We start from the raw sequence: 922746 nt of genomic DNA, 5'->3' as shown, positions 1-922746 counted from the left end.
GGATCTGCATGAGGCACAAGATTTGCGCGCGCAGGAGATCTCCTGTGGGAGCGAGCCTGCTCGCGAAGGGAGCGATTCGGTTTCTGCCTACCGCCGCTTGCTGCCCCCCAGCAACGACCCCATCAACCCACGCACCAACTGCCGGCCCAACTGATTGGCCGCCTGGCGCATCGCCGATTTCAGCGCCTGGCCGGCGGCAGTGCCGAGGAATTCCCCGGCCTTTTCGGTGAAGCTCGGCTCCTCGGCGGCCGGTTTGCCTGGCACGGCTTCGGCCTGCGGCTCCAGCCCCTTGCGCCCCATCAGCACTTCATAGGCAGACTCGCGGTCGATGGGTTTGTCATAACGGCCCTGCAACGGTGAGCTGGCGATCAGCCCGGCACGCTCAGCCGCGGTCAACGGCCCGATGCGCGACTGCGGCGGCGCCACCAGCACACGCTGGACCATTTCCGGCGTGCCTTTTTCCTGCAAGGTGCCCACCAGCGCTTCACCGATGCCCAGCTCGGTGAGCACCGCCAGGGCATCGAATTGCGGATTCGGTCGAAAACCGTCAGCCACCGCCCGCAGGGATTTCTGTTCCTTGGCGGTGAACGCTCGCAGGCCATGCTGGATGCGCAATCCCAACTGCGCGAGCACGTCGTCCGGCAGATCGCCCGGCGACTGGGTGACAAAATACACCCCGACGCCCTTGGAGCGGATCAGCCGCACCACTTGTTCCAGGCGCTCTTGCAATGCCTTGGGCGTGCCGGCGAACAACAAATGTGCCTCATCGAAAAACAACGCCAGCAAGGGTTTGTCCGCATCGCCGCGCTCGGGCAGTTGCTCGAACAGCTCGGCCAGCAGCCACAGCAGGAATGTGGCGTAGACTTTCGGCGCTTCATGGACCAGACGACTGGCGTCCAGCAGATGAATGCGGCCACGGCCGTCACTGGCCGGTTGCAGGATGTCTTCAAGCTGCAACGCCGGTTCGCCGAACAAGGCATCCGCGCCCTGCTGTTCCAGGGTGGACAGTCGGCGCATCAAGGCCTGGCTGGAACCGGTGGTCATCAGGGCCGCGTCGTCCCCGAGCAATTCAGGGTTGTCCTTGAGGTGATTAAGCAGCGCTTTCAGGTCCTTGAGGTCGAGCAGCAACAGGCCCTCGCGGTCGGCGACCTTGAAGGCCGCGTACAACGCCGCTTGCTGGCTGTCCGTCAGTTCCAGCAGGCTGCCGAGCAACAACGGGCCCATTTCACTCAACGTGGTGCGCAGCGGATGACCGGACTGACCGTGGATATCCCACAAGGTCACCGGATAGGCCTGTGGCTCATGGCCGAGCCAGGGCATGCCGGCGATGCGCTCGGCGATCTTGCCTTGAGGATTGCCGGCGGCGCCGAGGCCGCACAGGTCACCCTTGATGTCCGCCGCGAACACCGCAACGCCGGCATCGCTGAACATCTCGGCCAGGCGCTGCAAGGTGACGGTCTTGCCGGTGCCGGTGGCGCCCGCCACCAGCCCATGACGATTGGCCAGGCGCATGGCCTGGGCGACAGGTTGGCCGGCCAGGTCGGCCCCGATAACGAGTTGCGATGAATCAGGCATTTGGTCACCTGTGGTTTGCGGTATGACGCCATTTTGCGCGCTTATATAAAAGCATGCCCGGTGCAATAAGGCCCGAGCGGCAGAATAATAGCCTGCAACCGGCACTGGCCCATTCGCGAGCAGGCTCGCTCCCACACTTTGGGCCTATGTTGAGCATAGAACCCTGTGGGAGCGAGCCTGCTCGCGAAGAGTGCCCGACAACGCATTCCTTTACTGCACCCAACCCCAACCGAACATCTATTCTTACCCAAGGTCAACAAGGGGAGAACACAGACCGGAGGGATGTTCATCGTGCATATAGCGGACATAACCATGTTCTACGCCCCCGCCAGCGGAGGTGTACGCACTTATCTGGATGCCAAGCACCGGCGCCTGGGCAATCGGCCGGGTATTCGCCATAGCCTTCTGATCCCCGGCGCGCATCTGAGCGAGCAGGATGGGATCTACAAGGTCCCGGCCCCTCCGCTGCCCTTTGGCAAGGGCTACCGCTTCCCGCTGCGCCTGGCCCCTTGGCGTAATGTCCTGCGCGACTTGCAGCCCGACCTGATCGAGGTCGGCGACCCTTACCTCACCGCCTGGGCCGCCCTGGATGCCCGGCGACAGCTGGACGTGCCCGTGATCGGCTTTTATCACTCCGACCTGCCGTTGCTGGTAAGCAACCGCATGGGCAACTGGTTCACGCCCAATATCGAAGCCTATGTCAGCAAACTGTACGGCAACTTCGACCGGGTGCTCGCGCCGAGCCAGGTCATGGCCGACAAACTCACCGGGCTTGGGGTTAAAAATGTCTACGTGCAGCCGTTGGGGGTAGACCTGCAGACCTTCAATCCCGCCGCTCGCGACCCGGAACTGCGGGCCGAACTGGGCATCGCCGAGGATGCGCGCCTGCTGATTTTCGCCGGTCGCGGTTCCAAGGAAAAAAACCTGCCGGTGCTGCTCAAATGCATGAAACGCCTGGGCGAACGCTATCACCTGCTGCTGGTGGGCTCTTCGATGCCTGCCGTGGTGCCGGACAACGTCACGGTGATCGACGAATTCTGCCCGGCTCCGCAAGTCGCCCGGCTGATGGCCAGCGCCGACGCCCTGCTGCACGCAGGCGACCAGGAAACCTTCGGCCTGGTGATCCTCGAAGCGATGGCCAGCGGCATCCCGGTGGTAGCGGTCGCGGCAGGCGCCTTCAATGAAATCGTCCACGAGGACTGTGGCCTGCTGTGCGCGCCCGACAATCCACAGGCGATGGCCAATGCCGTTCGGCAACTGTTCGCCGAAGGCTGCCAGCAACGCGGCGCAAAAGCACGCAGGCATGTAGAACGTCATTACGCCTGGGATTCGGTGGTCAATAGTCTGTTGGGCCACTATTACAGCGTGCTCGGCGCAGAAATGCCCCTGCTGGCCAATGGTTGAGTCGAGGCCCATGTCGATGACCGCTCAATCCAGCCTGCTGCTGGTGCTGCACGATGTCGCACCGCAAACCTGGCCCGACTACCAGCCCTTCGTCGAAGCCGTCGACGCCCTCGGCCAGGTGCCGATGACCTGGCTGGTGGTGCCGGACTTCCATCACGCCAACGCGCTCGACGAACATCCCGGCTTCCGGCGCTTGCTCGACAGCCGGGTCGAACGCGGCGATGAACTGGTGCTGCACGGCTATTACCACTGCGATGACGGTCCGCCGGCGCTCCATCCCAAGGACTGGTTCATGCGCCGGGTCTACACCCATGAAGGGGAGTTCTACGGTCTGTCCGAGGAAGCGGCCCTCGCCCGCCTTCGCGCCGGCATCGAAATCTTTCAGCGCTACCAGTGGCCGCTGGAAGGCTTCGTCGCACCGGCCTGGCTGATGAGCGAAGGCACACGCCAGGCCCTGCGTCAGTTGCCGTTGAGTTATACCAGCGACACCCAGCACCTTTATCGCTTGCCGGAGCTCACCCCGATCGACGCCCCGGGGCTGGTCTGGAGCGCTCGCAGTGCCTGGCGCCGAGGCCTGTCGAAAGTCATCAGCGACCGGCGTGAACAGCGCTGGCGTCAGGCACCGGTCATTCGCCTGGGCCTGCACCCGGTAGACATGCGCCACGGATTTTCCCGCGACTACTGGCTGCGAACCCTGGAGCGCCTGCTTGAAGACGGACGCGTGCCGATGACCAAGATCGACTGGCTGGCGTCACTGCGCCAGCCAGTCAGCAGTGCCGCATGAAACGGCTGGTCTGGTTAGGCGCCGCCCTGTTGATTGCGGTATTGGTCCCGATGCTCGTGGGCGGCGGGGAAATGTGGTCGCGGCTGCAGCGCTTTCCGCTGTCCTTGCTGCTGGTCATGCTTGGCATGATCGTACTCTGCTGGGGCCTCAACTCGGTGCGCCTGCGCTTGCTGCTGGGTGAACACCGTGGGCGCATAGGCGGGTTGAAAAGCATTGGCGTAGTGATGTCCACCGAGTTCGCGATGTGCGCGACGCCCGGCGGCAGTGGCGGGCCGTTGACGCTGATGGCGCTGCTCGCGCGCAACGGCGTGCGCCCCGCCCATGGCAGCGCGGTGTTCGCCATGGACCAGTTGAGCGACCTGCTGTTTTTTCTCTGCGCCTTGTTGGGCATCCTGTTTTATGCACTTTTCCAGAATCTCAGCCAGCGCATGGAATGGATGCTGGCGCTGAGCGCGGTTTCATTGTTCGGCGGGCTCTTTTGCTGCGCGCTGGTGGCCCGCTACCATCGGCGGCTGATTCTCCTGGGTGCGCGGCTGTTGCGGCATTTGCGAGTGAAGCCAGTGACCCGTCGACGCTGGGGACGCAAGATCCTGAATTTCCTCGCGGCATTTACCGACACTCTGAAATTGCCACGCCAGACGCTGTTCCAGGTGTTCGTCTTGACCTGCCTGCACTGGGTCCTGCGCTACAGCGTGCTGTACCTGGCATTAAAAGGACTCGGGGCGGATCTGCAATGGGCCTGGAGTTTCCTGATCCAGATGCTGTCCCTCAGCGCCGGGCAGTTCAGCCTGTTGCCGGGCGGCGCCGGAGCGGCGGAGTTGACCTCGGCGGCGTTGCTGGCGCCGATGGTGGGCAAATCCACCGCGGCGGCGGCGATCCTGATCTGGCGGGCAGTGACGTATTACTTCTATCTGCTGGCCGGGGGACCGGTGTTCTTCATGATGGTCGGGCGACCGTTGATCAAGAAGCTGATGAAGCTGCGGCAAGCCTGAGAGGTCAGCCCTTGGACTCGGGATCGTCCTGGGGCTGCTTGTGCAGCTCTTCCCACAGCTGGGCGGCGTCGGGAAATTCGGTGCCGTCTTCCGGGCCCAGCGCTTCGGGATCGTAGCGACTCAGGCAACCCTCGCCCACGGTCGCCGGCGCTCTGGCGGTGGCTTTGTCCAAGGGATCGGTCATGGAATTCATGCCTCGAGGTTCGTGGCAAGGGAGAAAGCTCCCTTGCCACATAGAGTCAGAAGACTACAGATCAGAAGACCACGGTCTTGTTGCCGTGCACCAGTACGCGGTCTTCCAAGTGATAGCGCAAGCCGCGCGCCAGGACCATTTTTTCCACGTCGCGGCCGAAGCGCACCATGTCTTCAATGCTGTCGCTGTGGCTGACACGGACCACGTCCTGCTCGATGATCGGGCCGGCGTCCAGCTCTTCGGTCACGTAGTGGCACGTGGCGCCGATCAGCTTCACTCCGCGCATCGAGGCCTGGTGGTAAGGCTTGGCACCAACGAACGACGGCAGGAAACTGTGGTGGATGTTGATGACTTTATGCGCGTATTCGCTGCACAGTGACGGCGGCAGGATTTGCATGTAGCGGGCCAGTACCACCACCTCGGCGTCGTGCTGCTTGACCAGCCGCGAGACCTCGGCGAACGCCGGGTGCTTGTCCTGCGGGTTGACCGGTACGTGGTAATAAGGGATGCCGTGCCATTCCACCATGCTGCGTAAGTCGTCATGGTTGGAAATGACACAGGCGATGTCGCAATCGAGCTCATCGCTGTGCCAGCGGTGCAACAGATCAGCCAGGCAGTGGGACTCACGACTGGCCATCAGCACTACGCGCTTTTTCTGCGCGGTATCGGTGATGCGCCAGTCCATCGAAAACTCTTCGGCAATCGGGGCGAATGCCTCGCGGAAGGCTTCGATGCCGAAGGGCAGCGAGTCGGCGCGTATCTCGTGACGCATGAAAAACCAACCACTCTGATTGTCCGAATGGTGGCTTGCTTCAGTGATCCAGCCGTTATGGGACGCCAGAAAGTTACTGACTTTAGCAACGATACCGACGCGGTCCGGGCAAGCGATCACCAGCCGAAAAGTGCGCATTAGGGGAACTCCAGAACTTCGCAAAGGCGGCCATTCTAGCCATTGCGCGGCAAAACTGCAGTATCGATCACACATCGCGCCCAGCAGTGGCTGACCTGGACTGCCAATGCCCGCATGGCAAGCTTTATCGTGAACAGATGTGAAGACTGCATCACATTATTTATTTCACGGTGTCCACTCTGTGCTAGCGCACTATTAATTAAATAAACACGGCTTAAATGTTTACTTGATGAAACTGTCTGATTACTATTACCCCACTGTCTCCTTGTCACCAGCGTCCTACATAAGGTAGTCCCCATGTCCCTGATCACCGAATACAACGCTACAAAACAAGCCATTGAAGAACTGCAACAACGTCTGGCCGACCTGTCCAAAGACGACAAACTGCAAAAAGAACTGGAATTCGAAGGCAAACTGCGCACGCTGATGGGTGAATACTCCAAGTCCCTGCGCGATATCATTGCCCTGTTGGATCCAGAGTCCAAGTCGAGCAAAGCCCCGCGTGGCGCTGTGAAAACTACCGGCACCAAGCGCGCTCGCAAAGTTAAGCAATACAAGAACCCGCACAACGGTGAAGTCATCGAAACCAAAGGTGGCAACCACAAGACTCTGAAAGAGTGGAAAGCCAAGTGGGGCGGCGACGTGGTTGAAGGCTGGGCGACCCTGCTGGGCTAAGCTCCGGCGGTTCGAAGCGTTCTCGACGCAGAAAAAAACGCCAGCGATTGCTGGCGTTTTTTGTTGCCTGTCCACTTCTGATTTATTTCCTTACATGGCAGCGCGGCGACTCAAAGGCTCAAACGTTTGCGCAATTGCTGGCTATAACCCTGCCATTGAGTCAGCACCTCTTGCTGCATTGGGCTGGAAAGCGCCAGCCACTGCGTCATCGCCTCATCAAAACTTTCCAGGGTATTAGGCGCCCCCCACTCCGGCGATTTCAGTCGCTGCTGGCAAAATAGTTTCCAGCGTACCTGCTCTTCAGTGCTCAAGGTGTCGGGGAAGTTACGGGCCCGGTATCGGAATAATAATTCCGGCAGGCGCTCATCATCGAAATGCCAACGTTCCCCCGCCAACTGGTCGGGATCTGCCTGGCGCACTTGTTCGCACAAACGCCGATCACGATCACCCATGAATCCAGCGTACAACTGTTGTTCGGGGTCCTCGCTCGCAGTGAAATCCTCGCGACCGTAAATCGCCTGGAGTTTATCGTGCCAGACTTGCTGTGCGTCACTTAGCCGCAGCGCCCGCTGGCGATAACCTTCCATGTCCAGTTGCAGACGTTGCTGGTCCTCGTCGCGCAGGACTGACAGCGGCGCGACCACCGGGCATTTGTTGATATGAATAAGCTTGAGGGGTACGGGCAATTCCCCTTCCAACAACTCTTCACGGCGGGTATACAAGCGTTGGCGCAGGATTTCGGCGTCATGGTCCAGCAGCCCTTGAGGGTCCAGATGCAGATCGCAGACGATCAGGGCGTTGCGGTTCTTCGGATGCCAGGCCAGCGGCAGGACCACGCCGATGTAGTTTCGCGCCGCCGAGAAGCGCCCGGAGATGTGCACCATGGGCTGTAGCAGGCGGACCTGGTCCATGACTTTCTGTTTAGTGCGCAACTGGAACAGCCAGTCGTAAAGCCGGGGTTGTCTCTGACGGATCAACCGGGCCAGGGCAATCGTTGCACGTACATCCGACAGCGCATCATGGGCCTGGCCATGGTCGATGCCGTTGGCGGCGGTCAGGCGTTCGAGCTTGAGGGTGACGCGCCCCTCCTCCTGCGGCCAGACAATCCCATCGGGGCGCAACGCATAGGCGGCCCGCACCAGGTCAATCAGGTCCCAGCGACTGTTGCCCCCCTGCCATTCCCGTGCGTACGGGTCGAAGAAATTCCGATAAAGGCTGTAGCGGGTCATCTCGTCATCGAAGCGCAGCGTGTTGTAGCCGGCGCCACAGGTCCCGGGCGCGGCCAGTTGCGCATGGACGCGGGTCATGAAATCGGCCTCGCTCAAGCCTTTTTCCGCCAGGCATGCCGGTGTGATCCCGGTGATCGCGCATGCGGCCGGATGGGGCAGGATGTCATCGCTGGGCCGGCAGTACAGGTTCACCGGTTCATCGATTTCATTGAGTTCGAAATCGGTACGTATCCCGGCCACCTGCAAGGGGCGGTCGCAACGCGGATTGATGCCGGTGGTTTCGTAGTCGTACCAGAAAATGGAGGTCACGGGTGGTTCCTGTGCTGAGGACTGGCGAAGTCTAGGCGCTGCAACCGGCCGGCGGCCAGCGCTGCTGTAACTTTTGAATTCCTGGGAGGCGCAAGCCTGCGCCCTCCCGCAAGATCCCTGTTGTTTACAGGAAGCGTGAAATGACCCACAGAGTTGTATCGTGCGCCTGCACGAAGACTGCTAGCATCTGGGCCGAGATCGAACGTTCGAACCGCCCCCTCACAGGTTGCCCATGCTCGAGACACCAGCATTGCAAAGGAACGCGCCGCTGCCCGCGCCACTGGACACGCGTTACCAGGTCGAGACGCCCGAGGGCATCGACCTGCCGCTGCGCCCGGCGGGGTTGATGCCTCGCGCCCTGGCCTTTGCCATCGACCTCGGCATACGGGGCCTGGCCTTGGGCCTGCTGTTCCTGATCCTGGCGTTTTTTGGCGAACTGGGCGTCGGCCTGGGCTCGATCCTGCTGTTTGTCATCAGTTGGTGGTACATGGTGCTGTTCGAGGTGCTGAACCAGGGGCGTTCCCCCGGCAAGCAGATCATGGGTTTGCGCGTGGTGCAGGATGACGGCCGGCCTGTCGACTGGTCGGCCTCGCTGATCCGCAACCTGCTGCGCTTCGTCGACATGCTGCCCTTCGGCTATGCGTTCGGGGCGATTACCTGCCTGCAGCATCCAGCGTTCAAGCGCCTGGGCGACCTGGCGGCCGGGACCCTGGTGGTTTATCGCGAACAAGCGATCAATCGCCCCATCCTGCCATCGGCCCGACCGATACCGCCACCTTTTGTCCTCGACCTCAACGAGCAGCGTGCCGTGCTGGGCTTCGCCGAGCGCCAGGCAGAACTGTCCGGTGCCAGGGTCACCGAACTGGCGACGATCCTCGCCGCGCCGCTGAAGGTGCACCCTTCCGGCGCCGTGGCCGAACTCAATGGCATCGCCCGCGGCCTGCTGGGGCCGACATGAAACAAAGCCTTTTCGAAAAACGTCATCAAGAGGAATGGGACCGTCTGTCCCAACAGCTCGACCAATTGGAGCGCAGCCGCAACGTCGCGCAGAGCAGCGATTTCCCCAATGCCTATCGACGCCTCTGCCACCACCTGACGCTGGCCCAGGCCAGGGGCTACAGCAGCCTTTTAATAGACGCGTTGCAGCAATTGGCCCTGCGTGGTCACCAGCAACTCTACCGGGACCGCGGCCGGTTCTCGGCCAGCCTGTCGACCTTCATCCTGGCCGGTTTCCCCCGACTGGTTCGTGAGCAATGGCGATTCGTGCTGGCGGCGGCCGTGATGTTCCTTGGTAGCCTGGTCGGCATCGGGCTGCTGGTCTACCTGTTCCCCGAACTGGTCTACAGCGTGTTGAGCGTCGAAGAAGCCAGCCAGATACGCGGCATGTACGACCCTGCCGCCGGCCACCTCGGGCGCTCGATCGAGCGGGCCGCCAGCGAAGACTGGGTCATGTTCGGCTATTACATCATGCACAACATCGGCATTGCTTTTCAGACGTTCGCCAGCGGCTTGCTGTTTGGCCTGGGCAGCGCATTCTTCCTGTTCTTCAACGGCCTGACCATCGGCGCGGTGGCCGGGCACCTGACCCAGATCGGTTCGGGATCGACGTTCTGGTCATTCGTGATCGGCCACGGCGCCTTCGAACTCACCGCCATCGTCCTGGCCGGCGCGGCGGGCCTGTTGCTCGGTTGGGCACTGATCGCGCCGGGGCGTCTCACCCGAGGCGAAGCGTTACGGCTCGCCGCCGGCAAGAGCGTGCTGATCATCGGCGGCGTGGTGCTGTTGCTGCTCATCGCCGCGTTCGTCGAGGCCTACTGGTCTTCCAGCGCGGTGACACCCACCACCAAATACATCGTCGGCGCCTTATTGTGGCTGCTGGTGCTCGGGTATCTGCTGTTTGCCGGACGAGGCCACCATGCGCCTGAGTGACGCCAGCGTTGTCATCCGCCCCCGCACCACCTGGGAAGCCATGGACCTCGGCGTGCTGATGAGCCAGCAGCACCGACGGCTGCTGATGACCAGTTGGGCCATCGTCACGCTACCGGTGTATGCGCTGCTGACCCTGTTGCTGTGGGACTCGCCGTCGCTGGTAGTCATTGTGTTCTGGTGGCTGAAACCGGCCTTCGACCGCCTGCCCCTGTTCATTTTATCGAAGGCCCTGTTTGGCGAGCCGCCTACGCTGAAGCAGGCGTTGCGCCAATGGCCCGCGCTGCTCAAGCCGCAATTGCTGGCTAGCCTGACCTGGCGACGGCTGAGCCTGAACCGCAGCTTCCTGATGCCGGTGGTGCAACTCGAAGGCCTGGCCGGCGAGGCGCGCGAGCAACGCTTGCGCGTCCTGCTGCAGCGCAACGGCGGCGCGGCGCAGTGGCTGACCATCATCGGCGTGCACCTGGAAACCGCGCTGTGGTTCGGCCTGATGGCGCTGTTCTATCTGTTCATACCGCAACAGGTCGAGCTGGAATGGGACTGGCAGACCCTGATCGCCGTGGCCGAGCACGACTGGCTGTGGCTCGAACACCTGGTCAACTTCCTGTATCCACTGTTGCTGATCTTCTGGGAACCGGTTTACGTCGCCTGTGGCTTCAGCCTCTACCTGAACCGCCGCACGATTCTCGAGGCCTGGGACATCGAACTGGTATTCCGGCGCCTGCGCCAGCGCCTGGCCGGCTTGGCCCCGGCGCTGTTGCTGCTGGCGATATCGCTGCTGCCGCTGGCGCCACCTGCCTGGGCCGCGCAGGACGATAACGGTCCCGACAGCCCGCGCTTGCTCAACCAGCCGCTGACCAGCGAGGCCTCTCGGGAGAGCATTGAAGCGATTCTCGAAGCGCCGCCATTCAAGAATCCGGAAACGATCACCCGCTATCGTTTCGGCGAAGAAGCCGAAAAACCAGACGAATCAGCCGAGCCAGCTGAAACCGATGGAGCGCCGGGCTGGCTCAAATCGCTGTTCGAATGGCTGTCGAAAAAACGCTTCGAGGGTATTGCCGCGCTGATCCAGGTGCTGCTCTGGGCGGCCCTGTTGACGGCCATCGCCTGGCTGGCCTGGCATTACCGCCATAGTCTCAAGACCCTGGCGAACCGTAGGCCAGCACAGCGCATGCATTCGAAACCCGCTGCGCCGGTGCAGATGTTCGGCCTGGATATCCGCGAAGAGAGCCTGCCGGAGGATGTGGCGACCCGCGCCGAACAGCTATGGTCCACCGCGCCCCGCGAGGCATTGGGCTTGCTGTATCGAGCCTTGCTCAGCCGGTTGCACCATGAATTCGCCATCCCCCTGAAACCCGCCGACACCGAAGGCCAGGTATTGCAACGTGTCGAACAGCTTCAGCAGCGGGACCTGCTGGTCTTCAGCAAAAACCTGACCCAGCACTGGCAAAACATCGCCTACGGGCACCGTCCACCAGCGCCGCATCTGCAACGGGAGCTGTGCGATGGCTGGCGCGGCCTGTTCGGTCCGGGAGTTTCCCGATGAGCCGCCGCGCCGGATGGCTGGTCGCGGCGCTGGTTGCGGCGTTGGTTGGTGCAGTGGGCCTCTACTTGTCCACGAAAGCCGTGCCCTACCAGGAAACCATTGATCACGGCCCATCCCCCGAAGCCCAGGCCAATCCCTACCTGGCGGCGGAACATTTCCTGCGTCGGCATGGGGTAGAAGTCGATCACGCCAACAGCCTGGACGTCCTGCCCGGCCTCGAACCCCACCAGCGCAGCCTGCTGTTGCTGGGCGAGCGCAGCGACATGACGCCACGGGAGGCCGACCAATTGATGAACTGGACCCGGGCCGGCGGACGGCTGCTGTTCGTCGCCGAGGCCTTGTGGGATGACAGCACCAGCAGCAGCGGCGATTTGTTGCTGGACCGCGTGGGTCTGCGCCAACTCCTCAGCAAGGACCTCGAGGAATCCGACGCCGAACTCATCAAGGATCGCTATCCCGAACTGACCAAGCTTTATCTGGAAGATGAAGAAGCGCCGGCCTATGTCGGCTTCGACACCGACTTCCATCTCGAAGACCCGCAGAACCTCGCCCAGGCCTGGGCCAACAGCGCACAGGCAACTCACATGATGCAACTGAACCACGGCCTCGGCACCATCACTGTGCTCACTGACGCCGAGCTGTGGAAGAACGACCAGATCGACCAATACGACAACGCCTGGCTGCTCTGGTACCTGAGTGCCGACACGAATGTCATGCTGCTGTTCGACATCGAGCACGACAACCTGCTGACCCTGCTGCTGCGCTATTTCCCCCAGGCCCTGGTGGCGCTGCTGGTCCTGATCGGGCTGTGGTTCTGGCGCTCGGCGGTGCGGCATGGCCCGTTGCAACAACCCGCCCCCAAGGCGCGACGGCAGTTACTGGAACACCTGCAGGCCAGCGCCGCGTTCCAGCTGCGCCACCACGGCCGGCAACACCTGTTGCAGAGTTTGCAGCATGACGTGTTGCGCCGGGCGCGCCAGCTTCATCCAGGTTTCGAACGGCTGGTCGTCGCCGAACAATGGCAAGTGCTTGCACGCCTGACCCGCCAACCCACGCGAACCATCAGCCAGGCCCTCAGCCCCCGGCCGGCGCAGCGCATGTCCAGCACTGAGTTCTGCCGCCAGGTTGCCCTTTTGCAAACTCTCAGGAATGCCTTATAGATTCCGAAAAAAAATCCGCAAAAAAGCTCTATATAACCTATCGTACCCTGTCACTAACCATAGCAGCTGCGGGCATTATCGCCATTTTACTTTCCGCAGGAATTTCCGCAAAGTTGCCAAACAAACAGCCGTTTCCGCTCGCTGGAAGCAAAACGATGATTACCTCGAAAACGTACCTGGATCCAGTACTGCCGGAAAATCTTCCCGCCTCGATCATTCAGGCCGCGGATCAGTTGCCGCGCAAAGCAGAGTTTCTTGCCGGGCGGCTCGCCGATGAGACATCGAAGCAACTGGCGAGCCTGTTGCGCATCACCAATACCTACTATTCGAATCTGATCGAGGGGCATCGAACCGAGATCGCTGATCTCCAGGTCGCTCGCACCACGCCGAAACGCCAGCGAAAGGAGCTCAAAGAGCTTGCCGTGCAACACATGACACAGCAGGAGGTGATGGAGCGATTGCTTCGCATGCGCCCGGCGGACAGTTTCTCTGCCTTGTTCGATCCCCAGTTGATCGCGACCATTCACCGTCGACTGTTCAAAGACGCCTCAACGCAGGAGCTGATCCTGAGCGACGGTCGGATGATGGAACCAGGAAAGCTGCGGGCCGAAGCGAATGAACAGGTCCAGGTCGGCGCACATGTCGCCCCAGCTGCTACTGCGGTATTGCCCATGCTTGAGCATCTGCAACTGCACTATGGACGTATAAACGACCCCCGACGCCAATTGATCGCCGCCCTGGCGGGTCATCACCGTGTGGCGCTTGTCCACCCCTTCCTTGATGGCAATGGTCGAGTGATCCGGATGCTCACCCACCTGCAGCTTGTCCACCTCGGGCTAAAACCGTTTCTTTGGTCACTGTCGCGTGGCTTGGCCCGAAGGCAGGATGAATACTATCGTTTCCTGGCTTTGGCTGATCGAACTCGAGAAGGCGACTGTGACGGGCGAGGTCAACTCTCACAGCGCCATTACTTTAACTTTATCGAGTTCATGCTCGATGTCTGTCGCGACCAGATTGAATACATGACAACCTCACTCAACCCAGCCAGGCTACGCGAGCAGATCTTCCATGTGTTTTCGACGGATGCTGGCCTTCGCCGTGCGGGGATCAGACCCGCCAGTGCCGGTGCTGTGTTGGCGCTTCTCACCCAAGGTGCGATGCCGCGTGCGGAATTCAAGGTATTTACAGGATTGAAGGATCGACTCGCAACGGAAGAACTGAGCCACTTGATCGAAGCGGGAATAGTGGTCAGTAGTACGCCCAGGTCTCGCACGGTGGAAGCGGGCTTGCCCGCACGCTTCGCTGGACTGATCCTTCCGAACCTGCATATCCAGATGGGCTGAGTCATGCCGACGACTCGGCTGTCAGGTGGGAGGTGAGTTGCCGTGGTATGCAAGCGGACTGTTTTCACCTGCGCAAGTTATCCAGCGCTAATCAAACTCAACAGTTAAGAGAACGCCAGAATTGACGACTGAACAGAACGAACCTGTCGACGGCCAGGCCCATGCCGCCCAACAGCGCCAGCGCGCCAGCCAGTTGGCCCAGGCGATCCGTACCGAACTGCACAAGGCGGTGGTCGGCCAGGCTGCGGTGGTCGACGATGTGCTCACGGCGTTGATCGCTGGCGGGCATGTGCTGCTCGAAGGCGTTCCCGGGTTGGGCAAGACGTTGCTGGTGCGCGCGCTCGCGCGCTGTTTCAGTGGCGAGTTCGCGCGCATCCAGTTCACGCCCGACCTGATGCCCAGCGACGTCACCGGCCATGCGGTGTACGACTTGCAAACCGAGCAGTTCAAGTTGCGCAAGGGTCCGGTTTTCACCAACCTCCTGCTGGCCGACGAGATCAACCGCGCGCCGGCAAAAACCCAGGCGGCGCTGCTCGAGGCCATGCAGGAACGCCAGGTCACCCTGGAAGGCCGCGCCCTGCCGATCGCCCAACCGTTCATGGTGCTGGCGACCCAGAACCCCATCGAACAGGAAGGCACTTACCCGCTGCCGGAAGCCGAGCTCGACCGCTTCATGCTCAAGGTCCGCATGGACTATCCCGATGCCGACCAGGAACTGGACATGGTCCGCCAGGTCAGCCGCTCGACCCGGGCCGACATGCTTGACGTGCAACCGTTGCGCACGGTGCTGCAAGCCAAGGATGTGCAGGCGTTGCAGCGCATCGCCAGTGACCTGCCGATGGACGATCAGGTCCTCGACTACGCCGTCCGCCTGGCCCGCGCCACTCGCAGCTGGCCGGGGCTGACGCTGGGCGCCGGGCCGCGCGCCTCGATCGCGCTGGTACGCTGCGCAAGGGCCCGGGCGCTGCTGCGCGGTGGCGAATTCGTGGTCCCGGACGACATCAAGGGCTGCGCCCTGGCCGTGCTGCGCCATCGCGTAAGGCTGGCGCCGGAGCTGGACATCGAGGGGCTCTCGGTGGACCAGGTGCTGGGGCAGTTGCTCGATCAAGTCTCGGCGCCGCGGCTGTGAAAAATCGCGCGGCAAGGATGCGCCCATGAAACCCTCGCGCCTGTTGCTCATCTGGCTCGCGATCCTGCTGGCTGTCGGCATCGTGCTAGGCACATTGCGAGCGCTGGGCATCGCGGTGCCGTCGACACTCCTGTCGATCAACTGGGGGATGCTGCTGGCCTTGCTGGCCTTGGCGCTGCTCGATGCCGTGCGGCTGCGGCGCCTGCCTTCGCCCCGCGTACAGCGGCACATGCCGGGCAGCCTGGCACTGGGCCGATGGGGCGAAGTGCGCCTGCAGATCAGCCATGATTTTGCCCAGCCGATGCCGGTCCAGGTGTTCGATCACGTACCCGATGGCCTCGACTTCGACGACCTGCCCTTGTCGGTCGAACTTCAACCCGGCCAACGCAGCCAGCTCGGCTACCGCTTGCGCCCGCTCAAGCGCGGTCATTTCATTTTCAGCCACTGCGAGATCAGCCTGCCCAGCCCGCTGGGGTTGTGGTCCGGCAAACGCCTGTTGGAGGCGCTCGACAACACTCGCGTCTACCCGGATTTCGCCAGGCTCTATGACGGCCAGCTATTGGCCGTCGACAACTGGCTGAGCCAGCTCGGCATACGCCAGCGGCAGCGCCGTGGCCAGGGCCAGGAATTTCATCAGTTGCGCGAGTTCCGCGAGGGCGACAGCCTGCGCCAGATCGACTGGAAGGCCACCGCCCGCCACCGTACGCCGATCGCCCGTGAGTACGAAGACGAACGCGACCAACAGATTATCTTCATGCTCGACTGCGGCCGGCGCATGCGCAGCCAGGACGACGAGCTGGCGCACTTCGACCACGCTCTCAATGCCTGCCTGTTGCTCAGCTATACCGCGTTGCGCCAGGGCGACGCCGTCGGCCTGTATACCTTCGCCAGTGAGCGACCTCGCTACCTCGCGCCAGTCAAAGGCAGCGGCCAGCTCAACGTCTTGCTCAACGCCGTCTATGACCTGGACAGCAGCCAGCATCCCGCCGATTACCAGGTCGCGGTCAATCAACTGCTGGCCCGGCAAAAACGCCGGGCCCTGGTGGTGTTGGTGACCAACCTGCGGGATGAGGACGACGAGGAACTGCTGGCTGCCGTCAAGCGCCTGGGCCAGCAGCACCGGGTGCTGGTGGCCAGCCTGCGCGAAGAGGCACTCGACCGGTTGCGCCAGGCGCCGGTACAAACCCAGCCCGAAGCCTTGGCCTATTGCGGGACGGTGGACTACATGAACACCCGCGCCGGACTCCATCTGCGATTGGCGGCCCATGGCATCCCGACCCTGGATTCGCGCCCCGGCGAGCTAGGGGCGGATCTGGTGAGCCAATACCTGGCATGGAAAAAGGCCGGAACCGCATAGGCCCTGCGCAGGAGTCGGTTACTCAAGCCGAGGCGGGCAACGGATAAAAACAGAAATACTGCTGCAACGCGCTGACCAGCGACCCGTACTCCGGCGGCGCCCATTGCAGGCTGAAACCGGCATCGAAATGTTGCGGCGTCACGTCTTCATGACACCACAGGCACTTGGCCTTCAACCGGATCTCTTGCTGTGATCCGTCGTCGGCGGGGATTTTCAGGTACAGATCAAAGCTTGCGCCAATCATCAACGGCAATTGACTGATCAACATCAGGCCACTTTCAGAAACGTTGCCCAGAAAACCGATCGGTTTGTCGTTGAGGCCGTTGAATACCTCAAGAAAACAAGCCAGCTGATGCCGTTCAATACGGCGCTCTTTGTACATGTCCTGTATCACTTTTTTAATGGCCGCTCACGGCCCAATCGAACACTTCGGAACGAACCCAAGCGAGCCCGCTCTCCCTGATCCCCGTGCCAGACGCCAGCAAGCGTCCAGGATCATCGGCTACAGGCGTCACATGGCTATTAGAGCTCAAGCTCTAATAGCCATGTGTACAACTATAGCGCAGGTTCCGGTGACGGCCAGTCCGGATGCGGTCCCCATCATAATGCCGCGACGGCGCTTGGCCGAGGGCTTGGATGCAAGGTCGCTCAGAACGCCGTCGGGCGGATGGCCGAGGTGCTACGGGTCGGGTAATGCCCAAGGCTCTGCAAGGTTTCGAGCCGGGCGCGGGCACGATAGGCGTACTCGCTGTTGGGGTATTGCGTAAGGATGAACTGGTACGTCTGCGCCGCATCGACGAACAGCTTTTGCCGCTCCAGGCATTGACCACGCATCATCGAGACTTCCGGCTGCATGTAACGGCGGGCACGGCTGGCGCGGTCGACCTTGGACAGTTCAAGCATCACTTGCTCGCAATTGCCGCGCTCGTAGGCCTTGTAGGCCAGGTTCATGTGGTGGTTCATCGACCAACGGGTGCAGCCCGTGATGCTCAGGGCCAAGGCAATAAAAAGCACGAATCGCATGGGGAGGTTCTCCTGTCTTGAGCTCTTTATCGACCTGGCGCGAAAAATCTTCAATCGGACCAGCTCTTGTGGCGAGGGAGCTTGCTCCCGCTGGGCCGGTCCGACGCTTCGGGCGCAGCGGCCCCAAGATTTTGCGGTCGCTACGCAACCGAGCGGGAGCAAGCTCCCTCGCCACAAAAGCGATGTTCGGCTTTAGTAATTAACGGCGCAGAAATTTTCAGGAATGTTCATTTCGAAAAAGAAACGAATAAGTAGTGCACATGAACAATGACTACACCCAAAGACCATAGTAGCCTTCGCTGGCGCTTGAACTTGAGGAGTCCTGCATGTCCGTCCGTCGCACCAAAATCGTCGCTACCCTTGGCCCGGCCAGTAACTCGCCGGAAGTTCTCGAACAGCTGATTCTGGCTGGCCTGGACGTTGCCCGCCTGAACTTCTCCCACGGCACCCCCGACGAGCACAAGGCTCGTGCCAAGCTGGTGCGCGACCTGGCCGCCAAGCATGGCCGCTTCGTCGCCCTGCTGGGTGACCTGCAAGGCCCGAAGATCCGCATTGCCAAATTCGCCAACAAGCGCATCGAGCTGAAGATCGGTGACAAGTTCACCTTTTCCACCAGCCATCCGTTGACCGAGGGTAACCAGCAAGTCGTCGGTATCGACTACCCGGACCTGGTCAAGGACTGCGGCGTGGGCGACGAGCTGCTGCTCGACGACGGCCGCGTGGTGATGCGCGTCGAGACCGCCACCGCCACCGAACTGAACTGCGTCGTGACCATCGGCGGCCCGCTGTCGGACCACAAGGGTATCAACCGTCGCGGCGGCGGCCTGACCGCTCCGGCCCTGACCGATAAAGACAAGGCCGATATCAAGCTGGCCGCGGAAATGGAAGTCGACTACCTGGCGGTGTCCTTCCCGCGCGACGCGGCGGATATGGAATACGCCCGTCAACTGCGCGACGAAGCCGGCGGTACCGCCTGGCTGGTAGCCAAGATCGAACGCGCCGAAGCCGTGGCCGACGATGAAACCCTCGATGGCCTGATCAAGGCGTCCGACGCCGTGATGGTGGCCCGTGGCGACCTCGGCGTGGAAATCGGCGATGCCGAACTGGTAGGCATCCAGAAGAAGATCATCCTGCACGCACGCCGCCACAACAAAGCGGTGATCGTTGCGACCCAGATGATGGAGTCGATGATCCAGAACCCGATGCCGACCCGCGCCGAAGTGTCCGACGTAGCCAACGCCGTGCTCGACTACACCGACGCCGTGATGCTCTCGGCCGAAAGCGCCGCCGGCCTCTACCCGCTCGAAGCGGTGCAGGCCATGGCACGTATCTGCATCGGCGCTGAAAAGCACCCGACCGGCAAGACCTCCAGCCACCGCATCGGCAAGACCTTCGAGCGCTGCGACGAGAGCATTGCCCTGGCGACCATGTACACCGCCAACCACTTCCCGGGCGTAAAGGCGATCATCGCCCTGACCGAAAGTGGCTACACGCCGTTGATCATGTCGCGCATCCGCTCCTCCGTGCCGATCTATGCGTTCTCCCCACACCGCGAAACCCAGGCCCGTGCCGCCATGTTCCGTGGCGTCTACACCGTGCCGTTCGACCCGGCTGCCCTGCAACCGGGCGAAGTCAGCCAGGCGGCGGTGGATGAATTGGTCAAGCGTGGCGTGGTGCAGACCGGCGACTGGGTCATCCTGACCAAGGGCGACAGCTACCACACCATCGGCGGCACCAACGGGATGAAAATCCTGCACGTCGGCGACCCGATGGTTTGATGACCGGTTGCTGAAAACAAAAGCCCCGCCATGTGAATGGCGGGGCTTTTTGGTTTCTGGCTTTGGGAAAGTAGGTGGCTGATCCACCGCCATCGCGAGCAAGCTCGCTCCCACAGGGTATGTGCACGCCGCCGATCCAATGTGGGAGCGAGCTTGCTCGCGATGGCGATCTGTCAGACGCCGCCATCCTCCCGGGTCAGAAACACATCCGCCAGCAACTGGTTACGCGGCAGCCCCGCCAGGTACAAACGCTTGGCAAACGCCTCGACCCGGTCCGGATGACCGCACACCAGGGCCTGGGTCTGGCGCGAAGCCAGGCGCAGTTGCGCGAGCGCCTCCGGCGCCTCGACCGCGGTCAACAGCTCGATACTCAGGTTGGGGTGTTTGGCCGCCAATGCCTTCAGAGGTTTGTCCAGGTAATGCCCGGCCTCATCATGGGCCACGTGAATCAGCCGAATCGTGCCTTGGTGTTGCTGGCGCAGGGCTTCACGGAGGATGCCGAACAGCGGTGCCAGGCCGGTGCCAGCGGCCAGCAGCCAGAGCGGCCGATCGTGCCAGTCGGCGTCGTAATGCAGCGCGCCGCCGCGCAGTTCGCCGAGGCGGATCGGGTCTCCGGTGCTCAGTTGTCGCGCCGCGTCGACGAATTGGCCGGGCTCGCGACAATCGAGGTGAAACTCCAGAAAACGATCATCTTCGGGCAGGCTCGCCAGGGAGTACGGCCGGGCCACGTCACCGGCCCACAACACCAGATGTTGCCCGGCTCGATAACGCAGTGGTCGTTGCGGGCTGATGCGCAGGCGTAGCACGTCAGCCCCCAGCCAATCCACCGCGTCCACCGCGGCGGCCTGGCCGTCGCGCTGCGGATCAAAGGTGTGGATCTGCACGTCTTCGATTACCTGGCACTGGCATGCCAGGCGCCAGCCGTTATCTCGCTGCGCCGGGCTCAGGGCGTCGGGACGGCTGTCACGCACATCCCCCTTCACACATTGCACCAGGCAGGCATGGCAACTGCCGGCACGGCAGCTATAGGGCACCGGCACGCCGCCGTGGTTAAGCGCGTCCAGCAGGTTGCCGCCAGCCGCCACCGTCCATTGCCGGTCGGCGACTTTCAGTTCAGGCATCGACGTTCTCCCAGGCGGCGGCGCAACGGTTGCGACCGTCCCGCTTGGCACGGTACAAGGCCTGGTCGGCGCGCTGCAAGGCGCTGTCCAGGTCATCGCCGATTTCCAGCATGGTCATCCCCACCGACAAACTGAGGTTGCCCACCGGCAGATCGACCAATCGAACCTCGGTGAACGCCAGCCGGAGTCGCTCGCAACAGGCCGTCAGGCGCGCGGGATCGCAAGCGGGGAGCAGCATGACAAACTCCTCGCCACCGTAACGGGCCAGCACATCGCCCTCGCGCAGGCACGCCGTGGCGACAGCGGCGAAAGCCTGCAACACCTGGTCGCCCGCGGCATGGCCATGCAGGTCGTTGATGCGCTTGAAATGGTCGAGGTCGATCAAGGCCAGGCCATGGGCGACGCCGGGCCTGAGGGTATTGAGCTCGCGGCCGGCCAGGCGCAGGAAGTGCCGGCGGTTGAACAGGCCGGTCAGTTCATCGGTGGCCACCAGGTCTTCGAGCTGGCGCATCATGCCGCGCAATGTGTCCTGGTGCGCCTGCAAGGCAAACCGACGCTGGCGCATGCGCTGACGCGAGGTCTGGACGTAGCGGGCGTACAACACCAGCCACACCAGCACGATGAACAGTACGCAGACCTGCAGACCGGCCAGCGTCGGATCGGGCAGGCGAAAGAAATAACCGTCCCAGAGCGTGATCCCGGTGAAGCTGATGAAAACCAGCGTCGCGCAACGCACAAAGGCCCGGCGGGACAGGTGAAACAGCCCGAACAGCAGGATCAGCACATAGAACACCAGGAACACGCCCCGGGCCTGGTCCAGGTGCGCCATCATCCAGGTCTGCCAGCCCAGGCCGATCCAGACCTGTATTTCCGTGAGGCTGGGGTCGGCGAATCGCAGGTTGCGGTCGGTGATGAACAGCGTGAACAGACCAGCCTGGCACAGCACGACCAACAGGCTGCCAACAATGACGCCACGCAATGTGTCGAGGTAATGACCACTGAAAAACGCCAGCCACAACAATACCAGTGCCAGCGCATAAGTCGTGGCTGCGAGGGCAAAGCGTTTAAGCAAAAGACGTTGGATGGCGTTATGGGTCAATCGGTGACTCACCATGGGAAAGGAGACTGACAGAGGCGTCCTACGCTACAGGCCAGACGCCACTTTAGTGGCGTGTTCGGCAAATGACCATTCAATTCTGGCGCAGAAAAATGGCGTCAAAGCAATGGCCCAGATTGACGCATCTGCCAACCCCGACGCTGCCCCCCGTGGCGAGGGAGCTTGCTCCCGCTGGGCTGCGTAGCGGCCCCAAGATTTTGCGGTCGCTGCGCAACCGAGCGGGAGCAAGCTCCCTCGCCACGGGGTGCATTCCAGCCCTTCAACCCGCAGGTCGCCATCGCGAGCAAGCTCGCTCCCACAGGCTGCGTGCCTGCGATATACTGCCGCGCCTTTTTAGCGTCGCGCCAGCATGCCCGGCGTGCCTTGACCTGAGGTCAGCTGCAAGCCGCTAGCTCCAAGCGGCAAGTTCAGAGCAGTACGCATACTGCTTCAGCTTGCCGCTTGAAGCTTGCAGCTCGAAGCTGCCTTATAGAATGTTCCCGTCTTTAGAGAGGAGCGCGACTCATGACCGTGATCAAGCAAGATGACCTGATACAGAGCGTCGCCGACGCCTTGCAGTTCATTTCCTATTACCACCCCGTGGATTTCATCCAGGCGATGCACGAGGCCTACCTGCGAGAAGAATCGCCGGCGGCCCGTGATTCCATGGCGCAGATCCTGATCAACTCGCGCATGTGCGCCACCGGCCACCGGCCGATCTGCCAGGACACCGGCATCGTGACCGTGTTCGTGCGCGTGGGCATGGACGTGCGTTGGGATGGCGCGACCATGGGCCTGGACGACATGATCAACGAGGGCGTGCGTCGCGCCTACAACCTGCCGGAAAACGTCCTGCGCGCATCGATCCTCGCCGACCCGGCAGGCGCGCGCAGGAACACCAAGGACAACACCCCGGCGGTCATCCACTACTCCATTGTCCCGGGCAACACCGTGGAAGTGGACGTGGCGGCCAAGGGCGGCGGCTCCGAGAACAAGTCGAAGATGGCCATGCTCAACCCGTCCGACTCCATCGTCGATTGGGTACTCAAGACCGTTCCGACCATGGGCGCCGGCTGGTGCCCACCGGGCATGCTCGGCATCGGCATCGGTGGCACCGCCGAGAAAGCCGCGGTGATGGCCAAGGAAGTGTTGATGGAATCCATCGACATCCACGAGCTCAAGGCCCGCGGCCCGCAGAACCGTATCGAAGAGATGCGCCTGGAGCTGTTCGAGAAGGTCAACCAACTGGGCATCGGTGCCCAGGGCCTGGGCGGCCTGACGACCGTGCTCGACGTGAAGATCATGGATTACCCGACCCACGCCGCTTCCCTGCCGGTGTGCATGATCCCCAACTGCGCCGCCACCCGTCATGCCCACTTCGTGCTCGACGGCAGCGGCCCGGCCTCGCTGGAAGCGCCACCGCTGGACGCCTACCCGGAAATCGTCTGGGAAGCGGGTCCGTCGGCGCGTCGCGTGAACCTCGACACCCTGACCCCGGAAGAAGTGCAGAGCTGGAAGCCGGGCGAAACGGTATTGCTCAACGGCAAGATGCTCACCGGTCGCGACGCGGCGCACAAGCGCATGGTCGAGATGCTGAACAAAGGTGAAACCCTGCCGGTGGACCTCAAGGGCCGCTTCATCTACTACGTTGGCCCGGTCGACCCGGTCGGCGACGAAGTGGTTGGCCCGGCCGGCCCGACCACCGCCACGCGGATGGACAAGTTCACCCGCCAGATCCTCGAGCAGACCGGCCTGTTGGGCATGATCGGCAAATCCGAGCGCGGCCCGACCGCCATCGAAGCGATCAAGGACAACAAGGCGGTCTACCTGATGGCCGTCGGCGGTGCCGCTTACCTGGTGGCCCAGGCGATCAAGAAATCCAAGGTCCTGGCCTTCGCCGAACTGGGGATGGAAGCGATCTACGAGTTCGAGGTCAAGGACATGCCGGTGACCGTTGCGGTTGACAGCAAGGGCGAGTCGGTGCACATCACCGGTCCGGCGATCTGGCAGCAGAAGATCAGCGAAAGCCTGGCGGTCGAAGTGCAGTAACGCGCATTTTGCCGTTGTGAAAAAGGCCGGTGGGCGACAAGCTCACCGGCCTTTTTTGTAAATACTGTCTCGTCCTGAATAAGGTTTACACCTTCTGACCTATCCTCAGGAGGAACCAATGGAATCAGGAAAAAGGCGCAGTCAGCGTGACTACACGCTGGGCTTTAAATTGGCGGTCGTCGATCAAGTTGAAAAGGGCGAACTGAGTTATAAAGAGGCTCAACGGCGTTATGGGATTCAGGGTCGGTCGACTGTGTTGGTGTGGTTACGCAAGCATGGACGGCAGGACTGGAGTCAAGGCGCCTCCATTCGTGCCCAGAGGAACCGACCGATGGCCGAGCCAAATTTGCCGCTGACACCAGAGCAGCGAATCAAGGAGCTGGAAGAAAAGCTGGCCCTTGCCAACCAGAAAGCCCAATTTTTTGAAGCTGTCGTTGACGTGCTGAAAAACGATTACGGTGTTTCTGTCGTAAAAAAGCGATCCGGCAAGTCCTCACCCAAGGGCAAATCGAAGGCCTGAGCATTACCAGGGCTTGCCAGTTTCTAGGCATCTCTCGGCAGGCCTACTACAAGCGCAATCGAGCTTACGACGCACAAGCCAGACATACGCAAAGAGTGCTGGGATTTGTGTTGGAGACTCGTCTTGAAATGCCCCGGTTGGGCACTCGTAAGCTGCATGGCCTTATGCAAGCCGAACCTGAACTGACGCGAACGGTAGGTCGAGATCGGTTGTTCGATATCTTGCGAGACCATCGACAACTGGTCCTACGCAAACGCGCTTATCACAAGACTACCGATAGTCATCATCGCTTCCGTCGACATCCGAATCGGCTCAAACCCGGCCCTGACCAAGTCACTGCCACGGGTCCTGAACAGGTATGGGTAGCAGATATAACCTACTTGCCTACCGAACAAAGCGTCGCTTATGTGAGCCTGGTCACTGATGCGTTCTCGCGCAAAATAGTCGGCCATCATGTGCATGAAAGCCTGCATACCGAGTCAGTCATCCAGGCAATGACCAAAGCCCTTCGGCATCGAAGAAGCAATCAGCCGCTGGTACATCACTCTGATCGGGGCTCGCAATACTGTTCTGATCTCTACCAGAGGCTGCATGCCAAGCACGGCATCAAATGCTCGATGACTGATGGCTATGACTGCTACCAGAACGCCCTAGCGGAACGGGTGAATGGGATTCTGAAAACGGAGTTTCTTTTACACCGTCCCAAAGACCTTGCCCAAGCCAAGCGCGTGGTCGAGGAGTCGATAGAAATTTATAACCGTAAGCGACCTCATTTGGCTCTGAAATACAAAACGCCCGATGCGGTGCATCGGGCGCTTTGAGATGAAACAGGTGTAAACCTATTTCAGGACTAGACATACCACAATCAAAACCTGTGGGAGCGAGCCTGCTCGCGAAAGCGCTTTGTCAGTCGACATCAATGCAGAGTGTTCCACCGTTTTCGCGAGCAGGCTCGCTCCCACAAGGGTTGGGTCACCGCAGACCCAGCGTAGGAGCTTGCTCGCGATGGCGGTGGTGCAGGCCCGAAGCCGATCCAGCATGCTATCTTGCCCGCCCGACTTTCCACTGGTTTACGCCAGCATGCCGACTACCCGTACCCTGCGCCTGTCGCTGTACACCCTGCTGATTCTCACTGGCGCTGCCATCGCCGCCACCCTCGCCGTGCGTCACGCCGAACGCGCGGCCCTGGAAGAGGACGCCAGCCGTGCCAGCCAGCAACTGGCGCTGTACGCCAACTCCCTTCATACCCTGATTGAACGCTACCGTGCCCTGCCCTCCGTGCTGGCGCTGGACCCACAACTGCGCGATGCCCTGAAGGGCCCGGTCAGTGCGGCGCAACAGGATGAACTGAATCGCAAGCTGGAAAAGATCAACGGCGCCGCGCAGTCCTCCACCCTGGAATTGCTGGACCATACCGGCCTGGCCGTAGCGGCCAGCAACTGGCGGCTGCCGAGCAGCTATGTCGGCCACAATTATGGTTTTCGTCCCTACTTCATCCAGACCCGCACCCAAGGCACCGGGCGGTTTTATGCCGTGGGCGTGACCAGTGGCATCCCCGGCTATTTCCTGTCGAGCGCGGTAACCGGCGACAACGGCGAGTTCCAAGGCGCCATGGTCGTGAAGCTGGAGTTCCCGGAGCTGGAGCGCGAGTGGCGCCAGGGCAGCGACACCTTGCTGGTCAGCGATGCGCGCGGCATCATTTTCATTGCCAACCGCCCGGGCTGGCGTTATCGCCACCTGCGCCCACTGGCCGACAGCGACCGCGCCGAACTCAAGGCTACCCGTCAATACGACAAGCAACCGCTGCAGCCCCTGGCCTTCGATCCGCTGCGACGCTTCGACGACAACAGCCATCTGGCCCGGGTCGAAGCGCCCGATGGCGCGGCGGACTATCTCTGGGAATCCCTGCCGTTGACCGGCGAAGGCTGGACCTTGCATTTGTTGCGCAGGCCGCAGATCGCCTTTGAAGACCTGCGCAACGCCGGGCTCGCCGCCGCCGGGTTGTGGCTGGCGCTGGTGTTCCTGCTGCTGTTTCTCAACCAGCGCTGGCGCCTGGCAAGACTGCGTCAACGCAGCCGCGAGGAACTCGAACGGCTGGTGGAGGAACGCACGCGTGAACTGCGCACTGCCCAGGACGGCCTGGTGCAATCGGCCAAGCTCGCGGCCCTGGGGCAGATGTCGGCAGCACTGGCCCACGAGATCAACCAGCCGCTGACCGCCCAGCGCATGCAGCTGGCGACCCTGCGCCTGTTGCTCGACCATGGTCGGGTGGAGGACGCCTACAAGGCGCTCAAACCGGTGGATGACATGCTCACACGCATGGCGGCCCTCACCGGCCACCTCAAAACCTTTGCCCGCAAAAGCCCGAGCGGCCTGCGAGAGCGCCTGGACCTGGCAGCGGTGGTCGACCAGGCCCTGCAATTGCTGGAGACACGCCTGCGCGATGAACACGTCAGCACGGTGTTGCACCTGGCCCGCCCGGCCTGGGTTCGCGGCGACGCGATCCGCCTCGAACAGGTGCTGATCAACCTGCTGCGCAACGCTCTCGACGCGATGGTCGACCAACCGATCAAGCGCCTGGAAGTGCGCTTGCAGGCCGATGAGCAGTTGTGGTGCCTGACGGTGAAAGACAGCGGCGGCGGAATTGCCGAAGAGCACCTGGCCCAGGTGTTCGATCCCTTTTTCACCACCAAGGCCGTCGGCGATGGCCTGGGCCTGGGCCTGGCGGTGTCGTTTGCGATCATTCATGAATCCGGCGGGCGGCTGACAGCGGGCAATCACGAAAACGGCGCGGTATTCTGCGTCACCTTGCCCATCGATCCGGAGGCGCCGTTGCATGCTTGATTCGGTCATAGTCATCGATGACGAGAGCAGTATCCGCAGTGCCGTAGAGCAGTGGCTGAGCCTGTCCGGATTCCGCGTGCAGTTGTTCAGCCGCGCCGAAGACTGCCTGGGGCAGTTGCCGGAGAATTTTGCCGGGGTGATCCTGAGTGACGTGCGCATGCCTGGGCTCACCGGCCTGGAACTGTTGGCCGAAGTACGCAAGCGCGACCCCGACCTGCCGGTGATTCTGTTGACCGGTCACGGCGATGTACCGATGGCGGTGGAAGCCATGCGCGACGGGGCCTACGACTTCCTGGAAAAACCCTTCAGCCCTGAAGCCCTGCTGGGCAGCCTGCGTCGCGCCCTCGATAAACGTTTCCTGGTGCTGGAGAACCGGCGACTGCACGAGCAGGCCGACGCCAAGGCCCGGCTGGACACCACGCTGCTGGGCGTCTCCCGGCCTTTGCAGAACCTGCGCCGCCAGGTGCTGGACCTGGCGACCCTGCCAGTCAACGTGTTGATTCGCGGCGAAACCGGCAGTGGCAAGGAACTGGTCGCCCGCTGCCTGCATGATTTCGGCCCAAGGGCGAGCAAGCCTTTCGTGGCGCTGAACTGTGCGGCCATTCCCGAGCCGCTGTTCGAGGCCGAACTGTTCGGCCATGAAAGCGGCGCGTTCACCGGCGCCCAGGGCAAACGCATCGGCAAGCTCGAATATGCCGATGGCGGCACGCTGTTTCTTGATGAAATCGAAAGCATGCCCCTGGCGCAACAGGCCAAGTTGCTGCGGGTTCTGCAGGAAAAGAAACTCGAGCGCCTGGGCTCCAACCAGAGCATCCCGGTGGACCTGCGCATCATTGCCGCGACTAAACCGGACCTGTTGGACGAAGCCCGTGCCGGGCGGTTCCGCGAAGACCTGGCCTATCGGCTGAATATCGCCGAACTGCGCCTGCCGCCGCTGCGGGAACGACGCGAAGACATCCCCTTGCTGTTCGAGCATTTCGCCCACAGCGCCGCCGAACGCCTGGGCCGCCCGGCAACGCCGCTGAGCGGCCCGCAACTGAGCCATTTGCTCAGCCATGACTGGCCGGGCAACGTGCGCGAACTGGCCAACGTCGCCGAACGCCAGGTGCTGGGCCTGGATCAACTGCCCGTCGAGGATGCGGCGCCCGGCCAATCCCTGGCGGCCCGGCAGGAAGCCTTCGAAGCGCAATGCCTGCGCGCCGCCCTCGCGCGACACAAGGGCGACGTGAAAGCCGTGCTCGAAGAGCTGCAACTGCCGCGCCGTACCTTCAATGAAAAGATGCAGCGGCATGGATTAAATCGGGAGATGTTTTTGCAGGAGCGCTGATTTTTTCCGCTGCCTGCTCGCGAAGAGGCCCAGACACATCACTTGATAAGCGGATTTCCGCCCAACCCCTTAGCCACAATAAGCGGATTTCCGCTTATATGCCGCCATAAACCCCTCTAAACCGGCCCTCCGCCACCTGGCACAGCTCCTGCTATAGCCCTGGCAGGCTGCGTTCACACGCGCTCCACAAAAACAATTAAACGAAGGATCCTTCAATGGATAACTCCAACGCCCTGCCCATTGGGTCGGCTGCCGTGCCCGCCCGTGAAAGAACCACCGCCAGCCGGATCAAATCGATCTTCAGCGGCTCGGTCGGCAACATGGTCGAGTGGTACGACTGGTACGTCTATGCCGCTTTCTCGTTGTACTTCGCCAAAGCCTTCTTCCCCAAGGGCGACACCACCGCCCAACTGCTCAACACTGCCGCGATCTTCGCCGTCGGCTTCCTGATGCGCCCGATCGGCGGCTGGCTGATGGGCCTGTACGCCGACCGCGCCGGCCGTAAACGCGCGTTGATGGCCTCTGTGTACCTGATGTGCTTCGGCTCGCTGATTATCGCCCTGAGCCCGAGCTACGAAACCATCGGCGTCGGCGCGCCGATCCTGCTGGTCTTCGCCCGCTTGCTCCAAGGCTTGTCGGTGGGTGGCGAATACGGCACGTCGGCCACCTACCTGAGCGAGATGGCGACCAAGGAACGACGTGGTTTTTTCTCCAGCTTCCAGTACGTGACCCTGATCTCCGGCCAGCTCATCGCCCTCGGCGTGCTGATCGTGCTGCAGCAGGTCCTCACCACCGAGCAACTCTACGCCTGGGGCTGGCGCATCCCGTTCGCCATCGGCGCGCTGTGCGCAGTGGTGGCGCTGTACCTGCGTCGCGGCATGGAAGAAACCGAGTCGTTCACCAAGAAGGAAAAAGCCAAGGAAAGCGCGATGCGCACCTTGATGCGTCATCCCAAGGAACTGCTGACGGTGGTCGGCCTGACCATGGGCGGTACGCTGGCGTTCTACACCTACACCACCTACATGCAGAAGTACCTGGTGAACACCGTCGGCATGAGCATCTCCGACTCCACCACCATTTCCGCCGCCACGCTGTTCCTGTTCATGTGCCTGCAACCGATCATCGGTGGGCTGTCGGACAAGATCGGTCGCCGGCCGATCCTGATTGCCTTCGGCATCCTGGGCACGTTGTTCACGGTGCCGATCCTCACCACCCTGCACACCATCCAGACTTGGTGGGGCGCGTTCTTCCTGATCATGGCCGCGCTGATCATCGTCAGCGGCTACACCTCGATCAACGCGGTGGTGAAAGCCGAGCTGTTCCCTACCGAGATCCGCGCCCTCGGCGTCGGCCTGCCGTACGCCCTGACCGTATCGATCTTCGGCGGCACCGCCGAATACATCGCGCTGTGGTTCAAGAGCATCGGCATGGAAACCGGCTACTACTGGTACGTGACAGGCTGCATCGCGGTATCGCTGCTGGTCTACATCACCATGAAAGACACCCGCAAGCACTCGCGAATCGTGACGGACTGATAGTCAAGGCGTAGCAACAGAAGGGGCTGACCTCACCGGGTTCGCCCCTTTTTCGTTCCAGGTTTTCGAGATTAATTCTCACTTAATGACCGCACTTCATTCTCATCTCCATCAAAACATTGATTGGAGCATGACCATGAAAACCCAACTCATTTTCGCCCTGACCCTCTCCGTATTGGCCACCAGCGCCTTTGCCGACGACGGCTTCGACCGCACCGGCACCGCCGCTTTTATCGCCGGCACCCATGACCGCAGCGGCTCGGCCTCTGTTGCCAGACAAGATGAAAATCACGCCACCGAGCCGACCGTCGCAACACAGGGCTCCGACCGCGCCGATGCGGCGTCCACCAATTGATTCCGGTATATCACTAAACCCTGTGGGAGCGAGCTTGCTCGCGATGACAGTGTGTCAGACAGAAATTTTTATCTGATACGCCGCCATCGCGAGCAAGCTCGCTCCCACATGTTTTCGGGGTGCTGACAAAACGGGCTGATCACTGCACTATCGTCGGATTCCCTTTTTAAGCACCGGACCTCCACATCTTCATGCCCGACGATATCCATTACTACGAACCCGCCAACGGTCACGGCCTGCCCCACGATCCGTTCAACGCGATCGTCGGTCCACGGCCCATTGGCTGGATTTCTTCCCAGGACGGCGAAGGTCGCCTGAACCTGGCGCCTTACAGTTTCTTCAACGCCTTTAACTACGTTCCGCCGATCATCGGTTTCTCAAGTGTCGGGCGCAAAGACAGCCTAAACAATATCGAGCAGACCGGGGAGTTCGCCTGGAACCTCGCCACCCGCCCGCTGGCCGAGCAGATGAACCAGAGCTGCGCAATGGTCGCGCCAGAGGTCGATGAGTTCGAACTGGCAGCTCTGACGGCCGCCCCGTCGCGGGTAATCCAGGTACCGCGCGTGGCGGAGAGCCCGGTGTCCTTCGAATGCAAGGTCACCCAGATCATTCAGCTGCAACGTGCCGACAAGGCGCTTGTACCGAGCTGGCTGATCCTCGGCGAAGTCGTCGCCGTGCATATCGCCAAATGGCTGTTGAAGGATGGGGTATACGACACTGCCGCCGCCGAGCCGATTTTGCGTGGCGGCGGGCCGGCGGATTATTTCCAGCTGGGGCCGGAAGCGTTGTTCAGGATGCATCGCCCGAAGTAAATGTGGCGAGGGGATTTATCCCCGCTGGGCTGCGTAGCAGCCCCCAAAGCGGAACATCTGATATACCAGGGTGGCTGGTTTCAGGGGCGCTACGCGCCCCAGCGGGGATAAATCCCCTCGCCACGGAAACAACCTCAACCATGCCCGATTACCAGACCAACCCGCCGTCCTCGTCGACAGCCTGCAGGTGAGTCAACTGCTGGGCAGCCGCTTCATCGGCTTTGAAAGCAGTCTCGAACGTCTGCTCTTCGAGCACTTTGTTGAAGCGAGGCTTGTCGGGACTGCCGATGGCCTTGGTGGCGATGGCTGCGTAATAGCCGCCACCCTCCTTGGGAACAACAGCGGAAACAGCTTCAAAAGTTTCAAAGGCTTTGCGTGCCATAATGCGCATCCTGGCGGTTGGAATGACCGTCATTAAACCTTCAACCGGCCAGTTTGTGTACCTTCGCCATACACCCTTCGGTCGCCTTGGCGGCAGACACTTCGCGAAAGGTATGGAAATCCAGGCTGCTCACCACCAGGTCCTGTACCAGCTCGGCGAAGATCGCCATTACCGGGGAATTGAAGTAGGCCTCCATCGCCTGCTGGTGAGTCCACAGCCCGGACACCAGCCACAGGTCGGCGTCGCATTGCGATTGCTGCAAGGCGAAGTGCAGGCAACCGGGAGCTTGCCGCGACGGGGTGATCAAGGTACTCAGGCGCGCACCCAATTGCTGACTGCAGCCGGCTCGTGCCCGCACGAAAGCCATGTGACTGACGGGGATCTGTGTAGTCATGTTCAACCCTCCCAGGTGATCCGTTGTGCAGCCGGGGACGGGCTGCGACAGGATCAAAGGTTAAGCGCCCTGACGCCAGCTTCGTTAGTCGATTCCTGCCGACACATTGCACGATCCTGCCCGCAGATGCCGCCGGCCTGGCTTGGAACCGACACAAACAGCGCAACTTGAACAAAAGGTTTCAAGCAAGTTTCGAGCAGGTTGCACCGTCCCGATCCGACAGGCCGTGCAGGATCAGGCAAGCTTTCAACAGGATGTTGCTACCGCTGCGCCTTGCACAAATTTAAGCTGCGTCCATCGCATCCCTATCATCCGAGGATTTCGGCATGTCGCCACTCGATCACGCCCACGTCCCGCTGGACACTTACCTGGAACAACAGCGCGCCGAGCTGGCATCGATCATCGAACGCAATACCAGCGAGGACGGCAGCTACGCCACGGCCATCGGTTCGCTGCACCTGTCGCGCCACAGCCAGCCGCATAGATTTGCCCCGGTGCTGGCCCAACCGGCGCTGTGCATCATGGCCCAGGGCAGCAAGCAAGTGCGCCTGGCAGACGAACTGTTCAACTACGACCCGTTGCACTACCTGGTGGTCTCGGTCTCGATGCCATTGAGCGGGTGCATCGCCGACGTGTCGCCCGAACACCCGATCCTGGCGCTGCGCCTGGACATCGACCCGGCGGAAATCACCGCGCTGATCGCCGACGCCGGTCCCTTGGGCGTACCGACCCGCCCCGCCGGTCGCGGCCTGTATGTCGAGCGCCTGGACACGCCGATGCTCGATGCGGTGCTGCGCCTGGCACGGTTGCTGGACAGCCCGAAAGACATCGCCATGCTCGCGCCACTGGTGCGCCGGGAAATCCTCTATCGCCTGCTGCGCAGCCCGCAAGGCTACCGGCTGTATGAAATCGCCATTGCCAACAGCCAGAGCCATCGCATCAGCCAGGCGATCAAATGGCTCAACGGCCATTTCGAACAGCCGCTGCGCATCGACGACCTGGCCCGGGAAGTCAACCTCAGCGTCTCGACCCTGCACCATCGTTTCAAGGCAATGACCGCCATGAGCCCGTTGCAGTACCAGAAGCAATTGCGCCTGCAGGAAGCCCGTCGCCTGATGCTGGCCGAAGGGCTGGAAGCCTCGGCGGCAGGGTATCGCGTGGGTTATGAAAGCCCGTCGCAGTTCAGCCGCGAATACAGCCGGCTGTTCGGCGCGCCGCCGCTGAGGGACCTGGCGCGGTTGCGGATGACCGTGTGACCTGAGATTTGTGTAGCGCTTACCGGCCTCTTCGCGAGCAGGCTCGCTCCCACAGGGGATCTCTGGTGTGCGCATACATGGCGTTCGCCACAAATCATCCGTGGGAGCGAGCCTGCTCGCGAAGGGGCCAGCCGCAACACCTCAGTTACTCCGGCTTCCAACGCGCCTGATCAATCTCGATCAACGTCGGCCCCCGCCGCTCACGTGCAGCAAGCAACGCCACCCGCAGTGACGGCACATCCTCAACCGCCTCGGCATCACAGCCCAACGCCTTGGCGACACCGATGAAATCCGGCGTGTAGATGTCCACGCCCACCGGTTCGATGGCACGGTTGACCATGTATTTCCTGATCTCTTCGTAGCCCTGGTTATTCCACAGCAATACGATCACCGGTACCCGCGCTTCCACGGCGCTGGCCAGTTCCGGCAGGCTGAATTGCAGGCCGCCATCGCCGATCAGGCACACCACCGGCGGGCGGCCATGGGCGTTATCGACACCGCCAAGCCAGGCGCCGATCGCCGCCGGCAATGCGTAGCCGAGGGTGCCGTAGCCGGTCGAGGAGTTGAACCAGCGGCGCGGCTGTTCGAGATTGAAGGTGAGGTTGCCGGTGTACACCGGCTGGGTGGAATCGCCGACAAAAACCGCCTCGGGCAGCGTCTGCAAAACACTGTCGAGGAACACGGTCTGGGCGCGAGTCGGTTCATCCCATAGTCGGTCGAGTTCAGCCCACAGCCGCGCTACACGCGCCACTCCCCAGTCGTCCTGGCGTGCGGCGGGCGCTTGCAGGCTCTGCGCGTCGAGCAAGGCGCGAGCAGCACTTCGCGCATCGGCCACCAGCGCCAGTTTCGGTGGATAATTGCGCACGGTCTGGTCGGGGTCGATGTCGACGCGCAGCAGCGCACCGGGAATCTCGAAGCCGCCGGCGAAGGTCACGTCATAGTCGGTCTCGGCCAGTTCGGTACCGATGGCCAGCACCACATCGGCCTCGGCCACCAATGCCCGGGTCGCGACCAGGCTCTGGGTAGAGCCGATCAGCAACGGGTGCCGGGACGCCAGCAAGCCCTTGGCATTGATGGTCAACGCCACCGGTGCACCGAAGCGTTCGGCCAGTTCGGTCAATTCGGCTGCTGCATCGATGGCGCCCCCGCCGGCAAGAATCAGTGGCCGTCTGGCCGTCGCCAGCAATGCCGCCATCTGCTCCACGGCGTCTGGCGCAGCCCCGGCGCGGCTGACCCGGACCGGTGCCCTGCACAACAGCGCATCGGCGTCCTCGACCAGCACGTCCAGCGGGATTTCGATGTGCACCGGCCGTGGGCGCCCGGCCTGGAACACCGCAAAGGCGCGGGCCAATACGCCGGGCAACTCGGCAGCCGACATCAACGTATGGGAAAACGCCGCCACGCCGCCCACCATCGAACTCTGGTTCGGCAGCTCATGCAACTTGCCGCGCCCGCCGCCCAACTGGCTGCGTGACTGCACGCTGGAGATCACCAGCATCGGGATCGAGTCGGCATAAGCCTGGCCCATGGCGGTGGCGATGTTGGTCATGCCCGGCCCGGTGATGATGAAACACACCCCCGGCTTGCCGCTGACCCGCGCATAACCGTCGGCCATGAACCCGGCGCCTTGCTCGTGACGCGGCGTCACATGACGGATGCTCGAACGGGCCAGCCCGCGATACAACTCGACGGTGTGCACGCCAGGAATGCCAAACACCTGCTCCACACCATAAGCTTCGAGTAACTTGACCAATACTTCGCCGCACGTCGCCATTGCCATCGCCTTTTTCTTCGGGAATGGCGTTATTGGAACGGTCGGGCCATAGCGACAACAATCGATAAAAAGTCATACTAGCCATGTCTTCAAGTCATGGCTCGGCCTCAATGAAACGACTTCCTCCGCTGCCGGCGCTGCACACCTTCCTGATCACCGCCCAGTGTTGCAACTTCACGCGTGCGGCGGAACTGCTGCATATCACTCAAGGTGCGGTGAGCCGACAAATTGCCGGACTGGAAGCGCACCTGGGTTACGCGCTGTTTCACCGCCAGGCGCGTGGCCTGAGCCTGACCGCCGAAGGCCAGGCGTGGCTGCCGCGGGTGCAGCAGGTGTTCGGCCTGATCGGCGAGGCGCTGGAGCAGATCGGCGAGAAACGCCAGGCCCTGCAACTCAAGGCGCCGACCTGCGTGATGCGCTGGCTGCTGCCGCGCCTGTTGCAATGGCAAAAGGAACGGCCAGACGTGCCGGTGGAGCTGACCACCACGATCCGGCACGGCGTGAATTTCCAACGGGAAACCTTCGACGCGGCGGTCGTCTACGGCCCACCGCCCGATGCCTCGTTGGCCTGCCTGCAGCTGTTCGATGAACAACTGACGCCGGTCTGCTCCCCGCCGCTGCTGGTAGGCCCCGCACCGTTGCGCTCGCCCGCCGACCTGCAACAACACTTGCTGCTGCACCCCACCACCGACGAGCGCGACTGGAACGCCTGGCTCGCCGAGGCCGGCGTCCACCTGAACAACGTCAGCAAGGGCCAGCATTTCGAAACCCTGGACTTGGCGATGTCCATGGCGTCCCAGGGTACGGGCGTGGCGATTGGCGACTGGTCGCTGATCGGCGACGACCTCAGCGCCGGCAGGCTGGTGGCGCCGTTCGAATTGAAGGTCAGGACCGGGCTGGGTTATTACCTGGTTCATCCGCGCAAGGCCCAGGTGTCTGGGCAGTTGCAGGAATTGATGGAATGGCTGGTGGAGCAGGCTCGCGCACGGTAGCCGTCCCTGTGGTGAGGGAGCTTGCTCCCTCACCACAGGGGATCGTGCGAGTCTTGAAGATCAAAGCAGATTAGGCGCCTGCGCCGGCTCGACCTGCGCCCAGTGCGAGGTGTCTTCGCGGTGCTGCTGCAAGTAGGGCAACACCGCGCCCAGCAAGGGTTCCTTGAAGGCTTCTTGAAAGCGATGGGCAAGGCCTGGGATCAGTTTCAATTGACTGCCACGGATGTGCGCCGCCAGGTGCACACCATGCATCACCGGCAGCAACGGATCGGCGGTGCCATGGACCACCAGGGTCGGCACCTGCAATTGATTGAGCAGCGCCACCCGACTCGGCTCGGCCAGAATTGCCATGATCTGACGCTTCACACCTTCGGGGTTGAAGGCCCGGTCGTAAGCCACGGCGGCCTGATGCAGCAAGGCCCGCCGGTCATCGACCACCATCGGGCTGCCCAGCGCGGCGAGCAGGTCGGCCTGTTGCTCAAGCGCCACTTCACGATTCGGCGCGCTGCGCCGTGACAGCAACTGCACCAGCGTTTCACTGGGCGCCGGCAAGCCTGCGGCGCCGGAACTGGTCATGATCAGGGTCAGGCTCTCGACCCGTTGCGGCGCCATCGCCGCCATGTGCTGGGCGATCATCCCGCCCATGCTCACGCCCAGTACATGGAAGCTTTGCACCTGCAAGGCATCCATCAAGCCCAGGCCATCGGCGGCCATGTCGGTCAAGGTATAAGGCGCGGCCACCGGCAAGCCAAGCTTGTAGCGCAAGGCTTCGAAAGTCAGGTTGGCAGTGCCGGGGGCCTGGCGCCAGGCGGACAGACCCACATCCCGGTTGTCGTAGCGAATCACCCGGAAACCCTGTTCGCACAGCGCCACCACCACTTCGTCCGGCCAATGGATCAACTGACCGCCCAGCCCCATCACCAGCAGCAGCGCGGGATCCGAAGCACGGCCGATGCTCTGGTACGCCAGGCTTACCTGGTCCAGGTCGACCCGTTGGGTCGCGACATTGACATCACAACGAGAAGCCGCCAACGACGGCAGGCCGCACAACAATGCGGCCAGAAAAATGAATACACGCATGAACAAACACCAGAACGCAGAACCCCAATAGAGCGCAAGTCTGATGAAGTTTGTTCAAGCGCGCTGCCACAGTTGCGTGACAGTTTGATGAAGATTGCCGAGTGGTTATCTGAATCCCCGATTCTCCGTGGCGAGGGAGCTTGCTCCCTCTGGGCCGGCTGGCGCTCCAGTGCGTAGCAGCCCTTTGGGTCCGTCTGAAGCACCGTGACGACAGGTAGATTTTGGGTCATTGTCGACAGCCGGCTCCACATGAGACAAACTCAACCTTTTCGTATTTATCACAAGATTTACTCATGGAGCCACCCGGTGCTTGAACTCCGTCACCTGAAGACCCTGCACGCCCTGCGCGAAGCCGACAGCCTGGTGGAGGCCGCCGAGCGGCTGCACCTGACCCAGTCCGCGCTGTCCCACCAGTTCAAGGAACTGGAGGAGCGCCTGGGCATGCAGCTGTTCGTGCGCAAGACCAAACCGGTCCGGTTCACCAGCGCCGGCTTACGCCTGTTGCAACTGGCGGATGCCGCCCTGCCATTGCTGCGCAGCGCCGAGCGGGACATCGCGCGGCTGGCCGGCGGCACCGCCGGGCGTCTGCACATGGCCATCGAGTGCCACAGCTGCTTCCAATGGCTAATGCCGACCATCGACCAGTTCCGCGATGCCTGGCCGGAAGTCGAGCTGGACCTGGCCTCGGGCTTCGCCTTCGCCCCGCTGCCGGCCCTGGCCCGGGGCGACCTCGACCTGGTGGTCACTTCCGACCCGCTGGAGCTGGCGGGCATCACCTATGTGCCGCTGTTCACCTACGAGGCGATGCTCGCGGTGGCGAACCAGCATCGACTGGCGGGCAAACCGTACATCGTGCCCGAAGACCTGGTCAGCGAAACCCTGATCACCTACCCGGTGGAGCGCGATCGGCTGGACATCTTCACCCGTTTCCTGGAGCCGGCCGACATCGAACCGGCCCAGGTTCGCACCTCCGAGCTGACAGTAATGATGATGCAACTGGTTGCCAGCGGCCGGGGCGTCTGCGGCATGCCTCACTGGGCACTGCATGAATACAGCTCACGGGGCTACGTGAAGGCCAAGCGGCTGGGTGAGAAAGGTCTGTTCGCCACGCTCTACGCGGCGGTGCGCACCGACATGCTCGACGCGCCGTACATGCGCGATTTTTTGCTGACGGCCAAGGACACATCATTCTCGACACTCGACGGCGTCAGCGCCGTGCGCTGACCGCTTTTGTGGCGAGGGAGCTTGCTCCCGCTTGGGCGCGAAGCGGCCACAAGAAAGGTCTGCTGCGCACTGGAGCGCCAGCCGGCCCAGCGGGAGCAAGCTCCCTCGCCACAAAAGCTCCATCACTCCAATCTTCGGTGAGATCAGAGTTCAAGCCACATGTGGATCTTGTCGTAATACTCATCGCCCACGCGAATCGCCATCGGTTCGAGCCCGTACAAAACGAAGCCGCTGCGCTGGTAGAGTTTGACGGCCGGGTCGTTGCCGGCGGTGACGGTCAGTTGCACCAGCCGCAGAAAGGCGTGACGACGGGCTTCGGCGAGGGCCGCCTGGACCAGTTGCTGGCCAAGCCCCCCTTGGCGATGGGCTGCGGCGACGTACATGCCGAACAGGGTCGCCTTGTGCCGGGCCTTCAACCGAGGCTCCAGGGACAGGCCGACGATACCCACCAGTTCGTCCACCACGAACGCCCCGAGGATCACATCGAGCCGGCTGGTCAGGCGCGATTCCCACCAATTGATGGGCAGCGTCGCCCGCTCATTGGCACTGGAGGTGAAAGCCTCTGGGTGCAACTCATAGGCCTGGAGCATCAACTCCCGATAGCCCTGGGCATCCGCCACCTTCAGCCGTCGGATGTTCACGCCGAACGCCGTTGCTCAAGCATCAGTCGCAGCGCCAGCGCACCGAGAACAAACCCCATGAAATAGCGCTGCGCCGCCAGCCAGGTCGGGTTGTGGACAAACCACGAGGCGATGCCGGCGGCGAACAGCGCGATCAGCAGGTTGACGCTGAAGCTCACGCTGATCTGAGTCAGCCCGAGGATGATGCTCTGGGTGAACAGCGAGCCGTGCTCCGGGCTGATGAACTGCGGAAACACCGACAGGTAGAACACCGCGATCTTCGGGTTCAAGGCACTGGTGAGAAAACCCATGGTGATCAGCTTGCGGGTCGAGTCTGCCGGCAACTGCTGGGCCTGAAAAGGCGAGCGAGCCCCCGGCTTCACCGCTTGCCAGGCCAGCCAGAGCAGATAAAGCGCACCGGCCCACTTGAGGATTTCATAAGCCATCGGCACTGCCAGGAACACCGCGGTCAGCCCCGCCGCCGCGGCGAACATGTGCACGAAGAAGCCCGCCACCACGCCAAGCAAGGAGGTGACGCCGGCCTTGCGGCCCTGACAGATCGAACGGGAAATCAGGTAGATCATGTTCGGGCCGGGCGTGAGCACCATCAACAACGCGGCGGCGGCGAAAATCAGCAGGTCCGGCAATGGAATCATGGCGTCAATCCTTGAGTCTTGAATCAGCAGGTCGCGAGACAAGTGGCTCGATAAAACGGCAGGATCACCTCGCCTGTCAACGGCGCCAGCAACAAATCGCCGGTGCCGGCCGGATCGATCCAACAGACTTCCTCGATCTCGGCGGCGGGAGAAACCGGGGCGTCGATGTCCAGCAAAAACACTTCGGCCTGCACGGTAAAACCCGGCTCGTTGGCAGCCGGCGCGCTGAACTGTCCAAGGTGACGAGCCTGCGCCGGATCGATCCTCAGCCCGAGTTCCTCCTCCAGCTCCCGAGCCAGGGCCTGGACCGGTTGCTCACGGGCTTCGATCTTGCCACCCGGTTGCATGAAGGCCTGGGTGCCGCGCTTGCGTACCAGCAGGGTCCGGCCGTCAGGGCCGATGAGCAGGGCGGCGGCGATACGGATGAGAGCAATGGTCATGATCAAAAAGGCCTCGGGCAGAAAATGCCGGGGCAGATTACAGGGGCAGGCGGTGGGAGCAAAGCCTGGCCTCCCCCTCCAACCCAACACAATTCCCCTGTGGGAGCGAGCCTGCTCGCGAAGACTGAGTGTCAGCCAGTTTTTTTTAACTGACAGTACGCTTTCGCGAGCAGGCTCGCTCCCACAAGGAACCGCAGTGGTAGCTGGAGCGGTTTCACCCCAAAATCGGCTTCGGCGCCGCAGGATCCGCTTCCTCCTCGGGGATCTTGACGAACACGCTGTACCGCGCCCCTTCCATCGCCTCGAAGGCGATGAGTTTTTCGATCAGCGGAGCACTCATGACCTTGCCGGCATTGAGCAACAGCATGCCGTTGTCGGCATTGAGGTTGCGGGCCAGGACCATGCCGGCCGCCAGCTCGCGGGTGGTCACGACCTTCACCGTCGGGTCGGACAAGGTCACGTCTTCCAGGTACTCGGCGCAGGCCTTGATGAAGTCCTCGACCATGTCCGGGTCGTACAGCTTGCCGGCGTATTTGCGGATGTAGACCAGCGCTTCATCGCTGTTCATCTGCCGCTCCAGGATCAACCCGCGCTGCAATTCGATGAAATCCACCGCCAGTTTCAACAGTCGCGAACCGAACGGAATCGCCTCGCCCTTGAGGTGATCGGGGAAACCGCTGCCATCCCAGCGCTCCTGATGATGGAGAATGATGCGCGCCGCGTCCTTCATCGGGTCGAGGGTCATCAGCAGCGATTCACTCTGCTTCGGATAGGCGCGGTACAGCTCCAGTTCGCTGTGGTGCAGCATGTCGGCGGGCGTGACCATCATGTTATCGGTCCAGCTCAGCTTGCCAATGTTGTAGAGCGCGGCGGCCATGGTCAGGTCGCGGTCGGTGGACTCGTCGAGAAAATTGAGCCGGCTGTAGACCCGGATCAACTCGATGATCTGCCGGTTGGTCTGCTTGGCCTTGGGCAGGCGCAGGTTGGCGATCAGCGAGAACACTTCGGTGCCGGTCACGTAGCTGCGCTTGAGCTCTTCGTAGGCCAGGTCGAGCATGTCGGCGGTCTGCTGCAGCTCGGCGGTGCGCGACGCCACGCGTTTTTCCAGCGTGGCGTTGAGGGTCTTGAGTTGCTGGTTCTGCTCGCGGTTCAACGCTTCGAGGCGCTGACGCTCGCTTTCCGAATGCTGGTGGGCCAAGGCCTGGCGCAGGGCCTGCACCAGTTCCTCGTCATTCCAGGGTTTGCTGAGGTAGCGATAGAGCTGCCCCTCGTTGATGGCCTTGGTCATCATGTCCACGTCGGCGTAGCCGGTGAGCAGGATGCGCAAGGTCGATGGATACAGCTTGCGGATTTCCGCCAGCAGCGTGGCGCCGTCCATGTTCGGCATCCGGGCGTCGGTCATCACCAGGTCGACCGGCCGCTCCTTGAGGATTTCCAAGGCCTTCGCACCGCTGTCGGCCAGCAGGATTTCATACGGCTGGCTGCGCAACAGCCGACGCAGGCTGTTGAGAATCGACTCTTCGTCATCCACCAGCAACACCGTCGGCTTCGCAGCAGGAACGTTCGACGACTGATCTTCCATTGGCACCCCCTCCTATTGACGATCACCGTTCTACCTTACCCCTGACAGACAGGCTAGTAGATAGCGGACATTTAGACACAATTCGCCACCATGCACCGCGCGGTTTCCTTGAGCCGACTATGCTGTACCTCATGAAGGGCCAAGTACAGGCCGATACTCATGCCAGCGAAAGGGATATCAGATGTTCCCACGGTTCCATAGTCAGCATCTCGATGGTGCACGGCCATGAGCCTGCCGATGGATAGATCCAATCGGCGGATCCTGATCGTCGACGACACGCCAACGATTCATGAGGATTTTCGAAAGATCCTCGCCCCCCATGTGATCCCCGAAGACAGCCTGAGCAGCGCCGAAGAAGCCTTGTTCGGCGCACCGGTGGTGATCGCCGCCCAGAGTTTCGAGCTGGAGTCGGCATTTCAGGGCATGGAGGCCTTGAGCAAGGTGGAAACGGCCCTGGCCCGGGGCAAACCCTTCGCCATGGCCTTTATCGACATGCGCATGCCGCCAGGCTGGGACGGTCTTGAAACCATCGAGCGGCTGTGGCGCGTCGATCCCAAGCTGCAAGTGGCGCTGTGCACCGCTTATTCGGATTACTCCTGGGAGGACATCGCCGACCGCCTGGAACTGGGTGATCGCCTGCTGATCCTGAAGAAACCCTTCGACGCCATCGAGATCCGCCAGATGGCAAGCACCCTCACCGTCAAATGGCAGATGACCGAAGACGCGGCGCTGAAAATGGACATGCTCGAACGGGCGGTGGAGGAACGCACCCGGGAACTGGCCGACGCCAATATCATCGTGCAGAACAGCCCGACCATTCTTTATCGCCTGCGTGGCGAGCCGCCGTTCCCGCTGATGTACATCTCGCACAACATCACCAAGTTCGGCCATGTCGCGGCGCAACTGATCAGTTCGCCGGACTGGGCGCAAACCCTGATCCACCCCGACGATCAGGGCAAGGTCCAGGAGGCCATGGTCCGCGTCCTGGACCGCGACACGGCCGGGGCGTCCATCGAGTTTCGCATGCGCACCGGAGACGACACCTTTCGCTGGGTGGAGAACCGCTACATTCCAGTGCGCAATGAACAAGGCCTGCTGCTGGAAGTCGAGGGCATCATCCTCGACATCACCGAGCGCAAAGTGGCCGAGGAAAAGATCGCCCTGCTCGCCCGCACCGACGGCCTGACCGCGCTCGCCAACCGCGCCACCATGATCGAGCGCCTGCACCAGGCGTTCGCCGCCGCGCGCCGGGGGGCGGCGCCGTTTGCGATGTTCTACCTGGACCTGGACCACTTCAAGCGCATCAACGACACGCTCGGTCACCCCATCGGCGACCTGCTGTTGCAGGAAGTCGCGGCGCGCCTCAAGGGCTGTACCCGGGAAAACGACGTGGTGGCGCGCCTGGGCGGCGATGAATTCGCCATCCTGCAACTGGATGTCCACGAAGCGACGCACTGCGCCGCGCTGGCCGGCAAAATCCGTGACGCGCTGGTGGCGCCCTATTCCCTGGACGGCAACGATGTGCGCATCTCGGTGAGCATCGGCATCAGCCTGTACACGCCACAAAGCCTGAGTGCCGACAGCCTGATGGCGCAGTCCGACATGGCGCTGTACCGCTCGAAGGAGAAGGGCCGCAACCAGTATCACTTCCACAACGAAGAGATCAATCAGGAAGTCACCGACCGGGTCGCCCTGGCCAATGACCTGCGCCAGGCCATCGAGAACAACGAACTGCATTTGCATTACCTGCCGGAAGTCGACCTCGGCACCGGCAAGATCCTCGGCATGGGCGTGCAGGTGCGCTGGAACCACCCCGAGCGCGGTTGGCTGGAGCCGGCGGCGTTCATGCCTGCCGCCGAGAAAACCGGGATCATCATCGGCCTCGGTCACTGGGTCCTGGACCAGGCCTGCCAGCAGATGCGCCAATGGCGCGACCAGGGCATGGCGCCGCCGGTGATCGCCATCGACCTGTCCCTGACCCAGCTCAAGACCGGCCCGGAATTGATCTACGACGTGCTGCGCACCACCGCGCGCTGGGAGCTGGCGCCCTGGGACCTGCGCTTCGATGTCACCGAAGCGACCCTGGCCCAGACCAAATGGACCCACAACGACGTGCTGCCCCGCCTGTGCGAACTCGGCGTGCAGGTGGCCATCGATGATTTCGGCACCGAGTATTCCTCGTTCGATTATCTGAAGACCTACCGCGTCAACCACCTCAAGCTGGCCCAGCGATTCCTCGACAGCGCCAACGCCGATCCAGAAAACGCCACGACCCTGCGGGCGATCATCAACTTTGCCCGGGACGTCGGCATCGGCATCATTGCCGAAGGCGTCGAGACCCAGGAACAACGCACCACCCTGATGTCCAGCGGCGGCTCGATGCAGGCCCAGGGGCATTACTTCAGTACCGTGGTCGACAGCGACCAGGCGGCCGCACTGCTCAAGGCCGGTACCATCGTGCCGGTGGCGGACCACTGGACCCGGCCGGCCAGCCAGCTATCGGAGAGCAACCCATGAACCCCATGTCGGTACCTGCCAACCGGCGAATCCTGGTGGTGGACGACACGCCCGCCATCCACCAGGATTTTCGCAAGATCCTCAGCCCCAGCGCCGGCAATGACGACTCGCTGGACGACACCGAGAGCCTGCTGTTCGGCACACCGCAGGTCAATCGATTGCAATTCCAGATCGACTCGGCCTATCAGGGCGAGGAAGCGCTGGAGCTGGTCAAGCGCGCCCAGGCAGAGGGCCAGCCGTATGCGCTGGTATTCGCCGACATGCGCATGCCGCCGGGCTGGGACGGCCTGCAAACCATCGAACAGCTGTGGAAAGCCGACCCGCGGCTGCAAATTGCCCTGTGCACTGCGTATTCGGACTATTCCTGGGAAACCATGTCCGAACGCATCGAGTTCGACGACCAGTTGCTGATCCTGAAGAAACCGTTCGACACCCTGGAAATCCGCCAGATGGCCAGCGCCATGACCTGGAAATGGCAACTGGCGCAAGACGCAGCGCGGAAGATGCGCAGCCTGGAGCGCACGATCGAAGAGCGGGTCCAGGAACTGCTCAAGGTTTCTCACCTGCTGCAATACGACGTCCTCACCGAACTGCCCAACAGCATGCTGCTCGGCGACCGCCTGACCCAGGCCCTGGCCCAGTGCCGCCGGCATGACCGGCAGCTGGCGGTGATGTTCATCGGCCTCGACCGCTTCAAGCGCATCAACAATGCGCTGGGCCATCCGGTGGGCGATGAACTGCTCAAGCGGGTGGCACGCACCCTGGCCACCGTGGTGCGTGAATCCGACTCGGTGTTTCGCTACGGCTCCGATGAGTTCGTGGTGATCCTCGGCGACGTCGCCGATCCGCAATTGATCAAGGGCGTGGCGGAAAAACTGCTCGCGGCGATCAACTCCCCACACCCCATCGACGGCCATGACCTGACGGTGACGGCAAGCCTGGGCGTCAGCGTGTACCCAACCGACGGTTTCGACGCCGTGGCGCTGATCAAGAAAGCCGAGACGGCAATGCGCAACGTCAAGGAGACCGGCCCCAACGACTACCGTTTTTTCACCGAGGACATGAACCGCCGGGCACGACAGCAGCAGACGATCGAATCAGGTTTGCGCCTGGCGCTGCAACGCAAGGAATTCGTGCTGCATTACCAACCCAAGCTCGATCTGACGAGCGGCGCGGTGGTCGGTGTCGAGGCACTGGTGCGCTGGAACCGGCCCGACCAGGGGCTCGTCTTTCCGTCGGATTTCATCCCGGTGGCCGAGGACAGCGGGCTGATCGTACCGCTGAGCCAGTGGGTGCTCCAGGAAGCCTGCCAACAGGCCTGTCGCTGGCAAGCCGAGGGCATGCGGCCGCTGTACCTGTCGGTGAATGTCTCCGCGATCGATTTTCGCCAGCGCGGTTTCGTCGAAGGCATTGCGCGCACCCTCAAGGAAACCGGCCTGGACCCGACACAGTTGGAACTGGAGATCACCGAAAGCGTGCTCATGCAGAACATCGATACCACCGTCGCCACCCTCAAGGCCATCAAGCAGCTGGGGGTACGGCTGGCCATCGATGACTTCGGCACCGGCTATTCGAGCCTGAGTTACCTGCAGAAATTTCCGGTGGACGTGTTGAAGATCGATCAGTCGTTCGTCGGCGACCTGAGCATCGACAGCAACGACGCGAAGCTGGTGAGCACCATCATCAGCCTGGGCAAGAGCTTGAACCTGCACATCATTGCCGAGGGTGTGGAAACCCGCGAGCAACTGGCGTTCCTCAAGGCGCACCAGTGCGAGGAAGCCCAGGGCTATTACTTCAGCAAGGCCGTGGAGCCGCAGGCCTTTGCCCAGTGGATGGCGGCATGGGAAAAAAAACCGAATCCGTTTTCATGAGCAATTGAGTCCATAAACCGAAGTTTCAAGGAAAGCATCCCATGGCGTCACACGGACTGATTCTGGCTCTCTGCCTGCTTCTGGGATACAGCGTGACCAGTCACGCAGAACCATTGGACGAACCGCTCAAACCCCTGCCCGCCGCGCCGGCCCTGGACCCCAAGCGGGTCCAGTTGGGCCAGCGGCTGTTCAACGACCCACGGCTGTCGGTCAACAACACGCTGTCCTGCGCCAGCTGCCATCGCCTGGACAAGGGCGGCGCCGATGACAAGCAGTTTTCCCTGGGCTTCGACGGCAAGCCGGTGGAGGTCAATACCCCCACCGTGTTCAACGCCAGCCTGAACTTCCATCAGTTCTGGGACGGTCGCGTCGATACCCTGGAAGAACAGGTGCACATCGTCGTGACGAGCCCCGGGGAGATGGGCAGCGACTGGAAAACGGTGGTCAAGCGCATCGCCGACGATCCGGGCTACGCCAGGGATTTTGCCGACGCCTACCCCGGCGGCGTGACCCAGCCCAACATCCAGGGCGCTCTCGGCGATTACGAGCGCACCCTGCTGACGCCGAATTCGCGCTTTGACCAATACCTGCTGGGCAACACCGACATTCTCACCCCCCGGGAAAAATTCGGTTACCAGCGCTTCAAGGAATACGGCTGCATCGCCTGCCATCAGGGCGTGAACATCGGCGGCAACATGTTCCAGAAGTTCGGCGTGATGGGCGACTACATCCAGGACCGGGGCAACCCCACCCGGGCCGACAACGGCCGCTTCAACATCACCGGCGACGAAGCCGACCGCCAGGTATTCAAGGTGCCGAGCCTGCGCAACGTGGCCGTCACCGCGCCGTATTTCCATGGCGGCTCCGCGCCGACCCTGGAGCGCGCGGTGGAAGTCATGTTCAAGTACCAGCTGGGCCGTGAGCCGCTGAAAAACGATACCGAACTGATCGTCGAATTCCTCAAGACCCTCACTGGCGAATGGGAGGGCAAGCCGCTATGAACAGTCTCTCCCGCCGCCTCGGCCTGGCTTTCATCGGCGTCTTGCTGGCTTCGATCCTGTTGTTCATGTACATCGAATCAGGCGCCCAGCAAGCCGCCTCGCACATCGAATCGCGCGACCTGATCCGCCTGCTCAAGCAGCAGGACGGGATCTGGGACAACGAAGTGCTCAAGTCGCGAATCGCCCTGAGCCACAACTACGACCCGCTGGTCTCGCCGCTCAATGAAATGACGCGCCTGTGGCAGCGCCTCGACGCCATCGAGGCGGAGCCGGGCCGCCATGCGCCCGAGCTCTGGTCGACCCAGCGCGACGAGTACCTCAAGGCGCTCAAGGAAAAAACCCGCCTGGTGGAACAGTTCAAGTCCCATAACGCGGTGCTGCGCAACTCCCTGGCTTTCCTGCCCACCGCCGAAGACGATATCCAGCGCCAGTTCTCCCTGCTGTCCGATAACGACAAGCTTCGGCTGCAGAGCGCCACCATCGATACCTACGACCTGCTGCTCGCCACGCTGGAGTTCGCGCAGATCACCACGCAGGATCAGGCTGCCGAAATCCTGATGGGCCTCAACCAGCTGGATATCAACAAGGAGCGCTTGCCGGACGGGCTCGTCAGCTCCGTGGAAATCCTGCGCAGGCACATTGCGCTGATCCTGCGCGAGCAACCACTGGTCAACCAGCTACTGCGCGATTTCGAGGCCGTCCCCCTGGCCGCCCGCCTGGACACCATCACCAGTCTGCTGGAAACGGACCAGGAAAAAGCCGCCACCAAGCATCAGCGCAACCACATCCTGTTGCTGGTATTCGCAACCTTCCTGGTGCTGATCCTGATCTGGCTGGCGGTTCGGCTGGTGCGCAGTTTCGGCGAGATCAAGCGGGTCAACAGTGCGCTGCAAACCGCCAACGACGAACTCGAACAACGGGTCGAAGAGCGCACCCGCCAGCTCAAGGACACGCAGAGCGAATTGATGGACACCGCCCGCCAGGCCGGCATGGCGGAAATCGCCACCAACGTATTGCACAACGTCGGCAACGTGCTCAACAGCGTGAACATCTCCGCCGACCTGGTCAGCCGCAAGCTGCGCAGCAGCAAGGCCCTGGGGCTGGGCAAGGCGATGAACCTGATCAACGAGCACAACCACGACCTGGGGCATTTCCTCACCGAGGACGAAAAAGGCAAGCTGCTGCCCGGCTACCTCAACCAGTTGGTGGAAGCCATCGCGGTGGAACAACAAGGCCTGACCGACGAACTCGCGCAACTGAGCAAGAGCGTGGACCACATCAAGGACATCGTCTCCACGCAGCAATCCTATGCCGGCGCCAACAGCCTGATGGAACCCCTGGTGGTCAGCGAACTGCTCGAAGACGCCCTGCGCATGAACTCGGGAGCCCTGACCCGCCATCATGTAACGGTCATCAAGGACTACGGCGAAGTGCCGCGGATCATGGGCGACAAACACCGCTTGCTACTGATCCTGATCAACCTGATCAGCAACGCCAAATACGCCATGGCCGGGGTTTCCAACCATGCACGGAACATGACGCTCAAGGCCACCGTCGTAGACGATGAGACCCTGCAGATCAGCGTGAAGGACGAAGGCGAAGGCATCCCGGAAGAGAACATGACACGCATCTTCGCCCACGGTTTTACCACCCGTAAGGACGGCCACGGGTTCGGCCTGCACAGTTGCGCACTGGCGGCGATTGAAATGAACGGCCGCCTCACCGCACACAGCGAGGGGCCAGGTACCGGGGCGACGTTTGTATTGCAGCTGCCCTTGAAACTCGCAGAAGGTGAGCCATGAACAGCCTGAGCAACCGGCGCATCCTCTTGATTGATGACACGCCCGCCATCCACGAAGATTTCCGCAAGATCCTGACCCCGGAGGACGAAAGCGACAGCGACTTGCAGGACATGGAAAGCGCGCTGTTTGGAGAGGCCCCGAAACCCGCCGCCACCGTGTTCGAACTCGATTCGGCCTACGGTGGCCAGGAAGGCCTGGCCAAATTGCAACTGGCGTTGGCCAAGGAGCTTCCCTATGCCCTGGCCTTCGTCGACATGCGCATGCCCGAAGGCTGGGACGGCGCCAAGACCATCGAGGAGCTGTGGAAAGTCGACCCGCAATTGCAAGTGGTGGTCTGCACCGCGTATTCGGATTATTCCTGGGACGAATTGCTCGATCGCCTGAACGGCCACGACCGCCTGCTCATATTGAAAAAGCCCTTCGACAACATCGAAGTCCAGCAGATGGCCAATACCCTGACCACCAAATGGGAAATGACTTCCCGTGCCCGTTTGAAAATGAACAAGCTCGAAGACCTGGTGGAGCAACGCACCCTGGCGTTCAAGCAGGCCAGCGAATTGCTGCAGATGGAAATCGACGAACGCAAGATGCTTGAAAGCCAGCTCGTGCAGTCGGAAAAGCTCGCTTCGCTGGGTCAGCTGGCGGCTGGCGTGGCCCACGAAATCAACAACCCGATCGGCTTCATTTCTTCCAATCTCGGCGCTTTGGGTGGCTATTTCAGCAAACTCGAGGAAATGCTCCAGGCCTACGGCAGTGCCGAACAAGCCATCGCCTCGCCGGAGTTGCTGACGGAACTCAAGCGCCTGCGCGAACAGGTGGAACTCGACTTCCTGGTGGAGGACATTCCGGTGCTGATCAAGGAATCCAAGGACGGCATCGCTCGCGTCGGGCAGATCGTCAAGGACCTCAAGGACTTCTCCCGCGTCGACTCCAGCCAGGAATGGCAGATGGCCAATTTGCAGCAGGGCATGGATTCGACGTTGAACATCGTCGCCAACGAGATCAAGTACAAGGCCGACGTGGTCAAGCAATACAGCCCGTTGCCGGAAGTCGAATGCCTGCCGTCGCAGATCAACCAGGTGATCATGAACCTGATCGTCAACGCCGCCCAAGCCATCGGCCCCGAGCGCGGCACCATCACCCTGCGCAACGGGGTCGAGGGCGACAACGTCTGGATCGAAGTCGCCGACAATGGCTCGGGCATCCCGCCGGAAACCCTGCAGAAAATCTTCGACCCGTTCTTCACCACCAAACCCATCGGCCAGGGCACGGGGCTCGGGCTGTCGCTGTCCTACGGCATCGTGAAAAAACACCACGGCGAGATTACCGTGCGCAGCGAAGTCGGCGTCGGGACGACGTTCCGGGTGGAACTGCCGGTGCGGCAGATGAAATTGGCGGGGTGAGCACGAACAAGTCCTGTGGCGAGGGAGCTTGCTCCCGCTGGGCTGCGCAGCAGCACCAAATGGCCCGTCGCAATAATCCAGTCGTTGCGTAGGATCCGGTTTTACGACTGCTGCGCAGCCGAGCGGGAGCAAGCTCCCTCGCCACGGGGTTGCATTCCACGCTAATGTCTCGCCAATCGCTCTCCCCCAAGGAACCCGCATGAGCCTATCGTTGCTGAGCCGCTACGCCTTCTTCGCCGGCTGTGTGATCTTCACCCTCGCCAGCCTGCCGTTCCTGCAACACGACTGGCTCTGGCCGGTCGTGCTGTTGACCGGGCTGCTGAGCCTGCTGGGGGTGTTCGACCTGCTGCAGAGCCGTCACGCGGTACGGCGCAACTATCCGATCCTGGGCAACATCCGCTACCTGGTCGAAGGCATACGCCCGGAGATCCGCCAATACCTGCTCGAGTCCGACAGCGACGCCCTGCCCTTTTCCCGCGCCCAGCGCTCGCTGGTGTACTCGCGGGCCAAGAACGAAAGCGCCGACAAACCGTTCGGCACCTTGATCGACGTTTACCAGACCGGCTTCGAATTCATCGGCCACTCCATGCGCCCGGCCCCGTTGAGCGACCCCAGCGGCTTTCGCGTCACGGTCGGCGGCCCGCAATGCACCCAGCCGTACTCGGCGTCGGTGTTCAACATCTCGGCCATGAGCTTCGGCTCCCTGAGTGCCAACGCCATCCGGGCGTTGAACCAGGGCGCGAAGCTCGGCAATTTCGCCCATGACACCGGCGAAGGCAGCATCAGTCCTTATCACCGCGAACACGGCGGCGACCTGACCTGGGAATTGGGCAGCGGTTACTTCGGTTGCCGCACCTCCGACGGGCGCTTCGACCCGGAGCGCTTCGCAATTCAGGCGCAGAACCCGCAGGTGCGGATGATCGAAATAAAGATGAGTCAAGGCGCCAAGCCGGGCCACGGCGGGATTCTGCCCAAGCACAAGGTCACCCGGGAAATTGCCGAGACCCGGGGCATCCTCATGGGCGAGGATTGTATTTCGCCGTCTTGCCACAGCGCGTTTTCCACTCCGATTGAATTGATGCAATTCATCCAGCAACTGCGCGAACTGTCCGGCGGCAAACCGGTGGGCTTCAAGTTCTGCCTGGGGCATCCGTGGGAATTCATGGGCATCGCCAAGGCCATGCTGGAAACCGGAATCCTGCCCGACTTCATCGTGGTCGACGGCAAGGAAGGCGGCACCGGCGCCGCGCCGGTGGAGTTCACCGACCACATCGGCGTGCCGCTGCGCGAAGGCCTGCTGTTTGTGCACAACACCTTGGTGGGCCTGAACCTGCGGGACAAGATCAAGCTCGGCGCCAGCGGCAAGATTGTCAGTGCCTTCGACATCGCCAGTGTCCTGGCCATCGGCGCCGACTGGGCCAACGCCGCGCGCGGCTTCATGTTCGCCATCGGCTGCATCCAGTCGCAAAGCTGCCACACCAACAAATGCCCCACCGGCGTCGCCACCCAGGACACCCTGCGCCAGCGCGCCCTGGTCGTCCCGGACAAAGCCCAGCGGGTCTACAACTTCCACCGCAACACCCTCAAGGCCCTGGCCGAAATGCTCGCCGCCGCCGGCCTCGACCATCCTTCGCAACTGCAACCCAAGCATCTGGTGCGGCGCATGTCGGCCACCGAGATCAAGCTGTTCTCCCAACTGCACGTCTTCCTCAAACCCGGGGAACTGCTGACCGGTGAAGTGAACGGCGAGTTCTACGCACGGATGTGGCAGTTGGCGCGGGCAGACAGTTTCGAGCCCCAGGAAATAGCGGCTGCTTAACTTCGCATTCGCTCTTGTGGCGAGGGAGCTTGCTCCCGCTGGGCCGCGAAGCGGCCCCCAATACAGACACCGCGATACAACAGTCAGACCGCGCCAGCCCGATTGCGACTGCTGCGCAGCCGAGCGGGAGCAAGCTCCCTCGCCACGGGGTGATGCGCTGTGTTTGCTAATGCGGATCGGACAATCCAGCGCCCGGTTTGCCAGCCGCCGCGGACGTTCAGCGACACCGCTCGATATCAACCATCAAACACAACTTGGGCGCCACATCAGGATCACCCTGCGGTTTTTTCATGAAGATGTAGCCGCTGTCATTGATGACAAACAGGTCATAAAACCCAGTAGACACCACCGGCAGGAAATCCCCGCGCCGGATCGAGGCAACCACTTCTGCATCCTTGGCGAGATACACGTTGGTGATGCCCGCTCGCGGCAAGCTTTCCGGCAGTAATACGTAACCCACGCCCAGCACATACCGTTGAGCCGGCATCGCCGCGAACAATCCGCTGGCGGCCGGGAGCCAGTTGGCTTTCAGTTCCGGGACCATGTAGAGACGGCTTTTATCGCGCAGCGGCGAATGGTTGATGTCATAAGCCAGCGAAGCCAGCACTACGGCTTCCTGTTCCTTTTGCAGCGACAGGGCACGGCCGTGTCCGAAGGAGAATGACAACATCGCCAACAACGGAATCAACAAGACCAGTCCCAGTCCTGCATGGACACGGGTGAGTATTTGCAGGCTCAGAAAGAACGTCAGCAATAACAACGCAGAAAAAGCCACCAATGTCCTGGCACCGTAGTTGAACTCGGCAAATAACAGCGTGATGCCAGGGATGCAGAACAAGAGCACTGGGAGGGTCAACAGATAAACGAGCAACAGTAGTGCTTTTCGCCAAAGCAGGTCTGGGCGCCGGAACAACCCGATGCCTGCCCATGCGAACCCGACCAGCATGAGCAACGCACCGCTCCAGACCCAAGGTCGGGCCCCTTCAACCAACAGATGCGCAAGAAAAAAAAGCCGGTTGCCCATTTCCATCAGACTGCTGGCTTGCAGCGGCAGCAACGCCTGACGCGCTCCGGTCATCAGTTGATAAGCCGTGACGTAATAGACCAACACGCCGCCGACAATGACCAGAAGCCTGCGCGCAATGAACCGCAGTACTTGCTCCGACGGCTCGCCCTCCCACACCCGCCTGATCAACTCGACACAACACATGGCGATAAAAAAACCGATGAGCACTTGATAGATCGCGAGGGCCACGGCCAGTAACAATGCCGGTATCCATACGTCTCGCCAGGCCCTGCCGTTGGACCCGATGACGGCGTAAACAAGCGCCACCAGTCCCAATGCCATCGCCGGCCCGTCGTAGTGGTAGGACAGGTTCTGCAAGAAGAACGGGTTGTACCAGATCGGCAGGACGACCAGGCAATGAACAAACGTCGGCCGTTTGAAATAAAAAAACGTCAGCGACCTCAGCGCAAACGAGATGCCCGCGGTGGCGATGAATAATGGCAAGGCAAACAGATTCGGCGCCTTCGAACCAAACGAAAGGGCGTTGTAGAACAGCTCGATGACAACCCGCCCTTCCTCGCGCCAGCCCTCGCCCGCCACCAGCCCCCGCCAGTTATCGTCGTTGTAGAAATAATCAGCCTGAACCAGGGGAAAGATATGAAGAAAACTGGCCGCCAGGAAAAACAGCAGCACCTCCCGTGGCGTCATTACCCTGGCCCACTGGGACTGGCTCACGGTTCATCTCGCATCTTGGGTCGTCCGTCCTGGATCATTTCCTTGATGACATACCGAGGCCGATGTTTCGTCTCCAGATAAATGCGCCCGATGTATTCACCCAACACGCCAATCCCGATCAGTTGCACGCCGCCCAGGAACAGGATCGCGGTCATCAGCGATGGATAACCGGGCAGATCGTTTCCGAAGATCCACTTGTCCACAATCAGATAGGCGGCATACAGCAACGAAACCAACGAAATGCAACTGCCGACGTAAGTCCACAACCGTAAAGGCACGGTGCTGAACGAAGTGATGCCTTCGAGTGCCAGGTTCCACAACTTCCAGCCGTTGAACTTGCTGTTGCCAGCGGCGCGGCCGGCGCGGTCGTATTCGATGATGACGGTGTTGAAACCGGCCCACGACAGAACGCCTTTCATGAACAACTGATATTCGGGAAGGGTCTTGATGACCTCCACGACCTTGCGGTCCATCAGGCGAAAGTCGCCCACGTTCTGTTCAATGTGCGGGTAGGCAATCCGATTGAGCAGGCGGTAGAACAGCGCCGCCCCGCGCCGCTTCAGGTAACTGTCGGATGAACGATTGCGACGCTTGGCCAGCACCACTTCGGCGCCTTTGTGCCATTGCTCGATCATCCGGGGGATGACGTCGATGGGATCCTGCAGATCCACGTCCATCGGGACCACCACATCACCGCTGGCGTGTTCGATCCCGGCAAACAAGGCCGGCTCCTTGCCAAAATTACGCGAGAAGTCGATCAACACAACCTGGCTGTCCGCCAACGCTATCTCACGCGCCAGTGCGGCAGTCTGGTCGCTGCTGCCATCGTTGATGAAAACAATCTCGACGCTATGGTCCTGGAGCTGCGGATGCTCGCGGACACTTTGGTAGAACAGGCTGATCGCCTGCTCTTCGTTGTACACCGGAACGATCAGCGAAATCTTCATGGACGAGGTCCGCGAAACACGACAAACCGGGAAAACAGAAAACCGAGCACCAGGCTCAACAGCGAGAACGCCGCGACGGTCAGCAGGCCATGCAACTGCCAGCGATCCCCAAGATGCCCGACGATGAAACTAAGGGCGCCCATGACACACAGGAACAGCATATAACCCGGCACCGAGAGCTTGGCCTCGAAGGTATAAAGCGCATTGGCATAAAAGGAAAATGTCGCGGCGAGGCAAAAAGCGATGAAGTTACTCGTTGACTGATCGAGGTCGAACGCCACGCGCAACACAAAGAACACCTGCCAGTGGATCAGCGTGTTGGCCAATCCGACGAGTGAATAGCTGAAAAAACCATTCCATATCGCTTTCATGCTCCCTCCAACGGTCAGTGCCGCCGGACATGACGTCCAACGCCTTAAACACGCGGTCTTGCGTTAGAAATAACAGGAGCGAGACAGTTCAGGAAAACGCTTCGGCAGTTGCCGCGAGGCGGGGGTCAGGTTCCTCAAGGCAATCGACGAACCCGTGGCGAGGGAGCTTGCTCCCGCTGGGCCGCGAAGCGGCCCCAAAACCTGACACATGCGGAGCATCAGACACACCGCACCCGCCGATTTACGACTGCTTCGCAGCCGAGCGGGAGCAAGCTCCCTCGCCACAGGTACATCATTTTTCTCAGGTGAAGCGCATTACGGTCATTCGGCCGGGGCTTTCTTCGACAGTGCCGGGCTTACGATGCGGAACGCATCGAACCCTGTACCTGTTCCTTCGGCTGCAACTTGAACGTATAGAACAACACCGTCAGCAGCACCAGGAACGCCGGGCCGATATACAGCGCCACACGCGTGTCGGGGAAGTACGCCATCAGGCCCACCACCAGCACCAGGAATGCCAGCGCCAGGTACGAGCTGACCGGGTACAACCACATGCGATACTTCAACGCCGCACGCTCGGACGCGCTCAGGCCTTTGCGGAATTTCAGCTGGGCCAGCAGGATCATTACCCAGGTCCAGATCGCGCCGAAGGTGGCGATGGAGGTGACCCAGACGAAGACTTTCTCCGGTACCAGGTAATTGAGCAGCACGCCCAGCAGCAGCGCGGCGATCGATAACAGCAACGCTCGGCGCGGCACGCCGTTGCTCGAGGTCTTGGCGAAACCGGCCGGGGCCTGGCCGTTCTGCGCCAGGCTGTAGAGCATGCGACCGGTGCTGAAGATCCCGCCGTTGCAGGACGACAAGGCGGCGGTGATCACCACGAAGTTGATGATGCCGGCGGCGGTCTTGATGCCCAGGCGCTCGAAGGTCATCACGAACGGGCTGCCCTGGGTGCCGATTTCGTTCCACGGGTAGATCGACAGGATCACGAACAACGCACCGACGTAGAACAGCAGGATCCGCCAGAACACCGAACCGATGGCGTTGGGGATGGTTTTCTGCGGGTTGCGCGCTTCACCAGCGGTCAGGCCGATCATCTCGACGCCCAGGTAGGCGAACATCACCATTTGCAGAGACATCAACACGCCGGACACGCCGTTGGGCATGAAGCCGCCGTGGGTCCACAGGTTGGAAATGCCCAGGGCCACGCCATCGTTGCCGAACCCGAAGGCGATGATGCCGATGCCGCCGATGACCATGGCGATGATCGTCACGATCTTGATCAGGGCGAACCAGAATTCGAACTCACCGAAAGCCTTGACCGCGATCAGGTTGATCGAGCCCATGCTGACCAGTGCGGCCAACGCCCAGATCCAGCGGGGCACATCGGGGAACCAGATGCCCATGTACACCGCCACCGCGGTGATCTCCGCCACACAGGTCACCAGCCAGAGGAACCAGTAGTTCCAACCGGTCAGGAAGCCTGCCAGCGGGCCGAGGTAATCCTGGGCATAACGGCTGAACGAACCGGCCACCGGGTTATGTACGGCCATCTCGCCGAGGGCGCGCATGATCACCAGGATCGCCAGGCCACCAATGATGTAGGACAGCATGATCGCCGGGCCGGCCATTTCGATGGCCTTGGCCGAACCAAGGAACAGCCCGACACCGATGCAGGCGCCGAGCGCCATCAAGCGGATATGCCGCTCGCCGAGCTCACGTTTGAGCGGACCACCCTGAGCGGTCTCGCCATGGGGCAGAGGATTGCCGACTGGCATAGGGATACAACCTCGTCTTGTTATTGGATTAACCACCGAGTCTCCAAGGCCACAGGCGGATAAGCCTGCAACCTTGCCGAAACCGGGCCTGCCTCGTGGGCAGACCGTCCTGTAGGACAAGTCCTCAAGATCAGCGGGTCGTGCAGTATAAAAAGCAGAGAACAGAGAGTTTCACTGTAAAACCTGGAAAATTCAGGGATATGCCGCAGTAAAAACCGTCTTTAAGGAGAGGCATTATCTGCGATTACAGCGGTTCAAGGAACGCGGCAAGTATTGCACAGTGATGGTGCAGGGTCATGCGTTGGCGCAGGCGATGGCTCTAGCACAATACTTTCAGCCTACATCTCGTGGCGAGGGAGCTTGCTCCCGCTGGGTGGCGAAGCCGCCCTCGCTTCTCAGCTCTTGAAAGCTTGCGGCTGCTGCGCAACCGAGCGGGAGCAAGCTCCCTCGCCACGGGACTACGTTGTTTTCGGAAAAGTCGCTCAGTCATCAACGCGTCGGGTCGGAACGAGCGAAGCTACCGTAATAGTTACTCCAGTCAAAGGAAGCACGGAATGCGTCCTCACCGTCCAAACGCTCATCGTCTTCGCCACGGACGCTCTTCGGATACGGGGCGAGGTTACCTCGTCACTACGGTAGTCCACCGACGCGCACCTCTGTTCAACGACTTGCAGTTAGGCCGGTTGCTGGTTGCGGAAATGCGTTTGGCGCATGAGCAATGTCAGGTCAATTCTCTCGCCTGGGTCGTGATGCCGGATCATCTGCATTGGCTGCTGCAATTGGAACAAGCCCAACTGCCCAACGTGATGCAGGCAGTGAAATCCCGCAGCACCCTCGCTATCAATCGAGTCATGGGCAGGCAGGGCGCTTTCTGGCAAAACGGATTTCATGACAGGGCAATCCGCGATAACCAGGACTTGTTGCCTTGCGCCCGCTACATCATTGCCAACCCTCTTCGCGCCGGCTTGGTAACACGCGTTGGTGATTACCCTCTCTGGGATGCGATATGGCTCTAACCGCCTTTGTGGCGAGGGAGCTTGCTCCCGCTGGGGGGCGAAGCCGCCCTCGCTTTCAGCTTGTGAAAGCTTGCGGCTGCTGCGCAACCGAGCGGGAGCAAGCTCCCTCGCCACAGCGGCCTCACCGCGTCATGATTCAGATGCCCACAATTTCCCTCCCCCCACGCCAACCACCGTCTAAGCTTCAAGCAAGTCCGATCAATCTGCGTGAATGGATCAGTCGACTATGGGCGCTTTGTGGCAAACCGATTCGAATAAACCTGTGGTCCCGACTGAACGTATGGAAGAAGCGCCTTTACCCCCGAAAAAACGCCGCGCACGGCATGGCTGGCGGGCGTTCTGGTTGTTGTTGCTGATTATCGTCGTGGTGGTCGGCCTTGCCGTGGCCAAGGAGATGCGCACGTCCCGGTTCCAGGCCCGGGAGATCAGCAAGTACGCCGCGTCCTTGACCTATTCGGTGCAACCGGGGCCCAGCGACGCCATCGTCTACCCTGGCGCGGGTCCGTTCGACCGGCGATTGGGCTACAGCTCGCTGGGGGAGTTCCTGCCACGACTGATCAAGCGCGACTATGTGATCCAGGCCCAGGCCCGTTTCTCCCCAGAGCTGATGGACTATGTCGATAAAGGCCTGTTCGTGCCCTACGCGGAAAAGATCCAGGCCGGACTGACCATCACCGATTGCCGCGCCGCGCCGGTGTATCAGTTCAAATACCCGCAACAGCTGTACGCCAGTTTCGACGCCATCCCGCCGCTTGTGGTGCAGAGCCTGCTGTTCATCGAGAACCGCTTCCTGCTCGATCCCAAGCAGCCGCTGGCAAACCCGGCGGTGGACTGGCCGCGTTTCGGCATGGCGGCCTGGTCGCAAGTGGCCAAGTTGCTGAGCTTGCCCGGCCAGTCGGCGGGCGGCAGCACATTGGCGACGCAGTTGGAGAAATACCGGCACTCCCCCGAGGGCCTGACCGTGTCGGGGGCGGAGAAGATCCGCCAGATGATTTCCGCCAGCGTGCGCGCCTACCAGGCCGGCCCGCAAACCCTCGAGGCCCGCCAGCGGGTCATCCGCGACTACCTCAACAGCGTGCCGCTTTCCGCTGTTCCGGGTCATGGCGAAGTCCATGGCATGGCGGAAGGACTGAGGGTCTGGTACGGCGCCGATTTCAACAAGGCCAACGAGCGCCTGTTCAGCACCGCCACCGACCCCGAGAGCCTGGCGCAAAAAGGCCTGGCCCTGCGGGAAATGCTCTCGTTGATGATCGCCCAGCGACGGCCTTCCCATTACCTATCGAAGGGTCACGATGAACTCGCTCGCCTGACTGACAGCCACATCCGGCTGCTGGCGCAGAACGGCGTGATCGATGCGGCCCTGGCCGAGGCCGCCCTGGCGAGCAAAGTCAGTTATCGCGACTGGGTGCAGCAGCCGACGATCCAGCCCAACGAAACCAACAAGGGCATCAGCGCCGCCCGCAGTCGTCTCGCCACGCTGCTCAATCGTCCGCTGTACGACCTTGATCGCCTCGACCTGTCGGCCACCAGCACCTTGCAAAGCGAATTGCAGGCCCAGGCCACCGAGTACCTCAAGCGATTGGCCGACCCGGCGTTCGCCGCCGAGATCGGCCTGATGGGAGAGCGCCTGCTGACCCCCACCAGCACCACGCAGGTGCGCTACAGCTTTACCCTGCTGGAACTGACGCCGGACGGTTCGCGTGTGCGGGTACAGACCGACAGCACCGACCAGCCCTTCGACATCAACGAGGGCAGCAAGCTGGAACTGGGCTCCACCGCCAAGTTGCGGGTGCTGACCACCTACCTGCAGATCATCGCCGAATTGCACGAGCGCTACGCCCAACAGACCCCGGCGCAACTGAAGAAAACCGAGATCGCCGACCAGGACCGCCTCTCGCGCTGGGCGGTGGACTACCTGATTGAAAACACCGACCGCAGCCTGCCGAAAATGCTCGAAGCGGCACTCGACCGCACCTACTCTGCCAGCCCCGGCGAGGCATTTTTCACCGGCGGCGGGCTGCACACCTTTCATAACTTTCGCAGGGAAGACGACGGTCGCCTGCCGACCCTGCGCGACGCCCTGCGCGAATCGATCAACCTGCCGTTCATTCGCCTGATGCGCGACCTGGTGCGCTACGCCACCTATGCCGGTCCCAACAACAGCTCCGAACTGCTCAAGGATGACAAGGACCCGCGCCGCCAGGAATACCTGGCCCAGTTCGCCGATCGCGAAGGCACCTCGTTCCTGCTCAGGTTCTGGAAGAAATACCAGAAAAAGGACACCGCCCAGCGCCTCGAAACCTTCCTCGACGGCATGCGTCCCACCGCGATCCGCCTCGCCGCCGTGCACCGCTATTTCTTTCCCAACGACAGCCAGGAGAGTTTCAACCGCTTCGTACGCGCCCATCTGAAAAACGCCAAGAGCGCCGAAAAGCTCACCGACGAGCGTCTGCAGCGGCTCTACCAAAGCTACGGCCCCGGCGCCTATGACCTGCCGGACCAAGGCTTCATCGCCAAGGTCCATCCACTGGACTTGTGGTTGGTGGGCTACCTGCTCAACAACCCCGACGCCAAGTTCAGCCAGATCGTCAAGGCCAGCCAGTTCGAGCGCCAGGAGGTCTACAGCTGGCTGTTCAAGAGCCGGCACAAGAGCGCCCGCGACAGCCGCATCCGCACCATGCTGGAGGTCGAAGCCTTCCTGGATATCCATCAGCGCTGGCAGCAAGTCGGCTATCCGTTCGACCATCTGGTGCCGTCGCTTGCCACTGCGATCGGCAGCTCCGGCGACCGCCCCGCCGCCCTCGCGGAACTGGTAGGGACCATCCTCAACGACGGCATCCGCCAGCCGGCGCTGCGTGTCGACAGCCTGCAGTTTGCCGTCGACACGCCTTACGAAACGCGGCTGGTCAGCGATCCGGACAACGGCAAGCGGGTGATGCCGGTGGAAGTGGCCCGGGCCTTGCGCGGCGCCCTGTCGCAAGTGGTGGACGCCGGCACCGCGAAACGTGTCGCGGGCAGTTTCAAACTGGCCGACGGCACGCCGCTGGCCATGGGCGGCAAGACCGGCACCGGCGACAACCGCATCGAAGCCGTCGGCTCAGGCGGACGGGTGATCAGTTCCAAATCGATAAACCGCACCGCCACGTTCGTGTTCTACATCGGCGACAGCCATTTCGGCACCCTGACCGCCTTCGTACCGGGCGCCTCGGCACAGAACTTCAAGTTCACCTCGGCCTTGCCGGTACAGGTGCTCAAGGGCATGGCGCCGTTTCTCTCGGCCTATTTGCAACCGGGCAGCCACACCCAATGTCAGCCATTGGTGACGAGCCGCTGAGCAACCGCCATTTCAGCTTCTGATAACCCATCGCGCTCAACGCTGCGCCGTCGGGCGAATCCGGCTGCTCGTCGGATTTATAAAAAACATGCGTGCATCGTCTAAAGATATATCTTAAGTTCTATCTTAAGAATTTCTGAGGACAGACCGATGAGAGACCCGCATTCCCACCCTCACCGCGAACACGCCGCCCACGACGGCTTCGACAAACGTGCGGCAAGCCGTGAGCGCGGCGGTCGCGGGCCGCGTGTTTTCGCCGCGGGCGACCTGAAACTGCTGTTGTTGGCACTGATTGCGGAACAACCCTGCCACGGCTATGACCTGATCCGCCGGATCGAAAGCATGTTCGACGGCGCCTACAGCCCCAGTCCCGGCGTGATCTATCCGACCCTGACCTTCCTCGAAGAAAGCGAAATGGTCAGCGGCGATGCCGATGGCGGAAAAAAACGCTACAGCGTCACCGATGCCGGACGTCTATCCCTTGAAGACCAGGCCGTGGCGCTGGACGGCGTACGGATGCGCATCGAAGTCAGCAAGCGTTCGCTGCGCGGCCAGGATCGGCCGCCGGAAATCCACGAGGCGGTCCACAACCTGCGCCACGCCTTGCAGATGCACCATGGTCGCTGGAGCCCGGAAGAGATCCTGCGGGTACGCGACCTGCTCAACGACACCGCCAAAGCCATTGTCGACGGCCCTCGCCGTCCAACTGTTTCGGAGTAAAAGCATGACTGAAGTCGATCCAGACACCATCCACCGCGTCAGCCACGAAATCAAACGCCGCCGCCTGCAAGTGCTGCGGGTGCAAGACCTGACACCACGCATGCGCCGCATCACCGTCGGCGGACCGGAACTGGCCGGGTTCGTCAGCCTCGGCACGGACGATCACGTGAAGTTGCTGTTCCCGCAGAACGCCGAAGAACACGCCGCCCTGGAAAACTTCAACCCCGGCGCCGGCAAGGCCCAGGGCCCGATGCCCGAGATGCGCGACTACACCCCGCGCCGCTACGACCTGGACGCCCTGGAGCTGGAGATCGATTTCGTCCTCCACGGCGACGGCCCTGCTTCAACCTGGGCGGCCCAGGCGGCGCCCGGGCAGTACCTGAACATCGCCGGGCCACGGGGCTCGATGATCGTGCCGGATATTTTCGACAGCTACTTGCTGATCGGCGACGAAACCGCCCTGCCCGCCATCGCCCGACGTCTCGAAGGCCTGGCAGCCAACCGGCGGGCACTGGTGGTGGTGGAAGTGGAAAACGGCGCCGAACAGCAGATCCTTCACAGCCCGGCCCAGGTGCAAGTGATCTGGGTACTGCGCGAAGGCCACCGCGACAGCCTGCTTCGCACCGTCCAGCAGTTGGAAATGCCTGGTGGCAAGCTGTACGCCTGGGTCGCGACCGAGAGCAAAGTGTCGCGGCAGATTCGCAAAGTGTTGCTGGAGGAGAAAGGGCTGGACCAGGATTTCATCAAGGCGGTGGGGTATTGGAAGCTTGATGACAATGAGGAAGATTGAGGGTCTGGCGGTGCTGAAGTAACCTTTACCCACTGACTGGACACAACCTCCGTGGCGAGGGAGCTTGCTCCCGCTGGGCTGCGCAGCAGACCCAAAACCTGACAACTCGGTGGATCAGATAAATCGAGGTGACTGCTTTGGGGGCTGCTTCGCAGCCCAGCGGGAGCAAGCTCCCTCGCCACGGAGTCGTTACCCGACATCCAACCCACCAGGTACCCCGCCCCATGCTTTTCCTGATCGCCTACATCGGCAGCGTCGTGCTGATCAACTTCGCGTTCTCCGCCGCGCCGCACCTGGACATTATCTGGTCAGCCTGGGGTGGCCTGGTGTTCGTCCTGCGCGACATGGTGCAGACCCGCTTCGGCCATGGTGCCATTGCGGCGATGCTGGTGGCGCTGGTGCTGTCCTACGTCACCTCCGACCCAACCATCGCCCTGGCCAGCGCCACGGCATTCGCAGTGTCCGAATGCATCGACTGGCTGGTGTTCAGCGTCACCAAGCGCCCGTTGCACGATCGATTGTGGATCAGCTCGGCCCTGAGTATTCCCCTGGATACCTTCATCTTTTTCGGCCTGATCGACGCCCTCACGCCAGGCGTGGTCATCACCGCCCTGCTGTCGAAATTCGCCGGGGTCACGGCCGTCTGGCTGATCATGGCCTGGCGTCTGCGCAAACAGGCCGTCGCCGGCTGACGCGGTTCATGTAAAATGCCGCGCTTTCTCCCCATGGGAAGCTCGCCCGGCGCGCGCCCCGATGATCCGCTCCTGTTTGAGGACCTTCAGATGACCCGTATCGGAACCCCATTGTCGCCCACCGCGACCCGCGTTTTGTTGTGTGGCAGCGGTGAGCTGGGCAAGGAAGTGGTAATCGAACTGCAGCGCCTGGGCGTTGAAGTGATTGCCGTGGATCGTTACGCCAACGCGCCGGCCATGCAAGTGGCCCACCGCAGCCACGTGATCAACATGCTCGACGGCGCGGCCCTGCGCGCAGTGATCGAGGCCGAGAAGCCGCACTACATCGTGCCGGAAATCGAAGCCATCGCCACCGCGACCCTGGTGGAACTGGAAGCCGAAGGCTTCACCGTGATCCCTACCGCCCGCGCCGCGCAACTGACCATGAACCGCGAAGGCATCCGCCGCCTGGCCGCCGAAGAACTCGGCCTGCCGACCTCGCCGTATTTCTTCGCCGACACCGTGGAAGACTACCGCAAGGCCGTCGAGACCCTGGGTTTCCCATGCGTGGTCAAGCCGGTCATGAGTTCCTCGGGCAAGGGCCAGAGTCTTCTGCGCAGTGCCGATGACGTGCAGAAAGCCTGGGACTACGCCCAGGAAGGTGGCCGCGCCGGCAAGGGCCGGGTGATCATTGAAGGTTTCATCGACTTCGACTACGAAATCACCCTGCTTACCGTGCGCCACGTCGGCGGCACCACGTTCTGCGCACCGGTCGGTCACCGTCAGGAAAAGGGCGACTATCAGGAATCCTGGCAGCCACAGGCCATGAGCCCGGTGGCCCTGGCCGAATCCGAGCGCGTCGCCAAGGCAGTGACCGAGGCCTTGGGTGGTCGTGGACTGTTTGGCGTCGAACTGTTCATCAAGGGTGACCAGGTGTGGTTCAGCGAAGTCTCGCCGCGCCCGCACGACACCGGCCTGGTGACGCTGATCTCCCAGGACCTGTCGCAATTCGCCCTGCACGCCCGCGCCATTCTGGGTCTGCCAATTCCGCTGATCCGCCAGTTCGGCCCATCGGCTTCGGCGGTGATTCTGGTGGAAGGCCAGTCGACGCAGACCGCCTTCGCCAACCTCGGCGCCGCCCTGAGCGAACCGGACACCGCCCTGCGGCTGTTCGGCAAGCCGGAAGTCAACGGCCAGCGCCGCCTGGGCGTAGCCCTGGCCCGCGACGAATCCATCGAAGCCGCCCGCGCCAAGGCAACCCGTGCTTCGCAGGCGGTCAAGATCGAACTGTAAAACCTCGTACATAAAACCCCGTGGCGAGGGAGCTTGCTCCCGCTGGGTTGCGAAGCAGCCCCCTTGCTTTGTCAGCCATTACACCGCAGGGGATGCTGACGCATCCAGCGGGAGCAAGCTCCCTCGCCACAAAAGGCAGAAGCTAAAAGGCCTGCGTTCACAAAGACTCCGCGCGGCACAAAAAAAAGGCGACACCCACAAGGGTGTCGCCTTTTTCTTGGGCGCGGTTCTGCTTAATCCGGCAGCTTGTAGGCGATCACATAATCACCCTGCTTGGTCCCCAGCGAGCCATGGCCGCCGGCTACGACCAGCACGTATTGCTTGCCGTCCTTGCCGGTGTAGGTCATCGGCGTGGTCTGGGCGCCGGCGGGCAGGCGGCCTTCCCACAGCTGTTTGCCGTTCTTCACGTCATAGGCGCGCAGGTACTGGTCCAGCGTGCCGCTCAGGAACGCCAGGCCACTGGCGGTGGTGAACGTGCCGCCCAGGCTCGGAACGCCCATGCTCAGCGGGATCGGAACCGGCGAGCTGTCGCGCACGGTGCCGTTCTTGTGCTTCCACAGGGTTTTGTTGTTGGTCAGGTCGACGGCCGCCACATAACCCCAGGCCGGTGCCTGGCAAGGCAGGCCCATTGGCGAAAGCAGCGCCTCGAGGATTACGCCGTACGGCGCGCCCTTGTTCGGCTGCACGCCTTCGGTTTCGCTCTTGCGACCCGGGCCACCGGCCACTTCCGCCGCCGGCACCAGTTTCGACTTGAACGCCATGTAGCTCGGGTTGACGAAAGCGATCTGGCGCACCGGATCCACCGAGATACCGCCCCAGTCGAACACACCGAAGTTGCCTGGATAGACGATCGAGCCCTGCAACGACGGCGGTGTGAACATGCCCTCGTAGCGCAGCGACTTGAAGTCGATCCGGCACAGCATCTGGTCGAACGGGGTCACGCCCCACATGTCGCGCTCCTTAAGGACCGGCGGCACGAAGTTCAGGTCGGACATCGGTTGGGTCGGCGAAGTGAAGTCGCCTTCCACCGCGCCTTGCGGCACCGGGATCTCCTTGATTGGCACGATCGGCTGGCCGTTGCTGCGGTCCAGCACGTAGATGCTGCCCTGCTTGGTCGAAGCCAGCACGGCCGGTTTCACGCCATCAGCAGTCTTGAGGTCCATCAGGGTCGGCTGGCCGCCGACGTCCATGTCCCACAGGTCGTGGTGGGTGAACTGGAAGTACCAGCGCACCTTGCCGGTGGCGATGTCCAGCGCGGTCAGGCCGGCAGCGTATTTTTCCGACTCGGGCGTGCGGAAACCACCGAACTGGTCGGGCGTCTGGTTGCCCATCGGCAGGTAGAGCATGCCGAGTTTTTCGTCGACGCTGAACATCGACCACATGTTTGGCGAGTTGCGGGTGTAGGTCTGGCCTTCGGCAATCGGCGTGGTGTCGTCCGGGTTGCCGCTGTCCCAGTTCCATACCAGCTTGCCGGTGTGCACGTCGTAGGCACGGATTACACCGCTTGGCTCGTCAGTGGAAACGTTATCGGTGACGTGGCCGCCGATCACGACCAGGTTCTGGGTGACCGCCGGCGGCGAGGTGGAGTAGTAACCGCCGGCGGTGAAACCACCGATGTTGGCGGTCAGGTCGACCTGGCCCTTGTCGCCGAAGTCTTCGCACATCTTGCCGGTGTCGGCGTTGAGGGCGATCAGGCGGGTGTCAGCGGTTGGCAGGAAGATCCGCCGTGGGCACACGGTGCTGGCCGGCGCGGTGCTGGCGGTGCCGGTCGGGCTCTGCTCGGCCGAGGCGTACACGGCGTCATCGTGATAGCTCACACCGCGGCAGGTCATGTGGGCCCAACCCTTGAAGTTTTCCGCGTTCTGCGTGGAAAGCTTCGGATCGAAACGCCAGATTTCCTTGCCGGTTTCAGGCTCCAGTGCAATCACCTGGCTGTGCGGCGTGCACACGTAGAGCATGCCGTTGGCCTTGAGCGGGGTGTTTTCAGCGGTAGTCTCGCCCGGGTCGTTCGGCCCTGGCAGGTCACCGGTGCGGAACGTCCAGGCTTCCTTCAACTGGCCGACGTTCTGCGGGGTGATCTGCGCCAGCGGCGAATAACGGTCGCCGTGGGCGCTGCGGCCGTAGGAGTTCCAGTCCCCGTCCGGCATCGCCGGTGCGGTGTTGGCCATGCCCGGCACGCTGTCGCGGTCCAGTTGGCCCTTGATTTCACCCGGGTTGGTGAACTGGCTGGCGAGCGCGGCGATACCGGCGATGATCACCGCAGCGCCCAATGCGCGGGTGCCCATCGGCGACGCGTCGGCAGTCAGCAACGGGCGGCGGAACCATGGCAGCAGCAAGACGATGCCCAGGGCAAACAGCATCGCCAGGCGCGGCACCAGTTGCCACCAGTCCAGGCCCACTTCCCACAGGGCCCACACGGTACTGGCGAACAGCACCAGCGCGTACAGCCCCAACGCCGCACGGCGGGCCAGGATCAGCAGGACGCCGGTGAGCGCCAGGCCGATACCGGCCAGCAGGTAATACAGCGAGCCGCCGAGCGTGCTCAGCTTGATTCCCCCGGCCAACAGGGCCAGGCCCATCAATAGAAGCAGAATGCCGAGCAGGCTCGGTAGCAGACGGCTTCGACTCAAAGCACCCTCAGTGCTCATAGTGCGTATCTCCGTGACGTTTTAAAGAGTCCTGCGCAAGGTGTCACTTTAGATGACGATCCTGGCGGGGCATGGTTCAGTTGAAAAAAGCAAATTCGGTTGCCGCGATCCCCTGTGGGAGCGAGCTTGCTCGCGATGGCGGCGTGTCAGTCGGCTTCAATGTTTGCTGTGCAGTCGCTATCGCGAGCAAGCTCGCTCCCACAGGAACTCATTAAGACAGCGCTGTCTTTCAGGGTCAGGACATTGAGCGTTCTTTGGATCTTTCAATGGGAATAGCTGTAACGCAAAGGCTCTGGCTCGGCAGGAGAAGCGTTTCAGCTGGCTGCGCAAGGATAATGTTCTGTTACAAATAGAGAAAGCGCTTTTACCAACATGGATCCTTTCGGATTCGGTAACAGTCAAACGGGCTTCAACGACGCGGCCACTGCTTTCAAAGCGCGGCGCTTCCACCCGAACGGCACCTCGGCTAAGGTGCGCGGCATATCACTTACCTGGTGTACAGGCTTCATGACCGAACACAACGACAATCCACTGCACGGCGTGACGCTGGAGCAGATCCTCAATGCCCTGGTGCAACACTACGAGTGGTCGGGCCTGGCCGAACGCATCGATATCCGCTGTTTCAAGAGCGACCCCAGCATCAAGTCGAGCCTGACCTTCCTGCGCAAGACACCGTGGGCGCGGGAAAAAGTCGAGCGCCTGTACATCAAGCTGATGCGCACGAAACGGCCGGTCTGAGTCGTGGGCGTTGGAATTCCCCTGCGGCGCGGTTTCGTGTCGATGGCGGCACTGCTTGGCTGGGCGGGACTGAGCATCCAGTTGTATCTGATCTTGCTGGGACGCTGGGAATTGGGCGCGAGCCTGCTGGGCGGGCTGGTGAATTGCTTCAGTTTTTTCACGGTGCTGACCAACACGCTGGTGGCCGTGGTGCTGAGCTTCGAACTGACCCACCGCGATTCAGCGGCGCGGCGCTGGTTCCTCGGGCCAGCGGTATGCAGCGGCATCGCCGTGAGCATTGCCCTGGTCGGCCTGGCCTACAGCCTGCTGCTGCGCCATCTCTGGCAACCCGAAGGCTGGCAGTTCATCGCCGACGAACTGTTGCATGACGTGATGCCCGTGCTGTTCATCGGCTACTGGTGGTTCTGCGTGCCCAAGGGCAGCTTGCGCCTGCGCCACATCGGGCTGTGGATGCTTTATCCCTTGGTGTACTTCGGTTATATCCTGCTGCGTGGCAATCTGCTGGCGGCCTACCCCTACCCTTTCATTGATGTGGCGACTCTGGGTTATCCACAGGTACTGATCAACGCCGGGGGGATATTGGCGGGGTTTGTCGGGATCGCGCTGGGGGTGGTGGGATTGGATTGGTGGCTGGGGCGGCGGGCAGCTAAAGCGTTGTGAATGCTTTTGTGGCGAGGGAGCTTGCTCCCTCGCCACAGCGGAACGTCAGGGTTTTGCCGGCAACATCCAAACCAACCCACTGGCCTTGGCCCGTTCGTGACACAACGCCAGGACGCCGCGCCGCTCCTCATTGTCCATTCGGCTCCAGCGGGTGATTTCCGCCACGGTGCGCTGGCAGCCGGTGCAGATGTCGTCATCATCCAGCGCGCAGATGTTCACGCAGGGCGAGGGAACCGGACGTTCGGCCGGGTTCATTGTTCTTGCTCGACCAAGTCGCGGGCATAACGCTGCGAGTTGTGCACATAGTGCGCCGCGCTGGCTTCGAGCATCTTCTTCTGGGCCTCGGTCAGCTCGCGCACGACCTTGCCCGGCGAGCCCATCACCAGCGAACCATCGGGAATCTCCTTGCCTTCGCCAATCAGCGAGTTGGCGCCGATGATGCAATTCCTGCCGATCTTCGCGCCATTGAGGATCACCGCGTTAATGCCGATCAGGCTGTAGTCCCCCTCCGTACAGCCGTGGAGCATCGCGTTGTGGCCGATGGTCACGCCGGTGCCGATGGTCAGCGGAAAACCCATGTCGGTGTGCATCACCGTGCCGTCCTGCACGTTGCTGTTCCTGCCGATCAGGATCAGTTCGTTGTCACCGCGCAGCACGGCGTTGAACCAGACATTGGCGCCTTCTTCGAGGCGGACCTTGCCCACCAGCGTGGCGTTGGGCGCAACCCAGCTCTGTGGGTGGGTTTCGACACGGGCATCGCCCAGGCGGTATTTCATGGAAGTCCTCGGGGCGTCAGGTATTGATGAAACTGTTGGGCGGTGTGTGCAGGTCGATACCCGCGTCGTACAGCAGGTTGACCAGCTCGACGATCATGATCGCCGTCAGGCCCCAGATCTTGTATTCGCCGAAGCGATAACTGGGCACGTACCAGCTGCGCCCCTGGTAATCGATGCGGTGGGTGTGCTCGCGCGGGTCCTTGCGGAAAAACTCCAGCGGCACGCTGAAGACCGCGGCGATCTCGGCATCGTTGGCCTGGTACTCGACGTAATCGGGAATCACCCCGACATAGGGGGTGACCTTGATGCCATGCAGGGAAATCAGCGGGCTGAGAGGGCCGATCACTTCCACCAGGCCAGGCGGCAGGCCGATTTCCTCTTCGGCTTCGCGCAAGGCAGTGAAGATCAGGTCCGGGTCTTCAGGGTCGCGGCGCCCGCCGGGGAAAGCCACTTCGCCGCCGTGGGTCGAGAGCCCACTGGCGCGCAAAGTCAGGACCAGTTCCGGCTCGTCGCTGCGGGTGATCGGCACCAGCACCGCCGCTTCGGGGAAACGCCGATCGGTCTCCAGATCGCGCGGCGTATGGTTGCTTACTCGATGCAGTAGCTCGTCCAGCATGAGACTTCTCGATTTATTCGCTGCCTAGCATCATGCACCAATCAGCCAGGCGGCCCAAGCCCCGGGACCACGTCATGTCGCGAAACGACAACTTGCCGATACCCGCCCGCACACGCCAAGATAGGCGCAGCCTCCAGGAATCCAAGCATGAAATTCTGCAGCCAGTGCGGTAACCCGGTGACCCAGCGCATACCCGAGGGCGACTCGCGCCTGCGCTTCGTCTGCGACACCTGCCACACCATCCATTATCAGAACCCCAATATCGTTGCCGGATGTGTACCGACCTGGGGTAGCAAAGTCCTTTTATGCCGCCGCGCCATCGAGCCGCGCCGCGGTTATTGGACGTTGCCGGCGGGTTTCATGGAAAACGGCGAGACCGTCGAGCAGGCCGCCGTCCGTGAAACCGCCGAGGAAGCCTGCGCCCGGGTACGAAACCTGAGCATCTATACGCTGATCGACGTACCGCACATCAGCCAGGTGCATGTATTCTTCCGCGCAGAGCTGGTCGACATGGATTTTGCCGCCGGGCCCGAGAGCCTGGAAGTGAAGCTGTTCGAAGAGACCGAGATTCCGTGGGACGAACTGGCTTTCCGCACGGTGGGCCGTACCCTGGAATACTTTTACGCGGACCGACAGGCCGAGGATTACCCGGTACGATCCGAGTCGATACCGCCGCTGGCCCAGCCTGCCAATACCTGAACATCAATATAGTCGCGACACCTCTAGGGATATCGTTTTAATGCGCTGGTTGCTTGTCCTGTTCTGCCTGTCGTTCACCGCTGTGTCCCAAGCCGCCGCCGTGGGAACCTATAACGGCAAGGTCATTGAAAAAGTCCTGGTGCTGAAGTCCGCCCATCAATTGCAATTGATCAACGACGGCAAGCCGCTGAAGACCTATCGCATCTCCCTGGGCAAGGGTGCCAAGAAAGGCCCCAAGCTGATCGAAGGCGACAAGCGCACCCCCGAGGGTTTCTACTGGCTGGACTGGCGCAAGACCAGCGAGCGCTTCTACCTGTCGATGCACATTTCCTACCCCAACATCAGCGACGCCGCCCGCGCCCGCCGCGAAGGCGTGGAGCCGGGGGGAATGATCATGATCCACGGCACGCCGGATTCGGAGGAGAACCCTGAGCAGTTGTTCCATACGCTGGACTGGACCGATGGCTGCATCGCCATGCGCAATGTGGATATGCGTGAGGTGTGGAACCTGGTGCCGGATGGGACGATGATCGAGATTCGCCCGTAACCCCATTTTCCCTGTGGAGAGAAAGCTCTTGTGGCGAGGGAGCTTGCTCCCGCTGGGCTGCGCAGCAGCCCCAAGACCCGACAGCGCGGTGTATCAGGCAGATTGAGTTGCTGGCCTTGGGGTCGCTTCGCAACCCAGCGGGAGCAAGCTCCCTCGCCACAGGGGGCCTGGCGTTCCCGCATCGTGCAAGGGATGAGGCCATTCCTTATGGCATCAAGTTCGAAGCTCGACCCGATCCAAGGCCTTGTTCGTCAGCAACTCCCCTAGCTCTATCATCTGCACCACTCCCAATGCCACGTGCCGTCGTGAGCCGTCGAGATTGAATGCCAAGTCGCTGAGCATTGCATTGGCCGAGGCCAGGGTTTCGCTGAGGTTGGCTAGCAGGGTTTCCGTGTCGATGCAGTCCGTCACGTTGAACAGTTGGGTCGAGGGTTGGGGGGCTGAGTCGCTGTCGTCGGGCTTGGGATTTTGGTCCATAGCGCGATCGGCGGGGTTTGGCGGGTTTGGGGTTTCTTTGATCATGGTCTTGCTCCTGGAGATGGAGCGCCTGCATTTGTATGGTGGGCGCCTGTGCGCCTAGAGATGCTCGGATTCTCACGTCCGGTCGCTGAATTGGCAGCGACGCATGAAGACTAGAGCCCTGACTTCCGAGGGACAACCTTAAAAACATGTCGGAAATTTCTGGGCGTCTGACAGACCACTCATCTGTTCGGGGATGTTTCCCACAGATTCCGGGTAGTCTTTTTGGAAGCTGAATTGGGTACATATCCGTTGCTGCGGTAACGGCCGGTAATGGTGCTAGCGAAGAGGCCAGTACAGCCAGCATCCTTCATCGGCTGACATTCCGCCTTCGCGAGCAGGCTCGCTCCCACATTCGATCTTCAGCAGCTACAAAATTTGCGTACGCCACAACCCCTGTGGGAGCGAGCCTGCTCGCGAAGAGGCTGGTACAGCCAACATCTTCATCGATTGACACTCCGCCTTCGCGAGCAAGCTCGCTCCCACATTGGGTCTTCAGCAGCTACAAAATTTGCGTACGCCACAGCCCCTGTGGGAGCGAGCTTGCTCGCGATGAGGCCGGCAAATCCGGCATCTTCATCGACAGGCACTCCGCCTTCGCGAGCAGGCTCGCTCCCACATTGGGTCTTCAGCAGCTACAAAATTTGCGTACGCCACAGCCCTGTGGGAGTGAGCTTGCTCGCGATGAGGCCGGCAAATCCGGCATCTTCATCAACTGACATTCCGCCTTCGCGAGCAGGCTCGCTCCCACATTCGATCTTCAGCAGCTACAAAATTTGCGCACACCGCAGCCCCCCTGTGGGAGCGAGCCTGCTCGCGAAGAGGCCGGCACAGCCAGCATCTTCATCAACTGACATTCCGCCTTCGCGAGCAAGCTCGCTCCCACATTGGGTCTTCAGCAGCTACAAAATTTGCGTACGCCACAGCCCCTGTGGGAGCGAGCTTGCTCGCGATGAGGCCGGCAAATCCGGCATCTTCATCGAGAGGCACTCCGCCTTCGCGAGCAAGCTCGCTCCCACATTGGGTCTTCAGCAGCTACAAAATTTGCGTACGCCACAGCCCCTGTGGGAGCGAGCTTGCTCGCGAAGAGGCTGGTACAGCCAACATATTCATCAACTGAAAGTCCGGTTCGCGAGCAGGCTCGCTCCCACAGATGGATCGAAGTACCACCGCCAAAGATAGGCCGGTTCTTGCTCTTGCTCTTGCTGTGCTTTTGACTTTGATCTCAGCGCCCCGTTAACCACGATGGCCGAACGCAGGCGTTGCGCAGTGGGCACCTCGGCAAGGATGCCGAGGTAGCCGCGCTGGGCCATGGATGGCCCTTCGCGGCGGGCCCACGGAGCAATGCCGGAGTGAGGGCACACCGAGCCCAGGCGAGGTGCCGAGTGGTGGGGCAAAGCCTTTTTGGTTACTTTTTTGGCGTCTGAAAAAAGTGACCCGCCGTAAGGGCGGAACCCTAAGCAGCCGTTACCGCAGCAACGGATATACACGCCGCCCCCCACCGGTCGCAAAAAAATAAATATCAAATCCCCTAATTTACAACCCATGCATACCACTGCCCTCCTGAAACCACCACCCAACGCCGTACGCTCACACACCCTCCTCCGCCCTCTAATACCACTTAAAGCCAACCCACTCGAAACACCCCAGAAACACGCCAAAACCAACCAGACCCCACGTTGACATGGTATTCAAGTGGTATTAGCTTCCACCCCACTTACCGAGCGACAACGCCCACAAAAACCGCATCGGACACCCCCATGAACGACATCCAGACCCTGCGCCCCGACGACACCCAACCCACCCCGCTCTACCTGCAACTGGCCCGCAACCTGGAAGCCGCCATCCACGCCGGCCAATGGAAAGCCGAGCAGGCAATGCCGTCCGAGCGCAGCCTCAGCGAACAACTGGGCATCTCCCGGGTCACCGCCCGCAAAGCATTGGAAGTGCTGTTCGAACAAGGCCTGATCCGCCGTAACCAGGGTTCGGGCACGTTCATCACCCCGCGCCTGGAACAACCGCTGTCACGCCTCAGCGGCTTCAGCGAGATGCTCCGGCTCAAGGGCTTCGTGCCCGGTTCGCAATGGCTGGAGCGCGAGATCACCCCGCCGACCCACGAAGAACTGATCCGCCTGGGCCTGTCGCCCACCGACAAAGTCGCGCGGCTCAAGCGCTTGCGCAAGGCCGATGACACGGTCATGGCGATTGAAATGAGCACGCTGCCGGCATCGATCATTCCTAAGCCACAGGCGGTGGGCGATTCGCTGTACGAGTTCCTCGATGGCATTGGCAAACCGGTCGTTCGCGCGCTGCAGCACATCCAGGCGATCAACGCTTCGGATGAATTCGCCGCCCTGGTGGGCATCGCCCCCGGTACTGCGATGTTGCTGATGACGCGGGTCGGCTACCTGGAAGACAACACGCCCATCGAAGTCACCGACACCTATTGCCGCAACGACTACTACGACTTTGTCGCCGAGCTGCGGCGCTAGAGACCAGAGAATTCCCATGTCCGAAGACAACATCCTCACCGCCAACGGCTGGATACGCGGCCGCCTGTTCCACGAACACGGCAAGGTCGCGGCCATCGAAGGCCAGCCCTGCGACCCGGCGAGCAACGACCTGCCCTATCTGCTGCCCGGCTTCATCGACTTGCATGTGCACGGCGGTGGCGGCAAGGACATCATGGAGGGCGCGACGGCGTTCGAGACGATCGCCCGAACCCACGTGCGCTTCGGCACCACGTCGCTGCTCGCCACCACCATGACGGCACCGAGCGAAGAAATCGCCGGGGTGCTCAAGGCCCTCGGCGAATACTGCGAACAGCGGCCCGGCGGCAGCGCGCGGGTGCTCGGCGTGCATCTGGAAGGGCCTTATATCAACCCCGGGAAACTCGGCGCCCAACCGAATTTCGCCCACACCGCGTTGATGGCGGAAGTGGAGGCTTATCTCGCCCTGGCGCCGATCCGGGTGATCACCATTGCGCCGGAAATCGCCGGGCACGATGCCTTGATCCGCGCCCTCAGCGCCCGCGGCGTGCGCATGCAGATCGGCCATACCCTGGGCAGCTACGAAGAAGGTGTCGCGGCGCTGGCCGCCGGGGCCAGCAGTTTTACCCATTTGTATAACGCCATGAGCCCGTTGCATCACCGCGAACCGGGCATCGTCGGCGCGGCGTTGGCCCATGCGCAATATGCCGAATTGATCCCGGATCTGCTGCACGTGCACCCCGGCGCCATGCGCGTGGCCCTGCGTTCGATTCCGTGCCTGTATTGCGTCACCGACTCGACGGCCGCCGCCGGCATGCCCGACGGCGAATACAAGCTGGGCAGCCACACCGTGACCAAATGCCTGGGCGGCGTGCGGCTGGCCGACGGCACGCTGGCCGGCAGCACCCTGACCATGGACCAGGCCCTGCGCAACCTGGTGAAGATCGGCCTGCCCCTCGCCGAAGCCTCGCAACGCCTGTCGCAATTTCCCGCCGATTACCTCGGCCTGCCCGAACGCGGACGCCTGCACCCCGGAGCCTGGGCCGACTGTGTGCGCCTTGACCGTTCCCTGAACCTGACCGACGTGATGGTCGAAGGAGAAGCCATTGTCTTCCAGAATGCTTGAAGAGGCCCTCGCCTCGTCCGATGCCGTCGAGCGCCAGTTGCAGCGGCTGGATCCGGCCCTGCAGGAAATCGCCGGACGCCTGCGCCGCCAGCCGCCGCAAGTGGCGATGACCGTCGCCCGGGGCAGTTCCGATCATGCCGCCAGTTACTTCGCCTACCTGACCATGCAGCACCTGGGCTTGCCGGTGGCGTCGTTGCCCATGTCGGTGGTAACCCTGCAACAGGCGCCGCTCAAGGTCAGCGGCCAGGTGGCCTTTGCCTTTTCCCAGTCCGGGCAGAGCCCCGACCTGGTGAACAGCCTGCGTCTGTTGCGCAAGCGTGGCGCGCTGAGCGTGGCGATGGTCAACGCCGAGGATTCGCCGCTGGAGGCTGCCTGTGAATTCAGCGTGCCGCTGTGCGCCGGCGTCGAAAACAGCGTCGCCGCGACCAAGAGTTTCATCGCCACCCTCAGCGCCAGCACGCGGCTGGTGGCGCACTGGAAGGACGATTCCGAGTTACTGGAGGCTGGCCGCGCGTTGCCCGAAGGCTTGCGCGACGCCGCGCGCCAGGATTGGAGCCCGGCCGTCGAGGCCCTGCGCGACTGTACGCGGTTGATGGTGATCGGCCGTGGCGCCGGGTTCGCCATCGCCCAGGAAGCGGCGCTCAAATTCAAGGAAACCTCGGCGATTCAAGCCGAGGCCTTCAGCAGCGCCGAAGTCCGTCACGGGCCGATGGCGCTGATCGACGAACACTATCCGCTGCTGGTCTTCGCTCCGCGGGGTGCCGAGCAGGCCGGCGTGTTGAGCCTGGCCGCCGACATGCGCCAACGCGGCGCGCGGGTGCTGCTGGCCGCCCCCGATGACATTGCCGAACGCGACCTGACGCTGTCCCGCGCCGAACACGCGGCCCTGGACCCGATCCTGGCGATCCAGAGCTTTTATGGCATGGCCGCCCGGCTGGCCGTGGCCCGAGGCATGGATCCGGACCAGCCACGGCACTTGAGCAAGGTCACCCGAACCCACTGAGCCGACGGCGTTTTTTACCGCAAGGCCAACCCGATTTCAAAGAGAGCGAGCCCATGCCCAATAACAATAAAGAGCTGACCCTCAGCGCCCCGCTCAGCGGTCCGCTGCTCACCCTCGCCAACGTCCCGGACGCGGTGTTCGCCAGCGGCGCGATGGGCGACGGGATTGCCATCGACCCACTGAACGACACGCTCTACGCGCCCTGTGACGGCGAGGTGATCCACGTCGCTCGCACCGGCCACGCCGTGACCCTGCGGGCCGACAACGGCGCCGAACTGCTGCTGCACCTGGGGCTGGACACCGTCGAGTTGCAGGGCGACGGGTTCTCGATGCTGGTCAAGCAAGGCGCCCGGGTCAGCAACGGACAAGCGTTGCTGCGCTACGACCTGGACCGCGTGGCACTGCGCTGCAAAAGCCTGGTGAGCCTGCTGATCATTACCAATGGCGAGCGCTTCCAGGCACGGCCCATCACCCTTAAGACGGTCAAGGTCGGCGAGCCCTTGCTGCACATCGTCGCCCGGACAGCGAGTGAAACCCGCAGCGATGAACCGCAAGTCGGCAGCGAAGTGTCCGGCCAGGTCCGCATCGCCCACCAAGGCGGCCTGCACGCCCGCCCCGCCGCCCTGGTTCGCCAGACTGCGCAACGCTTCAAAAGCCGCTCGCACCTGCATTTCGGCGAGCGCTCAGCGCCCTGTGACAGCGTGATGGGCATGATGGGCCTGGCAATCACCGAGCAGGCCGAAGTCCATGTCAGTTGCCGCGGCAGCGATGCCGAAGCGGCGTTGCAAGCGTTGTTGAAGACGTTATCCACAGCCTTGGCCGAAGAGGTTCACGCCGACACGCCACGGGTCCAGGCGCCGAACCATGCCGCCGAGGATGGCGTGCTGCACGGTGTCTGCGCCGCACCCGGCCTGGTCACCGGCCCGCTGGTTCGATTGGACGGCATTCAATTGCCCGAGGACCCCGGTGGTCACGACGTTGAAGAACAACGACAACGGCTGCGCCAAGCCCTGGAGCAGGTCAGCCGCGACATCGGTGTTACGTTGGAAAACGCCAAGGCCCGGCACCACGCGGAGGAGCAGGCGATTTTCAGCGCTCATCTGGCGCTGTTGGAAGACCCGGTCCTGCTGGACGCCGCTTACCTTTCCATTGATCAGGGTTGCGCGGCGGCCCACGCCTGGAGCCGCTCCATCGACGTGCAGTGCCAGGTGCTGCGGCAATTGGGCAGCACGTTGTTGGCCGAGCGCGCCAATGATTTGCACGACTTGCGCCAGCGGGTCTTGCGGGTCTTGCTGGGTGAAGCGTGGCAATTCGACGTGCCGGTGGGCGCGATTGTCGCCGCGCAGGAGCTGACCCCCTCGGACCTGCTGCAACTCGGCGCCCAGGGCGTGGCCGGCGTATGCATGGCCGAAGGCGGCGCGACGTCCCACGTAGCGATCCTGGCCCGGGGCAAAGGCCTGCCCTGCCTGGTGGCGTTGGGCGAGGCGCTGCTCGAACAGGCGCCGGGGCGAACGGTGGTGCTGGACGCTGACAATGACCGCCTCGAACTCACGCCCAGCGCCGAGCGCCTGATGCAGGTCCGCCAAGCCCAAGCCCAACGCGCCGCCCTGCGCACCTGGCATCAGTCCCTGGCCCACACGCCGGCGCGAACCGTTGATGGGGTCGATGTCGAAATCGCCGCCAACGTCGCCTCCAGCACCGAAGCGGGCGAGGCCTTCGCCAACGGCGCCGACGGCGTCGGTTTGTTGCGCACCGAATTTCTTTTTGTCGACCGTCACACGGCCCCCGACGAAAGCGAGCAACGCCAGGCCTATCAAGCCGTGCTCGATGCCATGGGCGACAGGCCGGTGATCATCCGCACCATCGATGTCGGCGGCGACAAGCAGCTGGATTACCTGCCGCTGCCGGCCGAAGCCAACCCGGTGCTCGGCCTGCGCGGCATACGCCTGGCCCAGGTGCGCCCGGAATTGCTCGACCAACAGTTGCGCGCCCTGCTGCAGACCCGTCCGTTGAATCGTTGCCGGATCCTGTTGCCGATGATCACCGAAGTCGACGAACTGCTGCACATCCGCCAGCGCCTTGATGCCTTGGGCACCGAGCTGGGCCTGGGCGAGCGTCCGCATCTGGGGGTGATGATCGAAGTGCCGGCCGCCGCCCTGCTCGCCGAGCAACTGGCCGAGCACGCGGACTTCCTGTCCATCGGCACAAACGACCTGTCCCAGTACACCCTCGCCATGGACCGCGACCACGCCGGCCTCGCCGCCCGGGTCGATGCCCTGCACCCGGCGCTGTTGCGGCTCATCGCCCAGACCTGCGCCGGCGCGGCCAGGCATGGACGCTGGGTCGGCGTGTGTGGCGCCCTGGCTTCCGATCCCCTGGCGACACCGGTGTTGATCGGGCTGGGCGTGCGGGAGCTATCGGTCAGCCCGCCACAGATTGGTGAAATCAAGGACCGCGTGCGCCACCTCGACGCTGCCCAATGCCGCCGCATCAGTACCGATTTGCTCAATCTGCCGAGCGCCGCCGCCGTGCGTCAGGCCTGTCACCAACACTGGCCTCTGGGCTGAGCCACGTCGAACAACAACAAAAAGGAGAGACGCCATGTACCAGCATTTCATCGAAGGGCTGCAACGCCTCGGCCGGGCGCTGATGCTGCCGATCGCGATCCTGCCGATTGCCGGCCTGCTGTTGCGCCTGGGTGACACGGACCTGTTGAATATCGCGATCATTCACGACGCCGGCCAGGCGATCTTCGCCAACCTGGCACTGATTTTCGCCATCGGCATTGCCGTGGGCTTCGCCCGGGACAACAACGGCACCGCCGGGCTGGCCGGGGCGATCGGCTACCTGGTCATGATCGCGACGCTGAAGGTACTCGACGCGACCATCAACATGGGCATGCTCGCCGGGATCATCAGTGGCCTGCTGGCCGGCGCGCTGTACAACCGTTTCAAGGACATCAAGCTGCCGGAATACCTGGCGTTCTTTGGTGGTCGGCGTTTCGTGCCGATTGTCACCGGTTTCAGTGCCGTGGGCCTGGGCGTCGTGTTCGGCCTGATCTGGCCGCCGATCCAGCATGGCATCAACGGCTTCGGCGAACTGCTGATGGCCAGCGGCAGCTTCGGCGCGTTCGTGTTCGGCGTGTTCAATCGGCTGCTGATCGTCACCGGCCTGCACCACATCCTCAACAACATGGCCTGGTTCATCTTCGGCAGCTTCACCGACCCGGCGACCGGCGCGGTGGTCACCGGTGACCTGACCCGCTATTTCGCCGGCGACCCCAAAGGCGGCCAGTTCATGACCGGCATGTTCCCGGTGATGCTCTTCGGCCTGCCCGCCGCATGCCTGGCGATGTACCGCAACGCCCTGCCCCAGCGGCGCAAGGTAATGGGCGGGATCCTGCTGTCGATGGCGCTGACCTCGTTCCTGACCGGCGTCACCGAGCCGATCGAATTCGCCTTCATGTTCCTTGCGCCACTGTTGTACCTGGTCCACGCGTTGCTCACCGGTCTGTCGATGGCGGTGACCAACCTGCTGGACATTCATCTGGGCTTCACCTTCTCGGGTGGTTTCATCGACATGGTGCTGGGCTGGGGCAAATCCACCAACGGCTGGCTGGTCGTCCCGGTGGGCCTGGCGTATGCGCTGATTTATTACCTGGTATTCGACTTCTGCATCCGCCGCTTCGACCTCAAGACCCCGGGGCGTGAAGAGGTGCCGGCGGGCGACAAACCGGTCATCGCCGAAAACCAGCGAGCCGCAGCCTACATCCAGGCGCTGGGCGGCGCCGACAACCTGATCACCGTCGGCGCCTGTACTACTCGCCTGCGCCTGGACATGGTGGACCGCAACAAGGCGTCCGACGCCCAGCTCAAGGCCCTCGGCGCCATGGCCGTGGTTCGCCCGGGCTATGGCGGTAGCTTGCAGGTGGTGGTCGGGCCGATGGCTGACAGCATCGCCGATGAAATCCGCCAGGCGTTGCCCTCCTCCGAACAGACGGCCCCTGTCGCTGTACTGGATAACGTTGAACCGTCACCACAGGCCGGCGCTGTCGAAGCACAGAAATGGCTGGATGCCTTGGGCGGCAATCACAACGTGGTGCAACTCGATTGCGTGGCGATGAGCCGGTTGCGGGTGCAATTGGCCGATGGCAAAGGATTGTCGGAAAGCCAGCTAAAAGCGCTTGGCTGCCAGGGGGTCAGCGCGCTGGAGGATGGCGTTTGGCATTTGTTGCTGGGAGAGAAAGCGCCGGGGGTGTGGCGGGCGTTGGAGGCGGTGATCGTGAGTCGTAAGGCGGATGTCAAAGCCTGATCTTTCATTGCCTGGAAGTACGCCATCGCGAGCAAGCTCGCTCCCACAGTGGATTTTTTTGATGTGCAGATATTTGTGATTCACACCCTACCCTGTGGGAGCGAGCTTGCTCGCGATGGGGCCGGCACAAGCAACATCAAACATCTGATACACACAATCCCCGTGGCGAGGGAGCTTGCTCCCGCTGGGTCGCGCAGCGGCCCCGGTTTTTTGCGACTGCTACGCAGCCGAGCGGGGGCAAGCTCCCTCGCCACGGGATTCGCGTACACCGAATCGCAGCCAACAAAAAACCCGCTGAATCAATCAGCGGGTTTTTCATTTCAGCGAGAGGAGGATCAGAAATCCTCCAAGCGCCACACTTCATACGCCGGTGTCTCGTAGGGGTGGCTCTGTTTCAACGCCTCCACCACAGGGCGAATCAACCCGTCGGCCACTACCAGCTCAACCTTCCACTCCTCGACCTGCTCGACCTGCCCCGCCTCGCCAATGAACGGCTGGCTGCCGTCCAACGGGCGAAACTGGCCCAGGCCCAGCACTTGCCAGGCGCAGTGGTCATAGTCGCCGATCCGTCCGCCACCGGCGGCGAATACAGCGCTTTTGACCACGTCCACATGGCTGGCCGGGACGAAGAAGCAGAGCTTGTACACCGCCTCAGTTCACCCAGACGCGCGCGTTGCGGAACATGCGCATCCATGGCGCGTCTTCGTTCCAGTCGTCCGAACGCCACGAGTTCTGCACGGCGCGGAACACTCGCTCCGGGTGCGGCATCATGATCGTGACGCGGCCGTCGCGGCTGGTCAGGCCGGTGATCCCGCGCGGCGAGCCGTTCGGGTTGGCCGGGTAGGTTTCGGTGACCTTGCCATGGTTGTCGACAAAACGCAGCGACACACAACCGGACAGATCGGCTTCAAGCAAGGCTTCTTCGCTTTCGAATTCCGCATGGCCTTCGCCGTGGGCGATGGCGATCGGCATGCGCGAACCGGCCATGCCCTGCAGGAAGATCGAGTTCGACTCCTGCACCTGGACCATCGCCACGCGCGCTTCGAACTGCTCGGAGCGGTTGCGCACGAAGTGCGGCCAGAACTCGCTGCCCGGAATCAGCTCGTGCAGGTTGGACATCATCTGGCAACCGTTGCACACCCCGAGGGTGAAGCTGTCGGTGCGCTCGAAGAAGCCCTGGAACGCGTCGCGGGCGCGGCTGTTGAACAGCGCCGACTTGGCCCAGCCTTCACCGGCACCCAGCACGTCGCCGTAGGAGAAGCCGCCGCAGGCGACCATGCCCTTGAAGTCGTTCAGGTCGACACGACCGGCGAGGATGTCGCTCATGTGCACGTCGATCGCGTTGAAGCCGGCGCGGTCGAACGCCGCGGCCATTTCAACCTGACCGTTGACGCCCTGCTCGCGCAGGACCGCCACTTGCGGGCGAATGCCTTTCTTGATGTAAGGCGCCGCCACGTTGTCGTTGACGTCGTAGCTGAGCTTGGCGCTCAGGCCCGGGTTGTCTTCTTCCAGGATCGCGTCGAATTCCTGCTCGGCGCAGTCGGCGTTGTCGCGCAGGCGCTGGATCTGGTAGCTGGTTTCGGCCCACTGGCGCTGCAACAGGCGACGCTGGCCTTCAAAGACGGTGTCGCCATTGAAGGTGATATTGATGTGGGCATTGTTGATCGGCTGGCCGATCACCGAGACGCACTCGGCCAGGCCGGCGGCGCTGAACTGAGCGAGGATGTCCGGGGTGGCGTCCTGGCGAACCTGGATCACCGCACCGAGCTCTTCGTTGAACAGGATGGCCGGGATTTCGCTGGCCGATTCGGCCACGCTGTCCAGGGTCAGGTTCAGGCCGCAGTGGCCGGCGAAGGCCATTTCCATCACGGTGGTCAGCAAGCCGCCATCGGAACGGTCGTGGTAGGCCAGCAGGTGTCCGTCGGCGTTGAGGCCCTGGATCACGGCGAAGAATGCCTTCAGGTCTTCGGCATCGTCGACGTCCGGCGCTTGCGAGCCGAGCTTGCCATGCACCTGGGCCAGGATCGAGGCGCCCATGCGGTTCTGGCCACGGCCCAGGTCGATCAGGATCAGGTCGGTGGTGCCCTTGTCCATGCGCAGTTGCGGGGTCAGGGTCTGACGGATGTCGGTGACCGGGGCAAACCCGGTCACGATCAGCGACAGCGGCGAGGTGACGCTCTTGTCCACGCCTTCATCATTCCAGCGCGTGGCCATGGACATGGAGTCCTTGCCCACCGGAATGGTGATGCCCAGCTCAGGGCACAGCTCCATGCCGACAGCCTTGACGGTGTCGTACAGGCGGGCGTCTTCACCCGGGTGACCGGCGGCGGACATCCAGTTGGCCGACAGCTTGATGTCGGAGATCTTGCCGATGCGCGAGGCCGCGATGTTGGTCAGGGTCTCGCCGATCGCCATGCGACCCGACGCCGGAGCGTCCAGCAGCGCCAGCGGGGTACGTTCGCCCATGGCCATGGCTTCGCCGGTGTAGACGTCGAAGCTGGTGGCAGTCACGGCCACGTCGGCCACCGGCACCTGCCATGGGCCGACCATCTGGTCGCGCGCCACGAGGCCGGTGATGCTGCGATCGCCAATGGTGATCAGGAAGCTCTTGCTCGCCACGGCCGGGTGATGCAGGACGCGCTCGATGGAGTCGGCGATGTCGAGGGTGGACGGATCGAAATCATCCCCCAGCTCGGCTTCGCGGACGGCCGAACGGTGCATGCGCGGGGCTTTGCCCAGCAGCACTTCCAGCGGCATGTCCACCGGGCTGTTGCCGAAATGACTGTCGGTGACGGTCAGTTGCGGCTCGGCGGTGGCTTCGCCGACGACCGCGAACGGGCAGCGCTCACGCTCGCAGATCGCCTTGAAGCGCTCGAAGTCGGCCGGGCCGACCGCCAGGACGTAACGTTCCTGGGATTCGTTGCTCCAGATTTCGTGCGGGGCCATGCCCGGCTCGTCGTTCGGAATGTTGCGCAATTCGAAGCGACCACCACGACCGCCGTCGTTGACCAGCTCCGGGAAGGCATTGGACAGGCCGCCCGCGCCGACGTCATGGATGAAGCTGATGGGGTTCTGCTCGCCCAGCTGCCAGCAACGGTCGATGACTTCCTGGCAGCGGCGTTCCATTTCCGGGTTTTCGCGCTGGACCGAGGCGAAGTCCAGGTCCGCCGAGCTGGTCCCGGTGGCCATGGAGGACGCCGCGCCGCCACCCAGGCCGATCAGCATGGCCGGGCCGCCGAGGACGATCAGCTTGGAGCCGACCAGGATCTCGCCCTTCTGTACGTGTTCGGCGCGGATGTTGCCCATGCCGCCGGCGAGCATGATCGGCTTGTGATAGCCACGAACCTCTTCACCGCGCGGGGTGTTGATGGACTGCTCGAAAGTACGGAAGTAACCGGTCAGGGCCGGACGGCCGAATTCGTTGTTGAATGCCGCCCCGCCGAGCGGGCCTTCGATCATGATGTCGAGGGCGTTGACGATGCGCTCAGGCTTGCCGTAAGGCTTTTCCCACGGCTGTTCAAAGCCCGGGATCTGCAGGTTCGACACGGTGAAGCCGGTCAGGCCGGCCTTGGGCTTGGCGCCACGGCCGGTAGCGCCTTCGTCGCGGATCTCGCCACCGGAACCGGTGGACGCGCCCGGGAACGGGGCGATGGCGGTCGGGTGGTTGTGGGTCTCGACCTTCATCAGGATGTGCACCGGCTCCTGGACCGCACCGTACTGGCGGGTCTCAGGGTTCGGGTAGAAGCGGCCGGCAACGTTGCCGACGATCACCGCCGCGTTGTCCTTGTAGGCCGACAGTACACCTTCGTTGTGCATCTGGTAGGTGTTCTTGATCATGCCGAACAGGCTTTTTTCCTGGCTCTGGCCGTCAATGTCCCAACTGGCGTTGAAGATCTTGTGGCGGCAGTGCTCGGAGTTGGCCTGGGCGAACATCATCAGTTCGATGTCGTGCGGGTTGCGCTGCAAGCCCTGGAAGGCGTCGACCAGGTAATCGATCTCGTCTTCGGCCAGGGCCAGGCCCAGCTCGGCGTTGGCTTTTTCCAGCGCGGCGCGGCCACCGCCCAGCACGTCGATAGCGGTCAGCGCCTTGGGTTCGGCGTGGCTGAACAGGCCGGCGGCCTGCTCCAGGTTGCCCAGAACGAGCTGGGTCATGCGGTCATGCAGGCCATCGGCAATCAGTTGGGCCTCGGCCTCGCTGAACTCACCGGCGACATAAAAAGCAATGCCGCGCTCCAGACGCTGGATTTTCGCCAGGCCGCAATTGCGCGCAATATCGCTGGCCTTGCTCGACCACGGCGAAATGGTGCCGAAACGCGGCAATACCAAAAACAGACGACCGGTCGGTTCCTGGACGGGAACGCTGGGACCGTACTTCAGAAGGCGCGCGAGCACCTGCTGTTCGTCGCCGGTCAAACCGCCGGTGACTTCGGCGAAGTGAGCGAATTCAGCATACAAGCCACTGACAGCCGGAACGCATCGGTTCAGTTGCTCAAGGAGTTTGCTGTGGCGAAAGGCAGAAAGGGCAGGAGCGCCGCGCAGGATCAACATCTTCGGGACAGCCTCGGGAAGGGGGTGTGCTTTGAGGCCGTGCATTCTAGCCTAAACCGCTGGCAACGGCACCCGAAACGCTACGTGCGATGCCAGCCGGACGTCGGTCATCCCGCGGACAGCTGCAGCCAGGCGTCATTGGGATAATTCAGCGGAGTTATTTTTTTCCGGCGCAACCGCCGCCGCACGCCGGCCCGCCTGCGTTGCGGACACGTTTTGCAACCTCTAGCAGACTGGCCTTTTGCTGTCGATATATGGCGGTCGAGGCCGTTTGCGTATACTGCGCAGATGTTTTCCCCAACGGCTTTGCGTCCGCGGTACGCCAGATGGCTGATCGCAACCGGACTCTTCCTGGTGCTCAGTGGTTGTGTTGAGAAACCCAACACACTGGAGCGCGTAAAGGAGGATGGCGTGCTGCGGGTGGTTACCCGGAACAGCCCCGCCACCTACTTCCAGGATCGCAATGGTGAAACCGGCTTCGAATACGAGCTGGTGAAGCGCTTCGCCGAGGATTTGGGGGTCGAGCTGAAGATCGAGACCGCTGACAACCTCGACGACCTGTTCAGCCAGGTCGGCAAGCCCAATGGCCCGGTGCTGGCCGCGGCGGGCCTGGTCAGCAGCGAACAGCGCAAGAAACAGGTACGGTTCTCCCACGCCTACCTGGAGGTTACCCCGCAGGTCATCTACCGCAACGGCCAGTCCCGCCCCACCGACGCGGCCGCCCTGGCGGGCAAGAAGATCATGGTGCTCAAGGGCAGCTCCCACGCGGAGCAGCTGGCGCAGTTGAAACAGCAGTATCCGGGAATCGAATACGAGGAATCCGACGCGGTTGAAGTCGTCGACCTGCTGCGCATGGTCGATGAAGGCCAGATCGACCTGACGCTGGTGGATTCCAACGAAGTGGCGATGAACCAGGTGTACTTCCCTAACGTGCGCGTGGCGTTCGACCTCGGCGATGCCCGCAACCAGAGCTGGGCGGTGGGCCCCGGCGAAGACAACAGCCTGCTCAACGAAATCAACGCCTACCTCGACAAGGTGCAGAAGAACGGCACGCTGCAACGCCTCAAGGACCGCTATTACGGGCACGTCGACGTCCTCGGCTACATGGGCGCGACCACCTTCGCCCAGCATCTGCAGCAACGCCTGCCCAAATACGAGCAACACTTCAAGACCTACGCCAAGAAGGAAAAGGTCGACTGGCGCCTGCTGGCTGCCATCGGCTACCAGGAATCGCTGTGGCAACCAACGGTCACCTCCAAGACCGGCGTGCGCGGCCTGATGATGCTGACCCAGAACACCGCCCAGGCCATGGGTGTGTCCAACCGCCTCGATCCGAAGCAGAGCATCATGGGCGGCGCCAAGTACCTGGCCTATATGAAGGAGCAACTGGACGAGAGCATCGAGGAGCCGGACCGCACCTGGTTCGCCCTCGCCGCCTACAACGTGGGCAGTGGTCACTTGGACGATGCGCGCAAGCTCGCCGCCAAGGAAGGACTGAACCCGAACAAGTGGCTCGACGTGAAGAAGATCCTGCCGCGCCTGTCCCAGAAACAGTGGTACAGCAAGACCCGCTACGGCTACGCCCGGGGCGGCGAACCGGTGCATTTCGTGGCGAACATCCGTCGCTACTACGACATTCTCACATGGGTGACGCAGCCACAGCTCGAAGGCGACCAGGTGGCCGAAGGCAACCTGCATGTACCGGGCGTGGACAAGAGCAAGCCTAACCAGGAATCTCCACAGCTCTGACAGCCGTATACAACCAAATGTGGGAGCGAGCCTGCTCGCGAAAGCAGTGCATCAGTCGACATGATTGTTAACTGACACTCCGCTTTCGCGAGCAGGCTCGCTCCCACAGGGTGTGGTGGTGGGTCAGGGTCGGGCAGCCGCCAGGATTAAAGCTTTCATCTCCGCCACAGCCGACTTGAACCCGACAAACAACGCATGGGCTACCAGCGCGTGGCCGATGTTCAGCTCGTTGATGCCCTTGATGGCCGCGACGGCTTCAACGTTGTGGTAATGCAGACCATGGCCGGCATTGACGATCAGCCCCTGGGCCAGGCCGAAGCTGACGCCGTCGGCGACCCGCTGCAGCTCATCGGCCACGTCCGTAGGTGTCTCGGCGTCGGCGTAACGGCCGGTGTGCAGCTCGATGGCCGGCGCACCGACTCGTTTGGAAGCTTCGATCTGCCGTTCATCGGCATCGATGAACAGCGAGACCTCGGCGCCGATCTTCGACAGGCGCTCCACCGCCAGGCTGATCCGCGACTCCTGCCCCGCTACATCCAGGCCGCCTTCGGTGGTCAATTCCTGGCGCGTCTCCGGAACCAGGCAGATGTGCGCCGGACGGATGCGTTCGGCGAACGCCATCATTTCCTCGGTCACGCCCATTTCAAAATTCATGCGAGTCTGCAGTACATCCTTGAGCAGCAGAACGTCGCGTTCCTGGATGTGCCGACGGTCTTCGCGCAAGTGCACGGTGATGCCATCGGCGCCCGCCTCTTCGGCGTCCAGCGCGGCCTTGACCGGGTCCGGGTAACGCGTACCACGGGCCTGGCGCAGAGTGGCGACATGGTCGATGTTCACGCCGAGAAGAATGCGATTGCTGGTGCTCACGAAAAGCGCTCCTGAATGGACAGAGATTCGGCCCACAGCATACGGGGAGATCAGGGCTTGCGAAACAACTCGCGACTGACCAGCGGCCGGCCGCCCAGATGAACCGCCAGGGCCTGGCGCATCAGACGCTTGGCCGCCGCCAGCGCGCCAGGCGCTGTCCAGTCGGCTTCGGCCATGGCCAGCAACTCGACGCCGTTGAACAGTCCCGGTTGCAGCAGGTAGACCCGCTCCAGGCCTGCATCCACTTGCAGGCGATACAGACCGTCGGCTGCAATAGGATCGCCGTGCAGGTCGGCGTCCAGGGCAAAACCGTAGCCCAGGTCATCCAGCAGGCGCCATTCGAAAGAGCGCAGCAATGGCTCCAAGGGTCGACCTTCGGCCAGGGCCAGCAACGTGGCGGTGTAATGGTCGAACACGGCGGGATGGGGATCTTCGGCGGGCAGCAGGCGGATCAGCAATTCGTTGAGGTACAGGCCACTGAACAGCGCCTCGCCATTGAGCCAGGAGGCGACGCCATTGCTTTCCATGCGCCCGACATTCTTCAACTCACCCCGGCCGCGAAACTCGACTTCCAGTGGCACGAACGGCCGCGCCAGCGTCCCGGCCTTGCCCCGAGCCCCCCGCAACACCGCCCGCAGCCGCCCTTGAGGCGTGAGGAAGTCCACCAGGGCGCTGCTTTCGCGATAGGCGCGGCTGTGGAGGACGTAGGCGGGTTGGGCGAGGGGTTGGTTGGGCGACATCGGGGGCCTGAGTATCAGCAAGACATCAATGGATGAACAGATCCTGTGGCGAGGGAGCTTGCTCCCGCTCGGCTGCGAAGCAGTCGTAAAATCAGGCAGCGGGGTATGTCTGGCGGAACGAAGTCGCAGGTTCTGGGGCTGCTTCGCAACCCAGCGGGAGCAAGCTCCCTCGCCACAAGAGCCCGCCCCCAGCCAATCAGGTTACAGGTCGCCGTAACCCAGCGAGCGCAGCGCCCGCTCGTCATCGGACCAGCCACCCTTCACCTTGACCCACAGGTTGAGCATGATCTTGGAGTCGAACAGCAGCTCCATGTCCTTGCGCGCCTCGGTGCCGATGCGCTTGATGCGCTCACCCTTGTCGCCAATGATGATTTTTTTCTGGCCGTCACGCTCGACGAGGATCAAGGCATGGATGTGCAGGGTCTTGCCCTGCTGCTTGAACTCTTCGATTTCCACCGTGATCTGGTACGGCAGCTCGGCACCCATCTGGCGCATGATTTTCTCGCGCACCAGTTCGGCGGCGAGGAAACGGCTGCTGCGGTCGGTGATCTGGTCTTCGGGGAAGAAGTGATCGTTTTCCGGCAGGTGCTCGGCGATTACCCGCTCCAGCGCGTCGAGGTTGTGACCGTGCTGGGCTGAAATCGGGATGATCTGGGCATTCGGCAACTGCTCCTGCAACCAGCTCAGGTGCGGCATCAGTTCGGCCTTGTCTTCGATGCGGTCGGTCTTGTTCAGCGCAACGATCAACGGACCGGTCACGTACTGGACACGCTCGAGGACCATCTGGTCTTCTTCGGTCCACTTGGTGCGGTCGACCACGAAGATGACCACGTCAACGTCCTTCAACGCCGCCGAGGCCGTCTTGTTCATGTAGCGGTTCAGGGCCTTCTCGCCCCCCTTGTGCATGCCGGGCGTGTCGACGTAGATCGCCTGGACGGCGCCTTCGGTCTTGATGCCGAGCATGTTGTGGCGAGTGGTCTGCGGCTTGCGCGACGTGATCGCCAGCTTCTGGCCGAGGATGTGGTTGAGCAACGTCGACTTGCCCACGTTCGGCCGGCCAACGATGGCGACATAGCCGCAGCGGGTGACGGTTGTATCAGTCATTGCCATTCTCCACGCCCAGGGCGATCAGTGCTGCAGCGGCCGCTACCTGTTCGGCAATACGACGGCTGACGCCCTGGCCTCGGCTTTTTTCATTCAATAGGACCACTTCGCATTCGACGAAGAAGGTTCGGCAATGCGGCTCACCCTGGATATCCACCACTTCGTAGCGCGGCAGTTCGCAGCTGCGCGACTGCAGGAATTCCTGCAAGCGCGTCTTGGGATCCTTGTTGGTGTCCACCAGCGTCAGGCTGTCGATCTCGGAAGTCAGCCAGGCCAGCACGCGCTCGCGGGCCATTTCCATGCCGGAATCCAGATAGATCGCGCCAATCAGCGCTTCCAGGGCATCGGCCAGGATCGATTCGCGACGAAAACCGCCACTTTTCAACTCGCCGGAGCCCAGGCGCAGGTAATCGCCCAGGTCAAAACCACGGGCCAGTACCGCCAGGGTCTCACCTTTTACCAACCGTGCACGCAAACGCGACAACTGGCCTTCCCGCGCCAGGGGGAAGCGTTCGAACAACGCCTCGCCGGCCACGAAGTTGAGGATGGCATCGCCGAGGAATTCCAGGCGTTCATTGTTGCGCCCGGCAAAACTGCGGTGAGTCAGGGCCAAAAGCATCAGCTCCTGATCCTTGAAAGTGTAGCCGAGCTGACGCTCGAGACGGCTTAGAGAAACGCTCACGGTTTACCCACGCTGAGTTCGTGGCTGGATTCCACCGCCACGGCGACTGAGCGCCGTTGGCTTGGGACAATTAACGCTGTGTTCAAAAATGACGTCCTGACTATCGTTGGCTTCATGCCTTCGGGCAGCCTTGTGCAGGCTCCAGAAATGCATTCGGCGCTGTGTTCAACAGCGCCGTGTGTGATTACTTGATCAGGCCAACCCGCGAGAAATTCGGCAGGTGACTGAGTTTGGGTTCCGGCCAGCTCATCCAGACCGCAAAGGCCTTGCCGACGATGTTGCGGTCGGGGACCATGCCCAGCATGTCCCTGGGAATGTTCGGATCATCCCAGTAGCGGCTGTCGTTGGAATTGTCGCGGTTGTCGCCCATCATGAAATAGTGCCCGGCCGGCACGGTCCACGAATGGTCCGGCGTGGCGCGGTAGCGGCTCATTTCCTTGCGGATCAGGTGTTCCGCCTCGCCGAGTTTTTCCTTGTAGAGCTCGGCGCTGCCCAGCGTGCCCGGCTCGGAGCCGATCAACTGCTCAGCCACCAGTTCGCCGTTGACGAACAGACGCTTGTCGGCGGTGTAGCGAATCCTGTCGCCCGGCAGGCCGACCACACGCTTGATGTAGTTGACGTTCGGGTCGCTCGGGAAGCGGAACACCATGACATCACCCCGTTGCGGGTCGCCGATCTCGATGACTTTCTTGTCGATCACCGGCAGCCGGATCCCGTAGGAAAACTTGTTCACCAGGATGAAGTCACCCACGTCCAGGGTCGGCTTCATCGAGCCGGACGGGATCTGGAACGGCTCCACCAGGAACGAGCGCAGCACCAGGACGATGAACAGCACCGGGAAGAACGACTTGCCGTATTCGACCAGCAGCGGTTCCTTGTTGAGTTTTTCGATGACCACGCCATCAGGCTGGCTGACGCTGCCCTGATATGAGGCAATGGCGGCCCGACGCCGAGGCGCCAGGAACAACAGATCAAGCAACGCCAACAGGCCGCAGACGAACACGGCGATCACCAGCAACAGCGGGAAATTTAGCGACATAGGACCTAACTATCCAACCTGAGCACCGCAAGGAAGGCTTCCTGTGGAATTTCCACGTTACCGACCTGCTTCATGCGTTTTTTACCGGCCTTCTGCTTTTCCAACAGCTTGCGCTTACGGCTGACGTCGCCGCCGTAGCATTTGGCCAATACGTTCTTTCTGAGTGCCTTGACGGTTGTGCGCGCCACAATCTGCCCGCCAATGGCGGCCTGGATTGCCACGTCGAACATCTGCCGCGGAATCAGCTCCTTCATCTTCTCGGTCAACGCACGACCTTTGTAATGCGCGTTGTCACGGTGCACGATCAATGCCAGGGCATCGACTTTTTCGCCGTTGATCAGCACATCCAGCTTCACCAGATTAGCCGATTGGTAACGATCGAAATGATAGTCCAGCGAAGCATAGCCGCGGCTGGTGGATTTCAGGCGGTCGAAGAAGTCCAGCACCACTTCGTTCATCGGCAAGTCGTAGGTCACCTGGACCTGCGTGCCGAGGAACAGCATGTCGTGTTGCACGCCGCGCTTCTCGATGCACAGGGTAATGACGTTGCCCAGGTGTTCCTGAGGCACAAGGATATTCGCCCGCACGATTGGCTCGCGCATGTCCTCGATGGCCGACAGGTCCGGCAGCTTGGACGGGTTGTCGACGTAGATGGTCTCGCCGTTCTTGAGCAGCAGCTCGAAGATTACCGTCGGCGCCGTGGTGATCAGGTCCAGGTCGTATTCGCGCTCCAGGCGCTCCTGGATGATTTCCATGTGCAGCATGCCGAGGAACCCGCAGCGGAAGCCGAAGCCCAGGGCGTCGGAGCTTTCCGGGGTGTACTGCAGGGACGAGTCGTTCAGGGTCAGCTTCTGCAGCGCTTCGCGGAAATCCTCGAAGTCGTCGGAGCTGACCGGGAACAGGCCCGCATAAACCTGCGGCTGGATGCGCTTGAAGCCCGGCAGCACGTCGACGTCGGGGGTCGAGCTCAAGGTCAGGGTGTCGCCGACCGGTGCACCATGGATGTCCTTGATACCGGCGATGATGAAGCCGACTTCGCCAGCCTTCAGGTCGACGGTGGCGGTGTGTTTCGGGTTGAACACACCGACGCTGTCCACCAGGTGGATCTTGCCGGTGGACTTGACCAGGATCTTGTCGCCCTTCTTCACGCGGCCATGGCGCACGCGAACCAGGGAGACCACGCCCAGGTAGTTGTCGAACCACGAGTCGATGATCAACGCTTGCAGCGGATCTTCGATATTGCCGGTCGGCGCCGGAATGGTAGTGACCAGGCGCTCGAGCACTTCATCCACGCCCAGGCCGGTCTTGGCGCTGCAAGTGACCGCGTCGGTGGCGTCGATGCCGATGATTTTCTCGATTTCTTCTTTCACGCGGTCCGGATCGGCCTGGGGCAGGTCGATCTTGTTCAGCACCGGCATGACTTCCAGGCCCTGCTCGATGGCCGTGTAGCAGTTGGCGACCGACTGGGCCTCGACGCCCTGGCCGGCATCGACAACCAGCAGCGCGCCTTCGCAGGCCGCCAGCGACCGGCTGACTTCATAGGTGAAGTCGACGTGGCCGGGGGTGTCGATGAAGTTGAGCTGGTAGGTGACGCCGTCGCGAGCCGTGTAATAGAGGGTAACGCTATGGGCCTTGATGGTGATCCCGCGCTCACGCTCGAGGTCCATGGAGTCCAGGACCTGGGCTTCCATTTCACGCTCGGCCAGACCGCCGCACATCTGGATGAAGCGATCAGCCAGCGTCGACTTGCCATGGTCAATGTGGGCGATGATGGAGAAATTGCGGATATGACTCAAATCACTCACGGATCAACACTCAAAAAGGCTGCAGGCAAGGCCCGCCGAAAAATAGCCGGGAATTGTACCTGATCCATTGTGCAAGCGTCACGTGTGGCGAGGGAGCTTGCTCCCGCTGGGCTGCGAAGCGGCCCCTCGATTATGCGCCACGGCGATGTGTCAGGCAGGCTGCAGGGGACTGCTGCGCAGTCCAGCGGGAGCAAGCTCCCTCGCCACAGAAGCTCCCCCCGCCACAAGAAAATGGATCAACCCGCCCGGCGCAGCAGCCAGAGCCCGGCCAGCGCGCAGACCGTGGCCGGCACCAGCACCGCGAGCAGCGGCGAGAAACCGAACACCAGGCTCGATGGCCCCAGCAGGTCCTGGGCGATACGGAAGGTGAAGCCCACCAGCACGCCGGTGAAGACCCGCTGGCCGAGGGTCACCGAGCGCAGCGGACCAAAGATGAAGGAAATCGCCATCAACACCAGGGCGGCAGTGACCAGCGGCTGCAACACTTTGACCCAAAATGCCAGCCAGTAGCGGCCATTGTTCAGGCCCTGGTCCGCCAGATAGTGGATGTAGCCCCACAAACCGGTGATCGAAAGCGACTCCGGCGCCATCACGACGGTGCTGAGCAACTGCGGGCTGATCTGCACGTCCCAACGTTCCTGCGGAGCGGCGACCACCTCGGTGCGCTTGTCATGGAACACGGTGGTGGTGACGTCGGTCAGTTGCCAGTGATCCTCGGCGAAATTGGCGCGTTTGGCGAAGCTCGACGACAGCAGGTGCCGCTCGTCGTCGAAGCGATACCGGGTCACGCCGTACAGCGTGCCGTTAGGCTGGACCGAGTTGATGTGGATGAACTCGTCACCCTGGCGGTGCCACAAGCCATGCTTGGCGCTTTGGGCATCACCGCCGCCCTGGGCCAGGGAGCGATTGGCCTGGGCGGTGTTCTCGGTGGCCGGCGCGACGTACTCGCCGACCAGCAGCCCGACCAGCATCAGCACCAGCATCGGTTTCATCACCGCCCACACGATGCGACCGATGGACACGCCGGCGGCGCGCATGATGGTCAGTTCGCTGTTGCTCGCCAGGCTCCCCAGGCCGATCAGGCAACCGATCAGCGCAGCCATCGGCAACATGTCGTAGAGGCGCCGTGGTGCCGTCAGCAACACGTAGCTCGCCACGTCCAGCAATGTATAGGTATCGCTGACATCGCCCATCTCGTCGATGAACGCGAACAGGGTCGCCAGGCCAAGAATGATCCCCAGCACCGCGAGGATCGCCATGAACACGCTGCTGCCGATATAGCGGTCGAGTTTAACCACGGGCCACCTCCAGCGCGCTGCGACGACTGGCCAGCTTCAAGCGCAACGGCTCCCAATAGAGCAAGCCCAGGCCAATGACCAGGAAGATCGAATGCACCCACCACAGGCCCAGGGCCGGCGGGATCTTGCCTTTCTCCAGGGCACTGCGGGCGGAAATCAGGATGGTCAGGTAGGCCATATACAAAAGAATCGCCGGCAGCAGCTTGAGGAAACGACCCTGGCGCGGATTGACCCGCGACAGCGGGACCGCCATGAGGGTCACGATGAACACCAGCAACGGCAGCGACAGGCGCCATTGCAATTCGGTGCGAGCGCGGATGTCGTCACTGCCCAGCAGGCTGGCGGTAGGCATGGCATCACGGTCGGTGACTTCATCGCTGACATCGGGCTTGGGCAGCAGCACACCGTAAGTGTCGTACTTGATCGCCCGATAATCGGCCTGCCCCGGGGTGCCATCGTAGCGATAGCCGTTTTCCAGGATCAGGTAGCGGTTGCCGTCGGGGTTGATTTCCTGGCGGCCCTTTTCAGCCACCAGCACGGAAATCCCGCGGTCCTTCTTGGTGTCCGATGAGATATTTTTCTGGGTGATGAAGACGCCGCCGAGGTTGACCCGGTCGTCCGACAATTGTTCGGTGTAGGTGACACGCGTCCCGTCACGCAGGGCCTGGAAGCGCCCCGGCACCAGGGTGTCGAATTCGGTCATGGCGTCCTGCTGGTTGATCAGCAGTTGGAACTGGTTGGCGCCCTGGGGCGACAGGCTCAGGCTCAGCCAGGCCACTACCAGCGCCACCAATGTGGCCGGGAACAGAGTGATGCGAAACAGACGCTGCTGGCTCATGCCGGTGGCCGACAGCACGGTCATTTCACTGTCGAGGTAGAGGCGACCGTAGGCCAGCAGGATCCCGAGGAACAATCCCAGCGGCAGGATCAGTTGCAGGAAGCCAGGCAGGCGGAACCCCATGATCAGGAACAGCGAGCCCGGATCGAGGGCGCCCGAAGCCGCCTGGGCAAGGTACTTGATGAAGCGCCCGCTCATGATGATGACCAGCAGCACGGCACTGACCGCGCTCAGGGTCAGCAGGACTTCGCGGGATAGATAACGGAAGACGATCAAACCAGACACTCCACGATTGTCAGGCTAGGCGGCCAAACAAGAAACGTATCGAGCCGACGCATACTGCGAGCAGCCGAAAAAAGAGCCGCATTATCCTGTGATTGGAGGCGCCTGTCACTGCGCATGCTTTAAGCAGACGCTCCCCAGCCAAAAAAGTTAACCGTTGCGAGGGTTGTCAGCTTCGGGCGCCGGGGTTCAAACTGCGGCCTTTGTCGCCGGCAAGCTCCGGCGCTTCTTTTATATAGAAGACAGCTGTTCAGCGCGCCACTGTCGTCGCGGCGCCTGGCCTCTTGACCATTGACTCAAGGATCCGGACATGGAACTGGTTGTAAAAAGCGTCAGCCCAGAAACGTTGAAGACCGCCACGCTGGTGGTTGCCGTTGGTGAGAACCGCCAGCTCGGCGTCGTCGCCACCCAGCTCGACGCCTTGAGCGGCGGCGCCATCAGCGCCGTACTCAAGCGCGGCGACCTGGCCGGCAAGGTCGGCCAGAGCCTGCTGCTGCACAGCCTCCCCAACCTCAAGGCCGAGCGCGTGTTGCTGGTGGGCGTTGGCAAGGACGCTGAACTGGGCGACCGTCCGTTTCGCAAGATCATTGCCGGCGTCTTGGGCACCCTGAAAAACCTGGGCGGTGGCGACGCCGTGCTGGCCTTGGACGAACTGGTTGTAAAAGGCCGCGACAGCTACGGCAAGAATCGCCTGCTGGCCGAGACCCTGGTGGATGGCGAATACCAGTTCGACCAGTTCAAGAGCCAGAAAGCCGAACCCCGTGCGCTGAAAAAAATCACCCTGCTGACCATCAAGGCCGCCCAGGCCGAAGTCCAGCGCGCCGTGACCCACGCCACCGCGATCGCCAACGGCATGGCCTTCACCCGCGACCTGGGCAACCTGCCGCCGAACATCTGCCACCCGACCTTCATGGGTGAACAGGCCAAGGCACTGGGCAAGGAATTCAAGGGTCTGAAGGTCGAGGTCTTCGACGAGAAAAAAATCAAGGACCTGGGCATGGGTTCGTTCTATGCCGTCGGCCAGGGCAGCGCCCAGCCGCCACGCCTGATCGTGATGCAATACAACGGTGGCAAGAAATCCGAGAAGCCGTACGCCCTGGTGGGCAAGGGCATCACTTTCGACACCGGCGGCATCAGCCTCAAGCCCGGCGCCGGCATGGATGAAATGAAATACGACATGGGCGGCGCCGCCAGCGTGTTCGGCACCCTGCGCGCCGTGCTCGAGCTGCAATTGCCGATCAACCTGGTCTGCATCCTCGCCTGCGCCGAGAACATGCCCAGCGGCACGGCTTCGCGCCCGGGCGACATCGTCACCACCATGAGCGGCCAGACCGTGGAAATCCTCAACACCGACGCCGAAGGCCGTCTGGTGCTGTGCGATGCCCTCACCTATTCCGAACGCTTCAAGCCGCAAGCGGTGATCGACATCGCCACGCTGACTGGCGCCTGCGTCGTCGCCCTGGGCGCCCATACCTCGGGCCTGCTGGGCAACAATGACGAGCTGATCGGCCAACTGCTCAGCGCCGGCCAGCAGGCCGACGATCGCGCCTGGCAGTTGCCGCTGTTCGATGAGTACCAGGAACAGTTGGACAGCCCGTTCGCCGACATCGCCAACATCGGCGGCCCGAAAGCCGGGACCATCACCGCAGCGTGCTTCCTGTCGCGCTTCACCAAGAACCTGAACTGGGCGCACCTGGACATCGCCGGCACGGCCTGGACCAGCGGCGGCAAGGACAAGGGCGCCACTGGCCGTCCGGTACCCCTGTTGACCCAGTACCTGCTGGACCGCGCCAAGGCCTGACACCGATGATCGCCGGTGCGTCGCCCTCGGGTGACGCCTCGGCGATTCAAGGAACGCAATGACCAAAGTCGACTTCTACATCCTGCCCAGCGCCGATCCCTCGGCGCGACTGGATTTCGCCTGCAAGCTCACCGAGAAAGCCTGGCGCATGGGCCATCGCATCTATCTGCATTGCAGCGATGCCGCTCAGCGCGAAGACCTGGATGCGCGACTGTGGGCGTTCAAGGGCGAGAGTTTCGTGCCCCACGGTCCGGCCGAAAGCGAACCCGAAGGACTGATCGTGCTCGGGCTGGGGGAAGACTGCGGTCAGCATCAGGACCTGCTGGTCAATCTCGACCTGAAAGTGCCGGCGTTTGCCCAGCGTTTCGCCCGCGTGGCGGAAGTCGTGGTTGAAGACCCGGCCATCCGGCAAGCCGCGCGGGAGAGTTTCCGTTTCTACCGCGAACAGGGCTATGCTCTGCAAGACCACCGTTTACAGCGACTCTGAGCCTACGATGGACACTCCAAAACCGCCGCAAAAACCTGCTCACCTGCTGGATGACCTCGAGTCGATCCGCCAACTGCTCGGTGACGACACCCTGCAGCCACCGCTGTTGACCGACACGGTGGAACACGAAGCCGTGCATGACGAGCAGATTCCGCTGCTGTTCGAACCGATCACCGGCCAGCCCGAACCCAAGCCAGCCCCCAAGGCCGAACCAAAAGGCCCCGACGCCCTGTTGCATCTGGACCAGGAATTGCGCGCCGCCGCCCAACTGATCCTGCAAGACGTGATCGACGATTTCGCCCCGCACATCGAAACCGAGATCAAGCGCCGGCTGGAAGCGCGGATGGAGCGGTTGTTGAGCCAGTACGAATAGATAACAGACCTACTGATCTTCCTCTGTGGGAGCGAGCTTGCTCGCGATGGGGCCGGCACATCCAATATAAGTGCAGGCTGAACCACCGCCATCGCGAGCAAGCTCGCTCCCACAGGGTTCACTGCCCCTATATATACCCGACGTGCCGCTCCCAGCCTGTGGCTTGCACTCGCCCCGCCCGCTATACTTCCCGGCTTTTCCTGAATAAATGCCAATAGGGTCCCGCCGCGCATGGATAAGACCTACCAGCCGCACGCCATTGAAACTTCCTGGTACAACACCTGGGAGTCCGAGAATTATTTCGCTCCGCAAGGCGCGGGCGATTCCTACACCATCATGATCCCGCCGCCGAACGTCACCGGCAGCCTGCACATGGGCCATGGCTTCAACAACGCGATCATGGACGCCCTGATCCGTTTCCGTCGCATGCAAGGCCGCAACACCTTGTGGCAGCCGGGCACCGACCACGCCGGTATCGCCACGCAAATGCTGGTGGAACGTCGCCTCGAAGCCCAGGGCCAGAATCGCCATGACCTGGGTCGGGAAAAATTCCTCGAGAAAGTCTGGGAATGGAAAGACGAATCCGGCGGCAACATCAGCCGTCAGATCCGTCGCCTCGGCTCGTCCGTGGACTGGAGCCGCGAGCGCTTCACCATGGACGACGGCCTGTCCGAAGCGGTCAAGGAAGCCTTCGTGCGCCTGCATGAAGACGGGCTGATCTATCGCGGCAAGCGCCTGGTCAACTGGGACACCAAGTTGCACACGGCCATTTCCGACCTCGAAGTGGAGAACCACGACGAGAAAGGTTTCCTGTGGAACCTGAAGTACCCGCTGGCCGACGGCGCCAAGACCGCCGAAGGCAAGGATTACCTGATCGTCGCCACCACGCGTCCGGAAACCATGCTGGGCGACTCCGCCGTAGCGGTGAACCCGAACGACGAGCGCTACCAGGCGCTGATCGGCCAGTTCGTCGAGCTGCCGCTGGTTGGCCGTCGCATCCCGATCATTGGCGACGACTATTGCGATCCTGAATTCGGCACCGGTTGCGTGAAAATCACCCCGGCCCACGATTTCAACGACTACGAAGTCGGCAAGCGCCACAACCTGCCGCTGTTGAACATCTTCGACAAGAACGCGAATGTCTTGCCGGCCGCCCAGGCATTCAACCTCGACGGCACCCTGAACGAAAGCGTCGACGGCCAGATCCCGGCCGAATACGCCGGCCTGGATCGCTTCGAAGCGCGCAAGCAGATCGTTGCCGCATTCGACGCCGCCGGCCTGCTGGTCAGCGTTGACGACCATGGGCTGAAAGTCCCGAAAGGCGATCGCTCTGGCACCATCATCGAGCCGTGGCTGACCGACCAGTGGTACGTGTCGACCAAGCCGCTGGCCGAGCCGGCGATTGCCGCCGTGGAAGACGGCCGCATCCAGTTCGTGCCCAAGCAATACGAAAACATGTACTTTTCTTGGATGCGCGACATCCAGGATTGGTGCATCAGCCGCCAGCTGTGGTGGGGCCACCGCATCCCGGCCTGGTACGACGAGTCGGGCAAGGTCTACGTCGGTCGCGATGAAGCCGAAGTCCGCGCCAAGCACAACCTTGGCCCGGACGTAGCGCTGGCGCAGGACAACGACGTTCTCGACACCTGGTTCAGTTCGGGCCTGTGGACGTTCTCGACCCTGGGCTGGCCGCAACAGACCGAGTTCCTGAAGAAATTCCACTCCACCGACGTGCTCGTCACCGGCTTCGACATCATTTTCTTCTGGGTCGCCCGGATGATCATGCTGACCATGCACTTGGTGAAAAACGAGGACGGCACGCCGCAAGTGCCGTTCAAGACTGTCTACGTCCATGGCCTGGTGCGCGACGGCCAGGGCCAGAAGATGTCCAAGTCCAAGGGCAACGTCCTCGACCCGCTGGACATCATCGACGGCATTGACCTGGAAACCCTGGTACAGAAACGCACCTCGGGCCTGATGCAGCCGAAACTGGCGAAGAAGATCGAGAAGGCCACCCGCGAAGAATTTGCCGAGGGCATCGCCAGCTACGGCACCGACGCTCTGCGGTTTACCTTCTGCTCGCTGGCATCCACCGGTCGCGACATCAAGTTCGACATGGGCCGCGTCGAAGGCTATCGCAACTTCTGCAACAAGATCTGGAACGCCGCGCGCTACGTGCTGGACAAGGGCGAAGACTGCGGCCAGAACGGCGAAGCCTACGAGCTGAGCCTGGCTGATCGCTGGATCATTTCGCAGTTGCAACGCACCGAAGCCGAAGTGACCCGCCAGCTCGACCAGTTCCGTTTCGACCTGGCCGCACAAGCGCTGTACGAGTTCATCTGGAACCAGTATTGCGACTGGTACCTGGAACTGTCCAAGCCGGTACTGTGGGACGAAAACGCACCGGTCGAGCGCCAGCGCGGCACCCGTCGCACCCTGGTTCGCGTACTGGAAGTGGCCCTGCGCCTGGCGCATCCGTTCATGCCGTTCATCACCGAGGAAATCTGGCAGCGCGTCGCACCGCTGGCCGGTGCCCAGGGCAAGACGATCATGCTGCAACCGTGGCCGGTGGCCAACGAAAGCCGCATCGATCCGGCAGCCGAAGACGACATCGAGTGGCTGAAAACCTTCATGCTCGGCCTGCGCAACATCCGCGCCGAAATGAACATCGGCCCAGGCAAACCGCTGACCCTGTTCCTGAAAAACGCCAACGCCGAAGACCTGCGCCGTCTCAACGAGAACGAAGCGCTGCTCAAGAAGCTGGCGAAACTCGAATCGGTGACGGTACTGGCTGCGGGCGAAGAAGCACCGCTGTCAGCCACCGCCCTGGTTGGCGAAATGGAAGTGCTGGTGCCAATGGCCGGCCTGATCGACAAGGCCGCCGAACTGGCGCGCCTGGACAAGGAGATCCTGCGTCTGAAGGGCGAAGTCCAGCGCGTCGGCGGCAAGCTGTCGAACGCCGGCTTCGTCGACAAGGCACCGGCCGAAGTCATCGAGAAGGAGCGGGCCAAACTGGCCGAGGCCGAACAGGCCCTGGGCAAGCTGGCCGAGCAGCACGCGCGGATTGCCAGCCTGTAACGGTGGTTCGTGATTGAAAAGGGAGGCCCTGGTGGCCTCCTTTTTTCTGCCTGTCCTTCCCCAAAGAAAGCACCTCCCCCTGTGGGAGCGAGCCTGCTCGCGATGACGGTGGCAAAACTCAACATCAATGCAAGCTGATCCACCGCTTTCGCGAGCAGGCTCGCTCCCACACAGGTTCCCCCGCTCATTTGAATAGCGCAGTCATCAAGACCGCGCCGAATGTGGGACAATGCCCGCCACTTTTTGAGCCAGCCCTGAATCGACCCGCCATGACCGCCCCTCGCCCTCCCCGCCCTCCCCGCCAGAAGCCCAAGCCCGTCGCCGAGGCCAAAGCGCCGCGGGAGAAGGCCAGCCTGCATCCGCGCAATCGCCATCAGGGCCACTATGACTTTCCGGCGCTGATCAAGAGCACACCGGAACTGGCGAAGTTCGTGATCATCAATCCCTACGGCAAGGAAAGCATCGACTTTGCCAGCCCCGAGGCAGTGCGAGTGTTCAACCGGGCGCTGCTCAAGTCCTTTTATGGCATCGCCTATTGGGACATTCCCGCTGACTACCTGTGCCCTCCCGTGCCGGGGCGCGCCGACTACGTGCATTTTCTCGCCGACCTGCTCGCCAGCCACAATGAAGGCGAAATTCCTCGCGGCGCGGCGGTCAAGGTGCTGGACGTTGGCACCGGCGCCAACTGCGTTTATCCGCTGATCGGCTACAGCGATTACCGCTGGCACTTCCTGGGCTCGGAAATCGACCCGACGGCAATCGCTTCGGCCAAGGCCATCGTCCAGTCCAACGGCCTGAACAAAGCCATCCAGCTGCGCCAGCAACCCAACCGCAAGCACATCCTGTCGGGGCTTCTGGAAAGTACCGAACGGTTCGACCTGACGATGTGCAACCCGCCGTTCCACGCCTCCCTGGAGGAAGCCACCAAGGGCAGCCAGCGAAAATGGCGGGCACTGGGCAAGGCGGATCCGAAGCGCAAGTTGCCGGTCTTGAATTTCGGCGGCCAGGCGGCGGAGCTGTGGTGCGAGGGTGGCGAGGCGCGCTTCGTCACGCAGTTGATCAGTGAGAGCGCCCAGATCGCCGGGCAAGTGCTGTGGTTCAGCACGCTGGTATCGAAGGCCTCGAACCTGCCGGCGATTCAAGCCGCGCTGAAGAAGGCCGGAGCGCTGCACAGCCAGGTCGTGGAAATGTCCCAGGGGCAGAAGCAGAGTCGGTTCGTGGCCTGGACCTTTCAGGACCAGGCGCAGCAACAAGCCTGGCGCCAGGCGCGCTGGGCTCGCAAGGACTGAACCTCCCTCAACACAGCCTGATGCGGTTCACTTAAGGTATCGACATTCCCGTGGCGAGGGAGCTTGCTCCCGCTGGGCTGCGTAGCGGCCCCAAAACCTGCCGAATACGCAGCATCAAACACACCGTACCCGCCGGAATACGACTGCTTCGCAGCCGAGCGGGAGCAAGCTCCCTCGCCACAGGTACGTCGTTTTTCTTGAGTGATCAGCATTACTCACCACTGTCCACTTTTTCAAGGCAACAAAAAACCGTGCCCGGATCGCTCCGCGGCACGGTTTTTCATAAAACGATCTTACTTGTTGACCGCGTCGGTCAGGCCTTTGGCCACAACCAGCTTGATCACTTTCTTGGCCGGGATTTCGATGGCTGCGCCAGTCGAAGGGTTGCGACCGGTACGGGCAGGACGCTCGGTGACTTTCAGCTTGCCAACACCTGGCAAGGTCAGTTCGCCGCCGTTTTCCAGCTGATCGGCAACCACTTGGCCCAGTTGGTCCAGCAGCGCACGCACGGTAGCTTTTGGTGCGTCTACAGATTCAGCCAAATCAGCGATCAGTTGGTCTTTAGTAAGAGCCATGTAGTGTTCCTTCCCTATCAAATTCATATGGATTGCAGAGTGCAGTGTCAGCCATCGAGCCGATCTATCTGATCAGCCGCCCTCGGTCATCACCACGACGGATCGGGGTAATAGATGCCGAAATCCGGGTTTGGTTCGACCTGACAAATGCTGAATGCACGCTTAACGCAGTGACTTCGCGTAAGACCGGGCAAAACTAGCACAACGCCTGTGAAATATCCGCCTCTACCTACCCATTTGGTCAGCTTTATTGCGCTAAATCGGTAAAAAAATGCTCGTCGGGTGTCAGACCGGTCTGAAAGGGCCTTCACCACGTTCCAAAACCAGTGATTGCGGTACACTGGGCCCTTTTTCGGGGAGCGCGCCCTCCTCTCTTTCATCAGCCGAGAAATCCATGCCGATCCGTCATTGCATCGTCCACCTGATCGACAAAAAACCCGACGGCACGCCCGCTGTGCTCCATGCCCGCGATTCCGAACTGGCGGAGTCCACGGCCATCGAGAACATGCTCGCCGACCTCAACGAGAGCTACAACGCCAAGCAAGGCAAGGCCTGGGGCTTCTTCCATGCCGAATCCGGGGCGCATCCGTTCAGTGGCTGGTTGAAGGAATACCTCGACGGCGGCAAGGACTTCACTGCGTTCAGTCGCGTGGCGGTGGAACACCTGCAAAAGCTGATGGAAGAATCCAACCTGTCGGTGGGCGGCCACGTGCTGTTCGCTCATTACCAGCAAGGCATGACCGACTACCTGGCGATCGCCCTGCTGCACCACAGCGAAGGCGTAGCCGTGACTGACGAGCTGGACGTGACCCCGTCGCGCCACCTGGACCTGGGCCAGTTGCACCTGGCGGCGCGGATCAACGTGTCGGAATGGCAGAACAACAAACAGTCCAGGCAGTACATCTCGTTCATCAAGGGCAAGAACGGCAAGAAGGTTTCGGAGTACTTTCGCGACTTCATCGGTTGCCAGGAAGGCGTCGACGGCCCCGGCGAAACCCGCACCCTGCTCAAGGCTTTCAGCGACTTCGTCGAAAGCGAAGACCTGCCCGAAGACGACGCTCGGGAGAAAACCAAGACCCTGGTGGACTACGCCAGCAGCCAGGCCAAGCTCGGCGAGCCGATGGGCCTGGAAGAGCTTTCGGAGCTGATCGACGAAGAGCGCCCGAAAGCGTTCTATGATCACATCCGCAACAAGGACTACGGCCTGTCGCCCGAAATTCCGGCGGATAAACGCACCCTCAATCAGTTCCGCCGCTTCACCGGCCGCGCCGAAGGCTTGTCCATCAGCTTCGAAGCGCATCTGCTGGGCTCGAAGATCGAATACGACGAAGAGGCCGGCACGCTGATCATCAAGGGTTTACCGACCTCGCTGACCGATCAGCTCAAGCGGCGTAACTGATGCTCACCCGGGTACTGAAAAAGTGCCTGCTGGTTCTGCTGGTGGTGGTCGCGTACCAGAACTGGGGCACGATCGAAGCGCGCAAGGCCTACGAGGCGCTGGGCGGCCGGGGGATTCCGATCCTGGATGTGAATGGCACGTTGATTCGTGGGTATGAGCCGCAGAATATTCTCAAGGCGTTGGCCGCGATATAAATCTGCCGGCCAACGGTGATGTCGGCCCTGATGGCCCCATCGCGAGCAAGCTCGCTCCCACAGTGATTGCGGCAAACAATCCAATACCCACCACAGATCCATGTGGGAGCGAGCCTGCTCGCGAAAGCCGTAGACCAGTCACCACCTCATGAAAAATCAGACCGCCTCGATGCGAAACCCGAACCGCGGAAAGTGCACATGCACCACCCCGCCACGCTCGTCCTGACGACGCAGAATCAATTCTTCGCTACCGGCAAACAACAACTCCCCAACCACCGGATCGACACCGTAATCAGTCGCCGCAATGTTCACCCGCTGCCCCGCCACAAACCCGTTCGGCTCCTCGAATGACTCATCCGGCAGCGCTGCCGGCATCGCATTGCGAGCCACCTCCAAGGCCTCTTCGGAACTCATCTGGCTCGACGCGCCATGGCCGAAACCCAACACCCGCGCCAGCCACGCCGATACCGCCGGATGAGCATCCACCAAAGGTGAAGTGACAGGCGTGCCCTTGAGAAACCACAGCGGGTGGGCCATGGCAAAGTCGGCAATCGACGGATCGCCCAGCAGGAAGTCGCCCTCTTCACGCTGCAACTGCTGCTCCAGGCGCGCCATGATCACAGGCCACTGGTGCTTGGCCTGCTCGGCGGATAGACGCGTGACCGTGCCGCCACTGAACAGCCCGACACGGTCGCTGATGAACGCCTTGATCGCCTCGGGCGGCAACTTGGCAAAACGCACCGCCACCGATTCCGGTTGGAACACCAGGCTTACGGCATGCTGAAACACCACCGAATCCGCCCATGCGGCAAAGGACGCAGCGATCATTTCCCGGCCCTCGGGAAACAGCGCCGGGGAGGCTTTCTGCTGCTCAAGTCGCCGAGCTATCAACGCCGTGTCGCAGTAGATGTCCGCGCCGATCTGCAACACCGGCGTCTTGCGGTAACCGCCGGTCAAGGCCGTCAGGTCCGGCTTGGGCATCATTGGCGGGATACCTACCGAACGCCAGGACAGGCCTTTGAAACCCAGCAGCAGGCGGGCTTTTTCTGCGAATGGGGAGGTTGGGTAATGATGGAGGATCAGTTCTGACATGCTGGAGTCCGTCGGACGTAGGAACAACCAGCTTAGCGTGCAAAGGGTAAACGGCCTACCCAATCGGATTGATGAATACTGCGCCATGAGCATCAGTGGTTGAGCAACGTCGGATGAAAGTGACCGATCTGTAAAACCAATCCGGTTATAGCCTTAATTTCTTTTTAAGCTAAACAACTAGTATTTCTGACAGTTCACTCCCCATTACATGCCGCCTAAGATTTTTCCATACCCGAGAACGACTGAGAAGTCAGCAATGCTTGGGCTACTTCATTTCAATCCTCTATAACCCCTTCACGAAGAGGTAATGAGCCATGGACATCACAAAATATCCGCTTTTCGACACCCAAAGCCCTCAAATACATGAAGTCGACCCTCGAACAGGCCAATTTCATATTTACTTACCTATCGCATCAATAGTCGGTAACGAAGGCCGCGGACCGTTTTTGGACCTCAATCTCTTTTACTCTCCAGAGCTATACGACGACCACCTTGGAAACTGGGCACTGCGCTTTACCCACCTTCACACTAACGGGCAAAGCCGCTTCAGCACTCTATATCTTTCAACCGGCGGGGTGTGGACGACAGATCAGAACGACTTATACCATCCGGCCTTCACGCTGGAACGAGGCAGCGACCCACGACACCCTACCGTCGTACATAAAGATGGAACAACTGAGAGACTAGTTCCTCACCTGCACTTTATTAAAAAAGGCAGTATCAGACCTGACACTGAAACTGACATAGTTATAACTGACTACATTCCTGAAAAAATCATATCTGCGCTGGGACTTTCGCTAACGATAGAATGGGAAGATACGAAAGTCAACAACCCAGTCCAACCCTATCCACCCCGGCTAAAGTCCATAAAGGACGAAAGCGCAATATTATTAAATGTCTCATACTCCCAAGACCTTGTCACCTTCGAACTTTACCCAGGCACACAGGAAAGTTACAAACATGAATTCAAAATCGACACCCAAAATACAAGCCTGACAGAAGCCAAAATAGTCAAGGCATCTAGCACACTCGCCACAAAAACATTCAAGTATAATTTCCGCGACGATAAAAAATACAGCGCGCTCTGTTCAATTGAACATCCATCAGGCCTGCGAGAAGAGATCTCTTACGGCACTGACTGGAAAGTAGCCTGCCATACATTAAGCGCCAGTGGCATACTGACAAGCAAATGCGACTATTCATACGAGGAAAATATCACCACGCGTACAAATATGACTGAGGGAACGCCAAGCACCACAGCCTTTCATTACAACTCCGACGGCGTTCAAACCAGCGAGATCCACACTCTAGGCGACTGCACACATACAATCGAAATGACAAGCGAGCACCACAAGGAAGAGAAAGAACTAGTCAACACAACCCAACACACCTACAAAAATAAAGAAACATCAAGGACGGAAACATCCACATCAATATTGGACACGGCCGGAAACCTGATCCGTACAACAGAAAATGGTATCACCACCGAATGGACTTATTACAAAGCTTTCAAGGAAGAACATATCCTCATGCGCGAGCAAGGCAACTCGCAGGGTCTTGTGGGATATCTCCTCGATGACATGATACTGCCGTTGGTGACTGATAAGAAGCAAGTCAGTCAAGGGTTCACCTATGGGACGATTGACTACGACGCTACTGTCCATCACCGCGCTTACTCCTACGGCATTAACGGAAAACAAGACTACAACTTACCCATCGACATTATCCCCCTAGGAGACCCGAACCTTTTCAAGGTGTTTGTCGAATCCGAAAAAGTCTATACAAAACGCGATGACAAGCGCGTCGATCTCAAGTGGACTTTCTATGGATACACTGAGGTGCCGACAAAGGATCCTACACTTGCCGGCCCGGCGATTAAGCCTTCGATAAAACTTACAGTTCTCGACCCTGTAACCGACGATTACGTCAAACTGAATTCCTGGCAGGACGGCGCAATGACGCTGGAAACGACGGCGTACTACACCGACATCAACGCCCCAGACTCCTTCGGCCGAGTGAAGTCCATTACCCAGCAGATCCTCGATAGCCAAGGCAAAGAGGTGCCGCTTTCTGGCCAGACAATCACAAGGCAGTACAAACTTCAAGGCCGCAATTTGACCACCACCAGCACCCTGACAACGGCGGAAAATATCCCCGTCATTACCAGCCAGACAGTTTCAGCGCTCACCGCAGAAGTGATCATGACCGTCGATAGTCTCGGTAACGAAACGTACTATGAGTACGACTATATGGGCCGCCTGATCGGTAAAAATGATTTCTATCAAAGCGATGAACTGCGCAGTAGAACCGGTTTTACTTACTACACTGAAAACGGCCTCCAGTGCCGCTCAACTTTTACCCCTACGAATGAGAAGGGTAAATCAGAGGAGTATCGGGAGGAGTTCGATGCCCTGGGGAGAATCGTAAGTACGAAACACTATATTTGGGGTATCAACGATTGGCGTACTTTGTCCAGCACGACCTATGACGAACTGGGTCGCGAAAAACAGACCACAGAGTACGACTACCGTCCGGACGGTAGATTATTGTTTGAAAGTCAACTGGTCACAACCTACAACGACTGGGGCCAACGCTCGAAGATTCAGCTCGACGGCGCGGGTGCCACCTGTTTCGATTACGACCCGATTTCACGCGAGTCCAAGCAATGGCGGGAATGGGGAGACTACTCCAGCGGCGTCCGCACCCGGATCAAGGATGACGGGAAAGGTGGGCAGATACAGGAAAATGAGTTCTTCAGTACAGTAGTAAAAATTGACAAAGAAACTGACGAGAAAATCAGTGGAGAAACAGTAGCGCAAAAAACAATCAGCGCCTATGACGCCTGGGGCCGTTTAAGCGAGGAAGTCTCGTCCACCGGCGAAAATAGCCAATATGACTATGATCATTTTGGCCGCATGATCAGCATGACTCACGCAGGTACGGTGACCTGTTACGGTTACCCAGCACATGCCCCCGTAATGGCGGTCGCGTCTGCGAGTATTCAGACACCTGAGGACACAGAGGCTCATACATTCGGTAAGCGTAAATTCGATGGTTTAGGACGTCTCAATGAAGTACAGGTCGGTGGAAGACAGCAGACCTATACCTATAACTACGCAGGTGATAGTTCATTGGGGGCAAGCAGTCTTACACCCTCCGACGTCTTCCAGCCGACCCAGACACCAAGCTTCGAGTCGAGTTACGATAGATACACCGGCAAGGTTACTGAAAAGGCTACCGGTTATCCAGACACAACCTTGACTGAGGCCTGTTTTACATATTCGTTAGGCGGTGTGTTGCTTGAATGCAAGGATGCCTTTGGCCATACAACAAAATATGAGTACGACTCGCTAGGGCGCCCCACGGGATCATCGAGCGATAAGGTGATAACAAGTTTAAGCTACGACGACAGCGGCGCCTTGAGTGAGGAAACCGTCACAGACATAGACAGCGGACGCTGTATGGCCATCGCCTACACCTACGATGAACAACTGCGCGAAAGCGAACGCCGCTTCACTGTTGAAGGTTTTGCGGAGCTTGCAATCAAGCGAACCTATCAAGGTGGGTGGTTGGCCAGCACGGAAATGCTCGCGAATGAAGAGCTGCTGCGCCGGGAAGAATTCAGCTATACCCCTGAAGGGCGTCTCGAGCGCTATTGGTGTTCTGGCAGCGAGGTACCGCTTGACCCTCAAGGAAACTCTTTAAATGAGCAAACGTTTGTTTACGATGCATTTGGCAATATCAGCGAATGCAGCAGTATTTTTGCACAAGGCGAGAACACTACTAAATATACGTATGATGAGACTGACTACACCCAGCTGAAGTCTATCTCTCACTCCGCAGAGAATTATCCGCCTACAACATTCACGTACGACGAACTGGGCCGTCTACATAAAGACAGTCACGGAAAAACCCTACGCTACAACCAGGCATCGAGATTGGGTAATCTGAAAACACAAATTCCCGACACCAGCTACGAATACATATATGACCCTTCGGGCAGACAGGTCGCGTGCTCTGGAGCTGATTATTCCGAGCAGTACTATTACAAGGACCACTACCAATATGCTCGTAAAGCTGAGCTGCAGATTGATGGAGAGCAGTATTATCGGACTTTGTCGCTCCTGAACGACAGCAGCGCCTGCGTCCTCCAACAACAGACGCTGGAGAACAGCAAGGGGGAGGCCAGCATTTCCAACAGCTTCGAGATCAAGGATGCACATGGCACCCTGGTCGCCAGCTATAACCTTTCTGACAATTCGCCGACTTTCTTTGCGTACACGCCTTTTGGCTATCGGCCCGATGACAGGACCAAGCCCAGTTGGCTGGGTTTCAATGGTCAACCGATTGACCGGGTCACAGGCACGTACCCCCTCGGTAATGGTTACCGTGTCTACGACCCGGTGAATCAATGCTTTCAAGCACCAGACATCTTCAGCCCCTTTGATGAGGGTGGCCTCAATGGCTATTGCTACTGCGAAAATAACCCGATCAACTTCAGCGACCCCAGCGGTCACGCGCGGATCGTCCGGAAGGAAGTCATGAGCACCACTAGCCCCCTATTTACCCCTACACAGGTAGCTACCCTCAATGCGCTCTACGGATTTGCCATCGGCCTTATCCTCACCCGTGTTACCGGGGGAACTGTAATGACCGGCGCTACCGTAGGATTGGCCACTGTATCAGGAGCATTTGGAATTGCCGCGGCAGCCACTCAGGAAAGCGATCCAGAACTGTCGGAAAGATTGGGTTGGATTTCTATGGGCACGGGACTTGCAAATGTCGCCGTCGGGGTGGGTGGCGCAATGGCTAAGGCGGTCTCTAGAGGACTTCGACAGGGAGTACAAAAATTCATACCTCGTGGGGGGAGGCTCCCAGCAGGACAGGCAGTTACTGGCACTGTCAAGGGTGTTGCTGGAGAGCAAGCCTTAATATCGAGCTATGAGATGTATGTTGGTGGACCAAACAGCCGAACTCTGCTCATAGACGCGCATGGATTTGCGCGAGGTCGTTACATGCTCAAACCATTGCCTAAGACCGACGTACAGTTTCGCTCAGGTTTAGGGACGCAAGCTGGGGATAAAGGTTCGTCGTGGGCTGATCTGGTGAATAACCGAACTCCTTACAGATACGCCCCCGGAGCCACGGATATCCCGGATTACATACTCTCCGAATATAAAGCTGCGTCGCACCTTGAGAGCGGCATGCTATCCACAAACTACCAGGCAGATCTGGTCTATATCTCAAAAACGTTAAATGCGGACATAGTTCGCCCAATCGACACCATGCGCTTCAGCGATTTAATCAACACGATACATAATGAAGGCTTTCATTATGACCGCATTGTAGGAAACTTTTGTCGCGGCACGATCGGCCGTAACAGCTGGGGGGCTGTGAAGTATTTTCGGCGACATTTGAGGCTCTTTTAGTTCCAGCCACTTATGAAATCTAGGAATACCAGACACTGACATACACTACATTTAAGCCGGTGCTCAACATTGTTGGGCGCTGGCCATTAAAACTTTAACTGCAGACAATAGAGATTTAGTCACGCGCCAGAGCTATAGCCCCCAACCAAAACTTCCTTGGCTTTTTTTCTCAACTTCTTGATCAACCGCTCCTGCCGCAACGCCTCGCCCTTGTCACGGCAGGCCTCGGTATAGACCAGCGCGACCGCCGGGCTGGAGAGAAAGAAACGCGCGCCCTTGCCGCTCTGATGCTTGGCGAAACGCCGCACCGGGTCATCGCTGATGCCGCAGTACAGCGAGCCGTTGGCGGCGCGCACCAGATAGACGAACCAGGGCTTGGCCGGTTCGGGCGTGGCGGGGGCGGGGGCGGCGAGGCCGGGGGATGATTCGATGGTGGTCACGGAAATATTCAACAGCCGCGATGGTAACAAGCCGCGATCTTATCAGCGACTGGCCTGGAACGCCCGCAGCCCCTTGAGCGCCTGGGCGCGAACGGCGTTGCGCACCAGCGGTGTCCAGCCCAACAGCAGGCCTTTGGTGCCCAAGGCCTGGCGCGACCAGCGCCACAGGTCGAAATGATCGTGGTGCTCGCAGATCTTGCCGTCACGAAACACGAAGCGCGCCTGGATGTCGTTGACCACTGTGTTGCCGGTCTGGCTGAACAGATAAGTCGCCACCCAATGGGCACCGCCGGAACGTTCGTCGCTGCGCACGTTATCGAACGTCAGGGAAAAATCCTTGGCCCGCGTGGTGAGCATGCGCCACATGTCGCCGGCATCGCGCCCACGCAGTTCGCCGAAGGCCGGATCACTGAACACCACGTCATCGGTGTAGCAGGCGCTCATGGCCTCGGCATCGAGGCGCTGGAATGCCTGGTAGAACCGGGTGATCAGGGCTGTGTGGGCATCGCTCATGGACGGACTCCGGAAATCGTTTCAGTAAGGCCTGCACGATAATCTGCCGCCGCGAGGAACACTATCGTCATTCGCTATGAAAATGATATCAGCGAAGCTCGCCGACTCTTTCGCTGACGACACCGACATACAACGCCCGGCCGGCGCCGAGGCCGGCGATGATCGCGCCCAGGCCAACCAGGCCAAAGATCCAGCCCAGGGCATTCCAGCCGCCGGTCAAGTCATGTACCACGCCGACCGCGAACGGCCCCAATGACGCCAGCGTATAACCAAAACCCTGGGCCATGCCGGAGAGGTTGGCGGCCACATGGGCGTCGCGCGAGCGCAGCACGATCAGCGTCAGAGCCAGGGCGAACGTCGCGCCCTGCCCCAGGCCCAACAGGATCGCCCAGCCCCACAACCCTTCGATGGGCGCGTAGAGGCAGCCGAACAGCCCGCCGAGCACCATCAGCATGACGATCACGATCGCCAAGCGCTGGTCTTTGCCGCGCGTTGCCAGCCAGGGCGCCGCGAGAGAGCTGACCAGCTGCACGATTACCGAGCCGGACAGCACCAGCCCCGCTTGGGTCGGGGTCAGCCCGCGGCCGATGAGGATTGACGGCAACCAGCCGAACACGATGTAGGCCAGGGACGATTGCAGCCCCATGTACAAGGTCACCTGCCAGGCCAGGGGATCACGCAGCAACCCGCGGACACGATACGCCGCTTGATGCGCCCCGTGTTTCTGGCCCACTTGCGGCAGCCAGAACACTGCGGCCAGCAGGGCCGGCAGCATCCAGAAGCCCAAGCCCAGGGCCCAGTCATGGCCCAGGTGCTCGCTCAATGGCACCGTCGCGCCGGCCGCCATCGCCGCACCCAGGCACAGCGCCATGGTGTAGACACCGGTCATGGTGCCGGCCTGCCTGGCGAAGTCGCGCTTGACGATGCCCGGCAGCAACACACCGATCACCCCGATACTGGCACCGGCGAGGATGCTGCCAGGGAACAGGCCGACCTGGCCGAACGAGCTGCGCAGGATGATGCCGCCAGCCAGCGTCAGCAGGATGCCGAGCACCACTCGTTCAGCGCCGAAGCGGCGCGCCAGCACTGGCGCCAATGGCGCGAACAGGCCCAGGCAGAGCACTGGCAGGGTTGTCAGCAGACCGGCCTGGGCGGCCGACAGGCCGAGGCTCTTCGACACTTCGCTGAGCAGCGGCGCCATGCTCGACAAGGCCGGGCGCAGGTTCAACGCGACCAGGACAAGGCCTAGCAGCAGCAACCAGGGCCGGCGCACCAGCGACTGGCTCTGCTGGGCCTGCTCGTCGTCCGCCTCGGCGTCGATCAGCAATTCTTCGAGTTCGGCGCCGCGTTTGTTCGGCGTTGCGGTAGTGCGGTCAAGCGGATCGCGGGACATGGAAAGCTCGGGTTCAGGGTTCATTGATCAACTGCCGACAGAGGGCCTTGGCCCGCTCCGGATCCTGGCGTTCGACGGCTTCGAGGATTTCGATGTGCAGGTCGAACACGTGTTGATGGCGGGGAATGATATTGAGGCTTTGGCGCAATTGAGCGCCGATCACGCTGGAGAAATAGCGATACAGCTCGCTCAGGGCCGGGTTGTGCGCGGCGTCCACCAGCAGGCGATGGAACACCAGGTCGCAGGCGATGTAGTGCTCCAGGTCGCCGTGATAATGCTCGCCGCTGGTTTTCAGCGCCTGGCGCAAGGCAAGCAGATCGTCCTCGGTGCGCCGTAGCGCCGCCAGGCCGATGGCCTCGACTTCAAGGATGTGCCGGGTTTCCCGGGCCTGCTCCAACGAACAACGGGAGAGCGCCTTGAGCGTGTCCAGCGGGTCAACGACCGCACGCACGTAACTGCCGTCGCCCTGACGAATCTCGATCAATCCGGAAAACGCCAGAACGCGCATGGCTTCGCGCACCGTGTTTCGGCTGATGCCTAGCTCGGCGACCAATTCCGGCTCGGTAGGCAGGCGCTGGCCGACAGCCCACACGCCGTCGCTGATGCGTTGGCGCAGTTGCTCCAGGGCTTGATCGACCAGGGAGCGCTTTATTAGCGGGGAAATTTCTGACATGGGGCTCGCCTTTTCATCCAATCATGGGATGAATTTTCTGACATGTTAGTCAGCTTCGCGTAGGACGGCAACCGCCTACGTTTTATCGGAGGCAAAGAATCCGAATTTTCGATTAGTCAGATTTACCCTTTATGGGTAATCCTTGGTCTCCTTCAAGGAGAAAAACCAATGAAACCCCAGCAATGTGTCAGCTGCGGCAGCATCGAGGCGATGCATCACTTCAAAGGCCGTAGCTTTACGGTCGACTACAGGCAGGTGACTCGGCAAGTACACGATATTGCCGGATGGGAATGCCGGATCTGCGGTGAAATCGAATTCGATCACGACACTGACAGCGCCGAACGTTACTCCAGGGCCAGCGATCAATTGCTGGAAGACTACGCGCTGGCGACAGGTGCGGAAATCAAACGCATCCGCCGCAAACTGCACCTCACGCAAAAAGACGCGGTGAAGCTGCTATCCGGAGGCGGGCATAATGCGTTCTCCCGTTATGAACGCGGCGAAGTTACCCCGGCTCAGTCGTTAATCGTGCTGATGCGCCTGCTTGATCGGCATCCGCACCTGATGGCTGAAGTCCACTCGCTGAACGACGAAGCCCATTTGCAGCAACTGTTGTCGGGTCGCCATCCGGAACATGACACGGCGGATTCCTGACCCGAAAAAAAACAAACCCGGACAAGTCCGGGTCTATTTTCACTGCCTGAGATCGATCAATGCAGGATCTGGCTCAGGAACAACTTCGTACGGTCATTCTGCGGGTTGTCGAAGAAGTCATTCGGCGCAGCCTGTTCAACGATTTCACCTTTGTCCATGAAGATCACGCGGTTGGCCACGGTGCGGGCGAAACCCATCTCGTGGGTCACGCACAGCATGGTCATGCCGTCTTCGGCCAGGCCGATCATGGTGTCCAGAACCTCTTTCACCATTTCCGGGTCGAGGGCCGAGGTCGGTTCGTCGAACAGCATGATCTTCGGTTTCATGCACAGGGCGCGGGCAATCGCCACGCGCTGCTGCTGACCGCCAGAGAGCTGGCCCGGGTACTTGTGCGCCTGTTCCGGAATGCGTACGCGCTCCAGATAATGCATGGCGATTTCCTCGGCCTTGCGCTTGGGCATCTTGCGCACCCACATCGGCGCCAGGGTGCAGTTCTGCAGGATGGTCAGGTGCGGGAACAGGTTGAAGTGCTGGAACACCATGCCGACTTCGCGGCGGATCGCTTCGATCTGCTTGAGGTCGTTGGTCAGCTCGACACCGTCGACCACAATGCGGCCCTGCTGGTGTTCTTCAAGGCGATTGAGGCAGCGGATGGTGGTGGACTTGCCGGAACCCGAAGGGCCGCACAGGACGATACGCTCGCCCTGCTTGACGTTCAGGTTGATGTCTTTCAACACGTGGAACTGGCCGTACCACTTGTTCACGCCCTGCATCTGAATAATGCCTTCAGGGCTCACAGGCTGTTTGATCGCTTCACTCATGAGTCAACTCCTAACGCTTGTGGCCAGTGTCCAGCTTGCGTTCCAAATGCATGGAATAGCGGGACATACCAAAACAGAAAATCCAGAACACCAGGGCGGCAAACACATAGCCTTCAGTGGCCATGCCCAGCCATTTCGGGTCGGCGGCAGCTTGTTTCACGCTGTTGAGCAAGTCGAACAGGCCGATGATGATCACCAGGCTGGTGTCCTTGAACAATGCGATGAAGGTGTTGACGATCCCCGGGATCACCATCTTCAGGGCCTGCGGAAGAATCACCAGGCCCATGCTGCGCCAATAGCCCAGGCCCATCGCCGCGGCCGCTTCGTATTGCCCCTTCGGAATCGCTTGCAGACCGCCACGCACCACTTCGGCCACGTAGGCCGACTGGAACAGGATCACGCCGATCAGTGCCCGCAGCAGCTTGTCGAAGTTCATGCCCTCAGGCAGGAACAACGGCAGCATCACCGATGACATGAACAGCACCGTGATCAACGGCACACCGCGCCAGAACTCGATGAAGGTCACGCAGACCACGCGAATCGCCGGCATGTTCGAGCGCCGGCCCAGGGCCAGGACGATGCCCAGCGGCAGAGCACCGACGATACCGACGGTGGCGATCACCAACGTCAGCATCAGGCCGCCCCACTGGCTGGTCGCCACGGTATCCAGACCGAAAACGCCACCGTGCAGCAGGCACCAGGCAATGATCGGGTACAGCACCAGGAAGCTGAGGCCGTAGATCGCCTTGCGCGGGAAGCGCGAGATGAACAGCGGCGCCACGCCAAGCACTGCCGCCCACACCGTCAGGTCTACGCGCCAGCGCAGGCCTGTCGGGTAATAGCCGTACATGAACTGGCCGAAACGCTGTTGGATGAACACCCAGCAGGCGCCTTCCTTGGTGCAGTCGGCCTGGGTGGTGCCGACCCAGTTGGCATCGAGGATAGCCCAACCGAGGATCGGTGGAACTATCAGGTAGATCAGGTAGAACGCGAACAACGTCAGCAGCGTGTTGAGCCAGCTGGAGAACATGTTTGCGCGCATCCATGCCACCGGCCCGAACACTTTGCTCGGTGGCGGCATATCAGGTTTGAAAGTATGGGATGTCATGCGCTTTTCCTCACCGCTCGATCAGCGCAATGCGCTTGTTGTACCAGTTCATCAGCAAGGAAATGCTGATACTGATCGCCAGGTACACGCTCATGGTGATCGCGATCACCTCGATGGCCTGACCGGTCTGGTTCAACACCGTGCCGGCAAACAGCGAAACCATTTCCGGATAACCGATACCGGCCGCCAGCGAAGAGTTCTTCGCCAGGTTCAAGTATTGGCTGGTCAGCGGCGGGATGATCACGCGCAGGGCTTGCGGGATGATCACCTTGCGCAGGGTCGGACCGTTGCGCAGGCCCAGCGAGTGAGCCGCCTCGGTCTGGCCATGGCTGACCGACTTGATGCCAGAACGCACGATCTCGGCGATGAACGCCGCGGTGTACACCGTCAGCGCCAGGGTCAAGGCCAGCAGTTCCGGGATGAGAACCCAGCCACCGACGAAGTTGAAACCCTTGAGCTGCGGCATTTCCCAATGCACGGGCGCGCCGAAGATCAGTGCGCACAACGCCGGGATCACCAGGAACAGCGCCAGGCCCACCCAGAATTTATGGAACGGCTCGCCCGTTGCTTCGAAACGCTTGTTGGCCCAGCGGGTCATCAGCACGATGGCGACGATCGCCAGCGCGACGCTGGCCACGAACGGCCAGAACCCTTCCGCCACCAGCGCCGCCGGCATGTTCAGGCCACGGCTGCTGACGAAGAAGGTGTCGCCGAAGTTGTGGGCAGCCCGTGGTCCCGGCATCGTCAGGAATACCGCGAAGTACCAGAACAGGATCTGCAACAGCGGTGGGATGTTACGAAAGACCTCCACGTAGACGGTCGCCAGCTTGGAGATTATCCAGTTCTTCGACAAGCGTGCGACGCCGATGATGAACCCCAGGATGGTCGCCAGAATCACGCCAATGAAGGTCACCAGGAGGGTGTTGAGCAAACCGATGACAAAGACGCGGGCATAACTGTCCGCTTCGGTGTAGTCGATCAGGTGTTGGGCGATGCCGAAACCGGCACTGCGCTCCAGAAAGCCGAAACCGGACGTGATGCCCCGGTGTTCCAGGTTGGTCTGTGTGTTATCGAACAGAAACCAGCCCAGCGAAATAACCGCCACGATGGTGACGATCTGAAATACCCACGCACGCACTCGTGGATCGCTGAGGCTGAGCCTCTGCTTAGGTGCGCCGATTGAATTTTGCATGAAGTGCCCCGCAAAGAATGGAACAGAACATCACCCGGTGGTTGGCCCACCGGGTGATAGAACCATCAGCGCACTGGTGGTGCGTATTGGATGCCGCCTGCGTTCCACAGAGCGTTCAGACCGCGATCGATCTGCAGCGGGGTGTCCTTGCCGAGGTTGCGCTCGAACATTTCACCGTAGTTGCCGACTTGCTTGACGATCTGCACGACCCAGTCTTTCGGCAGTTTCAGGTCTTTGCCGTATTCACCGTCAGCGCCCAGCATACGAGCGACGTCCGGGTTCTTGGTGGACTTGGCTTCAGCTTCAACGTTCTTCGAAGTCACGCCTGCTTCTTCGGCATTGAGCATGGCGAAGCCAGTCCAACGCACGATGGCCAGCCACTCGTCGTCGCCGTTACGCACGACCGGGCCCAGTGGCTCCTTGGAGATGGTTTCCGGCAGGACCACGTAGTCCTTCGGCGAAGCCAGCTTGCTGCGCTGGGCGAACAGTTGGGACTTGTCGGAGGTCAGCACGTCGCAACGACCGGATTCCAGCGACTTGGCGCTTTCATCGGAGGTGTCGAAAGTGATCGGGGTGTACTTCAGGCCGTTGGCGCGGAAGTAGTCGGACACGTTCAGCTCGGTGGTGGTACCGGCCTGGATGCAGATGGTTGCACCGTCCAGTTCCTTGGCGCTCTTGACGCCCAATTTGCTGTTGGCCAGGAAGCCGATGCCGTCGTAGTAGGTAATGAAACCCGGGAATTTCAAGCCCATGCCCGCATCACGGGAGCTGGTCATGGTGGAGTTGCGCGACAGCATGTCGATTTCGCCGGATTGCAGCGCGGTGAAGCGCTCCTTGGCGTTCAACTGGCTGAACTTGACCTTGGTCGCATCGCCAAACACCGCAGCGGCCACGGCACGGCAGAAGTCAGCGTCGATACCCACGATCTTGCCGGTGGAATCAGGCACCGAGAAACCCGGCAGGCCATCACTTACACCACATTGCACAAAACCTTTCTTCTGCACGGCATCCAGGGTTGCACCCGCCTGAGCGAACCCGCTGACACCGAGAACTGCTGCTGCAGTCACGACTGCCAGGGTGGATTTCAGTAACTTCATTCAAACCTCCAGTTTTGCTCTTGTTGTGTCGGAGCTGGGACCCTGTCGCACCCTTTTGAGGCATTGCCGACCCTTGTTGGCTTTTTTTAGGGTCAACCGACGTCTGGGCCTTCGCTATGAGTCTAATAAATGAGAGCGGCTATAAACGGCGCCTTACTCACTTCTCACCAATCGGCCGAACGGGCTGTAGCCCTTCACGTTCGCGAAGCCCGTAGCGGCTATTGGCGAACATCCATCACCGGATTTCTGATATCCCATGCGTCGCGTCGAGCTGATAGTGTTACCGCGCTGCGTAAGAATCATCACTCGGCTAAACCAATAGCAAAGCCCGTACCACACCGCTGCGCTTGTCCGTTACTGGCGACGTCAAGACAAAAACTTGTAGCATTGCGACATCTAATTAACTGAGGCACCAGGCGCGCACCGCAATCAGGCACTGATTGAGCGCACCCGCACATTTTTGGAGCACACCATGACCGACCCCTTGATTCTCGAGCCCTCCAGCACCGCCGATGCGTGCGTTATCTGGCTCCACGGCCTGGGCGCCGATCGCTACGACTTCATGCCGGTCGCCGAAATGCTGCAGCAAAGCCTGCTGACCACGCGCTTCGTATTGCCCCAGGCGCCGACGCAACCGGTGACCATCAATGGTGGCTACGCCATGCCCAGCTGGTATGACATTCGGGCCTTGAGCCCGGCGCGGGCGATCGACGAACAACAACTGGACGCCTCGGCGCAACGGGTCATCGACCTGATGGAAACCCAGCGAGCCAGCGGAATAGACGCCTCGCGGATTTTCCTGGCAGGCTTTTCCCAAGGCGGAGCAGTGGTTTATCACACGGCATTCGTCAAGTGGCAGGGGCCGCTGGGTGGCGTGATTGCGCTGTCCACTTATGCGCCAACTTTCGGCGAAGAATTGCAGTTGTCGGCCAGCCAGCAACGCATTCCGGTACTGGCTCTGCACGGACAGTACGACGAAGTGGTACTCAACCCGATGGGCCGGACCGCCAAAGAGTATCTGAAGCAGCATGGTGTCACCGTGACATGGCAAGAATACCCAATGGGCCACGAAGTGTTACCCGAGGAGATTCGCGACATCGGTACCTGGCTGGCGGAACGCTTGCGCTAAGAGGCAGATAGCCACGCCAGCGCTTTGATGATCACACTACGCCGCGCCCGTTTCTTGCATTACACTGGCCGGCGTACATTCCTTAACCAACCGATGAGATGACCGTGCTCAAAGCACTCAAGAAGATGTTCGGTAAAAGCGAGGCCGAGCAACTCGCGCCTGAAGCCAGCGCCCCCGTCCACGGCGCGAGCCGCACCGATGCGCACCAACCACGTCGGACCGCCCCCGTTGCGGACGCAAAACTATCGCCGTCGACCGCATCCGTCGCGCAACCTGTGGTGGCATCCGAGCCGGAAAGACCACGCAGCGAAGCCCCCAAGCCACGTCGCGAGCGCGCACCCAAACCGCCGGTCGTTGCCTGGAAGCTCGAAGACTTCGTCGTAGAACCCCAGGAAGGCAAGACCCGCTTCCACGATTTCAAGCTCGCCCCCGAGCTGATGCATGCCATCCAGGACCTGGGTTTCCCGTACTGCACGCCGATCCAGGCGCAAGTGCTGGGCTATACCCTCGCCGGCAAGGACGCTATCGGTCGTGCGCAAACCGGCACCGGCAAGACCGCCGCGTTCCTGATTTCGATCATCACCCAGTTGCTCCAGACCCCGCCCCCCAAGGAACGCTACATGGGCGAGCCGCGGGCGCTGATCATCGCGCCAACCCGTGAGCTGGTGGTGCAGATCGCCAAGGATGCCGCCGACCTGACCAAGTACACCGGCCTGAACGTGATGACGTTCGTCGGCGGCATGGATTTCGACAAGCAGCTCAAGCACCTCGAGGCTCGCCACTGCGACATCCTCGTGGCGACGCCGGGCCGCCTGCTGGACTTCAACCAGCGCGGCGACGTGCACCTGGACATGGTCGAAGTGATGGTGCTCGACGAGGCCGACCGAATGCTCGACATGGGCTTCATCCCCCAGGTACGCCAGATCATTCGCCAGACCCCGCCGAAAAACGAACGCCAGACATTGCTGTTCTCCGCCACCTTCACCGAAGACGTGATGAACCTGGCCAAGCAATGGACCACCGATCCTGCAATCGTCGAGATCGAAGCCGAAAACGTCGCCAGCGAAAATGTCGAACAGCACATCTATGCGGTCGCCGGTGCCGACAAGTACAAACTGCTCTACAACCTGGTCAATGACAACGGTTGGGAGCGGGTGATGGTCTTCGCCAACCGCAAGGACGAAGTGCGGCGCATCGAAGAACGCCTGGTGCGCGATGGCGTCAACGCCGCGCAACTGTCGGGCGACGTGCCGCAGCACAAGCGCATCAAGACACTCGAAGGTTTCCGTGAAGGTAAGATCCGCGTGCTGGTTGCCACCGACGTGGCCGGTCGCGGCATTCACATTGACGGCATCAGCCACGTGATCAACTTCACCCTGCCGGAAGTGCCGGACGACTACGTGCACCGTATCGGCCGCACCGGTCGTGCCGGGGCCGCCGGGGTTTCGATCAGCTTCGCCGGCGAGGATGATTCCTACCAGTTACCCTCGATCGAGGCACTGCTGGGCCGCAAGATCAGTTGCGAGATGCCGCCGACTCATCTGTTGCGGCCGGTCGAGCGCAAGCGACCTTAACCGTCTTCACAGTACCGAAAGCGCAGCCCAACCAGGCTGCGCTTTTTTTTTGTCTTGGATACACTGGCAGTTCAACAGGTTGCCTACCGCTTCCAGCGATCCGCCGCCGCATGATCACTGTCCCGCCCCTCGACCCAACGCGGGCCGTCGGCGGTATTTTCCTTTTTCCAGAACGGTGCGCGGGTCTTCAGGTAGTCCATGACAAAGGCGCAGGCGTCAAATGCCGCCTGGCGATGGGCGCTGGCGGCGCCGACAAAAACGATCGGCTCACCCGGTTCCAGGGCGCCGATGCGGTGCAATACCTCAAGCTTGAGCAGCGGCCAGCGCTGCTCGGCTTCGGTGGCGATCTTGCCCAGGGCTTTTTCGGTCATGCCCGGATAATGCTCGAGGAACATCCCGGACACATCGAGGCCGTCGTTGAAGTCGCGCACGTAGCCGACAAAACTCACCACGGCGCCGACGCCGACATTTGCTGCCTGCATCGCATTGACCTCGGCCCCCGGGTCGAACGGCTCGGCCTGCACCCGAATCGCCATGGCTCAGCCTCCGGTCACGGTGGGGAAGAAGGCCACTTCGTCGCCGTCCGCCAGCGGCTCATCGAGCTGGCACAGGTCTTCGTTGCGGGCGCACATCAGGTTCTGCTCTCGCAGCACTTCGGCTCCGTCACGCTGAGCGAGCAATGCGCGCACATCGTCAACCGTGGCGAAAACGCCCTCCACTTTCAGCGAATCCACGCCGAGTGCTTCGCGATAACGGGCAAAGAACTTCACGGTGATGTTCATGACGCATCCGCCTGGAAGTGGCCGCTCTTGCCGCCGAGTTTTTCCAGCACACGCACGCCCTCGATGGTCATGCCCCGGTCTACGGCCTTGCACATGTCGTAGAGGGTGAGCGCGGCGAGGCTGGCGGCGGTGAGCGCCTCCATCTCGACACCGGTCTGTCCCGACAGCTTGCAGCGGGCCACGATGCGCACCCGGTCCTCGCCTTCGGCGGTCAGTTCGACCTTGACGCTGGTGAGCATGAGCGGATGGCAGAGCGGGATCAGGTCACTGGTTTTTTTTGCCGCCTGGATACCGGCGATGCGCGCGACGGCGAACACGTCGCCCTTGGGATGGCCGCCGCTGACGATCATTTGCAGAGTATCGGGCAGCATGCGCACAAAGGCTTCGGCGGTGGCTTCACGGAACGTCACGGCCTTGTCGGTCACGTCGACCATGTTGGCGCGACCTTGGGAATCGAGATGGGTCAGCACAGGGTAACTCCTGATCAGGAGCATCGATTGTAAACCTGTGAGTCAAATTCCGGCAGGGTTGATTGTCGTACCCACTTGGATCTATTACCGCAAATCCCTTGTGGGAGCGAGCCTGCTCGCGAAGGCGGTGTATCAGATAAGAATATTTGGCTGACATACTGCATTCGCGAGCAGGCTCGCTCCCACAGGGTTATGTGGTGCATGGAAGAACCGGGCGACCTTGATAGCCGCCCGGTTCGCTGGGGTTACAGATGAGATTCGGCGTATTCGGCCAGGATCGAGCGCGGTACGCCCTGCAGGGTGATGTGGACGCCGTTGGGGAAGTCCTTGAAGCGTTCGGTCAGGTAGGTCAGCCCGGAGCTGGTCGCGGACAGGTAAGGGGTGTCGATCTGCGCCAGGTTACCCAGGCACACCACTTTGGAACCGGCGCCGGCACGGGTGATGATGGTTTTCATCTGGTGTGGGGTCAGGTTCTGGCATTCGTCGATCAGGATCAGGCTCTGCTGGAAGCTGCGGCCTCGGATGTAGTTGAGGGATTTGAACTGCAACGGCACTTTGCTGAGGATGTAGTCGACGCTGCCATGGGTGCTCTCGTCATCCATGTGCAAGGCTTCGAGGTTGTCGGTAATTGCACCCAGCCACGGCTCCATTTTTTCCGCTTCGGTACCGGGCAGGAAGCCGATTTCCTGGTCCAGGCCCTGCACGCTGCGAGTGGCGATGATGCGCCGGTAGCGCTTGCTGACCATGGTCTGTTCGATGGCGGCGGCCAGGGCCAGGATCGTCTTGCCGGAACCGGCGGCGCCGGACAGGTTGACCAAGTGGATGTCCGGGTCGAGCAAGGCGAACAGCGCCAGGCTCTGGTAGATGTCGCGAGGCTTGAGGCCCCACGCCTCCTGATGCAGCAGGGGTTCCTGGTGCAGGTCGAGGATCAGCAGCTTGTCGATCTGGATTTCCTTGATCCAGCCGACGAATCCTTGTTCATCGATAATGAATTCGTTGATGTGCACCGCCGGCAGGTTGTCGATCAGTTGCACCTGGTGCCAGGTGCGCCCATGGTCCTGGCGGGTCTCGACCTTGCTCACGCGGTCCCAGAAGGAGCCGGTCATGGTGTGGTAGCCGTTAGGCAACAGCGATACGTCGTCGACCAGTTGGTCGGTGCTGTAGTCCTCCGCCGCGATCCCGCAGGCGCGGGCCTTGAGGCGCATGTTGATGTCTTTGGTCACCAGCACCACGGCTTGATCCTTGTTGCGCGCGTGCAGGTCGATCAACTGGTTGATGATGATGTTGTCGTTCAGGTGTTCAGGCAGCACCAGGTTGGGTTCGGTGCGTTTGCTCATCAGGATGGAAAGCAGGCCCTTGGGACCGCTTTTGCCACGCTGGATCGGTACGCCCAGCTCAACGTCTTCCGGGGAAGCGTCGCCCAGGGTCTTGTCGATCAGGCGGATCGCCTGGCGACATTCGGCCGCTACGCTGTGATGGCCACTCTTGAGCTTGTCCAGCTCTTCAAGGACGGTCATCGGCAGGGCAACATGGTGTTCTTCGAAATTCAGAAGCGCGTTTGGATCGTGGATCAATACGTTGGTATCGAGTACATACAGGATTGGCTGGTTGGAGGAAGGGCTACGTCCGTGGTCATCCATACTCGGTCACCTTTGTGGGGGCCATTCGACGCAATACCGTGACAGTGCTGCGCCTCGAGGTAGCCACCGAATTCACCCGCGAGGATTTCGGGTGAACTGCACACAATCTGGGTCTTGGAAGACGCCACCTGTGTTGCAGGTTTCGGCGGTCTGACTTCTTGATACTCCAAAAACGATGACAGGAAAAAGCACTTTGACGCTTTTTTGAAGTTTATTTTTCAGAGTGACGAATAACCCTTGGCGTACTGCCCCGACGCCGTTAAAGTCGGAAGTCCGGTCGCCCTGAATGCGCGACCCGATTCCCGCCCCGCCCAATGTTTACGGGACTTTTGCCTTTTTTTCAGCGAAACGCGTCCTGACACTCCTCCCAGCCGATCCCGCTTTGCGCCGTTTGCGTAACGAGCCAGGGCAGCGCCGTTTTCACCGCGTCCTGCTTGGCGTTGAAGTTGATGACCCCGTGGCGCCACAACAGCATCAGCGTCAGCGCGCGCTGGGCACTCTGCTCGGGCTTGAGGCGGTTGGTGCTGTCCTGGGGATCGATATCCCATAGCGCCACTTGCAGGCCCTGGTTCCTGAAAAATGCCTGGGCATCGCCTCGACGCTGGCCCTGTGGCGGACGGAACAAGGGCACGTAATTCTCCGGCAGCCGGCCCTTGACCAAGTCAACGCTGCGCCGTACCGAGTCCTGCCAGTCCTGCCAATGGCTGTGGGAGCGGAACTCCCAGCCCTGCACCCCGACGCATTGCCCAGCAAACAGAGTCTGGAGATCATTTGCCGAGCCGTCTGTCAGGCGCGCCTGGATGTCCTTGCCCAGCACAAAAAACGTGCCGTTCATGTTCGACTTGCGCAGGTACTCGGTCAGCCATGGCGTGTGGTCCGGCGCGACGTTGGCAGCGCTGTCGAAGGTCAGCAAGAAGAGTCGATCATTCATCTGCTCACCGTTGCGCTCGTAATCGCCGAAACGCTCTACTTCGCTGCTGACCTGGGGAAACAGAGCAGCCTTGCGCAGCAGCTCGTCGCGGTACTGCGTATGAAAGATCCGGCTCGGCTCGGCCCACTTGATGTAATAGGAATTGTCGTCGAGCCGGAACCGGGCCGCTTCTTCGCGCAGGGTCGCCATGTCCTCGACGAGGTAGCAGAAGGAGGCATCCAGCGTGCAACTGCGCTGGGCGAAGTTGTAGCTCGAAAGCAGGCGCTGCCATAGCCTTGCGCGCAAGGCGTTCACCGCGGCCATATTAACCGAGCGCAGCCCCAGGTATTGCTTGAGGGCTATTTCGTCCATGGCATCGGCATCCAGCAATACCCGGGCGAACATCAGGACCTCGGCCCGCGAAGCCACATCGAACAGCGTCGGGCTGGTGAGCTGTTCAGGCCAGGTGCTGCGGTCCAGGGTAGCGACGTCGTTGGGCGCAGCGAAAGCGCCGAGGCTCAACAACCAGGCCGACAGTAAAAGGACGATACGCAAAAGGGATGCTCCATAACGAAACCCGCGCGGGATGATAGCTGATCGAGAGGCAGTACCCATTGGCAAACTGGCGAGGGAGCTTCTGTGGCGAGGGAGCTTGCTCCCGCTGGGTCGGTCCGACGCTTCGGGCGCAGCGGCCCCAGGATCTTACGGTCGCTGCGCAACCGAGCGGGAGCAAGCTCCCTCGCCACAAGGGCTTCTCTGCAATCCATCCGCCCACCACCCATCCCCTATCATCTCAATAGCTGGAGTCCACCCGGACAACCCCCTAGAATCGCCGCACCCTTAAAGGAGACGTTTGCATGCTGATGGTGATTTCCCCCGCCAAGACCCTCGATTACGAAACACCGCCGGCCACCGAGCGTTTTACCCAGCCGCAGTACCTGGATCACTCCCAAGAGCTGATTGAACAATTGCGCGAATTCTCGCCGGCGCAGATCAGCGAGTTGATGCACGTCTCCGACAAGATCGGCGGCCTCAATGCCGCGCGATTCGGCAGCTGGAACCCGGCGTTTACCCCGGCCAATGCCAAACAGGCGTTGCTGGCGTTCAAGGGCGATGTGTACACCGGCCTCGACGCGCAAAGCCTCGGTGAAGCCGATTTCGACTACGCCCAACAGCACCTGCGCATGCTCTCCGGCCTCTACGGTCTGCTGCGTCCGCTGGACTTGATGCAACCTTATCGCCTGGAGATGGGCACAAAGCTGGCCAATGCCCGGGGCAAGGACCTTTATGCATTCTGGGGCACCCGCATCAGCGAATGGCTGAACGAAGCCTTGGCCGATCAGGGCGACGACGTACTGTTGAACCTGGCTTCCAATGAATATTTCTCGGCGGTCAAGCGTAGCGCACTGAAAGCCCGCGTCATCGATGCCGAGTTCAAGGATCTGAAGAACGGCCAATACAAGATCATCAGTTTCTACGCCAAGAAAGCCCGGGGCTTGATGAGCCGGTTTGTCATCGAGCAGCGCATCAACGATCCCGTGCAACTGAGACACTTCGATGTACAGGGCTATCGTTACAACGCCGAACAATCCTCCCCGAACAAGTTGGTCTTTTTGCGCGACCACGCCCCGCAATAACGCAACACCGGTTTCGGGCCCCGATAAGGGGCCTCGATCATCCCGCTATATGTCATCCCACTTCCCCACCGCACTTGACATTTTCTTGGCGTCAACAAAACAAACACCCCCTGCTCTAACTTTTCTTTCACTCGACAAATGTCAGATTTTTCCGTAGTGGCACGGAAATTTTTCATCAGTAGTGGCACAAAACTATCTACCCCCGCCAACTCCCCGAAACTAAAGGCCAAAAGCGCGCGTGCTATCAATTTGAGAGCAGTGCCATCTAGGCAAATATTTCGAAAAATTTCGAAAATGGCGATGAGCGGATCGGAACTATGTGAAATTGCACGGCTCATACCACCCGTAACGATTCTCGCCGAGTGTGTACGAGATAACTTACGTGGCACGTCGTCCGAAGTAACCGAGTTGTCACGACAATTTAGCGAAACGGTCGTCTAATTGGATCCACCCTTAAAAGGACGGGAGATAAAGCACCATTTGTATCCCCTACAAGGCCAAGGCTGCGCCCCTATAACGTGCTCACCCGAGCACACAAGCTTCTGATTTTGTGGGCTTTTTGCCAGAAATCGGAAAGTGAACGACCGTTGCACGAACGTCCCGCCAACGAGGACTGGCTGCATAACAGGGCAGGTCATAACAACTAGGCCGCTTTGCGCACAACTTGAGTGCATTTATTTAGACACTCGGAACTTAGTATGCCTGCACACGGCACTGTGGCGCCTGCATTCCACACTTCCGAGTGCACGATGACCGCTGAACACTTATTAACTCCGGCCATTTGATGGCGTGAAAACAGAGGTAAATGCGATGCGCATTAGCATATTTGGTTTGGGTTACGTCGGTGCAGTATGTGCCGGTTGCCTGTCTGCACGGGGCCATGATGTAGTTGGCGTAGATGTCGCCAAAGACAAGATCGACATGATCAACGCCGGTAAATCACCGATCGTTGAACCGGGCCTGGGCGAGTTATTGGCGCAAGGCATTCAAACGGGTCGCCTGCGCGGTACTACCAACTTCGCCGAAGCTATTCGTGATACTGACCTGTCGATGATTTGCGTCGGTACACCGAGCAAAAAGAACGGCGACCTGGAACTGAACTACATCGAAGCCGTGTGCCGCGAGATCGGTTTTGTCCTGCGTGACAAGACCACCCGTCACACCATCGTGGTTCGCAGTACCGTACTGCCGGGCACCGTGGCCAATGTGGTCATCCCGATCCTCGAAGATTGCTCCGGCAAGAAAGCCGGCGTCGATTTCGGCGTCGCGGTCAACCCTGAGTTCCTGCGTGAAAGCACCGCGATCAAGGACTACGACCAGCCGCCAATGACCGTCATCGGCGAGTTCGACAAAGCCTCGGGCGACGTCCTGCAATCGCTGTACGAAGAGCTCGACGCACCGGTCATCCGCAAGGACATCGCCGTCGCCGAGATGATCAAGTACACCTGCAACGTCTGGCACGCCACCAAGGTGACCTTCGCCAACGAGATCGGCAACATCGCCAAGGCCGTCGGCGTCGATGGTCGTGAAGTGATGGACGTAGTCTGCCAGGACAAGGTCCTGAACCTGTCCCAGTACTACATGCGTCCAGGCTTCGCTTTCGGCGGCTCGTGCCTGCCAAAAGACGTGCGCGCCCTGACCTACCGTGCAGGCTCGCTGGACGTGGAAGCGCCGCTGCTCAACTCGCTGATGCGCAGCAACGAATCCCAGGTGCAGAACGCCTTCGACATCGTCTCCAGCCACGACAAGCGCAAAGTCGCCCTGCTGGGCCTGAGCTTCAAGGCCGGCACCGACGACCTGCGTGAAAGCCCACTGGTGGAACTGGCGGAAATGCTGATCGGCAAGGGTTTCGACCTGAAGATCTACGACAGCAACGTCGAATACGCACGCGTCCACGGTGCGAACAAGGATTACATCGAGTCGAAGATTCCTCACGTCTCGTCCTTGCTCAATTCCGACTTCGACGCGGTGATCGACAACTCCGACATCATCATCCTTGGTAACCGCGACGAGAAGTTCCGCGCGCTGACCGAGAACGTACCGGAAGGCAAGCAGGTCATCGACCTGGTTGGCTTCATGTCCAAGGCCACCTCCCCGAGTGGCCGGACCGAAGGCATCTGCTGGTAAGTCTGTTAGCCGGCCGGGGCATGCCTCGGCCGGCCTTTCGCCTGCCTTAACCCATCGGGCCGCCCACAAGGCCCGCCCGAGATAGAGACGGATGCAGATTATGCACAGGCTAAAGCACGGCCTGCTTCAGGCCGCCGGTTGGCTGTTTTACTTGAGTTTATTGATGGGCATCGCCACGGCGCTGCCCACGTCCACGTTCGACTCCGAATCGAAGGATTTCATCTTCCTGATCGGCGCCGTGGGCATCTGGCGTTATTCCATGGGCGCGACGCATTTCGTGCGCGGCATGATTTTCCTGTACATCGTCTACCCACACCTGCGCCGCAAAGTGCGCAAGCTGGGCAAGGCGGCGGATCCGTCCCACGTCTACCTGATGGTCACCAGCTTCCGCATCGATGCGCTGACCACCGCCCAGGTCTACAGCTCGGTCATCCGCGAAGCCATCGACTGCGGGCTGCCGACCACCGTGGTCTGCTCCATCGTGGAAATGTCCGACGAACTGCTGGTCAAGAGCCTCTGGGCCCGGATGAACCCGCCAGAGCACGTCAAGCTGGACTTCGTGCGCATTCCCGGTACCGGCAAGCGTGACGGCCTGGCCTTCGGTTTCCGTGCCATCTCCCGTCACCTGCCGGACGACCGCGCCGTCGTGGCCGTGATCGATGGCGATACCGTCCTGGCCGAAGGCGTCGTGCGCAAGACCGTGCCCTGGTTCCAGCTGTTCGGCAACGTCGGCGGCCTGACCACCAACGAGTTCTGCGAAGTGCGCGGCGGCTACATCATGAGCGAGTGGCACAAGCTGCGTTTCGCCCAGCGTCACATCAACATGTGCTCCATGGCCCTGTCCAAGCGCGTGTTGACCATGACCGGGCGAATGTCGGTGTTCCGCGCCACCGTCGTGACCAACCCGGACTTCATCGCCGACGTCGAAAGCGACTCGCTGCAACACTGGCGCCTGGGCCGCTTCAAATTCCTCACCGGCGATGACAAGTCGAGCTGGTTCAGCCTGATGCGCCTGGGCTACGACACGTTCTACGTGCCGGACGCCGCCATCAACACGGTTGAGCACCCGCCGGAAAAAAGCTTCATCAAGGCGAGCCGCAAACTGATGTTCCGCTGGTACGGGAACAACCTGCGGCAGAACTCCCGGGCATTGGGCCTGGGCATGAAACGTCTGGGCCTGTTCACCTCGGTAGTGCTGTTCGATCAGCGCGTGTCGATGTGGACCTCGCTGCTGGGCCTGACCGTGGCGATCATCGCCAGTGTCAAGTACGGCACCGCGTTCATCCTGGTGTACCTGCTGTGGATCGGCATCACGCGGTTGCTCCTGACGCTGCTGCTGTCGTGCTCCGGACACCGGATCGGCCCGGCCTACCCGGCGATTCTCTATTACAACCAGATCGTCGGCGCGCTGGTGAAGATCTACGTGTTCTTCCGCCTCGATCAACAATCCTGGACTCGCCAGCCCACCCACCTGACCCGTGATCTCGCCAGCTTTCAACGTTGGTTCAACACTTGGTCGTCTCGGACCATGACCTTCTCCGCCGGCAGCATCTTTGTCGCCGTGCTGCTGACGATGGTCTGACCGGACTTGAATGAATTAACTAGGAAATCGCCCCTATGAACACCGCCGTGAATGTCAACGTAGTGCATGAATCCGAAGCCCAACGCCAACACGCCCGGGTCAAAATCCCGGCCAAGTTGCGCTTCTTCGGCCCCGACCGTACGCCGATGGAAGTCAAGGTCCTCGACCTGTCCGCCGGTGGGTTGTGCTTCAACGCCGGCCAACTGCCGCTCAAGGTTGGCGAGACCTACAAGGCGCGCCTGCAGTTCGTGATCGACAACCTCGGCCTGGCCATGGACGTCGAATTGCAGATCCGTTCCTACGACCGCCAGACCGGCCGCGCCGGTTGCCAGTTCCAGAACCTGGAGCCGCGGGACATCTCGACACTGCGCCACATCATCACCTCGCACCTGGCCGGCGACATCGTCGGCGTCGGTGATGTGCTGGCGACCCTGCAGCGCGACAATTTCACCAAGGCTCGCAAGCAGAAAGATGAAAACGGTGGCATGAGCGCCTTCGGTCGCCTGCGCGCCGTGACCTTCAGCCTGGGCATCTTCATTGTCGGCCTGGCGGCATTCGGCTTCATCTTCAAGTCGGTGTACGGCATGTACTTCGTCAGCCACGCCCAGGCCGGCATCGTCAACGTACCGGGCATGGCCATCACCATGCCGCGCGACGGCACCGTGCAAAGCCTGGTCAAGGCCGACGGCCTGGCCGCCAAAGGCGCCCCGCTGGCGACCTTCAGCACCAGCATGCTCGACGTGCTCAAGGGTCACCTGGACGACAACCAGCTGCAGCCAGCCAAGGTCGAGGAACTGTTCGGTAAGCAAATGACCGGCACCCTGACCTCGCCATGCGATTGCATCGTGGCCCAGCAACTGGTTTCCAACGGCCAGTACGCCAGCAAGGGTGACGTGATCTTCCAACTGGTTCCTCGCGGCGCCGAAGCCAACGTCGAGGCGCGTTTCTCCTATCGCCAGTTCGGCGACGTGCGTCCAGGCACCCCGGTCAGCTTCCAGGTAGCCGGCGAAGACGCCACCCGCACCGGCAAGATCGTCAGCAGCACCAGCCTGAAAAGCGCCGACCTGTCTTCCGATATCCGTGTGCTGATCCAGCCTGACGAAGCCCTGGACAGCGCGCTGGCCGGCCGTCCGGTAGAAGTCGTCAGCGACCGTGGCCCGAACTTGAACTGGCTGATCGACAAAGCCATGGCCGTCGGTCTTTAAGTCGAGGAAATGCCCGTGACCATTATAAAAATCCTTAACACCCCACAGAGCCTGTGGGAGCGAGCCAGCTCGCGAAAGGATCAACGCGGTCAGGATGATGCGCCGCAAGCCCGTTTCCAAGTGGGGACCCTCTGCGCCTTGGCACTGGCCGTGAGCTTGGCCGGTTGCGCCGGCCTGCCCGACCAGCGCCTGGCCAACGAAGCCCTCAAGCGCGGCGACACGGCGTTGGCGCAGCAGAACTATCAGCAACTGGCAGACCTGGGCTACAGCGAGGCCCAGGTGGGCCTGGCCGATATCCAGGTGGACAGCCGCGACCCCGAGCAGATGAGAAAGGCCGAGGCGACCTACCGCGCCGCCGCCGACATCTCGCCGCGCGCCCAGGCTCGCCTGGGTCGCCTGCTGGTGGCCAAGCCCGGCTCCACCGAAGCTGAAAAGCACGAAGCCGAAGGCCTGTTGAAAAAAGCCTTTGCCAACGGTGAAGGCAATACGCTGATCCCGCTGGCGATGCTGTACCTGCAATACCCCCACAGCTTCCCGAACGTCAACGCGCAGCAACAGATCAGCCAATGGCGCAGCGCCGGTTATCCGGAAGCGGGCCTGGCGCAGATCCTGCTCTATCGCACCCAGGGTACGTACGACCAGCATCTGGACGAAGTGGAAAGAGTCTGCAAGGCCGCCTTGGCGACCACCGACATCTGCTACGTCGAACTGGCCACGGTCTATCAGAAACGCGGCCAGCCGGAACAGCAGGCCGAGCTGATCAAGCAGATGCAGGCCGGTCACGCTCGTGGTGTGGTCTCGGCCCAGCGCGTGGACAGTGTCGCGCGTGTCCTGGCCGATTCCAGCCTGGGCAAGACCGACGAGAAAACCGCTCAGTCGCTGCTCGAAGGCATCGCGCCCGGCAACCCTGCTTCCTGGGTCAGCCTGGCGCAGCTGCTCTACGATTTCCCCGAGTTGGGCGACGTCGACAAGATGATGCAGTACCTGGAAAACGGCCGCGCCGCCGACCAGCCGCGCGCCGAGCTGTTGCTGGGCAAGCTGTACTACGAAGGCAAGTGGGTACCCGCCGACGCCAAGGTCGCCGAGGCGCATTTCCAGAAAGCCGTGGGCCGTGAAGTGGCCGCCGATTACTACCTCGGCCAGATCTATCGTCGCGGCTACCTGGGCCAGGTGTACTCGCAAAAGGCCCTGGATCACCTGCTCAAGGCCGCTCGCAACGGCCAGAACAGCGCCGACTACGCCATTGCGCAGCTGTTTTCCCAAGGCAAGGGCACCAAGCCCAACCCGGTCAACGCTTATGTGTTCAGCCAGTTGGCCAAGGCGCAAAACACCCCGCAAGCCATCGAGCTTGCCCAGACCCTCGAAGAACAATTACCGCCGGAACAACTTGCACAAGCGCAACGCCTGCTACAACAAGAGCAGGCCATTCGCGGCGCCATGAGCCCCGATACGCTGGAACTGCAAGCCCTAAAAGAAGATGACGGCGAGGAACCTCTATGAAGCTTTTGAAGCTCAATCCTTTTGTACAGGCTGGTATTGGCCTGTCGTTTGCCCTGCTGTGGTCCTGCCCGACCCTGGCGGCCCTGACCGATAGCAAGAATTTCGGCCTGGAAGTGAAGATCACCGGCCAGTCCGAAGATGACCGCGACCTCGGCACCCAGCGTGGTGGCGACGTCAACGGCATCGGCCTCGACCTGCGCCCTTGGGTCTACGGCGAAAGCGGTGCGTGGAGTGCCTATGCCATGGCCCAGGCCGTGACGTCCACCGACATCATCGAGACCGACACCCTGCAACAGTCGGACGACGCGACCCAGCAAACCGACAGCGGCGACCGCGAGGCCAAGAAAAGCTACCTGGCCATGCGCGAATTCTGGATTGGCTACCGGGGCCTGACCCCTTATCCGGGCGAGCAGTTGAAGTTCGGCCGCCAACGCCTGCGCAATGACGACGGGCAATGGCGCGACACCAACATCGAAGCCCTGAACTGGACCTTCGACACCACGCTGCTGCGCGCCAACCTGGGCGTCGCCGAGCGGTTCAGCGAATACCGCACCGACCTCAAGGAGCTGTCGCCCCAGGACAAGGACCGTATGCATGTCTACGGTGATGTCGGCTATCAGTGGATGCCAGGCCAATGGGCCGGGATCCGTGCCCACCACAGCCATGACAGCGGCAGCCTCGACTATCCGGTCCCGGGCCAGGCCACCGACACCCTGGACAAGACCCAGAACGGTGATCTGACCTGGCTCGGCCTGGAAGCCAACAGCGACGCCTACAACTGGCGCAACACCAATACCGTCAACTATTGGGCAAGCGTCACCGGCATGACCGGCGACCGCGACACCGTCAACCCGCTGAACGCCGACGGCACCCGCCCCGCGCAGCTCAAGCGCAGCGACGACGTCGACGGCTGGGCCACCGACCTGGGTATTCGCCTGCGCCTCGACCCGCAATGGCAAGTCGGTGCGGCCTATGCCCGCGCCAGCGAGGACTACGAACAGAACGGCCTGCAAAGCAACCGCTCGAACTTCACCGGCACCCGCTCGCGCGTGCATCGTTTCGGCGAGGCGTTCCGTGGCGAGATGGCCAACACCCAGAGCGCCAGCCTGTTCGGTTCCTGGCAGTTGCGTGACGAATACGACGCCAGCCTGGTGTACCACAAGTTCTGGCGCGTGGACGGCAACAAGGCAGTGGGCAGCAACGGCATCAACGCCGTGGAAAACAACACCGATGACGTGACCGGCGCGATCCTGTCCACCTCGTCCCTGCCGCTGCGCGACGGCGACAAGGACCTGGGCCAGGAAGTCGACCTGGTCGTCACCAAGTACTTCAAGCAAGGCCTGCTGCCGGCTGCGCTGAGTCAATCGATTGATGAGCCGTCGGCGCTGGTGCGCTTTCGTGGCGGCGTGTTCAAGCCAGGCGACGCCTACGGCAAAGAGGTCGATTCGTACATGCATCGCGCCTTTGTCGACGTGATCTGGCGCTTCTGATGCGAACGGCCATGGGAGTGCCCGATATGAACCACTACCTCAGGAACAGCCAGGCGATGAAAGGTTCGATCAGCCTGTTGGCCGCAGCCATGCTGCTGGCCGGCTCGTCGGCGTTCGCCAACGTTGAACCGGTGGTCAAGCCGGGCAACGTGGTCAAGGAACTGCAGCAAGCCAAGACCTACACCGTCAGCAGCGCGCCAACCGCACCGCTGGAACTGGCCGCACCGACCCTGCCCGACCTCTCCGGCTACACCGCCGAAGCGGTCGCGGCGAAGATCGTGCGCAGCAAGCCCGGCAAGGTCAGCGTGCGGCGGATGATGCAGGAAAACGCCTTGAAGGACTTCATCGGCGGCGACAACAAGATGGCCGAGTGGGTGGTGCGCCAGCACGGCATCCCGCAGGCCATCTTCATCGACGACGGCTACATGAACCTCAAGGATCTGGTCAAGAAGGTGCCCAAGCAGTACCTCAAGGAAACTTCGCCAGGCGTCTTCCTGGCGCGGATTCCGATTGTCGTGGGCGAAAAAGGCATCCTGGAGATCGACAAGCAGACCCAGGAACTGCGCCTGTCCCAAGAGGGAGGCTCGTTCCTGGTCAACGATGGCCGGATGTTCATCCGCGACACCAAGGTCACCGGCTGGCGTGAAAAGGACAACGGCCCCGCGACGTTCCGTTCGGCCAACGAGTTCCGGCCGTTCCTGCTGTCCTGGGGCGGCACCGAGACCTACATCGTCAACACCAAGATGGCCAGCTTCGGCTACGCCAACAGTAAGTCGTACGGCGTCAGTATTTCCCAGTACACGCCGAACATGGCCAAGGTCCTCAAGCGCCCGGAACCGACCGGCTGGATCATCGGTTCCGAGTTCTCGGACATGTGGTACGGCTTCTACTGCTACGAAACCAACGATTTCGTGGTCAAGAGCAACACCTACAAAGACAACATCGTCTACGGCATCGACCCCCACGACCGTTCCCATCGGCTGATCATTGCCGACAACACCGTCTACGGGACCAAGAAAAAGCACGGAATCATTATTTCCCGTGAGGTCAACGACAGCTTCATTTTCAACAACCGCAGCTACGACAACAAACTCTCGGGCCTGGTGATCGACCGTAACAGCGTGAACAACGTGATCGCCTACAACGAGATCTACAAGAACCACACCGACGGCATCACGCTTTATGAGAGTGGTGACAACCTGTTGTGGGGCAACAAGGTGATCAGCAACCAGCGCCACGGCATTCGGATTCGTAACAGCGTGAACATCCGCTTGTACGAAAACCTGTCCATGGCCAACGGCCTGACCGGTCTTTATGGCCACATCAAGGACCTCTCCGACACTGACCGGGACATCAAGCTCGACCCGTTCGACGCCCAGGTCTCCTTGATCGTGGTCGGTGGCGAACTGGCCGGCAATGGCAGCGGCCCGTTGTCCATCGACTCGCCATTGAGTGTCGAGCTGTACCGCGTGTCCATGCTCGCGCCGACCAAATCCAGCGGCATCAGCTTCACGGGGATCCTTGGCGAACGCCAGGACGAAATCCTCGACCTGCTGGTGCGCCAGCAAAAAGCCGTGCTGATCGACCCTGTCGAACGCCAGACCGAAATGCGGGACTGAGGAATGACCTTTATGAACCCACAGATGATCAAACTTCTGGGCCTGTCCGCCCTGACTGCCGGCATTCTCGCCGCCGCAAGCGGCGCGCGCGCCGATGAAGTCAAAGCACCGACCTTTACCGCCGAACCCTGCTGCAACCTGTGCCCGGCTGCCCATGACGCGAAGAACTACACCACGCGCTACCAGCAGAACTTCACCACGCTGGTGCAGGCCCAGGGCGACTGGCTGTTCCGTACCCAGGAAGACCTGCGTACCGAGTTCAATACCACGCCGGCCGGTTACAAGCGCATGCAACAACTGCACGACGCCTTCAAGAAAAAAGGCGTCGAGCTGGTAATCGTCTACCAGCCGACCCGTGGCCTGGTGAACCGCAACAAGCTCAACCCGCAGGAGAAGGCTTCCTTCGACTACGAAAAGGCCCTGGCCAATTACAAAACCATGCTCGGCCGTTTCGCGCAGATGGGTTACGTGGTGCCGGACCTGTCGCCACTGACCAACGAAAACCTGCCCGAAACCCTGCCGGCCCACGACTTCTACTTCCGCGGCGACCAGCACTGGACCCCATACGGCGCCCAGCGCACGGCGAAGATCGTGGCCGAGAAGGTCAAGCAGATCCCGGCCTTCGCTGACATTCCCAAGCAGGAATTCGAGACCAAGAAGTCTGGCCGCATGGGCAAGACCGGCACCTTGCACAACATGGCCGGGCAACTCTGCGGCACCAGCTATGCGATCCAGTACATGGACCAGTTCACCACCGAGCCCAAGGGCGAGGCTGGCGACGGCGACCTGTTCGGCGATTCCGGCAATCCGCAGATCACCCTCGTGGGCACCAGCCACAGCGGCAAGAACTACAACTTCGCCGGTTTCCTGCAAGAAGCCATCGGCGCCGACATCCTCAACGTGGCCTTCCCGGGCGGCGGTTTCGAGGGCGCGATGATCCAGTACCTGGGCAGCGAAGAGTTCCAGAAGAATCCGCCGAAGATTCTCATCTGGGAATTCTCGCCGCTGTATCGCCTGGACCAGGAAACCATCTATCGCCAGATGATGGCGCTGCTCGACAACAACGGTTGCGAAGGCAAGCCGGCGCTGATGAGCAGCAAGGCCAAGCTCAAGCCGGGCAAGAACGAATTGATGGTCAACAGCAAGAATATGGACCTGCGTAACGGCAGTCACCAGATCGACATCCGCTTCACCGACACCTCGGTGAAAACCTTGCAAGCCACCCTCTGGTACATGAATGGGCGCCACGAGGACATCAAGATCGAAAAACCGAACACCTCCGAAACCGACGGGCGTTTCGCCTTCCAACTGCGCACCGACGAAGACTGGGCCTCGCAGAACCTCCTGGCTCTAGAGGTCCAGGGTCCTGAAGCCGGTAAAGAGCCACTGCAAGTGGAAGCGAAAGTCTGCAAACGCAATGCATCTCCGCAAGCCGAGCAACAAACGGCTCAAATCGGACAATGAGGTCTCGTCTCATGACCAGAACCATGCGCACCCGAACGTTGAAAACGCTGTTGGCGCCATCGCTGCTGACCCTGGCGATATTCGCCGGGGCCACGCAGGCCGCGGCTCCACTGCGCCCGCCGCAGGGCTACTTCGCACCGATTGAAAAGGTCAAGGAAGGCTCCGGCGGCCAGGGCTGCGAAGCCGTGCCGACGCCTTACACCGGCTCGCTGCAGTTTCGCAGCAAGTACGAGGGCTCCGACAAGGCTCGCGCAACGCTGAACGTGCAGTCGGAAAAAGCCTTCCGCGACAGCACTGCCGACATCACCAAGATCGAGCGCGGCATCAGCAAGCAGGTCATGCAGTTCATGCGCGACGGTCGCCCCGAGCAACTGGAATGCACCCTGAACTGGCTGACCGCCTGGGCCAAGGCCGATGCGTTGATGTCGAAGGATTTCAACCACACCGGCAAGTCCATGCGCAAATGGGCGCTGGGCAGCATGGCTTCGGCCTATGTGCGCCTGAAGTTCTCCGAGTCGCGCCCGCTGGCGAACCACCAGGAACAGGCGCAACTGATCGAGAGCTGGTTCAGCAAGATGGCCGACCAGGTCGTCAGCGACTGGGACAACCTGCCGCTGGACAAGACCAACAACCACTCGTACTGGGCCGCCTGGTCAGTGATGGCGACCGCCGTGGCGACCAACCGTCGTGACCTGTTCGACTGGGCCGTCAAGGAATACAAGGTCGGCGTCAACCAGGTAGACGCCGAAGGCTTCTTGCCCAACGAGCTCAAGCGCAAGCAACGCGCCCTGTCCTATCACAACTATGCCCTGCCGCCGCTGGCGATGATCGCCAGTTTCGCCCAGGTCAACGGCGTGGACCTGCGCCAGGAAAACAATGGCGCCCTCAAGCGACTGGGCGACCGGGTGCTGGCCGGGGTGGAAGACCCGGACATCTTCGAAGAGAAGAACGGCGACGAGCAGGACATGAAGGATCTGAAGATCGATTCGAAATTCGCCTGGCTCGAACCGTTCTGCAGCCTCTACACCTGCTCCGAGGACGTGCTGGAACGCAAGCATGAAATGCAACCGTTCAAGACCTTCCGCCTCGGCGGCGACCTGACCCGCGTGTATGACCCTTCGCGGGAGAAAGGCGAGAAAGGTAGTTAAGACTCAACACATTTCCTGTGGCGAGGGAGCTTGCTCCCGCTGGGGTGCGTAGCGCCCCCAAGCCTGACGATGCGACTGCTTCGCAGCCGAGCGGGAGCAAGCTCCCTCGCCACAGGTAAGCAAGTGTTCGAAGTGTAATAGCCCCCCGGTTTTCATGGGGGGGTTTGGGGGGGCTCTGGCCCTTGACTGTTGATTCAACATGGAGAGATCGGGATGGTATTTTCATCCAATGTGTTCCTGTTCCTGTTCCTGCCGATCTTTCTCGGCTTGTACTACCTGAGCGGGCAACGCTATCGCAACCTGCTGCTGCTGATCGCCAGCTACGTGTTCTATGCCTGGTGGCGGGTGGACTTCCTCGCCCTGTTCGCCGGCGTCACCCTGTGGAACTACTGGATCGGCCTGAAAGTCGGTGCCGCCGGCGTGCGCACCAAGCCGGCCCAACGTTGGCTGCTGCTCGGCGTGGGCGTGGACCTGGCCATCCTGGGCTATTTCAAGTACGCCAATTTCGGTGTCGACAGCCTCAACGCGATCATCACCGGCTTCGGGCTGAACCCGTTCATCCTGACCCACGTACTGTTGCCGATCGGTATCTCGTTCTACATCTTCGAGTCCATCAGCTACATCATCGACGTGTATCGCGGTGACACACCGGCCACTCGCAACCTGATCGACTTCGCGGCATTCGTGGCGATCTTCCCGCACCTGATCGCCGGCCCCGTGCTGCGTTTCCGTGACCTGGCCGACCAGTTCAACAACCGCACCCACACGCTGGACAAGTTCTCCGAAGGCTGCACGCGCTTCATGCAGGGCTTCATCAAGAAAGTGTTCATCGCCGATACCCTGGCGGTGGTGGCCGACCATTGCTTCGCCTTGGAGAACCCGACCACGGGCGATGCCTGGCTCGGCGCCCTGGCGTACACCGCGCAGCTGTACTTCGACTTCTCCGGCTACAGCGACATGGCCATCGGCCTGGGCCTGATGATGGGTTTCCGTTTCATGGAAAACTTCAAGCAGCCCTACATCAGCCAGTCGATCACCGAGTTCTGGCGCCGCTGGCACATCAGCCTGTCGACCTGGCTGCGCGACTACCTCTACATCACCCTGGGCGGTAACCGCAAAGGCACGCTGATGACCTATCGCAACCTGTTCCTGACCATGCTGCTCGGTGGTCTGTGGCACGGTGCGAACATCACCTACGTGATCTGGGGTGCCTGGCACGGCATGTGGCTGGCCATCGAAAAAGCGGTGGGCATCGACACCAACCCACGCAGCATCAACCCGATCCGCTGGGCATTGACCTTCCTGCTGGTGGTGATGGGCTGGGTGATCTTCCGTGCCGAAAACCTGCACGTCGCCGGTCGCATGTACAGCGCGATGTTCAGCTTTGGTGACTGGTCGCTGTCGGAACTGACCCGCGCCAACCTCACCGGCCTGCAGATCGCTACGTTGGCGGTGGCCTACATCACCCTCGCCTTCTTCGGCCTGCGCGACTTCTACACCAATCGTCCGCCGGTCAAGGCCAAGCCTGAAGAAAGCACCGAAGCCAATGGGCCTGCCACCGCGCAACCGGGACTGATCAAAGCCGTACCAGGCGACAACCCGTCGACCATCCATGAACCAGGCTACACCGTCGGCGTCGAAGCCCAGGTGCAACCGGCCTACTGGACCGTGGACTGGTCGCGCTACGTGATGCGCACCCTGGTATTGGTGTTGTTCATCGCCTCGATTCTCAAACTGTCGGCGCAAAGCTTCTCGCCGTTCCTTTACTTCCAGTTCTGAGGGATCCGGACATGACCCGCTCATTACGCATCTTCTACGTCGCACTGTTCATGCTGATACTGACAGCGCTGGGTATCTGGTCGATGCGCAGCTTCCTCGGCTTCAGCACCAACCCCGATGCGACCGTGCTCAACGGTCGCTGGGCCAAGGCCGTGGAAACGCATTACGACGAAGAATTCCCGATCAAACGCCTGGGCACCAACATCTGGGCGGCGCTGGACTACAAGCTGTTCAACGAGGGCCGCAAAGGCGTGGTCCTGGGCCGCGATCAGTGGCTGTTCAGCGATGAGGAATTCAACCCGATCGTCAACGAAGACCAGAACCTGCAAGGCAACTACGCCTTGATCGAAGGCGTGCGCCAGAAGCTCAAGGAGCAAGGCATTACCCTGGTCATGGCCATCGTGCCGGCCAAGGCGCGGCTGTATCCGGAGCACCTGGGTGAAGTGAAGCCTTCGAGCATTCACGCCAACCTGTACCAGGATTTCCACGCCCGTGTCGCGGCGGACAAGATCCTTGCCCCTGACTTGCTCGCCCCGCTGCAACAGGCCAAGCAAAGCGGTCAGCAGGTGTTCCTGCGCACCGACACCCACTGGACTCCGGAAGGCGCGCAAATCGCTGCGGAACATCTGGCCAAAGCGATTGCCGAACGCACACCACTGAATGGTGAGCCACAGCGTTTCGTCACAGAGCCTGCGGAAAAAATCATCCACAAGGGCGACCTGCGTCAGTTCCTGCCGCTGGACCCGCTGTTCGAAAACCTGATGCCAGCCCAGGAACCGCTGGTCAAGCGCAACACCCGCGAAGCCGACGACCAGCCGGCCAGCGAAGACGCACTGTTCGCCGATGCCCAGGTGCCCGTGGCTCTGATCGGTACCAGCTACAGCGCCAACCCGAACTGGAACTTCGTCGGTGCACTCAAGCAAGCCCTGCACAGCGACGTCGTCAACTACGCCGAAGACGGCCATGGCCCGATTCTGCCGATGCTCAGCTACCTCAAGAGCGACGCCTTCAAGAACAGCCCGCCACAAGTGCTGATCTGGGAGTTTCCTGAACGTTATCTGCCCGTGAACAACGAGATCGGCGACGCCGATCCGCAATGGGTCGCCGAGCTCAAACAAGCCGGCGCCCGCCAACAGAACGTAGCTGCAAACACACAATCCGAGACGCCCGACCGGGCGCAAAACTGAAAGAGAGGTCCACCATGACTTTCAACACTACTCCTCGCCGTCTCGCTGCTCGCTCCTTCAAGGCCGTTGCCCTGGTCGCCAGCATGAGTGCCCTGTCCTTCTCAGCGTTTGCCGGTGACTCGGCCCTGTACGGCCCGGTCGCGCCAAAAGGTTCGAGCTTCGTGCGGATCTACAACGCCAGCAACGCCGAAGTCAGCGCCACCGTCGGCAGCACCAATATCAGCGACGTGGCCCCACTGGCCAGCAGCGACTTCAGCTTCATGCCTGGCGGCGACTACAGCGCGAAGGTGGGCAGCCAGACCGTACCGGTTAAACTGGCCTCCGATCACTATTACACCCTGGTCAACAACGCCAGCGGCCAGCCACAACTGATCGAAGAGCCACCGTTCAAGAACAAGCAGAAATCCCTGGTCCGCATGCAGAACCTCAGCGACAAGCCGCTGACCCTCAAGACCGCTGATGGCAAGACCGAAGTGGTTCCGAACGTAGCGGCCAAGGGCCGTGGCGAACGTGAAATCAACCCGGTGAAAGTGAGCCTGGCACTGTACGAAGGCGACAAGAAAGTCGGCGACGTCAAGCCTGTTGCCCTGGAGCGTGGCGAAGCGGCCGTGCTGTACGTAACCGGCTCCGGCAGCAGCCTGTCGCCAGTCTGGGTGAAACGCCCGGTGTCGACCCGCTGATGAGTTTTCCTGACTGACGCCCAGCCTGTGGGAGCCAACCTGCTCCCACTTTGAACCGAGGCGTCATTCAGGCACGGAACAACAACAAGAGAGTGAAACGACAGAACGCAGTAGCTCTGAAACCATTTCGATTTTGTAGGAGTAACACACATGATTCCGGTGATCTTGTCAGGTGGTAGCGGCTCACGTCTTTGGCCGCTTTCGCGCAAGCAATTCCCTAAACAGTTCCTGGCCTTGACCGGCGAACATACCCTGTTCCAGCAGACCCTCGAGCGCCTGGTGTTCGAAGGCATGGACACGCCGATCGTGGTCTGCAACAAGGACCACCGCTTCATCGTCAACGAGCAGCTGTCGGCCCGCAACCTGGAAGCCCAGCGCATCCTGATGGAACCGTTCGGTCGCAACACGGCACCTGCCGTGGCCCTGACTGCGATGATGCTGGTCAATGAAGGCCGCGACGAACTGATGCTGGTGCTGCCGGCCGACCACGTCGTCGAGGACCAGAAGGCCCTGCAACGCGCCCTGGCGCTGGCCACCGTGGCCGCCGAGCGTGGCGAAATGGTGCTGTTCGGCGTACCGGCGACCAAGCCGGAAACCGGTTATGGCTACATCAAGTCGACCAACGATGCCCTGCTGCCTGAAGGCGTCAGCCGCGTTTCGCACTTCGTCGAAAAACCCGACGTCAAGCGCGCCACTGAGTTCGTCGATGCCGGCGGTTACTTCTGGAACAGCGGCATGTTCCTCTTCCGCGCCAGCCGCTTCCTCGAAGAGCTGAAAAAGCACGATCCGGACATCTACGACACCTGCCTGCTGACTCTGGAGCGCAGCGAGCAGACCGCCGACACCATCACTTTTGACGAAGCCACTTTCGCCTGCTGCCCGGACAACTCCATCGACTACGCCGTGATGGAAAAAACCCAACGCGCCTGCGTAGTGCCGCTGTCGGCCGGCTGGAGCGATGTCGGCTGCTGGTCGTCGCTGTGGGAAGTCAATCCGAAGGACGCCAACGGCAACGTCACCAAGGGCGACGTCGTGGTGCAGGACAGCCGCAACTGCATGATCCACGGCAACGGCAAGCTGGTGTCGGTGATCGGCCTGGACAACATCGTCGTGGTCGAAACCAAGGACGCCATGATGATCGCCCACAAGGACAAGGTCCAAGGCGTGAAGCAGATGGTCAACACCCTCAATGCCCAGGGCCGCACCGAAACCCAGAACCACTGCGAAGTCTATCGTCCATGGGGTTCCTACGACTCGGTGGACATGGGCGGTCGTTTCCAGGTCAAGCACATCTCGGTCAAGCCGGGCGCGTGCCTGTCGCTGCAGATGCACCACCACCGCGCCGAACACTGGATCGTGGTCAGCGGCACCGCCGAAGTGACCTGCGACGAGAATGTGTTCCTGCTCTGCGAAAACCAGTCGACCTACATCCCGATCGCGTCGGTCCACCGCCTGCGCAACCCGGGCAAGATCCCGCTGGAAATCATCGAAGTGCAGTCCGGTAGCTACCTGGGCGAAGACGACATCGAGCGCTTCGAAGACATCTACGGTCGCTCCACCCCGATCGAACGCGGCGTGTCGGTGAAGACCATCGCGCAGTAACAACTAGTAGCAACAACCAGTAGCAACGATCAGCAGTAACGATCGGCAACAAAAGATCAGTCGTACAAGAAGCCCCCGTCCAGCCCACTGCGTCCCCTATCCGCAGCGGGTTGGGCGGGGGCTTTTTCCTGGGCGTTCGGTGACCCATCCAGGGAGCAATACCCATGGCCCGCCCCCTTCGGTAGGATGTGGCGACGGTCACGGAGGCTTCAACCATGTTTATCGGCGTCTTGCTGGTCATCACCTGGCTCATCCTGCTGTTGCGCTACCCGGCCAAGGCATTGCCGGTGTCCCTGGCGGCGTTTGTCGGGTTGGGGCTGGTGGCGGCATGGGTACTCTGGGAAGAGAACCGGGAAACCCGGCAACTGGCACGTCTGGACCTGCGCGTCACGTTCGCTCCTGACCAGTGCCCCGCCGATCGCCCACTGCTGCTGAAAATGCGTAACGGCAACGACGTGCCCCTGACCGAACTGCGCTGGCGAATCGCAGCCTATGCCCCCGGCGATACCATCAACCTGGCGGACAACCAGTACAGCTCACCGCGCTACCGCGGCCCTGGCGAATTGCAACCCGGCGCCGACTGGCAGGACTGCCTGCCGATACCGCCACTGCGCCCCGGCTACCGCCCGCAAACCCTGGAGTTTCGTGCCGAGCGACTGCAAGGTAGTTTCTCCAACTGACCCTCCCATTTTTGCACAAGGAAAGCGCCATGCCCGTTGCGTTGATCACCGGTTGTTCCAGCGGCATCGGCCGCGCCCTCGCCGAGGCTTTCAAGGCCGCCGGTTACCAGGTCTGGGCCAGCGCGCGCAAGGATGACGACGTGGCGCAGTTGCGCGCCGCCGGGTTCACCGCCGTGCAGCTGGATGTCAACGACGCTCAGGCACTTGAACAGTTGGGCGAGCGGATCAACCAGGAACATGGCGGCCTCGATGTGCTGGTCAACAACGCCGGTTATGGCGCCATGGGTCCGTTGCTGGATGGCGGCGTGCCGGCCATGCAGCGTCAGTTCGAAACCAACGTGTTCGCCATCGTCGGCGTGACCCGCGCGCTCTTTCCCGTGCTGCGCCGGGCGAAGGGGATGGTGGTGAATATCGGCAGTGTTTCCGGTGTGCTGGTCACGCCATTTGCCGGGGCGTACTGCGCCTCCAAGGCTGCCGTGCATGCCTTGAGTGATGCGCTGCGCATGGAACTGGCGCCATTCGGGATCCGCGTGATGGAGGTCCAGCCCGGTGCCATTGCCTCCAGCTTCGCGAAAAATGCCGGGCATGAAGCCGAGCAGTTGATCAGCGAACAATCGCCCTGGTGGCCCCTGCGTGACGGTATCCGCGCCCGCGCCAAGGCCTCCCAGGACAACCCCACCCCCACCAGCGAATTCGCCGCCGCGCTGCTCAAAGCCGTGCAACAACCCAAACCACCGCGCTTGTTGCGTCTGGGCAATGGCAGCCGGGCGTTGCCGTTGATGGCCGGTCTGTTGCCCAAGGGGTTGCTGGAGAAAGGCTTGATGAAGCGGTTCGGGTTGGGTCGGTCGTTGTAACTATCAAGGCTTGCAAGCTTTGCTGTTGTGGCGAGGGAGCTTGCTCCCGCTCGGCTGCGCAGCAGTCGCAATCCGGCTGATGCGGTTTACCTGACGCACCGCAATGGCTGGTTTGGGGCGGCTTCGCCGCCCAGCGGGAGCAAGCTCCCTCGCCACGGGTGAAAGAAAATCCAAGAGCAACCGGTAAAAAAGTGGGAGCGAGCCTGCTCGCGAATACGGTCTCACAGTCAACATTGATGTTGGCTGAACCACCGCTATCGCGAGCAAGCTCGCTCCCACAGGGGACTTTGGGTGAACACAACATTCATGCCCGCCGAAGATCCAGCGTGGGAGCGAGCTTGCTCGCGATGACGGCGTGTCAGTCACCGTCCATGCAGCTGACTCACCGCTTTCGCGAGCAGGCTCGCTCCCACAGGGGACTTTGGCTGAACACAACATTCATGCCCGCCGAAGATCCAGTGTGGGAGCGAGCCTGCTCGCGATGACGGCGTGTCAGTCACCGTCCATGCAACTGAACCACCGCTATCGCGAGCAGGCTCGCTCCCACAGGGGACTTTGGGTGAACACAACATTCATGCCCGCCGAAGATCCAGTGTGGGAGCGAGCTTGCTCGCGAATACGGTCTCACAGTCAACATTGATGTTGGCTGAACCACCGCTATCGCGAGCAAGCTCGCTCCCATAGGGGCTCAGCGCTTGTCGTGGGGTTCTACCACCACCGTGCACGTCATCCCCGCCGCCAGCAGCACGCCATCCGGTACTTCATCCAGATGAATACGCACCGGCACCCGCTGGGCCAGGCGCACCCAGTTGAAGGTCGGGTTCACGTCGGCAATCAGTTCCCGGCTCTCGGGGTTGTCGCGGTCGTAGATGCCCCGGGAGATACTTTCCACGTGCCCCTTGAGCAGTTCGCCACTCATCAACTGCAACTGCGCGGCATCGCCGACCCGCACCTTGGGCAACTTGGTTTCCTCGAAGAAGCCATAGACCCAGAACGAATTCATGTCCACCACGGCCATCTTCGCCTCGCCGATGCGCGCATAGTCGCCACGGTGCACATTGAGGTTGGTGACGTAGCCGTCCACCGCCGCACGGACCTCGGTGCGAGCCAGGTTCAGCTCGGCCGCCTCCAACTGCGCCTGGGCGTGCTGGTAATCAGCCAGGGCCGAGTCGGCGATATTGCTGGCGTCGTCACGGTTCTCCCGGGAAATCACCAGGCTGTCCAGGTCGGCGCGCCGATGGGCATTGACCTTGCGCATCTCCCAGGTGGCCTTACGGGACGCCACCAGGGAACGCGCCTGCTTGACCGCAATGCGGTAATGCTCGGGGTCGATGCGCATCAGCAAGTCCCCCTTCTTGACCAACTGGTTGTCGCGCACCGGCACCTCGATCACTTCGCCGCTGACGTCGGCGGCGACATTGATGATGTCGGCCCGGACCCGGCCATCGCGGGTCCATGGGGTGTTCATGTAATGCACCCACAATGTCCGGCCGATCCACAGCGCAAGCGCCAGCACCAACAGCGTCGCCAGCAGGCTGAAAAATTTCTTCATCGCATCGATCTCAACGGTAGACCGTCAGCGCCAGCGCGCCGAACAGGCAAGTGAACAGGCTCAGGCGCAGCAGCGCCGGATGCCAGAAAAAACGGTACAGATCCAGCCCCGAGAGGAAACGATCCAACGCCCAGGCGAGGCCGGCGGCGATGAAAAACATCAGGGTCATGGTCGGCATGTATACGCCGTGGAAGGCGATCTCACGGAGCATGTTCAGGTTCCTGGGGCAGCGACGCGGCATAAGCCGCCAAGGGTGATTGCGGGTCCATTAGGGAGGTACGGATGAAGTGCAGGTAGCTCTTTACCCGGCGCAGGGCGGAGGTGTCGAAATGCGGGGCGAAAGGTTCGTCAGTGGCCTGGACCCGGCTGATGGCCTGGTCCACCGCGACCAGGGCACGCTCCAGGTTGTTCTGGCCAGGCCGGCGGAACAGCCGCACCAGCGCCCGCCCCATCACCCGGATCGCCTGGCGCCATGGCTGGCTTTCGGCATAGGCCGGATGCACCGGCAGCGTCGCCTGTTCCTTGCGCAACTCGATGATCGCGTGGCCGACTTCCAGCACCACGAACATCCAGCGCAGCAAGTCCCGTTGCACTCTGGGCTGCCCCGCCGCCAGCCCGTAGGCCTGGTGCAGCAGATCGCGGGTACGGCTCTCGAAACCCAACGCCAGGCCCTTGAGCTTGCCACTGATGGAGAACACCACTTGTTCGCGCAAGTCCTGTTCGAGCCGGCGCCACATCCAGCGGCTGTTGGGCGGCAGGATGATCGCCCCGGCAGCCGCACACACCAGCATGCCGAGGATCATCGCGAGGTAGTCGTTGATGAAGGCGTAGGGGTTGTAGACCGTCAGGTTGTCCGGTACCGAGCCGGTGCTGAAAAAAATCAGCAGGCCCAACCCGACCCCGGCGTATTGCGCACGTGAGCTGAGGAATGCGCCGAGCATGATCACGGGCGCCAACATCACGCAGAGCAAGGGGAAGCCGTCGATCAAAGGGAAGATGAAGAACATCTCGACGAATCCGATCAACGCCCCGAACAACGTGCCGCAGGCCATCTGGAACGCCATGCGCTTGGGGTTCGGCGTGGCGGCCGACAAGCCCACGGTGGCGGCGGCGATCATCGTCATGGTCGCACCGCTCGGCCAGGCCGTGGCGACCCAATAGCTGCCCAGCACCACCAGGATGAAGGCAGCACGAAAACCGGCAGCCGCGGCGGCCAGGCCATTGGTCTGCGACACAAAGGGTTCGTCCCAGCGCTCACGTTCGTGGCGGTGATCGGCCAGTGACGCGTGGGTCTGGGCGTAGCCATGCAGGTCTTCGACGAAGCGATAGAGCAATTCGTATGCAGTATGGAAATCCAGCTGCTGCGCCTCACTGGGATCCGTCTCTTGAAATTGTCCCCGCAGTTGGCGCACCCGGGCTGGCAAGTCGGCCTTGTAGGCCGCCAGCGCCGCCGCCAGACGCGTCGCATCGGCGTCGGTCAAGGCCCGCGCGCTGAAGCCGTCGAGCAATTCGGCGAGGGTTTGCAAGCCGGGTTTGATCGCGTCCACCACCGCATCGGCCGCGCCATTGCGCAAGCGTTCAAGCAACTGATGCAAGGCGTTGAAGCGCGTGGTAACGCCCATGAATTCGCTGTTCAGGCGACTGAGTCGGCCGTTGCGCCGGCGCATGTGCGGGTCTTCGAACACGGTCACGCTGCGCAGGCTTTCCAGGCCCACCGCCTCGGCGATGAAAGCGACGTTGCGTGCCTCGAATGCCTCGGGTTGGCTGCGTCCGCGCAAGCCATCGGTGACGAACAGGGCGAACACGCCGAAGCGCTGGTAGAGCGCGTTGCGCATGGCCGCGCTCGCGGTTTGCGGCAGGATTGCAGCGCTGATCGCGGTGGCGCAGAGAATCCCCAGGGCAATCTCCAGCACCCGCCACACCGCCGCCATGAAAGCCCCTTCCGGATGGGCCAGGGCCGGCAGGCCGATCATCGCCGCGGTGTACCCGGCCAACACAAAACCGTAGGCGCGAAAGTTGCGATAACGCGCTGCTCCGGCCGAACAGATGCCGACCCAGATCGCCAGGCAGCCGAGAAACAACTCGGTGTTCTGGGCGAACAGGGCGATCAGCGCCACCATCACCGTCGAGCCGGCCAAGGTACCGAGCAGGCGATAAAAACTCTTGGCGAAGACCTGGCCACTCTGCGGCTGCATGACGATGAACACGGTGATCATCGCCGTACGCGGTTGCGGCAACTCCAGGCGCATCGCCAGCCACAGCGTCAGGAACGCGGCGAGCAATACCTTGAAGATGTAGACCCAGGTCACCCCATCGCTGCGGGCCCAGTCGAAAAAGCCACGGCGCCATTCGAGGCGATGAAGCCGATGTAAATACGTCACGGAAGGCCTGCTCAGCATCGTGGCGAGGGAGCTTGCTCCCGCTTGGGTGCGCAGCATCCACCTGAAGGGACGGCGCAGCACCCATCTGAAGAACCTGGGGCTGCTTCGCAGCCCAGCGGGAGCAAGCTCCCTCGCCACAGGGGAGCGCTTGCCACAGGCATGTCGCTGCCGGCCTCCAGCCCGCCGCCCAATGCGGTGACCAAGACGGCATGGGCGCTCAGCCGCGCTGCCTCTACCTGCTGTTGCACCTGTTGTTGCTTGAACAGCAGGCTCTGGGCGTTGAGCACGTTGAGGTAGTCGGTGAGCCCACGCTGGAACGCCACCAGCGCGATGTCGTAGGTGCGCTGGGCGGCGGCCACCGATTCGGCGGCGAAGGCCTGCTGCTTGTCCATCGACTCACGGCGAATCAACTGATCGGAAATGCTCTTGAGGGCATTCACCAGCGTCTGGTTGTAGCGCGCCACGGCGATGTCATAACCCGCCGCAGCCTCGCCCAACTCGCCACGCAGGCGTCCGCCATCGAAGATCGGCAGCGAAATCGCCGGGCCGACGTTGTAGGTGAGCTTCTTGCCTGTCAGGAACTCCAGCGCCCCACCGCCAGTAGCCATGTAACCCAGGCTACCGACCAGGTCGACGTTGGGGTAAAAACCCGCGCGCGCCACCTCGACTCCACGGGCCTGGGCCGCCACCTGCCAGCGCGCGGCAACCACATCCGGGCGCTGGCCGAGCAGTTCGGCAGGCAACGCCGATGGCAGTTTCAACGGAGCCCCCAGCGCCAGGCTCGGCCGTTGCAGGCGCGCGCCGTCGCCCGGGCCCTTGCCGGCCAGCGCCGCCAATTGATTGCGGCTCAGGGCAATGGCTTCGTCGAGGGCATCGAGCTGACGATGGGTTTCCGGCAATGGCGCCTGGGCCTGGCTGACTTCGAAATGGGTGCCGATGCCACCGTCCAGACGCTTTTGCGCCAGTTCGAGGATCTGCTCTTGCTGATGGAGGGTTGCGGCGACGATGTCGCGTTGGGCGTAATGCAACGAAAACCGGATGTAGGCGCGCACGATATTGTCCTGCAATTCCAGCTGCGCTTGCCGCGCCTCGGCGACGCTGACATGGGCCAGGTCGACGGCCCGCTCGCTGACGCTGCGCTCGCGGCCCCACAGGTCCAGGGCGTAGCTCAAGCCCAGGGCGGCGCTGTTGTCCCACGTGGTGGTGTCGGCCAGTTCGCCAGGGCCATAGAACTGATCGGTGGGCCAGTTGTGGCGCTTGAGGGCCGACTCGCCATTGATCTGCAGCGACTCGGCGGCCTCGGCGACACCCGCCATGGCCTTGGCCTGGCGCACCCGGGCGACGGCCATGGCCAGGCTCGGGCTGTCCCGCACGGCCAGGTCAATCCAGCCGTCCAGTTGCGGGTCACCATAGGCTTTCCACCACTGACGGGTCGGCCAGTGAGCATCGCGGGCAGCCTCGCGTATCGCCGCATCGGTCGCCAACTGGTTGGCCAATAAGAGCTCGCCTTGCGGCGCGATCCCTCCCGTCCCGATACAACCGCTGATGGTCAGCGTCAAAACCCAAACACTGAGAGTCTTCAGCTCTCTGCTGATGCAACGCGGCACGGGCGCAATATTCCTGAGATGGAGAGGCAAGAGGAGACGATAAGAATTTCGCCCTGGAACACGCCTGTGGGAGCGAGCCTGCTCGCGAAAGCGGCCGCGCAGGCACACCGAGAACAACTGTGGTGCCTATTTCGCGAGCGGGCTCGCTCCCACAGGATCCAGGACTGGCGGCAATTCTAGGCATCACCCCCAACGGCGATAAGCCGACCTTTCTGCGAATCTTTGTTACCGTTATCGTGATAATCCATTAGTCGGGGTCCCGCATCTCTGTAACTTCATGTCACAATTTGGCACCTCCCAAGAGAGCCCTCCATGGACACTTTGCAAAACATGCGTGCGTTCAGCTGTGTTGCCGAAGCCGGCAGCTTCACCGCCGCCGCCGCGCAACTCGACACCACCACGGCCAACGTCTCGCGTGCGGTTTCCAACCTGGAAGCGCATCTGCAAACCCGTCTGCTCAACCGCACCACTCGCCGTATCGCCCTGACCGAAGCCGGCAAGCGCTACCTGCTGCGGTGTGAGCAGATCCTGGCGTATGTCGAAGAGGCGGAAGCCGAGGCCAGCGATGCCCATGCGCGCCCGGCCGGACAATTGAAAGTCCACACCATGACCGGCATCGGCCAGCATTTCGTCATCGATGCCATCGCCCGTTATCGCAAGACGCACCCGGACGTGACCTTCGACCTGACCCTGGCCAACCGGGTGCCGGACATCCTCGACGAGGGCTACGACGTCTCGATCGTACTCGCCAGCGAGTTGCCGGACTCCGGCTTCGTGTCCCAGCGCCTGGGAATCACTTACAGCATCGTCTGCGCGTCGCCCGCCTACGTGAAGGCCAGCGGCTGCCCGCAGAAACCCAGCGACCTGCTGAACCACGCCTGCCTGCGCCTGGTCAGCCCGGTCATTCCGCTGGAGAAATGGGTGTTCGACGGCCCGGAGGGCCAGGAGATGGTCACCATCAACAGCTCACCGTTCCTGGTGAATTCTGCCGATGCGATGAAGACCGCGATCACCAGCGGCATGGGCGTGGGCGTGCTGCCGGTGTACGCCGCCATCGAAGGCTTGCGCAACGGCACGCTGGTGCGGGTCATGCCCAACTACCGTTCCCAGGAACTGAACCTTTACGCCATTTACCCTTCGCGCCAATACCTGGATGCGAAGATCAAGACGTGGGTCGAATACCTGCGAGGCTCGTTGCCGGAAATCCTCGCGGCGCACCAGGCCGAACTGACGGCCTATGAATTGAGTGGAAGCCTGACGGGAGCACGGGTCGCGAACTGAATCCGCGACCGCGCGCCGAGGGGAAGATCAGCGTTTGCCCATCGAACGACGCGTGCCGGGAGGCGCGGCGCCGGGGGTCTTGGTATGGCCATTCTTCGCGCCATTCTTGTACCACGGTTGCTGGCCAGCGCCTTTGGCCGCTGCCAGTTCACCAGGTTTGAACGGGAACTTGAAGGCTGGAATCGGCGCCTTGTCATCGTCGGCGCTGGAAACATCGCTGTCGGTCTGGCCAGACGATTCGCCTGGCAAGCGTTCGTCTGCGGGCGATGGTATTGGGGAAGTCATTTGAGTTATTCACTTGAGTGGGACAACAAACCGTGGCGAGGGAGCTTGCTCCCGCTGGGCTGCGAAGCGGCCCCATTTCTGTGAGCGCTTCGCACTCAAGCGGGAGCAAGCTCCCTCGCCACAATTGAGTATGCGTGGCTCGGTAGCCGAGCCGCGAAACGCAGCAGTATACCTGCGCGAAATCGCGGTGCCACGGAGCAGATGCAGCGGTGGAGTTCCGTCTGACGGGAAACCAAGACAAAACTGACAGCCCTGACAGCTAGCCGTCACCTTCCTGACGGGCTCACAACGCTATATAAGAAAGCCAGGAATTCCTCCGTCCCGAACCGGCGTTTCACGTTCATGCCTATCCAGAAAAAAACCGTCCTGCTCGTCGCGTTACTGATCGCCCTGGCCGCCCTCGCCCTCTGGTTCATCATGAAGCCCGTCGCCAGCAAACCCAGTGCTTCCACCGCCGTGCCAGTGAAGGTGATAAGCGTTATCGAGCAGGATGTGCCGCGCTTCGCCAGCGGCATCGGCACGGTCTTGTCGCTGCACAGCGTGGTGATCCGTCCGCAGATCGACGGCATCCTCACCAGGCTGCTGGTCAAGGAAGGGCAACTGGTCAAGAAGGGGGACCTGCTGGCGACCATCGATGATCGCTCGATCCGCGCCAGCCTCGACCAGGCCCGCGCCCAGCTCAGCGAGAGCCAGGCGCAACTGGCCGTGGCCCAGGTCAACCTCAAGCGCTACAAGCTGCTGAGCGTCGATGACGGCGTATCGAAGCAGACCTACGATCAGCAACAGGCGCTGGTCAACCAGCTCAAGGCCACTGCCCAGGGCAACCAGGCGGCCATCGATTCGGCGCAGGTGCAGCTGTCCTACACGCAGATCCGCTCGCCGGTGAGCGGTCGCGTCGGCATTCGCAATGTGGATGAAGGCAACTTCCTGCGCACCAGCGACTCCGAGGGCCTGTTCACGGTGACCCAGATCGACCCCATCGCCGTGGAGTTCTCCTTGCCCCAGCAAATGCTGCCGACCCTGCAGCGATTGATCGCCGCCCCGGACCAGGCCTTGGTCAAGGCCTACATCGGGGCCGACGGCGCGACCGGGGAATTGCTCGGCGAGGGACGGCTCAGCCTCATCGACAACCAGATCAACACCAACACCGGAACCCTGCGGGCCAAGGCCGAATTTAATAACGCCGCGCAACGGCTGTGGCCGGGGCAACTGGTGACGCTGAAAATCCAGACCGCCATCGACAAGGGCGCCCTGGTGGTGCCGCCCACCGTGGTCCAACGCGGGCTGGAGCAACATTTCGTCTATCGGGTCAAGGGTGACAAGGTCGAAAGCGTGCCGGTGCAAATGGTTTACCAGGACAGCGACAGGCACATCATCAAAGGCGTGAACGCCGGCGATCAGCTGGTGAGTGACGGCCAGTCACGCCTCAAGCCCGGCGCCAGCGTCCAGGTGCTCAGCGATCCGCCTGCCCTCGCCAAGACCGGGCAGGCGCAGCCATGAAGGGCCGCGGCTCGATATCGGCGTGGTGCATCGACCACCCCATCGCCACGGTGCTACTGACGTTCGCCCTGGTATTGCTGGGGTTGATCGCCTTTCCCCGCCTGCCCGTCGCGCCTTTGCCCGAGGCGGAATTCCCGACCATCCAGGTCAACGCCCAACTGCCCGGCGCCAGTCCCGAAACCATGGCATCGTCCGTGGCGACCCCACTGGAGGTGCAATTCAGCGCCATTCCCGGCATTACCCAGATGACCTCAAGCAGTGCGTTGGGCTCGACCAACCTGACCCTGCAATTCAGTCTCGACAAGAGCATCGACACCGCCGCCCAGGAAGTGCAGGCGGCGATCAACACCGCCGCCGGCAAGCTGCCCAATGACATGCCGAACCTGCCGACCTGGCGCAAGGTCAACCCGGCCGACAGCCCGGTGCTGATTCTCAGCATCAGCTCCGACCTGATGCCAGGCACCGAACTGAGTGATTACGTCGAGACGCTGCTCGCCCGCCAGATCAGCCAGATCGACGGCGTTGGGCAGATCTATATCACCGGCCAGCAGCGGCCGGCGATCCGGGTCCAGGCCTCGGCCGACCGGCTTGCCGCCATCGGCCTGACCCTCGCCGATATTCGCCAGTCCCTGCAGCAGGCCAGCCTCAACCTGGCCAAGGGCGCGCTGTATGGCGAGTCGAGTATTTCCACCTTGTCCACCAACGACCAGCTGTTCAAGCCGGAGGAATACGGCGAGCTGATCGTTTCCTACCGGGACGGCGCACCGGTCCATCTCAAGGACATCGCCAAAGTCGTCAACGGTTCGGAAAACGCCTACGTGCAGGCCTGGTCCGACGATCAGCCCGGCGTCAACCTGGTGATCTTCCGCCAGCCGGGGGCGAACATCGTCGAGACGGTCGACCGCATCCAGGCGGCGCTGCCAACCCTGGAAGCCATGCTGCCGGCCGCCATACAGGTCAAGGTGATGATCGATCGCACCCAGACCATTCGCGCTTCGCTGCATGAAGTGGAAATCACCCTGCTGATCGCGGTGCTGCTGGTGGTGGCGGTGATGGCGCTGTTCCTGCGCCAGCTCTCGGCGACATTGATCGTCTCGGCAGTGCTCGGGGTGTCGCTGACCGCCAGTTTCGCGCTGATGTATGTGATGGGTTTCAGCCTCAACAACCTGACCCTGGTGGCGATCGTCATCTCGGTGGGGTTCGTGGTGGACGACGCGATCGTGGTGGTGGAGAACATCCACCGGCACCTGGAAGCCGGCGATGGCATGCGCGAGGCGGCGATCAAGGGTGCCGGGGAAATCGGCTTCACGGTGGTGTCCATCAGTTTCTCGCTGGTGGCGGCGTTCATTCCGCTGCTGTTCATGGGCGGCGTGGTCGGGCGGCTGTTCAAGGAATTTGCCCTGACCGCCACTTCGACCATCCTGATTTCCGTCGTGGTGTCCCTGACCCTGGCGCCGACCTTGGCCGCCTTGTTCATGCGCGCCCCGAAACATCACGCGCAGGCCAGGCCGGGTTTCGGCGAGCGCTTGCTCGGCTGGTACGAACGCGGCCTGCGCCGGGCCCTGGCCCACCAGAAACTGATGATCGGCGTGTTCGGCCTGACCCTCGCCCTCGCGGTCGTGGGCTACGTGTTCATCCCCAAGGGTTTCTTCCCGGTCCAGGACACCGGCCTGGTGCTGGGCACCAGCGAGGCGGCCGCCGACATCTCGTTCCCGGACATGGTGGCCAAGCACAAGGCCCTGGCCGAGATCGTCGCCGCCGACCCGGCAGTGCAGACCTTCTCGCACTCCGTCGGCGTCTCGGGCAACAACCAGACCATCGCCAACGGCCGTTTCTGGATCGCCCTCAAGCCTCGGGGCGAGCGCGATGTATCGGCCAGCGGCTTCATCGACCGGATCCGCCCCAAGTTGCTGAAGATTCCCGGCGTTGTGCTGTACCTGCGGGCCGGACAGGACATCAACCTCAGCTCCGGCCCGAGCCGCGCCCAGTATCAATACGTGCTCAAGAGCAACGACGGGCCGACCCTCAACGCCTGGACGCAGAAACTCACCGACAAGCTGCGCAGCATTCCGGCATTCCGCGACATTTCCAACGACTTGCAACTGGGCGGCAGCATCACCCACATCAACATCGACCGCAGCGCGGCGGCACGTTTCGGCCTCACCGCCAGCGATGTCGACCAGGCGCTCTACGACGCTTTCGGCCAGCGGCAGATCAATGAATTCCAGACCGAGACCAACCAGTACAACGTCATCCTGGAACTCGACACCCAGCAACGCGGCAAGGCCGAAAGCCTGGCGTATTTCTATCTGCGCTCGCCGCTGAGCGGGGAAATGGTCCCGCTCTCGGCCCTCGCCCGCTTCGACGCACCGACCAACGGCCCGCTGTCGATTGCCCACGACGGCATGTTCCCGGCCGCCAACCTGTCGTTCAACCTCGCACCGGGCGTGGCGCTGGGGGATGCCGTGCGCCTGCTCGACCAGGCCAAGAACGAGATCGGCATGCCCGCCGCCATCACCGGCAGCTTCCAGGGCGCGGCCCAGGCGTTCCAGAGTTCGCTGAAAAGCCAGCCGTGGCTGATCCTCGCCGCACTGGTAGCGGTGTACATCATCCTCGGCGTGCTCTACGAGAGTTTCGTCCATCCGTTGACGATCATCTCCACCTTGCCCTCGGCCGGCCTCGGCGCGTTGATCATGCTCTGGCTGTTGGGCCAGGACTTCTCGATCATGGCGCTGATCGGCCTGGTGCTGCTGATCGGTATCGTCAAGAAGAACGGCATCCTGATGATCGACTTCGCCCTCGATGCCCAGCGCAACGGCGGGATGGCGCCGCAGGAGGCGATTTTCCAGGCCTGCCTGACGAGGTTCCGTCCGATCATGATGACGACCCTGGCCGCCCTGCTCGGCGCCCTGCCGCTGATGCTCGGCTATGGCCCCGGCGCGGAGTTGCGCCAACCACTGGGCATCGCGGTGGTCGGTGGCCTGCTGGTGAGCCAGGCACTGACGCTGTTCACCACCCCGGTCATATACTTGTGGCTGGAGCGATTGTTCCATCGGCCCGCGCCTCGACCCGGTTCTGCGCCGACGGCGGCGCTGGCAAATGCAGACTGAGGCCGGGCCATGCGCGTTCTGATCATCGAAGACGAAGAAAAAACCGCCGACTACCTGCACCGCGGCCTGACCGAACAGGGTTACACCGTGGACGTGGCAGGGGATGGCGTCGAAGGGCTGCACCTGGCCCTGGAAAGCGACTATGCGGTGATCGTGCTCGACGTCATGCTGCCGGGCCTCGACGGCTTTGGCGTGCTGCGGGCCCTGCGCGCCCGCAAGCAGACGCCGGTCATCATGCTCACCGCCCGCGAACGGGTCGAAGATCGCATCAAGGGCCTGCGCGATGGCGCCGACGATTATCTGGGCAAGCCGTTTTCGTTCCTGGAGCTAGTGGCCCGCCTGCAAGCCCTGACCCGCCGCAGCAGCGGCCATGAACCGGTGCAGGTGAGCATCGCCGACCTGTGGATCGACCTGATCAGCCGCAAGGCCAGCCGCGCCGGGCAGCGCCTGGACCTGACCGCCAAGGAGTTTTCGCTGCTCAGCGTGCTGGCTCGCCGCCAAGGCGAGATCCTTTCGAAAACCGCGATTGCCGAAATGGTCTGGGACATCAATTTCGACAGCGACGCCAACGTCGTCGAAGTGGCGATCAAACGCCTGCGGGCCAAGCTCGACGGGCCTTTCGAGCACAAGCTTCTGCATACCATCCGAGGGATGGGTTATGTGTTGGAGAATCGCGGTGAGTAACAGCATCGCCCTGCGCCTGAGCGGCATGTTCACGCTGGTGGCGGCGCTGGTGTTCCTGTTGATTGGCGGCGGCTTGTACCAGCAGGTCGAAAAAGGTCTCGGCCTGTTGCCAGAGGCGGAGCTCGATGCCCGCTACAGCGTGCTGGAGTCCACCGTCGGCCGCTATGGCACGCCGGAGCACTGGGTCAAGATCAACAACAAGCTGCGCTTGCTCGGCGAAGAGGACAAACGCATCCACTTCTGGATCGTCAGCGATGACCCGCGCTTTGAATACGGTAACCCCGATGCACAGATCCGTGCCTTCGCCGCAGGTCCATTGGGCAAACGTGACCTGAAGCTGGCGACGCAGCATTACCCGATGAAAGTGCTGGTGAGCCAGTTCCCGGCCAAGGACCAGCGGCCGCCGCTACGGTTCATGATCGGTATCGACACCGAGACCTTCTACCAGACCCAGCATCGTTTGCTGGTCGCGCTGGTGAGCCTGGCGATCGTCGGCGTGCTGCTGGCCTCGTTGCTGGGCTACTGGGTGGCGCGCATCGGCCTCAAGCCACTCATCAAGTTGTCGGACGAAGCCCGGCGCCTGGCCCCGCCCCGGCTCACCGGGCGCTTGCAATTGTCGCCGCTGCCACCGGAACTCAATCAGTTCGTCAGTTCTTTCAACGCAACCCTGGACCGCGTCGAGCAGGCGTATTCAAGGCTGGAGTCATTCAATGCCGACGTGGCCCATGAACTGCGCTCGCCACTGACCAACCTGATCGGCCAGACGCAGGTGGCGTTGACCCGTGGGCGCTCGGCAGAGCATTACTTCGAAGTGCTGCAATCGAACCTCGAAGAGCTGGAGCGACTGCGTTCGATCATCAACGACATGTTGTTCCTGGCCAGCGCCGACCAGGGCAGCAAGGCCACCAAGCTGACCACGACCTCCCTGGCCGATGAGGTGGCAACCACCCTTGATTATCTGGACTTCATCCTCGAAGACGCCCAGGTCCAGGTTCGCGTCAGCGGCGATGCCCAGGCCAGTATCGAGATCGCCCACCTGCGCCGGGCCTTGATCAATCTGCTGAGCAACGCCGTCCAGCACACCGCGCCCGGCCAGGTGATCGACGTGGACATCGAAGCCACCGGCGACCAGGTCACCCTGGGCATCACCAATCCCGGCGAGCCTATCGCCGGCGAACACCTGCCGCGCCTGTTCGAGCGCTTCTACCGGGTCGACGTCTCCCGCAGCAACAGTGGCGCCAACCACGGCCTGGGCCTGGCCATCGTCAAGGCGATTGCACTCATGCACGGCGGGGATGTATTCGTGCGCAGCGACCGTGGTGCCAACACCTTCGGGATCCGCTTGCCGGCCTGAGGAGCAAGCCCGCCCAAGGACAACACTGTGGGAGCGAGCCTGCTCGCGAAGTCGGCAGTCCATCCAACCTCGATGTCCATGCAATAAGCCACGATGTGGATTGCTCAATTCCAGTGTCACAAGCACAATCTTGCAAAAGGCCAGCATTGTCTGATGCCAGTCATCCGTTGTTAAAGATGAGCAGCCTATGGGAAGGATCCCAGCCACATGACAATGCAGATCGGAATCATGAGCGCGAGCAGTGCAACACCCGGCAACATCCCGCTTTCGATACGTTCGGAACGGGTACTCGTTTTGGCCAGCTCGCTGGTTGTCATCGCCATCCTAGCTATCGTGACGTTCCTGCTGATCCGGGAACACGCCAGCGCGCAGCAGGCAGCGACGCGCGCGGCGAGCAACATTGTGCAGTTGATCGACGCCGACGTACTGCGCAATGTCGAGCTCTACGATCTTTCGCTGCAAGGCCTGATTGCCGCAGCGAAACGCCAGGATCTCCAGGACGTTTCGCCAACGATCCGCCACCTCGCCCTGTTCGACCGCGCCACCGCAGCCCCTTATAAAGGCGACATATTGCTGCTCGACAAGCGCGGCGACGTGGTCGCCGATTCCGCTTCGGTCGAACCGCGCAAGGGCAATTACGCCGATCGGGAATATTTCCAGTCCCATCTGCAGGATCAGGGCCCGGGCATGAAGATCAGCCGTCCGTTCCGGGCCCGGAGCAGTCCGCATGATTGGCGCATCAGCTTCAGCTACCGCTTGAACGACGACCGGGGAGAGTTCATGGGTGTGGCCGAGGCTGCAATGCGCCTGGGCTACTTCAGCCAGCTCTTCAAGAGCTTGAACATCGGCCATGGCGGCACGGTCAACCTGGTCAGCCGCGACGGGATCCTGTTGGCTCAGGAGCCGCCTCTGGCCGAAGACATGATCGGCAAGGATTTCAGCAGTCGACCGAACTTCGTGCGGATCCTGCGCGAAGGCGATGGCAGTTTTACCAGCGTGTCCAGCGTGGATCAGAAGCAGCGGCTGTACACCTTTTCCCAGGTAGGTAATCTGCCGCTGATCGTCGTGGTCGCGCTCTCTTCCCAAGAGGTTTTCGCGTCATGGCAACGCACGGCGCTGCTGGTCAGTGGCGCCACGGGCGCGCTGTGCTTCAGCTTGCTCTGGCTCACCTGGCTGCTGCGTCGGGAATTAAGACGCCGGCACACCGCTGAACGGGAACTGGCCCTGCTGGCATCCGTCGACCCGCTGACAGGCCTGGCCAACCGCCGGACGCTGGACCAGACGCTGCAACTGGAGTGGCTGCGCGCCCAGCGCTCCGGTCAACCGTTGTCGATCCTGATGATCGATGCCGACCACTTCAAGGCGCTCAATGATCGCCTGGGCCACCAACGCGGTGACGAGGCGTTACGAACCCTGGCGCAACTGATCGGCGGGTACGTGCGCCGACCGGCCGACCTGGCGGCGCGTTATGGCGGTGAAGAGTTCTCGGTGGTGCTGCCGGAGACGACGACCGCAGGAGCGTTCACCATGGCGCAAAACATTCGCGAAGCCGTTGAGCAACTGCCCGGCGACGCCCCCATGACCGTCAGCATCGGCATCGCTACGTGGGCGAACGGGCCTTACAACGAACTTGAGGCGTTGCTGCTCGCCGCCGACAAGGCGCTCTACCAGGCCAAGGCCAGTGGACGTAATCGAGTTGTTTGTGCGATGTAAGCCTTGCTCCTGCTTTTGTGGCGAGGGAGCTTGCTCCCGCTGGGCCGCGAAGCGGCCCCAGAGAGATAGCGACTCGCTCGCCTGATCCACCGCAGACCAGGTTGAGGACTGCTTCGCAGTCCAGCGGGAGCAAGCTCCCTCGCCACAAAAGCCTTTCGCAGCCGACATAAAACCCAGCCATAAAAAAAGGCCACCCGAAGGCAGCCCTTAAAAAACTAGAGAGGTTTTTTGCTTACACGGCCGCTACAGGGCGCATGTAAGAGATTGGTGCGGTGCTGGCGTCTTCGAACGTCACGACTTCCCAAGCGTCTTTCTGCTCAATCAACTTGCGCAGCAGCTGGTTGTTCAGTGCGTGGCCGGACTTGAAGCCCTTGAACTCACCAATCAGGCTGTTGCCCAGCAGGTAGAGGTCGCCGATTGCATCGAGGATCTTGTGTTTGACGAATTCGTCTTCATAACGAAGGCCGTCTTCGTTCAACACGCCATCGGAATCGACCACGATCGCGTTTTCCACACTGCCACCGAGTGCGAGGTTGTGCTTGCGCAGGTACTCGATATCACTCATGAAACCAAAGGTACGCGCGCGGCTGACTTCTTTGACGAACGAAGTGCTGGAAAAATCCACGCTTGCACTCTGGGTGCGGTCACGGAAAACCGGGTGATCGAAATCGATCTCGAAGCTCACCTTGAAACCTTCGAAAGGGACAAAAGTGGCGCGCTTGTCGCCGTCTTCCACTGTCACTTCCCGCAGGATGCGGATGAACTTCTTGGCCGCGTCCTGCTCTTCCAGGCCAGCCGATTGAATCAGGAATACGAAAGGTCCGGCGCTGCCATCCATGATCGGGACTTCGGACGCGGAGAGCTCGACGTAGGCGTTATCGATGCCCAGGCCAGCCATGGCCGAGAGCAAATGCTCCACCGTGTCCACTTTGGTGTCACCGTTGACCAGCGTGGTCGACATAGTGGTTTCACCAACGTTTTCCGCGCGAGCAGGAATCTGCACCACAGGGTCGAGGTCGGCACGACAAAACACAATGCCGGTGTCGACAGGCGCGGGCTTGAGGGTCAGATAGACCTTCTCGCCGGAGTGCAGGCCGACACCTGTGGCACGGATAATATTCTTCAGGGTGCGTTGTTTAATCATGGCATGGGCCGCTTCAGCGCAAATTGCGAACTGGTATCAACAAAGGCTGGCGATGATAGCAGACCAGACCTTTGCTGAACACCAATCACCCGTATACCCCTGATACATTCCATCAATCGGCCTGACGACGCAGGAATGCCGGGATGTCCAGGTAATCCAGATCGTCTTGCGGATTCATCTTCGCGGCAGTCGCAGCACCGGCCTGGGCCTGGTTGCGCATGACGGTCGGACGGTCCAGGTCACGGTAGTTCACCGCGGGAGCTTCCTGACGAGCGGCAGCTTGCTGCTGTGGCTGCGAAGCCATGGCGGTCTGCACGGTGTTGTCGATCACCTTCATAGGTTTCTCGATTTTCGCGCCCAGGCCAGTGGCAACCACGGTCACGTGCAGTTCGTCACGCATGTCCGGATCGATAACGGTGCCGACCTTGACCATCGCGTGGTCGGAAGCGAACGCCTCGATGATGCTACCCACGTCGGAGTACTCGCCCAGGGACAAGTCCGGACCGGCGGTGATGTTTACCAGGATGCCGCGGGCGCCCTGCAGGTTCACATCTTCGAGCAGCGGGTTGCGGATGGCCGCTTCGGTGGCTTCACGTGCACGGTTCGGACCGCTGGCGCAGCCGGTGCCCATCATCGCCATGCCCATTTCGGACATCACGGTGCGTACGTCGGCAAAGTCGACGTTGATCATGCCCGGACGCTTGATGATGTCGGAGATACCGCGAACGGCACCGGCCAGTACGTCATCGGCCTTGGCGAAAGCCGACAGCAGGCTGGCGTCCTTACCGAGGATGGTCAGCAGCTTCTCGTTGGGGATGGTGATCAACGAGTCGACGCTTTCGCTCAGCGCGCGGATGCCTTCATCGGCGATCTGCATGCGCTTGCGGCCTTCGAACGGGAACGGACGGGTCACCACCGCAACGGTGAGGATGCCCATTTCCTTGGCCACTTCGGCAATGATCGGCGCTGCACCGGTACCGGTACCGCCGCCCATGCCAGTGGTGATGAACACCATGTTGGTGCCAGCCAGGACTTCAGCGATGCGCTCGCGATCTTCCAGGGCAGCCTGACGGCCAACCTCGGGATTCGCGCCGGCACCCAGGCCCTTGGTCACGCCGGTACCGAGTTGGAGGATGGTCCGCGCGCCGATGTTTTTCAGCGCCTGAGCATCGGTGTTGGCGCAGATGAACTCAACGCCTTCGATGTTGCTCTTGACCATGTGGTTGACAGCGTTGCCGCCGCCACCGCCGACACCGATTACCTTGATAACCGGGCTGGCGGGGATGTTGTCTACGAGTTCGAACATTTTCCCTCTCCTTTCATTCTCTAGTTTTTTCGCCTACTGCGTTTGTTGCCGTCTTGCAACGCCGGGCCTGAAACCCGACGCCTGAATCTGAAATCGTTTAGAAATTGCCCTTCACCCAAGCCTGGAGCCGCTCGAACAGCGGTGCCTTGGGCTCTTCGCTGCTATAGCTGTCACGGCTGCCGATGCCTGAGAACGAGATCCCGTCGGACTGCTTTTGCAGGCCGTACATCAACAGGCCCACACCAGTCGAATAGATCGGGTTGCGCACCACGTCATCCAGGCCCTTGACGCCATGGGGCACGCCCAGGCGCACCGGCATGTGGAAAATCTCTTCGGCCAGCTCGACCGCGCCTTCCATCTTCGACGTACCGCCGGTCAGCACGATGCCGGCCGGGATCAGGTCTTCGTAGCCGCTGCGGCGCAGTTCGGCCTGGATCAGCGTGAACAGTTCGTCGTAGCGCGGCTCGACCACTTCGGCCAGGGCCTGGCGCGACAATTCGCGCGGCGGACGGTCGCCGACGCTCGGCACCTTGATGGTTTCACCGGCACCGGCCAGCTTGGCCAGGGCGCAGGCGTAACGGATCTTGATTTCCTCGGCGTACTGGGTCGGGGTGCGCAGCGCCATGGCGATGTCGTTGGTCACCTGGTCGCCGGCAATCGGGATCACTGCCGTGTGGCGGATGGCGCCTTCGGTGAAGATCGCGATGTCGGTGGTGCCACCGCCGATGTCGACCAGGCACACGCCGAGTTCTTTCTCGTCGTCGGTCAGCACCGAGTAGGCCGAAGCCAGTTGCTCGAGGATGATGTCGTCGATTTCCAGGCCGCAGCGACGCACACACTTCTCAATGTTCTGCGCGGCGTTCACGGCGCAGGTGACCACGTGGACCTTGGCTTCCAGGCGTACGCCGGACATACCCAGAGGCTCGCGTACGCCTTCCTGGTTATCGATCACGTAATCCTGCGGCAGGGTGTGCAGCACCCGCTGGTCGGCCGGAATCGCCACGGCCTGTGCCGCGTCGAGTACGCGCTCAAGGTCGGCGGAGCTGACTTCACGGTCCCGAATCGCCACGATGCCGTGGGAGTTCAGGCTGCGGATGTGATTGCCCGCGACACCGACGAACGCCGAGTGGATCCGGCAACCGGCCATCAGCTGCGCTTCTTCGATGGCGCGCTGGATCGATTGGACGGTGGACTCGATGTTCACCACCACGCCTTTCTTCAAGCCACGGGACGGGTGTGTACCGATCCCGACGATGACCAGCGTGCCGTCGTCCGCGACCTCGCCTACCAGCGCTACCACCTTGGAAGTGCCGATATCCAGACCGACGATCATTTTTCCGCTTTGCACGTTTGCCATGGGTCCTGCCTCTTCTTAATTCTTCGCGACGGCGGGTTCGGCCGTCGTCGGCGCTACAGGTTCCCGCCAGCCAACAGCGAGGCCGTTGGCGTAGCGCAGATCGATGCGCGCAATGTTCGTAATCTGTTCTTTGAGCGTCTTGTCATAGATGGCAATGAAGCGGCGCATCTTTTCCACCAGGTTGCCGCGCCCGAGCAACAGCTCGATGCCCGGCCCCGAGCTGCCCGCGCCAGTGGTCAGGAACCAGCTGCCGCGCTCACGCAATTCCAGGCGCGCGATGGAGAAGCCCAGTGGGCGCAACATCTGACTCAACACCTGATATTGCTGCATCACTTGCTGCTGGGCCCGCTGTGGACCGAACAGTTGTGGCAAATGTTCATAATTGGCCAGTTCCCGTGGCGTAAACGCCTGGCCCTGATTGTTCAACAGCGACTCGTCGCCCCAACGGGCCACCGGCAACTGCTCTTCCAGACGAATCGACACCTGGTCCGGCCATACCCGCCGCACTTCGGCGTGGGCGATCCAGGGCATCTGCTCCAGCTCGGTGCGCATGCCCGCCAGGTCGATGGTGAAGAAGCTCGACGCGACGAACGGAGCGATCCGCTGCTGCACCGCCTGCTGGCTGATGTAGCTCAGGTCACCCTGGACGTTGATCCGGGCGATCGGCCGATCGGCATAAGGCAGCAGCCGCTGCGCGCCTTCATACGTGCCGAACCCCAATACCACCAGCATCACCGGCCAGAACAGGCTCTTGAGAAAGCCAAAATTGGCTTTCGGCAAGCGCGCCGACATCGGCTCTTTGGCCACCATTCGGCTGGCACCCCGCGGCACCGGCTTGCGACCGGGTGCGGATGGCTGATGACGAAGCGATGCGCCTTGCATGGCTTAACCCCTGGACTCTTGATTGCCGACACTGGCGGCCAGGATCGACAGCACCAGTTGCTGGAAATCCAGGCCGGCAGCACGAGCCGCCATCGGAACCAGGCTGTGGTCGGTCATGCCGGGGGCGGTGTTGACTTCCAGGAACCAGAACTGCCCATCGGCGTCCTGCATCACGTCCGCCCGCGCCCAACCGGCGATACCCAGCGCCTCACAGGCCTTGGCCGTGAGGTCCATCAATTGTTTTTCCTTGGCAGCGTCCAGCCCGCAGGGAATGCGGTACTGGGTGTCATTGGCGATGTACTTGGCGTCGTAGTCGTAGAACGTGTGGGGCGTGCCCAGCGCAATCGGGGGCAACACCTGGTCACGCAGGGTGGCGATGGTGAACTCGGGACCGGTGATCCATTGCTCGACCAACACTTGCGAATCGTAGGAACTGGCGTCCTTCCAGGCTGCGGTCAACTCAGGCAGCGAATTCACTTTCGCCATGCCGATACTTGAACCTTCATGGGCCGGTTTGACGATCAAAGGGAAGCCCAGTTCCGTCGCCGCCGAAATACAATCGGCCTCGGACGCCAGCACCGCGTGACGCGGCGTCGGGATGCCGAGGCTGTGCCAGACCTGTTTGGTGCGCAACTTGTCCATCGCCAGGGCGGAAGCCAGGATGCCACTGCCGGTGTAGGGGATGCCCAGGCATTCGAGCAAGCCCTGCATGCTGCCGTCTTCGCCGCCACGTCCATGAAGGATGATGAAGGCGCGATCGATCTTTTCGCTCAGCAGGCGCTGCAGGAAGTCGTCGCCCACGTCGATGCCGAATGCGTCGACACCGGCGCTTTGCAGGGCTTGCAGCACGGCGTTGCCGGACTTGAGAGAGACCTCGCGCTCGGCGCTCTTGCCACCGAACAGCACGGCCACGCGGCCGAAGGCTTTCGGATCAAGGGTCGAGACCAGGTTGGCGTAGGCAGCAGTCATTTCAGTTTCCCCTCGCTGGAGGCCACGGTGGCTCCGGCGAATAACGGACTTTTCAACAGTTTCGGGGCCAGGCCACCGATATCACCGGCGCCCTGGCAGAGCAGGATGTCGCCGGCGCGCAGCAGCGGCTTGACCAGCGGCGCGAGGTCCACGCCGCGGTCGATGTAGATCGGGTCCAACTGGCCGCGCTGGCGGATGCTGTGGCACAGCTGACGGCTGTCGGCGCCCGGGATCGGCTCTTCGCCAGCCGGGTAGACTTCCATCAACAGCAGCACGTTGGCGTCGGCCAGCACCTGGACAAAATCGTCGTACAGGTCGCGGGTGCGGCTGTAGCGGTGCGGCTGGTAGACCATCACCAGCCGGCGCTCCGGCCAGCCACCGCGCACGGCCTTGATCACCGCCGCGACTTCGGTCGGGTGATGGCCGTAGTCGTCCACCAGCATCACGTTGCCGCCGTCCACCGGCAGCTCGCCGTAGACCTGGAAGCGTCGACCCACGCCCTGGAACCCCGACAGGCCCTGGACGATGGCTTCATCGCTGACGCCTTCGTCGGTGGCGATGCAGATGGTCGCCAGCGAGTTGAGCACGTTGTGGTTGCCGGGCATGTTCACCGACACGTCCAACGGCTCGCGATCAGGGCGCAGCACGGTGAAGAACGTCTGCATGCCCTGCTGGCGCACGTTGATCGCGCGCACGTCGGCGTCTTCGCCAAAGCCGTAGGTCACGGTCGGACGCTTGATCAGCGGCAGGATTTCGCGCACCACCGGATCGTCCAGGCACACCACCGCCAGACCGTAGAACGGCAGGTTGTGCAGGAACTCGACGAAGGTTTTCTTCAGTTTGTTGAAGTCACCGTCGTAGGTCGCCATGTGGTCGGCGTCGATGTTGGTGACCACGGCCACCAGCGGTTGCAGGTGCAGGAAACTTGCATCGCTCTCGTCGGCTTCGGCGATCAGGTAGCGGCTGGTGCCCAGTTGGGCATTGGTGCCCGCGGCATTCAGGCGCCCACCGATCACGAACGTCGGGTCCAGGCCACCGGCAGCGAACACCGAGGCGATCAGGCTGGTGGTGGTGGTCTTGCCGTGAGTACCGGCGACGGCGATGCCGTGGCGATAGCGCATCAGCTCGGCGAGCATCTCGGCGCGCGGCACCACGGGAATGCGACGTTCCAGGGCGGTGGCGACTTCCGGGTTGGAAGTGTTCACGGCGCTGGAGACCACCAGCACATCGGCGTTGGCGGCGTTCTCGGCACGATGGCCGATGAAAATCTGTGCACCGAAGGATTCCAGGCGCTCAGTGACCGGCGAAGCCTTCAGGTCGGAACCCGAGACCTGGTAACCCAGGTTCAGCAACACCTCGGCGATCCCGCACATGCCCACGCCGCCGATCCCGACGAAGTGGATGCGGCGGATGCGGCGCATTTCCGGCTGCGGCATGGCTTTGCGATTCTCAACCATGGGCCACCTCCAGGCAGGTATCGACCACTTGGGCGGTTGCATCGGGTTTGGCCAGGCGGCGCGCGGCGCGGGCCATGTCTTCGAGTGTTTGCGGCTGCATCAAGACCTCTGTCAGGCGCGCGGCTAGATCCGCGGCGCCAGTCGTTCTTTGTGGCATCAGGAAGGCAGCGCCTTCGCGGGCCAAATAATCGGCGTTGCGGGTCTGGTGATCGTCGATGGCGTGGGGCAAAGGCACCAGCATCGAGGGCAGACCGGCGGCAGCCAGTTCACTGACGGTCAGCGCGCCTGCGCGGCAGACCACCAGGTCGGCCCAGCCATAGGCTTGGGCCATGTCTTTGATGAAAGGCTGCACTTGCGCCTCGACGCCAACGGCGCGATAGCGCTCGGCGGTCACTTCATCGTGGTTTTTGCCAGCCTGGTGAAACACTTCAGGGCGCAGTTCGGGGGCGACCTGGGACAAGGCTTCGGGCAGCAGTTTGTTCAACGGTTCCGCTCCCAGGCTTCCACCCAGGATCAGCAAACGCGCCTTGCGTCCGGCCAGGGCCGGGCGCGGTGTATCGAGGAACAGCTCCGTGCGCACCGGGTTGCCGGTGGTGCGACGGCTGCCCGACAGGGTAAAGGTGTCGGGGAAGGCTTCACACACTCGAGCGGCCAACGGCACCAGTAACCGATTGGCGGTACCAGCGACCGCGTTCTGCTCATGGACGATCACCGGTACACCGGCCAGTTTTGCCGCGACGCCGCCAGGACCGGTCACATAACCGCCGAAGCCGACGACACACACCGGCCGCAGCCGACGGATGACCGCCCGCGCCTGCCAGATCGACTTGAGCAGCATCAGCGGTGCCTTGAGCAGCGACAGCTTGCCTTTGCCCCGCAGGCCACTGGCGTTGATCCGATGCAGCTCGAGGCCGGCGGCGGGTACCAGTTCATTCTCGATGCCCCGGGGCGTGCCGAGCCAGTGCACGGTGTAGCCGCGCGCCTGGAACTCCCGGGCACAGGCCAGCGCCGGGAATACATGCCCGCCGGTTCCGCCCGCCATGATCAGCACGTTAGCGCCCATGAGTCGGCTCCTCGGCGAAGTCGCTTTCATGGAATTCCATTTCTTCACTGCCCAGGTGGGTTCGACTTTCCCACTCGATGCGCAGCAACAGGCCGAGGCAGGCACAGCAGATCACCAGGGAGCTGCCGCCATAACTGAGGAACGGCAGCGTCAGGCCCTTGGTAGGCAGCAGGCCGACGTTCACCCCGATGTTGATCAGGAACTGGCCGATCCAGAGGAACGACAGGCCGTACGCCACGTACGCGGCAAAGAACTGCTTGGCCTTCTCGGCCCACAAGCCGATGTACATGCCGCGCACACAAACGAAGACGAACAGCGCGACGGTGCACAGGGAACCCACTACCCCCAGCTCCTCGGCGAGAACCGAGAACACGAAGTCAGTGTGAGCTTCCGGCAGGTAGAACTGCTTTTGCACACTGTTGCCCAGGCCCACGCCCAGCCACTCGCCGCGACCGAAGGCGATCAACGCCTGGGTCAACTGGTAGCCGGAACCGAACTGGTCGGCCCACGGATCGGTAAAGGTGATCAGGCGCGCCATCCGGTACGGCTGGGCCTGCACCAGGACGGTCACTGCCGCGAACGCCAGCGCTACCATCAGGGTGAAGCGGAACAGCCCGACACCGCCGAGGAACAGCATTGCCGCCGCCGCGCCCATCATCACCACCGTCGCGCCGAAGTCCGGCTCCATCAGCAGCAGGCCGGCCATCGGCAGCAGCACGATGAACGGCTTGAAGAAGCCCATCCAGCTCTCGCGCACTTCTTTCTGACGACGCACCAGGTACCCGGCGAGGTAGATCACCACAAAGACCTTGGCGATTTCCGAGGGCTGCACGTTGAAGAAGCTGAAGCCAATCCAGCGCATGGAGCCGTTGACCTCGCGGCCGATACCCGGCACCAGCACCATCACCAGCAGGCCGAAGGCACCCAGCAACATCAGCCAGCCCAGGCGTTGCCAGGTGGCGATCGGAACCATCATGGTGACAATGCACGCGCCCAGGCCGATCACCAGGTAAATCAGGTGGCGGATCATGTGGTAGAGGGTGTTGCCCGATTGCACGGCGGCCACTTCCGACGAGGCGGAAGTGATCATCACCAGGCCCAGGCCGAGCAGCGCCAGGCAGCCGGCGAGCATCGGGAAGTCCAGGTCGATACCGCGACCGGTAATCAGCGGCGACGGGTACGGCTTGATGATGTTCATCAGGCTCATGCCAAGTCCTCCGCAGCCCGGGCGAACAGTTGCCCGCGCTCTTCGTAATTCTTGAACATGTCGAAACTGGCGCAGGCCGGCGACAACAGCACGGCATCGCCCGGTTGCGCGAGGGCACGGCATTGCTGCACGGCTTCGTCCAGCGAAGCGACGCGAACCTGCGGCACGGCATCGCCGAGGGCCTGGGCGATCAGTTCACGATCGCGGCCCATCAGCACCACGGCACGACAGTTGGCCGCCACCGGATCGCGCAGGTCTTTAAAATCGGCACCCTTGCCGTCGCCACCGGCGATCAGCACGAGCTTGCCCTGGATGTCCGCGCCGAGGCCTTCGATGGCAGCCAGGGCGGCGCCAACATTGGTGGCCTTGGAATCGTTGTACCAGGCCACGCCATCCAGGTCGCGCACCCACTGGCAGCGGTGCTCGAGCCCGGCAAAGCTGCGCAGCGCCGAAAGCATGGCGTCGAACGGCAGCCCGACGGCATGCCCGAGGGCGAGCGCGGCCAAGGCATTGGCCTGGTTATGGGCGCCGCGAATCTTCAGCTCGCGCACCGGCATCAGGTTCTGGAATTCGAAGGCCAGATACTTCTCGCCGTTCTCTTCGCGCAAACCGAAGCCTTTGAAATCTGGAGCGCCGAGACCGAAAGTCCAGCATGGCAGCCCTTCGCTCATCAGCGGACGGGTCAAGGCGTCCTGGCGGTTGAACACCACTTGCCGGGCACCACGGAAAATCCGGTGCTTGGCCAGGTGATAGGCCGGCAGGCCGCTGTAGCGGTCCATGTGGTCTTCGCTGATGTTCAGCACAGTGGCCACTTCAGCGCCAAGGTGATCGGTGGTCTCGAGCTGGAAGCTCGACAGTTCCATGACGTACAGCTCGACCTCGTCGCTGAGCAGATCCAGCGCCGGGGTGCCGAGGTTACCGCCTACGGCGACACGCTTGCCGGCGGCCGCGGCCATTTCACCGACCAGCGTGGTGACGGTGCTTTTCGCATTGGAACCGCTGATGGCGATAATCGGCGCCTTGGCGTTGCGCGCGAACAGCTCGATGTCGCCGGACAATTTCACGCCACGGGCCGCGGCAGCCTGCAGGGCCGGGGTCGCCAGGGCCAGGCCGGGGCTCACGTAGAGTTCGTCGGCGCGGCACAGGAACTCGACGTCCAGCTCGCCACAACGCACATCCACCTGGGGATAGTCACGACGCAGCGTGGCCAGCTCAGGCGGATTTTCCCGCGTATCGGCGACGGCAAACGACACACCCCGGTTCGCCAGGAAGCGAACCAGGGACATGCCGCTCTTTCCGAGGCCGACAACGATGCGGAAGTGGTCAGAAGCGATCAGGGACACTCGTTCTACCTCAGCTTCAGGGTGGCAAGGCCGATCAGCACGAGAATCACGGTGATGATCCAGAAACGGACGATCACGCGCGGCTCCGGCCAGCCCTTGAGTTCAAAGTGGTGGTGTATCGGCGCCATGCGAAATACCCGGCGGCCGGTCAATTTAAAGGAAGCAACCTGAATGACGACTGACAGGGTCTCCATCACGAACACGCCGCCCATGATGAACAGGACGATTTCCTGGCGAACGATGACGGCGATGGTGCCCAGGGCCGCGCCCAGCGCCAGCGCACCGACGTCACCCATGAAGACTTGCGCCGGGTAGGTGTTGAACCAGAGGAAGCCCAGGCCGGCACCGATCAGCGCGCCGCAGAATACGATCAGCTCGCCCGCCCCCGGCACATAAGGAATCAGCAGGTATTCAGCGAATTTCACGTTACCCGACAGGTAGCAGAAGATTCCCAGCGCACCACCGACCATCACCGTCGGCATGATCGCCAGGCCGTCGAGGCCGTCGGTGAGGTTGACCGCGTTGCTCGAACCGACAATCACCAGGTAAGTCAGTACGATGAAACCTGCGCCCAGCGGGATGCTGTAGTCCTTGAGCATCGGCAGGATCAGAGTGGTTTCCACCGGCGAGGCGGCGGTCATATAAAGGAAGATCGCCGCGCCGAGGCCGAACACCGACTGCCAGAAATATTTCCAGCGGCTTGGCAGCCCACGGGAGTTCTTCTCGATGACCTTGCGGTAGTCGTCGACCCAGCCAATGGCGCCGAAAAACAGCGTCACCAGCAGCACGACCCAGACGTAACGGTTCGCCAGGTCGGCCCAGAGCAAGGTGCTGATACCGATGGACGACAGGATCAGCGCGCCGCCCATGGTCGGGGTGCCGGATTTGGACAGATGCGACTGCGGGCCGTCGTTACGAACCGACTGGCCGATCTGCAGGCTCTGCAGGGTGCGGATCATCCACGGGCCCAGGAACAGCGACAACGACAACGCGGTCAGCACACCCAGGATCCCGCGCAGGGTCAGGTACTGGAAGACCGCGAAGCCTTTGTGGAACTGTTGCAGGTACTCCGCTAGCAGCAGCAGCATTAATGTTTCTCCATACGGGTGCCGCACAAAGCCGCAACGATGTTTTCCATCGCCGCACTGCGTGAGCCCTTGATCAATAGGGTGGTGTTCGGGTCTTGCTCGGCGCCCAGGGCCTGGATCAGCTCGGCCTGCGTGGTGAAATGCTGTGCGTGCTCGCCAAACGCCGCCACGGCGTGGGCCATCATCGGGCCGACGGCGTACAGCGCATCGACCTTGCCGCGCGCGTAGGCACCGACATCGTGGTGGCCTTGCTGCGCCCACTCGCCCAATTCACCGATATCCCCGAGCACCAGCACGGTGCGACCGGAGAAACCGGCAAGGATATCCACGGCAGCGCACATGGACGTCGGGTTGGCGTTATAGGTGTCGTCGATGACGCGCATGCCGTTGCTCGCCAACTGCGCGACGCTGCGTCCCTTGACCGGTTGTACGGCGTTCAACCCGGCGACAATGCCCGGCAATGACACACCCAGCGCATGGGCGGCGGCCGCGGCGGCCAGGGCATTGGCAACGTTATGCGTGCCAAGCAGGTTCAACTGCACGCGCTCCGCGCCATCAGGGCTGTGCAGGTTGAAAGCCGGGCAACCACGGGCGTCGCGATCCAGGTCGCTGGCGTAGAAATTCGCCGCCAGGTTGCTCAGGGCGAAGGTCAGCACCTTGCGCTCCCCGGCCCGGGCCTTCCAGATTTCGAAGGCTTTATCGTCGAGATTGAGCACGGCGACGCCATCTTCAGCCAGCCCTTCGATGATCTCGCCCTTAGCCTCGACAATTTTCTCGGGGCCGCCGAACTCGCCGACATGGGCGGTCCCGGCGTTGTTGAGCACCGCCACGTGAGGCTTGGTCATGCCGACCGTGTAGGCAATCTCGCCGAGCCGTGAAGCGCCGAGTTCGATGACCGCGGCGCTGTGCTCCGGCGCCAGTTCGAGCAGGGTCAAAGGCACGCCGAGGTCATTGTTCAGGTTGCCACGGGTCGCCAGGACCGGACCGCGTGTACGCAGGATGCTCGCGAGCATTTCCTTGACCGTGGTCTTGCCGCTGGAACCGGTGATGGCCGCGACCGGATTGGCAAACGCCGCGCGATTCAGCGCACCGAGCTGGCCGAGGGCCTGGCGAGTGTCGCTGACTAGCAACTGCGGCAGCGTGCTGTTGCTTACTTCCCGCTCGACCAGTGCCGCGACCGCGCCTTTGGCTGCCACCTCGTTGAGGTAATCGTGACCGTCGAAACGTGGTCCGGCCAGGGCGACGAACAACTGCCCCGGCGCGATCGCCCGGCTGTCGATGCTGACGCCGTCGAACGAGGCGTCCGCGGCGATCAGGCGCGCATTCAAAGCGTTGCTCAGCTCGCTGAGCTTCAAGGCCTTAAGCATGGGCCACCTCCCACGCGGTCAGGGCGTGATCGGCTTCCACCAGATCGGAAAAGGCCTGGCGCACGCCGTTTATTTCCTGGTAGTCCTCGTGCCCCTTGCCGGCCAGGACGATGACGTCGTCCGCCGAAGCGCTGGCGATCAATTGGGCAATGGCCTGGCCACGCCCGGCCACGAAGGTGACGTTGTCCACCTCCGAGAAACCGGCGCGGATGTCGTCGAAAATGCGCGCTGGATCTTCACTGCGCGGATTGTCATCGGTGACCAGCACGCCATCGGCCAGTCGTTCCACGACCTCGGCCATCAATGGGCGCTTGCCGCGATCACGATCGCCGCCGCAGCCGAACAGACAGAGCAACTTGCCCTTGGCGTGCGGGCGCAGGGCCGTGAGGACTTTTTCCAGTGCATCGGGGGTATGCGCATAGTCGACCACCACCAGCGGCTGGGTTCCGCCGCCCAGGCGCTGCATGCGGCCGGCCGGACCTTCGAGTCTCGGCAGCACCTTGAGAATTTCGTCCAGGGCATAGTCCAGCCCGAGCAAGGCGCCAATGGCGGCCAACACGTTGCTCAGGTTGAAACGCCCCAGCAAGGTGCTGCGCAAGTGGTGTTCGCCCTGGGGCGTGACCAGCGTGGCGCGCACGCCTTCGTCATCGAACTGCGCCTGGCGGATATAAAGGTAGGCGCTGGGGTCTTCCTGGCTGTAGGTGATCAACCGGGACTCGCGTTGCTCGGCGGCCAGCTGGCGGCCGAACTCGTCATCAATGTTGATGACCCGGCACTTCAGGTCGTTCCAGGCGAACAGCCTGGCCTTGGCTTCGCCGTAGGCTTGCATGGAGCCGTGGTAGTCCAGGTGATCCCGGGACAGGTTGGTCAGCACCGCGACGTCGAACGCCAGTGCAGTGACGCGACCCTGATCGAGGCCATGGGAAGAGACTTCCATCGCCACGGCCTTGGCGCCGGCCTTCTTCAGGTCGGCCAGGGTCGCCTGCACGGCAATCGGGTTCGGCGTGGTGTGCAGGCCGCTTTGCAGCGCGCCATGGAAACCGTTGCCCAGCGTTCCGACGATGCCGCAATGCTGGCCGAGCAGATCCAGCGCCTGCGCCACCAACTGGGTAACGCTGGTCTTGCCGTTCGTGCCGGTCACGCCGATCAGGTTCAGGTGACGGCTCGGTTCGCCATAAAAACGCCCGGCGATGTCCGACAGCTGCGCCGCCAGTCCCTTGACCGGAATCAGCGGAACATCGGTGATCGGCAGCACGGTTGCGCCGTTCACTTCATAAGCCACCGCCGCCGCGCCGCGCTTCAAGGCGTCGGCGATGTGGTCACGGCCATCAAAACGGGCACCCGGCACCGCCAGGAACAGGTCTCCGGCGCGCACGTCGCGGCTGTCGAGGGCCAGCTCGCGAATCAGCAGGTCATGCCCGGCGTGGGCAAAAATCTTGTTCAGGCTCAGGGACATCAGCCACGCCCTCCGTCGGCTTTCAGGGGGACGACCGGGGCGGTACTCGCCTGCTGGGTCGGCGGCAGGTTATCCGGGGTGATATTCATCAGGCGCAGGGTGCCGGACATCACTTTGCTGAACACCGGCGCCGATACCAGGCCGCCGAAATAACCGGCCTTGCTCGGTTCGTCGATGACCACCACGATGGCATAGCGCGGGTCGCTCATCGGCCCGAAGCCGGCGAACAGCGAACGATAGGAATTCTCGGCATAACCTTTGGTGCCCACGGAAGTCTTGCGCGCCGTACCGGACTTGCCGGCAACGTGATAGGCCGGAACCTGAGCGCGATAGACACCGCGCGGCGCCTCGATCACCTGTTGCAGCATGCCCTGCATGGTCTTGGCGACGTCCTCAGGGATTACCTGGGTGGTTTGCGGCGCCTTGTCGGTCTTGATCAGCGTCAGCGGGGCAATACGGCCGTTGTTGGCCAGCGCGGAAAACGCGTGGACGAGCTGGATCGCCGTCACGGAAACACCGTAGCCGTAGGACAAAGTGGCTGTTTCCGCCTTGCGCCATTCACGATAGTTGGGCAGGTTGCCGACGCGCTCGCCTGGGAAGCCCAGGCCCGTGTCCTGGCCGAGGCCGATCTTCTGGGCCAGGCGATAAATCGCCTCGCCACCGATATCGAAGGCGATCTTGCTCATGCCGACGTTACTGGAGTTGATCAGGATGCCGGTCAGGTCGAGCACCGGTCCTTCGGTCTTGGATACGTCACGAATGGTGTACTTGCCGATCTGCAACGTGCCCGGATAGACCTCGACGGTGTCGCTCGGCTTCCAGCGCCCGGTTTCCAGGGCGGCGGCCATGGACACGGCCTTCATCGTCGAACCGGGTTCGAACACGTCGATCATCGCGCGGTTGCGCATCATTGCCGGCTGCAGGTTGCGACGGTTGTTCGGGTTGTAGGTCGGCTGGTTGACCATGGCGAGGATCTCGCCGGTCTTCACGTCCATGATCACCAGGCTGCCGGCCTTGGCACCGTTCTCGACGATGGCGTTGCGCAGCTCGCGGTTGGCCAGGTATTGCAGGCGCAGGTCAATGGACAACGCCAAGGGCTTGCCGGCCTTGGCGTTTTTGGTGACCTGGACATCCTTGATCAGCCTGCCGCGCCGATCCTTGATGACCTGGCGCTTGCCGGCGACACCGGCGAGCCATTCGTCGTAGGCCAGCTCGACCCCTTCCCGTCCCCGGTCATCGATGTCGGTAAACCCGACCATATGGGCGGTGACCTCACCGGCCGGATAAAAACGCCGAAACTCTTCGATGCCGTAGACGCCCGGCACTTTCAGGTCGAGCACGCTCTGGCCTTGCTCGGGCGTCAGCCCGCGCACCAGATAGATGAATTCTTTGTTGGCCTGGGCTTCGAGGCGTTCGGTCAGAGCCTTGGGGTCCTGGCCGAGGGCGGCAGCCAGCGCCGGCCACTTCTCCTTGGCCTGCTGCATTTCCTTGGCGTTCGCCCACAAGGTGGTCACCGGGGTACTGACAGCCAGCGGCTCGCCATTGCGGTCGGTGATCAGGCCACGGTGAGCCGGGATCGGGATATGACGCACGCTACGGGCGTCGCCCTGCTCCTTGAGGAAGTCACGGTCGACCACCTGCAAGTCGATGATGCGCCACGAGATGGCCGCGACCATGATCCCGAGCAAACCCAGGACCAGGCGGAACCGCCACGGGAACAGCGCCCCTTCGAGCTTCATCATGGCGCCACCATCTGCACTTCAGCCGCACCGGGGATGCGCATCTTCAGTTGTTCGGTCGCCAGGACTTCGATACGGCTGTGGGCGGTCCAGGTACTTTGCTCCAGGATCAACCGACCCCACTCGGCCTGCGCCTTGTCGCGCACGCTGAGCTCGTTGTAAAGGGTGTTGAGCAACTGCCGGTTCCAATGCGCGCTGTAAGACACGGCAATGGCCGACACGAGCACGCCAATAAACAGCAGCAGCATGAAAAAGCTGCCGCCTGGCAGGGGCTTGGCGAAGAGCTTGCTCACCGCAACTTCTCCGCGACACGCATAACGGCGCTACGGGCGCGAGGGTTGGCCTTGAGCTCGGCCTCGGAGGCGAACTGCGCTTTGCCATGAATCTTGATCTTCGGTACGAAGGCCTCGAAACGCACCGGCAGATTGCGCGGCAGGTTATCGGCTTCGCCTTTGGTGAGCTTGCGCATGAACAGCTTGACGATACGGTCTTCCAGGGAATGGAAGCTGATCACCACCAGGCGCCCACCGATTTCCAGTGCCTCGAGAGCGGCTTCGAGACCGGCCTCAAGATCGCCCAATTCGTTGTTGACGTGGATACGCAGCCCTTGGAAAGCCCGGGTCGCCGGGTTCTTGCCTTTTTCCCAGGCAGGGTTGGCAACCTTCAGCACTTCGGCCAGATCACCGGTACGCTCGAACGGCTTGATATCGCGACGCTCGACCACCGCGCGCGCCATGCGCCCGGAAAAACGTTCCTCGCCGTATTCCTTGAACACGCGGGCGATTTCTTCTACGGACGCGGTATTGACGAACTCAGCCGCGCTGATGCCACGGGACGGATCCATGCGCATGTCCAGCGGACCGTCGTTGAGAAAACTGAAGCCGCGTTCCGGGTCGTCCAGCTGCGGCGAGGACACGCCCAGGTCAAGCAACACGCCACTGACCTTGCCTGCCAAGCCGCGCTGGGCGACTTCCGAACCGAGCTCCGCAAAGCTGCGCTGCACAACGACAAAGCGGCCGTCTTCGGCCGCTAGCGCTTGCCCGGTGGCAATCGCTTGAGGATCCTTGTCGAACCCCAGCAGCCGACCGTCCGGACCGAGCTGGCTGAGAATCAGCCGGCTATGCCCGCCACGCCCGAACGTGCCGTCCAGATAGCAGCCATCAGGACGTACGGCGAGAGCCTCGACGGCTTCGTCAAGCAGTACGGTGATGTGGTTAAAGCCGCTATCAGTAGTCACAGGATCAAATCACGCAGTTCATCAGGCATGGCGCCCGGTTGTTGAATAGCAGCAAGGTCGGCGGCAGAAACCGCATTCCAGGCATCTTCGTCCCACAGCTGGAACTTGTTCAGTTGGCCCACCAGCATCGCGCGCTTGTCCAGCCTGGCGTACTCGCGCAGACGCGGCGGCACCAGGAAACGACCGCTGCCGTCGAGTTCGAGGTCGACGGCATTACCGATCAGCAAGCGTTGCAGGCGACGGTTCTCTTCCCGCAGCGAAGGCAGTGCGCGCAGTTTGGTTTCGATGATTTCCCACTCATCGAGAGGGTAAACGCATAAACATGGATCAACGGCGTCGATCGTGACGATTAACTGCCCTGAACTTCGCGAAACGAGCTCGTCACGATACCGGCTCGGCATGGCGAGACGGCCTTTTGCATCGAGACTGATAGCGTTAGCTCCGCGAAACACGTCAGCGTTTCTCCACTTTTTGGCGTTTTACCTTCAAAAAAACCCACTTCATGCCACTTTCCGCCACTTGCGCACACTATAGGAATGCGCCCACCGCACCGTCAAGGCACGGAATGAAGGAAAAGCCTTATAGATCGGAGATTTAGGAGCGTTTCAGGAGGGGTAACAAGAAACTGACGTAGGAAAATTCGCTTTAACTCGAAGGCACACAGGGGGCTGCACGCAGAAGTTAAAGTGATTTATTAAGAGTAAGATTTTTTTGATCTTAGGAACTGCTTCTGCCATTGATTCCGGCAGGGAGGGAAAAGGTGGAGAGTCGATCTGTAAGCCGGGTTCTGTCTTGAACAGTCATTCGTCTACGATGGCCATCACTGGACATCTTTAGCAACCTACCCGGTCCCAGCGCGGGCCACGCCTTGGGACCCTATTTGGTCTTGCTCCAAGTGGGGTTTACCTAGCCACGAACTGTTGCCAGTCGTGCGGTGCGCTCTTACCGCACCTTTTCACCCTTACCGGCGCCGAAGCGCTTAGGCGGTTATTTTCTGTGGCACTTTCCGTAGGCTCGCGCCTCCCAGGCATTACCTGGCACTTCGCCCTATGGAGCCCGGACTTTCCTCCCCCCCCTAATTCTCATAGAGGGCAGCGACTGTCCGATCGACTCTCCGCCGCGAAGGTTAACGGTAGCGCGCCCGAAGAACAAGCGCTAAAAGCCCTTGGCCAGCTTGGCGCGCCGATTTCATTGGGCCTTCTGTTTATCCAGTGCAGCCTGATACAGCACATTCTTGCGCTCGCCGGTGATCTGCGCGGCGAGGGCCGCCGCTCGCTTGAGGGGCATTTCCTCCAGCAACAGATCGAGGATGCGCATTGCTTCGCCGCTGACCGCGTCTTCGTCCTGGGGCGGTGTCCAGCCCGCGACCAGCACCACACACTCGCCACGCTGCTGATTGCTGTCGCTTTCGACAAACGCACGCAACTGCGCCAGAGGCAACCCCTTCAAGGTCTCGAAGGTTTTCGTCAGTTCCCGAGCCAGCAATGCCTGGCGCTCGGGACCGAACACCAGCTCCATGTCCTGGAGACATTCGAGGATACGGTGCGGCGCCTCATAAAAGATCAGCGTTCGAGGTTCCTCCTTTATAGCTTCCAGGCGCCCTCGCCGCCCCACCGCCTTGGCCGGCAGGAAACCTTCGAAGATAAACCGGTCCGATGGCAAGCCGGCCGCCGACAACGCCGCGATCAATGCGCAGGCACCTGGCACCGGCACTACATTGATACCGGCAGCGCGGGCCTGGCGCACCAGGTGGTAACCCGGATCGGAAATCAGCGGCGTGCCGGCATCGGAAATCAGCGCCACATTGTCGCCGGCCAGCAGACGGGTAATGAAACGACTGCCTTCGTCCCGTTCGTTATGTTCATGGCAAGCTGCCAATGGCGTGGAAATACCGAAGTGCTGCAGCAGACGCTGGGAGTGACGCGTGTCTTCGGCGGCGATAAGGGCGACCTCGCCAAGGATCTTCAGCGCGCGGGCGCTGATATCGTCCAGGTTGCCGATGGGCGTCGCCACCACGTAAAGCGAGCCGGCAGCGGAATTCAAAGCACCTGGAGCAGTCAAAGCGCACACCTCATGATCATGAAAGTGGGCATTGTAGCGTGTGCCGCCATTCTCAGCCGCTCACATTAACCCTCGCTCCCTCGCCACGGGTCAGACACTCGAGTGAGCAGCAGCTTTGTGCTGCAATGCACGCTTTGAAATACCTAAATTGATCGATTCACACCACTAACATCGCGCCCCGGCCAGTGCTTGGGTACAATTCGACGCTAATTTGATCTCGTATCAGGAACACTTACATGATCGCTTGCCTGCGGCTGCTCTCCGCCCTCTGCCTCGCTGCCCTCCTGGCGGCTTGCGTCAGCTCGCCCTCGTCCAGCCTTGGCGAACTTCCACGGACCCCGGACGCCAGTATCGAGCAATTGCTCGAACAGGCCGCCCAGAGTAAAACCCCGGAACAGGCCGCCCTGCTGCGCTTGAGCGCCGCCGACCTGGCCTACCGCCAGGGCAATGCCGGCCAGTCCGCACAGATCCTGCAACAAGTGCCGATGGAGCAGCTCAAGCCCGGCCAGCAGATTTTCGCCAACACGCTGTCGGCCGAACTGGCGATGACGCGCAACCAGCCCAAGGCCGCGCTGACTTCGCTGAGCCATCCGAGCCTGCAGCACCTGAGCGAAATGCCCGTGGAGCAGCAAGTCCGCACCGGTACCGTCCGCGCTCGCGCCCTGGAGGCCGATGGCCAGACCCTGGCCGCCGCCCGCGAACGGATCTTCATTGCTCCGCTGCTTGAAGACGAAGCAAAGGCAAAAAATCACGAAGCCATCTGGACACTGATCGCCTCGCTGCCCACTGATCAACTGCAACCGACCACTACCGACGATCTTGGTGGCTGGCTGAGCCTGGCCAAAGCCGTGAAAACCGCCGGCACCCTGGAGCAGCAGCAAGCCGCCATCGACAGCTGGCGCGAACAGAACCCGAAACACCCGGCCGCACTCCAGTTGCCGACGCCACTGGTCAAGCTCAAGGAGCTGGCAAGCCAGCCACTGGGCAAGATCGCCGTGTTGCTACCGCAGAATGGCCCGCTGGCCGCGGTCGCAAAAGCACTGCGCGAAGGCTTCATGGCCGCGCATTACCAAGCCCAACAGGCCGGGCAGAAGCCGCCGAGCATCCAGTTCTATGACAGCGCCAGCCTGACCTCGATGGACGACTTCTATCGCAAGGCCCAGGCCGACGGCGTACAGCTGGTGGTCGGCCCGCTGGAAAAACCATTGGTCAAACAGATCAGCACCCGCCCGCAATTGCCGATCACCACCCTGGCGTTGAACTACAGCGAAGGCGAACAAGGCCCGCCGCAACTGTTCCAGTTCGGCCTGGCGCCTGAAGACGAAGCCCGCGAAGTCTCCCGGCGCGCCCGCGCCGACGGCCTGCATCGCGCAGCCGTGATGGTGCCGAAAGGCGAATGGGGCGATCGCGTATTAAAAGCCTTCAGTCAGGATTGGCAGACCAATGGCGGGACCATCATGGCAATCGAGCGTGTCGACCAGCCGGTGCAACTGGCCCAGCAGATCGCCGACATGTTCCAGCTGCGCCAGAGCGAAGGTCGCGCCAAGAGCCTGCAAAGCACGGTAGGCACCGCGGTCGCGGCGCAGCCATCGCGTCGCCAGGATATCGAGTTCATTTTCCTCGCGTCGACCCCGCAGCAGGCCCAGCAGATCAAGCCGACCCTGAACTTCCAGTACGCCGGCGACGTGCCGGTCTACGCGACCTCCTCGGTGTTCAGCGTCAGCGGCGACCAGAACCAGTACAACGACATGAACGGCGTTCGCTTCTGCGAAACCCCATGGCTGCTCGACGCGAACGATCCGCTGCGCCAGCAGGTCACCGCGCAGTGGCCCCAGGCGGCCGGCAGCCTGGGCCGGCTGTACGCGATGGGCGCTGACGCCTATCGCCTGGCTCCACGCCTCGGCCAGCTCAAGGCCCTGCCGGACAGCCGCATCGAAGGCCTGTCGGGTAGCCTGGCTGTCTCCCCGACCCAGCGCGTGCAACGTCAACTCCCTTGGGCGCAGTTCGTCAACGGCCAGGTCCAGCGCCTGCCGGACACTCCGCGCTGATGCCCGACCGATCGCGCCAGCAAAGCGGCAGGGATGCCGAGGGCCTCGCCCTCGCGCATCTTGAGCAACACGGCCTGCGACTGCTGGCGCAAAACTGGCTGTGCAAACGCGGCGAGCTGGATCTGGTCATGCTTGACGGCGATACAGTAGTATTCGTCGAAGTCCGCTACAGAAAAAATACCCAATGGGGTGGCGCGCTCGACAGCATTGACCAGCGCAAGCGCCAGAAGCTGGTTTTCGCGGCGCAGTATTTCCTGCAACGCGAGTCTCGCTGGGCCGATCATCCTTGTCGCTTCGACGTGGTTGCCATCGATAGCAACGTCGACCAACTGAATTGGCTGCAAAACGCCTTCGACAGTTGAGCGCAGCCGAGCCGGACACCTTCACTCAACTTTTTGCTCTTTGCTTTGCGCGCCGCACATTTGTGCCGATAAGTCGCGCTACTTAAGGTCACACAGATGGACATGCAATCGCGAATCCGCCAGCTTTTTCAGGCCAGCATCGACACCAAGCAACAGGCGATGGACGTACTTGCACCGCACATCGAGCAAGCCAGCCAAGTGATGGTCAATGCCTTGCTCAACGAGGGCAAGATGCTTTCGTGCGGCAATGGCGGTTCGGCCGGCGACGCCCAGCACTTCTCTTCGGAACTGCTCAACCGCTTCGAGCGCGAACGTCCGAGCCTGCCGGCCATCGCACTGACGACCGATAGCTCGACGATTACCTCGATCGCCAACGACTACAGCTACAACGAAGTGTTCTCCAAACAGATCCGCGCCCTCGGCCAGCCTGGCGATGTGCTCCTGGCGATCTCCACCAGTGGCAATTCGGCGAATATTATTCAAGCGATCCAGGCCGCACATGATCGCGAAATGATTGTCGTAGCATTGACCGGTCGCGACGGCGGCGGCATGGCTTCACTGCTGTTGCCTGAAGACGTCGAGATCCGCGTACCGGCCAATGTCACCGCACGTATTCAGGAAGTCCACCTGCTGGCGATCCACTGCCTTTGCGACTTGATCGACAGCCAACTGTTCGGGAGTGAAGAATGACCCCTAATCGCCTAGGCCTTTTGGCCCTGACCCTGTGCCTCGGCATCAGCGGCTGCACATCGGTGGTTAACGCCAGCCGGGAAAAGCCGATTGAAGACGACCGCGGCACCCGCACCTTCGGCAGCAAGATCGACGACTCGTTGATCGAAACCAAAGTGGGCGTGAACATTGCCAAGGCCGACCCGGACCTGGACAACAATTCGCACATCGTCGTCACCAGCTTCAACGGCGTTGTGCTGCTGGCCGGCCAGACACCCCGCGCCGACCTCAAGGCCAAGGCCGAACAGGAAGCCAGCGCGGTGCAGCGGGTCAAGACCGTGCACAACGAGCTGCAGGTCCTCCAGCCCTCCTCACTGCTGGCCCGCCAGAACGACGCCTGGCTGACCACCAAGATCAAGACGCAGATGCTCACCGACGCCAGCATTCCTGGTTCGCGCATCAAGGTTGTGACAGAGAACGGGATTGTCTATCTGCTGGGGTTGCTGACCAAACAGGAGGCCGCTCAGGCGACCAATCTGGTTCAGGGTGTGTCTGGGGTGCAAAAGATTGTGAAGTTGTTTGAGTACATTGACTGATAAAGTCCCCGTATAAGAACGTAATGCTGTTCACTAAACAGAATGATGTACCCGTGGCGAGGGAGCTTGCTCCCGCTCGGCTGCGAAGCGGTCGTAAACCGGCGGATGCGGTGTGTCTGATACTACGTATTTGGCAGGTTTTGGGGCCGCTTCGCGGCCCAGCGGGAGCAAGCTCCCTCGCCACGGGTTCCACGATTGCCTTAAGTGGGCAGCATTACCGTACAAGAACGGCGCTTTTCCTTAAAAGGAAAGCGCCGTTTTTTTATGCATCGCTGATAGGCTTGGTCGGTGTGCACCCCGCTCTTGCTCTTGCTTTGGATTTTGATCTTCGACGCCCCGTTAACCACGATGGCCGAACGCAGGCATTGCGCAGTAGGCATCCCGGCATGGATGCCGGGATAGCCGCGCTGGGCCAGGGATGGCCCTTCGCGGCGGGCCCACGGAGCAATGCCGGAGTGAGGGCATGCCGAGCCTTGGCGAGGCACCGAGTGGTGGGGCAAAGCCTTTTGGGTTACTTTTTTGGCGTCTGAAAAAAGTGACCCGCCGTAAGGGCGGAACCCTAAGCAGCCGTGACCGCAGCAACGGATATGCACTCAGCCAATAAAACCCTGGCCGACTGTCAGGCCGCCATCGCGAGCAAGCTCGCTCCCACAATAGGATCGGAGTACGACCGGTAAAGATATGCCGGTTGTGAGGCCCCATTCGCGAGCAGGCTCGCTCCCACAGTTGGATCGGAGTGAAGCTGAAGAAACAGACCGGCTACTACGCCGCCTCGCTGTTGATCTTGATCTGGGGCGCCCCGTTCACCACGCTGGTCGAACGCAGGCATTGCGCAGTGGGCCTTTGATGTAGTCCGCGATGAATAGCAGTTTCAGTTCCATAGGTTTCAGCTCTCGCCATGGCATGGTCAGATCCTCGAAAACCGACCCTGCCAGTTAGAAACTGTTACCTATGTGAGTGAACTGATTTGTAACCTATGTGGGTGAGTCATAACCAAAGCCTTTTGGGTTACTTTTTTGGCGTCTGAAAAAAGTGACCCGCCGTAAGGGCGGAACCATAGGCAGCCGTTACCAAAAAAACGGATATACACCCCACTCAAGCAAAAAAATGCCCGCATCTCACGACACGGGCATTTTCTCAACCAGGTAACCGGCCTTTCACACAGACCCGATCACTTCACCACTTTCAAACTAGGCCGCCCGCTAGGACGTGGCGGCTCATCGTCGGGCGGCAGGTCCTCATCCGCCTCGAACTCTTCCTCACCGTCCAACGGCACTTCCAACTCGAATACCATCCCCTGGCCATTCTCCCGGGCATAGATCCCCAGGATAGAGGCAATCGGCACGTACAGCGTATGCGGCACCCCACCGAAGCGCCCCTCGAAACTGACCGCATCGTTGTCCATGTGCAAATGACGCACAGCGGCCGGCGATACGTTCAAGACAATTTGCCCGTCATTGGCAAAACCCTGCGGCACCTGTACCGACGGATACTCGGCATTGACCAGCATGTGCGGGGTGCAATCGTTGTCCACAATCCACTCGTAGAGCGCGCGGACCAGATAAGGTCGACTGGAGTTCATAGCGGCTCCCTAAGCCTTAGCGCATGTCACGTTCGACACCAGACAGACTCGCCTGGAAAGCCTCACGCGCAAATTGGCGCTCCATATAATCAAGCAACGGCTTGGCGGGCCGTGGCAGTTCGATACCCAGGATCGGCAAACGCCAGAGTATGGGCAATAGGCAGCAATCCACCAGACTTTGTTCCTCACTGAGGAAAAACGGCTTGTCGACAAACAGCGGCGACACGCCGGTCAGGCTTTCGCGCAATTCCTTGCGCGCCACGACACGCGCCGGCTCCTTGGTCCTGGAATCCAGGATCAGGTCCACCAGCCCGCACCAGTCACGCTGGATGCGATGGATCAGCAAACGACTGTTGGCACGCGCGACCGGGTACACCGGCAGCAAAGGCGGATGCGGATAACGCTCATCCAGGTATTCCATCACCACGGTCGACTCCCACAGTGCCAGGTCACGATCGACCAGCGTGGGCAGGCTGCCGTAAGGGTTCACCTCGATCAGCTTCGGCGGCTGACGGCCCGCTTCGACGTAAATGATCTCGGCGCTGACACCCTTCTCGGCCAGTACGATACGTACCCGGTGGGAATAGTGGTCGGCGGGGTCGGAGTAACAGGCCAACCGATTGGTCACGCCCATGGCGATCCTCCTCGCTTGTTGAAATTATCGAAAAACGGAAAAACGAGCGCGCCCAGAGGGCGTCTCCCGTAACCACCTGGCCGACCAGGCTCGTTACACCTTCAGAGACGCCCTTGGGCGCGCACGATTAACAGCAACGGCTTACAGCTTTATCAATGCACGTCTTTCCAGTATTCACGCTTGAGCAGATAAGCGAATACGAAGAAGAACGCCAGGTACAGCAATACATACGTACCGATGCGCTGATGTTCCAGCTTCACCGGGTTGGCCGAGTAGGCCAGGAAGGTCACCAGGTTCTTGACCTTCTCGTCGAACTGCTCCGGGGTCAGGCTGCCGGAGTTCGGCACGATGGTCAGTTGGTCGCAGGCCTCATGGGTCAAAGCGGTGCCGGTCAGCGGATCATATTGCTTCTTGCCGTCCTCGACGATCTGAACCTGCTTGCAGCCTATCACCTGACGACCCTGCAGGCCGACCAGAACGTTCGGCATGCCGACGTTCGGGAAGACCTTGTTGTTCACACCCCAGGGGCGCGCAGGGTCTTCATAGAACGAACGCAGATAGCCATAGAGCCAGTCGGTACCACGCACGCGCGCCACCAGGGTCAGGTCGGGCGGCGCCGCGCCGAACCAGGTCTTGGCATCCGCCGGCTGCATGCCGATGTTCATGTGGTCGCCCAGCTTGGCGCCGGTGAACACCAGTTTTTCAAGCATCAACTCATGGGGAATACCCAGATCATCGGCCACGCGCTCGTAGCGTTGGAACTTGGCGCTGTGGCAGCCCATGCAATAGTTGGCGAAAGTACGGGCGCCGTCCTGCATGGCCGCTTTGTCGGAAACGTCGATGTCGACTTTTTCCAGCTCCGGACCACTCGATGTGGACGCAAAGGACAGGACAGGCAAAGCAGCAAGAATCAGTACAGAAAATAGCTTTTTCATCAGCCAGTCACCCTTTCCGGAACCGGTTTGGTCTTCTCGAGCCTGGTGTAGAACGGCATCAGAATGAAGTAGGCGAAGTACAGGAAGGTGCAGACCTGCGATAGCAGCGTCCGGCCCGGTGTCGGTGCCAGCACACCCAGCACGCCGAGGATCACGAACGAGATGCAGAACACCCAGAGCCAGATCTTGCTCAGCCAGCCCTTGTAGCGCATCGACTTGACGGGGCTGCGGTCCAGCCAGGGCAGGACGAACAGCACGGCAATCGCGGCACCCATGGCAATTACGCCCAGCAGCTTGTCGGGAACCGCCCGCAGGATCGCGTAGAACGGGGTGAAGTACCAGACAGGGGCAATGTGCTCAGGGGTCTTGAAGGCGTTGGCCTGTTCGAAGTTCGGCTTCTCGAGGAAGTAGCCGCCCATTTCCGGGAAGAAGAACACGATCGAACAGAAGATGAACAGGAAGACCACCACGCCGACGATGTCTTTCACGGTGTAGTACGGGTGGAAGGCGATGCCATCCAGTGGCACGCCGTTCTCGTCCTTGTGTTTCTTGATGTCCACGCCATCGGGGTTGTTCGAGCCGACTTCGTGCAACGCCAGGATGTGCAGCACCACCAGGCCGAGGATCACGATCGGCAAGGCCACGACGTGCAAGGCGAAGAAGCGGTTCAGGGTAATGCCCGAGATCAGGTAGTCACCGCGGATCCACTGGGTCAGGTCATCGCCGATGACCGGGATCGCACCGAACAGCGAGATGATCACCTGGGCGCCCCAGTAGGACATCTGGCCCCACGGCAGCAGATAACCCATGAAGGCTTCGGCCATCAGCGCGAGGTAGATCAGCATGCCGAACACCCACACCAGCTCACGCGGCTTCTGGTACGAACCGTAGAGCAGGCCACGGAACATGTGCAGATAGACCACGATGAAAAACGCCGAGGCGCCGGTGGAGTGCAGCAGACGCAGAATCGAGCCGTACTCGACATCACGCATGATGTACTCGACGGAGGCAAACGCTTCCTCCGCCGACGGGGTGTAGCTCATGGTCAGCCAGACACCGGTAACGATCTGGTTGACCAGGACGAGCAATGCCAGGGAGCCAAAAAAGTAGAAGAAGTTGAAATTCTTCGGCGCGTAATACTTGCTGAGATGGTCTTCCCACATCTTGGTCGCGGGAAAGCGCGCATCAAACCAGTCCATTAATTTGCTCATCACGCTTTCTCCGTATCGACGCCAACGACAATGATGTCGTCCGACTCATAGGAATGCGGGGGAACTGGCAGGTTCAGAGGTGCAGGCTGCGATTTGTAGACGCGACCGGCCAGGTCATAGTGGGAGCCGTGGCATGGGCAGAAATAACCACCGACCCAGTCTTTGCCCAGGTCGGCAGGCGCCACTTCGGGACGGAACGTTGGCGAGCAACCCAGGTGAGTGCAGATCCCGATCAGCAGCAGCACTTCCGGCTTGATCGAACGGGTTTCAGGGTTGACGTATTCCGGTTGGACCGAGTTCTTGGAAGAGGGGTCGGACAGCTGGCCCTCGATCTTTTTCAGATTCCCCAGGATCTCCTCTGTACGGCGGACGATGAATACCGGCTGGCCGCGCCACTCAGCAATCATCTGCTGGCCTGGCTCGATCTTGCTGACATTCACTTTCACCGGTGCGCCTGCGGCTTTCGCCTTGGCACTGGGAAACCATGACCCCACGAACGGGACCGCAGCCCCCACCGCTCCTGCAGCACCCACCACGGATGTGGCTGCTACCAGGAAGCGACGCCGGCCTGCATTCACGCCGTCATTGCTCATTCAGTCCTCTCCCATCAGCTTTGTGGCCTGTTAAATCAGGCGTCTACTAAGTAAAAATCTGAACTTATAAAAATTTTGCCGAATGGTAATGAAAACCCCCAATTCTGACAAGGTAATTACCCAGCGGCCAAACCGCCAGGCCTTGTAGTATAGGGGCTCTACGAATGTGGCAAGTTGTCACAGAGCAATTATTTCGAGCATAAAAAAAACGCCCAGCTCCGTGAGGAACTGGGCGCCTTTTGAACGCGGAAGCGAAATTAACGCTTCGAGTACTGCGGACGCTTACGCGCTTTACGCAGACCGACTTTCTTACGTTCTACTTCGCGAGCATCGCGAGTTACGAAGCCAGCTTTACGCAGGGCGCTGCGCAGAGTTTCGTCGTAATCCATCAGGGCGCGAGTGATGCCGTGGCGGATTGCGCCAGCCTGGCCACTTACACCACCACCGATAACGGTGACGTAGATGTCGAACTTCTCGACGGTCTCGGTCAGTTCCAGCGGCTGACGAACTACCATGCGGGCAGTTTCGCGGCCGAAGAAGTTATCCAGGGAGCGGTTGTTGATGGAGATGTTGCCAGTACCCGGACGCAGGAAAACGCGTGCGGTTGCAGTCTTGCGACGGCCAGTGCCGTAATTTTGAGTCGCCGACATAATGAACTATTCCGTTAAAACTTCAGTTCTTGGGGCTGCTGAGCAGTATGAGGGTGAGCAGCGCCCGCATAAACCTTCAGCTTACGATACATGTCGCGACCCAGTGGGTTTTTAGGCAGCATGCCTTTAACCGCGGTCTCGATCACGCGCTCAGGGGCTTTGGCGATCAGCTTTTCGAAGTTGATCGACTTGATGCCGCCAGGAAAACCGGAGTGGGAGTAGTACATTTTGTCAGTGGTTTTAGCGCCAGTAACACGTACTTGCTCGGCATTGATCACGACGATGTAGTCGCCGGTGTCAACGTGAGGGGTGTACTCAGGCTTGTGCTTGCCACGCAGACGGCTCGCGATTTCGGTGGCCAGACGACCCAGGGTCTGACCAGCAGCGTCGACGACAAACCAGTCGCGCTTTACTGTTTCCGGTTTAGCAGTAAAAGTTTTCATTCTTTATAGCCTCAGGGGCCGCCCTGTAAATTAGACGGCGGATCTTACTGAATAGTGCGTACTTTGACAAGTCAAAGGCAGCCGGATACAGACGCTTTCGGGGGCTCGGGTCGGCGCGTCCGTTCAACGGCAAGATTCTTCGGCGGCGGCGCATCACTTCCACTGCAGAAAGAGGTGCGCAATTATGCAGATTGCGAAAAATATTTCAACCTGCTTTTATGATTGTTTTGCCCAAGGAGTCCCTGATGGACTATCGCAAGCTAGGCCGTACCGATCTGAATGTCAGCGCCCTGTGCCTCGGAACCATGACCTGGGGCGAGCAGAACAGCGAGGCAGAGGCGTTCGCCCAGATTGAACGCGCCAAGGGTGCCGGGATCAATTTCCTCGACACCGCCGAGATGTACCCCGTGCCGCCGAAGGCCGAGACCTACGCCACCACCGAGCGTTATATCGGCAATTATTTCAAGAGCCGTGGCGACCGCGCCGACTGGATCCTGGCCAGCAAGATCGCCGGCCCGGGCAATACCATCGACTATATCCGCGACAAGAATCTCAAGCACAACCGCCGCCACATCGTCGAAGCGCTGGACGCCAGCCTCAAGCGCCTGCAGACCGACTGGATCGACCTGTACCAACTGCACTGGCCGGAGCGCAGCACCAATTTCTTTGGCCAATTGGGCTACACGCACAAGGCCGACGAAGATTTCACCCCTTTGGAGGAAACCCTCGAAGCCCTGGACGAACAGGTCCGCGCCGGCAAGATCCGCCATATAGGCCTGTCCAACGAGACGCCGTGGGGCACCATGAAATTCCTCGCCCTGGCCGAAGCCCGCGGTTGGCCTCGCGCGGTGTCGATCCAGAACCCGTACAACCTGCTCAACCGCAGCTTCGAAATCGGCCTGGCGGAAATCGCCATTCGCGAGCAATGCGGCCTGCTGGCCTATTCGCCCCTGGCGTTCGGTTTCCTGTCGGGCAAATACGAAAACGGCGCACGGCCCGCCAAGGGCCGCCTGACGCTGTACAGCCGCTTCATGCGTTACTTCAATCCGCAATCGGAAGCCGCCTGCAGCCGCTATGTGGCACTGGCCCGCGAACACGGCCTGGACCCGGCGCAGATGGCCCTGGCATTTGTTACCCAGCAGCCGTTCGTGACCAGCAACATCATCGGCGCCACCACGCTGGAGCAACTGGACAGCAACATCGCCAGCTTCGACCTGAAGCTGTCGGATGAGGTGCTGGCGGGAATCGAGGCGATTCACAAGGACCAGCCGAATCCGGCGCCTTGATTGATTCATAGGCCCCTTCGCGAGCAGGCTCGCTCCCACACTGGCTTTTTGTCTGACCGCTACATTGCGATCGACACAAAACCCATGTGGGAGCGAGCCTGCTCGCGAAAGCGATCTGACATCCAACGCAATAATCAAAGCGACCGCGCAATAATCTCCTTCATGATTTCGTTGGTCCCCGCATAGATTCGCTGCACCCGCGCATCAGCCCATGCCCGGGCGACCGGATATTCCCACATGAAACCGTAGCCGCCATGCAACTGCACGCATTCGTCGAGCACCTTGCATTGCAGGTCGGTGCCCCAGTACTTGGCCATCGCCGCCGTCGGTACATCGAGCTTGCCCTGCAGATGAAGCTCCAGGCAGCGGTCGACAAAGACCCGGCCGATCTGGATCTCGGTGGCCATTTCCGCCAGTTTGAAGCGAGTGTTCTGGAAATCCGCGATGGATTTGCCGAACGCCTTCCGGTCCCGGGTGTAATCCAGCGTCCATTGCAGCGCCGCCTCGGCCGAGGCCAGGCCACCGATGGCGACGGTCAGGCGCTCCTGAGGCAGTTCCTGCATCAGGTAGGCGAAGCCCATTCCGGCCTGGCCCAGCAGATTGTCCTTCGGCACGCGGACATCCTGGAAGAACAGCTCAGACGTGTCCTGGGCCTTCATTCCGACTTTTTCCAGGCGCTTGCCTTTTTCAAAGCCCGGCGTGCCCGCCTCCACCAGGAACAGGCTGGTGCCTTTGGCCCCCGCCTTCGGGTCGGTCTTGGCGACGACAATGACCAGGTCGGCCAGGAAGCCATTGGTAATGAACGTCTTGGAGCCGTTGATCACGTATTCATCACCGTCGAGCACTGCCGTGGTCTTCACGCCTTGCAGGTCGGAACCGGCGCCCGGCTCGGTCATGGCGATGGCCGTGACCATTTCGCCGGACACCAGTTTCGGCAGGTATTTATGCTTCAACGCCTCGCTGCCGTAATGCAGGATGTACGGCGCGACGATATCGGAGTGCAGCGAGAAGCCGATCCCGGTCAGCCCCAGGCGGCCGATTTCCTCGATCACCACCGTGCTGTAGAGAAAATCCGCTTCCAGCCCGCCGTAGGCCTCCGGCAGATGCGAGCACAACATCCCCGCCTCCCCAGCCTTGTTCCAGAGTTGGCGATCGATGTGCCCCTGTTTTTCCCACTGGCTGTGGTACGGCACGGCTTCTTTTTCAAGAAAGGTTCGTACGGTGTCGCGAAACAACTCGTGCTCGGGACTGAACAGGGTTCTGGGGATCATGGCGCACCTTTGGTTATTGTTGGGTGTGGTTATCCGACAGAGCCTAAGCCTGCGGCGTATGAGAGGACACTGGACACATCCGACAAAAAATAAGACGATCCAGCCGTCTGGTGACCACTTTCCCCTATAAAAATAAAGATGAGTTATGTCCATGCACGCCTCCACGCCCTTGCGGCGCGTCAGCATCCTGGCAGTCGACCGGGTTTTCGCTTCCACCCTCATGCAAGCCAAGGATTTTTTCCACCTGGCCAGCCTGCGCTACGGCAAACAGCTTGGCCACGGCCTGACCCCAGCGTTCGAAACCCGGCTGGTCAGCCCTGACGGCAAGCCAGTCAACAGCTTCAGCGATGTGCTCATGCCGGTGGACGGTGGCCTCGAAAATACCGATGTGATCATCTTGCCGGCATTCTGGGATGACTTTGCCACGCTCTGCCAACGTTATCCCCAGGTCCTGCCCTGGCTGCGCGAACAACACGCTCGCGGCGCGGTGCTCTGCGGCGAAGCCACCGGAGTATTCTGGCTGGCCGAGGCCGGGCTGCTCGATGGCAAGGAAGCCACCACCTACTGGCGCTTCTTCAATGCCTTCAAGGAGCGTTTCCCTCAGGTGCACCTGAACCAGGACAAGCACCTGACCGACGCCGACAATCTGTTCTGCGCCGGCGGCACCACCTCGGCCTGCGACCTCTACATCTACTTGATCGAACGCTTCTGCGGCGCCAACGTCGCCCAGGCCGTGGCGCGGGACATCCTGTATGAAGTGCAACGCAACTATTCGCCGGGACGCATCGGCTTTGGCGGGCAGAAACTGCATCAGGACGTGATCATCCTGCAGATCCAGCAATGGCTGGAGGAGCATTTCGCCGACAAGTTCCGCTTCGAGGACGTCGCCCGGGAGCACGGCATGAGCATCCGCAATTTCATGCGCCGCTTCCAGACCGCCACCGGCGACAAGCCCTTGCACTACCTGCAACGCCTGCGGATAGAAACCGCCAAGGGCCTGCTGTCCGGCAGCCGCAAGAGCATCAAGACGATCAGCTATGAGGTCGGCTACGACGACGCGAGCTTTTTCGCACGACTGTTCCGGCAGCACACCGACCTGTCACCGAACCAGTACCGGCAGCAATTCCAGCAGGCGGCGTGAGCCAGAGCTGATTGCAATGTAATGTGGGAGCGAGCCTGCTCGCGAAGGCGGTGGATCAGCTTGCATCTACGCTGGACATGCCGCCCCCTTCGCGAGCAGGCTCGCTCCCACAAGGTTAGGCAGTGAATTGCCAAAACTCAGACACAAAAAAGGCCTGCGATCGCAGGCCCTTCTTGCTTTTCCGATGCCTTAAGGCTTATGCGCCCGCGACAGGAATTCGTGGGATTGCATCTCCAGCAGGCGGCTGAGGGTCCGCTGGAATTCGAAGTTCAGGCGACCGCCGGTATAGAGGTCCTTGAGCTCGACTTCAGCCGAGATGATCAGCTTCACGTTGCGGTCGTAGAATTCGTCGACCATGTTGATGAAACGGCGGGCGATATCATCAGTGGTGACGCTCATCTGCTCGACGCCGCTGAGCAGCACGGCGTGGAAGATCTTGCCCAGCTCGATGTAGTCGTTCTGGCTGCGGGGGCCATCGCACAGTTCACGGAAGTCGAACCAGGCCACATCGTCGCAGGTGCGGATCGCACGGATTTCGCGGTTTTCGATGATCAGCACATCGTTTTCCACTGCCTGGGTGCATTCCGGCGTCAAGGCGCGGAAGCTCTTGCGCAGGCTTTCTTCAGCGGCGGCATCCAGCGGGAAATGGAACAGCTCCGCTTGTTCGAGGTGACGCAGGCGATAGTCCACGCCGCTGTCGACGTTGACGATTTCGGTGTGTTCCTTGATCAGCTTGATCGCCGGCAGGAAGCGCGCCCGTTGCAGACCGTCCTTGTACAGGCCGTCGGGGACGATGTTCGAGGTGGCGACCAGGGTCACGCCGTTCTTGAACAGTTCTTCCATCAGCGTGCCAAGGATCATGGCGTCGGTGATGTCGGAAACGAAAAACTCATCGAAGCAGATCACCCGCGTCTCGGCGGCGAAGCGCTTGGCGATGAGAGTCAGCGGGTTCTTTTCGCCACCCAGGGTCTTCATTTCCTCGTGCACACGCTTCATGAAGCGGTGAAAGTGCGTCCGGGTCTTTTCCTTGAAGGGCAACGCTTCGAAGAAGGTGTCCACCAGGTAAGTCTTGCCACGGCCGACGCCACCCCAGAAGTACAGGCCCTTGACCGGTGTCTGGTCTTTTTTGCCGAACAGTTTGCCCAACAAGCCCGGCTTGTTGTTCGACGCGGCAACCAAGTCGTCGTACAGGCGCTGCAAATGCCGCACGGCCGTTTCCTGGGCTGCGTCGTGGAAGAATTCCGGGCGTTTCAGATCAGCTTGATATCGTTCTAGGGGCGTCATATTCGTTAGCAAGGCAACAAAAACGGGCCGTCACTGTAGCGATGGCCCAGAGGAATGGCAATCGGCCCTTATTCGGGCCGATGGTCGGGAACGCCTTCAATCAATCCTGGGCAGGCGTCAGTGCCACGCGCAACGCATCGATGGCCGCGTCTCTGGCGCTACTGTCGGCAAAGACCGGGCTGTGGGCCACGCATTCGCCGTCGAGCCAGACGCTGAAATTCAGTTCATCGCTGCGCACGTCCAAGGGCTGGCCGGATTGCAATTGCTTGGTCACCTGGCCAGCGGTCTTGCCGTCGGCGAAGTTATTCGAAAGCAACAACTGCTCGCCATCGGCAGAAAGCAGGCGGAAGCGGAAACTGCCGTCATCGTCGCGGAAGCTGACGAAGCGCGCAGCCTTGGCCGCTTTCTTTTTGGTCTGCGTTGCCACTTGCACCTGGCTGACGAAGGACCGCAGGCCAACTGCCTCGCGCAGTTCATTGAGGAACGGCGTTGCTACGGCCCGGGCTTTTTTCGCGCCCAGTTGCAGGATGTCTTCAAGGTCCGCCGGGCGTTCGATCAACTGGTGGTACCGCTCGCGCGCCTCACCCAATTGGTCGTCGAGCAGTTGGAACAGACGATTCTTCGCCTCACCCCAACCCAGGCCTTGCAGCAGTTCGCTACGGAACGCGGCGCACTGCTCGGCACTGGCGAAGGCCTGGAACAGTGTGAACAGGTGCGAGTTGTCCGGGTCCTTGGCTTCGCCCGGCGCGCGCGAGTCGGTGACGATCCGCGAGATCGCGTCCTTCATGTCCTTGGCGCTGCTGAACAACGGAATGGTGTTGTCGTAGCTCTTGGACATCTTGCGACCATCGAGGCCCGGCAGCGTGGCGACGCTTTCCTCGATCAGCGCCTCGGGCATGGTGAAGAACTCCCTGCCCTTGCCGAACAGGTGGTTGAAGCGCTGACCGATGTCCCGCGCCATTTCCACGTGCTGGATCTGGTCGCGACCGACCGGCACCTTGTGGGCGTTGAACATCAGGATGTCGGCCGCCATGAGGATCGGGTAGCTGTAGAGGCCCATGGTGACGCCGGCATCCGGGTCTTCGCCGGTCTCGACGTTCTTGTCCACCGACGCCTTGTAGGCGTGGGCGCGGTTGAGCAGGCCCTTGGCGGCGACGCACGTCAGCAGCCAGGTCAGTTCCGGGATTTCGGGGATATCGGACTGGCGATAGAACGTCACGCGGTCCACATCCAGGCCACCGGCCAGCCAGGTCGCGGCGATTTCCAGGCGCGAGCGCTGGATGCGCAGCGGGTCATCACATTTGATCAGGGCGTGGTAATCGGCCAGGAAATAGAACGAATCGGCATTGCTTTCGCGGCTGGCGAGGATCGCCGGACGGATGGCGCCGGCATAGTTGCCCAGGTGCGGGGTGCCGGTGGTGGTGATGCCGGTCAGGATACGGGTACGAGTCGTCATGGGTTATCGCTTGTCAGACTGCTGTCAATTCGAGAGGCGCGGCAGGAGCAGATCCTTGAGATCAGTCAGCTTGCCATGAAAAAAGTGTCCGCATTCTGCCACTTTCAGCAGCTCATGGGGGCGCTGGAGCGCGTCGGACCATGTGTAGACAAGTTGGGGATCGACCACTTCGTCCGTTTCCGGTTGGATCACGGTCAGTTCGCCGCTGGTCGGCAGGGGCGCTTGTGCATCCAGGCGCATTACCGCCGGAGCAACCATGAACAGGTGCTTGAGCGCCTGGCCTTGGGCTTCCAGGCGTCCGCCAAGGGTGGCGGCGACGAAGCCGCCGAAGGAAAAACCAAACAGGGTCAGGGGCAGCTGCGGGTATTTTTCCAGCAGCCAGGCGGCCGCGGCCTGGGCATCGTCCACTTCGCCGGTGCCCATGTCATGGCTACCGGCACTGGCGCCGACGCCGCGATAATTGAAACGCAACGTAACCAGGCCAGCGTCGCGGGCGGTACGCTGCAGGGTCGAGACCACTTTGTTGAGCATGGTCCCGCCCTGTACCGGGTTGGGGTGGCAGATCAGCGCCAGGCCACGGGGCGCTTCGCTGTCCAGGTACAAGGCTTCCAGTTGGCCGACCGGGCCATCGATGACTACAGGGGTTTCGCGCATAAGCAAGGGAAAGAACTCCGTGACCCCGAATAGGGTCGACTCGTCTAGCTAAAAGTCTGTGCCTGGCATGATTGCGATGTTCTTCGCGGTATACAGCGCAGGTCCGAGCCGTTAACGTAAAGCAAAGCCGTTTATAGAGGAAGGACTCGTGGAACACTCGCTCTTAGTTTGGCTGTTGCCGACTCTTGCCCTGGTTGCCGGTGTCGCCATTGGTTTCCTGATTGCCCGACTGCTGCCTAACGCGGTGCCCAACAGCACCCAACGTCAGCTCGACGACATCCAGGAACGTTTCGACAGTTACCAGAATGAAGTGGTAACCCACTTCAACAGCACCGCTTCCCTGGTGAAAAAGCTCACCCAGAGCTACCAGGAAGTCCAGGATCATCTGTCCGAGGGCGCCAACCGCCTGGCCCTGGACGAGCAGACGCGCCAGCGCCTGCTGGCCGCCCTGCAAGCCGACACGGCGCAGACGCCACGGGAGCGCCTGACCCCGCCCAAAGGGATCCAGGAACCGCCACGGGACTACGCCCCCAAGGCCCCGAACTCCCCGGGGATGCTGGATGAGCATTACGGTTTGAAGAAGTAATTTCCAGCAACACCAAAAAGCCCGCCCGATCGCATGATCGGGCGGGCTTTTTATTGCTACCAATTTCCCCTATTCAATTTTGATCACCTGTGGCGAGGGAGCTTGCTCCCGCTGGGTCGCGAAGCGGCCCTTATAGCAGCGAACTCGATTTTCCTGGCACACCGAGCTGCCTGGTTTTGGGGCCGCTTCGCAGCCCAGCGGGAGCAAGCTCCCTCGCCACGAAGGCCCAGGCGACAGCCGTAAAAAAAGGGCCATGTTTCCATGGCCCCCGTTTTCATCACCGTCCAGCGGTTATGGATATTGCTGGTAAGTCTGCCCCTGCTGCTGCGGCGCCTGGTACTGCTGGCCAGGAATGGCCTTGAGGTTGACCTCGACGCGACGGTTTTGCGCACGGCCGTTGACGTCGGCGTTGCTTGCCACCGGGTTGTCCGGGCCGGCGCCACGGGCCGAGAGGTTGGCGCCGCTGACACCTTGGGACGTCAGGTAGGTCGCCACGCTCTGCGCGCGACGCTGGGACAGGTCCATGTTGTGCTGGCGGCTGCCGGTGCTGTCGGTGTAGCCGACAATCTCGATCTGGTTCTGGTTGAATTCCTTGAGGGAGTTGGCCAGGTTGTTCAGCGGCTGGTAGAAGCTCGATGCGATGTTCGCCGAATCGGTGGCGAAGGTGATGTTGCCCGGCATGATCAGCTTGATCTGGTCGCCCTGGCGCTGCACCTCAACGCCGGTATTGGCCATGCTGGCGCGCAATTTCTTTTCCTGCTGGTCCGCGTAGTAACCGTAGCCGGCCGCGGAGGCCCCCACCACCGCCGCGCCGATCAACGCACCCTTGCCCCGATTATCGTGGCCGATGGCCGCACCGGCCAATGCCCCGGCCAGGGCGCCGAGGCCGCCATACTTGGCGGTTTTGCTCATGCCCGAAGATTCCGTAGAGGCCTGGCCCTGGTTGTCATAGGGGTTGGGCGACGCACAGCCGGACAACAGGGCCACGGCAGTAGCGACAACGATCAAGCGACGCGAGGTGAACATGAAGATGCTCCTGGGTTTTCAGTCTGAGTGCCAAAGTGTAGGCAATCGACTCTGGCTGGCGTTGGAACGCGACAATCGTCAAAAATTCCGTCCCGTCGCGCTGCGCTTCGCACGGACCGATCACCACAAGTCATCGGCCCGGACGAGGTAGCCTCACGCCTGCGCCAGGCAGCGACTCACCCCTCTGACGATCATCTCGACTTCCCGCCCGTCGATCGTCAGCGGCGGCAACAGGCGAATGGTCTTGCCCCGGGTGACGTTGATCAGCAAACCATGATCCCGGGCGGCACAGAGGGTCAGGTCGCGCACCGGTTGCTTGAGCTCTATGCCGATCATCAAGCCTTGGCCACGAATCTGAAGCACGTTCGGGTTGTCCGCCAACTCAGCCCGCAACCGGCTGAGCAATTGCTCGCCCTGACGTCTGGCGTTCTCCAGCAGGCCTTGCTCCTCGATGATGTCCAGCACGGTGCAGCCGACCCGACAAGCCAGAGGATTGCCGCCGAACGTGCTACCGTGGCTGCCGGGGGTGAACAGTCCGGCGGCCTTGCCGCGCGCCAGGCAGGCACCGATGGGCACGCCGTTGCCGAGGCCTTTGGCGAGGGTCATCACGTCCGGGACGATGCCCTCGTGCTGGAACGCGAACCACTGCCCGGTGCGGCCGATGCCGGTCTGGATCTCGTCGAGCATCAATAACCAGGCGCGCCGGCTGCACAACTCCCGCAAAGCCTTCAGGTAACCCGGTGGCGCGAGTTGTACGCCACTTTCGCCCTGGATCGGCTCGACCAGGATCGCAACGATGCGCTCGCCGTGGACTTGCTGGACTTTTTCCAATGCGCCGAGATCGCCGAACGGCACCTTGATGAAGTCCCCCGGCAACCGATTGAAGCCGAGCCGCACCGAGGGTCCGTCGCTGGCGGACATCGTGCCCAGGGTGCGCCCGTGGAAAGCATTGTCCATCACCACGACCAAGGGCTGTTCGACGCCTTTGTGCCAGCCATGCAGGCGGGCCAGCTTCAATGCGGTTTCATTCGCCTCGGCGCCGGAGTTGTTGAAAAACGCCCGTTCCATCCCCGAGAGCTGGGTGAGTCTGTGGGCCAACCGCTGCTGCCAGTCGATGCTGTACAGGTTGGACGTGTGCAGCAGCAGGCCGGCCTGTTCACTGATGGCTGCCACCAACCGCGGATGGGAATGGCCCACGTTGGTCACTGCTACGCCCGCCACCGCATCAAGGTATTCGCGACCATCCTGATCCCACAGGCGCGTACCCAAGCCATGGGTGAAGTTCAGCGCCAAGGGTTGGTAAGTGCTCATCAGGCAGGCGGCAGTCATGACATCTAGCTCCATCGGGTGGTTTTTTCCAGTATGGTTAGCCACTCTTGTTGGATAAACCTCGCTTTACTTCATTCATTTAAAAGCAGAGCTTGATAATGGACCTGTTCCAGGCAATGACCGTTTACGTGAAAGTGGTGGAAACCGGCAGCCTGACCGCAGCGGCCCAGGCGTGCGAAATGTCCACGACCATGGTCGGCAATCACCTCCGGGCGCTGGAGCAACGCCTGGGTGTGCGCCTGATCAACCGTACGACGCGTCGTCAGCGCTTGACTGAATTCGGCTCGGCCTACTATCAACGCTGCCTGGAAGTGATCGGGCTGGTTGCCGATTCCGAACGCCTGGCCGAGCAGACCCAAGGCGACCCCAGCGGCACCTTGCGTATCACCGCGCCGCTGACCTTCGGCACGGAGCGCCTCGCCCCGGCACTGGCCGAGTACAGCCAGCGTTATCCCCAGGTCAAGCTCGACGTTGTCTTGACCAACCAGCGTCTGGACCTGCTCGACCACGGCTTCGACGTCGCCATTCGCCTGGGCAGTCCCGACCCGAAGCTGATCGTTCGTCCCCTGATGGACTACACCCTGACCGTCTGCGCCTCCAAGGCCTACCTGGCACGACGCGGCACGCCGCAAAAGCCCGAAGACCTGCAACAGCATGACTGCCTGTCGTTTGCCTATTCCGCCGGAGACGAATGGCGTTTCGCCCAGGAGCACTGGCCCATCAACGGGCCGGACGGGGAAATCAAAGTGCCGGTGCGCGGGCCGATGCTGATCAACAGCTCGTCGGGCCTGCACCGCGCCGCCCTGGCCGGCATGGGCGTGGTGATGCTGCCGGACGCGCTGGTGGCGCAGGATCTGGAGGATGGACACTTGGTGGCGCTGTTGCAGAATTATCAACTGCCCCACCGGCCGATGAGCCTGATGTACGCCCAGGATCGCTATCGTTTGCCGAAGCTGCGCAGTTTCGTCGAGTTTGCGCTGCAAAAATGGAGCAAACCCTGAAGTAATAAATCCTCCGTGGCGAGGAAGATTGCCCCGCTAGTGGCGCCCCGCCCCATCGGCTACTCTTAATCCCTGGAAAGCATTTTGATATCAGGGCTGATTGAGGGAACGATGATGGACGACGCCTCGAAGATCGATTTGCTGCGGTTCGATTTGTCCGATCTGGACGAAAACGTGCTGCACACCATCATGGAACTGGTCAGCGATGGCATCTGGGACTGGAACGCCAACACCGGCTTCGTCTATCGAAATCCCGGCTGGTACACGATGCTCGGCTACACGCCTCACTCCCTTAGCAATACCGTGCTGACCTGGGAGAGTGTGATCCACCCGGAAGATTATCCCCATGTGATGGCGCTATTCGACGATTACCTCGAACAACGCGCCCCTAAGTACCAGGCCGAATACCGCTGCCGCGCCTATGACGGCTCCTATATCTGGATCGAAGACCGCGGCTACGTGATCGCCCGCAACCCCGATGGCAGCGTCGCCCGCATGATCGGTGCCCATCGCAGCATCGATGACAAGAAGCGTCTGTTCGAACAACTTGAACGGCGCAACAAGTCCCTCGAAGCCATCATCGAAGAACGCACCCGCGAACTGTCCCGGGTCAACGAACAGTTGCAAATCCAGCTTGAGGAAAACCGCAGGCTCGCCGAAACCGACGCCCTTACGCTGGTCGCCAACCGCTATCGCCTGGAGCAGGCGCTGCCATTGGCCTGTGAACGTGCGCAGCGCTTTCGCGAGCCGTTGTCGCTGATTGCCATGGACGTCGACGACTTCAAGGACATCAACGATCGCTACGGCCATGCCTTCGGCGATGCAGCGCTGGTGCAAGTGGTACAGGCGGTCAAGCGCTGCGAGCGCGACGGCGACCTGCTGGTGCGCTGGGGCGGCGATGAATTCATCATGATCTTGCCCAACACATCCAAGGCCGACGCAGTCCTGTTGGCCGAAACCATTCGCCGCGGCTTGTCCGACCTGCTGCCGGTGGGCGATTTCCAGGTCACCATGAGTTTTGGCGTGGTGCAACGCCGCGAAGACGAACCGCAAGCGGCGCTACTGGATCGGGCTGACCAGGCACTGTATCGCTCCAAGATGGCCGGCAAGAATGTGATTTGTGATTGAACGGGCAATGTCCGATTGGATTCTCAGGCCGCTACGGTGGTCATAGGCTGTAACTCTCGCAATCAGGTCCTCGCCATTGCCGACTCGACTCCTCTCCTCTTCGCCCGTGCTGGTGGGCTGCGCGGGCTGGTCACTGCCAAGGGAGCAATGGCCCGCTTTTCCCCTTGAAGGCACCCATTTGCAGCGCTACAGCGCCCGCTTCCCGGCGGTGGAAATCAACAGTTCGTTCTACCGCCCGCACCGTCCCGCCACCTATGCAAAATGGGCCGACAGTGTGCCGACGGGCTTTCGCTTCTCAGTCAAGATGCCCAAGCAGATCACCCATGAGCGGCGCTTGCATGATTGCGAGGGGCAGGTGGATGAGTTCCTCGGGCAATGCTCGCAATTGAGGGAGAAACTTGGTTGCCTGTTGATCCAGTTGCCGCCGTCGCTGACCTTCGATAACACCCAGGCCGAGGACTTTTTCAAAGCCTTGCGTGACCGTTATCAAGGCCACGCGGTACTCGAACCCCGGCACCCGAGCTGGCTCGCGCCACAGGCCTTGGCATTGCTTGAGAAAGAGCGCATCGCCAGCGTCGCCGCCGACCCGTCGCCTGTGCCGGGCGGCGATCAACCGGCGGGCTGGGCGGGCGTGCGTTATTACCGGCTGCATGGCTCGCCGCGCATTTATTACTCCGCCTACGAAGACGCCTGGCTGCAGCGACTGACAGTCCTACTGAAGGCCGCCCCGGACACGCCGACCTGGTGCATCTTCGACAACACCGCCAGCGGCGCCGCGACGCCCGATGCGTTGCGATTGCTGGAGCTGCTGGGCGATTTAAATAGTCACCGGTGGCCGGTCCGACCGTGACAACACCGCCCGGGTCCAATAGATTAGGCGACCGAAAAAAGCCCCGTGCGTTTTCTCGCCATATCCCGCTAACAGAAGTAGTGAAATTTCAATGTCCGATTCCAATACCGCTGAATCTGTAATCTCCCTGTCGTCCAAAGCGGAATACGAAAACTCCATCAATCTTTCACAGCATCTGCCCCAGGCCAAAAGCATCAGCGAAATGGTCCTCGATGCCTTCCAGTCGAACCGCGAAAGCGACCAGATCCGCGAACTGCGCACCGCCATTCGCCAGGCTCATGATGCGTTCGACGATGACAAGGCCTACGCACTGATGGGCCAGCTCAAGCAACTCAAGGACGCCGAAGCCGCCGATTTCGCCGCGCTGGAAGACCTCAGCAGCCGCTTCCCGATCAGCCGTATCCTTTCCAGCTACAAGGATGATCCGGCCTTCCAGGAACTGGTCTACGGCCTGGCCCTGAAGGTGCTGAACCAGACCCATCAGGCCATCAGCAACCCGAGCGGCGGCAAGGGCAAGGCCGCGCGCGCCAAGAAGGAAGCCGAGGTGTTTGTCATCAGCAAGGACGGCATCAGCGTCACCCTGCCCTTGCGCACACCACGCTCCAAGCCGAACGTCGACCGCGAGGCCTTCGAATTCCTCGGCTTCAACTTCATCGGCGAAGGCGACGAAGCAGAGCTGGAAAGCGAAACCTTCCTGGACAACGACGGCACCGAACAGCCGGTCACCCGCAAAAGCATCGTCACCGCCTTGCAGCAGCAAAAAGCCTTCGACGGCTACAGCATCGCCCAGCAATAACCCCCGACTCCGGGCCCTTGTGGGAGCGAGCCTGCTCGCGAATGCGCCGTGTCAGTCAGCCTCAGCTCAACTGACCCACCGCTTCGCGAGCAGGCTCGCTCCCACAGGAAGGTCAACAACGCCCTGAATATTACCTATGAAAAAGCCCCGCATTTCTCTCGAAGGCGGGGCTTTTTCATGGCTATCAGCTTTTCAAACAGCGCCAAGCCGTTCGACCATGTCCGGAAACTTCTCGACCAGCTTGATCAACAAAGCCGCCTGGGCGTTTTATCTGGCGAAGGGTAATCTTGCCCTCGCGGTGAGCGGCCATCTCTTCGACGCCTTGCATCATCTCGGCAAACAGATCGCGTTTTTTCATAAGGTACCTCGTACTTTCAACTCTGCTTCCATGGCTCGCTTGAGCGTCTTCTCTTGCTCGGAGGTCAGGTTTTCCAACTCGTCCTTGCTTGTCATAAATCGCTATTATCAAATTGACCAGCATTAATAGAGCATTAACGAGCACTCCGCAATCCTTGTGGGAGCGAGCTTGCTCGCGATGACGTCGGCACATTCAGCATCCAGGCAAGCTGACCCACCGCTATCGCGAGCAAGCTCGCTCCCACAGGGTCCGAAGTTCCGCCTATGAAAAAGCCCCGCGCTTCTCTCGAAGGCGGGGCTTTTTGTGCAGCGTCTGAAGCTTAAGGCGCGTATGTCAGCAGCAGCTCACTTGGCACTTTGAAGTCCAGGGACATCATGACGCTCAGCGCGGTGATGGTGAAGATCGAGAACACGAACAGCTTGCGTGCCCAGACCGTGTCATCCACTGCCTTGTAACCGGTCCAGGCCATGTACAGCCAGTACATGCCCATGGCGGCGGCGACGGCGAGGTAGCTCATGCCGGCGTAACCGCTGAACGTCAACATCAAGGTCGCCACGAGGAAGGCCAGGATGTAGAGCAGGATGTGCTTCTTGGCCACCTGGATGCCTCGCTTGACCGGCAGCACCGGAATCGAGGCCGCCAGGTAGTCGTTGAAGCGGAAGATCGCGATGGCATAGGAATGCGGCATCTGCCACAGGCTGAACATCACCAGCAGCGTCAGCGCAGCCATGTCGAAGCTGTTGCTGACCGCGACATAACCGATCACCGGCGGCATGGCCCCCGACAGGCTGCCCACCAGCGTGCCGTGGACCGACTTGCGCTTGAGGTACAGGCTGTAGAGACCGACGTAGATGACAAAACCGATCACCGCGAACAACGCCGCCAACGGATTGGCCACCCAATACAGCAGCGCCACGCCGGCCACGCCCAGCACCGTGGCGAATGCCAGGGCCAGTTGCACTGGAATCAGGCCTTGGACCAGCGCCCGGTTCTTGGTGCGTTCCATCTTGATGTCGATGTCGCGGTCGATGCAGTTGTTGAACACGCAACCGGACGCCACCACCAGGGAAGTGCCGATCATCGCTGCCAGGAAGATGGCCAGATCGACATGCCCTTTCGAGGCCAGGAAAAACCCGCCTGCCACAGAAAGCACGTTACCGAAAATGATCCCCGGCTTGGTGATTTGGATAAAGTGCTTCAGTGACATCCGGACTTTCCTCAGTGCGCCATCATGTTGGAGTGGATGCTGAACATGATCCACAACGACAAGCCGACCAGCAGTACGATCACCAGCGCAGCGAAGACAAACGCAATGACGTTGTTACGCTGGGCGGCCGAGCGGTCCAGGTGCAGGAAGTACACCAGGTGGACCAATACTTGGACCACGGCGAAGATCAGAATGATCCAGAGCGTCAGGCTCTTCGGCAGCGTTGGATACATCACCAGGCCGAACGGAATGACGGTCAGGATCACCGACAGGATGAAACCGATGGCGTAGGACTTGACGCTGCCGTGGCCGGCGTCATGGCCATCATGGGAATGAGCGTTAGCCATTTACAGGGTCCCCATCAGATAAACAACGGTGAATACGCAGATCCACACCACGTCCAGGAAGTGCCAGAACAGGCTCAGGCAGCTCAGGCGCGTCTTGTTGGTGGCGGTCAGGCCGTTTTTCTGGACCTGGTACATCATGATCGCCATCCAGATCAGACCGCTGGTCACGTGCAGACCGTGGGTGCCGACCAGGGTGAAGAACCCGGACAGGAAGCCGCTGCGGCTAGGGCCGTAGCCTTCGGCGATCAGGATGTGAAACTCGTTGATCTCCATGGCGATAAAGCCGGCGCCCAGCAGGAAGGTCATTGCCAACCAGCCCAGTACCTGGGTTTTCTTGCCCTTGAACAACGCCAGCATGGCGAAGCCGTAGGTGATCGAACTGAACAGCAGCAACGCGGTTTCGCCCAGTACATAAGGCAGTTCGAAGATGTCGTGGCCCGACGGGCCACCGGCGACGTTGTTAACCAGCACCGCGTATACCGCGAAGATCGACGCAAACAGAATGCAGTCGGTCATCAGGTAGAGCCAGAAACCGAATACGGTCATCTCGCCCGAGTCGTGGTGATGGTCATCGTGCCCATGGTCATGACCATGGGCGTGTCCAACATTGGTCACTAAGTTCGACATGGTTTAAGCCTGTTCCAACGAGGTTTCAACACGGGTGGCGGAGGCTGGGACTTTCCCGGCCGCGACCAGACGCTTGTGCTGCTCGGCTTCGATGCGCTCGATGACATCCACCGGCACCATGTAGCCCTGATCATCACGGGCGGCATGGATGGCGAAATACACCACGGTGCCGACCAGGCTGGCGATGGCCAGCCACCAGATGTGCCAGATCATCGCGAAACCGAACACGGTCAACAGAGCCCCCATGACCACACCGGTAGCGGTGTTGTTGGGCATGTGGATCGGCGCGTACCTGGCCGGAGTCTGGTACGCGGTACCGTTTTCCTTGGCTTCGGTGAACGGGTCGATGGTTTCCGCTTTCGGCAGCACGGCAAAGTTGTAGAACGGTGGTGGCGAAGAAGTCGACCATTCCAGGGTATGGGCATTCCACGGGTCACCGTGTTCGCACATGTTTTCCGGCTTCTTGCGGTCACGCACACTGACGTACAGCTGGATCAGCTGGCAGGCGATACCGACAGCGATCATCACCGCACCGAACATGGCAACGTACAGGTACGGCACCCACTCAGGGTTGGTGGTGGCGTTCAGGCGACGGGTCATGCCCATGAAGCCCAGTGCATAGAGCGGCATGAACGCGACGAAGAAGCCCGAGATCCAGAACCAGAACGCTGCCTTGCCCCAACCTTCGTGCAGCTTGAAGCCGAACGCTTTCGGGAAGTAGAACGCAAAGCCTGCGATGTAGCCGAACACGGCGCCGCCGATGATCACGTTATGGAAGTGCGCGATCACGAACAGGCTGTTGTGCAACACGAAGTCCGCACCCGGGATGGCCAGCAGTACGCCGGTCATGCCGCCGATGGCGAAGGTCACCATGAAGCCCAGGGTCCACAGCACGTGGCTGGTGAAACGCAGGCGGCCCTGGTAGATGGTGAACAGCCAGTTGAACAGCTTCACACCCGTCGGAATCGAGATCAGCATCGTCGCCAGGCCGAAGAAGGCGTTGACGCTGGCACCCGAACCCATGGTGAAGAAGTGGTGCAGCCAGACCATGAAGCCCAGTACCGAGATCGCGCCGGAAGCGTAGATCATCGAGTGGTGGCCAAACAGTTTCTTGCCGGAGAAGGTCGAGATGACTTCGGAGAAAATACCGAACGCCGGCAGGATCAGGATGTACACCTCAGGGTGACCCCAGGCCCAGAACAGGTTGACGTACATCATCGGATTTCCACCCAGTTCATTGGTGAAAATGTGGAAATCCATGTAGCGGTCAAGCGTCAGCAGTGCCAGGGTAGCGGTGAGGATCGGGAACGAAGCGACGATCAGCACGTTGGCCCAGGTGCAGGTCCAGGTGAAGATCGGCATGTCCATCAGCTTCATGCCAGGGGTACGCATCTTCAACACGGTGGCCAGGAAGTTGACCCCCGTCAGCGTTGTCCCCAACCCGGATAGCTGTAGCGCCCAGATGTAGTAATCCACCCCCACGCCCGGACTGTATTGCAGCCCCGACAACGGCGGATAGGCAACCCAACCGGTCTTGGCGAATTCGCCAACACCCAGGGAAACGTTGATCAGCACCACACCGGACACCAGCAGCCAGAAGCTCAGGGAGTTCAGGAATGGATAGGCAACGTCACGCGCGCCGATCTGCAGCGGCACTGCAAGGTTCATCAGGCCGGTGAAGAATGGCATCGCCATGAAGATGATCATGATCACACCGTGGGCGGTGAAGATCTGGTCATAGTGTTCAGGCGGCAGGTAGCCGGGCGAGCCCTCGGTGGCCATGGCCAACTGGGTACGCATCATGATCGCGTCGGCAAAACCGCGCAGCAGCATGACCATGGCGACGATGATGTACATCACGCCGATCTTCTTGTGGTCGACCGAGGTCAACCATTCAGTCCACAGGTAAGTCCACTTCTTGAAATAAGTGATACCCGCGAACAACGCCAGACCACCGAGCGCGATGATGGCGAGGGTCACCATGACAATCGGCTCGTGGAACGGGATCGCTTCCCAACTTAATTTACCAAACATCGTTTACTCCTCTGCCCCGGCAGCTGAATGCGAGCTCATGTCCATCCCTTCCATGTTGTGGGCCACTTCCTTGTCTTTCTTCTCGTGATGCATCGGCTTGCCCGGATTCATCCCTTCATACTTATCGATGATGGTCTGGAACAGGTTCGGCGTGACCGACGAGTAGAGTTCGACAGGGTTGTTCTGGCTCGGCTTGGAAAGGGCTTCGTATTCAGCTTTTTCAAGCTGTTTAGGTGCCTTCTTCACTTCGTTTACCCAGGCGTCGAACTCTTCCTGGGTGGTGGCGGTCGCTTTGAACTTCATGCCGGTGAAACCCGCGCCGCTGTAGTTGGCGGAGATACCTTCAAGTTCGGTGTTCTGGTTGGCGATCAGGTGCAGCTTGGTCTGCATGCCGGCCATCGCGTAGATCTGGCCGCCCAGGCCCGGGATGAAGAACGAGTTCATCACGGTGTCGGAGGTGACCTTGAAGTTGATCGGCGTGTGGGCCGGGAACACGATCTTGTTGACCGTGGCAATGCCTTGTTCCGGATAGATGAACAGCCACTTCCAGTCCATCGAGACCACTTCGATGGTGATCGGCTTGACGTCGGAATCCAGCGGACGGTACGGGTCCAGGGCGTGGGTCGACTTGTAGGTGATGTAACCCAGGGCAATGATGATCAGTACCGGAATGGTCCACACCGCGATTTCGATCTTGGTCGAGTGGGACCATTTCGGCGTGTAGGTGGCACTGGTGTTGGACGCGCGATATTTCCAGGCGAACAGGAACGTCATGACGATAACCGGCACGACGACCAGCAACATCAGCAGCGTGGCGGTGATGATCAGGTTTCGTTCATCCAGGCCGACCTGGCCCTTGGGATCGAGCAGGGTCATGTTGCAGCCTCCCAGCAGCAACGTGCCGAGCAGCGGCAACAAGCCTAGTAATCGGGGGTACCTGTTTTTACTCATCTCACGACCTCTAAAGCAGCTTGCGCAATGCAGTTGGGTTTTGATCGCCAACACTTCACCCTGCCAAGGGTTGGCATTTTCTTGGATTGAATAAGGGCTGCCCGTCGAACGTCAGACGCTGTTCGACACATCCTGGGCCAGCAGTGAGTTCTTATTCGTTGGTCAAAGGCCTGTTCAAGCCCAATTCCGTTTGGTGCGGGTAGTTGGAGGCACCGACACCTGGGGTCGCATGGGGCGCTGGCGCCCTTCGACCACTCTCGTGCTCAAGCCTGAGCCGGGTCGGAAAATCGGTGCGGGCGATTGTAGTGAGCTGCGGCGTTCGAGACCATGTCTTAACCCGAAATAATTTTTCTCCGATCCGGCAATAATCTGCCGCCGATATTGCAACGGGCCAGCATGTTATCGAAATTAATTCTCAACAAGAACCCCAAAAAACGTAAGGCTACTACGCCCGATTTAGACAGCTCCAGCAATTTACGGCGAGCTTTTACCCGCTTTAGGCGCCCATTTTCCGGGGCCTTGAAGGCAACCCGCTGCGCTGTTAAAAATGCCTGCTGCAGAGCGACTCCCAATTGAAAGCGAAGGGTGATCAGGCGGTTTTTTTGTTGCAGAATGAGGCGGCAATTCGGCCCTCGGACGGCTGCGAGACAGCAGATATGTGACAACATGTCGCACACTGTCGCAGGGTGTTCCTGCCTCTGATCAAGACGGTGCCTCATCGACCCTGAAACGTAAAACGCCCCGGCTCCGAAGAAGAGCCGGGGCGTTTTTCCACGATACTTCAGCGAAGCGCCTTGCGATTGCGCGACACCAGCAATGGCACCAGCACGACGGTGAGGACAAACGCCACCAGTGCCCATTGCGCCAGTGACAGGCCGAGGATCGGCGGGTACGGGGTGGAACAGAAACCATCGACCTGGAAGCCCAGCGGGAAGATCTTCGCCAGCGGCAGGCTATCGACAATTGGCTGCAACACATCTACGCCGCAACTGACCGCGGGGAAAAACTGAGTGTACACATGGTGCCCGGCCACACCCGCCCCTGCCAGCGCGCAAAGCACGACAAGGCATTCGAAGACCGTCAGGCTGCGGCGCGTACGCATGGCCGCGCCGATGAAAGCGAAGATGGCAATCAGCAACAACGCATAGCGCTGCAGGATGCACAGCGGGCATGGCGCTTCACCAAGCACCACCTGCATATATAAAGCACCGCCGATCAGTCCCAGGCAGATCAACCCCAGCAGCACCAGATAGCGCCGCTCACGGCCCAGCCGCAGCATTTCCTCACTCATTGCTTTTCCCTTTGATAGGCATGGATCGACGCGCGGCCTTGCGGCGACCGGCGCGCTTTCGGATCGCCGAAGTCTACACGCAGATCGTGAACGAGCGCAGTCGGCAATATGGAGGGAATAGACAGGAAAGAGGTTAAGCGGGGATTAATTCCAGCGCAGCGGCGGTCATGCCGCCGCTTTCGCGAGCAGGCTCGCTCCCACAGGTCACGCGTCGTGCATGCGTGTTCCGGATAATGCAGATCCTCTGTGGGAGCGAGCCTGCTCGCGAAGAAGGCAACCCGGTCACCCGGATTGCCCTGGCATTTACTCCAAAGCAGCCGCCGGCCCGAAGAATTCATAGCGGCTTTGTCCCGGCGGTACGCCCAAGGCTTTGAGATGACGCTTGATGGCCGCCATGAAGCCCTTCGGCCCAAGGAAGTACGCGTCCAGGTCTCGCTGCTCCGGCAACCACTGCGCCAGTTGTTCCTCAGTCAACAGCCCTACCTTGTCAGCCGCCGGCCCAGCGCCGTCGTGTTCGTCATAACAATAGAAACGCTTGAGTTGCGGGTGCCGCTTGGCCAGGTCGTCGATCCACTCGCGAAAGGCATGGACCTGGCCATTGCGTGCGCAGTGAATGAAATGCACCGGGCGCTCGGTTTGCAGCGCCGCTTGCAACATCGCCAGGGTCGGAGTGATGCCGACGCCGCCACTGATCAGCACCAGCGGCTTGTCGCTGGCGGTGAGGTAAAAATCTCCCGATGGCGGAAACAGCTGGATGCTGCTGCCGACCTGGAAATGGTCGTGCAGGTAATTGGACACCCGTCCGCCCGCCTCGCGCTTGACGCTGATGCGGTACTGGCCATTGTTAGCCAAGGCCGACAACGAATAGTTGCGGCGCACTTCTTCACCGTCCAGCACCAGCTTCATACCGATGTACTGGCCGGGCTCGGCTTGCAGGATAGGCCCCTTGTCCGCCGGTTCGAAGTAGAACGAAGTGATTTCCGCGCTTTCCTGCACCTTGGCCGTCAGGATGAACTCACGTTCACCGCGCCAGCCGCCGGGTGCCGCGGCTTTGCGGTCATACAAGCTGGTTTCGGCGCCGATCAGGATATCGGCCAACTGGTTATAGGCCGCGCCCCACGCCGAAATTACTTCAGGTGTAGCGATTTCTTCGCCCAGTACCTCGGCGATTGCCCGCAGCAAGCAGGAGCCGACGATCGGGTAATGCTGTGGCTGGATCTGCAAGGCCACGTGCTTGTTGACGATCTTTGCCACCAGGTCGCCCAACTGGTCGAGTTGATCGATGTGCCGCGCATACATCAATACACCGTTAGCCAGCGCACGCGGCTGGTCGCCGCTGGCCTGGTGAGCCTGGTTGAACAGCGGGCGCACTTGCGGGTATTCGGACAGCATCATGCGGTAGAAATGAGTGATCAGCGCTTCCCCACCGCTTTCAAGCAAGGGGACAGTGGAACGGATGATGGCGCGTTGTTCTCGACTCAGCATGGGTGACTCCTCGCGTGGTACAAATAACAGTTACCTATGCCTATCAGTTTTCATGCCACAAATTTTGACCTTGTATTTCAGGCAGTTGAAGACGATGTAGTCATATCGACAAGACAGCACTTATAGTCCTTATGACTAGATGGAGTCATTATGACCGCAACTTCCTTGCTGACCTCGCTATTGCCGCTGGTGGCCGACCTGTCCCGCGAACTGCCTGAAGGCGAGCGCTATCGGCGCCTGCTCGGAGCCCTGCGCAGCCTGTTGCCTTGCGACGCCGCTGCGCTGTTGCGCCTGGACGGCGACTGCCTCGTCCCGCTGGCCGTGGATGGCTTGAGCACCGACACCCTGGGCCGGCGATTCCGGGTCAGCGAGCATCCGCGTTTCGAAGCTTTGCTGGCCAATCCGCAGCCCACTCGCTTCGCCACCGACAGTGACCTGCCCGATCCGTACGACGGATTGGTGGAAGGGCTGGATGAACATCTGGAGGTTCACGATTGCATGGGTTGCCCGCTGTTTGTCGATGAGCAGCCCTGGGGCTTGCTGACCCTGGACTCGCTGGACCCGGAACGCTTCGAACCTATTGACCTGAGCGCCCTGCAAGCCTTCGCCAGCCTCGCCGCCGCCACTGTCAGCGCCGCCGAACGTATCGAGCGCCTGGCGTTGAGGGCCGAGGACGAGCATCGCCGCGCCGAGGTCTACCGTCAGGCCAGCGGCCAGCAGCAGCGCGACATGGTCGGCCAGAGCAAGCCCCATAAACGCCTGGTGGAAGAGATCAAGCTGGTCGGGGGCAGTGACCTGACGGTACTGATCACTGGCGAAACCGGCGTCGGCAAGGAATTGGTCGCCCAGGCCATTCACGCCGCCTCCCACCGTGCCGATCAGCCGCTGATCAGCCTCAATTGCGCGGCGCTGCCTGACACGCTGGTGGAAAGTGAACTCTTCGGCCATGTTCGAGGCGCGTTCACCGGTGCCACCCAGGACCGGCGCGGCAAATTCGAGCTGGCGGATGGCGGCACGCTGTTCCTCGACGAGGTGGGCGAACTGTCCCTGACCGTCCAGGCCAAATTGCTTCGCGTATTGCAAAGCGGCCAGCTGCAACGCCTGGGCTCGGACAAGGAGCACCGCGTCGATGTGCGCCTGATTGCGGCGACCAACCGCGACCTCGCCGAGGAAGTGCGCAATGGCCGTTATCGGGCCGACTTCTACCACCGGTTGAGTGTCTACCCGCTGCAAGTGCCTGCGCTGCGTGATCGCGGGCGCGATGTGCTGCTGCTCGCCGGCTTCTTCCTGGAACAGAACCGCTCGCGCATGGGCCTTGGCAGCCTGCGCCTGACCAGCGACGCCCAGGCTGCGTTGCTGGCCTACGATTGGCCGGGCAACGTGCGCGAACTGGAACACCTGATCGGTCGCAGCGCGTTGAAGGCATTGGGCAAGCATCCGGTTCGGCCGAAGATTCTCAGCTTGAGCGCCGATGATCTGGATCTGCCTCACGTACTCCCGGAAAATGCTCCGAACAACAGCCCCGCGCCAGCCTCCACGGTGAAGGTTTCCGGTGACTTGCGCCAGGCCACGGAAAACTATCAACGGCAAATGATCAGCGCCTGCCTGGAACGCCATCAGTACAACTGGGCCAGCGCTGCCCGGGAACTGGGCCTGGATCGGGCCAACCTGGGGCGGATGGCCAGGCGGCTGGGCCTCAAATAGTTTGCCGAGGGGACTTTTGTGGACCGCGCTATCGTGATCCTCGCCATTGACAGTTTTTCGCCCTAAAGCCTGCCCCCGACAAGTCGATAACCCGTTATCAAAAGCTGTCTTGGCGGTCTTCATGATCGCCCCACCTTTTTCCACAGAAGGTTTTTATGTCTTCCAACAAAGCCCGCGCAGATTCCCTTTCGCTTCTGCTGTTTACCTTGCGCAGCGGCAAGCTGATGGCAATCAACCTGCTCAAGGTCAGCGAAATCATTCCCTGCCCGCCGCTGACCAAACTGCCGGAGTCGCACCCACACGTAAAAGGCATCGCCACGTTGCGCGGAACGTCGTTGTCGGTGATCGACCTCAGCCGCGCCATTGGCGAGCGGCCGCTGGAAGACCCGGACGGCGGGTGCCTGATCGTCACCGACGTCAGCCGCTCCAAGCAGGGCCTGCACGTGCAGGCGGTGAGCAAGATCGTGCATTGCCTGACTACCGACATCAAGCCGCCGCCCTACGGCTCCGGCGGTGTGCGTGCGTTCATCACTGGCGTGACTTCGGTGGACGGCACGCTGGTGCAGGTGCTGGACATCGAAAAAGTCATCCACGGCATCGCCCCGGCGCAAATCGAGACGGCGCCCACCGAACTGAGCATGGAAGACGCCGAAGTCCTCGGCAACGCCCGAATCCTGGTGGTCGATGACAGCCAGGTGGCGCTCCAGCAATCGGTGCATACCCTGCGCAACCTGGGCCTGCAATGCCACACCGCCCGCAGCGCCAAGGAAGCCATCGACTGCCTGCTTGAGCTGCAAGGCACGGCGCAGGAGATCAACCTGATCGTTTCCGACATCGAAATGTCCGAGATGGACGGTTACGCCCTCACCCGGACCCTGCGGGAAACACCCGACTTCGCTCATCTCTATGTGTTGTTGCACACCTCGCTCGACAGCGCGATGAACAGTGAGAAAGCGCGGCTGGCGGGCGCCAACGGGGTACTGACCAAGTTCTCCTCGCCGGAACTGACCAAGTGCCTGATCACGGCGGCCAAGGCCGTCGCCGAACAAGGTCGCTGAACCCGCCCGCATTCCGACGGTGCGCCGAGTGCACGAGGCTGCGAGTTCGCGGCCTCGATACCTTCCCAACCTCAGGCATACTCCTGCGCTGGCCTCCCAGAACAAGGATCTTGCCGATGAAAGTACCCTGCCTGATTTTCTTTGCTCTCAGCGCCCTGGCTGCCCAGGCCTATGCCTCCAGCTCCGATGCCTGGGCGGCCTATGACAAGAAAGTCCTCGCCAGTTGCATCAAGGCCAGCGGTTTGAAAAATGCCGAACCGGTCGGCAGCCCCGCGCAATTCGACGACCGGGTCGGCTACACGGCGCTGTTGCTGCAAGGCCAATACCCGCAAAAGCACATGAAAGGCGCGACCGGCACCGAGCTGTGCCTCTACCGCAAGAAAACCAAGAGCGCGTTCGTGACCGAATGGGACTCGATCCGCCCGACCGAAACCTCCCGATGAATGGCGCATAAATTGCTTTGCATGGCTTATCACGGCGTTTTTCTGTCGCCGCTTTAGCCAATTGCCTTCGGTCAATCAATGAACACGACGTTTTCCTGCGTAGGGTGCGGTAAATGCTGCACGGGCCATCACGTTCCCCTGACGCTCGATGAAGCCAGGATGTGGGCGAATGATGGCGGCCAGGTGATTGTCCTGGTCGAGGCCTTCCTGCCCAATGGCCTCGGCCTGCCGGTGGCGCAACGCGAGCACGCCGAACGGCGCTCGGCAATAGTGCGCAGCGGCGCCAGCGAGGCCCGCGTGGCGATCACTTTCGCCGCCTATAACCCTGGGCCTTGCCATAATCTGGACGCCGACAACCTGTGCCGCATCTATGAGCGTCGCCCCCTGGTGTGCCGCATCTATCCCATGGAAATCAACCCGCATATTCCTCTCGATACCGCCGCCAAGGATTGCCCGCCGGAGTCGTGGGAAACGGGGCCGCAGCTGATCGTCGGCGGTCATTTGGTAGACCAGGAACTGGCCCGGTTGATCGAGCGCTCCCGCCAGGCCGACCGTGAAGAGATCGCCATCAAGGAACGCATCTGCGTGTCCCTGGGCATCCACACCACCGCACTGAAGGGCGACGGATTTACCGCGTACCTGCCGAACATGGCGGCGTTTGCTGCCGCCATCGATCAGGCTCGCGCGCAGCCGATGGGCCAAGAGGCCGGTGAATGGCAGTTCCACTTGTCCGGTGATGACATTGCTCGCCAGGTCACCGACAGCGGCGCAAGTGTTGTCACCGAGGAGCCGCTCAACTACGCGTTTATTTCGCTGCGGGCCGCCTGACTGTGTAGAAAGGCCCCTATGGAAGAAAGGTCCCTGTGGGAGCGAGCCTGCTCGCGATGGCGATTTATCTGCCGGCCTATCCGGTGACTGACACACCGCGATCGCGAGCAGGCTCGCTCCCACATAAGCTCACTCCCAAAAGGAAAAGTGTGGCGCTGGGATGCACCGTCCCTCTCGCCTAACCCGCGCCAGGAATGTTAGCGTGCTTGGTATTCTCCGCAGATGAGCCTTGCACGATGAAAAAAACCGTACTCGCCTTCAGCCGTATCACGCCCCCCATGATCGAGCGCCTGCGCCAGGACTTCGACGTGATCGTGCCCAACCCGTCGAACGGCGACATCAATGCGCAGTTCAACGAAGCCTTGCCCCATGTCCACGGGCTGATTGGCGTTGGCCGCAAGCTCGGCCGCGAGCAACTGCAGCACGCCACGAAGCTGCAAGTGGTCTCCAGCGTGTCGGTGGGCTATGACAATTACGACCTGGCGTACTTCAATGAACGCGGGATCATGCTCACCAACACTCCCGACGTGCTCACCGAAAGCACCGCCGACCTGGCGTTCGCCCTGGTGATGAGCAGTGCCCGGCGTGTCGCCGAACTGGACGCGTGGACCAAGGCCGGACAGTGGCAGGCGTCTGTCGGGCCACAGCTGTTCGGCAGCGATGTACATGGCAAGACCCTGGGCATCATCGGCATGGGCAACATCGGCGCGGCTGTTGCCCGGCGTGGTCGGCTGGGGTTCAACATGCCGATCCTCTACAGCGGCAACAGTCGCAAGCCCGAGCTGGAAAACCAGTTGGGCGCACAGTTCCGCGAACTGGATCAGTTGCTGGCCGAAGCGGACTTCGTCTGCCTGGTGGTGCCGTTGAGCGAGAAGACCCGCCACCTGATCGGCCAGCGCGAGCTGTCCCTGATGAAACCGAGCGCCATCCTGGTGAACATTTCCCGCGGTCCGGTGGTGGATGAGCCAGCGTTGATCGAAGCCTTGCAGAACAACCGCATCCGCGGCGCCGGGCTGGATGTCTACGAAAAGGAACCGCTGGCCGAGTCGCCGCTGTTCCAGTTGAAAAATGCCGTCACCTTGCCGCATATCGGTTCGGCTACCCATGAAACCCGTGAGGCCATGGCCAATCTGGCCGTGGAAAACCTGCGCAGCGCCCTGCTGGGCGAACGACCGAAGAACCTGGTCAACCCGCAAGTCTGGAAATAAGCGGGCCGAGTACTCACCGTGGCGAGGGAGCTTGCTCCCGCTGGGCTGCACAGCAGCCCCTTGCGGTTTATCTGATGTAGCGCGGTGGCAGATACGCCTTGGGGTTGCTTCGCAACCCAGCGGGAGCAAGCTCCCTCGCCACACCTCAGAGGTTGTGGCTTAACGAGCCAGCACGACTTTCGCGGCCACGGGTCGCGGCTTGCGAAACACCAACACGTTGCCCAGCATCACCAGCACCAGTCCGACCAGCGCCGGTGCCGTCCACTGATAACCCTCGACAACAGCCGAGACATTTAATGCCACCACCGGGAACAGCACGGTGCAATACGCCGCCCGCTCCGGCCCCATGCGCCCTACCAGCGTCAGGTACGCGGTAAAGCCGATGACCGAACCCGGGACCACCAGGTACAACAGCGAGCCGACGTAGCGCGTATTCCATTCCATCTCGAACGGAATGCCCTGGAACAAGCACCACACCGACAGCATCGCGGCCCCGTAGGCCATGCCCCAGGCGTTGGTGGTCAACGGCTTGAGGCCGGCCTTCTGTTGCAGGCTCGACAGCATGTTGCCCGCCGAGAAACACAAGGTGCCCAACAGCGCCAGCGCCAATCCGAGCAGCGTTTGCGGGCTTGCGCGGTGCCCGGCCAGCTCCGGCCAGAACAACAACGCCAGCCCGAGCAGCCCAAGGGCACCGCCGAGCAAGACGTTGCGGGCGATCCGCTGACCGAAGAACACCCGCGCATTCAAGGCGTTCCAGAGCGTCGCGGTGGAAAACACCACGGCGATCAGGCCGCTGGGAATCCATTGGCTGGCGGTCAGGAAACACATGAAGTTGATGCAGAACAGGCACAGGCCCTGGGCGACGCAGATCAAATGACCGCGCCGGTTCATGACCTGCAGGCGTCGGCTGAGCAGGAGCATCACGAACAGGATCAGCGCGGCGAGGCCGAAGCGATAGACAATCGACACCGGAATGGCGACGACGCCCAACTGCAGTTTCAGGGCGATCCAGGTGGTCCCCCAGATGAGCACGGTAAGCAGGTACAACGAAAGGTTCATGGCGACGACTCCTGGCAATGACGGCCAGTCTCACGCCGATACCTGCCCGACGCTTGCGTAAACTTGCGGTTTTTATCAGGGACAGGCTGGCATGGGCGCCTCGAGGGAGTAGGATTCGAGCTGGAGAAACCGATCATGACCAGTCTGCAAACCCTGCAAGTCTTCCAAGCCCTCAACAGCTCGCCCAATGCTCGCCTGGAGCACAGCGCCGAGCTCGGTGACGGCATGGCGGCGGCTTTGTGGAGCAACCATCACGACGCCCGTGACTACGAGGCGCCAACCCACCATACGCTGTCGTGCTACATCGCCGGCGGCACCGGCACTTTTCGCCGCGAGCGTCCCGACACCACGGGGGCGCCCGGCAAACTCTGCGTGTTGCCGGCCGGACATGAATCGGCCTGGGTCATCAACGGCGACATTCGCCTCGCCCACCTGTATTTCAGCCCCGAGCAATTCGCCCTGGGTTGCGTCACGCTGCTGGATCGCGAACCGCGGCAAGTGCAATTGCACGAGGCAACCTTTCTCGATGACCCGCGGCAGGCACAGCGCTTTCGACAGTTGATCGAGCTGGATTGGGCCGAGCCGGCTGAACGCCTGCTCGGCACCAGCCTGGCCCATGAGCTGCTCAGCCACCTGCTGCTCAATCAGGTTGGCCAGCGCCAGGGCCTGCGCCTGAAGGGTGGGTTGGCCGCGCACCAGCGACGCTTGCTGGTGGATTACATCGACGCTCAATTGGGCGAAGCCATCAGCCTTGGTCAACTCGCCGCGCTGTGTGCCCTGTCCGAATACCATTTCGCCCGGATGTTCCGCGAAACCTTCGGCCTGCCACCGCACCAGTACGTCCTGGCGCGGCGTCTCGCCCGGGCGCGGCACTTACTGCGCCATACCTTACAACCGTTGGGCGAGGTGGCTCTGGCCTGCGGATTTGCCAGCGCCAGCCATTTTACCAACCGCTTTCGCCAGGCCTTGGGGGCAGCTCCCGGGGAGTATCGGCAGGCGTTTTTGCCCTAGCGCATCCATGTGCGAGCGAGCCTGCTCGCGAAAGCCCGATCCGGTCCATAACCGAAACGAAACACTCATCCCGATTGCCGTTTCCCTCTGCGCGCCTCTACAATGCGAACAATTCTTGTTCTCTAGCACAGCTTACCGCTGTCGGGATGTTCCTCGTTGCCGCCTGCACATACCGTTGAAGTGCTCTACAACGCCCACCACAGTTGGCTCAACGGCTGGTTGCGAAGAAAACTCGGGTGTCCCGACAGTGCCGCCGATCTGGCCCAGGACACGTTCATGCGCGTGCTGACCGCGCACGATCCGCAGCCGGTCCTGGAGCCCCGTGCATTTCTCACCACCATCGCCAAGCGCGTACTGTTCAACCATTACCGACGCCAGGACCTGGAACGCGCCTACCTCGACACCCTCGCCCAGATGCCGGAGCAAGTGGCGCCGTCGGAAGAGGAGCGGGCGATTATCCTGCAGACCCTGCTGGAGCTGGACCAATTGCTCGATGGTCTGCCACGTGCGGTCAAAAAGGCGTTCCTGCTGGCGCAGATCGATGGCCTGACCTACAACGAAATCGCCCGTGAACTGGGTATTTCCCTGGCGACGGTCAAGCGCCACCTGAACAAGGCAGCGATGCGCTGCTACTTCGCCCTGTGAACCCGCCGATGCCCAGCGCGCCGAACGTCAGCGCGCAAGTCGCCGAGCAGGCGGTGCATTGGCTGCTGGAAATGCAGCAGGGGCCACTCGATACGCGCCAGCAGCAAGCCTGGGAACAGTGGCTCAATGCACACAGCGAACATCGCCGCGCCTGGGAGCATATCCAGCGGGTCAACCAGCGGCTGCGCAATGTGTCTTCTCCGTTGGCCCATGCGACGCTCAACACACCGAAGTCGGCAACGCGGCGCCGGGCCCTCAAGATGTTGCTGCTGCTGGGTGCCGGCTCGGCCGCGACCTGGGGCCTGCGTGAACGCCAGTTGTTGCCGCCATTGCTCGCCGATTACCGCAGCCCGGTGGGCGAGCGGCGTCACCTGGCGCTGGATGACGGCAGCCAGTTGCAGCTCAACAGTGGCAGCGCGGTCGATATTCGCTTCGACGCTCAGCGCCGCCTGATCCGCCTGTTGGAAGGGGAACTGCTGTTGACCGCAGCCCAGGACTCACGCCCCCTGCAGGTGCTGACCGCCCATGGCCTGCTGGAAAGCCACGACGCTCGCTTCAATGTGCGTGAGTATGCAGACCACACCCAGGTCGCAGTGTTTGCCGGCCAGGTGGACATTCGCGGCAGGCACGGCCCGGCTTTTCTGCTGGGGGCTTCTCGGCAAGCGTCCCTTGGCATCAACGGCACCGGTCCCGCCACGGCGCTTGACGCCAACAGCGGTGCCTGGACGGAGGGCATGCTGGTCGCCGCGCACATGCGCCTGGCGGATTTCCTTGAGGAACTGGGCCGCTACCGACGCGGCCAGCTGCACTGCGACGAGGCGGTCGCCAACCTTCTGGTCTCCGGAACTTATCCGCTGGACAACGGCGAGCGAATCCTTGATCTGCTGGAAATCAGCCTGCCGGTAAAAGTGCGGCGTTTCACCCGCTATTGGGTCACGGTCGAAGCTCGCGCTTGAGCCCATGGCGGCCCACCCAAAAAAAATGATTTGCCAGTGAGCCGTTTTCCACACCTCGGGTGACAGAGAAGGAAAGCCACTTCGATATAACCTTCTCGGGATTCCCATCCATGCCGCAGCAACCCACCCGTCTCACCCCGCTCGCTCGCGCCGCGCGTCAACTGTTCCTGGGGGCCAGCTTGAGTTTCGTTGCACTGCCCGCCGTGCTGGCTGCAGAGTCCAAGGCCTATCACATTGCGCCGTCGTCGCTGGAAAACGCGCTCAATCAATTCGGCCGCGAAGCCGGCGTGTTGATTTCCTTCGGCTCGCAACTGACCGGCGGCCTGCAGAGTCGCGGCCTGGAAGGCAGCTACAGCCCCGAGCAAGGCTTGAACGCGCTGCTTGAAGGCACAGGCCTGCAAGCCCGGCCCGAGGGGGACAATGCTTTCAGCCTGCAACCGGTCAGCAGCACTGCACTGGACATCGGCACCACGACCGTGGTCGGTGACTGGCTCGGCGACGCAGCGCCGACCAACGTCTTCGAACACCCGGGCGCTCGGGACGTTATCCGCCGCGAAGAATTCGAACGCCAGGGCGCGACCCAGGCCCGGGACGTGCTCAATCGCATTCCCGGCGTCAACGCACCGGAAAACAACGGCACCGGTAGCCATGACATGGCGCTGAATTTCGGTATCCGTGGCCTCAACCCGCGCCTGGCTTCCCGCTCGACGGTACTGATGGATGGCATTCCAGTGCCTTTCGCGCCGTATGGCCAACCGCAGCTGTCCTTTGCTCCCGTGAGCATGGGCAACATGGACGCGGTGGATGTCGTGCGCGGGGGCGGCGCGGTGCGCTACGGCCCGCAAAACGTCGGCGGCGTGGTCAACTTCGTGACCCGGGCAATATCCGATGCACCGACCGTCAAAGGCGGTTTCCAGACCGAGGCGAGCCCGTCTTCCAGCCACGATGGCTTCAAGACGTCCGCCAATCTGCTGGCCGGCGGCACCGCCGATAACGGCCTGGGCGGCGCCCTGTTGTATTCCGGCACCCGCGGCGGCGACTGGCGTGAGCACAGCGACACGCAGATCGACGATCTGATCCTCAAGGGCAACTATCAACTGGACGAGGCCAACAGCTTCAACGCCATGGCCCAGTATTACGAAGGCGAGGCCGACATGCCCGGCGGCCTGAACGTGGCCGACTACAACGCCGACCCGTATCAGTCCACCCGCCAGAAAGACCGGTTCTGGGGTCGTCGTACCTTGGTCAATTTCGGCTACCGCTACCAGCAGGACCGGCGAGAATTCACCGCCAACACGTTTTTCACCAAGACCTTGCGCAGCGGCTATCTGGACCAGGGCTCCTTCCTGTCCCTGTCGCCTCGTGAATATTGGGTACGCGGCCTGGAAACCCGTTTCGCCCAAGGCTTCGATCTCGGCCCGACCAGCCACGAGGTCGGCGTCGGCTATCGCTATATCAACGAAGCCGGTCATGAACTGCGTTATCGCACACCGATCGCCAGCAACGAGCTGCCGACCACCTCCAGCCGCAACGACCGCGATACCCGCGGCGGAACCGAAGCCAATGCATTTTTCATCGATGACCGGATCGATATCGGCAAATGGACGATCACGCCCGGTATTCGCTACGAAATGATCGAATCGCAACAAACCAACAACCTGACCAACGTGAAGTACAAGGGCGACTACAACACCGCCCTGCCAGCGCTGAATGTGCTGTACCACCTGACCGACGAATGGAATCTGTATGCCAACACCGAAGGCTCGTTCGGCAGCGTGCAGTACAGCCAGATGCCCAACCGCGTCAGCAGCGGTGAAGTGAAGCCGGAGAAGGCCCGCACCTGGGAGCTTGGCACCCGTTATGACAATGGCAACCTGCGGGCAGAGATCGGCGCCTTCCTGATCAACTTCGACAACCAGTACGAAAGCAACCAGACCAACGACTCGGTGATCGCCCGGGGCGAGACCCGCCACCAGGGCATCGAAACCAGCATCAACTATGCCCTCGACGGCCTGAGCCCGGCGCTGGCCGGCTTTGACGTGTACGCCACATACGCCTACGTCGACGCCACCATCCGCGAAGACGGACCGAACAAGGGCAACCGCGTGCCCTTCTCCTCCAGGCACAAAGGTACGCTGGGCGTGGGTTACACGGATGGGCCGTGGAAGCTGAACCTGGACAGCACCTACCAGAGCGCGCAGTTTGCCGACAACGCCAATACCCGCGCGGAAAGCGCCGATGGCAGCACCGGCAATATCCCTGGCTACATGCTGTTCAGCAGCCGCGCCGCTTATGACTTCGGCCCGCAGCTGTCGGACCTGAACGTCGCGGTGGGCGTGAAGAACATCTTCAATACCCAATACTTCACCCGCTCGTTTGACGACAACAATCGGGGCAAGTACGTAGGGGAACCGCGCACGTTGTATGTGCAGACGTCCGTGGCGTTCTGATTCGGGGCCACAGTGAATAGCTGAAACAAGACGGGCCTGCTATTGCAGGCCCGTCTGTTTGGTGGGTAATTTCAGTGACCGGGTTCAGCCGTTAAGCGCAGCCCGTTCGTTCTCGAGGAATTCTTCTTCCAGCATGGCATCAGCCAGTGCAATCGACTCGGTCTGGCCGTTGGTGGCGGCGCGCTTGCCGCGCAGTTTGCCGAACAGATGCTCCAGTTTATGTTCCAGCTTGGTGGCTGCGCCTTCGATCGCAAGTTCCAGCGACTCGGCCTTGTGCGTTACGGAAATTGGCTGGTGGCCTTTTGGCCGAGCCTCAAGTTGGCAACGCAAATCATGGGGACCGGGCTTGTCGCCGTTCTCATCCCCCAAATGAACCTCGATCCGTGTCAGGTCTTCTTCGTAACGTTCGAGCGTGCTTTCAATGGTAGTACGTACCCACTCCTCCAGTCGGATGCTGCTTTGAATATGGTTATCGCTGTTGACTTGGATTTGCATAGTTCATCCCTTATTTCGGCTAGCTCGCCAGGAGCCAATCGACGTTAGCGCAACGGCCCCTTGAGTACAGAGTCGGGCTGGCGGAAGAACAATTCAACCCCCGAAAAAAGATAAATATTCATTTGCAAATAAAGCCGGACAACGAGCAACAGCGCTGTTAATGTCGGGAGTTGTCTCGCCCCGCTTGTTCATTCCAATCCGCCTGCGTGCCCTGCACCGTCAGCGAACATCGGCCCGCCAGTGCCCCGAAACGGGCTGCCGCCATAACCGCATTCCAGAGCATTGCGCGTCCAGGCGCCGTGATCATTGTCCGACAGTTTTTCCGGCATGCCCCTTGCTACCTCCCTTGCAGGAGGCGCCGCGGGCTGCGATCAATCGGTCAGCCGCCTGCCCGCCCCTGGAATCTGGCGATGGATACGATCATGGAATGGCCGGTGGTCCGGTGTTGCGAACTAATCCCGATCATGGCCGGTCAACAACTGCACGTTCAATCAGGCGGTGACGCATCATGGACAACCCTTTTCAGATCATTACGGACGCCTTCGCGCCGCAATACCAGATCAACCTGAGCATCCAGGGCCTGGACGGCAGCATCATGCTGACCTTGTCCAAGGCCGGGCGCGTCGTTGCCAAGCGCATGATCAGCGCGCAGCAACGCAACGACCCGGAACGGCTCAATCGCCTGGTGCAGAGCATTCAATTCGGCATTGCCATCGAGCAGGGCCACAGCGCCGTGGCCATCCTCGAAGCCATGACCGGCGGCGACAACATCAAGGTGCCGCCACCGCAGGCACAGGGCCAGGCGTCGAGCGCCGCCGGTCTCTAGATTTCGCCCTTCTCCACTTCGGCATGCTCGCTCGAACCCGCGCCGACCTTACGGTGCGGGTGTTCGATCTTCACCGAGGGAAACTGCGAAGACGCGTAGCGCACCACCAGGATCGCGAACGCCAGCAGCAGGATGCCGCCGCACAAGTAGATGATGCCCAGGTCCGGCGGGCTGTGATGCGAGACGTTGGAAATCAGCAGGCGCGTCAACGCCGTGATCGCCACGTAGATGAGAAATCGCACCGGCATGTGATTGGTCTTGAAGTAAATCCCGACCATCGCCCCCAACTCCAAGTAGATGAACAGCAGGAGGATGTCGTCGATCTTGATATGACCCTCCTCGATCATCTGCAGGAACTCCATCACGGCGGCCCATGCCGTCACCGCACCGATGGCGAACAGCGCCAGGTAATGGAAGGTCTCGACGAACAGGTTGCCCAGGGATTCGGCCAGTTGGTGGACATTCTGGCGCAGGTTCTCGGCCCAGTTGATTTTCACGATGTAGTTTCCTTAGGTCGACTCGACCGGATGATGCGGGTTGGACGTGACGGTTGTTCTGCATGCAGAAAAAAGGCCAGCGACCGCAGTGAGATGGCACCGGGCTGGCATTCGACACGTTGGCGACATCAGCGGTCCCGTCGCGGGCACGTTTGTCTTGGGCGACAAACCTCGAAACCGGTCTACATTAAAAAGCCACTATTCAAAGCGTCAGGATTCGCTTATCCTTTGGCCTGTATATAAATACAGTAGTCACAGACAAAACCAATGTGAAGGCATGTGAGGTGGTGAATGGCCGTCGAAGTGGTATACCGCAGCAGCCGAGATCTGGAGCGATTGTTCATGGATAAAGCCGAAGCTGACCGTCATGACAAAATGCTGGAACTCGCTGAATTGCTCGCCGAAGTGTTGCAAAAAGCCGTTCCATCGCTGAGCGAACAACAGGTGGAGGAAGCCGGCATCTACATGGCGAAGAATCGCGATGTGTTCGCCAAGGCATTCAAGAGCCAGCCAGACGCGTTGTCCGAACTGCTCAATCCGTCGGACGAATGATCAAAAAGATCGCAGCCTTCGGCAGCTCCTAAACGGTGTAGGAGCTGCCGGAGGCTGCGATCTTTTTTTATCGGTACAACAGACGCTCCGCGAGCTCGTCAGCCACCCTGGCCGGTGAGCGTTTTTCGGCCTGGGCGTGGGCGAAGACTTCCGTGAGCCGGGCACCGATCTTGGCGAGATGCGCCGTGATGGTCGGCAGCTCTTCGCCGCGGTGTTTCAAGGCAACATAGATCAGGCCGCCGGAATTGATCACGTAGTCCGGTGCATAGAGGATCCCGCGTCTTTCCAACTGGTCGGCGACTTGCAGGTTGCTCAACTGATTATGCGCCGAGCCGGCAACGGCCGAGCAGCGCAGTTGCGCCACGCTCTGGCTGTTGAGTACCCCGCCGAGGCCGCAGGGAGCCAGGATGTCGCATGGAGTACTGAGCAGTGCGTCGTTGGCGATGGGATGGGCGCCCAGTTGCTCCATCGCCAGTTGCACTTTACCGGGGTCGATATCGCTGACCAGCAGTTCGGCGCCCGCCGCATGCAGTTGCTCAGCCAGCGCATAACCGACATTGCCCAAGCCCTGGATGGCCACCCGCAGGCTTTCCAGGTTGTCGCTGCCCAGGCGAGCCATGGCCGTGGCGCGGATCCCGGCGAACACCCCCATGGCCGCATGGGGCGCCGGGTCTCCCGCGGCAGTGGTGCTGGTGACATGACGAGTCTGCTGGGCGATACAGTCCATGTCCGCCACCGATGTGCCGCTGTCGATGGCGGTAATGTAGCGACCATCCAGTTGCTCGATGCAGCGGCCGAAGGCTTCGAACAGCGCCGCACGGCTCTCGACGTGTGCCGGACGCATGATGACCGCCACGCCCCCGCCCACGGGCAGGCCGGCCAGCGCAGCCTTGTAGCTCATGCCCTGGGCCAGGCGCACGGCGTCGGCCACGGCACTTTCGTCGTCGGGGTAGGAAAGATAACGACAGCCACCCAGTGCAGGCCCAGGACGGCTGCAATGAATGGCAATCACCGCCTTCAACCCGGTTGCCGGGTCTACGCTCAAGTGCAGCGATTCAAGGCGGGAGCTTTGCATGAGAGCAAACATCGACAGGCTCCCGAATCACTTTTTTGTCTGTCTCGCCAGTATAGGCGCGCAATCGAAATTTGCAGGAGCACGCCGGAATAACGCCGCATGATCGTCAGTCTTTTCGGCATAACCGGCTACCCCCTCTTTGCGAGACTGGACGAAACCTCGCGGCAGAGCTAAAACGAGGCATAGTCCGGAGACTGTGATGAAACCGCGCCAAGCCTTTTTTGACTGTCTGCACCGCTCGCCACCCGCACTGCTCGAAGCAGCCCTGTGGATCGCCGCCGAGCATGATCGTGAAGTGGACGTGCCAGCGTTATTGAAGGATTTCAGGGAGCTGCAGCAGAAAGTCAGCCACGGCCTGCCGATGCTGCCTGTCAGCGAATTGGGCCAGCCCCTGCTTCGACGCCTCAATGATCTGGGTTTCGCCCAGGACGACGCTACGCCGCTACGGCCTGGCGCGGCGCTGCTGGACAAGGTCCTGGTCCGCAAGCGAGGGCAACCGCTGGCCTTGGGCCTGATAGCCTTGGAACTGGCCAAGGGCCTGGAAATCCCGATGACCGGCGTCAATTTCCCCGGCCATTTCCTGCTGCGCGTACCTGGCGCGGACCACCTGCTCGACCCCTGCGGCGGTCGCCGCTTGTACCCCAATGACTGCCGGGACTTGCTGCATCGCCAATACGGCGCGAACCTGCCGCTCAAGGCCGAGCACATGGTCTGCGCCGAGCCGATGCAAATGCTCCAGCGGCTGTCGCGCAATCTCAGGCAACTGCATCTGGCCAACGACGACTACATCGCCGCGCTGGTCGATGCCGAACGGGTGCTGGAATTGGGTAACGCCAGCGCCGCCGACTACCTGGCCCGCGCCAGCCTCTACCAGCGACTCGATTGCCCCAACGCCGAACGTTTCGATCTCGAACATGCATTGATGCTCAGTGATGACCCGATCCAGCGGATCCGGCTGACCGAGCGATTGGGGCATCTGCCGCCAAATACGATTGTGCATTGAGCCCCGGCGGCCCATTACACACCCTGTGGGAGCGAGCCTGCTCGCGATGAAGCAGGCGGCCTCACTATCAGAGCGTCTGACCCACCGCCTTCGCGAGCAGGCTCGCTCCCACAGGGGCGACTCAGGGAGTATCAGGCTGACTCGCCGGATGCGCTTGCTGGAACGCCGCATGGGCTGCCGCCAACGCCGCCACCCGGCGGATTCGTGGATACTCTTGCAACGACACATTGAAGCGCTCGGCCGCATACAGCTGCGGGATCAGGTAAACGTCCGCCAGGCCTGGCGCCGCGCCGAAACAATAGCCGTCTTCGCCAATCAGCTGCTCCACCGCTGCCAGCCCTTGGCTGATCCAGTGCCCGATCCACTCCGTCACCTGCGCTTCGTCGTGGCCCCACTGCCTGAGCTTGTTGAGCACGCTGACATTGTGCAGTGGATGGATGTCGCAGCCGATCAGTGCGGCCACGCCACGCTCATGTGCGCGAAGCACGGGGTCACGGCTGAGCAACGGCACCTGTGGATAACGTTCCTCCAGGTACTCGATGATCGCCGGAGACTGGACCAGCAAAGCGCCCTCATCGGTACGCAGCGCGGGTACCCGCCCCTGGGGATTGATCCCCAGGTAGGCCGGCTGGCGATGTTCGCCCCCGGGCGGCGCGATCAGGTTGACCGGCAGGGCCCGGTAATCCAGGCCCTTGAGCGTCAGCGCGATGCGCACCCGGTAAGACGACGTGGAACGGTAGTAGGTGTAAAGCTCCATGCCGCCCCCTCAATGCGCCGGCAAGACTTTGCCGCGGCATTCGCCGAAACCGATGGAGGCGGCACCTTCGCGGCCGCAACGGGCGCGCAGGATGATTTCGTCACCGTCTTCGAGAAATTTGCGGATTTCGCCGGACGCCAGTTCGATCGGCTTTTTACCGCCCTCGGTGATTTCCAGCAGGCTGCCGAACTGACCATTTTCAGGCCCTGACAATGTGCCCGAGCCAAACAGATCGCCGGCCTGTAATTGGCAACCGTTGACGCTGTGGTGCGCGACCATCTGCGCCACGGTCCAATACATGTACCGGGTGTTGCTCAAGGTCAGGCGATGAGGCGCCAGGCCCTGCTCGCGCATGGATTCGGTCAGCAGCAGGACTTCCAGTTCGATATCAAAGGCTCCGCCAGCCTGGTCACGCTTGTCCAGCAGATACGGCAGCGGCTGGGGGTCGCCTTCCGGGCGTGCCGGCTGCGGGCGACGGAACGGCTCAAGAGCCTCGGCCGTCACCACCCACGGCGATACGCTGGTGAGGAAACTTTTCGACAGGAAAGGCCCCAGCGGCTGGTATTCCCAGGCCTGGATATCCCGGGCCGACCAATCGTTGAGCAAGCAGAAACCGCCGATGTGCTCGGCCGCATCGCCGATGGCAATGGGCTCGCCCAGGGCGTTGCCCTTGCCGATCCAGATACCCAGCTCCAGCTCATAATCCAGCCGCGCGCACGGGCCGAAGATCGGTTCGGCCTGGCCGGGCGGCAGCGTCTGGCCTTGCGGACGGCGCACATCGGTACCGGACGGGCGAACCGTCGAAGCCCGACCGTGATAACCGATGGGAACGTATTTGTAGTTGGGGAGCAGCGGATTGTCCGGCCGAAACAGCTTGCCGACATTCTGCGCGTGCTCGATGCCTACGTAGAAATCGGTGTAGTCATTGATTTTCGCCGGCAGGTGCATCTGGCAGTCCGCCGCCAGCGGCAGCAACCGCGCGCCCTGGGCCTGGATCGCGTCCCGCTGGGGGCTGTCCTCGCGCAACAGTTCGAGCAATCTTTCGCGCAGGGCAACCCGGGCTTCGCGGCCGAGGTCGAAAAAGGCGTTCAACTGGCCGCCCTGCATGGCCTCGACGGCTTCGGCCGCCTTGCCGTCGAACAGTCCCGCTTGCAACGCGGCCTGCAGATCGAAGATTCGCTCACCAATCGCCACGCCGCTACGGGGAGCTTCGCCAGCGACACTGAAGATGCCCAGCGGCAGGTTCTGCAGCGGGAAGTCGGGATGACCATTAGCGCAAACAACCCAGCTGAGGGTAGGGGAAACTTGGGTCATGGGTTATCTCCGGGTCGGGTCGAAAGTGACCGGCAGCGAGGCCCAGCAGGCGTCGTAGTCAGTTTGCAATTGTGCGCAGTCCAGGGCGAAACGGCTGGGACGCAGCACTTGGCTGGTCTCGAACATGAAGGCCATGGTGTTGTCGATTTTTGTTGGCTTGAGCTCGGCATTGATCGCCTTGGTGCAGGTCTCGCCATCCGGGCCGTGGGCGCTCATGCAACTGTGCAGCGACGCGCCGCCCGGCAGGAAGCCCTCGGCCTTGGCATCGTAGGCGCCCTGGATCAGGCCCATGAATTCATTCATCAGGTTGCGATGGAACCACGGCGGACGGAAGGTGTTTTCCGCCACCATCCAGCGCGGCGGGAAAATCACGAAATCGAGATTCGCCAGGCCATGGACACTGGTCGGCGACGTCAACACGGTGAAAATCGACGGATCGGGGTGGTCGAAGCTGACCGTGCCGATCGTGTTGAATCGCCGCAGATCGTATTTGTACGGCACATTGTTGCCGTGCCAGGCCACCACGTCGAACGGCGAATGGTCCAGCTCGCAGGCCCACAGTTCACCGAGGAACTTCTGTACCAGCGTGGTCGGTTGCACGAGGTTTTCGTAATGGGCGACGGGGGCCAGGAAATCCCTTGGATTGGCCAGGCCATTGCTGCCGATCGGCCCGAGGTCTGGCAGGCGCAACGGCGCCCCGTGGTTCTCGGCGATGTAGCCGCGGGCTTGCGCGTCGAGCAGTTCGACGCGAAATTTCAGCCCCCGAGGCAGCACGGCGATTTCCAGCGGAGCCACTTCCAGCACACCCAGCTCAGTGGCGATGCGCAGCCGCCCCAGTTGCGGCACGATCAGCCACTCACCATCGGCATTGAAAAATACACGCTCCATGGAGCGGTTGGCGCAGTAGTGATAGATGCTGATACCGGCGGGTTTGTCCGCACCGGCATTGGCCGCCATGTGGATTAGGCCGTCGATCAGATCGGTGGGCTCGGTGGGGATCTGCAATGGGCTCCAGCGCAGGCGATTGGGTGTCACCTCGCCCAGCGGGCCTGCGGCCAATTGCCGTTCCAACCTGGCGAAGGCCGGATGGTTGGCCGAAGGACGGATGCGGTACATCCAGGTTCGCCGCGCTTCGCTGCGGGCCATGGTGAAGGCGGTGCCGGAAAACAGTTCGGCGTACAGGCCGTACGGGGCTTTCTGCGGAGAGTTCTGGCCAACGGGCAGTGCGCCGGGCAGCGCCTCGCTGGCGAATTCGTTACCGAAGCCAGACTGGTAAGCCAGGTCCGACGCCGTGGAATCGAGGTTCATGGAGCCTCCTGAATACAGGACTGGATGCGTCCCGTCGCTCTGTGGAGGAGCCTGGGCGCACCGGGTTATTTTTATCGTAATTCGATTACGCATAACGTAATTTGCTCGGCGACCACCGTCAAGCTATAAAGACGCCCATTCGCTTCCGGACCAGAACCTCCATGGAAAACCCGCCCAGCAACGGTAAACAGAAAGTCCGCTCCGCTGAGGTCGGCACCGACATCCTCAAGGCCTTGGCCGAGTTGTCCCCTTCCACCTCGCTGTCACGCCTGGCCGAACACGTACAGATGCCGGCCAGCAAGGTTCATCGTTACCTGCAAGCCCTGATCGCGAGTGGCTTCGCCGAACAGAACAGCGCAACCAACCACTACGGTTTGGGCCGCGAAGCCTTGCGCGTAGGGCTGGCGGCGCTCAACGGCATGGATGTGCTGCAAGTGGCCGCCCTGCCCTTGGCCGAACTGCGCGACGACTTGAACGAAACCTGTTTTCTCGCGGTGTGGGGCAATCACGGCGCGACCGTCGTGCGGATCGAACCCGCCGTGCGGGCCGTGACCGTGGTGACGCAACTGGGCTCGGTCCTGCCGTTGCTCAGCTCATCCACGGGATTGGTTTTCAGTGCCTACCTGCCGGAGCGCGAAACCATCGAGCTGCGCGAACAGGAGGTGCGCGACGCCACTGACCACGCCTTGGCCGATGACAATGTCTATGCCGCCTTGCAGGGGCAGATCCGCAGTCGCGGCCTGCACCATGTGCATGGCTTGTTGATGCCCGGCATTGATGCCTTGTCCGCACCGGTTTTCAACGCCATGGGCCAGGTGGCGGCAGTCATGACCATTGTGGGTCCGACATCGCTGTTCCACGCCGACGAAAACGGCCCGGCGGCGCAGCGCCTGTTGACCGCGACCCGGGCCGTGAGCCGGCGAATGGGGTATGACTCAGGGTCGTGAGCCCAGCAAGATATTCGCTAACTCATCACGCCCATGTTTTTCGCTTTTGCGACCGCTTGTGTCCGCCGCTGTACGCCCAGCTTGCTATGGATCCGCCGCGCATGGGTTTTCACCGTATGCAGCGAGATGAACAGGCGCTCGGCGATCTGCTGGTTTGAATGGCCCTGGGCAATGAGTTCCAGTACTTCCAGTTCGCGCTGGCTGAGCAGCGTTTCTTCCACCGCGCGTCCCGGCAGCTCGATCCGCTCCTGAGATTGCATCCAGTGCACCAGTTCAGGCTGGCGCATACGCAGCTCACCCAAGGCTTGCTGCGCCCGCCAACAGGCCACTTGCTTGAGCGCCTCCGGCGCGATCGAGCCAAGAGAGGTGCGATCGGCGGACAACCAGACGACCTCCGCCAGCGCCAACTGCAACTCCGTTTCCAATGCGTGCATTTCGCGCTGTCGTGCCTGGGCGATCATCGCCTGCAGGCGAGCCTGCGGCTCATGCGCCCGATGCAGGTAGACCTCGGCCAGCACCAGCAGATACTCGAGGCGCGCAATCAGTTCCAGGGTGGCTGGCGGCGCCTGCTTGGCCTGCGGCCCGTGGAAATGCCGCAAGACCCGGGTCAAGACTTCATGGGCAAGTTCCGGGCGCCCTTGCTGCAACCAGAATTGACAGCTGGTTTGCAGCAGCACGCCGCGATAGACCGTGTCGGGGATGTGTCGCTGCTGCATGATCCGCTCGGCGTCGCGCAGCTGCATGAAGGCTTCGCCATAGTCACCCCGGTTGGCCGCCAGGCAAGCCTTGCCGAGAAAGCCGTAGAGCACTTGTTTGTCCTGGCTGCGCAGGCCCGCCTCCAGGCCGGCCTGAAAGTGTTCGGCAGCCTGCTCGTCAGCTCCCATGCGTAACGCCAGGCGCCCACGTCGCAGGGCGATACGTCCCAGCAACGCGGAAAAATCCTGGCCTGGCCTGTCGAGCAGCACCTGGACGGCGCTCAACAAATGATCCGCCCGATGGGGCGCGCCGCGTTGCTCAAGCACTTGGGCGTGATCCAGTTCCAGCAATCCTTCGAACACCAGCGAGCCATGAGCCCGGGCCAGGCACAGCGCCTGACGGTTGATCCATTGCGCGGACGCCAGCTCACCTTTGAGCAGTGCCTGCTGCGTCTGGCCGATCAGGCACAGCACCTTGAGGGCCCAGGCGTACGGTTCGAGGCCGGCTTCGGCCTGAAGGAAATGCTCACGCGCCGGTTCGCCCTCGCCGTCCAGATGCAGCAGCCAACCACGCAAGACCTGCCAGCGGGCAATCAGTTCTCGCTGCCGGCAGGCGAGCGGCTGTGGCGCGAACCTGCCCAATTGCTCGATGCACCGCTCGGCCTCGGCGAAACGTCCGGCGCAGAGCAAGGCTGCGGTAACCAGCCCCACCGATTGCGGCGTATCGAGGGACAACGCCTCGTCCTGCTGGTCATGCAGGCTCAATAACAGCTGGACGTTGTTGCCCTGCAAGACATGCTCGAAATTCAGATGCTGGAGGACACTCACGGCCGTCTCGAACTCCCCCGCTTGCATGGCCTGTTCGAATGCCATCGGCCAATCCTGCTCGGCGGCGAACCATTGGCAGGCCCGCCGGTGCCAGGAGCGCGCCTGGGGCCAGGGCTCGTCACGCACGAGGCGGGCCAGCGGAGGGAAAATCTGCATCCATTCCGAAGACTGCGCCCACGGCTCGATGAAGCATCCCAGGTCCAGCAGCAAGGGAAGGCATTCGGCCCCCACCGTATCGCCGAACAGATGTTCGCAAAGCCGCGCATTGAAGCGCGGCAAATGCGCCAGCACGCGCCAGGCCTGCGCCAGCTCCGGGGACAAGGCGCCAAACAATTCATACTCGAGGTAGTCGGGCAAAGTTCCGGCACGCCCCGACGAAGCGTTGCTTCGCGCCCACTCGCAACGTTCGAGCAAGGCAAAGCGCACCCCGGCACACCAGCCACCACTGCGCTGAACCACCTCGCGGGCGGTGCGTGCTGCCAGTGGGCCGGGCAAATGCCCGAGCAATTGCTGAACATCCTCGGCGGTAAAAACCAGGGCTTGCGCATCGAACTCGTGCAGCTCGTCGTCCAGCAACAGGCGCGGCCAATTGCAGTGCGGGCGGCGACGCCCATTGAGCCACAGATGCAGCGCCGGACTGCTGGTGTTCAGCAAGCGGTCGAGCAATTGGTCGAGTGCCGGATTGGGCACCCGACAATAATCATCCAGAAACAACCATGTCGGGGTTTGCAACCGTGCCAGGTGAGCCAACAGGCTCGCCTCATCGACCACCGGCAATCCGAGGGCCTGGGCCAGGCACTCACAGAATTGCGCGACATCCATCGCCGCGCCCCCCAGCGGCAGCCAATGCAGCCGGCAGCCCGGGGGCGCTTGCAGGAAACATTCAGCGAACAACGCGCTCTTGCCGCTGCCCGCCGGTGCGTAAAGCAGCTTTACCCGCGCCTCGGAAGCCAGCAACGACTCGCTCAAGGACCGGCGTGGCACATGCGTCGAAGACAGGCGCGGCAGCAGCCCGGGACGGTCCGGACACGGGGTCATGGCGGTCATTGTGCAAGGTCCCTTTTATTGTTGTTCCATCACCCTAGACCTGTGTCGAGCACCTTAGGAGAAATATTCAGCGCGCTGATTGCTGCTCATAAAAAAATGACCGGCAGCTCAGCTGTCGGTCATTGGTTTTGCTCAGAGTCTGGAGGGCTTTGGGGCCGCTTCGCGGCCCAGCGGGAGCAAGCTCCCTCGCCACGGGTATTTTGCCAAGACGATCTAGCGAACCCCGCTCGACCGCAACGCTGCCGGCGTGTAGTCGGCTGCCCGAGCCTCGAACCCATAGACGTAGGCGTGCTTCTCTTCGTTTTTCATCCCCAGGGCAATGTAGCGGCCAGCGATGATGTCGTAGAGCGCTTCGAGTGTGTAGCCCGGGTTCTGATGGTCGTAATAGAACTGGGCATGCCCTTCGGCCACGCGCCACAACTGGCCGCGCCCGTCATAGTGGTCCACCAGTGCCGCTTGCCAGCTGTCCTCATCGATATACATGTGGCGCTTGGCGTAGATGTGCCGCTCGCTGGGCTTGACCGTACCCACTACTTCCCAGACCCGGTGCAACTCGTAACGCGTCAGGTCCTGGTTGATGTGCCCGGCCTTGATCACGTCATCGTATTTGAGGCTCGGTGAATCGAGTTTGTAGCTGTTGTAAGGGATGTACATTTCCTTCTTGCCCACCAGCTTCCAGTCGTAGCGATCCGGGGCGCCGGAAAACAGGTCGAAGTTGTCGGAAGTACGCAAGCCGTCGGCAGCGGTGCCCGGGCCGTCATAGGCCACTTGCGGGGCACGACGCACGCGACGCTGGCCGGCGTTGTAGATCCATGCCAGACGCGGCTCCGTCACCTGGTCGAGCGTTTCATGCACCAGCAACACGTTACCGGCCAGGCGCGCCGGGGCCGTCACCTCTTGCTTGAAATAAGTCAGTACGTTGCTGGCTTTTTCCGGATCGGCGTCCTTGATCAGGAACGGTACGGCGATCTCTTCTTCGAAGCGGATCGGCGTGAAGCTGCCGTTGGTCTGCGGTGTGGCCTGGGTGATGACACGCCGCAGGTTGCCGCCGTGGTAGCGGGTGATGTGGTTCCACAGCACCTCCACGCCGGTCTTGGGAATCGGGAACGCGTAGTAGCGGTTGCCAGTGAAGTTGGCCAGGCCGTTGCCGTCGTTGATGGCGTTCACGTTCAGTGCGCTACGTTTGGCCGCCTCATAGATCTCCGGCGGCAGGCCAACGCTGCGGTGGGTCGGGTAGACCGGGATCCGATAGGTTTCCGGGTAGCGCTTGAACATCGCGACCTGGCCTTCGGAGAGTTTGTCCTTGTACTTGTCCACGGTCGAGGCGGTGATGGTGAACAGCGGTTTTTCACTGGCGAACGGGTCGGCGAGGAAGCCTTTGCTGTCCACGGCACCGGCGTTCTTCGGGATACCGCCGGTCCAGGCCGGGATCGAGCCATCGGCGTTGCCAGCCTTTTCCGCGCCCAGCGGGGTGAGGCTGGTGCCCAGTTTGTTGGCTTCCTCCGGCGAGACTGCCGCCATCACGTTCGCGGCCAGCAGGCTCAGGGCCAGGGCACCGCATTGCAGGATCATCTTGCGCATTGGGTTTTCCTTGTCAGCCAGATCAGAAGTTCACGCCGAAGCTCAGCGCGAGGAAGTCGCGGTCTTCGAGAACGTTGTAATCGCCGCCGAAGAAATCGGTGTAGCTCAGGCTGGCGGTGTACGTGTTGCGGTAATCGGCATCGACGCCCACGCTGACCGCCTTGGCGCCTTCGTTGAACAAACCGTTGGGTCCATAGCCGGCCACGTCATGGGACCAGGATAGGTTGGGCTTGAAGTTCACTCCGCCGATAACGTTGGAATAGTCGAGAATCGCCCGGGCGCGATAACCCCAGGAGGTCGAGGTGACAAAACCGTCGGTGTCGCCGTTGAAGCCGTACTGGCCGTAGACCGAATCGCGTCCATAACGCAGCTCGTCCTTCGATTCGAGACCGCCGACATGCACGACTGCGGCCTCACCGACCACGGTCAGACGATCGGCGCCCAGCACCTGGTCGAAGAAGTGCGTCAGGGTGCTCTGGACCTGGGTCACTTCCTTGCGGCGGTAACCAGTGTTGTCCGCGCCCGGCGAAGTGGCGATCGGTGACGCGGCGCCTCCGGCGATCGGGTTCACCAAGGCCAGGGTCAGGTCGTTGGTATTGACCTGTACCGGTGCATTGGGGCGGTAACTGATTTCGCCGGTCCACGCCGTGCCAGTCGGCAACGTGGTGGAGAAACTGGCGCCGTACAGGCGGATGTCTTCAGGGTATTCGAGGTAATACCCACCGCGCCCCAACATCACGCTTTGCGCCAGGCCCGCGCCGCTGCCAGGGGCGATGGCGTTTGCAGTCGCGACCATCCGCGGCAGCGCAGCCAGCGTAGAGAGCCCCGCCGTAGTGGTGCCAACGGTCGGCGTGCGGCTGTGGTAATTCATGAAGTACAGGCCGTACTCGGTGTCATCGCCGAGCCAGCGCAACGCCGTGCCCCACTGGCCGGAGTCCCGCGCATCGCGGTCACCGCCACGGGGAATGACCACGCCTTCGCTGGTCACCTGGATGCCCTGGCCGAACGCGGTGGTCAACGGCACGAACGGCGCAATCGCCGGGCTGCCTACGGTATAGCCATCGGTGCAACCGTCGGCGACCACATCGTTACCGAAGAAAGTGCCGCAGTTGTCCACAACCGTCTGGTCCCACTCCAGTTGGTAGAAACCTTCGACGGTGAGCTTGTCGGTCAAGCCCTGGGAGGCGAACAGCATGTTGACCGGGATCAGGCCTTCCTTGATCTCCGCACCCGGGCGACGGAACGCGGACACGTCCACCGGGTTGATGCTGTTGATGGAGTTGCCGATGAAGGTACTTTCGCCCCAACTGACCACCTGCTTGCCGGCGCGTACCGTGCCCGGCAGATCGGCGATGGAATAATTGTGATAGACGAAGGCATCGAGGATCTGCGCCCCCGACGACTTGGCGCCCTCCTTGCGGTTACTGTCGCTGATGTCCTTGAACTCGCGGTTTTCGTCCTTGAGCTCGAAGTCGTACCAATACTTGCCACGGACAAACACGCCGGTGTCGCCGTACTTGAGTTCGAGGTCGTGGAGGCCCTTGAAGATTTTCGAGAAGGTCTCGCCTTTCCTGAAATTCAATCGGCCGTCGTCACCGGTGGAAGACTGGCCCGTACCGCCATTGACGGTGCCGACCAGATCCCTGTCGGCATCGCGCATGCCCCAGCTCGCGCCAACCGACAGCGAGGAGTCGAACTGCCCCTCGATTTCGCCAATGTTGAATGAAACGGCCTGCGCCTGGGCACAGCAACCCAAGGCCACCGCGACGGCCAGCGCCTGCGGCTTGAAGATGGCGCGCATTGTTATTGTTGTCATGCGTCTTCCCCGGTGAGTGACAGAGCCTCCACCCTACTGCCCCACGTCATGGGCGATAAGCGCACCAAGGGGGTATTCGCGATGTACCTCCAAAGGATGACAGCCCTTGCGGGCCGGGCCTTTGCGTGGTGCATGAATGGACTGGATGAGAGGTTATCAACGGCGTGCATTTTCATCGCTGCTTTTGCACTGTTGCATGCACTGCAACAGTGCATGTCGGGATCCGGGCTGTTTCCGAAAACGTCCAATCCCTATGCTGGCCGGGCTTGCAGGACAACGGGCCTGCAAGCGCAAGCCGCCAGGCGTCCCTCGCGCCTGGCGCACCGTCATTCGGATGGATTGCGCATCAATCCATCGTCCCCGTGTCCACTGACGTTGATTTGTAGCTCCTTTACAACGTCACGTTTAGGCCGCTGCGTTTTGCAGCGGCCTTTTTTATTTCCGGGTTATTTCCGCGGGGAGACTTTCTTGTTTCCTACATAACTTGAGCAATATTTACCGATGAAACTTTAACGACACTATTTTTTGCCGTCTCTTCCTACAACAAAGCCAGAAGCCAACTACGTACACCTCAAATATCCACTGTTACGCTGAAATTCAATCGCAGCGCTTCGCTTCGATTATTAACCAGTGAGTTATTTGATAATGCTAATAAACAACACAACCCATCGTTCAAAAAAAGGCTACAACAGTCGCGTTCGCTTTCTAGTCTTCCATTACACCGCGGGCAACTTCGCCTCTTCGATAAACGCTTTGACCGGCCCGTCCGTGAGTGCTCATTACCTCATCCCGGATTTTGCCGACCCTACCTATTTGAAGGCGGGCTTCGAGGAGCCGCAGATCTTCAATCTGGTGGACGAGCGCCAGCGGGCCTGGCACGCCGGAGTGAGCAGTTGGGGTAATCGCAGCAACCTGAACGATACTTCGATCGGCGTCGAAATCGTCAATCTGGCGACGGACCACCAAGGGCAATTTACCTTTCCGCCTTATGCGCCCCAGCAAATCGAGGCGATCGAATACCTGGCAACGGATATCCTCAAACGCTATCCGGAAATCAGTCCGGTAAACGTGGTGGGGCATTCGGATATCGCCGCCGGGCGCAAGAGTGATCCTGGCCCGATGTTTCCGTGGCATGCGTTGTATCTCAAGGGTATCGGCGCCTGGTTTGATGACGCCACGCAAGAAACTTTTATACAGGCATACCAAGCCGATGGAGTTCCCCCTCGCGAACAACTGATCGGGTGGTTCAAGCGATACGGTTATGACACCTCGGCTGCGTCAACAAGTACCGGGTTCCAACGCCTGGTCCGCGCCTTCCAGCTGCATTTTCGCCCGGCGAAACATGACGGTGTGATGGACATGGAGACCGCCGCGAATCTCGCGGCCCTGGTGCAGAAGTACTTCCCCTGAGCACGTTGCCGCGTCTGGCGCTCGCGTGCCCAGGGATGCGATTCAAATGGCGTGACGCTGCAGGTTCGCCATCATCTCTTTCAAAGCTTCCAGGTTGTCGTTCGGGTGGCCTGCGTTTTCGAAGTCGCAAATCTGCTGCCAGTGAGCGGCGACGTCCTCGGGTGAAAACCCCTCGCGCGGATCAAAGCCGGCACCGAGGCTGCGCTCCCAGCGCACCTTGCCCATCCAGCCGCCGCCTACTTCGAACAATCCGGAAGTTTCCTGGCAGGCTTCGCTGGCCAGGTACACGACCAGCGGGCTGACGAGTTCAGGTTTGAGTTGTTCGAATACCTGCGGCGGGATCAGGCCTTCAGTCATACGGGTGCCGCCGGTGGGGGCGATGGCGTTGACGAGGATGTTGTTCTTGCGACCTTCGATAGCCAGGGTGCGAGTGAGGCCGTACAGGCCAAGCTTGGCCATGCCGTAGTTGGACTGGCCGAAGTTGCCATAGATGCCGGACGTGGAGGCGGTGAAGATCACTCGTCCGTAGTTCTGCTCGCGCAGGTGCGGCCAGGCGGCGCGGGTGACTTTATAGGCACCTTCGACATGGACACGGTAAACCAGGTCCCAGTCGGCATCGTCCATCTTATGGAAGGTCTTGTCGCGCAGGATACCGGCATTATTGACGACCACATCCACCCTGCCGAACGCGTCGAGGGCGTTTTGCACAAGCTTGTCGCCGTCAGTGACCGAGTCATGATTGGCTTCGGCAATACCACCGGCGGCACGGATTTCAGCCACCACCCGATCCGCTGCCGAGGCGTTGGCGCCCTCCCCCTGCGCTGAGCCGCCGAGATCGTTCACCAGCACGCGTGCGCCCTGCCGGGCAAACAGCAGCGCATGAGCGCGGCCAAGGCCGCCGCCGGCTCCCGTGACGATCACGACTTTATCTTCGAAGCGCACAGATTCACTCATGGGCAGAACTCCAGCAGGCCGATAGGACATTGGCACGAGTGTCCGGCACAAGTCGGCAGGCCACAATCAACTGGGCTCAGAGTGAATGGTGGGCGATAAGGTGAGGGGATGATGCCAGGCAATCGGTCATGAACAGGCCATTTGCCTGATCGGCGCCGCGATGATTTCGCGAAATGCCAGGTAATGCTTGAGTACCTGAACAGGTGCCTCGGTGTGTGGATAGTGGCCAATGTCAGGCAACAGCACCGTGTCGGCGTTCGGAATCAAGGCTCGGTAACGCGCCACCATGTGCGCACCGGAAATCGGATCGATTGCCCCGTCGATGACCCGCAACGGCACTTCGCCACGCTGCATCGCCTGCACCCAACGGTCGCGTTGCACCCGTCGTTCGGGAATATAGGCGATGAGTTTGTGCATGATCCGGGGCCCGTGATGGGTTTCGACGAGGCTCCAGTAATCATCCATCTCGCTTTCGGTCGGGCAGGTCCTGGGGCCGAAAATCCGTTGGAAACTCTTCACCAGCCCGTCCCTGGAGAAGGCCCGGCCTATCAGCCACCCCAAGGGGCTGAGCAGCAACTTTTGCATCAGCACCGGACGATGGGTCTCGGGGAACAGTCCACCATTGAGAAAGACACAACTGGCGACGTCGGCGCGCGCCTCGCTGTGCCGGGCAATCAACTCCTGGGCCACGCTGTCGCCATAATCGTGGGCCAGCACATGAACTCCCTGCGTCACATTCAAATGCGTCAGCAACGCTTGCTGCAGATCGGCCTGCTCCAACAGGCTATAGGCGTGATCCACGGGTTTATCGGAGTCACCGAAACCGAGCATGTCGCAGGCGATCACCCGGTAACGCTGTGCCAGCGGCTGCCACAGGTAATGCCAGTCCCAACTGGCGGTCGGGAACCCGTGGATCAACAGCAGAGGCTCGCCGTGGCCCGCCACCCAATAGCGGATAGCGTGACCCCGAAACATGAAGGTCTGTCCGCGCTGGCGCCAGATACGCAGCGGAATCTGGACCATGGGCATCAGCTTTTATAACCCGGATCTTGCTGATCGAGTTTGCGCAGCAATGCCGGCCAGGCCAGCGCGCCCCCCATGCCTTGGGCGCTTCGGGTCACCCCGGCAACCATCGCCCGGGCACCGGCCAGCACCTGAGGCTCGATGGCGATCAACTCGGCGCCGCCGGTCTGCGCCAGAACCTGGATGTCACAGGCTCGCTGGAAAATGAACATCATCAGGAAGGTATCGGCGATGGTGCCGCCACAGGTCAGCAGGCCGTGGTTGTGAAGCATCAGGAAATTACTGTCGCCCAGGTCCGCTTGCAGGCGGGCCTTCTCTTCAGGATTGAGGGCGACCCCTTCGTAAGGGTGATACGCCAGGCTCGACAGCACGAACAGCGATTGCTGGCTGATCGGCAGCACGCCCTGTTTTTGCGCCGATACCGCGACACCGGCGGCCGTGTGGGTGTGCAACACACACATCACATCGTGCCGCACCTCGTGCACCGCACTGTGAATGGTGTAACCCGCCGGGTTTATCTCATAGGGGCTGGGCATCAGCTTGTTGCCGGCCTGGTCGACCTTGACCAGGCTCGACGCGGTGATTTCATGGAACATCAACCCGAACGGGTTGATCAGGAAATCTTCGGTGCCGGGGACCTTGGCGGAGATATGGGTAAAGATCAGATCGTCCCAGCCGTGCAGCGCGACCAGCCTGTAACAGGCGGCAAGATCGACGCGGGTTTGCCATTCCGCGGCGCTGACCTGGTCCTTGATGCCGGGTGTCGATTGAATGGGCGTCACGCTCACGGTTATGACCTCTGGCTTCTTGTTATGGTGGAGGCGTATCCAACCTCCATGAACAGAAAACCAGTCTAGTCAGCTCCGCCAGGGCCGGTAGTTGCATTGGCAGCCAGCTTACTGACCGAGCGGGTCATCAGGCGAACATCCGCGATCAGTGCCGGCCGCTCCTCCATCAATGGCGCAATGCAGCGATCAAGTCGCCCAGCCAGGGCTCGGCATCGCTTTCCGGCGTCACACTCTCACTGGCGTCCAGGCGTAACATGGCCAGCACCTCGTGGACGCCCAGCTCGGCGAACAATTCGCGCATCTGCTCGCCACCACCGCAGAACGTATCGCCATAGCTGGCATCCCCGAGGCCGATCACCGCACCGGGCAGGCCGCGAAACGACGCGGGCAATTGGTCGCGAATCGTCGAATACAATGGCATCAGGTTGTCCGGCAGCTCGCCCATGCCGGTAGTGGACGTTATGGCCAGCAACGCCTGCGGGCCAAACGCCTGGATATCCGCCAGGGTTGCCCGCGGATTGTGGAATGTCTGGAAACCGGCGTCATCAAGCAATTTGGCGGCATGCCGGGCGACTTCTTCGGCGGTGCCGTATACGGAGCCGGAAAGGATGGCGACTTTCATCAATCTGATCCTGAAGCGGAATAAAGAGCCGCAATGGTAGCAGGCTGAACAGTGATGCCGGGATTGATTCTCAACAACCGATAATGGCAAGTGGACATCTCCCAGGGTTCTTCTAGAATGCAGCGCACGCAGGGATGACCATTGCTGGAGGCTTCATGATTAATGCTCACTTGATGCAATTGGTGATCAGCGCTTCGAACGACGGGATCGTCATCGCCGAAAAGGAAGGCGACGAAGACAATATCCTGATTTATGTAAACCCGGCGTTTGAACGGCTGACCGGCTACAGCCGCGACGAGATCCTCTACCAGGACTGCCGTTTCCTGCAGTCCGGCGATCGCGATCAACCGGCCCTGGCGCATATCCGCATGGCCTTGAAGCAAGGCGGATCATGCCGACAGGTCCTTCGCAACTATCGCAAGGACGGCACGCCGTTCTGGAATGAGCTGTCGTTGTCGACCGTGAAAAACCAGGCTGACGGGCACACTTATTTCGTCGGTGTGCAGAAGGACGTGACAATCCAGGTGAAAGCTCAACAGCGAATCGCCCAGCTTGAAAAGGAGTTGGCTGAAGCACGGGAGACCATTGCGCGCCTGGATGCGACGAACGGCGCAAACAAAACGGCGAATTAATGGTCAGTCACTACAATCACCCGTGAACTCGCACATATTTTTCGAGCACTGTATGCAGCGCGACGCCCTTCTTACCCAGGATGAGCTGGATTTCATCCGGACCATGCAGCACAGCCCGCATTTGAACGAGCGGGATGTCACGTCGAGCTTGCTGGTAAACGGTGGGTCGCAGATCCGTGATCTTTTGACGCGCCTGGCGGCAAACGAGCAGGTCACGTTACAAGCCAATTTCGAAAACCAGCAGATGACCTTTCCGTTGCATCTGGTGGAAGACGAATTCCATGCCATGCACCTGCGCCTGGGTGTGCCGAGTATCTATGAGGACGGACCTAAGGTGCGCCCATGGCGCCTGACGCTCGAGGCACCGGTTGCGCTGGAAAATGCCAAGGGTCAGCCAGGTCCTTTATGGGTGCACGAGGTCTCTTGCAAGGGCGTTCTGCTGGAGATTCGCAACCGCACCAAACCGCCAAAACAGTTCGCGTTGTGGTTCAGCCCTTCAGGCTACGAGAGAATTTCGCTTCGCGGTACGTTCGAACGGGAAACCGATCAGGGCCTGTATGCCTACCATCTGAATCAGCATGACCAGGACGAAACCGAGCGCCTGCGTCAGTACATCCTCCAGCAACATCGTCTGACCCATCCGGCGATGCACCTCTAGGCTTTTTACGAAAAGTGCCTGCGCGACTTTTCGTACAAACCCTAGCAAGCCATTCAAGTGTCCAGGTTGCCCGCCAGAAATTGACGCAAGCGCTGGCGCATCAGCATGCCTTCATTTCCCAGGCAGGCAATTGAAGAGCCCGCCAGGCTTTCCTGCGCCAGGTCTGATGCATCGCCGGCGAGCATGACCGGGCAATCGAGGCTCATCGCCAACCTGTTCAGCCGCTTGGGCAGCTCCGCGGCCGGCGCATGATTGGAAACCAGCACGAGCGCCAAAGGCTTGATCTTCTGGCAAATCAGGGTCAATTCGTCAAAGGGTTGGCCGACAGTCATGACCCTGACACCCACCTCGGTCCTGGAGATGAACAGCGTCGTGACCAGCAACTCCAATTCCCGGCATTGGCCGGCTATGGCGCTGACCAGGACTCGGCGCGACGAAGTGTCGCGCTTCAGCAAGAGTCGTTGCAAGACACGCGAGCGCAAGAAACCGTCTAAAAACAGCCACTCACTGGTCTGTCCGAACTCATGCTGGCGTTGGAGCAATGCTCGCCAGAGCGGCATAAGGATGTCCTGGAAGACGATCGGTGCCGTATAGCTGGAAAAAATCTGTCCATAGACCCGATCCAGCTCCACATCGTCAAAGTTGCCGACTGCTTCAGCCACGAGCTGTTGCCACTGGGCGTAATCGGCGCGCACCAGATCGGGCGAAATGAACCTGGAGGCTGGCTGCACCGACTCGGTCCTGGCGAGAATCTTTCCCACCTTGCTCACCGCTACCCCGCGTTCGATCCAGCCGAGAATGCTGCGAACCTTTTCGATATCGCTCAATGAATACAGGCGGTGCCCGCTTTCGGTGCGTGTGGGCTGGATGAGGCCGTAGCGCCGCTCCCACGCGCGCAAGGTCACCGGATTCACGCCAGTCACCCGCGCCACTTCGCGGATGGGAAACAACTCCTCGCTTTTCAAAGCCATGGCGGCCTGAAACGCAAGGTTCTCTTCGATGATCACGCTCATTCCGAAGGCTTACCCGGCTCCAATTGGAACCCAGTTTACTCCTCACCGGGGATGTCTTTACAAGGGAGATGGCGAACCATATTCGAATTTGTTGTTTTTTGCGCTACAAGGAATAATCCTTGCTTGCCTTCAGGCATCGAACGCCGCCCCTTACCCTGGGGCCGTTCTTCAAGCGAATCTCCTACCCGGAGTGCCGCAGCCGTAACATGGAGATACAAAATGTCTGCCTCACCCGTCACGTTGATGGTTGCCCGCCGCGTCGCCAATGGCCGCTATCAGGACCTGATCGCCTGGTTGCGCGAAGGCGAGCAATTGGCGACCGACTTCCCCGGCTACCTGGGCTCAGGCGTACTTGCGCCGCCGCCCGAAGACGACGAATTCCAGATCATCTTCCGTTTCGCCGATGAGCAGACCCTGCATGCATGGGAACATTCGGCCTCGCGCACGGCTTGGCTGGGACGCGGCAGCGAGCTGTTTGCCCATCCCTCCGAACATCGAGTGCGGGGCATCGACGGTTGGTTCGGCGCCGTCAACCAGCGCCCGCCGCGCTGGAAACAGGCGGTGGCTATCTGGCTGGCGTTTTTTCCGGTTTCGTTGTTGTTCAATTTCCTGCTGGGGCCATTACTGGGTGAACTGGGCATGTTGAGCCGGGTGCTGATCAGCACGCTCATCCTGACGCCGTTGATGGTTTATCTGTTTATCCCGTTATCGACCCACTTGCTGGCGAACTGGCTCGCTGGCGCACCACAACGACCAGTGCCGGCGACGCAGAATCATTGATACAGCATGCCATCAGCTTCAAGAGGTGTCCCTGTGGGAGCGAGCCTGCTCGCGAAAGCGGCGTGCCAGCCAAATTGAATCCAGCTGGACCAACGCCTTCGCGAGCAGGCTCGCTCCCACGGTGAAATTGGCAATGCATTCACTGGATCGGTTGCCAATAGGTACACGGCATCCGGCACTGTTATAGTTTTGCTTCCGCCGCAAACCGAGCCGCTCCATGCCTACCGCTCCGATCCTCATCACCGGCGCAGCCCAGCGTGTCGGCCTGCACTGCGCCCGTCGGTTGCTGGAAGACGGGCAACCGGTCATCGCCACCTATCGCACCGAACGCCCGGGCGTGCAGACGCTACGGGACTCAGGGGCCACGATGCTGTTTGCTGACTTTTCCAGTGAAGCGGGAATCCTCGCCTTCATCGAACAACTCAAGCAGCACACCGACCAGCTACGCGCCATTGTGCATAACGCCTCGGCCTGGCTGGCCGAAACCCCAGGCGATGAGGCGGCCGCCTTCGGCGCGATGTTTGGCGTGCACATGCTCGCGCCTTACCTGATCAACCTGCAGTGCGCCGAGCTGCTGCGGCGCTCGGTGCCGGCGGATATCGTGCACATCAGTGATGACGTGACGCGCAAGGGCAGCAGCAAGCACATCGCCTATTGCGCCACCAAGGCTGGCCTGGAAAGCCTCACGCTTTCTTTCGCGGCGAAATACGCACCCGCCATCAAGGTCAACGGTATCGCCCCGGCCCTGCTACTGTTCAATCCCGACGACGATGCAGCCTATCGGGCCAAGGCCCTGGCCAAATCCGCGCTGGGTTTCGAGCCGGGCAGTGAAGTGATCTACCAGAGCCTGCGTTATCTGCTGGACAACCCCTACGTCACCGGCACGACCCTGACCGTCAACGGTGGGCGGCACATCAAATAATCCTGTTCCGAGGAAGCGCAATGGCCCTGTCGCCCGAGCATTACCGCGAGATCCTGATCGGCCTGGGCGAAGACCCGGAACGCGAAGGCCTGCTTGATACACCGGTGCGGGCCGCGAAGGCCATGCAGTACCTTTGCCATGGCTATGAACAGAGCATCGAACAGATCGTCAACGGCGCCCTGTTCGCCTCCGACAGCGATGAAATGGTGATCGTTGCCGACATCGAACTCTATTCATTGTGCGAACATCACCTGCTGCCCTTCATCGGCAAGGCCCATGTGGCTTATATTCCTACGGGCAAGGTCCTGGGGCTGTCGAAGATCGCCCGGCTGGTGGATATGTTCGCCCGTCGCCTGCAGATCCAGGAAAACCTCACCCGGCAAATCGCTGACGCGGTGCAGCAGGTCACCCAGGCCGCCGGCGTTGCGGTGGTGATAGAAGCCCAGCACATGTGCATGATGATGCGCGGTGTCGAAAAACAGAACTCGACGATGAACACCTCGGTGATGCTCGGCGCCTTTCGCGAGTCCAGCACCACGCGCCAGGAGTTCCTGCAATTGATTCGACGGAGCCAATAAATGCCACAACTTCAGCCCGCCATGGCGCGCATCAAGGTCAAGGACCTGCGCCTGCGTACGTTCATTGGCATCAACGAGGACGAGATCCTCAACAAACAGGATGTGTTGATCAACCTGACCATCCTCTACGCAGCCCAAGAGGCAGTGCGCGACAATGACATCGACCACGCGCTGAACTACCGCACCATCACCAAGGCGATCATCGCCCACGTGGAAGGCAACCGCTTCGCCCTGCTCGAACGCCTCACCCAGGAACTGCTCGACCTGGTCATGGCCAACGATTCAGTGCTGTACGCCGAAGTCGAAGTCGACAAGCCCCACGCCTTGCGCTTCGCCGAGTCCGTATCGATTACGCTCGCGGCAAGCAGGGCTACTTCGTAGCAGCCAAAAGCTTCAAGCTGTAAGCTTCAAGCCTGAACATCGCAAACCCACTTGCAGCTTGAAGCTTGCCCCTTGAAGCTGTCTCGCAGAGATCCTCATGAACGATCAACAACGCCTCGAACTCGAAGCCGCCGCCTTCCGCCGGCTGGTTGCCCATCTGGACAGCCGCAAGGATGTGCAGAACATCGACCTGATGAACCTCGCCGGTTTCTGCCGCAACTGCCTGTCGAAGTGGTACAAGGCTGCCGCCGACGAGCGTCAGATCGAGGTCAGCCTCGACGATGCCCGCGAAGTCGTCTACGGCATGCCATATGCCGAATGGAAAGCTCAATACCAGAAAGAAGCCAGCGCCGAACAGCAAGCGGCGTTCGCCAAAGGAACTCCCGATGCCTGAGCTGAACACCTTCCGCGCCAGCCTCAAGAGTGGCGAACATGTTTTCGCCGATACCCTGGCCTTTGTCGCCGATGGCTACGACTACCAGCCCCAGGCTTTCAACAACGGTGGCGTCGAGAACGCCGCCGGGCAGAACGAAGGTTCGTGCAAGACCCTGGGCCTGGCGTTGCTTGAAGGTTTGAGCGATGAAGAAGCACTGCTGGCGTTTGGCGAGCATTACCGTTCGGTGCTGGCCACGCCCGAGGGCAGCGATCACGGCAATATCCGCGCGTTGATGGTACATGGTCTCGCCGGCGTGAAGTTCGAGGCGCAGCCGCTGCAACGGCGCTGACCTTCCGGCTCTTGTGGCGAGGGAGCTTGCTCCCTCGCCACAAGAGCCGCTTGCGTTTAAGCTTCACAGTTATCCACATCCCGACTTTTATGATTGACCCAGCAACTTTATTTCGTTTGCCGGGCACCTCTCCTCGCGGCTTAGATAAAGGCAATCTTCCTTCCTCCGAGCCGTCATCCATGAGCCGCGAAAGCATCAGCCAATCGATTTCCTTCGTTCACCCCATCAGCCTCGACCATGGAAAAAATGCCGAAGTCTGGGACACGGATGGCAAGCGCTACATTGATTTTGTCGGCGGCATCGGCGTGCTGAATCTCGGCCACTGTCATCCGCGTGTCGTCGAGGCGATTCGCGAGCAAGCCACCCGGTTGACTCACTATGCGTTCAATGCCGCGCCGCACCGGCCTTATCTCGAATTGATGGAGCGCCTGGCAAGATTCATCCCAGTGGACTATCCGCTTAGCGGCATGCTTACCAACAGCGGCGCCGAGGCAGCGGAGAACGCCTTGAAAATCGTCCGCGGCGCCACGGGGCGCACCGCCGTGATCGCGTTTGATGGCGGTTTCCACGGCCGGACCCTGGCCACCCTCAACCTCAACGGCAAGGTTGCGCCTTACAAACAGAAAGTCGGTGTCCTGCCCGGACCGGTCTATCACCTGCCCTATCCCAGCCAGGACAACGGCGTGACCTGTGCCGAAGCCCTGAAAGCCATGGATCGGCTGTTCAGCGTCGAGATCGACGTAAACGACGTAGCCTGTTTCATCGTCGAGCCGGTGCAGGGCGAAGCCGGTTTCCTGACGATGGAGATAGCCTTCGCCCAGGCGCTGCGCCAGTTCTGTGACGACAAGGGCATCGTATTGGTCATCGATGAGATCCAGTCCGGTTTCGGCCGTACCGGCCAACGTTTTGCGTTTTCGCGGCTGGGCATCGAACCGGACCTGATCCTGCTGGGCAAGAGCATCGCCGGCGGTGTCCCGCTGGGGGCGGTGATGGGACGCAAAGCCCTGATGGACAACCTGCCCAAGGGCGGCCTCGGCGGAACCTACTCGGGCAACCCTATCGCCTGCGCCGCCGCGCTGGCGACCCTGGACGAGATGACCGACGCGAACCTGCGGGCCTGGGGCGCGCGACAGGAAGAGGCCATAGTAAGCCGCTACGAATCCTGGCGCCGTCGCGGGCTGTCCCCCTATCTGGGGCGGTTGACCGGAGTCGGCGCCATGCGCGGCATCGAACTGGCCCACGCCGATGGCACCCCGGCGTCGGCGCAACTGACGCAATTGTTGGCGGCGGCACGGGATTCGGGCTTGCTGCTGATGCCCAGCGGCAAATCCCGGCACATCATTCGGCTGCTGGCGCCGTTGACGACCGAGCCGGCGGTGCTGGAAGAGGGATTGGATATTCTCGAGGCGTGCCTGACAAAACTGGGCTGAACAGACCAACACCAAACCTTGTGGGAGCGAGCCTGCTCGCGATGGCGGTATAACAGTCAGCATCGATTCTGGCTGGTCTGACGCCATCGCGAGCAGGCTCGCTCCCACAGAAGTTATTCACAGTAGTTGCGTTGAATCCTCTCCGATAAAAAACCGGCCGAAGCCGGTTTTTTTTGTACCCGATGAATCAGAACGAAACGTTCTGCAAGCCATCCAGGTAACGCTCGGTGTCCAGGGCCGCCATGCAACCGGCGCCGGCCGAGGTGATCGCCTGGCGGTAGACGTGGTCGGCCACGTCGCCGGCCGCGAAGATACCTTCGACGCTGGTGGCCGTGGCGTTGCCGTCGCGACCGCCCTTGACCACCAGGTAACCGTCCTTGAGCTCCAGCTGGCCTTCGAACAACGAGGTGTTCGGCGTGTGGCCGATGGCGATGAAGACGCCGTCGACCTTGATCTCGTCAAAGCTGCCGTCGTTGTTCTTCAGGCGGGCACCGGTCACGCCCATGTTGTCGCCCAGCACTTCGTCCAGGGTCGCGTTGAGCTTGAGGATGATCTTGCCTTCGGCGACGCGGGCGTTGAGCTTGTCGATCAGGATCTTCTCGGCGCGGAAGGTTTCGCGACGGTGGATCAGCGTGACCGTGCTGGCGATGTTGGCCAGGTACAACGCTTCTTCAACAGCGGTGTTGCCGCCACCGACCACGGCGACCGGCTTGTTGCGGTAGAAGAAACCATCGCAGGTGGCGCAGGCGGACACGCCTTTGCCCATGAAAGCTTCTTCCGATGGCAGGCCCAGGTAGCGGGCGCTGGCGCCGGTGGCAATGATCAGGGCGTCACAGGTGTAGGTCGCGCTGTCGCCGGTCAGGGTGTAGGGCTTGGCGGCGAAATCCACGGCGTTGATGTGGTCGAAAACGATCTCGGTCTCGAAGCGCTCGGCGTGTTCCCTCATGCGTTCCATCAAGGCCGGACCGGTCAGGCCATGGACATCACCCGGCCAGTTGTCGACTTCAGTGGTGGTGGTCAACTGACCGCCGGCCTGCATGCCGGTGATCAGCAGCGGCTTGAGGTTGGCACGGGCCGCATAAACCGCAGCGCTGTAACCGGCAGGGCCGGAACCAAGGATAATCACTCGCGAATGACGGACTTCAGACATGACCTGCTCCTGTTGACCGGACCTTGCGGGCCGGAACGCCGGGTGAGCGGCGCGAATAAAAAAGGACGGTTGACGCACTTGGGGAAGGCTTGGTTTCGACAGTCCTGTAAAAGAATGGGTGCAGCGTATCGAGGGAGCGAAGATTAAGGAAATACGGTTTAACAATCCAGCTCATAGGTGAGCTCTATCCGCCGCAGCGCTCCCGATAGCTGCGATCCTGCGCTAAACCTTTGTTACACACCGTGTCGTGGCTTTCGCGCGTCGGGCAAAGCCGGTAAGGTCGGCGCGTCCACCTACCCTCGGAGCCACCTATGCCCGCCGCCCCTGTCCTGTCCGGCCCGCAATATTTGCGAGAAGGACTCAAACTGGTCCTGAGCCCCAGCCTGCGCCTGTTTGTATTGTTGCCGCTGGCGATCAATCTGGTGTTGTTCGTCGGGCTGATCTACCTCGCCGGTCACCAGTTCAGCCTGTGGGTCGACACGCTCATGCCGTCGTTGCCCGATTGGCTGAGCTTTCTCAGTTACGTGCTCTGGCCACTGTTCGTCGTCCTTGTCGTACTGATGGTGTTTTTCAGCTTCACCATGCTCGCCAATATCATTGCGGCGCCCTTCAATGGCTTTCTCGCCGAGAAAGTCGAGGTAGTGGTTCGCGGCACCGATGATTTCCCCGCGTTCAGTTGGGACGAGCTGGTTGCGATGATCCCGCGTACCCTGGCCCGGGAGGCGCGCAAGCTCGGCTATTTTCTGCCCCGGGCCCTGGGGCTGTTCGTGCTGTCATTCATCCCGGTGATCAATATCGTCGCCGCACCGCTGTGGCTGCTGTTCGGCATCTGGATGATGGCGATCCAGTACATCGACTACCCGGCGGACAACCATAAGCTGGGCTGGAACGAAATGCTCGCCTGGCTGCGGGAAAAACGCTGGCAGAGCCTGGGTTTTGGCGGCAGCGTCTACCTGGTGCTGCTGATCCCGGTGGTGAACATCCTGATGATGCCGGCCGCGGTGGCCGGGGCGACGTTGTTTTGGGTAAAGGAGCGAGGATGAGTCGGCAAAAAAACTTTTCGTTTTTCGACTGAGACCTGTCAACTCTTACAGTAGGCGCCGTTGTCGGCAGGCGCTTTAATGGCCCTTTCAAACTTTGAAAGGGCTTTGACATGCAAATTCAAAATAGCGAAGCTGCGAATACAGAACGAGCCAATTCCTTTCCTTGGCTCGAACTTAGCCCGACGGTCCTGCACGCCAGACAAACTAATGGAGATATTTATAGAGTTACCCAGCAGACTCGGGTTGTCATCGGCACTGAAAGCCTGCGCCCACTGGCCAAGCGACTGGCTGACGGACTTGCCCTAGCGGCACAACTGCCAGCGTCGCTGGATGTAGTTCTAACAGAAGCAGTTGTGCCGGGAGATGTAGTGCTACGGTTGGCTGACGTTCCAACAAGCGATATTCCAATCCCAGCGAAAGGCGTTCTCGAGCTCTACCGGATCGATATCTCGTCGATGATCAGCGTTACGGCAAAATCACTGCAAGCCATGGCCTTGGCGCTGACAACTCTGCACAAAGCTGCACGTGTTTCCTACGCGCTTACTTGGGCAGAAGTGATCGACGCGCCGTCGCAGAGTGAACGTTCGGTATTGATTGATGTGGGTCGTAAGCATTATAGCGTGGGTTGGATGAAAGACCTGCTGCGAGAAATGGCTTGGAATCAACTCAACACTTTATATCTGCATCTCACTGACAACGAGGGGGTGAGGATTAAATTCCCCTCCCACCCGGACCTTTCCAGCCCAGACGCATGGACCGCTGCCGAGCTCGACGAAATCCTTCAGACAGCGAACGCTTATTACATAGAGGTGATTCCAGGAATAGAGCCGGTCGGCCATATGGGTTACATCCTCTCAAAAAAAATCCAATTTCAACTGAAATTAGACAGCGGCGCTATGGCTCCACGCGCACTGGACTTCAGTATTCCCGCCGCTCGGACATTTGTTACCGAACTCGTTGACGACCTCCTCGAGTTGTTTCCCTCTTGCAAATTCGTCAATCTCGAAGCTGACGAGTATTTCCTGGATCCTGTGACGATCAATAACACGTCTCAATTGGCGAAATATGCCAAGGACCAGTCTGGAAACCCCAGTGCCGGCTCACAGGATGGATTCAGGTATTTTGTCAATGAACTGGCGGAGCGGGTGCAGGCCAGGGGCAAAACTGTACGGGTGTGGAACGACTCGGTCACCCAGAAGAACCCGATAATTCCCATATCCACGACTATCGACATACTTTGCTGGAGTATTTGGGGCAGCAAACGCAACGAGATGAACGTCGATGACCTTATAAAGGCTGGGTACAACGTCTTGAACGCGCATGGAGATTTTTATTTCGTCATTCGATCAGGCTGGACCAATCTGATCGACTCAAAACATTCGCCCTATGGCCTTTATAACATCTGGCGCCTCAACCATTTCATGGACGAGGCTGGGGAGAAAGTAACGATCGTTGAGCCTGACAATCCCAAGTTGAAAGGCGGTGGTATACAAATATGGGCCGACGAAGCGGTTCACATGACTCCCGAAAAAGTCCTAGCGGACTTGAAACTTTGGCTGTTACCACTAGGCCAACATTCGTGGGGCTCACCCCATGCGCCAGCCAGATACGATGATTTGGGAGCTGTTGCCAGGTCCGTCTCTAGCGCGCCACCTGAGCATTGACACTGGGAAGATAAAAGTCTCGCAACCCCGAGTCATAAATTCGTCACTCGATTGACGCAATGACGAAATGGCCCCGGTCGACACTGGGGTCATGACCACACTCTTGCACGTTACCCTCGTCACCGAAACCTTTGCGCCGGAAATCAATGGCGTAGCCAACACCCTGGGTCGTCTCTACGACGGCTTGCGTGCCCGCGGGCACCGGGTGGAACTGATCCGCCCACGCCAGGCCGGGGACCACGGTCTGGCCAGTGACGAGCAGTTGCTGCTATGCCGGGGCTGGCCTTTGCCCGGGTATCCGGGGCTGCAATGGGGGCAGGCGTCGATGCACAAGTTGCTCAGGCGCTGGAAACGTCATCGCCCGGACGTGCTGTATATCGCCACGGAAGGCCCGCTGGGCTTGTCCGCGCTACGAGCAGCGCGGCGCCTGGGAATTTCGGTGGTCAGCGGCTTCCATACCAATTTCCAGCAGTACACCCAGCAATATGGCCTCGGCTTGCTAAGCCGCGGGCTGACCCATTACCTGCGCTGGTTCCACAACCGCTCCAGCCTGACGCTGGTACCCAGCCTCAGCCAGCGCCTGGAACTGGAACGCCGGCATTTCGAACGCGTGGCGTTGCTGTCCCGCGGCGTGGACAGCCAATTGTTCCATCCAGCCAAACGCTCCACAGACCTTCGTGAAACATGGGGCCTGGGCGAGGAGGATATTGCCGTCATCCACGTCGGACGCCTGGCGCCGGAGAAAAACCTCGGGCTGCTCAAGCGCAGTTTCGACATGCTGAGCAGCGCCTTCCCGGCACGGCGAATCAGACTGGTGATAATCGGTGACGGCCCGCAGCGTCCCGCTCTCGAACAGCTATTGCCCGAGGCGATCTTTTGCGGCGCACAGCGTGGCGAAGCGCTGGCTGCGCATTATGCGTCCGGGGATGTGTTTGTCTTTCCGAGCCTGACCGAAACCTTCGGCAACGTCGTGCTCGAAGCACTTGCCTCGGGGCTGGGCGTGGTGGCCTACGATCAGGCTGCGGCGGCGCAGCACATCCGTCACGGCTACAACGGTGTGCTGGCGATGCCAGGGGATGAAGAAGCCTTTTGCGACGCGGCCCGCTGGCTGCTGGAAGAGCGCGAGGCCTTGCGTTGTGTGCGGCTCAATGCGCGCCAGCATGCCAGTCGCCAGGGCTGGGCATCGGTGATCGAGCAGTTCGAGGCGCAGTTGCGCGGGGTTTGTGTGGGTGAGCAGGTGCTGCCTGCGGCGCCGACGGTGCGTTGAGCTTCGGTGATGTTGATATCGCCTTCGCGAGCAGGCTCGCTCCCACCTCGGATCTCGGCCAAACCAGATCGGATGTGGGAGCGAGCCTGCTCGCGAAGGCAGGCGCCACTCAGACCAAGGTCATCAACGCCTCGCGGCTGAACGGCAGGATCTCCTGTTCGCGCCCTTCACGCACTTTCTGCGCCCAGTCCGGATCCACCAGCAGCGCGCGCCCCACCGCCACCAGATCGAATTCCTCCTTGTTCAGGCGCTCGAGCAGATTCTCCAGGCTGGCCGGTTGCGCAACCTTGTCGGTGTTCACCATAAATTGCAGGAACTCACCATCAAGGCCGACGCTGCCGACGGTAATAGTGGGCTTGCCCGTGAGCTTGCGGGTCCAGCCGGCCAGGTTCAGGTCCGAGCCTTCGAATTCCGGCTCCCAGAAGCGACGCGTAGAACAGTGGAAGATATCCACGCCGGCATCCGCCAGGGGCTTGAGAAATTCTCCCAGCGCTTCGGGCGTCTGCACCAGGCGCGCGGTGTAGTCCTGCTGCTTCCATTGGGAAAAACGGAAAATGATCGGGAAGCCCTCACCTACCGCAGCCCGCACCGCGCGAATCAGCTCGATCGCGAAGCGCGAACGGTTGGCCAGACTGCCGCCATAACCGTCGGTGCGCTGGTTACTGCCTTCCCAGAAAAACTGGTCCACCAGGTAGCCGTGGGCACCGTGGATTTCCACCCCGTCCATGCCGATGCTCTGGGCGTCTTTTGCCGCTTGGGCGAATGCCGCAATGACCTCGTCGATGTCCGTCTGGGTCATGCCATGGACCACGACCTGGCCGTCCTTGAGTTTTTCAGTCGGGCCGTAGCCCGGCACGGCGCCATCCGGCTCGGTGCCGAGGCGCCGCACGTTGCCCACATGCCACAGTTGCGGAACAATCTTGCCGCCTTCGGCGTGCACGGCATCGACCACTTTTTTCCAGCCGGCCAGCGCGGCGTCGCCATAGAAGTGCGGTACGTTCGGATAGCCATTGGACGCCTGATGGCCGACCGTGGTGCCCTCGGTGATGATCAGGCCGACCCCGGCCGCCGCGCGACGACGGTAGTACTCGATCACCTTGGAGTTCGGCACACCGCCAGGCGAAAAGGAGCGCGTCATCGGCGCCATCACGACCCGGGTCGGCAATTCCAGCGCGCCGAGATGAAAGGGTTTGAACAGGGCTTTTACAGGCATGGGGCACTCCATGAAAACGAGGTCACAGATCGGATATGACGACGATAATATGGGGCATGCACAGCGCTGGGTAGCACTATTGATTGGAGTGATTAAGGATCAAAAGGCCGCGCTGAGGTATGGGCTCAACCATCCTGTGGGAGGGAGCAAGCTCCCTCCCCACGGAGCAATCACAAGCTGAGGTTCAAGCCAGCGCTTTTTCAATTGCCTGGATGACCGAAGGATCATCCGGCGGCGTGCGCGGCGAGAAACGCGCCAACACCCGACCGTCCTTGCCGAGCAGGAATTTTTCGAAGTTCCAGGTGATGTCCCCGGGAAACTCGGCACCTTCACCCGCCAACAGACGGTACAGCTGGTGACGGTCGTGGCCGTTCACTTCCAGTTTGCTCGACAGCGGGAACGTCACGCCGTAATTGAGGCTGCAGAATTCCTGGATCTCCTGCTCGGTTCCCGGCTCCTGGCCGGCGAACTGATTACAGGGCAGGCCCAGCACGCTGAACCCCTGGTCCTTGTATTGCTGATAAAGATTTTCCAGCGCCGCGTACTGAGGCGTCAGGCCACATTTGGAGGCGACGTTGACCACCAGCACGACTTGGCCCTTGAATGGCGCGAGGGGAAGCTCCTGACCATCCAGGGCTTGCAGTTTAAGGTCGTGGAAAGCACTCATGACGAACTCCAGGGTTTGCGGATCTTTTCGAAACAGCCATGGGCGATGCTAACAGCAAGCGACTAAAAAGGCGCCATAGGGCGCCTCTCCAGTCAACTTGAGCGTAGCGCAGAAATCAGTGCTGATGGCCGCCTTCACCATGGACGTGGCCATGGGCGATTTCTTCCTGGCTGGCATCACGGATGTCGACGATCTTGACCTGGAAGTTCAAGCGCTGACCGGCCAACGGGTGGTTGCCGTCGACAGTCACGTCGTCGCCGTCGAGGTCACGGATAGTGACGATCTGCATCTGGCCATCAGGCGCCGAAGCGTGGAACTGCATGCCCACTTCCAGCTCATCCACGCCTTCGAACATGCTGCGGCTCAGGGTGCTGACCAGCTCGGCGGAATATTCGCCATAAGCGTCTTCCGGCTCAACGGCCACTTTCAGCTCGTCACCGGTGGTTTTGCCTTCCAGGGCTTTTTCCAGGCCCGGGATGATGTTGCCTGCGCCATGCAGGTAGACCAGCGGAGCGCCGCCGGCGGAGCTGTCGATGACCTCACCAGCGTCGTTGGTCAGGGTATAGTCGATGGAGACAGCCTTATTGGCGGCGATCAGCATGGGGCGAGACCTTTTGCATAAGAATGAAGAACGGACCAGTCTAAACAAGGATTTGCCCGAAAGCGAACGGAACCCGGACAAACGGGCTAGCTCGAACAGACCAACGGTCACCGGTTTCCATCAGGATGAGGACGGGCACTGGGTGGCCGAGCTGTCCTGCGGCCACACCCAGCACCTGCGCCACCAGCCACCGTGGCAATCCCGGGCCTGGGTGCTGGACCCGGCGCAACGTACTGAAAAAATAGGCCAGCCCTTTGATTGCGGCTGGTGCGCTCAAGGCCCGGTTAGCGCTAACCTTGGCGACTGAATTGACGGTAGACAGCCAGTCATAGGCTGCAGCCTTGCCATGCCCCTCTAGAGAATCCGCATGCAGACTTTTTTTATCGCGCCCACCGACTTTGGTGTGGGTCTGACCTCCATCAGCCTCGGGCTGGTGCGTACCCTCGAACGGGCCGGGCTGAAAGTCGGCTTTTTCAAACCCATCGCCCAGCCCCACCCTGGCGATACCGGCCCGGAACGCTCCACCGAGCTGGTGGCCCGTACCCACGGCCTCAAGCCGCCGCAACCACTGGGCCTGGCCCATGTGGAGCGCATGCTCGGCGATGGCCAGCTCGATGAGTTGCTGGAAGAAATCATCACCCTGTATCAACAGGCCGCGATCGGCAAGGACGTGCTGGTCGTCGAGGGCATGGTCCCGACCCGCAGCGCCAGCTACGCCGCCCGGGTCAACCTGCACCTGGCCAAGAGCCTGGACGCCGAGGTGATCCTGGTGTCGGCGCCGGAAAACGAAGTGCTGACCGAACTGTCCGGTCGTGTCGAGTTGCAGGCGCAACTGTTCGGCGGGCCGAAAGATCCGAAGGTCCTCGGCGTGATACTCAACAAGGTGCGCACCGACGAAAGCATGGAAGCGTTTTCAGCACGGCTCAAGGAGCACTCGCCCCTGCTGCGCAGCGGCGACTTCCGCCTGCTCGGCTGCATCCCTTTTCGCCCCGAACTCAACGCCCCGCGCACCCGCGACGTGGCCGACCTGATGGGCGCGCAGGTGCTCAACGCCGGCGACTACGAAACCCGGCGCATGAGCAACATCATCATCTGCGCCCGCACCATGCGCAACACGGTGGAGCTGCTCAAGCCCGGCGTACTGGTGGTCACCCCGGGCGATCGCGATGACATCATCCTGGCCGTGAGCCTGGCCGCGATCAACGGCGTGCCGCTGGCCGGCCTGCTGCTGACCAGCGACACCCTGCCCGACCCGCGCATCATGGACTTGTGCCGAGGCGCCTTGCAGGCGGGGTTGCCGGTGCTGTCGGTGAGCACCGGCTCCTACGACACCGCCAACCTTCTCAACAGCCTGAACAAGGAAATCCCCATCGATGACCGCGAACGCGCGGAGATCATCACCGATTTTGTTGCCAGTCACCTCGACGCCAACTGGCTGCACCAACGCTGCGGCACGCCACGGGAAATGCGCCTGTCGCCGGCGGTGTTCCGCTACCAACTGATCCAGCGCGCCCAAGCGGCCAACAAGCGTATCGTCTTGCCCGAAGGCAGCGAACCGCTGACCGTGCAGGCGGCTGCGATTTGCCAGGCTCGGGGCATCGCCCGTTGCGTGTTGCTGGCCAAGCCGGCCGACGTTGAAGCGGTGGCCCGCGCCCAAGGCATCGAACTGCCGCCTGGGTTGGAGATTCTCGACCCGGATACGATCCGCGAGCGCTACGTGGAACCTATGGTGCGGCTGCGCAAAAGCAAGAGTCTGAACGCACCGATGGCCGAGCAGCAACTGGAAGACACCGTGGTGATCGGCACCATGATGCTGGCGCTGGATGAAGTCGACGGGCTTGTCTCGGGGGTCATCCACTCCACCGCCAATACCATTCGCCCGGCGTTGCAACTGATCAAGACCGCACCCGGCTGTTCGCTGGTGTCCTCGGTATTTTTCATGCTGTTTCCCGAGGAAGTGCTGGTCTACGGCGACTGCGTGATGAACCCGCACCCCAGTGCAGCGGAGCTGGCCGAAATCGCTCTGCAAAGCGCCGATTCAGCCGCAGCGTTCGGCATCACGCCACGGGTGGCGATGCTCAGCTATTCCAGCGGCGAATCGGCCAGCGGTGAAGAAGTGGAGAAGGTCCGCGAAGCCACCCTGCTGGCCCACGAGGCACAACATGGCTTGCTGATCGACGGGCCGTTGCAATACGACGCCGCCGCCAACGAGGCCGTGGCCCGGCAGTTGGCGCCCAACAGCCAGGTAGCTGGCCGCGCCACGGTGTTCATTTTTCCGGACCTGAACACCGGCAACACCACCCACAAGGCCGTGCAGCGCAGCGCCGACTGCGTCAGCCTCGGGCCGATGCTGCAAGGCCTGCGCAAACCGGTGAACGATCTGCCGCGCGGCGCCCAGGTCGATGACATCGTGTACACCATCGCCCTGACAGCGATCCAAGCCGCCAACCGACCTCTGGACATTTAAATGCTGGATTTCCTGCCTGCCCCCGTGCGCGGCGTCATTGCCTCGCTGCTGTTGGCGCTGAACACCATCGCCTGCTGTACGCCGCTGTTCGTCGTGGCGATCTTCAAGCTGTTGTTGCCCTTCCCCGCCGCCCAGCGTTTCACCGACTGGCTGATGAGCCACATCCATGAAGCCTGGATCAGTAACAACAAGGCCTGGATGAACCTGGTACGCCCCACCCGCTGGCACCTCAGCGGCCTGGAAGGCCTGGACTACCAGCACTCGTACCTGATCACCAGCAACCACCAGAGCTGGGTCGACATCATGGTGCTGCAATACGTGCTGAACCGACGCATCCGCCCATTGAAGTTCTTTCTCAAGCAGGAGCTGATCTGGGTGCCGGTGATCGGCCTGGCCTGGTGGGCGCTGGGGTTTCCGTTCATGAAGCGTTATTCCAAGACGTACCTGGAAAAGCATCCGGAGAAGAAAGGCAAGGACCTGGAAACCACCCGCAAGACCTGCGCGAAATTTCGCAACAACCCCGTGGGCATCTTCAATTTCGTCGAAGGCACGCGCTTCACCGAGGGTAAGCATGCCCAGCAACAATCACCGTTTCGCTACCTGCTCAAGCCCAAGGCCGGCGGCATCGCGTTTGTGCTTGATGCGATGGGCGAGCAACTGGAGTCGATCATCAACGTGACGATCCATTATCCGGGCGGTCGTCCGGGCTATTGGGATTTGCTCTGCGGCAACGTTGGCGAGGTGGTGGTGCATTTCCAGGAGCTGAAGATCCCACCGCAGTTCATCGGCAAAAGCTACGACCAGGATGGGGAGTATCGCCTGGAATTCCAGGGCTGGATCAACCAGTTGTGGCAGGACAAGGATGCGCTGCTTGAGCAGATGCATCGCGAGCATCCCGCCAAGTCTTGAGGTGACTGTACAGGCCTCATCGCGAGCAAGCTCGCTCCCACAGGGTATGTGTGAGCGCCACGAATCTACTGTGGGAGCGAGCTTGCTCGCGATAGCAATTTTCCAGACAACAAAAAAGCCCGCGGATGATCACTCATCTGCGGGCTTTTCATTTACAGCGCTGATCCTTAGATCGCCCCACGCTTGCGCAGCAGATCCAGCACCTGCTTGACGCTCTCTTCCAGGGTCAGCGACTGGGTGTCGATCACAAGATCAGCATCCAGCGGCACGTCATACGGGAAGGACTCGCCCGGGATGTTGTCGCCGGCGGCGGCGTACAGCCCTTGCGGATCACGCTGGGCGCACACCGTCGGCGAGGCCTGGACGTAGACTGTCAGCAGGCGCTCGCGGCCGATCAGGTCCTTGGCCTGCTCGCGCCCTTCGGCACTCGGTGCAACGAACGCGGCCAGGGTCAACAGGCCCGCTTCGTTGAACTGACGGGCGACGTGAGCCGCACGACGCCAGTTCTCGGTGCGCCCGGCACGGTCCTGCGGCAAGCCTTTATTCAGGTCGTGACGCAGGTTTTGACCATCGAGCACGAACACCGCGCGGCCCATGTCGAACAGCTTGCGCTCCACCGCATAGGCCAGCGTGCTCTTGCCCGCGCCCGACAGGCCGCTGAACAGCACGGTGGCCGGCTGCTGGCCGAAGCGCTGGGTGCGTTCTTCCACCGACACATGGGCCAGTTTGCCATGGTGCGTACTGCTGCCGTGGGCCAGCGGCTGGGCGACGATCATGCCGGCACCGACGGTGCCGTTGGTCAGGCGGTCGATGATGATGAAGGCGCCCGTGGTGCGGTTGCTCTCGTAACCGTCCAGGGCGATCGGCGCATCCAGGGCGATCTTCACCTTGCCGATTTCGTTGAGCTGTAACGCGCTGGCCGGGCCTTCCTCAAGGGTGTTCACATCGACCTTGTTGACGATGCTGGCAATCGAGCCGGGCACGTAACTGGTGGCGCGCTTGATGTCGTACTTCTTGCCCGGCAGCATCGGCTCTTCGGCCATCCACACCAGCATCGCTTCGAAGCTGTCGGTCACCGGCGGAACGTTGTCGGCGTGTACCAGCAGGTCGCCACGGGAGATATCGATCTCGTCTTCCATGGTCAACGTCACAGCCTGGCCTGGGCCGGCGTGTTCCAGCTCGCCCTCGAAGGTGACGATGGATTTCACGCGGCTGCTCTTGCCCGACGGCAGCACTACCACTTCGTCGCCCTTGTGCACGATGCCACTGGCAAGGGTGCCGGCGAAACCGCGGAAGTTCAGGTTCGGACGGTTGACGTACTGCACCGGGAAACGCAGGTCGGAGAAGTTGCGGTCGCCCGCCACTTCCACGGTCTCGAGAATTTCCATCAGCGACTGGCCGGTGTACCACGGCGAACGCTCGGACCTGTTCACCACGTTGTCGCCCTTGAGCGCCGACATCGGCACGAAGTGCATGCTGGTGGGCTTCATCTTCAAGCCTTCGGCGAATTTCAGGTAGTCGGCCTTGATCGACTCGAATACGCCCTGGTCGAAGTCCTTGAGGTCCATCTTGTTGATGGCCACGACGATGTGCTTGATGCCCAGCAACGAGGCGATGAAGCTGTGGCGACGGGTCTGGGTCTGCACGCCGTAGCGGGCGTCCACGAGGATGATCGCCAGGTCACAGGTGGAGGCACCGGTGGCCATGTTGCGGGTGTACTGCTCATGGCCGGGCGTGTCGGCGATGATGAATTTACGCTTGGCGGTGGAGAAATAGCGGTAGGCGACATCGATGGTGATGCCTTGCTCGCGCTCGGCCTGCAGGCCGTCGACCAGCAACGCCAAGTCGATGTCGTCACCGGTGGTGCCGACTTTCTTCGAATCGCGAGTGATCGCTTCCAGATGATCTTCGTAGATCATCTTCGAGTCGTGCAGCAGGCGCCCGATCAGGGTGCTCTTGCCGTCGTCGACGTTACCGCAGGTCAAAAAGCGCAGCAGCTCTTTACGTTCGTGCTGGCCCAGGTAGGCGAGGATGTCCTCGCTGATCAAATCAGATGCGTGCGACATGACAACCCCTTAGAAATAACCCTGACGTTTCTTGTCTTCCATCGAGCCTGCGCCATCGTGGTCGATGACCCGGCCCTGGCGCTCGGAAGTTCGCGTCAGGAGCATTTCCTGAATGATGTCCGTCAGGCTTTCGGCCTCGGACTCCACCGCGCCCGTCAACGGGTAGCAGCCAAGGGTACGGAAACGCACTTTCTTCTTGACGATGCGCGCCTTGTCTTCATCGGACAGGTGCTCGAGGATGCGCTCGTCGTCGATCATGATCAGCGTGCCGTTCTTCTCGATCACTTCCCGCTCGGCGGCGAAGTACAGCGGCACGATCGGGATACCTTCGAGGTAGATGTACTGCCAGATGTCCAGCTCGGTCCAGTTCGACAGCGGGAAGACGCGGATCGACTCCCCCTTGTTGACCTTGCCGTTATAGACGTTCCACAGCTCGGGGCGCTGGTTCTTCGGGTCCCAGCGGTGCTTGCTGTCGCGGAACGAGTAGACGCGCTCCTTGGCGCGGGACTTCTCTTCATCGCGACGGGCGCCGCCGAATGCAGCGTCGAAACCATGCTTGTCGAGCGCCTGCTTCAGGCCCTCGGTCTTCATGATGTCGGTGTGCTTGGCGCTACCGTGGGTGAACGGGTTGATGTTCTGCGCGACGCCGTCCGGGTTGATGTGGGTGATCAGGTCCAAGCCCAGTTCTTCGACCATCTTGTCGCGGAACTTGTACATCTCCTGGAATTTCCAGCGGGTGTCGACGTGCATCACCGGAAACGGCAGCTTGCCGGGGAAAAACGCCTTGCGTGCCAGGTGCAGCATCACGGCGGAGTCTTTACCGATGGAGTACAGCATCACCGGGTTATCGAACTCGGCGGCCACCTCGCGGATAATGTGGATGCTTTCCGCCTCCAGCTGTTTCAGATGCGTCAGTTTGTCGACCATGGCTACTCACGAAAGCTTTCTTATGAACGGCCAGCGGGCCGTGTTCGAGCGGGGAATCCTAGCACAGCGACCTCTTCTAATCAGGGCGCCAACTAGATCGAAACAGCATATGGATATGCCTGCGGGTTCGGGCGCGTTCAGGTATCAATGTGGGAGCGAGCCCGCTCGCGAAAGCGGTGCGTCAGTCAATACCCATGTGTCTGTTATAACGCTTTCGCGAGCAGGCTCGCTCCCACAGGGGTGACCAGCAGTCAGATGGGATTCGGGCAATCGATGAAGATGTGCTCCAGCGCGAAGCGTCGCGCCAGATAGTCACCCAGCGCCTGGACGCCGTAGCGCTCGGTCGCATGATGCCCGGCGGCGATGAAGCTGATGCCGTTCTCCCGGGCGCTGTGGAAGGTCTGCTCCGACGCTTCGCCGCTGAGATACAGGTCAACCCCGGCGAGTACCGCCTGATCAATGTAGCCCTGGCCGCCGCCGGTGCACCAGCCCACCCGGCGGATCATCTGCTCGCCTTCGATCAACAACGGCTCGCGCCCCATCACTTCCTGGACCTTGCGGGCGAAATCCCGGGGCGTCATCGGCTCGGACAAGGAGCCGACCAGGCCGACGATTTTCGGATTCTCCGGATCCAGCGGCCCCTCGACGGTGATGTCCAGCTGCCGGGCCAGTTGCACGTTATTGCCCACCTCGGGGTGCAGATCCAGCGGCAGGTGGTAAGCCAGGAGGCTGATTTCGTGCTTGAGCAGCGTTTTCAGGCGCCGCTGCTTCATGCCGGTGATGCACGGGTTCTCACCCTTCCAGAAATAACCATGATGCACCAGCACCAGGTCGGCGCTGGCCTCCACGGCGGCGTCGAGCAGTGCCTGGCTGGCGGTCACGCCGCTGACGATGCGCATCACCTGCGGCGCGCCCTCGACCTGCAAGCCATTGGGGCAGTAATCGGCGACCCGGCTGCTTGCCAGGTACCGGTCCGCTTCTTCAACCAGGGTGCTCAGGGCTACGGCCATAAAAAGACTCCTAAATATCCCGTTCAGAGGCGTGCGCGGCCTCGTATAATGCGCGACATTATGGGCGGTCCCATTCCGCCTGCAACCTTTGTAGGACGTGCTTAATGCTCAAGGCGCTGCGTTTTTCCGGCTGGCCGCTGTTGGCCGGCGTACTTGTCGCACTACTGATTATCCAGCGCTACCCGGAATGGGTCGGCTTGCCAAGCCTCGACGTCAATCTGCAACAGGCACCGCAGGCCAAGGCTCCGCAGCAGGGCCCCGTGTCCTATGCGGATGCGGTGACCCTCGCCGCGCCGGCGGTGGTCAACCTGTACACCACCAAGGTCGTCAACAAGTCCGGTCACCCGCTGTTCGAGGACCCGCAATTCCGACGCTTCTTTGGTGACAATTCCCCCAAGCAGAAGCGCATGGAATCAAGCCTGGGCTCGGGCGTCATCATGAGCCCGGAAGGCTACATCCTGACCAACAACCACGTCACCAGTGGTGCCGACCAGATCGTGGTGGCACTCAAGGACGGTCGTGAAACCCTGGCGCGGGTGATCGGCAGCGACCCGGAAACCGATCTGGCCGTGCTGAAGATCGATTTGAAAAACCTGCCGGCAATCACCATCGGCCGTTCCGACAGCATCCGTATTGGCGACGTGGCCCTGGCGATCGGCAACCCGTTCGGCGTCGGCCAGACCGTAACCATGGGGATCATCAGCGCCACCGGTCGCAACCAGTTGGGCCTGAACAACTACGAGGATTTCATCCAGACCGACGCCGCGATCAATCCCGGTAACTCCGGTGGTGCGCTGGTGGATGCCAATGGCAATCTCACCGGGATCAATACGGCGATCTTCTCCAAGTCCGGCGGCAGCCAGGGCATTGGCTTCGCCATTCCGGTGAAGCTGGCCATGGAGGTGATGAAGTCGATCATCGAGCACGGCCAGGTGATTCGCGGCTGGTTGGGCATTGAAGTCCAGCCGCTGACCCAGGAACTGGCGGAGTCCTTTGGCTTGTCCGGGCGCCCCGGCATCGTCGTGGCGGGGATTTTCCGCGACGGTCCGGCCCAGAAAGCCGGCCTGCAATTGGGCGACGTGATCCTCAGCATCGACGGCGAACCGGCCGGCGACGGCCGCCGCTCGATGAACCAGGTGGCGCGGATCAAGCCCACCGACAAGGTCACCATCCAGGTGATGCGCAACGGCAAGGAGCTCAAGCTCACCGCCGAGATCGGCCTGCGTCCACCGCCGGCACCCGTGGTGCTCAAGGAAGAAGAGTAAAACTGCATCCCCCCGTGGCGAGGGAGCTTGCTCCCGCTGGGTCGCGCAGCGGCCCTAAAACCTGTCACCTCAAAACTATCAGACCGACCGCATCCGATCCTGCTGGGGCCGCTTCGCCCGAAGCGTCGGACCGACCCAGCGGGAGCAAGCTCCCTCGCCACAAAAACTATCCGCGAATCGCAGGAGCCAGAAATAGCATAAATTCTCATTAGTAGTGTTATATTGTTTCAATACTAAAAATTGGAACAACATAACATGTCATCCTTCAAACGGATTTCCGCTGCCAGCCTCGCCCTGGGCCTGCTCGGTGATCCCGCCTTCGCCGAAGAAAGTCAGCCCCTGGAACTGGACGCCATCAACGTCACGTCCGAGTACGAATCCCCTACCGGCCCCGTTTCAGGTTATCGCGCCACCCGCTCCGCCAGCGCGACCAAAACCGACACCGCCCTGCGTGACGTACCCCAATCCATCAGCGTGATTCCTGCCAGCGTGCTCAAGGACCTGGGCAGCACCAGCGTCGAACGGGCGCTGGAATATGCCGGTGGCGTATCGAAGCAGAACAATTTCGGCGGCCTGACGCTTTATGAATACAGCGTGCGCGGCTTTACCACGTCGGAGTTCTACAAGGATGGCTTCAGCGCCAACCGCGGTTACCCAAGCACCCCGGACGCCGCCAATATCGAACGCATCGAAGTTCTGAAGGGCCCGGCGGCCAGCCTTTATGGTCGGGGAGACCCTGGCGGGACGGTGAATATTGTCACCAAGAAACCCCAACCCGAAGCCTTCACCACACTGCAGACCAGCGCAGGCAGCTGGGACCGCTATCGCACCGCGCTGGACGTCAATACGCCACTGGACGCCGAAGGCAACCTGCTTTCGCGAGTAAACCTGGCGGTGGAGGACAACCACAGCTTCCGTGATCACGTCGACAGCAAGCGCGTCTTCGTGGCCCCGTCCATCAGTTGGCAACTGAGCCCGGACACTCGACTGCTGGTGGAAAGCGAAGTCGTGCGCCACAGCTCGACGTTCGATCGCGGCATCGTCGCTCCGAATAATCGCTGGGGTGGCGTCTCACGCTCGACTTTCCTCGGCGAACCCAACGACGGCGACATCGACAATCACAACAACATGCTCCAGGCCGCCCTTGAGCATCAGCTCAACGATACCTGGCAACTGCGTCTGGCCAGCCATTACAAGCAGGGTGAACTCTGGGGCTTCGCCTCAGAGGCGCGCGCCCTGAACGCCGACGGCCACACCGTGAACCGTCGCTACCGCGAGCGCGACAACGATTGGCACGACAGCATCACTCAGTTGGAACTGCGCGGCCAGTTCGACCTCGGCCCTTGGCAACATGAACTGCTGATCGGTACGGAATACGAGGACTACCGCAAGAACGAGCGCGTGACGACCATCGCCGGCAGCGCTTATCCCATCGACATTTACAACCCGATCTACGGCCAGCCGAAACCCAACGGCACGCGCTCCGGCACGGATTTCTTCGAGCATGTCGAAAGCAGGGCCCTGAACCTGCAAGACCAAATCGTCTTCACCGACAAACTGCGCGGCCTGCTTGGCGTGCGTTACGAGCACTTCGAGCAGAGCATCGACAATCATGTCAACGACGTCACCAGCCGTCAGCGCCATGACGCCCTGACGCAACGCGCGGGGCTGCTGTATCAACTGACGCCTGAAGTCGGGCTGTTCGCCAACGCCTCCACTTCGTTCAAGCCCAATAACGGCCTGGATGCCAGTGGCAAGACCTTCGACCCGGAGGAAGGTGTCGGTTATGAACTCGGAATCAAGAGTGAGCTATTCGACGATCGCCTGAGCACCACCCTGGCGGCTTTTCATATAGAGAAGGAAAACGTCCTGACCCAAGTCGCCGGAACCGACTTCAGCCGCGCCGTGGGCAAGGCCCGCAGCCAGGGCATCGACCTGCAGATCACCGGCCAGGTGACCGACGCCGTGCGGGTAATTGGCGCCTTCGCCTACATCGATGCCGAAGTGACCAAGGGCGACGAGCAGATTCCCGAGGGCAGCCGGATCCTCGGCGTCGCCAAGCGCAGCGGCAGCCTGCTGGGGGTCTACCAATTCCAGGACGGCCACCTGCGCGGCTCGGACGTTGGCGCGGCATTCACTTATGTCGGTGATCGCTCGGGCGAGGCCGGCAAGGACTTCGAACTGCCGGCCTACCACACCGTGGATCTGCTGGCCCATTACAAGGCCAGTGACAACGTCACCGTCGGCCTGAACCTGAACAACGTCCTCGACGAAAAATACTACGAACGCTCCTACAGCAATTACTGGATCACCCCCGGCGATCCGCGCAACGTCACTGTCAGCCTCACCCTCGATCTATAAAAAGGAAAATCAGCATGAAATACCCCAAGACCTTTGCCCTGCTCGGTATGCTCCTGGCTATCGACGCCTCGGCCCATGGCCTGTGGACCGAACAACGCCGCGGCAATATCGAGGTGATCTACGGCCACGGCGCCGAAGACAACGCCTTCAAGGCGCAGAAAATCAGTGGCGCCTGGGCCTACGACCTCGGCGGCAAGATGATCCCGGTCACGGTGGAGCGTTTGTCGGACCACGCGCGCCTGCAGCCGCTCAAGCCGCCGGCCGTGCTAGCGGTCGCCCTGGACAACGGCATGTGGTCGCAGACCGCCGACAAGAAATGGACCAACGAAGGCCGCAGCAAAGTGCCTGGGGCGATTGAATCAACCCAGACCTTCAAATACAGCCTGGCGATCTACGAGCCGGGCGCCAAGCTGCCGAAGCTCGAACCGATCAAGTTCGTGATCCTGCCGGAAGTCGACCCGCTGACCGTCGGCCCCGGCCAATCGCTGCCGGTGCGGGTGCTGCTCGACGGCAAACCGGCGGCCGGCGTGAAGCTGGTCGGCGACTACCGCAGCGCACCGAACACCGTGAGCACTGAAACCGACGCCGAAGGCCGGGCCAAGGTGCTGGTGCGCAATGAAGGTTTGAACGTGATCGCCGCAAGCATGGAAATCCCGCTCAAGGACAACAAGGACGTGGCGACGCGCGGGGTGTTTACTTCGCTGACATTCCTGGGTGAGCCGCATCACGAGTGAGGCTCGAAAACTGCGGGAGCTGAGCCGACGCCTTCGCGAGCAGGCTCGCTCCCACAGGCGATTTGCTGTGTTGCCAACCTCCGGCCCGCCTGGAAACACATGTGGGAGCGAGCCTGCTCGCGAAAGCGTCAGTTCAGCCACCCTTGAAGTGACAGACAGTCAGCCATCGCGAGCAGGCTCGCTCCCACAGGGGATTGGCTATGTTGCCGATCTGTTGGACAGCCTGGGAAACACATGTGGGAGCGAGCTTGCTCGCGAAAGCGTCGGTTCAGCCACCCTTGAAGTGACAGACACTCAGCCTTCGCGAGCAGGCTCGCTCCCACAGGGGATTTGGCTGTGTTGCTGACCTTCCGGACACTCTGAAACACATGTGGGAGCGAGCTTGCTCGCGAAAGCGTCGGTTCAGCCACTCTTGAAGTGACAGACACTCAGCCATCGCGAGCAAGCTCGCTCCCACAGGGGATTTGGCTGTGTTGCCGATCTGTTGGACACCCTGGAACACACATGTGGGAGCGAGCCTGCTCGCGAAAGCGTCAGTTCAGCCACCCTTGAAGTGACAGACAGTCAGCCATCGCGAGCAGGCTCGCTCCCACAGGGGATTGGCTATGTTGCCGATCTGTTGGACACCCTGGGAAACACATGTGGGAGCGAGCTTGCTCGCGAAAGCGTCGGTTCAGCCACCCTTGAAGTGACAGACACTCAGCCTTCGCGAGCAGGCTCGCTCCCACAGGGGATTTGGCTGTGTTGCTGACCTTCCGGACACTCTGAAACACATGTGGGAGCGAGCTTGCTCGCGAAAGCGTCGGTTCAGCCACTCTTGAAGTGACAGACACTCAGCCATCGCGAGCAAGCTCGCTCCCACAGGGGATTTGGCTGTGTTGCCGATCTGTTGGACACCCTGGAACACACATGTGGGAGCGAGCCTGCTCGCGAAAGCGTCAGTTCAGCCACCCTTGAAGTGACAGACAGTCAGCCATCGCGAGCAGGCTCGCTCCCACAGGGCCGTGTTGAAGGTTAGAGCTCGCCCATAGCCTCGATCAGTGCCTGGTTCTGCTCCGGTGTGCCGATGCTGATCCGCAGGAACTGGGCGATGCGCGCCTGCTTGAAATGCCGCACGATCACGCCCTTCTCGCGCAGTTTCGCCGCCAGCCCCGCCGCGTCATGTCGGGGGTGACGGGCGAAGATGAAGTTGGCCGCCGACGGCAGTACTTCAAAACCCCTGGCTTCAAGCTGCCCAACTACCCATTCGCGGTGCTCGATGACCGACCGGCAGGTCTGGTCAAAATACTCGCGATCATCGAACGCTGCCGCGCCGCCGACATTCGCCAGGCGATCCAGCGGGTAGGAGTTGAAGCTGTTCTTGATCCGCTCCAATGCTTCGATCAAGTCCGGATGGCCCACCGCCAGGCCCACGCGCAGCCCCGCCAGCGAGCGTGACTTGGACAGGGTTTGTGTCACCAGCAGGTTCGGATAACGATCCACCAGGCTGATGGCCGTCTCGCCGCCGAAGTCGATATAGGCCTCGTCGACCACCACCACCGAATCCGGGCTGGCCTTTAGGATCTGCTCGACCGCTTCCAGCGCGAGCAGGCAGCCTGTCGGCGCATTCGGGTTGGGGAAAATGATCCCGCCATTAGGCTTGGCGTAGTCGGCCGGGTCGATCCGGAATTGCTCATCCAGCGGCACCGCATCGAACTGGATACCGTACAGCCCGCAATAAACCGGATAGAAGCTGTAGCTGATGTCCGGGAACAACAACGGCTGATCGTGCTGCAACAAGCCGTGGAAAATGTGCGCCAGCACTTCATCCGAACCGTTGCCCAGGAACACCTGGTTGGTCTGCACTGCGTAATACCGGGCCACGGCGCTTTTCAGCAAATCACTGTTGGGGTCCGGATACAGGCGCAGATTGTCGTTCAGCTCGGTCTGCATCGCGGCCAAGGCCTTGGGCGATGGGCCGTAGGGATTTTCGTTGGTGTTGAGCTTGACCAGCCGGGTCAGCTTCGGCTGTTCACCCGGCACGTAGGGCACCAGGTTCTTGACGAACGGGCTCCAGAATTTACTCATTTCAGTTCCCCTGCCCTTCAATGGATGGCTCGTCAAGAATGCGGTACTCGGCGCTACGGGCGTGGGCGCTCAGCGATTCGCCGCGGGCCAGCACCGAAGCGGTCTTGCCCAGTTCGGACGCGCCCTGCTCGGAGCAGAAGATGATCGACGAACGTTTCTGGAAATCGTAAACGCCCAGCGGCGACGAGAAACGCGCGGTGCCGGAGGTCGGCAGCACGTGGTTGGGGCCCGCGCAATAATCACCCAATGCCTCGGACGTGTGACGGCCCATGAAGATCGCACCGGCATGGCGAATCTTCGGCAGCCAGGCTTGCGGGTCGGCCACCGACAACTCCAGGTGTTCCGGCGCGATGCGGTTGGCGACCTCGATGGCCTGCTCCATGTCTTCGACCTTGATCAGCGCTCCACGGCCATTGATCGAGGTGTTGATGATCTCGGCGCGGTCCATGGTCGGCAGCAGCTTAACGATACTGGCAGCGACCTTGTCGAGGAACCCGGCATCCGGACTGACCAGGATGGCCTGGGCATCTTCGTCGTGCTCGGCCTGTGAGAACAGGTCCATGGCGATCCAGTCCGGGTCGGTCTGGCCGTCGCAGACCACGAGGATCTCCGAAGGGCCGGCGATCATGTCGATGCCGACCTGGCCAAATACGTGGCGCTTGGCGGTGGCGACATAGATATTGCCCGGCCCGACCACCTTGTCGACCCGCGGCACGCTTTCGGTGCCATAGGCCAACGCAGCCACGGCCTGCGCACCGCCGATGGTGAACACTCGGTCGACGCCGGCGATGCAGGCGGCCGCCAACACCAGTTCGTTGATTTCCCCGCGCGGGGTCGGGACGACCATGACCACTTCGGTCACGCCAGCCACCTTGGCCGGAATCGCGTTCATCAACACCGAAGACGGATAGGAGGCCTTGCCACCCGGCACATACAGGCCGGCGCGGTCCAGCGGCGTGACCTTCTGGCCAAGCACCGTGCCATCGGCTTCGGTGTAGCTCCAGGAATCCTGCTTCTGTCTTTCGTGATAGCTGCGCACGCGGGACGCAGCTTTTTCCAAGGCTTCGCGCTGGGGCACGGTGATTCGGGTCAGGGCAAGCTCCAGGCGCTCGCGCGGCAGGATCAGGTCGGCCATCGAGGCGACTTGCAGGCCGTCGAACTTCTGGGTGAACTCCACCAGTGCGGCATCACCACGCTCGCGTACGGCTTTGATAATGTCGAGCACACGCTGATTGACCGAGTCGTCGGACACACTCTCCCAGCTCAGCAGATGATCCAGATGATGTGCGAAATCCGGGTCGGCAGCGTTGAGTCGGCGAATCGAGGTGGGAGCGGTCATGGCGAGGGCCTCATTAATGGCAAATGCTCAGGCGCCCTAAGCTACCAGTCCATTCGCGTGGGCACCTGAGAAAATTGGCTATGACGCGGATAGACGGGCGCGACGCAGAAGTCGCGCAGGTGAATCAGCCGCGGTGTCGCGATTCCACTGCCTTGCGCAGGGTATCGATCAGAGCCTGGATGCGGGCGTGCTGCATTTTCATCGAAGCCTTGTTGACGACCAGCCGGGAGGTGACGTCGGCGATGAAATCCTGCGGCTCAAGACCATTGGCCCGTAACGTATTGCCGGTGTCGACGACGTCGATGATCTTATCCGCCAGGCCGATCAGCGGCGCCAGCTCCATCGAACCGTAGAGCTTGATGATGTCGACCTGACGGCCTTGTTCGGCGTAGTAACGCTTGGCAATGTTGACGAACTTGGTCGCCACCCGCAGGCGGCCCTTGGGCTCGGAGGCGCCGACCTTGCCGGCGGTCATGAGCTTGCAGCGGGCGATCCGCAGGTCCAGCGGCTCGTAAAGGCCCTGGCCGCCATACTCCATCAGCACGTCCTTGCCGGCTACGCCCAGATCGGCGGCGCCATGTTCCACATAGGTCGGCACATCGGTGGCGCGCACGATCAACAAGCGCACGTCGGCCTGGGTCGTAGAAATGATCAGCTTGCGGCTCTTGTCCGGATTCTCGGTCGGCACGATGCCCGCTTCGGCCAGAAGCGGCAGGGTGTCGTCAAGGATGCGGCCCTTGGACAGTGCGATGGTCAACATGGGAAACGTCAGTCCTTATCAAGGTACTCATGCCTGGTCGCAAGCGGCGCCAGACAGACATCGAGGGTGCAACCACCCTCGATGTGAAACGAAATCAGAGGGCACCTCCTTGTGCCCGTTCAGCCGGTACTAGCCCGGTACGCGACGGATCTTGGCGCCGAGCATCTGCAGCTTCTCTTCGATGCACTCGTAGCCACGGTCGATGTGGTAGATGCGGTCGATCAGCGTGTCGCCTTCGGCAACCAGTGCAGAGATGACCAGGCTGGCCGAAGCCCGCAGGTCGGTCGCCATGACAGGCGCGCCTTTCAGTTTTTCGGTCCCGGTGACGATGGCCGTGTTGCCTTCGACCTGGATCCTGGCGCCCATGCGGTGCAGCTCGTAGACGTGCATGAAACGGTTTTCGAAGATCGTCTCGATCACCGCGCCCGTGCCTTCGGCAATGGCGTTGAGGGAGATGAACTGCGCCTGCATGTCAGTCGGGAACGCCGGGTATGGAGCGGTCCGCACGTTGACGGCTTTCGGCCGCTTGCCGTGCATGTTCACTTCGATCCAGTCCTCACCGCAGGTGACTTCGGCACCGGCTTCCTTGAGTTTTTCCAGGACGGCCTCGAGGATGGTCGGATCGGTGTCCTTGACCTTGACGCGACCACCGGTGACGGCGGCGGCTACCAGGTAGGTGCCGGTTTCGATACGGTCCGGCATCACTTTATAGGTGGCCGAGTGCAGGCGCTCGACGCCATCGATGGTGATGGTGTCGGTGCCGGCGCCGCTGATCCTGGCGCCCATGGCGATCAGGAAGTTCGCCAGGTCGACGACTTCAGGCTCGCGGGCAGCGTTTTGCAGCACGCTGCGGCCCTTGGCAAGGGCGGCGGCCATCATGATGTTTTCGGTACCGGTCACGCTGACGGTGTCGAAGAAGAAATGCGCGCCACGCAGGCCGCCTTCAGGCGCCTTGGCCTTGATGTAGCCGCCTTCGACGTCGATCACCGCGCCCATGGCTTCGAGGCCTCGGATGTGCAGGTCCACCGGACGCGAACCGATGGCGCAACCGCCAGGCAAGGCGACTTCGGCTTCACCGAAACGAGCGACCATCGGGCCGAGTACCAGGATCGACGCACGCATGGTCTTCACCAGTTCGTACGGCGCGATCAGGGTCTTGATGGTGCGCGGGTCGATTTCGACGCTGAGCTTCTCGTCGATTACAGGCTCAATGCCCATGCGACCGAACAGCTCGATCATCGTGGTGATGTCGTGCAGGTGCGGCAGGTTGGCCACGGTCACCGGGCCATCGCACAGCAGCGTCGCGGCCAGGATCGGCAGGGCGGAGTTCTTTGCCCCGGAAATACGGATTTCGCCATCAAGACGAACGCCGCCGGTAATAATCAGTTTATCCATAAGAATCTCGAGGCCCTTGGGCTCAGGTGCGCTCGGCCCAGGCCGCGCGGCTGAAAAATTTCATCGTGACCGCGTGGATGCTGCCATCGGCGATCCATGGGTTCAAATGGGCATAGATGCTCTGCTGACGCTTCACTGGGCTCAACGCCGCCAGTTCATCGCTGATCACGTTCAACTGGAAGTTGCAGCCTTCGCCTTCAACTTCTACCTGCGTATCAGGCAGCTTTCCTTCAAGAAAGCTCTTCACTTCTACAGCCTGCATGCTCAACCTCAATCGGCGCCCTGTGCGCACGGGTCGCACATCATACAAAAAAGCCCCGCGCCTGCGAACCCCGCGAAGCAGGACTCTGACAGGGGGCGCTTCCAGCGATGTGGGTCAGGGATGCGCCAACAGCTCGGTCAATTCGCTGACCTGGGCTATTTCGCGCATGTCTTCGGGCATCCCGCGGATGCTCCACGTCTTGCCGGCGGCCCTGGCGTCGCGCATGAAGCACAGCAGTAGCGACAGGCCGACGCTGCTGGACTTCTGCACACCCGAACAGTCGATTACCAGTTCAGCGGCCCTCGCGGACTTGATCAGCGCCTGGCCCTGCTTGCGCAAACCAGGGCCGGTACGGTAATCCAGCACGCCACTGAGCAGCAGCTCGCCGGCCTCGCTCAGGCGAATGGCCGATTCACTCACCGGCTCATTCATTGTTGCTGCTTCTCTTGGGCGTCTTCGGCAACTTCCTTGGCCTTGGCGACTTCACCGGCCCAACCGTTGATGGTCTTGTCCAGGTCATTGCCATTGCGCTGCATCGCATCGGCGAACTGGTCACGGAACAACTTGCCGATGTTGATGCCGTTGATGATCACGTTGCGTACTTTCCACTCGCCGTTGATTTTCTCGAGTGTGTAGGAAACCGGGTAAACGGCGCCATTGTTGCCCTTGACCGTCATGCCGACGCTGGTGCGCTCGCCTGACTCATCCTTGGCCGGGTCGACCGTGATCCCCTGGTTGTTGTACTCGAGCAAGGCGTTGCCATAGAACTGGAACAGGCTGCGCTTGAAGTTTTCCTGGAAGCGGGTCATCTGCGCGGGCGTAGCCTTGCGCGAATACTTGACGGTCATGATGCTCTTGGAAATACCGTCGGCATCCACCACCGGCCCGACGATACGATTCAAGGACTCGTAGAATGCGCTCGGGTCCTGCTTGTACTTTTCCTTGTTCGCCGACAGATCGGCCAACAGTTGGTCGGTGGTCGTCTTGATGATGTCGTGCGCCGAAGGCGCCGCCACGGCGTTGCCCATCAGCGGCAGCGCCGCCAGCAGGACCAGCAGGCTGCGTCGAAGGATAGAGATCATTCAAAAGCTCCTCATTTGGCGTCTTTGCTAACGGTATTGAGCAGGAATTTACCGATCAGGTCCTCAAGCACCAGCGACGACTGCGTGTCGTGAATGGTCCCGCCATCCTTGAGCAGGGTGTCTTCCCCGCCCACGCTGATACCGATGTATTTCTCACCCAACAGCCCAGCCGTGAGAATAGATGCAGTGGAGTCAGTCGGCAGGTTATCCACGCGCTTTTCCAGCTGCAGCGTCACCCGACCGGTGAAACTGTCGCGATCCAGATCGATTGCCGTGACCTTGCCGATGGTCACACCGGCCATGGTCACCTTGGCTCTGACCGTCAAACCGGCGATATTGTCAAAATAAGCATAAAGTTTATAAGTATCGGTGCTTGCGGTCGGCGCCAGTCCACTGACCCGCAGGGCCAGCAACAGCAAAGCCAGGATGCCAGCCAGCAGGAAAAGGCCGACACCGATTTCCAGGGTGCGGTTTTGCATCAGAAATCTCCAAACATCAAGGCGGTCAGAATAAAGTCAAGGCCCAGGACGGCCAACGAGGCGTATACCACGGTCTTGGTTGTGGCACGGCTGATCCCCTCTGACGTGGGCTCACAGTCATAACCTTGAAACACGGCGATCCAGGTCACCACGAAAGCGAATACGGCACTCTTGATCACACCGTTGAGCACATCGTCGAGAAAATCGACGCTGTTCTGCATGTTGGCCCAGTAGGAGCCTTCATAGACCCCCAGCCAATCGACGGCAACCCATGAGCCGCCCCAGATCCCCACGACGCTGAAGATCATTGCCAGCACCGGCAGGGAAATGAAGCCGGCCCACAAGCGCGGGGCAATGATGTACTTGAGCGGGTCGACCCCGATCATTTCCAGGCTGGACAGCTGTTCGGTGGACTTCATGTTACCGATTTCGGCCGTCAACGCTGAACCGGCGCGCCCGGCAAACAGCAGTGCCGTGACCACGGGGCCGAGCTCACGCAGCAAGGTCAGCGCAACCATCTGCCCGACCGCCTGCTCCGAACCGTAGCTGGACAATATGCTGAAGCCCTGGAGCGCCAGGACCATGCCGATGAAAATCCCCGAGACGACGATGATCACCAGGGACATCACCCCCACCGAATGCAGTTGCTTGACCAGCAGGCCAAAACCGCCGCCGGTCGAGTTGCGACCGAGCAAGGCATGCATCAGGAACAGCGAGGAACGCCCCAGCACTGCCACCACGTCGATGCCGGAGCGACCGAACAGGCGGACTCTTTCTATTAATGACTTCTTGCGCATCAGCGCTTCCCCAGCAGATCGGTACGGTAATCCGTGGCCGGAAAATGGAACGCCACCGGGCCGTCCGGATCACCTTTCATGAATTGGCGAATACGCGGGTTGTCCGAATCCTTCAACTCCTGGGGCGTGCCCTGCCCCAGCACCTGGCCATCGCCGACCACATAGATGTAGTCAGCGATGCTCGCGGTTTCGGCCAGATCGTGGGACACCACGATACTGGTGATGCCCAGCGCATCGTTGAGCAAGCGGATCAGGCGCACCAGCACGCCCATGGCGATAGGGTCCTGCCCGACGAAGGGCTCGTCGTACATGAGGATCTGCGGATCGAGGGCAATCGCCCGAGCCAACGCGACCCGACGCTTCATGCCACCGGACAGTTCGTCCGGCATTAGCTCCAGGGCACCGCGCAGCCCGACGGCCTGCAATTTGAGCAGGACGATGTCGCGGATTATCTCTTCCGGCAGTTCCGTATGGACCCGCAGGGGAAACGCCACGTTTTCGAACACGTCGAGATCGGTAAACAGCGCACCGCTCTGGAACAGCACGCCCATATGCTTGCGCGCATCGAACAGATCGCTGCGCGACAATTCCGGAAGATTCTGGCCATTGACCCAGACTTCGCCGGCGCTGGGGCGCAATTGTGCCCCCATCAGGCGCAGCAGCGTGGTCTTGCCGCAGCCGGAAGGCCCCATGATGCCGGTCACCTTGCCGCGTGGGATGCGAATATCGATGTCATTAAAAATGCTGCGCGTCCCTCGCTTGAAGGACAGCCCCTTCAGCTCGACCGCGTAGGCGTTGTCGGCACTCATCTAAACTCCTTGCGATGCAGCCTCATATTCGGATGTCCCGGCCAGCCGACAAACGCCGGTAACGCCGGGCACACGAACCGGCGGCGAACTATATCACTGCAACGGCCAAGCGCCCAAGGCCGGCGCCCGCCCGTTAAGCCTTGCTTGAGGTAAAACGTCACATTTCATGTCAAGCGTTGGGGCTGCCTGAACAAAGCATGACGAACTAACGTGAGGGAATCGTTCATTGCCGGTATAATCGCCGCCTTTTCATCGGGCTATACGATTTCTGACATGAGCCAATCCAGCGAACTGATTCAATCGGCACAACGTACCCTCCGCCTCGAACTCGAAGCCGTGCAAGGTTTGCTGGCCCATATCGATGCTGATTTCGTACGCGCGTGCGAGATGATTCTGTCCAGCAAGGGCCGCGTGGTGGTGGTAGGCATGGGCAAATCCGGGCACATCGGCAACAAGATTGCCGCGACCCTGGCCAGCACCGGCACCCCGGCGTTTTTTGTCCATCCTGCCGAAGCCAGCCACGGTGACATGGGCATGATCACTCGGGACGACATCATCCTGGCATTGTCGAACTCCGGCTCCACCAATGAAATCGTTACCCTGCTGCCGCTGATCAAGCGCCTGGGCATCCAGCTGATCAGCCTCACCGGCAATCCCGACTCGCCGCTGGCCAAGGCCGCCGAGGTGAACCTCAACGTGCATGTCGAACACGAAGCCTGCCCGCTGAACCTGGCACCCACCTCTTCCACCACGGCGGCGCTGGTCATGGGCGACGCCCTGGCCGTGGCCTTGCTGGAAGCCAGGGGCTTCACCGCCGAGGATTTCGCTTTCTCCCACCCCGGTGGCGCCCTGGGCCGCCGGCTGCTGCTCAAGGTCGAGAACGTGATGCACGCGGGGGAGGCATTGCCGCAGATACAACGTGGCACGCTGCTCAAGGACGCCCTCATGGAAATGACCCGCAAGGGGCTGGGCATGACCGTTATTCTAGAGACGGACGGCAAGCTCGCCGGGATCTTCACCGACGGCGACCTGCGTCGCACCCTGGATCGCACCATCGATATCCACAGCACGACCATCGATGAGGTCATGACCCCCCACGGCAAGACGGCCCGGGCCGAGATGCTGGCCGCCGAAGCCTTGAAGATCATGGAAGACCACAAGATCAGCGCCCTGGTGGTGGTCGACGACGAAGACCGCCCGGTGGGCGCCCTGAATATGCACGACTTGCTGCGTGCGGGAGTCATGTAAATGAGCACAGACCTGTTGCAACGCGGCAAAGCAATCAAACTGGCAGTGTTCGACGTGGATGGTGTGCTGACCGATGGCCGCCTGTATTTCCTCGAAGACGGCAGCGAATTCAAGACGTTCAACACCCTTGATGGCCAGGGCATCAAGATGCTGATGGCCACCGGCGTGCAGACCGCTATCATCAGCGGTCGCAAGACCCCGGTGGTCGAACGGCGCGCGAAGAACCTCGGCATCCCGCACCTGTATCAGGGGCGCGAAGACAAATTGGTGGTGCTGGATGAACTCCTCGGCCAACTCAATCTAAGCTATGAGCAGGTCGCCTACCTCGGTGACGATCTGCCAGACCTTCCGGTGATCCGCCGTGTCGGCCTGGGCATGGCAGTGGCCAACGCGGCTGCCTTCGTACGCGAGCACGCCCATGGCGTCACCACGGCGAGGGGCGGCGAAGGCGCGGCCCGCGAATTCTGTGAACTGATCCTGCGTGCCCAGGGCCACCTCGAAGCGGCCAACGCCGCGTACCTGTGAGCCACCTATGCTAAGCAAGAAAATTCGCACCATCCTGGTGTTCGGCTGTATCACCGCCATCTTCGCGGCGGTGGGCTACTGGAACATCAGCCCGGAACGCTTCCTCGACCAGCCTGCGGTCCAGGCGCCGGAAAACGATATCGACTGGTACGCGACCAACACGCACACCTTGCAGTACTTGCCTGACGGCAAGCTGCAGTATGAGATGACGTCGGACAAGGTCGATCACGTGAAGGCCAGCGACATCACGCTGGTCACCAAGCCGGACCTGAACATGTTCCGCGGCACGGAGTTTCCGTGGCACGTACAAAGCGAGCGTGCCGAGGTCAATCCCGGCGGCACCGAGGTGGAACTGATCGACTCGGTACGCGTGGCCCGAACCGATGAGAAGAACCGTACGACCATCATTACCAGTACCCGTATGACAGTCTTCCCGCAGCGCCAATATGCGCAGACCGAGCAACCCGTTAGAATCGACGGCGCCGGCGGCGTGTCGACCGGCACGGGAATGAAGGCCTATTTGAAGGAAAGCAGGATACACCTGCTATCGAACGTAAGAGGACAGTATGAAGCTCGCTAAAACCCTCCCTATTTTGCTCAGTCTGGGCGCAGCACTGGGAAGCGCGAGCGCCTGGGCCCTCCCCACCGACCGCGACCAGCCTATCCGCATCCAGGCCGACGACGCGCAACTGGACGACAAGAACGGCGTCGCCACCTATAAAGGTGACGTGATCATCACCCAGGGTTCGATGAAGGTCACCGGCAATACCGTGACCATCACCCGCACCCAGTCCGGCGACATCGACGTGGTCACCTCGGTAGGCAACCTGGCCTACTTCGAGCAAATGCAAACCGCGGGCGACACCAAGCCGGTCCAGGGTTATGGCGTCACCATCCAGTACCACGCCTCCCAGGACCGCGTCGTATTGATCGACCGCGCCAAGGTTGTCGACAAGGACAACAACGTGACCCAAGGCGAGAAAATCGTCTACGACACCAACAAGAAACTCGCCAGCGCTGGTCGCGCCACAGGCAGCAAGGTCACCGAATCGCGCCCGCGCATCGACATGGTGATCCAGCCGAAAAAGAAAACCGACGAGCAGAAGGCCCAGTAATGGCAACTCTGAAAGCTCAGCATCTGGCCAAGAGCTACAAGAACCGCCAAGTCGTGCGTGACGTCAGCCTGTCCATCGAAAGCGGCCAGATCGTAGGCTTGCTCGGCCCCAATGGCGCGGGCAAGACCACCTGTTTCTACATGATTGTCGGCCTGGTGCAGGCCGACCAGGGTCGAGTGCTGATCGATGATCTGGACGTCAGCCACCGGCCGATGCATGGCCGGGCAAAGGCTGGCATTGGCTACCTGCCACAAGAGGCGTCGATCTTCCGCAAATTGTCGGTAGCCGACAACATCATGGCGATCCTGGAAACCCGCCAGGAGCTCGACAAGGCCGGCCGTCGCCAGGAGCTGGAAAGCCTACTGCAGGAGTTCCATATCAGCCACATTCGCGACAACCTGGGCATGAGCCTTTCCGGTGGTGAACGTCGCCGCGTGGAGATCGCCCGCGCCCTGGCCACCGCGCCGAAATTCATTCTGCTGGATGAGCCGTTTGCCGGCGTGGACCCGATTTCGGTGGGCGACATCAAGCAGATCATCCATCACCTCAAGGCCAAGGGAATCGGTGTGCTGATCACCGACCACAACGTGCGCGAGACGCTGGATATCTGTGAAACCGCCTACATCGTCAACGATGGCCAGCTGATCGCCGAGGGTGACTCCGCCACCATCCTGGCCAACGAACTGGTCAAGGAAGTATACCTGGGCCATGAGTTCCGCCTTTAAGCCAAAGGTGGCCTGGCGGATGCCCGGGCGCCCTCAATTAATTGAGATAGCCCCCTAGGCAAACACTTCAGTTTCAGGCATATAATTTGCTTAAGTTTGGCGCTTCGGCGCCCTGTAGTGGATGGCGCATGTGCGCCGGCGAATAAGGTGTTAAGCCCCAGCCATGAAACCATCGCTAGTCTTGAGAATGGGCCAGCAGCTGACGATGACACCGCAGCTGCAACAGGCTATCCGCCTACTCCAATTGTCGACCCTGGACCTGCAACAGGAAATCCAGGAGGCGCTGGAGTCCAATCCGATGCTCGAACGCCAGGAAGAAGGCGACGACTTCGACAATACCGACCCACTGGCCGACAACGTCGAGCAGAAAACTACCCCGGAGGTCCCGGAACCGTCCTATCAGGAAGCCGCCCCGACGGTAGATAACCTCGACGATGGCGAATGGAGCGAACGCATTCCCAATGACCTGCCCGTAGACACGGCGTGGGAAGACGTCTACCAGACCAGCGCCAGCAGCCTGCCAGGCGGTGACGACGACGAGTGGGACTTCACCACTCGCACCTCTGCTGGCGAAAGCCTGCAAAGCCATCTGCTGTGGCAACTGAACCTGGCGCCGATGTCGGATACCGACCGTCTGATCGCGGTGACGTTGATCGATTGCATCAACAACCAGGGCTACCTGGACGAGACCCTCGAAGAAATCCTCGAAGCCTTTGACCCGGAGCTCGATATCGAGCTGGACGAGATCGAAGCTGTCCTGCATCGCATCCAGCAATTCGAACCCGCCGGCATTGGCGCTCGCAACCTAGGCGAATGCCTGCTGCTGCAATTGCGCCAGCTGCCCGCCAAGACGCCATGGCTGGCCGAAGCCAAGCGCCTGGTCACCGACTACATCGACCTGCTGGGCGGCCGCGACTACAGCCAGTTGATGCGTCGGATGAAGCTCAAGGAAGATGAGCTGCGCCAGGTCATCGAACTGGTGCAAAGCCTGAATCCGCGCCCCGGCTCGCAAATCGAATCCACCGAGCCCGAGTATGTCGTCCCCGATGTGATCGTACGCAAGCACAACGATCGCTGGCTGGTGGAGCTGAACCAGGAATCGGTACCCAAGCTGCGGGTCAATGCCCAATACGCCGGTTTTGTGAAGCGTGCCGACACCAGCGCCGACAATACCTTCATGCGCAATCAGTTGCAGGAGGCGCGCTGGTTCATCAAGAGCCTGCAAAGCCGCAACGAAACCCTGATGAAAGTCGCCACCCAGATCGTCGAGCATCAGCGCGGCTTCCTGGAGTACGGTGACGAAGCGATGAAACCGTTGGTCTTGCATGACATCGCCGAGGCGGTGGGCATGCACGAGTCGACGATTTCGAGGGTGACTACCCAGAAATTCATGCATACCCCAAGGGGCATCTATGAATTGAAATACTTTTTCTCCAGCCACGTCAGTACCTCCGAAGGCGGTGAATGCTCGTCCACGGCCATCCGCGCGATCATTAAAAAACTGGTCGCTGCGGAAAATCAGAAAAAGCCGTTGAGTGACAGCAAGATCGCTGGTTTACTGGAGGCACAAGGCATTCAGGTGGCCCGCCGTACCGTCGCCAAATACCGCGAATCCCTGGGAATCGCGCCTTCGAGCGAACGCAAGCGGTTGATGTAACAGGCCACGCCACAGCGTTCCAGTGGCAGGTATTTCTACCTGCCGCTTTATGCACTGGCAACGAAGGAGAAGCTGTATGCAAGTCAACATCAGTGGACACCAACTGGAAGTGACCGAACCCCTGCGCACCTACATCGGCGAAAAACTCGACCGATTGGAAAGGCATTTCGACAAGATCACCAACGTGCAAGTCACGATGAACGTCGAGAAGCTGCTGCAGAAAATCGAAGCCACGCTGCATATCCCCGGCGGAGAAGTGGTTGCCAACGCAGAGCATTCAGACATGTATGCCGCGATTGACCTGCTGACCGACAAGCTGGATCGCCAACTCAAAAAGCATAAGGAAAAGACCCAGAGCCTCCTCCAGGGCGCAACCGGTCGTTAACCCCCCTAATCCATGATCCGACTAGAATCCATCCTGACCCCCGGCCGTTCCCAGGTGAACGCGCCGGGTGGCAGTAAAAAGAAAGCCCTCGAACAAATCGCCAACCTGATCCACCGCGAAGTGCCGGATCTGGAAATGCAGGACGTTTTCGAGGCGTTGGTTGCCCGTGAAAAACTCGGTTCCACCGGTTTTGGCAACGGCATCGCCATTCCCCATTGCCGCCTCAAGGGTTGTTCCGCGCCGATCAGTGCGCTGCTACACCTTGAAGCCCCCATCGATTTCGACGCCATCGACGGCGCCCCGGTCGACCTGCTGTTCGTATTGCTGGTCCCGGAAGCGGCGACCGATGCGCACCTCGAGCTGCTGCGCCAGATCGCCAGCATGCTAGACCGCAAGGAAGTACGCGAAAAACTGCGCAGCGCCCCGAGCAACGAAGCCTTGTATCAGGTAGTCCTGGACGAGCAGAACGGCCATTAAACAACATGCGCATGATCATCGTCAGTGGCCGCTCCGGCTCCGGTAAAAGCACGGCCCTCAACGTCCTTGAGGACAGCGGCTACTATTGCATCGACAATTTGCCGGCCGGCCTGCTTCCGGAACTGGCCGAGCGCGCCCTGATCCATACCGAGCTGGCGCAACCGCTGGTCGCCGTGTCCATCGACGCCCGCAACCTGCCGAGCCATTTGTCGCGCTTCCCGGCGTTGCTTGAGGAAGTGCGCAGCCGGCACATCCAGTGCGACGTGTTGTACCTGGACGCAGACGAAGAAACCCTGCTCAAGCGCTTTTCGGAAACCCGTCGACGCCACCCGTTGAGCAACGCCAGCCGCTCCCTGGCTGAAGCGATCCATGACGAGAGCCAACTGCTGGGGCCGATTGCCGACCTGGCGGACCTGAAGGTCAACACTACCCACCTGAATCTGTACCAGTTGCGCGACACCATCAAGTTGCGCCTGCTGAACCAGCCGGAACCCGGTACGGCGTTCCTGGTGGAGTCGTTCGGCTTCAAGCGTGGCATGCCCGTGGATGCCGACCTGGTGTTTGATGTCCGCTGCCTGCCCAATCCTTACTGGAAACCTGAACTGCGTGAGCAGTCCGGGCTCGACCAGCCGGTGATCGACTACCTGGCTGCCCAGCCGGATGTCGAGGAAATGTACCAGGACATCTCCAGCTATCTACTCAAATGGCTGCCGCGTTTTGCCGCCAACAACCGTGCCTATGTCACGATTGCCGTTGGCTGCACTGGCGGTCATCACCGTTCCGTGTACCTGACCGAACGCCTGGGTCAGCTCCTGCAACAAACCTTGAAGAATGTCCAGGTTCGCCACCGCGACCTCAGCTAAAGGATTCACATCGCGATGCCTGCTCGGGAAATTGAAATCATCAACAAGCTGGGTTTGCATGCCCGTGCATCGGCGAAATTCGTAGGTGTCGCGGGCAAGTTTCCAGAAACCACGATCAGGGTCGGGCGCACGCCGGAGGCGACAGTCGACGGTAAGAGCATCATGGCGATGATGATGCTGGCTGCGGGTAAAGGCACCAAGATCCACTTGAGTACCGAAGGTGAACAGGCGCAGGAAGCCATGGATGCGCTGGTGGCACTGATCAACAACTATTTCGACGAAGGCGAGTAATCAGGTACTGCTGACTTGCCGGTGGTGAGGGAGCAAGCTCCCTCACCACAAAAGCTCATCCACTTGCACATCACCCCAACGCCGTATCCATCACCATCATCAAGCAGAACCCAATCAAAAGCCCCAGGCTCGCCAGTTTTTCATGCCCATTGCGGCGCGATTCTGGAATCACCTCATGGGTCACCACCAACAGCATCGCCCCAGCGGCCAGCGCCAGCCCCAACGGCAACAGCACCTCGGCCAACGTCACCAGCCAGGCACAGAGCAATGCGAACACCGGCTCGACCAGCCCTGACGCTGCGCCAATCAGGAACGCCTTGACCCGCGACATCCCCGCCGCGGCCAGCACCAGCGCAATCACCAGCCCTTCCGGCACATCCTGCAAAGCGATGCCCATCGCCAGGCTATCGGCATCCGCCATGCCGCCGCCCGCCGAAACGCCCACCGCCATGCCTTCCGGGATGTTGTGGGCGATGATGGCGAACACGAACAACCAGACCCGCGGCGCAATAACCGGTCGTCCTGGGGTCGCAACCAGTCTTTCAGGGCTGGCAGAGACCTTGCGGTCCACCAGGTACAGTCCGAACGCACCCGACAGGATGCCGAAACAGATGAGCCCGCTGGCCGCCCAAGGCGTGAAGCCCAACTGCTCGGCTGCGGCAATGCCCGGCACGATGAGCGAAAACGCGGTGGCGGCGAGCATCACCCCCGCCCCGAAGCCCAGCAGTGAATCGCTCATGGCTTGAGGCATGCGCCGTATCACCAGCACCGGCACCGCGCCCAACGCCGTACCCAAGGCGCAAAGCCCGCCGCCCTGGAGCGCACGCAACATTTTTGGCTCAAGGTCCAGCCACGCCAGCCCTTGGGCCACCAATAATGTCATGCCGGCCAACAGCAACAGCGAGCCCAAGGCATAGCGGAACATTCGCCCGCCGCCTATCGCCAGAGTTTCAGTGTCCATAGTCAGCCTTGGGTTGTTTATAAGAACTCAAGCAAGCGCAGCCTGATAGCGCCGGGCGACTTCTGGCCAATTGATCACGTTGTAGAACGCGCTGATGTATTCCGGACGGCGGTTTTGATACAGCAGGTAATAGGCATGCTCCCAGACGTCCAGGCCCAGGATCGGCGTGTTGCCGCCCATCAGCGGGCTGTCCTGGTTGCCGCTGCTTTCCACCACCAGAGTCTTTTGCGGGGTCACACTCAACCAGGCCCAGCCGCTGCCGAAGCGGGTCAGTGCCGCTTTCGTGAAGGCTTCCTTGAACTGATCGAGACCGCCCAACTGCGCGTCTATCGCCGCTGCCAGCGCACCGTCCGGCTGGCCGCCACCGTGGGGCGTCATCACTTCCCAGAACAGCGAGTGGTTCGCATGACCACCGCCCTGGTTGATCACCGCGGCTCGTAGCGCCTGCGGTAATTGCTCCACGCTGGCCACCAGTTTTTCTATGGGCCAATCGGCATATTCAGTGCCATCCACCGCCGCGTTGAGGTTGTTGATATAAGTCTGGTGATGCTTGGTGTAGTGAATCTCCATGGTCTGCGCATCGATGTGCGGTTCCAGGGCGTCGTAGGCGTAAGGCAATGCAGGCAAGGTGAAAGCCATCTCAGTGGACTCCGTAGTGATGAGGGATTTGGCTGTGCCGGGACGAAACGGCAGCGTTGTGCAGCAGGCGCTGAGTGCGTGGGTACTCGCCATGCTCGCTGATGAAATTCAGCAGTTCGACGTAGGTCCTGTGGCTTTGGCGCATCGCGGCGGCACGCAGGGCCGGCGCCAGGCGTTCGTCCTGCATGGCCTGCAATAACCGTTGGTGAATCGCGCAGAGGTACTCGGCGCTCTCCTCCGGCTGGTTCAGGCGCAAGTGCAGATCCGCCAGGTTGTGATGCGACACGACACAGGCGGCCACGGCTTCGTCGGCATCCGCCCAACGCTCGAACAACACCTGCGCCAGGGCCAGGGCCTGCAGGTAGGCTTCGCGGGCATCCACCCACTCACCCTGCAGGAAATGGTGGTTGGCCCGTTCGATCGTACGTTTCCAATGCTCCATGATGAGTCCTCCACACAAGTGTCGGGGTTACACACCACCGGCGGTGAGCTTTTCCGGGTCCAGCAGAATCTCCAGTTCGGCGCGCGACAGGTCGGTGTGTTCCAAGGCGACATCGATCACCGGGCGACCCTGCTGATAAGCCTTCTTGGCTATTTCAGCGGCCTTCTGGTAACCAATGATCGGATTCAGTGCCGTGACCAGGATAGGATTGCGCGACAGCGCTTCCTTGAGCCTGGCTTCGTTGACCTTGAACGTGGCGATGGCCTTGTCCGCCAGCAATCGGCTGGCGGTGGACATCAGGGCGATGCTGCTCAGCAGGTTCTGGGCGATGATCGGCAGCATCACGTTGAGTTCGAAATTGCCCGACTGGCCGGCGATGGTAATCACCGTGTCGTTGCCGATGACCTGGGCCGCGACCATGGCGGTGGCTTCGGGGATGACCGGGTTGACCTTGCCGGGCATGATCGAGGAGCCCGGCTGCAGGCCTTCGAGCTCGATCTCGCCCAGCCCGGCCAGCGGCCCTGAGTTCATCCAGCGCAGGTCGTTGGCGATTTTCATCAGCGACACGGCAATGGTCTTGAGCTGCCCGGAAACCGCCACGGCAGTGTCCTGGGAGCCGATCAGCGCGAACAGGTTCTTGCCCGGGGTGAATTGCACCTGGGTCAGTTGCGTCAGCTGCTGGCTGAACAATTCGGCGAAGCGTGGATGGGCATTGACGCCAGTGCCAACCGCCGTACCGCCCTGGGCCAGGGACTGCAGGCTCGGCAACAGATCCTGCAAGTGGCCGATGTTGGCCTTGAGCTGCTGCGCCCAACCGTCGAGCACCTGGCTCAAGCGCACCGGCATGGCATCCATCAGGTGGGTGCGGCCAGTCTTTATGAAGGGGTGGACTTCTTCGGCCTTGCGTTCGATCACCTGGACCAGGTGCAACAGCGCCGGCAGCAATTGCTCGTGCAGGGCCAGCGCGGCGCTGACATGAATACTGGTGGGGATGATGTCGTTGCTGCTCTGGCCACAATTGACGTGGTCGTTCGGGTTGACCACCTCTTCCAGCAAGCGACTGGCAAGCGTGGCAATCACTTCGTTGGCGTTCATGTTGGAACTGGTGCCGGAGCCGGTCTGGAAGATATCCACCGGGAAATGCGCCATGAAGTCGCCTTCGAGCAGGCCCTGGGCCGCATCGACGATGGCTTTGCCCTGGGCGACGCTGATTTGCTCCAACTCGACATTGGCTCGTGCGGCGGCGGCCTTGGCCAGGATCAGGGCACGAATGAACTGCGCCGGCATGCGCTGGCCGCTGACCGGAAAATTATCCACGGCGCGCTGGGTCTGCGCGCCATAGAGTGCGTCCACGGGGACCTGAAGTTCACCCATGCTGTCGCGTTCGATACGGGTATTACTCATCGGGAAATCCTTGCTCCAGTTCAATAAGGGAAATCGACGGCTCCAGCGCGCAGCTAGCCAGGGCCCAGGCATGGCTTTGCCAACGCTTGAGGCGGCAGCGGCAAAGCGCTTGCCGCTCAAGTTCACGCAAAGGGCGCCAGGCTTGATCCAGGCAGAGGTTGCGCCAGTGCCAGGGCAGCGCGACATCCGAAGCGGTGTCGAGCAACAGCCGGAAGGCAGTTTCGCCAATCATCCACGGCGAGGTGGCGGTGCAGCAGGCCAGGTAGCGCCCCTCGGCCAGGTAGTGTTCGATCAGCCGCGGCTCGTCCGGGCTCATCGCGCAGCGGATCTGGCGACTCATCCAGCGCCAGTTTTCAAGGTAGGGTTGTTCGTGCAGGGCAAGACTCATGACCGGGGCTCACTCGGCGAATGAGATTCATTATTAGATGATAATAAGAACCAACACAACAGCAAGATAGCACTCACCATCGTGGCGAGGGAGCTTGCTCCCGCTGGGTCGCGCAGCGGCCCCAGGATTTTGCGGTCGCTGCGCAACCGAGCGGGAGCAAGCTCCCTCGCCACAAAAGCTCTCTTGTCGCGGGTTTCTGCGGGCACAAAAAAAAGCGCGTCATCCCAACGGATGACGCGCCTTTTTTGAAGCGATGAGTTTCAGCTACCCGCCACCATCATTCGCTCGATCAGCACCGAGCCGGTGCGGATGTTGCTGCGCAGCTCCAAGTCGCTGCCCACCGCCACGATCTGCTTGAACATGTCGCGCATGTTGCCGGCAATGGTGACTTCCTGGACCGGGAACTGGATCTCGCCATTTTCGACCCAGAACCCCGCCGCGCCACGGGAATAATCGCCTGTCACCATGTTCAAGCCGTGGCCCATCAGCTCGGTGACCAACAACCCACGCCCCATGCGCCGCAGCAGCGCTGCCTGGTCTTCCTCGCCATGAGTGACGAACAGGTTGTGCACGCCACCGGCGTTAGCGGTGCTCGGCATGCCCAATTTGCGACCCGAATAGGTGCCGAGGATGTACGAAACCAGCTCGCCGTTTTCCACGAACGGCTTGGCATAGGTGGCCAGGCCATCCCCGTCGAAAGCCGAACTGCCCATGGCCTGCATCAGGTGCGGACGCTCGTCGATGGTCATCCATTCCGGAAACAGTTTCTGGCCCAGCGCGCCTTCGAGGAACGAGGATTTGCGGTACAGGTTGCCGCCGGACACCGCTGACAGGAAGCTGCCGAACAAGCCACCGGCCAACTCGGCGGAGAACAGCACCGGCACCTCACAGGTCGGCACAGGCCGCGCGCCGAGGCGACTGGCGGCCCGTTGCGCAGCCTTCTGGCCGATGCTCACCGGGTCCGCCAGCAATGTGCCCTGGCGACTCACGTCGTACCAGTAGTCGCGCTGCATCTGCCCGTCGGCCTCGGCGATCATCACGCAGCTGAGGCTGTGGCGGGTCGATGCGTACCCGCCGATGAAACCATGGCTGTTGCCATAAACGCGGCACCCTTGGTGGGTATTGAGCGTAGTGCCGTCGGCATTCTTGATCCGGCTGTCGGCGTCGAATGCCGCCGCTTCGCAGCGCAGTGCCTGCTCGATGGCCTGCTCGGGCGTGATGTCCCAGGCGTGGAACAGATCGAAGTCCTTGAGCTCCTTGCACATCAGCGCGGCATCGGCCAGGCCGGAGGCTTCGTCTTCGGATGTATGCTGGGCAATCGCCAGTGCAGCGGCGACTGTTTCGCGAATGGCGTCAGGGCCGCTGGCCGAGGTGCTGGCCGACCCCTTGCGCTGCCCCACGTAAAGGGTGATGCCAAAGCCTTGGTCGCGATTGAATTCGACGGTCTCCACTTCGCGTTGGCGCACCGACGTCGACAGCCCCTGCTCCAGCGACACCGCCACTTCGCACGCACTGGCGCCCTGTCGCCTGGCTTCGGCGAGGATCTGCTCGACCTGTTCCTGCAGTGCCGGCAATGCTTGCGGGCCGACGCTTTGAACTGCACTCATGGTGTTCTCCACTCAAATTCTGCTTTCGGTAATGGCCATCGAGCGACCGGGCCGGACAAGCGGCCCCCGACTGGTTATCATGGCGGCGTTTCTTTGCGGACTGCCACCATGGTTGATTCTTACGACGACTCCCTCTACGAGGGTGAAAAAAGCAAATCCCAGGTCAAACGCGAGCTGCATGCTCTGGTTGACCTCGGCGAGCGCCTGACAACACTCAAGCCTGACTTGCTGGCCAAACTGCCCTTGACCGACGCCTTGCGCCGGGCCCTGGCCGATGCGCCCAAGCACACCGCGAATATCGCGCGTAAACGGCACCTGCAATTCATCGGCAAGCTGATGCGCGACCAGGACACTGACGCCATCCTGGTTCTGCTCGACCAGCTCGATGCCTCCACCCGGCAGTACAACGAGCGCTTCCACAACCTGGAACGCTGGCGTGATCGCCTGATCGCAGGCGATGACGGCACTCTGGAAAAATTCGTCATCGACTACCCGGAGGCCGATCGCCAGCAACTGCGCTCGCTGATCCGTCAGGCCCAGCACGAACTGGCGCAGAACAAGCCGCCGGCGTCGAGCCGTAAAATCTTCAAGTACATCCGTGAGCTGGACGAGACTCAACGCGGCCTGCGCTGATCGTAACAGCTTGACTCCTCTGCAAGAGGCGGCAGTTACCGTGGCGAGGGAGCTTGCTCCCGCTCGGTTGCGTAGCAACCGCATTGGGGCTACTGCGTAGCCCGGCGGGAGCAAGCTCCCTCGCCACGATGACGTGCGCACATCCCTGAATATTTTTATGCGCCCGTGCCACCCACGGTAATCGCATCGATCTTCAGTGTCGGCTGACCGACGCCTACCGGCACCGACTGACCGTCCTTGCCACACGTGCCCACGCCGCTGTCCAGCGCCAGGTCGTTACCGACCATGGAAACTTTGCTCATCGCCTCCGGCCCGTTGCCGATCAACGTCGCACCCTTGACCGGCGCAGTGATCTTGCCGTCTTCGATCAGGTAGGCCTCGCTGGTGGAAAACACGAACTTGCCGCTGGTGATGTCCACCTGGCCGCCGCCGAGATTGGCGCAGTAGATGCCCTTCTTCACCGACGCGATGATTTCCGCCGGATCGCTCTGGCCGCCGAGCATGTAGGTGTTGGTCATGCGCGGCATGGGCAGGTGCGCGTAAGACTCGCGGCGACCGTTGCCGGTGCGGGCCACGCCCATCAAGCGGGCATTGAGCTTGTCCTGCATGTAGCCCTTGAGCACGCCGTTCTCGATCAGCGTGGTGCATTCGGTCGGGGTGCCTTCGTCGTCGACGCTCAGCGAACCACGACGCCCGGCGAGCGTGCCGTCATCGACGATGGTGCAGAGTTTCGAGGCGACCATCTCCCCCATGCGCCCGCTGTAGGCCGAACTGCCCTTGCGGTTGAAATCGCCTTCCAGGCCGTGGCCCACTGCTTCGTGCAGCAGCACGCCGGACCAGCCGGACCCAAGCACCACTGGCAACGTGCCGGCCGGGGCCGGGATGGCCTCAAGGTTCACCAGCGCCTGGCGCAGCGCTTCGCGGGCATAGCCCATGGCGCGGTCTTCACTGAGGAAATAACGATAGTCGGTACGACCACCACCACCGTGGCCACCGCGCTCACGGCGACCGTTCTGCTCGACGATCACGCTGACGTTGAAACGCACCAGCGGCCGCACATCCGCCGCCAGGCCACCGTCGGTGGAGGCCACCAGAATCCGCTCCCAGACCCCGGCCATGCTCACCGATACCTGCTGGATACGCGGGTCGAGGGAACGCGTGGCGACGTCAATGCGCTTGAGCAGCTCGACCTTTTCGGCGCGACTCATGACTTCCAGTGGGTTGTCCGGCGCATACAGCTGGGCCACGTCCTGGCTGCTGAACGCCTGGACCGTGCCATTCTGCCCGGCCCGGGAAATCGAGCGAGCCGCACGAGCCGCGGCGCCGAGGGCCTCAAGGGTGATGGCGTTGCTGTAGGCAAACCCGGTCTTTTCGCCGGATTGGGCACGCACGCCCACACCCTGGTCGAGGTTGAAACTGCCTTCCTTGACGATGCCGTCTTCCAGCGACCAGGACTCGGAAATCTGTCCCTGGAAATACAGGTCGGCCGCATCGATGCCCGGACCGGCCAGGTCGCCCAGCACGCCTTGCAGGCTTTCGAGGGTCACGCCGCCTGGGGCTAAAAGGTGTTCACTGACTGAGGACAACAACCCGCTCATATGTTTTACGCCTTGAATTCGTCGTCTTGGACAGGTCGCTGTCGGGCGCCCTGCGAGAAAAAGCGCCGATGGCTCGCCACCGGCATGCGCGCCCGGATGGACGCCTGTTCACTGTCGTCGCGCTCGGCCAGCAGCACGGCCTCGCCTTGATCCTGTTGCGCCAGCACACGTCCCCACGGGTCGACTATCGCGGCATGGCCAAAGGTTTCCCGGGGCCCCGGATGCAACCCACCCTGGGCGGCCGCCAGCACGTAGCACTGGGTTTCGATGGCCCGGGCGCGAATCAGTACGTCCCAATGCGCAGCGCCGGTCACCGCGGTAAACGCCGAAGGCGCGGTAATCAGCTCGGCCCCGGCCGCCCGCAACTCGCTGTAGAGCTCGGGAAAACGCAAGTCGTAGCAGACCGTCAGGCCAACCCGGCCCACCGGTGTGTCGGCAACCACCACGTTGCCGCCATAAGCATAGTCATCGGATTCACGGTAACGACCGCGATTGTCCGCCACGTCCACGTCGAACAGGTGCAGCTTGTCATAACGCGCGACGATCTCGCCCTGGTCGTCCACCAGCAACGAACATGCATGGGCCTTGGCCTCGGGCTGGCCCACCGGCGGCAACGGCAACGTGCCGGCCACAATCCATAACCTGAGGTCGCGCGCGACCTGTTTCAACCACGGCAGGATCGGACCCTGACCAAAGGCTTCGGCCCGCGCGATATCAGCAACGTCCCGCCGGCCCATGGCCGCGAAGTTTTCCGGCAGCACCGCCAGCCGTGCGCCACCCGCCGCGGCCTGCTCCAGCAACACCCGGGCACGGGCCAGGTTGGCGAGCACATCGCTCTGGCTGACCATTTGAATCACGGCGATTGGCATGGTGCCTCCTTACTATCGAATCTCCCTTGTGGGAGCGAGCCTGCTCGCGAAAGCGCTGGGTCAGTTCACATCACTTGCACTGATCCTATGCCTTCGCGAGCAGGCTCGCTCCCACAAAGGGATTGTCACTACCTGTCAAAACGGCTTGTCGAAAGTGATCTTCGGCTCTTTCCACGGCCCCTTGACGTCGTATCTTACGCTGGCAAAACGCGCGACGCGGTCGCCGATCAGCTTGTCGATCAGAAACAGCGCCCCACCCACCGCCGGTGCGCCGACGATCAACGCGGCGATCGGCAGGTTATTGGTGACGGGCAAGGTTACCAGCAGTTTGGCATCGACCCGGTCGGCCACCATGTCCAGCGTTCCGTTGAGTTCCAGGTTGCTCGAAGGTCCGGTCAGGGTGATCGGCTCGCGAGTCACGTACACACCGCTGCTCGCCACCAGCAGGCCCTTGACCCGATCGTAGCTCAGCCCCTTGCCGAACAGATCGGAGAAATCCAGGCGCAAGCGCCGGCCGATGGAGTTGAAGTTCAACAGGCCGAAAACCCGCAAGGCCTGGGCGCTGCCTTCGACTTCGACGAACTGACCCTTGTTGAGTGACGCATCGAGGCTGCCGGAGAAACGCTTGGTGGCGACCCATGCAGGTGAACCGGGCCAGCGTCCGTCGACGTCCAGATGGAATTCCTGGCTTGTCACGCTAGGCGCAAACCCCCAACCCTTGAGCACATCGGCGAGGTTCTTGCCCTTGATCCGGCCTTTGTACCAACTGCTGGTGGAACCGGGCAGGCCCTCCCAGGCGCCATTGCCATGCAGGACCATGCCCTTGAGGCCCATGTCCAGGTCATTCAGCGCGATGCCCTTGCCCGTCGGCCGGACTTTCAGCGACCAGGCACCAATGAGATCCGGCCCCTGGAACAACTGGTCGATGGCGATATCCATCGCCGGGATTTTGCTCGGGTCGACCGAGGCCAGTGGGTCCGGGGCGTTTTCGTCGGCCTGGACCGTCGGGTCCGCGGCCGGCAGGCGCACATAGTCGAGGCGGATTCCGATTGGCGCGGCCTTCGCATCCGGCAGGTTGACGCTGCCCTTGGCCTGCTGGCTATCGAGCCGCAGGGCCCAGGCATCGGCCTTGCGGTCCAACTGCACCGAGGCCTGGTCAAGCGTCGTGCCCATCGCGGTGAGCTTGCCAACCTTGAGATCGGCACTGTTGAGCACCTGCCGGGCACTGCCGCCCGGGTCCTTGCCGGCATATTTGCCCAACAGATCCTGCCAGGGGCTCACGTCCAGCTCCGACAATGTGCCGCGCAGCCGCAGCCCCTTGGCGCCAGGCAGAACCGCCTCGCCGGCGCCCAGCAGCAATTCGCCACGCCCGTCAGCGATTTTTCCGCTCGGCGCGGCGTAAGTGAAACTGGCCAGGTCGCCATAATCGACCCAGTAGCGACGCTCCGCCCCTTGCAACGTCATACGGAACACCGTGTCGCGCCCGACATCCGCAGCCATGCCGAAGGGCGCCGGCAGATCCACCGCCACGCCCTTGAGATCGGAGCTGACCGACAATTGGCTGTCGGCACCGTTGAGCGTCACTTGCAACTGATAGGGAACCACGCCGGAGATGGGCAACGGCTGGGTCACGCTCAACCAGTCCGTAAGCTTCTTGACCTCGACCCGCCCGGACGCCACCACCCGTGTGTCGAGCGCACCGGCACGGCCCTCGGCAAAAATCTGCGCGCTTACCGGCCGGTCGAATGCCCGGGCCGCGATGTTCTTGCCACTGAGCCCCTTGTTGCTGTCGAAACGGAAGTCGCCCTTGAGCTGGGTCAGCTCCAGCGCCGGCTCACTGAGCTTGAGCCGGGCCTTGTCGGTACTGAAATCCACCAGGATCTTCGGCTGTTCACCTTTGGCCAGCGGGATATCCAGGTTCACCTTGCCTTGCAGGTCGCCCTCGCCTTCCCAACCGGCGAAGGTCTCGGCCGTGCCGATGGGTGCGGTCTGGAGGATTTTCAGCCCGTCGCCCAATACCCCGGCAAAGCCGCCGTCCAACAACAGATGGACATTCTGCCCGGCCGGCGCATGGGGAATGGTTACCGCAACATCCTTGACCTGGGTGTCCAGCAGTTGCCCCTGGCTGGCATAGATACGTACGCCGCTGTCCTCGACAAAGACGTCGCCGCTGACCTTGCTGACCGAAGGCCAGCCCGGCTGGAACGCCAGCTCGGCGTCGTGCACCTTGAAAAACAGGCTGATGCTGCGAGACGCGTCCTCGGCACCTTTGTTCAGCGAGCCCTGGTACTGGAAAAAACCCTCGTCCACCGCGCCCTTGACGATGGCGGTGCGCAACCATTCATCCAGCGCCGGACTGAGGACGGCCGGCAGGTACTTGGCGGTGTAGCGCCCGTCACCGTCCACCAGGCCGACCCGCAGGTCCATGTAGTCTTCCTGGCTGTGGTCGAAATGCAGGCGGATCAGGAAGTCGCCGGCAATCCGCCCTTCCTCTCCCAGCACCTTCAAGTACGGTGCGATCAGGGTGACCCCCTGCTTGTCGAGCTTCCAGGTCAGCCGGGCATTGGCCTGCAAGTATTGCCAGGGCTTGGCGAAAATCGGGTCCAGGTGCAGGGAAAAATCCTTGCTGTTCATGCGCAGCTCACCGCCGCCGAGGTCACCGCTGAGGCTGCCGGAGACGTTGCGCGCCGCCGGGGCGCCGCGATAGGCGTCGAACCCGACCGTGTCCAGATTGGTGGCGAAGCTGATTTTCTGATCACCGGTGTTCTGTGGCCGGTAATCCAGCAACACGTTGCGCAGGCCACCGGTCACCTTGAGCCGGTCGATCGCCGTGGCGACACCTTCGGGCAATGGCGCCAAGGCATTGAGCAACGGCGTGAGCGGCGTCAGGTCAACGCGATCGGCCTGCACGTGCCAGCGCTCCTCGACCTTCTCGGTGGCGCCGTTCTGTTGCAATTGCAGGCGTGTTTCCCAGCGCGTCTCACCCAGGTTCATCGCCAGCGAGTCGAAGGTCGCGGTGAACCCCTGGCTGCTGCGCTGGAAATATCCGTTGAGGGCCAGGTTGTGGATCTGCACGGGCTTGCGATCGGCATAGGCGCCCTGGATCTGTGGCGCGTTCAACCGCACGGCGGCGCTTTGCACCGTGCCCTCGCCCCAACTGAGCCAGAATTCCCCACCGGCCTTGATCTCGGCAAAATTCCACTGCCGGGTCAGGCGTTTCGGCAGCCATTTCGACCAGTCGCTTTGCGGCAGGCTCAGGTACGCGTCGGCCTCGCCATTTCGCCAATCGCTGGCGCGGATACGGGTGCGCAGGTTGAGCGCCACGGGCTGGCCGTCAGGCAGGGTAAGACGTGCGTCCAGGCGCTGGCGAGCCGGACCGGTGCGCAAGCTCAGACCAACATAGGTCAGGCTCAGGGGCGGATGGTCCAGCGGTTGCAAGGTGACCTGACTGTCGAGCACCGACAGTTTTGAAATCATCTGCATGCGCTCAAGCAACTGCTGCGGATCGAGCGGCTGATCATCCTTCACCGGCAGGCCTTCAAGGGACCATTTGCCGTCAGCGCCCTCTTTCAGGCTGACCTTCAGGCCGCTGACTTCCAGATGAGCGATGCGCACCTGGCGCGCCAGCAGGCTGTCCCACACCGCAGGCACGGCACGTACCTGATCCAGGTGCAAGGCGTTGGGCCCCTCGCCGACAACCACGTCGCGCGCCGCCAGGACGGGCGCCAGGGCGCTCCAGCTGCCTTCGAGGCTACCAACGTGCACAGGAATGCCCAACGCTTCGCCGGCCCGGCTCTCGACTTCGGCGCGATACTCGGCCACCAGCGGGATCAACTCCCGGCCGAGGCTGACATACAAGGCCAGCAGTATCAGCAGCAGCGCACACAGGCCCAGCCCCCAGCGAGTCAGCGTCCCCATAAGGCGTGTCAGACGCTCCATGTCAGCGGGCTCCCCTGGCAAAGGCATTCATATTCGCGGCCCTGGCGCTGCGCGCGCCGCTTCAGAGCAACACCACGTCGTACTGTTCCTGGGAATACATGGTTTCCACCTGGAAGCGAATCGTGCGCCCGATAAAGGCCTCCAGTTCCGCGACGTTGCCGGACTCCTCATCCAGCAGGCGATCCACCACCTTCTGGTTCGCCAACACTCTATAGCCGGTGGCCTGGTAGGCGCGCGCCTCCCGGAGGATTTCCCGGAAGATTTCGTAACACACGGTTTCCGGAGTCTTCAGCTTGCCCCGGCCCTGGCAACTGCTGCACGGCTCGCACAGCACCTGCTCAAGGCTCTCGCGGGTGCGCTTGCGAGTCATCTGCACCAGGCCCAGTTCGGTAATGCCGATGATGTTGGTCTTGGCGTGGTCGCGTTCGAGCTGTTTTTCCAGGGTCCGCAGCACCTGGCGCTGGTGCTCTTCGTCTTCCATGTCGATGAAGTCGATGATGATGATCCCGCCCAGGTTACGCAGGCGCAGTTGCCGGGCGATGGCCGTGGCCGCTTCAAGATTGGTCTTGAAGATGGTTTCCTCAAGGTTGCGATGGCCGACGAATGCACCGGTATTGACGTCGATGGTGCTCATCGCCTCGGCCGGATCGACCACCAGGTAACCGCCGGATTTGAGCGGCACCTTGCGTTCAAGGGCTCGCTGGATTTCATCTTCGACGCCGTACAGATCGAAAATCGGCCGCTCGCCAGGGTAGTGCTCCAGGCGGTCGGCGATTTCCGGCATCAGCTCGGCGACGAATTGGGTGGTTTTCTGGAAGGTTTCCCGGGAATCGATACGGATTTTCTCGATCTTCGGGCTGACCAGGTCCCGCAGGGTCCGCAGCGCCAGGCCCAGGTCCTCGTAGATCACACTCGGCGTGGCGATGGTCTTGATCTGCTCGGCGATCTGGTCCCAGAGCCTGCGCAGGTAGCGTATATCCATGAGGATTTCATCGGCCCCGGCGCCCTCGGCGGCCGTGCGCAGGATGAAACCGCCGGCCTCCTTGATGCCTTCTTTCTCAACGCAGTCGCTGACAACCTTCTTCAGACGCTCGCGTTCGGCTTCGTCCTCGATCTTCAGGGAGATGCCAACGTGGGCGGTGCGCGGCATGTACACAAGATAGCGCGACGGAATCGACAACTGGGTGGTCAGGCGCGCGCCCTTCGAGCCGATGGGGTCCTTGGTGACCTGCACCACCAGGCTCTGGCCTTCATGGACCAAGGCGCTGATGCTCTCTACCGCCGGCCCTTCGCGCATCGAAATTTCCGAGGCGTGGATGAACGCCGCGCGGTCCAGGCCGATATCGACGAAGGCCGCCTGCATGCCCGGCAGCACCCGTACCACCTTGCCCTTGTAGATATTGCCGACGATCCCGCGTTTTTGCGTACGCTCGACATGGACCTCTTGCAGGACGCCGTTTTCAACCACCGCCACGCGCGATTCCATCGGCGTGATGTTGATCAGGATCTCTTCACTCATGGCAGGGTCTCGTTCAGGCATATTCACGATTATGGCCGCATCTGGTCAGACGGCGCTCAGCGCGCGCTCAAGGTTTGCCAACAGGGTATGCCGAAATGGCCGAGCAGCTCGAAGGTTTCGCACAGCGGCAGGCCGACCACGGCCGAATAACTGCCTTCGAGGTCGGCGATAAACACCGCGCCCAGCCCTTGGATACCATAGCCGCCCGCCTTGTCATGGGGTTCGCCGCTGGCCCAGTACGCCATCGCTTCCTGCTCCGTGACCGGGCGAAAGCGCACCCGACTGCGAACCACCCGGGATTCGCAACGCTGGCCATCGAGCACTGCAATCGCGGTCAATACCTCATGGTCGCGACCGGACAGGCTCAGCAGCATCGACTTGGCATCGGCCTGGTCCTGAGGCTTGCCGAGAATCCGGCCATCCAGTACCACCGCGGTATCGGCTCCCAGCACGCAGCCCTCGGCGTCGGAGTGCAACGCGCGCAGCCCGGCCTCGGCCTTGCCCCGCGCCAGGCGCTCGACATAGGCCGATGGGGTCTCGTGGTCGAGGGGCGTTTCGTCGATGTCCGCGCTGATCGCAGTAAAGGGAACGCCGATCTGCGTGAGCAATTCACGCCGACGCGGCGAGCCCGAGGCAAGGTAAAGCGGTTTCATCAAGACATCTCCCTTGTACGCGCCGGCTTTTGTGGCGAGGGAGCTTGCTCCCGCTCGGTTGCGCAGCAACCGTAAAAATGGGGCCGCTACGCAGCCCAGCGGGAGCAAGCTCCCTCGCCACTGGGATGTAGGTATTCAAAAAAGTCTAGAGATCCCGACCGCATCAGTTGATCTTGAAACGCAGGCGCAAGCCACGCAAACCGAAGCTGACCCAAGGCCAGAGCAACGCACTGACCAGGGCCGGCAAGACCAGCGCCAGCGTCGGCTGACGATTGCCGGTCAGTGCGCTGAGCCACAATTGCACCAGTTGCGCCAGGCCAAAGATCACCAGGATCACCAGGCTCTGCTGCCACATGGGAAACATCCGCAGGCGCTGTTGCAGCGAGAGCACCAGGAAAGTGATCAAGGTCAGGATAAGCGCGTTCTGCCCCAGCAACGTGCCATAAAGCACATCTTCGGTCAGGCCCAGGCACCAGGCGGTGACCATGCCGACCTTGTGCGGCAAAGCCAGCGCCCAGAAGGCCAGCAGCAAGGCCAGCCACAACGGACGCAGGATCTCCATGAACTGCGGCAGCGGCGACACACTGAGCAACAGGCCGATGGCGAAGGTCAGCCAGACCATCCAGCCGTTACCGGATCGAGTACTGCTCATTCTTCTCGTGCTCCCCTGGTCGCCGGTGTAGCGGCGGGTGTCGAGGCCGGTGGCTTGGCCGCGGGCCGTGCAGGTTGGGATGTCGTCGCATGGGCGGGCGGCCGGGCAGGCGTCGCAGCGGGTGCGGCCGGCGGGGTGGTTGCCGTGGCGGGTGCCGCCACTTGGGGTTTTGGCACCGTGGCCGGGACCGCCGCGGGTGCGGGTGCAGGCGCAGCAGGAGCCGTCGATTCGCCACCTTGCCGATCCTGGACTTCCTGGGCCACGGCGGCGTCATTGGCGCGCTCTTCAGGCGTGCGGTTGTCGCTGAACACCAGCAGCAGGTAACGGCTACGGTTCAGCGCGGCCGTGGGGACCGCCCGGACAATGGCGAATGGCTGGCCGGAATCGTGGATGACTTCCTTGACCGTCGCCACCGGATACCCCGCCGGGAATCGCTGGCCAAGACCCGAGCTGACCAGCAGGTCGCCTTCCTTGATGTCGGCGGTGTCGGCCACGTGCCGCAGCTCCAGGCGCTCGGGGTTGCCGGTGCCGCTGGCAATCGCCCGCAAGCCGTTGCGATTGACCTGCACCGGAATGCTGTGGGTGGTATCGGTCAACAGCAGCACGCGGGAGGTGTAGGGCATCAGCTCGACCACCTGCCCCATCAGGCCACGGGCATCGAGCACCGGCTGGCCGAGGACCACGCCGTCGCGCTCACCCTTGTTGATGATGATCCGGTGCGTGAAGGGGTTGGGGTCCATGCCGATCAACTCGGCGACCTCGACCTTCTCATTGACCAGCGCCGAGGAGTTGAGCAACTCGCGCAGCCGCACGTTCTGCTCGGTGAGGGCCGCGAGCTTCTGCATACGCCCCTGCAACAGCAGGTTTTCGGTCTTGAGTTTTTCGTTTTCGGCGACCAGTTCGGTGCGGCTGCCGAACTGGCTGGCCACACCCTGCCACAGCCGCTGCGGCAGGTCGGTGATCCAGTAGGACTCCATCAACACCAGCGACATCTGGCTGCGCACCGGCTTGAGCAGCGTGAAGCGGGCATCGACCACCATCAGCGCGACCGATAGCACGGCCAACACCAGCAGGCGTACGCCCAATGAGGGGCCTTTGGCAAAAAGCGGTTTAATAGGCCGCTCCTCCCAGGCAAATGTTGTCTTTATTCATACGGCATCAACCGGCCTGGATACGAATGACAGAAGATAAACGCCAACGGGCAGCACTGCAAAGTGCTGCCCGGAAGCGAACAACATAGACGATCCCGCCAGCTTATTCGCTGGAGAGCAGGTCCATGGTGTGCTTGTCCATCATTTCCAGCGCACGGCCACCGCCGCGGGCAACGCACGTCAGCGGGTCTTCGGCGACGATCACCGGCAGGCCGGTTTCCTGGGCCAGCAGCTTGTCGAGGTCACGCAGCAGCGCACCACCACCGGTCAGCACCAGGCCGCGCTCGGCGATGTCCGATGCCAGTTCCGGCGGCGACTGCTCCAGGGCGCTCTTGACCGCCTGCACGATGGTCGCCAGCGACTCTTGCAGCGCCTCGAGCACTTCGTTGGAGTTGAGGGTGAAGGCGCGAGGAACGCCTTCGGCCAGGTTACGGCCGCGCACGTCGACTTCACGCACTTCGCCGCCCGGGTAGGCGGTGCCGATTTCCTGCTTGATGCGTTCGGCGGTGGATTCGCCGATCAGGCTGCCGTAGTTGCGGCGCACGTAGGTGATGATCGCTTCGTCGAAACGGTCGCCGCCGACACGCACGGACTCGGCATAGACCACGCCATTCAGGGAGATCAAGGCGATTTCAGTGGTACCGCCACCGATATCGACGACCATCGAACCGCGGGCTTCTTCCACCGGCAGGCCGGCACCGATGGCAGCGGCCATCGGCTCTTCGATCAGGAATACTTCACGGGCACCGGCACCGAGGGCCGATTCGCGGATGGCGCGACGCTCCACCTGGGTGGATTTGCAGGGCACGCAGATCAGCACGCGAGGGCTGGGCTGCAGGAAACTGTTTTCGTGAACCTTGTTGATGAAATACTGCAGCATCTTTTCGCAGACGCTGAAGTCGGCGATCACGCCATCCTTCATCGGGCGAATGGCTGCAATGTTGCCCGGTGTGCGGCCCAGCATGCGCTTGGCTTCAGTACCGACAGCCACGACACTTTTCTGGTTACCGTGGGTGCGGATGGCCACGACCGAGGGTTCATTCAGGACGATACCGCGCTCGCGCACGTAAATAAGGGTGTTGGCAGTGCCCAGGTCGATGGAAAGATCGCTGGAAAACATGCCACGCAGTTTCTTGAACATGGGAAAGGGACCCTAGGCAACGCGTGGGTAAAAAAGTGCGGCAAACTCTAACAACGACAGGGATTTTGGGCAAGGCGCCAATATGTTAAATTGGCCGCTTTTCTGTGCACCAAACCCCGAGATCGCGGCCGTAGGGCCGTAGAAATGCGGTAGTGTTCCGACAATCTAACACACGGACAGACTGCGTCCGTTTTGTTTTCCACTGGAGAATCCCATGGCGCTTGAACGCTCCGACGTGGAAAAAATCGCTCATCTGGCCTGTCTGGGCCTAAATGAAGCCGATCTTCCACACATTACTTCTGCCCTGAACAGCATTCTAGGGCTGGTCGACGAGATGCAGGCGGTCGACACCGACGGTATCGAGCCGCTGGCCCACCCACTGGAAGCCAGCCAGCGCCTGCGCGCCGACGTCGTCACCGAGTCCGATAACCGCGAGGCCTACCAGTCCATCGCACCGGCGGTCGAAAACGGCCTGTACCTGGTTCCGAAAGTCATCGACTAAAGGGAAAGAGCCTCTCATGCATCACATGACCCTGGCCGAGATCGCCCGCGGACTCGCCGACAAGAAATTTTCCTCCGAAGAGCTGACCAAGGCCCTGCTGGCGCGCATTGCCCAGCTCGACCCGCAGCTCAACAGCTTCATCAGCCTCACCGAAGAACTGGCCCTGAGCCAGGCCAAGGCCGCCGACGCCCGTCGCGCCAACGGTGAGAGCGGCGCCCTGCTCGGCGCGCCGATCGCCCACAAGGACCTGTTCTGCACCCAGGGCATCCGCACCAGTTGCGGCTCGAAGATGCTTGACAACTTCAAGGCCCCGTACGACGCCACCGTGGTCGCCAAGCTGGCCGCCGCTGGCGCCGTGACGCTGGGCAAGACCAACATGGACGAATTCGCCATGGGTTCGGCCAACGAATCCAGCTACTACGGCGCGGTGAAAAACCCCTGGAACCTGGAACACGTACCGGGCGGTTCGTCCGGTGGTTCCGCTGCTGCCGTGGCTGCGCGCCTGTTGCCGGCGGCCACCGCCACCGACACCGGCGGCTCGATTCGCCAGCCGGCGGCGTTCACCAACCTCACCGGGCTCAAGCCGACCTACGGCCGCGTCTCGCGCTGGGGCATGATCGCCTACGCCTCCAGCCTCGACCAGGGTGGCCCGCTGGCACGCACCGCCGAAGATTGCGCGCTCCTGCTGCAAGGCATGGCCGGCTTCGACCCGAACGACTCCACCAGCATCGATGAACCGGTGCCGGACTACAGCGCCAGCCTCAACGGCTCGCTGCAAGGCCTGCGGATCGGCGTGCCGAAGGAGTACTTCGGTGCCGGCCTCGATCCGCGCATCGCCGAACTGGTTCACAACAGCGTCAAGGCGCTGGAAAAGCTCGGCGCGGTGATCAAGGAAATCAGCCTGCCGAACATGCAGCACGCGATTCCCGCGTATTACGTGATCGCCCCGGCGGAAGCCTCCTCGAACCTGTCGCGCTTCGACGGCGTGCGCTTCGGCTATCGCTGCGAAAACCCGCAGAACCTGATCGACCTGTACAAGCGCTCCCGTGGCGAAGGCTTCGGCGCCGAAGTGCAGCGCCGGATCATGGTCGGCGCCTACGCGTTGTCCGCCGGCTACTACGACGCCTACTACCTCAAGGCGCAGAAAATCCGCCGCCTGGTGAAAAACGACTTCATGGCCGCCTTCAACGAGGTCGACATCATCCTCGGCCCGACCACGCCGAACCCGGCCTGGAAGCTCGGCGCCAAGAACAGCGACCCGGTCGCCGAGTACCTGGAAGACGTCTACACCATCACCGCCAACCTCGCCGGCTTGCCGGGCCTGTCCATGCCGGCCGGCTTCGTCGATGGCCTGCCGGTGGGCGTGCAACTGCTCGCGCCGTATTTCCAGGAAGGCCGCCTGCTCAACGTGGCGCACCAGTATCAGCTGAACAGCGACTGGCACACCCGCACCCCAACCGGCTTCTGAGGAGAAACACATGCAATGGGAAGTCGTGATCGGGCTGGAGATTCATACCCAGCTCACCACCCGATCGAAAATCTTTTCCGGTAGCTCGACCACCTTCGGTTCCGAGCCCAACACCCAGGCCAGCCTGGTAGACCTGGGCATGCCCGGCGTATTGCCGGTGCTCAACGCCGAAGCGGTGCGCATGGCGGTGATGTTCGGCCTGGCGATCGACGCCGAGATCGGCCAGCACAACGTGTTCGCCCGCAAGAACTACTTCTACCCGGACCTGCCCAAGGGCTACCAGATCAGCCAGATGGAATTGCCGATCGTCGGCAAGGGCCACCTGGACATCGCGCTGGAAGACGGCACGGTCAAGCGCGTCGGCATCACCCGTGCGCACCTGGAAGAAGACGCCGGCAAGAGCCTGCACGAAGAATTCAACGGCGCCACCGGCATCGACCTGAACCGTGCCGGCACGCCGCTGCTGGAAATCGTCTCCGAGCCGGACATGCGCAGCGCCAAGGAAGCCGTGGCCTACGTCAAGGCGATCCACGCGCTGGTGCGCTACCTGGGCATCTGCGACGGCAACATGGCCGAAGGCTCGCTGCGCTGCGACTGCAACGTGTCGATCCGTCCCAAGGGCCAAACCGAGTTCGGTACCCGCTGCGAGATCAAGAACGTCAACTCGTTCCGCTTCATCGAGAAGGCGATCAACAGCGAGATCCAGCGCCAGATCGAACTGATCGAGGATGGCGGCAAGGTCATCCAGCAGACTCGCCTGTACGATCCGAACAAGGACGAGACCCGTCCAATGCGCAGCAAGGAGGAAGCCAACGACTACCGTTATTTCCCCGATCCGGACCTGCTGCCAGTGGTCATCGAGAACTCTTTCCTCGACGAAGTGCGCGCCACCCTGCCGGAACTGCCGCCGCAAAAGCGCGAGCGCTTCCAGGCGCAGTTCGGGCTGTCGAGCTATGACGCCAACGTCCTGGCCACCAGCCGCGAACAGGCCGATTACTTCGAGAAAGTCGTAAGCATCGGCGGCGACGCCAAGCTGGCGGCCAACTGGGTGATGGTCGAACTGGGCAGCCTGTTGAACAAGCAGGGCCTGGAAATCGACGAGTCGCCGGTCTCGGCCGAGCAACTGGGCGGCATGCTGTTGCGGATCAAGGACAACACCATTTCCGGCAAGATCGCCAAGATGGTCTTCGAAGCCATGGCCAATGGCGAAGGCAGCGCTGACGAGATCATCGAGAAGCGCGGCTTGAAACAGGTCACCGACACCGGTGCGATCAGCGCCGTGCTCGATGAAATGCTCGCGGCCAATGCCGAGCAGGTCGAACAGTACCGCGCGGCGGACGAAGCCAAGCGCGGCAAGATGTTCGGCTTCTTCGTCGGCCAGGCCATGAAAGCCTCCAAGGGCAAGGCCAACCCGCAACAGGTCAACGAACTGCTCAAAAGCAAGCTCGAAGGCTGATGGCCATGGAGCCAGTCTCGCTGTCTGGCTCGATTCCCCGTGGCGAGGGAGCTTGCTCCCGCTGGACTGCGCAGCAGTCCCCTCTATCTGGCAACGGATTGTTGGGGGTCGCTCCGCGACCCAGCGGGAGCAAGCTCCCTCGCCACAATAACTTTCACAACCACACTGATGTGGAAACCCCCTACATGAAGCGTCTCCTCGGCGCCTGCGCCCTGCTGTCCCTGCTGGCCGGCTGTGCCAGCCAGAGCGGGACGGTCGATCCACACGGCTACGACCAGACCGGCGTCGCCTCCTATTACGGTTCCCGGCACCACGGCAAACGCACCGCCAGCGGCGAACGTTTTGACCAGCACGGCCTGACCGCCGCTCATCGCCAGTTGCCGTTCGGCACCCGGGTGAAAATCACCAACCTGAAAAACAACGACAGCGTCGTGGTCCGCATCAACGACCGTGGTCCGTATTCACGCGGCCGACTGATCGATGTGTCGCGCGCCGCTGCCGAACAGTTGGGCATGCTGCGTAGCGGTACCGCGCGGGTGCGCGTACAAGCCCTCGACGACTGACAGACGGAGTCCGGCCATTTCCCTGATCAACGCTTTATCCCTGCTCAGCCTGATCGAATTGCTCGGCGCCTTGCTGTTGCTGATCGCCGGCGCCGAGCTGCTGGTGCGTGCCGCTGTCGGCCTGGCGGCGCGCTTGCAGGTGCGTCCGCTGATCATCGGCCTGACCGTCGTCGCTTTCGGCAGCAGCGCGCCACAGATGGCTGTCAGCCTGCAGGCGACCCTGGCGCAGAACGCCGACATCGCCGTGGGCAGCGTCATCGGCAGCACGATTTTCAACCTCCTTGTGACTTTAGGCCTGTCGGCGCTGATCATTCCGTTGCGCGTCTCGCGACAACTGGTGCGCCTGGACATCCCGCTGATGATCGGCGCTTGCCTGCTGGTTTTCGTACTGGCCTGGAACGAAGAGCTGAGCCGACTGGACGGAGCGCTGCTGCTGATAGCCCTGGCGGTGTACCTGGCGCTGCTGCTGCGTCAGTCCCGGCATTCGGGACGACCGCATCCGCTGGGCGAAGTGGTCGACATGGCCTGGCCCAAAAGCCTGGTAATGATCGCGTCGGGCCTGGCCATGCTGGTTTTCGCCGGGCACCTGTTACTGGGCGCCGCAGTGGAAGTGGCGACGGACCTGGGACTGTCGGAGCGCATCATCGGCCTGACCATCGTTGCCGTCAGTACGTCGCTGCCGAAGCTCGCCACCTCGCTGATCGCCGCACTGCGTGGCCAGCGGGACATTGCGGTGGGCAACGTGATCGGCAGCAACCTGTTCAACCTGCTGGGCGTACTCGGCGTGACCGCCCTCGCCGCCCCTTCGCCGCTCTCGGTCTCGCCCAATGCCCTGGACTTCGACCTGCCGGTAATGCTCGGCGTGGCGGTGCTGTGCCTGCCGGTATTCTATTCCGGCTACCGCGTCACCCGCGCCGAAGGGCTGCTGTTGCTGGGCTTGTACCTGGCTTACGGGCTGCACGTGGTGTCGTTCACCACCGGCATGCCCCTGGCCGGCCAACTGGAACGGCTGATGCTGTTCTACGTGCTGCCGGCGCTGCTGGCGTTCTTGCTGTTCACTTCCGTGCGCGCCTGGCGCCGCCAACACCACAAGAGGGATTTGCCATGACCGACACTCCGAAGACCGGCCTTGACATGCGTCGCCAGGTGATGGGCGACGCCTTCGTCGATCGCGCCCTGGGCAACGCCACCGAGTTTACCCAGCCACTGCAGGATTTCGTCAACGAGCACGCCTGGGGAAGTGTCTGGAGCCGCGAAGGCCTGCCGCTGAAAACCCGCAGCCTGATCACCCTCGCCGCCCTCACCGCCCTCAAGTGCCCCCAGGAACTCAAAGGCCACGTGCGCGGCGCCTTGAACAATGGCTGCACGGTAGAGGAGATTCGCGAGGCACTGCTGCATTGCGCGGTGTACGCGGGCGTGCCTGCGGCGATCGATGCGTTTCGGGCGGCGCAGGAAGTGATTGATAGCTATCAGAAGCCTGAGTGACTGTGGGATTGCCTTCGCGAGCGGGCTCGCTCCCACAAGGGCCAGAGGGTATCGCAGTCACCTGTGGGAGCGAGCCTGCTCGCGAATGGATCGAAAGGGCACTGCAAATCCGCGGCTAGATCCACCCACCCCACTGCAACACAAAAATCCCCACGTTGGTGGTAATCGCCGCCATCAGCGTAGTGATGACGATGATCGCCGCCGCCAGCTCATGGTTGCCATCGGCCGCGCGGGCCATGACGAAGCTGGCGGCGGCGGTGGGGCTGCCGAAGTACAGGAACAGGATCCCCAACTCGGCGCCGCGAAAGCCCCATAGCCAGGCGCCCAACGTGGTCACCAGGGGCAGGCCGACCATTTTCACCAGGCTCGAACTCAGGGCCATCTTGCCGCTTTTGCGCAAGGCCGCCAGCGACAGCGTGCCGCCGATGCAGATCAACGCCAGGGGTAAGGTCATTTGCGACAAGTACCTGGCCGAGGTCTCGAACCAGTTCGGCAGGCCGATCTGCCAATAGGCGAACGGCGCGGCGGCGAGCACGCTGATGATCAGCGGGTTGCTGACCACGCTTTTGCAGATGCTCCATGGGTCGGACTTGATCACCGGGCTGTAGACCGCCAACACGATGGTCGACAAGGTGTTGTAGAACAGGATCACCAGCGCCGCGAGAATCGCGCCGAGGGAAATGCCGTAGTCACCGTACATGCTTGCCGCCAGCGCCAGGCCGATTACCCCGTTGTTGCCACGAAACGCGCCCTGAGTGTAGATACCGCGATCTTCACGCGGACACCGCCAGATCGCCCAGCCCCAGGCCATGGCAAAACTCGCCAGGGTGGCGATCGAGAAATAGATCAGCAGGTCCGGCTGCAACGCCGCATGCAGGTCGGCATGCAGGATGCCGAGGAACAAAAGCGCCGGCATGGTGACGTTGAACACCAGCGACGAGGCGATGTAGATGAAGTTGTCGTTGATCCAATTGATACGCTTGAGCAGCGTCCCCAGAAACAGCATGGCAAACACCGGCGCGGTGATGTTCAGGGTTTCGAGGAAAATTGCCAGCATGCCGGAGGACCTTGAGGAGGGTGTCGTTAGGTGGCTAATGATAGCCACTCACGGCGTTGGCGTCTGGTCGAGCCTCTTCGCGAGCAGGCTCGCTCCCACATTTGTACTGGATCGGACACAAATCCACACTCACCCCATATCCCTGTGGGAGCGAGCTTGCTCGCGAAGGCGCCAGGTCAGCTTGCATCAATGCTGAATGTACCGCCCCCATCGCGAGCAAGCTCGCTCCCACACTGGATCTCCAGCGATCACAAAATCCACATGCACCCCATATCCCTGTGGGAGCGAGCTTGCTCGCGATCAGCGCCAGATCAGGTAATCGGCGCCGGGTTGAACAGCGTGATGTCGTTGTACAGCTTGTGCCGTTCGGCCCAGGTCTGTTTCTTGCCGCTGGCCACATCCAGGTAGTAGTGGAACAGCTCCCAGCCCAACTCTTCGATGCTTGCACGCCCGGTAGCGATCCGGCCGGCGTCGACATCAATCAGGTCGGGCCAGCGTTGGGCCAGTTCGGTGCGGGTCGAGACCTTCACCACCGGCGCCATCGCCAAACCGTACGGCGTACCGCGTCCGGTGGTGAACACATGCAGATTCATCCCCGCCGCCAGTTGCAGCGTACCGCAGACAAAATCACTGGCCGGCGTGGCGCAGAAGATCAGGCCCTTCTGCTTGAAGCGCTCGCCCGGGCCGAGCACGCCGTTGATCGCGCTGCTGCCGGACTTGACGATCGAGCCCAGGGATTTTTCGACGATGTTCGACAGCCCGCCCTTCTTGTTGCCAGGCGTGGTGTTGGCGCTGCGATCGGCTTCGCCCTTGGCCAGATAGCGGTCGTACCAGTCCATCTCGCGCACCAGCTCCTCGGCGACCTCACGGGTTTGCGCCCGGGACGTCAGCAGATAGATCGCATCGCGCACTTCGGTGACTTCGGAAAACATCACCGTCGCACCGGCCCGCAGCAGCAAATCCGAGGCGTAGCCCAGGGCCGGGTTCGCGGTGATGCCAGAAAACGCATCGCTGCCGCCGCATTGCATGCCCAGGATCAGCTCCGAGGCCGGCACGGTTTCGCGACGGCGCTGGTCGAGTTTCTTCAGACGGGTCTCGGCCAGTTCCATGATCTGCTCGATCATCTCGGTGAAGCCGTGGCTGGAGTCCTGCAAGCGATACAACCATGGCTCGCTGAGATCCACCGAACTGTCGCCCTCGTGCATGACCTGCCCGGCCTGCAATTTCTCGCAGCCCAGGCTGATCACCAGCGCCTCGCCGCCCAGGTTCGGGTTGCGCGCCAGGTTGCGCACGGTGCGAATCGGGATATAGGCATCGGTGGCGGTGATCGCCACGCCACAGCCGTAGCTGTGGGTCAGCGCCACCACGTCATCGACGTTCGGGTACTTGGGCAGCAGCTCATCCTTGATGCGCTTGACCGCATGGTCCAGCACGCCGGTCACACACTGCACCGTGGTGGTGATACCCAGGATGTTGCGCGTGCCGACGGTACCGTCGGCATTGCGATAACCTTCGAAGGTGTAGCCCTCAAGCGGCGCATCGGCGGCCGGCACATCGGTGGACAGCGGCAGGCTGTCCAGCGGTGGCGCGGTAGGCATGCGCAACTGGTCTTCCTTGACCCAGCTGCCACGCGGGATCGGCTGCAGCGCGTAGCCAATGACCTGGCCGTAGCGAATCACCTCGCCGCCCTCGGGGATATCCTCCAGGGTGACTTTGTGGCTTTGCGGCACGAAGTCGACGGTGACCAGGCCGTCCGGGAATTCGGTCCCGGCCGGTACGCCCTGGTCGTTGACGACGATCACTACGTTGTCCCGCTCATGCAGGCGGATGTAACGGGGCGAATCGGCATGTTCAATCAGATTCATCGACGCCGCTCCTCAGGATTTGGCTTCAGACAGGCTGGAAATGTCGACATCCCTGGCCGTTGGTTCCTTGAGCACGACACGCTTGATCGGGCCCACGATGACCAGGTAGCTGAACACCGCCATCAGCGCGTTGCAACCGACAAACATTAGCGCCCACTTGAACGAACCGGTGGAGCTGATGATGTAGCCGATGACGATTGGCGTGGTAATCGACGCCAGGTTGCCGAACGTGTTGAACAGGCCACCGCTCAAGCCGGCGATCTGTTTTGGCGAAGTGTCGGAGACCACGGCCCAGCCCAGTGCACCGACGCCTTTACCGAAGAAGGCCAGGGCCATGAAGCCCACCACCATCCATTCGATGTCCACGTAGTTGCACGCCACGATGCTGCTGGACACCAGCAGGCCGGCGATGATCGGCGCCTTGCGGGCGAAGGTCAGCGAGTGGCCCTTGCGCAGCAGGTAGTCGGAAATCACCCCGCCAAGCACGCCGCCGATAAAGCCGCAAATGGCCGGCAAAGACGCGATGAAACCGGCCTTGAGGATGGTCATGCCGCGTTCCTGCACCAGGTACACCGGGAACCAGGTGAGGAAGAAGTAGGTGATGCCGTTGATGCAGTATTGGCCCAGGTACACGCCGAGCATCATGCGGTTGGTCAGCAGCTGGCGGATGTAATCCCACTTCGGACCATCGGCTTTCTTTTCCTTGCCCTTGTCCTGGTCCATGTCGACCATCGCGCCGTTGGACGCGATGTGATTGAACTCGGCCTCGTTGATCATCGGGTGCTGGCGCGGGCTGTAGATCACCTTCAGCCAGACCAGCGAGAACACGATACCGATCACGCCCATCACGATGAACACGTGCTGCCAGCCGAAGCGGTAGACGATCCAGCCCATCAGCGGTGCGAACAGTACGGTGGCGAAATACTGCGCCGAGTTGAAGATCGCCGAGGCGGTGCCGCGTTCCGCGGTGGGGAACCAGGCCGCGACGATACGGGCGTTACCCGGGAAGGAAGGCGCTTCGGCCAGCCCGACCAGGAAGCGCAGCATGAACAGCGCCACCACCGCCGTGGACATGCCGAATTCACCGACATAGCCTTGCAGCACGGTGAACAACGACCAGGTGAAAATGCTCAGGGCATAGATTTTTTTCGAACCGAAACGGTCGAGCAGCCAGCCGCCAGGAATCTGCCCGGCCACGTAGGCCCAGCCGAAGGCGGAGAAGATATAACCGAGGGTGACGGCATCGATGCCGAGGTCTTTTTGCAGGCTGGAACCAGCGATGGCGATGGTGGCACGGTCGGCATAGTTGATCGTCGTCACCAAAAACAGCATGAGCAGGATCAAATAGCGGACGTGCGTCGGCTTGGTCTCTTGCATGTAATCTACTTCCACTATTTATTTTTATGCGGGAAATCAAATTGTACGGTCGGCGCCGGAGCCCGGCGCCGTCCGGTGTTGCGTATTACGAGCCGATGTAGGAGGTCTTCACCACGGTGTAGAACTCTTGCGCGTAGCGGCCTTGCTCGCGCGAACCATAGGATGATCCTTTGCGCCCGCCGAACGGCACGTGGTAATCCACGCCGGCGGTCGGCAGGTTGACCATTACCATGCCCGCCTGGGAATGGCGCTTGAAGTGGTTGGCGTACTTCAACGAGGTGGTGGCGATACCGGCCGACAGACCGAACTCGGTGTCGTTGGCCATCGCCAGCGCCGCCTCGTAGTCAGCCACGCGCACGACGTTGGCGACCGGGCCGAAGATTTCTTCACGGCTGATGCGCATCGAGGCTTCACTGTCGGCGAACAGCGTCGGCGCCAGGAAATAACCTTCGGTGTCGCACGTCACCACACCACCACCGCTGACCAACCGCGCACCTTCGCTCTGGCCGATGTCGATGTACTTCAAGTCCTGGTTGAGCTGGGCCTCGGAGACCACAGGGCCGATATCGGTGCCGGCCTTCAAGGCATGACCGACCTTGATCGACTGCATGCGCTCGGCCATCGCCGCGACGAACTTGTCGTGGATACCGGCGGTGACGATCAGGCGGCTCGACGCTGTGCAACGCTGGCCGGTGGAGTAGAACGCGCTCTGCACCGCCAGCTCGACGGCCTGCTTGAGGTCGGCGTCGTCGAGGATGATCTGCGGGTTCTTGCCGCCCATTTCCAACTGCACCTTGGCCTGGCGCGACACGCAGTTGACCGCGATCTGCCGGCCCACGCCCACGGAACCGGTGAAGCTGATGCCGTCGACTTTGGGGCTGTTGACCAGGACTTCACCGACCACGCGGCCGCTGCCCATGACCAGGTTGAACGCACCGGCCGGGAAACCGGCGCGGGAAATGATTTCGGCCAAGGCCCAGGCACAGCCCGGCACCAGCTCGGCGGGCTTAATCACCACGCAGTTGCCGTAGGCCAGGGCCGGGGCGATTTTCCACGCGGGGATCGCGATCGGGAAGTTCCACGGGGTGATCAGGCCAACCACACCAAGGGCTTCACGGGTGACTTCAACGTTGACGCCTGGACGCACCGACGGCACGTAATCGCCCGACAGGCGCAGGCACTCGCCGGCGAAGAATTTGAAAATATTGCCGGCGCGGGTCACTTCGCCAATGGCTTCGGGCAGGGTCTTGCCCTCTTCCCGGGCCAGCAATTGGCCGAGTTCTTCGCGGCGGGCGAGAATTTCACTGCCAACTTTATCCAACGCATCGTGACGGGCCTGGATACCCGAGGTCGACCAGGCCGGGAACGCAGCACGAGCAGCGTCGATGGCGGCGTTGACTTGAGCGGCGTCAGCCTTGGCGTATTCACCGATGACATCGGACAAGTCAGACGGGTTGATGTTGGTGCAATAGTCGGCACCGGCTACCCACTGACCGTTGATGTAGTTATCGAAACGCTTTGAATCTGCCACGAGTGCTCTCCTTACAATAAGCCTTACGCAAAAAGCCGCTGATTGCTCAGCGGCTTTGTCGGGTCTGTTACTGCTTGCCTTGCTTGTCGATCAGCGCGGCCAGGGCTTCGTATTCTTCTGGCAGCAGGTCGGTCAGCGGCGTGCGCACAGGGCCCGCGTCGTAGCCAACGATTTTCGCACCGGCCTTGACGATGCTCACCGCGTAACCGGCCTTGCGGTTGCGGATGTCCAGGTACGGCAGGAAGAAATCGTCGATGATCTTGCCGACGGTTTCGTGATCTTCGCGGGCAATGGCGTGGTAGAAGTCCATCGCGGTTTTCGGGATGAAGTTGAACACCGCCGAGGAGTAGACCGGTACGCCCAGGGCCTTGTAGGCCGCGGCGTAGACTTCGGCGGTCGGCAAGCCGCCCAGGTAGCTGAAACGATCACCGAGGCGACGACGGATCGACACCATCAATTCGATATCGCCCAGGCCGTCCTTGTAGCCGATCAGGTTCGGGCAACGCTCGGCCAGCTGCTCCAGCTGGGTGGCGTTCAGGCGGCAGACGTTACGGTTGTAGACCACCACGCCGATTTTCACCGATTTGCACACGGCTTCAACGTGGGCGGCAACGCCGTCCTGGCTGGCTTCGGTCAGGTAGTGCGGCAGCAGCAGCAAGCCCTTGGCACCCAGACGCTCGGCTTCCTGAGCGTATTCGATGGCCTGGCGGGTCGCACCGCCAACACCGGCGAGGATTGGCACGCTGGTGGCGCAGGTATCGACGGCGGTCTTGATGACTTGCGAATACTCACTGGCGGCCAGGGAGAAAAATTCACCGGTGCCGCCCGCTGCGAACAATGCAGAGGCGCCATACGGGGCCAGCCACTCGAGGCGCTTGATGTAGCTGTCGCGATTGAAATCGCCATTAGCAGTGAAATCGGTGACCGGGAACGACAGCAGGCCAGACGAGAGGATGGACTTCAGTTCTTGTGGATTCATTATTCGAACACCCTGGACGCAAATGTTGTGTTGTAGGAAAGCGGTTCAGCTTCGCGAGAAGTTGTAGGTCATCGTACAACTTAAAATATGAACGTCAACTGCATTTTGTCTTTTGTCGGGTTCTGGCCCAGGGGAAATCGCCTTGCAGCCTTGCAAACCGGGGCTTTGGGTTTGAAGGGGAGACGGATGAAACTTGCCGACCGAGAACCAGGACCGCTCGTCGCCACTGTCAACTCTGCCAGTAGGCGCCGTTACGGCGAGGGGGCATAACCCACGTATGGCCGTGCCGTACCCGGCCGTAGTCCCTTTCACAATCTTTTAAGTGAGCCGCCCGTACGCGACGATCAGGGCCGCCTCACGGGAATGACATCATGGAAATATATGCGAAGCCAACCGTTCAGAACTACCCGGAAAACACATCGACAAGGACGGTCGACATCAACCTGTCAGCAACGCAAGAAAGTACATTCACCGTTGTGGTTCCGGCAAAGCAAGAAGTACCTCAATACGACCACGATGCCTTTTTGATACTGGGTCCCGATGGGGAAAAACCTGAGTGGGAGAAAAGACATGGATCGCCATTGGTCGACATAACGGACCGTGAAAATCCTCAGCCAAAGACCGAGGTCACATTGATGACTTTGCCCAGGGAGGCACTGATACCGTACGTAGGCAAAGAGGTCCAGCTACGCTATCGGACATACGGTGAGACGCAGCAATACAGGTACTCCGAGCCAATAACGCTGAATATCCAGGCGTAAGCCGTTCAGCCCAAGCTCTAGTGCTTACCTGCACGTCAGGTCGACGCAAGGATCCGAAGTCACACAAAAGCATCCTTGCCACCAGAGTAGTGAGCGTTAACCCTGCGCCTGCGCCTCTTCATGGGCCTGACGCAGCCGCTCACGGCTGTTGGTCAAATGCAAACGCATGGCCGCGCGGGCCGCGTCGGAGTCCTGGCGGGCGATGGCTTCGTAGATTTCCTCGTGCTCGCGGCTCAGGCGATCCATGTAGTGCTGCTGGTCATCATGGGCCAGGCGCGCCGAGTTCAGCCGGGTGCGCGGGATGATGCTGGTGCCCAGGTGGGTCATGATGTCGGTGAAGTAGCGGTTGCCAGTGGACAGGGCGATTTCCAGATGGAAAGCGAAGTCCGAGGCCACCGCGTCGCTGGCGTGGGCCGCGCTTTCATTCAGGGCGTCGAGCGCCGCGCGCATCGCAGCCAATTGTTCGTCGCTACGCCGCTGCGCCGCCAGCCCGGCCGATTCCACCTCCAGGCTGATGCGCAACTCCAGGATCGCCAGCACGTCACGCAAGGTGACCACCGTCGCCGGGTCGATGCGAAAGCCGCTCGGGCTTGGCGTATCGAGCACGAATGTACCGATGCCGTGGCGGGTTTCCACTTGCCCTGCCGCCTGCAAACGGGAGATCGCCTCGCGCACCACGGTACGGCTGACGCCATGGGCCTCCATGATCGCCGACTCGGTGGGCAATTTATCGCCACGCTTGAGCAGACCGTCGCGAATCTGCTCGGACAGCACCGTCACCAGCTCCTGCGCCAGGCTGCGGCGCTTGCGGGGAAGACGTGGGACGTTGAGCGGGTTTTCCATGGTGTATCTCTATTTTGACGAGCGGCTGAATACGCATCATAGCGCAACGTGGTTGTACGATCACCGTTGGTGCAGAAACCGAGTCGCTTTCATCGCGAGCAAGCTCACACGGGGACCGGCTGTAGACATAAATCTGCGATTCACCAGCAACCCTTGTGGGAGCGAGCCTGCTCGCGAAGGCGGTGTGTCAGAGTACTTAACCGCAACTGACACGCCGCCTTCGCGAGCAGGCTCGCTCCCACATCAGGTTTGGGGGTTTCAGGCGGTTACGGCCTGCTCCACCAGTTGGCCATTCTCGATGCGCACATGTCGTGCATGGAAACGTTTCAGACTGCTTCGGTGGCCGACGCTGATGATGCTCAAGCCCGGCAACTGGTCGATCAACGCCTGGTACAGCGTCGCCTCGTCCTCCTCATCCATCGCCGACGTCGCTTCGTCCATGTACAACCACAGTGGCGCGTATAGCAATGCCCGGGCAAAGGCCAGGCGCTGCTGTTCGCCCGGCGAGAGCATGCGTTGCCAATGGTTGCTTTCGTCCAGCCGCGAAATCAGATGCGGCAGGCGACAGGTTTCCAGCACCTGTGCATAACGTTCGTTGGGGTAGATATCGCCCGCTTGTGGATAACTCAATACCTCGCGCAGGCTGCCAATCGGCAGGTAAGGCTTTTGCGGCAGGAACAGGTAACGCGCCGAAGGCAGCAGGATGCTGCCGTGCCCGGCGGGCCACAAATGTCCCATCGCCCGCAGCAAGGTGGACTTGCCACTGCCGGAACGACCGCTGAGCATCACCCGCTCGCCCGGTTCGACACTCAATTCGGCGCGGGTCAGCAAATGGCGTCCGTCGCTCAGGTCCAGCCCGAGGTCGCGGACTTTCAGTTCGTTGCCCTGGTTCTGCACATCGATGGCCGGTACCCGGTCTTCGTTGTCGCTCATGGCCTGGCGGAAACTCAGCAGACGGTCACAAGTGGCGCGCCAGGCGGCGAGCGAGGCGTAAGCATCGATGAACCAGCTGAAATTGTCCTGCACATTGCCGAACGCCGAGTTGATCTGCATCAGCTCGCCCAGTTGGATCTTTCCGGAAAAGTAACGCGGCGCAGCGACGATAAATGGAAAGATGATCGCGATCTGCCCATACCCAGAGGTAAAGAACGTCAGGCGCTTGGACACGCGCATGATATCCCAGAAGTTGTGCCACACCAGGCCGAAACGCTCGCTCAGGCGGCGGTTCTCGTTGGGTTCGCCGTTGTATAGCGCAATGCTCTCGGCATTTTCCCGCACCCGCACCATGGAAAAACGCAGGTCGGCTTCGAAGCGCTGCTGGTTGTTGTTCAGGCCGATCAGGCGGCGCCCGATCAAATGCGTCAGCCAGCTGCCCACCGCCGCATACAGCAGCGCACACCAGAACATATAGCCAGGGATCGTGTAGCCGAACACTTCGATGCTGCCCGACACGCCCCACAGAATGATCGAGAACGACACCAGGCTGACCACGGTACGCAGCAGCCCCAAGCCCAGGCTCAACGTGGTGGAAGTGAAGCTGTTGAGGTCTTCGGAAATCCGCTGGTCAGGGTTGTCGGTGTAGCCGCCCTGCTCCAGCCGGTAATAATTCTTGTCGTTCAGCCAACGGGCAAAATGCTGCTCGGTGAGCCAGGCCCGCCAGCGAATCGTGAGCATCTGGGTGAGGTACAGACGATACACGGCGCCGAGGATCGCCACCGTGGCGATGCCGCCGAAATACAGGATCAACTTCCAGAACGCCTCACTGTTCTTTTCCTGCAGGGCGTTATAAAAATCCTTGTACCAATTGTTCAGCCACACCGAAATCGCCACGCTGAACAGCGACAGCGCAATCACGGCGATCAACAGCGTCCAGGCCTTGCCCTTCTCCTCACTGCGCCAGTATGGCGTGGTCATTTGCCAGACACGGCGGAAAAACTGGCCGCGCACCGCGTCATTGACCGCGGAATATTCAGCGTTCTGATTCATGGTTAAGGCTCGATAAGGGGAAAACTCGGGCCGATCATAAAGCAACGGCCCGATGTGTCGCGAGGGTGGACAGCATTCGTTCAGCGCAGGTTCAGCGACGTACCGGACGCTTCTGCAATTTGCGCTGCAAGGTCCGCCGGTGCATGCCCAAGGCGCGGGCGGTGGCGGAGATGTTGCCTTCGTGCTCGGTCAGCACCCGCTGGATATGTTCCCACTGCAGCCGGTCCACCGACATCGGATTTTCCGGCACCAGCGTGTCCAGGTCGGCGTGCTCGGACAACAACGCGGCCAGCACATCGTCGGCGTCGGCCGGTTTGCACAGGTAATTGCAGGCGCCGCGCTTGATCGCCTCGACCGCCGTGGCGATGCTCGAATAACCGGTGAGAATCACCACGCGCATTTCCGGGTCGAGTTCCAGCAGCTTGGGCAGCAGCACCAGCCCTGAGTCGCCATCCATCTTCAGGTCGAGGGCGGCGTAGTCGGGCAGGTCGGCCTGGGCGATGGTCAGGCCCTCTTCGGCGGAGCCGGCGGTGCTGACGCGAAAACCGCGTCGGGACATGGCCCGGGCCATGACGCGGGTGAAGGTGGCGTCGTCGTCCACCAGCAACAGGTGCGGCAGTTCTTCGCCGTCGACTTGGATCTCGTCACTCATATTCGTCTCCTCGGTCGGCATGGGGCAGGCGCAGCTCGGTGAGCGTGCCGCCCTCCTCATGGGGGTAGAGTTTCACCGAGCCGCCGGCGCGTGTCACGCTGGCCTTGCTCAAAAACAGGCCGAGGCCGAAACCCTTGCCCTTGGTGGTGTAAAACGGTTTGCCGATCTGCTCGGCAATCGCCAGCGGCACACCGGCGCCGTGGTCGCGAATGCAGATCGTCAGTTCATAGGCGTTCCAGTCCAGCACCACTTCCAGGCCTTCCGGACAGGCGTCGGCGGCGTTGTTCAGCAGGTTCAGCAAGGCCTGGGTCAGGTCCGGCGGCGGCGCCATGCGCGGCACCGTGCCCTGGCCCAGGCACTGGAAGCGATAACTGGCTTCGGGGCGCATCAGGTGCCAGCGATTCAGCGCCTCGTCGAGCCAGTCGGTGACGTCCTGCATTTCGATGGCCAGCCGGCGGTTCGCCTCGGCGGCACGCACCAGGTATTGCAGGGTTTCCTTGCACAGCTGGACCTGGTCCTGCAGCACGCTGAGGTCTTCCTGCAACGCCGGATCATGATGGTCCTGGCGCATTTCCTTGAGCAGCACGCTCATGGTCGCCAGCGGCGTGCCCAATTCATGGGCGGCGCCGGCGGCCTGGGTCGCCACGGCCAGCAGTTGCTCGTCGCGCAGGCCTTCTTCGCGGCGAATCGCCCGCAGCTCTTCCTGGCGACGCAGCTCTTCGGCCATACGCGCGGCAAAAAACGTGATGACCGCGGCGGCCAGGGCAAAACTCAGCCACATGCCGTAGATCTGCAGGTTTTCCCGGGCAATGGGAAAGGTTTCCAGCGGATAGAACCGCGCCAGCAACAAGGTGTACAGCGCCAGGGCGATGCCGGACAGGATCAGCGAAAAACGCCACGGCAGCGTCACCGCCGCAATCGTCAGCGGCACCAGGTAATACGACACGAAGGGATTGGTCGACCCGCCGGAGAAATACAGCAGCGCACTGTGGATAAACAGGTCGCAGGCCAGTTGCACGGCGTATTCAAGCTCGGTCACTGGCCAGGAAGTGCGCAGGCGAATCGCCGTCAATGCGCAGAGTACGCTGGAGCACACCAGGGTAATCGCCAGTTGCAGCCAGGGCAGCGGCAGCAGGTCGAACCAATAGGCAAGCCCCACGGAGCCGGCCTGGGCCGCGAGGACCAGAATGCGGATGAACGTCAGACGCCAGAGGTTCTGGCGCGAAGCGGAAGTCATTTGCAAAGGGGCGAGCATGAGCTCTCCTGATGAGCGCTCCAGGCGGATCGCACGGAGTATAACCAAGGCGCGGCAGGCAGAGGCGAAGATGCGGCAAAGCGCCACAGCCTTGAAGGCTACATATCCCCTCTGTGGCGAGGGAGCTTGCTCCCGCTCGGCTGCGCAGCAGTCGCCATCGGTTGGGCCTGCTTCGCCCGAAACGTCGGACCGGTCCAGCAGGAGCAAGCTCCCTCGCCACAAAAGCCTTTCGCCAGGCATCATCTGTATAGAAGTTGTAACTGTGCGAACCCGCCCATAAAAGCTAGAGTCTTATCGTTCACGCAGGCTCGGAACCTACCCCTGCGCATCATCCCAAGGAGCTTTCATGCACACGTTCAGTCGCCCCGCCGCCCTGCTCGCCCTCAGCCTCGGCGCCGCCGCCAGCCTGCCGGCCCTGGCCGCCGATGAGCTGCACTACAACCAGATTTCCCTGCACGCCGAAGCCAGCCGGGAAGTGGCCCGCGACCTGATGATCGTCACCCTCTACACCGAGGAACAGAACACCGACCCGGCCAAACTCGCCGCCGCCGTCAGCACCACGCTGAACAAAGCCATCGGCCAGGCCAAGCAAGTCAAGGACATCAACCTGCGCCAGGGCAGCCGCAACAGCTACCCGGTCTATGACAACAAAGGCGGGAAAATCACCGGCTGGCGCGAACGCGCCGAATTACGTCTGGAAAGCGCCGACTTCGCCGCCCTGTCCAAACTCACCGGCGAACTGCTGGGCGACATGAAAATGGCCGGCATGGACTTCGCCATCGCCACCGCCACCCGCCAGACCAGCGAAGACGCCTTGCTCAAGGACGCCGTCAACGCCTTCAAGGCCCGCGCCCAACTCGCCACCGAGGCCCTGGGTGGCAAGGGCTACAAGATCGTCAACCTGAACTTCAACACCAACGGTTACCCACAACCGTACATGCGCCCGCAAATGATGATGAAAGCGGCGTCCATGGACGCCGAGTCGGTCACGCCTGAGGTGGAAGCGGGCACCAGCAAAGTGACGATGACCGCGGATGGGGTGGTTGAGGTGTTGATGCAATAAAGTTGGCGGGGGTTTCAGCCAGTTCGCTTACTGGCTGAAACCCGAGGGCCTCTGTGGCGAGGGAGCTTGCTCCCGCTGGGCTGCGCAGCAGACCCAAAGCAGACACCTCGGTGTCAGATAGAAAGTACCGTCTATTGAGCGTCTGCTATGGAGCCATCTTCAGCAAGGGCACAGCCGCTTGAGCGAGGCGGGTGAGCAACTCAATATCTTGTGCGTCGCGCATGCCGTCCTCGTTCAAGTCGATTTTTATACCCACCTTGTCGTACGTTCCATCCTTTGACGGAGAAGAAACAAAGGTGACGAAATAACAACGTCCCTCGCGGTGAAACTCGAACCGCACCGCAGGGTATTCGTCACCGTCCAAACTTCTGAGTGTTATGCGAACTTCTTCGGCAGGCATCAACATACCTCGTCCATCGAGTCGAATCGGAACGGCAGTAATAGCAAGTGCCGCATAAGCGGCGGTTTACTTCAGCATCGCCACGGCCGCCTCAGCGAGCTTGCGGATCAGTTTCTTGTCACGCGCATCGAAGTCGCCGTCACCGTCGATGTCCCCCTTTACCTCCACCTGGTCGTAAACTCCATTGCTCTTTGACGAAGTGAGATAAGTTGCAAATTCGAGTTTTTTCCTCGAATAGAACTCAACTACCATCTCCTTTTTCCCGTCACCCTCAAAGTCTTCAAACGACATGCGAATTTCTCTAGCGGCCATCGTTACGCCCCTTCCATAGATAAATGTTTTGACGTCGCTATACATGAAGCGCGCCTGTGATCACCGTATGGCCAGGCGCACAACACGTCTACTGTCAGAACTTACAGGTGGATGGCCGTACAGCGGGAGCTGGCGCTAACCCTCGGCGGGACGGACCGTCGCTTCCAACTGGTCCAGCGCCTTGTCCACCAACAACTGGCACAACTCCACCAACTGATGAATCCCCAGCGCCACGCTGCGCCGCGTGCCCTCCACTTCGAAAGCGAGGTCCTCGGCCATGGCTTTTATCGAGGCCAGGGTTTCGGAGGTGCTGGTCAGTAGTGTGTCGGCGTCGGCATCCGCCGTGACGGAGAACAGACTGTCAATGCGTGGATCGGTACTTGTTTCAGGTGGTTTCGGGTTGAGGTAATGATCAAGGACTCGCTCGGCGGCGGCGCGGTCTTTCAGCAGCTCTTCGATGGAATCGAAGCCGGCAAGCGGGTTGGTTTTGTTGAAGGGTGGGTCGGGGACTGGCTTATCCATTTTTTTTACCTATTAGTGATGAGAGCCATCACTTACCGTTTCTCACTCGGCAAATGGGTGGCAGCTGTGTGCAGGGGTGAGAAATCCGAGAATAGGTACTCGGCCAGACCGAGGTCTGCCCGCACACAGCCGCCATAACGCATCTACAGGCAGCGGATAAGCTGGCTGCAATTATGCAGGTACCGAGGCTGGATGCCTATTATTCGGGTTTCTCACGCCCGGCCGCTGAGTAGCAGCGACAAGCAAAAGACTAGAGACCGCACTTCCGACCGACAACCTTAAAAACACGTCGGATATTTCCTTATCTAAGGTCGAACGCTCCTACACTCTCGAAGGACGCATGCCACCTAACAACCCGACACAACGTCCGTGGCGAGGGAGCTTGCTCCCGCTGGGCTGCACAGCAGCCCCAAACCAGACACCTCAGTACGACATGACAACATCAAGCCACCCATCCCACTCGCTCCGAGCTAAGGCAAGCTCGCCACAGGAACCCGCTCCTGTGGCTGCGTGACATCAAACACATGCTGCTCGCACCGACTGCCCACAAACTGGAATTCCACCAGATAAACCTTGCTCCGCTGCGGCGTAAAAGTGCTTCGGAGCGGACCACAGCGGTACCCATTACCGATGCTTCCGCCACTGGCGAAGCCTGACACCTCGAAGGGCTGATCAACGTCAGCCTGCACTTCCAGCTGCGGAAAGTGCTTCAAGGTTGCGCTGTGCACCGTTTCGTTGACCTTGGCGATCCAGCCAAACACCTTGCCCCGACCGGTATCCACCACGGTTCCCTGCACATCCAAACGCTGATCAGGATCCGCCGCACGCCTGATGGAAAACTCCACCGGATAAGTAGCCCCGGACGCTTTCAAGATGACCTTGGCGTGCTGCGCATCGACGGTCACTTTGTTTTGCTGGAACTGGATGCCATTGTTGAGCAGCGTGGGGGAGGAATCTCTGACGTTGGGTTTGCAGGCGGGTAAGGTCAGGATCAGGGTTAAGACTATCAGTGGAAACTTATACATAAACACTCCATGCGTATGAATTAGGTGACTCATAGCTGACCGACGAACCGTTCCAGTTTTTTTGCATTTCACACCATCGAATCGTACCGTTCATGCCTTAGCAGGCAAAAACACATCGATCAGCAAGGGACGAGATCAGGAAAAATGGACCGCCGAAGAAGGTTAAGTAAGTGCCATTCAAATCCGTCCCCTTTTTGGTCTTTTACCCCAGTCCCCTTTTTCGTCCCTTTTTTCATATGCCGAAGCTGTTTCTGGCTGATTTTGCCAGCGACCTCTGGAAAGTCTCTAAGTGTAAGAATGCCTTTTACACCGTTAAATTACCTGAAAAAATGTAACCACCGGACCATACTCCTGATCCGAGTTAGAAACCACCACACTAAAGTCCTTATCAGCAAATTTTTCTCTCAAAACCAACCGCCACGATAATGCAATAACCTCTGCCAACTGTTCGAACACCCTATCATCGACGTCCTCAGAACATCCTTCAAAGACATCATAAATATGCGTGTGGTTAATCATTCTTTCAGTCGCTTGCAGATCGCCATCAAATTGCTCTAGCCAAGATTCAACAACACCACCATCATATTTACTTTCTAAAAAAACCCCACCCCCATCAACAATAAAATCAGGAAAAAAAAGCTTGCACGATAGCAATACATCCTCAGGATTGCACTTATTACTTATATAGGAAAACTCATCAATCTCGTCTTTTTTCGCCCACTCCGACTTCCAAGAGCCATAACGAACCAAGCCGATCATGGGATGAATTGTGTTAATTTTCATTATGGAATCTCGTCAGATTTAGCGGGCCTTGAAAAAGTGAAAAAGGGACAGTGAAAAAGGGGACAGATTTATTTTCCGATCAGCTTTGCTCTACACGATCAAACCAGGGCCTGACCACTCCGCATCATCACAGGCTCAGAAAACAAATCTGTACCCTTTTCTCGCTAGAAATAAATCCGTCCCCTTTTTGGTCGAATTAAAAGTATTGCCCGGAAACGTGGTCTGTCCCTGAGAAACCCACATTTCGGCCAAATGGTCCGTCCCCACCACCCCATTAACGATCATTCAAACTACAGAGAATAACAAAATCTGCAATCGGCAGTTCCACGCTACTCTCTTCCCCTGAGTCGAGAATATCTTGAACAACAACCATTCCTTTTAAAAAATCAAATTCAACATCAAAACAATTAAACTCACACTGCCTAGCTAAAACCTTATCGGAATCAGCTCTTTGCTGAAGGGCCTCACTTAAAACCTTACGAACATGAGGGCTCAACTCTTGAGCAATAAATCGCTCAATTAAACTGTTACTGACCATAGCCTCTCCATCACTTTGGGAAAACCGTATTGATAATTCCATTCCGAACATTAATTTCATAAAAAGGGACGGATTTATTCTCAATAAGCTCTTGGCTTCGCCCCATACGCGATATGTTAGGTGAGAACTGTCTTGTGTCCCCCCGCGATAAATCCGTACCGTTTTTTATTCGTTTTATTTTCTCTTTTTCTAATTTTCGCCAATTACGAGAGTAGTTTTTTTAACTGCCTTACCGGATCCCAATCATTAGGTTTCAATTGGTGTTTACTCCACCACAATCTACCCTCAGAAATCCATTTTTTGCGTAGCTCTGCATGCGCTACTGTCGAGTCATCGTATCCAAACTCTGTGCCACAGCACGGACAAATATTGTACGTGGCACAGCCGAAGCTATCGTAAGCCGGCTCATCAAGACGGTCGTACCCACAAACAGGGCAAACATAATCGTGATTCTCAGTGACCATTAAAGTCCAAATTTGAGAAAAAAGAGAAAAAAGGGGACAAAAAAGGACAAAAAGGGGACGGACAAAAAGGGGACAGATTTATTTTCCGATCAGCTTTGCCTCTACACGATCAAACCAGGGCCTGACCACTCCGCATCATTACAGGCTCAGAAAACAAATCTGTCCCCTTTTCTCCTGATCAGCTTTTGCCCCTACATAATCAATCAGGGCCTGATCATTCCCCGTCATGACAGGCTCAGAAAATGAATCTGCCCCTTTTTTTCGCCCTTTTTTTTAGCAAACTTATTTGTTTTTTACAAAGCTGACATAAACCGCCTCTATCACAGCGTCCTCCTCACCGATATCAGGCGCATAAATCCTAAGACCCAATCCGTCCACATCAAATCCTGAACTATTAAAGTTCAGGACCTCGCCTCGCGCAACCATATGCTGCTGAACTTCAAGTACATCCGCACCGGACAAACGCTGTCCGCGCCAGCTGAGGTCGCTCCATTTTAAAAATTCCACGCCGATGATGGTGAAACCCTCATCAAAATAAACATGCACTCCTAGATCATCGTAGGCGTCAGTCGGAACTGTAGAGTCTGTCGTTTTGAAGAACTCGTCAAAATTACCTCCCAATATCGCCCGCGATTGATCGCGAGTCATACCGATATGCACCGGACCTAAATCACCAAAACCCAACAGTCGAAGCTCATCACTACTTTTTCCTAAAATCATCTGGATTCAACCTAGACGCATAATCCAACATCGAAAAAAAAGGGGACAGATTTATTTTCCGATCAGCTTTGCCGCTACACGATCAAACCAGGGCCTGACCACTCCGCATCATCACAGGCTCAGAAAACAAATCTGTCCCCTTTTCTCAATATCATCACAGGCTCACTTGGTCTCTCTTACGCTAGAAATAAATCCGTCCCCTTTTTGGTCTCCCCTTTTTGGTCCAACATCATTAATCACCATCAGAGTCAATGTGGCGATTGCCTTACTCCCTAACCACTCTGCATTAACACACCAATAAATCTTTCAAACTCTTGCAAAACGGAGTCCTTCTCCTCAGGCGAAAGCAATACATTCATAATCTGCCCGTCACAAGCACAGTCATACACATCTAACCCCACCCAACCTTTGGACCAAAACTCTACTGTTCCTAATTTATCTAAACCTTCCAGCTCTATCCTCTCAAGATCACCAAAGTCACCATTAACAAATATTGAGTACTCAAATGAATACCCACCTAGCCTAGGCTTTATAAACTCATCAAACCAAGAACCGTCCACAAACACCTTACTTCCTGTCTATGAGTAGAATATTTTTTACTTCGGGAAGGTGCTGCCCCCCTTGTCTTTTAAGCAGAAATTGTTGAGATTCGGAAAAAAGGGGACAGATTTATTTTCCGATCAGCTTTTGCCGCTACATAATCAATCAGGGCCTGATCATTCCCCGTCATGACAGGCTCAGAAAATGAGTCTGTCCCTTTTTTCCGAAAGAAAATAAACCTGTCCCCTTTTTTCTTCAGAAAATAAATCTGTCCCCTTTTTTCCTATCAGCAAGGGCCGAGGTCAGGAAAATGGCCACCCGAGGAAGTTAAGTAAGCGCCATTCAAAATCCGACCCGTTTTTTACTCTGCTACCTTTGTTTCCTCCTTGTCTTTTCATCTAATTATCAACAAAAATTTGTCTACCTATAATCGTCATGAAATACTCTTTGGCCTCAAACTCATCATCTGCCGGATAAACAACATAATCATCATTATCTAATAAATGCACCCACGAAACAGAACCATCCTGAAAAAGGCACTTCAATTCTTTCTCCAAACGTACTTTCTGCACTGAATCGTTTAGAACGCGCTCCAACGCTGCTTGCGCTTCGCAAGCCTCCAGCCCAACATCAACTGAAAATACAGACCTTAAAATATTAATCAAAACTGGATAGTTCATACTCACCTTGACGGAAAAATCGTAATTGTTTCCCAAACCTTGCTTGCCGAATTAAATTCATAAGTTGCTTGGACACTCCGCAAGTTCTGAACCCTACTCGGCGCACCCTGCAAACTCGGATTCAGCTTGCTGCCAGCCAATCTTTCAAAACCACGCCCCAAATTGACACCCAGATCACCCACTTCAGATGCAGTAACGGTAACTATCGTGGCTCCTGGATTATTTTTTATTGCGGTCTGTAGCGCACCGTTATTTCGGACGGCTTGGTCTGCAAAAATGAGCAGCTCATCAGAATTAAAAGCGGACGACATTGGTGGCACAATAGTCTTCCCATTAACTATCTTTACATGACCATCAGGCGCTTCACCAGTCACTGCTCGATACATAAGTTGACCATCGGTCACTGCCCCTCCGTGTCGTTCGAGGGAGTGCGCATTGGGGTGACTAGTAACAGCATCAAGATTTTTTTGATCAATTGCACTTGTTACCTTGTAACCCGTGCTTAAAATGGTGCTCCCTAATCCCCACGCGTTCAATAAGCCCTGCACACCCCACATAAATCGTTCGGTGTTAGTAGCCGAATCACCTGTGATGGGATTCGCCCCCCCGGCAGCCATATAGCTTTGACAGCCTATCCCAACCAGACCAGCCCCACCACAACCAGCCGAAAACAACTCGGTGGAGATGCCTTGAAGCTGGGCTTTCATGGACGTTTCATTCAGCTCGTTTCTTGCTTTACCGCCAACTGCCTGTTCAAACGAAGCAGGTTGCAGAACCCACTCCTCTCCTTGATCCGTCGTGATCGACTTGTCAGTAGCCACGCAATAACCGTTCGGTGAGGTGGCGCAGGAAACCACATCTCCAGGATTGGTAGTGAAAACGAAAGCTCGCGTGAAATCACCATCTTCTGAGATCGGTTCTTCCTTGAGAACGCTAGAACCTTTAGCGATCAGGTCAGCAATTTCCCCGGACAAACTTTCGCAGTGACTCGATGACGAGCCGCCGCATGTGGATTCATACTCTCGCTGCAGCCCTTGGAGCGAAAGCCGTTCTATATCGCTTAAATGATTATTCTCGACAGCATTCTTCGCTGTACCGGCTCCAAGCGCAGCGTTAAATGCGTCGCCCCCAGCAAGCGCGCCGGAGAGCCCGCCTGCCAACGTCGACAACGCTGCGATGGTTTGTTTTTCCGACTCGGTTAGCTCGTCCCTCGACTTGCCCGGATAGAGTTGGCTCGCTATCAGCTCACCGACGGTGGCCCCCGCCGCCCCGGCCAGTGCCGAGCCTCCTTGTGCTTTAGCCAGGACCGCACCCAATACGGCATGCGCCATCAGGTTGGCTGTGTCGTCTCCTTCGGTCAGCTGTTTAACGGCTTGAGCCAGATAAGGCGCCGCCGCGCCCCCTACGAGTGCTCCGATGTCTCCGACGAGAATGCCTTGGACAATTCCAGCGACCGCTTGGCTGGCCTTCTGGAAACTGCTACCGGTGCCGTAATCGCGCTGAACCTGCTGGCTGATCTGCTCAGGAGTTGGGTTAGCCACACCGCTGTCGTTCAGCTTCTGCTGCGCAACCTTGTAGGCATCACTGTTCTTGTCTTCTGCTTCCTTTATTTTTTCAGCAGCAATGGCGCTGCTAATCCCCTTCACCAACTCAATCGAGCTCTTAACCAGCTCAATGCGCTCGTTCATCGCCTCTTCGTCAGGCTTGTCGAGATGCTCGTTGGCATTCTTCGTATCGCGATTCAGGCCAACGGCATCCTGAGCCCCTTCCGGATTGCGGACAATGATCGTGCCTTCACTCACCGCACTACGTGTATGGCTCTTGTCGGACTCGCTTAAAGCAATACCGTACAAGCCCCCCACCGAGGCTGAGGCACCTGCACCACCGTAGCTTCCGGAGATGCCGATACCTGCCGATTGGGCCTCGATTTCACTGACATTCTTGATATCGCGAGCGATGAGCCGGTCGGTGATCAACAAGTTTTTGTCCGCCGAGGCATCACTGGCAATCACCCCGCCTTCAAGGGTGGTGGTCTTGCCCACGTCAACGGTGTAGCCACCCGTTCCCGCGAACAGGCCGGTCTGGTCCGTGACGGCTTTGTATTCGCTGTTCATGTTGCCGGCGGCCAGGTTGGCCGAGGCGGCTACAGGTGTGCCGTAGCAGAACGGCGGAATGCAGATGCTCGCACCAAAACCGCCGCTGCTTTGCTTGCTTTTCTGGTCCTGGGTGTCCTGACGGGAAATGATGTTGAGGTTGCCATCGATCAGCGCGTTGATTTCATCAGCGCGGACCTGAGCGCCCGCCAATGTGGTGTCGCCACCGCTGCGCAACAGCAACGAACCGGTATCGACCGTCGTGTTGACCTGCGTGACAGAACTGCCGTTGCCCATGCCTTTTGCGAGTTGCGCGCCAAGGTCCAGGGTGAAGCCGTTTTGCTGGCCGATGTTGAAGCTCGCGCCGATAGCGGTCTTGTTGTTGCTGTTACGGTTGGACCAATCCGCCGTGTTCTGTGCGCTTTCCAGGATGATGTCGTTGCTGGCGAGCAGAGAAGTATTGGCCGCTTTGATGCTGCTGCCGATGACGTGTAGATCGCCGTCGTTTTCCGCCGCATTGCCGTTAGCGATGATGGATAACGTGGCGCCCGCGTTAAGGGTGCTTTGCTTCGCGGTCTGGCTGGCGTATTCGCTGGTGCTTTTGCTATGGGTACTGGCGAGCTCGGTACCGATTTTGATCAACGAGCCGTTGCTCGCGGTACCGCCCTGTTTATCGGCGAAACCGGTTTTTTGGTCATTGGCTTCCGAAGCCATCCCGCCAAGGTTGTAAGCCGCCAGCGCCGCCTGCGCCAGCTTCACGGCTTTGAGCCGAGGGTCATCAGCATCCTTGGCGGCTTCGACTGACGAGCGAATGGTGTTGACCGTGTCGATGATCGCCCCACCGATGACACGCCCCACGGCCAGGCTGCTGGATTTATCGGCGGTGCTTTGTTTGGCCGTTTCCATGCCCGCAGCGATAGTGACGTTCGAACCGCGAAGGCTCATGTTCTTGGTGCTGACCAAGTCACTGGCGATGACGTTGAGGTCGCCACCGGCAACGAGGCTGACGTTGCCTTTGCTGGAGCCGATGGTGCTGCCGGTCAGGGTGGTCTGCGATGCCGTGCCGTTGTGTTTCTGGTTACTGATCGACAGGTGCTGGTTGCCGGTAATGTCGTCGAGGCCCAAATTGTTGCCTGTTAACACGCCCGTCAGATCGCGATTTTTTTCCTTGTGCATTTGGGTACGGGAGAAGGTATTTTCTGCCGCGTCTATAGTCAGGTCGCGCCCTGCACGTACCGCCAGGTCATTGGTACTGACCAGCGCCGAACCCGTCACGGTGGCATCACGTTTGGCGCTGACGGCGATGGTGTCGCCCGAGATCAGGCTACCGACGGCGGTTGTCTGAGTTTCGGCCAACTTGTCCTGGACCTTGCTCGATTTCAAACCGCCCCAACTGCTTTTGCTTTTGCTGCGCTCGTGGCGAGCGCTCTCGGAGTCGGTAACCGCAACAATTTCCACATCATTGCCAGCCCCCAGGCCGACGCTGCCTTTTTCGGAAATGACGTTGCTGCCTTTGATCAGCAGATCGTTGCCGGCGGTCAGCACGTTGTTGCCTCCGGAGGTAACCGAGCTGGCAACGTTGGTGACACTACTGGTCTCATCCAACCGAAACTTCTTCCCGGAAGAAGACTTCTTGGTCTTGCTATAGAAGCTGTAGTCTGAATCCTCAGCCGATTGCAGCACCAGGTTCGCACCGGCGACCAGATACGCTTCATCCCCAGCGCTCACCCGACTGGCGATCAACCCCAGATCTTTCCCGGCACTCAGCGTCACGTTCCCACCCGCCGTCACGCTGGTGGAGACTTGGCTCACATGGTCTTCCTGAGCCGTGACCTTCTTGCTCTTGCCATACGAATGCTGCTCATCCGCCGCAGACGCCAAGGTCAGGTCGCCGATGGCGCTCATGGTGATGTCGCGCTTGGCGTCGATCTGGCTGGCTACAGCGGTGAGGTCGCGGCCGGCGTTGGCGGTCAGGTCGCGACCTATGTCGAGGCTGGAGCCGTACTGGGTGATGGTTTCGTTGCGATGCGTGCCACGATTGCCGCTGGTGATGCGCTCGGCGGAGGCAAGGTTGACGTCGCGGGTGGCGTTGAGGGTGGTGTCGGCTCCGCTTTTGAGCACGCCGCCAACGTTGTTGATGTCACGTCCGGCGCTGATGGTCAGGTTATTCGCGGCTTCGATACGTGAGGCGCTGTCGATGAAATCGGTGCGTTCGCGACGGTAACCGCTGTCGCTTTCGTGGGTGGTGACGGTGCGTTCGTTGATCACGTCGCCCCGGGTGGCGGTGAGCGTGACCTCGCGTCCGGCAATGATGCCGCCGGCCTTGTTGACGAGGTTGTTGCCCGCCAGCAGGTCGAGGCGATTGCCCGCTTCCACCAGACCGCTGTTGACCAGGTCGTTGGTGGCGGTCGCGGACAGGTTGTTGCTGGCACGCAGGGTCCCGGCGTTATTCAGGTCCTTGCCGGCGATCAGAGTGACGTCGCTGCCCTGGATCAGCGCGCCGTTGGCCGCCAGGCGGTTGTTGGCGTTAGCCAGGTACAGGACGGGGACCAGAACTTGTTCACCGTTGATCTCGACGTTTTCCATCCAGACGATGTCGTGGGTCAGCGCCGCGACTTGCTCGGAGGTGAGGCTGACGCCCAGGGCCAGGTTGAGCGTCTGCTTGCTGGCGATGGCGTTGTTCATCAGGTACTTGAACATGTCCTCGTTGGAGGTCTGGCCGTCGATGAAACGCTGGCCGGTGCGGGCGACCACGGCTTGCTGGATCAGGGTCTGCTCATACAACCCGTCACCCAGGCGCTTGGCGCTCTGGTCCGGGTCGTAGCCGAGGTTTGCCAGCAGATAGTCCGAGCTCATGAATTGCTTGAGGTCGGTGAGCACCGGGTTGGTTTCGATCAAGTACTTATGCGGGTTGGCCGGAACGGTGTGCGTAGGCAGGCCCTGGACGCGGTTGACCGTAAACGCGGTGGTGCGGCCAGGCACGGCGCCGGACGCAGGGGCGCCGGCCGTATTGGTGTCGAAACTGCTGGCCTGGTCGCCGATGGCGGTTGCCTGGCGCGCTGCGATGCTCAGGTCAAGGTTGCTGGCGCTGGCTTGAGGGACGTTGCCTGCTTGCAGGTCCCTGGCCTGGACGGCAGGCAGGCCCTGTTGGCGCTGAACCGGAGTCAGGCTTGCGTTACCCAGTGTCCAGCTTTGCGGGCCGCTGATGGCTGGTGCACCACCGCCCTGCCCGCTCAGGCGGAACAGGCCGTTCTGGCCAGTGGGCAGGCTGAAACCAGGCAGGGCTACAGGATTGACTTGTTGTTGCGCCAGATTGGGCGGTAGTTGTTGATTAAGTGTGATGCGCGTGGAGTACGGGCTGCCGGCTGCCCCGGTATTGGTCCGTGGACCGCTGCCGACGTAGCTGTAACCAGGCCGCACAACGCTGTTGTCGATGTTGTTTTGCGCATTAATATTGACGGCGCCACCGGCCTGGATCACGGCTGCGTAGCTCTGGTCACCGCCGGCGAGTTTCCGGGTGGTGCCTAAATTCGTGTACTCCATTTCGGTCATGCCAATGAAGTTGGCAATACCCGCTTCCAAGCCGCTCAGGCTGTTGACATCGTAACCGGCACTTTCAAACCAATATTTATTGGTGAAGTTACTGGCCGCGTTGTACCACCCACCCGCATTTCGGGTCCGCTCGGAACGGAACACCCGCGTCGTTTCGGTCTCGCCGGTTTCGACGCCGTTGTTGGTCAAGTTAACCAGCGAGGCCGTCAGGTTGCCGCCGCTGGCGATAGTGCTGCTCTGGTTCAGCAGATCGCCGCCGCTCAGGCTCAGGTTTCCACCCGCCGTGATGCTGGAGGCCGCGGTGGCAGCGGTCACTTCGGTTTTCTCGCGTTGCAGCAGCTCCCATACATGGTTCTGCTTGCCGCTGCAGTCACCGGCGTTGTACCCCTCGATGCAGGCGATTTCGTAGATTTTGGCGGTATAGATTCCACTGCTGCCCATGGTCAGCAGCGTGCGGATGTTCTGAATCGTGCTGGCGGCCAGGCTCATGCTGCCGTCGCTTTGAATCGAGCTGGAGCTGTTGACGATACTGCTCGCCAGCGCGCCCAGGCCGTTACGGTCAATACTGAGATTTCCCAGGCTGTAAATGTTGGCATCGAGGTTGTTCAGCGTATCGACCCGCAGGCCCATGTCGCCGCCGCTGAAAATCAGCCCTTGGTGGTTGGCCAGCGCGCCGGTCGTGACGGTCAAAGCTTGACCACCACCCAACGTCCCAAAGTTGTTGATCCCCGTGGCGCCAATCGTCAGGCGCGCCGCCGAGGTCAAGCGACCGGCATTATCGAGCTGACCATTAACGCCAATGGTGGTATCGCCGCCGCCCGTTATGCTGGAGCTGACGCTGTTGAGGCTCACTTGGGCCGCGCTGAGGCCAAGCGTCCCCAGGCTATTGAGACGACCGCCCCCCCAATAGGCACCACCCAGGTCGATTTTCAGGCTGCCATTACTGGCAACAAGGCCTTCGTTGAACCAATTGACGCCGCTGCCGATGAAGCTGTCGGAAGCCAGCAACTGGCCACCGGCAGTCTGGGCGAAATGGTTGACGTTGACGTTCAGGCGTCCGGCCTGGATGACCCCGCTGTTGGTCCAAGTGTCGGTGCTGATAGTCAGGCCGCCACGCGTCACGACCGTACCGCCGGCTCCGGTGACATTGGCGGTGGAGATATCGAACGTGCCGGTGCCAACGTGCAGCAAGCTGCCGCTGGTATTGAGGAAACTGGAGGCGCCAAGGGTCAGGTCAGTGTTGGCACTTTCCAACACACCACTGCGGTTATCGAACAACCCGCCGATCTGGAAATTGGTCTTGCCCCCCGTACCCAAGGCACGGATCTGCCCCGTCTGGTTATCCAGGCTCGCGGCCTTGATCATCAGCGTGCTGTCGCTTTCGATGATACCCAGGCGGTTGTTCAAGGCGCCGGTCAGGTTCAGGTCGATCTGGCTGCCGGCGATCTGGCCGTCGTTGTCGCCGCTGTTGTCGAAATTGTTGGCGGTGACGTTGACTTTGCCTTTGGCGTAGAGGCCGCCGTTGCGGTTGTCGATGTTGCCGGTGGTGATGAGGGCATCGCCGGTTTGCGCCGAGATGCGTCCGCCGTAGTTGTCCAGGCCGCCCGATGCGATCAGGTTCAGGCGCTGGGCCTGGGTGATGCCGCCCTGGCGGTTGTTGTTCAGGTCGTAGCCGTTTTTCAACACGCCGGTCAGGTCGGTCTTCAGCAGTCCTTGCAGGCTGGCGAGCACGCCGCCGCGGTTGTCGAGGTTGCGCGCTTCAACGGTCAGGTCACCGGCCTTGGCCTGGATGCGGCCGCTCTGGTCGTCGATGTCTTGGTCGACGACCAGGGTCAGGTTGCCCTGGCTCTGCACGGTGCCCTTGCCGTTGGCGAGGCTATTGGCGTCGATTCGCACGGCGCCGTTCTGGCTGTAGATCAGGCCATCGCCACCGTTCTGCACCGCGCCGGAGGCGGTCAGGACGAGTGCGTCATTGGCCGCGACGGTGCCGCGATTGCGGTTGTCCAGGCCACCAATGAGCAAGGTCAGCAAGCTTTGGCTGGCGATCTGGCCGCCCTGGTTGTCGAGTTGCGTGGCGCGCTCGACCCGCAGCGGACCGGCGCTGGCGAGTTTGCCGTTGGTATTGGTCAGGGCACCGAGCAGGTCCAAGGTCACGGCGGCATTGCCGATCAGCTTGCCGCCGGTGTTGTCCAGGGTGGTGCCGGTGAAGGTCAGTGCGTTTTGCGCGTTGACGGTGCCGCCAGCGTTGCCCAGGGTCATGGCGTTGATGACCAGGGTCGCGGCGCTGTCGATCAAGCCGCCTTGGGCGTTGTTCAGCAAACCGCCGGTGACGGTCAAGGTCTGGTCGGCGCCGCTGGACAGAATCCCGCCGCGGTTGTCGACGCTGGCCGCGGTGACGGTGAGCTTTTTCTTGCCGGCCAACGCACCGTCAGCACCGTTGAACAGCGCGCCGCTCAGGGTCACGCTGACGTCTTCGTCGCGGCTCGACAGCGTGCCGGCGTTGCGGTTGTCCAGGCCCACGGCGCTCAGGTCGAGGCCTTTGAAACCGGACATCAGGCCGCCCTGGTTGATGACATCGCGGGCCTTCACGGTCAGTAAACCGTTGCTGATGAGTTTGCCGGCGCTGTTGTTGAAATCGCGAACCGTCAGGTCGAGGGGCTGGCTGCTGGAGATTTCGCCGCCCTGGTTGTCCAGGTCCCGCAGGTGCTTGAGGCTGAGTACACCGGCGGTAGTGATCAGGCCGGCGCTGTTGCTCAAGTCTCCCGTGGCGGCACCGAAGTCGATGGCGATGGCGCTGCCCAGCAACGAACCCTGGTGGTTGTTCAAGTTGTGAGTGCTGACGGTCAAGGCGTCGGCGGCGTTGATAAGGCCTTGATTCTGGTTGATCAGCGGGCCGGCCAGTTTCAGGTCGAGGTTGGCGCGACTGGTCAGGGTGCCGGCGCTGTTGTCCAGGCTCGCGGCCTCGACGTCCAGCGCGGCGGCGGCGATCAGGCCCTTGAGGTTGGTCAGCGCGTTATCGATGCGCAGGGTCAGGGCCTGGTTGCTCAGCAACTTGCCGTTGTCGTTGTTGAGGTTTTTTGCGGCCAGGGTGAACGCCTGGGCGCTGGAGATTTCGCCGCCGGCGTTGTTGACGCCCTTGAGGTTTTTCAGCATCAGCAAGGGGGCGTTGATCAAGCCACTCTGGTTGTTCAGTTGCCCTTGGTTCAGATCAAGGCTCAGCGACGTGTTGCTGAAAAGCTGCCCGCCCTGCTGGTCGAGGCCCGTGACGCTAGCGATCAGCGCACCGCTGCTGGCGATGCGGCCGCCGTCCTGGTTGGTCAACTGCTTCGTGGTCAGGTCAAGGTTGGCGCCGCTGCTCAGACGTCCGGCCTGGCTGTTGTCGAACGCACCGGTTTCAACGGCGACCGCTTGCTTGGCGCTGATGCTGCCTTGGCTGCGGTTGTCCAGGCTCAAGCTTTTGAGGGTGAGGCCGGCATCGGTGACGATTTCGCCGCCCTGGTTCAGCACGGCGTTGTCGAGGGTGAGTGCCAACGCTCCGGCACTGGAAACGCTGCCCAGGGTGTTGGTGAGGCTGGCGGCGGTGACTTCAAGCTCGCCTTCGGCGCTCAACGTGCCCTTGGCGTTGTTCAGGTCGCCGTCGAGGTGCGCGGTGAGGTTCTTTTGGGTCAGTAGCGCGCCGCCGCTGTTATCCAGCGTCTCGCCGCTCAAGGTCAGACCGGTCTTGCCGGACAGCAGGCCCTTGGTGCGGTTGAGCACTTCCTTCATCTTCAGGGCCAACGCGCCGTTGGCGATGACTTGGCCGCCGTTGCTGTTGTTCAGCGCGTTGCCTGTCAAAGCAACGTCGGCGTGGCCGGACAGTTCGCCGCCACGGTTGTCGATCGAACCGACGTTCAACGTCAGCGTGTCGGTCGCCCCGACCAGCCCTGCGGCGCGGTTGTCCAGCGAGGCGCCGGTCAGCGTCAATCCGCCGAGGGCGATTATCTGGCCGCCCTGGTTGTTCACACTGTCGATAGTGGCCGTGACATTGGTTTTGCCGGCGATCTGGCCGGCGCCGTTGTCGAGGTGGGTGGCCTCGATGTGCAGGTCACGGTCGGCAATGATCGCGGCGTCCCGATTGGTCAGTTGACCGTCCACGGTCATGACCAGGGCGCCACGACTGCTGATCAGGCCATCGGTGTTGTCCAGGCTGGCGCTTTGGGTGTCGATGGATTGCGCGGAAAGCAGCCCCTTGATGTTGTTAAACGCTTGGTCGATACGCAGGGTCAGCGCCTGGTTGCTGATCAGCTTACCGTCACGGTTGTCCAGGTTGCGTGCCGCCAGGGTGAACGCCTGGGCACTGGAAATCTCGCCGCCACGGTTGTCCACGTCCTTGAGGTTTTTCAGCACCAGGAGCGGCGCATTGATCACGCCCTTGAGGTTGTTCAACTGGCCGTTGTTGAGGTCCAGGGTCAAGGCTGTTTTGCTGAACAGTTCGCCGCCCTGCTGATCCAGGCCGGTGACGCTGGCGGTCAGCGCCTTGTCGCTGGCGATGCGACTTGCGGCGCCGTTGTTGACTTGGTTGGCGGTGAGATCAAGGGTGTCGCCACTGACCAGATAACCGCCGGCGGTGTTGTCGAACGTGCCAGTGGTCACGTGGGTGGCGCCTTTGGCGCTGAGCAGGCCGTCGCCGTGGTTATCCAGGCTTTGGCTGTTGACGGTCAGGCCGGCTTCGGTGGTGATGGCGCCGCCGACGTTGATCAACGCATTGTCCAGGCGAATATCCAAACCCTGGCGGGCAACCAGATTGGCGCCGCTGTTGTCCAGGCTTTTGCCCTCGACAGTGGTGACGCCCGTACTGAACAGCAGGCCTTTGGTCTGGTTGATGATGGCCGCGACTTTCAGGCCCAGATCAGTGCCGGCGAGGACCTTACCGTTGTCGCTGTTGTCCAGGCGCTGGCCGGTGATGTTGATATCGGCGGTACTGGAGATTTCGCCGTTTCGATTGTCCAGCGTGTCGATGTCGAGTTTCAGTGCGTTGGTCGCGCCAACCAATCCGCCGCGGTTATCCAGGTCCTGGCCGCTAACGGTGAGCACACCTTGGGCGACCAGTTCGCCGCCCTGGTTGTTCAGGTGCGAGACGTCGGCGGTGAGGTCGGTTTTGCTGGAGATTCGTCCGCCGCTGTTGTCGACGTCAGTCACCTGCAAATGCACAGGGCCGACGGCACTGAGCAGGCCGGCGCGATTATCCAATTGCGAGCCATCGACACGCAGCCCCGCCTGGCTGCTGAGCAAGCCTTGCCCGCGGTTATCGAGCTTGGCGACCGTCAGTTCCAGGTCCTTCACGGATTGGACCTTGCCGGCGCGATTGTCCAGGCTGTCTGCCTGGACATCGGTCATGCCCTTGGCGCCGAGGCTGCCTTGTCGGTTGTCGAGCAGGCCGCTGATGCGCACGCTCAGACTGCCATCGCTGACCAGGCTACCGTCGAGGGTGTTGTCCAGGCTGGTGGCGGTAACGCTCAGCTGCTTGCCGGAACCCAACACGCCGTTCTGGTTGTTCAGGGCACCGATCAACCCGATGTTCAGCGCCACGTCGCCGGTGAGCAGGCCATCGCTGTTGTCCAGCGCAGTGCCGATGACTTGAGTGGCGGCGGCGCTGGAGACTTCGCCGTCGTGGTTATTCAACTGCCCGACATTGGCCGTCAGGTTGCCGTTGCTGCTGACGGTGCCTTGGGTGTTGAGGAGTTTGTCGGCAGTCACGCCCAGCGCGCCGCTGCTCAGCACGCGACCCTTGTTCTGGTTGTCCAGCGTTCCGGCTTTTACCGTGGCGGTTTGCCCGGCGCTCAGGGTGCCGCCTTGGTTGTTCAGCGTTTGTGCAACGTTCGCCGTGAGGTTACGGCTGGCGACGATGCTCTTGCCGTTGTTGTTCAGGTTCTGCGCTGTAAGGCTCACATCTCCCGAAGCATTGCGCGTGGTGTCGGCGTTGACCCCGGCTTCAATAATGCCGTTGTTGGTCAACTGCCCACCGGCATTCAACGTGATGCTGTCCCGCGCGGCGAGGGTTTGCTGATTGCTCAGGTCACCCTGAGTCTGCGCATTCAGCGTCGTGCCGGCATAAACCGGGCCCTGCGCATCAAGGCTCGCCGCCTTGACGTTGACCGCCCCGCTGGCCGAGGTATCGACCATGCTCAAATGCCCATTGGCATCGAGCTGAATATCCCCGCCACTGGCAATCAACTTGCCGTCCAGCTTCACCCCAACCCCAGCCTCGGTGCCGACCAGCTTGATCGCGCCGGCGTACATGCCACCCAACGCCGAGGAGTCGATCGCCAGTTCCGGCTTGGCGCTGCCGTCATCGGCGCGGGCGGTGGCGCTCAAGGTATCGGCGTTGACGTCGTTGCGACCGGCCACGATCGTCAGGTTCTTCGCCTGAATCTCGGCGTTGATCTTGGCGCTACGGGTGATGATTTCGAAGTGGTCGACGTTGCTGGCATTAAGACCGGCGCCTTCGATGGCGACGCTGCCCTGGTCCACTTGATAACGATCCAGCCGACCGTTTTCGACGATTGGTTTGCCGGTGCTCAAGGTCACTTTCGGGCTGTTGATAAAGCCGCAGCCGTTGCAGCTGATGCCGTAGGGGTTGGCGACGATGACGTGGGCCGATTGCCCGGCCACTTCGGTGTAGCCGCGCAACTGGCTGGGGCTGCCGCCGTTGACTTCGTTGAGGATGGTCGTGGCGGCTGCGCCCTGGAGGTTCGGGTTGCCGACGATGATCCCGCCCAGTTGCGTGGATTGGGTGCGCGAGGTGGCGTTGTTGAGGATTACGCCGTTGCTGCCGACGTTGTAGTCCTTGAACTGGTTGTGGGACAGACCGTTGGCATTCGGCTTGGCGATGTTGACGATGGGCACGCCGTTGCCGGCCCGGTCCAGGCCGGTGCCCGGGGCGCTGACGACGATGCCTTCGGCCTGGGCCCACATCGGTTGCCAGAACATGACGTTGGCCAGGAGGAACGCCAGACCGCGCTTGGGCATGCCGAGAAACCGCTCGCGGTTTTTCAGGACAGCAGAAGGTTGGCGGGCCAGGAAGGCGTGTTGGCGGTCGTCCATGATCGGGTCTCGTTGCAGAGCAATTAAAGGTCATCCATGCCGAAGTCGGTCGCGGCAGAGCCGAACATGACTTCGTCCCGAGGCGGGAAGACGCGCATTGTCCCCGCCCCGAAAAACCAATATCAAAATAGTGGCGCGATACTAGATAGCCATTATTCCGGCGTCAATTAAATATTGATGAAAAGCGCGGTATGCCCAAACCCACGGGTCATCCTCACTTTTAGATATTTCCTACGCGCCCGCCCCACCCGCTACCCTTCAGAAAAACCCTCATCAAGACCTAAGGGATTTCATGGACAGAACCACCTTCAAACCCCTCTTGCTTACGCTTGCCCTGCTGAGCGGCGCCCCGCTGGCCCAGGCCGCGACCACCCTGGTCTACTGCTCCGAAGCCAGCCCCGCCGGCTTCGATCCCAGCCAATACACCAGCGGCACCGACTTCGATGCTTCGGCCGAAACCGTCTTCAACCGCCTCACCCAGTTCAAGCGCGGCGGCACCGAAGTCGAGCCCGGATTGGCGTCAAGCTGGGACGTATCCGCCGATGGCCTGGCCTACACCTTCCACCTGCGCGAGGGTGTGAAGTTTCATACCACCGACTATTTCACCCCGAGCCGCGACTTCAACGCCGATGACGTGCTGTTCACGTTCCAGCGCCTGCTCGATCCGCAACACCCGTTCCGCCAGGCCTACCCCACCGAGTCGCCGTATTTCACCGACATGGGCCTGAACACCACGATCAAAAGCGTCGAAAAGATCGACGAGCACACCGTGCGCTTCAGCCTGAACAACGTCGACGCGGCATTCGTGCAAAACCTGGCGATGAGTTTTGCCTCGGTGCAGTCCGCCGAGTACGCAGCGCAGCTATTAAAGGAAGGCAAGGCCGGCGACCTCAACCAGAAGCCCGTCGGCACCGGGCCGTTTGTGTTCAAGCGCTATCAGAAGGATTCGCAGATCCGCTACGCCGCCAATACGGCGTACTGGAAACCCGAGGACGTGAAGCTCGACAACCTGATTTTTTCCATCACGCCGGACGCCGCCGTGCGCCTGCAAAAGCTCAAGCGCGGCGAATGCCAGGTCAGCGGTTATCCGCGCCCGGCCGACATCGAAGTGATGGAGCAGGACCCGAACCTGCGCGTGCTCAGGCAGCCCGGTTTCAACCTGGGTTTCCTCGCCTATAACGTGACGCATCCGCCGTTGGACCAGCTCAAGGTCCGTCAGGCACTGGACATGGCCATCGACAAGCCGGCGATCATCAAGGCCGTGTACCAGAGCGCCGGGCAACTGGCTCAGAACGCCCTGCCCCCGGCCCAATGGTCGTTCGACCCGGCGATCCAGGACGCGCCCCATGACGTGACCAAGGCCAAGGCGCTCCTCAAGGAAGCAGGGGTTGCGCCCGGTACAACCATCGATTTATGGGCAATGACGGTGCAGCGCGCCTCCAACCCCAATGCGCGAATGTCTGCGCAAATGATCCAGCAGGACTGGGCCAAAGTTGGCATCAAGGCCAACATCGTCAGCTACGAATGGGGCGAGTACATCAAGCGCGCCAAGAATGGCGAACACGACGCGATGATCTACGGCTGGACCGGCGACAACGGCGATCCAGACAACTGGCTCGGCGTGCTCTACAGCTGCGCGGCGGTCAAGGGCAGCAACTACGCCAAGTGGTGCGACCCGGCCTACGACCGGCTGATCCAGCAGGCCAAGGTCTCGACCGACCGCCAGCAACGCATCGACCTGTACCGCCAGGCCCAGAAAATCCTCAAGCAGCAGGTGCCCATCACGCCCATCGCCAACTCGACGGTGTTCCAGCCGATACGCAAGGAAGTGGTGGATTTCAAGCTCAGCCCGTTCGGGCTTACACCCTTCTACGGCGTGGGTTTGAACAAGTAAAACCCGCCCCAGGCCGGTGCGTTGCAGCCTCGCAGCGCACCGGCACGGAGCGCCGCTTGCCCCAAAAAAACCGGCGCAAACGTTAAAATGCGTCAAAAGTTACAAAGATGCGACATTAAGGTACGTACGTGCCACTGTTTCAGACTTGAAACCGCTCTGGATCTTGCATTGGGTATGGGGCCTGCATAAGTATCCGCAGGACGACTCACGAGGTCGCCCTCAAATCCAAAAATGACAACAAATCATGAGGCCAACATGCTTAAACACGCGGTCATTCCGTTTTTAGTCGGCGCAGGCTTGTTAGCCAGCGCTCCTTTCGCTTCCGCCGCGACTAACCTGGTGTTCTGCTCCGAAGGCAGCCCGGCCGGTTTTGACCCTGGTCAGTACACCACCGGAACCGACTTCGATGCCTCTGCAGAAACCATGTTCAACCGCCTGACCCAGTTTGAGCGCGGCGGTACCGCCGTGATTCCTGGCCTGGCCACCAAGTGGGACATCTCCGAAGACGGCCTGACCTACACGTTCCACCTGCGTGAAGGCGTCAAGTTCCATACCACCCCGTATTTCAAGCCGACCCGTGAATTTAATGCCGATGACGTGCTGTTCACGTTCAACCGCATGATCAACAAGGACGATCCGTTCCGTAAGGCGTACCCGACCGAATTCCCGTACTTCACCGACATGGGGATGGACACCAACATCACCAAGGTCGATAAAGTCGACGACCACACCGTCAAGTTCACCCTCAAGGATGTCGACGCCGCGTTCATCCAGAACCTGGCCATGAGCTTCGCCTCGATCCAGTCCGCCGAATACGCCGGCCAACTGCTCAAGGACGGCAAGCCTGCCGACATCAACCAGAAGCCGATCGGCACCGGCCCGTTCGTGTTCAAGAGCTACCAGAAAGACTCCAACATCCGTTACACCGGCAACAAGGACTACTGGAAGCCTGAAGACGTGAAGATCGACAACCTGATCTTCGCCATCACCACCGACCCGTCGGTGCGTATCCAGAAGCTGAAGAAGAACGAGTGCCAGATCACCCTCTTCCCACGCCCGGCCGACCTCAAGGCCCTCAAGGACGACAAAGCGCTGAAGATGCCTGACCAGGCGGGTTTCAACCTGGGTTATGTAGCTTACAACGTGATGGAAAAAGTCAAAGGCGACGACAAGCCCAACCCGTTGGCTGACCTGCGCGTTCGTCAAGCCTTGGACATGGCTGTAAACAAGCAACAGATCATCGACTCGGTGTACCAAGGTGCGGGACAACTGGCGGTCAACGCCATGCCTCCGACCCAGTGGTCCTACGACACCACCATCAAAGATGCCAAATACGACCCTGAAAAAGCCAAGGCTCTGCTCAAGGAAGCCGGCGTCGAGGAAGGCACAGAGATCGTTCTGTGGGCCATGCCGGTTCAGCGTCCGTACAACCCGAACGCCAAACTGATGGCGGAAATGCTGCAGAACGACTGGTCCAAGATCGGCCTGAAGGTCAAGATCACCAGCTATGAGTGGGGCGAGTACATCAAGCGCTCCAAGGGCGGCGAGAACCAGGCCATGATCATCGGCTGGAGCGGTGATAACGGTGACCCGGACAACTGGCTCAACGTGTTGTTTGGCTGCGACTCGCTGCAAGGCAACAACTTCTCCAAATGGTGCGACAAGAAGTTCGACGGCCTCGTCAAGGAAGCCAAGCGCACCACCGACCAGGCCAAGCGCACCGACCTCTACAAACAGGCGCAACACGTCCTCAAGGACGCCGTGCCGATGACACCTATCGCTCACTCGACGGTGTATCAACCCATGCGCGCCAACGTGCAGGACTTCAAGATCAGCCCCTTTGGCTTGAACTCCTTCTACGGCGTCAGCGTCAGCAAATAAGTGACCTGTGGCGAGGGAGCTTGCTCCCGCTGGGCTGCTTAGCAGCCCCTTTTTGAGCGCGATGGCGATCTACATCAACGCCATCGCGAGCAGGGCTCGCTCCCACGACGCACCGTAGCTTTATCTGCCGAGACCAAGACCTAGGAAATTGCCTACATCCAAAAGCACTGCGTACCACAGCAGTTGGTTTAGGACGTGTCGCCTTTCCCACAAGTCTTTCAGGCATTGCGCATATACCGCCTGGCACACGACTCATACCGTCGGGGCTGGAGGTTTTGCCAATCCCGCGGCAGCGCTGTTCACGCATTGGAATGAGCCCAGTGCCCCGGCCCTGTCCCTGGAAGGACACCGGTTCACTGTCAAACACCCCGAACGAGAGAGGGAGCGTCATGCGCCATACCTTGGTTTTATCCGCATTGCTGGGCACCGGCCTGCTGGCCGCTACATCCGCGGCCCAGGCTGCCGGCGGCAGCTTGGTGTTCTGTTCCGAAGGCAGCCCTGCCGGTTTCGACACCGCGCAATACACCACCGCGACCGACAACGATGCCGCCGAACCGCTGTACAACCGCCTGGCCGAATTTGAAAAAGGCGCGACCAATGTCGTGCCGGGCCTGGCGACGAGCTGGGACATTTCCGAAGACGGCCTGAAATACACCTTCCACCTGCGCGAAGGGGTGAAATTCCACACCACCGACTACTTCACGCCGACCCGGGATTTCAACGCCGACGATGTGCTGTTCACCTTCAACCGCATGCTTGATCCGCAGCATCCGTTTCGCAAGGCCTACCCCACCGAGTTCCCGTACTTCAACGGCATGAGCCTGAACAAGAACATCGCCAAGGTCGAAGCGACAGGACCGTTGACGGTGGTCATGACGCTCAACAGCGTGGACGCCGCATTCATCCAGAACATCGCCATGAGCTTCGCCTCGATCCTTTCGGCCGAGTACGCCGACAAGCTGCTCACTAGCGGCAAGCCGAGCGACATCAACCAGAAGCCGATCGGCACCGGGGCTTTCGAGTTCAAGAGCTACCAGAAAGACTCCAACATCCGCTACGTCGCCAACAAGCAGTACTGGGCGCCTGAGCGGGTCAAGCTGGACAACCTGATCTTCTCGATCAACACCGACGCGTCGGTACGGGTGCAGAAGCTCAAGGCCAACGAATGCCAGATCACCCTGCATCCACGCCCGGCCGATGTGCCGGCGCTGAAGAACGATCCCAAGCTGCAACTGATCGAGAAGCCCGGTTTCAACCTTGGCTATATCGCCTATAACGTTCGCCACAAACCCTTCGACCAGGTCGAAGTACGCCGGGCGCTGGACATGGCAGTGAACAAGCAGGGCATTCTCAACGCCGTGTACCAGGGCGCGGGGCAGTTGGCGCAAAACTCCATGCCGCCAACCCAATGGTCCTACGACGACACGATCAAGGACGCTCCCTACGACCCTGAAAAAGCCAAGGAGCTGCTCAAGGCCGCCGGGGTCAAGGAAGGCACCGAAATCACCCTCTGGGCCATGCCCGTGCAACGCCCGTACAACCCCAACGCCAAGCTGATGGCCGAGATGCTCCAGTCCGACTGGGCGAAGATCGGTTTGAAGGTGAAGATCGTCACCTACGAATGGGGCGAGTACATCAAGCGCACCAAGAACGGCGAGCACGACATCAACCTGATCGGCTGGACCGGCGACAATGGGGACCCGGACAACTGGATGGGCACGCTGTACAGCTGCGACGCCATTGGCGGCAACAACTACTCCCAATGGTGTGACCAGGACTACGACAAGCTGATCAAGCAGGCCAAGATCGTCACCGACCGCGAGCAGCGCACCGTGCTCTATAAACAGGCCCAGCAGTTGCTCAAGCAGCAAGTGCCGATCACGCCGATCGCCCACTCGACGGTCAATCAGCCGCTGAGTGCCAAAGTCGAAGGGTTCAAGGTCAGCCCCTTCGGTCGCAACGTCTTCTCGGGCGTCAGCCTGAACCCATAACCGTTTAGCCACGCAGCGAGGGCTTCCTTTGGAAGCCCTCCGCCAGCGTTTTGCCTTAATTCGCCGATCAAGCGCCTGGCAAACGTTTGCAAGCTGCAAATGAGTTGTAAACCAATAGCCGTATCACCGAAAAAGAACGGCATAAAAAAGAAAGAAAAAGGAGCGTTACCCATGAAACTGAGCAGCACCGCGATACTGGCCCTAGCCATCAGCAGCGTTACGGCCACGGCTTACGCTGAATCTGTCAGTCAGGAATTCGTTCCTACCGCGCTGGCCGACAGCAGCGCCCAAAGCGAAGCAAAAGGTTTCATCGACGGCCAAAGCCTGGGAGGCACGACGCGTAACTGGTACTCCAACGAGTTGAAACGCCGCGACGACCGATTCAGCTACAAGCCAAATAGCGTAAAAAATGACCCTACCGTGCCAGCGACGCCGATTGCTCGTCGTATCAACTGGGTCCAAGGCACCATCGTCAACTACACCTCGGGCTTTACCCAGGGCACCGTCGGCGTCAGCACCGAAGTCGCCGCCTACAACGCTATCGTGCTGGACCGGGATCGCAAGCACATCGCCGGTGGCTCCAACCGCACCCTGGCGGACTCCAACGGCGATGCCGTGGACCAGTGGAGCAAACTGGGCCTGGCCAACGCCAAGTTCCGCGTATCGAACACGACGCTGACCGCGGGTCGCCAGAATTTCAGTACGCCGATCATCGACGTCATCGGCAACCGTGCATTGCCTTCGAGCTTCGAAGGTATCAGCCTGCACAGTGAAGAATTCAACAACCTGTCGTTCGATCTGGCCGGCTTCGATCGCGTTTCGCCACGAACCGAGCAGAGCCTGTCGAAATTTCGCACCGAGTATTCCGCCACTGGCGTGGAAACCGACAAGGTCTATACCGCCGGCGTCAACTACCAGCCGTTTAAGAGCCTGAAAACCAGCCTGTATGGCGCCAAGGTCGAAGACTTCTGGAACCAATACTACTTCGGCGCCACCCATGAACTGGGCGATAGCCAGGTGCTCAGCCTGACCACCAGCCTGAATTATTACAAAACCGTCGACGAAGGCAAAAAACTGATGGGGAATATCGACAACGATACCTACTCTCTGTCCCTCGGCCTTGCTCACCAAGCTCACAGCCTGACGTTCTCCTACCAGGAAGTGAACGGCGACGAATACTTCGACTACCTGCACGAAACCAACGGCATCTACCTGGCCAACTCCTTGCTGTCCGACTTCAACAGCCCGAACGAGAAATCGTTCCAGATCGCCTACGGCCTGAACATGGCCGAGTACGGCGTGCCCGGCCTGAAGTTCAACATCTACCAGGCACGTGGCTGGGGCATTGACGGCACGCATTACCGTGGCACTGCCTACACCGATCCAGGTAAGCAGCGCGGCGACCTGAGCCTGATGGACGGCGAAACTCACTACGAATATGGCGTCGGCGCCTCCTACGCCGTGCAGAGCGGCCCGCTCAAGGCCACCGCGATTCGCGCCACCTACACCACTCACCGCGCCAGTGAAAACCAGGCTGATGGCAACATCAACGAATTCCGCCTGGTCACCACCATCCCGTTCAACATTCTCTAAACTGCCACCGGGCGGGCGACTCACAAGGTCGCCCGCCCGGTCTTTTGCCAATTACCCGATTGCAGAGGATTGACGATGAACATGAACCCCCTACGCGCCGCCATTGCCGCCGCACTGCTGAGTGTTGCCGTTGGCGCCACGGCCAAACCCCTGGTGGTTTGCACAGAAGCCAGTCCGGAAGGCTTCGACATGGTCCAGTACACGACTGCAGTCACCGCCGACGCCGTGGCCGAAACGATCTTCAACCGCCTGGCCGACTTCAAGCCCGGCACCACCGAAGTGATTCCTGCCCTGGCCGAGTCTTGGGACATCAGCGACGACGGCCTGACGTATACCTTCCACCTGCGCAAAGGCGTCAAGTTCCACACCACCGATTACTTCAAGCCGACCCGCGACATGAACGCCGACGACGTGGTCTGGAGCTTCCAGCGCCAGCTGGACCCGAATCACCCGTGGCACAAACTGTCGAGCGTGGGTTTCCCGTACTTTGAAAGCATGGGTTTCAAGGAACTGCTCAAGAACGTCGAAAAGGTCGACGAGCACACGGTCAAGTTCACCCTGACCCGCCGCGAAGCACCGTTCCTGGCCGACATCGCCATGGCGTTCTCCTCGATCTACCCGGCCGAATATGCCGACCAGTTGCTCAAGGCCGGCAAGGCCGGCGAGCTGAACAGCAAGCCGATCGGCACCGGGCCGTTCATCTTCCAGCGCTACAACAAAGACGCCCAGGTCCGCTTCAAGGCCAACCCGGACTACTTCCGGGGCAAGCCGCCGGCCGATGCGCTGGTGCTGGCGATCGCCACCGATAACAATGTGCGCATGCAAAAACTCAAGACCAATGAGTGCCAGATTGCGCTGTACCCGAAACCGGACGATATCCCCAGCATCAAGAAAGACCCCAACCTGAAGGTCACCGAGCTGGATGCGATGACCGTTTCCTACACCGCCCTGAACACCAGCCACAAATACATGAGCGACGTGCGGGTGCGCAAAGCCATCGACCTGGCCTTCGACAAGGAAGCCTACGTCAACGCGCTGTTCGGCAAGGGCAACGCCACCGCCGCGGTCAATCCGTACCCGCCGACGCTGCTGGGTTACAACCACGACCTGAAGAACCCGACCCGCGACCTCGACAAGGCGCGCCAGTTGCTCAAGGAAGCCGGCGTGCCGGAAGGCACCGTGTTTACCCTGTTCACCCGCAACGGCGGCGGTCCGACCAACCCCAACCCGATGCTCGGCGCGCAAATGATGCAGGCCGACCTGGCGAAAGTCGGGATCAAGGTCGATATCCGCGTGATGGAATGGGGCGAAATGCTCAAACGCGCGAAAAACGGCGAGCACGATATGGTTTCCGCCGGATGGGCGGGCGATAACGGCGACCCGGATAATTTCCTGACGCCTATGCTCAGTTGCGAAGCCGCCAAGAACGGCGAAAACTACGCGCGATGGTGCAACGAGAAATTCCAGGCGCTGCTCGACCAGGCACGCGCCACAGTGAACCCCGAGGAGCGCGCCAGGCTCTATGAGCAGGCCCAGGTGATTTTCAACCAGGACCAGCCATGGATCAGCATGGCCCACACCCGTATGTTCACAGCAATGCGCAAGAACGTAGAGGGTTATGTAATTAGCCCGCTCACCACTAACAACTTCGCCACCACCCAGGTGAAGTAGATAAGAAAACGCCCGGCATCCCTGACCCCAGGAGTTGCCGGGCACGCCTAACCGGCTGATGAGGTACACCTGAAGATGTTTAGTTTTATTGCCCGCCGACTGGGATTACTGATTCCCACGTTCTTCGGCATCACCTTGCTGACCTTCGCGTTGATTCGCATGATCCCCGGCGACCCCGTGGAAGTGATGATGGGCGAACGTCGGGTCGATCCCGAAATGCATGCTCAGGCAATGGAACGCCTTGGCCTGAACAAACCGCTGTATGCCCAGTACCTGGACTACATCGGCAAACTGGCCCAGGGCGATCTCGGCGAATCGCTGCGCACCCGTGAAAGCGTATGGACCGAGTTCAGCTCACTGTTTCCCGCGACCCTGGAACTGTCCCTGGCCGCGCTGCTGTTCGCCGGTATCCTCGGCCTGCTGGCCGGGGTGATCGCGGCGCTCAAGCGAGGATCCCTGTTCGACCATGGGGTAATGGGCATCTCCCTCGCGGGGTATTCGATGCCGATCTTCTGGTGGGGCCTGATCCTGATCATGTTCTTCTCGGTGTCCCTGGGCTGGACACCGGTGTCGGGGCGGATCGACCTGCTCTACGACATCGAGCCGAAAACCGGCTTCATGCTGATCGATACGCTGCTGGCCGATGAGCCGGGCGCGTTCCTCGACGCGTTGCATCACCTGATCCTGCCGGCCATCGTGCTGGGCACCATTCCGCTGGCGGTGATCGCCCGCATGACCCGTTCCTCGATGCTCGAAGTGCTGCGCGAGGACTACATCCGCACCGCCAAGGCCAAGGGCCTGTCGCCATCGCGCGTGGTGTTCGTGCACGGCCTGCGCAACGCGCTGATCCCGGTGCTGACCGTGGTCGGCCTGCAAGTCGGCACGCTGCTGGCCGGCGCGGTCCTGACCGAAACGATCTTCTCCTGGCCGGGCATCGGCAAGTGGCTGATCGAAGCCATCGGCGCCCGGGACTATCCCGTGGTGCAAAACGGCATCCTGTTAATCGCCTGCCTGGTGATTCTGGTCAACTTCGTCGTGGACATCCTCTACGGCTTTGCCAACCCACGTATCCGTCACCAGCGCTGAGATCAAGACCATGAGTACTCCAATTACCGCGGTAGCAGTCGATCAAAGCCTGCTGTACCCGTCCCCGTACAAAGAATTCTGGCAAGCGTTTTCCCGCAACAAGGGCGCCGTCGCCGGGCTGCTGTTCATGATCCTGATCGTGTTCTGCGCACTCTTCGCCCCGTGGGTCGCGCCGCACGACCCGAGCGAGCAATACCGCGACTTCCTGCTGACGCCGCCGGCGTGGCTCGAAGGCGGGCAGATGCAGTTCCTGCTGGGCACCGACGAACTGGGCCGTGATTTGCTCTCGCGCCTGATCCAGGGTTCGCGGCTGTCGCTGCTGATCGGCTTGTCGTCGGTGGTGATGTCGCTGATCCCGGGCATCCTGCTGGGGCTGTTCGCCGGGTTCTTCCCGCGCATCCTCGGCCCGACCATCATGCGCCTGATGGACATCATGCTCGCCCTGCCCTCGCTGCTGCTGGCCGTGGCGATCGTCGCCATCCTCGGCCCAGGCCTGATCAACACCGTGATCGCCATCGCCATCGTCTCGTTGCCGTCCTACGTGCGCCTGACCCGCGCCGCCGTGATGGGCGAGCTGAACCGCGACTACGTGACCGCCGCCCGCCTGGCCGGTGCCGGCCTGCCGCGCCTGATGTTCATCACCGTGCTGCCCAACTGCATGGCACCGCTGATCGTCCAGGCGACCCTGAGCTTCTCCTCGGCGATCCTCGACGCCGCCGCCCTGGGCTTCCTCGGGCTCGGCGTGCAACCACCGACCCCCGAGTGGGGCACCATGCTGGCCTCCGCCCGCGACTACATCGAACGCGCCTGGTGGGTCGTGAGCCTGCCTGGCTTGACCATTTTGCTCAGCGTGCTGGCAATCAACCTGATGGGCGACGGTCTGCGCGATGCGCTGGACCCGAAACTCAAGAATGCCGCCTGAGGAGATTCCCATGTCATTGCTAGAAATCAAGAATCTCAACGTCCGCTTCGGCGACGCCACCGCCGTGCCGGTGGTCGACGGCCTGGACCTGAGCGTGGATAAAGGCGAGGTGCTGGCGATCGTCGGCGAATCGGGCTCGGGTAAATCCGTGACCATGATGGCGCTGATGGGCCTGATCGAGCACCCCGGCATCGTCACCGCCGACGCGCTTAACTTCGACGGCAAGAACATGCTCAAGCTGAGCAACCGCCAGCGCCGGCAGATCGTCGGCAAGGACCTGGCGATGGTTTTCCAGGACCCGATGACCGCGCTCAACCCCAGCTACACCGTGGGTTTCCAGATCGAAGAAGTGCTGCGCCTGCACCTGAAGATGTCCGGCAAGGCCGCGCGCAAACGCGCCATCGAACTGCTGGAAAAAGTCGAGATCCCTGGCGCCGCCAGCCGCATGGACGCCTACCCGCATCAACTGTCCGGCGGCATGAGCCAGCGCGTGGCGATTGCCATGGCGATTGCCGGCGAGCCGAAACTGCTGATCGCCGACGAACCGACCACCGCTCTGGACGTGACCATCCAGGCGCAAATCATGGATCTGCTGCTGGCCCTGCAGAAAGAGCAGGACATGGGCCTGGTGCTGATCACCCATGACCTCGCCGTCGTGGCTGAAACTGCCCAGCGCGTGTGCGTGATGTACGCCGGCCAGGCCGTGGAAGTGGGCAAGGTGCCGCAGCTGTTCGACATCCCGGCCCACCCGTACAGCGAAGCACTGCTGGCGGCGATTCCGGAGCACAGCATGGGCGCCGAGCGCCTGGCGACGTTGCCGGGCATCGTGCCCGGTCGCTACGACCGCCCGCAAGGCTGCCTGCTGTCGCCGCGCTGCCCGTACGTGCGCGACAACTGCCGCCAGGAGCGCCCTGCGCTCGATCCGAAATCCAACAGCCTCGCCCGCTGCTTCTACCCGTTGAACCAGGAGGTGGCGTGATGGCCGTCGTACTTATCGCCCGTGACCTGACCCGTCATTACGAAGTGTCCCGTGGCATGTTCAAGGGCCATGCGACCGTGCGCGCCCTCAACGGTGTGTCGTTCGAACTGGAGGCCGGCAAGACCCTGGCCGTGGTGGGCGAATCCGGATGCGGCAAATCCACCCTTGCCCGGGCCCTGACGCTGATCGAAGAGCCTTCCGCCGGCTCCTTGAAAATCGCCGGTCAGGAAGTGGCCGGCGCCAACAAGGCCGAGCGCAAGCAACTGCGCAAAGACGTGCAGATGGTCTTCCAGAGTCCTTATGCGTCCCTCAACCCGCGGCAGAAAATCGGTGATCAACTGGCCGAGCCGTTGCTCATCAACACCAACCTCTCGGCCACCGAGCGTCGCGACAAAGTCCAGGCGATGATGAGGCAGGTGGGCCTGCGCCCCGAGCATTACCAGCGCTACCCGCACATGTTCTCCGGCGGCCAGCGCCAGCGCATCGCCCTGGCCCGCGCAATGATGCTGCAACCCAAGGTGCTGGTGGCGGACGAACCGACCTCGGCGCTGGACGTGTCGATCCAGGCGCAGGTGCTGAACCTGTTCATGGATCTGCAACAGGAGTTCAATACCGCCTACGTGTTCATCTCCCACAACCTGGCGGTGGTGCAGCACGTCGCTGACGACGTGATGGTGATGTACCTCGGCCGCCCGGTGGAAATGGGCCCCAACGAGTCCATCTACAGCCGCCCATTGCACCCCTACACCCAGGCGCTGCTGTCGGCCACCCCAACCATCCACCCGGACCCGAACAAGCCGAAGATCAAGATCGTCGGCGAACTGCCCAACCCACTCAACCCACCGTCCGGCTGCGCCTTCCACAAGCGCTGCCCGTACGCGACCGAGCGTTGCAAGACCGAAGAGCCGGCGCTTCGCCCGTTGGATAACCGATTGGTGGCGTGTCACTACGCCGAGCGGTTCCTTGACGGCGCGGCGTAAGGCTAAAAAGCAGCAAAACACGTAAGGCAGAAAAGCACTTGTGGCGAGGGAGCTTGCTCCCGCTGGGCCGCGAACCGGACCCTCTTTTTTGGGCCTGCTGCGCAGGCCAGCGGGAGCAAGCTCCCTCGCCACGGGACCATCCTTTGCCTTGGGTCATGCACCCGACATAAAAAACCCCTCCAGCCCCGACTGAGTATCAGTTGGGGCTGGAGGGGGTTTCTGTAGGCCACAAACCTACGTCTGGCTATCGCCCTCTTCATCCTCATCGCCATCCGGCGTGTCGATTGGCGAACCATCATCATCCTCGCCATCGTCCGGATCGCCTGCGTCCGCATCGGTCGCGGCAAGCATCAACTCGCCTTGAACCACCGAGCCACTCGACGCGTGCTTCTCGTGCTCATCGCATTCGGCCCACGCAGCGGTGGAACCGAGGGACAGCATCACCAACACCTTTAGAAAAAACATCATGCGCAGCAGCTTATTCATATCCAATTCCTTCTTTACCGGATAAAGCCGGGGCCGACGGTGCTCAGGAAATACTGTTCCGAACAGACCGGTTCATCAGATAGGACGCCACGGAACAGCCAGAAATGCCGCTCGTCTAAAGATCGGTTTCGAATAAGGTTTATTCCCAAACCCACTAACACCACAGCATCCATGCAAGCTGACCCACCGCCTTCGCGAGCAGGCTCGCTCCCACAGGGATTAGGGGTGGCCGGGGGATTGAAAAACTAGCGCAGGACTAATGTGGGAGCGAGCCTGCTCGCGAAGAGGCCCGCACATTCAGCATCCAGGCAAGCTGACCCACCGCTTTCGCGAGCAGGCTCGCTCCCACAGGGATTAGGGGTGGCCGGGAGATTGAAGACTGCCACAGAACCAATGTGGGAGCGAGCTTGCTCGCGATGACGGCGGCACATCCAAAATGGATATGGCTGACACTCCGCTTTCGCGAGCAGGCTCGCTCCCACAGGTTTTCGGTTTAGACGCCTGGGGCTTAGTGATGCTCACGCGTCGCGCGGAATTTCACATCTGGCCAGCGCTCTTCCATCAGCGCGAGGTTGACCCGTGTTGGCGCCAGGTAGGTCAGGTGGCCGCCGCCGTCCAGCGCGAGGTTTTCCACGGCCTTGTTGGAAAATTCCTCGAGTTTTTTCTTGTCTTCGCATTCAATCCAGCGGGCGGAATATACGGTGATCGGCTCGTAGGAGCACTCGACCTTGTATTCCTCTTTCAGGCGGCTGGCGACGACGTCGAACTGCAGCACACCGACGGCGCCGAGGATGATGTCGTTGCTGCGCTCCGGGAAGAACACCTGGGTGGCGCCCTCTTCGGCCAACTGCTGGAGGCCCTGGCGCAGTTGCTTGGACTTGAGCGGATCCTTCAGGCGTACGCGGCGGAACAGTTCCGGGGCGAAGTGCGGGATGCCGGTAAAACCCAGGGCTTCGCCTTCGGTGAAGGTGTCGCCGATCTGGATGGTGCCGTGGTTGTGCAGGCCGATGATGTCGCCGGCGAAGGCCTCTTCCAGTTGCTCGCGTTCCGAGGAGAAGAAGGTCAAGGCGTCGCCGATGCGCACGTCCTTGCCGGTGCGCACGTGGCGCATCTTCATGCCCTTCTCGTACTTGCCGGAGCAAATGCGCATGAAGGCGATACGGTCGCGGTGCTTGGGGTCCATGTTCGCCTGGATCTTGAACACGAAGCCTGCAAATTTCTCTTCCACCGGCTCCACGGTGCGCTCGTTGGCAACGCGTGGCAGCGGGCGCGGGGCCCAATCGACGACTGCGTCGAGCACATGGTCGACGCCGAAGTTGCCCAGGGCGGTCCCGAAGAACACCGGGGTCAGTTGGCCGTCGAGGAATTCCTGCTGGTTGAATTCATGGCAGGCGCCCTGCACCAGCTCCAGCTGCTCGACAAAGCGGTCGTATTCGTCGCCCAGGTGCGCGCGGGCCTCGTCGGAGTCGAGCTTCTCGATGATCTTGGTTTCGGTGCGCTCATGACCGTGGCCGGCGGTGTAGACGATGATGTAGTCGTCGGCCAGGTGGTAAACGCCTTTGAAGTCGCGGTAGCAACCGATCGGCCAGGTGATCGGCGCGGCCTTGATCTTCAGGACCGCTTCGATTTCGTCGAGCAGTTCAATCGGGTCGCGAATGTCGCGGTCGAGCTTGTTGATGAAGCTGACGATCGGCGTGTCCCGCAGACGGCAGACGTCCATCAGCGCGATGGTCCGTGGCTCGACGCCCTTACCGCCGTCGAGGACCATCAAGGCCGAGTCCACCGCGGTCAGGGTACGGTAGGTGTCTTCGGAGAAGTCTTCGTGGCCCGGGGTATCGAGCAGGTTGATCATATGCTCGCGATATGGGAACTGCATGACCGACGTGGTAATGGAAATACCCCGCTGCTTTTCCATCTCCATCCAGTCGGAGGTGGCGTGGCGGTCGGACTTGCGGGACTTCACCGTGCCGGCCACCGCAATCGCCTTGCCCATCAGCAAGAGCTTTTCGGTGATGGTGGTCTTACCGGCATCGGGGTGGGAAATAATGGCGAAAGTGCGGCGTTTCGCGACTTCGGCGGCCTGTTTGGTCATGGGAAATCGCCTGGCAGGTGATTCAAAAAAGGGCGGCGATTATAGCTCAACTTGTGCCAGGAACCGAACCGTTGAGCACATCAAGGGTGGCCAGATGCTGCCGCACATGGGAACCTTTTGCCGCGTGGAGGCGTCCACCACCCTGATACGAGCAACCGTCAGGGTCTGAAAAATCAGCAAGTTAGCCTGACGAGGCTGCGCTCATGGCTCGCTTCGACAGCCGTTTTGACGGCATCGAAAAGAGCTGCTTCTCGCGAACGTTTTCCCGGCAACCAATGAAGGTCCGCCGCCCGGGAAAGCGTGCGCCGACTAAAAATACAAAGGAGTCCGCCTGTGGCTATCCGCTATGGCAAAGGGCTTATCGGGGGGGCGGTCGTCGTCGCCCTCCTGGCCCTGTTGGTCCACTGGATCGGCATCGATACGATCCACCGTTACCGCGACGACCTGCTGTTCTACCTGCAAGCGCACCTGATGCTTGTACTGGCTTCCATGTTGGCGGCCCTGATCGTCGGCATTCCCGCCGGCATCGCCCTCAGCCGCCCCGGCATGGTCGGGCGCGCCGAACGCTTCATGCAAGTGTTCAACATCGGCAATACCGTGCCGCCCCTGGCCGTGCTGGCCATTGCCCTGGGTATCCTGGGCATCGGCAGCGGGCCGGCGATCTTCGCCCTGTTCCTCGCCTCGCTGTTGCCCATCGTGCGCAACACCTATGAAGGCCTGAAAAATGTCCAGGGCTCGCTCAAGGAAGCTGCCGTCGGCATCGGCATGACCCCGCGCCAGGTGCTGTGGAAAGTCGAGCTGCCCAACGCCGTGCCGATCATCGTCGGTGGCGTGCGCGTAGCCCTGGCGATCAACGTCGGCACCGCACCGCTGGCGTTCCTGATCGGCGCCAACAGCCTTGGCAGCCTGATTTTCCCCGGCATCGCCTTGAACAATCAGCCGCAATTGCTGCTCGGCGCGGCCTGCACCGCCTTGCTGGCGCTGCTGCTTGACGGCCTGGTAACCCTGGCCAGCCGCCTCTGGCTGGAACGCGGTCTGCGACCGTCCTGAGCCTGGCTGGATAAAGGAATCATTATGAAGAAGTTGAGCTTGATCCTGGGCTGCCTGCTGCTGTTCGCGGGATTCGCCCAAGCCGCTGAAAAACCGCTGATCCGCCTCGGTGCCCGGGTGTTTACCGAGCAGACCCTGCTGGCCGAGATCACCGCGCAATACCTGCGCGACAAGGGCTACGACGCTCAGGTCACTGGCGGGCTGGGCAGCAACCTGGCCCGCAGCGCCCATGAAACCGGGCAGTTGGATTTACTCTGGGAATACACCGGCGTGTCGCTGGTTTCCTACAACCATGTCACGGAAAAACTCGACAGCGCTCAGTCCTACGCCCGGGTGAAAGAACTCGACGCGAAAAAAGGCCTGGTCTGGCTCGCGCCGTCGAAATTCAGCAACACCTACGCCTTGGCCCTGCCGGAGAAAGTCGCAAAGAAGTACCCGCAGATCAATTCCATCAGCCAATTGAATACGGTGCTGCAGACCGAGGCCGAGGAAAATCACCTGGTCGCGCTGGACACCGAGTTCGCCAACCGTTCCGACGGCCTGGCCGGCATGGTCGAGCGCTACGGCATGAACCTGACCCGCAAGAATATCCGGCAGATGGACGCCGGCCTGGTCTACACCGCCCTGCGCAACAGCCAGGTGTTCGCCGGACTGGTGTACACCACCGACGGCCGACTGAACGCGTTCAAGCTGAAGCTGCTGGAGGACGACAAGCACTATTTCCCCGACTACACCGCCGCGCCAGTGGTGCGCCAGGCCTTCCTCGACGCCCATCCGCAACTGGCCGCGCAACTCAAGCCACTGGCCGAATTGTTCGACGACGAAACCATGCGCCAGCTCAACGCCCGTGTGGATGTCGATCATGAAAGCCCTTCCGCCGTTGCCGCCGATTTCCTGCGCCAGCATTCCCTGCTCTCAACCCAATGACCTGGAGGAAAAGCCATGGATTTTCTTGACGCCTTTTCCCATCTGGACTGGCCGCTGGTGCTGCACCTGACCTGGCAGCACATCACCCTGGTGGGCATCGCCGTGACCCTGGCGATAATCGTCGGCGTGCCGCTGGGCATTTTCATGACCCGCTTCCCGGCGCTCGCCGGCCCATTGCAAGCCAGCGCCACGGTACTGTTGACCATTCCGTCGATAGCCCTGTTCGGCCTGCTGCTGCCGTTCTATTCCAAGTTCGGCCAGGGCCTGGGTCCGATGCCGGCGATCACCGCGGTGTTCCTTTATTCGCTGCTGCCGATCATGCGCAACACGTACCTGGCCTTGACCGGCGTCGAACCGGGCATTCGTGAAGCCGCCCGCGGCATCGGCATGACCTTCGGCCAGCGCCTGCGCATGGTCGAACTGCCGATTGCCGTGCCGGTGATCCTCGCCGGCGTACGCACCGCCGTGGTCATGAACATCGGCGTCATGACCATCGCCGCCACCATCGGCGCCGGTGGCCTGGGCGTGCTCATCCTCGCTTCCATCAGCCGCAGCGACATGTCGATGCTGATCGTCGGCGCCGTGCTGGTCAGCCTCCTGGCCATCTTCGCCGACCTGCTTCTGCAATGGCTGCAACGCTCGCTGACCCCGAAAGGACTATTAAAATGATCGAACTTCAAAACCTCAGCAAAACCTTCAAGAGCAACGGCAAGGATGTGAAAGCCGTGGACTCGGTGAACCTGACCGTCAACGAAGGCGAGATCTGCGTGTTCCTCGGGCCGTCGGGCTGTGGCAAAAGCACCACGCTGAAGATGATCAACCGCTTGATCCCGCCGACCTCGGGCAAGGTATTGATCAACGGCGAAGACACCACCGGCCTCGACGAGGTGACCCTGCGCCGCAACATCGGCTACGTGATCCAGCAGATCGGCCTGTTCCCGAACATGACCATCGAGGAGAACATCACCGTGGTCCCGCGCCTGCTCGGCTGGGACAAGCAGAAATGCCACGACCGCGCCCGCGAGTTGATGAGCATGATCAAGCTCGAACCCAAGCAGTACCTGCATCGCTACCCCCGTGAACTGTCGGGCGGCCAGCAGCAGCGGATCGGCGTGATCCGCGCCCTGGCCGCCGATGCGCCGTTGCTGCTGATGGACGAACCTTTCGGCGCGGTCGATCCGATCAACCGCGAGATGATCCAGAACGAGTTCTTCGAGATGCAACGGGCGCTGAACAAGACCGTGATCATGGTCAGCCACGACATCGACGAAGCCATCAAGCTGGGCGACAAGATCGCGATCTTCCGCGCCGGCAAGCTGGTCCAGTGCGATCACCCGGACACGCTCCTCGCCCACCCAGCCGATGAATTCGTCAGCAACTTCGTCGGCCAGGACAGCACGCTCAAGCGCCTGTTGCTGGTCAAGGCCGAAGACGCGGCGGACAACGCCCCGTCGGTCAGCCCCGAGACGCCGGTGGCCGAGGCGCTGGAATTGATGGACGAACACGACCGGCGCTACGTGGTGGTTACCTGCGCCGACAACAAGGCGCTGGGGTATGTGCGCCGTCGCGACCTGTACCGCCAGACCGGCACTTGCGGGCAGTTCCTGCGGGAATTCAACGCCACCGCGGCCTATGACGAACATCTGCGGATCCTGTTGTCGCGTATGTATGAGTTCAACCGTTCGTGGCTGCCGGTGATGGATGCCGAGCGGGTCTTTCTTGGGGAAGTGACCCAGGAATCGATTGCCGAATACCTGAGCTCCGGCAAGTCCCGTGGCGGCAAGACCAGCATCGTCTCGCCGGCCGAGACCGCGTCTATCTAGGCGGGAAAAGAGTGCCTTTGTAGCTGGCTTTTGTGGCGAGGGAGCTTGCTCCCGCTGGGTCGCGAAGCGGCCCCAAAAAAAGCGATGGGCGCTTCGCACCCAAGCGGGAGCAAGCTCCCTCGCCACAAGTGCAAACGTGACATCCAACAGGCTCGAAAACCGATCCGAGGGAACATCAACCTGTCACACCGGTCGGTTACATCATGAGCTGTCGCGCGCCGCAGGACGGAGACGTGCAAAAACGCGACATTTTTAGTTGATCTCAGGCCCCTCACGCCCTAAAGTTCGCGCCGAACGTCCATGCTGGAAACGATCCATCCGGCTCAAGTACTGACGACGAGACAGCAAGGCCAAGGGAATCACGCATCCCGTGGCCTTTTTGCTTTCGGCGACATGCCTTGGGAAGTAGGCGAACCAAAGTGGGGATACGGAGGACGTTCGCGGGGGTTGCTGCCCTCAAACCCATTGATCCTGATGTTTGCCAGTAGGAGTCCCAAGTATGTCGATCCAGGTCGAAGATTATTTTGCGCGCGAAACCTTTCAGAAAATGAAGGCGTTCGCCGACAAGCAGGAAACCCCGTTCGTGGTGATCGACACCGCGATGATCTCGAAGGCCTATGACGACCTGCGCGCCGGTTTCGAATTCGCCAAGGTCTACTACGCCGTCAAGGCCAACCCGGCGGTGGAAATCATCGACCTGCTCAAGGATAAAGGCTCGAACTTCGACATCGCCTCGATCTATGAGCTGGACAAGGTGATGAGCCGTGGCGTCGGCCCGGACCAGATCAGCTACGGCAACACCATCAAGAAATCCAAGGACATCCGCTACTTCTACGAGAAGGGCGTGCGCCTCTACGCCACCGACTCCGAAGCCGACCTGCGCAATATCGCCAAGGCCGCGCCGGGTTCGAAAGTCTATGTGCGCATCCTCACCGAAGGTTCGACCACGGCTGACTGGCCACTGTCGCGCAAGTTCGGCTGCCAGACCGACATGGCCATGGACCTGCTGATCCTCGCCCGCGACCTGGGCCTGGTGCCTTACGGCATCTCGTTCCACGTCGGCTCGCAACAGCGCGACATCAGCGTCTGGGACGCGGCCATCGCCAAGGTCAAGGTGATCTTCGAGCGTCTGAAAGAAGAAGACGGCATCGTCCTGAAGCTGATTAACATGGGCGGTGGCTTCCCGGCCAACTACATCACCCGCACCAACAGCCTGGAAACCTACGCCGAGGAAATCATCCGCTTCCTCAAGGAAGACTTCGGCGACGAACTGCCGGAAATCATCCTCGAGCCGGGCCGTTCGTTGATCGCCAACGCCGGCATCCTGGTCAGCGAAGTGGTGCTGGTGGCGCGCAAGTCGCGTACCGCCGTCGAGCGTTGGGTGTACACCGACGTGGGCAAATTCTCCGGCCTGATCGAAACCATGGACGAAGCCATCAAGTTCCCGATCTGGACCGAGAAGAAAGGCGAGATGGAAGAAGTGGTCATCGCCGGCCCGACCTGCGACAGCGCCGACATCATGTACGAAAACTACAAATACGGTTTGCCGCTGAACCTGGCGATTGGCGATCGTTTGTACTGGCTGTCGACCGGTGCCTACACCACCAGCTACAGCGCTGTGGAGTTCAATGGCTTTCCGCCGCTGAAGTCGTTCTACGTGTAAAAACGCGCTTGCCTGACCCAAAAGCCCGTGATTTGCTCACGGGCTTTTTTGCATCTGCTGGATTCGCGCCTGATAGGCCTCGATCAGTGGAGACAACGCAGTCAGCCGCGCCGTCTGCAAGGTTTGCACGGCGACACGAAGAAAATTCAGATTCCCTCCGGCCAACGCCCGGCGCAACCACACCAAGCCCTCTTCGATACGGGCATCGGCAATCAATACGCAGCCATGGCTGAACTGCCCCCGAAAATCCCCGCCTTCGGCCGAACGTCGATACCACCGGGCCGCCGCCACCGGGTCCGCCGGGCAGAAACGCCCCTCTTCCAGATACCGCCCCAACAGATTCATTGATTTGGCGTGCCCCAGCTCGGCCGCGCGCAAATAAAGGACCAATGCCTGCGACTGATTCTCAGAAACGCCGCGCCCAGTCGCCAGCAGGTTGGCCAGGTTGTACATCGCCCAATCCAGTCCTGCCTCGGCTGCCTGGCGATAATGTCCGGCCGCGACCGAAGGATCGGCGACACAACCCCAGCCATGCTCATGGCATCGCCCCAGCATGTTGCGCGCCATCAGGTGCCCGCGTTGGGCGGCGATTTCGAACCAGCGCCGGGCCAGGGTTTTGTCCTGTTCGATACCGCGCCCATCGAGGAGGATCTGCCCCAGCAGCGCCTGGGCCTCAAGCAGCCCTTCGCCCGCTGCGATCAAAATCGCCTGGGCCGCCCGCGCCGGGCTGTCCTCGAGCATGGCCTTGAGGGCCTCGCCGTCGAGCACTTCCTCGCGGCGCAGACGAAAATCCGCCACCTACACCTCGACCCAGCGACGCAACAGGTTGTGGTAGGTGCCGGTCAGGCGAATCAACGACGGATGCTCGGGCACGTCCCGGGTCAGTTCCCGGATCGCACCGTCTATCTCGAACAGCAGCGCGCGCTGGCTGTCTTCGCGCACCAGGCTCTGGGTCCAGAAGAACGAGGCATAGCGTGCGCCACGGGTAACCGCGTTGACCTTGTGCAGGCTGGTGCCCGGATACAACACCATGTCCCCGGCCGGCAATTTGACCCGTTGGGTGCCGTAGGTGTCCTGGATTTCCAGCTCGCCGCCGTCGTAGTCCTCCGGGTCGCTGAAGAACAGCGTGGCCGACAGGTCGGTGCGCACCCGCTCGGCACTGCCCTTGGGCTGGCGTACGGCATTGTCGATATGGAAATCGAAACAGCCGCCAGCGGTGTAGCAATTCACCAGCGGCGGGAAGACTTTGTGTGGAAGCGCCGCCGACATGAACAAGGGGTTTTTCCACAACCGATCCAGCATGGCCGCGCCGATTTCCTTGGCCAGGGGATGCCCCTCGGGCAGTTGCAGGTTGTGCTTGGCCTTGGCCGATTGATAACCGGCCGTGACCTTGCCATCTGCCCATTCGGCCTGCTCCAGCGCCTCGCGAATACGCTGCACTTCTTCAGGAGAAAACACACCGGGAATGTGCAGCAACATGGCATTCAAGACCTGTGGATAACGCGGGGCGCCAATGTTAGTGATTCTTATTGACTGTGCACAACCCCCGCCAACGCACCACTGGGCAGAAACCGTAAAGGCAAAATGTAAAGAATGTAAATTCCTCCCAAATAGCAATATTTCGCAATTGATACATAAAACTGTTTACCCTATATTCCGCCGCCTCAACCTTGGGAAAGGCACTGTTCATGTCGCGTCAACAATCACAATTACCGATTAATTCACCTCGTCTGCTGGCCTCCGCCATCGGCGTCGCCCTCGGTGCGACGTCAATCGCGCAGATGGCCCAAGCGGCGGAAAAGATCGACGAAAAAGCCCCGCGCAACGCCATCTCCCTGGACGCTACCAGCATTACGGGCGAGGCCCAGGACACGACGTCCTACCAGGTCGAAAAAGCCTCGTCCTCGAAATACACCGCGCCGCTGGTCGACACGCCGCGCTCGGTGACGGTCATTCCCCAGCAGCTGCTCAAGGACACCGGCGCCCTCAACATGCAGGACGCCCTGCGTACTGTGCCGGGCATCACTTTTGGTGCCGGCGAAGGCGGCAACCCCCAGGGCGACCGACCTTTCATCCGTGGCTTCGATGCCCAGGGCGACACTTATCTGGATAACGTGCGTGATACCGGTTCGCAAAGCCGGGAGATCTTTGCGGTGGAGTCCATCGAGGTCAGCAAGGGCCCGAACTCGGCCATCGGCGGCCGCGGCGCCGCCGGCGGCACCATCAATCTGGTGAGCAAGAAAGCCCACTTGGGCGACTCGTTCGACGGCGGCTTCACCTGGGGTTCGGACCAGACCCAGCGCTACACCCTCGACGGCAATTACCAGTTCAGCGACAGCGCCGCCGGCCGGCTCAACCTGATGAGCCACGAAAGCAACGTCGCCGGTCGTGACCAGGTCAACTACGATCGCTGGGGCGTCGCGCCGTCGCTGGCGTTCGGCCTGGGCACCGACACCCGGGTCAACCTCGACTACTACCACCTGGAAAGCAACGACCTGCCGGATTCGGGCATTCCCTACAGGGTTCCCGCCTCGGGCCGCACCGCCGACCGCACCAAAGCCAACCCGGACAAGCCCTATGCCGGCGGCGACAACAGCAACTTCTATGGCCTCACCGACCGCGACTTCCGCAAGACCCGCGTCGACACCGCGACCATCGCCGTCGAGCATGACCTGAGCGATGCGCTGACCGTCAAGAACACCCTGCGCCACGGCTCCAGCATGCAGGACTACATCCTCACCCAACCCGACGACAGCAAGGGCAACGTCAACAACGGTACGGTCTGGCGGCGCGTCAACAGCCGCGTCAGCAACGTCGACACCACCACTAACCAGACTGATCTGTTCGGTGATTTTTATGTGGCCGGCTTCAAGAACAGTTTCTCCACCGGCATCGAGCTGAGCCGCGAGACCGGCGAGAAAACTTCGTACAACGTCAACACCGACACCGTACCGGGCACCACCGCCGCGAACACCAACTGCACGCCGGCCCTGGTCGGCGCACCGAGCGGCTACAACTGCACGTCGCTGTCCAACCCGAACCCGAACGATCCCTGGAACGGCGCGATTTCGCGCAACTACGCCGGCACCGACGCCACCAGCGTCACCCGCGCGCTCTACGTGTTCGACACGCTGGAACTGTCACCGCAGTGGCTGGTGAACATGGGCTTGCGCTACGACCACTTCGACACGAAATACAAGACTTACGACGCCGCCGGTACCACCACGTCCAAGGGTGACGACACCAGCGAATTCGTCACCGGCCAGTTCGGCCTGGTCTGGAAACCAGCCGACAACGGCAGCATCTATGCGTCCTACGCGACCTCGGCCACGCCGCCCGGCAGCATGGTTGGCGAAGGCATCGAGGGCAATCCGCTCGGTGGGACGCCAGACCGCAGCGGCAACCTGCTCGCCAGTGACATGGAGCCGGAAACCACCAAGAACTACGAGATCGGCACCAAGTGGGACTTGCTCGACAGCCGGCTTTCGCTGACCGCGGCGATTTTCCGCACCGAGAAGGAAAATGCCCGGGTGCAGGTCGACACCACGACCTATGAAAACGCCGGCAAGACTCGCGTCGACGGCCTGGAGCTGTCGGCCAGCGGCAAGCTCACCGAGAAATGGCAGGTGTTCGCCGGCTACAGCTACCTGGACAGTGAGCAGGTCGATGGCGGGCCGATGAGCACCAGCGATGGCAACGAGTTGCCGAACACGCCGAAAAACAGCGCCAGCGTCTGGACCACCTACGCGCTCACGCCAAAGCTGACCATCGGTGGCGGGGCATTTTATGTGGATGATGTGTTCGGCAGCGTGGCGAACACCACCATGGTCGACTCTTATGTGCGTTATGACGCCATGGCCAGCTACAAGGTCAGCAAGCACCTGGACCTGCAACTCAACGTGCAGAACCTGACCGACGAGACTTACTACGACAAGGCGTTCTCGACCCACTTCGCCAACCAGGCGGCCGGGCGCACGGCGTTGTTGAGTACCAATTTCCACTTCTGACCGGTTGAAAGAACCCGACGCCGATGGCGGGGAGTGAACCTGTGGGAGCGAGCCTGCTCGCGAAAGCGGAGTGTCAATTGGCATATGCCTGACTGACACGACGTCTTCGCGAGCAGGCTCGCTCCCACAGGATCTAGCCACCGCCCCATTACTGACCGGCACCGGGCAAAAGCCCCGTTCATGCAAATGAATGGGGCTTTTATGTGTGTTTATGAATGCTTCTCGATAACACACGGCATAATGCACGCCGTGACAAACAGTACTGAATGAACAAGGCGGGCGACGTGTTGAAGAAAACCCTGTTCCAGTTGCACTGGTTTTTCGGCATCAGTGCCGGGCTGGTCCTGGCGTTGATGGGCGTTACCGGTGCGGTGGTGTCTTTCCAGGACGAGATTCTGCGGGCATTAAACCCGGAGGTGCTGACGGTTGAAAAACAACCGGCCGGCGTCCTGCCGCCCGCCGAACTGGTGGAACAGATCGAAGCCGCCTCCGGCAAGACCGTCGCCATGCTCTGGGTCGAGACCGACAGCGGCAACGCCGCGCGGGCGATCTTCACCGCCCCGCCCGGAGAGAAACGCGGGCCGATGCGCTACTTCAACCCCTATAACGCGCAGTTCCTGGGTGACGTGGTGGGCCAGGATTTCTTCGGCCTGATGCTCAGGCTGCACCGCGTCCTGACCCTGGACGACGTAGGCCGGCAGATCACCGGCGCCTGCACGCTGATCCTGGTGTTCTTCTGCTTGTCCGGCCTCTACCTGCGCTGGCCACGCCAGTGGAAAAACTGGCGCGCCTGGCTGACCCTCGATTGGGCGAAAAAGGGCCGCAGCTTCAATTGGGACCTGCACTCCGTCGCGGGCACCTGGTGCCTGCTGTTCTATCTGTTGGCCGCCCTGACCGGGCTGACCTGGTCCTATGAGTGGTACAACAAAGGCCTGACCCGCCTGCTTTCCGATTCGCCCAAGGATGAGCGCGTGCGCACCCGTGGCCCGGCACCGAGCGGGCCGGCGCCGATCGCCGATTACCGGGCCATGTGGAGCAGCATCTACAGCGCCGCCGGTCCTGGTCTGTCCGCCTACAACGTGCGCATGCCGCCAGTGGCCGGGCAACCGGCGACGGTTTTCTACCTGCTTAAGGACGCCCCCCATGACCGCGCCCTGAACCAACTCATGCTCGACCCGAGCACCGGCGTCATCAGCCGTCACAGCCGCTACACCGACAAGAGCCTCAAGGCGCAATTGCTCACCAGCATCTATGCCCTGCATGTCGGCAGTTACTTCGGCCTGGTCGGGCGGATCCTGGTGACCGCCGCCGCATTGGCCATGCCGCTGTTTTTCATCACCGGCTGGCTGCTCTACCTGGACCGCCGACGCAAAAAACGTCAGGTCCGCCAGGCTCGCCAAGCGCTTGCAGGCAACCCTGGCGATGCCCCTGCGTGGCTGATCGGCTTCGCCAGCCAGAGCGGTTTTGCCGAGCAACTGGCCTGGCAGACCGCCGGCCAGCTCCAGGCCGCCGGGCTACCGGTGAAGGTCCAGCCGTTGGCCGGCGTCAGCGAAAAGGACTTGAACAGCGCCACCCGCGCGCTGTTTGTCGTCAGCACCTTTGGCGACGGTGACGGACCGGACAGCGCTCGCGGTTTCGAGCGCAAGGTGCTCGGCCGGGCGATGAGCCTGGAACGCCTGCAATACTCGGTCCTCGGCCTCGGTGACCGGCAATATGACAATTTCTGCGGTTTCGCCCGCCGTCTGCACAACTGGCTGGCGGAGCACGGCGGCAAGACGCTGTTCGCGCCGGTGGAAGTGGACAGCGGCGACCCGTACGCCTTGCGGCACTGGCAACAGCAACTGGCCGAGCTGACCGGCCAGCCTCCGGCGGATGCGTGGCAAGCGCCGAGCTTTGAACACTGGACCTTGAGCCAGCGCACCCTGCTCAACCCCGACAGCAGCGGTTCGGGCGTGTACCTGCTCGGCCTCGGCGCCCCCGGCCCGAGCAGTTGGCTGGCCGGTGACCTGGTGGAAATCCTGCCGCGCAATGACCCGTGGGCTATCGAACACTTCCTCGATGGCCTGGGTATCGCCGGTATCGCTCGGGTGCAGGTCGATGGCTTGCAGCAGACGCTCGAACAAGCCCTCGCCACGCGTCAGCTGCCGGAAAACCGCGCCCACCTGGTGGGTCTGCACGCCCAGGCGCTGGTGGAGGCGTTGGCACCGCTGGGGATGCGTGAATATTCCATCGCCTCGATCCCCGCCGACGGTGTACTGGAACTGATCGTACGCCAGGAACGTCACGCCGATGGCAGCCTGGGCATCGGTTCCGGCTGGCTGACCGAGCACGCGCCGCTGGGCAGTCCCATCAGCCTGCGCGTCCGTCGCAACAGCAGCTTCCATCTGCCGCCCCAGGGCCTGCCGATGATTCTGCTGGGCAACGGCACCGGCCTGGCCGGCTTGCGCAGTTTGCTCAAGGCCCGCGTTGCCCAGGGCATGCAGCGCAACTGGCTGCTGTTTGGCGAGCGCAACCGCGAGCATGATTTCCATTGCCGCGACGAACTGCAGGAATGGGTGACCTCCGGCGATCTGGAACGCCTGGACCTGGCGTTCTCCCGGGATCAGGAAAAGAAAATCTACGTCCAGGACCGCCTGCTGGAATCGGCCGCGTTGCTCAAGCAATGGCTGGCCGACGGCGCGGTGATCTATGTCTGCGGCAGCTTGCAGGGGATGGCTTCAGGCGTGGACCACGTGCTCAACCTGGTGCTGGGCCGCGAGGAAGTGGAAAAGCTGATCGAGCAGGGCCGGTATCGGCGGGATGTTTACTGATCCTGGCCGCCCGACATCAACCCTGTGGGAGCGGGCCTGCTCGCGAAGGCGGTGTGTCAGTTTGCACTTGTGTTGCCTGACACACCGTTTTCGCGAGCAGGCTCGCTCCCACATTGATTTTTGTGGTGGGCCTTGGATTCAAACCGGCTGCAACTTCTTCTCGAACACCGCCACGCCCTCAAGATCGCGCAACACCACGCTCATCTCGCCGCTCTGCCCGTCGATGTTCACCTCGCCAAAGAACTGATAACCGGCAAACGGCGAGGTGTTCTGCGCAGGGGGCGCTTTCTGGAATACCACTTCCGGACCGAAGGTCTTGTCCAGGGCATTGGGCCCGAAGCTGCCGGCGTTCAGCGGCCCGGCGACAAACTCCCAGAACGGTTCGAAGTCCTGGAACGCGGCCTGTTCAGGATGGTAATGGTGGGCGGCGCAATAGTGCACATCGGCAGTCAGCCAGACGTAGTTGCGCACCTGATGCTTGCGCAGATAACCGAGCAGTTCGGCAATTTCCACTTCACGCCCCTGGGCCTCGCCCGGGTCACCGTTGGCGACCGCTTCCCAGCGCGGCACGCCGGGGCTGACTTCGCCGTCGGGTACGCCGAGGCCAATGGGCATGTCGGCGGCAATGACTTTCCACTGCGCCCGGGATTGCTTCAGCTCGCGCCTGAGCCAGTTCAGTTGCTCACGCCCCAGGAACGGTTTCGCCGCGCCGAGGTTGGCGTCATTGGCTTCGCGGTAGCTGCGCATGTCCAGCACGAACACATCGAGCATCGGTCCGTAGCCGAGCTTGCGATAGATCCGTCCACCATGGTCGGCCTTCTGCAGGCGCATCGGCGCATATTCCAGCCAGGCCTGTCGCGCACGGCCTACCAGGCTGTGGATATCCTTGGTCTGGTAGCGCTCGTCCAGTTGCTTGCCCGGCGACCAGTTGTTGACCACCTCGTGGTCGTCCCATTGCCAGATCTGCGGCACCTCGGCGTTGAAACGACGGACGTTTTCATCCATCAGGTTGTAGCGGTAGTTGCCGCGATATTCGTCCAGGGTCTCGGCAACCTTGCTCTTGGCTTCGGTGGTCAGGTTGCGCCAGATGCGGCCGCCCTCGGTGGTGACCTGCGCCGGCACCGGGCCGTCGGCGTAGATGGTGTCACCGCTGTGGATAAAAAAGTCCGGCAGGCGCAGGCGCATGGCTTCGTAGATGCGCATGCCGCCAATGTCCGGGTTGATGCCAAATCCCTGGCCGACGGTATCGCCGCTCCAGACAAACCGGATGTTGCGCTTGAACTGCGGCACGCTGCGCAAATGGCCGAGCCAGGGCTCGCTGGTGACACCGCTGCGGGCGTCTTCGAAATGCACGCGGTAGAAAATCGCCTGGTCGGGCGGCAGGCCGGTGAGTTCGACCCGGGCGGTGAAATCGCTGCGGCTGTCGGCCAGCGCCGAGACAAAGCGCCGAGGGTTGGAAAACTGGCTGCGGGTGTCCCACTCCACCACCATCCGCGCCGGGCGGTCGCTGCGACTCCAGATCATCGCCCGGTCGCCCTGCAAGTCGCCTGATTGCACGCCTTCGGTCAGCACCGGCCGATCCTTGACCGAAGCAATCACCGCCGGCGCCAGCCCCGGCAACAACAAACCGGCACCAACGGCTTGCATTACACGGCGACGGCCCAGGTCGAATTCGCTCATGGTGTTCTCCCTTGAAATGGGAAAACTTAAGCATGGCTTTGTGAAGTGGGTGTGACAGGGACTCAGGACGCCCCAATATCAACTGTGGGAGCGAGCTTGCTCGCGATGGCAGGGTGTCAGGCAACTAAAATGTCGACTGATACACCGCTATCGCGAGCAAGCTCGCTCCCACAGGAAACAACAGGGTTGGGTCAGGCCTTCGCCGGCTCCAGCGCCATCTCCACCGCCTCAGGCCGCTTGAGCAGCGCATAGGTCACCGCCGTCAGCAGGCTGCCCGCGACGATTGCCAGCAGGTACAGCAACGCATGATTGATGGCGTTGGGGATCAACAACACGAACAGGCCTCCGTGGGGAGCGGCGAGTTTGCAGCCGAAATACATCGACAGTGCGCCGGCAAGCGCTCCCCCGACGATACTCGAGGGAATTACTCGCAATGGGTCCTTGGCGGCGAACGGAATCGCACCTTCGGAGATGAAACACATGCCGAGGATCATGGCCGCTTTGCCCGCCTCTCGCTCGACCTGTGCAAATTTACTGCGAGCCAGGAAGGTCGCAATACCCAACCCAATCGGAGGCACCATCCCCGCGGCCATGGCCGCCGCAATCGGTGCGCCGCTCTGCGAGGCCAGGAGCCCGACCGAAAAGGAATAGGCCGCCTTGTTGATCGGCCCGCCCAGATCTACACACATCATCCCGCCGAGCAGAACCCCCAACATAACTGCATTGGCTGTGCCCATGTTGCTCAGGAAGTCGGTCAATCCATTGAGCAATTGAGCTACAGGCGGTCCTACCACATAGATCATCACCAGCCCCGTCACCAGGCTGGCCAACAAGGGAATGATCAGAATCGGCTTCAATGCTTCAAGGCTCTGGGGTAAACGTACAAGCCAACTGATCGCTTTTACGCAGTAGCCCGCCAGGAAACCCGCCACGATCCCACCGATGAAACCCGCTCCCAAAGAGCTCGCCAACAGGCCACCGATCATGCCGGGAGCCAGGCCTGGACGGTCGGAGATGGAGTAAGCGATGTATCCCGCGAGTAACGGCACCATCAATTGGAAAGCGTGGTCACCGACAGTTTTCAGCGCGGCAGCGAGTGAGCCTTGCACCTCGAATGCTTTGATCCCAAAGGCAAACGACAGGGCAATCAACAAACCACCCGCCACCACCATCGGCAGCATGAACGAAACACCGGTCAGCAAGTGTTTGTAGACGCCGCTTTTTTCCGCCTTCGCCGGACCGCCGGAAGCCTCGCTGGCAGCGCTTTCCTGCCGACCTTCGGCCAAGGCCTTGTTCAGCGTGGCTTCGGCCTGCTTCAACGCGATGCCGGTGCCGCAGCGGTAGATTTTCTTGCCGGCGAAACGCTCGGTGGCGACTTCAATGTCGGTCGCCAGCAGCACCACGTCGGCCTCGGCAATCGCCTCGGGACTTAACGGATTACGCGCGCCCACCGAGCCCTGGGTTTCGATCTGCAAGTCGTAGCCCAAGCGCGCCGCTGCCTGCTGCAAGGCTTCGGCGGCCATGAAGGTGTGGGCGACGCCGGTCGGGCACGCGGTGATGGCCACCAGGCGCGGGGCGCGCTCGGTCGAGGCCTGTGGTGCTTCGGCGAGCACGTCGGCCTCGGCCAGTACCGCGGCTTCCTCGGCGCCACGCCGCAGCACCGTATCAACGTCTTGCAGGGCCTGGGCCGGGGTGCTGCGAAATACCCGCCTGCCGACGAATCGCGACAGGTCCACCGGGCCGCTGGCAACCAGCAGCACCCACTCGGCCGCCTCAAGCGTGGCGGCCGACAACTGGCGCTCGGGGTGCGCCGGGTCATGCACTTCAACGCTGGTGCTCCAGCCCTGGCGCTGGGCCGCCGCGTCCAGCAGACGGGCGCACAACACACTGGTGACCATGCCGTTCGGGCAGGCCGTCACAATGGCTAATTTCATCTTGCGAACCCTCTTATTGTTCTGTCAGGGGGCGCACGCGCACGCCCTGTTCAAGCGACGCCAGCAACGCGGTGTCGTGGATGCCAAAACCGATCTGCGTGACCGCCATGGCGGCGATGGCCGTGGCGCTGCGCAGGGTCTGCTCCGGCGTGTGCGCACCGAGCAAGCCGTGCAGCATGCCGGCCAACAGCGAATCACCGGCGCCCACGGTACTGGCGACCGTCACCTTGGGCGGCGAAGCATGCAGCGCCGAACCGACGCTGAACCAGTTCACGCCGTCGGCGCCATGGGAAATCACCACGTGCTCGATACCCTCGGCATGCAGGCGCTGCGCCGCTTGCGCCTGGGCCAATTCGCTGACCACGGCGCAGCCCAGCGCATCGGCCAGCTCCTCGGTGTTCGGCTTGATCAGCCACGGCCCCGCCGCCAGGGCGACGCGCAAGGCTTCGCCGCTGGTGTCGAGGGCCGCGTTCAGGCCAAGTTGTTTCAGGCGCATGATCAGCGCCTGCAGCCATTGCGCACTGACGCCACGGGGCAAGCTGCCCGCCACGACCACTACATCATGGCCGGGGGCGATTTGCTCAAGGCGCGCCAGCAACGCCTGCTGCGCGGCTTCGTCGACCATTGGGCCCGGGCCGTTGAGATCGGTGATGCGGCCGTCCTGCTCGGCCAGCTTGATGTTGCTGCGGGTTTCGCCGGGCACGCGGATGAACGCGTCGACGAAGCCACGCTGAGCGAACAGCGTCTCGAACACCTGGGCGTTGTCCTCGCCGAGAAATCCACTGACCGTCAGCGTATGGCCGAGATCGGCCAACACCTGGGCGACGTTCACGCCTTTACCGGCGGCGTGGGCGTGCATGGCATCGCTGCGGTTGACCTGGCCCGGTTCCAGGCGCGCCAACTCCACCGTGAGGTCGAGCGCCGGGTTGAGGGTCAGGGTAAGAATCTTCGCCATTACAGCGCCTCCACTAATGCGCGCACGTCGTCGGCGCTGCCCACGGCCAAGGCCTCTTGGGCCAGGGTTTGTACTTGCGCCAGGCTCAATTCGCGAACCCGCGCCTTGACCTCGGCAATGCTGCGGGCCGAAACGCTCAATTCGTCGACACCCAGGCCCACCAGCACCGGCACCGCCAGCGGATCAGCCGCCAGCTCGCCGCACACGCCGACCCATTTGCCATGGGCATGGGCCGCGCGCACGGTGATGTCGATCAGTTGCAATACCGCTGGATGCAGGCCATCGGCCTGGGCCGACATAGTCGGGTGGCCCCGGTCGATCGCCAGGGTGTATTGGGTCAGGTCATTGGTGCCGACGCTGAAGAAGTCGACCTCCTTGGCGAGCACCGGCGCGAGCAACGCGGCGGACGGCACTTCGATCATGATTCCCAGTTGCAGGTCCGCCACCGGGATTTCCCGGCGCAGGCGCTCGGTCATGTCGCGGGCCTGGCGCCACTCGTCGACGCTGCCAACCATGGGGAACATGATCCGCAGCGGACGGTTGTCCGCCGAGCGCAACAAGGCGCGCAACTGCGCTTCCATCACCTGCGGACGCTGCAAGGTCAGGCGGATGCCGCGCACCCCGAGGAAGGGGTTTTCTTCCTTCGCGATCGGCCAGTACGGCAGCGGTTTGTCGCCGCCCACATCAAGGGTGCGCACCACCAGCGGCCGACCGGCCAGGCCATCGAGCACCTTGCGGTATTCGGCTTCCTGGGTCGCTTCGTCCGGGGCCTCGTTGTGAGCCATGAAAATCAATTCGGTGCGCAGCAGGCCGATGCCCTCCGCGCCCCGCTCCACCGCGCTGGTGACGCCGGCGCTTTCGCCGATGTTGGCGAACACTTCCACGGCGTGACCGTCGCGGGTCAGCGCCGGTTGGTGACGCTGCTCGGCGGCGGCCTTGAGGCGCTGCTCGCGGGTGTCGCGCTCTTCGGCGGCGCGTTGCAATGTGGCAGCGTCCGGGTCGACATGCAGCCGACCGCGCTGGCCGTCCAGCAGCAAGGAGGTGCCCGGCGCCAGCAGCAACACCGCTGCCCCGGCACCGACCAGGGCGGGAATGCCCAGGGCACGGGCAACAATCGCGCTGTGGGCGGTGGCGCCGCCCCGGGCGGTCAGGATCCCCGCCACCCGAGCCGGATCCAGGCGGGCCACGTCGGAGGGGCCGACTTCGTCCATCACCAGAATGTACGGTTGATCCGGCTCAGCCGGCGTTTCCACGCCACACAGCTGCGCCAGCACCCGCCGGCCGACGTCCCGCAAGTCGGCGGCACGTTCGGCAAGCAAGGCATCCTGCAGGGCTTCCTGTTCTTTCGCGGCGGCTTCGATCACGCCCATCCACGCCGCTTGCGCGCTCTCGCCCAGCTTCAAGCGGGTGTCGACCTCGTCGGTCAGCTCCGGATCGTCGAGCATTTCCTGATGAGTGATGAAAATTTCGCGGATGGCCTTGGCCTTCGCGCGCTCGATCAAGCCTTCGATGTCGCGGCGCACCTGGCTCAACGCCTTTTGCAGGCGCTCGCGCTCGATGGCCGGTGACTCGCCGCGCAACGGATAGTCGATGTCTTGCAGCACTTGAATATGCGCCGGGCCGATGGCGATGCCCGGTGCGGCGGCGACCGCCTGGAGCAGGCTGCCGGACTCGGGCGCCAGCATCACGCTGGCGACTTCGGCGATGGTGGTTTCCCGTGGCGCGCTCGGTGGCGGCAGCGGTTCGACCTCTTCGCCGAGCCCCTCTTCGACGGCGGCCAGCAAGGCCGGCAGCGCATCGGCGGCAATGCTCGGCTCGGCGATGAACTCCAGGACCTGGCCGCGACGGGCACCCAGGCTCAACAGTTTGCTCAGGCTCTTGGCCGACACGGCGCTGTCCTGGCCGTCGACGATGCGCACGCGGATTTCGCCGTCGAAGTTTTTCGCCAATTGCGCGAGGATTTTCGCCGGACGTGCATGCAGGCCGTGGGCATTGGCCAGGCCGATACGGGCGCTGGGCCAGTCGGCGGGTAGCTCGCCGCCCAGCACTTCGAGGACCTTGCGACTGCTGGTGGCGCGGCCCAGTTCGTGGCCGCGACCTTCGATCAGCAGCGCGCAGAGTCTTTCCAGCAAGGCCTGATGAGCCTCGCCGAGGCTCGCCAGGCAGAACAGTCCGCTCAGGGGCTGGCCGAGGTAACGGATGGGCTTGTCCGGCGTGACGAAAGCCAGGCCAGGGCGCTTGACGGTCTGTTCACTGTGCAGCCACCACAGGCCGTCGCCCAACGGCAGCGCCTCGACCTGCTGCAACACACCGGCGAAGCCGTTGCTCACGCAGTCGGCCTGGCGCAACAGACGAGCGCCGCGCCACACCAGTTCTTCGAAATCGTCGGCCGACACGCCGAGGCCAATCATCTGCGCATCCAGCGCCAGTTCCTGCGGCGCGCCTTGCAGCAGTTTCAACAGCGCCTCGGCAGACCCGGCGCGGCGCAGGGCCTGACCCAGGTCCGTCTCGCCGAGGGCGCGGGTCAGCAGTTGCAACAGGCGCAGGTGCTCGTCGGATTTGGCCGCGATGCCAATCGCCAGGTAAACGATCTGGCCATCGCCCCAATCCACGCCGTCCGGGAATTGCAGCAAGCGCACGCCGGTGGCATACACCAGGTCGCGGGTCTGCGGGGTACCGTGGGGAATGGCAATACCTTGGCCAAGAAAGGTCGAGCCCTGGGCCTCGCGGGCTTGTAAACCGGCGAGGTAACCTTCGGCGACCAGGCCATCGGCCACCAGTTTGTCGGCGAGCAATTGCAGCGCGGCGTCTTTATCCACAGCCACCTGGGCCATGGATATCTGCTCTAGAGTGAGCTCGAGCATGCTTTCTCCTTTTTGGCGTCCGGTGGGCGCCAGGTATTGTTTTGAATGAATCAGCTTAGCGTGTGGGACAGCTTCCGGCGGTATCGCGGCAGTGCGGCCAGAAAATCCCGAGAGCCTGAAAATACGCTTGCTGAAACGTTTAATCTAGAAAGATTGGCACGTTACTCGATAATCTCTCATCCTTGAAGTGCAACTTGTCGAAAGCGCCACGGGGGTGACCATCGTGCCGAATCGGGTAGGATGGGCCTTCAATGTCGCGGCACATTCGAAAAAACAAGGAAAACCGGGTTGAAACTCAGTGATATCGCCCAGCTTGCCGGTGTGTCCGTCACCACCGCCAGCTACGTCATCAACGGCAAGGCCGAACAGCAACGCATCAGCAACGCGACCGTCGAACGGGTGCGGGCGGTGGTCGAAGAACATGGCTTCACGCCTAACCCCCAGGCCGCCGGGCTGCGCAGCCGGCACACGCGGACGTTGGGTTTCATTCTGCCGGACCTGGAAAACCCCAGCTATGCCCGTATTGCCAAACTTCTGGAGCAAGGCGCTCGCGCCCGGGGCTATCAACTATTGATAGCCAGTTCCGACGACGCGCCTGACAGCGAGCGGCAATTGCTGCAACTGTTCCGCGCCCGGCGCTGCGATGCGCTGATCGTCGCCAGTTGCCTGCCGGCCGAAGATGACAGTTACCGTCAGCTCCAGGCCAAGGGTATTCCGATCATCGCCATCGACCGGGTAATGGAACCGGCGCACTTCTGCTCGGTGATCAGCGATGACCGCCAGGCCAGCCTGCAACTGACCCGCAGCCTGCTGGACACCCACCCGCGGCAGATCGCGCTGATCAGTGCCCGTCCCGAACTGAGCATCAGCCAGGAGCGGACCGCTGGGTTTCGCGAGGCGCTGGCCGGGTTCGACGGCCAGGTGTTGATCGAACACGGCGAGTCGTTCAGCCGTGAATGCGGTCGCCAACTGATGGACGAGATGCTCGCGCGCCTGGGGCATTTGCCCGATGCGCTGATCACCACGTCCTATGTGCTGCTGCAAGGCGTGTTCGACGCCCTGCATGATTTTCCGCTCAAGTCGCGGCCGCTGCGCCTGGGCACGTTTGGTGACACGCAACTGCTGGATTTCCTGCCGCTGCCGGTCAATGCCATGTCCCAACAGCATCAACTGATCGCCGCCAAGGCGCTGGAACTGGCGCTGGCAGCCATCGAGAACGATGACTACCAGCCTGGTGTCCAGGCGATTGCCCGCACGTTCAAACAGCGTATCCACCAAAGCTGAGGATTTTCCCGGATCGAACCATGGAGCTGATCGACACCCACACCCACCTGGACTTCCCGGATTTCGACGCGGATCGCTCGGCGCTGCTGGCCGAAAGCCGCGCCCTGGGCGTTCGGCAAATGGTCTTGCTGGGGGTATCTCGGGACAACTGGCAACGGGTCTGGGACCTCGTGCAAAGCGACCCCGACCTGCATGCCGCGCTGGGCCTGCACCCGGTGTACCTTGACCAGCATCGTGGCGAAGATCTTGAGCACTTACGTGACTGGCTGGCCCGCCTGGCCGGGCATCGGCAGTTGTGTGCGGTGGGGGAGATCGGCCTGGACTATTACATCGAGACCCTGGACCGTGATCGCCAGCAAGCATTGTTCGAGGCACAACTGGGCCTGGCCGTGGAGTTCGAACTGCCGGCACTGATCCATGTGCGCCGCAGCCACGCTGCGGTGATCGCAACCCTGAAGCGTATCCGCCCCGCCCGCACCGGCATCATCCACGCCTTCGCCGGCAGCTTCGAAGAGGCCCGCGAATACCTCAGGCTCGGTTACAAGCTCGGCCTCGGCGGCGCCGCGACATGGCCGCAGGCTTTGCGCATGCATCGGGTGCTGCCAAAACTGCCGCTGGACGCGGTGGTGCTGGAGACCGATTCACCGGACATGGCCCCGGCGATGTTCCCCGGCCAGCGCAACAGTCCGGCGCATTTGCCGGCGATTTGCGCGGCGTTGGCGCAGATCATGGGAATCAGCCCGGAGCGACTGGCCGAGGCCAGCACGGCCAACGCCCGCCAACTGTTCGATTGGTGACAACCTGTGGGAGCGAGCCTGCTCGCGAATGCGGTGTATCAGACACCCTATGCGCGACTGATACAGCGCTTTCGCGAGCAGGCTCGCTCCCACATTGGAACGGTGTAGACACAGGAATCAAACCCGAAATGCATTGATCAACTGCTTGAGCTGCACCACCTGCGCGGACAGCTCGCGGCTGGCGTCTTCGGTCTGGTGCGCGCCTTCGGCGGTGCGCTCGCCGGCGCGGTTGATCTCGACGATGTTCTGGTCGATGTCATGGGCTACCGCCGTCTGTTGCTCTGCGGCCGCGGCGATCTGCTGGTTCTGGTCGACGATCATGCCTACGGCGCCGAGGATATTTTCCAGGGCCTGCTGGACCCTTTCCGATTGGCCAACGGTGCCGCTGGCCATCTCATGACTGCTGCCCATGGCCTTGACGGCGGCGCCCACGCCGCTGTGCAGCCGGCTGATCATCGCTTCGATTTCCTCGGTCGATTGCTGGGTTCGCTTGGCGAGGGTACGGACCTCATCGGCCACCACCGCGAACCCACGCCCCTGCTCGCCGGCCCTGGCCGCTTCGATCGCGGCATTGAGCGCCAGCAGGTTGGTCTGCTCGGCAATGCTCTTGATCACATCCAGTACACGGCTGATGGCCTGGCTGTCGGTGGCCAGTTGATTGATCACTTGCACCGACTGATCGATTTCACTGGCCAGCCGGGCGATGCTGCTTTGCTGTGACTCAACCAGGCCGCGTCCGCTAAGGGTTTCATCATTCACGCTATGGGCGCTGCTGACCGCCGCGGCGGCACTGCTGGCGACTTCCTGGGCGGTGGCCGACATCTGGTTCATCGCCGTGGCGACCAGCTCGATCTGGCTGCGCTGCCCGGCCACGGCCTGGTTGCTCTGGGCAGACACGGCTTGCACCTGACCGGCCTGGCGCTCGACCTCGGCAACCGTGCGACCGACCTGCTCGATCAGGTCATGGATTTTCGCCACGGTGCCGTTGAACACTTCACCCAGCTCCCCCAACTCATCCTTGCTGCGCGCCACGAAATTGACCGTCATGTCGCCGGCCGCAACCTTGTCCATCATTGCGCCCAAATGCTTGAGCGTGGTGCGAGTCGAGGCATAAAAACCGGCGTACAGGTAAAAAATCAACAGGAACACCACCGCCAGTGCCACCGCTTGCAGCACCATGTGGCTGCGGTTCTGCTCCAGGCGGTGCTGCAACTGGACACCGAGAAAGCCCAGTGTCACTTCGTTCAGCCGATAGGTCTGCTCCATCAGGCCGCTGACCTGCTGGTAAAACGCCGACCAGGGGGCGTCGAGCGTATCAGCCATCACCACCTGTTCCTCGATCAGTTCGGCGGCCTGCTTGAGGGAATTCTTGCTGGCGCCAGCCTGCTCGGCAAGCGCCTGCCCGGCCGCCTTGCTGGAGCCAAGGGCGTCCTGCAATTTCAGATCATATTCGCCCTGGAGTTTTTCGACCTGTACCAGCAACTCGTCAAACCGGGTGCTCGAAGCAGAATTGAGGAACCCCAAGCCCAACGACGAAGCCCCCAGCGCACGCCCTTCGCCCAGGATCTGGGTGACCTTGGGGGTCACGCCGACCATCAGCTCGCTGAGTTGGCGGATGTCGCCCTGGTTGTCGCGGCTCAGGCCCGCCTGGCTGGCAATGACCTGGCCAAATATCTGCGCATTGTTGAACAACCTGCCGATCAACGCGCTTTTGCTTTGCAGTGAGCTTTCGGCCTGCTGGGCCTTGAAGGCGGCAATCATTTCGTCGCGCTTGGCATCGAAGGCGCTGACGTGCTCGGGCTCTGCGGCCATCGCCTGCATGCCTTGCAGGCGCGCGAGAATCTGTTGCTCCAGGGTGCTGATCCGGCTTTCCACGTCGCCCGCCTTGCCGGACTGGCCCAGGCTGGCATTGATCTGCACCAGGTTGTTCAAGGTTTCCAGGTCGCGGCGCAGAGTCAGGCTGCTGCCCAGCAAGTCGAGGCTTTGCAACTCGACTTGGGTGCCCTGGAATTCCCGGTAGGAATCACGTACCAGAAAGAAGTTGGTCACCAGCATCGGCAGCAGGAACAACACGCTGATCAGGCTGAACTTCATGCCGAAGCTCAGGCGGTTCATCAGGGCGACGGCGGGCCAGAGCAAACTCTTCACAAGGAAGTCTCCCGATAATTTTTATTTTTATACGCGCGCGGGCAGGCAGCAGAAGGCCACTATGCGGACGCTGCTTCTGTATAGCCTAAATCGGCGAGGAGATTTGTAACTTAAGGTTAACGAGAGGAATGAGCGCAGCCCACCGTGGCGAGGGAGCTTGCTCCCGCTGGCCTGCAAAGCAGGCCCCTGGGTTTTTTCGAAGTAGATCTCTTTAGCCGGGTTTGCGGCTGCTGCGCAGCCGAGCGGGAGCAAGCTCCCTCGCCACAAAAGCTATTGGCCACCAACATCCTTTCGATCAGGCCAACACCGTCCACAACGCAAACCCGGCATACCAGAGTACTGCCGCGCGCAACAGCAGTTCCCACAGCCGATCCAGGCTGTTGATGCCGTCCGGCCCGGCGACGGGAGTCGGGATCTCGCCGGCCACCAGGCCGACCTTGTTGATCAGGTCGGCCGCGCTGATGTTCCAGTTCAGCAGTTCGTGCAGCATCACCCGGCTGACCGCCACGAAGTTGCCCACCAGGGCGAAGCTCGCCGCCAGCAACCGCACCGGTACCCAATCGAACGCGTGGCGCAGCTGCGCCGCACGCTCGGCCACGCCGGGGTTGTGGCTGTGTTCGGCGGCAAGGGCGAGCAATCGATAGCTCAGGGCAGCCACCGGGCCCAGCAGGAAATACCAGAAGATGACCGCAAAAAAACTCTGGTACGCCTGCCACAGCAAGTGCCCCTGGACCCGCTCCAGCAACTGCTCGCCGCCATCGGCATCGATGTTCAGGTCGCGCTTGGCCACATGATTCGCTGCCTGCAGATCTTCACGGCGCCAAGCGTCGCGAAACGACCCGAGTTCAGCCAACAGATCGCCGCGCCCCAGGCTGTAGATCACCACCAACAGGTGCACCGGCAGTGCCAGCAGACCATAGGCCACCGGCTCCAGCACCCATAACAGCAATGCCAACAGCGCCACCGGCAACAGCACCATCACCATCAGCACCAGCCACGGCCGATTGACCCAGCGTGGGCTCGCTTCGAGCTTGTTCAGCTCGCGCAGCCAACCGCCGTCACGCTGGACCCGCTGGCGCAGGGCCGAGAATTTCTCGATCCAGACTGCCAGCAGCAACACCAGAAAACTCATTGTCCTTCCCCTTCTGTCAGGGCCGCGCGATAGCGCGCCCAGTCGAATGCCGGTCCCGGATCGGTCTTGCGCCCCGGGGCAATGTCGCTGTGCCCACAGATGCGCTGCACCGTGATCGCCGTAAACGCCGCGCGCAACTGCCGGGTCAGGTCCACCAGGGCGACATATTGCGCGTCGGTGAACGGCAGATCATCGGTGCCTTCAAGCTCGATGCCTATGGAAAAATCGTTACACGTCTCCCGCCCTTCGAAGCACGAAATCCCCGCATGCCACGCACGCTCCAGACAAGAGACAAACTGCGTCACCGCGCCGTCACGTTCGATCAGAAAATGCGCAGAGACACGCAGGTCGGCAATACCGGCAAAGTAGGGATGTTCCGTGACATCCAGACGATTCTGGAAAAATTCCTGCACCTTGCCAGTCGCGAACTGTGCCGGCGGCAGGCTGATGTTGTGGATCACCAGCAGGGAGATCTCGCCTTCGGGGCGCGCATTAAAATTGGGCGAAGGGCAATGACGCACGCCATCGCACCAACCGCTCACGGGGTCCAGCTGCATACGGGTTCCTTCGATGACGACGGTGAGTGCCGCCAGTATGCCGCGATCTACGTCGGCTGCGCGATCACTTGCCGCGATTGAGCTGACGCAGGTTGCCGAGAACAGACTCCAGTGCCCGGTCGAACAGCAGGGTGTCGTCCAGCAGACGTGCCGCTCCCCGGCGGAACTCCAGGGCGAGGCTGGTGCGGCTGTGCTCCAGGACCTTGAGGCCGGTGCGGTTGACGAAAACGAACTTGCCGGTGGCCTGGATGATCGCCGCCAGCTTGCAACGCAGGCTGTTGTCTTCGTCTTCCTGGAACTCTACCCAGCATCCCAGGCGCAATTGATCGACCTGAAGCAGGCCTGCATCATCAGCCGGCAAACGCACGGTCGGCTCCTGCGCGGGCGTCTGTGGCGCAGTGCGAAGGACGATGGGTTCCGCCACTTCGACCATGACCGGCAGATCCACCGGCTCGCCAGCCTCCGTTGCCTGGCCCAGCCGCTGCAGGGCCTGGACATGAAGCAGTTCCAGCTCGCTGAAAAATTCGCTGGTGGCGAACGGATCGAACGCCGAGCGACTCAGCCCCTCGCGCAGGGCCTTGAGCAGCTCCGGCACCATCGCCAGCAAACGCAGGCCCGCATCGGACTCTTCGTGATGCTGGACACTCCAGACCAATTGTTCCAGGGTCAGCACGTCGGCCCGCCATTCGGCTGAATGCTCGCCATGCTTGAAGCCGGTCAGCAGCAGCACCTGGCTCCAGGCCTGCTGCACGAAATCCACTACGGCCTGGGGCAGGACTTTGCCCAGCATGATCTGGTTCAGCGCCCCTTCGACCCGCTGTCGAGCCAGGTCGGCCTTTGCCCTTCCCTCTTCGGCGTCACGGATGCGCTGCTCAAGCAATTCACAACGGCGGCGCTCGTCGCTGGTGAACGCCAGGAAATCGGCCAGCACTTCGGAAAATATCGCCGGATCGTCGACGAAGTCGTTCAACAGGCGCTGCACCACCTGCTCGATGCGCAGATAGAGGCTGTCGCGCTGATGATCATCGCAATCACCCCAACCCATCGCCGCCGCGGCGGTTTCATTGAGCAGCCGGCGCGCCGGATGATTATTGCGACTGAAAAAACTCTTGTCCTGCACCGCGACCTTGAGCATCGGGATCTGCAGCCGGCCGATCAACGCCTTGAGGGAGTCCGGCAGGTTACGGTCATCAAGGATGAATTCGAACATCATCGCGATCAGGTTGATCACGTCTTCGTCCGCGCCTTCGACCACGCGGGATTTGCCGCTCTTGACACTGACCCGGGTCAACAGCTGTTCAAGCTGGCTGCGCAGGTCGAAGTCATCCTGAACCGAGGGGGCCGGCACGTATTGCTGCAAATGAGACAACAAGCGCAAAAGGTCACGGGTCGTGATTGGCTGGGCCGGTGCACTGGGCTCAAGGGTCGGCGCGACACTGCCGCGCACCTGGACCAACAACTTCTGCAAAGCGGCGAAGACTTCGTGCACGCTGTCATCGACATCGTCGACCCTTGGCCTGGCAGGCCCGGCAGTGCTGGGTCGAGCAGGCTCTTCGACACGGTCCGAGGCCCGCCGCGACGGAGAAACCTTCAAATCCGGCAAGATCCCGGTTGCCGCCAATAGCTGATTGGCCTCGGAATAAAGGTTGTCGCATTCGCTGAGCACATACCGCTCGAAGAGCTTGAGCAGGATCAGCTTGACCTTGATGCCTACGCCCAGGTTACGCCCGGCCTGGAGAAAATTCTCACACAGCAGGGCCGGGCTCAAGGGGTTGTGCTGGTTCGCCAGGGGCCGCGACAGTAACGCGCCGAGGCGCGCCGTGAGTTGATCGAGAGACTGGCCATCGCGACTGAGCACCCGGGTGACCATGGTTTCCACCGCCAGCCGGCGTTCGAGGTCATCATGGTTGGGATGGGCCGGTATGGCGCCCAATACGGGCGCGAGGGTGGCCTGGGTCAGATCGTACTGGGCAAGATTGACGAACGCCTCAAAAAACTGCTCGAGGAATTCACGTTCGATGCTCTTGCGCTTCAGCCGCAGGTCTCGCATGGCTTCGAAGTAGAGGTTCTGCTCCACATCGTTCCGCGCCCGATCGGCCATTTCGAACAAGGTATCGTCAGCGTTATCGAACAATTCCTGCAAGCCAAGGCGCAATTGCTGCGCAGCCTTGTCGCGAACCTGAAGCAGAATCACAGGCAGGCGGGCGAGCGGCGAGCGACTCGCCTGATCGGTAGACGCCTTGTGTAAAGGCACTACATTCCCGTCGTTTTGCATCCTGGCCTCCTGAAAGGGCATTCTTCGGTTCGCGACGTCAAAGTCATGGCGTCAATCGAAAGGCGGATTATCGGGTAAAAGAACCCTGTCGCACCAGTGGACACTTGTGAACCAGCTCGAAATACTCGGAACAACTGACAGGACAATCGGGAAAATGTTGCGGGCATGCGACCAAATGCAGGTTTCATCCGGCAGCGCGCAAGTGGCGCCTTGGGTTCGCCTGCGGCCTGGCCCTATAATCCGGCCACTTTGTTTGTGGAGCCCGTCATGCCGAATCTACGCCTCGCCGATCTGACCGCCGAAATCGAAGCCAACGTGCGCCGTGCGTTGCTCGAAGACATCGGCAGCGGCGACATCACCGCACAACTGATCCCCGCCGAACGCCTGGCCAAGGCCACCATCATCACCCGCGAAGCCGCGATCATCAGCGGCACGGCCTGGGTCGATGCGGTGTTCAGACAACTGGATCCCCGCGTCGCGGTGCATTGGCAAGTGCGCGACGGCGACCGGGCAAGCCCCGACCAGGCGCTGTTCCACCTCGAAGGCCCGGCTCGCTCACTGCTGACGGGCGAACGCAGCGCGCTGAACTTCCTGCAGATGCTCTCGGGCGTTGCCACCCGGGCCCGCTACCTGGCGGACTTTGTTGCCGACACCCAGGTCAAGCTGCTGGATACCCGCAAGACCCTGCCCGGGCTGCGCCTGGCCCAGAAATACGCGGTGACCTGCGGCGGCTGCCATAACCATCGCATCGGCCTCTACGACGCCTTCCTAATCAAAGAAAACCATATCGCCGCCTGCGGTGGCATTGCCCAAGCCATCAGCGCCGCCCACAAGATCGCCCCGGGCAAGCCGGTGGAAATCGAAGTGGAAAGCCTGGCGGAATTGAAAGAAGCGCTGGCGGCCGATGCCGACATCATCATGCTCGACGAGCTGAGCCTGGACGACATGCGCGAAGCCGTGCGCCTGAACGGCGGCAAGGCGAAACTGGAAGCCAGCGGCGGCATCAACGAAAGCACGTTGCGCCCGATCGCCGAGACCGGCGTGGACTATATCTCCATCGGTGCGATGACCAAGGACGTGAAAGCCGTGGACCTGTCGATGCGGCTTAGCCTCTAAGCAGCTGCGAGCCCCAAGCTTCAAGCGGTTCGGCGCTTGTCTTGCAGCTTGGGGCTTGTGGCTGCTTTTAAACTACAAGATTATTCATCTCGCAGTACTCATCCCAATCCACACCCAACACCTCGGCCGCCTCCTTGTGCAAGACAAGGCGCTGCGCCTCGAACTCTTCCGGCGTACTGGTGTACTTGAGCGTCAGCTCCCAAGGCTGCAGGCCCTGGGCTTCGGCCTCGTCCTCGAATGCCCACTGGATCTGGTCGTTCTGATCGTCAGTGGACAAGTCCTTGATTTCCTCTGCCAATTGCGGCGTTTCTTTGAGGTACTTTTCCAAGGCTTGTTCGTGTCTGGCTTCTTGGGACAACTCTTTAACGGTCATGGCGTTCTCGCTGATCTGGGAATGGAAGATGGATCTGGATCATCAAGGATCTCTCTGACGCAGGAAGCCGTTGGAAGCTCGGTTTACCTGGCCTTCAGAACCATTCGTGGATCATCTGAAAACTGCTGGGCGATGCTCATGCAGGTGACGAATATAGGATGTTTTGCCAACGATTTACACGGCTCTTTACATCCACCGTAGAAAAAATCTCATGCCTGACGGCAAGGTGCCCAGGAACATTTGTCATGGCAACCAGTCATAGCGATGTGCCATATCGGCACTTCTTCAGGAACCCAATGATGCGCAGTCTTGCGAAACGTTCGTCGACCCGGTTTGCAACCACGTCCCTCCTGCTCGGCAGCCTGACCTTGATCGGTGCCGTTCAAGCGGCAGTCGAAGTTTCCTCCGGCACCCCTCTGCCGTCTGACACTATCCCGCTGCTTCGCAACTCATTCGACAAGGATATTCTGGTCAAGACCAATATCAGCGTGGGTGATCTGGAAAAACTACCAGAAGCAGTCAAGGACAACACCGCCGAGCTGGACAGTCAGAAGCGCACCCTGGGCGAGCAGGCCCGACAAATCGAAGAACTCAAACGCAACAGTGGCTCCAGCTCCACCTCCAGCAGCAAGGAGATAGACGATCTCAAGCGCATCATCAAGGAACAGGAACGCGATCTGAACGACCTTGGCAAGCAAGTGGAAGAACTCAAGCGCAACAGCGGTTCCAGTTCGAGCTCGAGCAGCAGCGAAATTTCGTCCCTGAAACGGGAGCTCAGCGATCAGGACAACGAAATGACACAGCTCAAACGCACGGTCGAGGAGCTGAGCAGGAAGGTGAAATAACCAGGGGGGGTTGGTGCCCGAGACAGGAATCGAACCTGCGACCTTCGCGTTACGAGTGCGCTGCTCTACCGACTGAGCTACACGGGCGGTGGCTAAACCTAGCATCGTCCCCGGGGGACAGGCAACCTGCCCTGAAGGGATTTTCAGCACACAGCAAAACGCCCCGAACCAGTCGGGGCGTTTGCTTGTTCAGCGGTCAAGCGAGGGAGCGATTAAACGCCCGATGCCTTGGCTGCTGCGACGTCCTTGATGGACAGCTTGATACGGCCGCGGTTGTCCACGTCCAGTACCAGCACTTCCACTTCCTGGCCTTCTTTCAGGATGTCGGTCACTTTCTCGACGCGAGCATCGCTCAGCATGGAGATGTGAACCAGACCGTCCTTGCCCGGCAGGATGTTGACGAACGCGCCGAAGTCGACGATGCGTTCAACCTTGCCGACGTAGATCTTGCCAATCTCGGCCTCTGCGGTGATGCCCAGGACGCGCTGGCGTGCTGCTTCTGCCGCTTCCTTGGTTTCGCCGAAGATCTTGATCGAACCGTCGTCTTCGATGTCGATCGAAGCCTTGGTTTCTTCACAGATCGCACGGATAGTCGCGCCGCCTTTACCGATGACATCACGGATTTTGTCGGTGTCGATTTTCATCGCGATCATGGTCGGAGCATTTTCCGACAGTTCGGTACGGGACTGACCGATGATCTGGTTCATCTGACCGAGAATGTTCAGGCGCGCTTCCAGGGCTTGGCCCAGGGCGATTTCCATGATCTCTTCGGTGATGCCCTTGATCTTGATGTCCATCTGCAGCGCGGTGACGCCCTTGGCGGTACCGGCCACTTTGAAGTCCATGTCGCCCAGGTGGTCTTCGTCACCCAGGATGTCGGTCAGGACGGCGAATTTCTCGCCTTCCTTGACCAGACCCATGGCGATACCGGCCACCGGCGCCTTCATCGGCACACCAGCGTCCATCAGAGCCAGGGAAGCGCCGCAGACCGAAGCCATCGAGCTCGAACCGTTGGACTCGGTGATTTCCGATACCACGCGAATGGTGTACGGGAACACGTCAGCGGCCGGCAGCATGGCCTGGACCGAACGACGGGCCAGACGGCCGTGACCGATTTCGCGACGACCGGCGCCACCCATGCGACCACACTCGCCCACCGAGAACGGAGGGAAGTTGTAGTGCAGCATGAACGGGTCTTTCTTCTCGCCTTCCAGGGTGTCGAGCAGTTGCGCGTCACGGGCGGTGCCCAGTGTCGCAACGACCAGCGCCTGGGTTTCACCACGGGTGAACAGTGCCGAACCGTGGGTCTTTGGCAGGACGCCGACTTCGATGTTCAGCGGACGCACGGTGCGAGTGTCGCGACCGTCGATACGCGGCTTGCCGTTGACGATGTTTTCGCGAACGGTGCGGTATTCGATTTCACCGAAAGCCGCCTTGACGTCGCTGGCCGATGGCTGGCCTTCTTCGCCGGAGAACTTGGCAACGACCTGGTCACGCAGCTCGCCCAGACGCGCATAGCGGTCGGCCTTGATGGTGATGGTGTAGGCCTGGGAGATCGCTTCGCCGAACTCGGCACGGATCGCGCCGAGCAGCTCGGTGGCTTCTGGCTGAGGAGCCCAGGTCCAGGTTGGCTTGGCGGCTTCGGCAGCCAGTTCCTTGACGGCGTTGATGACCACCTGGAACTCGTCGTGGGCAAACAGCACGGCGCCCAGCATCTGGTCTTCGGTCAGTTCCTTGGCTTCGGATTCAACCATCAGCACGGCTTCGGAAGTACCGGCCACGACCATGTCCAGGCTCGATGCCTTCTGTTGCTCGTAGGTCGGGTTCAGCAGGTAGCCGGTGCTTTCGTGGAACGCAACACGGGCAGCGCCGATCGGGCCATCGAAAGGAATGCCGGAGATCGCCAGCGCAGCCGAGGTACCGATCATCGCAGCGATGTCCGGATCGGTCTTCTTGCTGGTGGAAACGACGGTGCAGACAACCTGCACTTCGTTCATGAAACCTTCAGGGAAAAGCGGACGGATCGGACGGTCGATCAGTCGGGAAGTCAGGGTTTCTTTCTCGGAAGGACGGCCTTCACGCTTGAAGAAACCGCCAGGGATCTTGCCCGCGGCGTAGGTCTTTTCCTGGTAGTGCACAGACAGAGGGAAGAAGCCCTTGCCTGGATCGGCTTGCTTGGCACCCACTACGGTCACCAATACGCTGACGTCGTCGTCAACGGTGACCAGCACTGCGCCGGAGGCCTGACGGGCGATACGGCCAGTCTCGAGGGTAACGGTCGACTGACCGAACTGGAATTTTTTGATTACCGGGTTCACGGTGTCCTACCTTCTTTGTGGCTCTTGGGGAACTTGTCTTCTTGCGAAATTCTTGGGCAATGACGGGAATCGGCCCGACGCCTGTCCAGGGTAAAACGTGTATCCAGATAAAACTTGAGGCTGGGAGCCTGCCATGCGCCAGCGGGAAACCCACTGACGTACGACAGACCACCAACCTCTAGCGCAATCGCTGATTAGCGACGCAGACCCAGGCGAGCGATCAGAGCGCTGTAACGGCTCACGTCCTTGCCTTTCAGGTAGTCCAGCAGCTTGCGACGCTGGTTTACCATGCGGATCAGACCACGACGGGAGTGGTGATCCTTACCGTTGGCCTTGAAGTGACCTTGCAGTTTGTTGATGTTGGCGGTCAGCAGTGCAACTTGCACTTCTGGCGAACCAGTGTCACCAACAGCTTGCTGGTAGTCAGCAACGATTTGAGCTTTTTCTTGAACGTCGAGAGCCATGAGGCAATCCTTTTAGTCAGGAAACTGTTCCGAGGAAACAGCTTCAACAGGCCAGGGACAAATCCCTGTATCTATAAATGAGTAGTGACCGTGCCTGTTAACAGCCACACTCGCCAACCCGCTGTTACGCAGGCTGGTTCCGGTCATTCCGACCGAATCAGTCGACGCGGCGCAATGCGCCCGTCTTCGCTCACTTCACCGATACCGATGAAGCGACCGTTGTGATCCTGTACCCGGACCATGCCGAACTTCGGCGCATCCGGGGCGCGTACCGGCTGGCCGTTGAGCCAGTAGAACGCGCTGTGTTCCGAGAACTGCAAGAGCGGCCAATCCAGCAGGCCGCTGTCCGATGGCATCAGGAAACGGTCGACCGCTTCGTTGCCGCCTTCGGCATGCACCGCTTCAAGCTCTTCCAGCGTGACCGTCTGGGCCAACGTGAAAGGCCCGGCCTGGGTCCGTCGCAATTCCGCCACGTACGCGCCACAGCCGAGCTGCTCGCCGATATCCTCCACCAGGGTCCGGATATAGGTGCCCTTGCTGCAATCCACGGCGAGCCGTGCAGTATTACCGTCAAAGGCCAGCAATTCCAAGCGCGCAATAGTAACAGAACGCGGTTCGCGCTCCACTACTTCGCCTGCACGGGCCAGTTTATACAACGGCTGTCCATCGCGCTTCAAAGCGGAGTACATCGGCGGTATCTGACTGATTTGCCCGCGAAATTTCGGCAATACCGCTTCGACATCCGCCTGACCAACGGTCACCGGGCGCTCCAGCAAAACCTCACCTTCGGCGTCCGCCGTGGTAGTGGTCTTGCCCAGTTGCGCCAAGGTTTCATAACCCTTGTCGGAATCGAGCAGGTATTGGGAGAACTTGGTCGCCTCGCCGAAGCACAGCGGCAGCACGCCGGTAGCCAGTGGATCGAGGCTGCCAGTGTGCCCGGCCTTTTCAGCATTGAGCAGCCAGCGAACCTTCTGCAACGCCGCGTTGGAGGTAAATCCCAACGGCTTGTCGAGCAGGATGATGCCGCTGACGTTACGACGGATACGTTTGACCTGAGCCACCGATTACTCCTTGGTGTCTTCGGGTTCAGCGGCAGCCGGATGCTGACTGTCTTCAGCCACGGCACGCTCGATCAGCGCCGACAGATGCGCACCCCGCACGACGCTTTCGTCGTAGTGGAAGTGCAGCTGTGGAACGCTGCGCAGCTTCATCTCCCGCGCCAGTTGCATGCGCAGGAAACCGGCTGCCGAGTTGAGCACCTTGATGCTCTGGGCGATTTCTTCGGCGCTGTCCTGACCCATCACGGTGATGAAGATCTTGGCGTGACCGACGTCACGGCTGACTTCAACAGCGGTAATGGTCACCAGGCCGACGCGCGGGTCTTTGACTTCGCGACGGATCAGTTGGGCCAGCTCGCGCTGCATCTGATCGCCGATTCGTTGGGTACGGCTATATTCTTTTGCCATGTCTTGTTACCTGTTACTGCCCCACGGTCAAACCCGTGAGGTCTGAAAGCGGCAAACGCCCGGCCTGGCAAAAGCCAGACCGGGCGTTGCGTTTAGAGTCCGCCAGCCAGGCAGCGCATATTCATGCGACTGCCCGGTACGGCTCTTGAAGTACGCGAGTCAGAGGCTGCGAGCAACCTGGACCTTCTCGAAGACTTCGATCTTGTCGCCGACCTTGACGTCGTTGTAGCTCTTGACGCCGATACCGCACTCCATGCCGGCACGTACTTCGGAAGCGTCATCCTTGAAGCGGCGCAGGGATTCCAGCTCGCCTTCGAAGATCACGATGTCTTCACGCAATACGCGGATCGGACGGTTACGGTGAACGACACCTTCGATCACCATGCAACCGGCGATCGCGCCGAACTTCGGCGAACGGAACACATCGCGCACTTCGGCCACGCCCAGGATGTTCTCGCGAACGTCGCTGCCGAGCATACCGGTCAAGGCTTTCTTGACGTCTTCGATGATGTCGTAGATCACGTTGTAGTAACGCATATCCAGGCCTTCCTGCTCGACGATCTTGCGCGCGCCGGCATCGGCACGCACGTTGAAGCCGAACAGTACAGCGTTGGAAGCGAGTGCCAGGTTGGCGTCGGATTCGGTGATACCACCGACACCGCCACCGACAACGCGCACTTGCACTTCGTCGTTACCCAGGCCATTCAAGGCGCCGTTCAACGCTTCGAGCGAACCACGGACGTCGGATTTGAGGACGATGTTAAGCGTCTTCTTCTCTTCCTGGCCCATGTTCTCGAAGATATTTTCCAGCTTGCCGGCGTGAGCGCGAGCCAGTTTGACTTCGCGGAACTTGCCTTGACGGAACAGAGCCACTTCACGGGCCTTCTTCTCGTCAGCCACAACGCTCATCTCGTCGCCAGCATCCGGGGTACCGTCCAGGCCGAGGATCTCGACCGGGATAGCCGGACCGGCTTCCTTGATTGGCTTGCCGTTCTCGTCGAGCATGGCGCGCACGCGGCCATAGTTCGAACCGACCAGCACCATGTCGCCCTGACGCAGGGTACCGTCCTGAACCAGGACAGTCGCGACCGGACCACGGCCCTTGTCGAGACGCGATTCAACGACCACGCCACGGCCAGGAGCCGAAGGTGTAGCGGTCAATTCCAGAACTTCGGCTTGCAACAGAACGGCTTCGAGCAGTTCGTCAACGCCGGTACCCATCTTCGCCGAGACCGGAACGAAAGGAGTGTCGCCACCCCATTCTTCGGAAGTCACGCCGTGAACCGACAGTTCGCTGCGGATGCGATCGAGATCGGCGCCCGGCTTGTCGATCTTGTTCACCGCAACCACCAGCGGCACGCCAGCAGCCTTGGCATGCTGAACGGCTTCGATGGTTTGCGGCATCACGCCGTCGTCCGCTGCAACCACCAGGATCACGATGTCGGTCGCCTTGGCACCACGAGCACGCATCGCGGTAAACGCGGCGTGGCCCGGGGTATCGAGGAACGTCACCATGCCGCGGTCAGTTTCAACGTGGTAAGCACCGATGTGCTGGGTGATACCACCCGCTTCGCCAGCGGCTACCTTGGCACGACGGATGTAGTCGAGCAGCGAGGTTTTACCGTGGTCGACGTGACCCATGACGGTCACGACCGGCGCACGGGAAACCGCTTCACCTTCAAACTTCAGGGACTCGGCCAGGGAATCTTCCAAGGCGGTGTCGCTGACCAGGGTCACTTTGTGGCCCAGCTCTTCGGCAACCAGTTGGGCAGTTTCCTGGTCCAGTACCTGGTTGATGGTGGCTGGCGTGCCCAGCTTGAACATGAACTTGATGATTTCAGCAGCCTTGACCGACATCTGCTGGGCCAGATCGCCCACAGTGATGGTCTCGCCAATCTTCACTTCACGCACGACAGGGCCGGTAGGGCTCTGGAAACCGTGGGCGTTGCGTTTCTTCAGCTTGGCCTTGCCGCGACCGCCGCGACGGAAGCCATCGCTTTCTTCGTCGGTGGTACGTGGCGCAACACGCGGCGCAGGCGCCTTTTCCTTGACCGAAGCACGATGAGGAGCGTTTTTGCGCTCGCCATCGCCACTGCCACGACGGTTGTCGTCGGCACGTGGTTTGTCCGGACGACGCTGTTCGTCGCGCTTGCGGGTGTCCGCCGGAGCCGGAGCAGCTGCCAGGACAGGAGCGCTTTCACGCACTGGCTCAGCTGCCGCCGCAGGCGTCTCGACCACTTCGGCTGGAGCAGATTGCGCAGCAGCAGGCTGGCGACGCGCTTCTTCTTCGGCGCGACGCTTGGCTTCTTCTTCAGCCTTCTGACGTGCAGCATTTTCTGCCGCGCGACGTTCTTCCATTTCGCGTTTGCGCTCGGCTTCGATTTCTTCCGGGCTGCGCTGTACGAAGACTTTTTTCTTGCGTACTTCAACGCTGATGCTTTTGCTACCGGCAACACGCAGGGTGCTGGTGGTTTTACGCTGCAGAGTGATCTTGCGCGGTTCTTCCACTTTCGCCTTGTGACTGCTCTTCAAGTGAGTGAGCAGGGACTGCTTCTCACTGTCGGTCACATGTTCCTCGGCGGCGGTGTGCGGCAGACCTGCCTCACGCATCTGCTGCAACAGGCGCTCTACCGGTGTTTTGACCTCATCGGCCAGTTGTTTCACCGTGACTTGCGTCATGCACTTCTCTCCTCAGGCCGCGCCTAATTACTCGAACCAGTGGGCTCGGGCGGCCATGATCAACTTGCCGGCACGATCATCGTCAATGCCGTCGATGTCGAGCAGATCGTCAATAGACTGCTCGGCCAGGTCTTCGCGGGTAATTACGCCGCGCACCGCCAGTTCCATCGCCAAATCCTTGTCCATGCCCTCAAGCGAGAGCAGGTCTTCGGCCGGATGGGCGTCTGCCAGCTTTTCCTCAGTAGCGATGGCTTTGGTCAACAAGCGATCCTTGGCACGAGCGCGAAGCTCGTTGACGATGTCCTCGTCAAAGCCGTCGATGTTGAGCATTTCCTCCACCGGTACGTAGGCAATCTCTTCCAGGCTGGTAAAGCCTTCATCCACCAGCACCTGCGCCAGCTCTTCATCGACTTCAAGCTCTTCGATGAAGTTGCGCAGGATGTCGCCGGTTTCAGCTTGCTGCTTGGCCTGGATGTCCGATTCGGTCATCACGTTCAGGGTCCAGCCAGTCAATTGGCTAGCCAGACGTACGTTCTGACCACCGCGACCGATGGCCTGAGCGAGATTGTCTGCGCCAACGGCGATGTCCATGGCATGGGCATCCTCGTCGACGATAATTGCCGCCACTTCAGCGGGCGACATGGCATTGATCACGAACTGAGCCGGGTTGTCGTCCCACAGGACGATATCCACACGCTCGCCGCCCAACTCGCCGGATACGGCCTGGACACGCGAACCACGCATGCCGATGCAGGCACCTTGCGGGTCGATGCGCTTGTCCTTGGAGCGGACCGCGATCTTGGCCCGCGAACCCGGATCACGGGAGGCGGCCATGACTTCGATCAGGCCTTCAGCAATTTCCGGCACTTCGATGCGGAACAACTCGATCAGCATTTCCGGCGCGGTACGCGACAGGATCAGCTGCGGGCCGCGGTTCTCGGTGCGGATTTCCTTGAGCAGCGCACGCAACCGCACGCCAACCCGGAAAGTTTCGCGAGAAATGATGTCTTCACGAGCCAGCAATGCTTCGGCATTGTTGCCCAGATCAACGATCACGTTGTCGCGGGTGACTTTTTTAACGGTGCCGGAGATGATTTCTCCCAGGCGCTCGCGATAGGCATCGACGACTTGCGCGCGCTCGGCTTCGCGAACTTTCTGCACAATGACCTGCTTGGCAGTCTGTGCAGCAATGCGGCCAAATTCGATGGACTCGATCTTTTCTTCGACGACATCACCCACCTTGGCGCCAGGATGCGTTTCTGCAACCTTGCTCGGCCAGGTTTCGATAGCCGGATCATCCAGGTCGGCTTCCTCGACTACCGTCCAGCGACGGAAAGTCTCGTAGGCACCGGTGTGGCGATTAATCTCCACACGCAAATCAACTTCGTCTTCGAAGCGCTTCTTGGTAGCAGTGGCCAGGGCCAGCTCGAGTGCTTCAAAAATAACGTTAGCCGGTACGCCCTTTTCATTGGATACCGACTCAACAACCAGCAGTACTTCTTTGCTCATCGTACGCCTCGCCTTTCGCAAGCCATTGGATCCGCGGGATCCGCAGTATCTGGCACGTATCAGTCAAAACTGGGAATAATGTTGGCCTTGTCGATCATATCGATCGGCAACAGGAACTCATGGTCATCTACCTGCACCACGACATCCTGTTCTTCCACACCGCGCAGAAGGCCTTGGAAGTTGCGTCGGCCTTCAAAGGGCGAGCGCAGCTTTATCTTCACTTGTTCACCGGCAAACAAAGCGAACTGTTCAAGAGTGAACAGAGGGCGTTCCATGCCAGGCGAGGAAACTTCAAGGGTGTATTCGGAGGTGATGGGATCTTCAACATCCAGCACACCACTGATCTGACGGCTGACGATGGCGCAATCATCCACCAACACGCCGCCTTCCTTATCGATATAAACGCGCAACAGTGAGTGGCGACCTTGAGCCGAAAACTCAATACCCCAGCATTCATAGCCAAGGGCCACGACCACCGGGGCCAACAAGGCCTGCAACTGTTCTAGCTTGCTCGACACCTGAACCCCCTCGTGCATGTATGTGCATGCCATGCAAATAAAAAAAAATGGGCGAATCGCCCATCCCTGAAACGCCGTCGAACAGCGGCGTTGTAAATGTCCAGCTAACAAAAAGCCCCTTGGAAGGGGCCCTGAAACTGGTTGCGGGAGCCGGATTTGAACCGACGACCTTCGGGTTATGAGCCCGACGAGCTACCAGGCTGCTCCATCCCGCGACAAAGCTGGGGCGGAAGTATACGACCGATCCCTTACAGGGTCAATGTAACGCTTCCACCTACAAGAAAGCCCGCAATTGCGGGCTCTCCTGATAATTGGTACCGAGAAGGGGACTCGAACCCCTACACCCTATGGGCACAACCACCTCAAGGTTGCGTGTCTACCAATTCCACCACCTCGGCAATACAGCGTTTGAAACCTTCTTACTTCTGCTCTTGAGCTGGAGGTACGTCAGTCGCCGGATTGGCCGACTTTTGCTCTTGAAGCACCGGGACATCATCAGAAGCCGGTTGTTGCTTTGGCGCTTCCAACACCGCTGGGTTTGGCAAACCTACCTGAGTCAGCTCATGAGCCTTCTCTTTAGCAAAGTAACCTAACCCTAAGCTGGTTATGAAGAAACCGGCGGCGAGTATAGCAGTAAACTTACTAAGAAAGGTAGAGGAACCTTGGCTTCCGAATACAGTATTTGAAGCACCTGCACCGAAAGACGCACCAGCATCCGCACCTTTACCCTGCTGCAGCAATACGAGAGCAACTACACCCAGTGCGCCCAGCAGATGAAAAACGACTACGACTGTTTCCAGCATTTTTTCAGTTTCCCGCGGCGCGACAGATCGCACCGAACTCATCTGCATTCAGGGACGCTCCACCAATGAGCCCCCCATCGATATCCGGCATGCCGAACAGTTCGACCGCATTGGCCGCCTTCACGCTGCCGCCGTATAGAAGCCGCACACCTCGTGCCACTTCAGAATTTTCTTGCGCCAACTGCGCGCGGATGGCGGCGTGCACATCCTGCGCTTGTTGAGGCGAAGCAGTCAGCCCGGTGCCAATGGCCCAGACCGGCTCGTAAGCGATGACTGCCTTTGCAAACGCACCGACACCCAGGTCCTCGATGATGCTGCCCAACTGGCGAGCAACAACTTCGAGAGTCTTGCCTGCCTCACGCTGTTCGAGGGTCTCCCCTACGCACAACACCGGAATCAGACCACAAGCCTGTGCCGCGGCAAATTTGCGAATCAGGGTCTTGTCCTGCTCGCCCATGATCAGGCGACGCTCGGAATGACCGACCAGGACCAGTGAACATCCTGCGTCCACCAGCTGACTCGGCGCGATTTCACCGGTCAACGCACCCTGCATGGATTCCACTGCAGAGTTTTGTGCACCCACCGAAATCGACTTGCCTTTCAAGCCATCAACCACTTGGTTGATATACAGGCAAGGCGGGAACACCGCTACATCAACACCGCTTGGCAAGGCCAGGTTACGAAGGCCCTTGATCAGCTCAGCGACGCTGGCGCGGGTACCGTGCATCTTCCAGTTACCAGCTACCATAGGGCGACGCATGCTGTACCTCGTCGGTCAAAGTGGGCGCAGATGTTACCCAACCGATTCATGACTGGCAAGCCGAATTCAGGCAGAAACTTCAGTAACCAGCTTCGCCAGCTCTTCGGCATAACCGCGGACCTGTGCTTCATCCTCGCCTTCGACCATGACACGCACCAAAGGCTCCGTGCCAGACTTGCGCAACAACACCCGGCCACGGCCAGCCATTGCTTGCGTTACGCGCTCGCTGGCCTGCTTGACCGTCGTGTGCTCGAGAGGATTGACACCGCCGCCGAAACGCACATTGATCAACACTTGCGGACATTTACGCAACGCCTGGCGCGACTGCGCAAGCCCCTCGTTACGCGCCTTGAGCGCCATCAACACTTGCAGGGCAGCGATGATCGCATCACCGGTGGTGGTATGGTCAAAACAGACGATGTGGCCGGAGTTCTCGCCCCCGATCACCCAGTTGCGCTCCAGCAATTCAGAGATCACGTAGCGATCGCCGACATTGGCCCGTACGAACGGGATATCCAGGTCCGCCAAGGCCAATTCAAGCCCGAGGTTGCTCATCAACGTACCGACCACGCCGCCCTGCAGCTTGCCGCGACCATGCAGATCGCGCGCGATGATGAATAACAGCTCATCGCCGTCAACGACCGTACCGGTATGGTCGACCATCAATACCCGGTCACCGTCGCCGTCGAAAGCAATCCCGAGGTCGGCATGCTCGGCCAGGACCGCAGCCTGCAATGCCTCGGTATGGGTCGAGCCGCAATTGTGGTTGATGTTCAGCCCGTTGGGTTGGGCAGAGAGCACCACCACCTCGGCGCCCAATTCGCGAAAAACGCTGGGCGCGACCTTATAGGTTGCGCCATGCGCGCAATCGACAACGATTTTCAGACCGGAAAAGCTCGTACCGGTCGGCACACTGCCTTTGCAGAACTCTATATAACGACCTGATGCATCGTTGATCCGCGACACCTTGCCGATCTTGCTCGACTCGACCACCGTCATCGGCGCATCCAGCAGCTCTTCGATCATCAGCTCGATTTCGTCCGGCAGCTTGGTGCCCTTGCCAGAGAAAAACTTGATGCCGTTGTCATCATGAGGATTGTGCGAAGCACTGATCACAATGCCCGCCTGGGCCTGGAATGTACGGGTCAGGTAGGCAATGGCCGGCGTCGGCATCGGCCCCAGCAACATCACATCGGCGCCCGCCGACGTAAGGCCGGCCTCGAGAGCCGATTCGAACATGTAGCCGGAAATTCGCGTGTCTTTGCCGACCAGCACCTTGCACGCGCCCATCTTGCGGAACGCCATGCCAGCGGCCCAGCCGAGCTTGAGCATGAAATCAGGGGTAATAGGGTATTCGCCGACCCGACCACGAATACCGTCGGTGCCAAAATATTTCTTGCTCATAAGTGCTCCGTCATTCTTATTCGGCTGAATCCACAGCGTCGATCATCCGCACGACATCCATCGTTTCGGCTACATCATGCACGCGCAAAATGCGCGCACCTTTGGTAAGGGCCAATGCAGCCAGGGCGAGACCGCCATACAGGCGCTCTCCCACCGGGCGGCCCAAGGCATTGCCTATCATGCTCTTTCGCGAGACGCCAACCAACAGGGGCCGCCCCAGGGCATGCAAGGCTTCCATATGCTTGAACAGGCTCAGGTTGTGAGCCAGGGTCTTGGCAAAGCCGAACCCGGGATCAAGGATGACCCGCTCGGCAGGGATGCCCACGGCAGCACACTGGTCCAGGCGCTCCGCGAGGAACCCGGCCACTTCCCTGGTCACATCATCATAGTGCGGATCGTCCTGCATGGTCCCCGGCTCGCCGAGCATATGCATCAGGCACACCGGCAACCCGGTTGCCGCCGCGGCGTCCAGCGCACCGTCGCGCCGCAAGGACCGGACATCGTTGATCAGCCCCGCCCCCAGTCGCGCTGCCTCGCGCATGACCGCTGGCGTAGAGGTATCAACCGAAATGATGACATCAAGCTCGCGGTGTATACGCTCGACAATCGGCGCCACTCGCTCCAGCTCTTCGGTAGGGGACACCGCCCGCGCACCGGGACGGGTCGATTCACCACCAACATCGATCAGCGTTGCGCCCGCTGCCACCATGGCCTCGGCATGCCGCAATGCAGCGTCGAGCTGGCAGAATCTTCCGCCATCGGAAAAGGAATCGGGAGTGACATTAAGAATGCCCATGACGTGCGCACGGGCCAAATCAAGAAACCGGTTGCCGCAAGGCAACCGGTTAGAGGACTGAACAGAAGTCATTTCAAGCCTTAGACGTCGGCGGCCGGACCACCGATGGGCGTCTCGGGACGCTCACCCTGTACCGCTGGCGGAGTACCGGAGGTACCCGTGCCGCCACCAGACCAGTCACGAGGCTCACGAGGCGTGCGGCCAGCCATGATGTCGTCGATCTGCTCGGCATCGATGGTTTCATACTTCATCAATGCGTCGGCCATCGCGTCCAGTTTGTCGCGGTTGTCCGTGAGGATCTGCTTGGCCGTGCCGTAGCACTGGTCAATGATGCTGCGAACTTCCGAGTCGATCAACTTGGCTGTCTCACCAGAGAAGCTTGCATGCTGGCCTCCGCCGCCACGACCCAGGAATACTTCGCCCTCTTCCTCGGCATACATCAACGGACCAAGCTTTTCGGACAAGCCCCACTTGGTAACCATGTTCCGGGCAATCTGGCTTGCGCGCATGATGTCGTTGGAGGCACCCGTCGTCACGCCGTCGAAGCCCAACGTCATTTCCTCGGCGATACGGCCACCGTACAGCGAACAGATCTGGCTGATCAGCGCGCGCTTGGACAGGCTGTAGCGGTCCTCTTCCGGCAGGAACATCGTCACACCCAGTGCACGACCGCGCGGAATGATGGAAACCTTGTACACCGGATCATGCTCAGGCACGACACGACCGACGATGGCATGTCCTGCCTCGTGGTAAGCGGTGTTCTGCTTTTCCTTTTCCGACATGACCATGGATTTGCGCTCGGCGCCCATCATGATCTTGTCCTTGGCGAGTTCGAATTCCTTCATCTCCACGACACGCTTGCCGGAACGAGCAGCAAACAGCGACGCTTCGTTTACCAGGTTCGCCAGGTCAGCACCGGAGAAACCCGGTGTGCCGCGAGCGATGACCGCCGGAGCAACGTCATCCCCCATTGGCACCTTGCGCATGTGAACCTTCAGGATCTGCTCGCGACCACGAATGTCCGGCAGCCCCACCACGACCTGGCGATCAAAACGACCTGGACGCAGCAGCGCAGGGTCGAGCACGTCCGGACGGTTGGTGGCGGCGATCACGATGATGCCGTCATTCATCTCGAAACCGTCCATCTCGACCAGCAACTGGTTGAGGGTCTGCTCGCGCTCATCGTGACCGCCGCCCATGCCGGCGCCACGGTGGCGACCAACGGCGTCGATCTCGTCGATGAAGATGATGCATGGCGCGTGCTTTTTCGCCTGTTCGAACATGTCGCGGACACGGCTGGCACCGACGCCGACGAACATCTCGACGAAATCGGAACCGGAAATGGTGAAGAACGGAACCTTGGCTTCGCCAGCGATTGCCTTGGCCAGCAAGGTTTTACCGGTACCCGGTGGTCCCACCATCAGTACGCCGCGGGGAATACGCCCGCCCAGGCGCTGGAACTTGCCCGGATCGCGCAGGAATTCAACCAGCTCGCCGACTTCTTCCTTGGCTTCATCGCAACCGGCGACGTCAGCCAGGGTGGTCTTGACCTGATCTTCGGACAATAGTCGGGCCTTGCTCTTGCCGAAACTCATCGGCCCGCCCTTCCCTCCGGCCCCGCCTTGCATCTGGCGCATGAAGAACATGAACACCGCGATGATCACCAGGATCGGGAAGCTCGCGACCAGGAGCTGGGTCCAGATACTTTGCTGCTCAGGCTGCTTGCCTTCGATCACGACGTGATTGTCCACCAGGTCGCCGATCAGACCATTGTCCTGGATCGCCGGACGAATGGTCTTGAAGCTGTCGCCATCGCTGCGCTTGCCGGTAATCACATAACCATCAACGGCTACGCGCTCGACCTTGCCTTCCTTGACCTGCTGGAGGAAATCGGAATAGTTGAGGGTCTGCGGCTCGTTAGGGCTGGAGAAGTTGTTCATCACGGTCACAAGGACAGCGGCGATGATCAACCACAGGATCAGATTCTTTGCCATATCGTTCAATTAACTACCCTCTGAAGCAAGCTCCGCTATTGGCGCGCGCTTCGCATGATATTCACCGGCCTAACTTACTACATTACCTGCGACTCTGGCAGGCGCCGTCTGTAACCCTTTGTGAAACTTTGACTCGCGCAATTTTCGTTACGCGACGCCCGCAATGCGATACAAAAAAAACTATCGGCCTGTTTCAAAGCCGCTCATCACTGGAAGCGCCTTCGATTCCGCGAAACCCTCGCGCCAGCAGATACTGCTCGCGAGAGCGGTCGCGGGACGACAAAGGCTTGCGCATCTGCACTTTGTCGAACAATTTGCGCATGCCCTTGTGGTATTCATCGAAGCCTTCACCCTGGAAGACCTTGATCAGGAAATCACCACCCGGACGCAGAACCCGCCCCGCCAGATCCAGGGCCAGCTCGCTGAGGAACATTGCGCGAGGCATGTCGACAGCCGCCAATCCACTCATATTGGGGGCCATATCGGAAATCACAAGGTCGACTTGCGTATTTCCGACGGCCTCGAGGATTTGCGCCAATACGGCGTCCTCGGTGAAATCACCCTGGATAAAGGTCACGTCAGGGATGCTGTCCATTTCCAGGATGTCCGAAGCGATCAATCGCCCCTGGCCGCCAATCAGACGACTGGTCACCTGCGACCAGCCACCCGGCGCTGCGCCGAGGTCGATTACGGTCATGCCAGGACGAATCAGGCGATCCTTCTCCTGGATCTCCAGCAATTTATAGCTGGCGCGCGAGCGATAACCGTCTTTTTGCGCCATTTTGACGTACGGATCGTTGAAATGCTCTCTGAGCCAGTTCTGGCTAGTCTTGGAACGGGCCACGGGCCACCTCTGAAAAATAAATCGGGTCGTGATTAAGTGGGCGGTCCCGGACTCGCTCGGGTAAACTGGCCGCCGCTTTTTACAAGATCAGACGCAGGGGTCAGATTATGCCGCTCACTCAAGAGCAGAAGAAACAATACAAATCCATCGGCCACCATCTGAAACCGGTTTTGACTGTGGCTGACAACGGTTTGACTGAAGGTGTCCTCGCTGAACTGGAACGCGCCCTCGGCGATCACGAGCTGATCAAGATCAAGCTCAACATCCTCGACCGCGAAGCCCGCCTGGCTGCCGTTGCCGAGCTGTGCAAGGTCGGCAAGGCTGACCTGGTCCAGGTCATCGGCAAGATGGCGCTGATTTATCGCAAGAACTTCAGCGTCAACAAGCAACTGTCGAACGTTCACCGCTTCAAATGATGCAAACGGTCAAGGGTGTGCTTCGCGCACCCTGCCGCTCCATCCGGGAACCGGCTGCAACACCAGCACCAGGCCGGAAAAACCCAGCACCAGATAGCTGAATACCTGCCATTGGCTCGCGTCCGGCCAGCCGAGACGCACCGCCAGGAACATCCCGCAAGCGTACAAGGCCATGAGCAGCAATTGCCCACGAATGTCGCGCCATAGACTGCCAAGACCCTCGGCCTGAACCAGCACCAAAGCCTGGAATATCACGCACACTGCTGAAAAGCCCACCAGCAGCGCCGTCAGCATACCCGCGATTTCATTGATGAGCAGCGGTGCCAGGCCAATCCGACCCAGCACCGGCAGCAGACCGACGTGCAGCAACCAGACGCCGCCCACCCACAACATCTGGGTGAGCTGCCAGATCATGGCACCCGCACGCAGCGGGCGCCTTCGTTCAGATATGACGGACTTCGACAATCTCATACTCGATGACACCACCCGGCGTCTTCACCGCCACCACATCACCCTCTTCCTTGGCAATCAAGGCGCGAGCAATGGGTGAACCGACGGAAATCTTGCCGAGCTTGATGTCCGCCTCGTCCTCGCCAACGATCTGGTAAGTCACGCTTTCGTCGGTCTCGACGTTGGCGATCTCCACCGTAGTGCCAAAAATGACCTTGCCGGTATGCGGAATCGTCGTGACATCGATGATCACCGCATTCTGCATGCGGCCTTCGATGTCACGGACACGCGCCTCGACCATACCCTGCTCCTCTCGGGCAGCGTGGTATTCGGCGTTTTCCTTCAGGTCGCCCAGTTCACGGGCTTCGCCGATCGCCTGGCTCAAGCGCGGGCGCTCGACCTTGGTCAGGAAAGCGTGCTCTTCCTCCAGGGCCTTCGCGCCCTGAACAGTCATCGGGTACTTGGTTATGCTCATGCCTTCAATCCTGCATGTAGATCCTGCAAGCGACGTACGGTCTTCTCGGGTCCGAACTTGAGCGCTTCGCAGATCGCTTCGCCGGCAGCAATAGTCGTGGTGCAGTAGATCTTATGCTGCAGCGCATTGCGACGAATGGAATAGGAATCGGCGATCGATTGACGACCTTCGGTGGTGTTGATGATCAGCGTGACTTCGTCATTCTTGATCATGTCGACTACGTGCGGACGACCCTCGGTCACCTTGTTCACGCGGCGCACTTTCAGGCCCGCCGCCTCGATCAGCTTGGCGGTACCGGCAGTGGCGACCACTTCGAAACCCAAGTTGATCAGATCACGGGCCACGCCCGCAACCAGTGGCTTGTCGTCATCACGCACGCTGATGAACGCCGTGCCGCCCGTTGGCAGGACTTCGCTGGCGCCCATCTGGGCCTTGGCAAAGGCTTCGCCGAAGGTGTCGCCAACGCCCATCACTTCACCGGTGGATTTCATTTCCGGGCCGAGAATCGGGTCTACGCCAGGGAATTTGGCGAATGGGAACACCGCCTCTTTCACGCTGTAGAAGTTCGGGATGATTTCCTTGGTGAAGTTCAGCTCCGCCAAGGTTTTACCGGCCATCACGCGAGCAGCGATCATCGCCAGGGAAACACCGATGCATTTGGACACGAACGGTACGGTCCGGGAGGCGCGCGGGTTGACTTCGATGACATAGATGTCTTCGCCTTGAAGTGCCAGCTGCACGTTCATCAGGCCGACAACCCCAAGCTCCAGGGCCATTTTCTTGACCTGTTCACGCATCTCGTCCTGGATGTGGGCCGGCAACGAGTATGGCGGCAACGAACAGGCGGAGTCACCGGAGTGAACGCCTGCCTGCTCGATGTGCTGCATGATTGCGCCGATCACGACATCCTTGCCGTCGCAGACCGCGTCCACGTCCATTTCGATGGCGCAGTTGAGGAAATGGTCGAGCAGAACCGGGCTGTCATTGGACACCTGGACCGCTTCGCGCAGGTAGCGCTTGAGTTCGTCTTCCTGGTAAACGATTTCCATCGCACGGCCGCCCAGTACGTAGGACGGGCGCACCACCAGCGGATAACCGATCTTCGCCGCCGCACGAATCGCTTCGTCTTCGCTGCGCACGGTGGCGTTTGGTGGCTGGCGCAGGTTCAGACGCTCGACCATCTGCTGGAAGCGCTCGCGGTCTTCGGCGCGGTCGATGGCATCCGGGCTGGTGCCGATGATCGGCACGCCGGCGGCTTCGAGGGCGCGGGCCAGTTTCAGAGGGGTCTGCCCGCCGTACTGGACGATCACGCCTTTTGGCTTCTCGACACGGACGATTTCCAGCACGTCTTCCAGGGTCACGGGCTCGAAGTACAGGCGATCAGAGGTGTCGTAGTCGGTGGAAACGGTCTCCGGGTTGCAGTTGACCATGATGGTTTCGTAACCATCGTCGCGCAGCGCCAGTGCCGCGTGGACGCAGCAGTAGTCGAACTCGATGCCCTGGCCGATCCGGTTCGGACCGCCGCCCAGGATCATGATCTTGTCCCGGGTCGAAGGCGCGGCTTCGCACTCTTCTTCGTACGTGGAGTACAGGTAGGCAGTGTCGGTGGCGAACTCGGCCGCGCAGGTGTCGACGCGCTTGTAGACCGGGAAGACTTCCAGCTTGTGGCGATGAGTGCGCAGGCTCTTCTCGGTCACACCCAGCAGCTTGGCCAGGCGCATGTCGGAGAAGCCCTTGCGCTTGAGACCCAGCATCGTGTTGCGATCGATGCTGGACATGCCCATGGTCTTGACCTTCTCTTCTTCCTTGATCAGATCTTCGATCTGCACCAGGAACCAAGGGTCGATCATGTTCATGTCGAAAATCTGCTCGACAGTCATGCCGGCGCGGAAGGCATCCGCCACGTACCAGATACGCTCGGCGCCCGGCACGGTCAGCTCGCGCTTGAGCTCGCTCATGCTTTCCGGCTTGCTCAGGTCCAGCTTCGGATCGAGACCGCAGACACCCACTTCCAGGCCACGAAGGGCTTTTTGCAGGGATTCCTGGAAAGTCCGGCCGATGGCCATGACTTCACCCACCGATTTCATCTGGGTGGTCAGGCGCGCGTCAGCCTTGGCGAATTTTTCGAAGGCGAAACGCGGCAGCTTGGTCACCACGTAGTCGATGGACGGCTCGAAGGACGCCGGAGTCTTGCCGCCGGTGATGTCGTTCGACAGTTCGTCCAGGGTGTAGCCGACGGCCAGCTTGGCGGCGACCTTGGCGATCGGGAAGCCGGTGGCTTTCGAGGCCAGGGCCGACGAACGAGACACGCGCGGGTTCATCTCGATGACCACCATGCGGCCAGTGTTCGGGCAGATGCCGAACTGGACGTTGGAGCCACCGGTTTCCACGCCGATCTCACGCAGTACCGCCAGGGAGGCGTTACGCAGGATCTGGTATTCCTTGTCGGTCAGGGTCTGGGCCGGTGCAACGGTAATCGAGTCGCCGGTGTGCACGCCCATCGGATCGAAGTTCTCGATGGAGCAAACGATGATGCAGTTGTCCTTTTTGTCGCGGACAACTTCCATTTCGTATTCTTTCCAACCGATCAGGGACTCGTCGATCAGCAGTTCCTTGGTTGGCGACAGGTCCAGGCCACGGGCGCAGATTTCTTCGAATTCTTCACGGTTGTAGGCGATGCCACCACCCGTGCCGCCCATGGTGAAGGACGGACGGATGATGCACGGGAAGCCGAGGCGTTCCAGCACGGCGTTGGCTTCTTCCATGCTGTGGGCGATGCCCGAGCGTGGGCAGTCCAGGCCGATGGATTTCATCGCCTTGTCGAAGCGCGAACGATCTTCGGCCTTGTCGATGGTGTCGGCATTGGCGCCGATCATTTCCACACCGAACTTCTCCAGGACGCCTTCGCGCTCCAGGTCCAGAGCGCAGTTCAATGCGGTCTGGCCACCCATGGTCGGCAGCAGCGCGTCCGGACGCTCCTTCTCGATGATCTTGGCAACGGTCTGCCACTTGATCGGCTCGATGTAGGTGGCGTCGGCCATCGACGGGTCGGTCATGATGGTGGCCGGGTTGGAGTTCACCAGGATGACGCGATAACCCTCCTCGCGCAGGGCCTTGCAAGCCTGAGCGCCGGAGTAATCGAATTCGCAGGCCTGGCCGATCACGATCGGGCCAGCGCCGAGAATCAGGATGCTTTTTATGTCTGTACGTTTTGGCATGGGTTTGTCACTCAAATCCGCAGGTCAGTCGGCTAGGCCGTCGAACAATCTTTGAAGCGCCCGCGGGGGCCGCCGTTTTCGGGGCCGCCCTCGGGTTTCACGCGGTCAGCGTCGCTTGGCCATCTCATTGATGAAGCGATCGAACAGCGGCGCCACATCGTTCGGGCCCGGGCTCGCCTCAGGGTGGCCCTGGAAGCTGAACGCGCTCTTGTCGGTACGCTCGATGCCTTGCAGCGTGCCGTCGAACAGCGACTTGTGGATGGCCCGTACGTTGGCCGGCAGGGTCGCCTCGTCAACCGCAAAACCGTGGTTCTGACTGGTGATCATGACGACACCGGTATCCAGGTCCTGTACCGGGTGGTTGGCACCGTGGTGGCCGTGGCCCATTTTCAGGGTCTTGGCGCCCGAAGCCAGGGCCAGCAACTGGTGCCCCAGGCAGATACCGAATACCGGGATCTCGGTTTCCAGCACGTCCTTGATCGCCTGGATCGCGTAGTCGCATGGCTCCGGGTCACCCGGACCGTTGGACAGGAACACGCCGTCGGGCTTGAGGGCCAGGACGTCAGCCGCCGGGGTCTGGGCCGGCACTACGGTGACGCGGCAACCGCGCGCGACCAGCATACGCAGGATGTTCAGCTTGACGCCGTAATCGTAAGCGACCACGTGATACGGCAGTTCGGAAGCCTCGATCGTCGCGTGGCTATCGGTTTTCAAGTCCCAGACCGAGGAGCGCCATTCGTACTGTTTCTGAGTGCTGACGACTTTCGCCAGGTCCATGCCCTTGAGGCCTGGGAAACCCTGGGCAGCGGCAATGGCGGCCTCGTCGGAAATATTGTCACCGGCCATGATGCAGCCGTTCTGCGCGCCTTTTTCCCGCAGGATGCGGGTCAGGCGGCGGGTGTCGATACCGGCGATCGCCACGACGTTGTTGGCTTTCAGGTAGTCGGACAGGGACATCTTGTTACGCCAGTTGCTCGCTACCAGCGGCAGGTCGCGGATGACCAGGCCAGCGGACCAGACACGATCGGACTCGGCATCTTCCGGCGTGGTGCCGGTGTTGCCGATATGCGGGTAAGTCAGGGTAACGATTTGCTGGGCGTAGGAAGGATCGGTAAGAATTTCCTGATAGCCGGTCATTGCGGTGTTAAACACCACCTCACCAACGGTCTGACCGTCGGCTCCAATGGCTTCGCCGCGAAAAATGCTGCCATCAGCAAGGGCGAGTATGGCTGGCTTAGTCAAGAAGACCTCCCGTAAATAAAGCCTGAAAGGGCGATCGCAGGTTGTAAAAAAGCGGAGTGACGTATGGACACGTCACCCCGCTTGTTCACTGAATTATTCTGCGCGCTTTTAGTGGACACACTAAAGCTGTAGCTTACAGAAAAAGGCTTTTTTGGTCCACCGCTAATGAGCCTTAAAGGCAGGGGAATGCGACAGGCCGTCGCGAAGCGGTGTAAAACGGGACTCAGTGTAACCTGAACCCCGCCTTGAAGGCATCAACGCAGGTCGAGAACGTCCTGCATGTCGTACAAGCCGGGCTCGCGACCATCCAGCCACAGCGCGGCACGCACGGCGCCCTTGGCGAAAGTCATCCGACTCGACGCCTTGTGCGTAATCTCCAGGCGCTCACCCTCGGTGGCGAACAGCACGGTGTGATCACCTACCACGTCGCCACCACGTACGGTCGCGAAACCGATGGTGTCTCGCTCACGCGCACCGGTGTGCCCCTGGCGCCCATACACGGCCACTTCCTGCAGGTCACGACCCAGCGCATCGGCAATCACCTCTCCCATGCGCAAGGCTGTTCCCGAAGGCGCATCGATCTTGTGACGGTGATGTGCCTCGATGATTTCGATATCCGCATCATCACCCAACACCCGCGCCGTCAGGTCCAGCAGCTTGAGCGAGAGATTCACGCCCACGCTGAAGTTCGCCGCGAACACGATCGGAATGTCCTTGCCGGCATCGGCCAACAATTGCTTCTGCGCGGCGTCCAGGCCGGTCGTGCCGATGACCATGGCCTTGCCGGCCTTGCGGCAGGTGGCGAGGTTTTTCAGCATGACTTCCGGCAGGGTGAAGTCGATCAGGACGTCAAATTCATCGAGTACCTTTTCCAGCCCACCGGACATTGGCACGCCGATACGTCCGATCGAGGCCAGCTCGCCAGCATCGGCGCCCACCAGCGTACTGTCGGGCCGGACGATGGCGGCCGTCAGGCCAGAGAGCGGCGAGCGCTGCTGCACCGCCTCGACCAGCGCCTTGCCCATACGCCCCGCGGCGCCCATCACAGCTATACGTCGCATGCCCACTCCTTACAGATCGCCGAAGAAGCGCTTCACGCCTTCGAACCAACCGGTGGTTTTCGGCGAGTGGCTGTTGTCATCCGCCAGGGAACTGCGGAACTCTTCGAGCAGCTCCCGCTGGCGCCGGCTCAGGTTGACCGGTGTCTCTACCGCGACGCGGCACATCAAGTCGCCCGCACCGCCGCCACGCACTGGAGCCACGCCCTTGCCGCGAATGCGGAACTGCTTGCCGGTTTGCGTCCCTTCGGGAATCTTCAGCTTGACGCGACCATCAAGGGTCGGGATTTCAAGCTCACCGCCCAAGGCCGCATCAACAAAACTGATCGGCACTTCGCAGAACAAATGCTTGCCATCACGCTGGAAGATTGCGTGCTCGCGCACGTTGATCACCACATACAGATCGCCGGTCGGGCCGCCCTGGGCACCCGCCTCGCCTTCGCCGGACAGACGAATGCGGTCACCGGTGTCGACACCGGCCGGCACTTTGACCGACAGAGTCTTGTACTCTTCGACACGCCCTTCGCCGTGGCAGGAGTCGCACGGATCGGAAATGATCTTGCCCTGGCCATGGCAACGCGGACAGGTCTGCTGGACCGAGAAGAAGCCCTGCTGCATGCGAACCTGGCCGATGCCGCCGCAAGTCGGGCAGGTGACCGGCGAGGAGCCCTTCTTGGCGCCCGAACCGTCGCACGGCTTGCAATTGACCAGCGTCGGCACCCGGATATTCACGGTAGTACCGCGCACCGCTTCTTCCAGGTTCAGCTCCAGCGTGTAGCGCAAATCGCTGCCACGCTGGGCACCACCACGGGCGCCGCCGCGGCCGCCGCCAAAAAAATCACTGAACACATCGCCGAAGATATCGGAGAAGTTCTGGCCGCCGAAACCGGCACCGCCGCCACCCATGCTCGGGTCGACACCGGCATGCCCGTATTGGTCGTAGGCCGCGCGCTTGCTGGAATCGGACAGAACTTCGTAAGCCTCGTTGGCTTCCTTGAACATCTCTTCCGACGCTTTATCGCCGGGATTACGGTCTGGGTGGTGCTTCATCGCCAGGCGACGGTAAGCCTTTTTCAGCTCTGCCTCGCTGGCTCCCCGCTCGACACCCAATACTTCGTAAAAATCACGCTTCGCCATTAGTCTTTGCACTCTTATAGGACGTCCGGCAAACCTCTCCTGAACCTTGCCAAACTCGTTGAGCCCCAATACAGGCCCGGACCCAACTCACGTCGATTCAACGATCCTGGTCTCGGCGCATATCGCCCGGAAAGCAGGAGCATTCCCGAACACACCGCCAGCACCCGAACGCTGTCGCATGCTGTAAAAATTCACTGACTCCAGACACGCCAACGCGGGAGCAAGCTCCCGCGCGGCGACATCCTACCAGCCACCGCACAAACGCAGTCAACCGGCCGACCAACAAGCGATTACTTGTTGTCTTTTACTTCTTCGAACTCAGCGTCGACCACGTCATCGGCTTTCTCGGCCGATTCGCCTTGCTGCGCAGCACCTTCAGCTGGCTGGGCCTGCTCGGCATACATCTTCTGGGCCACTGGCGCGGAGACTTTCGACAGCTCTTCGATCTTCGCTTCGATGGCAGCCTTATCGTCGCCTTTGACGGCAGCTTCAAGGGCAACCACGGCGGCTTCGATCGCGGTCTTCTCTTCAGCAGTCACTTTGTCGCCGGCATCGGCAACCATCTTGCGGGTCGAGTGAACCAAGGCGTCGCCCTGGTTACGAGCGCTGGCCAGCTCTTCGAACTTGCGGTCTTCCTCGGCGTTGACTTCAGCGTCGCGAACCATCTGCTGAATTTCTTCCTCGGACAGGCCGGAGTTGGCCTTGATCACGATCGACTGGGTCTTGCCGGTGGCCTTGTCTTTCGCGCCGACGTGCAGGATGCCGTTGGCGTCGATGTCAAAGGTCACTTCGATTTGCGGCACACCGCGTGGAGCCGGTGGAATCTCGGCCAGGTCGAACTTGCCCAAGGACTTGTTCTGGGCCGCTTGCTTACGCTCACCTTGCAGCACGTGGATGGTCACGGCGCTCTGGTTGTCGTCGGCCGTCGAGAACACCTGGGATTTCTTGGTAGGAATCGTGGTGTTTTTCTCGATCAGCGCGGTCATCACGCCGCCCATGGTTTCGATACCCAGGGTCAGCGGGCTGACGTCGAGCAGCAGAACGTCTTTCACGTCGCCGGCCAGAACGGCACCCTGGATGGCAGCACCCATGGCAACGGCTTCGTCCGGGTTCACGTCCTTGCGTGCTTCTTTACCAAAGAAATCGGTTACCAGCTTCTGGACCAGCGGCATACGGGTCTGGCCGCCGACCAGGATCACGTCGTTGATCGAGCCAACGTCGATACCGGCGTCCTTCATCGCAATGCGGCAAGGTTCGATGGTGCGCTGAACCAGGTCTTCTACCAGCGCTTCGAGCTTGGCGCGGGAGATTTTCACGTTCAGGTGCTTCGGACCGGTAGCGTCTGCGGTGATGTACGGCAGGTTCACGTCGGTCGACTGGCTCGAGGACAGTTCGATCTTGGCTTTCTCAGCGGCCTCTTTCAGACGCTGCATGGCCAGCGGGTCACCCTTGAGGTTCATGCCGCTTTCTTTCTTGAACTCATCGACGAGGTAGTCGATCAGGCGGATGTCGAAGTCTTCACCACCGAGGAATGTATCGCCGTTGGTTGCCAATACTTCGAACTGGTGCTCGCCGTCGACTTCGGCAATTTCGATCACGGAAACGTCGAAAGTACCGCCACCCAGGTCATAAACGATCACGGTGTGATCGCCTTTGGCCTTGTCCATACCGTAGGCCAGAGCGGCTGCGGTTGGTTCGTTGATGATACGTTTCACGTCCAGGCCAGCGATGCGGCCGGCGTCTTTGGTCGCCTGGCGCTGGCTGTCGTTGAAGTACGCAGGAACGGTAATGACCGCTTCAGTCACTGGCTCGCCGAGGTAGTCTTCGGCGGTTTTCTTCATTTTCTTCAGGATTTCAGCCGAGATCTGTGGCGGCGCCATTTTCTGGCCGTTCACTTCAACCCATGCGTCGCCGTTGTCAGCCTTGGCGATTTTGTACGGCACCATCTTGATGTCTTTCTGCACGACTTCTTCGTCGAACTTGCGACCGATCAGACGCTTCACCGCGTACAGGGTGTTATGCGGATTGGTCACAGCCTGACGCTTGGCGGACTGACCCACCAGGATCTCGCCGTCGTTGGCGTAAGCGATGATCGACGGCGTGGTACGCGCGCCTTCAGCATTCTCGATGACTTTAGCCTTGCCGTTTTCCAGCACGGAGACGCACGAGTTGGTGGTCCCCAGGTCGATACCGATAATCTTGCCCATGTTAACTCTCCCGGAACTTGAATTTTTTTGCCGCAGCAGTGGTGGCTAACTGCGGTAGTACTTAAACGCTTGACTTCTTAATGGGGCCGTTGCGCCCGATTTCAAGCCTGCTCATCGATAGAAGGCGAAACCGGCGCCGGCGCCTTGCTGACCACAACCATGGCCGGGCGCAGCAAGCGGCCGTTGAGCAGGTAGCCCTTCTGGAACACTTTCAGCACGCTGTTCGGCTCGACGTCGGCACTTTCCTGCATCGCCATGGCCTGGTGATGCTCGGCGTTGAAGGGTTCACCGTGGGGATCGATCGCTTCGAGCTGATAACGCTTGAGGGTGTCCTGGAACATTTTCAGCGTCAGCTCGATGCCTTCACGCATCGGACGGATGTTCTCGTCGTCCGGGTTGGACAGCTCCAGGCCGCGCTCCAGGCTGTCGATGATCGGCAGCAGGTCGCCGGCGAAACGCTCCAGGGCGAATTTGTGGGCCTTTTCCACGTCTTGCTCGGCGCGGCGGCGGACATTCTGCAGGTCGGCTGCTACGCGCAACGCCTGATCCTGAGCACCGGCCAGTTGCTCTTCGAGCACTTGTACACGAGCCGACAGGTCTTCGCCCGAATCCTGGGGAGCCTGATTGGCGTCTAGATTTTGCGTATCCTGCGTCTGTTCGTCAGCCATAGATTTCTCCTTTCAACTTCGTCCGCGAGCTCGACTCGCGCTTCTGCCCCGGTATATGGGGCCACGTTTTTCAGCTTCAAGGGCCGCGCGACGAATTAACCTTACAAAAAACAGCTGCATATCATTCCCAGCCGCGCTAAAAAAACACGCAATCCAAGCAAATCGAGCTAAGGCCAGGCATTGTCAGTTCGCGACAAAACACTGTATAAATAACCAGACCTAATGCCTGGGAGCGGCCTTATGCTGGTGCACCTGTCCGTACACAACTACGCCATCGTCGAACATCTCGACCTCGAACTCGACCGGGGCATGAGCGTGATTACCGGTGAAACCGGCGCTGGCAAATCGATCATGCTCGATGCCCTCGGGCTGACCCTGGGTGATCGTGCCGACAGCGGCGTGGTGCGCCCCGGCGCAGACAAGGCCGACATCTTGGCAACTTTCGACCTGGTCGACATTCCCGAAGCCAGTGCGTGGCTGGCCGAACGGGACCTGGACACCGACGGCCTATGCATCCTGCGCCGGGTCATCACCGCCGAAGGTCGCTCCCGCGGCTATATCAATGGCGCCCCTTGCCCGCTGGGTGATCTGAAAGCACTCGGCGAACTGCTGATCGATATTCACAGCCAGCACGAACACCAGTCCCTGCTCAAGACCGATACCCATCGCCGTCTGCTCGACGAATACGCCGGAGCCACTGACCTGGCCCGCCAGGTTCACCTGGCAGCCCAACGCTGGCGCCAGACCCGGCAGGAGCTGGACCGACTCGCCAATTCCGGCGACGAGCAACGCGCCCGCCACCAACTCTTGAGCTACCAGCTCGAAGAGCTGGAGAACCTGGCCCTAGGTGAAAACGAACTGGAGGAGCTGGAACAGGAACACAAGAACCTGACCAACGCCGAAGCACTGCTGGGCGTCTGCCGCCAGGTAGTCGAACAATGCAGCGAAAGCGACTCGGGCAATGTGCTCAGCGCATTGACGGCGAGCCTGAACCGGCTCTCCAGCGTCAGCAATTCGGTAGGCGCCCTGAGCGAGGCCAGCAACCTGCTGACCAGCGCACAGATCCAGGTCGAGGAAGCCGTCGGAGAACTGAACCGGTTCCTGGATCATTTCGATGCCGACCCCGCGCGCCTGCAATACCTGGAAGAACGCCTGGACACTATCTATACGCTTGCACGCAAGCACCGCGTCCAGCCAACCGAAGTCGTCGAACTGCAGCAACGCCTGCTGGAAGAATTGGAGACCCTGAACGCCAACGACGAATCCATCGAGCGACTCGCAGATGAACTGGCTTCCTACGCGCGGCATTACCAGGAAAAGGCCAGGGAACTCAGCGAACTGCGCCGCAAGGCCGCCACCGGCCTGGCCGGTGCCGTGGAGCAGGAAATCCAGCGTCTTGGCATGCCAGGCGGCCGATTTACCATCGAACTGCACCCCAACGCCGGCGACGAGCTTCAACCCAATGGCTTGGAACAAGTGGAGCTACTGGTCAGTGCCAACCCCGGGCAACCGCTCAAGGCGCTGGCAAAAGTGGCGTCCGGCGGTGAGTTGTCGCGCATCAGCCTGGCCATCCAGGTCATCACGGCGCAGACATCCCGTGTACCGACATTGGTCTTCGACGAAGTCGACGTGGGCATTGGCGGCCCGACAGCGGAGATCGTCGGTCAATTGCTGCGCAGGCTGGGTGAGCGCGGGCAGGTATTGACGGTGACTCACCTGCCTCAGGTCGCAGCCCAAGGCCACCAGCATTTGTTCGTGCATAAGGTGCGTGGCGAAGACGCGACTCGCACCGCCGTCTCCAAGCTCGACAAGAACGAGCGCGTGGAAGAAGTGGCACGGATGCTGGGAGGCATCGACCTGACCAAGGAATCCCTGGCCCATGCCAAAAAAATGGTGGTTGCGGCAAAAAGCTGAAAGCGCTGTAAAGCAAGAAGGCGACCCGAGGGTCGCCTTCTTTCGTTTTGCGGGCTTTCGCCTACGTGACGAACTTACTTGCGCTTGCGGACATGCAAGACGAGATGGTGATCGATCAAATCGAAGCCATACTCGTCAGCAATCGCCTTTTGCAGCTTCTCGATTTCAGGACTGACGAACTCGATTACCTCGCGAGTCTCTACATCCACCATGTGGTCATGGTGCTCCCCGTCCGCCAATTCGAAGACAGCATGACCGCCATCAAAATTATGACGAGCCACCAGTCCCGCCGCCTCGAATTGGGTCAATACACGGTAAACCGTGGCCAGACCGACGTCCTCGCCAGCTTCCATGAGCGCCTTGTAGACGTCTTCGGCACTCATGTGGCGTTGCTCGGCGGAATCGAGCATTTGCAGAATCTTGACCCTTGGCAGGGTCACTTTGAGGCCGGCTTTGCGTAGTTCGCTATTTTCAACCATGGTCAGCTTTCTCGCGATGCTGCTTCGCAGCTTCTCTTAATGCGGGTATGATCGGCGTTTACGTTGTCCCAGCCAAGATAGTGGAAGTCGCCCACCGATGCAAAACACCAAGCTCTTGCTAACCAGTTTCACCTTCGTGGGACTGCTCGCACTCGCCGGTTGTTCATTCCCCGGGGTTTACAAAATCGACATCCAGCAGGGCAATGTCGTCACGCAGGACATGATAGACCAGTTACGCCCGGGAATGACCCGTCGGCAAGTACGGTTTATCATGGGCAACCCCCTGCTGACCGACACGTTCCATGCCGATCGCTGGGATTACCTGTACAGCCTGCAGCCAGGCGGTGGTGAACGGCAACAGGAACGCATCAGCGTTATCTTCAATGCCAATGACCAACTTGTCAGCCTGTCGGGTGATTTCATGCCTGGTGTGAGCCGCGATGAGGCCATTATGGGCAAGGACAGCGGTACGACCGTCACCGACCCGGCCCAGAATGCCGAACAGCCGAAACCGGAAAAACCGGCCAAGCCAGGTTCGTTGCTGGATCAGATCCAGAAGGATGTGGACAACGTCGAGACCGTACCTGTCCCGACGCCCGAGCCTCTGGACACCTCGCCGCAATAAATTGCGACAACAAAAAACCCGGCATGCCGGGTTTTTTATTGCCTGTAATTAGCCGTTGCTTACTGATCCGCCTGACGCGCCTGGGCAGCCTTGGCCGCTCGCAGACGACGAATTTCTTTCGGATCAGCCAGCAACGGTCGATAGATTTCGAGCCGATCACAAGCTTGCACCGCTTGCTGATCCGGATCGGCGACCACCTTGCCAAAAATACCGATCGGACACGCGCTCAAGTCCAGCTGCGGAAAGTCCTCGGCAATACCCGACGCCAACAGCGCAACGCGAACGCTGGTACCTTCGGGCACTGCAAACGTGCGCAAGACCTGGCGGTCGACGCTGGCATGCACCACTTCGATTTCGATCAACGCTTGAGCTCGGCGTTCTGTTTGGCGCGTTGGCAGAACGCATCGACCAGCGTATTGGCCGCCTGGTTGAACAGCGGCCCCAAGGTCGCCCGCACGATTGGCCCCGCGTAGTCGAACGAGAGATCCAGGCTGATCTTGCAGGCCTTTTCCCCGAGCGGCTTGAACACCCAGACACCATGGAGCTGATTGAACGGCCCCTCTTCGAGGTTCATTTCGATCGACTGCCCCGGCACCAAGGTGTTACGCGTGACAAAGTGCTGGCTCAATCCGCCCTTGGCCACATTGAGACTGGCGCGCATGTGGGTATCGGAGCTTTCAAGCACCTCGGCGGACGAGCACCAGGGCAGGAACTCCGGATAACTCGCCACATCGTTGACCAGGTCGTACAGCGCCTGCGCCGGGTAGGGCAGCAAGGCCGAGCGTTGAATATGTGTCGTCATGTAAGCGTCACTTCCACAGCTGGGCGGCAAACACTACCAGGATGCCGATGGGCGCCACATAGCGCATCAAGAACAGACTCAAGGCGAACACCACCGGGCTGCGCAGCGACAGTTCATCACGCACCGCGTCACGCCCCATGATCCACCCTGCAAACACCACGAAACACAATCCGCCCAAAGGCAGCATGATCCGCGACGTGAAGAAATCAATCACTCCGAAGAAATCCAGCCCTCCGGTCGCTCCCCACTGATAGAGGTGGAACAGACCGCCTTCGTTCACGAAAAACTTTGCCTGCTTCCATATATTGAAGGAAAACACCGTGCCCAATCCTACGAACCAGCAGGTGAAGGCCAGCCAGAAAGTGACCCAGGCGCGGCTCAGGCGGGTACGTTCAACCAGGTAAGCGACCATCGGTTCGAGCAAGGAAATGGCCGAACTCCAGGCAGCGACTGCCACCAGGACAAAAAACACCACGCCCATGACCTGGCCGAACGGCATGCTGCCGAAGGCGAAAGGCAGGCTGACGAACATCAGCCCCGGCCCTTCACTCGGGTTCAGGCCTGCGGCGAAGACAATCGGGAACAATGCCACCCCCGCCAGCAGCGACACGAAGGTATCCAGCAACGCAACACCGAAGACAGTCCTGGTCAGCGAGGCATTCTTGGGCATGTAGGCGCCGTAGATCATGATCGAGCCGACGCCAACGCTCAGGGAGAAAAACGCATGCCCCATGGCCGGCAGCAGCCCGTCCATGACTTTCTCCGGCTGGAAGTCGAACATGAAATGCACGCCCTCCATGAAATGTCCGGTGGTCATGCTGTAGCCCAGCAGCACCAGGATCATCACGAACAGCAGCGGCATCATGATCCGCAGGCTGCGCTCAAGCCCGGCGACCACGCCTCGGGCGATCACTACGGCCGAGAGCACCATGAAAAGCGTGTGCCAAAGTGTCAGCCTCCAGGGGTCGGCGATCACATTGCCGAAGTAGGCGCCGACCTGATCGGGCGTCGCCCCCTGGAAATCTCCCCGGCCCATATCGATGATGTAATCCAGGGACCAGCCGCCAACCACACTGTAGAAAGAAAGAATCAACAGTGCCGTGACCATTCCGGCGAACGCGCCCCACGACCACCTGGCCGAATGGCCCGCCTCCGTCGCCAGCACCTTCAAGGCATTGGCCGGGCTTTGCCGGGCGCGACGACCGATCAGTGTTTCGGCCAACATGACCGGCGCACCGATCAGGGCGATGCATGCCAGGAACATCAATACGAAGGCACCGCCGCCGTAGACGCCGACCATGTACGGAAACTTCCAGATACTACCCAGCCCCACGGCCGAACCGGTCGCAGCGAATATGAAGACCCAGCGGCTAGCCCAACTGCCGTGGACAGAAACCTTGTCTGTCGACATCGTGATCACGCCCAAGCGTTCAAAAAAGAGGCCGCATTGTCCGGGATTCATTCAACCTGCTCAAGCATGCTGCTTCACCGTAGCCGACACGCACGCAACTGCCTATAATGCCGCCCCTATGGCTAAACAGAAGAAACACCCCACAGGGACCATCGCGCAAAACAAAAAGGCGCGACACGATTACTTCATCGAACAGCGTTTCGAGGCTGGCATGGTCCTGGCCGGCTGGGAAGTAAAAAGCTTGCGTGCCGGCAAGGCGCAACTGGTCGACAGTTACGTCCTGCTCAAGGACGGTGAAGCCTGGCTGCTGGGCAGCCACATCACGCCGCTGACCACCGCCAGCACCCATGTCATTGCCGATCCTGTGCGCTCGCGCAAACTGCTGCTCAATAAGCGGGAGCTGGAGAAGCTCTTCGCCTCCGTGCAGCAGAAGGGTTATGCCTGCGTCTGTACCTCGCTGTACTGGAGCAAGCATTTGATCAAGTGCGAAATTGCACTGGGCAAGGGCAAGAAGGAATACGACAAGCGCGACACCGAGCGCGAACGCGATGCCGGGCGCGAGTTGCAGCGCGCGGTGCGTAACAAGGGCAAGGAAGACTAGCCCAACCGCGAGCCACTGTGGGAGCGAGCTTGCTCGCGATGGCATCGGCATATCTTGCATTGATGTGTCAGACAGACCGCCATCGCGAGCAAGCTCGCTCCCACACGATCCGCAACAGGGCTACATCCCCTTGCGCCGCTCCGCCCGGGCAACCCGCTGCACTTCCTGACGCACCTCTTCCAGCACCTCCTGCACATACAGGATATGTCGGCTGGAAACCTCCCGCGCCAACTCGGCGTGACCATTCATGATGGCTTGATACAATTCCCGATGCTGACTGATCAGCATGTCGCGGGTCTCGCTACGCTGTTTGTACATGCCGCCGATATTGGTCACCACATTGCGCTTGAGCAGGTCGAACAAGCCGCGAATGGTGTGCAGCAAAACCGCGTTATGACTGGCCTCGGCGATCGCCAGATGAAAGCGCGCATCCGCCGCGCCCTCCTCCGCCCGACTCACCTGTTCGTGACGCGAGTAACAATCCTGCAACTCATCGAACGCCGCTGTCAGCCGCTCGCGATCGACCTCGGTAGCCCGCAATGCTGCGTAATAAGCGCAGGACGCCTCCAAGGTATGCCGGAACTCCAATAGATCACGCTGTGCTTCGGGATTGCTTTCCAGGAGCTGCAGCAGCGGATCACTGAACGTCGAGCCCAGCGACTCCACCACATAGTTGCCGCCGCCCTGACGACTGATCAGCAAACCCTTGGCCGTCAGCTTCTGGATCGCCTCACGCAACGAAGGGCGTGACACACCGAACTGCTCGGCCAGGGTCCGTTCGGCCGGCAATCGCTCGCCGGACTTCAACGTGCCCTCGAGGATCATGCCTTCAAGCCGCTCGACAATATCGTCAGACAAACGGCGCTGACGAATCTGATCAAACCCCATAACTCGATTCTCCACGGTCCCGACGGCTCGCCGGGCTCTCTATTCTGGCCCATCCGGGCCTCGTCCACACCCAACAAAAAATATTAATGCCAGCAGATCAGATGTCATCTGCACCGCTTATTCGACGAAAGTTTCAAAGCGGCAAATTGACACACGACGACCAAGGCTTTTACCCTAGCCGACAGCGCTTGTAAATTGGTATTACCAATGACCCAAAACCGCTGACCAGTGCCTGACCAACAACAATTAGGGGCTCACCCAATATGCAAACCTGGCAACAGCTTTACAGCCCGCTCGGCAGCCTAGGCTTGTCCGCACTCGCGGCCGTCATTCCCATCGTGTTTTTCTTCCTCGCCCTGGCGGTGTTTCGCCTCAAGGGGCACGTGGCGGGCAGCATCACCCTGGCCTTGGCGATTGCCGTCGCGATCTTCGCTTTCCAGATGCCGGCCGACATGGCGTTTGCGGCCGCCGGCTATGGCTTTGCCTATGGTCTTTGGCCGATTGCCTGGATCATCGTCGCCGCCGTGTTTCTCTACAAACTGACCGTCAAGAGCGGCCAGTTCGAAATCATCCGCAGCTCGGTGCTGTCGATTACCGATGACCAACGCCTGCAAGTGTTGCTGATCGGCTTCTGCTTCGGCGCATTCCTGGAAGGTGCCGCCGGTTTCGGCGCTCCCGTCGCGATTACCGCCGCGCTGCTGGTCGGCCTGGGTTTCAACCCGCTCTACGCCGCCGGCCTGTGCCTGATCGCCAACACCGCTCCGGTAGCCTTCGGCGCACTGGGGATTCCGATTATCGTTGCGGGCCAGGTCACCGGGATCGACGCCTTCAAGATCGGCGCCATGACCGGTCGCCAGCTGCCATTGCTGTCGCTGTTCGTGCCGTTCTGGCTGGTGTTCATGATGGACGGCCTACGCGGTGTGCGGGAAACCTGGCCGGCTGCCCTGGTGGCGGGCTTGAGTTTCGCCATCACCCAGTACTTCACTTCGAACTTCATCGGCCCGGAACTGCCGGACATCACGTCGGCCCTGGCCAGCCTGGTATCCCTGACGCTGTTCCTGAAAATCTGGCAGCCCAAGCGTACCGCCGGTGCCCAGATTGCCGGCGCAACCTCCAGCGCAGCGATCACCGCCAGCGTCGGCGGTTTCGGCCAGCCGCGCAGTACCGTGGCTTCGCCCTACAGCCTGGCGGAAATCATCAAGGCCTGGTCACCGTTCCTGATCCTGACCGTGCTGGTGACCATCTGGACCCTGAAGCCCTTCAAGGCGATGTTCGCCGCCGGTGGCTCGATGTATGGCTGGGTATTCAACTTCGCGATCCCGCACTTGGATCAACTGGTCATCAAGGTCGCCCCTATCGTGATCAACCCCACGGCGATTCCGGCGGTGTTCAAGCTCGATCCGATTTCGGCCACCGGCACGGCGATTTTCTTCTCGGCACTCATCTCGATGATCGTCTTGAAGATCAACTTCAGAACTGGTCTTACCACTTTGAAAGAGACCTTCTACGAACTGCGCTGGCCTATCCTATCCATCGGCATGGTGCTGGCATTCGCCTTCGTCACCAACTTCTCGGGCATGTCATCAACCATGGCCCTGGTATTGGCCGGAACTGGCGCAGCGTTCCCGTTCTTCTCGCCATTCCTCGGCTGGCTGGGCGTGTTCCTGACCGGCTCCGATACTTCCTCCAATGCGCTGTTCGGCTCGCTGCAAGCGACAACCGCGCACCAGATCGGTGTCAACGACACATTGCTCGTGGCAGCCAATACCAGTGGCGGCGTCACCGGCAAAATGATTTCGCCGCAATCGATCGCCGTAGCCTGCGCGGCAACCGGCCTGGTGGGCAAGGAATCGGATCTGTTCCGTTTCACCCTGAAACACAGCCTATTCTTTGCAACGATCGTCGGCTTGATCACGTTGGCCCAGGCCTACTGGTTCACCGGCATGCTGGTTCACTGAGTTCTACACGAAACATTAAAAACCCGACGCTGAAACGTGATTCGGCGTCCGCTATTCACCACCGGGTCTGCAAGGCTGCTGAAAGATTTCCTCTCTATATTCAGCAGCCTCAGCAGACGGATAACCGGGACCACCCGGAGACACGCCTGATGAGCGAGCTTTTTTACAACGCCGTGCCGAACGCGACCCGAGTCGCCCCGCCATTGCCTGAGCCGCGCCAGTATCCCAGCGAGAAACCCCGACGGGTCTATCTGTTCGGAACCTGCGTGGTGGATCTGTTCTACCCCGAAGCAGGGATGGACGCGATTCATCTGCTTGAGCGTGAAGGCATCCAGGTCGACTACCCGCAAGGCCAGACGTGCTGCGGGCAACCGGCCTACACCTCGGGGTATACCGAGCAGGCGCGGACGGTGGCGCGAGCGCAACTGGCCCTGTTTGCCGGGGATTATCCGGTGGTCGTGCCGTCGGGCTCGTGTGCCGGCATGCTGCGTGAACATTACGCCGACCTGTTCAAGGACGAACCGCAAATGCTCAAACAGGTCCAGGCCCTGGCGGCCAGGACCTATGAGCTGGCCGAGTTCCTGCTGTTCGTGTGCAAGGTGCGGTTGAATGACAGTGGCGCGCCGGTGAAGGTCGCGCTGCATACGTCCTGCTCGGCACGACGGGAAATGAATACGCACCTGCATGGCCGTGCGTTGTTGGCACAGCTGCGCAACGTGGAGCGGGTCGACCACAGCCACGAAAGTGAATGCTGCGGTTTTGGTGGGACGTTCAGCGTTCGCATGCCGGATATTTCCGGCGCGATGGTGGCCGACAAGACCCGCGCGCTGAAGGAGTCCGGCGCGCATCAGGTGGTCAGCGCCGACTGCGGTTGCCTGATGAACATCAACGGCGCACTGGAAAAACAGCGCGAAGCGCTACGCGGCCAGCATCTGGCGAGCTTCCTCTGGCAGCGTACCGGAGGTGTCGCATGAGTACGCCGACGCTGATTCCGACCGTTGCAGTGCAGGAAGATTTTCGCGCTCGCGCCCACAAGGCGCTGGACGACACGCAACTGCGAAACAACTTTCGCAGCGCGATGGATTCACTGATGACAAAACGGGCAACGTCCTTCAGCGATGCCCACGAAAGAGAACACCTGCGGGTGCTGGGCAATGCTGTCCGCGCCCGCGCGTTATCCAAGCTGCCCGACCTGCTCGAGCAACTTGAAGCCAACCTGACCCGCAACGGTGTGAACGTGCACTGGGCGGAAACGGTGGACGAGGCCAACGGCATCGTCCTCTCGATCATCCGCGCTCACGAGGCGCGGCAAGTGATCAAGGGCAAATCGATGGTCAGCGAAGAGATGGAGATGAACCATTTCCTCGAGGCTCGGGACATTGAATGTCTCGAATCCGATATGGGGGAATACATCGTCCAGCTCGACCACGAGAAGCCTTCACACATAATCATGCCGGCAATCCACAAGAATGCCGGTCAGGTCGCGTCCTTGTTCCACGACAAACTTGGCGTGGAGTACACCAAGGACGTCGACCAACTCATTCAGATCGGTCGCAAGGTCTTGCGGCAGAAATTCTTCGAAGCCGACGTCGGCGTTTCTGGTGTCAACTTCGCCGTTGCCGAAACCGGCACGCTGCTGCTGGTGGAAAACGAAGGCAACGGGCGGATGTCGACCACCGTGCCACCGGTGCACATTGCGGTGACCGGCATTGAAAAAGTCGTGGAGAACCTGCGGGACGTCGTGCCGCTGCTCTCGCTGCTGACCCGCTCGGCGCTGGGTCAGCCGATCACCACCTACGTCAACATGATCTCCGGCCCGCGCAAGGCAAACGAACTGGACGGGCCGCAGGAAGTTCACCTGGTCCTGCTCGACAACGGTCGCAGCCAGGCGTTTGCCGACAGTGAGCTGCGCCAGACCCTGAACTGCATTCGCTGCGGCGCCTGTATGAACCATTGCCCGGTCTACACGCGAATCGGCGGTCATGCCTACGGCGAGGTTTACCCGGGACCTATCGGAAAAATCATCACGCCGCACATGGTCGGCCTGGCCAAGGTGCCAGATCACCCGAGCGCGTCTTCGCTGTGCGGTGCCTGCGGCGAAGTGTGCCCGGTGAAGATTCCGATCCCGGCCCTGCTACGACGGCTGCGAGAAGAAAACGTCAAGGCGCCGGACAGCCCCAACCCGGTCATGCGCGGCCAAGGCAGTAAATACTCGGCCAAGGAGCGCTTCATCTGGAATGCCTGGGCCCGGCTCAACAGCTCGCCACGGCTGTACCGGCTGTTCGCTTTCCTCGCCACGCGCCTGCGCGGCCTGGCGCCGCAGAATGTCGGCCCCTGGACCCAGAACCACAGCGCCCCGAAACCCGCCGCCCGCTCGTTGCATGACCTGGCCCGCGACCACCTGACCCCGCAGGGAGACCGCCGATGAGCGCCAAGGAAAATATCCTCGCCAAGCTGCGTAAAAGCCTGACCGGCACCACGCCCGTTGCCGACAACTACGACGTCGAACTGGTGACACAGACCTACCGCTACGCGCCCGAGGAACGCATTCCACAACTGCGCAAGCTGATGGAAGCGGTGCACACCGAAATTCACCTGACGTCCGGCGAAGCCTGGCCGACGCTGCTGGCGCAACTGCTGCGCGACCGGCAACTGCCGAGCCTGCTGATCGCACCGACAACGCCCCACGGGCAAAAAATCGTACAGTTCTGGGCGAACAATCCTGGCCTTCCTGCGCTCAAGGCCTACGATCGGCCGGTGGAGGAATGGAAAGCCGAGCTGTTTAACGATACGCCCGCCAGCCTGACCGGCACCCTCGGAGCCATCGCCGCAACCGGTAGCCTGATTCTCTGGCCGACGCGGGAAGAACCGCGCCTGATGAGCCTCGTCCCGCCGGTGCACTTCGCCTTGCTCAAGGCCAGCGAAATCCGTGACAACTTTTATGAAGTGCAGCAGGAATTCGAATGGGCCCAAGGCATGCCGACCAACGCCCTGTTGGTGTCGGGCCCGTCAAAGACCGCCGACATCGAGCAGGTCCTGGCCTACGGCGCCCATGGTCCAAAGGATCTGGTGGTATTGATCCTGGAGGACCAATGACGCTTCCGGCCCCTTTCCTGCGCGACGTACACCAACTGATCCCGCAAAAACGACGCTTCGACGACCCGTTGTCGACCCTGGCCTTCGGCACCGATGCGAGCTTCTATCGGCTGATTCCGAAACTGGTGGTACGCGTCGAAAGCGAAGACGAAGTCATCGCCCTGCTGCAACTGGCCCAGCGCGACCGGGTTCCGGTGACCTTCCGTGCGGCGGGCACCAGCCTGTCCGGCCAGGCCATCAGCGACTCAGTGCTGATTGTGCTCGGGGACAACTGGAACGGCCGGGAAATTCGCGAGCAAGGCACACAGATCCGTTTGCAACCCGGCGTGATCGGCGCCCAGGCCAACGCCTGGCTGGCCCCGTTCGGGCGCAAGATCGGCCCGGATCCGGCGTCGATCAATGCCTGCAAGATTGGCGGCATCGTCGCCAACAACGCCAGCGGCATGTGCTGCGGCACGGCGCAGAATACCTATCACACCCTGGCCGGCATTCGCCTGGTGCTCGCCGATGGCACGCGCCTGGACACCGAAGACGCCGCCAGCGTGGCGGCATTCAGGGCGAGCCACGGCGAACTGCTGGAGCGGCTGGCAACCCTTGGCCGCGAGACACGCGCCAACACGGAGCTCGCCGCCCGAATTCGCCACAAGTACCGTCTGAAAAATACCACCGGCCTGTCGCTCAATGCCCTGGTGGATTTCGACGAGCCGGTGGATATCCTCAGCCACCTGCTGGTGGGCTCTGAAGGCACGCTGGGATTCATCAGCGCGGTGACCTACAACACCGTTATCGACCACCCGAACAAAGCCTCGGCACTGATCGTCTTTCCGGATGTGGAGACCTGCTGCAACGCCGTGACCGTACTGAAAAGCCAGCCGGTCTCCGCCGTTGAGCTGCTGGACCGCCGCAGCCTGCGCTCGGTGCAGGACAAGCCGGGCATGCCGGATTTCGTACAGCACCTGTCGAGCAATGCCTGCGCGTTGCTGATCGAATCCCGCGCCGCTTCGTCATCGTTACTACAGGAACAACTGGCCCGGATCATGGCTTCTCTGGCGGCTTTCCCGGTAGAAAGGCAAGTCGACTTCACCGAGGACCCGCGAGAAAACGCCCGCCTGTGGGCCATCCGCAAAGACACCTTCCCCGCCGTAGGCGCGGTGCGCAAGACCGGAACCACGGTCATCATCGAAGACGTGACCTTCCCGGTCGAGCAACTGGCCGCTGGCGTGAATCGCCTGATCGCCCTGTTTGACAAACATCACTACGACGAAGCGATCCTTTTCGGACACGCACTGGAAGGCAATCTGCACTTTGTCTTCACCCAAGGCTTCAACAGCACTGAAGAAGTCGCACGCTACCAGGCGTTCATGGATGACGTAGCGCAACTGGTGGCGGTGGAATTCGGCGGCTCGCTGAAAGCCGAACACGGCACCGGCCGCAACATGGCACCGTTCGTTGAGCTGGAATGGGGCACTGATGCCTATCAACTGATGTGGCAGCTCAAGCGTTTGCTCGACCCCAACGGCATCCTCAACCCGGACGTGGTGCTCAGCGAGGACCCACAGATCCACCTCAAGCACCTCAAGCCATTGCCGGCGGCCGATGAAATAGTCGACAAGTGCATCGAGTGCGGCTTCTGCGAGCCGGTGTGTCCCTCCAAGGACCTGACCTTGAGCCCGCGCCAGCGCATCGTGATCTGGCGCGACATTCAAGCGAAAAAGCGCGCCGGTATTGATACCTCCGAGCTGGAAACGGCCTATCAATACCAGGGCATCGACACCTGTGCCGCCACCGGGCTGTGCGCTCAACGCTGCCCTGTAGGCATCAATACTGGCGAGCTGGTGAAAAAACTCCGCAGCCGCACTGCGACGCGTACGAAAACCGCCGATTGGCTTGCGGGCAATTTCGCCACTGCGCTGCAAGGCGCGCGCTTTACCCTGCACGTCGCCAACGGTGCGCGTATGATGTTGGGAGCGCCGCGCCTGGCACGCTTGTCCGCCGGACTGACGCGGCTGTCCAAAGGACAGGTCCCGCAGTGGACCAACGCCATGCCGCAGCCAGAAAGGGCCATTCGATTCAGCCCCAGCGTGTCGGACGAACGACCGAGGGTGGTTTATCTGGCGGCCTGCGTGTCGCGGGTCATGGGCCCGGCGGCAGGGGACAAAGAACAGATGTCGTTACACGACAAGACCCGCGGGCTGCTGGAAAAAGCCGGTTACCAAGTCGTTTTCCCGGACAACGTAGACAGCCTCTGCTGCGGCCAGCCCTTTGCATCCAAAGGCTACGCCGAACAGGCCGAGCACAAGCGCCAGGAGCTGATCGGCGCGCTGCTGCACGCCAGCCGTGGCGGGCTCGACCCGATCTACTGCGACACCAGCCCATGCACCCTGCGCCTGGTTCAAGACCTGGGTGAGGTACGTCTGGACCTTTACGACCCGGTGCGTTTCATTCGCACGCACCTAATGGATCGCCTCGACTTCACGCCTCAAGAGGCGCCCATTGCGGTGCACGTCACCTGCAGCACGCAGCACCTTGGCGAAAGCCAGGCGTTGATTGATCTGGCGCGCAGGTGCAGCAAAAACGTGGTCATCCCGGAAGGCATCCATTGCTGCGGATTTGCCGGGGACAAAGGCTTCACCACGCCGGAACTGAACGCCCATTCGTTGCGCACGCTGAAGGGCGCGGTAGAGCATTGCAGCGAAGGAATCTCCACCAGCCGGACCTGTGAGATCGGTCTTACGCAACACGGTGCGATTGATTACCACGGGCTGGTTTATCTGGTCGACCGAGTGACACGGGCCAGGGCGATGTGAAAAAAATAGAACCCTGACGAACAACGGCAGTCCATTGATCAGGTCCCGCAAACGCGGGACTTCCTCAACAGGTAGCCGCCCTGATGGCCAGCAAATGCTGCCCTTGGGTCAAGGAGAGACATATGAAACGCTCTGTGCTGTTAGGTCTGTTTGTCACTGCTTCGATGCTGGCATCACCCTCGTTTGCTGCTGGCGATTCGGACAGTCTCTGCGCCACCAACATCAAAACCATTGAAAATGCCAAGACCCAGTACCAAGGCTCGGATTCGCAAAGCCAGATCGAGGCGAGCCTTCAGCAGGCGAAGGCCCATCAAGCCTTGAAAACCAAGGAAGGCACCGAGAAATGCATCTCTGAAACCACCCAGACCATCCAAGAGATGCAGAAGACCAACAAAGACGGTAAAAACTCCTGAATGCAGTGGGCCAACCTTCGGGTTGGCCCCTGATGCGTTTTGGCGTACACTACGCAGGCCTGTCGCTCTACAGATTCACAGAGCGCCAGGTTCGGGGCCGTTTAGGATTCGACGCCGGTTGCGAAACTTTAGGTGCATGCCGAGTTGGTAACAGAACTCGTAAATCCACTGTTGCAACTTCCTATAGTTGCCAATGACGAAACCTACGGGGAATACGCTCTCGCTGCGTAAGCAGCCTTAGCCCTTCCCTTCTGGTACCTTCGGGTCCAGCAATCACCAGGGGATGTCCGTAAACCCAAAGTGATTGTCATATAGAACGGAATCGCCGTGCAGTACGTTGTGGACGAAGCGGCTAAAACTTACACAACTCGCCCAAAGCACCCTGCCCGTCGGGTCGCTGAGGGTTAACTTAATAGACACGGCTACGCATGTAGTACCGACAGCGGAGTACTGGCGGACGGGGGTTCAAATCCCCCCGGCTCCACCACTTGATCATCTAAAGACGTCCACGGACGTCTTTTTTTGTGCCTGAAATCCAGTGAATACGAGGGTTCAGCGCTTTTGAGGTTCTTTGGTATCCGTCTAGTTCTGACCATTCGGGTATTCCAATTGGTATTCCAACCCCACCGAGCCTAATCTCAGGAACACCAAATCAGCGCCATCGGTCGGAGAGACGGAGGGCTGGAGCAGGCATAAACCGGCGTCCAAGGATTACGTCGTCACCTACGGCGAAGGTTTGCAGCTCCGCGTACGCAGCAACGGCTCGCTGCTGTGGAGTTCCAACTACCGCGAACCTGCGACCAAAAAACGCATCAACATGGGGCTTCGGGACCTAACCCGAGCTGTCACTAACGACTGCATCAAACAAGGCTATCGATGCATGCAAGCTGCTCACACAGGGCATTGATCCGAAGATGCAGTGCAACACGCAGAATGAAGCCAAGCGCGGAAACGGAACATATCTTCGAGAGCGTGGCCTCCGCCTGGTTCGAGCTCAAAAAAGACTCGATCACCTCGGCCTACACCGAGGAAACTTGGCGGTCGCTCGCTACACGTGGCACCGAGCACCATGCGTAAGTCGCGCCGCATACAAGCGTAACATCGCCCTCGGCCAGAAGTGGTCACGCTGTACCGACGGCATATGGTTATACACGCACCATGCTTCGTCTGGCATTATGCCTTTATAGCGCCACCACTCTCGGGATGGCTGGTGACGAACTCAAGGGATGGGACATGGCAGAGAACAGCAACTTCGCCTTTTTCAAAGAACACGATCCGGTTTTTTTCCAACTTGCCAATGCGGCCGAGCGAGTATTTTCCAGTGACCCCAACACGACGCTGATCAAACTGCGCCAGTTGGGCGAAGCGCTCGCCCAGGATCTGGCGGTAAGAGCAGGCATTGAGTTCGACGCCACCACTTCCCAAGCTGATCTGCTGTTCCGCCTGAGCCGTGAAATCCAGCTCGACGGTAACATCCGTAACCTATTCCATACGCTGCGCATCGAAGGCAATAAGGCTACCCATGAATTCCGCACCCAGCATCGTGAGGCACTGGACGGGCTGAGGGTCGCCCGCGCCTTGGCGACCTGGTATCACCAGTCATTTGGCACGGGCGGCAACACCTTCAAGCCTGGGCCTTTCATGGTTCCGGCCGATCCGAGTGAGCCTCTACGTGAGCTGCAGGGGCAGATCGAAAAACTTCGCGCAGAGCTGGGCGACAGTCGCCAGCAATTGGAGAACAACCACCAATTAGCCGAGCTACTGGCGCAAGAAAAGCATGAGCAATCCAGTCTTGTTGGGCAGATGAACGAGGAAGCCCGCGTCTACGAGCAGATTGCCCTTGAACGCGAGGCGGAACTATCGAAGGCCCGAGTCGATTTCGAGGCGCGGCTGAAAGTGCTGCAACAACAGCTTGAAGATCAGCCGCAAGCTGCCCAGCAGGTCACGCGTAAAACTCAGCAGGCAAGCAGCCAGTTCGACCTCAATGAAGACCTCACCCGTATTCTCATCGATCAACAGTTGAACGATGCCGGCTGGGAAGCCGATTCGCTCGATCTTACTTACACCAAGGGCGCTCGGCCCGAAAAGGGCAAGAACAAGGCCATCGCCGAATGGCCAACCAGCAAGCCGAAAGAAAACGCTGATTACGTGCTGTTCGCCGGCCTAATCCCAGTCGCCATCGTCGAAGCCAAGCGCAAGCGTGTCAACATAGCGGACCGCTTTCCCCAAGCCGAGCGCTATTCACGCCAACTGATCGTTACCGACAATCTCCAACCGGCCGGGCAGAACACGGGCTGGGCGGATGGCCAGGGCGGCCACTTCAAAGTCCCGTTTGCTTTTGCCTGCAATGGCCGGCCCTTCATTAAGCAACTCGCCGAGCTATCTGGCATCTGGTTTCGTGACTTGCGCAGCCCGGCCAACCTGCGCCGGCCGCTGCAGGACTTCCACACACCGGGCGGCCTACTCGACCTGCTCAAACGCAGCCGTGAGGACGCCGAGGCGAAGCTACAGCAGGAAGGCTTCGCCTATCTCAAGCTGCGTGACTATCAGGAAAACGCCATCCGCGCCGTCGAGCAGGCCCTAGCCGACAATCGCCGCAACTGTCTGCTGGCCATGGCGACCGGAACCGGCAAAACGCGGACTATCATTGGCTTGATGTACCGCCTGCTAAAGGCCGAGCGCTTTCGCCGTATTCTTTTCCTGGTCGATCGCAGCGCCTTGGGGGAACAGGCCCTCGAAGCCTTCAATGAGGCGACGCTGGAACAGAACCACACGCTGGCGCAGATCTACGACGTCAAAGAATTAGGCGACATGGCTGCGGAAGCTGAAACACGGGTTCAGGTCGCCACTGTACAGGCCATGGTCAAGCGCATCTTCCAGTCGGACACGCCGCCCCCCATCGATGCCTTCGACTGCATCATCGTCGACGAAGCCCATCGCGGTTACACCCTCGATCAGGAAATGACTGAAGGCGAGCTGGCAGTGCGCGACTTCAACCAGTATCTATCGCAGTATCGTCGCGTGCTCGACTACTTCGACGCCTGCCGCGTCGGTCTCACCGCTACCCCAGCCAAGCACACCAGCGAGGTCTTCGGGGCTCCGATATACACCTACAGCTACCGTGAGGCCGTGGCTGACGACTGGCTGATTGATCACGAACCTCCAATCCGCTACCAAACCCTGCTGAGCCAGAATGGCATCCACTTTGCCAAGGGCGAGAGCGTCAGCGTCATCGATACGAACACCGGCGAGGTGGATGTCGCCGAGCTCGAGGACGAACTCGACTTCGAAATCGAGTCCTTCAATCGTCGCGTGATTACGCCCGGTTTCGACAAGGTCATCTGCGAGCAACTGGCACAAGAGCTCGACCCGTCGGGCGACGAAAAAACGATGATCTTTTGCATTAACCAGGCACATGCCGAGCGGGTCAAAAACCTTCTCGACGAAGCCTTCAAGGACGTTCACGGCGAGGATTACAACCAGGCAGCTGTACAGATCATCACCGGGCAAAGTGACAAGGTCAAACAACTGATCCGCCAGTACAAGAACGAGCGCTACCCGAGCATTGCCATCACGGTCGACTTGTTGACCACCGGTATCGACGTGCCGCGCATCTGCCACTTGGTGTTCATGCGCCGGGTGCGTTCGCGCATTCTCTACGAACAGATGAAGGGCCGCGCGACTCGCCGCTGCGATGAAATCGGCAAGACGGTATTCAAGATCTACGACCCAGTTGACCTGTACGCTGCGCTCGAACCAGTAGATACAATGAAGCCGCTAGTGAAAGACCCAAGCATCAGCCTCGAACAGCTGGTCAGCGAGCTAACCAACCCAGCCAGCCTCGATGCTCCTGGTAGCCAGCCAGACACTAGTCATGCCCACGACGTCTTGGACCAGCTCAGCCAGCGGATCATGCGCATCCTGCGCAAAGCCACCCATAAAGCCGAGCAGAAGCCAATCCTCAAGGACAAGCTCGCTGAACTGGAAGATATCTGGGGCGTAGCCCCCGACAAACTGCACCAGCACCTGCACAAGCTCGGTCCGCAGCAAGCGGCCCAGTTCATTCAACAGCATGCTCAATTGCTCAACCAGCTCGCCACGGTGAATGCCCTGCTGGGGTCGCTGAACTACCCGGTGATCTCCACCCACACGGACGAACTGATGACCCGTGAGCAGAACTACGGCGATTACCATAAGCCCGCCGACTATCTGGAAAGCTTCAATGACTTCGTCAGGAATCAGTTGAACCAGTCGGTGGCCCTGGGGGTAGTGGTCAACCGCCCGCAAGATCTCACCCGCGAACAACTGCGCGAAGTGCGCTTGTTGCTCGACGGCCATGGTTACAGCGAGGTGAACCTGCAAAGCGCCTGGCGTAACCAGACCAACCAGGAGATCGCGGCCAGCATCGTCGGCTTCATCCGCCGCGCAGCCCTCGGGGGGGCGCTGCTGCCATTCGAACAGCGCGTAACCAAAGCGATGGAGACTATTTACGCCCTGCACCCATGGACTCAAGTCCAGCGTAAGTGGCTGGACCGCCTTTCCAGACAACTAGTGCACGAAGTGGTTATTGACGAGAAGCAGATTGGTGAAGCGTTCAAAAATGATGGCGGCAGCAAGCGGCTGGACAAGATGCTCGGCGGCAACCTCGCCGCGGTGCTAGATGCCCTGAATGATAACCTCTGGGCACAAACGGGGTGAGGCCGATCCGGACTGTCGGATTGGCCACCGCCCTCCTTCATGAGGAATAATGCCTCCTGCTACCGATTTATCGACCGCAACACCTAGAGAAGTTTAATGACCCTTGCCGAGCTTCATCAGATCCTTGCACGTGGTGAGGACAGTCGCCATCAGTTCAAGCGTGATTTCAACAATATCGATGCTTTGGCAGCCGAGTTGGTGGCGTTCGCCAATACGTCGGGTGGCTATCTGATAATTGGCGTAGAGGACTCAGGGGAGTTTAGCGGGCTGGGTAGCATCGACGTTGCGCGACTTAATCAGTTGCTCTCCAACGCGGCCTCACAGAATGTCCGCCCGGCGATCAATCCATTATCCAGTAACCTTCAGACCGAGCACGGACTGGTCATGGTGGTGACAGTCGAACAAGGACTGAACAAACCCTACGTCGACAACCAGGGTCGCATCTGGGTCAAGAACGGGGCCGATAAACGCCGGGTCACGGCGCGCGAAGAGCTACAGCGTTTATTCCAGCAAGCCGGGCTGGTGCGCGCCGATGCGGTACCGGTCGCGGGCTGCAGCGTGACGGATATCGACACTCAGGCGCTGGGCGATTACTTCCAACATCGTTTTCGGCAAAGCCCCGAGCAAGCAGGTTTGGAAACCATCCAAATCCTGGAAAACCTCGGCCTCGCCAGCGGCGGCATACCTAACTTGGCCGGTTTGTTGCTCTTCGGCAGAACGCCACAACGACTGTGCCCTGCGTTCGACATCAAAGCGGTGGCGTTTCCGGGTACGGTGCTGCATGACCGCCACTACCTCGACAGCGAAGACATCGACGGCAACCTGCCGGAGCAATACCGCCGCAGCCTCGCCTTCATCAAACGTAACCTGCGCCATGTGCAACGCCAGCAGGGCTTCAATTCCCTCGGCCAGCTGGAAGTGCCGGAGGAAGTGTTCGAAGAGCTGCTGGTCAATGCCCTGATCCACCGTGATTACTTTGTCAGCGCCTCCATCCGGATCATGATCTTCGCCGACCGCATCGAATTGATCAGCCCTGGGCACCTGCCTGACGTGCTCGATACCGAGAAAATCCGATTCGGCCTGTCCAACCGCCGTAACCCGACGCTCACCTCCCACGCTGTGCACATTCTCCCCTATCGCGGTTTGGGCACCGGCATCCCGCGCGCTATCGATGCGTGGCCAATGATCCGGCTGGAGGACGACCGGCAGAGTGATCAGTTCAAGGTGGTGATTGAGCGCGCCATTGAAAAAGGGCCTCTTTCGGGCCCAAGCGGGGACCAAGTAGGGACTAAGTCGGGCCTAAGTAGGGACCAAGTAGGGACCGAGTCCGCTGTCGAAGGACAACAGGTCGATACTCGCCTGCCTTTGCAGCAAGAGCAGTTAACGCTGCTGTACAGGATGGCAGGCGATCACTCTGCGCCAGAGCTGATGACCTTCGTCGGGCGCAGCAACCGTAGCAAGTTCCGCGAGCAGGTTTTGGCCCCATTACTGGCGCTTGGCGTGGTCGAGATGACCATTCCGGACAAGCCCAACAGCAGCAAACAACGCTACCGCCTGACTGCGGCCGGCCGTGTGCTAAAGGCTGAACAACGTTCCTCAGACGACTGAGCCCAGACAACCACTTTTTTGCACCAGCGCAATCTGGCGCTTTACACATTTCGCCACAGGTACCCCATGACCAACTCCGATATCGTTCAGAAACTCTGGAACCTCTGCGACGTCCTCCGTGACGACGGCATCAACTACAGCGACTACGTCACCGAGCTCGTGCTGCTGCTGTTCATCAAGATGGAATACGAACAGGTTCAGAACAACGAGAACTTCGGCCACAAACTGCCCGAAGGCGCGCGCTGGCCAGACCTGGCTGGCAAGTCCGGCGTGACCCTGCTCGATCACTACCGGCAGATGCTGTTGGACCTTGGCAAAAACCCGGACCCGCTGATCGCTGCTATCTATGCCGACGCCCAGACCCGCCTTCAGCAACCGCGTCACCTCGAACAGCTGATCAAGAGCCTGGACGGCATCGACTGGTTCAGCGCCCGCGAGGACGGGCTGGGCGATCTCTATGAGGGCTTGCTGGAAAAGAACGCCAGCGAGACCAAGTCCGGTGCTGGCCAGTATTTCACCCCGCGTCCGCTAATCGACAGCATTATCCGCTGCATAAAACCGCAGCCGGGGGAGACCATTCAGGATCCGGCCGCCGGGACTGCAGGTTTTTTGATTGCAGCTGACGCCTACATCAAAAGCCAAACCGATGACCACTACGACCTGGACGCGAAGGCACAAGCCTTCCAGCGCAATCGTGCCTTTATCGGCGTAGAACTGGTGCCTGGCACTCGTCGACTGGCGTTGATGAACACCTTGCTGCATGGCATGGAAGGCGATGAGGAAGGTGTGGTGCACCTGGGCAACGCCCTAGGTCAGACCGGGGCCAACTTACCCAAGGTCGACGTCATCCTCTCCAACCCACCGTTCGGCACGGCCAAGGGCGGCGGCGGCCCGACTCGTGATGACCTCACGTACCGCACCAGCAACAAGCAGTTGGCCTTTCTGCAGCACATCTACCGTGGCCTCAAACCCGGTGGGCGTGCCGCCGTGGTGCTGCCGGATAACGTGCTGTTCGAGGCTGGCGTCGGCACCGACGTACGTCGCGATCTGATGGAGAAGTGCAACCTGCACACGATCCTGCGTCTGCCTACCGGTATTTTCTATGCTCAGGGTGTGAAGACCAACGTGCTGTTCTTTCAGAAGGGCACCGTGGAAAACCCGCGCCAGGAGGAAGGTTGCACTAAGCGCGTTTGGATCTATGACCTGCGCAACAACATGCCCAGCTTCGGCAAGCGCACTCCCTTCGGGCCTACCCACCTCAAGCCATTTGAGGATGCCTATGGCGATGATCTCAACGGCGGAAGCCTTCGCGCGGAGAACGTCGAGGGTATTGGTGAGACCAGCCGCTTCCGCTGTTTTACCCGCGATTACATTCGCAACGAACGTGGTGACTCGCTGGACCTCAGTTGGCTAAAGGACGACAGCAGCCTGGATGCCGCCGACCTGCCCGCTCCGGAAGTATTAGCAGGAGAGGCCATGGCTGAACTGACCGAGGCGCTGCATGAGCTGGAAGAGCTTATGAAGGCTCTGGGGGCGGGGGATGAAGTGGCGGCGCAGAAGCAATTGATGGCGCAAGTGATGGGATTGGAAGTAGGTACCTATAATGAGTGAACTTCCAAACAATTGGACAACAGCGCGGCTCGTCGACTTAGCCGAGGACATTAGCTACGGATACACGGCCTCCTCTACAAGAGAGAGGACCGGCCCGCACCTGCTGCGAATCACAGATATCCAAGAAAACGAGGTATTGTGGAGCTCCGTTCCATATTGCGAGATAGACTCCGAGCAGGCGGATAAATACTTACTCAAAGAAAACGACCTTGTGTTTGCGAGAACAGGGGCAACTGTTGGAAAGAGCTTTCTGATTAAGGGAGAAATTCCTGACGCAGTTTTCGCTTCTTACTTAATTCGTGTGCGCTGTATGCGACCAGAAGCTGCAGGCTATCTTTCACTTTACTTCCGATCCCAAGATTACTGGCGGCAAATTACGGGGTTCAGTGCAGGAATCGGTCAGCCAAACGTAAACGGCTCAAAACTCAAAGAGCTAGTCATTCCTCTGCCTCCACTCGCAGAACAAACCCGCATCGCCGCCAAGCTCGACGAACTACTGGCTCAAGTCGATACCCTGAAAGCCCGCATCGATGGCATCCCCGCACTGCTTAAACGCTTCCGGCAATCCGTCCTAGCCTCCGCCGTGTCTGGCAAATTGACGGAGGGGTGGCGTGCGCTTAACCCGAGCGTAAGCCCTATCCTTCCTGATGAACTAAAAAAAGCTTGGGCTGATGCTTATCAATCGGATGGGTGGAAGTACAAAGAAGCGGACCTGCTGCCCGGATCGCTCGGGTATCCGCTACCGAATTCGTGGGTAGAGGCAAAGGTTGGTGAAGTTTTCGATGTATATGTTGGAGCAACGCCGAGCCGTGCAAGTCCCAAATTTTGGGGAGAGGAAATCCCTTGGGTAAGCAGTTCCGAAGTGGCTTTTTGCCGTATAAAAACAACAAGAGAATCGATTACAGAAGCAGGCTATAAGTCCGCATCAACGACCATCCATCCTGCTGGAACGGTCATGTTGGCAATGATCGGCCAGGGTAAAACCCGTGGACAGCCAGCTATTCTTGATATAGAGGCATGCCACAATCAGAACACAGCGGCACTCCGAGTTCATTCGGCTTACTGTATATCCGAATATCTTTATTACTATCTTTACGAGCGTTACGAAGAGACCCGACGTGTTGGCTCGGGAAACAACCAGCAGGCACTGAACAAAAAGACTGTTCAGTCCCTGCCGTTTCCTCTCCCCCCACGCGCAGAACAAATCGAAATCGTCCGCAGGATTGAACAGCTATTCGCCTTCGCCGATCAATTGGAAGCCGGTATCAAAGCCGCCCAAGTACGTATCGACCTTCTAACCCAAAGCATCCTTGCCAAAGCGTTCAGAGGCGATCTTGTGCCGCAAGACCCGAACGACGAACCGGCCAGCGTGCTCCTTGATCGCATCAAAGCTCAACGCGCGGCTGCACCCAAGGCCAAACGCGGTCGCCGGTCTGCCACGGCCGGCTAAATTCTACGTGCAGACTAAGCGCTGGCAGAGCACCGTTGGCCGCCCCGATTTACAGGCGCTCTATGGCTCACTGGCAGGGCAGAAAGCCAAACGTGGTGTATTCATCACCACCTTAGGCTTCACTGCCCAAGCGGTCGAGTTCGCGTGATCAGTCGAAGGACTGGTACTGATCGACGGTAAACGCTTGGTCAATCTGATGTTGGATCACAAAGGTGGTGTCAGCTCGCAGCTTTACAAGATGCCGAGGCTCGACAGCGAGTACTTTGACGGGTCGCTCGGCTGAGCCAAAAAACACCACTTATCGAAAACCAGAATACGCAGCATTCCATCTGGTATCCCAAGCAATTCGCCTGATCAATTATTAGTCAATAAAATCAAAAAGCTACAGGTTTGTTTCAGCTCACCCCGGCCCACGCAAGCTATAGAGATCCGGCACTTAGCGCCTATCGCAAGTGCCTTTTTTATGTCTGAATCGTTCGACTCGAAGGCATGGGTCGGAAAAACCCGCGCTGTATAACCCTTCCCATACCCACACGCCCCTCCTCAGCAGGTTGAGAATTCCAGCAAACGCTGTAGACTCGCCTTAACGAATAACGTTAAGCATTAAGCTATGATCAGAAGCTTCAGATGCGCCGACACCCAGATTCTCTTTGAAACGGGCAAAACCCGACACTGGGCAGCGATCCTTTCAGTAGTGGAGCGAAAGCTCGGCATGCTTGACGCAGCGGTCGATCTCACCGATCTGCGCTCCCCGCCTGGAAACAGGCTGGAGCAGTTGCATGGCGACAGGGAAGGCCAGCACAGCATCCGGATTAACGGTCAGTACCGAATCTGTTTCGTCTGGGGGGCCAACGGCCCCGAACATGTAGAAATCGTGGATTATCACTGAGGTGAGTCATGTTTAAGAATGGCATGAGGCCCATACACCCTGGAGAAGTTCTCAAGGAGGAGTATCTGGAACCGCTTGGCCTTACGGCCGCTGCGCTTGCAAGGGCTTTGCATGTATCAGCGCCGACGGTAAATGACATCGTATTAATGCGCCGTAGCGTGAGTGCAGATGTCGCTTTGCGCTTGGCAGTAGCATTGGATACGTCGGCACAGTTTTGGCTGAATTTGCAGACTGCGTATGATTTACGCACAGCTGAGATTGCCAAAGGGGAGCAAATCTACAGGGAAGTGGAGAAAATTCCTCACTGCGTGTAGCTTTCAAAAAGGCATTGGGCGATTACCGCCAGTGCCTTTTTTGTACCTTGAAGATTGTCCCCCCTATCACAACCACCACCCTACCCCTAATGCGAAGAAACATAACCCGACGCCGCCACGCCCTCCGGCAACGCATAAGTCGCCCTCATCCATTCCACCTCGGCCTGCGGCGTCCGGCCAAACATCCGCTTGAACTCGCGACTGAATTGCGAGGCGCTTTCATAGCCGACACTGAACGCCGCCGTCGAGGCATTCATGGTGTTGCGCAGCATCAATAATCGCGCCTGGTGCAGGCGGGTCGACTTCAGGTACTGCATGGGTGATGCGCCCGTCACGTTGCGAAAATGCAGGTGAAAGTTGGGGACGCTCATGCCGGCTTCCTGGGCCAGGGTTTCGACGTCCAGATGCTCGTGATAGCAACTGTGGATCTTGCGTATCGCCCGGGTGATCTTGCCGAAATGTCCCCGGCGACTGAGGGCGGCGCGCATCGAGCCGCCCTGTTCGCCGGTCAGGATTCGATAGTAGATTTCCCTCATCAGAGAAGGGCCCAGTATTTGCGCCTCGCCCGGACGGCTCATTGCCTCCAGGAAGCGCAGCGTCGAGGCGCGCAGCGGCTCATCCATGGGCGAGGCGTACATGCCTTTGGGCTGGGCGTCGCTGGGGCCGTGGGTTTCGTCCACTTGCAACATGAGTTCGCTGGCCAGTTGCAAGTCGAGGCGCATATAGACCGCCAACATGGGCTCCGCGGCGCTGGCGTCGGTCTCCATGGTGAATGGAACGGGGACAGACACCACCAGGTAATGCTGGGCGTCATAGACATAGACGTCATCGCCCAGATAACCGCGCTTGCGCCCCTGGCAGAGGATCACGATGCCGGGTTCATACAGCACCGGCGTGCGCGTCAGGGGGCGGTTCGAACGCAGGAAGCGGACGTCGTCCAGCGCGCTGAGGTTGTAGCCTTCCACCGGTGCGAGCTGTTCCATCAACCGCACCATGCGCGCAGCGGCCTGAGTCATCGACGTCCCCTTTTGCCGGCCGTTCAACTGTCGGTCGAACGGGTCAGCGCTTCCCATTGATCAATCTCACTGGCGGCACGACTCAGCTTCTCCCGCACCAGCTTCAGCGCATCACTGCCCAACAGCAAATGCGCGGGTGGCGTCTGGCTGGCAATGATCTGCAGCATGGCCTGCGCCGCTTTCCGCGGGTCGCCCAGTTGTTTGCCGCTTTTCTCCACGCGCGCTTTACGTATCGGATCGAAACTGGCGTCGTAGTCGGCAATGCTCCGCGCCGTGCGCTGCATCGAACGGCCGGCCCAGTCGGTGCGAAACGAGCCGGGCGCGACGGCCGTCACGAAGATGTTGAACGGTAGCAGCTCCTTGCTCAGCGTATCGGAGAGACCTTCGAGGGCAAACTTGCTCGCGCAGTAATAGGAGATGCCCGGCATGGTAATCGTGCCGCCCATGGAAGTGATATTGAGGATATGACCGGCACGGCGCTGGCGAAAATACGGCACGAAGGCCTTGGTCACCGCCACCGCGCCAAACACGTTGACGTCGAATTGACGACGCATTTCCTCCAGTGGCGACTCTTCGAAGACGCCTTCGTGGCCATAACCGGCATTATTGACCAGCACATCGACCGGGCCGTGGGCGGCCTCCGTCGCCGCCACGACGCTGTCGATCCGGTCGAACTCGGTGACGTCCAGGATGACGCCATGGGCACGCTCCGTCGACAGCGACTCGAAGGCCTGAAACGCCGCCTCATTGCGCACGGTGCCGATGACACGGTGGCCTGCTGTAATTGCCTCTCGCGCGAGTGCGCTACCCAAGCCGCTGCTCACGCCGGTGATGAATAGGGTTTTGCGACTGGGCATGGTGAACTCCAATGGATGAACAGGTAGCCATGGTAGCGAGCGAAAAATGCCCCTCCTATGCCGGTTTGCCTTGGGGCATTGCCTATTCCTATCAGCGCGTCAGAGGCATCGCCGCCAGCGCCCTACCCTAGGCTCACATGCCTCAGCCGAGGCTTCTGCGGGTATACTGGGCCCGCTTCACAAGCCCTGAAATCTCCCATTCAGTTCATGGATCGAATGAAAACATATCTTGCTGTTCCATTAGCAAGTACGAATTGAAATCTGACTCTAAAAAAAGATACATAGGATAACGAAGACACATCCTGTTTTATCGAAGAAGCCGTTGCCTCTTACTCATAAAACCTGGTCTGTACTAATTTTTTGTAAAGGATTGATGTGATGTTCCCACGATATTTCCGCTGGATTTCAGCATTGGGTGTTCTCGCAGCTCTGGCGGCCTTCGTATTTTTCGGCCTCGGGGTGTTTACCGGTCAGGCGCCAGCGACGGATCTGATCAGACCCGTCATTGCCGTTATCGTGTTTGCTTGGGCCTTCACTCAGTCGACCAAGGCCTGAAAAAGCGGCAGACCACGTTTTTATCGCAGAAATTGGGTAGGAATGTGGTCTGTCCCTCACTCAAGCTTATTAGGGTCTTTCGACGATTAGTTATCTGCGCGCCAGTCGATTAGACCTTTACCATACTTAAGCTTATACAACATGAAACTGGAAAATCCGCCGACAACGTTTTAAAGCCATCAACCTCAGCGCTGATTTCCACAACCATCCCGCTTTTCGCCTGCACCAACTAGTCTGCGCCATAGTAGCGATAAAGATCCGCATCAGGCCAAAATTCATCATAGGCGGTTAATGTGCTTCGCAGGGCCTCACTACGAGGATCCTCCGAAGGATTCATCTTTGAAATTACAAATTCTTTAATTTCGTACCATTGAAGCTCACGCATGCAAAATGCCACAACTTCAAATGGCGAGCCCCCAGACATTAAAATCAACTTAAATCTCTCTATGAAATCTTCTTTATACTCCGGATTTTTTTTAACAAATTCCAAAATATTTAGCAAAGACGTCTCGTAGGAAATCTCTAGTTCTTCACCAAAGGCGGCCGCAGCCACATCACAAAGAATATCAAACTGTTTAATGACTTCATTCATTTAGGCACCCAGGCACCCTTTTTGGTGTCAGCAGGATCAGACACCCATACTTTTTCTATGTACTTACCTCCCACATCAAGCCCTTTTTTAGAAAATGCATTTTCTGCTGCGGCTTGAGCAGCGGGACCAGAGGGTTCATAGTGCCCTGATGTGTTATCAATATATTTAACATTGCCGTTCACAATTTTTACCTCTCCCGCAGCAATAACCGGCTTACCATTCGCGAGATCAATATGACCACCACCTACATCATTAAATTTTCGTCCTATTACTAACTGACCATCTTCAAGAACAATATAATTGTACTTTCCTGCGCCTTGAGTCAACTTCGTATCTGAGATAAGTGTTGGAACACCTGTTGGGTGGTCTGGAAACTGATTGGGAAAACTAGGCGTCGCTTGCTTTTCTACTGACCCCGCCGTTACTTTTGCTCCACCCCCTTTAACCCCCGAAACCAGTACCGAAGCCCCACTCCCATCAAGGTATTTCCCTGCGCCCTTGAGCAACGCTATTTCCATCGCGGCCTTGGCGGCCTCGGTTCCATAGTCGCGGAGGGGGTTTACGTCGCCTGGATAGGTTGCGCTGTCGAAGGACGCGAGTACCTTGCTTCCTTGCGTGTAATCGTAAGGAGCGAACAGCTGCCCGGTGGCCTGCCACCCATCGACAAACGACGCTGCGCCGCCCAGACCGGAGAACGCAGGTATAGCGCAACCGGCTCCGGTGATACAAGCGGGCGTGGAAAGTATCGCGCCGCCGAATCCTGCCGCGGCCCCTATCGCGCCGAGTACCGCGCGGCTTGCCTGGGACGACTGTCTGAGCTCCTTATCGTTTACCAGCAGGTCGTCATTGGCCTGGTCCCACTTCGAATATTCGTCATAGGCACCGGTTGCAATCAGCGCGCTTTGCGCACCTGAGAATCCCTTGCCGTCCGCCTCAAGCGCTTTGACCGCCTGGTAGTTTGGATCGTCCACCGGAACCGAGGCGGAACAATGAACCAGAGCACACGCAGCCGCTTTCAATTCATAAGATTTTTCAGGTGTTTCCTTTTGCAGTTTCTCAAGTGCAACGGTCTCTTTCTGGTGAAGCTGACGATTGTATTCGTCAGCCATCAACGCGACCCAAGAGGCTTTCTCGACATCACCGCCAGCAAGACCAGCGGCCGTCAAACCGACAACCTGAGAAACCGCTTGTCGCAGATCAGGCTGTGTATCGAAAATCGAATTAAGTTCTCCAGCCATGGCCTGGCTGGCACCCGCCGCGATGGCGCCGGTCTTGAAGTCGCCACCGGTAGCGCTGGAGATCGCTCCTCCCGCCAATGCGTGCATGGCAGTACGAGCGACGCCGCCTTCGGCCCACATGGTCATGCCTGTGGTATCGCCCGCATTCTTCGCGGTTTGCCAATGGTCCTGGGCATAACCACCGACAAAATTGAACGTTGTGGCCGCTGCGATGGTACTTGCCTGATAGACCAACCCATCACTGAGGTTCCGACCGAGGCTACCGCCATTGATGGCGGTCTTGATGACGCCTCCCGCAACACCCTGAGCCCCGGCATGCAGCGCAAAGCCACCCACGCCTTGAAGCGTATTTAAATCAAAACCCTTCGTGAGGTTATTGAACGGCACCGTATTGCCGCCGAGCGCGGGGTCGATGACGCCCTTGGTAAAACCGGCCGTGATCCCGGCGATTACGTAGTTTTTCAGGTTGTCTGACGAAAAGACGTCCTTGAAGGTCGCCCCCAGATCACCCTTGTTGTTGATCGTACTGACCGCCGTTTGCGCGACTGCTGCCGAAAAGCTCGCCGTTGCGGCGGCCGATGCAGCAGCGCCTACAGTCGCAGCCGTGGCAGCTGACGCACCTGCGGCAGTTGCCGCCCCAGCAGCAGCGCTGCCAGCACTGGCGCCGACTGTAGCGGCGGTTGCAGTACCCGCCGTCAGCACGGTAACGATGATAATGATCGCCAGCATCGCGCCCTGGCCCAGGCTCGAATGGCTGTATTTAAACGACTCGTGGGTTTCCTTTATCAGCCGCCAATCCACATCCCCTCGCTGCTCGGCCTCCTTGAGCCACGCCAACTTGGGATCAGCCTTGACCATGACATCGATGGTCTGGCTGACGGTTTTCTCGTTGATGTGCTTGATATCGATTTTCAAGCCATCGGCCGCTTTGATGGCCACATTCCCCTGAGCCTGCAATTGGCTTTGAATCAAGGTTTCGTCGGTGTGGCCTTTCCCCTTCATCGAGTTCCAAGCCAGACTTGAATCGCTCTTTGTATGGCTTTCCTGGCTCAGGTCCTTGACGCCCTCGAAGGTAATCGAACCGCCGCTCTGTAACGTCAGGTCATTGCCACTGTTCAGCTTGGCCGCCTGATAACGCTGGTCACTCCCGCTGAGCAATACCAGGTCACCGCCCGTGGTGATCTGGCTGCCCACATGCGTAACCTTGGTCACCTCATCCCGCTGAGTTTTCTTACTCCCCCACCCGCCTTTTTTCTTCATGTCGTACAGCGAATAGTGGCTGTTTTGCGCAGCCAGCAGCTCAAGCCTGCCACCCGCCACGAAATAGGCCTCGTTAGCAGCGTTGACCTTGCTGGAAATCAGCGCCAGGTCCTGCCCCGCACTCACGGCAACGTTGCGCCCCGCCTTGACCGTCGAAGCTACTTGGTTGACATGATCCTCTTGGCTGGTGACCTTCTTGCTCTTGCCGTAAGAGTGCTGTTCATCCGCAGCCGAGGCGATGGTCAGGTTTTCTTTGGCGGCGAGGGTGACGTCGCGCTTGGCGTCGATCTGGCTGGCGACGACGAGGAGGTTGCGGCCGGCGTTGGCGGTCAGGTCGCGGCCGCTGTCGAGGCTGGAGCCGTATTGCTTGATATCCTGGTCACGATGCCGGCCGCGAGTGCCGCTGGTGATGCGTTCGGCGGCGACGAGATTGACATCGCGCGAGGCATTGAGCGTGGTGTCGGTCCCGCTTTTCAGCACTGCGCCGACGTTGTTGATGTCACGCCCGGCACTGATGGTCAGGTTGTTTCCCGCTTCGATGCGGGCCGCGCTGTCGATGAAGTCGGTGCGTTCGGTGCGGTAGCCGCTGCTGCTTTCGTGAGTGGTGACGGTACGTTCGTTGATCACGTCGCCCGTGAGGGCAACGACACTGACGTCCCGCCCGGTAATGATGCCGCCGGCCCTGTTAGTGAGGTCCTTGCCGGCCAGCGCCTCGAGGCGACTTCCCGCTTCCAGCAAACCGCTGTTGACCAGGTTGTCGCCGGCCGCGACTCTCAGGTTGCTTGAGGCGCGCAAAGTCCCGGAGTTACTCAGGTTCTTACCAGCGATCAGGCTTACATCGGAGCCCTGGATCAACGCACCATTGGCCGCCAGCCGATGGTTGGCCTGGGCCAGATACAGCACCGGCACCAACACCTGCTGGTTGTTCACCGTCCGGGTTTCCATCCAGACGATGTCATGGGTCAGGGCCGCGATCTGTTCGGCGGTGAGGCTCACGCCCAACGACAATTTGAGCGCGTCCTTGCTGGCGATGGCGTTGTTCATCAGGTACTTGAACATGCCGTCATCGGAGGTCTGGCCGTCGAGGAAGCGCTGGCCGGTGCGGGCGATCACGGCTTGCTGGATCAGGCGTTGCTCGTAGAAACCGTCGCCCAGGCGCTTGGCGGCGGTGTCCGGGTCGTAGCCCAGATTTGTCAGCAGGTAGTCCGAGCTCATGAACCGGCGCAGGTCGGTCAGCGCCGGGTTGGTCTCGATCAGGTATTTTTGCGGGTTGGCCTGGAACGAACGGTCCGGCAGGCCACGCACTTGGGTCAGCCCCGCGCCTTGGGTCGGCGTGGCCGAGCCGTCGCCGCTCATGCGGAACAGTCCGTTTTGCCCGGTGGGCAAATCGAAGCCCGGCAAGGTGAGCGGATCGACCTGCTGCTGGGTCAGGTCCGGCGGCAGCTGCCGATTGACGTTGATGCGGGTCGAGAATGCAGTGTCCGCCTGGGTATCGGTACGCGGCCCGGCACCGACGTAGTTGTAGCCCCCGCGCACGACACTGTTGTCGGCGTTGCCCTGGGTGCGAACATCAACGGCACCACCGGCCTGGATGATCGCGGCATAGGTCTGGTTATCGGTGGTACTGGTCTGGGTGCGGAACTGGGGCAGCTCACGCTCGGTCATGCCGATGAAACGACTCATCGCCGCTTCAAGGCCGCCCAGGTCGTTGACGTTGTATCCCGGGCTCTGCAACCAGTACCTGTTGGTGAAATCATTCGCGGCGGCGCGCCAGCCACCCGGACTGCGCGTACGTTCGGACATAAAGGTGCGCGAGGTTTCGATCTCACCGGTCTCGATACCGATGTTGTCCAGGCTGACGAGGTTGGCGGTCAGTGCCCCGCCGACGCCAATGCTGCTGCTCCGATTGGTCAGGCTGTCGCCCTGGATATCCAGATTGCCGCCGGTGGTGATGCTGGAAGCGGCGCTGGCCGCGGTGACTTCGAACTTGTCACGCTGGACGATCTGCCAGACGTGGTTTTCCTTGCCGCCGCTGCAGTCACCGGCGTTGACGCCTTCGAGGCAGGCCACTTCCCTGATGGAGGCGGTGTAGATGCCGGCGTCATGGGAGGTCAATACCTCGCGGACGTTGTCGATGGTGCTGGCCGCCAGGCGCATGCTGCCGTCGCTTTGCAACGTACCGGAACTGTTGAGGATGCTGCGGGCGCGGGTGCCGAGGCCGTCGCGATCGATGCTCAGGTTGCCCAGGCTGTAGATGTCGGCGTAACGGTTGGTCAGGCTGTTTACCCGCAGGCGGGTATCGGCGCCGCTGAAAATCAATCCGTGCTCGTTGAGCAGGTCGCCGGTCGATACGCCGAGTCCGTCAGCACTGCCCAACGTGCCGTAGTTGTTGATGGTGGCGGCAGTGACGCTCATGTCCGCCGCCGAGGTCAGCCGACCGTAGCTGTTGAGAACGCCATCGACCACGACGGTTGTGCTGTCGCCGCCGGCAATACTGCCGCCCGCCTCCAGATTGATCAGCGCGGCCTTGAGCCCCAAGCTGCCGAGACTGCTCAGGCGGCCATTACCGGCATATTCGCCGGTCAGTTGCAGGTCGATGGCGCCATCGCTGCCGACCAGGCCGTCGACGCGCCAGTCGGTGCCACGGCCCACCATGCTATCGGTACTGAGCAACTGGCCCGTGGCGGTCTGAGTGAATTGGTCGACTTCAACGACCAGTTTCCCGGCCTGAATCGCGGTGCTGTTGGTCCAGCGATCAGCCTTCACGGTCAGATTGCCGTAAGTCACCAGGCGACCGCCGGCCTGCCCCAGGTTGGCCTGGCTGATGCCGAACAATCCCAGGCCCGTGTGCAACAACTCGCCACCCACGTTATGCAGGCTGCCGGTGTCCAGGCCCACATCCTGGCTGGCGGTTTCCAAAGTGCCGTCGCTGTTGTCGAACAGGCCGCCAATCTGGAATACCGTCGTGCTGGCCTTGCCCAAGGTGCGCAGTTGGCCCTTCTGGTTGCTCAGGCTGGCGGCCAGGATATCCAGGCTGTCCTGGCTTTCAATAATGCCGGCGTTATTGTTCAGAGCCCCCGAGAGATCGAGGTCGATGCGATTGGCGCTGACCTGTCCGCCGCTGCTGTTGTCCAGTGCGCGGCCAATGACTCGGAGGTTGCCAACGGCGTAGATCCCGCCGTTGCGGTTGTCGACATCCACACCGGCGTTATCGATTACCACATCGCCCGCTTGTGCGGCGATGCGCCCACCGTCGTTGAACAGCCCGGCCAAAGCCTTGATATACAGCCCCTGGGCCTGGATCGTGCCGCCCTGACGGTTCGCGTCATAACCGTTTCTCAGCACACCTGTGGCCCGCGCCTGGAGCGCGGCCTTGACGCTGGACAGTACGCCGCCACGGTTGTCTAGATTGTTTGCGAAGACATTCAGGTCGGCGTCCCGAGCGATGATGCTGCCGCCCTGGTTATCGATGTCGCCCGCCACATCCACGGTCACCAGCCCTTGGCCTTGCAGCGTGCCCTTGGCGTTGTCCAGGCGCCCGGCATCCAGTTCGATGCCGGCGGTACGGCTGGCGATCAGCCCGCCCTGGGCGTTGTCCACCTGGCCTGTCGCCGTGACCGACAACGTGTCGTTGGCGGCGACGGTGCCCTTGTCGCGGTTGCTCAGGCTGCCGGTGCGCACACTCATGGCGCCTTGGCTGGACAGCTCGCCGCCCTGGTTGTTGATCGCGCCCGTGTTGGTGATGTCGAGGTTTCTGCCGGCCATCACCAGGCCGGTCAGGTTGTCCAGGCTGCCGAGGATCAGGGTCGCGCTGTTCAGGCTGGAGAGTTCGCCCGAGTTGTTGTCCAGATGGCCCAGATGGGCGATCAGAGTCCCTTGGCTGTTGATCAGCCCGCCCTGGGCATTCAGGACCCGATTGGCGTTCAACTGCAGTTCGCTATTGCCGAGGATCCGGCCTTTGTTGCGGTTATCCACAACGTCGGCGGTGATCGTGGTCTTGCGCCCGCCACTAAGCGTGCCGCCCTGGTTGTTCAGCGCCGCGGTGGTCGTGACGGTCAGGTCGCGACTGGCGATGACCGTCTTGCCGGCGTTGTTCAGTTGCCTTGCCGTAAGGGTGACATCGCCCCCGGTATTTCGGCTGTTATCGGCGTTGACCCCGGCCTCGACAATACCGTTGTTGGTCAACGTGCCGCCGCTGTCCAGGCGGATGCTGTCGCGCGCCACCAGGTTTTTCTGGCTGGTCAGGTCACCCTGGGTGTTGGCCTCGAGTCGAGTGCCGGCGTACACCTGGCCACGGGTTTCCAGGCTTTTGGCGTGGATATCGACAGCCCCGGTCGCCGCTGTCTCGGCCAGGCTCAGACGGCCATTGGCATCAAGCTGGATATCACCACCACTGGCAACCATTTTGCCGTCCAGCTTCACACCGACGCCGGCCTCGGTGCCCACCAGTTTGATCGTGCCGGCGTACATGCCGCCCAGGGCCGAGGAATCGATTGCCAGCTCCGGTTGGGTGCTGCCGTCGTCGGCGCGAGCGGTAGCGTCGAGCGTGTCGGCGTTGACGTCGTTGCGCCCGGCAACGATGGTCAGATTCTTCGCCTGGATCTCGGCATTGATTCTGGCGCTGCGGGTGATGATTTCGAAGCGGTCGACGTTGTTGGCATTTAGGCCCGCGCCCTCAATGGCGACGCTGCCCTGGTCCACCTGATAGCGGCCCACCTGGCCGTTTTCGATGATCGGTTTGCCCGTGGTCAGGGTCGCCTTCGGCGTATTGATGAAACCGCAGCCGTTACAGGTGATGCCATAAGGGTTGGCGACGATGACGTGAGCCGACTGCCCCGCCACTTCGGTGTAGCCGCGCAACTGGCTGGGGCTGCCGCCGTTGACCTCGTTGAGGATGGTTTTGGCGGCCGTGCCCTGGAGGTTCGGGTTGCCGAGGATGACCCCGCCCAACTGCGTGGATTGGGCGGGTTTGGTGGCGTTGTTGAGGATCACGCCGTTGCTGCCGACGTTGTAATCCTTGAACTGGTTATGAGACAGGCCACTGCCATTGGGTTTGGCGATGTTGACGATCGGCACGCCATTGCCGGCCTGGCCGAGACTGGTGCCCGGAGCGCTGACGACGATGCCCTCGGCCTGGGCCCACAGCGGCTGCCAGAACATGACATTGATCAACAGGAACGCCAGCCCACGCTTGGGCATGCCCCAGAAGGCGTCACGGGTTTTCAGGGCAGCGGAAGGCTGGCGGGCCAGGAAGGCGTATTGGCGGTCGTCCATGATCAAGGTCTCGTTGCAGCGGCGTTAAATAGAAAAATCCACGCGGAAATAGATCGGCGCTTCGCGCTCGGTCAGGGCGTCCGGGCGTTCCAGGGAATGGGCAAAAGTGACGCTGGCGTTCAGATGCTCACCCCGGGCGAACAGCTCCAACGAGTTGCTTGACATGCGCCCGTGCTCGTCACCGCTGTAGCGGTTGCCGCGGATCACGCCTTGGTCATAACCCAGACTGGTGCCGTACTCGGCGAACACCGGACGCAGCCATTGCAGCGTCACCGGCCGGCTCCAGCGCAGGTCGTTGCGCCAGTAGCCGCCGCTGTCGCCGGACAGTGTCTGGTCCTTGTAGCCCCGAATCGACGACAACCCGCCCAGGCTCATGCGCTGCGGGCTGAACAGGGCGTCTTCACTGCGCTGACCGGTCATCAGGCTGCTGAAACTGAAAGACTCGCCGCCCAGTACAAAGGGTTGCAGGTAGCTGAGGGTGGCGGTGTATTTGCGATAACGCGCATCCGGCAGGCCAGGCCCGGGGTCGTGATCGCCCTGGGCGTCGAGGGCACCGATACCATCCTGCATGCCCAGGTCGAGGTTGACAAAAGCAGTGCCGATCCGCCGCCCGTGATTGATACCAAATTGCGCTTCGCTGATGCGATTGCTGCTTTCGGCGAGTTTGCTGTCTTCGACGAAATTGTTGGTGCGCAGGTAGGCCAGCCCGGTGTTGAGGGAGGTCTTGCTCAGCGCATCGCGGTGGATCACCCGCTCCAGGCGCAACTGATGATTCTGGCTGTCGCCGCTCTGCTTGAAATTGAAGCCGTTGGCCTGGCCCAGTGCCCTGTACTCGCTTTGGCTATAGCTGTAGGTCAGGTTCCACCAGCCAAACGGCAGGTTGTAATAAAGCATGCCGTTGCGCGAGGTTTTCTGATGATCGCTGAGGGCGTCGTGGCCGCCACGCAGAGCCAGTTGATCTGCCAGGCCCAAGGGGTTGTCCCAGTCCAGGGAAGCGCCCCATTGCTGCTCGCCGGTGCTCTTCTGCCCATCGTTATGCCGTGACAGGCCGGCGCGCCAGGGTTTCTGCGGGGTGTTCCTGACCAGCACTTCGCTGCCGCCGATGTTCTGCCCCGGCGTCAGTTCCATCGCCACGTTATTGGACGGCAAGCGGTTCAGTTGATCGACCATCTGCTCGATTTCCCGCAGATTGAGCAACTCGCCCGGCTTGCCGGGAAAGCTCATGGCCAGTTCCCGTTCGGACAAGCCACTGCCCTCTTCCCCCTTCAGCCCTTCCAGCCGTCCCTCGACCACCAGCACTTGCAGATGTCCGCTGGACAAGTCCTGTTGTGGCAAATAGGCGCGACTGGTGACCAGGCCTTTTTCCAGGTAATGGTCGGTGATGGCTTTGAGCAGCTGGTTAAGCTGCGGCACGCCCAGGCATTGACCGATGTAAGGCTTGAGCAGACGTTGACGCTCACGTTCGGACAAGGCATCGGCGCCCTTGAGCTCGATGGTCTTGATCGGAAAGCAACGGCTGTCGGCCGGCGTGGTGGGGGCCTGGGGCGCGGCGGATTTGCCCGGCAGGTCTTTGAGTTCTTCAAGGCGCCGGCGCTGTTCTTCGAGCAGGCGGTCCTGGCGTTCGCGGATCAGGTCCGTATCGCCGGGGGTGGGCGCGGCAACGGCGATGTTCATCGCTAGAAAATATAGCGACGCAGCGACAAGCCTCGTCCCTAAGGCAATTACGGACATGTTCGATCCCTCGATACAGAAATGACAGCAAGCGTGCGAGCAGGCCAACCGGATGCAGGCACAGCGTTGCGCGCATACCAGACCGCGCATATCGCCGTCAGTTCAGGAGAGGAAAAACTTTCTGCGTAAAAAAGAGACGCATCTCACAGGATGCGTCCAAATGGCTTGGCTGACCCGCGCTTCCGCAGTTTTCAGGCCTGCCGTTCAGGCGGAGGAAGGCGCGTTGCCCAACGCCGGCACGACGGGCGGCACCGTGCGCTGTCGATTCGACAGCGGCTGCTCCAAGGCGCCTCGTCCATAAAACACCAGCGCCATCAACCAACAGCTCAACCAGACAAAGATCCCCGCCCAGAAGGTATGGGACATGTAGTGCCAACCCTGCAGGACACGTGTGGTGCCGTAAACCAGTCCCAAGGCCAACGCCCCATACATCACCGCTTTGGAATGACGCCAGCGATAACGACGGGCGACGAAGTACAGCGCCAGCAGGGTGAAGCCTCCGGACGCATGGCCACCCGGCCAGCAACGGCCGTCACCGGCGACTTTCAGCAGGTCGAAATTCTGGAACCATTCCTTGTGTTCGATCTTGCCGGCGTATTGGCTGGTTTCCACCGGGCAGTACACGCTGGTATGGCCCTTGAGGTAATGGATAACCCCGGTACTGAGCGAAAAGGCGAAGACAACGTAGAGGAAATCGCGCCGGTGTTTGTAGGCAAAACGTAGCGGTTTCGCCAGTCGGGTTCTGTCCAGTACGCGAAGTAGCCCAGGGCGTTTTTCCGGTGTGAGCAGCGGCCATAAAAACGACAACACGGCACCGATGACGGCCGCCTCCCCCGTCCAGTTCGGAATGGCCCTGGCCCATTTGTGCGTGATTTGCTCGAACAGCCGCACATGCCCCAACGGAAAGACCTGGTGCAACGGGTCATAGAAAAGATTGCTGATGGTTATGTCGATACGGGTCAGATCGAACAGCAGGAACACCACGGCGGCACAGGCCAAGGGAATTCCGAGGTTGAGCCCGTAGAAACGGGCGCGGGCAGACGTCAGCATGAGCGGTCCTGGTCGTGGGAAGAATTACTGGAATGTCACCGAGCGCCAGTCAGGGGCTTCGATAAAACCGAGCAACCGTGGCGCTTGTGGCTGGGCGATGGAAACAAACAGCGAAGCACCGTAGCCGAACGTCGAGGTCGGGCGCAGAAGCGCGGTTTCCATCGCCTGCATGCATTCGCTGTGGGTGACCAGGATCAGGTTGCGACCGGCCACTTTGTGGGCCAGGGCATTGCGTAGCAGGTCATGTCGGCAGTCGAACAGCCAATCGTCACCGGCGCTCACCTTGTTGAACATGTAGCCCGCCGTCTGCGCGGTGCGCACCCGTGGGCTGTTGTAAAGGTCGACGTGGTCCAGGCCCAGTTGTTCGAACCGGGCCCCGAGCCCCACCGCAACGGCACGGGCGCGGTCGGTGATGCCTTCGCGGTCACCCAGGCAAGCAGCCTTGGAGTGATCGCAGCGCTCGACATGGCGCACCAGCACGATCATTTCGCCCTTGGCCCAGCCATCGGCCAGGGCCCGGGCGCCGGCGACGTTGCCGTGGGCCAGGTCCGGCACCGCTGCCGGGCTGAGTAGCCACAGGACCAACGGGACAGCCAGCAGCGCCGAGGCGAGCACGACCACGGTGTTTTGGTAACGGGCAAAACGGCGCCTATCGATCGAGCGCGTCAGGCCGAAAAGACTCAGTCTCAGTTCCACATCAAGCCGCCCCGACGGCATCCACCCAGTAATTCGATGGCGCGACAGTAGAGCGGCCGACGTAGGCAGGCAGTGAAAGCGATGTGAAAAAAAACTTCGGATTCAACGATCGCGCCGCTCACAGCGCTCGATCAGTTACCTCCCCATCCACCAGCCGCCGAATCCTTAGCGGATTGCCGTTCTGCAATGCCTGGGGCAACAACGCATCCGGGTAATTCTGGAAACACACCGGCCGCAGGAAACGATCGATGGCCAACGTGCCCACTGATGTTCCTCGTGAATCGGATGTCGCCGGATACGGTCCGCCGTGCACCATCGCCTCGCACACCTCCACCCCGGTCGGATAACCGTTGAGCAGGATCCGCCCGACTTTTTCCTGCAGTACTTCTGTCAGCCAACGGTACTCCAGTAATTCATCAGCCTCACCGATCAACGTGGCCGTCAATTGTCCGCGCAGGCCGTGCAGCGCCGCCGCCAACTGTGTCCGATTCTCCACTTCGATGACGATGGTGGTCGGCCCGAACACTTCTTCCTGAAGCAATGCATCGCCCTTGAGCAACAGGCTGACATCGGCCTTGAACACCTGCGGCTGCGCCTGGTTGCCCTGTTGCGGTTTGCCCGCCAGGTGCGTCAGGCCCGGATGTTCGTGCAGTTCACCGAGACCGCGGCTGTAACTGGCCAGGGTGCCCAAGTTGAGCATGGTTTGTGGCGGTTGCTGGTTCATGCTCGCGCAGAAGCGTTCCAGAAACAGGCTGAACTGCGGCGAGCGCAGGCCAATGACCAAACCCGGATTCGTACAGAACTGACCGCATCCCAACGTCACCGAACCGGCCAACTGCGCCGCGATCTGCTCGCCGCGTACCGCCAACGCTTCGGGCAGCAGGAACACCGGATTGATGCTCGACATTTCCGCGAACACCGGAATCGGCTGTGGCCGGGTGGCGGCCATGTGGCTCAAGGCGTTGCCACCCTTAAGCGAACCGGTGAAGCCCACCGCCTGAATGGCCGGATGCTTGACCAGCCATTCACCGACACCCCCGCCATAAATCATGTTGAACACGCCGGCCGGCATTTCAGTCCGTTCAGCGGCACGGATGACCGCGTCCGCCACCCACTCGGCAGTCGCCATATGGCCACTGTGGGCCTTGAACACTACCGGGCACCCCGCTGCCAGCGCCGAAGCGGTGTCACCGCCGGCCGTGGAAAAGGCCAGCGGAAAGTTGCTCGCGCCAAACACCGCCACCGGCCCCAGGGCGATGCGGTATTGACGCAGATCCGGACGTGGCAGTGGCTGGCGATCGGGCAATGCGCGGTCAATCCGCGCACCGTAGAAGTCGCCACGACGCAGCACGCTTGCAAACAGACGCAACTGGCTGCTGGTGCGACCGCGCTCCCCTTGAATGCGCCCGGCAGGCAATGCGGTTTCGCGGCACACGGTAGCGATGAAGTCATCGCCCAGCGCGTCGATTTCCTCGGCGATTGCATCGAGAAACGAAGCGCGTCTTTCCGCGCTCAGGTTGCGGTAATCCGGGTAAACCGCAGCGGCGGCCTTGGCGGCGGCATCCACTTCGGCTTCGGATGCCTGGAAGAAGGTGCCGGGCAAGGGCTCGCCGGTGCTCGCATCGAAGCTTTGCAGTTGCAGGGTGCCGTTGGCGCTGCGACGGCCGCCGATGTAGTTGTATCCCTGTGGCAATGTCATGAGGGCATTTTCCTGTTGAGGGCTTAGAGCGCACGCACCTGGCCGATGGGCAGCGGCTGGGCACTCTCGCCGATACCGTTGACCAGCGGCGCACCGAACTCATCGAGGCTGATCCGGAAACGATCCCCCGGCTGTGTCTTCACTCCGTCGGCGAACGACAGGGTAGCGGTGCCGAAGTAGTGCACATGGACATCACCCGGCCGCAAGAACTGCGCGTACTTGAAATGGTGAAATTCCAGGTTGGCCAGGCTGTGGCACATGTTGTCCTCGCCGCTGAGAAAAGCCTTCTCCCAGAGGGTTTCGCCATTGCGCTCGATGCGACTGGTGCCGACCAGATGCCTGGGCAACTCCCCGACGCGCAGCTCCGGGCCGTAGGAGCAACTGCGCAGTTTCGAGTGGGCGAGGTACAGGTAATTGCGCCGCTCCATGACGTGGTCGGAGAACTCGTTACCCAATGCATAACCGATGCGATACGGCAGGCCGTCGTCGCCAATCACGTAGAGGCCGGTCAGCTCCGGCTCTTCGCCGGCATCTTCGGCAAACGGAGGCACCGGGAAGTCCGCGCCGGGGCGCACGACGATGCTGCCGTCGCCCTTGTAGAACCATTCCGGTTGCGCGCCGACCTGCCCCGGCGCCGGCTTGCCGCCCTCGATCCCCCATTTGAAAATGCGCATGGTGTCGGTCATGCCGGCCTCGACCTCACCGTCATGCTGGTGCATCTTGTCCCGCGCCGAGGCGCTGCCCAGATGTGTCAGGCCGGTGCCGCTGATCAGGCAATGAGCCGGATCTTCGTGATCCAGCGGCGGCAGGACTTTGCCTTGGTGCAACAGCGCTGCGTAATCCGGGCCCGGCTCGGTGCCGCGCGAAGCGACTTCTTCATGCAGGCTGCGATTGCCGCGGATCGCTGCAAGCGCCAGTTCACGGGTATTGCGGGTTCCTTTGAGCACTTGAACAAGTGCCCCATCGACGACGCCGACCCGGCGCTCTCCGGCGAAGTTTTCAAATTGAATCAGGCGCATGGTGGCCTCCAGAAATCAGGGTAGGCGCCGCTCATGTACGTAACGCTATTCACTCAAGGCAATCGACCAACCCGTGGCGAGGGAGCTTGCTCCCGCTCGACTGCGAAGCAGTCGTAGACCGGCGGGCGCGGTGTGCCTGATGCTCCGCATTCGGTAGGTTTGGGGCCGCTTCGCGCTGGAGCGCCAGCCCGGCCCAGCGGGAGCAAGCTCCCTCGCCACAGGTCCTTCATCTTTTCTTGAGTGAACAGCATTACGCTCATGTACGGCGCGTCCAGGTCACTCGATGATGTTGAAGTCGCTCAGGTATTCGTCGGAGATTTCCAGGCCCAGGCCCGGCGTGTTGTCGTCGAGCTGGATGTACCCGTTGACCGGTTGCGGCTCGCCCTTGAACACGTAGTAGAAGAGTTCGTTGCCAACCTCGACGTCGAAAACCGGGAAAAACTCGGCCATCGGCGAGGCGGTGGTGGACATCGTCAAGTGGTAGTTGTGCATCTGCCCGGCATGGGGAATGACCGGCACCGACCAGGCTTCGGCCATGGCGTTGATCTTGCGCGCGGCAGTGATGCCTCCGACGCGGTTGGTGTCGTACTGGATGACGTCGACGGCGCGGCGTTCCAACAGGTCTTTGAAGCCGTAGGAGGTGAACTCGTGCTCGCCTCCGGAGATCGGCATGATCCCCATCTTCTTCAGTTCGATGTAGCCTTCGATGTCGTCGGCGATCACCGGTTCTTCCAGCCAGCGCGGTTCGAACTCGGCCAGCTTCGGCAACATGCGCCTCGCGTATTCCAGGGTCCAGCCCATGTAGCATTCGAGCATGATATCGACGTCAGGGCCGGCCAGTTCCCGCAGGGCGCGCACTTGTTCGATGTTGCGGCGCATCCCCGCCGGACCGTCTTTCGGACCGTAGCCAAAGCGCATCTTCAGCGCGGTGAAACCCTGGTTGAGATAGCCCTGGGCCTCTTCGAGAAACAGATCGAGGTTGTCGTTGGCGTAGAGCTTGGAAGCGTAAGTCCAGATCTTTTCCTTGGTGCGACCGCCGAGCAACTTGAACACCGGCTTGTTGACGGCCTTGCCCATGATGTCCCAGATCGCGATGTCGATCGCCGAGATCGCCGCCATGCCGATGCCTTTTCGGCCCCAGGCGTGACTCTGACGGTACATTTTCTGCCAGATGTATTCGTTGTCAAAAGGATCTTCGCCAATGGCGATCGGTGCCAGATAGGTGTCGATGATTTCCTTGGCCACACGCGGTGCCAGGGCGCAGTTACCGATGCCGACGAGGCCGTTGTCGGTCTCGACTTCCACCACCAGCCAGCCGTGGAAACGGAAGGAGCCCATCGCGTCGCCGCGCTCGAACAGGATGTCGCTGGCGTTGGTGCAGAAGTGCGCCTGGGGCGGGACGACTTTGCCCTTCCACTCGAAAACGCGGGTACGGATCGCTTTGATTTTCATGAAATACAGTTCCTTGGGCTGCGGCTTCTTGTCATTGTCGGTCGTGTGCGCAGAGCCTTTTCAGGAAGGGGCTCCGGCATCCGATGGGCCGACTTTAGCCAGCGTCCGAGGACTGCGGATAATCACTTATGCGTATCCGCCGATAGCCTGAGGTGATAGCACATCCGAGTAAGAGAGCAGATCGGGTTATCAGCCATACACAAACAAATGTGGGAGCGAGCCTGCTCGCGAAACGGTGTATCAGCCACTGAAAATGTGTCTGTACTACCGTAATCGCGAGCAGGCTCGCTCCCACAACTGACCGCATTGCTTCCAGGATCAGTGCCGGTTGCGCCCCATCCGGCATGCGATTTCGAAGGCCTGACGCGTAGCACCGACGTTGGCCTTGCCCTGCCCCGCGATATCAAAAGCGGTGCCGTGGGCCGGGGTGGTGATCGGAATCGGCAAGCCGCCCTGCACCGTCACGCCACGGGAGAAACCCATCAACTTGATCGCGATCTGGCCTTGGTCGTGATACATGGTCACGACAGCGTCGAATGCATTGGCATCGCCCTGGACCTTGAGAAAGATCGTGTCTGCCGGATACGGCCCTTGCGCCGCGATGCCCAGCGCCCGCGCCGAGCGTACGGCCGGACCGATGATGTCCAGCTCCTCGCGACCGAACGAACCGTTGTCGCCGTTGTGCGGGTTCAAGCCGCAAACACCGATTCGCGGCTGCTCCAGGCCATTGCGCTTGAGGGCGGTGTCGATCAGTTGAATCGCTTCCACCACCCGCTGCTCGCTGAGCAGGCCCGGCACTGCGGACAGGGCCACATGGGAGGTCACGCGTGAAGTCCAAAGATTGTCGAGCACGTTGAATTCGCAGAACGGTCCGTGGAAATCCAGCAACTCGGCAAACCAGTGCAGTTCATCGCTGTGGGCCATGCCCGCCATGTGCAGCGAGGTCTTGTTCAGCGGCCCGAACAGGATCGCGTCGGTGGTCCCGGCTTCGGTCAGGCGCAGGGCCTTTTCCAGAGTGTCGAGGCTGTAGCGACCGCCAATCACGCTGGCCTCGCTACGGGGGAACTCGCCGACTGTATCGCCGCGAAAGTCATGGAACAGCGGCGTGTCATCGACGAACTCCAACACGTCCAGGGTCTCCACCCGGCGATAAGGAAACTCGCTGCCGGCGATGCGCATGCCGCGACGCATTTCCGCTTCGTCGGCAATCACAATGATATTGGCCTTGCTGCGTACCTCGGGCTCGGCAAGCAAGCGTGCAATCAATTCCGGGCCAATGCCGGCCGGGTCACCCAGGACCATGGCGATAGTGGTTTTTTTCATGCTTCACTCCTCAAGGGTCCATGCCACGCCCGGTCATGAAGCAATGCTCTCGCCTGAACCATGGCATGTACCCCGTTTGTTATTGTTGTGAAATGCCGTCGGCCTGAAGACGTTGCCGAGCACTATCGGAGGCCTGGCGATAACCGTCTAATCAAAACTTGAAATCAGGTGATAGCTTCGGGTTATGGCACCGCGCGCTTTCAGCCTTCGGGTTCTATTTCTGTTTGTTTCAAAAAAGAGCCCCAGCCCTCGACTCTGAACGATGTCCACCGCTCCTTTTCGCGAGCTATAACTCCAGGCTATCGGTGTATGTATTGTTTTGACTAGACGCGGCGCCGGCACCTTTCCACACTCAGGCCAGGCTTGCGGCTTCATCGCGCAGACAAGTCACTCATAACAACGACAAAAACGAGGCCCATCATGCGAAATGCATTCGTCCGTCGCACATCGCGTCTTCTTCTAGGCGGCGCCCTGATTGCCGTCGGCGTCCTTCCCGCCCTTGCTCACGCCGCCTGGCAACCGGACAAGAATGTCGAAATCGTCGTCGCCGGCGGCCCGGGTGGCGGAACCGACCAGCTCGGTCGCCTGATCCAGTCGATCATCACCACCCATAAGCTGCTCGAGGTCAACACCATTGTCCTCAACAAGGGTGGCGGCAACGGTGCCGAGGCCTTCCTCGACATGAAGATGAACAAGGGCGATGCAGAGAAACTGGTGATCGCCACCAATAACGTTTACCTGTTGCCACTGGTTTCCAAGCTCGGCTACCAATGGCAGGAACTGACCCCGATTGCCGCCGTGGCCGAAGATGACTTTATCCTCTGGAGCTACAAGGGCGCGCCGTGGAAAGACGCGAAAGGTTTCTACGAAGCGGCCAAGACCGACCCGGCGAAGCTGCGCATGGGGGGCAGCCAGTCCAAGGACGTCGACCAGACCCTCACCCTGCTGCTCAACCAGACCAACAACAGCAAACTGGTGTACATCCCGTTCAAGAGCGGCAGTGAAGCCGCGACCCAACTGGCCGGCAAACACATCGCGGCCAACGTCAACAACCCCAGTGAAAGCATCAGCCAATGGCGCGGTGAGCAAGTCGAACCGCTCTGCGTATTCAGCAAGGAGCGCATGAGCTACACCGAGAAAGTCGCCGGGAATAAAAGTTGGGCCGATGTTCCAACCTGCCACGAACAGGGCCTGGGCATCGATCAGTACCGCTTCCCGCGTACGGTGTTCATGCCCGGCGATGTCAGTGCCGAACAACGGGCCTTTTATGTCGAGCTGATGCGCAAAGTCACGCAGACCGATGAGTTCAAGGCGTACGTCAAACAGAACGCGCTGGTGCCGACTTTCCTCGAAGGCGAGCCCCTGACCGCCTACATCGAAAAGGACGTCGCCCGCGTCACCCCGGTGTTCAAGGAAGCCGGCTGGCTGAAAAACTGAAGTTGACAGGGCCGCTCGCCCCAGGGCGGTCGTCACCTACTGGAGGTGTTTGATGTCCCATTCTTCGGATTCACCGGCGCTGGTCGGTACCCGTTGGGTCGAGCTCGGCCTGACGCTGTTTACTACCCTGCTCGGTGCCGTGGTGATGTTCGGCAGTGTCGAACAAGGCATCGGCTGGGGCGATGCCGGCCCTGAACCGGGTTACTTCCCGTTCTATATCGGCCTGATACTGAGTGCGGCGAGCGTCGCCAACGGCGTGCTGACGGTGGTGCGCTGGCAGGCCCTCAGTGTTGCATTCCTTACCCGCAGTGCGTTCAAGCAAGTGCTATCGGTTTTCCTGCCCATTGCCCTGTTCGTCGGTGCGATGCCCTTCACCGGCATCTACCTCGCGTCGGCCTGTTTCATTGCCTGGTTCATGTGGCGCGACAAGGTCCGCGCCAAGCCTTACGACAAGTGGATGATCGGTGCGGTTGCCCTCGGTGCGGCGCTCGCCAGCTACCTGATTTTCGCGCTGTGGTTCAAGGTCCCGCTGGATGCCGGCCCAATAGGCGACTGGATTGCCCTGGCCGGGAGAACCTTCAAATGAGCGAGTTCGATTCCCTGTTGCAGGGCATGAACCTGATCCTGACCCCGGGCCACATCGGTCTGATGGTGATCGGCGTTCTGCTGGGCATCCTGGTCGGTGTGTTGCCCGGTCTCGGCGCGCCCAATGGCGTGGCGCTGTTGCTGCCCTTGACCTTCACCATGTCGCCGGTGTCGGCGATCATCCTGCTGTCGTGCATGTATTGGGGCGCGCTGTTTGGCGGCTCGATCACCTCGATCCTGTTCAACATTCCTGGCGAGCCTTCATCGGTGGCGACCACCTTCGACGGTTACCCGATGGCCCGCGAAGGCCGGGCTGCCGAGGCGTTGACCGCCGCGTTCAGCTCGGCGCTGATCGGTGCGTTGTGCGGGGTGTTGTTGCTGACGTTCCTGTCGACAAAAATCGCAGCGTTCGCCATGTCCTTCAGCTCGCCGGAGTTCTTCGCGGTGTACCTGTTGGCGTTCTGCACCTTCATCGGCATGAGCAAGAACCCGCCATTAAAAACCGTGGTCGCGATGATGATTGGCTTCGCCATGGCGGCAGTCGGCATGGACACGGTTTCCGGCAACCTGCGCCTGACGTTCGACCAGCCGATCCTGATGACCGGGATCAGTTTTGAAGTGGCGGTGATCGGCCTGTTCGGCATCGGCGAAATCCTCTGCACGGTGGAGGAAGGCCTAGTGTTTCGCGGCGAACATGCGCGCATTACACCGATGGTGATCTTGCGCACCTGGGCCAGACTGCCGCGTTATTGGTGGACGATCGTGCGCAGCACACTGGTCGGTTGCTGGATGGGCATCACCCCCGGCGGCCCGACGGCGGCATCGTTCATGAGCTACAGTCTGGCGCGACGTTTCTCGAAAAACCGCGACAACTTCGGCAAAGGCGAGATCGAAGGGGTGATCGCCCCGGAAACCGCCGACCACGCTGCCGGTACCAGCGCGCTGCTGCCGATGCTGACGCTGGGCATTCCGGGTTCCGCCACGGCTGCGGTGATGCTCGGTGGCTTGATGATCTGGGGCCTGCACCCTGGGCCGACGCTGTTTGTCGAGCAACACGATTTTGTCTGGGGCCTGATCGCCAGCATGTACCTGGGCAACGTGGTCAGCCTGATCGTGGTGTTGGCCACCGTGCCGCTGTTCGCATCGATCCTGCGCATTCCGTTCTCGATCATCGCGCCAATCATCATCATGGTCTGCGCCATCGGTGCGTACTCGGTGCACAACTCGTTCTTCGACGTGGTACTGATGCTGGGCTTCGGTGCGCTGGGTTACCTGTTCAAGAAACTCGGCTATCCGATTGCGCCGTTGGTGCTGGCAGCCGTCCTGGGGGACAAGGCCGAAGACGCATTCCGTCAGTCGATGCTGTTTTCTGACGGACAGCTGGGAATTTTCTGGTCCAACCCATTGGTGGGCAGCCTGACCACCGCCGCGCTGCTGATGCTGTTCTGGCCGCTGATCTCCAAGGCACTGGGCCTGCTGGTGGGCTTGCGCAAACCCCACGTCGCCGAGGCGAAATCATTGCTGTGACTCGGCACTGCTGGTAACGCCTGGCATTTATTGTCAGGCTTGCCACGGACTTTCCAGCGAGCACCGCCCATGACCCGAATTCCTGTTGCCAATGTCATCCATAGTCGACTGCGTCTGCGCCAACTGCGGCTGATGCTGGCATTGCAGGAATTAGGTTCTCTGCGCCGCGCAGCCGACCACATCGGCATGACCCAACCGGCTGCCACCAAAATGCTGCACGAAGCCGAGGACTTGCTCGGCGTCGAGCTGTTCGAACGCCTGCCCCGTGGCATGCGCTCCACCCCATTCGGGGAAACCGTCATTTACTACGCACGTATGGTCTTCGCCGAGCTCAGCGGCATGCGCGAAGAACTGGTGGCACTCGAATCCGGCAACCTCGGCCGGGTGGCAGTCGGCGCCATTCCGGCGCTGGCTTCGGGACTGCTGACGCGCACCATCGCGACCCTGAAACAAAGCCATCCCCGGTTGTCCATGAGCATCCAGGTCGACACCAGCGACGTGCTGGTACAAGCGCTGTTGCAGGATCAACTGGACATTGTCCTCGGCCGTATTCCCGCCGGTGCCCGCGCCGAAGAGTTGCTCTTCGACAGCCTCGGGGAAGAGGCGCTGTGTGTCATTTGTGGCGCGCAGAATCCGTTGGCGCAGGCGACCCGACTGGGCTGGGCCGAGCTACAGAGCATGACCTGGGTGTTGCAACAACACCCGAGCCCGATGCGCGCAATCATCAACCAGGTGTTTCACAACGCCCGGGTCGATATCCCCAGCAGCATCGTCGAAACCACCTCGATCATGACCTTGCTCTCATTGGTCCAGCAGACCGACATGCTCGGCGTCACCCCGATATCGGTCGTCGAGGATTATCCAGGTCGTGACTTGCTCGCCGTGTTGCCGATCAAGTTCGAAGCCCGGTTGCCACCGTACGGATTGATCACCCGCCGCCATCGCATCCAGTCATCGGCGATGCAGGCGTTCATGAATTCGGTACGTGCCGAGCATGCGCTATTGAACTGACAGGCCCGCGTCAGACGGCCGATCAGCCAATCGATGAGGCCAGCCCCTGCATGAACTTTTCTTCACCCCACGTCCTCGCGGGATTCGCTAACATCGCCTCGCTCATTCAAGAAACTAAGGTTTTAGCCCGCTCTCCCGCGGGCTTTTTTTTGCCTGAATTTCAGGCCGAGTCGCCCGCTGTGCCCCCTGCCTTTCCCGATGTGGAAAAAAATCTTACAGATCCCTCCGTTTCCGCCGATAAAGCTCCGTTACACGTTTTTGCTGGCTCTTAACAACAACAATCTTCCAGCCAACCGACGATAAGCAGCACAACGTTCCTGGAGGAATTTGATGAATAGCTGGTTTGGCAACATTAGCGTCAACATGAAATTGGGCCTGGGCTTCGGCCTGGTGCTGGTCCTGACCTGCCTGCTGGCCCTGACCAGCTGGACCAGTCTTGGCGGCCTGATCGACCGCAGCAACTGGATGAGCGACATCACCCAGCTCAACGCCGGCCTGACCAAACTGCGCGTGACTCGCCTGCAATACATGCTGGCCAACGGTGACGAAACCGCTGCACAGAATGTGCAAACCACCCTTGACGGTTTCGTCGCGCAACAGAACGCGCTGCTCAACAGCTTCAAGAGCCCGGAAAACGTCAAGCTGCTCAGAGAGCAGAGCGCGACCATCAGCGCCTATCAGGTATCACTGAACAAAATGCGCAGCGCTTACCGCACCGGCAACAGCGCTCGTGATGTCATGGGGGCAAACGCCGAAACGGCCTACAAGCTGATCGAGGCCATCGACGCCGATGTGAAGCAAATGGCCCTCAACGATGAACGCTTCGCCCAGTTCCAGGCCATCACTGAAGCCAAGCAGGCGTTCATGCTCGCTCGCTATGAAGTGCGCGGCTACACCGCCAACCCCAACGCCGATACCGAACGCAAGGCCTTCGCCCAACTGGACGCGGCGATTGCTTCGCTCAAGCCGCTGAACGAATATTTTGCCAGCGTCCATCAGGACGAACTGCGTCAGCTGGAAACCACCCTGGTGCAATACCGCAGCGCCGTGCAGGCCTTCAAATCGGCCACGGCCGACGTGGTGCAGGCGCGCAAGGAAATGACCGACCAGGGCGCGACCATCGTTTCCCTGAGCGAACAGCTGTACCAGATCCAGCTCGACCGTCGCGACGCCGAAAGCGCCCAGGCGCGCACGTTGCAACTGGTCAGCACATTGCTGGCGTTGTTGGTCGGCATCATTGCTGCCGTCATCATCACCCGCCAGATCACCCGTCCGCTGCGCGAAACCCTGACCGTGGTCGAACGCATCGCCAGTGGCGACCTGTCGCAGGATGTGATCGTCACCCGTCGCGATGAGCTGGGCGTACTGCAACAGGGCATCGCGCGCATGGGCGTGACGCTGCGCGACCTCATCAGCGGCATCCGTGATGGCGTGACTCAGATCGCCAGCGCCGCCGAAGAATTGTCGGCGGTCACCGAACAGACCAGTGCCGGGGTCAACAGCCAGAAAGTCGAGACCGACCAGGTCGCAACCGCCATGCACGAAATGACCGCCACGGTGCAGGAAGTTGCCCGCAACGCCGAAGAAGCCTCCCAGGCAGCGGCCGCCGCCGACGGCGAAGCCCGTGCCGGCGACCAGGTGGTCAGCGAAGCCATTGCCCAGATCGAACGCCTGGCCAGTGAAGTGGTGCGCTCCACCGACGCCATGAGCGTGCTGCAACAGGAGAGCGACAAGATTGGCGCAGTGATGGACGTGATCAAGGCCGTGGCCGAACAGACCAACCTACTGGCGCTCAACGCCGCCATCGAAGCCGCCCGCGCCGGTGAAGCCGGTCGTGGCTTTGCGGTCGTCGCCGACGAAGTCCGTGGCCTGGCCCAGCGCACCCAGAAATCCACCGAGGAAATCGAAGGCCTGGTGGCCGGCCTGCAGAACGGCACCCAGCAAGTGGCCGCCGTGATGAACAACAGCCGCAACCTCACCGACAGCAGCGTGGCCCTGACCCGCAAGGCCGGCGTATCACTGGAGAACATCACCCGTACGGTGTCGAACATCCAATCGATGAACCAGCAGATCGCCGCCGCCGCCGAGCAGCAAAGCGCCGTGGCCGAGGAAATCAGCCGCAGCATCATCAACGTGCGCGACGTGTCCGAACAGACCGCCGCCGCCAGCGAAGAAACCGCGGCGTCCAGCGTTGAACTGGCGCGGCTGGGCAGTCAATTGCAGCAGATGGTCAGTCATTTCAGGGTTTGACGAAACGCGTTTGCCCGCTTCTTTGAAGAGGCGGGCAAACTGATCAAGCGATTCGCGATATCTGTTACGCACTGATCGCATTGGTAAACACCAACCGATTCCCGAACGGATCACTGATGGTCATGTCCTGGCTACCCCATGGCATGGCCTGGATTTGTGGGTGGGCGTAGCGGTATTGCTTGGCCATCAACTGTTGCTGGAACGCTTCCAGCTCATCGGTCTCGATCCGCAGCGCCGAGCCCGGCGTGCAATCGCCGTGGTGTTCGGACAGGTGCAGCACGCAATCACCGCGCGACACTTGCAGGTACAACGGATAGTCGTCACCAAAGCGATGTTGCCAGTCGACAGTAAAGCCCAGGAAATCGACATAGAACGCCAAGGCCTTGGTTTCATCGAAAATCCGCAGGATCGGGGTGGTCTTACCGAAGCTCATGGGTTGCTCCCTGGCTGAAATGACCCAGTTTAGATGGGTTGACCCCAATGCTTCGGCCTATCAGCCGGCTTCTTTAGTGTCGTAGTGCCATTATTGTGGCGTCAATTAACGTTATATCAGCCGCTTACACATCTTTAAAAGTCCGAAATCCCTGGCGCAGATTGCCTTCCCGCGCCAGGAATCGGCCTTCCCGGCGGCCGTTTGCCTGGCCATCGCGATAACTCAGGACGCCGTTGATCCATACGCCATCGATGCCCTCGGCAGCCCGTTGCGGCTGGTTGAAATCGGCGACGTCGCGGACGGTTTGCGGATTGAACAACACCAGGTCGGCCCAATATCCTTCATGGATTTCACCCCGCTCTTTCAGGCCAAAGCGTGCAGCCGAAAGGCCGGTCATCTTGTGCACGGCGGTGTGTAACGGAAACAGCCCGATGTCTCGACTGAAATGTCCCAGCACCCGTGGGAAAGCGCCCCACAACCGAGGATGGGGAAACGGGTCCTCGGGCAAGCCGTCGGAGCCGACCATCGACAATGGGTGTGCGAGGATGCGTCTTACGTCGCTTTCGTCCATGCCGTAGTACACCGCGCCGGCCGGCTGCAAGCAGCGCGCGGCTTCCAGCAGTGGCATGCCCCATTCGGCGGCGATGTCGATCAAGTCCCGTCCGCTCATGTGCGGGTGCGGCGTCGACCAGGTAATAGTGATGCGATGGGCATCGGTCACTTGCTTGAGGTCCAGCGTCGAAGAGCTCGCCGCGTAGGGATAACAGTCGCATCCGACGGGATGGTTTTTGGCGGCACTTTCCAACGCCGCGAGCACCTGTGGGCTACGCCCCCAGTTACCGGCCCCCGCACATTTGAGGTGGGAAACGATTACCGGGCTCCGGGCATGACGGCCGATCTGGAAGGCCTCGTCCATCGCTTCCAGCACCGGTTCGAATTCGCTGCGCAAATGGGTGGTGTAGACCGCGCCGAACGCTGCCAACTCTTCGCTCAGTTGCATGACTTCATCGGTCGACGCGCAGAACGCGTTGGCGTAGGCCAGCCCGGTGGATAAACCCAGCGCACCGTCCTCCAGGCTTTCGCGCAGTTGCTGACGCATGGCGGCGATTTCTCCGGCGCTGGCGGTGCGCAGCAGATCGTCCAGGTGGTTGCTGCGCAGCGCCGTGTGCCCGACCAGTGCCGCGACATTGACCGCCGGCGTGACAGCTTCCACCGCCGCACGATAATCAGCGAAACGGGGGTAGGCGAACGCCAGGGCAGTACCGAGCAGGTTCATCGGGTCCGGTGGATCGCCCCGCAGGCTGACGGGCGCAGCGCTGATGCCGCAATTGCCGACAATGACCGTGGTGACGCCCTGACTGAGTTTGGGCAGCATCTGCGGTTGGCGTATGACCACCGTGTCGTCGTGGGTATGCACGTCGATGAATCCCGGCGCCAATACCCGGCCGGCGGCGTCGACTTCTTCAGCCGCCCGGGCGGCGCGGAGGTCGCCGATGTGCTCGATATGACCGGCGCGTATCGCCACGTCGGCGCTGTAGCCGGGCTTGTCGCTGCCGTCGATGATCAGCGCGTTGCGAATGAGCGTGTCGTAGTGCATGTCAGTCTCCCAGCGGCAGGTCGTCCTCGCCGCCTCGGTAATCGTCCAGGGCGAGCTTGACCCGCCGCAGGCGCTCTTGATTGTCTTGCGGATGGGCCAGCGCCAACTCGGTGGCGAGCACATCGATCGCCAACAGCATGCCGTAGCGCGCCGCCGTGGGTTTGAAGATGAAGGAGGTTTCGGCGCCTTGCAGGGGCAGCACCACATCCGCCAGGTGGGCCAGCGGCGAGTCGACACGGGTAATCGCCAGGACCGGTGCACCGTAGCTGCGCGCCAGTTCCACCGCGCCGAGCAGCTCCGGGGTGATGCCGGTCAGTGAACAGGCAATCACCAGATGCTGATCGCTCAGCGAAGTGGCCGTGATACGCATCATCAGCGGGTCGCGGCAGGCGGCGATCGGGTAGCCGAAACGCACCAGCCGCACCTGCAACTCTTCGCCGCACAGCGCCGACCACCCGCCGAGCCCGAACGCATGGATCATCCGCGCCTTGCCGATCATCCGAACCGCGTCGGCGAAGCGTGACTCTTCGAATGCCGACAGGTGCTGGCGCAGCGTCGATTCGATATCGCCGACGATCTGCCCATAAAACGCCGACTGCTCGGGCGCGCCCGTGGGGTCGAGGAAACGGCTACCGACGCCACTGGCCTGGGCCAGTTGCAGGCGCAGATCGCGCAAATCGCGGCAACCGACGGTCCGGGCAAACCGCGACAGCGTGGCACTGCTGACTTCAGCGCGTTGGGCCAGTTCATCCAGGCTGGCGGAAGCGGCAAATCCTACGTCGTCGAGCATCAGTCGGGCGATTCTTCCTTCGCCTGCACTAAAGAAATCCTGACGGGAGCGGATCTGGTAAAGGATGTCCATGACGGCACCTCTGTTGGAGCGCGATCAGAGCACGCGCGCAAGCCCGAGGGTCAGGCCGAACGCGACCAGGGAGATCAACGTTTCGAGCACGGTCCAGGTCTTGAAGGTTTGGGTGACGGTCATATTGAAGTATTCCTTGATCAACCAGAAGCCGCCGTCGTTGACGTGGGAAAAGATCACCGAACCAGCGCCAGTCGCCAGCACCAACAGTTCAGGATGGGGATAACCGAGGCCGATCGCCACGGGCGCGACAATGCCCGAGGCCGTGGTCATCGCCACCGTCGCCGAACCGGTGGCGACGCGCATCAACGCGGCGAACAGCCAGCCCATGACCAACGGCGACAACTGAAACTCCTGGGCCAGCCCCACGATTTGCTGGGTCACGCCAGCGTCCACCAGAATCCGGTTCAAACCACCGCCGGCGCCCACCAGCAAAGTGATGCTGGCCGTCGGCGCCAGGCACTCGTTGGTGAATTTGAGGATCGATTCGCGGTTGAAGCCTTGGGCCAGGCCGAGGGTCCAGAAGCTGAGAATGGTCGCCAGGAGCAAGGCGATCACCGAGTTGCCGATAAACAACAGGAACTGATTGAAACCGCTGCCCGGCGTGGAAATCAGGTTGGCCCAGCCACCGATCAACATCAGGACCACCGGCAACAGGATCGTCCCTAACGTGATACCGAATCCCGGCAGGTTGGCACGTGGCTCGCGGTCGAGAAATTGCCGCTCCAATGGGTTCTCGGCCGGCAGCTGAATGCGTGGCACGATGAATCTGGCGTACAGGGGACCGGCGATGATTGCGGTGGGAATGCCGATCAGGATCGCATACAGCAGGGTCTGCCCCACCGAAGCCTGGAATGCCTGCACCGCCAGCATCGCCGCAGGATGCGGTGGCACCAGGGCGTGGACCACCGACAACCCGGCCACCATCGGCAAGCCGACCATCAGGATCGACACGCCGACACGCCGGGCAATCGTGAATGCGATAGGCACCAGCAGCACAAAGCCGACCTCGAAAAACAACGGCAACCCCACCAGGAACGCAATACACACCATCGCCCAGTGAGCGTTGCGCTCGCCGAAGCGCTCGATCAGCGTCTGCGCCATCCGCTCCGCGCCACCGGACTCGGCCATCATCTTGCCGAGCATCGTGCCCAAGGCCACCACCAGCGCAATGTGCCCCAGCGTTTTACCCACACCCGCCTCGTAGGCGCCCACGACGCTGGACGCTGGCATCCCGGCCAGCAGCGCCAGGCCGATGGAAACCAGGGTAATCACGATGAACGGGTTGAGACGGTAGCGCGCGATCAGGACAATCAGCGCAATGATCGCGATCGCCGCGTAGACCAACAGCCAATAACCGAAATCAGGGGCCATGCGTTACTCCTCGAATGGGGTGACGTCGTTGTTTATGAAACTCATAAATCATTTCGAGAAGAAATCTACAAACCCGCTGAAAGTAATTTTCGCCCACAGACAAAAAATGTCGCGCAGGGACATCAAGACAAGGCCCCAATGAAAATCCACAGCCGAATTTTCATCGCCAGACAGGCCCTTCGTGGCGAGGGAGCTTGCTCCCGCTGGCCTGCAAAGCAGGCCCCCGGAAAGCCAATCACTGGCCCCAAGGTCCTCGATTCCGTACCATTCCCCCTGCTTTTCGCACCACGTCTTCGGCAGCCGACGCTTCACCGGCGCCCAATCAGGTAAACCATGAAACCAGCTCGTCTTCGCGCCGACGCCCTCGCCGGCCTCACCACCTCTTTCGCCTTGCTCCCGGAATGCATTGCCTTCGCCCTGGTTGCGCATCTGAATCCGCTGATGGGTCTGTATGGCGCCTTCATCATCTGCACGTTGACCGCCCTGTTCGGCGGGCGGCCGGGCATGGTGTCGGGGGCGGCGGGATCGATGGCGGTGGTGATCGTCGCGCTGGTGGTGCAACACGGCGTGCAGTACCTGCTGGCCACGGTGCTGCTGGGCGGATTGATCATGATGGCGTTCGGGCTGCTGCGGCTGGGCAAGCTGGTGCGGATGGTGCCGCACCCGGTGATGCTCGGTTTCGTCAACGGCCTGGCGATCGTCATCGCGTTGGCGCAACTGGAGCACTTCAAGAGCGACGGAACCTGGCTGAGCGGCGCCCCGCTGTACCTGATGGCCGGCCTCGTGGCGTTGACCATGGCCATCGTCTATCTGCTCCCGCGCCTGACCCGTAGCGTACCGCCGGCCCTGGTGGCAATCCTCGGGATTGGCCTGGCGGTGTACTTGCTTGGCCTGCCGACCCGGACGCTGGGCGACATGGCCCACATCGCCGGTGGCTTGCCGGTCTTTACCCTGCCGGATATCCCCTGGAACCTGGAAACCCTGCTGATAATCGCGCCCTATGCGGTGGTCATGGCGATGGTCGGCCTGCTGGAAACGCTGCTGACCCTCAACCTCACCGACGAAATCACTGAGAGCCGTGGTTATCCGGACCGTGAGTGCGTGGCATTGGGCGCGGCAAACATGGCGTCCGGCCTGTTAGGCGGCATGGGCGGTTGCGCCATGATCGGCCAGACGGTGATCAACCTAAGCTCCGGCGGGCGCGGCCGCTTGTCCGGAGTAGTGGCTGGGGTGATGGTGTTGCTGTTCGTGCTGTTCCTGTCGCCACTGATCGAACGCATCCCGCTGGCCGCGCTGGTGGGCGTGATGTTCGTGGTCGCTCAGCAGACCTTTGCCTGGGCCTCGTTGCGGGTGATCAACAAGGTGCCGGCCAATGATGTACTGGTGATCATCGCGGTCACCGTCATCACCGTGTTTACCGACCTGGCCGTCGCGGTCCTTTGCGGGATTATCATCGCGGCGCTCAACTTCGCCTGGCAACAGGCCCGGGAGTTGTACGCCGACACGCACCTGGAAGCCGATGGCAGCAAGCTTTATCGGCTGCACGGCACGTTGTTCTTCGCCTCGACCACGCCGTTCCTCAACCAGTTCGACACGGCCAACGACCCCAACCTGGTGACCCTGGACTGCCGCCACTTGAGCTTCGTCGACTACTCGGCCATCGCCGCGTTGATGACCCTGCGCGAGCGCTACAGCAAGGCGGGCAAGCATCTGCGCGTGTTTCATCTGTCCGAGCGTTGCAAACAGATGCTCAAGCGCGCGGGTGTGCATCACGACTAAAGATAGGCCAACACAAAACCCTGTGGGGGCGAGCCTGCTCGCGAAGGCGAAAGACCAGGCAACATGTGCTTCGACTGACAGACCGCCTTCGCGAGCAGGCTCGCTCCCACAAGGGTGTTTACTCTTACGGCTCGACCGGCGCGACTCACGCCATCTCATCAAGAATCCAAGCCACCACCGACGTGCGCTTCGGTGTCCACCCCAACAACTCGCGGGCATTCTTGCCGCGCACGCGGCTGTTGGAGCCCAGGCCGTAATTGGCCATTTCATAACCCCACTCGGCTTCGGCATCCGCCAGCGGCCAATCCTGCGGTTCGCCCTGGTTCAGCGCCTGAGCCATCGCGGTGGTCATCTCGATGAACGAAGCTTCACCGCTTTCGACAAAATAGAAGGTGCCAGGCTGGTTGCGGGTCAGGGCCAGGGTATACAACTCGACCACGTCCTCGCTGTGCACATTGGACCAGATGTTCTGCCCCGGTCCGACATGCCGCACCACGCCGCTTTTGCGTGCCTGCTTGAGCAGGCGCGGCAGTTGCACGCTGTCACGCTTGACGCCCAGGCTGTGGCCGTAGATCAGCGTGTTGCAGATCACCGCCGAATTCACGCCATGCTTTGCCGCGTCGAGAATCAGGTTGTCGATCGCGACACGGGGCGCCTTGTCGGCGGTAGGTTGCGGCAGGGAGTCTTCGTAGTAGATGTCATCGCTGGCACGACCGCCCGATGCGTCGCCGACAATGCTCGAACCGCTGGTATGCAGCAACACCTTGTTCGAGGCCTTGAGCGCTTCGACCAACGCTTCGGCCGCGCCACGATGGTCGCTGCTGGCGGCGTTGATCACCGCGTCGGCGGCTCGCGCCTGTTCGATCAGCAGCGCGCTGTCTTCGAGGGTGCCGATAACCGGGGCGATGCCCAGTGCGCTCAACTCGTCGGCTTGTTCGGCGTTGCGCACCAGGCCAGTGACGTGATGGCCGGCCCGCACGAGACCGGTAGCAATGGAACCGCCGATGAAGCCGGCAGCGCCGGTAACAAATACTTTCATGGGATAACTCCTTGGCGAGATCAGTGATGGGACGAGTATCGAGGAGCGTTCCTTGACGAAACAGTCCACGTTGCCCAAATCACTCTTGCCTTGAAGTCACGAATCAGCCCTTGAATTCGCGCGAGGCGTACCCGGCGAGCTTGCCTTGGATGAAGTCCAGGAAGCACTGGATCCTCAGCGCCAGTTGAGAGTTGCGGTAGTACACCGCGTTGATCGGCTGGCGGTAGCCGCTGTTGGCATCGGCCAGCAGCACCTTGAGGCGGCCGGCGCTGATATCGTCGCGCGTCATGAAATCCGACAGGCAAGCGATGCCCTGCCCTTGCAGCGCCAGGTGACGCACCGTTTCGCCGCTGGACGCGCTGATGGCCGGCTGGATCGGCCAGCGATCACCGTGGATGTGGCGCAGCGGCCACTGGTTGAGCCCGTCGTTCTGGGCAAACCCCAGCAGCGAATGCTCCGCCAACTCGGCCACGCTTGAAGGTGTGCCATGGCGCTTGAGGTAGGCCGGGCTGGCGAGGATGTGCAACGGACTGCATCCCAGCGACCGTGCATGAAGCGTCGAGTCGGTCAGGGTGCCGATGCGGATGGCGACGTCTGTGCTTTGCTCGAGCAGATCGATGATCAAGTCGTTGCTGTTGAGTTCGAGCTGGATGTCTGGATATAGCGTGCGGAATTCTTCGATATGAGGAACGATGGCGTGCAGCATGAACGGCGACGCGGCATTGATCCGCAAGCGCCCGGCGGGGTTCTTCTGGCGGGAAGACAGGCGCTCTTCCAGCTCGTCCATCTGGTCGAGAATGCCCTTGGCCTGCTCGAAGAAGTACCTGCCTTCTTCAGTCAGGTCCATGCGCCGCGTGGTGCGGTTGATCAGCGTGGTGTCGAGCTTGGCCTCCAGGCGCGACAACGTACGGCTGACCGCCGACGGCGTCTGCCCGACCTGCTCGGCGGCGGCGGAAATCGATCCACATTCGATCACGCAGACAAAAATCTGCAACTCGTCGGATCTGGCTTTCACAGACATCCTCTCGTGGAATGCATATACCGATGTAGCGATCGCCTTTGTGGCGAGGGAGCTTGCTCCCGCTGGGCGCGTAGCGACCGCTTTTTGGAGGCGCTTCGCACCTCAGCGGGAGCAAGCTCCCTCGCCACGACACCTTCGCTTCAAGTCAGCCGGATACTAGCCCGATTACCGCGAAAGACCGAACACCTCAATCAAATGCCGCTCATACCGCGCCACATCTTCTTCGATGTTCGGACGCTTCATCACGTCCACGCAGAGAAACGTTGGCAGACCGGTCATGCCGAGGAACTGATTGGCCTTGTGGAACGGGAAATACACCGCGTCCACGCCCTTGGCTTCGAAGAAATCAGTCGGGTCGTCGAAGGCTTGCTGCGGGGCGTTCCAGGTCAGCGACAGCATGTACTGCTTGCCCTGCAACAGGCCACCGCTGCCATATTTCTGCGAAGCATCGGAACGGGTGCGGCCGTCGCTGGCATAGAGACTGCCGTGGCCTTCGGTGAAGACCTCGTCGATGTATTTTTTTACCGTCCAGGGAGCACCCATCCACCAGCCGGGCATCTGGTAAATGATCACGTCGGCCCAAAGGAATTTCGCGACTTCTTCCTTGATGTCGTAGCCGCCGTCGATGAACGTGGTTTTTACATCCAGGCCGCCACGGTCCAGCACGCTGAGCGCAGTGTCGTGCAGGGTTGCGTTATAGCGACCGTCGGAGTGAGCGAATTGTTTACCGCCATTGAGCAACAGGACTTTTTTCATCAGGAGCCTCATCAGGTTCCACGACGTACGCCGTTGAACGGCCGCCGAAGGGAAGATTGAAAATGATGGCGGCAGAGTACCGATGAGCTTCGCGCGGAATAAGCAGCGAAACGACAAAACTGTTTTGACCTAGACGCACGAATCACAGCTTGATTGTTGCCTTAAAATTCGCCGGACCCTTTTACCAGGAGCCCACCTGATGAGTGAATTGCACGGTTTCATCCTGCACGCCAAGACCCGCCCGGAAAAAGCCGAAGCCTTCGAAACGCTGTTTCTCGCCTATGTCGAACCAAGTCGTGCCGAGCCTGGCTGCATTGAATATCACATGCTGCGCGACCAGCAGGACCCGACCCTGTTTATCTTCTATGAGATCTGGGCATCCCAGGCGGACCTGGAAGTGCATTCGAACCTGCCGCACATGAAGCAGTTCTTCGAGCAGCGCATGGACTATCTGGAACGCGACTTCGAGATCCGCCGCGTCGACATGCTCAGTCGATCCTCGGCTAGCCGTTGATCAACAGATGGCCGCCGAGCGCGCCAAGGCCAATGAAAAACACCCGCTTGAACAGCACGGCGCTGATCCGCTGGCGCAGCCATTGCCCCAGCCACATCCCCAGCAGCGCCGGCACCAGCGCCAGCAGCGAAGCGCTCAGTTCACCGCCCCCCAGCGCACCGCGCCACAGCAGGCCGGCCGCCAAGGCCAGTGTCGAGACGGTAAATGACAGGCCGAGGGCCTGCACCAACTCATCCTTGCTCAAGCCCAGCGCTTGCAGATAAGGCACCGCCGGGATGACGAACACGCCTGTGGCCGAGGTGATCACACCGGTCAACACGCCACAGAGTGGCGCGAGCCAGTGTTCATCCCGGGCGCTCACTCGCAACGTCGGCAGCAACAACCCGCTCAGCGCATACAACACCAGCGCCGCGCCGAGCGCCCGTACTGCCCAGGCGCCGCCCACATTGCCGATCCACAACGTGCCAAGGCCGGTGCCGATGAAAATCGCCAGCAGCAGCGGCCACAAGCGCCGGGTCAATGCTTGCAGATGCCCGCCAGATGCCAGTTGCCAGACATTGGTCAGCGTGGCTGGAATCAGCAACAGTGCCGCAGCCTGTGCCGGAGCCATAGCCAGGCCGAGAAGTCCCATTGAAATGGTCGGCAGGCCGAGGCCTATCACGCCCTTGACGGCACCGGCCAGCAGAAAGGTGCCGATGACCAGCAAGGAAAGGGCCAGGCCGAGGTTTTGATAGAAGGCGATGAGTGTGTTCATGGGGTTATCCTGAAGCCCATGCCCGGGTTTGAAAATGTGCCATATACTGAGGGTGCCTCTTGTCTGGCGATAGGCAAAAAAATTACATTGCCGCTTTCGCGAGCAGGCTCGCTCCCACAGTCGAAATACAGAACCCTGTGGGAGCGAGCCTGCTCGCGAAAGCAATAAACCAGACACCGCAGCCCCCGAGAGCAGCCCATGCACTTCGATCTCACCGACCTGCGCCTCTACCTGAACATCCTCGACACCGGCAACATCACCGCCGGCGCCGCTCGCAGCCATCTTTCCCTGGCAGCGGCAAGCGCCCGGGTGCGTGCCATGGAGGCGTCCCTGGGCATCGACCTGCTCGAACGCGGGCGGCGCGGCGTCACTCCGACGCCGGCCGGCAAAGCCTTGGCCCAGCATGCCCGGGTCTTGCTGCAGCACGCCGAACATCTGCAACAGGACCTGGCCGAATACGCCAAAGGCGTCAAAGGCCAGGTGCGGCTGCTGTGCAACACCAGCGCGATGACCGAATACCTGCCCGAACTACTCGCCAGTTTCCTCAACAGCCACCCCAACCTGGACATCGACCAGCAGGAATTGCCCAGCTCACGGATCACCCACGCGTTGCGCCAGGGCGCCGCAGACCTGGGTATCGTTTCCGACGCGGTGGACACCGCTGGCCTTCAGACCTGGCCTTTTCGCGACGATCCGCTGGTTTTGGTCCTACCGTCGGGGCATCCCTTGGCTGACGGCCGCACGCCGAGTTTCAGCGAGACCCTCAACCACGACTATGTCGGCCTGAACGCCACCAGCGCGCTGGCGATTTACCTGGAGGAACAGGCGCTGCACACCGGAATGCGCATGCAGATCCGCATTCGCGCCGAAGGCTTTGACGGGGTGATCCGCATGGTTGCCCATGGCGCGGGTATTGCCGTCGTGCCGAAGGCCGCTATCGAACGCCGTCCATCCCAATCCTCATATCACTACGTGCCGCTGCAGGAGGCCTGGGCGCACCGGGCCCTGTTGCTTTGCGCACGGAATTTCGAACGACTTCCGGCCTACGCCAAGGCCCTGGCCCGGCATCTGGCCGATTGATGCGCGCTTCTGGGCAGCCCGGTGTCGAGTTCAGGCATCTGCCTGGTCCTTCTCCACGCTAGGGTGCAGGTTCTTTTCTGCCCCTTCGGAGCTCACATGACCGCCCCCATCACCGTCCTGCGCGATACTCATCCGCTGCCTGTACTCGATGCCTGCAAATGGGAAAAACTCGAAGGCGACCCGCACACCGTCAACCTCAACGCTTATACCAGCGAAGACGGCAGCAAGATCATGGGCACCTGGATCTGCACGCCCGGCAAGTGGCGGGTGGACTACGTGAAGTGGGAGTATTGCCATTTCCAGGAAGGCTACTGCGTGATCACCCCGGACGGCATGGCGCCGATTCATCTGCGCGCCGGTGATATTTTTGTCGTCGAGCCAGGCATGAAAGGCACGTGGGAAGTGGTCGAGACCGTGCGTAAATATTTCGTGTTTGCCTGAAACAAAAAAGCCGAGGGACCACCTGTGGCGAGGGAGCTTGCTCCCGCTGGGTTGCGCAGCAACCCCAATTTTGATGGGCGCTTCGCACCCAAGCGGGAGCAAGCTCCCTCGCCACAAAAGCCTCTCGATATCACAGGTTCACTGCGGCTTGCGATAGCTGTTCACAATCGCCGAGAAATCCTTGCCGCCCTCGCCCCGCTGGCTCATCGCCTGGTACAACTGCTGCGCCACCGCCCCCAGTATCACCGGCTGACGGGCCTGCCGCGCGGCTTCGGTGGCCAGGCCCAAATCCTTGAGCATCAGGTCCGCGCCAAACCCTCCGGTATATCCACGCGCCGCCGGGGCCGTTTCGATCACGCCGGGCCATGGGTTGTAGGTATCGGAACTCCAGCATCGACCGGTCGAACTGTTGATGATGCCGGCCAGCACCTGGGTGTCGATCCCCAGGGCATCGCCCAAAGCCATGGCCTCGCTGACGCCGACCATGGAAATCCCCAAGAGCAGGTTGTTGCAGATCTTGGCGATCTGCCCGGTGCCGACTTCGCCGCAATGCACGATGTTGCGGCCCATTTGCGCCAGTACCGGTTGCAAGGTGGCGAACAGCTCAGGCGTGGCGCCGACCATGAAGGTCAGGGTGCCCGCCGCCGCGCCGCCGGTGCCGCCCGAAACAGGCGCATCGGCCATTGCCACTCCCTGCCTGGCAGCGGCAGCCGCCACGTCACGGGCGGTTTGTGGATCGATGGTGCTGCAATCCACCGCCGGCGTGCCGGCGGCGATACCTGCCAGCACGCCGTCTTCGCCCAGCCAGACACTGCGCACATGGGCAGCGGCCGGCAGCATGGTGATCACCAGCGCCGCGCCCTGGGCCGCATCGCGAGGCGAGGCGCTGATGGTGCCGCCGAGCGCCGCCAGTTCGGCCAGCACCGTCTGGTTCAGGTCGAACAGGTTCAGCGAATGGCCGGCTTTGAGCAGATTGCGCGCCATCGGGGCGCCCATGTTGCCGAGGCCGATAAATGCGATGTTCATGTCCGGCTCCTTAACGCAAGTTGATGGTGGTGTTCACACCGTCGTTGACGCTGTCATCGTCGAACCAGCGCGCGGTGACGGTCTTGGTCTGAGTGTAGAACTGCACCACTTGTTTGCCGTAAGGGCCGAGGTCGCCGAGTTTCGAGCCGCGGGAGCCAGTGAAGCTGAAAAACGGCACCGGCACCGGGATCGGGATGTTGATACCGACCTGGCCGACGTCGATTTCGCTCTGGAATTTGCGCGCCGCCGCACCGCTCTGGGTGAACAGGCCGGTGCCGTTGCCAAACGGATTGGCGTTGACCAGGGCGATCGCTTGATCGAGGGTATCGACCTCCAGCACCACCAGCACCGGGCCGAAGATTTCCTCGGTGTAGATGCGCATGTCGGTGGTTACGCCGGAAAACAGGGTCGGACCGACGAAGTTGCCCTGCTCGAAGCCCGGCACGCTGATGTCGCGGCCATCCAGTTCAAGTTTTGCGCCTTGCTGCACGCCGCTCTCGATCAGTTCAAGGATGCGCGCCTTGGCTCGCTTGGAAATCACCGGGCCGACATCCGTGCCCGGCTCGCTGCCGGCATTGACCTTGAGTTTCTGCGCCAGCGCCTTCAGCTCCGGCAACCATTGCCTGGCCGCGCCCACCATCACCACCACCGAAGTCGCCATGCAACGCTGGCCCGCCGCGCCGAAACCCGCACCGACCAAGGCGTTCAGGGTTTGCTCGCGATTGGCGTCGGGCAGCACCACGGCGTGGTTCTTTGCGCCCATCATCGATTGCACGCGTTTGCCATGGCGACCCGCCAGGTCATACACATGGGTGCCGACCGCCGTTGAGCCGACGAAGGAAACGGCCTTGATGTCCTTGTGAGTGCAAAGCGCATCCACCACATCCTTGCCGCCGTGCACCACGTTCAGCACGCCCGGCGGCACACCGGCCTCGATGGCCAGCTCCACCAGCAGCATGGTCGACAGCGGATCCTGCTCCGACGGCTTGAGCACGAACGTATTGCCGCAGGCGATGGCCATCGGGAACATCCACAGCGGGATCATCGCCGGAAAATTGAACGGGGTAATGCCCGCGCAGACACCAATCGGCTGACGCAAGGTATAGGTATCCACACCACCGGCGACGTTCTCGGCAAACTCGCCCATTTGCAGGGTGCCGATGGAGCAGGCATGCTCGACCACTTCCAGGCCGCGGAAAATATCGCCTTCGGCGTCGGCGATGGTCTTGCCCTGTTCGGCGCTGAGCACCGCGGCGATGCGCTTGGAATGCTCGCGGATCAACGCCTGGAGCTTGAGCATGATGCGCATCCGCGCACCGATCGGTGTCAGCTTCCAGGTCTGGAAAGCACGCTGGGCAGCAGCGATGGCGGCATCGACTTCCGACGCGGTGGCAAACGGTACCTTCGCCAGCACTTGTTGGGTGGCCGGGTTGACGATGTCGTGCCATTCGCTGGATCGGGACTCGACCCACTCGCCATCGATCAGCAATCTGACGGTTTGCAGGGCTGTGTCGCTGGGCGTAAGGGAAACGTTCATGCTGGCCTCCGGGATTGTTCTTATAGGGATGCGCTGGTTCAGCAACGACCAAGGTGAAGAGTCACCTTGGTGATGAGACGGTTTTTGGAGTATAGATGTGCAAACTTCTAATAAGAACGCACATAAAAACCGGTCCATCATGCAAAAAAACATCACCTCCTTAGGGTCGCTGAATTGGGACGACCTCAAGTTTTTCCTCGAAGTGGCCCGCACCCGCAAGGCCAGCACGGCCGCCAAGCGTCTGGCCGTCGACTACACCACGGTGTCGCGACGCATCAGCTCGCTGGAAGCTTCCTTGGGTACGCTGCTGTTCGAAAAATCCCGGACCAACGGTTTTGTCCTGACGGCTGAAGGCCAACGTTTGCTGGGCTATGCCGAGTCGATCGAAAGCACGCTGCACATGGCTTGCGAACAGGTTTCAGGCTCAGGCGTCGCGCTGTCCGGGCATGTGCGCATGGGCTGCACCGAAGGCTTCGGCAGCTTTTTCATCACCCCGCAGTTGAGCCATTTCGTCGACGCCTACCCGGCGATCTCGGTGGACATCCTGCCACTGCCGCACTTCATCAGCCTCTCCAAGCGCGAAGCCGATATCGTCATCGCCCTCGAGCGCCCGGAACACGGACCGTACGTGTGCTGCAAACTCTGCGACTACCGGTTGCAGCTTTATGCAACCCGGCAATACCTGGACAATCACCCACCGATCCACCGCCCGGCAGACCTGAACAAGCACTCGTTCATCAGCTACGTGGATGACCTGGCGTTCAGTTCCGAGCTGCTCTACCTGGCCAACGTATTGCCCGGCGCCCACGCTCATCTGCGCAGCACCAGCGTGATCGCCCAATTCGTGGCGGCGCAACAAGGCCGGTCACTGGCGATCCTGCCATGCTTTTTGGCCGCCCAAGACCCACGCCTGCTGCCGGTGCTGCCGGAGGAGATCACGGTCACCCGGCAATTCTGGATGTACTGCCGGGAAGACCTGCGCAAGCTCAAGCGGATCACGTTGTTGTGGGATTACATCCGGGAAGTCACCGAACAGAACCAGCCACTACTCATGGGCGACAGCCGGGAGATGGTGTTTGCCGATTAGTCGGCGATGACCACGATGGCAACGCGACGATTTTCGGTGCGCCCGCTGGCGGTGTCGTTGGGGGCGACGGGTTGGCTGCTGCCCAGGCCACGCAGTTGGACGTTTTCTTCGCGCATGCCCACGCCTCTCAAGACTTTGCCAACGCTTTCGGCCCGACGTATCGACAGTTGTTCGTTATAGGCCTGGGAGCCCGATGCATCGGTGTGGCCGTCGATACGTACCCGCTCGATTCCCGCACCCAGCAGTGCCTTGCCGATCCGCTCGACGATCTCGGTGCTGGCCGGGTTGAGGCTTTCCACGTCACTGCCAAACAGCACTTTGCCCGAAAGTCCGAAGGCCCAGCCATCGTCCGTTAATTTGAACCCCTGCTCCTTGAGAACAGCGATCTGCGCTGGGCTCAGTCCTTTTTGCGGCGTCGTCTGGCATCCGCTGAGGGCAAAAATGGCGATGAACAAAAATGCTGCATAACGCAGCAGAGAAAAACGCAAATTGGAAAACATGCAAATCAGCTCCTGGTTTGAAGATCCGCGACCGGGTGCTCCGACCCCGCCGTGTGTTGGCCGCCTCGGGCGAGGCGTTTGGCCTGGTACATCGCCGCATCAGCGGCGCTGAGCAAGGCGCCGGGCGTGGCGCCATGATCGGGGTAAACGGCGATGCCAATGCTGAGGGACGTCAGGACCGAGGCATTGCCGGGCAATTGAATCGGCATCTCCATGCTGGCGATGATTTTTTCAGCGATCCGTTCGGCATCCTCGGTCTTGTGCAACGGCGCCAGCAGCACGGCAAACTCGTCACCGCCCAGGCGCGCGACCAGGTCATCCTCACGCAACTGCGCCCGGACCCGGGTCGCCACGGCGGTCAACACCGCGTCACCGGCGGCATGACCAAAGTTGTCGTTGATGCCCTTGAAGCGATCACTGTCCAGGTAGAGGACGGCCACTTGCTCGTCGAGCTTGTTGGCATTGCGCAAGGCACGGATCAGCCGACCTTCGAAAAAGGCCCGGTTCGGCAGCCCGGTCAGGCTGTCGTGGCTGGCCTGGTGAGCCAGGGTCTCGTTTTCACTTTGCAGATGGGTCTGCCAGGATTCCAGCTCGGCAAGCAGTGCGTTGAAGTCGTTGCCCAGATTATCCAGTTCAGCGATATCGGCCGGTGGCACTCGGCGATCCAGGGCGCGCTCGCAACGGGCGGCGTGGGCTACTTCAGCCAGGCTACGCAAAGGTCCGGTAATCGCCCGCAACTGACGGCGCGCCAGATACAGGGCGACCCAGGCACTGACCGCCGTGCACAGGATGATCCCGGCCAGGCCGCTGAGCAGAAAGCGCAACAAGCTACCGCCGTGTCCTGCCAGCAGGATCCTGCCAATGTTCTGTTCCTGGTGGATGATTGGCAGGCTGATGGGCTTTTCCAGGAATGCCTTGGCGATGTGCATTTCCAGCTCCGACAGGAGACCGGTTTCCGGTCGCCGCCAATGAGCCAACAGACGGCCACTTTCATTGAAGACCTGGGCATCGGCGACTTCTTCAGTGGAAGCAATAAGGGCCAGCGCTTCGGTGGCCGCCCCAGCGTCATCGAAGACCACGGCCGCCTCCACGGTGTAGCTGATCGAACGGGCAATCAGATGCAAGTTGTGATCGGCATAGACCCGTAAGGCAAGCACGCCCAACAAGGTCAGGGAGACGCTGGCCATGGTGATCGCCACCAGCGCAACGATCAGGTGACCGCGACCGATGACCGAGCCCAACGTGGGACGAATTCGTGATCTGGACGAATTCATGGCGCGGCGGGCCTACGGCGTGACAGCTGGAGGACGCTCGGATGGATGCGTACACCGCTGCGTGCCACCGAGTCGAGGTTGACCTCGAACGACACCTGTTCATCTCCGACCCGCAGGCAGAACAGGCTGCCCACGGTGCATTGGTCGCCGCCTTCGCTGATGCTCAACACCGGCTTGCCGATCAGGGACTCAAACAATCGGGAGCGTTCGTCGTTGGTCAGCCTGCCGATGTAGACGGCATTGCAATCGCTCGCGATGCCGGGATGGTCGGCCAGCAAGCGCTGTACCGTCACAGGCCTGCCGGTGGCCTGGGCGGTGCCTTTGACCAGGTCGTCGGTGTATTGGGTCGGACCGACGATGCACAGCTGCAATTGCGTCGGTTCAACAGGCCAGCGAGCGTAGCTGAGGATCCCCAACACGACCTGGGTGACCGCTTCGGCCCGCTGTTCGGCCCGAGTGGTAGAGGTCGGCTCCTGGGCGGCAATTGCAGGCGACAGCAAGCACAGCAGACCGGCGAGCACATAATGCCTCCGGCCGTTTCCGCGCGCCGCCCCCCGAACCGCCGCTTCCATGGAGAATCTCTCGGTGTGGATAAGTGCGAAACGATAGCACAGTGTCAAAAAGCCAGCGAGACAGAGTCCTACGCAAATTTCCGTCAGAAAACAGACTAATCACAACCTTTGAACAAACAGGCAAACCCGAGCTTCAGTCGTTTCCATCCAATTCCAGCATCAACCCGCTCAACCGCTTGACCTTGCGCCGAACCGCTTCTTCGAATATCCCCGTGCGCGGCTCTATCAGGCTGAACCACTGCTTGCCTCGGGTAATGGCGGTATACACCAGTTCCTTGGTCAAAACGGGGTTCAGGGCATCCGGAAGAATCAGGGCCGTGTGGGTGAATTCCGACCCCTGGGACTTGTGCACCGTCATGGCGTAAACGGTTTCCACGTCATTCAGGCGGCTGGGCAGGACGAAACGCACACCACCCCGGCCATCGTTACGAGGAAAGGCGACCCGCAGAACCTGCTTGCCAGCGTCAGGACCGTCACGCTCGGGCAACTTGAGAGCGATCCCGATATCGCCGTTCATCAATCCCAGCCCGTAGTCGTTGCGAGTCATCAGTACCGGACGCCCCTCGTACCACTGGTGATCGCTATCGATCAGGCGAGCCTTGAGCAGCGCGGCGGTGATTCTCGGGTTCAGGCCCTCGACGCCCCACGGCCCCTTGCGTACGGCACAGAGCAATTGGAACTCGTCAAAGGCCGACAAGACCTCACGCGCCCAATCAGTCCAGCAACTGTCCTCCAGCGGGCGAGAAATGTCCGGACGTCGCTGTCGCAGCAGGCTCAGATAATGCCGATAGCCCTGCGGACCACCGGGTCGACCATCGAGCAACCAGCGCTCGAGCGTCCCGTCGTGCTGGCTCTTCAGCGCCAGGGAGAACAGGTCGGCATATCGGCCCTCCTCCAGCAATTGACGAGCTTCTTCAGGTTGCTGTCGATTGACCCGTCGGGCCAGTTGGCCGATACCGCTGCCTTCGCCAAAGCGTCGGGAATGCCTGAGCATCACCACTTGCTGCGCGAGGGGGTGACTGTCGTCGAGATCCTGTTTCAGATCGCTCGCCGCCAGGCTCTCGCCGCTGACGGACTCGAGCCAGGCGCGCGTCTGTGGGCTATACCAGCCGTCCTCGGCGTCCCGACACAGATCCCCCAGTACCGCGCCGGCCTCCACGGAAGCCAGCTGGTCCTTGTCGCCCAACAGAATCAACCGCGCATGGGACGGCAGCGCGTCCAGCAGATTGGCCATCATTTCCAGATCGATCATGGACGCCTCATCGACCACCAGCACATCCAACGGCAATCGATTGCCACGATGGTGGCGAAAATGGCGGGTGCCGGGACGGCTGCCGAGCAGGCGATGCACCGTGGTGACGTCGCAGGGAATTCGCTCGCGTACGGCGTCGATCACATCCAGCGTCCGGACTTGCTGGCTGATCGACTCGGTCAGCCGCGCAGCGGCCTTGCCGGTGGGTGCGGCCAGGCGAATCCGCAGCGGTTTCCCCGCCTCGACGGCAGGTGCCTGCAGCAAGGCAAGCAAGCGCACGACCGTGGTGGTCTTACCCGTGCCCGGGCCGCCGGTAACAATGCTGAACGCGCTCCGCGTCGCCAGCGCGCAAGCCAGCTTCTGCCAGTCGATCGGGCCGGTCGTGCTGGCCGGCCCGAACAGTCCGTCCAGCCTCTCGCGCAGGTCATCAGGGGCGCTTTCCTGTTCGGCCAGGCGTTGACGCAACGCCGCGTCGATCCGTCGTTCATAGCCCCAGTAACGACGCAGGTAAAGCCGTTTGCCGGACAATACCAGTGGCCGCTGCTGCGCCTCTTCGCTGTCATCGACCGCCAGGGCCACGAGGCGGCTGGACGCCAGGACCTTGCACCAATGGGCACCGTCCAGCGTTCTCAGGATCTGCGAAGGCAACAGCATCACGCCCGTCTGCAGGTCGCCCTCGGGGGGCAGTGACAGGGCGAAATCAGGTTCCTTGAGTGTCTCGAACAGGTCCAGGCAAACATGCCCATGGCCCAGTTGGTGGCTGGTCAGCGCAGCCGCCAGCAATACCAGCGGATCATCGCCAGGCGACAATTCATGCAGGAACACCACGAATGCCTTGTCCAGGGCCCGCAACCAGCCACGTTCCACCCAGCGCGTGAGCAACAGCAGCAGGTCCTCGGCACGACTCAGGGGCGCCAGGTCGACCAGCCCTTCGTCGTCGAGCGATTGAGGCAGCAGGTCGGCAAAGGAGCGACTCATAACAATTCTCCTTGCACCCATGCCGGCTCGGCCTTGGGCGCGGGTGCTCCCTGGAACAGGCGGTCAAGCTGTTCGATCAGTGCCCGAGGGGGCTTGGTGAAAAACACGCCCTGGCTGGCTGAACGTGTGCCGCGCAGGAAAAGATACAACGCGCCACCGACATGCCGGTCGTAGTCATAGTCTGGCAGGCGCGCCTTGAGCTGGCGATGCAGGGCCAACAGGTACAGCGTGTATTGCAGGTCGTAACGATTATCCAGAATCGATTGCTCCATGGCTTGAGCGGTATAGGCCATGTCATCGGCGCCCAGCCAGTTGGATTTGTAGTCAGCCACGTAATACCGGCCGTCATGCTCGAAGGTCAGGTCGATGAAGCCCTTGAACATTCCGTTGAGCAGTGCCGGTTCTGCGGCGACACGAGCCGCGCCACCGTGGGTTGACTGGCAAACCAGCTCATCAAGCTTGAGCACATCAACCTTGTGACTGGAGAACCAGAACTCCATCTCGACCTGAAATTGGCTCAACTGAGCCAGTACCACCGGAGGCTGTCCGCCACCGATCTGCAAGGGCGTCGTGACCAGGTGCTGCAACCAATCTCCAAGGGTGTTGATCCAGCCTTTCCAGCCGCGGCGGTTGCAACGTCGCGCGATGGCATCTTCGATGGCCATTGGCGAGGCGGTAAATCCTTCTCCGGCAGCCCATTCCAAGAGACCATGGAGAAACGTACCGGGGTTGGGACCGCGCGGGAACCGATGGATATCACCACCGACAGCAAGGACTTCCCTGGGAGCGTCGGGATCAAGCCGTTCGTCATCGAACATTTTCTGCGCCTGCGGGTTTTCCGGCGCGGAGTCGGTGCCGGCGCTGAGACTTTCTCCAAAGCGCAGCGCGCTGTACGAAGCGATCCACCAGTTCTCGCTGGCTTTACGTACCGGAAGCAAGGGTTCAAGCAACACCGCATCGTTACGTGGGGGTCGATAGTGCTGATCGTTGGCCTCCGGCATATCCTGGCAGCTCACCGCGTCGCTACCCTGCTGCAGATCTTCCAGCCAACGTCTCAACGCCACCGACTCGGTCAACGGCGCACCACCGCCCAACAAATACCCCAGCGCAGACAGATGCAGGATCGAGCGGCTGTTACTGCCTCGCTTGAGATCGGCCACACCCAACCAGCAGGCATGCTGCGCACGGGTAAGCGCCACGTATAGAAGCCGAAGATCCTCGGCCAAGCGCTCGTCGTCGGCCTTGGCGATCAACTCGGGGCTGGGCGTAAGACTGATCTGCGCATGACCGGCTTCATCGTGGTAATGCAACGGCAATCGGCTGCCGTCCACCGGTTTCGTCGAGCATATGAACGGCAGGAAGACCAACGGATACTCAAGCCCCTTGGACTTATGGATCGTGACCACCTTGACCAGTTGCTCGTCGCTTTCCAGGCGCAGGATCTGTTCCTCTCCCGCCTGCCCGGTCAATGCAAGGTGTTCGGACAGATAGCGAATCAAGGCCTGCTCGCCATCCAGCTCGACGGCGGCCTGCTGCAACAGCTCGCACAGATGCAACAGGTTAGTCAGCACCCGCTCGCCATCGCCACGCATCATCAAGGCCTGGGGCAGCTTGAAGTCATGCAGCAGGCGCCTCAGCATGGGCAGCACGCCCTGGGTGCGCCAGACCATCCGATAGCTACGGAACTGCATGACTCGGCGTTCCCAGGCCAACTCGTCCTGGTTGAGGCGCTCCAGTTCTGCAAGCGGCAGATTCAGGGTGACGCTGGCCAGCGCAGCTCGCAGCGGCCGCTCGACGTCCGGCTCGGCGCAAGCCTTGAGCCAGGCCAGCAAATCCCTTGCTTCCTGCGAGGCGAAGACCGAGTCCTTATCGGATAGATAAACGCTGCGCACACCCCGTGCCGACAACTCGTTTCGCACGGCCTGCGCTTCCTTGCCATCACGCACCAGGATGGCGATATCCGCCGGTCGAAGCCCCCGTAACATTTGCCCATCACCAACGAAACCATCGTGCCCTGACTGGCCGCCATTGAGCAGCGCCGTGATTTCACTGGCGCAGGCCACGGCCATTTGCTGTCGATACACCGCTCCGGAGAGCGGCTGGTCCGAGGCCAGATGCCAGATATTCAAGGCCGCGACCGTCCGCCCCGCAAGCTGCAAGGACTCCTTGCGGCCCTGGGAGTCGACCGGCAGGAATGGCACCGGATTCTCACCCGATGGCTCGCGGAACAGAAAAGCCCCGCGCCCATTCAGCCGTGATTCGGCGTATTGAAAAATATGGTTCACGGCGCCGACCATGGCATGACTGGAACGGAAATTGGTCCCCAGCGTATGCAACCTGCCGGCAGTGGCTTCGCGGGCGCGCAGATAGGTGTAGATGTCGGCGCCGCGAAACGCATAAATGGCCTGTTTCGGATCCCCGATCAGGAACAGCCCCGTTTCAGGATCGTTGTCGCCAATGCGATAGATGCTCTCGAAGATGCGGTACTGGACCGGGTCGGTGTCCTGGAACTCGTCGATCAGCGCAACCGGAAACTGCTCGCGAATCAGGCTCGCCAGGCGCTCCCCGCCTTCAGCCTGCAAAGCTGCGTCCAGGCGCAGCAGCATGTCGTCGAATCCCATTTCCGCCCGGCGCCGCTTCTCCGCCTCGAAGCGCGCCCCGACCCACTGTGCAGCATGCTGCAGCACCGCAGCGTCAGGCGTGGGCAAGGCATCCAGGCCGGCCTTCAGGCCCGCCATGGCGTCCAGCCCTGGATGGTTGGGCACGTCGCCCTTCCAGGCCTCGGCCATGCCTTCGGGCGTCAAGCGCGTGAAGCCGGTGCCGATGTCGAGCAACTCCAGGCTCTCGTCTTCAACCCATGCAGATAGCTTCTGAAACCATGGCTCGAAGTAACGAGCCTGCATCTTGCGCCCGTCGACGGTTTTATTGGCTACGCCTTGCTGGCAGATCTCCAGCAACTCCACCGCCCATTGCCGCCAGGGCGCCTTGAGATCGAGCAAGGCTGCGCTGCGCTCGCGCAGGGACGCACCGATGAGTTCCGCCGGTTCAAGCCCATCGTCACCACCTCGCGAGTTGGCAAACAACCCCCTCACCCGTGGCAACAACGCAGCAGGACCGCCCCAGTGCGCTCGCACCCAATCCAGTGCCTCACCCTCCATCGAGTAGCAGAACAATCGCCAATAATCGCGCAGCACCTCGCCGAGCAATTCGCTGTGGTCGGTTTCCAGGGTCTGGGTGAACAGGCTGCCACTGTCAAAGGCATGCTCACGAAGCATCCGCTGGCACCAGCTGTGGATCGTCGAAACGGCGGCTTCATCCATCCATTGCGCGGCGATATCCAGCCGATTCGCACAGCCAGGCCATTGCCCTTTATCAAACTCATCACGCAATGCGTTTATCAACGCGTCGGGAGCGGGAATCTCGTCACGAAAAAAACGCGCCGCTTCCGCGAGGCGGGTGCGGATGCGTTCGCGCAATTCCTTGGTGGCAGCGTCGGTGAAAGTCACCACCAGTATCTGCGGAGGAAGCAGCTCACGGCCAAAGCCGGCCGTCGAGCCGCCATGTCCCAGCACCAGGCGCAAGTACAACGCCGAGATGGTAAAGGTCTTGCCAGTTCCTGCGCTGGCTTCGATCAATTGACTGCCGCGTAGTGGGAAAGCCAGCGCCAAGGGTGTTTGTCGACTCATGAATGCGCTTCCTCACCCGCCAACGAACGCCACGGTGCTTCCAGAAGCGGTCGATAGAGCGCGTCACACCAGTCGGGGAATGTTTCGTCAGCGATAAGCGCATCGAAGTCGGCATATTGCCGAGCCAGGGCGGGGCTTTCGCGCCGCTCGCCTTCAGACGTCAGCCCATCGCCTTCGTAGGCTTTTCGAGCGGCCGATTCGGCTTTGTCCAGATCACTCTGGCCGAGCCAGGCGAAGGCGGTCTTCACTGCGATTGGCAGCGGTTGGCGCATGCCAGCCTGCCAGGCTTGCAACAAATCGCCGAGCAGCTTGCGGGCTACCGACTCGTCAAAAGGATTCAGCAGCAAGCTGTCATCGCTGGCGACCAATGCCGTCGTCATCGACAGACCGTTGGCGCAAGCCACGAGATGGTTCACCCAGGGTCGTATCAAGCGGTGCCATTTCCGGGTCCTGGTAGAACCGATACTGTTGGGAATGGCAGTGATGGCGAGGACCGCACCATCGGAGCGCTGGTGCAGGCCGCTGAGCCAACCTTCAATGTTCACACCGTGTAATTGCAGGCTGACGGGCACGGCACTGGTCAGCGGAGTCGGCCATAGCGCAAGAAGTTGCTGGTAGCGTTGCAGTAGATCAGGCAGCGGCTCGATCAATTCACGCTGCATACATTGGCCAAAGCCAGCCATGGGTAACAGGCCGCTGTTCTGAAGCCTCCTGGCGTGAGCCTCCAATGCAAGGTCCGCTTGGTCAAGGCGAACAAGGGCAGCCTCGAGCAGGCTGTTGCTCAGGCTATAGCGCTGCAGGGCATCCAGGATGAAAGGTTCGTCGTCCGCCAATGGGGCTTCGAGAGGCTCGAAGAACACCTTGAGTCGCTGGCTGAAAAAGTGCCGGACAGGATTACGCAGGAAGTCCTGCAACTGACCAAGCCCCAGGGGTTCCTCCTGAACGTAGGGCTCCAGGGCCCCAGGCTTGCCAGCGTGCTCATGATCCTCATGAAGTCCTCGCCATTCGCTGGCATAGCTGAACAGCTCATCGCCCTGGTAGAAATAACGAGCGCTGAACGGTTGCAGGGGGTGCTCCTGGGTCAGCGCTTCAAGAAGGTCGCCATGGACATCCGCCGACTGCCAGCCACTTGCCAGATGATCGCGCAATTGTCCGACCAGGACTGAGGCAGGCCGCTCGCTGTTGTCGCGGATGCTGCGCCCGACCCAACTGATGTAGAGTTTTTCCCGCGCAGAAAGCAGCGCCTCCAACAGCAGGTAGCGATCGTCCTCGCGTCGAGAGCGATCCCCCGGTCGATAATCACTGCCCATGAGATCGAAATCCAATGGCGGCTGGGCCCGTGGATAATCACCATCGTTCATGCCCAACAGGCAGACCAGCTTGAAGGGGATCGCCCTCATCGGCATCAAGGTACAAAAATTGACCGCTCCGGCGAGGAAGCGCTGGGACAGTCGCCCTTGATCCAGCCCCGCCAGCCAGGCCTCTCTGACAACCGTCAACGGCAGCTCGTCGTGCAGGCCGACCGACTCGCAGGTTTCTAACCAGTTTTCACGCAAATCCTCGAGCTGGGCCAGCAGATAATCGTCATGCTCGTTGCTCGCCAGAAAGAACAACTGCATCAGATCATGCAGGCGCGTCCCCCAGTCCTGAGGTGAGGCGGGTTGACTGAGCGCCTGGTAAGCAACCTCCAAGGCATCGAGCAATGCAACCAACGGACCGATCAACGCGGCATCCAGACCACCGATTTCGTCATAGGGTTCTATGCCTTCATAGGCTTGCGAATCACCAACGGCATACCCCAACAACATGCGACGCAGGCCGAAACGCCAACTGTTCTGCTCCAACTCCGCAGGCAAGCCCAGCCCGGCTCGGTGCTCGGCGCTTATCCCCCAACGGATGCCTGCGCCCTCGATCCAACGGTGCAGTGTCGGTAAATCGGCCTCCTCAATTCCAAATCGTTCGCGCAATGCCGGGACGTCCAGCAAATCAAGGATTTCGCTGACGGGAAAACGGCTATCGGGGAGTTTCAGCAAATGCTCGACGGCAATCAGCAGCGGATCGCGTCCACGCTGACCTTGGTCCGTCAGTGTGAATGGGATGAAGCGGGGATCGACCCGGTCGAGTTGGCCGAATACCGCGCGAATATGCGGCGCATAACTGTCGATGTCGGGGACCATGACGATGATATCCCGAGGGCGTAAAGCCGGGTCATTGCTGAAATGGGCAAGCAACTGATCATGAAGAATCTCGACTTCACGCTGGGCGCTGTGGGCGATATGAAAACGAATCGATCCGTCTCGCGAGGTATCGACCGCGGGCCATTTTTCCCGGGTTTCGCTCAGTGGCCGCAGCTCAAGAATGTCATCCTGCAACTGGCTGAGGAGCGTAGTGGGATTGCCTTCGCTGAACAGGTCGATCCGCCCTTCGCGAAATACCGAGCGATAGGTATTTGGCTCGTCATAGCTGTCGAGCAAGTTGATATAGTCGCGACCCTGTTTCCCCCAGGCAGCCAGCAACGGATGAGCATGCTGATGCAAGGTTTGCGGGTCCAGGACGTCCGGCATGCCGCTCTTGCGTGCCTGCCGCTTGTATTGGTGGCGAAGCAGATCCTTGTCGGCCACGATATCTGCCCAATGGTGACGGCATGGGTTATGGACGCACAGCAGAACCTGACTGAACCGTGACAGACCGGCCAGGGCTTCGAGCGCTTGGGCGGGCAGTGAGGAAATACCGAAGACTATTACCCGTGCAGGCAGACCTTTTGGAGCGGCTTCCAGACTATTGATGCGCTCGATGTAGCGCTGATGAACACCCGCACGGCTTTGAGCCATGCCTTGCTCTCCCACATCCAGCAATAACGCCCGCCACAATTCCGCTTGCCAGCAATTCGCCGGCGCGAGCGGCTTGATTTCACCCCGGACGTTGCGGGTCTGATGGCGCCCTTGGGCCCAGTCTTCGAGCCAGTCGGCTCGGTACACCTGATATTGGTCGAACAAATCTGCAAGGCGCTCGGACAACTGGTACCGCTTGCGCAAGTCCGTGTCATGGGTCAGAAAACGCCGCAGGGGCTCGAAATGGGGCTGTTCAATCAATTGCGGCAGGAGGCGCATCAGCCGCCATGTAAGCGGGGCCTTGTCCAGCAAGGACTTGGCTGGAATCTCGTCACGCCCGAGCACCATTCGATAGAGCTGCCACATGAAACTGCCGGGCAGCTGCACATCAATCGCAGCCGCGATGCCGCAGCCGCCCATGTCGTCGTCAAGGGGATCCTCAGCCAGTGCCAGCTTCAGCCATTGGGCAATGCAGTTGCTTTGTACGAGCGCGATTTCATTTTCAAGAGGGGCCAGCGGATAGCGCCGCATGAGGCTTATCACCAGGCTGCGCAGCTCATCAAGGCGGTTCCCGTGGACCACCATGAAAGCAGGGCTGAGGGACTTAGCGTCCGGCATAAAGGCGTCCTTGAAAAATGCAAAAGCCAGGGCGGAACCTTAGCATTGTCGGGGGGCCGTGACAGCCGGGAGCTTTCTGCACTTGTCGTAAGAATTTTCTTGCGGGCAAAACAAAACCCCTACCTGCGTTAGCAGATAGGGGTTTCGGAATTTAATCTTGACGATGACCTACTCTCACATGGGGAAACCCCACACTACCATCGGCGATGCATCGTTTCACTTCTGAGTTCGGGATGGGATCAGGTGGTTCCAATGCTCTATGGTCGTCAAGAAATTCGGTAGCCAGCGCGTGCCTTGCGGTCACGTTCCAGCGAATGGGTATGCGATAGTTTGTGGGTTTTGACTCGAACTTTCGGTTCATTGCGTCTTCACACACCGCAATCTGGCCTCTTTCGAGTCTACAGATTGCTTGGGTGTTATATGGTCAAGCCTCACGGGCAATTAGTACAGGTTAGCTCAACGCCTCACAGCGCTTACACACCCTGCCTATCAACGTCGTAGTCTTCGACGGCCCTTCAGGGGACTCAAGGTCCCAGTGAGATCTCATCTTGAGGCAAGTTTCCCGCTTAGATGCTTTCAGCGGTTATCTTTTCCGAACATAGCTACCCGGCAATGCCACTGGCGTGACAACCGGAACACCAGAGGTTCGTCCACTCCGGTCCTCTCGTACTAGGAGCAGCCCCTCTCAAATCTCAAACGTCCACGGCAGATAGGGACCGAACTGTCTCACGACGTTCTAAACCCAGCTCGCGTACCACTTTAAATGGCGAACAGCCATACCCTTGGGACCGGCTTCAGCCCCAGGATGTGATGAGCCGACATCGAGGTGCCAAACACCGCCGTCGATATGAACTCTTGGGCGGTATCAGCCTGTTATCCCCGGAGTACCTTTTATCCGTTGAGCGATGGCCCTTCCATACAGAACCACCGGATCACTAAGACCTACTTTCGTACCTGCTCGACGTGTCTGTCTCGCAGTCAAGCGCGCTTTTGCCTTTATACTCTACGACCGATTTCCGACCGGTCTGAGCGCACCTTCGTACTCCTCCGTTACTCTTTAGGAGGAGACCGCCCCAGTCAAACTACCCACCATACACTGTCCTCGATCCGGATAACGGACCTGAGTTAGAACCTCAAAGTTGCCAGGGTGGTATTTCAAGGATGGCTCCACGCAGACTGGCGTCCACGCTTCAAAGCCTCCCACCTATCCTACACAAGCAAATTCAAAGTCCAGTGCAAAGCTATAGTAAAGGTTCACGGGGTCTTTCCGTCTAGCCGCGGATACACTGCATCTTCACAGCGATTTCAATTTCACTGAGTCTCGGGTGGAGACAGCGCCGCCATCGTTACGCCATTCGTGCAGGTCGGAACTTACCCGACAAGGAATTTCGCTACCTTAGGACCGTTATAGTTACGGCCGCCGTTTACCGGGGCTTCGATCAAGAGCTTCGCGTTAGCTAACCCCATCAATTAACCTTCCGGCACCGGGCAGGCGTCACACCCTATACGTCCACTTTCGTGTTTGCAGAGTGCTGTGTTTTTAATAAACAGTCGCAGCGGCCTGGTATCTTCGACCGGCGTGGGCTTACGCAGCAAGTGCTTCACCCTCACCGGCGCACCTTCTCCCGAAGTTACGGTGCCATTTTGCCTAGTTCCTTCACCCGAGTTCTCTCAAGCGCCTTGGTATTCTCTACCCAACCACCTGTGTCGGTTTGGGGTACGGTTCCTGGTTACCTGAAGCTTAGAAGCTTTTCTTGGAAGCATGGCATCAACCACTTCGTCACCCAAAGGGTAACTCGTCATCAGCTCTCGGCCTTAAGATCCCGGATTTACCTAAGATCTCAGCCTACCACCTTAAACTTGGACAACCAACGCCAAGCTGGCCTAGCCTTCTCCGTCCCTCCATCGCAATAACCAGAAGTACAGGAATATTAACCTGTTTTCCATCGACTACGCTTTTCAGCCTCGCCTTAGGGACCGACTAACCCTGCGTCGATTAACGTTGCGCAGGAAACCTTGGTCTTTCGGCGTGGGTGTTTTTCACACCCATTGTCGTTACTCATGTCAGCATTCGCACTTCTGATACCTCCAGCAAGCTTCTCAACTCACCTTCACAGGCTTACAGAACGCTCCTCTACCGCATCACTTGCGTGATACCCGTAGCTTCGGTGTATGGTTTGAGCCCCGTTACATCTTCCGCGCAGGCCGACTCGACTAGTGAGCTATTACGCTTTCTTTAAAGGGTGGCTGCTTCTAAGCCAACCTCCTAGCTGTCTAAGCCTTCCCACATCGTTTCCCACTTAACCATAACTTTGGGACCTTAGCTGACGGTCTGGGTTGTTTCCCTTTTCACGACGGACGTTAGCACCCGCCGTGTGTCTCCCATGCTCGGCACTTGTAGGTATTCGGAGTTTGCATCGGTTTGGTAAGTCGGGATGACCCCCTAGCCGAAACAGTGCTCTACCCCCTACAGTGATACATGAGGCGCTACCTAAATAGCTTTCGAGGAGAACCAGCTATCTCCGAGCTTGATTAGCCTTTCACTCCGATCCACAGGTCATCCGCTAACTTTTCAACGGTAGTCGGTTCGGTCCTCCAGTCAGTGTTACCTAACCTTCAACCTGCCCATGGATAGATCGCCCGGTTTCGGGTCTATTCCCAGCGACTAGACGCCCTATTAAGACTCGCTTTCGCTACGCCTCCCCTATTCGGTTAAGCTCGCCACTGAAAATAAGTCGCTGACCCATTATACAAAAGGTACGCAGTCACCCAACAAAGTGGGCTCCCACTGCTTGTACGCATACGGTTTCAGGATCTATTTCACTCCCCTCTCCGGGGTTCTTTTCGCCTTTCCCTCACGGTACTAGTTCACTATCGGTCAGTCAGTAGTATTTAGCCTTGGAGGATGGTCCCCCCATATTCAGACAAAGTTTCTCGTGCTCCGTCCTACTCGATTTCACTTCTAAGATCCTTTCGCGTACAGGGCTATCACCCACTATGGCCGCACTTTCCAGAGCGTTCCGCTAAAATCAAAGAAGCTTAAGGGCTAGTCCCCGTTCGCTCGCCACTACTAAGGGAATCTCGGTTGATTTCTTTTCCTCAGGGTACTTAGATGTTTCAGTTCCCCTGGTTCGCCTCTTGCACCTATGTATTCAGTACAAGATAACCATCTTATGATGGCTGGGTTCCCCCATTCAGACATCTCCGGATCAAAGTCTGTTTGCCGACTCCCCGAAGCTTTTCGCAGGCTACCACGTCTTTCATCGCCTCTGACTGCCAAGGCATCCACCGTATGCGCTTCTTCACTTGACCATATAACCCCAAGCAATCTGGTTATACTGTGAAGACGACATTCGCCGAAAATTCGAATTTCTCAACTAAGAGAACTCACAAATTTTACCTTAGCCTGAGCCGTTACCAGTGAAAGTAACGTTCAGTCTATCTTTCTATCACATACCCAAATTTTTAAAGAACGATCTAATCAAAAGACTAGAAATCAACATTCAGGCACCGTACGGTGGAATGCTCATTTCTAAGCTTTAAACGTTGGTACCAATCTGTAATGGTGGAGCCAAGCGGGATCGAACCGCTGACCTCCTGCGTGCAAGGCAGGCGCTCTCCCAGCTGAGCTATGGCCCCGTATCGCTACAGGGGACACCATGAAATTGGTGGGTCTGGGCAGATTCGAACTGCCGACCTCACCCTTATCAGGGGTGCGCTCTAACCAACTGAGCTACAGACCCAATCGTCTTCTTCAATGAATCAAGCAATTCGTGTGGGAGCTCATGAAGCCGCTGCGGTCGTCGATTAAGGAGGTGATCCAGCCGCAGGTTCCCCTACGGCTACCTTGTTACGACTTCACCCCAGTCATGAATCACACCGTGGTAACCGTCCTCCCGAAGGTTAGACTAGCTACTTCTGGTGCAACCCACTCCCATGGTGTGACGGGCGGTGTGTACAAGGCCCGGGAACGTATTCACCGCGACATTCTGATTCGCGATTACTAGCGATTCCGACTTCACGCAGTCGAGTTGCAGACTGCGATCCGGACTACGATCGGTTTTGTGGGATTAGCTCCACCTCGCGGCTTGGCAACCCTCTGTACCGACCATTGTAGCACGTGTGTAGCCCAGGCCGTAAGGGCCATGATGACTTGACGTCATCCCCACCTTCCTCCGGTTTGTCACCGGCAGTCTCCTTAGAGTGCCCACCATAACGTGCTGGTAACTAAGGACAAGGGTTGCGCTCGTTACGGGACTTAACCCAACATCTCACGACACGAGCTGACGACAGCCATGCAGCACCTGTCTCAATGTTCCCGAAGGCACCAATCCATCTCTGGAAAGTTCATTGGATGTCAAGGCCTGGTAAGGTTCTTCGCGTTGCTTCGAATTAAACCACATGCTCCACCGCTTGTGCGGGCCCCCGTCAATTCATTTGAGTTTTAACCTTGCGGCCGTACTCCCCAGGCGGTCAACTTAATGCGTTAGCTGCGCCACTAAGAGCTCAAGGCTCCCAACGGCTAGTTGACATCGTTTACGGCGTGGACTACCAGGGTATCTAATCCTGTTTGCTCCCCACGCTTTCGCACCTCAGTGTCAGTATCAGTCCAGGTGGTCGCCTTCGCCACTGGTGTTCCTTCCTATATCTACGCATTTCACCGCTACACAGGAAATTCCACCACCCTCTACCATACTCTAGCTCGACAGTTTTGAATGCAGTTCCCAGGTTGAGCCCGGGGATTTCACATCCAACTTAACGAACCACCTACGCGCGCTTTACGCCCAGTAATTCCGATTAACGCTTGCACCCTCTGTATTACCGCGGCTGCTGGCACAGAGTTAGCCGGTGCTTATTCTGTCGGTAACGTCAAAACAATTACGTATTAGGTAACTGCCCTTCCTCCCAACTTAAAGTGCTTTACAATCCGAAGACCTTCTTCACACACGCGGCATGGCTGGATCAGGCTTTCGCCCATTGTCCAATATTCCCCACTGCTGCCTCCCGTAGGAGTCTGGACCGTGTCTCAGTTCCAGTGTGACTGATCATCCTCTCAGACCAGTTACGGATCGTCGCCTTGGTGAGCCATTACCTCACCAACTAGCTAATCCGACCTAGGCTCATCTGATAGCGCAAGGCCCGAAGGTCCCCTGCTTTCTCCCGTAGGACGTATGCGGTATTAGCGTCCGTTTCCGAGCGTTATCCCCCACTACCAGGCAGATTCCTAGGCATTACTCACCCGTCCGCCGCTCGCCACCAGGTACAAGTACCCGTGCTGCCGCTCGACTTGCATGTGTTAGGCCTGCCGCCAGCGTTCAATCTGAGCCATGATCAAACTCTTCAGTTCAAACATCTTTGGGTTTTGAGAAAACCCTAAACTTGGCTCAGCAATCGTTGGTTACATCTTTGATTTCTCGCGGAGTAACTTGTGATGCTGATAATCTGTTGACTAGCAGTCTGACTCCACAAGCACCCACACGAATTGCTTGATTCAGTTGTTAAAGAGCGGTGGGTTGAGCCTTTCGTCTCAACCGAGGCGCGCATTCTACAGCGCCCCGTGTATCTGTCAAGCGGTTATTTTAAGAAGCTTTCAAAGTTTCGCTTGGAAATCCTCAACAACTTCAACCACTTGCGCTTCCGATCTCTCGTTAGCGGGAGGCGAATTCTACAGCGTTAGTCGCTGCTGTCAACACCTCTTTTTTACCGCTTTCGACCGAGAGGATCGAACCGTCGGCAGAACCCATCAAACCGGCCTACCCACTCCTTCCGTGCTTCGATGATCTGAAGCCGCACACTTTCGAAACCTACTTAACTCGTTGAAACTCAAGGAGTTTTACGTTTCGACTGCGCCGGAAGTGGGGCGAATTATAGACATCCAGAATTTGCCGTCAACCGTTATTTTCACAATTCTGTCATATCGATCAAAAACCCTGTAATACAAAAGGCCGGTGCCCAAGGGCACCGGTCTTTGTATTACGCCGATTACAGGCTGGGGAATGCGAACTGCGAAGCCTCGTGGCTGGCACGTTGCGGCCAGCGCTGGGTAATGGCCTTGCGACGGGTATAAAAACGCACCCCGTCCGGACCGTAGGCATGCAGGTCGCCAAACAATGAACGCTTCCAACCGCCAAAGCTGTGATAGGCAACAGGCACTGGCAATGGAACGTTTACACCGACCATCCCGACTTCGATCTCATCGCAGAACAACCGTGCCGCCTCCCCGTCCCGGGTAAAGATACAAGTACCGTTGCCATACTCGTGATCATTGATCAGTTGCATCGCCTCTTCCAGGCTGTTGACCCGGACGATACACAGTACCGGCCCGAAGATTTCCTCCTTATAGATACGCATCTCGGGCGTTACGCTATCAAACAGGCAACCGCCCAGGAAAAACCCTTCTTCATGCCCAGACACACTCAAGCCGCGACCATCGACAATCAGCGAGGCGCCTGCTGCCACACCCTCTTCTATATAGCCGCTGACTTTGTCCCGATGCTGGCCGGTCACCAACGGCCCCATGTCCAGACCGCAAGACGTACCGGCACCGATCTTCAGTGCCTGGATCTGCGGCACCAACTTGGCCACCAGCGCATCCGCCACCTGATCGCCGACACACACCGCCACCGAAATCGCCATGCAACGCTCACCGCATGAACCGTAAGCTGCGCCCATCAGCGCGCTGACGGCATTGTCCAGGTCGGCATCCGGCATCAACACCGCATGGTTCTTGGCACCGCCTAGCGCCTGAACGCGTTTGCCGCGACGAGTACCTTCGGCATAGATGTACTCGGCAATCGGCGTCGAGCCAACAAAACTCAGCGCCTTCACTTCCGGCGCTTCGATCAGTGCATCCACGGCTGCCTTGTCGCCATGGACCACGCTCAACACCCCCTTGGGTAGACCTGCTTCCAGCAGCAACTGGGCGATCAGCAGCGTCGAACTCGGGTCACGCTCGGATGGCTTGAGGATGAAGCAGTTACCGCAGACGATCGCCAGCGGATACATCCACAGCGGCACCATCGCCGGGAAATTGAACGGGGTGATGCCCGCCACCACGCCTAAAGGTTGAAAGTCTGACCAGGCGTCGATGTTCGGTCCTACGTTACGGCTGTATTCGCCCTTCAGGATTTCCGGCGCTGCACAGGCAAACTCGACGTTTTCGATGCCGCGCTTGAGCTCACCGGCGGCGTCTTCGAGGGTCTTGCCATGTTCTTCGCTGATCAATTGGGCAATGCGCGACTCGTTCTGCTCCAGCAACTGCTTGAAACGAAACATCACCTGGGCACGCTTGGCCGGCGGCGTGTTGCGCCAGGCCGGGAAAGCCGCCTTGGCGGCATCGATGGCCTGCTGGACAGTTGCGCGATCCGCCAGCGGGACCTTGTGGATTGCTTGCCCGGTGGATGGGTTGAAGACGTCGGCCGTGCGTGCGCTGTCGCTCAGCAATTCGCCATTGATCAGATGCGGGATGAGGCTCATGGGGACTCCAGACAATTCGCTCGCCAGACGCTCTTGAACGAGCGTCTCTATATAAGAAAGAAATCAGTCGATTTTATTCAGCACGTCACCGACCGCATCGAACAAACGATCCAGATCCTGCGGCTTGCTGTTGAACGTTGGTCCGAACTGCAGGGTATCGCCGCCGAATCGCACATAGAAACCGGCTTTCCACAGGGCCATCCCGGCCTCGAACGGACGCACGATGGCGTCGCCGTCGCGCGGGGCAATCTGGATCGCCCCGGCCAGGCCGAAGTTGCGAATGTCGATGACGTTCTTCGAGCCTTTCAAACCATGCAAGGCACTCTCGAAATGCGGCGCGACCTCGGCCACGCTTTGCACCAGGTTTTCCTTCTGCAACAGATCCAGTGCCGCAAGGCCAGCCGCACAGGCCACCGGGTGCGCCGAATAGGTATAGCCGTGGGGAAACTCCACCGCATATTCGGGCGTCGGCTGGTTCATGAACGTCTGGTAGATTTCCGAACTGGCAATCACCGCCCCCATGGGGATGGCGCCGTTGGTGACCTGCTTGGCGATGCACATCAGGTCCGGAACCACGCCAAAGCTATCCGCGCCGAACATCGAACCGGTGCGACCGAAACCGGTAATGACCTCGTCAAACACCAGCAGGATGTTGTGCTGGTCGCAGATCTGCCGCAGACGCTTGAGATATCCCTCAGGCGGGACCAGGACCCCGGCGGATCCGGCCATCGGCTCGACAAATACGGCCGCAATGTTGGAAGCGTCGTGCAGCTCGATCAATTTCAGCAGCTCATCGGCCAAGGCGATGCCACCTTCCTTCGGCATGCCACGGGAATAGGCATTGCTGGCCAGCAAGGTGTGGGGCAGATGATCAACGTCCATCATGGCCTGGCCGAACAATTTACGGTTGCCACTGACGCCGCCCAGGCTGGTGCCGGCGATGTTCACGCCGTGATAACCACGGGCACGGCCGATCATCTTGGTCTTGGTGGCCTGTCCCTTGAGGCGCCAGTAGGCACGGACCATCTTCACTGCGGTATCGGCGCACTCGGAACCGGAGTCGGTGAAGAACACATGGTTGAGGTTGCCCGGGGTCAGGCTGGTGATCTTTTCCGCCAGTTGGAACGACAGCGGATGGCCGTACTGGAATCCCGGGGAATAATCGAGGGTGCCCAATTGCCTGGCGACCGCCTCCTGGATTTCCTTGCGAGTGTGCCCGGCGCCACAGGTCCACAAGCCCGACAACGAATCGTAGACCTTGCGCCCCTTGTCATCCGTCAGCCAGCTACCCTCGGCGGCGACGATCAAGCGGGGATCGCGTTGGAAATTACGATTGGCCGTGTAGGGCATCCAGTGGGCATCCAGCTTTAGCTGGCTGGCCAGGGAACCGACAGCGTGTTCGGGCATGTTCATCGACAAAACCTCGCAGGGTATGAGCGGCATGAAGCCAAGGCGTTCTTGCGGCTACGTTGCCACGACGATAAAGTCGGTGAAATCCAGCTTTTCTAACCTTCAGTCAGCGGACCACTAAACTATGAGCGCTCGTCGTCCCGATCCACTGGCCCAAGTCAGCGACTTCGATATCCGCTTGCTGCGCATTTTCCGCAGCGTGGTGGAATGCGGCGGGTTTTCGGCAGCGGAAACCGTGCTTGGCATTGGCCGCTCTGCCATCAGCCAGCAGATGAATGATCTGGAGCAGCGTCTTGGCCTGCGTCTGTGCCAGCGTGGGCGCGCGGGCTTTTCACTGACGGAGGAAGGGCGCGAAGTCTATCAATCGGCATTGCAGTTATTGAGCGCGCTGGAGAGCTTTCGCACCGAGGTCAACGGCCTGCACCAGCATTTGCGCGGTGAGTTGACCATCGGCCTGACGGACAATCTTGTCACCCTGCCCCATATGCGGATCACGCATGCCTTGGCCCAGTTGAAAGAACGCGGGCCGGACGTGCAGATCCAGATTCGCATGATCGCTCCCAACGAAGTCGAACAAGGCGTGCTCGACGGGCGCCTGCATGTCGGCGTAGTGCCCCAGGCCAGCGCCCTTTCCGGACTCGAATATCAACCGCTTTACAGTGAACGCTCGCTGCTGTACTGCGCAGTAGGTCATCCGCTGTTTTATGTGGACGACCAACAGCTCGAAGACGCTCGGCTCAACAGCCAGGACGCCATCGCGCCAACCTTTCGTCTGCCCGCCGAGATCCAGGCTCATTACCAGGCACTCAACTGCACCGCCAGCGCCTCGGATCGCGAAGGCATGGCGTTCCTGATCCTCACCGGACGTTACATTGGTTATCTGCCAGATCACTACGCCAATCTATGGGTTCAGCAAGGACGGCTGCGAGCCCTCAAGCCCTTGGCACGTTTTTATGATCTGAGCCTGGCGTCGGTCACACGCAAGGGTCGCCGCCCGCACCTGGTGCTGGAAAGTTTTCTCAAAAACCTGGCGGCAACCCGCTGACATTTTTGCAGTACACGGCTTTTATGGCAGCAGCACTTGTCGGATCCGCGCCGGTGCGCTATGAACGCACTTGCCCGCCCCCACAGACCCAGCCCGGAAACGTCCATGACCTTTGAAGTTCCTGCCCATGGTGGCAAGCCTACCGGCCGTATTCGTCAAAAAAACGAGGAAACCATCCTCAGGGCCGCCGAGGATGAGTTCGCCCGTCACGGCTTCAAGGGCACCAGCATGAACGCCATCGCCTTGAAGGCCGGATTGCCCAAGGCGAACCTGCATTACTATTTCACCAACAAGCTCGGGCTCTACGTTGCCGTGCTGAGCAACATCATCGAATTGTGGGACAGCACTTTCAACTCCCTGACCGCCGAGGACGATCCAGCGCAGGCATTGACCCGCTACATCCGCGCCAAGATGGAATTCTCACGGCGCCAGCCCCAGGCATCGCGCATTTTCGCCATGGAAGTGATCAGCGGCGGCGAATGCCTGAGCGAGTATTTCAACCAGGATTATCGCGCCTGGTTCAAGGGCCGCGCGGCCGTGTTCCAGGCCTGGATCGATGCGGGCAAAATGGACCCGGTCGATCCGGTTCACCTGATTTTTCTGCTGTGGGGCAGCACCCAGCATTACGCCGATTTCGCCACCCAGATCTGCCGCGTGACCGGGCGTAGCAAATTGACCAGGCAAGACATTATCGACGCCGGCGACAATCTCATCCGCATCATTCTCAAAGGCTGCGGCCTGACACCAGACCTTTAGGACTCCATGCCTTATACCCTTGCCGGCTTTTGCGAATACCGTGAAGAAATCCGCAAAAGCCGTTTCATCACCTTCGCCGCCCCCATCACCAGCCCCGCCGAGGCACAGGCCTTTATAGAGCGGCACAGCGACCTGGACGCCACGCATAATTGCTGGGCATGGAAACTGGGCGACCAATATCGCAGCAGCGACGATGGCGAGCCGGGCGGCACCGCCGGGCGCCCGATCCTCGCGGCCATCCAGGCCCAGGATTGCGATCAGGTCGTGGTGCTGGTCATACGCTGGTACGGCGGAATCCAGCTGGGTACCGGCGGTTTGGCCCGCGCCTATGGCGGCGGTGCGAACAAATGCCTGCAAACCGCCGAGAAGGTCGAATTGATCAGCCGCGTAGCGCTGCGTTGCCTGTGCGGTTTCGCCGAGCTGGCCCTGGTGAAACTGCGGATAACTGAATGCGGCGGTCTGGTCCTCGCCGAGGATTTCACCGCCAACGGCGTGGAACTGCAATTGGCAGTCGGTGAAGAACACATCGAGAGCCTGCAGACGCGACTGGCCGACTTGAGTCGCGGACAGATACGACTTGAGCGCCCGGCAGCCTCATGAAAAAGGCACAGGTTTGCCCACATGCGCTGTGCACCTGCCTGTGGATAACCTGGGCGCATCCAGCTGTAACCCTTCTGTCATGCGGGTTTTCGAGCATTGTTCATTTTTCATACAAAAATTCGCCGATCCGGCGAATCCGTCAAAAAACAAATGGTTGCGATGCTTTATCGCCTTTAGAAGAAAGGCGCACAGGGCTTATGCCCGAGTTTCAGGCTTGCGCACAATAACTGTGGAGCAACCTGTGGATAACCCGTTCATGGCTCCAGCCGCCCCAACAACAGCATGGCTTGCAGCCGTCTGATCATTTTTTAACCAGACATAATAAGGACCTGAACCTGATCGAAACCGCATGACCGCTCCCGACACGTTGTGCCGCAAGCTGAAACAACCGCCCGGGCAATGTTGTCCATTAACTCCATGACTTTTCTTTCAAGGAAGCATTCATGAATTCGGCAAAAACCGCATTGATCATCGGCGCCTCTCGGGGACTGGGCCTCGGCTTGGTGAAGACGCTTCTGGGTGATGGCTGGAACGTGACCGCCACGGTACGTAACCCACAGAACGCCGAGGCCTTGAAGGCGCTGGGCCCGGTGCGAATCGAAAAGCTCGATATGGACGACCAGCAAGCGGTCATCGCCTTGAGCCAGCAGCTCAGGGACCAGACCTTCGACCTGTTGTTCGTCAATGCCGGCGTCAAAGGCCCCGACAACCAGAGCCCGGGCGGCGCTACGCTGGCTGAGGTCGGTCAGCTGTTCTTCACCAATGCCGTGGCACCGATCAACCTCGCCCAACGCTTCGTCGGGCAGATCCGCGACGGCAGCGGCGTGCTGGCCTTCATGAGTTCGGTGCTGGGCAGCGTGACCATGCCCGACGCCCCCGAACTGGCGCTGTACAAGGCCAGCAAAGCCGCGCTCAACTCCATGACCAACAGTTTTGTCAGTCAGCTGGGCGAGCAGGCATTGACCGTCCTGTCGCTGCACCCGGGCTGGGTAAAGACCGACATGGGCGGCGAAGGCGCGGCCATCGATGTCGAGACCAGCACCCGTGGGCTGATCGATCAGGTCAATGCCTTTGCCGGCAAGGGTGGGCATCACTTCGTCAATTACAAAGGCGAGACGATTCCCTGGTAATCACCCCGATACCCCTGGAGCATCCATCCTGCAGGACTTTTGTCGGGCACTGGAAATGTGTCCGGGAACCTGAGTACACTCCGAACCGCGCCCTCCAAGGCGCCCCTGGATCAGCAGACAGGGCATCACTGAGCTGGCTAACCTGAACCCACTTTCAGAGGAGCCGGCCACCATGCCTGCGACCCGTACCTGGTTAAAAAATCCCCTCGCCATTTTCACGGCCAACGGCCTCGATGCCCGTGGCGGTCTCGTCCTGCAGGACGGTGTGATCGTTGAGCTGCTCAGCGCCGGGCAACAGCCCGCACAGCCTTGTGACACCGTGTTCGATGCTCGAGAACACGTGATCCTGCCGGGGCTGATCAACACCCATCATCACTTCTACCAGACCCTGACCCGCGCCTGGGCACCCGTCGTAAGCGAGCCGTTGTTCCCATGGCTGAAGACCCTCTATCCGGTGTGGGCGCGGCTGACTCCGGAAAAACTCGCGCTGGCGAGCAAAGTCGCGTTGGCCGAACTGCTGTTGTCGGGTTGCACCACGGCGGCCGATCACCACTACCTGTTTCCCGAAGGCCTGGAAAACGCCATCGATGTGCAGGTGCAATGCGTCGGTGAGCTGGGCATGCGCGCAATGCTGACCCGTGGTTCCATGAGCCTGGGCGAGGCCGACGGTGGCTTGCCGCCGCAGCAGACCGTGCAGCAGGGCCAGGTGATTCTCGACGACAGCCAGCGACTGATCGCTCGATACCATGAGCGCGGTGCCGGCGCGAAAATCCAGATTGCCCTGGCGCCTTGCTCGCCGTTTTCGGTCACGCCCGAGATCATGCGCGCCAGCGCCGAGCTCGCGGAAACGCTCGGCGTACGCCTGCATACCCACCTGGCCGAAACCCTCGACGAGGAGGACTTCTGCCGGCAGCGCTTCGGCCTGCGTACCGTGGACTACCTCGACAGCGTCGGCTGGCTGGGCCCACGTACCTGGCTAGCCCACGGCATTCATTTCAATCCTGACGAAATCACCCGTCTCGGCGCCGCCGGAACCGGCATCTGCCATTGCCCCAGTTCGAACATGCGCCTGGCCTCGGGCATTTGTCCGACGCTTGAACTGACCGCAGCCGGCGCGCCATTGGGCCTTGGGGTGGACGGCTCGGCGTCCAACGATGCGTCGAACATGCTGCTGGAAACCCGTCAGGCGCTATACATCCAGCGCTTGCGCTATGGCGCGCAAGCGATCACGCCGGAAAAGGTGCTGGGCTGGGCGACCCGAGGCTCGGCCCAATTGCTGGGACGCAGCGACATCGGCGAACTGGCAGAGGGCAAACAAGCCGACCTGGCGATGTTCAAGCTTGATGAGTTGCGCTTTTCCGGCAGCCACGATCCGATCTCGGCCCTGCTGTTGTGCGGTGCTGATCGGGCGGACCGGGTGATGGTCGCGGGTCAGTGGAGAGTGATCGATGGACAGGTCGAAGGGCTGGACCTGAAGGGCTTGATTGCCGACCACAGCCAGGCGGCGCGGGAGCTGATCGCGGGTACCTGACCCGACCAGAAAACCTGCGGGAACGAGCCTGCTCACGATAGCGGTTTCATATCCGGCATTGATATTGACTGACCTGGCCTCATCGCGAGCAGGCTCGCTCCCACAGGGCTGTGACAGGCTTAAAGACCGAGCAACGACAACATGATAAACGTGGCAAACAATACAAAGTGGGTCATGCCTTCGATGGCGTTGGTTTCGCCATCATTGAGGTTGATGGCGCTGACGATCAGGGTGATGAAGATCATCACCGTCTGCACCGGGGTCATCGCCATCTGGAAAGGCTGGCCGGTGTAGAGGGCCATGGCTTCCATCACCGGCACCGTCAGGATCACGGTGGACAGCGACGCGCCCAAGGCGATGTTCACCACCGACTGCATGCGATTGGCCAAGGCTGCGCGCAGGGCGGTGAGAATTTCCGGCGCAGCGGAGATGACCGCCACCAGAATTGCCGTGACCACCGGCGGCGCGCCGGAGCCTTCCAGCCCGAGGTCGATAGCCTTGGACATGACTTCGGCCAGCGCACCGATGACCACCACGCCGAACACCAGTGCGCCGATGGAGAACGCCAGGCTGATGGGTTTCGGCTCGGCTTCCACCGGTTCCTTCCTGCGGCGTTTTTCCGGGTAGCTGTAGCTGAAGAAATAGCTGTGTGGCCCCACCTGCATGCGCAGAAACAACGTATACAGAACGATCATCGCGCCGATGGTGAATGCCGAATAATGCTTCCAGTTTTCCTGCGGAATAAACTCCGGCACCACCATCGACACGCCCATGGCGGTGAGGATCATCACGCTGTAGGTACGCGCCGAATCGTCGTTATAGACCTGCTCGCCGTGCTTGAGCCCACCCATCAGCGCCGCCAGCCCGAGAATGCCGTTGATATCGAGCATCACCGCCGAATAGATGGTGTCCCGTACCAGGGTCGGCGACGCCTCGTTACTCATCATGATCGCCAGGATCACCACTTCCACCAGCACCGCCGACAAAGTCAGGATCATCGTGCCGTAAGGATCACCGACCTTCTCCGCCAGCAACTCGGCGTGATGGGCCACGCGCATGGAGGCGGCGACAATGAAACCGATCAGCACCAGGCCGCCACCCAACGCCACGACCTGCCCGCTGCCCAGCAGCCAATGCTCCAGCGGGTAGGCGACAAAAGCGGCAAGCAGGGCCAGCAGCAGCAATTTTTCTTGCTTGATCAACGTCAGCATTGTGGGCCTATCGCCATGGACGGGTCATGAGCTACTAGACTGTGACGTGACGGGAACGTTTCCTTCGGATGTGCCGTAGCTGTCGTTCAGGCTTGCGCGGTTAGTGGATCAGCCGGTCAGGTTTTACCAGACATCGGCGTCCACCCCTGTAGAATGCCCGCCATTGATTCGCTGATGAGAAAAAAACATGTACGACTGGCTTAACGCCTTGCCCAAGGCTGAACTGCACCTGCACCTGGAAGGCTCGCTGGAGCCCGAGCTGCTGTTTGCCCTGGCCGAACGCAACAAGATCGCCCTGCCGTGGAGCGACGTGGACACCCTGCGCCAGGCCTATGCCTTCAACAATCTGCAGGAGTTTCTCGACCTGTATTACCAGGGCGCCGACGTGCTGCGCACTTCCCAGGATTTCTACGACCTGACCTGGGCCTACCTGCTGCGCTGCAAGGCACAGAACGTGATTCACACCGAACCGTTCTTCGATCCGCAGACCCACACCGACCGGGGCATTCCATTCGAAGTGGTGCTCAACGGTATCGCCGCCGCCCTCAAGGACGGTGAGCAACAACTGGGCATCACCAGCGGCCTGATCCTGAGCTTCCTGCGTCACCTGAGCGAAGAGCAGGCGGAAAAAACCCTCGACCAGGCGCTGCCCTTCCGCGACGCGTTCGTGGCCGTCGGCCTGGACAGCTCGGAGATGGGCCACCCGCCGAGCAAGTTCCAGCGGGTGTTCGACAGGGCGCGCAATGAAGGCTTCCTGACCGTCGCCCATGCTGGCGAAGAAGGCCCTCCCGAGTACATCTGGGAAGCCTTGGATCTGCTGAGAATCCAGCGCATCGACCACGGCGTGCGAGCCATCGAAGACGAGCGGTTGATGCAGCGGATCATCGACGAACAGATCCCCTTGACGGTTTGCCCGTTGTCCAACACCAAGCTGTGCGTGTTCGATGATATGTCGCAGCACAATATCCTCGACATGCTCGAACGCGGCGTGAAGGTGACGGTGAACTCCGATGACCCGGCGTACTTCGGCGGCTACGTCACCGAGAACTTCCACGCATTGCACACGCATCTGGGCATGACCCAGGACCAGGCCAGGCGGTTGGCGCAGAACAGCCTGGATGCGCGGTTGGTGAAACCTTAAGACTGGCGATGATCCTTTGTGGGAGCGAGCCTGCTCGCGAAAGCGGTGAGTCAGTCGACATCATTTTCGATTGTCGGACCGCCTTCGCGAGCAGGCTCGCTCCCACAGGGGATTGTGTTTAGTCAGCGACCGTCGCCTCGCTCAACTCCTCCAGCGTCTTGCCCCGCGTCTCCATTCCAAACAACCAGACCACGCCCGCCGCCACGGCAAAACACAGGGCGCCAAGGGCGAACACTCCGCCCTGCCCGGTGATCGGAAAGACCAAGCCGGTCACCAGCGGTCCAAGCAGCGAACCGATGCGACCGACCGCCGAGGCAAAGCCCGATCCCGTGGCTCGCGCCGAGGTGGGATACAGTTCCGGGGTGTAGGTGTAGAGCACTGCCCACATGCCGAACAGAAAAAATTGCATCAGCAGCCCGGAGCTGATCAGCAGCGTGACATTCCCGCCAAACACCGCGCTCTGGCCATAAAGAAATGCCATGACCCCGCCGCCCAGCAGCGTGATGACACACACCGGTTTACGCCCCCACCGCTCCACCAGCCAGGCCGCCATCAGGAAACCGGGAATCCCGCCGAGGGAAATCAGCACCGTGTAATAAACCGACTGGGTCACCGCAAACCCCGACTGCTGCAGCAGCGCGCTGAGCCAGGACGTCAGCCCGTAGAACCCAAGCAAGGCAAAAAACCAGACGCTCCAGATCATCATCGTGCGCTGGCGGTACAGCGGTGACCAGATCTGCGCCAGAGCCGAAAAGAAATTGCCGGGCGCCGTCGCCAGTGTCGGCAGGCGAATCGGTTCGGGCAGGTCCTGGCGACCCAGCGAGGCCCGGACCTTGTCTTCGATCCGCTTGAGCACGGCATCCGCCTCGGCGCCCCGCCCCGCCTGTTCCAGCCAACGTGGCGACTCGGGGATGAAGAAGCGGATCACCAGGACGAACACCGCCGGCACCGCCAATACCAGGAAAATGTCCCGCCAGCCGATCAGCGGCAGCAGGAAATACGACAGCACCCCCGCCGCCACGAAGCCCAGCGGCCAGAAGCCATCCATCAAGGCGATGTAGCGTCCGCGCTGCCTCGCCGGGATCAGCTCCGAGAGCATCGATTGGGCAATCGGAAACTCCATGCCCATGCCGACGCCCAACAGGATGCGAAACAGCGTCAGGGTCTCCACGTCCTGGGCGGTGGAACACAGGTAACTGGCGAGCCCCCACAAGACGATGCTCCACTGGAACACCGGTTTGCGTCCGAAGCGATCGGCAAGCAGTCCCGACAACGAGGCGCCCAGCACCATGCCGAAAAAGCTTGAACTGGCCAACAAACCGGCCTGGGCGGCGCTCAAGCCGAACTCGATTCTGATCGAGCCCAGCAGGAACGTCATCATGGCCAGATCCATGGAATCAAAGAAAAAAGCCAGCGCGATAATGATGAAGATGACCCGGTGATAGCCGCTCATGGGCAACCGCTCAAGACGTTCCGCTGCACTGTAAACGTGAGTGTCCACTATTGCATTCCCCCCATCCGATAGAACCCCGGACCGAGTGTGCGCGAACCTCACGGGCGGCTATTGCTGATAACGACCTGTGTACCGCTCTAGAGCGCCATTTCCAGAACCTCTTGCCTGGCGAATCGATGGATTTCCTGTTGACCGAGCGCGGTTACCTGCAACGCCCTGGAGTCGTTGGGCAGGCTGAGCCAGCCGGACTGCATGAACAATTGCAGCAGTGCCGCCCCCAGCGCCCCTCCCAGATGTGGACGACGTTCGCTCCAGTCGGGGCAGGCGCAGGCCATACGCGTCTCGCGATGCGCCAGTGCCTGGATGAACAGACCTCGCCCAGCCAGTTGGCTGGCACCTTTATGCGTGACGACCACCCGATGCTCAAGCTGTTCGAGCCATCCGGCTTCCAGCAGCCGCTGATACAGGTCCGCTGCCAGTGTGCCACCCAGGTGGTCATCGCAGAGCCTGGCCCGCATCAACGAAGCGGGTGCCGTCGGCGTCCTGTTAGGCATGAGGCTGCGCTTGAAGATTTCCGGAACCTGTCGCGGCGTGCTGGCCAGGGTTGCGCTCGCCAATGCATCGACGGCAGCGCCGATCTCGGGTGCCGCCAGGCGAAAAAACCGCTTGCGGCCACGGATCTCGACCTTCACCAGGCCACCGGCAGACAGACGTCCCAGATGGGCATTGGCCGAGGACGGCGAAAGCCCGGCCAGCAAGGCCAACTCTTCAGCTTGCCGGGCCGTACCGTCCATCAACGCCCACATCATTGCGCTGCGCTTGGGGTCGGCCAGCAGCGTGGCGATCTGGCTGATGCAAGGTGCATGTTCCATGTATTCACTCCCTGTTGAATCGTTCGTCTACTGCTCTGGGCCTACTGAGCCGTAATGAGGTGCCGGCCGGTTCCTGGCCGGTTGCAGCCGTGCTCGATGCCATGCCGATACAGGCGGCCGCTAGTATAAGCGTGCGGATCGCGGTTGCCTGTCCTCCGGAAACCTTTGGAGGCGATTGTTCGTGAGGGAAAAGTCTCTATTTATCCGCGACTATGGCCATTATCAAAAAATCATTGAAAGAGCCTGTCGCTCCAGCTGCTTTAATCTCGCGCCTGAATAGCCAAACATGGGCTTCATCGAACCCCCTTACGGAGCTGCTGTATGAAAGCCATCGCGTATTACCAATCGCTGCCTATCACCCACCCGCAGTCGCTGCAGGACATCGAGTTGCCCGAACCGGTCGCCGGCCCCCGCGACCTGCTGGTGGAGGTCAAGGCCATTTCAGTCAACCCCGTCGACACCAAGGTCCGCCAGAACGTCCAGCCCGAAGCAGGCGCGGCCAAGGTGCTGGGTTGGGACGTGGCCGGCGTGGTCAAGGCCGTAGGCAGCGAAGTCACGCTGTTCAAGACCGGAGACAAGGTGTTCTACGCCGGTTCGATCGCCCGGGCCGGAGGCAACAGCGAGTTGCACGTTGTCGATGAGCGCATCGTCGGTAATATGCCGACAACCCTCGGTTTCGCCGAAGCGGCCGCATTGCCGCTGACCGCTATCACCGCCTGGGAATTGCTCTTTGATCGATTGCAGATCAAGGAAGGCCAGAGCGATCTGGGCCAGAGCCTGCTGATTGTCGGCGCCGCCGGGGGTGTGGGTTCGATCCTGACGCAACTGGCCCGCCAACTCACCGGACTGAACGTCATCGGCAGCGCTTCCCGGCCGCAGACCCAGGAATGGGTGCAAGGCCTTGGCGCCCACCTTGTCGTGGATCACAGCCAGCCGCTGAGCGAAGCACTGAAGGAGGCGGGCCAGGCCCAAGTGACCCACGTTGCCAGCCTGACGCAGACCGATCAGCACCTCGACCAACTGGTCGAAGCCCTGGCGCCCCAAGGCAAACTGGCACTGATCGATGATCCCAAATCGCTGGACGTGACCAAGCTCAAGCGCAAGAGCTTGTCGTTGCATTGGGAGTTCATGTACACCCGTTCACTGTTCGAGACCGCCGACATGCTTGAACAACACAAGCTGCTCAATCGCGTGGCCCGACTGATCGATACCGGCACGTTGAAGACCACGGTCGGCGAACACTTCGGCATCATCAATGCCGAGAACCTGCGTCGGGCTCACGCGTTGCTGGAAAGCGGCAAGTCGAAGGGCAAGATCGTGTTAGAGGGATTCTGACTGCCCGGGCAGTTGCCCCGCAGACAATCTTGTGGGGGCAACTGCACCGTTAGTCCGACAATTGACCGTCGTCACAACTGCGCTGGCATTCGGGTCTACACTCGAGGCCTTTGCAACGCAATCTTTTACGTGAGGAGGCCAGCAATGAAGATCCTGATAAAAGAGGTGGCAAAATCCCAATGGCAAGTGCGTCTTGACCAGCACGTCGTGACCTTTCGCTCAGAAGCCGAAGCCCAGGCTTTCGCCTCGACCTTGCAAGCGCGCATCCATGCGCCGCATCAATTTCCCGAACATCAGCAGCGTGCCGCCAGCTGACTCAGTTCTGCTGGCCCGCCTGAGCGAGCGCCCGGGCGTTCTGCAGCCGACGGGTCAGCATCGCGGCACCCACCACCAATAGTCCGCACAGGCTGATTACCATCGCCATCGGCACCGCCGTGCCGTCATGCAGCGCCGCCACCAGTGCGGCGGCCCCGGCGGCTACGGAAAACTGCAGGCACCCCAGCATCGCCGAAGCGCTACCGGCCCGGGCCCCCTGCCCGTTCATGGCGCAGGCCGATGCATTGGGAAGGATGCAGCCAAGGCTGGCTATGCAGATGAACAATGGGATCAGTAACGGCCACAAACGCTCCGGCTGCAAGGCGCTGACAGCCAGTAAACTGAGCCCGGCTATCCAGTAGACCCAGACGGCGCGAGCCAGCAAAAATGCCGGGCCTCGCCTGGACAACAAGCGGGCATTGACCTGGGCCACCAGGATGAAACCCGCCGCGTTGGTACCGAACAACCAGCCGAAGTGTTCGGCCGGTACGCCGTAAAGCTTGATGAAGACAAATGGCGAACCGGCGATGTAGGCAAACATCCCGGCAATCGCGATGCCGCCCGTCAGGGCATGCCCCAGGAAAACCGAGTCTGTGAGGAGCCGACCGTACTGACGCAATGCTCCCGATAACGGTTGCCGAGGTACATGGGCCGGCAGGCTCTCCGGAAGCCACAACGCGACGGCCGTCGCCGCGAGCGCGCTGAACAAGGTCAGGCCGATGAAAATCGATTGCCAACCGTACAGGTTCACCAGCAAGCCGCCGAGCATCGGCGCCAGGATCGGCGCCAGGCCCATCACCAGCATCAGTTGCGAGAACACCTTGGCCGAGCCCACCGCGTCGCATTTGTCGCTGACTACCGCCCGGGAGATCACCATCCCGGCACAGCCGCCCAACGCCTGGACGAAGCGAGCGCCAATCAGCCATTCGAGACTGGGCGCATAGGCACAGGCCAGCGATGCCACGGTGAACAGGCCGACGCCTGTCAGCAGCGGGATACGCCGTCCAAAGCGATCCGCCACCGGCCCGTAGGCCAGTTGCCCGAGGGACAGCCCGAGGAAGTAGGCGGCCAGGGTCAGCTGGACATGGTTTTCATCGGTGCCAAAGGCGATCGCCATTGCCGGGAAGGCCGGCAGATAGAAATCGATCGCCAAGGGACCAAAAGCGCTCAAGGCGCCAAGAATCAGAATGGTACGGAGGTTCATCGGGCGTCCAGCTCAGGCGTCAGTCGGCAGCCCGACAGTCTAGCCGGGCTTGGCGCTCTTGAACATTCCGATAGCTCGCTAACGATTGAAAAGTTTCAAGCAAGACTGGCTTCGTAACCCTCTTCCCTGATTGCCTCGATTACGGTATCGGACGACAACTTGCTTTGGACCTCAACAGTCTTGGCGCCCAGATCCACCTTTACCTCGGCGTCTGGGTCCTTGGCTTGAAGAGCCTGGGTGACGGCCTTTACGCAATGACCGCAGGACATGCCCTGAACGTTAAAGATCTGCATGAAAATGACTCCTTGGTTTGAGGTTGTGCGCAGTTTCAAGCTTGCCATCATGGCAAGGTCAAGTTCTGACGGAAACTGCCGGGCTGGCATTCGGCTGCGCGCTCGGCCAAGCTGCACACATCAAGGATTTAATACCGGAGGTTCAGCCATGCGCTGGTCAGCGTTCAGCCTGTTTTGCATGCTCGGTTTTTCTGCATTGGTGCCCCAGGCATCGGCCGCCAGCGAAGATTTCGGTGTGCTGATCATTTCCCGCGAGCGCCTGGAAGTGTCGACCAGCTGCGAAATCGGCATCTACATTCAGGACCAGCTCGCGGCCAGGCTGTTCCAGGAGCAGAGCACTTCATTCAATTTGCCGCCGGGGCAGTTCTCCTTGCGCCTGAAATTGCTGCCAGGCCAGGCGCCGGGTTGCAACCCAGGCATGCTTGCCCCCGGTTCGCAGAACATCACGCTCAAGGCCGGCGACATCCTGAAGTACCGCATCGCCATGACACATGAGGGCATGTACCTCAAGCAGGCTGATCTCGGTTACTGACCTCGCGAGTCCTTGTGGGAGCGAGCCTGCTCGCGAAAGCGGTGCGATAGCCGATGAAGATATTGGCCTTACCGGCCTCTTCGCGAGCAGGCTCGCTCCCACAAGGGTCCACCCAAGCTTTTGAACTGGTGCTTGACCTTGCCCGCGTGGCAAGGTTGATCCTGTAGTCACTCACTACAGGGAGCCTGTCCGATGTCCGAGTCCACCACTTTCGATCTGCCGATTTCCGGCATGACCTGCGCAAGCTGTGCCGGGCGAGTCGAGCGAGCCTTGAGCAAGGTCGCCGGCGCTAGCGCCGTCAGCGTCAACCTGGCAACGGAACAGGCGCGGATCCAAGCGCCGCAGGGAAGCCTGCCAGCGTTGATGCAGGCAGTCGAGCAGGCAGGTTACAGCGTTCCCGTCCAGACCCTGGAGTTGAGTATCGAGGGCATGACCTGCGCCTCTTGCGTTGGCCGGGTCGAACGGGCGCTGGGGAAAGTTGCCGGGGTGAACCGGGCCAGTGTCAATCTCGCCAATGAGCGAGCACACCTCGAATTGCTCGGGCAGGTTGATCCGCAAAGCCTGATCGACGCGGTTAAACGCGCCGGTTACGACGCCAGTGTCTGGCAAGTCGAACAGCCTCGAAAAACCCGAACCGATCAGCTGAGCCGCGAGCGCGTAGCCCTGGTGCTGGCGATTCTGCTGTCGATCCCGCTGGTATTGCCGATGCTGTTGCAGCCGTTCGGCGTGCATTGGATGCTGCCGGCCTGGGCGCAATTCGCGCTGGCGACGCCGGTGCAATTCATCTTCGGTGCGCGGTTTTACGTCGCGGCGTTCAAAGCCGTCCGCGCCGGCGCCGGAAACATGGACCTGCTCGTTGCCCTGGGCACCAGCGCCGGCTATGGCTTGAGCCTCTATGAGTGGACGATGGCCCGACCGGGGAGCATGCCGCACCTGTATTTCGAGGCATCGGCCGTGGTGATTGCCTTGGTGCTGCTGGGCAAGTACCTGGAAAGCCGCGCCAAACGACAGACCGCCAGCGCCATCCGCGCCCTCGAAGCCTTGCGACCGGAGCGGGCCATCCAACTGATCGACGGTCAGGAACGGGACGTCGCTATCAGTGCCCTGCGCTTGAATGACCTGGTGCTGGTCAAGCCCGGCGAGCGCTTCCCGGTGGACGGTGAAGTGCTCGAGGGCCAGAGTCACGCCGACGAGGCGTTGATCAGCGGCGAAAGCCTGCCTGTGCCGAAGCAGCCCGGTGATCAGGTCACTGGCGGCGCGATCAATGGCGAAGGGCGCCTCCTGGTGCGCACCCGGGCCCTGGGGGCCGAGACCGTGCTGGCACGCATCGTTCGCCTGGTGGAAGACGCCCAGGCCGCCAAGGCGCCGATTCAGAAGCTGGTGGACAAAGTCAGCCAGGTTTTCGTGCCGGTCGTATTGATCCTGGCACTCGCAACGTTGCTTGGCTGGTGGCTCTACGGTGCGCCGCTGGAGACGGCGCTGATCAACGCCGTCGCCGTGCTGGTGATCGCCTGCCCCTGTGCCCTGGGCCTGGCGACGCCGACGGCAATCATGGCCGGCACTGGCGTGGCCGCCCGCCACGGCATTCTAATCAAGGATGCCGAGGCGCTGGAGCGTGCCCATGAAGTCGGCGCGGTGGTGTTCGACAAGACCGGCACCCTGACGTCCGGCACGCCACGCATCGCCCATCTGGCTGCGCTTGACGGTGATGAAGACGCACTGCTGAACATGGCCGGCGCCTTGCAGCGCGGCAGCGAACACCCGCTGGCCAAAGCGGTGCTCGACGCCTGCGCCGAACGCGGCCTGAGCGTAGCGGATGCCAGCGATAGCCAGTCCCTGACCGGACGCGGTATCGCCGGTAGCCTCGACGGGCGCCGCTTGGCCTTGGGAAATCGTCGTCTGCTGGAAGAGCTGGGCCTGAACCCCGGTTCGCTGGCCGAGTCGGCGCAAGCCTGGGAAACCGAAGGCCGAACCCTGTCCTGGCTCGTCGAGCAAGGCGCAACGCCTCGGGTCCTGGGCCTGTTCGCCTTCGGCGATACCCTCAAGCCCGGCGCTCTGGCGGCGGTCGAGGCCTTGAAGCAACGTCACATCGCCAGCCACCTGCTCACGGGCGACAACCGGGGCAGCGCTCGGGTCGTTGCCCAGGCATTGGGAATCGCCAACGTCCACGCCGAAGTGTTGCCGGGCGACAAGTCCGCCATCGTTCAACAACTGAAAGCCGCCTCGGTGGTGGCGATGGTCGGCGATGGCATCAACGACGCTCCGGCCCTGGCCGCCGCGGACATCGGCATTGCCATGGGCGGCGGCACCGACGTGGCGATGCAGGCCGCCGGCATCACCCTGATGCGCGGCGATCCGCGCCTGGTACCGGCGGCGCTGGACATCAGCCGCAAGACCTACGCAAAAATCCGTCAGAATCTGTTCTGGGCGTTCGTCTATAACCTGATCGGCATTCCGCTGGCGGCGTTCGGTTTGCTCAACCCGGTGTTGGCCGGCGCAGCCATGGCGCTGTCGAGCGTCAGCGTGGTGAGCAATGCATTGTTGTTGAAGTTCTGGACACCCGCGCATCTGGAGGACAAGCGATGAACATTGGCCAGGCAGCCCGCCAGAGCGGCCTCAGCGCAAAGATGATCAGGTACTACGAATCCATCGGCCTGCTCAGGGCAGCCCATCGCACGGAGAGTGGCTATCGGATCTATGGCGCCGATGACTTGCACACATTGGAATTCATCAAGCGCTCCCGGGATCTGGGGTTTTCCCTGGAAGAGGTCGGCAAATTGCTGACCTTATGGCAGGACCGTCAACGTGCCAGCGCCGACGTAAAGGCCCTGGCCCGGCAGCATATCGACGAACTGAACCAGAAAATCCGCGAACTGGCCGAACTGCGCGACACGCTCCAGGATCTGGTGGAGCACTGCCAGGGCGATCATCGCCCGGACTGCCCGATCCTCAGGAAATTGGCGTCGGGGTGCTAAAAAGCGGCTGTCTCCCTGTGGGAGCGAGCCTGCTCGCGAAAACGGCGGCCAGTTCATTGACGCAGGCTGATCCACCGCTTTCGCGAGCAGGCTCGCTCCCACAAGGATTCAAGCTGATCATCAAAAACCCGGCCTCGGCCTGATGCGATTCACTCAAGGCATCGACAAACCCGTGGCATTACGGCCATGGCCGGGTTTCAGGTCAACCGATCACTGCATCCACGGCGGAGGCGGCTCTTCGGTCTTGCCGGGTGGCGCATCGTCGGCGGCGCGTACGGCCTGGCGGCGCTCTTCATCCAGGCGCGCGGCCTCGATTTCGCGCATGATCCCGCCGACATCCGCCAGTTCTTCCGGCTCGTCGAACTCACCGGTCAGCACGCTCGCCGGGTGCAGGGTGCCTGCTTCATACAGGGCCCACATTTCCTTGGCGTATTTGGTGCGTTTCAGCTCCGGGGCAAACCGACCGAAGTAGGACGCCATGTTGCCGACGTCCCGCTCCAGCATGCTGAAGGCGTGGTTGTTCCCGGCAGCGTCCACCGCTTGCGGCAGATCAATGATGACCGGCCCCGTCGGCGTCAGCAGCACGTTGAACTCCGACAGGTCGCCGTGCACCAGACCGGTACACAGCATCAACACGATCTGGGAAATCAGAAAAGCGTGATACTCGCGGGCCTGATCCGGCTCCAGCACCACGTCGTTGAGACGCGGCGCCGCATCGCCGTATTCGTCGGCCACCAATTCCATCAGCAGCACGCCCTCGAGGAAGTCATACGGCTTCGGAACCCGCACGCCGGCGCTGGCCAGCCGGAACAGCGCGGCCACTTCAGCGTTCTGCCAGGCGTCTTCGGTTTCCTTGCGGCCAAACTTCGAGCCTTTAGCCATGGCCCGGGCCTGACGGCTGTTGCGCACCTTGCGGCCTTCCTGGTATTCGGCCGCCTGGCGAAAACTTCGCTTGTTCGCCTCCTTGTAGACTTTGGCGCAACGTAGCTCGTTGCCGCAGCGCACCACATAAACAGCTGCTTCTTTACCACTCATGAGTGGGCGCAGCACCTCGTCGACCAGACCGTCCTCGATCAGGGGTTCAATGCGTTTTGGAGTCTTCATCAGCTTTTATTCTGGGTCCTTTATTACCAAACACGCGAATGACAGGTCGTTATACGGCAATCCTCCCTCCGCGGGGAGGGGGTCCGACCTATGAACCCTGAATGCACACACTGTGCCGGGTCGGACAACCGAGCCAAATCATAGTCGAGACAGGGCGTGGGGTTGCTCAGTGAATGGCAAGCGGTTGCGACAAGAGCCAAACGAGTCAGCGCTTGAACAGTTCCCCCGGCGTAAAACCGAACAGTCCCTTGAATGCCGCAATGAAAGCGGACGTCGAATCATACCCACAGGACAAGGCCGCGCTGGTCACGCTATCGCCCTGTTCCAGCGATTCCAGGGAAGACAACAGGCGCATGCGCTGGCGCCACGCACGGAAGCTCAAGCCGGTTTCACGCTGGAACAGGCGCATCAAGGTTTTTTCCGACGTGCCCAGGCGCTCGGCCCAGGCTTGCAGGGTCACGCTGCCTTCGGGTTGCTCGATCAATTCGTTGCACAGTTCCAGCAAACGAGCATGACGGGGCAATGGCAGAGAAAAGCCCACTTCCGGCAGCGCCGCCAATTGGTCCAGCAGCACTTGGACCAAGCGTGTTTCCTGGGTCTCGCCCTGTGGGTAAGCGGCGGGAAACTGGCAGAACACTTTGATCAGCTCCCGCGCCAGCGGTGTAACTTCGAGCACCCGGCAACGATCTTCGGCCCACGGGCACGCCTGGCGATGGACGTAAAGACTGCGCATTTCCGCGCGCATGGACGTCACGACCTGATGCTCCAGGTCGGCCGGGATCCAGATGCCCCATTGCGGTGGCGCGAAGAAGCTGCCTTCGGCCGTATGGACGCCGAGCACGCCACTGATCGCGTAGGAGAATTGCACCCAATCGTGGCGATGAGCCTGGGTCCACGAACCGGCATTCAGACTTTCGACCCGGGCATAAAGCGGCCGAGGCAGCTCCGTCAGGTCCGGAATACGTCGTTCGAGCTGTTGGTGTCCGTTAGTCGGCATTGATTGGCCTTATGTCGCAAGACGACTGGGTAGACCGACGTTAGGCTAAGACAACTCCTCTTACAATCCGCGGTGCCCTATGCACATCCTCAGACACCTCAAGCGCATGGCGACCGACTGGTTCCTGTGCGGCATGTTGCTCGCCACGCTGCTGGCGTATTTCTTCCCACGCTTCGGCGCTACCGGCGGCGCCATGCATGCCGAATGGGTGGTCAACATTGGCATCTTCGTGGTGTTTTTCCTCCACGGCGTCAATCTGTCCGGCGAGCAGATCCGCCATGGCCTGAAAAACATCCGGCTGCACCTGATGGTGCAAGGCTTCACCTTCGGGGTATTTCCATTGATCTGGCTACTCGGCAATTGGACCCTGGGCAGCCATGTGCCGTCCTTGTTGATGCTGGGGTTCTTTTACTTGTGCGCGTTGCCTTCGACCATTTCGTCCTCGGTGGCCCTGACCGGCAGCGCCGGCGGCAACGTACCCGCGGCGATTCTCAACGCCAGCTTGTCCAGCGTGCTGGGGGTTCTCCTGACGCCGCTGCTGGTCAGTCTGGTGGTCGGCAACGGTGCCGGTGGCATCGACCTGGGCTCGACGCTGCTCGACCTGTGCATGATGTTGCTGTTGCCGCTGGTGCTCGGGCAGTTTTTGCGGCGCTGGCTGGCCAGTTTTTTCGCGCGCTACAAGCGCTATACCAGCATCATTGACAAACTGGTCATTCTCCTGCTGGTTTACGCCGCATTCTGCAATTCGATGATTTCCGGGATCTGGCAACAACAAGGTCATGGCGTACTGCTCAGCGCCGTGCTGGGCAGTGCGGTGTTGCTGGCTGTCATTCTGTGGATGACTACCCGCACCGCTCGCGCCCTGCGTTTCAACAACGCCGATGAAGTCGCCGCGGTATTTTGCGCGAGCAAGAAATCCCTCGCCGCCGGGGTGCCGATGGCGGCGCTGATTTTCGGCAACAACCCCGGCCTCGGGCTGATCCTGCTGCCGATCATGATCTATCACCCGCTGCAACTGATCGTCTGCTCGGTCCTCGCCGAACGCTATGCAAGCCGGCAACGGGCGCAGGCATCGCAAAAGAGCGAGGCCATCGTCAGCGCTCGATAATGGCCGTCACCCCTTGGCCGGCGGCTGCGCAGATGGAAATCAGCCCCCGGCCCTTCCCTGCCGCGTCCAGCAGCTTGGCCAGGTTGGCGACAATGCGCCCGCCAGTTGCAGCAAAAGGATGTCCGGCGGCCAGCGAGCTGCCCTTCACGTTCAGCCGGCTGCGGTCGAGAGTACCCAGCGGCACATCAAGGCCCAGGCGGGCCTTGCAGTAATCCGCGTCTTCCCAGGCTTTCAAGGTGCACAGCACCTGGGCGGCGAACGCCTCGTGAATCTCGTAATAGTCGAAGTCCTGCAAGGTCAGGCCGTTGCGCGCCAACAGCCGCGGCACGGCATAGACCGGCGCCATCAGCAGACCTTCGGCGCCGTTGACGAAATCCACCGCCGCCGTCTCGCCGTCGCGCAGGTAGGCCAGGATCGGCAGCCCACGGGCCTTGGCCCATTCCTCGCTCGCCAACAACACCAGCGAGGCGCCATCGGTCAGTGGGGTGGAATTGCCCGCCGTCAGCGTGCCCTTGGCGGTTTTTTCGAAGGCGGGCTTGAGGGAAGCGAGTTTCTCCAGGGTCAGGTCCGGGCGCAGGTTGTTGTCGCGGGTCAGGCCGAGAAACGGCGTCATCAGGTCGTTGTGCCAGCCTTCGGCGTAAGCGGCGGCCATTTTTTGATGACTCTCCAAGGCCAACTGATCCTGCTCTTGTCGGGGGATCTGCCAGGTTTGGGCCATCAATTCGCAGTGCTCGCCCATGCTCAGGCCAGTGCGCGGCTCGTTGATGCGCGGCAGGTCAGGTACAAGGTGTTGGGGGCGCAATTGCAGGAACGTCTTGATTTTGTCGGCGGTGGTTTTCGCGCGATTGGCTTGCAGGAGGATCCTGCGCAGCCCTTCATTGACGCCGATCGGTGCGTCGGAGGTGGTGTCCACGCCGCCGGCAATTGCGCTGTCGATCTGCCCGAGGGCGATTTTGTTGGCCACCAGTAGCACCGTCTCAAGCCCCGTGCCGCAGGCCTGCTGCACATCATAGGCGGGTGTGCTGGGCGACAGCCGCGAGCCGAGCACGCACTCGCGGGTCAGGTTCATGTCCCGGGAAAACTTCAGCACCGCCCCCGCGGCCATCTCCCCGATATGCACGCCGTGCAGGTTGTAGCGCTCGATCAAGCCCTCAAGCGCAGCGGTCAGCATCGCCTGGTTGCTGGCGGTGGCATAGGGCCCGTTGGAGCGGGCGAAAGGAATGCGGTTACCGCCGATGATCGCGACGCGGCGTAGCTGTGCCATGTAGAACTCCCCGTTGTATGTCCAAATGTGCCGTCAGCGTTGACCTATCACCCATGGGAGCAGGCCTGTTCCCATGTGAAGGCGGTGCTCTGGAACACAGCTTAGGCTTTATCCCGCCGATCGAACGACTGATTGCCAAACATGGTCCACACTTGGAACCTCATCAGCCGGAGTGTGTTCCATGTCAGACCGTTACATAGACTTTGCCAATTCGCCCATTGGCCTGCGTCTGGTTGGCGCTCTCGGCTTGCCATCGCCGGTACGCCTGGAGCGTTGGCAAGCCGGGCGCCTGCGGCCAATCGAGGGTGCCTTGCTGTTGGGCGGCGGGCCGCTGACCGAACAGGTCGGCACATTCGCCAAGCGCCTGACCGATGCCATTTTCATCTACGGTGGCGAACCGACGCTCGCCACCGAATGGATCCCCGGGCACGGCCCGAAAATCAAGGCTGTGGTGTACGACGCCAGCCACCTGGCGCAGGTCGACCAGCTCAAGCAGTTGCGCGAGTTTTTCCAGCCGCTGATGAAAAATCTCGACCACAGCGCTCATGTCGTCATCCTCGGCCGCGCTCCGGAAAACCTCGACGACCCGTTCGCCGCCAGCGCCCAGCGGGCCTTGGAGGGTTTCAGCCGGTCCTTGGCCAAGGAGCTGCGCCATGGCGGGACGCTGCAGTTGCTGTACGTCGGCGAAGGCGCCGAAACCCAGCTGGAAGGTGCGCTGAGGTTTTTCCTGTCGCCCAAGAGTGCCTACGTTTCCGGGCAAGTGATTCGTCTCAAGGCCTGTGCAACCCAGGTCCAGGACTGGACCCGTCCGTTGACGGGGCTCAAGGCACTCGTTACCGGCGCTGCCCGTGGCATCGGCGCTTCCATTGCCGAAACACTGGCCCGCGATGGCGCCGATGTGATCCTGCTGGACGTACCGCCAGCCAAGGCCGACCTCGATGCCTTGGCCGCTCGCCTGAGCGGGCGCAGCCTGACGCTGGACATCTGCGCAGAAGACGCAGCCACGCAGTTGATTGAACACCTGCCCGACGGCGTCGACATCGTTGTACATAACGCTGGCATCACCCGGGACAAGACCCTCGCCAACATGACCCCGGAGTTCTGGGACGCGGTGCTGGCAGTCAACCTCAATGCGCCGCAAGTGCTGACCAAGGCCCTGCTCGACAGCGGCACCCTGCACGATAACGGCCGGGTCATCCTGCTGGCATCCATCAGTGGCATCGCCGGCAATCGCGGCCAGACCAACTACGCCGCGAGCAAGGCCGGGCTGATCGGCCTGGCTCAAGCCTGGGCGCCAACCCTGCAGGCCCGAGGCATCAGCATCAACGCCGTGGCGCCAGGCTTCATCGAGACCCGCATGACCGCAGATATTCCTTTCGCCCTGCGCGAAGCCGGGCGACGCATGAGCTCGCTGGGCCAGGGCGGCCTGCCCCAGGATGTCGCCGAAGCCGTGGCCTGGCTCGCGCAACCGGGCACCGGTGCCGTGACCGGACAGGCGCTGCGCGTGTGTGGGCAAAGCCTGCTGGGGGCCTGATCATGACGATCCAATGGCATGAGATACACGCCGCGCCGTCGATGTCCGGGCTGTACGCCAAGGCCGCGACACGCCGCAAGATCACCGGCACTACCCTGCCGGACGTTGGGCTGCGCCAAGTGATCCAGGTTGATCAGCAACGCCTGGCGGCCTATCGCAAGGTCTGCGGCTTTACCGAAAACGGTCTGCTGCCACCGACCTATCCCCATGTGCTGGCGTTCGCCCTGCAAATGCAGCTACTGACGGATCGGAATTTTCCGTTCCCGCTGCTGGGGTTGATCCACCTCAGCAACCGCATCCGCATACTGCGCCCCATGGGCGGGGTCAGCCAGGTGCGCGCCAGCGTCAATGTCGAGAATCTCCAGCCGCACGCCAAGGGCGCGGTGTTCGATCTCGTGACCCGCATTGAAGATCAGTTGGGACCGCTGTGGCAGGCCGAAAGCCAGATGCTGTGCAAAGGCGTCCAGCTTGATGGGGCGCTGGTGGAGGAACCGGCGATTGCCGCCCTTGAGTTGACGGAAGTGGGACACTGGACAGCACCTGCGGACATTGGCCGGCAATACGCCAAGGTGTCCGGCGACTACAATCCGATCCACCTGAGCGCCGCCAGTGCTCGGCTGTTCGGCTTCCCCACCGCCATCGCCCACGGCCTGTGGAACAAGGCCCGGACGTTAGCGGCGCTGGACGACCATTTGCCCGAGGCCAACATCGAGATCGAAGTGAACTTCAGGAAACCGGTGCGCCTGCCCAGCGAGGTGACGCTGCTGGCGAGCGCCGCGGGGTCCAGTGGAAAACTGCGGCTGGTGGGGGCTGGAGAACTGGAGCACATGCTCGGCAGTTGGCAGCCGGTTGCCTGAATAAAAAACGCCGTCCCCTGTGGGAGCGAGCCTGCTCGCGAAAGCGATGGTCCTGGCTACGCCGGGACGGCCTATTCGCGAGCAGGCTCGCTCCCACAAGGGCCATTCGTCAGTGTGGGGGATAATTCGACAGGATCCGCCCCACCGTCTCGCGCACCTTCGTGCTGCGCTCCGCAGGGTTGGGCGACTCGCTGAGCAGTTGCTCATCGCTACCGCGCCACACCAGCTTGCCGTCCTTGCCGTCGAGCAGGTCGATCTGCACCGTGGCGACTTTGTAGCTGACGTTGCGGGTTTCGTTATACATCGGCCCGCCCCAATAGCCATTCCAGGGGCCGCCCCAGCCGCCGCCGTAGTTTGTCGTCACCTGTTGCTGACGGTCCTCGACGATCAGGTAGGCCTGGACCTGCACATCGCTGCGGGTACCGGACGGAGCCGGGCGCAAGCCGCGCTGATCAAGCTGATCGGCAATGGCCTGGCGGATCCGCTGTTCGGTCAGGTCGCTCTTGATGCGCGGGTCATCCGGCCGATACTGCAACGCCGGCTCTTTCCAACTCCAGCTGCGGTAGGCCGCGAAATCGCGGGTGGTGTCGAAGTCATGATTGACCTGATTGGACGTACAGGCGCCCAGCAACAAGGCCAGGGCAAATGGGGCGATACGGCGAAACATGGTTTTTCTCCGTTGCGTAATCAACTGGGAGGATAAGCCGAAAGAGCCTTCTCCACCGCCTCACGAATGGCATCGCTACGTTCGCTCTGACTGCCTCGCTGGCTGGTCTCGGCGCTGGCACTCCAAACCGGTTGGTTGTTGCGGGCATCGAACAGATCAACCCGAACCACCACGACCTGCTCCCGATAAGTGCGTACCACGGGGACGCTGTTGTACATGCCATAACCCGGCCCGTATCGGTTGTAACCGCCGTAGTAGCCTGAATCATAATCGTCGCGAACCTGGCGTACGCGGGTCTCCAGGCGCAGGTCGGCACTGACGAAGAGGTCCGCCGGCCGATTGTCATGCAGCGGGCGCAGGCCGCGCTGGTCCAGGGCATTGCTCACCGCTTCGGCCACCTGCGCCGAGTCCGCCCAGGCCGTGCCCGGTGGCAGTCGGCCGTTGAGCCAGGCCCAGCTGCGATAGCGCCCGTAATCCCGGGGCGGTGCGGGATAGGCGCTGCGATCGAATACCGTGGCGGCCTCGGGTGGTGCTGGCGGCAGCGGCCTGGATGTCGCGACATAAGGGTTGCTGCCCTGACAGGCCGCCAGCCCCAGGCACAACACCATTAACCCTGAACGACCTTTCATTTCGCTCTCCGATTGCTTCGCGGATCAGAGGGGACGGCAAACCCAGTGCAGATAACGTCCCAAGCCGGCAAAGGCCGGATGGCGACGGTGGGCCAGTTCCATCTCCAGCAGTTGCGCAAGCTCTGCACGGCCCTGGAACTCCACCGGCATGTAGTCGTGAAAAACCCGCACCCCACTCTGGGTTTCGACCTGCCACAGGCCTTCAAGTTGCGCCGCCAATTCTCGTGGATCAAGCGGTTGCTGAGGGGTCAGGCTCTGTTTCTCGCCGGCCATGTCGTTTTTACGCAGTTTACGAAAGTGCCCCTTGAGCAGGTTGCGATAGACCAGCGCATCGCGGTTGTAGAACGCCAGGGACAACCAGCCGCCAGGCACCGTCAACTGATGCAGCACCGGCAGGATCGCATGGGGCTCGGCCAGCCATTCGAGCACCGCGTGGCACAGCACCAGATCGTAAGGTTCGGTGAGCTGGCCGAGCAGATCCTGCCACGGCGCCTGGATGAACGTTGCGGCCTGGCCCGCCTCGGCAAAGCGTTGGCGAGCGCCTTCGAGCATCGGCTCGGCCGGTTCGGCCAGGGTGACTTGATGCCCGCGCTCGGCCAGCCACAGCGACATGTGGCCCAGCCCCGCGCCAATATCCAGCACTCGCAAGGGGCGATCCGGCAACGCTTCAAGGAGATCGGCCTGAAGCACGGCCAGCCGAATAGCCCCCTTGGCTCCTCCGTAGATTTTTTCGGCAAAACGCGTGGCGAGTTGATCGAAATGGCGATCGCTCATTGGCCGAACCGCCGTTCGCTGTCGGCTAACTTGCTGCGCACCACGGCGTCCATGTCCAGGCCCAGCTCGCTGCACAGCAGCAACAGGTACAAGACGATGTCACCGATTTCCTGCCCGGCGTGGGCAAGTTTTTCCGCGGGCACCTGGCGTGACTGCTCCTCGGTCAACCACTGGAAAATCTCCACCAATTCAGCCATTTCGACGCTGGCGGCCATGGTCAGGTTTTTCGGGCTGTGAAATTGCCGCCAATCGTTACGATCACGGATGGCATGCAGGCGTTCGGTCAGTTCAACAAGGTTCATCGGGCTCTCCTGGATGCGCATAGCTTCGAGGGGATGACGAGGTAAGGCAAGAGTCTCGATACAAAGCGCCCGTTTGCCCCATAATCGAACGATCCCGGCCCGGACCGCTCCTACATTCAGGGCCAAAAGGCTCAACGTGGATTCCCTCTCATCAGGACGCACACATGCAGGTAGAAAGCTTTTTCGAATGGCTCGGTCAGGCGCTCGGTTCGGTGATCCGTTTTATCGTCGATCTGCTCAGTGGCCTGTTCAACACCCTGGCCAATGCCGGCGGCAATTTTGTCGAAGGCCTGTCCCGGACGCTGGGAATGGATACTTCAATCATCAGCATCATTGCGCTGATCCTCGGGCTGATGCTGTTGTATTCGGCGATCCGCGCCTTCATGCGGGCGTCGATCGTCATGGGCATCATCTGGCTGGTGCTGGGGTTGTGGCTGTTGAGCTGGATTATTCACTGAGACCCCAACTTGGACACCCTGTGGCGAGGGAGCTTGCTCCCGCTGGACTGCGCAGCAGTCCCAAACCGGGCTGACGCGGTTCTCCAGAAACACCGCGCCCCCAGTCTTGCGACGGCTTCGCCGCCGAGCGGGAGCAAGCTCCCTCGCCACAAAAGCCTGCCGCACAGATGAATGAAACGCTGCAATAACCCGCTACAATCGCGCTCCTTTCAAGGAGCCCGCATGCCCAAGCTGATTACCGACTGGCGCGACCGCCTTACTCATCGCCGGGTCTGGGCGCTGGCTGCGCCGATGATTCTCTCGAACATTTCCGTGCCGCTGGTGGCGCTGGTGGACAGCACCGTCATCGGCCACTTGCCCCATGCCCATCAGTTAGGCGCAGTGGCGGTCGGAGCGAGTCTGTATACGGTGCTGGCATGGGCCATGGGTTTCCTGCGCATGGGCACCACCGGGTTCGCCGCCCAGGCGGCCGGGCGTGCCGACGGCGCAGCGTTGCGCCAGGTGTTGTTGCAGGGCCTGCTGCTGGCGATGGGGCTGGCGGTGCTGCTCGGTGCCGTCGGCATTCCCTTGAGCGACGTGGCGCTGCACTTCATGCAACCGTCCGCCGAACTCAACCAGTTGACCCGCGATTTCTTCCACACTCGCCTTTTCGGCTTGCCGGCGGCGCTGGCCAGCTATGCGCTGGTCGGCTGGTTCCTCGGCGCCCAGAACGCCCGCGCGCCGCTGGCGATCCTGCTGGTGACGAACCTGGTGAACATCGCCTTGAACCTCTGGTTCGTGATCGGCCTGGATTGGGGCGTGACCGGTTCGGCCCGGGCGTCGGTCATCGCCGAATGGACGGGTGCGCTGATAGGCCTGGCCCTGGCGCGCAACACCCTGCGCAACTGGCCTGGGCAGATAGCCTGGGTCGCGCTGGGCCTGTGGCAGAGCTGGCGACCGTTGCTGGCGGTGAACCGGGACATTTTCATCCGCAGCCTGGTGCTGCAATCGGTGTTTTTCCTGATCACGGTGCAAGGCGCGCGCCTGGGCGATGCGACCGTGGCCGCCAATGCCCTGCTGCTCAACGGCCTGCTGCTGACCGCCCACGCCCTGGACGGCCTGGCCCACGCCGTGGAAGCACTGTGCGGCCACGCTATTGGGGCTTGCGACCGCCTGGCCCTGCGCCGTGCGCTGGTCGTTGCCAGCGGTTGGTCGCTGATTGCCAGCCTGGGGTTTGCCCTGCTGTTCCTGCTTGCTGGGCATTTGTTCATCGACATGCAGACCGACATCACCGAGGTGCGGAACACCGCTTACCGCTACTTGCCTTATCTGGCGGCGTTACCGTTGATTGCGGTATCGAGCTATCTGCTCGATGGCCTATTCATCGGCGCCACCCGCGCCCGGGAAATGCGCAACGGCATGCTCCTGACCCTGCTACTGACGTTGCCGTTCGCCTGGGTCCTGCAAGGATTGGGCAATCACGGCCTATGGATCACTTTCCTGCTGTTCATGGCCTTGCGCAGCCTGACGCTCGGCATCTTCGCCTGGCGTTTGCAACGACACGACAGCTGGCTCGGTGGCAATGCCCGGTGAGGCCTTCAATCCTGGTTGCCTTGCCATAGCCGCCGCAACTGCTCCAGACGTTCGTGTTGCGAGCCGCCAGCCAGCTCCGGCGCTGGCTGAGCATCAGGGTATTGCAAGCGTAGCCACAACCAGCCGTCGAGGGCGCTCTGTTCGCTGAACCCCAGCGCCAACCCTTGCTGCAAATATTCCCAGAGCGACCAGTAGTCACGCCCAATGGAGCAGGACCAACGCCAGACATGGCGCTCCAATACACACGCCTGCAACTGGCGTTGCTGCCTGTCACTGAGGCCCGGCTCGTTCTCCAGCGCCGGCACCGACAAGCCAGGATTGGCGAGCTGTTGCCAGCCCTCCGAGCCCATGGCCCGATCAGCCCAGGTGCCTCCGAACCAGCGCAGAAGGCTGATCGGCCCCAGCCAGCAACTGAGTTCCCGAGGGTCGCAACCATCAAAAAAGTAACTCGCGGTGTGCGGGTTGTAATAGCTCAACAAAGCCTTGTGGTGCAGGCCCAGCGTGACCGTCAGCATGCGCCGCAAATGCGTCAGCAATACTTCGACAGGCGCAGCGCTCACTATCAACAACCCCGGCCAGGACCGGCTATCGAGATGGCACAGACTGGCCAGCGCTGGCGATCGCTGCAGATCAACCAATAGCGGGCCATCGTCCCTCAGTTCGTGAAGATCGGTGTCTTCGAACAGAAAAAAGCGTCGAGCCTCGACAAATTGCTCTTGCAGGCGCTGCGCGGCTGCGGGAACGTTCGGCACGTCGAGCAGCAGCCATTGCGGCGTGGCGCCAGGCATGGCGGCAGCGCTCATGGCGCTGCGCCCGCACCACGTTGCGTCACCAGGCGGCAGATGCACACCGCACGGGCGCAGGGGTTGAACGCCCCTCCGCCGGGCAACAGGCACAGCAGGAACAGCGGCTCGCCACCGCGCACTGCAGACAACAGGTGGTCATCGATTCCAGGCGTCCCGGGTGTTTCCGACAAACTCGCACTGGCTGGCGCTGGCTGTGTGCCAATGAGGGGCGGTGGGCCGAGAAAGGCACAGATAAGCGGGCGATCCGGGTCACCCTCGATAAAGCTCACCAGGACCTCGGTGCCCTCACGAATCCGATCGCCTGCGCAGGCCGCCAGCTCAGGCGCCAACGGCAGCCAGCAATGGCTGGCGCTGGCCCCTTCGCCTTGATAGACCCAGTCGAACTGCACCGCCACTCGCCCAGGCACCTGGTCCGCAGGCTCATCCACGTTTACCACCCATCCGCGTTGCCGGCTCACCATGACCGGCTTCGCAGGCACCTTGTCTGCCACAAACGACAGCGCGAAGGGAATGGCCCGGAACCGGTTGGCATATCGACCTGACTGGCCACGATGTTCGACCCTGGTCAATAACCAGCGCCGGTTCCAGTCCTTGAAAGGGTGAGCGGTCAGGGTCAGGGTCTGCCCACTGTGCAAGTGCATCAGATCGCTCTGGCCCTCGGCGGCCTGTATGCCGATACCCTCGAAGCCAACCTGAGCGCTGAAGGCGTGCACGGCGTCAGCCTGGCCGTCACCGCCGTAGATAACCTCGTCAGCGGAAAAGACACTGCCCGGCGCATCGGAGAAAACCAGGCAGTGCCCATCCCGGGCATGCTCGAAATGGAACCGGATACCAGCCTGGGCGCATATTCTCTGCAAAAATTGCAGGTCGGACTCCCGGTATTGGCTGCAGACATCCCGCGTCGGAAAATCACCGCTCAAGTCCAGGCACAGCCCGCGCCCGCCGATGCCGTGCCCGCTCAAGACCTGGCGAATGATCTGCGGTACCGAGCGGCCACTGAACACCCGCTGGCTGAAGCGCTGCGCCAGGTATGCAAGCTTCGGCTCGATGCGCACATGGCAATTACCTCCATGACGGTGCTGCACAACTTCGTGGAGCTGTCCGTGAATGCCCCGGCCGCAGCTCCCGAAACTCAACCAGACGCTGCGGTACAGCAGGCCCGCCAGGTGCAGCGGCGTGTCACTGGTCACCAGTTCCACCTCGAACAGGAAAGGTTCGCTGATGTTTTCATTGCCGGTGAAGGCCACGACAACAAAGGACTCGGGCAGACCGGCTATCTCCAGACGAAATGATGACTCGCGGGCTGGACAGGACATCGGCGTTTCTCTACAGGAGGGGGCGACCGGGCATTCTGGCCGAGAGCCCGGGTCGAGTAGAGGGGCCAAGTACAAGTAAGGAACGGGACTACACGAAATAAGGACCTTTCCGATTAGCTGCCCCCGTGTGAGGAAATTTCCACAGCGCAAATCAAAACGCCCTTCGGAACTGTCCGAAAATACCCGCGGCATGCGGCGTATTTTCTGACAGCCCCGGAGGGCGTTGCGCTTGGCGCTATTGCCCTGTCAGGAAGACAGGTAGGAGGACCGAGTCAACCCGAGACGCAGGGCATCCAGGAACTGGGTGCGTTCGGCCGCCGTGATCCGGGCGCTGGCGCACTTGTCACGGTAGTGAGTCATCAGTTCCTCCGGCGACAGGTGCACGTAGCGCAACATGTCCTCGATGGTGTCGTGGGTTTCGATACCGGCGTGGTACACGCTGCCGTCGGCGTTCTGGTAGATGTTCACCGAATCGGTGTCACCAAACAGGTTGTGCATGTCACCGAGGATTTCCTGGTAGGCACCCACCAGGAAAATGCCCAGCAGATAGTCTTCGCCCGGATTGAGCGAATGGACCGGCAGGCTGGTCTCGATGCTCTGCTCATCGACGTATTGCTTGATCTTGCCGTCGGAATCGCAGGTCAGGTCTTGCAGCACGGCGCGGCGCAGTGGCTCTTCATCGAGACGATGCAACGGCAGGATCGGCAACACCTGGCCGATCGCCCAGGTGTCCGGCAAGCTCTGGAACACCGAGAAGTTGCAGATGTACTTGTCGGCCAGCTTGTCGTTGAGCTCATCGAGCACTTGACGGTGCGAGCGCTGACGGGCCTTCAGCGAGTTGTGCAGACGACGGCACACGGCGAAGTAGCACTGCTCGGCCAGGGCTTTTTCCGCCAGGGTCAGCTTGCCATCGGCGTACTGCGCAGCCACGTCGCTCATGTAGTGGGTGGCACGCCAGTAGGTCTCGGTGACCATCTCGATATCGGTCGGGCCCAGCAGGTCCACCAGCCATTGCACGGTTTCCGGCAGGCTTTCCTTGTTTTCGATCACCGGCACATCGTCATGGTGCTTCTCGACGTCGGTGACCTGGACCACCAGCATCGCGTGGTGGGCGGTCAACGAGCGGCCGCTCTCGGAAAAGATGTGCGGGTGCGGCAGGCTCTGCGCATCGCAGAACTCCTTGAGCATCCCCACCACGACCCCGGCGTAATCGTCCATGTCGTAGTTGATCGAGCTGGCGTTGCGCGAATGCGTACCGTCGTAGTCCACGCCCAGACCGCCGCCGACATCGATGTGATCCACCGGCAGGCCGAGGTTGCGCAGCTCACCGTAGTAACGGATCGCTTCCTTGAAACCATGCTGGTAGTCCGCCAGGTTGGCGATCTGCGAGCCCATGTGGAAGTGCAGCAGGCGGATGCCCTGGTCGAGGCCGGCGCCGCGGAAGCGCTCGACCACCGACAACAGCTGCGCTGCGGACAAGCCGAACTTGGATTTTTCGCCACCGGTATCGGCCCATTTGCTCGATGCCAGGGACGACAGGCGCACCCGCAGACCGACCTGCGGCTTGACCTTGAGCGACGCAGCCTCTTCGATCACCAGGCCGACTTCGGACTCTTTCTCGATCACGATGAAGACGTTGTGACCCAGCTTCTGGCCCATCAGCGCCAGGCGGATGAACTCGCGGTCCTTGTAGCCATTGCAGACGATAGTCCCGCCCTTTGGCGCCAGGGCCAGCACCGCCAGCAACTCGGGCTTGGAACCGGCTTCCAGGCCGATGGAGACATTCTGGGTGGCGATGATGTTTTCGATCACCGCCTCCTGCTGGTTTACCTTGATCGGGTAAAGCGCGGTGTACTGGCTCTGGTATTCCAGGCGTGCAATGTTGCTGTCGAACGCGCCGGTGAGCTGACGCACCCGATCTTGCAGGATATCGGGGAAGCGCACCAACAGCGGCAACGAAAGGCCACTCTGGCGCAACTGGTCGACTTGCTCGTACAAGTCGATCGGCGAACTGTCGGGGCCGTTCGGACGGACTTCGACGCGACCGGCTTCATTGATCGCGAAATACCCGGCCCCCCAATGGCGGATCCCGTAAACGCTGCGGCTGTCCGCAACTGTCCATTGGCTGCCATCGTCTTTGCGTGTGCGTCGTACGGACATCGAAGTCCCCTATAAAGAAGTCAAAATGCACCATCCGGTCGGAGGCTGGCGCAGTCTAGAGAATGGAAATGACGATTTGCCTGTAAGCAGGTAGACCCTGCCCGCAGCGCTGAGTTTAGAACCCCGTTCAGAACAGGCTCTGTGAAAACCATGTGGGCGATCGCGAACCGGGGTTCGGATCAAGCCAGGGTGGGTTTCACAGAAGCTGCTAGCCGCCGGACTTCTTTGCCTTGAAACCGTGTCGGGTGAGTTCCGCCAGCAAGAGCTCGACGTGATCGCCCTGGATCTCGATGACGCCGTCCTTCAACGCGCCGCCGGTACCACAGCGCTTTTTCAGCGTCGTTGCGAGATCTTTGAGCGCGTCCTCGGCCAGCGGCACGCCGGTGATTGTGGTCACCGTCTTGCCACCTCGACCTTTGCTTTCGCGGCGTACGCGAGCAATGCCGTACCCGGCGGGAACGGCGGTCTGTTTGCAGATGCAGGCATCCACCGGCTGGCGGCAATCAGGGCAATGACGACCGGCGTCGGTAGAAAATACCAGGCCGCCCAGGGCGGCGAAGGATGCGGCTTTTTTGGCCACCGGCAATCCTCTTCGGAGGACAAAGACTGGTCGAGGGGCGAAAGTGCCTCGACCGCGAAGCCCCACTCAGGCAGGGGCAGCGCAGCTGGACCGAACGAAGTCGGCCAAGCTTGAAAAGTCGCGCAGTGTAACGACAAAAAGCCCACTTGCTAAGGGCCAATCAGCGCCAATTTACAGCTTCTTTGCGACACCGCGCTCACGGGCGCGCAAATAGCGCCCAAGCGCCGCCAGGGAGTCCGGGCAATACGGTTTGTGGCGAATTTCATCGAGCACCTGCTCGACGGGCAAAAAGCGCGCTTCCAGGACTTCTTCCGGTTGCAGGACCAACGGCCCGTCCCACACGGCGGAAAACGCCGCGCACCACAGGCGACTGCCAGCGTCCTCAAAATAGAAATGATCGTGGGCGACCAATTCGACGCCGCTCACGCCTAATTCTTCGGCCAGCTCGCGCGCCGCCGACTCGGCGTACGTCTCTTGGGCCTGCACCATTCCCCCTGCCGCGACATCCCAGTAGCCGGGGTAGATGGCCTTGCTCAAAGTCCTTCGATGAACGCACAGCTCGCCCGCCGAATTGAACAGCATGATATAGGTGCCGCGTCCGATCAGGCCTCGCTCGCGCAGATCCGAGCGCACCAGGCTGCCGAGCAGATTGTCATCTTCGTCGACCCAAGCGATCAGCTCGGCATCCGAGGCCACTCGGTGAGCGTCCTCCCGGGTGCTTTCGTCCATCCTTCAGCCCTGGTTGAGCAATTGTCGCAGGTCAATCACCGCCGCATTGGCGCGAGAAATATAGTTGGCCATGACCAGCGAGTGGTTCGCCAACACCCCGAAGCCGCTGCCGTTGAGAATCATCGGGCTCCAGATCGGCTCCTGTGAAGCCTCCAGTTCGCGAATGATCTGCCGCACGCTGACCGTCGCGTTCTTCTTCGCCAGCACGTCTGCGAAATCCACCTCGATGGCGCGCAACAAGTGAGACAGCGCCCAGGCTTGGCCACGAGCCTCGTAGAACACGTTGTCGATTTGCAACCAAGGTGTCTCGACCACCTCTTCGTCAACCTGCGGCACCTGGCCTGGCGCCGGGACCTCGGTCTTCAGCGAGGTGTTGAGCTTGACCCGGCCGACGCTGGCGGACAGGCGCTGGGACAGCGACCCCAGGCGCGTACCGACATCCCCCAGCCAGTTGTTCAGGTTGTCGGCGCGGGCGTAGAACAACGCGCTTTTCTGACTTGGATCGGACAGGCGCGCCTGATAACGGCTCAAGGAATTGATGCCTTCCTGGTATTCCGATTCGCTGGACGGCAGCACCCAACTGCGGTTGTCGAAGTTGAAGCGCGGCTCGGCCTTGGCCAGGTCGGCGTCTTCGGCGGACTGCGACTGGGAACGGGCGAAGTCCTTGCGCAGGGCACGGCTCAGGTCGCGGACCTGCACCAGCACGCCGTATTCCCAACTGGGCATGTTGTCCATCCACAGGCCTGGCGGGAAGCGGTCGTTGGAAATGTAGCCGCCCTGCTTGGTCAGCAAGGTTCCGGCGACGGTCTTGAGGGTTTCCACGGTGGTGTAGCCGACCACCATCTGCCGGCCATCCTTCTCGGCCGCTGCCTGGGCGTTCTGCTGTACCGGAAACAACTCGGGCTCCTGGCTCCAATACCAGCCGACAGCAATAGTCACCAGCAGGTACAGGCCAATGAGCGTGGCCAGCGCCCGACTGAAAAACAGCCCACCCAGATAGCTGCGGGTGTCCGATTTCGGTTCGGCGGCGCGTTCAGGCGCGCTGCCCGCGCGGTTCTTCCAGTCCAGCATGGCGATGTCCCTTCAATCACTTGAGTTCACGGTTCGACCACAACCTTACATCAACGTGCCTTGGCCGGCATCCGTCGTTGGGCTTATCCGAGAATTACCGCCACGAGACAAAGACCCGCCTAGGGGAATCCCTGAACCTCATCCGCTGGAAAATCGAAGAAACGACGTCGGAGAAAAGCGCAGGCAACATCCCGAAGCCGCGTCGTTGTGCCGTACCGAAATAGCTTGGATCGGCTATTGGAAATCCCTGAAGACCTTTATTTATAGGGCCGTCACCACGTCCGCAAAGGCAATTCCAGACCGACAGGTCAGAAACTGAATGGCGCCTCCTGGCAGATTATTGATGTAGAACACTCATGTAAGGGAAAAGAGGTGCTAGCATAGAGCCACCAGTCGATCTCAGCATGCCCCCTAACTAGTAGTCAGGATATGACCGAGCCAGAAGACCCCAGCCGCGAGCGCCTCAAGCACCACTTTGCCCAGCGGGTAATTCATCAGGCTCGCCAGATCCTGGAGATATGGCAGCGCCTGCAACGCAGCGAATGGTCCAGTACCGACCTGTCGGAGCTCAGTGAGGCCAATCTGCGCCTGCTGCGCTTTGCCGAGCGCTTCGAGCAACCTGAGCATTGCCAGCTTGCCCAAGGTATCGGCCAGTCGTTGCAAGCGGTAGATGCCAATCGCGGGCGCCTGAGCAGCCAGCTGATCACCGAAATCAATCGCTTGATGCAACGCCTGTCCCGCACCGGCTTGCGCCATGGCGACCAGCTCGAGCAAACCTTCCTGCCGCCGCTGCGCAAGCCCATCTACATATTGCTGCAAGACCATGACCGCGCCGAACGGCTGGCCAAGCAACTGGAATTCTTCGGCCTCAGCGCCCAGTCCCTGGACAGCGTCGCGGCATTCCGGGCCGCGATGGTCGAGCGCCTGCCTGCGGCCATTGTCATGGACGTGGATTTCAGCGGCCCGGGCGTGGGCCTGAAGCTGGCGGCCCAAGCCCAGGAAGGCCTGGATCAACCACTGCCGCTATTGTTTTTCAGTTTGCTGGAAACCGATACACCAACGCGGCTGGCCGCCGTGCGCGCCGGCGGGCAGGAGTTTCTCACCGGCACGCTGGAGGCCTCGAGCCTGCTGGAAAAAATCGAAGTGCTGACCTGCGTCGCCCAGTACGAACCCTACAAAGTGTTGATCATCGATGACTCCCGCGCCCAGGCCCTGCACACCGAACGCCTGCTCAACAGCGCCGGCATTGTCACGCGCACGCTGATCGAGCCGATCCAGGCCATGGCCGAGCTGGCGGACTTCCAGCCCGACCTGATCATCCTCGACATGTACATGCCCGCCTGCACCGGTACGGAACTGGCCAAGGTGATCCGCCACAACGACCGCTACGTCAGCGTGCCGATCATTTACCTGTCCGCCGAAGACGACCTGGACAAACAACTCGACGCCATGAGCGAGGGCGGCGATGACTTTCTGACCAAACCGATCAAGCCAAGGCACCTGATCACCACCGTGCGCAACCGCGCTGCCCGGGCCCGCAATCTCAAGGCGCGGATGGTGCGCGACAGCCTCACCGGCCTGTACAACCACACCCATATCCTGCAATTGCTCGAAGACTGCAGCTTCCGCGCCCGCCGTGAGGGCAAGCCCTTGAGCTTCGCCATGCTCGATATCGACCATTTCAAACGGGTCAACGACAGCCACGGCCACCCCATGGGCGACCGGGTGATCAAGAGCCTGGCGCTGTTTCTCAAGCAACGCTTGCGCAAGACCGATTTCATCGGCCGGTACGGCGGCGAAGAGTTCGCCATCGTCATGCCCGACACCGACATTGATGCCGCCTGTACAGTGCTGGACGAAATCCGCCAGCGCTTTGCCGAGATTCACTACCCGGCCCAACCCCAGGACTTGTGGTGCACCTTCAGCGCCGGGGTGGTGGAGATGAGCGAAGAGTCCGACAGCTTGATGATGGCCAGCCAGGCGGACGAGGCGCTGTACCGTGCCAAGCACGCCGGGCGCAATCGGGTGCAGAGCGCCCGGCAATCAAAGCAAAGTGCCACTTTTTCATCGGAATCGACTGATTCGGTCATAAACGTGTAACGCAAACGCAATAACTTCAGGCACTTACGATTCTGCCCCCGGTAGACCCTTGATGCGCCTGAAGCTGCTGACCAACCTCAACACTGTTCTTTTAGTTGCCGTATGCCTTGGCCTCGGCGCCACCCTATGGTGGTCGCAGATTGCCTTGGAGCGTCCTTATCTGCTGATGGAACGTTACCTGGGCCTGTCGCGGCAGTTCCAGGGCGAAGTGGCGCGCAACATCGAAGATTACCTGGCCAGCGGCGACGCCTTGCGCCTCAGCGCAGCCACCCAGGCCCTGGAAACCCTGCAAAAAGATCTGGACCAGTTCCCGCCGGACCTGGCCAGGACGCTAAGCCCGAGCCTGTCGAACCTTGACGGTTTCAGCAAGACCGACCTGCTGGCCGCCGGCAAACTGGCGGCTGATCCACAGGCCCTGTTGTTGCAGGCTGAACGTGAGCTGAGCGCCAGCCTGGACCAACTTGCCCAGTACGCCAACGGCGCACCGGCTTATCTGCCGCCGCTGTTTGCTGCCTCACAGCATTTGGGCCGGTTGTCCCTCGCCCGGGACAAACTGGTCAGCAGCGGCCGCAGTGAACTCGCCGCCGATGTCGAACGGGAACTGGCCAACGTCCGCACCCAGGCCCAGCAACTGGACAGTCTGCCGCTGCTCGGCATCACCGCCAGCAACGAATCGGGCAGCGATGACTTCGCCGCGTTGATGGGTCTGGAAACCGAGGAAAAGGCCGCCGCCGAAGACGCCGGGATTGCCCTCAAGCGCGAACTCAACAGCCTGCTCGGGCGTTATCCCGCGGAACTGGCGCGCACGCGCGAACTGATCCAGAAACGCACCGAGCTGGCCGATGCCACGCACTTGAAAACCACCGATGTGCAACAGGCAATCGACGCCATGGAGCCTGCGGTCCGTGCCCAACATGGGCAGATCCAGGGCGAAGTACGGGTCATCCAAGGGGTGATGATCGGTCTGATTCTGCTGATCGCCCTTCTTATCGATACCTTGCAGCGACGCCTGGCCCGGACCTTGACCCGCCTGGCGCCAGCCCTTTCCACTTGGGCCGAAGGCGATTTCAGTGGCGATATTCGTGTCGGCGCCAGCAACCGTGAACTGCAGGACATCGAAGCCTCGCTCAATCGCCTGCGCGCCTATCTGGTGGATCTGGTCGGTACCATCCGCCTGAACGCCGAACAGGTGGCCCGCAGCAGCCGGACCCTGGCCGAGCTCAGTGGCGAATTGCATAGCGGTGCCGAAGACCAGGCCGGTGACACGGCATTGATCCGCGACTCCCTCAGTGAGCTCGAAGCGACCATCCAGCAAGTGGCCGGCGATGCCAGCCAGGCCGCGGATGCCAGTCGCAGTGCGGGCCATGCCGTGGAGCAAGGCCAGAAAGTGATCGGCATGAGCCTCGCCGGCTTGCACTCGCTCGTCGGCGAAGTGCAGGGCAATGCGCAAATGATCGAACAACTGGCTGAGGAGTCGGCGACCATCGGCGGCGTGCTGACCGTCATCCGCTCGATTGCCGACCAGACCAACCTGTTGGCCCTCAACGCCGCCATCGAAGCCGCCCGCGCCGGGGAAATGGGCCGCGGCTTTGCGGTTGTGGCCGAGGAGGTCCGCTCCCTGGCCCAACGCACCGCAGGCGCCACGGCCGAGATCCAGGCGCTGATTGCCCGTTTGCAGCAGGCTGCACGCCAGTCCGTGGAAGGCATGCGCGCCCAGGTCGAACACGCCGAAGCCACCGCCAGCCAGGCCCAGGCGGCCGATGGTGCATTGGATAAAATCGTCGAGGCGATCCAGACCATCGCCGATACGGCGGTGCGCATCGCCGATGTCACCGCCCAGCAAAGCGGCGCCGTCAGCGAAATCCGCGATCACAGCGAGCGGATCCACCAACTGGGCGGGGATAACCTGCAGCGCATCGGCCAGGGCCGGGAACAGGGCGACAACCTGCTGCTCCTGGGCGGGCGGTTGCACACGGCGGTGCAGGCGTTCCGGGTGTGATTTCAGAAGCCCACTGACCCTGTGGCGAGGGAGCTTGCTCCCGCTGGGTCGCGCATCTGCCGTAGAACCCGCCAGCGTTTCCTTCGATGCGCCATGTTGAAAGTCACAGGGCTCCTTGGGCGGGCCCTGATAGGTGTTGCCGCATGAAAAGGTGGCGGATTTTTTAACAGCCCCCCTCATGCTAGGCTCCCGGCCCTTCAAGAAATTGCAAAAGGAACATGCAATGAGGGTACCTTCGTCGCCACCCGGTGTTTCTGTCGAAGAAAACATGGCCGTGGCACACCATAAGAAAAATGTTCTGAAAGCCGGATCGGCTTTTATCTACTCTTGGTTTTATACCCAAGTAAGAAATCGTGGCCCTTGGGACTACAAGAAACTATCCGCGGAATATGAAGCCTTTGGAAATTTCAACTACGGCGCCACCGGAACCGCAGCAGGCTTCAGCGAAGACGTTCTTTTACGGGCAGCAGGTCTGGCCCAAAGTCGAGCAGGAACGACCACGGCAGAATTCGGGACATGGTGGGGGCAAGCCCCTTTCGGCGATGATCCGGGAGATCAGCGATGGATCATGGAAGGGGTAAAATATGCCAAATTCAGAAACTACTAAAAAATCTGCCCTTCTCGCTGTCTTGTGCACAGTGCTTGCCCTCGCGCTGGCTTACACCAGTTGGACGTGCTTTTTCCGTCAAAATACGCCTGAGTTGACAGAGGTCGTATTACGAAAGCCCTTGTCCCAGGATGCATTTATCTACGGCGTAAAGGATGAGCGTGGCGGAGCGACGGTTCCTTTCAGTTACCGCTACTACGTCTATCGGACCCTGGCAGCGGACGGTGACATACTTTCCGAACTGAAAACCGCGACGCCATTTCTTGTCACCCGGGATGATTCGGTAACCATAGACATCCAGGAAAAGACGATTACGGTATTGGTTGACAAGGAGATCTACGCCTACCACAGCAATACCCTCTACCGAAACGCCGATGGCGAAGACTACACGACGGTGAGTATCTATTTGCATTCTGGTCCAGCTGAGTAAAGGGAGCGAACTTATTCGCGATAGCGGTGGGCCACTTTCCATCAATGTGGGATATGCCGACCTCATCACGAGCCAGCTCGCCCCCACAGGTGTGGCGCAGCGTATTCCGATCGTCAGTGACCGAATCCAGATACATGGTCACAAACTTCGCGCAAACATCGGTCAACGTGCCGGCTATTGCCGGGAACTGGACAGTCACAAAGACTTTGCGGCATAGTCTCCGGGTTCTGACACCTGCTCACAGACAACAAGGAACAGCAGATGGCGACCCTTCTGGTCCTGCACGGACCCAACCTGAACCTGCTGGGCACCCGTGAACCGGGCGTCTATGGCGCCGTCACACTGGCCCAGATCAACCAGGACCTGGAGCAACGGGCCCGTAGCGCCGGCCATCATTTGCTCTACCTGCAAAGCAATGCCGAATATGAATTGATCGACCGCATCCATGCCGCGCGCGGCGAAGGCGTGGACTTCATTCTGATCAATCCCGCGGCTTTTACACATACAAGCGTCGCATTACGTGACGCGCTGCTGGCAGTGAGCATCCCATTCATCGAAGTGCATTTGTCCAACGTGCACAAACGCGAACCTTTCCGCCATCACTCCTACTTCTCCGATGTAGCAGTAGGCGTGATCTGCGGCCTTGGCGCCAGCGGTTACCGACTGGCCCTGGAGGCCGCTCTAGAGCAGCTTGAAAAACAGGCAACAGCTTGAACAACAAGCGTTAAACGCCCCTGACCGACCCTTGGGAGTTGATGATTCATGGATATCCGTAAAGTTAAGAAACTGATCGAATTGCTGGAAGAGTCCGGCATCGACGAGCTCGAGATCAAGGAAGGCGAAGAGTCCGTACGCATCAGCCGCCACAGCAAGACCCCGGCCCAGCAGTTCTATGCACCGGCACCGATGCAAGCGCCAGCCGCTGCACCTGCTCCGGCAGCTGCGCCAGTTGCCGCCGCTGCACCTGCCGCACCGGCCGCGCCGACGCTGAACGGCACTGTTGCTCGCTCGCCGATGGTGGGCACGTTCTATCGCAAGTCTTCCCCGAGCTCGCCGTCCTTCGTTGAAGTTGGCCAGACCGTGAAGAAAGGCGACACCCTGTGCATCGTCGAAGCCATGAAGATGATGAACCACATCGAAGCTGAAACCAGCGGTGTGATCGAGTCCATCCTCGTCGAAGACGGCCAGCCGGTTGAGTACGACCAACCGCTGTTCACCATCGTTTGAACCGCGGAGAGCCTTTGATGACTGCGAAGTTGGAAAAAGTTCTGATCGCTAACCGCGGTGAGATCGCCCTGCGGATTCTGCGTGCCTGCAAAGAGATGGGCATCAAGACCGTCGCCGTTTACTCCAAGGCCGACAAAGAACTGATGCACCTGGGCCTAGCGGATGAATCCGTCTGCATCGGTCCGGCGTCGGCTGCGCACTCCTACCTGCACATCCCGGCGATCATCGCCGCCGCCGAAGTGACCGGCGCTACCGCCATTCACCCTGGCTATGGTTTCCTCGCGGAAAACGCCGACTTCGCCGAACAGGTGGAAAACTCCGGTTTTGCCTTCATCGGCCCGAAAGCCGAAACCATTCGCCTGATGGGCGACAAGGTTTCGGCCAAGCACGCCATGATCGCTGCCGGCGTGCCAACCGTTCCGGGCTCCGACGGCCCGCTGCCTGAAGACGAAGAAACCGCTCTGCGCATCGGTCGCGAAGTCGGCTATCCGGTGATCATCAAGGCCGCTGGCGGCGGTGGTGGTCGCGGCATGCGTGTGGTGCACAAGGAAGAAGACCTGATTTCCTCGGCAAAACTGACCCGCTCCGAAGCAGGCGCGGCGTTCGGCAACCCGATGGTCTATCTGGAAAAATTCCTCACCAACCCACGTCATGTCGAGGTCCAGGTACTGTCCGACGGCCAAGGCCAGGCGATTCATCTTGGCGACCGCGATTGCTCGCTGCAGCGTCGTCATCAGAAGGTCCTCGAAGAAGCGCCGGCACCAGGCATCGACGAGCAGGCTCGCCAGGAAGTCCTGGCCCGCTGCGTCAAGGCCTGCATCGATATCGGTTACCGCGGCGCGGGCACTTTCGAGTTCCTGTATGAGAACGGTCGTTTCTACTTCATCGAAATGAACACCCGCGTTCAGGTGGAGCATCCGGTTTCGGAAATGGTCACCGGTATCGACATCGTCAAGGAGATGCTCAGCATCGCCGCTGGCAACAAACTGTCGTTCACTCAGGATGACGTGGTCATCCGCGGTCACGCGCTGGAATGCCGGATCAACGCCGAAGACCCGAAAACCTTCATGCCAAGCCCTGGCACGGTCAAGCATTTCCATGCCCCGGGCGGCAACGGCGTTCGCGTCGATTCGCACCTGTACAGCGGTTATGCCGTTCCGCCGAACTACGACTCGTTGATCGGCAAGCTGATCACTTACGGGGCAACCCGCGACGAAGCCATGGCGCGCATGCGTAATGCGCTGGACGAGATCGTGGTGGACGGGATCAAGACCAACATCCCGCTGCACCGCGACCTCACCCGCGACGAAGGTTTCTGCAAAGGGGGCGTGAACATTCACTACCTCGAGCACAAGCTGGCTGGCGAGAAGCACTAAGCTTCAACCCGCACCAGACAAAGCCGCCTTCGGGCGGCTTTGTCGTTTCTGCAGGTTTCGCAAACCCTCCCACAAAAGCTTTGCGCTCGCGTAAACTTGCGCGCTTCGCTGGCCGCTAGGCTGCAATCATCATTTTCCAAAGGTGCCCGCCATGCCTTGGCTGCAAGTACGTCTGGCCATCAGCCCGGAACAAGCCGAAACCTATGAAGACGCCTTTCTTGAAGTTGGCGCCGTTTCGGTCACCTTCATGGATGCCGAAGACCAGCCGATCTTCGAGCCGGAACTCAACACCACCCCGCTGTGGTCTCACACCCATCTGCTGGCCCTGTTCGAGGGTGGCACCGAAGCCACCAGCGTGCTTGCTCACCTGGAGCTGCTGACCGGCGGCCCGCTACCCGAGCACCACAGCGAAGTGATCGAGGACCAGGATTGGGAACGCAGCTGGATGGATAACTTCCAGCCGATGCGCTTCGGCCAGCGCTTGTGGATCGTGCCGAGCTGGCATGCCGCACCGGAGCCGGACGCGGTTAACCTGCTGCTGGACCCGGGCCTGGCGTTCGGCACCGGCACCCACCCGACTACCGCGCTGTGCCTGGAGTGGCTCGACGGCCAGGACCTGGAGAACTGCCACGTACTGGACTTCGGCTGCGGTTCGGGGATCCTGGCCATTGCCGCGCTGCTGCTGGGCGCCAAGGAAGCGGTCGGCACCGACATCGATGTCCAGGCCCTGGAAGCGTCCCGCGACAACGCCGGACGCAACAACATTGCCGAGGCACTTTTCCCGCTGTATCTGCCCCAAGACCTGCCCCAAGTACAGGCCGACGTACTGGTGGCCAACATCCTCGCCGGCCCGCTGGTGTCGCTGGCACCGCAGCTGTCCAGCCTGGTCAAGCCGGGCGGACGCCTGGCGCTGTCGGGCATCCTGGCGGAACAGGGCGAAGAAGTCGCCGCCGCCTATGCCGGGAATTTCGACCTGGACCCGATTGCCAATCGCGATGGCTGGGTGCGCATCACTGGACGTCGGCGCTAGAATGGCCGCCTGTATCGACCGGATTGCCGCATGACCGACAGCTTCGTCACCCAGTGCCCGCATTGCCACACCAGTTTTCGTGTCAGCCATGCTCAATTGAGCGTGGCACGCGGGGTGGTTCGCTGCGGCTCGTGCCTGCAGGTGTTCAACGCCGCGCGACAATTGCTCGAGCAGCGCACGGCCAAGACCGTTGCGCCCCCACTCGCGCCGCTCGCCGCGCCAGCCGTCGATACACCGCCGCCCCGCGCCATCAGCCAGAAACAATGGAGTGCCGCCGAGCTCGACCTCGATGACCTGGACAAGGAGCTGGCGCGTCTGGAGCGCCTCGAAAAGCGCGCCCCGGACAGCTTTGGCCGGCGTCGCGAAGACAACCTGAGCGCCCAGCGCGAGCAGCTTCCGCAGGAACAGGAAACCTGGTCCGACAGCCTCTATAGCGAAGCCCCCGACGAGCGCGCCGAAGGCGCTCTGCAAATGCCGGTCGAGCCGTTCGAGCCTCATGAGCCCGCCCGGCCGCCACGGACCGAACCCTCCTTGTCCCTGGCCCTTGAGCCCCTGGAGCCGGACGACGAACCTGTCGCCCCGCTCAGCCTCACGCCGGACGACGAGCCGCACGAACACCTTGAGCGCCTGTCCGCTACCGATGACCTGGATGACGAACCGGAGCCTGCGGCAACGCCGCGCAAGAAGCGCGAGCGCCATGAGCCGGGGATACGCGCCGAAGCCCTGCAGGACCTGGACGATGATCCATTGCAACTGGACTGGCGCAAACGCCGCTCGCCCTGGGGCCGTCGCCTGCTCTGGAGCCTGTTGATATTGCTCGGCGCGGCAGCGCTGGCCGGCCAGTACATCGCCTACCATTTCGAAGAACTGGCCCGCCAGGACCAGTACCGTCCGTGGTTCCTGCAAATCTGCCCGGTCATCGGCTGCGATGTCCCGTCCAAGGTCGATATCGCCAAGATCAAGAGCAGCAACCTGGTGGTGCGCAGCCATCCGGAATTCAGCGGCGCCCTGGTGGTGGATGCGATCATCTACAATCGCGCGCCCTTCTCCCAGCCGTTCCCGCTGCTGGAGTTGCGTTTTGCCGACCTCAACGGTCACCTGATCGCCAGCCGTCGCTTCAAGCCAGGCGAGTACCTGGGCGGCGATCTCGAAGGCCGGGGGGAAATGCCGCCGCAGACGCCGATCCATATCGCCCTGGATATCCTCGATCCGGGGCCGAAAGCGGTGAACTACAGCCTGAGCTTTCATTCACCTGAATGAAGCCGCCAGGGCCGATTGATTGACGGCAGCTTTCTGACTCGACCCACCCAGACCAAACCGCTGGCGATAACAGAATAGCTGTTCAGATTTTATCCAATTCGACCTTTATCCAGTCATCGAGAGCGGGTATCATGCCAACCCTTTTTCGAAGTCTCATGATCCGGCCCCACTTCAGGGAAGTCCTATGTCGGCGGTACGCATCGGCCCATATACATTGCAGAGCGGTCTGGTCCTCGCCCCGATGGCGGGCGTTACCGATCAGCCCTTTCGTCAGTTGTGCAAACGATTGGGCGCCGGTCTCGTGGTCTCGGAAATGGTCACCTGCGACATGAGTCTGTGGAACACCCGCAAATCGCGTCTGCGCATGATTCACGAAGGCGATCCCGAGCCCCGCTCGGTACAGATCGCCGGTGGTGACGCACAGATGCTGGCGGAGGCGGCCCGGGCAAACGTCGAGCTGGGGGCGCAGATCATTGACATCAACATGGGCTGCCCGGCGAAGAAGGTCTGTAACAAGGCCGCAGGCTCGGCGCTGTTGAAGGATGAAGCCCTGGTCACCGAGATCCTGCAGGCGGTTGTCGCCGCAGTTGATGTGCCGGTGACCCTGAAGATCCGCACCGGCTGGGACCGGGACAACAAGAACGGCCTGACGGTGGCAAAGATCGCCGAACAGGCAGGTATCACGGCGCTGGCGGTGCATGGCCGCACCCGTGCCGACCTGTACACCGGCGAAGCCGAGTACGACACCATTGCCGCGATCAAGCAGGCGGTGTCCATCCCGGTGTTTGCCAACGGCGATGTCGATTCGCCCGAAAAGGCCCGGTACGTGCTGGACGCGACCGGTGCCGACGGCCTGTTGATCGGCCGGGCCGCCCAGGGGCGGCCATGGATTTTTCGTGAGATCGAACATTTCCTGCGCACCGGTGAAAAGCTCGCTGCGCCGCAATTGTCCGAGGTGGAACGTATTCTGCTAGAGCATCTGGCCGCGCTGCACGCCTTCTATGGCGAAGTCATGGGCGTACGCATCGCTCGCAAGCATGTGGGCTGGTATCTCGCAACCCTGCCGGGCGCCAGGGAGTTTCGCGCCCGTTTCAATCGTTTGGATGGTACGCAAGCACAATGCGCCGACGTTCAGGCGTTTTTCGCCGAACGTTACAAGAGCCTGACAGGGGACGAAGGGGTGGCCGCATGACGATGATGACCGAGACTTTAGTGAGTGGAATAACACCCGTGAGCGACAACGTGAATTTGAAACAGCACCTCAACACGCCCAGCGAAGAAGGCCAGACCCTTCGCGGGAGCGTCGAGAAGGCGCTGCACAATTATTTCGCCCACCTTGAGGGCGCTGCCGTCACGGATGTGTACAACCTGGTGCTTTCCGAAGTCGAGGCGCCGCTGCTCGAGAGCGTGATGAACTACGTCAAGGGCAACCAGACCAAGGCCAGTGAGCTGCTGGGCCTGAACCGCGGCACCCTGCGCAAGAAACTCAAGCAGTACGATCTGCTGTAAGCATTCAATCAAACCAGAAAGGCGCCCGCGTAAAAAACGGTCGCCTTTTTTGCTGACTTCCCTTGCTTTTGATGGAAATTGAAATGACCGACCAGACCACCCGCCTGCCGATCCGCCGCGCCTTGATCAGCGTCTCCGACAAGACCGGGATCCTTGAATTCGCCCGCGAGCTGCAACAGCTGGGCGTCGAGATCCTCTCGACCGGCGGGACTTTCAAGTTGCTGCAGGACAACGGCGTCGCCGCAGTGGAAGTTGCGGACTACACCGGCTTCGCGGAAATGATGGACGGTCGGGTCAAGACCCTGCACCCGAAGATCCACGGCGGGATCCTCGGTCGTCGCGGCATTGATGACGCCATCATGAACGAACACGGCATCAATCCGATTGATCTGGTGGCGGTCAACCTCTACCCGTTCGAAGCAACCATCAACAAGCCCGGCTGCGACCTGCCGACCGCCATCGAGAACATCGACATCGGTGGCCCGACCATGGTCCGCTCGGCGGCCAAGAACCATAAGGACGTGGCCATTGTCGTCAATGCCAGCGACTACGCCGGCGTCCTGGAAAACCTCAAGGCCGGTGGCCTGACGTACGCCCAGCGCTTCGATCTGATGCTCAAGGCCTTCGAACACACCGCCGCCTACGACGGCATGATCGCCAACTACATGGGCACCGTGAACCAGGCGGCCGAGACCCTGAGCACCGAAGGCCGCAGCGAATTCCCGCGCACCTTCAACACCCAGTTCGTCAAGGCCCAGGAAATGCGCTACGGCGAGAACCCGCACCAGAGCGCGGCGTTCTACGTGGAAGCCAAGCCAGCCGAAGTCGGCATTGCCACCGCGACCCAATTGCAGGGCAAGGAACTGTCGTTCAACAACGTGGCCGACACCGACGCCGCGCTGGAATGTGTGAAAAGCTTCGTCAAGCCAGCCTGCGTGATCGTCAAGCACGCCAACCCATGCGGCGTCGCGGTAAGCCCGGACGCCGAGGGCGGCATCCGCCAGGCCTACGAACTGGCCTACGCCACCGATACCGAGTCGGCCTTCGGCGGCATCATCGCCTTTAACCGCGAGCTGGACGCCGAGACCGCCAAGGCCATCGTCGAGCGCCAGTTCGTCGAAGTGATCATTGCCCCTTCCGTCAGCGAAGAAGCCCGCGCCATTGTTGCCGCCAAGGCCAACGTTCGCCTGCTGGCCTGTGGTCAGTGGTCGGCCGACCGCGCGCCGGCCTGGGACTACAAGCGCGTCAATGGCGGCCTGCTGGTCCAGAGCCGCGATATCGGCATGATCGGCAGCGAGGACCTCAAGGTCGTGACCCAGCGCGCGCCGAGCGAGCAGGAAATCAACGATCTGATCTTCGCCTGGAAAGTCGCCAAGTACGTCAAGTCCAACGCCATCGTCTACGCCAAGAACCGCCAGACCATCGGTGTCGGTGCCGGCCAGATGAGCCGCGTCAACTCGGCTCGCATTGCTGCGATCAAGGCTGAGCACGCCGGTTTGCAAGTACAGGGCGCCGTCATGGCCTCCGATGCGTTCTTCCCGTTCCGCGATGGCATCGACAACGCAGCCAAGGTCGGCATCACGGCGGTGATCCAGCCGGGTGGTTCGATGCGTGACGCTGAAGTGATTGCCGCGGCTGATGAAGCCGGAATCGCGATGGTGTTTACCGGAATGCGCCACTTCCGTCACTGATCCAACCTGATCGAAATGTGGGAGCGAGCCTGCTCGCGAATGCAATCTACCAGCGACGTTGATGTTGCCTGATACACCGCTTTCGCGAGCAGGCTCGCTCCCACATGAAGCGCTCCAGCAGCGCCTTACAGAATTTGAGGTTTTTGAAATGAATGTTTTGATCATTGGCAGCGGTGGCCGTGAGCACGCCCTGGCCTGGAAAGTGGCTCAGGATCCGCGCGTGCAGAAGGTCTTTGTCGCACCGGGCAATGCCGGCACTGCCATCGAAGCCAAGTGCGAAAACGTTGCCATCGACGTGCTGGCCCTGGAACAACTGGCCGACTTCGCCGAGAAGAACGTCTCGCTGACTATCGTCGGCCCGGAAGTGCCGCTGGTCGCTGGCGTGGTCGACCTGTTCCGCTCTCGCGGCCTGGACTGCTTCGGCCCGACCGCCGGGGCCGCACAGCTGGAAGGTTCGAAAGCGTTTACCAAGGATTTCCTGGCGCGTCACAAGATCCCGACCGCCGACTACCAGAACTTCACCGAAATCGAACCGGCACTGGCTTACCTGCGCGAAAAAGGCGCACCGATTGTGATCAAGGCCGACGGCCTGGCCGCCGGCAAAGGCGTGATCGTTGCCATGACCCTGGCCGAAGCCGAAGATGCCGTGCGTGACATGCTCGCCGGCAACGCCTTTGGTGACGCCGGATCGAGGGTTGTCATCGAAGAATTCCTCGATGGCGAGGAAGCCAGTTTCATCGTCATGGTCGACGGCAAGAATGTCTTGCCGATGGCCACCAGCCAGGACCACAAACGTGTCGGCGACGGCGACAGCGGCCCGAACACCGGCGGCATGGGCGCCTACTCCCCCGCTCCGGTAGTCACCGCCGAGGTACACCAGCGCGTGATGGACCAGGTGATCTGGCCGACCGTGCGCGGCATGGCCGAGGAAGGCAACGTCTACACCGGTTTCCTCTACGCCGGCCTGATGATCGACAAGGCAGGTAACCCGAAAGTCATCGAATTCAACTGCCGTTTCGGCGATCCTGAGACCCAGCCGGTAATGCTGCGCCTGCAATCGAGCCTGGTGCTGCTGGTCGAAGCGGCCCTGGCCCAGGCGCTGGACAAGGTTGAAGCCCAATGGGATCCGCGTCCAAGCGTTGGCGTAGTGTTGGCGGCGGGTGGATATCCAGGCGACTATGCCAAGGGCAGCGCCATCAAGGGCCTGGACGCCGCCGCGCAATTGGAAGGCAAGGTGTTCCACGCTGGCACGGCATTGAAGGATGGACAGGTGGTAACCGCCGGTGGTCGCGTGCTTTGCGCCACGGCCATGGGCGCCAGTGTCGATGCGGCCCAGCAGCAGGCCTACCGGCTTGCCGCGCAGATTGATTGGGAAGGTTGCTTCTACCGCAACGACATTGGCTACCGAGCCATTGCCCGTGAGCGTGGCGAAAACCAGGAATAACCCGGCCGTTCAGCCAGGCAGAGGCCCATGGCCCTTGCCTGGCTGCCGGGGCGCCGCGCATAGTTATAATCTGGCATCAACCTATGAAGGGATTTCGCCGTGCGCTGGCTCAGGATTGCCATAGGCTTCACCGTTACCCTGCTGACGCTGCTCTGCATGTACCCGGCCCAGGCCGCGCCAGGCAGCGGTTGGGCGATATTGCTCGACGAACAGGGTAACCTGAAGCTCAGCGACATCCGCTCTGCCCGCTACACCAATCAATTCAGCCCGATAGACCTGGACCACCTCAAGGCGGCCGAACCCGGCGGAGCATTATGGCTGCGTTTCCGGCTGGCGCCTGACAGGCATGAACAGATTCTGCGCATCTTTGCCCCAGACCTGTCGCGCCTGAATCTTTATGTGCTGGACGGCGATACGCTGATTGATCAACAGATCAGTGGCAATGCCTCGCCAGATACCGGACAGTCCGCTCCCAGCAGTGATCTCATGCTGGCACTGCCGCGCAGCGACAAGCCCCTCGACGTCTACCTGCGATTGGCCTCACGGTACGAACTGCGCCCCTACGTCACATTGCAACCAGCCATAACGGCGGCGGCCAACCAGAACCAGACGCTGATCTACGGCCTGCTGTTCGGCTGCATCGCCATGTTGATCCTGCACAACCTCACCCGTTACGCCTATACCCGCTCGCGCAGTTGCCTTTGGCTGGCAGCCTGTGAAGGGTTGCTGATGCTCAGCCTGATCCTGTTGCTGAACCTGGCCGGGGCCTGGCTGCCTGACTGGCCGGCGATCCAGACGCCGGGAGCGTACCTGGCGCTGTTGCTGACCGCGCCCTGCGGCTTGATGTTCGCTTTTCGTTTCTTCGCGCCGCTGGGCGAGCATCCGCTGAACCGGCTGCTGGTGGGGGAAATTGTCTTCATCGTGCTATGCAGCCTGCTGCTGTTGTTCGTCAACACGCTGCCGCTCAACATCATCACCTATGCACTGGTGGCGCTGGCCGGGCTGAGCATGTTGTTCGTCAGCGCCTGGCACTGGCAGAAAGGCTACCGCCCGGCACGCCTGTTCGTCGCCGCCATGGTGGTGTTCAACCTCGGCACGCTGATCATCCTCCCGGCCTTGCAAGGGCTGACGGAAGTCGCACCGCAAGGCCTGATCGTCACGCTGCTGGTCTTCATCTGCATCAGCGGCCTGTTGATGAGCGTCGCGCTGGGCGAACGCCAGCGGTCGATCAACGAGAGCCGCTTCAGCATCAGCCGCGACCTGGCGGCAAGCAACGCCGAGATCAACGCCAAGGCCGAGTTCCTGGCCAAGATCAGCCATGAGATCCGCACCCCCATGAACGGCGTGCTGGGCATGACCGAGTTGCTGCTGGGCACGCCATTGTCGGTCAAGCAGCGTGACTACGTGCAGACGATCCACAGCGCCGGCAACGAACTGCTCACACTGATCAACGAAATTCTCGATATATCCCGTCTCGAATCGGGCCAGATCGAGCTGGACGATGTGCAATTCGACCTGAATGCGCTGATCGAGGACTGCTTGAGTATCTTCCGCGCCAAGGCTGAACAGCAGAATGTCGAGCTGATCAGTTTTATCCAGCCCCAGGTGCCACGCGTCATCAGTGGTGATCCGACGCGACTTCGCCAGGCCCTGCTGAGCCTGCTGGAAAATGCCCTGAAGAAAACCGACGAGGGCGAAGTGCTGATCGTCGTCGCCCTTGATGAACGCAGCAACCAGCCACGCCTGCGTATCGCGGTGCAGGACAGCGGTTCGCCCATGGACGCCGAGGAGCGCGACACGCTGATGCACGCCGAGCTGCACAGCAAGAATTTTCTCTCCGCCACGCGGCTGGGGGGCAACCTGGGCCTGGTCATCGCCCGCCAGTTGATCATGCTGATGCATGGCGAGTTCGGCATCAAGAGTGGAAGCAGCCAGGGCAGCACCTTGTGGCTGACCTTGCCTCTGGACCCCGACCGTCTCGAACACCCGACTTCCGATCTCGACAGCCCGCTGCAAGGGGCGCGGGTATTGGTCGTCGACGACAACGACACCTGCCGCAAAGTACTGGTGCAACAATGCAGCGCCTGGGGCCTGAACGTCAGCGCGGTGCCATCGGGCAAGGAAGCCCTGGCGCTGCTGCGCACCAAGGCGCACCTGCGCGATTATTTCGACGTGGTGCTGCTGGACCAGAACATGCCCGGCATGACCGGCACGCAATTGGCGGCCAAGATCAAGGAAGACCCGAGCCTGAACCACGACATCCTGTTGATCATGCTCACCGGCATCAGCAACGCGCCGAGCAAGATCGTGGCGCGCAACAGTGGCGTCAAGCGCATCCTCGCCAAACCGGTCGCCGGTTATACGCTCAAGACCACCCTGGCGGACGAACTCAACCAGCGCAACAAAGGCCAGGCCCCGACTGCACCGGTGAATGCCGGCCCTCTCCTGCCGGTGAAAGTGCCCAGCGACTTTCGTATTCTGGTAGCCGAAGACAACAGCATCTCCACCAAAGTCATCCGCGGCATGCTTGGCAAGCTCAACCTGCAACCCGATACCGCCAGCAATGGCGAAGAAGCCCTCAAGGCCATGAAGGAGCAGCGCTACGACCTGGTCCTGATGGATTGCGAGATGCCGATACTCGACGGTTTCTCTGCCACCCAGCAGTTACGCGCCTGGGAAGTCGGCAACCAACGGACCCGCACCCCGGTGGTCGCGCTGACGGCGCACATCCTGGCCGAACACAAGGAACGCGCGCGCCAGGCCGGGATGGACGGACATATGGCCAAGCCGGTGGAGCTGTCGCAGTTGCGCGAGCTGATCGAGCATTGGGTGGCCCAGCGTGACCAACAGAACCGTACGGCGCAGACGTCCTGAGCCGACAGGCACCAAAACCCCTGATAGACTCCCGTCGTCCTCCTCCGCCTTGAGCCTCTACCATGCTCCATGTGCTGTTCAGCGTTTACCTGAAAATGCTGGTGCTTTATAGCCCGTTCTTCGTGCTGTCGTGTTTTATCAGCCTCACCCGCGGCTATTCGCGCAAGGAGCAACGTCGGCTGGCCTGGAAGGTCGCGACCGCGACGCTGGTATCCAGCGTATTGCTCTATCTGTTCGGGCGGGTCATCTTCAGCGTGTTCGGCATCACCGTGGATGCATTCCGTATCGGCGCCGGCAGCGTGCTGTTCATTTCGGCGCTGGGCATGGCCCAGGGCAAATCGGCGGTACAGACCGACAATGTCCAGCAGGACGTGACCATCGTCCCGCTGACCATTCCGTTGACTGTCGGCCCCGGCACCATCGGTGCCCTGCTGGTGATGGGCGTAAGCCAGCCGCACTGGGACGACAAGCTCATGGCGATCATCAGCATCGCCCTGGCCAGCTTCACCGTTGGCGTCGTGCTTTACCTGTCCAGCCGCATCGAACGGATCCTCGGCGACCAGGGCCTGCAGATCGTCAGCCGCCTGATGGGGCTGTTTGTCTGCGCGCTGGCGGCGCAGATCATTTTTACTGGCGTAAAAGGGTATTTGGCCCCATAGCCATTTATCCACGCTTGCGCCGGCTGAACCTTGCGCTCAATACCTCTTTGCGATGCTCACCCAGGTACTCCTCGATCTGCTCCCTGAACGCTTCATAGCGGGCCGGGTTGAAGGTCACGAACGACTTGCCACGGAAAAATTCCCGCGCCGAGGCCCGCCAGTTCACGAAAAGAACACCGCCATTGTTTGAAGAGCCGGATTGCTTTATAGACGCCGCAGAAGCAATCAGGATTCCGTTGGCCAGTTGTTCACATGGGATAAAGGAGAGGCGCGCGCCATCGAAGGTCTTGGCCTGGCTCTGGAAGAGGTTGATGGTTTTTTCGTCCTGCTTCAGGCCATCGATCGTGGTGGTCACCACGGAGCCCAGCACCGTCGCTGCCGGGAAACCGGCCTTCACGCCATCAATGATCCCTTTGACGATATCCTTGATCACCAGATCCAGGTCCACCTGCACGGAATTCTCGGAGTAACGGGTGTAGCCGCTGTCGGGCACGAAACACCCGAGGTCCACCAGGCATTTGATGAACGCCTCATACCACTCGCGAGAATTCTTGCCGGCGGGAACCTCGTAATTGGCCTCCATGATTGCCATGGTCATCAGGTTTTCCATGATCGCCATGTTATCGAGCGACATGTTATTGCCATAACCCAAAAGCGCGTCGCCCAACATCAGCGCATCCAGTTCCTTGGTCGGGTTTTCCTGCGACTGCACGACGGACCTGCGCACACGGATCCGGGCTGTGACAGACGCCTTGCGCCTGTCTATACGCGCAGCAATGGATTCAATACTTTTTTCGATACTGACATTACTTTCGAACAGTTCCATACATTCTTCCTTGGGTATGTTAATGGCCGCTCCTGCGGACAATTCTCAATCTAGTTACTTTCCAATCCAATAACAAACCGCAAACGATTACAGCATGTTCAGTGCTTGCCGACCGGGTTGAAAACATTTGGTCTCCAAACGACTACCCGGCCCACTTGAAGTCCGCGTTCGTTGCTGTATTCATACAGCAACCCATTAAACTTTACGGATGAAACACGTGACTAACAAAACACTTACCGGACTGATAACGGGCCCCAGCCTGTTTTCATACATCGAGACGCTTCCCCTGTCAGAGCACGACGACATTGCAGATTGCGACAACTTCGCGATTCTCATTGCCGACGAAAGGTACAATCGTTATTACGACACAGAACGATGGCTTGAAAGATACATCGGTGTGTTAAGGGCTATTGGATGGTCAATCTATGCGGACGCAATATTTACCCGCACACAACATGTCCTTACGGGCTCTGTGGCGGACTTTCTGGTCGAGAGCGCAAGCGCGATGAGCGATACGCGGCAAGGAAATGCCATGATCGACACGCTCGACAGTTTGAAAACCAACAGGCCGGCGCTCCTCTCTTTTGACCGGGAGAGCGCTTCAGGGGATAGCTTCCAAGTTGTTCCGGCCCGCTACGACGCGCGAGGCCTTCTCAATATTGCCGTCTTCAAACTTGAGCTGAACGCCTACATGAAGAGAACCAACTTCCTGTTCTGGACTTGGGAAAAACACTCAGCCAGGATAGTCCAGCGAAAAGCCTACCTGAGGTTGAACAAGACGATACTCGACGGGCAGCGAGTATTGATAAACAGGCGATTGGAAAAAAAACGCATGGAGCGATTCGACCTCAGCCAGAACCGCCCCATGAACGGTTGAGTCACTTGGGCACCATGGCACTCACTCATGCCCCTGGCTTATCGCCGTACCAACGCGGCGTATACACCCAGTCGCCGCCTTCGACGCGCGGAAATACGCAGGTGGTGGAGGAACCGATCAGCACCATGGTGCGCATGTCCACCTGGTCCGGGGCCAGTTGCCCTAGCGTGGTGACGCGCAGGGTCTGGCCCGGTCGGCCGATGTCACGTCCCAGGACTACTGGCGTATCCACCGTGCGATGTCGCGCGACGATTTCCAGCGCCCGCCCCAGTTGCCACGGACGGGAGCGGGAGATCGGGTTGTAGAACGCCAGGGCCAGGTCCGCCTCGGCCGCCAGGTCCAGGCGCTTCTCGATGATCGACCACGGCTTGAGATTATCCGACAACGACATCACGCAGAAATCATGGCCCAGCGGCGCGCCGGCCTGGGCCGCCGTGGCCAGGGAGGCCGAGACGCCTGGCAGGATTTGCAGGTCGACGTTATGCCAGTCGGCATCAGTCGACTCATGCAGCGCTTCCAGTACAGCGGCAGCCATGGCGAATACGCCAGGGTCACCGGATGACACCACCACCACCGACCGGCCCTGAGCCGCCAGTTCGAAGGCATGTCGGGCACGCTGCATTTCTTCGCGGTTGTCGGTGCAATGCTGCACCTGGTCGGCCCGCAAAGGCCCGGCCATGCGCACGTAAGTCTCATAGCCGAGCACATCGTTGGCGCGGTCGAGTTCGGCACGCACGGCCGGGACCATCAACTCTGCCGCTCCAGGGCCAAGGCCGATCACCGCCAGACGTCCGCGCGCACGGCCAAGCTGCAGCGGGTCGACGGGCCGCTCAGACACGGCGATGATCACACCGCCCATTCGTCGCAACGAAGCCGGCTGGCCCAACGCGTCATCCAGCCATTGCTCACTGTCATCGCTGGCCTGGGCGAAGCGCAGCGGCACGCCCAGCGCCAGCGCGGCGTGGTGCAACTCGACGCGGGCCATGTCGCTGTCCGCCGCCAGCAGGCACGCCAGCGATTGCACGGCAAGGCCGGCTCGGTGCAGCGCGTCGCTGACCGCAGTCGACACGTCCGGCGTGCCGGCACTCACCGCGACCACCACGTTGCGCGGATAGATCCGCAATTCGTCCGGCGCGGGCACACCCGCGGCGCTGTCGATGCGTATCGCCAACCGTGCCTGCGCATCCTGGGGCAACTGCGCCTGGTCCAGCCACGGCGCCGCGCCTTCGACCCGCACCGGCTCGCCGGCCAGCAGGTCGGACACGAAGCGCTTGCCCTGTTCCAGGTCGCCCAGGCTGTAGCCGCTCGGTGGATTGAGCAGGCAGGTGCCAAAACGCAACTCGCCGCTGGTGGTGATCGCCGGGGCGACTTGCAGCGCTGTCGCGATTTCCCGGGCCATGACATTCACGCCGCCCAGACCGCCCAGCAGCGGCACCACGGCGCTGCCATCCTCGGCCACTGCCAGCACCGGCGGCTCGAGGCCTTTTTCCAGCAACAGCGGCGCGAGGGTGCGAATGACGATGCCCGCCGCGCACAGCGCAATGATCGGCGTGTCCTGTTGATAGAGTTCGCGCAACGTGGTGCCGAACTCAAGATATTGCCGATCGCCCTCGACCCGCCCGACGAGGCCATGGATCAGCGCATCGGGATAGCACTGCTGGATTCGTCGGGCCGTCGCGAGACTGCCCGGGCCGAGGATGACAATTGCCGCCGGTTTCCTCATCCCTGCCACCGCTCGCCCGGGACGATGATCAGCGAGAAGTACGGCGAAGACATCGGCTCGACTTCATCCAGCGGCACGATTTTCTGGTTGGCCATGGTCGCGCGCTCGACGTACAGCGCCCGCCCGTCCATGCCCAGTTCCTCAAGCACCTGCCGAACCTTGGGAAAATTGCGCCCCAGCTTCATGATCACCGCCGCATCGGCATCGGCCAGCCGACGCTTGAGATCGTCGTGGGGCAGGACGCCGGAGAGCACCGACAGGCTCTGGTTGCGATAGACCAGCGGGGCTCCCAGCACCGAGGCACCACCGAGCATCGAACACACGCCGGGAATGACCTCGGCCTCGTAGCGCTCGGCCAGGCGGTCGTGCAGGTACATATAGGAGCCGTAGAAAAACGGATCGCCCTCGCAGATTACCGCCACGTCGCGACCGGCATCCAGGTGCACGGCGAGTTGCTCGGCGGCGGTGTCATAGAAGTCGGCGATTACCTCTTCATAGGACAACGGCGCCGGCAGCACTTCGGTAGTGACCGGGTAGACCAGTGGCAGCAGGGTCTGCGCGTCCTGCAGATGGGCCTCGATGATGCCGAAGGCGTTGCCTTTCTTGCCCTTGGCGACGAAGTACGCCACCACCGGCGATTCCCGCAGCAGGCGCAGGGCCTTGACCGTGATCAGTTCCGGGTCACCCGGCCCTACGCCGAGGCCGATCAAGCGTCCAGGCTGCTGCATCATTCAACCTCCGTGGCGAGGGCGTTGACGGCGGCGGCGGCCATGGCGCTGCCGCCCAGGCGGCCTTGCATGATCACGAACGGCACGCCACGGCTGTCGGCCGCCAGCGCGGCCTTGGACTCGGCGGCGCCGACAAAACCCACCGGGAAGCCAAGGATCAGGGCCGGTTTCGGCGCGCCGGCATCGAGCATTTCCAGCAGATAGAACAGCGCGGTCGGTGCGTTGCCGATGACCACGACGCTACCTTCCAGGTGTGGACGCCACAGCTCCAGCGCGGCCGCCGAGCGAGTGTTGCCCAGCTCGCGGGCCAACGCTGGCACGCTGTCGTCGCGCAAGGTGCAGATCACCGGATTGTTGGCCGGCAGGCGCGCCCGGGTCACGCCCTCGGACACCATCCGCGCATCACACAGGATCGGCGCACCGGCCGCCAGCGCCTGGCGCCCCGCCGCGCCTGCGCCTGCGGAAAACTGCAGGCCATCGACCGCCTCGACCATGCCGCAGGCGTGGATCACCCGCACCGCGAGTTTTTCCAGATCGGCAGGAATGCGCGCCAGATTGGCCTCGGCGCGGATGATCGCGAAGGAGTTGCGATAGATCTCCTGACCGTCGCGGATGTAATCAAGCATCAAGGGGGCTCCGGGGATGAGCGTCGAGCCAGTGGCCGAGCGCTTCGATTGTCAGATTGTGTGCTTGCAGCGCGCCGAAACCCGGCAACGCGGCATCACGAAAATAGAGGTCATAACGACCGGGGGCGACCGCCAGCAACGTCGCCGGGGCGATGTGGGCCGCCGCGCACGATCGCTGGCAGCCGGACAGATGAATGTTCAAAGCCTGGCCCCGACGTTGCAGCAGATCCGCCAACTGGCGGGCATCGCCCTTGGTGTCGGCCAGGCCTTTGCAACAGCCACTGGAGCCGGTGCAGGCGATGAGTTGCGCCAGGGAGTGATCGAGCGAACACAACAGGCCCAGCGCGTCGAGCTGGGTCAACACGGCATCCGCATCTTCGCGGCGCACGTTGGGCAGCAACAGGCTTTGCCAGGGAGTGAAACGAAGATTGCCGTCGCCCTTCTCCCGCGCCAACTGCGCCGCGCCGCGCAGCATGACCGTATCAAGCCGGCCGAGGGGCGCCGCCGCGCCGACATAGACCCGTTCGTCGTGCTGGGAATGAATACCGATGTGCAGGCCGCCGGGCGACGCACTCCGCCGCCAGTCAAGGCAAGGTTGCAGCGGCACGCGGCCGGCCAACCGGGTCATGAATTCATCCACGGCACATTCAGCCAGCAGTTGGCGCATGCGGTTCTGGTCCGGGCGGGCCAGTTCGAGAAACAGCTCCAGCACCGCTACCACCAGGGCATGCCCTTGGGCCAGGGGCACCTTGCCCGCCGGCGTGTCCAATGGCGAACCGGCCAAGCCAAAGGCAAGCCAGGGCTCGCCGTGCTGGACAAGCGCCGATAGCCACAGGTCATGGTGATGCTCGAGCATCGCCAAGGCTTCGCCACCGTCCAACTGCACGGCGAACTTGGCCGAGAGCTCGTGGAAATGTTCATGGGTTTGCAGGGTGAAGAGGATCTGCGCGGCCAGCGGACGGGTGTCGAACAGCATCTGCCGGTCGAGCCCCGCCGAGGGGCTGAGCATCAGGTTGCGCACGTCATCGCCGGCCGCCTTGCGCGGGCCAAGCCCGGCGGCCAGCAACGGCTCGATCAACGCATCCGGCTCAGGGCCGATACCGCGGATCTGCAAGTTGCCGCGGTTGGTGGCCTCGATCACGCCCCCGGCGAACTGCTCGGCCACCCACGCGACGGTTTCGGCCTGATCCGCGTGGATGACGCCGCCATCGAGCTTGATTCGGCAGATTCCTCCGTCCAGTGCCTGGACGACACGCAGCAACCCCGGACAACCCGAGGGGCGAATGACGTTGGAAGATGGACGTTCGTTCAAGGCAGAACCGGTAAATAGAAAACGCCGCAGCGGCGAGGGCCGCCATTATGCCTGCTTTGCCTATGGTCATGAAAAGCTTGCCGGTCGGATTGCTGACAGCGAGCCCCGACTTCCGCACGCCTGTTATCCAAAACGGTGGGAGCGAGCCTGCTCGCGAACGCGGTCTGCCTGAACAGAAAATGTTGAGTGGACCGACGTCTTCGCGAGCAGGCTCGCTCCCACAGGGGATGGCGGCGAACACAACTTTTGTGAACAACCCGATCAACATTGTGGGAGCGCCTGACCGGGCGAGGCACGGTATGATGGCGACCCGGTTCGCGGCGGCAACAACCCTGGCGATCAACCCATTTATTCGAGGAACAGAGATGACCCCCTGGCTGACCGTAGTGGGCATCGGTGAAGAGGGCTTCAAGGGCCTGGGCCGAACGGCTCGTCATGCATTGCTGCGGGCGTCGCGGGTACTGGGCAGCGCCCGTCAGTTGGAACTGCTGCCGCTGTGTATCCGCGGCGAGCGGGTGCTGTGGCCCAGCCCGTTCTCCCTGGAACCGCTGCTGGCTCGACGGGGCGAGCCGGTGTGCGTGCTGGCCAGTGGCGATCCGATGTTCTATGGCGTCGGCGCCAGCCTGGCGAAACAGCTGCCGGCCGAGGAAATGCAGGTCATCCCCGCGCCATCCTCCTGCTCGCTGGCGGCGGCGCGCATGGGCTGGCCGTTGCAGGACGCGGTCACGCTGTCGCTGGTGGCCCGCCCCCTGGCGGCGCTCAATGCGCACTTGTCCAGTGGCGTCAGGCTGTTGCTGCTGAGTAACGACCGCCACAGCCCCGGCGCCGTGGCAACACTGCTGCGCGAGCGCGGATTCGGCCCGAGCGCCATGACCGTGCTGGAGCATTTGGGCGGTGCGGCAGAGCGGCGGATCGACGGTTGCGCTGCGCACTGGTCCGATGAGGCGGTCGCCGATCTGAACCTGATCGCCATCGAATGCCGGGCCGATCCGTCGACGCAGCGCCTGTCACGCCTGGCCGGCCTGCCGGACAGCGCTTTCGAGCATGACGGCCAGCTGACCAAGCGCGACGTGCGTGCCGTCACCCTGGCTCGCCTCGCCCCGACTCCCGGCGAGCTGCTCTGGGACGTCGGCGCCGGCAGCGGCTCGATCGGCATCGAATGGATGCGCGCCCACCCCAGTTGCCGAGCCCTGGCCATCGAAGCCGACGAAGGCCGCCAAGCCTTGATCGAACGCAACCGCGACACCCTTGGCGTGCCCGGCCTCCAGTTGATTCGCGGCAGCGCCCCGCAGGCGCTGGAGAACCTGGAGCGTCCGGACGCGGTGTTCATCGGTGGCGGCGTCACCCGCGAAGGCGTGCTTGATGCCTGTTGGGCCCGGCTCAAGCCTGGCGGTCGGCTCGTCGCCAATGCCGTGGCCCTGCAAAGCGAGATGACACTGATGAGCTGGCGCGAACGCCACGGCGGTGAGCTGACCCGCATCCATGTCGCCCAGGCCCAGCCTTTGGGCGCATTCGATACCTGGCGCCAAGCCTTGCCAATCACCTTGCTGGACCTGACGAAACCTCTCGATGCGTGACGAAACCGCCGAGCAACCCGCCCCCCTGCGCAGCGGCCTGACCACCGGCAGTTGCGCCACGGCCACCAGCCTGGCGGCGGCGCGACTGCTGCTGTGCGGCACCGAGGCCGATGCCGTGGAAATCGTCCTGCCCAAGGGCAAGCAGGTGCAGATGCGCCTGGAGTTCTGCCGGCTGACCGAACAAGGTGCCGAGGCCGGAACGATCAAGGACGCTGGAGATGACCCGGACGTGACTCATGGCGCGCTGTTGTTTTCCCAGGTGCGCCTGATTGCCGAACCTGGCGTGCGTTTTGTTGCCGGTCGTGGCGTCGGCACGGTGACGCGACCGGGACTGGTCCTGGCTGTCGGTGAGCCGGCGATCAACCCGGTGCCGCGCAAAATGATCAACGATCACCTGGGTCGCCTGGCCGAGGAAAGCGGTTATGCCGGGGGGTTCGAAGTCACGGTCAATGTCGAGGGCGGCGAAGCCCTGGCGCTGAAAACCATGAATCCCCGACTCGGCATCCTCGGCGGTCTGTCGATCCTCGGCACCAGCGGCATCGTCCGGCCGTTTTCCTGCGCAGCCTACATAGCGTCGATCCACCAGGGCATCGACGTGGCGAAAACCAACGGCTACCTGCATATCGCCGCGTGCACCGGCAATGCCAGCGAAGACACCATGCGCCGGGTCTACAACCTGCCGGAAATCGCCTTGATCGAAATGGGCGACTTTGTCGGCGCCGTGCTCAAGCATGTGCGCAAGGTGCCGGTGGAAAAGCTCAGTCTTTGCGGCGGCTTCGGCAAGATCAGCAAACTCGCCGCCGGGCATATGGACCTGCACAGCCGCCATTCAAGCATCGACCTGCCACAACTGGCCAAATGGGCGGCGGCAATCGGGGCCGATGAAAAGTTGCAGCACGACATTCGTCAAGCCAACACCAGCCAGCAAGCCCTCGCGATGGCCAGCGCCGTCGGCATCGCCCTCGGTGATGCCGTGTGCGAGCACGCCCTGGCCTTCGCTCGTAGCGTGGTCCCGGCCCAGGTCCAGGTCGAAGTCTTCGCCATCGACCGTCAGGGCGCAATCGTCGGCCACGCTGGAGCCTTTAAATGAAACGCATCCTGCTCCTCGGTGGCGTCACCGAGGCCCTGGCCATCGCTCGCACGCTCGGCCCCGAGCACATCTACAGCTTGGCGGGCATCGGTCGCGTCCCCACCGACCTGACCTGCCAGGTACGTGTCGGCGGCTACGGCGGCGCCGAAGGCCTGGCGCAATTCATCCGCGCCGAGGGCATCGACCTGCTATTGGACGCAACCCACCCCTACGCCGCGCAAATCAGCTACAACGCCGCCCGTGCCGCCCGCGCCTGCGCCATCCCCTGCTGGGCCCTGCGCCGTCCGGCCTGGCGCCCACGGGCCGGCGATGACTGGCGCGAAGTGGCCGACTGGGCCGAACTGATCCAGGCCTTGCAGCCTTTCCGCCGCCCCTTGTTCACCCTTGGCCGGGAGCCGCTGCAGCATCTGCATGAAATCCCCGCCGAACAGTTCTGGACGCTGCGAGCACTGGACGTTTACCCCGGCAACGAACGCTGCGAAGTCATCGGCGCCCGTGGGCCGTTTCACATTGACGGTGAACGCGAACTGTTCGAACGGCGACGAATCGATGTGCTGGTCAGCAAGAACAGCGGCAGCACGGCCACCGAGCCGAAGCTGGAGGTGGCCCGGGAGCGGGGGGTGCCAGTGCTGGTGTTGAAGCGACCGGTGTTGGCGGGGGTGGATCGGGAGTTTGCAGCGGTCAATGACGTGCTGGACGCTTTATCCGTACCCAACGGCTTTTGAATTCAGCAGATCAGCGAGACATTTCTGACAAGTTTTCCAGACGCAGCCGGCTGTTTCGTCCAAGACATTCAATTCTATAGTTCCGCTCCTTGATACCCACCTCAGCGTCTGGCAGTCAACAAGCATGAGCGATCCGTCTCGCGCCTGGAAAAGCGCTGCTTGCCACAGCGTATCCCAAGGAATACGATCCAATGATCGAATTTGTACAGTCCCGGATCTTCTCAAGCTGGCTTGACGGTTTGAGAGACGTCACAGGGAAAGCTCGCATCATTGCCAGGATTCGATCTGCTGAGCATGGCAATCTTGGTGATTGCGAACCAGTCGGCAACGCAGTGTATGAGATGCGCATTCACTCGGGCCCAGGTTATCGAGTGTATTTTGCCCGTCGAGACTCCGTGCTTTACCTGCTGCTTGCGGGAGGTGACAAATCAACTCAGAAACGGGACATCAAACGCGCTGTTCAAATAGCGCAAGCCATGAGTGACGAGGAGTGAATCATGACCGCAGAATTCACACGTTTCGATGCAGCCAGCTACCTCAAGACGCCGGAGGAGATGGCAGCTTATCTGGATGCCTGTTTTGAAGAAGATAGCGGTGACGGCGCACTGGTTCGCGCAGCTCTCAACGATATCGCCAGGGCGAAAGGCATGACGCAGATCGCCCGTGATGCCGGGCTCGGGCGAGAGAGTCTTTATAAAGCCCTGGGCAGTGCGGGCAATCCAGAATTCACAACTATCATCAAAGTCATGAAAGCTCTGGGCTTGAAGTTACGTGCGACGATCATTTGAAGATCCATTGCTACTGTTAACACCAGCCCTGCGACCCTACACCGCACGTGGCCTTTTTACTTCTGGACACCGATCAGGCTAAATACCGCCACCTGATCGCCCAACCGAGCGGATTGCCCCATGTCCCGACAACGGCTTGCATTTGCCTGGATCGCCTGCTTCGCAGTGCTTTTCAACATGCTTGCCATGCCGCTTTCCAATAGCGCCGGTGCAGCCGCCAGTACGCCAGCGGAACAAATGCTGTGGGGCAGTTTTTGCTCATCCAGCGGCACGAAGATGCTGGCGGTTTCCCTGGGCAAGCTGGAACAAGGCACGCCACAGAAAGACAATCACTCGACGATGCAACATTGCTGGTGCTGCTCAGGCCCGGCGCCGCTGATGGCGCTTGCCGGGCACGCCCCGCAGTTGTATCTGGACGCACAACGGGCCGATCGCGGTACGGCCCACGCAAAGCTCGACAGCCCGCCCCCCCGCCAGCAATGGCCCAGCCTCAACCCCCGTGCTTCGCCTCTGGCCTGATTCTTCCCGCATGAAACTGCGTCCTGAATCGTTCCGGAGAATTGCCATGTTGAACAGACTCATCCTGCTGGCCGCCCTGCTGCTCCCGGCTGGCCTCGCCCAGGCGCACCAGTACAAGGCCGCCGAGCTTGAGATCGCCCACCCGTGGTCCCAGGAGTTGCCACCCAACGCGCCAACCGTGGCCGCGTACTTCGTGATTCACAACGGCGGCGCCACCGCCGACAAACTGCTCGGCGTCGACTCGCCGATTGCCGGCAAGGCCGAGCTCCATGAACATGTGATGCAAAACGACCTGATGAAAATGCAACCGGTGCCCGTCGTCGCCATCGCCCCCGGTGCGACCGTCACCTTCGCGCCGATGGCCTATCACGTGATGTTGCTGGACCTGAAGGACCGCAGCTTGCTCAGCGACGGCAAACGTTTCCCCATGACCCTGCATTTCGAAAAGGCCGGGGACGTGACGGTGGATGTCGCGGTGCAGAAAAAAGCACCCGACGGCGCCAAGACACACCAGCACGCCCAGTAGACGTAGCCGCCTATGCAACCTCGTCGCGCCAGCCCGTCCAGGCACCGCCGTCAGCCCATGAGCCTGACACGCGGCAGCTGGATCAGCCTGTTCGCCATGCTGATGATCTTTATCGGACCACTGGTTTCCCAGTCGATGCCGATGGATCAGCGCATGTCCATGCCTGTGTCCGTGAGCATGGAAATGGAGATGAGCATGGACATGCCGGTGCATGAAGCGCCGGCGGCCGAGCACTGCGCGCCCCAGAGCGAACACCACGCGTTATGGGAAAAATGCGGTTATTGCAGCCTGCTGTTCAATTGCCCGGCGCTGCCTGGCGGCCACACATTCGCCGTCTTCGACACCCCTCCCAGCCACACCTACACCAGCCCTTCCCCGCGCCTGGGTCATGCCCGACCGGCGTTCTTTCCGGGCGCCCGCACCCGCGCACCGCCACTCGACGCGTAAGCCCGCACCTGCTCACCCGGTCGCAAAGGACAGCCCAACGCTGCCCTGAACACGGATGAGTGCCTGACATCTGGGCCGAAGCAAACATAAAACCCGTGGGAGCGAGCCTGCTCGCGAAAGCTTTCGCGAGCAGGCTCGCTCCCACAGGTGGTTGCATCGCTCAGCCGATATTTGAAGAACCGAATTTGCCCTGCGGAGCGCTTTGCAATGAGCCAACCGAAACCCAATTTCTACAACCTGGCCTGGCGCTGGCATTTTTATGCCGGGCTGTTCGTGGCGCCGTTCATGGTGATGCTGGCCCTGACCGGGATCATCTACCTGTTCAAGCCGCAACTCGATCCATTGATGTACGGCAACCTGCTGAACGTACCGGCCGGGCATCACAGCCTGGCGGCGGACGACCTGCTCAAGCAGGTCCGCCAGGCTTACCCCGAAGGCCAGGTCAAACAGTACCTGCCGCCGATCAACGCCGAGCGCAGCGCGCAATTCGTGGTGATCGACAAGGGTCGGGAGCTGAATGTGTTCATCGACCCGTACCACGGCGACGTGCTCGGCGAGCAGGACGCGAAAGACAACCTGCAAGCTATGGCCCGGGCGATTCACGGTGAATTGCTGATCGGCACCGTCGGTGACCGGCTGGTGGAAATGGCTGCCGGCTGGGGCGTGGTGCTGGTGGTTTCCGGACTGTACCTGTGGTGGCCGCGCGGGCAATCCTCGGCCGGCGTACTGTGGCCGCGCTGGAGCGCTCGCGGTCGGGTGTTCTGGCGCGACTTGCACATCGTTGTCGGTTTCTGGGGCGCGGCGTTCCTGCTGGTGATGCTGCTCAGCGGCATGACCTGGACCGGCTTCTGGGGCAAGCAGTACGCCGACCTCTGGAACCGTTTCCCGACGGCGATGTGGAACGACGTACCGAAGTCCGACATCGAGGCCGGCAGCCTCAACAACGCCCATCGCCAGACCGTGCCCTGGGCGGTGGAGAACACGCCAATGCCGATGTCCGGCGACCACGCCGAACACATGGCCCATGGCGGCATGCACGAAGGCCCCGCCGCACCCACCGTCAGCCTGCAAGCGGTGCAGGACATCGCCACCGGGCGCAAGGTCGAGCCCGGCTACAGCATCACCCTGCCAACGACCGCCTCGGGCGTGTTCACCATCGCCGTGTTTGCCGATGATCCGCGCAACGACGCCACCCTGCACGTGGACCAATACACCGGCAAAGTCCTGGCCGACGTGCGTTGGGAGCACTACAACCTCGTTGCCCGCGCCACCGAGACCGGGGTGATGCTGCACGAAGGCAAGATGTTCGGTCCGGTGAACCAGATCATCGTCCTGCTGATCTGCCTGATGATCCTGCTCAGCGCCGTGAGCGGCATGGTGATCTGGTGGAAACGCCGGCCCCAGGGCAAGTTCGGCGTGCCGCCACTGCGCCACGACCTGCCGACGTGGAAGACCGGTGTGTTCATCATGTTGGCCCTGGCGGTGGTGTTCCCGTTGGTGGGGGCGTCGCTGGTGGTGGTGTGGCTGTTGGACCGGCTTGTTACACGGTTCAATCGCCAGCCTGAAGCCGCTTCATCTTCAAGCTGAGAATTGCGCGTTGACGGAAAGCGGCGCGAAAGCTCTACAATCGCGCCGCTCTCCGGCTGTAACCACAGCCAAAACTGTGGGAGCGAGCCTGCTCGCGAAAGCGCTGAATCAGCCAACAGTGATGTGACTGACCTCTCGCCTTCGCGAGCAGGCTCGCTCCCACAAGGTTGGGTGTCGATCCGATAATCTGAGTAAATGCATGACCTCGCTAACCCTCTCCCACCTCGCCTGGACACCGTTGGGCCATGGCCACTGCCATCACCAGTTCCAACTGCGTGATGCCACGTTGCACGTGGCGGCCGGGGAATTTGTCGGGTTGATCGGGCCCAACGGCAGCGGCAAGACCAGCCTGTTGCGCTGCGCCTACCGCTTCAGCCGGCCAGAAAGCGGCGAGGTCAGACTCGAACACCACAACGTCTGGAAACAGCCCTCGCGCTGGTGCGCCCAACGCATCGCCGTGGTGCTGCAAGAGTTTCCCGACGCCTTCGGCCTGACGGTGGACGAGGTGGTCGCGATGGGGCGCACGCCGCACAAGGGTCTGTTCGATGGTGACAATCAGGAAGATCGCCGACTGGTGCTCCAGGCATTGGAGTCGGCCGGGCTTGCAGGCTTTGGCGACCATGCATTCGCCACGCTCTCGGGCGGTGAGAAGCAACGGGTGATCCTCGCACGCGCCCTGGCCCAGCAGCCGCAGTTGCTGATCCTCGACGAACCGACCAATCACCTCGACCCGCGCTATCAATTGCAGTTGCTGCAACTGATCAAGGGCCTGGGCATCGGCACCCTCGCCAGCATTCATGACCTGAACCTTGCCGCCGCGTTCTGCGACCGCCTGTACGTGATCGAACACGGGCGCATCGTCGCCAGCGGCACGCCCAGGGACGTCCTCACTGTCGACCTGTTGCGCGAAGTGTTCGGCGTTGCGGCCCTGGTGGACGAACACCCGCTGGCCGGCTACCCACGAATCACCTGGATAACCCAACCATGATCCTGCGTCCCCTGCTGTTGCTTCCGTTAATGCTGGCAAGTTTGCATGCCCAGGCCGAGGCCAGCCGCTACCCGCTGACAATCCAGAGCTGCAACCGCCAGGTGGTGTTCAACGAGGCCCCTCGGCACGCCGTCAGCCATGACATCAACATGACCCAGATGATGCTGGCCCTGGGGCTCAAGCCACGCATGGTTGGCTACAGCGGCATCAGCGGCTGGAAATCGGTGACGCCGGAGATGGCCAGGATCCTCGATGGCCTGCCGGAACTGGCCGCCAAATATCCCTCGGTGGAAACGCTGCTCGACGCCAACGTCGATTTCTTCTTCGCCGGTTGGGACTACGGCATGCGCGTCGGCGGCGACCTGACTCCGCAGACCCTGCAACCGCTGGGCATCAACGTCTACGAACTGACCGAGTCTTGCGCGTTCGTGATGAAACGCCCGGCGGCCTCGCTGGAGGACACCTACAACGACCTGCGCAACCTTGGGAAAATCTTCGACGTGCAGGATCGCGCCAACGCGCTGATCGCCACGATGCAGGCCCAGATGGCCGAAGTGCGCAAGCACCGGCCAACCCGACAACCGCGGGTGTTCCTGTATGACAGCGGCGAAGACCGGGCCATGACCTCCGGCCGCCTGGGCATGCCCCAGGCCCTGATCGACGCGGCCGGCGGGCGCAACATTCTGGATGACGTGGACGCCAGTTGGACCCGCGTCAACTGGGAGAACGTGGTGGAGCGCAATCCCCAGGTCATCGTGATCGTCGATTACGGCGAAGTCAGTGCCGAGCAGAAACAGCAATTCCTGTCGAGCAACCCGGCCCTGCAATCAGTCGATGCGATCAAGCACCGGCGCTTCGTCGTGATCCCTTACGTACAGGCCACGCCAGGTATCGATAACGTGCTGGCGGTGCAAACCCTGGCGCGGGGTTTCCACGGCCAATGAACGATCGTCGCTATGGTGCACTGCTGCTACTGCTCGGCGCGCTGCTACTGGTGTCGTGCGTGGTGTCGCTGGGTTTCGGGCCGGCGCGAATACCGGTGGCCGTGGTCTGGGACCTGCTGCTGCACAAGGCTTTCGGTGTCGGCGAGGTGCATTGGACAGCCGGCCAGGAGCATATCGTCTGGCTGATCCGCGTCCCGCGCCTGCTGCTCGGGGCGCTGGTAGGCGCAGGGTTGGCGTTGATCGGCGCGGTGCTGCAAGCGGTGACACGCAACCCGCTGGCCGATCCGCACCTGCTTGGCGTCACCTCCGGCGCCACCCTCGGGGCGGTCATCGTGGTGTTGCATGTCGGCGAGATCATCGGCCTGCTGACCCTGCCGCTGGCTGCCTTCATCGGCGCGCTGTTGAGTATGTTGCTGGTGTTGGCCATCGCTGCCCGCCAGGGCCGCCTGGAGAGTGATCGCCTGCTGCTCTGCGGCGTAGCGGTGTCGTTCGTGATGATGGCGGCGGCCAACCTGCTGCTGTTTCTCGGAGACCATCGCGCCAGTTCGGCGGTGATGTTCTGGATGCTCGGCGGCCTGGGCCTGGCACGCTGGGAACTGCTCGCGGTGCCAGCCGCCAGTGTATTGCTGGGGCTGGTGTTGCTGCTGGGCATGGCCCGGCCGTTGAACGCGCTGATGGCCGGGGAGCAGACCGCCGTGACCCTGGGGCTGAACGCGGCGAAGGTGCGGCTATGGATTTTCCTGATCGCGTCCTTGATGACCGGCGTACTGGTGTCCATCAGCGGCTCGATCGGTTTTGTCGGGCTGATGGTGCCCCACATCGCCCGCCGCCTGGTGGGCGCCGAGCATCGTCGGCTGTTGCCGGCCTGCGTGCTGCTGGGCAGCCTGTTCCTGGTTTGGGTGGACGTGGCGGCTCGCACGCTGATCGCGCCGGAGGATTTGCCGATCGGAGTCGCTACAGCCGCTATCGGTGGGCTGTTCTTTATGGGTCTGATGCGCCGTCGCTGAAAAGATGCTTTTTCTTGTACACGCCGAATAGCTCGGTACCAAGGCCGCCATTTCGAAAATGCTCCAGCTCCGCTCGAACCATATCAATGACCAACGCCCGGTCCTCAGCTTTTGCAAGATTAAAATTTCCACTGTAGGCGAGATTGACCATTCGCCAGAGGAAGCAGTTGGTACGGTAAACGTCTACCGGCTTGAGCCAACGTTCGAGGAGCGCGGTAATTTCCTCACTTCGAATACCCTCGAAGCACCCGATCGAGTGGTCCTTGTCTGGAATGACAGCATCGACAACCTGGGTATCGGCGTTTAGCCGGTAGCGTGCCGGCAATGCCGAGAACGCTGCATCGGCCGCAATTATTGCCTCAGGCCACAAGCGATTGCCATTGCGCCCCACGGCCTCACCCACACTCCAGAACTCGCCATCGTTTTTCAAACTGTGGGAGATAAAGAGCATCACTTTTTCCAGCTCGATCAAATGGTGCAATGCCGAGACGCAGATAATAACGTCCCACTGCTCACCGGTAGGCACCAGGTTATTCGCATCGGCCACGATCAGATCGAGGCCGACCCCTGAAGAAAACTGCTTCGCCGCGATGTGAAGCAGGTCTTCGTTGATATCCAGCAGTGACCATTCCACGCCTTCCGGAACAGCCGCCGACAAACCAGCTTCTATCCGCGCGGCACCGCTGCAGATCGACAGGACTTTTATTGCACCGTGATCCCTGACTTTCCGACGTAGCCTTGCTTGGAAGTCGGGCGGCGTTTGCGGGACGTTCGCCCTTAGCATACGAGTGGCATAGGAGTAGGCGACCTCTCCTTCAAACGGCTCCGGAATCACCATCTCGGACCGGGCACCCTGCCATTGCCCCGGAGCCAGTCCATTCAATCGGCGAACGTTGCGAGCAACGCCCATGGCCGCTTCACTCTGTCGCTCCTGAACGCTCGAGTAAAACTCGTTCCGGTAGACGCTACTGAAGTGTGCTATCTCGTTTTTCACGCGCATCTGATGGTGTGTTTTCGCCAGGAGAAGCTTCATCACTACTTCCCTGGCAACGCACAAGTCAGCTATCGCCAACCAGTCGGCTGTAGGGTCATTTTTTGCCCCTGGCCCGCACGTTAACAAGAGACTGCCACGTTTCCCCGCCAACCAAGCCAGATCCAGATCGACCGACCGCCATTCCGACGGCGTAGATCCTCCGCAAATATGAAAGATCCCGAGTGGAAATTCGGTTTGACCTGGATCATCGACAAAAACAACTGAACACGTGAGCCCGTCGACACTGATGCCTGGCAGCGCTGCCGAAAAACGAATGTAGAGTCTGGAATCGGAAAACACATCCAGCTGGCTACTTCGCAGATGTTCCCCGGCGGTGAGAATCAGCGAATATCTCGCTTCTCGCAAATGCGTCACATGCATCCATTGCGGATGCCCGGCCGGTTTGACTTCAGGCAACACGGCAAATACGGCCGTCTCGTCGAGAAGAAAATAGCTTGCAGCGCCAGAGTCAGTATTCAAACGGCTTTCCCTACTTCGCAATGGCAGAAGAGTCAGCATAGTCGGGCGGGCGATAATTTCACCTTGGGTCAACCTCATCCGCGCCCCAATGCGGAGCGCCATCCTGCACCAGCATCAGCGATGTGGTCGCTGATGGTGCATCGTCACTTCCCTCTCTTGCCGCCGGCCCCGCATTTCAAAGCCTTTCCCCGACCGGGCACACCCCTTGCAAAAGCGCTTTCAGCGTTTGCATCTGCCATCCAGAAAAACATAAAGACCACGGAGATCGCACAATGAAGCGTCGTAGCTTGATCAAGGCTTTTACACTCTCGGCAAGCATTGCCGCGATGGGCATGGCCTGGACCGTCCAGGCCGCCGAGACCATCAAGGTCGGCATCCTGCATTCGTTGTCCGGGACCATGGCGATCTCCGAAACGTCCCTCAAGGACATGGCGTTGATGACCATTGACGAGATCAACGCCAAGGGTGGAGTGAACGGCAAGAAGCTTGAAGCGGTGGTCGTGGACCCGGCATCGAACTGGCCGCTGTTCGCTGAAAAGGGCCGCCAGTTGCTGACTCAGGACAAGGTCGCCGTGGTGTTCGGCTGCTGGACCTCGGTGTCGCGCAAATCCGTGTTGCCGGTGTTCGAAGAACTCAACGGCCTGCTGTTCTATCCGGTGCAGTACGAAGGCGAAGAAATGTCGCCGAACGTTTTCTACACCGGCGCAGCGCCAAACCAGCAGGCGATCCCGGCGGTGGAATACCTGATGAGCGAAGAAGGCGGCAGCGCCAAGCGCTACTTCCTGCTGGGCACCGACTACGTCTATCCGCGCACCACCAACAAGATCCTGCGTTCGTTCCTGCACTCCAAAGGCGTGGCGGACAAGGATATCGAAGAGGTCTACACCCCGTTCGGCCACAGCGATTACCAGACCATCGTTGCCAACATCAAGAAATTCTCGGCCGGCGGCAAGACCGCCGTCATCTCCACGGTCAATGGCGATTCCAACGTACCGTTTTATAAAGAGCTGGCGAACCAGGGCCTGAAAGCCACCGATGTACCGGTCGTGGCCTTCTCGGTGGGCGAAGAGGAACTGCGCGGCATCGACACCAAACCGCTGGTGGGTAACCTGGCGGCGTGGAACTACTTCGAATCCGTGGATAACCCGGCGAACAAGAAATTCGTCGATTCCTGGAAGGCCTACGCCAAGGCCAAGAACCTGCCGGGCGCCGACAAAGCGGTAACCAACGACCCGATGGAAGCCACCTACGTCGGCATCCACATGTGGGCGCAAGCGGTGGAAAAAGCCAAGTCCACTGATGTCGACAAAGTCCGCGAAGCCCTGGCCGGCCAGACCTTCGCCGCGCCGTCGGGTTACACCCTGACCATGGACAAGACCAACCATCACCTGCACAAGCCGGTGATGATCGGCGAGATCCAGGCCGACGGTCAGTTCAACGTGGTCTGGCAGACCGAAGGGCCGATCCGCGCCCAGCCGTGGAGCCCGTTCATCGCCGGCAACGACAAGAAGCCTGACTATGCGGTGAAGAGCAACTGAGCCCATGGGTGTCGGCCCGAGCATGACGCTTGGGTCCGCCACAAATCCCTGTGGGAGCGAGCTTGCTCCGGGCGGCGATCCGACGATAGCGGACTCAAATTCAACATTGATGAAACTGAACCACCGCCATCGCGAGCAAGCTCGCTCCCACATTGTCCGCGTAAGGCGACTCGCTATGCCCACCGCCCTTTACCGCTTCATCCTCGCCCTGGCACTGCTGCTGCCATTGACGGCCCACGCCGGCGAAGCCGAAGACTTCGTCGCCGCCAACCCGACCCAGCAGGCCAAGCTCCTGGAAGCCTGGGCCGCGCAGCCCGACCCGGCGCGCGTCGAATTGATCAATGCCCTGCAGCAAGGCCAATTGACCATCGACGGCCAGCCGAAGACCCTGCGCCTGAACAACCGTTTGCGAGGGCTGATCGAAACCGCTCTCGCCAGCCACCAGCTACTCGCCGTGGACGCCCGCGTACGCCTGACTGCCGCGCAGCAGTTGCAAAAAAGTGCCCGCCCCGCGCAACTGGCGTTTCTTGATCGGCAACTGGCCGGTGAGCAGGACGAAGACGTGCATGCCGCCCTGAGCCTGGCCCTGGCGAACCTGCAACTGGTCGATGCCAACCCTTCCGTGCGCCTGGCCGCCGTCCGCCTGTTGGGGGAAACCGGCGACCCGCTGGCCCGCACCCGCCTGGAAGCCCTGCTCGAACCCGGCGTCGAAACCGATGCCGCCGTGCGCACCGCCGCTGAAACCAGCCTCGGCCAGGTCAAGCGCAAACTGCTCATCGGCGAGCTGCTGGGCCAGGCCTTCAGCGGCATGTCCCTGGGCTCGATCCTGCTGCTCGCCGCCCTCGGCCTGGCAATCACCTTTGGCCTGCTCGGGGTGATCAACATGGCCCACGGCGAAATGCTGATGCTCGGCGCCTACTCCACGTATGTGGTGCAGATGCTGTTCCAGCGCTTCGCCCCGAACGCCATCGAGTTCTACCCGCTGATCGCCCTGCCTGTGGCGTTTTTCATCACCGCGGCCATCGGCATGGCACTGGAGCGCACGGTGATCCGCCACCTCTACGGGCGCCCGCTGGAAACCCTGCTCGCCACCTGGGGCATCAGCCTGATGCTGATTCAGCTGGTGCGCCTGGTGTTCGGCGCGCAGAACGTCGAAGTCGCCAACCCGGCCTGGCTCTCGGGTGGGATCCAGGTGCTGCCGAACCTGGTGCTGCCGTACAACCGCATCGTGATCATCGCCTTCGCGCTGTTCGTGGTGGTCCTGACCTGGCTGTTGCTGAACAAGACGCGCCTGGGCCTGAACGTGCGCGCCGTGACCCAGAACCGCAACATGGCCGCCTGCTGCGGCGTGCCCACCGGGCGGGTCGACATGCTCGCTTTCGGCCTCGGCTCGGGCATCGCCGGGCTCGGCGGCGTGGCTTTGAGCCAGATCGGCAACGTCGGCCCGGACCTGGGCCAGAGCTACATCATCGACTCGTTCCTGGTGGTAGTACTTGGCGGCGTCGGCCAATTGGCCGGCAGCGTGTTCGCCGCGTTCGGCCTGGGCATCGCCAACAAGATCCTCGAACCGCAGATCGGCGCCGTGCTCGGCAAGATCCTGATCCTTGCGCTGATCATTCTGTTCATCCAGAAGCGTCCGCAAGGCCTCTTCGCGCTCAAAGGACGGGTAATCGACTGATGAACCAGCCCCTGATGCTCACGGCCACACAAAAGGCCGGTCCCAAACTCACCGTTGCCGTCGGCGCGCTGATTCTCGCCGTGCTGCTGAGCCTGCCGTTGCTGTCGTTGCTGGCGGCGGACAATCCGCTGCACATCTCGGCCTACACGCTGACCCTGGTGGGCAAGATCCTCTGCTATGCCATCGTTGCCCTGGCGCTGGACCTGGTCTGGGGCTACGCCGGCCTGCTCTCCCTCGGTCACGGCCTGTTCTTCGCCCTGGGCGGCTACGCCATGGGCATGTACCTGATGCGCCAGGCCGCCGGTGACGGCCTTCCGGCATTCATGACGTTTTTGTCGTGGAGCGAACTGCCCTGGTACTGGGCCGGCACCGACAGTTTCCTCTGGGCGCTGTGCCTGGTGGTGCTGGCACCCGGTTTGCTGGCACTGGTTTTCGGCTTCTTCGCGTTCCGCTCGCGGATCAAGGGCGTGTATTTCTCGATCATGACCCAGGCCCTTACCTTCGCCGGGATGCTGCTGTTTTTCCGCAACGAGACGGGTTTTGGCGGCAACAACGGCTTCACCAATTTCCGTTCGATCCTGGGCTTTGGCATCACCGAGCCGGGCACCCGCGCGGTGCTGTTTTTTGCCACGGTGCTGTTGCTGGTGGCGAGCCTGTTCATCGGTTGGCGCCTGGCCCGCAGCAAGTTCGGACGGGTGCTGACGGCCCTGCGCGATGCGGAAAATCGCCTGATGTTCTGCGGCTACGATCCCCGTGGTTTCAAGCTGTTCGTCTGGGTGTTGAGCGCAGTGTTGTGCGGCCTGGCGGGGGCGCTGTACGTGCCGCAGGTGGGCATCATCAACCCCAGCGAAATGTCGCCGACCAATTCAATCGAAGCTGCCGTGTGGGTGGCCCTTGGCGGGCGCGGCACGCTGATCGGACCGCTACTGGGCGCTGGCGTGGTCAATGGCATGAAGAGCTGGTTCACCGTGGCGTTTCCTGAGTACTGGCTGTTCTTCCTCGGCGCGTTGTTCATTGTCGTGACGCTGTATCTGCCCAAGGGCGTGATCGGCTTGCTGAAGAAAAGGGGCGAATGATGCGAATCACACCCACGGCGGACTTCATGCTCGAACCGATTATCGAGCCCCCTGTCGATGCCAATCGGGACCAGGGCAGCAGCCGCGATGCGATCGGCCTCGGCCAAGCCGCTGGCGTGGGCCTGAACACCCGCCACGGCACCATCCTGACCCTGGAAGACATCAGCGTCAGCTTCGACGGTTTCAAGGCGCTCAACGATCTGAACCTGTACATCGGCGTCGGCGAATTGCGCTGCATCATCGGCCCCAACGGTGCCGGCAAGACCACCTTGATGGACGTCATTACCGGCAAGACCCGGCCCAGCCACGGCAAGGCCTGGTTTGGCGAAACCCTGGACCTGACCAGCATGAGCGAAGTGCAGATTGCCCAGGCCGGTATCGGCCGCAAGTTCCAGAAGCCGACGGTGTTCGAAGCCTTGAGCGTGTTCGAGAATCTGGAACTGGCGCTCAAGACCGACAAATCGGTATGGGCCAGCCTGCGGGCGAAACTGACCGGCGAACAACATGACCGTATCGGCGAAGTGCTTGAAACCATCCGCCTCACCGCCTCGGTCAATCGCGCCGCCGGGTTGCTGTCTCACGGGCAGAAGCAATTTCTGGAGATTGGCATGCTGCTGGTCCAGGACCCGCAACTGCTATTGCTCGACGAGCCGGTGGCGGGCATGACCGACGCCGAGACCGACTTCACCGCCGAGCTGTTCAAATCCCTGGCCGGCAAACATTCGCTGATGGTGGTGGAACACGATATGGGCTTCGTCGGCGCGATCGCCGATCACGTCACCGTGCTGCACCAGGGCAGCGTGTTGGCCGAAGGGTCGCTGGAGCAGGTGCAGGCCGATGAGCGGGTGATCGAGGTGTATCTCGGTCGCTAGAACGACACATGCTGTTTCCTGTGGGAGCGAGCTTGCTCGCGATAGCGGTAGTTCAGCCTGCACATGTGTTGAATGTGCCGCAGTCATCGCGAGCAAGCTCGCTCCCACAGGGGACTTGAGGAGAGTCTGGAACATGCTGCAAGTCGACAAGCTGCACCAGTACTACGGCGGTAGCCACATCCTGCGGGGCCTGTCCTTCGACGTGAAGGTCGGCGAGGTGACGTGCCTGCTGGGCCGCAACGGTGTGGGCAAGACCACCCTGCTCAAATGCCTGATGGGCCTGCTGCCGGCCAAGGAAGGCGTGGTGAGTTGGGAAGGCAAGGCCATCACCGGCTTCAAGCCGCACCAGCGGGTACATGCCGGCATCGCCTATGTGCCCCAGGGCCGGGAAATTTTCGCTCGGCTGACGGTGGAAGAAAACCTGCTGATGGGGCTTTCGCGTTTCCCGGGTTCCGAGGCCAAGGAAGTGCCGGCCTTCATCTATGAACTGTTCCCGGTGCTGCTACAGATGAAACAACGCCGCGGCGGTGACCTGTCTGGTGGCCAGCAACAGCAGCTCGCCATTGGCCGGGCCCTGGCCAGCCGTCCGCGCCTGCTGATTCTCGACGAGCCCACCGAAGGCATCCAGCCGTCGGTGATCAAGGAGATTGGCGCGGTAATCAGGCAACTCGCGGCCCGGGGCGACATGGCTATCTTGCTGGTGGAGCAGTTCTATGACTTCGCCGCCGAGCTGGCCGATCAGTACCTGGTGATGTCCCGGGGCGAGATCGTCCAGCAAGGCCGCGGCGAAAATATGCAAGCCGAGGGTGTGCGCGGGCTGGTAACGATCTAGTCTTTGTACGAAAAGTGCCTGCGCGCCGATCATGCTGCGTTGAAAACAGGCTCGGAATGCTCATTGACAACCAGTCAACTCCGCTTCCTCGCCTGTTTTCGCCTTGCCTGATCGCCGCTCGGCGACTTTTCGTTCAAACCCTAGTCTTGGCGTCCCGACGATAATCAGAAAATCATGAATCTACCTGTATCGCCCTCCGCCCTGTTCACCCCCAGCTGGCACGCCGAGCTGGACTTGGGCTATGCCCGATTCGGCGACTGCACGCGTCCGGTCCAGCGTCGCCACAAAGGTCCACTGCGGGTGCAGAAACACCTGTACGCCGAAGGTCCCGAAGTCTGCCAGCACATCATCGTCCACCCGCCCGGCGGGATTGCCGGCGGTGATCGGCTGGACATCTCGGCTCACGTCGGCCCCGGTGCCTGGGCGCAACTGACCAGCCCCGGCGCGGCCAAGTGGTACCGCGCGGCCGGCCCGGCGTACCAGCAACTGAAACTGAGCGTGGCTGGCGGTGCGACCCTGGAATGGCTGCCTCAGGAAACCATCGTCTTCAGCGCGGCACAGGCCGAACTCAGCACCTGCATCGATCTGCAGGGCGACGCCCGGCTGTTCTACTGGGACATGGTTGCCCTCGGCCGACCGGCCAGCGGCGAACGCTTCGATCTCGGCCACTTTCAATCGCGGCTGGACATTCGCCGCGACGGCCAGTTGCTGTGGCATGAACGCCAGCGCATTGTCGGCGGTGACGGCTTGCTCGATTCCCCCATCGGGCTGGGCGGTGATCCGGTGTTTGCGACGTTGCTGGTGACCGGCGAGATCGACAGCGAGCTGCTGGAGCGCTGCCGATCCCTCGGCCATGCCGTGCGCGGCGACCTGACCCAGTTGCCCGGCCTGGTCGTCGCCCGCTGCCTGGCGAGCGAGGCATTACTGGCGCGCGGGTGGTTGATTGAACTGTGGCGCTTGCTCAGGCCCGCATTGCTCGGACGAGAAGCCATGCCACCGAGAATCTGGAGTACTTAGTTATTTCATCTGTGGGAGCGAGCCTGCTCGCGAAAGCAATAGAACATCCAACATGATTGTTGACTGACACACCGCTTTCGCGAGCAGGCTCGCTCCCACAGTGGAATGTGTCTACCGCAAAATTTTATCTGCCCTTACTGGACTGCACATGGACCTGACCCCACGCGAAAAAGACAAGCTGCTGATCTTCACCGCCGGCCTCGTCGCCGAGCGGCGCCTGGCTCGTGGCCTGAAGCTCAACTATCCGGAAGCCATGGCCTACATTTCCGCCGCGCTGCTGGAAGGTGCTCGTGACGGCCAGACCGTGGCCGAGCTGATGCACTACGGCACAACGCTGCTGAGCCGCGAGCAGGTGATGGGAGGCATTCCGGAAATGATCCCAGAGATCCAGGTCGAGGCGACATTCCCCGACGGCACCAAACTGGTCACCGTCCACCAGCCCATCGCCTGAGGTCGCGGCATGACTTATCAGATTCGTGACGCCCGTCCTGCCGACCTGCCGGCGATCCGTGACATCTACAACGATGCGGTCCTCAGCACCACGGCGATCTGGAACGAACAGGCTGTGGACCTGGGCAATCGCCAGGCCTGGTTCAGCGCCCGGCAAACCCAGGGTTATCCGGTGCTGGTGATCAGCGACGCCGAAGATAACGTGCTCGGCTACGCTTCATTCGGCGACTGGCGGCCGTTCGACGGTTTCCGCCACACCGTGGAACATTCGGTGTACGTACGCAGCGATCAACGTGGCAATGGGCTCGGCCCGTTGCTGATGAGTGCGCTGATCGAGCGCGCCAGGGCCTGCGGCAAACACGTGATGGTTGCGGCCATCGAGAGCGGCAACTCGGCGTCGATTCGCCTGCACGAGCGGGCCGGTTTTGCCATCACCGGGCAGATGCCCCAGGTGGGCACCAAGTTTGGTCGCTGGCTGGACCTGACCTTCATGCAGTTGGTCCTCAATCCCGGGGCGCTACCGCCCACCATCGACAAGGAGTGATACCGATGAACGCCGCCCAGTTGCGCCGAGTCCACGCTGAAAGCTTCGCGCATTACCGCCAGGGCTTGATTGATCTGCTGCTTGACGCCGTGGGTTATGGCGCCAGCGTGGGGTTCATGGCTGACCTCGATGCCGTCCAGGCCCGCGCCTATTTCGACGAGGTCCAGGCCAGCCTCAACCAGGGCCATCTGCTGCTGTGGGTGGTGGTCAAGGACGAGCAGGTGCAAGCCAGCGTCCAGCTCGCGCTGTGCCAGAAGCCCAACGGCCTCAACCGCGCCGAAGTGCAAAAGCTGCTGGTGCGCGGCGATGCCCGCCGCCGCGGCCTCGGCCAGCAGTTGATGAATGCCTTGGAGCTCGGTGCGCGCCAGCACAAGCGCGGCCTGCTGTACCTCGACACCGAGGCCGGTTCCGAGGCCGAGGCGTTCTACCGCGCCATGGGCTACACCCGCGTCGGCGAACTGCCCGACTACTGCCAGAGCCCGGACGGGACCTACAGCCCGACCGCCATCTACTACAAGACTTTGGGGCAACCGCAATGATTCCAGGCCAGTACCAGGTCCAGCCCGGCGACATCGAGCTCAACGTCGGCCGCCGTACCCTCAAGCTGAACGTCGCCAACAGCGGCGACCGGCCGATCCAGGTCGGCTCGCACTTTCATTTTTTCGAAACCAACGACGCCCTGGCCTTCGACCGCGCCGCCAGCCGAGGCATGCGCCTGAACATCCCGGCCGGCACGGCGGTGCGCTTCGAACCGGGCCAGAGCCGCGAGGTGGAACTGGTGGACCTGGCCGGGCACCGGCGGGTGTTCGGGTTTGCCGGGCGGGTCATGGGCGACCTGTAAGTCAGAGGGTGCCTGCACTGGCCTCATCGCGAGCAAGCTCGCTCCCACAGGGAAACGCGATCAAATGTGGGAGCGAGCTTGCTCGCGATGAGTGAGCGCAGCGAACGGTTCCAATATTCAATTGAGTTTCAAGGCGAGCACATGAAGATTTCGAGACAAGCCTACGCCGACATGTTCGGCCCCACCGTCGGCGACAAGGTTCGCCTGGCCGATACCGAGTTGTGGATCGAAGTGGAAAAGGACTTCACCACCTACGGCGAAGAAGTGAAGTTCGGCGGCGGCAAGGTGATTCGCGATGGCATGGGCCAGAGCCAACTGCTGGCCGCCGAGGTGGTCGACACGTTGATCACCAACGCACTGATCATTGACCACTGGGGCATCGTCAAGGCCGATGTCGGCCTCAAGGACGGGCGCATCGCGGCGATCGGCAAGGCCGGCAACCCGGACATCCAGCCCGACGTGACCATCGCCATCGGGGCGAGCACCGAAGTGATCGCCGGCGAAGGCATGATCCTCACCGCCGGCGGCATCGACACCCACATCCACTTCATCTGCCCGCAACAGATCGAAGAAGCGCTGATGAGCGGTGTCACCACCATGATCGGCGGCGGCACGGGCCCGGCTACCGGGACCAACGCCACCACCTGCACCTCCGGGCCGTGGCACCTGGCGCGCATGCTCCAGGCCGCCGACGCGTTCCCGATGAACATCGGTTTCACCGGCAAGGGCAACGCCAGCCTGCCGGAGCCGCTGGTCGAGCAGGTCAAGGCCGGGGCCATCGGCCTGAAGCTGCATGAAGACTGGGGTACCACGCCGGCGGCCATCGACAACTGCCTGAGCGTGGCCGACCAGTACGATGTGCAGGTGGCGATCCACACCGACACCCTCAACGAATCCGGCTTCGTCGAAACCACCCTGGCGGCGTTCAAGGTCCGCACCATCCACACCTACCACACCGAAGGTGCCGGTGGCGGTCATGCGCCGGACATCATCAAGGCCTGCGGTTTTCCTAACGTGTTGCCCAGCTCCACCAACCCGACCCGGCCATTCACCCGCAACACCATCGACGAGCATCTCGACATGCTGATGGTCTGCCACCACCTGGACCCGAGCATCGCCGAAGACGTGGCCTTCGCCGAAAGCCGCATCCGCCGTGAAACCATCGCTGCCGAAGACATCCTCCATGACCTCGGCGCGTTCTCGATGATCAGCTCCGACAGCCAGGCCATGGGCCGCGTCGGCGAGGTCATCACCCGCACCTGGCAAACCGCCGACAAGATGAAAAAACAGCGCGGCGCCCTGCCCGGCGATGGCGCCGGTAACGACAATTTCCGCATCAAGCGCTACATCGCCAAGTACACCATCAACCCGGCGATCACCCATGGCATCAGCCATGAGGTGGGCTCCATCGAAGTCGGCAAATGGGCCGACCTGGTGTTGTGGCGCCCGGCGTTCTTCGGCGTCAAACCGACCTTGATTCTCAAGGGCGGGGCGATTGCCGCCAGCTTGATGGGCGATGCCAACGCCTCGATTCCGACACCGCAACCGGTGCACTACCGGCCGATGTTCGCCAGCTACGGCGGCTCACGACACGCCACCAGCCTGACCTTCATCAGCCAGGCCGCCGCCGAGGCGGGCCTGCCGGAGCAATTGGGCTTGAAGAAACGGATCGCCGTGGTGAAAGGTTGTCGCGATGTGCAGAAGACCGACCTGATCCACAACGACTACCTGCCGAGCATCGACGTCGACCCGCAAACCTATCAGGTCAAGGCCGATGGCGTGCTGTTGTGGTGTGAACCGGCGGATGTGCTGCCGATGGCGCAGCGGTATTTTCTGTTTTGAGTGGATAACTGGCCGAACGCAAACTCCGTGGCGAGGGAGCTTGCTCCCGCTAGGGTGCGAAGCAGCCCTCGCTCTTTGGCGGTTGCTGCGCAACCGAGCGGGAGCAAGCTCCCTCGCCACAGGGTTTTATGTCCAGCCTGCCTCATTCGACCAGCCGCCCCAGCCGCTGCTTGAGCATGCGGTTTTCGCTGCGCAGCTGCTGCACCTCTTCCAGCAGGTCCAGCGCCAGGGCGACGCCCTCCCATTCCAGCTCCAACTCGCGGCGCAGCTTCGCTGCACGCCGGGCCAGGACCAGTTCGTAATCAGTGAAACGCCAGTCCGTGGGGGCCGTGCCGTGAGGTTCGAGAATGCCATGCTCGATAATTTCGATCACATGGACATCGGCCAACGCAGCGGCCTCACAGAATTCCATCAGGTTCAGTTCAATGATCGGGTTGCTCATGGTCTGCTTCTCCCAATGCTTCAACTGTCGAGTCTAGCCATGATCCTCGGTTCAGAAGTTCTCCCGCGGATCAAATGCGGCTTTCTTCGCCAACTCCGCCCACAGCGCCTTGACCGATTCGTCGCTGGCCTTGGGCATCACGGCCTTGAGCTGCACGAACAGGTAACCGCGCTCGCCGGCCTTGTTGCGCAGGCCGTGGCCCTTGGCGCGCATGCGCTGGCCGTTCTGGCTGCCGGCCGGCACCTTGAGGTTGATCTTGCCGGTGAGGGTCGGCACCGCCACCTCGGTGCCCAACGCCAGTTCCCACGGCGCCAGGGGCAAAGTGATGATCAGGTCCTGGCCTTCGACATCGAACTTGGGGTGCGGGGCGAAACGAATGGTCAGGTACAAGTCGCCATTGGCGCCGCCCCCGATGCCGGGCGCGCCCTGGCCCTTGAGGCGGATGCGCTCGCCATCGGTCACTCCCAGCGGGATCTTCACGTTCAGGCTTCTGCTGGTATTGCTCACATGCTGGCCCGCGGCGTTGTACTGCGGCACCTGGAAGCTGACCTTCTTCGATTCGTTCGACAGGGTCTCTTCCAGGAAGATCGGTAATTCCATTTCCACGTCTTGCCCCCGACGGCCGGCGCTGCGACCCGATTGTCCGCCACCGAAACCCGGCCCGCGATTGCCAAAGATCGAACTGAAGAAATCCGAGAAATCGCCAGTGTCCTGCCCGCCAAAACCACCACGGCTCTGCCACCCCGGCGGCCCCTGGAACGGCTGGCCGTGCTGGCCATAGCGGCGCAAGTCATCGTATTCAGCGCGTTTGTCCGCACTCTTCAGCGCTTCATACGCCTCGGAGACATCCTTGAACTTGGTCTCGGCGTCTTTCTCTTTGCTTACATCCGGGTGGTACTTGCGCGCCAGTTTGCGATAGGCGGCCTTGATCGTGGCGTCGTCGGCCGTCGGCTCCACACCCAGGATCTTGTAATAGTCTTTGAAATCCATCTAAGCATCACCATCCGTTATCGATGTCGCACCGCCACGCACGGCATGCCCGGATGACCGGACAGCGGGTTGACCGGCCTCAAGATTGTGACCGGACGGTGCATCAGAAGTTTATCGGCAGCTGGCGGCGGATCTTGTACCGCCCTGTGCCACCAGACCCATGCCAGCAAGTTTGGGGGGCCGACGCGGTCTTTCAAGGCCGGGGTTTGCGAATTAGTGGACAACCGGCCTTCGAATCCGCGTCGCACTGGCATACACTGCGCGGCCGTTTTTACGACCGGAACTGAAAGACATGAAAAACCCATCCCCGGCGCGTGCCTGCGGTATCGACTTCGGCACGTCCAACTCCACCGTCGGCTGGCTGCGTCCTGGCATGGAAACGTTGATCGCGCTGGAGGATGACAAGATCACCTTGCCCTCGGTGGTCTTTTTCAATCTTGAGGAACGTCGCCCGGTCTACGGTCGCCTAGCCCTGCACGAATACCTGGAAGGCTACGAAGGCCGGCTGATGCGCTCGCTAAAGAGCCTGCTGGGTTCCAAGCTGATCAAGCACGATACCAGCGTGCTCGGCACGGCGATGCCGTTCAAGGATCTGCTGGGGTTGTTCATCGGTCAGTTGAAGAAGCGTGCCGAAGCCACCGCCGGGCGGGAATTCGAAGAAGTGGTGCTGGGGCGTCCGGTGTTTTTCGTTGATGACGATGAAATGGCCGATCAGGAAGCCGAGAACACTTTGGTGGACGTGGCGCGGGCCATCGGTTTCAAGGAAGTCTCCTTCCAGTACGAACCCATTGCGGCGGCGTTCGATTATGAATCGACCATCGAAAAAGAAGAGCTGGTGCTGATCGTCGACATCGGCGGCGGTACTTCGGACTTCTCCCTGGTGCGCCTGTCTCCCGAGCGCCGCATGCACGACAACCGTCACGCCGACATCCTCGCCACCGGCGGCGTGCACATCGGCGGCACCGACTTCGACAAGCAGCTCAGCCTGCAAGGCCTGATGCCGCTGTTCGGCTACGGCAGCCGGATGAAAAGCGGCGCCTACATGCCCACCAGCCATCACATGAACCTGGCGACCTGGCACACCATCAACGCGGTGTATTCGCAAAAGTCCACGCTGGCCCTGGGCAGCATGCGCTACGACATCGAAGACACCGGCGGTATCGACCGGCTGTTCAAGCTGATCGAACAGCGTGCCGGGCATTGGCTGGCGATGGAAGTGGAGGAAACCAAGATTCAGCTGACCCACGCCGACCAGCGCCACGTGGCCCTGGACCGGATCGAGCCTGGCCTGAGCGTGGACCTGAGCCGCGCCTTGTTCGAATCGGCGATCGACGGCCTGCTGGAGCGAGTGCGCAACAGCGTCACGCAACTGCTCAACGATGCCAACGTGCGGGTTGATCAAGTCGACACGGTGTTTTTCACCGGCGGCTCCAGCGGCATTCCGGCGCTGCGCAACAGCGTCGCGGCGATGCTGCCCCAGGCGCGCCATGTGGAAGGTAATATCTTCGGCAGTATTGGCAGCGGGTTGGCGATCGAGGCGATGAAGCGGTATGGCAGCCAGGTCTGATCCAGGACCGAGGCGCGTCCTTCGCGAGCAGGCTCGCTCCCACAGTCAACCGCATCCTACTGTGGGAGCGAGCCTGCTCGCGAAAGCGCTGGACCAGGCAATACAACTACCCGATCAAACCATCCCCACCTGCTTCAACTCGCTCTTGAGATACGCATAGTAGATCGGCCCCGCCACCACACCCGGCAGGCCGAACGCGGCTTCGAACACCAGCATCGCCATGAGCAGTTCCCACGACTTGGCACTGATCTGCCCGCCGACGATGCGGGCGTTGAGGAAGTATTCGAGCTTGTGGATCACGATCAGGTAACCCAGCGCCGCCACGGCCACCCAGATCGACAGCGACAGGGCGACGATGGTGATCAGGGTGTTCGACATCAGGTTGCCGATCACCGGCAACAGCCCCAGCAGGAACGTCATCACGATCAGGGTCTTGGTCAACGGCAGTTGAATGCCGAACAACGGCAGCACCACCGCCAGGAAAATCCCGGTGAAGAAGGTGTTGAGCAGGGAAATCTTGATCTGGGCAAAAACGATGTTGCGAAACGCCTTCACCAGCAGGTTCAAGCGGTCGAACAGCGCGGCGGCCAGGGGCTTGCGCTTGGTCAGGTCGGGGATGCGCTGCAAGGCGATGATGGCGCCCAGCACCATGCCGATCAGCAACGTCACGAACATGTGCGCCGCGTCCTTGCCCACCAGTTGCAGGTCGCTCAGGTGCTTGCTCACCCAGTCGCCGATCGCCACCCGGAACTCGGCGGCGCTGGCCGGCAGGTAGGCGTCGATGAACGGCGGCAATTGCCCACGGGCGCGGTCGACCACGCCCATGAATTTATCCAGGGATGCGCCCGGGTTTTCCGCTTCGTGCAGCAGGAAACTGAAGGCCCCGGCGAAAATCAGGCTCAGCACACTGACCACCAGCGTGCCCAACAATGCTACCGCCAGCCAGCGGGCACGCCGGCCTTCGATCAGTCGTTGCAGCTGCGGGGTGAGCATGTTGACCAGCTCGAACACCAGCAGCCCGGCCAGCAGGCTCGGCAACAGGCGCAGCGGCAACACCAGCAACAACCCACCAAAAATGATCACCCAACTGATCACCAACAACACATGACGCTGAGAAAACGTTGGCATACAGCCCCAGGACAAAAAAACGACATGAAAGGATCGGCAGTCTGCCAGCGTTCCGCTGGCAGCACTAGGGATTGTATCGGCCGATCCTGGTCGAGGTTCAGACGTTTTTTAGTTTCTTGCTCCGGCCTCATCGCGAGCAGGCTCGCTCCCACATCAGATTAGCGTCGGCTGGGTCCAATGTGGGAGCGAGCCTGCTCGCGATGAGGCCCTGGAGGGGTCAGAAAAATCCCGGTGCTTACTTTTTCTTCAGGCAATCACTCATGAACGCCTTGCGCGCATCGCCCTTCAAGGCCTGGGTCGTCGCCGTGGCGTTGCAGGTCTTCATGCGTTCCTGCGGTGTACTGGGTTCAGCGGCGGCCGGAGTGGCCTTCAGGCAGTTGCTCATGAAAGCCTTGCGTTCGTCACCCTTGAGGGCCTTGGCGGTGGCGTCGGCGTTGCAGGTGGTCATCTTGGTCTGTTGGGCGGTGGCGGCGAAGCCCTGGGAACACAGCAGCAGGCCGATCATCAACAAAGGGACACGCAGCATCTTCATGGTGTTTCTCCTGGTTGCCGCCCGAGAAGGACGGCGATGAAGTGCAGTGTAGACAAAGCCTGTTACACCTTCATCGCCAGATCTTCATTGCTTGATCTACCGCTTTCGCGAGCAGGCTCGCTCCCACACAGGTTTCAGCGACCGCTCCATTGTGGGAGCGAGCCTGCTCGCGAAGAACGATAACGCGGTCCAACTGATGCGCTACACCCCGGCATCCTTCAACCGCTGCGCATGCTCGACAAACAGCCGGATCGGCTCCGCTCCCCTGCCCACCAGTCCCAGCGACTGATTGACCACGTCGAAATGGTCCAGCGGATAATCATCACGAATCACCGTGCCCAGGTGCGAGCTGTAGCGCCCGACCATGCCGTCGCACTGCCCGGCTTCGCGCACGAAGGTGCGCGCGAACAGCCGGCAGCTGCGATTGGTGCCGTCGAACAGGTTGCGGCCCCTGTCGGTCTTGCCCGGCTGCAGAGTCCCGGACCACGAGTAATAACGCACCCCACTAACTTCTTCCGGCCCCTGCCCACCCCAGGTCTGCGGCAGGCCTTGTGGATAACGCTCGTTGAACAACGCCACGCCGGCAGTCGTCAGCGAAGCATGGGAGGCGCGGATGTCCACCGGCAATTTCGGCCCGTGATAACCGGTGTCGAGCAGGCTCATCAACGCGTTGATCAGCCGCAGAAAAGCGCTGAGCAACCGCCCTTTGGCGCTGTCGGCCGGATAATGGTCTTGCAGGTAATCGGCCAGTTCGGACCCGTGGTTGGTGCCGGCCACCGATGTGACCGAGGCGACCAGATCCGGTCGCAGGGCGGCTGCGTAGCGGGCAGTGAGGGCGCCCTGGCTGTGGCCGATCAGGTTGACCTTTTGCGCGCCGGTTTCCCTGAGAATCTCCTCGATCCGTGCCAACAATTGCTCGCCGCGAACTTCGGACGAATGCAATGGCGAAACCTTCACCGCGACCACCACGGCTCCACCCCGGCGCAACGCCTCGACAATGCCATACCAATACGGATACAACACCAGGCGAATGAACCCAAGCATGCCCGGGACCAGCACCAGCGGGTAGCGAGTGGCGCAGCGTTGCGACATGGCGACGTCCTTGTGATCAAGAGGTGGTCAGCATCGGTACCGATGATGACCAGTCTATGACACACCCGCCACTTCGGCCCGCGTCGTCAATCGAAGGCGCCGACGCCAGCCCCGTTGTAGCGATCGAGCCCGTTCAGAATGTTCGCGCCAGCGCCAGCAAGCGCCGCTCGGCCTCGGCGTAGGACCGCGCGAAGCTGTGCTCGGCCGACTCCTCTCCTTCAGCGGCCACCACCGTCACGTCGCTGATGCCGATAAACTCCAGGACCGTGCGCAGCAGCGTATCGGCGTGGTTCATGGATTCCAGCGAGCCTCCGGGGCCGAAGCCGAAATCGCCACGGCTGGTCACGATCAGGGCCTTTTTGCCCAGCACCAACGGCTCATATTGCGAGACACCGTTATCCAGGCTGTGGTTGAACGTCACGCCAATGCGCACGATCTGGTCGATCCAGGCCTTCACGCCGCTGGGCACGCCGAAATTATGCATGGGTGCGGAAATCACCAGCCGGTCATGGTCCTGCAGCTCCGCCACCAACGCATCGCTCAAGGCCAGGTCGGCCTGCATGGTCAACGGCCTTGCCTGAGGCTCGGGGTGGAACGCCGCGGCGATGAAGGCTTCGTTGACCGGAGGAATAACGGTCCGGCCGACCTCGCGGCGGGTCGGTTGGGTTTGTGGATTGGCGGCCTGCCAAGCCGCTATGAAAGCCTCCGTCAAACGTCGGGAATGGGAACGCTCGCCGCGGGGGCTGCCATGTACCACAAGAATATTGCTCATCTGAAACTCCTGGACTGTGACTACACTGGGAACCACGCATGGCTTTCAGATTGAAGCCCAAGCCTGCATCAGCTCAAATGAGCGTTAGTTGACCGGGATGAGCTGTTCTCATCCATTGGAGATTCCAGATGTTTGCTGCCCTGCCACTCAACGCGTTGCGTGCCTTCGAATCCGCGGCACGATTGCTCAGTTTCAAGGCCGCGGCGGCTGAGCTGTCGGTAACGCCCACGGCGATTTCCCACCAGATCCGCTCACTGGAAACCTGGCTGGGTGTGCAACTCTTTGAGCGCCTGCCTCGCCAGGTGAGGCTGACCGAAGGTGGCCAACGCTTGTTCCACAGCCTGCACGGTGCCTTGCTGGAAGTGGCGCAAAGCGTCGATACCCTGCGCCCGCAACGCAGCACCGCGCATCTGACGATTTCCACCACCGCAGCGTTCGCGGCGCTTTGGCTGGTGCCGCGCCTGGGTCGGTTCTACGCGCGCCATCCCACCATCAATGTCCGCCTGGACACGCACTGCGAAGTGATCGACCTGCACCAGGACGCCAGCGTGGACATGGTGGTGCGCTATAGCCTGGAGAACTACCCGAACCTATATGGCATGTGCCTGTTCGATGAGTACTTCGGTGTATACGGGTCACCGGAGCAAATAGCCGCTCTGGCGACCCGACAACCGACGACGTTGATCAGTGTACGGTGGCACAACACCAAGCTTTATGCCCATGGCTGGGAAGCTTGGTGCGCGCGGGCGGGAGAAACCTGGCTGACCCGTCAGCCCTGCATACGCGAATACGACGAGGAGCATTACGCCCTGCAAGCGGCAATTGCCGGGCAAGGCCTGGTCCTGGCGAGCAACGTGCTGGCCTCCGAGAGCGTCGCCAGCGGCCTGTTGGTCGCTTACCACCCGCACGTCCAGGTCAACGGCGCGGGCTACAGCGCCTTATGCGTTCCGGGCCGGGAACGCCATCCGCCAGTACGAGCGTTTTTCAAATGGCTGGAGGAAGAGGCGCGGCAGTCCGGGCACGCACTGACGAGTTCGTTAAAACTGTTTCAGGATCGGGTCGCCCAGAGCCAGAGCGATCATGCTGGCAGAGCATGAGGCTCTGGACAGCCTGCCGAAGAAAGCTCGACGAGCAATGAGTCCGCGTTGGCCGGTAGGCCGCGCCGCACCTTTTGTTCAATACCGTTTCTTTCGTAACGGGCTGTGCTGAGTTGCCTTGTGGAAACATTCACACTGACCTGTCCCACTACATGCTTGCCCGTGAAACGCTGCTTGAAAAAAAGCTCATCAATACGTTGCGAAGTCCGAAACCTCACAGATACCGTATAAACAACGGGGCCCACGCCTATCAGGCTGACATGCACGAAAACAGTCGTATCGGACTTGTCCTTCGCCTGAGCAGGTGAAAGCAACTGCTCCCTGATTGCAGCACCCAACGCCTCTGAACCCAGCGCTTCCTCAACACTGGCTATCAGCCGATCAAGCTGCGCCTGCAGCTTGACATCTGATATCAATTTTTCCCCGAGCAAGTCGCTCAGCACAATGACAACCCCGTTCTTCGGCTCGAAACTGGACGCTTTATTCGCCAGGGTTGTCCATTCCAGATTTTCCATGGCGCGAGAATAACCTGCGCGCCACTTCGCCAAGGCATCAAACTTGTCACCGGTCGAGCGAGCGTGCAGATGCGAATAGAGCAACGAATATTTAAGTTTCTGCCGCCACTCCTTCGGCACGCCTTCCGAAATAGACAACAGCCCTTCCGGAAGCAGCAGTATTTCCTCATCCAACATGACAGACCACCTTCCAAGATGGGTTGCTCATTCGAACAACCCGGTGAGCGCTTATAACTCGATACTGTTGAAAAAATCGTCAGAGCTCTTATCCAGCTTCTGGTAGATCATGTCCCTGTTCCGATCATGTATGCGCATATTGAGCTCGGCCATCGTAGCCACGCGCTTCATTCGAAGCCGCGACACTTTCCATTTCCAGAACCAAGCCCCGCCTTGGTTTGAAGAGAGAGTGCAGTCGACCGCCAGGAAAGCCGTTATTGGAGTTCCCCCTGGGGATTGGATGCAGGGCACGATTCTGAAGTCCTTATCCGCACCTTTTTTACTGGTGCTATCAAAAAGATTTACCAGCTTCTCGTCGGATCGCAGCCGATCAAAGACGCCGAACAATAAATCAAGCATCGCCGGAGCGTTTCGGCCTGCCACCGCCTGGACAATTTCCAGAACGATGGAATCCATCGTCAGACTTGTATGTGAAGTTGTAAACTCCTGATACTTGTTGCTGGTCATCGTCCATCCGCAATGCCTCATTGCATCACTGTACAGTGCGTGCCACTCGAGGGGCTGCTTGTTCTTGTCAAATTTGAAAGTGGCAACACGTTCAGCAAAATGAACACTGTCTGCCGCCGCGTGTTTTGTATCTCCGTCCAAATTATCGGCAAAGCCGATAATGGCAGGATTCTCGTTGGCTAATAATACGTCTGCCTGGGCAACTGACTGACTCTCCGACTTTTCAGCCATAGCCGTTAAACGGGAACTCTTTGGTGCACCTGCAGAGAAATCAGCAACACTGACGGGCGCAAGCCTTACCGTTTCAAAAAAGCGCATACTCTCGTCGATGCTGGGCAATAAAATACTCATGATATTTCCTTTTAATAAGTGATTGTTGTTTCTTGTTCAGCCGCATGACGGCAAGCGCCAACTTAATCACATAAGCCCGGACTTTCCACAGTTCATCCATGACCGCTTATTACCACCATCCAAGCGGCCGCATGCAACCCTGTCCGATTCGTTAAAAACCAAGACGGCGTTACAATTCGACCAATAACACTCACCCACTCAGAAACTAATAGAACAAACAGCCCATTAACTTTCTGCTACCCAGCAAACATCCGCCCACTTCGCAAACGCGATCAGTCCTTTACCGTCTTCGGCGCCTTGCCGGCCTTCATCTGTTCGAGCAGCGGTGCACATTGGTTGGGCTCACCGCCGCTGGGAGCGACCAACGCGAGCAACCCCGCGGCCGGCGCGGCGATGACACCCAGCGCGACCATTCCGGCCCCACGCAACATCAGCGGCACGGCCTTCACCCCGGCGGCGGGCTTGGCGAAGGTGCCTCGTACGTACAGCGGCGAACGCAGGGAAATCAATCGCCAGCCCTTGGACTCCGGCGTAACAGTCAGGTCCAGTTGTTCAGTGGCCATATTCGCCGTGCCATCGATATAGATGATCGCGTTCTCGGTATCGAATACAAACAGGCGAGTGGTCGCCAGACCGGTCTTGATGCCGAAATCAGCCGCCGCGCAATTGATCTTCACTTCCTTGTCGCCGAAGATTTTTCCTACCACATAGTTGCCAACGTTCAACCCTGCCAGCTCCATCAACTCCCGACTGATAGCACCGTCGTTGATGAGCATCTTCAAGTTGCCATTGGCGGTGCCCAGCAACGCCGCTACCGAATTACCTCGGCCGGACAGATCGGCATCGCCATTGAGCTCGCCGAAACTGGTTTTCATCGGTTCGAAACCCGGAAAAAGCTGCTTGAGCTTGAAGCCTCGCGCGGTTAGTTTCGCCTGGCCTTCGAGGGGCCGAGTCTGTCCATTGAGGCGAATCTGCGCATCGAGACGGCCACCGGCCACGCCAAAGCGCAAGGGTTCAAGACTCAACTGGCCATTGTTCAGCAGCAAATGAGTGTAGAGGTCGGTGAAGGGCAACTGCTCGCTGTGGACGATGCGCTTGCCGGTGAACTCCACGTCGGCATCCATTACGCTCCAGCGCTCAGTACGGAATTCTTCCACCGGCAAGACCTTGTCGGACGGTTGTTTGCTGGCACCGCCGCGAGCCTTCTGTTGCGTGTTGGAGTCGGCGCCGATAAGCGGCGCCAGGTCGCTGAACAACAGCTGATCGGATACCAGCGCGCCAGTGAGTTTCGGTCTCGGCTGGCTGGAAACATAAGCCAGGTCGCCATGAATATCGCTTTCGCCAATCTTGCCGTTGAACGCCTCGTAGCGGAACTGCGCCCCCTCCGGTTCGTGAAGCTTGGCGATCAGGCGACCATCGGTGGCATAGGGCGGCGAATCCGGCAGCGTCACGCCAGTCAACGGGTAAAGATTGGCCAGGCTTTTACCGGCCAGTTTCAGACGCAGGTCCAGGGCACCAAGGTTCTTCGGGTCGGTAAGCGTGCCGGCCAGCTCGATGCGGGTGTCGGCAATCTTCGCCTGGGCCTGCAGGGGAAAGGGTTGCGATGGATCCTGCAAGGCCAGCAAGCCACCGACCTTGCCAGAGCCGCTCAGGTTCTGTCCCTGATACTGCCCGTCAGCCTTGAAGGCAAAGGCGTAGTCCTGTGGTGCCGCACCTTGTTCCCGGGCTTTGTTCGCAGTCTTCTCACCGACGATATCGCTGAACGGAATGGGTTTGCCCAACGGGTCGATCAACACCTCGAGCCTGGTCTTGAGCGTCTGGTCATCCAGCGTGACATGCCCCTTGTCAAAGCCGATGGCACCGATATCGACCGACCAACTGGACGGTTCGGCATCCGGGTCCTTCGGATCGAACTGGAAGGTCCAGTTGGCGCGCCCATCAGCCAGGCGCTGCAGGCTGGCGTTGGGTCCGGTCAGGTCGATGCGCGGGATCGCCACCCGCCGGGCCAACAGGGCCAAGGGCGAAATACGTAGCTCGACGCGCTTGAGCGTGACCATTTGCGAGGTTTTCGACCAGTCCGGGTTTCCCAGGCTCAAATCTTCGGCCACGACATGGGGCCATGGCACAAAGGCGCGCCAGCCGCCTTCCTGCGGTTCGCGCTGCCAGATCACCGCCAGGTTGCCATTGATTGCGAATGGACGATGCAACTCCTCGGAAACCTTCGCGTTGAGCGTGGGCTTGAGGCGGTTCCAGTCGAAGAAAGCGATGACCAGCACAAGCGCGGCCAGCAGTGCGATGAGGCAGGCAAAGCCCCAGGCGAAAATTTTTGAGGTGCGCGTCATGCACAAGGCTCCTGACAATTTGGCGTGCGGACCGCGACGCCTGAGGCAAGGCGAACCGCTACTGGCTCACTGCCGATAAACGATTGGACTGCCGAAACGGCCGACAGGTTTACCACCAAGCGCGATGACCGGCACGAAAAAACGCCTCGGAACCTGACCGTTTCGACAGCTACCTGTTACCGCGCCCGCACTTTTGCGGGGCGCGAGTGGGTACAAACTACCCACTCCAGGGCAAAACCGCCCCTCTGAAAGGCCCGTTCTAGAGCCTTCCCGCAGAACAATCAATTCCGTTGATTATTACCATTGTGTTTATGAACTTTTATATCGACTTATCGAGAGTAGCATTGCCCTCGTACCCACTTTTCAGCCCTCTCGAGGAGCAACGATCATGAAACGCCAACTACTGATGAGTCTTTCCCTTTCCCTGCTGGCCTCTACCGCTTTCGCCTTGCCAGCTTCCGAACAGGCCACGCCGCAAGTCAAGGACAGCCATTCTGTCTATAGCCAGACCGTAGCCGAAGGTGGCCGTGACCGCCTGGAAGAAAAAGGCCTGGTCGAAGGTGGTTCCGACCGCACCCCACAAGGCCAGACCCTGGCGGCTGACGGCTCCGACCGCACCCCACAAGGCCAGACCCTGGCGGCCGACGGCTCCGACCGCACCCCACAAGGCCAGACCCTGGCGGCCGACGGCTCCGACCGCACCCCACAAGGCCAGACCCTGGCGGCCGACGGCTCCGACCGCACCCCACTGGGCGAAAGCCTGGCCGCGGACGGTTCCGACCGTACCCCACTGGGCGAAACCCTGGCCGCTGACGGTTCCGATCGCACTCCACAAGGCCAGACCCTTGCCGAAGGCGGTGGTGACCGCGTAATCGAACGCAACAGTGCAGTGAGCTGAGCCCATGGTGGCCCGAAAAAAAGCCCGATACCCTGAATCGGGCTTTTGACTTTTCAAGCCCCTCGTTTTCCCGACTGATCCGTCCCTACCGTTCGACGCCGCCAAAGACGATTTGCTAGAGTGCATCGCTCCCATGACCTGGAAGTCAGCCCTGCAATGCTTCCCCGCGCCGAACAGAAACAACAGACCCGAAATGCCCTGATGGATGCAGCGCGCCATTTGATGGAGTGCGGCAGGGGATTCGGCAGCCTGAGCCTGCGCGAAGTCGCCAAGACAGCCGGCATCGTACCCACCGGGTTCTATCGACATTTCGACGACATGGACCAGCTTGGCCTGGCGCTCGTCAGCGAAGTCGGGCAGACGTTTCGCGAAACCATCCGGCTGGTGCGCCACAACGAATTTGTCATGGGCGGCATCATTGATGCGTCTGTGCGGATTTTTCTCGACGTGGTGCATGCCAACCGATCGCAGTTTCTGTTCCTGGCCCGCGAGCAGTACGGCGGCTCCCTGCCGGTACGCCAGGCCATCGCGAAGCTGCGCGAAGACATCAGCTCGGACCTGGCTGCCGACCTGGCATTGATGCCCAAGTTGCAACACCTGGACCTTGCGGGACTGAGCGTGATGGCCGACCTCGTCGTCAAGAGTGTCTTCGCCACCCTGCCGGACATCATCGACCCGCCCGCCAAAGCGCTTCCCGAACATCTCACCCCCCAGGCGAAGATTACCCAGCAACTACGGTTCATCTTCATCGGCCTCAAGCATTGGCACGGGTTGGGTAGCACCGAGTAACTGCCTGCCCCCCCAACCCTCCATGTGGGAGCGAGCCTGCTCGCGAAAGCGCCGGGTCAGCCAGCATTGATTTTCCTGATGCACCGCTTCGCGAGCAGGCTCGCTCCCACAATGTCTCGCGTGCGATTCAAAGTGGTGCGAGTTTTCCCGAAGCGCACCATAACGGCACGAAGCCCGCCCCATCCAGGAACGCCATCCCCGCCATTTCCTACATCCCCTTCGATTGGCAAGCCCCTTGCTCTAAACACAGCACCGTTTATTGCTGGAAGCACTCCGATGCTGGTTATCCACCGCAGAATCGACACTCAACCGCGCTGGGACGCCGAGCTGCACCTGACCTTTGACGCCCGCAGCAAAAGCCGTCTGCGCTGTTTCAGTGCCGAGGGTGAAGACGTGGGATTGTTCTTGGAGCGAGGCCAGCCGCCGCTGTACGACGGTGAATGCCTTCAGGCCGAAGATGGGCGCATCGTGCGTGTCTGCGCCCGCCCTGAACAATTGCTCCACGTTACCTGCGCCAATGCGTTCGAACTGACCCGTGCTGCCTACCACTTGGGCAATCGCCACGTTGCCCTGCAGGTGGGCGATGGCTGGTTGCGCCTGCTGGATGATTACGTGCTCAAGGCGATGCTTGAGCAACTGGGCGCCAGCGCCGAATTCATTGAAGCGCCGTTCCAGCCGGAACACGGCGCTTATGGCGGCGGCCATCATCATTCCCGGCACGGCGACGAAGATTTCAATTACGCACCGCGCCTGCACCAGTTCGGCGTGCGTTCATGAACCCGGCATGGGCACTGCTGCGCCTGGCCAGTCCGCAACTGCCGATTGGCGGCTACAGCTACTCCCAGGGCCTGGAAATGGCTGTGGACAACGGCCAGGTCAAGACGCCGGACGACGCGCGCCGCTGGATCAGCGATCAGATGCTACTGAACCTGGCGCGTTTCGAAGCGCCCTTGCTCCTGGCTCATTGCACGGCGGCCGCTGCCGACGATTGGCACGCGCTGCTGGAACTCTGTGAACAACACCGTGCCAGTCGGGAAACCCGCGAGCTGTACCAGGAGAGCCGACAGATGGGCTACTCGCTGCAACAATTGCTGGCGGGCCTGCCGGAGCTCGACAGCGCCGCACGCAGCTTCCTTGAACAGCGTAGCGAACCACACCTGGCGTTGGGCTGGGCCCTGGCGGCCCGTGCCTGGGGCATCAAGCCCGAGGATGCCCTCGCCGCCTGGTTGTGGAGCTGGCTGGAAAACCAACTGGCGGTGCTGATGAAAACCCTACCGTTGGGCCAGCAAGCCGCGCAGAGGTTGACCAGCGAACTGCTGCCGTTGCTGCAACAGGCCCAGCAGATCGCCTCGAACATCGACCCCGACCATTACGGCAGCGCCACGTTTGGCCTGTCCCTGGCGTGCATGGCCCATGAGCGCCAGTACAGCCGCCTGTTCCGTTCCTAGGAGAGACACATGAATACACAACCTTTGCGCGTCGGTATTGGCGGCCCGGTAGGCTCCGGCAAGACCGCACTGACCCTGGCTCTCTGCCTGGCCTTGCGCGAGCGCTACAACCTGGCCGTGGTCACCAACGATATCTACACCCGTGAAGACGCTGATTTCCTGGTGCGCAACGAAGCCCTGGCGCCGGAGCGGATCATCGGCGTGGAAACCGGTGGGTGCCCGCACACGGCGATTCGCGAAGACGCCTCGATCAACCTTGAAGCGGTGGACCAGTTGAACCGGCGCTTCCCGGGCCTCGACCTGATCCTGGTCGAGTCCGGTGGCGACAACCTGTCCGCGACCTTCAGCCCCGAGCTGTCGGACCTGACCATCTACGTGATCGACGTATCGGCTGGCGACAAGCTACCGCGCAAGGGCGGGCCGGGCATCTGCAAATCCGACCTGCTGGTGATCAACAAGATTGACCTGGCGCCACTGGTGGGTGCCTCCCTGGAACTGATGAACAGCGATACCCAGCGGATGCGCAACGGCAAGCCCTTCGTGTTCAGCAACCAGAAGACTGGCCAGGGCCTGGACGACATCATCGCCTTCATCGAGCGCCAGGGCCTGCTGAGCGCGGCGTGACTTTCCCCATTCGAACAAGGAAGCTTATCCATGACATTCAAACGTATCCTCGGAACCCTCGCCTTGCTGCTGACCCCAGCTCTGGCCTTCGCCCATCCCGGTCACGGCGATAATGGCCTGATCGCCGGCCTGGGCCACCCCATCGGCGGGCTCGACCATCTGCTCGCGATGTTGGCGGTCGGCTTGTGGGCGGCCCAACAACAAGGCGCCGCGCGCCGGGCATTGCCATGCACTTTCGTCGGGACGATGCTGCTCGGTGGTTTGCTGGGCTTCGAAGGCCTGGACCTGCCTGCGCTGGAAAGCGGCATCGCCGCCTCGGTGCTCGCTCTTGGCCTGGCGGTGGCCCTGGCGGTGCGTCCGCCGCTAAGCCTGGCAGTCGGTGCGACCGCGATATTTGCGCTGTTCCATGGCGTGGCCCATGGCTTGGAGCTGCCGGACATGTCGAGTCCGTGGGCCTATGCGGTGGGGTTCGTCGCCGCAACGGCGGCGCTGCATGGCACGGGCTTCGCGCTGGTTCGTGTGTTGCCACGCGCGGCGGCGCCGGTGATCAGGTTGGCCGGGGCTGCTTCGGCGGCGGCTGGGGTCTGGTTGTTGGCCAGCTGACCTTTTCTGTTTTATTCAAAACCTCTTCGCGAGCAGGCTCGCTCCCACATGGATTGGCGTCCACAGTCCATGTGGGAGCGAGCCTGCTCGCGAAAGCGGCCTGACAGGCACCGCATCGCCAGAACCTGCCACTCTGCTACCATGTCGCGCAAACGCCCCCGCCGTGACGACGTCCGCCAATGCCTGAAGCCTCCCGCTCCGCCTTTCTACCCGAATTGACCACGCTGTTCGCCACGGTGCATCAGCAGTTTCACGATGTGATCGTGCCGATGTGGCAAGGTCCGGGCTGGAATGCCGAGCTGGCGTTGCCCTACGAGTCCCTGGATACCCAGCACAAGCCGCTGCCGCCCCAGCGTTATCGCGCCATGGCCTGTGCGCGGCAGTTGTATGTGTTCGCCAGCCTGATCGGCGAAGTGCCGCAGGCCGAGGAACGGGCCGCCGCGCTGTTTCGCTCGCTGCAACGGCACTTCCACGATGCCGAACATGGCGGCTGGTTCTACAGCATCGACCCGCAGGGGATACCGCTGGATACCGGCAAGGATCTGTACACCCACGCCTTCATCCTGTTCGCCTGCGCCCACTACTGGGGCAAGGTTCGCGAACCGCTGGTGGAGTCGGTGCTCAACGCGGCCCTGGAAATCATCGCGCGACGCTTCGCCACTGGCGACGGTCTCTACGAAGCCAGCCTCGGCCGCGACTGGTCGACAGCCGAGACCGGCCCGCTGCAGAACCCGCTGATGCATCTGGCGGAAGCTTTTCTCGCGACCCTTGCGGTTCGCGACGATACCGCTGTTCGCCAAGCGTTGCTGAGCCTGTGCGAGGGGATGTTCAAGTGCTTCGTTGATCCGCAGCGACAAGTCATGATGGAGAAACCGCTCAAGGCTGTGGATAACTGGTTCGAGCCGGGGCATCAGTTCGAGTGGTATTTCCTGCTGGCCTCATCGCCCTTGTTGCGTGGCGGCAAACTGCACCTGGCCCTGGAACGCAGCTTCGGCGATACCGAACAACAAGGCGTCGATCCGGATACCGCTGGCGTTTGCGCCATGCTGGCCTTGGAGCCGCAGACGGCTCCGCGCGATGCAACCCCACGCATCTGGGCCCAGGCGGAATACCTGCGGGCACTCACGTTGCGCCCTGGCAGCGAAGGGACGTTGCTGCGCCAGCTACGGGCGTTGCAGCAACATTTCCTGCACCCCTTGGGCTGGAACGAATGCCTTGATGCCAACGGCAATATCAGCCGCCGGGACATGCCGTCCACTACGCCTTATCACCTGCTGACCTGCTATCGCGGGCTGGCCGAATATCTGGCCTGATCCCCCCTGTGGCGAGGGAGCTTGCTCCCGCTCGGCTGCGAAGCAGTCGTGAGCTTTTTTGGGCCGCTACGCGGCCCAGCGGGAGCAAGCTCCCTCGCCACAAAAGCTCATCTCCAGAACCCTGTCAGGCCTTGTTGCGCTCGATGGCGAAGCCGGCCCAGGTCTGGCTCACCGGCATCAGCTCCAGGCTGTTGATGTTGATGTGCGCCGGGGTGTTGAGCACCCAGAAAATGGTGTCGGCGATGTCCTGCGGCTGGATCGGCTCGGCGCCGGCGTAAGTCGCGTTGTAGCGCTCCTGGTCACCACCGAAGCGCACCAGGGAAAATTCGCTCTCGCACAGCCCCGGCTCGATATTGCTCACCCGCACGCCGGTGCCCTGCAGGTCACAGCGCAGGTTCAGCGAGAACTGTTTGACGAAAGCCTTGCTCGCGCCATACACGTGACTGCCCGGATATGGGTAGTTGCCGGCGATGGAGCCCAGGTTGACGATCCCGGCGCCACGGCCATGGGCAATCAGCCGCGGCAACAGCAGGCGAGTGCTGTAGATCAGGCCCTTGACATTGGTGTCGACCATGGTGTCCCAGTCATCGAGGTCGCACTTGGGCGCGGGGTCGACGCCCAGGGCCAGGCCGGCGTTATTGATCAGCCCACGCAATTTGGCGAACGAAGGCGGCAGGCTGGCGATGGCCTCTTCCATTGCCTTGCGATCACGCACGTCCAGAACCAGGCCATGGACCTCGGTCTGCTTCGATAACTCGGCACAGAGGGCGCTGAGGCGCTCTTCACGACGACCGGTCAGCACCAGTTTCCAACCGGCCTCGGCAAAACGACGGGCACAGGCTTCACCAAAACCGGACGTAGCGCCGGTGATAAACAGGGTGTCGGACATCGTGTTCTCCTTGCTTGGGCTTCAAGCCATTAATGGAAATCGGCCCACAGCATGCCCGCCCTGACACGCCGTGGGCAAGGCTTGAGGACGCGTTTTTGCCTGCACGGCTGCTCATAGAACAACCAATCGAGCCCAGGCCTTGCCAAACAAGGGCTGCAGCGGGTTGCGCGCATCTTATCCACAGGCACGTCCACAATAATCGGGGGCAAGTACGAACACCGGAAGCCGCTGTGTATAAGGCTTTGCGGGACATTTGGAAATTTTTTTCGCTTGACCCACCAACTGAGCTTGTGCAGCAGAAGTTATCTGCTATAAGCCGAGTCTAGATAGACGATGGCGCCAAGCCAGCAACGACGCTGCTCAGCGCGGTCTTTCCAGAGTTTAGTCACAGACTTATCCACAGGCTTGCTCACCGTTTTCCGAACGCCTATGACGCTCAAAAAACTGTTGACAACTGCCACTTCCGAATGACCAAAACTGCCTGATCAAAAAACGCTCACCTCGCTGAAAGCCTCGTAATCAAAGGGCTCCAGCCAAGTACACCCACGTTACCCACAGCCAGTTCCACAGCAAACGGGGACAAGTCAAAACCGTGACAAAACAACTGTTTGCGGCGACTTTATGTCGCGGTTTCGCAGGGCTTCGAGATTGTTGTCCACAATTCTGAAAACTGTATATATCCCCCTGTGGGAGCGAGCCTGCTCGCGAAGGCGGCGAGTCAAATACATGAGCGACAACTGATCCGGCGCATTCGCGAGCAGGCTCGCTCCCACAGGGGACGATGGTGGTTTGGAGAGATAAAAAAACCGGCGATCACTCGCCGGTTTTTTTCATTACATCTGCCGCCTCAATGCCCGCCAAGATACGCGTTGCGCACCTCTTCGTTGGCGAGCAGTTCCTTGCCGCTGCCGGTCAGGCGGATTTCTCCGTTGACCATCACGTAGGCCCGGTCCGACAGCTTGAGCGCGTGGTTGGCGTTCTGCTCCACCAGGAAGATAGTCATGCCGGTGGACGCCAGCTCCCGCAGGGTGGCGAAGATCTGCTTCACCACGATCGGCGCCAGCCCCAGGCTCGGCTCGTCGAGCAGCAACAACTTCGGCCGGCTCATCAAGGCCCGGGCGATGGCGAGCATTTGCTGCTCGCCGCCGGACATGGTCATGGCTCGCTGGTTGCGGCGCTCCTTGAGCCGCGGGAACAGCTCGAACATGCGCTGCATGTCTTCGCTGGCGTATTTGTCACCGATAGGAATGGTGCCCATCAGCAGGTTTTCCTCAACGGTCATGTCGGGGAACACCCGGCGCCCTTCCGGCGATTGAGCGATGCCGTTGGAGGCGATGTAGTGCGACGACTTGTGGGTGATGTCCACGCCCTGGTAGATGATCTGCCCACCCGCAGCGCGGGGCTGGCCGAAGATCGACATCAGCAGCGTGGACTTGCCGGCACCGTTGGAGCCGATCAGGCTCACGGTTTCGCCTTCGCCGATGTGCATCGAGACTTTCTTCAGGGCCTGGATCGGCCCGTAGAACACGTCTAGCTCCTTGAGTTCGAGGATAGGCCCACTCATACCAATTCCTCTTCATCGGCGCCCAGATAAGCCGCGATCACCTTCGGATCGTTGCGAATCGCCTCGGGACCGCCCTCGGCAATCACGTTGCCGTGGTCCAGCACTACGATGTGATCGGAAATACTCATCACCATGCCCATGTCGTGTTCGATCAGCACCACGGTCAGATCGTGCTCGTCGCGCAGCAGCCGGATCATCGCGCTCAGCGCTTCGGTTTCCTGGGGATTGAGGCCGGCGGCCGGTTCGTCGAGGCAGATGATCTGCGGACGCGTGCACATCGCCCGAGCGATTTCCAGGCGGCGCTGCTGGCCGTAGGAAAGCTCACCAGCCAGGCGGTTGGCACAGTCCACCAGGTCCACAACTTCCAGCCAGTAGAAAGCGTGGTCCAGGGCATCGCTTTCAGCCTGGCGATACCCCTTGGTATTTAGGATGCCCGCCACCAGGCTGCGATTGACCCACATGTGCTGGGCCACCAGCAGGTTTTCCAGCACCGACATTTCCTTGAACAGGCGAATGTTCTGGAACGTTCGCGCCAGGCCGGCGCGGTTTACCAGGTGGGTGCCGCCGAACATCTTGTAGTACAGCCGGCTGGCGAAAGACTTTGGCGAGACAAAGTCCGTCGGGCGGAACGCTTCGCCCAACAACTTGATCACGTTGGTCTGCTCGCCACGCACGTTGAGTTCGATCTTGCCGCCCGAAGCCTTGTAAAAACCGGTCAGGCAGTTGAACACCGTGGTCTTGCCCGCGCCGTTGGGGCCGATCAGGGCGAAGATCGAGTTGCGCTTGACTTGCAGGCTGACGTCGCTGAGGGCCTTGATGCCACCGAACTGCATCATCAGGTTTTCGACTTTGAGTACGACTTCGCTCATGGCGCTACCCCCTTGCGCGGCGTCACACCGGTACGGCTGATGCGGATCAGGCCGCGTGGGCGCCAGATCATCATCAATACCATCAACACGCCGAACAGCAGCACGCGGTACTCGGAGAAACTGCGCAGCAGCTCCGGCGCCACGGTGAGCACGAATGCCGCGATCACCACGCCAACCGTCGAGCCCATGCCACCCAGCACCACGATTGCCAGGATCAACGCCGACTCGAAGAAGGTGAACGAGGACGGATTGACGAAACCCTGGTAACTGGCGAAGAACACACCTGCCAGGCCAGCGGTGGAAGCACCGATAGTGAACGCGGAAAGCTTGACCAGCACATGGTTCAAGCCCATGGAGCGACAGGCGATCTCGTCCTCGCGCAGGGCCTCCCAGGCGCGGCCGACCGGCATGCGGGTCAGGCGATGCTTGACGTAGAGCACCAGCAGTACGGTGATGAACAACACGATGTAGATGAACAGGAATTTGATGTTGGGGTTGTAGTCGATGCCGAAGAACTCATGGAACGGCACCCCGCCGTCCTTCGCTCGCCTGCCGAACTCCAGGCCCAGGAAGGTTGGCGCAGGAACCGGCATGCCATTCGGCCCGCCAGTGAACGACAACCAGTTGTTCAGCACCAGCCGGATGATCTCGCCGAAACCCAGGGTCACGATGGCCAGGTAGTCACCGTGCATTCGTAACACGGGGAATCCTAAAATACACCCCGCCATCGCCGCTGCGATGGCCGCCAGCGGCAGCACGGTCCAGAAACCCAGCCCCAAGTATTGGTAACCCAGCGCCAGGCCGTAGGCGCCGATGGCGTAGAACGCCACGTAACCCAGATCGAGCAACCCGGCCAGGCCGACCACAATGTTCAGGCCCAGGCCCAGCAGCACGTAGATCAGCCCGAGGATCACTACGGTAAGCACGTACTTGTTAGCGAAGAACGGGAACACGATGGCAATCACGATCAGGGCCGGGATGATCCAGCGCAGCCGCGATTTGTAGTCGGGTGGCAGCACATGCACGCCGGAACCGGTGCTCTCGAACCCCTGGAGGATCTTCAGCCCCTTCGGGGTTTGCAAGAACAGGCTCAGGGCAAAGCGCCCGACCATCACGATCGCCACCAGCCAGCCGACGCGGGCCGGTTGCAGGTTGAAGCTGTAGCCGTCGAGCACTACGCCGACGATCGGCCCGAACACGATCAGCGAGATCAGGCCGGCCAGGATCGCGTCGATGACGCTCTTTTTGATATCAAGCGGTTTATTGGCAGCAGACATACTTATACCTTCGCCACGAGTGGGCGACCCAACAGGCCTTGGGGACGGAAAATCAGAATCAGCACCAGCAGCGAGAAACTGAACACGTCTTTGTAGTCGGAGTTGATCAGACCGGCGAACAGCGACTCGGAGATCCCGAGGATGATCCCGCCGAGCATTGCCCCAGGCAGGGAGCCGATGCCGCCGAGTACCGCCGCGGTGAACGCCTTGATGCCGATGATGAAGCCGGCATAGAAGTCGAAGGTGCCGTAGTTCATGGTAATCAGCACACCGGCCAGGGCCGCCATGGCCGCACCGATGATGAACACGTAGGAAATCACCCGGTCGGTGTTGATGCCAAGGATGGAGGCCATCTTGCGGTCTTGCTGGGTGGCACGGCACATGCGGCCGAGCTTGGTGTATTTGATGATGTAGGTCAGCAGCGCCATGCCGGCGAATGCGGCAATCAGGATGAATATCTTGGTGTAGGTGAGCTGCACGAAGCCGGTACCGATATCGACGCGCATGGCGCCTTCGAGCAGTGTCGGCACACCCTGTTGGCGGGCGCCCTGGCTGATCTGCGCGTAGTTCTGCAGGATCAGCGAGATGCCGATGGCGCTGATCAGCGGTGCCAGTCGGGTGGAGTTGCGCAGGGGTTTGTAGGCGACGCGTTCGATGACCCAGCCGTATACCCCGGTGACCACGATCGTGAACACCAGAGTGCCAAGGATCATCAGCGGAAAGGATTCGATACCGAAGTAAGCCAGCAGAGCCAGACTGATTGCCGCGAGGTAAGCGGAAATCATGTAAACCTCGCCGTGGGCGAAGTTGATCATGCCGATGATGCCATAGACCATTGTGTAGCCGATGGCGATCAGACCATAGACCGACCCGAGGGTCAGGCCATTGATCAGTTGCTGCAGGAAAATACCATCCATAACGCAATCTCACGCAGTGAGAACCTGCACACCCAGGGCGTGCGGCTCTTCTAAGGAAAATACAGATTTACGTCGGAGCAATGTCAGGCGCGACCAGCGCGCACCTTCTGGAAACCGGAGTTTGGCCGGCTTCCAGAAGGGCCTGGACGGTCGCTTCAGCCCTTACTTCTGTTTTTCCAACTGGTGGTATTTGCCGTCCTTGTCCCACTGGTAGACCACATAGTCGGAGACTTTCAGGTCTCCCTTGGAGTCCCAGGCTTTTTCGCCCATGACGGTTTTCACCGGGTTGGCTTTCAGCCACTTGGCGGCGTCTTCGCCCTTGTTGGACTTGGCACCATTGAAACCGGCAGCCAGTGCCTGCACCGAGGCATAGGCGTACAGAGTGTAGCCCTCAGGCTCGACGCCCTGGGCACGGAAAGCATCCACCACGGCCTTGCTGTCCGGCAGCAGGCGCGGGTCGGCGCCGAAGGTCATGTACACGCCGTCGACGTATTGCGCGCCACCAGCGGTAGTGACCAGTTCATCGGTGACGATGCCATCGTCGGACATGAACTTGACGTCCTTGAGGCCTTGCTCACGCAGCTGGCGAACCAGCGGGCCGGCTTCCGGGTGCAGGCCGCCGAAGTAGACCACGTCGGCACCGGCCGAACGGATCTTGGTCACCACGGCGCTGAAGTCTTTTTCGCCACGGGTCAGGCCTTCGTACAACACAGGGGTCACGCCACGCTTGGCCAGTTGTGCCTTGGTAGCATCCGCCAGGCCTTGGCCGTAGGTGTCCTTGTCGTGCAGAACGACGACTTTCTTGCCCTTGAGCACGTCGACGATGTAGTCGCCAGCCACGATGCCTTGCTGGTCGTCACGACCACACATGCGGAACATCGCGCTCAGGCCACGTTCGGTAACGGCCGGGTTGGTCGAGCCTGGGGTGATGGCAATGATGCCTGCTTCGTCATAGACCTCGGAGGCCGGGATGGTGTTGGACGAGCAGAAGTGCCCGACCACGCCGATCACTTTGTCCTGGTCAACCAGTCGGTTGGCCACGGCCACGGCCTGCTTCGGTTCGCAGGCATCGTCACCGGCGACCAGAACGATTTTCTCGCCATTGACGCCACCTGCCTTGTTGATGACATCGGCCGCGGCCTGCGCACCTTTCATGTACTGCTCGCCAAACGCGGCGTTGGCGCCGGTCATCGGCCCCGCCACACCAAATTTCACATCAGCCTGGGCAAACGCAGAAACACCCAGCGCAGCTGCCACTGCGAGGGCCAGAAAGCCTTTCTTGTAAAACGTCTGGGACATGAGGTGGTGCTCCAAGGTTTTTTTTAGTTGGCACTGCGACTTCACTTCACTGAAAAGCTAAGAGCAAGGGCCGTGCCATCGGTTTTTTATTCTTATAAAAGTCGCTGCTTTATTGTTATTTCGACTGTTTCGGGCCCTTTTTCACAGGGCGTGCAACCGTCTAAACCGGACGAGGTGCAACCGATTTTACAAGTAGGTGAAACCCTCCATGAGCCATCATTGCAACCGCCATACGAAACGGCGTGCAACCACTGTGTAACAACCTGCGTCACCTAACTGCACACTGCCGGTGCGCGGCTGCTACAGCCCGCACCATAACAGGCTAGCCGCTGTGTTGAAAAACGCCGCTGCTCGTAACACTTTTCAACAATCAGATGACGATCCGCAGGCACTGGCCCGCGTGATACAGGGAAAAGCCCGCCTCATACAGGCAACTGCGCAGGCCCACGCCGGCCAAGGGTTGCATGGGCGCGAAAGGGATCGGCAATGCCTTGGCATCGCCGTGGCACAGATAATCGGCGAATGCCTTGCCGACCACGGTGCCGGTGGTCACGCCTCGACCGTTGTAGCCGGTGACTGCCACCAGGCCTGGCGCCGGCTCGAACAGGCGCATCAGATGATCGGGCGTGAACGCGATGCAACCGGTCCAGGTGCACTCCCACTCCACAGGCTTGAGGTAAGGGAAATAATGCTGCTGCACCCGGTCCGCCCAGGCCTTGAGAAACCAGGTTGGCTTACGGTTGCCATTGCCCAGGCTGCCGAGCAGCAAGCGCCCGTCCTTGTCCCGGCGAATGCTGCTCAGTACCTGGCGAGTATCCCAGGAACCTTGCCCGCCCGGCAGAATGCGGTGGGCGGCCGCGTCGGTCAGTGGGACCGAAGCGACCTGATAGTAATATCCGGGAAAGAAATTGCGCCGCAGTTCGGTCCAGTCGCCTTCGGTATAGGCGTTGGACGCGATCACGACTTGCTCGGCCAGCACCGAGCCCTGGGCAGTCTGCACTGACCAGCGCTGGCCTTGGCGTTCCAGGCGCGTGACCGGCGAATGATCGAACAACTGGCCGCCAAGGTCCTTGGCGGCCTTGGCCAGCCCGCTGGTGTAGGCCATCGGGTTGAGCGTGCCGGCGCGGCGATCGAGCAATGCCGCGGCGATCCTGTCGGTGCCGGTAGCCTCGGCACAGGCTTGGCCGGTCAGCAGTTCCACTGGCGCGCCACGGCGTTTCCATTGTTCTTCGCGGCTGCGCAGGTCCGCCTCGCCCCGGGCGTTGTGGGCCATATGCAGGGTGCCTTCGCGGCGCAGCTGGCAATCGATGTTGTATTTGTCGACGAGGCTGAATACCAAGGCCGGCGCGGCCCCGAGCATGCGGTTGAGCTGGCTGCCCACCGCCTCGCCAAAACCGGCCTCGATATCATCCGGCGGGATCCACAGGCCGGCGTTCACCAGCCCGACGTTACGCCCCGAGCCGCCATGTCCGGCCCGATGGGCTTCCAGCACTGCCACGCGTTTGCCCTGCTCGAGCAAGTGCACCGCCGCTGACAGACCGGTGAAACCGGCGCCGATCACGCAGACATCTACCGTGACCTCGCCTGTGAGCACGGTGTTTTCGGGCCGTTGTGGCGTCAGCTTTTCCCACAGACATTCTTCGCGTAACGGCATTGCCAGACTCCAACAGAAACCTAACAAACACAGAATTCAATGTGGAGCGAGCCTGCTCGCGAAGCGGTTCATCTGCCAACCTTCATATTGGCTGATCCGGCGCTTTCGCGAGCAGGCTCGCTCCCACAGGGGGACCATTTCCACAGAGAGCTTTCGCTGACCGGTTCTCAGTCGAAAGTAATCCCCTGGGCCAAAGGCAGTTCCAGCGAATAATTCACAGTATTGGTCTGACGACGCATATAGCCGCGCCATGCATCGGAGCCGGACTCACGACCGCCGCCGGTTTCCTTTTCGCCACCAAAGGCACCGCCGATCTCCGCGCCGCTCGGGCCGATGTTGACGTTGGCGATGCCGCAATCGCTGCCCACCGCCGACATGAACTGCTCGGCCTCACGCACGTCGGTGGTGAAGATGCACGACGACAAGCCTTGGGGCACGGAATTGTTCAAATCCAGCGCTTCAGCAAAATCCTTGTAACCGACCACGTAGAGGATCGGCGCGAACGTTTCGTGGCGCACCACGTCGCTTTGCTCCGGCATTTCGACGATGGCCGGCGAAACGTAGTAAGCGTTCGGGAACTGTTCTTCGAGCTGGCGCTTGCCGCCAAACACCCGACCGCCTTCGCTCAGCGCCTGTTCCAGCGCATCCTGCATGTTGTCGAAGCTCTGCTTGTCGATCAGCGGCCCTACCAGGTTGCCTTCCAGCGGATGACCGATGCGCACTTTCGAGTAGGCGGCCTTGAGGCGGGTGACGATCTCCTCCTTCACCGATTCATGGGCGATCAAACGGCGCAGGGTGGTGCAGCGCTGGCCGGCGGTGCCGACGGCGCTGAACAGGATCGCCCGCACTGCCATGTCCAGGTCGGCGCTCGGGGCCAGGATCATGGCGTTATTGCCACCCAGTTCGAGGATGCTGCGGGCAAACCGCGCCGCGACTTTCGGTGCGACTTCGCGCCCCATCCGGGTGCTGCCGGTGGCGCTGATCAACGCCACGCGCGGGTCATCCACCAAGGCTTCGCCGGCATCGCGGCCACCGATGATCACTTGGCTCAGGTACGGCGGCGCATCACTGAAATTCTCCAGTACGCGCTCGAACAATGCCTGGCAGGCCAGGGCAGTCAGCGGGGTTTTCTCCGACGGTTTCCAGATCACCGAATTGCCGCACACCAAGGCCAGCGTGGTGTTCCAGGCCCACACCGCCACCGGGAAGTTGAAGGCGCTGATCACCCCGACCACCCCCAGCGGGTGCCAGGTTTCCCGCATGTGATGGCCCGGTCGCTCGGAGGCGATGGTCAGGCCATACAACTGGCGGGACAGACCGACGGCGAAATCACAGATGTCGATCATCTCCTGCACTTCACCCAGGCCTTCCTGGGTGATCTTGCCGGCTTCCCACGACACCAGTTCGCCGAGGTCGGCCTTGTATTCACGCAGCAGGTCGCCAAACTGACGCACCAGTTCGCCGCGACGGGGCGCCGGCACCTTGCGCCACAAATCGAAGGCATGTTCGGCACGGCTGACCTGTTGCTCGACTTCAGCGGCGCCTTCCCAGTTCACCGCGCCGATGCGACTGCCGTCGATGGGCGAATGCACGGGCTGTTTGCCGTTCTGGTACAGGGCCGGGTTGACGCCCAGACGATCAAGCAATGCAGCAACCATGGATAATTCCTCATGCGAAAGACAAAGATGTGGCAGCCGGGCAATCACGGCTGATCAGACCTGTAGTTGTAGCTGGCCCGAGACTTGCCAACAAACGACCTTTAAGCGAGATATCATTCCGTTTATTCATGCTGACCTGATTACAGGACAAGCAGAGCGACCAGAACCAAGGCCCCGTCATGCTCAATAAACGTTATTTGCCGTCGATCACGGCGCTGCAGTGCTTCGAAGCGGTGACCCGTCACCTGAGCTTCACCCGCGCCGCCGAAGAATTGAACCTGACCCAGAGCGCCGTCAGCAAACAGGTCGCGCAGCTTGAAGAATTGCTGCAACACCTGCTGTTTCGCCGCGTTCGCCGACGCTTGCAGCTGACGCCCGCCGGGGATCTGTATCTGGGGGAGGTGCGAAAAATCCTTTCTCAGGTAGAGATGTCGACCCATTACCTGCGTTCCTACGGTGGCGACACCGAAGTCCTGCGAGTCTCTACGCCTCCGACCTTCGGCGCCCGCTGGCTGGTCCCACGCCTCAAGGGCTGGCGCCTGCGCCATCCGAGCATTCATCTGGATCTCTGCAGCGAGCAGGAGGCCGACGACTTGCAGCAGGGACGCAGCGACCTGGCGTTCTATTTCGGCCAGGCCTCACGGCCCGGGACTGAATCCTTGAAGCTGTTCGGTGAAGAACTGGTACCCGTCTGCGCACCGGGCAGCCTGCCGGACCAGCCTTTTACCGACCCGACGCAACTGGCCGATCTGGTCCTGCTGCAAAACGCCTCGCGCCCCCAGGCCTGGCACGACTGGTTCGATGACCAGGGCTACCACACCGAACACAGCTACCACGGGCCGCGCTTCGAAACTTTTTACATGTGCATCCGCGCCGCGCAGGTCGGCTGCGGCGTTGCACTGCTGCCCAGATTCCTTGTGGAAGAAGAACTGGCCGACGGCAAACTGGTCATTCCCTGGCAACATGCAATGCCCAGCACCAATGCCTATTACCTGGCGTACCCGGAACATTCGGCGGAGGTGCCCAAGGTGCGGATGTTCGTGGAATGGATGCTGGAGCAGATCGATAGCCCTGATGCGCCGCCATAGCGACAGTTGCCCCCCGTGGCGAGGGAGCTTGCTCCCGCTGGGCTGCGCAGCGGCCCTAAAAATCTGTCAGATGAAAAATTCTGCGTCTGCTTCGCAGCCGAGCGGGAGCAAGCTCCCTCACCACAAAAGATCTGCGGACGCTAAAAAATACTGGCAATAACCATCACGGTTATGCGCCACTAGACCTTTGAACACGAACTGCCGCACGCCGCAGCACCCGTCTGGAGATTCCCATTATGAGCGAGAGCGTGTTTGCCGATCGCATCGTGCAGAACCTGCTCGACACCGACTTCTACAAGCTGACGATGATGCAGGCGGTGCTGCACAACTACCCCAACGTCGAGGTGGAATGGGAGTTTCGTTGCCGCAACAGCGAAGACCTGCGCCCTTACCTCGCGGAAATTCGTTTCCAGATCGAACGCCTCGCCGAGCTGAGCCTGAGCGCCGACCAGCTGGGCTTTCTCGAGCGTATCAGCTTCCTCAAGCCGGATTTCCTGCGCTTCCTGGGCTTGTTTCGCTTCAACCTGCGCTATGTGCACACCGGCATCGATAACGGCGAGCTGTTTATCCGTCTGCGCGGGCCCTGGCTGCACGTCATCCTGTTCGAAGTACCGCTGCTGGCCATCGTCAGCGAGGTGCGCAACCGTTATCGCTACCGTGAAGTCGTCCTGGAACAGGCGCGAGAGCAGCTTTATCGCAAGTTCGACTGGCTGACGGCCAACGCCAGTGCCGACGAATTGTCCGAACTGCAAGTGGCCGACTTCGGTACTCGCCGCCGGTTTTCCTACCGTGTCCAGGAAGAAGTGGTGAACGTGCTCAAGCACGACTTCCCCGGCCGCTTCGTCGGCACCAGCAATGTGCACCTGTCCCGAGAGCTGGACATGAAGCCCTTGGGCACCATGGCCCACGAATGGATCATGGCCCACCAGCAGCTGGGCCCGCGACTGATCGACAGCCAGATCGCCGCGCTCGACTGCTGGGTTCGTGAATACCGAGGCCTGCTGGGCATCGCGCTGACCGACTGCATCACCATGGATGCGTTCCTCAAGGACTTCGATCTGTTCTTCGCCAAGCTGTTCGACGGTTTGCGCCATGATTCGGGGGATCCGGTCATCTGGGCTGAAAAGGCCATTGCCCACTACCACAAACTGGGCATCGACCCGATGAGCAAGACCCTGGTGTTCTCCGACAGCCTGACATTGCCCAAATGCCTGGATATTTTCCGCGCCTTGCGTGGTCGCATTAATGTGAGCTTCGGTATCGGGACCAACCTGACCTGCGACATTCCAGGCGTGGAGCCGATGAGCATCGTGCTTAAAATGATCAGCTGTGACGGGCAACCCGTGGCCAAGATTTCCGACGAGCCCGGCAAGACCCACTGCAAGGACCCGAATTTCGTCGCCTATATGCGACATGTTTTCCAAGTACCTGCCGCCCTTTCTGGCACATCAAGCAAGGAGTGAATTCATGCAAGCCGTACAGCGTGAGATTGCTGAACAGCTCAAGGTCCAGCCACCGTTCGCCGATGACGCCGCCCTCAAGGCCGAAATCGCGCGCCGGGTGAGCTTCATTCAGGACTGCCTCGTCAACTCGGGTCTCAAAAGCCTGGTGCTGGGTATCAGCGGTGGGGTCGACTCGTTGACCGCCGGCCTGCTGGCCCAACGTGCCGTGCGCGAGCTGCGGGAAAAAACCGGCAATTCGGCGTACCGCTTCATCGCCGTGCGCCTGCCGTACGAAACCCAGTTCGATGAGCACGAAGCCCAGGCCTGCGTCGATTTCATCGAGCCGGACGAGCGCCATACCGTCAACATCGGTCCGGCGGTCAAGGCATTGGCGAAGGAAGTCCTGGCATTCGAAGGCAAGGCGCCGGGTTCGCGGGATTTCGTGTTGGGCAATACCAAGGCGCGGATGCGCATGGTGGCGCAATACACCATCGCCGGCGCGGAGCAAGGCCTGGTGATCGGCACCGATCACGCGGCCGAAGCGGTCATGGGCTTCTTCACCAAGTTCGGTGACGGCGCCTGTGACCTGGCCCCGCTGAGCGGCCTGGTGAAAAACCAGGTCCGGGCCATCGCCCGGGATTTCGGCGCGCCGGAGTCGCTGGTGGAAAAAGTCCCCACCGCTGATCTGGAAGACCTGTCGCCGGGCAAGCCGGATGAAGCCGCCCATGGGGTGACCTACGGCGAGATCGACGCCTTCCTGCAGGGCCAACCGATTCGCGAAGAGGCGGCCAGGATCATTTGCGAAACCTACCGCAAGACCGAGCACAAGCGAGTGTTGCCGTACGCTCCGTGATCACCGCGGTGGTCTGATATCACCTGTGGGAGCGAGCCTGCTCGCGAAGGCGTCGCATCAGCGACATCGTTGCTGACTGACATACTGCTTTCGCGAGCAGGCTCGCTCCCACAGGGGTCGGGTATTTACCAGGTATAAAAACAGCGCCCTGCACGGGGGCGCTTTTTTTGTGCCGGAAATTTGATTACTTCAGAGTGACCGTGCCTTTCATCATCGAGATGTGGCCCGGGAACGAGCAGAAGAAACCGTACTTCTCGGAAGCACTCAATTTCGAAACATCAAAGGTCACCGAGTCGGTTTCCTTGGCGCCGATGATTTTGGTGTGGGCGATGATGCGAGCATCACCTTCCTTCAGGTAATCCTTGTCAATGCCAGCGGCCAGACCGTCCGTGGCGATCGGCTGCATGTCAGCCTCTTTGCTCAGCACCCAGTTATGACCCATGACGTTTTTTGGCAGGTTGCCGGAATGAGTCAGCTCAACGGTGAAGGTCTTGCAGCTCTTGTCGATTTCGATGGCCTTGGTATTGAAGGACATCTGGTCGGTGGAATCGATGGTGGTCTTGCACTCCGCTGCCATCAGTTGGCTGCTGGCCAGTGTCAACAGGGATACTGCTACAAGTTTGGCGAACATCATGAATCTCCAAGGCATGGTTAACAAAAAATCCGTCAAAGGGGAAGACTGCCTGATTTTCCAGCAAGTTCCTATGACCTGTGTCAAAGATTGTATACAACTTAAGACTATCAGCCTGATGGACAGAATCAACCAGCCACAAGTATGACTCGCCCGTTACGATCGGCTCCATCACCTCTGGAGCAACCGTCATGAACCTCAACAGCCTGTTATGCAGCCTGCTCGCCGCCTACGCTTGCGGCGCCAGCGGCACCTACGAAAAACCCCGGCGCGAGGTTTAATTCTTTGCGCAACAAGGGGCAGGCTTTACTCTGGACCGGTTAGCGATCACGGAGTAAAGCATGTCAATATCGTCTGTTTGTGTATTTTGCGGCGCCAGCACCGGCAGCCATCCGGCCTATCGCGAAGCGGCTCAGGCCCTGGGGCAGGCACTGGCGGAGCGAAAACTGACCCTGGTCTACGGCGGCGGCGCGGTCGGCCTGATGGGAATCGTCGCCGATGCAGCCCTCGCGGCTGGCGGCGAAGTGATAGGCATCATCCCGCAAAGCCTGAAAGACAAGGAAATCGGCCACAGTGGCCTGACCCGCCTGGAAGTGGTGGACGGCATGCATGCGCGCAAGGCCCGCATGGCTGAACTCAGCGACGCCTTCATCGCCCTTCCCGGCGGCCTCGGCACCCTGGAAGAACTTTTCGAAGTGTGGACCTGGGGCCAGCTCGGCTACCACGCTAAACCGCTGGGGCTGCTGGAAGTGAACGGTTTCTACAGCAAACTCACCGGTTTTCTCGATCACATCGTCGGTGAAGGCTTCGTCCGGGCGCCGCATCGTGACATGCTGCAAGTGAGCGACTCGGCCCATGACCTGCTCGATGCGCTGGATGAATGGCAACCCTCGGTGCCGCCGAAATGGGCCGAGCAAAAACCCAGCTAACGGCTCGACCCCGATACAGGGCAGAATACGCGCCGCTCAACCTCACCTTCGACCCCAGAGGATCGCCCATGGCCAAACCCAATTATTCCTTCGCCAAACGTCAGAGAGACCTGGCCAAGGAGCAGAAGAAAGAGGAAAAGCTCCAGCGCAAGAAAGCCACCGCCGATGAAGCAGCACTGAACCCCGATGCTGAAGGTGAAGTGGCGGCAGACGATGATGCAGATGCACCGAAAGACCAGGCCCCCGACGCCTGACTCCTCCAGGGCCCGATGATCCGATCCGGCCCCACGGTTTTGTGTCCAGGGCCGGCAGCCTCGCTGCCGGCCCTCACAACCCCAGCGCGTTGATAATCGACAAGCGATAACCCGCAGGCAGGTTCGCTGGCAACTGGCTTGGCTCGAACAGCCCGATCTCCTTGTGCTCATGACTGATCGTCGGCACGAAACCGCCCAGCAACTGGCAGCGGTAAGTGGAGATGAACACGTGCTTGCCGGGAATCACCTCGAACAGATACGAATCCAGCGGTTCGCCCACGCTGACCTCGACCGCCAGCTCCTCGGCGATTTCCCGTGCCAGGCACTGCGGCGGCGTTTCGCCCAGCTCGATCCGCCCACCGGGCAACTCCCATTCGTCCCGTTCGTTGAGCATCAGCACGACCAGGCCGTCGGGAGATTGCAGTACGCCTTTGATGGAAACCGGGAACATATAAAAGTCTCATTGTCAGTCAGTTCCCCTGTGGCGAGGGAGCTTGCTCCCGCTGGGCCGCGAAGCGGTCCAAAGACTTTACGGTCGCTGCGCAACCGAGCGGGAGCAAGCTCCCTCGCCACAGGTGTTCATTGGAAATCAGATCACTGTTCCAACGGCATCACCGTCACCCGTACTTCCGGGTCATGGGTACCGCCCCCCAGAATCACCCCGCGCAAAGGCGATACATCGGAAAAATCCCGGCCCCAGGCCAGGGTGATGTGCTCCAAGGACGGTTGCACGTTGTTGGTCGGATCGAAATCCACCCATCCCAGCACCGGGCAAAACACCGAAATCCAGGCGTGAGACGCATCGGCACCAATCAATCGAGCCTGGCCGGGGGGTGGCTGGGTCAACAGATAGCCGCTGACGTAACGCGCCGCCAATCCGCGAGAACGTACGCAGGCCAGCATCAAGTGGGCAAAATCCTGGCAGACGCCCCGGCGTCGCTCCAGCACTTCCACCAGCGGTGTCGCGACCTGGGTGGCCTCCGCGTCGAAAGTGAACTCCTCGAAGATTTTTTCCATCAGCGCCTGGACGCCGAGCATCAACGGACGACCAACCGGGAAACAACTTTCGGAAAACTCGACGAAGCTGCGCTTGAGGTGCACATAGGGTGACTCGAAACGATAGCGGCATGCATCCAGCAACTGCGCCGTCAGCGGCCGGCCGCTGTAGGTCAATGCATGACGAGTGGATTCCCAGGCGGGCGATGAACCGAAATCCAGTGGCGGGCGCGCCAGCACCTCGACGCTCAGGCGGGCATTGACCAACAGCTCATCGTGGGGCCGCTCGAAGGCCAGGCGGGTCAGCGGATTGCCGAACACATCCTGTTCATCGCGACGGGTCGTGGGCTCCGGGCTGATGGTCAGTTGTCGTTCGGTACAGCGCTGCCATTCACAGGGCCGCGGCCATAGATGCGCCAGTTGCTGGGCGAGGGACACCGGGCTGTCGTAATGATAGTGGGTGTCGTGAAGGATCTGGTAACGGGCATTCATCAGACGGATACCGTGCGCTGGCTGACGTCGTCAACATGGGCGAAATGGCGCAAGGCCAGGCGATCGGACACCTGCCCGCTGACATCGGCGACTTCCTGCAGCAGATCGGCCAGACCGTCGAGCGCCGCGCGCAGGCTGGCTTCGCCAAACAAAAGACTCTCCAGGCAGCGCAAGTCAAAGCGCGACAGTCGCGCCACCAGTTCCGGCAGGGCGGTTTCTCTCGGCGCGCCAAAATCGTCGTTCAGACGCTTGACGGTGCGCGCCACCAGTTTCAACTGGAAGAGCACTGCGTGAGGGTTCTGTTCGTCCAGCAACAGAAGATCGAGCACCGGGATCAGCTGCGCCACCGCCAGGTATCGCGAACGGTAGGTGATGCTGCTGTTGCCCAACTCCAGCAACCATTCCAGCCCGGCCTGATCGAAAACCGCCTCGCCGCGCAGGAATGCCGCCAGGCTGCTGCTGAGAAATTGCAGACGCTCCAGGCGCCGGCCGATCATCAGGAAACGCCAGCCCTCGTCGCGGGTCATGTCGTCCAGGGCGAACCCGGACAACGCGGCCAGGGACATCACCAGTCGATTGAGAAAATCCAGCAGCTCACCGAAGTCCGGCTCGCTGGTTTCCAGCTCCACGGCTTCGCGTTGCAGTTCCACCAGTGCCTGCCAGTTCTCCCGGGACAGCTTGCCACGGACCTGCGAGGCCGCCCACTGCAAGCGCTGCAGATTGGAGCGCAGGCTGAACGACCAGTCATCCCCGAGCATGGCCACCAGCAGGCGCTCGGGCAACTCGCCCTCCTCCGGCAACAACATCAGGCTCTCGCCCAGGGCAACCGCCGATTGCAAGGCCTGCGGATCATCGCCGTCGACATAGCGCGCCAGCATGATCCGCAGCAGACGGGCGCTGTCGTCGCAACGTTCGCAGTACCGGCCAAACCAGAACAGGTTTTCCACCACACGAGACGGCAGATAGGGATCGCGGCGCACCAGATCATGCACGCCCACGGTTCGCTGGGCCTTCCATTGCTCACCGCCGGGCGCCTGCTCGCCAAGTACCCAGGTGTCCTTGCTGGCGCCTCCGCGCTGCATCGACACCACTTCGGCATCAGCCTCGGCGGCCACGCGGGTCAGGCCTCCCGGCAGCACTCGATAATCGTCTTTGCCGGACACCGCATAAACCCGCATGCCAATGGCTCGGGGCTGGATCTGGCCGTCTTCGGCCTGCCATACCGGCGCCTGGGACAGTTGCGCCAGTTCCTGAGCAACATAGGCATAGGGCCGCGCCTGCATGCGTGCGGCCAATTGAGCGCGCTGGTCTTCGTCCAGGTCACGACCAAATACCGGCGTGAAGCTCTGGGACGGAAACGCCGGCTTGATCAACAACTGCGGCAGTTTCTCCAGGGCCTGGGCCAGCACCGGCGGCTCTCCGCACCACCAGGTGGCGATGGAGGGCAGCATCAGCTCTTCACCGAAAAGAAACTGACTTATTTTTGGCAGAAACCCCAAGAGCCCGGGAGACTCCAGGACTCCGCTACCCAGTGCATTGGCCACCAGCACCCGCCCCTGACGCACCGCCTCCAGCAATCCGGGCACGCCCAGGGCCGAATCGGTGCGCAACTCCAGCGGGTCGCAGAAATCATCGTCGAGCCGACGCATGATCGCGTGGACCCGACGCAGCCCGCTGAGAGTCTTCAGATAGACCGTCGCGTCGCGGACGGTCAGGTCGCCGCCTTCCACCAGCGGATAGCCGAGCTGGCGCGCCAGGTAGAGGTGTTCGAAGTAGCTTTCGTTGAACCGACCAGGCGTCAGCAGTACCACCAGCGGCGGCTCGCCGTTGCTGGGAGCCTGTCGCGCCAGGGTTTCTTGCAACGTGCGGAAGAAACCGGACAGGTGTTGCACCTTGAGGTCGCGATAAAGGTCGGGAAAGGCTCGCGACACGATCGTGCGATTTTCCAACGCATAACCGGCGCCGGAGGGCGCCTGGGTCCGATCCGCAGTCACCCACCAGCGGCCGTCGGGCGCGCGCGCCAGATCCACGGCATACAAGTGCAGGAAGTTGCCGTCTGGCGGTGTGATGCCCTGGCAGGGCCAAAGGAAATTGTTGTGCCCGAATACCAGCTCCGCCGGCAACAGCCCCTCGCTGATCAGCCGCTGCGGCCCGTACAGGTCGGCCAGCACGGCATTGAGCAAGCGTGCCCGCTGGGCAATGCCTGCCGACAGTTGCGTCCATTCCCGAGCGTCGATGACATGGGGCAGCAGGTCCAGCTCCCAAGGCCGATCAGCTCCCTTGGGGTCTGCATAGACGTTATAGGTGACGCCATTTTCCTGGATCTGCCGGGCGAGCAATGCCTGGCGCTGGATCAACTGAGCCGGCGTGCTGCGCTGCAATTGGTCGAACAGCCGCCGCCAATGCGCACGCACCGCACCGCTGTCATCCAGCAATTCGTGATAGGTGCCCGTCGTCAACGGGTAACGGTCAAGCAGGTCAGGCATGGAAAGCTCGGCAGGACGGCAATGAAAGGTGAGACTAGCGCAGGCAGATGACACCCGGATAGGTATGTTTGAGCTGAATCCGGCAAGAGGCCTCAGGGGCAATCATCGTGGCGAGGGAGCTTGCTCCCGCTCGGTTGCGCAGCGACCGTAAAATCCTGGGGCCGCTGCGCAGCCCGGCGGGAGCAAGCTCCCTCGCCACAGGGTAAATCTATCGCTTCAATGCCCCTTGGAAGCGTCGCAGATCGAGAGTGAAGGGAAATTCGTCATCCGTTGCCAGGTTCGGTATCGGAAGTTTCCCAGGCGTGTGCCCGATCCGGAAGAAACGCGCCATCCGCCGGCTCTCCGCTTCGTTGGCGTTGACCGGCAGGCTGTCATAGTTGCGCCCGCCCGGATGCGCCACGTGGTACTGACAGCCGCCCAGCGAACGTTGCATCCAGGTGTCGAGCACATCGAATACCAGCGGCGCATGGACCGGGATGGTCGGTTGCAGGCAGTTGGCCGGTTGCCAGGCGCGGAAACGTACCCCGGCGACGAACTCACCGACTCGACCGGTGGGTTGCAAGGGTACCGGTACGCCGTTGCAAGTCAGCAGATAACGTTGTGGCGCCAGGCCGCTGAGCTTGACCTGCAAGCGCTCCAGGGACGAGTCCACGTAGCGTACGGTGCCCCCCGCCGTGCCCTCCTCTCCCAGTACATGCCAGGGTTCCAGCGCCTGACGCAACTGCAGCTCGATACCATTGACCGCGTAATCGCCGACCTTGGGAAAGCGGAACTCCAGGTGCGCGGCGAACCACTCGGCCCGCAGCGGATAACCGGCGACATTGAGATCGTCGATGACATCGGCAAAATCCTGCTCAATGAAATGCGGCAGCAAGAAGCGATCGTGCAGCTCAGTACCCCAGCGCGCCAGTTTCGCCGGCGCGTAGGGTTCACGCCAGAACCGCGCCACCAGCGCCCGCAGCAGCAACTGCTGGGCCAGGCTCATGCGGGCGTGGGGCGGCATTTCGAAAGCGCGCAGCTCCAGCAAGCCGAGACGCCCGGTGGCGCCGTCCGGTGAATAGAGCTTGTCGATGCAGAACTCGGCGCGGTGGGTATTACCGGTCACGTCGATCAACAGGTTGCGCAGCAATCGGTCCACCAGCCAGGGCGGGCACGCTTCGCCGGGCTCGGGCATTTGCGCGAAGGCGATCTCCAGTTCATATAACGCGTCGTTGCGCGCCTCGTCCACGCGGGGCGCCTGGGACGTCGGGCCGATGAACAGTCCGGAAAACAGGTAGGACAACGACGGATGGTTATGCCAGTAGCTGATCAGGCTGCGCAGCAAGTCGGGACGACGCAGGAAGGGCGAGTCAGCCGGCGTCGCGCCGCCCAGGACGAAATGGTTACCGCCACCGGTGCCTGTGTGTCGACCGTCGATCATGAATTTTTCGGTGGTCAGCCGGTTCAGCCGCGCCTGCTCGTAAAGAAACTCGGTGCGCTCGACCAGCTCATCCCAGGTCGCCGACGGTTGCACGTTGACCTCGATGACGCCCGGGTCAGGCGTGATGCGAAAATTGCTCAGGCGCGGATCGCTCGGCGGCTCGTAACCTTCCAGCAGCACAGGGCAGCCCAGTTCTTCGGCTGTTGCCTCGATGGCGCTGACCAGTTCCAGGTAATCCTCGACCCGCTCCAGCGGCGGCATGAACAGATAGAGCCGCCCTTCCCTGGCCTCGGCACAGAACGCAGTGCGCGTCAGCCAATCGGCCGATTCGTCGATTTTCGGCGCGCGCTCCTGCTCCAAGGCCGGCTCGCCGTGATGGGTGAGCTGCTCGGTGCCAGGCAACTCGGGCAAGTCCTGGTTCGGGTCGGTGGGATGGATGAACGGATACTCGGCTGCCGTCACCCATGGCTGCGACGCCAGCGGCAAGCGATAGCCCAGCGGCGAATCGCCCGGCACCAGCCGACAATGGCTGTCGCGCAAATACCAGCGGCCGCTTTGCCATTGATCGCCCTTGGCGGTGCGCGCCAATGGCAGGACCTGGCCGACCACTTTGTCCAGGCCCTGGCTGAAGACCTTGCGCAACCGCGCCCGCTCCAGGGGATCCTCGAGCCGAGGGTCCTCGGCTGTCACGTTCGAAGGCAAATTACCCTCGCGCCAGAGGTAATGGAAATTATCTTCGTAGGCCGCGAAGACGAACCGCGCAGGAATATTCAGGCGTTCGGCGACACTCGCCAGGAAGCGCCCGGCCAGTTCGCCATCGGCGCCGTAGTCCTGCTGTTCGTCGGCGATCAGCGCGTTGTCGCGCCAGATCGGCACGCCGTCACGCCGCCAATAACAGTTGAGCGACCACCGCGGCAGTTGCTCGCCGGGGTACCACTTGCCCTGGCCGAAGTGCACCAGCCCCTCGGGCGCGTAGTGCTTGCGCATGCGCTGGAACAACTCGGCGGAGAGGCGACGCTTGTCCGGGCCGAGCGCTGCGGTATTCCACTCGGCGCCGTCCGGATCGTCGATGGAAACGAAGGTCGGCTCGCCGCCCATGGTCAGGCGCACGTCGCCCTCCAGCAGGTCGCTGTCGATCTGCCGGCCCAACGCCTGGATCGCCTGCCATTGCTCTTCGGTGTATGGCTTGGTGACCCGTGGCGCCTCCCAGATTCGCTCGACGGACATCTCGTGGCTGAACTGGCACTCGCAAGGTTCCACCAGGCCGCTGATCGGCGCTGCCGAGGACGGATCGGGACTACAAGCCAAGGGGATATGCCCTTCACCGGCGAACAACCCGGACGTGGCGTCCAGGCCGATCCAGCCGGCGCCGGGCAGGTACACCTCGCACCAGGCGTGCAGGTCCGTGAAGTCCACTTCCGTACCGGACGGGCCGTCGAGGCTTTTCACATCGGCGGTCAGTTGGATCAGGTAACCGGAGACAAACCGCGCCGCCAGGCCCAGATGACGCAACAGTTGCACCAGCAGCCAGGCCGAATCCCGGCAGGAACCGGACGCATGCTCCAGGGTGTGCTCCGGCGTCTGCACGCCGGGCTCCATGCGGATCAGGTAACCGATGTCTTCGCTCAGGCGCTGGTTCAACCCCACCAGGAAGTCCACCGCCGGCAGCGGCGTGCGGTCGATGCCGTCCAGATAAGCCTTGAACTTCGGCGTCAGCGGCAGTTTTTCCAGATAGGGCATCAGCTCGTGTTTTTCGTCGGTCGCATACGTAAACGGAATTTTCTCGGCGTAGGGCTCGAGGAAAAAATCGAATGGATTGAACACTGCCATCTCGGCGACCAGATCGACCTCGACCCGCAGCTCATCGGTCTTTTCCGGGAACACCAGCCGCGCCAGGTAATTGCCCTGAGGGTCTTGTTGCCAGTTGATGAAGTGCTGATCGGGCGAGACCTTCAGCGCATACGAAAGAATACGCGTACGGCTATGGGCGGCCGGGCGCAGGCGCACGATCTGCGGACCGAGTTCGACAGCGCGCTCGTAGCGATAGTGTGTGACATGGTGCAAAGCGACATGGATCGACACGGCGTGCCTCCTGCGGAGCCTGGGCGTTATCGAAAGCGGCGCAAGACTTATGCCATGCAGGCAGGTCGGACACTTTCTACGTCTACTCAGGGCAGTAGAGCACTAAAACCGCGCGATGCCTGTATTGATCTGCAAAGGCCGCACATAAATGCGGCGCGGGCGGTAGCAAATCGACTCAACGGCGCGGACGCGAGGCCTTGGCGGATTGGATGATGCGTTCACGCTGGTGGCGGATTTCGACGAGCTTGCGGCGCATTTCGCGGTGGCGTTTGCTGTTGAGCAGCAACAGAGCAACCGATGGAAAAAATAAACTCAAACTGTAGATCAGCGAATCAGGTCGATATTCGATAGTGGGTAATACACATAAAAAACACAACCCAGACACCCCTACCAACGGCCATACCCAGAATGGACGTCCGCGCGCAATCATGAAGTTGCAATGCACCACAACAAGCGTAAGCGTGATGCCCCCCCAGAAAGACCACTTCACGTTATCCGCCATTGATAGCGTCCCAAAATAGCTATCAAAAAACAGTGGAACAGCAAAAACCAAAGAAAAAATCGATGCGAATATCGCGCCTATGAAGACCGGAAAATATTGCGACAGAAATTGGCGGATGCTGGGCTGGACACTCACTCCTCAATCTCCTCATACAGCCCTACAGCAATAGTCCGGACATTCCCAGAAATCGCGCTTCCGGTGAAGCCGATGGCAGCTCCCAAAGCATCCCGAATCTGCGTGACCGTGGCATGCTTGATTTGAGTGGACGTAAAACGCTTGGGTAGCTCGCCAGACAGTTGTTTCAATTTGAGCAATTTGGAGGTCAAGCGCGGGTCATTGATACTCAGCAATTCTTTGGTGAGTTTGGCTCGTTCCTGACGATTCAATCCCCGAAGTACTTCCCGCACACTTTTGCCCGTCGCAGCTTTGTTCAATCTGACCAGTTTGAGCGTCGTCAGCGACGATGCTCCAACCCCAACCAACGACGCAGCGTCCAATGCGATCATGGTGTACTGGTACCACTCTTCACTATCGAGCTGATCATTTCGGGCGGGGTTAACCATTTCATTGCGCATGCGATAACCGCTGGTAAAACACTGCGCCGTGCTGGCCGCAGCGGCGGTGTAACCCAGAACAGCGATTGCAGTGCTGGCCCCCGCAGAGAATGGAATAGCAACGGAACCGCTGAGTACCACTACCCAACCGATAACGGCCCCAGCGCACGACAACGAGGTATTGATCGCTTCGCCAACCAGTCGTGATTCCCGTGGATTGTCCTGCACCTGCTGAGCAAACTGAGCCGGCGCAATATATTTCTGCGCCTCGCGCAAAATGATTCGCTTTGGCTTGATGCTGCAAATGGGCTTGAACTCGCGCAAAGTCACCACGTTGAACTCAGCGTCGATATACACCACACCGGCACCGACGATGCCGGGATCGGCGTCAATGGCGGCGAACAATCGTGGCAGGTTGATCTGGCTTTCGATGCGCTGGCGAGCCATTCGCTGGGAAATGCTGTTATCCATGCCGATGCCCGGCAAAGGGGTACTCATATGAATCGTCCTTGAGAATCGGAAAGTGGGCCTTTATCCACATCGAACACCTGTGGCGAGGGAGCTTGCTCCCGCTCGGCGGCGAAGCCGTCGTAAACCGGCCGGCACGGTCTGCCTGGGAACATTGCATGGGATTGTTTGGGGCCGCTTCGCAGCCCAGCGGGAGCAAGCTCCCTCGCCACAAAAGCTATGTTATCCGCCGTTACGCCGTTTGGCGGGCGCCACGATAACAAACGGCCAGCACTGCCGCTAGAAAGCAAAACGCCAGCACTCAGGCTGGCGTCTTGCAACCGGGCGGGGCGATCAGCGCGGCACAACCGGCTTGCGCGCAGGCTTCGGTCCCTTGCCCTTGGCCGCATCCTTGCGCTCCTTGGCAGCCTTCTGATTACGGGCGAACGCAGCGGCCTTGGCTTGCTCGCGTTTGTCCCAGGCGTTACCGCCGTCGCTCGCGCGCGGTGGCAAACCGGTGTGCTGGGTCAGGATCTTGGTGGTTTCCTTGCCCACCTTATGGCTGCCAGCCGGCGTCGAGTTCTTGCGACGAGCGCTCTGGTAGCTGTCGGTCGCCGGCTGGTGCAGCGGGATCAACTGGTTCTTGCCCGGCCCGATCAGGTCGGCGCGGCCCATGCGGGTCAGCGCTTCGCGCAGCATCGGCCAGCCTTTCGGGTCGTGATAACGCAGGAATGCCTTGTGCAGGCGGCGCTGCTCTTCGCTCTTGACGATGGTCACCGCGTCGCTCTTGTAGGTGACCTTGCGCAGCGGGTTCTTGCCCGAGTGGTACATCGCGGTGGCCGTGGCCATCGGCGACGGATAGAACGCCTGCACCTGGTCGGCCCGGAAGCCGTTGCCCTTGAGCCAAAGCGCCAGGTTCATCATGTCTTCGTCGGTAGTGCCCGGGTGAGCCGCGATGAAGTATGGAATCAGGTACTGCTCTTTCCCGGCTTCCTTGGTGTACTTCTCGAACATCCGCTTGAATTTGTCATAGCTGCCGATGCCCGGCTTCATCATCTGGTTGAGCGGACCTTCCTCGGTGTGCTCCGGGGCGATCTTCAGGTAACCGCCGACGTGGTGAGTCACCAGCTCCTTGACGTACTCCGGCGACTCGACCGCAAGGTCGTAACGCAGGCCGGAGGCAATGAGGATCTTCTTCACCCCAGGCAACGCACGGGCGCTGCGGTACAGCTGGATCAGCGACGAGTGGTCGGTATTGAGGTTCGGGCAGATGCCTGGGAACACGCAGGACGGCTTGCGGCACGCGGATTCGATTTCCGGGCTCTTGCAGGCGATGCGGTACATGTTCGCGGTCGGGCCGCCGAGGTCGGAAATGACCCCGGTGAAACCAGGGACCTTGTCGCGGATCTCTTCGATCTCACGAATGATCGACTCTTCGGAACGGTTCTGGATGATTCGACCTTCATGCTCGGTGATCGAGCAGAAGGTGCAGCCGCCAAAGCAGCCGCGCATGATGTTCACCGAGAAACGGATCATGTCGTAGGCGGGGATTTTTTCCTTGCCGTACGCCGGATGCGGGACGCGCGCGTAAGGCATGCCAAACACGTAGTCCATTTCTTCAGTGGTCATCGGAATGGGCGGTGGGTTGAACCAGACGTCGACGTCGCCGTGCTTCTGCACCAGGGCACGGGCGTTGCCCGGGTTGGTTTCCAGGTGCAACACGCGGTTGGCGTGGGCGTAGAGCACCGCGTCGCCACGGACCTTTTCCACCGACGGCAGGCGGATCACGGTCTTGTCGCGGGTCATCTTCGGGCTCGCCAGGATCTGTACGACCTTGGCTTCGCTCGGGTCGTCGACCGGCCCCTTCTCCTGCTCGATGGCGCAGGCTTGCGTATCCTGGGTATTCACGTACGGGTTGATGATCTTGTCGATCTTGCCCGGACGGTCGATGCGCGTGGAATCGACTTCGTACCAGCCTTGCGGCGTGTCGCGACGGATGAACGCGGTGCCGCGCACGTCGGTGATGTCTTCGATCTTGTGGCCGTAGGACAGGCGCTGGGCGACTTCGACAATCGCCCGCTCGGCGTTGCCGTAGAGCAGGATGTCGGCGCAGGCGTCGATCAGGATCGAATTGCGCACCCGGTCCTGCCAGTAATCGTAATGGGCGATGCGGCGCAGGGACGCTTCGATACCGCCGAGTACGATGGGCACGTGCTTGTAGGCTTCCTTGCAGCGCTGGCTGTAGACCAGGCTCGCACGGTCCGGCCGCTTGCCCGCCAAGCCGCCTGGGGTGTAGGCGTCATCGGAACGGATTTTCTTGTCGGCGGTGTAGCGGTTGATCATCGAGTCCATGTTGCCGGCCGCGACGCCGAAGAACAGGTTGGGCTCGCCGAGCTTCATGAAGTCGTCTTTGGACTGCCAGTTCGGCTGGGCAATGATGCCAACGCGAAAGCCCTGGGCTTCCAGCAGGCGGCCAATGATCGCCATGCCGAACGACGGATGATCGACGTAGGCATCACCGGTCACGATGATGATGTCGCACGAATCCCAGCCGAGCTGATCCATCTCCTCCCTGCTCATCGGCAGGAACGGCGCTGGGCCGAAACATTCGGCCCAGTACTTGGGATAGTCAAATAACGGCTTGGCTGCTTGCATGTCGATGACCGGTATAGAAGATGAAAAATCGCGGGCGCGGAATATAGCACAAAAAATAACCAATTGTGGCGAGGGAGCTTGGCCCCGCCCGGCTGCACAGCAGCCGGATCCCCGGCACACCTGGATTACATGTGCAAACTGGGGGGCTGCTACGCAGCCCAGCGGGAGCAAGCTCCCTCGCCACAAAGGCGGGTCAAGCGAACAGATCTACTCGTCATCATCAAAATTGTAGCTACCCGGCGCCAGGTTTTCGAAGCGCGTGTATTTGCCGATAAACGCCAGGCGGATGAAGCCGATCGGGCCGTTCCGCTGCTTGCCGATGATGATTTCGGCGATGCCCTTGTGTTCCGTCTCGGGGTGATACACCTCGTCACGGTAAACGAACATGATGACGTCGGCGTCCTGCTCGATCGCTCCGGATTCCCGCAAGTCCGAGTTCACCGGACGCTTGTTGGGGCGCTGTTCCAGGGAACGGTTCAACTGCGAAAGGGCAACGACTGGGCAGTTGAATTCCTTGGCCAGGGCCTTGAGGGAACGGGAGATCTCGGAAATCTCGTTGGTCCGGTTGTCGCCGCTGGAACCGGGGATCTGCATCAACTGCAGGTAGTCGATCATGATCAGCCCGACCTCGCCGTGCTCACGCACCAGGCGACGGGTTCGGGCGCGCATTTCCGACGGGCTGATACCGGCGGTATCGTCGATGAACAGCTTGCGGTCGTTGAGCAGGTTCACCGCCGAGGTGAGGCGCGGCCAATCGTCGTCTTCCAGCTGGCCGGAACGGACCTTGGTCTGGTCGATACGCCCGAGGGACGAAAGCATACGCATGATCAGCGATTCGCCTGGCATCTCGAGGGAGTACACCAGCACAGCCTTTTCGCTGCGTAGCACGGCGTTTTCCACCAGGTTCATCGCAAAGGTGGTCTTCCCCATGGACGGACGGCCGGCGACGATGATCAAGTCGGACGGCTGCAGGCCGCTGGTCTTCTCGTCGAGGTCGGTGTAGCCGGTGGACAGGCCGGTAATGGCGTTGTCGGTGTTGAACAAGGTGTCGATGCGGTCGATGGCCTTTGTCAGCAGGTCGTTGACGCTCACCGGGCCGCCGGTCTTCGGCCGCGCCTCGGCGATCTGGAAGATCTGCCGCTCGGCTTCGTCGAGAATCTCAGCGGCGGTGCGACCTTCCGGGTTGAACGCACTGTCGGCAATCTCAGTGCTGATGCCGATCAACTGGCGCAAGGTCGCCCGCTCGCGCACGATCTGGGCGTAGGCCTTGATGTTGGCGACCGACGGCGTGTTTTTCGCCAGTTCGCCGAGGTAACCGAGGCCGCCGACCTGGGATGTCTGACCTTCCTTGTCCAATTGCTCGGCCAGGGTCACGACGTCGATCGGCATGTTCTGATCGGCCAACTTGGCGATCGCGCGGAAAATCAGGCGGTGGTCATGCCGATAGAAATCGCCGTCGGAAACTTGATCGAGCACGCGTTCCCAGGCGTTGTTGTCCAGCATCAGGCCACCGAGTACGGCCTGTTCGGCCTCGATGGAATGCGGAGGCACCTTCAAGGCAGCGGTTTGCAGATCGTATTGCTCGGGGGCGGTGATTTCGTTCATGGCCACGTCAGGTTATGAAAATCAGGAATTGCAGAAAGACAAAGGGCACGACCTGTAGACAGGATCGTGCCCGATGTTACCGGTTGGCGCCCGAGGGTGCCAACCGACAGGTGTTGCTTAGGCTGCTACCACGACAACGCGTACGGTGGCTTCAACTTCGGCGTGCAGGTGCACGGCTACGTCGAATTCACCTACGTTGCGTATGGTGCCGTTCGGCAGACGAACTTCGCTTTTCGCAACTTCAACGCCGGAGGCGGTCAGTGCGTCAGCGATGTCGTGAGTACCGATCGAACCGAACAGCTTGCCTTCGTCGCCAGCGGTGGCAGTGATGGTCACTTCCAGCTCGGCCAGTTGGGCAGCACGGCTTTCAGCAGATGCCTTACGGTCTGCGGCGGCTTTTTCCAGCTCAGCGCGACGCTCTTCGAACGCAGCCAGGTTGGCAGCGGTCGCAGCGGTGGCTTTGCCGAAAGGCAGCAGGTAGTTACGGCCGTAACCGGCCTTAACGTTTACTTTGTCGCCCAGGTTGCCCAGGTTGGCGATTTTTTCCAGAAGGATCAGTTGCATGTGAAAATCCTCTAACTTTTAACCTTCACCGTTCGCGTTGTCGGCGTCTTTCGGCGCCATACGACCGCGAAAATCAATCAGGCTGTCGACGATGGCCAGGACCACCAGCAACGGATAGATCAGCTGCATGAACAGCAACAACGTGACGTACAACCCGACCAGCCAGAACCTGGCCAGTCGCTTTTGCGCCACAAGCCCGTGAATCAGGGCCAGGGCGGCAAACACCAGCGGTACACTGCACAACGGCGTGAGCATGGCCATCTGCGGACCGAAATTCGGCCCCAGGAGCATGCCCGCCAGCAGTAACATCGCCAGCCCGAGCGGGAAACGAATGGCGCGAAATTCGCGACCAAAACCACCCGGGTTGTACAACAACGCTTGCCAGTAGCGCCCGATAATCAGGCTCAGCACACTGACGATTTGCAACAAGGCCGCAATCAGGCCGGTCAGGACCGGTGCGATCAGGGACGCGAAACGCGCCTGCTCCTCTGCCGACATCTGTTGGTAGAGATCACCGAGGGCCTCGGGCAGGATTTTTATCAAAGCCTGCGAGAGCATCTCGATCTGGGGTGCGAAAGCCACCCCGAGCACCACTGAAAACACCACTCCCATCGCTATGCTGACCAGCAGCACGCGGTTCCAGGATTCGCTGGCGCGCAACACCAACGCCAGCGCCGAAGACCCCAGCAGCACCATCAGTGCCCGCGGGTCAGCGGAATACAACCACCAGAGCAAGGCCGGCAGCAGTCCCAGAGCAAGAACGCCAAGGGCGTCCCTCAATCCGCGCCGCAGGAGTACGAGACTCACCGCGGCAGCACCCAACCAATACAACAACGGCAATGCCGCGCATCCAGCCACTACGAGAGTGGCCTGCATACGACCGCGCATGATGAACTCAGCTAAGGCGCGCATGCATTCAATCCTTTGCTACGTATCGACTGCCCGGTCTCAGCGGCCGTGGCTGTCGGTGTAGGCCAGCAGGGCCAGGAAGCGGGCGCGCTTGATAGCGGTGGCCAGCTGACGCTGATAACGTGCTTTGGTACCGGTGATACGGCTTGGAACGATTTTGCCGGTCTCGGATACGTAGGCTTTCAGAGTGTTGAGATCTTTGTAATCGATCTCTTTCACGTCTTCAGCGGTGAAGCGGCAGAATTTACGACGACGGAAGAAACGTGCCATGTGATTGGCTCCTTAAAAGGTCCGTGGATTACTCGTCAGCGTTATCGCTGTTGTCGCTGTCGCTATCGCTGTCATCGCCATCGGCGCTGTCAGAGTGCTCAGGACGGTCGCGACGCTCACGGCGCTCACTGCGGTTTTCTTCAGCCTTGAGCATCTCGGATTGGCCGGTGACGGCTTCTTCGCGACGGATGACCAGGTTACGGATCACTGCATCGTTGTAGCGGAAGTTGTCTTCCAGCTCGGCCAGGGCCTTGCCGGTGCACTCAACGTTCAGCATCACGTAGTGAGCCTTGTGAACATTGTTGATTGCGTAGGCCAGTTGACGACGGCCCCAATCTTCCAGACGGTGGATTTTGCCGCCGTCTTCTTCGATCAGCTTGGTGTAACGCTCAACCATGCCGCCGACTTGCTCGCTTTGATCCGGGTGGACCAAAAAGATGATTTCGTAATGACGCATGAATGCTCCTTACGGGTTGTAGCCTGCCGCTCAAAAACGGTCAGACAAGGAGTGAATGACACTTATGGACTTGAGGACGCTAGACACGTAAGTGCCTGCCATCACAGCAAGGGGCGCAATTGTAGAGAAGGGTCGAGGGCGGCGCAAGGCAATTGGCGATTATTTGAACAGTCATCACTTTCAGTTACACACAGACCAATGTGGGAGCGAGCCTGCTCGCGAAAGCGGTGCGTCATTCAACATAGTTATCGAATGTCAGTCCGCTTTCGCGAGCAGGCTCGCTCCCACAAGGAGGTACTGCGATCAGGGCTTTTTGGCGGCAGCCTTGGCCCCACGCTGGCGCTGGGCTTCGAACAGGCACACGCCGGTGGCAACCGAGACGTTGAGACTGCTGACACTGCCGGCCATCGGCAGCTTGACCAAGTAGTCGCAATGCTCGCGGGTCAGGCGGCGCATGCCTTTGCCTTCGGCGCCCATGATCAGGATGGTCGGGCCGGTCAGGTCCTGGTCATAGATGCTGACCTCGGCCTCGCCCGCCGTGCCGACGACCCACAAGCCGCGCTGCTGGAGTTTTTCCAGGGTGCGCGCCAGGTTGGTCACGGCCACCAGCGGGATCACTTCCGCCGCGCCGCAGGCGACTTTACGCACTACCGGGGTCAGGGTGGCCGACTTGTCTTTTGGCACGATCACCGCCAACGCCCCGGCGGCATCCGCCGAACGCAGGCAGGCGCCGAGGTTGTGCGGGTCGGTCACGCCGTCCAGCACCAGCAGCAAGGGCGCGCCCTCGGTGCGATCGAGCAGCTCGTCGAGCATCGCCTCGCCCCAGACCTGGCTCGGGCTGACTTCGGCCACGACACCCTGGTGCACGCCTTCAACCCAGGCGTCCATCTCACGCCGCTCGGCCTGGCCGACCGCCACGCGATTCTCGCCCGCCAGCTCGATCAACGTCTGGACACGCGGATCGCTGCGTCCTTCCGCCAACCAGATCTGCTTGACCCGCTTGGGGTGGTGACGCAACAGCGCCTCCACGGCATGCACACCGTAGATTTTTTCCAGCTGACTCATGACTTGCCCTTGGGTTTACGCGCCCCGCCACTTTTGGCTGGGGACGAGCCCGCTTTCGGCGGACCTTTACGGTGCTTGCTCGGCTTGCTGGTCGCCTTGTCCGGGGTCGACCTTCCGGTCTTTCCCCCAGACGCCGCTTTACCACCGTTCTTGGCTTCGGCCAGCAACGCCTGTTTCATTTCACGGCTTTTGCGCAACTCGGCATTTTTCGCCGCCGCATCGCTAGGGCGATAGGCCTCGACAGCCTTCTCCTTGGCCGAACCACGGCGCCCCGCCTTGGCCGGGGCAGGCTCGGCGGCGGTCTTGGTTGCTGGCGCAGCCGTTTCGGTGCCGCGCTTCTTGCGACCGATCGGCGCGCTGATGGTTTTTTCGGCCATCTCGAAGTCGATCTTGCGCTCGTCCAGATCGACGCGCATCACCCGCACTTCAACGGTATCGCCAAGACGGAAGCTGCGACCGGTGCGCTCGCCCGCCAGGCGGTGATGCACGGGATCGAAGTGGTAGTAGTCGCCCGGCAGCGCGGTGACATGCACCAGGCCTTCGACGTAGATGTCGGTCAGCTCGACGAACAGGCCGAAACCGGTCACGGCGGTGATCACGCCCGGGAAAGACTCACCCACGCGATCCTTCATGTACTCGCACTTGAGCCAGTTCACCACGTCGCGGGTCGCTTCGTCGGCACGTCGCTCGCTCATCGAGCATTGCTCGCCGAGCTGCTCCAGGGCCGCCTCGTCGTACGGGTAGATACGCGCCTTGGGGATGGTCATCGCGCCGGCACGCTTGACGTGCGGGGTGTCCATCTTCGAGTGGATCACGCTGCGAATCGCCCGGTGCGTGAGCAGGTCGGGGTAGCGACGGATCGGCGAAGTGAAGTGGGTGTAGGCTTCGTAATTCAGGCCGAAGTGGCCCTGGTTGTCGGCGCTGTACACCGCCTGGCTCAGCGAACGCAGCATCACGGTCTGGATCAGGTGGAAATCCGGACGATCCTTGATGCTCGCCAGCAAGGCCTGGTAATCCTTCGGCGACGGACCTTCCTTGCCCTTGTGCAACGACAGGCCAAGCTCGCCCAGGAATGCCCGCAATTTTTCCAGACGCTCTGGCGGCGGACCGTCGTGGACGCGGTACAACGCAGGAATTTCATGCTTCTTCAGGAACTCGGCCGTGGCCACGTTGGCCGCCAGCATGCATTCCTCGATCAGCTTGTGGGCGTCGTTGCGAATCGTCGGACGGATCTCGGCGATCTTGCGCTCGGTACCGAAGATGATCCGGGTTTCCTGGGTTTCGAAATCGATCGCGCCCCGCACGTGACGCGCCGCCAGCAATACCTTGTACAGCGCATAGAGCTGCTTGAGGTGCGGCACCACGTCGGTGTACTCGCCGCGCAGCTTGCGCGATTCGGCGAGTTTCGGCGTTTCCAGCATCGCACTGACCTTGTTGTAGGTCAGGCGGGCATGGGAATGGATCACCGCTTCATAGAAGCAGTAGTTGGTCATCTCGCCGGATTTGGAGATATCCATCTCGCAAACCATGGCCAGGCGATCGACTTGGGGATTGAGCGAACACAGGCCGTTGGACAACTGCTCGGGCAGCATCGGCACGACGCGCTCGGGGAAATACACCGAGTTGCCGCGCACCTGGGCCTCGGCATCCAGTGCCGAGCCGAGCTTCACGTAGCTGGAGACGTCAGCAATCGCCACGTACAACTTCCAGCCGCCGGAGAACAAGCGCAACTTGCCTGGCTTGGCTTCGCAGTAGACCGCGTCGTCGAAGTCCCGGGCGTCTTCGCCGTCAATGGTGACGAATGGCAGATGGCGTAGATCGATGCGCTTCTCTTTGTCCTTCTCTTCGACTTCCGGCTTGAGCTTGGCAGCTTCCTTGAGCACCGCCTCAGGCCAGACGTGGGGGATGTCATAGGTGCGCAGGGCAACGTCGATTTCCATGCCCGGGGCCATGTAGTTGCCGACCACTTCCACCACGTCGCCTTGCGGCTGGAAGCGCGGGGTTGGCCAGTGGGTGATTTTCACCTCGACGAACTGGCCGACCTGGGCGTTGGCGTTGCGGCCCGGCGTCACCAGCACTTCCTGCTGGATCTTCGGGTTGTCGGCGACGACAAAACCGATGCCGCCCTCTTCGAAATAACGACCGACAATGGTCTCGTGGGCACGAGACACCACTTCGACGATCACACCCTCACGACGCCCACGGCGATCCAGGCCGGAGACACGGGCCAGGGCGCGGTCGCCGTCGAACACCAGGCGCATCTGCGCCGGGCTCATGAACAGGTCGTCACTGCCGTCATCCGGAATCAGGAAGCCAAAGCCGTCGCGGTGCCCGGCAATACGACCCAGGATCAGATCGAGCTTGTCGACCGGCGCATAAGTGCCACGGCGGGTATAGATCAGTTGAGCGTCGCGCTCCATGGCGCGCAGACGGCGGCGCAGGGCCTCGAGCTGGTCCTCGGTGGTCAGACCGAATTCTTCGACCAACTGCTCACGGCTAGCAGGCGAACCCCGATCGGCGAGATGCGCCAGGATCAGTTCGCGGCTAGGAATAGGGTTTTCATATTTTTCCGCTTCACGAGCGGCCTCGGGATCGAGGGACTGCCAATCGGCCATTAGAGAGTTTTCACCTTGTCTATATGCGGGTTAGTTTGGCATAGGCGTAATGAAACGGGAAATTTCAAGCGTCAGATGCCTTTTCTAAAGCCTTTTGACACGCCTTTAAAGCCTGTGATTGCACCGCTCGTGAAATTTAGCTTTTTTTTTGCACCGAGGGGTTTACAGTTAAAAACACGCTCCGTATAGTGCGCGCCATCGACGACGCACACACGTTGTCGATATTGCCCAGATGGTGAAATTGGTAGACACGCCAGCTTCAGGTGCTGGTGACCGCAAGGTCGTGGAAGTTCGAGTCTTCTTCTGGGCACCAATTTCAAGCAGCAGATAATGTCTGCGAGCTTTTACAGAAACCCGCGAAAGCGGGTTTTTGCATTTTTGCCCCCGCCGTTTCGTTTTGGCAATTACCAAAACAAAAACAGGGGTTTACAGATCAAAATGCGCTCCGTATAGTGCGCGACATCAACAGCGGCAACGCTGAAGATACTGCCCAGATGGTGAAATTGGTAGACACGCCAGCTTCAGGTGCTGGTGACCGCAAGGTCGTGGAAGTTCGAGTCTTCTTCTGGGCACCAATTCAAGCTTCAAGGTTTACGTACCTTGAACCTCACAAAAACCCGCGAAAGCGGGTTTTTGCATTTCCGGGCTAGAGGCCCTGTGGCGAGGGAGCTTGCTCCCGCTGGAGGGCATAGCCCTCCCCATCAATTCATCAGACGCCTGGGTGCTGCTGCGTAGCCCAGCGGGGACAAGCTCCCTCGCCACGCAGACTCCCCCACTTATCGTCAAGACGCACATGAGAAACAATATCGTTTATCATTGTTACAAGTTTTTGCTACACGACAGTGAGGAACCCCCGCGAATGATGTTTCGAACCACCCTGCGCCGCGCCCTGACCTGCACCCTGCTCGGCCTGACCCTCGCAACGCCCCTCACCCAAGCCGCCGACAAGGTGGAACTGACTCTCTACAACGGCCAGCACAAAGAAGTTGGCGATGAACTGGCCAAGGCCTTCGAGGCCAAGACCGGCATCCACGTCAACGTGCGCAAGGGCAGCAGCAACCAGCTTGCCAGCCAGGTTGTCGAAGAAGGCGAGCGCTCTCCTGCCGACGTGATCTACACCGAAGAGTCGCCGCCCTTGAACAAGCTCGGCGAGCAAGGGCTGCTGGCGAAGATCGACGACGCCACGTTCAACGTACTACCCAAGGATTATGTTGCGAGCAATGGCACCTGGATGGGCGTGACCGCCCGCGTGCGTGTGGTTGCCTACAACCCCAAACTGATCGACGAGAAAGATCTGCCGAAAACCGTCCTCGATTTCGCCCAGCCGCAATGGCAGGGCAAGGTCGGCTTTGTACCAACCAGCGGCGCGTTCCAGGAGCAAGCCGTCGCCATCATCAAGTTGCACGGGATGGACGCCGCCGAGGAATGGCTCACCGGGCTGCGCGCGTTCGGCAAGGTCTACAGCAACAACATGGTTGCCCTCAAGGCCGTGGAAAACGGCGAAGTGGCAACGGTCCTGGTGAATAATTACTACTGGTTCGCGCTGCAGCGAGAGAAAGGCCAGCTCGACTCCAGGCTGCACTATTTCACCGGAGGCGATGCCGGTGGCCTGGTGACCGTGTCCAGCGCCGCCGCGCTGAAATCCAGCAAGCACCCCAAGGAAGCCCAACAACTGCTCGCCTACATGGCCAGTGAAGAAGGCCAGCGCGTGATTACCCAGACGTCCGCCGAGTACCCGCTGCACAAAGGCATGGTGTCGGACCGTGGCCTCAAGCCGCTCAGTGAACTTGAACCGCCAAAGGTCACTCCGGCCGACCTCGGCAATGCTGAAGAAGCCCTGGAGCTGGAACGTGAAGTCGGCCTGAACTGATGACACCGTCGCTGAACGCACCCCCTGCCGCGGGGAGCTACATTCCCCGGCGCAAGCGCCCGTCGATCGGTCTGCTGCTCCCGGTACTGCTGCTGGTGCTGCTGAGCGCGTTGCCGCTCCTGTATGTCATCGCGAAGGCCTGGCAGGCCGGTTGGACAGAAGCGTTGCACTTGCTCTGGCGGCCTTATGTATTCGGCCTGCTGCGCAACACCTTGGCGCTGATGATCGGTGTCACGCTGGCCTGTGGCGTGATCGGCCTGTCCCTGGCCTGGCTTTTGGAGCGCAGCAATCTGCCGGGACGCAGGGTCTGGGGCGTGATCCTCTGCCTGCCATTCGCAGTGCCGGCGTTTGTCAGCAGCTTCACCTGGGTATCGCTCAGCGCGCAATTCGAAGGACTGGGCGGGGCCATCCTGGTCATGACGCTGTCCAAATATCCGCTGATTTTCCTGCCGGTGGCGGCAACGCTACGCAATCTCGACCCCTCTCTCGAGGAGTCCGCACGAACCCTGGGGCAAAACCGCTGGGGCGTGTTTTTTCGCGTCACCCTGCCATTGCTCTGGCCTTCGCTGCTGGCCGGCTCACTATTGATTGCCTTGCACATGCTGGTGGAGTTCGGCGCGTTGTCGATCATCGGACTGCAAACGTTTACCACCGCGATCTATCAACAATTCGAGCTGGAGTTCAGCAACGCCAATGCCGCCATGCTGTCGGCGGTGCTGTTGGTGCTTTGCCTGGCACTGTTGTGGCTGGAATTGCGCGTGCGCGGCAAGGGCCGCCACGTACGCACCGGACAAGGCGCGGCACGCCGCGCGGAACAGGTACGACTCGGCCCCTGGGCGCTCCTCGGTCAGCTGTATTGCGCGGCATTGACGGTTATTGGCAGCGGTATTCCGCTGGGGATGCTGGTGTATTGGCTGGCGGTGGGCACTTCCGCCGCCTTCCCGGTGGGCGAGATCGGCGAAGCCCTGCTGTCATCCCTGGCGCTGTCACTGGGCGGCGCCGCGCTGTGCCTTGTACTCGCGGTGCCGGTCGGCCTGCTGGTGGTGCGTCACAAGGGGCGCCTGGCGCTATGGGCAGAACGCCTGCCGTATTTGCTGCATGCACTGCCAGGCCTGGTGATTGCCCTGAGCCTGGTGTATTTCGCGCTGCACTATGTGCCGGCGCTCTATCAGACCTCGGGCTTGCTGCTGATTGCCTACGCGCTGCTGTTCCTGCCGCTGGCCCAGGCGCCGGTGCGTACGGCGCTGAACAAGGCCGCGCCGCAGCTGGAAGAGGCGGCTCGCACGCTGGGGGCTTCTTCTTTCAGTGCGTTTTGCCGGGTGACCTTGCCGATTATCTTCCCGGCGCTGGGGGCGGCATTTGCGCTGGTGTTCCTGGACGCGATGAAAGAACTGACTGCTACTTTGCTGCTCAGCCCGACCGGGCTCAACACCCTGGCGACAGCGGTCTGGGCACATACCTCGAACGTCGAGTTTGCGGCAGCGGCGCCTTACGCGGCGCTGCTTATCCTGGTGTCGGGGTTGCCGGTCTATTTACTGACGACGCGGATGTATCTGAGCCGCTGAAATCACTTTCGCGAGCAGGCGCGCTCCCACAGGTACCAGGTCTTGTAGACGCCAGAACCCCTGTGGGAGCGAGCATGCTCGCGAAGGGCCAGCCGCAATCTCGATCAGGCCCTGAACTGCCCCAGGCTCGCCTTCAACTGCGCCGCCAGACTGTCCAACACCTTGCCGCTGGCAGTGGTCTCGACCACCGCCTGGGCGGCTTTTTCGGCCTGGGCGTGGATGGTTTCCACCCGTCCGCGCACCGCTTGGGCGCCCTGGGCCTGATGCGCCGCTGCCTGGGTCGCCAGGCCGATGGCCGCGTGGACCTGCTCGACCGAAGCCTGCACTGATTGCTGCAGCCGCGCGCTGTCTCGCAGCACCGCCAGACCCTCGTTCGCTTGTCGTCCAGCCTGGCCAATCGCAGCCACCGCTTCGCGCGCACCTTGTTGCAAGGCGACGATATGCGCCTGGATGTCGCCGGTCGAACTCTGGGTCTTGCTCGCCAGTGCCCGCACCTCGTCCGCCACCACCGCAAATCCGCGCCCGGTTTCGCCTGCCCGCGCCGCTTCGATGGCCGCGTTCAACGCCAGCAGGTTGGTTTGCTCGGCGATGCCATGGATAACCGTCAGGACCACTTCGATCTGCTCGCTCTGCTGGGCCAGCCGCTCGATGACCTTCGCCCCGGTGTCGACCTGTCCGGCCAGCGCTTCGATCAAGCCGCCGACCTTGGCCGCGGTGCGGGTCGTTTCATCGGTGGCCTGTCGAATCTCTACCACCTGCTGCAGGGCCGCCTGCATCGCCTGGCTTTCCGACTGCGCCTCATCAGCCATCTGCGACAACGCCCGCAGGCTCTCGGCCACTTCGTCGCGCTGCATGCCGGCCGCCGCGTCGGCGCCGGAGTTGCGCAGGGTCATCGCACCGATTTCCTGGCCGGTGCGCTGGGCCACGTCGCCCGCTTCACGCACGATAGGTTGCAACTTGTCGACAAAACGATTGACCGCCGAAGCCATGTCGCCAATTTCATCCTTGCTGCTGATCTGTACACGCTTGGTCAGATCGCCCTCGCCCGCCGCCAGGTCGTTCATCGCTGCGATCAACAGCTTCAAGCGATTGACCACCCGCCGCCCCAGGACCACGGCCAGCAATGCCAGCACGCCGAACCCGACCAGCGCCAGGCCCAGACCGATGCGCCAGCGCAAAGTCCCCGCAGCCTCCTGCACGGTGGCGGCGGTATTGGTCTGCATTTGCGTGGCGGTTGCCTGCGCCGAGCCCAGGCGGCCACGCATGGCGGTGGCGCTGTCGGCGGCTGCGCCCTTGAGGCTGTCACCGACCAATTGGTCACTGCTGGCGATCAAGGCCGAGAAGCGCTGGTCCAGCGCTTTCAGATCGGTTTCTACCGAGGCGGTAGAAACGCCCATCAGCACTTTGCCAATTTCCACACCGTTGGGGTTGATCGACGCTTCGAGGTAATAGACCGACGGGTCGTTCTTCGCCGCGTCCAGCACCTTGTCCAGTGCCCGCTCGCCCTTGCCTTTTTCCAGCAGGGCCTTGTTGATCGGGTTTTCCCGGTTCAGATAACGAGTCAGGTGTTCGCCGGCAGCGTCGTCATAGATGACGAACAACACGTTGGGATTGCGCTGGGCGCGGCGGGCGAATTCGGAAAGGGTCGGCACGTCGCTGTCCCACATGGCGCGAGGCGCCACCGAGGCCAAAAGCTGCGCCATATCATTGGCGGAATCCCTCAGGTCTTTTTCCAGAGTCGCACGCAGATGGGCCTGCTCCTCCTTCAGCCGCGAGGACAAACCGGCGTTCAACCGTTGGCGGGTGCTGGCGGAAAGGTTATCAAGGCTCGAGGTGACTTCACGCCCGGCCTGCTCCAGCTCACCGGCGAGTTTCTGGCTGTCAGCCCCCAGGCGCGCGTTCAGGTCGGCCTCCAGCGCAGTGACCGTGCTTCGGGTCAGCGCAACGGCGACCAGTACCTGCACCAAAAGGGCGATACCGAGCGTAACGAAAACAGGCCGCAGCAAACGGCTTTGTAACAGTGAGAGAACGGCCGACACAGGGGAATCCCTCTACTAACGCCATTAAATTGATGGCACTTCACAAGAAGTACTTATTATCAAGGGTGCGTAGCAAAGGTCGTGCCGTCTGACAGACAGAGACGACAAAGGACCCAAACGAGGGTCCTTTGTGAGTTACATCAACGACTTATCAGGCGAAAGGATGACGCAGAACGATGGTTTCGTTGCGGTCCGGCCCCGTCGAAATAATGTCGATCGGCGCACCGACCAGCTCTTCGACGCGCTTGATGTAGTTGCGGGCCGCCACGGGCAGCTCTTCCAGGGTCTTGGCGCCCACGGTCGATTCGGTCCAGCCTGGCATCTGCTCGTACACCGGCTCCAGGCCAATGTAGCTGTCTGCATCGGTCGGTGCGTCGATGACGGCGCCGTCCTGGTTCTTGTAGCCCACGCAGATGTTGATGGTTTCCAGGCCGTCCAGCACGTCCAGCTTGGTCAGGCACAGGCCCGAGATGCTGTTGACGTCAATGGCGCGACGCAGGATGACGGCATCGAACCAGCCGCAACGACGGGCACGACCGGTGGTGGCACCGAACTCGTGGCCGCGCTTGGCCAGGAAGGCACCGACGTCGTCGAACAGCTCGGTCGGGAACGGGCCCGAACCGACGCGGGTGGTGTAGGCCTTGGTGATGCCGAGGATGTAGTCCAGGTACATCGGGCCAAAACCCGAACCGGTGGCGATGCCGCCAGCGGTGGTGTTGGAGCTGGTGACGTACGGGTAGGTGCCGTGGTCGATGTCCAGCAGCGAACCCTGGGCGCCTTCGAACATGATGTCCTTACCGGCGCGGCGCAGCTCGTGCAACTCGGCGGTGACGTCGAGCATCATCGGCTTGAGCAGCTCGGCGTATTCCATGCACTCGTCCAGGGTTTTCTGGAAGTCGATGGCCGGCTCTTTGTAATAATTGACCAGGACAAAGTTGTGGTAGTCCAGCAACTCGCCCAGCTTGGCGGCGAAACGTTCGCGGTGGAACAGGTCGCCGATGCGCAGGCCGCGACGGGCGACCTTGTCTTCATAGGCCGGGCCGATGCCGCGACCGGTGGTGCCGATCTTCAGCTCGCCACGGGCCTTTTCACGGGCCTGGTCCAGCGCAACGTGATAGGACAGGATCAGCGGGCAGGACGGGCTGATGCGCAGGCGTTCGCGCACCGGTACACCCTTCTCTTCCAGCTTGATGATTTCCCGCAGCAGGGCGTCGGGGGCAACCACCACGCCGTTGCCGATCAGGCACTGCACGCCTTCGCGCAGCACGCCCGAGGGGATCAGGTGCAGAACGGTTTTCTCACCGTCGATCACCAAGGTGTGACCTGCGTTGTGGCCACCCTGGTAGCGCACTACGGCGGCAGCATGTTCGGTCAGCAGATCAACGATCTTGCCTTTGCCCTCATCACCCCACTGGGTGCCCAGGACTACGACATTCTTACCCATAACACTTGTCCTCATTCGCGCAAACTTGGTGCCGGCGATGGCCGGCAGGAAAACTCAAGAAGCCAGCGGCAATACTTGCCAAAGCCCGTTCTGCTGAATCAATTGCCGGTCGCAGTCCGCTTCACGGGCGGCGGCCAAAGGTTGCCCAGGCAATGCCTGGACGACACGCTGACCCTCACTGCGCAACTGGCAGACCATCTGCCAGAGTGCCGCATCCGTACTGTCAGGCATCCAGATACCGCCAGACGGTAACTCGATCTCAGCACGCCCCAGGGTCACCAGGGTTTTCAAATCGGTAGAGAAGCCGGTCGCCGGACGGGCACGACCGAAATCGGCGCCGATGTCGTCGTAGCGACCGCCCTGGGCGATGGACTGGCCGACGCCCGGTACGAATACGGCGAACACCACGCCGGTGTGGTAGTGATAACCGCGCAGTTCACCCAGGTCGAAATACAGCGGCAGCTCCGGGAAACGCACCGACAGACGCTCGGCAATCGCCAACAAGTCATCAAGGGCCGCCAGCACAGGCGCCGGCGCACCGGCCAGACGCTCGCGAGCGGCGCCCAGCACCTCACGGCCGCCACACAGATCCACCAATGCCCGCAGCATGCCAGACAATTGTGTCGGCAGGCCTTCGGTCAGGCTGATGACTTCGTCGATGGCCTTGCGCTGCAACGCATCGAACAACTGCTGTTCCACTTCGCCGGACAGGCCGGCCGCACGTGCCAGGCCGCGGTAGATGCCGACATGGCCCAGGTCCATGTGGACATCCGGCACGTCAGCCAGTTGCAGCATGGCCAGCATCAGACTGATGACTTCCACGTCGCTGCTCGGGCTCGCGTCGCCATACAGCTCGGCGCCCAGCTGGATCGGGCTGCGCGAAGACGACAAGGCACGCGGCAAGGCATGCAGGACACTGCCGGCATAGCACAGGCGGCTCGGACCTTCACGGCGCAGGGTGTGGGCATCGATGCGCGCCACTTGTGGCGTGATGTCGGCCCGAAAGCCCATCTGCCGACCCGACTGCGGATCGATGACCTTGAAGGTGCGCAGATCCAGGTCCTGGCCCGCGCCGGTCAGCAGGGATTCCAGGTACTCGATATGCGGGGTCACGACAAACTCGTAACCCCAGCTCTGGAACAGATCCAACACCTGCCGACGCGCTACTTCGATACGCGCGGCCTCCGGTGGCAGTACTTCTTCGATGCCATCTGGCAGCAGCCAGCGGTCTACCGTTGCCATTACGCCATTCCCCTATGATCCGGGCGGCCAACTTTCGGGCTGGCCTTGAGTGAAGCAGAAAATGCCCGCGCCATGCGAAAAACCGCAAACCACGCGCAAGGGCGACGTGACGAATGGCCTTGAATCGGCCTCGCCAAGCACTTTCCTCGAAAAACCTGTCGGGTCATTTCACCCGACGCCTGCAACCAACACCGCAATCGAACGTGCAGACGCAAAAAAGCCGGGAATTTCCCGGCTGCCGCATCATACACACGTTTTCCCAAAGGATCACCCCGCCCGACGTTTTAGCCGCCGGGCGGAGTGCTTCAGGTCAACGTCGCATCAAGGCTTGGCCTTTTCCAGGTAGTGGAAAAAGTCGCTGCTTGGGTCCAGGACCAGAACGTCGGACTTGTTCGCGAAGCTTTCACGGTAGGCGCGCAGGCTACGATAGAACGCGTAGAACTCCTGGTCCTGGCCGTAGGCCTTGGCGTAGATCGCAGCGGCCTGGGCATCGCCATCACCACGGACTTCTTCCGATTCGCGATAGGCTTCGGCCAGCAGCACACGGCGTTGGCGATCGGCGTCGGCACGGATGCCTTCAGCCAGCTCGTTACCCTTGGCACGGTGCTCGCGGGCTTCACGCTCACGCTCGGTGCTCATGCGCTCGAACACGCTGCGGTTCACTTCCTTCGGCAGGTCGATGGCCTTGACGCGGACATCGACCACTTCGATACCCAGCTCTTTTTCCGCCATCGTGTTCAGCGAACGGGTGATGTCGGACATGAGCGCATCGCGCTCACCGGAGACCACTTCATGCAGGGTACGCTTACCGAACTGGTCACGCAGACCCGATTCCAGGCGACGGGACAGACGTTCGTCAGCGATCTGCTTGAGGCCGGACGTCGCGGTGTAGAAGCGCTCCGCATCCTTCACGCGCCACTTGGCATAGGCATCGACCATCACGGCTTTCTTTTCCAGCGTCAGGAAGCGCTGCGTCGGCGCGTCCAGCGTCATCAGGCGGGCGTCGAACTTGCGCACCTTGTTGACGTACGGCACTTTCACATGCAGCCCCGGCTGGACATCAGCCTGGACCACGCGACCGAACTGCAGCAACACCGCACGCTCGGTCTGAGCCACGATGTAGAAGCAGTTCCAGGCAGCGATCGCCACGACGACACCGACAATAAGGGCGATCAGCGATTTATTGCTCATCAGCGACTCTCCCTGGTACGTGCTTGCTGTTGCTGCAGGTCCGCCGCCGCGCGGGCATTGGCTTCATTGCTGGCGGCTGCCGCCGCGCCGGTTGACGGCGTGCCGGTGTTGCGACCGCTCTCGACCATCTTGTCCAGCGGCAGGTACAGCAGATTGCTCTGGCCGTTCTTGTTGCCGGTCACGAGGACCTTGCTGGTGTTGCTGAAGACTTCCTGCATGGTGTCCAGGTACAGACGCTGGCGGGTCACTTCAGGAGCCTTGCGATACTCGGCCACCAGCTTGGTGAAGCGATCAGCCTCACCCTTGGCGCGGGAAACCACTTCGTCGCGATAGCCGTTGGCATCCTCGATGATGCGCTGGGCCTGGCCACGGGCTTCCGGCACGACGCCGTTGGCGTAGGTTTCGGCCTGGTTGCGCGAACGCTGCTCGTCTTCACGGGCACGGATCACGTCGTCGAAGGCTTCCTGGACTTCACGCGGTGCCGCTGCGCTCTGCACGTTGACCTGGGTCACGGTGATACCGGTGCGATAGGTGTCGAGGAAGCGTTGCAGACGCTCCTTGATTTCGCTGGCCATCAGCTCGCGACCTTCGGTCAGCACCTGGTCCATGGCGGTGGAGCCCACCACATGGCGCAAGGCACTCTCAGTCGCGTGTTGCAGGCTGATTTCCGGCTGGTCGACGTTCAGCACGAAGTCCTGCAGGTTGGTGATCTTGTACTGCACGGTCAGCGGCACTTCGACGATGTTCTCGTCCTCGGTGAGCATCTGGCCCTGCTTGGTGTAGGCACGCTCACGCGTGACGTTCTCCATGTACTTCTGGTCGATCGGCGGGAAATAGATGTTCAGGCCCGGGCCGACGGTTTCGTAGTACTTGCCGAAGCGCAGCACCACGGCTTGCTCCTGCTCGTCCACGACATAAACCGCGCTGTACAGCCAGACAGCCGCAAGCACGACAAGACCGATGCCGAGCAGGCCGAAACCACCGCCTCTGCCCGGACGGCTGCCGCCATCGTCACCGCGTTTCTTACCACCACCGAACAAACCGTTCAGGCTTTCCTGCAGCTTGCGGAAGGCCTCGTCGAGATCCGGTGGTCCCTTGCGGTCGCCGTTGTTACGACGCTTGCCGCCCCAGGGATCCTGGTTGTTCGAGTTGCCACCCGGCTCATTCCAAGCCATAGCGCTCTCCATCTGATAAAGCAAAGACGCACCCACGGCGCGCCGGCCAATGCTACAGAATGCCTGACACAGCTTTCTCAGGCTTTTATTGCAAAGTGTGTTGCTCGATGAATTCCATCGGTTGCAGCCCTTCACGACTGACCAGCCGGTTCAGTTCCGACCGAGGCAGGCGAACGGCCAGCAGGCAGACACCGTCTTCGTCGTGTTCTTCTTTCTGCACCGCCCCCAGCTCGAAGAACTGGGCACGCAGCCGGGCAAAACGCTGTGGCAGCTTCAGGGTGCCGACAAACAGGTCGTCGCCCAGCAGCTCCGCCACGGCCTGCTTGAGCAGGTCCAGGCCGCTGCCATCACGCGCCGACAGCCAGACCCGCTGCGGCTTGCCGTCGGCATCGCGCTGGATCTGCGGTTCCACGCCCTCGAGCAAATCGAGTTTGTTGTATACCTCGAGGATCGGCAAGTCCTGCGCCCCGATCTCGCCCAGCACCACCATGACCTGCTCGATCTGCAGCATCCGGTCCGGCTCGGCAGCATCGATCACATGCAGCAGCAGGTCGGAGTTGCTCGACTCTTCGAGCGTAGCCCGGAAAGCCTCGACCAGTTTATGCGGCAGGTGCCGGATGAAGCCCACGGTGTCGGCCAGCACGATCGGCCCGAGGTCGTCCAGGTCGAGCCGGCGCAGGGTCGGGTCGAGCGTGGCGAACAACTGGTCGGCCGCGTAGACGTCGGACTGGGTAACGTGATTGAACAGCGTCGATTTGCCGGCGTTGGTATACCCCACCAGTGAAACCGTCGGGATGTCCGCCCGCTTGCGGCCGCGTCGCGACTGCTCGCGCTGGCTGCGGACCTTCTCCAGCCGCCCCTTGATCTGGCGCAGGCGAACCCGCAGCAGGCGCCGGTCGGTTTCCAGCTGGGTTTCACCCGGGCCACGCAGGCCGATACCGCCTTTCTGGCGCTCGAGGTGAGTCCAGCCGCGAACCAGCCGTGTGCTCATGTGCTCAAGCTGGGCCAGTTCGACCTGGAGCTTGCCTTCATGGGTACGCGCGCGTTGGGCAAAGATATCGAGAATCAGCCCGGTGCGGTCGATCACGCGACACTCGAAGACACGTTCGAGGTTACGTTCCTGACTGGGCGTAAGGATGTGATTGAAAATCACCAGATCGATGTGCTCGGCCTTGACCAGGTCGCGCAACTCCTCGACCTTGCCACTGCCGATCAGGAATTTGGCGGTTGGCCGATGACGCGGCACGTTGAAAAACGCGACGGTCTCGGCGCCGGCCGAAATTGCCAATTCCTGAAACTCCTGCGGATCTTCGCGCGCCTCAGGGTCCTGTCCTTCCAAGTGAACGAGAATAGTCCGCTCACCACCACCGTGGCGCTCAAAGAACAAAGGAGGCTCCTATCAAGCGTTACCCGGCTCAGCGTCAGCGCCTTCGGATTCGGTTGCGCTAGGCAGACGAATTGGACGAACCGGCACTACCGTCGAGATAGCGTGTTTGTAGACCATCTGGCTGACGGTATTTTTCAGCAGGATGACGAACTGGTCGAAAGACTCGATCGTGCCTTGCAGTTTGATCCCGTTGACCAGATAGATGGACACCCCAACTTTTTCTTTACGTAAAGTGTTCAAGTAAGGGTCTTGTAGCGAATGCCCTTTTGACATGTGCCGCACTCCTTTAAGGATCAATTATAAAAATCGGAATCAGATGGCTTGGGCCGTCACACCCCCAAGGATAGACGGCAATTGCAAGGACTCAGCTCAATATGGAGATGGTCCCAAGGTATTTCAAGGCGCGTGGCAGATTGTCGCAATCAAGGCTGTCGAGCCAATGCAAGTCAGTCCAGCTGCGCAACCAGGTGAACTGGCGCTTCGCCAATTGGCGCGTGGCGATAATCCCACGCTCGCGCATCTCGGCTGACGTCAGCTTGCCGTCCAGGTAATCCCAGACTTGTCGATAACCTACCGCACGTATAGACGGCAACCCGGCATGCAGGTCACTTCGCTCACGCAGGGCTACGACCTCGTCTATGAACCCCTGTTCCAACATCAATGTGAATCTTTGTTCAATACGCTGATGCAACACTTGCCGGTTCGCCGGAGCGATGGCCAGATTCGCGACAGTATAGGGCAATTGTTGCAGTCCCGAAGCGGCTGCTTCAGTACTTTGCGCAGATTGTCGCTGGCGCAGGGCCGTCATGCTCTGGCCGCTGACCCGATAAACCTCCAGCGCCCGGCTGAGCCGCTGCGGGTCGTTGGGGTGAATACGCGCCGCCGACTCGGGATCGATCACCGCCAATTGCTCGTGAAGCGCTTGCCAGCCAAGGCGCGCAGCCTCTTCTTCGATCTGCGCGCGCACCTCGGGATCGGCCGCCGGCATGTCCGCCAGCCCGTCGACCAAGGCCTTGTAATAGAGCATGGTGCCGCCCACCAGCAGCGGAATCTTGCCCCGCGCGGTGATCTCGGCCATGGCCTGGAGCGCATCACGCCGGAAATCGGCTGCCGAGTAGGCGTCGGCCGGGTCGAGGATATCGATCAGGCGGTGCGGATATTCGGCCAGCAGTTCCTTCGATGGCTTGGCGGTGCCGATGTCCATGCCCCGATAGACCAAGGCCGAGTCGACGCTTATCAACTCGCAGGGCAGCACCTTGGTCAGTTCGATGGCCAGGTCGGTCTTGCCGGCGGCCGTCGGCCCCATCAGGAAGATCGCCGGAGGGAGCTGGCTCATCAGCGACCGCGCAGGAACAGTTTGTCCAGGTCGTCCAGGCCCAATTGGGTCCAGGTCGGCCGGCCATGGTTGCATTGACCGCTGCGTTCGGTATTTTCCATATCCCGCAGCAGACCGTTCATTTCCGGCAGGGCCAGGCGCCGGTTGGCGCGGATTGCGCCGTGGCAGGCCATGGTGCCGAGCAGTTCGTTCAGGTGCGCCTGGATCCGGTCACTGGTGCCGTACTCCATCAGGTCCGCCAGCACGTCGCTGACCAGGCGATTGGCCTCGGCCTGTTTCAACAAGGCCGGGATCTGCCGGATCGCCAGGGTCTCCGGGCCCAGGCGCTGCAACTCGAAGCCCAGGCGCTGGAACCAGCTCACATGTTCTTCGGCGCAATCGGCTTCGCGCTGGCTGACGGCCAGGGATTCGGGCACCAGCAGCGGTTGCCCGCTCAAGCCTTCGCTGGCCATGGCGATCTTCAATCGTTCGTACATGATCCGCTCGTGGGCGGCGTGCATGTCCACCAGGACCAGGCCCTGGGCATTTTCCGAGAGGATGTAGATACCTTTGAGCTGCGCCAGGGCATAGCCTAGCGGCGGGATATCGCCCTGGCCATCGGGCAATGCCGCCGCACCGGTCTCCGGCAGCGGCTTGAAAAATTCGCGATAGGCAGCCTGGGCCTCCGCCGCCGGCACATTCGACTGAGGACGCGGCGTGTATTGGTATTGATAGCCGCTGCCGGCACCGTTGCCGGCCGTGTTATAGACCGGCTGGGGCTGGGGTTGCTCAAGCAGCGCGTTGGCCGCAAGGCGCATTTCGCCCTGGGGACCGAATTCGCCAGCTTCCAGTCCGCTTGGCCGGACCATGCCGGCCACCGCCGCCGGGGCCGCCAATTGATCTTCGGGACGCACGTCGCCCAGGGCGCGATGCAAAGTGCCGTAGAGGAAGTCATGGACCATGCGCCCGTCACGGAACCGCACTTCGTGCTTGGTCGGGTGCACGTTGACGTCCACCACCGAAGGGTCGACCTCGAAAAACAGCACGAAGGTCGGATGCCGACCGTTGAACAGCACATCGCGATACGCCTGGCGCACCGCGTGGGCCACGAGCTTGTCGCGCACCGCGCGGCCATTCACATAGAAATACTGCAAATCCGCCTGGCTGCGGGAGAACGTCGGCAAGCCGACCCAGCCCCACAGGTGCAGGCCATTGCGCTCCACCTCGATGGGCAATGCCTGCTCGAGGAAACCCGCACCGCACACCGCGCCCACGCGTCGGGCACGGGCCGCATCATCGTGGGCCTCGTGCAGGCTGAGGATGGTCTTGCCGTTGTGGCGCAAATGAAAAGCCACGTCAAAACGCGCCAGGGCCAGGCGCTTGATGACTTCCTGCAAATGATCGAATTCGGTTTTCTCGGCCTTGAGGAACTTGCGCCGGGCCGGGGTATTGAAAAACAGGTCGCGCACTTCTACCGAGGTGCCCACCGGATGGGCGGCGGGCTGGACGCGAGAAGCCATGTCGCGGCCTTCGGTCTCGACCTGCCAGGCCTGGTCGGCATCGCGGGTGCGGGACGTCAGCGTCAGGCGCGACACCGAGCTGATGGACGCCAGCGCCTCGCCACGAAACCCCAGGCTCATGACCCGCTCCAGGTCTTCCAGGTCGCGAATCTTGCTGGTGGCGTGGCGAGCCAGCGCCAGCGGCAGATCGTCGGCGGGAATGCCGCGACCGTCATCGCGCACCCGCAACAGTTTGACGCCGCCCTGCTCGACATCGACGTCGATGCGCTTGGCCCCGGAGTCGAGGCTGTTTTCCAGCAGTTCCTTGATGACCGACGCCGGGCGCTCGACCACCTCACCGGCAGCGATCTGGTTCGCCAGCCGCGGGCTGAGCAGTTCGATGCGAGCGTTGCCGCCAATCACTTCATCCGTCATTGCTTGACCGCCACTTCGTTGCCGGGAATGGTCAGGGTCTGGCCGATCTTCAGCTCGTCACTCTGAAGGTTATTGGCGCTGCGCAAGGTAGCGGGCGACACCTGGTAGCGCACCGCGATCATCGCCAGGGTTTCGCCAGGACTGACGCGATGATCCCGTGGTCCCTGGGCAATCTTGCCCGAGTCACGCAGCCAGGCAATGTAGGTGCCCGGCGGCGGGTTCTGCTGGAAGAACTGCCGCACACCACTGCTGATGGAACGGGCCAGGGCCTGCTGGTGGCTCGCGGAGGACAGTTTCGAGGCTTCGTTGGCGTTGGAAATAAACCCGGTTTCCACGAGGATCGACGGGATGTCCGGCGACTTGAGCACCATGAATCCGGCCTGTTCGACGCGTTGCTTGTGCAGCGGGGTAACGCGGCCGATGTTGCTCAGGACCTTTTGCCCAACGTTGAGGCTGGACGTCAACGAGGCGGTCATCGACAGATCCAGCAACACGCCGGCAAGCATCCGGTCCTTGTCGTCGAGGCTGACGTTGCCGGCACCACCGATCAGGTCGGAACGGTTTTCACTGTCGGCCAGCCAGCGCGCGGTCTCGGAGGTGGCGCCACGATCGGACAAGGCGAATACCGAGGCGCCGAACGCAGCCTTCGAAGGCGCGGCGTCGGCGTGGATCGAGACGAACAGGTCCGCACCTTTCTTGCGGGCGATCTCGGTGCGGCCACGCAACGGAATGAAGTAGTCGCCGGTGCGGGTCAGCTCAGCGCGAAAGCCCTTCATGCCGTTGACCTGGCGCTGCAACTCCCGGGCGATGGCCAGCACCACGTCTTTCTCACGCTGACCGCGCGAGCCCGAGGCGCCAGGGTCTTCGCCACCGTGGCCGGCATCGATGACCACGATGATGTCGCGTTTGCCGGCCGGCGCCGGTGGCAGCTTGAGCGCAGGCTCGGTGGGTGTGACCGGAACGGCAGGCACCGTCGCGACCTTGGTCGGGGGCGGTGGCGCAGGCGCGGCGTCGGCCGGGTTATCGAACAGATCCACCACCAACCGGTTACCGTACTGGGCATTGGGTGCGAGGGTGAAACTCTTCGGGGTCACGGCCTGTTTCAGGTCGATGACCACTCGCAGGTCGGTGGGCGTGCGCTGGGCCGAACGCATCGCGGTAATCGGCGTGTTGGCCGTGGGCACGTTCAGCGGCGCGCCCAGGGATGCACCGTTGATGTCGATCACCAGGCGATCCGGGGCCGCGAGGGTGAACACGCTGTGCTGCACCGGGCCTGTCAGGTCGAACACCAGCCGGGTGTTGTCCGGCGCCCGCCAGAGGCGAACACTGTTGACCTTTGTCTCAGCCACAGCATCGACGGCCAGTGCCGTAAGCAACAGTCCTACGACAGCAACCACCGCGCGAAAGCGCATACCAAACCCCATCATCAATTAGTTTTCCAGTGCCAGAGCGGCACACCACGACTCGCCACGCGAGCCTTGCGGCGTCAGTTTCAGCGAACGCCCGCCGTTCTGCGCGCCAATGGTAATGGTCAGGTCGGGCTTTGGCAAAAAGCCTGCACCCTTCTGAGGCCATTCGATCAGGCACAAGGCGTCATCTTCGAAATAATCACGGATCCCGAGAAACTCCAGCTCCTCAGGATCGACCAGTCGATACAAGTCGAAATGGAAGGCGCGGGTATCACCGATCTCGTAGGGCTCGACCAACGTGAACGTGGGGCTCTTGACCGAGCCGACATGCCCGAGGCCGCGAATGATGCCACGGGACAGGGTGGTTTTCCCCGCGCCGAGGTCACCTTCGAGAAAAATCAGACCATGGCCTGCGGTGATCTGCGCGATGCGGGTGCCAAATTGTGTCATGGCTTGTTCGTCCGCCACGTACAGGGTTACTTCAGACACGGTGAGTGCTCCTCCAACAACTGACGAATGGCCGGAATCAGATCGGTCGCGGCCAATCCGCGGCCCGAGCGATCGACCTGCACCCCGGCATTGGCATGCAGCCAGACGGCCAGGCACGCGGCTTCGAATCCTTCCATTCCCTGGGCCAGCAAAGCGCCGGCCACGCCAGCGAGTACATCCCCCAGGCCAGCGGTGGCCATCGCCGGATGACCCTGACCGCAAACCGCCAGGCGCCCGTCCGGGCCGGCGATCAGGCTACCGGCGCCTTTGAGAATCACGCTGGCTCGGTATTTTTTGCTCAATGCGTGGGCCGCCGCTGGACGATCGGCCTGCACCTGCACGGTGGAAATCCCCAGTAGTCGCGCGGCCTCGCCTGGATGCGGGGTGATGATGCACTGTTCCGGCAGACTGACCACGCCATGGCTCAACAAATTCAGCGCATCGGCATCCCACACCTGCGGCAGCGACGCATTGGCCGCCGCCGACAACAGGCTGCGCCCCCAAGCGGCCTGGCCCAGGCCCGGCCCCACCACCAGCACGCTGGCCTGTTTGAGCAGCCCCATCAACTGGTTAGCCGAATGGGTGCCTTGCACCATCACCTCGGGCAAACGCACCAGCGCGGCGGCCACATGCTCGCTGCGGGTCGCCATCGAAACCATCCCCGCACCGCTGCGCAAGGCGCTTTCGGCGCTCATCTGGATGGCGCCGCCAAAACCGCGGTCGCCGCCAATCAACAGCACATGACCAAACCTGCCCTTGTGGGCTGAAGGCGCACGGGGCGGCAGACGCGGCAAATTATGCGGCAAGAGCAATCGAGCGTTGGCCGGCGCCGCGTCAACGAGGTCCGGGTCCGCGTGCAGGTCGTTGAATACCAACTCTCCCACCCGATCCGCCGCATCGCCGGTGAACAGACCGAGCTTCAGGCCAATGAAGGTCACGGTCAGGTCCGCCGTCACTGCGGTACCCAGCACCCGACCGGTGTCGGCACACAACCCGGAAGGGATATCCACCGCAGCGACCGGTAACCCACTGACATTGATGGTGTCGATTGCCCGGACATACGGTTCTCGAACGTCACCGCTCGCCCCGGTGCCGAGCAACGCGTCGAGCAGGACACCGCGCAATTCGCAATCATCCGACCAAGATTCCACCGGCACACCGACCGCCACGGCTTCGGCATGGGCATTGGCGGCATCACCCAGCAACCGCCGGGGTTCGCCTACCGCCAGTACCCGGACCGCCCAGCCGGCACGCCGGGCCAGAGTCGCCACCAGGTAGCCATCGCCGGCGTTGTTGCCATGGCCGGCGAATACGGTCAACTCGCCGGCCTCAGGCCAGCGCCGGACGATCGCTCGCCAGGTGGCGCGGGCGGCGCGCTGCATCAATTCGAAGCCGCTGGTGCCCGCCGCGATCAGTTGTGCGTCGAGGGCCCGGACTTGCGCGGCACTGTACAGCGCGTCGGGAAATTCATCTTTAGTCTGCGGCATGCGTCTTCGGGCTCCGATGTCTGGCAGAATTATACGCATCTCAGCTCCGGTTTCTCTCGCCTCATGCCTGCCATTCCCACAGACCTCCCCGCCCTCGCCCAATCCATCAAGGACTGGGGCCGCGAGCTGGGTTTCCAGCAAGTCGGCATCAGCGGCCTGGACCTTGGCGAGCATGAGCAGCACTTGCAACGCTGGCTCGAAGCCGGCTACCACGGCGAAATGGATTACATGGGCGCCCACGGCAGCAAACGCTCGCACCCGGAAGAACTGGTTCCGGGCACGCTGCGGGTGGTGTCCCTGCGCATGGACTACCTGCCGGGCGACACCCGAATGGCGCAATTGCTTGGCGAACCGGAAAAAGCCTACGTCTCGCGTTATGCGTTGGGCCGCGATTACCACAAATTGATCCGTAAACGCGTGCAGCAATTGGCAGAAAAAATCCAGGCAGCCATCGGCCCCTTCGGCTATCGCGCGTTCGTCGACAGCGCACCGGTGCTGGAAAAAGCCATTGCCGAACAGGCAGGGCTGGGCTGGATCGGCAAAAATACCCTGGTGTTGAACCGCAAGGCCGGCAGCTATTTTTTCCTCAGCGAGCTGTTCGTCGACCTGCCGCTGCCGGTGGACCCGCCTCACGGCACCGAGCATTGCGGAAAATGCACCGCCTGCCTGGACATCTGCCCGACCAACGCCTTCGTTGGTCCCTACGTATTGGATGCCCGGCGTTGCATCTCCTACCTCACGATCGAACTGAAAAACGCTATCCCCGAGGAGCTGCGGCCGCTGATCGGCAATCGGGTGTTCGGTTGCGATGACTGCCAGATCGTCTGTCCGTGGAATCGCTTCGCCCGGCCGTCCGCGGAAGGCGACTTCAAGCCACGCCACAACCTGGACAATGCCGAACTGGCCGAGCTGTTCATGTGGGATGAGGACAGGTTTCTCAGCAGCACCGAAGGTTCGCCATTACGCCGCGCTGGCTATGAGCGCTGGCTGCGTAACCTGGCGGTGGGGCTTGGCAATGCGCCGACGACAATTCCCGTGCTGGAGGCGTTGAAGGCGCGACAGGACTATCCGTCAGCCCTGGTCCAGGAACATGTGCAATGGGCGCTGCGCCAACATGCCGAACGTCAGACTTCGTCGTTATAGACGAACTTGGGCATTTCCCAGTGAAACCGGATCGCCAGGAGCCTCAGCAGGAAACCACCAAACAGGGTGATCAGGATCGCCTGCTCGCTGGGCAATTGCAGGTAGACACACAGCAGGTAGCACCACGCGGCAGCGAAGGAGACGCTGGCATAGAGTTCGCGACGGAAAATCAGCGGGATATCGTTACAGAAGATATCCCGCAGAATGCCGCCAAAAACCCCGGTAATCACCCCACTGACCGAGGCCACCAACATGCCATGGCCCATTTCCAGCGCGGTCATGCAGCCGATCAAGGTAAACGCCACCAGCCCAACGGCATCGAGCACCAGGAACAGCGAGCGCAGGTGACGCATCCAGCGCGCCAGGAATACCGTCAACATGGCCGCCGCGGTCGTCAGCACCAGGTATTCCGGATGCTTGACCCAGGTCAGCGGGTAATGCCCCAGCAGCACGTCGCGCACCGAGCCGCCACCCAGCGCCGTGATACAGGCGATCAGCACCACGCCGAACCAGTCCATGCCCCGCCGCCCGGCAGACAAGGCGCCGGTCATGGCTTCGGCGGTAATGGCGATCAGATACAGCATCAGCAACATGGTGGCAGTCCTTGCGGGAAGGCGCGCAGTCTAGCCAGTTTGGGCAGGCACCAAAAGGGGGCGCGGCGCCGACCCTGGCTCAGAGGATCACCTGTGGCGAGGGAGCTTGCTCCCGCTCGGCTGCGCAGCAGTCGCAAACCAGACAATTGAGTATTCCTGGAAAACTGCTGGGGCCTGCTTCGCAGGCCAGCGGGAGCAAGCTCCCTCGCCACAAAAAGCAATCTCGCCAGTCGCTGGGGTGCCGTTTAGAACTTGATGAAGTGCTTGCGATAATGCTGCAACTCGGCGATGGATTCGCGGATGTCGTCCAGGGCCAGGTGGGTGCTGCCCTTCTGGAAACTGTCACGCACTTCTGGCGCCCAGCGGGCGGCCAGCTCCTTGAGCGTGGAGACATCCAGGTTGCGGTAATGGAAATAGCTTTCCAGGGATTTCATGTGGGTATAAAGGAAGCGACGGTCCTGGCAGATGCTGTTGCCACAGATCGGCGACTTGCCCCTTGGCACCCATTGTTCCAGGAAGGCGATGGTCTGGGCTTCGGCCTCGGCCATGCTGATCCTGCTCTCGCGCACCCGTTGGGTCAGACCCGAGCCGCCGTGCTGGCGGGTGTTCCACTCGTCCATGCCGGCCAGCACCTCATCACTGTGGTGGATCGCAATCACCGGGCCCTCGGCCAGGGTGTTGAGATCGCTGTCGGTGACGATGGTGGCCATTTCGATGATGACGTCGGTGTCAGGGTTCAGACCGGTCATTTCCAGGTCGATCCAGATCAGGTTCTGCGGGTTTTGCATGGGGGAGCTCCTCGGCTTAGCTGCGCAGTTTAGCCTAGGCAACCGGTCGGGCGTGCTAAACTCGCCGCCGTTTTACCCTATTCGCTGCATTTCTTCATACGGAACACCCATGGCCAAACGCCAACTCAATCGTCGTCAGAACTGGCGCATCGAAAAGATCCAGGGCGAGCGCGCCGCCCGCGCAGCCAAACGTGAATCCAGTGCCGTCGAGGCCCTGGAGGGCGGAGACCTGGGCCCTGAGCAGACCGGACTGGTGATCGCGCATTTCGGCGTCCAGGTCGAGGTCGAGGCCCAGGAAGGCGAGCTGGCCGGCCAGGTATTCCGTTGCCATTTGCGGGCCAACCTGCCGGCGCTGGTGACCGGCGACCAGGTGGTCTGGCGTGCCGGCAACCAGGGCATCGGCGTGATCGTCGCGCAACTGCCGCGCCACACCGAGCTGTGCCGCCCGGACAGCCGGGGCCAGCTCAAGCCGGTGGCGGCCAACGTCGACATGATCGTCATTGTCTTCGCTCCGCTGCCCGAGCCCCACGCCAACCTGATCGACCGTTACCTGGTGGCGGCCGAACACGCCGGCATCCGCCCGTTGCTGTTGCTCAACAAATTCGACCTGATCGACGAACACAACGCCCCGGCGCTGAACGCCCTGCTGTCGGTCTATCGGGATCTGGGTTACCCGGTGCTGGAAGTCTCGGCCCATCACGGCAACGGTATGGAGCAATTGCAGCAGCAACTCGATGGGCGCATCAGCGTGTTTGTCGGCCAGTCCGGCGTCGGCAAGTCGTCGCTGGTCAACAGCCTGCTGCCGGAAGTCGAGACCCGCGTCGGGCCTTTGTCCGAGCTGTCCGGCCAAGGCACCCACACCACCACCACCGCGCGACTGTTCCACTTTCCCGGCGGCGGTGAGCTGATCGACTCGCCGGGCATCCGCGAGTTTGGCCTGGGCCACGTCAGCCGGGCCGATGTCGAAGCCGGATTCATCGAGTTCAACGACCTGATCGGCACCTGCCGATTCCGCGACTGCAAGCACGACCGCGAACCCGGCTGCGCCTTGCTCAAGGCGCTGGAAGAAGGCCGCGTGCATCAACAACGGATGAACAGCTACCGTTCGATCATCGCGAGCTTGCCGGAAAGCAGTTACTGACCTGCACGCAATGTAGGCTCGATCATTCTGTGGCGAGGGAGCTTGCTCCCGCTGGCCTGCGAAGCAGGCCCCAGCAGTTTTCCAGGAAGACTCAATTGTCCGGTTTGCGACTGCTGCGCAGCCGAGCGGGAGCAAGCTCCCTCGCCACAAAAAGCGAGCACGTCTCTAGTGAACAGTGCTAATGAAAAAGCCGACAATGATGTCGGCTTTTTCATTAGGTCACTGCGCTGGCGGCTCCGCCGGTTTCGGCGCGGCGTCGTCGAACAGGTTCAGGCGCTCGCGCAACTCATGGGCCGGCACTGGTTGCTGGTCCGCCGGCAGCGCGTTCGGATCGGCGGCCGCGCCAGGCGTGGCGGGCGATGCAGGCACTTCACCCGGCGCGCCCTCGCCCGGGGCCGGGTCTGGCGCCGGATCGTCGGTCTGCGAACCTTCGATGGCTTTCTGGGCTTTCTTGGTCAACACCACGATGTCGATGCGGCGGTTGACCGGGTTGAACGGATCCTTGCGATCGAACAGTGCCGAAGACGCATAACCGACGACCCGCGCCACTTGCTCATCCGGATAGCTGCCCGCTACCAGGGCACGCCGTGCCGCGTTGGCCCGGTTGGCTGACAATTCCCAGTTACCGAAGTCGCCTTTGCCGACGTAAGGCTTGGCATCGGTGTGGCCACTGATGCTGATCTTGTTCGGCACCGCTTTGATGGTATCGGCCATGGCCAGCAGGATGTCTTCGAAATACGGCTTCAGGCGTGCACTGCCAGAGTCGAACATCGGACGGTTATCAGCGTCCATGATCTGGATTCGCAGGCCGTTCGGTGTGATCTCGAAAAGGATCTGGTCCTTGAATTTCTGCAGTTCCGGGTTCTCTTCAACCTTGTTCTGCAATTCCTGCAGGAGCAATTCCAGGCGTTCGCGCTCGACCTGCTCGGCCATGCCTTCGGCCTCATTGGCGTCGACAGTCGCCTTGTCAGGCTGCGGCTGGGATTTGACCTCGGGGTTGAGGGTATTTTCCGGCGCCAGGACCGGCGAGCCGCCCAGGTCGATGATGTACGGCGTGCCGCTCTCGGAAAAACCGATCGGATCCTTGAAGTAACCGGCAATGGCGATTTTCTGTTCCGGGGTCGCGGTGGACAGCAGCCACAGCACCAGGAAGAACGCCATCATCGCCGTGGCGAAGTCGGCGAAGGCAATTTTCCAGGCGCCCCCGTGGTGCCCGCCGGCAATGCGCTTGACGCGCTTGACTATAATGGGCTGGTTATTTTCCATGGCTTAGCGACCGCGAACCGCTTGTTCCAGCTCGGCGAAGCTTGGACGGTGCGCCGGGTACAGGACCTTGCGACCGAACTCCACCGCCAGCGACGGCGGCATGCCCGAGGCCGAAGCCACCAGGGAAGCCTTGATGGCCTCATAGACGTTGAGTTCTTCCTTGGCGTCATGCGCCAGGGAATGGGCCAGCGGGCCGAAGAAACCGTACGCCGCCAGAATACCGAAGAAAGTACCCACCAATGCCGCGCCCACGTGCAGACCGATGGACGCCTGATCGCCTTCACCCAGGGATGCCATGGTCACCACGATGCCCAATACCGCCGCAACGATACCGAAACCGGGCATGCCGTCGGCGATGCCGTTGACTGCATGGGACGGGTGCTCAAGGTCTTCCTTGAGGCTGTACAGCTCCATGTCGAACAAACCTTCAAGCTCATGGGGGGCCATGTTGCCGGACGACATGATGCGCAGGTAATCACAGATGAACGCCGTCATGCGCTCGTCTTTCAGCACCGAGGGGTACTTGGCGAAGATCGGGCTGGCGGCGGCGTCTTCGATGTCACCCTCGATCGCCATCATGCCTTCGCGGCGGCTTTTGTTGAGGATCTCGTAGACCAGCCCCAGCACCTCGAGATAGAAGGTGTGGCTGAAACGCGAGCCGAACATGCTCAAGGATTTCTTGAGCACATGCATTGTCATATAGCCAGGGTTGGCCTGCAGGAATGCACCAAGGGCAGCACCGCCGATGATCAACACCTCGAAAGGCTGGACCAGCGCGGCAATCTTGCCATGGGAAAGCACGTATCCGCCGAGCACGCTCGCGAACACGACGATGATGCCGATAATTTTAGCCATAGATAGAAAGTACTTATTTAAGTCGGGTTCAAGGTCATATTCGGAAGCTGAAAAATCTCTTCTTCTACTTATCGGCAAAACTGCGCCAGACTATAGCCAGTTCCGGCGAAAAGCCAATTTTGCCCCGTTCCGGGCGTAGATACCCCATGCGATGATCACGTCCAACCATGGCTAACGAAACGAACGTCCCAACTCCAAGACCGACCACCCTCGAAGGCTGGGTAAAGCTGCTCGAGGGCGTGCACCTGCCGGTGCCCCAGGCCAGCCACGACCTGGTCTGCAAGGCGATTGGCGACAGTCGCCGCTCGCTGCGTGACATCGCCGAATTGATGCAGGACAGCCCCGCGCTGGCCCTGAGCGTCATCCGCGAAGCCAACCACCACACGCACGGCACCCTGGCGGAACCGGCGGAAAACCTTGAGGTGGCCATCAACCGCCTCGGCCTCAAGCGCACCGAAGAACTGCTTGCTCGCCTGCCCTCACTGCCGGGGCAGCAGATTCCCTTGGCCCTGCGCCAGTTGCAATTGATCAGCCAGCACGCCACGCAACAGGCCAACGGTTTTTTTGCCAGCCGCCTGGCGCGGCTGTGGCAAGACATCCATTGGGGCAGCCTGCTGTTCCTGTCACCGCTCTGGCCGCTGGCCCTTACTCATCCACGATTGCTCGGGGAATGGGAGCTGCGCGTCGTTCACAAAGGCCAGCCAGCCGGCGAAGTGGAGCGTGAACTGTTCGGCGTCAGCCTGCTGAAAATCTGCCTGGCATTGGTGGAGACCTGGCGCCTGCCGGTCTGGGTAGCGCAGGGCTATCGCCTGCTGCTCAACGAGCGTCGCGAACTGGTCAAAGTGCTGCGCATTGCGCGCGACAGTGAGGATCCGCTGCGCCAACAGAATCGCCTGGACGACGACCCGACCCTGCGGCGCTGGCTCAATCAGCCCGCCAACACCGTGCTGCTGGCCAACGGCCTGGCACTTTCGGCACAGCAGGCCTGGGACAGCCCGCACAGCGCCCGCTGGCAATACCTGACCAGCCTGTATCTGCAGATGCCGATGGACGACATTCAACAACAGCTTCATCAACAGGCCGCCAACAGCGCGCGCCAGCACGCCATGCCGGACCTCTGGCATCCCGCCGTGGCGCTGATCTGGCCGCCGGGCAGCAAGCGGGTCCACCCAGGTTTGCTGCCCGCCGCCCCGCCCAGCGCCCAGGACCTGAGCCAATGGCGCAAACAATGCGCCGCGTTGCTGGTGGAGCCGAGCCCGTTCCGCAACGCCATGCACCTGACCACCTCGGCACGGGATGCGCTAGCGGCATGTGGCATGCGCCGGGTCATGATCTTGATGGCCGACCGCAGCCAGACCAGCGTACGCGTGCATCAGACTGCCGGTTTGCCCAAGGAAGCGGCGGCCATGAGCTTCTCCATCAGCCTAAGCAAAATCTTGCAACGATTACTTGCCCAGCAGGCCCAGGTTCGCCTGACCCCGCAAAACAACGCCCAATATTCGGCATTGCTGCCAGCGGGCCTGCGCAGCCTGTTCCGCGGCGAACACCTGCTGCTGCGCTCTCTGACCTGTAACGGTCGAGTAATTATGCTGGTGGTGGTGGACCAGGGCGGCGGACCATTTTCGGATGTGACGGTACAAGCGTTCGGTAAAACCGTGCAGTGCATTGAGCGCGCCCTGCACAGCTTCACCAACCGCGGCCGCTGAACTTGCTACAATCCTTTCCCTTTGCGCCCCAGGAGACCTCACATGCCTGACTTCTCTGGCTTGCCGCTGGTAATCGAACCGAGCGAACTGCTGCCGCGCCTCGATGCTGCCGAGCTGATCCTGGTGGACCTCACCAGCGCGGCCCGCTACAGCAGCGGGCACATCCCCGGCGCGCGTTTCGTCGATCCCAAGCGCACGCAACTGGGTCAGCCTCCGGCCCCAGGCCTGTTGCCGGCAAAAGCCGACCTTGAGGCGCTGTTCGGCGAACTCGGACACAACCCCAACGCCGTCTACGTGGTGTACGACGATGAAGGCGGTGGTTGGGCCGGGCGCTTCATCTGGCTGTTGGACGTGATCGGTCATTCGAATTATCACTACCTCGACGGTGGCTTGCTGTCCTGGCTGGATGAGGGCCTGCCGGTGTCCATTGAAATGCCCGCGCCCGGCGCAGGCCCGGTGAGCCTTGAGCTGCACGACGAACCCACTGCCACCCGCGAATACCTGCAAGGCCGCCTCGGCGCTGCCGACCTGGCGATCTGGGATGCACGCGGCCCGCTGGAATACTCCGGCGAAAAAGTCGTCGCGGCCAGGGGCGGCCACATCCCCGGCGCGGTGAACTTCGAATGGACCGCCGGCATGGACCCGACGCGCAGCCTGCGCATTCGCAAGGACATGCCCGAGATCCTCGAACAGTTGGGTATTACACCCGACAAGGAAATCATTACCCACTGCCAGACTCACCACCGCTCTGGCTTCACCTATCTGGTGGCCAAGGCGCTCGGTTATCCGCGAGTCAAAGGCTACGCCGGCTCCTGGGGCGAATGGGGCAACCACCCTGACACCCCGATCGAGCTTTGAAGATTCCTAAGGACATTTAATGAAGAACCGCTTGTTCATCCTTTCCCAATACCTGCTGCCGCACCACTTGCTGTCGCGCCTCGCCGGCTGCATCGCCGAATGCCGCGTGCGCTGGTTCAAGAACGCCTTTACGGCCTGGTTCGCCAAGCGCTACCAGGTGGATATGTCCCAGGCCCTGGTGGAAGACCTGAGCGCCTACGAGCACTTCAACGCTTTCTTCACCCGCGCGCTGAAAGACGGTGCCCGCCCCCTGGATCAAACCCCAGGCGCGATTCTCAGCCCCGCCGACGGCGCCATCAGCCAGCTCGGCCCGATCGAGCATGGCCGCGTGTTCCAGGCCAAGGGCCACAGCTTCAGCGTGCTGGAACTGCTCGGCGGCGATGCGGCCAACGCGGCGCCATTCATGGGCGGCGACTTCACAACGATTTACCTGTCGCCCAAGGATTACCACCGCGTGCACATGCCGTTGGCCGGCACGCTGCGGGAAATGGTCTATATCCCGGGGCGCATTTTCTCGGTCAACCAGACCACAGCCGAAAACGTTCCGGAGCTGTTCGCCCGCAACGAACGCGTAGCGTGCATTTTCGACACCGAACGCGGGCCGATGGCCGTGGTGCTGGTGGGTGCAATGATCGTGGCGTCCATCGAGACGGTCTGGGCCGGCCTGGTGACACCGCCCAAGCGCGAACTCAAGACCTTCCGTTATGACGAAGCCGCCCGTGCGCCGATTCACCTGGAGAAGGGTGCCGAGCTGGGCCGCTTCAAACTGGGTTCGACCGCTATCGTGCTGTTCGGGCCGGATCAAGTGAAGTGGGCCGAAGACCTTGTAGCCGGCTCGCCGGTGCAGATGGGTCAAGGACTGGCATTACCCAAGGCTTGATAACCGAGGCAGCGACGTGAGTCGCTGCCATCGCCGGCGGTCTCCCCCACGCCTTGGAAACTCAGCCCTGGCTCCCATTCACTGCCCCTGGAATAGGTATGACACGTTCGGTTTTTACCAGATACACCGTGCTAGTTCTGATGATCGGATTCACCGTACACCTGACAGGGCTACTTTTCATCACCGACGGCAGCACCTACACGACAATTTCCAACCTGAGCCTGTTCCTGCCTGCATTGCTTTTGTGCATTGTCGACGCACGCCTGCGCCAAAGCCTGGTGCAGAAGTGCTATTGGCCGGTCCTGCTGATGCTGGCGTTCTCATTGCTGATCGCGCTCCTGAACTCCGGCTCGACGACGTCCGCCTTCTCGCAGTTCAAAACCGTGCTGTACGTGACCTTGTACCTCGGCACTGTGCATATACTGGCTCGAGAGGGGCTGCTTGAAAAAAGCCTCACGTTTGCCTTCGCCGTGGCAGGACTCTTTGCAATCGCAGGCCTGCTGATTCATTTCGTACAGCAAGACCAGAACATCTTTTTCATGGGCGGACGCTTATTCAACCTGGGGTATGGCGACTACGCGAATTTCAAGAACCCGATCATCGCTGCGCTGTACTACGGCTTTTTTGGCATCTACGGGTTCCACCTCCTGCTGACCAAACCCTGCGGGCCATGGCTCAGAGTCTTTTACATGGCATGCGTGGCAGGCCTGTCGCTGTACCTGTTCTGCACCCTTTCAAGGGCCGTCTGGCTTGGGTATGGCCTGGCTGTCTGCACCAGCATTGTTCTCCACCACACACCACGAACGCGAAAATGGCTATATCTCACAGGCGCTCTATTTCTGGTGGCAATTGCATGGTTATGGCCGGTCATTATCGACCAGCAAAGTCGTGGATTCAGCCTGCGCGACCTGATTTGGGCCGGCTGGCTGAGCCGCATCCAAGAGTTCTGGCTATTCGGGGCCGGTGCGGGGAGCAACTTTGATATCTGCATCCTCGAGGCGCAGTGCTTCAACCAGGTCCACAATCTGTTTCTTCAGTTCTTTTACGAATTCGGAGTCATAGGCGCAACGTTGCTGTTATTGGCTGTTACTCATGTGTTCAGGTACTCGATCGACAGAAAGACCTGGTCTCATCCCTTGGGGTCGGTCGGCTTGCCGCTGCTCATCTTTGGCCTTGTAACGGCCATGTTCGACTACCACACGGTATTCAACAGGCCTGGGGTCTATTGGATCGTCTTCTGGCTCCCTGTCGGGATCATTCTTTCCCAGCGTTTCTTACCAGGCCCTGCACCTTGCAAAGAGGCTGTCGATGCTCATTGATATTTTCCGGTCAGCCAAACGCTACTGGCATATCGAAATCCTTGGTGGCCTGGACAAACCGTTCAGATGGCGCCGGCTTTACCAGAAGTGCCAGCGCATCAACCGGTACCGCTACCTGTTCTGGTTTCGCCTGGCCTACGCCATGCATCAGCAGGACAGCAAGTTCTGGAGACGGCGCGGCAAGCTGCTGAACGAGCGAATCAGTCGCCAGTTCAATGTGGAAATCATGCTCGGCGCCACCATCGGAGAAGGGCTGTGGATCGCGCACCCGAATGGAATCGTCATCACCTCGCACGCCGTTATCGGCAAAGACTTCAGGATCTGGCAGAACTGCACGCTGGGCATCAAGGGCCAAAGCGAAACTGCGCTCTTGCGTATCGGTGACGGCGTCAGGGTACACGCCCATGCCTGCATCATTTCAGACGACCTGGAGCTGGGCGACAATGTGATCGTCGGCGCTGGCGCCTTCGTCAACAAAAGTATCCCGGCCAACCACTTGTATATCACCCGCAGCGTCGGCGAAATGAAAGCCTACGACCCCCAGTCAATGGGCCGCCTGCAAAGCTAGCGTGGCCGACCGGCCCTGCGGCGGTCTTGGACGCCGCATGGCGCCAGGTGTCGCCGCAGCATGATCTTTTGCCCACACCTGCTAGAGTTGGAACATTCCCTTCATTTCCCGCCGGAGCCCATCCACGGCATGAACGAGACCAGCCCTCTCCAGTTACTGCGCGTCTCGACACCGACCCAGTCGCGCCTGTCCTTCTGCGATGCCACGCCACGCGACCTCAAGCGCTGGATCGGCAACCTGCCCAAGGCCAACATCGGTGAAACCGCGCGCCTGCTGTACCAGGCCCTCGGTGAACTGAACCAGTTGCTCACCCCGAGTGAAAATCGCTTGCAGCTGCTCGAACTGCTGCGGCCCGAGGTTTATTACGTCTGCAAGCACCTGGAGCGACACTTCCTGCAACAGGCCATCGTGCTGGATGAGCGCTCGCGCAAGATCGTCAACCTGAGCCAGGCCCTGCAGACTCATTTGGCGATGGGATACAAACAAATCGTTGCGCGTATCTCGCCAAAATTCACCAAGGACCGGGCGCGCCTGCTGGCGACAGCGCTGCAACGGGCGATACATGCCCTCGACGGCACCCTGTTGCGAGCCAGCCAGCTATACAGCCCCGTGCCTGAAGGTATATGGCTCGATTTGCACCAGCTGTACCGGATCGCCTGTCAGCACCGATTGCAGCACCTCAGCGTGGGCGATGAGCTGGCCAGCCAGGTCCCTCAATTGAATGCCGAGCAGACCTACGTCGTCGCCCTGCTGCTGGGCGCGTCGCGCAGCAACCAGTTACGCCAGAGCCAGATCGCCCGGCTGGCCGAAGTGCTGGAGCCGTGGAGCCAGAGCGTCAAGCTCGACCCGGCCGTCACCGCCGGCAGCCTGTTTGCCGTCGCACCGCAACTGGATGTAGGGCCGCGCTATCGTTCCAAATTTCGCGCCGAACAGCAACCGAGCCTACAGGGGTTCGATCCACAGCCCCTGGTGCGTGCCATCAGCGCTCACCTGGCGCAACCTGGCGACTCGTCCCTGGCGGTACCTGCCGGCATGAGTGCCGACACCTTGCATCATCTGCAAGCAGCCTGGGGCGAAGCCGCCGAACGCAGCTTCCAACGCACCGAAGGCAACGGCACGCTGACCCTGTGCGTGGGCATGAGCGCGCTGCACTATTACCTTGGGGGCGAACGTTCCTTCAGCGAAATCCTGAAGAACCCGGCCATGCGCAAGGCCCGATTCGAGGCCTCGCCGACCAAAACCAACGACACCTGGAACCAGGCGTTCGACGCCGCGCCAGCCGGCGACAGCGACCTCTTGCCCTACGAGGAAATCGAGTATCCGGTCAACCCGGCCGATGACGACGGCGCCAGTTCCGACAACCAGCATCATTTCCCGACCTTTGAGCTGCCGATCATCAATCACAGCCCGGGTGGGTACTGCCTCGGCTGGCCGAAGGAAGTGCCGGAGCAATTGCAGGCCGGGGAGATGGTCGGGATTCGTGACACCAGCGACCAGGCCTGGAGCATCGCCGTGGTCCGCTGGATCCGGCAGGTGCGCAACGGTGCGATGCAAATGGGCATTGAACTGGTAGCTCCCCATGCCCAGCCTTGCGGCGTGCAATTGGCGCGCGAGCAGAACGAGCAAGGCCACTACCTGCGGGGGTTGCTGCTGCCGGAAATCAGCGCGATCGACCTGCCGCCCACGATGATCGCTCCGCGCCTGCCCTTCCAGGAAGGCCAGCGGGTGTTGATCAATACCAACGGACAGGAAAGACGAGCCTCGCTGGATCGGCGCGTGACCAGCACCCACAGCTTCAATCAGTTTGCTTATCACCCCGAAGACTCAGGCACCGGCGGGGATGGCAGTGACAAGGAAGGCGATTTTGATTCGCTGTGGAAGTCACTCTAGGAAGCGACCAGCTCCCGTGGCGAGGGAGCTTGCTCCCGCTGGGCTGCGCAGCGGCCCCTAACCGAGCTACACGGTGCATCTGAAATAACGCGTCGCCTGGATTACGGCTGCTTCGCAGCCGAGCGGGAGCAAGCTCCCTCGCCACAGGAGCGTATGCCTGGGAAATCGATGCAGGGCTCAAACCTGCCCGTCGCGATCCCTGAAGCCCAGCAAATAAAGCACCCCGTCCAGCCCCAAGGTCGAAATGGCCTGCCTGGCTGATTGCTTGACCAGCGGTTTGGCCCGGAACGCCACGCCCAGCCCGGCGATCGCAAGCATCGGCAAGTCGTTGGCGCCGTCACCGACCGCGATGGTCTGCTCCAGGCGAAGGCCTTCTTTCGCGGCCAGCTCACGCAGCAAGTCCGCCTTGCGCTGGGCATCGACGATCGGCTCGACAGCCACGCCGGTGACCTTGCCATCCACTACTTCCAGTTCGTTGGCGAACACGTAGTCGATGCCGAGTCTGGCCTGTAACTGTTTGGCAAAATAAGTGAAGCCGCCGGACAGGATGGCGGTCTTGTAACCCAGGCGCTTGAGCTCGGCGAACAAGGTTTCGGCGCCTTCGGTCAGGCGCAAGGAGGCACCGATCGAGTCGAGCACACTGACATCCAGGCCTTTGAGCAACGCCAGGCGCTCCTTGAAGCTGGCGCGGAAATCCAGCTCGCCGGCCATCGCCCGCTCGGTAATCGCCGACACCTTGTCGCCGACGCCGGCAGCCTTGGCCAACTCATCGATGACCTCGGCTTCGATCAACGTCGAGTCCATGTCGAACACCGCCAGGCGACGGTTGCGGCGAAACAGCGAATCCTCCTGGAAGGCGATGTCAACGTTCAGCTCCTGCGCCACGCTGAGGAACTCGGCGCGCAAAGCCTGGGGATCGGCGGGTTCGCCGCGTACGGAAAATTCGATGCAGCCCTTGCCTTGATCGGCCGGAGTATCCAGCGGCATGCGCCCGGACAGTCGGTCGATATGGTCGATGTTCAAGCCGTATTGGGCAGTGATCGAACTGACACGCTGCAATTGCTCGGCGGTCACCTTGCGGGTCAACAGCGTCACGATATGGCGTTTCTTGCCCTGGCCAGCCACCCACTGTTGGTAATCTTCCTCGGACACCGGGGTGAAACGCACCTGCTGATCAAGCTTGTATGCGGTGAACAGGATGTCCTTGAGCACCGATTTGCTGTGTTCGGCGTCCGGGATTTCAACCAGGATGCCAAACGACAGCGTGTCGTGGATCACCGCCTGACCGATGTCGAGAATGTTCACACCACCCTGGGCCAGAACGCCGGTAATGGCTGCAGTCAGACCCGGACGGTCGCTGCCAGTGATGTTTATCAGGACGATTTCGCGCAAGGCGCACCCCCGCAGGTGGAAAAAAACCGCATTCTACCCACATTCAGTGACCATCGGGCACCGCCAGTGCTTTGCCGGTCATGGGGCTGTCGCTATACTGCGCGTCAATTTCACGGACAAAGAGCCGAGCTCAGTGAACCGGCCCACGCCAGTCAAAACCGACAACTTCTTCCTGCTGATCTTCCGTGCATTGCGCCATCGCCGCGTGCCGATCGCATTGCGCATTGCCAGCCATAACGTGATCCTGGTCGCCTTGGCCCTGGTCATCTATGCCTGCGTGATGGGCCTGCAATTCAAGCAGGCCATGCACGAGCAGGCGGATGCCCTGGGCGAAAGCCTGACCACCCAGACCGCCACGTCCGCCACCGAGCTGCTGGTGTCCAACGACATCCTCAGTCTCAATGTGCTGCTCAACAACCTGACCAAGAACAAGCTGGTGGCCCACGCCGCCATCTACAGCGTGGACAACCGCATCCTCGCCGAGGCCGGCCAGCGTCCCAAGCCAGGCTTGCTCGGCGAAACCGGCGGCATGTACCAGAGCAAGATTACCTTCCAGGACGTGACCGCCGGCCAACTGCGCATCAGCCTGGACATGGACCAGTTCCAGCAACCCATGACCATCAGCCTGCAAAGCATGGGCATCCTCAGCGCGATCCTGCTGGCATTGGCCCTGGCGTTGAGCTTGCGCCTGGGGCGGCATATATCCACGCCGCTGTTGCAGTTGCGCGTCTGGCTGCGAGACATCGACGAACACACGCCAGCCACCCAGCGCCAGGATGAAATCGGCGACCTGGCCCGGCAGCTGCACGCCAGCTTCGCGCCGGAGCCGGAACCCGTGCCGGAACCTGAAGACATCGACTACGTTGACGAGGACGATGCGGAGCCGGGCTTCGAGGTGCGCAACCTGCGCGACCCGGGGTTCGACGAAAGCGCGCCGCTGCCCGCTGCTCGCCCCGCGCCGCGACATGTGGTGCGCACTGTCGAAGACGACGATGACGACGAGGCCTTTGCCGATTTGCGCGACGATTCGATAGTCGGCGAACCACAACCGCTCGCCCGCCCTGTCGCCTCGAACCTGCCTCAGCACAGCGCCGTACTGGCCGTGCAACTGGGCGCCCAGGACCAATTGCGGCGCCTGCCTCAGGCTCGCCTGAAAGAGCTGCTCGAACGCTATCGCGACTGCCTCGACCAGGCCGCATCGCTTTATCAGGGCGAGCTGCACACCCTGAACGACGGCAGCACGCTGATGCTGTTCCACACCGAGGACAGCGGCGACGACTACCTGACCAACGCCATCTGCTGCGGCGAATTGCTGCGGGCGCTGGGTCATCAATTGCAGATCGAGGTCGCCGACAGCGGCATCACCCTGCAATTGCAACTGGGGCTGACCTTGGGCGATGGCTTGTTCGGCCTGAGCCAGATCGACCTGCTGCTGACCGAAACCGCCCAGGACGCCCTCGCCCTTTCCCAACACAGCCGCAACCTGCTGCTGGTGGAACGCAAGATCAATGACGACGCGCTGATCCGCCAACGCACACGCATCCGTCCGATCGCCAGCCCCGAGGGCGCCTGCTGTGTGGAACGACTGATGGAGCCTTATCCGTCGATGCTGGAACGGCAACTGGCGCGGATGCATGAGCGCCAGGCCTGAGTCCCGTTGCCTGGAATAACGAAGCCCGCAGATGAGTGATTGTCTGCGGGCTTTTTTGTTGGCTTCGATGGCCTCTTCGCGAGCAGGCTCGCTCCCACACCGGATCTGTGGCTTGCCGCCCTCCCCCTGTGGGAGCGAGCCTGCTCGCGAAAGGGCCGGGAAAGGCGCCACAAATCCAAAGAGCAGAAACAACAAAGCCCGCATCAACGCGGGCTTTGTCTTGCATCCATACCAACCGTCAGAACCGGAACACTTCCATGTCCGTCCGAATCGGCAAGGCCATCGGAATCTTGTCCTTTTCCTTTCCTGCCGGCTTGGCCGGGGCGGGAGCGGGCTTGCGTGGAACTTCAGCGATAGGAGGCTGGTTGGCCAGCGGCTTGAGCGAGACGGACAACTGTTCGGCCAGTCGTTGCAGCAGCACACCCTGGGCCTGAACCTGCGCCGCCGTGGTGCCGGCGTGTTGCTCTTGCAGATGAACGATGCGGTTCTCGCGCACCTTGCCGCGACGGTCAATCAACCGCCATTGGGCATCAAGTACCGCCGGTTGGGATTCACCCGAGTCCAGGCGGGTAATCGACAGCAGGACCTGCACATCCGGGGTGAAGCCTTGGGTAGCCGGCGCCAGCACCACGCGCTGACTGTCCAGGTGACCGGCGACCTGGCGCAACAGCAGCTGGTCGATGTCCGAGGACAGGCTGCCGGCCCAACGACCGTCCGTGGCGGCTTGCAGGCTGCCGTCCGGTTGGCGTTGCAGGAGAGTTTCGCGTTGCAGGTAGTCGGCAATCAATACAGGGCCCAGCAAAACCGCCATGCCTGTGCTTTGCGCAGGCTGGGCCGGGGTACCGCTGTCCAGCTGATACAGCGACACCGGCTGGTGCATGCTGCAGCCCGCCAGGCCAAGCAGGCCGGCGAGCCACAAGATAGGTAGGCGCAGAGCAGTCATCGTTCCGTCCAGGTGGCAGCCACAAGGCTTACCACAGTGAAAATACTCGGTCATTATGAAGAACGCTCGGCCACGCCGGCGCTTGAAAGGGCCTATCATCCGTGAATATGCGTTCCGACTCCAGCGCCAAAGTTCCGATCTGCGGCTTTTAATCGCAGACCGAGCCCTCTAGCACGGTCAATTGAGGTTTTCGACGAGCAGTGCATCCACCCGTTGAAAACCCCTTGGAAGCTTGTTGCCCCGCCGACCGCGTTCACCTTTGTAATGCTCAAGATCGTCCGCTTTCAGTGAAAGCGTACGCTTTCCAGCCTGCAGCACAAGCGTGGCACCTTCAGGTAACACTGCAATATCCGTGACAAATTCCTCGCGACTCGCCACCCGTTCGCCAGGAATCCCGATGATCTTGTTGCCTTTGCCTTTCCCAAGCTGTGGCAGGTCGCTGATCTTGAAGACCAGCAACCGACCTTCGGTCGTCACCGAAGCCAGCCAGTTGTTATCGCGATCGCTGACCGGGCGCGGGGCAATGACCTTGGCGTTGTTCGGCAGGCTCAACAACGCCTTGCCCGCCTTGTTCTTGGCTTGCAGGTCTTCACCCTTGACGACGAACCCGTAGCCGGCGTCCGACGCGATAACGTACAGCCCGTCATCATCAGGCATCAGCACACATTCAAAAGTTGCACCCGGCGGAGGTGTTAATCGTCCGGTCAGCGGTTCACCCTGGCCACGCGCCGATGGCAAGGTGTGGGCCGGCACCGAATAGCTGCGCCCGGTAGAGTCGATGAACACTGCGAACTGGTTCGAGCGCCCCGGCGCCAAGGCCTTGAAGCCGTCCCCGGCCTTGTAGGAAAGCCCGGCAGCGTCGATGTCATGGCCCTTGGCGGAGCGCACCCAGCCTTTTTCCGACAGTACAACGGTGACTTTCTCGTTCGGCAACAGGTCGTGCTCGCTCAAGGCCTTGGCCTCGGCACGCTCGACAATCGGCGAACGACGGTCATCGCCGTAGGTTTCGGCGTCCTTGAGCAACTCGGTGCGTACCAGTTTCTTCAGTTTGGCTTCGCTGCCCAGCAAGGCTTGCAGCTTGGCCTGTTCCTTGAGCAATTCATCCTGCTCGGCACGCAGCTTCATTTCTTCCAGGCGGGCCAGTTGGCGCAGGCGCGTGTCGAGGATGTAGTCGGCCTGGATTTCACTGAGGGCGAAGCGCTCGATCAGGCTGGCCTTGGGATGCTCCTCGGTGCGGATGATGTGGATCACTTCATCGAGGTTGAGGTAGGCAATCAGCAAGCCGTCCAACAGATGCAGGCGACGCTCGACCTTGTCCAGGCGGAATTGCAGGCGCCGACGCACCGTCTTGACCCGGAACTCGAGCCATTCCACGAGCAATGCCCGCAGGTTTTTCAGCTGCGGCTTGCCGTCCAGGCCGATGATGTTGATGTTCACCCGATAGCTGGATTCCAGATCGGTGCTGGCGAACAAGTGCTGCATCAGCGCGTCGTGATCGACCCGGCTGTTCACCGGAATGATCACGATGCGGCAGGGATTCTCGTGGTCGGATTCGTCGCGCAAGTCAGCAACCTGCGGCGCTTTCGACGGTTTTGCCTGCATCATCGCGGCAATCTGCTCAAGGACTTTAGCCCCGGAAACCTGATGCGGCAGCGCGGTGACAATAATGTCACCGTCTTCAACGTGATAGACGGCGCGCATGCGCACCGAACCGCGACCGGTCTCATAGATTTTCAGCAGATCGGCACGCGGTGTGATGATTTCCGCTTCGGTCGGATAGTCCGGGCCCTGGATATGTTCGCAGAGCTGTTCTACCGTGGCTTTCGGCTCGTCCAACAAGCGCACGCACGCTGTGGCGACTTCTCGCAGGTTGTGCGGCGGCACGTCGGTGGCCATGCCCACGGCAATGCCGGTGGTACCATTGAGCAGGATGTTCGGCAAACGTGCCGGCAAAACCAAGGGTTCATCGAGGGTGCCGTCAAAGTTCGGTCCCCAGTCCGCGGTGCCTTGGCCCAGCTCGCTGAGCAGCACTTCGGAATAGCGTGACAGGCGCGCCTCGGTGTACCGCATGGCCGCGAAGGACTTGGGATCGTCCGGCGCACCCCAGTTACCCTGGCCGTCCACCAGCGTGTAGCGATAGCTGAACGGCTGGGCCATCAGCACCATGGCTTCATAGCAGGCCGAGTCGCCGTGGGGATGGAACTTGCCGAGCACGTCACCAACGGTACGCGCCGACTTCTTGTGCTTGGAATCAGCGTCCAGCCCCAGCTCACTCATGGCATAGATGATCCGCCGTTGGACCGGCTTCAGACCGTCGCCAATATGCGGCAAGGCGCGGTCCATGATCACGTACATGGAGTAATTGAGGTAGGCATTTTCGGTGAAGTCAGCCAGCGATCGGCGTTCTACGCCGTCCAAGCTGTCTGCAAGAATGTCGCTCATGCGGGCCTCATCAGTTCGTTGTCTGGCGCAGCAGCATGGTGCCGTCGCGCTGGGTAAATTCAAGTTTGTTCAGGGCGCTCATGCCCAGCAGCACTTGCGTGCCTTCCAGGCCTGGCGCCACCAGGGCACGGACATCACGCAACACGATGTCACCCAATTGCAGCCGGTCGATGCGGGTGCGGTAGCCTTCGCTCAAACCATTGGCGGTGCTCAACCTCACGCCAAGACCTTTTTCCAGCTTGAGGCGCTCGGCCAATTCCTGCGGGATCGCCACGTCGGTGGCCCCGGTATCGAGCATGAAATCCACCGGCTGGCCGTTGATCTGGCCGCTGGCGACAAAATGTCCCTGCCGGTTGCCGATCAGCTTTACTTCGATAAAACCTTCGCCCTTCTGCGAATGCACCTCGGCATTGGGGTTGAGCTCTCGCTGCTCCCACTGGGCAAAAAACCGCGTTGCCAGAAACAGTGCCGCGCACCAGGCCAGGATCATCAGCACCCGGCCGGCGCGCTTGCCCGGTGGTTGCTGGCTCATGGCGCGGCACCCCAACCACCCTCGGGCGCGGCGAAGCGCCAGATAACCGGCCGCTGCTCGCCGTCAGCCCGCGCACCGTCGTTGTTGTCCACGCCGATCCAGGCGCCGTCGGCGTCGACGATGAGCGCTTCGACCAGGCCGAAGGGCTGTGGATAACGGCGATTTTCCTGCAACGCCTCCCCCGCAAACGACCAGCAGCGCTCGACCTTGGCGGTCTGCGGGTCACGCCGGCAGATCTGATAGGCGTTTCGCTCCAGGGTGAACATCTTGCCGTTGAACAACGACAGATCGGCGAAATCCCGGGAGACCGCCTTGGCCTTGGGAAACTGCGCCGGCTGCATCTCCTGCCCCGCTTCGCTCAACAATACGCAATTGCCGTCGCAGTCCCACACCGTTTGCTGGCGCTTGAGCAACACCAGGCCACGACGCTCCCGTTCGGCGGCCAGCCATAGCTGATCGCCAGCCGGGTTGACCGCCACGCCTTCGAACAGGGCATTAAAATGCAGCAGCATGCCGCTGCCCCGGGCCTGGCGGAGCATGGTCGGGCTGATTTTCAGCCAGGACGCTTCGCCTGCCTGCGATATTCTCAGCACGGCGGCGTGGGACTCACTGACCACATAACGCTGACCGGCGCTGTCGCAACTGATGCCTTCGTAGTCCAGTTCGCCCCCGCGCACGAACGATGCCGCCCAGGTCCGCGACTGCAAGCCCCAAGGCAAATCATTCTCCGGCACGGCCGGCACCTCGATACCGACAGCCTCGGCCTGCCAGGCCCGGGTATCGGAGGGTTGGAGCCGATAAATCCGGTCATCGTCGCGATCGGATACCGTCCACATCTCGTTGCCACACAGGGCCAGTCCGGACAGATTGCCGCCGCGCATGCCATCGACGACATGCTCGGACAGCAACTTCAGTTCCGGCACCGGCCCTGCGACTACCACCCCCGCCCACAGCAACAACGCCAGGGCGAAACCGTTGCGCATCAGGCCAGGACCTCAGCCAGATCACCCTTGGATTCAAGCCAGTTCTTGCGGTCGCCGGCGCGTTTTTTCGCCAGCAACATGTCCATCATTTCCGACGTCGCTTCGAAATCATCCAGGGTCAACTGCACCAGCCGACGGGTGTTCGGGTCCATGGTGGTTTCGCGCAACTGCGGCGGGTTCATCTCGCCCAGGCCTTTGAATCGGGTGACCTGCGGCTTGCCGCGTTTTTTCTCGGCCACCAGCCGATCAAGGATGCCGTCGCGCTCGGCTTCATCCAGGGCGTAGTAGATCTCCTTGCCCAGGTCGATACGGTACAACGGCGGCATCGCCACATAGACGTGACCGGCATCCACCAGCGGGCGGAAATGCTGGACGAACAAGGCGCAGAGCAAGGTAGCGATGTGCAAGCCGTCGGAGTCGGCGTCGGCGAGGATGCAGATCTTGCCGTAACGCAGCTGGCTCATGTCCTCGGCGCCCGGATCGACGCCGATGGCCACCGCGATGTTATGCACCTCCTGACTGGCCAGCACTTCGCTGCCGTCGACCTCCCAAGTGTTGAGGATCTTGCCCCGCAGCGGCAGGATCGCCTGGAACTCCTTGTCCCGCGCCTGCTTGGCCGAGCCGCCGGCGGAGTCACCTTCCACCAGGAACAGCTCGGAGCGCATCGGGTCCTGCCCGGCACAATCGGCGAGCTTGCCCGGCAGTGCCGGCCCCTGGGTGATGCGCTTGCGCTCGACCTTCTTGCTTGCCTTGAGGCGACGGCCGGCGTTGTTGATCGCCAGTTCGGCGAGGGCCAGGCCGGTTTCCGGATTGGCATTGAGCCACAGGCTGAACGCATCCTTGACCACCCCGGAGACAAACGCCGCCGCCTCGCGGGACGACAGGCGCTCCTTGGTCTGGCCGGAGAATTGCGGCTCTTGCATCTTCATCGACAATACGAAAGCGATGCGCTCCCAGACGTCTTCCGGCGCCAGCTTGACGCCACGAGGCAGCAGGTTACGGAATTCGCAGAACTCGCGCATCGCATCGAGCAGGCCCTGGCGCAAGCCGTTGACATGGGTGCCGCCCTGGGCGGTGGGGATCAGGTTGACGTAGCTTTCCTGGACGCTTTCGCCGCCCTCGGGCAGCCACAGCAGCGCCCAATCCACGGCTTCCTTGTTACCGGCCAGGCTGCCGCAGAACGGCTCGTTGGGCAGGCGTTCGAAACCGTTGACCGCATCGACCAGGTACGAGCGCAGGCCGTCCTCGTAATGCCATTCGACTTTCTCACCGGTGGCCTTGTCCTCGAAACTCACCAGCAGCCCCGGGCACAACACCGCCTTGGCCTTGAGGACGTGCTTGAGGCGAGTCACGGAAAACTTCGGTGAATCGAAATACTTCGGATCCGGCGCGAAATACACGCTGGTGCCGGTGTTGCGCTTGCCGACGGTGCCGACCACTTCCAGCTCGGTGGCCTTGTAGCCGTCAGCAAAGGTCATCTGGTATTCGTTGCCGTCACGCTTGACCCGCACCCGCACCTGGGTCGACAAGGCGTTGACCACGGAGATACCCACCCCGTGCAGGCCGCCGGAGAACTGGTAGTTCTTGTTGGAAAACTTGCCGCCGGCGTGGAGCTTGGTGAGGATCAGCTCGACGCCCGACACACCTTCTTCAGGGTGAATGTCCACCGGCATGCCGCGGCCGTCATCGCTGACTTCCAGCGAGTGATCGGCGTGCAGGATGACCTGCACCGATTTCGCGTGCCCGGCCAAGGCTTCGTCGACGCTGTTGTCGATGACTTCCTGGGCGAGGTGATTCGGCCGACTGGTGTCGGTGTACATGCCGGGGCGCTTGCGCACCGGGTCGAGGCCCGAGAGGACTTCGATGGCGTCTGCGTTATAGGAGCTAGCGCTGGGAGTGGCCATGGGGTCTCGTCGTCAGTGTTCAGTGAAATAGAGGCAATGGTTCACAGCGAGGTGAAGTCGATCGCCTGGTACAAATCGGCGCCAATGCCGGCAAAACTCAAAAGCGCCGGCAACCGCTGGGCAAACCCTTGGAAACTGTGGTCGCCGCCGGCCTGGATACGCAACGCGCAGGCACGGTAATACTGCTGGGCGTGGCGATAATCCAGCGTTTCGTCACCGGTTTGCAACCATACCTGAAACCGCTGCGGATCCCGGGGGGCCGGCACTTCCAGCTCGGCCAGGGCCGTCACGTGGTCGTGGGTCAATTCCCAGGTCTCGTCGGTGTACAAATTCTTCTGCGTGCCCAGATAACCGTCGAACATCCGATGCGGGCTGACCGCCGGATTGACCAACAAGGCCTTGAGGCCGTGGCGCTCGGCCAAGTGAGTCGCATAGTAGCCGCCGAGCGAGCTGCCGACCAGCAGCGGCCGCCCCAGTTCTGTGATCGCCTGCTCCAACTGAGCAATCGCCTCGCGCGGATGGTGATGCAAGGCCGGCACCCGCAACTGGTCGCCCAGCCCGAGGCGCGTCATCACTTCGGTCAGTTGACAGGCCTTGGTCGACGCCGGGGCGCTGTTGAAGCCATGGATATAAAGGATCGAACCCGACATGGGCAACTCCCTGGGTGCTGGGCAAAGGCCGGAGTTTACAGGGAGTTTGTGGAAGTTTGGGCGGTTTCGAATACCCCTCCGTCTTCGTGGCGAAGGAGCTTGCTCCCGCTGGGCTACGCAGTAGCCCCTTGAGCAGCAACGCCCGTTCCGACTGATAGAACACGGTGCCTGGTCTTGGGCCTGCTTCGCAGGCCAGCGGGAGCAAGCTCCCTCGCCACGGGGGGCTTTGTCAGCCGTAAAACTTCATTGCCTCGGCTCAACGATTGTTTCTGGGGGGTTGGGGTAATCTTGGGCATGAGGGTAACTCTCGTCTACAGGTGGAGCTGCCACGTTCGTTTCCAAGCGAGGGGGGTGGCAGCCGTACGCAGGTTGGAAAACCGAGGTAAACGAGCCCGGCAGACCCGAAGGTCTCCCGCGCACAGCCGCCATAACACAAGAATGGTCAAAAAACGACCGAAGCATACGTTGGGAAGAGCGCTTTCGCGCAGTTTACTTATCGGGTTTCCAAGCCCGGTCGCTGAATTTGCAGCGACGGGAAAAAGACTAGCGACACCCCTTCCCCACCGGCAACCGCCAGCACTCGTCGGAAAAATCCGCTTGCGTCAGAAAGGTCTTCCGACCCTTCCCAGAACCCTGGCAGGCTGCCGCCCGCCCTCGCGAGCAAGCTCGCTCCCACACGAATCCGTGGTCATTATGATTTTTTCGACACAGCAAAAATCCCCCTGTGGGAGCGAGCCTGCTCGCGAAAGCGGTGGGTCAGCTTGCATCAGCATTAAATGTGCCGCCGCCTTCGCGAGCAGGCTCGCTCCCACATTGAAACCGGCGTACCCCCGCGAGAATAAGGTCGGCTGTCAGGCCGCCTCGCTTAGATCTTGATTTTGATCTTGGGCGCCCCGTTAACCACGATGGCCGAACGCAGGCATTGCGCAGTGGGCATCCCGGCATGGATGCCGGGATAGCCGCGCTGGGCCAGGGACGGCCCTTCGCGGCGGGCCCACGGAGCAATGCCGGAGTGAGGGCATGCCGAGCCTTGGCGAGGCACCGAGTGGTGGGGCAAAGCCTTTTTGGTTACTTTTTTGGCGTCTGAAAAAAGTGACCCGCCGTAAGGGCGGAACCCCAAGCAGCCGTTACCGCAGCAATGGATATGTACCCGGTCAACAAACCCCTGGCCGGCTGCAAGGCCGCCATCGCGAGCAGGCTCGCTGCCACACGAATCCGTGGCCATTATGATTTTTCCGACAAAGCAAAAATCCCTGTGGGAGCGAGCCTGCTCGCGAAAGCGGTGGGTCAGCTTGCATCGGCATTGAATGTGCCGCCGCCTTCGCGAGCAGGCTCGCTCCCACATTAAAACCGGCGTACCTCGTGAGAATAAGGCCGGCTGCCAGGCCGCCTCGCTTAGATCTTGATCTTGATTTTGATCTTGATCTTGGGCGCCCCGTTAACCACGATGGCCGAACGCAGGCATTGCGCAGTGGGCATCCCGGCATGGATGCCGGGATAGCCAGGGACGGCCCTTCGCGGCGGGCCCACGGAGCAATGCCGGAGTGAGGGCATGCCGAGCCTTGGCGAGGCACCGAGTGGTGGGGCAAAGACTTTTTGGTTACTTTTTTGGCGTCTGAAAAAAGTGACCCGCCGTAAGGGCGGAACCCCAAGCAGCCGTTACCGCAGCAATGGATATGTAACCGGTCAACAAACCCCTGGCCGGCTGCAAGGCCGCCATCGCGAGCAGGCTCGCTCCCACAGTTTGGGGTCAGTCCAGCTAGATCGAACTCAATAGCCGTTGGATCCGTAGTCAGGCGTAAACGCAAACCCAACCAACCGCTCAACCCCCGTCTCCAATCGCCCATCCGGCAACAACCGCAACCACCGATACCCTGGCGCCTGCGAGCCCACCGCAAAATCCTCACTCCCCGGCTCAAACTGGATACAGGTCGAAGGCGAAGCCAACAAACGAACCCCCTCGCGCACCCGGTCTATTTCCTGATGCACATGCCCCCACAACACCGCCCGCACCTGCGGAAACCGATCCAACACCGCAAACAGCGCCTCCGGATTGCGCAACCCGATCGGCTCCATCCACGCACAACCAATCGACACCGGATGATGATGCAGACACACCAGATGATGCCGCTCCGGCGCCTCGCTCAAGGCATTGGCCAACAGAATCAACTGCTCCTCGGCCAAAAAACCCGGCACCGAACCTGGCACGGCTGAATCCAACAGAGTGACTCGCCAATTGCCGATGTCCACCACCGGATCGAGCAACGTGCTCTGCACCGCCGCCTCAAGCATCACCTGCGGCTCATCATGATTGCCCGGAATCCACCGCGCCGGCGCATCGATACGCGCAGTCAGTTGCCGAAATGCCTCGTAGGATTGCAGCGTACCGTCCTGGGACAAGTCGCCCGTGGCGAGCATCAGGTCGATATCCGGTTGCTGCCGGAGTACGAGGTCAACCACCGCCCGCAAGCTGTCACGGGTGTTCATACCCAGCAACGAAGCATCGGCCTCGGCGAACAAATGGCTGTCAGACAGTTGGACCAGCAGCGCCGCGTCGGCAGTGGTCAAGCTGGATACGCTCGGCAAATCGCTTTCTCCCAGGCGCAATCACGCCGTTGCATGAGCGGCAATTATGCTGGGGGACGATCGAAAGGGGAAACCCGCGAACCGGAACCGGTTCACAACTACCGTACGACTTCGAACTCGTGGCCCAGCGCCAGGCAATGACTCAGCCACTCGCCCAGGAACAGGTTCAACTGGGCCTTTTCGTCCGGCTGGTGCATTGACGCATTGGGGTAAGGATAGATGCCGCGAAAGCGTCGTGCATGTTCGGCACTGACCACTTCGGCCATGCGTGCATCGTGATAGACCTGCACTTCCAGCTGCGGCACCGGCAGCCAGGGCAGGCTGTGCTCCTGGCGCACCTGCAATGTGGTGGTGTATGGACAGGTCTGCAGTACTTCCAGGGCCAGTACGCCGAGCATCTGGTCGCCGTGGGTCACGGCGATGCGGCGCGGTGCCGGGTCGTTGCGCATGTCCGGCAACAAGCGCATCAGGCGGGCGTAGTTGGCCTCGCAGGCAGCCTGCAACCCCACCAGGTCGACGCGATAACGATCGCGCAGCTTGTTCAGGACCATAGCCCCCTCACTTCATCTCGATTCAAGGCCAGCCATTGCAAGGCAATGATGCTGGCCGCGTTGCAGATACGTCCGTCGCGCACCGCTTGCAGGGCGTCTTCGAATGCCCAGGTCTTTACGCGGATATCTTCAGCCTCTTCCAGCAGGCCATGCAGGCCGCCGGCCCCCGTACTGTCGCAACGCCCCAGGTAAAGATGCACGAACTCATTGCTGCCGCCCGGCGACGGGAAATATTTGGTCATCGGCCAGAGCGCAGCGAAGACCAGCCCAGCTTCCTCCTGCGCTTCGCGATGAGCAACTTCTTCCGGTTGCTCGTCCTTGTCGATCAGACCAGCCACCAGTTCAACCAACCAGGGATTGGCGGCCTTGCCAATGGCACCCACGCGAAACTGCTCTATCAATACCACTTCGTCGCGCTGCGGATCGTAGGGCAGCACACACACCGCATCATGACGTACAAACAGTTCACGACTGATCTCACGGCTCATGCCACCGGCAAACAGCTCGTGGCGCAAGACGAGGCGGTCGAGCTTATAGAAACCCTTGAAGCAGGTTTCACGCTTGACGATGTCCACGTTGCTCGGTGTGGCGTTGGCGAAATCGGTCATGACAATCCTCGTGTGCAGTGGAACGATGCGAGGTTCCAACCTCGGCTTCGCGCCATCCTAACGCGCCCGTACCGTTTGATGCAGCCCCTTTCCACTGATCGGGATGGACGGCAGAAGGTGAAAGAACTCTAATGAGCTTAGTGGCGAACTGATTGCCCTGCCGACAGTCGAAGCGGGTAACTTTTTGCCTTTCCCTGTTTCACGAAGGACGCCCATGTCGCTTTTCAAGATTGCTTCGCTGGCCGCCATTGCCCTGATCCTGGGCGCTTGCCAGAGCCTGTTCCAACCCAATTACCGCGCCCCGCTGGAGACCACTCGCGATGCGTCGGAGCAATTGCAGCCTGGCTGCGCCAGCGCCGACTGCCCGCTGGTCAACATCGACACCCTGCATTTCCCTACCGAGCCCGCGCTGGATGGCATCATCGAAAAACGTCTGCTGCAAATGACCCGCACCACCCCGGACGCCCCGTTGGCGCCGACGCTGGCCGCCTATCGCGAGCAGTTTCTGCGCAGCGCAGCGCCGCGCAACAGCAGCTATCTGCAGGCCAAGGTACGTGAGCAACATGACGGCCTGGTGATCATCGAGCTGTCCAGCTATCTGGACACCGGCGGCGCTCACGGCACCCCTGGTCGCGGTTTCATCAATTATTCGCGCCAGCAGCAAAAAGTGCTGACGCTGTCGGACATGCTGCTGCCGGGCCAGGAAGAAGCCTTCTGGAAAGCCGCGCAAGTGGCCCACAACAGCTGGCTGATCAGCACCAAGCTGGATCAGGAACCGGAATTCCTGAAGCAGTGGTCCTTCCAGAAAACCCCGCACATCGCGCTGACCTACGGCGGGGTGATCCTCAAATACGAAGTGAGCACCATCGCGCCGTACGCCCTGGGCCACATCGAATTGAAGATCGCCTACCCCCGCCTCAACGGCATCCTCAAGCCCGAGCTGTTTCCCGGCCGTAGCTGAAAGCCCGGCCCAGCAACAATTGCAGCACCCCTGCCAGGATCAGCGACGGCAGGGTAGCGCCGATGTCCGGATAGAAGTTGGCCAGCAGGTGGTAGGTACTCACCCCGCCCAGCCAGGCCAACAACGCCGGCCAGCGCAACGCGACTGAGCGCACCTGGCTGCTGCGCTTGCGCAGGATGAAGTGATCCACCAGTACCACGCCGAACAGCGGCGCGAACACCGAGCCGATCAGCAACAGGAAGTTCTGGTACTGCGCCAGCGGCGCGAAGCAGGCGATCACGGTGCAGATGACACCAATCGCCAAGGCCAGGTGCTCGACCTTCAGCCCCGACAACATGCTCGTCGACACCGCCGCCGAGTGGATGTCGGCGAAAGCGTTTTCCGACTCGTCCAGAAGAATCAGCAACAGCGGAATACCCAACCCGGCACCGGCCAGGGCCAGCAGCAACGCGTTGACTTCACCGCTCGGCGCGAACGCCAGGGTGTAGGCCACGCCGAGGCTCATCAGCCAGACGTTACCGACGAAGAAGCCCACGGCCGTGCCGCCGAAGACGTTTCTGGCGCGTTTGCCGAAGCGCGAGTAGTCGGCGATCAGCGGCAACCAGGAGAGCGGCATGGCGATGGCGATGTCAAAACCCACCGCCAGCGACATCGAACCGTCGCCGGCCTGGGCCCACAGCGCCGGCAGATCGGCCTTGGCGAACAGGTTCCAGGTCAACCAGATGCACGCCGCCAGCAGCAACCAGATGCCCCATTTGCGCAGGATTTTGCGTACGAAGGTCAGCGGCCCGCTCACCGCGAGCAGGGTCGCCAACGCGCCGAAGAACAGCGTCCACAACAATGGATTGGAGCCCAGGCTGCCTTCGCTGAAGGCCCGCGCGCCGAGCAGGCTGGCGGCATCGCGCATGACAATGATTTCGAACGAGCCCCAGCCGATCAATTGCAGCAGGTTCAACAGCGCCGGCACGCTCGCGCCCTTGCCACCGAGGCTGAGCTTGAGCGCGGCCATCGCTGACAGGCCGGTGTCGCTGCCAATCACCCCGACCGCCGCCAACAGCAGGACGCCCACCAGCGTGCCGAGGAAAATCGCCAGCAACGAACCGCTCAAGCCCAGGCCCGGCGCAAGCAAGGCGCCGACCTGCAAGACCATCAGGCCGATGCCCAGGGAGAACCACAGGGAAAACAGATCGCGGGCGCCGAAGACGCGTTTGTCCAGGGGCACGGCGGTGTCTGGGGAATAGATGCTGGGTTGGATGTTCAAGGGTTGTTTTCTCAGAGAGATAATTGTTGTTCTGGTGATGGCTTTCGCGAGCAGGCTCGCTCCCACAGTGGAACTCGGTGGTTCACAAATCTTGTGTTCACCGCAGATCCATTGTGGGAGCGAGCCTGCTCGCGAAGGCGGCGGCAAGATCACCACCGCCCTCAGCTCAGATCACACTTTCTTGTAAAGCTGACTACCTTCCTTCTTGAACCGCTCCGCCTGCTCCGCCAGGCCTTGGGCGACCTCGACATCCACCGCTTCAATGCGCTGGTTGGCCGCGTACTCACGCACTTCCTGGGTGATTTTCATTGAGCAGAATTTCGGCCCGCACATCGAACAGAAATGCGCGACCTTGGCCGAGTCCTTCGGCAGGGTTTCGTCGTGGTACGAGCGGGCGGTGTCCGGGTCGAGGCCGAGGTTGAACTGGTCTTCCCAGCGGAACTCGAACCGCGCCTTGCTCAAGGCGTTGTCACGGATCTGCGCGCCCGGGTGGCCCTTGGCAAGGTCGGCCGCATGGGCGGCGATCTTGTAGGTGATGATCCCGGTCTTGACGTCATCCTTGTTCGGCAAGCCGAGGTGTTCCTTCGGCGTGACGTAGCAGAGCATCGCGCACCCGAACCAGCCGATCATCGCCGCGCCGATGCCGGAGGTGATGTGATCGTAGCCCGGCGCAATGTCGGTGGTCAGCGGGCCAAGAGTGTAGAACGGCGCCTCGTCACAGCATTCCAGCTGCTTGTCCATGTTCTCCTTGATCAACTGCATCGGCACGTGGCCGGGGCCTTCGATCATGCACTGCACGTCGTGCTTCCAGGCGATCTTGGTCAGCTCGCCGAGGGTTTCCAGCTCGCCGAACTGCGCTTCGTCGTTGGCGTCGGCAATCGAGCCCGGACGCAGGCCGTCGCCCAGCGAGAAGCTGACGTCGTAGGCCTTCATGATTTCGCAGATGTCTTCGAAGTGGGTGTAGAGGAAGTTTTCCTTGTGGTGCGCCAGGCACCACTTGGCCATGATCGAACCGCCACGGCTGACGATACCGGTGACGCGCTTGGCGGTCATCGGCACGTAACGCAGCAACACGCCGGCATGGATGGTGAAGTAGTCGACGCCCTGCTCGGCCTGTTCGATCAGCGTGTCGCGGAACAGCTCCCAGGTCAGGTCTTCGGCCACGCCGCCGACTTTTTCCAGGGCCTGGTAGATCGGCACGGTACCGATCGGCACCGGCGAGTTGCGGATGATCCACTCGCGGGTTTCATGGATGTGCTTGCCGGTGGACAGGTCCATGACCGTGTCCGAACCCCAGCGGATGCCCCATGTCAGCTTCGCCACTTCTTCTTCGATGGACGAACCCAGCGCGCTGTTGCCGATGTTGCCGTTGATCTTCACCAGGAAGTTACGGCCGATGATCATCGGTTCCAGTTCGGTGTGGTTGATGTTGGCCGGGATGATCGCGCGGCCACGGGCGATTTCGTCACGGACGAATTCCGGGGTGATGACTTTCGGCACGCTGGCGCCGAAGCTGTGACCAGCATGTTGCTGGTCCAGCAGGCCGGCGGCGCGGGCCACTTCCAGCTTCATGTTTTCGCGGATGGCGACGTACTCCATCTCAGCGGTGATGATGCCTTGGCGCGCGTAGTGCATCTGGCTGACGTTGGCGCCCGGCCTGGCGCGACGCGGGTTGTTTACATGGGCGAAGCGCAGCTTGGTCAGCTCGGGATCGGCCAGGCGTTCCTGGCCGAAATTGGAACTCAGGCCGGCGAGACGCTCGGTGTCGCCACGGGCTTCGATCCACGGCGAGCGCACATCGGCCAGGCCCTTGCGCACATCAATGGCCACGTTCGGGTCGGTGTAGGGCCCCGAGGTGTCATACACCACCACTGGCGCGTTGATTTCGCCGCCGAAGTCGGTGGGGGTCACGTCGAGGCTGATTTCGCGCATCGGCACGCGGATATCCGGGCGACTGCCCTGGACGTAGATTTTTTGCGAGCGGGTAAACGGTTGGACCGATTGCTGATCGACCTGGGCCGATTCACTGAGGTTGGTCGCGTTTTTTGATTTTGTCGTCATCACGGGCTCTCCAGACACACATCCAGGCAGTGGATTTTTGTCGGAGCGAACCTGTGGCGAATGGACGCGTCCCTGCACGAAAGTGCGAACGCTGTGCTTGCTGCTCGAGCCTGTTCGAAGATCGAAAGTCGATTGTCGAACAACATCCCGGACGAAGCACAAGAGGACTCGCCGGGTGACGAGAAATCTTGTTCCCTACGCAGGCGCTAACCTGATCAGGTTCAACGGGATCCGAAATTATTCGATCTCAGCCTCATAGCAAGGCACCCCGACAAGAACCCGGCCAGTCTAGACACAACCGGCGCAGAACGCCATCGCCAGGGCAAAAGCCGTGATGAATGGCGCATATACAGGATTGTTGCCGTGCGTAGGCGCAACTACACTCGCTACGCCGCGCGCCTGTTATGCGCATTCAATCTTGAACGTAGGGATCGCCTCATGCTGCGCAAACTCTCACTGGCCCTTGCCGTGTCTTGTGCGACCAATGGAATGGCCTGGGCCGCCGAAGCCCCGTTATCCACCCGAACCGACCTGGTCAGCGTGTACCAGGAAGCGGTGGACAACAACGCCGACCTGGCCGCCGCCCGCGCCCAATACGGCGCGCAGAAAGAAGTGGTGCCCCAGGCCCGCGCCGGGCTGTTGCCCAATCTTTCGGCCGGAGCCGACCTGAACAACACCCGCACCGAGCTCGACCAGCCGGCGATGACCGCCACCCGCAGCTCGACGGTGTACCAGGCCACCTTGTCCCAGCCGATTTTCCGCGCCGACCGCTGGTTCCAGTTGCAGGCCGCCAAATCGGTCAATGAACAAGCGTCGCTGCAGTTGTCGGCCACCGAGCAGAACCTGATCCTGCAAAGCGCCGAAGCTTATTTCAATGTGCTGCGCAGCCAGGACAACCTGGCCTCGACCAAGGCCGAGGAAGCCGCGTTCAAGCGCCAGCTCGACCAGTCCAACGAACGCTTCGACGTCGGCCTGTCGGACAAGACCGACGTGCTGCAATCCCAGGCCAGCTACGATACCGCCCGGGCCAACCGGATCATCGCGCAGCGCCAGGTCGAAGATGCCTTCGAAGCGCTGATCACCCTGACCAATCGCCAATACAATGCGATCCAGGGCGTCGTCCACACCCTGCCGATCCTGCCGCCGGCGCCCAACGACGCCAAGGCCTGGGTAGACACTGCCGCCAAGCAGAACCTCAACCTGCTGGCCAGCAATTACGCCGTCGACGCCGCCGAAGACACCTTGCGCCAGCGCAAGGCCGGCCACGCGCCAACCCTCGATGCAATCGCCCAGTACCGCAAAGGTGACAACGACGGCCTCGGCTTTACCAACCCGAGCCCCACCGGCCAGCGCTACGGTGGCGACGCGGAGCAACGCACCATCGGCCTGCAATTGAGTATTCCGATCTACAGCGGCGGGCTGACCAGCTCCCAGGTGCGCGAGTCCTACTCGCAACTCACCCAGACCGAGCAGCAGCGCGAAGGCCTGCGTCGGCAGGTGGTGGAGAACACCCGCAACCTGCACCGTGCGGTGAACACCGATGTGGAACAGGTCCAGGCCCGGCGCCAGTCGATCATTTCCAACCAGAGCGCGGTGGACGCCACGGAAATCGGCTATCAGGTGGGCACCCGCAACATCGTCGATGTGCTCGACGCCCAGCGCCAGCTGTACACTTCGGTGCGCGATTACAACAATGCCCGGTACGACTACATCCTCGACAACCTGCGCCTCAAGCAGGCCGCCGGGACGTTGAGCCCGGAAGACCTGCAGGCCCTGTCCCGCTACCTCAAGCCCGACTACAACCCGGACAAGGACTTCCTGCCGCCGGACCTGGCACAGGCCGCCGCAGAGCAGTTGCGCTCGCGGCCGGCGCAGTAGCACACCTGCAAGCAATCCCCCTGTGGCGAGGGAGCTTGCTCCCGCTGGCCTGCCAAGCAGGCCCAAGGCCAGTCACCGCGTTCCGCCAGCCAGAACGGTAGTGCCGATTTTACGACTGCTTCGCAGCCGAGCGGGAGCAAGCTCCCTCGCCACAAAGGCTCAATCGAGCAACCGCCCCAACCCGTCCAGCAATCGCTGCAACGCGCCCTGGTTGCTGCGCATCACCTTCAACCCCGCCTCGGCCATGCGCTGGGCATCGCGGGGCAGTTCGAACAGGCGCTGTACCGCCAGGGCCAGGCTTTCGGCATCTTCGACTTCCTGCAATGCCCCGGCCGCCCTTAGTTGCGCGGCGATTTCGAGGAAGTTGAACAGATGTGGGCCACTGAGGACCGGTTTTGCCAGCGCCGCCGGTTCGAGCAGGTTGTGCCCGCCGTTGGGCACCAGGCTGCCGCCGACAAAAGCGCTGTCGGCCAGCGCGTAGAGAAACAGCAGCTCGCCCATGGTGTCGCCCAGCAGCACCGATGCCTGTGCAGTGACCGGTTGCGCACTGGAACGCCGAACCGTGGCGAAACTTTCACGCTCACACAACTGCGCCACCGAATCGAAGCGTTCCGGATGCCGCGGCACCAGGATCAACAACGCATCGGGATAACTGGCGAGCAGCCGTTGGTGGGCTGCCAATACCACTTCATCCTCACCCTCATGGGTACTGGCGGCGATCCACACCGGGCGCTCCACGGCTTGCCATTGGCGGCGCAAGGCGCTGGCGCTTTCGAGCAGTTGCGGGTCGATGGTCAGGTCGAACTTGATCGAGCCCGTCACCTCGACGGTTTCGGCTCGGGCACCGAGTTGGCGAAACCGCTCGGCTTCGGCTTCGGTCTGCACGGCAAACAGGCTCATCTCGCCGAGCATCGGCCGGGTGAGCCTGGGGAAGCGCGCATAACCGCGCGCCGAACGCTCCGACAGCCGGGCATTGGCCAACGCCACCGGGATACCGCGCCTGGCGCACTGATGGATGTGGTTGGGCCACAGCTCGGTTTCCATGATCACCGCCAGTTTCGGCCGGACCTGGTCGAGAAAACGCCTGGCTGCGCAAGGCAGGTCATAAGGCAGATAGCAGTGCTGGACGCGCGGCTCCTCGGCGAACAACGCCTTGATCCGCTCCGAACCGGTGGGCGTCATGCACGTCACCGTGATCGGCAGCTGTGGATAACGTTGCAGCAAGGCGCGGATCATCGGCGCGGCGGCAATGCTCTCGCCCACCGACACCGCATGGACCCAGATGCCGCCCGGCACCAGCGTCGGCAAGCCCCACGCAAACCGCTCGCCGATGCGGCGGGCATACGCCGGCGCCTTGCGTGCCCGCAACCACAGCCGAATCGCCACCAGCGGCAGCCCCAGATAAAACAATGCGCTATAGAGAGTTCTGTTCATGGCGGCGGAGTTTATCGGTTTTTCAGCCAATCGCCTGCAACTGCACGGCAAAACGTTCCGCCAGCCAGCGCGCGGCCGGGCCCAGCGGTTCATCGCGACGCCAGACCAGCTCCACCACCAGGGCCGGCGGGGTCCATTCGCTGCTCAGCTCGACCATCTCTCCCAGATAGGCCGGGTATTGCACAACGTGGCGAGGGAGCCAGGCCCAGCCCAGGCCACTCCTCAGCCATTCGGCCAGCACATAGAAGCTGTCGGCGCGCCAGACCTGCGGGCTGGCCTGCTCGCTGCCGGGGTAAACGCTGGCCTGGGTCGCCATCAGCAACTGCCGGTGCCGGGCCATTTCCCGGCACGACACATAGCCATGGTGCGCCAGTGGATGGCCCCGGCCGCACACCGTGACCATCTCGACGCTGCCCAGTACCCGCCGCTCCAGCGCCTCGGGGATCTGATCGTGATAGAACAGCAAGCCGAGATCGGCGCGACGCTCCACCAGTTTGCGCGCCACGTCGCCCTGGGCGGCGCTGGCCAGCTGCACTTCGAGCGTTGGAAACTGCTCGGCCAGCGCCACCAGGCTGTCGATTACCGGTTGATAGGGCATGGCTTCATCCTGGGCCAGGCGCAGCGAAGCCTCCTGCCCGCGCATCAAGGCCAGGGCTCGACCGTTGAGCCGCTCGCATTGGCGCAAAACTTCCCGCGCCTCTTCCAGCAGCGTCTCGCCCGCATCGGTGAGCCGGGGCTGGCGACCGCTGCTGCGCTCGAACAGGTTCACGCCAAGGTCGGCTTCGAGCAGGGCAATCGCGCTGCTGATGGCCGATTGCGCCTTGCGCTGGTCCCGAGCCACGGCGGAAAACGAGCGTTTCTCGGCCACACCGACAAACAGCCGCAACTGCTCCAGATTCCATTGAACATTCATGACACGACCTATCTCCATCACAGATAGGTAATGACTTTACCGCATCTGTTCGTTCCCTAGAATGGCCCCATCGAAACACGCAACCCGCCAATGAGGATCTGCCCATGAACGCCTATTACTACCTGGCCATCGCCATCTGCGCCGAAGTGATCGCCACCGTTTCGATGAAAGCGGTCAAAGGCTTGAGCACACCGCTGCCCCTGCTGCTGGTCGTCGCCGGTTACGGCATTGCGTTCTGGATGCTGACGCTGGTGGTGCGCACCGTACCGGTAGGCGTGGCCTACGCGGTCTGGGCCGGGATGGGCATCGTCATGGTCAGCGTGGCGGCGCTGTTCATCTACGGCCAGAAACTCGACATACCGGCGATGCTGGGGATGGCGTTGATCGTGCTGGGGGTGGTGGTGATTCAGTTGTTTTCCAAAACCGCCGGGCACTGAAACACATTGTTTATGGACTGGAATGCATCGTGGCGAGGGAGCTTGCTCCCGCTGGATCGCGCAGCGGTCCCAAGCCTTCAGGGCCGCTACGCAGCCCAGCGGGAGCAAGCTCCCTCGCCACAAACGCCTTTCGCAACTTGTCACGTTGACCATCAGCAAATTCCACCAGCACCGAGTCTGTATACTGCGCCCTCGTCTTGAACACTGAGGTCGCTGCATGCCATCCGTTATTTCCACCGACATCCTGATTGTCGGCGCCGGAGTCGCCGGCCTCTGGCTGAACGCGCGCTTGCGCCGCCAGGGGTTTTCAACCGTGCTGGTGGAAAGCGCCAGCCTCGGTGGCGGGCAGAGTGTCAAATCCCAGGGCATTATCCATGGGGGCGCCAAATACGCGCTGCACGGAGCCCTGACCGGCGCCTCGGAAGCCATCGCCGACATGCCGCGACGCTGGCGCGAAGCCCTGAAGGGCGACGGTGAGCTGGATCTATCCGGCGTACGCATGTTGTCTGACGCTCATTACCTCTGGTCTCCCGGCACCCTGGCCGGCAACCTGACCAGTTTCTTCGCCAGCAAGGCCGTGCGCGGTCGCGTCGACCAGGTCAAAGGCGAGCAACTGCCGCCGGCCCTGCAGGACAAGCGCTTCAAGGGCAAGGTTTACCGCCTGGCCGAGCTGGTGGTGGACGTTCCCAGCCTGATTGCCCGCCTGGCGGACCTGGCCGGCGACAGCCTGCTGGCCGGGCAGCGCATCGAACCCTTGCACGAACAGGGCGAGCTGGTCGGGCTGAAGGTCGACGACCGCGAGATCCGCGCCCAACGCATTGTCCTTAGTGCTGGCGGAGGCACTGCCGACTTGCTCAAGGCCCTTGGCCTGGATCAGCCGGCCATGCAGACCCGGCCGCTGCACATGGTGCTGGTCAAGGGGCCGAGCCTCAAGCCGTTGTATGCGCACTGCCTGGGCGGCGGACCAAAGCCGCGCGTCACCGTGACCACCCACCCGGCAGCCGACGGCCAGTGGGTCTGGTACCTGGGTGGCGACCTCGCCGAGGGCGATGCCGTCGCCCGCGAACCCGCCGCGCAGATTGCCGTCGCCCAGAAAGAAATCAGCCAGTTGCTGCCATGGATCGACCTCAGTACGGCGCAATGGGCCACGCTGCGGGTCGCGCGCGCCGAACCGCTGCAATCGGGCCTGACCCGTCCGGACAATGCCTTTGTCGCCGAGCAGGGACGCCTGCTGGTGGGTTGGCCGACCAAGCTGGCACTGGCCCCGGATTTTTCCGACCGGGTCATCACCGCGCTGCAACGCGACGGCATCCAGCCCAGCCACCCCGCCCCGCTGCCGGCCCTGCCGAAACCGCCCATGGGCGTCCCCGCCTGGGAGCAATTGCTGCCATGAGCCTACCGACCCTGCACGACCTGCATCGCCCGCTGGGCCATAACGGCCCGCTGGTTTCTCCCCTGGGCCTGGGCACGGTCAAGCTTGGCCGCGACCAGGGCGTCAAGTACCCCAACGGTTTTCGCATCCCGGATGACAGCGAAGCGCGCATGCTGCTCAAGCTGGCCCGCGAGCTGGGCATCAACCTGATCGACACCGCGCCGGCTTATGGGCACAGCGAAGAACGCCTCGGCCCACTGCTGCGCGGCCAGCGTCACGACTGGGTGATCGTCAGCAAGGTCGGTGAAGAATTCAGTGATGGCCAGTCGCGCCACGACTTCAGCGCCGCCCATACGCGGTTTTCGGTGGAGCGCAGTCTCAAACGCCTGGAAACCGAGTATATCGACCTGATACTGGTGCACTCGGACGGCAACGACCTGGCGATCCTCAACGACAGCGAGGTCTACCCGACGCTGGCGGCCCTCAAGCGCGAGGGCAAGATCGGTGGCTTCGGTTTCTCCGGCAAGACCGTCGACGGTGGCTTGAAAGCCCTGGAGCAAGGTGATTGTGCGATGGTCACCTACAATCTGAACGAACGAAGCGAAAAGGCGGTCATTGACTACGCAAGCGAGCACGGCAAGGCGATCCTGGTAAAAAAAGCCCTGGCCAGCGGTCACGTCTGCCTGAACCCCGGCGAAGACCCGGTTCGCACCAGCTTCGAACTGTTGTTTGAGCATCCCGGGGTTGCCAGTGCTATTGTCGGCACCATCAATCCGCTGCACCTCGCCCATAACGTCTCGACCGTAGCCAAGGTCCTGCGTAAAAACTGACGCCGCCTACGCGGTCTTAAGCAAGGAGCCGATATGCCGCGTACGCTCATCAGAAAAAACCCGAGCAACTTCAAGACCCTGCCCCTCGCTGTCGAAGCAACGCCCGAAGGCCTGACATACCAGAGCGTGGGCATGCCGCTGAATTTCGCCCAGACCTTGCAGCGGCGCCGCCCCGTGACAGTCGACGATGCCGAGCGTTTTTCCGTGGAGCTGGCGAACCTGGGCGTCTCGGTGCGCCTGACGCTGCATTGGCAGAACCGCGATTATTGGGTGCTCGTGCGTCAACGCCGACAGGATCGCGGCGATGTAGTGCTCAAGCTGATTTCCGGCTACGTCCCGGCCCATGAACTGAATCTGCCGCTGCTCACCGCGATCAACGAAATTGCCGAAGAATGCCTGCTGGAAACCCCTGAAGGCTGGCTCGGCGGACGTTTCAACGACACGTGGTTGCCGGCGCCCTATTCAAGCGCCCTGCATTACCGTGAGGCCTTGCCGTTTCGGCTGGCCCCGCTATCGGGCTCGGCTCGCCCGGTGCGCTGCGCCAACCTGCAATTGATCGAACGCCCAAGGGCCTACGTCCATTTGCCCACGGCATCGCTGCAGTTGATCTACGACTTGCGCCTGGATGTGCCCAAGGAAGCCAAGTCCCTGAGCCTGTTCCATGTCGATGAACGCCTGGAGGGCGACCAACTGGTCGCGCGCCTGGACCGCAAGCGGCCCGATCTCTACCTGATGCCGCTGCAGGACGGGCAACCCTTGCCCGAGCTGTATACGTTGAAGAAGGACCAGTTATACCCGGCCAGCACCCGAGGCTTGTATCTGGCGGAGAGCTTCGCCCGGCAGGACGGCTGGCTGGTGCGCGAGGAGCGGATTCGCTGGAAGGACTGGCTGCGCCAGCAAGGGCTGACGCCACCAGGAAAAGAATCCGGGCTGACCCGATTGAAGGGCAAGGCCCGGCAGTTGCTCAAGAAGATCGTGCCACGCAAGGTGGTGCGTTAGTCAAAGTGACCTGAAAATGCTCTTGTGGCGAGGGAGCTTGCTCCCGCTGGGTTGCGCAGCGACCCCCATTTTCATGGGCGCTGCGCACCCAAGCGGGAGCAAGCTCCCTCGCCACAAGAGCTCCCCAACCATGGGGCTAGCTCGACGGCAAAGGCTCAGTTATTGCGGATCTTCTCCACAATCGCCGTCGTCGAGCTGTTCTCCACCAGCCCCAGCACCTTCACGGTGCCGCCATAAGCCGCGACGATATCGGCGCCGACGACCTGGTCGATGCCATAGTCACCGCCCTTGACCAGCACGTCCGGCTTGACCTGACGCAGCAGGTTTTCCGGCGTGCCTTCGCTGAAGCTGATCACCCAGTCCACCGCGCCAAGGCCGGCCAGCACCGCCATGCGGCGGTCAACGCTGTTGATCGGCCGGCCCGGCCCTTTGAGACGGCTCACGGAGGCATCGTCGTTGACCGCGACGATCAGACGATCGCCTTGGGCTCTGGCTTGTTCGAGGTACGTCACATGGCCGGCATGGAGGATGTCAAAGCAACCGTTGGTGAACACGATTGTTTCGTTGTGCGCGCGGGCGTCGTCGACGGCCAGCAGCAACTGCTCCAGCCCGAGCACGCCACGCTCGGAACCCTCTTCACGCTGGATGGCGCGACGCAGCTCCGGAGCGCTGATGGCCGCCGTACCCAGTTTACCAACCACGATACCCGCCGCCAGGTTCGCCAGGGCCACCGCATGAGGCAGTTCCTCGCCAGCGGCAATGGCCGCCGCCAGTGTGGAAATCACCGTATCGCCGGCACCCGTCACGTCGAATACCTCACGGGCACGGGCCGGCAGGTGCAGCGCCGGATGATCGGGACGCAACAAGGTCATGCCATGTTCGCCCCGGGTGACCAGCAGCGCACCGAGCTCCAGGTCGTGCATCAGCTGTGCGCCTTTGCTCACCAGCTCGTGCTCGTCGGCGCAGCCACCGACGATGGTCTCGAATTCGCTGAGGTTCGGGGTGATCAGGCTCGCGCCACGGTAGATGGAAAAATCCTTGCCCTTGGGGTCGGCCAACACCGGAATACCCCGGGCACGAGCCGCCTGGATCAGCGTCTGGTGATTTTTCAAGGCGCCCTTGCCGTAGTCCGACAACACCAGCACCTTGATACCTTCGAGCAGTTGATCGACCTCGGCGCCAAGGGCCAGGGGATCGGTGGCAAACGGTTCTTCGAAGTCGATCCGCAACAGTTGTTGATGGCGGCTGATGACCCGCAACTTGACGATCGTCGGCTGGTGCGCAATGCGCTGGAATATCGCCCGCACGCCCGCGCCCTTGAGGCTGTTGGCCAGGCTGTCGGCGGCTTCGTCGTCGCCGGTCACGCCGACCAGGGACGCCGGTGCGCCGAGCGCGGCAATGTTCAGGGCGACGTTGGCGGCGCCACCTGGCCGATCCTCGATATGCTCGACCCTGACCACCGGCACCGGTGCCTCGGGGGAAATCCGTGATGTACCGCCATGCCAATAGCGGTCGAGCATGACATCGCCGACCACCAATACAGGGGCTTGATCGAATCGCGGCATGGACAACTTCATGGAGCATCCCACATACAAAATGAACAGGGGCGCGATATTAGCACAGGGTTGGGGAAGGCTCGTCCATGGCGGTTATCGGATGAGATGCACGGGCTGGCCCAGGCACCCCGACGGTTCAAGGTCGACGGGCCTGGTCGTCCTCCCGCGGCGTCCCATTCAGCTGCCGGACCCAGAAGAGCTCGTGGCGCCGAACCGCCTTGCGGAAAAATTCGTCTTCTCCGGTGCTGGGCCAGCGGCGCCCGGCCAGCAGTCGCTGGATGATACGGCGCAGCCGTCGCTTGAATGGAGGTCGGCCCTGCAAGTCATGCTGCATGCCAAGGGCCATGGCCTTGTCCATGCGGGTGGAAGCGTCCAGCGACGGGCTCCACAACCCATCGGCCGGCAACGGTTCGATGGCCGGCGGCAGCGCAATGCCATGGCCTGCCGGGCCCATCGGCCAGCGGTCGTTGTCGTGCAGGTGATTGGCATAGAGCAGCAATGTCTGTGGCCGCCAGGTGCTGAGTTCGATCGCCTCCATCAGCGCCCGGGTACTGGCGACATGATCGCTGTGCGGGTCCAGCTCGGGGTGCGGCGTCAGCACCACCTCGGGCCGGTGATGTTCGAGCAGCCGCGCAAGGTCGGCCACCAGGTTGCGCCACGTCGGCAGGCCATCCGCGTCACCCGGCAGGTTCAAGGCATTGAACCGCCGGGCTTCGCGGATATCGCTCTCGCCCGACTCCCGCGAGCCAAAGGCCTGGTCCGGCGTCTTGGCCATGGCCTCCAATTGCAGGCAGTAGTAACCCAGCTGCACGCACTGCTGTTGCGCCACGCCCCCCCACAATGGCACGGCCAGGCTGTCCCAACTGCGCAGGCGACCCTTGAGACGAGCGGCCTCGGCGGGATCCAGGCCCATGTCGCGATAACGCTCGGCCTCGATTTCACCCTGGGTCAGCGTAACGATCGCAACCTCGCTGGCACGGCTGTACAGCCCGAACGCCGCGAGTTCGGCGTCATCGGCATGGGGCGCGACGATCAGCAGGCGCTGCCGGGCGAAATCCGGGTTGCTCAGTACATGCAACATAGCCTGGGGAGCCAGGCTGCAAAAACGTCCGCGCAAGGCCAGGGTTCCGGCCGACAGCGCCGCCTCTTGCCCGGACAAATTGATGAAGCGCTCGCCACAGACGCCCCGTTCAAGATCCTGGCGATCCTCACCGATCCACACCCGCGGGTCGAGGAAGCGCCCCAGCCAATGACTTTTTACCCGCACCTGGAGGATCAGCGTCTGCCGGGCATCGAACTCACCCGCGACCTGCAGGCGTCCGCCGCTCAGCGTGACGGGAAATTGCGGGGTATCTGGCGGAAAGTCATAGCGATAATCGTCGCTCGGAGCATAGAACAGATGATCGGAGAACCACGCTTCATGAGCCACCCAGCCCAACAGGAGAAACACCGGCAACGACCACCACGAGACCGTGAAGCCGAGCACCAGCGCCGCCAGCAGCGCGCCGGCCAGAACCAGGCGCTTGCGTTGACGATGGCGTTTGAGCAGTTGCTGCTTGCGTGCGCTCACGGTGCTGTTCCCTCGTTCATCAGCTGCGTGTCCTCGCTCAAACCTGGTAGACCGGAACCCGGTTGCACCAGCGATCCTTGTATTCGCGATCGGCGCGGCCGAACGAGTAGCGCAACGGTTTGCCCGCCGCCCGGGCGTGCTCCCATTGTGCCTGGGTGTTGACGAAGCTGAGTACGCTGCCCGGGCTGAAATCGCGGCTCTGCGGGTCAACCCCGCCATTGATATATTCCAGGCTGAACCAGCCGGGCGCCTCGACCCGATACAGAATCTGGATCGCCACCGGTTCGTCATTCAAATAGATCAGCGAGCCGGTCATGAATTCGCGCATCAGGCTGAACACCTCGGCCAGATGGGTCTTGCCGGGGGCTTCGAAGTTCCAGCGACGCTGGAACAGGTCCGCATACACCGCAGCCTGCTCGCCGGGGCTCAGGTCGAGCATTGGCCGGATACTGCCACCGGCGTCTTCCAGCAGACGCTGCTCGCGGCGCTGGTTGTAGCGAAACTTCTTGCTGTAGTCCTCGGGCTCACGCGCCAGCGCCAGGCCTTCGGGTTGTTCGGCGAGACCGATGATGTGCGGTGCATTCAGTTCGGACACATACCGCATGCGGTGCCGCAGGCGAACCTGGGCGCCTTGGCTGACGGGCAGGATGACCTCGGCATTGCCGAGGTCGAGCATGCCACGCTTGCCTTCACGCTTGAGCACATCCTTGGACAGCGCCACATGCCGGCCCCAGGTAGGCATGGCGGCACACAGCTGGCCGTCAACGAGCCAGCCCAGGTAGCGCACCGGAATGCCCACCAGCCCGGCCAGGCGCTCGACCACATCAGGGTGTGTCGCCACGCTGCCACCGAATTGATGCCAGGCCTGGGCATAAGCCACGGCGTCTATGGGGGTCCAACCGTTTTCGCGCCAGGCCCGCCAGTAACTCAGGATCAAACGAAGGTCTCCTTCGCCACCTCGTCGGCAGCCTCGACGAAGTCCTTCTCGTGCAAGCGTGCGTAGAAGCCATTCAGCGCCAGCAACTCGGCGTGGGTACCGCGCTCGACAATACGACCCTTGTCCATCAGCAGGATGAGATCGGCTTTCTCGATCGTCGACAACCGGTGGGCGATGACCAACGTGGTGCGCCCTTTCATTACCTGGTCGAGGGCTGCCTGGATGTGCCGCTCGGACTCGGTGTCCAGCGCCGAGGTAGCTTCATCGAGGATCAGCAGCGGAGCGTTCTTGAGCAACGCCCGGGCAATCGCCAGGCGCTGGCGCTGGCCGCCGGACAGCAGCACGCCATTCTCGCCCACCAGGGTGTCGTAACCCTGGGGCATCTGCTCGATGAACTCAGCCGCGTAGGCATCTTCGGCAGCCCTGCGGACGTCTTCAAACGGTGCGCCGGCAAGATCGCCATAGGCGATGTTGTTGGTGACACTGTCGTTGAACAGCGTGACCTGCTGGTTCACCAGGGCGATGTGCCGACGCAGGTTGGTCAACCGGTACTGCTCGACATCCACGCCGTCGAGCAATATCTGGCCCTTGTCGTGGTGATAGAACCGTGGGATGAGGTTGGCAAGGGTCGACTTGCCGCTGCCCGAGCGCCCTACCAGGGCGATCATCTGGCCCTCTTCGGCGGTGAAGGAGATATCGTCGAGCACCAGCTTTTCCGTACCCGGGTATTGGAAGCTCAGGTTGCGCACTTCCAGGCGACCGTTGACCCGGACCATTTCCTGGGTGCCGGTATCGATTTCGGGCTCTTCGTCGAGCTGCTCGAAAATGCTTTCCGCCGCGGCCAGTCCTTTCTGGATCGTGGCGCTGACTTCCGACAACTGGCGGATAGGCTTGGGTAGCAGACCGGCGGCGGTGATGTAGGCGACCAGTTCCCCTGCCGAGGCGTCGCCACGCAGGTAAAGCACCAGGTACATCAACACGGCCATGCCGATATAGATCACCAGTTGCAGCATCGGCGTGTAGATCGACTGGGTCCGCGTCATGCCCAGGCTGCGGTTCATGTTGTCGGCGCTGGCCTTGTGAAACCGCTCGATTTCGTAGTGTTCGCCGCCGAAGCTGCGTACCACGCGGTAGCCCTGGATGGTTTCCGACGCCACGTGGGTCACATCGCCCATCGCCACCTGGATCTTCTTGCTCTGCTTACGGAATTTCTTGCTGGCGCTACTCACCAGCACGGCAATGACCGGCAGGATCGCCAGCAATACCAGGGTCATTTTCCAGTTGCTGTAAAGCAGGTAGCCGAACAGGAACACCACGGTCAGGCCTTCCCGGATGACAACCTTGATGGCATCGGTGGCGGCGCCGGTGACCATGGTCACGTTGTAGGTGATACGGGAAATCAGGTGGCCGGAGTTATGGTTGTCGAAATAACGGTTGGGCAAGGTCAACAGGTTGTCGAACAGCGCGCAACGCAAGTCATGGACGACGCCCCGGGCGACCTTGGCCAGGTAGTAGTTGCCCAGGAACGAACCGATCCCCTGGTAAACCGCGATCAGCACGATCAGCAGCGGCACCCCGAGCACCAGCGAGACCCCCATGAAGCGGGTGTCATTGGGCTTTTGCAGCGCGTCGAGAAAATGCTTGAGCATGTCCGCCAGCATCGGCTGGCTGGATGCAAACAACACGAAGCCAACGATACTGACGGCGAAAGCGCCCCAATACGGGAGAACGTATTTCAGCAATCGCAAGTAAATCTTCATGCTCGATTGCTGGTCGGAATTGGCCATTCGGTGCGCCTCGCACGTTTGAAAAGACAGACAAGCTGCGGATTGTAACAGCGAACCAATTACATCGGTTCAGTCAGGAGGAAGTCCCTGCAACGCGACCTCGGGCAGCCAGCACGATGCTCAACGCAATGGGCAGCCAGGTGACCAACCAGTCCGCATTGGGTTTGAGCCACAAGCCAATGCCGTCGGTCATCAAGGAAACCGATGCGAAGACCCAGAGCGCCAACAACACCTGGCCCAGCGGTTGCGCGCGGCACATCCAGCCTCTCCAGCCTGCGACCAGCCACAGCCCGCCAAACAGCAGCAGGCCAGGCACGCCAAGGCGCACACCGGTATCCAGGAACAGATTGTGCGGATGCTTGAAAGCCTGGCCAATTTCAGGGACGGGAATCAGGTAGGAATGGAACCCCACGCCCATCGTCCAGTGATCGAGCATCAAGTGAACACCGCCCTGCCACAGTTGGGGACGATAAGACAGGCCCCGCTGCAGCAGGATTTCCGGCTCGAATGCGGCAACCAGGGCCACCCCCGCCACGACCAGGGCAACCAGCGCGCCGCCCAGGCGCGAAGGTCGCGCCATGGCCATCACCAGTAGACAGGCGCCCAGCCCGATCCACACCCCACGGGTCTGGTTGGAACCCAGAAATAACAGGTAGCCCAGCGCCGCGACCATCAGCAGCGCCATCAAAGCAGGTTTCAGGTGCCTGGATCGCCAGGTGAAAACGCCCATGATCGCCAGGCTCCCCACCGCATGGGCAGCCATGATCGGCGTATCCCACAGCCCGATGGCAATCAACCGGTCGCTCAAAGGCCGGGCACTGAGCCCGTAGAAATACACCCAGGACGCGGCTGCGAATAACCCGCCGAGAATCGACGCCCCCAGCACCATGGACTCCAGCCGCCAGTGGCGATTATGCGCAGCCAGCAGCACGCCTGCCAGGGTCAACGTCACGTAGAGAACCACCTTGCTCTTGCCCAAGGCGTTATCGCCGCCCTCGACCATCAGCACTGCCAGCGTCCAGGCCACTAGCACGGCGAAAAGTGCGCATTCGGGCAACTTGAGCATCGAGCGGAAATCCCGATGCAGCAGCCCCAACAAAGCGGGCAACCACAACAGGAAAATCAACAACTGGTGGTACAGCTTGTTGCTGGGCAACACCCATGCTCCACACAACAGCACAAGGAAGCCGATGGATGCCCATATCGTCAGATTGTCTCTATCGACCAGCCGCCTCAGGCAGATGGGCATTGGTCTTTACCCAACAGCCTGTCGGCGACCCGTTGCAACTGAGCCTGATCGGCATTCTTCCAGGCACCCTTGATGCAATAGCACTCGGAAAGGTAATGGAAGAAGTTGCGCCGCAAGCGCTCATCAAGCGGCCATTGCGGGAATGCACGAGCCAATGACACGACCTGATCGGCATCGTCGGCGTGCATCACCAGCCCGTCGATATTAAAAAACGCCTGGCCCAGGGTCAGCACCGGCTTGCCCAACAACAAGCTCTCCAGGCCCACGGTCGAATTGATCGTGATCACGAACTGACTGGCCTCGATCAACTGCTGCGTGGCATTGCCGTTGGCGAAGAGCAGGCGCTCATGGGTCCGCTCGTGCAGCTCGGGGTACGTCTCGCGGCTGGACGGGTGCTCCTTGAACACCACCGTCAGGCCCGTCTCCTCGGCGAGTCGCTCGCCCAAGGCAAACATATCGCGCATGTTCCTGATCCAGGGCGAGAATAGCCGGACCTGGCTGTCACGATCGTCCTGGAACGGAATGAACACGAACTGCGCCGGCAGCTCGATCGGCGCCGGGCCGGCGCTGCGTGGCGCACGGGGAATCAGCACCGGTGCAGCCTGGTTTTCCGGCACCGGATACGGGTAGTCGAGGTAGAAACCGGCATCGCGAGGAACCGCGTTCAGGTAGTTCACCCCGCGCGGGTCCACTGTGGTGGTGTCGGGCAACAGGCCGTTCTCGAAAAAGAACGTCTTGCAGCCACTCGGTGCCAGCGCCGTGAGCAACCGGCAGTAACGATGGGAACCGTTCCAGAACGCCAACGCATCGGGGCGTTCCCGGTCAAGCAAGGCCTGGGCGCGCAGGGCCATCCAGAGAAGTTCGAGGCGCAGCAACAGGCGATACAGCGCGCCATTGTTCTTGTTCTTGACCCGACGTTCCGCGCACTTTTCCTCGATCAGACTCGGCCAATCGATGCGCGAAACAACCTTGGAGATCCGTCGGAACCCGGGCCAAGGCATTTGTTGAGGAGAAACGACCTTACCCTGCAGCTCGGTTTCGTTGAGCAAGCGGTTGAAATAAAGGCCTTGGTGCTTGGCCAGGGAAATGAACAGCGTTTTTGTCATGGAATGTCCAGAAAGACGGCGCCAGGCAGGCCCGCAAACAGGGCGAACACCCTGGGAAAAATTGACGCGACTATACCACAGCGGTTTTTGCCGCCTGCACACTGCGCTAACATACCCGGCTGCCCCTCCCAGCGGGCCAAGCCTTGGAGCCTCGATGCAAACGCTCGACCCTACTGTTTACCTCAGCCTGCGCGAAGGTGCCGATGTCCTTGAGGCCGATCGCCAAGGGGATAAGGTGCTGCGCCTGGCCGATGGCTCGATGCTCAAGCTGTTTCGCCGCAAACGCCTGCTGACCTCCGCGCTCTGGTCACCGTATGCCAAGCGCTTTGCCGACAACTGCCAGACCTTGCAGGCGCGCGGCATCGAATGCCCGCGCATTCGCCAGGTCTACCGCATTCCCGCCATCGAGCGTGATGCCGTGCATTACGACCCGCTGCCCGGCAGCACCCTTCGTCAATTGCTCGGCGCGGACACCTCTATCGACCTTCGGTCACGACTGGGTGAGTTCATCGCTCGCCTGCATCAGAACGGCATCTATTTTCGCTCCGCGCACCTGGGCAACGTGGTGCTGACGCCTGAAAACACCTTGGGACTGATCGATGTCGCCGACCTGAAGGCCTATCGCAAGCCGCTGCGCAAAGGGCTGCGCCTGCGCAATTTCAAACACATGTTGCGCTATCGACAGGACCGCGAATGGCTGCTCCAGGACAACCAGTTCCTGGAGCATTATCTGAGTCATCAGAAGGTGTGCAACGAGCGGGAACTGAGGCTCGCGCTCGGCATTTGAGCGGCAGGCTGCGACGTCAGCCGACGGCAGTCAGCCTGTAGGTTTCGAAATTTTCTGCCGGGTCTCTGCCGCGCAGCAAGTCATCGACCAGCTCGACGGTTTTTGCCAACCCTCTGGAGCCGTGCACCAGATGGTAGTCGGCGAAGCCCCGAGCCTTGGCCACGCACTGCGGATAGTCCTGCTCAAGCGCGTGCAACTGCTGGGAAAACGCCTGTTCATCGCGCACTTGCGGCCCGAAGAACAACGCGTGGGAAAAGATATCCACATCGCGGCCGGCATTCACGTGAATTACCGGACGCCCCGCCAGCCCTGCCTCGATGCCGGCGTTGGACATGATATTGATGACCGCGCTGGCTTGGGCGAGCGCCTGTGCCAGCGAGCACTCCACATCCAGCAACTCGATGTTGGCGAACCGCGTCGCCGCGTCGCGCCAGAACTGCGCCTTGCTGCGTGGATGGCGCTTGAACAGCACGCGATAATCCGGGTTGCGCCCGGCCCAATCGCGCAGCAACTGGTAAGTGTCCTGGTAACCGGTTTCTTTCTCCCGATCAGGCCCTACCCCCAGCACCAGCAGCGTTTTGATAGTTGGATCAGCGACGGGCAGGTCATAGGTTTCGTCGGCGAGATAGGAACCGACCAGCACCACCGTCGACTCACCGAACCGCAGCGTCCGCTCTTGCAGTGCTTCCAGCGAACTGCGGCCGAAGACGCCGTAATAATCGTAGTCGTTCATTCCCAGCCGGCGGGACGACTCCAGTGTCGTGGCATGCGCCAGGTGCAGCAGGCGGGCCCCACGCGCAGCCAGCGCCAGGCGCAGGAACGGAGCGTGGAGACTGCCATTGCGCTCGTTGATCAGTACTTTGGGCTGATAGGTCATCACCAGCCATTGGGCGTGGGCGGCATAGACCAGGTAACGCAGCGGCACGGACTGTGGCGGCGGCGCCAGCATGCGCTGGGCACAGGCATCGGCGGGAGCGCGCAGCGCAGCTTCCGTCAGGTGATGACCGCGCTTGCGCAGGGCATCGATCAGGATGTTCTTGCGCTGCAGCGCCATGGACTTGGGCGCTGAATGCAGCAGCAGCACTTCGCAAGGTACCGCGTCGGTCGAATGCTCCAAGCACGCCTTGGCGCGCAAACCAATCGTTACATCCACCACCACGTCACGAACCAGGCGCAACAGGCTGCCCAGGCGACCGTGGCGCTCGCGCAGCAGTTTCCAGCGGTAGCGGTCCAGTTCACGAGCCTTTCGAGCCCAGCTTCCGTCGGCCTGGAACATGCTGTCGTCAGACCTTGCGGCGTTCACTTGAACAACAACCGGATAGCCTTGCGCGTATAGGACCAGCGCGTGAGCGAGCGAACATCGGTACGCACGGCCTGGGCATAAAAAGCCTTGGCATTGGCATAGTCACCGGCGCTGTAGCAATCGCGGAACAACGACAGGCAACGCTGGGCCATGAAGGCCTTGCGCAAATCTTGCAACGACTGCGGCATGCGCGCCGGGGAAAACACCTCGTCGACCATGCCCACGCCCGCCGCCAGGCTTTGCCTGAGGTCATGCCGCATGCTGTCGCCATGCTTGTAGATCAGCGCCAGCGGCTGATCGAGCACGGTGCATGGAAAGCGCGCCAGTACCTGGGCAAACACCGGAATGTCTTCGACGTTACGCAGATGCTCGGGATAGTTACCCGGCCCGAACACCTCGCGGTGCATGGCACAGGCGCCGTTGGACAGGGTCACCGTCTTGTCCAGCAGGTAGCCCCGAACGCGCTCACGCGGCGTGGCCGGCAGCGGCTTTACCGCATGCTGGACGCGTCGCCCGTCAGGAAACACCGACCAGTGGCCGCCGATGATCAGGCGAGTTTCAGGATGACTGGCAACATGCCGGGTCGCGGCGGCAAGCGCACCCGGCGCCATCTCGTCATCGGCATCCAGGAAGATCAGGTATTGCCCCCGAGCCTCTTCGATCCCGCGATTGCGTACCGACGACAAACCACCATTGGGTTTGCGCAGGGCCCGGAAGAGCCCGGCATGTTCGGCCTGCAATTGCGCCAGGACCTGCGGCGTTGCATCGGTGGAACCATCGTCGATCACCAACAGCTCGGCCCGGGCTCCGCCCAACTGCGCGATGACCGAGTTCACCGCGCGCGGCAAGGTCTCGGCGTAGTTGTAGGCCGGGATGACGACACTGATCAGCACCTCAGTCATAAGCGTCCACACCGTCCTTGACGACCAGAATGTCTTCCATGATCAGGTACTGCAGGTCGGAGCCGAAGAACATGTTCAGCGCGTCGGTCGGCGAGCAGATCATCGGCTCGCCACGACGATTGAGCGAAGTGTTCAGCGACACGCCATTGCCGGTCAGGACTTCCAGCGCCTTCATCATGTCGTAGTAGCGCGGGTTGTATTCACGCTTGAGCACCTGGGCCCGGGAAGTGCCGTCTTCATGGACCACTTCCGGCACGCGGGTCTTCCATTCCTCGGCCACTTCGAAGGTAAAGGTCATGAATGGCGCCGGGTGATCGACCTTGATCATCTGTGGGGCAACAGTGTCGAGCATCGACGGGCAGAAAGGCCTCCAGCGCTCGCGGAACTTGATCTGCTCGTTGATGCGATCGGCCACGCCACTGGCGCTCGGGCAACCGATGATCGAACGACCGCCCAAGGCGCGCGGGCCGAACTCCATGCGCCCCTGGAACCAGGCCACCGGGTTGCCGTCGACCATGATCCTGGCGATGCGCTCGGGGGTGTTGTCGATCTTGCGCCATACCGGCTTGCTCGGATGGCGGGCGCACGCGGCGATCACGTCTTCGTTGCTGTAGGCCGGGCCGAGGTAGACGTGTTCCATCTTCTCCACCGGCACGCCACGGGCATGGGACACATAAGCCGCCGCGCCTACCGCGGTGCCGGCGTCCCCGGAGGCCGGCTGCACGAACAGTTCCTTGACGTCGTCACGGGCGATGATTTTCTGGTTGAGCTTGACGTTCAGTGCGCAGCCACCGGCGAAGGCCAGCTTGCCGGTTTCCTTGAGCACGTCGCCCAGGTAGTGGTCGATCATCTGCAGCGCGAGCTTCTCGAACAGCGCCTGCATGCTGGCGGCGTAGTGGATGTACGGCTCGTCGGCGATGTCGCCTTCACGCTTCGGGCCGAGCCATTCGATCAGCTTCGGCGAGAAGTAGAAGCCCTTGCCTTTCTCTTTATAGCGACGCAGGCCGATCACGTTGGCGTAGTCGGTGTTGATCACCAGTTCGCCGTTTTCGAACGAGGCCAGGCGCGAGAAATCGTACTTGCTGGCATCGCCATACGGCGCCATGCCCATGACCTTGAATTCGCCGTCGAGCATTTCAAAGCCCAGGAACTCGGTGATCGCGCCATACAGACCACCCAGGGAGTCCGGATCGTAGAATTCCTTGATCTTGTGGATCTTGCCGTTTTCGCCGTAGCCAAAGAACGTCGTGGCGTATTCACCCTTGCCATCGATACCCAGGATCGCGGTTTTTTCCTGGAAACCCGAGCAGTGGTAGGCGCTGGAGGCATGAGCCAAGTGGTGTTCGACCGGTTCGATCTTGATTTTTTTCGGATCGAAGCCCAGTTGCTCCAGGCACCAGACGATCTTGCGGCGATAACGCTTGTAGCGACGGTTGCCCATCAAGATCGCATCAAGGGCGCGATCCGGGGCGTACCAGTATCGCTTGGCGTAGTGCCAGCGCGCTTCGCCGAACAGGCTGATCGGGGCGAACGGGATCGCCACCACATCTACATCGGACGGCTTGATGCCGGCCTGCTCCAGGCAGAACTTTGCCGACTCGTAGGGCATGCGGTTCTTTGCATGTTTATCGCGTACGAAGCGCTCTTCCTCGGCCGCCGCGATCAGCTTGCCGTCAATGTACAGCGCTGCGGAAGGATCATGGCTAAGGGCGCCGGACAGGCCAAGAATCGTCAATGCCACAGGGGTCTAGCCTCTTATGTCTGCATACGGGCGACAAGCGCCGCGAAGAATTGATGCGCCGCGCGCCAAGGGCGCTGGGCAGCTAAAGGGCGGGATTATAGCTTAAAAGCGCCGGCAAACCTCTAGCGGCGAGCAAGTGACGAAGCTTACCTGAAGGACCTGAACACCCGTGGGAGCGAGCCTGCTCGCGAAGGCGGCAACGAATCTACACCTAACCCCAGGATTTACCCGATCCGTGGCGAGGGAGCTTGCTCCCGCTCGGCTGCGCAGCAGTCGTAAACTTGGCAACTGTGTTTTCCTGGCACACCGCATTGAATGGTTTTGGGGCTGCTGCGCAGCCCAGCGGGAGCAAGCTCCCTCGCCACGGTGAGTGATGGCCTGGCAATCCCCCTGTAGCCAGGAAATATTGGGGCTCAGGGCAGTGTGGGAGCGAGCCTGCTCGCGAAGGCGGCAACGAATCTACACCTAACCCCAGGATTTACCCGATCCGTGGCGAGGGAGCTTGCTCCCGCTCGGCTGCGCAGCAGTCGTAAACCCGGCAACTGTTTTTTCCTGGCACACCGCACTGAATTGCTTTGGGGCCGCTGCGCAGCCCAGCGGGAGCAAGCTCCCTCGCCAAGGTGAGTGATGGCCTGGCAATCCCCCTGTAGCCAGGAAACATTGGGGCTCAGGGCAGTGTGGGAGCGAGCCTGCTCGCGAAGGCGGCAACGAATCTACACCTAACCCCAGGATTTACCCGATCCGTGGCGAGGGAGCTTGCTCCCGCTCGGCTGCGCAGCAGTCGTAAACTTGGCAACTGTGTTTTCCTGGCACACCGCATTGAATGGGTTTGGGGCTGCTGCGCAGCCCAGCGGGAGCAAGCTCCCTCGCCACGGTGAGTGATGGCCTGGCAATCCCCCTGTGGCCAGGAAACATTGGGGCTCAGGGCAGTGTGGGAGCGAGCCTGCTCGCGAAGGCGGCAACGAATCTACACCTAACCCAAAATTTACCCGATCCGTGGCGAGGGAGCTTGCTCCCGCTCGGCTGCGCAGCAGTCGTAAACTTGGCAACTGTGTTTTTCTGGCACACCGCATTGAATGGGTTTGGGGCCGCTGCGCAGCCCAGCGGGAGCAAGCTCCCTCGCCACGGTGATCGGTCACAAGGCCGAGAGGGTGTTTTCGACATCCTTTGGCAAGCGCTCATCAATCACCCGATACAACGCGCTATCCTGCGGCCAGTTGCGCATGAACCGCGCGCGATCCCGGGCGTAGGCCTGGGCGAAGCTGGCCTGGGTGCGGTGTTGGCACATGGAGTCGAGGTCGATCAACGCCCAGCGGTCCTGTTGCCAGAACAGGTTGTGGCCCTTGAAGTCGCCATGGCTGATCCGTTCGCGGATGAGGTCGGCGAACAAGCGATCCAGCGCCAGCAATTCTGTTTCGGGCGCCTCACCGGTCTCCACGTATGGGGCGAAGCGTTCGATGATGTCCGGGCCCGGCAAGTACTCGGTGACCAGATACGCACCACGGCGCAGCCACAGGAAACGCTTTTCCAGCAGCGCCAGCGGCTTGGGCGTGGCAATGCCGAGAAAGGCCAGGCGATGACCTTCGCGCCAGGCATGCCAGGCACGGCTCGGACGCCAGAAGCGCTTGAGCCAATGGGCGAAGCCCTTGATGTTGTAGCGCTTGATGATCAGCGTACGGCCGTCCGCCACCACCCTGCCGACACTCGCCGCGCCGCCGGTCTTGAACAGATGTCCCTGGTCAAGCAGGGCATCGGCCTGCTCAAGCACGGGCGCTATCGCGGCCTCTTCATCACGGCGGATAGCCCGCAGGCCGAAGGCCCCACGCTTGACGCTGAACAGGCTGCATTCTCGCCCGACCTTTTCGAGGAAATCCTTCAGGCGCCAGGAATGCACCTTGTCGATCTGTTTTTGCAACGCCTCCATCGGCAACGCATGTTCGGCATTGCCAAGCAGATAATGCACCAGCAACTCTTCGGTGAACGGCGCCAGGGACTTGGGCAACTGGGCGAAAAACACACCGAGATTCTCCAGCACTTTTTGCCGCGACAACGGCTGCCCTGCGGTTTCGACCCGAATACCGGCGCCATCGATCAGGTAGAGTTCCCCATCGTGGCGCAGCAGGTTGTCCAGGTGCAGATCCTCTTGCCACAGGCCCTTGGCGTGCAGTTGTGCAATGGCACCCAGGGCCTCCGCCAGCACTGCGGCCTGCTCATCGGCCAACGGCGGCAATTGCTCGACTTGCCTCCAGGCGTCGCCCAGGCTTTGGGCCCCTTCGAGCAATTCGAACAGCAGCCAGCCACCCTCGCCGTCCTTCAAACCGTCCACCAGCAACAGCGGTGTGGTCAGGCCCTGCTCCGCCAGCAGACGCACGCCTTGCAGCTCACGCTGGAAGTGACGAGCCGCCTTGGCCCCAACCAACAATTTCGCCAGTACCGGGCGACCGCGCCAGACACCCGCGCCCACGTAACGCTGCCCCGGCAATACGCGCAGAAGCGTCAGCAATTGCAATTGCGCCGGTCCGGCGGCGTCCGCCAGCTCCAGGCTCAAGGGCAGGCCAGGGCTACGGCCGGCGTTTTTCAGTTCGGACAAAAGCATCAACGCGCCTCCTTGTCGGTACGGCGGGCGGCCACGCGTGTCATCCAGCTGTCGACCAGAGCGCTGTCCAGCGGCTGCTCCAGATAAGTAGCCAGCAACTGGCGCACGTCGTCACCCTTCCAGGCGCCTGCCCGGCGCAACAGCGGCTCCAGGTCCTTGATCCGGTCACGTTGGCCGAACAGCAGCGGCCGGGTCTTCTCCAAGTCGATCAACTGCGCCTGGTAGCCGCTGTCGCCGGCTTGCAGGAAAATGTGCTTGGGATAAAAACAACCATGCATCTGATGGGCATCGTGCAGGCGCCGCGCCAGGTGCCCGCAGGCCTGCAGGATGCCCTTGCGCTGCGCGCCACTCAGCGTCGACCAGCGCTGCAGCAACGAATCGAGGTCATCCCAGCCGTCCAGCGCACGCGTCAGCAGAACCGCACGGGCCTCGCCGTTCACCTTGCGCTGGCCGTAGAACACGGCCTGCAGCGCGGGGATGCGCAGTTGCCGATAACGGCTGATATTACGAAACTCCCGGGAAAAACTCGGCTCGCCAAACGGATGCGACAAGGTTCGGGTCAGGTAATTGCTCTGACGCTTGAGGTAGTACCCCTGCCCTTCCAGTTCCAGGCGGAACACGCTGCTCCAGCCTTCCCCCGAGGTGTTGGGTTCGTCCACCGCTTCCAGTTGCCGTGCCCACAAGGCCTCGAAGCTGTCCAGGCCATGGCGTTGCAGCAACGCGCGGTCTTCATCGGCCAGAAAATCAGTCATTCACGCCCCTCGAAAAATTTCACCACGTGCCGGATACGCTTTTTATCCAGGGCATCCAGCCGGTCGCGCTGCCGGTATTGCAGATAAAAACGTAGGCGCTGGGTGGCCGACAGGTGATATTTGGCGACCTTGTCCAGGCACGCCAGGTCCTTGATGATCCGGTACTTGAGCCAGAAGCCGCGCCAGAAATCACCGTTCGGACAATCGATCAGGAACAACCGCGACTGATCGTCGATCAGCAGGTTGCGCCACTTCAAATCGTTATGGGTAAAGCGCTGCTCATGCATGGTCCGTGTGTAACACGCCAACTGCCGGCTCACACCGTCGACCCAGGCGCGATCCGCCAGCCTGGGGTCGCGACGTTCGGCCAGGGCCGAGAGGTCTTCGGTGCGAGGCAATTCGCGGGTGATCATCGCACCACGGGCGAAGGCCGCGCCGTTGCGCTCCAGTCCCCAGGCAATGATTTGCGCGGTCGGGATCCCCCATTTGGCGAAGCGCTTGAGGTTCTGCCATTCGGACTTGACCCGCGGCCTGCCCAGGTAACGCCGCAAGCCCTTGCCGGCGCCGGTGTAGCGCTTGACGTAATAATTGACGCCGTTGCGCTGCACACGAATCACCTCCGACAGCGGGTCGCGCGTCAGACGCTCGCCCTGAAGGGCGAACACCGCGTCCAGGCTACCGAAATCCGCCGCCAGTTCGGCGTAGGCCGGTTCCAGTGTCCAGCCTGACATCAGAGCGCGTCCCCATACCGCTGCTTGCGCGCATACAGCTTGCTGGCCTTGCCTTCGAGCCAGGCCAGCAGCGACGCTTCTTCAGCCAGTACCTGGCGCAACGGCTGCTGGAAATATCCTTTGAGGAAACGCAGCTTGTCGCGGCGCGTCAGGCCGATGTCCAGCGCCGAAAAATACAGCGCGGCCAGGTCTTTGTTGCGCCAGCGCGTGGTGATGGCCGGGCGGGTCTGGGCGCGGTGCAGGTCGATCACCGAGAGCTTGAAACCGTCGGCCGTCACCGGTGTGTCGGTATGCAGCAGGAAATGGCAGATGTAGCAGTCGCGGTGGTTGACCCCGGCGCGGTGCATCATGCCGGTCATGCGCGCCACTTCAGCGATCAGTGCCCGCTTGAGCCTGGGCTGCGGCGGCTGCCTGACCCAGTCGATGCTGTAATCTTCAAGGCTGATGGTGGGCGCCAGTTCTTCGGTGACGATGAACGAATGCTGGTCGGCCGGGTTGCTGCCCTTCTCGCCATACGCGACGGCCGTCATGGTCGGCACGCCGACTTCCTGCAGACGCTGGATGGCTTTCCATTCCTGTCCCGCGCCAAGTACCGGCAGCTTGGCGGTCAGCAGGTTCTTGAAAATCTCGCCCCAACCGATGCCACGGTGGATCTTCACGAAAAAGCCGCGACCGTCCACCTCGGTACGCAAGGTGCGCCGGGCTTCGAGTTCACGGTAGACCTCGCCCTTGAGCGCCTCGACCTCGGTGAACGCATCGCGTCCGGCCCAAAGGCTCTTGAACGGTTCGGCCAGCATCAATTTCATCAAGCGTGCTCCGCCAATATCACATCGGCCGCGTGCTGCGGCATGCTGTAGAGGTCGGCCGTCTCGGCGAAGGCCAGACCGTTGCGGCTCCAGGCCGCCCTTGCCTCGGAATCACCGAGCATCCGCCCCAGGTATTCGGTCAGTTGCGTCTGCTCGAACGGCTCATCCAGTACCAGGCCGCTATCGGCCTCGGCGATGTAATGGGCGTACCCGCACACCGCGCTGACCAACACCGGCAACCCGGCCACCAGCGCTTCGAGCAGTACCGTGCCGGTGTTTTCGTTGTAGGCCGGGTGGATCAACAGGTCGGCGCCCAGCAGGAAACGCGGGATATCGCTGCGGCCCTTGAGGAACCGCACATTGTCGCCCAGACCCAGCGCGGCACTCTGCAATTGGAATACCTTGGGGTCGTCCTGGCCGATTACAAACAGCCGGGTGCGTTTTCTCAATTTGGCCGGCAGCGCGGCCAGGGCCTTGAGGCTGCGATCCACACCCTTGGTCTTGAAGCCGGAGCCGATCTGCACCAGTAGCAGGTCATCGTCGGCCAACTGGAATTCGGCCCGGAACGCGGCGCGGATCTCGTCGGCATCAGCGGGCCGGCGACGGTCCTGGGCGATGCCGGGCGGCAGCAGATGGAAGCGTTCCAGCGGCGTGTCGTAGTGCTTGATGAACAGCGGCTGCTGGACTTCGGAAATCATCAGGACTTCGGTCTTGGCATCCTTGGCGAACACCGCCCGTTCGTATTCGGCGAAATGCCGGTAGCGGCCCCAGCGCCGGTACAGCGAATTGCGCAGATTCTGTGCTTTGTCTTCGAAGCAGCCGTCGGCGGCGTAATACACGTCCAGGCCTGGCATCTTGTTGAAACCGATCAGACGATCCACCGGGCGCTGGGCCAGGTCGGCCTCCATCCAGGCGCTGAGTTTCTCGTTGCGACGGTGATTGAACAGCGCCTTGACCGGCGCCACCAGGACCTCGAAGCCGGGCGGCACGTCGCCCTCCCAGATCAGCGTGTAGACGCGGATCTGGTGGCCGCGGCGCTGGCATTCCAGGGCGATGCGCATGAAGTCACGCTGCAGGCCACCGAAAGGAAAGTATTTGTAAAGGACAAAAGCCAATTGCATCAGCGCGGCTCCTCAGCCAATAACGTGCTCAGGTGGCTGGCAACACGCTCGGGGTTTACACGCGTGAAGCACAGGGGCTGCTCGCGTTTAAGGTCAAACCGACGGGCATCTTCGGCGGTCGGTGGATAAGTACACTGTTTCTGCATGCAGGGCGCGCAGGGGAAATCACTGGCGAGGTGAATCTGCCCTTTGCCGTAGGCACCGGTCAGTACCGGGTTGGTCGGGCCGAGCAGCGAAACGGTTGGCACGTCCAGGGCCGCGGCCAGGTGTCCGAGGCCAGTGTCCACGGCCACGCAGGCCTGGGCACCGGCGAGCACCTTGCCCATGCCGCCGAGGTTCAGTTTCGGCAGTACCAGCGCGTTGCGCAGCCCGCTGGCGATGCGCTCGGCGCGGGCCTTTTCGGCAGGGTTGCCCCACGGCAGTTTCACCACCACGCCGTACTGGCCCATGCGCTCGGTGAGCTGGCGCCAGTAAAGCTCGGGCCAGTGCTTGGAGTCCCAGGTCGTGCCATGCAGGAAAACCACATAGGGATAGGGGCGCGGCAGTTCCACCAGGCGGTCGATGTCGAGGCCATAGTTGCCCTGGGTCTGCGGCAAGTCGTAGCCCAGCGCCACGGCAAACAGCTGGCGCACGCGCTCGACCGCATGCTGACCACGGGCCACCGCCAGGCGCCGGGAGTAAAACCGCGCCGCCAGGGGTTCGCGCGCCGAATCCTTATCCAGGCCAGCCACCGGGGCCTTGACGTAGCGAGTCAGCCAAGCGCTTTTCAGCAAGCCTTGGGCATCAATCACCAAGTCATACTTCTCGGCCCGCATGCTCTGCTTGAATCGCCGCCACTCGCCGCTCTTGATGGTTTGCCAGATATTCTTGCGCCAGCGCCGGATCGCCACCGGGATGACTTTGCCCACCGCGGGGTGCCAGGTAGGGATTTCGGCGAACCCCTCTTCCACCACCCAGTCGAAGCGGATGCCGGGAATCGCCCGCGCCGCATCGGTCAGCGCCGGCAGGGTGTGGACCACATCCCCCAGGGAGGAGGTCTTGATCAGCAATACCCGCAAGTTACCGGACCTCCACGGGTGAGCCCTGCAATCGCTCCAGGGCCTCGTTCACCGACGGCGGCATGAGCTGGCGCAGGCAATTGTAGTGGCCGAAGCGGCAGGTGCGATCGAAGCACGGGCTGCATTCGATGCCCAGGCGCACGACTTCGACTTTGTCGGCCAACGGCGGCGTGAAGCCCGGCGAGGTGGAACCGTAGACCGCCACCAGAGGGCGGTTCAACGCCGCCGCGACGTGCATCAGGCCGGAGTCGTTGGACACCACGGAATCAGCGCAGGACAACAGATCAATGGCCTCGGCCAGGGACGTGTCGCCGCTCAGATTGGTCGATTCCTCCCGCAGGCCGGGGATCAGCCGCGAGCGGATGTCCTCGCCCACGGAGTGATCGTTTTTCGAACCGAACAGCCAGACTTGCCAGCCTTCGCGAATCTTCGCCTCGGCCACCTGGGCGTAATGCTCGGCCGGCCAGCGCTTGGACTCACCAAATTCGGCACCCGGGCACAGCGCCAATACCGGCCGGTCCAGGGTCAGGCCGAACTTGGCCAGGGCCGTTTCGCGCGTGACCGGGTCGATCTGCAGGCTCGGTCGCGGATAAGGCTTGGGCAACTCGGCGCCCGGCTCGTAGGCCAGGGCCATGAAGCGCTCGATCATCAGCGGATAACGATCTTTATCCAGCGTGCGCACATCGTTGAGCAAGCCATAGCGAAATTCGCCACGCCAGCCAGTGCGCTTGGGGATGCTGGCGAAAAACGGCACCAACGCCGATTTCAGCGAATTGGGCAGCAGGATCGCCTGGTCGTACTGACCGGCCAGGGATTTGCCGATGCGCCGGCGGGTAGCCAGCTCAAGCACGCCATGACCGAGCGGGAAGCTCAAGGCCTTGCGCACTTGCGGCATGCGCTCAAGAATCGGCCGGCTCCACTCGGGGGCCAGGACATCGATTTCGCATTGCGGATGACGCTGCTTGAGGCACTGGAACAGTGTCTGCGCCATCACCATGTCACCGACCCAACTGGGTCCAACGATCAGAATATTCATGAGCTTTCCAAAAACGCTACGGGGAGGCCTACGCCTCCCCGCCTCGAGAATCACTGTGGCTTAGGTCGCTGCCTGTTGCCCTAATCTACAACACACCACCGATCTGTTGTGGGAGCGAGCCTGCTCGCGAAGAGGCCGGCACATCCAATATCCATGGCTCCTGATACTCCGCCTTCGCGAGCAGGCTCGCTCCCACAGGGTCCTGCACAAGTTTCAATTACTGCGCAGCACCACAAATCCAGTGTGGGAGCGAGCCTGCTCGCGAAGAGGCCGGCACATCAATATCAATGTCGCCTGGCACTCCGCCTTCGCGAGCAGGCTCGCTCCCACAGGGTCCTGCACACGTTTCAATTACTGCGCAGCACCACAAATCCAGTGTGGGAGCGAGCCTGCTCGCGAAGAGGCCGGCACTTCCAACATCCATGGCGCCTGACACTCCGCCTTCGCGAGCAGGCTCGCTCCCACAGGGTCCTGCACAAGTTTCAATTACTGCGCAGCACCACAAATCCAATGTGGGAGCGAGCCTGCTCGCGAAGAGGCCGGCACATCCAATATCAATGTCGCCTGACACTCCGCCATCGCGAGCAAGCTCGCTCCCACAGGGTCCTGCACAAGTTTCAATTACTGCGCAGCACCACAAATCCAGTGTGGGAGCGAGCCTGCTCGCGAAGCGGCCGGCACATCCAATATCCATGGCGCCTGGCACTCCGCCTTCGCGAGCAGGCTCGCTCCCACAGGGTCCTGCACAAGTTTCAATTACTGCGCAGCACCACAAATCCAATGTGGGAGCGAGCCTGCTCGCGAAGAGGCCGGCACATCAATATCAATGTCGCCTGGCACTCCGCCTTCGCGAGCAGGCTCGCTCCCACAGGGTCCTGCACAAGTTTCAATTACTGAGCAGCACCACAAATCCAGTGTGGGAGCGAGCCTGCTCGCGAAGAGGCCGGCACATCCAATATCCATGGCGCCTGGCACTCCGCCTTCGCGAGCAGGCTCGCTCCCACAGGGTCCTGCACAAGTTTCAATTACTGCGCAGCACCATCTTCAGCTCATATACCTTCAGCTCAGCCCCAACTCCCGCCAGATCCGCATCACTTGTCGACGCTCCTCGACGAACTGATCGCCTGCGATCACCCCGGCGTCTTTCTGCAGAGCCTGGCGGTGGGCGGCGGAGCGGTAGGCCTTGTAGGCTTCGCGCAACAGCGTGGCGTCCTCGGCGGGCAGCAACCCGACCTCCTGCAACCCGTCCAGGATGCGGATGTTGTCGGTATAGCGGACCAGCGATGGATGTTCCTCGGACCACGCCAGGGCCGCGTATTGCACCATAAATTCAATATCGACGATACCTCCGGCATCCTGCTTGAGATCGAAGGGTGCCGTGGCTTCGAAGGCATTTGGCGCGGTTCCGGCGGCGGTGGCCTTGCTGCCGAGATTATCGCGCATCTTGGCGCGCATCTCGCTGACCTCCTGGCGCAAAGTCGGCAAGTCACGCGAACGTCCCAGCACCTGAACGCGGACTTTTTCGAACGCCTGGCCCACATCCTGGCTGCCCACCAGCACCCGGGCACGTAACAGCGCCTGATGTTCCCAGGTCCAGGCTTCGTTTTCCTGGTAACGGGCAAACGCCCCCAGGGAACTGACCAGCAAGCCCGAGGCCCCGGAAGGTCGCAGGCGCATGTCCACCTCATAAAGCTGCCCGGAGTTGGTCTGGGCCGTCAGCAAATGAATGATCCGCTGACCAAGCCGGGTGAAAAACTGCGCGCCATCGATGGGTTTCGGACCGTCGGTTTCGGCCTGCGGGTCACCGTCGTGGATAAACACCAGGTCCAGGTCGGAACCATGCCCCAGTTCCAGCCCCCCGACTTTTCCATAACCGACAATAATGAAGCCTGGATCGCACAGGCTGCCGTCGGTGCGCAGTGGCACCCCATGCTTGGCCGTCGTCTGGCGCCAGGCCAGGGCCAGCACCTGTTCGAGAATCGCTTCGGCCAGCCAGGTCAGGTAATCGCTGACTTTCATCAGCGGCAGGCTGCCGGCGATTTCCGAGGCGGCCACCCGCAAGCGGTGCGCCAGTTTGAAATGCCGCAAGGCTTCCATCTGCTGCTCAAGATCGTCCTCGGGAATTCGTGTCAGACGCTCGCGCAACTCCGCCGCGAGCTCAGGCGCCAGGGGCGGCTTGAACAAACGGCCTTCATTGAGCAATTCATCGAGCAACAGCGGGAACCGGGTGATCTGCTCGGCGATCCACGGACTCGCCGCGCACAGCGTCAACAAACGCCGCAGGGCGCCGGGGTTCTCGGTCAACAGCACCAGATAGGCCGAACGGCGGGCGACGGCCTCTACCAGCGGCAATACCCGTTCGAGCACCAGGTCCGGGTCGGCATGTTCCACCGCCTGGGCGAGCAGGCGCGGAATGAACGCGTCCAGGCGCTCGCGCCCCAGACGCTGCATGGCGCGCAGCTGCGGGCTGGCACGCAGGACAGCAAGGGCCTTGAGCGCTTTGGGTGCGTCGGCAAAACCGGCCTCCTCCAACTGACGACACGCCGCTTCCTCGTCCTGGCTGTCTTCCCACAATGGCAACCATTCGCCGCCAACCACCATTTCGCCTTCGCCGCCCTCGTCCTCATCCGGGTCCGCGATGACCTGGCCAAAATGCCACGCCACCCGACCGCGCCAGTACATCAACTGCTCGTGGAACGCCGCCCAATCGACGAAGCCCAGCATGAACGCAATGCGCGCCTGGTCTTGCGGGTTATCCGGCAGCATCTGGGTCTGGCGATCGGCAATGGCCTGGATCGCGTGCTCGGTATATCGCAGGAATTCATACCCCTGGCGCAATTCATCAATGACCTTGGCCGGCAGATAGCCCTGGCCTTCCAGGGTTCCCAACACCTTCAACAATGGCCGTTGCTGCAAGCTCAGGTCACGACCGCCGTGGATCAGCTGGAACGCCTGGGCAATGAACTCCACCTCGCGAATGCCGCCCGAGCCCAGCTTGATGTTGTCAGCCATGCCTTTGCGCCGCACCTCCTGCTGGATCAACTGCTTCATGGTGCGCAGCGCTTCGATGGCAGAAAAATCCAGGTAACGGCGATAGACGAACGGGCGCAGCATGTCGAGCAATTGCGCGCCGGCCACCTGGTCGCCGGCCACCACCCGCGCCTTGATCATGGCGTAGCGTTCCCAGTCGCGCCCCTGATCCTGGTAATACTGTTCCAGGGCATTGAAGCTCAATACCAGCGCACCGGCCGAGCCGTAAGGGCGCAAGCGCATGTCGACGCGAAACACGAAGCCGTCGACGGTCATCGGGTCGAGGGCCTTGATCAGCCGCTGGCCGACGCGGATGAAAAACTCCTGGTTATCCAGCGGCCGCTTCGCGCCAACGGTTTCGCCGCCTTCGGGGTAGGCAAAGATCAGGTCGATGTCCGACGACAGGTTCAGTTCCACCGCTCCCAGCTTGCCCATGCCCAGGATGACCATCTGCTGCGGCTCGCCACTGCGCCGGCCGGTGGGGGTGCCGAATTGCTGGCTCAGGCGCTGGTACAACCACTGATACGCCTGGTCGATGCAGGTGTCGGCCATGTCCGAGAGATCACGACAGGTCTGTACCAGATCGGCCTGGCGGGTCAGGTCGCGCCAGATGATCCGCACCTGCTGACGGGTGCGCTGGCGACGCAGCACGCGACCCAGTTCGTCCTCGGTCTCGGCGGCTCGTACGGCAGCGGCGATCTGCCCGCACATTTCACCCGCCGCCAGGCTGCGGTCCAGCTCACCGCTGCGCACCAGTTCCAGCAGCATCGCAGGATCCCGTACACTTTGTTCGATGACAAAGTCACTGGCAGCGGCGACGCGGTTGAACTCGGCCCAACGCTGCGGCGTCCAGGCGGACAGCCCGTGATCGTCGTCCAGCGAAGCAACCGCCGCGCGGAACGACTGCTCGGCGCGACTGACCAATGACTGGAGAATTGCCGGAATTTCGGCAAGCGAGGGCAGGCTCATGGTCTATCCTTGATCGGCGCGGGAAAGGCTGGATGTAGTGTTTTTTGCAAAGCCACTACCTGATCGACTGTCGAACAAAGATGATAAATAGCTGATTTTCTGATTTTATTGGCAGCCGGCATCAAGTTTTTACCTGTTCGAGTTGGCTAAAGACCAACAGTAACGATTATTCTCACAACGAAACGAGGGGCCATAAGCCGCTCATGTGTAGTTTTACTACTCGTCTATACATTCGAAAGGCTGAAACGGCCAACGATTTGTAGTAAAACTACACGCCGCCGAAACAACCTTCGGCAATCCAAGAATTTATATCGTCTGCCCACAAGGCCAGTCGCAAACTCAGGCAACCGATTCTGGTAGCCTTTCCGCCCTGGAGCAAGCCATGCAAGACCTCGATCCCGTCGAAACCCAGGAATGGCTGGACGCCCTGGAATCGGTTCTCGACAAAGAAGGCGAAGACCGTGCTCATTACCTGATGACCCGTATGGGCGAACTCGCAACCCGCAGCGGTTCGCAACTGCCCTACGCCATCACCACGCCGTACCGCAACACGATCCCCGTTACCCACGAAGCACGCATGCCTGGCGACCTGTTCATGGAACGCCGCATTCGCTCGCTGGTGCGTTGGAACGCGTTGGCCATGGTCGTGCGGACCAACCTGAAAGATTCTGACCTGGGCGGTCACATCTCCAGCTTCGCCTCCAGCGCGACACTGTATGACATCGGCTTCAACTACTTCTTCCAGGCCCCGACCGACGAACACGGCGGCGACCTGATCTACTTCCAGGGTCACGCATCGCCCGGCGTCTACGCCCGTGCGTTCATGGAAGGCCGCATCACCGAAGACCAGATGAACAATTTCCGCCAGGAAGTGGACGGCAACGGCCTGTCCTCGTACCCGCACCCTTGGCTGATGCCGGACTTCTGGCAGTTCCCGACCGTATCCATGGGCCTGGGCCCGATCCAGGCGATCTACCAGGCACGCTTCATGAAGTACCTGGAAGCTCGTGGCTTCATCCAGCCAGGCAAGCAGAAAGTCTGGTGCTTCATGGGTGACGGCGAGTGCGACGAGCCGGAATCCCTGGGCGCAATCTCCCTGGCCGGCCGCGAGAAGCTGGACAACCTGATCTTCGTCATCAACTGCAACCTGCAGCGCCTCGACGGCCCGGTTCGCGGCAACGCCAAGATCATCCAGGAACTCGAAGGCGTGTTCCGTGGCGCCCAGTGGAACGTCAACAAAGTCATCTGGGGCCGTTTCTGGGACCCACTGCTGGCCAAGGACGTCGACGGCATCCTGCAGCGCCGCATGGACGAAGTCATCGACGGCGAGTACCAGAACTACAAGGCCAAGGACGGCGCGTTCGTCCGCGAGCACTTCTTCAACTCGCCTGAACTCAAGGCGATGGTCGCCGACCTGTCCGACGACGAGATCTGGAAGCTCAACCGTGGCGGCCACGACCCGTACAAGGTCTATGCGGCCTACCACCAGGCGGTCAACCACAAAGAACAGCCAACCGTTATCCTGGCCAAGACCATCAAGGGTTATGGCACCGGTGCAGGCGAAGCGAAGAACACCGCGCACAACACCAAGAAGGTCGATGTCGACAGCCTGAAGCTGTTCCGCGATCGCTTCGACATTCCGGTCAAGGACAGCGAGCTGGAAAACCTGCCGTTCTTCAAGCCCGAAGAAGGCAGCGCCGAGGCCCGTTACCTGGCCGAGCGCCGCGCCGCCCTGGGTGGTTTCGTGCCGCAGCGCCGTGCCAAGAGCTTCAGTATCCCGACCCCACCACTGGAAACCCTCAAGGCGATCCTGGACGGCTCGGGCGACCGTGAAATCTCCACCACCATGGCCTTCGTGCGGATCCTCGCGCAGCTGGTCAAGGACAAGGAGATCGGCCAGCGCATCGTTCCGATCATCCCGGACGAAGCCCGTACCTTCGGTATGGAAGGCATGTTCCGCCAGTTGGGCATCTACTCGTCCGTCGGCCAGCTCTACGAGCCAGTCGATAAAGACCAGGTGATGTTCTACCGCGAAGACAAGAAGGGCCAGATCCTCGAAGAAGGCATCAACGAAGCGGGCGCCATGAGCTCGTTCATTGCCGCCGGTACTTCGTACTCCAGCCACAACCAGCCGATGCTGCCGTTCTACATCTTCTATTCGATGTTCGGCTTCCAGCGTATCGGCGACCTGGCCTGGGCCGCCGGCGACAGCCGCACCCGTGGCTTCCTGATCGGCGGTACCGCCGGCCGGACCACGCTGAACGGCGAAGGCCTGCAACACGAAGACGGCCACAGCCACATGCTGGCCGGGACCATCCCGAACTGCCGCACCTATGATCCGACCTACGGCTACGAGCTGGCGGTGATCATCCAGGACGGCATGAAGAAGATGACCGAAGAGCAACAGGACGTCTTCTACTACATCACCGTGATGAACGAGTCCTACCAGCAGCCAGCCATGCCGGCCGGTGTCGAGGCAGGTATCGTCAAGGGTATGTACCTGCTCGAGGAAGACACCCGCGAAGCGGCGCACCACGTCCAGCTGATGGGCTCCGGCACCATCCTGCGCGAAGTGCGTGAAGCGGCGAAGATCCTGCGCGAAGAATTCAACGTCGGCGCCGACGTCTGGAGCGTCACCAGCTTCAACGAATTGCGTCGCGACGGCCTCGCTGTAGAGCGCAGCAACCGCCTGCACCCTGGCCAGAAACCGAAACTGAGCTACGTCGAAGAATGCCTGAACGGTCGCAAAGGGCCGGTCATCGCCTCTACCGACTACATGAAGCTGTTCGCCGAGCAGATCCGCCAGTGGGTTCCTTCCAAGGAGTTCAAGGTGCTGGGCACCGACGGTTTCGGCCGTAGCGACAGCCGCAAGAAGCTGCGTCACTTCTTCGAAGTCGACCGTAAGTTCGTTGTGTTGGCAGCCCTGGAAGCACTGGCTGACCGCGGCGATATCGAACCCAAGGTGGTGGCCGAGGCCATCGTCAAGTTCGGCATCGATCCGGAAAAACGCAACCCACTGGACTGCTGAGGAGAATTTTCGTGAGCGAACTCATTCGCGTACCTGACATCGGCAGCGGTGAAGGTGAAGTAATTGAACTGTTTGTGAAGGTCGGCGACCGTATCGAAGCCGACCAGAGCATCCTGACGCTTGAATCGGACAAGGCCAGCATGGAAGTGCCCGCGCCGAAGGCCGGTATCATCAAGAGCCTGAAAGTGAAACTGGGTGATCGCCTGAAAGAGGGCGACGAGCTGCTGGAGCTGGAAGTCGAAGGCGCCGCTGCGGCACCTGAAGCGCCAGCGCCCGCTGCTGCGCCGGCAGCGGCTGAAAAGCCTGCCGCCGCGCCGGCTGTCGAAGCGGCTCCCGCGCCCGCTGCGGCGCCTGCCGCTGCCAGCGTCCAGGACATTCATGTCCCGGACATCGGTTCCTCGGGCAAGGCCAAGATCATCGAAGTGCTGGTCAAGGCCGGCGACACCGTCGAAGCCGACCAGTCGCTGATCACCCTGGAATCCGACAAGGCCAGCATGGAGATCCCTTCGCCGGCTGCCGGCGTGGTGGAAAGCGTCGAGGTCAAGCTGGACGACGAAGTCGGCACCGGTGATTTGATCCTGAAGCTGAAAGTAGCCGGTGCCTCGGCACCTGCCGCGCCAGCCCCGGCAGCTGCGCCTGCTGCCAAGGCTGAGTCGGCCCCGGCTCCGGCGCCAGCCGCCGCGCCTGCCGCCAAGGCCGAAGCGGCTCCTGCCCCTGTCGCCGCTGCGCCTGCGCCAAGCGGTGCCAAGGTGCACGCCGGCCCAGCCGTGCGTCAGCTGGCCCGTGAGTTCGGCGTCGAGCTGTCGGCCGTTGGTCCAAGCGGTCCTCACGGCCGCGTGCTGAAGGAAGACGTGCAGGCCTACGTCAAGGCCATGATGCAGAAGGCCAAGAACGCACCGGCCGAAGGCGCCACTGGCGGCGCGGGTATCCCGCCGATTCCGGCGGTGGACTTCAGCCGCTTCGGTGAAACCGAAGAAGTCGCGATGACCCGCCTGATGCAGATCGGCGCGTCGAGCCTGCATCGCAGCTGGCTGAACATCCCACACGTGACTCAGTTCGACCAGGCTGACATCACCGAACTGGAAGCCTTCCGCGTCGCACAGAAAGCCGTGGCCGAAAAGGCCGGTGTGAAGCTGACCGTGTTGCCGCTGCTGCTCAAGGCTTGCGCGCACCTGCTTAAGGAACTGCCGGACTTCAACAGCTCCCTGGCCCCAAGCGGCAAGGCTGTGATCCGCAAGAAGTACGTGCACATCGGCTTTGCCGTCGACACCCCGGAAGGCCTGCTGGTACCGGTCATCCGTAACGTCGACCAGAAGAGCCTGCTGCAACTGGCTGGCGAAGCCGCTGCCCTGGCCGAAAAAGCCCGGAACAAGAAGCTCACCGCCGACGACATGCAGGGCGCCTGCTTCACCATCTCCAGCCTCGGTCACATTGGCGGCACCGGCTTCACGCCGATCGTCAATGCGCCGGAAGTGGCGATCCTGGGTGTCTCCAAGGCCACCATCCAGCCAGTCTGGGACGGTAAAGCCTTCCAGCCCAAGCTGATGCTGCCGCTGTCGCTGTCCTACGATCACCGTGTGATCAATGGTGCGGCCGCTGCACGCTTCACCAAGCGCTTGAGCGACCTGCTGGGCGACATCCGCACCATCTTGCTGTAACACTGAATGGCCCTCCTCACGGAGGGCCATTCGGGATTCGTTTTCCGAGCGCCACGCTCGTACCTCAACCCCGCCCGTCTGGCGGGGCTTTTTTTGTCTGCAATTCAAGTCAGGTACATCGGTGCAGGATGTGCCGACCTCATCGCGAGCAAGCTCGCTCCCACAATGGATTTGCGGCGCTGCCCAGCATTTGAAACTGATGAAGACCCCGTGGGAGCGAGCCTGCTCGCGATAGCGGCAGGTCAGGCGACGCGGTAATTCCCTACTGCGCAAGATTCAAATAACTACACCCCCTGTAGTCATTGCCTACAACGTGCGCCCCCTTCCTTATGGATATTTACGACACGCCAAGCCTTAGCATCGAACCGCCAAGGCATCTTGATGCGTGCCTCATCAAAACTTCGAATGGATTCGAATATGTTCAAACCTACCGTCGGCCCTATCGTCGGCCACACCACGACCCACCATGCGCGGATATTCCTGCGCGGCGACCACGCCAACAACAGGGTCTTCGCCGGGATTCGCCACAGGCGCCAAGGTGACACCCGCTGGTCGCAAGGCCAGTTCGTGCAATTGAAGGCTTACCGCGACATGACCGCTGTCATCGTTCTCAAAGGTCTTCGCGCCGATACCGCCTACGAATACCAGGCGGGCTGGTTCAGCCCCCTGCGCCCGACCCATACCACGACGACCGTACAGCAACTGCCATTGCCATGGCCCGGGGAGGTTTACCACTTGCGCACGCCGTCCGGCACGGATAACGCTGCGCGCAGCTATATCGTGGGCTCCTGTCGTTATCTGCAGATTGCCGGCGACGTGCCGTTGCTGCCCGGGCTCGGTGACCGCATCTTCGCGAGCATCAGCCACCTCGTGAAGCGGGCTGATCCGCCGATCAGTGCCGTGTTGATGGCGGGTGACCAGGTCTACCTCGATGACCTGAACAAGGTCGCCCCGGACCGCAGCGCCCGGGACATTCTGTTCAAGTACCGCACGGCCTTCTCCCAGCCGCACATCAGGCGCTTGATGTCCAGCGTACCGACCTACATGATCCTCGATGACCATGAAATAGAGGACAACTGGCCCGCCAATAAAGAACCGGACGATGAGCGTCTATACGCCAACGCCCTGGATGCCTATGCGCTGTATCAGGCCAGCCATGGCCCGGCTGGCGAAGACCTGGACGACGCAAGCCCAGGCCGACCGCCGCGACGATTCTGGTACCTGTTCGCTCACGGCGATATCCAATGGTTCGTCACCGACAGCCGGACCCGACGCAACCTGTCGGCGGCTGACCGGCGCATCCTTGATCAGGAACAGGAGCAGGCGTTGCTCGAATGGCTCATCGGTAGCACTGCCCGGGTCAAGCTTGTCGTAACCAGCGTCATGTTCTATCCCGATCGCAAACTGGACGACGGAGACGCCTGGCAAGCTTTCCCGAACCAACGCCTGCGCCTGATCGAAGCCATCCGCACGCACCGGATCAAAAACGTGATTTTTGTGTCCGGCGACGTGCACGGCTCCCTGACCAGCCGCCTGGTTCATAACCAGGATCCTGATTTCGCAGTCCACACCATCGTTTCCTCGCCGCTGTGCAACAGCCTGCTGCTGCCCTACGCCACAGCCTCGAGTTTTATCATCGGCGAGCCCATGGCCAAGGCAGCGGGCGGCGAGTATCGATATGAACTGACCAGCAAGGTCATCAGCCAGGACAATTTCGCTCAGCTGCGAGTAACGACCCAGAGCATTCAGGTGACCTTTCATGACCGTGACGGCGGCCCCTTGGAGGTCGTCGATATACCGTTGCGCTGACCTGCGGTGGCACAACGAATGCCTCTGATCGGCCGGCCACTGGAGAAATCCGCTGATCGGCCGATAAAAGGTTTATAGCACTTGGCCTTCATGTCTCTTGTCAGCTAGTGCCGCAATGATGCAACCTTGCGGCAATCCGTAATAACGAGGGCGTCAGCCCGGCGCGATCAGCATCTTCGAAGCGAGTTTCCCTCATGAAAAGCCAACCCGATGCCGCCAGCCGTATGGCGGCCGAGGTAGTGACGCAGTTACCGGTGCCCTCGCGGCTCGGTATGCTGCGTTTCGAACGGCTGAATGAAGCAAGCTGGGCGCTACTGTTTCTCGATCCCAACTGCGAACGTTACTTTGGCCTGCCGGCCGTCGAGCTGTGCTCGCTGGTGAGTTCGCCCTATGCCAGCCTCATGGAGCCGGAAGCACGCTACCAGCTGCACGACGCGATCCAGCAGCAGTTGACCCAGGCCCCTCATTACCAGATCCGCTACACGCTGCACACCGCCAGGGGCCCGTTGAACCTCCTGGAAACGGGTGAAACCTACAAACAGCACAACCGCCATTTGCTGCGCGGCTATCTGTTAGTGGTGGACAGCCTGGTGCCAACCGAGCCCTCCGTGCCGGCGCTCGATCTGGAAACCCAGAACTCGCGCCTGCAGATCGCCCTGGAACTGAACCAGCGCGCCCAGCAGGAGCAGCTCCAGCACCTGGACCGGGTGCGCGCCCAACAAGACCTGATCCTGCTGCTGACCCGCCAGCGCTATAGCGCCAACAATTCCTTGCAGGAAGCCGCCGAGCTGATTACCCGCAGCGCCTGCGATATCTACCAGATCGACAGCGCCAGCATCTGGAATCTGGAGGACGGCAAGCTGCTGCCGATCTCGGCCTATAACCGCGCCTCCCAGGACTATTTCCTGCCGGAAGTAATCAACGCCAGCGAGTTTCCAACCTACATGGAAGCGCTGCAGACCTGCCGCGCCATTGACGCTCACAACGCGATGCGCGACCCGCGCACCCGCGAGATGGCCGAGAACCTGCGCATCCGCGACGTCAACGCGATTCTCGACGCCAGTATCCGTATCGACGGCCAGGTGGTAGGTGTCCTGTGCCTGGAGCAAGTGGGCGCCACCCGCGCCTGGCAATCGGATGAAATCGCCTTTGCCGGCGAACTGGCGGACCAGTTCGCCCAGGTCATCAACAACCACAACCGGCGCACCGCCACCAGTGCCCTGCACTTGTTCCAGCGTGCGGTGGAACAGAGCGCAAACGCGTTCCTGCTGGTCAACTGCGACGGCGTGGTGGAATACGTCAACCCGAGCTTCACCGCCATCACTCAGTACACCACTGAAGAAGTCCATGGTCAGCGCCTGTCCGAGCTGCCGGCCCTGGAGAATCTCAGCGAACTGCTCTTCGACGCGCCGTCGGCCCTGGCCCAGAGCAACAGCTGGCAGGGCGAATTCAAGAGCCGGCGCAAAAATCTCGAGCCCTACTGGGGCCAGCTGTCGATTTCCAAGGTCTATGGCGACAACCGCGAACTGACCCACTACATCGGCATCTACGAAGACATCACCCAGACCAAACTCGCCCAGCAGCGCATCGAACGCCTGGCCTACACCGACAACCTGACCAACCTGGGCAACCGCCCGGCGTTCATTCGCAATCTCGATGAACGCTTCGCCCGGGACAGCGACTCGCCTATCAGCCTGTTGCTGGTGGACATCGACAACTTCAAGCGCATCAACGACAGCCTCGGCCACCAGACCGGCGACAAGCTGCTGATCAGCCTGGCCCGACGCCTGCGCAACAGCCTGAGCCCAAGCGGCAGCCTGGCGCGGTTCGCCAGTAACGAGTTCGCCGTGCTGCTGGATGACACCGGCCTGGAAGCCGGCCAGCAGATCGCCAGCCAATTGCTGATGACGCTCGACAAGCCGATGTTCGTCGACAACCAGTTGATCAGCGTGACCGGTTCGGTCGGACTGGCCTGCGCACCGTTGCATGGGCGTGACCCGCAGACGCTGATGCGCAACGCCGGCCTCGCCCTGCACAAGGCCAAGGCCAACGGCAAGCATCAGGTCCAGGTGTTCACCGAGGCGCTGAACGCCGAGGCCAGCTACAAGCTGTTCGTGGAAAACAACCTGCGCCGCGCCCTGACCCAGAATGAACTGGACGTTTTCTACCAGCCCAAGCTGTGCCTGCGCAGCGGTCGCCTGCTGGGCATGGAGGCGCTGCTGCGCTGGAACCACCCGGAAAAAGGCATGATCCGTCCGGACCAGTTCATCAGCGTGGCCGAGGAAACCGGCCTGATCATCCCCATCGGCAAATGGATCGCCCGCCAGGCTTGCCGCATGAGCAAGCAATTGACCGCAGCCGGCCTGGGCAACCTGCAGGTGGCGATCAACTTGTCGCCCAAGCAGTTCTCCGACCCGGACCTGGTGGCCTCGATCGCCAGCATCCTCAAGGAAGAGCAACTGCCGGCCCGCTTGCTGGAACTGGAGCTGACCGAAGGCTTGCTGCTCGAAGCCACCGAAGACACGCACCTGCAACTCGACCAGCTCAAGCGCCTGGGCCTGACCCTGGCCATGGACGATTTCGGTACCGGTTATTCATCCCTGAGCTATCTGAAGAAATTCCCGATCGACATCATCAAGATCGATCGCAGCTTCATCCATGAGATCCCGGACAACCAGGACGACATGGAAATCACCTCCGCCGTGATCGCCATGGCCCACAACCTGAAACTCAAGGTCGTCGCCGAAGGCATCGAGACCGCCCAGCAGCTGGCGTTCCTGCGTCGCCACCGCTGCGACGTCGGCCAGGGCTACCTGTTCGACCGGCCGATTCCCGGTGCAGAGCTTGTCGAGAAGCTCAAGCGCTACCCGCGCGGCCCTCTTGTCTGACAGCCGCTTATAGCGAGCAGCGGCTTTTCTGAGGCACACTGACGGTCTATTTCGCTCAATTCAATCTGACTGAGAGGACTGATGATGATCTTGCGCTCGGAAATCCTGGTGAACAAAAACGTGCTTCCTACTCAAGAACAAGCTCTGCCTGGCCGTGAAACCCCGATGACCGTGCCGGAAAAACACTTCGTCCATGACGCGCCGCTGCTGGGCCCGTTTGCCATGGACGTGGACTTCGCGATCTTCGGCCTGGGTTGCTTCTGGGGTGCGGAGCGCAAGTTCTGGCAACGTGAAGGCGTGGTCAGCACGGCGGTGGGTTACGCGGGCGGCTTTACGCCAAACCCGACTTACGAAGAAGTCTGCTCGGGCCTGACCGGCCACAGCGAAGTGGTGCTGGTGGTCTACGAGCCGGCGAAAGTCAGCTACAACGAACTGCTGGCGATGTTCTGGGAACTGCACAACCCGACCCAGGGCATGCGCCAGGGCAACGACATCGGCACCCAGTACCGCTCGGTGGTCTACTGCACCACGCCCGAGCAGCTGGAAGCGGCGAAAAAGAGCAAGGAACTATTCCAGGCTGAACTGACCAAGGCCGGGCTGGGAGAAATCACCACCGAAATCGACGAAGCGCCGACCTTCTACTTTGCCGAGGCGTATCACCAGCAATACCTGGCGAAGAACCCTGAAGGCTATTGCGGGATTGGCGGTACGGGCGTGACCTGCCCGATCTGACTATAAGCTTCGCGAGCAGGCTCGCTCCCACAGGTCCAGCGGCATACCCAAATGTTGCATGCACACCAGGGCCAATGTGGGAGCGAGCCTGCTCGCGATAGCGGTGGGTCTGGAGCGGTAATGCTGAATGTGCCGCCGCCATCGCGAGCAAGCTCGCTCCCACAGGGTTCGGGGCGAACAGAAACATTGGGCACACCTCAGAACCCGTGTGGGAGCGAGCTTGCTCGCGATGACGCCCTCAAACCTCAGCTCTCAGCGATCAACCAATCCATCTGCCACCCACCTTGGGTCTGCCCGAGCTTTTTCGACAGCCACGGCAGCAGCTCACGCAACTCTTCTTCCAGTCCCCACGGGGGGTTGGCAATCGCCAGGCCGGAACCGTTCAGGCTGTTCGGCGTGGCCAGCGGATGCACCAGCAATTCCACCCGCAACAGCTTCGGCGCGCCGGTGCCGGCCAGGTCCTGATAGAAGCGACGCAATATGCGCTGGTCCTTCACCGGGTACCAGATTGCCGCAACCGTCTGGCGCATCCGGCCGATGGCTTCCTTGAGCGAAGCGGCGCAGCGCTGCATCTCGTCGAGCTGTTCAAAGGGCGGATCGATGAGCATCAGCCCGCGCTTCTCGCTCACTGGCAGCAGAGCCCGCGGCACATGCCAGCCTTCGCCCAGGTGTACCGCCACGCGACGGTCACCCTTCATGTTGTCCTTGAGCAGAACGCCGTCTTCGGGATGTTTCTCGTTGAGCAGCACCCGGTCCTGCGCCCGGGTCAGGCGCCGCGCCAGTTCCGGTGAGCCCGGGTAATAACGCAACTGACCGTCCGGGTTCATCTCGTGCAGCACCTTCATGTACTCGGCGGTCAGCGGCGGCAGGTCATCCTGGCCCCACAACCGCGCGATGCCTTCCAGGTATTCGCCGGTGCGATTGGCCTGGTCGCCCTGCAAGTCGTACAGCCCGATGCCCGCGTGGGTATCCAGGTAAGCGAAGGGCTGCTCCTTGCGCGACATCAGGGCAATGAGGCGGGTCAAGGTCAGGTGTTTGAACACATCGGCGTGATTGCCGGCGTGGAAGGCATGGCGATAATTCATGGCGGCTCCTGCGAAGGCCGACGAGTTTACCTTGAAGCGTGCCGAACGTCAGGGGTTCGCAGCCGAGCGGACGAACAGACCCGTGGCGAGGGAGCTTGCTCCCGCTGGGCTGCGCAGCAGCCCCTTACAACGAGCCTCAATACGCCAACAGATCGCAGGCGCCCTCCTTGCAGCGCTCGCATTCCTCGCAGAACGGCGCGGGGCTTTTCAGGCTGACGATTTGCGCATAGGTAAGGGGCGAGACCGGCGCGGCGGCGAGTTTTTCCGCCGCGCCGGGCGCAATGGCTTCGGCCCCCATGACTGCCATCGGCGCGCCACCGACCTGGATCGGCACGCTGCTGAAGATTCCGCCCGGACCGATATTGATCCAGTGCCCACCGGCCTGGATGGTCGCGCTGGCACCACCCTCCAGCACGATCTGCCGGCCGGCACTGACATGAAAGCCTCCCACGGCGCTGATGGCCTGGTTGGCCACACGGATATGCCGATCGCCCGCGACCAGCAGGTGATCGTCCTGGCGGACCTCGACCTGACGCCGACCTGCGGTGATGCGCTGCTCGTCATCCTGCAGTTCATGCCGCGACAAGCCGGAGACCACGATGCTGCGCTCGTGATCGACCTGCACGCGCTGGTCGTGCAACACATGCTGCGTCCAGTTGCGCTGGGCCCTCAGGTAGATTTCCTCGGCACCCTTGCGGTCCTCGATGCGCAACTCGTTGTAGCCACCGCCACCGGGACTGCTCTGGCTGCGCAATATGCTGCGGGTCTTGTCCGCCGGCAGGTCCAGCGGTACCGGGTTGGCGCCGTTCGGCAGACAGCCCACCACCAGCGGCTTGTCCACGTCGCCCTCCATGAACCCCACCAGCACTTCCATGCCGACTCGGGGAATCATCACGCCGCCGTAGTGATCGTGTGCCCAGCCGCTCGCCACCCTCAGCCAGCAACTGGAATGCTCGTCACGCTTACCGTCGCGATCCCAGACCAGTTGCACCTTGACCCGCCCGAACGCGTCGCAATGGATCTCGCTGTCCGCCGGGCCGGTCACCACCGCGGGCTGGTAGCCGTTGACGGACGGCTTCCTGTGCTGCAACGGCGGTCGAAAGAACACTCCCCACGGCGTCGCGAGGAAGCTATTGCAGTAGCCTTGGAACTCATCCGCGCCGACAGAAGCGTTTTCTTCCAGCACCTGCGGCTGGCGGCCATGGTGGTCAACCTGCGTCAGCAACCAGAGGTCGTTCCATTGCGCCCGGGGATGCTCCTTGATACACATGAAATGTCCGCTGGCAAAGGCGCTGTCATCGCTGCCACCCTCCGCCAGGCACCCATCGCCCGCCTGCCGTTCGAGAGCATGCTGGGCCAGATGCTGGCCATCGTCGCGGTCGGTGAACTGGCCGGGGTAGAGATAACTCTCCAGAACGGGAAGTTGCTGATTGTCGATGTCCGCCTGCAACGAGAGGCCCGGCTTGCGAAAATCGTAGTCGCGCAACATCACGGCGTTGGTGTGGGTCTGCAACCGCACGGCCAGGCGCTTGATAGCCGGCTCGGCGGCAGCCATGCCGCTGCCGGGCAGATACAAAGTGGACTCGGGCAGGCGCAGGAACACCGTCTGGTCGTCGCCAAATATCAGCAGGTGGCCGTCAGGGCTGTGTCGGAAGTGATAGTGGATGCCGACTTCGGCGCAAATCCGCTCGATAAAAACCAGATCGCTTTCGTGGTACTGCACGCAATATTCACGCTCGGGATATTGCCCGCCAAGACTGAACTGGCAGGCATCGGCGAGGATACCGTGGTCCTTCAATACGCGGGCGATGATTTCCGGCACGCTCAAGTGCTGGAAAATCCGCTGGTTGATGCGATGGCGCAAGTAAGCCAGGCGAGGCACAAGGCTGACCTGATAACGGCTCAGCCGCTCGCCCGAATCGCCTTGGGCGATGCTATAGACCTGGCCGTGTATCCCGCCACCTTGGTGACCGAAGCACAGATAAGCCTGACGATGCAACAGATCTTCAAGCACCAGGTCGGGCCGCTCGCTGACGAGCTCCAGATCAAAGCGATAGGGCTGGCTGACGGCTTCCGTGCCCTTGAACTCAAGGACCTGCAATTCATTCGGGCCGCTGTCGAATGTCAGCGTAAAACGTGGCGAGTTGGCAGGCGCGAACATCCGATGTGCCTCTGCGAAAGGGAGGCAAACGATTCTGCATGAGCCATGGCGGATTGGACCGATCAGCGGAAAAAACAGATTTGCCTTACAGACGACGGGGCAAAAGTTGCACAAAACAAACGTATCGCCTGACATCGCGGTTTGGCAGAGCCTGGCAGGCAAAGTGAGGTAACGGCGGAGTCCCTCCAACAATCGGGCCGGGGCGCCGCCAAAAAAAACGGCCCGCCTCCATGAGATACGAGCCGTTTTTCAAACCTTCAGACGAGCCATGGGGCCTCGCCGAGTGGCTTATTGATTCAAGCGGAAATCCTTCTCGGCCGCTTCGAAGCGCTGCAGCATGCCGGCGGTTGGCGAACCCATCTTGCTGACCACGTAGATCGCCAGGCTGGCAAAGATGAAGCCAGGGATGATTTCGTACAGGCCCAACAGCTCGAAATGCTTCCAGACGATTACGGTGATCGCACCCACCAGGATCCCGGCCAACGCGGCGTTACGGGTCATGTCTTTCCAGATCACCGAAATCAGTACCACAGGACCGAATGCCGCACCGAAACCGGCCCAGGCGTAGCTCACCAGGCCCAGTACACGGTTTTCCGGGTTGGCGGCCAGGGCGATGGCGATGACCGCTACCAACAGCACCATGAAACGACCTACCCAGACCAGTTCCAGCTGGGAAGCGCTCTTGCGCAGGAACGTCTTGTAGAAGTCTTCGGTCAGGGAACTGGAGCACACCAGCAGTTGGCAGCTCAAGGTGCTCATGACCGCCGCCAGGATGGCCGACAGCAGGACACCGGCAACCCATGGATTGAACAGCAGTTTCGCCAGTTCGATGAACACACGCTCAGGGTTTTCGGTTACCGGACCGGCCACTTCAGGGTGCGCCGAGAAGTAGGCGATACCGAAGAAACCGACGGCAACGGTGCCGCCCAGGCACAGGATCATCCAGGCCATGGAAATACGACGCGCCTTGGCAATCGACTTGACCGAATCCGCCGCCATGAAGCGCGCCAGGATATGCGGCTGGCCGAAGTAGCCCAGGCCCCAGCCCATCAACGAGATGATGCCGATGAAGGTGGTGTTTTTCAGCATGTCGAACGACGTAGGGTCTTTCGCTTCGATAGCCAGGAAAGTGGTATCGACGCCGCCGGTGGCCAGCAGCACGATGATCGGCGTGAGGATCAACGCGAAGATCATCAGGGTCGCTTGTACGGTGTCGGTCCAGCTCACGGCCAGGAAACCACCAATGAAGGTGTAGGCAATGGTCGCGGCGGCGCCGGCCCACAAGGCAGTCTCGTAGGACATGCCGAAGGTGCTTTCGAACAGACGGGCACCGGCCACGATGCCGGAAGCGCAATAGATGGTGAAGAACACCAGGATCACCACCGCGGAGATGATCCGCAGCAAGCCGCTGGTATCCTCGAAACGGCTGGAGAAATAATCCGGCAGCGTCAGCGCATCACCGTTGTGCTCGGTCTGGACCCGCAGGCGACCAGCGACGAACAGCCAGTTCAGGTAGGCACCGATGATCAGGCCGATGGCGATCCAGCTTTCCGACAGGCCGGACATATAGATGGCGCCGGGCAAACCCATCAATAGCCAGCCGCTCATGTCGGAGGCACCGGCAGAGAGCGCTGTCACGACACTGCCCAGGCTGCGACCGCCCAGGATGTAGTCGGAAAGGTTGTTGGTGGAGCGATAAGCCATCAGGCCGATCAGGACCATGGCTGCGATGTAGATCACGAAAGTGATCAGGGTAGGATTGCTGAAACTCATGAGTACGCCCTGGCTTTGTTTTTATGGTGCGGTGGCAGTTGAAAACCCGGACAACGCAGACGTTGTACCGACGTTTTCTGGACCCGCGAATTTATGACTGATGTTTCCCCAGGAAAGCCACCAGCCGATGCCCCTCGGCGGAAAGCCGGTTGCACCTTGGCCGCGAATGCTATTCAACAAATCAAATAAGGTGCAACCAGTTTCGTTCAAATAAGTTGCACCTAGTCGGAATATTCGTACGCAAGGCGACTTTCCGCACGCTATTGGTGCAAATTAGATTGCTTTTCGACTTTCCCGCGCACCAATAAAGTGCGGGACCTGTTTAGGGTCCAATGCAACCTGATGAGCTGCTCAATATTTCGACAAAAAATAGGTTGCACCCGGTTGCACCTCTATCGGCTCGCAGCTAATCTTGCCGCCAGCTGATGCCACGCCATACGTGGTAAACATGAGGATAAAAATATGGCTACCACCACCCTTGGGGTCAAACTCGACGACCCGACCCGCGAACGCCTGAAGGCGGCCGCAACCTCGATTGATCGCACGCCGCACTGGCTGATCAAGCAGGCAATTTTCAATTACCTGGAAAAACTCGAGGGTGGTGCAACCCTGACCGAGCTGAACGGTTCGACCCGCGCCGACAGCGATGATGCCGGTGAAGTCCAGCCCGATCACGCTCATCAGTGCTTCCTGGAGTTCGCCGAAAGCATTCTGCCGCAATCGGTCCTGCGCGCCTCCATCACCGCCGCCTACCGTCGCCCTGAGCCGGAAGTGGTACCGATGCTGATCGAGCAGGCCCGCCTGCCGGCTGAGATGGCCGAAGCCACCAACAAGCTGGCGGCTTCCATTGCTGAAAAACTGCGTAACCAGAAGAGTGCCGGCGGTCGTGCCGGTATCGTTCAGGGCTTGCTGCAGGAATTTTCCCTGTCGTCCCAGGAAGGCGTAGCGCTGATGTGCCTGGCGGAGGCGCTGCTGCGCATCCCGGACAAAGGCACCCGCGACGCACTGATTCGCGACAAGATCAGCACCGGCAACTGGCAGCCGCACCTGGGCAACAGTCCGTCGCTGTTCGTCAACGCCGCCACCTGGGGCCTGCTGCTGACCGGCAAGTTGGTCGCCACTCATAATGAAGCCGGCCTGACTTCGTCGCTGAGCCGCATCATTGGCAAGAGCGGCGAGCCGATGATCCGCAAGGGCGTCGACATGGCCATGCGCCTGATGGGCGAGCAGTTCGTCACCGGCGAAACCATCGCCGAAGCCCTGGCCAACGCCAGCAAGTTCGAAGCCAAGGGTTTCCGTTATTCCTACGACATGCTCGGTGAAGCCGCGCTCACCGAACATGACGCCCAGAAGTACCTGGCCTCGTACGAACAAGCCATCCATTCGATCGGCAAAGCCTCTCACGGTCGTGGGATTTACGAAGGCCCGGGCATTTCCATCAAGCTTTCGGCCCTGCATCCGCGTTACAGCCGCGCCCAGTACGAGCGCGTCATGGACGAGCTGTACCCGCGCCTGCTGTCGCTGACCCTGCTCGCCAAGCAATACGACATCGGCCTGAACATCGACGCCGAAGAGGCCGACCGCCTCGAACTGTCCCTGGACCTGCTCGAGCGCCTGTGCTTCGAGCCGCAGCTGACCGGCTGGAACGGCATCGGCTTCGTGATCCAGGCCTACCAGAAGCGTTGCCCGTACGTCATCGACTATGTGATCGACCTGGCTCGTCGCAGCCGTCACCGCCTGATGATCCGCCTGGTGAAAGGCGCCTACTGGGACAGCGAGATCAAGCGCGCCCAGGTCGAAGGCCTGGAAGGCTATCCGGTGTACACCCGCAAGGTGTACACCGACGTTTCCTACATCGCCTGCGCCCGCAAGCTGCTGTCGGTGCCGGAAGTCATCTATCCGCAATTCGCCACGCACAACGCCCACACTTTGTCGGCGATTTACCACATCGCCGGTCAGAACTATTACCCGGGCCAGTATGAATTTCAGTGCCTGCACGGCATGGGCGAACCGCTGTACGAACAGGTTGTAGGCAAGGTTTCCGAAGGCAAGCTGAACCGTCCGTGCCGCGTGTACGCGCCGGTCGGCACCCACGAAACGCTGCTGGCCTACCTGGTGCGTCGCTTGCTGGAAAACGGCGCGAACACTTCGTTCGTCAACCGCATCGCCGACCAGTCGATTTCCATCCAGGAACTGGTCGCCGATCCAGTGGCGAGCATCGAGCAGATGGCGACGCTGGAAGGCGGTTTCGGCCTGCCGCACCCGCGCATTCCGTTGCCACGCGATTTGTATGGCAGCGAACGCGCCAACTCCAGTGGCATCGACCTGGCCAACGAACATCGCCTGGCCTCGTTGTCCTGCGCTTTGCTGGCCACCGCCCACAACGACTGGAAAGCTGCGCCGATGCTCGGCTGCGCCGCCAGTGAAGAAGCCCCGGCACCGGTGCTGAACCCGGCCGATCACCGTGACGTGGTGGGCCACGTGCAGGAGGCTACCGTCGCCGATGTCGACAACGCCATCCAGTGCGCCCTCAACGCCGCGCCGATCTGGCAAGCCACGCCACCGGCCGAACGCGCCGCGATCCTGGAGCGCGCCGCCGACCTGATGGAAGGCGAGATCCAGCCGCTGATGGGCCTGCTGGCCCGCGAAGCCGGCAAGACCTTCGCCAACGCCATCGCCGAGGTACGCGAGGCCGTGGACTTCCTGCGCTACTACGCGGTGCAGGCGCGCAACGATTTCACCAACGATGCCCACCGTCCATTGGGCCCGGTGGTCTGCATCAGCCCGTGGAACTTCCCGCTGGCGATTTTCAGCGGCCAGGTCGCCGCCGCACTGGCCGCCGGCAACCCGGTACTGGCCAAGCCCGCCGAGCAGACGCCTCTGGTGGCTGCCCAGGCAGTGCGCCTGATGCTTGAAGCCGGCATTCCGGAAGGCGTCCTGCAATTGCTGCCGGGCCGTGGCGAAACCGTTGGTGCACGCCTGGTGGGTGACGATCGGGTCAAAGGCGTGATGTTCACCGGTTCAACCGAAGTCGCGCGCCTGTTGCAACGCAATATCGCCGGACGCCTGGACAACCAGGGCCGGCCGATCCCGCTGATCGCCGAAACCGGCGGCCAGAACGCGATGATCGTCGACTCCTCGGCCCTGACTGAACAAGTGGTCATCGACGTGGTGTCCTCGGCTTTCGACAGCGCTGGCCAGCGTTGCTCGGCCCTGCGTGTTCTGTGCCTGCAGGAAGATTCCGCCGACCGCGTCATCGAAATGCTCAAGGGCGCCATGGCCGAATCGCGCCTCGGCAATCCCGAGCGCCTGTCGGTGGACATCGGCCCGGTGATCGACGCCGAAGCCAAGGCCGGCATCGAGAAACACATCCAGGCCATGCGCGACAAAGGTCGCACCGTGTATCAGATGGCAATCGCCGACAGCGACGAGTGCAAGCGCGGCACCTTCGTGATGCCGACCCTGATCGAGCTGGAAAGCTTCGACGAGCTGCAACGCGAGATCTTCGGCCCGGTGCTGCACGTGGTGCGCTACAAGCGCAAGGAGCTGGACCAGTTGATCGGTCAGATCAACGCCTCCGGCTACGGCCTGACCCTGGGCGTGCACACGCGCATCGATGAAACCATCGCCAAGGTGATCGACAACGTCCATGCCGGTAACGTCTATGTAAACCGCAACATCGTCGGTGCCGTGGTCGGCGTGCAGCCATTCGGCGGCGAAGGCCTGTCGGGCACCGGTCCGAAGGCCGGCGGCCCGCTGTACCTGTACCGCTTGTTGTCGACTCGTCCTACCGATGCGATCCAGCAGTCCTTCGTACGTGGCGATGCCCTGTCGGCACCGGACCTGCGCTTGCGCGACGCCATGAGCAAACCGCTGACCGCCCTGCAAGCCTGGGCCGACAGCCACAAGCTCGCCGAACTGAGCGCCCTGTGCGTGCAGTTCGCCGCCCAGTCGCAAAGCGGCATCACCCGCCAGCTGACCGGCCCGACCGGCGAACGCAACAGCTACGCCATCCTGCCCCGCGAGCACGTGTTGTGCTTGGCGGACGTGGAAGGCGACCTGCTGACGCAACTGGCGGCCGTATTCGCCGTAGGCGGCTCGGCCGTGTGGCCGGAAACCGACACCAGCAAGGCGTTGTTCGCACGCTTGCCGAAGGACATTCAGGCGCGCATCCAGCGGGTTGCCGATTGGACCAAGGACGACGTGTTGTTCGACGCAGTCCTGCACCACGGCGACTCGGACCAGTTGCGCAGCGTGTGCCAGCAAGTGGCCAAGCGCGCCGGGGCGATCGTCGGGGTGCATGGCTTGTCCCAGGGCGAAACCAATATCGCCCTGGAACGCCTGGTGATCGAACGCGCGCTGAGCGTCAACACCGCCGCGGCGGGTGGTAACGCCAGTCTGATGACGATCGGTTAAGCGCGACGTTCGCTGAGCATCGGCAATAGATGCTCAGCCCACCGAACCGTGGGAGCGAGCTTGCTCGCGATAGCGGCCTAACAGCCAACATCTTTGTTGTATGTGAGATAGCTATCGCGAGCAAGCTCGCTCCCACATTTTATCCGCGTCAGATCACCCCCTGCGTTCTGCCGCTCCATCACCCAAATCAATCTTGCTGTTCACCCTCCCGCCTCACACCTAGACTCGGCCCATTCCAAGAAAAGGTAGGCCGCCATGTCCGAGACGCTGCTCAGTTCCCGCAATCTGGCTTTCGAGCTGTATGAAGTCCTTGATGCCGAAGGCCTGACCCAGCGCGAACGGTTTGCCGAGCACAATCGCGAAACCTTCGACGCGGCCATCGGTACGGCCCGCAGCATTGCCGAAAAATATTTCGCGCCGCACAACCGCAAGAATGATGAAAACGAACCGCGCTACGAGAACGGCGAGGCGATCCTGATTCCCGAGGTGAAACCTGCAGTGGATGCGTTCCTGGAGGCGGGCTTTCTCAACGCCGCCCGCAGCTTCGACGCCGGCGGCATGCAACTGCCGACGCTGCTGTCCCAGGCGTGCTTCGCGCATTTCCAGTCGGCCAATGCTGCTTCGACTTCTTACCCGTTCCTGACCATGGGCGCGGCGAACCTGATCGAAAGCTTCGGCAGCGACGAGCAGAAGCAGCGCTTCCTGCAACCGATGATCGATGGTCGCTTCTTCGGCACCATGGCCCTGACCGAGCCCCATGCTGGCTCATCGCTGTCGGATATTCGTACGCGCGCGGAACCGGCGTCCGACGGCACTTATCGACTCAAGGGCAACAAGATCTTCATTTCCGGTGGCGACCATCCGCTGTCGGAAAACATCGTGCATATGGTCCTGGCCAAACTGCCGGACGCGCCGCCGGGCGTGAAGGGCATTTCGCTGTTTATCGTGCCCAAGTTCCTGGTGAACGAAGACGGCAGCCTGGGCAAGCGCAACGACGTGCTGCTGGCCGGGCTGTTTCACAAGATGGGCTGGCGCGGCACTACGTCTACGGCGCTGAACTTCGGTGATAACGGTGAGTGTGTCGGTTACCTCGTCGGCAAACCGCACCACGGTCTGAGTTACATGTTCCAGATGATGAACGAGGCGCGGATCGGCGTCGGCATGGGCGCCGTCATGCTGGGCTACGCCGGTTACCTGTATTCCCTTGAATACGCCCGCGAGCGCCCGCAGGGACGAGTGCCCGACAGCAAGGATCCAGGCACCGCGCCCGTACCGATCATCCAGCACGCCGATGTACGCCGCATGTTGCTGACCCAGAAAGCCTACGTGGAAGGTTCGTTCGACCTGGGCCTGTACGCGGCGCGGCTGTTCGACGACACCACTACGCTTGAGAGCGAAGCCGAGCGCCGCCGCGCCCACGAGTTGCTGGACCTGCTGACCCCCATCGTCAAATCCTGGCCCTCGGAGTTCTGCCTGAAAGCCAACGAACTGGCGATCCAGATTCTCGGCGGCCATGGTTACACCCGTGAATATCCGGTGGAGCAGTATTACCGCGACAACCGCCTGAACCCGATCCATGAGGGCACCCATGGCATCCAGTCGCTGGATCTGCTCGGACGCAAACTGGCACAGAACGGCGGGGCCGGTCTCAAGCAACTGATCCGTCTGGTGGCCGATACCAGCGAGCGCGCCCAGGCGTACGATTCGTTGACGCCCCTGCGCCAGCCGCTGGAAGCCCTGGTGGCGCGCCTGCAATCGGTCACCCTCGGGCTGCTGACGGACCTGGCCCAGGGCAAGGTCAACAGCAGCCTCGCCAATTCGGCGCTGTACCTGAAGGTGTTTGGCCATATGGTGATTGGCTGGCGCTGGCTGGAACAGGCGATTCGCGCCGAGGAAGGGCTGGCCAGGGGCAATGCGGCGGATGTGGACTTCTACAGGGGCAAGCTGCAAGCGGCGCGCTATTTCCTGACCTGGGAAGTACCGGGTTGCCAGCATGAACTGGCGTTGCTTGAAGCGCGGGATGATACGTGCCTGGGGATGCGGGATGAATGGTTTTGAGCCGGAGCTTGCTGCGCGGCTGAAATCCATTCGCGAGCAGGCTCGCTCCCACAGGGGGCTCAAGTGAACGCAACATCTGCGTTCACCATAGATCTACTGTGGGAGCGAGCCTGCTCGCGAAAGCGGTCTGTCAGTTAAAGCTGAATTGCCTGATCCGACGCTTTCGCGAGCAGGCTCGCTCCCACACAGGCACCACAGCCAACATTCGCTAAAGGTTCAAGCCTGCTGGATCGTCTTGGCAATAACCTCGACCGTGGCGCTGACCTGCTCCTCGTAGCGGTCGAGCTCCGCGCGGTGCTGCTTTTGCATTTCGATCTGTTGCGAACACAGATTCATGGCCGCCAGCACCAGCAGGCGGTCGCCGATCAACGTCGGGAATTTACGCTTGGTATCGGCCAGGGCCGCCTTGAGCATCGAGGCGGCGTCCAGCAGCGCCTGTTCCTGCCCGGCCGGCGCCTTGATCGAGTATTCCTCTCCAAGAATCGAGACGACCGTCACCCCATCCGCACCCTGCTTCATGCGCCGACCGTTGCGGTGCTGGCGCGCTCGATCAGGGCCTGGATCCGTGCGGCGGTGGTGCCGTGCAATTCTTCCTGTTCCATCAGGTTCAGCTGCAGGCTTTCGTTTTCATCCTTGGCCTTGGCCAGTTCGGCGCTCAGGCTTTCATTCAGGCCGGTCAGGTGGCGGTTCTGTTGCACCAGGTCGTTGACCAGTTGCTCCAGCTGGCTGAGGGATGTTTCCAACATATTGAATTCCAGGCTTTTCAAGGGGGCGCGTACGATAAAGAAAAGTCACCGTCGGCGCCACGACTCAGAAGGCAGCGGTATCCCGCTCGCGAGCTGTAAAGACTGTGATGGGGAAATCTGGTTCCGACCCTTCGTCGCGCCAACCCCGATGGCGTGCGACAAAAGCACGCAGCGCCCTCAAGACTTCAGTCGCCAGACCGATAAGTCAGGAAACCAGTCACAGCCCCGCACGGACGCGCTTTTTCACGGTAACTTCCATGTCCCTACGTAATATGAACATCGCGCCGCGGGCGTTCCTGGGGTTTGCCCTGATCGGCGCCCTGATGCTGGCCTTGGGCGTATTTGCCTTGAGCCAGATGAGCAAGATCCGCACGTCCGGCGAAAACATCGTTGTAAACAGCGTGCCGAGCATCAAGGCCCTGGACGAATTCACCCAACTGACCCTGCGCCTGCGCGTGCTGTCCTATCGCTTGCTGACCAACCGCGAACCGGACACCCAGCAAAAAACCTTCGAGTTGTTCGAGCAACGCAACCAGCAGATCCGCACGGCTCAAAGCGCTTATGAAAAGCTCATCAGCGCTCCGGAAGAACGGGCCGCCTATGACCAGTACGTGCAGTTGCTGAATCAGTACCGTCAGCTTGAAGAGCGCATGAAGACCCTTTCGCGCAATAACCAGGTCGATGAACTGCGGACCTTGCTCGGTAACGATCTGCAAACCAATTCGGAAGCTGTCAACGCGGTCCTGGCTCGCCTGACTGACATTAACAACAAGCAGGCAGAAGCCTTCAATCAAAGTGCTGCGCAACAGGCCTCAACCGCGTTCAACTGGGTCGTTACCCTACTGGTCATCGCCACCGGCCTGACTTTGCTGTTCGCCTGGCTGCTGACCAACAGCATCACCAAGCCAATCGCCAACGCCCTGGATGCCGCCGAAGAAATCGCCAAGGGCAACCTGACCCGGCCGATCGTCGTGGATGGCAGCGACGAAGCCGGCCGTTTGTTGCGAGCAATGGCGACCATGCAGGAGAAACTGCGCGACACGCTGCAGCGGATCTCCGGCTCGGCCACCCAACTGGCCTCCGCCGCCGAAGAGCTCAACAGCGTCACCGACGAAAGTGCCCGTGGCCTGACCCAGCAGAACAACGAAATCGAACAGGCCGCCACGGCGGTCAACGAGATGACCAGCGCCGTGGAAGAGGTGGCCCGCAACGCGGTCAGCACTTCCGAAGCGTCGAAGAACGCCACCACTTCGGCGGGTGACGGTCGCGACCTGGTGCAGGAAACCGTCAGCGCCATCGAACGCATGAGCGCCGACGTACAGAGCACCGCCACGCTGATCGGCAACCTGGCCGATGAGTCCCGCGATATCGGCAAAGTGCTCGACGTGATCCGTGGCCTGGCCGACCAGACCAACCTGCTGGCACTGAACGCCGCCATTGAAGCGGCCCGTGCCGGTGAAGCCGGTCGTGGTTTTGCGGTGGTAGCCGATGAAGTACGCGCCCTCGCCCATCGCACCCAGCAGTCGACCAGCGAGATCGAGCGCATGATCGGCAGCATCCAGAGCGGCACCGAACAGGCCGTGGATTCGATGCGCAACAGCACCGAACGCGCCGAGTCGACATTGAACATCGCCCGCGGCGCCGGGATGTCCCTGGACACCATCAACACCGCCATCGTCGAGATCAACGAACGCAATCTGGTGATTGCCAGCGCCGCCGAGGAGCAGGCCCAGGTGGCCCGTGAAGTCGACCGCAACCTGGTGAACATCCGCGACCTGTCGGTGCAATCGGCCACCGGCGCCAACCAGACCACCGCCGCCAGCGCCGAACTGTCGCGCCTGGCCGTGGACCTGAACAGCATGGTCGGGCGGTTCAGCCTCTGACCGCCCGTGGGTCGCTCACAGACTGTGCGCGACCCACGCTTTTGTGGTGAGCGAGCTTGCTCCCGCTGGACTGCGCAGCGGCCCCGTCTTTAAAAGCGACGACTGCTTCGCAGCCGAGCGGGAGCAAGCTCCCTCGCCACGGTGTTTCCCTCTCTGGATCCGGTGCACATACGCCGATCCCAACCTTTTTTGACAGCATCACATTTCAACAGGTTAGAATCGCTGGCACGCAGACTGCATGGTCAGTTTGCGCCTGCCCCCTCAAGATTCCGGAGTACTGCCTTTGACTGCGACGACCATCAACAGCCTGTTCTTGATCGGCGCGTTGCTGGTGAGTGCGAGCATTCTGGTCAGTTCTCTTTCGTCGCGCCTGGGCATCCCGATCCTGGTGATCATCCTCGCCGTGGGCATGGTCGCCGGCGTGGACGGTGCCGGTATTCTTTTTGACAACTACGCCACGGCCTACCTGGTCGGCAACCTCGCGCTGGCGGTGATTCTGCTCGACGGCGGCTTGCGCACGCGGGTCTCAAGCTTTCGCGTGGCATTGTGGCCGGCGTTGTCGCTGGCCACCGTCGGCGTGCTGATCACCACCGGGCTGACCGGCCTGGCAGCGGCGTGGCTATTCGACCTGAACCTGATCCAGGGCCTGCTGATCGGTGCGATCGTCGGCTCCACCGACGCTGCGGCGGTGTTTTCGCTGTTGGGCGGCAAAGGCCTCAACGAACGGGTCAGCGCCACTCTGGAAATCGAGTCCGGCAGCAACGACCCGATGGCGGTGTTCCTCACCGTCACCCTGATCGGCATGCTCGCCAGCGGCGAAACCGGCCTGCAGTGGAGCCTGTTGGGGCACCTGGTGCGCGAGTTCGGTATCGGCGCCGTGATCGGCCTGGGTGGCGGCTGGCTGATGCTGCAACTGGTCAACCGCATCAACCTCGCCAACGGCCTCTACCCGATCCTGGTGATCAGCGGCGGCCTGGCCGTGTTTGCCCTGACCAACGCCCTGCATGGCAGCGGCTTCCTGGCCGTGTACCTGTGCGGACTGGCGATCGGCAACCGCCCGATACGCAGTCGCCACGGCATCCTGCATATGCTCGATGGCATGGCCTGGCTGGCGCAGATCGGCATGTTCCTGGTGTTGGGCCTGCTGGTCACGCCCCATGACCTGCTGCCGATCGCCCTCCCCGCCCTGGGCCTGGCCCTGTGGATGATCCTGTTCGCGCGCCCGCTGTCGGTCATGGTCGGGCTGCTGCCGTTCAAGGCTTTCCACGGTCGCGAGAAGGTGTTCATTTCCTGGGTCGGCCTGCGTGGCGCGGTACCGATCATCCTCGCGGTGTTCCCGCTGATGGCCGGTTTGCCTCACGCGCAGCTCTATTTCAACCTGGCATTTTTTATCGTGCTGGTGTCGCTGCTGGTGCAAGGCACGAGCCTGCCGTGGGTCGCCAAGCTTCTGCACGTGACCGTCCCGCCAGAACCTCTGCCGATTTCCCGGGCAGCGCTGGAGGTTCACGTCACCAGCGAGTGGGAGCTGTTCATCTATCGCCTCGGTGCGGAAAAGTGGTGCATCGGCTCGCCGCTTCGGGATCTGAAAATGCCTGACGGAACCCGTATTGCGGCCTTGTTTCGTGGCCAGCAACTACTCCATCCGTCGGGTAGTACGGTCCTGGAAGTCGGTGATCTGCTGTGTGTAATCGGCCATGAACACGACCTGCCAGCCCTGGGAAAACTGTTCAGCCAGGCGCCGCAACGGGGCCTCGATCTGCGCTTTTTCGGCGACTTCGTACTCGAAGGAGACGCCCAGCTGGCCGCGGTCGCGGCGCTGTACGGGCTGCAACTCGACGGCATCGATCCGGACATGTCCCTGGGCCGCTTCATTGCCCAGAAAGTCGGGGGGGCTCCGGTGGTCGGCGACCAGGTGGAGTGGAACAGTACCCTGTGGACCGTCGCGGCCATGGACGGGAACAAGATCGGCAAAGTGGGCGTCAGATTCCCCGAAGGAAGTCGCCCGGGCCCCGGCTTGTTCCTCTAAACTGCTCCCACTCTCACTTGCTTGACCGGTCTTTATGCCTACCCTGCGCTCCTTTTTCGCCATTGCCCTGCTCGGCCTGAGTCTTTCCATCTGCACGGTGCACGCCGCCGAACCGCCTACCAGCGCCTCGGTCCAGGCCAGCCTGGACAAGATCGCCGACCGCAAACTGCCGGAGGCCGACCAGAAAGCCTTGCAGGCCGTGTTGCAGAACACCCTGACCCAGCTCAGCAACAAGGCCGACTACGAACAGAAGCTGCAAGCCCTCAAGCAGCAACTGGCCAACGCCCCCAAGCAGAACATCGAGAACCAGCGCGAGCTGGCGCGGCTCAAGGGCACCAATGTGGTGCCGGTGGCGCAGCGCTACGCTAACCTGCCCATCCCTCAGCTCGAACAGATGCTGACGGAGCGCTCCACCCAGCAGAGCGACCTGCAAAAGGCCCTGGCCGACGCCAACAGCCTGGTGATCACCGCCCAGACCCGCCCCGAGCGCGCCCAGGCGGAAATCTCCGCCAGCCAGACCCGCATCCAGCAGATCAACACCATCCTCAAGGCCGGCCGCGACGCCGGCAAGGCCCTCAGCGCCGAACAGCGCGACCAGCTCAACGCTGAACTGGCGGCCCTCAATGCGCTGATTCCATTGCGCCGCCAGGAGCTGGCCGGCAACAGCCAGTTGCAAGACCTGGGCAACAGCCAGCATGATTTGCTGTCGGAAAAGATCGACCGCATGGAGCGAGAGATCCAGGATCTGCAGAACCTGATCAACCAGAAGCGCCTGGCCCAGTCCCAGGAAACGGTGACCCAGCAATCCATCGAAGCGCAGAAGGCCGGCGGCAGCAGCCTGCTGGCGACCGAAAGTTCGGCCAACCTGAAGCTCTCCGATTACCTGCTCAAAAGCACCGATCGGCTCAACGAGGTCACCCAGCAGAACCTGCAAACCAAGCAGTTGCTCGATAGCGTCACCCAGACCGACGCCGCCCTGGATGAGCAGATCAGCGTGCTCAAGGGCAGCCTGCTGCTCTCCAAGATTCTCTACAAGCAGCGCCAGACCCTGCCACACCTGAAACTGGACCAGAACCTCGCCGACCAGATCGCCGACATCCGCCTGTACCAGTTCGAGGTCAGCCAGCAACGCGAGCTGTTGAACAATCCCGGCGCCTATGTCGACAGCCTGCTGGCGTCCCAGCCGTCGGAGCAAGTCACGCCGCAACTGCGCAAGACGCTGCTGGAGCTGGCGCTGACCCGGGTCGACCTGTTGGAACGGCTGAACCGTGAGTTGAGCGCGGTGCTCAACGAATCCATCACCTTGCAGCTCAACCAGAAGCAACTGCTCAGTACCGCCCAGAACCTGCGGGCAACGCTCGAAGAACAGATGTTCTGGATTCCCAGCAACAAACCGCTGGATTTCGAATGGATGCGTGGAGTGCCGGCCCGCCTGGAGAAGCAGGTCGACTCGCTGCCCTGGGCGTCGAGCCTCAGTGAGCTGGCTGACGGCCTGACCCAGCGGCCGCTGCTGTTCCTGCCCCTGGCCCTGCTGATCGGTGCGCTGCTGTGGCGACGCAAGAATCTTTATGCGCGCTTGAACAAGGTTCACCAGGATGTCGGCCACTTCAAGCGCGACAGCCAGTGGCACACCCCACAGGCGATCCTGATCAACATTCTGCTGGCGATGCCGGTGGCCCTGGCACTCGCGCTGTGCGGCTATGCCTTGCAGATCGACGCCCGCGGCCAGAACACCAACCTCGGCGCCGCGCTACTGCAGATCGGCCAAGCCTGGCTGGTGTTCTATACCGCCTATCGAATCCTCTCTCCCGGAGGCGTCGCCGAGCTGCATTTCCGCTGGGAAAAACCCCAGGTGGAATTCCTCCAGGCCTGGATCCGTCGACTTGGCCTGGTGGTGCTGGCCCTGGTGGCGGTGGTTGCCGTGGCGGAGTTGCAGCCGTCGGCCCTGGCCGACGACGTACTCGGCATGCCGGTGGTGTTGACCTGCTACGCCTCGATGGCCTGGCTGCTCAGCCGACTGCTGCTCAGCAGCCCGACGCACACCAACGCCTCGCTGTTTCGCAAGGCCGTCGGCGTGCTGTTCACCGCGCTGCCGATCGCATTGTTCGTCGCTGTCTGCTTCGGCTACTACTACACCGCGTTGAAACTCAGCGATCGCTTGATCAATACCCTGTACCTGCTGATGTTCTGGCTGGTAATCGAAGCCACATTCGTGCGCGGCCTGTCGGTCGCGGCCCGGCGACTGGCCTACCAGCGCGCCCTGGCCAAGCGTCAGGCGGCCAAGGAGGTCGGCGACGGTGAAACGGTGGTCGAGGAGCCGACCCTGGACATCGAGAAGGTCAACGAACAGTCCCTGCGCCTGATCCGCCTGGCCCTGCTGGGCGGTTTCATGGCCGCGCTGTACTGGGTCTGGTCGGACCTGATCAGCGTGTTCTCCTACCTGGACAACATCACCCTCTACGAATACACCAGCGGCACCGGCGTGAACATGAGCATGGTGCCCATCAGCATCGGCGACATGCTTGGCGCCCTGATCATCATCGGTATCACCTTCGCCCTGGCCCGCAACCTGCCTGGCCTGCTGGAAGTGTTCGTGCTGTCGAAGCTGAACCTGGCCCAGGGCAGCGCCTACGCCACCACCACGCTGCTGTCCTATGTCATCGCCGGCGTCGGCTTTGTCACGACGTTGTCCACACTGGGCGTGAGCTGGGACAAGCTGCAATGGCTGGTGGCCGCGCTGTCGGTGGGCCTGGGCTTCGGCATGCAGGAGATCTTCGCCAACTTCATCTCCGGCATCATGATCCTGTTCGAGCGCCCGGTACGGATCGGCGACACCATCACCATCGGCAACCTGTCGGGCACGGTCAGCAAGATCCGCATTCGCGCGACCACCATCACCGACTTCGATCGCAAGGACATCATCGTCCCGAACAAAACCTTCATCACCGGGCAACTGATCAACTGGTCGCTGACCGACACCGTGACCCGTGTAACCCTGAAACTCGGCGTGGACTACGGCTCGGACCTGGATCGGGTTCGCGAACTGCTGCTCAAGGCTGCCCGCGACAACCCGCGTGTGTTGAAGGAGCCGGAGCCGATCGTGTACTTCCTGAACTTCGGTGAAAGCACCCTGGACCACGAGCTGCGCATGCACGTGCGCGACCTCGGCGACCGCAACCCGGTGCTGGACGAGATCAACCGGTTCATCAACCGGGAATTCAAGAAGGAACATATCAACATCTCGTTCCGTCAGATGGAGATCTATCTGAAGAACCTGCAAGGCCAGGAATACAAACTGGTGCCCGCCGAGCCCGACCACAAGACCCTCGGGCCTGTGCCCTCGACCGTAGCCAGCATCAAGCCCGTTCCCGAGCCACCGCAACAGACACTCGACTGATCGCGGGATGCCTGCGGGCGCCCCGTCGGAGATGGCCATGAAAACACTGGAAACGCTGACTTTCGATAACCGCTTCGCCCGCCTGGGCGACGGTTTCTCGGCCCACGTGCTGCCGGAGCCCATCGACAATCCACGCCTGGTGGTTGCCAGCCCGGCCGCGATGGCGCTGCTTGACCTGGATCCGGCCGAAGCACAGACGCCACTGTTTGCCGAAATTTTCGGCGGCCACAAACTCTGGGCCGAAACCGAGCCTCGGGCCATGGTGTATTCCGGGCATCAGTTCGGCCACTACAATCCGCAATTGGGCGATGGCCGCGGGTTGCTGCTGGGCGAGGTGTACAACGAGGCCGGCGAGCATTGGGACCTGCACCTCAAGGGCGCCGGCCAGACGCCGTTTTCGCGGATGGGCGATGGCCGGGCGGTACTGCGCTCCTCGATCCGCGAATTCCTCGCCTCCGAAGCCTTGCATGCGTTGGGCATCCCGACCACGCGCGCGCTGTGTGTGATCGGCTCCGACACCCCGGTATGGCGCGAAAAGCAGGAGCGCGCCGCCATGGTGCTGCGCCTGGCGCCGAGCCATGTGCGCTTCGGACATTTCGAATACTTCTACTACACCAAGAAACCGGAGTTGCACGCGGCCCTGGCCGAGCACGTGCTGAACCTGCATTTCCCTGAATGCCGGGAGCAGCCGGAACCGTACCTGGCGATGTATCGGGAGATTGTCGAACGCAACGCCGAGTTGATTGCCAAATGGCAGGCCTACGGCTTCTGTCACGGGGTAATGAATACCGACAACATGTCGATATTGGGTATCACCTTCGACTTCGGCCCTTTCGCCTTCCTCGATGACTTCGACGCCAACTTCATCTGCAACCACTCCGACGACCAGGGCCGCTATTCATTCAGCAACCAGGTGCCCATCGGCCAGTGGAACCTCAGCGCCTTGGCCCAGGCCCTGACCCCCTTCATCAGCGTCGACGCCCTGCGCGAGACCCTGGGTCTGTATCTGCCGCTGTACCAGGCCCACTACCTGGACCTGATGCGCCGCCGCCTCGGCCTGACCCGCGCCGAGGACGATGACCAGAAACTGGTGGAGCGCCTGCTGCAACTGATGCAGAACAGCGGCGTCGACTACAGCCTGTTTTTCCGTCGCCTGGGCGAACAGGCGCCCGAACAGGCCGTCGCCCGCTTGCGCGATGACTTTGTTGATCTCAAGGGTTTCGATGCCTGGGGCGAGCTTTACCTCGCTCGGGTCAATCGCGAGGGCGTTATCGATCAAGCCCAGCGCAGAGCCCGCATGCACGCGGTCAATCCGTTGTATGTATTACGCAACTACCTGGCGCAGAAAGCCATCGACGCCGCCGAATCAGGCGACTACGAAGAAGTCCGCCGCCTCCACGGCGTACTGTCCCGTCCGTTCGAGGAACAACCGGGCATGGACAGCTACGCCGAAAGGCCGCCGGAATGGGGCAAGCACCTGGAGATCAGTTGCTCGTCGTAAGCCGCCTGCCAGTCCATCAGATGAAAGTTTCAACCGAGACACCGAAGCGCTCTGCAAGCCAGCGGATCTGCCGCAAGTTGAGCTGACGCCTGCCGCTCAGTATCTCCGAGACGACCGACTGGGCGCCTACACCTGACAAGTCGCTTTGGTTCAAGCCATGTTCGCGCATCAGATAACGAAGCGCCTCGACACCACTTGCCTCGGGCATCGGCCGCTGCTGATGGTCCCAGGCTTCGATCCATTCACTGATGATCTCGACCAGGCTCATAAGTGGGTGTGCTTCGTCTTCTCCCACCCGCTCCAATAGCTCATCAAGAGCGCCAGCCAGACGATCGTAATCTTCCTCGCTCTTGGGCTTGCGAAGCAGAGGCGATACAAATTCCCAATGGGCAGCCGCCTGTTCTATGAGTGCACTCATTCCCTTTCCTCCTTCCACTTGCCTCTGTCGTATTCCCGATGGTCAAGCACGCATTTGATGTAGAGACGCTGGTGACGGTAATGAATTACCGCAATCAGCCGCAGCTTGTTTCCACCGATGTCAAATACGTGCAGCGGACCGACCTTATCGGTTGCCGGAAACAGCTTTTTCAGCGCCGCAAAATCCGTCGGATGGTTGCGTTTGATCAACCGATACCATTGATCCAACGCGCTCGCTGAATGTGGCCATTTCTCCTTGGCCTCCCAGATGCGCTTCTCAGTAATCACATGCACGCAAAATCCTTATCGCACTTTGCTATGAGGAAAGTTAAACACGAAACTGGCGTATCGCAAATTGCGATACGCCAGTTAGACAGACGGTCAGCTATTGAAGATTTCCAGCCTAGTCGCCAAAAGCTTCAGGTATGAGGAGTAAATGTCAGCAGATATGAACGCTGTTCACCCCGCCTTATCGTTCCCCTGCTCAGGCGTCTCGATTCCCGATTCCGCTTCTTCCGCCGCCGGTTCCGCCGTTTTTTTTTCGTCGGGATACCCCGGCATGCCGCGGGCGTCTTCCGGGGTCAGCTCATCGCGATCATGGCGGTCATCGGTCGCATAGGCCGTGGCGGCGTTCGGGTCTTCGTCGCGGCCGGCGGTGCCAAGCACGAAGCCGTCGTCGTTGGGGTTGTCCAGCGTCTGGGGAAGGGTTGGGTCTTGAGGATTGCTCATGGGACCTCCGGGTTCGCAAAAATTACGTTGTGGTGTTTTGAGGGTCTGGCGGGCTCGGGGTGCGGCTCATCTGATGAATGGCGCAGCGCATCGTTCCTAAAATAGAACGCTAAGGCTGATTTTTGCAGTCTGGCGCGACAAAGGTGTCGGTTTTAATCTTTACCCATCGAAACGCAACACGGATTGAAGCCGGCGCTTCGGCCAGATGGATCACCGATTTACCGACATCTAGAAACCCTTACTCACGCCGAAACGTTCGGCCACCAAAACTTAGAGGACTACGCCATGACTACTTCCTACAACCGTCTCGACAAAGATAACGCCGCCGTTCTGCTGGTGGACCACCAGGCTGGCCTGCTGTCGCTGGTGCGCGACATCGACCCGGACCGTTTCAAGAACAACGTGCTGGCCCTGGCTGACCTGGCCAAGTACTTCCAACTGCCGACCATCCTCACCACCAGCTTCGAAACCGGCCCCAACGGCCCGCTGATGCCAGAACTCAAGACGCTGTTCCCGGACGCTCCCTACATTGCTCGTCCTGGCCAGATCAACGCCTGGGACAACGAAGATTTCGTCAAGGCGATCAAGGCCACCGGCAAGAAGCAATTGATCATCGCCGGTGTCGTGACTGAAGTCTGCGTAGCCTTCCCGGCCCTGTCGGCCCTGGCTGAAGGTTTCGAGGTGTTCGTAGTGACCGATGCGTCCGGTACGTTCAATGAACTGACCCGCCAATCGGCGTGGGACCGCATGTCCTCCTCGGGCGCGCAATTGATGACGTGGTTCGGCCTGGCCTGCGAACTGCACCGCGACTGGCGCAACGATGTGGAAGGTCTGGCGACCCTGTTCTCCAACCACATCCCGGACTATCGCAACCTCATGACCAGCTACAACACGCTGACCAACGCGAAGTAACGGCCACACCGATATACCCTGTGGGAGCGAGCCTGCTCGCGAAAGCGGTCCGACAGTCGATTATTCTTGACTGATCCTCCGCCTTCGCGAGCAGGCTCGCTCCCACAGGTTTTTTTGTGATTTGCGTATAGTGTTGTGCCAACGATTTTCAGGAGACCGACCCGATGCTGATCCCCTGCCCTCATTGCAACGGCCTCAATCGCATCCCCGCCGAACGCCTGGGCGACCAGCCCAAGTGCGGACGTTGCAAGGCCCAGGTGTTATTGAGCGAACCGTTCGAACTCAAGCAAGGCGACTACGCCAGCCAGATCAAGGGCGACCTGCCGTTATTGGTGGATGTCTGGGCGCACTGGTGCGGTCCGTGCAAGTCCTTTGCGCCGGTGTTCGAACAGGCCGCCGCGCAGCTGGCGGGTAAATGCCGACTGGCCAAGCTCGACAGCGAGGCCAATCAACAACTGTCGGCCCAGCTGGGGATTCGCTCGATTCCCAGCCTGATTCTGTTCAAGGATGGCCGAGAGGTTGCCAGGCAGAGCGGCGCGTTTCCTTTGCCACAGCTGATGAGTTGGTTGCGCGGCCAGGGGATTTGACCTCAGCACTGTGGGAGCGAGCCTGCTCGCGAAAGCGGACTGTCAGGCAGCCCCAATGTTGAATGTGCCACCGCCTTCGCGAGCAGGCTCGCTCCCACAGGTGGATTTGGTTTATGCCTGTAAATCAGGCGTTTTCCAGCAGATTATGCAATTCCACAAACTGCTGGGTCAGCTTATGCCGCGGGTCCAGGTGGATCAGCGGCAGGCTCGCCTGGTGCGACTCACGCATGCGCACCGAACTGCTCAGGTACACCGGTAAAACCGGCAGGCCTTCGGCAATCAATTCGTCGAGGATCTGCTGCGGCAGGCTGGCGCGGGCCTGGAACTGGTTGACGACGATGCCTTCTACTTCCAGGCCTTCGTTATGGTCGTCCTTCAGCTCTTCGATTTCCGCCATCAGGCCATACAGCGCCTGGCGGGAGAAGCTGTCGCAATCGAAAGGGATCAGTACCCGATCTGCGGCGATCAGCGCGGAAACCGCATAGAAGTTCAGGGCTGGTGGAGTATCCAGGTAGATCCGGTCGTAGTCCTCGTCGAGCTCTTCGAGCAGCTTGCGCAGCTTGTTGATCTTGTGTTTCGCCTCAAGCTTGGGCTGCAGATCCGTCAATTCCGCCGTGGCGGTGATGACATGCAGGTTGTCAAACGGCGTCTCGTAGATATCGACCTTGTTCTTCTTCGAGAAGGGCCCCGACGACAGGGTCTGCTTGAAGAAGTCGGCGATTCCCATGGGAATGTCCTCGCCCGTCAGGCCAGTCAGGTATTGAGTGGAGTTGGCCTGGGCATCCAGGTCCACCAGCAGCGTGCGATAACCCTCACTGGCGCTGACCGCCGCCAGATTGCAGGCGATGCTGGACTTGCCCACGCCACCTTTCTGATTGAACACCACACGCCGCATGACAAAACCTCCGTGTATCAAAGATTCCCGAGTGTAGTAGGCCAAGGCGCCGCTTCGCTACCTCGGTCATGGACGGATTACAGTGTCGGTGGCTTTTTCGCGGAACCGAGCGTCAATTTGCTCATCAAGTAGCCGAAGCGCCCAGCAGACAGCGTCGTTACAAGCGCGATAACGGCCATGCCCGAGCAGGGCCTGACCAGCCGACGGATTTCCCTGGACAAAATGTAACCAGCATTTGCTACAAGCCAACCGCACCGGGATAATGCGCGCCACTTGGGTCGCAAGGCCATGCAGGGTTGGACGCGGGTCAAGCCACTGAACCGTGACAAGAAAAAGCCCGCAGGGGTGGGATGAGTCTGTGATCAATTTCAACATCGCCCAATGGCGCGCATGGGCCCCTGGGCTCGAAAGCGTGGACGATTGGCAGGCATGGAGCCGACAACCGGCTGTGCCGCCCATCAGCGATGCGGCCCCTGACGTGTCTTTCCTGCCGGCCATGCAGCGCCGCCGACTCAGCCGCCTGGCGCGCATGGCGTTCAGCGTCGCCTGGCCACTGGCCGAAGGTCGACCGGACCTGCCGTTGGTCTTTATTTCCCGTCACGGCGAAACCCCGCGCACTTTTGAGATTCTCAAGGACCTGGCAGCCGATCAGCCTTTATCACCGACACAGTTCAGCCTGTCGGTGCATAACGCCGTCATCGGCCTGTGGTCGATCATGCGCGGCGAAACCAGCGAGATGACCGCCCTCGCCGCTACCGGCGACGGCCTGGAGCACGGCATGCTGGAGGCCGCCGCACTGCTGAACGAGGGTGCGCCGGCGGTACTGCTGGTGATCACTGAAGAGCAACCACCGCAGGTGTACGCGCCGTGGGTCAACGACGTGCCGTTTCCCTATGCGCTGGGGCTCCTGCTGACCCCGGGCGACGACTGGCAACTTGAATTATCCAGCCCGCCGGCACCCATGCCCGGCAGCGACTGGCCCCATGCCCTGGATCTGCTGCGTAAGCTGCTGGAAAACGACACCACCTGCCAACATGCCTGGAAGAATCGTCTATGGACCTGGCAACGCAACCGGTGACCGGTAAACATCGCGACGCCTACTATTGGCGCCTGCTCGCGACCGCTGCAAGCTTCGCCCTCTTCGGGCTGGGCGGGCTGTGCCTGCGATTGGTGGTGTTCCCGTTGCTCAGTGCGTTACCCGGCGATCCCACGGCCCATCGGCAACGGGCACGCCGCACGGTTGGACGTCTGTTCTGGTTCTTCATCCGGTTCATGGCCCGTACCGGCGTGCTCACCTATCGAATCGACGGCGCGGAGAAACTCGGCCGGCCCGGGCAGATGATCATCGCCAACCACCCCTCGCTGATCGACGTGGTGTTCCTGATCGGGCTGGTGCGCGACGCCAACTGCGTGGTCAAGCAGAGTCTCTGGACCAACCCCTTTACCCGTGGCCCGCTGCGCTCGACGCAATACATCAGCAACGATGGCAGCATGGACATGCTCGATGCAGCCAGTGACGCGCTGCAAGACGGCCAGTGCCTGATCGTCTTTCCCGAAGGTACGCGCACCCAGCCAGGCCAGGCCCCGGCCTTTCATCGCGGGGCCGCGGCCATCGCCCTGCGGGGCGCGAAGATCCTCACACCCGTGACGATCAAGGTCAGCCCCACCACCCTGACCAAGGCCGAACCCTGGTATCGCATCCCCCAGCGGCGCGTGCACTTCAGTTTTCGCGTTGGGGCCGATATAGACCCACAAGCCTTCACCGCGCTTGGCCCCCCGCCGCAGGCTTCGCGCCGGCTCAACGATTTTCTGCATCACTATTACATCAAGGAGCTCGCCGAAGATGAGCGATCTGCACCGTGACATCAAACAGCTGATCATCGACGCCCTTGGCCTGGAAGACATCGCCGTCGAGGACATCGGCGACGACCAGACCCTGTTCGGCGAAGGCCTGGGCCTGGATTCGGTGGATGCCCTGGAGCTCGGCCTGGCGATTCAGAAGCAGTACGGCATCAAGATCGACGCCGACGCCAAGGACACCCGTAACCATTTCAGCAATGTGGCAAGCCTTGCGGCCTTCGTCACTGCAAAACGCCCCTGAGACCGGACCATGCAAACTCGCGACGACATTTTCAACATTCTGCGTGCTGCCCTGGTCGAGCTCTTCGAGCTGGAGCCCGATCGCGTGACGCTGGAAGCCAACCTGTACCAGGATCTGGAAATCGACAGCATCGATGCGGTCGACCTGATCGACCACATCAAGCGCCAGACCGGCAAGAAGATTGCCGCCGAAGAATTCAAGTCGGTGCGCACCGTCAACGACGTGGTCGAGGCGGTCTATCGACTGGTCCAACCGGCCGCATGAGCCGGCTGATTGGCCTCGGCCTGCTGCTGGCGGGCCTGCTGTACCCCTTCGCGGTGTATTTCGGCATGGAGCACTTTGCTCCATGGCAGTTCGGGCTGTTATTGGGTGGCCTGTGGCTGGCCCGGGCGTTGCTCGGCAAAGGCAACCCCGGCAATCGCTGGATGGCGGCATCGGCGATTACCTTTTGTGTATTGCTCGCGGTGTTCGACAGCCCGCTCCTGCTGCGCTGGTATCCGGTGCTGATCAGCGCGTTCATGCTCGGGCTGTTCACCCTGAGCCTGAAATATGGCCCGCCGATGGTTGAACGCCTGGCCCGCCTGCGGGAACCGCAATTGCCGGCCAGGGCGGTGATCTATACCCGCCAGGTGACAGTGGCCTGGAGTGTGTTTTTCCTGTGTAACGGTGTGCTTGCTGCGGTCCTGACGCTTTGGGCGCCGCTGAGCTGGTGGATGTTGTACACCGGCCTGATTTCCTACGGACTGATGGGCCTGATGTTTGCCATTGAATGGCTCATACGACAACGGGTAAGAGGCCGCCCATGAATTGGATAACACTTGAGCAGATGCTGCTCAAGGCCCAGCCGGACCGCGTTGTTGCAGTCGCCCCGGCTATAAATCACGCGCAACTGCGCGACGACGCGCTGTGCCTGGCCGCGGGCCTGCAAGCCCGGGGCATCCGGCGCGTGGCCGTGCATTTCGAAGATGCCGCCGACCTCGCGGTAGCCCTGCTCGGCGCCTGGCGCGCCGGGGCGCATGTGCTGCTACCCGCCGACCTGCAAGCGCAAACCCGTCAGCGCTGGTCGGCCGACGTCGACTTGTGGCTGACCGACCTGCCCGTAGACGCCCGGCTCGACGAGATCCGCCAGGCGCCGCTGGAGGCTGCCGAACTGGACCTCGATCAGTGCTGGTTGACCCTGTGCACCTCCGGCTCCAGTGGCGAGCCCAAGCGCATCGAGAAAACCCTGCGCCAGCTGAGCAATGAAGTCCAGGCGCTGGAGCAATTGTGGGGCGCCGACCTCGGTCCGCAGGCCTGCATGATCGGCAGCGTCGCCACCCAGCATATCTACGGTCTGCTGTTCCGGGTGCTGTGGCCGTTATGCGCCGGACGCACCTTTGTGCGCCGGCAGTTGGCTTTCCCGGAAGACCTTCAGCGCGCCAGTCGCGAGCATCCGGCATTTGCCTGGGTCGCCAGCCCGGCGCTGCTCAAGCGCATGGGCGACAATCTCGATTGGCCGGCCTTGAGCAGCGTGCGCCGGGTGTTCTCCTCCGGCGGCGCACTGCCGGCCGAAGCAGCCCGCAGCCTTCGGCAACGCCTGGGACAATGGCCAACGGAAGTGTTCGGCAGCTCGGAAACCGGCGGTATCGCCTGGCGTCAGGGCGGCGACCTCTGGCAACCCTTTGCCGGCGTCGAACTGGGCCAGGACAGTGACGGCGCCCTGCTGATTGCTTCGCCTTATCTCCCAAGCGGCCATGTCGAGCACACCGCCGACGCGGCGCGTATCACTGAGGACGGGCGCTTCGAATTGCTCGGCCGCCTGGATCGCATCGTCAAGCTTGAAGAAAAACGTATCTCTTTGCCAATGCTGGAGCAGGCGCTGACGGCCCACGACTGGGTCAGCGAAGCACGGCTGGGGGTGGTCCAGGAAAATCGTGCTTCTCTCGGCGCACTGCTGGTGCTCAGCGAAACCGGCCTGCATGCCTTGCGCAACCTGGGCCGACGAGCCATGACCGAGGCCCTGCGACAGCACCTGAGCGGACACTGCGAAACCCTGGCCCTGCCACGACGCTGGCGCTGGCTGCGGCAACTGCCATTCAACGCCCAGGGCAAACTGGCCCAGGCCGAGGTCGAAACTTTGCTGATGGCGCCACGTCCGAAGGCGCCTGAAGTGCTCGACCAAGGCGAGACCGACGGCGAATGGAACCTGCGTCTGGCCGTGCCTCCAGACCTGGCGTACTTCAGCGGTCACTTTCCCACCGCGCCGGTCCTGCCTGGCGTGGTGCAAGTGGACTGGGCCTTGAACCTGGGCCGCCAACTCATGGAGTTGCCGCCACGGTTCGTCGGCATGGAAGTGCTGAAATTCCAGCAACTGGTGCGCCCCGGCGATGAAATCCAGCTACACCTGCGCTTCGATCGCGAGCGCGGCAAGTTGTATTTCACCTATCGCAATGACACCGCGGCGTGCTCCAGTGGGCGGATTGTTCTGGGGGTGGCCGATGACTAACCGCACCGCTGTCCTGTGGCGAGGGAGCTTGCTCCCGCTCGAGTGCGAAGCGCTCGCTCTTGAAAAATCAGGGGCTGCTTCGCAGCCCAGCGGGAGCAAGCTCCCTCGCCACAAAATGCTCCTCAGCCGCCGAGACATACCGCATGCATAACCCCTGCGCCGTCATCCCGGTCTACAACCACGAAACCGCCATCGCGACGGTGGTCCAGACGTTGCTTGGCAACGGTTTGCCCTGCGTGCTGGTGGACGACGCCAGCAGCCCGGCCTGCGCGGCGGTGCTGGAGCAACTGGCCGGGCATGAGCGGGTTCACCTGGTCCGGCTGGCGGTGAACCAGGGCAAGGGCGGCGCGGTGATGACCGGCCTGCGGGAGGCTTCGCGCCTGGGCTTCAGCCACGCCTTGCAGGTCGACGCCGACGGGCAACACGACCTTGGCGACGTGCGCACCTTCATCGAGCAGTCCCGCGCCCACCCGGACGCGCTGATCTGCGGCTATCCGCTGTACGACGCCAGCGTGCCGAAGGGCCGCCTGTACGCGCGCTACCTGACTCACGTGATGGTCTGGATCAACAGCCTGTCGCTGCAGATCCGCGATTCGATGTGCGGCTTCCGGGTCTATCCCCTGGCCCCCACCCTCGCACTGATCGACTCGGCGAACATCGGCAAGCGCATGGACTTCGATTCGGACATCCTGGTGCGCCTGTCCTGGCGCAACCAGCCAATGCACTGGTTGCGCACCCGCGTGCACTACCCTTTGGACGGGGTTTCGCACTTTCGCCTGTTCCACGACAACGTGCTGATTTCACGCATGCATACTCGGTTGTTCTTCGGCATGCTGGTGCGCTTGCCGGTGATTCTCTGGCGGCGGTGGCGAGCATGAGCACAGACAAACAGCACTGGGCAGACCGCCAGGAACGCGGCAGTTTCTGGCTGATGAAACTCACCGCGTTGGCTGCGAAGGTCCTTGGCCGAAGGCTTCTCACGCCGGTGCTGTACGGCATCGTCCTGTATTTCTTCGTTTTCGGCCGCAGTGCCCGGCAAGCGGCGTGGCAATACCAGCAGCGGCTCGCCGACTGGAGCCGCCAGCCCGAGCTGCGCCCGACGCACCGGCGAGTGTTCGGACAGTTCATGGCTTTTGCCGACTCGCTGCTGGACAAACTCGACGTCTGGAACGGCAAACTGAGCATCGAGCAGATCGAAATCGTCGACCCGGCGCTGCTGCGCAATCACCTGCGCGACAGCCGTGGGCAAATGCTGGTGGGCGCGCACCTGGGCAATCTGGAAATGTGCCGGGCCCTGGCCGAACTGGGCGAGAAAGTCACCATGAACGTGCTGGTGCACACCAAGCACGCCGAGCAGTTCAATCGCTTGCTCGGCGAAGCCGGCGCCACGCACCTGCGGTTGATCCAGGTCAGCGAGCTGGACCCGCTGATCATGCTGCAACTGAGCGAACGCCTGGAGCGCGGCGAATGGCTGGCGATCGCCGGCGACCGCGTGCCGCTGCATGGCGGGCGCAGCGTGACGGTGGATTTCATGGGGCACCCGGCCGCCTTCCCGCAAGGGCCCTGGCTGCTGGCCGGTCTGTTGAAATGCCCGGTCAACCTGCTGATGTGCCTCAAGCACGAGGGACGTTATCGCGTCACCCTCGAACCGTTCGCCGATGCCGTGGTTTGGAAACGCAACGAGCGCGAACAGGTGATCGCCCATTGGGCCGGCCTGTACGCCGCCCGTCTGGCGCATTATTGCCTCCAGGCGCCACAACAGTGGTTCAACTTTTACCCTTTCTGGAAGACCGATGACCAAGCCCATTCCTGAGCCGGTAACCTTCGGCGAACACGCCTTGCGCATCGAAGACGTGCTGGCCCTGGCCAACCGTCAGGCGCCGACGCAACTGCAGGCTGACCCGGCGTTCCGCCAGCGCATTGCCAAGGGTGCGCAATTCCTCGACTCGTTGCTGGACAAGGAAGGCGTCATCTATGGCGTGACTACCGGCTACGGCGACTCTTGCGTGGTGGCCGTGCCGTTGCACCATGTCGAAGCCTTGCCGCGACACTTGTACACCTTCCACGGCTGCGGGCTGGGCAAGCTGCTCGATGCCCAGGCTACCCGCGCCGTGCTGGCCGCGCGATTGCAGTCGCTGTGCCACGGCGTGTCAGGGGTGCGAGTGGAACTGCTGGAACGGCTCCAGGCCTTTCTCGAACACGACATCCTGCCGCTGATACCGGAAGAAGGCTCGGTGGGCGCCAGCGGCGATTTGACGCCGCTGTCCTACGTCGCCGCCACGCTGTCTGGTGAACGGGAGGTCATGTTCCGTGGCGAGCGCCGGCTGGCCGCCGACGTGCACCGCGAGCTGGGCTGGACGCCGCTGGTGCTGCGGCCCAAGGAAGCCCTGGCGCTGATGAACGGCACCGCAGTGATGACCGGCCTCGCCTGCCTGGCCTTCGCCCGCGCCGATTACCTGTTGCAACTGGCGACCCGGATCACCGCGCTGAATGTCGTCGCCCTGCAAGGCAACCCGGAGCATTTCGACGAGCGCCTGTTCGCCGCCAAGCCACACCCGGGCCAGATGCAGGTCGCCGCGTGGCTGCGCAAGGACCTGGCCATCGACGCACCGACAGCGCCGCTGCATCGCCTGCAGGATCGCTACTCCCTGCGCTGCGCCCCCCACGTACTAGGGGTGTTGGCGGACAGCCTGGGCTGGCTGCGTTCGTTCATCGAAACCGAGCTCAACAGCGCCAACGACAACCCGATCATCGATGCCGAAGCCGAGCGCGTGCTGCATGGCGGGCATTTCTACGGCGGGCACATCGCCTTTGCCATGGACAGTCTGAAAAACCTGGTGGCCAACGTCGCCGACCTGCTCGACCGCCAGCTCGCACTGCTGGTGGACGAGCGCTACAACCATGGCCTGCCGAGCAACCTGTCCGGCGCCAGCGCCGAGCGGGCGATGCTCAACCATGGCTTCAAGGCCGTGCAGATCGGCACCAGCGCCTGGACCGCCGAAGCCTTGAAGAACACCATGCCGGCCAGCGTGTTCTCGCGCTCCACCGAATGCCACAACCAGGACAAGGTCAGCATGGGCACCATCGCCGCCCGGGACGCGATCCGTGTGCTGGAGCTGACCGAACAGGTGGCCGCCGCGACCTTGCTGGCGGCCAACCAAGGCGTGTGGCTGCGCAGCCGTGTCGACGACGCGCGACCGTTGCCGCCAGCGCTGGCCGCCATGCACCGGCAACTGGCCGAAGACTTCCCGCCGGTCATCGAAGATCGCGCCCTGGAAGGCGAATTGCGCTTGTGCCTGCAACGCATCGCCGAGCAACACTGGAGGCTGCATGCGTAGCCAGGGCGTTCTGCACGTTGACACCCGGATCGTGGTGCCGTTTTTCGACGTCGACTCGATGAACGTGGTCTGGCACGGCCACTACGTTAAATACCTCGAAGTGGCCCGCTGCGCCTTGCTCGACCTGATCGGCCACAACTACAACGACATGCTCGAGTCCGGCCATGCCTGGCCGATCATCGACCTGCAGTTACGCTATGTGCGCAGCGCGGTGTTCGGCCAGACCCTGACCGTGCGCGCCAGCCTGGTGGAGTGGGAAAACCGGCTGAAGATCAATTACCTGATCAGCGACGCCGCCACCGACGAACGCCTGACCCGGGCAAGTTCGGTGCAGGTCGCCGTGGACATGGCCAGCCGTGAAATGCTGCTGGCCTCGCCTCGGGTATTTGTCGAAGCCGTCGAGAGGAAACTGTCATGAAACGCCTGTTCATCTGGCTGCTCCTGTGTGGCTTGCCGCCGCTGGCCCAGGCGTTCGACCTGCAGCAATTGAGCGAGCAACTGGCCCGCCCGGAGGTGATCCACGGCCAGTTCATCCAGGAAAAACATCTGCGCGCCCTGCCCCAGCCGCTGATCAGCAAGGGCCGTTTCGTGCTGGCGAAAAACCACGGCCTGCTGTGGCTGCTGCAAACGCCGCTGCAACAGGACTACCGGATCACGGCCAAAGGTATCGCCCGGCGCGATGGCAACGCCTGGCAGACGCTGCCGAACAAGAGCGCCGGCGCCGAGCAGAACCGCCTGTTCCTGGCGGTGTTGCAGGGCGACAGCAGCGGCTTGCAGCGGGATTTCGAGCTGAGCCTGTCGGGCCAGCCGCAGCAGTGGAAACTCACCCTGACCCCACGCTCGGTGCTGCTCAAACAAGTCTTCAAGCAGATCAATATCGACGGCGGCGAACTGGTCCAGCGCATCGAACTGCTGGAAACCCAGGGCGACAGCACCGTACTGCGGATGCAAGACGCTACCGGCGCGCAACCCTTGAGCGAAGCGGAGCAACATGACTTTGCCGAGTGAACGCAGGCTACCGAGGCTGTTCCTGGTCCTGCTGCTGGCGGTGCTCGCGCTCGCCGGTTGGCAATGGCGCAACGGTGCGCCGCTGTCGGCCAATCTCATGGAACTGGTCCCGGGCACATCCCCGGACGCCTTGGAGCTTGTCGCTGAACAGCGCATGCAGGAACCGCTCAATCGCGAGATCCTGGTGCTGGTCGGCCACGCCGATCGCCAGCAGGCCATCGCCCTGGCGCAAGCCCTCGGCGAGCAATGGCAGGCCAGCGGGCTGTTCGACAAGGTCCAATGGACGCTCCAGGCCGACTTGCCGGCGCTTCGTTCGCAGTTGCTGGATGGCCGCTTGGCGATGCTCTCGGCAGTCGACCGGCAACAGTTGATCGAGCAGCCCCAGGCGTTTATCCAGCAGCGGGTACAGGCCCTGTTCGACCCGTTCAGCGGCTTCAGCCTGGTGCCCAGCCAGGACGACTGGCTCGGCCTGACCGGGCGCATCCAGAACAGCCAGCCACAACGCGGTGCGATACAACTGGACGTGGGCAGCGGCGCGCTGGTCGCCGAAGCCGATGGCAAGCATTGGGTAATGCTGCGAGCGCGTACCCAGGGTAACGCCTTCGACATGCAGCTGCCGCTGCAAGTCGCCGATCTGCTGCAACGCAGCCGTGATCAAGCCAGCCAGGCCCAGGGCCAATTGCTGGCGGCCAGCGGCCTGTTGTATGCCGCCAGTGGCCAGCGACAGGCTTCGCGCGAGATCACCTGGGTCGGCGGCGGCGCGACGGTCGGCATCTTGATGCTACTGTTGCTGGCGTTCCGACGCTTTGCCGTGTGGCTGGCGTTCGTGCCGGTGCTGGTCGGCATATTGTTCGGCGCAGTGGCGTGCGTGGCGCTGTTCGGGCGCATGCATGTGATGACCCTGGTCCTGGGTTCGAGCCTGATCGGCGTGGCGGTGGATTACCCGCTGCACTACCTCTCCAAAAGCTGGAGCCTCAAGCCATGGCGCAGCTGGCCGGCCCTGCGCCTGACCCTGCCGGGCCTGAGCCTGAGCCTGGCGACCACTTGCATTGGCTATCTGGCGCTGGCCTGGACGCCCTTCCCGGCCTTGACCCAGATTGCTATCTTCTCTGCCGCCGGCCTGGCCGGCGCCTATCTGTCGGCGGTCTGCCTGTTGCCGGCCCTGCTCAAGCACGCCGACCTGCGCCCAGCGCAATGGCCGCTACGCCTCTGCGATAACCTGCTCAGGTGTCGCGAAGTGCTGCTGGCGCGGGTGCGCACGCCGATTCTGCTGGCCTTGTTGCTGGCCTTCTGTGGTGGCGGTCTCTGGCAACTGACCAGCAAGAACGACATCCGCCAGTGGATCGGCACGCCCCAGCACCTGACCGACGAAGCCCGCGATGTCGCGCGCATCACCGGCTTCCAGCCGACCAGCCAGTTCTTCCTGATCCGTGCCGATGATCAAGCGCAGTTGCTCGAACGCCAGACCGCCCTCAACGAGCGGCTCGACCAGTTGATCGGCCTGGAAAAACTCCAGGGCTACCTGTCCCTCAATCAACTGGTCAGCCCACCCGCCGAACAGGAAAAACTCCGCGCAGCCCTGGCGCGGTTGCCCGCGTTCTGGCAACCGCTGCTGGACTTGGGCGTGCCGCTCGCCGCGCTGCAAGCGGAGTTGAAGCAGTTGCAGGCCTTGCCAACCGCCGACATCGATGCCGCATTGAGCGGGCCGCTGGCCGAACCCTACCGCATGCTCTGGCTCGGTCCGACGGGCCAAGGCGTGGCGGCGGTGGTCAGCCTGCAAGGCTTGAACGATGCCGCGTTGCTCCGCGTGCAGGCGGTGGATCTGCCCGGCGTGCAATTGGTGGATCGCCTCGGCGACCTCAACCGCGTCTTCGCCGCCACGCAGGTCAGCGCCGCCGAACTCAAGCTGGCGTCCTGCGTGCTGATCGTGCTGGTGCTGATCTGGCCGTTCGGCGTCGGCGGGGCCCTACGCGTCGTCGCCCTGCCGCTCCTGGCCGCGCTGTGCAGCCTGGCGAGCCTCGGCTGGCTGGGGCAACCGTTGACGCTGTTCAGTCTGTTCGGCCTGTTGCTGGTGACGGCCATCGGGGTCGACTACGCCATCCTCATGCGTGAACAGATCGGCGGGGCCGCCGTGAGCCTGCTGGGCACGCTGCTGGCGGCGACCACCACCTGGCTGTCGTTCGGCCTGCTGGCGTTGTCCAGCACGCCGGCCGTGAGCAACTTCGGTCTCGCGGTGAGCCTGGGGCTGGCGTTCAGCTTCATGCTGGCGCCGTGGGCTGGGCAGCAGGCCCATGCGAATGCCGCTACGGAGCCGGTGCAATGATGACCCCGCTGTTCTGGTTGATGGCCCTGGCGCTGTTTGCCGTGGCGACGATTGTCGGGCGGCGCTGCGGACTGATCCCGATCGTCAGCCAGTTGCTGCTGGCGACGTTCGGCCTGCCCTTGCTGATGTATTTCTGGATCGAACCGGGCTGGCACCTCAGCGGTGCGCAACTGGTCTCGCCGGTGTGGTTGAAGAACCTCTACAGCCTGGCGTTCGCCCTCTTGTTGGGGCATATCCTCAGCGATGTGATCGACCTGCGCCTCGACCGCCAGAGCGTGAAGATCGCCCTGCCGAGCTTTGGCGTGCCGTTTGCCTGCGGCCTGGCGACCGCGTTCTGGCTGCTGCCGCCGCAACCGTGGATCAGCTCGCTGGCGGTGGGGCTGCTATTCGCGATCACGGCGATACCTGTGCTGTATCTGTATCTGCGCCACATCGCCTACCCGCCCGACGCGACCCGCCGCCTGGTGCAGACCGCGATCCTGATCGACCTGATCTGCTGGAGCCTGTTCGCCCTGGCCCAGGGCAGCCTGCACCTGGGCAGCCTGCTGCTGCCGCTGGCCGCCGCCGGCGTGCCGTTGCTGCTGCGCCTGGCGGGCCTGCGCCAACCCTTGCTGCACAGTGGCCTGTTCTTTGCCCTGCTGGTGGTGGCCGAACATTACCGGCTCAACGCGCTGATAACCGGCATCGGCTATCTGCTGTGCATGGCGGCGCTCAAAGTGCCGCTGGTATTGCCGCTCGGCGCCGCGTGGATGCACAGGTTGCAGACCTACCTGGCCATTCCGTTGATCCTGACGTTCGGCATTGTGCAGATCAATGTGCACAGCGCCCTGGACAGCCTCGGCTGGGTCCAGCTGGCGGCGTTGCTGCTGTTGCCGATTGCCAGCAAACTGCTGGGCAACTGGCTGGGGCTGGGTTGGGCCGGAGCCTCGTTCGCCGGTGCCAGCCGCTTTCGGGAAAGCATCCTGCTGAATATTCGCGGCTTGAGTGAAATCGTCTTTCTCAATCTGTTGCTGCAACAACAACTCATCAGCCCGGCGCTGTATTTCGCGCTGATGCTGATGGGGTTGTTCGCCACATTGCTGCCGGCCCTGGCCGGCTTTCACCATATTCCCTCGATTGCCGTCCCGGCGAGGAGCCCCCGTGTCAACAGTTGAAATGGAACGTCGACAGGTCGTCATCATCGGCGCAGGCCCTTCCGGCGCCATCGCCGCCGCACTGCTCAAGCGCAAGGGCCACGATGTGCTGGTCATCGAGCGCCAGCATTTCCCACGGTTCTCCATTGGCGAAAGCCTGCTGTCCCATTGCCTGGATTTCGTCGAAGAAGCCGGCATGCTCGAGGCGGTCAACGCCGCCGGGTTCCAGCGCAAGAATGGCGCGGCATTCGCCTGGGGCGAGCGCTACAGCGCCTTCGATTTTGGCGACACCTTCAGCGAAGGCAAGCCCACCACGTTCCAGGTCCAGCGCGCCGACTTCGACAAGTTGCTGGCCGATCAGGCGGCGCTGCAAGGCGTGGAAATCCGCTACGGCCAGGCCATCGCCAGCGCCGATTTCAGCCTGGTCAAACCGCAACTGGGCGTGCAGCGCGAAGACGGCAGCGAGTACCGCGTCGAGGCAGACTTCGTCCTTGACGCCAGCGGCTACGGCCGGGTCCTGCCGCGCCTGCTGGACCTTGAGGCGCCGTCGAACTTCCCGCCGCGCCAGGCGGTGTTCACCCACATCGAAGACCGCATCGACAGCCCGGCATTTGATCGGGAGAAAATCCTCATCACCACGCATCCGACCCAGCGTGACGTGTGGTTCTGGACCATTCCGTTCAGCGGCGGTCGTTGCTCGGTCGGCGTGGTCGCCGCGGCGGAGCATTTCGAAGGCCGCACCGACGACCTCGATGCCTGCCTGCGCGGCTTCATCAACGAAACCCCAAGCCTGGCCAGCGTACTGGGCAATGCCGTGTGGGACACGCCGGCACGGACCATCGGCGGCTACTCGGCCAACGTCAAGACTCTCCACGGCCCTGGCTTCGCCCTGCTGGGCAACGCCGCGGAATTCCTCGACCCGGTGTTTTCTTCCGGCGTGACCATCGCCATGCGCTCGGCAAGCATGGCCGCCGGCGTGCTGCATCGTCAGCTGCAAGGTGAACAGGTGGATTGGCAGAGCGAGTTCGCCGAACCGCTCAAGCGCGGCGTCGATACCTTCCGCTGCTACGTCGAGGGCTGGTACGCCGGTACTTTCCAGGATGTGATTTTCTACAGCGAAGGCTCCGCCGACATTCGCCGCATGATCAGCGCGATCCTCGCCGGCTATGCCTGGGACCAGCGCAACCCGTTCGTCAGCGAACCCAAACGGCGCTTGCGCATGCTTTCGGAAATCTGCGCGAGCCCGGCGCCATGAGCAAGCAACCATGAGCTACCTGAGCGACAACTACGTCGAAGAAACCCGCTTCGGTTTCTGGTTCCTGCGCAGCCACACCTGGCAGCACCATGTGCTGCGCGTGGCCATCGACGATTTACGCAGCCTGTTCAGCTCCTCGCCGCCGGCCAATCCGGTGCTGCTGGATGCCGGTTGCGGCCAGGGCAAATCGTTCCGGTATCTGCGCCAGGTGTTCGCGCCGCAACGCCTGATTGGCGTCGACGCTGACCCTCACAGCCTGAATCTGAGCGCCGCGGAAGCGGCTCGCCAGGGCGTGGCCGTGGAGCTGATCGGCAGCGACTGCGCGACATTGGCGGTGCCCGATGCCAGCGTCGATTTGCTGTTCTGCCACCAGACCTTCCATCACCTGGTGGAACAGGAAAAAGCCCTCACCGAGTTCTATCGCGTGCTCAAGCCCGGCGGCTACCTGCTGTTTGCCGAGTCCACCAAGGCCTACATCGATACCTGGGTGATCCGCTGGCTGTTCCGCCACCCGATGCAGGTGCAGAAAAGTGCCGCGCAGTACCTGGCGATGATTGCTAATCAAGGGTTCCGCTTCGAAGACTGCAACGTCTCCTATCCGTACCTGTGGTGGAGCCGCGCCAGGGACTTCGGCCTGCTGGAACGCTGGGGCCTGCGCCGGCCCAAACCGTTTGGCGAGCGCGAGGAAACCCTGGTCAACGTGGTGGCCCGCAAGCCGCTCGAAGGGGTAGCCGGATGATCCGTGGTCTGCTTGCAGGTTTTCTATTGCTGCTCAGCGCCTGCGCCAGCCAGGCACCACTGCCCGAGCGCATGCCGACCCTGGCGCTGCCGCTGCAATTGCACGTCGAACGGCAACTGGACGGCCAGCGCCAGGATTGGCTGCTGGTGATCCAGCGCGAAAGCGCCGGCATCCGCTGGTCGATGATGGATCCGCTGGGCATTCCCGTCGCTCGCCAGCGCCTGGTCGACAGCCAATGGCAAGCCGACGGCCTGCTGCCGCCCAATGCCGAAGCCCGGGAATTGTTCGCCGCCCTGCTGTTTGCCCTGACCCCCGAGGCGGAACTGGCCGGCCGTTACCCGGCCGCCCGGCAGCAAGACGCCCGACGAACGCTCGATACCCGCTGGCAGGTGCGCTACACGCAACCGCTGGATTTTCAATTGAGCCTGCCGCAGGGGCCGAATTATCGCATTACACCGTTGAGCGAGAGCGCACGATGACCGCTTATTTGAACGCCTTGGGCGTGGTTTGCGCCCTGGGTCGAGGCAAACAAAACGTTGCCCGCAACCTGTTTGCCGGCGACTGCTCAGGCGTGCGCGTCGAAGCCGGCTGGGTGGCCGAACGGGCATTGCCGGTGGCTTGCGTAACCGGAGAGCTCGCCGCTATCCCTGAATCCATGGCGGCGCAACGCAGCCGCAACAATCAGCTGCTGCTCGAAGCAGGGTTGCAGATTCGTCCCGAGATCGATCAGGCCATCCAGGCTTACGGTCGTGCGCGCATCGGCATCGTGCTGGGGACCAGCACTTCGGGCATCGACGAGGCCAGCCAGGGCATTGCCCACTATCTGCGCGAACAACGATTCCCCGAAGGTTACGACTACCAGCAGCAGGAACTCAGCGCGCCCGCCAACTTTCTCTCCGACTGGCTTGGCCTGAGCGGCCCGTCCTACGTGATCTCGACCGCTTGCACCTCCAGCGCTCGGGCCTTGATGAGCGCTCGCCGCCTGCTCGACCTGGGATTGTGCGACGCGGTGCTTTGCGGTGGCGTGGACAGCTTGTGCAAGCTGACCCTCAACGGCTTTTCAGCATTGGAAGCGGTCTCCGGCGAGCGCTGCAATCCGTTCTCGGTGAACCGCAGCGGCATCAACATCGGCGAAGCGGCGGTGCTGTTTCTCATGAGCAAGACGCCGTCGGACGGGCACTCGATTGCCCTGCTCGGCGACGGCGCCAGTTCCGATGCGCACCACATCTCTGCGCCGGAACCCAGCGGCCGGGGTGCCCGCCAGGCCATGGAAAAAGCCTTGCGCTGCGCCGGCCTGGACGCCAGCCAGATCGACTACCTGAACCTGCATGGCACCGCCACGCAACATAACGACGCCATGGAAAGCCACGCGGTGGCCGGCCTGTTCCCGGCGGGCGTGTCCTGCTCGTCGACCAAGCCGATGACCGGCCACACCCTCGGCGCGGCGGGTGCATTGGAGGCTGCGTTCTGCTGGTTGGCCCTGTCCGGTGAAAATACCGCACAGGCCCTGCCGCCGCACGTCTGGGACGGCCAGGCCGACCCCGAGTTGCCGGCATTGGACTGGGTAACGTCCGACACCCGCTTGCACCCGGACCTGCCCCGTCGCCTGATGAGCAACTCGTTTGCTTTCGGCGGCAACAACGTCAGCCTGATTATCGGAGACGCGCAATGATTGACTGGCCGCTCGCCGAACTGCTGCCCCACGCCGGCGACATGATTCTCATCGACCGGATCCTGTCCTTTGATGACGAGCAGATCCACACCCTCGCCACCGTCAGGCCCGGCGGTCTGTTCAACCGCGACGACGGCGCGCTGCCGGCCTGGGTCGGCATCGAGCTGATGGCCCAGAGCGTCGCGGCGTTTGCCGGTTGCCACGCACGCCAACGCGGCGATGCCGTGGAGCTGGGCTTTTTGCTCGGTACCCGCAAGTTCGAATGCAACGTCGAATATTTCCCCCTCGGCACCGAGCTGACCTTGCACGGCATCCGATCGCTGGAAGACGACAACGGCATGGGTGTGTTCGAATGCCACATCCGCGCGCCGGGCATCCATGCCAGCGCACGGTTGAACGTGTTCCGCCCGCCCCACGCCGCGCAGTACCTCAATGAACCGTCCGCAACAGGAAACCAGCCATGACTGAATCCGTACTGGTCACCGGCTCCAGCCGTGGCATCGGCCGCGCCATCGCCCTGCGCCTGGCCCAGGCCGGCCACGACATCGTCTTGCACTGCCGCAGCGGTCGCGCCGAGGCCGAAGCCGTCCAGGCGCAAATCCAGGCCTTGGGCCGCAATGCCCGAGTGCTGCAATTCGACGTCTCCGATCGCGCCGCCTGCAAGACCATCCTCGAGGCCGACGTGGAAACCCACGGCGCCTATTACGGCGTGGTGCTCAACGCCGGCCTGACCCGCGACGGCGCGTTCCCCGCCCTGAGCGAGGACGACTGGGACAGCGTGATGCGCACCAATCTCGACGGTTTCTACAACGTGCTCCACCCGGTGATGATGCCGATGATTCGCCGCCGCGCCGCCGGACGAATCGTTTGCATCACATCGGTGTCCGGCCTGATCGGCAACCGTGGCCAGGTCAACTACAGCGCCTCGAAGGCGGGCCTGATCGGTGCGGCCAAGGCGTTGGCCATCGAGCTGGGCAAGCGCAAGATCACCGTCAACTGCGTCGCGCCGGGGTTGATCGATACCGCCATGCTCGATGAAAACGTCCCCGTGGAAGAACTGATGAAAATGATCCCAGCCCAGCGCATGGGCACGCCTGAAGAAGTGGCCAGCGCGGTGAATTTCCTGATGTCCGCCGAAGCCGGCTATATCACCCGGCAGGTCCTGGCCGTCAACGGAGGTCTGTGCTGATGAAGCGCGTCGTCGTCACCGGCATGGCCGGCATCACCTCCCTGGGCAGCGATTGGGAGACCATCGCGGCCAACTTCGCCGCCAACCGCAGCGGCATCCGGCGCATGCACGAGTGGGACCGCTTCAGCGAATTGAACACCCGCCTGGCCGGGCCCGTGGACGACTTTCAGGTCCCGGCCCACTGGACCCGCAAGCAACTGCGCAGCATGGGCCGGGTTTCCCGCCTGGCGGTGGGCTCGGCGGAACAAGCCCTGGCCGACGCCGGACTGTTGGACGACCCGTCGATCAAGGATGGACGCATGGGTGTGTCGTGCGGCTCCTCCACGGGAAGCACCGATGAAATCAAGGCCTTCGGCAACATGCTGCTCAACAGCGTCGCCGAAGGTTTGAACGCCAACTCCTACGTGCGGATGATGCCGCACACCACGGCGGCCAATATCAGCATTTTCTTCGGGCTGACCGGGCGCCTGATTCCCACGTCCAGCGCCTGCACCAGCGGCAGCCATGGCATCGGCTATGCCTACGAGGCGATCAAGTTCGGCCGCCTGCCGTTGATGCTCGCCGGCGGCGCCGAGGAACTGTGCCCGACCGAAGCAATGGTCTTCGATGCGCTCTACGCCACCAGCCTGAAAAACGATGCCCCACAAACCAGCCCGCGACCCTACGACAAGGGCCGCGATGGCCTGGTGATCGGCGAGGGCGCCGGCATGCTGGTGCTCGAAGAACTTGAACACGCCCTGGCCCGTGGCGCGCGGATCCACGCTGAGATCGTCGGCTTCGGCAGCAATGCCGACGGCCAGCACGCCACCCGTCCCGAATTGAGCACCATGCGGCGCGCCATGGAACTGGCCTTGGAAGACGCTGGCCTGGAGCCGTCCGCCATTGGCTACGTCAACGGCCACGGCACCGCCACCGAGCAGGGCGACATTGCCGAAACCCTGGCCACCAGCAGCCTGTTTGGCGAACACATGCCCATCAGTTCGCAAAAAAGCTTCCTCGGCCACACCCTGGGCGCCTGCGGAGCCCTGGAATCTTGGTTCAGCATCGAAATGCTGAACCGTGACCGCTACGTGCACACCTTCAACCTCGACGAAGTCGATCCCGAATGCGGCCGTCTCGATTACCTTCGCAACGAGTTTCGCAGCATGAGCAACGAGTACGTGATGAACAACAACTTCGCCTTCGGCGGGGTCAACACCTCGCTGGTTTTTCGGCGCTGGCGTTGAAGCAATCGCAGGAACTGGAAAGAAAAAGGGCACCCTTGGATGCCCTCTAAACAGTCCGGCTCAAAGACAGCCGGGCTACTCGGCTTGGATCAGCTTGCTTTCAGACACCCCGGCGCGACCGGTTTTGTCATCAACAACCTGCAGGTTGTTACGAGCTTTGATGAAGCCCACTTTCACTTCCTGCCAGACGAAATAATTCTTGCCTGGTTCGGTGCTGAGCTTGAGCTCTGAGTCATTTTCCGCAGACGAAACAAGGGTCTGTTGACCAGCCGGCACCGACAGCATCAAGTACGACTTGGCAACAGTCTGCCCGACAGCCTTGCCGTTGAGCGTTACGGGCATTTTTACCCCGGCGCCCATACTCTCGTTGCGATAAACGTAGATGTTCGCTTTGTCAGGGGAAGTCTGGAAGGTTTTCGCCCGCGCGTCTTGGGAATCATCCGCCATTTTTACCGAAGCACACCCTGTGGTCAGCGTGGCAACTGCCAGCAAGGCGGTAAAGGTCAACTGCTTGAACATCCTGTTTCTCCATGGTGGGTTGGTCGAACATGAGCGTATCGGCTGACCTGCAGGAAAACTCAAGCGAAAAGCGCGTTCCGGAGATAAATCATAGCCTCTGCGCCACCGCGGTTCCGCGCGCAGAAGTCAACTCAAGGGATTGCTTGTCAACAGCGCCACAAACGCCTTTGCCATCGGCGAACGCTGGTCCTTGCGCTGGACCAGCCACACCGCCGAGACCGCCGCCGGGTCGAGCAATGACCGGTAGACCACGCCGTCGATACGCATGCGCTGGTAAGACGCCGGCAAGACCGAGACGCCCAGCCCCGCCGCCACCAGGCCGATGATGGTCATGGCTTCGCCCGCTTCCTGGGCGAAGTGCGGGCTGAAACCGGCATCGCGGGCCAGCGTCAGGAGTTGGGCGTAGAGACCGCTGCCGTAGCTGCGGGGGAAAAACACGAACGGTTCCTCGGCCAGCGAAGTGAGAAACAGGCCTTTGTCACTGCCCTGGGCTAACGGGTGCTTGGAGCTGAGCACAGCCACCAGGGGCTCGCGGCTGAGTTCGATTTCGCTCAAGGCGTCGGGAAGTGGCAGCGGACGCATGATGCCCACGTCGATGGCCTCGTCGAGCAACGCATCGGCCACTTGGGTGCTGCTCATTTCCCGCAGGTTCAGGTGGACTGCGGGAAAGCGCTGGCGAAAGGTGAAAATCGCCTGGGGAATGGTTGAATTGAAGGGGGCTGAGGAGGTGAAGCCGATTTTCAGCTCGCCCAATTCCCCCAACTGGGCGCGGCGGGCTACGTCGGCAGCCTTGTCGACCTGGGCCAGGACACGGCGCGCCTCTTCGAGAAACAGCCTTCCGGCCTCGCTCAGTTCGACGCGACGGTTGGTGCGCTCGAACAGGCGTGCACCAATCTCTTGCTCCAGCGCCTGGATCTGTTGGCTCAGTGGCGGTTGGGAGATCCCAAGCACCAAGGCGGCGCGGCCGAAGTGCAGCTCTTCGGCGACGGCGATGAAGTAACGCAGATGACGCAGTTCCATGGACCTTACTCAATAAGTCTTACAACGTCTTAAACAGGTCGAACAATATATTGGATAGAAACATTAGCCGGCTATATGCTTTTTTCATTGCCTGCCAGGCCGTGCTCCCCTCCGAGGTCCATCGTGAAAACCGCTGCCGCTCCACTGGCCCATGAAATCCCGCCGCGCCCCCAGGATGATGCCGCTGCCGAGCTGAAAGATATCTATATCGAAAAAGGCACGCCGTTGTTCATGCGTACGGTGCTGGCGTTGTTTTGCGGCGGTTTTGCAACCTTCGCGCTGTTGTATTGTGTGCAACCGATGATTCCGCTGCTGTCGGCGGAATTTTCCATCAACGCCGCCCAGAGCAGCTTGATCCTGTCGGTGGCGACCGGCCTGCTTGCCGTCGGCCTGTTGGTCACCGGTCCGATTTCCGACCGCATCGGCCGCAAATCGGTGATGGTCGCTGCGCTGTTCGCAGCGGCGCTGTGCACGATCGCCAGCGCGATGATGCCCACCTGGCAAGGCGTGCTGGTCTTGCGCGCCTTGGTGGGGTTGTCATTGAGCGGATTGGCGGCGGTGGCGATGACCTACCTGAGCGAAGAAATCCATCCCAGGCACATCGGCCTGGCGATGGGGCTGTACATCGCCGGCAACGCCATCGGCGGCATGTGCGGGCGGCTGATCACCGGCGTATTGATCGACTTTGTCAGCTGGCATACCGCGATGCTGGTGATCGGTGGCCTGGCCCTGGTTGCGGCGGCGGTGTTCTGGCGGATCCTTCCCGAATCGCGCAACTTCCGCCCACGCTCGTTGCATCCACGCAGCCTGCTGGATGGTTTCACCCTGCACTTTCGCGACGCCGGGCTACCCCTGCTGTTTCTTGAAGCCTTCGTACTGATGGGGGCGTTCGTCACGCTGTTCAACTACATCGGCTACCGCCTGCTGGCCGCGCCTTACCATATGGACCAGGCATTCGTCGGGTTGCTGTCGGTCGTGTACCTGTCCGGCATCTACAGTTCGGCCAAGGTCGGGGCCATGGCTGACAAGCTCGGCCGGCGGAAAATGCTCTGGGTGACCATCGCGTTGATGCTGGCGGGCCTGCTGTTGACGCTGTTCACGCCGCTCTGGCTGGTGATCATCGGCATGCTGGTGTTCACCTTCGGCTTCTTCGGCGCGCACTCGGTGGCCAGCAGCTGGGTCGGCCGCCGCGCCCTCAAGGCCAAGGGGCAGGCTTCGTCGTTGTACCTGTTCAGCTATTACGCCGGTTCGAGTATTGCCGGTACGGCGGGCGGGGTCGCGTGGCACCTGGGAGGATGGAACGGAACCGGGTTGTTCATCGGCGCACTGCTCTTGGTGGCATTGCTGGTGGCCGTGAAACTGGCGAAGCTACCGCCGCTCCCCGGCAACGTCCAGGGCTAGCTTCACTGACGCGATACCACCTGCGCTCACTGAATGAGCACGCCTACAGATTTCTTGAATGTCATCCGCCGTAGCACCCTGCGGCCAGAAGACTCATGCCAGACCACTGCGCAAATATGCAATGCGACGAGCAGCGCAAGCGCCAGGCAGGACAGAATGTGGAGAGTAAACGCCAGGTCGTTCAGTCGCTCGTCATCCAGCGGCTGGGGGATCTGGACGAGCCCGAACAGGCTGATCGGCGTTGTCATCATCAGCACGCCGGTGACCAGCACGACGCTGGTTACCAGGTAGATCACTGCATGTACCGCCAGCGCCAGACTTTTATTGATGGACGATGCCGCAGCCCGGATTTCAAGGTTGGAGAAAAACAACCAGAGTCGCCAGGTAAACAACGGAATCAATACCGTTGTCAGTGAAACATTAAGCGACCCAACCCATTGTTTGATCAAGACGGGCACCGGGACATAGGCCACATAAAAACCGGATACCAGCGTCCACAGGATAATGAAGGCCGATATCCAGTGCAGTAGTATCCGTGGTTTGGAATAGCTCGGAGGGCTTTTCTGCGGGCATTCGGGAAACAAGGGCAACGAAGAATCAAATCCTGCGATCGCGCTTCCCTTTAAAATTCTGATTTTCATAAAGTTTCAGACCACTCGTCAAGAAGAACGACAATCAAGTCGTTCTTGGAGTCGCGTAGATTGTTCTACGCGTCCTATCACGGGAGGCGAAACCTTACAGAGACATTGACGTATTCTCTGTAGGAAAAATCTGCACTAGCTAAAGGATTTTTCCTTGTTTGAACTTCGTTAAAAAATAGAAACCCTTAACCTTTGAAAAAGTTGTGATGAAACTTAAACACAATCGGCATAAAAAACCTGCCCGGCACAAGTCCGGACAGGTTTCAGGATGCCGCGATAATTACCCGTGATATTGCGCCGACAACTCATGCACCGCCCGCAGGAAGGCCCCGGCGTGTTCCGGGTCGACTTCCGGGGTGATCCCGTGACCGAGATTGAACACGTGCCCGCTGCCCTTGCCATAACTGGCGAGGATGCGCCCGACTTCGGCACGGATGGCTTCTGGCTTGGCATACAGCACGGTCGGATCCATGTTGCCTTGCAGCGCGACTCTGTTACCGACGCGCTCGCGGGCATTGCCGATGTCACAGGTCCAGTCCAGGCCCAGGGCGTCGGCGCCGGCATCGGCGATGCTTTCCAGCCACAGCCCGCCGTTCTTGGTGAAAAGGATCACCGGGACTTTGCGACCTTCGTGTTCGCGAATCAGGCCGCTGACGATCTTGCGCATGTAGGCCAGGGAAAACTCCTGGTACGCCGCCGCCGACAGGTTGCCACCCCAGGTGTCGAAGATCTGCACCGCTTGCGCACCGGCCATGATCTGGCCGTTGAGGTAGGACGTGACCGATTGCGCCAGCTTGTCCAGCAGCAAGTGCATGGCCTCGGGGTTGTCGTAGAGCATGGCCTTGGTCTTGCGAAAGTCTTTCGACGAGCCGCCTTCGACCATGTAGGTCGCAAGCGTCCATGGGCTGCCGGAGAAACCGATCAGCGGCACGCGGCCGTTCAGTTCGCGGCGAATGGTGCTGACGGCGTCCATGACATAGCCGAGGTCTTTCTGCGGATCGGGAATCGGCAACGCCTCGATGTCGGCCAGGCTGCTGACGACTTTCCTGAAGCGCGGGCCTTCACCAGTCTCGAAGTACAAACCCTGGCCCATGGCGTCAGGGATGGTGAGGATGTCGGAGAACAGGATCGCCGCGTCCAGCTGCGGGTAGCGGTCCAGCGGCTGCATCGTGACTTCACAGGCGAACTGCGGGTTCATGCACAGGCTCATGAAGTCGCCGGCCTTGGCGCGGCTGGCGCGGTACTCCGGCAGATAGCGACCGGCCTGGCGCATCATCCACACCGGGGTGACGTCTACAGGTTGCTTGAGCAGGGCGCGAAGGAAACGGTCGTTCTTCAGGGCAGTCATGTCGGCATCCGGAAAAAAAGTGCGGGCATTTTCTCAGAGCGCGACGCAAAAGGCACGGCAAGAGCCGTGCCTTTTATCTATCGGGGCAATTTGTCGCGGTGGAACACAGTCGTCTAACATCACAAAACAACTGTGGGAGCGAGCCTGCTCGCGAAGAGGCCGGCACATCCAACATTGAAGTTAGCTGACAGGCCGCTTTCGCGAGCAGGCTCGCTCCCACAAGGGTTACTGCATTTGAGGCCTGGAGGCGGTTCAGACCTGCAAGTAATCCAGAATCCCTTCCGCCGCATTGCGGCCTTCGAAGATTGCCGTCACCACCAGGTCCGAACCGCGGACCATGTCGCCACCGGCGAAGATCTTCGGGTTGCTGGTCTGGTGCTTGTACTGGCCTTGTTCCGGGGCAACGACGCGGCCCTGGCTGTCGGTCTGGATGCTGAACTGCTCGAACCACGGCGCCGGACTTGGACGGAAGCCGAAGGCGATGACCACGGCGTCGGCCGGGATGATCTCTTCGGAACCGGGGATCGGCTCGGGGCTGCGGCGGCCACGGGCATCCGGTTCGCCAAGTCGGGTCTCGACCACCTTCACGCCTTCGACCTTGTCTTCCCCGACAATCGCAATCGGCTGGCGGTTGTAGAGGAATTTCACGCCCTCTTCCTTGGCGTTCTTTACCTCTTTGCGCGAGCCAGGCATGTTCGCTTCGTCACGACGATAGGCGCAGGTCACCGACTTGGCGCCCTGGCGAATCGAGGTGCGGTTGCAGTCCATCGCCGTGTCGCCACCACCGAGTACCACGACTTTCTTGCCTTTCATGTCGACGAAATCTTCCGGCGACTTTTCAAAGCCCAGGTTGCGGTTGACGTTGGCGATCAGGAAGTCCAGCGCGTCGTAGACGCCTGGCAGGTCCTCGCCGGCAAACCCGCCCTTCATGTAGGTGTAGGTGCCCATGCCCATGAAGACCGCGTCGTATTCCTCAAGCAGTTGCTCCATGGTGACGTCCTTGCCCACCTCGGTGTTCAGGCGGAACTCGATGCCCATGCCGGTGAAGACTTCGCGACGATTGCTCAACACGCTCTTTTCCAGCTTGAACTCGGGAATGCCGAAGGTCAGCAGGCCACCGATTTCCGGGTTCTTGTCGAACACCACCGGGGCCACGCCACCGCGCACCAATACGTCGGCACAGCCCAGGCCCGCCGGACCGGCGCCGATGATCGCGACACGCTTGCCGGTCGGCTTGACCTTGGACATGTCCGGGCGCCAGCCCATGGCGAACGCGGTGTCGGTGATGTACTTCTCCACCGAACCGATGGTCACCGCGCCAAAACCGTCGTTGAGGGTGCAGGCACCCTCGCACAGGCGATCCTGCGGACACACCCGGCCGCAGACTTCCGGCAAGGTGTTGGTCTGGTGGGACAGTTCGGCGGCCTGGAGGATGTTGCCCTCGGCCACCAGCTTCAGCCAGTTGGGAATGAAGTTGTGCACCGGGCACTTCCATTCGCAGTACGGGTTACCGCAACCCAGGCAGCGGTGGGCCTGGTCGGCCGACTGCTGGGGTTTGAAGGGCTCGTAGATTTCCACGAACTCTTTCTTGCGTTGACGCAACAGTTTCTTCTTCGGATCCTTGCGCCCGACATCGATGAACTGGAAGTCGTTATTCAGACGTTCAGCCATTGTTAAAACCTCATCAAACTCTTCAGGCGCATATCACTGCGGGTTGGCACGGGTGCTGGAAAGCAACGATTTCAGGTTGGCCGCTTTCGGCTTGACCAGCCAGAAACGACGTACGTAGTCATCGAGGTTCTCGGCGAGTTCACGACCCCACTCACTGTCGGTTTCCTCGACGTATTCGTTCAGCACGCGTTGCAGGTGGCTGCGGTAGGCTTCCATCGCCTCGCCGCTGATCCGCTGGATTTCCACCAGTTCGTGGTTGACCCGGTCGACGAAGCTGTTGTCTTGGTCGAGCACATAGGCGAAACCGCCGGTCATGCCTGAGCCGAAGTTGTAACCGGTCTTGCCCAGTACGCAGACGAAACCACCGGTCATGTACTCGCAGCAGTGATCGCCGGTGCCTTCCACCACGGTGTGGGCGCCGGAGTTACGCACGGCGAAACGCTCACCCGCGGTGCCGGCGGCGAACAGCTTGCCGCCCGTGGCGCCGTAAAGGCAGGTGTTGCCGATGATCGCACTGTCCTGGGTCCGGTAGACACTGCCCTTGGGCGGAACGATGACCAGTTTGCCGCCGGTCATGCCCTTGCCCACGTAGTCGTTCGCGTCACCTTCCAGGTACATGTTCAAGCCGCCGGCGTTCCAGACGCCGAAGCTTTGCCCGGCCGTGCCCTTGAAGCGGAACGTGATCGGCGCGTGAGCCATGCCCTGGTTGCCGTGTTTGCGGGCGATCTCGCCGGAAATCCGCGCGCCGATGGAGCGGTCGCAGTTGCAGATATTCAGCTCGAACTGAGCACCGCTCAGGTCATTGATCGCCGAAGCGGCCATGTCGACCATCTTCTCGGCCAGCTCGCCCTTGTCGAACGGCGGGTTGCGATCGACCTGGCAGAATTGTGGCTTGTCCGCCGGGATCAGGTCGCTGCCCAGCAACGGGGTCAGGTCCAGGTGATGCTGCTTGGCGGTCTGGCCTTCGAGCACTTCGAGCAGATCGGTGCGGCCGATCAGCTCTTCCAGCGAGCGTACGCCCAGCTTGGCCAGCCACTCACGGGTCTCTTCGGCCACGTAGGTGAAGAAGTTCACCACCATGTCGACGGTGCCGATGTAGTGATCCTTGCGCAACTTCTCGTTCTGGGTCGCCACGCCGGTGGCGCAGTTGTTCAGATGGCAGATGCGCAGGTATTTGCAGCCCAGGGCGATCATCGGCGCGGTACCGAAGCCGAAGCTCTCGGCACCGAGAATGGCGGCCTTGATCACGTCGAGGCCGGTCTTCAGGCCACCGTCGGTCTGCACCCGCACCTTGCCGCGCAGGTCGTTGCCGCGCAGGGTCTGGTGGGTTTCGGCCAGGCCCAGTTCCCACGGCGCGCCAGCGTACTTGATCGAGGTCAGCGGCGAGGCACCGGTGCCGCCGTCGTAGCCGGAGATGGTGATCAGGTCGGCATAGGCTTTTGCCACGCCGGCGGCAATCGTGCCGACGCCGGCTTCCGCCACCAGTTTTACCGAGACCAGGGCCTTCGGGTTCACCTGCTTGAGGTCGAAGATCAGTTGCGACAAGTCTTCGATCGAGTAGATGTCGTGGTGCGGCGGCGGCGAAATCAGCGTCACGCCGGGCACCGCGTAGCGCAGCTTGGCGATCAGGCCGTTGACCTTGCCGCCAGGCAACTGGCCGCCTTCGCCGGGCTTGGCGCCCTGGGCAACCTTGATCTGCAGCACTTCAGCGTTGACCAGGTATTCCGGGGTCACACCGAAGCGGCCGGTGGCCACCTGCTTGATTTTCGAACTCTTGATGGTGCCGTAGCGCGCCGGGTCTTCGCCGCCTTCGCCGGAGTTCGAACGCGCACCGAGGCGGTTCATGGCTTCGGCCAGGGCTTCGTGGGCTTCCGGAGACAAGGCGCCCAAGGAGATGCCGGCGGAGTCGAAACGCTTGAGTACCGACTCCAGCGGCTCCACTTCGCTGAGATCCAGCGGCGTGTCGAGGGTCTTGACCTTGAGCAGGTCGCGGATCATCGACACCGGGCGGTTATCCACCAGCGCCGTGTACTCCTTGAACTTGCCGTAGTCACCCTGTTGCACGGCGGCTTGCAGGGTGTTGACCACGTCCGGGTTGTAGGCGTGGTATTCGCCACCGTGGACGAACTTCAGCAGACCGCCCTGCTGGATCGGCTTGCGCGGGCTCCAGGCTTCGGCGGCCAGGGCTTTCTGCTCGGCTTCGATGTCGACGAAACGGGCGCCCTTGATGCGACTCGGGACACCACGGAAGCTCAGCTCGCAGACTTCTTCGGACAGGCCGATAGCCTCGAACAACTGCGCGCCACGGTACGAGGCGATAGTCGAGATACCCATCTTCGAGAGGATCTTGAGCAGGCCCTTGGTGATGCCTTTGCGGTAGTTCTTGAACACCTCGTAGAGGTCGCCCAGCACTTCACCGGTACGGATCAGGTCGCCCAGCACTTCGTAGGCCAGGAACGGGTACACCGCCGAGGCGCCAAAGCCGATCAGCACCGCAAAGTGATGCGGGTCGCGAGCCGTGGCGGTTTCCACGAGGATGTTGGAATCGCAGCGCAGGCCTTTTTCGGTCAGGCGATGGTGCACCGCGCCGGTGGCCAGCGAGGCGTGGATCGGCAGCTTGCCGGGCGCGATATGACGGTCGGTCAGGACGATCTGGGTACGACCGGCACGCGCGGCTTCTTCAGCTTGATCGGCGACGTTGCGGATCGCCGCTTCCAGGCCGACGCTTTCGTCGTAGTTCAGGTCGATGACCTGACGTTCGAAGCCCGGGCGATCAAGGTTGGTCAGCGAGCGCCACTTGGCCGGGGAGATGACCGGCGAGCTGAGGATCACCCGCGAAGCGTGTTCCGGCGACTCCTGGAAAATGTTGCGCTCGGCACCGAGGCAGATTTCCAGGGACATCACGATCGCTTCGCGCAGCGGGTCGATCGGCGGGTTCGTCACCTGGGCGAACTGCTGGCGGAAATAGTCATATGGCGTGCGCACGCGCTGGGACAGCACGGCCATCGGCGTGTCATCGCCCATGGAGCCGACCGCTTCGTAGCCCTGCTCGCCCAGCGGACGCAACACCTGGTCACGCTCTTCGAACGTCACCTGGTACATCTTCATGTACTGCTTGAGCTGGTCGACGTCGTAGAAAGCCGAGCCGTGGTCGTTGTCTTCCATGGTCGCCTGGATGCGCAAGGCATTCTTGCGCAGCCATTGCTTGTACGGATGACGGGACTTGAGACGGTTGTCGATCGCGTCGGTGTCGAGGATCTGCCCGGTCTCGGTGTCCACGGCGAAAATCTGCCCAGGGCCCACGCGGCCCTTGGCGATGACGTCTTCGGGCTGGTAGTTCCACACGCCGATTTCCGACGCCAGGGTGATGAAACCATTGGTGGTGGTGACCCAGCGCGCCGGACGCAGGCCGTTACGGTCGAGCAGGCACACCGCGTAGCGACCGTCGGTCATGACGATACCGGCCGGGCCGTCCCACGGCTCCATGTGCATGGAGTTGTATTCGTAGAAGGCGCGCAGGTCCGGGTCCATGGTTTCGACGTTCTGCCAGGCTGGCGGAACAAGCATGCGCACGCCACGGAACAGGTCGATGCCGCCGGTCACCATCAGTTCGAGCATGTTGTCCATGCTCGAGGAGTCAGAGCCCACGCGGTTGACCAGCGGGCCGAGCTCTTCGAGGTCCGGCATCAGGTCATTGGCGAACTTGGTGCGACGGGCCAGGGCCCAGTTGCGGTTGCCGGTGATGGTGTTGATCTCGCCGTTGTGGGCGAGGAAACGGAAGGGCTGGGCCAGCGGCCATTTCGGCAGGGTGTTGGTGGAGAAGCGCTGATGGAATACGCAGATCGCGGTTTTCAGGCGCTCATCGCTCAGGTCCGGATAAAAGGCGGTGAGGTCCGCCGGCATCATCAGGCCTTTGTAAATGATGGTCTTGTGGGAAAAGCTGCAGATGTAGTGGTCGGTGTCAGCGGCGTTGGCCACGGACGAACGACGACGGGAGCTGAACAGCTTGATCGACATTTCCTGGTCGCTCAGACCTTCACCGGCAATGAACACTTGCTCGATCAACGGCAGGCGCTCAAGGGCCAGGCGGCCGAGGACGCTGGTGTCGATCGGCACTTTGCGCCAACCGACCAGTTGCAGGCCGGCGGCGAGGATCTCGCGGTTCATGTTCTCGCGAGCGGCTTGTGCCTTTACCGGGTCCTGGTTGAAAAACACCATGCCCACGGCGTACTGCTTGGGCAGGGTCACGCCAAACGTTTCCTGGGCGATGGCACGCAGGAACTCGTCAGGCTTTTGAATCAGCAAGCCACAGCCGTCGCCGGTCTTGCCATCGGCGTTGATCCCACCACGGTGGGTCATGCAGGTCAGGGCCTCAATGGCCGTTTGCAAAAGGGTATGACTGGGCTCGCCCTGCATATGGGCTATCAGGCCGAAACCGCAGTTATCCTTGAATTCATCTGGTTGGTACAGACCTGCTTTCATAGACACTTTCTCACCAGGCTGCCTCTTAGCGAGGCAAATTTCTTTTCAATTCAGCCAGTTGCGTGCCGCGCCGAACGTACGCCAGCTTTGCGGGGGCAAAAGGGAGGTCATTGTACACACCGACACAGAGGCTCACAAATTTGACGACGAACTGTCGCAAATCCATGTCGCATTTGTGAAAGGTTTAAAGCTATATGCTGTGCTAGTCAAAACTTTTTTGGGTTCGACCGCTACGACTCAAACGCTACTGTGACGCAGACACCACAAGGCGCGCGGCCTGAAAGGTCGCCCGCCCTTGCGGAAATTTTGAGGTTGCCGGGAGAGGCGGCCTGGGTAAGGCCGCCGAATCATCAGCGAGTTGCTGCCAGTTCCTGTTGGACGCTGGCGACAGTGCGAGGCCAAGGTTTACCAGCCTGAACCTTCGCTGGCAAGGCCTTGATGGCGGAAACGGCTGCGTCACGATTGGCAAAGCTGCCGTAGGTGATGACATAAAGCGGCTTGCCGTTGAGCACTTTCTTGAAATAACGGTACTCGCCGCCCTGCTCCTTGACGAAGTTCTGCGCAGTGGCTTCGGAGCTGGTGCCGAGGATCTGCACCACGTAGTTGCCCGGTGCCTGACCTGCGTACCAGCTACCGCCCGTGGCTTTGGCCGGGGCGGCGGCAGGCTTGGCCGCAGGCGCCGGTGCTGGCTTGGCCGCTGGGGCGGCCGGCGTCGGGGCCGGCTTGGCGGTGGCGACCTGGGTTGGCGCAGGGGTCGGTTTGGCGGCCGGGGCAGGTGTCGGCGTCGGTGCCGGACCGGCCGGCACGCCCGCAGGTGGTGCCGTGGTGGTCACGGTTGGCGGCACGTCGCTGCTGTCATCGATCGGCGGCGGCGCGCCATCATCGCCTTCGGTGATGCCCCCCGCGGCTTCTGCCAAGGGACCGCGCATGACCGGTTGCGACTGGCCGACCAACGGCAGCGGCATCGGCTGGGTATTGCCGGCAAACTCCACCGCCGGCGCACCACCGTTGGGTTGCGGCGTGCCCTGACCGAGAGGCAGCTGTGCCTGTTCGTTGGCAGGTGCGCCGGTGGTCGGTGCCTTGTTGCGACCTGGCATCAGCCAGGCGGCGGCCACCGCAACCACGACAACGGCGGAAATCGCCAATACGTGTTTCTTCGGCATGTTGAACCCCATACTTGGACGCTTCACCGCTGAGCGGCTGGCGATCATGATTTCGATCAGAGCATCTCGGGCCACCTGGTTGATGTTGCCAGGCCAGCCGTCGGAGCTTTCGTGAATCTCAGAGATCTGATCCGCGGTGAAAAGTTCGATACCCCGGCCAGCCCCCTCCAGCCGCTGGGCCAGGTATTCACGGGTTTCTTCCTCGGTGTAGGGCGCCAGTTCGATAACGTGGAAACGCTCTTCCTCGAGCTCCAACTGGTCCAGCTCGGCGATCAGCGACGACTCACCGAACAGGAACACATGAGGACGGCCTTCCGGCGCGCCGGCAGCCAGGGCCAGCAGTGCCTCCAGGGCCGATTCGTCGAGTTGTTCGGCATCGTCCACCAGCAGGTAGACTTCCTGTCCGGTGAGCGCCAATTGTACGATCTGGTCGAGAATCGCGCCGATTTCCGCCTGGGCGACATTCAGAGCCTGGGCCACCTGGCGCAGCACACCCGCGGCATCACCCGCACCACGGGCCGATACCACCACGCTTTGCACCGACTGCTTGTTGGTACTGGCCACCAGGGCCTGGCGCAGCAAGGTCTTGCCACTGCCCTGGGGGCCGGTGACCACCAGCAGCAATTGGCTGTAGCGGGCCAGATGGTGCAACTGGCCCAGCACTGGCTTGCGTTGGGCAGGGAAAAACTTGAAGCCCGGGACCCGCGGAGCGAAAGGGTCATGACTCAATTGGAAATGGCCGAGGAACGCCTCGTCGGCATGCAGACTAGTCATCGGAATCTTATTAACCTTTAAGCTGAGCCAGGGCGCGGTAATCCGCTCCCAGCGTGGCCTGTAGAACCTCTTTCGGATAATCGTCGGTCACTACCGCTTCGCCCATGCGGCGCAGCAGCACCAGACGCAGACGACCGTCGATCACTTTTTTGTCGATTGCCATGTGTTCAAGAAAATCCGCCTCGGTCATTTCTTCCGGCGGAACCACCGGCAACCCGGCACGTTGAAACAGGCGAATACCACGATCGCGTTCCTGCTGGCTGATCCAACCCAGGCGCGCGGACATTTCCAGGGCCATGACCGTCCCTGCGGCAACGGCCTCACCGTGCAGCCAGACGCCATAGCCCATATGGGTTTCGATGGCATGACCGAAGGTATGGCCGAGGTTGAGCGTGGCACGCACACCCGATTCGCGCTCATCGGCACCGACCACGGCAGCCTTGGCTGCGCAAGAGCGCTCGATCGCGTAAGTCAGGGCCTGCTGATCCAGCGCACGCAGGCGGTCGACGTTTTCTTCGAGCCAGCCCAGGAACGGCTCGTCGCAGATCAGCCCGTACTTGATCACTTCAGCCAGGCCTGCGGACAGTTCACGGGCCGGCAACGTCTTGAGGGAGGCGGTGTCGATAAGCACCACGTTGGGCTGATAGAACGCGCCCACCATGTTCTTGCCCAGCGGATGGTTGATGCCGGTCTTTCCGCCCACGGACGAATCGACCTGCGATAGCAGCGTGGTAGGAATCTGGATGAAATCCACACCGCGTTGATAGCACGCTGCGGCGAACCCGGCCATGTCGCCGATCACGCCGCCGCCCAGGGCTACCACCGTGGTGCGACGATCATGACGCGCAGTCAGCAGGCCGTCGAAGATCAATTGCAGGGTTTCCCAGTTCTTGAACGCTTCACCGTCGGGCAGTACGACGGAAATGACGGAAAAAGCCGACAGGCTGCGAGTCAAGCGTTCCAGATATAAAGGAGCGACGGTTTCGTTGGTGATGATTGCGACTTGCCGTCCGGCGATATGCGGCGCCAGCAGTTCGGGCTGATCGAGCAAGCCTTCGCCAATATGAATCGGGTAGCTGCGCTCGCCCAGGTCGACCTTAAGTGTCTGCATGTGTCCCCACAGTGAAGATGAAATCAGGCATCCCTACCTGCAATTAACGAAGTCCACGGTGTCTCAGTTAATGGCCATCCGCCACAACCCAGTCGAGCCAAAACGGGACGTCGAGGATAGCGCATTTCGCTCGGCGCATTAACGGGGTGGCAGTTGCTGAAGGCGATCGAGAATTTCCAGCACCACCATCCGTGGCGGCCGTTCGTCGGTTTCGATGACCAGGTCGGCAATTTCCCGATACAGCGGATCACGCAATTCCAGCAGGTCCCGCAGCGTCTTGGCCGGGTCGGCGGTGCGCAACAGCGGCCGGTTGCGATCACGGGCGGTGCGACCCACCTGCTGTTCGACTGACGCGTGCAGGTAGACCACCCGTCCGCCGGCATGCAGCGCCCGACGATTGGCCTCGCGCATGACCGCGCCGCCACCGGTGGCCAGCACCACGCCTTCGAAACCGCACAGCTCGGCAAGCATCGCCTGCTCGCGGTCGCGAAAGCCCGGTTCGCCTTCCTTATCGAAGATCCATGGGATATTGGCGCCCGTGCGCAATTCAATTTCCTTGTCGGAATCTTTGAATGGCAGGCGCAGCTCTTTGGCCAGCAAACGACCGATGGTGCTTTTTCCAGCCCCCATCGGCCCAACAAGAATCAAATTTCGCACAGAATCAACGACTCACAGCAATCGCCTGGTTGTTCATGATACGCGGAGTGAGAAATACCAGCAGCTCGGATTTTTTCTCCGAAACCACATCACGCCGGAAAAGGCGGCCAAGATACGGCACATCGCCAAGAAATGGCACCTTATCTACAACCTTGCTCTGAGTATTTGAGAAAACGCCCCCAATCACAATGGTCTCGCCGTCATTGACCAGCACCTTGGCGTTGACCTCGTTTTTCTTGATCGGCGGTACATCCTGGACCTTGTTCAGGTAGTCCGGCTCATCCTTGGTGACCTTGACCTCCATGATGATGCGGTTGTCCGGGGTTATCTGCGGCGTGACCTCAAGCGACAACGAGGCCTCCTTGAACGACACCGAGGTGGCGCCGCTGGAGCTGGCCTCCTGGTAGGGAATCTCCGTGCCCTTGAGGATTTTTGCCGTCTCCTTGTCGGAGGTCACCACCTTGGGCTGTGAGACGATTTCACCGTTGCCGGTCTTCTCCATGGCCGTCAGCTCAAGGTCGAGCAGTACGTTGTCGGTGATGAACGCGATACCGATCCCCGAGGTGTTGCCTGAGGCGCCGAGGTCGACGAATGGCTGGTTGGTGCTGGTGCTGCCCGGCGTACCGATGGTGGTGGAATCACCGGTGGTCACTCCGGAAGAGTTCCAGTTGCCCTTGTTCTGTATCGAGCCCCCCCAGCGCACGCCCAGGCTTTTGTCGTAGTCGACGTTGGCCTCGACGATACGCGCCTCGATCATCACCTGGCGCACCGGGATATCCAGCTGCGCCACGATCCGCCGCAGTTCGTCGAGCCGGTCCTGGGTCTGGTAGGCGATGATGTTGTTGGTCCGCTCATCCACCGTGATCGTACCGCGCTCATCGGCCTTGGCCTCGGCACTGGTCACCGACTGGAAGAGCTTGGCGATGTCCGCCGCCTTCGCGTAGTTGACCTGCAGCAGTTCGCGGCGCAACGGGGCGAGGTCGGCAATCTGCTTCTGCGATTCCAGCTCCTGGCGTTCGCGGGCGGCGATCTCGTCGGCCGGCGCCACCAACAGCACGTTACCCACTTTGCGCTTGTCGAGCCCCTTAGTCTTGAGCACAAGGTCCAGCGCCTGATCCCACGGCACGTTCTGCAACCGCAGGGTGATACCGCCCTGCACCGTATCGCTGGCCACCAGGTTGAGGTTGGTGAAATCGGCAATCAGCTGCAGCACCGAACGCACCTCGATGTCCTGGAAGTTCAGGGACAGTTTTTCGCCGTTATAGGCGGCTCGATCGGTATCGCGTTTTTGCAGGTCCTCGACGGTCATCGGCCGGACACTGACGGTCAGCTTGTTGTCGGTCTGGTAGGTCGAGTAATCGAAGGTTCCGCTGGGTTCGATGCTGATGGTGGCGCGATCGGAGCCGGCGCTGGCATTGATGAACTGCACCGGGGTGGCGAAATCCTTGACGTCCAGGCGCACCCTCAGCGGCTCGGGCAACTGGGTCCTGGCGAAATCGAGGATGATCTTGCCTTCGCGCTCCTGGATGTCCGGGGCGATCGACGGATCGGACAAATCGATCACCACATTGCCTTCGCCCTGGGTCCCGCGCTGGAAATCCACCCCGCGAATGGCCTTGCCCGCCGGGGCGCGAGCCCTGGCAGGCGCAGGGACGGGGGCTGCCGGGCGAGCGGGTTGGGTTGGGCTCCTCGGGGTCGCGCCCTTGCCAACCACCACAAACAGGTTGTTGCCCTCCACGCGCGTGTCATAGGGTGCCAATTGCGTAAGGCCGATGATCAACCGGGTCCGATCCCCCGCCTCGACCACGGTGGCGCTGCGGGCATTGCCGCTGCCCAGGTCGCGGCTCTTGCTGGCCAGTTGGCTGGTCACCCCCTGCAGATCAAGCGCAATCCGGGCCGGTTGCTCGGTGGTATAACCACGGGGCTTGGGCGGCGGCCCGTCGAAGGTCAACTTCAACTCGACCCGGTCCCCCGGTAGCGCCGCCACGTCCAGCGCTTTCAGGCTGGCGCCATGAACCACCGGCGACAACAACGCTATCCATAGCGAAATACCGAGGGCTGAAAAAATCCTGTTCATTGTTGGAGTTCCACTATTGAGTGCTCTTTCAAGGGAATGGTCCGCGGCCGCTCCAGCCAGGCGCCCTGGCCATCGGGAACGATTTCGACCACTTCAACCTGGGTGGCGCTGATAGCGATGATCCGCCCGTCGTTACGCCCCAGGTAATCTCCGACCTTCAGCCGGTGTACCCCACCCGCGCCACGCAACAGCGCAAAAGAGCCACTGGCATTGGAGATCGTACCGACCATCTCGAATTGCTCGATGTTGAAGCCTTCCAGGTATTGCTTGACTCGGTTCGGGTCGGGTCGGACGTTGCGCGAGCCCTGCTGTCGACCAGCCTGATCGACTGGGACCTGCCGGGAAAAAGGGCTGCGCAGGTTGGCCGCGCTGTAGGTAAAGGTTTCGTGAGGCCTGAACGTCGGCATTGGCTCGATCTTGCCGGGCGGGCGCAGGCGCATCTCGTTCATGTAGGCATCCAGGTCACTGAAACCGTTGTCGTTGTTGCACCCGGCCAGCGCAACCAGCCCGACCAGCAGACCCAGGCGGCAGACCGGCGTCATGGCTGCGCCTCCTGCTCGTTGTACCGGTAGGTCTTGGCCTGGATGTTCATGCGCAGCTTCGTCCCCGCCTCCGGCTCCATCGGCGCGATCTCGAAATCGTGCAGGGTGACGATCCGGGGCAACCCGGCTACGCCACTGACGAAGGTCGCCAGGTCATGGTAGCCGCCGGTCACAGTGATTTGGATCGGCAACTCGATGTAGAACGGCTGGGTGACCTCCGGCAGCAACTTGATCTCCTCGAACTCCAGGCCGCTGCCCAGGCCGGTGCGCGTGATGTCCTCCAGCAGGCCCGGCACTTCGGTGTCACTGGGCAATTGCCGCAACAATACGCCAAAGGAAGTTTCCATCTGCTTCATCTGCTCGGTGTAGCGCTCCAGGTTCGCCGCCATGTGCGCCTTGCCGGCGAATTGCGCCTTGAGGGTGTTCTCCTCCTCACGGACCTGCTGCAGCTGGTTTTCCAGGTCACTGAGGGCAAAGTTGTAGCCCAGGCCGAGCACCAGGATCACTAGCATGATGCCGGCCAGCCACTTGACCGGCGTTGGCCATGAACCGACGTTGTTGGTGTCCAGGTCACTGAGATCGATCTTGCGCAGCGCGTCGAACCACTCCGCCGGCTTCATTGGGCGTCCTCCGCATCGGCCGGACGGGTCTGGCGAACCGTCAGCTGGAAGACATTGGCCTGGTCGAGCTGGCCCGCCGTGGTGGCCTTGACCTCCGTCAGGCTGGGCGCATCGAACAGCTCCGACGAGTCGAGGTTGCGCATCAGGTCCGAGACCCGGTTGTTTGACGTCGCGGCCCCTTTGATGGAGAGCGTGCCCTCTTCCATTTTCACTTCAGTGAAAAACACCCCGTCCGGCAGGGTCCGCGCCAGTTGATCGAAAATGCGCGCACTGACCGGCCGGTTGCCCTGCAAGTCCTGGATGATCCGCATGCGCTCCAACAGTTGCTGACGCCGGGCCTTCAGCTCGCTGATCTGCTTGATGCGCTCGTCCAGCACGGCGATTTCCCCGGTCAGATGGGCGTTGCGCGCCATTTGGTAGTCGATCTCGTTGCTCAGGTACTGTGCCGCCAGCAGCGTTAACCCCACCGCACCGACCAGCGCCCCCACCAATGCCAGCAAGAAGCGCTTGCGCCGCTCTTCGCGCAGTTCTTCGCGCCAGGGAAGCAGGTTGATCCGCGCCATCAGTCGAAACTCCTGAGGGCCAGCCCGCAGGCAATCATCAGGGCTGGCGCATCACTGGCCAGGGCACCGGCATTGACCTTGCTGCTCAAGGCCATATTGGTAAACGGGTTGGCCACCTGGGTAGGTGTGCCCAGGCGCTGCTCGATCAAACGGTCGAGGCCCGCGACCGAGGCCGTCCCTCCCGCCAGCAGGATGTGGTCCACTGCGCTGTACTGACCTGAAGCGAAGAAAAACTGCAGGGAACGCGACACTTGCTGCACCAGCGCTTCACGAAACGGTTGCAGCACTTCGCCGAGATAGTCGTCCGGCAGGCCGCCCTGCTTTTTTGCCAGGCCGGCCTGCTCCGGCGTCAGGCCATAACGGCGCTGGATTTCCTCGGTAAGCTGGCGCCCACCGAACAACTGCTCGCGGGTATAAATGATGCGCCCGTTGTGCAACACGCTGAGCGTAGTCATCGTGGCTCCGATGTCGATGACCGCCACGGTCAGGCGTTCCTGGGATGCCGCCAGCTGAGTGGCGAGCAGGCCGAACGCACGCTCCAGCGCGTACGCTTCCACATCGACCACCCGGGCCGTCAGCCCGGCAAGCGCCAGCGCCGCCTCGCGCACCTCGACATTCTCTTTGCGACAAGCCGCCAGCAGCACCTCGACACGCTCGGCGCTGCGAGGCGATACGCCGACCACCTCGAAATCGATCGCCACTTCGTCCAGTGGATAAGGAATGTACTGGTCGGCCTCGATCTTGAGCTGGTTCTCCATGTCGTCATCGGACAGCCCGGCATCCATCTCGATGGTCTTGGTGATAACCGCCGACCCCGCCACGGCCACCGCCACGTTGCGCAAGGGTGTCCTGGCCTTGGCCAGCACTCGTGAAAGCGCCTGGCCCACCCCTTCCAGCTCGGCGATGTTCTTTTCCACCACGGCATTGGCTGGCAACGGCTCGACAGCGTAGGACTCGACACGCAGACGATCGCCCTGACGGCTCAATTCGAGCAGCTTCACCGACGTCGAGCTGATGTCGATCCCCAGAAGTGTGTGGGCTTTTTTATTGAAGAGTCGTAGCACTACCAATTCCCTATGACTATCCGTGAGTTACGGACTCTCTAATATGAATTGCGTTCAATCCCCCCGGTCCGACGGACGTCCGGATGGCGTTTCCGACGAAAAAAAATGCTTATAATGCCCAGCGTTTTTTTTCGCTTTGTTGCTGGCATGGGTCCTTCCCTGAACCTGGCGCCTTTTTCATTCTTTGCCTGGATATCCAAAAGCCTTGATTCGTCTGCTGAAATTTTTCGGATGGTCCATCGTCGCGGTTTTCTGCGGACTGCTCCTGGGTCTGAGTGGTGCCTTTCTTTACCTTAGTCCGGGATTGCCGTCCGTGGAGGCGCTGAGAAGTATTCAGTTGCAGATTCCTCTGCGGGTCTACAGCAGCGACAATAAATTGATCGCCGAATTTGGCGAAATGCGCCGCACACCCATCCGTTTCGCCGACATTCCGCCCAATTTCATCAATGCGTTACTAAGTGCTGAAGACGACAACTTCGCCAACCACTATGGCGTCGATCCGGGTAGCCTGATGCGCGCCGCCAGCCAGCTGGTCAAGAGTGGCCACATCCAGTCCGGCGGCAGCACCATCACCATGCAGGTCGCCAAGAACTTCTTCCTGACCAGCGAGCGCAGCTTCTCGCGCAAGACCACCGAGATCCTCCTGGCCCTGCAGATCGAGCGGCAATTGACCAAGGATGAAATCCTCGAGCTGTACGTGAACAAGATCTACCTGGGCAACCGCGCCTACGGCATCGAAGCGGCGGCGCAGGTGTATTACGGCAAGTCGATCCGCGATGTGAGCCTGGCGCAGATGGCGATGATCGCCGGCCTGCCCAAGGCACCGTCGCGCTTCAACCCGCTGGCCAACCCGGCACGCAGCAAGGAACGTCGCGACTGGATCCTGGGGCGCATGTACAAGCTCGGCAAGATCAGCGAAGCCGACTACACCGCCGCGATCAACGAGCCCTTGAACGCCAGCTATCACGTGCCGACGCCGGAAGTGAATGCCCCGTACATCGCCGAAATGGCCCGGGCCGAGATGGTCGGGCGCTATGGCAGCGACGCCTATACCGAAGGTTTCCGGGTCACCACCACGGTGCCGAGCAACCTGCAGGAAATGGCCAATACCGCGCTCCATGAAGGCCTGATGACCTACGACCAGCGCCACGGCTACCGTGGGCCGGAATCGCGCCTGCCAGGCAAGACCAAGGAAGCCTGGGCCCTGGAGCTGACCAAGCAGCGCACCATCAGCAGCCTGGAGCCGGCGATCGTCACTCAGGTGGACAAGGACGGCATCAAGGTCCTGACCCGCAATGGCGAGTCCGAAGAGCACGTGGCCTGGGACACCATGAAATGGGCCCGTCCGTTCCTCAATACCAACAGCATGGGCGCCAACCCGCGGCAGCCATCGGACGTCGCTCAGGTCGGCGACCTGATCCGCGTACAGCGCCAGCCGGACAACTCCCTCAAGTTCAGTCAGATACCTGCCGCCCAAGGCGCGCTGGTGTCGCTGGACCCGCAGAATGGCGCGATCCGCTCGCTGGTGGGTGGTTTCGCCTTCGAGCAGAGCAATTACAACCGCGCCTTGCAGGCCAAGCGCCAACCGGGCTCGAGCTTCAAGCCGTTCGTCTACAGCGCTGCGCTGGATAACGGCTACACCGCCGCCAGCCTGGTCAACGATGCGCCGATCGTGTTTGTCGACGAGTACCTCGACAAGGTCTGGCGACCGAAGAACGACACCAACACCTTCCTCGGCCCGATTCGCCTGCGCGAAGCACTCTACAAGTCCCGCAACCTTGTCTCGATCCGCCTGCTGCAAGCGCTGGGCGTGGACCGCACCATCGATTACATCAGCAAGTTCGGCTTCAACAAGCAGGATCTGCCGCGCAACCTGTCCCTGGCCCTGGGCACCGCGACCCTGACGCCAATGGAAATCGCCACGGGTTGGAGCACCTTTGCCAACGGCGGCTACAAGATCACGCCGTACATCATCGACAGGATCGAAAGCCGCAACGGCGAAACGCTGTTTGTCGCCAACCCGCCACGAGTACCGACAGGCGAGCAGGCCAGCGACGGCGTCGCCGCCCCCGCCGCCGAGACCTTCACGGTCAACGCAACTGGCGGCGAAGCCACCACCGCCCCTGGCGTACCGCAAGCGCCGGCAATCGCCGAACGCATCGTTGACGGCCGTACCACCTACATCCTCAACAGCATGCTGCAGGATGTGATCAAGCTCGGCACCGGCCGGCGCGCATTGGCACTGGGTCGCACCGACCTGGCCGGCAAGACCGGTACCACCAACGAATCGAAGGATGCGTGGTTCTCGGGCTACAACGGCGATTACGTGACCACCGTCTGGACCGGTTTCGACCAGCCCGAGAGCCTGGGTCGTCGCGAATTCGGCGGTACCGTGGCGCTGCCGATCTGGATGACCTACATGGGCGCCGCCCTCAAGGACCGGCCACCCCACACCCAGCCAGAACCGGAAGGCATCCTCAGCCTGCGGGTCGACCCGGTCAGCGGTCGCGCCGCCACCCCAGGCACGCCTGGCGCGTACTTCGAGCTGTTCAAGAGCGAAGACACGCCGCCGTCGGCCAATGAGTTGGGCAACGGTGTAGCGCCGGGCAGCCCGCTGCCGGCGGATGAGGCAGCGCCGATCGATCTGTTCTGACCGGACGCCACCGAAAAGCCCCGCCTTCGAGAGAAGCGCGGGGCTTTTTGATGAATCAGGTATTGTGAAACATTAAATCGACTGCACGTCCGCCTTCGCGAGCAGGCTCGCTCCCACAGGGATTGCATTCCAATGTGGGAGCGAGCCTGCTCGCGAAGAGGCCCTCGAATCTCACACCAAACCAAACTGACAAAAAAAGCCCCGGCTCACACGAGCCGGGGCTTTTTGTTGAAGCGCTACAACGGCTTAGCCGTTGAACACGTCATCCACGCTCTTGAGCGGGTAGTTCTTCGGATACGGCAGGGTGGCCACGCCAGTCTCGATCGCGGCCTTGGCCACGGCGTCGGAGATCAGGGTGATCAGGCGCGCATCCATTGGCTTCGGAATGATGTACTCACGACCGAATTCCAGCTTGATGCCGCCGTAGGCGTCACACACATCCTGAGGCACCGGCAGCTTGGCCAGTTCGCGCAGGGCGTTGGCGGCGGCGACTTTCATTTCTTCGTTGATGCGCTTGGCGCGAACGTCCAGGGCGCCACGGAAGATGAACGGGAAGCCCAGTACGTTGTTGACCTGGTTCGGATAGTCCGAACGGCCGGTGGCCATGATCACGTCGCTGCGGGTGGCGTGAGCCAGTTCCGGGGAGATTTCCGGGTCCGGGTTCGAGCAGGCGAACACGATCGGGTTCGGCGCCATGCGCAGCAGGTTTTCCGGGCTCAGCAGGTTCGGACCCGACAGGCCGACGAAGACATCGGCGCCGTCCAGTGCGTCCGCCAGGGAGCGCTTGTCGGTCGCGTGGGCAAACACGGCCTTGTACTGGTTCAGGTCGTCACGGCCGGAGTGGATCACGCCGGTACGGTCAACCATGAAGATGTTTTCAATCCTGGCGCCCATGCTCACCAGCAACTTCATGCAGGAGATGGCCGCGGCGCCGGCGCCCAGGCAGACGATCTTGGCTTCCGGCAGGGTCTTGCCGGCAATTTCCAGGGCGTTGATCATGCCGGCTGCGGTCACGATCGCGGTACCGTGCTGGTCATCGTGGAAAACCGGAATGTCGCACTGTTCGATCAGGGCGCGCTCGATCTCGAAGCACTCAGGTGCCTTGATGTCTTCCAGGTTGATGCCGCCGAAGGTGATGGAGATGCGCTTGACGGTGTCGATGAAGGCCTGCGGGCTTTCGGAATCGACTTCGATGTCGAACACGTCGATACCGGCGAAGCGCTTGAACAGCACGCCCTTGCCTTCCATGACCGGCTTGGAGGCCAGTGGGCCGAGGTTACCCAGGCCGAGAATCGCGGTGCCATCGGAAATGACTGCAACCAGGTTGCCCTTGCCGGTGTATTTGTAGGCCAGCTCAGGGTCGCGAGCGATCTCGCGTACTGGCTCGGCTACGCCGGGGCTGTAGGCCAGCGACAGGTCGCGGGCAGTGGCGGTGGCCTTGGTGAGCTCGACACTCAGCTTTCCTGGACGAGGATTAGCGTGATATTCGAGAGCGGCAGTTTTCAGATCAGACATGTGGGCATTCCGCTTTTTACTGTGTTGGACAGACGGACCGCCGAGGATACGCGCCTCGCAAAGTCCCTACAAGACTGACCAGTCACTGCTGTCAAGCGCCCTGCCCTACGACTTTGGGCCAAGAGCCAGGAAACACAAGGGCTTCATGGATACAATAACGTCAAAAAATGTCTACAATTATTTCCGCCTGAGCACTGCCTGCAACATTGCCGGATCAGTCAGAGGCAACATCCACCGCGCCTGCCCGGGCCTGGCCGCACCGCGCCGAGAGCGATCGACAACCCAACCACGGGCCTCGATGGTCCGGCCTTCCAGGCCCTTGAGCATCGAAGCGTCAAAGCTTCGCTGCAAATTGGCGGAAATATGCAGGACAACCGAGCCTTGCAGCTCGATCCAGATCCCGCCGCGATTGCGTTGCACACTGTCTACGCGGCCGCTGACCAGCGCAAAACCGGGCGCCTTGATCTGCTCCGCGCGCACGACGGGTGACTTCTTCCATAGCCCCAGGCCGGCTTGCCGCGCCTTGCGCTCCGCCGCCTGCTGGCATTCGACCAGGTCGACATTCGGCGCAACCGCGACCAGGTAACCCAGCCCCTCGGCAATCAACTGCTCTTCCAGGTTGCGACCTTGCTGGTCATAGACATGGGCCAGCGTGCGCCCGTAGTCGTCCCGGTCGTCCTTGCCAGGCGACACCCTGACCCGACCGGCGCTGGCAGCCACCAGCGCCTCGAGCCGCTGGCGCGCCACCACGGCAAACGGCTCGTCAGCACGCCCGCGCTTTCCCAGTTCCGGACTGTTGAGACCGATCATGCGGATGCGACGACCGTCGCTGAGGTACAAGGTGTCGCCATCGACTACCCGTTGCACGGCCACGTCGGGCAGTCCAACCGGGGACGGGCACGCCGCCTGGGCACCAGAGAGCCAAATCGCGGACACAAAAAAGGCGCCCGCTAGGGACGCCTTTTTCATCAGCCTGGAATAGCCGGAACGACTTTCCAAGATGATCAGCCTCAGGCTTTTGGAGTAACTTTGCCGAAAGCACCGAAACGATCGGCGAATTTCTGAACACGGCCGCCGGTATCCAGAGTCTTTTGCTTACCGGTGTAGAACGGGTGGCATTCGTTGCAAACGTCGATCGCCAGGGCTTTGCCGTAGGTCGAACGCGTTTCGAACTTGTTGCCGCAGCTGCAGGTTACGGCCACAACTGGGTAGTCCGGATGGATATCGGTTTTCATGGTGTTTTCCTCAGGCTAGCGTGCCGCCACCCAACACTATTGTTGAATACCGCACGTAATTAGGCCGCGGATTCTACCAGACAAGATTAATCACGCAAGCTACAACTTGTACCAACCGTCTGCTAGGCTCCCCGCCTCATGCGCCAGCTCCTCTGTGGGAGCGAGCCTGCTCGCGAAGGCGGTGGACCCGTCGCATGAGTATTGCTTGACGCTCCGCTTTCGCGAGCAGGCTCGCTCCCACAAGGATCGCGCCAGGTTTTCTGAATTTGCTTGTCTATCGAGACCCTCCCGCGTGCCCGACGCCATCCTGCGCCTCGCCCTGCCATCGCCCCTGCGCCGTCTGTTCGACTACCGTGCCCCGGCCGGGGTGACACGCGCCCAGTTGCAGCCGGGCATGCGCCTGCGGGTGCCGTTCGGCCGGCGGGAAATGATCGGGATCCTGGTGGAAGTCACCGATCACAGCGAAGTGCCGGTCGACAAGCTCAAACCTGCCCTGGCGCTGCTCGACGCCACGCCACCGCTGCCCGCGGCGCTGTTCAAACTGTGCCTGTGGACCGCACAGTATTATCAGCACAGCCTGGGCGACACCCTGAGCTGGGCGTTACCGGTGCTGTTGCGCCAGGGCGAACCGGCCGAGGCACGCCAGGAGCGATTCTGGTCGGTGACGCCGGGCGCCTCGCTGGATGACCCGCGCATCGCCCGCGCACCGCGCCAACGCGAGGCCCTGGCGACCCTGGCCCAGCATCCCCATGGGGTAGCGCACCAGCTGTTGAGCAAGTTGATGCTCAGCAAGGACAGCCTTGACCTGCTGCTGGCCAAGAATCTCGTCCAGGTAGAAGTCCGCCGGCACGCCCCCGACGCGCGCCACGAACACTGGCTGGCCCAGCCGGAACTGCCGCTCAACGCCGAACAGCGGACCGCTTGCGAGGCGATTCGCGCGGGTTTCGACAGTTATCACGCCTTTCTGCTGGCGGGCGTCACCGGCAGCGGCAAGACCGAGGTCTACCTGCAACTGATCCGTCAGACCCTTGAAGCCGGCAAGCAGGCTTTGGTGCTGATTCCGGAAATCAACCTGGGCCCACAGACGCTGGCGCGCTTCGAGCAGCGCTTCAATGCGCGCATCGCCCTGGTGCATTCGGCGGTCAACGACCGCGAGCGCCTGGAAGCCTGGCTCGCCGCGCGCGACGGCGAGGCCGACATCATCATCGGCACCCGCTCGGCGCTGTTCACGCCGATGAAAAACCCCGGCTTGATCATCATCGATGAAGAACACGACGGCTCCTATAAACAGCAGGAAGGCCTGCGCTACCACGCCCGTGACCTGGCGCTGGTGCGGGCTCGCCAGGAAAACATCCCGATCGTGCTCGGCTCGGCTACGCCCTCCCTGGAAAGCCTGCACAACGCCTACACCGGTCGCTACGGCCTGCTGCGCCTCAACGAGCGGGCCGGCGGCGCCAAGCAGCCGCGCTTCCTGCGCCTGGATGTGAAAAGCCGTCCGCTGGACAGCGGCATTTCCGGACCGATGCAGCAAGCCATCGGCCAGACCCTGGCCGCTGGGCAGCAGGTGCTGGTGTTTCTCAACCGCCGAGGGTTCGCCCCGACCCTGCTGTGCCATGACTGCGGCTGGATGTCCGGCTGCGAACGCTGCGACGCGCGAATGACCGTGCATCAGCGCTACGGCGAACTGCGCTGCCACCATTGCGGACATTCCGAGCGAGTGCCGAGGCACTGCCCGCAGTGCGGGAAAGTGGACCTGCGCCCGGTAGGCGCCGGCACCGAGCGCGCCGAAGAGCGCCTGGGCATCCTGTTTCCCGATTACCCGGTGCTGCGGGTGGATCGCGACAGCACCTCGCGCAAGGATGCGATGAATCAGCTGTTCGCCACGATCCAGAAAGGCCAGCCGTGCATCCTGGTGGGCACGCAGATGCTCGCCAAGGGGCATCATTTCCCGCGCGTGACGCTGGTATCGATCCTGGATGCCGACGGTGGGTTGTTTTCCGGTGACTTCCGCGCGAGCGAGCGCATGGCGCAGTTGATCGTCCAGGTCGCGGGCCGCGCCGGACGGGCCGAGGAACCGGGCAAAGTGATTATCCAGACCCACCTGGCCGACCACCCGCTGCTGATCCAGCTGACCGAGCAGGGCTACTTCGCCTTCGCCGAGCAGGCCTTGAGCGAACGTCGCGCCGCCGGGCTGCCGCCGTTCGCCCATCTAGCGCTGCTGCGGGCCGAGGCCCACAAGCCAGGACAGGCCGAAGGCTTCCTGGACGAAGCGTGCAGCGAGGCCGAGCGCCTGCTGGCGGAACAGAGCCTCAGCGGGATCGAACTATTGGGCCCGGTGCCGGCTCCGATGGAACGGCGGGCGGGACGTTATCGCGCACAGCTTTTATTACAGGCCAATGCCCGCGCACCGCTGCATCGGTTGCTGAGCGCCTGGTTGCTGGTACTGGAACAACTGCCCAGCGGGCGGGCGGTGCGCTGGTCGCTGGATGTGGATCCGGTGGATTTGTATTAATGGATCGCTAACCTGGCCCTTGTGGGAGCGAGCTTGCTCGCGATGGCGGCGGATCAGCTTGCATGAATATTGAATGCCAGACCGCTATCGCGAGCAAGCTCGCTCCCACAGGGGATTGCGTACATCCAGGCCAGCAAGAATAGTCGCCGCACATACCCACCCGACCCGCTACAGTTGGCAAGCTCGCCCGCGCCACGGATAATGCCCAGTTTTTCCACCAGCGCATCGAAGCGCCGCCGCGCCTGCGGTTGAAAGAGAAGACCATGAAAGACACCATTCGCCAGCTTATCCAGCAAGCCATCACCCAACTCGTCACTGAAGGTGTGCTGCCAGAAGGCCTGTCGCCGGCGATTCAGGTCGAGAACACCCGCGACAAGACCCACGGTGACTTTGCCAGCAACATCGCGATGATGCTCGCCAAACCGGCCGGCATGAAACCTCGCGACCTGGCGGAAAAGATCATCGCCGCATTGCCGGCCGACGAAAACGTCACCAAGGCCGAAATTGCCGGCCCCGGGTTCATCAACTTCTTCCAGAATACCCAGGCGCTGGCCTCGCGGCTTGACGCGGCCCTGGCCGACGAGCGCCTAGGCGTACGCAAGGCCGGCCCGTTGCAGCGCACCGTGGTCGACCTGTCGGCCCCCAACCTCGCCAAGGAAATGCACGTCGGCCACCTGCGCTCGACCATCATTGGCGATGGCGTGGCGCGCGTCCTGGAGTTTCTCGGTGACACGGTGATCCGCCAGAACCACGTCGGCGACTGGGGCACCCAGTTCGGCATGCTGATGGCCTACCTGGAGGAAAACCCGATCACCAGCGACGAGCTGTCGGACCTGGAAAACTTCTACCGCGCCGCCAAGCAACGCTTCGACGAGTCGCCCGAGTTCGCCGACCGCGCCCGTGGCCTGGTGGTCAAGCTGCAGGCCGGCGATGCCGAGTGCCTGGCGCTGTGGACAAAGTTCAAGGACATCTCGCTGTCCCACTGCCAGAAGATCTACGAGCTGCTGAACGTCAAGCTGAGCATGGCCGACGTGATGGGCGAAAGCGCCTACAACGACGACCTGATCAACGTGGTCAACGACCTCCGGGCCAAAGGCATGCTGGTGGAAAGCAACGGCGCCCAGTGCGTGTTCCTCGACCAGTTCAAGACCGCCGATGGCGAACCGCTGCCGGTGATCATCGTCAAGGCCGACGGTGGCTACCTCTACGCCACCACTGACCTGGCGGCCGTGCGTTATCGCAACGGCGTGCTGAAGGCCGATCGGGTCCTGTATTTCGTCGACCAGCGCCAGGCCCTGCACTTCCAGCAGGTGTTCGAAGTGGCCCGCCTGGCCGGTTTCGTGACCCATCCGATGGAAATGGAACACATGGGGTTCGGCACCATGAACGGCGCCGATGGCCGCCCGTTCAAGACCCGCGATGGCGGCACGGTGAAGCTGATCGACCTGCTCACCGAAGCCCAGGACCGTGCGTACACCCTGGTCAAGGGCAAGAACCCGGAGCTGGCCGAAGACGAACTGCGCAAGATCGCCAAGGTGGTCGGCATCGACGCGGTGAAATACGCCGACCTGTCGAAGCACCGCACCAGCGACTACAGCTTCAACTTCGACCTGATGCTCAACTTCGAAGGCAACACCGCACCGTACCTGCTGTACGCCTACACCCGCGTGGCGGGCGTGTTCCGCAAACTCGGCAAGGGCTTCGACGAAATCGAGGGCCAGATCGTCCTTGAAGCCGCCCACGAGCAGGAGCTGGCGGCCAGGCTGGCACAGTTCGGTGAAGTCCTGAACAACGTGGCCGACAAGGGCACGCCGCACACCTTGTGCGCCTACCTGTACGACGTCGCCGGGCTGTTTTCCAGCTTCTACGAGAATTGCCCGATCCTCAACGCCGAGACCCCGGCACAAATGCAGAGCCGCCTGCGCCTCGCCGCGCTGACCGGGCGCACGCTCAAGCAAGGCCTGGAACTGCTGGGCCTGGAAACGCTGGAGCGTATGTAACTTGGCCGCCAAGAAAAAACCTGCACCCAAACGCGGCGCCAGTCGTTACCAGCCTCCGGCCAAACAGCCGATTCCGGGCTGGTTGTGGATGGCGATCGGCCTGACTGTCGGCGCATTCATCGTATTCCTGATGAAGCTGGAACCGGGCCAGGGCGATGACGTCAAGCGTGTTCGGCAAGAGCAGCAGAAAGCCACGCGGATCGCCGAGGCCAACAAGACCCCGCCGAGCCCGACACAACCGGTGAAGCCGAAATACGACTTCTACACCTTGCTGCCGGAATCGGAGGTCATCGTGCCGCCCGATGCGGTGCCGGAGAAAACCCTGCCGACGCCGCAGGTGCCGACCACGCCAGTGACCCCAGCCGAAGCGGCGAAGATCGACACCGCCCGCGCCCAGGCCGCCCTGGCCGGCATTACGCCGCCACCGGCCCCGCCGGTGCAGAAGGCCGCGCCGGTGACAAAATTCTTCCTGCAGGCCGGCTCGTTCCGCAAGGAAGCCGACGCCGACAAGGTCCGGGCGCAGATCATTCTGCTGGGCCAGTCGGTGTCGGTGGAGTCCGGAACCGTGAAGGACGAAACCTGGTATCGCGTACTGGTCGGACCGTTCAGCAACCGCGAAGAGCTGACGAAGGCCCAGAAACAACTAGCCGGCAGCGGTTTCAGCAACCTGTTGTTACAACAACGCCAAAGCCGCTGATTCTGACGAAAGCATTTGTGGCATCGGGGCTTTTCGTGGCGAGGGAGCTTGCTCCCGCTGGGTCGGTCCGACGCCTCGGGCGTAGCAGCCCCAAAAGCTTGGACCGCTGCGCGGTCCAGCGGGAGCAAGCTCCCTCGCCACAAAAGCGCTGCGCAAGAAGCCGGGGACCACTCATCCCTTCCCCCTCCCCGCAGTTGAAAAAACCCACGCCACCCCCATATGAGTTCCATCCGGGCATTTTCGCCCCGCTGCGTGGAGACTCTTCCCTTGACCACCATCGTTTCAGTCCGCCGTCACGGCAAAGTCGTCATGGGCGGCGACGGCCAGGTTTCACTGGGCAACACCGTGATGAAAGGCAACGCGAAGAAAGTCCGCCGCCTGTATCACGGCCAGGTCATCGCCGGTTTCGCCGGGGCCACCGCCGACGCCTTCACCCTGTTCGAACGTTTTGAAGGCCAACTGGAAAAACATCAGGGTCACCTTGTCCGCGCGGCCGTCGAGCTGGCCAAGGAGTGGCGCACCGACCGTTCCCTGAGCCGCCTCGAAGCCATGCTTGCGGTGGCCAACAAGGATGCTTCCTTGATCATTACCGGCAACGGCGACGTGGTTGAACCGGAAGACGGCCTGATAGCCATGGGCTCCGGTGGCGCCTACGCCCAGGCTGCCGCCAGCGCCCTGCTGAAAAAGACCGACCTGTCGGCTCGCGAGATCGTCGAGACTGCCCTGGGCATCGCCGGCGACATCTGCGTCTTCACCAACCACACCCAGACCATTGAGGAGCAGGACCTCGCGGAGTAAGCCCTTCCAGGCCCAGACTCCCGCTTGAGGACCGCCAATTATTATGTCCATGACTCCCCGCGAAATCGTCCACGAACTCAATCGCCACATCATCGGCCAGGACGATGCCAAGCGCGCCGTCGCCATCGCCCTGCGTAACCGCTGGCGCCGGATGCAACTGCCGGAAGAACTGCGCGTCGAAGTGACCCCCAAGAACATCCTGATGATCGGCCCGACCGGTGTCGGCAAGACCGAGATCGCCCGGCGCCTGGCCAAGCTCGCCAACGCGCCATTCATCAAGGTCGAAGCCACCAAGTTCACCGAAGTCGGCTACGTGGGCCGCGACGTCGAGTCGATCATTCGTGACCTGGCCGATGCGGCAATCAAGCTGCTGCGCGAACAGGAAATCACCAAGGTTCGCCATCGCGCCGAAGACGCCGCTGAAGAGCGCATTCTAGATGCCCTGCTGCCACCGGCGCGCATGGGCTTCAACGCCGACGCCGCCACGACCCAGGACTCCAATACCCGCCAACTGTTCCGCAAACGCCTGCGCGAAGGCCAGCTGGACGACAAGGAGATCGAGATCGAAGTGGCCGAAATGGCCGGCGTCGACATTTCCGCGCCGCCAGGCATGGAAGAAATGACCAACCAGTTGCAGAGCCTGTTCGCCAACATGGGCAAGGGCAAGAAGAAAAGCCGCAAGCTCAAGGTCAAGGAAGCGCTGAAGCTGGTGCGCGATGAAGAAGCCAGTCGCCTGGTCAACGAAGAGGAACTGAAGGCCAAGGCCCTGGAAGCGGTCGAGCAGCACGGCATCGTGTTCATCGACGAAATCGACAAGGTCGCCAAGCGCGGCAATGTCGGCGGCGCCGACGTTTCCCGCGAAGGCGTGCAACGCGACCTGCTGCCGTTGATCGAAGGCTGCACGGTGAACACCAAGCTGGGCATGGTCAAGACCGACCACATCCTGTTCATTGCTTCCGGTGCGTTCCACCTGAGCAAGCCGAGCGACCTGGTGCCTGAGCTGCAAGGCCGCTTGCCGATCCGGGTCGAACTCAAGGCGCTGTCGCCGGAAGACTTCGAGCGCATCCTGAGCGAGCCCCATGCGTCGCTGACCGAACAATACTGCGCGCTGCTCAAGACCGAAGGCCTGAACATCGAGTTCGCGCCGGAAGGCATCAAGCGCCTGGCGCAGATCGCCTGGCAGGTCAACGAGAAGACCGAGAACATCGGTGCCCGGCGCCTGCACACGCTGCTTGAACGCCTGCTCGAGGAAGTCTCGTTCAGCGCCGGCGACCTGGCCAGCGCCCACAACGAAGCGCCGATCATCATCGACGCCGAATACGTCAACAGCCACCTCGGCGAGCTGGCGCAGAACGAAGACCTGTCGCGGTATATCCTGTAGGCCACACGATAGGTGAGCGAGCTCTTGTGGCGAGGGAGCTTGCTCCCGCTGGGCTACGGAGTAGCCCCAGGAACCGGAAGCCGCCGCTCATCCAGGGGGATCGCGACGGGCTCTTGGGAGGGCTTCGCCCTGGAGCGCCAGCCCGGTCCAGCGGGAGCAAGCTCCCTCGCCACATGGCGTTCACCCAAGGCTTCAAGAGAGCGACGACTCATGACCAGACTCCCCACCGCCATCAACCTGCACAAAGCCTCCAAGACCCTGACGCTCAAATACGCGCCGGACGAGGAGTATCACCTGCCCGCGGAATTCCTGCGGGTGCACTCGCCTTCCGCCGAGGTCCAGGGCCACGGCAAACCCATCCTGCAATACGGCAAGCTCGGCGTCGGCCTGACCAAGGTCGAACCCGCCGGCCAATACGCACTGAAACTGACCTTCGACGATGGCCATGACAGCGGATTGTTCACCTGGGACTATCTGTACCAGCTGGCGGTGCGCCAGGAAGACCTGTGGAACGATTATCTCGCCGAACTCAAGGCGGCCGGAAAAACCCGCGACCCGAATGCGTCCGTCGTCAAGCTGATGCTCTAGCTCAAGGGCTGGCGCATTAGGGCGAATTTTCTAGACTCATCTGCTTGAATGCCTGCGCGGCAACGTCAATGACTGGCCTGCTTGCGAAAAAAATTAAACTCGGGTAACCAATGGAGCTGGCAAGTTCCCTGCAAAGGAACCGGCGAGTTCCTGGCACACGTTTCCTCATTGCCCTCGATGCGGAATTAATGGTCACCCCGAGCAGCGTACCTGGTATTGGCCTTGCGCTTCTGGCACGGTCCCCGGTACTCGTCTGAAGGACAATGGAGCGTCGTAGATGAGCAACAAGAACAACGATGAGTTGAAGTACCAAGCTTCGGAAAACACCCTGGGCTTGAATCCCGTCGTCGGCTTGCGCAGGAAAGACCTGCTGGCCTCTGCCCGGATGGTGCTGACCCAGACCATCAAACAACCGCTGCACAGCGTCAAGCACGTCGCCCATTTCGGCGCTGAACTGAGGAAAGTCCTGTTCGGCAAATCCGAGTTGCAGCCCGCCAGTGATGACCGTCGTTTCAACGACCCGGCGTGGAGCCAGAACCCGCTCTACAGACGTTATCTGCAAACCTATCTGGCGTGGCGCAAGGAGCTGCACGCCTGGATCGACGACAGCAGCCTTTCGCCCCAGGACATCAGCCGTGGGCACTTCGTGATCAACCTGATGACCGAAGCCATGGCCCCGACCAACTCGGCGGCCAACCCGGCGGCGGTCAAGCGCTTCTTCGAAACCGGTGGCAAGAGCCTGCTCGATGGCCTGTCCCACCTGGCCAAGGACCTGGTGCACAACGGCGGGATGCCGAGCCAGGTCGACATGGGCGCATTCGAAGTCGGCAAGAGCCTGGGCGTGACCGAAGGCGCGGTAGTCTTTCGCAATGACGTGCTGGAGCTGATCCAGTACCGCCCCATCACCGAGCAGGTCCATGAGCGACCGTTGCTGGTGGTGCCGCCGCAAATCAACAAGTTCTACGTATTCGACCTGAGCCCGGACAAGAGCCTGGCGCGCTTCTGCCTGCGCAGCAACGTGCAGACCTTCATCATCAGCTGGCGCAACCCCACCAAGGCGCAGCGCGAGTGGGGCCTGTCGACCTACATCGAAGCGCTCAAGGAAGCGGTGGACGTGGTCACGGCCATCACCGGCAGCAAGGACGTGAACATGCTGGGCGCCTGCTCGGGCGGCATCACCTGCACCGCCCTGCTCGGCCATTACGCCGCGCTGGGGGAGAAAAAGGTCAATGCCCTGACCCTGCTGGTGAGTGTTTTGGACACCACCCTGGACACCGACGTGGCGCTGTTCGTCGACGAGCAGACCCTGGAAACGGCCAAGCGCCATTCCTACCAGGCCGGCGTGCTGGAAGGCCGCGACATGGCCAAGGTGTTCGCCTGGATGCGGCCCAATGACCTGATCTGGAACTACTGGGTGAACAATTACCTGCTGGGCAACGAGCCGCCGGTGTTCGACATCCTGTTCTGGAACAACGACACCACGCGACTCCCGGCGGCGTTCCATGGCGACCTCATCGAGATGTTCAAGAACAACCCGCTGATCCGTCCCAACGCACTGGAAGTGTGCGGCACGCCGATCGACCTCAAGCAGGTCAGCGCCGATATCTTTTCCCTGGCCGGCACCAACGACCACATCACCCCGTGGAAGTCCTGCTACAAATCGGCGCAGCTGTTCGGAGGCAAGGTTGAATTCGTGCTGTCGAGCAGCGGTCACATCCAGAGCATTCTCAACCCGCCGGGCAATCCCAAGTCACGCTACATGACCAGTGAAGACATGCCGGCCAAGGCCGAGGACTGGATGGAAAACTCCACCAAGCACACCGACTCCTGGTGGCTGCACTGGCAAGCCTGGCAGGCCGAACGCTCGGGCAAGCTGAAGAAGGCCCCTACCGTGCTGGGCAACAAGACGTATGTGGCCGGGGAAGCGGCGCCGGGCACTTATGTGCATGAGCGGTAAAGAACTGCAACTCGTCCGCTGCGGGGTGAGCTTGCTCACGAATACATTCCCGCAGCCGACATGGACATGTAAGGCCCACAGCGCTGGTGAACACAGACTCAGGTTCACAGCAGATCCAATGTGGGAGCGAGCCTGCTCGCGATTGCGGTGTGTCAGCACACATTGATGTTCGGATGTACCGCAGTCATCGCGAGCAGGCTCGCTCCCACAGGAGATCCGGGAAAAATGAAAGACCGCGACCCAACCCACAGGGCTTGAAGCATGCCGCAACCGTACATTTTCCGTACCGTCGATCTGGATGGCCAGACCTTGCGCACCGCGGTACGTCCCGGCAAGCCTCACTTGACGCCGCTGCTGATTTTCAACGGCATCGGCGCCAACCTGGAGCTGGTCTTCCCGTTCATCGAGGCCCTGGACCCGGACCTGGAAGTGATCGCCTTCGATGTGCCCGGGGTCGGCGGTTCGTCGACGCCGAGCCGGCCGTATCGTTTTCCGGGCCTGGCCAAGCTTACCGCGCGGATGCTTGATTACCTCGACTATGGGCAGGTCAACGTGATCGGTGTGTCCTGGGGCGGTGCCCTGGCCCAGCAGTTCGCCCATGATTATCCGGAGCGCTGCAAGAAGCTGGTGCTCGCCGCCACGGCCGCTGGCGCGGTGATGGTGCCGGGCAAGCCGAAGGTGCTGTGGATGATGGCCAGTCCCCGACGCTACGTGCAGCCGTCCCATGTGATGCGCATCGCGCCGCTGATCTACGGCGGCTCGTTCCGCCGCGACCCAAGCCTGGCGGCTCGTCACGCGGCCAAGGTGCGTTCGGCGGGCAAGCTCGGTTATTACTGGCAACTGTTCGCGGGCCTCGGCTGGACCAGCATCCATTGGCTGCACAAGATCCACCAGCCGACCTTGATCCTGGCCGGGGATGACGACCCGCTGATCCCCCTGATCAACATGCGCATGCTGGCCTGGCGCATCCCCAATTCGCAGTTGCACATCATCGATGACGGCCACCTGTTCCTGATCACCCGGGCCGAGGCCGTGGCGCCGATCATCATGAAGTTCCTCGAGGAAGAACGTCAGCGCGCGGTCATGCACCCGCATCCCGCGCCGCTGGGTGGCGGCTGACACCGCCCATTTGCGCCTGGCAGGACGCCGGATCGCGCAACTACCCGAAACAGCGACTATGTTGTCTGGTTCGGTGTGTTTGTTTTCAGCCTGATGATGAAGGAGTTGACTCATGCGCGACAAACCGGCGAAGGGTTCCATGCCCGCCCCTGCCAGCTTCATCAACGCACAGAGTGCGGTCACCGGCCTGCGCGGTAGCGACCTGCTGTCGACCCTGCGCAACGTTGCCGCCCATGGCTTGCGCAACCCGGTCCACAGTGCCCGACACGCGTTGAGGCTCGGCGGCCAGCTGGGGCGCGTCCTGCTGGGCGAAACCCTGCACCCGACCAACCCCGACGACAAACGCTTCGCCGACCCCACCTGGCAGCTCAACCCGTTTTATCGCCGCAGCCTGCAGGCCTACCTGAGCTGGCAGAAAGAAGTCCGCCAGTGGATCGATGAGGGCGGCATGAGCCCGGATGATCAGGCCCGTGCGCATTTTGCCTTTTCCCTGCTCAACGACGCGGTATCGCCGTCCAATACCCTGCTTAATCCGCTGGCAATCAAGGAGCTGTTCAATTCCGGAGGCAGCAGCCTGATTCGCGGGATCAGCCATCTGGTCGACGACCTGCTGCACAACGACGGGTTGCCCCGGCAAGTCACGCCACACGCCTTTGAAGTCGGCAAGACCCTGGCGAGTACGCCCGGCGCAGTGGTGTTTCGCAACGAGCTGCTGGAACTGATCCAGTACAAGCCGATGAGCGAAAAGCAATACGCCACGCCGCTGCTGATCGTGCCGCCGCAGATCAACAAGTTCTACATCTTCGACCTGAGCCCTTCCAACAGCTTCGTCCAGTACGCTCTGAAAAACGGCTTGCAGGTGTTCATCATCAGCTGGCGAAACCCGGACGTGCGCCATCGGGAATGGGGCCTGTCCAGTTATGTCGAGGCGACGGAAGAAGCCATGAACGTCTGCCGGGCGATCACCGGCGCCCGCGAAGTCAACCTCATGGGCGCCTGCGCCGGCGGCATGACCATCGCCGCCCTGCAGGGCCATCTGCAAGCCAAGCGCCAACTGCGCCGGGTGGCCAGCGCCACCTACCTGGTGAGCTTGCTGGACAGCGAGGTCGAGAGCCCGGCCACGCTGTTCATCGATGAACAGACCCTCGAAGCCGCCAAGCGCCGCTCCTATCAGAAAGGCACTCTCGATGGCCGCGACATGGCTCGGGTCTTCGCCTGGATGCGGCCCAACGACTTGATCTGGACCTACTTCGTCAACAACTACCTGCTGGGCAAGGAGCCGCCGGCGTTCGACATTCTCTACTGGAACAACGACTGCACGCGCCTTCCAGCGGCCTATCACGGCGACCTGCTGGATTTTTTCAAGCACAACCCGCTGACACGGCCGGGCGCCCTGGAAGTGTGCGGCACGCCTATCGACTTGCAGAAAGTCACCGTGGACAGCTTCAGCGTGGCCGGCATCAACGACCACATCACGCCGTGGGATGCGGTGTACCGTTCGACGTTGCTGCTGGGCGGCGAACGACGTTTCGTGCTGTCCAACAGCGGACACGTCCAGAGCATCCTCAACCCGCCAGGCAACCCCAAGGCCAACTACATTGAAAATCCGAAACTGAGCAGCGACCCGCGCGCCTGGTACTACGACGCCAAGCACATCGAGGGCAGTTGGTGGACCCAATGGCTGGGTTGGATCCAGGAGCGCTCCGGCGCCCAACACGAAACGCTGATGACGCTGGGCAACGCGAAATACCCGGCCCTGGAAGCGGCACCCGGGAATTACGTACGGGTACGCTGAACGCCTCGTCCCACGGTCGCACTGCGGGCCGTGGAAAGACTCCACCGACCAAGAAGACCGGATGAAAACCCGCGACCGAATCCTCGAGTGTGCCCTGCAATTATTCAACGAGAAGGGCGAGCCGAATGTTTCCACCCTCGAAGTCGCCAACGAGATGGGCATCAGCCCCGGCAACCTCTACTACCACTTCCATGGCAAGGAACCGCTGATACTCGGATTGTTCGAGCGATTCCAGGCCGAGCTTGCACCGCTGCTGGATCCGCCCGCCGATGCGCAACTGGCGCCGGAGGACTACTGGTTGTTCCTGCATTTGATCGTCGAGCGCCTGGCCCAATACCGGTTCCTCTTCCAGGACCTCTCGAACCTGGCGGGGCGCCTGCCGAAACTGGCCAAGGGTATCCGCCAGTTGCTCAACGCGTTGAAACGGACCCTGGCCTCATTGCTGGCGCAACTCAAGGCCCAAGGCCTGCTGGTGAGCGACACCCAGGCACTCGGGCAACTGGTGGAGCAGATCACCATGACGTTGCTGTTTTCGCTGGATTATCAGCGGATCCTCGATCGCGAGGGCGAGGTTCGCCTGGTGGTCTATCAGATCATGATGCTGGTGGCGCCGCACTTGCCGCCAGCGATCAAGGTCGCGACCGAGCAGATGGCGTTGCGGTATCTGGAAGAGCACGGCTAACGGCCAACTGCGGCAGCCCCATGTGGGAGCGAGCCTGCTCGCGAAGACGGAGTGTCAGTAGAAGAGATATCGACTGACCCGGCGCTTTCGCGAGCAGGCTCGCTCCCACCCGGCTCGCACACAATTTGGGTCTACCGCAAAAAAAAACGCCCGACCTTCACAGGCCGGGCGTTTTTGCATGTCCCGGAAACTCAGGACTGGCTGGTAGGCGTCGACGGAGCCGGCGCTGGAGTCGGAGTGGCTACCGGGGTTGGAGCCGAGGCAGAGTTTGCCGTGCTCGTCGGGGTGGCCGGTTTGGCGGCCGCGGCCGGCGCCTTGGGTGCGGCTGCTTTTGGCGCGGACGGTTTTTTCACTGCGGGCTTTTTCGCCGCGGCCGGTTTTGCTGCGGCTTTTGCCGCTGGCTTGGCAGCCGGTTTAGCCGCAGCTGGTTTAGCCGCCGCCGTCTTGGCGGCAGGTTTGGCTGCAGTTTTTGCCGCGACGGGTTTGGCCGCCGCCTTGGCTGCAGGCTTGGCCGCTGCGGTTTTGGCTACTGGCTTGGCCACTGCTTTGGCCGCAGGCTTGGCGACGGTTTTTGCCGCCGCCTTGACCAGTGGCTTGGCTGCCGTCTTCGCTGCAGGCTTGGCCGCCGCCGTCCTGGTTGCAGCAGGCTTGGTCGCGACCGGCGTGACCTTGGCCCCGGTGAGTTTTTCGATCTGCCGGGTCAGGGTGTCGACCTTGCTGTGCAGTTCCTTGACTTCATTGCGACTCGGCACGCCCAGGCGGGAAATTGCACTGTTCAGACGCTTGTCGAAAGCCCCTTCCAGCTCATCCCACTTGCCCAGTGCACGATCCTTCACGCCGCCCATGCGCGACTTGGTGGACTCGGCAGAATCCTTGGCGGCATCGACTTGTTTGCCGACCGCCGTCTTGGTGAGTTTTTCGGCCTTCTCGCCGTCCTTGACCAGGGACTCGAAGAGTTTGCTGCCGTCAGTGTCGATCTTCGAGTACACGCCTAAACCAGCAAGCCAGATTTTGCGGGAGTACTTTTCAATCTTCCCGGCCCACGAGCTGCCTTCTTTTTCGGTGATTTTCTTGCCAGCCATCCCGTTCTCCTTAATGTTTACGCGCGACACGTTCGAGCAATGCCGTCAGCTCATCGAGCTTAGCAGAGAGTGTCTCAACGTCATGTTTAGACGGAATGCCGATACGATTCAAGGCACTTGCAACACGCGCGTCGAATACCTTCTCGACTTTGTCGAGTTGAACTTCGACGCGGGCCTTGAAAGTGTTGACGTCGGTCTTGGCTTCGATCAGTTCGCTGTTCGCCGCTTCAAGTTTCCCAGCAATGTTCTTTTTGCCTTTGGTTTCAATAACTTCACCGGCCTTGACCAGCTCCTTGAAGTAGTCGCCGCCCTCCTGACCGACCTTGATATAAGCGCCCAGGCCCGCCAGCCAGATCTTGCGCGCGTACGTTTTCACGTCGCCCAGCGTGGAAGATTCGACGTCGGTTTTTTTCTTCAAAATAACTTTGGCCATGGTGCACCTCACTCGAAGACAGGTTTGAGCAACTGCCCGCACACGGTCGGGCTCAGGCACAAAGTAGTGAGAATAATTAGAAAGGGCACCCTAACAACTGACATAAAACCCGGGACGATGATTTCCCCTGTGGGAGCGAGCCTGCTCGCGAAAGCGGTGTGTCATTCAACATCAATGTTGTTGATCCATCGCATTCGCGAGCAGGCTCGCTCCCACAGTTGATAGATAGGCGGTGGACTTAAGTCCTCTGCACTACAATCAAGCCAACGCCTTGTCCAGCGCCTTTTCGATTTCCGTCTTGATTGTCCCGCTCATGGCCGACATCAACATGCCCAGCTCCACTTCGACGCGGATCGAATCCTCGCCCACATGCACTTCACCCTTGACCCCGGAACGCTTGAGCTTCAGCGTGTCGCCCTCCCACTTGGGCTCCAGGCCGTAGCTGTCGGACAGTTTCCGGGCCAGCTTGTCGGCCTTTTCGCGGGCCGCTTCCTTGCCCAGGTCATGGGCACGCTCAACAGTAATACGGGCCATCTGTTAACTCCTGCTTGATCGAGACTTGCCTGGACGTTTGCGACCCTGCCTGCGTCAAAACGTCCGGGCGGTGGCTCATCTTACCTGCAGCCTTGCCAAGACAAAGCCCTCCACCGGGATTAGAATGTCCCGCATTCTTTTTTGGTGACCGCGATATGACTGATCAGCGCAAAGGCAGCGATGCCGAACCCACCACACACTTCGGCTTCAAGAACGTGCCGGAAAGCCAGAAAGCGGAGAAAGTCGCCGAGGTTTTCCACTCGGTGGCCGCCAAGTACGACTTGATGAACGACCTGCTCTCGGGCGGCATGCATCGCCTCTGGAAGCGTTTCGCGATCGAGCTGTCGGGCGTGCGCAGCGGCAACCGCGTGCTGGACATTGCCGGCGGTACCGGTGACCTGACCAAGAAGTTCTCCCACATCGTCGGCCCCACCGGCCATGTGGTGCTCGCCGACATCAACGAATCCATGCTCAAGGTCGGCCGTGACCGCCTGCTCGACCTGGGCGTGGCCGGCAACGTCGAGTTCGTCCAGGCCGACGCCGAGAAGCTGCCGTTCCCCGACAACCATTTCGACTGCGTGACCATCGCCTTCGGCCTGCGTAACGTCACCCACAAGGAAGACGCCCTGCGCTCGATGTTACGCGTGCTCAAGCCCGGTGGCCGGCTGCTGGTACTGGAGTTTTCCAAGCCAACCAACGCGCTGATGTCCAAGGCTTATGACGCCTACTCGTTCGCCTTCATGCCCTTGATGGGCAAGCTGATCACCAACGACGCGGAAAGTTATCGTTACCTGGCCGAATCGATCCGCATGCACCCCGACCAGGAAACGCTGAAGTCGATGATGGTCGAAGCCGGTTTTGATCGGGTCACCTACCACAACATGACGTCCGGCATCGTCGCCCTGCACCGCGGTATCAAGCCCTGATGCTGCTCACCGGGCTGCTCGCCAGTGTCGAACTCGGTATCAACCGGGTCCTGCGCCTGGACAGCACGGCGCCGATGCGCCTGGCACACTTGAGCGGCAAGGTGATTGCCGTCGACTGCCGCAGCCCGGCGTTGCAGCTGTTCATCCTGCCCAGCGACGAAGGCCTGATGCTCGCCGCCCACTGGGAGGCCGAGGCCGACTGCACGCTGCGCGCGCCGGCATCGAGCCTGCTCGAGTTGGCGCTGAGCAAGAACAAGACGGCGGTGCTGCACAGCCCCGACGTCGAGCTCGACGGCGACAGCGGCGTGCTGCTGGAACTGGCGGCGATTCTCCAGGATCTGGAACTGGACTGGGAATACGAAGTGTCCCGCTGGATCGGCCCGGTCGCCACCCAATTGCTCAGTGGCCATCTGCGCAGCCGCTCCCGCTGGTACCGCCAGGGCTTCGCCAGCCTGGGACAGAATCTGAGTGAATACCTGGCCGAGGAATCGCGTACGCTCGTAGGCCAACGCGAAGCCCAGGCCCGTTTTGCCGAACTGGACCAGATCAAGCTCGATCTGGAACGACTCGAGGCGCGTTTCGAGCGCCTTTCCCGATCCCTTGAACCCAAGCGATAACGCATGAAGCTGCTTGCCGTCCGCCGTCTGTTGCGCATCCAGCGCGTCGTGATCCGCTACCGCCTCGATGACCTGCTGTTCGCCCTGCCGCTGCCCTGGTTTCTCCTGGCACTGCGCTTTGTGCTGCCGTGGCGCTGGTTCCCCCGTCGAACGCTTGACTTGAGCCGCGGCGCACGCCTGCGCCTGGCCTTGCAGGACCTGGGGCCGATCTTCATCAAGTTCGGGCAGATCCTCTCGACCCGTCGCGACCTGCTCCCCGAAGACATCGCCGACGAACTGATGCTGCTGCAGGATCGCGTGCCGCCCTTCGACTCGAAACTGTCGGTAGCGCTGATCGAGGCGCAGCTGGGCAAGAAGATCAGCGAAGTCTTCAGCCGTTTCGACGTCGAGCCGCTGGCTTCGGCGTCGGTCGCCCAGGTCCACGCCGCCCAGCTCAAGACGGGTGAAGAAGTGGTGGTTAAGGTGATCCGCCCAGGCCTCAAGCCGATCATTGCCCAGGACCTGGCCTGGCTGTTCATCCTTGCCCGCGCCGCCGAGCGGGTGTCAGCCGATGCACGCCTGCTGCACCCGGTGGATGTGGTCCAGGACTATGAAAAAACCATCTTCGATGAGCTCGACCTGCTGCGCGAGGCCGCCAACGCCAGCCAGCTGCGGCGCAATTTCGAGGGCTCGCCGCTGCTGTACGTGCCGCAAGTCTATTGGGACTGGTGCCGGCCGAAAGTGCTGGTGATGGAGCGCATCTACGGGATCCAGGTGACCGACCTGGCAACCCTCGCCGACCAGCGCACCGACATGAAACTGCTTGCCGAGCGCGGCGTGGAGATTTTCTTCACCCAGGTGTTTCGCGACAGTTTCTTCCACGCCGACATGCACCCGGGCAACATCTTCGTCAGCACCGTGCAACCGTGGAGCCCGCAGTACATCGCCATCGACTGCGGCATCGTCGGCAGCCTCACCCCCGAGGACCAGGATTACCTGGCGCGCAACCTGTTCGCCTTCTTCAAGCGTGACTACCGCCGCGTCGCGCAGTTGCACATCGATTCCGGCTGGGTGCCGGCCGAGACCAAGCTCAACGAATTCGAAGCGGCGATCCGCACCGTGTGCGAACCGATCTTCGAAAAACCGTTAAAAGATATTTCATTCGGCCAGGTGCTGATGCGCCTGTTCCAGACTGCGCGCCGCTTCAACATGGAGGTCCAGCCGCAGTTGGTGTTGCTGCAAAAAACCCTGTTGAACATCGAAGGCCTCGGTCGCCAGCTGTACCCGGACCTGGATTTGTGGAACACCGCCCAGCCCTTCCTCGAACGCTGGATGCGCGAGCGCGTCAGCCCGAAGACCTTGCTGGGCAACGTCCAGAGCCAGTTCGAGCAGATTCCGCATTTGGCCAACATGACCCGCGATCTGCTCGAACGCATGTCCCAGCCCCATGCCCATGATCCCGCTCCACCCTGGAAACAGCGGCGCGACGATTGGTTCCTGCGCCTGCTTGGCGCGGCTCACCTGGGTGGCGGCGCCGTGCTGGCCGCCGGTGGCCCGTTGAGCGAACTGGGCCATTGGCCCGCCGGGATCATGGTGGCCGTCGGTTTGTATCTGGTCGTTCGTCGATAGCCAGCACCGGTTCACGCTGGCACACTGTTTCAACGCTGGGCCCGCCGACTGGAAGTGCGCGGCCCATGGTCGGAGTCGAAGATGAAAAACTGGCAGGACGAGATCAAATGGGACGCCGACGGCCTGGTGCCGGCGATCGCCCAGGATCACAAGACCGGGCGCGTGCTGATGATGGCCTGGATGAACCGCGAGGCGCTGGCCCTGACCGCTGCCGAGAATCGCGCCATCTATTGGTCACGTTCCCGTGGCAAGCTGTGGCGCAAGGGTGAAGAGTCCGGGCACGTGCAACACCTGCAAGAGATGCGCCTGGACTGCGACGGCGACGTCATTATCCTGATGGTCGAACAGGTCGGTGAAATCGCCTGCCATACCGGCCGTCAAAGCTGCTTCTACCGTGTCTTCGAGAACGGCGACTGGAAAACCGTCGACCCGGTACTCAAGGACCCGCACGCCATCTATTCAGGACACAACCATGAGTGACACCCTGACCCGCCTGGCCCAGGTGCTGGAAGAGCGCAAGGGCGCCGCGGCCGACAGCTCCTATGTCGCCAGCCTGTACCACAAGGGTTTGAACAAGATTCTGGAAAAGGTCGGCGAAGAGTCGATCGAAACCATCATTGCCGCCAAGGACGCTGCCATCAGCGGCGACTGCAGCGACGTGATCTACGAGACCGCCGACCTGTGGTTCCACAGCCTCGTCATGCTCGCCCAACTGGGGCAGCATCCGCAGGCCGTACTGGATGAATTGGACCGTCGCTTCGGTCTGTCCGGGCACGTCGAGAAAGCCTCGCGCCCGTCCGCCTGATCAACTTTTGAGAGGAACAGCCACATGGGTATTTTTGACTGGAAACATTGGGTCGTCATTCTGGTGGTCGTGGTGCTGGTGTTCGGCACCAAGAAACTGAAAAACCTCGGCACCGACGTCGGTGAGTCGATCAAGGGCTTTCGCAAGGCCATGAACGATGACGAAAATCCGGCCGACCCACAGGCCACCCCGGCGCAACCGGCACAGCCGGCACAGCCGGTACACCCACAAGCCACGCAGCCTGTGAATGCGCCGAACACCATCGACGTGCAGGCCCAGAAAGTCGAAGAGCCAATCCGCAAAGACTCGTGAGCACTGACTAATGTTTGGGATCAGCTTCACTGAACTGCTGCTCGTCGGCCTCGTCGCCCTGTTGGTATTGGGCCCCGAACGCCTGCCGGGCGCTGCGCGCACCGCCGGTCTGTGGATCGGGCGCCTGAAGCGCAGCTTCAATGCGATCAAACAGGAAGTTGAACGTGAAATCGGTGCCGACGACATCCGTCGGCAACTGCACAACGAACACATCCTGTCCCTGGAACAGGAAGCACGGAAGATCTTCTCGCCGACCCAGCAGGAGCCGACGCCGGTCCAGCCCGTGGCCGAGCCGACGATTGCTCCCCAGGTCCCGGCGGTCGAAGCTGCGCCAGTGGTCGCTGAACCGGCCAAACCGGTTGATCCGGTGACTGCGACGCCCCCGACTCCCAACGACTCCACTCTGCCGCCGCGAGCCCCATGAGCGATATCCCTGAAAACGACCAGCCGATGCCGCTGGTATCGCACCTCACCGAGTTGCGCACGCGCCTGCTGCGCTGCGTCGCGGCGGTGTTCATCATCTTTGCCGGGCTGTTTGCCTTCACCCAGCAGATCTACACCTTCGTCTCCACGCCGCTGCGCGAGTACCTGCCGGTAGGCGCGACGATGATCGCCACCGATGTCTCGTCGCCGTTCCTGACGCCGTTGAAACTGACGATGATGGTCTCGCTGTTCCTGGCGATCCCGGTGATCCTGCATCAGATCTGGGGCTTCATCGCCCCGGGCCTGTACAAGCATGAAAAACGCATCGCCGTGCCGCTGCTGGTGTCGAGCATCCTGCTGTTCTACACCGGCATGGCCTTCGCCTACTTCTTCGTATTCCCGCTGATCTTCAAGTTCTTCGCCGCCGCCACCCCGGCCGGCGTGGAAATGATGACCGACATTACCAGCTACCTGGATTTCGTCATGACGCTGTTCTTCGCCTTTGGCGTGGCGTTCGAGATTCCCGTGGCGGTGGTATTGCTGGTGTGGATCGGTGTGGTCGACGTCGCCTATCTGAAGAAGATCCGTCCGTACGTGATCATCGGTTGCTTTGTGGTCGGCATGATCCTCACACCGCCGGATATTTTCTCCCAGACCTTGCTGGCCGTGCCGATGTGGCTGCTGTTCGAGATCGGCATCCTGTTCGGCGGCCTGGTGCGCAAACGCCGCGAAGAAGAACCCGAGGACCAGCCGGTCGACGACCACAACGACCAGCCGCCAGCGACCCAAGCGTGAACCTGCTGCTGCTCGAAGAGGCCGATTTCATCGAGCCGGACCGCGTCATCCTGAGCGATCGGCGCCTGACACACATGCAGGAAGTCCACCGCAGCGCCGTCGGCGACAGCCTGCGGGTCGGCCGTATCGGTGGCCTGATGGGCACGGCCCAGGTGTTGCGCCTGGAGGCTCGCGAAGCCGAACTGCAAGTGACCCTCGACCAGCCGCCGCCGGCCAAGTTGCCGCTGACCCTGGTGTTGGCATTGCCGCGTCCGAAGATGCTCCGCCGGGTATTCCAGACCGTCGCCACCATGGGCGTGCCGCGCGTGGTGCTGGTAAATAGTTATCGTGTGGAAAAAAGCTTTTGGCAGACGCCCTTCCTGGAACCCGAGGCGATTCGCGAGCAACTTATTCTGGGTCTGGAGCAGGCTCGGGACAGCGTGCTGCCGGAAATCATCATTGAAAAACGCTTCAAGCCCTTCGTCGAGGATCGCCTGCCCGCCATCGTCGAAGGCACCCTCGGGCTGGTTGGCCATCCTGGCAATCACCCGCCCTGCCCGCGCGCGCTGACAGAGCCGGTGACCTTGGCCATCGGCCCGGAAGGCGGCTGGATCCCCTACGAAATCGACCTGCTGGGCAAGGCCGGCCTGCAACCGGTGCAGCTCGGCGAACGGATCCTGCGGGTCGAGACCGCGGTCACGGCCCTGCTTGCACGGCTGTTCTAAGAACCTGTTTGCTTTCCCGTGGCGAGGGAGCTTGCTCCCGCTCGGCTGCGAAGCAGTCGTAAATTCCTGCCCCGGGTGGTCGCTTCGCGACCAAGCGGGAGCAAGCTCCCCCGCCACGAAAAAGACCCGCCGCGTCTATTTTCTACAGCTCCTGCCAAAGCCGCCGATACAGTCCCCATAAAACCAATTCAACGCTCCAAGGGAGTATCAGCATGTTCCGGTGGCTTGCCCAGGGTCTGGGAAACGTAAGCGTTAATCGCAAACTTGGCTTCGGCTTCGGCCTGGTGCTGTTCCTCACCTTGATGATCGCGTTCACCGGCTGGTCCGGCCTGGGCAATGTCATCAGCCGGGGCGACAAGCTGGGGTTCATTGCCAGCCTGAACGACCTGAGCAAGGACCTGGACCTCGCCAGCATCGACTACAACACCTCGCGCGGCGAAAAAGGTCCGCAACAGGTCAACGACCTGCTCGGCAAGCTCGAAGCCGGGTTGAAGACAGCTCGCGAGATGATCGAACAGCCTGACGACGTGGCGTTGATCGACAAGCAACTGGCCGCCGTCGCCGAATACAAAAGCGCCTTCGCCCAGATGACCAGCGCCACCGTCAGCCGCGAAGATGCCCGCGGCAAGCTGGGCGCCAGTGCCGATAACACCGTGGCCCGCGTCGCCGAAGTGGAGAAAGCGCTGCTACAGGGCGGCGACATCACCCAGTTCAACAGCGTGGTGACCTTGAGCAAGGCGATTCAACAGGCACGCTATCAGGTTCGCGGTTACACCTACAGCGGCAAAAGCGAGGCCCAACAGCCGGCCATCGATGCAATTACCGATGTCCTGAAACTGCTGGCACGCTTGCCAGCCCAGTTGCCTGAGGAACACGCCGACAGGCTCCAGCAGGCCAGCGACTCGATGAACATCTACCGGGCGGCAGTCAGCCAGTTCCGTGACTCCCAACTTGATAACGGTGCCGCTCTGCAGCGTATGAGCGAGCAAGGCCAGGTCCTAATCGACTCCAGCCAGAAGCTCACCGCGTCCCAGACGGCCGTGCGCGACCACGACACCGCCCAGGCCAAGACCGTTCTGATCGCAGCCGCCGCACTGGCGCTGCTGTTCGGTGTGATCGCCGCCTTGCTCATTACCCGGCAGATCGTCGGCCCGCTGGATGAGACCCTGAAGGTGGCAGAACGCGTCGCCGCGGGCGATCTTACCCACAACCTGACGTCCGAACGCCGTGACGAACTCGGTCAATTGCAACGCGCCATGCAACGCATGACCGTTGGCTTGCGGCAGTTGATCGGCGGCATCGGTGAAGGCGTTACCCAGATCGCCAGCGCTGCTGAACAACTCTCGGCGGTGACCGAACAGACCAGCGCCGGGGTCAACAGCCAAAAGATCGAGACCGATCAGGTCGCCACCGCCATGCACGAAATGACCGCCACCGTGCAGGAAGTGGCGCGCAACGCCGAGGAAGCCTCCGAAGCCGCCGTCGCCGCCGACCAACAGGCCCGCGAAGGTGACAAAGTCGTCGGCGAAGCCATCGCCCAGATCGAGCGCCTGGCACGGGAAGTGGGCAACTCCACCGCCGCCATGGGTGACTTGAAGCGCGAAAGCGACAAGATCGGCAGCGTCCTGGACGTGATCAAGTCGGTGGCCCAGCAAACCAACCTGCTGGCCCTCAACGCGGCCATCGAGGCAGCCCGAGCCGGTGAAGCCGGGCGCGGCTTCGCCGTGGTGGCCGACGAAGTTCGCAGCCTGGCCCAGCGCACCCAGAAGTCCACCGAGGAAATCGAAGAACTGATCGTCGGCCTGCAAGCGGGTACCGAACAGGTCGCGACCATCATGGACAACAGCCGCAGCCTGACCGACAGCAGCGTCGAACTGACCCGCCGCGCCGGCGGCTCGCTGGAAAACATCACTCGCACGGTGTCGGCGATCCAGTCGATGAACCAGCAGATCGCAGCGGCGGCAGAGCAGCAGAGTGCGGTGGCGGAGGAGATCAACCGTAGCGTGTTGAATGTGCGAGATGTGTCAGAGCAGACGGCTTCGTCCAGTGAAGAGACTGCCGCCTCCAGTGCCGAACTGGCGCGGCTGGGGGTTCATTTGCAAACATTGGTGGGGCGGTTCAGGGTTTGATGCTTGAGCACAACTGACACCGTGGCGAGGGAGCTTGCTCCCGCTGGGTGACGCAGTCGCCCCCTTTAGGACTGTGCGGGTTTATCCATTGCTGCGGTAACGGCTGCTGATGGCTCTGCGTCCGACCATCGCCTTGCAGACGCCCCACACCTGTGGGAGCGAGCCTGCTCGCGAAGGCAGTGCCACGGTTGATGAAGATGTCGGATCTGCCGGCCTCTTCGCGAGCAGGCTCGCTCCCACAATGCCTCTGCGTTCAACCACTATTTTGTAGGCGACACAAAACACCTGTGGGAGCGAGCCTGCTCGCGAAGGCGGTGCCACGGTTGATGAAGATGTCGGATCTGGCGGCCTCTTCGCGAGCAGGCTCGCTCCCACAATGGGTTGGAATAAAGCCAAAGAAACAGGTCGGCTATAAGGCCGCCTCGGCATGGCATGGTCATCCGAAAACCGACCCTGCCAGTTAAAAACTGTTACCTATGTGAGTGAACTGATTTGTAACCTATGTGGTTGACTCATACCGCAAAGCCTTTTGGTTACTTTTTTAGCGTTTGAAAAAAGTGAGCCGCCGTAAGGGCGAAACCCTAAGCAGCCGTTACCGCAGCAAAGGATATGTACCCGGCCAACAAACCTGGCCGGCTGCAAGGCCGCCATCGCGAGCAAGCTCGCTCCCACATTGGAATCAGCGTACCGCCGTGAGAATAAGGTCGGCTGCCAGGCCGCCTTGCTTTTGATCTTGATCTTGATCTGAGGCGCCCCGTTAACCACGCTGGCCGAACGCAGGCATTGCGCAGTGGGCATCCCGGCATGGATGCCGGGATAGCCGCGCTGGGCCAGGGACGGCCCTCCGCGGCGGGCCCACGGAGCAATGCCGGAGTGAGGGCACACCGAGCCTCGGCGAGGTGCCGAGTGGTGGGGCAAAGCCTTTTTTGCTTACTTTTTTTGGCGTCTGAAAAAAAGTGAGTCGCCGTAAGGGCGAAACCATAAGCCGCCGTGACCTAAATAACGGATATACACACAAAATTATCTGCATCTAACAATCGGTCAGCTCAAGGCTACGACGTCTTGCTCCTTTGCCTACAACGACACCAGAACCCGCCGACTTGTGCGCCTTGGCCTTGGGTTCTACTGTTTTCAGGTACCTGTCGGTTCAACGACCGGGTTTAGCAGCTCGGCACATATCAAGGCACGCAGGTCGGGAGCAAGCTCCCTCGCCACAAGAGCGAACCATCGATAAAAATGCGCCCAACAAAAAGCCCCGCTTCTTCTCAGAAGCGGGGCTTTTTGTGTATCAGGCCAGTTGAGGCTGCGCGCCCACCGGTTGAAGCGGCAGCAACGGTGCATGGGGATCGGCCTTGACCGATTCACGCCACGCCGCCAGCCACTCGGGATGCGCCTCGCTCCAGACCTGCTCATGCAGGCGGGACAGGGCCACCGGATCGCTCAGCAGCGCCAATCGCTCGGCGTTGTTGAGCCCGGCCGGGCCGACCTTCAAGGCATGACGGACGCGCTCGACGCGCAGCCATTCGATCGGCTCGGCCTTGCCGTGACGGGAGGTAGCCAATGCGTACGCCAGGGCGTTCTGTCGCGGATCGACCACCGCCCGGATGAAGCCGTCGTTCAGCGCGTGCCAACGGTTTTCATGGGTGTACTGGTCAGTCGACAGCAGTTCCTGTGGCGGCGCGTATTCCTCGGGAATCAGGAACAGGCTTTCATCACGGGACTTCAAGCCCAGGCCCACGCGGCTGGAGATCACCGAAACCGGGATCGACAACATCAGCGAGCCGACAATCGGCACGAGCCACCATAGGAAGCTCGGGTTCAGCCAGATCACCAGCAAGGCCCAGAAGAAGCCCAGCAGGGTCTGCGGTCCGTGGCGCTTGATGGCTTCGCTCCAAGGCGTGGAGTCATCGTCACGCTTGGGCGAGTTCCAGGTCGCGGCCCAGCCCAGGAAGGCGGCCAGCACGAAACGGGTATGGAAGATCATGCGCACCGGCGCCAACAGCATGGAGAACAGCATTTCCAGCAGCATCGACATCGTGACCTTGAACTTGCCGCCGAACTCCTTCGCGCCTTTCGCCCAGATCAACACGATGCTCAAGAGCTTGGGCAGGAACAGCAGCACGATGGTGGTCGAGAACAGCGCGATGGCTTTTTCCGGATGCCATTGTGGCCACAGCGGATACAACTGACGCGGCTCAAGGAAGTACTGCGGTTCCATCAGTGTGTTCACCGCCAGCAGCGCGGTGGACAGCACCAGGAAGAAGAACCACAGCGGTGCCGACAGGTAGGACATCACCCCGGTCAGGAACACCGCACGGTGCACCGGGTGCATGCCCTTGACCAGGAACAGCCGGAAGTTCATCAGGTTGCCGTGGCACCAGCGACGGTCACGCTTGAGTTCATCCAGCAGGTTCGGTGGCAGCTCTTCGTAGCTGCCCGGCAGGTCATAGGCAATCCACACGCCCCAGCCGGCACGGCGCATCAGCGCAGCTTCAACAAAGTCGTGGGAGAGGATCGCACCGGAGAAGGCACCTTTACCGGGCAACGGCGCCAGGGCGCAGTGGTCGATAAACGGCTTCATGCGGATGATCGCGTTGTGGCCCCAGTAGTGCGACTCGCCCAGCTGCCAGAAGTGCAGGCCGGCGGTGAACAGCGGACCGTAGACCCGTGTGGCGAACTGCTGCATGCGCGCATACAGCGTGTCCATGCCCGAGGCACGCGGTGCGGTCTGGATGATGCCTGCGTCCGGCGTGGCCTCCATCAGGCGCACCAGGCTGGTCAGGCATTCGCCGCTCATGACACTGTCGGCGTCGAGCACGACCATGTACTTGTAGTCGCTGCCCCAGCGACGACAGAAGTCGTCGAGGTTGCCGCTCTTGCGTTTCACGCGGCGACGGCGGCGACGATAGAAGATCTTGCCGAAGCCCCCGGTTTCACGGCAGACATCCAGCCAGGCCTGCTGCTCGGCGACGCAGATATCGGTTTCGTTACTGTCGCTGAGCACGAAGAAGTCGAAGCGGTCCAGGTCACCCGTGGCCGCGACCGACTCGAACGTGGCGCGCAGACCGGCGAATACCCGTGGCACGTCCTCGTTACAGATCGGCATCACCAGGGCGGTGCGGGCATCCTTGGGAATTGGCTCGTTACCGGCGCTGGCACCGGAAATGCGGTACTTGTCATGCCCGGTGAGCAGTTCGAGGAATCCCATCAGCGCGGTCCAGAAACCGGCCGAGACCCAGCAGAACAGGATCCCGAAGAGGATCAGGATGCTGGTTTGCAGCGCGTATGGCAGCACTTGCGTGGCCGTCTGCAGCAGCGGCTGATGCAGCACTTCATCCAGGTCCACCAGCGACCAGCCCTGGTACGGCATGATGCCTTTCATGTACCAGCCGGCCACGATGGTCTGGCCGAGCATCAGGATCAACAGGATGTAGCGACGGATCGAACCCACGGTACGCCAGCGCGCATGCGGCAAGACGCGCTCGTCCTTGGGCGGCTTCGGCGGGTTGGTGCGACCGGTCAGGCGGCGCCAGGCGCGTACCAGGATGTTGGTGCGCCATGGCTCCGGCACGACCTTGGTCCGGCGAATCGGCGGAGTAGCCTTCAGGCATACACGGCCACTGGAATCGAGGGCCAGCATTTCGGCGTCCTCGAGCTCCTCGGCAGTGCTGAGCGCCAGGCGACGGCCCACCGAGGCTTGGGCTGCCTCGTCGGGCGCATCGAACGTCGACGAAGCCAGGCGTTCATGCAATTCGCTGAAGGACTTGCAGCCCGCCAGTTCGGCGCGCTGCTCGTCGGTCATCGGCAAATGGGCCAGATACTCGCTCAGAGACACTGGCTGTACGGAAGTATTACTCATCGGCAGGCAACTGATAGCTCCAGGTCTCGGTCAGGACTTGTTCAGTCTGCTCCGGTTCCTGCGGGGTTGGGGTCGGCTCGGCGGCGGCGGTGGACGCCTTGACGGCCTTGGCTTCCTGCTGCTCGCCGGCCTGTTCGTTGGCTTTCTCTTTCTCGCTCTGCTGCTTGGCGACCTTGTCGGCCTTGGCCAGCGTGGTCACGGAATGCGAGGTAGCCGGCAGCTCTACAGGAACCAGCGGCCGGACCAACGCGGCACGCATCTCGGTCGCCTTGCCCGGATCCTTGATCTTCAGGCGCAACGTCAGGCGCCAGCCCTTGGTTTCAGGGTTGTAGCGCACGCTGTTCTCGACGATTTCGCCGTTGTCACCCACGCTCACCTGGCTACGCACCTCGGCGTCTTCAGGCAGGGCTTGCAGGGACGGGCCTTCGAAATCGACCAGGTAGGCCACGCTGCCATCCGGCTGGCGAATCAGGTTGGACTGCTTCACGTCACCCGTGGAACGCAGGGTCTGCTTGACCCAGGCGCTGTCTGGCGAGTGCAGGCTGGCTTCATCGAGTGTCCAGTGAAGGCGATAGGCGAAGTCCAGTGGCTGGCCTGGCTCAGGCAGTTTTTCCGGGCTCCAGAACGCAACGATATTGTCGTTGGTTTCGTCGGCGGTCGGGATCTCGACGAGGTCTACGGTACCCTTGCCCCAGTCGCCTTTCGGTTCGATCCAGGCGCTTGGACGTTTTTCGTAGCGGTCGTCCAGGTCTTCGTAGTGGCTGAAGTCACGACCACGTTGCAGCAGGCCAAAACCACGCGGGTTTTCTACCGAGAAGTTGCTCACGGCCAGGTGTTTCGGGTTGTTCAGCGGACGCCAGATCCACTCGCCGTTGCCGGCATGGATGGACAGGCCGCTGGAGTCGTGGAGCTCGCGACGGTAGTTCAAGACCTTGGACGGCTGATTCGCGCCGAACAGGAACATGCTGGTCAACGGGGCGATGCCCAGCTTGTTGACGCGATCACGCAGGAAAACACGCGATTTGACGTCAACGACGGTATCGGTGCCTGGGCGCACAGTCAGGCGATAAGCGCCGGTGGCCCGTGGCGAATCGAGCAAGGCGAAGATCACCAGGTGCTTGTCGGTCGGCTTCGGACGCTGGATCCAGAACTCACGAAAACGAGGGAACTCTTCACCCGATGGCAATGCGGTATCGATCGCCATGCCGCGAGCGGACAAGCCATAAACCTGGCCCTTGCCGATGACGCGGAAGTAGCTGGCGCCGAGCATGGTCATGATTTCGTCTTGCTTGTCGGCCTTGTTGATCGGGTACAACACGCGGAAACCCGCGTACCCCAATTGTTCGGTGGCCTTCGGATCGAACTTCACATCACCGAAATCGAAGCGTGTCGGGTCGTATTTGATCTCTTCGACGGTGGTCGCGGTGATTTCATTGATCTTCACCGGTGTGTCGAAATGCATGCCTTGGTGATAGAAGGACAGCCTGAACGGTGTCTTCTGGTCGGCCCATTCAGCTTTTTCGGTGCGGAAACGGATTTTCTGATAATCGGCGAATTTCATTTCGCGGAATTCGTTCGGCAGGTTGCTGCGCGGGGCTTCGAATTTCTGCCCGGCCAGTTCTTGTGCCTTCGCCGATACATCATCCAGGCTGAATGCCCACAGTTGGCCCGCGCCAAACAGGCACAGCAGGGCCGAGCCCGCTACCAGAGCGTTTCTAAACCGTTTGGCAGTCATTTTTGGTGCATTACAGGGACTAACAATCACGAGCAACCCTCGCCGAAAACAGATCAAAAAACCAACGGCCAGATAAAGTATCTGCACGGTAACGGCGCTGAAAAACCGCTCCTGCGGACCACTCTTGCCAAGTTGGCGAGCATTGTTCCGACTCCGATGGGACAAAATGATTCCCCAAACGGTTCAGGACAAGTCTCTACCTAAGTCAAATGGACCGGCGAACGCCGATCCCCCGTAGCGCGCGATTATCTAGTAGGCCGCGTGACAACGCATCAGGGCTAGCAAAGTATTTATCGAGAAAACTCCCTGTTTTGACTCGAAACCGGACCGAAAAGATGTTTCAAACGCTTTCAGACCTGTAACAGAAAGGTTACCGGGCCATCATTGACCAGATGCACTTGCATGTCGGCGCCGAATCTACCTGATGCCACGGTGCCATGCACCTGTTTCGCCTGGGTCAGCAGATAGTTGTACAACTCTTCGCCAAGGACCGGCGGCGCGGCGGTTGAAAAGCTCGGGCGCAGACCGCTTTTGGTGTCCGCCGCCAGGGTGAACTGCGAGACCAGCAGCAAACCACCCGCGACGTCCGCCAGGGACAGGTTCATCTTGCCGTCGGCGTCGCTGAACACCCGATAGTTAAGCAGCTTGTGCAGGAGTTTGTCGGCACTGGCCCGGGTATCCCCAGGCTCGACGGCTACCAGCACCAGCAAGCCATGGTCCACCGCCCCGACAATCTCGCCCGCGACTTCGACCCGGGCGCCACGAACCCTCTGCAGCAACCCCTTCATGCTTCTTCAGGTGGCAGGTCGAGCAGGCGGCGGGCCATTTGCGCGGCGGCGCGCACCAACGCGTCGGTAATCCCTGGTTCCGAAGCGGCGTGGCCGGCGTCACGGATCACCTGCAACTCGCTGTTGGGCCAGTTCTGGTGCAGCTCCCAGGCATTGTCCAATGGGCAGATCACGTCGTAGCGACCATGCACGATGACGCCCGGCAAATGGGCGATCTTGCCCATGTCGCGAATCAACTGGTTGGGTTCGAGAAAGGCGTTGTTGGTGAAGTAGTGGCATTCGATCCGGGCGATCGACAGCGCTCGCTGCGGCTCGGAGAAACGATCGACCACCAGCGGGTTCGGGCGCAGGGTTGCGGTGCGCCCCTCCCAGGTGGACCAGGCCTTGGCCGCGTGCATCTGGGCGATCTGGTCGTTGCCGGTCAGGCGTTTGTGGAACGCGCTGAGCAGATCGTCGCGCTCATCCAGGGGGATCGGCGCGATGTAATCCTGCCAGTAATCGGGAAACAGGCGACTGGCCCCGGCCTGGTAGAACCATTCGATTTCCTGCGGACGGCAGAGAAAGATCCCACGCAAGATCAGGCCATGTACCCGCTCCGGATGAGTCTGAGCGTAGGCCAGGGCCAGGGTCGAGCCCCAGGAGCCGCCGAACAGCACCCACTTTTCGATGCCCAGGTGCTTGCGGATGCGCTCCAGGTCTTCGACGAGGTCCCAGGTGGTGTTGTTTTCCAGGCTCGCGTGAGGCGTGGAACGGCCGCAGCCGCGCTGGTCGAACGTAACGATGCGGTACAGGTTTGGATCGAAGTAGCGACGGCTTTGCGCATCGCAACCCGCCCCCGGGCCACCGTGGATGAACACGACAGGCAGGCCTTCCGGCGAGCCGCTTTCATCGACATAGAGCGTGTGGGTGTCATCGACAGCCAGATCGTGCCGGGCATGGGGTTTGATCTGCGGGTACAAAGTCTGCATTGCGCGCTCCGTAAGGGGTCGAGTCATCCGTGTGGGGACTTCTATTTAGTCTGCCGTCCGGCATCATAAACCCGAATTACCTTAATGAGCATGCCCTGCGGCATTCAAAGCGTGTCGGCCAGGTAGGCCAGTAGCCTGCGATATAGCTGATCGACCTCCGGCACCTGGCCCCGCGCGCGCAGGCAACCGTGGACCAGACCCTCGCCGTTGTACAACTCAGAGGCTACCCCTGCGGCGCTGATGCGCTCGTTATAGAGGACGCCATCGTCGCGCAGCGGATCCCATTGCGCCACGGCAACCAGCGTCGCGGGCAGGCCGCTGAAATCCTCGGCGAGCAATGGCGCGGCGTAGGCTGAGGGCTGGGTACCACGCAGGTACCACGCGTCATAGCGTTGCAGGTCACTGCGGCTCAAGAGCGGCGCGTCGAAACATTCGGTGCGCGACGGTAAATGGTCGGGACCACCAAGCGCCGGGTAGATCAGCACCTGGGACCGGGGCAGAGGCTGCCCTGCATCGCGCAAGGCCAGGCACACCGCAGCGGCGAGGTTGCCGCCAGCGCTGTCGCCCACCACGGCCCCGCGCCGAGGGTTGATGGCAAACGGCAGGTCCCCCAGGTGGCGCCACACGGTGAGGCAATCTTCGAACCCAGCGGGAAACGGATGCTCGGGGGCAAGCCGGTAATCCACCGCCACCACCAACACGCCGAGGGCCGCGGCCAGTTCCATGCAAATGAAATCATGGGAATCCAGGTCCCCTACCACCCAACCGCCACCGTGCAGATAAAGAATGCACGGCCACCCGGCGAGCGGCGGCGAAGTACGCAGGTGATAGGCCCGGACAGCGACGCCAGCCAGGTGCAGATCCTCGACCGCAAGCGTTGATGGGCGCGGCGGGGTGAATGCCCGGCACATCCGGCTGTAAGCCTGGCGCGAGCCGGCGAGGCTGTCATCCGGGCTGGTGAAGCTCAGGGTCTTGTCGATGAAGGCGGACATTGCCTGGGAGAGTGGGTAGGCCATTGTGGTTCGCCGTGGACGCTACGGTTTAGCCCGAAAGCTTTTGTGGCGGGGGTTATCAGCGCCCGCAAGACTGGGTCAATTCTTGAGACTGGCCTGCACCGCCGCGATGCCATCCTTGCCATCGAAGCTGGTCACGCCGACGAGCCAGCGCTGCAGGTCCTCCGGGTGCTCGCGCAACCATTGCCGCGCGACGTCCTGGGGCGTCTTGCGTTCCATGATCGGCACCATCAACTGGCTCTCCTGGGCGGCGGTAAACGTGAGGTTCTCCAGCAGCCGCTGCACGTTCGGACACCGCTGTGCGTAGTCCGGCGCGGTGACGATGGAGACCGTCGCGGCGCCTTCGTTGGGGCCATAGACATCTTCGCTGCCGGTCAGGTAAGCGATGTTCATGTTGATGTTCATCGGGTGTGGGGTCCAGCCGACAAAGACCACGAATTCCTTGCGATTGACTGCCCGCTGCACCGCCGCCAGCATCCCGGCCTCGCCGGACTCGATCAGCTTGAAATCCTTGAGACCGAAGTGATTGGTCTCGATCATGGTCTTGATGGTGGTATTGGCGCCGCTGCCCGGCTCGATGCCGTAGATTTTCGCCCCCAACTGGTCCTTGAACCGAGCGATGTCGGCGAAGGTCTTGAGCCCCGCCGCCGCCACGTAGTCGGGAACGGCCAGGGTCGCCTGGGCGTCGGCCAGGCTTGGTTTGTCCAGTACTTTCACTTGATTGGCCGCCAGGAACGGCGCGATGTTCTTGTCCATCGCCGGTTTCCAGTAGCCGAGGAAAATGTCGAGCCGCTTGTCGCGGATGCCGGCGAAGATGATCTGCTGCACGGCGCTGGTCTGCTTGCTTTCGTAGCCCAGGCCGGTGAGCAGCACGTCAGCCATGCCACTGGTGGCGATCACGTCGGTCCAGTTGACCACGCCCATGCGCACGGTCTGGCAGGACGCTGCCTCGGCAGCCATCGCGCCGGAGCTCAACAGGACGGTACCGCAGAGGATCGATAGACAGCGTTTGAACGGTCTTTTCATCGGAAAGGTCTCGTGCGGCAGCGGGTTATTGTAGGCCGGTGTCTTGGTGCACCGTGCCTGGAACATTACGCAGCGTCGAGGGGCTGAAGATGAACTGTGGCGACGCGGTTTTGCACGGTGGCGACAGCTTGAGCAGCATGGATGCTCTTGTGGGGAGGGAGCTTGCTCCCGCTCGGTTGCGTAGCGACCGCAAAAAAGCGAGGGCGGCTTCGCCACCCAGCGGGAGCAAGCTCCCTCGCCACAACAGCCGCCTCACCTCGAATTAGCGTTTGTAGGCTTTTTGTCCCCACGCCAGGAAACCTTCCAGCAACTCCCAGAGCACCACCTGGGTCGGCGCCGCCAGGTCCGGGCGGTAGTTGAATGGCTCGAACTCTTCCATGTAGGTGCTCTGGCACAGTTCCAGTTGCACCGCGTGGATGTCCTCGGCCGGGTTGCCGTAGTGCCGGGTGATGTGTCCGCCCTTGAAGCGCCCGTTGAGCACATGGGTGAACTGGCCGTGGCGGGCGCAGATGGCTTCGAGCTGGCTGGCCAGGGCCGGGTCGCAACTGGCGCCGTTGAACGTGCCGAGATTGAAGTCCGGCAGCTTGCCGTCGAACAGGTGCGGGATCACCGAACGGATCGAGTGGGCATCGAACAGCAAGGCATAGCCGAACTCGGCCTTGAGCCGCGCCAGTTCCTGTTGCAGGGCCTGATGGTAGGGCATCCAGATCTGCTGCAAGTACGTGGCACGCTCATCAGCCGACGGCGCCAGGCCTTCGCGAAACAACGGCACGCCATCGAACAGCGTTGCCGGGTACAGGCCAGTGGTGGCGCCGACGTACATCGGTTTGTCATCAGAAGGACGGTTCAGGTCGACGACGAACCGCGAATATTCGGCCGCCAGGGTGCTGGCGCCCAGCTCATCGGCGAAATCATACAGCCGCGGAATATGCCAATCGGTGTCCGGCAGGCTCTGGGCCTCGGGGATCAACCCGGCCTCTACCGCCGGCGTCAGGCGCAGGCCGGCGTGAGGCATGCTGATCAACAGCGGCACGCGCCCTTGCTTGAAATTCAGGACCTTCTCCACAACCGTTCTCCTCAATCGATTTCCACGCCGTGGCGCACGACGCGTTTTTCCAGATCGCCGCCGAGCCAGTACGACAGATCGGCCGGGCGATCGATGTGCCAGGCGACAAAATCCGCCACCTTGCCGGCTTCCAGCGAGCCGTGGGTCTGGGCCATGCCCAGGGCCTGGGCGGCATGAATCGTTGCTCCCGCCAGTGCTTCTTCCGGGGTCAGGCGCAGGCAGGTGCAGGCCATGTTCAACATCAGGCGCAACGACAGCGCGGGCGAGGTGCCGGGGTTGAGGTCACTGGCGACGGCGATTTTCACGCCGTGCTTGCGCAGGGCATCCATGGGCGGCAACTGGGTTTCTCGCAGGAAATAAAATGCCCCCGGCAGCAGCACCGCTACGGTGCCAGACTCGGCCATGGCCTTGGCGTCATCCTCGGTCATGAACTCCAGGTGATCGGCCGACAGCGCCTGATACCGCGCCGCCAGGCTGGAACCATGCAAGGACGACAGTTGCTCGGCGTGCAGCTTTACCGGCAGGCCCAATCGCTGCGCGGTCAAGAACACCCGTTCGACCTGCTCGGGAGAAAACGCCAGGTACTCGCAGAACGCATCCACCGCGTCCACCAGCCCCTCGGCGGCCAACGCCGGGAGCATTTCGGCGCAGATGTGTTCGATGTAGTCGTCGGCGCGGTCCTTGTATTCCGGCGGCAAGGCGTGGGCCGCCAGGCAAGTGCTGCGCACACTGACCGGCAGTTCGGCGCCGAGGCGGCGGATGACCCGCAACATCTTGCGTTCGCTGGGCAGGTCGAGGCCGTAGCCGGACTTGATTTCCACCGTGGTCACGCCGTCGCGCATCAGGCTTTTCAGGCGTTTTGCGGCGCTGGCGAACAGCTCGTCCTCGCTGGCGGCGCGGGTCGCGCGCACGGTGCTGGCGATGCCGCCGCCGGCCGCGGCGATGTCGGCGTAGCTGACGCCTTGCAGGCGCTGTTCGAATTCACCGCTGCGGTTGCCGCCGAACACCGCGTGGGTGTGGCAATCGATCAGGCCCGGGGTGACCCAGGCGCCCTTCAGGTCGTTGACTGCCGGGTAGTCGCCCACCGGCAATTCGGCACGGGGGCCGATCCATTGGATGTGCTCGCCTTGGGTGACAATGGCGGCGTCTTCGATAATCGAGTAGACGCCCTGGGCCATGGTGGCGGCGTGGCAGTTTTGCCAGAGGGTTTTCATCCCGGTTTCCTCGTCGCATTCAAAATCGATTCGCGAGCAGGCTCGCTCCCACAGAAGTTGCGCAGAATCTGAGGGAGCGCCATCCATGTGGGAGAAGCTGCGCAGAATCTGAGGGAACGCCATACATGTGGGAGCGAGCCTGCTCGCGAAGGGGCCATCAAAGGCTCGGCAACAACTGCGCCGTGACCAGCTCGTTCAGACACCGACTCGCCAACAGCTCACTGGCCGCGTTGATGTCCGGCGCAAAGAACCGGTCCTTCTCGTAAAACGGTACTTCTGCACGCAGCAGCGCCCGGGCCTGTTCCAGTTTGGCCGAGGTTTTCAAACCACCGCGCAAATCCAGCCCCTGGCACGCCGCCAGCCATTCCACCGCGAGAATCCCACGGGTGTTCTCGGCCATTTCCCACAAGCGCTTGCCGGCGGCCGGGGCCATGGAGACGTGGTCTTCCTGGTTCGCCGAGGTCGGCAGGCTGTCCACCGAATGAGGATGGGACAGCGCCTTGTTTTCACTGGCCAGGGCCGCAGCGGTAACCTGAGCGATCATGAAGCCGGAGTTGACCCCGCCATTGGCCACCAGGAACGGCGGCAGCTGCGACATGTGCTTGTCCATCATCAACGAAATGCGCCGCTCGCTCAGGGAGCCGATCTCGGCGATCGCCAGGGCCATGTTATCGGCGGCCATCGCCACCGGTTCGGCGTGGAAGTTACCGCCGGAGATCACGTCGCCCTCGGTGGCGAACACCAGCGGGTTATCCGACACAGCGTTGGCTTCGATCACCAGCACCTCGGCGGCCTGGCGGAACTGGGTCAGGCAGGCGCCCATCACTTGCGGCTGGCAACGCAGGGAGTACGGGTCCTGGACCTTGTCGCAGTTCTGGTGCGAATCCGACACTTCGCTGCGCTCGCCCAACAGGTCGCGATAGGCCGCGGCGGCATCGATCTGGCCTTTCTGGCCGCGAGCCGCATGGATGCGCGCATCGAATGGCGAGCGCGAGCCAAGCACCGCTTCCACCGTGAGGCTGCCCAGGGCCAGGGCAGCGGCAAACAGGTCTTCGCCTTCGAACAGGCCGCGCAAGGCAAACGCGGTGGACACCTGGGTGCCATTGAGCAACGCCAGACCTTCCTTGGCGGCCAGGGTCAGCGGCGCGAGGCCGGCGACTTTCAGGGCGTCGACAGCCGGCAGCCATTCGCCTTTATAACGGGCCTTGCCCTCGCCCAGCAGCACCAGGGACATGTGGGCCAGAGGCGCCAGGTCACCGGATGCGCCCACCGAACCTTTCAGCGGAATGTGCGGGTAGACCTCGGCGTTGATCAGTGCGATCAGCGCATCAATCACCTGCCGGCGAATGCCGGAGAAACCCCGGCTCAGGCTGTTGACCTTGAGCACCATGATCAACCGCACCAGCGCATCGCTGATCGGCTCGCCGACTCCGGCGGCATGGGACAGCACCAAAGAGCGCTGCAGGTTTTCCAGGTCTTCGCTGGCGATGCGGGTCGAGGCCAACAGGCCGAAACCGGTGTTGATGCCGTAGGCGGTGCGATTCTCGGCGAGGATCTGCTCCACGCAGGCAACGCTGGCTTCGATCTGCGCCGATGCGCTGGCGTCGAGGCTGAGCGTCACCGGGTGCTGGTAGATGTCACGCAATTGAGCCAGGCTCAATTGGCCGGGAATCAGGTTCAAGGCAGTCATGTATTGCTCCTTTTGAGAGTTTGTTTTTACCCGCCAGTCGCTCCGGAATGTTCCGTTATCCGTCACCTTCGCCTTTTGGGCGATGCCTTGTGGGCTATAGGTGCCTTGGCACGCTGGCGTTTTTTTTGATCAATTCAAATTCGGTAGAACGTGGTGCAGCACGTTCGGATCTCTGAGCAGCCCGGCGGCGCTGGCGATGTCCGGCGCCAGCCAGCGATCCTGGTCGTAGGCCGGGACGCGCTCGCGCAGCAGCTTCCAGGCGGTGTCGGTGCCAGCGCCAAAACGCTGCGCCTTGAGAAACTCGAAGGCCTGGGCCGCCAACAGGTATTCGATGGCGAGGATCTGCGTACAGTTTTCCAGCGCCCGGTGCAGCTTCAGGGCCGCGTTGGTGCCCATGCTCAAATGGTCTTCCTGCAACCCGGAGGTGACGAAATTGTCGAGCACCGCCGGTTGCGCCAGTTGCTTGTTCTCCGCGCACAGTGACGCGGCGACGTATTGCACGATCATCATCCCCGAATTCACCCCGGGATTGGCCACCAGGAAGGCCGGCAGCCCACTGACGTGCGGGTTGATCAAACGGTCGAGGCGACGCTCGGCGATGGAGCCGATTTCCGCCATGGCGATCGCCAACAGGTCAGCCGCCAGCGCCACCGACTGGCCATGAGGGTTGGCCTGGGACACGACCCGGAAACTGTCCGGCGTCCCCAGCAGCAGAGGGTTATCGGTAGCGGCATTGAGTTCGGTTTCGATCTGCTGCCGGGCATGCTCCAACTGATCACGAGCGGCGCCATGCACTTGCGGAATCGAGCGGATGCTCAAGGCGTCCTGGGTGCGGATGCCCAGGCTCGAAGCGATGACTTCGCTGCCATCGAGCAGCGCCCGCAAGTTACTGCCCACCTGCTGCATGCCGGGGTGCGGCTTGAGCGCGATGATCTCGGCATCGAACGCGGCGATCTGCCCGCGCTGCGCCTCGAAGCTCATGGCACCGATCACATCGGCCCACTGCACCAGGCGCGTCGCATCGGCCAGGGCCAGGCAACTGAGGCCGGTCATGCACGGCGTGCCGTTGACCAGGCACAAACCGTCCTTGGCCCCCAACTGCACCGGTTGCAGACCTTCAGCGGCCAGCGCCTGCTGCGCCGAGACGACCTGCCCGCGATAGCTGACCTCGCCGACGCCCAGCAGCGCGATGCTGATGTGGGCCATGTGGGTCAGGTAACCCACCGAACCCTGGGACGGCACTTGCGGCGTGATGCCGCAATTGAGCAGCGCCAGCAACGCCTCGACCACCCGGCGATGGATGCCTGATTTGCCTTGGCTGTAGTTGAGGATGGCCGCGCAGAGGATCGCCCGGGTCTGCTCATCGGACAGCGCGGGGCCGACGCCACAGGCATGGCTGAGCAAGGTGTTGCGCGACAATTGGCTGAGCTGTTCGTCCTTGAGCGAGACATTGCACAAGGCGCCCAGGCCGGTGTTGACGCCATAGGCCCGTTCACCGCTTTCGACGATGCGCTGGACGATGGCCTGGGCATTGTCGATGCGCGCCCAGGCCTGGGCCGATAGCTCCAGCACAGCGCCGAAGCGGGCGACGGCGACCACGTCCTGCCAGCGCAGCGGGGCGTCGGTGATGATGATTTTTTGAGCCTGGGACATCTTCAACCTCATGCTTGCAACCTGAACATTGATGCAGCTTTGCCGACGCTTTCGCGAGCAGGCTCGCTCCCACAGGAGATTTCCTTTGAACACAACATTTGTGAACAAAAGGAGGCCACATGTGGGAGCGAGCCTGCTCGCGAAGAGGCCAGCCCAGCCACCACAAATCCCTCAAACCACTGCCGCCCGCCGCTGCACAAACCGATCGACATACTCATCCGCCGGCGAGTGCAGGATCTCCCGTGGCGTGCCGACCTGGATCAGCTTGCCGTCCTTGAGAATCGCGATGCGGTTGCCGATGCGCACGGCCTCGTCGAGGTCGTGGGTGATGAAGACAATGGTCTTGTGCAGGGTTTTTTGCAGTTCCAGCAACTGGTCCTGCATTTCCGCGCGGATCAGCGGATCGAGGGCGCTGAACGCCTCGTCCATCAGGATGATGTCGGTATCCGCCGCCAACGCCCGGGCCAGGCCGACGCGCTGGCGCATGCCGCCGGAGAGCTGGTGCGGGTATTTGTTCTCGTAGCCCTTCAGGCCCACGGTGCTGATCCAGTGCAACGCCCGTTCGGCGCAGACCTGCTTGCTTTCGCCGCGCACCTTCAAGCCGTAGGCGACGTTATCCAGCACGCTCTTGTGGGGCAGCAGGCCGAAGCTCTGGAACACCATGCTGATCTTGCGTCGACGAAACTCACGCAAGGCATCCATGTCCAGTTGCAGGATGTCTTCGCCGTCCACCAGGATCGCGCCGCTGGTAGGGTCGATCAACCGGTTGAAGTGGCGAACCAAAGTGGATTTGCCGGAACCGGACAGGCCCATGATCACGAAAATCTCACCGGTGCCGATGCTCAGCGACAGGTCGTTCACGCCGACCACGCAGCCGGTTTCGGCCAGCACCTGGTCCTTGGTCCTGTTCTGGCGGATCAGCTCCAGGGCCTCCTTGGACCGGTTGCCGAAAATCTTGAAGACGTTCCTGACTTCGATCTTGCTGACGGCTGCGTTGCTCATTTGCTCACCTCATGCCGAGGGCGACCATAGGCCTGGGTAATGCGGTCGATGACCACGGCGAGAATCACGATGGCGAGCCCGGCTTCGAGGCCGCGCCCGACGTTGAGGGTCTGGATGCCGACCAGTACGTCTTCGCCCAGGCCACGGGCGCCGATCATCGAGGCGATGACCACCATCGACAGGGCCATCATGGTGGTCTGGTTGATCCCGGCCATGATGCTCGGCAGGGCCAGGGGCAGTTGCACGCCGAACAACTGCTGCCAGCGGTTGGCGCCAAAGGCGTTGATGGCTTCCATGACTTCGCCGTCAACCTGGCGGATGCCCAGGTCGGTCAGGCGGATCAAGGGCGGCGCGGCGTAGATCACCGTGGCGAAGATCGCAGGGACCTTGCCCAGGCCGAACAGCATCAACACCGGAATCAGGTACACGAAGCTTGGCATGGTCTGCATGATGTCCAGCAGGGGCATCAGCACCGAACGCAGGCGATTGCTGCGCGCCGAGAGAATGCCCAGCGGAATCCCGATCAGCACCGAAATCAGCGTCGCGACCAGCATCAGCGCGAGGGTCTGCATCAGTTTGTCCCACAGGCCCACCGCGCCCACCAGGAACAGCAGGCCGACGATTACCGCTGTCGCCACGACCTTGCGGGTGGCATGCCAGGCGACACCGCCGACGATCGCCAGCATCAGCCACCAAGGGGCCATGCGCAGCAGACCTTCAAGGTTGACGATGGCCCACAGCAACGTGTCGGAGATATGCCGGAACACATCGCCATAATTGGTCACCAGGGAGTCGACCCAACCGTTGACCCAGTCGGCGATGGAGAAGGTAAAGCTTTCGGGAAACATAAGAGACTCTCGATCAGGTGGATGCGGTGAACGTCCCGGCCAGCCCCACGGTTGGCCGGGAAATATTCGACCTACAGAGCCGCGTCGATTTTCTTGGCAGCGTCTTCGCTGACCCAGGCATGCCAGACTTCAGGATGTTCCTTCAGGAAGATCTTCGCCAGTTTCGGCGACTCGATCCGCTCTTTGGCCATGCGCCCGAGGTTCTGGTTCAGGATGTCGATCGGCAGGTTGACCTTTTCCAGCACTGCCACCAATTCCGGGGCTTCGTCATGGAAGGTCTTGGACAGGCCGACCTTGATGCTCACGCTTTTATCCACGCCCGGTTTTTCTTCGAGCTTCACCAGGTCGACCTGGCCCATCAGCGGTGTTGGCGACCAGTAGTAGAACAGGATCGGCTCGCCACGCTTGTAGCTCGACAGCACTGCCGCATCCAGGGCCGGGCCGGTGCCTGGGCGGAAGTTGGTGTAGGTTTTTTCCAGGCCGTAGCTTTTCAGCATTTCGCTGTTGTCCAGCTCGCAGGTCCAACCGGCCGGGCAGTTGTAGAAGCGGCCCTTGGACGGTTCCTCCTGATCCTTGAACACGGCGGCATATTGGCCCAGGTCGGCGATATTCTTCAGGCCCGGGGCCTTGGCTTCGAGCTTGCGCTTGGCATCACCTTCGATCACGTAGCGCGGCACGTACCAGCCTTCGATCGCGCCGACAACCGGTGCACCGACGCCCACCACCTTGCCGGCCTTCTCGGCCTTGTTCCACACCTCACTGCGGCCGACCCACTCTTCGGCGAACACCTGGATGTCGTTGCTGCTCAGGGCGTTCTCCATGGTGATGGAATTGCCTGGCAGGCTGTCGGTCTTGCAACCGTAGCCTTTTTCCAGCACCACTTGCATCACGTCGGTCAGCAGCATGCCGCTTTCCCAGTTCAGGCCGGCGAACTTCACCGATTTGCCCGACTCGCACCAGCCGGCCGCTTGCGTGGCGCCAGCGCTGGCCAGCAGGCCCATGGCAAGCAATGCGGTCAGCAGGGTCTTGTTCGATTTCATTGTGTGACGCTCCTAATCAGTTGGATTGGCTTACGGCAGTCAAGAGGCATCCAGCCCTGTCAACGTCCCATCAGACCGCTTGGATGCGGCCCGCCCTGCTCGGTTGTGCGTCAACCGCGTCCTGCTCGACCGGCAGGATCAATTGATCGGGTACTGCGCTGTGCCACTTTCTGGCGATGAGGTAATACAGCGCCGCCGGAACCACCAGACCGATGATCCACGAGATATCCACACCACCCATGGCTTTCACCAACGGGCCGGTATAGAACTTGGTGGCGATGAACGGCAACTGAACCAATACACCGAAGACGTAGACGCTGATGCCGAGGGCGTTCCAACGACCGTAGCGACCGTTCGGGTCGTTCAGTGCCGGCACGTCATAGCGCTCGCGCGTGATGCAGTAGTAGTCCACCAGGTTGATCGCGCTCCACGGCGTGAAGAATGCGAGCAAGAACAGGATGAAAGACTTGAACGCACCGAGGAACGAGTGCTGGCCGAGCAGCGCGATCAGGGTCGCGGCGCCGACGATGACCAGCACGAAGACCAGACGCTGCAACCGCGTTACGTTCAGGTGCCCGCGGAAACCGCTGATGATCGTCGCGATGCACATGAAGCTGCCGTAGGAGTTCAGCGTGGAGATGGTGACCTTGCCAAAGGCGATGCTGAAGTACAGCAGCGCAGCGGTGGCGCCGGTGCCTCCCAGGCCTACGATGTAGGCCACTTCGTGACCGGCGAACTGCCCGTTGGCCGAAGCGGCGGCAAACACGCCGAGGATCATCGCTACCTGCGCGCCGATGACGGAACCCGCGCCGGCGGCGAAAAAGGTTTTCACCGAGGACGTCTTGCTCGGCAGGTACCGCGAGTAGTCAGCCACGTAGGGGCCGAAGGCGATCTGCCAGGAGGCCGCGAGCGACACCGCCAGCAAGAAACTGCTCCAGCTGAAATGGCGAATTTGCAAGAGCGCGCCAACGTCCGTCTGGCTGATCAGGCGAGCGAACAGGTAGACAAAGGCAATCACACCAATGACGCTGGCGACCCGGCCAATGAAGTGGATCACCCGGTAACCGAGCACCGTCACCAGCACGATGACACTGGCGAAAATAAGGATGCCGAGACTGTCACTGACGCCAAACAACTGGCCCAGCGCCTGGCCGGAAAGCACGGTTCCCGTGGCGGTGAAACCCAGGTACATCAGGCACACCAGCACGATCGGGATGGCCGCGCCATACACACCGAACTGCACCCGGCTGGAGATCATCTGCGGCAGGCCCAGCTTGGGCCCTTGCGCGGCATGCAAGGCCATGACGCCACCGCCGAGCACCTGGCCGATCAGCAGACCGATCAACGACCAGAACACATCACCGCCAAGCACCACCGCCAACGCGCCGGTGACAATTGCAGTGATCTGCAGGTTGGCCCCCATCCAGAGGGTGAACTGGCTCAACAACCGACCGTGTCGCTCCGCTTCCGGGATGTAGTCGATCGATCGTTTCTCGATAAACGGCTTGCTGCTATCGCGTGTGCTGGTGACAGCCATGGTTCAACCTCTGTGGATTGTTCTGGTTCGGGCGATGCTTTTATGTGTGGGAGCGAGCCTGCTCGCGAAAGCGGTGTGTCATTCAACAGATGCCTCGCATGACAAGCCGCCTTCGCGAGCAGGCTCGCTCCCACCTGGGTTTTGCGTTTACTTACCAGTGATCATCGGCAGGTTCAGCCCCTGCTCCTTCGCGCAATCAATGGCAATCTGGTAACCGGCGTCGGCATGACGCATGACGCCAGTGCCCGGATCGTTATGCAGTACGCGGGCGATACGCTCGGCCGCTTCGTCGGTGCCGTCGCAGACGATCACCATGCCCGAGTGCTGGGAGAAACCCATGCCGACGCCACCACCGTGGTGCAGCGACACCCAGGTCGCGCCACTGGCGGTGTTGAGCAAGGCATTGAGCAGCGGCCAGTCGGAAACGGCGTCGGAGCCGTCCTGCATGGATTCGGTTTCACGGTTCGGGCTGGCAACGGAGCCGGAGTCCAGGTGGTCGCGGCCGATCACGATCGGCGCCGACAACTCACCGCTGCGCACCATCTCGTTGAAGGCCAGGCCCAACTTGGCGCGCTGGCCCAGGCCAACCCAGCAGATACGTGCCGGCAAGCCCTGGAAGCTGATGCGCTCGCGGGCCATGTCCAGCCAGTTGTGCAGGTGAGCGTCGTCGGGGATCAGTTCCTTGACCTTGGCGTCGGTCTTGTAGATGTCCTGCGGGTCACCCGACAGCGCGGCCCAGCGGAACGGGCCGATGCCCCGGCAAAACAGCGGACGGATATACGCCGGGACGAAGCCCGGGAAGTCGAAGGCATTCTCGACGCCCTCTTCTTGGGCCATCTGGCGGATGTTGTTGCCATAGTCGAAGGTTGGCACGCCCATTTTCTGAAAGGCCAGCATGGCTTTGACATGCACGGCCATCGATTGCTTGGCGGCTTTTACCACGGCAGCAGGTTCGGTCTTGGCGCGGGCGCGGTATTCGTCCCAGGTCCAGCCGGCCGGCAGGTAACCGTTGAGCGGGTCGTGGGCGCTGGTCTGGTCGGTGACCATGTCCGGGCGCACACCACGACGGACCATTTCAGGGAGTATTTCGGCGGCGTTCCCACACAACGCGATGGAAATTGCCTTGCCTTCGGCGGTGTATTTCTCGATGCGCGCCAGGGCGTCGTCGAGGTCTTTGGCTTGCTCGTCGACGTAGCGGGTTTTCAGACGGAAATCGATGCTGACCTGCTGGCATTCGATGTTCAGCGAGCACGCACCGGCCAAAGTCGCGGCCAGCGGTTGCGCGCCGCCCATGCCACCCAGGCCTGCGGTCAGGACCCAACGGCCCTTGAGGTTGGAATCGTAATGCTGGCGACCAGCCTCGACGAAGGTTTCATAAGTGCCTTGGACGATGCCCTGGCTGCCGATGTAGATCCAGCTGCCGGCGGTCATCTGGCCGTACATGGCCAGGCCCTTGGCGTCGAGTTCGTTGAAATGCTCCCAGCTGGCCCAGTGCGGCACCAGGTTGGAGTTGGCGATCAGTACGCGAGGAGCGTTGCTGTGGGTCTTGAATACGCCCACCGGCTTGCCGGATTGCACCAGCAGGGTTTCGTCGTCATTCAGGTTGGTCAGGCTTTCGACAATCTTGTCGTAGCATTCCCAGTTGCGCGCCGCGCGACCGATGCCACCGTAGACCACCAGTTCCTTGGGGTTCTCGGCCACTTCCGGGTCGAGGTTGTTCATCAACATCCGCAGCGGCGCTTCAGCCAGCCAGCTCTTGGCGGTCAGCGTGTTACCGCGAGGCGCGCGGATTTCAACGTCACGGTATTTTTCAGGTTTGCGGGTAGCGTCGGTCACAGCAAAAACTCCTCAGCGATCAATCCAGACCAGCCCGGGCAGTGGGCAGCGATTCAGCGAACGTTGCGTTGAATGCAGGCGACTCATACGCATACGTCTTTACTTGTATGTACAAGCATATGCAATCAAGCGGCCAACTTGTTGGAGCCGATGTTCAGGGACGGTTTGGGATAGAGCTCAAAGCCCTGTGATTGAAGGGCTGCCGAGCTGCATGAAATTTTTCAGAAGGGTTTTGGAGGGGGAAGTCGGAGGGACACAAAAGCGTGGTATTGCGCCACGCTGGGGCGTTCGGTAACAAGTTGGTGCGCATGGAGGGAACAATTAGGTGAGCTTTTGTGGCGAGGGAGCTTGCTCCCGCTGGGCCGGTCCGACGCCTCGGGTGAAGCAGACCTAAAAAACAGGGCCGCTGCGCGCCCCAGCGGGAGCAAGCTCCCTCGCCACAAGAGCGTTTTCGCCGGATTTTTAGTGGGCCGTCAGCTCAATCACGCAGCACTGACCGTGAATGGAGACATCCACCAGTGCGGTGTTACCGCTCAGTTGCAGACAATCGTAAAGCCCCAAGTCAACGGTGGACTCCCCGATCTTGATAGCCAACCCCGGAGCCGCACTGAACACCAACACCGTCCCCGCCTCGCTGAAAAACCGCTGCTGGCCGCCCAACCATTGCAATCGTGCACGGTAACGCTGTGGCGCGTAGATCAGGTTGAAGTCACGAATCGGCCCGCCCAGCAATGTGCATTGCACGTGGCTCTCACCGCTGAACGCAAACGGGTCCAGCGAATGCAGAGGCCGCGTGGCGTGGCCATCGACGTTAAGCGTCATCCCATCACCCTGCAAGACCGTGATGATCCGCTCGTAGCCCGCGAAGGTGGAGAAACCACCGGACTCACCAATATCGGCAATCGACAGGCGCCAGCCGAAACCTTCCAGGCCGGCGCCGGCATCGCGGGTGATTTCTTCCGTGCTGCCGCCACCGTTCTTCCAAGGCATGCGCGGGTAATCCGCGGCGCGTAACACCTTCAACTGGCTCATTTGTGGAAACGCCCTTCCAGACTGTGGCGCGAGCCCGGATGAATCAGGCGTGCGGCGGTCACCGGCTGGCGCCCCGACCAGGTGCGGCGACGAATCAACAGGCACGGCTCGCCCCTTTCGATCTGCAGCAACTTGCATTCGCTCGGCTCGGCCAGGATGGCTTCCACCACATGCTCCCCCTCGGTCAGCGGCGCGACCTGGTTCAGGTAGGCGTAAGGCGTTTGCTGGGTGAAGTCCTGCTTGAGATACTCGGGCGCCACCAGCGCGTTGACGAAACGGTCCTCGATTTGCACGGGGATATCGTTCTCGAAATGCACGATCAACGAGTGGAACACCTTCTGGCCTTCGCGCATATCCAGGGCCAGGGCACGTTCGGAGCCGGCGGCCTCCTCTTCCAGGGTAATCACCTTGCAGGTATGGCGATGACCCCGGGAGGCGATTTCATCGGCGATGTTGTGCACTTCGAACAGCGCGGACTGGCTCTTGGGCTCGGCGACGAACGTGCCGACACCCTGCATGCGCACCAACAGGCCATCGGCGGTCATCTCCCGCAGGGCACGGTTGATGGTCATGCGGCTGAAGCCCAACTGACTGACCAGTTCGCTTTCCGACGGCACGCGGTAGTGCGGCGGCCAGTTTCCACTGTCGATCTGCTGGGTAATCATCTGTTTGACGCGGGGCATACAAGGGCGCCGGACTGTCACCCATGGTTGCGGCCAGCGGCGGTTTGGCAGGCGGAGTCGGCACGGCGGTTCCCTGTTCTGCAAATTAGGTGGCTAGCTTGCCGGAGTTTACCGGCCAGGCAAACGTCTGTATATGTATATACAAATTTCACAGATGAGGGTCAACCATGTCCGCCTTCTTTGCCGAACGCGCGCTGCTGCCTAGTGGATGGGCCAATGATGTACGTCTTGAGGTCGATGCCAACGGCATCCTGACCCACATCCAGGCCGACGCCCACGCAGACGGCGCCGAACGACTGGACGGCCCGCTCTTGCCAGGCATGCCGAACCTGCATTCCCATGCTTTCCAGCGGGCCATGGCCGGACTGGCTGAGGTGGCCGGCAACCCCAACGACAGCTTCTGGACATGGCGTGACCTGATGTACCGCCTCGTCGGGAAAATCAGCCCCGGGCAACTCGGCATTATCGCCCGCCAGCTGTACATCGAAATGCTCAAGGCCGGCTACACCTCGGTCGCCGAGTTCCATTACGTGCACCATGACGTCGACGGCGCGCCCTACGCTGACCCGGCCGAACTGGCGCTGCGCATCAGCCAAGCCGCCAGCGCCGCCGGCATCGGCCTGACGTTGCTGCCGGTGCTCTACAGCCATTCCGGCTTCGGCGGCCAGGCGCCCAACGAGGGGCAGCGCCGGTTCATCAACAGCACCGAAAACTACCTGAAGCTTCAGGAGCGCTTGCAACCTGTCCTGGCCGGGCAAGCCAATCAGGCGCTGGGCTTGTGTTTCCACTCCTTGCGCGCCGTGACGCCCGGACAGATCAAGGACGTACTGGCCGCCAGTGATCGGCATTGCCCGGTGCATATCCACATCGCCGAACAGCAAAAGGAAGTCGACGATTGCCTGAGCTGGAGTGGCGCGCGGCCGCTGGAGTGGCTGTACGAGAATACCGAAGTCGACCAGCGCTGGTGCCTGGTTCACGCAACGCACGCCAACCCCCAGGAAGTCAGCCTCATGGCCAGGAGCCGGGCGATTGCCGGGTTGTGCCTGACCACTGAAGCCAATCTTGGCGACGGGATTTTCCCGGCCGTGGACTTCCTCGCCCAAGGTGGGCGGATGGGCATCGGTTCCGACAGCCATGTGTCGTTGAGTGTGGTGGAAGAGTTGCGTTGGCTGGAATACGGCCAGCGTTTGCGAGACCAGCGGCGCAACCGGTTGTATCGAACAGACCAACCGATGGTTGGGCGCACGCTGTATGACGCCGCGCTGGACGGTGGCGCCCAGGCCCTGGGACAACCCATCGGTGCTTTCGCAGTAGGGAAGCGCGCCGATTGGCTGGTGCTTGATGGCAACGATCCGTACCTGGCCACGGCCAACGGCGACGGTATTCTCAATCGTTGGCTGTTCGCCGGTGGCGATCGCCAGGTGCGGGATGTGATGGTGGGTGGCAAGTGGGTGGTGCGCGATGGGCGCCATGCCGGCGAAGAGGAAAGCGCACGGGCGTTCACCCAGGTGTTGCGCGAGCTGCTGGGCTGATCCTCATAACAACAATGTGGGAGCGAGCCTGCTCGCGAAGGCGGACCATCAATCAACTTATGTGTTGAATGTGAAGCCCTCTTCGCGAGCAGGCTCGCTCCCACAGATGTTACGGAGTCAGTCCGAAGTCTTCGCCATCTGCCGGTCCGATGCGCGCCAGACCAACCGCGTCGTGTCATAGCCCTGCTGGCGGGCCTTGCTCAGCAGTTCTTCACGCACATCCACCTTCACCGTCGGCGTGCGGGAGAGCAACCACATGTAGCGCCGGCTCGGGTCGCCGACGATGGCGGTCTTGTAGTCATCGCTGACGTACAACACCCAATATTCCCCTTTTGCCACGCCCGGCAGGATCCGCGAGAACCAGGTATCGAATTCGACCCAGAGCTTGTCGGTTTTACCCGGCACTTGCGGGTAAGCCGTGCCCCTGGCCTCTTCCCATTTCCAGTCGGAGGTCAGGCAGCGGTTGAATACGTCCATGTTGCCGTCAGGCTTGAGGGTGTAATGCGCTTCGGATTGCGCGCAGTTGCGCTGGAAGTACATCGGCAGGCGGGCCAGTTCGTACCAGGTCCCTTGGTACCGCTTGAGATTGACGCTGTTGACTGTCTTGGGCGCCAACGGGTCTACGCCAGAAGAGGCACAGCCGGCCAATACCAGGCCAGCCAAAAGCACAAAAACTAACCGCATCATTATTTTTTTCTCCCGTGGGCGCTTGGCCCCGGTTTACTTCAGGTTACTTCAGGCCTTGGCCGGAAAACATCAACACTTTGTCACCGGCATACTGCACGCTGATAAAGCTTTTCTGGTCGCCCCAGGTGCAGCTGGACATGCCGAGCGCGCCCGAACAATCAGTCGGTTTCCCCAGTAACGTTTCGACTTCGGCCTTGGGCATGCCAGCCGACAGCTTCGAATAGTTTTCCTGGTTAACCTTGCTGCATGCGGTCAAGACGACGCACACAAACAGCAGGGCGATGGATCGCAGCGACATGGTGTAACTCCTGGAGCAGAAGGGAGGTGGCAGGGTGCCAACCTGATCCTTAGAAGAGAAAACCCCTGTCTGGTTCCCTCGTGCCCCTGGTATTTATTGGCTGTGCAGCGGTGTTTCATCGGAAATCAACCGGTTTGTGACGCGGTCGTGCCTTTCGTCGGGATCGCCCCCTCCACGCCTGATGGGACGGGCTTTTGCGCCGATAAAAAGTAACAGCGCAAAATCTTGCACTATGGCAAATTGGCAGCCCTTCCTGACCCGTCCCTACGCGGTAGCGTTCTTAATGACCAGAAACATGAAATTCAGCCATAAAATCCTGCTGGCTGCCGCCCTTGTGGTGGCCGTCGCATTCGCCTGTTTCATCCTGTTCAACGACTATCGTCAACGACAAAGTCTCAACACCAGCACCGAGACGTCAATGCAGGAACTCGGCAACCTGACCAGTCGTAATATCCAGACATGGGTCGAAGGCCGAATCCAATTGCTGCAATCGCTGGCCCAGCAAATAGCCATCGACGGAAACAGTGCCGAGAGCCTGAAGCGCGCCGTGGGCCTGCCCGCCTACACCGGCAATTTCCAGCTCAGCTATTTCGGCGGTACCGACGGTGTGATGTTCTCGATACCGGCCGGTAATCGTGCCGCCGACTATGACCCGCGCGCCCGTGGCTGGTATAAGGCCGCCAATAGCGCCCAGCAGACCATCGTCACCGAGCCCTACATCGCGGCCTCGTCGGGCAAGCTGGTGATCACCGTTGCTACGCCGGTACAGCGTCAGAACCAGATGATCGGCGTGGCTGGCGCAGATATCGATCTGTCGAGCGTCAGCGCCATCATCAACTCGCTGAACTTCGGCGGCCATGGTCATGCGTTCATCGTCAGCGCCGACGGCAAGATCCTGATCCACCCCGACAGCAAGCGTGTCCTCAAGACGCTTGCCGAGGCCTACCCCAACGGCGCACCGCAAATCGGCCCGGGCCTGAAGGAAGTCGAACTCGACGGCAAGACCCAATTCATCTCCTTTACCCAGGTCAATGGCGTACCCGGTGCCAACTGGTACGTGGCGCTGGTGCTCGATAAAGACACCGCCCTGGCGATGCTCAGTGAGTTTCGCACCTCGGCGCTGATCGCCATGGTCATTGCCGTGGTGTTCATCATTGCCCTCCTGGGCATGCTGATCCGAGTGCTGATGCAACCGCTGCTGACCATGGGCCGCGCGATGCACGATATCGCCGAAGGCGAAGGCGACCTGACCCGCCGCCTGACCATTCATGGCCAGGACGAATTCGGCGCGCTGGGCACCTCGTTCAACCGCTTCGTCGAGCGTATCCATACCTCGATCCGCGAAGTGGCATCGGCGACCGGCCAGGTCAACGAAGTCGCCCTGCGGGTGGTCAGCGCGTCCAACTCGTCGATGTACAACTCCGACCAGCAGGCCTCGCGGACCAGCAGCGTGGCCGCGGCCATCAACCAGCTCGGCGCCGCCGCCCAGGAGATCGCCCAGAACGCCGCCCTCGCCTCGCAACATTCCAGCGAGGCCCGCAGCCTGGCCGAAGATGGCCAGCAAGTGGTGGATAAAACCATCACGGCGATGCAGCAGCTTTCGGCCAAGATCAGCGATTCGTGCGGCAACATCGAAACCCTGAACAGCAACACGGTGAACATCGGCCAGATCCTGGAAGTGATCACCAGCATTTCCCAGCAGACCAACCTGCTCGCCTTGAACGCTGCCATCGAAGCCGCCCGCGCCGGGGAAGCCGGTCGCGGTTTCGCGGTGGTTGCCGATGAAGTGCGCAACCTGGCCCACCGTACCCAGGATTCGGCGCAGCAAGTGCAGAAGATGATCGAAGAGTTGCAGGTCGGCGCGCGGGAAGCGGTACTGACCATGACCGACAGTCAGCGCCAGAGCGAAGGCAGCGTCAGCATCGCCAACCAGGCCGGCGAACGCCTGGGCAGCGTGACCCAGCGCATCGGTGAAATCGACGGCATGAACCAGTCCGTGGCGACCGCCACCGAAGAACAGACCGCCGTGGTGGAATCGATCAACGTCGACATCAACGAGATCAACACGCTAAACCAGGAAGGCGTGGAAAACCTGCAGGCCACCCTGCGTGCCTGTTCCGACCTGGAACAGCAGGCGGCGCGGTTGAAGCAATTGGTGGGTAGTTTCCGAATCTGATTTCTTGCGGGCCCCTTCGCGAGCAGGCTCGCTCCCACAGTTGACTGAGTTCTATCAGAGAAACGCGATCGACTGTGGGAGCGAGCCTGCTCGCGATGGCAATAGCGGCCACCACACCATTCAGAACCTGGACCCAGGCCTCTTCAGGAATTCCAGCTCCTCAGCCGTAGACTCTCGCCCCAACACCGCATTGCGATGGGGAAAGCGGCCAAACCGGGCAATGATCTTCTGATGCCGTTCGGCATAATCCAGGTTGTCCTCAAACACCGCACGCTGCGCCTCGGGCTGTTCTCGAACCAACTCGATGAACCGCGACACGGCTTCGTTCTGTACGGCGAGGTTTTCGCAGTGTTCGAGTACCAGATAAATGAATACGCGCTGGATGGGCTTGAGTTGCCGGTCGAAACCCGCCGCCAGTCCCTGTGCTACCAGCGCTTGGGCACGCAGATCGCCGGAAAAACCTTCGGGGGTGTTGCGATAGATCATCCGGGGAAGTTGATCCAGTAGCAGCACCAAGGCCAGCCAACCTTCCGGGCGTTGCGCCCAATCGGTCAATCCGCCGGCCAGTGCCTGCTCGACCTGATCACCGAAGCGCTCTTGCGCCTGGCGATCATGGCCTTTGCCGAACCATAGCTTGCCCTTGTCAGCCGCGATCTCATCTGGTTTTTCGGCTGTGCCAAACCACCAATCGAGCAACGGCTGCCAGGGCTCGGCCATGATTTATTCCTTGTGGTAGGCCGTGGCGCGGGCCACTTCTTCTTTCGAGCCGAGGAACACCGCTACGCGCTGGTGCAGGCCTTCAGGCTTGATGTCGAGAATGCGCTGGTGGCCATCGGTGGAAGCGCCACCGGCCTGCTCCACCAGGAACGACATCGGGTTGGCTTCGTACATCAGGCGCAGCTTGCCTGGCTTGGACGGCTCGCGGCTGTCGCGCGGGTACATGAACAAGCCGCCACGGGTCAGGATGCGGTGCACATCGGCAACCATCGCGGCGACCCAGCGCATGTTGTAGTTCTTCTTCAGCGGGCCTTCTTCGCCGGCCAGCAACTCGCTGACGTAGCGTTGTACCGGGGCTTCCCAGTGACGCTGGTTGGACATGTTGATGGCGAACTCCTGGGTGGTCTCAGGAATGGTGATGTCTTCGTGGGTCAGGACAAAACTGCCCATCTCGCGATCCAGGGTGAAGCCTTTCACGCCGTCGCCCAGGGTCAGTACCAGCATGGTCTGAGGCCCGTAGATGGCATAGCCGGCGGCGACCTGTTCGGTGCCTGGCTGCAGGAAGGCCTTTTCGTTCAGCGCTTCGTTCTGGCTCAGGTACTCGTTCGGGCAACGCAGTACCGAGAAGATGGTGCCGACCGGCGCGTTGATGTCGATGTTCGACGAGCCGTCCAACGGGTCGAACACCAGCAGGTAGGCGCCCTTGGGATACTTGCCCGGGATCTGGTAGGCATTGTCCATTTCCTCGGACGCCATGCCGGCCAGGTGACCGCCCCACTCGTTGGCTTCGAGCAGGATTTCGTTGGACAGTACGTCGAGCTTCTTCTGCACTTCGCCCTGCACGTTCTCGGTGCCCATGCTGCCAAGGACACCACCCAGCGCGCCCTTGGAGACGGCGTGGCTGATTTCCTTGCACGCACGCGCCACCACTTCGATCAAAAAGCGCAGATCGGCAGGGGTATTGTTGCTGCGGGTCTGCTCAATCAAATAGCGACTCAAGGTAACGCGGGACATGGACGGCTCCGAAGAATAGGGGGCGGAAAACCCGCGCAGTTTAGCGCGAGTCGGGAGTTAATTCCTCCTATGAGACGGGATATGGAGGATTGAGTTCACGGGGTGTCGGTTCGCTTGGGTATTTCTATTGATTGGCAGGACGTCATCGCGAGCAGGCTCGCTCCCACAGTTGACCGAGTTGTTCCGACGAACGCGGTTTATTGTGGGAGCGAGCTTGCTCGCGATGAACACACCTCAGTTCTTGACCGGTGGCTTGCGCAACAGGCTGAACGCCATCGCTGCGAGGAACAGCACACTCAGCAGCAAGACCGCCCACAAGCCGATTTTTTTCCAGTTGGTCTCGACGGGCGCAGGCGTGGTTTCGACTCTCGGGGTCGACGTGGCCGTGCCGTTCACCGTTGCCGTACCCAACGTCGCCAGCCGTGAAGGTTTGTAGTCGGGCACCAGCGTAGTCAACGGCAAACTGGCCGCCTTGACTGTCGAGCTGCCCAGCGCCAGGCGCCAGGGGCCCTCGCCGCGCGCCAGGAACACCACCTGGGTCGGACGCACGGCAAAGCGCAGGGCCGGGGCCTCGGCGCCCAGGCCACCGCCGCGCTCGTCCACCGTCAGCTTAAGCTGTTGAACGGTCTGGCCGGACAGTTGCAGCTGGTTTTGCAACACGTCCTGGCCATTCTGGGTCAGGCGATAGAGCAGACCGCTGCCCATCGGCTGCCAGGGTTGGCTGCTTTCGCGGCGACCGGCCAGGGTCGCCGGCGCCAGGGTGTTGGCCTGGCTCAACTCGATCTGCACCTGTTCGACGTTCAACCCCATGGGTAACTGCCAGGTGTATTCGCCGGCCTTGGTCGTGCCACCGGCCAGCGGCTGCGACCAGACCAACGGCAGTGGCAGGCTTTCGCGGCTGGCGCTTTGCAGCTGGGCCGAGGTCAATACGGGCGCCGAGGACGGCGAATCCCACAGCAGTCGCAAGTAGCGCGCCGACTGCCCCGGCAAGCTCACCTCATGCTGCTCGACCCGTTCATCGGCAAACGTCAGCCGCGCGATCTGGCCTTCGCCCCACGGCTGCCAGTGCTGCAAGTCGTCGCTGGCTTCGATGGTGAAACGCTGGAAGCCATCGCGCTCGCTGGTCCAGTCGAGGATCAGTTGCTGCAACGGCGCCTTGATCGCGCTGGCGTCCAGCAACCAGCCGCGCAACTCTTCCTCGCCCGCCTCGAGCCGACTGGACGGCTGGACTTCCACCAGCGTGCCGTTGGCGTTCGATTGCACACGCACGCTGGGCGCACGCTCGCTGTCATCGGCGGCGTTGTACAGCGGGAACCATTTCACATCGGTGAGCGTGCGACTTTCCCGGCTCTGCGCCGACTCGCGAACCAATGCGTAGGCCTGGGCCTGGCCCGCCGCGTTGAAGACCCGCAAGTCGCTCAGGTCGGTCTGGCGCGCCTGCAACTGGACGTCCAGCGGCAACGCCAGGCGATACCACGGCCCCTCGCCGCTCAAGGCCAACGGCACCTGATGGGCGAAGTCTTGCGGTTGTTCCTGTGCCGCGGCCGACATGGCCACCCACAATCCCACCACGCCCAGCCCGATTCGACTCAACTTGCGACTCAAGATGACACTCCCTCACTGACAGGCATCGGCGGCTCGGCATCCACGGCCGGCTCCGGGCGTTTGGGCGGCAGCGGCGCAAAGTAGCCGACCACCAACAGCAACACGCCCACGCCGATGAACGACACGATCCGCGCCAGACCACCACGGTTACTCAATTCGACAAAGAACAACTTGGCCACCACCACCGCAATCAACGCCGCGCCGATCAGCCACACCTCGCGACGATGCCGCAGGTGTCCGCCAATCATCAGGCCCAGGGCGATCAGGGTCCAGACAATGGACAATCCGGCCTGCACGAACATCGATTCAAGCAATGCATCCAGCTCGAACGGCACATCCATCCACTGGTGCGCAGTGCGCATCACCAAGGCGGTGAAGAACGCGAACAGCGACACACCGGCGATCAACTGAGCGACCTGTCCGATCCGACTCCAGCGGTTCGTCGTTTGCTCCACGGCATTGCGGGCCCACACATAGATACCGAACAAGGCGAACAGCAGACCCAGTTCCAACGGATTGAGCAACGGCACATAAGGCAGCGGCTCCGAGTTGCCATCACTGAAGGTGTTTGTCAGCCAGAACCAACCGAGCATCAACAATGCCATGGGCGCCGCCGCGTAGACGCGGTATTCGCGCGGTTGGGCCGAGACCGGCCACGGCAAGGTACGCGGCGTGGCCATCAGCACCAGGTAGAGGCCTGGCAGGATCGCCCAGGCCAACCACCGCCAGGCATTGTACTGCTCGGACAGCAACAGCAGGCCGTAACGCAACTCCAGCATCAGCACGGCCATCAATAACCAGCAACCGAGCACATGGGCCGTGCTGCGCGCCTGGGTCGGCAGCGTCGCGGCCAGGCGCTTGAGCGACAGGAAATGCACGGCAAATACCGCCAGCCAGGCCAGCCAGCCGAAATCCGCCGCCGGGTGATAACGGCTGTGCCCGATCGCCACCAGCACACAGCCTGCTGCTGGAATCAACAAGGTGCAGAGCAATCCCATTGCCGCCCACTTCAAGCGCAGCGCCGCAACGGTCCACACCGCCACACTGGCGGCCGCGACAATCAACAACAAACTGCCCTGCAGGTTCTGCGGGGCAAAGCGCAGCACTTCGCTGGCCCACGCCAGCGCCCACCAACCGGCGCCCCAGATCAGCAGCAGCTCGGACAGGCGCTGCAAACTCAAGGCATCGAGTTCCCGCGCCGCGTGCGCCTTTTGCAGACGCCATGCGCCCACCAGCGCAGCCAGCCCCAGCACCAACGGTGTCCAGAATCCGCTGTGGGCCAAGGGACGCAGATCCTCGGCATCAAGCGAGCCCAGCAGCGCCGGCCCGGCCATCAAGAAAGCCGCACCGCCAATCACTTGCAGCAGCAGGCCAAAGACAAAGCTCACGCGCTGCTTCAGGTACAGGCTCAGCCAGATGATCAACAGACCACTGGCCGCCCACACGCCGCTCGCCGTTTGCCAGGGCAACACGAACAGCACCGCAAGATTGATCAACACCAACCCGGCCAGCAACACCACCGACAAGCCGCGCAGCAAGCGCACATCGTTGCGCACCATGTCGTCGCGCGCCGCCAGCAACATACCGCCGATCAATGCCAGGCCGATCAACGAGGCGCTGAGCAGACCGCTCCAACCAGCGTTGAACACCGCCGCCGAATCGCCTTCGGCGCCTTGCAGACGCAGCAGGAACAGCGCACCGCCGAGCAGTTGCACGGCGAACGCGGTAAACAGGAAGCTGCGTGATTGCAGGCGCAGGCCGACGAACAGCGTCGCCAGCCCGGCCAGTGCCCAGGCGATGGCAGTGCCATGAATAAATAAAAACAGCGGTGCCAGCAGGTAGAGGAAGCCAAGCCCCAGCACCGCCAGCACGGGTTGCCCGCGCAGCTCCCAACTTGCGGCGTGCCCGGGCTCGGCCTGGCGCAGTTGGTAGAAGCTGAACAGCAAGGCACCACCGAGCATCAACGCGCCCAGCCACGAACCTTCCAGCAGGCTACCTTCGCCGCTATGCAGTTCGCTGACGAAGGCCAGCGCCGACCCCAATTGCAGCAACAGGGCAAAGATTCGCGCAAAAGGTCGCTGCTGACGCAGGCCGAGCCAGAAGATCCCGGCGCCTTCCACCGCCCACGCTGCGGCAGTCCAACGGGCGTCGAGGCCAAGGGGAATCGCCAGGCTGGTGAAAATCACGCCTAGGGCGAGGCAGGTTTCGGCCAGCAATACAGCGCGCCCGCCCATCAATACGCGGGCCAGCCCCATGTAGATCATGCCCAGGGCCAGGGCGCTGAAGGCGGCGGCGAATTCCAGATGCTGCACCAACGCGAACTGCAAGCCGAAGCCCACCAGCGGCGGACCGAACAGCATGCTGCCGTCCACGTAGTCACCCTTGCGCGCCGACCAGCGCAGCAGCGCCTGGCGGCTGTCATCTTCAGGCGCATCGCTCATTTCCAGCAGCTTGCGCCGGGTGAACAGCAACCCGATCGCCAGGTACATCAGGAAGAACACCATGAGGAACGGCTCAGTGCTCCAGAGCAGCTCCGGCGTATAGGAACGCAGGCCCCAGGCGAAACCGATGCCGAAAGTGCCGACGAAGCCGATCAGGTTGAGCAGGCGCCAGGCGCGGAACCAGGCAATCGCGAAGATGCCGGTATTGAGCAGGATGAAATAGCTGAACAGCGCGACATGGTTGCCGCTGCCGGTGGAGGTCAGGATCGGCGCGGCGAAGCCGCCCAGTGCGGCAGCTGCCGCCAGCCCCAGGGCATTCTGGGTAACGGCCAGGATCGCGGAAAACACCGTGACTGCAACCAACAGGCCCAGGGCAGCCTTGGAATCGAGCAGCGGGTGCAGGCGCATGGCAGCGAACACGGTCAGGTATAGCACCGCGATCCCCGTCCCTTGCAACATCAACGCATAGTTGCTGTTGCGATGGCGCAACCACCAGCCCAGGCCCAACAGGCCCAAGGCACTGGCCGCGACGCCGGCGTAACGCAACTCGATCGGCACTACCATGCCTTCGGTGGCGTAGCGCAGCAGGAAGGCCAGGCCGAGGAACAACAGCACCACGCCGACCCGCAGCACGGTGTTGCCGCCAAACAGCCAGTTGCGCGCGCCCGTCCAGGCACGATCGATCAGATTCGGACCGCGAGGCGCCGCCGGCTCGGTAGTCCTCGGTTCCAGGGGCAGAGGTTCGAAGTCGCGGGTTGCGCGCCGACTGGATGTTTCGGGCGCGGGTTTCCAAACGTCATCGGGTAACGGCTGGCTGGCCTGGGTGGCCATCGCGGGGATTGGTTCGAGTTCTGGCGGCAGTTGCCAGATGAGCTCCGGCTCGGTGCGCGCCTCGGGCTTCGCCGCTTGGGCAACGACGATTTCCGGCGCTGGAGCCGGTTCACTCGGTTCGGCCACGTTGCCGCGTTCGAGCACCGCCAGACGCGCTTCCAGCGTGAGCAAGCTGCGTTGGGCTTCTTGCAGCAGGATCTGTTGCTTGGCGGCCTGGATACCCAGGCGTCCCAGTCGAAACGACTGGGCGATGCCAAGCCCCACCAGCGCACCGATCAGCGCGTCGGCAAACGACTCTTCCACCACCCAGCCGAGTGCCAGGCCCAACAGTGTCAAAATCCATTGCATATGGTCGATATCCCTAGGCGGCCCGTTGCGGGCATGACCGGGGTGATGTGGGGTCTGGCTCAGTCTAGTAGCACGGCACATACCTTGTGGGAGCGAGCCTGCTCGCGAAGAGGGCCTCAGACCCAACATCGAAGTTGGCTGAGAAACCGCTTTCGCGAGCAGGCTCGCTCCCACAGGGCTACTTTTGACTGAGCTGCGACACCGCAGCCCGGCGAAACTGACGCCTAGTATATCGACGAAGCCCTACCGCCGTTGGGCTTCGCTCACATTTCTTGCAACAGTCAGTCCAGGGCCTTCCAGATATCGGTGGCGTATTCGCGAATGGTCCGGTCCGAGGAGAACCAGCCCATGCGCGCGGTGTTGAGCACCGCCGAGCGCCACCATTGCTTGGGATCGTGCCACCTCTCCTCGACTTTGGCCTGGGCGTTCCAGTAGGCGTCGAAATCGGCACAGACCAGGAAGCGGTCGTAATCCACCAGCGAGTCCACCAGCCCGGTGTAGCGCATCGGATCGTCAGGCGAGAACACCCCGCCACGAATCGCTTGCAGCACATCGTTGAGGCGATGGGATGCGGCGATGTCCGGCGCGGCACTGAATTCGCCGTTGCGCTTGCGCGCTTCCACCTGCTCGGCGGTCAGGCCGAAGATGAACATGTGCTCGCCACCGACGCGGTCATGCATTTCCACGTTGGCGCCGTCCATCGTGCCGATGGTCAGCGCGCCGTTGAGGCCGAACTTCATGTTGCTGGTACCCGAGGCCTCGAAACCGGCCGTGGAAATCTGCTCCGACAGGTCCGCCGCCGGAATGATGCTTTCGGCCAGGCTGACGTTGTAGTTGGGCAGGAACACCACTTTGAGCAAGCCGCGCACGGTCGGGTCGTTGTTGACCACCCGGGCGATGTCGTTGGTCAGCTTGATAATCAGCTTGGCCTGGTGATAACTGGCGGCGGCCTTGCCGGCGAAGATCTTCACCCGCGGCACCCAATCCACCTCAGGCTCGGCGCGGATCGCCTGGTACAGCGCCACGGTGTGCATCAGGTTGAGCAACTGGCGTTTGTACTCGTGGATCCGCTTGACCTGCACGTCGAACATCGCCGCCGGGTTGACGGCAATGCCCAGCCGCTCGTGGATCAGGTAGGCCAGGGCTTTCTTGCTGTGCAGGCGCTGCTCGGCGAATTGCTTACGAAACGCCGGTTTGTCGGCAAACGGCTCCAGTTCGATCAGCCGCTCCTCGGGGTTGTCGAGCACGCTCGGGCCGAGGGCGTCGACCATCATCGAGGTCAGTTCGGCGTTGGCCTGGAACAGCCAGCGGCGGAAAGTGATGCCGTTGGTCTTGTTGTTGATCCGGTCCGGGTAAAGTTTGTGCAGCTCAGAAAATACGGTGCTCCGCATCAGTTGCGTGTGCAGTCCGGACACGCCGTTGACGCTGTGGGAACCGAGGAACGCGAGGTTACCCATGCGCACCCGGCGACCGTTGTCTTCTTCGATCAGCGACACCGAGCGCAACACGTCGAAATCGTGCACGCCCTTGGCCCGCAGCGAATCGATATGCTGGGCGTTAATCAGGTAGATGATCTGCATGTGCCGCGGCAACATGCGCTCCATCAGCCCCACCGGCCAGGTTTCCAGGGCTTCAGGCAGCAGCGTGTGGTTGGTGTAGGAGAGCGTGTCCTGGGTGATCTGCCAGGCCGCGTCCCACGCCACGTCGTAGACGTCCACCAGCTGGCGCATCAGCTCAGCCACGGCAATCGACGGGTGGGTGTCGTTGAGCTGGATCGCCGCGTGATCGCCCAGGGTCAGTACCGAGGTGTGCATGTTGCGATGGCGGCGCAGCAAATCCTGCAGCGAAGCAGCGACGAAAAAATATTCCTGGCGCAGGCGCAGTTCCTGGCCGGCTTCGGTGCTGTCGGCGGGATACAGCACGCGCGAAATACTCTCGGCGCGGGCCACTTCCGCTACGGCGCCGAGGTGGTCGCCAGCGTTAAAGCGCTCCAGGTGCAGGTCTTCCACGGCTCGGGCGCGCCACAGCCGCAGGGTATTGACGCTGGCACCACGCCAGCCGACGACCGGCGTGTCATAGGCAATCGCCCGCACGGTTTCGGCCGGAGACCAGACCTGCCGGGTCTTGCCGGTGTCGTCGGTGACCGTTTCGACGCTGCCGCCGAAACCGATCGGGTAGACGACCTCCGGACGCTCGAATTCCCACGGGTTGCCGAAGTCCAGCCAGTGTTCGGTCTGCTCCTGTTGCCAGCCGTCGACAATCGCCTGGCGGAACAGGCCGTGCTCGTAACGAATGCCATAACCATGGCCGGCGATACCGAGGGTCGACATGCTTTCCATGAAGCACGCCGCCAAACGGCCGAGACCGCCGTTGCCCAAGGCCGCGTCGGGCTCCAGCAGACGGATGCGCTCAAGGTCCACACCCAGCTCGGTCAAGGCTTCGCGGGCGGTGTCCAGCAAGCCGAGGTTGCTCAGGCTGTCGTACAGCAGCCGGCCGATGAGAAACTCCAGGGAGAGGTAGTAGACGCGCTTCTGGCCCTTTCGGTAGATCTGCCGCGTATGGTCCATCCAGTGTTCGACCATATGGTCTCGGGCAGCGAGGGCGATGGCTTCGAACCAATCGTGATCAAACGCATGATCGGGGTCCTTGCCGACGGCATAAGTGAGTTTGGTCAACACGGCGTCGCGAAAAGCCGCAACCTCGGCTTCGCGAACAAGTGGTTCTTGAGTCATTGATGAGACCTCGAACGAGCATGGAAATGTCTGAGCCTAGACGGTCTGACAGACGGTACGGGCTCTTGGTTCGGTGGTTTTTCCCCGGTGTCGGAGAATCGCCGCCAGAGAATTGCCAGATAGCCGAGTGAATGCAGGGGCCGTGCCGGTCCAGGCGGGGTTTTGCCGCGAGGTAAAAAAAACCGGCAGATGGTCGTTCAAAATTTCACCAGTCCCGGTATGATCGCGCGCCCTGATGCATGCTGGTAAACCGTGATGATGAAGCCCAACCTGATCGCCGCCGCGGAGATCGACCGACTCGATACCTGGGCGAAGTATTCCGCCCCGATGTGCGGTTCCTGCGTGTCGAGCTGCTGCACGCTGCCGGTGGAGGTCAAGATCAAGGACCTGATCCGCATCGGCATCGTCGATGAGTTCGAGCTGGGCGACCCGCCGAAAAACATCGCCAAGCGCCTGCAAAAGGAAGGGATCGTCGAGCGCTACAACCAGAAATCGGAAATCTTCACGCTCCAGCGCATGAGCAACAACGATTGCCTGTATCTGGACCGCAAGAGCCGGCTGTGCACCATTTACGAAAAGCGCCCGGACACCTGCCGCAATCATCCACGGGTCGGGCCACGGCCGGGGTATTGCGCCTACAAGCCCAAGGAAGTGGAGCGCGAGCGTAATCCGCGGACGCTGGATCGATTTTGATCGACTGATGGTTTAGCGGCGCCTGCAATACCGTCTTCGCGAGCAGGCTCGCTCCCACAGGGGCCTTATGTCGTTCACATCTTGCGTCCGACAAGTAACCACTGTGGGAGCGAGCCTGCTCGCGAAGGGGCCCTCACAGGCACTATATAAATCCCAGGCACAAAAAAACGCCCCCGGTCTCACAACCGGGGGCGTTTTTCATTCAGCCTGGGCTAAATCAGTTCTTGGCTTTCTTGGCGGCGCGGGTACGCTCGCTTTCGTCCAGGATCTTCTTGCGCAGGCGGATCGACTTAGGCGTCACTTCGCACAGCTCGTCGTCCTGGATGAATTCCAGAGCCTGTTCCAGGGTGAAGCGAACAGGTGGAACCAGGGCGATGGTTTCGTCTTTACCCGAAGCACGCATGTTGTCGAGCTTCTTGCCCTTGGTAGGGTTCACGCCCAGGTCGTTGTCACGGCTGTTCAGACCAACGATCTGGCCGCCGTAGATTTCCTGGCCGTGTTCGACGAACAGCTTGCCACGCGCCTGGAGGGTTTCCAGGGAGTAGGTCAGTGCCTTGCCGGTTTCAACCGAAACCAGAACGCCGTTCTGACGGCCGGACATGTCGCCGGACTTCATCACGTCGTAACGGTCGAAGATCGAAGTCAGGATGCCAGCGCCGTTGGTCAGGGTCAGGAACTGGTTACGGAAACCGATCAGACCACGAGCAGGGATGTTGTATTCCAGACGTACACGGCCCTTGCCATCCGGCACCATGTTGGTCAGGTCGCCCTTACGCAGGCCCATCTCTTCCATCACCTTGCCCTGGGATTCTTCCGGCAGGTCGATGGTGACGTTTTCGAACGGTTCGTGCTTCACGCCGTCAACCAGACGGATGATCACTTCCGGACGGCCTACAGCCATTTCGAAGCCTTCGCGACGCATGGTTTCGATCAGAACCGAGAGGTGCAGTTCGCCACGGCCCGAGACCTTGAACTTGTCAGCCGAGTCGCCTTCTTCAACGCGCAGTGCAACGTTGTACAGCAGCTCTTTGTCCAGACGTTCCTTGATGTTACGGGAAGTCACGAACTTGCCTTCTTTACCGCAGAATGGCGAGTCGTTTACCTGGAAGGTCATGGAAACGGTTGGCTCGTCGACGGTCAACGGCTTCATCGCTTCAACGGTGTCCGGGTGGCACAGGGTGTCGGAGATGAACAGCGAGTCCATGCCGCTGATGCAGACGATGTCGCCGGCAGCTGCTTCTTCAACGTCTACACGGTGCAGACCGTGGTGACCCATCAGCTTGAGGATACGACCGTTGCGCTTCTTGCCGTCGGCACCGATAGCCACGACCGGGGTGTTCGGCTTGACGCGACCACGAGCGATACGGCCAACACCGATCACACCCAGGAAGCTGTTGTAGTCCAGTGCCGAGATCTGCATCTGGAACGGGCCGTCACGGTCGACTTTCGGCGCGGGTACGTTGTCGACGATCGACTGATACAGCGGGGTCATGTCGTCAGCCATTTCGGTGTGGTCCAGACCGGCAATACCGTTCAGGGCCGAGGCGTAGACGACTTTGAAGTCCAGCTGTTCTTCGGTGGCGCCCAGGTTGTCGAACAGGTCGAAGATCTGGTCCAGAACCCAGTCCGGACGCGCGCCTGGACGGTCAACCTTGTTGATGCACACGATCGGACGCAGGCCGGCTTCGAAGGCCTTCTTGGTCACGAAACGGGTTTGCGGCATAGGGCCGTCCTGGGCATCGACCAGCAGCAGCACGGAGTCGACCATCGACATCACACGCTCTACTTCACCACCGAAGTCGGCGTGGCCCGGGGTGTCCACGATGTTGATGTGGTAGCCGTTCCAGTTGATGGCGGTGTTTTTCGCCAGGATGGTAATACCGCGCTCTTTTTCCTGGTCGTTGGAGTCCATCACGCGCTCGTCGTTGAGCTCGTTGCGCTCCAGGGTGCCGGATTGACGCAAGAGTTTGTCTACCAGGGTGGTCTTACCATGGTCAACGTGAGCAATGATGGCGATGTTGCGTAGATTTTCGATCACTTGTGTATCTCGATCAGAGGATTCGGTGTGCTGACAGGTCGTGGCAGCGATTTACAGTAGAGTCCGACAGTTACAGCGTGTCGGCGGCGTCGGGGGGCCGGTGACGCAGGCCACAGGCAAACAGCCCCGGGCACTTAGCTCGGTCGATAAACGCGCACATTGGCATGCCCCTCACTGAGCAAATGATGGGCATGCAGGCGACTCATCACGCCTTTGTCGCAATACAGCAGGTACTGGCGAGTAGGGTCCAGTTCCTTGAAACGCGCGTTCACTGCATAGAACGGCATCGTTTGTACCTCGACGCCGGCGACGCTCAGCGGGTCGTCTTCAGCATCGTCCGGGTGACGGATGTCGATGATGATCTGACCGGCCAGCGCTTCGCCGACTTCTTCAATCTGGATGTCCTGGCCCAATTCGTCGATGACCCGATCGATCGGCACCAGCCTGGCGTTCTCGATCGCGCGTTCGAGTACCGCCATGTCGAATTCTTTCTCTTCGTGCTCCACGCGCCCGCGCTTGGCCGCCGTCTTCGGATTGACCGAGATGACCCCGCAGTACTCCGGCATGTGCCGGGCAAAATCGGCGGTGCCGATCTCCGTGGCCGTGTCGATGATGTCCTGCTTGTGGCTGGCGATCAGTGGCCGCAGCACGAGTTTCTCGGTCACACAGTCGATCACCGACAGGTTCGGCAGCGTCTGGCTCGAAACCTGGGAAATTGCCTCGCCGGTGACCAGCGCGTCGATGTGCAGGCGGTCGGCGATGCTCGTCGCGGCACGCAACATCATACGCTTCAAAATGACGCCCATATGACTGTTATCGACTTTGCCGAGAATCTCGCCCAGGACTTCCTCGAACGGCACGCTCACAAATAACACGCGCTGGGAGCTGCCGTACTTCTTCCAGATGAAGTGCGCCACTTCCATGACGCCCAGTTCGTGGGCGCGCCCGCCGAGGTTGAAGAAGCAGAAATGGCTCATCAAGCCGCGACGCATGATCTGGTAGGCGGCGACGGTGGAGTCGAATCCACCGGACATCAATACCAGCGTCTGCTCCAGCGAACCCAGCGGATAACCGCCGATGCTGTCGTGCTGGCTGTGGATCACGAACAACCGCTGGTCGCGAATCTCGATGCGCACTTCAACTTCAGGGTCTTTCAGGGAAATACCGGCCGCGCCGCACTGTCGGCGCAACTGGCTGCCGACATAACGTTCGACGTCCATCGAGCTGAACGGATGCTTGCCGGCGCGCTTGCAGCGTACCGAGAAGATCTTGCCGGCCAGGGCGTCACCATAATGGAGCATGCACTTGGCGAGGATATCGTCGAAGTCCCCCAGCGGATATTCGTCGACCTGAAGGAAATGCGCGATGCCCGGCATGCAGCTCAGGCGCTCGGTCATTTCCTTCAAGGCCTTGGGTTCGCTGACGCGGGTTTCCAGCTCGAGGTTGTCCCACACGCCATTCACCACCACGGCCGGGTCCAGGTCACGGAGCACGGCACGGATGTTCTTGGCCAGCTGGCGGATGAAACGCATCCGTACCGGGCGGCTCTTGATGGTGATCTCGGGGAAGACTTTTACGATTAGTTTCATGAAAACAGCGCGCGAACGGCCAGCCGAAAAAGGGGGGCGCGGATTATAGCGGAAATTGCTCAAGGTTTAACCAGTTAATCTGCATTTGGTTTTGGCCGCACCAAAACAGGTCACAATCAACAAAGGACGCCACATTGCGGTGCGCAATTGTCCGACAATCCGCGTCCAGCCCCTTTCAAAAGCGAGGATTTGGTGCAAAAAACCCATGCTGGGGCACTGGCATGCAAATTGCTCCCTTGTGAGGCAGGTTGCCTTGGCAGAGTATTCGCGCCGGCATCACCCATATCTAAGGGCACACCATTACCGCCCGAAGCCACCCGGAGGACATATGTCGAAGTCGGTTCAACTCATCAAAGATCATGACGTCAAGTGGATTGATCTGCGCTTCACTGACACCAAGGGCACTCAACATCACGTGACCATGCCGGCCCGTGATGCGCTGGACGACGAATTCTTTGAAATCGGCAAGATGTTCGACGGTTCCTCCATCTCCGGCTGGAAAGGCATCGAAGCCTCCGACATGATCCTGATGCCGGACGACGAAACCGCGGTCCTCGATCCGTTCACCGAAGAGCCGACCCTGATCCTGGTTTGCGACATCATCGAACCTTCGACCATGCAAGGCTATGACCGCGACCCACGCGCCATCGCCCACCGCGCCGAGGAATACCTGAAGTCCACCGGTATCGGCGACACCGCTTTCTTCGGTCCTGAGCCTGAATTCTTCATCTTCGACTCGGTCAAGTTCAAATCCGACATCTCCGGTTCCATGTTCAAGATCTTCTCCGAACAGGGTTCGTGGATGTCCGACCAGGACGTGGAAGGCGGCAACAAAGGCCACCGTCCAGGCGTTAAAGGCGGCTACTTCCCGGTTCCGCCGTTCGATTTCGACCACGAAATCCGTACTTCCATGTGCAACGCGCTGGAAGAAATGGGCCAGACCGTCGAAGTTCACCACCACGAAGTGGCGACTGCCGGCCAGAACGAAATCGGCGTGAAGTTCAACACGCTGGTCAAGAAGGCTGACGAAGTCCAGACCCTGAAGTACTGCGTGCACAACGTTGCCGACGCCTACGGCCGCACCGCGACCTTCATGCCGAAGCCTCTGTACGGCGACAACGGTTCGGGCATGCACGTGCACATGTCGATCTCCAAGGACGGCAAGAACACCTTCGCTGGCGAAGGTTATGCCGGTCTGTCGGACACCGCCTTGTACTTCATCGGCGGCATCATCAAGCACGGTAAGGCCCTGAACGGCTTCACCAACCCGTCGACCAACTCCTACAAGCGTCTGGTTCCAGGCTTCGAAGCACCGGTCATGCTGGCCTACTCGGCTCGCAACCGTTCCGCCTCGATCCGTATTCCTTACGTGAACAGCCCTAAAGCCCGTCGTATCGAAGCGCGCTTCCCGGATCCGGCTGCCAACCCATACCTGGCCTTCGCAGCACTGATGATGGCCGGCCTGGACGGTATCCAGAACAAGATCCACCCTGGCGATGCCGCCGACAAGAACCTGTATGACCTGCCGCCTGAAGAGGCCAAGGAAATCCCACAGGTTTGCGGTAGCCTGAAAGAAGCCCTGGAAGAGCTGGACAAGGGCCGTGCGTTCCTGACCAAGGGCGGCGTATTCAGCGATGACTTCATCGACGCTTACATCGCGCTGAAAAGCGAAGAAGAGATCAAGGTTCGCACCTTCGTACACCCACTGGAATATGAGCTGTACTACAGCTGCTGATCCGGTAGCGCCGTCACGTACGGCGTGAAATAAAAGAGGCCTCCTTCGGGAGGCCTTTTTCATGGGCACCGGTTACAGGCATGATGCCTCGTCGCTCCTCCATAAAGACGAGACTGCCCATGACTCCGCGCCTCAAGCTCTGCCTTGCCCTGTCCGCCGCACTGCTGGCCACCAGCGCCGAAGCGGGCAACGCCCCCGAAGCCCTTACTCCGCTGCTGAACGCCATCGGTGAACGCCTGGCCATTGCCGATCAGGTGGCGTTGAGCAAATGGGACAGCGGCAAACCGGTGGAGGATCGCCAGCGCGAGCGTGAAGTCATTGCCGCCGCCGTCGCCCAGGCGCCGGCCTACAAACTGACCGGTGAAACCGTGGAAGCGTTTTTCGCCGCCCAGATTGAAGCCAACAAACTGGTGCAATACATCAACCTGTCCGACTGGGCCCTCGACGGCAAGGCCCCGGACCTGCCACGCCCGGACCTGGTGGGCGAGATCCGCCCCAAACTCGATCGACTGCAGAAACGCCTGTTGCAGCAACTGGCCGACTTCGCCCCCTACCGCACCGACCCGCAGTGCCCGCAATGGCTGGCCCGCGCTACCCACCACAACAAACAACACCCAATACACAGGCTTGCCTTGATCCGAGCAACCGGCGGACTGTGTATCTCCCCGAAATCCTGAGCCCCCCCTTCCCCCTGTGGGAGCGAGCTTGCTCGCGATGAGGCCAACCTATCCAACACCTCACTGCCTGACACACCGCCATCGCGAGCAAGCTCGCTCCCACAATGGTTTTGCATCAGGCTCAAGATGTGTGCTCACAGCAAATCCCCTGTGGGAGCAGCACAACAACTTGGGCCAACCAGCCACGCTGGCCTATGCTGCACCCATCACCTTTCGTTTTCGGTCGATTTTCCATGGGTCGTGTTTTTTCAATCATCCTCTTATCGCTGTTGGCATTGCCTGCTACCGCGCAGATCTACAAATACACCGACGCCGACGGCAACACCGCCTACAGCAATCAGCCGCCCGACGGCGTACCGGCCCAGCCCGTGGAATTGCCGCCGCTCAACAGCGTGGAATCCCAGACACCGGCCAGCCGCGAAGCACCTGCGGCCACGCAAGGCAGCGACGCGCCGCGTAACGCCTATGACATCCTGGAACTGACCGACATCCCCACCGAAGAAGCCCTGCGCGCCAATAACGGCACCTTCACCGTTGGCGTCCGGGCGCAGCCGCGCCTGCAAGGCCCGCATCTGTTCAGGCTATTGCTGGACGGCCAGCCGTACGGGCAGCCGAGTAACGTGCCGCGCCTGCAACTGGTGAACATCGACCGCGGCGAACACAGCCTGGCAGTCCAGGTCATCAACGGGGAACGTCTCGTGCAACAAAGCGAAACCGTTACCTTCACTGTCCAGCGGATTCACCTTCCATGATCCGCTGGCTGCTCGCCCTCGGCCTGCTGCTGGTGGCGCTACCGAGCCTGGCGCAGGTCTACACCTACATCGACGCCCAGGGCAATCGCGTCTTCACCGACCAGCCACGCCCCGGCAACGCGAAGAAAGTGCCGCTACCGACCGGCAACCGGATGCCGGCCACGCCCTCCGGGACTGCGCCGACGACGACCGCCGAAAAGCCACCCGCCGAGCCCTTGTTCCGATACGAGATGCTCCGACTGCTGATCCCCGAGCCAGATGCGACGATACGCAGTACCGCGGGGGAACTGATCGTCACCGCCACCAGTGAGCCCGGTTTGCAAAAAGGTCACCGCTACCGCCTGCTGCTGGACGGCAAGCCCACTGGCGAGCCGGGACCCAGCCCAGTGTTTGCGCTGAAGAACATTGATCGCGGCACCCATCACCTGGCGGTGGAGATCCTCGACGAGCAAGCGCGAATCGTCGAGCGCACCGCCAACCAGCCCTTCCACATGCAGCGCATGTCCCTGGCGCAAAAGCGCCGCGTCAAACCCTGTGCTATCGCCGACTACGGCCAGCGCCCCGAATGCCCCCTGGCGGACAAGCCCGAGGAGGAAAAAAGCAGCATCCTGCCCTTCTTCTAATGCCATTCAGAATGGCGCACCATATCAGTGCACAGCTCTGCACCTCTACCCAGATTCCAACCCATTTTGGTTCGAAACTACCCGCGAAAACTGGCAGAACGCCACACAGATGGGCGAGAAAAGGCTATTTGACGCCTGAAACGCTTCTTTTCGGAGCCTTGGTTTGGTTTTTGCATTTTGCTGGTATCAGCGCATGAATCGCGCGCGCGATTTGGGGGCTTGCCCTTGATCGCTACGCTTTAAAAGAGGTCCTGATGACCATTAGCGACGCACTACACCGTTTGCTGCTCGACAATCTCACCACCGCGACCATCCTGCTCGACGCCGAACTGCGTCTGGAGTACATGAACCCGGCGGCAGAGATGCTCCTGGCCGTCAGCGGCCAGCGCAGCCATGGGCAGTTCATCAGCGAACTGTTTACCGAATCCGCCGAAGCGCTGAACTCCCTGCGCCAGGCCGTCGAACAGGCACACCCGTTCACCAAGCGCGAAGCGATGCTCACCGCCCTGACCGGCCAGACCCTGACGGTCGACTACGCGGTAACGCCGATCCTCAACAACAATGCCACCCTCCTGCTTCTCGAAGTCCATCCCCGTGATCGCCTGCTGCGCATCACCAAGGAGGAGGCGCAATTGTCCAAGCAGGAAACCAGCAAGATGCTGGTGCGCGGCCTGGCCCATGAGATCAAGAATCCGCTGGGTGGCATTCGTGGCGCGGCGCAGCTGCTCGCCCGGGAACTGCCGGAAGAAAGCCTCAAGGACTACACCAACGTCATCATCGAAGAAGCCGACCGCCTGCGAAACCTGGTGGATCGCATGCTTGGCTCGAACAAGCTGCCCTCACTGGCGCTGTGCAACGTTCATGAAGTACTGGAGCGCGTCAGCAGCCTGGTGGAGGCGGAGAGCCAGGGTTGCATCACCCTGGTGCGCGACTACGACCCGAGCATTCCCGACGTGCTGATCGACCGCGAGCAGATGATCCAGGCGGTGCTGAACATCGTGCGCAACGCCATGCAGGCCATCAGCAGCCAGAACGAGCTGCGCATGGGTCGCATCAGCCTGCGCACCCGCGCCATGCGCCAGTTCACCATCGGTCATGTGCGCCATCGCCTGGTGACCAAGATCGAAATCATCGACAACGGCCCGGGCATCCCTGCGGAACTGCAGGAAACCATCTTCTTCCCCATGGTCAGCGGCCGCCCGGACGGTACCGGGCTCGGCCTGTCCATCACCCAGAACATCATCAGTCAGCATCAGGGCTTGATCGAATGTGAGAGCCACCCCGGCCACACCACTTTCTCGATCTTCCTGCCACTGGAACAAGGAGCCACATCGACATGAGCCGTAGTGAAACCGTGTGGATCGTCGATGACGACCGTTCTATCCGCTGGGTCCTGGAAAAAGCCTTGCAACAGGAAGGCATGACCACCCAGAGCTTCGACAGCGCCGACGGGGTGATGAGCCGCCTGGCCCGTCAGCAGCCGGACGTCATCATTTCGGATATCCGCATGCCCGGCGCCAGTGGCCTGGACTTGCTGGCGCGGATTCGCGAGCAACATCCGCGGCTGCCAGTGATCATCATGACCGCTCATTCCGACCTGGACAGCGCCGTGGCGTCTTACCAGGGCGGTGCGTTCGAATACCTGCCCAAGCCGTTCGACGTCGACGAAGCCGTGTCCCTGGTCAAGCGCGCCAACCAGCACGCCCAGGAGCAGCAAGGCCTGGAGGAAGTCCCGGCCCTGGCCCGCACCCCGGAAATCATCGGCGAAGCGCCGGCGATGCAGGAAGTGTTTCGCGCCATCGGTCGATTGAGCCATTCCAACATCACCGTGCTGATCAACGGTGAATCGGGTACCGGCAAGGAATTGGTGGCCCACGCCCTGCACCGCCACAGCCCGCGTGCGGCGTCGCCGTTCATTGCGCTGAACATGGCGGCGATTCCCAAGGACCTGATGGAGTCCGAGCTGTTCGGCCATGAAAAAGGCGCGTTCACCGGCGCGGCCAACCTGCGCCGGGGCCGCTTCGAACAAGCCGATGGCGGTACGTTGTTCCTGGATGAAATCGGCGACATGCCGGCTGACACCCAGACCCGGCTGCTGCGGGTACTGGCCGACGGCGAGTTCTATCGAGTCGGCGGGCATACGCCGGTCAAGGTCGATGTCCGGATCATCGCCGCGACCCACCAGAACCTGGAAACCCTGGTCCACGCCGGCAAGTTCCGCGAAGACCTGTTCCATCGCCTCAACGTGATCCGCATACACATCCCGCGCCTGGCGGACCGTCGCGAGGACATCCCGACCCTGGCCCGGCACTTCCTCGGCCGTGCGGCCCAGGAGCTGGCGGTGGAGCCCAAGCTGCTCAAGAGCGAGACCGAGGAATACCTCAAGAACCTGCCGTGGCCCGGCAACGTGCGCCAGCTGGAGAACACCTGCCGCTGGATCACGGTGATGGCGTCGGGTCGCGAAGTGCACATCAGCGACTTGCCACCGGAACTGTTGAGCCTGCCACAGGATTCGGCGCCGGTGACCAACTGGGAACAGGCCCTGCGCCAATGGGCCGACCAGGCCCTGGCCCGCGGTCAATCGAGCCTGCTCGACAGCGCCGTCCCGGCCTTCGAACGCATCATGATCGAAACGGCCCTCAAGCACACCGCCGGCCGCCGCCGCGACGCCGCCGTGCTGCTGGGCTGGGGCCGCAATACCTTGACCCGCAAGATCAAGGAATTGGGGATGAAGGTTGATGGTGGGGATGATGATGAGGGGGATGAGGGCTGATCAGCCTTTGGTCCAGCACTGAATTCAAAATCCAATCGCGAGCAGGCTCGCTCCCACAAAGGCCAATACCATCCAATGTGGGAGCGAGCCTGCTCGCGAAGCTTCTGAAGATTCGTGCACCGCTTCAATGCACTGCGAACCGCAATTGCTCATGTACGACGAGCCAGAACCGATCGCCCAGCTCCAAAAAACCGCTCAACACCTAAGCAAAAGCCCCGGAACACGGGGCTTTTTCGCATCTTCAGCAGTTTTTTGTGACAAGCCATTTAAAACTGGCACGCCCCCTGCAATAACCCAATCACTACCCAGTTTCGGGGACCTTGGTACAGGCAGGCCGGGGATTCCCCTCTTTTACACCGGGCTCATCGAGCCCACTGTTTTGGGGGCCTTGATACAGGCAGGTCAAGGTTTCCCTTCTTTACACCCGGGCTGCGCCTTCACGGCAAGCCCTCCCGTTTTGGGGACCTTGGTACAGGCAGGCCGGGGATTCCCTCTTTTATTGCTCCTGGAGACGGATCTCCAGCCGCCAGCGGTCATCGACCTCGCTGCCGGTCCACTCCCCTCGCAACGGACGCGCCGCCACCAAAGTCAGCAACAGCCCCTTGTCACTCAACCGCACCCGCCAGTTCACGTCCTTGCCGTTGAGCTTGAGCTGGCCTTTCTGCGGCCGACCTTGCGCCTGAAACAACAGCGCCACAGTGCCGTCGATGATTTCCCCATGGAGCTCCGGTTCGTTGTTGAACCAGGCCACCAACCCTCCCTGGGTGACCTCGACCTGTTGCAGCTCGCTCGGATCGGGCGTCGTCAGGCGGCCGATCATCAGCCCGACCATCATGCCGACGATCGCCAGAGAGCCCATCACCCGAGGCAATAGCTTCGAACGTCGATCGGTTTGCGGCGTAGAATGCCGCTCATCTTTATCTGCGGAGCCGTGCATGTTTCACGTCATCCTTTTTCAACCGGAAATACCACCCAATACCGGCAACGTCATCAGGCTGTGCGCCAACAGCGGCTGCCACCTGCACCTGATCGAACCGCTGGGCTTCGAAATGGACGACAAGCGCCTGCGCCGCGCCGGCCTCGACTACCACGAGTATGCCACCTTGCAGCGGCACGCCGACTTGGCCAGTTGCCTGGAAAGCCTGGGGCATCCGCGCCTGTTCGCCTTCACCACCAAGGGCTCGCGGCCGTTTCATGACGCCAGCTTCGTCGCCGGCGATGCATTCCTGTTCGGCCCGGAAAGCCGTGGCCTGCCGGCCGAAGTGCTCGACGCACTACCGGCGGACCAACGCTTGCGCTTGCCGATGCGTGAAGGCTGCCGCAGCCTGAACCTGTCAAACACCGTGGCGGTGGCGGTTTATGAGGCGTGGCGGCAGAACGGCTTTCAGTAGCACCGCATAACAAATGTGGGAGCGAGCCTGCTCGCGAAAGCGTCAGCTCAGTCGGTACTTGATTGACTGATATACCGCTTTCGCGAGCAGGCTCGCTCCCACAGGTTTGATACTCGGCTGAAAGCGCCGTTTACTGGACGGTCGCGCCGCCTTCTTGTTGCATGCGCTGCAGCTCTTGCGCGTACAGGGCATCGAAGTTCACCGGGGCCAGCATCAGGGCCGGGAACGAGCCGCGGGTCACCAGGCTGTCCAGGGTTTCGCGAGCGTACGGGAACAGAATGTTCGGGCAGAACGCGCCCAGGGTGTGGCTCATCGAAGCGGCATCGAGATTCTTGATCAGGAAGATACCGGCCTGCTGGACTTCGGCGATGAACGCGACTTCGTCGCCATTCTTCACGGTCACCGACAGGGTCAGCACCACTTCGTGGAAATCTTCTTCCAGGGCTTTCTGGCGGGTGTTCAAGTCCAGGGCCACGCTCGGCTCCCACTGCTGGCGAAAGATCGCCGGGCTTTTCGGGGCTTCGAAGGACAGGTCGCGAACGTAAATGCGCTGCAAGGAGAATTGCGGTGCGGCTTCTTCTTCAGTGGCAGCTGTGTTCTGTTGGTCAGTCATCGCAGATCCTTCTTACTTTCAGGTTCTATTTAATTGGGAATTCAGGCCTTGAGCAGCGCGTCGAGCTTGCCGGCGCGCTCCAGGGCGAACAGGTCATCGCAACCGCCCACGTGGGTGTCGCCGATCCAGATCTGTGGCACGGAGGTACGCCGGGCCTTCTGGGTCATTTCGGCGCGCAGTTGCGGCTTGCCGTCGACCTTGATCTCTTCGAAGGCTACGCCCTTGTTCTTGAGCAGCATCTTGGCTCGGGAGCAATAGGGGCAGTAATCGCTGGAATAGACAACTACGTGGGGCATGTCACTTCACCAGGGGCAGATTGTCGGCTTTCCAGCTCGCAACGCCACCAGACAGTTTGGCGGCGGTGAAGCCGGACTTCATCAGTTCGCGGGCAAGGGCACCGGCCTGCTGGCCTTGGGCGTCGACCAGGATCAGCGTCTTGGCCTTGTGTTTTTCCAGTTCGGCCACACGAGCGATCAGTTTGTCCTGAGGAATATTCAGCGCGCCGACGATGTGACCGGCGGCGTAATCCTTGGTCGGACGGATGTCGACCACTACGCCGGCGTCCTTGTTGACCAGCGCGGTCAGCTCACCGGTGCTCAGGCTGCGTCCCCCGCCCTGCATCGTGTGGGCAACCAGCAACGCCAGCAGTACGACGAAGATACCGACGAGAATGTAGTGGTTAGTGGCAAATTCAATCAGGTGAGCAACCATCGAAGGAGGTTCCAGGGCGTTAAAATGTCGGCCAGTATACACAGCACGCAAGGCCGGCCAAACCCCGCCCGGCGGTGACGGCACCGGAACTTACCTTTAAACTGCCCGTCCCTTTTCCATCGTCTTCTTTTAACCAGCCACGAGTGGATTCCATGACTACCACGCCTAAACCTTTGGTCCTGATGATTCTGGACGGCTTCGGTCACAGTGACAGCCACGAATCCAACGCCGTCTACGCGGCCAGGAAGCCTGTGCTGGATCGCCTGTGGGCCACCGTGCCGAACGGCTTGATCTCCGGCAGCGGCATGGACGTCGGCCTGCCCGACGGGCAGATGGGCAACTCCGAAGTCGGCCACATGAACCTCGGCGCCGGCCGCGTGGTGTATCAGGACTTCACCCGCGTAACCAAATCGATCCGCGACGGCGAATTTTTCGAAAACCCGACCATCTGCGCTGCCGTGGATAAGGCCGTGGCTGCCGGCAAGGCCGTGCACTTCATGGGCCTGCTGTCCGACGGTGGCGTGCACAGCCATCAGGACCACCTGATCGCCATGGCCGAGCTGGCCGCCAGGCGCGGCGCTGAAAACATCTACCTTCACGCCTTCCTGGATGGCCGCGACACGCCGCCGAAGAGCGCCGAATCGTCGATCAAATTGCTGGACGACACGTTCAAGACCCTCGGCAAGGGCCGGATCGCCAGCCTGATCGGCCGTTACTTCGCCATGGACCGTGACAACCGCTGGGACCGCGTCGCCCAGGCCTACAACCTGATCGTCGACGGCAATTCAGAATTCCACGCCGCCACCGCGCAAGAAGGCCTGCAAGCTGCCTACGAACGTGGTGAAAGCGACGAGTTCGTCAAGGCCACAACCATCGGCGAGCCGGTAAAAGTCGAAGACGGCGACGCCGTGGTGTTCATGAACTTCCGCGCCGACCGTGCCCGCGAACTGACTCGCGTATTCGTCGAAGACGATTTCAAGGAATTCGAGCGCACCCGCCAGCCGAAGCTGGCCGGTTTCGTGATGCTGACCCAATACGCCGCCAGCATTCCCGCGCCATCGGCCTTCGCCGCCGGCAGCCTGGAAAACGTGCTGGGTGACTACCTGGCGAAAAACGGCAAGACCCAGCTGCGCATCGCGGAAACCGAGAAGTACGCCCATGTGACGTTCTTCTTCTCCGGCGGCCGCGAAGAGCCCTTCCCGGGCGAAGAGCGCATCCTGATCCCGTCGCCGAAGGTCGCCACCTACGATCTGCAACCGGAAATGAGCGCGCCGGAAGTGACCGACCGCATCGTCGACGCCATCGAGAACCAGCGTTATGACGTGATCGTGGTCAACTACGCCAACGGTGACATGGTCGGTCACAGCGGCGTGTTCGACGCAGCGGTCAAGGCGGTTGAATGCCTGGACACCTGCGTCGGCCGCATCGTCGAGGCGCTGGAAAAAGTCGGCGGCGAAGCGCTGATCACCGCCGACCACGGCAACGTCGAGCAAATGTCCGACGAGTCCACCGGCCAGGCCCATACGGCCCACACCACTGAGCCGGTGCCATTCATTTATGTCGGCAAGCGTGACTTCAAGGTCCGCGACGGCGGCGTATTGGCCGACGTCGCACCGACCATGCTGATGCTGCTGGGCATGGAACAGCCGGCGGAGATGACCGGGACGTCGATCCTGGTCTGACGTCGCAGCATTGAGCACTGTTTGTGTGGCGAGGGAGCTTGCTCCCGTTCGATGGCGCAGCCATCGCAGAGCCTTCTGGCTTGATCTATTGTCGAGGGGCTGCTTCGCAGCCCAGCGGGAGCAAGCTCCCTCGCCACAGCAGGCTCGCTCCCACAATGGTGCTTGGTGTTTTTTCGGCCAGTTATCACACAGCCCCAAATGGGCGTTTTTTTTGCAGCGTGGGGCGGGCATACTAGGCCGTCCCTTTCCCTGGTGCCACCCGCCTCTATGCTCCGCGTCCTGATAGCCCTTGCTCTGACCTGCCTGCTCCAACCGGCCTTCGCGGACGAGCGCGCGCAAACCCAACAACAGTTGGAAGCCACGCGCCAGGACATCGCCGAGCTGAAGAAGCTGCTGAACAAGTTGCAGGAAGAAAAATCCAGCGTGCAGAAAGACCTGCGCGGCACCGAAACCGAGATGGGCAAGCTGGAGAAGCAGGTCGACGCCCTGCAGAAAGAGCTGAAGAAAAGCGAATCCGAGTTGCAACGCCTCGATGGAGAGAAAAAAAAACTCCAGAGCGCGCGCACTGAACAGCAAAAGCTGATCGCCATCCAGGCTCGGGCGGCCTACCAGAACGGTCGCCAGGAATACCTCAAGCTGCTGCTCAACCAGCAGAATCCCGAGAAATTCGCCCGCACCCTCACCTATTACGACTACCTGAGCCAGGCCCGCCTGGAGCAGCTCAAGAGCTTCAATGAAACCCTGCGCCAGCTGGCCAATGTCGAGAAAGACATCGAGCTGCAGCAAGCCCAGTTGCTCGTGCAGAAAAGCAGCCTCGACACCCAGCGTGAAGAACTCGAGAAGGTTCGCAAGGAGCGCCAGGTGGCCCTGGCCAAGCTCAATGACGACGTGAAGGCTCGCGACAGCAAACTCAAGGCCCGCGAACAGGACCAGGCCGAACTGGCAAATGTCTTGAAAACCATCGAGGAAACCCTGGCTCGCCAGGCTCGGGAGGCGGAAGAAGCGCGGCAGAAAGCGCTGATCGCCCAGCAGGAAGCCGAAAAAAAGCGTTTGCGTGAAGCCCAGGCCGACGCCGATGCCGGCGAAGCCCCGCGCAAGCCGGCTAAATCCAGCCCCGGCGCAGTGGTTTCCAGCGATGGCGAAACCTTCGGCGGCGCTTTTGCTTCAGCCCGGGGCAAACTTCCATGGCCGGTCAATGGTCGATTACTTGCACGCTTCGGTGAAACCCGTGGCGACGATACCCGCACCAAGTGGGACGGCGTGATGATCAGTGCTTCCGCCGGCAGCCAGGTGCACGCCGTACATGGCGGGCGCGTGGTGTTTGCCGACTGGCTGCGCGGTGCCGGCCTGCTGGTGATCCTCGATCACGGCAACGGATACCTGAGCCTTTACGGCCACAACCAGACGCTGCTCAAATCGGCGGGTGATGTGGTCAAGGCCGGCGAGTCCATCTCCACGGTCGGCAACAGTGGCGGGCAGGACACGCCAGCACTGTATTTTGCTATTCGCCAGCAGGGTCGCCCCAGTGACCCGGCACAATGGTGTCGTGCGCAAGGATAAGCGCGCCCATCCAACTCAGGAGTTCGTTCGACATGCTGCATTTGTCCCGCCTCACCTCGCTGGCCCTGACGATCGCCCTCGTGATCGGCGCGCCCCTGGCTTTCGCCGCGCAACCCGCGCCGGCGTCGACCGCCGCTACGGCCGCCACCACCAAGGCCCCGCTGCCGTTGGATGAACTGCGCACCTTTGCCGAAGTCATGGACCGGATCAAAGCCGCGTACGTGGAACCGGTGGACGACAAGATGCTGCTGGAAAACGCCATCAAAGGCATGCTCAGCAACCTTGACCCGCATTCGGCCTACCTGGGCCCTGAGGATTTTGCCGAGTTGCAGGAAAGCACCAGCGGCGAATTCGGCGGCCTGGGCATCGAGGTCGGCAGCGAAGACGGTTTCGTCAAGGTGGTCTCGCCGATCGACGATACGCCCGCCTCCAAGGCTGGCATCCAGGCCGGTGACTTCATCGTCAAGATCAACGGCCAGCCGACCCGTGGCCAGAGCATGACCGAAGCCGTGGACAAGATGCGCGGCAAGATCGGCGAAAAAATCACCCTGACCCTGGTGCGCGACGGCGGCACGCCATTCGACGTGACCCTGACCCGGGCGGTCATCCAGGTCAAGAGCGTGAAGAGCCAATTGCTGGAGTCCGGCTACGGCTACATCCGCATCACCCAGTTCCAGGTCAAGACCGGCGAGGAAGTCGCCAAGGCCCTGGCCAAGATGCGCAAGGACAACGGCAAGAAGCTCAACGGCCTGGTCCTGGACTTGCGCAACAACCCCGGCGGCGTCCTGCAATCGGCCGTGGAAGTGGTGGACCATTTCATCACCAAGGGCCTGATCGTCTACACCAAGGGCCGCATCGCCAATTCCGAACTACGCTTCTCGGCCACCGGCAACGACCTCAGCGAAGCCGTGCCACTGGTCGTGCTGATCAATGGCGGCAGCGCTTCGGCGTCGGAGATTGTCGCCGGTGCTCTGCAAGACCAGAAACGTGGCGTTGTCATGGGCACCACCAGTTTCGGCAAGGGCTCGGTGCAGACCGTGTTGCCGCTGAACAACGACCGCGCCCTGAAGATCACCACCGCGCTGTACTTCACGCCTAACGGCCGTTCCATCCAGGCCCAGGGCATTGTCCCGGACATCGAGGTGCGCAAGGCCAAGATCACCAGCGAGGCGGACAGCGAGTACTTCAAGGAAGCCGACCTGCAGGGTCACTTGGGCAATGGCAACGGCGGCGCGGACAAACCGACCGGCTCCGGCGCCAAGGCCAAGCCGATGCCGCAGGATGACGATTATCAGTTGGCCCAGGCCTTGAGCCTGCTCAAAGGGTTGAACATCACGTCCGGCCGCTGAGATGGGCCTGCGTTTCATTTTCGTCCTGCTGTGCCTGCTGGCGGGAGCCGTCAACGCGGCTCCCGCCATACAACCCCCGCCGCAGAAGGCTTACCTGAGCCTGATCATCGATGACCTGGGGCAGAATCTGCCCCGGGATCGCCGTGTACTGGCCCTGTCCGGTCCGGTCACCGCGGCCATCATGCCCGACACTCCCCACGCCGCCGAAATCGCCCGCGAGGCTCATCGCGCCGGCAAACTCGTCATGCTGCACATGCCCATGGATCCGGCCACCGGGCCGTTCGCCTGGCATCCGGAACTGTCCATCGAAGAATTGGGCAAGCGCCTGGACGCCGCGTTTGCCGCGGTGCCCTACACCAGCGGTATCAACAACCACATGGGCAGCCGCATGACCGCGCAACCCCAGGCGATGGCATGGCTGATGGCGAATCTGCAACAGCGTCACAAGTTTTTCGTCGACAGCCGCACCAGCGCGCAGACGGTCGCCGCTGCCGAAGCACAAAAGATCGGCCTGGCCAGCGTGTCGCGGGATGTATTTCTTGATGACGAGCGCACCGAAGCGGCTATCGCCGGCCAGCTTCAGGTCGCCATCGATCTGGCTCGGCGGCAGGGCTCGGCCGTGATGATCGGCCACCCCTATCCGCAGACCCTCGCCGTGCTCGAGCGCGAACTGCCCAAGCTCAAGGCCCAGGGCGTCGAGTGGATCGACATCAAGTCGATGATCAGCCTGCGCAGCAACCGAGCGATGGCCGGGCACGGGAAGGATGGGGTTTATCGTTAGGCTTGGCGTCTCAGAGATAGCGCGCCATGATCGCGTCCACTTCGCCTTCCTTGCGCAGCTCATCCAGAGCCTTTTGCAGGCGGCTCACTACCTCGTCCGGCACGTCCTTGTTCAAGGCCAGGTAGAGCTCGGCACTGTTGAATCGCAGTACGGTCTTGAGATCGCTCACCCCCTCCTGACGCGCCAGATAACGCCCTGCCGGGTCGCCGGTGGCCCATAGGTCTATCTGGCCGTTGACGAGTTTCCTGGCGTTGTCCTGATCGCGCAACACGACAATGGGCTTGAGCCCCTGTTTGGCCAATGTTTCGGCAATTGCATCGCCCTTGTAGGCGCCAATCCTGTACTGACGTGCCTGCTCCAACGAGTCGAGGGCGATCTTGCTGTCAGCCTTGGCGAGCATGATCCAATCGTCCGGTCCGATGGGCCCAACCCATTTGAAGAGCTTTTCGCGCTCCGGCAATCGAGCCGTTACAAACACCCCATAACCGGGCTTTTCCAACGCGAGCTTGTAGATTCGTTCCCAAGGAAAACGCAGCGTCAGGCTGTAGGAAATATCGGCGCGTTTGAATATCTCGCGGACGATGTCCACCGCAATGCCATGGATGTTTTCGTCCTGGGCGAAGTTCTTGCCGTTCTTCGCCATGTTGTAGGGCGGAAAGTTCTCCGTCAGCAATACCAGGCCAGCATCGCGGCCGTCCCCGGCCTGCGCCCCGCTCATGAACAGCAGGAAAGTGCTGGTGACAACAACTAGAGCGCGTTTGAACATATCTGATTACCCGGGTCCATGGCGTGTTCCAGATTGCCTTGGGCCTGTCGGCATGTCCACTGTCGTTTCACTCGAATACCTAACCAGACAGGATACGCGCAAACGCAACACTGGCCGAGGTAATTAGTTACCGCCTTCCATCACGCCGAGGCTGATTAATTAGCGAGACCGGGTCAAGACCGGTTCCCATTAATCAAAGGCATAACTCATGAAAACGATCTACTTGTTACTGGGCGGTTTGCTTTGCCTGTCCAGCGCACTAAGCGTTGCGCAAGGAAAAGACTATGGCGAAGGGGTTCAGAACTTCGCCGACTCAAAAATCCTGAACAACAAAGATGGCTCACATGACCATTGGCAGGGTATTGGACGCTTCTCTACGATGAACGGGGATTGTACTGCGACACTTCTCGATACCCATGACCCTTCCGGGACAATGCCCACGCCCGCCTACGTGTTGACCTCGGGACATTGCACCGAGCTGACCAACGCAAACATCGTGACCAACAAGCCAATCCTCGGCGTCATGCAGTTCAACTACTTCGCCGATACCGCCCCCTACCTGACTTACCCGATGAAAAAAATCGCGTGGAGAAGCATCCAGGGCGTAGATATGGCAATCATTGAACTGGACGTCAGCCTGCAAACCTTGCTCCAGGACGGGATACAGCCATTGGGCTTGGCCACTGAGCGCCCCGTCGACGGGACGGATGTCCTGATCGTAGGCGCGCCAATCCACGATCAGAACACGCTGCGGCTGGCTGCCTGTACCTTGCAACCGGCCCAGGAGATCGTGGAGGGACGCTGGGTCTGGCGTAATACGCTGATGACCCGCTGCAAGGATATGGAAGGTGGTGGCTCCGGCAGCCCGCTACTGGACCGCCGTACCAATAAGATCATTGGCGTGATAGGCACTGGCAACCTGACCATCCAGGCCCACCCCTGCGAGCAGCACGCTCCTTGCACTCCAGTTGGCGACAGCTATAAAGCTATACCGGACGATGTTTATGGGAATCCTACGGACTTTCTCAGCCGCTGCTTTGTAGAGGGCCTTCTCGTTCAAGATGTGAATTCGTCTTGCCCGCTGTATCCGGTCTTTTCCGTCAGCGCCGCAGCGGACAGCCCGCAAAGGTACGTAAGGATTGGGAAGAAAGACGACGGCAGCGCAGATATCCCGACCTGGAACTACCCCTTCACAATCAACACGCCGTTCTATCGTCATAAGACCGTTCGAACCGCAATGGATTGCGAAAAGCCGCAAGACTACAGCGGAGTAATAAGTGCGCAGGATGCTTTCATAAACACAGAGATAGGCGACCAGGTGGGCATGCACTTCCTGTGCATCCTGGGTGTCGACTCCGCTGATCAACGACCCTCAGAGGGGCTCATCAACAACGTGTTGTCCCTTCCAGTCGAAATTCTGAACAACGCTCCAATAGCTCAGCCTGAGCTGAGTTTCACTACAGGCGTGCAAGTGTCGACAACTGCGAATGAACTGCCACATCGAACCTACGCCTACAAGTTCGGCCCGACAGGGACGACTGACTGTTCAGACAAAACCGATTACAGCACCAGCGAATATATATACGCGTGGCTGGAAAATTCGGATTTGCCTGGAAAGCTCTGCACCATTGCCTATGACATATCCAGACAAGCATCCGAGCCAAGGATAGACATCCTGAACCCCACCCCGGCAAAGCCCAAGGATGTCCAGGACGCTCCCTGATTCGCCCTCGGCCCGCCTGCCAGCCCCTGAGCTTATCTAACGCAGATACCGCGTTGCGCCATGTAGGCCTTGGCTTCCGGCACGGTGTATTCGCCAAAGTGGAAAATGCTCGCCGCCAATACCGCGCTGGCGTGGCCTTCCAGAATGCCATCGGCCAAGTGCTGCAGGTTGCCGACACCACCGGAAGCGATCACCGGAATGCCCAAGGCATCGCTGATGGCACGGGTGACGCCGAGATCGAAGCCGTTCTTCATGCCGTCCTGGTCCATGCTGGTCAGCAGGATTTCTCCGGCGCCCAGGCCTTCCATCTTTTTTGCCCACTCAACGGCGTCCAGCCCGGTCGGCTTGCGCCCGCCATGGGTGAAGATTTCCCAGCGCGGGGTTTCGCCCGGGCCGGAGACCTTCTTCGCGTCGATCGCCACGACGATGCACTGCGAGCCGAAATGCTCGGCCGCCTCGCCGACGAATTCCGGGTTGAACACCGCCGCGGTGTTGATGGACACCTTGTCCGCGCCGGCATTGAGCAGGTTGCGGATGTCCTGCACGCTGCGCACGCCACCGCCCACGGTCAGCGGGATGAACACCTGGCTGGCCATGCGCTCGACGGTGTGCAGCGTGGTATCGCGGCCGTCGACGCTGGCCGTGATATCCAGGAAAGTAATCTCGTCCGCACCCTGCTCGTCATAACGACGGGCGATTTCCACCGGGTCGCCAGCGTCACGGATGTTCTCGAACTTGACGCCCTTGACCACCCGGCCGTTATCCACGTCCAGGCAAGGGATGATGCGTTTGGCCAGCGCCATGATGAGTCCTCAGCCTTTATAGGAATCGCAGAAGGCCTGCGCCTCGGCGACGTCCAGGGTACCTTCATAGATTGCGCGACCGGTGATCGCACCGATGATGCCCGGCGCCCTGGCGTCGAGCAGTGCCTTGATGTCGCCCAGGTTGTGGATGCCGCCGGAGGCGATCACCGGGATCTTCGTGGCGGCGGCCAGGGCAGCGGTGAACGGAACGTTGCAGCCCTGCATCATGCCGTCTTTGGCAATGTCGGTGTAGACGATGGCGGACACGCCGTCGGCTTCGAAACGCTTGGCCAGGTCGATCACTTGCACGGTACTCACTTCAGCCCAGCCGTCGGTGGCGACAAACCCGTCCTTGGCGTCGAGGCCAACGATGACCTTGCCAGGGAAGGCACGGCAGGCTTCGGCGACGAATTCAGGCTCCTTGACGGCCTTGGTGCCGATGATCACGTAGCTCACGCCGGCCTTGACGTAGTGCTCGATGGTCTCCAGCGAACGAATGCCGCCACCGATCTGGATCGGCAGGTTCGGGTACCGTTTGGCGATGGCCGTGACCACTTCACCGTTGACCGGCTGGCCTTCGAACGCACCGTTCAGGTCAACCAGATGCAGGCGACGGCAACCGCCCTCCACCCACTTGGCGGCCATGCTCACCGGGTCGTCGGAAAACACCGTGGAGTCTTCCATGCGGCCCTGGCGCAGACGGACACAAGCGCCGTCCTTGAGATCGATAGCGGGGATAATCAGCATGCTTTTTCCTTCGTCAAAAGAGCCACAAGCTGCGAGCCACAAGCTGCAAGCATGCGTGTATGTTTCTCTCTTGCAGCTTGAAGCTTGAAGCTTTCAACTGCTTTTTTCGAGTGCCCACAAGTCGCTTTCGATGCTTTCGAACCTTTCCTTAAGGTGCGCCTGCACATCGAAAATCGCCCTGTTGTAATAGTGCGGAGCAATTTCGCGGGTAAACAGATCAAGAATTTCCGCCGCTTCGAACGAGCCAAGGTCCAGCTCGAAACGCTCCTCCATGAACCGCTGGATCTTGCGGTTCGCCTCACTTTCCTGCTCAGGCGTGAGGGTGAGGATCGGCGGTTTCTTGCGGGCCATTACCAGCGCCCGTCCCACGCCGCGAAGTTCTGCAGCAGTTGCAGGCCATGGGTATGGCTCTTCTCCGGGTGAAACTGCACGGCGAAGCGCGAGCCATCGGCAAGGGCCGCGGCGAAATCGACACCATAATGCCCGCTGCCCACCACCTGCCGGGCATTGCCGGCGGCGATGTAATAGCTGTGCACGAAGTAGAAACGCGCGAGGTCCGGGATATCGTGCCACAGCGGGTGGTCCACTGTTTGCCGCACTTCGTTCCAGCCCATGTGCGGCACTTTCAAGTGCTCGCCGTCTTCATGCAGGCCCTTGCCAAAGAACTTGACCTGGCCCGGGAACAGCGAGATGCAATCGACCCCGTCATTCTCTTCACTGCGATCGAGCAAAGCCTGCATGCCCACGCAGATGCCGAGGAACGGGCGATCCTGGCTGACTTCGTGCACCAGCTTGTCGAAGCCCAGGCGCCGAATCTCAGCCATGCAGTCGCGAATCGCGCCGACACCGGGAAACACCACCCGGTCGGCTTCGCGAATCACGTCGGCATCGCTGGTGATCAATACCTTGCCGGCGCCTACGTGCTCGAGGGCCTTGGCCACCGAGTGCAGGTTGCCCATGCCGTAATCGATAACCGCAACCGTCTGCATTACAGGACGCCTTTGGTGGAAGGCATCTGGCCGGCCATGCGGTCATCGAGCTCGACAGCCATGCGCAGCGCGCGGCCGAACGCCTTGAACACGGTTTCGATCTGGTGGTGGGTGTTGTGCCCACGCAGGTTGTCGATGTGCAGGGTCACGTTGGCGTGGTTGACGAAGCCCTGGAAGAACTCCTGGAACAGGTCGACGTCGAAGCCGCCGACAGTGGCGCGGGTGTACGGCACATGCATCTGCAGGCCAGGGCGGCCGGAAAAATCGATGACCACGCGCGACAGCGCTTCATCGAGCGGCACGTAGGCATGGCCGTAGCGACGGATGCCCTTCTTGTCGCCGATGGCTTTGGTGAAAGCCTGGCCCAGCGTGATACCGACATCTTCGACGGTGTGATGGTCGTCGATATGCAGGTCGCCCTTGCTGACGATGTCCAGGTCGATCAGCCCGTGACGGGCGATCTGGTCGAGCATGTGCTCAAGAAAAGGCACGCCGATATCAAACCGGGCCTTTCCGGTGCCATCCAGGTTGATCGAGGCTTTGATCTGGGTTTCCAGAGTGTCGCGCTCGACAGACGCCTTACGTTCGGCCATCACCAGCTCCGCAAAATCATTGGGCGAAAAAGGCAGCCATTATAGGGGCGCGAGCGGCAAACAGAAACAAAAGAGGTGACACCGCTGACGGGCTGAAACCGATGCGGCGGCGTTAGACATGTCCATACAAGTCTTCCAGGACTCATAAAAACAAATGTGGGAGCGAGCCTGCTCGCGAAAGCGGTGCGTCAGAAGACACTGTTGTCGACTGACACGCCCCATTCGCGAGCAGGCTCGCTCCCACAAGGATTGCCCTGACCCGCTGGCCAGGGCAACGGTTTTAGCGGAACAACACCGCCGTCTTCTGCAGGGTCACCCACACACCCCACGCCAGCGGAATGCCCACCACCAGCCAGGCGGCGATCGCCAGGGGCTTGGTGCCCGGTGCGGCTTTCCACTCCAGGGAAGTGGTGCTGTCGGCGCCCTTGTCGTGGCCCAGCGCTTGCTCTGCGGCCAGTTCGGCGTCGGTCATGAAGTACTTGTCGGCGACCGGGCGAACCATCAGGTTGCACAGGAAGCCCAGCACCAGCAGGCCGGCGAGGATGTACAGGGTGATGTCATAGGCCGCGGCGCGTTCAACGCCGATGCTCAGTTGATATTCACGCAGGTAGTTCACCAGTACCGGACCCAGTACGCCGGCTGCCGCCCAGGCGGTCAACAGGCGACCGTGGATCGCACCGACCATTTGCGTACCGAACAGGTCCGCCAGATAGGCCGGCACGGTGGCGAAACCGCCGCCGTACATCGACAGGATGATGCAGAACGCCGCCACGAACAGCGCGACGCTGCCCAGGTGGCCCAGGCTCGGGATCAGGGCATACAAGGCCACGCCCAGGGCAAAGAACACGAAGTAGGTGTTTTTGCGACCCAGGTAGTCCGAGAAGGAGGCCCAGAAGAACCGGCCACCGATGTTGAACAGGCTCAGCAGACCGGTGAAACCGGCTGCAATGGCAGCGATCTGGCCCAGTTGCGCGGCGTCCAGCTGACCGAACGGCAGGTCGTTTCCGAGCAATTTGCCGCCGAACACTTCCTGCAGCAATGGCGAAGCCATGCCCAGGATGCCGATACCGGCGGATACGTTCAGGCACAGCACCAGCCAGACCAGACGGAACTGCGGGGTTTTCCAGGCAACGTTCACGTGAACGTGGCGATGGGTGATCATTGCGTTCGCGGCTTTTTTCGGTGCAGGGTTCCAGCCCTCAGGCTTCCAGCCGGTCGGCGGAACGCGATACGACAGGGCGCCACCGATCATGAACACGAAGTAGATCGCGGCCATCACCAGGAAGCTCTGCCATACGCCCACGTCGGTTGGCGTAGCGAAATGGCTCATCAGCGCTGCAGCCAACGGGGCACCCACCATCGCGCCACCGCCAAAGCCCATGATCGCCATGCCGGTCGCCATGCCGCGCTTGTCCGGGAACCACTTGATCAGCGTCGAGACCGGGGAGATGTAGCCCAGGCCCAGGCCGATACCACCGATGACACCGGAGCCGACCCACATCAGCCAGATCTGATGGGTATAGATACCCAGCGCCGAAATCAGCAGGCCACCGCACCAGCACAGGGCCGATACCACGCCAGCCTTGCGCGGACCGGCATGTTCCAGCCAGCCGCCCCAGATGGCTGCCGAGCAACCCAGGAAAATGAAGAACAGGGTGTAGATCCAGCCGAGCATCGAGATCGGCCAGTCACATTGGGACGAAAAGACTTGCGAGATGAAGCTCATGTCCGGCGCGCAGGCTACCGGCTTGGTGATGCCCAAGGCCTTGGACAGCGGCAACCAGAACACCGAAAAGCCGTAGGCCATGCCGATGCACAGGTGAATGGCCAGCGCGGCCGGTGGCACCAGCCAGCGATTGAAGCCGGGCTTGGCGATAATGCGTTCCTTGGAGAGGAACGCAGGCTGGTCGGCAATGCCGTCCGCCGTAATGCTCGTGCTCATTGTGTATCCCCCAGTTATTGGAATAGGTTCGCCAGCCACGCATCACCCTCAGTCTTCATTTGCACGCAGGCATGACTGTATTTTGCGGTGAAGCTCCATTTTGGTGCGACATCACGTCGCAGAAGGACGGGCGAACTGACAAAGGTTACCATTTGCTCGTGACAGAAAAACCAAAGTGCTATCACCTTTTTTCTGTCATTCGTCTTATCGCGCCTCTTCTCACTTTCTGTAGGGCGTTATTCGTTTATTTTTCAGGAATTTCCATGCCCATCGTTATCGAGCGTCTGAATGAAGCCACTCATCAGGATCATCAGGACCTGCAGAAAATCTACCAGGACGCCCCGGCCTGGCTGTTCGAGCCGTTCAGCGATGCCGGGCAGTTGGTCAACAGTTGCCTGACGGAAGGTACGCTGATTGCGGCACGGTTCAACGACCGGCTGATCGGCGCCGCACGCCTGCAACGGCACCAGGACGCTTGGTACTTGTCTCACCTGTGCGTAAGAAAGGTTACCCGCCGCCGGGGCGTAGCTGAGCGCTTGGTGAGCGAAGCACGGAGGATGGCTCGTCAGGAAGACGCCGGGCTCCGGCTCGAGGCACCGGCCGGGCATCTGGAGGTGCAGGCCTTGGCGGCGAAGCTGAAGATATCGCTGAATGAAAGCTGACGGTGACCGGACATATCCCGTGGCGAGGGAGCTTGCTCCCGCTGGGGAGCGCAGCGCCCCCTAAAGCTGTCTCCACGGTGTGCCAGGCGTCCTGATTCGCCTGGTTTGGGACTGCTTCGCAGTCCAGCGGGAGCAAGCTCCCTCGCCACGGTGAACCGCGCCTGCCGTTCCACCAGTGGAGGATCGAAAAACGATGACCCAACGCTCCACCAACCCGGGACGTTATACTCTCCGGTAAAATTTGAACTCAACCTACAAGGATTCGCCCATGAAAGCGTTCGGCAAAATCCTGGGTCTGGTACTTCTCGGGCTGTTGCTGATCATTGTGGCCCTGGGCTTTGCCCTGACCCACCTCTTCGATCCCAACGACTATAAGGAAGAGATCCGCCAGATAGCCCGCGACAAGGCCCACATCGAGCTGACCCTCAATGGCGATATCGGCTGGAGCCTGTTTCCATGGCTGGGTCTTGAACTGCACGAAGCCAGCGTTGCGACCCTGGCCAATCCGACCCAACCCTTTGCCGACTTGCAGATGCTTGGGCTTTCAGTCCGGGTGATGCCGCTGTTGCGCCGTGAAGTGCAGATGAGCGATGTACGGGTCGAAGGCCTGAACCTGCGGCTCAACCGCGACAAGAACGGTCATGGCAACTGGGAAGACATCGGCAAGGCGCCCGCCTCCACGACCGCTACGAAGGCGCCGGCGCCAACCGAACAGTCCGCCCCGCCGGCCAACGCTCCGACAGAGAAACCGGCCCAACCCACTCGCCTGGACATCGACAGCCTGACCGTGAACAACGCCCGGGTCGAATACAGCGACGAGCAGACCGGCAAGCTGTTTACCGCTGAAAGCATCCAGTTGAGCACCGGCCCGATCCACGATTCCACCAATATCCCGGTTACCCTCACGGCTTTCCTGTCCAGCAACCAGCCGGCTGTTCGGGTGCGCACCGAGGTGACTGGCGAGCTGCGCTTCGAACGCGCACTGCAACGCTACAAATTCGAAGACCTGAAGCTGTCCGGTGAAGCCACCGGCGATCCGTTGCAAGGCAAGACCGTGAGCTTTGCGGCGCAAGGGCAACTGTTCCTCGACAAGGCAGCCAACGTTGCCGAATGGACCGGTATCAAGCTTTCCTTGAACCAGCTTCGCGCCCTGGGCGAGCTGAAGGTCAACGATCTCGACAAAACGCCGCAGCTGAATGGCGGCGTGTCGATTGCTTCATTCGACCTGGCCAGCTTCATCGACAGCATCGGCCAGAAACTGCCGGCGATGGCCGATGGCAGCCTGAGCAAGGTCGAGCTGGCGAGCCGCATTGCAGCCACACCGACCAGCGTCGAGCTCAACGACATCAACCTGAAAATCGATGAGAGCAATTTCAGTGGTCGCATCGCCGTGGAAGATATCGCCAAGCAGTCACTGCGTGCCCAGCTCAAGGCCGACACCTTCAATGTTGATCGCTACCTGCCGCCAAAGTCCGCCGAAGCCAACAGCGCCAAGGCTGCCCGCGAGGCCGAAGTCAGCAACACCGAGGCCAGCGCCATGGCCGGTGCCGGCAGCTCACCGCTACCAAGCGCCCCGACCCAGGGCGCGTGGAGCAACGATCGATTGTTCCCGGTGGAGCGCCTGAGCAAGCTCGATGTCGATGCCGACCTGAGCTTCGGCCAACTGACCCTCGACAAGCTGCCCATCCAGAATGCCGCGCTGAAAGCCACCGGGCTCGGCGGCCTGTTGACGCTGGAAAACCTGCGGGGCGACTTGTATAACGGCAACTTCGAAGCCAAGGGCACGCTGGACGTGCGCCAGCCCACGCCGCAGTTGAGCCTGCAAACCCGCATCAACCGGGTGCCGGCCGACAAGATCATCGAAAGCCAGGGCAAGAATCCGCCCGTCAAAGGCCTGGTGACGCTCAACAGCGCCGTCACCGCCAGTGGCAACAGCCAGAAGGCCCTGATCGACAGCCTGAACGGCAATGCCGGGTTCGTCATCAATGATGGCGTGCTGCTCAATGCCAACCTCGAACAGCAGCTGTGCAAAGGCATCGCCACGTTGAACCGCAAGAGTCTCAGCGGTGAACCGCGCGGCAAGGACACACCGTTCCAGCAACTCGACGGCAACCTTACCTTCCATAATGGCGTGGCCAGCAATCCGGACCTGAAAGTGCGCATCCCCGGCATGACGGTCAATGGCAACGGTGACATCGACCTGCGGGTATTGGGCATGGACTACCGCGTCGGCGTCATCGTTGAAGGCGACAAGAGCGACATGCCCGACCCGGCCTGCCAGGTCAACGAGCGTTATGTCGATGTCGAGTGGCCGTTACGCTGCCGAGGCCCGCTGGAGCTGGGCGCGAAAGCCTGCCGCCTGGACAACGACGGGCTGGGCAAGGTTGCGGCGAAACTGGCCGGCGACCGCCTCGGCGACAAGATCGACGAGAAGCTCGGCGACAAGGTCAGCCCCGAGCTCAAAGATGCGCTGAAGGGGCTGTTCAAGCGATGACATCCGAGCAGTTTTCCAGCGCCGTATTGGATTGGTTCGACCGCCACGGGCGCCATGACCTGCCCTGGCAGCAAGACATCTCCCCGTATCGGGTATGGGTCTCGGAGATCATGCTGCAGCAGACCCAGGTCAGCACGGTGCTCAATTACTTCGACCGGTTCATGGCCGCCCTGCCTACCGTCCAGGCCCTTGCCGCCGCGCCGGAGGATGAAGTGCTGCACCTGTGGACCGGGTTGGGCTACTACACCCGCGCTCGTAATCTGCAGAAAACCGCGAAAATCGTCGTCGAGCAATATGGCGGCGAATTTCCCCGGGATGTGGAGAAGCTCACGGAACTGCCGGGAATCGGCCTATCCACCGCTGGCGCGATTGCCAGCATCAGCATGGGCCTGCGGGCGCCGATTCTCGATGGAAACGTCAAGCGGGTGCTGGCGCGCTTTACTGCCCAGGACGGCTACCCAGGCGAGCCAAAGGTTGCGAAACAGCTCTGGGCCACTGCCGAACGCTTTACCCCTCAGGATCGGGTCAACGCCTATACCCAGGCGATGATGGACCTGGGCGCCACGCTCTGTACCCGCAGCAGACCCAGTTGCCTGCTCTGCCCGCTGGAAAAAGGCTGCGAAGCCCACATGCTGGGCCTGGAAACCCGCTATCCGATTCCCAAGCCGCGCAAGGAAGTGCCCAAGAAACGCACCTTGATGCCCATGCTGGCTAACCGCGAAGGCGCCATCTTGCTTTACCGTCGCCCATCCACCGGTTTGTGGGGCGGTCTGTGGAGCCTGCCGGAACTCGACGACCTCGACGACCTGCAACACCTGGCCCTGCAACATTCGCTGGAGCTGGGTCAGCAACAGGCAATGCCAAGCCTGGTACACACTTTCAGCCACTTCCAGTTGGCAATCGAACCCTGGCTGGTCCGGGTCCGCGAAACCGGCCATCACGTGGCCGAGGCCGACTGGCTCTGGTATAACCTCGCCACCCCGCCGCGCCTGGGCCTAGCCGCCCCGGTCAAGACATTGCTCGAACGCGCGGCCGCTGTATTGAACGCAGGAGAGTTGCAATGACCCGCACCATCATGTGCCGCAAGTACAAAGAACAGCTGGAAGGCCTGGAGCGCGCACCGTTTCCCGGCGCCAAGGGCCAGGACATCTACGACAACGTATCAGCCAAGGCCTGGGGCGACTGGCAAAAACACCAGACGCTGCTGATCAACGAAAAACGCCTGAACATGATGAATGCCGAAGATCGCAAATATCTTCAAGGGGAGATGGACAAGTTCTTTTCCGGCGAAGAATACGCCAAGGCCGAGGGCTACGTGCCGCCCTCCGAATAAGCTGCCCGGAGCGGGGGCGAATCGTAAGCGACGGTAATAGTTAAATATTTTTTGATAACTTGCTTGACGCCCCCCTGAAAAACCCGTTTAATGCGCCCCGTTGCCCAGATAGCTCAGTCGGTAGAGCAGGGGATTGAAAATCCCCGTGTCGGCGGTTCGATTCCGTCTCTGGGCACCAAATACCGAAAACCCCGATCAAGAAATTGATCGGGGTTTTTTATTGTCCGGGATTTCCTTCCTGCATCCTGTCGACTCAGCTACATTCGTCCGCTCCCCTCCTCCTGCATGCGAGTCGACATGGATATCACCGGCATCCCCTTCGGCACCACCGACTGGTCCACCATCGAACCCACCGAACACAAAGGCATTACCGGAACCGCTTACTGGCGCACGCAGCATTTCGGCAGCGTTCGGGTACGGATGGTGGAATACACGGCCGGCTACCTGGCCGACCATTGGTGCACCAAGGGCCATATCCTGCTTTGTCTCAAAGGCGAGCTGAACACCGAGCTCGAAGACGGCCGGCAATTCCTGCTCAAGCCCGGCATGAGCTACCAGGTGGCCGACCAGGCCGAGCCTCATCGCTCCTCCACTCCATCAGGGGCGACGCTGTTCGTGGTGGATTGAGATTCGAAGCGTTCGCGTCGAAGCTGTAGGATAGATGGCCTTATTCATCAGGAATCCGACCATGTCATCGGCGAACAAACAGCAAAAACGCAGCCAGCGCGCCAAGGAGAAAGCCAAGAAGAATCGCATCCAGCGTGCCGCTGCGCCGAACGACTTCCTGGACCCGAACGACGAGCGCATCGACCTGGAAACCGTGGACCTGTCGGACCTGTTCCGCATCATGAGCGCCGCCGAGAAGGTCAGCCAGAAAGCCATGCTCGAAGCATTCCTGGGCCATCCACTGCTGGCGCTCGTGCTGGAACAGGAAGGTGAAGAAGAAGCGACCGACTTCATCATCACCGCCTTGATCGAATACCGTCGCCTGACCACGGGCGTCGATGAGCAGACTGCCCTGGATTGGGTGGAAAGCAAGCAATTCCAGGCTGATTATGTGGCCGCATCCCAGGCGCTGACGCAAGGCCAAGGCTGACTTCAGTCAGCGACTGACGATGGATCATACGCTGGTGGGACGGCTCCTACAGACCAAGCTCCACCAGCGTGGGCTGCGTCATACCCGTCCTGCATCAGTCAGCTATTTTTCCTCCAAAGCAATCAGCTCCGTCTGACATCATCGAAGCTTTCATGGGAGCATTCTTCTGGTCCGCCCCTTCCAATGGCTGGACACTTCGATGAAGCCGATACTGCCCCAAGACGATCCACAGCTCGCGCCCTTGATCAACGAACTAGGCGAGCTGATTCGCCAGGCACGCCAGAAAGTGTTGCGTGCCGTTGACACTCTCCAGGTACAGACCTGCTGGCAGATCGGCCGGCACATCATCGAGTTCGAGCAAGGAGGCGCCGAACGCGCGGCTTATGGCGCAAGGTTGCTAGCGTCCTTGGCGAAGGTGCTGACGGGCCGGTTTGGGAAAGGGTTTGATGAACGTAACCTGCGGCATATGCGGGATTTTTATCTGAAGTTTTCAATTTGGAACGCAGTGCGTACCGAATTGAGCTGGACCCATTACCGCACGCTTCTGCGGGTAGGACACGACAACACTCGACATTGGTACATGAACGAAGCCGCCACCCAGAATTGGTCCACCCGCGCCTTGGAGCGCCAGATCGGCACGTTCTATTACGAACGCCTCCTGGCAAGCCGCGATCGACCTGCGGTAGAGCAGGAAGCAGCAACCCATCTTGAGCAACTAGCGTTCGGGCCCAGGGACATTGTCAGGGATCCGGTAGTCCTTGAGTTTCTTGGAATGCCAAACACCGGCAGGCTGCTGGAAACCGATCTCGAACAAGCCCTGATCAACCAGCTGCAGGGCTTCCTGCTCGAACTGGGTAAAGGCTTCGCTTTCATCGCACGCCAGCAGCGCATCAGCACCGAAAGCAAGGATTTCTACCTCGACTTGGTTTTCTACAACTATCTGCTCAAATGCTTTGTGATCGTCGATCTCAAGCGAGGCGAGCTGAGCCACCAGGACATCGGCCAGATGGATATGTATGTGCGACTCTACGATGAGCTCAGGCGCGGCCCTGATGATAAACCCACCGTCGGCATCATTCTTTGTGCACAAAAAGACGAGTCGGTGGTGCGTTATTCCGTGTTGCAAGGCCATGAACAGCTGTTCGCCAGCCAGTATCAACTGGTGCTCCCCACCGAAGAAGAACTGCGCAAGGCGCTGGATTGCGAACGGGCGCGACTTGAGGAGTCCCCCCCGGACGCAGCGACCTGAAGAAATGAAGCCCTTATCGATAAACGCATACTCAAAAAACCCATGTAATATTGATGCGTTTTTTTTCAGCAACGCTCCAGCCAACGAGCTCCATTCTGCATGTCACCGGCCGCAACCCACCCCTCTTTGATCCAGGCATTGCGGACTGAAACCGCCGAGTTGCATGTCGCCTTGGAAAAACGCCTGCCGTTTTTTTCGGAACGGCTGAACCTGGATCTGTACCGGCGCCTGATGGCGGCCTATTACGGCTTTTACCGGCCATTGGAACAACGGCTTCAGGTATTGGCATTGATTCCGTCCGGGCTGGACCAATCCCTGCGCATCAAGCTTCCGGTATTGCGGGCCGATCTCACGGCGCTGGGCATGGATGCCGCCGCTATCGAGGCGCTGCCCGTTTGCCAGCAACTGCCGCAGATCGACTCCCGCGCGGCCGCCCTCGGCGTTTCCTACGTGCTGGAAGGAGCGACCCTCGGCGGACAGATTCTGCGACGCAGGGTGGCGGAGCAGCTTGGCCTGGATGCCTCCAGTGGCGCTGCCTTTCTCAACGTGTATGGTGAACTGACCGGCCGCCGCTGGAAGGATTTCCTCCAATACCTGGACGACAGGAACCTTGGCGAACCCCAGACGCTCGAAGTCACACGTGCCGCCAAGGCGACGTTTACTCATTTTGAACACTGGTTGGACAGCCAAAAGGTACTGCTATGAACCCGGAAAACCAGGAAGCCTTCGAAGAACTGCTGGCTAATTGCGCAGACGAACCGATTCGCTTCCCCGGTGCCATCCAACCTCATGGCGTGTTGCTGATGCTGTCCGAGCCCGACTTCGTAATCCGTCAGGTCAGCGCCAACGTCTTGCAATTGATGGGACAGGATCCCCACAGATTGCTGGACCAGACGCTTGATGCACTGGTGGGACTGGAGCAGGCAGAAGCCATCCTCATTGCCTGTCACGCGGCCCCGGGAAACGACAACGCGCCCGTAGCCATCGTCGTGAACCAGCAGCGTTTTGACGCCTTGGTGCATCGCCATCAGGGCGCCCTGATCATCGAGCTGGAACAACACCTGAGCGACTATCGCCCCGAAGGCGTCAGCGGCGAGGCCAACCTGGGCCGCATGCTCCAGCGCCTGCAAAGCGCAAAAGACCTTCAGACGCTGTACGAAATCAGCGTGCGGGAAATCCAAGCCATGACCGGCTACGACCGCGTGCTGATCTATCGCTTTGAGGAAGAAGGCCACGGGCAGGTCATCGCCGAAGCCAGCGCGCCATCGATGGAGCTTTACAAGGGACTGTTTTTTCCAGCCTCGGATATTCCCGAGCAGGCCCGTGAGCTGTATCGCACCAACTGGTTGCGCATCATCCCCAACGCCGACTATATGCCGATACCCCTGGTGCCCGAGCTGCGTCCCGATACCCAGGCGCCGCTGGATCTGAGTTTTTCCACGCTGCGCAGCGTCTCGCCGATCCACCGTCAATACATGAAGAACATGGGCGTGCTGTCGTCGATGAGCATCTCGTTGATGAAAGGCGAACAGCTGTGGGGCTTGATCAGCTGCGGCAATCGCCAGCCTCTGCTCGTGCCCCATGAAATGCGCATGGCCTGCCAGACCATCGGCCAGATCCTGTCACTGCAGATCAGCGCCATGGAAACCCTTGAGCTGACTCGGCAACGGGACGCCAAGCTGGAGGACCTACAGACGCTTGCCGCCGCCATGGCCGAATCCAGCGAAAACGTCTTCGATGGCCTGTGCTGCGAGCCACAACGTCTGATGGACCTCACCGGGGCCAGCGGCGTTGCGATCTTCGAGGACAACAAACTGCATCGCCACGGTCAGTGCCCCGAACCGGAGCAAATCCGCGAATTGCACAAGTGGATATTGGCAACAGGTCAGCCGGTTTTCTCTCACCATAACCTGGGCAGCGTTTTCGCCCCGGCCAGGGCTTTTCAGGATGTAGCGAGCGGGGTGGTGGCGATTCATCTGCCCAAGCCTGTGGAAAACGGCGTGCTGTGGTTCCGTCCCGAAGTGAAGCAAACCATCAATTGGAGCGGCGACCCGCAAAAACCCCTCGACCTGGAAGACAGCGAGACCGGATTACGCCTGCGGCCGCGCACCTCGTTTGAAATCTGGAAAGTCGAGATGGACGGTATCAGCGCCAAGTGGAGCCATGGCGACTTGTTCGCCGCCAACGACCTGCGCCGCTCGGCCCTGGAAAATGATCTGGCCCGACAGGTGCGCAAGGAGCGCCAGGCGGTGCAAGCACGCGATGAACTGGTGGCAGTCGTGTCCCATGATTTGCGCAACCCGATGACGGTCATTTCCATGCTCTGCGGCATGATGCAAAAGGCCTTCAGCTCCGACGGCTCACACAGCTCGAAGCGAATTGCCTCGGCCATCGACACCATGCAACAAGCCGCCAGTCGCATGAATGCACTGCTGGAAGACCTGCTCGACACCTCGCGCATCGACGCCGGGCGCTACACCATCAACCCTCAGCCGATGGACGTCAGCCAGATCTTCGAAGACGCCTGTTCGCTGCTCACGCCGCTGGCCTCCGCCAAGGCAATCGATATTTCTTTCCATGCCGAGCCCAACCTCAAGATCAACGCAGATCCCGAGCGGCTGTTCCAAGTGCTGTCCAACCTGATCGGCAATGCCATCAAATTCACGCCGCAGCAAGGGACCGTGGGCATCAGCGCGATGTCGGTGGGCGATGAGATCGTGTTCAGCGTCCGCGATACCGGCGAAGGCATCGCCCCTGAACAGCTGCCGCATGTTTTTGACCGCTACTGGACAACCAAGGAAGGCAACCCGAATGGCACCGGACTTGGGTTGTATATATCCAAGGGGATTGTCCAGGCTCATGGCGGTAAACTGCACGCCGAAAGCCAGCCAGGCCAGGGCAGCGAATTTCGCTTTACCGTGCCGAAAATCGACTGAGCCGGGCACCGCCCCCTAACGAATTGGAAACCGAAGCCCAATGGCCTCACTGAACAAACAGCAAAAACGCGCCAAGCGTGCCAAAGACAAAGCCAAGCAGATCCGCATGACCGGGCGAAAATCCATCCCGATGTATGGCGATCCGGCCCATGCAACCGCCCAGCCACCGGTTTATGTACAGGAGTTGTTCGTCAAGCTGCGCGACGCCGAGGCCGTCAGCCGCAGCGAAATGCTCGACACATTGCTGGCCAACGTCAGCGAAATGATCATCGAGCGCCCAGGCCTGCTGGATCTGAAGAACGCCGAAAACGAGAGCATGGCCGCCACCAACCTGGCTGCCGACATGCTGGTGGACTACCGCATGTGGGTCGATGACATGGACCGCGAGGCGGCCCAGCGCTGGCTCAGCACGCCGGAGTTCATCAAGGACTTCAGCGAGGCGCTGGACCGTTATCGCCAGTCGATGGAAGAGCCCGCCGGCGAATAAGCGGGCAGGCTACTCGCTGCTGTTCCAGTGGAACACCAGCTTGCGCGCGGCTCCGCTGCCCAAATCGGCGGTGTCGCGGCGCTCCTCCCCGTTGCGCGTCGCCACCACGCTGTACTTGCCCGGCGGCAGTTGCACATACACCAGCGGGCCCGCATCGCTGAGCGTCAGTAATGTTTGTCCTGATGCGTTCTGCACAGTCACGTCCACATCCGGAACGTATTTGTTCTCCGGGCCGATCGCAAAAGTCATGTGCAGGTTGTAACCCTGGGCCTGCCCGATGGCCCGGGCTTCGTCTTCGCCGATGCCGCCGGACAGATAAGTAATGCCGTTCTGCTGCATGGGTTGGATCTGGACGCCTGTGTTGTCGATGGGCGCCAGGTTGGTGGCGTTGAGGAAGATGGGGAACAGCAGCGCGCCTAAAGCGACGAGACGAGATAGCGAGTTCATGGCAACCACTCCTGATTTTGGACGCCATCGTTTGATCGATTTATGAACACCGATGTTTAGATCGATTGGGAGTTGGTTCGAATGCCAATTGGAATAGGCACGCTCATCCGGTTAACCCTTCCCACCCCCGCCCAAAGCTGGCACCATCGCGCCTTTTTTTACGCGACTCCCCAGGCAATTCGCTGACAGGCAGGTTCAAACAGCCGTTCGGTTGTTGACGGCGCGACAGTCTGCTGCGCCGATGCGACAAGCTGCCGCAAGTCGCCGGTTTACCGGTCGTAGCGCTGTTGGCGGCCATCCGGACGCATGCTAGCTTGGCCGCCTCGCCAGGAAGGCTGCCGACAGCAAGGGAGCACATATCATGAGGAACGCACATGGCCCAGGCCACGCCCGCGCTTGAAATCCGCAACCTGCACAAACGCTACGGCCAGCTGGAGGTGCTCAAGGGCGTCTCGCTGACCGCTCGCGACGGCGACGTGATCTCGATCCTCGGCTCTTCCGGATCCGGCAAGTCCACGTTCCTGCGTTGTATCAACCTGCTGGAGAACCCCAACCAGGGGCAGATCCTGGTGGCTGGCGAAGAGCTAAAGCTCAAGGCGGCGAAAAACGGCGAACTGGTAGCCGCCGACGGCAAACAGATCAACCGCATACGCAGCGAGATCGGTTTTGTCTTCCAGAACTTCAACCTCTGGCCGCACATGAGCGTGCTCGACAACATCATCGAGGCTCCGCGCCGGGTGCTCGGCCAGAGCAAGGCCGAAGCCGTCGAAGTCGCCGAAGCCCTGCTGGCCAAGGTCGGCATCGCCGACAAGCGCCACGCCTACCCGGCCGAACTGTCCGGCGGCCAGCAGCAACGCGCCGCCATTGCCCGCACGCTGGCAATGCAGCCCAAGGTGATTCTGTTCGACGAACCCACCTCTGCCCTTGACCCGGAAATGGTCCAGGAAGTACTTAGTGTGATCCGCGCCCTGGCCGAAGAAGGCCGCACCATGCTGCTGGTTACCCATGAAATGGGGTTTGCCCGCCAGGTTTCCAGCGAAGTGGTATTTCTTCATCAGGGCCTGGTCGAAGAACAAGGAACGCCACAGCAGGTTTTCGAAAGCCCGCTTTCGGCGCGCTGCAAACAATTCATGTCCAGCAACCGCTAACGGAGCAGTACCTATGCAGACCTACAGGAAAATACTCTTGGCCGCTGCGGCCAGCCTGGTCCTTTCGGCCAACGCCATGGCGGACGGCAAACTGAAAATGGGCATCGAAGCAGCCTACCCTCCGTTCAATAACAAGGACGCCAGCGGCCAGGTCGTGGGTTTCGACAAAGACATCGGCGACGCCCTGTGCGCCAAGATGAAAGTCGAGTGCGAAGTGGTCACTTCCGATTGGGACGGCATCATCCCGGCCCTGAACGCCAAGAAGTTCGATTTCCTGATCTCCTCGCTGTCGATCAACGAAGAGCGCAAAGTAGCCGTAGATTTCACCGACCCGTACTACACCAACAAACTGCAATTCATCGCACCGAAAAACGTCGATTTCAAAATCGATAAAGAGTCTCTTCAGGGTAAGGTCATCGGGACACAGCGCTCCACGCTCGCCGGCACTTGGATGGAAGAAAACATGGAAGGTGTCGAACTGAAACTCTACGACACCCAGGAAAACGCCTACCTGGACCTGACCTCCGGTCGTCTCGACGGGATCCTGGCAGACAAATACGCGAACTACGACTGGCTGAAAACCGAAGCTGGCCGGGCTTACGAATTCAAAGGTGACGCGGTGGTAGAGGGCGACAAAATCGCCATCGCCGTGCGCAAGGGTGACAATGAATTGCGCAACAAGCTGAACGCCGCATTAAAAGAGATCGTTGCCGACGGCACCTATAAAAAGGTCAACGACAAGTACTTCCCGTTCAGCATCTATTGATCCTGACGTGCCTGACCGGCGCCGCTGTTGTACGGCGCCGGTCCTTAGCAAAGCCTGCCGCGATATGAACACATACCCATGATGATTGACCTCTACGGATTCGGCCCGGCGCTAGCCGCCGGCGCGCTGATGACCGTCCAGTTGGCCCTTTCTGCCTTATGCCTGGGGCTGGTACTCGGCCTGCTCGGTGCCCTGGCCAAGACCTCGTCATACAAGCCGTTGCAATGGCTTGGTGGCACTTATTCAACGCTGGTTCGCGGCATCCCGGAACTGCTCTGGGTGCTGTTGATCTATTTCGGCACCGTTAACCTGATGCGCGCCTTGGGTGAGTACTTCGGCAATCCCGACCTTGCTCTCAACGCCTTCGCCGCCGGCGTCATCGCACTCGGCCTGTGCTTTGGCGCCTACGCTACTGAAGTGTTTCGCGGCGCAATCCTGGCGATCCCCAAGGGCCACCGTGAAGCCGGCGTCGCTTTGGGCCTGTCGAAATGGCGGATCTTTACCCGATTGATCATGCCGCAAATGTGGCGCATCGCCCTGCCCGGCCTGGGCAACCTGTTCATGATCCTGATGAAGGACACCGCGCTGGTCTCGGTGATCGGCCTGGAAGAAATCATGCGACACGCGCAAATCGGCGTAACCATTTCCAAACAGCCGTTCACCTTCTATCTGGTCGCCGCGCTCATGTACCTGGGGCTGACAGTACTCGCCATGATCGGCATGCACCTGCTTGAACGACGCGCGGCCCGTGGTTTCGCCAGGAGCACGCAATGAACTGGGAAGTCATCATCAAGTGGCTGCCGAAACTGGCCCAGGGCGCGACGTTGACCCTGGAGCTGGTGGCCATCGCCGTGATCGCCGGCCTGTTGCTGGCGATTCCGCTGGGCATCGCCCGTTCATCGCGCCTGTGGTACGTGCGGGCGTTGCCCTACGCCTACATCTTCTTTTTCCGCGGCACTCCGCTGCTGGTTCAGCTGTTCCTGGTGTATTACGGCCTGGCGCAGTTCGACGCCGTGCGCAGCAGCGCCTTGTGGCCTTATCTGCGGGACCCGTTCTGGTGCGCCACCGCCACCATGACCCTGCACACCGCCGCCTACATCGCCGAGATCCTGCGCGGCGCGATCCAGGCCATTCCCCGTGGCGAAATTGAAGCCGCGCGGGCCCTGGGCATGTCTCGCCCCAAGGCGCTGCTGTACATCATGCTGCCCCGCGCCGCGCGCATCGGCCTGCCGGCCTACAGCAACGAAGTGATCCTGATGCTCAAGGCCAGTGCCCTCGCGAGCACCGTGACCCTGCTGGAACTTACCGGCATGGCCCGTACGATCATCGCCCGGACCTACCTGCCGGTAGAGATCTTCTTCGCGGCCGGCATGTTCTACCTGCTGATGTCCTTCGTCCTGGTACAAGGCTTCAAGCAACTGGAACGCTGGTTGCGCGTCGATGCCTGCCAAGGGCGCTGAGAGCGAGGTGCTAACGGGCGAAACATTGCTCGCCCGTTTCATGGCCCTGGATGCTTTTCTCACAGAGCACCAGGCGCTATGGAAGCCCCGCCCTTTCACTCATCTTCAGCTACCTTGGGAAACTTCCCACCCCGAACTGGCCCAATGGCTACGCCAGCGTTCGCTGCAAGCGGCGGAAAACGACCATCACCAGCCGTGGTTGATTGAAGACGCGCCCGCGCCGTTTGCGCAATGGGCCGCTACCGCCCGCGCATTGAGCGCTGTCGCCGAGCTGCCCGCCAGCCTGCTAAAAGCGTCAACTCATCGCCTCAACGTCGACGTACCCGGGCGCAAATGGCAGCAGATCGAAGCCTTCGCCAGCCGCCTGAACTTCACCACCAAACCGACCCACTGGCTCGACTGGTGCGCTGGCAAAGGCCACCTGGGTCGACGGTTACTGCGCGACGTTCAGCACCTGACCTGCCTGGAACACGACCCCATGCTGGTCGCCGCCGGCCAGCAACTGAGCCAGCGCCACAACCTGCCGGCCATGCACTTGCAGCAAGATGTATTGGCGCCGGACGCGGCCCAGGCGATCCAACCGGAACACACCCCGATAGCCCTCCACGCCTGCGGCGACCTGCATGTGCGGCTCATGCACCTGGCGAGTGCCGCCGGCTGCGCACAAATGGCTATCGCACCGTGCTGCTACAACCGCATCAGCACGGCGCGGTATCAACCGCTGTCCGATGCGGCCAGCCAATCCAGCCTGCAACTGTCGCTGGACGACCTCGGCCTGCCATTGAGCGAAACCGTCACCGCCGGCGCGCGCGTCCGACGGCAACGGGACAAATCCATGGCCCGACGCCTGGCCTTCGACCTGCTGCAAAGGCAAATCCGCCGCAGCGACGACTACCTGCCCACGCCGTCATTACCCAACGCCTGGCTGGAAAAACCGTTCGCCCACTACTGCACCGACCTGGCGGCCCTGAAGAATTTATCCATAGTCGGTTCCCCCGATTGGGACCAACTGGAAGCTGCGGGTTATCAGCGCCTGGCCGAGGTGCGCAACCTAGAACTGGTGCGAGGCCTTTTCCGACGGCCGTTGGAGCTTTGGCTGGTGCTGGACCGGGCACTTTTCCTCAGCCAAAAGGGTTACGAAGTGCGCCTTGGTATCTTCTGCGAAGCACCTCTTACGCCAAGAAATCTATTACTGCTGGCAGAGCGTCAGCCACACGCGACAGCCTGTGGATAACTCTGTTGATGAAATAAGCGTGGATCCAAGTAAGTCGTGATTTTCTGAGCGTCTCCAAGCTGTTCATTTTTTGTTCATATGGATAAAAAACCATGAAAACAGGGATTTGCGGGCAAACGAGAAAAGTGTCACAAAAAGGAAAGATTCCGTTCGGCGCTTCCTTCCCATTGTGCATAAGCGCCAAAACAAACTGACATAACGGTTGGTTTTAATGCCGTCAGGGCTGCAATTTTGCTGGCCGTGCGTCGATTGATGCCCGCACGCAAGCTCCGCCGCGCCGCCGAGCCACGGCCTGCATAAAAATAGTCAGAATTCAGGGGTTTACAGAACCGGCCCAATCGCTATAATCGTCGCCCACACGCCGGTATAGCTCAGTTGGTAGAGCAACTGACTTGTAATCAGTAGGTCCCGGGTTCGACTCCTGGTGCCGGCACCATACAAAACGAAGCCCTCGCAGAAATGCGAGGGCTTCGTTGTTTCTGGGATGTTCACAAAACCTGTAGGAGCGAGCCTGCTCGCTATAAGACCATTAGTCCTACCGACAATCTGCCGGCCAAGACACGGCTGCCTGCGTTGGAACGACACCAACGAAGCCATCTCAACCAAACAGCATTTTCTGCCAGTGATCCTCACCCACAATAGCAATCGAAGCACCCGCCTCCCGCAGCTCCACTGCCTTCATGATCTTCGTTCCGTAGGTACTGTGGCGCCATTGTTCATTACCCACGCTACCAACGACCAGATAATGCACTTTCTTGCTCACGCCACCCCCTATCAAACCACCCCGCTCCTCGACCAACGCCTGACAATCCTTGCGCGGCCCAAAGGCCATGACGCCTGTAAATACAAACATTCGGCCATCCCACAGCAAATCAGGGGCAGGTGAATTGAACGGCAGGTCCGTAGGAGCAACCGCAACAGCTCTGCCTACCTGCGAAGGCTCAATACTCGCTCCAGAAAAACCACGCAGGATGTTGAGCAGCTCAAGAGACTCGTCCGGGTCCAGCGCATCGTCTTGAAGCATGGACGCCAAACGTGAATAAAGCAGATTGATTACTGGATCATTGAGATGCGCGAGGTTGTTTTCTAACCATTGCTTCAAGAAAATCGCTTCCGTGGTGTTCACGTCACCGTCCGCCGTAATTCCTGCGGCCAACCCTACCAAGGCATCGGCCGCGCGCCGGTCGATACGGGCATGGTGGAAGTATTTGCTCTTTTCGAATTCGCTGTGTAGGTCCATTACAAGGGTTCCTTTGGGTGGGGATTAGCTTGACACTGGATAGTGCTGGTTGAGGAAACGCTGTTTCAAACCTAGCATTCTTGCGCGCAATCTAACGTCCTTCAGCCAGAAAATAAATTCGTCCCCTTTTTCTATTGAAATCACAACGACCTTCAACGGCGCGAATAAGGTTCTATTAGTCTGATTTTAGGTCGGTGTCGATGAAAACCTCAGGCAGATAGTTCTGTATCAACCCAAGGTGGACACCTATTCTTGTTGCTATGAGTGCTCCGGGTTTCCCTCCACGCTCGCGGCGTTGAGCAATGGTGATTCCGCCAAGTAATTGCCGCGCAGTCTCCTCGTGGAAACGAAGACCTGGCCGCGGTACCATCGGTATACCTTTTAGCCTTGATCATGGCTCCTCCACTAATGCCCTTTGGGCTTGGAGAGGTTTGCCATCTGCCGCCAATTACCGTCTGGTTTTCATACGCGAGAGCTATGTGAATGTTCCGATCCAGGCCCAGCTTCAAATAATCTTCTTGGTCAAGCTCGCGCGAAGGAAAACATTCTCTTTTAGCATTAGCTTGATTTCCGGACGTATTGGACTTCTTCGAGCGGAAGCCTGCGGCCATATAAACACAGCCAACATCATCAGACTGCTCTAAATCTACATCCTCCAGCGTCAATGCTATCCGCTTGAACTCATCTGGCACTTCTGACTGTATGTGAAATACAGACGCATCTATAGGATCATCAGCATGAGTTCCTGACTTACCTCTAGCACTGCTAAATCTATCGCCCCCGAAAGTACATAGTAGCTCTCCCTTGGTGACAGCCATGCATAACTGATTAATACCAATATCATCGAACACATGTGATGCACTCAGAACGAAGTACTCGCTACCAATCTGAAAGGCAACACCAGAGCCGGTCTGCTCAAGTTTATTTTTTTTCAGAGTGTGGTAGATCGGCAGTACCGCTGACTCGATCCTCTGAGGTAGATCCAGAGCTATTCCCACCTGCCGCCCCACTAACGCAAGGGCAAATTGAACTCTTGGATCTGTCAAGTCGATATCGACCTTCATTATTAAGCCCTTGAATAAACTGGTCCTGATCCCTGCAGCAGGATCAACGAAAGACATCCTTTATGGAGGTGCTGTATCACATAGTCAAGTCGACGCGGCCCTAAGGGCCGCTCTCTGTTTCTCATGCTCAGCGACTTCAGAATACATGGACTTCGGGGTAGCTCGTTTTGAGGGTGAACACGTCGCTATTTAGCTCCATCTCGCGGACCACGGCTTCGTAGTTGATGTAATCCGCCAACGAGGCTGGGATCTGCGAGCCTCTTCGATGAGCTGCTGTGCGTAGTCGGCGCGTTAGCAACATACCTTGCCAGGCTGGTCAAGAAGGTCTTGAAACTGGTTAGGTCGAATAGAGGCCCATGCTCGCCTTGGTCCAGTGCCTCACTTGGCGACCTGATACTGAAAACCTAGATAGAAATCGTGCCTGTGAATCGTCCATGAATAGCTGTTTGGGCAAGAGGACGTCTTGATACGTCTGAGCTAAGTAGCCATCATCGCTACGTTTCATACGTTAAATGCTCATATAGCTTAAGAGAGAACGCATCGTGTCAGAGCTTGCAAAACGGGAAGAAAATGGAGGAATTGGCGAAAGTTTAACGCAGTCTATCTTGCTATCGCGATTCTGGGTTCTGAAGCGGTCGGCTGACGTCGACGGCGCAGACTTCCTCGTACAACGACAATCTGACGAACTGGATGAGGTCCGTCGCCGCGCGCACGACATAGAAATCCTGGGAATCGTCCAGTCTAAGTACTTCGAAAAATCAAACCAAGTGAAAGTGCAAAAACTCTACGTTTTGGACAAAGATCAACCACGCAAGGAGTTTTTCTGTAGCTTACATACCCACGACGAAGAAGGCGAACATGTGCATTACTTCTTCTCTGCTCAAGATATCGTTAATGAATTCGAGACTTCACCCTGCGGGGAGTATTACTGGTTCGCGCTGACCAAAGAACGTCAGTACACAGAATACAAGAACCCAAAAAATCGATTCATCCTCGATAAGATTGAAAGCGGAATGAATCAAGCGGAGGGAAGCGCGAACAAGGGCTTCATTCAGAATAAACTTAAGGTATTCGCAAGACCGACAATGCACTTTCAGAATGTACCAGATTTTCAGTACACACTTATGATCGTCGACGAAGTTCGTGTGGTTACGGCAAAAAACATGATGACTACTTATAGCCGCCTATTGGAAGCAAGGCGCGACCTTTACGAAAATCAGGGCGACTTCTACTGGGGTGACGACTACACCGGATGCCAGTTCCTCGCTGTATCAATTCTGGCGCACCATTTCGATGGGGACCTTCCGGAAGGTGCACCGGTCGCAGCACTGCGTGGTCTGTTAATGGATCTGGACGCAGATTCTACGTACGTGATCAAGAGTGGAATGCTTCGCGAACTCATCGAAAATCCGGAGCAGCAACAAAACAGCTTACAGGAACTAGAAGCCAAATTCGGCGTTGAATCAGAAGCTGGCGATATTGCGTATTTTGAAGTGACAAGCATACTCGGCACAATACTAAGTATTCGGTGTAAGGACGGCGTTGAGTCTGTTGTGGATACTGCCGGGAGCAACAAGGATATCGTTGGCACTCTCAACTTAGCTAGAATTCTCCTTCCAGGAATCGAGCGTAACGCTGAGCCTACCAGTAAAAAGTTGGCAATAAGGTTGTCTGTCGAGCGTGATGCGCACACCGGAAAAATTGTTCGAGTTCTTGATACTTTCGATATGCATAAAATCCACTAGGTTTAGGCGCGCAACGGAGGGCGTAATAGTATGCATTCATGGCGGGTAATTGCGCAGGATTGCCCGGCCATGTGCATTCGACCAGACCAACCATTTTGCATCGGATTTGACTTGGACGCTTCGTCGATATGAAGGCAGAGAGGGGCAAAAGCGTCTAGTTTACGAAGGTTATGGCTCAGGGTATTGATACCAACCTTCACGGGCGCTAGCCTGAACAACCTCTGATCGCCACCATCGAAGGGTTGGCGGTCAACACTGCGATCTGCGCCCCCCACACATAGGATATTGTTATGGCAACTACCATGTACTTTGAAGAAACGATCAAGGATCAAGGTGATAGAAACTCAATGGATGTAGAAATCGGTCGATCATCTTTCTACCCAGAAGATAGCATCTACATTAATGTCGATGGAAAATTGGTAATAATGGATCGAGCAACTGCCAAAAGATTTGTTGAAGCGGTCGTATCAGTCGGTTTATATCATGGGTTTACTGAGTAACCAGAAGCTAGGTCCCAGTTCTAGCTATTAGCTACCTCTGCTGGGTGAGTCATAGTGACAACGTGCTGACATCTCAAAAATCCCGAGTTCGATTCCACCAAACGCCATAACTAGCTGATCTATTTATAGTTACTGGTTGGGGTACGCCGAGTTTTCCAGCGAACTCTAGACGCCCGAAAAACCTAGCCCCCCCCGAAACATACCGTTCGTCTGGTGCCGCACCATACAAAACGAAGCCCTCGCAGAAATGCGGGGGCTTTGTTGTTTCTAGCGGTAGAAGAGACTGCGCCTGAGCCCGACGCACTTCCTCCCAAACCACTCGCTCTAGCCATTCATCCCCAGCGTCGGGCGCGCATCGCAGCAACCAGATCAGTGGAGGCGAATCTCCCTCGATCGGCCTCGTCTACCGCCATTTCAATCTGCGCAGCCAAAGCCTTGTCATCTTCGGCACAGTCGCGAAGGATGTGATCGTCAACTCCGTCCATCCTAGGCAGGTCAGCAGGAGAGCTCGAAGGATGTTCCGGCAGGTTTAGAGTTATTTCGGTCATGACTACCTCAATGATGAAGTTTCGGGCCGGCACGCTTTCTGCGCTTGATTGCAGAGCGACGAATGAGCAAGCACTGCTTTTACGATTACCTACGATGAGTATCTTTCCGACTGCACCATAAAATTACCTGAACCTCACCCGCCAGCATCGCGCCACGATTGCACCCTACCCAATCGCCCGCTACTCTCCAACCGTCGCTGCCAATTCAGCGACCGGGCGTGAGAACCCGAAGCAATCAAGGCGCAAAAGCGCCCATAATCCATCGTGGCGTTTTTTTTTTCGTCTGCGTTGTCGTTTTATGGCGGCTGTGCGTGGGAGACCTTCGGGTCTACCGGTTGCCTTGATTGCCGGATTCTCACCCCGCGCACGGCTGCCACCCCAACCCGTGAGAAGGTCGGTGGCAGCTCTCATAGTCAAGGAGCCAGACCATGCCAAACCCGCGAGACCTCAAAACCCCAGGCCTAACCCCCTTCTCCTACCACTCCGACCGCCCCCTGTTCCGCGTCAACAGCGGCATCCCCATCGGCGAAGCCCTCTCCCACGCCTCCGATCTTCTCCACATCGCCATGCGCCTGGCCGATGATGCGGCGATGGTTCGGGGTACGGATCGTTATGCCTGGGCGTCGTGTTATTTGCAGGAGATGAGCAAAGCCGTCATCGACGACGTAGTGAAGGTGCTGGAGGCGCCGGGGAGTAATCCTGCTTAAGGGGCAGTGATGCGATGCTGCTCCTTGTGCGGGGGCAGCATTGGGTTTCGTCTGTAGCAAAGAGGGGCCGCTTCGCAGCCCAGCGGGAGCAAGCTCCCTCGCCACGAGATTAGGGGAGCATTCATCTATTTATTTTCGCCGCCGATAGCCTCAATCAAGAGCATGCCTTTCCAAGGCTCGGCGAGCGCTCATCTACACTTGCCCAAATCCCCCGCTCCAGGAGCAACAAGCGATGAAAATCCGCACCAAGGTTGTAGGTTCGGGGTTGGTCAGCCTGTTTTTTGCGCTGTTGCTGGGCGGTATCGGGCTGTGGGGTTACCACGCCATGACCGATGCTCTGGCGCAGAACGAGACCAGTATCTCGGCGATGCGCAAGCACATGGAGGCGGACATGATGCACGACGCCATTCGTGGCGATGTGTTGGCTGCCTTACTGGTTGCACCGGGAGATGCCGAGGGCGCGAAGGAAGTCACCGAGGCGTTCGACGAGCATTCGCAGCGGATGCGCAAGGTTATCGCGGAGAACGCCGAGGCTCGGTTGCCGGGTACGATTTCCCAGACCATTGCCGAGCTGAAGCCTCAGGCCGAGGCCTATATCGCCTCGGCGAAGCAAGTGATTGGCAAGGCGTTGAGCGGGGCTCAGGATGGCCGGGCGTTGCGTACCGAGTTCGATAAAGCGTTTTCGGCGCTGGAAGAGCGTAACGAAGCGGTCAGTGAATTGATCGAGAGCCAGGCGCAAGTTTCTCGCGAACATCAGGACCACAGCATTCATACCTCGGAACGCTGGTTGATCATCACGTTGCTGGCCACCTGCGTGGCGCTTGCATTGCTGTCGTGGAGCCTGCTCAAGGCGGTGCTCACGCCGCTGAACAAGATCATCATCAATACCCAGGCGATTTCTCAAGGCGATTTGCAGCGCTCGATGGGCCCTCATGGCGATGATGAGCTGGGCCAGTTACAGGCGGTGATCGAACAGATGCAGGCCAACTTGCGGCAGATGATCGCGACGATCCGTAGCCAGAGCGACGAGTTGCATGGCACGTCCCGCAATCTGGGCGATACAGCGCGACAGATTGTGTCCAGCGCCGACCAGCAAGCCCAGAGCGCTACCAGCATGGCGGCGAGCATGGAGCAGATGATGGCGAACATCAGCCAGATCCATCAGCACGCCGACAGCGCGCGGACGATTTCGGCGCAGTCCGAACAACTGGCGAGCAGCGGTGGGCAGGTGATTCTGGGGGTGGTGGAAGGGATGAACCGGATTGCCGAGGTGGTCAACCAGTCTTCCAGCAAGATCACCGCTCTGGATGCGTCGTCCGAGGATATCCATTCGATCATCCAGGTAATCAAGAGCATCGCCGAACAGACCAATCTGCTGGCCCTCAACGCCGCTATCGAAGCTGCTCGAGCCGGCGAGGCGGGCCGCGGTTTTGCGGTGGTGGCCGATGAGGTGCGCAATCTGGCGGCGCGCACCACTCAGTCCACCCAGGAGATCACCGCGATGATCGAGCGCATCCAGTCCAGCGCCCGGGATGCGGTGGCGAACATGCAGGCCTGCGTCAGCCGCGTGGACGAAGGCGTCAACCTGGCCCAGCAGGCCGGCGTGTCGATCAGCGAAATCCGCACGGGCGCACGGCATGCCGCCGAAGTGGTGGAGGAAATCTCCCAGACCATTGCCGAACAATCAAAAGCCAGTGACGAAATGGCCCAGCGGGTAGAAGCAATAGCCGAGCAGTCTCGGGAAAACACCCGCTCGATTCACGATCTGACAAAAACGGCTGACCATCTGAACGACGCCGCGGGCTCGATGCAGGCTTCGGTGCAGCAGTTCAAGATTTGATCAACCACGCCCGCCTGTACGTGGGGTAAAGGAGCTTGCCCGCTGGCCGCACGGCAGCTCCTTCACACTTGGCTGACCTCAAACACAAACGAAATCTCCCGTTTCTGGGCACTCCACACGTAACGAATATGCTTGCCCTGCACCGGAATCGACACCGCCGGCGGGCGAAACGCGGCCACGCATTCGTGGCCGGGCAAGCGGACGCTGTTGTACAGCAACCCCCACGACAAGGTTTCACGCAGCTCCCGGGCAAATACCTGGGACGGGCCGTACGCGTCAGGGTCCGGGTTATGCAGATGGGGATAATCGTGGCGGATGTCGTGCAGGGGTTTGACGATCTTGTTGACGTAGGTGCGCATGGTCAACTCCAGGTCCGGCTCGTTGGTCGCGCCAAGGAAGCGTGCCTGGTGGTAGCAGGTCTCGGCAATCGCGGCTTCCTGGCTGCTGGCAGCGTAGTAGACGCCGAATGTGCCGTCGCTGAAGCGGCTGCGCTTGCCGATGTGGGTGAATGCCGCCATCACCGGCGACGAGCCCGGGCCGGAAACCCGGTCTTCGGGGCGTACCCGGGACAGCACGCCGGCCTCTTCCATGAGCCGGTCATTGGTCAGCGCTTCGAGGGCGTAGGCGGTGGGCAGGTCTTCGGGATCAAGCACGTCTTCGAACAGCGTGATCGGCGGAAAGCTGCTGTTGACGATCCGATAGGCCCGTTTCCATTGCGGGTCCGCCAGTGGTGGCGTCATCAGCCGCGCACTCCGTCGAGGTATCGCCGCACATCGGCGATGTCCACCACTCGCCCGGTCAGCATGTAGGAAAGCGCCGACTGGCCGTTAAATGGCGCCGCGTTATTGGGACTGCTGACCCATTGATACACGCGGTCCCGGCTGTTGCTGAAGATGATGCTCAGGGCTTTATGAATACCCATGAGGTAGGAGATTCGCTCGAGGGTATCGCGCGGCAGCCTTACGTTGTCGGGTAATTGTTTGTACTTGTAGAAAGTCGTGTTCCCTACCTTGCCCAACAGCGTGCGCTGCTGCTCGACGCTGCAGCCCCACAACTCCATGAGGTTGAAGAAGAACTTCAACGCGATTCGACCCGCGTCCGGGGATTCCAATTGTTGCTGTGCGTTGAGCGTGATGGAGGAAGTCGCCATGAGGTTTGGGCTCCTGTATTACGGACTGTTGCGTAAAGACTAATACATAAACGGATAAAAATTAAGTTTTAATTCGCAAGCGAATAGATTAAGGACCAGGAAGTCTGGATTTACCCGCAGATGTTTCGGCCTATACACAGCACCAGCAAAAAATCAGAATCGCGCATAAGCTCCAATCATCGCCTGCCGGAGCTTTTCGCCACAAAACCGCGACAACCGTGGCAAGGTGCTTGATGATAGCCAGTATCGCACCGCCAGACCCTGGCCAGGTGCCAAATAACAGCGAGCCCACTTAAGCAGAGGGCATTACCTCATGGATAGCAGAACCTTACGCAACCTCATGCGCATCGTGCAGACCGGCTCGTTGTCGGCTGCGGCGGAGCAGTCGTGCCTGACGGTGCAGGCATTGGCGGCACAATTGAACAAGGTCGAGGAACAATTCGGGTTTCGGTTGTTCCGCCGCTCGAACAAAGGCCTCGCATTGACCAGCCAGGGCTCGGAACTGACGCCCTTCATGGACCAGGTCCTCGCGGCCACCCGGCAGCTGGAGGAAAAAGTCGCGGCGCTCAAGGCGCCCAGGCGACGTACCCTCAAGGTAGCGCTCAACACGACGCTGCCGGCGGAATTCAATCGACGGATGATCGAACGCCTGATCGCCGTTTTCCCCCAGTATCAGTTGGAGTTCAGCTACGCCGAATCGATGGAGAACCTGAGCAAGCTCAAGAACGAGCATTTTGACCTGGCGATCCTGGTCGGACAGCCGAGCGGATTTACCAGCATCGCGATGCCGGATGTCCAGGTACGCGTGGTCGGCGCCCATTGTGGCGAGGAAGATGATTCCCTTGGCCTGCTGGGTGACCGGTTCCAGGTGCGTCCGGCAGAGGAATGTCCTTATTCGCGCAGTTTCCTGCGCTTCCTCGACGCCGGTCTTGGTGAATACGGGCCGAGTCAGCGAATGGTCTATTCCTGCAGTGAAACCCTGACGCTGTCGTTGATTACCCAGCTCGACGGTTTGGGCCTTGTCTCCCGGGACGCGGCGCTGCGCAACGGCTTGGCTATCTTCCCGGATTTCGAGGACTTCCTGGAGGTACGCCTGGCGGTAAACAACCCTGAGCTTTCGGACCAGGCGCTGCATGATGTGGTGAACCTGACGCTACAGGAACGAACCGAGCGCGATATACGCCGCCGTGCCCACCGCCACACTGAGAAACAGGTTGCGGCTGAAATACGCACATAGCAGGGTCGGAATCGCGGCGTAGAACTCTGGACGGTCGAGCTGTATCTGCTGGTCCTTGATCAGTAACGGCGTCAGGGTGATCGCAGCGACGATCGCCACCGGCAGGTATTCCAGTGCACGGGCAACGAAGGGTGGCCAGTTTTCGGTGTTGACCTGCAGCGGCAAGGCCCGGGGCAGGAAGGTCACGGCCATCATCAGGACCACAACCAGGATCAGGAACGTTTGGTCAGGCATACGCCCACCCCGCAGCCAAAAAACGTGGCAATGAATACGTTGAACGGCGAGCTGCCCAGCAGGCTCAGCGCGCCCATGCAGGCCACGGCCGCTAGCGCCGCGATCAGTTTGTTACGGGTGTTGCACAGCGAAACCAGCACATAGAGCATCATCGCGGTCAGGGCGTAATCGAGCTGATACTTGATCAGGTGCGCGGCGTATTGCGCACAGACCGCACCCAGCAAACCGCCCAGCACCCAGGATGTGTGGCAGAAGAGGTTGAAACCGATCAGGTAGCGCACGCTTACCGGCGCCCCGCTGCCGAGCTTGACGCTGTGGAAAGCGAACGACTCGTCGGTGAGCCCCGACGCGTAGCACCAGCGCTCGAAGCGGCTAAGCCCCAGTGCTCGCAAAGCCTTGGCCATATACACAGACATCAGCATGTGACGGGCATTGATCAGGAATGTCGTCAGCACGATGGTGGTCAAGGAGGCCCCGCTGGAAATCAACGCCAGCGCGGCGAATTGTGAAGCTCCCGCGTACACGAACAGGCACATCGCCACCGGCAGCCACAAGGGCAAGCCGGCGTTGACCGCCATCAGACCGAACACAAACGAAACCGTGAAATAACCCGCTACCACCGGACTGGCTTCAGCAAAGGTTCGCGAGGCTTGTGGTTCGACCGCCAGCGGCTGGCTGGAAGTCTTGTTCATAAATCCCTCTCGAAAGTGATTTCACCCCGGGGTTCGCAAAACCCTTGGGCCGCCCAGAAACGCTTGCCGGCCAGATTGGCTTCGTCGACGAACAGAAACATGCGCAGCACGCCAACCCGCTTCATGTCGGCCGATGCCGCCTCCACCAACCGCTGGCCCAGGCCTTGAGTGCGATGCCTTGGGCTGACGGCCAGGTGATTGATGGTGCCGCGAGTGCCAAGCATACCGCCGATGACCGCGCCGACGACGTCACCCGTCGCATCGAAGGCCAGGTAGGCAGTGGTGGTTTCCTGCAGCAATACACCACGCAGGAACCGGGCATCCTGCCATTCGCAGAATGACACTTCGGCAAAACCGCGAAAAAACTGCTCCAGTCGTTCGGCGTCCCTGACCATGGCCCGGCGCAGCAGGACCTGCTGCGCCGACTCATCCATAGGTTCGAGCTGTTCAGCGAACAATGTCGAAAGCGGTCCCGGGCCGCGAAAAGGAAATCGCCAGAATCTGCCTGAAAGCCATTTCATGGCTATGGGTGTTGCGGGCAGGGGTCACGTAATGGCGCATGTCGCGATCAAGGAAGAACGTCGTGTCGAGGATGTCCTCGTAGGTGGTCGCCGCCAGTTGCTCTTCCTGGGGACTGTAGAGACGGCTTTCAGCGCCCGCCACATTGTTGCGGCCCCAGAAGTGCACGCCGCTGAACGGATACCCATCGCAATGGATGCCCTCGGGGGTGATTTCCAATTGCTTGCCCGGCTTGATCTCGATGCGGATCTGGTGGATCTGGCACTGCCAGATCTCATCGTGCAATTCCTGCGGAAGGACGTTCTTGTACACCTCGAAGTCCGTGTCGATCAGGCTGCGCATGACCGGCGAATTGATCACTTCGTTGGAGAAATCCTGGAAGTGCCGCTCCAGCCCGCCGACATAGCTGTTGTTGGCCTTGGACTGGACATAGGCCCGGTGCTCGAGTTGCTTGAGCTCACGGGTTGCGGGGTTGTATTCGAAATCGCTATAGCGACGGAAACGCATGCCGGACTCGGCCTGACCGTAATAGCTGTCGGGCTCCATGTTTTCCCAGCTTTTGGTCAGCCGGACAAAGTCGCCGAAATGACCGTAGAGATTGAAGTCACCACCGCGGACGTTGACGTATTTGTCACGCCTTAGCGCTTCGCCCACTTCCCTGTTCAGTACGATCATTTTTCTCAGGTCTCCACTGCAATGAGCGGACTAATCTATTAGGTGCAGGATTTCCGTCCATGAGAAAGTATTTGAGGCATTTCAAGCCGCGCTTGAAACGGTGCAAAAAACTTCGTTAGTGCGACTTTTTGCCATGGAGATCACGCTCAAGAGGTCCTTTTTAAAGCAAGCGCTGGTGAAAACATTGCCGCTGCCCTGAATGCGCAAAAACCGACGCAGCACCACGCCACCTGTTAGGCATTTTTCTGTGAAAAAACCGGCCCAGCCCGCCTGAAGCATTCCTCAAAAACCCTGGACCCGCCGGCTCGCGGGCGTTCCCAATTACCTGGCTCATTCCTTGATAGACGTGGGGCCCCGGGACAAATCCCGGTTCCGACACCACCTTTCGGCAAGGAGAGCCTCATGGCGCCATCGGCGTTCACGCCCCTCGATCCCAGGACATGGCTGGCGCAACAGCCGTTGCAGGAAAACGAACACCTGTACCTGATCATCAGCGCAGCGAGCGAAGCCGGTGCGTTGCAAGCCCTTCGCACTTCAGTTCTCGCTCATCCATTGCTGCCCATCTGGAGCGACACCCCCTACGCTGCCTGGCAAGCGGTGATGCCCTATGTCACCAAGCTTGAGCCCGACTCGGCGTTCCTGACGTGGATCGCTGGGAACGATGCCCTCGATTGGGGCTGGCTGGCCGTGTCCCACTGCGAACCCGGCGAGGTACTGACGCATCTGCGCAGCTTGACGCAAGTGCGGATGCCGGACGGGAACCCGGTGTTTTTCCGGTTCTGGGATGGGCGGTTCATTTATCTGATCCTGGAAGAACTGGGTGGCAACGCCGGCACTCTTTTACCGGTCTTCGAGCGATACCTGATCAATGGCAAGTCCCTGGAAACAGTCTCTACGAAAGTGCCTGCGGCGAAAGACTGGCCGTGGTGGGAACTGTCAGAAAAGCTGTTGGACGCGCTGGAGAGCCCATCGGCATCGGTAGACAGCCTGATGCATTGGCTCGAAGAAGAGCGCCTTGACGTTTATACCGCTTGGCCAGAAAGCATTCTGAAACTGAAAGTCAGCCACTACGTACGCCACGCGAGATCTCGGGACAATCTTCGGAAAACGCTGCTGGACGATCTGATGCTGGAGCAAGGTTGATGTCCGCGAATAATCACATCGCGTTCGTCGATGAGGAACTGGCGACATTCAAGGACGGTTTGAAGCGTTATCAGGAGCAGACCCAAGCCTGGTATGCACAACGTGCCGACGATGTGAGCCGGCTCAGGGACCTGCCTTCGCTGACGGGCATGGAACGCGTCATCAAGGTCGGTGACAATCAAAAAACGGTGGGAATGACTGACAGCGATTTCAATTCGAATGTGGCCAGGTGCCCACGCAAAGGGCCTTTGCTGATCGAGAGCAAGTTCGAGTCGGTCTACGACATCCCGATTGGTGATATCGACGTTGAAATCGTCGATGTGGACACCGGCGCGGTCAGCACCGTAAGGCTGGATGAACAGGGAAAGGCCCGCTGGACCGAAGGTGTTCCCGGCAAGTACTACCAGATACGCGTGCACAGCGAGGTCACACCGACTCAGATCAATGAGCTGTTCAATGCCTATGAAGGGCTGACAGGCGAGCTGGAAAAATTCCTGCGCAATAAATGGGAGAGCCCAGCGGGTTACCGGCACCAATGGTCGAGCCTGTCTGTCTCCGGCACCGCCCTGGCAGTGGGCAGCGGCGTTCTCGAAGGCGGCTGGGAAGCCATAAGGGGCGTGTGGGATGGAATCCGCCTGGCACTTGAGATGCTGCAAAACCCCGCGAAGTTCGTAGAAGAGCTGGGTGAAGGAGCCGATCGGCTCATCGAAGTCGCCAGGAAAACCCCCGATATCATGAAGAAAGCCATGCTGCTGGCCAGCGACGAGGCCGCACTCTTCCTGATGATGCGTTGCGCACTGATCTGGCTGGCAAGCCTGCCGCCGATGCAAACGGCCGGCGATACCGCAAGGATGACCACCGCCGCGGTCATGGGAATCGTAATCGACATCGTGCTGGCGATTGTCCTTACGGTCGTTGCCGAGGGTACCGGGATCATCTATCTAGCGGCACGGTTGAAAAAATACGGAGAAATCATCCTCAAGGCGGTGACCGGTTTCGTAGAGTCCATATTCGCCATCATCAATGGCTTCATGGGGTATGTCGCCAAGTACATTCCCGTAGCGGTGCGGGGCCTGGCTGCGCCGATGAAAAAAGGTGCGGTCGAGCTACGCATTGACGGCAGGAGAAACGCCAGGCTGGTCGCTGGCAAGACAGGCGACGATGCGTCCAGGCAGGCGACCACGCCCACCGGCAAGAGTGCCGAACCCGCCGCCCGTACCTGCACCGATAAATGCCCGGTATCGATGGTGACCGGCGAAGAGTTGTTGACGCTGAACGATGGCCAACTCGACGGACTGTTGCGATTCGAGTGGACACGCCTGTACCGGACCAGCGCAGTGGAAATCGACTGCGGCCTGGGCTACGGCTGGAGCCATGCGCTGGCCCATCGGCTCGAAATCATCGGCAATGAAGTCGTCTGGACCGATCATGAAAATCGGTCGATCCCCTTCCCGCGTCCGAGCAAGCAGCGTCCGACGATTACCAACAGCCTGTCCCGTGCGGCTATCTACCTGGGTGACGCGCCCAACGAGCTGATCGTGGCTCAAGCGGGTCAGCGTCCTTCGTTCTATCACTTTCACCTTCAAGATGATGACGCGACTTTGATTGCCATCAGCGACAGTTATGGCAATCGGTTGCGCATTACTCGCGACGTCGTCGGAAAAATCCAACGCCTGGACAACGGCGCGGGACGTGGGCTGTTCTTGCGTTACCGCGACAGTCACATCATCGCGGTCGACTATCAGCGATTTCAAGTGGCGCAAACGTATGAGCAATGCTGGACGACTGCCCAAACGCTGGTCACTTACCACTATGACGCCCTGCATCGACTGGTCGAGGTGACAAATGCCGCTGGAGAAACCGAGCGTTATCGCTATGACGAACAGCATGTCATCGTCGAGCGACAGCTGGCCGGTGGCGCCAGTTTTTTCTGGGAGTGGGAGAACGAAGGCAAGCTGGCCCGCTGTATCCGGCATTGGGCCAGTTTCTCGCAAATGCAGGCACGATATGCCTGGGACGATAACGGCAGCGTCACCGTAACCAATGTCGACGGTAGCGAGGAGGTCTATACCCACGACGACAAGGCCCGGCTCATCAGCAAGACCGATCCGGACGGCGCGCAACATCACAAGGCCTATGACAAAAAAGGCCGGCTGGTCGCGGAGAAAGACCCACTGGGAGCCGTGACCGAATACCGCTACGACGAAGATGGTTTGCTGACTGCCATCATCCCGCCGGAAGAAGAACCGGTGGTTTACGAACACATCAACGGGTTCGTCAGCGATGTCCATCGCGGTAAAGCCAGTTGGAAATACCGCCGCAATCGGCAAGGCGACATTACCCGGCAGACCGATCCAGACGGAAACATCACGCACTACCACTACAGCGACCAAGGTCGCCTGACACACATTACCCACCCCGACCGTAGCTCCCATTCATTGGCCTGGAACACTCTCGGCCAATTGGTGGAAGAATGCCTGCCCGACGATAGCGTGCTTCGATATACCTACGATGCGCTGGGCCGGCAGATCAGCCGCCAAGACGAACATGGCGCTGTCACCCAGTACCAATGGGACGCCGTCGGCCGACTGCTGCAAACCACCCTGCCCACCGGCGCCACCCGCGCCTGGAGCTACAACGCCTACGGCAAGGTCACCGCCGAACGCGACGAACTGGGGCGCATCACCCGCTACGAATACGCCAACGACCTGCACCTGATCAGCCGGCGGCTCAATCCCGATGGCAGCGAACTGAAGTATCGCTACGACTCGGCGCGGCTGTTGCTCACCGAAATCGAGAATGAATCCGGCGAAAAATATCAGCTCGCCTACACGCCCAACGGATTGATCCGACAGGAAACCGGCTTCGACGGCCAGCGCACCGGCTACGCCTACGACCTCAACGGCCACCTGCTGGAAAAGACCGAGTTCGGTTCCGATGGCAGCCAGCGGCTCACCGCTTACCAGCGCGACAGCGCTGGCCGCCTGTTGCGCAAAACATTGCCCGACGGCAAACCGGTCGAGTACCGCTACGACGCCCTCGGCCGGCTGGTCAGCGTCGACGACGGCCACTGGCCGCTGGCCTACGAATACGACAACCAGGACCGCCTCGTCGCCGAACATGAGGGCTGGGCCACCCTGCACTATCGCTACGACGAGGCCGGCCGGCTGACCTACTGCCGCCTGCCCGACCGCAGCACCCTCAATTACCGCCACCTCTATGGCGGCGCGCTGCTGGCCATCGACCTCAACGGCCAGTGCCTGACCGAACACCGCTTCACCGGTACCCGCGAGCGCCAGCGCCAGCAAGGCCTGCTGCTCAGCGACTACAACTACGACGAACAGGGCCGCCTCAAGGCCCAGACCGTGTGGCAGACCCAGCAGAAACAACTGTTCCGGCGCGACTATTCCTACAGCGCCAACGGCAACCTCGCCACGCTGTCCGACATCCGAAACCGACGCGCCTACCACTACGACCCGCAAGACCGGCTGCTGCGCATCGACTACGCCCACAGCCAGCCCCCGGAGCACTTTTCCCACGACCCGGCCGGCAACCTGCTGCTGCACGACCGCCCCGGCCCGACCACCCTCAAGGGCAACCGCCTGCTGATGGAGGGCGACCGCCACTACGACTACGACGCTTACGGCAACCTGGTCCGCGAACGCCGCGGCAAAGCCCAGTGCCTGGTCATCGAATACCGCTACGACAGCCAGCACCGCCTCATCGGCCTCACCACCCCGGAAGGCAACGAAACGTCCTACCGCTACGACGCCTTCGGCCGACGCATCGAAAAGACCGTGGACGGCCAGACCAGCGAATTCATCTGGCAAGGCGACCAGCTCATCGCCGAGAGCAGCGACCACCATTATCAAAGCTACGTCTACGAGCCCGGCACTTTCCGCCCCCTCGCCCTGCTCGAAGGCCAAGGCCCAAACAACGCCACGCCGTTCTACTACCACAACGACCACCTCGGCACACCCCAGGAACTGACCAGCCACCAGGGCGAAATCGTCTGGGCGGCGCGCTACACCGGCTACGGCAAACTCACCAAACTCGCCCACGGCGCCGGCAAGCGACTGAACCAACCGCTGCGTTTCCAAGGCCAATACCACGACCTGGAAAGCGGCCTGCACTACAACCGGCACCGGTACTACAATCCGGACACGGGCCGGTATCTCACGCCTGACCCGAGCAAGCTGGCGGGTGGGTTGAATGGGTACCGGTACACCCTGAACCCGACGGGGTGGGTGGATCCGTTGGGGTTGGTGGATTGTCCGGGGAACAAAGATAAACCAGCTGAAGGCCAGCAAAAAAGCGAGCCTCAACTACCCCAACCTTCTCGCCACGGCGCATTTAGGCATGCAAAAACAGACGCTGGCATACCAAAGACCCAGCAACCGGACCTTGTTTACGACGCCACCACGGGGAAAACACAGCAATACAGTTATGCAAGAATGACGGAGAGATCCGGCGAGAGTGTACTGAACAGCAAAGGAAAACCAATTTCGGCTAGAGAATATCAATTTACACGACACGACGGTTCTAAAGTCATAATCCAAGACCACTCTGCGGGGCATCAATTTAATCAACCAGACAATAAAGGCGACCAGAAAGCACATTTTAATTTGCGCCCCTTAGAACAAAGAAGAACAGGAAAAATCGCAAAAGAACATTATTATTTCACGGAGTAAGCCATGATTTTCTGGAATGATCTTGAAGGAAGTATTTTTTTTAATAAGATTTTTTCATCCCCGGTACCTATCGGCAAAATCGACTTGGCGTCATTAATTATAGACAACGATATTCCGACACTCATTTTTGAATTCGACATTGCAGAATACCCCGATGCCCCCCCGCAGAAATGGAAGCAATCAGGATTTAACATATGCCGAATAGGTCTAAATTGCGGAACACCAAAAAACCTAAAAATCATCAACATACCAACAAACAACAAACTAACTGTTCAGATAACACAACAAAAAGATAGCCTTCTAATTCGAGCATCTAACGAAACCTCGCTTATAGAACTAGAAACCAAACACTTGCTGCTATGTGGACCCTCAGCCTATAGAAACGTAATTAAATGAGGGCATGCCGAGAGTTCTATGAAAAAATTCTTGAGAAAAAAGGACAGAAAAAAGGGACAGATTTATTTTTAATAGATCCGCCCCTTTTCAAGGCGAAAATAAATTTGTCCCTTTTTCACAAGTGAGGCTTAACCATGTGAACTGCCTTTACTGCAAATAATAAAAACTGGACCCCCGTATTCGGCGAAAATTACAGCCCAAAAAATCTGAGAATATCGCATGCAATTTTAAAAGACCAATCTATAACATTAAAGTTAATAGCCCAAATAGAATTCAACAGCGCACCCACTAAATGGATAACAAAAGGCTATAACGAATTCGAGCTCGACCTTCTGCTGAACCAAATCAGATCGATAAATATTACGAACTTTAACTTCTATGGCCCCATCTGCATAACAGCCAAAGAAAGACCACCAGAATGCGACTTACATATAAAAATCTCCGACACCTGCATGATAACCTGCCAAAGCGATAATATCTTTGTTGCAAACCTAAACGCGTATCAAATGACCAATCAGAGTAATAAATCCGTCCCCTTTCCACATCATCCTACAACAGGTCGCAACAAAAGAATCTATTGGCCAAACCCATATGAGAATCAAAAATGGCTAAGACAATAATTCCGAGAAAAGTTTGGTGGGGCTTGGAAGCAAAATCGTACACCGAAATTGCACAGGAGCTGCCATCATCAGATGAAAATTTAAGAAAATGGATCGCTATCTATGCGGTTTATCATTTAAATTTCGACGACAGGTTCCCTTGGAACCGTTACTACGACTTTTTGGAGAATGCTAAAGGATCGAGGTATGTCGCAATTGAATTTACAATTCCAAAATCAACTCTTGAAATCAATGACGGCATCGACGACAGTAAGTGACAATTACATATAGCCAAACAATGGATACCGAAGAGGAAATAAATGTTTTCCTAAGGAGCAAGGAGTGGACCCGCAACTATTTACACCTCCGTGGACATGCGACTACCCATTGGACTAATACCAGCCTAGACAATGGGCACAAAAAGCTTCATTCAACAGCAAGGAGTTAAAACCCTGGACATATCACACAACAAACCAATCACCCCAGACATATGGATATAACAATGAGCTACATAGCGAACGAAATCAACATTGCAATCGAAACCAATTTTCTACCACACAAAAAATTACGCATTCAGGCTATCAAAGAAAAAAGGGACAGAAAAAAGGGACAGATTTATTTTTAATAGATCCGCCCCTTTTCAAGGCGAAAATAAATCTCTCCCTTCTTCACTAGTGAGGCTTAACCATGTGGACTGCCTTCATCGCAAATAATAAAAACTGGACCTCCGTATTCGGCGAAAATTACAGCCCAAAAAATCTGAGAATATCGCATGCAATTTTAAAAGACCAATCTATAACATTAAAGTTAATAGCCCAAATAGAATTCAACAGCGCACCCACTAAATGGATAACAAAAGGCTATAACGAATTCGAGTTCGACCTTTTGCTGAACCAAATCAGATCGATAAATATTACGAACTTTAACTTCTATGGCCCCATCTGCATAACAGCCAAAAAAAAACCACCAGAATGCGACTTACATATAAAAATCTCCGACACCTGCATGATAACCTGCCAAAGCGATAATATCTTTGTTGCAAACCTAAACGCGTATCAAAATGACCAATCAGAGTAATAAATCCGTCCCCTTTCCACTCATCAGCGATTCATTCCAGATGGAATGAATAACCGGAACCCCTAACCAAGTCCCATCACGGCTACCAAAATGACCTTATTATTGCTTGACGGCCACTACATTTTTAAAAAAACGCCGAGGCTGAGCTGGGGCGAACTTTTATTTGGTCTTCAGCACGGCTATGTAAATGAGAAAGGAGTCACAGACTACATCTGCGACGCCTTAACCATCGATGCGCCTAACGAAGCTTTTGAGATCGCATCACTTGAAACTCAAGAACAATATTTAGTGCGCGGCCTGCTCGAAACACTTAACGAGCAGGACAGCCGCACAGGAAAAGAAACCTCTGAGGCTTGGCTGTTTCTTCTGCTTTCCTTTACATATGAACATAAAAACGAATACGACGACCCATTGAGCCTAGTAGAAGAGCTATATGCAGATTTTGATTACCCAGAAAAAATCGCATCACTTATAAGATATATGCCTCCGCAGGATGGAAGCAACGGATCCGAGGAGTTGCTATTTAATCAATGGAAAAACATCATCTCTAACTATGAAATATTCTTTGAGAGCCGCGCCAATGCCTCATAAAAAACAACGGCACAATCCCAATGCAAGACCGAAAACGCATTAGATTTATACTCTCGAAACCGGAGAACAAGCTAGAACCCCGATCCGAAGACCGGGGATTTATCAAACGTTTGCAACCCAATCAACCATCAAAAAACATTAATCGGATAATCCACAAACACCCGCAGCTCATTACCGCTGACGTTGTACTCACTGGATTTCTGCGACACGCGCAGGACCGAACTGCGCAACCGTACGCTCAGGTCCTTGGCCGGGCCGCTCTGGACCACGTATTTGAACTGGTTGAAGATCTCGCGTTCGGTGCCGCCTTCGCTGGTGGAGGTGGTGATGTTGTCGCCACGCACATAGGCCACGTTGTAGGTCAGGCCCGGTACACCGAAGGTGGTGAAGTCCAGGCCGTAGCCCAGTTGCCAACTGCGTTCGTCTTCGGCGTTGAAGTCGGACCAGTAGGAGTTGGCCAGGTAGATGGTGTTGCCACCGTCGCCGACACGATTCTGGTCACGTTGGTAGCCGCCGTAGGCGTAGCCCAGGTTGCTGTCGCCGGTGCTGCGCTGATGGGCGAGCGTGAAGCTGTGCGGGCCGGTGGCGAAAGTTGCCGCCAGGCTCCAGATTTTGTTGTCGTCACCAGTGACGCCGTTTTCGCGAACATAGCTGTCGTCCAGCTTGGTGCGATAGCCGTTGAAGTCCAGGGTCAGGGATTGGTCCTTGGCCAACGGGAACACGTAATTGGCGTTCACGTATTGCTTCTTCAATACGTCTTCGACATCCGAGGCGTAGAGCGAAGCCTTGAATTGCTCGGTGAACTGGTAGCTGCCGCCCAGTACGTTGATCGATTTCAAGCCACCGCTGTCACGGCCTTCGGCGCTTTTACGGGACTCGGCGGTGAAGCGGCCGGCGTTCAATTCGAGCCCTTTGATCTCCTTGGAGGTAATCAGCGTGCCGGTGTAGCTTTCTGGCAGCAGGCGCGAATTGTCGTAGTTCAACACCGGCAGGGCCGGCATCTGGTCGCCGTAGGCCAGCACTGTGTTGGAGACACGGAATTTCACCGCGGCGCCGAATTTGGAGAGATCATCGGCCGCGTTGCCGCTGTCGCCTTTCTTGAAGAAATCGATGCCTTGTGCACCGGTGCGCCCCTTGCCGCCGTCCAGACGCAGTGCATACAAGCCGAACGCATCCACGCCTACGCCCACGGTGCCTTGGGTGAAGCCGGACGAGAACGTACCGATGGCGGCCTGGCCCCATTCGGCCTTGTCTTTGTTGCCATCCTTGTAGTCGCGGTTGATGTAGGCGTTGCGCAACAGGACTTTCAGGCTGCTGTCTTCGACGAACCCCTTGGACTCGGACTGATCGCTGGCCATGGCGTGTGTTGTGCTCAAAATCCCCAGTGCTAGCAAAGTAAAGCGTTTGTTCAACATGATTATTTTCCTTGTACGGGTTGATACGCACCGTAACCGGCAACCGAAATGGCGCTTTTTTGCGCTCTTTTTCGGACTCTTGCTCCTGGAAATAATGAAAAGGCCCGGCCACGGAATGATCGTGTCGGGCCTTTTTATTATTTAAGAGTCATGGCTGTTGGCCACAGGCGTGGGGCGAATCCTAGTCGCGCCCTGAAGTCCGTGTCAATTTCGTGAATCTTCAGTAATCAGGCGAAAAAGCACACCCATAAAAAAAGCGCCAGCCTTTCGGCCAGCGCTTTTTATCAATCCGTCGAATTCTATCCCTGCATGACATCCCACAACGCTTCCAGCTCCGCCTCGCTGAACAGACCAACGGGGTAGCGCTCGATGATCATCCGGCGCGGATCAGGTTCTCTGATCTGACGCGTGCCATTGGACTTCAACCACTGCGCCAACGCTTGAAGCGACTCACCATTTACGGCCAAGGGATGGCATGTGCGCTCGCTTATCATATTCATTCCAGCGCCCTCTCCTGGTTGATGAGCGGCCAATTTATCCAAGGTTTGTGACAATACAACGCAGCTCCACTCCCCAGAACTGCACGGATGTCGATACAAGAGCTATGCCAAGGTAAACGGCTCGCCGACGAACCGCGCACAAAAAAGCCCGCGCCCCAATGGGAGCGCGGGCTTGCCAGGATGGATCCAAAAGCACCGGTATAGAGCTGCTGCGACTCCCGTCACCGAGCTGTTACATCCCCACTCATTTTGTGTGCGCGGCAGGTTGCTGTTGGGTAAGACAATGGATATTTCCGCCCCCCAGTAACAGCTCTCGCCCAGGCACCATGATGACTTCGTGCTGGGGAAAGAGGTCCTGCAGGATTTGCCTGGCCGTGCTGTCCAGTGGATCGTCGAAACTCGGGGCGATGATGCCGCCATTGACGATCAGGAAGTTCACATAAGAGCCGGCCAGACGCTCGCCAGGTTTGCGCTCCTGTGAGCCGTGCACCACGTCCACGCCGGCGCATTCTTCTTCGGTGGCGTACAGCGGCCCGGGAATCGGCATTTTATGCACCGTGAACGAGCGGCCCTTGGCGTCGGTGCTGTTTTGCAGCACATCCATCGCCGCGTGGCAGCGGGCATAGTTCGGGTCCTGCGGGTCGTCGGTCCAGGCCAGCAGCACTTCACCAGGGCGGACGTAGCAGCAGAAGTTATCCACATGGCCGTCGGTTTCGTCATTGAACAGGCCATCGGACAGCCAGATGATCTTGTCCACCGCCAATTGGGCACTGAGCACCGCCTCGATTTCCTGGCGGTTCAGGTGCGGGTTGCGATTGTGGTTGAGCAGGCATTCCTCGGTGGTGATCAAAGTGCCTTCGCCATCGACATGAATCGAACCACCTTCGAGGACGAAGCCCTCGGTGCGGTAGCGCGGGCTGCGCTCGATTTCGAGAATCTTGCCGGCCACCAGCGAGTCCCGGT

At 61.1% G+C, this 922746-nt stretch carries 777 protein-coding genes, 9 tRNA genes, 3 rRNA genes, 2 other RNA genes, 6 pseudogenes and 1 riboswitch (1 of these 798 cut by a window edge); of the genes and pseudogenes, 377 read left to right on the top strand and 420 right to left on the bottom strand.

The features are described 5' to 3' along the window. Window positions 1–87: 87 nt before the first annotated feature. On the bottom strand, window positions 88–1575 hold the full coding sequence (locus J3P97_RS05360; protein WP_434569640.1) for a helicase HerA-like domain-containing protein: 1488 nt from the start codon (window positions 1573–1575) through the stop codon (window positions 88–90). A 282-nt stretch (window positions 1576–1857) separates the two neighbouring features. On the opposite strand from J3P97_RS05360, the gene J3P97_RS05355 reads away from it, so the two are divergent. The 3 genes from J3P97_RS05355 to J3P97_RS05345 are packed head-to-tail and all read left to right on the top strand — an operon-like array spanning window position 1858 to window position 4755. Further along, the gene (locus tag J3P97_RS05355) at window positions 1858–2979 is read left to right on the top strand and encodes a glycosyltransferase family 4 protein (protein WP_434569641.1); all 1122 of its coding nucleotides are present in this window, start codon (window positions 1858–1860) and stop codon (window positions 2977–2979) included. A gap of 10 nt (window positions 2980–2989) precedes the next feature. Then, entirely contained in the window at window positions 2990–3763 is a 774-nt protein-coding gene (locus J3P97_RS05350; RefSeq protein ID WP_434673640.1) for a DUF2334 domain-containing protein, read from the top strand. Continuing rightward, a complete protein-coding gene (locus J3P97_RS05345) occupies window positions 3760–4755 on the top strand; it encodes a lysylphosphatidylglycerol synthase transmembrane domain-containing protein (protein ID WP_434673639.1) in 996 nt (331 codons plus the stop codon). The genes J3P97_RS05350 and J3P97_RS05345 overlap by 4 nt, the downstream gene beginning before the upstream one ends. Window positions 4756–4759: 4 nt before the next feature. Here the strand turns inward: J3P97_RS05345 and J3P97_RS05340 are convergent, their stop codons facing one another. Beyond that, complete coding sequence (locus tag J3P97_RS05340; RefSeq protein WP_434673638.1) at window positions 4760–4939, bottom strand: hypothetical protein; 180 nt, start codon at window positions 4937–4939, stop codon at window positions 4760–4762. 70 nt (window positions 4940–5009) lie between these two features. After that, window positions 5010–5858, bottom strand: coding sequence for a formyltetrahydrofolate deformylase (gene purU / locus J3P97_RS05335; RefSeq protein ID WP_305496443.1), 849 nt, complete (start codon window positions 5856–5858; stop codon window positions 5010–5012). A 297-nt stretch (window positions 5859–6155) separates the two neighbouring features. On the opposite strand from purU, the gene mvaT reads away from it, so the two are divergent. Beyond that, complete coding sequence (mvaT, locus tag J3P97_RS05330) at window positions 6156–6533, top strand: histone-like nucleoid-structuring protein MvaT (RefSeq protein WP_305496444.1); 378 nt, start codon at window positions 6156–6158, stop codon at window positions 6531–6533. A gap of 110 nt (window positions 6534–6643) precedes the next feature. Here mvaT and sbcB read toward each other — a convergent pair whose 3' ends face one another. Then, entirely contained in the window at window positions 6644–8071 is a 1428-nt protein-coding gene (sbcB, locus tag J3P97_RS05325; RefSeq protein ID WP_434673637.1) for an exodeoxyribonuclease I, read from the bottom strand. A gap of 232 nt (window positions 8072–8303) precedes the next feature. Here sbcB and J3P97_RS05320 point away from each other — a divergent pair, with 232 nt between their 5' ends. The 7 genes from J3P97_RS05320 (at window position 8304) to J3P97_RS05290 (ending at window position 16532) form a co-directional block, all read left to right on the top strand. Continuing rightward, window positions 8304–9029 carry an RDD family protein gene (locus tag J3P97_RS05320; protein ID WP_434673636.1) on the top strand — a complete coding sequence of 242 codons (726 nt, stop codon included), beginning with the start codon at window positions 8304–8306 and terminating at the stop codon, window positions 9027–9029. Continuing rightward, on the top strand, window positions 9026–10000 hold the full coding sequence (locus J3P97_RS05315; protein ID WP_434673635.1) for a stage II sporulation protein M: 975 nt from the start codon (window positions 9026–9028) through the stop codon (window positions 9998–10000). The genes J3P97_RS05320 and J3P97_RS05315 overlap by 4 nt, the downstream gene beginning before the upstream one ends. Next, window positions 9987–11543 carry a DUF4129 domain-containing protein gene (locus tag J3P97_RS05310; RefSeq protein ID WP_434673634.1) on the top strand — a complete coding sequence of 519 codons (1557 nt, stop codon included), beginning with the start codon at window positions 9987–9989 and terminating at the stop codon, window positions 11541–11543. The genes J3P97_RS05315 and J3P97_RS05310 overlap by 14 nt, the downstream gene beginning before the upstream one ends. Then, window positions 11540–12703 carry a DUF4350 domain-containing protein gene (locus J3P97_RS05305; RefSeq protein ID WP_434673633.1) on the top strand — a complete coding sequence of 388 codons (1164 nt, stop codon included), beginning with the start codon at window positions 11540–11542 and terminating at the stop codon, window positions 12701–12703. The genes J3P97_RS05310 and J3P97_RS05305 overlap by 4 nt, the downstream gene beginning before the upstream one ends. A 155-nt stretch (window positions 12704–12858) precedes the next feature. Next, a complete protein-coding gene (locus J3P97_RS05300) occupies window positions 12859–14046 on the top strand; it encodes a Fic family protein (RefSeq protein WP_434673632.1) in 1188 nt (395 codons plus the stop codon). A gap of 121 nt (window positions 14047–14167) precedes the next feature. Next, the gene (locus tag J3P97_RS05295) at window positions 14168–15175 is read left to right on the top strand and encodes an AAA family ATPase (protein WP_305496452.1); all 1008 of its coding nucleotides are present in this window, start codon (window positions 14168–14170) and stop codon (window positions 15173–15175) included. A 25-nt stretch (window positions 15176–15200) separates the two neighbouring features. Next, on the top strand, window positions 15201–16532 hold the full coding sequence (locus J3P97_RS05290) for a DUF58 domain-containing protein (RefSeq protein ID WP_434602936.1): 1332 nt from the start codon (window positions 15201–15203) through the stop codon (window positions 16530–16532). A 22-nt stretch (window positions 16533–16554) separates the two neighbouring features. On the opposite strand, the gene J3P97_RS05285 is transcribed toward J3P97_RS05290, so the two are convergent. Both J3P97_RS05285 and J3P97_RS05280 read right to left on the bottom strand, forming a co-directional pair. Then, window positions 16555–16914: a PilZ domain-containing protein gene (locus tag J3P97_RS05285; protein ID WP_434569652.1), complete on the bottom strand. Its 360-nt coding sequence runs from the start codon at window positions 16912–16914 to the stop codon at window positions 16555–16557. A gap of 266 nt (window positions 16915–17180) precedes the next feature. After that, window positions 17181–17555 (bottom strand): tetratricopeptide repeat protein, encoded by a 375-nt coding sequence (locus J3P97_RS05280; RefSeq protein ID WP_305496455.1) that lies wholly within the window; start codon window positions 17553–17555, stop codon window positions 17181–17183. Between the two features lie 326 nt (window positions 17556–17881). Between J3P97_RS05280 and pyk the strand changes: the two genes are divergently transcribed. Next, entirely contained in the window at window positions 17882–19333 is a 1452-nt protein-coding gene (gene pyk / locus J3P97_RS05275; protein WP_305496457.1) for a pyruvate kinase, read from the top strand. Between the two features lie 173 nt (window positions 19334–19506). Here pyk and J3P97_RS05270 read toward each other — a convergent pair whose 3' ends face one another. Continuing rightward, on the bottom strand, window positions 19507–20454 hold the full coding sequence (locus J3P97_RS05270) for an iron-sulfur-binding ferredoxin reductase (protein WP_434673631.1): 948 nt from the start codon (window positions 20452–20454) through the stop codon (window positions 19507–19509). Continuing rightward, window positions 20447–21553, bottom strand: coding sequence for a diguanylate cyclase domain-containing protein (locus tag J3P97_RS05265; protein ID WP_434569654.1), 1107 nt, complete (start codon window positions 21551–21553; stop codon window positions 20447–20449). Before J3P97_RS05265 ends, J3P97_RS05270 begins: the two co-directional genes overlap by 8 nt. Window positions 21554–22075: 522 nt before the next feature. Between J3P97_RS05265 and J3P97_RS05260 the strand changes: the two genes are divergently transcribed. From J3P97_RS05260 to J3P97_RS05230, 7 genes are all read left to right on the top strand, one after another. After that, the gene (locus tag J3P97_RS05260) at window positions 22076–23599 is read left to right on the top strand and encodes a fumarate hydratase (RefSeq protein ID WP_305496463.1); all 1524 of its coding nucleotides are present in this window, start codon (window positions 22076–22078) and stop codon (window positions 23597–23599) included. 118 nt (window positions 23600–23717) lie between these two features. Then, window positions 23718–24940 (top strand): IS3 family transposase gene (locus J3P97_RS05255; RefSeq protein WP_434673180.1). Its coding sequence is split into 2 segments (ribosomal slippage): window positions 23718–24069 and window positions 24069–24940, totalling 1224 coding nucleotides; the frame shifts between segments, so codons are not numbered across the junction. 259 nt (window positions 24941–25199) lie between these two features. Then, on the top strand, window positions 25200–26963 hold the full coding sequence (locus J3P97_RS05250) for a sensor histidine kinase (RefSeq protein ID WP_434673630.1): 1764 nt from the start codon (window positions 25200–25202) through the stop codon (window positions 26961–26963). Continuing rightward, window positions 26956–28290 (top strand): sigma-54-dependent transcriptional regulator, encoded by a 1335-nt coding sequence (locus tag J3P97_RS05245; protein WP_434673629.1) that lies wholly within the window; start codon window positions 26956–26958, stop codon window positions 28288–28290. The genes J3P97_RS05250 and J3P97_RS05245 overlap by 8 nt, the downstream gene beginning before the upstream one ends. A 215-nt stretch (window positions 28291–28505) precedes the next feature. Beyond that, window positions 28506–29825 (top strand): MFS transporter, encoded by a 1320-nt coding sequence (locus J3P97_RS05240; protein WP_305496467.1) that lies wholly within the window; start codon window positions 28506–28508, stop codon window positions 29823–29825. 136 nt (window positions 29826–29961) lie between these two features. Next, window positions 29962–30180, top strand: coding sequence for a hypothetical protein (locus J3P97_RS05235; RefSeq protein WP_434602931.1), 219 nt, complete (start codon window positions 29962–29964; stop codon window positions 30178–30180). Window positions 30181–30371: 191 nt separating this feature from the next. Then, the gene (locus J3P97_RS05230; protein WP_434602930.1) at window positions 30372–30992 is read left to right on the top strand and encodes a flavin reductase family protein; all 621 of its coding nucleotides are present in this window, start codon (window positions 30372–30374) and stop codon (window positions 30990–30992) included. A gap of 148 nt (window positions 30993–31140) precedes the next feature. Here J3P97_RS05230 and J3P97_RS05225 read toward each other — a convergent pair whose 3' ends face one another. After that, entirely contained in the window at window positions 31141–31374 is a 234-nt protein-coding gene (locus J3P97_RS05225; RefSeq protein ID WP_434674508.1) for a hypothetical protein, read from the bottom strand. A gap of 40 nt (window positions 31375–31414) precedes the next feature. Further along, window positions 31415–31768 carry a putative quinol monooxygenase gene (locus J3P97_RS05220; RefSeq protein WP_434673628.1) on the bottom strand — a complete coding sequence of 118 codons (354 nt, stop codon included), beginning with the start codon at window positions 31766–31768 and terminating at the stop codon, window positions 31415–31417. A gap of 326 nt (window positions 31769–32094) precedes the next feature. Here J3P97_RS05220 and J3P97_RS05215 point away from each other — a divergent pair, with 326 nt between their 5' ends. Further along, window positions 32095–33024: an AraC family transcriptional regulator gene (locus tag J3P97_RS05215; RefSeq protein ID WP_434602929.1), complete on the top strand. Its 930-nt coding sequence runs from the start codon at window positions 32095–32097 to the stop codon at window positions 33022–33024. Window positions 33025–33169: 145 nt separating this feature from the next. On the opposite strand, the gene J3P97_RS05210 is transcribed toward J3P97_RS05215, so the two are convergent. Continuing rightward, window positions 33170–34798, bottom strand: a complete 1629-nt coding sequence (locus J3P97_RS05210) for a 5-guanidino-2-oxopentanoate decarboxylase (RefSeq protein WP_434673627.1) — start codon at window positions 34796–34798, stop codon at window positions 33170–33172. A 110-nt stretch (window positions 34799–34908) separates the two neighbouring features. Here J3P97_RS05210 and J3P97_RS05205 point away from each other — a divergent pair, with 110 nt between their 5' ends. After that, the gene (locus J3P97_RS05205; protein WP_434673626.1) at window positions 34909–35790 is read left to right on the top strand and encodes a LysR substrate-binding domain-containing protein; all 882 of its coding nucleotides are present in this window, start codon (window positions 34909–34911) and stop codon (window positions 35788–35790) included. Window positions 35791–35850: 60 nt separating this feature from the next. On the opposite strand, the gene J3P97_RS05200 is transcribed toward J3P97_RS05205, so the two are convergent. After that, window positions 35851–36870, bottom strand: coding sequence for an alpha/beta fold hydrolase (locus tag J3P97_RS05200; RefSeq protein WP_434673625.1), 1020 nt, complete (start codon window positions 36868–36870; stop codon window positions 35851–35853). Between the two features lie 306 nt (window positions 36871–37176). On the opposite strand from J3P97_RS05200, the gene metR reads away from it, so the two are divergent. Beyond that, on the top strand, window positions 37177–38094 hold the full coding sequence (gene metR / locus J3P97_RS05195; protein ID WP_053124730.1) for a transcriptional regulator MetR: 918 nt from the start codon (window positions 37177–37179) through the stop codon (window positions 38092–38094). Between the two features lie 143 nt (window positions 38095–38237). Here metR and J3P97_RS05190 read toward each other — a convergent pair whose 3' ends face one another. The 4 genes from J3P97_RS05190 to J3P97_RS05175 all read right to left on the bottom strand — a co-directional run bounded on the left by J3P97_RS05190 (window position 38238) and on the right by J3P97_RS05175 (window position 41392). After that, complete coding sequence (locus J3P97_RS05190; RefSeq protein WP_434673624.1) at window positions 38238–38735, bottom strand: GNAT family N-acetyltransferase; 498 nt, start codon at window positions 38733–38735, stop codon at window positions 38238–38240. Then, on the bottom strand, window positions 38732–39370 hold the full coding sequence (locus J3P97_RS05185; RefSeq protein ID WP_434602926.1) for a LysE family translocator: 639 nt from the start codon (window positions 39368–39370) through the stop codon (window positions 38732–38734). Before J3P97_RS05185 ends, J3P97_RS05190 begins: the two co-directional genes overlap by 4 nt. A gap of 23 nt (window positions 39371–39393) precedes the next feature. Then, on the bottom strand, window positions 39394–39810 hold the full coding sequence (locus tag J3P97_RS05180) for an NUDIX hydrolase (protein ID WP_434602925.1): 417 nt from the start codon (window positions 39808–39810) through the stop codon (window positions 39394–39396). A gap of 214 nt (window positions 39811–40024) precedes the next feature. Further along, window positions 40025–41392, bottom strand: coding sequence for an HD domain-containing phosphohydrolase (locus tag J3P97_RS05175; protein WP_434569665.1), 1368 nt, complete (start codon window positions 41390–41392; stop codon window positions 40025–40027). Between the two features lie 225 nt (window positions 41393–41617). Between J3P97_RS05175 and J3P97_RS05170 the strand changes: the two genes are divergently transcribed. The 7 genes and pseudogenes from J3P97_RS05170 to J3P97_RS05140 all read left to right on the top strand — a co-directional run bounded on the left by J3P97_RS05170 (window position 41618) and on the right by J3P97_RS05140 (window position 51805). Continuing rightward, window positions 41618–43909, top strand: coding sequence for a GGDEF/EAL domain-containing response regulator (locus tag J3P97_RS05170; protein ID WP_434653557.1), 2292 nt, complete (start codon window positions 41618–41620; stop codon window positions 43907–43909). After that, on the top strand, window positions 43906–45780 hold the full coding sequence (locus J3P97_RS05165) for an EAL domain-containing protein (protein ID WP_434673623.1): 1875 nt from the start codon (window positions 43906–43908) through the stop codon (window positions 45778–45780). The genes J3P97_RS05170 and J3P97_RS05165 overlap by 4 nt, the downstream gene beginning before the upstream one ends. Window positions 45781–45821: 41 nt before the next feature. Then, on the top strand, window positions 45822–46781 hold the full coding sequence (locus tag J3P97_RS05160) for a cytochrome-c peroxidase (RefSeq protein WP_434673622.1): 960 nt from the start codon (window positions 45822–45824) through the stop codon (window positions 46779–46781). Continuing rightward, window positions 46778–48583, top strand: a complete 1806-nt coding sequence (locus tag J3P97_RS05155) for a DAHL domain-containing protein (RefSeq protein ID WP_434602921.1) — start codon at window positions 46778–46780, stop codon at window positions 48581–48583. Before J3P97_RS05160 ends, J3P97_RS05155 begins: the two co-directional genes overlap by 4 nt. 590 nt (window positions 48584–49173) lie before the next feature. After that, window positions 49174–49260, top strand: a pseudogene (locus J3P97_RS05150) (hypothetical protein); the annotation flags it as partial. Window positions 49261–49317: 57 nt separating this feature from the next. Further along, window positions 49318–49986, top strand: coding sequence for an ATP-binding protein (locus J3P97_RS05145; RefSeq protein ID WP_434674507.1), 669 nt, complete (start codon window positions 49318–49320; stop codon window positions 49984–49986). 199 nt (window positions 49987–50185) lie between these two features. Then, window positions 50186–51805, top strand: coding sequence for an FMN-binding glutamate synthase family protein (locus J3P97_RS05140; protein WP_434673621.1), 1620 nt, complete (start codon window positions 50186–50188; stop codon window positions 51803–51805). 217 nt (window positions 51806–52022) lie between these two features. On the opposite strand, the gene J3P97_RS05135 is transcribed toward J3P97_RS05140, so the two are convergent. The 4 genes from J3P97_RS05135 to J3P97_RS05120 form a co-directional block, all read right to left on the bottom strand. Next, a complete protein-coding gene (locus J3P97_RS05135) occupies window positions 52023–53411 on the bottom strand; it encodes a glucosyltransferase domain-containing protein (protein ID WP_434673620.1) in 1389 nt (462 codons plus the stop codon). A gap of 131 nt (window positions 53412–53542) precedes the next feature. Next, a complete protein-coding gene (locus J3P97_RS05130) occupies window positions 53543–54493 on the bottom strand; it encodes a glycosyltransferase family 2 protein (protein ID WP_434673619.1) in 951 nt (316 codons plus the stop codon). After that, window positions 54490–54864 (bottom strand): GtrA family protein, encoded by a 375-nt coding sequence (locus tag J3P97_RS05125; RefSeq protein ID WP_305496504.1) that lies wholly within the window; start codon window positions 54862–54864, stop codon window positions 54490–54492. The genes J3P97_RS05130 and J3P97_RS05125 overlap by 4 nt, the downstream gene beginning before the upstream one ends. A gap of 356 nt (window positions 54865–55220) precedes the next feature. Next, complete coding sequence (locus J3P97_RS05120; RefSeq protein ID WP_434673618.1) at window positions 55221–56642, bottom strand: amino acid permease; 1422 nt, start codon at window positions 56640–56642, stop codon at window positions 55221–55223. Window positions 56643–57196: 554 nt separating this feature from the next. Between J3P97_RS05120 and J3P97_RS05115 the strand changes: the two genes are divergently transcribed. From J3P97_RS05115 to purT, 6 genes are all read left to right on the top strand, one after another. Further along, window positions 57197–57658, top strand: coding sequence for an REP-associated tyrosine transposase (locus J3P97_RS05115; protein WP_434602912.1), 462 nt, complete (start codon window positions 57197–57199; stop codon window positions 57656–57658). 226 nt (window positions 57659–57884) lie between these two features. Further along, complete coding sequence (locus J3P97_RS05110) at window positions 57885–60992, top strand: transglycosylase domain-containing protein (protein WP_434673617.1); 3108 nt, start codon at window positions 57885–57887, stop codon at window positions 60990–60992. 150 nt (window positions 60993–61142) lie between these two features. Continuing rightward, window positions 61143–61712: a PadR family transcriptional regulator gene (locus J3P97_RS05105; protein WP_434602910.1), complete on the top strand. Its 570-nt coding sequence runs from the start codon at window positions 61143–61145 to the stop codon at window positions 61710–61712. A gap of 4 nt (window positions 61713–61716) precedes the next feature. Next, window positions 61717–62502, top strand: a complete 786-nt coding sequence (locus tag J3P97_RS05100; RefSeq protein ID WP_434673616.1) for a siderophore-interacting protein — start codon at window positions 61717–61719, stop codon at window positions 62500–62502. A gap of 224 nt (window positions 62503–62726) precedes the next feature. Continuing rightward, window positions 62727–63194: a VUT family protein gene (locus J3P97_RS05095; protein ID WP_434569679.1), complete on the top strand. Its 468-nt coding sequence runs from the start codon at window positions 62727–62729 to the stop codon at window positions 63192–63194. A 90-nt stretch (window positions 63195–63284) separates the two neighbouring features. Next, entirely contained in the window at window positions 63285–64466 is a 1182-nt protein-coding gene (gene purT, locus J3P97_RS05090; protein ID WP_230151134.1) for a formate-dependent phosphoribosylglycinamide formyltransferase, read from the top strand. 233 nt (window positions 64467–64699) lie between these two features. Here the strand turns inward: purT and J3P97_RS05085 are convergent, their stop codons facing one another. Continuing rightward, window positions 64700–67114 (bottom strand): glucose/quinate/shikimate family membrane-bound PQQ-dependent dehydrogenase, encoded by a 2415-nt coding sequence (locus tag J3P97_RS05085; RefSeq protein ID WP_434673615.1) that lies wholly within the window; start codon window positions 67112–67114, stop codon window positions 64700–64702. Between the two features lie 507 nt (window positions 67115–67621). On the opposite strand from J3P97_RS05085, the gene J3P97_RS05080 reads away from it, so the two are divergent. After that, window positions 67622–67852 (top strand): VF530 family DNA-binding protein, encoded by a 231-nt coding sequence (locus tag J3P97_RS05080; protein ID WP_434569681.1) that lies wholly within the window; start codon window positions 67622–67624, stop codon window positions 67850–67852. Between the two features lie 42 nt (window positions 67853–67894). Next, the gene (locus J3P97_RS05075; RefSeq protein ID WP_434674506.1) at window positions 67895–68512 is read left to right on the top strand and encodes a Pr6Pr family membrane protein; all 618 of its coding nucleotides are present in this window, start codon (window positions 67895–67897) and stop codon (window positions 68510–68512) included. A gap of 45 nt (window positions 68513–68557) precedes the next feature. Here the strand turns inward: J3P97_RS05075 and J3P97_RS05070 are convergent, their stop codons facing one another. From J3P97_RS05070 to J3P97_RS05060, 3 genes are read right to left on the bottom strand one after another with little or no spacing between them, the layout of a single operon-like run. Next, a complete protein-coding gene (locus J3P97_RS05070; protein WP_434569683.1) occupies window positions 68558–68767 on the bottom strand; it encodes a DUF1289 domain-containing protein in 210 nt (69 codons plus the stop codon). Beyond that, complete coding sequence (locus J3P97_RS05065) at window positions 68764–69288, bottom strand: gamma carbonic anhydrase family protein (RefSeq protein ID WP_434673614.1); 525 nt, start codon at window positions 69286–69288, stop codon at window positions 68764–68766. The genes J3P97_RS05070 and J3P97_RS05065 overlap by 4 nt, the downstream gene beginning before the upstream one ends. A 16-nt stretch (window positions 69289–69304) precedes the next feature. Continuing rightward, window positions 69305–69904, bottom strand: coding sequence for a CoA pyrophosphatase (locus J3P97_RS05060; protein ID WP_434569685.1), 600 nt, complete (start codon window positions 69902–69904; stop codon window positions 69305–69307). A 147-nt stretch (window positions 69905–70051) separates the two neighbouring features. Between J3P97_RS05060 and J3P97_RS05055 the strand changes: the two genes are divergently transcribed. Further along, on the top strand, window positions 70052–70603 hold the full coding sequence (locus J3P97_RS05055) for an NUDIX hydrolase (protein WP_434569686.1): 552 nt from the start codon (window positions 70052–70054) through the stop codon (window positions 70601–70603). Between the two features lie 40 nt (window positions 70604–70643). After that, entirely contained in the window at window positions 70644–71150 is a 507-nt protein-coding gene (locus tag J3P97_RS05050) for a L,D-transpeptidase family protein (RefSeq protein WP_305496533.1), read from the top strand. A 213-nt stretch (window positions 71151–71363) separates the two neighbouring features. On the opposite strand, the gene J3P97_RS05045 is transcribed toward J3P97_RS05050, so the two are convergent. Beyond that, entirely contained in the window at window positions 71364–71672 is a 309-nt protein-coding gene (locus J3P97_RS05045; RefSeq protein WP_434673613.1) for a DUF6124 family protein, read from the bottom strand. A gap of 1109 nt (window positions 71673–72781) precedes the next feature. Continuing rightward, window positions 72782–72982 carry a hypothetical protein gene (locus J3P97_RS05040; protein WP_434673612.1) on the bottom strand — a complete coding sequence of 67 codons (201 nt, stop codon included), beginning with the start codon at window positions 72980–72982 and terminating at the stop codon, window positions 72782–72784. Between the two features lie 447 nt (window positions 72983–73429). On the opposite strand from J3P97_RS05040, the gene J3P97_RS05035 reads away from it, so the two are divergent. From J3P97_RS05035 to nagE, 5 genes are read left to right on the top strand one after another with little or no spacing between them, the layout of a single operon-like run. After that, window positions 73430–74161: a GntR family transcriptional regulator gene (locus tag J3P97_RS05035; protein WP_305496537.1), complete on the top strand. Its 732-nt coding sequence runs from the start codon at window positions 73430–73432 to the stop codon at window positions 74159–74161. Window positions 74162–74177: 16 nt separating this feature from the next. Next, entirely contained in the window at window positions 74178–75284 is a 1107-nt protein-coding gene (nagA, locus tag J3P97_RS05030) for an N-acetylglucosamine-6-phosphate deacetylase (RefSeq protein ID WP_434673611.1), read from the top strand. Next, window positions 75265–76287, top strand: coding sequence for an SIS domain-containing protein (locus J3P97_RS05025; RefSeq protein ID WP_434673610.1), 1023 nt, complete (start codon window positions 75265–75267; stop codon window positions 76285–76287). Before nagA ends, J3P97_RS05025 begins: the two co-directional genes overlap by 20 nt. Before the next feature lie 53 nt (window positions 76288–76340). Beyond that, window positions 76341–78854, top strand: coding sequence for a phosphoenolpyruvate--protein phosphotransferase (ptsP, locus tag J3P97_RS05020; RefSeq protein ID WP_434673609.1), 2514 nt, complete (start codon window positions 76341–76343; stop codon window positions 78852–78854). Between the two features lie 34 nt (window positions 78855–78888). Next, complete coding sequence (nagE, locus tag J3P97_RS05015; protein ID WP_434673608.1) at window positions 78889–80598, top strand: N-acetylglucosamine-specific PTS transporter subunit IIBC; 1710 nt, start codon at window positions 78889–78891, stop codon at window positions 80596–80598. A 335-nt stretch (window positions 80599–80933) separates the two neighbouring features. Here nagE and J3P97_RS05010 read toward each other — a convergent pair whose 3' ends face one another. Both J3P97_RS05010 and purL read right to left on the bottom strand, forming a co-directional pair. Continuing rightward, window positions 80934–81245 (bottom strand): NGG1p interacting factor NIF3, encoded by a 312-nt coding sequence (locus J3P97_RS05010; protein WP_434673607.1) that lies wholly within the window; start codon window positions 81243–81245, stop codon window positions 80934–80936. 4 nt (window positions 81246–81249) lie between these two features. Further along, a complete protein-coding gene (purL, locus tag J3P97_RS05005; protein WP_434673606.1) occupies window positions 81250–85146 on the bottom strand; it encodes a phosphoribosylformylglycinamidine synthase in 3897 nt (1298 codons plus the stop codon). A gap of 288 nt (window positions 85147–85434) precedes the next feature. Here purL and mltF point away from each other — a divergent pair, with 288 nt between their 5' ends. Then, a complete protein-coding gene (gene mltF, locus J3P97_RS05000; protein ID WP_434602898.1) occupies window positions 85435–86895 on the top strand; it encodes a membrane-bound lytic murein transglycosylase MltF in 1461 nt (486 codons plus the stop codon). A 123-nt stretch (window positions 86896–87018) separates the two neighbouring features. Here mltF and pdxJ read toward each other — a convergent pair whose 3' ends face one another. From pdxJ to lptF, 8 genes are all read right to left on the bottom strand, one after another. Continuing rightward, window positions 87019–87762: a pyridoxine 5'-phosphate synthase gene (pdxJ, locus tag J3P97_RS04995; RefSeq protein WP_434673605.1), complete on the bottom strand. Its 744-nt coding sequence runs from the start codon at window positions 87760–87762 to the stop codon at window positions 87019–87021. 50 nt (window positions 87763–87812) lie between these two features. Beyond that, window positions 87813–88502 (bottom strand): DNA repair protein RecO, encoded by a 690-nt coding sequence (recO, locus tag J3P97_RS04990; protein ID WP_434602896.1) that lies wholly within the window; start codon window positions 88500–88502, stop codon window positions 87813–87815. A 201-nt stretch (window positions 88503–88703) separates the two neighbouring features. Then, the gene (gene era, locus J3P97_RS04985; RefSeq protein WP_072345611.1) at window positions 88704–89606 is read right to left on the bottom strand and encodes a GTPase Era; all 903 of its coding nucleotides are present in this window, start codon (window positions 89604–89606) and stop codon (window positions 88704–88706) included. Further along, a complete protein-coding gene (rnc, locus tag J3P97_RS04980; protein ID WP_030139612.1) occupies window positions 89599–90288 on the bottom strand; it encodes a ribonuclease III in 690 nt (229 codons plus the stop codon). Before rnc ends, era begins: the two co-directional genes overlap by 8 nt. 184 nt (window positions 90289–90472) lie before the next feature. Beyond that, entirely contained in the window at window positions 90473–91327 is an 855-nt protein-coding gene (lepB, locus tag J3P97_RS04975; RefSeq protein ID WP_305496556.1) for a signal peptidase I, read from the bottom strand. 5 nt (window positions 91328–91332) lie between these two features. After that, window positions 91333–93132 carry a translation elongation factor 4 gene (gene lepA, locus J3P97_RS04970; RefSeq protein ID WP_434673604.1) on the bottom strand — a complete coding sequence of 600 codons (1800 nt, stop codon included), beginning with the start codon at window positions 93130–93132 and terminating at the stop codon, window positions 91333–91335. Between the two features lie 236 nt (window positions 93133–93368). Then, complete coding sequence (gene lptG / locus J3P97_RS04965) at window positions 93369–94430, bottom strand: LPS export ABC transporter permease LptG (RefSeq protein WP_434673603.1); 1062 nt, start codon at window positions 94428–94430, stop codon at window positions 93369–93371. Next, window positions 94423–95544, bottom strand: coding sequence for an LPS export ABC transporter permease LptF (gene lptF, locus J3P97_RS04960; protein WP_305496562.1), 1122 nt, complete (start codon window positions 95542–95544; stop codon window positions 94423–94425). Before lptF ends, lptG begins: the two co-directional genes overlap by 8 nt. Before the next feature lie 316 nt (window positions 95545–95860). Here lptF and J3P97_RS04955 point away from each other — a divergent pair, with 316 nt between their 5' ends. From J3P97_RS04955 to rlmF, 5 genes are all read left to right on the top strand, one after another. After that, window positions 95861–97351: a leucyl aminopeptidase gene (locus J3P97_RS04955; RefSeq protein ID WP_305496564.1), complete on the top strand. Its 1491-nt coding sequence runs from the start codon at window positions 95861–95863 to the stop codon at window positions 97349–97351. A 58-nt stretch (window positions 97352–97409) separates the two neighbouring features. After that, the gene (locus tag J3P97_RS04950) at window positions 97410–97838 is read left to right on the top strand and encodes a DNA polymerase III subunit chi (protein ID WP_305496566.1); all 429 of its coding nucleotides are present in this window, start codon (window positions 97410–97412) and stop codon (window positions 97836–97838) included. 7 nt (window positions 97839–97845) lie between these two features. Beyond that, complete coding sequence (locus J3P97_RS04945) at window positions 97846–98211, top strand: DNA polymerase III subunit chi (protein ID WP_434673602.1); 366 nt, start codon at window positions 97846–97848, stop codon at window positions 98209–98211. A gap of 231 nt (window positions 98212–98442) precedes the next feature. Beyond that, window positions 98443–101289: a valine--tRNA ligase gene (locus J3P97_RS04940; protein ID WP_434653587.1), complete on the top strand. Its 2847-nt coding sequence runs from the start codon at window positions 98443–98445 to the stop codon at window positions 101287–101289. A gap of 269 nt (window positions 101290–101558) precedes the next feature. Next, window positions 101559–102578, top strand: coding sequence for a 23S rRNA (adenine(1618)-N(6))-methyltransferase RlmF (gene rlmF / locus J3P97_RS04935; protein WP_434673601.1), 1020 nt, complete (start codon window positions 101559–101561; stop codon window positions 102576–102578). 293 nt (window positions 102579–102871) lie between these two features. On the opposite strand, the gene J3P97_RS04930 is transcribed toward rlmF, so the two are convergent. After that, the gene (locus J3P97_RS04930) at window positions 102872–103153 is read right to left on the bottom strand and encodes an HU family DNA-binding protein (RefSeq protein ID WP_030139622.1); all 282 of its coding nucleotides are present in this window, start codon (window positions 103151–103153) and stop codon (window positions 102872–102874) included. Between the two features lie 394 nt (window positions 103154–103547). Between J3P97_RS04930 and yejK the strand changes: the two genes are divergently transcribed. Both yejK and J3P97_RS04920 read left to right on the top strand, forming a co-directional pair. Then, complete coding sequence (yejK, locus tag J3P97_RS04925) at window positions 103548–104552, top strand: nucleoid-associated protein YejK (RefSeq protein ID WP_420765369.1); 1005 nt, start codon at window positions 103548–103550, stop codon at window positions 104550–104552. Beyond that, window positions 104552–104746 carry a hypothetical protein gene (locus tag J3P97_RS04920; protein WP_434673600.1) on the top strand — a complete coding sequence of 65 codons (195 nt, stop codon included), beginning with the start codon at window positions 104552–104554 and terminating at the stop codon, window positions 104744–104746. The genes yejK and J3P97_RS04920 overlap by 1 nt, the downstream gene beginning before the upstream one ends. Before the next feature lie 156 nt (window positions 104747–104902). Here the strand turns inward: J3P97_RS04920 and J3P97_RS04915 are convergent, their stop codons facing one another. Continuing rightward, complete coding sequence (locus J3P97_RS04915; RefSeq protein ID WP_434673599.1) at window positions 104903–105838, bottom strand: glutathione S-transferase family protein; 936 nt, start codon at window positions 105836–105838, stop codon at window positions 104903–104905. 314 nt (window positions 105839–106152) lie between these two features. On the opposite strand from J3P97_RS04915, the gene J3P97_RS04910 reads away from it, so the two are divergent. Next, entirely contained in the window at window positions 106153–111267 is a 5115-nt protein-coding gene (locus J3P97_RS04910; protein WP_434673598.1) for an RHS repeat-associated core domain-containing protein, read from the top strand. A gap of 119 nt (window positions 111268–111386) precedes the next feature. Here the strand turns inward: J3P97_RS04910 and J3P97_RS04905 are convergent, their stop codons facing one another. The 4 genes from J3P97_RS04905 to J3P97_RS04890 form a co-directional block, all read right to left on the bottom strand. Further along, the gene (locus J3P97_RS04905; RefSeq protein ID WP_434673597.1) at window positions 111387–111707 is read right to left on the bottom strand and encodes a GIY-YIG nuclease family protein; all 321 of its coding nucleotides are present in this window, start codon (window positions 111705–111707) and stop codon (window positions 111387–111389) included. A gap of 42 nt (window positions 111708–111749) precedes the next feature. Further along, window positions 111750–112220 carry a nuclear transport factor 2 family protein gene (locus tag J3P97_RS04900; protein ID WP_434569706.1) on the bottom strand — a complete coding sequence of 157 codons (471 nt, stop codon included), beginning with the start codon at window positions 112218–112220 and terminating at the stop codon, window positions 111750–111752. An 88-nt stretch (window positions 112221–112308) separates the two neighbouring features. After that, window positions 112309–113637, bottom strand: a complete 1329-nt coding sequence (locus J3P97_RS04895; protein WP_434673596.1) for a CynX/NimT family MFS transporter — start codon at window positions 113635–113637, stop codon at window positions 112309–112311. After that, window positions 113627–114286: a FadR/GntR family transcriptional regulator gene (locus J3P97_RS04890; RefSeq protein ID WP_434673595.1), complete on the bottom strand. Its 660-nt coding sequence runs from the start codon at window positions 114284–114286 to the stop codon at window positions 113627–113629. The genes J3P97_RS04895 and J3P97_RS04890 overlap by 11 nt, the downstream gene beginning before the upstream one ends. 168 nt (window positions 114287–114454) lie before the next feature. Between J3P97_RS04890 and J3P97_RS04885 the strand changes: the two genes are divergently transcribed. Then, window positions 114455–114940 (top strand): type II toxin-antitoxin system MqsA family antitoxin, encoded by a 486-nt coding sequence (locus J3P97_RS04885; RefSeq protein WP_434673594.1) that lies wholly within the window; start codon window positions 114455–114457, stop codon window positions 114938–114940. Window positions 114941–114996: 56 nt separating this feature from the next. Here J3P97_RS04885 and J3P97_RS04880 read toward each other — a convergent pair whose 3' ends face one another. From J3P97_RS04880 to J3P97_RS04865, 4 genes are all read right to left on the bottom strand, one after another. After that, window positions 114997–115761, bottom strand: coding sequence for an amino acid ABC transporter ATP-binding protein (locus J3P97_RS04880; RefSeq protein ID WP_003178331.1), 765 nt, complete (start codon window positions 115759–115761; stop codon window positions 114997–114999). 10 nt (window positions 115762–115771) lie between these two features. Beyond that, window positions 115772–116869: an amino acid ABC transporter permease gene (locus J3P97_RS04875; RefSeq protein ID WP_186705160.1), complete on the bottom strand. Its 1098-nt coding sequence runs from the start codon at window positions 116867–116869 to the stop codon at window positions 115772–115774. A gap of 10 nt (window positions 116870–116879) precedes the next feature. After that, window positions 116880–118061, bottom strand: coding sequence for an amino acid ABC transporter permease (locus J3P97_RS04870; RefSeq protein WP_434673593.1), 1182 nt, complete (start codon window positions 118059–118061; stop codon window positions 116880–116882). 65 nt (window positions 118062–118126) lie between these two features. Further along, window positions 118127–119158, bottom strand: coding sequence for an amino acid ABC transporter substrate-binding protein (locus J3P97_RS04865; protein WP_053124867.1), 1032 nt, complete (start codon window positions 119156–119158; stop codon window positions 118127–118129). Window positions 119159–119630: 472 nt separating this feature from the next. Between J3P97_RS04865 and J3P97_RS04860 the strand changes: the two genes are divergently transcribed. Both J3P97_RS04860 and rhlB read left to right on the top strand, forming a co-directional pair. Further along, entirely contained in the window at window positions 119631–120287 is a 657-nt protein-coding gene (locus J3P97_RS04860; RefSeq protein ID WP_434653596.1) for an alpha/beta hydrolase, read from the top strand. Between the two features lie 98 nt (window positions 120288–120385). Beyond that, entirely contained in the window at window positions 120386–121861 is a 1476-nt protein-coding gene (gene rhlB, locus J3P97_RS04855) for an ATP-dependent RNA helicase RhlB (RefSeq protein WP_434673592.1), read from the top strand. Between the two features lie 83 nt (window positions 121862–121944). Here the strand turns inward: rhlB and moaE are convergent, their stop codons facing one another. The 5 genes from moaE to J3P97_RS04830 form a co-directional block, all read right to left on the bottom strand. After that, window positions 121945–122397: a molybdopterin synthase catalytic subunit MoaE gene (gene moaE, locus J3P97_RS04850; RefSeq protein WP_305496593.1), complete on the bottom strand. Its 453-nt coding sequence runs from the start codon at window positions 122395–122397 to the stop codon at window positions 121945–121947. 3 nt (window positions 122398–122400) lie between these two features. After that, on the bottom strand, window positions 122401–122643 hold the full coding sequence (locus J3P97_RS04845) for a MoaD/ThiS family protein (protein WP_305496595.1): 243 nt from the start codon (window positions 122641–122643) through the stop codon (window positions 122401–122403). After that, a complete protein-coding gene (gene moaC, locus J3P97_RS04840) occupies window positions 122640–123113 on the bottom strand; it encodes a cyclic pyranopterin monophosphate synthase MoaC (RefSeq protein ID WP_434673591.1) in 474 nt (157 codons plus the stop codon). The genes J3P97_RS04845 and moaC overlap by 4 nt, the downstream gene beginning before the upstream one ends. Window positions 123114–123358: 245 nt before the next feature. Continuing rightward, window positions 123359–124753 (bottom strand): PhoH family protein, encoded by a 1395-nt coding sequence (locus J3P97_RS04835; protein WP_434673590.1) that lies wholly within the window; start codon window positions 124751–124753, stop codon window positions 123359–123361. A 340-nt stretch (window positions 124754–125093) separates the two neighbouring features. Beyond that, window positions 125094–126218, bottom strand: coding sequence for a polysaccharide deacetylase family protein (locus J3P97_RS04830; RefSeq protein ID WP_434569715.1), 1125 nt, complete (start codon window positions 126216–126218; stop codon window positions 125094–125096). A 302-nt stretch (window positions 126219–126520) separates the two neighbouring features. On the opposite strand from J3P97_RS04830, the gene yaaA reads away from it, so the two are divergent. The 15 genes from yaaA to J3P97_RS04755 all read left to right on the top strand — a co-directional run bounded on the left by yaaA (window position 126521) and on the right by J3P97_RS04755 (window position 146217). Beyond that, window positions 126521–127300, top strand: a complete 780-nt coding sequence (gene yaaA, locus J3P97_RS04825) for a peroxide stress protein YaaA (protein ID WP_434673589.1) — start codon at window positions 126521–126523, stop codon at window positions 127298–127300. Between the two features lie 810 nt (window positions 127301–128110). After that, complete coding sequence (locus J3P97_RS04820; protein WP_305496603.1) at window positions 128111–129427, top strand: nucleotide sugar dehydrogenase; 1317 nt, start codon at window positions 128111–128113, stop codon at window positions 129425–129427. 100 nt (window positions 129428–129527) lie between these two features. After that, a complete protein-coding gene (gene alg8 / locus J3P97_RS04815) occupies window positions 129528–131009 on the top strand; it encodes a mannuronan synthase (RefSeq protein ID WP_370870998.1) in 1482 nt (493 codons plus the stop codon). A gap of 35 nt (window positions 131010–131044) precedes the next feature. Further along, complete coding sequence (locus J3P97_RS04810; RefSeq protein WP_305496605.1) at window positions 131045–132214, top strand: alginate biosynthesis protein Alg44; 1170 nt, start codon at window positions 131045–131047, stop codon at window positions 132212–132214. 15 nt (window positions 132215–132229) lie between these two features. After that, window positions 132230–133714 carry an alginate biosynthesis TPR repeat lipoprotein AlgK gene (algK, locus tag J3P97_RS04805; RefSeq protein ID WP_434569717.1) on the top strand — a complete coding sequence of 495 codons (1485 nt, stop codon included), beginning with the start codon at window positions 132230–132232 and terminating at the stop codon, window positions 133712–133714. Window positions 133715–133719: 5 nt separating this feature from the next. Beyond that, window positions 133720–135204, top strand: coding sequence for an alginate export family protein (locus tag J3P97_RS04800; protein ID WP_434631468.1), 1485 nt, complete (start codon window positions 133720–133722; stop codon window positions 135202–135204). Window positions 135205–135230: 26 nt separating this feature from the next. Next, window positions 135231–136823: a mannuronan 5-epimerase AlgG gene (algG, locus tag J3P97_RS04795; protein ID WP_434673588.1), complete on the top strand. Its 1593-nt coding sequence runs from the start codon at window positions 135231–135233 to the stop codon at window positions 136821–136823. Window positions 136824–136835: 12 nt separating this feature from the next. After that, window positions 136836–138287: an alginate O-acetyltransferase gene (locus tag J3P97_RS04790; protein WP_434631471.1), complete on the top strand. Its 1452-nt coding sequence runs from the start codon at window positions 136836–136838 to the stop codon at window positions 138285–138287. Between the two features lie 23 nt (window positions 138288–138310). After that, on the top strand, window positions 138311–139435 hold the full coding sequence (locus J3P97_RS04785; protein WP_434631474.1) for a mannuronate-specific alginate lyase: 1125 nt from the start codon (window positions 138311–138313) through the stop codon (window positions 139433–139435). A 213-nt stretch (window positions 139436–139648) separates the two neighbouring features. Further along, entirely contained in the window at window positions 139649–141214 is a 1566-nt protein-coding gene (locus tag J3P97_RS04780) for an MBOAT family O-acyltransferase (RefSeq protein ID WP_434625921.1), read from the top strand. 11 nt (window positions 141215–141225) lie between these two features. Then, complete coding sequence (locus tag J3P97_RS04775) at window positions 141226–142401, top strand: alginate O-acetyltransferase (RefSeq protein ID WP_305496611.1); 1176 nt, start codon at window positions 141226–141228, stop codon at window positions 142399–142401. Between the two features lie 14 nt (window positions 142402–142415). Continuing rightward, complete coding sequence (locus tag J3P97_RS04770; protein ID WP_434625923.1) at window positions 142416–143081, top strand: alginate O-acetyltransferase AlgF; 666 nt, start codon at window positions 142416–142418, stop codon at window positions 143079–143081. A 150-nt stretch (window positions 143082–143231) separates the two neighbouring features. Further along, the gene (locus tag J3P97_RS04765; protein ID WP_434569722.1) at window positions 143232–144683 is read left to right on the top strand and encodes a mannose-1-phosphate guanylyltransferase/mannose-6-phosphate isomerase; all 1452 of its coding nucleotides are present in this window, start codon (window positions 143232–143234) and stop codon (window positions 144681–144683) included. Window positions 144684–144898: 215 nt separating this feature from the next. Continuing rightward, complete coding sequence (locus J3P97_RS04760) at window positions 144899–145363, top strand: multidrug transporter (protein ID WP_434673587.1); 465 nt, start codon at window positions 144899–144901, stop codon at window positions 145361–145363. Between the two features lie 29 nt (window positions 145364–145392). Further along, a complete protein-coding gene (locus J3P97_RS04755) occupies window positions 145393–146217 on the top strand; it encodes an SDR family oxidoreductase (protein ID WP_434673586.1) in 825 nt (274 codons plus the stop codon). Between the two features lie 688 nt (window positions 146218–146905). On the opposite strand, the gene J3P97_RS04750 is transcribed toward J3P97_RS04755, so the two are convergent. From J3P97_RS04750 to J3P97_RS04735, 4 genes are read right to left on the bottom strand one after another with little or no spacing between them, the layout of a single operon-like run. Continuing rightward, a complete protein-coding gene (locus J3P97_RS04750) occupies window positions 146906–147769 on the bottom strand; it encodes an efflux RND transporter periplasmic adaptor subunit (RefSeq protein WP_434673585.1) in 864 nt (287 codons plus the stop codon). A gap of 10 nt (window positions 147770–147779) precedes the next feature. Then, window positions 147780–147980 (bottom strand): DUF1656 domain-containing protein, encoded by a 201-nt coding sequence (locus J3P97_RS04745; protein WP_434569726.1) that lies wholly within the window; start codon window positions 147978–147980, stop codon window positions 147780–147782. Continuing rightward, window positions 147970–150150, bottom strand: a complete 2181-nt coding sequence (locus J3P97_RS04740) for an FUSC family protein (RefSeq protein ID WP_434673584.1) — start codon at window positions 150148–150150, stop codon at window positions 147970–147972. Before J3P97_RS04740 ends, J3P97_RS04745 begins: the two co-directional genes overlap by 11 nt. 11 nt (window positions 150151–150161) lie before the next feature. Further along, window positions 150162–151757 (bottom strand): efflux transporter outer membrane subunit, encoded by a 1596-nt coding sequence (locus J3P97_RS04735; protein WP_434673583.1) that lies wholly within the window; start codon window positions 151755–151757, stop codon window positions 150162–150164. A gap of 312 nt (window positions 151758–152069) precedes the next feature. Here J3P97_RS04735 and J3P97_RS04730 point away from each other — a divergent pair, with 312 nt between their 5' ends. Next, window positions 152070–153038 (top strand): LysR family transcriptional regulator, encoded by a 969-nt coding sequence (locus J3P97_RS04730; RefSeq protein ID WP_434569728.1) that lies wholly within the window; start codon window positions 152070–152072, stop codon window positions 153036–153038. A 27-nt stretch (window positions 153039–153065) separates the two neighbouring features. Here J3P97_RS04730 and J3P97_RS04725 read toward each other — a convergent pair whose 3' ends face one another. Next, complete coding sequence (locus tag J3P97_RS04725; protein WP_434569729.1) at window positions 153066–153323, bottom strand: hypothetical protein; 258 nt, start codon at window positions 153321–153323, stop codon at window positions 153066–153068. Window positions 153324–153665: 342 nt separating this feature from the next. On the opposite strand from J3P97_RS04725, the gene J3P97_RS04720 reads away from it, so the two are divergent. From J3P97_RS04720 to J3P97_RS04700, 5 genes are all read left to right on the top strand, one after another. Further along, a complete protein-coding gene (locus J3P97_RS04720; protein WP_434673582.1) occupies window positions 153666–154823 on the top strand; it encodes an efflux RND transporter periplasmic adaptor subunit in 1158 nt (385 codons plus the stop codon). Further along, window positions 154820–157933 (top strand): multidrug efflux RND transporter permease subunit, encoded by a 3114-nt coding sequence (locus tag J3P97_RS04715; protein ID WP_434673581.1) that lies wholly within the window; start codon window positions 154820–154822, stop codon window positions 157931–157933. The genes J3P97_RS04720 and J3P97_RS04715 overlap by 4 nt, the downstream gene beginning before the upstream one ends. Before the next feature lie 9 nt (window positions 157934–157942). Continuing rightward, window positions 157943–158617, top strand: coding sequence for a heavy metal response regulator transcription factor (locus J3P97_RS04710; RefSeq protein ID WP_434569732.1), 675 nt, complete (start codon window positions 157943–157945; stop codon window positions 158615–158617). Then, window positions 158592–159971: a heavy metal sensor histidine kinase gene (locus J3P97_RS04705; protein WP_434673580.1), complete on the top strand. Its 1380-nt coding sequence runs from the start codon at window positions 158592–158594 to the stop codon at window positions 159969–159971. Before J3P97_RS04710 ends, J3P97_RS04705 begins: the two co-directional genes overlap by 26 nt. 228 nt (window positions 159972–160199) lie before the next feature. Further along, window positions 160200–161684 carry a sensor domain-containing diguanylate cyclase gene (locus J3P97_RS04700; RefSeq protein ID WP_434674505.1) on the top strand — a complete coding sequence of 495 codons (1485 nt, stop codon included), beginning with the start codon at window positions 160200–160202 and terminating at the stop codon, window positions 161682–161684. A 232-nt stretch (window positions 161685–161916) separates the two neighbouring features. On the opposite strand, the gene lpxC is transcribed toward J3P97_RS04700, so the two are convergent. From lpxC to rsmI, 18 genes are all read right to left on the bottom strand, one after another. Further along, window positions 161917–162828, bottom strand: a complete 912-nt coding sequence (lpxC, locus tag J3P97_RS04695; protein WP_030139673.1) for a UDP-3-O-acyl-N-acetylglucosamine deacetylase — start codon at window positions 162826–162828, stop codon at window positions 161917–161919. 112 nt (window positions 162829–162940) lie between these two features. Beyond that, on the bottom strand, window positions 162941–164134 hold the full coding sequence (gene ftsZ / locus J3P97_RS04690) for a cell division protein FtsZ (protein WP_305496634.1): 1194 nt from the start codon (window positions 164132–164134) through the stop codon (window positions 162941–162943). 97 nt (window positions 164135–164231) lie between these two features. After that, on the bottom strand, window positions 164232–165491 hold the full coding sequence (gene ftsA, locus J3P97_RS04685; protein ID WP_058542749.1) for a cell division protein FtsA: 1260 nt from the start codon (window positions 165489–165491) through the stop codon (window positions 164232–164234). A gap of 15 nt (window positions 165492–165506) precedes the next feature. Further along, window positions 165507–166373: a cell division protein FtsQ/DivIB gene (locus J3P97_RS04680; RefSeq protein WP_434569734.1), complete on the bottom strand. Its 867-nt coding sequence runs from the start codon at window positions 166371–166373 to the stop codon at window positions 165507–165509. Window positions 166374–166376: 3 nt separating this feature from the next. Continuing rightward, the gene (locus J3P97_RS04675; RefSeq protein ID WP_305496638.1) at window positions 166377–167342 is read right to left on the bottom strand and encodes a D-alanine--D-alanine ligase; all 966 of its coding nucleotides are present in this window, start codon (window positions 167340–167342) and stop codon (window positions 166377–166379) included. Then, window positions 167339–168799 carry a UDP-N-acetylmuramate--L-alanine ligase gene (gene murC / locus J3P97_RS04670; protein ID WP_305496639.1) on the bottom strand — a complete coding sequence of 487 codons (1461 nt, stop codon included), beginning with the start codon at window positions 168797–168799 and terminating at the stop codon, window positions 167339–167341. The genes J3P97_RS04675 and murC overlap by 4 nt, the downstream gene beginning before the upstream one ends. Then, the gene (gene murG / locus J3P97_RS04665; RefSeq protein ID WP_434625947.1) at window positions 168792–169862 is read right to left on the bottom strand and encodes an undecaprenyldiphospho-muramoylpentapeptide beta-N-acetylglucosaminyltransferase; all 1071 of its coding nucleotides are present in this window, start codon (window positions 169860–169862) and stop codon (window positions 168792–168794) included. Before murG ends, murC begins: the two co-directional genes overlap by 8 nt. Beyond that, window positions 169852–171069 carry a putative lipid II flippase FtsW gene (gene ftsW / locus J3P97_RS04660; RefSeq protein ID WP_370870999.1) on the bottom strand — a complete coding sequence of 406 codons (1218 nt, stop codon included), beginning with the start codon at window positions 171067–171069 and terminating at the stop codon, window positions 169852–169854. Before ftsW ends, murG begins: the two co-directional genes overlap by 11 nt. After that, on the bottom strand, window positions 171066–172412 hold the full coding sequence (murD, locus tag J3P97_RS04655) for a UDP-N-acetylmuramoyl-L-alanine--D-glutamate ligase (protein ID WP_434673579.1): 1347 nt from the start codon (window positions 172410–172412) through the stop codon (window positions 171066–171068). The genes ftsW and murD overlap by 4 nt, the downstream gene beginning before the upstream one ends. A gap of 5 nt (window positions 172413–172417) precedes the next feature. Continuing rightward, window positions 172418–173500, bottom strand: a complete 1083-nt coding sequence (gene mraY, locus J3P97_RS04650) for a phospho-N-acetylmuramoyl-pentapeptide-transferase (RefSeq protein WP_030139681.1) — start codon at window positions 173498–173500, stop codon at window positions 172418–172420. Continuing rightward, window positions 173500–174867, bottom strand: coding sequence for a UDP-N-acetylmuramoyl-tripeptide--D-alanyl-D-alanine ligase (locus J3P97_RS04645; RefSeq protein ID WP_434673578.1), 1368 nt, complete (start codon window positions 174865–174867; stop codon window positions 173500–173502). Before J3P97_RS04645 ends, mraY begins: the two co-directional genes overlap by 1 nt. Further along, window positions 174860–176323 carry a UDP-N-acetylmuramoyl-L-alanyl-D-glutamate--2,6-diaminopimelate ligase gene (locus tag J3P97_RS04640; protein ID WP_434673577.1) on the bottom strand — a complete coding sequence of 488 codons (1464 nt, stop codon included), beginning with the start codon at window positions 176321–176323 and terminating at the stop codon, window positions 174860–174862. The genes J3P97_RS04645 and J3P97_RS04640 overlap by 8 nt, the downstream gene beginning before the upstream one ends. Next, on the bottom strand, window positions 176323–178062 hold the full coding sequence (locus J3P97_RS04635; protein WP_305501351.1) for a peptidoglycan D,D-transpeptidase FtsI family protein: 1740 nt from the start codon (window positions 178060–178062) through the stop codon (window positions 176323–176325). The genes J3P97_RS04640 and J3P97_RS04635 overlap by 1 nt, the downstream gene beginning before the upstream one ends. Next, window positions 178062–178355 carry a cell division protein FtsL gene (ftsL, locus tag J3P97_RS04630; RefSeq protein ID WP_003178214.1) on the bottom strand — a complete coding sequence of 98 codons (294 nt, stop codon included), beginning with the start codon at window positions 178353–178355 and terminating at the stop codon, window positions 178062–178064. The genes J3P97_RS04635 and ftsL overlap by 1 nt, the downstream gene beginning before the upstream one ends. After that, window positions 178352–179299 carry a 16S rRNA (cytosine(1402)-N(4))-methyltransferase RsmH gene (rsmH, locus tag J3P97_RS04625; RefSeq protein WP_305496646.1) on the bottom strand — a complete coding sequence of 316 codons (948 nt, stop codon included), beginning with the start codon at window positions 179297–179299 and terminating at the stop codon, window positions 178352–178354. The genes ftsL and rsmH overlap by 4 nt, the downstream gene beginning before the upstream one ends. Next, complete coding sequence (gene mraZ, locus J3P97_RS04620; RefSeq protein WP_186530428.1) at window positions 179296–179751, bottom strand: division/cell wall cluster transcriptional repressor MraZ; 456 nt, start codon at window positions 179749–179751, stop codon at window positions 179296–179298. The genes rsmH and mraZ overlap by 4 nt, the downstream gene beginning before the upstream one ends. Before the next feature lie 308 nt (window positions 179752–180059). Then, window positions 180060–180413, bottom strand: an RNA gene (gene rnpB / locus J3P97_RS04615) — RNase P RNA component class A. Between the two features lie 74 nt (window positions 180414–180487). After that, a complete protein-coding gene (gene rsmI / locus J3P97_RS04610; protein WP_434569739.1) occupies window positions 180488–181360 on the bottom strand; it encodes a 16S rRNA (cytidine(1402)-2'-O)-methyltransferase in 873 nt (290 codons plus the stop codon). Between the two features lie 236 nt (window positions 181361–181596). Between rsmI and J3P97_RS04605 the strand changes: the two genes are divergently transcribed. The 4 genes from J3P97_RS04605 to J3P97_RS04590 all read left to right on the top strand — a co-directional run bounded on the left by J3P97_RS04605 (window position 181597) and on the right by J3P97_RS04590 (window position 185035). Further along, on the top strand, window positions 181597–183408 hold the full coding sequence (locus J3P97_RS04605; protein WP_434569740.1) for a penicillin-binding protein activator: 1812 nt from the start codon (window positions 181597–181599) through the stop codon (window positions 183406–183408). Then, window positions 183408–183770, top strand: coding sequence for a YraN family protein (locus tag J3P97_RS04600; protein ID WP_434569741.1), 363 nt, complete (start codon window positions 183408–183410; stop codon window positions 183768–183770). Before J3P97_RS04605 ends, J3P97_RS04600 begins: the two co-directional genes overlap by 1 nt. Window positions 183771–183866: 96 nt before the next feature. Beyond that, window positions 183867–184460, top strand: coding sequence for a phosphoheptose isomerase (locus tag J3P97_RS04595; protein ID WP_007928463.1), 594 nt, complete (start codon window positions 183867–183869; stop codon window positions 184458–184460). Further along, entirely contained in the window at window positions 184457–185035 is a 579-nt protein-coding gene (locus J3P97_RS04590; RefSeq protein ID WP_030139689.1) for a BON domain-containing protein, read from the top strand. Before J3P97_RS04595 ends, J3P97_RS04590 begins: the two co-directional genes overlap by 4 nt. A 1171-nt stretch (window positions 185036–186206) precedes the next feature. Here J3P97_RS04590 and J3P97_RS04585 read toward each other — a convergent pair. From J3P97_RS04585 to rplM, 7 genes are all read right to left on the bottom strand, one after another. Further along, window positions 186207–186617 carry a ClpXP protease specificity-enhancing factor gene (locus J3P97_RS04585; RefSeq protein WP_434569742.1) on the bottom strand — a complete coding sequence of 137 codons (411 nt, stop codon included), beginning with the start codon at window positions 186615–186617 and terminating at the stop codon, window positions 186207–186209. A gap of 16 nt (window positions 186618–186633) precedes the next feature. Next, on the bottom strand, window positions 186634–187251 hold the full coding sequence (locus J3P97_RS04580) for a glutathione S-transferase N-terminal domain-containing protein (protein WP_003178195.1): 618 nt from the start codon (window positions 187249–187251) through the stop codon (window positions 186634–186636). A 152-nt stretch (window positions 187252–187403) separates the two neighbouring features. Continuing rightward, a complete protein-coding gene (locus J3P97_RS04575) occupies window positions 187404–188186 on the bottom strand; it encodes a cytochrome c1 (protein WP_305496653.1) in 783 nt (260 codons plus the stop codon). After that, window positions 188186–189397: a cytochrome b gene (locus tag J3P97_RS04570; protein ID WP_305496655.1), complete on the bottom strand. Its 1212-nt coding sequence runs from the start codon at window positions 189395–189397 to the stop codon at window positions 188186–188188. Before J3P97_RS04570 ends, J3P97_RS04575 begins: the two co-directional genes overlap by 1 nt. Beyond that, window positions 189397–189990 carry a ubiquinol-cytochrome c reductase iron-sulfur subunit gene (petA, locus tag J3P97_RS04565; protein WP_305496657.1) on the bottom strand — a complete coding sequence of 198 codons (594 nt, stop codon included), beginning with the start codon at window positions 189988–189990 and terminating at the stop codon, window positions 189397–189399. The genes J3P97_RS04570 and petA overlap by 1 nt, the downstream gene beginning before the upstream one ends. A gap of 257 nt (window positions 189991–190247) precedes the next feature. Further along, complete coding sequence (gene rpsI / locus J3P97_RS04560; protein ID WP_003228056.1) at window positions 190248–190640, bottom strand: 30S ribosomal protein S9; 393 nt, start codon at window positions 190638–190640, stop codon at window positions 190248–190250. Window positions 190641–190654: 14 nt separating this feature from the next. Then, the gene (rplM, locus tag J3P97_RS04555; RefSeq protein ID WP_003205365.1) at window positions 190655–191083 is read right to left on the bottom strand and encodes a 50S ribosomal protein L13; all 429 of its coding nucleotides are present in this window, start codon (window positions 191081–191083) and stop codon (window positions 190655–190657) included. Between the two features lie 245 nt (window positions 191084–191328). Between rplM and J3P97_RS04550 the strand changes: the two genes are divergently transcribed. Beyond that, window positions 191329–192369, top strand: coding sequence for an NADP(H)-dependent aldo-keto reductase (locus J3P97_RS04550; RefSeq protein WP_198796609.1), 1041 nt, complete (start codon window positions 191329–191331; stop codon window positions 192367–192369). Window positions 192370–192503: 134 nt separating this feature from the next. On the opposite strand, the gene J3P97_RS04545 is transcribed toward J3P97_RS04550, so the two are convergent. Next, entirely contained in the window at window positions 192504–193640 is a 1137-nt protein-coding gene (locus J3P97_RS04545) for an acyl-CoA dehydrogenase family protein (protein ID WP_434602869.1), read from the bottom strand. Window positions 193641–193884: 244 nt separating this feature from the next. Between J3P97_RS04545 and J3P97_RS04540 the strand changes: the two genes are divergently transcribed. After that, window positions 193885–194781, top strand: coding sequence for a GlxA family transcriptional regulator (locus J3P97_RS04540; protein WP_305501352.1), 897 nt, complete (start codon window positions 193885–193887; stop codon window positions 194779–194781). Window positions 194782–194970: 189 nt separating this feature from the next. Here the strand turns inward: J3P97_RS04540 and zapE are convergent, their stop codons facing one another. The 3 genes from zapE to J3P97_RS04525 form a co-directional block, all read right to left on the bottom strand. Beyond that, the gene (zapE, locus tag J3P97_RS04535; RefSeq protein WP_305496664.1) at window positions 194971–196065 is read right to left on the bottom strand and encodes a cell division protein ZapE; all 1095 of its coding nucleotides are present in this window, start codon (window positions 196063–196065) and stop codon (window positions 194971–194973) included. 100 nt (window positions 196066–196165) lie between these two features. Then, window positions 196166–197521 (bottom strand): tryptophan--tRNA ligase, encoded by a 1356-nt coding sequence (locus tag J3P97_RS04530; protein WP_434602868.1) that lies wholly within the window; start codon window positions 197519–197521, stop codon window positions 196166–196168. 24 nt (window positions 197522–197545) lie between these two features. Continuing rightward, window positions 197546–198175 carry an alpha/beta hydrolase gene (locus tag J3P97_RS04525; RefSeq protein ID WP_305501353.1) on the bottom strand — a complete coding sequence of 210 codons (630 nt, stop codon included), beginning with the start codon at window positions 198173–198175 and terminating at the stop codon, window positions 197546–197548. Window positions 198176–198323: 148 nt separating this feature from the next. On the opposite strand from J3P97_RS04525, the gene J3P97_RS04520 reads away from it, so the two are divergent. After that, a complete protein-coding gene (locus tag J3P97_RS04520; protein ID WP_305496666.1) occupies window positions 198324–198761 on the top strand; it encodes a YhcB family protein in 438 nt (145 codons plus the stop codon). 291 nt (window positions 198762–199052) lie between these two features. On the opposite strand, the gene J3P97_RS04515 is transcribed toward J3P97_RS04520, so the two are convergent. Both J3P97_RS04515 and J3P97_RS04510 read right to left on the bottom strand, forming a co-directional pair. Beyond that, complete coding sequence (locus J3P97_RS04515) at window positions 199053–199787, bottom strand: OmpA family lipoprotein (RefSeq protein WP_018604257.1); 735 nt, start codon at window positions 199785–199787, stop codon at window positions 199053–199055. A gap of 153 nt (window positions 199788–199940) precedes the next feature. After that, on the bottom strand, window positions 199941–201116 hold the full coding sequence (locus tag J3P97_RS04510; protein WP_434569746.1) for an aspartate aminotransferase family protein: 1176 nt from the start codon (window positions 201114–201116) through the stop codon (window positions 199941–199943). Window positions 201117–201214: 98 nt separating this feature from the next. On the opposite strand from J3P97_RS04510, the gene J3P97_RS04505 reads away from it, so the two are divergent. The 4 genes from J3P97_RS04505 (at window position 201215) to J3P97_RS04490 (ending at window position 204891) form a co-directional block, all read left to right on the top strand. Continuing rightward, the gene (locus tag J3P97_RS04505) at window positions 201215–202117 is read left to right on the top strand and encodes a LysR family transcriptional regulator (protein ID WP_434569747.1); all 903 of its coding nucleotides are present in this window, start codon (window positions 201215–201217) and stop codon (window positions 202115–202117) included. A 114-nt stretch (window positions 202118–202231) separates the two neighbouring features. Next, window positions 202232–203245, top strand: coding sequence for a sensor domain-containing diguanylate cyclase (locus J3P97_RS04500; RefSeq protein WP_434674504.1), 1014 nt, complete (start codon window positions 202232–202234; stop codon window positions 203243–203245). A gap of 76 nt (window positions 203246–203321) precedes the next feature. Then, window positions 203322–204095, top strand: a complete 774-nt coding sequence (locus tag J3P97_RS04495; RefSeq protein ID WP_434673576.1) for a DUF72 domain-containing protein — start codon at window positions 203322–203324, stop codon at window positions 204093–204095. 91 nt (window positions 204096–204186) lie between these two features. Then, window positions 204187–204891 carry a hypothetical protein gene (locus J3P97_RS04490; RefSeq protein ID WP_434673575.1) on the top strand — a complete coding sequence of 235 codons (705 nt, stop codon included), beginning with the start codon at window positions 204187–204189 and terminating at the stop codon, window positions 204889–204891. Between the two features lie 184 nt (window positions 204892–205075). Here J3P97_RS04490 and J3P97_RS04485 read toward each other — a convergent pair whose 3' ends face one another. The 9 genes from J3P97_RS04485 to hmpA all read right to left on the bottom strand — a co-directional run bounded on the left by J3P97_RS04485 (window position 205076) and on the right by hmpA (window position 213191). Beyond that, the gene (locus J3P97_RS04485; protein WP_434574337.1) at window positions 205076–205249 is read right to left on the bottom strand and encodes a hypothetical protein; all 174 of its coding nucleotides are present in this window, start codon (window positions 205247–205249) and stop codon (window positions 205076–205078) included. Between the two features lie 319 nt (window positions 205250–205568). After that, on the bottom strand, window positions 205569–206456 hold the full coding sequence (gene cyoE, locus J3P97_RS04480; protein WP_039591595.1) for a heme o synthase: 888 nt from the start codon (window positions 206454–206456) through the stop codon (window positions 205569–205571). Window positions 206457–206467: 11 nt separating this feature from the next. Further along, window positions 206468–206803: a cytochrome o ubiquinol oxidase subunit IV gene (cyoD, locus tag J3P97_RS04475; RefSeq protein WP_249876093.1), complete on the bottom strand. Its 336-nt coding sequence runs from the start codon at window positions 206801–206803 to the stop codon at window positions 206468–206470. Next, window positions 206804–207430, bottom strand: a complete 627-nt coding sequence (locus tag J3P97_RS04470; RefSeq protein WP_053125033.1) for a cytochrome o ubiquinol oxidase subunit III — start codon at window positions 207428–207430, stop codon at window positions 206804–206806. It abuts the gene before it with no gap. Window positions 207431–207433: 3 nt separating this feature from the next. Beyond that, entirely contained in the window at window positions 207434–209464 is a 2031-nt protein-coding gene (gene cyoB, locus J3P97_RS04465) for a cytochrome o ubiquinol oxidase subunit I (RefSeq protein WP_434673574.1), read from the bottom strand. 3 nt (window positions 209465–209467) lie between these two features. Further along, window positions 209468–210415, bottom strand: a complete 948-nt coding sequence (gene cyoA / locus J3P97_RS04460; RefSeq protein WP_305496696.1) for a ubiquinol oxidase subunit II — start codon at window positions 210413–210415, stop codon at window positions 209468–209470. A 332-nt stretch (window positions 210416–210747) separates the two neighbouring features. Then, window positions 210748–211083 (bottom strand): hypothetical protein, encoded by a 336-nt coding sequence (locus tag J3P97_RS04455; protein ID WP_434602865.1) that lies wholly within the window; start codon window positions 211081–211083, stop codon window positions 210748–210750. A gap of 113 nt (window positions 211084–211196) precedes the next feature. Continuing rightward, window positions 211197–211706: a disulfide bond formation protein B gene (locus tag J3P97_RS04450; protein ID WP_434673573.1), complete on the bottom strand. Its 510-nt coding sequence runs from the start codon at window positions 211704–211706 to the stop codon at window positions 211197–211199. A gap of 303 nt (window positions 211707–212009) precedes the next feature. Next, entirely contained in the window at window positions 212010–213191 is a 1182-nt protein-coding gene (gene hmpA / locus J3P97_RS04445; RefSeq protein ID WP_434673572.1) for an NO-inducible flavohemoprotein, read from the bottom strand. A gap of 150 nt (window positions 213192–213341) precedes the next feature. Here hmpA and norR point away from each other — a divergent pair, with 150 nt between their 5' ends. The 5 genes from norR to J3P97_RS04420 all read left to right on the top strand — a co-directional run bounded on the left by norR (window position 213342) and on the right by J3P97_RS04420 (window position 218432). Further along, window positions 213342–214895, top strand: a complete 1554-nt coding sequence (gene norR, locus J3P97_RS04440; protein ID WP_434673571.1) for a nitric oxide reductase transcriptional regulator NorR — start codon at window positions 213342–213344, stop codon at window positions 214893–214895. Between the two features lie 155 nt (window positions 214896–215050). After that, the gene (locus tag J3P97_RS04435) at window positions 215051–215953 is read left to right on the top strand and encodes a chemotaxis protein CheV (protein ID WP_030139917.1); all 903 of its coding nucleotides are present in this window, start codon (window positions 215051–215053) and stop codon (window positions 215951–215953) included. A 116-nt stretch (window positions 215954–216069) separates the two neighbouring features. Then, on the top strand, window positions 216070–216396 hold the full coding sequence (locus tag J3P97_RS04430; protein WP_434569753.1) for a hypothetical protein: 327 nt from the start codon (window positions 216070–216072) through the stop codon (window positions 216394–216396). Between the two features lie 78 nt (window positions 216397–216474). Next, window positions 216475–217224, top strand: a complete 750-nt coding sequence (locus J3P97_RS04425) for a YkgJ family cysteine cluster protein (protein ID WP_434673570.1) — start codon at window positions 216475–216477, stop codon at window positions 217222–217224. A 236-nt stretch (window positions 217225–217460) separates the two neighbouring features. After that, window positions 217461–218432, top strand: coding sequence for a 2-hydroxyacid dehydrogenase (locus J3P97_RS04420; protein ID WP_434569755.1), 972 nt, complete (start codon window positions 217461–217463; stop codon window positions 218430–218432). Window positions 218433–218591: 159 nt separating this feature from the next. Here J3P97_RS04420 and J3P97_RS04415 read toward each other — a convergent pair whose 3' ends face one another. Then, window positions 218592–219491: a DMT family transporter gene (locus J3P97_RS04415; RefSeq protein WP_434673569.1), complete on the bottom strand. Its 900-nt coding sequence runs from the start codon at window positions 219489–219491 to the stop codon at window positions 218592–218594. Window positions 219492–219626: 135 nt separating this feature from the next. Between J3P97_RS04415 and J3P97_RS04410 the strand changes: the two genes are divergently transcribed. The 4 genes from J3P97_RS04410 (at window position 219627) to fecA (ending at window position 224553) form a co-directional block, all read left to right on the top strand. Beyond that, a complete protein-coding gene (locus J3P97_RS04410) occupies window positions 219627–220502 on the top strand; it encodes a helix-turn-helix domain-containing protein (RefSeq protein ID WP_434673568.1) in 876 nt (291 codons plus the stop codon). 156 nt (window positions 220503–220658) lie between these two features. Then, on the top strand, window positions 220659–221147 hold the full coding sequence (locus tag J3P97_RS04405; protein ID WP_434673567.1) for a sigma-70 family RNA polymerase sigma factor: 489 nt from the start codon (window positions 220659–220661) through the stop codon (window positions 221145–221147). 8 nt (window positions 221148–221155) lie between these two features. Continuing rightward, window positions 221156–222103: a FecR domain-containing protein gene (locus J3P97_RS04400; protein ID WP_434673566.1), complete on the top strand. Its 948-nt coding sequence runs from the start codon at window positions 221156–221158 to the stop codon at window positions 222101–222103. A gap of 110 nt (window positions 222104–222213) precedes the next feature. Beyond that, window positions 222214–224553, top strand: coding sequence for a TonB-dependent Fe(3+) dicitrate receptor FecA (gene fecA / locus J3P97_RS04395; protein WP_434673565.1), 2340 nt, complete (start codon window positions 222214–222216; stop codon window positions 224551–224553). Window positions 224554–224637: 84 nt separating this feature from the next. Here fecA and J3P97_RS04390 read toward each other — a convergent pair whose 3' ends face one another. Further along, a complete protein-coding gene (locus J3P97_RS04390; protein ID WP_434626030.1) occupies window positions 224638–225048 on the bottom strand; it encodes an HPF/RaiA family ribosome-associated protein in 411 nt (136 codons plus the stop codon). Window positions 225049–225556: 508 nt separating this feature from the next. Here J3P97_RS04390 and J3P97_RS04385 point away from each other — a divergent pair. Beyond that, complete coding sequence (locus J3P97_RS04385) at window positions 225557–225874, top strand: DUF3509 domain-containing protein (RefSeq protein WP_434673564.1); 318 nt, start codon at window positions 225557–225559, stop codon at window positions 225872–225874. Here the strand turns inward: J3P97_RS04385 and J3P97_RS04380 are convergent. Beyond that, window positions 225871–226371 (bottom strand): phosphate-starvation-inducible protein PsiE, encoded by a 501-nt coding sequence (locus J3P97_RS04380; RefSeq protein ID WP_186611035.1) that lies wholly within the window; start codon window positions 226369–226371, stop codon window positions 225871–225873. The two genes, J3P97_RS04385 and J3P97_RS04380, sit on opposite strands and share 4 nt — an antisense overlap. Window positions 226372–226662: 291 nt before the next feature. Here J3P97_RS04380 and J3P97_RS04375 point away from each other — a divergent pair, with 291 nt between their 5' ends. After that, a complete protein-coding gene (locus J3P97_RS04375; RefSeq protein ID WP_003205410.1) occupies window positions 226663–226923 on the top strand; it encodes a YebG family protein in 261 nt (86 codons plus the stop codon). A 67-nt stretch (window positions 226924–226990) separates the two neighbouring features. Here the strand turns inward: J3P97_RS04375 and J3P97_RS04370 are convergent, their stop codons facing one another. Next, window positions 226991–228010, bottom strand: a complete 1020-nt coding sequence (locus J3P97_RS04370) for a Glu/Leu/Phe/Val dehydrogenase dimerization domain-containing protein (protein ID WP_434569763.1) — start codon at window positions 228008–228010, stop codon at window positions 226991–226993. Between the two features lie 187 nt (window positions 228011–228197). Between J3P97_RS04370 and J3P97_RS04365 the strand changes: the two genes are divergently transcribed. After that, window positions 228198–229001, top strand: a complete 804-nt coding sequence (locus J3P97_RS04365; protein WP_434602853.1) for a SirB1 family protein — start codon at window positions 228198–228200, stop codon at window positions 228999–229001. Between the two features lie 121 nt (window positions 229002–229122). Here J3P97_RS04365 and maiA read toward each other — a convergent pair whose 3' ends face one another. From maiA to hmgA, 3 genes are read right to left on the bottom strand one after another with little or no spacing between them, the layout of a single operon-like run. Then, window positions 229123–229758: a maleylacetoacetate isomerase gene (gene maiA, locus J3P97_RS04360; RefSeq protein ID WP_434673563.1), complete on the bottom strand. Its 636-nt coding sequence runs from the start codon at window positions 229756–229758 to the stop codon at window positions 229123–229125. Window positions 229759–229767: 9 nt separating this feature from the next. Continuing rightward, window positions 229768–231072 (bottom strand): fumarylacetoacetase, encoded by a 1305-nt coding sequence (fahA, locus tag J3P97_RS04355; protein WP_434569766.1) that lies wholly within the window; start codon window positions 231070–231072, stop codon window positions 229768–229770. A gap of 3 nt (window positions 231073–231075) precedes the next feature. Then, a complete protein-coding gene (gene hmgA, locus J3P97_RS04350) occupies window positions 231076–232380 on the bottom strand; it encodes a homogentisate 1,2-dioxygenase (protein WP_434673562.1) in 1305 nt (434 codons plus the stop codon). 161 nt (window positions 232381–232541) lie between these two features. On the opposite strand from hmgA, the gene J3P97_RS04345 reads away from it, so the two are divergent. Further along, window positions 232542–233327: an IclR family transcriptional regulator gene (locus J3P97_RS04345; protein ID WP_434569768.1), complete on the top strand. Its 786-nt coding sequence runs from the start codon at window positions 232542–232544 to the stop codon at window positions 233325–233327. Between the two features lie 17 nt (window positions 233328–233344). Here J3P97_RS04345 and J3P97_RS04340 read toward each other — a convergent pair whose 3' ends face one another. From J3P97_RS04340 to J3P97_RS04330, 3 genes are all read right to left on the bottom strand, one after another. Continuing rightward, complete coding sequence (locus tag J3P97_RS04340; protein WP_434673561.1) at window positions 233345–235897, bottom strand: LuxR C-terminal-related transcriptional regulator; 2553 nt, start codon at window positions 235895–235897, stop codon at window positions 233345–233347. Window positions 235898–236110: 213 nt separating this feature from the next. Then, window positions 236111–237478, bottom strand: a complete 1368-nt coding sequence (locus J3P97_RS04335; protein WP_434673560.1) for a DUF1329 domain-containing protein — start codon at window positions 237476–237478, stop codon at window positions 236111–236113. Between the two features lie 22 nt (window positions 237479–237500). Further along, window positions 237501–239294, bottom strand: coding sequence for a DUF1302 domain-containing protein (locus tag J3P97_RS04330; RefSeq protein WP_434673559.1), 1794 nt, complete (start codon window positions 239292–239294; stop codon window positions 237501–237503). 645 nt (window positions 239295–239939) lie between these two features. Between J3P97_RS04330 and J3P97_RS04325 the strand changes: the two genes are divergently transcribed. Further along, on the top strand, window positions 239940–240704 hold the full coding sequence (locus J3P97_RS04325) for an N-acetylmuramoyl-L-alanine amidase (protein WP_434673558.1): 765 nt from the start codon (window positions 239940–239942) through the stop codon (window positions 240702–240704). A 42-nt stretch (window positions 240705–240746) separates the two neighbouring features. Here J3P97_RS04325 and J3P97_RS04320 read toward each other — a convergent pair whose 3' ends face one another. The 4 genes from J3P97_RS04320 to J3P97_RS04305 form a co-directional block, all read right to left on the bottom strand. Then, the gene (locus tag J3P97_RS04320; RefSeq protein WP_434673557.1) at window positions 240747–241658 is read right to left on the bottom strand and encodes an SDR family oxidoreductase; all 912 of its coding nucleotides are present in this window, start codon (window positions 241656–241658) and stop codon (window positions 240747–240749) included. A gap of 126 nt (window positions 241659–241784) precedes the next feature. Continuing rightward, the gene (locus tag J3P97_RS04315; protein ID WP_434673556.1) at window positions 241785–242687 is read right to left on the bottom strand and encodes an alpha/beta fold hydrolase; all 903 of its coding nucleotides are present in this window, start codon (window positions 242685–242687) and stop codon (window positions 241785–241787) included. Continuing rightward, on the bottom strand, window positions 242687–243469 hold the full coding sequence (locus tag J3P97_RS04310) for a class II aldolase/adducin family protein (protein ID WP_434569773.1): 783 nt from the start codon (window positions 243467–243469) through the stop codon (window positions 242687–242689). Before J3P97_RS04310 ends, J3P97_RS04315 begins: the two co-directional genes overlap by 1 nt. Window positions 243470–243635: 166 nt before the next feature. Continuing rightward, window positions 243636–244091, bottom strand: coding sequence for a flavodoxin (locus tag J3P97_RS04305; RefSeq protein WP_434673555.1), 456 nt, complete (start codon window positions 244089–244091; stop codon window positions 243636–243638). Window positions 244092–244246: 155 nt separating this feature from the next. Here J3P97_RS04305 and J3P97_RS04300 point away from each other — a divergent pair, with 155 nt between their 5' ends. Both J3P97_RS04300 and J3P97_RS04295 read left to right on the top strand, forming a co-directional pair. After that, on the top strand, window positions 244247–244723 hold the full coding sequence (locus J3P97_RS04300; RefSeq protein WP_434673554.1) for a PAS domain-containing protein: 477 nt from the start codon (window positions 244247–244249) through the stop codon (window positions 244721–244723). 52 nt (window positions 244724–244775) lie between these two features. After that, entirely contained in the window at window positions 244776–245381 is a 606-nt protein-coding gene (locus J3P97_RS04295; RefSeq protein ID WP_434673553.1) for a hypothetical protein, read from the top strand. Window positions 245382–245434: 53 nt separating this feature from the next. On the opposite strand, the gene J3P97_RS04290 is transcribed toward J3P97_RS04295, so the two are convergent. Next, window positions 245435–246394 carry a MerR family transcriptional regulator gene (locus J3P97_RS04290; RefSeq protein WP_434673552.1) on the bottom strand — a complete coding sequence of 320 codons (960 nt, stop codon included), beginning with the start codon at window positions 246392–246394 and terminating at the stop codon, window positions 245435–245437. 219 nt (window positions 246395–246613) lie between these two features. On the opposite strand from J3P97_RS04290, the gene J3P97_RS04285 reads away from it, so the two are divergent. The 7 genes from J3P97_RS04285 to J3P97_RS04255 all read left to right on the top strand — a co-directional run bounded on the left by J3P97_RS04285 (window position 246614) and on the right by J3P97_RS04255 (window position 251210). Further along, window positions 246614–247174 carry an antibiotic biosynthesis monooxygenase gene (locus J3P97_RS04285; RefSeq protein ID WP_434569777.1) on the top strand — a complete coding sequence of 187 codons (561 nt, stop codon included), beginning with the start codon at window positions 246614–246616 and terminating at the stop codon, window positions 247172–247174. Window positions 247175–247391: 217 nt separating this feature from the next. After that, window positions 247392–248096, top strand: coding sequence for a dihydromonapterin reductase (gene folM / locus J3P97_RS04280; protein WP_434569778.1), 705 nt, complete (start codon window positions 247392–247394; stop codon window positions 248094–248096). A 20-nt stretch (window positions 248097–248116) separates the two neighbouring features. Next, entirely contained in the window at window positions 248117–248674 is a 558-nt protein-coding gene (gene folE, locus J3P97_RS04275) for a GTP cyclohydrolase I FolE (RefSeq protein ID WP_434569779.1), read from the top strand. After that, a complete protein-coding gene (gene folX / locus J3P97_RS04270) occupies window positions 248675–249055 on the top strand; it encodes a dihydroneopterin triphosphate 2'-epimerase (RefSeq protein ID WP_434602843.1) in 381 nt (126 codons plus the stop codon). A 97-nt stretch (window positions 249056–249152) separates the two neighbouring features. Further along, window positions 249153–249449: a DUF1244 domain-containing protein gene (locus tag J3P97_RS04265; protein ID WP_434602842.1), complete on the top strand. Its 297-nt coding sequence runs from the start codon at window positions 249153–249155 to the stop codon at window positions 249447–249449. Beyond that, the gene (locus J3P97_RS04260; RefSeq protein ID WP_434602841.1) at window positions 249442–249780 is read left to right on the top strand and encodes a HopJ type III effector protein; all 339 of its coding nucleotides are present in this window, start codon (window positions 249442–249444) and stop codon (window positions 249778–249780) included. The genes J3P97_RS04265 and J3P97_RS04260 overlap by 8 nt, the downstream gene beginning before the upstream one ends. A gap of 179 nt (window positions 249781–249959) precedes the next feature. Further along, window positions 249960–251210 (top strand): 2-aminoadipate transaminase, encoded by a 1251-nt coding sequence (locus J3P97_RS04255; RefSeq protein ID WP_434673551.1) that lies wholly within the window; start codon window positions 249960–249962, stop codon window positions 251208–251210. 187 nt (window positions 251211–251397) lie between these two features. Here the strand turns inward: J3P97_RS04255 and trxB are convergent, their stop codons facing one another. Further along, entirely contained in the window at window positions 251398–252360 is a 963-nt protein-coding gene (gene trxB, locus J3P97_RS04250) for a thioredoxin-disulfide reductase (protein ID WP_434673550.1), read from the bottom strand. Window positions 252361–252671: 311 nt separating this feature from the next. Between trxB and cysZ the strand changes: the two genes are divergently transcribed. From cysZ to J3P97_RS04235, 3 genes are all read left to right on the top strand, one after another. Further along, entirely contained in the window at window positions 252672–253403 is a 732-nt protein-coding gene (gene cysZ, locus J3P97_RS04245) for a sulfate transporter CysZ (protein WP_434602839.1), read from the top strand. A gap of 110 nt (window positions 253404–253513) precedes the next feature. After that, entirely contained in the window at window positions 253514–255067 is a 1554-nt protein-coding gene (locus tag J3P97_RS04240) for a family 20 glycosylhydrolase (RefSeq protein ID WP_434673549.1), read from the top strand. Between the two features lie 67 nt (window positions 255068–255134). Continuing rightward, a complete protein-coding gene (locus J3P97_RS04235) occupies window positions 255135–256334 on the top strand; it encodes a glycosyltransferase family 4 protein (RefSeq protein ID WP_434673548.1) in 1200 nt (399 codons plus the stop codon). 109 nt (window positions 256335–256443) lie between these two features. Here the strand turns inward: J3P97_RS04235 and J3P97_RS04230 are convergent, their stop codons facing one another. The 3 genes from J3P97_RS04230 to J3P97_RS04220 form a co-directional block, all read right to left on the bottom strand. Continuing rightward, window positions 256444–257547 (bottom strand): NADH:flavin oxidoreductase, encoded by a 1104-nt coding sequence (locus tag J3P97_RS04230; protein WP_434673547.1) that lies wholly within the window; start codon window positions 257545–257547, stop codon window positions 256444–256446. A 184-nt stretch (window positions 257548–257731) separates the two neighbouring features. Beyond that, on the bottom strand, window positions 257732–258214 hold the full coding sequence (locus J3P97_RS04225) for a glutathione peroxidase (RefSeq protein WP_434569786.1): 483 nt from the start codon (window positions 258212–258214) through the stop codon (window positions 257732–257734). Between the two features lie 115 nt (window positions 258215–258329). Beyond that, window positions 258330–258815 carry an FKBP-type peptidyl-prolyl cis-trans isomerase gene (locus J3P97_RS04220; protein WP_305496761.1) on the bottom strand — a complete coding sequence of 162 codons (486 nt, stop codon included), beginning with the start codon at window positions 258813–258815 and terminating at the stop codon, window positions 258330–258332. Here J3P97_RS04220 and J3P97_RS04215 point away from each other — a divergent pair. Genes J3P97_RS04215 through J3P97_RS04205 form a run of 3 tightly spaced genes read left to right on the top strand, consistent with a single transcriptional unit; the run spans window position 258784 to window position 262191 of the window. Beyond that, complete coding sequence (locus tag J3P97_RS04215) at window positions 258784–259122, top strand: DUF3565 domain-containing protein (protein WP_434569787.1); 339 nt, start codon at window positions 258784–258786, stop codon at window positions 259120–259122. The two genes, J3P97_RS04220 and J3P97_RS04215, sit on opposite strands and share 32 nt — an antisense overlap. Window positions 259123–259182: 60 nt before the next feature. Then, complete coding sequence (gene pta, locus J3P97_RS04210) at window positions 259183–261282, top strand: phosphate acetyltransferase (protein ID WP_305496764.1); 2100 nt, start codon at window positions 259183–259185, stop codon at window positions 261280–261282. After that, complete coding sequence (locus J3P97_RS04205) at window positions 261283–262191, top strand: acyltransferase (protein WP_434673546.1); 909 nt, start codon at window positions 261283–261285, stop codon at window positions 262189–262191. It abuts the gene before it with no gap. Between the two features lie 167 nt (window positions 262192–262358). Here J3P97_RS04205 and cysN read toward each other — a convergent pair whose 3' ends face one another. From cysN to J3P97_RS04190, 3 genes are all read right to left on the bottom strand, one after another. Continuing rightward, the gene (gene cysN, locus J3P97_RS04200) at window positions 262359–264257 is read right to left on the bottom strand and encodes a sulfate adenylyltransferase subunit CysN (RefSeq protein WP_434673545.1); all 1899 of its coding nucleotides are present in this window, start codon (window positions 264255–264257) and stop codon (window positions 262359–262361) included. Between the two features lie 9 nt (window positions 264258–264266). After that, complete coding sequence (gene cysD / locus J3P97_RS04195; RefSeq protein WP_007912374.1) at window positions 264267–265184, bottom strand: sulfate adenylyltransferase subunit CysD; 918 nt, start codon at window positions 265182–265184, stop codon at window positions 264267–264269. Window positions 265185–265435: 251 nt separating this feature from the next. Further along, window positions 265436–266194, bottom strand: coding sequence for a Nif3-like dinuclear metal center hexameric protein (locus tag J3P97_RS04190; RefSeq protein WP_434569790.1), 759 nt, complete (start codon window positions 266192–266194; stop codon window positions 265436–265438). Between the two features lie 104 nt (window positions 266195–266298). Between J3P97_RS04190 and algW the strand changes: the two genes are divergently transcribed. The 3 genes from algW to J3P97_RS04175 all read left to right on the top strand — a co-directional run bounded on the left by algW (window position 266299) and on the right by J3P97_RS04175 (window position 270554). Then, a complete protein-coding gene (gene algW / locus J3P97_RS04185; RefSeq protein ID WP_305496771.1) occupies window positions 266299–267459 on the top strand; it encodes a Do family serine endopeptidase AlgW in 1161 nt (386 codons plus the stop codon). Between the two features lie 255 nt (window positions 267460–267714). Continuing rightward, window positions 267715–269820 (top strand): TonB-dependent siderophore receptor, encoded by a 2106-nt coding sequence (locus tag J3P97_RS04180; protein WP_434673544.1) that lies wholly within the window; start codon window positions 267715–267717, stop codon window positions 269818–269820. A 14-nt stretch (window positions 269821–269834) separates the two neighbouring features. Next, on the top strand, window positions 269835–270554 hold the full coding sequence (locus J3P97_RS04175; protein ID WP_434673543.1) for a DUF4198 domain-containing protein: 720 nt from the start codon (window positions 269835–269837) through the stop codon (window positions 270552–270554). 1014 nt (window positions 270555–271568) lie between these two features. Here J3P97_RS04175 and hisC read toward each other — a convergent pair. The 10 genes from hisC to J3P97_RS04125 all read right to left on the bottom strand — a co-directional run bounded on the left by hisC (window position 271569) and on the right by J3P97_RS04125 (window position 279544). Continuing rightward, complete coding sequence (hisC, locus tag J3P97_RS04170) at window positions 271569–272621, bottom strand: histidinol-phosphate transaminase (RefSeq protein ID WP_434673542.1); 1053 nt, start codon at window positions 272619–272621, stop codon at window positions 271569–271571. Window position 272622: 1 nt separating this feature from the next. Next, complete coding sequence (gene hisD, locus J3P97_RS04165; RefSeq protein WP_434569794.1) at window positions 272623–273960, bottom strand: histidinol dehydrogenase; 1338 nt, start codon at window positions 273958–273960, stop codon at window positions 272623–272625. A 124-nt stretch (window positions 273961–274084) separates the two neighbouring features. Next, window positions 274085–274720 carry an ATP phosphoribosyltransferase gene (hisG, locus tag J3P97_RS04160; RefSeq protein ID WP_434673541.1) on the bottom strand — a complete coding sequence of 212 codons (636 nt, stop codon included), beginning with the start codon at window positions 274718–274720 and terminating at the stop codon, window positions 274085–274087. 129 nt (window positions 274721–274849) lie between these two features. Further along, window positions 274850–276115, bottom strand: a complete 1266-nt coding sequence (gene murA, locus J3P97_RS04155; RefSeq protein ID WP_434569795.1) for a UDP-N-acetylglucosamine 1-carboxyvinyltransferase — start codon at window positions 276113–276115, stop codon at window positions 274850–274852. Window positions 276116–276137: 22 nt separating this feature from the next. Next, window positions 276138–276377 carry a BolA family protein gene (locus J3P97_RS04150; protein WP_090281791.1) on the bottom strand — a complete coding sequence of 80 codons (240 nt, stop codon included), beginning with the start codon at window positions 276375–276377 and terminating at the stop codon, window positions 276138–276140. 114 nt (window positions 276378–276491) lie between these two features. Further along, window positions 276492–276797 carry an STAS domain-containing protein gene (locus J3P97_RS04145; protein ID WP_434604994.1) on the bottom strand — a complete coding sequence of 102 codons (306 nt, stop codon included), beginning with the start codon at window positions 276795–276797 and terminating at the stop codon, window positions 276492–276494. An 8-nt stretch (window positions 276798–276805) separates the two neighbouring features. Further along, window positions 276806–277459 (bottom strand): MlaC/ttg2D family ABC transporter substrate-binding protein, encoded by a 654-nt coding sequence (locus J3P97_RS04140; RefSeq protein ID WP_434569796.1) that lies wholly within the window; start codon window positions 277457–277459, stop codon window positions 276806–276808. 11 nt (window positions 277460–277470) lie between these two features. Then, the gene (gene mlaD, locus J3P97_RS04135) at window positions 277471–277938 is read right to left on the bottom strand and encodes an outer membrane lipid asymmetry maintenance protein MlaD (protein WP_030139861.1); all 468 of its coding nucleotides are present in this window, start codon (window positions 277936–277938) and stop codon (window positions 277471–277473) included. Beyond that, the gene (mlaE, locus tag J3P97_RS04130; protein WP_434561153.1) at window positions 277938–278735 is read right to left on the bottom strand and encodes a lipid asymmetry maintenance ABC transporter permease subunit MlaE; all 798 of its coding nucleotides are present in this window, start codon (window positions 278733–278735) and stop codon (window positions 277938–277940) included. Before mlaE ends, mlaD begins: the two co-directional genes overlap by 1 nt. Continuing rightward, a complete protein-coding gene (locus J3P97_RS04125) occupies window positions 278735–279544 on the bottom strand; it encodes an ATP-binding cassette domain-containing protein (RefSeq protein WP_434673540.1) in 810 nt (269 codons plus the stop codon). Before J3P97_RS04125 ends, mlaE begins: the two co-directional genes overlap by 1 nt. Before the next feature lie 273 nt (window positions 279545–279817). Between J3P97_RS04125 and J3P97_RS04120 the strand changes: the two genes are divergently transcribed. From J3P97_RS04120 to J3P97_RS04075, 10 genes are all read left to right on the top strand, one after another. After that, window positions 279818–280792 (top strand): KpsF/GutQ family sugar-phosphate isomerase, encoded by a 975-nt coding sequence (locus tag J3P97_RS04120; protein ID WP_434673539.1) that lies wholly within the window; start codon window positions 279818–279820, stop codon window positions 280790–280792. After that, window positions 280793–281317 carry a KdsC family phosphatase gene (locus J3P97_RS04115; protein ID WP_305496788.1) on the top strand — a complete coding sequence of 175 codons (525 nt, stop codon included), beginning with the start codon at window positions 280793–280795 and terminating at the stop codon, window positions 281315–281317. Window positions 281318–281324: 7 nt separating this feature from the next. After that, window positions 281325–281897 (top strand): LPS export ABC transporter periplasmic protein LptC, encoded by a 573-nt coding sequence (gene lptC / locus J3P97_RS04110; protein WP_434602830.1) that lies wholly within the window; start codon window positions 281325–281327, stop codon window positions 281895–281897. Continuing rightward, entirely contained in the window at window positions 281884–282432 is a 549-nt protein-coding gene (gene lptA, locus J3P97_RS04105) for a lipopolysaccharide transport periplasmic protein LptA (protein WP_305496790.1), read from the top strand. Before lptC ends, lptA begins: the two co-directional genes overlap by 14 nt. Further along, window positions 282432–283157 (top strand): LPS export ABC transporter ATP-binding protein, encoded by a 726-nt coding sequence (gene lptB / locus J3P97_RS04100; RefSeq protein WP_305496791.1) that lies wholly within the window; start codon window positions 282432–282434, stop codon window positions 283155–283157. The genes lptA and lptB overlap by 1 nt, the downstream gene beginning before the upstream one ends. A 163-nt stretch (window positions 283158–283320) precedes the next feature. Further along, window positions 283321–284814, top strand: a complete 1494-nt coding sequence (locus J3P97_RS04095; RefSeq protein ID WP_434602829.1) for an RNA polymerase factor sigma-54 — start codon at window positions 283321–283323, stop codon at window positions 284812–284814. Between the two features lie 76 nt (window positions 284815–284890). Then, window positions 284891–285199: a ribosome hibernation-promoting factor, HPF/YfiA family gene (hpf, locus tag J3P97_RS04090; protein WP_039592236.1), complete on the top strand. Its 309-nt coding sequence runs from the start codon at window positions 284891–284893 to the stop codon at window positions 285197–285199. A 12-nt stretch (window positions 285200–285211) separates the two neighbouring features. Beyond that, window positions 285212–285676: a PTS IIA-like nitrogen regulatory protein PtsN gene (ptsN, locus tag J3P97_RS04085; protein ID WP_210642854.1), complete on the top strand. Its 465-nt coding sequence runs from the start codon at window positions 285212–285214 to the stop codon at window positions 285674–285676. A gap of 5 nt (window positions 285677–285681) precedes the next feature. Further along, window positions 285682–286539 carry an RNase adapter RapZ gene (gene rapZ, locus J3P97_RS04080; protein ID WP_434569801.1) on the top strand — a complete coding sequence of 286 codons (858 nt, stop codon included), beginning with the start codon at window positions 285682–285684 and terminating at the stop codon, window positions 286537–286539. Window positions 286540–286554: 15 nt separating this feature from the next. Then, window positions 286555–286830, top strand: coding sequence for an HPr family phosphocarrier protein (locus J3P97_RS04075; protein ID WP_434602828.1), 276 nt, complete (start codon window positions 286555–286557; stop codon window positions 286828–286830). 70 nt (window positions 286831–286900) lie between these two features. Here J3P97_RS04075 and J3P97_RS04070 read toward each other — a convergent pair whose 3' ends face one another. The 6 genes from J3P97_RS04070 to pmbA form a co-directional block, all read right to left on the bottom strand. Next, window positions 286901–287791 (bottom strand): ZIP family metal transporter, encoded by an 891-nt coding sequence (locus J3P97_RS04070; protein WP_434673538.1) that lies wholly within the window; start codon window positions 287789–287791, stop codon window positions 286901–286903. A gap of 27 nt (window positions 287792–287818) precedes the next feature. Beyond that, window positions 287819–288430: a superoxide dismutase gene (locus J3P97_RS04065; protein WP_434673537.1), complete on the bottom strand. Its 612-nt coding sequence runs from the start codon at window positions 288428–288430 to the stop codon at window positions 287819–287821. A 1-nt stretch (window position 288431) separates the two neighbouring features. After that, the gene (locus J3P97_RS04060) at window positions 288432–288872 is read right to left on the bottom strand and encodes a hypothetical protein (protein ID WP_434673536.1); all 441 of its coding nucleotides are present in this window, start codon (window positions 288870–288872) and stop codon (window positions 288432–288434) included. Between the two features lie 27 nt (window positions 288873–288899). Beyond that, entirely contained in the window at window positions 288900–290276 is a 1377-nt protein-coding gene (locus J3P97_RS04055) for a class II fumarate hydratase (protein WP_434673535.1), read from the bottom strand. After that, the gene (locus J3P97_RS04050; protein WP_434569807.1) at window positions 290269–290664 is read right to left on the bottom strand and encodes a FagA protein; all 396 of its coding nucleotides are present in this window, start codon (window positions 290662–290664) and stop codon (window positions 290269–290271) included. Before J3P97_RS04050 ends, J3P97_RS04055 begins: the two co-directional genes overlap by 8 nt. Window positions 290665–290924: 260 nt before the next feature. Beyond that, window positions 290925–292271, bottom strand: coding sequence for a metalloprotease PmbA (gene pmbA / locus J3P97_RS04045; protein ID WP_434626111.1), 1347 nt, complete (start codon window positions 292269–292271; stop codon window positions 290925–290927). A 108-nt stretch (window positions 292272–292379) separates the two neighbouring features. Here pmbA and yjgA point away from each other — a divergent pair, with 108 nt between their 5' ends. Continuing rightward, complete coding sequence (gene yjgA, locus J3P97_RS04040) at window positions 292380–292904, top strand: ribosome biogenesis factor YjgA (protein WP_014336624.1); 525 nt, start codon at window positions 292380–292382, stop codon at window positions 292902–292904. A 155-nt stretch (window positions 292905–293059) separates the two neighbouring features. Here yjgA and tldD read toward each other — a convergent pair whose 3' ends face one another. The 8 genes from tldD to mreB all read right to left on the bottom strand — a co-directional run bounded on the left by tldD (window position 293060) and on the right by mreB (window position 304426). Further along, window positions 293060–294502: a metalloprotease TldD gene (gene tldD / locus J3P97_RS04035; protein ID WP_434673534.1), complete on the bottom strand. Its 1443-nt coding sequence runs from the start codon at window positions 294500–294502 to the stop codon at window positions 293060–293062. Window positions 294503–294507: 5 nt separating this feature from the next. Continuing rightward, window positions 294508–295371, bottom strand: coding sequence for a carbon-nitrogen hydrolase family protein (locus J3P97_RS04030; protein WP_434569809.1), 864 nt, complete (start codon window positions 295369–295371; stop codon window positions 294508–294510). Between the two features lie 135 nt (window positions 295372–295506). Continuing rightward, window positions 295507–299310 carry a YhdP family protein gene (locus tag J3P97_RS04025; RefSeq protein WP_434673533.1) on the bottom strand — a complete coding sequence of 1268 codons (3804 nt, stop codon included), beginning with the start codon at window positions 299308–299310 and terminating at the stop codon, window positions 295507–295509. Between the two features lie 61 nt (window positions 299311–299371). After that, a complete protein-coding gene (gene rng, locus J3P97_RS04020; RefSeq protein WP_305496813.1) occupies window positions 299372–300829 on the bottom strand; it encodes a ribonuclease G in 1458 nt (485 codons plus the stop codon). Window positions 300830–300885: 56 nt separating this feature from the next. Beyond that, window positions 300886–301482 (bottom strand): Maf family protein, encoded by a 597-nt coding sequence (locus J3P97_RS04015; protein WP_434673532.1) that lies wholly within the window; start codon window positions 301480–301482, stop codon window positions 300886–300888. 163 nt (window positions 301483–301645) lie between these two features. Further along, the gene (mreD, locus tag J3P97_RS04010) at window positions 301646–302134 is read right to left on the bottom strand and encodes a rod shape-determining protein MreD (RefSeq protein WP_305496816.1); all 489 of its coding nucleotides are present in this window, start codon (window positions 302132–302134) and stop codon (window positions 301646–301648) included. Then, complete coding sequence (mreC, locus tag J3P97_RS04005) at window positions 302131–303219, bottom strand: rod shape-determining protein MreC (protein ID WP_434602822.1); 1089 nt, start codon at window positions 303217–303219, stop codon at window positions 302131–302133. Before mreC ends, mreD begins: the two co-directional genes overlap by 4 nt. Window positions 303220–303388: 169 nt before the next feature. Continuing rightward, window positions 303389–304426, bottom strand: a complete 1038-nt coding sequence (mreB, locus tag J3P97_RS04000; RefSeq protein WP_002555108.1) for a rod shape-determining protein MreB — start codon at window positions 304424–304426, stop codon at window positions 303389–303391. A 214-nt stretch (window positions 304427–304640) separates the two neighbouring features. Between mreB and gatC the strand changes: the two genes are divergently transcribed. From gatC to J3P97_RS03970, 6 genes are all read left to right on the top strand, one after another. Further along, window positions 304641–304928 (top strand): Asp-tRNA(Asn)/Glu-tRNA(Gln) amidotransferase subunit GatC, encoded by a 288-nt coding sequence (gene gatC / locus J3P97_RS03995; protein ID WP_072388421.1) that lies wholly within the window; start codon window positions 304641–304643, stop codon window positions 304926–304928. Window positions 304929–304944: 16 nt separating this feature from the next. Continuing rightward, the gene (gene gatA, locus J3P97_RS03990) at window positions 304945–306396 is read left to right on the top strand and encodes an Asp-tRNA(Asn)/Glu-tRNA(Gln) amidotransferase subunit GatA (protein WP_434602821.1); all 1452 of its coding nucleotides are present in this window, start codon (window positions 304945–304947) and stop codon (window positions 306394–306396) included. Between the two features lie 10 nt (window positions 306397–306406). Continuing rightward, entirely contained in the window at window positions 306407–307852 is a 1446-nt protein-coding gene (gene gatB, locus J3P97_RS03985) for an Asp-tRNA(Asn)/Glu-tRNA(Gln) amidotransferase subunit GatB (protein ID WP_305496820.1), read from the top strand. A 185-nt stretch (window positions 307853–308037) separates the two neighbouring features. Continuing rightward, window positions 308038–308415 (top strand): septal ring lytic transglycosylase RlpA family protein, encoded by a 378-nt coding sequence (locus J3P97_RS03980; protein ID WP_434569816.1) that lies wholly within the window; start codon window positions 308038–308040, stop codon window positions 308413–308415. Window positions 308416–308464: 49 nt separating this feature from the next. Then, window positions 308465–309523, top strand: a complete 1059-nt coding sequence (locus J3P97_RS03975) for a calcium/sodium antiporter (RefSeq protein WP_434674503.1) — start codon at window positions 308465–308467, stop codon at window positions 309521–309523. Then, entirely contained in the window at window positions 309520–309900 is a 381-nt protein-coding gene (locus J3P97_RS03970) for a carboxymuconolactone decarboxylase family protein (RefSeq protein WP_003177973.1), read from the top strand. The genes J3P97_RS03975 and J3P97_RS03970 overlap by 4 nt, the downstream gene beginning before the upstream one ends. Window positions 309901–310015: 115 nt before the next feature. On the opposite strand, the gene J3P97_RS03965 is transcribed toward J3P97_RS03970, so the two are convergent. From J3P97_RS03965 to kdgD, 5 genes are all read right to left on the bottom strand, one after another. After that, entirely contained in the window at window positions 310016–310957 is a 942-nt protein-coding gene (locus J3P97_RS03965) for an AEC family transporter (protein WP_434602820.1), read from the bottom strand. A 311-nt stretch (window positions 310958–311268) separates the two neighbouring features. Then, a complete protein-coding gene (gene garD / locus J3P97_RS03960) occupies window positions 311269–312822 on the bottom strand; it encodes a galactarate dehydratase (RefSeq protein ID WP_434602819.1) in 1554 nt (517 codons plus the stop codon). 12 nt (window positions 312823–312834) lie between these two features. Then, window positions 312835–314199, bottom strand: coding sequence for an MFS transporter (locus J3P97_RS03955; RefSeq protein ID WP_434673531.1), 1365 nt, complete (start codon window positions 314197–314199; stop codon window positions 312835–312837). An 85-nt stretch (window positions 314200–314284) separates the two neighbouring features. Next, window positions 314285–315730, bottom strand: a complete 1446-nt coding sequence (locus J3P97_RS03950; protein WP_434569820.1) for an aldehyde dehydrogenase family protein — start codon at window positions 315728–315730, stop codon at window positions 314285–314287. Between the two features lie 67 nt (window positions 315731–315797). Beyond that, window positions 315798–316709, bottom strand: a complete 912-nt coding sequence (gene kdgD / locus J3P97_RS03945; protein ID WP_186613371.1) for a 5-dehydro-4-deoxyglucarate dehydratase — start codon at window positions 316707–316709, stop codon at window positions 315798–315800. 371 nt (window positions 316710–317080) lie between these two features. Between kdgD and J3P97_RS03940 the strand changes: the two genes are divergently transcribed. Beyond that, window positions 317081–317470 (top strand): hypothetical protein, encoded by a 390-nt coding sequence (locus J3P97_RS03940; protein ID WP_434602817.1) that lies wholly within the window; start codon window positions 317081–317083, stop codon window positions 317468–317470. A gap of 96 nt (window positions 317471–317566) precedes the next feature. Here J3P97_RS03940 and J3P97_RS03935 read toward each other — a convergent pair whose 3' ends face one another. From J3P97_RS03935 to J3P97_RS03920, 4 genes are all read right to left on the bottom strand, one after another. Continuing rightward, on the bottom strand, window positions 317567–318313 hold the full coding sequence (locus tag J3P97_RS03935; RefSeq protein ID WP_305496837.1) for a FadR/GntR family transcriptional regulator: 747 nt from the start codon (window positions 318311–318313) through the stop codon (window positions 317567–317569). A gap of 258 nt (window positions 318314–318571) precedes the next feature. Beyond that, window positions 318572–320299, bottom strand: coding sequence for an ABC transporter ATP-binding protein/permease (locus J3P97_RS03930; protein WP_434673530.1), 1728 nt, complete (start codon window positions 320297–320299; stop codon window positions 318572–318574). A gap of 91 nt (window positions 320300–320390) precedes the next feature. Next, window positions 320391–320951, bottom strand: coding sequence for a response regulator transcription factor (locus tag J3P97_RS03925; RefSeq protein WP_003177957.1), 561 nt, complete (start codon window positions 320949–320951; stop codon window positions 320391–320393). Continuing rightward, complete coding sequence (locus tag J3P97_RS03920; protein WP_434602815.1) at window positions 320944–322206, bottom strand: ATP-binding protein; 1263 nt, start codon at window positions 322204–322206, stop codon at window positions 320944–320946. The genes J3P97_RS03925 and J3P97_RS03920 overlap by 8 nt, the downstream gene beginning before the upstream one ends. A gap of 346 nt (window positions 322207–322552) precedes the next feature. Between J3P97_RS03920 and J3P97_RS03915 the strand changes: the two genes are divergently transcribed. After that, window positions 322553–323269, top strand: a complete 717-nt coding sequence (locus tag J3P97_RS03915; protein ID WP_434673529.1) for an SIMPL domain-containing protein — start codon at window positions 322553–322555, stop codon at window positions 323267–323269. 145 nt (window positions 323270–323414) lie between these two features. On the opposite strand, the gene J3P97_RS03910 is transcribed toward J3P97_RS03915, so the two are convergent. The 10 genes from J3P97_RS03910 to J3P97_RS03865 all read right to left on the bottom strand — a co-directional run bounded on the left by J3P97_RS03910 (window position 323415) and on the right by J3P97_RS03865 (window position 341981). Further along, entirely contained in the window at window positions 323415–323669 is a 255-nt protein-coding gene (locus J3P97_RS03910) for a hypothetical protein (RefSeq protein WP_434673528.1), read from the bottom strand. 66 nt (window positions 323670–323735) lie between these two features. Further along, window positions 323736–324026, bottom strand: coding sequence for a hypothetical protein (locus J3P97_RS03905; protein ID WP_434602813.1), 291 nt, complete (start codon window positions 324024–324026; stop codon window positions 323736–323738). Window positions 324027–324116: 90 nt separating this feature from the next. Beyond that, window positions 324117–324503 (bottom strand): DUF6124 family protein, encoded by a 387-nt coding sequence (locus J3P97_RS03900; RefSeq protein ID WP_434602812.1) that lies wholly within the window; start codon window positions 324501–324503, stop codon window positions 324117–324119. A 470-nt stretch (window positions 324504–324973) separates the two neighbouring features. Further along, entirely contained in the window at window positions 324974–325528 is a 555-nt protein-coding gene (locus J3P97_RS03895) for a hypothetical protein (protein WP_434673527.1), read from the bottom strand. A 312-nt stretch (window positions 325529–325840) separates the two neighbouring features. Further along, window positions 325841–326311: a hypothetical protein gene (locus J3P97_RS03890; RefSeq protein WP_434673526.1), complete on the bottom strand. Its 471-nt coding sequence runs from the start codon at window positions 326309–326311 to the stop codon at window positions 325841–325843. Window positions 326312–326585: 274 nt separating this feature from the next. Next, window positions 326586–326849, bottom strand: coding sequence for a hypothetical protein (locus J3P97_RS03885; RefSeq protein ID WP_434673525.1), 264 nt, complete (start codon window positions 326847–326849; stop codon window positions 326586–326588). A 746-nt stretch (window positions 326850–327595) separates the two neighbouring features. Beyond that, window positions 327596–328033: a hypothetical protein gene (locus J3P97_RS03880; protein ID WP_434673524.1), complete on the bottom strand. Its 438-nt coding sequence runs from the start codon at window positions 328031–328033 to the stop codon at window positions 327596–327598. Window positions 328034–328305: 272 nt separating this feature from the next. Next, window positions 328306–328599, bottom strand: coding sequence for a hypothetical protein (locus J3P97_RS03875; protein ID WP_434673523.1), 294 nt, complete (start codon window positions 328597–328599; stop codon window positions 328306–328308). Between the two features lie 372 nt (window positions 328600–328971). Next, on the bottom strand, window positions 328972–329253 hold the full coding sequence (locus tag J3P97_RS03870) for a hypothetical protein (protein ID WP_434673522.1): 282 nt from the start codon (window positions 329251–329253) through the stop codon (window positions 328972–328974). A gap of 2 nt (window positions 329254–329255) precedes the next feature. Next, window positions 329256–341981: a hemagglutinin repeat-containing protein gene (locus J3P97_RS03865; RefSeq protein ID WP_434673521.1), complete on the bottom strand. Its 12726-nt coding sequence runs from the start codon at window positions 341979–341981 to the stop codon at window positions 329256–329258. A 292-nt stretch (window positions 341982–342273) separates the two neighbouring features. Here J3P97_RS03865 and J3P97_RS03860 point away from each other — a divergent pair, with 292 nt between their 5' ends. The 9 genes from J3P97_RS03860 to J3P97_RS03820 all read left to right on the top strand — a co-directional run bounded on the left by J3P97_RS03860 (window position 342274) and on the right by J3P97_RS03820 (window position 354978). Further along, window positions 342274–343875 carry an ABC transporter substrate-binding protein gene (locus tag J3P97_RS03860; protein ID WP_434673520.1) on the top strand — a complete coding sequence of 534 codons (1602 nt, stop codon included), beginning with the start codon at window positions 342274–342276 and terminating at the stop codon, window positions 343873–343875. Window positions 343876–344130: 255 nt separating this feature from the next. Then, the gene (locus tag J3P97_RS03855; RefSeq protein WP_434673519.1) at window positions 344131–345756 is read left to right on the top strand and encodes an ABC transporter substrate-binding protein; all 1626 of its coding nucleotides are present in this window, start codon (window positions 344131–344133) and stop codon (window positions 345754–345756) included. A 389-nt stretch (window positions 345757–346145) separates the two neighbouring features. Continuing rightward, window positions 346146–347747: an ABC transporter substrate-binding protein gene (locus J3P97_RS03850; RefSeq protein WP_434569832.1), complete on the top strand. Its 1602-nt coding sequence runs from the start codon at window positions 346146–346148 to the stop codon at window positions 347745–347747. 171 nt (window positions 347748–347918) lie between these two features. Next, window positions 347919–349340 carry an OprD family porin gene (locus J3P97_RS03845; protein ID WP_434673518.1) on the top strand — a complete coding sequence of 474 codons (1422 nt, stop codon included), beginning with the start codon at window positions 347919–347921 and terminating at the stop codon, window positions 349338–349340. Window positions 349341–349415: 75 nt separating this feature from the next. Beyond that, complete coding sequence (locus tag J3P97_RS03840; RefSeq protein WP_434673517.1) at window positions 349416–351011, top strand: ABC transporter substrate-binding protein; 1596 nt, start codon at window positions 349416–349418, stop codon at window positions 351009–351011. 75 nt (window positions 351012–351086) lie between these two features. After that, on the top strand, window positions 351087–352097 hold the full coding sequence (locus J3P97_RS03835; protein ID WP_305496852.1) for an ABC transporter permease subunit: 1011 nt from the start codon (window positions 351087–351089) through the stop codon (window positions 352095–352097). Between the two features lie 10 nt (window positions 352098–352107). Beyond that, complete coding sequence (locus J3P97_RS03830; protein ID WP_434673516.1) at window positions 352108–353019, top strand: ABC transporter permease subunit; 912 nt, start codon at window positions 352108–352110, stop codon at window positions 353017–353019. A gap of 10 nt (window positions 353020–353029) precedes the next feature. Next, complete coding sequence (locus J3P97_RS03825) at window positions 353030–353998, top strand: ABC transporter ATP-binding protein (protein ID WP_305496856.1); 969 nt, start codon at window positions 353030–353032, stop codon at window positions 353996–353998. Next, window positions 353998–354978 carry a peptide ABC transporter ATP-binding protein gene (locus tag J3P97_RS03820; protein WP_434673515.1) on the top strand — a complete coding sequence of 327 codons (981 nt, stop codon included), beginning with the start codon at window positions 353998–354000 and terminating at the stop codon, window positions 354976–354978. The genes J3P97_RS03825 and J3P97_RS03820 overlap by 1 nt, the downstream gene beginning before the upstream one ends. 234 nt (window positions 354979–355212) lie before the next feature. Here the strand turns inward: J3P97_RS03820 and J3P97_RS03815 are convergent, their stop codons facing one another. Together J3P97_RS03815 and J3P97_RS03810 are read right to left on the bottom strand one after the other, a co-directional pair. After that, window positions 355213–355464 carry a hypothetical protein gene (locus tag J3P97_RS03815; RefSeq protein ID WP_434569836.1) on the bottom strand — a complete coding sequence of 84 codons (252 nt, stop codon included), beginning with the start codon at window positions 355462–355464 and terminating at the stop codon, window positions 355213–355215. Between the two features lie 508 nt (window positions 355465–355972). Then, window positions 355973–357556, bottom strand: coding sequence for a peptide chain release factor 3 (locus J3P97_RS03810; protein WP_434673514.1), 1584 nt, complete (start codon window positions 357554–357556; stop codon window positions 355973–355975). A gap of 333 nt (window positions 357557–357889) precedes the next feature. Between J3P97_RS03810 and J3P97_RS03805 the strand changes: the two genes are divergently transcribed. The 5 genes from J3P97_RS03805 to J3P97_RS03785 all read left to right on the top strand — a co-directional run bounded on the left by J3P97_RS03805 (window position 357890) and on the right by J3P97_RS03785 (window position 363019). Next, a complete protein-coding gene (locus J3P97_RS03805) occupies window positions 357890–358606 on the top strand; it encodes an ABC transporter permease (protein ID WP_186612146.1) in 717 nt (238 codons plus the stop codon). Between the two features lie 24 nt (window positions 358607–358630). Further along, window positions 358631–359533, top strand: a complete 903-nt coding sequence (locus J3P97_RS03800) for a glycine betaine ABC transporter substrate-binding protein (RefSeq protein ID WP_434602801.1) — start codon at window positions 358631–358633, stop codon at window positions 359531–359533. Between the two features lie 15 nt (window positions 359534–359548). Continuing rightward, window positions 359549–360202, top strand: a complete 654-nt coding sequence (locus J3P97_RS03795) for an ABC transporter permease (RefSeq protein WP_305496867.1) — start codon at window positions 359549–359551, stop codon at window positions 360200–360202. After that, window positions 360199–361356: an osmoprotectant ABC transporter ATP-binding protein OsmV gene (locus tag J3P97_RS03790; RefSeq protein WP_434673513.1), complete on the top strand. Its 1158-nt coding sequence runs from the start codon at window positions 360199–360201 to the stop codon at window positions 361354–361356. The genes J3P97_RS03795 and J3P97_RS03790 overlap by 4 nt, the downstream gene beginning before the upstream one ends. 499 nt (window positions 361357–361855) lie before the next feature. Beyond that, a complete protein-coding gene (locus J3P97_RS03785; protein ID WP_434569840.1) occupies window positions 361856–363019 on the top strand; it encodes a type III PLP-dependent enzyme in 1164 nt (387 codons plus the stop codon). Window positions 363020–363055: 36 nt separating this feature from the next. Here J3P97_RS03785 and J3P97_RS03780 read toward each other — a convergent pair whose 3' ends face one another. Both J3P97_RS03780 and J3P97_RS03775 read right to left on the bottom strand, forming a co-directional pair. Further along, the gene (locus J3P97_RS03780) at window positions 363056–363817 is read right to left on the bottom strand and encodes a tetratricopeptide repeat protein (protein ID WP_434673512.1); all 762 of its coding nucleotides are present in this window, start codon (window positions 363815–363817) and stop codon (window positions 363056–363058) included. Beyond that, window positions 363818–364498 (bottom strand): Fe2+-dependent dioxygenase, encoded by a 681-nt coding sequence (locus J3P97_RS03775; RefSeq protein ID WP_434673511.1) that lies wholly within the window; start codon window positions 364496–364498, stop codon window positions 363818–363820. 209 nt (window positions 364499–364707) lie between these two features. On the opposite strand from J3P97_RS03775, the gene J3P97_RS03770 reads away from it, so the two are divergent. Further along, window positions 364708–367026, top strand: coding sequence for a TonB-dependent receptor (locus J3P97_RS03770; protein WP_434673510.1), 2319 nt, complete (start codon window positions 364708–364710; stop codon window positions 367024–367026). Window positions 367027–367310: 284 nt separating this feature from the next. Beyond that, window positions 367311–369836, top strand: a complete 2526-nt coding sequence (locus J3P97_RS03765; RefSeq protein WP_434674502.1) for a PepSY domain-containing protein — start codon at window positions 367311–367313, stop codon at window positions 369834–369836. Window positions 369837–369974: 138 nt separating this feature from the next. On the opposite strand, the gene J3P97_RS03760 is transcribed toward J3P97_RS03765, so the two are convergent. From J3P97_RS03760 to ptsP (J3P97_RS03745), 4 genes are all read right to left on the bottom strand, one after another. Beyond that, window positions 369975–371516: an alkaline phosphatase D family protein gene (locus J3P97_RS03760; RefSeq protein WP_434673509.1), complete on the bottom strand. Its 1542-nt coding sequence runs from the start codon at window positions 371514–371516 to the stop codon at window positions 369975–369977. Between the two features lie 191 nt (window positions 371517–371707). After that, on the bottom strand, window positions 371708–373450 hold the full coding sequence (locus J3P97_RS03755) for a PTS fructose-like transporter subunit IIB (RefSeq protein WP_434673508.1): 1743 nt from the start codon (window positions 373448–373450) through the stop codon (window positions 371708–371710). 13 nt (window positions 373451–373463) lie between these two features. Beyond that, window positions 373464–374405 (bottom strand): 1-phosphofructokinase, encoded by a 942-nt coding sequence (gene pfkB / locus J3P97_RS03750; RefSeq protein WP_434673507.1) that lies wholly within the window; start codon window positions 374403–374405, stop codon window positions 373464–373466. Next, a complete protein-coding gene (ptsP, locus tag J3P97_RS03745; RefSeq protein WP_434673506.1) occupies window positions 374405–377269 on the bottom strand; it encodes a phosphoenolpyruvate--protein phosphotransferase in 2865 nt (954 codons plus the stop codon). Before ptsP (J3P97_RS03745) ends, pfkB begins: the two co-directional genes overlap by 1 nt. A gap of 288 nt (window positions 377270–377557) precedes the next feature. Between ptsP (J3P97_RS03745) and cra the strand changes: the two genes are divergently transcribed. Beyond that, entirely contained in the window at window positions 377558–378553 is a 996-nt protein-coding gene (cra, locus tag J3P97_RS03740) for a catabolite repressor/activator (RefSeq protein ID WP_434673505.1), read from the top strand. 20 nt (window positions 378554–378573) lie between these two features. Beyond that, window positions 378574–379350 (top strand): TatD family hydrolase, encoded by a 777-nt coding sequence (locus J3P97_RS03735; RefSeq protein ID WP_434673504.1) that lies wholly within the window; start codon window positions 378574–378576, stop codon window positions 379348–379350. 117 nt (window positions 379351–379467) lie between these two features. On the opposite strand, the gene J3P97_RS03730 is transcribed toward J3P97_RS03735, so the two are convergent. The 4 genes from J3P97_RS03730 to J3P97_RS03715 form a co-directional block, all read right to left on the bottom strand. Further along, window positions 379468–380172, bottom strand: coding sequence for a methyl-accepting chemotaxis protein (locus tag J3P97_RS03730; RefSeq protein ID WP_434674501.1), 705 nt, complete (start codon window positions 380170–380172; stop codon window positions 379468–379470). 1621 nt (window positions 380173–381793) lie between these two features. Next, window positions 381794–382630 (bottom strand): regulatory signaling modulator protein AmpE, encoded by an 837-nt coding sequence (ampE, locus tag J3P97_RS03725; protein ID WP_434673503.1) that lies wholly within the window; start codon window positions 382628–382630, stop codon window positions 381794–381796. Continuing rightward, complete coding sequence (gene ampD / locus J3P97_RS03720; RefSeq protein WP_434673502.1) at window positions 382627–383187, bottom strand: 1,6-anhydro-N-acetylmuramyl-L-alanine amidase AmpD; 561 nt, start codon at window positions 383185–383187, stop codon at window positions 382627–382629. Before ampD ends, ampE begins: the two co-directional genes overlap by 4 nt. Before the next feature lie 64 nt (window positions 383188–383251). After that, window positions 383252–385462 (bottom strand): DUF1631 domain-containing protein, encoded by a 2211-nt coding sequence (locus J3P97_RS03715; RefSeq protein WP_434673501.1) that lies wholly within the window; start codon window positions 385460–385462, stop codon window positions 383252–383254. A gap of 267 nt (window positions 385463–385729) precedes the next feature. Here J3P97_RS03715 and nadC point away from each other — a divergent pair, with 267 nt between their 5' ends. After that, window positions 385730–386578: a carboxylating nicotinate-nucleotide diphosphorylase gene (nadC, locus tag J3P97_RS03710; protein WP_434569852.1), complete on the top strand. Its 849-nt coding sequence runs from the start codon at window positions 385730–385732 to the stop codon at window positions 386576–386578. 67 nt (window positions 386579–386645) lie between these two features. Here nadC and J3P97_RS03705 read toward each other — a convergent pair whose 3' ends face one another. Next, a complete protein-coding gene (locus J3P97_RS03705; protein ID WP_434673500.1) occupies window positions 386646–386951 on the bottom strand; it encodes a DUF6388 family protein in 306 nt (101 codons plus the stop codon). 299 nt (window positions 386952–387250) lie between these two features. Between J3P97_RS03705 and J3P97_RS03700 the strand changes: the two genes are divergently transcribed. Beyond that, complete coding sequence (locus J3P97_RS03700; RefSeq protein WP_434674500.1) at window positions 387251–387796, top strand: hypothetical protein; 546 nt, start codon at window positions 387251–387253, stop codon at window positions 387794–387796. Between the two features lie 11 nt (window positions 387797–387807). On the opposite strand, the gene J3P97_RS03695 is transcribed toward J3P97_RS03700, so the two are convergent. From J3P97_RS03695 to rlmE, 16 genes are all read right to left on the bottom strand, one after another. Then, window positions 387808–387883, bottom strand: a tRNA-Thr gene (locus J3P97_RS03695). Window positions 387884–388008: 125 nt separating this feature from the next. Next, window positions 388009–390114 (bottom strand): polyribonucleotide nucleotidyltransferase, encoded by a 2106-nt coding sequence (pnp, locus tag J3P97_RS03690; RefSeq protein WP_305496899.1) that lies wholly within the window; start codon window positions 390112–390114, stop codon window positions 388009–388011. 194 nt (window positions 390115–390308) lie between these two features. Continuing rightward, a complete protein-coding gene (rpsO, locus tag J3P97_RS03685) occupies window positions 390309–390578 on the bottom strand; it encodes a 30S ribosomal protein S15 (protein WP_011332409.1) in 270 nt (89 codons plus the stop codon). A 143-nt stretch (window positions 390579–390721) separates the two neighbouring features. Continuing rightward, a complete protein-coding gene (gene truB / locus J3P97_RS03680) occupies window positions 390722–391639 on the bottom strand; it encodes a tRNA pseudouridine(55) synthase TruB (protein ID WP_030139793.1) in 918 nt (305 codons plus the stop codon). 3 nt (window positions 391640–391642) lie between these two features. Next, window positions 391643–392044 carry a 30S ribosome-binding factor RbfA gene (gene rbfA / locus J3P97_RS03675; RefSeq protein WP_181287552.1) on the bottom strand — a complete coding sequence of 134 codons (402 nt, stop codon included), beginning with the start codon at window positions 392042–392044 and terminating at the stop codon, window positions 391643–391645. A 159-nt stretch (window positions 392045–392203) separates the two neighbouring features. Continuing rightward, entirely contained in the window at window positions 392204–394723 is a 2520-nt protein-coding gene (gene infB, locus J3P97_RS03670; protein WP_434602786.1) for a translation initiation factor IF-2, read from the bottom strand. Between the two features lie 27 nt (window positions 394724–394750). After that, window positions 394751–396232 carry a transcription termination factor NusA gene (gene nusA / locus J3P97_RS03665; RefSeq protein WP_047229054.1) on the bottom strand — a complete coding sequence of 494 codons (1482 nt, stop codon included), beginning with the start codon at window positions 396230–396232 and terminating at the stop codon, window positions 394751–394753. A 59-nt stretch (window positions 396233–396291) separates the two neighbouring features. Then, window positions 396292–396750 carry a ribosome maturation factor RimP gene (gene rimP, locus J3P97_RS03660; RefSeq protein ID WP_053118762.1) on the bottom strand — a complete coding sequence of 153 codons (459 nt, stop codon included), beginning with the start codon at window positions 396748–396750 and terminating at the stop codon, window positions 396292–396294. A gap of 138 nt (window positions 396751–396888) precedes the next feature. Then, window positions 396889–396965: transfer RNA gene (locus J3P97_RS03655), tRNA-Met, on the bottom strand. Window positions 396966–397062: 97 nt separating this feature from the next. Beyond that, window positions 397063–397148, bottom strand: a tRNA-Leu gene (locus J3P97_RS03650). Window positions 397149–397169: 21 nt separating this feature from the next. Further along, the gene (gene secG / locus J3P97_RS03645) at window positions 397170–397553 is read right to left on the bottom strand and encodes a preprotein translocase subunit SecG (protein ID WP_025211789.1); all 384 of its coding nucleotides are present in this window, start codon (window positions 397551–397553) and stop codon (window positions 397170–397172) included. Between the two features lie 4 nt (window positions 397554–397557). Then, a complete protein-coding gene (gene tpiA / locus J3P97_RS03640; protein WP_305496904.1) occupies window positions 397558–398313 on the bottom strand; it encodes a triose-phosphate isomerase in 756 nt (251 codons plus the stop codon). Between the two features lie 66 nt (window positions 398314–398379). Continuing rightward, entirely contained in the window at window positions 398380–399717 is a 1338-nt protein-coding gene (glmM, locus tag J3P97_RS03635) for a phosphoglucosamine mutase (RefSeq protein WP_434602785.1), read from the bottom strand. 16 nt (window positions 399718–399733) lie between these two features. After that, a complete protein-coding gene (gene folP, locus J3P97_RS03630) occupies window positions 399734–400585 on the bottom strand; it encodes a dihydropteroate synthase (RefSeq protein ID WP_434602784.1) in 852 nt (283 codons plus the stop codon). Between the two features lie 8 nt (window positions 400586–400593). Then, window positions 400594–402507, bottom strand: a complete 1914-nt coding sequence (gene ftsH / locus J3P97_RS03625; protein ID WP_305496907.1) for an ATP-dependent zinc metalloprotease FtsH — start codon at window positions 402505–402507, stop codon at window positions 400594–400596. Between the two features lie 193 nt (window positions 402508–402700). After that, window positions 402701–403351: a 23S rRNA (uridine(2552)-2'-O)-methyltransferase RlmE gene (gene rlmE, locus J3P97_RS03620; protein WP_305496908.1), complete on the bottom strand. Its 651-nt coding sequence runs from the start codon at window positions 403349–403351 to the stop codon at window positions 402701–402703. 107 nt (window positions 403352–403458) lie between these two features. Between rlmE and J3P97_RS03615 the strand changes: the two genes are divergently transcribed. Beyond that, window positions 403459–403767: a YhbY family RNA-binding protein gene (locus J3P97_RS03615; protein ID WP_181287543.1), complete on the top strand. Its 309-nt coding sequence runs from the start codon at window positions 403459–403461 to the stop codon at window positions 403765–403767. 9 nt (window positions 403768–403776) lie between these two features. Here the strand turns inward: J3P97_RS03615 and J3P97_RS03610 are convergent, their stop codons facing one another. The 8 genes from J3P97_RS03610 to grpE all read right to left on the bottom strand — a co-directional run bounded on the left by J3P97_RS03610 (window position 403777) and on the right by grpE (window position 414222). Continuing rightward, entirely contained in the window at window positions 403777–404181 is a 405-nt protein-coding gene (locus tag J3P97_RS03610; protein ID WP_305496910.1) for an MFS transporter, read from the bottom strand. Window positions 404182–404209: 28 nt separating this feature from the next. After that, complete coding sequence (gene greA, locus J3P97_RS03605) at window positions 404210–404686, bottom strand: transcription elongation factor GreA (protein WP_030139783.1); 477 nt, start codon at window positions 404684–404686, stop codon at window positions 404210–404212. 2 nt (window positions 404687–404688) lie between these two features. Continuing rightward, a complete protein-coding gene (gene carB / locus J3P97_RS03600; protein ID WP_434602783.1) occupies window positions 404689–407910 on the bottom strand; it encodes a carbamoyl-phosphate synthase large subunit in 3222 nt (1073 codons plus the stop codon). Between the two features lie 105 nt (window positions 407911–408015). Beyond that, window positions 408016–409152 carry a glutamine-hydrolyzing carbamoyl-phosphate synthase small subunit gene (gene carA / locus J3P97_RS03595; protein ID WP_305496914.1) on the bottom strand — a complete coding sequence of 379 codons (1137 nt, stop codon included), beginning with the start codon at window positions 409150–409152 and terminating at the stop codon, window positions 408016–408018. A 254-nt stretch (window positions 409153–409406) separates the two neighbouring features. Beyond that, the gene (gene dapB, locus J3P97_RS03590) at window positions 409407–410213 is read right to left on the bottom strand and encodes a 4-hydroxy-tetrahydrodipicolinate reductase (protein ID WP_305496916.1); all 807 of its coding nucleotides are present in this window, start codon (window positions 410211–410213) and stop codon (window positions 409407–409409) included. A 9-nt stretch (window positions 410214–410222) separates the two neighbouring features. Next, window positions 410223–411347: a molecular chaperone DnaJ gene (gene dnaJ, locus J3P97_RS03585; RefSeq protein ID WP_030139779.1), complete on the bottom strand. Its 1125-nt coding sequence runs from the start codon at window positions 411345–411347 to the stop codon at window positions 410223–410225. Between the two features lie 290 nt (window positions 411348–411637). Next, window positions 411638–413554 (bottom strand): molecular chaperone DnaK, encoded by a 1917-nt coding sequence (gene dnaK / locus J3P97_RS03580; protein WP_434602781.1) that lies wholly within the window; start codon window positions 413552–413554, stop codon window positions 411638–411640. 101 nt (window positions 413555–413655) lie between these two features. After that, a complete protein-coding gene (gene grpE, locus J3P97_RS03575; protein ID WP_181287537.1) occupies window positions 413656–414222 on the bottom strand; it encodes a nucleotide exchange factor GrpE in 567 nt (188 codons plus the stop codon). A gap of 240 nt (window positions 414223–414462) precedes the next feature. On the opposite strand from grpE, the gene recN reads away from it, so the two are divergent. Next, a complete protein-coding gene (gene recN, locus J3P97_RS03570; RefSeq protein ID WP_434673499.1) occupies window positions 414463–416136 on the top strand; it encodes a DNA repair protein RecN in 1674 nt (557 codons plus the stop codon). A gap of 74 nt (window positions 416137–416210) precedes the next feature. On the opposite strand, the gene fur is transcribed toward recN, so the two are convergent. Beyond that, window positions 416211–416615 (bottom strand): ferric iron uptake transcriptional regulator, encoded by a 405-nt coding sequence (fur, locus tag J3P97_RS03565; protein ID WP_305496921.1) that lies wholly within the window; start codon window positions 416613–416615, stop codon window positions 416211–416213. A 97-nt stretch (window positions 416616–416712) separates the two neighbouring features. Between fur and bamE the strand changes: the two genes are divergently transcribed. After that, a complete protein-coding gene (bamE, locus tag J3P97_RS03560; protein WP_434673498.1) occupies window positions 416713–417240 on the top strand; it encodes an outer membrane protein assembly factor BamE domain-containing protein in 528 nt (175 codons plus the stop codon). A gap of 59 nt (window positions 417241–417299) precedes the next feature. Here the strand turns inward: bamE and J3P97_RS03555 are convergent, their stop codons facing one another. The 3 genes from J3P97_RS03555 to J3P97_RS03545 are packed head-to-tail and all read right to left on the bottom strand — an operon-like array spanning window position 417300 to window position 419453. Next, window positions 417300–417602 (bottom strand): RnfH family protein, encoded by a 303-nt coding sequence (locus J3P97_RS03555; RefSeq protein ID WP_434602779.1) that lies wholly within the window; start codon window positions 417600–417602, stop codon window positions 417300–417302. Then, complete coding sequence (locus tag J3P97_RS03550; RefSeq protein WP_434569862.1) at window positions 417599–418042, bottom strand: type II toxin-antitoxin system RatA family toxin; 444 nt, start codon at window positions 418040–418042, stop codon at window positions 417599–417601. The genes J3P97_RS03555 and J3P97_RS03550 overlap by 4 nt, the downstream gene beginning before the upstream one ends. A 7-nt stretch (window positions 418043–418049) precedes the next feature. After that, entirely contained in the window at window positions 418050–419453 is a 1404-nt protein-coding gene (locus tag J3P97_RS03545) for a sodium-dependent transporter (RefSeq protein WP_305496927.1), read from the bottom strand. Between the two features lie 118 nt (window positions 419454–419571). On the opposite strand from J3P97_RS03545, the gene smpB reads away from it, so the two are divergent. After that, the gene (gene smpB / locus J3P97_RS03540) at window positions 419572–420054 is read left to right on the top strand and encodes an SsrA-binding protein SmpB (protein WP_030139770.1); all 483 of its coding nucleotides are present in this window, start codon (window positions 419572–419574) and stop codon (window positions 420052–420054) included. Window positions 420055–420174: 120 nt separating this feature from the next. On the opposite strand, the gene J3P97_RS03535 is transcribed toward smpB, so the two are convergent. Continuing rightward, the gene (locus tag J3P97_RS03535) at window positions 420175–420942 is read right to left on the bottom strand and encodes an FCD domain-containing protein (protein WP_434673497.1); all 768 of its coding nucleotides are present in this window, start codon (window positions 420940–420942) and stop codon (window positions 420175–420177) included. Window positions 420943–421205: 263 nt separating this feature from the next. Between J3P97_RS03535 and J3P97_RS03530 the strand changes: the two genes are divergently transcribed. The 15 genes and pseudogenes from J3P97_RS03530 to J3P97_RS03460 all read left to right on the top strand — a co-directional run bounded on the left by J3P97_RS03530 (window position 421206) and on the right by J3P97_RS03460 (window position 439786). After that, window positions 421206–422900: a lactate permease LctP family transporter gene (locus tag J3P97_RS03530; RefSeq protein ID WP_434673496.1), complete on the top strand. Its 1695-nt coding sequence runs from the start codon at window positions 421206–421208 to the stop codon at window positions 422898–422900. A 149-nt stretch (window positions 422901–423049) separates the two neighbouring features. Then, complete coding sequence (locus tag J3P97_RS03525; RefSeq protein WP_434626173.1) at window positions 423050–423874, top strand: (Fe-S)-binding protein; 825 nt, start codon at window positions 423050–423052, stop codon at window positions 423872–423874. Next, complete coding sequence (locus J3P97_RS03520) at window positions 423871–425328, top strand: LutB/LldF family L-lactate oxidation iron-sulfur protein (RefSeq protein WP_434673495.1); 1458 nt, start codon at window positions 423871–423873, stop codon at window positions 425326–425328. The genes J3P97_RS03525 and J3P97_RS03520 overlap by 4 nt, the downstream gene beginning before the upstream one ends. After that, window positions 425325–425996, top strand: coding sequence for a LutC/YkgG family protein (locus tag J3P97_RS03515; RefSeq protein ID WP_434653721.1), 672 nt, complete (start codon window positions 425325–425327; stop codon window positions 425994–425996). The genes J3P97_RS03520 and J3P97_RS03515 overlap by 4 nt, the downstream gene beginning before the upstream one ends. After that, window positions 425993–428803 carry an FAD-binding and (Fe-S)-binding domain-containing protein gene (locus tag J3P97_RS03510; RefSeq protein WP_434673494.1) on the top strand — a complete coding sequence of 937 codons (2811 nt, stop codon included), beginning with the start codon at window positions 425993–425995 and terminating at the stop codon, window positions 428801–428803. Before J3P97_RS03515 ends, J3P97_RS03510 begins: the two co-directional genes overlap by 4 nt. Before the next feature lie 122 nt (window positions 428804–428925). Continuing rightward, window positions 428926–429216 carry a hypothetical protein gene (locus tag J3P97_RS03505; protein ID WP_434569869.1) on the top strand — a complete coding sequence of 97 codons (291 nt, stop codon included), beginning with the start codon at window positions 428926–428928 and terminating at the stop codon, window positions 429214–429216. 93 nt (window positions 429217–429309) lie between these two features. Then, window positions 429310–429703: a transfer-messenger RNA gene (gene ssrA, locus J3P97_RS03500) on the top strand. A gap of 279 nt (window positions 429704–429982) precedes the next feature. Further along, window positions 429983–430282: pseudogene (locus J3P97_RS03495) on the top strand (integrase); the annotation flags it as partial. A 167-nt stretch (window positions 430283–430449) separates the two neighbouring features. Further along, the gene (hsdR, locus tag J3P97_RS03490; RefSeq protein ID WP_434673493.1) at window positions 430450–433914 is read left to right on the top strand and encodes a type I restriction-modification system endonuclease; all 3465 of its coding nucleotides are present in this window, start codon (window positions 430450–430452) and stop codon (window positions 433912–433914) included. A 96-nt stretch (window positions 433915–434010) separates the two neighbouring features. Then, a complete protein-coding gene (locus J3P97_RS03485) occupies window positions 434011–435522 on the top strand; it encodes an RNA-binding domain-containing protein (protein WP_039592357.1) in 1512 nt (503 codons plus the stop codon). 66 nt (window positions 435523–435588) lie between these two features. Beyond that, the gene (locus J3P97_RS03480) at window positions 435589–437133 is read left to right on the top strand and encodes an N-6 DNA methylase (protein WP_434673492.1); all 1545 of its coding nucleotides are present in this window, start codon (window positions 435589–435591) and stop codon (window positions 437131–437133) included. After that, a complete protein-coding gene (locus J3P97_RS03475) occupies window positions 437126–438583 on the top strand; it encodes a restriction endonuclease subunit S (protein ID WP_434673491.1) in 1458 nt (485 codons plus the stop codon). Before J3P97_RS03480 ends, J3P97_RS03475 begins: the two co-directional genes overlap by 8 nt. 7 nt (window positions 438584–438590) lie before the next feature. After that, window positions 438591–438731 (top strand): restriction endonuclease, encoded by a 141-nt coding sequence (locus tag J3P97_RS03470; protein WP_327183643.1) that lies wholly within the window; start codon window positions 438591–438593, stop codon window positions 438729–438731. Window positions 438732–439193: 462 nt separating this feature from the next. Next, window positions 439194–439472 carry a type II toxin-antitoxin system RelE/ParE family toxin gene (locus J3P97_RS03465; RefSeq protein WP_434673490.1) on the top strand — a complete coding sequence of 93 codons (279 nt, stop codon included), beginning with the start codon at window positions 439194–439196 and terminating at the stop codon, window positions 439470–439472. 8 nt (window positions 439473–439480) lie between these two features. Beyond that, window positions 439481–439786, top strand: coding sequence for a HigA family addiction module antitoxin (locus J3P97_RS03460; RefSeq protein WP_434673489.1), 306 nt, complete (start codon window positions 439481–439483; stop codon window positions 439784–439786). Window positions 439787–439872: 86 nt separating this feature from the next. Here J3P97_RS03460 and J3P97_RS03455 read toward each other — a convergent pair whose 3' ends face one another. After that, entirely contained in the window at window positions 439873–440802 is a 930-nt protein-coding gene (locus J3P97_RS03455) for an AraC family transcriptional regulator N-terminal domain-containing protein (protein WP_434602758.1), read from the bottom strand. A 23-nt stretch (window positions 440803–440825) separates the two neighbouring features. Further along, window positions 440826–441659: an oxidoreductase gene (locus J3P97_RS03450; protein WP_434673488.1), complete on the bottom strand. Its 834-nt coding sequence runs from the start codon at window positions 441657–441659 to the stop codon at window positions 440826–440828. Window positions 441660–442037: 378 nt separating this feature from the next. Between J3P97_RS03450 and J3P97_RS03445 the strand changes: the two genes are divergently transcribed. Further along, window positions 442038–442214 carry a hypothetical protein gene (locus J3P97_RS03445; RefSeq protein WP_434569872.1) on the top strand — a complete coding sequence of 59 codons (177 nt, stop codon included), beginning with the start codon at window positions 442038–442040 and terminating at the stop codon, window positions 442212–442214. 229 nt (window positions 442215–442443) lie between these two features. Here the strand turns inward: J3P97_RS03445 and J3P97_RS03440 are convergent, their stop codons facing one another. The 9 genes from J3P97_RS03440 to J3P97_RS03400 all read right to left on the bottom strand — a co-directional run bounded on the left by J3P97_RS03440 (window position 442444) and on the right by J3P97_RS03400 (window position 459548). Next, window positions 442444–442806: a hypothetical protein gene (locus J3P97_RS03440; RefSeq protein ID WP_434602755.1), complete on the bottom strand. Its 363-nt coding sequence runs from the start codon at window positions 442804–442806 to the stop codon at window positions 442444–442446. Continuing rightward, a complete protein-coding gene (locus J3P97_RS03435; RefSeq protein WP_434673487.1) occupies window positions 442803–450578 on the bottom strand; it encodes a DUF637 domain-containing protein in 7776 nt (2591 codons plus the stop codon). The genes J3P97_RS03440 and J3P97_RS03435 overlap by 4 nt, the downstream gene beginning before the upstream one ends. A gap of 24 nt (window positions 450579–450602) precedes the next feature. Beyond that, window positions 450603–452309: a ShlB/FhaC/HecB family hemolysin secretion/activation protein gene (locus J3P97_RS03430; protein ID WP_434673486.1), complete on the bottom strand. Its 1707-nt coding sequence runs from the start codon at window positions 452307–452309 to the stop codon at window positions 450603–450605. Window positions 452310–452513: 204 nt separating this feature from the next. Continuing rightward, a complete protein-coding gene (locus tag J3P97_RS03425; RefSeq protein ID WP_434673485.1) occupies window positions 452514–453359 on the bottom strand; it encodes a phosphatase PAP2 family protein in 846 nt (281 codons plus the stop codon). Between the two features lie 24 nt (window positions 453360–453383). Further along, window positions 453384–454055, bottom strand: coding sequence for a histidine phosphatase family protein (locus J3P97_RS03420; protein WP_434673484.1), 672 nt, complete (start codon window positions 454053–454055; stop codon window positions 453384–453386). 118 nt (window positions 454056–454173) lie between these two features. Beyond that, on the bottom strand, window positions 454174–455754 hold the full coding sequence (locus tag J3P97_RS03415) for an aldehyde dehydrogenase (NADP(+)) (protein ID WP_434673483.1): 1581 nt from the start codon (window positions 455752–455754) through the stop codon (window positions 454174–454176). Between the two features lie 23 nt (window positions 455755–455777). Next, window positions 455778–456773 (bottom strand): AraD1 family protein, encoded by a 996-nt coding sequence (araD1, locus tag J3P97_RS03410; protein ID WP_434673482.1) that lies wholly within the window; start codon window positions 456771–456773, stop codon window positions 455778–455780. 276 nt (window positions 456774–457049) lie between these two features. Further along, a complete protein-coding gene (locus J3P97_RS03405) occupies window positions 457050–458225 on the bottom strand; it encodes an L-rhamnonate dehydratase (protein WP_305496980.1) in 1176 nt (391 codons plus the stop codon). 318 nt (window positions 458226–458543) lie between these two features. Then, window positions 458544–459548 (bottom strand): 4-hydroxythreonine-4-phosphate dehydrogenase PdxA, encoded by a 1005-nt coding sequence (locus J3P97_RS03400; RefSeq protein ID WP_434673481.1) that lies wholly within the window; start codon window positions 459546–459548, stop codon window positions 458544–458546. Window positions 459549–459968: 420 nt separating this feature from the next. Here J3P97_RS03400 and J3P97_RS03395 point away from each other — a divergent pair, with 420 nt between their 5' ends. From J3P97_RS03395 to J3P97_RS03370, 6 genes and pseudogenes are all read left to right on the top strand, one after another. Then, entirely contained in the window at window positions 459969–460985 is a 1017-nt protein-coding gene (locus tag J3P97_RS03395; protein WP_434673480.1) for a Bug family tripartite tricarboxylate transporter substrate binding protein, read from the top strand. Between the two features lie 52 nt (window positions 460986–461037). Then, entirely contained in the window at window positions 461038–461571 is a 534-nt protein-coding gene (locus tag J3P97_RS03390) for a tripartite tricarboxylate transporter TctB family protein (protein ID WP_434602746.1), read from the top strand. Continuing rightward, window positions 461568–463097: a tripartite tricarboxylate transporter permease gene (locus J3P97_RS03385; protein ID WP_434626264.1), complete on the top strand. Its 1530-nt coding sequence runs from the start codon at window positions 461568–461570 to the stop codon at window positions 463095–463097. The genes J3P97_RS03390 and J3P97_RS03385 overlap by 4 nt, the downstream gene beginning before the upstream one ends. A 69-nt stretch (window positions 463098–463166) precedes the next feature. Next, a complete protein-coding gene (locus tag J3P97_RS03380; RefSeq protein ID WP_434569885.1) occupies window positions 463167–464108 on the top strand; it encodes a LysR family transcriptional regulator in 942 nt (313 codons plus the stop codon). Window positions 464109–464438: 330 nt separating this feature from the next. Further along, a pseudogene (locus tag J3P97_RS03375) lies at window positions 464439–465452 on the top strand (methyl-accepting chemotaxis protein); the annotation flags it as partial. Window positions 465453–465494: 42 nt separating this feature from the next. Beyond that, the gene (locus tag J3P97_RS03370; protein ID WP_434604984.1) at window positions 465495–466358 is read left to right on the top strand and encodes a methyl-accepting chemotaxis protein; all 864 of its coding nucleotides are present in this window, start codon (window positions 465495–465497) and stop codon (window positions 466356–466358) included. 64 nt (window positions 466359–466422) lie between these two features. On the opposite strand, the gene J3P97_RS03365 is transcribed toward J3P97_RS03370, so the two are convergent. The 4 genes from J3P97_RS03365 to J3P97_RS03350 form a co-directional block, all read right to left on the bottom strand. Next, complete coding sequence (locus J3P97_RS03365; RefSeq protein WP_434673479.1) at window positions 466423–466791, bottom strand: glyoxalase superfamily protein; 369 nt, start codon at window positions 466789–466791, stop codon at window positions 466423–466425. Window positions 466792–466915: 124 nt separating this feature from the next. After that, a complete protein-coding gene (locus J3P97_RS03360; protein ID WP_434673478.1) occupies window positions 466916–468388 on the bottom strand; it encodes an N-acyl-D-amino-acid deacylase family protein in 1473 nt (490 codons plus the stop codon). Window position 468389: 1 nt separating this feature from the next. Next, on the bottom strand, window positions 468390–469250 hold the full coding sequence (locus J3P97_RS03355; RefSeq protein WP_434602742.1) for a MurR/RpiR family transcriptional regulator: 861 nt from the start codon (window positions 469248–469250) through the stop codon (window positions 468390–468392). A gap of 24 nt (window positions 469251–469274) precedes the next feature. Beyond that, complete coding sequence (locus J3P97_RS03350; protein ID WP_434569889.1) at window positions 469275–470624, bottom strand: gluconate:H+ symporter; 1350 nt, start codon at window positions 470622–470624, stop codon at window positions 469275–469277. Between the two features lie 333 nt (window positions 470625–470957). On the opposite strand from J3P97_RS03350, the gene J3P97_RS03345 reads away from it, so the two are divergent. Further along, entirely contained in the window at window positions 470958–472403 is a 1446-nt protein-coding gene (locus tag J3P97_RS03345) for a SulP family inorganic anion transporter (protein ID WP_434673477.1), read from the top strand. 145 nt (window positions 472404–472548) lie between these two features. Here the strand turns inward: J3P97_RS03345 and J3P97_RS03340 are convergent, their stop codons facing one another. The 3 genes from J3P97_RS03340 to J3P97_RS03330 form a co-directional block, all read right to left on the bottom strand. Next, window positions 472549–473442, bottom strand: a complete 894-nt coding sequence (locus J3P97_RS03340) for an NAD-dependent epimerase/dehydratase family protein (protein ID WP_434673476.1) — start codon at window positions 473440–473442, stop codon at window positions 472549–472551. Between the two features lie 103 nt (window positions 473443–473545). Next, the gene (locus J3P97_RS03335; RefSeq protein WP_434602739.1) at window positions 473546–474457 is read right to left on the bottom strand and encodes a LysR substrate-binding domain-containing protein; all 912 of its coding nucleotides are present in this window, start codon (window positions 474455–474457) and stop codon (window positions 473546–473548) included. A 171-nt stretch (window positions 474458–474628) separates the two neighbouring features. Beyond that, window positions 474629–475219 carry an NAD(P)H-dependent oxidoreductase gene (locus J3P97_RS03330; protein ID WP_434673475.1) on the bottom strand — a complete coding sequence of 197 codons (591 nt, stop codon included), beginning with the start codon at window positions 475217–475219 and terminating at the stop codon, window positions 474629–474631. Between the two features lie 199 nt (window positions 475220–475418). Between J3P97_RS03330 and J3P97_RS03325 the strand changes: the two genes are divergently transcribed. Beyond that, entirely contained in the window at window positions 475419–475733 is a 315-nt protein-coding gene (locus tag J3P97_RS03325; protein WP_434569894.1) for a putative quinol monooxygenase, read from the top strand. Here the strand turns inward: J3P97_RS03325 and J3P97_RS03320 are convergent. Beyond that, the gene (locus J3P97_RS03320; protein ID WP_434673474.1) at window positions 475723–476487 is read right to left on the bottom strand and encodes a sulfite exporter TauE/SafE family protein; all 765 of its coding nucleotides are present in this window, start codon (window positions 476485–476487) and stop codon (window positions 475723–475725) included. The two genes, J3P97_RS03325 and J3P97_RS03320, sit on opposite strands and share 11 nt — an antisense overlap. 198 nt (window positions 476488–476685) lie before the next feature. On the opposite strand from J3P97_RS03320, the gene J3P97_RS03315 reads away from it, so the two are divergent. Both J3P97_RS03315 and J3P97_RS03310 read left to right on the top strand, forming a co-directional pair. Continuing rightward, entirely contained in the window at window positions 476686–477567 is an 882-nt protein-coding gene (locus J3P97_RS03315; RefSeq protein WP_434569896.1) for a LysR substrate-binding domain-containing protein, read from the top strand. A 96-nt stretch (window positions 477568–477663) separates the two neighbouring features. Continuing rightward, window positions 477664–478008: a cupin domain-containing protein gene (locus J3P97_RS03310; protein ID WP_003177747.1), complete on the top strand. Its 345-nt coding sequence runs from the start codon at window positions 477664–477666 to the stop codon at window positions 478006–478008. Window positions 478009–478146: 138 nt separating this feature from the next. Here the strand turns inward: J3P97_RS03310 and mmsB are convergent, their stop codons facing one another. Beyond that, on the bottom strand, window positions 478147–479034 hold the full coding sequence (mmsB, locus tag J3P97_RS03305; protein WP_434569898.1) for a 3-hydroxyisobutyrate dehydrogenase: 888 nt from the start codon (window positions 479032–479034) through the stop codon (window positions 478147–478149). A gap of 10 nt (window positions 479035–479044) precedes the next feature. Then, window positions 479045–480571: a CoA-acylating methylmalonate-semialdehyde dehydrogenase gene (locus J3P97_RS03300; RefSeq protein WP_434673473.1), complete on the bottom strand. Its 1527-nt coding sequence runs from the start codon at window positions 480569–480571 to the stop codon at window positions 479045–479047. A gap of 139 nt (window positions 480572–480710) precedes the next feature. Here J3P97_RS03300 and J3P97_RS03295 point away from each other — a divergent pair, with 139 nt between their 5' ends. Beyond that, window positions 480711–481658 (top strand): LysR family transcriptional regulator, encoded by a 948-nt coding sequence (locus tag J3P97_RS03295; protein ID WP_434569900.1) that lies wholly within the window; start codon window positions 480711–480713, stop codon window positions 481656–481658. On the opposite strand, the gene J3P97_RS03290 is transcribed toward J3P97_RS03295, so the two are convergent. The 13 genes from J3P97_RS03290 to J3P97_RS03230 form a co-directional block, all read right to left on the bottom strand. After that, complete coding sequence (locus tag J3P97_RS03290; RefSeq protein WP_434673472.1) at window positions 481655–482158, bottom strand: OmpA family protein; 504 nt, start codon at window positions 482156–482158, stop codon at window positions 481655–481657. The two genes, J3P97_RS03295 and J3P97_RS03290, sit on opposite strands and share 4 nt — an antisense overlap. Window positions 482159–482163: 5 nt before the next feature. Beyond that, the gene (locus J3P97_RS03285) at window positions 482164–483432 is read right to left on the bottom strand and encodes a diguanylate cyclase domain-containing protein (RefSeq protein ID WP_434673471.1); all 1269 of its coding nucleotides are present in this window, start codon (window positions 483430–483432) and stop codon (window positions 482164–482166) included. After that, window positions 483429–484004, bottom strand: coding sequence for a YfiR family protein (locus J3P97_RS03280; protein ID WP_305497013.1), 576 nt, complete (start codon window positions 484002–484004; stop codon window positions 483429–483431). The genes J3P97_RS03285 and J3P97_RS03280 overlap by 4 nt, the downstream gene beginning before the upstream one ends. 133 nt (window positions 484005–484137) lie before the next feature. After that, window positions 484138–486234, bottom strand: coding sequence for an exodeoxyribonuclease V subunit alpha (gene recD / locus J3P97_RS03275; RefSeq protein WP_434673470.1), 2097 nt, complete (start codon window positions 486232–486234; stop codon window positions 484138–484140). Next, entirely contained in the window at window positions 486231–489920 is a 3690-nt protein-coding gene (recB, locus tag J3P97_RS03270; RefSeq protein WP_434673469.1) for an exodeoxyribonuclease V subunit beta, read from the bottom strand. The genes recD and recB overlap by 4 nt, the downstream gene beginning before the upstream one ends. Then, entirely contained in the window at window positions 489917–493369 is a 3453-nt protein-coding gene (recC, locus tag J3P97_RS03265) for an exodeoxyribonuclease V subunit gamma (protein WP_434673468.1), read from the bottom strand. The genes recB and recC overlap by 4 nt, the downstream gene beginning before the upstream one ends. Window positions 493370–493524: 155 nt before the next feature. Further along, window positions 493525–493640 (bottom strand): 5S ribosomal RNA (gene rrf, locus J3P97_RS03260). Window positions 493641–493789: 149 nt separating this feature from the next. Beyond that, window positions 493790–496681: ribosomal RNA gene (locus J3P97_RS03255) — 23S ribosomal RNA — on the bottom strand. Between the two features lie 251 nt (window positions 496682–496932). Then, window positions 496933–497008 (bottom strand) — tRNA-Ala (locus J3P97_RS03250). 27 nt (window positions 497009–497035) lie between these two features. Further along, window positions 497036–497112 (bottom strand) — tRNA-Ile (locus J3P97_RS03245). 65 nt (window positions 497113–497177) lie between these two features. Beyond that, a 16S ribosomal RNA gene (locus J3P97_RS03240) occupies window positions 497178–498716 on the bottom strand. The 16S, 23S and 5S rRNA genes sit together here with 2 tRNA genes alongside, the layout of an rRNA operon. 635 nt (window positions 498717–499351) lie before the next feature. Then, the gene (locus J3P97_RS03235) at window positions 499352–500845 is read right to left on the bottom strand and encodes a CoA-acylating methylmalonate-semialdehyde dehydrogenase (protein WP_434673467.1); all 1494 of its coding nucleotides are present in this window, start codon (window positions 500843–500845) and stop codon (window positions 499352–499354) included. Between the two features lie 63 nt (window positions 500846–500908). Further along, window positions 500909–502258, bottom strand: a complete 1350-nt coding sequence (locus J3P97_RS03230) for an aspartate aminotransferase family protein (protein WP_434569906.1) — start codon at window positions 502256–502258, stop codon at window positions 500909–500911. 121 nt (window positions 502259–502379) lie between these two features. On the opposite strand from J3P97_RS03230, the gene J3P97_RS03225 reads away from it, so the two are divergent. The 5 genes from J3P97_RS03225 (at window position 502380) to J3P97_RS03205 (ending at window position 507317) form a co-directional block, all read left to right on the top strand. Next, complete coding sequence (locus tag J3P97_RS03225) at window positions 502380–503300, top strand: LysR family transcriptional regulator (protein WP_434673466.1); 921 nt, start codon at window positions 502380–502382, stop codon at window positions 503298–503300. A 105-nt stretch (window positions 503301–503405) separates the two neighbouring features. Next, window positions 503406–504056, top strand: a complete 651-nt coding sequence (locus J3P97_RS03220) for a TetR/AcrR family transcriptional regulator (protein ID WP_434673465.1) — start codon at window positions 503406–503408, stop codon at window positions 504054–504056. Window positions 504057–504062: 6 nt separating this feature from the next. Then, window positions 504063–504656 carry an IMPACT family protein gene (locus J3P97_RS03215; RefSeq protein ID WP_434602726.1) on the top strand — a complete coding sequence of 198 codons (594 nt, stop codon included), beginning with the start codon at window positions 504063–504065 and terminating at the stop codon, window positions 504654–504656. A gap of 443 nt (window positions 504657–505099) precedes the next feature. Continuing rightward, a complete protein-coding gene (locus J3P97_RS03210; RefSeq protein WP_434602725.1) occupies window positions 505100–505786 on the top strand; it encodes an SDR family oxidoreductase in 687 nt (228 codons plus the stop codon). 172 nt (window positions 505787–505958) lie between these two features. Next, window positions 505959–507317 (top strand): 8-oxoguanine deaminase, encoded by a 1359-nt coding sequence (locus J3P97_RS03205; RefSeq protein ID WP_434673464.1) that lies wholly within the window; start codon window positions 505959–505961, stop codon window positions 507315–507317. Window positions 507318–507436: 119 nt separating this feature from the next. On the opposite strand, the gene J3P97_RS03200 is transcribed toward J3P97_RS03205, so the two are convergent. Beyond that, entirely contained in the window at window positions 507437–508528 is a 1092-nt protein-coding gene (locus tag J3P97_RS03200; RefSeq protein WP_434569911.1) for a calcium:proton antiporter, read from the bottom strand. A 187-nt stretch (window positions 508529–508715) separates the two neighbouring features. Between J3P97_RS03200 and J3P97_RS03195 the strand changes: the two genes are divergently transcribed. Continuing rightward, complete coding sequence (locus J3P97_RS03195) at window positions 508716–509669, top strand: adenosine deaminase (RefSeq protein ID WP_434673463.1); 954 nt, start codon at window positions 508716–508718, stop codon at window positions 509667–509669. A 118-nt stretch (window positions 509670–509787) separates the two neighbouring features. On the opposite strand, the gene J3P97_RS03190 is transcribed toward J3P97_RS03195, so the two are convergent. Together J3P97_RS03190 and J3P97_RS03185 are read right to left on the bottom strand one after the other, a co-directional pair. Beyond that, window positions 509788–511122, bottom strand: a complete 1335-nt coding sequence (locus J3P97_RS03190; RefSeq protein ID WP_434674499.1) for an MFS transporter — start codon at window positions 511120–511122, stop codon at window positions 509788–509790. Window positions 511123–511259: 137 nt separating this feature from the next. Continuing rightward, the gene (locus J3P97_RS03185) at window positions 511260–511994 is read right to left on the bottom strand and encodes an ArsR/SmtB family transcription factor (RefSeq protein WP_434673462.1); all 735 of its coding nucleotides are present in this window, start codon (window positions 511992–511994) and stop codon (window positions 511260–511262) included. Between the two features lie 321 nt (window positions 511995–512315). Between J3P97_RS03185 and J3P97_RS03180 the strand changes: the two genes are divergently transcribed. After that, window positions 512316–513329 (top strand): zinc-binding alcohol dehydrogenase family protein, encoded by a 1014-nt coding sequence (locus J3P97_RS03180; RefSeq protein ID WP_434673461.1) that lies wholly within the window; start codon window positions 512316–512318, stop codon window positions 513327–513329. A gap of 144 nt (window positions 513330–513473) precedes the next feature. Next, window positions 513474–513644: a hypothetical protein gene (locus J3P97_RS03175; RefSeq protein WP_434673460.1), complete on the top strand. Its 171-nt coding sequence runs from the start codon at window positions 513474–513476 to the stop codon at window positions 513642–513644. Between the two features lies 1 nt (window position 513645). Here the strand turns inward: J3P97_RS03175 and J3P97_RS03170 are convergent, their stop codons facing one another. After that, a complete protein-coding gene (locus tag J3P97_RS03170) occupies window positions 513646–514848 on the bottom strand; it encodes a multidrug effflux MFS transporter (protein ID WP_434626290.1) in 1203 nt (400 codons plus the stop codon). A 95-nt stretch (window positions 514849–514943) separates the two neighbouring features. Beyond that, the gene (locus tag J3P97_RS03165) at window positions 514944–515141 is read right to left on the bottom strand and encodes a heavy-metal-associated domain-containing protein (RefSeq protein ID WP_434569917.1); all 198 of its coding nucleotides are present in this window, start codon (window positions 515139–515141) and stop codon (window positions 514944–514946) included. 148 nt (window positions 515142–515289) lie between these two features. On the opposite strand from J3P97_RS03165, the gene J3P97_RS03160 reads away from it, so the two are divergent. The 3 genes from J3P97_RS03160 (at window position 515290) to cueR (ending at window position 518648) form a co-directional block, all read left to right on the top strand. Continuing rightward, window positions 515290–515673 carry a hypothetical protein gene (locus tag J3P97_RS03160; protein WP_434673459.1) on the top strand — a complete coding sequence of 128 codons (384 nt, stop codon included), beginning with the start codon at window positions 515290–515292 and terminating at the stop codon, window positions 515671–515673. A 192-nt stretch (window positions 515674–515865) separates the two neighbouring features. After that, window positions 515866–518259 (top strand): heavy metal translocating P-type ATPase, encoded by a 2394-nt coding sequence (locus J3P97_RS03155; RefSeq protein ID WP_434673458.1) that lies wholly within the window; start codon window positions 515866–515868, stop codon window positions 518257–518259. Continuing rightward, complete coding sequence (gene cueR, locus J3P97_RS03150) at window positions 518256–518648, top strand: Cu(I)-responsive transcriptional regulator (protein WP_434673457.1); 393 nt, start codon at window positions 518256–518258, stop codon at window positions 518646–518648. Before J3P97_RS03155 ends, cueR begins: the two co-directional genes overlap by 4 nt. A gap of 210 nt (window positions 518649–518858) precedes the next feature. On the opposite strand, the gene J3P97_RS03145 is transcribed toward cueR, so the two are convergent. Then, window positions 518859–519752: a PA4780 family RIO1-like protein kinase gene (locus tag J3P97_RS03145; protein ID WP_072410317.1), complete on the bottom strand. Its 894-nt coding sequence runs from the start codon at window positions 519750–519752 to the stop codon at window positions 518859–518861. 205 nt (window positions 519753–519957) lie between these two features. Continuing rightward, window positions 519958–520749 (bottom strand): AraC family transcriptional regulator, encoded by a 792-nt coding sequence (locus J3P97_RS03140; RefSeq protein WP_434569921.1) that lies wholly within the window; start codon window positions 520747–520749, stop codon window positions 519958–519960. A 79-nt stretch (window positions 520750–520828) separates the two neighbouring features. On the opposite strand from J3P97_RS03140, the gene J3P97_RS03135 reads away from it, so the two are divergent. Next, on the top strand, window positions 520829–521857 hold the full coding sequence (locus J3P97_RS03135) for a bile acid:sodium symporter family protein (RefSeq protein ID WP_434673456.1): 1029 nt from the start codon (window positions 520829–520831) through the stop codon (window positions 521855–521857). Here J3P97_RS03135 and J3P97_RS03130 read toward each other — a convergent pair. Beyond that, complete coding sequence (locus J3P97_RS03130) at window positions 521844–523121, bottom strand: acetyl-CoA C-acetyltransferase (protein ID WP_434673455.1); 1278 nt, start codon at window positions 523119–523121, stop codon at window positions 521844–521846. The two genes, J3P97_RS03135 and J3P97_RS03130, sit on opposite strands and share 14 nt — an antisense overlap. A 181-nt stretch (window positions 523122–523302) precedes the next feature. Here J3P97_RS03130 and J3P97_RS03125 point away from each other — a divergent pair, with 181 nt between their 5' ends. Both J3P97_RS03125 and J3P97_RS03120 read left to right on the top strand, forming a co-directional pair. Further along, window positions 523303–524655 carry a 3-oxoacyl-ACP reductase gene (locus J3P97_RS03125; protein WP_434673454.1) on the top strand — a complete coding sequence of 451 codons (1353 nt, stop codon included), beginning with the start codon at window positions 523303–523305 and terminating at the stop codon, window positions 524653–524655. 2 nt (window positions 524656–524657) lie between these two features. Then, window positions 524658–525512 carry a MaoC family dehydratase gene (locus J3P97_RS03120; RefSeq protein WP_434673453.1) on the top strand — a complete coding sequence of 285 codons (855 nt, stop codon included), beginning with the start codon at window positions 524658–524660 and terminating at the stop codon, window positions 525510–525512. A 109-nt stretch (window positions 525513–525621) separates the two neighbouring features. On the opposite strand, the gene J3P97_RS03115 is transcribed toward J3P97_RS03120, so the two are convergent. The 4 genes from J3P97_RS03115 to J3P97_RS03100 are packed head-to-tail and all read right to left on the bottom strand — an operon-like array spanning window position 525622 to window position 527884. Next, window positions 525622–526179 carry a DUF4136 domain-containing protein gene (locus J3P97_RS03115; protein WP_434673452.1) on the bottom strand — a complete coding sequence of 186 codons (558 nt, stop codon included), beginning with the start codon at window positions 526177–526179 and terminating at the stop codon, window positions 525622–525624. 20 nt (window positions 526180–526199) lie between these two features. Further along, a complete protein-coding gene (locus J3P97_RS03110) occupies window positions 526200–526808 on the bottom strand; it encodes a DUF4136 domain-containing protein (RefSeq protein ID WP_305497058.1) in 609 nt (202 codons plus the stop codon). A gap of 24 nt (window positions 526809–526832) precedes the next feature. After that, window positions 526833–527582, bottom strand: a complete 750-nt coding sequence (locus J3P97_RS03105; protein WP_434569927.1) for a methyltransferase — start codon at window positions 527580–527582, stop codon at window positions 526833–526835. Further along, window positions 527579–527884 (bottom strand): MazG-like family protein, encoded by a 306-nt coding sequence (locus J3P97_RS03100; RefSeq protein ID WP_434673451.1) that lies wholly within the window; start codon window positions 527882–527884, stop codon window positions 527579–527581. Before J3P97_RS03100 ends, J3P97_RS03105 begins: the two co-directional genes overlap by 4 nt. A 164-nt stretch (window positions 527885–528048) precedes the next feature. Between J3P97_RS03100 and J3P97_RS03095 the strand changes: the two genes are divergently transcribed. Together J3P97_RS03095 and J3P97_RS03090 are read left to right on the top strand one after the other, a co-directional pair. After that, window positions 528049–528342 carry a hypothetical protein gene (locus J3P97_RS03095; protein WP_305497064.1) on the top strand — a complete coding sequence of 98 codons (294 nt, stop codon included), beginning with the start codon at window positions 528049–528051 and terminating at the stop codon, window positions 528340–528342. Window positions 528343–528564: 222 nt separating this feature from the next. Then, entirely contained in the window at window positions 528565–529914 is a 1350-nt protein-coding gene (locus J3P97_RS03090) for an MATE family efflux transporter (RefSeq protein WP_434673450.1), read from the top strand. Window positions 529915–529919: 5 nt separating this feature from the next. Here the strand turns inward: J3P97_RS03090 and J3P97_RS03085 are convergent, their stop codons facing one another. The 6 genes from J3P97_RS03085 to J3P97_RS03060 form a co-directional block, all read right to left on the bottom strand. After that, on the bottom strand, window positions 529920–530717 hold the full coding sequence (locus J3P97_RS03085) for a DUF4123 domain-containing protein (RefSeq protein ID WP_434673449.1): 798 nt from the start codon (window positions 530715–530717) through the stop codon (window positions 529920–529922). Next, window positions 530714–532036 (bottom strand): type VI secretion system Vgr family protein, encoded by a 1323-nt coding sequence (locus J3P97_RS03080; protein ID WP_434673448.1) that lies wholly within the window; start codon window positions 532034–532036, stop codon window positions 530714–530716. The genes J3P97_RS03085 and J3P97_RS03080 overlap by 4 nt, the downstream gene beginning before the upstream one ends. Before the next feature lie 246 nt (window positions 532037–532282). Next, entirely contained in the window at window positions 532283–534196 is a 1914-nt protein-coding gene (gene speA / locus J3P97_RS03075; RefSeq protein WP_039593533.1) for an arginine decarboxylase, read from the bottom strand. Between the two features lie 208 nt (window positions 534197–534404). Then, window positions 534405–534776: a translation initiation factor Sui1 gene (locus tag J3P97_RS03070; protein ID WP_434673447.1), complete on the bottom strand. Its 372-nt coding sequence runs from the start codon at window positions 534774–534776 to the stop codon at window positions 534405–534407. 171 nt (window positions 534777–534947) lie between these two features. Continuing rightward, window positions 534948–535505 (bottom strand): NUDIX hydrolase, encoded by a 558-nt coding sequence (locus tag J3P97_RS03065; protein WP_434569933.1) that lies wholly within the window; start codon window positions 535503–535505, stop codon window positions 534948–534950. Between the two features lie 3 nt (window positions 535506–535508). Continuing rightward, window positions 535509–536576 (bottom strand): DUF2333 family protein, encoded by a 1068-nt coding sequence (locus J3P97_RS03060; protein ID WP_434569934.1) that lies wholly within the window; start codon window positions 536574–536576, stop codon window positions 535509–535511. 429 nt (window positions 536577–537005) lie between these two features. Between J3P97_RS03060 and J3P97_RS03055 the strand changes: the two genes are divergently transcribed. From J3P97_RS03055 to J3P97_RS02985, 15 genes are all read left to right on the top strand, one after another. Further along, window positions 537006–538676 carry a diguanylate cyclase gene (locus J3P97_RS03055; RefSeq protein WP_434569935.1) on the top strand — a complete coding sequence of 557 codons (1671 nt, stop codon included), beginning with the start codon at window positions 537006–537008 and terminating at the stop codon, window positions 538674–538676. Window positions 538677–538728: 52 nt separating this feature from the next. Beyond that, window positions 538729–540675: a methyl-accepting chemotaxis protein gene (locus J3P97_RS03050; RefSeq protein WP_434673446.1), complete on the top strand. Its 1947-nt coding sequence runs from the start codon at window positions 538729–538731 to the stop codon at window positions 540673–540675. A 223-nt stretch (window positions 540676–540898) separates the two neighbouring features. Next, window positions 540899–541282: a polymorphic toxin type 44 domain-containing protein gene (locus J3P97_RS03045; protein ID WP_434673445.1), complete on the top strand. Its 384-nt coding sequence runs from the start codon at window positions 540899–540901 to the stop codon at window positions 541280–541282. Next, window positions 541260–541712 carry a hypothetical protein gene (locus tag J3P97_RS03040; protein WP_434673444.1) on the top strand — a complete coding sequence of 151 codons (453 nt, stop codon included), beginning with the start codon at window positions 541260–541262 and terminating at the stop codon, window positions 541710–541712. Before J3P97_RS03045 ends, J3P97_RS03040 begins: the two co-directional genes overlap by 23 nt. Window positions 541713–541973: 261 nt before the next feature. After that, on the top strand, window positions 541974–542426 hold the full coding sequence (gene aroQ / locus J3P97_RS03035) for a type II 3-dehydroquinate dehydratase (protein ID WP_305497076.1): 453 nt from the start codon (window positions 541974–541976) through the stop codon (window positions 542424–542426). A gap of 48 nt (window positions 542427–542474) precedes the next feature. After that, complete coding sequence (gene accB, locus J3P97_RS03030) at window positions 542475–542939, top strand: acetyl-CoA carboxylase biotin carboxyl carrier protein (RefSeq protein WP_053118072.1); 465 nt, start codon at window positions 542475–542477, stop codon at window positions 542937–542939. A 17-nt stretch (window positions 542940–542956) separates the two neighbouring features. Beyond that, the gene (gene accC, locus J3P97_RS03025) at window positions 542957–544315 is read left to right on the top strand and encodes an acetyl-CoA carboxylase biotin carboxylase subunit (RefSeq protein ID WP_007971365.1); all 1359 of its coding nucleotides are present in this window, start codon (window positions 542957–542959) and stop codon (window positions 544313–544315) included. Window positions 544316–544466: 151 nt separating this feature from the next. Then, window positions 544467–545345 carry a 50S ribosomal protein L11 methyltransferase gene (prmA, locus tag J3P97_RS03020; RefSeq protein WP_434673443.1) on the top strand — a complete coding sequence of 293 codons (879 nt, stop codon included), beginning with the start codon at window positions 544467–544469 and terminating at the stop codon, window positions 545343–545345. A 30-nt stretch (window positions 545346–545375) separates the two neighbouring features. Further along, window positions 545376–546605 (top strand): DUF3426 domain-containing protein, encoded by a 1230-nt coding sequence (locus J3P97_RS03015; protein WP_434602704.1) that lies wholly within the window; start codon window positions 545376–545378, stop codon window positions 546603–546605. Between the two features lie 184 nt (window positions 546606–546789). Beyond that, on the top strand, window positions 546790–547797 hold the full coding sequence (gene dusB, locus J3P97_RS03010; protein WP_434673442.1) for a tRNA dihydrouridine synthase DusB: 1008 nt from the start codon (window positions 546790–546792) through the stop codon (window positions 547795–547797). After that, a complete protein-coding gene (gene fis / locus J3P97_RS03005) occupies window positions 547794–548114 on the top strand; it encodes a DNA-binding transcriptional regulator Fis (protein ID WP_025211617.1) in 321 nt (106 codons plus the stop codon). The genes dusB and fis overlap by 4 nt, the downstream gene beginning before the upstream one ends. A gap of 83 nt (window positions 548115–548197) precedes the next feature. Then, on the top strand, window positions 548198–549805 hold the full coding sequence (purH, locus tag J3P97_RS03000; protein ID WP_434602702.1) for a bifunctional phosphoribosylaminoimidazolecarboxamide formyltransferase/IMP cyclohydrolase: 1608 nt from the start codon (window positions 548198–548200) through the stop codon (window positions 549803–549805). Window positions 549806–549953: 148 nt separating this feature from the next. Further along, window positions 549954–551249, top strand: coding sequence for a phosphoribosylamine--glycine ligase (purD, locus tag J3P97_RS02995; RefSeq protein WP_434602701.1), 1296 nt, complete (start codon window positions 549954–549956; stop codon window positions 551247–551249). A 99-nt stretch (window positions 551250–551348) separates the two neighbouring features. Next, window positions 551349–554123, top strand: a complete 2775-nt coding sequence (locus J3P97_RS02990) for a response regulator (RefSeq protein ID WP_434569941.1) — start codon at window positions 551349–551351, stop codon at window positions 554121–554123. A 62-nt stretch (window positions 554124–554185) separates the two neighbouring features. Next, complete coding sequence (locus tag J3P97_RS02985) at window positions 554186–554782, top strand: MarC family protein (RefSeq protein WP_039593516.1); 597 nt, start codon at window positions 554186–554188, stop codon at window positions 554780–554782. 4 nt (window positions 554783–554786) lie between these two features. On the opposite strand, the gene J3P97_RS02980 is transcribed toward J3P97_RS02985, so the two are convergent. Beyond that, the gene (locus J3P97_RS02980; RefSeq protein WP_434673441.1) at window positions 554787–555608 is read right to left on the bottom strand and encodes a hypothetical protein; all 822 of its coding nucleotides are present in this window, start codon (window positions 555606–555608) and stop codon (window positions 554787–554789) included. Between the two features lie 217 nt (window positions 555609–555825). Between J3P97_RS02980 and J3P97_RS02975 the strand changes: the two genes are divergently transcribed. Beyond that, window positions 555826–556485 (top strand): hypothetical protein, encoded by a 660-nt coding sequence (locus J3P97_RS02975; protein ID WP_434673440.1) that lies wholly within the window; start codon window positions 555826–555828, stop codon window positions 556483–556485. 25 nt (window positions 556486–556510) lie between these two features. On the opposite strand, the gene cobJ is transcribed toward J3P97_RS02975, so the two are convergent. From cobJ to cobG, 4 genes are read right to left on the bottom strand one after another with little or no spacing between them, the layout of a single operon-like run. Further along, window positions 556511–558208, bottom strand: coding sequence for a precorrin-3B C(17)-methyltransferase (gene cobJ / locus J3P97_RS02970; protein WP_434673439.1), 1698 nt, complete (start codon window positions 558206–558208; stop codon window positions 556511–556513). Then, window positions 558205–558936, bottom strand: coding sequence for a precorrin-2 C(20)-methyltransferase (locus J3P97_RS02965; protein ID WP_305501368.1), 732 nt, complete (start codon window positions 558934–558936; stop codon window positions 558205–558207). Before J3P97_RS02965 ends, cobJ begins: the two co-directional genes overlap by 4 nt. Next, window positions 558936–559562 carry a precorrin-8X methylmutase gene (locus J3P97_RS02960; RefSeq protein WP_434569945.1) on the bottom strand — a complete coding sequence of 209 codons (627 nt, stop codon included), beginning with the start codon at window positions 559560–559562 and terminating at the stop codon, window positions 558936–558938. Before J3P97_RS02960 ends, J3P97_RS02965 begins: the two co-directional genes overlap by 1 nt. Next, on the bottom strand, window positions 559555–560874 hold the full coding sequence (gene cobG, locus J3P97_RS02955; RefSeq protein WP_434673438.1) for a precorrin-3B synthase: 1320 nt from the start codon (window positions 560872–560874) through the stop codon (window positions 559555–559557). Before cobG ends, J3P97_RS02960 begins: the two co-directional genes overlap by 8 nt. A 365-nt stretch (window positions 560875–561239) precedes the next feature. On the opposite strand from cobG, the gene cbiE reads away from it, so the two are divergent. The 12 genes from cbiE to J3P97_RS02895 all read left to right on the top strand — a co-directional run bounded on the left by cbiE (window position 561240) and on the right by J3P97_RS02895 (window position 571072). Further along, on the top strand, window positions 561240–562451 hold the full coding sequence (cbiE, locus tag J3P97_RS02950; protein ID WP_434673437.1) for a precorrin-6y C5,15-methyltransferase (decarboxylating) subunit CbiE: 1212 nt from the start codon (window positions 561240–561242) through the stop codon (window positions 562449–562451). Further along, window positions 562444–563541, top strand: a complete 1098-nt coding sequence (locus tag J3P97_RS02945) for a cobalt-precorrin-5B (C(1))-methyltransferase (RefSeq protein ID WP_434653782.1) — start codon at window positions 562444–562446, stop codon at window positions 563539–563541. The genes cbiE and J3P97_RS02945 overlap by 8 nt, the downstream gene beginning before the upstream one ends. Beyond that, entirely contained in the window at window positions 563538–564266 is a 729-nt protein-coding gene (locus J3P97_RS02940) for a cobalt-precorrin-6A reductase (protein WP_434673436.1), read from the top strand. The genes J3P97_RS02945 and J3P97_RS02940 overlap by 4 nt, the downstream gene beginning before the upstream one ends. A 191-nt stretch (window positions 564267–564457) precedes the next feature. After that, window positions 564458–564760 carry a type II toxin-antitoxin system RelE/ParE family toxin gene (locus tag J3P97_RS02935; protein ID WP_434569950.1) on the top strand — a complete coding sequence of 101 codons (303 nt, stop codon included), beginning with the start codon at window positions 564458–564460 and terminating at the stop codon, window positions 564758–564760. Window positions 564761–564763: 3 nt separating this feature from the next. Continuing rightward, window positions 564764–565054 (top strand): addiction module antidote protein, encoded by a 291-nt coding sequence (locus tag J3P97_RS02930; RefSeq protein WP_434673435.1) that lies wholly within the window; start codon window positions 564764–564766, stop codon window positions 565052–565054. Window positions 565055–565174: 120 nt separating this feature from the next. Continuing rightward, window positions 565175–565573, top strand: a complete 399-nt coding sequence (locus J3P97_RS02925) for a DUF2946 domain-containing protein (protein WP_434602692.1) — start codon at window positions 565175–565177, stop codon at window positions 565571–565573. A 46-nt stretch (window positions 565574–565619) separates the two neighbouring features. Further along, the gene (locus J3P97_RS02920) at window positions 565620–566099 is read left to right on the top strand and encodes a copper chaperone PCu(A)C (RefSeq protein ID WP_434569952.1); all 480 of its coding nucleotides are present in this window, start codon (window positions 565620–565622) and stop codon (window positions 566097–566099) included. Window positions 566100–566156: 57 nt separating this feature from the next. Continuing rightward, a complete protein-coding gene (locus tag J3P97_RS02915) occupies window positions 566157–566546 on the top strand; it encodes a DUF2946 domain-containing protein (RefSeq protein WP_434602691.1) in 390 nt (129 codons plus the stop codon). 207 nt (window positions 566547–566753) lie between these two features. Further along, window positions 566754–568133, top strand: a complete 1380-nt coding sequence (locus J3P97_RS02910; RefSeq protein ID WP_434673434.1) for a PepSY-associated TM helix domain-containing protein — start codon at window positions 566754–566756, stop codon at window positions 568131–568133. 199 nt (window positions 568134–568332) lie between these two features. Continuing rightward, complete coding sequence (locus tag J3P97_RS02905) at window positions 568333–569121, top strand: ABC transporter ATP-binding protein (protein ID WP_434673433.1); 789 nt, start codon at window positions 568333–568335, stop codon at window positions 569119–569121. After that, window positions 569118–570065: an ABC transporter substrate-binding protein gene (locus J3P97_RS02900; protein ID WP_434673432.1), complete on the top strand. Its 948-nt coding sequence runs from the start codon at window positions 569118–569120 to the stop codon at window positions 570063–570065. Before J3P97_RS02905 ends, J3P97_RS02900 begins: the two co-directional genes overlap by 4 nt. Then, complete coding sequence (locus J3P97_RS02895) at window positions 570062–571072, top strand: FecCD family ABC transporter permease (protein ID WP_434673431.1); 1011 nt, start codon at window positions 570062–570064, stop codon at window positions 571070–571072. The genes J3P97_RS02900 and J3P97_RS02895 overlap by 4 nt, the downstream gene beginning before the upstream one ends. On the opposite strand, the gene J3P97_RS02890 is transcribed toward J3P97_RS02895, so the two are convergent. After that, on the bottom strand, window positions 571047–572585 hold the full coding sequence (locus J3P97_RS02890; RefSeq protein ID WP_434673430.1) for a class I SAM-dependent methyltransferase: 1539 nt from the start codon (window positions 572583–572585) through the stop codon (window positions 571047–571049). The two genes, J3P97_RS02895 and J3P97_RS02890, sit on opposite strands and share 26 nt — an antisense overlap. A gap of 272 nt (window positions 572586–572857) precedes the next feature. On the opposite strand from J3P97_RS02890, the gene urtA reads away from it, so the two are divergent. The 11 genes from urtA (at window position 572858) to ureC (ending at window position 583275) form a co-directional block, all read left to right on the top strand. Beyond that, window positions 572858–574123 (top strand): urea ABC transporter substrate-binding protein, encoded by a 1266-nt coding sequence (gene urtA, locus J3P97_RS02885; protein WP_025211599.1) that lies wholly within the window; start codon window positions 572858–572860, stop codon window positions 574121–574123. Window positions 574124–574298: 175 nt separating this feature from the next. Continuing rightward, window positions 574299–575801 (top strand): urea ABC transporter permease subunit UrtB, encoded by a 1503-nt coding sequence (gene urtB, locus J3P97_RS02880; RefSeq protein ID WP_434602686.1) that lies wholly within the window; start codon window positions 574299–574301, stop codon window positions 575799–575801. Next, entirely contained in the window at window positions 575801–576877 is a 1077-nt protein-coding gene (gene urtC, locus J3P97_RS02875) for an urea ABC transporter permease subunit UrtC (RefSeq protein ID WP_434673429.1), read from the top strand. Before urtB ends, urtC begins: the two co-directional genes overlap by 1 nt. Continuing rightward, window positions 576877–577749: an urea ABC transporter ATP-binding protein UrtD gene (gene urtD / locus J3P97_RS02870; protein ID WP_434673428.1), complete on the top strand. Its 873-nt coding sequence runs from the start codon at window positions 576877–576879 to the stop codon at window positions 577747–577749. Before urtC ends, urtD begins: the two co-directional genes overlap by 1 nt. A 133-nt stretch (window positions 577750–577882) precedes the next feature. Beyond that, window positions 577883–578581 carry an urea ABC transporter ATP-binding subunit UrtE gene (gene urtE / locus J3P97_RS02865; protein WP_434569962.1) on the top strand — a complete coding sequence of 233 codons (699 nt, stop codon included), beginning with the start codon at window positions 577883–577885 and terminating at the stop codon, window positions 578579–578581. Window positions 578582–578755: 174 nt separating this feature from the next. Beyond that, a complete protein-coding gene (locus J3P97_RS02860) occupies window positions 578756–579598 on the top strand; it encodes an urease accessory protein UreD (protein WP_434673427.1) in 843 nt (280 codons plus the stop codon). A 148-nt stretch (window positions 579599–579746) separates the two neighbouring features. Further along, window positions 579747–580049, top strand: a complete 303-nt coding sequence (gene ureA / locus J3P97_RS02855) for an urease subunit gamma (protein ID WP_434673426.1) — start codon at window positions 579747–579749, stop codon at window positions 580047–580049. 9 nt (window positions 580050–580058) lie between these two features. Further along, window positions 580059–580592 (top strand): GNAT family N-acetyltransferase, encoded by a 534-nt coding sequence (locus tag J3P97_RS02850; protein WP_434673425.1) that lies wholly within the window; start codon window positions 580059–580061, stop codon window positions 580590–580592. A gap of 5 nt (window positions 580593–580597) precedes the next feature. After that, window positions 580598–581131: a GNAT family N-acetyltransferase gene (locus tag J3P97_RS02845; protein ID WP_305497115.1), complete on the top strand. Its 534-nt coding sequence runs from the start codon at window positions 580598–580600 to the stop codon at window positions 581129–581131. Next, on the top strand, window positions 581128–581433 hold the full coding sequence (locus tag J3P97_RS02840) for an urease subunit beta (protein ID WP_434602683.1): 306 nt from the start codon (window positions 581128–581130) through the stop codon (window positions 581431–581433). The genes J3P97_RS02845 and J3P97_RS02840 overlap by 4 nt, the downstream gene beginning before the upstream one ends. 141 nt (window positions 581434–581574) lie before the next feature. Next, the gene (gene ureC, locus J3P97_RS02835) at window positions 581575–583275 is read left to right on the top strand and encodes an urease subunit alpha (protein ID WP_434673424.1); all 1701 of its coding nucleotides are present in this window, start codon (window positions 581575–581577) and stop codon (window positions 583273–583275) included. Window positions 583276–583417: 142 nt separating this feature from the next. Here ureC and J3P97_RS02830 read toward each other — a convergent pair whose 3' ends face one another. Together J3P97_RS02830 and J3P97_RS02825 are read right to left on the bottom strand one after the other, a co-directional pair. Further along, window positions 583418–583717, bottom strand: a complete 300-nt coding sequence (locus J3P97_RS02830; protein WP_264433249.1) for a chaperone modulator CbpM — start codon at window positions 583715–583717, stop codon at window positions 583418–583420. Between the two features lie 51 nt (window positions 583718–583768). Then, entirely contained in the window at window positions 583769–584707 is a 939-nt protein-coding gene (locus J3P97_RS02825; protein ID WP_434569968.1) for a DnaJ C-terminal domain-containing protein, read from the bottom strand. 292 nt (window positions 584708–584999) lie between these two features. On the opposite strand from J3P97_RS02825, the gene J3P97_RS02820 reads away from it, so the two are divergent. Next, the gene (locus tag J3P97_RS02820) at window positions 585000–586274 is read left to right on the top strand and encodes an Hsp70 family protein (protein WP_305497121.1); all 1275 of its coding nucleotides are present in this window, start codon (window positions 585000–585002) and stop codon (window positions 586272–586274) included. A gap of 114 nt (window positions 586275–586388) precedes the next feature. Here the strand turns inward: J3P97_RS02820 and J3P97_RS02815 are convergent, their stop codons facing one another. From J3P97_RS02815 to J3P97_RS02800, 4 genes are all read right to left on the bottom strand, one after another. Beyond that, entirely contained in the window at window positions 586389–587402 is a 1014-nt protein-coding gene (locus tag J3P97_RS02815) for an AI-2E family transporter (protein WP_305497122.1), read from the bottom strand. 235 nt (window positions 587403–587637) lie between these two features. Beyond that, window positions 587638–587934, bottom strand: a complete 297-nt coding sequence (locus J3P97_RS02810; protein WP_305497125.1) for a PsiF family protein — start codon at window positions 587932–587934, stop codon at window positions 587638–587640. A 201-nt stretch (window positions 587935–588135) separates the two neighbouring features. After that, a complete protein-coding gene (locus tag J3P97_RS02805; RefSeq protein ID WP_434673423.1) occupies window positions 588136–589026 on the bottom strand; it encodes an alpha/beta fold hydrolase in 891 nt (296 codons plus the stop codon). A 133-nt stretch (window positions 589027–589159) separates the two neighbouring features. Then, window positions 589160–589798 carry an FMN-dependent NADH-azoreductase gene (locus J3P97_RS02800; RefSeq protein WP_434673422.1) on the bottom strand — a complete coding sequence of 213 codons (639 nt, stop codon included), beginning with the start codon at window positions 589796–589798 and terminating at the stop codon, window positions 589160–589162. A 128-nt stretch (window positions 589799–589926) separates the two neighbouring features. On the opposite strand from J3P97_RS02800, the gene J3P97_RS02795 reads away from it, so the two are divergent. Continuing rightward, window positions 589927–590895, top strand: a complete 969-nt coding sequence (locus J3P97_RS02795; RefSeq protein WP_434602680.1) for a LysR substrate-binding domain-containing protein — start codon at window positions 589927–589929, stop codon at window positions 590893–590895. Here J3P97_RS02795 and J3P97_RS02790 read toward each other — a convergent pair. From J3P97_RS02790 to J3P97_RS02780, 3 genes are all read right to left on the bottom strand, one after another. After that, window positions 590877–591587: a hypothetical protein gene (locus J3P97_RS02790; RefSeq protein ID WP_434673421.1), complete on the bottom strand. Its 711-nt coding sequence runs from the start codon at window positions 591585–591587 to the stop codon at window positions 590877–590879. The two genes, J3P97_RS02795 and J3P97_RS02790, sit on opposite strands and share 19 nt — an antisense overlap. A gap of 51 nt (window positions 591588–591638) precedes the next feature. Continuing rightward, on the bottom strand, window positions 591639–592445 hold the full coding sequence (locus J3P97_RS02785) for a hypothetical protein (protein WP_434673420.1): 807 nt from the start codon (window positions 592443–592445) through the stop codon (window positions 591639–591641). Between the two features lie 272 nt (window positions 592446–592717). Further along, window positions 592718–594787 carry an AsmA family protein gene (locus tag J3P97_RS02780; protein WP_434673419.1) on the bottom strand — a complete coding sequence of 690 codons (2070 nt, stop codon included), beginning with the start codon at window positions 594785–594787 and terminating at the stop codon, window positions 592718–592720. A gap of 388 nt (window positions 594788–595175) precedes the next feature. Here J3P97_RS02780 and J3P97_RS02775 point away from each other — a divergent pair, with 388 nt between their 5' ends. From J3P97_RS02775 to J3P97_RS02745, 7 genes are all read left to right on the top strand, one after another. After that, a complete protein-coding gene (locus tag J3P97_RS02775; RefSeq protein ID WP_434673418.1) occupies window positions 595176–595685 on the top strand; it encodes a hypothetical protein in 510 nt (169 codons plus the stop codon). A gap of 156 nt (window positions 595686–595841) precedes the next feature. Continuing rightward, window positions 595842–596474, top strand: coding sequence for a TetR family transcriptional regulator (locus J3P97_RS02770; RefSeq protein ID WP_305497134.1), 633 nt, complete (start codon window positions 595842–595844; stop codon window positions 596472–596474). A 276-nt stretch (window positions 596475–596750) separates the two neighbouring features. Further along, a complete protein-coding gene (ureE, locus tag J3P97_RS02765) occupies window positions 596751–597251 on the top strand; it encodes an urease accessory protein UreE (RefSeq protein ID WP_434673417.1) in 501 nt (166 codons plus the stop codon). Beyond that, complete coding sequence (locus tag J3P97_RS02760) at window positions 597248–597922, top strand: urease accessory protein UreF (RefSeq protein WP_434673416.1); 675 nt, start codon at window positions 597248–597250, stop codon at window positions 597920–597922. The genes ureE and J3P97_RS02760 overlap by 4 nt, the downstream gene beginning before the upstream one ends. Before the next feature lie 9 nt (window positions 597923–597931). Further along, window positions 597932–598546 carry an urease accessory protein UreG gene (ureG, locus tag J3P97_RS02755; protein WP_305497140.1) on the top strand — a complete coding sequence of 205 codons (615 nt, stop codon included), beginning with the start codon at window positions 597932–597934 and terminating at the stop codon, window positions 598544–598546. Between the two features lie 30 nt (window positions 598547–598576). Next, window positions 598577–599149, top strand: a complete 573-nt coding sequence (locus J3P97_RS02750) for a HupE/UreJ family protein (protein WP_434673415.1) — start codon at window positions 598577–598579, stop codon at window positions 599147–599149. Between the two features lie 179 nt (window positions 599150–599328). After that, window positions 599329–600462 (top strand): AGE family epimerase/isomerase, encoded by a 1134-nt coding sequence (locus tag J3P97_RS02745; protein WP_434673414.1) that lies wholly within the window; start codon window positions 599329–599331, stop codon window positions 600460–600462. Window positions 600463–600586: 124 nt separating this feature from the next. Here the strand turns inward: J3P97_RS02745 and J3P97_RS02740 are convergent, their stop codons facing one another. From J3P97_RS02740 to amaB, 8 genes are all read right to left on the bottom strand, one after another. Then, window positions 600587–601351, bottom strand: coding sequence for an SDR family oxidoreductase (locus J3P97_RS02740; protein ID WP_434569981.1), 765 nt, complete (start codon window positions 601349–601351; stop codon window positions 600587–600589). Between the two features lie 847 nt (window positions 601352–602198). After that, window positions 602199–602915 (bottom strand): ABC transporter ATP-binding protein, encoded by a 717-nt coding sequence (locus tag J3P97_RS02735; protein WP_305497148.1) that lies wholly within the window; start codon window positions 602913–602915, stop codon window positions 602199–602201. Next, entirely contained in the window at window positions 602912–603784 is an 873-nt protein-coding gene (locus tag J3P97_RS02730; RefSeq protein ID WP_434569982.1) for an ABC transporter ATP-binding protein, read from the bottom strand. Before J3P97_RS02730 ends, J3P97_RS02735 begins: the two co-directional genes overlap by 4 nt. Further along, a complete protein-coding gene (gene livM / locus J3P97_RS02725) occupies window positions 603781–605061 on the bottom strand; it encodes a high-affinity branched-chain amino acid ABC transporter permease LivM (protein WP_434569983.1) in 1281 nt (426 codons plus the stop codon). Before livM ends, J3P97_RS02730 begins: the two co-directional genes overlap by 4 nt. A gap of 2 nt (window positions 605062–605063) precedes the next feature. After that, the gene (locus J3P97_RS02720) at window positions 605064–605978 is read right to left on the bottom strand and encodes an ABC transporter permease subunit (RefSeq protein ID WP_039592565.1); all 915 of its coding nucleotides are present in this window, start codon (window positions 605976–605978) and stop codon (window positions 605064–605066) included. Window positions 605979–606140: 162 nt separating this feature from the next. Then, complete coding sequence (locus J3P97_RS02715; RefSeq protein ID WP_434569984.1) at window positions 606141–607277, bottom strand: branched-chain amino acid ABC transporter substrate-binding protein; 1137 nt, start codon at window positions 607275–607277, stop codon at window positions 606141–606143. Window positions 607278–607647: 370 nt separating this feature from the next. Further along, window positions 607648–608931, bottom strand: a complete 1284-nt coding sequence (gene amaA / locus J3P97_RS02710; RefSeq protein ID WP_434626355.1) for an L-pipecolate oxidase — start codon at window positions 608929–608931, stop codon at window positions 607648–607650. 167 nt (window positions 608932–609098) lie between these two features. Then, a complete protein-coding gene (gene amaB / locus J3P97_RS02705) occupies window positions 609099–610589 on the bottom strand; it encodes an L-piperidine-6-carboxylate dehydrogenase (RefSeq protein WP_434673413.1) in 1491 nt (496 codons plus the stop codon). A gap of 179 nt (window positions 610590–610768) precedes the next feature. On the opposite strand from amaB, the gene J3P97_RS02700 reads away from it, so the two are divergent. The 3 genes from J3P97_RS02700 to nadE all read left to right on the top strand — a co-directional run bounded on the left by J3P97_RS02700 (window position 610769) and on the right by nadE (window position 613972). Then, window positions 610769–611677 (top strand): LysR family transcriptional regulator, encoded by a 909-nt coding sequence (locus J3P97_RS02700; RefSeq protein ID WP_434602669.1) that lies wholly within the window; start codon window positions 610769–610771, stop codon window positions 611675–611677. 236 nt (window positions 611678–611913) lie between these two features. Then, a complete protein-coding gene (gene pncB, locus J3P97_RS02695) occupies window positions 611914–613140 on the top strand; it encodes a nicotinate phosphoribosyltransferase (RefSeq protein WP_305497159.1) in 1227 nt (408 codons plus the stop codon). 4 nt (window positions 613141–613144) lie between these two features. Next, complete coding sequence (nadE, locus tag J3P97_RS02690; protein WP_434602668.1) at window positions 613145–613972, top strand: ammonia-dependent NAD(+) synthetase; 828 nt, start codon at window positions 613145–613147, stop codon at window positions 613970–613972. Between the two features lie 184 nt (window positions 613973–614156). Here the strand turns inward: nadE and azu are convergent, their stop codons facing one another. After that, a complete protein-coding gene (azu, locus tag J3P97_RS02685; RefSeq protein WP_434574295.1) occupies window positions 614157–614603 on the bottom strand; it encodes an azurin in 447 nt (148 codons plus the stop codon). A 341-nt stretch (window positions 614604–614944) separates the two neighbouring features. On the opposite strand from azu, the gene J3P97_RS02680 reads away from it, so the two are divergent. Continuing rightward, entirely contained in the window at window positions 614945–615532 is a 588-nt protein-coding gene (locus tag J3P97_RS02680; protein WP_434569989.1) for a TIGR00730 family Rossman fold protein, read from the top strand. Window positions 615533–615600: 68 nt separating this feature from the next. After that, complete coding sequence (locus tag J3P97_RS02675; protein ID WP_434569990.1) at window positions 615601–615786, top strand: hypothetical protein; 186 nt, start codon at window positions 615601–615603, stop codon at window positions 615784–615786. A 73-nt stretch (window positions 615787–615859) separates the two neighbouring features. Here J3P97_RS02675 and J3P97_RS02670 read toward each other — a convergent pair whose 3' ends face one another. From J3P97_RS02670 to rnr, 14 genes are all read right to left on the bottom strand, one after another. Further along, window positions 615860–616237 (bottom strand): NUDIX hydrolase, encoded by a 378-nt coding sequence (locus tag J3P97_RS02670; protein WP_305497168.1) that lies wholly within the window; start codon window positions 616235–616237, stop codon window positions 615860–615862. A gap of 143 nt (window positions 616238–616380) precedes the next feature. After that, window positions 616381–617274, bottom strand: coding sequence for a transglutaminase family protein (locus J3P97_RS02665; protein ID WP_434602666.1), 894 nt, complete (start codon window positions 617272–617274; stop codon window positions 616381–616383). Beyond that, complete coding sequence (locus tag J3P97_RS02660; RefSeq protein WP_434673412.1) at window positions 617274–619760, bottom strand: circularly permuted type 2 ATP-grasp protein; 2487 nt, start codon at window positions 619758–619760, stop codon at window positions 617274–617276. The genes J3P97_RS02665 and J3P97_RS02660 overlap by 1 nt, the downstream gene beginning before the upstream one ends. Window positions 619761–619968: 208 nt before the next feature. Further along, complete coding sequence (locus J3P97_RS02655) at window positions 619969–623262, bottom strand: DUF2126 domain-containing protein (RefSeq protein WP_434673411.1); 3294 nt, start codon at window positions 623260–623262, stop codon at window positions 619969–619971. Window positions 623263–623437: 175 nt separating this feature from the next. Continuing rightward, window positions 623438–623899 (bottom strand): hypothetical protein, encoded by a 462-nt coding sequence (locus tag J3P97_RS02650; protein WP_434602663.1) that lies wholly within the window; start codon window positions 623897–623899, stop codon window positions 623438–623440. Continuing rightward, window positions 623896–624816 (bottom strand): NAD synthetase, encoded by a 921-nt coding sequence (locus J3P97_RS02645; RefSeq protein ID WP_434569994.1) that lies wholly within the window; start codon window positions 624814–624816, stop codon window positions 623896–623898. The genes J3P97_RS02650 and J3P97_RS02645 overlap by 4 nt, the downstream gene beginning before the upstream one ends. 303 nt (window positions 624817–625119) lie before the next feature. Beyond that, complete coding sequence (locus J3P97_RS02640; protein ID WP_434569995.1) at window positions 625120–627420, bottom strand: YgiQ family radical SAM protein; 2301 nt, start codon at window positions 627418–627420, stop codon at window positions 625120–625122. 207 nt (window positions 627421–627627) lie between these two features. After that, on the bottom strand, window positions 627628–629025 hold the full coding sequence (gene dnaB, locus J3P97_RS02635) for a replicative DNA helicase (protein WP_014336312.1): 1398 nt from the start codon (window positions 629023–629025) through the stop codon (window positions 627628–627630). 117 nt (window positions 629026–629142) lie between these two features. Beyond that, window positions 629143–629589, bottom strand: a complete 447-nt coding sequence (gene rplI, locus J3P97_RS02630; protein WP_003186385.1) for a 50S ribosomal protein L9 — start codon at window positions 629587–629589, stop codon at window positions 629143–629145. 18 nt (window positions 629590–629607) lie between these two features. Beyond that, window positions 629608–630501, bottom strand: coding sequence for a hypothetical protein (locus J3P97_RS02625; RefSeq protein ID WP_305497181.1), 894 nt, complete (start codon window positions 630499–630501; stop codon window positions 629608–629610). Between the two features lie 36 nt (window positions 630502–630537). Then, window positions 630538–630768: a 30S ribosomal protein S18 gene (gene rpsR, locus J3P97_RS02620; protein ID WP_002551829.1), complete on the bottom strand. Its 231-nt coding sequence runs from the start codon at window positions 630766–630768 to the stop codon at window positions 630538–630540. A 28-nt stretch (window positions 630769–630796) separates the two neighbouring features. Then, on the bottom strand, window positions 630797–631225 hold the full coding sequence (gene rpsF / locus J3P97_RS02615; RefSeq protein ID WP_003186395.1) for a 30S ribosomal protein S6: 429 nt from the start codon (window positions 631223–631225) through the stop codon (window positions 630797–630799). A gap of 303 nt (window positions 631226–631528) precedes the next feature. Next, window positions 631529–632290 carry a 23S rRNA (guanosine(2251)-2'-O)-methyltransferase RlmB gene (gene rlmB / locus J3P97_RS02610; RefSeq protein ID WP_434569997.1) on the bottom strand — a complete coding sequence of 254 codons (762 nt, stop codon included), beginning with the start codon at window positions 632288–632290 and terminating at the stop codon, window positions 631529–631531. Beyond that, complete coding sequence (gene rnr, locus J3P97_RS02605) at window positions 632287–634905, bottom strand: ribonuclease R (RefSeq protein ID WP_434673410.1); 2619 nt, start codon at window positions 634903–634905, stop codon at window positions 632287–632289. Before rnr ends, rlmB begins: the two co-directional genes overlap by 4 nt. Before the next feature lie 226 nt (window positions 634906–635131). Between rnr and J3P97_RS02600 the strand changes: the two genes are divergently transcribed. The 4 genes from J3P97_RS02600 to J3P97_RS02585 all read left to right on the top strand — a co-directional run bounded on the left by J3P97_RS02600 (window position 635132) and on the right by J3P97_RS02585 (window position 638340). Further along, a tRNA-Leu gene (locus tag J3P97_RS02600) sits at window positions 635132–635218 on the top strand. Window positions 635219–635393: 175 nt separating this feature from the next. Beyond that, a tRNA-Leu gene (locus J3P97_RS02595) sits at window positions 635394–635480 on the top strand. Window positions 635481–635764: 284 nt separating this feature from the next. After that, window positions 635765–636775, top strand: a complete 1011-nt coding sequence (locus tag J3P97_RS02590) for an extracellular solute-binding protein (protein ID WP_434673409.1) — start codon at window positions 635765–635767, stop codon at window positions 636773–636775. Continuing rightward, entirely contained in the window at window positions 636775–638340 is a 1566-nt protein-coding gene (locus J3P97_RS02585; RefSeq protein WP_434673408.1) for an ABC transporter permease, read from the top strand. The genes J3P97_RS02590 and J3P97_RS02585 overlap by 1 nt, the downstream gene beginning before the upstream one ends. Before the next feature lie 104 nt (window positions 638341–638444). On the opposite strand, the gene J3P97_RS02580 is transcribed toward J3P97_RS02585, so the two are convergent. The 12 genes from J3P97_RS02580 to J3P97_RS02525 all read right to left on the bottom strand — a co-directional run bounded on the left by J3P97_RS02580 (window position 638445) and on the right by J3P97_RS02525 (window position 653452). Further along, window positions 638445–640379, bottom strand: coding sequence for a methyl-accepting chemotaxis protein (locus tag J3P97_RS02580; RefSeq protein WP_434602658.1), 1935 nt, complete (start codon window positions 640377–640379; stop codon window positions 638445–638447). Between the two features lie 151 nt (window positions 640380–640530). Continuing rightward, entirely contained in the window at window positions 640531–641823 is a 1293-nt protein-coding gene (locus tag J3P97_RS02575) for an adenylosuccinate synthase (RefSeq protein ID WP_003186407.1), read from the bottom strand. A gap of 54 nt (window positions 641824–641877) precedes the next feature. Next, complete coding sequence (locus J3P97_RS02570) at window positions 641878–643065, bottom strand: ATP phosphoribosyltransferase regulatory subunit (protein ID WP_305497194.1); 1188 nt, start codon at window positions 643063–643065, stop codon at window positions 641878–641880. 321 nt (window positions 643066–643386) lie between these two features. After that, window positions 643387–644256, bottom strand: coding sequence for a protease modulator HflC (hflC, locus tag J3P97_RS02565; protein ID WP_305497195.1), 870 nt, complete (start codon window positions 644254–644256; stop codon window positions 643387–643389). Beyond that, window positions 644256–645431, bottom strand: coding sequence for an FtsH protease activity modulator HflK (gene hflK / locus J3P97_RS02560; protein WP_434570002.1), 1176 nt, complete (start codon window positions 645429–645431; stop codon window positions 644256–644258). Before hflK ends, hflC begins: the two co-directional genes overlap by 1 nt. An 85-nt stretch (window positions 645432–645516) precedes the next feature. Beyond that, on the bottom strand, window positions 645517–646818 hold the full coding sequence (hflX, locus tag J3P97_RS02555) for a ribosome rescue GTPase HflX (RefSeq protein WP_434602657.1): 1302 nt from the start codon (window positions 646816–646818) through the stop codon (window positions 645517–645519). 12 nt (window positions 646819–646830) lie between these two features. Further along, window positions 646831–647091, bottom strand: a complete 261-nt coding sequence (hfq, locus tag J3P97_RS02550) for an RNA chaperone Hfq (protein WP_058546527.1) — start codon at window positions 647089–647091, stop codon at window positions 646831–646833. Between the two features lie 91 nt (window positions 647092–647182). Continuing rightward, the gene (gene miaA, locus J3P97_RS02545) at window positions 647183–648154 is read right to left on the bottom strand and encodes a tRNA (adenosine(37)-N6)-dimethylallyltransferase MiaA (RefSeq protein WP_434602656.1); all 972 of its coding nucleotides are present in this window, start codon (window positions 648152–648154) and stop codon (window positions 647183–647185) included. Continuing rightward, window positions 648154–650067, bottom strand: a complete 1914-nt coding sequence (gene mutL, locus J3P97_RS02540; RefSeq protein WP_434673407.1) for a DNA mismatch repair endonuclease MutL — start codon at window positions 650065–650067, stop codon at window positions 648154–648156. Before mutL ends, miaA begins: the two co-directional genes overlap by 1 nt. Continuing rightward, window positions 650064–651494, bottom strand: coding sequence for an N-acetylmuramoyl-L-alanine amidase (locus tag J3P97_RS02535; RefSeq protein WP_370871022.1), 1431 nt, complete (start codon window positions 651492–651494; stop codon window positions 650064–650066). The genes mutL and J3P97_RS02535 overlap by 4 nt, the downstream gene beginning before the upstream one ends. 3 nt (window positions 651495–651497) lie before the next feature. Beyond that, window positions 651498–651965 carry a tRNA (adenosine(37)-N6)-threonylcarbamoyltransferase complex ATPase subunit type 1 TsaE gene (tsaE, locus tag J3P97_RS02530; protein WP_434570006.1) on the bottom strand — a complete coding sequence of 156 codons (468 nt, stop codon included), beginning with the start codon at window positions 651963–651965 and terminating at the stop codon, window positions 651498–651500. Further along, window positions 651953–653452: an NAD(P)H-hydrate dehydratase gene (locus J3P97_RS02525; RefSeq protein ID WP_434673406.1), complete on the bottom strand. Its 1500-nt coding sequence runs from the start codon at window positions 653450–653452 to the stop codon at window positions 651953–651955. The genes tsaE and J3P97_RS02525 overlap by 13 nt, the downstream gene beginning before the upstream one ends. Before the next feature lie 63 nt (window positions 653453–653515). Between J3P97_RS02525 and queG the strand changes: the two genes are divergently transcribed. Then, entirely contained in the window at window positions 653516–654595 is a 1080-nt protein-coding gene (queG, locus tag J3P97_RS02520) for a tRNA epoxyqueuosine(34) reductase QueG (protein WP_434626381.1), read from the top strand. On the opposite strand, the gene J3P97_RS02515 is transcribed toward queG, so the two are convergent. After that, window positions 654577–655188: a trimeric intracellular cation channel family protein gene (locus J3P97_RS02515; protein ID WP_305497211.1), complete on the bottom strand. Its 612-nt coding sequence runs from the start codon at window positions 655186–655188 to the stop codon at window positions 654577–654579. The genes queG and J3P97_RS02515 overlap by 19 nt on opposite strands. 245 nt (window positions 655189–655433) lie before the next feature. Then, window positions 655434–655976, bottom strand: coding sequence for an oligoribonuclease (orn, locus tag J3P97_RS02510; protein ID WP_305497212.1), 543 nt, complete (start codon window positions 655974–655976; stop codon window positions 655434–655436). Between the two features lie 109 nt (window positions 655977–656085). Between orn and rsgA the strand changes: the two genes are divergently transcribed. Next, window positions 656086–657117: a small ribosomal subunit biogenesis GTPase RsgA gene (gene rsgA / locus J3P97_RS02505; protein ID WP_217861119.1), complete on the top strand. Its 1032-nt coding sequence runs from the start codon at window positions 656086–656088 to the stop codon at window positions 657115–657117. Window positions 657118–657336: 219 nt separating this feature from the next. On the opposite strand, the gene motB is transcribed toward rsgA, so the two are convergent. After that, window positions 657337–658383, bottom strand: coding sequence for a flagellar motor protein MotB (gene motB / locus J3P97_RS02500; protein WP_434602651.1), 1047 nt, complete (start codon window positions 658381–658383; stop codon window positions 657337–657339). A 3-nt stretch (window positions 658384–658386) separates the two neighbouring features. Then, window positions 658387–659238, bottom strand: coding sequence for a flagellar motor stator protein MotA (motA, locus tag J3P97_RS02495; RefSeq protein WP_305497215.1), 852 nt, complete (start codon window positions 659236–659238; stop codon window positions 658387–658389). Between the two features lie 167 nt (window positions 659239–659405). Here motA and J3P97_RS02490 point away from each other — a divergent pair, with 167 nt between their 5' ends. The 6 genes from J3P97_RS02490 (at window position 659406) to J3P97_RS02465 (ending at window position 666459) form a co-directional block, all read left to right on the top strand. Beyond that, window positions 659406–660944 carry an HDOD domain-containing protein gene (locus J3P97_RS02490; RefSeq protein WP_434673405.1) on the top strand — a complete coding sequence of 513 codons (1539 nt, stop codon included), beginning with the start codon at window positions 659406–659408 and terminating at the stop codon, window positions 660942–660944. A gap of 42 nt (window positions 660945–660986) precedes the next feature. Then, a complete protein-coding gene (locus tag J3P97_RS02485; RefSeq protein ID WP_434673404.1) occupies window positions 660987–661802 on the top strand; it encodes a rhodanese-like domain-containing protein in 816 nt (271 codons plus the stop codon). Between the two features lie 19 nt (window positions 661803–661821). Continuing rightward, entirely contained in the window at window positions 661822–662682 is an 861-nt protein-coding gene (asd, locus tag J3P97_RS02480) for an archaetidylserine decarboxylase (protein WP_434673403.1), read from the top strand. Between the two features lie 98 nt (window positions 662683–662780). Beyond that, the gene (locus tag J3P97_RS02475) at window positions 662781–664001 is read left to right on the top strand and encodes an O-antigen ligase family protein (RefSeq protein ID WP_434570013.1); all 1221 of its coding nucleotides are present in this window, start codon (window positions 662781–662783) and stop codon (window positions 663999–664001) included. After that, window positions 663991–664569 carry a serine acetyltransferase gene (locus tag J3P97_RS02470; protein ID WP_434570014.1) on the top strand — a complete coding sequence of 193 codons (579 nt, stop codon included), beginning with the start codon at window positions 663991–663993 and terminating at the stop codon, window positions 664567–664569. The genes J3P97_RS02475 and J3P97_RS02470 overlap by 11 nt, the downstream gene beginning before the upstream one ends. Window positions 664570–664698: 129 nt before the next feature. Then, complete coding sequence (locus J3P97_RS02465; RefSeq protein WP_434673402.1) at window positions 664699–666459, top strand: molecular chaperone; 1761 nt, start codon at window positions 664699–664701, stop codon at window positions 666457–666459. A gap of 177 nt (window positions 666460–666636) precedes the next feature. Here J3P97_RS02465 and serB read toward each other — a convergent pair whose 3' ends face one another. Next, window positions 666637–667851: a phosphoserine phosphatase SerB gene (gene serB / locus J3P97_RS02460; protein ID WP_305497223.1), complete on the bottom strand. Its 1215-nt coding sequence runs from the start codon at window positions 667849–667851 to the stop codon at window positions 666637–666639. Between the two features lie 133 nt (window positions 667852–667984). Here serB and J3P97_RS02455 point away from each other — a divergent pair, with 133 nt between their 5' ends. After that, window positions 667985–669502 (top strand): AhpA/YtjB family protein, encoded by a 1518-nt coding sequence (locus J3P97_RS02455; RefSeq protein ID WP_434673401.1) that lies wholly within the window; start codon window positions 667985–667987, stop codon window positions 669500–669502. A gap of 238 nt (window positions 669503–669740) precedes the next feature. Here the strand turns inward: J3P97_RS02455 and J3P97_RS02450 are convergent, their stop codons facing one another. From J3P97_RS02450 to J3P97_RS02410, 9 genes are all read right to left on the bottom strand, one after another. Then, complete coding sequence (locus tag J3P97_RS02450; RefSeq protein ID WP_305497225.1) at window positions 669741–670445, bottom strand: PqiC family protein; 705 nt, start codon at window positions 670443–670445, stop codon at window positions 669741–669743. Between the two features lie 177 nt (window positions 670446–670622). Further along, on the bottom strand, window positions 670623–672887 hold the full coding sequence (parC, locus tag J3P97_RS02445) for a DNA topoisomerase IV subunit A (protein WP_305497226.1): 2265 nt from the start codon (window positions 672885–672887) through the stop codon (window positions 670623–670625). 10 nt (window positions 672888–672897) lie between these two features. Next, window positions 672898–673419, bottom strand: coding sequence for a retropepsin-like aspartic protease family protein (locus tag J3P97_RS02440; RefSeq protein WP_434570018.1), 522 nt, complete (start codon window positions 673417–673419; stop codon window positions 672898–672900). Continuing rightward, window positions 673416–674402 (bottom strand): esterase-like activity of phytase family protein, encoded by a 987-nt coding sequence (locus tag J3P97_RS02435; RefSeq protein WP_434673400.1) that lies wholly within the window; start codon window positions 674400–674402, stop codon window positions 673416–673418. Before J3P97_RS02435 ends, J3P97_RS02440 begins: the two co-directional genes overlap by 4 nt. Continuing rightward, entirely contained in the window at window positions 674402–676306 is a 1905-nt protein-coding gene (gene parE, locus J3P97_RS02430; protein WP_434570021.1) for a DNA topoisomerase IV subunit B, read from the bottom strand. Before parE ends, J3P97_RS02435 begins: the two co-directional genes overlap by 1 nt. 41 nt (window positions 676307–676347) lie before the next feature. Further along, a complete protein-coding gene (locus J3P97_RS02425) occupies window positions 676348–676956 on the bottom strand; it encodes a YqiA/YcfP family alpha/beta fold hydrolase (RefSeq protein WP_434602644.1) in 609 nt (202 codons plus the stop codon). Window positions 676957–678726: 1770 nt separating this feature from the next. Further along, the gene (cpdA, locus tag J3P97_RS02420) at window positions 678727–679542 is read right to left on the bottom strand and encodes a 3',5'-cyclic-AMP phosphodiesterase (RefSeq protein ID WP_434602641.1); all 816 of its coding nucleotides are present in this window, start codon (window positions 679540–679542) and stop codon (window positions 678727–678729) included. 98 nt (window positions 679543–679640) lie between these two features. Continuing rightward, a complete protein-coding gene (locus tag J3P97_RS02415) occupies window positions 679641–680093 on the bottom strand; it encodes a DUF1249 domain-containing protein (RefSeq protein ID WP_003186471.1) in 453 nt (150 codons plus the stop codon). Further along, entirely contained in the window at window positions 680084–680701 is a 618-nt protein-coding gene (locus J3P97_RS02410; RefSeq protein WP_434626392.1) for an NUDIX domain-containing protein, read from the bottom strand. The genes J3P97_RS02415 and J3P97_RS02410 overlap by 10 nt, the downstream gene beginning before the upstream one ends. Before the next feature lie 214 nt (window positions 680702–680915). Between J3P97_RS02410 and J3P97_RS02405 the strand changes: the two genes are divergently transcribed. Further along, window positions 680916–681662 (top strand): DUF3298 domain-containing protein, encoded by a 747-nt coding sequence (locus J3P97_RS02405; RefSeq protein ID WP_434570027.1) that lies wholly within the window; start codon window positions 680916–680918, stop codon window positions 681660–681662. Here the strand turns inward: J3P97_RS02405 and cytX are convergent. Continuing rightward, a complete protein-coding gene (cytX, locus tag J3P97_RS02400) occupies window positions 681631–682923 on the bottom strand; it encodes a putative hydroxymethylpyrimidine transporter CytX (protein ID WP_434673399.1) in 1293 nt (430 codons plus the stop codon). The two genes, J3P97_RS02405 and cytX, sit on opposite strands and share 32 nt — an antisense overlap. Window positions 682924–683094: 171 nt before the next feature. Further along, a complete protein-coding gene (gene thiC / locus J3P97_RS02395; RefSeq protein WP_434673398.1) occupies window positions 683095–684984 on the bottom strand; it encodes a phosphomethylpyrimidine synthase ThiC in 1890 nt (629 codons plus the stop codon). A gap of 175 nt (window positions 684985–685159) precedes the next feature. Then, window positions 685160–685265: riboswitch (TPP riboswitch) on the bottom strand. A 157-nt stretch (window positions 685266–685422) separates the two neighbouring features. On the opposite strand from thiC, the gene J3P97_RS02390 reads away from it, so the two are divergent. Then, entirely contained in the window at window positions 685423–686862 is a 1440-nt protein-coding gene (locus J3P97_RS02390) for a TolC family outer membrane protein (RefSeq protein WP_434570033.1), read from the top strand. 159 nt (window positions 686863–687021) lie between these two features. On the opposite strand, the gene waaA is transcribed toward J3P97_RS02390, so the two are convergent. Continuing rightward, on the bottom strand, window positions 687022–688296 hold the full coding sequence (gene waaA, locus J3P97_RS02385) for a lipid IV(A) 3-deoxy-D-manno-octulosonic acid transferase (RefSeq protein WP_434673397.1): 1275 nt from the start codon (window positions 688294–688296) through the stop codon (window positions 687022–687024). Between the two features lie 22 nt (window positions 688297–688318). Then, window positions 688319–689209 carry a LysR family transcriptional regulator gene (locus tag J3P97_RS02380; protein ID WP_434673396.1) on the bottom strand — a complete coding sequence of 297 codons (891 nt, stop codon included), beginning with the start codon at window positions 689207–689209 and terminating at the stop codon, window positions 688319–688321. A gap of 104 nt (window positions 689210–689313) precedes the next feature. Here J3P97_RS02380 and J3P97_RS02375 point away from each other — a divergent pair, with 104 nt between their 5' ends. From J3P97_RS02375 to J3P97_RS02360, 4 genes are all read left to right on the top strand, one after another. After that, window positions 689314–689646, top strand: coding sequence for a DMT family transporter (locus J3P97_RS02375; protein WP_434602635.1), 333 nt, complete (start codon window positions 689314–689316; stop codon window positions 689644–689646). A 217-nt stretch (window positions 689647–689863) separates the two neighbouring features. Then, window positions 689864–691039 carry an NAD(P)/FAD-dependent oxidoreductase gene (locus J3P97_RS02370; RefSeq protein WP_305497248.1) on the top strand — a complete coding sequence of 392 codons (1176 nt, stop codon included), beginning with the start codon at window positions 689864–689866 and terminating at the stop codon, window positions 691037–691039. Then, window positions 691036–691848: an aldo/keto reductase gene (locus J3P97_RS02365; RefSeq protein WP_434602633.1), complete on the top strand. Its 813-nt coding sequence runs from the start codon at window positions 691036–691038 to the stop codon at window positions 691846–691848. Before J3P97_RS02370 ends, J3P97_RS02365 begins: the two co-directional genes overlap by 4 nt. A gap of 33 nt (window positions 691849–691881) precedes the next feature. Next, window positions 691882–692847, top strand: a complete 966-nt coding sequence (locus J3P97_RS02360; protein ID WP_305497250.1) for a metal ABC transporter ATPase — start codon at window positions 691882–691884, stop codon at window positions 692845–692847. Window positions 692848–693002: 155 nt separating this feature from the next. Here J3P97_RS02360 and hldE read toward each other — a convergent pair whose 3' ends face one another. The 6 genes from hldE to J3P97_RS02330 all read right to left on the bottom strand — a co-directional run bounded on the left by hldE (window position 693003) and on the right by J3P97_RS02330 (window position 701052). Continuing rightward, the gene (hldE, locus tag J3P97_RS02355; protein ID WP_434570040.1) at window positions 693003–694424 is read right to left on the bottom strand and encodes a bifunctional D-glycero-beta-D-manno-heptose-7-phosphate kinase/D-glycero-beta-D-manno-heptose 1-phosphate adenylyltransferase HldE; all 1422 of its coding nucleotides are present in this window, start codon (window positions 694422–694424) and stop codon (window positions 693003–693005) included. Between the two features lie 115 nt (window positions 694425–694539). Further along, a complete protein-coding gene (locus tag J3P97_RS02350; protein ID WP_434673395.1) occupies window positions 694540–695973 on the bottom strand; it encodes a PIG-L deacetylase family protein in 1434 nt (477 codons plus the stop codon). Window positions 695974–696010: 37 nt separating this feature from the next. Then, window positions 696011–696907 (bottom strand): GNAT family N-acetyltransferase, encoded by an 897-nt coding sequence (locus tag J3P97_RS02345; RefSeq protein ID WP_434631519.1) that lies wholly within the window; start codon window positions 696905–696907, stop codon window positions 696011–696013. Next, on the bottom strand, window positions 696907–698697 hold the full coding sequence (gene msbA / locus J3P97_RS02340; protein WP_305497257.1) for a lipid A export permease/ATP-binding protein MsbA: 1791 nt from the start codon (window positions 698695–698697) through the stop codon (window positions 696907–696909). The genes J3P97_RS02345 and msbA overlap by 1 nt, the downstream gene beginning before the upstream one ends. Before the next feature lie 73 nt (window positions 698698–698770). Then, window positions 698771–699853 carry an O-antigen ligase family protein gene (locus J3P97_RS02335; RefSeq protein ID WP_434673394.1) on the bottom strand — a complete coding sequence of 361 codons (1083 nt, stop codon included), beginning with the start codon at window positions 699851–699853 and terminating at the stop codon, window positions 698771–698773. A 77-nt stretch (window positions 699854–699930) separates the two neighbouring features. After that, complete coding sequence (locus J3P97_RS02330) at window positions 699931–701052, bottom strand: capsular polysaccharide export protein, LipB/KpsS family (protein ID WP_434673393.1); 1122 nt, start codon at window positions 701050–701052, stop codon at window positions 699931–699933. Window positions 701053–701206: 154 nt separating this feature from the next. On the opposite strand from J3P97_RS02330, the gene J3P97_RS02325 reads away from it, so the two are divergent. Next, window positions 701207–701839 carry a toluene tolerance protein gene (locus J3P97_RS02325; RefSeq protein ID WP_434602628.1) on the top strand — a complete coding sequence of 211 codons (633 nt, stop codon included), beginning with the start codon at window positions 701207–701209 and terminating at the stop codon, window positions 701837–701839. Window positions 701840–701855: 16 nt separating this feature from the next. Here the strand turns inward: J3P97_RS02325 and J3P97_RS02320 are convergent, their stop codons facing one another. From J3P97_RS02320 to glnE, 11 genes are all read right to left on the bottom strand, one after another. Next, window positions 701856–703115 (bottom strand): capsule biosynthesis protein, encoded by a 1260-nt coding sequence (locus J3P97_RS02320; protein WP_434673392.1) that lies wholly within the window; start codon window positions 703113–703115, stop codon window positions 701856–701858. 23 nt (window positions 703116–703138) lie between these two features. Continuing rightward, window positions 703139–704044 (bottom strand): glycosyltransferase family 2 protein, encoded by a 906-nt coding sequence (locus tag J3P97_RS02315; protein ID WP_434673391.1) that lies wholly within the window; start codon window positions 704042–704044, stop codon window positions 703139–703141. Continuing rightward, a complete protein-coding gene (locus J3P97_RS02310; protein WP_305497269.1) occupies window positions 704037–705785 on the bottom strand; it encodes a carbamoyltransferase family protein in 1749 nt (582 codons plus the stop codon). The genes J3P97_RS02315 and J3P97_RS02310 overlap by 8 nt, the downstream gene beginning before the upstream one ends. Before the next feature lie 1135 nt (window positions 705786–706920). Next, window positions 706921–708381, bottom strand: a complete 1461-nt coding sequence (locus J3P97_RS02305) for a lipopolysaccharide kinase InaA family protein (protein WP_434673390.1) — start codon at window positions 708379–708381, stop codon at window positions 706921–706923. Next, complete coding sequence (locus tag J3P97_RS02300; protein WP_434570055.1) at window positions 708381–709133, bottom strand: lipopolysaccharide kinase InaA family protein; 753 nt, start codon at window positions 709131–709133, stop codon at window positions 708381–708383. Before J3P97_RS02300 ends, J3P97_RS02305 begins: the two co-directional genes overlap by 1 nt. Beyond that, on the bottom strand, window positions 709130–709864 hold the full coding sequence (locus J3P97_RS02295) for a lipopolysaccharide kinase InaA family protein (protein ID WP_434673389.1): 735 nt from the start codon (window positions 709862–709864) through the stop codon (window positions 709130–709132). The genes J3P97_RS02300 and J3P97_RS02295 overlap by 4 nt, the downstream gene beginning before the upstream one ends. After that, window positions 709864–710670, bottom strand: a complete 807-nt coding sequence (gene rfaP / locus J3P97_RS02290) for a lipopolysaccharide core heptose(I) kinase RfaP (RefSeq protein WP_434570059.1) — start codon at window positions 710668–710670, stop codon at window positions 709864–709866. The genes J3P97_RS02295 and rfaP overlap by 1 nt, the downstream gene beginning before the upstream one ends. Beyond that, entirely contained in the window at window positions 710670–711791 is a 1122-nt protein-coding gene (locus J3P97_RS02285) for a glycosyltransferase family 4 protein (protein ID WP_434602620.1), read from the bottom strand. The genes rfaP and J3P97_RS02285 overlap by 1 nt, the downstream gene beginning before the upstream one ends. Further along, entirely contained in the window at window positions 711791–712849 is a 1059-nt protein-coding gene (gene waaC / locus J3P97_RS02280; RefSeq protein WP_434602619.1) for a lipopolysaccharide heptosyltransferase I, read from the bottom strand. The genes J3P97_RS02285 and waaC overlap by 1 nt, the downstream gene beginning before the upstream one ends. Window position 712850: 1 nt before the next feature. After that, complete coding sequence (waaF, locus tag J3P97_RS02275; protein WP_434673388.1) at window positions 712851–713885, bottom strand: lipopolysaccharide heptosyltransferase II; 1035 nt, start codon at window positions 713883–713885, stop codon at window positions 712851–712853. A gap of 1059 nt (window positions 713886–714944) precedes the next feature. After that, complete coding sequence (gene glnE, locus J3P97_RS02270; RefSeq protein ID WP_434673387.1) at window positions 714945–717884, bottom strand: bifunctional [glutamate--ammonia ligase]-adenylyl-L-tyrosine phosphorylase/[glutamate--ammonia-ligase] adenylyltransferase; 2940 nt, start codon at window positions 717882–717884, stop codon at window positions 714945–714947. A 382-nt stretch (window positions 717885–718266) separates the two neighbouring features. On the opposite strand from glnE, the gene aceE reads away from it, so the two are divergent. From aceE to msrA, 5 genes are all read left to right on the top strand, one after another. Continuing rightward, the gene (gene aceE / locus J3P97_RS02265; protein ID WP_434570069.1) at window positions 718267–720912 is read left to right on the top strand and encodes a pyruvate dehydrogenase (acetyl-transferring), homodimeric type; all 2646 of its coding nucleotides are present in this window, start codon (window positions 718267–718269) and stop codon (window positions 720910–720912) included. 11 nt (window positions 720913–720923) lie between these two features. Then, complete coding sequence (gene aceF, locus J3P97_RS02260) at window positions 720924–722570, top strand: dihydrolipoyllysine-residue acetyltransferase (RefSeq protein WP_434673386.1); 1647 nt, start codon at window positions 720924–720926, stop codon at window positions 722568–722570. 417 nt (window positions 722571–722987) lie between these two features. Continuing rightward, the gene (locus tag J3P97_RS02255) at window positions 722988–724379 is read left to right on the top strand and encodes an alkaline phosphatase D family protein (protein ID WP_434673385.1); all 1392 of its coding nucleotides are present in this window, start codon (window positions 722988–722990) and stop codon (window positions 724377–724379) included. Window positions 724380–724573: 194 nt separating this feature from the next. Then, window positions 724574–727267 carry a putative bifunctional diguanylate cyclase/phosphodiesterase gene (locus J3P97_RS02250; RefSeq protein ID WP_434570075.1) on the top strand — a complete coding sequence of 898 codons (2694 nt, stop codon included), beginning with the start codon at window positions 724574–724576 and terminating at the stop codon, window positions 727265–727267. A gap of 84 nt (window positions 727268–727351) precedes the next feature. Continuing rightward, a complete protein-coding gene (gene msrA / locus J3P97_RS02245) occupies window positions 727352–727999 on the top strand; it encodes a peptide-methionine (S)-S-oxide reductase MsrA (RefSeq protein ID WP_434674498.1) in 648 nt (215 codons plus the stop codon). A gap of 245 nt (window positions 728000–728244) precedes the next feature. Here the strand turns inward: msrA and J3P97_RS02240 are convergent, their stop codons facing one another. The 3 genes from J3P97_RS02240 to putP all read right to left on the bottom strand — a co-directional run bounded on the left by J3P97_RS02240 (window position 728245) and on the right by putP (window position 733018). Beyond that, entirely contained in the window at window positions 728245–729084 is an 840-nt protein-coding gene (locus J3P97_RS02240) for a 23S rRNA (adenine(2030)-N(6))-methyltransferase RlmJ (RefSeq protein ID WP_434673384.1), read from the bottom strand. Window positions 729085–729220: 136 nt separating this feature from the next. Next, window positions 729221–731245 carry a type VI secretion system tip protein VgrG gene (locus tag J3P97_RS02235; RefSeq protein WP_434673383.1) on the bottom strand — a complete coding sequence of 675 codons (2025 nt, stop codon included), beginning with the start codon at window positions 731243–731245 and terminating at the stop codon, window positions 729221–729223. 288 nt (window positions 731246–731533) lie between these two features. Further along, the gene (gene putP / locus J3P97_RS02230) at window positions 731534–733018 is read right to left on the bottom strand and encodes a sodium/proline symporter PutP (protein ID WP_434673382.1); all 1485 of its coding nucleotides are present in this window, start codon (window positions 733016–733018) and stop codon (window positions 731534–731536) included. 462 nt (window positions 733019–733480) lie between these two features. On the opposite strand from putP, the gene putA reads away from it, so the two are divergent. Continuing rightward, window positions 733481–737434, top strand: a complete 3954-nt coding sequence (gene putA, locus J3P97_RS02225) for a trifunctional transcriptional regulator/proline dehydrogenase/L-glutamate gamma-semialdehyde dehydrogenase (protein ID WP_434673381.1) — start codon at window positions 733481–733483, stop codon at window positions 737432–737434. A gap of 255 nt (window positions 737435–737689) precedes the next feature. Then, window positions 737690–739492: an acyl-CoA dehydrogenase gene (locus tag J3P97_RS02220; RefSeq protein WP_434673380.1), complete on the top strand. Its 1803-nt coding sequence runs from the start codon at window positions 737690–737692 to the stop codon at window positions 739490–739492. 216 nt (window positions 739493–739708) lie between these two features. Here the strand turns inward: J3P97_RS02220 and J3P97_RS02215 are convergent, their stop codons facing one another. Further along, window positions 739709–740011, bottom strand: a complete 303-nt coding sequence (locus J3P97_RS02215) for a cell division protein ZapA (protein ID WP_305497292.1) — start codon at window positions 740009–740011, stop codon at window positions 739709–739711. Next, window positions 740008–740238 (bottom strand): hypothetical protein, encoded by a 231-nt coding sequence (locus J3P97_RS02210; RefSeq protein WP_305497293.1) that lies wholly within the window; start codon window positions 740236–740238, stop codon window positions 740008–740010. The genes J3P97_RS02215 and J3P97_RS02210 overlap by 4 nt, the downstream gene beginning before the upstream one ends. Before the next feature lie 107 nt (window positions 740239–740345). Here J3P97_RS02210 and J3P97_RS02205 point away from each other — a divergent pair. The 5 genes and pseudogenes from J3P97_RS02205 to selO form a co-directional block, all read left to right on the top strand. Then, window positions 740346–741218: pseudogene (locus J3P97_RS02205) on the top strand (MCP four helix bundle domain-containing protein); the annotation flags it as partial. A gap of 30 nt (window positions 741219–741248) precedes the next feature. Next, a complete protein-coding gene (locus J3P97_RS02200) occupies window positions 741249–742121 on the top strand; it encodes a methyl-accepting chemotaxis protein (RefSeq protein WP_434604974.1) in 873 nt (290 codons plus the stop codon). A 283-nt stretch (window positions 742122–742404) separates the two neighbouring features. Then, window positions 742405–744147: a potassium/proton antiporter gene (locus J3P97_RS02195; RefSeq protein ID WP_434673379.1), complete on the top strand. Its 1743-nt coding sequence runs from the start codon at window positions 742405–742407 to the stop codon at window positions 744145–744147. A gap of 34 nt (window positions 744148–744181) precedes the next feature. Continuing rightward, window positions 744182–747544 (top strand): mechanosensitive channel MscK, encoded by a 3363-nt coding sequence (gene mscK, locus J3P97_RS02190; protein ID WP_434602609.1) that lies wholly within the window; start codon window positions 744182–744184, stop codon window positions 747542–747544. Between the two features lie 37 nt (window positions 747545–747581). Next, window positions 747582–749045 carry a protein adenylyltransferase SelO gene (selO, locus tag J3P97_RS02185; protein ID WP_434602608.1) on the top strand — a complete coding sequence of 488 codons (1464 nt, stop codon included), beginning with the start codon at window positions 747582–747584 and terminating at the stop codon, window positions 749043–749045. A 16-nt stretch (window positions 749046–749061) separates the two neighbouring features. On the opposite strand, the gene J3P97_RS02180 is transcribed toward selO, so the two are convergent. The 3 genes from J3P97_RS02180 to J3P97_RS02170 form a co-directional block, all read right to left on the bottom strand. Continuing rightward, the gene (locus J3P97_RS02180) at window positions 749062–749463 is read right to left on the bottom strand and encodes a helix-turn-helix domain-containing protein (protein WP_434673378.1); all 402 of its coding nucleotides are present in this window, start codon (window positions 749461–749463) and stop codon (window positions 749062–749064) included. Then, on the bottom strand, window positions 749460–749756 hold the full coding sequence (locus J3P97_RS02175; protein ID WP_434673377.1) for a type II toxin-antitoxin system HigB family toxin: 297 nt from the start codon (window positions 749754–749756) through the stop codon (window positions 749460–749462). Before J3P97_RS02175 ends, J3P97_RS02180 begins: the two co-directional genes overlap by 4 nt. A 165-nt stretch (window positions 749757–749921) precedes the next feature. Next, the gene (locus J3P97_RS02170; RefSeq protein ID WP_434673376.1) at window positions 749922–750191 is read right to left on the bottom strand and encodes a hypothetical protein; all 270 of its coding nucleotides are present in this window, start codon (window positions 750189–750191) and stop codon (window positions 749922–749924) included. Window positions 750192–750476: 285 nt separating this feature from the next. On the opposite strand from J3P97_RS02170, the gene ycaC reads away from it, so the two are divergent. Beyond that, complete coding sequence (gene ycaC / locus J3P97_RS02165) at window positions 750477–751103, top strand: isochorismate family cysteine hydrolase YcaC (RefSeq protein WP_018603387.1); 627 nt, start codon at window positions 750477–750479, stop codon at window positions 751101–751103. Window positions 751104–751267: 164 nt separating this feature from the next. Next, complete coding sequence (trxC, locus tag J3P97_RS02160; protein ID WP_434673375.1) at window positions 751268–751690, top strand: thioredoxin TrxC; 423 nt, start codon at window positions 751268–751270, stop codon at window positions 751688–751690. Between the two features lie 124 nt (window positions 751691–751814). Here trxC and J3P97_RS02155 read toward each other — a convergent pair whose 3' ends face one another. Beyond that, a complete protein-coding gene (locus J3P97_RS02155; protein ID WP_434673374.1) occupies window positions 751815–752585 on the bottom strand; it encodes a ParA family protein in 771 nt (256 codons plus the stop codon). 358 nt (window positions 752586–752943) lie between these two features. Between J3P97_RS02155 and J3P97_RS02150 the strand changes: the two genes are divergently transcribed. The 20 genes from J3P97_RS02150 (at window position 752944) to J3P97_RS02055 (ending at window position 771054) form a co-directional block, all read left to right on the top strand. Beyond that, window positions 752944–753663: a beta-ketoacyl synthase chain length factor gene (locus tag J3P97_RS02150; RefSeq protein ID WP_434673373.1), complete on the top strand. Its 720-nt coding sequence runs from the start codon at window positions 752944–752946 to the stop codon at window positions 753661–753663. Next, window positions 753639–754448: a lysophospholipid acyltransferase family protein gene (locus J3P97_RS02145; RefSeq protein WP_434570102.1), complete on the top strand. Its 810-nt coding sequence runs from the start codon at window positions 753639–753641 to the stop codon at window positions 754446–754448. The genes J3P97_RS02150 and J3P97_RS02145 overlap by 25 nt, the downstream gene beginning before the upstream one ends. Then, complete coding sequence (locus J3P97_RS02140; protein ID WP_434570104.1) at window positions 754429–754686, top strand: phosphopantetheine-binding protein; 258 nt, start codon at window positions 754429–754431, stop codon at window positions 754684–754686. The genes J3P97_RS02145 and J3P97_RS02140 overlap by 20 nt, the downstream gene beginning before the upstream one ends. A 9-nt stretch (window positions 754687–754695) precedes the next feature. Then, a complete protein-coding gene (locus tag J3P97_RS02135) occupies window positions 754696–754950 on the top strand; it encodes an acyl carrier protein (protein WP_434570106.1) in 255 nt (84 codons plus the stop codon). After that, entirely contained in the window at window positions 754947–755492 is a 546-nt protein-coding gene (locus J3P97_RS02130; protein ID WP_434673372.1) for a hypothetical protein, read from the top strand. Before J3P97_RS02135 ends, J3P97_RS02130 begins: the two co-directional genes overlap by 4 nt. Continuing rightward, window positions 755489–757171 (top strand): AMP-binding protein, encoded by a 1683-nt coding sequence (locus tag J3P97_RS02125; RefSeq protein WP_434602602.1) that lies wholly within the window; start codon window positions 755489–755491, stop codon window positions 757169–757171. The genes J3P97_RS02130 and J3P97_RS02125 overlap by 4 nt, the downstream gene beginning before the upstream one ends. A 143-nt stretch (window positions 757172–757314) precedes the next feature. Then, window positions 757315–758049 (top strand): glycosyltransferase family 2 protein, encoded by a 735-nt coding sequence (locus tag J3P97_RS02120; RefSeq protein ID WP_434673371.1) that lies wholly within the window; start codon window positions 757315–757317, stop codon window positions 758047–758049. After that, window positions 758046–758984: a glycosyl transferase gene (locus J3P97_RS02115; RefSeq protein ID WP_434673370.1), complete on the top strand. Its 939-nt coding sequence runs from the start codon at window positions 758046–758048 to the stop codon at window positions 758982–758984. Before J3P97_RS02120 ends, J3P97_RS02115 begins: the two co-directional genes overlap by 4 nt. Further along, window positions 758965–760509, top strand: a complete 1545-nt coding sequence (locus J3P97_RS02110; protein ID WP_434602599.1) for an HAL/PAL/TAL family ammonia-lyase — start codon at window positions 758965–758967, stop codon at window positions 760507–760509. The genes J3P97_RS02115 and J3P97_RS02110 overlap by 20 nt, the downstream gene beginning before the upstream one ends. After that, window positions 760502–760927, top strand: a complete 426-nt coding sequence (locus J3P97_RS02105) for an acyl-CoA thioesterase (RefSeq protein WP_434570118.1) — start codon at window positions 760502–760504, stop codon at window positions 760925–760927. The genes J3P97_RS02110 and J3P97_RS02105 overlap by 8 nt, the downstream gene beginning before the upstream one ends. Beyond that, the gene (locus tag J3P97_RS02100; RefSeq protein WP_434673369.1) at window positions 760924–761517 is read left to right on the top strand and encodes an outer membrane lipoprotein carrier protein LolA; all 594 of its coding nucleotides are present in this window, start codon (window positions 760924–760926) and stop codon (window positions 761515–761517) included. The genes J3P97_RS02105 and J3P97_RS02100 overlap by 4 nt, the downstream gene beginning before the upstream one ends. After that, window positions 761501–763840: an MMPL family transporter gene (locus J3P97_RS02095; protein WP_434673368.1), complete on the top strand. Its 2340-nt coding sequence runs from the start codon at window positions 761501–761503 to the stop codon at window positions 763838–763840. Before J3P97_RS02100 ends, J3P97_RS02095 begins: the two co-directional genes overlap by 17 nt. After that, window positions 763837–764994, top strand: a complete 1158-nt coding sequence (locus J3P97_RS02090) for a sodium:proton antiporter (RefSeq protein ID WP_434673367.1) — start codon at window positions 763837–763839, stop codon at window positions 764992–764994. Before J3P97_RS02095 ends, J3P97_RS02090 begins: the two co-directional genes overlap by 4 nt. Further along, entirely contained in the window at window positions 764981–766228 is a 1248-nt protein-coding gene (locus tag J3P97_RS02085) for an NAD(P)/FAD-dependent oxidoreductase (protein WP_434570125.1), read from the top strand. The genes J3P97_RS02090 and J3P97_RS02085 overlap by 14 nt, the downstream gene beginning before the upstream one ends. 10 nt (window positions 766229–766238) lie before the next feature. Further along, entirely contained in the window at window positions 766239–766967 is a 729-nt protein-coding gene (locus J3P97_RS02080; RefSeq protein ID WP_434673366.1) for a class I SAM-dependent methyltransferase, read from the top strand. Continuing rightward, the gene (locus J3P97_RS02075; protein ID WP_434673365.1) at window positions 766964–767446 is read left to right on the top strand and encodes a DUF3261 domain-containing protein; all 483 of its coding nucleotides are present in this window, start codon (window positions 766964–766966) and stop codon (window positions 767444–767446) included. Before J3P97_RS02080 ends, J3P97_RS02075 begins: the two co-directional genes overlap by 4 nt. Next, window positions 767443–768639, top strand: coding sequence for a beta-ketoacyl-[acyl-carrier-protein] synthase family protein (locus tag J3P97_RS02070; RefSeq protein WP_434570131.1), 1197 nt, complete (start codon window positions 767443–767445; stop codon window positions 768637–768639). The genes J3P97_RS02075 and J3P97_RS02070 overlap by 4 nt, the downstream gene beginning before the upstream one ends. Further along, complete coding sequence (locus J3P97_RS02065) at window positions 768636–769103, top strand: hotdog family protein (protein WP_434653912.1); 468 nt, start codon at window positions 768636–768638, stop codon at window positions 769101–769103. Before J3P97_RS02070 ends, J3P97_RS02065 begins: the two co-directional genes overlap by 4 nt. Next, on the top strand, window positions 769100–769828 hold the full coding sequence (gene fabG / locus J3P97_RS02060; protein WP_434626447.1) for a 3-oxoacyl-ACP reductase FabG: 729 nt from the start codon (window positions 769100–769102) through the stop codon (window positions 769826–769828). Before J3P97_RS02065 ends, fabG begins: the two co-directional genes overlap by 4 nt. Continuing rightward, window positions 769828–771054, top strand: a complete 1227-nt coding sequence (locus J3P97_RS02055; protein WP_434602591.1) for a beta-ketoacyl-ACP synthase — start codon at window positions 769828–769830, stop codon at window positions 771052–771054. The genes fabG and J3P97_RS02055 overlap by 1 nt, the downstream gene beginning before the upstream one ends. A gap of 75 nt (window positions 771055–771129) precedes the next feature. Here J3P97_RS02055 and J3P97_RS02050 read toward each other — a convergent pair whose 3' ends face one another. Continuing rightward, entirely contained in the window at window positions 771130–771573 is a 444-nt protein-coding gene (locus tag J3P97_RS02050; RefSeq protein ID WP_434626450.1) for a DUF2846 domain-containing protein, read from the bottom strand. Between the two features lie 126 nt (window positions 771574–771699). Then, window positions 771700–772593: a LysR substrate-binding domain-containing protein gene (locus J3P97_RS02045; RefSeq protein ID WP_434673364.1), complete on the bottom strand. Its 894-nt coding sequence runs from the start codon at window positions 772591–772593 to the stop codon at window positions 771700–771702. 123 nt (window positions 772594–772716) lie between these two features. On the opposite strand from J3P97_RS02045, the gene J3P97_RS02040 reads away from it, so the two are divergent. Next, complete coding sequence (locus J3P97_RS02040) at window positions 772717–773994, top strand: MFS transporter (RefSeq protein ID WP_434673363.1); 1278 nt, start codon at window positions 772717–772719, stop codon at window positions 773992–773994. Between the two features lie 26 nt (window positions 773995–774020). Here J3P97_RS02040 and J3P97_RS02035 read toward each other — a convergent pair whose 3' ends face one another. The 12 genes from J3P97_RS02035 to J3P97_RS01980 all read right to left on the bottom strand — a co-directional run bounded on the left by J3P97_RS02035 (window position 774021) and on the right by J3P97_RS01980 (window position 790707). Then, window positions 774021–774635, bottom strand: a complete 615-nt coding sequence (locus J3P97_RS02035; protein ID WP_434673362.1) for a cytochrome b — start codon at window positions 774633–774635, stop codon at window positions 774021–774023. A 280-nt stretch (window positions 774636–774915) separates the two neighbouring features. After that, a complete protein-coding gene (gene hemE, locus J3P97_RS02030; RefSeq protein WP_434602586.1) occupies window positions 774916–775983 on the bottom strand; it encodes a uroporphyrinogen decarboxylase in 1068 nt (355 codons plus the stop codon). A gap of 252 nt (window positions 775984–776235) precedes the next feature. Beyond that, the gene (locus tag J3P97_RS02025; protein WP_434673361.1) at window positions 776236–777654 is read right to left on the bottom strand and encodes an FAD-dependent oxidoreductase; all 1419 of its coding nucleotides are present in this window, start codon (window positions 777652–777654) and stop codon (window positions 776236–776238) included. A gap of 33 nt (window positions 777655–777687) precedes the next feature. Then, the gene (gene gltB / locus J3P97_RS02020) at window positions 777688–782136 is read right to left on the bottom strand and encodes a glutamate synthase large subunit (RefSeq protein WP_434673360.1); all 4449 of its coding nucleotides are present in this window, start codon (window positions 782134–782136) and stop codon (window positions 777688–777690) included. A 350-nt stretch (window positions 782137–782486) separates the two neighbouring features. After that, window positions 782487–784073 carry an AAA family ATPase gene (locus J3P97_RS02015; protein ID WP_434570149.1) on the bottom strand — a complete coding sequence of 529 codons (1587 nt, stop codon included), beginning with the start codon at window positions 784071–784073 and terminating at the stop codon, window positions 782487–782489. Window positions 784074–784083: 10 nt separating this feature from the next. Further along, the gene (gene aroB / locus J3P97_RS02010) at window positions 784084–785184 is read right to left on the bottom strand and encodes a 3-dehydroquinate synthase (RefSeq protein ID WP_305497349.1); all 1101 of its coding nucleotides are present in this window, start codon (window positions 785182–785184) and stop codon (window positions 784084–784086) included. Between the two features lie 138 nt (window positions 785185–785322). Continuing rightward, entirely contained in the window at window positions 785323–785841 is a 519-nt protein-coding gene (gene aroK / locus J3P97_RS02005; protein WP_434673359.1) for a shikimate kinase AroK, read from the bottom strand. A 4-nt stretch (window positions 785842–785845) separates the two neighbouring features. After that, window positions 785846–787918, bottom strand: a complete 2073-nt coding sequence (pilQ, locus tag J3P97_RS02000; protein ID WP_434570151.1) for a type IV pilus secretin PilQ — start codon at window positions 787916–787918, stop codon at window positions 785846–785848. Continuing rightward, entirely contained in the window at window positions 787915–788460 is a 546-nt protein-coding gene (locus J3P97_RS01995; protein WP_434626461.1) for a pilus assembly protein PilP, read from the bottom strand. Before J3P97_RS01995 ends, pilQ begins: the two co-directional genes overlap by 4 nt. After that, the gene (gene pilO, locus J3P97_RS01990; RefSeq protein ID WP_434602584.1) at window positions 788457–789080 is read right to left on the bottom strand and encodes a type 4a pilus biogenesis protein PilO; all 624 of its coding nucleotides are present in this window, start codon (window positions 789078–789080) and stop codon (window positions 788457–788459) included. The genes J3P97_RS01995 and pilO overlap by 4 nt, the downstream gene beginning before the upstream one ends. Then, on the bottom strand, window positions 789077–789643 hold the full coding sequence (locus J3P97_RS01985; RefSeq protein WP_434570156.1) for a PilN domain-containing protein: 567 nt from the start codon (window positions 789641–789643) through the stop codon (window positions 789077–789079). Before J3P97_RS01985 ends, pilO begins: the two co-directional genes overlap by 4 nt. Then, window positions 789643–790707, bottom strand: coding sequence for a pilus assembly protein PilM (locus J3P97_RS01980; RefSeq protein WP_434570158.1), 1065 nt, complete (start codon window positions 790705–790707; stop codon window positions 789643–789645). The genes J3P97_RS01985 and J3P97_RS01980 overlap by 1 nt, the downstream gene beginning before the upstream one ends. A gap of 208 nt (window positions 790708–790915) precedes the next feature. Between J3P97_RS01980 and J3P97_RS01975 the strand changes: the two genes are divergently transcribed. Beyond that, a complete protein-coding gene (locus J3P97_RS01975; protein ID WP_434658331.1) occupies window positions 790916–793360 on the top strand; it encodes a penicillin-binding protein 1A in 2445 nt (814 codons plus the stop codon). A 246-nt stretch (window positions 793361–793606) separates the two neighbouring features. Here the strand turns inward: J3P97_RS01975 and J3P97_RS01970 are convergent, their stop codons facing one another. The 3 genes from J3P97_RS01970 to rpmE form a co-directional block, all read right to left on the bottom strand. Further along, window positions 793607–794875, bottom strand: coding sequence for a malic enzyme-like NAD(P)-binding protein (locus tag J3P97_RS01970; RefSeq protein WP_434570160.1), 1269 nt, complete (start codon window positions 794873–794875; stop codon window positions 793607–793609). Window positions 794876–795052: 177 nt separating this feature from the next. Next, window positions 795053–795844 carry a thermonuclease family protein gene (locus J3P97_RS01965; protein ID WP_434674497.1) on the bottom strand — a complete coding sequence of 264 codons (792 nt, stop codon included), beginning with the start codon at window positions 795842–795844 and terminating at the stop codon, window positions 795053–795055. A 41-nt stretch (window positions 795845–795885) separates the two neighbouring features. Further along, window positions 795886–796110: a 50S ribosomal protein L31 gene (gene rpmE, locus J3P97_RS01960; protein WP_305497356.1), complete on the bottom strand. Its 225-nt coding sequence runs from the start codon at window positions 796108–796110 to the stop codon at window positions 795886–795888. A 292-nt stretch (window positions 796111–796402) separates the two neighbouring features. On the opposite strand from rpmE, the gene J3P97_RS01955 reads away from it, so the two are divergent. From J3P97_RS01955 to J3P97_RS01910, 10 genes are all read left to right on the top strand, one after another. Beyond that, window positions 796403–798622 carry a primosomal protein N' gene (locus J3P97_RS01955; protein ID WP_434570162.1) on the top strand — a complete coding sequence of 740 codons (2220 nt, stop codon included), beginning with the start codon at window positions 796403–796405 and terminating at the stop codon, window positions 798620–798622. 263 nt (window positions 798623–798885) lie between these two features. Further along, the gene (gene argS / locus J3P97_RS01950) at window positions 798886–800622 is read left to right on the top strand and encodes an arginine--tRNA ligase (protein WP_434673358.1); all 1737 of its coding nucleotides are present in this window, start codon (window positions 798886–798888) and stop codon (window positions 800620–800622) included. A 1-nt stretch (window position 800623) separates the two neighbouring features. Next, on the top strand, window positions 800624–801319 hold the full coding sequence (locus J3P97_RS01945; RefSeq protein ID WP_186639635.1) for an SPOR domain-containing protein: 696 nt from the start codon (window positions 800624–800626) through the stop codon (window positions 801317–801319). Between the two features lie 267 nt (window positions 801320–801586). Then, on the top strand, window positions 801587–802117 hold the full coding sequence (hslV, locus tag J3P97_RS01940; RefSeq protein ID WP_003186641.1) for an ATP-dependent protease subunit HslV: 531 nt from the start codon (window positions 801587–801589) through the stop codon (window positions 802115–802117). A 43-nt stretch (window positions 802118–802160) separates the two neighbouring features. Next, on the top strand, window positions 802161–803498 hold the full coding sequence (hslU, locus tag J3P97_RS01935; RefSeq protein ID WP_305497360.1) for an ATP-dependent protease ATPase subunit HslU: 1338 nt from the start codon (window positions 802161–802163) through the stop codon (window positions 803496–803498). Window positions 803499–803708: 210 nt separating this feature from the next. Beyond that, entirely contained in the window at window positions 803709–804086 is a 378-nt protein-coding gene (locus J3P97_RS01930; RefSeq protein ID WP_434602581.1) for a gamma-butyrobetaine hydroxylase-like domain-containing protein, read from the top strand. 277 nt (window positions 804087–804363) lie between these two features. Next, window positions 804364–806043, top strand: coding sequence for a class II poly(R)-hydroxyalkanoic acid synthase (phaC, locus tag J3P97_RS01925; RefSeq protein WP_434570167.1), 1680 nt, complete (start codon window positions 804364–804366; stop codon window positions 806041–806043). Between the two features lie 261 nt (window positions 806044–806304). Further along, the gene (phaZ, locus tag J3P97_RS01920; protein WP_039592414.1) at window positions 806305–807162 is read left to right on the top strand and encodes a poly(3-hydroxyalkanoate) depolymerase; all 858 of its coding nucleotides are present in this window, start codon (window positions 806305–806307) and stop codon (window positions 807160–807162) included. A 112-nt stretch (window positions 807163–807274) separates the two neighbouring features. Beyond that, window positions 807275–808957, top strand: a complete 1683-nt coding sequence (phaC, locus tag J3P97_RS01915) for a class II poly(R)-hydroxyalkanoic acid synthase (protein ID WP_434673357.1) — start codon at window positions 807275–807277, stop codon at window positions 808955–808957. Between the two features lie 61 nt (window positions 808958–809018). Further along, window positions 809019–809639, top strand: a complete 621-nt coding sequence (locus J3P97_RS01910) for a TetR/AcrR family transcriptional regulator (protein ID WP_434602579.1) — start codon at window positions 809019–809021, stop codon at window positions 809637–809639. A 191-nt stretch (window positions 809640–809830) separates the two neighbouring features. Here the strand turns inward: J3P97_RS01910 and J3P97_RS01905 are convergent, their stop codons facing one another. The 3 genes from J3P97_RS01905 to J3P97_RS01895 form a co-directional block, all read right to left on the bottom strand. Beyond that, window positions 809831–810721, bottom strand: coding sequence for a phasin family protein (locus tag J3P97_RS01905; RefSeq protein ID WP_434673356.1), 891 nt, complete (start codon window positions 810719–810721; stop codon window positions 809831–809833). Between the two features lie 10 nt (window positions 810722–810731). Next, on the bottom strand, window positions 810732–811154 hold the full coding sequence (locus tag J3P97_RS01900; RefSeq protein ID WP_434626471.1) for a phasin family protein: 423 nt from the start codon (window positions 811152–811154) through the stop codon (window positions 810732–810734). A gap of 258 nt (window positions 811155–811412) precedes the next feature. Continuing rightward, the gene (locus J3P97_RS01895; protein ID WP_434570176.1) at window positions 811413–811688 is read right to left on the bottom strand and encodes a polyhydroxyalkanoic acid system family protein; all 276 of its coding nucleotides are present in this window, start codon (window positions 811686–811688) and stop codon (window positions 811413–811415) included. A gap of 155 nt (window positions 811689–811843) precedes the next feature. On the opposite strand from J3P97_RS01895, the gene ubiE reads away from it, so the two are divergent. The 10 genes and pseudogenes from ubiE to J3P97_RS01845 all read left to right on the top strand — a co-directional run bounded on the left by ubiE (window position 811844) and on the right by J3P97_RS01845 (window position 820007). Continuing rightward, window positions 811844–812614, top strand: coding sequence for a bifunctional demethylmenaquinone methyltransferase/2-methoxy-6-polyprenyl-1,4-benzoquinol methylase UbiE (gene ubiE, locus J3P97_RS01890; RefSeq protein ID WP_024779926.1), 771 nt, complete (start codon window positions 811844–811846; stop codon window positions 812612–812614). Then, window positions 812614–813238: pseudogene (locus tag J3P97_RS01885) on the top strand (ubiquinone biosynthesis accessory factor UbiJ). Before ubiE ends, J3P97_RS01885 begins: the two are co-directional and overlap by 1 nt. After that, entirely contained in the window at window positions 813235–814839 is a 1605-nt protein-coding gene (gene ubiB / locus J3P97_RS01880; protein ID WP_434570178.1) for a ubiquinone biosynthesis regulatory protein kinase UbiB, read from the top strand. Before J3P97_RS01885 ends, ubiB begins: the two are co-directional and overlap by 4 nt. A gap of 81 nt (window positions 814840–814920) precedes the next feature. Further along, window positions 814921–815319 (top strand): phosphoribosyl-AMP cyclohydrolase, encoded by a 399-nt coding sequence (gene hisI, locus J3P97_RS01875; RefSeq protein ID WP_434673355.1) that lies wholly within the window; start codon window positions 814921–814923, stop codon window positions 815317–815319. Continuing rightward, window positions 815312–815644: a phosphoribosyl-ATP diphosphatase gene (locus J3P97_RS01870; RefSeq protein ID WP_434673354.1), complete on the top strand. Its 333-nt coding sequence runs from the start codon at window positions 815312–815314 to the stop codon at window positions 815642–815644. The genes hisI and J3P97_RS01870 overlap by 8 nt, the downstream gene beginning before the upstream one ends. 24 nt (window positions 815645–815668) lie before the next feature. Then, window positions 815669–815956, top strand: coding sequence for a twin-arginine translocase TatA/TatE family subunit (locus tag J3P97_RS01865; protein WP_434673353.1), 288 nt, complete (start codon window positions 815669–815671; stop codon window positions 815954–815956). A 10-nt stretch (window positions 815957–815966) separates the two neighbouring features. After that, window positions 815967–816380, top strand: a complete 414-nt coding sequence (gene tatB, locus J3P97_RS01860; protein WP_434602575.1) for a Sec-independent protein translocase protein TatB — start codon at window positions 815967–815969, stop codon at window positions 816378–816380. Beyond that, window positions 816377–817174: a twin-arginine translocase subunit TatC gene (tatC, locus tag J3P97_RS01855; RefSeq protein ID WP_305497375.1), complete on the top strand. Its 798-nt coding sequence runs from the start codon at window positions 816377–816379 to the stop codon at window positions 817172–817174. Before tatB ends, tatC begins: the two co-directional genes overlap by 4 nt. Next, entirely contained in the window at window positions 817171–817878 is a 708-nt protein-coding gene (locus tag J3P97_RS01850; RefSeq protein WP_434570184.1) for a 16S rRNA (uracil(1498)-N(3))-methyltransferase, read from the top strand. The genes tatC and J3P97_RS01850 overlap by 4 nt, the downstream gene beginning before the upstream one ends. A gap of 212 nt (window positions 817879–818090) precedes the next feature. Next, window positions 818091–820007, top strand: a complete 1917-nt coding sequence (locus tag J3P97_RS01845) for a methyl-accepting chemotaxis protein (RefSeq protein ID WP_434673352.1) — start codon at window positions 818091–818093, stop codon at window positions 820005–820007. A 1288-nt stretch (window positions 820008–821295) separates the two neighbouring features. Here the strand turns inward: J3P97_RS01845 and mdoH are convergent. From mdoH to hutC, 17 genes and pseudogenes are all read right to left on the bottom strand, one after another. After that, the gene (gene mdoH / locus J3P97_RS01840; RefSeq protein ID WP_434570189.1) at window positions 821296–823866 is read right to left on the bottom strand and encodes a glucans biosynthesis glucosyltransferase MdoH; all 2571 of its coding nucleotides are present in this window, start codon (window positions 823864–823866) and stop codon (window positions 821296–821298) included. Further along, the gene (locus tag J3P97_RS01835) at window positions 823859–825601 is read right to left on the bottom strand and encodes a glucan biosynthesis protein G (protein ID WP_434602573.1); all 1743 of its coding nucleotides are present in this window, start codon (window positions 825599–825601) and stop codon (window positions 823859–823861) included. Before J3P97_RS01835 ends, mdoH begins: the two co-directional genes overlap by 8 nt. Window positions 825602–825951: 350 nt before the next feature. Beyond that, a complete protein-coding gene (dtd, locus tag J3P97_RS01830; RefSeq protein ID WP_434626480.1) occupies window positions 825952–826389 on the bottom strand; it encodes a D-aminoacyl-tRNA deacylase in 438 nt (145 codons plus the stop codon). Continuing rightward, window positions 826386–827357 (bottom strand): prolyl aminopeptidase, encoded by a 972-nt coding sequence (gene pip / locus J3P97_RS01825; RefSeq protein WP_003196909.1) that lies wholly within the window; start codon window positions 827355–827357, stop codon window positions 826386–826388. The genes dtd and pip overlap by 4 nt, the downstream gene beginning before the upstream one ends. Before the next feature lie 104 nt (window positions 827358–827461). Then, window positions 827462–828373 carry an alpha/beta hydrolase gene (locus tag J3P97_RS01820; RefSeq protein ID WP_434673351.1) on the bottom strand — a complete coding sequence of 304 codons (912 nt, stop codon included), beginning with the start codon at window positions 828371–828373 and terminating at the stop codon, window positions 827462–827464. Between the two features lie 75 nt (window positions 828374–828448). After that, the gene (locus J3P97_RS01815; protein WP_434673350.1) at window positions 828449–829396 is read right to left on the bottom strand and encodes a choline ABC transporter substrate-binding protein; all 948 of its coding nucleotides are present in this window, start codon (window positions 829394–829396) and stop codon (window positions 828449–828451) included. Window positions 829397–829658: 262 nt separating this feature from the next. Next, window positions 829659–830462, bottom strand: a complete 804-nt coding sequence (gene hutG / locus J3P97_RS01810; protein ID WP_434673349.1) for an N-formylglutamate deformylase — start codon at window positions 830460–830462, stop codon at window positions 829659–829661. An 11-nt stretch (window positions 830463–830473) separates the two neighbouring features. Beyond that, window positions 830474–831676, bottom strand: coding sequence for an imidazolonepropionase (hutI, locus tag J3P97_RS01805; RefSeq protein WP_434673348.1), 1203 nt, complete (start codon window positions 831674–831676; stop codon window positions 830474–830476). Between the two features lie 157 nt (window positions 831677–831833). Beyond that, window positions 831834–833366, bottom strand: a complete 1533-nt coding sequence (hutH, locus tag J3P97_RS01800) for a histidine ammonia-lyase (RefSeq protein WP_434673347.1) — start codon at window positions 833364–833366, stop codon at window positions 831834–831836. 129 nt (window positions 833367–833495) lie between these two features. Next, complete coding sequence (gene hutH / locus J3P97_RS01795) at window positions 833496–835019, bottom strand: histidine ammonia-lyase (protein WP_434673346.1); 1524 nt, start codon at window positions 835017–835019, stop codon at window positions 833496–833498. 171 nt (window positions 835020–835190) lie between these two features. Beyond that, window positions 835191–836021 (bottom strand): quaternary amine ABC transporter ATP-binding protein, encoded by an 831-nt coding sequence (locus J3P97_RS01790; RefSeq protein WP_305497396.1) that lies wholly within the window; start codon window positions 836019–836021, stop codon window positions 835191–835193. Continuing rightward, a complete protein-coding gene (locus tag J3P97_RS01785) occupies window positions 836018–836869 on the bottom strand; it encodes an ABC transporter permease (protein WP_109752006.1) in 852 nt (283 codons plus the stop codon). Before J3P97_RS01785 ends, J3P97_RS01790 begins: the two co-directional genes overlap by 4 nt. Window positions 836870–836940: 71 nt before the next feature. Further along, window positions 836941–837909, bottom strand: coding sequence for an ABC transporter substrate-binding protein (locus J3P97_RS01780; RefSeq protein ID WP_434673345.1), 969 nt, complete (start codon window positions 837907–837909; stop codon window positions 836941–836943). A 70-nt stretch (window positions 837910–837979) separates the two neighbouring features. Further along, the gene (locus tag J3P97_RS01775) at window positions 837980–839446 is read right to left on the bottom strand and encodes a purine-cytosine permease family protein (RefSeq protein WP_434673344.1); all 1467 of its coding nucleotides are present in this window, start codon (window positions 839444–839446) and stop codon (window positions 837980–837982) included. Window positions 839447–839593: 147 nt separating this feature from the next. Beyond that, on the bottom strand, window positions 839594–841282 hold the full coding sequence (hutU, locus tag J3P97_RS01770) for a urocanate hydratase (protein ID WP_434673343.1): 1689 nt from the start codon (window positions 841280–841282) through the stop codon (window positions 839594–839596). Window positions 841283–841744: 462 nt separating this feature from the next. Next, a complete protein-coding gene (locus J3P97_RS01765; RefSeq protein ID WP_434673342.1) occupies window positions 841745–842314 on the bottom strand; it encodes a HutD/Ves family protein in 570 nt (189 codons plus the stop codon). Then, window positions 842311–843022 (bottom strand): annotated as a pseudogene (gene hutC, locus J3P97_RS01760) (histidine utilization repressor). Before hutC ends, J3P97_RS01765 begins: the two are co-directional and overlap by 4 nt. A 142-nt stretch (window positions 843023–843164) precedes the next feature. Between hutC and J3P97_RS01755 the strand changes: the two are divergent. After that, the gene (locus J3P97_RS01755; protein ID WP_434673341.1) at window positions 843165–844529 is read left to right on the top strand and encodes a formimidoylglutamate deiminase; all 1365 of its coding nucleotides are present in this window, start codon (window positions 843165–843167) and stop codon (window positions 844527–844529) included. Between the two features lie 117 nt (window positions 844530–844646). Here J3P97_RS01755 and J3P97_RS01750 read toward each other — a convergent pair whose 3' ends face one another. Continuing rightward, window positions 844647–845216: a lipocalin family protein gene (locus J3P97_RS01750; protein ID WP_434570215.1), complete on the bottom strand. Its 570-nt coding sequence runs from the start codon at window positions 845214–845216 to the stop codon at window positions 844647–844649. A 43-nt stretch (window positions 845217–845259) separates the two neighbouring features. Continuing rightward, window positions 845260–845514 carry a hypothetical protein gene (locus tag J3P97_RS01745; RefSeq protein ID WP_092328762.1) on the bottom strand — a complete coding sequence of 85 codons (255 nt, stop codon included), beginning with the start codon at window positions 845512–845514 and terminating at the stop codon, window positions 845260–845262. Window positions 845515–845797: 283 nt separating this feature from the next. On the opposite strand from J3P97_RS01745, the gene J3P97_RS01740 reads away from it, so the two are divergent. Beyond that, window positions 845798–847690 (top strand): methyl-accepting chemotaxis protein, encoded by a 1893-nt coding sequence (locus tag J3P97_RS01740; protein WP_434673340.1) that lies wholly within the window; start codon window positions 845798–845800, stop codon window positions 847688–847690. Window positions 847691–847810: 120 nt separating this feature from the next. Here J3P97_RS01740 and J3P97_RS01735 read toward each other — a convergent pair whose 3' ends face one another. The 5 genes from J3P97_RS01735 to J3P97_RS01715 all read right to left on the bottom strand — a co-directional run bounded on the left by J3P97_RS01735 (window position 847811) and on the right by J3P97_RS01715 (window position 857378). Next, window positions 847811–848407: a DUF924 family protein gene (locus J3P97_RS01735; protein ID WP_434570221.1), complete on the bottom strand. Its 597-nt coding sequence runs from the start codon at window positions 848405–848407 to the stop codon at window positions 847811–847813. A gap of 3 nt (window positions 848408–848410) precedes the next feature. Continuing rightward, the gene (locus tag J3P97_RS01730; RefSeq protein ID WP_030141457.1) at window positions 848411–849421 is read right to left on the bottom strand and encodes a class 1 fructose-bisphosphatase; all 1011 of its coding nucleotides are present in this window, start codon (window positions 849419–849421) and stop codon (window positions 848411–848413) included. 234 nt (window positions 849422–849655) lie between these two features. Continuing rightward, window positions 849656–850972, bottom strand: a complete 1317-nt coding sequence (locus J3P97_RS01725; RefSeq protein WP_434674496.1) for a DUF3999 domain-containing protein — start codon at window positions 850970–850972, stop codon at window positions 849656–849658. Between the two features lie 50 nt (window positions 850973–851022). Next, window positions 851023–854646, bottom strand: a complete 3624-nt coding sequence (locus J3P97_RS01720; RefSeq protein WP_434673339.1) for a DUF2339 domain-containing protein — start codon at window positions 854644–854646, stop codon at window positions 851023–851025. A gap of 281 nt (window positions 854647–854927) precedes the next feature. Next, window positions 854928–857378: a glycogen/starch/alpha-glucan phosphorylase gene (locus J3P97_RS01715; protein ID WP_434570225.1), complete on the bottom strand. Its 2451-nt coding sequence runs from the start codon at window positions 857376–857378 to the stop codon at window positions 854928–854930. A gap of 255 nt (window positions 857379–857633) precedes the next feature. Here J3P97_RS01715 and J3P97_RS01710 point away from each other — a divergent pair, with 255 nt between their 5' ends. Continuing rightward, a complete protein-coding gene (locus J3P97_RS01710) occupies window positions 857634–858071 on the top strand; it encodes a YkgJ family cysteine cluster protein (RefSeq protein ID WP_024778075.1) in 438 nt (145 codons plus the stop codon). Between the two features lie 217 nt (window positions 858072–858288). Here the strand turns inward: J3P97_RS01710 and typA are convergent, their stop codons facing one another. Next, window positions 858289–860109, bottom strand: a complete 1821-nt coding sequence (typA, locus tag J3P97_RS01705; protein WP_305497421.1) for a translational GTPase TypA — start codon at window positions 860107–860109, stop codon at window positions 858289–858291. Window positions 860110–860243: 134 nt separating this feature from the next. Beyond that, window positions 860244–861698 carry a tRNA uracil 4-sulfurtransferase ThiI gene (thiI, locus tag J3P97_RS01700; protein WP_305497422.1) on the bottom strand — a complete coding sequence of 485 codons (1455 nt, stop codon included), beginning with the start codon at window positions 861696–861698 and terminating at the stop codon, window positions 860244–860246. Between the two features lie 328 nt (window positions 861699–862026). Here thiI and glnA point away from each other — a divergent pair, with 328 nt between their 5' ends. From glnA to ntrC, 6 genes are all read left to right on the top strand, one after another. Continuing rightward, window positions 862027–863433, top strand: coding sequence for a type I glutamate--ammonia ligase (glnA, locus tag J3P97_RS01695; protein WP_186638815.1), 1407 nt, complete (start codon window positions 862027–862029; stop codon window positions 863431–863433). A 119-nt stretch (window positions 863434–863552) separates the two neighbouring features. After that, a complete protein-coding gene (locus J3P97_RS01690; RefSeq protein ID WP_434602560.1) occupies window positions 863553–864110 on the top strand; it encodes a chorismate mutase in 558 nt (185 codons plus the stop codon). 233 nt (window positions 864111–864343) lie between these two features. Next, entirely contained in the window at window positions 864344–864862 is a 519-nt protein-coding gene (locus tag J3P97_RS01685) for a DUF4124 domain-containing protein (protein WP_434602559.1), read from the top strand. Beyond that, the gene (locus J3P97_RS01680; protein ID WP_434673338.1) at window positions 864859–865485 is read left to right on the top strand and encodes a DUF4124 domain-containing protein; all 627 of its coding nucleotides are present in this window, start codon (window positions 864859–864861) and stop codon (window positions 865483–865485) included. Before J3P97_RS01685 ends, J3P97_RS01680 begins: the two co-directional genes overlap by 4 nt. A gap of 254 nt (window positions 865486–865739) precedes the next feature. Further along, window positions 865740–866825: a nitrogen regulation protein NR(II) gene (glnL, locus tag J3P97_RS01675; RefSeq protein WP_434570233.1), complete on the top strand. Its 1086-nt coding sequence runs from the start codon at window positions 865740–865742 to the stop codon at window positions 866823–866825. Further along, complete coding sequence (gene ntrC, locus J3P97_RS01670; protein ID WP_186613250.1) at window positions 866822–868258, top strand: nitrogen regulation protein NR(I); 1437 nt, start codon at window positions 866822–866824, stop codon at window positions 868256–868258. Before glnL ends, ntrC begins: the two co-directional genes overlap by 4 nt. Window positions 868259–868754: 496 nt before the next feature. On the opposite strand, the gene J3P97_RS01665 is transcribed toward ntrC, so the two are convergent. Then, on the bottom strand, window positions 868755–869195 hold the full coding sequence (locus J3P97_RS01665; protein WP_434602557.1) for a hypothetical protein: 441 nt from the start codon (window positions 869193–869195) through the stop codon (window positions 868755–868757). On the opposite strand from J3P97_RS01665, the gene trmL reads away from it, so the two are divergent. Beyond that, window positions 869194–869649 carry a tRNA (uridine(34)/cytosine(34)/5-carboxymethylaminomethyluridine(34)-2'-O)-methyltransferase TrmL gene (gene trmL, locus J3P97_RS01660; RefSeq protein ID WP_092401422.1) on the top strand — a complete coding sequence of 152 codons (456 nt, stop codon included), beginning with the start codon at window positions 869194–869196 and terminating at the stop codon, window positions 869647–869649. The genes J3P97_RS01665 and trmL overlap by 2 nt on opposite strands. A 130-nt stretch (window positions 869650–869779) precedes the next feature. Here the strand turns inward: trmL and secB are convergent, their stop codons facing one another. The 3 genes from secB to J3P97_RS01645 are packed head-to-tail and all read right to left on the bottom strand — an operon-like array spanning window position 869780 to window position 870973. Beyond that, a complete protein-coding gene (secB, locus tag J3P97_RS01655) occupies window positions 869780–870262 on the bottom strand; it encodes a protein-export chaperone SecB (protein WP_305497429.1) in 483 nt (160 codons plus the stop codon). 41 nt (window positions 870263–870303) lie between these two features. Then, entirely contained in the window at window positions 870304–870558 is a 255-nt protein-coding gene (gene grxC, locus J3P97_RS01650) for a glutaredoxin 3 (protein ID WP_305497430.1), read from the bottom strand. Window position 870559: 1 nt separating this feature from the next. Beyond that, a complete protein-coding gene (locus J3P97_RS01645; protein WP_434673337.1) occupies window positions 870560–870973 on the bottom strand; it encodes a rhodanese-like domain-containing protein in 414 nt (137 codons plus the stop codon). A gap of 152 nt (window positions 870974–871125) precedes the next feature. Between J3P97_RS01645 and gpmI the strand changes: the two genes are divergently transcribed. From gpmI to J3P97_RS01625, 4 genes are all read left to right on the top strand, one after another. Then, complete coding sequence (gene gpmI, locus J3P97_RS01640) at window positions 871126–872655, top strand: 2,3-bisphosphoglycerate-independent phosphoglycerate mutase (protein WP_434673336.1); 1530 nt, start codon at window positions 871126–871128, stop codon at window positions 872653–872655. Window positions 872656–872922: 267 nt separating this feature from the next. Continuing rightward, window positions 872923–874215: a murein hydrolase activator EnvC family protein gene (locus J3P97_RS01635; RefSeq protein WP_305497433.1), complete on the top strand. Its 1293-nt coding sequence runs from the start codon at window positions 872923–872925 to the stop codon at window positions 874213–874215. Window positions 874216–874247: 32 nt separating this feature from the next. Continuing rightward, entirely contained in the window at window positions 874248–875564 is a 1317-nt protein-coding gene (locus J3P97_RS01630) for a S41 family peptidase (protein WP_434602554.1), read from the top strand. Between the two features lies 1 nt (window position 875565). Beyond that, on the top strand, window positions 875566–876345 hold the full coding sequence (locus J3P97_RS01625) for a divergent polysaccharide deacetylase family protein (protein ID WP_434673335.1): 780 nt from the start codon (window positions 875566–875568) through the stop codon (window positions 876343–876345). A 10-nt stretch (window positions 876346–876355) separates the two neighbouring features. On the opposite strand, the gene J3P97_RS01620 is transcribed toward J3P97_RS01625, so the two are convergent. Then, on the bottom strand, window positions 876356–877111 hold the full coding sequence (locus tag J3P97_RS01620) for a substrate-binding periplasmic protein (protein WP_434626509.1): 756 nt from the start codon (window positions 877109–877111) through the stop codon (window positions 876356–876358). A gap of 208 nt (window positions 877112–877319) precedes the next feature. Here J3P97_RS01620 and J3P97_RS01615 point away from each other — a divergent pair, with 208 nt between their 5' ends. Next, a complete protein-coding gene (locus tag J3P97_RS01615) occupies window positions 877320–878834 on the top strand; it encodes a trypsin-like serine peptidase (RefSeq protein WP_434673334.1) in 1515 nt (504 codons plus the stop codon). 32 nt (window positions 878835–878866) lie between these two features. On the opposite strand, the gene hisF is transcribed toward J3P97_RS01615, so the two are convergent. From hisF to J3P97_RS01585, 6 genes are all read right to left on the bottom strand, one after another. After that, window positions 878867–879637 (bottom strand): imidazole glycerol phosphate synthase subunit HisF, encoded by a 771-nt coding sequence (gene hisF, locus J3P97_RS01610; protein WP_305497440.1) that lies wholly within the window; start codon window positions 879635–879637, stop codon window positions 878867–878869. Window positions 879638–879646: 9 nt separating this feature from the next. Then, entirely contained in the window at window positions 879647–880384 is a 738-nt protein-coding gene (hisA, locus tag J3P97_RS01605) for a 1-(5-phosphoribosyl)-5-[(5-phosphoribosylamino)methylideneamino]imidazole-4-carboxamide isomerase (RefSeq protein ID WP_305497441.1), read from the bottom strand. Between the two features lie 93 nt (window positions 880385–880477). Then, window positions 880478–880735, bottom strand: coding sequence for a DUF2164 domain-containing protein (locus J3P97_RS01600; protein ID WP_215007663.1), 258 nt, complete (start codon window positions 880733–880735; stop codon window positions 880478–880480). Continuing rightward, window positions 880735–881373, bottom strand: a complete 639-nt coding sequence (gene hisH, locus J3P97_RS01595) for an imidazole glycerol phosphate synthase subunit HisH (RefSeq protein WP_305497442.1) — start codon at window positions 881371–881373, stop codon at window positions 880735–880737. The genes J3P97_RS01600 and hisH overlap by 1 nt, the downstream gene beginning before the upstream one ends. Then, window positions 881373–881966 carry an imidazoleglycerol-phosphate dehydratase HisB gene (gene hisB / locus J3P97_RS01590; protein WP_003186751.1) on the bottom strand — a complete coding sequence of 198 codons (594 nt, stop codon included), beginning with the start codon at window positions 881964–881966 and terminating at the stop codon, window positions 881373–881375. Before hisB ends, hisH begins: the two co-directional genes overlap by 1 nt. Window positions 881967–882246: 280 nt before the next feature. Further along, on the bottom strand, window positions 882247–883908 hold the full coding sequence (locus J3P97_RS01585) for an OFA family MFS transporter (RefSeq protein ID WP_434602548.1): 1662 nt from the start codon (window positions 883906–883908) through the stop codon (window positions 882247–882249). A gap of 263 nt (window positions 883909–884171) precedes the next feature. Between J3P97_RS01585 and panM the strand changes: the two genes are divergently transcribed. The 11 genes from panM (at window position 884172) to J3P97_RS01530 (ending at window position 894165) form a co-directional block, all read left to right on the top strand. Continuing rightward, window positions 884172–884570, top strand: coding sequence for an aspartate 1-decarboxylase autocleavage activator PanM (gene panM, locus J3P97_RS01580; RefSeq protein ID WP_434673333.1), 399 nt, complete (start codon window positions 884172–884174; stop codon window positions 884568–884570). A 268-nt stretch (window positions 884571–884838) separates the two neighbouring features. Then, window positions 884839–887064: an AsmA family protein gene (locus J3P97_RS01575; RefSeq protein WP_434673332.1), complete on the top strand. Its 2226-nt coding sequence runs from the start codon at window positions 884839–884841 to the stop codon at window positions 887062–887064. Continuing rightward, window positions 887061–888128, top strand: coding sequence for an A/G-specific adenine glycosylase (gene mutY / locus J3P97_RS01570; RefSeq protein WP_434673331.1), 1068 nt, complete (start codon window positions 887061–887063; stop codon window positions 888126–888128). The genes J3P97_RS01575 and mutY overlap by 4 nt, the downstream gene beginning before the upstream one ends. Continuing rightward, entirely contained in the window at window positions 888125–888397 is a 273-nt protein-coding gene (locus tag J3P97_RS01565; RefSeq protein WP_003186755.1) for an oxidative damage protection protein, read from the top strand. Before mutY ends, J3P97_RS01565 begins: the two co-directional genes overlap by 4 nt. A gap of 102 nt (window positions 888398–888499) precedes the next feature. Then, a tRNA-Phe gene (locus J3P97_RS01560) sits at window positions 888500–888575 on the top strand. Between the two features lie 119 nt (window positions 888576–888694). Further along, the gene (locus J3P97_RS01555) at window positions 888695–889024 is read left to right on the top strand and encodes a DHCW motif cupin fold protein (RefSeq protein ID WP_434570261.1); all 330 of its coding nucleotides are present in this window, start codon (window positions 888695–888697) and stop codon (window positions 889022–889024) included. Window positions 889025–889085: 61 nt separating this feature from the next. Further along, window positions 889086–889493, top strand: a complete 408-nt coding sequence (locus J3P97_RS01550) for a hypothetical protein (protein WP_434654047.1) — start codon at window positions 889086–889088, stop codon at window positions 889491–889493. A 199-nt stretch (window positions 889494–889692) separates the two neighbouring features. Then, window positions 889693–890742 (top strand): PDDEXK nuclease domain-containing protein, encoded by a 1050-nt coding sequence (locus J3P97_RS01545; protein WP_434673330.1) that lies wholly within the window; start codon window positions 889693–889695, stop codon window positions 890740–890742. Between the two features lie 99 nt (window positions 890743–890841). Then, window positions 890842–891447: a biliverdin-producing heme oxygenase gene (locus tag J3P97_RS01540; protein WP_434673329.1), complete on the top strand. Its 606-nt coding sequence runs from the start codon at window positions 890842–890844 to the stop codon at window positions 891445–891447. Further along, the gene (locus tag J3P97_RS01535; protein ID WP_434673328.1) at window positions 891444–893678 is read left to right on the top strand and encodes an ATP-binding protein; all 2235 of its coding nucleotides are present in this window, start codon (window positions 891444–891446) and stop codon (window positions 893676–893678) included. The genes J3P97_RS01540 and J3P97_RS01535 overlap by 4 nt, the downstream gene beginning before the upstream one ends. 40 nt (window positions 893679–893718) lie before the next feature. Beyond that, a complete protein-coding gene (locus J3P97_RS01530; RefSeq protein ID WP_434602541.1) occupies window positions 893719–894165 on the top strand; it encodes a hypothetical protein in 447 nt (148 codons plus the stop codon). Window positions 894166–894174: 9 nt separating this feature from the next. On the opposite strand, the gene J3P97_RS01525 is transcribed toward J3P97_RS01530, so the two are convergent. After that, window positions 894175–894612 (bottom strand): carboxypeptidase regulatory-like domain-containing protein, encoded by a 438-nt coding sequence (locus J3P97_RS01525; RefSeq protein ID WP_434673327.1) that lies wholly within the window; start codon window positions 894610–894612, stop codon window positions 894175–894177. Window positions 894613–894986: 374 nt separating this feature from the next. On the opposite strand from J3P97_RS01525, the gene J3P97_RS01520 reads away from it, so the two are divergent. The 6 genes from J3P97_RS01520 to J3P97_RS01495 all read left to right on the top strand — a co-directional run bounded on the left by J3P97_RS01520 (window position 894987) and on the right by J3P97_RS01495 (window position 899656). Beyond that, on the top strand, window positions 894987–895760 hold the full coding sequence (locus tag J3P97_RS01520; RefSeq protein WP_434602538.1) for an ABC transporter ATP-binding protein: 774 nt from the start codon (window positions 894987–894989) through the stop codon (window positions 895758–895760). A gap of 13 nt (window positions 895761–895773) precedes the next feature. Next, window positions 895774–896526 carry an ABC transporter substrate-binding protein gene (locus J3P97_RS01515; RefSeq protein WP_434673326.1) on the top strand — a complete coding sequence of 251 codons (753 nt, stop codon included), beginning with the start codon at window positions 895774–895776 and terminating at the stop codon, window positions 896524–896526. Window positions 896527–896604: 78 nt separating this feature from the next. Next, complete coding sequence (locus tag J3P97_RS01510) at window positions 896605–897300, top strand: ABC transporter permease (RefSeq protein WP_434673325.1); 696 nt, start codon at window positions 896605–896607, stop codon at window positions 897298–897300. Next, the gene (locus J3P97_RS01505; protein WP_434570279.1) at window positions 897297–897986 is read left to right on the top strand and encodes an ABC transporter permease; all 690 of its coding nucleotides are present in this window, start codon (window positions 897297–897299) and stop codon (window positions 897984–897986) included. The genes J3P97_RS01510 and J3P97_RS01505 overlap by 4 nt, the downstream gene beginning before the upstream one ends. Beyond that, window positions 897967–899220, top strand: coding sequence for a methyltransferase (locus J3P97_RS01500; RefSeq protein ID WP_434673324.1), 1254 nt, complete (start codon window positions 897967–897969; stop codon window positions 899218–899220). Before J3P97_RS01505 ends, J3P97_RS01500 begins: the two co-directional genes overlap by 20 nt. A 360-nt stretch (window positions 899221–899580) precedes the next feature. Next, window positions 899581–899656, top strand: a tRNA-Thr gene (locus J3P97_RS01495). A 162-nt stretch (window positions 899657–899818) separates the two neighbouring features. Here J3P97_RS01495 and J3P97_RS01490 read toward each other — a convergent pair. Continuing rightward, complete coding sequence (locus tag J3P97_RS01490) at window positions 899819–900460, bottom strand: BRCT domain-containing protein (protein WP_434673323.1); 642 nt, start codon at window positions 900458–900460, stop codon at window positions 899819–899821. A gap of 209 nt (window positions 900461–900669) precedes the next feature. Continuing rightward, window positions 900670–901524, bottom strand: a complete 855-nt coding sequence (locus J3P97_RS01485) for a hypothetical protein (protein ID WP_434673322.1) — start codon at window positions 901522–901524, stop codon at window positions 900670–900672. Between the two features lie 542 nt (window positions 901525–902066). Between J3P97_RS01485 and J3P97_RS01480 the strand changes: the two genes are divergently transcribed. Then, window positions 902067–903269 (top strand): hypothetical protein, encoded by a 1203-nt coding sequence (locus J3P97_RS01480; RefSeq protein ID WP_434673321.1) that lies wholly within the window; start codon window positions 902067–902069, stop codon window positions 903267–903269. Between the two features lie 290 nt (window positions 903270–903559). Next, window positions 903560–903769, top strand: a complete 210-nt coding sequence (locus tag J3P97_RS01475) for a hypothetical protein (RefSeq protein WP_434673320.1) — start codon at window positions 903560–903562, stop codon at window positions 903767–903769. Window positions 903770–904101: 332 nt separating this feature from the next. Here the strand turns inward: J3P97_RS01475 and J3P97_RS01470 are convergent, their stop codons facing one another. Continuing rightward, a complete protein-coding gene (locus J3P97_RS01470) occupies window positions 904102–904317 on the bottom strand; it encodes a CopG family transcriptional regulator (RefSeq protein WP_434673319.1) in 216 nt (71 codons plus the stop codon). A 428-nt stretch (window positions 904318–904745) separates the two neighbouring features. Here J3P97_RS01470 and J3P97_RS01465 point away from each other — a divergent pair, with 428 nt between their 5' ends. Both J3P97_RS01465 and J3P97_RS01460 read left to right on the top strand, forming a co-directional pair. Continuing rightward, window positions 904746–905024 carry a DUF3077 domain-containing protein gene (locus J3P97_RS01465; RefSeq protein WP_305497495.1) on the top strand — a complete coding sequence of 93 codons (279 nt, stop codon included), beginning with the start codon at window positions 904746–904748 and terminating at the stop codon, window positions 905022–905024. Between the two features lie 232 nt (window positions 905025–905256). After that, entirely contained in the window at window positions 905257–906864 is a 1608-nt protein-coding gene (locus J3P97_RS01460; RefSeq protein WP_434673318.1) for a methyl-accepting chemotaxis protein, read from the top strand. Between the two features lie 62 nt (window positions 906865–906926). Here J3P97_RS01460 and J3P97_RS01455 read toward each other — a convergent pair whose 3' ends face one another. Together J3P97_RS01455 and J3P97_RS01450 are read right to left on the bottom strand one after the other, a co-directional pair. Further along, the gene (locus tag J3P97_RS01455; RefSeq protein ID WP_434570296.1) at window positions 906927–907604 is read right to left on the bottom strand and encodes an RES family NAD+ phosphorylase; all 678 of its coding nucleotides are present in this window, start codon (window positions 907602–907604) and stop codon (window positions 906927–906929) included. Then, window positions 907604–908014: an MbcA/ParS/Xre antitoxin family protein gene (locus J3P97_RS01450; RefSeq protein ID WP_434673317.1), complete on the bottom strand. Its 411-nt coding sequence runs from the start codon at window positions 908012–908014 to the stop codon at window positions 907604–907606. The genes J3P97_RS01455 and J3P97_RS01450 overlap by 1 nt, the downstream gene beginning before the upstream one ends. Before the next feature lie 313 nt (window positions 908015–908327). On the opposite strand from J3P97_RS01450, the gene J3P97_RS01445 reads away from it, so the two are divergent. Beyond that, window positions 908328–909251, top strand: a complete 924-nt coding sequence (locus J3P97_RS01445; protein ID WP_434673316.1) for a LysR family transcriptional regulator — start codon at window positions 908328–908330, stop codon at window positions 909249–909251. On the opposite strand, the gene J3P97_RS01440 is transcribed toward J3P97_RS01445, so the two are convergent. From J3P97_RS01440 to J3P97_RS01420, 5 genes are all read right to left on the bottom strand, one after another. Next, window positions 909168–909485: an AzlD domain-containing protein gene (locus J3P97_RS01440; protein ID WP_305497500.1), complete on the bottom strand. Its 318-nt coding sequence runs from the start codon at window positions 909483–909485 to the stop codon at window positions 909168–909170. The two genes, J3P97_RS01445 and J3P97_RS01440, sit on opposite strands and share 84 nt — an antisense overlap. Then, window positions 909464–910177, bottom strand: a complete 714-nt coding sequence (locus J3P97_RS01435) for an AzlC family ABC transporter permease (protein ID WP_305497501.1) — start codon at window positions 910175–910177, stop codon at window positions 909464–909466. The genes J3P97_RS01440 and J3P97_RS01435 overlap by 22 nt, the downstream gene beginning before the upstream one ends. Beyond that, window positions 910174–910611 carry a GNAT family N-acetyltransferase gene (locus J3P97_RS01430; RefSeq protein ID WP_434574309.1) on the bottom strand — a complete coding sequence of 146 codons (438 nt, stop codon included), beginning with the start codon at window positions 910609–910611 and terminating at the stop codon, window positions 910174–910176. Before J3P97_RS01430 ends, J3P97_RS01435 begins: the two co-directional genes overlap by 4 nt. Window positions 910612–910624: 13 nt before the next feature. Next, window positions 910625–911371, bottom strand: coding sequence for a 2OG-Fe dioxygenase family protein (locus tag J3P97_RS01425; RefSeq protein WP_305497502.1), 747 nt, complete (start codon window positions 911369–911371; stop codon window positions 910625–910627). 81 nt (window positions 911372–911452) lie between these two features. Beyond that, window positions 911453–911650 carry a hypothetical protein gene (locus tag J3P97_RS01420; RefSeq protein WP_434570305.1) on the bottom strand — a complete coding sequence of 66 codons (198 nt, stop codon included), beginning with the start codon at window positions 911648–911650 and terminating at the stop codon, window positions 911453–911455. 123 nt (window positions 911651–911773) lie between these two features. Between J3P97_RS01420 and J3P97_RS01415 the strand changes: the two genes are divergently transcribed. The 5 genes from J3P97_RS01415 (at window position 911774) to J3P97_RS01395 (ending at window position 919868) form a co-directional block, all read left to right on the top strand. Continuing rightward, window positions 911774–912514 (top strand): DUF4123 domain-containing protein, encoded by a 741-nt coding sequence (locus J3P97_RS01415; RefSeq protein WP_434673315.1) that lies wholly within the window; start codon window positions 911774–911776, stop codon window positions 912512–912514. Beyond that, window positions 912514–917205: an RHS repeat-associated core domain-containing protein gene (locus J3P97_RS01410; protein ID WP_434673314.1), complete on the top strand. Its 4692-nt coding sequence runs from the start codon at window positions 912514–912516 to the stop codon at window positions 917203–917205. The genes J3P97_RS01415 and J3P97_RS01410 overlap by 1 nt, the downstream gene beginning before the upstream one ends. 3 nt (window positions 917206–917208) lie before the next feature. Continuing rightward, window positions 917209–917601 (top strand): Imm50 family immunity protein, encoded by a 393-nt coding sequence (locus J3P97_RS01405; protein ID WP_434673313.1) that lies wholly within the window; start codon window positions 917209–917211, stop codon window positions 917599–917601. A 604-nt stretch (window positions 917602–918205) separates the two neighbouring features. Further along, on the top strand, window positions 918206–918478 hold the full coding sequence (locus J3P97_RS01400) for a hypothetical protein (protein WP_434673312.1): 273 nt from the start codon (window positions 918206–918208) through the stop codon (window positions 918476–918478). A gap of 889 nt (window positions 918479–919367) precedes the next feature. Then, window positions 919368–919868: a DUF2247 family protein gene (locus J3P97_RS01395; protein WP_434673311.1), complete on the top strand. Its 501-nt coding sequence runs from the start codon at window positions 919368–919370 to the stop codon at window positions 919866–919868. 128 nt (window positions 919869–919996) lie between these two features. On the opposite strand, the gene J3P97_RS01390 is transcribed toward J3P97_RS01395, so the two are convergent. The 3 genes from J3P97_RS01390 to aguA form a co-directional block, all read right to left on the bottom strand. Beyond that, window positions 919997–921283: an OprD family porin gene (locus J3P97_RS01390; RefSeq protein WP_305497505.1), complete on the bottom strand. Its 1287-nt coding sequence runs from the start codon at window positions 921281–921283 to the stop codon at window positions 919997–919999. 299 nt (window positions 921284–921582) lie between these two features. Next, window positions 921583–921783 carry a hypothetical protein gene (locus J3P97_RS01385; protein WP_305497506.1) on the bottom strand — a complete coding sequence of 67 codons (201 nt, stop codon included), beginning with the start codon at window positions 921781–921783 and terminating at the stop codon, window positions 921583–921585. Between the two features lie 244 nt (window positions 921784–922027). Continuing rightward, window positions 922028–922746 carry the 3' portion of an agmatine deiminase gene (gene aguA, locus J3P97_RS01380; protein ID WP_434673310.1) on the bottom strand. 388 nt of this gene lie beyond the right edge of the window, so 719 of the gene's 1107 nt are visible here — the last part of the coding sequence; its start codon lies off the right edge, out of view; the stop codon is at window positions 922028–922030.

This window comes from Pseudomonas sp. R1-15 (assembly GCF_051132085.1).
In the GTDB taxonomy this organism is placed as follows: Bacteria; Pseudomonadota; Gammaproteobacteria; order Pseudomonadales; family Pseudomonadaceae; genus Aquipseudomonas.
The sequence above is the reverse complement of the archived record's forward strand: the minus strand, read 5'-3'. Positions and strand labels throughout refer to the sequence as shown.

Bases quoted from the DNA above. Each gene is read 5' to 3' on its own strand.
- J3P97_RS05360 (WP_434569640.1), bottom strand. From the start codon at position 1,575: ATGCCTGATTCATCGCAACTCGTTATCGGGGCCGACCTGGCCGGCCAA.
- J3P97_RS05355 (WP_434569641.1), top strand. From the start codon at position 1,858: ATGTTCATCGTGCATATAGCGGACATAACCATGTTCTACGCCCCCGCC.
- J3P97_RS05350 (WP_434673640.1), top strand. From the start codon at position 2,990: ATGTCGATGACCGCTCAATCCAGCCTGCTGCTGGTGCTGCACGATGTC.
- J3P97_RS05345 (WP_434673639.1), top strand. From the start codon at position 3,760: ATGAAACGGCTGGTCTGGTTAGGCGCCGCCCTGTTGATTGCGGTATTG.
- J3P97_RS05340 (WP_434673638.1), bottom strand. From the start codon at position 4,939: ATGACCGATCCCTTGGACAAAGCCACCGCCAGAGCGCCGGCGACCGTG.
- purU (WP_305496443.1), bottom strand. From the start codon at position 5,858: ATGCGCACTTTTCGGCTGGTGATCGCTTGCCCGGACCGCGTCGGTATC.
- mvaT (WP_305496444.1), top strand. From the start codon at position 6,156: ATGTCCCTGATCACCGAATACAACGCTACAAAACAAGCCATTGAAGAA.
- J3P97_RS05320 (WP_434673636.1), top strand. From the start codon at position 8,304: ATGCTCGAGACACCAGCATTGCAAAGGAACGCGCCGCTGCCCGCGCCA.
- J3P97_RS05315 (WP_434673635.1), top strand. From the start codon at position 9,026: ATGAAACAAAGCCTTTTCGAAAAACGTCATCAAGAGGAATGGGACCGT.
- J3P97_RS05310 (WP_434673634.1), top strand. From the start codon at position 9,987: ATGCGCCTGAGTGACGCCAGCGTTGTCATCCGCCCCCGCACCACCTGG.
- J3P97_RS05305 (WP_434673633.1), top strand. From the start codon at position 11,540: ATGAGCCGCCGCGCCGGATGGCTGGTCGCGGCGCTGGTTGCGGCGTTG.
- J3P97_RS05300 (WP_434673632.1), top strand. From the start codon at position 12,859: ATGATTACCTCGAAAACGTACCTGGATCCAGTACTGCCGGAAAATCTT.
- J3P97_RS05290 (WP_434602936.1), top strand. From the start codon at position 15,201: ATGAAACCCTCGCGCCTGTTGCTCATCTGGCTCGCGATCCTGCTGGCT.
- J3P97_RS05285 (WP_434569652.1), bottom strand. From the start codon at position 16,914: ATGTACAAAGAGCGCCGTATTGAACGGCATCAGCTGGCTTGTTTTCTT.
- J3P97_RS05280 (WP_305496455.1), bottom strand. From the start codon at position 17,555: ATGCGATTCGTGCTTTTTATTGCCTTGGCCCTGAGCATCACGGGCTGC.
- pyk (WP_305496457.1), top strand. From the start codon at position 17,882: ATGTCCGTCCGTCGCACCAAAATCGTCGCTACCCTTGGCCCGGCCAGT.
- J3P97_RS05270 (WP_434673631.1), bottom strand. From the start codon at position 20,454: ATGCCTGAACTGAAAGTCGCCGACCGGCAATGGACGGTGGCGGCTGGC.
- J3P97_RS05260 (WP_305496463.1), top strand. From the start codon at position 22,076: ATGACCGTGATCAAGCAAGATGACCTGATACAGAGCGTCGCCGACGCC.
- J3P97_RS05250 (WP_434673630.1), top strand. From the start codon at position 25,200: ATGCCGACTACCCGTACCCTGCGCCTGTCGCTGTACACCCTGCTGATT.
- J3P97_RS05245 (WP_434673629.1), top strand. From the start codon at position 26,956: ATGCTTGATTCGGTCATAGTCATCGATGACGAGAGCAGTATCCGCAGT.
- J3P97_RS05240 (WP_305496467.1), top strand. From the start codon at position 28,506: ATGGATAACTCCAACGCCCTGCCCATTGGGTCGGCTGCCGTGCCCGCC.
- J3P97_RS05235 (WP_434602931.1), top strand. From the start codon at position 29,962: ATGAAAACCCAACTCATTTTCGCCCTGACCCTCTCCGTATTGGCCACC.
- J3P97_RS05230 (WP_434602930.1), top strand. From the start codon at position 30,372: ATGCCCGACGATATCCATTACTACGAACCCGCCAACGGTCACGGCCTG.
- J3P97_RS05225 (WP_434674508.1), bottom strand. From the start codon at position 31,374: ATGGCACGCAAAGCCTTTGAAACTTTTGAAGCTGTTTCCGCTGTTGTT.
- J3P97_RS05220 (WP_434673628.1), bottom strand. From the start codon at position 31,768: ATGACTACACAGATCCCCGTCAGTCACATGGCTTTCGTGCGGGCACGA.
- J3P97_RS05215 (WP_434602929.1), top strand. From the start codon at position 32,095: ATGTCGCCACTCGATCACGCCCACGTCCCGCTGGACACTTACCTGGAA.
- J3P97_RS05210 (WP_434673627.1), bottom strand. From the start codon at position 34,798: ATGGCGACGTGCGGCGAAGTATTGGTCAAGTTACTCGAAGCTTATGGT.
- J3P97_RS05205 (WP_434673626.1), top strand. From the start codon at position 34,909: ATGAAACGACTTCCTCCGCTGCCGGCGCTGCACACCTTCCTGATCACC.
- J3P97_RS05200 (WP_434673625.1), bottom strand. From the start codon at position 36,870: ATGCGTGTATTCATTTTTCTGGCCGCATTGTTGTGCGGCCTGCCGTCG.
- J3P97_RS05185 (WP_434602926.1), bottom strand. From the start codon at position 39,370: ATGATTCCATTGCCGGACCTGCTGATTTTCGCCGCCGCCGCGTTGTTG.
- J3P97_RS05180 (WP_434602925.1), bottom strand. From the start codon at position 39,810: ATGACCATTGCTCTCATCCGTATCGCCGCCGCCCTGCTCATCGGCCCT.
- J3P97_RS05175 (WP_434569665.1), bottom strand. From the start codon at position 41,392: ATGGAAGATCAGTCGTCGAACGTTCCTGCTGCGAAGCCGACGGTGTTG.
- J3P97_RS05170 (WP_434653557.1), top strand. From the start codon at position 41,618: ATGAGCCTGCCGATGGATAGATCCAATCGGCGGATCCTGATCGTCGAC.
- J3P97_RS05165 (WP_434673623.1), top strand. From the start codon at position 43,906: ATGAACCCCATGTCGGTACCTGCCAACCGGCGAATCCTGGTGGTGGAC.
- J3P97_RS05160 (WP_434673622.1), top strand. From the start codon at position 45,822: ATGGCGTCACACGGACTGATTCTGGCTCTCTGCCTGCTTCTGGGATAC.
- J3P97_RS05155 (WP_434602921.1), top strand. From the start codon at position 46,778: ATGAACAGTCTCTCCCGCCGCCTCGGCCTGGCTTTCATCGGCGTCTTG.
- J3P97_RS05145 (WP_434674507.1), top strand. From the start codon at position 49,318: ATGCTCCAGGCCTACGGCAGTGCCGAACAAGCCATCGCCTCGCCGGAG.
- J3P97_RS05140 (WP_434673621.1), top strand. From the start codon at position 50,186: ATGAGCCTATCGTTGCTGAGCCGCTACGCCTTCTTCGCCGGCTGTGTG.
- J3P97_RS05130 (WP_434673619.1), bottom strand. From the start codon at position 54,493: ATGAAGATTTCGCTGATCGTTCCGGTGTACAACGAAGAGCAGGCGATC.
- J3P97_RS05125 (WP_305496504.1), bottom strand. From the start codon at position 54,864: ATGAAAGCGATATGGAATGGTTTTTTCAGCTATTCACTCGTCGGATTG.
- J3P97_RS05120 (WP_434673618.1), bottom strand. From the start codon at position 56,642: ATGCCAGTCGGCAATCCTCTGCCCCATGGCGAGACCGCTCAGGGTGGT.
- J3P97_RS05115 (WP_434602912.1), top strand. From the start codon at position 57,197: ATGCGTCCTCACCGTCCAAACGCTCATCGTCTTCGCCACGGACGCTCT.
- J3P97_RS05110 (WP_434673617.1), top strand. From the start codon at position 57,885: ATGGGCGCTTTGTGGCAAACCGATTCGAATAAACCTGTGGTCCCGACT.
- J3P97_RS05105 (WP_434602910.1), top strand. From the start codon at position 61,143: ATGAGAGACCCGCATTCCCACCCTCACCGCGAACACGCCGCCCACGAC.
- J3P97_RS05100 (WP_434673616.1), top strand. From the start codon at position 61,717: ATGACTGAAGTCGATCCAGACACCATCCACCGCGTCAGCCACGAAATC.
- J3P97_RS05095 (WP_434569679.1), top strand. From the start codon at position 62,727: ATGCTTTTCCTGATCGCCTACATCGGCAGCGTCGTGCTGATCAACTTC.
- purT (WP_230151134.1), top strand. From the start codon at position 63,285: ATGACCCGTATCGGAACCCCATTGTCGCCCACCGCGACCCGCGTTTTG.
- J3P97_RS05085 (WP_434673615.1), bottom strand. From the start codon at position 67,114: ATGAGCACTGAGGGTGCTTTGAGTCGAAGCCGTCTGCTACCGAGCCTG.
- J3P97_RS05080 (WP_434569681.1), top strand. From the start codon at position 67,622: ATGACCGAACACAACGACAATCCACTGCACGGCGTGACGCTGGAGCAG.
- J3P97_RS05075 (WP_434674506.1), top strand. From the start codon at position 67,895: ATGGCGGCACTGCTTGGCTGGGCGGGACTGAGCATCCAGTTGTATCTG.
- J3P97_RS05070 (WP_434569683.1), bottom strand. From the start codon at position 68,767: ATGAACCCGGCCGAACGTCCGGTTCCCTCGCCCTGCGTGAACATCTGC.
- J3P97_RS05065 (WP_434673614.1), bottom strand. From the start codon at position 69,288: ATGAAATACCGCCTGGGCGATGCCCGTGTCGAAACCCACCCACAGAGC.
- J3P97_RS05060 (WP_434569685.1), bottom strand. From the start codon at position 69,904: ATGCTGGACGAGCTACTGCATCGAGTAAGCAACCATACGCCGCGCGAT.
- J3P97_RS05055 (WP_434569686.1), top strand. From the start codon at position 70,052: ATGAAATTCTGCAGCCAGTGCGGTAACCCGGTGACCCAGCGCATACCC.
- J3P97_RS05050 (WP_305496533.1), top strand. From the start codon at position 70,644: ATGCGCTGGTTGCTTGTCCTGTTCTGCCTGTCGTTCACCGCTGTGTCC.
- J3P97_RS05045 (WP_434673613.1), bottom strand. From the start codon at position 71,672: ATGATCAAAGAAACCCCAAACCCGCCAAACCCCGCCGATCGCGCTATG.
- J3P97_RS05040 (WP_434673612.1), bottom strand. From the start codon at position 72,982: ATGGCCCAGCGCGGCTACCTCGGCATCCTTGCCGAGGTGCCCACTGCG.
- J3P97_RS05035 (WP_305496537.1), top strand. From the start codon at position 73,430: ATGAACGACATCCAGACCCTGCGCCCCGACGACACCCAACCCACCCCG.
- nagA (WP_434673611.1), top strand. From the start codon at position 74,178: ATGTCCGAAGACAACATCCTCACCGCCAACGGCTGGATACGCGGCCGC.
- ptsP (WP_434673609.1), top strand. From the start codon at position 76,341: ATGCCCAATAACAATAAAGAGCTGACCCTCAGCGCCCCGCTCAGCGGT.
- nagE (WP_434673608.1), top strand. From the start codon at position 78,889: ATGTACCAGCATTTCATCGAAGGGCTGCAACGCCTCGGCCGGGCGCTG.
- purL (WP_434673606.1), bottom strand. From the start codon at position 85,146: ATGTTGATCCTGCGCGGCGCTCCTGCCCTTTCTGCCTTTCGCCACAGC.
- mltF (WP_434602898.1), top strand. From the start codon at position 85,435: ATGTTTTCCCCAACGGCTTTGCGTCCGCGGTACGCCAGATGGCTGATC.
- recO (WP_434602896.1), bottom strand. From the start codon at position 88,502: ATGTCGCCCAACCAACCCCTCGCCCAACCCGCCTACGTCCTCCACAGC.
- era (WP_072345611.1), bottom strand. From the start codon at position 89,606: ATGACTGATACAACCGTCACCCGCTGCGGCTATGTCGCCATCGTTGGC.
- lepB (WP_305496556.1), bottom strand. From the start codon at position 91,327: ATGTCGCTAAATTTCCCGCTGTTGCTGGTGATCGCCGTGTTCGTCTGC.
- J3P97_RS04955 (WP_305496564.1), top strand. From the start codon at position 95,861: ATGGAACTGGTTGTAAAAAGCGTCAGCCCAGAAACGTTGAAGACCGCC.
- J3P97_RS04950 (WP_305496566.1), top strand. From the start codon at position 97,410: ATGACCAAAGTCGACTTCTACATCCTGCCCAGCGCCGATCCCTCGGCG.
- J3P97_RS04945 (WP_434673602.1), top strand. From the start codon at position 97,846: ATGGACACTCCAAAACCGCCGCAAAAACCTGCTCACCTGCTGGATGAC.
- J3P97_RS04940 (WP_434653587.1), top strand. From the start codon at position 98,443: ATGGATAAGACCTACCAGCCGCACGCCATTGAAACTTCCTGGTACAAC.
- rlmF (WP_434673601.1), top strand. From the start codon at position 101,559: ATGACCGCCCCTCGCCCTCCCCGCCCTCCCCGCCAGAAGCCCAAGCCC.
- J3P97_RS04930 (WP_030139622.1), bottom strand. From the start codon at position 103,153: ATGGCTCTTACTAAAGACCAACTGATCGCTGATTTGGCTGAATCTGTA.
- yejK (WP_420765369.1), top strand. From the start codon at position 103,548: ATGCCGATCCGTCATTGCATCGTCCACCTGATCGACAAAAAACCCGAC.
- J3P97_RS04920 (WP_434673600.1), top strand. From the start codon at position 104,552: ATGCTCACCCGGGTACTGAAAAAGTGCCTGCTGGTTCTGCTGGTGGTG.
- J3P97_RS04915 (WP_434673599.1), bottom strand. From the start codon at position 105,838: ATGTCAGAACTGATCCTCCATCATTACCCAACCTCCCCATTCGCAGAA.
- J3P97_RS04910 (WP_434673598.1), top strand. From the start codon at position 106,153: ATGGACATCACAAAATATCCGCTTTTCGACACCCAAAGCCCTCAAATA.
- J3P97_RS04900 (WP_434569706.1), bottom strand. From the start codon at position 112,220: ATGAGCGATGCCCACACAGCCCTGATCACCCGGTTCTACCAGGCATTC.
- J3P97_RS04895 (WP_434673596.1), bottom strand. From the start codon at position 113,637: ATGAACCCTGAACCCGAGCTTTCCATGTCCCGCGATCCGCTTGACCGC.
- J3P97_RS04890 (WP_434673595.1), bottom strand. From the start codon at position 114,286: ATGTCAGAAATTTCCCCGCTAATAAAGCGCTCCCTGGTCGATCAAGCC.
- J3P97_RS04885 (WP_434673594.1), top strand. From the start codon at position 114,455: ATGAAACCCCAGCAATGTGTCAGCTGCGGCAGCATCGAGGCGATGCAT.
- J3P97_RS04880 (WP_003178331.1), bottom strand. From the start codon at position 115,761: ATGAGTGAAGCGATCAAACAGCCTGTGAGCCCTGAAGGCATTATTCAG.
- J3P97_RS04875 (WP_186705160.1), bottom strand. From the start codon at position 116,869: ATGACATCCCATACTTTCAAACCTGATATGCCGCCACCGAGCAAAGTG.
- J3P97_RS04870 (WP_434673593.1), bottom strand. From the start codon at position 118,061: ATGCAAAATTCAATCGGCGCACCTAAGCAGAGGCTCAGCCTCAGCGAT.
- J3P97_RS04865 (WP_053124867.1), bottom strand. From the start codon at position 119,158: ATGAAGTTACTGAAATCCACCCTGGCAGTCGTGACTGCAGCAGCAGTT.
- J3P97_RS04860 (WP_434653596.1), top strand. From the start codon at position 119,631: ATGACCGACCCCTTGATTCTCGAGCCCTCCAGCACCGCCGATGCGTGC.
- rhlB (WP_434673592.1), top strand. From the start codon at position 120,386: ATGACCGTGCTCAAAGCACTCAAGAAGATGTTCGGTAAAAGCGAGGCC.
- moaE (WP_305496593.1), bottom strand. From the start codon at position 122,397: ATGGCGATTCGGGTGCAGGCCGAGCCGTTCGACCCGGGGGCCGAGGTC.
- J3P97_RS04845 (WP_305496595.1), bottom strand. From the start codon at position 122,643: ATGAACATCACCGTGAAGTTCTTTGCCCGTTATCGCGAAGCACTCGGC.
- J3P97_RS04835 (WP_434673590.1), bottom strand. From the start codon at position 124,753: ATGGATGACCACGGACGTAGCCCTTCCTCCAACCAGCCAATCCTGTAT.
- yaaA (WP_434673589.1), top strand. From the start codon at position 126,521: ATGCTGATGGTGATTTCCCCCGCCAAGACCCTCGATTACGAAACACCG.
- J3P97_RS04820 (WP_305496603.1), top strand. From the start codon at position 128,111: ATGCGCATTAGCATATTTGGTTTGGGTTACGTCGGTGCAGTATGTGCC.
- alg8 (WP_370870998.1), top strand. From the start codon at position 129,528: ATGCACAGGCTAAAGCACGGCCTGCTTCAGGCCGCCGGTTGGCTGTTT.
- J3P97_RS04810 (WP_305496605.1), top strand. From the start codon at position 131,045: ATGAACACCGCCGTGAATGTCAACGTAGTGCATGAATCCGAAGCCCAA.
- algG (WP_434673588.1), top strand. From the start codon at position 135,231: ATGAACCACTACCTCAGGAACAGCCAGGCGATGAAAGGTTCGATCAGC.
- J3P97_RS04790 (WP_434631471.1), top strand. From the start codon at position 136,836: ATGAACCCACAGATGATCAAACTTCTGGGCCTGTCCGCCCTGACTGCC.
- J3P97_RS04785 (WP_434631474.1), top strand. From the start codon at position 138,311: ATGCGCACCCGAACGTTGAAAACGCTGTTGGCGCCATCGCTGCTGACC.
- J3P97_RS04780 (WP_434625921.1), top strand. From the start codon at position 139,649: ATGGTATTTTCATCCAATGTGTTCCTGTTCCTGTTCCTGCCGATCTTT.
- J3P97_RS04775 (WP_305496611.1), top strand. From the start codon at position 141,226: ATGACCCGCTCATTACGCATCTTCTACGTCGCACTGTTCATGCTGATA.
- J3P97_RS04770 (WP_434625923.1), top strand. From the start codon at position 142,416: ATGACTTTCAACACTACTCCTCGCCGTCTCGCTGCTCGCTCCTTCAAG.
- J3P97_RS04765 (WP_434569722.1), top strand. From the start codon at position 143,232: ATGATTCCGGTGATCTTGTCAGGTGGTAGCGGCTCACGTCTTTGGCCG.
- J3P97_RS04760 (WP_434673587.1), top strand. From the start codon at position 144,899: ATGTTTATCGGCGTCTTGCTGGTCATCACCTGGCTCATCCTGCTGTTG.
- J3P97_RS04755 (WP_434673586.1), top strand. From the start codon at position 145,393: ATGCCCGTTGCGTTGATCACCGGTTGTTCCAGCGGCATCGGCCGCGCC.
- J3P97_RS04750 (WP_434673585.1), bottom strand. From the start codon at position 147,769: ATGAAGAAATTTTTCAGCCTGCTGGCGACGCTGTTGGTGCTGGCGCTT.
- J3P97_RS04745 (WP_434569726.1), bottom strand. From the start codon at position 147,980: ATGCTCCGTGAGATCGCCTTCCACGGCGTATACATGCCGACCATGACC.
- J3P97_RS04730 (WP_434569728.1), top strand. From the start codon at position 152,070: ATGGACACTTTGCAAAACATGCGTGCGTTCAGCTGTGTTGCCGAAGCC.
- J3P97_RS04725 (WP_434569729.1), bottom strand. From the start codon at position 153,323: ATGACTTCCCCAATACCATCGCCCGCAGACGAACGCTTGCCAGGCGAA.
- J3P97_RS04720 (WP_434673582.1), top strand. From the start codon at position 153,666: ATGCCTATCCAGAAAAAAACCGTCCTGCTCGTCGCGTTACTGATCGCC.
- J3P97_RS04715 (WP_434673581.1), top strand. From the start codon at position 154,820: ATGAAGGGCCGCGGCTCGATATCGGCGTGGTGCATCGACCACCCCATC.
- J3P97_RS04710 (WP_434569732.1), top strand. From the start codon at position 157,943: ATGCGCGTTCTGATCATCGAAGACGAAGAAAAAACCGCCGACTACCTG.
- J3P97_RS04705 (WP_434673580.1), top strand. From the start codon at position 158,592: ATGTGTTGGAGAATCGCGGTGAGTAACAGCATCGCCCTGCGCCTGAGC.
- J3P97_RS04700 (WP_434674505.1), top strand. From the start codon at position 160,200: ATGAGCGCGAGCAGTGCAACACCCGGCAACATCCCGCTTTCGATACGT.
- lpxC (WP_030139673.1), bottom strand. From the start codon at position 162,828: ATGATTAAACAACGCACCCTGAAGAATATTATCCGTGCCACAGGTGTC.
- ftsZ (WP_305496634.1), bottom strand. From the start codon at position 164,134: ATGTTCGAACTCGTAGACAACATCCCCGCCAGCCCGGTTATCAAGGTA.
- ftsA (WP_058542749.1), bottom strand. From the start codon at position 165,491: ATGGCAAACGTGCAAAGCGGAAAAATGATCGTCGGTCTGGATATCGGC.
- J3P97_RS04680 (WP_434569734.1), bottom strand. From the start codon at position 166,373: ATGCAAGGCGCATCGCTTCGTCATCAGCCATCCGCACCCGGTCGCAAG.
- J3P97_RS04675 (WP_305496638.1), bottom strand. From the start codon at position 167,342: ATGACTGCTGCCTACGCCAACCTGGTCTCGACCCTTGATCCGAAAGCC.
- murC (WP_305496639.1), bottom strand. From the start codon at position 168,799: ATGGTTGAGAATCGCAAAGCCATGCCGCAGCCGGAAATGCGCCGCATC.
- murG (WP_434625947.1), bottom strand. From the start codon at position 169,862: ATGGGCGCTAACGTGCTGATCATGGCGGGCGGAACCGGCGGGCATGTA.
- ftsW (WP_370870999.1), bottom strand. From the start codon at position 171,069: ATGAGCCTGATGAACATCATCAAGCCGTACCCGTCGCCGCTGATTACC.
- mraY (WP_030139681.1), bottom strand. From the start codon at position 173,500: ATGCTGCTGCTGCTAGCGGAGTACCTGCAACAGTTCCACAAAGGCTTC.
- J3P97_RS04645 (WP_434673578.1), bottom strand. From the start codon at position 174,867: ATGCTTAAGGCCTTGAAGCTCAGCGAGCTGAGCAACGCTTTGAATGCG.
- J3P97_RS04640 (WP_434673577.1), bottom strand. From the start codon at position 176,323: ATGTCCCTGAGCCTGAACAAGATTTTTGCCCACGCCGGGCATGACCTG.
- J3P97_RS04635 (WP_305501351.1), bottom strand. From the start codon at position 178,062: ATGAAGCTCGAAGGGGCGCTGTTCCCGTGGCGGTTCCGCCTGGTCCTG.
- J3P97_RS04605 (WP_434569740.1), top strand. From the start codon at position 181,597: ATGATCGCTTGCCTGCGGCTGCTCTCCGCCCTCTGCCTCGCTGCCCTC.
- J3P97_RS04600 (WP_434569741.1), top strand. From the start codon at position 183,408: ATGCCCGACCGATCGCGCCAGCAAAGCGGCAGGGATGCCGAGGGCCTC.
- J3P97_RS04595 (WP_007928463.1), top strand. From the start codon at position 183,867: ATGGACATGCAATCGCGAATCCGCCAGCTTTTTCAGGCCAGCATCGAC.
- J3P97_RS04590 (WP_030139689.1), top strand. From the start codon at position 184,457: ATGACCCCTAATCGCCTAGGCCTTTTGGCCCTGACCCTGTGCCTCGGC.
- J3P97_RS04585 (WP_434569742.1), bottom strand. From the start codon at position 186,617: ATGAACTCCAGTCGACCTTATCTGGTCCGCGCGCTCTACGAGTGGATT.
- J3P97_RS04580 (WP_003178195.1), bottom strand. From the start codon at position 187,251: ATGGGCGTGACCAATCGGTTGGCCTGTTACTCCGACCCCGCCGACCAC.
- J3P97_RS04575 (WP_305496653.1), bottom strand. From the start codon at position 188,186: ATGAAAAAGCTATTTTCTGTACTGATTCTTGCTGCTTTGCCTGTCCTG.
- J3P97_RS04570 (WP_305496655.1), bottom strand. From the start codon at position 189,397: ATGAGCAAATTAATGGACTGGTTTGATGCGCGCTTTCCCGCGACCAAG.
- petA (WP_305496657.1), bottom strand. From the start codon at position 189,990: ATGAGCAATGACGGCGTGAATGCAGGCCGGCGTCGCTTCCTGGTAGCA.
- rpsI (WP_003228056.1), bottom strand. From the start codon at position 190,640: ATGTCGGCGACTCAAAATTACGGCACTGGCCGTCGCAAGACTGCAACC.
- rplM (WP_003205365.1), bottom strand. From the start codon at position 191,083: ATGAAAACTTTTACTGCTAAACCGGAAACAGTAAAGCGCGACTGGTTT.
- J3P97_RS04550 (WP_198796609.1), top strand. From the start codon at position 191,329: ATGGACTATCGCAAGCTAGGCCGTACCGATCTGAATGTCAGCGCCCTG.
- J3P97_RS04545 (WP_434602869.1), bottom strand. From the start codon at position 193,640: ATGATCCCCAGAACCCTGTTCAGTCCCGAGCACGAGTTGTTTCGCGAC.
- zapE (WP_305496664.1), bottom strand. From the start codon at position 196,065: ATGACGCCCCTAGAACGATATCAAGCTGATCTGAAACGCCCGGAATTC.
- J3P97_RS04530 (WP_434602868.1), bottom strand. From the start codon at position 197,521: ATGACGACTCGTACCCGTATCCTGACCGGCATCACCACCACCGGCACC.
- J3P97_RS04525 (WP_305501353.1), bottom strand. From the start codon at position 198,175: ATGCGCGAAACCCCTGTAGTCATCGATGGCCCGGTCGGCCAACTGGAA.
- J3P97_RS04515 (WP_018604257.1), bottom strand. From the start codon at position 199,787: ATGTTCACCTCGCGTCGCTTGATCGTTGTCGCTACTGCCGTGGCCCTG.
- J3P97_RS04510 (WP_434569746.1), bottom strand. From the start codon at position 201,116: ATGACTGCCGCCTGCCTGATGAGCACTTACCAACCCTTGGCGCTGAAC.
- J3P97_RS04505 (WP_434569747.1), top strand. From the start codon at position 201,215: ATGGACCTGTTCCAGGCAATGACCGTTTACGTGAAAGTGGTGGAAACC.
- J3P97_RS04500 (WP_434674504.1), top strand. From the start codon at position 202,232: ATGGACGACGCCTCGAAGATCGATTTGCTGCGGTTCGATTTGTCCGAT.
- J3P97_RS04490 (WP_434673575.1), top strand. From the start codon at position 204,187: ATGTCCGATTCCAATACCGCTGAATCTGTAATCTCCCTGTCGTCCAAA.
- J3P97_RS04485 (WP_434574337.1), bottom strand. From the start codon at position 205,249: ATGAAAAAACGCGATCTGTTTGCCGAGATGATGCAAGGCGTCGAAGAG.
- cyoE (WP_039591595.1), bottom strand. From the start codon at position 206,456: ATGTCACTGAAGCACTTTATCCAAATCACCAAGCCGGGGATCATTTTC.
- cyoD (WP_249876093.1), bottom strand. From the start codon at position 206,803: ATGGCTAACGCTCATTCCCATGATGGCCATGACGCCGGCCACGGCAGC.
- J3P97_RS04470 (WP_053125033.1), bottom strand. From the start codon at position 207,430: ATGTCGAACTTAGTGACCAATGTTGGACACGCCCATGGTCATGACCAT.
- cyoB (WP_434673574.1), bottom strand. From the start codon at position 209,464: ATGTTTGGTAAATTAAGTTGGGAAGCGATCCCGTTCCACGAGCCGATT.
- cyoA (WP_305496696.1), bottom strand. From the start codon at position 210,415: ATGAGTAAAAACAGGTACCCCCGATTACTAGGCTTGTTGCCGCTGCTC.
- J3P97_RS04455 (WP_434602865.1), bottom strand. From the start codon at position 211,083: ATGTTGTCACATATCTGCTGTCTCGCAGCCGTCCGAGGGCCGAATTGC.
- J3P97_RS04450 (WP_434673573.1), bottom strand. From the start codon at position 211,706: ATGAGTGAGGAAATGCTGCGGCTGGGCCGTGAGCGGCGCTATCTGGTG.
- hmpA (WP_434673572.1), bottom strand. From the start codon at position 213,191: ATGCTGAGTCGAGAACAACGCGCCATCATCCGTTCCACTGTCCCCTTG.
- norR (WP_434673571.1), top strand. From the start codon at position 213,342: ATGACCGCAACTTCCTTGCTGACCTCGCTATTGCCGCTGGTGGCCGAC.
- J3P97_RS04435 (WP_030139917.1), top strand. From the start codon at position 215,051: ATGTCTTCCAACAAAGCCCGCGCAGATTCCCTTTCGCTTCTGCTGTTT.
- J3P97_RS04430 (WP_434569753.1), top strand. From the start codon at position 216,070: ATGAAAGTACCCTGCCTGATTTTCTTTGCTCTCAGCGCCCTGGCTGCC.
- J3P97_RS04425 (WP_434673570.1), top strand. From the start codon at position 216,475: ATGAACACGACGTTTTCCTGCGTAGGGTGCGGTAAATGCTGCACGGGC.
- J3P97_RS04420 (WP_434569755.1), top strand. From the start codon at position 217,461: ATGAAAAAAACCGTACTCGCCTTCAGCCGTATCACGCCCCCCATGATC.
- J3P97_RS04415 (WP_434673569.1), bottom strand. From the start codon at position 219,491: ATGAACCTTTCGTTGTACCTGCTTACCGTGCTCATCTGGGGGACCACC.
- J3P97_RS04410 (WP_434673568.1), top strand. From the start codon at position 219,627: ATGACCAGTCTGCAAACCCTGCAAGTCTTCCAAGCCCTCAACAGCTCG.
- J3P97_RS04400 (WP_434673566.1), top strand. From the start codon at position 221,156: ATGCCCAGCGCGCCGAACGTCAGCGCGCAAGTCGCCGAGCAGGCGGTG.
- fecA (WP_434673565.1), top strand. From the start codon at position 222,214: ATGCCGCAGCAACCCACCCGTCTCACCCCGCTCGCTCGCGCCGCGCGT.
- J3P97_RS04390 (WP_434626030.1), bottom strand. From the start codon at position 225,048: ATGCAAATCCAAGTCAACAGCGATAACCATATTCAAAGCAGCATCCGA.
- J3P97_RS04385 (WP_434673564.1), top strand. From the start codon at position 225,557: ATGGACAACCCTTTTCAGATCATTACGGACGCCTTCGCGCCGCAATAC.
- J3P97_RS04375 (WP_003205410.1), top strand. From the start codon at position 226,663: ATGGCCGTCGAAGTGGTATACCGCAGCAGCCGAGATCTGGAGCGATTG.
- J3P97_RS04370 (WP_434569763.1), bottom strand. From the start codon at position 228,010: ATGTTTGCTCTCATGCAAAGCTCCCGCCTTGAATCGCTGCACTTGAGC.
- J3P97_RS04365 (WP_434602853.1), top strand. From the start codon at position 228,198: ATGAAACCGCGCCAAGCCTTTTTTGACTGTCTGCACCGCTCGCCACCC.
- maiA (WP_434673563.1), bottom strand. From the start codon at position 229,758: ATGGAGCTTTACACCTACTACCGTTCCACGTCGTCTTACCGGGTGCGC.
- fahA (WP_434569766.1), bottom strand. From the start codon at position 231,072: ATGACCCAAGTTTCCCCTACCCTCAGCTGGGTTGTTTGCGCTAATGGT.
- hmgA (WP_434673562.1), bottom strand. From the start codon at position 232,380: ATGAACCTCGATTCCACGGCGTCGGACCTGGCTTACCAGTCTGGCTTC.
- J3P97_RS04345 (WP_434569768.1), top strand. From the start codon at position 232,542: ATGGAAAACCCGCCCAGCAACGGTAAACAGAAAGTCCGCTCCGCTGAG.
- J3P97_RS04340 (WP_434673561.1), bottom strand. From the start codon at position 235,897: ATGACCGCCATGACCCCGTGTCCGGACCGTCCCGGGCTGCTGCCGCGC.
- J3P97_RS04335 (WP_434673560.1), bottom strand. From the start codon at position 237,478: ATGCGCAAGATGATCCTGCAATGCGGTGCCCTGGCCCTGAGCCTGCTG.
- J3P97_RS04330 (WP_434673559.1), bottom strand. From the start codon at position 239,294: ATGACAACAATAACAATGCGCGCCATCTTCAAGCCGCAGGCGCTGGCC.
- J3P97_RS04325 (WP_434673558.1), top strand. From the start codon at position 239,940: ATGCTAATAAACAACACAACCCATCGTTCAAAAAAAGGCTACAACAGT.
- J3P97_RS04320 (WP_434673557.1), bottom strand. From the start codon at position 241,658: ATGAGTGAATCTGTGCGCTTCGAAGATAAAGTCGTGATCGTCACGGGA.
- J3P97_RS04315 (WP_434673556.1), bottom strand. From the start codon at position 242,687: ATGCCCATGGTCCAGATTCCGCTGCGTATCTGGCGCCAGCGCGGACAG.
- J3P97_RS04305 (WP_434673555.1), bottom strand. From the start codon at position 244,091: ATGAAAGTCGCCATCCTTTCCGGCTCCGTATACGGCACCGCCGAAGAA.
- J3P97_RS04300 (WP_434673554.1), top strand. From the start codon at position 244,247: ATGATTAATGCTCACTTGATGCAATTGGTGATCAGCGCTTCGAACGAC.
- J3P97_RS04295 (WP_434673553.1), top strand. From the start codon at position 244,776: ATGCAGCGCGACGCCCTTCTTACCCAGGATGAGCTGGATTTCATCCGG.
- J3P97_RS04290 (WP_434673552.1), bottom strand. From the start codon at position 246,394: ATGAGCGTGATCATCGAAGAGAACCTTGCGTTTCAGGCCGCCATGGCT.
- J3P97_RS04285 (WP_434569777.1), top strand. From the start codon at position 246,614: ATGTCTGCCTCACCCGTCACGTTGATGGTTGCCCGCCGCGTCGCCAAT.
- folM (WP_434569778.1), top strand. From the start codon at position 247,392: ATGCCTACCGCTCCGATCCTCATCACCGGCGCAGCCCAGCGTGTCGGC.
- folE (WP_434569779.1), top strand. From the start codon at position 248,117: ATGGCCCTGTCGCCCGAGCATTACCGCGAGATCCTGATCGGCCTGGGC.
- folX (WP_434602843.1), top strand. From the start codon at position 248,675: ATGCCACAACTTCAGCCCGCCATGGCGCGCATCAAGGTCAAGGACCTG.
- J3P97_RS04265 (WP_434602842.1), top strand. From the start codon at position 249,153: ATGAACGATCAACAACGCCTCGAACTCGAAGCCGCCGCCTTCCGCCGG.
- J3P97_RS04260 (WP_434602841.1), top strand. From the start codon at position 249,442: ATGCCTGAGCTGAACACCTTCCGCGCCAGCCTCAAGAGTGGCGAACAT.
- J3P97_RS04255 (WP_434673551.1), top strand. From the start codon at position 249,960: ATGAGCCGCGAAAGCATCAGCCAATCGATTTCCTTCGTTCACCCCATC.
- trxB (WP_434673550.1), bottom strand. From the start codon at position 252,360: ATGTCTGAAGTCCGTCATTCGCGAGTGATTATCCTTGGTTCCGGCCCT.
- cysZ (WP_434602839.1), top strand. From the start codon at position 252,672: ATGCCCGCCGCCCCTGTCCTGTCCGGCCCGCAATATTTGCGAGAAGGA.
- J3P97_RS04240 (WP_434673549.1), top strand. From the start codon at position 253,514: ATGCAAATTCAAAATAGCGAAGCTGCGAATACAGAACGAGCCAATTCC.
- J3P97_RS04235 (WP_434673548.1), top strand. From the start codon at position 255,135: ATGGCCCCGGTCGACACTGGGGTCATGACCACACTCTTGCACGTTACC.
- J3P97_RS04230 (WP_434673547.1), bottom strand. From the start codon at position 257,547: ATGCCTGTAAAAGCCCTGTTCAAACCCTTTCATCTCGGCGCGCTGGAA.
- J3P97_RS04225 (WP_434569786.1), bottom strand. From the start codon at position 258,214: ATGAGTGCTTTCCACGACCTTAAACTGCAAGCCCTGGATGGTCAGGAG.
- J3P97_RS04215 (WP_434569787.1), top strand. From the start codon at position 258,784: ATGGAGACAGCCTTATTGGCGGCGATCAGCATGGGGCGAGACCTTTTG.
- J3P97_RS04220 (WP_305496761.1), bottom strand. From the start codon at position 258,815: ATGCTGATCGCCGCCAATAAGGCTGTCTCCATCGACTATACCCTGACC.
- pta (WP_305496764.1), top strand. From the start codon at position 259,183: ATGCAGACTTTTTTTATCGCGCCCACCGACTTTGGTGTGGGTCTGACC.
- J3P97_RS04205 (WP_434673546.1), top strand. From the start codon at position 261,283: ATGCTGGATTTCCTGCCTGCCCCCGTGCGCGGCGTCATTGCCTCGCTG.
- cysN (WP_434673545.1), bottom strand. From the start codon at position 264,257: ATGTCGCACGCATCTGATTTGATCAGCGAGGACATCCTCGCCTACCTG.
- cysD (WP_007912374.1), bottom strand. From the start codon at position 265,184: ATGGTCGACAAACTGACGCATCTGAAACAGCTGGAGGCGGAAAGCATC.
- J3P97_RS04190 (WP_434569790.1), bottom strand. From the start codon at position 266,194: ATGGCCGTAGCCCTGAGCACCCTGGTTGAAGAAGCGGACCGGTACCTG.
- algW (WP_305496771.1), top strand. From the start codon at position 266,299: ATGCTCAAGGCGCTGCGTTTTTCCGGCTGGCCGCTGTTGGCCGGCGTA.
- J3P97_RS04180 (WP_434673544.1), top strand. From the start codon at position 267,715: ATGTCATCCTTCAAACGGATTTCCGCTGCCAGCCTCGCCCTGGGCCTG.
- J3P97_RS04175 (WP_434673543.1), top strand. From the start codon at position 269,835: ATGAAATACCCCAAGACCTTTGCCCTGCTCGGTATGCTCCTGGCTATC.
- hisC (WP_434673542.1), bottom strand. From the start codon at position 272,621: ATGAGTAAATTCTGGAGCCCGTTCGTCAAGAACCTGGTGCCCTACGTG.
- hisD (WP_434569794.1), bottom strand. From the start codon at position 273,960: ATGACCGCTCCCACCTCGATTCGCCGACTCAACGCTGCCGACCCGGAT.
- hisG (WP_434673541.1), bottom strand. From the start codon at position 274,720: ATGTTGACCATCGCACTGTCCAAGGGCCGCATCCTTGACGACACCCTG.
- murA (WP_434569795.1), bottom strand. From the start codon at position 276,115: ATGGATAAACTGATTATTACCGGCGGCGTTCGTCTTGATGGCGAAATC.
- J3P97_RS04150 (WP_090281791.1), bottom strand. From the start codon at position 276,377: ATGCAGGCTGTAGAAGTGAAGAGCTTTCTTGAAGGAAAGCTGCCTGAT.
- J3P97_RS04140 (WP_434569796.1), bottom strand. From the start codon at position 277,459: ATGATCTCTATCCTTCGACGCAGCCTGCTGGTCCTGCTGGCGGCGCTG.
- mlaD (WP_030139861.1), bottom strand. From the start codon at position 277,938: ATGCAAAACCGCACCCTGGAAATCGGTGTCGGCCTTTTCCTGCTGGCT.
- mlaE (WP_434561153.1), bottom strand. From the start codon at position 278,735: ATGCGCAAGAAGTCATTAATAGAAAGAGTCCGCCTGTTCGGTCGCTCC.
- J3P97_RS04125 (WP_434673540.1), bottom strand. From the start codon at position 279,544: ATGAGTGCCGACAACGCCTACGCGGTCGAGCTGAAGGGGCTGTCCTTC.
- J3P97_RS04120 (WP_434673539.1), top strand. From the start codon at position 279,818: ATGAGCCAATCCAGCGAACTGATTCAATCGGCACAACGTACCCTCCGC.
- J3P97_RS04115 (WP_305496788.1), top strand. From the start codon at position 280,793: ATGAGCACAGACCTGTTGCAACGCGGCAAAGCAATCAAACTGGCAGTG.
- lptC (WP_434602830.1), top strand. From the start codon at position 281,325: ATGCTAAGCAAGAAAATTCGCACCATCCTGGTGTTCGGCTGTATCACC.
- lptA (WP_305496790.1), top strand. From the start codon at position 281,884: ATGAAGCTCGCTAAAACCCTCCCTATTTTGCTCAGTCTGGGCGCAGCA.
- lptB (WP_305496791.1), top strand. From the start codon at position 282,432: ATGGCAACTCTGAAAGCTCAGCATCTGGCCAAGAGCTACAAGAACCGC.
- J3P97_RS04095 (WP_434602829.1), top strand. From the start codon at position 283,321: ATGAAACCATCGCTAGTCTTGAGAATGGGCCAGCAGCTGACGATGACA.
- hpf (WP_039592236.1), top strand. From the start codon at position 284,891: ATGCAAGTCAACATCAGTGGACACCAACTGGAAGTGACCGAACCCCTG.
- ptsN (WP_210642854.1), top strand. From the start codon at position 285,212: ATGATCCGACTAGAATCCATCCTGACCCCCGGCCGTTCCCAGGTGAAC.
- rapZ (WP_434569801.1), top strand. From the start codon at position 285,682: ATGCGCATGATCATCGTCAGTGGCCGCTCCGGCTCCGGTAAAAGCACG.
- J3P97_RS04075 (WP_434602828.1), top strand. From the start codon at position 286,555: ATGCCTGCTCGGGAAATTGAAATCATCAACAAGCTGGGTTTGCATGCC.
- J3P97_RS04070 (WP_434673538.1), bottom strand. From the start codon at position 287,791: ATGGACACTGAAACTCTGGCGATAGGCGGCGGGCGAATGTTCCGCTAT.
- J3P97_RS04065 (WP_434673537.1), bottom strand. From the start codon at position 288,430: ATGGCTTTCACCTTGCCTGCATTGCCTTACGCCTACGACGCCCTGGAA.
- J3P97_RS04060 (WP_434673536.1), bottom strand. From the start codon at position 288,872: ATGGAGCATTGGAAACGTACGATCGAACGGGCCAACCACCATTTCCTG.
- J3P97_RS04055 (WP_434673535.1), bottom strand. From the start codon at position 290,276: ATGAGTAATACCCGTATCGAACGCGACAGCATGGGTGAACTTCAGGTC.
- J3P97_RS04050 (WP_434569807.1), bottom strand. From the start codon at position 290,664: ATGAGTCTTGCCCTGCACGAACAACCCTACCTTGAAAACTGGCGCTGG.
- pmbA (WP_434626111.1), bottom strand. From the start codon at position 292,271: ATGAGTGCAGTTCAAAGCGTCGGCCCGCAAGCATTGCCGGCACTGCAG.
- yjgA (WP_014336624.1), top strand. From the start codon at position 292,380: ATGGTTGATTCTTACGACGACTCCCTCTACGAGGGTGAAAAAAGCAAA.
- tldD (WP_434673534.1), bottom strand. From the start codon at position 294,502: ATGAGCGGGTTGTTGTCCTCAGTCAGTGAACACCTTTTAGCCCCAGGC.
- J3P97_RS04030 (WP_434569809.1), bottom strand. From the start codon at position 295,371: ATGCCAATCGCCGTGATTCAAATGGTCAGCCAGAGCGATGTGCTCGCC.
- J3P97_RS04025 (WP_434673533.1), bottom strand. From the start codon at position 299,310: ATGGAGCGTCTGACACGCCTTATGGGGACGCTGACTCGCTGGGGGCTG.
- rng (WP_305496813.1), bottom strand. From the start codon at position 300,829: ATGAGTGAAGAGATCCTGATCAACATCACGCCGATGGAATCGCGCGTG.
- J3P97_RS04015 (WP_434673532.1), bottom strand. From the start codon at position 301,482: ATGAAACCGCTTTACCTTGCCTCGGGCTCGCCGCGTCGGCGTGAATTG.
- mreD (WP_305496816.1), bottom strand. From the start codon at position 302,134: ATGAGCAGTACTCGATCCGGTAACGGCTGGATGGTCTGGCTGACCTTC.
- mreB (WP_002555108.1), bottom strand. From the start codon at position 304,426: ATGTTCAAGAAACTGCGTGGCATGTTTTCCAGCGATCTTTCCATCGAC.
- gatC (WP_072388421.1), top strand. From the start codon at position 304,641: ATGGCGCTTGAACGCTCCGACGTGGAAAAAATCGCTCATCTGGCCTGT.
- gatA (WP_434602821.1), top strand. From the start codon at position 304,945: ATGCATCACATGACCCTGGCCGAGATCGCCCGCGGACTCGCCGACAAG.
- gatB (WP_305496820.1), top strand. From the start codon at position 306,407: ATGCAATGGGAAGTCGTGATCGGGCTGGAGATTCATACCCAGCTCACC.
- J3P97_RS03980 (WP_434569816.1), top strand. From the start codon at position 308,038: ATGAAGCGTCTCCTCGGCGCCTGCGCCCTGCTGTCCCTGCTGGCCGGC.
- J3P97_RS03970 (WP_003177973.1), top strand. From the start codon at position 309,520: ATGACCGACACTCCGAAGACCGGCCTTGACATGCGTCGCCAGGTGATG.
- J3P97_RS03965 (WP_434602820.1), bottom strand. From the start codon at position 310,957: ATGCTGGCAATTTTCCTCGAAACCCTGAACATCACCGCGCCGGTGTTT.
- garD (WP_434602819.1), bottom strand. From the start codon at position 312,822: ATGAATCTGATTGAACATGCCGATTCGCCCCGTTACATCCGCCTGCAT.
- J3P97_RS03955 (WP_434673531.1), bottom strand. From the start codon at position 314,199: ATGCAAGAGACCAAGCCGACGCACGTCCGCTATTTGATCCTGCTCATG.
- kdgD (WP_186613371.1), bottom strand. From the start codon at position 316,709: ATGAATCCACAAGAACTGAAGTCCATCCTCTCGTCTGGCCTGCTGTCG.
- J3P97_RS03940 (WP_434602817.1), top strand. From the start codon at position 317,081: ATGGAAATATATGCGAAGCCAACCGTTCAGAACTACCCGGAAAACACA.
- J3P97_RS03935 (WP_305496837.1), bottom strand. From the start codon at position 318,313: ATGGAAAACCCGCTCAACGTCCCACGTCTTCCCCGCAAGCGCCGCAGC.
- J3P97_RS03930 (WP_434673530.1), bottom strand. From the start codon at position 320,299: ATGAATCAGAACGCTGAATATTCCGCGGTCAATGACGCGGTGCGCGGC.
- J3P97_RS03925 (WP_003177957.1), bottom strand. From the start codon at position 320,951: ATGAGTGACGAGATCCAAGTCGACGGCGAAGAACTGCCGCACCTGTTG.
- J3P97_RS03920 (WP_434602815.1), bottom strand. From the start codon at position 322,206: ATGCTCGCCCCTTTGCAAATGACTTCCGCTTCGCGCCAGAACCTCTGG.
- J3P97_RS03915 (WP_434673529.1), top strand. From the start codon at position 322,553: ATGCACACGTTCAGTCGCCCCGCCGCCCTGCTCGCCCTCAGCCTCGGC.
- J3P97_RS03910 (WP_434673528.1), bottom strand. From the start codon at position 323,669: ATGCCTGCCGAAGAAGTTCGCATAACACTCAGAAGTTTGGACGGTGAC.
- J3P97_RS03905 (WP_434602813.1), bottom strand. From the start codon at position 324,026: ATGTATAGCGACGTCAAAACATTTATCTATGGAAGGGGCGTAACGATG.
- J3P97_RS03900 (WP_434602812.1), bottom strand. From the start codon at position 324,503: ATGGATAAGCCAGTCCCCGACCCACCCTTCAACAAAACCAACCCGCTT.
- J3P97_RS03895 (WP_434673527.1), bottom strand. From the start codon at position 325,528: ATGTATAAGTTTCCACTGATAGTCTTAACCCTGATCCTGACCTTACCC.
- J3P97_RS03890 (WP_434673526.1), bottom strand. From the start codon at position 326,311: ATGAAAATTAACACAATTCATCCCATGATCGGCTTGGTTCGTTATGGC.
- J3P97_RS03885 (WP_434673525.1), bottom strand. From the start codon at position 326,849: ATGGTCAGTAACAGTTTAATTGAGCGATTTATTGCTCAAGAGTTGAGC.
- J3P97_RS03880 (WP_434673524.1), bottom strand. From the start codon at position 328,033: ATGATTTTAGGAAAAAGTAGTGATGAGCTTCGACTGTTGGGTTTTGGT.
- J3P97_RS03870 (WP_434673522.1), bottom strand. From the start codon at position 329,253: ATGAACTATCCAGTTTTGATTAATATTTTAAGGTCTGTATTTTCAGTT.
- J3P97_RS03865 (WP_434673521.1), bottom strand. From the start codon at position 341,981: ATGGACGACCGCCAACACGCCTTCCTGGCCCGCCAACCTTCTGCTGTC.
- J3P97_RS03860 (WP_434673520.1), top strand. From the start codon at position 342,274: ATGGACAGAACCACCTTCAAACCCCTCTTGCTTACGCTTGCCCTGCTG.
- J3P97_RS03855 (WP_434673519.1), top strand. From the start codon at position 344,131: ATGCTTAAACACGCGGTCATTCCGTTTTTAGTCGGCGCAGGCTTGTTA.
- J3P97_RS03850 (WP_434569832.1), top strand. From the start codon at position 346,146: ATGCGCCATACCTTGGTTTTATCCGCATTGCTGGGCACCGGCCTGCTG.
- J3P97_RS03845 (WP_434673518.1), top strand. From the start codon at position 347,919: ATGAAACTGAGCAGCACCGCGATACTGGCCCTAGCCATCAGCAGCGTT.
- J3P97_RS03840 (WP_434673517.1), top strand. From the start codon at position 349,416: ATGAACATGAACCCCCTACGCGCCGCCATTGCCGCCGCACTGCTGAGT.
- J3P97_RS03835 (WP_305496852.1), top strand. From the start codon at position 351,087: ATGTTTAGTTTTATTGCCCGCCGACTGGGATTACTGATTCCCACGTTC.
- J3P97_RS03830 (WP_434673516.1), top strand. From the start codon at position 352,108: ATGAGTACTCCAATTACCGCGGTAGCAGTCGATCAAAGCCTGCTGTAC.
- J3P97_RS03825 (WP_305496856.1), top strand. From the start codon at position 353,030: ATGTCATTGCTAGAAATCAAGAATCTCAACGTCCGCTTCGGCGACGCC.
- J3P97_RS03820 (WP_434673515.1), top strand. From the start codon at position 353,998: ATGGCCGTCGTACTTATCGCCCGTGACCTGACCCGTCATTACGAAGTG.
- J3P97_RS03815 (WP_434569836.1), bottom strand. From the start codon at position 355,464: ATGAATAAGCTGCTGCGCATGATGTTTTTTCTAAAGGTGTTGGTGATG.
- J3P97_RS03810 (WP_434673514.1), bottom strand. From the start codon at position 357,556: ATGACCAAACAGGCCGCCGAAGTCGCGAAACGCCGCACTTTCGCCATT.
- J3P97_RS03800 (WP_434602801.1), top strand. From the start codon at position 358,631: ATGAAGAAGTTGAGCTTGATCCTGGGCTGCCTGCTGCTGTTCGCGGGA.
- J3P97_RS03795 (WP_305496867.1), top strand. From the start codon at position 359,549: ATGGATTTTCTTGACGCCTTTTCCCATCTGGACTGGCCGCTGGTGCTG.
- J3P97_RS03790 (WP_434673513.1), top strand. From the start codon at position 360,199: ATGATCGAACTTCAAAACCTCAGCAAAACCTTCAAGAGCAACGGCAAG.
- J3P97_RS03785 (WP_434569840.1), top strand. From the start codon at position 361,856: ATGTCGATCCAGGTCGAAGATTATTTTGCGCGCGAAACCTTTCAGAAA.
- J3P97_RS03775 (WP_434673511.1), bottom strand. From the start codon at position 364,498: ATGTTGCTGCACATTCCCGGTGTGTTTTCTCCTGAAGAAGTGCAGCGT.
- J3P97_RS03770 (WP_434673510.1), top strand. From the start codon at position 364,708: ATGTCGCGTCAACAATCACAATTACCGATTAATTCACCTCGTCTGCTG.
- J3P97_RS03760 (WP_434673509.1), bottom strand. From the start codon at position 371,516: ATGAGCGAATTCGACCTGGGCCGTCGCCGTGTAATGCAAGCCGTTGGT.
- J3P97_RS03755 (WP_434673508.1), bottom strand. From the start codon at position 373,450: ATGAAATTAGCCATTGTGACGGCCTGCCCGAACGGCATGGTCACCAGT.
- pfkB (WP_434673507.1), bottom strand. From the start codon at position 374,405: ATGGCGAAGATTCTTACCCTGACCCTCAACCCGGCGCTCGACCTCACG.
- ptsP (WP_434673506.1), bottom strand. From the start codon at position 377,269: ATGCTCGAGCTCACTCTAGAGCAGATATCCATGGCCCAGGTGGCTGTG.
- J3P97_RS03735 (WP_434673504.1), top strand. From the start codon at position 378,574: ATGGAGCTGATCGACACCCACACCCACCTGGACTTCCCGGATTTCGAC.
- J3P97_RS03730 (WP_434674501.1), bottom strand. From the start codon at position 380,172: ATGTCGGCCACCGCCCAGGAAGTCGCCAGCAGTGCCGCCGCGGCGGTC.
- ampE (WP_434673503.1), bottom strand. From the start codon at position 382,630: ATGAGTTTTCTGGTGTTGCTGCTGGCAGTCTGGATCGAGAAATTCTCG.
- ampD (WP_434673502.1), bottom strand. From the start codon at position 383,187: ATGCAGCTGGACCCCGTGAGCGGTTGGTGCGATGGCGTGCGTCATTGC.
- J3P97_RS03715 (WP_434673501.1), bottom strand. From the start codon at position 385,462: ATGCAAAACGACGGGAATGTAGTGCCTTTACACAAGGCGTCTACCGAT.
- nadC (WP_434569852.1), top strand. From the start codon at position 385,730: ATGCCGAATCTACGCCTCGCCGATCTGACCGCCGAAATCGAAGCCAAC.
- J3P97_RS03705 (WP_434673500.1), bottom strand. From the start codon at position 386,951: ATGACCGTTAAAGAGTTGTCCCAAGAAGCCAGACACGAACAAGCCTTG.
- J3P97_RS03700 (WP_434674500.1), top strand. From the start codon at position 387,251: ATGCGCAGTCTTGCGAAACGTTCGTCGACCCGGTTTGCAACCACGTCC.
- rpsO (WP_011332409.1), bottom strand. From the start codon at position 390,578: ATGGCTCTCGACGTTCAAGAAAAAGCTCAAATCGTTGCTGACTACCAG.
- rbfA (WP_181287552.1), bottom strand. From the start codon at position 392,044: ATGGCAAAAGAATATAGCCGTACCCAACGAATCGGCGATCAGATGCAG.
- infB (WP_434602786.1), bottom strand. From the start codon at position 394,723: ATGACGCAAGTCACGGTGAAACAACTGGCCGATGAGGTCAAAACACCG.
- nusA (WP_047229054.1), bottom strand. From the start codon at position 396,232: ATGAGCAAAGAAGTACTGCTGGTTGTTGAGTCGGTATCCAATGAAAAG.
- secG (WP_025211789.1), bottom strand. From the start codon at position 397,553: ATGCTGGAAACAGTCGTAGTCGTTTTTCATCTGCTGGGCGCACTGGGT.
- tpiA (WP_305496904.1), bottom strand. From the start codon at position 398,313: ATGCGTCGCCCTATGGTAGCTGGTAACTGGAAGATGCACGGTACCCGC.
- glmM (WP_434602785.1), bottom strand. From the start codon at position 399,717: ATGAGCAAGAAATATTTTGGCACCGACGGTATTCGTGGTCGGGTCGGC.
- folP (WP_434602784.1), bottom strand. From the start codon at position 400,585: ATGACTTCTGTTCAGTCCTCTAACCGGTTGCCTTGCGGCAACCGGTTT.
- ftsH (WP_305496907.1), bottom strand. From the start codon at position 402,507: ATGGCAAAGAATCTGATCCTGTGGTTGATCATCGCCGCTGTCCTTGTG.
- J3P97_RS03615 (WP_181287543.1), top strand. From the start codon at position 403,459: ATGCCGCTCACTCAAGAGCAGAAGAAACAATACAAATCCATCGGCCAC.
- J3P97_RS03610 (WP_305496910.1), bottom strand. From the start codon at position 404,181: ATGATCTGGCAGCTCACCCAGATGTTGTGGGTGGGCGGCGTCTGGTTG.
- carB (WP_434602783.1), bottom strand. From the start codon at position 407,910: ATGCCAAAACGTACAGACATAAAAAGCATCCTGATTCTCGGCGCTGGC.
- dapB (WP_305496916.1), bottom strand. From the start codon at position 410,213: ATGCGACGTATAGCTGTGATGGGCGCCGCGGGGCGTATGGGCAAGGCG.
- dnaJ (WP_030139779.1), bottom strand. From the start codon at position 411,347: ATGGCGAAGCGTGATTTTTACGAAGTATTGGGTGTCGAGCGGGGAGCC.
- dnaK (WP_434602781.1), bottom strand. From the start codon at position 413,554: ATGGGCAAGATTATCGGTATCGACCTGGGGACCACCAACTCGTGCGTC.
- grpE (WP_181287537.1), bottom strand. From the start codon at position 414,222: ATGGCTGACGAACAGACGCAGGATACGCAAAATCTAGACGCCAATCAG.
- recN (WP_434673499.1), top strand. From the start codon at position 414,463: ATGCTGGTGCACCTGTCCGTACACAACTACGCCATCGTCGAACATCTC.
- fur (WP_305496921.1), bottom strand. From the start codon at position 416,615: ATGGTTGAAAATAGCGAACTACGCAAAGCCGGCCTCAAAGTGACCCTG.
- bamE (WP_434673498.1), top strand. From the start codon at position 416,713: ATGCAAAACACCAAGCTCTTGCTAACCAGTTTCACCTTCGTGGGACTG.
- J3P97_RS03550 (WP_434569862.1), bottom strand. From the start codon at position 418,042: ATGACGACACATATTCAACGCTCGGCCTTGCTGCCCTACCCGGCGCAG.
- J3P97_RS03545 (WP_305496927.1), bottom strand. From the start codon at position 419,453: ATGTCGACAGACAAGGTTTCTGTCCACGGCAGTTGGGCTAGCCGCTGG.
- smpB (WP_030139770.1), top strand. From the start codon at position 419,572: ATGGCTAAACAGAAGAAACACCCCACAGGGACCATCGCGCAAAACAAA.
- J3P97_RS03535 (WP_434673497.1), bottom strand. From the start codon at position 420,942: ATGGGGTTTGATCAGATTCGTCAGCGCCGTTTGTCTGACGATATTGTC.
- J3P97_RS03530 (WP_434673496.1), top strand. From the start codon at position 421,206: ATGCAAACCTGGCAACAGCTTTACAGCCCGCTCGGCAGCCTAGGCTTG.
- J3P97_RS03525 (WP_434626173.1), top strand. From the start codon at position 423,050: ATGAGCGAGCTTTTTTACAACGCCGTGCCGAACGCGACCCGAGTCGCC.
- J3P97_RS03520 (WP_434673495.1), top strand. From the start codon at position 423,871: ATGAGTACGCCGACGCTGATTCCGACCGTTGCAGTGCAGGAAGATTTT.
- J3P97_RS03515 (WP_434653721.1), top strand. From the start codon at position 425,325: ATGAGCGCCAAGGAAAATATCCTCGCCAAGCTGCGTAAAAGCCTGACC.
- J3P97_RS03510 (WP_434673494.1), top strand. From the start codon at position 425,993: ATGACGCTTCCGGCCCCTTTCCTGCGCGACGTACACCAACTGATCCCG.
- J3P97_RS03505 (WP_434569869.1), top strand. From the start codon at position 428,926: ATGAAACGCTCTGTGCTGTTAGGTCTGTTTGTCACTGCTTCGATGCTG.
- hsdR (WP_434673493.1), top strand. From the start codon at position 430,450: ATGGCAGAGAACAGCAACTTCGCCTTTTTCAAAGAACACGATCCGGTT.
- J3P97_RS03485 (WP_039592357.1), top strand. From the start codon at position 434,011: ATGACCCTTGCCGAGCTTCATCAGATCCTTGCACGTGGTGAGGACAGT.
- J3P97_RS03480 (WP_434673492.1), top strand. From the start codon at position 435,589: ATGACCAACTCCGATATCGTTCAGAAACTCTGGAACCTCTGCGACGTC.
- J3P97_RS03475 (WP_434673491.1), top strand. From the start codon at position 437,126: ATGAGTGAACTTCCAAACAATTGGACAACAGCGCGGCTCGTCGACTTA.
- J3P97_RS03465 (WP_434673490.1), top strand. From the start codon at position 439,194: ATGATCAGAAGCTTCAGATGCGCCGACACCCAGATTCTCTTTGAAACG.
- J3P97_RS03460 (WP_434673489.1), top strand. From the start codon at position 439,481: ATGTTTAAGAATGGCATGAGGCCCATACACCCTGGAGAAGTTCTCAAG.
- J3P97_RS03455 (WP_434602758.1), bottom strand. From the start codon at position 440,802: ATGACTCAGGCCGCTGCGCGCATGGTGCGGTTGATGGAACAGCTCGCA.
- J3P97_RS03450 (WP_434673488.1), bottom strand. From the start codon at position 441,659: ATGCCCAGTCGCAAAACCCTATTCATCACCGGCGTGAGCAGCGGCTTG.
- J3P97_RS03445 (WP_434569872.1), top strand. From the start codon at position 442,038: ATGTTCCCACGATATTTCCGCTGGATTTCAGCATTGGGTGTTCTCGCA.
- J3P97_RS03440 (WP_434602755.1), bottom strand. From the start codon at position 442,806: ATGAATGAAGTCATTAAACAGTTTGATATTCTTTGTGATGTGGCTGCG.
- J3P97_RS03435 (WP_434673487.1), bottom strand. From the start codon at position 450,578: ATGGACGACCGCCAATACGCCTTCCTGGCCCGCCAGCCTTCCGCTGCC.
- J3P97_RS03430 (WP_434673486.1), bottom strand. From the start codon at position 452,309: ATGTCCGTAATTGCCTTAGGGACGAGGCTTGTCGCTGCGTCGCTATAT.
- J3P97_RS03425 (WP_434673485.1), bottom strand. From the start codon at position 453,359: ATGCTGACGTCTGCCCGCGCCCGTTTCTACGGGCTCAACCTCGGAATT.
- J3P97_RS03415 (WP_434673483.1), bottom strand. From the start codon at position 455,754: ATGACATTGCCACAGGGATACAACTACATCGGCGGCCGTCGCAGCGCC.
- araD1 (WP_434673482.1), bottom strand. From the start codon at position 456,773: ATGCGCCTGATTCAATTTGAAAACTTCGCCGGAGAGCGCCGGGTCGGC.
- J3P97_RS03405 (WP_305496980.1), bottom strand. From the start codon at position 458,225: ATGAAAATCAAAGCGATCCGTACCCGCGTTTTCGAGTGGAAGGGCAAA.
- J3P97_RS03400 (WP_434673481.1), bottom strand. From the start codon at position 459,548: ATGAAAAAAACCACTATCGCCATGGTCCTGGGTGACCCGGCCGGCATT.
- J3P97_RS03395 (WP_434673480.1), top strand. From the start codon at position 459,969: ATGCGAAATGCATTCGTCCGTCGCACATCGCGTCTTCTTCTAGGCGGC.
- J3P97_RS03390 (WP_434602746.1), top strand. From the start codon at position 461,038: ATGTCCCATTCTTCGGATTCACCGGCGCTGGTCGGTACCCGTTGGGTC.
- J3P97_RS03385 (WP_434626264.1), top strand. From the start codon at position 461,568: ATGAGCGAGTTCGATTCCCTGTTGCAGGGCATGAACCTGATCCTGACC.
- J3P97_RS03380 (WP_434569885.1), top strand. From the start codon at position 463,167: ATGACCCGAATTCCTGTTGCCAATGTCATCCATAGTCGACTGCGTCTG.
- J3P97_RS03370 (WP_434604984.1), top strand. From the start codon at position 465,495: ATGGGCGTGACGCTGCGCGACCTCATCAGCGGCATCCGTGATGGCGTG.
- J3P97_RS03365 (WP_434673479.1), bottom strand. From the start codon at position 466,791: ATGAGCTTCGGTAAGACCACCCCGATCCTGCGGATTTTCGATGAAACC.
- J3P97_RS03360 (WP_434673478.1), bottom strand. From the start codon at position 468,388: ATGCACTACGACACGCTCATTCGCAACGCGCTGATCATCGACGGCAGC.
- J3P97_RS03355 (WP_434602742.1), bottom strand. From the start codon at position 469,250: ATGGACATCCTTTACCAGATCCGCTCCCGTCAGGATTTCTTTAGTGCA.
- J3P97_RS03350 (WP_434569889.1), bottom strand. From the start codon at position 470,624: ATGGCCCCTGATTTCGGTTATTGGCTGTTGGTCTACGCGGCGATCGCG.
- J3P97_RS03345 (WP_434673477.1), top strand. From the start codon at position 470,958: ATGAAACCAGCTCGTCTTCGCGCCGACGCCCTCGCCGGCCTCACCACC.
- J3P97_RS03340 (WP_434673476.1), bottom strand. From the start codon at position 473,442: ATGAAAGTATTTGTTACCGGCGCTGCCGGCTTCATCGGCGGTTCCATT.
- J3P97_RS03330 (WP_434673475.1), bottom strand. From the start codon at position 475,219: ATGAAAAAAGTCCTGTTGCTCAATGGCGGTAAACAATTCGCTCACTCC.
- J3P97_RS03325 (WP_434569894.1), top strand. From the start codon at position 475,419: ATGAGTGAATTGCACGGTTTCATCCTGCACGCCAAGACCCGCCCGGAA.
- J3P97_RS03320 (WP_434673474.1), bottom strand. From the start codon at position 476,487: ATGAACACACTCATCGCCTTCTATCAAAACCTCGGCCTGGCCCTTTCC.
- J3P97_RS03315 (WP_434569896.1), top strand. From the start codon at position 476,686: ATGCACTTCGATCTCACCGACCTGCGCCTCTACCTGAACATCCTCGAC.
- J3P97_RS03310 (WP_003177747.1), top strand. From the start codon at position 477,664: ATGACCGCCCCCATCACCGTCCTGCGCGATACTCATCCGCTGCCTGTA.
- mmsB (WP_434569898.1), bottom strand. From the start codon at position 479,034: ATGAACATCGCATTTATCGGCCTCGGCAACATGGGCGCCCCGATGGCG.
- J3P97_RS03300 (WP_434673473.1), bottom strand. From the start codon at position 480,571: ATGAACGTTTCCCTTACGCCCAGCGACACAGCCCTGCAAACCGTCAGA.
- J3P97_RS03295 (WP_434569900.1), top strand. From the start codon at position 480,711: ATGCAAAAAAACATCACCTCCTTAGGGTCGCTGAATTGGGACGACCTC.
- J3P97_RS03290 (WP_434673472.1), bottom strand. From the start codon at position 482,158: ATGTTTTCCAATTTGCGTTTTTCTCTGCTGCGTTATGCAGCATTTTTG.
- J3P97_RS03285 (WP_434673471.1), bottom strand. From the start codon at position 483,432: ATGAATTCGTCCAGATCACGAATTCGTCCCACGTTGGGCTCGGTCATC.
- J3P97_RS03280 (WP_305497013.1), bottom strand. From the start codon at position 484,004: ATGGAAGCGGCGGTTCGGGGGGCGGCGCGCGGAAACGGCCGGAGGCAT.
- recD (WP_434673470.1), bottom strand. From the start codon at position 486,234: ATGAGTCGCTCCTTTGCCGACCTGCTGCCTCAATCGCTCGACGACGAA.
- recB (WP_434673469.1), bottom strand. From the start codon at position 489,920: ATGAGTCGACAAACACCCTTGGCGCTGGCTTTCCCACTACGCGGCAGT.
- recC (WP_434673468.1), bottom strand. From the start codon at position 493,369: ATGCCGGACGCTAAGTCCCTCAGCCCTGCTTTCATGGTGGTCCACGGG.
- J3P97_RS03235 (WP_434673467.1), bottom strand. From the start codon at position 500,845: ATGAGCCTCATCCCGCATCTGATCAATGGCGAATTGCTGAGCGACAGC.
- J3P97_RS03230 (WP_434569906.1), bottom strand. From the start codon at position 502,258: ATGAACATGCCCGAACACGCTGTCGGTTCCCTGGCCAGCCAGCTAAAG.
- J3P97_RS03225 (WP_434673466.1), top strand. From the start codon at position 502,380: ATGAGCGCTCGTCGTCCCGATCCACTGGCCCAAGTCAGCGACTTCGAT.
- J3P97_RS03220 (WP_434673465.1), top strand. From the start codon at position 503,406: ATGACCTTTGAAGTTCCTGCCCATGGTGGCAAGCCTACCGGCCGTATT.
- J3P97_RS03215 (WP_434602726.1), top strand. From the start codon at position 504,063: ATGCCTTATACCCTTGCCGGCTTTTGCGAATACCGTGAAGAAATCCGC.
- J3P97_RS03210 (WP_434602725.1), top strand. From the start codon at position 505,100: ATGAATTCGGCAAAAACCGCATTGATCATCGGCGCCTCTCGGGGACTG.
- J3P97_RS03205 (WP_434673464.1), top strand. From the start codon at position 505,959: ATGCCTGCGACCCGTACCTGGTTAAAAAATCCCCTCGCCATTTTCACG.
- J3P97_RS03200 (WP_434569911.1), bottom strand. From the start codon at position 508,528: ATGCTGACGTTGATCAAGCAAGAAAAATTGCTGCTGCTGGCCCTGCTT.
- J3P97_RS03195 (WP_434673463.1), top strand. From the start codon at position 508,716: ATGTACGACTGGCTTAACGCCTTGCCCAAGGCTGAACTGCACCTGCAC.
- J3P97_RS03190 (WP_434674499.1), bottom strand. From the start codon at position 511,122: ATGAGCGGCTATCACCGGGTCATCTTCATCATTATCGCGCTGGCTTTT.
- J3P97_RS03185 (WP_434673462.1), bottom strand. From the start codon at position 511,994: ATGGAACATGCACCTTGCATCAGCCAGATCGCCACGCTGCTGGCCGAC.
- J3P97_RS03180 (WP_434673461.1), top strand. From the start codon at position 512,316: ATGAAAGCCATCGCGTATTACCAATCGCTGCCTATCACCCACCCGCAG.
- J3P97_RS03175 (WP_434673460.1), top strand. From the start codon at position 513,474: ATGAAGATCCTGATAAAAGAGGTGGCAAAATCCCAATGGCAAGTGCGT.
- J3P97_RS03170 (WP_434626290.1), bottom strand. From the start codon at position 514,848: ATGAACCTCCGTACCATTCTGATTCTTGGCGCCTTGAGCGCTTTTGGT.
- J3P97_RS03165 (WP_434569917.1), bottom strand. From the start codon at position 515,141: ATGCAGATCTTTAACGTTCAGGGCATGTCCTGCGGTCATTGCGTAAAG.
- J3P97_RS03160 (WP_434673459.1), top strand. From the start codon at position 515,290: ATGCGCTGGTCAGCGTTCAGCCTGTTTTGCATGCTCGGTTTTTCTGCA.
- J3P97_RS03155 (WP_434673458.1), top strand. From the start codon at position 515,866: ATGTCCGAGTCCACCACTTTCGATCTGCCGATTTCCGGCATGACCTGC.
- cueR (WP_434673457.1), top strand. From the start codon at position 518,256: ATGAACATTGGCCAGGCAGCCCGCCAGAGCGGCCTCAGCGCAAAGATG.
- J3P97_RS03145 (WP_072410317.1), bottom strand. From the start codon at position 519,752: ATGAAGACTCCAAAACGCATTGAACCCCTGATCGAGGACGGTCTGGTC.
- J3P97_RS03140 (WP_434569921.1), bottom strand. From the start codon at position 520,749: ATGCCGACTAACGGACACCAACAGCTCGAACGACGTATTCCGGACCTG.
- J3P97_RS03135 (WP_434673456.1), top strand. From the start codon at position 520,829: ATGCACATCCTCAGACACCTCAAGCGCATGGCGACCGACTGGTTCCTG.
- J3P97_RS03130 (WP_434673455.1), bottom strand. From the start codon at position 523,121: ATGGCACAGCTACGCCGCGTCGCGATCATCGGCGGTAACCGCATTCCT.
- J3P97_RS03125 (WP_434673454.1), top strand. From the start codon at position 523,303: ATGTCAGACCGTTACATAGACTTTGCCAATTCGCCCATTGGCCTGCGT.
- J3P97_RS03120 (WP_434673453.1), top strand. From the start codon at position 524,658: ATGACGATCCAATGGCATGAGATACACGCCGCGCCGTCGATGTCCGGG.
- J3P97_RS03115 (WP_434673452.1), bottom strand. From the start codon at position 526,179: ATGTTTCGCCGTATCGCCCCATTTGCCCTGGCCTTGTTGCTGGGCGCC.
- J3P97_RS03110 (WP_305497058.1), bottom strand. From the start codon at position 526,808: ATGAAAGGTCGTTCAGGGTTAATGGTGTTGTGCCTGGGGCTGGCGGCC.
- J3P97_RS03105 (WP_434569927.1), bottom strand. From the start codon at position 527,582: ATGAGCGATCGCCATTTCGATCAACTCGCCACGCGTTTTGCCGAAAAA.
- J3P97_RS03100 (WP_434673451.1), bottom strand. From the start codon at position 527,884: ATGAACCTTGTTGAACTGACCGAACGCCTGCATGCCATCCGTGATCGT.
- J3P97_RS03095 (WP_305497064.1), top strand. From the start codon at position 528,049: ATGCAGGTAGAAAGCTTTTTCGAATGGCTCGGTCAGGCGCTCGGTTCG.
- J3P97_RS03090 (WP_434673450.1), top strand. From the start codon at position 528,565: ATGCCCAAGCTGATTACCGACTGGCGCGACCGCCTTACTCATCGCCGG.
- J3P97_RS03085 (WP_434673449.1), bottom strand. From the start codon at position 530,717: ATGAGCGCTGCCGCCATGCCTGGCGCCACGCCGCAATGGCTGCTGCTC.
- J3P97_RS03080 (WP_434673448.1), bottom strand. From the start codon at position 532,036: ATGTCCTGTCCAGCCCGCGAGTCATCATTTCGTCTGGAGATAGCCGGT.
- speA (WP_039593533.1), bottom strand. From the start codon at position 534,196: ATGTCCGTACGACGCACACGCAAAGACGATGGCAGCCAATGGACAGTT.
- J3P97_RS03065 (WP_434569933.1), bottom strand. From the start codon at position 535,505: ATGGACGAAAGCACCCGGGAGGACGCTCACCGAGTGGCCTCGGATGCC.
- J3P97_RS03060 (WP_434569934.1), bottom strand. From the start codon at position 536,576: ATGCTGGACTGGAAGAACCGCGCGGGCAGCGCGCCTGAACGCGCCGCC.
- J3P97_RS03055 (WP_434569935.1), top strand. From the start codon at position 537,006: ATGACCGAGCCAGAAGACCCCAGCCGCGAGCGCCTCAAGCACCACTTT.
- J3P97_RS03050 (WP_434673446.1), top strand. From the start codon at position 538,729: ATGCGCCTGAAGCTGCTGACCAACCTCAACACTGTTCTTTTAGTTGCC.
- J3P97_RS03045 (WP_434673445.1), top strand. From the start codon at position 540,899: ATGAGGGTACCTTCGTCGCCACCCGGTGTTTCTGTCGAAGAAAACATG.
- J3P97_RS03040 (WP_434673444.1), top strand. From the start codon at position 541,260: ATGCCAAATTCAGAAACTACTAAAAAATCTGCCCTTCTCGCTGTCTTG.
- aroQ (WP_305497076.1), top strand. From the start codon at position 541,974: ATGGCGACCCTTCTGGTCCTGCACGGACCCAACCTGAACCTGCTGGGC.
- accB (WP_053118072.1), top strand. From the start codon at position 542,475: ATGGATATCCGTAAAGTTAAGAAACTGATCGAATTGCTGGAAGAGTCC.
- accC (WP_007971365.1), top strand. From the start codon at position 542,957: ATGACTGCGAAGTTGGAAAAAGTTCTGATCGCTAACCGCGGTGAGATC.
- prmA (WP_434673443.1), top strand. From the start codon at position 544,467: ATGCCTTGGCTGCAAGTACGTCTGGCCATCAGCCCGGAACAAGCCGAA.
- J3P97_RS03015 (WP_434602704.1), top strand. From the start codon at position 545,376: ATGACCGACAGCTTCGTCACCCAGTGCCCGCATTGCCACACCAGTTTT.
- dusB (WP_434673442.1), top strand. From the start codon at position 546,790: ATGTCGGCGGTACGCATCGGCCCATATACATTGCAGAGCGGTCTGGTC.
- fis (WP_025211617.1), top strand. From the start codon at position 547,794: ATGACGATGATGACCGAGACTTTAGTGAGTGGAATAACACCCGTGAGC.
- purH (WP_434602702.1), top strand. From the start codon at position 548,198: ATGACCGACCAGACCACCCGCCTGCCGATCCGCCGCGCCTTGATCAGC.
- purD (WP_434602701.1), top strand. From the start codon at position 549,954: ATGAATGTTTTGATCATTGGCAGCGGTGGCCGTGAGCACGCCCTGGCC.
- J3P97_RS02985 (WP_039593516.1), top strand. From the start codon at position 554,186: ATGCTCCATGTGCTGTTCAGCGTTTACCTGAAAATGCTGGTGCTTTAT.
- J3P97_RS02980 (WP_434673441.1), bottom strand. From the start codon at position 555,608: ATGGAACTGTTCGAAAGTAATGTCAGTATCGAAAAAAGTATTGAATCC.
- cobJ (WP_434673439.1), bottom strand. From the start codon at position 558,208: ATGAGGAAACCGGCGGCAATTGTCATCCTCGGCCCGGGCAGTCTCGCG.
- J3P97_RS02965 (WP_305501368.1), bottom strand. From the start codon at position 558,936: ATGCAGCAGCCTGGACGCTTGATCGGCCTCGGCGTAGGGCCGGGTGAC.
- J3P97_RS02960 (WP_434569945.1), bottom strand. From the start codon at position 559,562: ATGCTTGATTACATCCGCGACGGTCAGGAGATCTATCGCAACTCCTTC.
- cbiE (WP_434673437.1), top strand. From the start codon at position 561,240: ATGACCCCCTGGCTGACCGTAGTGGGCATCGGTGAAGAGGGCTTCAAG.
- J3P97_RS02945 (WP_434653782.1), top strand. From the start codon at position 562,444: ATGCGTGACGAAACCGCCGAGCAACCCGCCCCCCTGCGCAGCGGCCTG.
- J3P97_RS02940 (WP_434673436.1), top strand. From the start codon at position 563,538: ATGAAACGCATCCTGCTCCTCGGTGGCGTCACCGAGGCCCTGGCCATC.
- J3P97_RS02935 (WP_434569950.1), top strand. From the start codon at position 564,458: ATGATCGAATTTGTACAGTCCCGGATCTTCTCAAGCTGGCTTGACGGT.
- J3P97_RS02930 (WP_434673435.1), top strand. From the start codon at position 564,764: ATGACCGCAGAATTCACACGTTTCGATGCAGCCAGCTACCTCAAGACG.
- J3P97_RS02925 (WP_434602692.1), top strand. From the start codon at position 565,175: ATGTCCCGACAACGGCTTGCATTTGCCTGGATCGCCTGCTTCGCAGTG.
- J3P97_RS02920 (WP_434569952.1), top strand. From the start codon at position 565,620: ATGTTGAACAGACTCATCCTGCTGGCCGCCCTGCTGCTCCCGGCTGGC.
- J3P97_RS02915 (WP_434602691.1), top strand. From the start codon at position 566,157: ATGAGCCTGACACGCGGCAGCTGGATCAGCCTGTTCGCCATGCTGATG.
- J3P97_RS02910 (WP_434673434.1), top strand. From the start codon at position 566,754: ATGAGCCAACCGAAACCCAATTTCTACAACCTGGCCTGGCGCTGGCAT.
- J3P97_RS02905 (WP_434673433.1), top strand. From the start codon at position 568,333: ATGACCTCGCTAACCCTCTCCCACCTCGCCTGGACACCGTTGGGCCAT.
- J3P97_RS02900 (WP_434673432.1), top strand. From the start codon at position 569,118: ATGATCCTGCGTCCCCTGCTGTTGCTTCCGTTAATGCTGGCAAGTTTG.
- J3P97_RS02895 (WP_434673431.1), top strand. From the start codon at position 570,062: ATGAACGATCGTCGCTATGGTGCACTGCTGCTACTGCTCGGCGCGCTG.
- urtA (WP_025211599.1), top strand. From the start codon at position 572,858: ATGAAGCGTCGTAGCTTGATCAAGGCTTTTACACTCTCGGCAAGCATT.
- urtB (WP_434602686.1), top strand. From the start codon at position 574,299: ATGCCCACCGCCCTTTACCGCTTCATCCTCGCCCTGGCACTGCTGCTG.
- urtC (WP_434673429.1), top strand. From the start codon at position 575,801: ATGAACCAGCCCCTGATGCTCACGGCCACACAAAAGGCCGGTCCCAAA.
- urtD (WP_434673428.1), top strand. From the start codon at position 576,877: ATGCGAATCACACCCACGGCGGACTTCATGCTCGAACCGATTATCGAG.
- urtE (WP_434569962.1), top strand. From the start codon at position 577,883: ATGCTGCAAGTCGACAAGCTGCACCAGTACTACGGCGGTAGCCACATC.
- J3P97_RS02860 (WP_434673427.1), top strand. From the start codon at position 578,756: ATGAATCTACCTGTATCGCCCTCCGCCCTGTTCACCCCCAGCTGGCAC.
- ureA (WP_434673426.1), top strand. From the start codon at position 579,747: ATGGACCTGACCCCACGCGAAAAAGACAAGCTGCTGATCTTCACCGCC.
- J3P97_RS02850 (WP_434673425.1), top strand. From the start codon at position 580,059: ATGACTTATCAGATTCGTGACGCCCGTCCTGCCGACCTGCCGGCGATC.
- J3P97_RS02845 (WP_305497115.1), top strand. From the start codon at position 580,598: ATGAACGCCGCCCAGTTGCGCCGAGTCCACGCTGAAAGCTTCGCGCAT.
- J3P97_RS02840 (WP_434602683.1), top strand. From the start codon at position 581,128: ATGATTCCAGGCCAGTACCAGGTCCAGCCCGGCGACATCGAGCTCAAC.
- ureC (WP_434673424.1), top strand. From the start codon at position 581,575: ATGAAGATTTCGAGACAAGCCTACGCCGACATGTTCGGCCCCACCGTC.
- J3P97_RS02830 (WP_264433249.1), bottom strand. From the start codon at position 583,717: ATGAGCAACCCGATCATTGAACTGAACCTGATGGAATTCTGTGAGGCC.
- J3P97_RS02825 (WP_434569968.1), bottom strand. From the start codon at position 584,707: ATGGATTTCAAAGACTATTACAAGATCCTGGGTGTGGAGCCGACGGCC.
- J3P97_RS02820 (WP_305497121.1), top strand. From the start codon at position 585,000: ATGAAAAACCCATCCCCGGCGCGTGCCTGCGGTATCGACTTCGGCACG.
- J3P97_RS02815 (WP_305497122.1), bottom strand. From the start codon at position 587,402: ATGCCAACGTTTTCTCAGCGTCATGTGTTGTTGGTGATCAGTTGGGTG.
- J3P97_RS02810 (WP_305497125.1), bottom strand. From the start codon at position 587,934: ATGAAGATGCTGCGTGTCCCTTTGTTGATGATCGGCCTGCTGCTGTGT.
- J3P97_RS02805 (WP_434673423.1), bottom strand. From the start codon at position 589,026: ATGTCGCAACGCTGCGCCACTCGCTACCCGCTGGTGCTGGTCCCGGGC.
- J3P97_RS02800 (WP_434673422.1), bottom strand. From the start codon at position 589,798: ATGAGCAATATTCTTGTGGTACATGGCAGCCCCCGCGGCGAGCGTTCC.
- J3P97_RS02795 (WP_434602680.1), top strand. From the start codon at position 589,927: ATGTTTGCTGCCCTGCCACTCAACGCGTTGCGTGCCTTCGAATCCGCG.
- J3P97_RS02790 (WP_434673421.1), bottom strand. From the start codon at position 591,587: ATGTTGGATGAGGAAATACTGCTGCTTCCGGAAGGGCTGTTGTCTATT.
- J3P97_RS02785 (WP_434673420.1), bottom strand. From the start codon at position 592,445: ATGAGTATTTTATTGCCCAGCATCGACGAGAGTATGCGCTTTTTTGAA.
- J3P97_RS02780 (WP_434673419.1), bottom strand. From the start codon at position 594,787: ATGACGCGCACCTCAAAAATTTTCGCCTGGGGCTTTGCCTGCCTCATC.
- J3P97_RS02775 (WP_434673418.1), top strand. From the start codon at position 595,176: ATGAAACGCCAACTACTGATGAGTCTTTCCCTTTCCCTGCTGGCCTCT.
- J3P97_RS02770 (WP_305497134.1), top strand. From the start codon at position 595,842: ATGCTTCCCCGCGCCGAACAGAAACAACAGACCCGAAATGCCCTGATG.
- ureE (WP_434673417.1), top strand. From the start codon at position 596,751: ATGCTGGTTATCCACCGCAGAATCGACACTCAACCGCGCTGGGACGCC.
- J3P97_RS02760 (WP_434673416.1), top strand. From the start codon at position 597,248: ATGAACCCGGCATGGGCACTGCTGCGCCTGGCCAGTCCGCAACTGCCG.
- ureG (WP_305497140.1), top strand. From the start codon at position 597,932: ATGAATACACAACCTTTGCGCGTCGGTATTGGCGGCCCGGTAGGCTCC.
- J3P97_RS02750 (WP_434673415.1), top strand. From the start codon at position 598,577: ATGACATTCAAACGTATCCTCGGAACCCTCGCCTTGCTGCTGACCCCA.
- J3P97_RS02745 (WP_434673414.1), top strand. From the start codon at position 599,329: ATGCCTGAAGCCTCCCGCTCCGCCTTTCTACCCGAATTGACCACGCTG.
- J3P97_RS02740 (WP_434569981.1), bottom strand. From the start codon at position 601,351: ATGTCCGACACCCTGTTTATCACCGGCGCTACGTCCGGTTTTGGTGAA.
- J3P97_RS02735 (WP_305497148.1), bottom strand. From the start codon at position 602,915: ATGAGTGGGCCTATCCTCGAACTCAAGGAGCTAGACGTGTTCTACGGG.
- J3P97_RS02730 (WP_434569982.1), bottom strand. From the start codon at position 603,784: ATGAGCGAAGTCGTACTCAAAGTCGAAAACCTGATGATGCAGTTCGGT.
- livM (WP_434569983.1), bottom strand. From the start codon at position 605,061: ATGTCTGCTGCCAATAAACCGCTTGATATCAAAAAGAGCGTCATCGAC.
- J3P97_RS02720 (WP_039592565.1), bottom strand. From the start codon at position 605,978: ATGGATGGTATTTTCCTGCAGCAACTGATCAATGGCCTGACCCTCGGG.
- J3P97_RS02715 (WP_434569984.1), bottom strand. From the start codon at position 607,277: ATGTCCCAGACGTTTTACAAGAAAGGCTTTCTGGCCCTCGCAGTGGCA.
- amaA (WP_434626355.1), bottom strand. From the start codon at position 608,931: ATGCCGTTACGCGAAGAATGTCTGTGGGAAAAGCTGACGCCACAACGG.
- amaB (WP_434673413.1), bottom strand. From the start codon at position 610,589: ATGGTTGCTGCATTGCTTGATCGTCTGGGCGTCAACCCGGCCCTGTAC.
- J3P97_RS02700 (WP_434602669.1), top strand. From the start codon at position 610,769: ATGCTCAATAAACGTTATTTGCCGTCGATCACGGCGCTGCAGTGCTTC.
- pncB (WP_305497159.1), top strand. From the start codon at position 611,914: ATGAGCGAGAGCGTGTTTGCCGATCGCATCGTGCAGAACCTGCTCGAC.
- nadE (WP_434602668.1), top strand. From the start codon at position 613,145: ATGCAAGCCGTACAGCGTGAGATTGCTGAACAGCTCAAGGTCCAGCCA.
- azu (WP_434574295.1), bottom strand. From the start codon at position 614,603: ATGTTCGCCAAACTTGTAGCAGTATCCCTGTTGACACTGGCCAGCAGC.
- J3P97_RS02680 (WP_434569989.1), top strand. From the start codon at position 614,945: ATGTCAATATCGTCTGTTTGTGTATTTTGCGGCGCCAGCACCGGCAGC.
- J3P97_RS02675 (WP_434569990.1), top strand. From the start codon at position 615,601: ATGGCCAAACCCAATTATTCCTTCGCCAAACGTCAGAGAGACCTGGCC.
- J3P97_RS02670 (WP_305497168.1), bottom strand. From the start codon at position 616,237: ATGTTCCCGGTTTCCATCAAAGGCGTACTGCAATCTCCCGACGGCCTG.
- J3P97_RS02665 (WP_434602666.1), bottom strand. From the start codon at position 617,274: ATGAATGCCCGTTACCAGATCCTTCACGACACCCACTATCATTACGAC.
- J3P97_RS02660 (WP_434673412.1), bottom strand. From the start codon at position 619,760: ATGCCTGACCTGCTTGACCGTTACCCGTTGACGACGGGCACCTATCAC.
- J3P97_RS02645 (WP_434569994.1), bottom strand. From the start codon at position 624,816: ATGAGTACCCCTTTGCCGGGCATCGGCATGGATAACAGCATTTCCCAG.
- J3P97_RS02640 (WP_434569995.1), bottom strand. From the start codon at position 627,420: ATGCAAGCAGCCAAGCCGTTATTTGACTATCCCAAGTACTGGGCCGAA.
- dnaB (WP_014336312.1), bottom strand. From the start codon at position 629,025: ATGAACGAAATCACCGCCCCCGAGCAATACGATCTGCAAACCGCTGCC.
- rplI (WP_003186385.1), bottom strand. From the start codon at position 629,589: ATGCAACTGATCCTTCTGGAAAAAATCGCCAACCTGGGCAACCTGGGC.
- J3P97_RS02625 (WP_305497181.1), bottom strand. From the start codon at position 630,501: ATGCGCGCCTTAGCTGAGTTCATCATGCGCGGTCGTATGCAGGCCACT.
- rpsR (WP_002551829.1), bottom strand. From the start codon at position 630,768: ATGGCACGTTTCTTCCGTCGTCGTAAATTCTGCCGCTTCACCGCTGAA.
- rpsF (WP_003186395.1), bottom strand. From the start codon at position 631,225: ATGCGTCATTACGAAATCATCTTTTTGGTCCACCCGGATCAAAGCGAG.
- rlmB (WP_434569997.1), bottom strand. From the start codon at position 632,290: ATGAGTCAGCTGGAAAAAATCTACGGTGTGCATGCCGTGGAGGCGCTG.
- rnr (WP_434673410.1), bottom strand. From the start codon at position 634,905: ATGGCCGATTGGCAGTCCCTCGATCCCGAGGCCGCTCGTGAAGCGGAA.
- J3P97_RS02590 (WP_434673409.1), top strand. From the start codon at position 635,765: ATGATGTTTCGAACCACCCTGCGCCGCGCCCTGACCTGCACCCTGCTC.
- J3P97_RS02585 (WP_434673408.1), top strand. From the start codon at position 636,775: ATGACACCGTCGCTGAACGCACCCCCTGCCGCGGGGAGCTACATTCCC.
- J3P97_RS02575 (WP_003186407.1), bottom strand. From the start codon at position 641,823: ATGGGTAAGAATGTCGTAGTCCTGGGCACCCAGTGGGGTGATGAGGGC.
- J3P97_RS02570 (WP_305497194.1), bottom strand. From the start codon at position 643,065: ATGGCAACGGTAGACCGCTGGCTGCTGCCAGATGGCATCGAAGAAGTA.
- hflC (WP_305497195.1), bottom strand. From the start codon at position 644,256: ATGAGCAATAAATCGCTGATCGCCCTTATTGTCGGTGTCGTCGTGGCG.
- hflK (WP_434570002.1), bottom strand. From the start codon at position 645,431: ATGGCTTGGAATGAGCCGGGTGGCAACTCGAACAACCAGGATCCCTGG.
- hfq (WP_058546527.1), bottom strand. From the start codon at position 647,091: ATGTCAAAAGGGCATTCGCTACAAGACCCTTACTTGAACACTTTACGT.
- miaA (WP_434602656.1), bottom strand. From the start codon at position 648,154: ATGAGCCAGCTCCCTCCGGCGATCTTCCTGATGGGGCCGACGGCCGCC.
- mutL (WP_434673407.1), bottom strand. From the start codon at position 650,067: ATGACGGATGAAGTGATTGGCGGCAACGCTCGCATCGAACTGCTCAGC.
- J3P97_RS02535 (WP_370871022.1), bottom strand. From the start codon at position 651,494: ATGATGGGGTTTGGTATGCGCTTTCGCGCGGTGGTTGCTGTCGTAGGA.
- J3P97_RS02525 (WP_434673406.1), bottom strand. From the start codon at position 653,452: ATGCCGCAGACTAAAGATGAATTTCCCGACGCGCTGTACAGTGCCGCG.
- queG (WP_434626381.1), top strand. From the start codon at position 653,516: ATGCCTGCCATTCCCACAGACCTCCCCGCCCTCGCCCAATCCATCAAG.
- J3P97_RS02515 (WP_305497211.1), bottom strand. From the start codon at position 655,188: ATGTTGCTGATGCTGTATCTGATCGCCATTACCGCCGAAGCCATGACC.
- orn (WP_305497212.1), bottom strand. From the start codon at position 655,976: ATGCAAAACCCGCAGAACCTGATCTGGATCGACCTGGAAATGACCGGT.
- rsgA (WP_217861119.1), top strand. From the start codon at position 656,086: ATGGCCAAACGCCAACTCAATCGTCGTCAGAACTGGCGCATCGAAAAG.
- motB (WP_434602651.1), bottom strand. From the start codon at position 658,383: ATGGAAAATAACCAGCCCATTATAGTCAAGCGCGTCAAGCGCATTGCC.
- motA (WP_305497215.1), bottom strand. From the start codon at position 659,238: ATGGCTAAAATTATCGGCATCATCGTCGTGTTCGCGAGCGTGCTCGGC.
- J3P97_RS02490 (WP_434673405.1), top strand. From the start codon at position 659,406: ATGGCTAACGAAACGAACGTCCCAACTCCAAGACCGACCACCCTCGAA.
- J3P97_RS02485 (WP_434673404.1), top strand. From the start codon at position 660,987: ATGCCTGACTTCTCTGGCTTGCCGCTGGTAATCGAACCGAGCGAACTG.
- asd (WP_434673403.1), top strand. From the start codon at position 661,822: ATGAAGAACCGCTTGTTCATCCTTTCCCAATACCTGCTGCCGCACCAC.
- J3P97_RS02475 (WP_434570013.1), top strand. From the start codon at position 662,781: ATGACACGTTCGGTTTTTACCAGATACACCGTGCTAGTTCTGATGATC.
- J3P97_RS02470 (WP_434570014.1), top strand. From the start codon at position 663,991: ATGCTCATTGATATTTTCCGGTCAGCCAAACGCTACTGGCATATCGAA.
- J3P97_RS02465 (WP_434673402.1), top strand. From the start codon at position 664,699: ATGAACGAGACCAGCCCTCTCCAGTTACTGCGCGTCTCGACACCGACC.
- J3P97_RS02450 (WP_305497225.1), bottom strand. From the start codon at position 670,445: ATGACTGCTCTGCGCCTACCTATCTTGTGGCTCGCCGGCCTGCTTGGC.
- parC (WP_305497226.1), bottom strand. From the start codon at position 672,887: ATGAGCGACATTCTTGCAGACAGCTTGGACGGCGTAGAACGCCGATCG.
- J3P97_RS02440 (WP_434570018.1), bottom strand. From the start codon at position 673,419: ATGAGCCAGCAACCACCGGGCAAGCGCGCCGGCCGGGTGCTGATGATC.
- J3P97_RS02435 (WP_434673400.1), bottom strand. From the start codon at position 674,402: ATGCGCAACGGTTTCGCCCTGGCGTTGTTGCTGTGGGCGGGGGTGGTA.
- parE (WP_434570021.1), bottom strand. From the start codon at position 676,306: ATGGCCACTCCCAGCGCTAGCTCCTATAACGCAGACGCCATCGAAGTC.
- J3P97_RS02425 (WP_434602644.1), bottom strand. From the start codon at position 676,956: ATGTCGGGTTCGATCCTTTATATCCATGGCTTCAACAGCGCCCCGGCG.
- J3P97_RS02415 (WP_003186471.1), bottom strand. From the start codon at position 680,093: ATGGTCCTGAACAAGCTGCGCGATCGTTATCGCGTCGACCTGGTGGGG.
- J3P97_RS02410 (WP_434626392.1), bottom strand. From the start codon at position 680,701: ATGACCGATTTCGCCAACGCCACACCGAGCAACGTGGACATCGTCAAG.
- J3P97_RS02405 (WP_434570027.1), top strand. From the start codon at position 680,916: ATGTCGCTTTTCAAGATTGCTTCGCTGGCCGCCATTGCCCTGATCCTG.
- thiC (WP_434673398.1), bottom strand. From the start codon at position 684,984: ATGACGACAAAATCAAAAAACGCGACCAACCTCAGTGAATCGGCCCAG.
- J3P97_RS02390 (WP_434570033.1), top strand. From the start codon at position 685,423: ATGCTGCGCAAACTCTCACTGGCCCTTGCCGTGTCTTGTGCGACCAAT.
- waaA (WP_434673397.1), bottom strand. From the start codon at position 688,296: ATGAACAGAACTCTCTATAGCGCATTGTTTTATCTGGGGCTGCCGCTG.
- J3P97_RS02380 (WP_434673396.1), bottom strand. From the start codon at position 689,209: ATGAATGTTCAATGGAATCTGGAGCAGTTGCGGCTGTTTGTCGGTGTG.
- J3P97_RS02375 (WP_434602635.1), top strand. From the start codon at position 689,314: ATGAACGCCTATTACTACCTGGCCATCGCCATCTGCGCCGAAGTGATC.
- J3P97_RS02370 (WP_305497248.1), top strand. From the start codon at position 689,864: ATGCCATCCGTTATTTCCACCGACATCCTGATTGTCGGCGCCGGAGTC.
- J3P97_RS02365 (WP_434602633.1), top strand. From the start codon at position 691,036: ATGAGCCTACCGACCCTGCACGACCTGCATCGCCCGCTGGGCCATAAC.
- J3P97_RS02360 (WP_305497250.1), top strand. From the start codon at position 691,882: ATGCCGCGTACGCTCATCAGAAAAAACCCGAGCAACTTCAAGACCCTG.
- hldE (WP_434570040.1), bottom strand. From the start codon at position 694,424: ATGAAGTTGTCCATGCCGCGATTCGATCAAGCCCCTGTATTGGTGGTC.
- msbA (WP_305497257.1), bottom strand. From the start codon at position 698,697: ATGGCCAATTCCGACCAGCAATCGAGCATGAAGATTTACTTGCGATTG.
- J3P97_RS02330 (WP_434673393.1), bottom strand. From the start codon at position 701,052: ATGACAAAAACGCTGTTCATTTCCCTGGCCAAGCACCAAGGCCTTTAT.
- J3P97_RS02325 (WP_434602628.1), top strand. From the start codon at position 701,207: ATGCAAACGCTCGACCCTACTGTTTACCTCAGCCTGCGCGAAGGTGCC.
- J3P97_RS02320 (WP_434673392.1), bottom strand. From the start codon at position 703,115: ATGTTCCAGGCCGACGGAAGCTGGGCTCGAAAGGCTCGTGAACTGGAC.
- J3P97_RS02315 (WP_434673391.1), bottom strand. From the start codon at position 704,044: ATGACTGAGGTGCTGATCAGTGTCGTCATCCCGGCCTACAACTACGCC.
- J3P97_RS02305 (WP_434673390.1), bottom strand. From the start codon at position 708,381: ATGCTTTTGTCCGAACTGAAAAACGCCGGCCGTAGCCCTGGCCTGCCC.
- J3P97_RS02300 (WP_434570055.1), bottom strand. From the start codon at position 709,133: ATGACTGATTTTCTGGCCGATGAAGACCGCGCGTTGCTGCAACGCCAT.
- J3P97_RS02295 (WP_434673389.1), bottom strand. From the start codon at position 709,864: ATGTCAGGCTGGACACTGGAACCGGCCTACGCCGAACTGGCGGCGGAT.
- rfaP (WP_434570059.1), bottom strand. From the start codon at position 710,670: ATGAAATTGATGCTGGCCGAACCGTTCAAGAGCCTTTGGGCCGGACGC.
- J3P97_RS02285 (WP_434602620.1), bottom strand. From the start codon at position 711,791: ATGCAATTGGCTTTTGTCCTTTACAAATACTTTCCTTTCGGTGGCCTG.
- waaF (WP_434673388.1), bottom strand. From the start codon at position 713,885: ATGAATATTCTGATCGTTGGACCCAGTTGGGTCGGTGACATGGTGATG.
- glnE (WP_434673387.1), bottom strand. From the start codon at position 717,884: ATGAGCCTGCCCTCGCTTGCCGAAATTCCGGCAATTCTCCAGTCATTG.
- aceE (WP_434570069.1), top strand. From the start codon at position 718,267: ATGCAAGACCTCGATCCCGTCGAAACCCAGGAATGGCTGGACGCCCTG.
- J3P97_RS02255 (WP_434673385.1), top strand. From the start codon at position 722,988: ATGTTCAAACCTACCGTCGGCCCTATCGTCGGCCACACCACGACCCAC.
- J3P97_RS02250 (WP_434570075.1), top strand. From the start codon at position 724,574: ATGAAAAGCCAACCCGATGCCGCCAGCCGTATGGCGGCCGAGGTAGTG.
- msrA (WP_434674498.1), top strand. From the start codon at position 727,352: ATGATCTTGCGCTCGGAAATCCTGGTGAACAAAAACGTGCTTCCTACT.
- J3P97_RS02240 (WP_434673384.1), bottom strand. From the start codon at position 729,084: ATGAATTATCGCCATGCCTTCCACGCCGGCAATCACGCCGATGTGTTC.
- J3P97_RS02235 (WP_434673383.1), bottom strand. From the start codon at position 731,245: ATGTTCGCGCCTGCCAACTCGCCACGTTTTACGCTGACATTCGACAGC.
- putP (WP_434673382.1), bottom strand. From the start codon at position 733,018: ATGAGTTTCAGCAATCCTACCCTGATCACTTTCGTGATCTACATCGCA.
- putA (WP_434673381.1), top strand. From the start codon at position 733,481: ATGGCTACCACCACCCTTGGGGTCAAACTCGACGACCCGACCCGCGAA.
- J3P97_RS02220 (WP_434673380.1), top strand. From the start codon at position 737,690: ATGTCCGAGACGCTGCTCAGTTCCCGCAATCTGGCTTTCGAGCTGTAT.
- J3P97_RS02215 (WP_305497292.1), bottom strand. From the start codon at position 740,011: ATGAAGCAGGGTGCGGATGGGGTGACGGTCGTCTCGATTCTTGGAGAG.
- J3P97_RS02210 (WP_305497293.1), bottom strand. From the start codon at position 740,238: ATGTTGGAAACATCCCTCAGCCAGCTGGAGCAACTGGTCAACGACCTG.
- J3P97_RS02200 (WP_434604974.1), top strand. From the start codon at position 741,249: ATGGCGACCATGCAGGAGAAACTGCGCGACACGCTGCAGCGGATCTCC.
- mscK (WP_434602609.1), top strand. From the start codon at position 744,182: ATGCCTACCCTGCGCTCCTTTTTCGCCATTGCCCTGCTCGGCCTGAGT.
- selO (WP_434602608.1), top strand. From the start codon at position 747,582: ATGAAAACACTGGAAACGCTGACTTTCGATAACCGCTTCGCCCGCCTG.
- J3P97_RS02180 (WP_434673378.1), bottom strand. From the start codon at position 749,463: ATGAGTGCACTCATAGAACAGGCGGCTGCCCATTGGGAATTTGTATCG.
- J3P97_RS02170 (WP_434673376.1), bottom strand. From the start codon at position 750,191: ATGAGCAATCCTCAAGACCCAACCCTTCCCCAGACGCTGGACAACCCC.
- ycaC (WP_018603387.1), top strand. From the start codon at position 750,477: ATGACTACTTCCTACAACCGTCTCGACAAAGATAACGCCGCCGTTCTG.
- trxC (WP_434673375.1), top strand. From the start codon at position 751,268: ATGCTGATCCCCTGCCCTCATTGCAACGGCCTCAATCGCATCCCCGCC.
- J3P97_RS02155 (WP_434673374.1), bottom strand. From the start codon at position 752,585: ATGCGGCGTGTGGTGTTCAATCAGAAAGGTGGCGTGGGCAAGTCCAGC.
- J3P97_RS02145 (WP_434570102.1), top strand. From the start codon at position 753,639: ATGGACCTGGCAACGCAACCGGTGACCGGTAAACATCGCGACGCCTAC.
- J3P97_RS02140 (WP_434570104.1), top strand. From the start codon at position 754,429: ATGAGCGATCTGCACCGTGACATCAAACAGCTGATCATCGACGCCCTT.
- J3P97_RS02135 (WP_434570106.1), top strand. From the start codon at position 754,696: ATGCAAACTCGCGACGACATTTTCAACATTCTGCGTGCTGCCCTGGTC.
- J3P97_RS02130 (WP_434673372.1), top strand. From the start codon at position 754,947: ATGAGCCGGCTGATTGGCCTCGGCCTGCTGCTGGCGGGCCTGCTGTAC.
- J3P97_RS02125 (WP_434602602.1), top strand. From the start codon at position 755,489: ATGAATTGGATAACACTTGAGCAGATGCTGCTCAAGGCCCAGCCGGAC.
- J3P97_RS02120 (WP_434673371.1), top strand. From the start codon at position 757,315: ATGCATAACCCCTGCGCCGTCATCCCGGTCTACAACCACGAAACCGCC.
- J3P97_RS02115 (WP_434673370.1), top strand. From the start codon at position 758,046: ATGAGCACAGACAAACAGCACTGGGCAGACCGCCAGGAACGCGGCAGT.
- J3P97_RS02110 (WP_434602599.1), top strand. From the start codon at position 758,965: ATGACCAAGCCCATTCCTGAGCCGGTAACCTTCGGCGAACACGCCTTG.
- J3P97_RS02105 (WP_434570118.1), top strand. From the start codon at position 760,502: ATGCGTAGCCAGGGCGTTCTGCACGTTGACACCCGGATCGTGGTGCCG.
- J3P97_RS02100 (WP_434673369.1), top strand. From the start codon at position 760,924: ATGAAACGCCTGTTCATCTGGCTGCTCCTGTGTGGCTTGCCGCCGCTG.
- J3P97_RS02095 (WP_434673368.1), top strand. From the start codon at position 761,501: ATGACTTTGCCGAGTGAACGCAGGCTACCGAGGCTGTTCCTGGTCCTG.
- J3P97_RS02090 (WP_434673367.1), top strand. From the start codon at position 763,837: ATGATGACCCCGCTGTTCTGGTTGATGGCCCTGGCGCTGTTTGCCGTG.
- J3P97_RS02080 (WP_434673366.1), top strand. From the start codon at position 766,239: ATGAGCTACCTGAGCGACAACTACGTCGAAGAAACCCGCTTCGGTTTC.
- J3P97_RS02075 (WP_434673365.1), top strand. From the start codon at position 766,964: ATGATCCGTGGTCTGCTTGCAGGTTTTCTATTGCTGCTCAGCGCCTGC.
- J3P97_RS02070 (WP_434570131.1), top strand. From the start codon at position 767,443: ATGACCGCTTATTTGAACGCCTTGGGCGTGGTTTGCGCCCTGGGTCGA.
- J3P97_RS02065 (WP_434653912.1), top strand. From the start codon at position 768,636: ATGATTGACTGGCCGCTCGCCGAACTGCTGCCCCACGCCGGCGACATG.
- fabG (WP_434626447.1), top strand. From the start codon at position 769,100: ATGACTGAATCCGTACTGGTCACCGGCTCCAGCCGTGGCATCGGCCGC.
- J3P97_RS02055 (WP_434602591.1), top strand. From the start codon at position 769,828: ATGAAGCGCGTCGTCGTCACCGGCATGGCCGGCATCACCTCCCTGGGC.
- J3P97_RS02050 (WP_434626450.1), bottom strand. From the start codon at position 771,573: ATGTTCAAGCAGTTGACCTTTACCGCCTTGCTGGCAGTTGCCACGCTG.
- J3P97_RS02045 (WP_434673364.1), bottom strand. From the start codon at position 772,593: ATGGAACTGCGTCATCTGCGTTACTTCATCGCCGTCGCCGAAGAGCTG.
- J3P97_RS02035 (WP_434673362.1), bottom strand. From the start codon at position 774,635: ATGAAAATCAGAATTTTAAAGGGAAGCGCGATCGCAGGATTTGATTCT.
- hemE (WP_434602586.1), bottom strand. From the start codon at position 775,983: ATGACTGCCCTGAAGAACGACCGTTTCCTTCGCGCCCTGCTCAAGCAA.
- J3P97_RS02025 (WP_434673361.1), bottom strand. From the start codon at position 777,654: ATGGCTGAACGTCTGAATAACGACTTCCAGTTCATCGATGTCGGGCGC.
- gltB (WP_434673360.1), bottom strand. From the start codon at position 782,136: ATGAAAGCAGGTCTGTACCAACCAGATGAATTCAAGGATAACTGCGGT.
- J3P97_RS02015 (WP_434570149.1), bottom strand. From the start codon at position 784,073: ATGACTAGTCTGCATGCCGACGAGGCGTTCCTCGGCCATTTCCAATTG.
- aroB (WP_305497349.1), bottom strand. From the start codon at position 785,184: ATGCAGACACTTAAGGTCGACCTGGGCGAGCGCAGCTACCCGATTCAT.
- pilQ (WP_434570151.1), bottom strand. From the start codon at position 787,918: ATGAACAGGATTTTTTCAGCCCTCGGTATTTCGCTATGGATAGCGTTG.
- J3P97_RS01995 (WP_434626461.1), bottom strand. From the start codon at position 788,460: ATGACGCCGGTCTGCCGCCTGGGTCTGCTGGTCGGGCTGGTTGCGCTG.
- pilO (WP_434602584.1), bottom strand. From the start codon at position 789,080: ATGAAGCCGGCGGAGTGGTTCGACGCGCTGCGCAAGATCGATCTCAGT.
- J3P97_RS01985 (WP_434570156.1), bottom strand. From the start codon at position 789,643: ATGGCGCGGATCAACCTGCTTCCCTGGCGCGAAGAACTGCGCGAAGAG.
- J3P97_RS01970 (WP_434570160.1), bottom strand. From the start codon at position 794,875: ATGTCTGATCTGAAAACTGCCGCTCTCGAATATCACGCTAATCCTCGT.
- J3P97_RS01965 (WP_434674497.1), bottom strand. From the start codon at position 795,844: ATGAAAAAGGCGTCCCTAGCGGGCGCCTTTTTTGTGTCCGCGATTTGG.
- rpmE (WP_305497356.1), bottom strand. From the start codon at position 796,110: ATGAAAACCGATATCCATCCGGACTACCCAGTTGTGGCCGTAACCTGC.
- argS (WP_434673358.1), top strand. From the start codon at position 798,886: ATGAAAGACACCATTCGCCAGCTTATCCAGCAAGCCATCACCCAACTC.
- hslU (WP_305497360.1), top strand. From the start codon at position 802,161: ATGTCCATGACTCCCCGCGAAATCGTCCACGAACTCAATCGCCACATC.
- J3P97_RS01930 (WP_434602581.1), top strand. From the start codon at position 803,709: ATGACCAGACTCCCCACCGCCATCAACCTGCACAAAGCCTCCAAGACC.
- phaC (WP_434570167.1), top strand. From the start codon at position 804,364: ATGAGCAACAAGAACAACGATGAGTTGAAGTACCAAGCTTCGGAAAAC.
- phaZ (WP_039592414.1), top strand. From the start codon at position 806,305: ATGCCGCAACCGTACATTTTCCGTACCGTCGATCTGGATGGCCAGACC.
- phaC (WP_434673357.1), top strand. From the start codon at position 807,275: ATGCGCGACAAACCGGCGAAGGGTTCCATGCCCGCCCCTGCCAGCTTC.
- J3P97_RS01910 (WP_434602579.1), top strand. From the start codon at position 809,019: ATGAAAACCCGCGACCGAATCCTCGAGTGTGCCCTGCAATTATTCAAC.
- J3P97_RS01905 (WP_434673356.1), bottom strand. From the start codon at position 810,721: ATGGCTGGCAAGAAAATCACCGAAAAAGAAGGCAGCTCGTGGGCCGGG.
- J3P97_RS01900 (WP_434626471.1), bottom strand. From the start codon at position 811,154: ATGGCCAAAGTTATTTTGAAGAAAAAAACCGACGTCGAATCTTCCACG.
- J3P97_RS01895 (WP_434570176.1), bottom strand. From the start codon at position 811,688: ATGGCCCGTATTACTGTTGAGCGTGCCCATGACCTGGGCAAGGAAGCG.
- ubiE (WP_024779926.1), top strand. From the start codon at position 811,844: ATGACTGATCAGCGCAAAGGCAGCGATGCCGAACCCACCACACACTTC.
- ubiB (WP_434570178.1), top strand. From the start codon at position 813,235: ATGAAGCTGCTTGCCGTCCGCCGTCTGTTGCGCATCCAGCGCGTCGTG.
- hisI (WP_434673355.1), top strand. From the start codon at position 814,921: ATGAAAAACTGGCAGGACGAGATCAAATGGGACGCCGACGGCCTGGTG.
- J3P97_RS01870 (WP_434673354.1), top strand. From the start codon at position 815,312: ATGAGTGACACCCTGACCCGCCTGGCCCAGGTGCTGGAAGAGCGCAAG.
- J3P97_RS01865 (WP_434673353.1), top strand. From the start codon at position 815,669: ATGGGTATTTTTGACTGGAAACATTGGGTCGTCATTCTGGTGGTCGTG.
- tatB (WP_434602575.1), top strand. From the start codon at position 815,967: ATGTTTGGGATCAGCTTCACTGAACTGCTGCTCGTCGGCCTCGTCGCC.
- tatC (WP_305497375.1), top strand. From the start codon at position 816,377: ATGAGCGATATCCCTGAAAACGACCAGCCGATGCCGCTGGTATCGCAC.
- J3P97_RS01845 (WP_434673352.1), top strand. From the start codon at position 818,091: ATGTTCCGGTGGCTTGCCCAGGGTCTGGGAAACGTAAGCGTTAATCGC.
- mdoH (WP_434570189.1), bottom strand. From the start codon at position 823,866: ATGAGTAATACTTCCGTACAGCCAGTGTCTCTGAGCGAGTATCTGGCC.
- J3P97_RS01835 (WP_434602573.1), bottom strand. From the start codon at position 825,601: ATGACTGCCAAACGGTTTAGAAACGCTCTGGTAGCGGGCTCGGCCCTG.
- dtd (WP_434626480.1), bottom strand. From the start codon at position 826,389: ATGAAGGGGTTGCTGCAGAGGGTTCGTGGCGCCCGGGTCGAAGTCGCG.
- pip (WP_003196909.1), bottom strand. From the start codon at position 827,357: ATGCAGACTTTGTACCCGCAGATCAAACCCCATGCCCGGCACGATCTG.
- J3P97_RS01820 (WP_434673351.1), bottom strand. From the start codon at position 828,373: ATGGCCTACCCACTCTCCCAGGCAATGTCCGCCTTCATCGACAAGACC.
- J3P97_RS01815 (WP_434673350.1), bottom strand. From the start codon at position 829,396: ATGAAAAGACCGTTCAAACGCTGTCTATCGATCCTCTGCGGTACCGTC.
- hutI (WP_434673348.1), bottom strand. From the start codon at position 831,676: ATGAAAACCCTCTGGCAAAACTGCCACGCCGCCACCATGGCCCAGGGC.
- hutH (WP_434673347.1), bottom strand. From the start codon at position 833,366: ATGACTGCCTTGAACCTGATTCCCGGCCAATTGAGCCTGGCTCAATTG.
- hutH (WP_434673346.1), bottom strand. From the start codon at position 835,019: ATGTCCCAGGCTCAAAAAATCATCATCACCGACGCCCCGCTGCGCTGG.
- J3P97_RS01790 (WP_305497396.1), bottom strand. From the start codon at position 836,021: ATGAGCAACGCAGCCGTCAGCAAGATCGAAGTCAGGAACGTCTTCAAG.
- J3P97_RS01785 (WP_109752006.1), bottom strand. From the start codon at position 836,869: ATGTTTCCCGAAAGCTTTACCTTCTCCATCGCCGACTGGGTCAACGGT.
- J3P97_RS01780 (WP_434673345.1), bottom strand. From the start codon at position 837,909: ATGAAATCGAACAAGACCCTGCTGACCGCATTGCTTGCCATGGGCCTG.
- J3P97_RS01775 (WP_434673344.1), bottom strand. From the start codon at position 839,446: ATGGCTGTCACCAGCACACGCGATAGCAGCAAGCCGTTTATCGAGAAA.
- J3P97_RS01765 (WP_434673342.1), bottom strand. From the start codon at position 842,314: ATGAGCCAGTTGAAGGTGTTACGCGCCGCGGATTACCCGCGCATGCCT.
- J3P97_RS01755 (WP_434673341.1), top strand. From the start codon at position 843,165: ATGTCCGCCTTCTTTGCCGAACGCGCGCTGCTGCCTAGTGGATGGGCC.
- J3P97_RS01750 (WP_434570215.1), bottom strand. From the start codon at position 845,216: ATGATGCGGTTAGTTTTTGTGCTTTTGGCTGGCCTGGTATTGGCCGGC.
- J3P97_RS01745 (WP_092328762.1), bottom strand. From the start codon at position 845,514: ATGTCGCTGCGATCCATCGCCCTGCTGTTTGTGTGCGTCGTCTTGACC.
- J3P97_RS01740 (WP_434673340.1), top strand. From the start codon at position 845,798: ATGACCAGAAACATGAAATTCAGCCATAAAATCCTGCTGGCTGCCGCC.
- J3P97_RS01735 (WP_434570221.1), bottom strand. From the start codon at position 848,407: ATGGCCGAGCCCTGGCAGCCGTTGCTCGATTGGTGGTTTGGCACAGCC.
- J3P97_RS01730 (WP_030141457.1), bottom strand. From the start codon at position 849,421: ATGTCCCGCGTTACCTTGAGTCGCTATTTGATTGAGCAGACCCGCAGC.
- J3P97_RS01725 (WP_434674496.1), bottom strand. From the start codon at position 850,972: ATGTCGGCCGCGGCACAGGAACAACCGCAAGACTTCGCCCATCAGGTG.
- J3P97_RS01720 (WP_434673339.1), bottom strand. From the start codon at position 854,646: ATGCAATGGATTTTGACACTGTTGGGCCTGGCACTCGGCTGGGTGGTG.
- J3P97_RS01715 (WP_434570225.1), bottom strand. From the start codon at position 857,378: ATGACTCAAGAACCACTTGTTCGCGAAGCCGAGGTTGCGGCTTTTCGC.
- J3P97_RS01710 (WP_024778075.1), top strand. From the start codon at position 857,634: ATGATGAAGCCCAACCTGATCGCCGCCGCGGAGATCGACCGACTCGAT.
- thiI (WP_305497422.1), bottom strand. From the start codon at position 861,698: ATGAAACTAATCGTAAAAGTCTTCCCCGAGATCACCATCAAGAGCCGC.
- glnA (WP_186638815.1), top strand. From the start codon at position 862,027: ATGTCGAAGTCGGTTCAACTCATCAAAGATCATGACGTCAAGTGGATT.
- J3P97_RS01690 (WP_434602560.1), top strand. From the start codon at position 863,553: ATGACTCCGCGCCTCAAGCTCTGCCTTGCCCTGTCCGCCGCACTGCTG.
- J3P97_RS01685 (WP_434602559.1), top strand. From the start codon at position 864,344: ATGGGTCGTGTTTTTTCAATCATCCTCTTATCGCTGTTGGCATTGCCT.
- J3P97_RS01680 (WP_434673338.1), top strand. From the start codon at position 864,859: ATGATCCGCTGGCTGCTCGCCCTCGGCCTGCTGCTGGTGGCGCTACCG.
- glnL (WP_434570233.1), top strand. From the start codon at position 865,740: ATGACCATTAGCGACGCACTACACCGTTTGCTGCTCGACAATCTCACC.
- ntrC (WP_186613250.1), top strand. From the start codon at position 866,822: ATGAGCCGTAGTGAAACCGTGTGGATCGTCGATGACGACCGTTCTATC.
- trmL (WP_092401422.1), top strand. From the start codon at position 869,194: ATGTTTCACGTCATCCTTTTTCAACCGGAAATACCACCCAATACCGGC.
- J3P97_RS01665 (WP_434602557.1), bottom strand. From the start codon at position 869,195: ATGCACGGCTCCGCAGATAAAGATGAGCGGCATTCTACGCCGCAAACC.
- secB (WP_305497429.1), bottom strand. From the start codon at position 870,262: ATGACTGACCAACAGAACACAGCTGCCACTGAAGAAGAAGCCGCACCG.
- grxC (WP_305497430.1), bottom strand. From the start codon at position 870,558: ATGCCCCACGTAGTTGTCTATTCCAGCGATTACTGCCCCTATTGCTCC.
- J3P97_RS01645 (WP_434673337.1), bottom strand. From the start codon at position 870,973: ATGGTTGCTCACCTGATTGAATTTGCCACTAACCACTACATTCTCGTC.
- gpmI (WP_434673336.1), top strand. From the start codon at position 871,126: ATGACTACCACGCCTAAACCTTTGGTCCTGATGATTCTGGACGGCTTC.
- J3P97_RS01635 (WP_305497433.1), top strand. From the start codon at position 872,923: ATGCTCCGCGTCCTGATAGCCCTTGCTCTGACCTGCCTGCTCCAACCG.
- J3P97_RS01630 (WP_434602554.1), top strand. From the start codon at position 874,248: ATGCTGCATTTGTCCCGCCTCACCTCGCTGGCCCTGACGATCGCCCTC.
- J3P97_RS01625 (WP_434673335.1), top strand. From the start codon at position 875,566: ATGGGCCTGCGTTTCATTTTCGTCCTGCTGTGCCTGCTGGCGGGAGCC.
- J3P97_RS01620 (WP_434626509.1), bottom strand. From the start codon at position 877,111: ATGTTCAAACGCGCTCTAGTTGTTGTCACCAGCACTTTCCTGCTGTTC.
- J3P97_RS01615 (WP_434673334.1), top strand. From the start codon at position 877,320: ATGAAAACGATCTACTTGTTACTGGGCGGTTTGCTTTGCCTGTCCAGC.
- hisF (WP_305497440.1), bottom strand. From the start codon at position 879,637: ATGGCGCTGGCCAAACGCATCATCCCTTGCCTGGACGTGGATAACGGC.
- hisA (WP_305497441.1), bottom strand. From the start codon at position 880,384: ATGCTGATTATCCCCGCTATCGATCTCAAGGACGGCGCTTGTGTCCGT.
- J3P97_RS01600 (WP_215007663.1), bottom strand. From the start codon at position 880,735: ATGGCCCGCAAGAAACCGCCGATCCTCACCCTCACGCCTGAGCAGGAA.
- hisH (WP_305497442.1), bottom strand. From the start codon at position 881,373: ATGCAGACGGTTGCGGTTATCGATTACGGCATGGGCAACCTGCACTCG.
- hisB (WP_003186751.1), bottom strand. From the start codon at position 881,966: ATGGCCGAACGTAAGGCGTCTGTCGAGCGCGACACTCTGGAAACCCAG.
- J3P97_RS01585 (WP_434602548.1), bottom strand. From the start codon at position 883,908: ATGAGCACGAGCATTACGGCGGACGGCATTGCCGACCAGCCTGCGTTC.
- panM (WP_434673333.1), top strand. From the start codon at position 884,172: ATGCCCATCGTTATCGAGCGTCTGAATGAAGCCACTCATCAGGATCAT.
- J3P97_RS01575 (WP_434673332.1), top strand. From the start codon at position 884,839: ATGAAAGCGTTCGGCAAAATCCTGGGTCTGGTACTTCTCGGGCTGTTG.
- mutY (WP_434673331.1), top strand. From the start codon at position 887,061: ATGACATCCGAGCAGTTTTCCAGCGCCGTATTGGATTGGTTCGACCGC.
- J3P97_RS01565 (WP_003186755.1), top strand. From the start codon at position 888,125: ATGACCCGCACCATCATGTGCCGCAAGTACAAAGAACAGCTGGAAGGC.
- J3P97_RS01555 (WP_434570261.1), top strand. From the start codon at position 888,695: ATGGATATCACCGGCATCCCCTTCGGCACCACCGACTGGTCCACCATC.
- J3P97_RS01550 (WP_434654047.1), top strand. From the start codon at position 889,086: ATGTCATCGGCGAACAAACAGCAAAAACGCAGCCAGCGCGCCAAGGAG.
- J3P97_RS01545 (WP_434673330.1), top strand. From the start codon at position 889,693: ATGAAGCCGATACTGCCCCAAGACGATCCACAGCTCGCGCCCTTGATC.
- J3P97_RS01540 (WP_434673329.1), top strand. From the start codon at position 890,842: ATGTCACCGGCCGCAACCCACCCCTCTTTGATCCAGGCATTGCGGACT.
- J3P97_RS01535 (WP_434673328.1), top strand. From the start codon at position 891,444: ATGAACCCGGAAAACCAGGAAGCCTTCGAAGAACTGCTGGCTAATTGC.
- J3P97_RS01530 (WP_434602541.1), top strand. From the start codon at position 893,719: ATGGCCTCACTGAACAAACAGCAAAAACGCGCCAAGCGTGCCAAAGAC.
- J3P97_RS01525 (WP_434673327.1), bottom strand. From the start codon at position 894,612: ATGAACTCGCTATCTCGTCTCGTCGCTTTAGGCGCGCTGCTGTTCCCC.
- J3P97_RS01520 (WP_434602538.1), top strand. From the start codon at position 894,987: ATGGCCCAGGCCACGCCCGCGCTTGAAATCCGCAACCTGCACAAACGC.
- J3P97_RS01515 (WP_434673326.1), top strand. From the start codon at position 895,774: ATGCAGACCTACAGGAAAATACTCTTGGCCGCTGCGGCCAGCCTGGTC.
- J3P97_RS01510 (WP_434673325.1), top strand. From the start codon at position 896,605: ATGATGATTGACCTCTACGGATTCGGCCCGGCGCTAGCCGCCGGCGCG.
- J3P97_RS01505 (WP_434570279.1), top strand. From the start codon at position 897,297: ATGAACTGGGAAGTCATCATCAAGTGGCTGCCGAAACTGGCCCAGGGC.
- J3P97_RS01500 (WP_434673324.1), top strand. From the start codon at position 897,967: ATGCCTGCCAAGGGCGCTGAGAGCGAGGTGCTAACGGGCGAAACATTG.
- J3P97_RS01490 (WP_434673323.1), bottom strand. From the start codon at position 900,460: ATGGACCTACACAGCGAATTCGAAAAGAGCAAATACTTCCACCATGCC.
- J3P97_RS01485 (WP_434673322.1), bottom strand. From the start codon at position 901,524: ATGAAGGTCGATATCGACTTGACAGATCCAAGAGTTCAATTTGCCCTT.
- J3P97_RS01475 (WP_434673320.1), top strand. From the start codon at position 903,560: ATGGCAACTACCATGTACTTTGAAGAAACGATCAAGGATCAAGGTGAT.
- J3P97_RS01470 (WP_434673319.1), bottom strand. From the start codon at position 904,317: ATGACCGAAATAACTCTAAACCTGCCGGAACATCCTTCGAGCTCTCCT.
- J3P97_RS01465 (WP_305497495.1), top strand. From the start codon at position 904,746: ATGCCAAACCCGCGAGACCTCAAAACCCCAGGCCTAACCCCCTTCTCC.
- J3P97_RS01460 (WP_434673318.1), top strand. From the start codon at position 905,257: ATGAAAATCCGCACCAAGGTTGTAGGTTCGGGGTTGGTCAGCCTGTTT.
- J3P97_RS01455 (WP_434570296.1), bottom strand. From the start codon at position 907,604: ATGACGCCACCACTGGCGGACCCGCAATGGAAACGGGCCTATCGGATC.
- J3P97_RS01450 (WP_434673317.1), bottom strand. From the start codon at position 908,014: ATGGCGACTTCCTCCATCACGCTCAACGCACAGCAACAATTGGAATCC.
- J3P97_RS01445 (WP_434673316.1), top strand. From the start codon at position 908,328: ATGGATAGCAGAACCTTACGCAACCTCATGCGCATCGTGCAGACCGGC.
- J3P97_RS01440 (WP_305497500.1), bottom strand. From the start codon at position 909,485: ATGCCTGACCAAACGTTCCTGATCCTGGTTGTGGTCCTGATGATGGCC.
- J3P97_RS01435 (WP_305497501.1), bottom strand. From the start codon at position 910,177: ATGAACAAGACTTCCAGCCAGCCGCTGGCGGTCGAACCACAAGCCTCG.
- J3P97_RS01430 (WP_434574309.1), bottom strand. From the start codon at position 910,611: ATGGATGAGTCGGCGCAGCAGGTCCTGCTGCGCCGGGCCATGGTCAGG.
- J3P97_RS01425 (WP_305497502.1), bottom strand. From the start codon at position 911,371: ATGATCGTACTGAACAGGGAAGTGGGCGAAGCGCTAAGGCGTGACAAA.
- J3P97_RS01420 (WP_434570305.1), bottom strand. From the start codon at position 911,650: ATGCTTCAGGCGGGCTGGGCCGGTTTTTTCACAGAAAAATGCCTAACA.
- J3P97_RS01415 (WP_434673315.1), top strand. From the start codon at position 911,774: ATGGCGCCATCGGCGTTCACGCCCCTCGATCCCAGGACATGGCTGGCG.
- J3P97_RS01410 (WP_434673314.1), top strand. From the start codon at position 912,514: ATGTCCGCGAATAATCACATCGCGTTCGTCGATGAGGAACTGGCGACA.
- J3P97_RS01405 (WP_434673313.1), top strand. From the start codon at position 917,209: ATGATTTTCTGGAATGATCTTGAAGGAAGTATTTTTTTTAATAAGATT.
- J3P97_RS01400 (WP_434673312.1), top strand. From the start codon at position 918,206: ATGGCTAAGACAATAATTCCGAGAAAAGTTTGGTGGGGCTTGGAAGCA.
- J3P97_RS01395 (WP_434673311.1), top strand. From the start codon at position 919,368: ATGACCTTATTATTGCTTGACGGCCACTACATTTTTAAAAAAACGCCG.
- J3P97_RS01390 (WP_305497505.1), bottom strand. From the start codon at position 921,283: ATGTTGAACAAACGCTTTACTTTGCTAGCACTGGGGATTTTGAGCACA.
- J3P97_RS01385 (WP_305497506.1), bottom strand. From the start codon at position 921,783: ATGAATATGATAAGCGAGCGCACATGCCATCCCTTGGCCGTAAATGGT.